We start from the raw sequence: 911385 nt of genomic DNA, 5'->3' as shown, positions 1-911385 counted from the left end.
CAAAGCGCGAGCTGGCGCACATTTCTGCAAAGCGCTTGTTGGCGCCAACTCCGTCAGTTTTGGCGCGCTGCTCGCCGCTTCGCTTGGGAAATTCCTTGACGATGAATAGGTGGATAGTTTTTTCTGTTGGTCATGTTTTTTGAAGTCAAAAAAATAGCGTCAGCATGGTGACGGATGGTCGTTAACGGCCGCTGAGTGTGCCGATATTCTCCGCCTCAACGCTCGAAGCGATGCTGGCACGGCCATGGATAGATCGGGCGTAGACCACCGTTTCACCCTCGGAGCACCGTCCCCATGATCGATCTGTCCACCTGGAACCTGACCATCCCTGTCGGTGTTCCCGCCGCCGTTATTTCCACCCCCGTTCTGGCCGGTGGGTATCAGGATCACTACTTTCAGTCCAAGGAGGGCAAGCTGTTTTTCTGGGCGCCGGTCAACGGCACCACGACCGCCAACTCGACCTACCCGCGCAGTGAGTTGCGCGAGACCTTCGCCAACGGCGCTCTGCGTAACTGGCCCTACAGCGCTGCGGATAACGTGCTGACCGCCACGGCGAGAATCACCCAGGTGCCTTCGAACGGGCTGATCGCCTTTTCCCAGATTCATTCGAAGAACAGCATCTCGCCCCCGGTGATGCTGGGCTATCAATCCTTGTCGCCCACTGGCTATGGCAATGTGGTGATTTCGTTTCGCGGCAATCCGGCCAGCGCCAATGCAACCAAGATCGTGCTGTCGAGCAAGATCAAGCTGAATCAGGATTTCAGTTATGAGGTGTTTCTGGCGAAGAACGGCAGGCTGACGATTGGCCTGGTCGAGCCCGGTGGTGCGGTCAAGACCTGGAGCGGGGTACTCAACTCAGCCTGGGCCAGCCACAACCTGTATTTCAAGGCGGGTGTTTACACGCTCGACAACAACGGTAATGAGACCAGCGCCGGGGCTGCGGTGTTCTCAACGCTAAAAGTCGAGCACCGTTAGCAGGCGTTGAAAAACTACCTGCGTTGGCAATACTGCGTTAAAAACGGCCTCGCGTGCGAGCCCAGTCAAAATGCTCATTTACAACACGTAAAGTCGAGCGCGACTCCGAGCGTTTTTCGGCCGTTTTTGTGGGGCCGCCATCGGTATTGTCTTGCCTGCCTCGCCTACGTTTTTCAATCGCCTGCTGACACCGCCTGGCCTGCACTCGGATCAGGATGAGTGCAGGCTTTTTGGCCACGTCTGGCGTAGGTCAGTTGGTGCAGGTGGGGGCGTCTGCGCTGCCAGTGGTGCCGGTCAGGGGCTGGGATATCTGCAGGTGGCAGTTGCGCCGCACGGTGTTGTCGAGGATCTGGCTCTGCAGGGGCAGCAGGTCGCCGATCAGCAGGTTCTGCAATAGCGGGTTGGCGCGGTACTGGTTGCTGCCCAGCACGGTGTTCTGCATGCCTTCCACGCGGATCATGGCTTTGCCGATGCTTTCCAGAGTGTTGCCGGTGATGACCAGTTGGCCGGCGGTGAGCTGCTCGTTGCGCAGGCTGATGGCGTATTCCGGGGTGGACTGGATGCGGTTGTCGATGATCAGGGCGCCGCTGAGCCCGCCGGCGTCGATGGCGCTGAGTCGGCTGTTGGCGATCAGGTTGTTCTCGATCAGCAGCCCGGCGCCGCCGTTGATCTGCCGCAGCATCAGGCCGTAGCCCCTGGACGCACCGAGGCGGTTGTTCTCGATCAGCAGGGCGCCGCTTTGCTCGCTGACTTCGATGGCGCTCTTGCCGGTGTGCAGTATCAGGTTGTTCTGAATGCGCCCGCTGCTGCTACCGCCGATGCGGATGCCGCTGTTGTGTTTTACGTCGTCGATGCGGTTGTCCGTGATCAGGAAGCGGCTGTTGCCCAGATCGATGCCGTACTGCTGCAGGTGGCTGAACTGGTTGTTGCGGATCAGGGCCTCGCTGTGGCGCAGCTCCAGGGCGCTGGCCATGCTGTCGAAGCGGCTGTTGTCGATCAGGATGCGCGCCGCCGGTCGGGTGGCCGATTGCTGCGCGCTGATGCCGCTACTGATGCCGCGAGAGAAGTTGGCGTTGTAGCCGATCTTGACCAAGTGCGAGTCGGCAACCTTTAGACGGCTGCCGGCCCAGTTCATGATGAAGGGCCGGGTAGGGCGGTCGGTGGCCAGCGCGCGGCCGTCGCTCCAGCTTTCCAGGCGCGAGCCTTTTACCTGCAGCAAGCCCTGGTTGATCAGCGCGGTGCCCGACGGGCCGAAGAGGTAGAGCACCTGATCGTCGACGAGCAGGGCGGCGTCTTCGGCGATCATCAGCGGGTAGCTGAGCAGGTAACCGTCTTCATGCTTGCGCAGAACCTGTGGGTCGTTCAGTTGCGCGTGCAGTTGCGTCAGGCTGACGCTGCCACCGCGGATGACCACGGCGCGCGGGTGTTGCGCCTGGTAGCCGGCGATGGCGCGGAACAGGCCGTTGTGCACGAACGGCTCGAAGGGCCAGCTGCCCGCCTGGGCGGAGTACATCGGCTCCAGGCTGGCGTTGCCGCGCTGCGCCGGTGCCTGCAGGTCGAAGGCCGGTGGCTGGCTGTGCTGCATGATCTGCTGGCTGGTGCGCTGTTGCTGCTGCTGTTGCCATTGCGGGTCCAGCGTGTGCAACGCCGCCGGGCCGCCGAGGGCGCTCAGACTGCAGGCTGCGCAGGCCGTCAGCAGCAGCGCGCGGGAGAGGGTCAGTGCCTGGGACATGGTGGCATCCTGAGTCAGTTGAGCTGGGGGTACAGCGGTTTCAGATCGCCGCCCACCTGGCTGTAATGATTGATGGCTTTGCCGTGTGCCTGATACAGGCGTGCGGCCCATTGGTGCTGCGGATAGCGAGTGAGAAAGGGCAGCACCCAGACCATCTTGTGCGGGCCGACTTCGCTCTGGCGCTCGGTCAGTTCCGCCAGGGTCTTGGGCTCCAGTACGGCGCGCGCGGCAAAGTTGGCCAGGCCGGCGAGTTTCTCGCGCTCCTGCTCGGTGAGCGGGCGACCGTTATGTTCGGCGGCCTCCACCAGCAACATCAGCGGTACCAGGGCGTAGTGGCTGTAGTCGGCAGCCAGGCGGCCGCGGGCGACCTCCAGGGGCAGGTACTGGTAGTCGCCCTTGCCGGGGGTGAGCTGGGTAAAGGCGCGGCGCAGCGCGACATCGGCCCAGGCCAGGGCGCGGTCGTCGTCGAGCAGCATGGCGGTGGCGGCCACGGCCCAGGCGGCCCAGTAGTCGTGGTTGTTGAAGTAGATGCCGCTGTCGTAGCGGCGCGGCTCGTACTCGGCCATCACCTTGGCCGACAGCTGGCCCAGCCAGCGCGTCTGAACGGCGCTCAACTGATAGCGCTGATCGCTCAAGGCCTGCACCTTGAGCAGTGTCGAAGCGATGGCGGCCAGCGCCCATTTGCGTGAGGCGACGCCGGTCTTGCTGGCGTCGTCGCTGAGCAGCGCCGATTTACTGGCCCAGGCATCGAGCCACAGGTTCAGGCAGGCCAGGGCGGTGGTGGCTTCGTTGGCCTTGCTGGTGCGCTGGAACACCTGTGTCGCTTTCACCAAGCCGCCGATGTAGTGCTTGACCTGCTGGCGGATGCGTTCGGTGTCCTTGCTCTGGCGTGCTACCAGTCGCGATTTGCTGGCGTCGCTCTGGTCGTACTTGCTGTCCAGTTGCAGGTGCCCGGTGTAGGCGGCAGGCGGTTTTTTCGGGCAGCTCTCGTTGCGGTAGTCGCCCGTCATCTGCGCCGCTATGTTCGGCGTGTGGTTGCTCCAGATCGGCTGCGTGGCGCTGGCGCTCATGGGGCCGGCGAGCAGCACCAGCATGATCGTCAGGCGGCCGGGCGAAATCCTTACAGGCATAGCTTGGTCTCGATCTGGAAGGGCTGCTCCACGACCTGGGTAGGCTCGAGCAGCACTGACAGCAGGTTGGCGTCGCGGAACTCCGCAGCGCGGCTCAGTTCCAGGTAGTACTGGCCGCCGGTGACGATGGCCTCGCGGCGGAACCACACCTTGTCGCGCGTGCCGTTGTCGTAGTAGGTGATGATGTAGAAGTTCTTGATGTTGGGGTCGCTAATGCGGATGTCGAGCACCGCATCGCGGCCCTTGAGGTCCTTGAGCTGCGCACCGGCGTTGCTGAGCAGTTCGAGACGGTCGTTGAGGCCCATGGCCGGGCGTTCGACGCGAGCTTCGAGCAGGCTGTCGCTGGCCTTGCAGCCGCCGTTGACGGCCGGGATCAGCTGGCGGTAGGTCAGGTCGCCATCGAGGCGGTAGTTGGCCGGCAGCTCCCAGATGATCAGCTTGGGCGCCTTGTCCGGGGCGTAGTTGGGCGACAGCAGGTATTCCAGCAGCGAGCCGTCCTGGCCCGCACCGGGCAGGGCGTAGTTGATCAGGTCGCTGCCCAGGTACTGCTTGAGAAAACCGTCGAAGTTGAACTGCTTGGTCTCGTCTTCACGGGCGGCGGAGTTACTGGTGCCGACCAGGACGATCTCCGGGTCGGGCTGCTCTTCGAACAGCAGGGCGGCGTCGTTGTCTTCCGGCACGGTCTGGTAGCCGGGCACGAACTGATAACCGAAGTGGTTGCCGCAGATCGCCGCCAGGCCGAGGTTGAGGGTACCGTCCTTGGACAGGGTCAGGGTTCGCTCGGTGGTGTAGCCCTTGCGCGGGAGTTGCGCGTAGACCGGGTGCTGGCGAATGGCGTCGGCGGTGACCCGGGCGGTGGCCTCTGCACCTACCGGGGTCCAGTGGTGGTCGCGGCGAAAGAAGAAATCCTTCGGCGGTTGCTCCACCAGGGTCATGATGTCCGGAACGATGGCGCCGCCATCACGCATCTGCTGCATGAACTTGCGCAGGTTGGTGCTGGCCCGCGCGTAGTCGAAGCCATGCATCTGCCCTGGCAGCAGCTGGGCGCGATGCATCAGGCCGCGAGTCGGCTGCACGGCCACCGCCACCTGGGTGCCATGGCTGGCGAACGCGCGCATCAGACGGGCGAACTCCGGCTGCATGGCCGGTGGAATGCCGAAATCGTTGGTCAGGTCGACTTCCGAACGGAATAGCCAGCGATCGCTCCCCGGCACGATCTGCTTGAGTGACTTCATGTTGCCTTCGGCATATTCCTCGGGCGCACTGAGTTGCGGGCAGATCAGGCATTGCAAATCCGTGCATTCATCGGTCTTTTCGCCCTGCGCTGCAGCGGAGGCGTTCTGTACACCCGCTGCGATCAGGCTGCCGATGGCCAGTAGAAAATAGTGCTTCATGCTCGTTGGGATCATCGTCCGCTCACTTGTTTGGCCAGCCGTTCGGGTTTATTCGCTGGGGTCGATGCTGTTGGCCAGGGTTATCGCGCGGTAGCCGTTGGCTGCGGGCAGCAGGGCATAGCTGTAGGAGCGGCCCTTTTTCAGGAACAGCTCGTCGAAGCCGATCAGCTGTTCGCTGTCGGCATAGGCGGCGAAGGCGATCTTCAGCTCATTGACCATGCGGCTGCCGGTCTCGTCGCGCTCGATGGTGTCGACCACCACGTGCTGCCCGTCGACGGTCTTCAACGCTGCCGGCTTGTCGGTGAGGTTGTAGAAGGCGATCTGCGCCTTGCGCGGCTCGTTGACGAACTGGTCGGCGATCAGCAGCAGCTGGCCGTCGCGGTAGATCACCGTGCTGGCGGTGTTGGCCTTCAGCTCATGCTCGATCGCCTGGTTGGCCACGGCGATGCGCTGCTTGCCCGGCGCGACGAAGCGATAGCCACCGAACTGCCCGCCGGTGACGACCTGGGGCTTGTTCTTGCCGCTGAGGGTGACTTCGATGTTGCGTTCGCTGAGGTTGAGGACTCGCACGAAAGCCGAGTTGGCCGGAGCCACCGGGTCGTAGAGGTCGGCGTTGCCGTCCTGGGCTTGGGCGGCGGCGCTGGCGATCGTCAGCAGGATGATCAGGGCGCGGGAAATGAGGGCAGGCATACGACGGTACCTCGGTCAGTGTTGGGCAGTTTCTGGCGTAGCCAGGGGGGAAGGAATCTGACGCTGGGCGAGCAGGGTGCGCAGGGGGAACTCCCAGATCACCGTCTGCAACTCACCGCTTTTCGCGGCTGGGCCTGCGAGAAATTCGTTCATCGACTGGAACGGGCCGCGGGCTTCCAGCGCGACGCTTACCAGGTCGCGCTGCAGGGACTCTTTGAGAAAACCGACGAAGTTCCAGTCATCGATACGGGTGTAGCTGGTGCCGACCAGCGCCAGTGACACGGCCTCTTCGCCGAACAGGCTGTCGGCGAGGTCGTTGCGGCTCTGCTGCAGGGTTTCGTAGAGCTGGATATGCACCGGCTCGAAATAGCTGGGCGCCAGCCTGGGGTCGAACTTGAGGTAGTTGAGCAGATCGCCGGTCACCTCTTTTTCGCTGACGGCCTGGGTCAGGTAAGGGGTCTCGCCCTGCAGTTCAGGAAACTGCGCGGCCAGGGTCTGGGCTGCCAGTTCGGCGCCCCTCGGGCTCCAGTGGGTATCGTTGCGCAGGAACAGCTGCTCGGTGGCGGCCGCACTCTGGTAGGCGCTGCGCAGATCCACGGTATCGATGCCGTGGTCGTGCAGGCGCTGGCTGAAGTGCTGGTACAGGCCGCTGATCTGCTGCGAAGGGGTATAGGTGGAGTGTGCGGCGTAGGTGTCCAGCTTCATCGGAACCGGCAGGACGATCAGCCGCGCGCCCTGTTGCGCCAGTTGCGCGCGCACCTTGTCGATCAGCACGATCTGCCGCTCCAGGTTGCCCTCGAGGTCCCTGGGCTGCAGGTATTCCTGGTTGGTGAACAGCCAGCCGTCACGGCCCAGTACCACGCCGCTGGCGCCCTCACGAAAGATCGCGTGCTGGATGTTGGCCCACAGCTCGACGGACGGGTCGCGCAGGAACAATTGCTTGTCGTAGAACTGCTCGAACTTGCGCACCAGTTTGCCGTCGAGAAACAGCGACAGAGCCTGGGTCTGGGCGCCGGCGAAGGCGAATACCGTCGGCAGCGAGTACAGGAACATGGCGCACAGCATCACGCAGAAGAGAATCCCGTTGATCTTGCTGGCCGAGTTCATCACCGGAAACATGGGGGCATCCTCAGAACTGGAAGTACAGGAAAGGTGAGAAGGAGTTCGCGGCCAGGCGCGTCAGCGTCAGCAGGAAACCGACCCACAGCAACAGGGCGCTGAAGCCACCGACGTGCTGCATGAAGTACTGGTCCTTGTGCGTGCCGGCGTAGTAGCGAATGTTGATGCCGCCGGCAATGACGATCCACAGCAGGGCGATCAGGGTGAAGGTCATGGTCATGGCCGAGGTGCCGAACCAGTAAAGGTCCAGCGAGCCGATGCCATTTAGGCCGATCAGCGCCTGATAGACCTGCAGGGCGTGCGGCAGATTGCCGGTGAAGAACAGCGGCATGCAGGAGGCCAGCACGAACATGCAGCGGGCATTGCGCCAGAAGTTGTAGGGCGTGTTGACCTTGGTGGCGATGCCCAGCTTGCGCTCGACCACCATGGCAATGCCGAAGAACAGCCCCCAGAAGATGAAGGCGAAGCTTGGCCCATGCCAGAGCCCGGACAGCACCATGGTGATGACCAGCCCGACCAGCATGCCGGCCAGGCGCTTGCGTACCAGCGGCATGTACACGTAGTCGCGCAGGAAGTCGGCCAGGGTCATGTGCCAGCGTTGCCAGAACTCGGTGATGCTCTGCGCGATATAGGGCTGGTTGAAATTCTCGGCGAAGCGAAAGCCCATCATCATGCCCAGGCCGATGGCCATGTCGCTGTAGCCGGAGAAGTCGAAGTACAGCTGCAGGGCGGAGATCAGCAGGCCGAACCAGGCGTCGGCCATCTGCAGTTCACCACCGCCGCCAATGAACAGGGTATTCATCGGCGCCAGGGAGTCGGCGATCAGCACCTTCTTGATGAAGCCGAGCATGAAGCGGCAGGCACCCAGGGAAAACAGCTCCAGCGAATGGGTGCGGTTCTTCAGCTGCTTGTCGATCAGGCTGTAGCGCAGGATCGGCCCGGCGATCAGTTGCGGGAAGAGGGCGATATAGGCGGCGAAATCGACGAAGCGATTGGTCGGCTCGGCATTGCGACGATAGATGTCGACGATGTAGCTCAGCGCCTGGAACACATAGAAGGAGATGCCCAGCGGCAGGATGATGTGTTCCAGGGTGAAGGTATTGATGCCCAGCGGTTCCAGCACCGCCACCAGCACATCGGCGCCGAAGTTTGCGTACTTGAAGTAGCCGAGCGTGGCCAGGTTGCCGATCACGCCGACGGTCAACAGGCGAAAGGCGATCTTCTTCTCGCCGGCATCGATCCGCGCCTTGATGCGCAGGCCGAACCAGTAGTTCCAGTACGAAATGGCAACGAACAGCAGCAGGAAGTCCGGACGCCACCAGGCGTAGAACAGGTAGCTGCCGAGCACGATCACGTACGAACGCCAGTGGTCCTTGGCTATGTAGTAACAGAGCAGGAACACCGGCAGGAACAGGAACAGGAAGACGTTGGAGGCGAAGATCATGCTAGCGCTGCTCTCGGTCAGTAAGTCAGGGTTATGCCCAGCGTCAGTTGATAGTCATCACCGATCTCCAGCGCGCTGCCGGCCTTGAAGTAGCTCAGGCTGGCCAGGGTGTTGAGCTGTACGCGCTTGCCGTCGTAGGCCAGCGGGAACATGCGCCAGTAGTGGTTGATGTCGAGCACCTGGCCCAGATGGGACGAGCCGGTATCGCGTACCACGCCTTCATTGGTGGTGCGCAGGGGCAGTTGCGCCGAACGGTTACGCAGATGCAGATCGCTGATGCGCATATCCAACGCAGTGCGGTCGGTGGGCTGGGTTTCCAGCACGATGCCGTAGAAGGCCAGGTTGCTCAGGTTGACGCTGACCAGGTTGCTGACCAGGCGACTGCTGTAGCTCAGCGGGTCGTTGCGCCGGTCGGACTGGATGCGGTTGAGGGTGAAACCGTCGCTGCCGCTGTCGTCCGGGCGATCGGTGAGGCCGCCGCTGATGCCAACGCGTGGTGTCCATGGCAGTGTCTCGAAGCGCTTGCCGACATCCGCCACCACGGCCCAGCCGGTCTTGTCGCCGCTGTCGCGCAGGCCATTGTTCTGCGTGGTTTCCAGCCTGCCGTCGAGTGCCGCGACTTCCAGGTGGTAGTCGCTGACCAGCGATGTCAGGTGGCGGGTGTCGCCGTGCAGGAATACGCCGTAGCGCAGGCCATCGAAGTCCTGGCGATCATCCGGCGAGCTGCCCGAGTAGTCGTCCTCGTGCAGCAGGCGCGCGCCGATCCAGTGATCGGCATGCCAGCGCCAGGCGTACTCGGCCATCAGGTAACGGATCTTCTTGTCGCGCGGGTCGAGTCGGTTGTCGTCGGAGTTGTAGTAGTAGAACTTCTCGGCGATGGCGACGAAGCCTTTGCCGAAGCTGTCGTTGTAGTCCAGGCGCAGAGCTTCGATGCTATCGTCCCACCAGATGCCGAAACGATCGCTGAAGCGCTGGCGGCCGAAGGTCGCGGAGAAGCGCGGGTCGTCGCCCAGCAGGTTGCGGCGTACATAGAACTCGCGGGCTTCGCTGTATGCATGGCGCCGGCTCGATAGGTTCTCGTCGTTGCCCTCGTCGCTTTGCAGGGCATTCGGATCGGTGTCGTAGTTGAGCCACAGACGGCCGAAGGCTTCCCACTTGGCCCAGCGTTGTTCGGGGGAGTACCAGCGGTAGGACGGCTCATAGCGCAGGCTGAAGAAGCTGCGACGGTCTTCGCCCAGGCGCGTTTCGTCCGGCCCGTAGCCGGTACGCAGGAACAGCTTGTGCGTCAGCAGCGAGGTGACCGGCTCCAGCTCGGGCGAGGTGATGCTGGCTTCTTCCGCGTGCAGCAGACCGAGTGGCAGAAAGGCGAGCAGCAAGGCTGCGCGGCCAAGGGAATTGGGAGCGCTCACAGTATGGATTCCTCGATAAGACGGTTGCCTTCGGCGGCGGCTATATCGCGCTGTTCAGGCGTGAGCCGGGTGCTGAGCGAGTGCATCAGGTCGGTGGCGCGCTGGTCGCCCAGCTCGTGGGCGGCATAGGCGAAGGCGTAGGCCTTGCCGTTATCGCGGCAGATGGCGCGGCCGTAGGTATAGAGGCGGGCGATGCGCAGCAGGGCGTTCACCGAACCCTGGCGGGCCTCTGCCATGTACAGTTCCAGGGCGCGATCCTGATCGGGCTCGTCCAACCCGCCCTGGCTGTACAGGTCGCCTTCGAGCAGCTGTGCCTCGGGGTACTGCTCGGCCTGCAGCTCGTTGATCAGGCGTTGGCTCAAGCGCGGATCGAGGGTGCGCCACAGCACCATGTGCAGGCTGGCGCGCAGTGCCTTGATGCGCTGCGGGGTGATCGGGTTTTCACGTTCGGCCATGCTCAGGGTCAGGTTCTCGCCCTGGCGTTGTTCCAGTCGTTGGATCAGGGCCAGCACCGGCTCCGGGCTGTAGCGGTCCGGCGCGGTCATGAGGAAGCTGGCCTTGCTCAGCATGGCTGGGCCGAAATCACGCTCGATGGCGTTGTCCAGCCACTGCAGCACTTCCCGGTCGAGCTGTTCGACCAGGCTGGCATGGGCCTTCGCCTTGACTTCGCGGGCCTGCTTTTCTTCGTCGTTCTGCGCGCGAGTGGTCGGGCGGTTGTTGTTGTAAGTGCTGATCTCGATGTTGCGGATGTTCGCCACCTGCTGGGCGATGCGGTGCACCAGGTCGACCGGCAGGGCGTTCATGCGCGGCGTCAGGCGTTCGGCGAAGGCGCGAAACAGCAGGTTGCGCTGCTCGCCAAGAAACTCGTAGTAGCGCTGCACGGCGCGCGGGTCGCTTTCCACGGCCAGCTGGAACCACTTCTCGGCTTCGCTTCTTTCGCCGTAGCGGGCTGCTGCCACCGCTCGGTACAGCGGCGCGTGGCAGTAGATCAGGCAGGCGCGGTCATAGAGCTCGATCAGGCGGGTGACCTCGTCCTGCGTGAACAGCTCGGGGTAGACCAGAAACACTTCGAGGCGCGTGTCGACGGCGATGAAGTCTCGTCCAGCGGTAAAGCGGCTGAGCGCCTGGCGCATGTATGCGCGATTGGCTTCGCGCCAGCGCGGCTTGTTGTCCACCAGGCGGGCCAGGGGGATCAGCGCGCCGATGTCCCCGCGGCCATCGGCAAAGGTCTGCTTGAACAGGTCGATGGCCTGCGTGGTATTCGCTGGGCTGCGGCCGGCCAACACTTCGCCGAGCAGGCGCGTGGCGCCTAGGTCGCCACGCGCGGCCAGATGGCGCAGGTCTGCTTCGACCTCTGCCTGGCTGTCCTGAAACAGCGCATAACGGACCTGCTCGAGGCTGCGCGCCGCATGCGCCGAGCTGGCGAGAGCCAGCGTCAGGGCGGTTGTGCAAAGAAGGTATCTGACCGGCATGGCGACCTCAGAACGTCCAGCGCAGTGGCAGGCCGAGTTTGAAGTCGACGGCAGTCGGCAATTGATAGGCGCTGCGCGGCAACTCCTGATCCGGCTTGATGGTCAGCTCGACCATCTGCCGTTGGTCGTCGACGCGGCTGGCGACGATCTCGCCGCTGTAGATGGCGTCGCTACCCAGCACACGCATTTCGACCGCCCGCACGCGCTCGATCTTGTCCATGCGCTCGAACGGCACGCTGGCCTTGACGTTCAGCGGCTGATCCTGCGGCAGCAGATGCACCAGTTGCTCCTGCTTGTAGGCGAAGCCATCCATGCGCGGGCGGGGGAAGTACAGGCTGCAGTCGCAGGGGCTGGCGATCACCGTCTCGACGGTCACGCGGCCGAGCAGGGCGGCTGCATCCTGCTCGGAGAGGCTGGCCAGGGCGGCGATGTCGGTCGGGCTGGTCAGGCTGCTGGCCAGTTGCGTGGACACGCTGGCCAGTGGCTGGCCGGTGCTCACGCTGGTCTGCTCGGGGCCGATCAGGTACTTGAGGTTGCCGTTCTCCGGCATGCTCACCACGTAGGCATTGGCGCTGACCACCGCCTGTGCGGCCGGCATCTGGAAGAACAACAGGTAGCTCTTGTAGACGATCAGGCTCAGCGCGGCCAGGCCGGCGCCGAGAAACAGCATCGAGCCCAGCGCCGCCTTCAGGCGTTCCGTGGGCGTGCGCGAGCTGGCCTGCTTGGTCTTGCGCTCCTTGATGTAGTTCTCGCGCTGCATCACGTTGAACAGGCCGTTGATGTCGGCGATGTCGCCGGACATGTAGGCCGAGATGATGTAGCGCAGGATGTCGCGCTTCTGCCGATCCAGCTCGACGAACTCGGCACCCACTTCATGGCCGCGCTGGGAGACGATCTTCAGCTTGGTGTCGATGTTCAGGTCGACCTGGTTCAGCTTCAGCTTGATCGAGCCGTGGAACAGGCTACCGAGCTTCAGTGGCTGCTCGTAGGACAGACCGATGCCGCCCAGGGAGATGTCCAGAATCTCGCATTCCACGCCGTTCAGGCCGTGACCTTGCAGGCTGATGCGGGCGGGGATCTTGGCGCGGACGAACTGGCGCTCATCGATCGCTTCGTGAACAACGTTTACAGGTAAGACAGTGGTGCTACTCATAGCATTCGCGCCTTTACTTAAGGTTGCGTGAGTTCTAGCAGGACCGAAATGACCCCGAAGAAGATGGCAATGGAGGACAACAACATCGTCTTCGACGTCCATCGATTAAGGGCCGCATCGAAACTGACGCTGCCGTTGCTGAGCGTGGTCTTTTGCCGGGTCCAGCTCTGCTGGTCCATGTGGAACATGGTGTAAACCTTCATCACCGAGCCGACGATCTGGTTGTAATACAGAACGAAGGGGTACATCGGATGCACCGGGTGCTTGGCGAAGAAGAACAACAGCGTTACCAGGGTGCGCGACAACAGCACCCAGAACAGGTACAGCAACAGGTACTGGATGCCGAACAGCAGGCCGGCCACTACCGAGGCGCTCAGGCCCATCAGGCAGGTCCACATGGACACGCGCTGGTCGTACAGCACGTACATGGTGAACAGGCCCAGACGGTCGAGGCCCAGCAGTCGGGTGGCGCGGAAGTTCTGCCGCAGCGAGTTGCCATACCAGCGGTACATCAGTTGCCGGGTCGCGCGCAGGAAGCTGTTGTCTGGTGGATGCTCCACCGTCAGGGTGTGGCTGTCGGGCACGTAGAAGGTGTCCCAGCCGGCGCGCATCAGGCTGAACCAGGAGGACTTGTCGTCGCCGGTGAGGAACTGGAAACGCCCCAGCCGCCAGTGATCGAGGAAGTCGGCTTCCACGTCCTTGATGAATTCCGGGTTGGTCATCACGCTGGCGCGGAAGAACGACAGGCGCCCGGTCATGGTCAGCACGCGTTTGCTCAGTGCCATCGAGCACATGTTGATGTGCCGCTGGACGAAGCGCATGGTGTGCCACTCCTGCATCAGCTTGCTGCCTTCCACCTCGCAGAACTCGTTGGTGGTGATGCCGCCGACGCTGGGCAGATAGGCGAACATGCTGACGGCGCGCTCGACGCAGCCGGGCAGCATCATGGTGTCGCCATCGACCACACCGACCACGGCGTTCTCCAGTGGCATCTGCCGGGACAGCGCGCGGAAGGCATGCGCCAGACCGTCGCGTTTGCCGGTGCCGCGGGCGCGCACGATGATCAGCTTGATGTCGTCGCGGTCGCGGACTTCCTGACGCATGATGTCCTTGATGAAGTTCTCGTCGCCTTTCTCCACGATCGAGGCGATGACGGTGCAGGGCACCGGCATCCGCTGCACTTCCTGAAACACCGACTGGTACACCTTGAAGGTGGTATGGGTCGGGATGCGGAAGCTGGTCACCACCATGAACATGTGCTCGGGCAGCGCCGCGGCTCCCATGCGCTCGACGGCCTTGCGCATGCGTGGGAAACGCCAGTGCAGGAAGTACATGCCGCGCAGGTAGTGAGTGGCGGCGTTGCCGTAACGCCACATGCCCAGCGCGCCGATCAGAAAGATGAATTTCTGATGCGACGGGTCGAGGTAGCTCGGGTCGACCATTTCCGAGGCAAGCGCGAGCAGGGCGATCAGGCACGCCCAACCGCACAGCTTGCCGATACCGGATGAGGTGTCGACCCCATTGAATAACCTAGGCATGTGACGTGCTTCCTCCAGTGAAGCCGTGTACGAGCGTCAGCCGCTGTGACGCTGAAAGTCGCTAGTTGACCGTGGTGTCGGTGCGGCCGTAGACATCCTCGAAGCGCTCGATGTCGTCCTCGCCCAGATAGCTGCCGGACTGGACCTCGATGATCTCCAGAGGAATCTTGCCGGGGTTGGCCAGGCGGTGAACGGCGGCGATGGGGATGTAGGTCGACTGGTTCTCCCAGAGCAGGAAGGTCTTGTCGTCACAGGTCACCCGTGCAGTGCCGGAGACCACGATCCAGTGCTCGGCACGGTGGTGGTGCTTTTGCAGCGACAGGCTGGCGCCTGGCTTGACCACGATGCGTTTGACCTGAAAGCGGTTGCCACTGTCGATGGAGTCGTAGCTGCCCCACGGGCGATAGACCTGGCAATGGTTCTGCGCCTCGGCACGCCCGTCGCAGGTGAGGGTGTTGACCAGTTGCTTGACGTCCTGCACACGGTCCTTGTGGGCGACCATCACGGCGTCCTTGGTCTCGACCACCACCACGTCCTTCAGGCCGACCAGAGTCACCAGCTTGCTCTGGCTGTGGGCCAGGCAGTCCTGACTGTCGTGGATCACCACATCGCCCGAGCGGCTGTTGCCCTGGTCGTCCTTGTCCTGAACGTCCCACAGCGCGGACCAGGAGCCGACATCGTTCCAGCCTGCTGCGAGCGGCACCACGCAGGCGCGCTCGGTCTTTTCCATCACCGCGTAGTCGATGGAGTTGTCCGGGCAGCACTCGAAGGAGCTGGGGTCGATGCGGATGAACTGCAGGTCGCTCTTGCTGCGGCTGAGCGCCAGCTGGCAGGTGTCGTAGATGTCCTGATCGTGGCGCTGCAGCTCTTCCAGATAGCGGCTGCAGCGGAACAGGAACATGCCGCTGTTCCAGACGTAGTCGCCTTGTGCCACGAACTCTCTAGCTGTGGCCAGGTCGGGCTTCTCGACGAACTGCTCGACTGACAGAACGCCACCCGGCAGTCCGGATCGCTCGCCGGTCCTGATATAGCCGTAACCGGTTTCAGGCCGCTCGGCAGGGATGCCGAACAGCACCATCTCGCCCTGCTCTGCAGCCTTGCGAGCCACGCCGAGAGCGCTGTGGAATACCGGCAGGTCTTCGATCACATGATCGGCCGGCAGAACCAGAAGCAGCTCGTCACGGCCAGCGGCGAGCAGGTGCATGGCGGCGATGGCCACGGCCGGTGCGGTGTTGCGGCCGAACGGCTCCAGCAGAATGGTCTGCGCCTCGTTGCCGATAGCGGCAAGTTGCTCGCTGACGATGAAGCGATGTTCTTCGTTGCACACCACGATGGGCTTGCTGACGCCCTCGATGGCCAAGCGGCCGAGCGTCTGTTGAAACAGGGTCTCACTGCCGGTGAGGGCCAGGAACTGCTTGGGATACAGCTTGCGTGAGAGCGGCCAGAGTCTGGAGCCACTGCCGCCGGACAAAATCAGAGGAATCATGCTGTCACTCCTGTAAACATCGATTCGGATCGTATGGGCAGTGAGCTGGCGACACGCCATAACCAACCAAGCGGCACCTGACTGGTGCCGCCTCTGTTCTTGTTAGCTGTCTGCTACCAGCAGATGCCTTCCTTGTTGGCCTGGGTGGCATGCGCCATGAACCCCACGAGATCGACGATCTGTTTGTCGTCGCCGACGCTGTTCATGACCTCGGCGAAGCGCTGTTCGCCATTGCCGATGATCAGTACATCGGATTGCGAGACCACCTCATCGAGCTCCTTGCACAGCAGCGAGGAAACGTGAGGGATCTTCGATTCGATGTATTCCTTGTTCGCGCCGAACACGCGGGCGTACTCGACGTTGCTGTCGAAAATACGCAGCTCATAGCCTTTGCCGATCAGCATTTCGGCCAGCTCGACCAGGGGGCTTTCACGCAGGTCGTCGGTGCCGGCCTTGAAGCTCAGGCCCAGCAGGCCGATGCGGCGCTTGTCGTAGTGAGTGACGATGTCGAAGGCTTTCTTCACCTGGGCGGCGTTGCTACGCATCAGCGAGCTGATCAGCGGTGTTTCCACGTCCAGGCTGCCGGCGCGGTAGGAGAGGGCGCGCACATCCTTGGGCAGGCAGGAGCCGCCGAAGGCGAAGCCGGGCTTCATGTAGTACTTGGAGAGATTGAGCTTGTGATCCTGGCAGACCACATCCATCACTTCGCGGCCGTCGACGCCGGCTGCCTTGGCGATGTTGCCGATCTCGTTGGCGAAGGTGACCTTGGCCGCGTGCCAGACGTTGCAGGTGTACTTGATCATCTCCGCCACTTCGATGGACTTGCGGATGATCGGAGCGTCCAGCTCGCTGTACAGCTCCTGCAGCAGGTCGCCGGACTGTTCGTCCAGTTCACCGATAACGGTCATGGCCGGGAAGTCGTAATCCTTGATGGCGGTACTTTCACGGAGGAATTCCGGGTTGGTGGCCACGCCGAAATCGACACCGGCTTTCTTACCGGACGCTGCTTCGATCAGGGGGATCACCACGTTCTTTACCGTGCCCGGCAGGACCGTACTGCGCACGACTACGGTGTGACGTTCCTGCTTGTCGCGCAGGGCGGCACCGATCTGCTTGCATACCGATTCCATGTAGCCGAGGTCGAGGTCGCCATTGCGCTTGCTCGGCGTACCCACGGCAATGAAGGACAGCTCGCTGGCCAGTACTGCGGCGCCCACATCGGTGGTGCCACGCAGCAGGCCGGAGTTGACGCCGGCTTCGAGCAGTTCGGCGAGGCCGGGTTCGACGATGGGGGACTTGCCTTGATTGATCAGGTCGATCTTGGTTTGCGATACGTCGACGCCGATGACCTCATGGCCGCGAGCCGACAAGCAACCGGCGCATACGGCGCCCACATAACCCAATCCAAAGATGCTGATTCGCATAGATCCCTCTCTCATATAATTGAGCTGGCCGATTTGAACTGGCCAACATCCGTGTTCATTAAGTACGCCACTAAGATTGCGTAATGGTTACTGCAATCGAATGGCGTGCTCGAATTGGCGCGGATACTAAGTTGGCTGTTTTGGCATTTCAAGCAAAACGTGAACCAAAAGTTATGAATTGTGTATCGATCACTTCCTTTAATATTTTTTCTAGTTAAAACAGTTACTTATAATTGCTATTTTTTAGGCGCCAAAAAATAGTTACAGCTTTTTAGTGTGTTATTTTTATGGCGCCATAAAAACATTATCTTTTGTGCTTAGTTGTATGGCACTGGAGTAAGACCCTGCTCGTAAGTTGTGCATAAGAGCGCTGTGCTGTTCTCAACGTCACGAGAGAGGGTGCTGATCAGCCGTCATGCGAGCGTGCTGGGGGATTTCTGGCGGGGGCGAGAGCTGCCAGGGAAGTGTCTTCGCTCTGTGAAATATGCCGCGCAATTGAGGCTTGGCACATTGCCACTGCCTGGACTACTCTCCGGTTACCGGGCTAACGAAGTGGCCAACAGGCAGGATGCCGACCCCATACACTTCGTTAGCTCGGTGTTTCTTCCTTGCGCTGGCCAATGCCAAGCGAGTGGAAAAGCAAAGCCCTCCGAGAGAGGGCTTTGTCGTTTCTGCAAGACGCCTTGCGCGTCTGCTGTCTGTTAAAAGCATCCCTGCTGCCTTTCCATTCCCGCCCTAAGCATCGTTGCTGGTTAGCCTAGGCGATATCTGGCGTTTTGCCATGTATTCCTGGGCGGTTCGGCGTCAGCTGGTGCGCTGCACCTGCGCCCTGTCGGGTTTGGCGGCGATCAGATGCTCCGGCAGGTCGAGCAGGTCGGTGTCGTAGGTCTCCAGCGGCGGTGGACGCCGCTCGAAGCGGGCACCGAGTACCAGCAGGCAAGGCGTCAGCAGCAGGGTCAGCACGGTGGCGAAGGCCAGGCCGCCAGCGATGGCGCTCGACAGTTGCGTCCACCACTGCGTCGAGGGGGCGCCGAAGCCGAGGCTCGGGGTCACCAGGTCGACGTTGATGCTGAGCACCATGGGCATCAGCCCGAGGATGGTGGTCACGGCAGTCAGCAGCACCGGTCGCAGGCGCAGGCTGCCGGTTTCCAGCGCCGCTTCACGCGGTTCCAGGCCCTGGCGACGCAACTGGTTGTAGGTGTCGATCAGGATGATGTTGTTGTTCACCACGATGCCGGCCAGGGCGATCAGGCCCATGCCGACCATGACGATGCCGAACGACTGGCCATTGACCAGCAGACCCATCAGCACGCCAGCGGTGGACAGGACGATGGCTGACAGTACCAGCGCTGCCTGGTAGAGGCTGTTGAACTGGGTCACCAGGATGATCGCCATGAGGAAGATGGCGACGACGAAGGCGGTCATCAGGAAGGTGGCCGCCTCGCGTTGGTCGGCATCCTCGCCGGCGAACTTCACCTTGACCTCGGCCGGTACATCGCCGAGCGCTTCGCGCAACGCCTTGAGGCGTTCGTCCAGGCGCGCACCTTCGGCCAGGTCGGCCTGCAGGGTGATGGTGCGGTCACCATCGACGCGGCGCAGGGTGCCGACCTTGGGCGCAGGCTGCAGGTCGACGAAGTTGCTCAGCGGCACCTGGCCGGCCGGTGTGTTGAGGGTCAGGCGGCCGAGTTGGTCGAGCGAGCGCCAGTTACCGGGCAGGCGCACACGGATGTCCACTTCGTCGGTGGCATCCTCGGGGCGGTAGGTCGCCAGTTTCAGGCCGTTGGTGATCATCTGCACCGCGTTGCCGACGCTGAGTACGTCCGCGCCGAAGCGCGCGGCGGCCTCGCGGTCGACCTTGATCCGCCACTCGATGCCGGGCAGGGCGCGGTCGTCCTCGATATCGGCGAAGCCGCCGAGCTTGTGCATTTCCCCGCGGATACGCTCGACCCACTGCTCGCCCAGTGCAGGGTCCAGTGAGCTGATCTGCAGTTTCACCGGTTTGCCGTCGGTGGGGCCCTGTTCCTGCTTGCGGAACTCCAGCACCACGCCGGGAATGCCGGCGGTGCGCTGGCTCATTTCGGCGAGGATGTCCTTGGCCGGGCGGCGCTGGTGCCAGTCGACGAACTGAAATTGCAGGGTGCCGATTACGTCGGCGCCGAGTTGGCCTTGCTGGCCTTCCGGCTGGGCCAGGGAGCGCGCATACAGCGCCTTGACCTCACGCATGCCGATCACCTGCTTTTCCACCTGCTGGAGCAGGGCGTCCTTCTCCTGCACAGATAGATCGCCGCGTGCGCGCAGCCAGATCTGCGCGCTTTCCGGTTCGACGTCGGGGAAGAATTCCACGCCATGGTTGAAGCGCCCGTAACCGACGTAGATCAGGGCGATCAGCGCCAGCATGCCGAGCAGGGTCAGCCCCGGGCGCTTGAGCAGCGTCGCCAGCAGATTGCGGTAGGCGTTGCCGGCGCGGCTGGCGCTGGGGGGCTGTGGGCGCGCCTGGCCGCCAGTGACGGCGCCGAGCACCGGCAGAAATACCAGGGCCATGGCCAGCGAGGCCAACAGGCAGAGAATCACGGTGGCCGGCAGGTACTTCATGAACTGGCCGACCACGCCGGGCCAGAACAGCAGTGGTAGGAACACCACCAGGGTGGTGGCGGTGGAGGCGATTACCGGCCAGGCCATCCGTGTCGCGGCATTGGCCCAGGCCTGGCGAGGCGTCTGGCCTTGCTGCAGGTAGCGGTCGGCGAGTTCAGAGACGACGATGGCGCCGTCGACCAACATGCCAGCCACCAGAATCAGGCTGAACAGTACGACGATATTGAGGGTGAAGCCGAGCATCCAGATCAGCAGGATGCCGCTGAGGAAGGCGCCGGGAATGGTCAGGCCGACCAGCAGCGCCGAACGCATGCCCATGCTCGCCACCACCAGGATCAGTACCAGGACGATGGCGGTAAGCACGTTGTTGAGCAGGTCGCCGAGCATGTTCTGCACTTCCTGCGACTGATCCATGATGTAGCTGACTTCCACACCTGGCGGCAGCAGGGGCTTGGCTTGCTCCATCAGTGCCTTGACCTGATCGATGGTCTCGATGATGTTGGCGCCGCTGCGCTTGGCCACTTCCAGCACGATAGCCGGCTGGCCGTTGATACGGGCGAAGCCGGTCGGGTCCTTGAAGGTGCGGCGGATGGTGGCGACGTCGGCGAAGGTGACCACGCTGTCGCCGACCACCTTGATCGGCATGCGCATCACGTCTTCGAGGTCTTCGATGACCCCAGGCACTTTCATGCTCATGCGGCCGGCGCCGGTGTCCAGGCTACCGGCGGCGACCAGACGGTTGTTGCGGCTGACCAGGTTGAACAGCTCGTTGTAATCGATGCCGTAGCTGTCGAGCACTTGCGGGTCGACGACGATTTCCAGCAGGTCTTCACGGTCGCCGCCAATGGTCACCGAGAGCACCTCGGCGATGCCTTCCACGTTCTCCTTCAGGCGCCGGGCGATATACACCAGCTCGGTTTCGGCGATGGGGCCGGACAGGCCCACCGACAGCACCGGGAACAGCGCCACATTGACTTCGGTGACAGTCGGCTCGTCGGCCTCTTCAGGCAGCTTGCTGCGCGCGGTATCGACCTTCTCGCGCACGTCGGCCAGCGCTACCTTGGCGTCGAAGCCGGCGTCGAATTCCAGGGTCACCGAGGCATGGCCCTCATTGGACACCGAGCGCATTTCCTTGACGCCCTCCAGGCTGCGCAGCTCCTGTTCCAGCGGGCGCACCAGCAAACGCTCACCGTCTTCCGGGCTGATGCCTTCGAGGGTCACCGAGACGTAGATGATGGGAATTGCCACATCCGGGTTGGACTCCTTGGGCATGGCAATGTAGGCCACCAGCCCGCCACAGAGCAGGAACAGCAGGATCAGGATGGTGGTGCGGCTGCGGTCGAGTGCGGCGGCAATCAGTGTATGCATCTCAACTGCCCTCGGCGGCGAGTTGAACCATCACCTGCTGGCCGGGCTGGACGAAGCCCTGGCCAAGGGTGATCAGCGCTACCTTCGGCGGCAGGCCGCTGACCCAGGCGCCTTGGTTGTCGACGCTGATCAGCTCGACCTGAGTGAACTCCACGCGCTGTGCGTCGTTGACCCACTTGACGCCGTGGCGGCCGTTTTCATCCAGGCTGAGCAGGGCAGGGGACAGGCGATGGGCCATGCTCTCACCGGTCTGGATATGCAGGGTGGCGCTGGCCCCGGCCAGGCGCAAGCCGTTCGGGTTGTCTACCTTGACCTCGATACGGAAGCTGCGCGAGCCCGGGTCGGCGGCCGCGGCAATAAAGTGCAGCTCGCCTTGCAGCGTGCGGCCATCGAGCAGTTCAATGTTTACCAGTTGCCCCAGTTCGAGCTGGGTCACCTGCTGTTGGGCGATCTGTGCGCTGACCTTGAGGCGGTCGATGTCCACCAGGGTCAGCAGACTTTGACCGGGCTGGACGAAATCGCCCAGCTCGACCATGCGCTGGTCATAGATGCCGGCGAATGGCGCTTTCACCTTGGTGTTGCGCAGTTGCAGGCGGGCGCTGTCGAGTTCGGCGCGGGCCTTGGCCAGCTCGCTCTCCAGACGCATCAGCTCGTTGGCCGACACCAGGCTGCGTTCGCGCAGGCGCTTGGCGGCGGTGACCTCACTCTGACGCTGGCGCACATCGGCCTCGCTGCGTGCGACCTGCGCCGGGCGGTCATCCGGCGAAATGCTCAGCAGCAGTTGATCGGCGGCGACGCGGTTGCCCTTGTCCTGATCCAGCTTCTGCACGTTGCCGCTGACCTGGGCGCGCAATTCAACCCGGCGCCAGGCTTCGATCTGCCCCTGCACCACATGCTGGCGTTGCATGGGTTGCGCTTCCAGCCATTGAATTTCGACGCGCGCCAGATCGTTGGTGGTGGCGGGTTGGTCGGGCTCGACATCGTCGCGAGCGACGAAACGATCGCCGCTGAACAGCCAGGCCAGCAGCAGGACGGCGATGACGATGGCGATGATCCAGGGACGCTTGCTGAGTCGGGCGAACATGTGGGTTTACTCGCTGAGTGCAGGCGCTGCGTGCAGCGCGGCGGCCTGGCCTTGCAGGCCGGCAATGATGAAATCGGTGACGCGCTGGAAATAGGCGTCCAGCTCGATGGGTTCGGCCCAATGGGCGAAGCCGCCGGAGGCGATGCGGGCCATCACGCCGTTGACGCAAGCCTCCACGCCCCACAGCAGGCGTTGGCAATCAGTGGGGGAGAGTTGCAGTTCGCTGAAGCTGCCTTGCAGCAGTTGGTTGAACAGCGCCATGTACTGACCTTCCAGCTCGAGGAACTGTTCACGGTAGGGCGCGTCCAGGCGTTCCTGGAAGGCGGGGCGGTCGCACAGCAGGCAGAGTTGGGCTTGCAGTGGGTCGGCCAGCAGTTGTTCGAAGGCGCGACGAATCACATGGCGCATGGCTTCGCGAGGCGGCGCCTGGTTTGCGGTCTCACGCAGTTCGCTCAGATGCTGGCGCGAGCAGTCCAGCACCAGACGCGCGTAGAGCGCCTCCTTGCTGGAAAAGTGCTTGTACACCGTGCCCTTGCCAATGCCGGCGTGACGGGCCACCTCGGCGATGGTGACGCGATCCCAGGATTGTTCCTGAAATAGCTGGCGAGCGGATTGCAGCAGGGCGTTTTCCCGTTGCTGGAAGAGTTGATCCTGGTAGCGCATGGGCTTTCCGCGAAGAGTTGTGACCGGTGGTCATGCTATGACTGTTGGTCACAATGCGGCAAGGCGGGAGTTGTAACAAGGCAATTGGCGGGTAGCCGTTCACTGCCTCATTCGCCGCGAGGCGGGGCTCCCACAAGGATGTAGGAGCCCCGCCCCGGGGCGAAGCTTCTAACCCACCAGGCGATGAAACGCGTTGCGCCGATGGCGGGTTACGCCGCAACAGACATTGCGGGGGGGGGGGGGGGGGGGGATTGCGGAAGGTGGCTGGCGGCTAACCCGCCCTACGACATTCGCTCGATCCTTGCCCCGTGAGGCGACGCTCAGCGCGCCACGCTGACGCCTTCGAGGCTGGCGAAGGAGGTGTCCTTGGCGGTGAGCAGGAAGTCGCGCATGAATGGCGCGTCGAGCATGTCGGTGCGAATCGCCGCGTAGAGTGTGGCGAACAGCCCTTTTTCGCCCAGGCGCTTGGCCGTCACATAACCGCGTGAGCTGTATTCGTGCAGCGCCCAGTTGGGCAGGCCGCAGACGCCGCGGCCGCTGGCCACCAGCTGCATCATCATCACCGTCAGCTCGGAGGTGCGTACCTGGGCGGGTTCCACATCCGCAGGCTCAAGGAAGCGGGTAAAGATATCCAGGCGGTCGCGCTCTACCGGGTAGGTGATCAGCGTCTCCGTGGCCAGGTCTTCTGGCCTGATGCAGGCCTTGCTGGCCAGTGGGTGCTGGTTGGCCACCGCCAGCATGGCTTCGTAGGTGAACAGCGGTACATAGGTGATGCCGGGCAGTTCCAGTGGGTCCGAAGTCACCACCAGGTCCAGATCGCCCCGGGCCAGCGCGGGCAGCGGGGCGAAGGAGAAGCCCGAGGCCAGGTCCAGTTCCACCTCCGGCCAGGCGTCGCGGAACTGATCGATGGTCGGCATCAGCCACTGGAAGCAGCTGTGGCATTCGATGGCCATGTGCAAGCGGCCAGCGGTGCCACCGGCCAGGCGCGCCAAATCACGCTCGGCACCGCGCAGCAGGGGCAGGGTGGCGTCGGCCAGTTGCAGCAGACGCAGGCCGGCGCTGGTGAAGCGCACGGGTTTGGTCTTGCGCACGAACAGCTGCATGCCCAGACGCTCTTCCAGCTCCTTGAACTGGTGCGAAAGGGCCGACTGGGTCAGGTGCAGGCGCTCGGCGGCTTCCACCAGGCTGTCGGTCTCGCGCAGGGCGTGCAGGGTTTTCAGGTGGCGTAGCTCGAGCATGGCGGTTCTCTAAAAGGTTTCACTCATCCAGTGGCGTGTCTGGATGAAAATGGTTCATACAGCCTACATGAGCAAATCTTTAGATCAAGACGAAAATCTTGAGTTTGTCTCACTCGGTGTCGATGCCGAGAATGGCGCCATCTCGATTGATTCTGGAGTTTCACGACATGGCCCTGTCCCATTCCCTCGGTTTCCCGCGCATCGGCCGCGACCGCGAACTGAAGAAAGCCCTCGAAGCCCACTGGCAAGGTGAGCTGGACGAAGCCGGCTTGCGCGCCGTCGGCCAGCGTCTGCGCGCCGAGCACTGGCAATTGCAGAAGGATGCCGGCATCGATCTGCTGCCGGTGGGCGATTTCGCCTGGTACGACCAGGTGCTCAGTCATTCGCTGGCCTTTGGCGTCATCCCCGAGCGTTTCCGTCCGGCTACCGGCAAGCCGACGCTGGATACCCTGTTCGCCATGGCGCGTGGAGCCGTTGCAAACAAGAGCAGCGGTACTTGCTGTGGCGGCGCCCACGCCCAGGAGATGACTAAATGGTTCGATACCAACTACCACTACCTGGTGCCGGAGTTCAGCGCGGATCAGCAGTTCGCCCTGAGCTGGGAGCAACTGTTCGAGGAAGTGGCTGAGGCGCATGCTCTCGGGCACAAGGTCAAACCGGTGCTGATCGGACCACTGACTTACTTGTGGCTGGGCAAGGTCAAGGGAGGCGACTTCGACAAGCTGGAGCTGCTCGAAAGTCTGCTGCCGGTCTATGGCGAGATCTTCCAGCGTCTGGCCGCGCAGGGCGTGGAATGGGTGCAGATCGACGAGCCGATTTTGGTGCTGGATTTGCCGCAAGAGTGGAAGAACGCTTTCGAGCGCGCCTACAACCTGATCCAGCGCGAGCCGTGCAAGAAGCTGATCGCCACCTACTTTGGCGGCCTGGAAGACAACCTCGGTCTGGCCGCCAACCTGCCTGTAGATGGCCTGCATATCGACCTGGTACGTGCGCCGGAGCAGTACCCGACCATTCTCGACCGTCTGCCGGCTTATAAAGTGTTGTCGCTGGGCGTGGTCAACGGGCGCAACGTCTGGCGCTGCGATCTGGAGAAAGCCCTTGAGGTGCTGCGCCACGCTCACGAGCGTTTGGGCGACCGGCTGTGGGTCGCGCCGTCCTGCTCGCTGCTGCACAGCCCGGTGGACCTGATGCGCGAAGACCAGCTCGATGCCGAGCTGAAAGGCTGGCTGGCTTTTGCCGTGCAGAAATGTCAGGAGGTCGCATTGCTCGGTAAGGCCCTGGAGGTGCCGGAAGACGCTTCTGTGCATGCCGCCTTGCAAGCGAGCCGCTCAGTACAGGCTGCTCGTGCGGCTTCAGGGCGTATTCACAAACCCGAGGTGCAGGCCCGTCTGGCGGCGATTCGTCCGCGTCATGCCCAGCGCCAGTCGGCGTTCGCCGAGCGCATCGAACAACAGCGTGAGTGCCTGCAACTGCCATTGTTGCCGACCACCACCATCGGCTCCTTCCCGCAGACCTCGGCGATTCGCCTGGCGCGGCAGTCGTTCAAGCAGGGCAAGCTGAGTGCGGCCGAATACACCGAGGTCATGCAGAGTGAAATTCGCCAGGCGGTACAGGTGCAGGAGCGCCTGGGGCTGGACGTGCTGGTGCATGGCGAGGCCGAGCGCAACGATATGGTCGAGTACTTTGCCGAACAACTCGATGGCTATGCCTTCACCCGCTTCGGCTGGGTGCAGAGTTACGGCTCACGTTGCGTCAAACCGGCGGTGATCGTTGGCGACCTGAGCCGACCCAAGGCCATGACGGTGGAATGGATCAAGTACGCCCAGGGTCTGACCGACAAGGTGATGAAGGGCATGCTGACCGGCCCGGTGACCATGCTGATGTGGTCGTTCCCGCGCGAGGACGTGTCACGTGAAGTGCAGGCGCAGCAACTGGCGCTGGCGATTCGTGACGAAGTGGTGGATCTGGAGGCAGCCGGTATCAAGATCATCCAGATCGACGAGGCGGCGTTTCGCGAAGGGTTGCCGTTACGTCAGGCCGCCTGGCAGCACTACCTGGACTGGGCCACCGAGGCCTTCCGCCTCACCGCCAGCGGTGTGCGTGACGAAACCCAGATCCACACTCATATGTGCTACAGCGAGTTCAACGATGTGATCGAGGCCATCGCGGCGATGGATGCCGACGTGATCACCATCGAGACGTCGCGTTCGGACATGGAGTTGCTGGAGGCCTTCGAGCGCTTCGATTATCCCAACGAGATCGGCCCGGGCGTCTACGACATCCACTCGCCACGGGTGCCGGACAGCGCCGAGATGGTCGGGTTGTTGCGCAAGGCGGCGCGGCGTATCCCGCTCGAACGCCTGTGGGTCAACCCCGATTGCGGCCTGAAAACCCGCGCCTGGCCGGAAACCGAGGCGGCGTTGGTGAACATGGTGGCCGCCGCCAGGCAGTTGCGCGCCGAGCTGGCCTGATTCCCCGGGAGTGGTCGCGGCTGAAGCCCCTCCTACGGATAGGTAGGAGGGGCGCTCGCGACGCTCTGGATCGCACTTCTGGTCACCGTCTGGGCAACCGTTCGTCCCCCTTCATCAAACTGTCACGCTTGTGTGGCAGCGCCGTCGAACGATTTTCACCAGAATCGCGTTTCAGTGGGGTTCTGCGTTTCTGGTGTTTTCATGCGTGCATTCATTTTCCTGGCCGCTTTGCTGTGCGGTCTGCAGGCTTTTGCAGCCAATCATTGCGACTTGTCCGAGCCGACTCGCTATGTGGATGTCGGTGAGGTGCGTCTGGCTTATCAAAGCATCGGCAGTGAGCGCGACCCGGCGCTGCTGCTGGTGATGGGGCTGGGCGGACAGTTGATCCACTGGCCTGACGAGGTGGTCGAACGCCTGTGTCAGCAGGGCTTTCGCGTCGTGCGCTTCGACAATCGCGATGTCGGGCTGAGCACCTGGCGGCGGCCTGCGCCGAACATCAACCTGCCGTACGAAGTGCTGCGCTATCGCCTGGGGCTGTCGCTTGGTGCGCCTTATCACCTGCGTGACATGGCCGGTGATGCTATGGGGCTGATGGACCAGCTCGGTGTCGAGCGCTTCCATGTTCTGGGCGCAAGCATGGGTGGCATGATCGCGCAGCATTTGGCAGACCTGGCGCCGCAGCGCGTTCTCAGTCTGACGCTGGTGATGACCAGTTCGGGTGCGCAAGGATTGCCCGCGCCCAGCGATGCGTTGGTGGCGTTGCTGGCAAGGCGTGAGGCCGGTAGTCGCGAGGCTGCACTGCAACAACAGGCGGACTTGCTGGCGGCCCTCGGTAGCCCGACGGTGCATGATGATCGTGCCTTGCTCTTGCATCAGGCTGAACAGGCCTATGACCGCGCTTTCAATCCCGAAGGCGTGCAGCGTCAGCTGCTGGCGATTCTTGCCGAGTCGAGCCGCGTCGAGTTGCTCAATCGCCTGAACGTGCCGACGCTGGTGGTGCACGGCACGGCCGACCCGCTATTGCCGGTAATGCATGGGGTACACGTGGCTGCGCATATCAAGGGCTCCGAACTCAAGTTGATTCCGGGCCTGGCGCATCGCTTTCAGGATGCCTTCAAGGAGCCTTTGCTGGCCGCAGTGCTGCCGCATCTCGCGGCGCATCGGGGGGATTTGGGCTTGGCGCGTCTGTAGGTGGGAGCGCTCAAAGCTCCTGATTGTGCTTGATCGCTTCGCGGCGTTGCAGGTTGTCGATGTGCTCGCTGCTATGACGCATCAGCTTGTCGGCCATGACCATGCGCTCGATATAGCGCACGATGCTCTGTTCGGCGTCGTGACGGGAGAGGTAGGGGCCCTCCAGCGTGCCTTCGCGAGTGGCGAAGAAATACTGGCCGTTGACGGCGCTGACGCGTGAGCTGCGGTAATGCGTGCCCGGTTGGGGGTCGACGGTGCGTTGGCCGAACATGGCGGGGACTCCATCTGCAGGTGCTGGATAACCTGAGTCTACTGTGGCCAATGCGGCCTGCTTGGCAAAACGACAGATGGTAGATTTTGGCGGCTTGTTAGAGGCTTTTAGCGGATTTTATGGATTATTGGCGCCGGTCGGCTGGCGTTTCTGGGTTGCCGATCAGTACAGTTTCGCTCGGCAACTGTGCTGAACTGTTGCTGTGTCGGTGTGGTGGCCTCTCCTAGAATGCTCTGCTGCGGTCGACATGCTCTGTTGGCTGCCTGCCAGAGGTTGCCATGCACATTTCTTCCGGCCGTTGGATGTACGGCCTGCTGCTCGCCCTGATCACGTCCGTGCTCTGGGGCATCCTGCCGATCAAGCTGAAAGAAGTCCTGCAGGTGATGGACCCGGTAACGGTCACCTGGTATCGCCTGGCCGTGTCCGGTTCTCTGCTGTTTGCCTATCTCGCTGCGAGTCGCCGGTTGCCGCGTTTTCGGCCGCTGGGACGCAAGGGCGGTTGGCTGCTGGCGCTGGCTATCGGCGGGCTGACGGCCAACTACGTGCTGTATCTGGTCGGACTCAATCTGCTCAGCCCCGGGACCACGCAACTGGTGATCCAGGTGGCGCCGATCCTGTTGCTGATCAGCAGCCTGTTCGTCTTTCGCGAGCGCTTCAGCCTGGGCCAGGCGATTGGCCTGATGGTGATGCTGCTGGGCTTCGGCCTGTTCTTCAACCAGCGCCTGGGTGAGCTGCTGACCTCGCTGACCACCTATACCACCGGCGTGCTGACCGTGCTGGCGGCTGCCTTTGTCTGGACCTTCTACGGCCTGGCGCAGAAGCAACTGTTGACCCTGTGGAGTTCGGTGCAGGTGATGATGGTCATCTACCTGGCCTGCGCGCTGTTGCTGACGCCCTGGGCGCAGCCGCTGCAAGCGCTGCAACTGAGCCCGCTGCAAGGTTGGCTGCTGCTGGCTTGCTGCCTGAATACCCTGGTCGCCTACGGCGCTTTCGCCGAGGCGCTGGCGCACTGGGAGGCCTCGCGGGTCAGCGCGACTCTGGCGCTGACACCGCTGGTGACTTTCGTCTCTGTGGCCCTGGCCTCGACCTGGTGGCCGGACCACGTGCTACCCGAACAGGTCAACTGGATCGCCTACGCCGGCGCCGTGGTGGTGGTGCTCGGCTCGGCGCTCACCGCGCTCGGCCCATCGTTGCTGGCCGCTTGGCGGGCGCGCAGGGCAGGGCGTTAATCCAGCGGCAGCTCGGTGGTGCGCTTGACCTCGCTCATGGCGATATGTGAGTGCGCCTCGTGCACATGCGGGCGCTGCAGCAGGTGGTCACGCAGGAAGCGCTCGTAGTCGGCGATGTCCTTGGCCACCACCTTGAGCAGGTAGTCCGAGCCGCCGGCCATGCTGTAGCACTCCAGCACTTGCGGGTAGCCGACCACGGCCCGCTCGAACTCATCCAGATTGCCGCGGCCGTGTGCCGACAGCTTGATGTCGACGAACACCGTGATGCCGAAGCCCAGGCGCTTATGGTTGAGCAGGGCGACCTTGCGTTCGATCAATCCCTCTTCCTGCATGCGGTTGATGCGCCGCCAGCAGGGTGACTGCGACAGCTCGACCTTTTCCGCCACCTCGGCGGCAGAGAGGTCGGCATCGTGTTGCAGCAGGCGGAGAATCCGGCGGTCGATGGGGCTGAGTTTGTCCTGCATGATTGTTTCCAAATTATTGTGATTGTTGGAAGGATCATGCGGAGTATCGCCTTCGCTACTGGAAAATAGAAAGAAAAAAGCGGAACCCTCCAGTCATGCTTTAGGCAAATCCGTCGCGGTGATCCTGCGGCAGGACTCAACGGAGCGTGTCTACCGTCGCGCTCTATGTGCTCGCCATAACAATAAAAGGAGCGCGCCATGTCACTGGCCGAAATCCGCCTGGATGACAAATATCGCCTCGCTACTGGTCACCTCTACCTGACCGGCACTCAGGCGCTCACCCGCCTGCCCATGCTGCAGAAGCAGCGTGATGCCGCCTTCGGACTCAATACCGCCTGCTTCATCTCCGGCTATCGCGGCTCGCCCCTGGGCGGTCTGGACAAGAGCCTGTGGGATGCGCGCGAGTACCTGAAGGAAAACCACATCCACTTCCAGCCCGGCGTCAACGAGGAGCTGGGCGCCACAGCGGTGTGGGGCAGCCAGCAGGCCAACCTGTTTCCTGGTGCGCGCTACGACGGCGTCTTCGCCATGTGGTACGGCAAGGGGCCGGGCGTTGATCGCAGTGGTGACGTGTTCAAGCACGGCAACTCGGCCGGTGTTTCCAAGCATGGCGGCGTGCTGGTGTTGGCCGGTGACGACCATGGTTGCAAATCCTCGACCATCGCCCACCAGAGCGAGCATGCCTTCATCGCCGCGTCGATGCCGGTGCTCAACCCGGCCAACGTTCAGGAAGTGCTGGACTACGGCATCATCGGCTGGGAGCTGTCGCGCTACAGCGGCTGCTGGGTAGCGCTGAAGACCATCGCCGAGAACGTCGACTCCTCGGCCGTGGTGGACGTCGATCCACTGCGTATCCAGATAAAGATCCCCGAGGATTTCCAACTGCCGGAAGACGGCGTGCACATCCGCTGGCCCGATCCGCCCCTGGCCCAGGAAAAGCGCCTCAACGTCTACAAGATCTACGCCGCGCGCGCCTTCGCCCTGGCCAACAACCTCAACCAGGTCAAGCTCGATTCGCCCAACCCGCGTCTGGGCATCATCACCACCGGCAAGTCCTACCTCGACGTGCGCCAGGCCCTGGATGACCTCGGCCTGGACGAAGCACTGTGCGCCCAGGTTGGCCTGCGCGTGCTCAAGGTGGGCATGAGCTGGCCGCTGGAGCCGGTGTCGGTGCACCAGTTCGCCGAAGGCCTGGACGAAATTCTGGTGGTGGAAGAAAAACGCAGCATCATCGAAGACCAGCTCACCGGTCAGCTCTACAACTGGCCGGTGGGCAAGCGTCCGCGGGTGGTCGGCGAGTTCGATGAACAGGGTAATTCGCTGCTGCCCAACTTGGGCGAATTGACTCCGGCGATGATCGCCCGGGTGATCGCCAAGCGCCTGGCGCCGATCTACAGCAGCCCGACCATCGAAGAGCGCCTGGCCTTCCTCGATGCCAAGGAAAAGGCCCTGGCCGCGCCCAAGCACAAGACCGTGCGCACCCCGCATTTCTGCTCCGGCTGCCCGCACAACAGCTCGACCAAGGTGCCGGAGGGCAGCCGCGCCCTCGCTGGCATCGGTTGCCATTACATGACCCAGTGGATGGATCGCAGCACCGACACCTTCACCCAGATGGGCGGCGAGGGCGCCACCTGGATCGGCCAGGCGCCGTTCACCGATACGCCGCACGTGTTCCAGAACCTCGGTGACGGCACCTACTTCCACTCCGGCCATCTGGCCCTGCGCGCGGCCGTGGCCGCCGGGGTCAATATCACCTACAAGATTCTCTACAACGATGCGGTGGCGATGACCGGCGGCCAGCCCATCGACGGCGAGCTGCGCATCGACCAGCTCAGTCAGCAGGTGCATGCCGAGGGCGTCAAACGCATCGCCCTGGTCAGCGACGAGCCGGACAAGTATCCAACCCGCGCTACCTTCGCGCCGGGTGTGACCTTCCATCACCGTCGCGAACTGGACGCCGTGCAGCGCGAGCTGCGCGAGGTCAAAGGTGTGTCGGTGATCCTCTACGACCAGACCTGCGCCACCGAGAAACGCCGTCGGCGCAAGCGTGGCAAGCTGGTCGACCCGGCCAAGCGCGCCTTCATCAATCCGGCGGTGTGCGAGGGCTGCGGTGATTGCAGCGTCAAATCCAATTGCCTGTCGGTGCTGCCGCTGGAAACCGAACTGGGGCGCAAGCGCGAGATCGACCAGAGTGCCTGCAACAAGGATTTCAGCTGCCTGGAAGGTTTCTGCCCAAGCTTCGTCACCGTCCACGGTGGCAGCCTGCGCAAGCCTGAGGCCGTTGGCCTGAGCGCGCTGTTCATCGCCTTGCCGGAGCCGAAACAGCCGGCCCTGACTCGCCCCTGGAACATCCTTCTGCCCGGTGTTGGCGGTAGCGGTGTGACCACCGTTGGCGCGCTGCTGGGCATGGCCGCGCATATCGAAGGCAAGGGCTGCACCGTGCTCGACCAGGCCGGCCTGGCGCAGAAGTTCGGCCCGGTGATCACCCATATCCGCATCGCCGCGCAGCAGAGCGACATCTACGCCGTGCGTATTGCCGCCGGGGAGACCGATCTGCTGTTGGGCTGCGACCTGGTGGTGTCCTCCAGCGAGGAGGCGTTGGCCAAGCTCAACGACAAGATCGCCCATGCTGTGATCAACAGCCATGAAGCGGCCACTGCCGAGTTCACCCGCAACCCGGACGCCCAGGTGCCCGGCGCTGCCATGCGCGAGGCGATCAGCGAGGCGGTGGGCGAGGGCAAGACTCGCTTCGTCGACGCCACCCGCCTGGCCACTCGTCTGCTCGGCGATAGCATCGCCACCAACCTGTTCATGCTCGGCTACGCATACCAAAAAGGATTGGTGCCGGTATCGGCCGAGGCGATCAACAAGGCCATCGAACTCAACGGAGTGGCTATCGAACTCAATCAGCAGGCCTTCCTCTGGGGCCGTCGCGCGGCCCATGACCTGGCCGCAGTGGAGAAAGTCGCCGCGCCTAAGGTGGTCGAGGCGCCGCATTGCAGCACGCTGGAGGAAATCGTCGCCGATCGTATGCAACGTCTGACTGCTTACCAGAGCGCGGCCTATGCCGAGCGCTACCGTGAGCTGGTCGAGCGCGTACGCAAGGTCGACACCGATGCGCAGCAGCGCCTGAGCAAGGCCGTGGCCCGCTACTACTTCAAACTCCTGGCCTACAAGGACGAGTATGAAGTAGCGCGGCTGTACAGCGATGCCACCTTCCGCAAGCAACTCGAAGCCCAGTTCGAGGGCGACTACCGGCTGCAGTTCCACCTGGCGCCGAGCTGGCTGAGCAAGCCAGATGCGGTGACTGGTGAGCCGTGCAAGCGCAGCTTCGGCCCCTGGATGCTCAAGGCGTTCGGCGTACTGGCGCGCTTCAAGTTCCTGCGAGGCAGCGTGCTCGATCCGTTCGGCCACAGTGCCGAGCGTCGCCTGGAGCGCGAGCTGATCGAGGAGTACGAAGCCAATGTGGCCTACCTGCTCGCCGAGCTCAACGCCGGTAACTACCGCACGGCGGTGGCGCTGGCCGAGATTCCCGAGCAGATCCGCGGCTACGGTCACGTCAAGGAAGCGGCGCTGGCCAAGGCGCGCGAGCAGGCGACGCAGCTCAAGGCACGCCTGACCGTCAGCGAGATCGCTGCTGTGCAGCTGTTCGAACCAGCGGCCTGACCTTTCCCATCCCCTTTGCCACCCTCTCCCGTGCGGGAGAGGGGCGGCTTTTTACATCCGAGGTAACCCGATGTCCGTCTTCACTCACGTCGACTTCGATCAGCACGAACAGGTGGTCTCACGATTCGACAAGCTCAAGAGAAATTACGAGAGCGTGGTGGCCATGGCCTGAGCCTTCCTATGGTTGCCCATGTAAAACGGCAACAGGCCCTAGGAAGTGAGCGGTGGCGACATGACAAATGCGCGTGTCGCCGCTAAGATGCGGCCCGGCCGTTGCCAATACGGCCGTGTCCCCTTAGTTCAACGGATAGAATAAGCCCCTCCTAAGGGCTAGATGCTGGTTCGATTCCAGCAGGGGACGCCAAATGATTGACTCTATCTGTCTATAGAAGTCTACGAATCCCAGTAAAGCCGGCCACTTGAGCCGGCTTTGTTGTATCCGGCTGTCTACTATTGTCTCTGTACATATCCACGTTTTAGGAAGACGTTTAGGGATACGCCGGTTCGATAAGGGTACGTATTCCTATGGTACGCCCAGTCACCCCTCTGACAGATTCCAAGTGTGAGGCTGCCAAGCCGCGCGAGAAGGAATACAAGCTGTTCGATGGTCAGGGCCTGTACCTGGTGGGCGCCACGGCCACCCGCAAGAGTGCCCACCGGCCCGCCTTGCCACTGGATCGCCTACCCGAGCTGCTGCAGCGTATCAAGGCCGATTCCGGCCGGGCGCTGACCCGGCATGCGGTATCGCTCACCCTGCTGGTGTTTATCCGCTCCAGCGAGCTGCGTTTTGCCCGTTGGAGTGAGATCGACACCGTCCGGGCCATGTGGGAGATACCCGGCCAGCGCGAGGCCATCGAGGGCGTCAAGTTCTCCCACCGCGGCGCCAAGATGGGGACTCCGCACCTGGTACCGCTGAGCCGCCAGACACTGGAGCTGCTGGAGCAGGTACGCCAGCTTACCGGCCGTTTCGATCTGGTGTTCCCCGGCGACCACTACCACCACAAGCCCATGAGCGAGAACACCATCAACAAGGCCCTGCGCCGTATGGGTTATGACACCAAGGTGGATCTGTGCGGCCACGGCTTTTGCACTATGGCCTGTTCCGCCTTGGTGGAGTCGGGGCTATGGTCGAAGGATGCCGTTGAAAGGCAGATGAGCCACCAAGAGCGCGACACGGTGCGTGGCGCCTACATCCACAAGGCAGAGCACCTGCAGGAACGCCGGCTGATGTGCCAGTGGTGGGCCGACTACCTCGATGCCAACCGGCAGCAGCACGTCACCTCATACGATTTCGCCCACCGTTGGTAAGGGGTCGGCAACGTGGTGCCGGTCAACTTCGGCAAGTCGGTTTGAGCATGCAAACCCATACCCCTGAAAAATTCCTTGTTCTTGGTGTGATTGGTGCTCCTAGAATGCTTGGAGCCAGTAACCACGGGGCTTTCAGCGATGGAGCACAAGAGCGAACAGACAGGAACACGGGCGGCAATGAACACCTGTTGTGTTCCGGCGTCCTGCCTCAAAAAGGCCGATTCGGCCTGCTCTTGCCTGTAAAGGAGCTGATCTACCAAGAGGTTTGGGGGATTGTTGCTGGCCTGCAACATCATTCGTCGTGAAGCCAGTCAGGCAGCCGTCGCCTTTGGCCGCTCCCCAAGCGACATCCGCTTCAAGCCGGTGGCCCACTACATCGCCGTGCAATTGATCGTGATGGCAGCGGCCAACCCGATTTCAGCAACAGGACAACGCTTATCAGCGTTGAGGGCAGGAGTCGGTGGGCTGTTTCTGGATCACCGCCCAAGGCCATCAAGAGCAAGGACGGTGAAGATTTCATAGACCCGCTACCCGGTGGATCGCAAGGCTGCTCCGCTTAAGTCAACAGCATTACACGCGAGGTGGGCCTTGCTATCAACGCGATGGGTCTCAGCTGTCCTTACGCTCTTGTGCCATGCAGGCAGCGGCGGTGAACAGCACGTCGGTGGAAGAGTTCAGCGCGGTTTCTGCCGAGTCCTGAACGATGCCGATGATGAAGCCGATGGCGACGATCTGCATGGCCACGTCATTGGGGATGCCGAACAGGCTGCAGGCCAGCGGGATCAGCAGCAGCGAGCCGCCGGCGACACCGGATGCGCCGCAGGCACTGATCGAGGCCAGCACGCTCAGCAGCAGGGCGGTGGGTAGATCGACGGGGATGCCCAGGGTGTGCACTGCAGCCATGGTCAGCACGGTGATGGTGATGGCGGCACCGGCCATGTTGATGGTGGCGCCCAGCGGAATGGAGACCGAGTAGGTTTCTTCGTGCAGGCCCAGGCGCTGGCTCAGTTGCAGGTTGACCGGAATGTTGGCGGCCGAGCTACGGGTGAAGAAAGCGGTGATGCCGCTTTCGCGCAGGCAGGTGAACACCAGCGGGTAGGGGTTGCGACGGATCTTCCAGTACACCAGCGCCGGGTTGACCACCAGGGCCACCAGCAGCATGCAGCCGACCAGCACCACCAGCAGGTGCAGATAACCGAGCAGGGCGTCGAAGCCGGATTCGGCGAGGGTGGCGGCGACCAGGCCGAAGATCCCCAGCGGCGCCAGGCGGATCACCAGCTTGACGATGGCAGTCACACCGTTGGACAGTTCGCCCAGCAGTTGTTTGCTACCGGCGCTGGCATGGCGGAAGGCGAAGCCGAGGCCGATAGCCCAGGCCAGGATACCGATGAAGTTACCATTCAGCAGGGCATTGACCGGGTTGTCGACCACGTTCATCAGCAGCGTCTTGAGCACCTCGCCGATGCCGCCGGGGGGCGTCAGTTCAGCAGCCTGGCTGCTCAGTACCAGCGACGACGGGAAGGCGAAGCTGGCCACCACCGCGACCAGGGCGGCGCTGAAGGTACCGATCAGGTACATCAGCAGGATCGGGCGGATATGCGTCTGTTGGCCTTGCTGGTGGTTGGCGATGGACGACATCACCAGGATGAACACCAGTACCGGGGCGACGGCCTTGAGCGCCGAGACGAACACGTTACCGATGAAGCCGACGGACAGTGCTGCCTGCGGGGCGATTACGGCCAGAGCGATACCTGCCAGCAGGCCGATGATGATCTGTGTCACCAGGCTGGTGCGGTTGAGTAGCTGCAGGGCAGGGTGAAGGGCTTGGGACATCGCGAGTTCTCTGGTTGCTGGGCGCGTTGCAAGTGGCGTCGGGCCTGGTTCGAGAGGTTTTTCGGTAGTGCCATGGAGAGCAGGCCGAAAAAATAGCGCGCGACTCTAGCACAGCCGGATCGGGGTTCGTGCGCTGGGCGGGCATCTGGACGACAGGGCGCAAGCCCATGTCGCATCTCTACAAGGCTTGTCTGCCGGCTCTGCCAGGTAGTTGCCGGGGCGGATCAGCAAACCTGCGGCTGGCAGGGTGTGACCCGTGGTCGCTCGAAGAACAGGAAGAATTGAGGCTACGCTGTACCCTGTGCGGCGCAAGCGAGCGTCTGAATCGTGATGAGTTGGCAATCGAACTGTTCGTTTTCCAGGGCATCGAAAGTTGCATCGCCCGCACGCCCCAAGGGCGCCGTCCTAGCCGCGCAGGCCCGCCGCCATTCCCGGTTTCCGTGCACAAGGAGCTTTACCCGTCAATGCGCTTGATCTGGAAGTCATTCCGCTCGCTCTATTTCGCCACCTTGCTGATGTTGCTCGGCTCTGGCCTGCTCAGTACCTACCTGGCCCTGCGTCTGGCTGACACCGTGGATGGTCTCTGGGTCGGTGCGCTGATGGCGGCCAATTACTTTGGCCTTGTGCTCGGCGGCAAGCTGGGGCATCGACTGATCGGTCGGGTGGGGCATATCCGTGCTTACGTGGCCTGTGCCGGCGTGGTCACGGCGGCTGTGCTGGGCCATGGGCTGATCGAGTGGCTGCCATTCTGGCTGTTTCTGCGCATGCTGGTGGGCCTGGGCATGATGTGTCAGTACATGGTCATCGAGAGCTGGCTCAACGAGCAGGCCGAAGCCACGCAGCGTGGCCTGGTGTTCAGCGGGTACATGGGGGCTTCCTACCTGGGCCTGATTCTTGGGCAACTGGCGCTGGTGGTGCATCCGACGCTGGGTCTGGAATTGCTCATGTTGGTCGCCCTGTGCTTCGCCTTGTGTCTGGTGCCCGTAGCGCTGACCCGGCGTTTACACCCGGCGCCCTTGCATCCGGCACCGCTGGAGCTGCGCTTCTTCCTCAGTCGCGTGCCGCTGTCGCTGACCGCTATCGCCGTGGCTGGCCTGTTGATCGGTTCTTTTTATGGCCTGGCGCCTTTGTACGCCACTCGGATGGGGCTATCGACCGAGCAGGTGGGGCTGTTCATGGGCAGCTGCATCCTGGCGGGTCTCCTGGTGCAGTGGCCGCTGGGCTGGCTTTCCGATCGACATGACCGCGTGCGCCTGATTCGTGGCTGTTCGGTCTTGCTGCTGCTGGCTGCCTTGCCGTTGGCGGCACTGCCGGAGGTATTCCTCGGCTTGCTGTTCGGTGTCGGCTTTCTGGTCAGCCTGATGCAGTTCAGTCTCTATCCACTGGCGGTGGCCTTGGCCAATGACCATGTGGAGCCGGAGCGCCGCGTGTCACTGACGGCCATGCTGCTGGTCACCTTCGGCGTGGGCGCCTGCATCGGCCCGCTGCTGGCCGGTGTGCTGATGCGTTTCTACGGCGCCAACATGCTCTATGTGTTCGTCAGCGTTTGCGCGTTGATTCTGGTCTGGCGCATTCGTCCTGAAGTGGTGACCCATCTGCATCAGGTCGACGATGCGCCGCTGCACCATATGGCCATGCCGGGTAACGTCACCAGCTCGCCGCTGGTCGCTGCGCTCGACCCGAGGGTCGATGAGCAGACGGTACAGGAGCAGATGCAGGAGCCAGCTGCGGCGGGCGAGGAGGAGGTTGAGCCGGACGTGAAGCGGGGGTAGTCCGCCGCCAGACTTTGTAGGGTGGGCTTTAGCCCACGGCGGCCTCCCTTGGTGGGCTGAAGCCCACCCTACGGGCTTTGCGCGAATGGAGGGGGTGGGCTCAGAAGGGGCCGTCGCTCTCGGTGCGACGCGCCTCGCGTTGCAGCTGATAGACGAAGCGCTCGACCTGACGTTGCTCAAGGCCGTTCAAGCGATGAAAACGAGTGCCGACGAACGTCATGTCGACCTTGTCCTCGTATTGCACGTGACGTAACTCCACGGCGCAGGTCATGTTGCCGAAGGGCAGATAGGCGGTGAGTCGCTCGTGTACCTGGCCATTGCTCAATTGCTGGCTGAGGTTGCCGGCGAAACGCAGTTTGCAGCCGGTGGCCGAGATGTCCAGCAGATGACCTGACAGCGGCTCGCGCAGCTTGTCGCCGCTGAGTACGACCTTGATCAGATCGCTCTGCTTCAGCGGTGCACGGAAGGCGCTGCGGCGCTGGTGATAGATCACTTCGGTGGGCAACGGTGCCCAGTAGCAGGGGGCTCCCTCGAGCTCGCCAAGCCGCACGTCGTGATCACAGGTCCAGGCTACTCGCACCCCGTCGCGGAACGCCTCGACGTTGAAGGTTTCGCCTTGCTTGAGAAAACGTTCGCCATCGTTAGGGATGATCTCGTCCAGCGCTAAGCGCGCACGGTCTTTATCGATTTCTACAAGGTAACTTTGAAAACGCTGGCCACGATCCTTGAATTGGATAACCAGGGGATCATGGTTCTGTTGCAATTGACGTAGGGTGGCAATGATCTCGACGGATGTCTTGAGCACCTTGGGCGGTTGAGGACCGCTCTCGTCGTTGAACGCGCTGGACACAGTTCGGAACTCTCCGAGTCATGGACTACAACGGCACTAGCATACTGGCAGAGTGCCTGCATGTCCCTGTGCTTTTTGTTGGGGGATGGCTCAGGCCTGGCTGAGCGGTCTTTGCTGCGCGATTCTAGCGGCACTGCCACGACTGTCATAGAGGCCCGGAGTCTCGCCGCCGCGCAGAATGCCCAGAACGCTGCGAACAGAAGCCTGATTGGCGCGGATCAGGCGGCCGTTACGCAAATTGCCCTCCTGGCAGCGCTGCAGCAGAGTCGATAGCGCTTCGCTGCGCTCCAGCAACTGATCGCCGACTGAGGAGTTGCCCGCCAGTGCGGTCAGGCCGTCGCGGTCAGCGCTCAAGCCTGCATCCTGAAGAAGACGGCTGCGCTCACTGCCGTGCTGTTGCAGCAGGGCAAGCAGAGGTTGTTTTTCACTGAGCAGGCTGTCGAGGCGCGGCAGGTCGCGTTCGGTGAGGGCCTGGAATTCGTTATCGATCAGCTCAAGCAATTGCTCGGCGGTGCCGATATCGTTGGTGAAGAGGTCAAGCAAGGCTGTGTCGTTCATGGCGGGCTCTTGGGGGTCGGGCGTCCAACACCCCCAGCGCAGCCCTGAGACTAGCGCTGGGATTCGAAGTCGAGCAGTTTCTGGGCGACGCGTTTGCTGTCGACCTGATAGCTGCCATCAGCAATGGCCTGTTTCAGCTGGGCCACACGCTCCTTGTTGACGATGGGCTGATCACGCAGCTTCTCGCCGATTGTTTGCAACTGCTGTGCCTCACGGCTCAGTTGTACCGATTCACCGCTCTTGGTGTTGGTCTGTTCATCAGTACCGGTGACAGGCGCTTTGTTCGGCTGTGCCGACTCATTGCGATTGCCAGCCTGAGTCGCGCCGGTACGTCCCGCATTGGCGGGCGTATTGGCATTGTTCAGCCGGTTGAAGTCGATGACCATGATGCAGAACCTCGGACGATATGGTGGACGCTTGCCATGCTTCTCGGCTGCTGCCGGGAAAACTTTAGGATTAATTTCATCGCGTCGTTTAACAGTGTAGGGAATCGCCACGTCTTTGCGCTACAAGAAACATGCCTACATGGGTACTTCCACTTGCCCAGGCCCGACAACGCGGGCTCGAACGACTCGCTGCGAACGCAGGTTACGCACGTTGATCTGTTCGCCTGGAGCACCATCGGTCAGAGCTTCGCCGGGCATACGGACACTCACGCTAGCGCCGCGAGCGCTGATCACCACCTGGTCGCCGCGCCGAATGACCTCGGCTATTTGCAGATGAGTCGAAAGAAGAATCTGGTCACTACCGAGCTGGCGCGTCAATTTTTTGCCGATCGCCTGATTCAGGTCGGTGAGAAAGTTCTGACCCAATTGACCGACATCGCGTTCAACCAGGCTCAAATCCGTAGCTTTGACTACGCTCATGCGCTTGAGCGGGCGAGTCAGTACGACAATGGGGCGATACAAGCGCACTTCAGCGGGCACGAATACTGTCCACGGAGCGCTGCCGTCACAGCGCACGCGCGTAGTGACACGGCCCAGCGGCTGCGCCGGGCTTTCCAGCGTGGTGGTCAGCGGCTGATCGCACAGAGGCAGGCGTAACCGTGGGTCGAGACGGTTGACGCGAATCTCATGGCGGCCCTGAATTTCGCTACGCTGTAGATATTCAGTGGTCGCCTGCTCAAGAAAGGCCTCGGTGGCGCCGATAAGTTGTTCAGTGCTGGTGAAGGTGGCAGCCGCCGTAGCGCTGTAGCCGAGTGTCGGCAAAGCGAGTAAAACGGGCAAAGGGGCAAGGCACTTTGCTAGTAGCTGACGGAATGATGACGTTCTCTGCTTCATAAGCAATGCAAAGCAAGCCCCGTGCCGCCTGCTAGGCTCAACGGGGTAGGCGTTACTGGATAAGAAGGAGTCCGGGCATGGCCGGGTTGATGGATTCGGTTAACCAGCGCACTCAGTTGGTGGGACAGAACCGCTTGGAGTTGTTGCTGTTTCGCCTGGAAGGCCCACAGCTTTACGGTATCAACGTATTCAAGGTGAAAGAGGTGCTGCAATGCCCGAAACTCACCATCATGCCCAAATCAAGTCCGGTGGTGCGGGGGGTGGCCAACATTCGCGGGGGCACCATTCCGATTCTCGATCTTTCCATCGCTACCGGCCGTGCCGCACTGGAAGATCTGAAGACCAGCTTCGTGATCATCACCGAGTACAACACCAAGGTTCAGGGTTTTCTGGTGCGCTCGGTCGAACGTATCGTCAACATGAACTGGGAGGAGATCCATCCGCCACCCAAGGGCACTGGACGCGATCACTACCTGACAGCAGTCACGCGGCTCGACCAGCAGTTGGTCGAGATCATCGATGTTGAGAAGATTCTTGCCGAAGTTGCGCCGACCTCGGAAGTGATATCCGCTGGCGTCATCGATGATGAGGTGCAGAGTCAGGCGGTGACCAAGCATGTGCTGATCGTCGATGACTCCTCGGTGGCGCGCAAACAGGTTTTGCGCTGCCTGCAGACCGTTGGCGTCGAGGTGACGGCGCTGAACGATGGCCGCGAGGCACTCAATTACCTCAAGAAAATGGCCGACGAGGGGCATAATCCCGACAAGGAACTGCTGATGCTGATTTCCGACATCGAGATGCCCGAGATGGACGGATATACGCTGACCACGGAGATTCGTAGCGATCCGCGCATGCAGAAGCTGCATATCCTCCTGCATACTTCGCTTTCCGGTGTGTTCAACCAGGCGATGGTGAAGAAGGTCGGCGCCGACGATTTCCTCGCCAAGTTCAAGCCGGATGATCTGGCGGCGCGGGTGGTCGAGCGCATTCGGGTAGCGGATGGGGGCTGAGGGACAAACCTTGGTGAACGTTATGGTTGGTGAGGCGGCACTAGTGTCTTCAGGTAATTTGGATTTCGAGCAGTTCCGGACTTTCCTGGAAAAGGCCTGCGGTATTCTGCTGGGTAGCAACAAGCAGTATCTGGTCTCCAGTCGTCTGAACAAACTGATGGAGCAGAATGGCATCAAGACCCTGGGCGAACTGGTGCAGCGCATGCAAAGCCAGCCGCGCGGAGGGCTGCGCGAGCAGGTGGTGGATGCCATGACCACCAACGAGACCCTGTGGTTTCGCGACACCTATCCGTTCGAGGTGCTCAAGAGCCGGGTGCTGCCGGAGCTGATCAAGGCCTACCCGGCCCAGCGTCTGCGCATCTGGTCGGCGGCCTGTTCGTCCGGGCAGGAGCCCTATTCGCTGTCGATGACCATCGACGAGTTCGAGCGTACCAACCTCGGCCAGCTCAAGGCGGGTGTGCAGATCGTCGCCACCGATCTGTCTCCGTCGATGCTGAGCAACTGCAAGTCCGGCGAGTACGACAGCCTGGCCATGGGCCGCGGTCTGTCGCAGGAGCGTCTGCAGCGTTATTTCGATTCCAGGGGGCCGGGGCGCTGGCAGGTCAAGGCGCCGATCAAGAGCCGCGTCGAGTTTCGGCCACTGAACCTGCTCGACAGTTATGCGGCGCTGGGCAAGTTCGACATCGTGTTCTGCCGCAACGTGCTGATCTACTTCTCGGCCGAGGTGAAGAAGGACATCCTCACGCGTATCCATGCCACCCTCAAGCCAGGCGGCTATCTGTTCCTTGGCGCCTCCGAAGCGCTCAATGGCCTGCCGGACAAGTACCAGATGGTGCAGTGCAGCCCGGGGATCATCTACAAGGCCAAATAGGCGCAAGGCATGTTTGGTATCAGCAGCGGGAGGCCTTTGGCCTAATGCCAGTCAGTTAAGCCGTTGCACTCGATCTTTGTAGGAGCCGGCTTGCCGGCGATCCGCCATAAAAAGCATCGCCAGCAAGCTGGCTCCTACGAAAAACGCCCCTCTACTGCAAGTAGGAGGGGGTGGTGACGAACTTATCTGATCAGCATTAGCCTTTGGCCTCCCGTTTGCGTTTCTGGACTCTGAAAACCATGGGCCCGATCGGATAGGTTTCGCCGTAGGCACCAGCGGTTTGGCCTGGTGCAGAAGAACCGATGCGCATCGCGCGCCCCAGGGTTCGGCGGGGCGGCAATCTGTCCGGTTGGCTTTGCCGCTTGCTTGCCAATAGGCGGTAAAGCCTTGCCGCTTTGCCGCTATTTCCCTGTTCGTCATGCTTTAAGCTATTGATTTTGTTGACTTAAATAAGTTGGCACAGCCTTTGCTGAATGTCTGCCAGGAAAGACCAGACAGCCCCAGCGGCAAAGGTTGCAGACATGAGCATCAACTTCGGCAGGGCACTCGGCATCCACGAACAGGCACTCGGTTTCCGCGCCCAGCGCGCTGAGGTGCTGGCCAACAACATCGCCAACGCCGATACGCCGAATTACAAGGCTCGTGATCTGGACTTCGCCAGTGTCCTGGCTGAGCAAAGCAATCGCATGCAGCGCGGTGGCGTTTCCCTGAACCGCACCGATAGCCGCCATATTCCTGCCGATGGTGTGATCACTGGTGAGGCTGAGATGCCCTACCGTATTCCGATGCAGCCGTCGCTGGATCAGAACACCGTGGATCTGCAGATCGAGCAGTCCAACTATGCCGAGAATGCCGTGCATTTCCAGGCCAGTTTCACCTTCCTCAATAGCAAGTTCAAAGGTCTCACCGCCGCCCTGCGCGGCGAATAAGGAGCGCGACCATGTCCCTTGCCAGTGTTTTCAGCATCGCCGGAACCGGCATGAGCGCGCAGAGCACTCGCCTCAATACCGTGGCCAGCAATATCGCCAACGCGGAGTCTGTCTCTTCGAGTATCGAGCAGACCTACCGTGCCCGTCATCCGGTGTTCGCCACCGTGTTCCAGCAGTCGCAGAACAGTGGTAGTGGTTCGCTGTTCGCCGAGCAGGACGAGGCGGGGAGTGGGGTGCAGGTGCTCGGCATCGTCGAGGATCAGAGCAATCTCGACATGCGCTACGAGCCCAGTCATCCGGCAGCGAATGCGGATGGGTACGTGTTCTATCCGAACGTCAATGTGGTCGAGGAAATGGCGGACATGATTTCGGCCAGTAGAGCCTTTCAAACCAATGCGGAAATGATGAATACCGCCAAGACCATGCTGCAGAAGGTTCTGACCCTGGGTCAGTAAGGACATAGCCATGAGCACCACAGAGACTGTTTCCAGCAGCGTGCTGTCGACATACTCCGGCACCTCGACCAGCAACACCAACGAATCCAGCTACTCCAGCCTGGGCAAGGATGACTTTCTGATGCTGCTGGTGACCCAGTTGAACAACCAGAACCCGCTGGATCCGCAGGACAACAGCGAGTTCGTGGCTCAGCTTGCGCAGTTCAGCAGCCTGGAAAGTCTGACCAATATCTCCGCTTCGATGGACTCGCTGCTGGGCAGCTATCAATCGTCGCAGGCTTTGCAAGCCTCTTCCCTGGTGGGGCGCAGCGTGATGGTTTCCGCCAGCAGCACCCAGGTGGATGGTGTTTCGGGGCTGACCGGCACGCTGGTGGTTCCAACGGCGGCCGACAACGTCTCGGTGAGGGTTTACGACGAGGCGGGCAGCCTGGTCAAAAGCATACCGCTGGATAATCAAAGCAGCGCTGGCCTGGTGGACTTCACCTGGGACGGCACCGATGAGAGCGGCCAACTGCTGCCCGCGGGCACCTACAAATTCTCGGCCTCCGCGTCGCTGGGTGGCACGTCCACCGCGCTGGAAACCTATCTGCCGGCAACGGTCAACAGCGTGACGCTCGGCATCGGGGGCGGCGACATGACGCTGAACCTGGCGGGTGCCGGAAATGTCGCGCTATCCAAAGTCATCAGCGTCGGCCAGTAATCAACAGGCATCGGGAGATAAGACATGACGTTCAATACGGCGCTCAGTGGGTTGAAGGCGGCCAGCACCCACCTGGATGTAACGGGCAACAACATCGCCAACACCGGGACGACGGGCTTCAAGTATTCGCGTGCGGAGTTCGCGGACCTCTATGCCAGCAGCATGTTCGGCACCGGCAGCAACGCGGTCGGCAGTGGGGTGATTACGGCGGATATCGCCCAGCAGCACACCCAGGGCAACATCAGCTACACCGACAACAGCCTGGATCTGGCCGTCAATGGCAGTGGCTATTTCATCGTCAACGATGGCGGCACCCAGCTCTACACCCGCTCCGGCGCGTTCAAGGTGGACAATCAGGGCAACGTCATCGACAACTCGGGCAACAACCTGATGGGCTACGGGGTGGACGCCGATGGCAACCTGGTCAATGGCGTGCTGACCAATCTGACCGTCGACACCAGCAACCAGGCGCCGAATGCCACCTCGACCGTTACCCAGGGGGTGGCGCTCAACTCGTCCGAGACGGTGCCCACCATCGCCTTCGACCCCACGGTCTCCGGTTCCTTCAACTGGTCGACCTCGGTGAGCCTGTACGACTCCCAGGGCAATGAGCACACCATGACCCAGTACTTCGTCAAGGAGGCGAGCAACGAGTGGAGCATGCACGTGCTGATCGACGGGCGCAATCCCGGTGATCCCGCCAGCACCGATCCGTATCAGGCGTCGCTGTCGTTCGACACCTCCGGCAGGCTGCAGGCATCGGCCTCCAGCGACTTCACGGTCAATGCCGATGGCACCATCACGCTGGCCGACTGGGTGCCGGCGACCATCACCGACGCCACCACCGATCCGGTCACCTGGGGCGACAACGGTGCCGCGGCGAGCACATCGGGGGTGACTCTGGATCTACGCAACATGACCCAGACCAATACCCGCTTCGCGGTCAACAGCCTGTCGCAGGATGGCTATACCACCGGTCAGTTGTCCGGGCTGTCGGTGGACGAGACCGGGCAACTGTTCGCCACCTATACCAATGGCCAGGCCAATTTGATTGGCCAGGTGGCGCTGGCCACCTTCGCCAACATGCAGGGGTTGACGCCGGTGGGCGGAACGGCCTGGAAGCAGTCGCTGGCCTCGGGCGAGCCGGTGATAGGTACGCCGGGCTCCGGTACGCTGGGCTCGATCGTCTCCGGTGCGCTGGAGGATTCGAACGTCGACCTGACCGCGCAACTGGTCGACCTGATCATCGCGCAGCGCAACTACCAGGCGAATGCCAAGACCATCGAAACGGAGAATGCGATCGCCCAGACGATCATCAACATCCGCTGACGGCGGCGGGCGGCATATTCTTGCCGCCGTCAAAAGGGCCTTCCGTGATGGAGGGCTTTTTTGTTTTTTAAAAACAATAACTTACTTAAAATTATTAGCCTGGCACGTGCCTTGCTTTGATCTGTCCGAGAGTCGTTTTCACGGCGGAGGTCGAAGTGGACAAATTGCTTTATGTCGCCATGTCGGGCGCGAGCCAGAACACCTATGCGCAAAAGGCGCATGCCAATAATCTGGCGAACATTTCCACCAGCGGGTTTCGCGCCGATCTGGAACAGGCGCGGGCCATGCCGGTTTTCGGTGACAGCTATCCGGCGCGGGTCTACGCCATGTCCGAGCGGCCCGCTACGGATTTCACGCCCGGCGTACTGCAGGAAACCGGGCGGGATATGGATGTTTCGATAGAGGGTGATGGCTGGATTGCCGTGCAGGCCCCGGATGGCTCCGAGGCTTATGTACGCACCGCCAGCCTGTCGATCGATGCCCTAGGCATGCTGCGCACCGGCAATGGGTTGCCGGTCATGGGCAATGCCGGGCCCATCGCCGTGCCGCCCGAGGAGAAAGTCGAGATCGGTCAGGACGGCACGATCAGCATTCGCGCCCTGGGCGAAGCGCCGAATGTCCTGGCCGAGGTCGACCGCATCAAGCTGGTCAACCCCGATACCGCGCAGATGCGCAAGGGGCGCGACGGCCTCATCCATATGAGAGACGGCCAGTTGCTCGAAGCGGATGCCAACGTACGCCTGCATTCTGGCTTCCTGGAGAGCAGCAACGTGAGCGCCGTCGGAGAGATGACGGCCATTCTCGCCCTGTCCAGACAATTCGAACTGCACGTCAAGATGATGAACACGGCCAAGGAGGGCTCCGAGTCCATGGCCCGTGTCATGCAGATCAGCTAACGAGTAGCGCCCGCGCAGGGCGAGGAGATAGACATGCTTCCAGCGCTTTGGGTCAGCAAGACCGGTTTGTCCGCCCAGGACATGAATCTGTCGGTGATATCCAACAACCTGGCCAACGTTTCGACCACCGGCTTCAAGCGCGACCGGGCCGAGTTCCAGGATCTGCTGTACCAGATCCGCCGTCAGCCAGGCGCTCAATCGACCCAGGACAGCGAGCTGCCGTCCGGCCTGCAACTGGGTACGGGGGTACGGATCGTCGGTACCCAGAAGAACTTCACCACGGGCAGCCTGCAGACCACCGACCAGCCACTGGACATGGCGATCAACGGGCGCGGTTTTTTCCAGATTCTGCTGCCCGATGGCACCATCGGCTATTCGCGCGACGGCACGTATCACCTCGATTCCGACGGCCAGATCGTCACGTCGAACGGCTTCGCCCTGGAGCCGGCCATCGTCGTGCCCGCCGAAACCCAGACCTTCACCGTCGGGGAGGATGGCACGGTGTCCGTGACCACCGCCAACAGCGCCGCGGTGCAGATCATCGGCAACCTGCAGACCGCCGATTTCATCAATCCGGCCGGCCTGCAGGCGATTGGCAACAACCTGTTTCTGGAGACCGCTTCCAGTGGCGCTCCGCAAGTGGGAACGCCGGGCCTCAATGGCCTGGGCACCGTTTTGCAAAATACCCTGGAAAACTCCAACGTCAGTGTCGTCGAGGAAATGGTCAACATGATCACGACACAGCGCGCCTACGAAATGAACTCGAAGGTCATTTCCACGGCCGATTCCATGTTGCAGTTCATCACGCAGACGCTTTGAGTCTGATCGGGATCGCTAGGGCGGGCAGAGTGTTGGATGTGAGGTGTGCGATGAAAGGTCTGATTGTGTTGACGTCGGTTTGTCTGCTGCTGGGGGGGTGCGTGGCGCCTGCGCCCAAGGCGGACGATCCCTATTATGCACCCGTGTTGCCGCGTACGCCGCTGCCGGCCAACGCGACCAGTGGCGCGATCTACCAGGCCGGTTTCGAGAGCAATCTGTATGACGATCGAAAGGCTTTTCGCATCGGCGACATCATCACCATCACCCTGGAGGAGCGCACCCAGGCGAGCAAGGCGGCCCGCTCCGACATCAGCAAGGACAGTTCCGCCAATATCGGGCTGACCTCGTTGTTCGGTGGAGGGGTGTCGGCCACCAACCCGCTGACGCGAAACCGGATGGATCTGGGAACCCAGTTCAACGGTTCGCGGGACAGCGCCGGCGATGCCAGCGCGGCGCAGAGCAACAGCCTCACCGGCTCGGTCACCGTGACCGTGGCCGAAGTGCTGCCCAACGGCGTGCTGGTGGTGCGTGGCGAGAAGTGGCTGACGCTCAATACCGGCAATGAAATGGTGCGGATTGCCGGGCTGATCAGGGCCGACGACATCGCCAGCGACAACACCGTTTCATCCACTCGGGTCGCCGACGCCAGGTTGACCTACTCGGGAACCGGTTCCTTCGCCGACGCCAGCCAGCCAGGTTGGCTGAGCCGATTCTTCCTCAGCCCGCTGTGGCCGTTCTGAGGACATGAACATGAAAACCTGGATGACCTCTGTCGCCGTAGGGCGGGTGCAACCCGCCAGATCGCCTGTGGGAGCGAGCTCTGCTCGCGAAGCTTTTACCGAATTGCGGGTTCGCGAGCAGAGCTCGCTCCTACAACGGACACCTGTGCATTCGCAGTCGGCCTCCTGCCGTCAGCAGTTCGCCTGCGCCTATCGCGGCCAGCGCCGCCGTGGTGCCAACGACTGGCTGCTGCTGGCGATCATGCTCGCCTGCCTGCTGATCAGCCAGCAGGCCCAGGCCGAACGGCTCAAGGATCTGGCGTCCATTCAAGGGGTGCGCAGCAACCAGTTGATCGGCTACGGCCTGGTGGTCGGCCTCAACGGCAGCGGCGACCAGACCACCCAGACCCCGTTCACCGTACAGACCTTCAACAACATGCTGGCGCAGTTCGGCATCAAGGTGCCGACGGGCGGCAACGTGCAACTGAAGAACATCGCCGCGGTGTCGGTGCATGCCGACCTGCCGCCGTTCGCCAAGCCGGGGCAGACCATCGACATCACCATCTCCTCCATCGGCAATGCCAAGAGCCTGCGCGGCGGCAGCCTGCTGATGACGCCGCTCAAGGGCATCGACGGCAACGTCTACGCCATCGCCCAGGGCAACCTGGTGGTCGGCGGCTTCGACGCCGGCGGCGCCGACGGCTCGCGGATCACCGTCAACGTGCCGTCCGCCGGGCGTATCCCCGGTGGCGCCACGGTGGAGCGTCCGGTGCCGAGCGGTTTCGACCAGGGCAACTACCTGACGCTGAACCTCAATCGTCCGGACTTCACCACGGCGAAGAACATCGTCGACCAGATCAACGACCTGCTCGGCCCGGGCGTGGCCCAGGCCATCGACGGCGGCTCGATCCGCGTCAGCGCGCCGCTCGATCCCAACCAGCGCGTCGATTACCTGTCGATTCTGGAAAACATCGAAGTCAATCCCGGCCAGGCCGTGGCCAAGGTCATCATCAACTCGCGCACCGGGACCATCGTTATCGGCCAGAACGTCAAGGTGCAGCCGGCTGCGGTGACCCATGGCAGCCTGACCGTGACCATTACCGAAGACCCTATCGTCAGTCAGCCCAACGCCCTGGCCGGTGGCGATACCGCGGTGGTGCCGCGCTCGCGGGTGAATGCCGATGAGGAGGCCAAGCCCATGTTCAAATTCGGCCCTGGCACCACCCTTGATGAGATTGTTCGCGCGGTTAATCAGGTGGGCGCCGCGCCTTCCGACCTGATGGCCATCCTCGAGGCGCTCAAACAAGCAGGCGCCTTGCAAGCCGACCTGATAGTGATTTGAGGTAGCCATGAATACATTGTCAGCAGGCGCACGCAAAACCAGCGATTCTGCCGCCTATACCGACCTGAATCGCCTAGCCGGCATGAAAACCGGAGAGCAGCGCGACAGCGAAGGCAATATCCGTAAGGTTGCCCAAGAGTTTGAAGCGCTGTTCATCAACCAGATTTTCAAATCCATGCGCTCGTCCAACGAGTCGATCGCCAAGGACAGCCTGTTCGACAGCGATACCACGCGCCATTATCAAGAAATGCACGACCAGCAATTGGCCATCCACCTCTCCCGTGAGGGCGGCGGTATTGGTTTGTCCGATGTGCTGGTGCGGCAGATGAGCGGATTGCGCGGTGAGGCGCCGCGCCGCAGCCCATTCGGCCATAGCGTGGAGCAGCCTGAGAACAGCCTTGCCGCGCCGGCCGCGGCCGAGCACAACCGCCTGGATCGTCACTCCGACAGCGCTACCACTCCGGTGTCCCAGGCCGCATTGCTCAACCAGCGCCGGCTGTCCCTGCCGCCGCGCCTGGAAGATCGCCTGTTGGCGGGCATTGTCCCGACTACCGGGGCGCAACCCCCCAGCGGGAGCGACTGGTTGCCGGCCAAGGCCACGGCCGCCAAGCCCACTGAAGCGCTGGACACCTCGGTCCAGCCGGCACGTCAGCAGCCGCCGCTGGCCAAAGGCACGCCGGCATTCGCCTCCGCGGAGGAGTTTGTCGAGACCATGCTGCCCTTGGCCCGCGAGGCCGCCGAGCGCATTGGTGTCGAGCCGCGTTACCTGGTGGCCCAGGCGGCCCTGGAAACCGGCTGGGGCAAGTCGATCCTGCGCCGTGGCGATGGTGGCAGCAGCCACAACCTGTTTGGCATCAAGACCCACGGGCAGTGGCAAGGGGACTCGGCGCGCGCGATCACCAGCGAATACCGCGGGGGCGAAATGGTCCGTGAGCCGGCCAACTTCCGGGCCTACGACTCGTACAAACAGAGCTTCCATGACCTGGTCGATTTCCTGCAGAGCAACCCACGTTACCAGGAGGCCCTGGCGGCCACTGGCAACTCCGAGCGGTTCGTCAACAAGCTGCAGTCGGCCGGCTACGCCACGGATCCGCAGTACGCCCGCAAGATCAGCCAGATCGCCCGCAAGATCGACGCGACCTACCAGACCATTGCCCGCGCCGACGGCGCCTCCACCCGGACGCTCTGAGGTGACTCATGGCTGATCTTCTCGCAATCGGGGTTTCCGGCCTGCGCGTGAGCCAGACCGCGCTGGCCGTGACCGGCAACAACATCACCAATACCGATACTCCCGGCTATACCCGCCAGCAGGCGATGCAGGTTTCCAATAACTCGCAGCAACTGGGCGCGACCTACCTCGGCAGTGGCGCCTCGATCACCGACGTGCGGCGTATCTACAGCGGCTACCTGACCACCCAGGTGCGCACGGCCACCGCGCTGGACAGCGATGCGCAGACCTACCTGACCCAGATCAGCCAGGTCAACTCGCTGCTGGCCGACAGCACCACCGGCATCACCGCGGTGATGGAGAACTTCTTCGCCGCCCTGCAGACCGCCGCGGCCAGCCCCACCGATACCGCCTCGCGGCAATTGCTGCTGACCCAGGCATCGACCCTGGGCGAGCGCTTCAACTCCATCTACAGCCAGTTGGCGGAACAGAACGGCTACATCAACCAGCAGTTGTCGAGCATGGTTCAGCAGGTCAACAGCCTGGCGGCCAGTGTCGCCCAGTACAACCAGGCCATCGTCAATGCCTCCGCTTCCGGCGCCTCGCCCAACGACCTGCTGGACCAGCGCGACGAGGCGGTGCGAGAGCTTTCCGAGCTGATCGGGGTCACCGTGGTCGAGCAGGATGGCAGCTACAACCTGTTCATCGGCAATGGCCAGCCGCTGGTGGTGGGCGGCAGCGCGGCGCAACTCAGCGCGGTGCCGAGCGCCGACGACCCGTCGCGCCATGCCCTGTACCTGACGCAGAACGGCAATTTCACGATAGACGTCACCTCGTCGATCACGGGAGGACAGATCGGTGGCCTGCTGCGCTACCGCGAAGAAGTGCTCGACACCACCCTCAACGACCTCGGACGCCTGGCGCTGGTGCTCGCCGACCAGGTCAACAGCCAGCTCGGCCAGGGGCTCGACCTCAATGGCCAATTGGGCGCCATGCTGTTCAGCGACATCAATGAGCTGACCCTGCAGCAGCAGAGAAGCCTGGGGCAAGCCGGCAACAGCGATACCTCCGCCAACCTGCGCGTGTACATCGACGACACCAGCGCGCTCAGTACCAGCGACTACGAAGTGACCTTCACCAGCGCTACCGGCTACAGCGTCAGGCGCCTGTCCGACGGCAAGGACATGGGCAGCTACGACCTGACCGATTCGCCGCCGCCGGTGATCGATGGCTTCACCCTGGCACTCGACAGCGGCAGCGTGGCGGCCGGAGACCGGTTCACCATCCTGCCGACCCGCCATGCGGCGGGCGACATCAAAGTGAGCATGACCGACTCCAACCAACTGGCCTTCGCCGCCCCCCTGGCGGCGACCCTGACCACCGGCAACGTCGGCAGCGGCAGCGTCAGCCAGCCGAGCCTGATCACCCTGATCGACATCTACGACGCCGCCGCCGTTGCCGACATGCAGAGCAGCCTGGAAAACGGCATGCCGATCAAACTGGTCTACGACGCGCCCAGCGGCGGCGCCCAGGGCTACACCCTGTACGACGTTGCTGGCAACAGCATCGGCAGCGGCAGCATCGTGCCGGGGCAGAGCAACGTCGTGACGGTCAGCGTTCCCGCCAACCCGCCCAGCGTGCCCAGCGAATACGCCTTCGAGATGACCCTGGCCGGTTCCCCGGCGGCGGGCGACAGCCTGACCATCGCCTTCAACGGCGACGGCACCGGTGACAACCGCAACGCCCTGGCGGTGCTGGAACTGCAGACGGCCAAGACCGTCGCGGTCAATGGCAACAACGGCATGAGCCTGACCACCTCCTACAGTTCGCTGATCGAAACCATTGGCGCCAAGACCAGTCAAGCCCAGCTCGACGCCGCCGCCACGGAAGCCATCCTGGCCCAGGCGACCAGCAGCCAGTCGTCGCTGTCCGGGGTCAACCTGGACGAAGAGGCGGCCAACCTGATCAAGTTCGAGCAGTACTACACGGCGGCGGCGCAAATCATTCAAGTTGCGCGCACCACGTTCGATACCCTGATCAACAGTTTTTGACGCCGCATCCTTGATGCGGCCCGTATGAGGCATGACGCCATGAGCACGCGCATCTCCACCTCGCAGATGTTTCAGACCAGCATCTCCGGCTATCAGAAAGGTTACGCCGAGATCGTCAAGACCCAGCAGCAGATCTCCAGTGGCGTGCGCATCCAGACCCCCGCGGACGATCCGGTCGGCGCCGCGCGCCTGTTGCAACTGGAACAGCAGCAGGCCCAGCTCGAACAGTACAGCGCCAACATGACCACGGCCACCAACTCGCTGACCCAGCAGGAGGCCCTGCTCAATACGGCGAATAACCTGCTGCAGCGCGCCCGCGAGTTAGCGGTCTCCTCCGGTAGCGGTTCGTATTCTGACGAGGACCGCAGCTCGGTTGCCAGTGAGCTGGATCAGATCACCGGGCAGCTTTTGGAGGTGATGAACAGCAAGGATGCCAGCGGCAACTATATTTTCGCCGGCTCCAAAACCGACGTGCAGCCGTTTGTGCTCAACCCCGATGGCTCGGTGACCTACCAGGGCGATCAGACCAGCCAGGAGCTGCAGGTGTCCAGCTCGGGTACGATGGCGATCAACGACAGTGGCTGGAGCGTGTTCGAGAACGTGATCAACGCCAGCCGCACCGAGTCGGACTTGAGCAACGACCCCAATACCGACGGCCAGCGCGTCTACCTGTCCCAAGGGCTGGTCGACAATGGTACCCAGTACGACAAGACCTTCCGCGCGGGCGAGCCCTATACCCTGGAACTGGTCAGCAGCACCCAGTTTCGCATCCTCGATAACCTCGGCAATGATGTGACCAGCGAGGCATCGTCCAACAGCGGGGTGTTCGACCCGACGGCGATTGACGGCACCACAATCAACTTTCGCGGCGCCAGTTTCGAGCTGGATGTGGCCCTGCAGGAGGCCGATGGCCAGGGTGACCTGGACAGCCTGCTGACCGGCTACAGCTTCACCTTCGGCGTGGCGGACACCGAGATCGTCACCACGCGCAGCGCCAGCAACACCTCCACCGCGCAACTGACTTCCGGCAGCGTGGTCGACCCGACCGCCTACACCACCCAGTTTCCCAGCAGCGGCGTGCAGCTTCGCTTTACCAGCGCCAGTGATTACGAGGTCTATGCCCAGCCGGTGCTGACGGGCAGCACGCCGATTGCCAGCGGCTCATTGTCGGGTACCTATCCCGAGACCATCGGCTTCGCCGGCGTGGAGCTGCAGATCAGCGCGGCACCGGCGGCGGGCGATACCTTCGTGGTGCAGGGCAAGTCGGCGGAAACCCAGAGCGTGTTCGAGACCATCGGCAACCTCAGTGCCGCGCTGAAGACCCCGGTATCCGGCGACCCTGCCGCGCAACTGGCGCTGACCGAGGCCGTGGCCTCGGCCATCAGCAACCTGGACAACGGCATGAACCAGGTGCTGGCCACCCAGGCGTCCATCGGTGCGCGGCTGAACGTCATCGACACCCTCAGCACCGAGAACGAAAGCCTGCAGATCGCCAATGCCAGCAGCCAGTCCACGATCCGCGACACCGACATGGCCGAGGCCATCTCCAAACTGGTGCTGCAAATGACCAAGATGGAGGCGGCGCAGGCATCGTTCGTGCGGATTTCGCAGTTGAGCCTGTTCAACAAGCTGTAGCCGAAGATTCGTCGGGCGGGTGCAAGCCGTCGTTGTCTGGTTGGTGGCAATGGGTTTTGATGCGATGCAGAGAGTCTGCTGGGGAATCTCGGAAAATGCTGTGTTATAGCATCAGTCGATCTGCCTTGTAGTTATGTCCTGGCGCCAGTCTTCAAGGTGCCCAATTGTTGTACATGCAGGGAATGGAAATGGCCAAGACGGTAATTACCTACGGTACCTTCGACATGTTCCATGTGGGGCATCTGAGTCTATTACGACGCTTGCGTGATATGGGCGATCAGTTGATCGTTGCGGTATCTACCGACGAGTTCAACGCAGTCAAGGGAAAGAGGACGTTGGTGCCATATTCCCAGCGTGCAGAAATCGTCTCGTCAATTCGTTACGTTGACTGGGTGATTGCAGAGAATGACTGGGAGCAGAAGGTCGATGACGTGAAGAAGTACGCCGTCGACGTGTTCGCCATAGGCGACGACTGGCGTGGCCATTTCGATTTCCTCAAGCCATATTGCGAAGTCGTGTACTTGGAGCGTACCCAGGGTATTTCCTCTACAGACCTCAAGTCTTCGCTCGAGCAAATGATGATGATGTCGGCGGATGAGCTGCTCAAGGTATTCGAGGTGCTTGAGCTCGGTCGTAGTCGTAGCAGTGTCCTCGCCAAGCCGCGCTGAGGCGCTGCTCGGTTTGGAATCATTTCGTTCCGGCAGTCCATGGAGGAGTGCCGCTGTTCCAAGGAAACGCTCATGCTTGCCGATACGCTGACCGTCGATGAATCCCTTGCCTTGATCGATACCTCCGGATTCTTCGATCGGGAGTGGTATCTGACGACCTATGACGATGTGCGACAGTCAGGCGTCGATCCGCTGACGCATTTCTTCTTCCATGGTGCGTTCGAGGGGCGCAATCCTGGCCCGGCGTTCGATACGCTTTGGTACAGAACAACCAATGCGCAGGTGATCGAGGATGGGGAGAACCCACTGTTGCACTACCTGCGCATTGGGCGTGACCAAGGTTGTTTGCCCTTGCAACTGCTGACTGCTCAAGTCGATCCGCAGGTGCTTGAGGTCTTGCGCGGCAGTCCACTGTTCGACGCCGAGTATTACACGGCGAACAATCCGATCGTAGCGCTGTGCAAGCTGGATCCGCTTTATCACTTCTGTGCTTACGGTAGCACCAACCTGCTAGACCCGAGCCGTGAGTTCGATCTGCTCTGGTACCACCAGCGCTATCTGCGGGAAGAGGCGCCCGAGATTAATGCGCTATACCATTACGAGACGGTCGGTCGTGCTGCTGGCCATGCAACTCGTCCGGAGCCTATGCCCACCTCGCTGGTCGGGCGGGGCGAACAATACGATCCGTCCAAGCAGGTCTCTCTGAGGCGGGTATGCCTCTTCGCCGGCTATGACGTTGATGGTCTGGTCGATGACTACGTCGTCGAGTACCTCCGCCAGTTGTCTCGATTCGCCGACATCTATTACCTGGCCGACTGTGAGATGGAACCGGGACAGCTCGACCGTCTGGCACCGTTCGTCAAGGGGGCCTGGGCCATACGCCATGGCGCCTACGATTTCGGTTCCTACTCCAAGCTCGCCAGGGAGTTGGTCGGCTGGGAGGTGCTGGACGGTTATGACGAGTTGCTGCTGGTCAACGACAGTTGCTATTGCATCCGTTCGCTGGATCATGTGTTCGCCAAGATGGACGCTCAGCGCTGCGACTGGTGGGGCATGCAGGCGACCAAGGGGATATGGGAAACGCGGTTGTGCATCGAAAACCGTTTCTCTGATCGAATACCGTTGAGTCATGTGAAGTCGCACATGCTCGACGAATTTTCGACTTCTTATCTATACGATTTTCACGTCGGTTCGTACTTTCTAGTTCTGCGCAGGAATGTGTCATCCGATCCGCGGTTCCGGGAGTTGTTGTCGGCTGTCAGAGTGGAGTCGAACAAGCGTCTGATAGTGGTCAAGTACGAGATCGGCTTCTCGCGCTTCCTGATCCAGTCCGGCTACGAGTTTTCGACATACATCGACTATCTGTACCCGCTGCATCCGATGTACTCAATGACGCATTTTCAATTGATTGCCGACGGTATGCCATTGTTCAAGAGGTTGTTGCTAACCGACAACAACTACTTCATTCCAGGGCTGCGTGGCTGGAAGGGCCTGATTAGGCAGGCTTGTCCACAGGCTGATGTGTCGCTGATCGAGGCGAATCTTCAGCGAGTCGCCAATCAGGAGAGGCTTTTCCGCAGTCTGAACATCCAACTGAATGAGGGCGGTGAACTGGAGTTACCCACGATGCTTGGCTATGAAGAGTTCGTCGCTGAAGATACCGTCTTGCCCAAGCACGAGAACTGGTGGGCATTCCCTGTCTGTGGCTTCGACCACTTGCTGACCGGCAACGACCGAGCCGTGTTCGAGTGGGTCAAGGATGATCCCGGCATCAAGAAACTGGTGTTTTACCGCTCCAGGCGGCCTCGGGTCACTGGTGTCAATGTCGAGTATTACCTGCTTAACAGCCTGGAGGGCCAGCGTGCATTGATGCAGTGCCGGGTCGTTTTCGTTAAGCACACGCCCATGCGGAACGCGATGTTTCCATTGTCGGCAGACAGCCATATTTTCATCAACCTGTGGCATGGGATTCCGCTGAAGCGTATCGGGCACGCTTCTCTCGATCAGCAGGACAACCTGCAAAACCTTCATGTTGAGCACGCCCGCTGTTTTTCAGTGATCGCTTCGTCGAAGCTGGATCAGTTGGCCATGGCCGCCGCGTTCTATCCGCTGGCCTATGAGGATGTCTGGGTTACCGGTCTGCCACGCCATGACTTCATCCTGGCGCCGTTCGAGCGGTTGCCCGAAGATTTCCAGGCCGAAACGCACAAGCTCGAAGCACAGCTCGCCGGGCGCCGTCTGGTGCTTTTCACGCCGACCTTCCGCAATCAGCAGGGCGATGCCTATTACCGTTTCAGCGACGCCGATCTCGTCGGGCTGGCCGAGTTGCTCGCCCGTCACAACGCGGTGCTCGGCGTGCGCGAGCATTTCGCCGATTCAGCGCGAACCTATTCGACGCAACTGGAGAAGATCGGTGCCATCGATCTCGGTGACAGGCGCTTCCCCAATATCGAGGTGCTGTTCCGTAGCGCGACGGCGCTGATCACCGACTACTCCAGCTGTTTCTTCGACTTCCTGCTTACCAACCGGCCGGTACTGAGTCTGGCTTACGACCTGCAGCGTTACGCCAACGATGAGCGCGGGATGTTCTATGACATGGAAACGGTATTCCCGGGGCCGATCTGCACCGAGTTTCCGCTTCTGCTCAACGGATTGGACGATGCCATGGCGGCGCCGGACATGAGCCTCGATCCGCACTACCAGCAGGTGCGTAAGCTGTTCTTCAGCTACTGCGACGGCGACAACAGCGCGCGCCTGGTCGAGCGGGTAAGGGCCGTGAGCTGCATTGTCTCGACCCGCCGTAGCGAGGTGAAGGCCCAGCTTGCTGCGCGGGGTGCTGCGCCTCGCTATGCGCCATCGCCGGCGCTGGTTTCCCGTATGCCATCGCCGGCCAAGACTCGCCTGCTTCGTGAATACCTGGGTCGGCAGGGCGGTGGCCCATTGCTGGGTATTTTCGTGATCGATCGCGAAGGTGACCGCGCCAGGGTGGAGGCCACGCTCGCCTCGCTGGCCGAGGGCAGGAACCTGTACCATCGTGTGCAGATCTCCGTAGTGGGGCGTCAGGCATCCACTGTGGCTGAGCGGGCGCATACGATACGGCATGTGGCCTGCAATGGCCGAAGTTATGCCGATACGCTCAATGCGGAGCTGGCCGACGCCACGATCGATTGGTTCATGTTGGTGGAGGCAGGAGAGACCTTTACGGCGTCCGGCCTGTTCATCGCCATGCTGGAGTTGCAAGGCGCCGACGGTTGCCGCGCATTCTATGGCGATGAGTTTTATCGTGACGCCAATGGTGAGTTGGGCGCAGCCTTCAGGCCGGCTTTCAACCTCGACATGCTGCTCAGCTTCCCGGTGGCCATGGCCCGCCACTGGCTGTTCCAACGGGATGCTGCCATCGAGGTCGGCGGCTTCGATGCCGGCTTCGAGGGGGCTCTGGAGTTCGATCTGATCCTGCGTTTGATCGAGCATGGCGGCCTGTCCGATCTCGGCCATGTCGACGAGCCGCTGCTGGTGACTGCGACGCCGCTAATGAAGGACAATCCGGACGAGCGCAAGGCGCTGCTGCGACATCTGCACAACCGGGGCTATGTTGCCCAACTGCAGTCCAGGTATCCGGGCCGCTACCACATCCGCTATGCTCATGCCGGGCAGCCGCTGGTATCGATCATCATCCCGACCCGCGATCAGTTGCCGATGCTGCAGCGCTGCGTCGAAAGCCTCCTCGAGAAGACCCACTACACCGGTTACGAGATCATCATTGTCGACAACGATAGTCAGGTCGCCGAAGCTCGAGAATGGCTGTCGGGGGTGGCTGCCCTGGGCGATGACAAGATTCGTGTGCTGAGCTATCCGGGCGCTTTCAATTTTTCGGCGATCAACAATGCTGCGGCCGGCATCGCCCGCGGTGATTATCTGCTGTTGCTGAACAACGACACCGCAATCATCCAGGACGACTGGCTGGATGAACTGCTCAACCATGCGCAGCGTCCCGAAGTCGGAGTCGTGGGTGCCAAGCTGCTGTACCCCGATGGCCGCGTGCAGCATGCTGGTGTGGTGCTCGGTCTGCGGGGGCCGGCGGATCATCCATTCATTGGCGAAACGCTCGATGCACCGGGCTACATGCAGCGCTTGCAGATCGACCAGAACTACAGCGCGGTCACGGCCGCCTGCATGATGGTACGCAAGTCACTGTACGAAGAAGTTGGCGGCATGGACGAGAGCGACTTCCGGGTCTCCTACAACGACGTCGACCTCTGCCTGAAGATTCAGCAGGCAGGTTATCTGACCGTCTGGACGCCGCATGCTCTGGTCATGCACGAGGGCAGCGTCAGTCAGAAGAGTGTCGACCCGCTGCGCGAGGAAGAGAAACGCGTGCGTTTCCACGACGAGCAGCAGGCGATGTACCACAAGTGGCTGCCGGTACTGGCGCGTGATCCAGCCTACAATCAGAACCTGGGGCTTACCGGTGCGGGATTCAACTTCGATGCATCGCGCGGCCTCGATTGGCGCCCGGTAGGGCCGGCGTTGTTGCCGCGGGTGCTTGGTCATCCGGCGGATGAGGGGGGCTGCGGTCATTACCGCATCCGTCAACCGTTCCAGGCGTTGCAGGCGGCCGGATTGGTAGAGGGTGCGCTCAGTGACACGATGCTGTCTCCAGTGGAGTTGGAGCGTTTCCGTCCGGATGTGGTGCTTCTGCAGCGCCAGACTACCGAGGCGCAACTGGAGCGGATTGCCGAGATCAAGGCATTCTCCAATGCTTTCAAGGTTTACGAACTCGACGATTATCTGCTTGACCCTCCAGAGGGCAACGGTTACCGGGATACCATGGCGGAGAACCTGGAGGTATCCCTGGCCAGGGCCGTTGGCATGAGCGATCGTTTCGTCGTGTCCACCGAGCCTCTCGCCGAGGCACTATCGAGAATGCATGGCGATATCCGCGTGGTGCCCAATCTTCTGCCGGTACAGTGGTGGAAAAATCTCAAGAGTCATCGTGGTGTTGATCGCAAACCTCGTATTGGGTGGGCTGGTGGCAATAGTCATGCCGGCGATCTCGCGTTGATCGCCGATCTGGTGCGTCAACTGGCCGGTGAGGTGGACTGGGTGTTTTTTGGTATGTGTCCCGATGCATTGAAGCCTTATGTTCGTGAGCTGCATGAGGGCGTACCGATTGAGCGCTATTCCCGCAAGCTGGCCAGTTTGAACCTGGATCTGGCCATCGCGCCGCTCGAGGAGAACCGTTTTAACGAGTGCAAGAGCAACCTGCGTCTACTCGAATATGGCGCCTGTGGTTTTCCGGTTGTATGCAGCGCTGTACGCCCCTATGAGGGCGACCTGCCGGTTACCCGGGTGAGAAACCGCTTCAAGGACTGGATGGATGCGATCCGGATGCACTTGTCCGATCGAGATGCCTCGGCCAGGCAGGGAGACGAACTGCGTTCAGTGGTGCGCCGGGACTGGATGCTGGAGGGGGACAACCTGCAGCGCTGGCGCAGGGCGTGGCTGCCGGATTGATCTGTCGCCGGCGCAAGACCGGCCAATCGGCAAGTCGGGCATCCAGATCAAATTGCCCTGCGTGCGCACCAGGGCTGGCGGCATCGATCATTCAGGTGTGCGCGACCTGGACAGCCCGTGACATCCTACGCAGAAGCGCCGTTATCCTCCGCGACACTTGATGGTTGATGCGACACTAGCTCAGGGCGAGGCTGGCGATACTTTTGGCGAAGTCGTCGAAATCATCGAGACATCGGTTGGTAGGGCAATCGCGCTATGGCGTTGTTGTGCGAAAAAGCCTCGATGAACAGCGCTGGAGGCTGAACGAAGCGACAGATTCGTAGGGCGGGTGCAGCATCCTTTCCTTGAGCGCATCGCGCGATTGCCCTGGGATACGCTCCAGACAGCGTTGCAGCGAGTCCAGCTTGCGTTCGATGATCAGCCGATCCATGCCCGTCTCCGTTCGGCCAGCATGCGCCTGACATAAGGCATGAAGTCTTCGTTATTGAACATATGGCGCGTCGTCAGCTCGGCGTGCCGGGCGGCATCGCCAATCAGGCGAATGCCGTGCCTGAGTATTTGCCCCAGCAGCGGCTCCCCAACCGTAGCCAGGTCGATCAGATCCACGGGACGTCCCGTGGCAACGGCAATTTCTTCGATCAGGTGGATCCTGTATTCGACATCCAGGGGGGAGGAGGCCAGTATTGCGACGTCCACGTCGCTGTCTGGCCCTGCGCTGCCAGTGGCGAGCGATCCGAAGACGTAGGCAAGGTGTATGTCGGGGTGGCGCTTCAGTACGGCTGCGAGTGCCTCGATGCTCATGGTGGTTGCTCTCTGCGCAAACTCAGGCGTTAACGATGGCATACAACGCCGCGTGGAGAAAGCTGAGACCTGATTAGCAACGAGCTTCAGCCGTACTAAGCGCGCGCCGGTAGGGCACAGGCGCAATCCTGTAGCCCGGATGAAATCCGGGGCGGTTTGGCATGCCGCCCGACCTTTCCCGGATTTCATCCGGGCTACCCGCTTGGCTGAGCATCGTTGCTAATCAGGAGCTGAGATGATTCGGCGCTGGGAGCAAGACAGGTCGTCGAGGAACTGCGCACGTCTACGACAACCAAGCCCACGAATGATGGTGCGATTGCTCTGTATGCAACGGCTTGTTTCATCAGCACATCCGTGTAAATGTGGGAACGTGTAATTTCGGAGGTCATCCCGTGAGCCGCCTAACCATCGACATGACAGACCAACAGCACCAAAGCCTGAAAGCGCTGGCTGCCTTGCAGGGCAAGACCATCAAACAATACGCGCTGGAAAGGCTGTTTCCCGGCGATTTTGATGCTAATCAGGCATGGAAAGAGTTGAAAGACCTGCTCGGTACCCGCATCCACGAGGGGCTTGCTGGTAATGTGTCTACCAAGAGCATCAGCGAAATTCTTGATGAAGAACTGACCGAGGGTCAGGCTTGACCGGCTACGTTCTCACTGCGGCGGCAGAATCCGACCTGCGTGATATCGTCCGCTACACGCGCAAGCAATGGGGCGATGCGCAGGCGCGCCGCTACATCGCTACGCTGGAACAGGGTATAGCCAGCCTCGCCGATGGTCGGGGTGCGTTCAAAGACATGAGTGCGCTTTTTCCGGCTCTACGGATGGGGCGCTACGAGCATCACTACATATTCTGTCTGCTGCGTGAGGGAGCGCCTGCCTTGATCGTGGCTATTTTCCATGAGCGCATGAACCTGATGGCACGACTGGCCGACCGGCTCAAAGATTGACCTGGACGACAATGAGCGACGCATCTACCAGGAGCGTTATCTGCAGGAGGATAACAGGGCAATCGCGCTATGCGCTCAAGGAGCCGAGGATGGTAAGGATGCTGCATCGGTAGGGCGGGTGAAACCCGCCAATAGCCCAGGGCAATCGGCTGAAGAAAGCCATTCTCATTTATGCGCTCACAATGTCAGCCTTGTAGGGTGGGCCGGGCGGCGTTCCGCTTCAGCCCACCAACGGGGGCTATAAAGGGGTTTCAGGGATATCCACCTGCATGTTCTGGCCTTTTCAGCTTCACCCGATTGCCCTGGCCAATAGCCTCTGGCGGGTTGCACCCGCCCTACGAATCTAGTGTTACGCCACAGATCAACTGTCGGTCGGACGGCCTTTCGTAGGGTGTGCCGTGCGCACCAGGCAAGCACTGCGGTCTTCGCGGTGCGCACGGCGCACCCTACGAAGGCCATCCGTGGTTCTTTCGTGGGCTATTGTTTTAAAAGGGTTTTTATTCTTGTCAAGGCGTCAGTGGATTGACTCGAAAAAAATCGAAAAAAACGCTAAAGGATTGGCCGCAGGAGACGATAAACCCAGTGAAAGCTCTCTAGGCCATCCCGGGCGGTTGCCAAGGCCGGGAGTCGTACAAGCCCACACCACGAGGTTCTCGTCATGGCTCTTACCGTCAATACCAACGTTGCATCGCTCAACACCCAGAAAAACCTGAACAGGGCGTCCGATGCCCTGTCCACCACCATGCAGCGCCTGTCCAGCGGCCTGAAGATCAACAGCGCCAAGGACGATGCAGCCGGCCTGCAGATTTCCAACCGCCTGACCAGCCAGATCAACGGCCTGAACGTGGCGACCAAGAACGCCAACGACGGCATCTCCATCGCCCAGACCGCCGAAGGCGCCATGCAGGAATCCACCAACATCCTGCAGCGTATGCGCGAGCTGGCCTTGCAATCGGCCAACGGCTCCAACAGCGCCGAAGACCGCGCTTCGCTGCAGGCCGAGTACTCTCAGCTGACCACCGAGCTGACCCGTATCGCCAACACCACCACTTTCGGTGGCCGTAATCTCCTGGATGGCTCGTTTGGTACTACCAGCTTCCAGGTCGGCGCCAATGCCAACGAGACCATCAACGTCACTCTGGGCAATGTCTCTGCAACCAATATCGGTTCCCAGCAGGTTCAGACCACGGCGATCACCCCGAGCGCATCCGGCGTTACCGGCGGCAGCATCACCGTTACTGGCAGTGGCACGACCAAGACCGTTACTGTTGAAGAGGGTGCCTCGGCTGCGGAGATCGCCAAACTGCTGGATGGTGCCGTTACCGGGCTCAGTGCTTCTGCGCGTACCGTGGCCAGCCTGGATGTCGATGCAGACACTGCATCGACATCCCCGGCCAACTTCAGCATCAAGGTGGGCGATTCCGATGCTATCGACCTTATCGGTGTGACCGACAACGCCAGCCTGGCCGAGCAGTTGAGCTCCAACGCTGCGGCGCTGGGCATCAGTGTGAACTTCAACGAAAGCAGTGGCGAGCTGTCCATCACCTCCGAAACCGGCGAGAACATCGTCTTCGGCGCTGTGAGCACAACTGGCGTTACCACCGAATATGGTGGTGTCACGGTGAACGTGCAGGATGGTTCGGGCAAGTATGCGGCGTCGGGTACTGCTATTGATGAGGACTTCATCGCTACCGGTGCAGTGGAATTGAACTCCTCCAAGTCGTACTCGCTGGCGGGTAATGGCGTCGGGGGGCTGTTCGCGGCAACAGGCACCACCACTGCCACGTCGAACCTGACCAGCATCGCCGACACCAGCATCACCACGGCCGAAGGCTCGCAAAGCGCCATCGCGGTGATCGACAAGGCGATCTCGAATATCGACACCCAGCGCGCCGACCTCGGTGCCGTGCAGAACCGCTTCGACAGCACCGTTTCCAACCTGCAGAGCATCGTGGAGAACTCCACTTCCGCCCGCAGCCGGATCCAGGATGCCGACTTCGCCGCGGAAACCGCCGAGCTGACCAAGCAGCAGACCCTGCAACAGGCGTCCACCGCGATCCTGGCGCAGGCCAACCAGTTGCCGTCCGCGGTGCTGAGCCTGCTGCAATAAGCCAATCTCTGAGGCGGTGGAGGGGGGAGTGCGCAAGCCTTCCCCCTTTGCCCATTGCGAGGTGCTCTCATGACCATTACAAGCGTTACGCCAATTGGCAGCCTGACGCCATCGGCGCGCCAGGTAGCCGGGGCGGCCGTCGAGCGGCCACGGCAGTCGGGCGAGAATCCCCAGGCGGCCGAGGCCGTGGCGAACGTACCGCGCGAGCAACAGGAGTCGGCGGTGGCGAGCATGCAGAGCGCCATGCAGTCGATTCGCCGCGACATCAATTTCCAGGTCGACGACAGCACCGGCCGGGTGGTGGTGCAGGTCGTCGATGGCGGTTCCGGCGAAGTGGTTCGGCAGATTCCCTCCGAGGTGGCCTTGAGTCTGGCGGCGCGCCTGGAGGACATGCGCAGCCTGCTGTTTCGCGAAGAGGCGTGATTTTCACAGGCGTGAGCCTGCGGTGAACGGGTTCGCGAATAAATTCGCTGCTACACAGGTTGAGTGACTGGCTCGTTAATTGCTGGGCAGTGGCAGGGCGTCAATAATTCGTTGCGAGGAGGTCGACATGTCAGGCACCACTATTACCGGTCTGGGTACAGGGCTGGATATCGACGGCATGGTGACCGCCATCGCCGATGCGGAAAAGGCGCCCAAGCAGGCGCAGATCGACCGGCTGACGACCAAGACGGAAACCAGCCTCTCGGCCGTGGGTACGCTGACCAGCGCGGTCGAGACGTTCGAAGCCTCGCTGACCGCCCTGGAGAGTTCCTCCAGCAGCTTCGAAGGGCTCGGCGTGCAGTCCTCCGCCGATGGCGTGGCCAGCGCCACTGCTGGCGCGGGCGCGGTTCCCGGCAGTTACGAGGTGGAGGTGATCAGCCTGGCCAGTTCGTCGAAAGTGGCCAGTGCCAGCCTGGAGGGCGGTGCTTCCACGACCTTCGATTCCGGCGGCACGCTGACCATCGACGTCGGCGACAACGCCTCCTATGAGGTTCAGGTCGCGCCGGGGGCTTCGCTGACGGAAATCCGCGATGCGATCAACTCCCAGCTTTCCGCCACTGCGGGCATCAGCGCCAACATCATCACCGATGCCAGTGGCGCGCGCCTGGTACTGTCCTCGGAGGTCACCGGGGAGGGCACCGACCTGTATGTGAAGGGCACGGGGGATCTGGCGGCGCTGAACATCAACGTCGATGAGGACGGCAATCACGACCTTACCCAGCAGTCGGGCACCGGGGCTGGCTCCATCACCCTGGCCAGCAATGCTTCCTACAAGATCGACGGCCTGGAGCTGAGCAGCTCCACCAACACCGTCACGGCGCTGAGCGGCCTGAGCATCAAGCTGACGGCCGAGGGCACCACCACCCTGACCGTGGCGCCCAATACCGAGGGCTTGAAAACCTCCATCGAGGCTTTCGTCAGTGCCTACAACAACCTGATCACCGTCACCAATGCCTTGACCCGGGTAACCACCAGCGAAGACGAGACGAGTACCGATGCCGGCGCGCTGGTGGGCGACGCCCTGGTTCGCTCGCTGCTCGGTTCGATACGCAACGAACTGGTACAGCCCTCGACCGGCAGCGGTGAGCTGAGCGTTCTGGCGCAACTGGGCGTGACCACCAACAAGGACGGTACGCTGTCGATCGACGATGCCAAGCTGAGCAGCGCGCTGGAGACCCACTACGATGAGGTTCAGGCGTTCTTCGTCGGCGACGACGGGTTGATTCCGCGCCTGAAATCGGTCACCGAGCCTTACACGGCACCCGGAGGGCTGCTGGCCGGTCGCACCGAGTCGCTGCAAAAGACCATGACGCAATTGAGCGAGCAGCAGCAGGCGCTGGATCGGCGCATCGATTCGCTGACCACCTCGCTGTACACCAAGTACAACAACATGGATATCCTGGTGGCGCAGTTGAATGCAAGCAGCGCGAGCCTTCTGAGCACGCTCGAGGCGCTGAACAATTCCAACAAAAAATGAGTGTCAGGGAGAGCCGCCGCTGTGCGGCTTCCAGCCTAAAGATTCCCGATTGCCGGCCGATAGCCTGTCAAGTCCACGCAGTGACTTGGTTATCGAGGAGCAGTCGTCATGTATGCAGCGTCCGCGCTCAGGCAGTATCAGCAGGTCAGTACCCAGTCCCAGCTTGCCGAGGCCAGCCCCCATCGCTTGATCCAGATGTTGTTCGAAGGCGCCCTGGATCGCCTGGCGCAGGCCCAGGGCGCGCTTGCCCGTGGCCAGGTCGCCGAGAAGGGGCTGCTGATCGGCAAGGTGATCGGGATCGTCGGTGGCCTGCGCGAGGGGTTGGACAAGGGCCAGGGGGGCGAGTTGGCGCAGCACCTCGATGGGCTCTATGAATACATGATTCGGCAGTTGGCCCAGGCCAACCTGAAAAACGATGAGGCGATCCTGCGTCAGGTGGCGCAATTGCTGCGTGAATTGAAAGAAGGCTGGGATGGCATTGCTTGAGGGCCGTGCCGGACAATCCGGGAGAAAATCATGAGTTCGTCTGTCCAGCGTCTGGAAGAAACCGGCTGCGCACTGCGCGATGCCCTGCTCAGGCAGGACTGGGTGGCCATCGGCAAGTTGGATCTGCAATGCCGCCAGGCGGTCGATGCGGCCATGCACGAGGGGGGCGATGAGGCGCGCCTGCGCGACAGCATGCAGGAGCTGCTGCTGCTCTACCGCGAGCTGGTTACGCTGTGCACGGCCGAGCGCAAACGCCTTGGCGATGAGCTGGTGCAGATCAACCAGGCTCGCCAGGGGGCCAAGGTCTATCAGTTGTTCGGCTGATTGTCATGGCTAGCGCAGGTTTCTGCCCCCTCTCCCGCTTGCGGGAGAGGGCTGGGGAGAGGGGAGAAAAAGCTGCCCTGCTGCATCGGTAGGGCGGGTGCAACCGCAGCGAGTACGGGAACGCCACAGGAAATCACGCCATAAATTTGACTGAGTCCAATTTTTTGACTTTACTAGTGGCAAGTTGCCGGTGTGCGCCGAAGAACTGGCGTGCAATTTCCCTAACTCCTCGGGTCAGACAAGCACAAGATGTGGCGTGAAACCAAAATCCTGTTGATCGATGACAATGCTGCGCGCCGCCACGAACTGGCGATCATTCTGAGCTTTCTCGGGGAGGAGCATCTGGCCTGTACAAGCCAGGACTGGCGCAGTGCCGTGGCTGGGCTTGAGTCCAGTCGCGAGGTGCTGAGTGTCTTGCTGGGCGATGTCGAGGCCAAGGGCGGCGCGCTTGAACTGACCAAGCAGCTTGCCGGGTGGGATGAGTTTCTGCCCTTGCTGACGGTGGGTGATGTCAGTATTGCCGAGTGGCCGGAAGACTTGCGTCGGCGCGTGCTGGCCAGTCTGGAGACGCCGCTCAGTTATAACAAGTTGCTCGACTCGCTGCATCGCGCCCAGGTCTACCGTGAAATGTACGACCAGGCCCGTGATCGTGGTCGGCAGCGTGAGCCCAATCTGTTCCGTAGCCTGGTGGGTACCAGTCGCGCCATTCAGCAGGTGCGACAGATGATGCAGCAGGTGGCCGATACCGAGGCCAGCGTGCTGATCCTCGGCGAGTCCGGCACCGGCAAGGAGGTGGTGGCGCGCAACCTGCATTACCACTCCAAGCGTCGCGAGGCGCCGTTCGTGCCGGTCAACTGTGGGGCCATTCCGGCCGAGTTGCTGGAAAGCGAGCTGTTCGGGCATGAGAAGGGCGCCTTCACCGGCGCCATCACCAGCCGGGCAGGGCGCTTTGAGTTGGCCAATGGCGGCACGCTGTTCCTCGATGAAATCGGTGATATGCCGCTGCCGATGCAGGTCAAGCTGCTGCGTGTGTTGCAGGAGCGCACTTTCGAGCGAGTCGGCAGTAACAAGACGCAGACCGCCGACGTGCGCATCATCGCGGCCACGCACAAGAACCTGGAGAAGATGATCGAGGACGGCAGCTTCCGCGAGGATCTGTACTACCGCCTCAACGTCTTCCCCATCGAGATGGCGCCGCTGCGCGAGCGCATCGAAGACATCCCGCTGCTGATGAACGAGCTGATTTCGCGCATGGAGCACGAGAAGCGCGGCTCCATTCGCTTCAACTCGGCCGCCATCATGTCGCTGTGCCGTCACGACTGGGCGGGCAACGTGCGCGAGCTGGCCAACCTGGTGGAGCGCATGGCGATCATGCATCCCTATGGGGTGATCGGCGTTGGCGAGCTGCCGAAGAAATTCCGCCACGTCGATGACGAGGACGAGCAGTTGGCCGCCAGCCTGCGCGACGAGATGGAGGAGCGCGCCGCGATCCTGGCCGGGCTGCCGGGCCTCGATGCGCCGGCCATGCTGCCGCCGGAAGGCCTGGATCTGAAGGACTACCTGGGCAATCTGGAGCAGGGGCTGATCCAGCAGGCGCTGGATGATGCCGGCGGCGTGGTGGCGCGGGCTGCTGAGCGCCTGCGTATTCGCCGTACCACGCTGGTCGAGAAAATGCGCAAGTACGGCATGAGCCGCCGCGAAGAGGATGGTCAGGACGAGGATTGATTCCTCAGCCTCAGGCTAAGGAAACTCTGGAAAACTCGTCATTCCCGCGCAGGCGGGAATCCAGAACCTGCGAAACTCCTGGGCTCCCGCCTTCGCGGGAGTGACGGTAAGTAACTTTTTCAGAACATCCCTAACGCCGCAAAGAAAGCCGGAGCTTTGACGCAAGCTCCGGCTTCGTTTTTTCAAGTGGTTGAAAAATAAGAATAAAAAAGTAGGCACGGGTATTGCTAAGGCTCTTGTATCCGACCGTCTTCTGACGGAACGTCGTACGAGAGAAGCAGATGGAAGCCAACCTTCGTCCTACCGAGTCAGCCGAGCCAGGCGTTACGGCGCCGCTCGAACAAGCCAGCCGTGCAGGACTGGAGCAGGCCTTTGCCCTGTTCAATCAGATGTCCAATCAGCTCAGCGAGTCCTACAGCCTGCTCGAGGCGAGGGTCAATGAGCTGAAGGGGCAGCTGGCACTGGTCAGTGCTCAGCGTATGCAGGAACTGGCGGAGAAGGAGCGTCTGGCCCATCGCCTGCAAAGCCTGCTGGATCTGCTGCCTGGCGGTGTGATCGTCATCGACGGTCAGGGCGTCGTGCGCGAGGCCAACCCAGTCGCGCGTGCGCTGCTCGGCCAGCCACTGGTGGGTATGCTCTGGCGCCAGGTAATCGTTCGCAACTTCGCGCCGCGCGAAGACGATGGTCACGAAATCTCCATGCGCGACGGCCGCCGTCTATCTATCGCCACGCGTTCCCTGCACGGGGAGCCGGGGCAGCTTGTGCTACTGACCGACCTGACGGAAACCCGTCGCCTGCAGGATCAGCTCTCTCGCCATGAGCGCCTATCGGCGCTGGGGCGCATGGTCGCTTCCCTGGCCCATCAGATCCGTACACCGCTTTCCGCTGCGTTGCTCTATGCAAGCCACCTCAATGAACAGGTACTGCCGGCCGAACAGCAGCAGCGCTTCGCCGGGCGCTTGAAGGAGCGGCTGCACGAGTTGGAAAACCAGGTGCGCGACATGCTGATCTTCGCCCGGGGCGAGCTGCCATTGCCGGATCGTCTGTCGCCGTCGGCCCTGTTCGATGCGCTGCGTGCGGCTGCCGACGCGCATGTGGGCGATATGGCTGTGCGCTGGCAGTGCGATGTGCGTGACGGCGAACTGCTGTGCAATCGCGACACGCTGGTCGGCACCGTCCTCAATCTGATCGACAACGCCATTCAGGCTGCCGGGCGCGATGCGCGTCTGAAGATTCATCTATATCGCCGCGACGGCCTGCTGCGCCTGTGCGTCAGCGATAACGGGCCCGGTATGAATCAGGAAACCCTGGCGCGCCTGGGGGAGCCGTTTTTCACCACCAAGACTACCGGGACCGGCCTCGGCCTGGCGGTGGTCAAGGCTGTGGCGCGCGCCCACCAGGGCCAGTTGCTGCTGCAATCGCGTGCGGGTCGTGGTACCTGCGCCATCGTTTCTCTGCCGCTGCTTGATGCGGCGTCTCACTCGAATCAGGAGTAACCCATGGCTGCCAAAGTCCTGCTGGTTGAAGACGATCGCGCGCTGCGCGAAGCCCTGGCCGATACCCTGTGCCTGGGCGGGCATGATTATCGGGCGGTCGATTGCGCCGAGGCGGCGTTGGTCGCGTTGACCGAAGAGCCGTTCGGGCTGGTGGTCAGTGACGTCAACATGCCGGGTATGGATGGTCATCAACTGCTGGCGCAGATCCGTAGTCGTTATCCGCAACTGCCGGTATTGCTGATGACGGCTTTCGGCGCGGTAGAGAGGGCGGTAGATGCCATCCGTCAGGGCGCCGCTGATTATCTGGTCAAGCCGTTCGAGCCGCGCACGCTGCTGGAGCTGGTGGCCAAGCACGCTCTCGGTAAATTGACGGCGGGGGATTGCGATGGTCCGGTAGCGCTCGAGCCGGCCAGCGTGCAGCTGCTGGAGCTGGCGTCACGCGTGGCGCAGAGTGATTCGACGGTGATGATCACGGGTGAGTCGGGGACCGGTAAGGAGGTGCTGGCGCGTTATATCCATCAGCAGTCGCCGCGCGCCTCCGGGCCTTTCATCGCCATCAACTGTGCGGCGATTCCCGACAACATGCTTGAGGCGACTTTGTTCGGGCATGAGAAGGGCGCGTTCACCGGTGCGGTCACCGCTCAGCCGGGCAAGTTCGAGCTGGCCGACGGTGGCACCATCCTGCTCGACGAGATTTCAGAAATGCCGCTGGGGCTGCAGGCCAAGTTGCTGCGTGTGCTGCAGGAGCGTGAGGTGGAACGGGTCGGGGCGCGCAAGCCAATCAACCTGGATATCCGCGTGCTGGCCACCAGCAACCGTGACCTGGCCAGTGAAGTGGCGGCAGGGCGCTTCCGCGAGGACCTCTATTATCGACTGTCGGTCTTCCCCTTGGCCTGGCGGCCGTTGCGTGAGCGGCCTGCCGACATTCTGCCGCTGGCCGAGCGGCTGCTGGCCAAGCACGTCAAAAAAATGAATCAGGCGCCGGTGCGCTTGTCAGAATCGGCCGCGCAGTGCCTGGTGCAGCATCAGTGGCCGGGCAACGTGCGTGAGCTGGACAACGCCATTCAGCGCGCATTGATCCTGCAGCAGGGCGGGGTGATTCAGGCGCAGGATCTGTGCCTGCACGCACCCATAGGTCAGACGGTGCAGAGCGCCGTGCCGCACCTGGCTGTGGTGCCGAGTATGGCCCCGCCGATGACGCAACCGGTCGAGCCGCCGAGTGCGGTCGATGCCGGCGCGCTGGGCGAGGACCTTCGCCGTCGCGAGTTTCAGGTGATCATCGACACCCTGCGTGCCGAGCGCGGTCGCCGCAAGGAAGCCGCCGAGCGCCTGGGTATCAGCCCGCGCACCCTGCGCTACAAGCTGGCGCAGATGCGCGATGCCGGTATGGATGTCGAGGCTTACCTGTACGCCAGCTAATGTTGCTGTGCTGAAGGGGATGCGACGGAGGGGGACGCTGCCTGGGTTCCCGCCTTCGCGGGAATGACTGTGCAGGCTTGAGAAAAATAACACAGGGAAAGCGCGATAAAGGCGGGATATAAAGGAACGAAGGGGAAAATAGCGGGACGGGGTTTGTAACAGTGTTGCCGTAGGTGAAACGGCGGCGGCCGGGGTTACAGGCCGTCGCCGAGGTCGAGTTTGTGCTGATCGCGGTCGAACTTCCTGTCCTGCGTTCTCTTGAGTAGCTTGTAGATCGCATTCTCTGTCATGTCGTACTCAACGGCCAGCGCGTGGTGGTTGCGGCCGTTGAATTTGCCCAGGATCTCCAGATCCCGCTGAGTGATACGCCAGCGGAAGTCCTTCGGGAACGTGACGCAGCTTCCCGCCCAGGTATTGGACAGATGCTCGACCACCGCAGCGCCGGCCTGCTCGGCGATCTTCGCGTCGACACCGTGCTCAGAAACCACAGCCGCAACGTGGTCGGCGATATCGCTGAGTAGTTCGTGGCGCTTCTCCGCCATCGCTGTGGGCTTGTTGCTCATGCGCTCCCCCTTGCCGCTGCTATGCGGCGTTCGGCTTCCTCTTCATTAATAAGGCCCAGGCGGCGATCGGCTTCGATGCGGCCGAGGGCGTCCTGCAGGATCTGTTGAGTGGTGGCAGCCGCGCGGGCCGGCTTGGCCGGCGCGGTTGCTTGAACCTGTACGGGATCGCTGGCGATGCCGTAGACCACCGCACGCAGGTAGTTGTGGTTCTCCAGCGGCAACGTCAGGCGATCGCGGGCGATCAGCATTTGCTCGATGCCGGCCGTCCAGATCCTGGGCGGCGCCGGCTTGGTGTCGTTGGTGCGGGCGTCCTTTTGCACCGTGCCGGCGTTGACCAGGTCGAGCAGCTCCTCCAGCAGCTTGATGGCGCGGGTCATGCGCAGGCTGCGTTTGGCCGGGCTGAACAGGCGCAGGTAGTTGAGCACCGCCCGGCCCAGCTTCGGATCGAGGCCGGCGAGCATTGCCGCCAGCTTCTTGCCGTCAGCGTCTGCAAAGCCGGCCTCGATCGGAAACTGCTCGCCGCAGCAAGGGCATTGCAGCTGCATCAGTCGCCCTCCTGCGCGTTGACCGCCGCATTCAGGGCATCCACCAGGGCCTTGAGGATTGGACGCTGCCTACGCCAACCCTCGGGCAGCTCTTCCAAACCCTCCAGGCGCTCTGGAGTGTCCACCCCGAGGCGCTTGCAGAGGGCTTCCACCTGGTGGAGCAACTGGCGCTTCTCCTGCTCGACGTGCAGAGCAGCGATCAAGGCATCGAGGTGCTCGGCCTTTTTCAGCCAGGCCACCCGCTGAACCTTGAACATCTGCAACGCCATGGCGTCGGCATAGGCCCACGGCAGCCCCATGTCAGCGAGCTGGGCCTCGATCTTGTCGATACGCGGCCCGAGCTGCTTGGCGTTGTGCGGTTTGCCTGCTGCCTTGCTGCTGGGCTTCGGCTTGAAGCCCAGGCGCTCCAGTTCGACCATCAGCCGCCCGGCCTGGCGCTGGTTGAGGTCTTTCGAGGACTCGACGCCGGCCACGCGGCGCAGCAGCGCGCGATAGCTGTCGTCATCCATGCGCAGCTGCTGCTTGGCGATGTGGATCTTGCTGAGTACGCCTTTCGAGATCGACATCTATTTGCCCTCGTGGCCGATCTGCAGGAAGCCGCTACCAGCAACGCCGCCGAGATGCTCCAGGGCCTTCACTTCGACCTTGGCGGACTCAACGATCACTGTACCGACCAGCGCGATGGCCTTGGCACGCTCGATATCGAGTGGCTCATCCTTGTCCAGGAGGCCTTCGATGGTCTCGAACAGGTGATTGCGCAGATCCTCAATTTTGTTCTTCATCTTGCTCAACCTCTCTGATGGTGCGTTTGAGCTTGGCTACCGTGCGGATTGCGGCTTTCAGCTCCGGCGGGTAGCGATGGATGGTGTTTCGCTGCATGCGCTCTGCCCTGGTGAGCAGCTCTAGGTTGTCCAGGGCGATGTTCTGCTTATTGCCGTCCTTGAAGCAGAGGATCAGCCCCTTGGGTACCGGGCCGTTGTGCTCCTCCCACAACATGACGTGCACCTGTTTCCAATCGCTGCGATGACGGGTATCAGTGACCTTTCGCCATAAGTAGCCATCGCGGATCTGCTCGGTACCTACCGGCACCCAGTTGTGCGGCATGTGCCCCTTGCCGAACTGGGTTTCCTTGGCTCGGCCTCCGGCCTTCCAGCCTTTCATGCCCTTGTTCCAGGTTGTGTGGCCCTTCTGGAACCTGAACGCCGCGCCAGTCTCTGGGGTGAGGTTTCGGCAGTGCTTCTCGATGAACGCCTGGGACTTATGCAGGCCCATCTTGTTGGCCTTCGCGAGCACCTTGGATACCGAGCGCCCGAGTTCGCCGGCGAGTACCTCGGTCAGCTCATCTGCGTAGCGCTCGCGAAGCAGCTGCTCCTCCTCGGCCGACCAGAACTGCTTTGTCTGGCGGCCTTCGAGCTGGTCCATACGCTGATGAACAGCCGCAACCATCACCCTCAGGTCGCGCAGGGCTTTGGCTGCATTGCTGGTGCTGCCCATCACTGCGCGCTCTGCAGATCCTGCAGCCCTTCGAGGATGCGACCTGTGGCTTCCAGGTCGTCGGCCAGTACGGCCACCAGGATCAGCTGACGACCGCTGTCGAGTTCCAGACGGATCATGTCGAAGTGGCTGGAGTCGGTAGCTTCTGCAGTTTGGATAACGTCCAGGAGCGTGGTGGTTTCGGTGTCTTTCCCATGGAGAAGGCTCATTGCAGTACCTCCGGCGCCAGATCGTCGTTGTCCTCGAAGTCTTCCTTGAGGATCAGCAGTGTCTCGTCGGCAGCAGCCTCGATGACCTCGCGGAAGCTCTCGAACTGCTTGCCGGTTACAGGATGGTGTGAGGGAGCCCCCATCGCATGCTTGGTCGCGGTTCTTGCCCAGCTGGGCATGGCCTGGAAGCTGCGATCCAGGCGGTCGATCAGGCGTGCGCGGTCTTCGGTAGAAAGTGCCATCTCACACCCCCGCCAAGCCAAGGTTGACGGGTTCGTAGCGGTCATCGCCTACGCGCTTATAGACGCGGATATAGACGGCCTTGCCGTTGACCTGGATCGCATCCTTGAGGGCGCGCATGGCGGTTTTCCACTCGGGGTCATCGATATCCAGGCGCAGCAGGCCAAGCACGTCGTTGGTGCGAATCTGGCCGTTGCGGCCGGTGAAGGCTCGGTCGACCAGAGCCAGCAGGTGCGTGTGAGCACCGGCGCTCCACTTGTGGATGCAGGTGTAGATCAACTCCTTGGTCGCGAGGATCTCTTCGGTGAAGGTAAGGCGATCAGCCAGGGCCTTCTCGATCTTGAACTCGCCGTCATAGGTGGTGATGGAGACGTTGCCCTTCTTGCCGCCCAACTTGACCTGGTAGCGCTCCAGGGAGATGGCGATCAGGTCGTCGATATCGGCCAGGGCCTTGGCCTTGAACGCGGCAAGCGCTTCGCTGATCGCCACGGCTTGTGTGGCCAGCTCGCGGGCGACGCTGTCGCGCAGCTTGTCGTGCTCGCGCACCTGGTGCTCCGGCACCAGGTGGCCGGCGGCGTTTTTGACGAAGCCGGCGGGGATTTCGATTTGGTCAGCCATGGGTTTCTTCCTCGGCTTGTTGGGTATTGACTTCGATTTCGGCCTGTACCGCCTCGCGGAAGCGGCAGATCTCGTCGTTGAGCTTGTGACCACCGATGGTCGGGTAGGCCGAGGCGTAGCCGGCGCTGCGTTTGAGCAGCTCCAGGGCTTCGCGCAGGCGTGCTTCGAGGTTCATCAATGCACCCTCCCGTCAGCGGGCTTGAGGTTGGCGCGGTAGGCCTGGGTGAACTGCTCGACCTGGCGCATGACCAGCGCGTTATCGCCGGCCATGTGGGCCTCGCACATCACAGCGATCTGAGCGCAGAGCAGATTGCTGGCCTGGGTGAGGTGGTGCAGCGCGAGCGAGAGCTGGTTGTAGCGATCGTCCATGCGCTGCATGGACTCCCGCATCTCGGTCAGTTCCTGCTGCAGTTGTTCGGCCTGGCTCATGACGGCAGCCCCTTTGCCGGCGTCAGCCAGCAGACGTAGCAGCCGCCGAGGCGGACGCTGTTGATGGTGTGGACGCCTTTGGTGCTCCAGCTCGGGCTGCGCCATTCGCTGCGGAACGATGCGGCGAGCTGGTCGGAGTCCTCGGCGTTGATGAAGATCTTGCCGTCGAGCGGCGATGCGGCCTCGATGCGCACGCCCACCGCACGCAGGCGGCGGGTCATGTCGTTGAGGGCGCGGAGCTTGTCGGCCAGGTCAGGGGTCAGCACGGTGCACATCGGTAGCGCGTGCTGGATCGAGATCTCGGCGGCGATCTTGGCGCTGAGCGGGATGACGTTGGGAGCGCGCATGGTCACTCCTCCTCGTCGCTGGTGGGAGCTTTGCGCTCGATGGACAGCGGAAACTTCTCGAACTGCTGCTCGGCAATCGCCAAGGCGAAGCGCCAGCCTTTTAGCATCGCGCCCTGCAGGACGATGGGATTGGCATCAGCCTCGCCGAGGCGGATCTCAGTGCCCTCTACCGCCTGCTGCAACTTGCCGAGGTTGCCAATGCGGTGCTGGTGCCACTCGATCAGCGGCTTAGCCAGGTCGAGCTGCGCTTCCTGGGCCCCTGCGGTATGGGCTTCGTCCTCGAAGGCAGTGACCATCTCCAGCAGCACCAGCTTCTCCAGCTCGGCCTGCTCCAACTGATTGCCCTGGTCGAACGGCCCGCCGACCATGCTCCAGGCCGAGGCGTACACCTGGGCCTGTTCCATGACTTGTTCGATGGTGATGGCCATGGCTCACACCCCCTTCACAACATCAGCCGTGATACGGCTTTCGCCGATCTCGGCGGCGAGGTTGAGGGCGGCGTTGAACAGGTTGCCGATGGCCAGCGGGTAGAGCTGGCTGGCGCCGTCTTTGCCCGAGCTGCCCAGGCGCTCGATGATGGCCTGCACGCCGCTGGCGTCGATCAGCTCGTCGAGCTGCTTGCCAGCGTGCTTGCAGCGGAATGCCAGGTGCGCGTCCAGGTCACCGACGGTGATGGGCTGCAGTTGCGCGATCTCGATGCGCTGGGCCACCTCGCGCACGTCGCCGTTGCGTGGGCTGAGCTTGATCAGCAGCTCGGGCTGGCCGATGAGGATGATCGACAGCAACTTGTCGAAGCCGTGTTCGAGCTGGTCACGCATGCGCTTGAGGTGCTTGAGCGTGGGGATGGGCAGCGAGTGCGCCTCTTCGATGATCAGCACATGGCGGAAGCCGGCGCCGTGGCTGGCCTTGAGGGTGGCATGCATCTGCGCGAAGCGGGCCTCGGGGCTGGATTTGGCTTTCTCCAGCGGTGCCACAGCGGCCATCACAGACTCGGCAATGTGGGTGGCCTTCAGGGATTTGCCCTTGGTGTCGTTGTCCTCCATGCCCAGCACGTAGGGTTCGATAACGATCACCGGTTCATTGCGCAGGCGGTGCGCCAGGTCGCGGCGCAGGGTGCTCTTGCCGGCGCCGGATTCGCCCACCACGGCGAGGAAGCCGTCATGCCGGGCGGTCTGGTACATGCTCTCGCGGATGTAGCGGATATCGGGGCTGAGATACATCTCTTCGGCGGCTTTCAGCTCACCGAATGGATCGTGGTGCAGGTTGAACGCCCGCTTGGTGTCTGGTCGCAGCACTTGTTTAGCCATTAGCATGTCGGGGCACTCCTGGGTTTCGTGATTGTTTTCCGGGGTTGCAGGGGCCTGCGCGTTGGCGCGCGCAGGCTCCATCTCTTCGAATGCGGTGCGCGCCTGGCAGAAAAGCGCACCGTTGTTCATCAGGTAGTCCGTGATCTGCCACTGCAGCGAGTCCTGCTCGATGCTTTTGGGCCACTGACCGTGGTTGATCAGCTGCGCGATGGCAGCCGGGCTCAGCTTCACTGCCCTGGCCAGGTCGGCCTGGCCCTTGCCGATATCGGCGAGTACTTTTTTCAGGCGCAGCATCACTCACCCCCAACAAGGCGCAGGCCTGGGCGTGCGGGCGCGGTCAGGCGCGTGTGGATGGCGTCCAGCTCGGCTTCGGGTACGCCGTTGGGGTAGTCGGCCTTGAGAGTGGCCAGGTGCTCGGCGTTCCAGGCGCTGCCCATGCGGGCGCGCAGCGCCTTGGCGGCTTCGATAACGGTGAGCGGCTTGATCTCGACCGTGGCCACGGTGACGCGGGTTTCCAGCTCGGTGCCGCGCTTGGGCAGGTAGGTCGGCAGGCTGGTGTCGGTCAGGTGCTTGTGCGGGTCGATGGTGTTGCCGAACGGCGTTACCTTGGCCTTGCGTGCCTTGGCGGCTGCCTCTTCGCTGTCGGTACCGGTGGCCAGTTGTTCCAGCAACTTGCGCGTCACCTGGGCAGGCGTTTCCGCATGGCGTTTGTGCTCTTCGCCCAGTACAGCTGCGCCTTCCACGAAGCCGTATTCGTCCCGATCCAGGCGCTCTATCACGTACAGAGTCTGGTGGCCGTTTTCGTCGCGCAGCACGGCCTGGGCACTTTCCCCATCACGCCATGGGTTGCGGGTGATCAGCAGTTTCTCGTTGACCATCACGTCCGGCACGCTGCGCACGTCGTACAGGGCGCCACGGTAGGACACCTGCAGCAAGGTGTTGACCTTGCGCAGCTCTGGCGCGCTGATGGCCATTTCCCTGCACACCTCCGCCGGCGGCGCGATGCGCAGCTGCTCGGGCTTGATCTGCATCCACACGCCATAGCGGGTACGGCGTGTGCGGGTATGAATGGCCGTGGCATTGAAGGCGCGCATCCACTCGCCAGCACGGGCATTGATGTGTTCCAGGGATTCGGCTTTCTCCAGCTTCAGGCCGCTCTCGAACTCGCACTCGACGATGTTGTGAGCCTGCTCCACCTGGCCTTTGGCGCGGGCGTTGCCGACTTCGTTGATGATCAGCTCAATGCCCAAGGCCTGGCACAGGTTGCGGAACATCGCAGAGGTCATGGCCGCACCGGGGTCGGTCATGATCATGAAGGGCACGCCGTGGAACGGGTCATGCTCGCCGCGCTTGACCATGGCGCTGATCAGCACATGGCAGATGTTCTCCGCGCTCTCGGCGCCCAGCACGTACTGAACATAGATGGTGCCGCTGGTATGGTCGGTGATCACGTAGCGCCATAGGCGCTTGCGCTCGATCTTCTTGAGGTTGGCCGGCTTGCCGTCGTAGTACTCGGCGGGGTTGATGGTGCGGGCACCGTCGTCGTCCAGGTAGAACTGTGTCGATAGCGAGGCGTCGATTTGCCAGACGTGGTTCGGGTGCTTGCTCGACAGCGAGATGGCCGGTGCTGGGGCCAGCAACTGCTTGGGGTGCTGGCCGTGCTGGTACAACGCACGGCTGATGGCGCTCTCGCTCATGGGCTTGAGTTCACCGGTTTTCTTGTCCAGCACCTCGGCGCGAATCTTGCCATTGGCGCGCAGGCGCGCCACCACCAGCTTGATGGATGAGAGCTGTTTGTCGTTCTTGCGGATGCTTTCGATCCACAGCGCCGAGATGAGCTGCAGCTCGCGCAGCGGAATGCTGGTGTTGCCAGCATCCTTGCGCTGCTTGCGGGGTTTGTCCTTCACGGTCAGTACCTCCAGTTTGCGGTACAGCGTGGCCAGTGACATGCCCAGCCGTGCCGCCGTTTCCGCATACAGCGCGGTGCGGTTGGCGCCGGCCTGCTGGGCCTGGCCGTAGGCCGCCAGAATCTCCTGGGCATGGATGGGGTTCATGGTCAGGCCTCGGGCAGGTCATCGAGGCCGAGCAGGGTCTGCCAGCCGGGCAGTTGATCCGGGTGCAGCTCGGGCAGGTGGAACTCGCTGCGAATGGCCATCAGCGTCACCTCCAGGTTGCGCACCAGGGCGGCGGTAAAGCTGCGGTGATCCTCGCCGGTCTGCTGGGCCAGTTGCTCCAGGTCGGAGAAGGCCTTGCGCAGGGTGCCCTGCAGGGTGCTCTCCACCTCGTAGGCGGTGGCCACCACCTCCTGGCGCAGCTGCTTGGCCTCCTCGACGGGCTGCACCACGATGACCTTGGGCTTCTTGGCCAGGGCGGCGGACAGCTCGTCGATCTTGGCGTTCTTGTCGGCGTTGACCTGGGCCAGGGCCTTCTTGTCCTCGCGGGTTTCACGCAGGGCTTTGCGCAGTTCCTTGACGGACATGGTGGCGACGTCGTCGAGGCTCAGCTCGCCGGTCTGGCCAGTGAGTTCCAGCTCCTGGATCTCTTCGTCGTCCAGGACGAGCATTTCGAAGAGCTTGGACTGGTTGCCCAGGGCCCTGGTCAGGGCGGAGTCGCTGCCGAGGCTGGCGAAGCGGGTAACCGAGCGCATGAACTTGCGCGCCACGCCATCGTCAATGCCCAAGGCATCTAGACGCTCAATGAATTCGCCATGGCCACATGCCTCTCTGAGCACTCGTATGCCACGCCCGACTTCGAGGCAGGCCTCGACGCTGCGGCGCATATTGGCGGCGATGTCGCGCTGGATCAGGTCCGGGTCGGTGCAGTCGGCGGGCAGTTGGTAGCCAATTTGCGCCGCCACGGCGCGCACCTTGGCTTCATGTTCGGCGCTGAGCGTGGCCACCTGGTGCTGCTGTGTCAGCAAGGCCTGGCCTTGCTGCAGGTCGTCTTCGGCCAGCTCGATGGTGGTGTTGGGTTTGCGTGGCATCAGGCAGCCCTCCGCTCATCACCAGCCAGTTGCTGCAGACGCGCGATAGCCTCGGTGCGGTTGCCGTTGGCCTCGACCAGGGCATTGCGGAACTCGTCGGCGCCACGGCGGCAGCCGTAGTAGTAGGCGTCGAACTCAAGGCTCCCCTGCGGGTAGTTGACGGTGGTGGGTTCGCCCTCGATGCGCAGCTTGAGTGCCGCACAGAGGCCCTCGATATAGATGCTGCTGTGGCGGTCGCCGCCGCGTAGCAGGTGCTGGGCCAGTTTCAGGTAGTTCATAGCGTGCTCCTTGGTTAATGGGCGCTGATGCGCGCCTGGATCTCGGTGATACGTGCTTGGCCGCGCTGCAGCTCTTCAGCGGTGGCCATGGCGTACTTCAGAAACGCGATGCTCGGTGCGAAGCGGCCGGTGTCGAGCCGCGTGGCGAAGCCGGCCTCGATCAGGGTGTCCATGTAGCGGGTGATGTTGGCCGGGCTCTCGCCCAAGCCCTTGGCCAGCTCGGTGTTGCTCAGGCCGGTGAGGGTGTGGCCACGCAGCGCGTTGAGTACGCGCAGCACGCGCAGGGCGCTGTCGCTGGTGCGTTTGGTGCTCATGCGCAGCGCTCCATCGGGACGACGACCAGGGCGCCGGATTGGTTGATGCCGGGTTGGCCACCTACGGCGGTCGCCAATTGCTCGTGCAGGCTCATGGCCTCGTCACGCCAGCCTTCGGCGCACTCCTCCATGCGGGCCAGCTCGGCACGCAGGCGGGCGTTCTCTTCGTCCAGGCGTGTAACCTCCTGGCAAAGCTGCTCCAGGGCTTGTTCGTCCAGGCGACGCAGCAGCGCGCGGATATCGATGGCCTTATTCATCGTCAGCCACTCCAAAGTCGAGTTGAGGGGTTTGCGCCTGGGCGACGTTGCCGTGGTGCCAGGCGAGGGATTCGAGGCCGGCGCGGATGGCGTCCAGCGTTTGCTCGGCGGTTTGCTTGCCGTCGTAGAAGGCCATCAACGCGCCGGTGGTGTTGTGCAGCACGCCCTGCAGCTGCTGCAGGTCGCTGGCGTTGCAGGCCTTGCCGACCGGGATGTCGACCAGGAGCTTGCCGTGGGCGGCGGCCAGGTAACGGGTGATCAGCGGCAGGCCGCAGGCTTTCTCCAGTGGCAGCACCATGGTCAGCGGCAGGCGGCCATTGCCCATCCACTTGTAGAGCGAGCTGGCGTTGTTCTGGCACAGATGGTCTGTGGCCAGCCGCTCGATCCCGCGGTTATGGCGCTGCAATGCATGCTCGGCGCAGCCGCTCATAGCCTCGGCGGGCGAGCGCGGTACCCAGTGTTTCCAATTGCGGCGGGTCATTGGATGGGGCTCCTTGGGGCCGCTTGCGGCGGCTTCCAATCAAAAACTCTGTTTCGCCCTTGGCAATGTCGTTACCCAAGGGCCAGTCTGTTGGTGGCATTCACCAACACGGGAGAACAGTGGCCATGGCTGACGACATCAAGCAGTTACGCGCCCAGGTAGAGGCACAGAGCTGTGTGATCCAACACTTGCTGGTGGCTTGCATGCGGCACGGGATAATCGATTCGCATGTACTGGCCGAGGAGTGCCGAACCCGCAGAGACAGCCCTACGTCCATTGCGGCAGAGCCCGGCGCAGGCCGGTTGCTGCTCATAGAGCTGGAGGCCTGGGCGACACTGATCACTGATCAGCACCTGGCAGATGCAGGGCCTCAAGGCGATTGAGTGCCTCGGCTTCGTCAAGGTTTTTGGCCTCGGCTTCATCCTGCAAACGCTGGTAAACCGATTGCACGGAAAGCCCCATGGCATGCGCCAGACGAGCGCAGCGCCCAGCACGGGAGTAATCAACACCAATAAACGGGTCTAGAGCGGCATCCAGACCCTTCAGCTGACGAAGCCTGACGGCAGCCTCGACGATACTGAGGGGGCGTACATCTCGGCTGGTGAGGCGATCCCCCACCAGCCGCCCTGCGCCGATCAGCATCAGGCGGTCAACCAGCTTGGCGGTACCGGGCGTGGCCAGGGTGCGATCAACGATGACCAAAGCCTGCTCTTGGGCTTCTGCCAGGTGCGCGGCAATGGCTGGGCCGTCGCCAGGTGCACAGGCGATCAGGGCGTTCAGCGCGGCGCGCCAGGCGTCCATCGGGTGGGGGATCAGGTCGATGTGTTCTACGTGCATGGCGGTAACCCTCAAGCGGCTTGGTGGGTTTGGGTTGGGTTGGCTTTCAGGCCCAGGGCCACGGCGGCGTGGTGAGCGTCGCCGCGCAGGCCTTTGAGCCGGCCGCGCAGCAGGTCGACCATGGTCATGCGGTCGATACCCAGCTCACGCGCCCAGGCGGATTTGTTGATGCCGTGCGTCACGAACCAGGCGTTGGCGCTTTCCGGCGTTTGTGGGTACGGCAGCGGGGCCGCGCTGGTGGTGGTTGGGTTGCCTTTCATGCTTGGCCTCGTGTGGTAAATTGCGGTTTTCGAGCAAGGAGCGGCGCTGATGGATCAGTTGGAACCATTGCTGGGCGCGATCAGGGAGCGGCATCAGGAGCAGGCGGCTCACCTGCATGGCCTTGAGTGCCTGGTGGGGTTTCTGCTGGCGCAGTTGAAGGCGAGCCCGGGTTGGTCGGCAGAACGCTTGCTGGATGCCCTGGAGGCAGAACAACGAGCACAGCTGGAGCGTGATCCGGAAGCCCCGCAGCTATGGCCGTTCGAACAGCTAGCGATGCAGTTGAGTTGCCTAGCTGGCCGCCCAGTGTGGCCAAGCGACCTGCCCAAAGCGCTTCAACGGGGCTTCCCCAGGCTTGACTCAGCACCGCCTGGGTTGCGGCTCGCAGGTGCTGATATTCAGCACGACGAATGAGTTGGTAGATGGCGTTTGGAGTAGTGCCGAAGCGCTCGGCCAGTTCGGCCTGGTTGGTGCCATTGAAGGCTTGCAGGATTTGCGCGTCCCGTGCGGCAAGTTGCGCTGCAAAGCCCTGCGGGATATGGCACGCGGTGCGCTCGGCTACGTATGCGTCGAGCTGCTCGGCAAAAGCCTGGCCAACACCGGCTGGGTCAACGGTGACGCGGGTAGTTGGGAACAGCAGGCGCATGGCATCGAGCACGGCCTTGAACGCACCAACGACAAAGGTCAAGGGCAGATCGCTGGAGAATTCGATATGTAGGTTGTAGGTGTTCGGCTTGGGGTTCATGGCGGCTTCCTTCGTGGCTAAGCGAGGTGTTGCGCTGTGGTGTGTGGTTAATAATGGGGAACGAATGTTCCCCTGTCAATGCGCAAAGAGGAATATTCGTGCCTCTTTTTGGAGAGCGCTTGCGCGCAGAAAGGGAACGCCTAGGGCTTGGCCAGCAAGAGATGGCCGAGAAATGCGGTGTGACCATGCGTTCGCAGCGGAACTATGAGAAAGGTGAGCGGCAGCCTGATGCCGCCTATCTGGCTGCATTTACTGCGCTTGGTGGTGACGTTCTCTTTTTACTTACCGGGCATGGTGATCAAAAAATGACTGATCAGTCATATCGGTCGACGGCGACCGATATGACCGAAAACACAAATCCAGTCACGCATTCCGTGGCGGCTGAGCCGCTGGGTGAATACCGGTTGAACCGGCGCGAGAAGGCGCTACTGGAAAACTACCGAGGCTCGGACGAAGAAGGACGACGAGCCATGGAGAGCACAGCGAGTGCTCTGGCGCACAGGGACAGTGCGAAGAAGAAGGGACGCCAAGGCGTCGAATGATGACTAGGCCTGCATGGCCATCAAGGAGGGTTACCAATGGCGCTGATCGAATGCCATGAGTGCAAGCGGGAAATCTCTGACCAGGCCAAGGTTTGCCCTGGTTGCGGTGCCAAGGTGCGGGGTGAGCCAAAGAGCTACGCGTGGCTCTGGACGATCCTGATTCTGTTGGCTGGGTTTGTTTGGTACAGCACGGTTACCACCAAGGAGCAGCGCCAGGATCAAATGGCCTATGAGCTATGTCTGCAGGATATGAAGAAGTTTCCAGGCAACCCAATTGTCGCCGGGACCTGCACCATGCTGCGTGACAAGTACAAAGCCAAATACCACCGAGAGCCATGAGGGCACATGAGCGACTACGGCGAAGGTGACCTGGACCTGCTGTTCACCATGTTCGAAGGGGTGATGCAGGCCCAGGAGTACCTGACTATGAGCCTTTTACATACCGGCGCGCTTGATCGCGCAGGCCTGCAAGCCAGGCTTGAAGCCGCGCTAGCCAGGGACGATTTGCGGGTTGGCACGCAAATCCCCCTTTCGCGGATGCTCGAGGTTGTGAAGGGGCAGCAGCCGACCCCGCCGCCCCGCTGGACGCCTCGGCTGATTCCTGGAAAGAAGCCTGACTGAGCCGCTGCTGGGCTGCGCGCTCGACTTCGGCCCGTCGCGCGGGCGCTTCACGGTTGGCGCGCTCGAAGTACTCAATCATGCGCTGCTCATTTTGCGCGGGCGAATGAATACTCAGGGCTTGGCGAAAGGCACCTGGGTTCGCTTCGATTGATGCGAGCAGTTGCTCTATGTCCAGATCACGCTTAGCAGCCTGTCCCGGCTCGCGCAGTACTGCTTCTGCGCGGGCCTTGAAGTCGGCCAGGCTTTCACCGTTCTCAATGCTGTAGTCGATGATCTGGCGAAGTATCGCCAGGCGGTCGGCGTCGGTCGTCTGCATATCGGTTGCCCTCTGCTGGTTTCGGCTGCCGATCCTGCGCCCTTGCCTGGGCAATGTATTTTTGCCGCGTCCAAATTACTCCGCGCGCGCGCGAGGCGAAGCTGTGATCTCTGCCGTTTAAGACCGGCACTTATTAGCACAGCAACGGCCAGGGATTGGCCAACCTCGGAGCGCAACCCATGGCCACCTGCCAGAACAAGCCCAAGCGCCGCTTCCTGCCGCGCATGACCGTATTCGCTGTTATCTCCATCCTGCTGCTGCTGGCCATCTGGTACGTGCGGCCCGAGCAGCTGCAGGTGGTGCTGTACAAGGCCAGCCTGATCACCATCGGCGCCGTGCTGGGTTACTACATCGACCGAGCGGTGTTCCTGGATGAAGCACGCCCGCATCAGTGCATCGGTGGCATCCATATCGTTGGGGCCTGGCTGCGCCGTGCACTGATCGTGCTTGCGTGTGTGCTCGGCATGACGCTGGGGCTGTAGTCGTGAACCGCCTCAAGCGTTGGCTGGCCGAGGCCGGCAACGATCTCGCCATTATCTGGATGATCGAGCCGCGCCTGTTCCTGTGGCCGCTGATCCTGCTGATGTTCGCAGTGGGCCTGTTCATCGTGCCCAGCGCCGACGCTGCGAGCATCCCGACCGCTGCCGAGCAGCACCGCCGCACCCTGGTGCGCGCTGCGCATGCCGAATGGGGCCTGGGTGCGCCTGTGGCGACCTTTGCCGCCCAGGTTCACCAGGAGAGCGCCTGGCGCGTGAATGCCCGGTCGCCTGTGGGCGCCGAGGGCCTGGCGCAGTTCATGCCGGCTACGGCGGACTGGATGGCCGAGATCTACCCGCGCAGCCTGGGCCCGGCGCAGCCGTACAACCCAGGCTGGGCACTGCGGGCGATGGTGGCGTTCGACCGCTGGCTCTACGAACGAAACCAGGCCGTGAGCGAGTGTGACCGCTGGGCCTTCGTGCTGGCCGGATACAACGGCGGCAATGGCTGGGTGAATCGTGACCGCAGGCTGGCATCGGCAAAGGGCGCCGATCCGCTGGCCTGGTTCGATTCCGTCGAGCGGCACAACGCTGGCCGCTCGGCTGCCAACTTCCGCGAGAACCGCCATTACCCGCGCGCCATCCTGCTGCGCTGGGAGCCCATGTATGCGGCTGCCGGCTGGGGGCCTGGCGTGTGCGCCGACAGGTATAGCCGCCATGAAGATTCCGACGCTGTTTCTGCTCGCCACGTTGACCAGCAGTTCGCCTGCCGCCTGCTCCCGGAACTGGTTGGCTGCCGCCGAGCTGTTCGCATCGCCGCCGCCCCGCGAGCGCCACGCGCCGCGGCTGCCGCGCAAGTTCAGGCGTAAGGGGCGGAGATGATCAACCGAATCGTCATCGGCATCTGCGCTCTCGTCGTGCTGTGTATAGCGCTGGCAGTGAGCTGGCTGCTTGGGTCAAGCACGGCCTATGACCTGGGCTACGCCGAGGGCAAAGCAGCTGCAGCCGAGGCGTGCCAGCAGGCCCAGCTCGATGCCCTGGAGGGTGTGATCGACAGCACCAAGGGGTTGATCGCCGACGCCAATGCCGCCAGCCAGGAGCTGGGCAAGACCATCAGCGCACGCCGGCAGGCGGACGCACAGACCACCAAGGAGATCCGCCATGCGCTCGCTACTACTGCGCCTCAGCGTGCTGGCTGTGTGTTCGACGCTGGCGTCATGCAGCAGCTCGACGACGCGCGTCGTCGAGCCGCCGAGGCCGCTGCCGGCGGAGTACGCACGTCAATGCCCGCCGCCCGTTGAACCGCACGATAACAGCGCCGATGCCGCCGTGGTGGCGCTCAAGGAGCTTTATGACCAGTACGGCGAGTGCGCTGGCCGGCTGGTGGACCTGGTGAATTACCTGCAGGAGAAACGCTAGATGGATATGGACTTCGCCCTGCGGCTTGGCCAGTTCCTTTTCACCCTGATTGTCGGGGTGTTCTCGATTACCGCAGCGCGCCGCGCCAGTTCGCGGGCCGAGGCCGAGGAGTTGGCCGGGCGCCTACGCGACCACGACAACCGCATCCTGGTGCTTGAGCAGCGCATGGATCATCTACCTGATGGCAAGCAGCTGGCCGATCTGGCCGGCGATATGAAGGCGATCAAAGCCGAGCTTGCGGGGGTGGCCCGAGAACTGGCCCCTTTGGCCAGATCGGTCGACCGAATCAATGACTACCTGTTGAACGCGAGGCCGCAATGACTACGCCATTTTCTGACTACCTGCGCCAGGATCAGCGCCTGGTGATGCTGCGCATCCTCTCTGAGCTGCCGCAGTTCCGCTCCAACTCTTCGGTGATCGCCAACCTGCTGGGCCAGTTTGGGCACCACCCGAGCCGCGACCAGGTGAAGGGAGACCTGACCTGGCTCGGCGAACAGGGGCTGGTGTCGATCGACGATATCGGCTCCGTCCTGGTCGTAACCCTGACCGAGCGCGGTGGCGACGTGGCTGCTGGCCGCGCCTTGGTACCGGGCGTCAGCAAGCCGAGGCCCTGACCATGGGCCGCAAGTCGAGCATCGACCGGCTAGAGCCGGCAGTCCGCACCCACATCGAGAAGCGCCTGCGCGAGCGGCGCCTCACCCTGGACGAGCTGATCGAGGATCTGCACGAGCACTTCCCCAGCGCGGACAAGCCCAGCCGTTCGGCGATCGGCCGCTACAAGGTCAGCTTCGACGAGATGGCCAAGCGGCTGCGTGAGCAGCAGGCCATGGCCAGCCTGTTGGTCGAGGAGCTGGGCGAGAACCCCAACGACAAGGCCGGCGCGTTGATGGTGCAGTCGATCCAGACGCTGACCACGCACGCCGCCCTGGGCGCGCAGATCGACGACGAAACCACCATTGACGACGTGCGCAAGCTCGCCCGCGCCGCGAAGGACGTGCTGCAGGCCAGTAAAGCCAGTCGCGAGGAGCGTGCTGCGATTGCCCGTGAAGCCCGTGAGGCGCTGATCGCGGAACAGGAACAGCGCCTGGAAGAGATGCGCGGCAGCGACGGTATGAGCGAAGAGTTCGAAGACCGCATCCGCCGCGTACTGATGGGTAAAGCCTGATGAAGCGGCTGGTGCTGATTTCCGTCCTGCCAGTCCTTGTTGCCGAGGTCATCGCCAAGGAAATACGGCGCGCCTGGTTCAACCTGGCGGTACGACAGCTGGTGTGTGCGAAGTACCGTGTGTGGCTCAGCTACTGGAGGGCCAACTGATGGAGTTCTTGGCTGCTATCGGCCTGCTCTGGATCGGCTGGCTGCTGGGCTGGCGCCATGCCCATATCACCGTGGCCGCTGAGTGCGAGCGCCTTGGCGCCTTCTACGTCGGTAAAACCGTTTACCGCTGCACCGCCATCGAGCCGAAGGAAGAGCCCAGTGAGTGAGCCAGAAGCCAAAGCGCTCAAGGCGCTGACCAAGCCGCGCAAGATCGATCTCGCCGCCGAGCTGGAGCTGCATGGCGTAGTCGTGCCCCAGGACATGGCCGATGCAGTACCGGAAGCCGAGGGCGTATTCCTGCCGTACCAGCAGCGGTGGTTCGACGACACCAGCCAGATCATGATCGCCGAGAAGTCGCGCCGTACCGGCCTGACCTGGGCCGAGGCCGGGCGCAACGTGATCAACGCCGCCAAGCCGCGGCGCCGTGGCGGGTGCAATACCTTCTACGTGGGCAGCAAACAGGAGATGGCGCTGGAGTACATCGCCGCCTGCGCGCTGTTCGCCCGTGCGTTCAACGAGATGGCCCAGGCCGACGTCTACGAGCAGACCTTCTGGGATGATGGGCGCCGCGAGGAGATCCTGGCGTACATGATCCGCTTCCCGAAGAGCGGCTTCAAAATCCAGGCGCTCAGCTCGCGCCCGAGCAACCTGCGCGGCCTGCAGGGCGATGTGGTGATCGACGAGGCGGCGTTCCATGAATCCCTTGAGGAGCTGCTCAAGGCCGCCCTGGCGCTGACCATGTGGGGCAACAAGGTGCGGCTGATCAGCACCCACAACGGCGTCGACAACGCCTTCAACAGCTACATCCAGGACGCCCGCGAAGGCCGCAAGGATTATTCGATCCATCGCATCACCCTGGACGACGCCCTCGCCCAGGGGCTCTACAAGCGCATCTGCTACGTCACCAACCAGGAGTGGTCGCCCGAAGCCGAGAAGCAATGGCGCGACAAGCTCTACAAGAACGCCCCCAACGTCGAGTCAGCCGAGGAAGAGTACGGCTGCGTACCGAAGAAATCAGGCGGCACCTACCTGAGCCGGGTGCTCATCGAACAGGCCATGGTCAATGACCACTCGATCCGTATCTACCGCTATGAGGCGCCCGAAGGCTTCGAGCAGTGGACGCCTGAGATGCGCGAGGCTGAGATCCGCGCATGGTGCGAGGAGAACCTTGCGCCCGAGCTGGCGCGCCTGAACGCGCGCAACCGCCATACCTTCGGTGAAGACTTCGCCCGCCGTGGCGACCTCACTGTATTCACGCCGCTACAGATTGACCCGTTGCTGCGCAAGCGCGTGCCCTTCGAGGCCGAGCTGCGCAACCTCACCTACGAGGCGCAGCGCCAGGTGATGTTCTTCATCTGCGATCGCCTGCCACGCCTGAGTGGCCTGGCGTTCGATGCCACCGGCAACGGCGGGTACCTGGCCGAGCAGGCGGCGCTGCGCTACGGCGCCGGCCTGGTCGACCAGGTGCAACTCAGCCTGGCCTGGTATGCGCTGTGGATGCCCAAACTCAAGGGCGAGCTGGAGGCCTTCAACCTGCAGATCGCCCGCCACCAGACCCGCCTCGACGACCTGCTGTCGATCAAGGTGGAAAAGGGTGTGCCGGTGATCGAGAAAGGCCGCACCAAGGATCTGCAGGCGCAGGACAGCAAGGCCAAGCGCCACGGCGACAGCGCCGTATCGCTGGCCATGGCGGTGCGGGCCAGCTTTATGGAAGGCGGCGCCATCGAGTTCACCGCACTGCCGCGCCACAGCCGTGGCTTCGATAACGTCGACGACAACGACTCCGACCTCACTCTCCCGGAACCTTCAGCATGGTGACCACATCCCGCATCCTGGGCCCAGACGGCCAGCCGATCCGCCTGGCCGAGATCCGCGAGCCGCAGACCGCCCACATCACCAGCCTGCACCACGAAGTGGGCAACCACCCCTCGCGCGGCCTGACGCCGAGCAAGCTGGCGCAGATCCTCGATCAGGCCGAACAAGGCGACGTGATCGCCCAGTACGAGCTGTTCGAGGACATCGAAGAGAAGGACGGCCACGTGTTCGCCGAGATGGACAAGCGGCGCCGTGCCGTCGCCCAGCTCGAATGGCAGATCGTGCCGCCGGACAACCCCACGGCCAAGGAGAAGGAAGCCGCCGCTGCCCTGCAGTCGCTGTTGGCCGGGCTGGATGACTTTGAGCTGATGCTGTTCGACGTGACCGACGCCATCGGCAAAGGCTTTGCCTGCCTGGAGTTCGACGGCTGGCACCGCGTAGACGGTGACTGGCTGCCGCGCGCGATCGATCACCGGCCGCAGACCTGGTTCCAGCTCACCCGTGGCGAGCGCCGCCAGGAGATCCGCCTACGCGGCTCGATGGGTGGTGAGGCGCTGCAGCCGTTTGGCTGGATCACCCACGTGCATAAGTCCAAGAGCGGCTACCTGGAGCGCAGTGCGCTGTTCCGCGTGCTGGTGTGGCCGTACCTGTTCAAGAACTACAGCGTCGGCGACCTGGCTGAGTTCCTGGAGATCTACGGCATCCCCATGCGCGTGGGCAAATACCCAGGCGGCGCCACCGAGAAGGAGAAACTGACCCTGCTGCGTGCCCTGGCCCAGCTCGGCCACAGTGCGGCAGGCATCATCCCGATCGGCATGGAGATGGACTTCCTCAACGCCGCCGAGGGTGACCCGGCTGCGTTCAAGCTGATGATCGACTGGTGCGAGCGCACCCAGAGCAAGGCCATCCTGGGCGGCACGCTCACCAGCGGCACCGGCGATGGCACCAACACCAACGCCTTGGGCAACGTGCACAACGAGGTGCGCCTCGACCTGCGCGACTCCGACGCCAAGCAGCTGGCCGCTACGATCAGCCGTGACCTGGTGTACCCGATCGCCGTGCTCAACGGCCTGGCCGACAACTGGAAGCGCTGCCCGCGCCTGGTGTTCCCCACCCAGGAACCGGAGGATCTGAAGGCCTATGCCGAGTCCCTACCAAAGCTGGTCGGGATGGGCTTCAGGATCGGCCGCCAGTGGGCTCAGGAGAAGGTGGCCATCCCCGAGCCGGTCGAGGGCGAGGATGTGCTGCAGTTGCAGGCCGAGCCATCGGCGCCGACGCCACCCGAACCGCCGGCAGTGCGTGCGGCAGCTACCGCACAGAAGCCGGCCACCACCGCAGCCCAGCGCCTGGACGATGACCTGCAGCCCATCACCGGCCAGTGGATCGTGCGCATTCGCCAGCTCGTCGAGCAGGCCGAGAGCCTGGAGCAGATCCGCGATGGCCTGGCCGAGCTGCTGCCGGACATGACCCTGGAGCAGTACGCCGAGGCCATGGCGCAGGCGCTGGCCGCTGCCGCCCTGCAGGGGCGCCTGGACATCGTCCAGGAGGCCGCCAATGGCCGTTAGCGCCACGTCGCTGCCGTTCCGCGAGCAGAACGAGTTCCTGCGCCGCAAGCTGAACCTGCCCACCAACGGCTGGACGGACGTCTACGGCCGCGAGAACGACTATGCGTTCGTGGTGGCCGGTGCCAACCGCAACGACCTGGTGGCGGACTTCCACCAGGCGGTGCAGCGGGCGATCGAGGGCGGCACAACTCTGGAGGCGTTCCGCCAGGACTTCGACCGCATCGTGGCCAAGTACGGCTGGAGCTACAACGGCGGCCGCAACTGGCGCTCGCGGGTGATCTACGAAACCAACATGCGCAGCAGCTACATGGCTGGCCGCTATGAGCAGCTGCTGGCCGTGCGCGAGGAGCGCCCTTACTGGCAGTACCTGCACAGCGACGCGGTCGAGTACCCGCGAGAGGAGCACGAAGCCTGGAACGGCATGGTGCTGCGCTGGGATGACCCGTGGTGGCAGTACCACTTCCCGATCAACGCCTGGGGCTGCCAATGCAGCGTGCGGGCGCTGAGCGATGACGACCTGGTGCGCATGGGCAAGACCGGGCCGGACACGGCGCCGCCGATCGTCTTCGAGCAGCGCACCATCGGCCAGCGCAGCCCGCAAGGCCCGCGCACCGTCGAGGTGCCTGTGGGCATCGACCCTGGCTTCGAGCACATTCCCGGCCAGTCGCGGCTGGAAAGCCAGGTGCCGGTACCGCGCCCGGGTGAGGAGCTGATCCCGTCTGCCGCGCCTGGCCTGCCCAACCGCCGTGCGCCGGATGCGCTGCCGGTACCGCGTGTGATCGACCCCGAGACCCTGCCGCCTGCAGGCATGAGCGATGCCGAATATGCCCGCCGCGCGCTCGATGCCTTCGGCGCCCAGCTCGATGCCGCCGAGCTGCTCACCGACGTCCTGGGCGAGCGCATCGCTGTTGGCCCGAGCATGTTCCAGCAGCCCAGCGGCGCCCCGGCCGTGCAGAGCCAGGGCGAGCTGCTGCCGCTGCTGGCGGAAACGCTGTTACAGCCAGACGAAATCTGGACGCGCCTGGAGTACTCCGAACCGCTGCGCAAATCCCAGGTGCTGCGCCGCTACCTCGGCCGCTTCAACCTGGGCCAGCAGCTGACGCAGCTGGTGGTCATCGAGCTGGCCGGCAACGCCTGGAACTGGGATATCGAGGCCGACCGCGAGGGCGTGGCCCAGCTGCTGCGCCAGGGCGTGCGCCTGTACCGGCGCGAGGACTGACCATGGCCGGCGCTACGCTTGAGTTCGATGCGGTTGCCGCACTGGCGGTGGTCAATGAGGCTGCCGCCGCGCTGGCCGACCCGGCGCCGATGCTGCGCGATATCGGCGAGTACCTGCTGATCGCCCACGACCAGCGCTTCGCCAGCCAGGCCTCGCCAGACGGCACGCCCTGGCAGGCGCTGTCGCCGGCCTACCTCAAGCGCAAGAAGAAGAACCGCGACAAGATCCTGGTGCTTGATGGCTTCCTGAAGAACACCCTGCGTTACCAGGTGAACAACAACGAGCTGCTGTTTGGCACCAACCGCATCTATGGCGCCATGATGCACTTCGGCGGCAGTATCGATATCGCCGCCCGCAGCCAGCAGGCCTACTTCCGCCAGGACGGCAAGACGGGCGACGTGGGCAACCAGTTCGTCAGCAAGCGCAAATCCAACTTCGCCCAGTGGGTCACCATTGGTGCCTACACCATCCAGATCCCGGCGCGCCCCTGGCTGGGTATCAGCGATGACGACAACTACGCGATCGCCGGCATCGCCACCCGTTATCTGATGCCAAATTCCGCATAACGCCAAAACGCGCCAGGAAGGCCCCTAGAGGCGTTTGGGGGCTGCCGTTGTACGCGTCGGGCTGCCTCTGGCCCTTTCCGGGGCTGTTTGGGCGTTTATAAACACGGCTCTGCATCAGGCCTGGAGTGAGTTTTGGGCCAAAGCCTGGGAAAACCGGGAAAATGCCGAAAAATGGTAAAACTGTTGCCAAGGCGGCAACGCTGGGCTAGGGTAAAAGCACTAAACCTTACGGCAGCCACGGCACTGACCACGCCGCCTGCCGCCAGCCCTCGGGCTGGCGTTTGCATTTTTACGGTCGGGATGAGAGCGCGGATACAACACCCTTCGGGGGAAGAAGCGCCAGGGGTCCGTAAGGCCCTAGTTGAGTCCCGACCACCTGATGGGCTACTAATCCATCAGGCATTGACTGAACCTTACGGAGTCCCACCATGACCGCTCTTACCTTCCGCGACACCCGCCTCGACGTGATCGACCGCAACGGCCAGCGCTGGCTGACTGCTGAGCAGATCGGCTTGGCCCTTGGCTACGCGCCAGACAACGCCCGCAAGGGCGTCATCAAGCTCTTCAATACGCATAGCGACGAGTTCACCGAGGCGGATACATTCGTCGCCGTTTTGGCGACGAATTCCCGAGGCAATCCAAACACCCGTCTTTTCTCCTCCAGCGGCTGCATCCTGCTCGGCTTCTTCGCCAACACCGCCCGCGCCAAGGAGTTCCGCGTGTGGGCCAAGCAGGTACTGGCCGCCCGGCCGGCAACCGCCGCCCCGGCACGCGGCCCGTCCGGTCGGGTGCTGATCACCCGTGCCATGGAACGCCAGGTGCTGGAGCTGTTCGTCGCCGGCTGGCGGCAGCGGGCCATTGCCGCTGAGGTGGGGCTATCCGCTGCCGCCATCAACCTGCTGCTGCATGCCAAGTATCAGTTTTCCCCGGCGGCTGGCGAGCCACAGTGCAGCCCCGAGCTGCTCGCCGCTGTGGCGGTTAAGCACCTGCAGAACGAGCAGGCGCGGCTGATCGAGCAGCAACAGCGGTTGGCCCAGCGCTTCTGCAACTCGGCGCACAACCAGCCGCTGGCCGACCAGCTCGACCGCATTGGCCGGCACCTGCAACAGGCCGCCGCCGTCGTCCTGCTGCCGCTGAGCAGCAAGGATGGTGAGCAATGAGCCTGCATGAGCTGCGCCCCGACCAAGTGGCCGCGATTAACGCTTTTGCCGCACGCCGCCTGGCCGAACGCATGGGCGCCCTGAGCGCCCTGAAACAACTGCTGGCCGTGCCGCTGCCGGTGGATGCCGAAGGTGACGAAACCCCGGCCATGCTCGACCATGTGTCGCGCAGCGACCTGTGCCAACTGGTGGACGTGCTGGCCGGCGACCTGGAACAGCAGGCCTACAAAGTGCAGGAGCTGGCCGACCAAGCCCTGCACAACACCCTGGCCCTGCTGGACTACCCCGCCGACCACGCCCTGCGCGTGCGCTGACCCTCCCTAGCCCGGCCTCACGCCGGGCTTTATTTCCTGCCGTAATGCCCTCGCCAGCCGGCGAGATTTTTGCCCCGTCAAAATTACTTGCCCGGCCTGCCGCGCCAAGCTGCCGGCATGAAGACAAAACGCCTCCCTCTCGCCGTTGCACTTGCCGCCTGCAGTTTCGTACTGGGGGCGCCGGCTGCCGACAACACCATCTGGGTTCAGGTGACCCCGGCTGGCCATTTCCTGCCGGCTGATGGCCGCGAGATCAAGGTGCCGTCCTGGCACATCAACCAGGCGGTGGCCACCAAGGTCATCGAGCGCTTCCACGCCACCAAGAACAAGCGCGTGGTCGATTACGAGCACCAGACTCTGCTCAAGGAAGAGAACGGCCAGCCGGCGCCCGCCGCGGGCTGGTACACCGACCTGCAGTGGCGTGAAGGTGAAGGCCTGTTCGCCCGGGTGCAGCTGACCGCCCGCGCCGCGCAGTACATCGCCGAGGGCGAGTACCAGTATTTCTCCCCCGTGTTCCTTTACCACCCGACCACCGGCGACGTCCTGGACGTGCAGATGGGCGCGCTCACCAATGCCCCGGCAATCGACGGCATGCAGGAACTCAGCCTGCGCGCCGCCGCGTCGTTCGGCTGTTTCGATGACTCCCCAGAGGAAAACCCCGTGAACCAATTGCTGCAGGCGCTGATCGCCGCCCTCGGCCTGGCCGAGAACACCACCGAAGAGCAGGCAGTCGCCGCGCTCTCCGCCCACACCACCAACCTGCGCAAGCTGCTGGGCCTGGATGAAAAGGCCGGTGGCGAAGCCATGCTGGCAGCCTGCACCGGCCTCAAGGCCAAGGCGACCGCCACCCCTGATCCGGCGCAGTTCGTGCCGCTGTCCGTGGCCGAAGGCCTGAAGGCCGATATCGCCGCGCTGACCGCACGCCTGGGTGAGCGTGATGACAAGGATCTCGACAGCCAGATCACCGCCGCCCTGGAGGACGGCCGACTGGCCAAGCCGATGGAAGAGTGGGCACGCGACCTCGGCAAGAGCAACCGCGCCGCCCTGACCGCCTACCTGGACAAGGCTGCGCCGATCGCTGCGCTGGCCTCCAGTCAGACCCAGGGCAAACCACCGGTAACGGACGAGAAAAACGGCCTGACCAAGGAAGAGCTGGCTGTTTGCTCGGCCATGGGCCTGACCGCCGAACAGTTCAAGGCCGCCAAGGCCGAGGAGCAATAAGCCATGACCGCGCTCACCAAAGACCGCAACACCCCCCGCCGCGATGGCGTGCAGTTCAACGACCCCGTCGCTGCCTCTACTCGCATCTTCGCCGGTTCCCTGGCTTGCCTGAACGCGGCGGGTTTTTCGGTGCCAGGTAGTACCTCGACCACCCTGAAGGCGCGTGGCCGTGCCGAGGAACATGTGGACAACCGCGATGGTGCTGACGGTGCGTTGCGCATCGAGATCCGCCGTGGTGTGTTCCGGTTCTCCAACAGCGCCTCGGCCGACGAGATCACCCGCGCCGATATCGGCAACACGGCGTACATCGTCGACGACCAGACGGTCGCCAAGACCTCTGCCACCAACACCCGCTCGGTAGCCGGCATCATCCGCGATGTGGATGAGGCAGGCGTCTGGGTCGAAATCTAAGGAGCAAGACTCAGATGATCATCAACCGCGCAAACCTGCAGCTGCTGTTCACCGGCTACAAGGCCGCCTTCCAGAACGCCTTCGCTGGTATCCAGCCCGACTACGCGCCGTTCGTGCTGGATGTGCCCTCGACCACTGGCAAAGAGACCTATCCATGGCTGGGCCAGACCACTGGCTTCCGCGAGTGGATCGGCGACCGCGTCATCCAGAACCTGGCTCTGCATGACTACACCATCAAGAACAAAACCTTCGAAAACACCGTGGGCGTTCCCCGCGAGAACATCGAAGACGACTCTTACGGTGTGTTCAGCCCGCTTATGGCCCAGCTTGGCCAAGACGCCGCAGAGCATCCCGGCTCCCTGGTGTATGACCTGCTGAGCAACGGCTTCACCTTGCCTTGCTACGACGGTCAGAACTTCTTCGACACCGATCACCCGGTGACGAACAAGGCCGGCGCCGAGGTGAGCAAGAGCAACTTCCAGGGTGGTAGTGGTACCCCTTGGTTCATCCTCGACACCTCGCGCGTGATCCGCCCGATCATCCTGCAGCGTCGCCGCAACTATCAGTTCGTGTCGATGGACCAGGAGCGCGACGAGAACGTCTTCATGCGCAAGGAGTACGTGTACGGTGCAGATGGCCGCCTGAACGCAGGCTTCGGCCTCTGGCAGCTGGCCTATGCCTCTCGCGAGACGCTGGATGCCACCGCCTTCAATGACGTCTTCGCTTCCATGCAGACCATGACCGGCGATCGCGATCGCAAGCTGGGCATTCGTCCGCGCCTCCTGGTAGTGCCGCCGACTCTGCGCGAACAGGCCCTGGAGATTGTCCAGGCCGAGCGTGGCGCCAACGGCTCCACCAACATCAACCGCAACGCCGTCGACGTGCTCGTCACGCCGTGGCTGTGATGGGGGTGATGCATGGCTGGTAAATCAACCGCTACCAAGGCGCCTGCAAAGGCGCCTACCAAGAGCGCAGAAAAGGCAGCCCCAGCGGCCGCCGAAAAGCTGGACAACCAGCTGGCGGCACCTACCAAGAGCGAGGCACCCGGCTCGGACGCCGGTTCGAGCGGGCAGGAAGCCCACCCGGTCGTGATCCTGGGCGGTGATGAGATTGGCGCGTATCTGGACATGCTCGAAGCCGCTGGGGAGAACCTGGGCTACCTGATCCAGCTGTCGCAGCTCGATGAGCCGCTGCTGCGCCAGGTCGGCCAGTTCGTCGAGATCGAGGGCTTTGCCGAGTTGCCGCCTGAGCAACTGGCTATGCAGATCGAGGCCAAGGTGGGTATCGGCGCAGCGGTTACGCCTGCGCCGTCCACTGGCGACCCTGATACCGCCCCGGCCGCGCCTGATACGGCGGCCGCCACCAGCCAACCGGCATCTGCCGCGCCCCAGGCGTCTGTGGGCGATGCCGTTGTGACTCAACCAGGTGCGGAGGCGCAGGCAGCGGCATCGCCTGCAGGTGGCAATGCCACTGATGCTGTTGATGGCCTGGACGACGACGGCGATATCGAGGGGCTTTGGGTGGTGGCGATTCCCGAGCAGGGCTTCCGCCGCTGTGGCTTTCGCTTCACCCGCGAGGGCTTCGGCATCGCCCTGGATGCACTGACGGCTGAGCAGATCGAGCAGCTGGAGAGCGAGCCCAACCTCAAGGTTGAGCGCGGCATCTTCTCCGGCCGTGTCGGCGAGCGGGTGGAGTAACCCATGCAGTACATCAGCCTCGACGACCTGGCCGAACGCCCAGGCGCACGCGAACTGGCCCAGGTGGCCACCAAGGAAGGCGTGCGCGCGGTGGCCACCGACTTGATGGAGGCCACCCTGCGCGGCGCTGACCGCAGCGCCTGGGCGGCTGACCTGGTTGCCGTCGCGGATGATGCCCTGCAGCGCATCCAGGACGCCGTCACCGAGGCTGAAAGCCTGATTGACGGCTACCTGGCCAAGCGCAGCTACCCGCTGCCGCTCAGCCCGGTACCGAAACTGGTCACCGGCTGGGCGCGCGATATCGCCCGGTACCTGCTGCACAAGGACCGTGGCGGCAAAGAGGATTCTGACCCGATCGTGCGCAACTACAAGGATGCGCTGAAGTTCCTGGGCCTGGTCGCCGAGGGCAAGTTCAGCTTGGGCGCCGAGGATCCAATCACCAGCAACCCGAACCAGCTCGACGTGCGTTTCGAGTCCGCGCCAAGCGTGTTCGACCGCACCAGCAGGCGGGCGTACTGATGAACTTCGCGCCCCTGGATACCACGCTCGTCGAGAACCGCCTGCGCGACCAGGTGCAGGACTTCGGCGAGGTCAACGGCGCCGCCGCGTATCACACGCTCAAGGGGCTGCAGGACTTCCGCACCGGCGACTGCTGGGTGGTACTGGCTGCCGAGACCAACCCGGCAGCCGATGGCCCGCAACCCAAGCGCAAGGCAGCAGCCGGTGCCGTGTTCGGCGTAGTGATCTGCGCCAGGAACTACCGCGACCTGCATGCGGACGCGGCCAAGGATGAAGTGATGATTTTTGCCGGTAAGGCCCGAGAGGCCCTTATCGGCTGGGCCCCAGCCGGCTGGAAGGATTGCATCTGGCTCAAGGGCCAGGTGCTCGATAGCGACAGCGACCGTGTGCTCTGGATCGACATTTACACCACCACCCACGTACTAGGGGGCAACCCGTGAGCAAGCAACCCGAAACCGCAGCCAAGCAGGCCGCCAAGCCCGAGCTGCACAAGGTGAAACTGGCCAAGCCGCACAAGCATGCCGGCGAGGATCACCCCAAAGGCGCGACCATCACCGTGACCGCCCCCGAGCGCGACTTCCTGATTCGCGCGGGTGTGGTCGCAACCCCTGAAACTACCGACGCCGCCGCTCCGGCTGCCGAATAACGAGGTGCACAATGTCTGAGTCTTACTACTTCGGCCAAGGCAAGCTGTGGATTGCCGAGATCCTCGCGGGTGGTTTGTTGGGCCCCTGGGTCTGGATTGGTGATGTGTCCGAATTGTCGGGCCAGGGCGCCGAAACCCGCGTTCAACACCGGGAGTCGTTCAGCGGCGTCAATGCCATGGTGCGTGACTTTGGCAAAGAGCTGGGCATGACCTGGAACGCCACCATGCACCAGCTCGATGCCGACAACGTTGGCCGCTTCACCCGCTCGCGCATGAGCGCGCAGATCGCCGGCACCGTGACCGGTGAGGAGCTGCCGAACCCGGTGGCAGATGGTGACCTGATCGCGCTCGATCACATGAACGTGACCGACCTGGTCATCACCGACAGCCTGACGCCGACCCCGGCCGAGCTGGTGCGCGGTACCCACTTCGACTATGACGTGTTCGGCGATGTCGAGATCCTGACCCTGCCGACCTCGCCTGCGCCGACTCAGCCGCTGGTAGCCGCTTACAGCCATGGGGCCACCAAGCAGGCCGCCTTCCTGGCCGGTACCGACAAGAACTACGCGCTGAAGTACAAGGGCATCAACCTGGCCGAGAACGGGGCACCGATCCTGGTCGAGCTGTACAAGACCAGCGCCGGCCTGCTGCAACAGCTCTCGCTCATTACCAGCGGCAACCAGTTGGCCGGCTCGCCGGTCACCTTCACCACGCTGCTGGATTCCAGCAAGCCCGCCTCGGGCGACCTGGGTCAGTTTGGCCGCTTCGTTGAAATGGCTGCCTGACCATGGCCCAGCGCAAGAAGAAGCAAGGCATCATCAGCGCGCCCGAGGCCCCAGCGGCCGAGGGCGCGGATGACCTGCAGAAACTTCACCCCAACCTGGAGGCGAAGCTGAACGGGCGCGTTGTCGTAGTGCGCGAGTATGGCTTCGTCGAGGGCCTGCAGGTTCGCCAGCAGCTCAAGCCGTTCCTGGACGGTTTGTACGAGCTGATCAAGGCCGACTCGGTGCCGCCCCTGGAACAGATCATGGAGCTGGTCGTTGCGCACCTGGATGACGTCCTGCAGGCGGTGGCCACCTCGGCCGACATCGAGGTCGAGGAGCTGCGCACGCTCAAGGACCAGGACGAAGGCGATGCCCTGCTTTACAAGTGGTGGACGGCCAACGGCCCTTTTTTCTATCGGCGCGCCCTAAGCCGGATTCTGGCCGAGCGTTACCGGGCGGCCGAGGCGGAAAAGCAGCGCGCTGGGCAGACGTCTATGCCTGCCTCATCCGCGCCGGCTACGGCGACGTCGAGCGAATAGGCCGCTACACCGAGCGGCAGATCCTGCTGCTGTTCGAGGCTGAAAAGCGCCGGCGGCGCACGGAGCGTGCCGAGATGCTGAAGGACATGAACCTGGCCTTCGCCGGTGGTGAGGCCGCCAACAAGCACTTCAAAGAGCTGTTGCCGTAGGAGGCACCATGAAACAGGCCATTGCCGAGCTGCAACGTACTGCAGAGATTGCCGAACATAACCAGCCTTACAGCGAAGCTGAAGGCGACACCGCCCAGGCCGAGCTGCAGCGCACCACCTCGCAGGAATGCCGCGAGGCGATCGAGCAGTTGAAAGGCGACTCTCCCGACCTGTAAGTAACACCCGAACCCTGGCGGCGGGTAACTAGCCGCCATCGACACAGCAAGGTGCATCTATATCGTTAGATGCGCCTGGCTGTGCATGCTTTTGCCTCGTCAAAATTACATCCTGCCCCGCGCGCGCGAGCATGTCGGCATCCCACCCATCTGGATGCTGACCGATGAACAATCGCGGTGATATCGAGTTTGCTCTGCGCCTCAAGACTGACCTGGAACAAGGCCAGCGCGAGCTGCAGGGGCTTGCTCAGACCGTCGAGGGGGTCGGCGCGGGCGCAGCAACATCAAGCGCTGAACTCAATCACCTGGGCGAGACTGCAGATCAGGCAGCCGCGCGCCTGCGTGGCATCGCCGAGGCGGCGGTACAGCAAAAGGTCGCCGCCGACGCTGCTGCGGCCAGCATGATGGAAAGCGCCAACGCCACGCGCCTGGCGGGCGCAAACTGGCAGGAAAACGCAGCGGCTCAGAACGAGTCGATGCGCGCCTACCACGCCGCCGAGCGCGCCGCCCAGGAGAAGGCCCAGGCCGATCTGCGAGCTGCCGAGGCCGCCGCTCAGGCCGCAGCGGCTACCGAGAAAGAAGCCCAGGAGCTGCAGCAGCTGCTCGGCAAGATCGATCCGGTTATCCGCAAGCTCGACGAGCTGGACAACATGGAGCAGCAACTACGCCGCGCTCGTGCCTCCGGCCAGATCGATCTGGACACCTTCGACGACTTCAACGCCAAGCTGCAGACGCAACGTCAGCTCCTGGGCGGTACCACTGATCAAATGCGCGTTGCCGGCATCACGGCTGGGCAGTACCAGCAGGCCATGCGGCAGCTGCCGATGCAGATCACCGACATCACCACCAGTCTGGCCAGCGGCATGCCGATCTGGCTGGTGGCCGTGCAGCAAGGTGGCCAGATCCGCGACAGCTTCGGCGGGTGGGCCAACGCCGGCCGGGCCCTGGTCAGCACCATCAATCCGCTGACGCTGGCCATCGCCAGTGTCACGGCGGCGATTGGTGCGACGGTGATCGCGGCCGTTCAGGGCGCGGCCGAGACTTACGAGTATGAAAAGGCCATTGCCCTGACGGGAAATTCGGCAGGCGTCTCGGCTGACCAGTTGGCGGCAATGGCCCGCCAGATTGATGCGGTCTCCGGTACCCAGCGCCAAGCTGCAGCAGCGCTGGCTGAAGTAACTGCTGCAGGTAAGTTCACCGCCGACCAGATCCAGCTCATCGCGACTACTGCTGTGGTGATGGAGAACAGCATCGGCCGCGCTGTCAGCACCACGGTCGACGAGTTCAAGAAGCTGGCCGAGGAGCCGGCCGAGGCATCCGCCAAGCTCAACGAGCAGTACAACTACCTGACGTTGGCGGTGTACGAGCAGATCGCTGCGCTGGAAGCCCAGGGCGATCAGGCTGGTGCGGCACAGGTAGCGATGGAGGCCCTGGCCGAAGCCATGCAGAGTCGGGCTGCCGATATCGCTGGCAACCTGGGGCTGGTGGAATCTGCCTGGCAGGCGGTCAAGAATGTGGCCGCAGAAGCCTGGGATGCGATGCTCGACATTGGCCGAGCTGACACCTTGGAAGACAAACTCGCCGAGGTGGCGCGTCAACGGCAGACCGCTATGTTCGGCGTGCGTGGAGACCGAGTCGGCGGTGGCATCGATCCGGCGCTGGAAGCGCGCCTGGCTGCCGAGGAAGAAGGCCTGCGCGAGCAGATTCGCCTGCGTGACGAGCAGGCGAAACAGACGGCAGAGGCGGCAGAGGCCGAGCGCGAGGCCATCGCAACCTCCCAGGAGCGCACCAAGGCTGCCGACGCCTTCGTCAAAGGTGCCGAGGCTCAGCTGCAGAGCCTGCAGAACCTGACCAGCGTTGAGCGCGCCCAGCGGGTGATGCAGGAACAGAACATCGAGGCCACCAGTGAACTGGGCAAGCGCATGCTGGAGGCGGCTGAAGCCACCGATAAGCAGCGCGAGGCCAACCAGGCCGAAGCCGATGCCAAACGTGCAGCCACCGAAGAGCAGCGCAAGGCCACTGCCGCCCTGCGCGAGCAAGAACGCGCCGCCCAGGCCGCGCTGCGTGCAACCGAGCAGAGCGTTCGCCAGCAGCTGAGTTACGTGCAGGGCCTGGAGGATCAGGCCGCCAAGATCGGCCTGACCGCTGCCGAAGTGCGCCAGTACGAGCTGGCCGAGAAAGGCCTGACCGGCGCCATGCGTGCGCGGGCCGATGCTGCGCTGGCTCTGATCGATGCCGCCGAGGCACAGCGCCAGGCCGACGCCAACGCCCGCACCAATGTCGGCCTTGAGGCTGAGTTCCTGCGTGCTGCAGGGCGCGAGACAGATGCCGCGCTGCTGGAGATCCGCACCAAGTTTGCCGGCATGCGTACCGAGTTCGAGAAGGCAGGCAACGAAGCCGGCCTAGCGTGGCTGGACAAGCTGATCCCGGTGGCTGAAGCCAAGGTGCGCGTCGATGACGTGCAGCGCGAGATGGACCGCATCCGGGCCGAGCAGCAGCGCCAGGAGCAGTCGGTCAACGTGCAGCAGGATGCTGGCCTGATCACCGAGCTGCAGGCGCGCGAGCGCATCCTGGAGATCCACCGCGAGACTTACGCCCAACTGGAGCAGATCCGCCCGGTGCTGGCCGAGCTTGCTGCGCAACCTGGTGCAGTCGGCGAGGCGGCCTCCCAGGCTCTGTACGCACTCGACGCTCAAGCCCAGCGCCTGATGGCCACCACCACGCTCCTGCAGGAGACCCTGCGCACCGGCATCGAGGGCGGCCTGACCTCGGCGCTTTCTGGACTGGCCCGCGGCACCATGGATCTGCGCGATGCCGTCACCGCCCTGGGCCAGAGCGTAGCCGATGCCCTGGCGCAGATGGCCGCCAAGAACCTGGCTGAAGGGCTGACCAACAGTGTGATGGGCATGTTCGGCAGTGGTGCTGATGCAGCGCCTGAGACGGCCGCTGCTACGGCAACGGCAACGGCCATCACCACGGCATCGACCGCCGGCGCCACGGCAATGGGTACAGGGATCACGGCTGGTGGCACGACAGCGGCAACTGCTATGGCAGGCGCAATCACAACTGCGGGCACAACGGCAGCCGCAGCGATGGCGCAGGCGATCATTGGTGCATCAGCGGCAAGCTCGACCAGCGATGCGATTTCAGGAGTCGCCTCTGTCGCTGCTGTGGCAGCGTCGACTGGTGGCCATATCACCGGCCCTGGTACCACCACCAGCGACAGCATTCCAGCCTGGCTCTCCAACTACGAGTTCGTCACCCGTGCCGCCGTCGTGCAGCAGCCCGGAGCGCTCGCCTTCCTGCACGACTTCAACGCCCGCGGTATGGCTGCTGTGAATGACTACCGCGTGCGCCACTCGACTGGCGGCCTAGCCGGCGTGCCGGCACCGGCCTTGCCGTCGCCTGGGCTGGCAAACACCCGCCTGGCTGAGCCGGCAAAGGAGTCGGGTACCACGCTCAAGAACAGCCAGAACTTCTATCTGATCGACGATCCGCAGCGGATCGGCGACGTGATGTCCGGCCCGGTCGGCAACGAAGCGATCGCCGTTGCCATCTCCCGTGAGCCCGGCAAGTTCCGCCAAATACTAGGACTGAACAACTGATGCCCCATCAAATCGGCTTCGTCGACAACTCGGGCGGTGTGCTCGCCCACTACAAGATGCTGGAGACCATCCGCGACTTCGCCTCGGCGAACGGCTGGATCGTGCTGCGCTATGACACCGCCCCGGCCAACCGTGAATTGATCCTGAAGGGTGTGGGCTACACCGGCGAGGAGGAGATCTTCGTCGGCTTCCGCACCTACCAGGACGCGTCAGCCGACTACTACAACCTGCTGGCTGGGGTGTTCACCGGATACGTCGCCGGCAACACCTTCGACACGCAACCAGGAGCACGTCTGAGTGGCGTGCCGGCACACAACAACCGTATCGATTACTGGCTGACCCTCAACCCGCAGCGCATCGCGCTGGCGATGAAGGTCGGCACTCCTGTGTACGAGAGCTGCTATGTCGGCAAGTGCCTGCCTTATGGTCGGCCGAGCCAGTACCCGTACCCGGTCGTCTGCAGCGGCATGCTCAACGGTGCCGCGACACTGCGTTTCAGTGACACCTCGGCGAACCACGGCATCGGCTACAAGGGCAACTCAGCGCGTCTGGGGCTGCGCAGCAATGACAACTGGCTCAACGCCTACTGCTATCCCTGGGGCAATGATGACATCGCTGGCGTGACCCAACTCCGTGATACCGGCGGTTATTACCACCTGTTGCCAGTCGAGCTGCATGACAACAGCTCCAATCTGTGGGGCTCGTTGGACGGGGTCTTCTATATCTCTGGCTTCGACAATGCTGTGGAGAACACTCTTACCGTTGATGCTATCGACTATGTCGTAATCCAGGACGCTGGTCGGAACGGTTTCACAGACTATTACGCAATGAGGTTGGACGTCTGATGGCCTACTACACCGGTTCGGCAAATGACATGGCGGCGGTCCGGAGTGCCTTGGTTGACGCCTGTGTGGCTGAGGGCTGGGCATGGAATGAAGTGACTGAGGTGCTCAGCAAGGGGGCAATGTTCCTGCGTTTGCAGGTGGTATCTGGTTATTTGTCGTTGCTGGGGCGTACCTCTGCTGCGAGTGGGGATGCACCAAATGTTGTACGGCTTGGGCAGATAGGTAGCGTTCCTATCGTGTTTCCATTGACATACGAAGTCTTCGCTTTTGAAAGCGAGGTCTATCTGGTCTGTAGGTACAGCATCGACTTCTATCAGTGGTGTGCATTTGGTAATTCCACGATACAAGGGTTGCCTGGATCAGGAATGTGGCTTGGCGCATCTATAGGCTCACTGGCCGCCGATGGGGGAATACGTATTGATCCGGAGTCGTCCAACAACGGTGCAAGCCATACAACTGGCGCCCTGTTTTGGTACACGCAGAATAACGGGCTATCTAACCGCAATTCGTTCGTTCATTCGGACTTAGATGGCCAAGGCTGGGCGTTGAGCCAGACACTCGGTGCTTCCTATGTGGGTCCTGGACCATTAGCGCCCCTGATTAGTGTTCTGCCTAGTCGGTGGAATAGTGAGGCTGTGCTGCTGCCTCTGCGATCTTGGAAGGTCAGGCCGTCCAGTAAGTTAAGTCTGACCTCCGAGCTTGAACACGCACGCTACACACGCATAGACAACTATGTTCCTGGAGAGGTTGTCTCGATCGGGCCAGACCGCTGGAAGGTATTCCCGTGGTATAGGAAGGACACGTCGGCCCGTAATGGCGGGAATAACATTGATCATACCGGGACATTTGGCTGGGCTATCCGCTACGAGGGGCCTTAATTGTGGCCGTTCTCAACGGACAAGCAGTGCTCCCGACTCTAGGCGGCATCGAAAACCCGAATCTGACTCAAGATCATTGGACGTTCGCCTGGGTCAATCAGTTTGATCCGTCGCCTTATGTCAGCGATACGCAGCGTGTTGGTGAGGCAACAATTACACCTCATTGGCCAGTGGAGGTGAACGGCCGTGCGTTGTCGGTCAAACGCTTACATGCCCATGTTGACGACTGGTATCACCGCATCCACATCAGCCCGAAACAGCTCGACCTTGGCAACGTTGTATCGGCGCAGACTCAGGACGTTTTTCTGTGGAATGCCTTCCTGGAGCCTCGCACCCTGGTCGATATCGGCGGCACGGACGAAGGCGTGCTCGTCAGCGGCCAGCCCGACCCGCCGCTGCTGTTCCCAGCGCTGAAGGAACTGACCTGGCAGCTCACCGTCACCCCGGATGGCCAGCCGGTGCTTGATACCGTCGTTACCTGGGAGTTCGACAACGGCCGTGAGGCAGGCCTACGCGTCACCGCCAACCGCATCATCGCCTGGACCTTCGTGCCGGACTGGGGCGACAGCATCCGCGAGAGGCTCACGGCCGCCACCGACATCCTGCAGAGCGAGTCCGGGGTCAGCCAGCGCCGCAAGCTGCGCGGCTCGCCGCGGCGTGAGTTCAATGGCGCAATGTACGCCGAGGGTCGTGAGCGCCAGTTGCTCGACCTCGCGTTGTTCGGGTGGAGCGATCGCATCTGGTCGATACCGATCTGGCCTGATATCCAGCTGCTCAATGCCGGCATTGCCGCCGACGTCGACTTCATCCCCTGCAGCACCCAATGGCTCGACTTCCGCGCCGGTGGCCTGGCGATGCTGCGTGGCGAGGATGCTTTCACCAGCGAGACGGTCGAGATCCTCGAAGTACTCCCCGAAGGCCTGCAGCTAAAACGTAACACCCAGCTGGCCTGGCCGGCCGGCTCGCGCCTGTATCCCGCTCGCTCGGCTCAGCTGCTCGAGGAGCCATCGCTAAACAAGCTGACCGACCGGCTGATCGAGGCCGAGGTGCGCTTCCTTGTTGTCGAGGCCTGTGACTGGCCTGAGTGGTTGCCAGCCTCCTTATATAGAGGCCGGCCGGTTTGGGATCGGCGCCCCGACGACACCGAGAACCTCACCCATGCTGCCCAGCGCCTGCGTTCGACACTGGACAGTGGGTTCGCTCAGCCACTGGTCACTGACACCGCCCGCCGGGCGTTCCAGGTACTCGGCCAACGCCATCTCGACCTCGGCCGGGCGGCTCGGGCGCTGGTGCGCTCGTTCATCTATGGGATGTGCGGCAGGCAGAAGGTGGTTTGGGTGCCGAGCCACATGGATGACCTCACCGTCGTCGCCACGGCCTCTGCGGTGGCCACCACCATCGACATCGTGAACATCGGTTACACCAGGTTCAGCAACGGCAAGCCAGGCCGACGCGATATTCGCATCGAGCTGTGGAGTGGCACGGTGCTGATGCGCCGCATCATCGGCGCCACCGAGCTGGATGGCCAGACCGAGCGCCTGGCGCTGGATGCGGCCCTGGGTATCGAGCTGCGGTCTGACGATATCGCGCGGATCAGCTGGATGAACCTGATGCGGTTCGAGAGCGACGTCCAGGAGATCGAGCACATGACGGATAGCCAGGGTGTTGCCGGCTGGGCAACGGTGTTTCGCGAGGAGCGTGACGATGAGTTTTAACAGCCGCGAGAACTCACTGGCTGATGGTGCGCCGATAAGGCTGTACCAGTTCAGCAGAGGCGTCATGCGCTGGCTCTACACCAGTGGAGACCGAGACGAGGTCGTGGGCACACAGATCTTCCGCACGCTTCGCGGCGGTATCTCGGACGATGGGATTCGCCAGACAGGTGAAGCCAGCGTCGAGCTGCTCAAGATCACCGCGCCGGCCGACCTCGACGTGGCCACTCTCTATCGAGGGGTACCGCCGTCGAACGAGATCGCCCTGACGATATTCGACAGGCATGCGGGAGAGGACGAGCAGGTCGTCAGCTGGGTGGGCAGTATTCAGAGCGTCTCTTGGCCCAAGCGTGACCAGGCACAACTGGTCTGCCAGCCACTCTCTGCGCGCATGACCATGCAAGGCCTGCGGCAAGGCTGGGAGCGACCCTGTCACCACGCTCTCTACAGCGTGGCGTGCGGTGTTAATCGTGATCTATACCGCGTCACCACCGAGATTCAGAGCAAGAACGGCCTGGTAATCAGCAGTGGCGCATTCGCAAGTTACCCGGCCGGCTATTTCACGGCGGGCTGGGTCGAGTGGTCGGTTGGTTCGGGTGAGTTCGATCGCCGTGCTATTGAGAGTCACACCGGCAGCAATCTGGCCCTGCTAGGCGGGACGGCCGGGCTGCAACCTGGGCAGGCGATCCGCGTCTATCCCGGCTGCAATCAAACCATCCAGATGTGCAACGACAAGTTCGACAACGCTCCCAACCACGGCGGCGTCCCGCATCTTGCAGGTCGTTCGCCGTTCGATGGCAATCCGGTTTTCTAGGGGGAAGTCATGGATCCGTATACCTGGGCGTATATCGCCATCATGGCGATCAGTGCCTACGTCTCGTACAAGAATCGCCCCAAGTCTGTTGCTCCGAAGCCGGTGGCCTTCGAGGACTTCAGCTTCCCGCAGTTCGAAGAGGGCACTCCCCAGTGCGTGTTCTTCGGGGACAACTACACGCCGGACTGGATGGTGCTCTCCTACGGCAACTATCGCACCCAACCGATCAAGACGAAGAGCGGCAAGTAATGATCAGTGACGACGAGCTGTTCGTGACCCTGGAGCACATGCATAGCGTGCCGGCATTCAATGGTCGGGCGGGCTTCTGCCACAAGGGGGGCCGCGCATTGGCTGCACGGTATGGTCTCGACTGGGGGCAGATCGTGAACGATGGCGGCATCGTGGCCAGCAAGCTGGTCGCCACGGGTGATGCCATGGCCATGCACCTGGTCGAGTTCGCGCGGCAGGAGGTGTGTGATGGGCAGTAAGAAGGCAGTCAAGGTTGGCTATCGCTACTTTTTCGGCATCCACATGGGTGTCGGCAAGGCGATTGATGAGTTGGTTGAGATCAAGGTCGGTGAGAAGCGTGCTTGGTCTGGCAGCGTTACCAGCAACCAAACCATCAACATCAACGCCCCGGAGCTGTTTGGAGGCGACAACGGCGAGGGAGGCATCCAGGGAACGCTCGACGTGATGATGGGCGCGCCTGATCAGCCGCTCAATGGGCGCTTGGCGGCCATGCTGGGCGGTTTGGTACCGGCTTTCCGTGGCGTTTGCACGTTGTTCTATGACGGCCTGGTGACCAGTATGAACCCCTACCCGAAGGCCTGGACGTTCCGTGTGCGGCGCGCATTGAAGGGCTGGGATGGCGCGGTCTGGTACCCGGAGCGCTGCGTTATCGATATGGCCAGCGGTGCGATCAAGGCGATGAACCCCGCGCACATCATCTATGAGTGCCTGACGAACCGCGACTGGGGTGGTGGCATGGATCGTAGCCGGATCGATGATGCCTCTTTTCGCGCTGCGGCAACGGCGTTGCACGCTGAGGGTTTCGGCCTCTGCCTGCGCTGGGTGCGCCAGGATAGCCTCTCGGCCTTTGTCAGCCATGTGCTCGATCACATCGGCGGCAATCTCTTTGTCAGTCGCAGGACGGGGCTATTTGAGCTGACCCTGGTACGCGATGACTACGATCCTGAGCTGCTCCCGTTGTTCGACGAGGACAGCGGCCTGCTGTCGATCATGGAGGATGACAACGCCGCGACGGCAGGTGCAGCGAATGAGGTCATCATCAAGTGGCGCAGCCCGATCGATAACACGAACAGGCAGAAGCGCGAGCGCAATCTCGCCGCGATCCAGGGTGCCGGCCAGATCCTCTCGACCACCATCGAGTACCCAGGCATTCCCACTGATGAGCTAGCCGGCCGAGTGGCTGTTCGTGATCTGCGGGCCAGGTCGGTCGGGCTGAAGCGCTTCAAGGTGCAGCTCGACCGACGCGGCCGCGATATCAAGCCTGGTGGTGCATTCCGCATCCGCAGCCTGAGCCGGGGCATCGAGATGATGGTGGTCAGGGCTGGCCGTTTCGAGGATGGCACCCTCGGCAGCGGGGCGATCACCGTCACGGCTGTGCAAGACGTGTTCGGGTTGCCGGCCACCAGCATGACGCCTCCACAGCCTCCAGGCTGGGTGCCGCCAAACACAACGCCGGCAGCCGCCACTGTCCGGCGACTGACAGAGGTTACCTGGCGCGACCTGGTGCAAACCGTCGACCCCGCCAACGTCGCTCTCTTTGATCAAACCAGCGCATTCATTGCCGCCCTGGCGCTCAAGCCAACACCGTTGTCGCTGGGCTTCGGTATTGAATCGCGGGTTGGCAGCGCGGCCTTTGCCAGTGCCGAGAGCGGTGACTTCTGCCCGTCTGGTCTTTTGGTGGGTGCGATTGGGCGTGCCGAGACCAGCATTCAGCTGACGTCGGTCGAAAGCATCGACCTGGTCGAGGTGGGTACTGCGGCGTTGATCGATGACGAGATCGTTCGGGTTGTGGCGGTCGACCTCGGCACGTTGGTAGTGACCATTGCCCGTGGCTGCGTGGACACGGTACCGGCCGCCCACACGGCTGGTGCGCGCGTGTGGTTCTTTGATGACTATGCGGGGGCTGACCCTACGGAGTACTCCGCTGGTGTCAGCGTGCAGATGCGGCTGCGCACGATCACCAGCAGCGGCATGCTGGCTCCGGAGCTGGCTCCGATCGACACCCTGTCACTGGTTGGGCGTCAGGCGCTGCCGTACCCACCGGGCCGGCTGCTTATCGGCGGCGCCAGCTATCCGGCTTCGGTCGTTGGTGATGTGGTTGCCAGCTGGGCGCACCGTGATCGCATCGTCCAGGCCGACCAGTTGATCGACACCACGACGGGCGATATCGGCCCTGAACCAGGTACCACTTACAGCTGCAGGTTGCTCAGGGCTGATAACAGCAGCGTGCTGGCAAGCCAGACCGGTATCAGTGGCACGACCGCTACGCTGACCACCACCTATGTGGGCCAGGTCATTCTGGAGGTCTGGTCGGTTCGGGGAGGGTTGAACAGTTGGCAGCGGCACCGAGTCCAGTTCAGCAGGACGAACCCGGTGCCGTGATTTGGCAATTCCGTTGCCGTGCGTGAAAATGTCAGCTCACTGCATTTATCGCGCAAACGGCAACAGTTTTTCGCGCGGCGCTACAAATGACCTCGAATGATCCATCGCCGTCATCCCCGCGAAGGCGCAGCTACCGTCATCCCCGCGAAGGCGGGGATCCAGCCGCGGTGCTAAGGTTGTCCTGGCTTGTAGGAGCGATTTTTTCGTTCGGGCTCAAATCAATCGCTGAATAGGCCTTCATACCTATGGAGGGCCCAATCTGCAAAGGACTGCAGCATGAAACAACCCGCCGTTTACATTATGGCCAGTCAGCGTAATGGCACGCTCTATACCGGAGTTACGGCGGATCTGCTGCAGCGTGTCTGGCAGCATAGAGAGGGAGCCGTTGAGGGCTTTACACTCCGCTATGGAGTGAAGTTGCTGGTGTGGTACGAGCAGCATGAAAGTATGAGTGGCGCGATAGCCAGGGAGAAGGCGATCAAGAAATGGAATCGTGCCTGGAAGCTGCGCCTGATCGAAGAGCGAAATCCGCAATGGCGCGATCTTTGGTCAGAGATTGTTGGTGATTCTTCTCTTGCTGCTGGGTCCCCGCCTTCGCGTGGATGACGGTGGCTACCCCATCTATCTGCGTGTTCCCGATCTGATTCCCATAAGCCGCTTTGTTGGCACTCTTGTTGCTAATACCCCTGCATAGCGCCGCTAGTGTCAAAAAGCGGGCAGTGGAGGAAGTCATGAGCCAAGGTGTCGAATTCAATCGCTTGATGCTGGAGATGCGTTCCATGCAGGCTGAGGCCATGGCGCGTCAGAAGCCTGCTGCGAGCGAGCCGGTGCAGGGAGCGCCGAGCTTCTCGGAAATGCTCGGCCAGGCGGTGAACAAGGTCAACGAGACCCAGCAGGCGTCCAATAAACTGGCGACCGCATTCGAGATGGGGCAGAGCGGGGTCGATCTGACCGATGTGATGATCGCCTCGCAGAAAGCCAGCGTATCCTTCCAGGCCATGACCCAGGTGCGTAACAAGCTGGTTCAGGCGTATCAAGACATCATGCAGATGCCGGTCTGAGGGTTGATTGATGGCTGAAGCAGCAGTAGCAAACGTACCGGCCAAGGCCGAGCCAGGTGAGCCGAAGAAGCCCCTGCTGGGTCTTAGCTTCCTGGAAAACCTCGCGGAGATGTCGGTGCTGCGTCAGCTCGGCCTGTTGGTCGGTCTGGCTGCCAGCGTGGCGATCGGTTTTGCCGTGGTGCTCTGGTCGCAGCAACCGGACTATCGTCCGCTGTACGGTAGCCTCAACGGTATGGATGCTTCTCAGGTGGTCGATACCCTGACCACTTCCGGCATCGATTACACCATCGAACCCAACTCCGGCGCGCTACTGGTCAAGGCTGACGATCTGGCGCGTGCGCGCATGCGCCTCGCTGCTGCTGGCGTGGCGCCCACCGACAACAGCGTCGGCTTCGAAATTCTCGACCGTGAGCAGGGCCTGGGCACCAGCCAGTTCATGGAGGCGACCCGGTATCGCCGCGGTCTCGAGGGCGAGCTGGCACGTACGGTGGCCAGCCTCAACAACGTCAAGGCGGCGCGTGTACACCTGGCCATGCCCAAGGCGTCGGTGTTCGTGCGTGACGAACGCAAGCCGTCTGCATCGGTGCTTGTCGAGCTTTACCCGGGACGTGGGTTGGAGCCCAGTCAGGTCATGGCGATCGTCAATCTGATGGCGACCAGTGTGCCTGAGCTGGACAAGGGTCAAGTCACGGTGGTCGACCAGAAGGGCAATCTGCTTTCCGATCAGCAGGAGCTGTCCGAGCTGAGCATGGCTGGCAAGCAGTTCGACTACACCCGCCGTATGGAAACGCTGTTCACCCAGCGCGTGCACAACATTCTGCAGCCGGTGCTGGGCACTGGTCGCTACAAGGCGGAAGTCTCGGCTGACGTGGATTTCAGCTCGGTTGAGTCCACTTCCGAAATGTTCAATCCGGATCAGCCCGCGCTGCGCAGCGAGCAACAGGTCAACGAACAGCGTCAGAGCAGCCTGCCGCCACAGGGCGTGCCGGGCGCGCTGTCCAATCAGCCACCTGGTCCGGCTGCCGCGCCAGAGCAGGCCGCAGGCGCTGCCGCCCCGGCCGGCCCGGTTGCCGCGGGTCAGCCGCTGGTCGACGCCAATGGCCAGCAGATCATGGACCCGGTAACCGGCCAGCCGATGCTGGCGCCATACCCGGCCGACAAGCGTGAGCAGTCGACCCGCAACTTCGAGCTGGATCGGTCCATCAGCTACACCCGTCAGCAGCAGGGGCGCCTGCGTCGCCTGTCGGTAGCGGTGGTGGTGGATGACCAGGTGCGTGTCGATCCGGCTACTGGCGAGAGCAGCCGAGTGCCGTGGACGACCGATGACCTGGCGCGCTTTACCCGTCTGGTGCAGGATTCGGTGGGCTTCGATGCCAGTCGCGGCGACAGCGTCAGTGTGATCAATACGGCCTTTACCGCTTCGCTGGGTGAAGAGATCCCCGATATTCCGTTCTACACCCAGCCCTGGTTCTGGGACATCGTCAAGCAGGTGCTTGGCGTCCTGTTCATCCTGGTGTTGGTGTTCGGCGTGTTGCGTCCGGTGCTCAACAACATCACCGGCGGTGGCAGGGGCAAGGAACTGGCAGGCTCCGGTGATGTGGAGCTTGGCTCGATGGCAGGTCTGGATGGTGAGCTGTCCGATGACCGTGTCAGCCTTGGCGGCCCGCAGAGCATCATGTTGCCTAGCCCCAGTGAGGGGTATGATGCACAGCTGAACGCCATCAAGAGTCTGGTGGCGGAAGATCCTGGCCGCGTAGCCCAGGTCGTCAAAGAGTGGATCAACGCCGATGAGTGATAATCGTACCGCTACCAAGCTGACCAAGCTGACCAAGGTCGACAAAGCCGCCATTCTCCTGCTTTCGCTGGGTGAGACCGATGCCGCACAGGTACTGCGTCACCTCGGGCCGAAGGAGGTACAGCGGGTTGGCATGGCCATGGCCGGCATGCGCAATATTCACCGCGAGCAGGTCGAGCAGGTGATGGGTGAGTTCGTCGAGATCGTCGGCGACCAGACCAGCCTCGGTGTCGGCTCCGACGGCTATATCCGCAAGATGCTCACTGCGGCGCTGGGCGAGGACAAGGCGGGCAACCTCATTGACCGTATTCTCCTCGGTGGCAGCACCAGTGGTCTGGACAGCCTGAAGTGGATGGAGCCGCGTGCCGTTGCCGATGTGATTCGCTACGAGCACCCGCAGATTCAGGCCATCGTCGTCGCCTACCTCGACCCGGACCAGGCGGCCGAGGTGCTCAGTCACTTCGATCACAAGGTACGCTTGGACATCGTTCTGCGGGTGTCGTCGCTGAACACCGTGCAGCCGGCCGCGCTGAAGGAGCTCAACCAGATTCTCGAGAAACAGTTCTCCGGCAGCGCCAATGCCACGCGCGCCTCCATGGGCGGCGTCAAGCGTGCGGCGGACATCATGAACTTCCTCGACAGCTCGGTGGAAGGCCAGTTGATGGACTCCATTCGCGAACTGGACGAAGACCTGTCGATGCAGATCGAAGACCTGATGTTCGTCTTCGACAACCTGGCCGATGTCGACGACCGTGGCATCCAGGCGCTGATGCGCGAGGTCTCCTCCGAAGTGCTGGTGCTGGCACTCAAAGGGGCCGACGACGCGATCAAGGAGAAGGTGTTCAAGAACATGTCCAAGCGCGCTGCCGAGCTGCTGCGCGACGACCTGGAGGCCAAGGGGCCGGTACGCGTCAGCGATGTGGAAGCGGCGCAGAAGGAAATTCTCACCATTGCCCGCCGTATGGCCGAGGCCGGCGAGATCGTGCTTGGCGGCAAGGGTGGCGAGGAGATGGTTTGACAGGGTCTATTCCCGTTTCGCCACGGCCGCGCCGGAGCCAGTTTTTGCGCGGGGCAAGGCATGAGGAGAGAAGTTTGGTCATTCCAAATGAGCGACGAATAACGCCGCAGCGCGCAAAAACTGGCCCGGCCCTCCGGGTTGCGCGGCAAATGGCGCCATGCTGTGTTGCGGGACTTGGCAAGGGAGCAACCATTCCCTGCGTCCCGCGCCTGCGGAACGCCGCCCGACCATGGCGCCATTTGGCGCAGCAACGCGGCTCGCGTCGAAACGAGAATAGACCCTGATGGCCGCCAAGGAGCCTGATAGCGAGCTGATTCGCGCCAAGGATCTCGGCACGTTCGATCGCTGGGCGCTGCCCAGCTTCGACGCGCCGGGTGACGAACCGGCAGAAGCCGAGGCCGCTGCTGAAGAACATATGCAGCCTCCAGCTGAATCCGAGCAGCAGGACGCCGCACAGGTCGAAGAGGTCGCACTCGAAGATGTCAAACCACTGACGCTCGATGAACTCGAAGCCATTCGCCAGGATGCCTATAACGAAGGCTTCGCCACGGGCGAGAAGGACGGCTTTCACGCCGGCCAGATCAAAGCCAAGCAAGAGGCCGACGCGGCCTTGGCGCTGAAGGTCGGCAGCCTGGAAAAACTCATGACGCAGTTGCTCGAGCCGATTGCCGAGCAGGATCAGCAAATGGAAGTGGCCATGGTACGTCTGGTCAGCCATATGGTGCGCGAGGTGATTCAGCGCGAGCTGAACACCGACTCCAGCCAGATCCGCCAGGTGCTGCGCGAGGCGCTCAAACTGCTGCCAATGGGCGCGCAGAACGTGCGCATTCAGGTCAATCCGCAGGATTTCGAAACGATCAAGGCCTTGCGTGAGCGTCACGAGGAAAGCTGGCGCATCCTCGAGGATGACAGCCTGCTGCCCGGCGGTTGCCGTATCGAGTCCGAGCACAGTCAGATCGACGCCAGTGTCGAAACGCGCATGGCGCAGGCGCTCAAGCAATTGTTCGAGCAGCAGCGCGCGCAAGTCTCTCAGCCGCCGGAAGCGGACATCGACCTGGATCTGGATGCCGTCGATGCGCCTTGAGCGGATCAGTTTCGCCAGACGCCTGGCGGGCTATGTCGAAGCGATCAACCTGCCCAGCCAACCCGTGGTGGAAGGGCGCCTGCTGCGTATGGTCGGCCTGACCCTGGAGGCCGAAGGTTTGCGCGCCGCCATCGGCAGCCGTTGTCTGGTGATCAACAGCGACAGCTATCACCCGGTGCAGGTCGAGGCTGAGGTCATGGGCTTCTCCGGCGGCAAGATCTACCTGATGCCGGTCGGCAGCCTGGCCGGTATCGCGCCAGGTGCGCGTGTGGTGCCGTTGCCGGATACCGGGCGCCTGCCCATGGGCATGTCGATGCTCGGGCGAGTGCTTGATGGCGCCGGGCGTGCGCTCGATGGCAAGGGCGGGATGAAGGCCGAGGACTGGGTACCGATGGATGGCCCTGCTATCAACCCGCTCAACCGCGACCCGATCAGCCAGCCGCTGGATGTTGGTATTCGTTCGATCAACGGTTTGCTTACCGTCGGGCGTGGCCAGCGCTTGGGCCTGTTCGCCGGTACCGGCGTGGGCAAGTCCGTGTTGCTGGGCATGATGACCCGTTTCACAGAGGCGGAAATCATCGTTGTCGGCCTGATCGGCGAACGTGGGCGTGAGGTCAAGGAGTTCATTGACGAGATCCTCGGCGAGGAAGGTCTCAAGCGTTCCGTGGTCGTGGCTTCGCCGGCCGATGAAGCGCCGCTGATGCGCCTGCGCGCGGCGCAATACTGCACGCGCATCGCCGAGTATTTCCGTGACAAGGGCAAGAACGTTCTGCTGTTGATGGATTCGCTGACCCGCTATGCCCAGGCCCAACGCGAAATCGCCCTGGCCATTGGTGAGCCGCCAGCGACCAAGGGCTACCCACCGTCGGTATTCGCCAAGCTGCCCAAACTGGTCGAGCGTGCCGGCAACGCCGAAGCCGGCGGCGGTTCGATCACCGCGTTCTACACCGTATTGAGTGAGGGGGATGACCAGCAGGACCCCATCGCCGATGCTGCACGTGGTGTGCTCGACGGGCACTTCGTCCTGTCCCGGCGCCTGGCCGAGGAAGGGCACTATCCCGCTATCGATATCGAGTCCTCGATCAGCCGGGTCATGCCGCAGGTGGTTCCGCCCGAGCAGCTCAAGCAGGCGCAGCGTTTCAAGCAGTTGTGGTCGCGCTATCAACAGAGTCGCGATCTGATCAGTGTCGGTGCCTATGTCCCGGGCGGCGACGCGGATACCGATCAGGCCATCGCCCGTCAGCCAGTCATGGCTCAGTACCTGCGTCAGGGCCTCGACGAGAACGTGTCAATGGCGCAGAGCCGCGAGCAGCTGGCCGGGGTGTTGGGACAGTGACCTGTTACCGTAGGGCGGGTGTAACCCGCCAGGGCGATCTGGCGGGTTGCACCCGCCCTACGGGGCGCGGATGAGCCTGAGCCGCGCAAAGCGTCTGCAGCCGGTCGTCGAGATGGCAGAAAAGGCCGAGCGCGAGGCCGCGCGCCAGCTCGGGCATTGCCAGGGTCTGGTGGGGCAGGCCGAAGCCAAGCTGGGTGAGCTGGAGCGTTTTCGTGGCGACTACCAGCAGCAGTGGATCAGCGAGGGCAGCAAGGGCGTTTCCGGCCAGTGGCTGATGAACTACCAGCGCTTTCTGGCGCAACTGGAGACGGCGGTCGGCCAACAGCAGCAAAGTCTGGAGTGGCATCGCGCCAATCTTGAAAAGGTGCGCGCTGTTTGGCAGCAACGCTATGCGCGTCTCGAGGGGCTGCGCAAACTGGTCCAGCGCTACATTGACGAAGCCCGATTGGCCGAGGACAAGCGCGAACAGAAACTGCTCGACGAGCTGGCGCAACGCCTGATCGACCGTGGTGAACCCTGAATAGTGGTTGTTTCGTCGCCGACCAGATGCTACACCTTCAAGCGTGAATTGCCCTATCTGGCAAAGTCTCGACAAAGGAGTAGACATGGCCATTACCTCGCAGCCCTCGGCCGACGGGCAAGAGCTGACCATTGTGATTCGAGGACGCTTCGACTTCGCCTCCCACCAGGAATTTCGTGACGCCTACGAGCGCGTCAACCTGACGCCCAAGCGCTATCAGGTCGATCTGCGCGACACCAGCTATCTGGACAGTTCGGCACTGGGCATGCTGCTGCTGTTGCGTGACCATGCTGGCGGCGATTCGGCGCAGATCAGCCTGCTCAACTGCAGCAGTGACGTGCGCAAGATCCTCGCCATCTCCAACTTCGAGCAGTTGTTCAAGATCAGCTGAGCATGCCTGAGCGACTTGCCATTCTGATCGCCGAGGACAACGCGGCCGACCGCATGCTGTTGTCCACCATCGTCAGTCGTCAGGGCCACCGCGTATTGACCGCCAGCAATGGCCTGGAGGCGGTCGCCCTGTTCGAGCAGGAGCGTCCGCACCTGGTGCTGATGGATGCGCTGATGCCGGTTATGGATGGCTTCGAGGCGGCGCGGCGGATCAAGGATCAGGCCGGCGAGGCGCTGGTGCCGATCATCTTCCTCACGTCGTTGACCGAGGGCGAGGCGCTGGTGCGTTGTCTTGAGGCCGGCGGCGACGACTTTCTCGCCAAGCCCTACAACCAGGTGATACTCGAGGCCAAGATCGGGGCGATGGATCGTCTGCGCCGTCTGCACGACACGGTATTGCAACAGCGCGACCTGATCGCCCAGCACAACGAGCATCTGCTGCACGAGCAACGTGCGGCCAAGGCGGTATTCGACAAGGTGGCGCATTCCGGCTGTCTGGATGCGCCGAGCATCCGTTACATGCAGTCGCCCTACGCGCTGTTCAACGGTGATTTGCTGCTGGCGGCGTACAAACCGTCTGGCGGCATGCACGTGATGCTGGGCGATTTCACCGGTCATGGTTTGCCGGCGGCTATTGGCGCGATGCCGCTGGCCGAGGTGTTCTACGGCATGACGGCCAAAGGTCATGCCCTTGCCGAGATCCTTCGCGAGATCAATGCCAAGCTCAAGCGCATCCTACCGGTGGGTGTTTTCTGCTGCGCCACCGTGCTCAATATCAGCAGCAAGCGAGGCTTGCTCGAGGTGTGGAGTGGTGGGTTGCCAGATGGCTACCTGCTACATGGCGATGGTCGCCCGCGTCAGTCATTGGTGTCACGCCATCTGCCCCTGGGAATCCTCGAACCAGCGGCGTTCAGTGATCGCTGTGAGGTCTATCCGCTGGCGCCGGGAGATCGTATTTTTCTGCTCAGTGATGGCGTGCTCGAGGCCAGTGACCAGCAAGGGCAGCTATTCGGCGAGGCGCGCCTGCTCGAGCTTCTGGACGCCAATCGTCAACCGCAGGCATTGTTCGAGGAAATCCAGCTGGCGCTGGCGGCGTTCCGTGGCGAGCAACAGGATGACGTCAGCATGGTTCAGGTCGGCTTGGCCGAAGACGACGAGCATCCTCGCCCATTGGCCTTTGCCGACAGCGGTCAGGGCAGCGTGATGGACTGGTCGGCCAGTTTCGAGTTTCGAGCGCTGAGCCTGCGTCACTTCAACCCACTGCCATTTTTGCTGCAGCTGCTGCTGGACGTGCGGGCGTTGCGGCCGCGTGGTGGCGAGCTGTATACCGTGCTCGCCGAGCTCTATTCCAATGCCCTGGAGCATGGGGTAATGGGGCTGGACTCCTCGCTCAAGCAGGATGCCAGCGGCTTTGCCGAGTATTATCGGGAGCGACGTCTGCGTCTGGCGTCCTTGCAGGATGGCTATGTACGATTTCATTTGCAGATGCTGCCGGAAGAAGGGGGAGGGCGACTGATCGTCCGTGTCGAGGACAGTGGTCCCGGATTCGATCCGGTCACCGTCATGGCGCTTGGTGACGAAGCTCTGTGTGGTCGCGGTCTTGCCCTGGTTCGTCAGCTCAGCGACGGTTTCCAGATTGCCCCGGTTGGCCAGGGAGTCAGCGTGGAGTTTTGCTGGTCCTCTGAGGCATAATGCGACGCTGTTGTTCAGGGAGTGACCCGGTGTCCGATATCCATCTCGACGAAGCCGTCCTGGCGGCCCTGCAGGACGTCATGGAGGACGAATACCCGATTCTGCTCGATACCTTCGTGGCCGATTCCGAGGAGCGTCTGCGTCTGCTGCATGTGGCTGCGACCGAGGGTGATGCGCAGGGCCTGCGCCTGGCTGCGCACAGCTTCAAGGGCAGCTGCAGCAACATGGGAGCGGTGCTTCTAGCCAGCTTGTGCAAGGAACTCGAAGACGCGGGGCGGCGCGCGGCCCTGGAGCCGGCTCCGGCCCTGATCGAGCAGATCGAGCGCGAGTTCGCCATCGTCCGCATCCTGTTCAAGTCCGAGCGTCAGCGCTATCGCGCCTGACGCCTTTTCACGAGTTGGCCCGCCCTTTGCTCTGGTCCTGTCACGACCCATCAGACGGAGAGCGTCCATGTCCGCGTTGCCCGACCTACGCCTGCAGGCTACGCCTGAGGTGAAGAGCAAAGCGAAGCAGCCGGCCAAAGCGCTGGAACCCAGGAATAACGGTGCTTCCAGCTTTGCCGAGGTCTATGCAAGGGAGCGTCAGGCCAAGCCTGGCGAGGGTGCTGGCAGCACTGATAAAACCAGCCCGGAGCAGAGCGCTGATACCGCCAGGGAAGAAACCGAGGCTGCCCCGGCTGCCGCCGAGCAGCCTGTGGTTGCCGCGCCCGGCAACTCCTTGCCGGCCCAGGAAGGGGGGGAAGAAGAGCTCGATCCACTTCTGGCGATGGCGCTGGGTGGTATTCAGGTTCCGCTGGAGGAGGCTCCGTTAGCCGAAGTGGCGTCGGATGTGCCGGCTTTGATCATTAGCGGCGCCGCCCCGGCTGCCGCCGAGCAGGGCGAGCCTGTGCTGGAAAATGATGCGCTCGACCCACTGGCGCTGCTCAAGCAGTCGATGGAGGAGGCAGGCAAGGCCCAGGCACCACAGGATGCAGCGGCCAAAAGTACCCGAGTGGCGACCAGTACGGATTTCGCCGCCGCCATGGCAGCCATGGGCAAGGGCGAGCCGCTTGCTGAGAGCAGCGAGGAGTCGATGCTTGAGCTGCCGCTGGAAAGCCTGACCAAGGAAGCATTGGAAAGCCTCAAGGACAGCGTGCAGCCCAATCGCCCGGATCAGTTCGTCAGCAAGCTCAATGCGCTGACGCAGGCGCTCAACCATCAGGCTGGCGCCGCGCAACGCCTGCCACTGGTACCCGGTCAGCCGGTCGCCATGCAACAGGGCGGCTGGAGCGAGGCGGTGGTGGATCGTGTCATGTGGCTGTCCAGTCAGAACCTCAAGTCGGCTGAGATTCAGCTGGACCCTGCCGATCTTGGGCGTCTCGAAGTGCGGGTGAATCTGTCTCAGGATCAGGCCCAGGTGACGTTTGCCAGCCCCAATGCCGGGGTGCGTGATGCGCTGGAAGGTCAGATGCATCGCCTGCGTGAGCTGTTCGCTCAGCAGGGTATGAACCTGGCTGACGCCAATGTTTCCGATCAGTCGCTCAATCGCGGCTGGCAAGGGCAGGGCGAGGGGGGGCGTGGCAGTGCGGCTGGACGCGATGAGCGACTGGGCAGTGAGGAATTGCTCACGGGTGTTCAGCAGGAGGTGCATGGCGAGCGCCTGGTTGCCGGTCGTGGGCTGGTTGACTATTACGCCTGAGTGGCACGCGCACCGGATGGCGTTACACGGCATGGCCCGACGATGGGCGTTGCTCCGCTAGACTTGCATTCGCCCGGGTCATCGAAAGGTGCCCGGGCGCATGTATTTTGGGTGACAGCAAGGGCGCGGCGCTGTTAAATCCGCAGCCCGGAGTTAGCAGGCCGTTGAAAAACGTAGGCGAGGCAGCCAATGCAAGGCAAAAATAGGCGAAAAAGCGGAGTTTACGAGCTGTAAATGAGCATTTTGAGCCTGTTTTTAACGCAGCAGTGGCAACGCAGATAGTTTTTCAACAGCCTGTTAGACAAGTCAGCTCATCTGCTGGCATAACACTTGCTCTTAACCCTTTGAATGCGGAAAGAACGTAGGTACTGACGGATTATTGGCATGGCTAAGAAAGAAGCGGCACCGGCTGTCGACGGACAACCCGCCGGCAAGAGCAAGCTCAAACTGATCATCCTGATCGTGGTGGGCCTGCTTCTGGCCGTCGGCCTTTCCGTGGGCGGCACCTGGTTCATTCTCAGCAAGGGCGACAAGAGCGAGGCGGCTGAGCCCGCAGAGGCCGCGGCACCGGCGGCTCCAGTGCGCCAGCCGGCCATCTACCAGGATCTGATGCCGGCCTTCGTGGTCAATTTCAATTATCAGAATCGCACCCGCTACCTGCAGGTGAGCATGGCCCTGATGAGTCGCGATGCCGCAGGGATGGAGAAGCTCAAGGTACACATGCCGGTACTGCGTAATCGCCTGGTGATGCTGCTCTCCGGTCAGGACTTCGCCGTGCTGCAAACACCGCTGGGCAAGGAAATGCTGTTGCAGCAGGCGCTGGCCAGCGTGCAGGAGCTGGCGCAGAAAGAAACCGGCAGCACTGTGGTCGAGCAGGTGCTGTTCACCAATTTCGTGTTGCAGTAGCGGGAGCCGAAGATGGCCGTGCAAGACCTGCTTTCCCAGGACGAGATCGATGCGCTGTTGCATGGCGTCGATGACGGCCTGGTGGAAACCGAGGACGCTGCCGAGCCGGGTAGCGTCAAGCAATATGACCTGACCAGTCAGGATCGTATCGTCCGTGGGCGCATGCCGACGCTGGAGATGATCAACGAGCGCTTTGCCCGTTATACCCGCATCAGCATGTTCAACCTGCTGCGCCGCTCGGCCGACGTCGCCGTCGGTGGTGTGCAGGTGATGAAGTTCGGCGAATACGTGCATTCGCTGTACGTGCCTACCAGTCTCAACCTGGTGAAGATGAAGCCGTTGCGCGGCACCGGTCTGTTCATCCTCGATGCCAAGTTGGTATTCAAGCTGGTCGACAATTTCTTTGGCGGTGACGGCCGTCACGCCAAGATCGAGGGGCGCGAGTTCACCCCCACCGAACTGCGCGTGGTGCGCATGGTGCTCGACCAGGCGTTCGTCGACCTGCGTGAGGCCTGGCACGCGGTGATGGATATCAACTTCGAGTACGTCAACTCCGAGGTCAATCCGGCGCTGGCCAATATCGTCAGCCCCAGTGAAGTGGTGGTGGTGTCGACCTTCCATATCGAGCTCGACGGCGGTGGTGGTGACCTGCATATCACCATGCCGTACTCGATGATCGAACCGATCCGCGAGATGCTCGATGCCGGCTTTCAGTCCGATGTCGACGATCAGGACGAGCGCTGGATCAAGGCGCTGCGTGAGGACATCCTCGATGTCAGCGTGCCGCTCGCGGCCACGGTCGCGCGCCGCCAGTTGAAGTTGCGCGACATCCTGCACATGCAGCCGGGCGATGTGATTCCGGTGGAATTGCCGGAGCATGTGGTCATGCGTGCTAATGGCGTACCGACTTTCAAGGTCAAACTAGGCGCACACAAGGGCAATCTGGCCCTGCAGGTGCTGGAACCAATCGAACGCCAGCGCTGAAGTGCTGGTCATGCTTCAGGGCCGCTAGGCCCGATGTGAGCGAATAGCTGAAGCCAGGCGAGGAACGACGATGGCAGACGAAGAGAACACCTCCCCCGAGGAGCAGGCACTGGCCGATGAATGGGCCGCGGCGCTGGCCGAGGCAGGTGATGCAGGTCAGGACGATATCGATGCCATGCTGGCCGGGCAGGGTGCCGCTCAGGCGGCGCAACCTGCAGCGCCGCGTGCGCCGATGGAAGAGTTCGGTAGCGCGCCCCCCACCAGCAACCTGCCGGTCAATCTCGAAGGGCCGAACCTGGATGTGATTCTCGACATTCCGGTGTCCATTTCCATGGAGGTCGGCAATACCGATATCACCATCCGCAACCTGCTGCAGCTCAACCAGGGCTCGGTGATCGAGTTGGATCGCCTGGCTGGTGAGCCGCTCGATGTGCTGGTCAACGGCACCCTGATCGCTCACGGCGAGGTGGTGGTGGTCAACGAGAAGTTCGGCATCCGCCTGACGGACGTGATCAGCCCCAGCGAACGTATCAAGAAGCTGCGCTGATCATGGCCCGACTTTTAGCGTTGTTGCTTGCGCTGCCCGGGTTTGCGCTGGCAGCCGAGCCTGCGGACAAGGCCGCCACGCCCATGGCCGGCAGCGATGTGGCCGGCCAGTTGGGGCAGTTGCTGCTGGGGTTGCTGCTGGTCATCGGCCTGATCTTCGTCCTGGCCTGGCTGCTACGCCGCGTGCAGCAACTGGCGCCACGCAGCGGGCAGGTGATCAAGCTGTTGGCCACGCAACCGCTGGGGCCGCGTGATCGCCTGGTGCTGGTGCAGGTGGGCAACGAGCAGATTCTGCTGGGATTGTCTGCCGGACGTATCGCACCTCTGCATGTGCTCAAGGAGCCCGTGCACCTGTCCGATGCCGAGCCCGCTACGCCGGAGTTCGCCCAGCGCCTGATGGAGCTGCTGGGCAAGGATCAGAAGGACAAATCCTGATGTTGCGTTTGTTGCTGGTAGTGCTGCTGAGCCTGGCTGCTTCACTGGCGTTCGCCGAAGATCCGCCGGGTACCAGTTCGCTGATTCAGCAGGGCAGCAACCCATTGTCGATCCCGGCCATTACCCTGTCGACGGATGCCGAGGGGCAGCAGGAATATTCGGTCAGCCTGCAGATTTTGCTGATCATGACGGCGCTGAGTTTCATCCCGGCGTTCGTCATGCTGATGACCAGCTTCACGCGGATCATCATCGTCTTTTCCATTCTGCGTCAGGCCCTGGGTCTGCAGCAGACCCCCTCGAACCAGATTCTCGTTGGCCTGGCGCTGTTTCTGACGATGTTCATCATGGCGCCGATCTTCGACCGGATTAACACCGATGCCCTGCAGCCCTACCTGAACGAGGAAATCATCGCTCAAGAAGCGCTGAGCCGGGCAGAGGTGCCGATTCGCGACTTCATGCTGGCGCAGACCCGTGAGAGCGACCTGGAACTGTTCGTGCGACTGTCCAAACGCACCGACCTGGCCAGCGTGGAGGACGTGCCGTTGACCATTCTGGTGCCGGCGTTCGTCACCTCCGAGTTGAAGACCGCGTTCCAGATCGGCTTCATGATCTTCATTCCGTTTCTGATCATCGACATGGTGGTCGCCAGTATCCTCATGGCAATGGGCATGATGATGCTCTCGCCACTGATCATCTCCTTGCCGTTCAAGATCATGCTGTTCGTCCTGGTCGATGGTTGGGCGCTGATCATGGGCACACTGGCCGCCAGTTTCGGCACCTTATAGCGAGGCTCATGATGACTCCCGAGGTTGCGGTTGATCTGTTTCGTGAAGCGCTCTGGCTGATCGTGCTGATCGTCGGTCTGGCCGTGGTGCCGAGTCTGGTGGTGGGGTTGATCGTGGCCATGTTCCAGGCGGCCACGCAAATCAACGAACAGACGCTGAGCTTCCTGCCGCGCCTGATCGTGATGCTGGTTACCCTGATCTGGGCCGGCCCCTGGCTGGTCAGTCAGCTGATGGAGTACACCCAGACGCTGATCCAGAACATTCCCTACCTGATCGGCTGAGGGTGCCATGTTGGAGTTGAGCGATGCGCAGATCAGCAGCTGGGTGGGCCAGTTTCTGCTGCCGTTGTTCCGCATCGCCGCGATGTTGATGGTCATGCCGATCATCGGCACCCAACTGGTTCCGACCCGTGTGCGCCTGTATCTGGCGCTGGCCATCACCATCGTGCTGGTGCCGGTATTGCCGCCGATGCCGCAGGTTGATGCGCTGAACTTGCGCAGTCTGTTGCTGATACTTGAACAGGTGCTGATCGGCGCCATGTTCGGCTTCATCCTGCAGTTGTTCTTCCACCTGTTTGCCGTGGCCGGGCAGATTATCGCCATGCAGATGGGCCTGGGCTTCGCCTCCATGGTGGACCCGACCAATGGCGTGTCGGTGCCGGTGCTTGGCCAGTTCATGCTGATGCTGGTGACCCTGCTGTTTCTGGCGATCAACGGTCATCTGGTGGCGTTGGAGATTCTGGCGGAGAGTTTCGTCACCTTGCCTTACGGCCAGGGTTTCATGGTCAACCATTACTGGACACTGGCGGGCAAGCTGAGTTGGGTGATCGGCGCGGGCCTGCTGTTGACCTTGCCGGCAGTGACTGCGTTGCTGGTGATCAACCTGGCATTTGGCGTGATGACGCGCGCAGCGCCACAGCTCAATATCTTTTCCATCGGTTTCCCGTTGACGCTGGCCCTGGGCCTGGTGATCTACTGGATCAGCCTTTCCGATTTCGGCAGCCTGTTCCAGGCGCTGGCCAGCGATGCTTTGCAGCAGCTGGGTGAATTCGCTCTGGTGAGGTAGCCATGGCCGAAAGCGAGAGCGGTGCCGACAAAAGCGAGGAACCCACAGGCAAGCGACTTGAAGAGTCGCGCAAGAAAGGCCAGATCGCCCGTTCCAAGGAGCTCAATACCCTGGCGGTCACCCTCACCGGCACCATGGCCCTGATTATCTTCGGTGCCTACATGGGCAACGTGCTGATGGACATCATGCGCGGCAATTTCAGCCTGCCGCGTGAGGTGTTGATGAGCGAGCGCAGCATGGCGCTTTACCTGCTGGCTTCCGGCAAGGAAGCCCTGCTGGCGATGCAGCCATTCTTGATCGCCTTGCTGATCGCCTCTATCGTCGGCCCCATCGCTTTGGGCGGCTGGCTATTTTCCACGGAAGCACTGCAGCCCAAGGCCAGTCGGATGAATCCGCTGGCGGGGCTCAAACGCATGTTCTCGGTTCAGGCGCTGGTCGAGTTGCTCAAAGCGTTGGCCAAGTTCCTGGTCATCCTCGCCGTGGCGCTGGTGGTACTTTCGGTGGATCAGGACGATTTGCTGGCCATCGCCAATGAGCCCATCGAGCCGGCCATCCTGCACAGTCTGAAGGTGGTCGGCTGGAGCGCTTTTTGGCTGTCCTGTGGCCTGATCCTGATCGCCGCCGTGGATGCGCCATTCCAGCTGTGGAGTCACAAGCAGAAGCTGAAGATGACCAAGCAGGAGGTGCGCGACGAGTACAAGGACACCGAGGGCAAACCCGAGGTCAAGGGACGCATTCGTCAGTTGCAGCGTGAAATGGCTGAACGCCGCATGATGCAGGCCGTACCGCAGGCCGATGTGGTGATTACCAACCCGACGCACTTCGCCGTGGCGCTCAAGTACGACCCGGAGAAGGGAGGGGCGCCGCTGTTGCTGGCCAAGGGCGGCGACTTCCTGGCGCTGAAGATTCGTGAGATCGCCCAGGAGCACAAGGTGATGGTGTTGGAATCACCGGGGCTGGCGCGGGCCGTTTACTACTCTACCGAGCTCGATCAGGAAATCCCCGCCGGTCTCTATCTGGCGGTGGCGCAGGTGCTGGCCTACGTCTATCAGCTGCGTCAGTACCAGGCCGGCAAGGGCAAGCGCCCCGGCCCGTTACCGGATTTGCCCATCCCGCCAGATCTGCGTCGTGATTCGTAACGTGCGTCTTGGGCGCTGCCCTGTCATTTATGGAACGCTTCTTGCCATTACCCCTTCAGGACGCACTTTCGCGTCAAAAGATTGAATGGTTTGGGGTAGGGACGTGGCAGTAGATCGCGCACAGCTAATCGGTGACGTACGCAGCAACCTTGCAGGTTTGCGCCACGGCAACCTGGGTATCCCCCTGCTGCTGCTGGTCATGCTCGGCATGGTCATGCTGCCGATCCCGCCGTTTCTGCTCGACACTCTGTTCACCTTCAGCATCGCGCTGTCCATCGTCGTGCTGCTGGTCAGCATCTATGCGTTGCGACCGCTGGATTTCGCCGTGTTCCCTACCATCCTGCTGGCGGCCACGTTGTTGCGTCTGGCGCTGAACGTGGCTTCGACCCGCGTGGTGCTGCTCAACGGCCACGAGGGCCACGGCGCGGCGGGGCAGGTGATCCAGGCCTTCGGTGAGGTGGTGATCGGCGGTAACTACGTGGTCGGTATCGTGGTGTTCGCCATCCTCATGATCATCAACTTCGTGGTGGTCACCAAGGGTGCCGGACGGATTTCCGAAGTGAGCGCGCGCTTCACCCTCGATGCCATGCCTGGCAAGCAGATGGCTATCGACGCCGACCTCAATGCTGGCCTGATCGATCAGAACGAAGCCAAGAAACGCCGCAGTGAAGTGGCGCAGGAGGCAGATTTCTACGGCTCGATGGACGGTGCCAGCAAGTTCGTCCGCGGCGACGCCATCGCCGGCCTGCTGATTCTGTTCATCAACCTCATCGGCGGTATCGCCATCGGCGTGCTGCAGCACGGCCTGCCGTTCGCCGAGGCGGGCAAGGTCTACACCCTGCTGACCATCGGCGACGGCCTGGTGGCGCAGATTCCCTCCCTGCTGCTGTCCACCGCCGCCGCAGTGATGGTGACCCGTGTTTCCAGCTCCGAGGACATGGGCGCCCAGGTCAACCGGCAGATGTTCGCTTCGCCGCGGGCGTTGGCGGTGGCGGCGGCGATCATGATTGCCATGGGTCTGGTGCCCGGCATGCCGCATTTCTCTTTTATCAGCCTGGGCCTGGTGGCCGCTGGCGCCGCCTACTGGATCGCCAACAAGCAGCGCAAGACCAAGGAAGAGGAGGTCAAGGAGGTACAGCGCCAACAGGAGCTGCTGCCGGCGCAGAAGGCGCAGGAGGTCAAGGAACTGGGCTGGGACGACGTCACCCCGGTGGACATGGTCGGCCTGGAGGTTGGTTACCGGCTGATTCCGCTGGTCGATCGCAACCAGGGTGGCCAGCTGCTGGCGCGAATCAAGGGTGTGCGCAAGAAGCTGTCTCAGGAAATGGGCTTTCTCATGCCCTCGGTGCATATTCGCGACAACCTCGATCTGGCGCCCAACGCCTACCGCTTGACGCTCATGGGCGTCAGCGTGGCCGAGGCCGAGGTGTATCCGGATCGCGAACTGGCGATCAACCCCGGCCAGGTGTTCGGCCCGCTCAATGGCATCGCCGCCAAGGATCCGGCGTTCGGTCTGGAGGCCGTGTGGATCGACCCCACTCAGCGCGATCAGGCGCAGTCGCTGGGCTATACCGTGGTCGATGCCAGTACCGTGGTCGCCACTCACCTCAATCAGATCCTGCACAAGCATGCCCACGAGCTGCTGGGGCACGAGGAAGTGCAGCAGCTGATGCAATTGCTGGCCAAGAGTTCGCCGAAGCTGGCCGAGGAGTTGGTGCCGGGTCTGGTATCGCTGTCGACCCTGCTCAAGGTGCTGCAGGCGCTGCTCCAGGAGCAGGTGCCGGTGCGCGACATCCGCACCATCGCCGAGGCCATCGCCAACGTCGCGCCGAAGAGTCAAGATCCCGCCGCGATGGTCGCCGCGGTGCGCGTGTCGCTGGCCCGTGCCGTCGTGCAAGGCATCGTGGGACTAGAGCCGGAGCTGCCTGTGATAACCCTCGAGCCAAGGTTGGAACAGATCTTGCTCAACAGTCTGCAGAAGGCCGGTCAGGGCGGTGAGGATGGCATCCTCCTCGAACCGGGCATGGCCGAGAAGCTGCAGCGTTCCCTGGTGGAAGCGGCGCAGCGCCAGGAAATGCTCGGCAAGCCGGTGATTCTACTGGTGGCCGGACCGGTCCGGGCGATGTTGTCGCGCTTCGCGCGGCTGGCGGTACCCAGCATGCACGTGTTGGCCTACCAGGAAATTCCGGACAACAAGCAGGTCACCATAGTCGCTACGGTTGGCCAGAACTGAGGTAAAGGGTCATGCAGGTCAAACGCTTCTTCGCCGCCGATATGCGGACCGCCATGAAACTGGTGCGTGATGAATTGGGCGCCGATGCCTCGATCATCGGCAATCGCCGAGTTGCCGGTGGTGTCGAGCTAACCGCTGCGCTGGATTATCAGGCGCCGGCGCCGGTGCGCCCGAACCCGGCGCTGGAAGCCGAGCTGCGCAAGACCCAGGCGCGCATCGCCAGCGCCCAGGCGGAGCTGACCACGCGTGCCGAGCAGGATGCCGGCAAGGACCGTCAATTGTTCGCCAATGAATCGCTGCTGGCACCCGAGCTACCCGCGACCCTGGTCAAGCCGCAGCGCCCGGTCGAGGCCCCTGTACCTGCTACGCCTACGGTCGACCCGCGCGCACTGGAAGCCATGCGCTTCGAGCTGCACGGCTTGCGTGAGCTGATCGAAGTACAACTGGGTTCCATCGCCTGGGGGCAACTGCAGAACCGTCGCCCGCAGCAGGCCAATCTGTGGCGCCGCCTGCAGCGTATGGGGCTGTCTGCCGAGCTATCGCAGGCGCTGCTGAGCAAGGTAGCCGGTGTGGCCGAGCCGCGTCAGGCCTGGCGTATGTTGCTGGCGCATCTGGCTCACGCGATCACTACGCCCAAGGTCGAACCGCTGGAAGAGGGTGGTGTGATCGCGCTGGTCGGTCCGGCCGGCATGGGCAAGACCACCACCCTGGCCAAGCTGGCTGCGCGTTATGTGCTTAAGTACGGCTCGCAACAGGTCGCTCTGGTGAGCATGGACAGCTTCCGTATTGGCGCGCAGGAACAGCTCAAGACCCTGGGGCGCATCCTCGGTGTGTCGGTGACTCAGATCGACCCCGGTCAGTCTCTGCTGCAGGCTCTGGCGCCGCTGGCCAAGAAACGCGTGGTGTTGGTCGATACCGCTGGCCTGCCAGGCAACGATCCGGCGCTGCGTCTGCAGTTGGAGAGTCTGGCCTCGGCACGCATCAAGGCGAAGAATTATCTGGTACTGGCCGCAACAAGTCAGAGCCAAGTGCTCAAGGCGGCCTACCATAGTTACAAGCGTTGTGGCCTTTCAGGCTGCATACTGACGAAACTGGACGAAGCTGCGAGTCTGGGTGAGGTTTTAGGTCTGGCTATAGGCCAGCAACTGCCGGTAGCCTATGTGACGGACGGGCCGCGGATACCGGACGATCTGCACGTGCCGCGTAGCCATCAGCTGGTCAGCCGTGCCGTTGGGCTGCAGGCTGCCGAGGAGCCGAGTGAGGACGCCATGGCGCAGATGTTCGCCGGCCTCTATCACAATCCGGCCAAGCGAGCCGGTTGAAGCAGCGAGAATGTTGCACCCTCTCGCCACGTGGTGCGGGAGTGAACGGCCTCAACAGGTGCTTTCCAACGACCTGTAGGGCCAAGTCGAAGTTAGACAAGGTGTAGAAAGAACATGGGTATGCATCCCGTACAGGTGATTGCGGTGACTGGCGGCAAGGGTGGCGTCGGCAAGACCAATGTGTCGGTCAATCTGTCCATGGCCCTGGCCGATCTTGGCCGTCGGGTCATGCTGATGGACGCCGACCTTGGCTTGGCCAACGTCGACGTTCTGTTGGGCCTGACGCCCAAGCGCACCCTGGCCGATGTCATCGCGGGTGAATGCGATCTGCGTGACGTCCTGCTGCAGGGGCCGGGCGGCGTGCGCATCGTGCCGGCAGCATCCGGTACGCAGAGCATGGTCAGCCTCACGCCGATGCAGCACGCCGGGTTGATCCAGGCGTTCAGTGACATCAGCGAAAATCTTGACGTGCTGGTGATCGACACCGCTGCCGGTATCGGTGATGCGGTGGTCAGCTTCGTGCGTGCGGCGCAGGAGATCCTTGTGGTGGTCTGCGATGAGCCCACCTCGATTACCGATGCCTACGCGCTGATCAAACTGCTCAATCGCGATCACGGCATCAGCCGCTTCCGCGTACTGGCCAATATGGCCCACAGCCCGCAGGAAGGACGAAATCTCTTTGCTAAGCTGACCAAGGTGACGGATCGCTTCCTCGATGTCGCCCTGCAGTATGTCGGTGCCGTGCCCTACGATGAGTGTGTGCGCAAGGCCGTGCAAAAGCAGCGTGCTGTCTATGAAGCCTTCCCTCGATCCAAGTGCGCCCTGGCGTTCAAGGCGATAGCTCAGAAGGTAGATACCTGGCCGTTACCGGCCAATCCCCGTGGTCATCTGGAGTTTTTCGTCGAGCGTCTGGTGCAACAACCGACCGCAGACTCGGCCGTATGACAGCAGCCTCTGGACTTCGTATGTACAACAAGGCTCAGGCGCAGGACTCCCAGCACCAGCTGATCGAGCGCTATGCGCCGCTGGTCAAGCGCATCGCCTACCACCTGCTGGCTCGTCTGCCGGCCAGCGTGCAGGTCGATGATCTTATCCAGGCCGGCATGATCGGCCTGCTCGAAGCCTCACGCAAATACGACTCCAGCAAGGGTGCCAGTTTCGAGACCTTCGCCGGTATCCGTATTCGCGGCTCCATGCTCGACGAGGTGCGCAAGGGTGATTGGGCGCCGCGTTCGGTGCACCGCAACAGCCGTATGGTCAGCGATGCCATTCGTGTCGTTGAGGCAAGAACCGGGCGGGACGCTAAAGATCACGAGGTTGCGGCCGAACTCCAATTGAGTCTGGAGGATTACTACGGCATTCTTGGCGACACTTTGGGCAGCCGCCTGTTCAGTTTCGACGACCTGTTGCAGGACGGTGAGCATGGCGGGTTGCACGAAGACGCCGGACACACTCACCTCGAACCTTCGCGGGACCTCGAAGACGAACGCTTCCAGGCGGCCTTGGCCGATGCCATCGCCGGTTTGCCGGAGCGCGAACGTCTGGTGCTGGCGCTGTATTACGATGAAGAACTGAACTTGAAGGAAATCGGTGAAGTGCTGGGGGTTAGTGAGTCACGCGTGAGCCAGTTGCACAGCCAGTGCGCGGCGCGTTTGCGCTCGCGGCTGAGTGAATGGCGTGCTGGCTGAACGCGGCGTACTCGCAGGCGCAAAACGGTTTCACGATTAAAGGACGTAGTTGCAAGCGCAATACGTTTGGGACTGTACGGAGGTCGACTTGGACAAGAACATGAAAATCCTCATCGTTGACGATTTCTCGACGATGCGACGGATCATCAAGAACCTCTTGCGGGACTTGGGTTTCACCAACACCGCGGAAGCCGATGACGGCACCTCGGCGCTGCCGATGCTGCAAAGCGGTAGCTTCGACTTTCTGGTGACCGACTGGAACATGCCCGGCATGACCGGCATCGACCTGCTGCGCGCCGTACGTGCCGACGAGCGCCTCAAGCACCTGCCGGTGCTGATGGTGACCGCTGAAGCCAAGCGCGATCAGATCATCGAGGCGGCCCAGGCCGGTGTGAATGGCTACGTGGTCAAACCCTTCACCGCTCAGGTGTTGAAGGAAAAGATCGAGAAGATCTTCGAGCGGGTCAACGGCTGATGTCAGCCGCGAGGGTGCTATGGAACATGATGACTCCACGCTGGGTGACCTTGAGTCGACCCTGAAAAACAATGCCCGCGATCTGGTCGATAGCCTTGAGCAAGGTAATTTCGGCGCCGCGGTGCAACTGATCAACGAGCTGAACAAGGTCCGCGATCGCGGGCTGTATCACGAGGTCGGCAAACTGACCCGTGAACTGCACAACGCCATTGTCAATTTTCAGCTCGATCCGCGTATGCCGCATACCCAGGAGCTGTCGCAGATCGCCGACGCTACCGAGCGCCTGAACTACGTCGTGACCATGACCGAGAAGGCCGCCAACCGGACCATGGATCTGGTGGAGCAGAGTGCGCCGCTGGTCAACGACCTGAGCAATGAGGCACAGAGCCTGAGCGTCGAGTGGGGCCGTTTCATGCGTCGTGAAATTGGAGTAGACGGCTTTCGTGAACTGGCCAAGCGTGTCGAGCTGTTCCTCGCCCGCAGTGAACGAGATGGCGCCAAGCTCTCCGACCACCTCAACGGCATTCTGTTGGCTCAGGACTATCAGGACCTTACCGGCCAGGTGATCAAGCGTGTCACCCAACTGGTGATCGAAGTGGAAAGCAACCTGCTCAAGCTGATGCTCATGGCCAGTCAGGTCGACCGTTTTGCCGGTATTCAGCACGACTACGCAGCGCTGCGTACCGAACAGGGAAAATCAAAAGAGCCATCGCAGGGTGAAGGTCCGCAGATTCATGCCGATAAGCGTGATGACGTTGCCTCCAACCAAGACGATGTCGACGACCTGCTGTCCAGCCTAGGGTTCTAAGGAGCACACAATATGAGCTTCGGCGCCGATGAAGAGATCCTCCAGGATTTCCTGGTAGAGGCCGGCGAGATTCTCGAACAGTTGTCCGAACAGTTAGTCGAGCTGGAAAGCCGACCGGACGACATGAACCTGCTCAATGCCATCTTCCGCGGTTTTCATACCGTCAAGGGTGGAGCGGGTTTCCTCCAACTCAACGAGTTGGTGGAGTGCTGCCATATCGCCGAAAACGTCTTCGACATCCTGCGCAAGGGTGAGCGTCGCGTCGAGTCGGAGTTGATGGATGTGGTGCTCGAGGCTCTTGATGCTATCAATGGCATGTTCGGCGAGGTGCGTGAGCGCCGCGAGCCGACGCCCGCGTCGCCTGAACTTCTGGCGGCATTGGCACGCCTGGCCGAACCGGGCGGCGCCGAAGCGGCTCCTGCGCCGGTGCAGCAGGCCGAGCCGGAACCCGTGCCGGTGTCTCAGCCAGCTACGCCGTCCGCTGCCGCGGGCGACATCACCGACAGCGAATTCGAGCAACTGCTCGATGCCCTGGGTGACGCGCCGGCTGCCGCCCCGAGTGCACAGACCAGTGCCAGCGATGAGATCACCGATGACGAGTTCGAGTCGCTGCTCGATCAGTTGCACGGCAAAGGGCAGTTCGCCGGTACGGTCGAAACGCCTGCCGCTGCGGTAGTTGCTTCTGCGCCTGCTGGCGCAGCGGCAGGTGATGAGATCACCGATGACGAGTTCGAAGCGCTGCTCGATCAACTGCATGGCAAAGGCCAGTTCTCGGCCACCGCCGAAGCTGCTGCTCCGGTTGCAGCCGTTGCTGCAGCGCCCGCTCCGGCGGGTGATGAGATCACCGATGACGAGTTCGAGGCGCTGCTCGATCAATTGCACGGCAAGGGCAAATTCGTGCCGCCCGCTGAGCCGGCGCCAGCGCCTGCCGCCGCGGCCAAACCTGCAGCAGTGCCCAAGGCCGCCGCGCCTGCCAAGCCCGCAGCAGCCAAACCTGAGCCTGCTGCTGCTCGTGCTTCTGCCGCGCCCGCGCCGGCTGCTGACAAGGCGCCGGCCGCGAGCGAAGCGGAAACCACCGTACGGGTCGACACCGCGCGCCTCGACGAGATCATGAACATGGTCGGCGAACTGGTGCTGGTGCGTAACCGTCTGGTACGCCTGGGGCTCAACAGCGGCGACGAGGCGATGTCCAAGGCAGTGTCGAACCTCGACGTGGTGACTGCGGATCTGCAGACCTCGGTGATGAAAACCCGCATGCAGCCGATCAAGAAGGTCTTCGGCCGCTTTCCGCGCCTGGTGCGCGATCTGGCGCGCAACCTGAAGAAGGAAATCAACCTCGAGTTGGTGGGCGAGGAAACCGACCTCGACAAGAACCTGGTCGAGGCCTTGGCTGACCCGCTGGTGCACTTGGTGCGCAACGCTGTCGACCACGGCGTTGAAACCCCGGAAGAACGCGAGAAGGCCGGCAAGGCTCGCGCAGGCCGCGTGGTGCTGTCCGCCGAGCAGGAAGGCGACCATATCCTGCTGTCGATCACCGACGACGGCAAAGGCATGGATGCTGACGTGCTACGTGCCAAGGCCGTCGAGAAAGGCCTGCTGGACAAGGACGCGGCCGATCGCCTCAACGAGTTCGAATGCTACAACCTGATCTTCGCTCCGGGCTTCTCGACCAAGACCGAGATTTCCGACGTATCCGGCCGTGGTGTCGGCATGGATGTGGTGAAAACCAAGATCTCCCAGCTCAATGGCACGGTCAACGTGTTCTCGCAGAAGGGCCAGGGTTCGAAGATCGTCATCAAGGTGCCGCTGACCCTGGCGATCATGCCGACGCTGATGGTGATGCTGGAGAATCAGGCCTTCGCCTTCCCGCTGGTCAACGTCAACGAGATCTTCCATCTCGACCTGTCGCGTACCAACGTGGTCGACGGCCAGGAAGTGGTGATCGTGCGCGACAAGGCGCTGCCGCTGTTCTACCTCAAGCGCTGGCTGGTGCCGCAGGCATTCCAGGAGGGGCAGGGTGAAGGCCATGTGGTGATCGTCACCGTTGGCAGCCAACGCATCGGCTTTGTCGTCGATCAACTGGTCGGCCAGGAAGAAGTGGTAATCAAGCCGCTGGGCAAGATGCTGCAAGGCACGCCCGGGATGTCCGGCGCCACGATCACGGGCGACGGACGCATTGCATTGATTCTCGACGTACCGAGCATGCTCAAGCGCTACGCTCGACGGTTCTGATGTTTCGCGGCGTGGACCCGAGGTCCACGCCGTCTAGGAGTGTGTATGGTAGTCAAGGTCTTGGTGGTAGACGACTCCGGTTTCTTCCGTCGGCGCGTGTCGGAAATTCTGTCTGCTGACCCCAGTATTCAGGTCGTGGGCACGGCCACCAATGGGCGGGAAGCCATTGATCAGGCGTTGGCGCTCAAGCCCGACGTGATCACCATGGATTACGAGATGCCGATGATGGATGGCATCACTGCGGTTCGAAACATCATGCAGCGCTGTCCGACGCCGGTGCTGATGTTCTCCTCGCTGACTCATGAAGGCGCCCGCGTCACGCTCGATGCGCTGGATGCGGGGGCTGTGGATTTCCTGCCGAAGAACTTCGAAGACATCTCGCGCAACCCCGAAAAGGTCAAGCAGATGCTGTGCGAGAAGGTGCACAGCATCGCGCGCAGCAACCGCCGTTTCAGTGCGGCCGCGGTGGCTCCGGCGCCGACTGCGGCTAGTCCGAGCGCGGCGCCGACCAGTCGTCCTGCTGTCTCGACGCGACCTGCTGCACCGGCTCCTGTTGCTGCGCGTCCGGCGGCAGCGGCCGGTGGCGCAGCCCCTACGTCATCAGCGCCCAAGCGCAAGGCCTACAAGCTGGTGGCCATCGGCACCTCGACCGGTGGCCCGGTGGCGCTGCAGCGCGTGCTGACCCAGCTTCCGGCCAATTTTCCGGCGCCGCTGGTTCTGATCCAGCATATGCCGGCGGCCTTCACTAAGGCTTTCGCCGAGCGCCTGGACAAGCTCTGCCGCATTCAGGTCAAGGAAGCTGAGGATGGCGATATCCTGCGCCCAGGCCTGGCGCTGCTGGCACCTGGTGGCAAGCAGATGATGGTCGATGCGCGTGGCGCGATAAAAATCCGGTTCTTCGCGGACTCTGGGGGAAGAGCGAGTTGACAGACAGGGAAGTGGGTAAATTGGCAGTCGCCAAACACACCAACACCCACACTCTGCTGTCGCCGTGCATCCTATTGATCTTGCCGCTTTCTGGCCAGGCTACGAAGTCGTCGCCTCTCGCTCCGTTGCTGAAAACACCCTGCTGATTGAGCTGGAACCCCAGGCCGCACGACTGCCCCGGTGCGGACGCTGTCAGCAGCCCAGTCCATTGATTCATGAGCGGCGTCTGCGCCAAGTGCGTGATCGTGATCTGTTGGATCAGCGCGTGTTGCTCCAACTGCCCGTACGTCGCGTTGACTGCCTGCGCTGTGGCCGAGTGACCGAGCGGATCGACTGGCTTGAGCCGTCCTCTCGCCTGACTCAGCGTTTACGGGTCTGGCTCGAGGGCTTGCTGCGGATATTGCCCATCAGCCACGTCAGCCAACTCACTGGATTGCACTGGCACACCCTCAAGACACTCGACAAACGCCGCCTGGAGGCCGAGGTGGGGGATTTCGAGCCAGGCACTGTACGTCGCCTGGTGATGGATGAGTTCGCTCTACACAAAGGCCATCGCTATGCCACGGTGATCATGGACGCCGAGCGAACGCGGGTACTGTGGGTCGGTCACGGCAATAGCCGTGAGGCCATTCGTCCGTTCTTCGAATTGCTCGGTGAGCGCTGCCAGCAAATCGAGGCGGTTGCCATGGACATGAACACCGCCTTCGATCTGGAGGTAAAGCAGCATTGCCCTCAAGCCGAAGTGGTGTACGACCTGTTCCATGTGGTGGCGCGCTACGGGCGTGAGGTGATTGACCGCATCCGCGTCGACCAGGCCAACCTGTTGCGCGATGACAAACCGGCACGCAAGGTGGTCAAGCGCAGCCGCTGGCTGCTACTGCGCAATGCAGAAAACCTCAAGGACAGCCAAGCCGTTCAGCTACAGGAGTTGCTTGCTGCCAACCAGCCATTGGCCACGGTTTATGTGCTCAAGGACGCGCTGAAGGAAGTTTGGTACGCCCCGAGCGTATGGGAGGGCTGGCAACGCTGGCGGGCCTGGCTACGGCAGGCCCGTGACAGCGGTTTGGCACCGCTACAGCGCTTCGCCAAAAACCTTAGACGCTATATTCGCGGCATCCTCGCCAGCGCCAATTTCCCTATGCATACCAGCCTGTTGGAGGGTGTGAACAACCGTATCAAGGTGATCAAGCGCATGGCCTATGGCTTCCGGGACTCAGACTACTTCTTCCTGAAAATCAAGGCCGCCTTCCCCGGGAAAGCGCGATGAACCAAAAATCCTGCCGGGTGACGAACGCCTCAACTACAAACCCTGTGTCGATATCACTTTCGGCTCTGCCGCCAAGTCTTACGGTGACAAGGTGCTGGCCGTGGTACTCACCGGTATGGGCGCCGATGGCCGTGAGGGTGCGCGCCTGCTCAAACAGGGCGGTAGCCAGGTGTGGGCGCAGGACGAGGCCAGTTGCGTGATCTATGGCATGCCCATGGCCGTGGTCAAAGCCAATCTGGCGGATGCGGTCTACGGCCTGGATGACATCGGCCGGCACCTGACCGAGGCCTGCCAGTGACGAACGCTAAGTCGGAAACATGCGCATGGATGTACTGAGCCTGATTGGCGTCATCCTGGCGTTCGTTGCCATTCTGGGCGGCAATTATCTCGAAGGCGGGCACGCTGGTGCCTTGCTCAACGGTCCGGCGGCGCTGATCGTCATCGGCGGCACGCTGGGCGCGGCTTTTCTGCAGGCGCCGGTGCAGGTGTTCAAGCGTGCCATGAGCATCATGCGCTGGATCTTTTTCCCGCCGCGTATCGATCTGGTCGGCGGTATCAATCGTGTGACCGGTTGGAGCATGGTGGCACGCAAGGAAGGCCTGCTCGGCCTGGAGGCAGTGGCCGATGCCGAGCCTGACCCCTATGCGCGCAAAGGTCTGCAGTTGCTGGTCGACGGCGCCGAGCCGGAATCCATTCGCAGCATTCTGGAGGTCGATCTCTATACCCAGGAGGCGCGCGATATCCAGGCCGCCAAGGTGTTCGAGAGCATGGGTGGTTATGCACCAACCATCGGTATTATCGGTGCAGTGATGGGCCTGATTCACGTGATGGGCAACCTGGCTGATCCGAGCATGCTCGGCAGCGGCATTGCCGTGGCGTTCGTTGCCACCATCTACGGCGTCGGCTTCGCCAACCTGCTGCTGCTACCGATGGGCAACAAGCTCAAGTCCATTGCTCTGCGCCAGTCGCGTTACCGCGAGATGCTGCTGGAGGGCATCCTGTCCATCGCCGAGGGTGAGAACCCGCGCTCTATCGAACTGAAGCTGCAAGGCTTCATGGACTGATGGAGGTATGGCATGGCGCGCAGGCGGCATCATGAAGAGCACGAGAATCACGAGCGTTGGCTGGTCTCCTATGCCGACTTCATCACCTTGCTATTCGCCTTTTTTGTGGTGATGTACTCGATTTCCTCGATCAACGAAGGCAAGTACAAGATCCTCTCGGAGTCGCTGACGGGCGTGTTCAATCAGCCTGAACGCTCGATCAAGCCGATTCCGGTCGGTGAGGAACGGCCGCGCACCAGTGAGCCTGATAACACCTCGATGGACGACCCCAGCTCGGATTCGGCCCTGCAAAGCATCGCCTCCAGCGTGCGCGAGGTGTTTGGCGAGCTGATCAAGAGTGATCAGCTGACCATACGCGGCAACGAGATGTGGATCGAGATCGAGCTCAGCTCCAGTCTGTTGTTTCCCAGTGGTGATGCCATTCCAAACAATCAGGCGTTCGACATCATCGAGAAGCTCGCCAAGATTCTGGCGCCTTATCAGAACCCGATAAAGGTGGAAGGTTTCACCGACAACGTGCCAATTCAGACAGCGCAGTATCCGACCAACTGGGAGTTGTCTGCGGCGCGCGCGGCGAGCATCGTGCGTATGCTGGCCATGGATGGTGTCGACCCTTCACGTCTGGCTGCTGTCGGTTACGGCGAGTTCCAGCCGGTAGCGGACAATGCCACAGCCGAGGGCAGGGGGCGTAATCGCCGGGTCGTGCTGGTGATTTCGCGCAACCTCGACACGCGACGTGGCGCTGGCAGTGCCGCGACCCAGCAGTCAGAGGCTGGCACGCAACCTGCACCAGCGCCTACGTCGGGGGTTCCACAGTCGTGAGCCGTCAAATCCCAGTCGCCTGCTGCGTGCGTGCGATAGCCATTCTCGGCCTGAGCGCCTCTTGCCGGGAGGATGAGAGAAAATGAAAGTCTGGGCAGTAGCCAATCAGAAGGGTGGGGTCGGCAAGACCACCACCTCCATCGCCCTGGCAGGCCTGTTGGCCGATGCCGGCAAGCGTGTGGTCGTGGTCGATCTCGATCCGCATGGGTCGATGACCAGTTATTTCGGTCATGACCCCGATGCGCTGGAGCACAGTTGCTTCGATCTGTTCCTGCATCAGGGCAATGTGCCGCAAGGCCTGCCCAAGCAGCTGCTGCACAGCACCAGTCACGAGAATATCTCCCTGTTGCCGTCGAGCACCGCGCTGGCCACGCTCGAGCGCCAGTCACCGGGGCAGAGTGGCCTGGGTCTGGTAATCGCCAAGAGCCTGGCGCAGCTGTGGCAGGATTTCGATCATGCTGTCATCGACAGCCCGCCACTGCTCGGCGTACTGATGGTCAATGCCCTGGCAGCCAGCCAGCAACTGGTGATTCCGGTACAGACCGAGTTCCTCGCGGTGAAGGGCCTGGAGCGCATGATCACCACGCTGGCGATGATCAACCGTTCGCGCAAGCAGGCCTTGCCCTACACCATCGTGCCGACGCTGTTCGACCGTCGTACCCAGGCGTCCATGAGCACGCTGCGGGTGCTGCGCAATACCTATCCCGAGCACCTGTGGCCGGCCTATATTCCGGTCGATACGCGCTTGCGTGATGCCAGTCGGGCAGGGCGGACGCCTTCGCAGTTCGATGCGGGCAGCCGTGGCGTGATCGCCTATCGGGCACTGCTCAAGCATCTTCTGACTCATCACCCGGCGGCGCAGGTGGCTTGAAATGAGCGTCTGTGTTGAACTGCGACACTCAAGTCGGAGCATGCAGCGGCCGATAGGCTGTCAAGATCTTATTCCGGGTTCCAGTCATGAGCCGTAACCTCGCCACCGCCACGCGTTCCCAGTTGGCCCTGCAGTCCTACCTTGACGGGCTGCTACAGGAGGCCGCTGCCGAACTGGAGATGTCCGTCAGCCTCGACGAGTTCGAGGCCGCTGTGCTCGAGGAGCAGGTGCGCGATGCGCGGCTGGTTGAGCCGGTTGTGCCCGCTAGCGTGGTTGAACCGCTGGTACAGATGGACGTCGCACCGGTTGAATTACTCGCGCCGATACAGGCTCCGCTCATCGACGAGGCGCCGCCGGCGCTTGCTCCCGCTGCCGAGCTGGCGCCACAGCCGGCTGCGCTGTTGGTCGATGGTCGCCCTGCCTGGGCCGAGGAGCCGTTCGAATGCCTGCTGTTCGACGTTGCCGGGTTGACCCTGGCCGTGCCATTGATCTGCTTGGGGTCGATTTACCCACTGGAAGGTCAGGAGCTGACACCGCTGTTCGGGCAGCCGGATTGGTTCCTCGGTATCCTGCCGAGCCAGGCCGGTAACCTGAAGGTGCTGGACACTGCGCGCTGGGTGATGCCGGAGCGTTACCGAGATGACTTCCGCGAAGGCCTGCAGTACGTGATTTCGGTGCAGGGCTACGAGTGGGGGCTGGCCGTGCATCAGGTCAGCCGTTCGATTCGCCTGGACCCGAGCGAGGTCAAGTGGCGCAGCCAGCGTACCCAGCGGCCCTGGCTGGCCGGCACGGTGATCGAGCACATGTGCGCGCTGCTCGACGTCGCGGCACTGGCCGAGCTGATCGCCAGCGGCGGGGCGAAACGCCTGAATGGCGGCAAACTGCATTGAGAATTGGTGAGCCAGTGCCAACGGGCTCTTATAGTTGATGACAAGCGGGTCGACCCGCGCATGCCGCACTGAGCGGTTTTTGATGAGGCTAGGGACATGAAGAAAAGTTCTGCACAGGGTGCCGAAGATCCGATTCTGCAGTGGGTGACCTTTCGCCTGGATAACGAGACCTACGGCATTAACGTGATGCAGGTGCAGGAAGTCCTGCGTTACACCGAGATCGCCCCGGTACCGGGTGCTCCGAGCTATGTGCTGGGCATCATCAACCTGCGTGGCAACGTGGTTACCGTAATCGATACCCGCCAGCGTTTCGGCCTGGGTTCGGCGCCGGTCACCGACAACACCCGTATCGTCATCATCGAAGCGGACAAGCAAGTGGTCGGCATCCTGGTCGATAGCGTGGCCGAAGTGGTCTACCTGCGTCAGTCCGAGATCGAGACTGCACCGAACGTCGGTAACGACGAGTCGGCCAAGTTCATCCAGGGCGTGTGCAACAAGAACGGCGAGCTGCTGATCCTGGTCGAACTGGACAAGATGATGTCCGAGGAAGAGTGGTCGGAGCTGGAGAGCATCTGAGCCATGTCCGAGTTCGCCATGCTTGCCGCGGCCCTGGCCTTCGTGGCGCTGCTATGCGTGGCATTGGGCATCGTCTGCAAAGGCCTGTACCGCAACCAGCAGCGCCTGCTGGTTGAGCAGGCCAAGCGTGACGCCGTGCGCGATGCGCGGATCAGGGAGCTGAGCAAGCGTCTCGACGCCTACCTGACCGGCAGCATTCGCATGGGCGAAGAGCTGCATGAGCTGCGCCGAGTAGTGGCGCCGCTGCCGGACAAGGTCAGCCAGATCGAACAGCGTGACCCCAGCAGCCTGTCGTTCACCCAGGCTGCTCGCCTGGTGGGCATGGGCGCCAGCGTCGATGACCTGACCCAGTCCTGTGGCCTGAGCAAGGCCGAGGCCGAGCTGATCAGCCGCCTGCACCAGCCCAAAAAACCGTAGGAGCGGCTTCAGTCGCGAAGCTTTGAACCGCTTGGCAACAGCTAACGCAGACATAGCCAAGCTTTTTCTTGCCCTGCATGTGTTCCGTCGCGAAATCAGCGAGTCGGCCCGCTCAAGCGGGGTAGCGTCGGCGTCACGTCGCGCTCGCTGTCCTGCCCCTGCTCGAAACCTTCCGGTGTCTTGCCCTGCAAGTACCAGGCGAAGGCGATGATCTCGGCAATGCAGCGATACAGCGCTTGCGGAATGGCGTCGCCCAGTTCCAGGCGCGCCAGCAGACGCACCAACTCGGCATTTTCGTAAATCGGTACTTCGTATTCGCGAGCGATGGCGAGGATGGCTTCGGCCAGTTCGTCATCACCCTTGGCGCTGAGTATTGGCGCGGTTTGCCCGTCATAGTTGAGGGCGATGGCCTGACGCGCTTCGGACTGCGGCTTGCGGCTCATGCGGTTTCGTCCACCCAGCGTTGTTCCAGCGAGGTCTTCGGCCCTTGCGGCGGCATGCCCTGGCTGCAGGCCAGTTCGCCGACTTCCAGGCCCGCGGCTTGCAGGCGCTCACGCAGGTTGCCCAGTTCGGCGTTGATCAGCGATGCGGTATCGGCGCGTTCGGCCCATAACTGGCTGGAGAGGCTGCCGCGTAGCAACTGAGCCCGAACTTGCAGTGGGCCAAGGTGGTCGAGATCGAAGGCCAGTTCCACGCGCCAGAGTGTTTCCTTCTGTTCCGCTTTTTCCGCCTTGGCGCTGTCTTCGCGCTGCAGTTTGACCTGCAGCGGAATCACCTCCTGCTGATGGCGCATGGGCAGCTCCAGCTGCCAGGTGGTCAGCAGGTTGCCGTTGGCGTCGACCTGGGTTTGCGCGAGGCTCGACAGTTGGTGCGTCTGCAGCCGTGAGACGGCCGCTGCGGCGAGCTTCAGCAGGGTTTCCAGGTCGGCTTCGCCATCCATGTTCTGCAGCAAGCGTGAGGGCAGGGGAAAGGTCAGCGCCTGTTGGCGTGCCGACCCGGCAGCGCCTGCGCCGAGCAGTTGCCGGGCCAGGTTGGGCAGGTTCTGGCCGAGGGCGTTCTGCAGGCCGGCAAGGGGACCGGAAACCCCTGGCAGTTGCGGCATCAGCTGGGCGATCAGACGCAGTAGGTTGGCCTTCAGGTCCTGCGGCAGTGTACCGGTCTGGCCCTGCAGCAGTTTGGCTTCGAGCAGCACACCGCTGCCTTCGAGTGCCTGGGCCAGGCCCTTGGCGGTACTCAGCTGGGTGCTGTCGGGGAGGGCGCCAAGCAGTTTGTCGATACTGCCGCGCAGGGCTTCATCGCCGCCGCTCAGCTTCTGCAGGCCCTTGAACAGACCCTCCAGCGATGCCTGGCGATTCTGCTGGACGGCCAGTTGCTGGCCCAGTACCAATTGATCGAGGCGGCCACTGAGCGGCAGGAAGGCGAGGCTCTGGCTGCCCTGCACCTGCGCGCTGAGCAGGCTGCCGAGCGGCAGCGCCTGCGGACTGTCGAGCGCCAGCTGGCTGCCGGCGAGCGGGGTATTGAGCAGGTTCACCACCAGGCGATAGATTGTCTGCGCATTCTGTGTCGGCAGCGGGGCGCTGCTGACGACCTTGCCCTGCACCAGCGTGCCGGGTGGTAGTTGTTGCAGGTCAAGGCTGGTCAGCGGCTTGTCACCGCCAGCCTGCAAGGCCAGCGCCAGACGAGTGTCCGACAGTGCTGTGACCACCAGTGCGCTGCCCTGGGCCAGTGGCCTGGGGCTTTCGGCTTGCAGAGTCGCCTGCTTGCCACCGGCGAGGGTCAGTTTGAGCAGCAGTTGGAAGCTTTGCGCCTGCTCACGAATCGCCACGACTTCGGCCTTGGCGCTTTCGCCGGCCGCCAGCATGCCTTCCAGCGGCTGCAACAGACGCACGGCCATGTCTGCCGCGGTCGCAGTGTTGCGAATCACCGGCACGGCAGGGGGAAGCGGGCGTGGGCTGCTGATTTCGCTCATGGGCTCTCACGTATCTGATGGTGTACTGCTTCGCGAGTACAGCCTAAGGCCGATTTGCCTGCGACAGATTAACACCCTGTCGAAAATGCTGACTGCGGGGGCAGTGACGCGACATGTATAATGCCGTCCCGTTGCGCAGCGCACTTCCGGCACGCGTCAGTATAGCGGCCGGAGCACCGTCGACTTTAACCCTGCCAGGTATCGATGACCCGTCCCGTTCCCCTTCTCGAAGCCGTGGCGCTCAGCTGTGAGCGGGACTGGCGCATGCTCTTCGAGCAGTTGCACTTCGCTCTGCAGCCAGGCGACATGCTGCAGATCAGCGGCCCCAACGGCAGCGGCAAGACCAGCCTGTTACGGCTGATCGCTGGCCTGCGTCAGCCGACCTCCGGCGACATCCTTTTGCAGGGCCAGGCCCTGGCCGAGCAGCGCAGTGAACTGGCGCGCAACCTGTTGTGGATTGGCCATGCCGCCGGCATCAAGGGCCTGCTGACTGCCGAAGAGAACCTGGCCTGGCTCTGCGCGCTGCATCGCCCGGCCAGTCGCGAGGCGATCTGGCAGGCGCTGGAAGCGGTCGGCCTGCGCGGTTTCGAAGATGTTCCCTGCCATACCCTGTCGGCCGGCCAACAGCGCCGTGTCGCGCTGGCACGCCTTTATCTGCTCGACACGCCGCCGCTATGGGTGCTCGATGAGCCTTTCACTGCGCTGGACAAGAGTGGCGTGGCGCAACTCGAAGCGCATCTGGCCGGCCATTGCGAGCGTGGTGGCGTCGTGGTGCTGACTACTCACCACAGCCTGCAATGCACACCGGCGACCTATCGCAATCTGGATCTGGGGCAGTACGCCGCATGAGCAACGTTTTCACTCAACTGCTGTCGCGCGAAATGCGTCTGCTTGCTCGTCGTCCGTCCGACCTGGCCAACCCCCTGGTATTCTTCGCCATCGTCATTGCGCTGTTCCCGCTGGCGGTGGGACCAGAGACGCAATTGTTGCAAACCCTTTCTCCGGGTCTGGTCTGGGTCGCAGCCCTTTTGGCCGTGCTGCTCTCGCTGGACGGGCTTTTCCGCAGTGATTTCGAGGATGGCTCTCTGGAACAGTGGGTCCTTTCGTCGCACCCCCTGCCTCTTCTGGTGTTGGCCAAGGTGCTGGCACACTGGCTTTTCAGCGGTCTGGCGCTGGTTTTGCTGGCGCCTGTGCTGGCGCTGATGCTTGGTCTGCCTGGGCGTTGCCTGCCGGTACTGCTGATTTCCCTGCTGCTCGGCACCCCGGTGCTGAGCCTGCTCGGCGCGGTGGGCGCGGCGCTCACCGTTGGTCTTAAGCGCGGCGGCCTGCTGCTGGCGCTGCTGATTCTGCCGCTGTACATCCCGGTGCTGATTCTTGGCAGCGGGGCGCTGCAGGCGGCCTTGCAAGGACTGCCGGCTAGCGGTCACCTGTTGTGGCTGGCCAGCCTCACCGCCCTGGCGGTGACCCTGACACCTTTTGCGATTGCCGCCGGTCTGACCATCAGTGTCGGCGAATAAGAACGAACCGTGATGTGCCCGGATGCGATCCGGGAGCTCTTGATAGCCTCCCCGGATTGCATCCGGGCTACGTGTAGATGATGAGTCGACTGAATGAACTGGACGTGGTTTCACAAGTGGGGTTCGCCCAAGTGGTTCTATGAGATGAGCGGCCGCTGGCTGCCTTGGCTCAGTATCGCTGCTGTGTTGCTGATCGCCGCTGGCCTGATCTGGGGCCTGGCGTTCGCGCCGCCGGACTACCAGCAGGGCAATAGCTTTCGCATCATCTACATTCATGTTCCGGCGGCTTTCCTGGCGCAGTCGATCTACGTGACCCTGGCGATCGCCGGCCTGGTCGGGCTGGTGTGGAAGATGAAGCTGGCCGATGTCGCCCTGCAGCAGGCTGCCCCCATCGGCGCCTGGATGACTGCCATCGCGCTGCTCACCGGTGCCATCTGGGGCAAACCGACCTGGGGCACCTACTGGGTATGGGACGCGCGCCTGACCTCGATGCTGATCCTGCTGTTCCTGTATTTCGGCGTCATCGCCCTGGGCAATGCGATCAGCAACCGCGACAGCGCCGCCAAGGCCTGTGCCGTGCTCGCCATCGTCGGTGTGGTCAACATTCCGATCATCAAGTACTCGGTGGAATGGTGGAACTCACTGCACCAGACCGCCACCTTCAAGATCACCGAAAAACCGGCCATGCCGATGGAGATGTGGCTGCCGCTGCTGCTGGCGGTGCTGGGGTTCTACTGCTTCTTCGGCGCCGTACTGCTCTATCGCATGCGTCTTGAAGTGCTCAAGCGTGAAGCGCGCAGCAGTTGGGTGAAAGCCGAAGTGCAGACATTGGTGGAGGGCAAGGCATGAGTTTCGCGTCGTTCTCCGAGTTTCTCGCCATGGGCACTCATGGTGTATTCGTCTGGAGTGCCTACGGCGTCAGCCTGGCGATCCTGGCGTTGAATGTGGTGCTGCCAATCCTGGCGCGCCGCCGTTACCTGCAAGACGAGGCGCGTCGTTTGCGCCGGGAGAAGTCGAAGTGAATCCGGTTCGCAAGAAACGCCTGTACATCGTTCTGGCCATCCTCTGTGGCGTCAGCATCGCCGTGGCGCTGGCGCTGACCGCGCTGCAGGAGAACATCAACCTGTTCTACACCCCGAGTCAGATCGCCAATGGCGAAGCGCCCGAGGGCACGCGCATTCGTGCCGGTGGTCTGGTCGAAGAGGGCTCGGTGAAGCGCTCCCCCGATACCCTGGAAGTCGACTTCGTCGTCACCGATGGCGCCCATGGCGTGACCATTCGCTACAGCGGCATCCTGCCGGATCTGTTTCGTGAAGGGCAGGGCATCGTCGCTCTGGGGCGTGTCAATGCAGAGGGCGTGTTGGTGGCCGACGAGGTACTGGCCAAGCACGACGAGAACTACATGCCGCCTGAAGTCATGCAGGCGCTGGAAAAGAGCGGAATGATGCAGAAGCACAACGAGGCCAAGGCCGCCAAACAAGGCTATCAGCAGGAGAGCGCACAATGATTCCCGAGCTCGGCCATCTGGCGATGATTCTGGCGCTGTGCCTGTGCCTGGTACAGGCGACGCTACCGCTGATCGGTGCCTGGCGCGGTGACCACCAATGGATGAGCCTGGCGCAGCCGGCTGCCTGGGGTCAGTTCGCCTTTCTGTTGTTTTCCTTCATCTGTCTGACCTATGCATTCATGGTCGACGATTTCTCCGTCGCCTACGTGGCCAACAACTCCAACACGGCACTGCCCTGGTACTACAAGTTCAGTGCGGTGTGGGGCGCACACGAAGGCTCCCTGCTGCTGTGGGCGTTGATTCTGGCGGGCTGGACCTTCGCCGTGGCGATCTTCTCGCGCCACCTGCCGGAAGAGATGCTCGCCCGTGTGCTGGCAGTGATGGGCATGATCAGCATCGGTTTTCTGCTGTTCCTGATCGTCACCTCCAACCCCTTCGAACGTCTGCTGCCGAACTCGCCGGCTGATGGCCGCGACCTCAATCCCTTGTTGCAGGACTTCGGCCTGATCGTGCATCCGCCGATGCTGTACATGGGCTATGTCGGCTTTTCGGTGGCCTTCGCCTTCGCCATCGCCGCGCTGCTTGGCGGCAAGCTGGATGCGGCCTGGGCGCGCTGGTCGCGTCCCTGGACCATCGTCGCCTGGGCCTTCCTCGGCATCGGTATCGCCCTGGGCTCCTGGTGGGCCTACTACGAGCTCGGCTGGGGCGGCTGGTGGTTCTGGGACCCTGTGGAGAACGCCTCCTTCATGCCCTGGCTGGTGGGCACTGCGCTGATCCATTCTCTCGCCGTGACCGAGAAGCGCGGCGTGTTCAAGAGCTGGACGGTGCTGCTGGCCATCGCCGCCTTCTCCCTCAGCCTGCTGGGTACCTTCCTGGTTCGCTCTGGTGTGCTGACCTCCGTGCATGCTTTTGCCACCGACCCGGAGCGCGGCGTGTTCATTCTCGCCTTCCTGCTGGTGGTGGTGGGCGGTTCGCTGGCGTTGTTCGCCGTGCGCGCGCCGGTGGTCAAGAGCCAGGTCGGCTTTGGCTTGTGGTCGCGTGAGGCGCTGCTGTTGGTCAACAACATCGTGCTGGTGGTGTCGGCCGCGATGATTCTGCTCGGCACCCTCTACCCGCTGGTGCTCGATGCGCTGACCGGCGCCAAGCTGTCGGTCGGCCCGCCTTACTTCAACGCGCTGTTCCTGCCGCTGATGGCACTGCTGATGGCGGTGATCAGTGTCGGCGTGCTGGTGCGCTGGAAGGATACCCCGCTGAAATGGTTGGGCAGCATGCTGGCACCGGTGCTGGTGGCCAGCGTGGTGCTGGCGGTAGTCGCCACTTTCCTGCATGGCGATTTCCACTGGGCCGTTCTGGCCGTTTGCCTGCTGGCCTTCTGGGTGATCCTGGCTGGCGTGCGCGACATCCTCGACAAGACCCGGCACAAGGGCCTGCTAAAAGGCCTGCCGAGCCTGGGCCGCAGCTACTGGGGCATGCAGATGGCGCACTTCGGTTTCGCCGTATGCGCCCTGGGTGTGGTGCTCACCAGCCTTGGCAGCTACGAGCGCGATCTGCGTATGGCGCCGGGTGACTCGGTGGAATTGGGCGGCTATCGCTTCCAGTTTGAGGGCGCGGTGCATCATGAAGGCCCCAACTTCATTTCCGACAAGGGCACGGTGCGTGTGTTCGACGGCGAGCGGCAGATCAGCGTGCTGCACCCGGAGAAGCGCCTGTACACCGTGCAGCAGGCGACCATGACCGAGGCGGGCATCGATGCCGGCTTCACTCGCGACCTGTTCGTCGCCCTCGGCGAGCCGCTGGAGCAGGGCGCCTGGGCCGTACGCATTCACATCAAACCGTTCGTCCGCTGGATCTGGCTGGGTGCGCTGCTGATGGGCCTCGGTGGCTTCCTCGCTGCAGCCGACAAGCGCTACCGCATCAAGGTCAGAACCCGCGTGCGCGAAGCCCTGGGCATGCAGGAGGCCAGCGCATGAGACGCCTGCTTCTGCTGTTGCCGCTGCTGGCCTTTCTGGCGATTGCCGTATTCCTCTATCGCGGCCTGTTCCTCGACCCGTCCGAGTTGCCCTCGGCGCTGATCGGCAAGCCGTTTCCGGCTTTCAGCCTGCCGGCGCTGGACGATCCCGAGCGCACCCTCAGCGAGGCTGACATCAAGGGCCGGCCTGCGCTGGTCAACGTCTGGGCCACCTGGTGCCCGGCCTGCCGTCACGAGCATCCGGTGCTGAACAAGCTGGCCGAGGCTGGCGTGGTGATCCATGGGGTCAACTACAAGGATCAGCGCGAACCGGCGCAGAAATGGCTGCGCGACCTGCACAATCCGTATCAGCTCAACATCGAGGACGCCAAGGGCAGCCTGGGGCTGGACCTGGGGGTGTACGGCGCGCCGGAAACCTTCTTCGTCGATGCCAAGGGCATTATCCGTCACAAGTTCGTCGGCACCATCGACGAGCGGATCTGGCGCGAGACGCTGGCGCCGATCTATCGAGAACTGGTCGACGAGGCACAGGCACCATGAAAACTACTGCGCTCGATCATGCTGCGTTGAAAACAGGCTGGAGCGCCAGCCCGGTCAAATGCTCATTTACAACTTGTAAACTCCGCTTCTTCGCCTGCTTTCGCCTTGCCTGCTCTTCGCTCGCGACGTTTTCATGGCGCCTGCCTAAACGTCTGCTGATTTCTGCCGGTCTGGCACTGGGGCTGTTGGCCAGCGCCCATGCCGCCATCGATACCTTCGAGTTCGCCAACGAGGCCGAGCGTCAGCGCTATCGCAATCTGATCGAAGAGCTGCGCTGCCCGAAGTGCCAGAACCAGAACATCGCCGACTCCGATGCGCCGATCGCCATGGACCTGCGCAATGAGATCTTCCGCATGCTCGAAGAGGGCAAGAGCAACGAGGAAATCATTGATTTCCTGGTCTCGCGCTATGGCGACTTCGTGCTCTACAAGCCACCGCTGACCAGTCGCACGCTGCTGCTCTGGTACGGCCCGGCCGGCCTGCTGCTGATAGGTTTCGGTGTGCTCGGGGTGATCGTTCTGCGCCGCCGTGGCCAGAACAAAGACCGCTCTGCTGCTGGCCTCTCCGTCGATGAGCAGGCGCGCCTCGCCGCGTTGCTCGAGCAAAACTCTCAGGACAACAAAGACCGATGATCGATTTCTGGTTGCCCGCCGGGCTGCTGTTGCTGACTGCCCTGGCGTTTCTACTGATTCCGGTACTGCGTATTCGCAAGCTGCAGGCCGAAGAAGACCGTACCGCACTTAACGTCACCCTCTATCAGGAGCGCCTGCAGGAGCTGGAAAACCAACTCCAGGCTGGCGTGCTCGATGAAGCGCAGATGGAGGCCGGTCGTGCCGAGGCGGCGCGCGAGCTGCTGGATGATACCGAAGGCGTGCAGCGCCGCAGCAGCGTGCTCGGCGGCAAGATTCCGCTGGTGTCGGCGCTGCTGGTGCCGGTGCTGGGGGTTGCCCTTTATCTGCACTGGGGCGCTGTCGATGAGGTCGTACAGACTCGCCAACTGGCCGCTGCGCAGCCGCAAAGCATCGAGGAGATGACTGCGCGCCTGGAGCAGACCGTGCAGCAACAGCCGGAGTCTGCCGAGGCCTGGTACTTCCTCGGTCGTACCTATATGGCGCAGGAGCGTGCCGGCGATGCCGCCAAGGCCTTCGAGCGTGCCGTTGAGATCGCCGGGCGTGCCCCGGAACTGCTCGGCCAATGGGCGCAGGCGCTGTATTTCGCCGAAGGCAAACAGTGGAACGAGCAACTGCAGGCGCTTACCGACGAAGCGTTGCAGGCTGATCCGGAAGAGGTCACCAGTCTCGGTCTGCTGGGTATCGCTGCCTACGAAAGCCAGCGCTATGCCGATGCCGTGCGCTACTGGGAGCGTCTGGTCGCCGTGTTGCCGGAGCAGGATCCGTCCCGTGCGGCCATCGCCGGTGGTATCGAACGTGCCCGCCAGCAGATGGCTGAGGGCGAGCAGCCCAGCGCTGCAGCCGAGCCGGACGCCAAGGTTCAGGCGCTGCAGGTCAGCGTATCGCTGGCGCCCGACGTGCAGCAGAACGTGCAGCCGGACGATGCCGTGTTCATCTTTGCCCGTGCCCTCAGTGGCCCGCCAGTGCCGTTGGCGGTCAAGCGCCTGAAGGTTTCCGACCTGCCGGCGCAAGTCAGCCTGTCGGATGTGGATGCGATGATGCCACAGCTGAAAATCTCCCAATTCGACCAGGTACAACTGGTGGCGCGTATATCGCGCGCTGGCAATGCCACTCAGGGTGAATGGATCGGCCAGAGCGGTCCGGTGGCCAACACGGCCACTGACTTACAGACGCTACTGATCGACAGCCGCGACGGGCAGCCATAGTGAAGCGTTTGGTGCTGGCCTGCGTACTCGGGCTTGGCCTGAGCGGCTGCGTATTGCAGCAACCGAGTACACCGGTTGGCCAGTTGCCGCCGGTGCAGCAGCCGTCGCACCCGCGCTACGCGCCGCCGCCTGGGGTGAAGAGCCACTGGAACCCGGGGCTGGGCGTCTATGTAGTCGAAGGTGCGCGTGATCTGTACTACCGCGAGCGCATCTTCTACCGCTGGGACGGCGGCTGGAGCTGGTCGTCGCAAGCAGGCGGGCCGTGGAAGGAAACCGACAGTTCGGGTATCCCGCCGGGGTTGTTTCGCCAGTATCAGAACCGCTGATTGCGCGGGGCGGGTGAAACCCGCAAATCGACCTGGCAGGTTGCACTCACCCTACAACCGCACATGAAAACGGCGCCCGAAGGCGCCGTTCTTGTTAGTGCGATCCAGGCTCAATGCGCCCAGATCATGCCCACCAGCACATAGCAGATCAACGTCACCAGCACCACGCCGAACAGGTTGAGGGCGAAGCCTGCCTTGATCATCGACTGTATCTTCATATGCCCGGTGCCGAACACGATGGCGTTAGGCGGTGTCGCCACCGGCATCATGAAGGCGCAGCTGGCGGCGATGGCGGCAGGAATCGCCAGCAGTTCGGCCGGCATGCCCTGCGATACGGCCAGCGCCCCCAGCAGCGGCAGGAAGGCGGCTGCGGTGGCAGTATTGGAGGTGACCTCGGTAAGGAAGATGATCACCAGCACCACCACGCCGATCATCGCGATCACCGGCAGGGCGCCCAGCGCACCGAGGCTCTGTGCGATCCATTCGGCCAGACCTGTGCTGCGAATCACCCCGGCCAGCGACAGGCCGCCGCCGAACAGCAGCAGCACGCCCCAGGGCAGTTTGCTGGCGCTTTCCCAGTTCATCAGAAACACGCGCTGTTTGACGTCCACCGGAATCATGAACAACGCCAGCGCCGCAGCAATGGCGATGCTGGTGTCATTGACGCCGGGTACCCAGCCGGAGATCAGCGGTTGGAATACCCAGGCCAGCGCGGTGACCACGAACACCAGTGCCACCAGCTTCTCGCCACGGCTCAGCGGGCCGAGCTCGGCCAGCTCGCTGCGAATCAGCTGTGTGCTGTCATGACCGGCAAGGTTGAAACCGCCACGGGTCAGCCACCACCAGATGAACGCCAGCATGAGCACCGCCACCGGCACGCCCAGCAGCATCCACTGGCCGAAGCCGATCTGCACGTCATAGTTGTCGGCGAGGAAGGCAGCCAGCAGGGCGTTGGGCGGGGTGCCGATCAGCGTGGCGATGCCGCCGACGCTGGCGGCGTAGGCGATTGCCAGCAGCAGGGCGGTGGCGAAGCGCTCACGGTCGGCTTCGCTGGTGCTCTGCTCGCTGGTGAGCATGCCGATCACCGAAAGGCCAATGGGCAGCATCATGATGGTGGTGGCGGTGTTGCTCACCCACATGCTGAGAAAGGCCGTGGCCATCATGAACCCGGCGATCTGCCTGCTGGGCCTGCTGCCCATGGCCAGCAGCGTCATCAGCGCGATGCGCTTGTGCAGGTTCCAGCGCTCCATGGCCAGGCCCAGGACGAAACCACCGAGGAACAGGTAGATGGTCGGGTTGGCATAGGGCGCGGTCGCAGCGTTGAGACTGTCGATGCCCAGCGCCGGGATCAACAGGATTGGCAGCAGCGAAGTGGCCGGAATCGGAATGGCTTCGGTCGACCACCAGGTGGCCATCAGCAAGGTCAGGCCGATGGTGGCCCAGGCGGTGCTGGAGAGGCCGGCTGGCGGCTCGGTGACCAGGCAGACGAGCAGTAGCAAGGGGCCCAGAATCAGGCCAATCCAGGCAGCCTTGGCAGGTGCCGTGGATTCATTGGTGGTAACGGCCATGGCGCGCTTCCTTCAGCTAAAAAGTCGGGCTTTATAGCCCACAGGGCGACTTTATGACCACGCGATGGCCGATCGGTTTTGCTTCAGTCTGTTTCAGGTGCGTCCGGTGTCGGCGATGAAGTGCCCGTCTGCCGGCTGAACAATGGCCCACCGCAGCGACTGCAGAACGCCGCACTATGCTCGTGACGGTTCTTCCGACAATGCGGGCAGTCGTGCTCCATCAGCCCGTCCTGGCGCATGGCGTTGGCCAGTTCGGCGGTGAAAATGCCGGTGGGCACGGCGATGATCGAGTAGCCGGTGATCATCACCAGCGTAGCGAGCATCTGGCCTACGGGTGTTTGCGGGGTGATGTCGCCGAAGCCCACGGTGGTCAGCGTCACCACCGCCCAATAGATACCGGTGGGAATGCTGGTGAAGCCGTTGGCAGGCCCTTCGATCACGTACATCAGCGCGCCATAAACGGTGACCAGGGTCGAGACGCTCACCAGAAACACCACGATCTTCTGCTTGCTGCCGCGCAGCGCCACCAGCAGGAAGTTGGCCTGGGTCAGGTACTGGCGCAGCTTGAGCACACGGAAGATGCGGATCATGCGGATTACGCGGACGATCATCAGGTACTGCGCATCGGCGAACATCAACGCCAGGATGGCCGGCAGCACCGCCAGCAGGTCCACCAGGCCGAAGAAACTGAAGGCATAGCGCATCGGTTTGGGCGAGCTGTACAGGCGCAAGCCGTACTCGATGGCGAATAGCGCGGTGAAGAACCACTCCAGCGCGCCGAACACATCGGCGTACTGGTTGTGGAAGTGCTCGATGCTGTCGAGCATCACCACCACCAGGCTGGCGAGGATGGTCACCAGCAGCCAGTTGTCGAAGCGCTGCGCCGCGGGCGTGCTGGTTTCGAAGATGATGATGTAGATGCGTTGACGCCAGCTCTGCCGGTTTTCCATGGCAAGGTCCAAATTAAGCGAAAGGGCACAGCCTAGGCAGTAAGGCGCAGTGAGGGCAAGGTCGTGGTTGCGCTTGCTGCTCTGTTCTCAATCCCCTTCCAGCAAAGACTCCTCCCGCGGATCACCGAGCACGAAGGTTTCACCGGTGGCCGCTGTAATCCGCGCGGTGCCCAGATTGAGTAGCTGCCACTGCCATTCACCGTAACGGGTGCTCAAGGTTCCATGGGCCTGGCAGGGGCCGTGGAGGTGCCAGTCGTGCTCATGGCGGTGGGTGATGAGGAGGGCGTGACGCAGGAAATCGGCGACCATTGCTTCGCCGACCTTGAAGCTCTGGCAGTTGTCTTGCTCCGGGCCGAGTCCATCTGCGATCACCACGATATCGCTGACCGGGCCGATCAGGCTCGGGTTTGACTCTGCGCAGGTCGCAGCGGTTGCCAGTAGCAAGCTGAGGCCGAGAATTCGTCTGTCCATGTTCCGCGCGCTCCCTTTGCGGTCGGTTGCGCGATTCTAGAACGTCGGGGTGCTGTCCTTGACTGCCTTTTGCCAACTTTGTGCACCGGCCCTGATCAGCCAGCAGGCGAGGATGAAGGGCATGGTCAGTGCCGGCAGGCCGAGGGCACTGAAACCGGGCTGCAGCAGCAGGGCGAGCAGGATGCCGAGGGCGGGCACCCAGAGGTTGCGGTGTACCTGGGCCAGTGCGATGGAGGCGAGGGTGGCGTTATAGCCGTAGAGGCCGGCGAGGGCACCATCGCTGGGCCAACCATGGAAAATCGCCAGGGCGAAGCCGCTGCTAGAACCCAGCAGCGCCCATAGCGCCATGCGGCCATCGGCCAGGCGCAAGCCGAGCAGGAGGCACAGGCCGGCCAGTGGCGAGTCGAGGAAGATCACCTGACCGAGGCCACGCAGCACGGCGAGTATCAGCTGCAGGAGGTTCAGCGCCGGCGCGTCGGGCGTGCTGGCTGGGGGTGCAGCTGACAGCTCCAGCTGAGCGAGCAGTGCCAGCAGCAGCCAACCCAGCAGCACGAAGGGAAAGGTGAAGGCGGGCAGCCAGCCATGCTGGCGCATGCGCCGCATCCAGGGTGCCAGCAGCAGGCTGGACAGGGTGGCGCTGGCGACGATCAGCCCGGGCAGCAGCGGCGTCCACGGCAGTTTCAGGCTGAGCAGCAGGCCGAGCAGGACGCCGTTGTAGCCGTACAGACCAATGGCGATGTCCGCTTCCGGGTAGCCACGGCGCTGCGCCACCCACGTCGAGGTCAGGCCGCCGAGCAGGGCACCGGGTAGCAGCTCGGGTGCGCCGATCAGAATGGCGAGCAGTACCAGCAGGCCGCAACCTGGGTGCTGTTGCAGGAAGATCTGGGCGAAGCCGCTGAGCAGGGCGCGCAGGCTTTGCAGGGCAGGGTGTGAGGTTGGTAGTGGAGGCATGATGTATGCGCCAAGAGAGCCCTCTCCCCCCAGCCCCTCTCCCGCAAGCGGGAGAGGGGGGGCGTCCGTGTCGTTTGGAGGAGCCGTGTAAGGTGCGCCGTGCGCACCAAAACCGCTTTGCCATAGCAGGTACGCAAGGCCTAGGCGGCCCCGCGACACCCTACGTTGGCTTTATGCGTAGCCCGGATGAAAGCCGGGAAGCAGCAGTCGAGCATTCCCCGGATTTCATCCGGGCTACGGGGTGAGTCAATGCAGCGTTTCGATCCTCAGGCTGTTGGTGCTGCCGGGCTGGCCGAAGGGTTCGCCGGCGGTGATCACCACGGTTTCGCCGCGCTTGGCCATGTCCTGGGCCTGGGCGATCTCCAGCGCGGTGCTGGTGACTTCCTCGACCCGGCGCAGGCGCTCGTTGACCACCGAGTAGATGCCCCAGGCCACGGTCAGGCGGCGGGCGGTGGTCAGGCTCGGCGTCAGGCTCAAGATCGGCGCCTTGGGCCGCTCGCGCGAGGCGCGCAGGCTGCTGGCACCGGATTCGGTGTAGTTGACCAGGGCCGCCACCGGCAGGATCGAACTGATGCGGCGGATGGCGCAACTGATGGCGTCGCTGGCGGTGGCTTCTGCCTGCGGGCGGCCGACGTCGAGCTGGCTCTGGTAGTCCGGGCCGTTTTCCACCTGGCGGATGATCTTGCTCATCATCTGCACGGTTTCCAGCGGGTAGTCGCCGGAGGCGGTCTCGGCCGACAGCATCACCGCATCGGCGCCTTCGGCCACGGCGTTGGCCACATCGGTGACCTCGGCGCGGGTCGGCGCCGGGGAGAAGCGCATGGATTCGAGCATCTGCGTGGCGACCACTACCGGGCGGCCCAGTTGGCGGCAGGTGCGCACGATGTCCTTCTGAATGCGCGGCACGTTCTCGGCCGGCACTTCCACGCCCAGATCGCCGCGCGCCACCATGATGGCGTCGCACAGCTTGGCGATTTCTTCGAGATGCTGCACCGCCGAGGGCTTCTCGATCTTGGCCATCAGGAAGGCCTTGCCGCCAATCAGCTCACGGGCTTCGACGATGTCCTCGGGGCGCTGTACGAAGGACAGCGCCACCCAGTCCACGCCCAGCTCCAGGCCGAAGGCCAGGTCGCGACGATCCTTTTCGGTCAGCGGCGACAGTTGCAGCACCGCCTCGGGCACGTTGACGCCCTTGCGGTCGGACAGCTCGCCACCGGCGATCACGCAGGTGTCTACCGCATCGGCCTGCTTGCCGGTCACTTTCAGGCGCAGGCGGCCGTCGTCCAGCAGCAGGCTCATGCCCGGCTGCAGGGCTTCGATGATTTCCGGGTGGGGCAGGTTGACCCGGCTGGCGTCGCCGGGCGTGGCGTCCAGGTCCAGGCGCAGGCTCTGGCCGTTGACCAGCTGCACCTTGCCTTCGGCGAAACGGCCGACGCGCAGCTTGGGCCCCTGCAGGTCCATAAGGATGCCGATGGGCTGGTTCAGCTCGCGCTCTACCTCGCGCACCCACTGGTAGCGCTGGGCGTGGTCGGCGTGTTCGCCGTGGCTGAAGTTGAGGCGGAACAGGTTGACCCCGGCCTCGACCAACTGGCGGATATGCGTGGCGTCGCGGATGGCCGGGCCGAGGGTGGCGAGGATCTTTACTTTCTTGTCGGCGTTCATTGGTTGTTCTCGAGAATCAGAATGGCGCGGAAATCGTTGACGTTGGTACGGGTCGGGCCGGTGACGATCAGCTCGTCGAGGGCGGCGAAGTAGCCATAGCCGTTGTTGTTGTCCAGTTCGTCGCGGGCGGACAGGCCCTTGATGCCGGCGCGGGCGTAGCTGTAGGGCGTCATGATGGCGCCGGCGTTGTCTTCGGAGCCGTCGATGCCGTCGGTGTCGCCGGCCAGCGCGTAGACGCCGGGCAGGCCCTTGAGGCTGTCGGTGAGGCTGAGGAGGAATTCGGCGTTGCGCCCGCCACGGCCGTTGCCGCGTACGGTGACGGTGGTTTCGCCGCCGGAAAGAATCACGCACGGCGGCTTGATCGGCTGGCCGTGCAGTTGCACCTGGCGGGCGATGCCGGCATGCACCTTGGCCACGTCGCGCGACTCGCCTTCCAGGTCGCCGAGAATCAGCACCGGCAGTCCGGCTGCCTCGGCCTTGGCGGCGGCGGCGTCGAGCGATTGCTGCGGTGTGGCGATCAGCTGGAAGTGGCTACGGGCGAGTACCGGGTCGCCGGGCTTGACCGTTTCCGAGCGTGGGTCCTGCAGCCAGGCGCGCACGTTGGCCGGGATGTCGATGGCGTAGCGGGCGAGAATCGCCAGGGCTTCGGCCGAGGTGGTGGGGTCGCCCACGGTGGGACCGGAAGCGATCACCGTGGCCTCGTCGCCGGGCACGTCGGAGATGGCGTAGGTGTACACGGTGGCCGGCCAGCAGGCCTTGGCCAGGCGGCCGCCCTTGATCGCCGAGAGGTGCTTGCGCACGCAGTTCATCTCGCCGATGGTGGCGCCGGATTTCAGCAGCGCCTTGTTGATCGCCTGCTTGTCCTTGAGGCTGATGCCGTCTGCCGGCAGCGCCAGCAGCGAGGAGCCGCCGCCGGAGAGGAGGAAGATCACCCGGTCGTCTTCGGACAGGTTCGACACCAGCTCCAGCACGCGGCGGGCGACACGCTCGCCGGCGTCGTCCGGTACCGGGTGGGCGGCTTCCACCACTTCGATCTTCTTGCAGTCGGCGCCGTGCTCGTAGCGGGTCACCACCAGGCCGCTGACCTCGCCTTGCCACTCCTGCTCGATCACCTCGGCCATGGCCGCCGCGGCCTTGCCCGCGCCGATGACGATGACGCGGCCGCTGCGGTCGGCGGGAAGAAAGTCGGCCAGCACCTGGCGCGGATGCGCGGCGGCGATGGCGGTGGCGAACAGGTCGCGCAGCAGGCGTTGCGGATCGAAGGTCATGGCGGTGTTCTCTTGTTCTGGGGGTGACGCTGGATGATCGTTCCCACGTCCGCGTGGTAACGCCTGGCGAGACGCTAAGGCGTCTGCTGTTGTGTGACGCGGAGCGTCACGGGATGTATGCCTACGCAGAGCGTGGGAACGATCAATGTTCTCTCGGTGGATCGATTCCAGTCCGCAGGCGCCGCGTGGCAGCGCCTGGGGAATGGAATCGACCAACCTGGCAATCGGGCCGTGACACCTCCTGCCAGGAAGGTCGAAAGGGTGGGCGAAACGCGGCCTTCGGGATCTGTGGGAGGCGCTTCAGCGGCGACAGTCGCGGCTAAAGCCCCTCCCACGGATTTCCTGAGAGGGCGCTCTGTTACTCGCCGCGGATATTGAAGTTGGCCATATGCTCCAGACCCTTGATCAGGGCAGAGTGGTCCCAGCCGCTGCCGCCGAGGGCCGCGCAGGTGCTGAACACCTGCTGGGCGTTGGCGGTGTTGGGCAGGTTCAGGCCCAGCTCGCGGGCGCCGGACAGCGCCAGGTTGAGGTCCTTCTGGTGCAGGCTGATGCGGAAGCCCGGATCGAAGGTGCCCTTGATCATGCGCTCGCCGTGCACTTCGAGGATCTTCGAGCCGGCGAAGCCGCCCATCAGCGCTTCACGCACCTTGGCCGGGTCGGCGCCGTTCTTGGCGGCGAACAGCAGTGCTTCGGCCACCGCCTGGATGTTCAGCGCGACGATGATCTGGTTGGCCACCTTGGCGGTCTGGCCGTCACCGTTGCCGCCGACGCGGGTGATGTTCTTGCCCATGGCCTGGAACAGCGGCAGGGCGCGTTCGAAGGCGTTCGGGCAGCCGCCGACCATGATCGACAGGGTGGCGGCCTTGGCACCGACTTCGCCGCCGGACACCGGGGCGTCCAGGTAGGCGGCGCCGGTGGCCTTGATCTTCTCGGCGAAGGCCTTGGTGGCGGTGGGGGAGATCGAGCTCATGTCGATCACCACCTTGCCGGCACCGACGCCAGCGGCAACGCCGTCGGCGCGGAACAGCACGTCCTCGACCTGCGGAGTGTCCGGGACCATGACGATGATGAATTCGGCTTCCTGGGCCACTTCCTTCGGGTTGGCCAGGGCGATGCCGTTGTCGCCAACCAGGTCGGCCGGCGCCTTGTCGAAGTGCTCGGAGAAGAACAGGGTGTGGCCGGCCTTCTGCAGGTTCTGCGCCATGGGCTTGCCCATGATGCCGGTGCCGATGAATCCGATTTTAGCCATGAGAGATAACCTCGTTGAATTGTTGAATCAGGTGCACAGCCCTGTAGGAGCGGGTTTACCCGCGAAGCAGGCACCGCGGTGACTGGCACCGGCTTCGCCGGTGTTCGCGGGTGAACCCGCTCCTACAGAGCTCCGCTGTCGCCTGTCAGATCGCGTTATGGGTTTTCAGCCAGCCGAGGCCGGCGGTTGTGGTGGTCAGCGGCTTGTACTCACAGCCGATCCAGCCCTGGTAGCCGATGCGATCCAGGTGCTCGAAGAGGAAGCGGTAGTTGATCTCGCCGGTGCCCGGCTCGTTGCGGCCCGGGTTGTCGGCCAGCTGCACGTGGTTGATGGCGGCCAGGTTGCTTTCAACCGTGCGGGCCAGGTCACCTTCCATGATCTGCATGTGGTAGATGTCGTACTGCAGGTACAGGTTGGTGCTGCCGACCTTGTCGCGGATGTCCAGGGCCTGCTTGGTGGTGCTGAGGTAGAAGCCGGGAATGTCACGGGTGTTGATGGCTTCCATGACCAGGCGAATGCCGGCGCCAGCCAGCTTGTCGGCCGCATAGCGCAGGTTGTCGACGAAGGTCTTCTCGACGGTGGCGCAATCCACGCCCTGCGGGCGGATGCCGGCCAGGCAGTTGATCTGCTTGTTGCCCAGCACCTTGGCGTAGGCAATGGCCTGGTCGACGCCGGCGCGGAATTCCTCGACGCGATCCGGGTGGCAGGCGATGCCGCGCTCGCCCTTGCCCCAGTCGCCTGCCGGCAGGTTGAACAGCACCTGCTCGAGCTTGTTGGCGTCCAGGCGGGCCTTGATCTCTTCCACCGGGAAGTCATAGGGGAAGAGGTATTCCACGCCGCTGAAACCGGCTTCGGCGGCGGCGGCGAAACGGTCCAGAAAGTCCACTTCGGTGAACAGCATGGACAGGTTGGCAGCAAAACGGGGCATGGTGTGCTCCTTGTCGTAGCCCGGATGCAATCCGGGGCGATGTTGCGGTCTTCCCGGATTGCATCCGGGCTACGTCGTGGTGGCCGGGTGCGCGTGGCACACCCGGCGTACTGATCAATCCAGCAGCGAGATGGCGGTCGGGGCGTCGACGCCGCGCTCGGCCAGTTCCTCGAACTCGTTGATGGCGTTGATCTCGGTGCCCATGGAGATGTTGGTGACACGCTCCAGGATGATCTCCACCACCACCGGTACGCGGTGCTCGGCCATCAGGCGCTTGGCTTCGGCGAAGGCGTTCTGCAGCTCGTTCGGGTCGAACACGCGGATCGCCTTGCAGCCCAGGCCCTCGACCACGGCGACGTGATCGACGCCGTAACCGTTGAGCTCCGGCGCGTTGATGTTCTCGAACGCCAGCTGCACGCAGTAATCGATGTCGAAGCCGCGCTGCGCCTGACGGATCAGGCCCAGGTAGGAGTTGTTCACCAGCACGTGGATGTACGGCAGGTTGAACTGCGCGCCGACGGCCAGCTCCTCGATCATGAACTGGAAGTCATAGTCGCCAGACAGTGCCACGACCTGACGCTGCGGGTCGGCCTTGACCACACCCAGGGCTGCCGGAATGGTCCAGCCCAGCGGGCCGGCCTGGCCGCAGTTGATCCAGTGGCGCGGCTTGTACACGTGCAGGAACTGCGCGCCGGCGATCTGCGACAGACCGATGGTGCTGACGTAGCAGGTGTCCTTGCCGAAGGCTTCGTTCATCTCTTCGTAGACGCGCTGCGGCTTGGCCGGCACGTTGTCGAAGTGGGTCTTGCGCTGCAGGGTGCGCTTGCGCTCGCGGCAGGCTTCGACCCAGGCGCTGCGGTCCTTCAGCTTGCCAGCGGCTTTCCACTCGCGGGCAACCTCGAGGAAGGCGTCCAGCGCGTTGCCGGCGTCGGAGGCGATACCCAGGTCCGGGTTGAACACGCGGCCAATCTGGGTCGGTTCGATGTCGACGTGGATGAACTTGCGGCCCTCGGTGTAGACGTCGACCGAGCCGGTGTGGCGGTTGGCCCAACGGTTGCCGATGCCGAACACCAGGTCGGAAGCGAGCAGGGTGGCGTTGCCGTAGCGGTGCGAGGTCTGCAGACCGACCATGCCGACCATCAGCTTGTGATCGTCCGGAATCGCGCCCCAGCCCATCAGGGTCGGCACCACCGGTACACCGGTCAGCTCGGCGAACTCCACCAGCTTGTCTTGCGCGTCGGCATTGAAGATGCCGCCACCGGCGACCAGCAGCGGGCGCTCGGCGTCGTTGAGCATGGCGATGGCCTTCTCGGCCTGGACGCGGCTGGTGGTCGGCTTGGCCACCGGCAGCGGCTCGTAGGCGTCGATATCGAATTCGATCTCGGCCATCTGCACGTCGAACGGCAGGTCGATCAGCACTGGGCCGGGGCGGCCGCTGCGCATTTCATGGAAGGCACGCTGGAAGGCGCGCGGCACCTGGCCGGGTTCCATCACGGTGGTGGCCCACTTGGTTACCGGGCCGACGATGCTGGTGATGTCGACCGCCTGGAAATCTTCCTTGTGCATACGCGCACGCGGCGCCTGGCCGGTGATGCACAGAATCGGGATGGAGTCGGCCGAGGCCGAGTACAGACCGGTGACCATGTCGGTGCCGGCCGGGCCCGAGGTGCCGATGCACACGCCGATATTGCCGGCATTGGTGCGGGTGTAACCCTCGGCCATGTGCGAAGCGCCTTCGACGTGACGGGCCAGGACGTGATCGATGCCACCGAGTTTCTTCAGTGCGGCATACAGGGGGTTGATGGCAGCGCCGGGGACGCCGAACGCGGTATCGACGCCTTCGCGGCGCATAACCAGTACGGCTGCCTCGATTGCTCTCATTCTGGCCATAATCTTGTGCCTCTTTTGTTATCAGATTGTATACAAAACACCTGGCTCGGATTCTATGCAGGCCATGACTTCGCGGTCAACATTTTTTCCGATGCAGCCTGTCGCCTGGGCCAAATTCTTTTGAAACGCCCGTTTGACGGGGTTGGCAGTGCAAGCGAAGAGATGTGTCGCGATTAATGTATACAATAAAAAATAATATTGTATGTAGTGGTTGAATTTTTTGTTTCTGGTGGGATAGTGAGGGCGAGCTTTGGATTGCCTAGGGCTGTCGGCGTGCGCAGTGCCGGTTTCGCTCCGGGTGTTTCGTTCCCTTCGTCACTTCAGGAGTCACCAGCATGAGCAACTTGAACCTGCAAACCGCCAACGCCATCGGTAACCGCGCGCTGGCCGTGGGCCGCGAGATAAAGGCGGCGCCGCTGACCGTCGCCGTACTGGATGCTGGCGGGCATCTGATCAGCCTGCAGCGCGAGGACGGCGCCAGCCTGCTGCGCCCGCAGATCGCCATCGGCAAGGCCTGGGGCGCGCTGGCCCTGGGCAAGGGCTCGCGCCTGATCGCCGCCGACGCGCAGCAGCGCCCGGCCTTTATCGGGGCGGTGAACAACCTGGCTCAAGGCAGCCTGGTACCCGCGCCGGGAGGGGTATTGATTCGCGATGAACGCGGCGAAGTGATCGGCGCCGTCGGCATCACCGGCGACACCTCGGATATCGACGAGCAGTGTGCGGTGAGTGCGCTGGAGTCGCTCGGCCTGAAGGCGGATGCGGGGGTGTAGGGTTCCAGAGCAGTCGTAGGGCTGACCGGATCGCCGGCCGCTCGTAGCGACGCGAACAGTCAGCCATTGCAACGGCGTACTGCTGCGCGAGTACGGCCTACGGGATGTGGTCTGAAGGCCGAAGCTGGACGTGAAATCTCAGGGCAGGCGTAGGGCGGACTCAGCGAGCGCCAGCGAGCAGTCCGCCAAAACCCGGAAATGGCGTACTGCGCTCGAGCGCTCGGCGTATGCACGCCCTACGGTGACGGATGTCGGGAAACCCTACAACGGAACAGTCGCCTAGGCGCTGGTCACCAGTTCGGAGGCCATCGACGGCATCGGGCTGACATCACAGCCTTTGAGCACCAGGCGAATGATGGTCTGCGCGGCGGCTTCGTAGTCGGCGTCGTCCAGGCTGGCCTTGCCGGTGACGGTGGAGATCTGCCAGTCGAAGTCGGCGTAGGTCTGGGTCGCTGCCCAGATGCTGAACAGCAGGTGATGCGGGTCGACTTTCGCCATCAGGCCCTGATCGATCCAGCGCTGGATGCAGGCGATGTTGTGCTTGGCCTGGGCGTTGAGCTGTTCGGTCTGTTCCGGCGACAGGTGCGGCGCACCGTGCATGATCTCGCTGGCAAATACCTTGGAGGCATGCGGCAGTTCACGGGAGATGCGGATCTTCGAGCGGATGTAGGCGGTCAGCACTTCGCTCGGATGGCCCGGCTGGTTGAAGGGGGCAGAGGCGGCCAGCAGTGGCTCGATGATGCTTTCCAGGACCTCGCGGTAGAGGTTTTCCTTGGACTTGAAGTAGTAGTAGACGTTGGGCTTGGGCAGGCCTGCCTTGGCCGCAATGTCGCTGGTCTTGGTGGCGGCGAAGCCCTTGTCGGCGAACTCTTCGCTGGCTGCGCGCAGGATGAGCTCTTTGTTACGCTCGCGAATGCTGGTCATAAGGCCCTGTGGTTTGCTCTGCCGCCGGGCGGCGGTCGGGCATGGTAGCACCGGCTTTGCGCGAGGCTCAAGCCAGCGGCCACGGGCTGCTCAGCGTTTAACTGACTCTCGGGTCAAATTTCTGTATACAAGAATTCGCTTTTCTGTTTCTATCGCGCATAGCGTTATCCATGACAAAAAGTCTCGGCGCGTGACGCTGCAGGAGACCCACCGTGAATACCCATCAGCTCGTCGACCCATTCGGTCGGCGCATCACCTACCTGCGTTTGTCGGCGACCGATCGCTGCGATTTTCGCTGCACCTACTGCATGAGTGAAGACATGCAGTTCGCGCCGCGTGCGCAGATTCTCAGCCTGGAAGAGCTGTATGCCGTGGCCGACGCCTTTATCGGGCTGGGCGTGCGGCGTATTCGTATCACCGGTGGCGAGCCATTGGTACGCAAGAATCTGCTGAGCCTGTTGCAGCGCCTGGGTGAGCGTGACGAGCTGGATGACCTGGCCATTACCACCAATGGCTCGCAACTGGCGGAGATGGCCGCGCCGTTGCGCGCGGCGGGTGTGCGGCGCTTGAACATCAGCCTGGATTCACTGCAGCGCGAGCGCTTCGCCGCCTTCACCCGACGTGACAAGCTCGACCAGGTGCTGGCCGGCATCGACGCCGCGCGTGCCGCAGGCTTCGACAGGATCAAGCTCAACAGTGTGGTGCAGAGCGGGCGCAACGACGATGAGGTGCTGGATCTGGTCGAGTTTGCCGTCGAGCGCGGGCTGGACATCAGCTTCATCGAGGAAATGCCGCTGGGCAGCGTGGTCAGCCACAGCCGCGAGCAGACCTTCTGCTCCAGCGATGAGGTGCGCCAGCGCATCGAGCAGCGCCATGCACTGGTGCGTAGCAGCAAGGTCACTGGCGGGCCATCGCGCTACTGGCAGGTGGTCGGTACGCAGACCCAGGTAGGTTTCATCTCGCCGCACAGCCACAACTTCTGCGGCGACTGCAACCGTGTGCGTGTCACCGCCGAGGGCAAGCTGGTGCTCTGTCTCGGCCACGACAACGCGCTGGATCTCAAGCGCCTGCTGCGCGCGCATCCGGGTGACAGCGAGCGCCTACGCCAGGCACTGATCGAGGCGTTGCGTCTGAAGCCCGAGCGGCACCATTTCGCCACCGACGAGCAGGTGCAGGTGGTGCGCTTCATGAGCATGACCGGCGGTTAGTGTCGCGAGACGAATAATCTGTTGCCTATGGGCCGAGACCGCCACATCAATTACAGCAGGCTGCAGAGTCCTTGTAGGAGCCGCGCCCCGCGGCGCATGGGCCGGTTCAGACGACTGAAAAGCTTCGCCCCGAGGCGGGGCTCCTACTCAGGCCTGACGCCTGACCGACATCTAATGCCTGACGCGACACTAAGCCCTCACTGCAATCTCAAAACAACAATAAGGAGGCTTTCAATGCAGCCCGTACGACTGTGCCTGTTTTCCACCATTATGCTGACGCCCGCTGCCCTGGCGCAGACCTATGTAGTCGGCGTCGAGGACCTGCCATTCGCCCCGCACTACAGCCTCGATGGCGAAGGTCAGTACCGTGGCTTCGCTCGTGAGGTGCTGGACGCTTTCGCTGCCGACAGCGGTATCAGCCTGAGCTACAAGGCGCTACCCGTGGATCAGTTGCTGCCTGCCCTGCAGCGTGGCGAGATCGATCTCAAGTATCCCGACAGCCCGTACTGGGCCGGCGCGCAGAAAGCAGGCATGACCTTGCACTACAGCCAGGCGGTGGTCGATTACGTCGACGGCGTGCTGGTGGCGCCGCAGCGGCAGGGCCAGGCGTTGGAGAACATCCGTCGTCTGGCCATGGTGCAGGGCTGGACGCCGCGTGGATACGAAGATGCCATCGACAGTGGGCAGATCCAGCTGAGCTACAGCGATGATCTACGCCAGATGATTCGCCTGGCGTTGAAGCAGGACACTGATGGCGCCTACTTCAACGTGGTGGTGGCCACCCATTATCTGGACAACATCCGGGCGCGACCGGGTGCTTTGGTCTTTGATCCCAAGTTGCCGCATACCCGCGGCAGCTTTCACCTGTCCAGCGCTCGTCATCCACAGCTGATCGCGCGTTTCGATCGCTTTCTTGCCGAGCGCTCGGCTCAGGTTGCCGCGCTCAAGGCGAGCTATCGCGTCGAGGCCAACCTGGATAGCGACTACATCGGTCTGGAACAGTGGAAGGTGGACTTTCTCGAGCGGCAGAAAGAAAAAGCCGGCGCACAGGCGCCGGCTTCGTCTCGTCCGTGATCGTTCAGATACTGGCGTTGGCGCGTTTCAGCGCCTGCGCCTGGCCGTGCATTAGGCCGTAGTGCAGTAGCGCGCCGAGCAGGGCGCCGAGCAGCCAGGAATAACCCGACAGCTGGCTAAGAACGGGCGCCCACACCGAGGCGACGGAAAACACCGAGGCGATGGCAAAGGCGATCAGCGCCTTGCGGTTCCAGCCGCCGTCGAAGTAGTAAGCCGAGCCGACCTCCGCGCTGAACAGCTGCTGCAGATCGAGCTTGCGCTGGCGCACCAGGTAATAGTCGACGACGATGATGCCGTACAGCGGCGCCAGCACGGCGCCCAGGGTGTCGACGAAGGCGGCGATGCCGACGTTGCTGATGAAAGCCACCCACAGCGCGCCGATGAAGAAGGCGATGCCGGCAGTGATGAAGCCACCGGTACGGGCGCTGATGTGTGCCGGCGCCAGGTTGGCCAGGTCATAGGCTGGCGGGATGAAGTTGGCCACCAGGTTGATGCCCACGGTCGCGGCGAAGAAGGTCAGCGCGGCGATGATGGTCAGGGTCAGGTTGTCTACCCGGGCAACGATATCGGTCGGGTTGGTCAGCGTCTCGCCGAACACCACCACGGTGCCTGCAGTGATCACCAGGGCGATCAGCGAGAAGAATGCCAGGCTCACCGGTAGGCCGAGGAAGTTGCCGATGGTCATCTGCTTCTCGCTTTTGACGAAGCGGGCGAAGTCGCCGTAGTTGATCACCACGGCGGCGAAGTAGGCGACCATGGTGCCGACCACGGCGAAGAACGCGGCCACCGGGCCGGCCTTGTACTCGCCCGTGCCACTGAAGATGTTGCCCAGCTCGCTGAGCAGACTCGGGCCGGCCTGATACCAGATCAGACCCATCAGGGCGATCATCACCACATAGACCAGCGGCCCGGCCCAGTTGAGGAAGCGGGTGATCCAGCTCATGCCGCAGACGAACAGACCGACCTGAAATAGGCAAACGATCACGTAGGACAGCCAGCCGATGGCGGTCAGCCCCATGTATACGGCCGGGTCTTGCGGCTGCAACAGCGAGTTGAGCAGCAGCGCCACGGCGGTGGAGGCGAAGTAGGTCTGCACGCCGTACCAGAAGATGGCGACGATGCCACGCACCAGCGCAGGGAAGTTGGCACCGCGCACGCCCATGCTGGCGCGGGCGAACACCGGGAAGGGGATGCCGTACTTGACGCTGGGCTTGCCGGTCAGCTGCACCAGGCCCATGACGATGCAGCCGGCGAGGACGATACCGGCCAGCACTGCCCAGCCATTGAGCCCGTAGGAGATGAACAGCGTCGCCGCCAGGGTATAGCCGAACAGGCTCTGAATGTCGTTCGACCAGACGTTGAAGATCTCGAACCAGCCCCAGGTGCGCTTCTCGGGAGCCAGTGGCGCGAGATCCTCGTTGTGTAGTGAGGGATCGATGTTCTTGATGCGAAAATCTTCGGTGTTGGACATGGACAGCTCCCAGTTTTGTTCTTGCGCCGCGGCGGCGTATGAGGAGATTTGTCTGCAGGTTCCGTTCCGATTTTGTATTCGCGTCATGACTGAATCGATGTATACAGCCATTTCGACAGTATTTCGGTGGGAACCTGACTGTCTTGTACACAGAAAATACGTTGCTGAATATGGCTTTCGGACAAATTGCACACAAAAAATAGAAATATTGTGATCAAAAACTTGACCTTGCGGTCAGTTGCATGCTTGCAAGTCGTTGATGAAGAAGCCTGATAGGCGGCCCGATTCTGCACCGATGCGGTGCCTGGTCTGATTGCGGAGCGCTGGGTTGGTGCGGCGATTCAAGCCGGTTTGATAAAGGCGGTGCGCACGGCGCACCCTACGGCCCGAGGTAGGTGGCTGTGCGCACCGGTCATCTTTCGGCGCAAAGAAAAAGGGGGAAGGGCGCGAGCGCCCATCCCCCTTTTTACCCGGCCGCTGTCCCTACCCGACGTCGGCCAAGTGCGTTGCGGCAGGGGTCAGAAGTGATACTTGACCAGTGCCTGCACGGCGGTCTGGTCAAAACGATCGTCCGACCCATCCACCGGTTTCACGCCGTACTTGGCGCGCCACATGTTGATCTCGGTGCCCACGTAGAGCTGGCGTTCCTTGCCGAACAGGGCCTTGCCCGCATCCCACTTGACCTGGATCGAGGAGCCGACCGAGGTCTGGGTGCCGGCGTCACGCGACGGCGAGCGCCAGTCGAGGAAGCCGTCGACGACGAAGTCCTGATCGCCGAGGCTGAACGGGTAAGCCGCGCTGACGGTCAGCTGGGTGGCGTAGCCGTTGCTGTCACTGTCGGCGAAGAAGGTGTGGTTATTGATCTTCACCTGATACAGGTTGGTCTTGAAGTAGGTGAAGCCGGGCACTTCCCAGTCCAGGCCGACACCATACAGGTAGTTCTCCGGGCCTGGGCCGCCTTCGCCTTTCTCGTAGGTGAAGGCAGCGAACACGTCCTTGATCGGGCCGGCGGCCAGCTTCTGCCCAGTCAGCCAGCTCAGGCTGATGCGCGGGGAGAACTCCATGTAGTAGAAGGAGTTCTTGTCATGCTGACGGAAGGTGCCGTTGTCGAAGCTGCCGCGCGACTGCACGTTGTCGGCGCGGATGTAGTCGAGGAAGTAGAAAACGTCGCCCCAGGCCCAGCCACTGGCGTGCTCGAAGGTGAAGGTGGTCTGGGTGCGCTGTTCTTCGCCGTTGAAGTTCATGCGCTGGAAGTTCTCGCCGTACAGATACGACAGGCTGTTGTCCTGCCAGTAAAGCAGGTCGCCAGCGAGTGCCTGCTGGCCGGAGAACAGTCCGGCTGACAGGGCGAGGCAGTGGGGCAGATGCTTGAGTTTCATCGGTTTTCCTTGTTGTTGTAGTGCAAGCGTGCGTCTCCCGGCGGCGTGCCGCCGGGAGTTGGGTCTAAGCCAGGGGTCAGCTTGGTCGGGCGGCCGGGTCGAGGTCGCGGCTGAGAGTCTTGAGGCTGTTGTCGTCGATGGCTGCATCGTCCGGGCGGTTCTGCAGCACGGTGTGCAGGTGCGCCTCGGGGTCGTATTCGCTTTCATCCTCTTCTTCCAGTTGCGGATCATCCGGCAGGAAGAGATTGAGCAGAATGGCGCTGAAGGCTCCGATGGTGATCGGAGAGCCGAAGATGTTCTTCAGTACGTCCGGCATGTGCGAGAGCACGTCCGGTACGCCGGCTACACCCAGGCCCAGGCCCAGGGAAATGGCCACGATCAGTACGTTGCGGCGGTGCAGGCCGGCTTCGCTGAGAATCTTGATACCGGCCACCGCGACGGTGCCGAACATGATCAGGGTGGCGCCACCGAGCACCGGCTTGGGCATCAGCTGCAGCACCGCGCCTACCACCGGGAACAGGCCGAGCAGCACCAGGATGCTGGCGATGTAGAAACCCACATGACGGCTGGCCACGCCGGTGAGCTGGATTACCCCGTTGTTCTGGCTGAAGGTGGTCATCGGCAGGCTGTTGAACATCGCAGCGACCGCCGAGTTGCAGCCATCGGCCAGCACCCCGGATTTGATCCGGCGCATGTACAGCGGACCTTTGACCGGCTGTTTGGAGATGATCGAGTTGGCGGTCAGGTCGCCTGCGGTTTCCAGTGGGGTGATCAGGAAGATCACCGCGATCGGCACGAAGGCGATCCAGTCGAAGCCGAAGCCGTACTTGAATGGTTGCGGCACGCTGATCAGCGGTACCTCGGCCATGTTGGCGAAGTCCACCCGGCCGGTGAACCAGGCGACCGCGAAGCCCAGGGTCAGGCCGATGATAACCGCCGACAGGCGCAGCACCTGCGAGGAGGCGCGGTTGAGCAGGACGATGGTGCCCAGCACCAGGCCGCCGAGGGCCAGGTGGTGCAGGGCGCCGAGGTCCGGCGCGCCATAGCCGCCGGCCAGATCGGTCATGCCCACCTTGATCAGCGACAACCCCATCAGGCAGATGATGGTGCCGGTCACCACCGGGGTGATCACCTTGCGCAGCTTGTTGATGAACTGACTGAAGGCAATCTCGACGAAGGCGGCGCAGAAGCAGATGCCGAACAGCGTGGCGAGTATCTCCTCCTCGCTGGCGCCGCGCCCTTTGACGATGAAGCCGGCGCTGAGAATCACGCTGAGAAAACCGAAGCTGGTGCCCTGCAGGCACAACAGGCCGGACCCGATCGGGCCGATGCGTTTGGCCTGGACGAAGGTGCCGAGGCCGGAAACGAACAGCGCCATGCTCACCAGATAAGGCACATGGGCGCCGAGGCCCAGCGCACTACCGACGATCAGGGTAGGGGTGATGATGCCGACGAAGCTGGCCAGCACATGCTGTAGCGCCGCGAAGATGGCAGGGGCGAAAGCTGGCGTGTCGTCCAGCTGATAGATCAGGTCGCTGTTGCCGGAAGGCGCAGCTGGGGCTTGGGTGTTGCGGTCTGTGGTCATGTCATAGCCTGCCAGTTGTTTTTATATGGTCATGGGCTTACACGAGGCTTCACGGCACCTCTGCTCCGATCGATCGAAAAATTGTCCGATCGGTCAGGATGTGCCGACTATACAACTTGTGGACATGGTTAAAAACAATTTATTTATGGATTGTGCACAAAAAACTGAACCGCCGGTCAGCTTGCGCTGCCGGCGGTTCATGGCTGTAAAAAGATGTCGCGCCCACTCATGAGCGCGACATGTGTGGCAATCAGTTGATCTGAGCGCCTTTGGCGATCCAGCTGCCAATCAGGTCGCGCTCGTCCTGGGTCATCTGGGTGATGTTGCCCAGCGGCATGATCTGCGTGGCCACGGTTTGCGCGTGGATCTTCGCTGCCTGCGCCTTCATCTGCTCCGGGGTGTCGAGCATGAAACCGGCCGGTGCGGTGCTGAACATCGGGCTAGTGGGACTCGACGAGTGGCACACGGTGCAACGCTCGTGGATCACGCTTTCGACTTGGGCAAAATCGGTGCTGGCAGCAGGTGGCGCGCTGTCAGCGGCAGTGGTTGAATCCTCGCTGGCATCGGCTTTTGCCTGGGTTTCCTCTGCAGCAGGCTCGCTGGTAGTGGAGGGGGTGCCAGGGCGGCCGGTAGCAGGAACGGGAGCGTACTTGATCGCCGGGGCTTGAGCCGTTTCCGGTGCGCTGACCGATTTCGTCTGCGGGCCGGTGACGTAAGCCAGGCAGATCATGCCCAGGGCTGCGGCCGGCAGGGTCCAGACGTACTTGCTGCTGTCGTGGCGGGTATTGAAGTAGTGACGCACCAGCACGGCCAGGATCGCGATACCGGCCAGGATCAGCCAGTTGTACTGGCTGCCGTAGGTGCTCGGGAAGTGGTTGCTGATCATGATGAACAGCACCGGCAGGGTGAAGTAGTTGTTGTGGCGCGAGCGCAGCAGGCCCTTGGCCGGCAGCAGCGGATCGGGCGTAGTGTTGGTTTCGATGGCCTTAACCAGCGCGCGCTGGGCCGGCATGATGGTGAAGAACACGTTGCCGACCATGATGGTGCCGATGATCGCACCGACATGAATGTACGCCGCGCGGCCGCTGAAGATCTGGCTGAAGCCATAGGCGGCGGCGATGATCAGCACGAACAGCACGGCGCCTAGCAGGGCCGGGCGTTTACCCAGCGGCGAATCGCAGAGGAAGTGGTAGATCACATAGCTGATCGCCATGGAACCGAGGCCGATGGCGATGCCCATTGCCGGGGACAGCTCGACGCCCGGCTTGACCAGGTACAGGCTGGGGTTGAGGTAGTACACCACCAGCAGCAGGGCGACGCCCGACAGCCAGGTGGCGTAGGCCTCCCATTTGAACCAGTGCAGGTTCTCCGGCATTTTCGGCGGAGCCAGCTTGTACTTTTCCAGGTGGTAGATGCCGCCGCCGTGAATCGCCCAGAGGTCGCCCGACAGGCCCTCACGGGGATTGCTACGGTTGAGGTTGTTCTCCAGCCAGACGAAATAGAACGATGCGCCGATCCAGGCGATACCGGTGATCATATGGATCCAGCGGATGCCCAGGTTTAGCCATTCGGTGAAATGTGCTTCCACGATCTGTACCTCTTTCCCGGGATAGGCACGCCAGCCCCGGGCTTCTCTTATTGGTGGGGGTTGAGGAGAAGAAGCTCGTCCTCATTGAAGAAATGCTCATCGCAGTTGTTGCCGGAACCACTGCGATCAACCACCAGGAAGTCATCCCGCTTTTCGATCGTCAGCACCGGGTGGTGCCAGACGCCGCGATGGTAATTGATGCCCTGCCTGCCATTGCTGAGGAAGGCACGGACGGACCCTGATACAGGTACATCGCCAACTGGCGCGACCACGATCAGAAAGGGGTTGCCGAGCAGCGGAATGAAAGCCTGGCTGCCCAGCGGATGGCGTTCCAGCATGCGGATGGTCAGCGGCATCTCCAGTGCTTCGGCGCTGAAGATGCTGATGATGGCCTGGTCCTCCGGCTGTGCGGTCTCCACGGTGGCCAGCTTGTGATAGCGGCGGGTGGAACCGTTGTTGATCATGAAGAAGTCGCTGCCGTCGGTTTCGATCACGTCACCGAAAGGGGCGAAGGCTTCTTTGCTCAGGGGCTCGATGGTCAGGCTACGCATGGCTGTTCTACTTGTTCTGTTCGGGTGGGGGGGCTGCAGCGCTTACAGTTGCTGCAGGCGGAACATGGCGATCTTGTTGATCTCGGCCAGGGCGGTCTGGAACTCCTGCTCCGGCGTGTTGTGAATGCGCTCCTCGAAGGCGGCCAGGATCTGATGGCGGTTGCTGCCCTTGACGGCCTTGATGAAGGGGAAGCCGAACTTGGCCTTGTAGGCGTCGTTGAGTTCGGTGAAGCGGGCGAACTCCTCGGCGGTGCATTCGTGGATGCCGGCGCCGGACTGCTCGGCAGTGCTGGAGGCGGTCAGTTCGCCACGCACTGCAGCCTTGCCGGCCAGGTCCGGGTGCGCGTTGATCAGTGCCAGCTGCGCCTCATGACTGGCGGACAGGAGGATATCGGCCATGCGCTGCTGCAGCCTGTCGATGTCGTCCACGCTATCGTCCAGGCCGAGGTCATAGGCTTTCTCGGCGACCCAGGGCGAGTGCTCATAGATGTCGGCGAAGGCTGCGACGAAAGCGTCGCGGCTCAGCTGGGAAGGGGTCAGGGTCTGGAAACGGCTCATGGGCGGCTCTCTTGTTCGGTCGCGCGGAAGGGGTGGGTGGCATGCCAATGCCTGGCGATGTCGACACGGCGGGCGCACCAGACCTTGTCATGGCTCTTCACGTAGTCGATGAAGCGCGCCAGCGAAGCCAGGCGCGCCGGGCGACCGAGCAGGCGGCAGTGCATGCCGATCGACAGCATCTTCGGTGCGCCGGCTTCACCCTCGGCGTAGAGCACGTCGAAGGCATCCTTGAGGTATTCGAAGAAATCGTCGCCCTTGTTGAAGCCCTGTACCTGGGTGAAGCGCATGTCGTTGGTGTCCAGGGTGTAGGGGATCACCAGGTGCGGCTTCTCTGCCGTGCTGGCAGGGTCCCAGTAGGGCAGGTCGTCGTCGTAGGTGTCGGAGTCGTAGAGGAAACCGCCTTCCTCGCGCACGATGCGTCGGGTGTTCGGGCCCAGGCGGCCGGTATACCAGCCCAGCGGGCGTTCACCAGTCAGCTCGGTGAGGATGCGGATGGCCTCGAGCATGTGCTCGCGCTCGGTGGCCTCGTCCATGTTCTGGTAATCGATCCAGCGATAGCCATGGCTGCAGATCTCGTGCCCGGCGGTGACCATCTCGCGGATCACCTCGGGGTGACGCTGGGCGGCCATGGCCACGGCGAAGATGGTCAGCGGGATGTCGTGCTTCTTGAACAGGTTGAGCAGGCGCCAGACGCCGGTGCGGCTGCCGTACTCGTAGAGCGACTCCATGCACAGGTTGCGCTGACCCTGCAGCGGCTGAGCGGCGACCATCTCGGAGAGGAAGGCCTCGGACTCCTTGTCCCCGTGAAGAATGTTGCGTTCACCGCCTTCTTCGTAGTTGAGCACGAAGGATAGGGCGATGCGGGCATCGCCCGGCCAGTGCGGGTGGGGCGGGTTTGCGCCGTAGCCGATCAAATCGCGTGGGTAATCAGCGTTCACTGCAGTCTTCCTATCTGGAACGTTGCGGTCACTGCGTGCCGGGTAATCGACGGCTACGCGACCGGGATGAGTAATTGTATACAAAGTTAGTCGCCGTTTGTAAATCGACTTTTCATCATTTTCTTTACGGTGTGCCACAGCGAAAAAATTGCCGAGGTGGTCAGCAATGCGTGCTGGTTATGCCGTGGTTGCTGGCTGGCGATGATGTGAGCAGTGATCAGGTTTGGTACATGGATAGCATTTCAATTGGATTTATTGTGTACAATTTATTGGAAAAATGTTTTATATTCGATCTGCGTGCTATCCTGCCACTGCGTCGGAGCATTGCGACGAGCCGATTTCAACAGAGTAGAGGAGGTGTGGTGTTCGTAGGGCGCCAGGCGCCGCGGGCATCCGAGACCCATGGGACGTTTGACTACACATGTACTGGATGCCGCGCACGGCTGCCCAGGGAGTGACATCAAGGTCGAGCTGTACCGCGTCGAAGGCGCGCAGCTGGAACTGATCAACAGCGTTACCACCAACCACGACGGCCGTTGCGATGCGCCGGTGCTGCAGGGTGATGACTACCGCACGGGCGTCTACCAGTTGCATTTCCACGCTGGCGACTACTACCGCGCCCGTGGCGTGAAACTGCCGGATACGGCATTTCTCGATGTCGTGGTCCTGCGCTTCGGCATCGATGCCGGCCAGGAGCACTACCACGTGCCGCTACTGATTTCTCCTTACAGCTACTCCACCTACCGCGGTAGCTGAGTGACTGGCGGGCCAGACGCCTGCCAGACGAATGCTTGTCACCCTCAGACTCGTTTGAGTCCTTACGCCCGCTCACACTGCGGGCTTTTTTTTGGGCTGTGTTTCAGGGCTGTGTTGTTGACCGGCTTTTGTAGAGTGGGTTAGGCGCGAACCTGGATCAGGCAAACACCACCACCCCCAGCGCCGTAACCCACCATGGCGGTCTGCCGCCGCGCCGCAATGTTGGCTTACGCGGCGCCCAGGTTGCGTGGCGATCCCCATAACGACCCCCAGCGCCGCTAACCCGGCCTACGCATTGCCGCGTCTCATGCATCGCGGACGATTCACCCCATCGCCCCTTTGCCTGCCAGTTTCTGTACGCCCCTCGCGCCGCCGGATTTGCCTTGGCAACCGCTGCTGCCTGTATTGAGTACATGCCCATGGTCCGGCGCTTGGGCCGCTGCCTTGCGCCAACAAGAGGTATTGAACGGTCAAACGAAAAGCCCCGGCACAGGGCCGGGGCTTCGATCAGCGCGGGGTGTTTGCCGTCAGAGGAAGGCGAACTTGGCGATGAAGATCACGCACAGCGCATAGAGGCTCAGCGACACCTTGTCGCTCTGGCCGGTCAGCAGTTTCAGCGTGGCGTAGGTGAGGAACCCCAGGGCGATGCCGTTGGCGATGGAGAAGGTCAGCGGCATCATCACCACGGTCACGATAGCCGGGATGGTGTCGGTATGATCCTTCCAATCGATATGCGCCATGCCGCTCATCATCAGCATTGCTACGTAGATCAGCGCGCCCGCGGTGGCGTAGGCCGGAATCATGCCAGCCAGCGGGGCGAAGAACATCGCCGCGAGGAACAGCAGGCCGACGGTGATGGCGGTCAGGCCGGTACGGCCACCCGCGGCGACGCCTGCAGCGCTTTCCACGTAGCTGGTCACCGGCGGGCAGCCGACCATGGCGCCCACAACGCTCGAGGTAGAGTCGGCTTTCAGCGCCTTGGACAGGTTCTGGATCTTGCCATCCTCATCTACCAGGTTGGCGCGGTGGGCGACGCCCATCAGGGTGCCGGCGGTGTCGAACATGTTCACGAAGAGAAACGCCAGGATCACGCTGATCATCGCCACGTTGAACGCGCCGGCGATATCCATGGCCAGGAAGGTCGGGGCCAGGCTCGGCGGCATCGACACCAGGCCACCGTATTCCACCAGGCCGAGTGCCCAGCCGGTGGCAGTCACGCCGAGCATGCTAAAGAGGATGGCGCCAAACACGTTGCGGTGGCTGAGCACGGCGATCATCAGGAAGCATACGGCGGCGAGTAGCGCCGACGGGTTACTGAACGAGCCCATGGTCAATAGGGTGGCCGGGCTGTCGACGACGATCCCGGCGGTCTTCAGACCGATCAGGCCGAGGAACAGGCCGACCCCGGCACCCATGGCGAAGCGCAGGCTCATCGGGATGCTGTTGAGCAGCCATTCGCGGATCTTCGACAGGCTCATGATCATGAACAGCACGCCGGAGATGAACACCGCGCCCAGTGCGATCTGCCAGCTGTAGCCCATTTCACCGACGACGGTGTAGGTGAAGAACGCGTTCAGGCCCATGCCCGGCGCCAGGCCCACTGGCCAGTTGGCGTACAGGCCCATCAGGAAGCAGCCCAGGGCCGCCCCGATGCAGGTGGCGACGAAGGCGGCGCCATGATCGATGCCGGCAGTGGCCATGATGTTGGGATTGACGAAGATGATGTAGGCCATGGTGACGAAGGTCGTCAGGCCGGCCAGCAGCTCGGTCTTGATGGTGGTGCGGTGCTCGGTCAGTTTGAAGAAGCGGTCGAGCAGGCCACCTCTTGCCAGTTGATTCGCGTGTTGTTCTTGTTTGACGCTTTCCACAGCGGGTACTCCTCATCTCTCTTGTTGTGTACCGCCCAGAGCCTTGCGCAAGAACAATGCTCTCTGAGGCAGGCGGTGTTTTCGGTGGTGCTTCTTGGCTAAGTTGTTGACCGAGCGGTCAAGAAGTCACTCGAGCGCGATTATGCTGTTGTATACAAAAAATGCAATTAATGTTTTTAATGTTGCATTAATCGCACCAGTCGAACCTGCGGATGGAAAAGCGCATGGATTTGGCGACAATCCCTTCAGGGCTTTAATTAAAATGCTTATAAAACAGATGGATAGGATTTTTGCTTGGCTGAGGCCGACGCTCGATCGAGCGTCGGCCTTAGCAGCCTGACCGGGTTCTTAGCCGCTAATGAACTGAGAAGACGGCTGTATATAAAGAAAGAATTTGTTGTTCTGCGCTCAGAGGTGGGTGATATGCGGGCGAGGGTCAGCTATGACGTCATACAACGAAGGGTGTGAGGGCTGATTGACTTGTGTACAATTGTCTTAATTTTTTTCTGATGTTTTTTCGCTCGGAGCTTGTCAGCTACCGGGTAGAACACAGTAGAGTCGCAGTGTCGCCGACTCTCATTGACGCGAGCCAGAATGAACGATCAATTGCAGCCTCTCAAGAAGCAGCCGCGCGTGGGCAAAAGCAGCCGCAGCGGGACTCAGGACGATGTCGTATATGCCCATATCTTCGATGCCATTCTCGAGCAGCGTCTGGCGCCCGGCACCAAGCTGAGTGAAGAGGCGCTGGGTGAGATCTTCGGCGTCAGTCGCACCATCATTCGCCGCGCCCTGTCACGCCTGGCCCACGAGGGTGTGGTACTGCTGCGCCCGAACCGCGGTGCGGTAGTCGCCAGCCCGAGCGTCGAAGAAGCTCGGCAGATCTTCTATGCACGCCGCCTGGTAGAGCGCGCCATCACCGAACTGGCCGTCGAGCACGCGACAGCCGAGCAGTTGGCCGAGCTGCGGCAGATGGTCAAGGACGAGCAGGACAGTTTCTCCCGTGGTGATCGTGGTGCAGGTATTCGCCTGTCCGGCGAGTTCCACCTGAAGCTGGCCGAGGCCGCACGCAATGCGCCGCTGGTGAGTTTCCAGCGCAGCCTGGTGTCGCAGACCTCGTTGATCATCGCCCAGTACGAAAGCGGCAGCCGCTCACATTGCTCCTACGACGAACACAACCAGTTGATCGACGCCATCGAAGCGCGTGACGCCGAGCGTGCGGTGCACCTGATGATGCACCACATGGATCACATCGACAGCAAGCTCAACCTGGACGAAGAAAGCGCCTCGGACGATCTGCACGCGGTGTTCTCGCACCTGCTGCAGACCAAGAAGAAGCCGGGTCGTAGCGCTGCCAATCGCTGATTCGTTGTGTGTAACAAGAAAGCCCCGCTGCGCGAGCAGCGGGGCTTTTTCATTGGTGGTGTCGGCGCTCTGCAGCTGTTTCGACGCTTGTGTAGGAGCCGCGCCTCGCGGCGAATTGGGTTGGTAGCAACTTCGCCCCGGGGCGGGGCTCCCACAAGTTGGCGTCCGCCTATCCAATTTTAAGGTATCTCCGCGCTCAGTTTCAGGGTGGGTTAGCCGCTTATCACCGCTACTGGCCACAGCACCTTGCTAGATGCGGCGTAACCCACCATCGGCGCAACGCGTTCCATCGCCTGGTGGATTACGCGGCGCACCGCTCTCATCCGCGCCCTTACGATTAGCGTTCAGCGCCGCTAATCCACCCTACGCGGAGTAGCATCCGGCCTCACTTTAGGTGGCTCCACGCAACCTGCGCTCAGCGCTGGTGCACCGATACACCCGCGGCGAAGGTCTCTTTCACGGCGCGGTCATCGCCGAGCATGGTCAGGGCGAACAGTCGTTCTTCCAGGCTCTTGGCCTGCTGCATGCGGTAACTGATCAGCGGCGTGGCGTTGTAGTCCAGCACCAGGAAGTCGGCGTCCTTGCCGGGCTGGAAGTTGCCCAGCTTGTCGTCCAGGTACAGCGCATTGGCGCCGCCCAGGGTGGCCAGGTACAGCGACTTGAACGGGTCGAGTTTCTTGCCCTGCAGCTGCATCACCTTGTACGCCTCGTTCAGCGATTGCAGTTGGCTGAAGCTGGTGCCGGCGCCGACATCGGTACCCAGGCCGACGCGCACGCCATGGGCTTCCAGCTTGTTCAGGTCGAACAGGCCGCTACCGAGGAACAGGTTGGAGGTCGGGCAGAAGGCCACCGCCGAGCCGGTTTCGGCGAGGCGCTTGCACTCGTCGTCGCACAGGTGCACGCCATGGGCGAACACCGCGCGCGGGCCGATCAGCTTGTGGTGGTCATAGACGTCCAGATAGCCCTTGCGCTCGGGAAACAGTTCCTTGACCCATTCGATTTCCTTGCGGTTCTCGGACAGGTGGGTGTGCATATACAGGTCCGGGTACTCGGCCAGCAGCTTGCCGGCCAGCTCCAGCTGCTGCGGCGTACTGGTCGGGGCGAAGCGCGGGGTGACCGCATAGTGCAGGCGGCCCTTGCCGTGCCAGCGTTCGATCAGAGCCTTGCTCTCGGCATAGCCGGTTTCGGCGGTGTCGGTCAGGTAGTCCGGGGCGTTGCGATCCATCAGCACCTTGCCGGCGATCATGCGCAGGTTGAGCTTGTCGGCCTGCTCGAAGAAGGCGTCCACCGACTGCGGGTGTACGGTGCCGAACACCAGGGCGGTGGTGGTGCCGTTGCGCAGCAGTTCCTTGAGGAAGATCGCCGCCACGTCGCTGGCATGGGCCTTGTCTTCGAACTGCCGCTCGGTGGGGAAGGTGTAGGTGTTGAGCCAGTCCAGCAGTTGCTCGCCGTAGGAGGCGATCATGCCGGTCTGCGGGTAGTGGATGTGGGTGTCGATAAAGCCGGGGGTAATCAGCGCGTCGCGATGGTGCTGGATCTCGACGCCGGCCAGCTTCGGCAACAGCTCGGCGGCGGGGCCAACCTGGGCGACCTTGCCGTTTTCGATCAGCAGGATGCCGTCCTCGAAATATTCGTAGGACTGCTCGACACCGACCTCGGCCGGATCGGCGAGGCTGTGCAGGATGGCGGCGCGGTAGGCTTTGGTATTGGTGGTCATCTGTTACGTCTCGATTGAGCGGGCAGTGCGGTGCGCCGTGCGCACCACGGATAATGCGGTGTTATTGGTGCGCGCGGCGCACTCTACTGGGCGCGGCGCGAATTCGTCGCGCCACGGCCCGGCCCGTAGGGTGCGCTGGGCGCACCTAGAGTCAGGACCGGCGCGAGGCCGGCAACAGCTTGGCGACGCTGGATTCGCCTTTCTTCACGTCCTGGCCGAAGCTGGCGTTATAGGTGGCGATCACCTCGCCGGCGATGGACACGGCAATCTCCACCGGCAGCTTGCCTTTCACCTCGGGCAGGCCCATGGGGCAGCGCATGCGCGCCATCAGGGTGTCCGCGAAGCCGCGTTCGCGCAGGCGATGCTCGAACTTGACGCGCTTGGTCTTCGAGCCGATCAGGCCGTAGTAGGCGAAGTTGCCGCGTTTGAGGATCGCCGCGGTCAGCTCCAGGTCGAGCTGGTGGTTGTGAGTCATGACGATGTAGTAGCTGCCGGGCGGCATGTTCTCCACCTCGTCGACCACTTCGTCACCCACGATCTTCTCCACGCCGGCGGGGATGTGCTCGGGAAATTCGTTCTCCCGCGAGTCGATCCAGCGCACCTTGCACGGCAGGCTGGCGAGCAGCGGCACCAGTGCGCGACCGACATGGCCGGCGCCGAACACGGCGATCTGCGCCTGTGGTTGCCCCATGGGCTCGAACAGCAGCACGGTGGCGCCGCCGCAGCACTGGCCCAGGCTGGCGCCGAGGGAGAAGCGCTCCAGGCGGGTGTCCTGGCTGCAGCTGGCGAGCATCTCGCGCGCCATTTCCATAGCCTTGTACTCCAGATGGCCGCCGCCGATGGTCTCGAAGATGCGATCGGCGGTGACCACCATCTTCGAGCCGGCATTACGCGGCGTCGAGCCGCGTTCTTCGATGATGGTCACCAGAACGCAGGCTTCACCTTTTTGCTGCAGCTCGGCGAGGGCACTGATCCAGCTCATTTGCTCAGCCTCCAGGAAGGCGTGGTCTGTCCCGGGCGCGGCAGGCGCCAGTTGCTCGGCGACGGGTCGAGAATCGGCTCCGGCGCGGGGCGAGCGGGGCGGTTATTCGGTTCGGTGTGTTTTGTCATTGTTGTACACCCATTCATCATTCGTTCGCGGTTTGTGGGAGGCGCTTCAGCGGCGACCGTCGCGGCTAAAGCCCCTCCCATGGGGCCAGAGCCTTCAGTAGGGTGGGCTTCAGCCCACCAATACGCGCCGTCGACCTTGGTGGGCTGAAGCCCACCCTAGGCTCCGACCGTTTCCATTTCGACGGCGCTTGTTCTGGCTTTCTTCAGCTTGCGCATCTGCTCCACACCCCAGAGCACGCGCTCGGGGGTGGCCGGGGCGTCGATCTGCGGTTGCACCTTGTAGTCCGCCAGGCTGGCCACGGCGTCCTTGAGGGCGCACCAGGCGGCGATGCCGAGCATGAAGGGCGGCTCGCCCACGGCCTTGGAGTGGAACACGGTGTCTTCCGGGTTCTTGCGGTTCTCCACCAGCTTCACGCGCAGGTCGATGGGCATGTCGGCGATGGCCGGGATCTTGTAGCTGGCCGGGCCGTTGGTCATCAGCTTGCCCTTGGCGTTCCACACCAGCTCCTCGGTGGTCAGCCAGCCCATGCCCTGGACGAAGGCGCCTTCGACCTGGCCGATGTCGATGGCCGGGTTCAGCGAGTCGCCGACGTCATGCAGGATGTCGCCACGCAGCATGCGGTATTCGCCGGTCAGGGTGTCCACCAGCACTTCCACGCAGGCCACGCCATAGGCGTAGTAATAGAAGGGGCGGCCGGCCGCCTTGTCGCGGTCGTAGTAGATTTTCGGCGTGCGGTAGAAACCGGTCGACGACAGCGAGACCTGGCCGAAGTAGGCCTTCTGGATCATCTCCTCGAAGGACAGGAAGTGATCGCGCACGCGTACCTGGCCGTTGCGGAATTCGACGTCTTCCGGGGTGACCTTGTACTCGCGCACCAGGAAGTCCACCAGGCGCTGCTTGATGGTCTCGGCCGCGTTCTTCGCCGCCATGCCGTTGAGGTCGGCGCCGCTGGAGGCGGCGGTGGGCGAGGTATTGGGCACCTTGTCGGTGTTGGTGGCGGTGATCTGGATGCGCTCGATATCGACCTGGAACACCTCGGCGACGACCTGCGCGACCTTGGTGTTGAGGCCCTGGCCCATCTCGGTGCCGCCGTGGTTGAGATGGATCGACCCGTCGGTGTAGATGTGGATCAGTGCGCCGGCCTGGTTGAGGAAAGTGGCGGTGAAACTGATGCCGAACTTCACCGGGGTCATGGCCAGGCCTTTCTTCAATACCGGGCTCTTGGCATTGAAGGCGCGGATTTCTTCACGGCGCTTGGCGTACTCGCAGCTCTGCTCCAGCTCGGCGGTCATCTCGTGGATGACGTTGTGCTCGACGGTCTGGTGGTAGTGGGTGACGTTGCGCTCGGTCTTACCGTAGTAGTTGAGCTTGCGCACTTCCAGCGGGTCCTTGCCGAGGTGGCGCGCGACGGCATCCATCACTTCCTCGATGGCGACCATGCCCTGCGGGCCGCCGAAGCCGCGGTAAGCGGTGTTCGACGCGGTGTTGGTCTTGCAGCGATGACCGTTGATGGTGGCGTTGCCGAGGAAGTAGGCGTTGTCGGAGTGGAACATGGCGCGGTCGACGATGGAGCCGGACAGGTCCGGCGAGTAGCCGCAGTTGCCGGCCAGGTCCATCTCGATGCCATGCAGCAGGCCGTCGTCATCGAAGCCGACGTCGTACTCGACGTAGAAGGGGTGACGCTTGCCGGTCATGCTCATGTCTTCCATGCGCGGCAGACGCATCTTGGTCGGCCGGCCGGTGAGATGGGCGATCACTGCGCACAGGCACGCCGGGCCGGCGGCCTGGGTTTCCTTGCCGCCGAAACCACCGCCCATGCGGCGCATGTCGATGACGATCTTGTTCATCGGCACGCCGAGCACTTCGGCGACCAGCTTCTGCACCTCGGTGGGGTTCTGCGTCGAGGTGTAGACCAGCATGCCGCCGTCTTCGGTGGGCATGACCGAGGAAATCTGGGTTTCCAGGTAGAAGTGCTCCTGGCCGCCGATATGCAGGGTGCCCTGCAGGCGACGCGGGGCGCTGGCCAGCTTGCTGGCCGAGTCACCGATGCGGTGGGTGTGGCTGGCGAGCACGAAATGCTTCTTGCGGTAGGCCTCGACGACGTCGAGCACCGGCTCCAGATCGTCGTATTCGACGATGGCGGCCATCGCCGCCTTGCGCGCAGTTTCCAGACTGTCAGCGGCCACCGCCAGCACCACCTGGCCAACGTACTCCACCTTGCCGTCGGCCAGCAGCGGGTCGCCGGCGACCACCGGGCCGATATCCAGTTGGCCCGGTACGTCATCCTTGGTGATGGCGATGGCCACGCCTGGAATCTCGTAGCAGGGGCTGGTGTCGATGCGCAGGATGCGCGCATGGGCGCGATCGGACTGGCGCGCGTAGACGTGCAATTGATTGGGGAATTCCAGACGGTCGTCGACATAGACCGCTTCGCCGGACACGTGCTTGTCCGCGCTCTCGTGCTTGACGCTGCGGCCCACGCCGCTGGTCATGCCGGCGCGGAACAGGGCGGCCAGCTCTTCCTGGGATTTGTGTTCGATATGACTGGACATCTTCGCCTCCAAAACTTCGCATGCCGCCGGTCGCGCCGGCGGCGGATCAATTCACTGCGCCATCAGGCGTAAGCGGTAACCCGGGTCTCGACCTCGGGCGACTGCTGCTCCAGGAAGAACTTGCGCAGCAGGTTCTGGGCAGTGAGCAGGCGGTATTCCTTGCTGGCGCGGAAATCCGACAGCGGGGTGAAGTCCTCACCCAGTGCGTTGCAGGCACGTTCGATCACGCCCGGATACCAGGCCGAGCCGACCAGGGCCGCTTCGCAGGCGCTGGCGCGTTTGGGGATGGCGGCCATGCCGCCGAAGGCGATGCGCGCGTCACGCACCACGCCGTCGACGATAGTCAGGTTGAAGGCCGCGCAGACGGCGGAAATGTCGTCGTCCAGGCGCTTGGACACCTTGTAGGCGCGGAACGCCTGGTTCGGTTGGGCACGCGGCACGATGATCTTCTCGATGAATTCGGCTTCCTGGCGCGCGGTCACCTTGTAGTCGAGGAAGTAGTCCTGCAGCGGCAGGATGCGCCGCGTGTTGCCCTGGCGCAGGGCGATCTGCGCGCCGAGGGCGATCAGCAGTGGCGGGGCGTCGCCAATGGGCGAGGCGTTGCCGATATTGCCGCCCAAGGTGCCTTGGTTGCGGATTTGCAGCGAGGCGAAGCGGTGCAGCAGCTCGCCGAAGTCCGGGTACTCGCGCGACAGCGCTTCGTAGCAGTCGGACAGCGCCGCCGCGGCGCCGATCTCGATGTCCTTGTCGGTCACCTCGATGCGCTTCATGTCTTCGATATGGCCGACGTAGATCATCACCGGCAGCTCGCGGTGGAACTGGGTGACTTCCAGGGCCAGGTCGGTACCACCGGCGAGCAGGCGCGCCTCGGGGTTGGCGGCATAGAGGTCGGCCAGGTCGGCCACGGTCAGCGGCACCAGGCAGCGCTTGTCGCCACTGTTGAGCTCGGCAGTTTCACGCGGGGCGATGGCCTGGAGCTGAGCCACGGTGTTGCTTTCGAAGGCATCGAACTGATCCGGCTGCTTCTGGCAGCAGGCCTGCTCGGCGGCGTCGATGATCGGGCGGTAGCCAGTGCAGCGGCACAGGTTGCCGGCCAGCGCTTCCATCGTCGCGCCCTTGTCGTAGCCGCTCGAATTCTTCTGCAGGGCGAACAGCGACATGATGAAACCGGGGGTGCAGAAGCCACACTGCGAGCCATGGCAGTCGACCATCGCCTGCTGCACGCTGTGCAGCTTGCCCTGGTGCTTGAGGTCTTCGACGGTGATCAGTTGCTTGCCGTGCAGGCTGGAGACGAAGGTCAGGCAGGAGTTGAGGGTGCGATAACGAACGCGGTCGCCATCGAGCTCGCCTACCACCACGGTGCAGGCACCGCAGTCGCCGGAGGCGCAGCCTTCCTTGGTTCCGGTTTTGCCGACGTGCTCACGCAGGTAGTTGAGCACGGTGACGTTGGGGTCCAGGGCATGCTCGGTGCGCAGCTCCCGGTTGAGTAAAAACTGGATCAAGGACGACCTCCAGGCACTTTATTGTTATGAATCGTTTGGCTCGCCGGGTATGTGCACGCATTGCAAGGCCCGGACGTGATTGGCCATGGAGGCAATCTAGAGTTTTCTGACTTTTGGGTCAACAAATATTTGACCTCGTGGTCAGCTGCTTGTCATGCGTTTCGGTTATGAGCGCGGCGGGCGGGATTTATGCTCTGAGAGTAGCGGTTTTCGTGCCAGCGAGGGCTCTGCTGCGGGACTTTCGTAGGCGCGCGCGGGGCCGCCTGGGTCGTGCGCACCAGCCGGTCGAAGTCGAAATGGTGGGCGCATGGCGCACCCTAGGTGACAAACGAAACCCCGGGAGCCTGCGCTGCCGGGGTTGATTGGGTGTGCTCGAACAGGGGGCTCAGGTCGGTTGCGACTCACTCAGTTGGTGCTCTTCGCCGGCGTAGTAGGCGCGCACCTTGGGGTCCATCACGGCGCGCCACAGCGGCGGGAACACCGCGAGCACGATCATTCCGGCATAGCCATTAGGCAACTGCGGGCTGTCGTCGAAATGGCGTAGCACCTGATAGCGGCGCTTGGCATAGGCGTGGTGGTCGGAATGGCGCTGCAGATGGAAGAGAAACAGGTTGGTCAGCAGGAAGTTGCTGTTCCAGGAGTGGTGCGCATTGGTGCGCTCGTAGCGGCCGTTGTCCAGTTTGCGCCGGTGCAGGCCGTAGTGTTCGACATAGTTGACGATCTCCAGCAGGGTAAAGGCGATAACCGCCTGGCCGAGGAAGAACAGGGCGCCGAGCGCGCCCAAGGCCAGGGTGAAGCCGAGCAGGAACAGCGCGCTGATGGCGTACCACCAGATCAGCTCGTTGCGCCAATGCAGGGCCGGTAAGCTGCGCCGCTTTAGACGCTCGGCCTCGAGCTTCCAGGCGTTGAGAAAGTTGTGCTTGTAGGCATGCGGCAGAAAGGCGTACAGGCTCTGGCCGAAGCGTGAGGAGGAGGCATCTTCGGGCGTCGATACATGCACATGATGGCCGCGCACATGTTCGACCTTGAAGCCGGCGTAGCACACCGCTGCCAGCAGCAGGCCGCCGGCGTTCTGCTCCAGTTTCGGGTCCTTGTGGATCAGCTCGTGCGACACGGTGATGCCGATGGCGCCCATCACCGTGCCGACCGACAGCACCCAGCCGAGCTGGCCGATCCAGCTCCAGCCCTCGTAACTGGCGAATATCCAGCCGCTCCACACCAGCATCGCCAGCAGCAGCGGCACCGTGGCCAGACTCAGCAGTCGGTAGTAGCCCTGGGCTTCGAGGGCCGGCACTTCGTCGCACTCATCCGGGTTGGCCGGGTCGCGACCGACAATGAAGTCCAGCAAGGGAATGACACCGAACACCACGCTGATCACCAGCCAGGGCCAGGCGTCGGCGTGCGCGCTGCCCTGCGACCAGTAATAGCTGAGGGGGATGCCCAGTACCGGGATCAGCCAGATCCAGTAGCCGACCTTCTTCAGGGCGAGCATCCAGCGCGACGGCAGGCGTTCGAACATCGGATTCTCCAAGTCATTATTGTTCTGGGTTTTACCTCGGATTGTAGGACAATCCATTTTCGTGACCAGACTTCCACGGCCAACCTTTAGAACGGAAAGTGCCCCGCGGGGACGCTTGGCGGGGTAACACCCTGTGTTACACTCACCGCCAGATTTTCTTGCTCCCGCCCAGCCGTGGCGGGGCTCCCAGACTCGACCGCCTGCCCCTGGATCGACGCAAATTAAGGAATGCCATGACGTTCAAGGCCCCGGACAGCCTCGCCGAGCAAATTGCCCATTACCTGGCCGAACGCATCATTCGCGGTGAACTCAAGGAATGTGAGCGCATTCAGGAGCAGAAGGTTACCCAGGCCCTCAACGTCAGCCGTGGCTCGGTGCGCGAAGCGCTGCTGATTCTCGAACGCCGCCACCTGATCGTGATCCTGCCGCGCCGAGGCGCCCAGGTCAGCGAACTGACCCCGCACCACGTCACCAGCCTCTACGCACTGAGCATCGAGCTCTACATCATGCTGGCGCGCGCGGTGATCGAGCGCTGGAAGGTGGAGACCGACCTGGCGCCCTTCATCGATATCCAGCAGCGCCTGCTGGCCAGCCTGGAGCGTGGCGATATCGGCGCCTTCGTTGAGAACAGCTTCGACGTGATGCGTGCGGCCTTTCCCTTCGCCGACAACCCGTACCTGCAGGAAACCCTGGAGAACCTGCTGCCGGCCATCAGCCGCACCTACCACCTGGCGCTGGAGCGGCGCAAAGGCGAGATGGGCCAGTTCATGGGCACCTTCGCCAGCCTGCTGCAGGCGATCATCGTCCGTGACAACGAGCGTGCCCGCGAAGTGCTGCAAGCCTACGGTCAGCACAACTGCCAGCTGGTGCTGGCAACCCTGGCCGAGCGCTAAGCCCAGATGCGCCTGAAGAGCATCAAGCTGGCGGGCTTCAAGTCCTTCGTCGATCCGACGACGGTAAGCTTTCCCAGCAACATGGCGGCGGTGGTCGGGCCCAATGGTTGCGGCAAGTCGAACATCATCGACGCCGTGCGCTGGGTGATGGGTGAAAGCTCGGCGAAGAACCTGCGTGGTGAGTCGATGACCGACGTTATCTTCAACGGCTCCAACACACGCAAGCCGGTGACCCAGGCCTCCATCGAGCTGATCTTCGATAACAGCGACAACTCGCTGGTGGGCGAATACGCGGCCTTCGCCGAGATTTCCATTCGCCGTCGGGTGACCCGCGACGGGCAGAACACCTACTTCCTCAACGGCACCAAGTGCCGGCGCCGCGATATCACCGATATCTTCCTCGGCACCGGCCTGGGGCCGCGCAGTTACTCGATCATCGAGCAGGGCATGATCAGCAAGCTGATCGAGGCCAAGCCCGAGGAGCTGCGCAATTTCATCGAGGAAGCCGCCGGCATCTCCAAGTACAAGGAGCGCCGCCGCGAGACCGAGAACCGCATCCGCCGTACCCAGGAGAACCTGGAGCGCCTTAGCGACCTGCGCGAAGAGCTGGAGCGCCAGCTCGAGCGCCTGCACCGTCAGGCCCAGGCGGCTGAGAAGTACCAGGAATACAAGGCCGAGGAGCGCCAGCTCAAGGCGCAACTGCTGGCCCTGCGCTGGCAGAGCCTGAACCAGCAGGTCGGCAGCCGAGAGCAGGTGATCGGCGATCAGGAAGTGGCCTTCGAGGCCCTGGTGGCCGAGCAGCGCAGCGCCGACGCCAGCATCGAGCGCCTGCGCGATGGCCATCACGAATTGAGCGAGCGCTTCAACCTGGTGCAGGGCCGCTTCTATTCCGTGGGTGGCGATATCGCCCGCGTCGAGCAGAGCATCCAGCATGGCCAGCAGCGCCTGCGCCAGTTACAGGATGACCTGCGCGAGGCAGAAAAGGCGCGTCTGGAAACCGAGTCGCACCTAGGCCACGACCGCACCCTGCTGGCCACCCTCGGTGAAGAATTGGAAATGCTCCTGCCCGAGCAGGAGATGACCGCCGCTGCTGCCGAGGAGTCTGCTGCCAGCCTGGAAGAGGCCGAAGTCGCCATGCACGGCTGGCAGGAGCAGTGGGACGGTTTCAACCAGCGCAGCGCCGAGCCGCGTCGCCAGGCCGAAGTGCAGCAGTCGCGCATCGCCCAGCTGGAACAGAGCCTGGAGCGTCTGGCAGAACGCCAGCGTCGTCTTAACGAAGAATTGCAGCAACTGGTGGCCGACCCCGAAGACGCCGCCATTCTCGAACTGAACGAACAGCTCGCTGCCGGTGAGCTGGAGCAGGAAGCCCTGCACCTGGCCGAAGAGCAACAGGCCGAGCGCCTGCAGCAACTGCGCGAGGAATTGCAGCAGGCCGGTCAGGCCCAGCAGCAGGCGCAGGGCGAGCTGCAACGCCTGAGCGGTCGCCTGGCCTCGCTGGAGGCGCTGCAACAGGCGGCGCTCGATCCGGGGCAGGGTGCTGGCGAGTGGCTGCGTGAGCAGAACCTGCTGCAACGCCCGCGCCTGGCCGAAGGTCTGCGGGTGGAAGCCGGTTGGGAGCTGGCGGTGGAAACCGTGCTCGGTGCCGACCTGCAGGCCGTGCTGCTGGACGATTTCGCCGGCCTGGATTTCGCCGCGCTGGAGCAGGGCGAACTGCGCCTGGCCAGCCCCGCCAAGGGCGGCGCGCGCCGTGCCGGTAGCCTGCTGGACAAGGTCGAATCGAGCCATGACCTGTCGCCCTGGCTGGCCGGCGTGCGCCCGGTCGAATCCCTGGAGCAGGCGCTGGCCGCTCGTGGGCAACTGGCCGATGGCGAGAGCCTGATCAGCCGCGACGGCTACTGGGTCGGCCGGCATTTCCTGCGCGTGCGTCGCGCCGCCGAGGCCGATAGCGGTGTGCTGGCGCGTGGCCAGGAGCTGGAGCGCTTGCAGTTGGAGCGCGAGGAACGTGAGGCGGCCCTGGCGCAACTGGATGAACGCCTGCTGGCGCTGCGCGACGAGCAACGTCTTCAGGAAGAACAGCGTGAGCAGCAACGCCGTCATGGCCAGGAACTGGCGCGCCAGGTAAGTGAGCTGAAGGCAAAGCTGTCCGCCAGCCAGGCCAAAGCCGAGCAGTTGGGCCTGCGCCGTCGCCGTCTGCAGGACGAACTGCAGGAAGCGGCCGAGCAGCGCGAGATCGAGCAGGAGCAACTGGGCGAATCGCGCCTGCAATTGCAGGATGCGCTGGACGCCATGGCGCTGGATAACGAGCAGCGTGAAAGCCTGCTGGCCAGCCGCGACAGTCTGCGCGAGCGTCTCGACCGTGTGCGCCAGGACGCGCGTCAGCACAAGGACCATGCCCATCAACTGGCGGTGCGCGTCGGCTCGCTCAAGGCGCAGCACGACTCCACCCGTCAGGCGCTGGAGCGTCTGGAGATGCAGGCCGAGCGCCTGCATGAGCGGCGCGAGCAACTGTCGCTGAATCTGGAAGAGGGCGAGGCGCCGCTGGAAGAGCTGCGTATCAAGCTCGAAGAACTGCTCGAGCGGCGCATGGCGGTGGACGACGAACTGCGTCAGGCGCGTTTGGCGCTGGAGGACGCCGATCGCGAACTGCGCGATGCCGAGAAGCGCCGCACCCAGGCCGAACAACAGGCGCAACTGCTACGCAGCCAGCTGGAGCAACAGCGCATGGATTGGCAGTCGCTCAACGTGCGGCGCAAGGCGTTGGCTGATCAGCTCGCCGAGGACAACTACGACCTGCACGGGGTGATCACCACGCTGTCGGCCGAAGCCAGCGAGAGCGCCTGGGAGGAAGAACTGGAGCGCATGGCCGCACGCATCGCCCGTCTCGGGCCGATCAACCTCGCGGCCATCGACGAGTATCAGCAGCAGTCCGAGCGCAAGCGCTACCTGGATGCGCAGGACGCGGATCTGGTCGAGGCCTTGGAAACCCTGGAGAACGTCATCCGCAAGATCGACAAGGAAACGCGCAATCGTTTCAAGGATACCTTCGATCAGATCAATGGCGGTTTGCAGGCGCTCTTTCCAAAAGTTTTCGGTGGCGGCAACGCTTATTTGGAACTCACCGGCGAAGATTTACTCGATACCGGTGTGACCATCATGGCGCGGCCCCCGGGCAAGAAGAACAGCACCATTCATTTGCTCTCCGGTGGAGAGAAAGCGTTGACTGCTTTGGCACTGGTGTTTTCCATCTTCCAGCTCAATCCGGCGCCGTTCTGCATGTTGGACGAAGTGGATGCACCGCTGGACGATGCCAACGTCGGGCGCTATGCGCGGCTGGTCAAGGAGATGTCAGCCACGGTGCAGTTCATCTACATCACCCACAACAAGATCGCCATGGAAATGGCCGATCAGTTGATGGGGGTCACCATGCACGAGCCGGGTTGCTCGCGTCTGGTGGCAGTGGATGTCGAGGAGGCGCTGGCGATGGTGGAGGCGTGATGGCAGAGCGCCGCGAGATTAACTGAATACAGGCAAAACCTTATGTGGCTCCCTGTGTAAAGTTGCCTTTCGTCGTGCTAGCTTATTGCCCACTTTTGTTACACGCGGAAAACGTCAGATAGAACATCAAGTTGGCGCCGCGTTTTATAGTCGAGTTGTGATCCGGTTGATTGGATCTTTTTTTCACCAGAATTTTTAAGGGTCAGGTATTTCATGGAATTCGGTCTGCGCGAGTGGCTGATCGTTATTGGCATCATCGTTATCGCTGGCATCCTTTTCGACGGCTGGCGCCGTATGCGCGGTGGCAAGGGCAAGCTCAAATTCAGGCTCGACCGCAGCTTCGCCAACATGCCTGATGACGACAGTGACCCAGATTTGCTCAGTACGCCACGTGTGGTAAATCGCGACCACGAGCCGCAGCTGGACGAAGACGAACTGCCGTCGATGACTGCCAAGGACCTGCCGCGTCGTCCACGCAACGAGCCACAACAGGGCGACCTCAATCTGGCCGTCGATGAGCCGGTGCCGACTCTGCTCAACCCGGTCGATGACGAACCCGTCGAGCCGAAGAAAGCCTCCAAGCCGGCTGCCGATGCCGCACCGGTAGAAGAGGTGCTGGTGATCAACGTGGTCGCCCGCGACGACTTCGGCTTCAAGGGCCCGGCGCTGCTACAGAACATCCTCGAAAGCGGTCTGCGCTTCGGTGAGATGGACATCTTCCATCGTCACGAGAGCATGGCGGGTAACGGCGAGGTGCTGTTCTCCATGGCCAACGCACTCAAGCCCGGCACCTTCGATCTCGACGATATCGAAGGCTTCAGCACCCGCGCGGTGAGCTTCTTCCTCAGCCTGCCTGGCCCGCGTCATCCGAAGCAGGCCTTCGACGTGATGGTCGCTGCTGCACGCAAGCTGGCCCACGAGCTGGGCGGTGAGCTGAAGGACGACCAGCGCAGCGTGATGACTGCGCAGACCATCGAACACTATCGCCAGCGCATCGTCGAATTCGAGCGCCGGCAACTGACCCAGAAACGCTGACCCGTACACGAAGTCGAAAGAGAGCAGCCAAGGCTGCTCTTTTCGTTTGAGAGACCGAGCATGACCGACGCCGCCCAACGTATTTCCGAACTGCGCAACGAGCTGGACGCGCACAACTACCGTTACTACGTGCTGGACGAGCCGAGCGTGCCCGATTCCGAGTACGACCGCCTGTTCCGCGAACTGCAGGCGCTGGAGGCCGAGCATCCGGAGCTGGTCACGCCGGAGTCGCCGACCCAGCGCGTTGGCGGCGAGGCGCTCAGCGCCTTCGGCGAGGTGCGTCACGAAGTGCCGATGCTCAGCCTGGGCAATGCCTTCGATGAGGATGATTTGCGTGCTTTCGACCGCAGCGTGCAGAACGGCCTCGGCGTGCAGGGCGGCGACTTGTTCGGCGGCGGCGCCGAGATCGAGTACAGCTGCGAACCCAAGCTCGATGGTCTGGCCGTCAGCCTGCGCTACGAGAACGGCCAGCTGGTGCGCGGCGCCACGCGCGGCGACGGCAGCACCGGCGAAGACATCACCAGCAATGTGCGCACCATCCGCAACGTGCCGCTCAAGCTGCAGGGCGAGGGCTGGCCGCAGGTGCTGGAGGTGCGTGGTGAGGTATTCATGCCCAAGTTGGGCTTCGAGGAGCTCAACGCACGCCAGGCCGAGAGCGGCGGCAAGACCTTCGCCAACCCGCGTAATGCCGCTGCCGGCAGCCTGCGTCAGCTCGACCCGAAGATCACCGCCAGCCGCCCGCTGGAGTTCTGCTGCTATGGCGTTGGTCAGGTCAGCGGCGAGCTGCCGGGCACCCAGGTGGCCATGCTGCAGCAGCTCAAGGCCTGGGGCGTACCCATCAGTCGCGAACTGAAGCTGGCCAGGGGCGTCGAGGCCTGCCTGGATTACTACAGAGATATCGGCGAGCGGCGCATGAGCCTGGCCTATGACATCGATGGCGTGGTGTTCAAGGTCAACAATATCGAGGACCAGCAACAGCTGGGCTTTCGTGCGCGCACGCCGCACTGGGCCATCGCCCACAAGTTCCCGGCGCAGGAAGAGCTGACCGAGCTGCTCGACGTGGAATTTCAGGTCGGGCGTACCGGTGCGGTGACGCCAGTGGCGCGTCTGAATCCGGTCAAGGTGGCCGGTGTGATGGTGGCCAACGCCACCCTGCATAACATGGATGAGGTGGCGCGCCTGGGCGTGATGATCGGTGACACGGTGATCATCCGCCGTGCTGGCGACGTGATCCCGCAGGTGATGGCCGTGGTGCCCGAACGTCGCCCGGAGAACGCGCGCCCGGTGCACATTCCCGAGCAATGCCCGGTGTGCGGCTCGGCGGTGGAGCGCACGCAACTGGTCAAGCGCAGCAAGGGCAAGGAGTCGATCAGCGAAGGTTCGGTGTATCGCTGCGTCGGTCGCCTCAGCTGCCAGGCGCAGCTCAAGCAGGCGATCATCCACTTCGTCTCGCGTCGCGCCATGGATATCGAAGGCCTCGGCGACAAGACCATCGAGCAACTGGTGGACGAGAAGCTGATCGCTTCGCCGGCTGACCTGTACAAGCTGAATTTCGAGCAGATCATCGGCCTGGAAGGCTTCGCCGATGTCTCCAGCAACAAGCTGCTGAAGGCCATCGAGGACAGTAAGCGGCCGACCCTGGCGCGCTTCATCTATGCGCTCGGTATTCCCGATGTGGGTGAGGAAACCGCCAAGGTGCTGGCGCGCTCCCTGGCCTCGCTGGAGCGTGTGCGCCAGGCACTGCCGCAAGTGCTGACCTATCTGCCGGACATTGGCCTGGAAGTCGCGCATGAGATCCACAGCTTCTTCGAGGATGAACACAATCAGCAGGTGATCAACGCCTTGCTGGGTGAGTGCGGTCTCGAACTGCAGGAAGAGGGAGAGCTGAGCGCCGAGTTCTCGGCTGTCGCCACCCTTGGGGGCATGCTCGACAAACTGAATATTCCCTCTGTTGGCCCAGGCGCGGCGCAGAAGCTGGCGGAGCGTTTCGGCAGCCTGGAAGGCGTGCTTGGCGGCGATTGGCTGGACATGCGTCAGGCCCTGCCGGAGAAACAGGCCAAGGCTGTACGCGAGTTCTTCGACAATGCTGATAATGCCCAGCTCGCGCGCGCTATCGAGCAGCAGCTGCGCGATTTCGGCATGCACTGGGAAAGCGAGAAGAAAGTCGCTGAAGGTCTGCCCCTGGCCGGCCAGACCTGGGTGCTCACCGGCACCCTGGAAGTGATGAGCCGCGACGTGGCCAAGGAAAAGCTGGAGAGCCTGGGCGCCAAGGTGGCCGGTTCTGTCTCGGCCAAGACCCACTGCGTGGTGGCCGGGCCAGGTGCCGGCTCGAAGCTGACCAAGGCCAGCGAGCTGGGGGTGAAGGTGCTGGACGAAGCGCAGTTCCTCGACCAGCTCAAGACCTACGGCATTGAAGCGTAGGGCGCTGTTCGCGAGCAGAGCTCGCTCCTAAAGAGGCAGGCGAAGATACGCCGATCTTGTAGGAGCGGCTTCAGCCGCGAAATGACCGGTGCAGGGTAGCTCCAAGGCTCCCGGATTGCATCCGGGCTACAGGACTGGACGAAGTTTAGGTGTCGAGCTCTGAACCTGTAGGAGCCGGCTTGCCGGCGATCCTTTACGCAGAAGCATCGCCGGCAAGCCGGCTCCTACGAAAGCGCGGTTCAACCGGCGAAACGCTGATCCAGATAGGCGATGATCGCCTTGGACTCGTACAGCCAGGTGCTCTGGCCGTTTTCCTCGATGCGCAGGCACGGCACCTTGATGCGGCCGCCTTGCTGCTCCAGGGCCTGACGATGTTCGGCGTCGTTCTTGGCGTCGCGCAACTGCACCGGCAGGTTCAGGCGGTGCAGAGTGCGCCGCACCTTGACGCAGAACGGGCAGGCGTGGAACTGGTACAGCGCCAGATTGGCCGTGGCGCGTTCGACCTCGGCTTGCGCCTCGGGGCTGCGCTTTAGCTTGCGCGGGCGGCTGATCCAGTCGACGAACACGACGAGCTGACCCAGGCCAATACGAAGGGCTTTGAGCAACATGTTTCTAACTCCTGAAGTGCCGACGGCCGTTCACCGAAGTGAGCGGCCGCCGTCTGGGGCTTGGCTCAACGAACCAGATTGAGGAATTCGCCGCGGGTCGCCGGGTTGCTGCGGAATTCGCCGAGCATCACCGAGGTGACCATGGAGGAGTTCTGCTTTTCCACGCCGCGCATCATCATGCACATGTGCTGCGCTTCGATGACCACCGCCACGCCGAGTGCGCCGGTGACCTGCTCAATGGCTTCGGCGATCTGCCGGCTGAGGTTTTCCTGGATCTGCAGGCGGCGGGCGTACATGTCGACGATGCGCGCTACCTTGGACAGGCCGAGCACCTTGCCGTTGGGGATGTAGGCAACATGAGCCTTGCCGATGAACGGCAGCAGGTGGTGCTCGCACAGCGAGTACAGCTCGATGTTCTTGACCAGCACCATTTCGCTGTTGTCGGAGCTGAACAGCGCGCCATTGGTGACCTCTTCCAGCGTCTGCTGGTAGCCACGGCAGAGGTACTGCATGGCCTTGGCGGCGCGCTTGGGCGTGTCCAGCAGGCCTTCGCGGGAAACGTCCTCGCCAAGCTGGCCAAGGATCGCGGTGTACTGTTGTTCCAGGGACATGGAAAATCCTGTTGGGTATCGAATGGGCGCAGGGTAGGGCGCCGACAGGGGCCTGGCAAGAGTGCCAGGTTCTCTGATTACTCGTCGCGACCATCCATCATGGTGCGCTTGAGGATGATATACACCGCGCCGGTGCCGCCGTGCTTGGCCAGGCAGGAGCTGAACCCCAGCACCTGCGGGTGCTGGCGCAGCCAGGTGTTCACATGGCTCTTGATCATCGGCTTGCGCCCATCCATGCGCACCGCCTTGCCGTGGGTGACGCGTACGCAGCGAATCTCCAACTTGGTGGCTTCGGCGAGAAACTCCCACAGCGTGTCGCGCGCTTTCTCGACGTTCATGCCGTGCAGGTCGAGGCTGCCGTCGAACGGAATCTGGCCCAGCTTGAGCTTGCGCATCTGACCGTCCTGCACGCCGTTGCCGGCCCAGTACAGCGGGTCTTCAGCGCCAACGTCGATGACGAACTGGTCGGACAACCCGTCCACCTTGGTCTCGCCCTGGCTGATGGTCGCAGCCTGGCGCAGGGTGTTGAACTGTTTACGGTCAGTTTTGGGTTTGCCGGTATCGGCGCGGTCGTGCTTGATCGGCTTGACGCCGCGCAGCTCGGCCTGGAACAGGGAAAAGTCGTCGTCTTGCATCGGTGGCTCCGCGGAACAGGCTGGCATTTTACCCAAATGCCAGCCGTGTAAGCGTAGAAAGACGAATTTGTAGGAGCCCGCTTGCGGGCGATCATCAATTCGATTGAAGAAGAGCATCGCCGGCAAGCCGGCTCCTACGGTTTTTGGTGCTGTGTTTTCGGGTGATCAGTCGCGCTTTTTCATCAGTGATGGCGACAGGCTCAGATCGCTGGGGCGACGCAGGCGTCTGCGGCAGCGACGCCAGAAAGCGATCCCGGCCCACAACAGGAACAGGCCGAGCAGCAGCAGGACGCTGGCCTCGCCAGCAGAGTCGTTGAGCGTACCCAGTACTGGCGCGCGGCCTGCCAGCGAGGCGACGCCCGCCATCGCCAGCAGAATGCCGAAGGCGGCGAGCAGGGCGCCCAGGCCGGCCCCGATACGCAGGCGCCAGTTTTTCGGCCGGCGTGGGCGCAAGCGGCGTGCATCGAAATCGTCGGACAGCTTCATTCCGATTTCCTTTGACTTATCGCCGGTATGACCGGCTGGTCGCGTCCGGGTTCCGCAGCGCTGGCGATACTGCTACAGGTTTCACACCAGCGATTTGGCGTGCGGCACCAAGGTGGCGAAATTGTCGCCCAAGGCGATCATCTCGATGCGGTGCACCTCGGCGGCGGCTATCACGCTGCCATCCGGTGCAGGCAGGTCGCGGGTAGCGCAGGCAGCATCGACCAGGGTACAGCGATACCCGTAGTCCTTGGCTGCGCGCACGGTGGTGCTGACGCTGGAATGGGTCATGAAGCCGCAGACGATCAGGTCAAGATGGCCGAGCGCCTGCAGGCGGTCATGCAGTTCGGTGCCAGCGAAGGCGTTGGGCAGGCGTTTCTCCACGACGATCTCGCCCGCCAGCGGGGCTGCTTCCGGCAGGTGACGACCGCGCGGGCCGCTGGGGTCGAGCAGGCCGCCGGGAATGCCGAGGTGTTTGACGTGAACGATGTCGGCACCGGCACTGCGCGCTGCTGCCAGCAGACTGGCGATCTCTGCCAGTGCGGGGTCCAGGCCCGGCAGCGCGAGGACGCCGCTGCGGTACTCTTCCTGGGCATCGATGATCAGCAGGGTCGCATTGTTCAGGCTGGCCGGTGCGTGGCCACGACCGGTGAGCTGGAACATGGTTTGCGGATGGGACATCTCGGGCTCCTGGCTGATGGTGATAATGTGCCATTGTCCGCTTGCCAGGGCGCTCTGTGAACCTCTATCTGCGCCAAGGCTTGCTCGGTGCATTTTGCCGGAGCAGAATCGGAACTGCCCTGAAGGACTCAGGGTCGTACGCAAAAGGAGTTGCCATGTCACTTTTGTCGCAGTTTTCCCCGCATTTCTGGCTTTTGTTCTCGATCGCCGTGGCCATCGCCGTTCTGCGCGAGCTGCGCCGTCCTGATGATGATGCACTGCGCAAGAAGCGCGAGCGCTCATGAACACTCGTTAACCCGTCATTCATGCGCTGGCCACCCGCACTGGGCTAAACTTCCGCACTTTTCACCCGGAGGCCGCCCGTGACTGCTCTCACTACCCGTTTACGTACCCTGCGTGATTACATCCGCTGGGCCGTCAGTCGTTTTCAGGCCGAGCAACTGTTCTTCGGCCACGGCACCGACAATGCCTGGGATGAAGCCCGCCAGCTGGTGCTCGGCGCGCTGCACCTGCCTTGGGAAATCTCCGACGCCTATCTCGATTGCCGCCTGGAAGACGACGAGCACACCCACCTGCAGGCGCTGCTCAAGCGCCGCATCGAAGAGCGCGTACCCACCGCCTACTTGTTGGGCGAGGCCTGGTTCTGCGGTTTGCCCTTCGTCGTCGATGAGCGTGTGCTGGTGCCGCGCTCGCCGATCGCCGAGCTGATCGACCGTCATTTCGCCCCCTGGCTGCCTACCGAGCCGGCACGTATTCTCGATCTGTGCACCGGTTCCGGCTGCATTGGCATCGCCTGCGCCTACGAATTCCCCGAAGCGGAAGTGGTGCTGGGCGATCTGTCGTTCGACGCGCTGGAGGTGGCCAACCTCAACATCGAGCGCCACGGCCTGGAGGAGCGCGTGTACTGCGTGCAGGGCGATGGCTTCGCCGGGTTGCCGGGGCAGCGCTTCGACCTGATCGTCTCCAACCCGCCTTATGTCGACGCCGAGGATTTTGCCGACATGCCTGCCGAATACCAGCACGAGCCGGAAATGGGCCTGGCCTGCGGTCATGATGGACTGGATCTGGTGCGACGCATGCTGGCTGAAGCGGCCGATCACCTGACCGAGCGTGGCGTGCTCATCGTCGAAGTGGGCAACAGCCAAGTGCATGTCGAGGCGTTGTACCCGGAAGTGGAGTTCACCTGGCTGGACTTTCAGCACGGCGGTCACGGCGTGTTCCTGCTGGCGGCCAAGCAGTGCCGCGAGCATCAGGAACTGTTTCGTTCGCGGGTGAATGGCTAAGCGGATGATTTTTCGTGGCTGAAGCCGCTCCTACAGAGAGGTGAACGTAGGAGCGGCTTCAGCCGCGATATCTATCAGCGTGTGGCGATCCAGATCAGCAGCCCCGCCTGAAACAGGCTGAACGCCACCAGGCAGGTGATGGTGAAGCGCAGGCCACTGTCTTCACGCTTGAGGCGCTCGAGCCGATCTTCCAGCTTGCGCAGTTTGACGTCCTGCTCCTGCAGCGTCTGGTCGGCCTGCTGCAGCATCGCAGCGGCGTCCAGCAACTCGATGATCTGCACCTTCTCGGCATGCCAGTCGCCATGCAGCGAGCTGACGCGCGGTGCGCTGTAGAAGGGTTTGAGTTGCAACGGGTCGCTGTACTCGATGGTGAAACCCTGCGCCTTCAGCGCGTGGTCACGGCGGGCGCGGGCGGCGTCGTTGAAATTGTCCTTGGTCGGCAGGGCGGCGCCCTCGACTTGATAGTGCGCGTACTGCTTACGCGCCCAGGCAATGCCCTGGGCCATGAGAAAGCGCCCCAGGCCGCGATTGGCCGGCTCCACGCTGAGGCCCTTGTCCGGGCCGAAGCGAACCTCCTTGCGCTGATGGTCGGCCCAGACCTCCAGCAGGTTTTGTTGGCGATGCAGGCGCTGGCCGGGCACCTGGATGGTCAGGCGCAGCAGGCTCGTGTCTTTGCCATGACGCTCCACCCGGCCGAGCTGGACGAAACGCAGCGGCCGCGGACCGGTTTCCCGATCGACGGGCAGTGGCGCCAGACGCAGCAGGCTGAATTGCTCGGCTGGCAGGTCCGCCCAGGGATGCGGCGCGGCAGGCGTTTCGCTTGTCGCAGCTTCGGCATCTGGCGCTGGTGCCTGCGGGGCTGGGTTTTCGCTCATGGGCGTCCTGTGTACTGTTCGGTGGCCTTCGATGCGTTATCGGCCATTTTCCTCAGCACTGGAGCGAATGAAGGACAGGATTCGCTCGCCCAGCGCACGGGCCAAGGGTAGCTGCGGATCGTCGTAGGACGCCAGCTGTTCGTTCCAGGGCGCCGGGGTGATGCGCATGACATGGTTCATGCCGGCGATCATCGCCAGCTCGGCATCGGGCTTGGCCTGCTTGAGAGCTTCGGCGTTGTCCGGGCTGACCTGGGCGTCGTGGGTGCCTTGCACGATCAAGGCGGGAATCTGCAGCGCGGCGAAGTTTTCCGCCGGGTCCTGGCGCAGCAGGCTGATCAGGTAGGGCTGTACGCTGGGGCGATAGATCGCTTGCAACTCCTTGGGCACCTCGGGCTGCAGCTTGCCGCGGATCAGGTTGGCGAGGATGTGCCGGCTCTCGGCCAGGAGCGGCGGCGGCAGGCGCATGGCCAGTTGCATGTCCAGCACCTGGCCGATGGGGTAGGCGGGGCCGGCAATGGACACCAGGGCATCGGCCTGGCTGCCAGGCGCGGCCAGGCTGGCGATCAGTGCGCCTTCACTGTGACCGATGAGAATCAGTCGATCAAAACGCGGATCGTCCCTGAGCAGCCTGGCCCAGTCTTCGACATCGGCCACATAGCGCTCGACGCTGAGGTCCTTTTCGTCCGGCGTGGCGGCGCGGCTGGCGGCGACGCCGCGCTTGTCGTAACGCAGGCTGGCGATGCCATTACGCGCCAGCACCTGGGCCAGCTTTTTCAGCGCATCGTTATGGCCGCCTTGAGGGTTGTTGCCGTCGCGGTCGGTGGGGCCTGAACCGGCGATCAGCAGCGCCACCGGCACCGGCTTGTCGCTTAGCGGCACCAGCAGGCTGCCGTACAGGGTGCCCTGGTCGGTGTCGAGGGTGATGGGTGATTGCTGGGTGGTGTTGGCCTGAGCCAGGCCGGTGATCAGGGTGAGGGACAAGAGCAGAGCTCGTAGCATGATGAGGGTTGGGTAGTGGCAGACTGGCATTGGACGCGTTCGGCTGGCCAAGGTTCGGGGTGAACTGCAAGTTATCGGCAGGTATACTCGCCCACCTTGTGAATCGGGCCTGCGCAGCGCCGGGCCTGAGCTGAATTTCGCGGAGCGTCTCCCCATGTCCGGCAATACCTACGGCAAGCTGTTCACCGTCACCACCGCTGGCGAAAGCCATGGCCCGGCGCTGGTCGCCATCGTCGACGGTTGCCCGCCTGGTATCGAGATTTCCCTGGAAGACCTGCAGCGCGACCTCGATCGCCGCAAGCCGGGCACCAGCCGCCACACCACGCAGCGCCAGGAAGACGATGAGGTGGAAATCCTCTCCGGCGTGTTCGAGGGCAAGACCACCGGCTGCTCCATCGGCCTGCTGATTCGCAACACCGACCAGAAGTCCAAGGACTACTCGGCGATCAAGGATCTGTTCCGCCCGGCCCACGCCGACTACACCTACCACCACAAGTACGGTATCCGCGACTACCGTGGCGGTGGCCGCAGCTCGGCGCGCGAAACTGCCATGCGCGTGGCGGCCGGCGCCATCGCCAAGAAATTCCTGGCCAGCCAGGGCATCGTCATCCGCGGCTACATGAGCCAGCTCGGCCCTATCGAAATCCCGTTCAAGACCTGGGACAGCGTCGAGCAGAACGCCTTCTTCAGCCCCGACCCGGACAAGGTGCCGGAGCTCGAGGCCTACATGGATCAGCTGCGCCGTGACCAGGATTCGGTCGGCGCGAAGATCACCGTGGTCGCCGAAGGGGTGATGCCGGGCCTCGGCGAACCGATTTTCGACCGCCTCGACGCCGAACTGGCCCATGCACTGATGAGCATCAACGCGGTCAAGGGCGTGGAGATCGGCGCCGGCTTCGCCTGCGTTGCCCAGCGTGGCACCGAGCACCGCGATGAGCTGACCCCGGAAGGTTTCCTCTCCAACAACGCCGGCGGCATCCTCGGCGGTATCTCCAGCGGCCAGCCGATCATCGCCCACTTGGCGCTCAAACCGACCTCCAGCATCACCACGCCGGGTCGCTCCATCGACGTCGATGGCAACCCGGTGGATGTGATCACCAAGGGTCGTCACGACCCCTGCGTGGGCATTCGTGCCACGCCGATCGCCGAGGCGATGATGGCCATCGTGCTGATGGATCACCTGCTGCGTCACCGCGCGCAGAACGCCGACGTGCGCATCACCACACCGGTGCTGCCACAACTGTGACCTGGGCGCGCGCGGCCCTGCCTTACTGGCGGCTGTCCGGCTTCTACTTCTTCTACTTCGCTCTGCTCGGGGGTACGGCGCCGTTCCTGGCGCTGTACTTCGACCATCTGGGCTTTTCCCCGGCGCGGATCGGCGAGTTGATCGCCATTCCCATGCTGATGCGCTGCCTGGCACCGAACTTGTGGGGCTGGCTGGGTGACCACACCGGTCAGCGCCTGTTGATCGTGCGTTTCGGCGCGCTGTGCACCCTGGTCTGCTTCGCCGGCATCTTCTTCAGCCAAAGCTACGCCTGGCTGGCGCTGATCATGGCGACCCACGCCTTCTTCTGGCATGCGGTGCTACCGCAGTTCGAGGTCATCACCCTGGCCCACCTGCGTGAGCAGGCGGCGCGCTACAGCCAGATTCGCCTGTGGGGCAGCATCGGCTTCATCGTCGCCGTAGTCGGCCTCGGCCTGTTGTTCGAGTGGCTGAGCCTGGATGCGTATCCGGCGGCGCTGCTGGTGATCATGGCCGGTATCGTCGTCAGCAGTTTCTGGGTGCCCAATGCACAGCCTGTGCTGCGCCCGAGCACGCTGGAGTCGGAGGGCTTTGTGCGCCAATTGCGCCGCCCCGGCATCCTCGCGTTCTACTTTTGCGTCGGGCTGATGCAGTTGAGCAACGGCCCGTACTACACCTTCCTCACTCTGCACCTGGAGGGTGTTGGCTACAGCCGTGGCGCCATCGGTCTGTTCTGGGCGCTGGGGGTGGTGGCGGAGATCCTGCTGTTTCTGGTCATGGCGCGTCTGCTGCAGCGCTACTCGCTGCGCGCCGTGTTGCTGGCCAGCTTCCTGATCACCGCCGTGCGCTGGCTGCTGCTGGGCAGTCTGCCCCAGTACCTGCCGGTGCTGCTGCTGGCGCAGTGCATGCACGCCGCCACCTTCGGCGCGTTCCATGCCGCCTGCATCCACTTCGTGCAACGCAGTTTTGCGGACCGCCAGCAGGGCCAGGCCCAGGCGCTCTATGTCAGCCTGGCTGGCATCGGCGGTGCGTTGGGCGCGCTATATGCCGGTTACAGCTGGAAGGGCCTGGGCCCGGCCTGGACCTTCGCCATCGCCAGTCTGGTAGCCTTTCTGGCAGCCTTCATCATTGCCACCCGTCTGCCGCCCGAGCGGCCCTGAATCGAGTGAACCCTTCATGAGCAGCCTCGCCGTCCACCTGCACACCTCCCCGGAACTGCCGAACAAGGTTCTCAACCACGCCGACGATATCGCCAGCACCCTGTCCGCGGTGGGCATCGACTATCGCCAGCTGGAATTGCCGGCTGCGTTGCGCCCTGGTTGCGAGCAGGCCGAGTTCGATGCGGCCTATGGTCTGTGGCTGCAGGCATTCATGGGCAAGGAAGGGCATGTGCAGCAGGAGCTGTTCAACCTGCAGCGCAATCATCCGCAGAAACTGGAGCTGCGTGCTCGGTATCTGGACGAGCAAGTGCAGTCTAGCGCCAGTACCTGGTTGTTCCTGGGTGGTTTCGCCCAGCTCAGCGTGCATCTGGATGGCTACGTGTATGTGCTGCAGGGTGAGCGTGGCGACCTGCTGACGCTGCCGGCCGGCACTCGTCATTGGTTCGACCTGGGTGAAGAACCGCACGTGCTGGCGCTGCGCCTGAGCCTTGGCGACGAGACGCCAGAGCGGACGGGCGACGATATCGCCAGCCGTTTTCCGCGCCTGGGTGATTGAGGGAACCCCAGCCAATCAACGACTATCCTATGCAGGCAACCTTTCAGACAGGAGTGTCGTCATGGGTTCCACCTTCAATGGGCTGCTCGGCCTGGTTATCCTGGCCCTGGATATCTGGGCCATCATCAACGTGGTCAAGAGCAACGCGGAAACTGGAATCAAGATTCTATGGATTCTGCTGATCGTGCTGTTGCCGGTGATCGGTCTGATCATCTGGGCGCTGATGGGGCCGCGCGGCAACGTCAGAATATGACTCGCCTGTGGTTGCTGGCCCTGGTGCTGCTGCCGCTGTTCAGTGTGGCGGCAGATAACGCCGATGCCTGGCAGGCATTGCGCGAAGGTCGTGCGCTGATACTCATGCGTCACGCTACCGCGCCGGGTACGGGCGACCCGGCGAACTTTCGCCTGGGACAATGCGAAACCCAGCGCAACCTCAATGCTCAAGGGCGTGCCGAGGCCCGGCGCTGGGGCGAGTTGCTCGCGCGTCAGGGGATCGAACAGCCGCGGCTTCTCAGCAGTCGCTGGTGCCGCGCGCTGGACACGGCCAGCAACATGCAGCGCGGCCCGGTACAACCATTCGCGGCGCTGGATTCGTTCTTCGGCAAGCCCGAGGATGGTGCCGAGCAGACCGCCGAGCTGATTCGCTCGGTCAACCAACTGCCTGCTGGCGCGCCATTGGTGCTGGTTTCCCATCAGGTCAATATCACCGCCCTGACCGGCATCTTTCCCGCTTCGGGCGAAGGGCTGATTCTGGCTTTGCCCCTGCGTCCGCGTGCTGAGCCTCTGGCGCGCATACCCGCGCCCTAGGCTACAAAGCCAGTTGCGCCTGCTCTGGCGGCAACACGCCTTCAAGTTCCAGCAACTGCTGCTTGCGCGGCAGGCCACCGGCATAACCGGTCAGGCTGCCGTCCCGGCCGATCACGCGGTGGCAGGGCACGATGATGGAGATGGGGTTGGCGCCATTGGCGGTTCCCACCGCGCGTACGGCCTGCGGTCTGCCGATGACACTGGCCAGCTCCGAATAGCTGCAGGTGCGACCGTAGGGAATGGCCAACAGCGCCTGCCAGACCGCCTGCTGGAATGCCGTGCCCCTCGGCGCCAGGCGCAATTCGAATTGACGGCGCTTGCCGGCGAAGTATTCATCGAGCTGGCTGCACACGGCATCCAGCTCACGGCCAGCGGGCCGCCAATGGTCTTCGATGCGCCAGGGCCGGCTGTCCAGCTCCATCAACAGCAGTTGCAGGCCGCTGTCGTCGGCTGCGATCAGCAGCGGACCGACGGGGCTGTCGTGGTAGCGGTAATGCATGACTCAGCCTCCCGAATAGTTATGCCAGAGATGCGCCGCCGCATAAGCGCGCCACGGGCGCCAGGCTTCCGCGCGTGCTTTTAGGCGGCGCGCATCGATACCTTCCGTTCCCCATACCGGCGCCTTGAGCAAACCCAGGTCGCTGGCGGGAAAGGCGTCGGCCTCACCGAACGCGCGCAGGGCGATGTACTCCGCTGTCCACGGGCCAATGCCTGGCAGTGCGCATAGCTGCTCGATCAGTGCTGCACTGCCGTCGGCCAGATGCAGTGCCAGGCTGCCATCGGCAATGCGCGCGGCGAAATGCTGCAGGCACTGCACGCGTTTGCCGGGCATACCGATGCCGCTCAGGTCGGCCTCGGCAAGTGCCTGTGCTGAGGGGAACAGATGGCTGATGCCCAGCGTTTCCGGTGTCTCGATCCGTGCGCCGACACGTTGCACCAGGCGCCCGACTATGGTGACCGCCGCCTTGACCGTGACCTGCTGGCCGACGATGGCGCGCACCGCCTGTTCGAACGGATCGAACGCCACCGGCAGGCGCAGGCCGGGATTGCGCTGCAGCAGCGGCGCGAGCAGTTCATCAGTGCTCAGGTGCAGGGCAATCGCCTCGGGCTCGCTGTCGAGATCGAACATGCGCCGCACGCGCTGTTCGAGTTGATCGAGATGTGCGGGCGAGGCCTGGCGGCAGCGCAGTTCCAGCGCGTTCTGCCCTGGCAGCGGGGCAACCCGAAACCAGCCGGGTGTGCCGTCGATGCTGAAGCCGCGGCAGTAGCTGTCCGCGCTCAGTGACTCCAGCCCAGGAATCGCGCGCAGGGCGAAATGGCTGTGGAACTGTTGCCAGTCCCAGGGCGGTTGGTAGGGCAGAAGCAGCGTGATGATATTCATGGCTGGCACCCTAGCTCGCAGTCGGCGAGTTGTCAGCGTGAAGATGACTTTCAAATTTCGGGAGGCCCGCGAAGGCTGCATGGACGTGACTCCGATGGATCGTAAAGCCGGCCAATCGTAGCTCGTAGGGTGTACTCAGGAGCGCAGCGAACAGTCCACCAAAACCATTGGTTACACCATCATGCCCCGTTGATAACGCCCCGGCGTTACGCCTTTCCAGCGCTTGAAGGCGTGGATGAAGTTCGACAGCTCGCCATAGCCCAGGCGCTCGGCAATCTCTTCCAGACTCAGACCGCCGGCGGCCAGCAGCTCTACGGCCAGCGCCTGGCGCACTTCGTCCTGCAGGGCACGGAAGCTCGTGCCTTCTTCGATCAGGCGCCGGCGCAGGGTGCGGCTGCTCAGGTGCAGGCGCTCTGCGACCTGTTCCATATCGGCGATCTGTCCCGGCGACTGCAACAGAAGTTGGCGCACCCGCCCGGCCAGGCCCTGATGCCATTGATGGCGCGCCAGCAACGTCTGGCATTGCTGTTCACAGGCGCTGACCAGTTGCGGGTTGGCTCGTGGCAGTGGGTTGTCCAGCAAATCAGCGGCAAAACCCAGGCGATTGTGCGCCGCGCCGAAGCGTGGCACCTGGCCGAAGGCGGCGATAAAGGGTGAAACGTCAGCCGGTGCAGGCTGGCGCAGCTCCACGGTCAGCAATTGCAGCGTGCTGCCCAGCAGCTCACGCACGACCACCAGGGCACCGAGCATGTCGCGCTGCACGATGAAATCATGCAGCGCCGGGGGCAGGGCGCTGTCGTCGAAATTCAGGCTGGCGATGGCGTCATCCACGCTCAGGCTGATGCGGGTGAAGGCATAGGTCAGGCCGTGATAGCGCAGGCCCAGCTCGGCGGCCTGGCGTACCGTGGCGCTGCTGAGAATGGCGTAACCCCAGGCGCCATAGGTTGTCAGGTGGTAGCGCCGACCGGCCTGCAGGCCAAGGTCTTCGACTGCGGGCAGCGCCTCGATCAGGTTGGCGATCAGCTGCAGCTCACGCTGCGCTTCGATTTCCCCGTTCAGGCTGGCCAACTGCACTGGGCTGAGCCCCGTTTCATGCAGGCACTTGTCCAGGCTCAGACCCAGATCGAGCCCTAGCTGGGTGAGCAACTGAATGCTGGTGATGCTGCGGCGTGCTGGCCAGGGCGCTGACATAGATTGTCCGAAAATCACAATATCCTGGCCGACTATGCCATAACCCGTGCTGGGCGAGGCAAGTAGCATCGGTTCATCGTCATACACGGGTCATCACAATGAACAACAACCCCCGTACGAACGCGCCCTGGCGTGTGTTGATCATCGGCAGTGGCTTTGCCGGTCTGGGCCTGGCCATGCAGTTGCGCAAGGCCGGTGAGGACGACTTCCTGATGCTGGAAAAGGCCGGCGAGGTCGGCGGTACCTGGCGCGACAACAGCTATCCGGGCGCCGCCTGCGATGTGCCTTCGCACCTGTACTCCTTTTCCTTCGAGCCCAAGCACGACTGGTCGCGCAAGTTCGCACCGCAGGCGGAGATCCACGCCTATATCCTGCAGTGCGTGGAGAAACACCGGCTGCGCCCGCACATCCGTCTGAACAGCGAAGTGCTCGGCGCCGAGTTCGAGGCCGCGCGCGGCATTTGGCGTGTCGAGCTGGCGGCAGGCGAAGTGATCGAGACGCAGGCGCTGGTCAGTGCCTGCGGCCAGCTCAATCGGCCGGCCTACCCAAAACTGCCCGGCCTAGAGCATTTTCGCGGCGAGGCTTTTCATTCGGCGCGCTGGCGCCATGATCTGGATCTGACCGGCAAGCGCGTGGCGGTAATCGGCACCGGCGCTTCGGCGATCCAGTTCGTGCCGCAGATCCAGCCGAAGGTAGCCAGCCTGAGCCTGTTCCAGCGTTCGGCTGCCTATGTGCTGGCCAAGCCGGATCGTGCCTATCGACCCTGGGAGATTGCTCTAAAACAGCGTTTGCCCCTGCTGCAACGCGCCGACCGCCTCCTGCAATACCTGCATCACGAGGGCCGGGCGCTGGCCTTTATCCGCTTCCCCTGGCTGATGCGCCTGTTCCGCCACAGCTTCACCCGTCACCTGCAGCGGCAGATGCCCGATGCCGGCAAGCGTGAGCGCTTGCAGCCGAACTACCCCATGGGCTGCAAGCGTATCCTGATCAGCAACGACTACTTTCCGGCGCTGGCGCAGACCAATGTCGAGATCGTCGACTCGGCGATTCGCGAGGTGGGCGAGCAGTCGCTGGTGACGGCCGATGGTCGTGAGCACCCCTGCGATGTGCTGATCTACGGCACCGGTTTCACCGCCACCGATTTCCTCGCGCCGATGCACATTCGCGGCCTCGATGGGCTGGAGCTGAATCAGGCCTGGAAGGAGGGCGCCGAGGCCTACAAGGGCATCAGCGTCAGCGGCTTTCCCAACCTGTTCCTGCTCTACGGGCCGAACACCAACCTCGGCCACAACTCCATTCTCTATATGCTGGAGAGCCAGTACGTCTACGTAATGGGCTGCCTGCAGGCGCTGCGCGAACAGGGGCTACGCTATCTCGACCTGCGCCCGACGGTGCAGCGCAGTTACAACGCCGAGCTGCAGCAGGCGACTCATCGAACGATATGGGAACAGGGCTGCGACAGCTGGTACAAGACCGCGACCGGCAAGAACACCAACAACTGGCCGGGGTTCACCTTTACCTATCGCCTCATGACCCGTACTCCGGAGCTTGCCGACTATGACTGCGTCCGCTGACTTCAAAGCCCCCGCTGCCGAGCAGATGCTGCTGCGCGGCCTGTTGCGCGGCTTTCTGCGCCTGTTCTTCCGCGGCCTGGTACGGCCACCGATGCCGGTGGCCGGGCAGCGGCGGGTGCTGCGTGCACTCACCGCCATCACCCTGACGCCGCGCGGCGTCAGTCGCAGCGCCGATACCCTGGCCGGGCGCCCGTGCGAATGGCATCGGCCGCCTGCCAGCAGCGGCAGTGTGCTGCTCTATCTGCACGGTGGCGCCTTCATGATCGGCGGGCCGGACACGCACCGGGGCATCTGCGCCAGCTTGGCCAAACGCGCTGTACTTGAGGTCTGTGCCCTGGATTACCGCCTGGCGCCGGAATATCCCTATCCCGCTGCACGCGATGACGTGGTGGCGGCTTACCAGGCGCTGCTGGACGCTGGCTATAGACCCGAACAGATCGCCATTGGCGGCGACTCGGCCGGCGGCAACCTGAGCCTGGTCGGCTGCCTGCGCATTATCGAACTCGGTCTGCCGGCGCCCGCCGCCCTGGTGTGCTTCTCGCCGGTCACCGACTTCACCGGCGAGCATATGCACGAGCCGCCTGCCGGCGATCCGCTGCTCCACCCCAGCTGGATTGAACAGGCCGCGCAGCTGTATTGCCCGGACGACCTGCCGCGCAATGATCCGCGCCTGTCGCCGCTGTTCGCTGACCTCAGCCAACTGCCGCCGACGCTGATCCAGGTAGGCGAAGACGAGTTGTTGCTCAATGACAGCCTGCGCCTGGCCGAGCACGCCAAAGCGGCTGGGGTCAACCTGTGCCTGGAGCGCTATCCGGGGTTGTGGCACGTGTTCCAGGCGCATGTCGGCATGTTACGAGCGGCGGATTACGCCATCGCCCGTGTGGCGGCCTTTCTCCGTGAGCGGGGTGTGTGATGAACAACATTCTCATCAGCGGCGCCGCATCGGGCATTGGCGCCGCCACCGCGCGGCTGTTTCACGCACGGGGCTGGCGCGTCGGGTTGCTCGATGTCGATGAAAAAGCGCTGGCAGCCTTGGCCGCCGAGCTGGGCGGCGCCTGGCATGCGCAGCTGGATGTGGTCGATGCTGCGGCGGTAAACGCCGCGCTGGCTGACTTCTGCGTGCAGAGTGGTGGCCAGTTGCGCCTGTTGTTCAACGGCGCAGGCATTCTGCGCACCGGCGCCTTTGCCGATATCGAGCTGGAGCAACACACACGGCTGGTACAGATCAATGTGCTCGGCGTGCTCAATCTCTGCCATGCGGCCTTCGCCTATCTCAAGGTCACGCCGGACGCGCAGGTGATCAATATGGGCTCGGCCTCGGGGCTTTACGGCGTGCCACAGCTCGCCAGTTACTCAGCCAGCAAGTTCGCCGTACGCGGTCTGACCGAGGCGCTGGAGCTGGAGTGGCGCGAACATGGCATCCGCGTGGGTGACCTGATGCCGCCATTCGTCGACACGCCGATGGTGCGCAGTCAGGCGCAGCGTCCGCCGGTGATGCGTCGTCTGGGCGTGCGCCTGGAGGCCGAGCAGATCGCCGAAGCGGCCTGGAAGCAGGCCCACGCCAGCACCGTGCATCGCCCGGTGGGGCTACAGTTCGGGCTGTTGTTCAACCTTGGGCAGATCACGCCGGGCTGGATCAACAGGTTACTGATGGCCTGGCTCAGTCGTTCATGATTTCCGGCAAGGCGTTCAGGCTGGCCAATTGCCGTCGGTCGTCGGCTTTGTCACAAAGGCTTTCTGGGCGACGCCAACCTCGCGTTTAGCGGCTACTCTTGGGGTGACGGTTTTCAGCCCGGCGTTCTGTCGGGCAGTCGTCGATACGCTTGCAGTAGACACATCGAGCACCAGCTCGATTCTCGGGGCGGCGCCACTTGGGTGCTTCTGTAAACGCAGGGCGTTTTCAGAGGTTTCCGGTAGAGGCCGCGACACCGTCTGTAGGACGGTCGCATTGGGAAAGCGGTTAATCCATCCATAGCCTGAGAGGGGGTCGTTTATGAGCACAGCCTTCCACGAAGACTCCAGCACATCGGTGCTGCGTCGGATGAAAGAAGGGGGATTCGACTTCGCCCAGTTTCACCCGATCGAGTTCTACGCCATCTTTCCCGACGAAGAACGGGCCAGAACGGCGGCCAGAAACTTTCGCGGCGAGTCGCTCAACGCTCAGATATCCGCCCGTGAGGACGGCATCTGGCACCTGCAAATCAGCAAAGTGATGTATGCCACCCATGCCGGTATCGGCGAGTTCGAACATGACCTGGAGTCCATCGTCGTCCCGCTGGGCGGCAAGATGGATGGCTGGGGCGTTACCCAGGAGGTGAAAGCGTCAGCCATGCGTTAAAGGTGAATGCAGCGGTATTCGCCAATACAGACCATCGGCCTGCTGTCCGGCCGATGGCTCCAACTTTCAGCCCACCTCGACTTGCCAATCCTTCTCGCGCAGACTGCGCGGCGGAGGTAGCTATGGCCGATGTTCTGATCCTGACTCATATCGATTATTGCCCGCCAGCTCACCTGGCGCAGGTGCTGCAGGCGCGTGGCTGCAGTTTCGACGTGCTGCGCGTCGATCTGGGTGAACTGCACGGTTACGACCTGGGGCGGCCCAAGGCGGTCGCCGTGATGGGCGGGCCGATGAGCGTCAATGACCCGTTGCCCTGGATCGCCGACGAAGTGGCTGCGTTGCAGCGCTTTATCGAGCGCGACATTCCCATCATCGGTCACTGCCTGGGCGGCCAGCTGCTGGCCAAGGCACTGGGTGCCGGCATCCGTCGCATGCCCTACACCGAAGCGGGTTGGCAGCACATGCAACGTCGTACAGAGGCTGTCGATAGCCCCTGGCTGGCGCATTTGCCTGCAGCGTTCAGCATCTTCCAGTGGCACGGCGACACCTTCTCGCTGCCTGACGGCGCCCAGCCTCTGTTGAGTAGCCAGTGGTGCGACAATCAGGCCTTCGCCTGGGGTGGCAAGGTGCTGGCGCTGCAAGGGCATCCGGAAATGACTGAGAGGTTGATCGAGCTCTGGCTCGACAACTGGGCGCATCTGCTCGATGCCAGCCAGCCCAGCCAGCAGAGCATCGCTGAGATGCGTGACGACCTGAGTGGGAAGGTCAGGGCATTGAACCAGGTCGCCGAAGGTTTCTACGCACACTGGCTGAAACTGGCTGGCCTTTGAGCCTGAAGAGGACCGGGTGCCATTGGCACTTGGCCGCAGCTCAAAGCTCGTCAGGGATCAATGCCAGCAGATCGGTCACACCCATATCCACGCCCGCCTGGGTTAGTAGCGTCGTAGCCTGCCCGCGGTGATGCGTCTGGTGGTTGAACAGATGCATCAGCAGGGCGAAGAAGTGCTTTTGCGCGGCTACGCCCTTCATGTTTCGGTAGCTCAGCGGTTGATCCAGCTGCTCTTCGCCCACCTCGGCGGCCAGGGCTTCGATGTAACTGTCCAGCTGTTTACGCAGTGCGGCCAGCTCGCGTATATCCGCACCCATCGGTTGATCCAGGCGCGTCGGAGCTTCCAGCTCTGCGAGCGCCCGCAATGCCCGGAAGTTCGCCGGGTGTGCGCTATAGCGCCCCAGCCAGATACGGTCAGCCACCAGCAGATGATTGAGCGTGCCGAGGATCGAGCCGAAGAACGCACCGCGCTCGGCACTCAGCGCTTCGTCAGGCAGGGTGGAAGCCGCTGTGTAGAGCCGTTCGTTCATCCAGGTGTTGTAGCGTGCCATCAGGCGGATATGGTCGATTCTCTGCATGTTTTCACCTGTTGCGTACGACTTACCGTTGACTTTGGCGGCTGCGCCAATCTTCGCTCAGGAGCCCGAAGAGTGCCGAGTCCGACACCTGTCCGTCGATGATCCAACGCTGACGTAGCAATCCTTCCTGGCTGAAGCCCAGGCGCTCCAGAGCACGACCGGAGGCGCTGTTGGTTGGGTCGATTTCAGCCTCGACACGATTCAGTTCCAGAGCTTCGAAACCATGGCGCAGTAGCTCGCCAGCCGCCTCCTGAACGTAACCCTTGCCCCAGGCAGACGATGCAATGCCAAAACCGATCTCTGCACGACGCGACACCGGCTCATAGTTGAACAGCAGGCATTTGCCGATCAGCTCGGCGCTTTCCCTGTCGACAATAGCCAGGGTCAGGCGTTGGCCATCGTGCATGGCCTGTTGCTCGGCGCGGATGAAATCCTGCGCCACGGCTTCGGAGTTCCAAGGTGGCGTGTTCCAGTACTGCATGACCTGCGGATCGGAAAAGATCGCGAACAGCGCCGCAGCATCCGCTGCTTGCAGAGGGCGCAGGACAAGACGTGGCGTCGTCAGAGTGACGTAAAGATCGGGCATCGGATTTCCTCGCGTGCTCAGGTGTTCAAAAGCGCTCGTCGGCGATGGCCGGTAGCACCAGCTCACGCACGTAACTGGCATCGGACAGACTCAGCAGCGTTCGCACCAGAGCGACGACATCGTGCAGCGGAATCAGCTGACCTTCGCCATTTTGCGCCGCCTGTTCAACCGGTGTTTGCAGGCCATCCTGGGTATTGAGGTAGCCCAGTTGCAGGCAGGTGACGGCCAGACGCTGATCGCGAAAACCTTCGCGCAGGGTCTCGGCAATGCCCTTGAGGGCAAACTTGCTGGCGCCGAAGGTGACTTCCGGGCGGCCGCTCTGTGGCAGGGCCGAGGTGGAGCCGGTGAGGATCAATTGCGGCTTGGCGCCGCCTAGCAGGCGCGGTAGCAGGCGTTTGAGCAGCAGCAAGGTCGCGCCGATATTGACGCTGACCATCTCGAGAATCTGCGCGTCTTCGTCTTGCAGAAAGCTGTAGTCATCCTCGAACGCGCGAGTTTCCCAGATCCCCAGGTTGTAGATGATCGCGTCCAGCTTTTGCGGTGCCTGGGCTTCAATGGCGTCCACAGCTCGCAGCGGATCGCTCATATCCGCCTCGATCCACTGGATACCCGTGGCCAGATCGGCCGGGCGGCTGCGTGAAATCCCGATCAACTCGTGGCCTTGCGCCAAACCTTCTACCAACGCACGGCCGAGACCTCGGCTGGCTCCGATCACCATTATTCGCATCGTGTCGTTCCTTGCATCACCCTTAGGTTACTGGTTGTAGCAGCAGGAATGCCGCTGTCCATGCGCTGTCGCCATCCTGGTAAATATCGGAGGAGAACTGGCGAACGCGGAATTTGCCCGCGGTTTTTTCACTGACGAGGTGCTTCATACGCTCCAACTTGCGCAGCACCTTCTCCTCCGCACTGTATTGGCTGCCATCTACGGCCGAGTAGTAATAGGCGAATGCGCCGAACTGCATGCTGGTGCTGTCACGGCCGATACTGAGCACAGAGGTGATGCGTTCGATGTCATGGAACCAGCCGGATTGTCCACGTGGCTGATTCTTGACCTCGATGACCGCGCGCGGAGTCGAATTAGCCCACCACAGAAGCATGTCGAAGCGTCCGCGTAGCCTGGCCTTGCGCGGTTTAGGGCCGGGAACGGTGGCTCCGGCATCGGTGATCGCGCTCTGTCCATGGGATTCAATAGTGACGAATTTGGCGCCAGGCAAGGCGTCGAGTTCGCGGGCGATGTACGTCGTTAGCACGTATTCGGCTGCGGCCCACAACCATTCGCCCCCCGACATACGTTCGTAGTCCTTTTGGGCCTTTTCGATTCCGCCAATGATCGCTCCCGCGATCACATCCATCGCGATGGTTGCCATCGCTCAGTTAGACCACACAGCAAACTCGTTGCCGCCCGGCTCGACGAAGTGAAAGCGTCTGCCTCCGGGGAAGGAAAAGATCGGTTTGACGATGTCTCCGCCGGCGGCCTTGATCTTGGCCAGGGTGTCTTCCAGCTGTGCGCTGTAGAACACGATCAGCGCGCTGCCGTTATCGCTGCGCGCGGACACCTCGGCGCTGAAGAAACCGCCATCCAGGCCTTCGTCGGCGAAGGCGGCGTAATCGGGGCCGTAGTCCGTGAATCGCCAGCCGAAAGCAGTCTGGAAGAAGGCCTTGGTGGCCGGCAGATCGCGGCTGGGGTATTCGACGTAATTGATCTTCTCGTGAGCAGGCATGCCGGGTTCCTTGGCAGTGAAGGCGATGGGATTTAACTAGATCAATAGCCGTCTGAGTAGACACGTATGTCTACCAGTTGAGAGCTATTTTTCTGTAGGTAGAGCCAGCGCTGGTTGACCCCTATGTTACTTGAATAATGACTTTATATTGTGGGGTTGGTATGAGCTTAGGGCGTGGTGGCTTGTTATCCTTTCTTTTGGAAAACCAAGTTTTCCCAATCGCTCCAGTTCACCTTATTGTTCTCAATAAAACTCTCTTCCCACTCTGTATCGCTGTCTTCTAAATTTAGGGCGATAGTGGTGTTGCTAGTTTTTCTAATGTCAAGGTTGTTTTGGCCATAAAATTGAGCGCTACAGGCATACATGTGACAGCCCATGCAGTCACACGTGCCGCCGGTGCATTCATCGCTAAGCAGTAGCGTTAAGTCGCTATCGAAGTCTCTGAATAAGTGCGTAAAAGTACCATTTTTATTGTCTATGGTGAACAAAATTGAATGAATTTCTGATGGGGCGACCTGATGGTTAAGGTTCTCCATATCGTTGACAGTTGCGCCTTTTAAAAGCTCTCCGGATTTGTCGAAAAAAGGATCAACAAAAACACTAAAGCCCTCCGCGGTAGCCCAGTGCATGAATTTATCAAAATCTTCATCGGCTTCGATGATATTAAGCCTGTACGATTTAAGAGGGAAATCAATGCTAGACCAATTTTCAATGTAAAATTTGAGATCCATTGGTGTTGTGATAAGAAAAACAGAATTATCTACCACTAATGGTTGGTTGCTGTTCTCGTCGAAAAAATAAACCAATGGAGTGTAGAAGTTTTTTATCTTGTCATGAAGTTGCGATATTCCTCTGGTGTATTGAGTGACTTCAAATCGCAAGCACTCAATTAGGTTGATTGGTTGGGTTGAGTTGCTCTGTATGTCATCATGTCTTCCTTGTATGTTTCCATCCGATGAATAGCAAAGGGGGTTGCCTTTTTTCTTTGAGTCTGCAATCCACTTGTTAAGTTGGCTACATACTATTTCGGATCTTTCTGTGTTGTAGCGTTGGACACGACCGCGCTCCTGAACATATCGAATATCTCCGTTGCTCAGAATGGCTTTTATACAAAGGTGACCATTTTTATCAATGGAGGATTTAGAGTTCCACAGAACAGACTTTATTGGCTGGTTGATCGCTGAAAGTCCAGCCCATAAAGCTTGTCCGTGGCCAAGGCTTAAAAACCATCGCTGATAGTCGAAGTCTTTCAACTCAGGATATTTATCCATGCCAGGGTTGTTTGCAATGCCAAGAACTCTGTCCGACGCGCGTAGGCATTTTTGATGAATTATCCCGGCGTCGAAAGGTAAGCCTTCCTCGCTAACTTCAATTAAGATTGAATGGTTAGAAAGTCCTCCCTGGCAATGGATGCATTTCGATATTTCGTTGTTGCTGATAATTTTATTTCTTACTTTTTCTGAATATGTTAGAGCTATCGGACTGGCATCAAAGTCGTATTCACCGTTTATTGGGCCTAACATGATTTTTTTATCCTTAATCCATTTTTGCTCTTCTATAAATCTCTTCGCTCCTGAGTAAGTTGAAAATCGTCCATGCAGTTTATGTCTAGAGCCATCTCCCATTTCTATTTCATGGTCATGAAATTTGAGTCTAAATTCACCGCTATCGTTGAACCTGTATAGCTCTAAGAGGGCGATCTCAAAGTCAGGTAGGAAAGAGTCTATTATGATAACTTCTCTTCCAGAGCATATTTCATAATTTTCTGGGTCAAACTGCATCTGAAAAAGAGCGTTGTCTTCTTGGTTGGTGTTGTTTTCGGAGTCGTTGCTCTTAATGAATTTTTTCATTACAGAGTTGATTCCGTTGATGTCAAGCGATTGGCGCTCCTTAGACCAGTCTAGTGTCTTTGAGATTAAGTATCCCCAGAGTAGGTTGGGATTGGTGCATAGTTTACTAGAGATTGATGCCAGGAAGGCCTTTTCATAGTTTCCGTTATTTTCTATGTCTAAGGCGATGATGTGTATATTTCGTATTAAGTCGTGGGCGGTCTTGATATGGTCGTCTGCGAATCCATTGTTATTTAATGATCTTGTTATGCATTTTAAGAGGATCTTGTATGTTAGTTCTTCTGACTTAGACATGGGGTTGTCTTGAATGAATGCCCCGCTAAGTCGTGCTGAGATCGTTATTTTTCTGAGGTCGGAAAGAATTTTTCTAGACGACTCATTTGATGTGATCAGTACATAGCGCTCGCATTTGTTCTGAGCTGTTTTATATTGCTTGGTGAATTGGTTGATGGTTTTGTAAAACTCAGAACCCACCTTGTCAGAGAGGGAGAGCTTTCTTTTTACTTGTAGGTATGTTTTGGAGCTTTTATGGGTGATGACAATATCGTCTATGGCGTCCTCTGTCTCGAATGCAACTTTGTATATTTTCTCTTCGTGCTCCCGCTCAAGAACGTTGGCGCAATCTAGTTCTAAGCCCATTGACAAGACAAAGAAAGCTGCGACTCGTTGCTGAAAGTCAATGCCACTATTCGTGGCTGCTCCGCCTCCGGTTCCTTTTGTCATTTATTTACTCTGATATTTGGTTTGGTTTTATGGATTTAACAGCTTGACGCTCATTCGGATAACTACAGCAAGGCGTTAAATGCTGCATAGCCTGCGCGTAGTTTTGGAGGGCAAACTTCCTGGTTATTTAAAAGCCTTCTCCAGCTCGCAGCCTGTAGTGAGGCGGTAGGGGTGTTTGGCAGGTTATACACCACGTCGGATAACTGCTGGCAAGTGGCAATTACGCGAAAGCGGGGATGGTTGGGAAGGGCGTAAGGAGATCGCGAGCAAGCTCGCTCCTACAAAAAGCAGGGCGGGGAGGGAAAGGCGCAGCGGTGAGCCGCTGCGCCTTTCGTTTCAGCGGTTGAAGCGTTCGACTAGGGCGTATTGGCCCTGTGCGGTGTTGGTCAGGGCTTCGCTGAGTTTGGCGGTATCGTTGGCTTCGCCGGCGGTCTGGTCTGCCAGTTGGGCGATGGTGGTGATGTTCTGGTTGATCTCGTCGGCGACGGCGCTTTGTTCTTCCGCCGCTGCGGCGATCTGGTTGGCCATATCGGCGATATTGGCCACCGAGTCGCTGATGCCGGCCAGGGCCTGATCGGCCTTGAGTACTCGCTCGACGCCTTCATCGGCCTGCTTGCGGCCGATTTCCATGGTTAGCACGGCCTCTTCGGCGGTGCGCTGCAGTTTGGCGATCAGGGCGTGGATCTGTTCGGTGGACTCGGCGGTGCGTTGCGCCAGCGAGCGCACCTCGTCGGCAACCACGGCGAAGCCACGGCCCATTTCGCCGGCGCGGGCGGCTTCGATGGCGGCGTTGAGGGCGAGCAGGTTGGTCTGGTCGGCGATGCCTTTGATCACGTCGACCACGCCGCCAATCTCGCTGCTGTCCTGGGCCAGGCGGGTAACCGTCTCGCCGGTATCGCCCACCGATTGCGACAGGCGCTGGATGGCTTCGCGGGTTTCAGCGGCGATGGTGCGGCCTTCGCTGGTCAGGCGGTTGGCTTCCTGGGTGGCGATGGCGGTGCGGGCGACGTTGCTGGCCACTTCCAGAGTGGTGGCGGCCATTTCGTTGACGGCGGTGGCGACCTGCTCGGTCTCGCTGCGCTGGCGCTCGAGGCCGGCCGAGCTGTTGTGCGCCAGCTTGTCAGCTTCACGCGCTTGCAGGGTCAGTTGTTCGGCGGTGTCCTGCAGGCGGGTGAGGCAGGTTTTCAGGCGCGCTTCCTGGCTGAGCATGGCCATTTCCAGGCGTGCTTCGGCGCCACGGCTGTCGGTGTACATCTGCGCGATCAGCGGGTCGGAGGTGGTTTGCTCGGCAAGGCGCAGCAGGCGTTTGACGCCGCGCGTCTGCCAGGCGATGCCAGCCAGACCCAGCGGCACGGAGAGCACGGCAGCGAGGATGAAGCCCCAGTTGCTGCCCATCCAGTGGCCGATCATGAAGCCGATCTGGCTGACCAGGATGAAGGGCATCCACGCCTGGACGATGGGCAGCCATTGATTGCTGGCCGGAACGGCCGACTTGCCGGCGTTGATGCGGGCGTACAGCGTTTCGGCGCGGCGCACTTGCTCGGCGGTCGGTTTGACGCGGACGGATTCGTAGCCGACGACCTGGTTGTTTTCGGTCACGGGCGTGACGTAGGCGTTGACCCAGTAGTGGTCGCCGTTCTTGCTGCGGTTCTTGACGATGCCCATCCACGGCCGGCCCTTCTTCAGGGTCGTCCACATATGCTCGAACACGGCCGAGGGAACGTCCGGGTGGCGCACGATGTTGTGTGGCGCGCGCAGCAGTTCTTCACGACTGAAGCCGCTGATGTCGACGAAGGCGTCGTTGCAGTAGGTGATTTGCCCTTTGAGATCGGTGGTGGATATCAGGCGTTGTTGTGCAGGAAAGGTGCGCTCACGCTGAGTGACCGGCTGGTTGTTACGCATGGCAGGTATCCGTCGTTGTAATGCCCTGTCATCGGCCGGCGAGCGGCGAAGTTGAGGGCTGAATCCGTTTTGGCGAGTTTAATCGCTTTTTGAATGACGTCACATTTTTGTCACGGCATGAGCCGTCCCTGGCCCGACGGTGAGGCCCTGCCGCATGGTACGGCAGGGCAGGTGCATCAGCTGGCGATCATCTGGCGCAGCACGTAGTGCAGGATGCCGCCGACCTTGAAGTACTCGACCTCGTTGAGGGTGTCGATGCGGCACAGCACTTCGACTTCCTCATGGGTGCCGTCTTCACGGGTGATGATCAGCGTCAGTGGCATCTGTGGGCGCAGTTCCACGCCTTCCAGACCTTCGATGGCCAGCACTTCCTTGCCGGTCAGTTTCAGGCTGGTGCGGTCGGTACCGGGTTTGAACTGCAGCGGCAGTACGCCCATGCCCACCAGGTTGGAGCGGTGGATGCGCTCGAAGCTTTCGGCGATCACCGCCTTGACCCCCAGCAGGTTGGTGCCCTTGGCCGCCCAGTCGCGGCTGGAGCCGGTGCCGTATTCCTTGCCGGCGATGATCAGCAGCGGCGTGCCTTCGGCCTGATAGCGCATGGCCGCGTCATAGATCGCCAGCTTTTCGCCGCTGGGCACGTGCAGGGTGTTGCCGCCTTCCTCGCCGCCGAGCATTTCGTTGCGGATACGGATATTGGCGAAGGTGCCGCGCATCATCACTTCGTGGTTACCGCGGCGTGAGCCGTAGGAGTTGAAGTCGGCCTGGGCTACGCCGTTATCGCGCAGATAGCGCCCGGCCGGGCTGTCGGCCTTGATGTTGCCGGCCGGGGAGATGTGGTCGGTGGTCACCGAGTCGCCGAGCAGGGCAAGGATGCGCGCCTGGCGGATATCGGTGATACGTGGCGGATCTCCGGCGATGTCCTCGAAGAACGGCGGATGCTGGATGTAGGTGGAGTCGCCCTGCCAGGCGTAGGTGTCGGCCTTGGGCATGTCGATCGCCTGCCATTTCTCGTCGCCGGCGAAGACTTCGGCGTATTCCTTGCGGAACATGGCGGTGTCGACCTGGGCGATGGCCTGGGTGATCTCGGCCTGAGTCGGCCAGATGTCCTTCAGATATACCGGTTGACCATCCTTGCCGGTGCCGAGGGCGTCGCGGGTCAAGTCGAGGCGCACGCTGCCGGCCAGGGCGTAGGCCACCACCAGGGGCGGTGAGGCCAGCCAGTTGGTTTTCACCAGCGGGTGCACACGGCCCTCGAAGTTGCGGTTGCCAGAGAGCACCGAGGCGACGGTGAGGTCGGCCTGGGTGATGGCTTTCTCGATGGGCTCACGCAGCGGGCCGGAGTTGCCGATGCAGGTGGTGCAGCCGTAGCCCACCAGGTCGAAGCCGAGCTTCTCCAGATAGGGCGTCAGGCCTGCGGCATTGAAGTATTCGGTGACCACCTTGGAGCCGGGGGCCAGCGAACTCTTCACCCAGGGCTGGCGCTGCAGGCCTTTTTCCACGGCTTTCTTGGCCAGCAGACCGGCGGCCATCATCACGCTGGGGTTGGAGGTGTTGGTGCAGGAGGTGATGGCGGCGATCACCACGGCGCCGTCTTTCAGGCGATGGGTATGGCCGTCGTCTTCATAGTCGACTTCGCCGCTCTGCTTGTCGCCGCCCACGGCGGTACCGCCGCCGCCTTCGCTGAGCAGGCGGCCCTCTTCCTTGGCGGTGGGCTTGAGCTGCAGGCCGACGAAGTCGTCGAAGGCCTGGCTGACCTTGCCCAGGGAGACGCGGTCCTGCGGGCGCTTGGGCCCGGCCAGGCTGGCTTCGACGCTGCCCAGATCCAGGCTCAGGCTGTCGGTGAACAGCGGCTCGGCGCCTGGCTCGCGCCATAGCCCCTGGGCCTTGCTGTAGGCCTCGACCAGTTGCACGGTGGCGTCCGGGCGGCCGGACAGACGCAAGTAGCCGAGGGTTATCTCGTCCACCGGGAAGAAGCCGCAGGTGGCGCCGTACTCGGGGGCCATGTTGGCGATGGTGGCGCGGTCGGCCAGCGGCAGATCGGCCAGGCCGTCGCCGTAGAACTCGACGAATTTGCCCACCACGCCCTTCTTGCGCAGCATCTGGGTGACGGTGAGCACCAGGTCGGTGGCGGTGATGCCTTCTTTCAGCTTGCCGCTGAGCTTGAAACCGATCACTTCGGGAATCAGCATCGACACCGGCTGGCCGAGCATGGCCGCTTCCGCCTCGATGCCGCCGACGCCCCAGCCGAGCACGCCGAGGCCGTTGATCATGGTGGTGTGCGAGTCGGTACCGACCAGGGTGTCGGGGTAGGCGAGGGTGACGCCGTCTTCCTCCTTGGTCCACACGGTGCGCGCCAGGTACTCCAGGTTGACCTGGTGACAGATGCCGGTGCCTGGCGGCACCACGCTGAAATTGTCGAAAGCGTGCTGGCCCCAGCGCAGAAAGGCGTAGCGCTCGCCGTTGCGCTGCATTTCCAGCTCGACGTTGTCGTGGAAGGCGCTGGACGAGGCGTAGCGATCGACCATCACCGAGTGGTCGATGACCAGGTCCACCGGCGACAGTGGGTTGATCCGCTGCGGGTCGCCACCGGCCTTGGCCATGGCATCGCGCATGGCGGCCAGGTCGACCACCGCCGGAACGCCGGTGAAGTCCTGCATCAGCACGCGCGCCGGGCGGTACTGGATCTCGCGGTCGGAGGCGCGCTGGTCGAGCCAGTCGACCATGGCTTGCAGATCCTGCGGCTGCACGGTTTGGCCGTCTTCGTTACGCAGCAGGTTCTCCAGCAGGACCTTGAGCGATTTGGGCAGGCGGTCGATGTTGCCGAGGCGCTGGGCAGCCTCGGGCAGGCTGAAGTAGTGGTAAGTGGCGTCGCCGACTTTCAGTTCGCGGCGGCAGTTCAGGCTATCGAGGGAGGGCATTGCACATCTCCTTGGGCCCGCACGGTTCGGGCTGTGTCTGATGGCGGCAGACCTTCAAGCTAGTTCGGCTTGGGCAGTCTGGCTAGCGCATATCCTTTATCGGTTGCTATGCGCTGCCTGTTCTGGGTGGCCGGGCCTCATCGAAACGCGATGGCTGGCGGCTCCCTAGTCTGGGGCAGCGCATATGTAGCTGGACAGGTTTAGCGGCTCTGGGTTCCGGTCTCGGGTATCATGCGCGCCTTGAGGAGACCCTTTGATGAATACCCTGTTTCTGCATTGCCGCCCCGGTTTCGAAGGGGAGGTTTGCGCCGAGATCAGCGACCTCGCCGCACGCCTGGATGTACCGGGCTATTCCAAGACCAAGCCCGGTAGTGCTTGCGCCGAGTTCGTCTGCAGCGAGGCGGCCGATGGCGAGCGCATGATGCGTAGTGTGCGCTTCAACAGCCTGATTTTCCCCAGGCAATGGGCACGCGGTGGTTTCGTCATGTTGCCGGAGAGCGATCGCATCAGTGTGCTGCTCGACGCCCTGGCGGACTATCCGGTGTGCGGCAGCCTGTGGCTGGAAGTGGTGGATACCAACGACGGCAAGGAGCTCTCGACCTTCTGCAAGAAGTTCGAGGTGCCGCTGCGCAAGGCGCTGCTCAAGGCCGGCAAGTTGGTGGACGACGCGAAGAAGCCGCGCCTGCTGCTGACCTTCAAGAGCGGCCGTGAGGTATTCGCCGGTATCGCCGAGGCGGACAACCAGGCGATGTGGCCGATGGGCATTCCGCGCTTGAAGTTCCCGCGCGAGGCGCCGAGCCGCTCGACGCTCAAGCTGGAGGAGGCCTGGCACCATTTCATCCCGCGCGAGCAGTGGGATCAGCGCCTGGCGCCGGGGATGACCGCAGTTGACCTGGGGGCAGCACCTGGCGGCTGGACCTGGCAACTGGTCAATCGGGAAATCCGCGTCACCGCCGTGGACAACGGGCCGATGGCCGAAAGCCTGATGTACTCCGGCTTCGTCGTGCATCAGCGCGCCGATGGCTTCACCTTCCGTCCACGGCATCCGGTGCACTGGATGGTCTGCGACATCGTCGAGAAGCCGGCACGCACGGCGGCGATGATCGAAACCTGGCTGGGCGAAGGGCTTTGTCGCGAGGCGGTGGTCAATCTCAAGCTGCCGATGAAGCAGCGTTACGCCGAAGTGCGGCGCCTGCTCGATCGCATCGAATCGGGGCTGGCCGAGCGCGGCCTGAAGGTCAGCATCGGCTGCAAGCAGCTGTATCACGACCGTGAGGAAGTGACCTGCCATCTGCGTCGGCATGGCAAGTGATGATCTGCGCGCAGGTCTCAGGATTGTGCGCGCAGGTGACCTGAAGGTCAGCTTTGCGCGACAATGCGCGCCTGTTTGTGGAGCCCCTTATGTCCGAAGCCCTGACCCTCAATCACGATGACCTGCTCGACGCCAGCGGCCTGAATTGCCCGGAACCGGTGATGATGCTGCACAACAAGGTGCGCGACCTGTCGCCGGGCGGCCTGCTCAAGGTGATCGCTACCGATCCGTCGACCCGTCGTGATATTCCCAAGTTTTGCGTGTTCCTCGGTCACGAACTGCTCGGCCAGGCCGAGGAAGACGGCACCTACCTGTACTGGATTCGCAAGAAGGCCGACTAGACAGTTATCTCGTAGGGCGGGTGCAACCCGCCAAATAGCGGATGTTGTTGGTCGCGATGGCGGGTTACACCCGCCCTACGGTTTGCTAGCTTTCGCTGTGCCATCCCGCCTGTCCCGGCGCCAGGCCGCAGCTGTTTAGCAAAGCCTGCCAGGCCTTGACGTGACGCGCCGTGGCGGCGCGGAAATCCTGCCATAACGAATCCTGTTCGCCTGCCAAACGCTGCAGGTGCTCGCGGGTGGCGGTGGGAATACCGTCGATGCGCTGCAATTGCAGCAGCGCTGCCTGCCACTGCTGGCCGCGTTGGTCGACCTGTGCCAGGTAGGGTTGCAGGCCGCCAGCGTAGAACTTGATGAAGATGTTCTGCAGGATGCGCCCGCGTGGCGTCGCCTGACCCAGCGGGCAGAGTGGGCGATTGCGCTGGCGTTGCTCCAGCAGTTCGCTGCCTGCGTCGAGGCTGTGGCGCAGGCTGGCCAGGCTGGTAATCAACTGGCCGCCTTGCTCGCTGGCGTAGAGGGCGAAGAACTGCGGTTCCAGCTCACTGGCGCTCGGCGGCAGTTGCGCAGGCAGGGCGGCGCCGATGCTCGCCAGCCGCTGCAATGCGTCCAGCGCGGCGCTGTCTTCCAGCATGTCCACCGGCAAGGCTTTATCAGCGAAACGCAGGTAGTTCTCGAACTCCGGACTGCCATTGAGCGCATTCCAGAATACTGCAGGCAGTTGCTGGCGCTTGTCGTCGGCCAGGCGTTGCAGGGTGGCCTTCAGGCTGGAGTCGTCCTGCAGATGCGGCAGGCAGTCGTCGATGGCGCGTAGCAGATCGCCTTCGTAGCCCAGACGCTGGCTGGGCATCAACTGTTTGCCCAGGCTGCTGTTGCGTCGGCTGATCAACTGCTGCAGATGCGGACAGCGCCGCGCGTCGATCACCAGATCGAGCAGGCCGATGCGCAGTTCGGGGATATCCGAAAGCCGCTCGCGCCGGGCTGGCAGGCGGTACTGACTGATGCTGCGCTTATCGAGCGAGCTGACGTTCGGTGCATCGAGCGAGCGCTGCAGGCGTTCGAGGTAATCGCTCTGCAGGGCCAGGCCATCGTTGGCCGGACCGCAGCCGGCGAGCAGAAGGAAGCAGAGGAGCAGGGCAGGTCGAATCATGCGCTCAGTCTAGAGCTGATTTCCTGCCTATCCAATGACTCAGACGGCCCGGCGGATGCGCTTGCGCGCGCTGCGCGCCAGGCGCACGGTGAGCATCGCGGCGGCGCAGGTCAGCCCCACCACCAGCCCCTGCCACAGGCCACTGGGGCCGCTGGGTTCGCCGAACAGGTCGGACAGCCCCAGCGCATAACCCACCGGCAGGCCAATGCCCCAATAGGCGAACAGCGTCAGCAGCATGGTGATGCGCGTGTCCTGGTAGCCGCGCAGCGCGCCGGCGGCTGTCACCTGGATGGCATCGGAGAATTGGAACAGCGCCGAATAGACGATCAGCGTTGCCGCCACGGCGATCACCGTCTTGTCCGGGGTGTAGATCTGCGCGATCTGTTCGCGCAGCAGGAACATCAGGCTGGCCGATACGCAGGCGTAGCCCAGCGCCGCCGCCATGCTTACCCCGGCAGCGAAGCGCGCCTCGCGCGGCTGACCACGGCCCAGTGCCTGGCCGACGCGCACGGTGGCGGCCATGGCCAATGAGTAAGGGATCATGAACACCATGGAGCTGAAGTTGAGCGCGATCTGGTGCCCGGCAACCACCGTGGCGCCGAGACCGCCGATCAGCAGGGCGATCACCGCGAAGATGCTCGATTCGGCAAATACCGCGATACCGATTGGCACACCGATGCTCAGCAGGCGTTTGATCACCGTCCACTGCGGCCATTCGAAGCGGGTGAACAGCGCGCTGGCACGGTAGTAGGGCGCCCACTTCACCCAGAGCAGCATGCCGATCAGCATGAAGCCCATCACCAGCGCGGTCGCCCAGCCGCAGCCGACACCGCCCATGGCCGGCAGGCCGAACTTGCCGTAGATGAAGATGTAGTTGGCAGGAATGTTCAGCAGCAGGCCGATGATGCCCAGCACCATGGCCGGGCGGGTGTGGCCGAGGCCATCGCTGAAGCAGCGCAGCACGTGATACAGCGCCACCGCCGGGAAGCCGCAGGCCACGGCGCGCAGGTAGCCCATGGCCGGAGTGATCAGCGCCGGGTCGACGTTCATGGTGCGCAGGATGAACTCGGCGTTCCACAGCAGCGCCGCAGCACTACCGCCGACGGCCAGCGCCAGCCAGAGTGCCTGACGCACCAGTGGGCCGATATCGGCCTCTTCGCCAGCGCCGAAGCGCTGCGCCACCTTGGGCGTGGTGGCCAGCAGGATGCCGGTCATCAGCAGGAAAACCGGCACCCAGATCGAGTTGCCCAGCGCCACGGCTGCCAGGTCCTGCGGGCTGACGCGCCCGGCCATCAGCGTATCGACGAAGCCCATGGCGGTGTGCGCCAACTGGGCGATGATGATCGGCGTGGCCAGAATGAGCAGGCTGCGCAGTTCCGTGCGCACGCGGCCAAGGCGGGTGTCGGTGGACATTTCGATTCTTCGGGATAGCAGGAAACCGCTTAGTCTACGCCTTGACGTGTCGGTCAGGAAAGGACGATGTGCCCCTCTGTCTGGCGGCCTGTGGGGCGACGCTGAGGTGCCGGCTGACTTAGAATGGCGACCTGCCCGATGGAGCCTGTCATGCACATAGTCGCCGACGAAAACATTCCCCTGCTCGATGAGTTCTTCGCTGCGTTCGGCAGCATCCGCCGCTTGCCAGGGCGCGCCATCACGGCGGCCGATGTGCGTGATGCCGACCTCTTGCTGGTGCGCTCGGTGACCCAGGTGAACCGCGCCTTGCTCGAAGGCAGCCGGGTGCGTTTTGTCGGCACCTGCACCATCGGCACCGACCATCTGGATCTCGAATACTTCGCCGCAGCCGGCATCGCCTGGAGCAGCGCACCGGGCTGCAACGCCCGTGGCGTGGTGGATTACGTGCTGGGCAGCGTGCTGACCCTTGCCGAGCGTGAGGGCGTTGACCCGGCTGCGCGTGTCTATGGCGTGGTCGGGGCGGGGCAGGTCGGTGGGCGTCTGGTCAATCTGCTGCATGGTCTCGGCTGGCAGGTACGGGTGTGCGACCCGCCGCGCCAGGCCGCCGAGGGCGGCGACTTCGTCAGCCTGGAGCAGATCATCGGCGAATGCGATGTGATCAGCCTGCACACGCCGCTGGACGCTTCGACCCGTCACCTGCTCGATGCGGCGCGTCTGGCTGCGCTCAGGCCTGGCACCTGGCTGATCAATGCCAGTCGCGGTGCCGTGGTGGACAACGCCGCGCTGCGCAGCCTGCTGCCACAGCGGCCTGATCTGAAGGCCGTGCTGGACGTCTGGGAAGGCGAACCGCAGGCCGATGTCGAGCTGGCCGCGCTGTGCCAACTGGCCACGCCGCACATTGCTGGCTACAGCCTGGACGGCAAGCTGCGCGGCACGGCGCAGATCTACCAGGCCTGCTGCCGGGCGCTGGGCGTAGCCGAGCAGGTGAGCCTGGCCGATCTGTTGCCGGCGCCCTGGTTGAGTGAGCTGAGCATCGACGGCAGCGCCGATCCTGCCTGGGCGCTGGCCAGCATTTGCCGCGCGGTCTATGACCCGCGCCGCGACGATGCCGACTTTCGCCGCAGCCTGGTTGGCGATGCCGATACCCGTCGCGCCGGCTTCGACCGCCTGCGCAAGCATTACCCCATGCGCCGCGAGATCGATGGCTTGCGCGTGCGTATTCAGGGGGATTCAGCGCCGCTGGCTGCTCTGGTACGAGCCCTGGGCGCCACCGTTTCGTAGGGTAGGTTGGCCGCCTGTCACGCTTGCAGAACAGTTTGCTAAGCCCGGTGCGGCGTAACCCACCATCGGTGCAACGCGACACACCGCCTGGTGGGTTACGTGGGGCGGCCATCCGAGCGCGCTGGGTTCATCTGCGTTTGGACGCCCTGCATTCGGCGCCGCTAACCCACCTTACGAGATAGCGTGTATTCGCATGCCTTATTTTGCATTAATTAAATTGCATGCAATTTAATTGCTCGCTACTTTGTTCGTCACTTCAAGCCCATTCAGGACGATTCCCCCATGAGCAACGCACTTTTCGATATTCCGGTCACCACCATCAAGGGCGAGCAGAAGACCTTGGCCGACTTTGGCGGCAAGGCTGTGCTGGTGGTCAATACCGCCAGCAAATGTGGCTTCACCCCGCAGTACAAAGGCTTGGAAAACGTCTGGCAGCAATACAAGGACAAAGGACTGGTAGTGCTCGGTTTCCCCTGCAATCAGTTCGGCAAGCAGGAGCCGGGTGACGAGGGCGCGATCTCCGAGTTCTGCGAGCTGAACTTCGGCGTCAGCTTCCCACTGTTCAAGAAGGTCGACGTCAATGGCAGCGATGCTCACCCGCTGTTCGTGCAGTTGAAGAAGCGCGCGCCGGGCCTGCTGGGCAGCCAGGGCATCAAGTGGAACTTCACCAAGTTTCTGATTGGCGAGGACGGCAAGGTGGTCAAGCGCTTCGCCCCGACCACCAAGCCCGAAGAACTGAGCAGCGAGATCGAAGCCCTGCTGAAATGAGTGCTTTCGACACCGCCGGGCTGCAGCTGGACAATCAGCTGTGCTTCAAGCTTTACGCCGCCTCGCGCGCGGTGATCCGCGCCTACAAGCCGATGCTCGACGCCCTCGGCCTGACCTACCCGCAGTATCTGGCGATGCTGGTGCTGTGGGAATGGCAGGAGCGGGCGCCCGAGCAGCCGACGCTCAAGGCGCTCGGGCAACGCCTGCAGCTGGATTCCGGCACCCTGACGCCGCTGCTCAAGCGTCTGGAGCAGATGGACCTGGTGCAGCGTCGTCGCGCGCAGACGGATGAACGTGAGGTGCATCTGGCCCTGAGCGAGGCTGGCAGGGCGCTGCAGGCGCAGGTCCTGCCGCTCAAGGCGCAGTTGCTCTGCCAGTTCGGCGATCAGGATCTGCTGGAGATGGAAGGGCTGCGGCGCAGCCTGGATCGGCTACTGGCTCGGCTCAGCGATTGACCTCATCGGGCAGCCAGGTGTCGAGCATGACTGCCAGTTCTTCACGGCGGAAGGGTTTGGCCAGGTAATCGTTCATGCCAGCAGCGCGGCAGCGCTCGCGCTCGTCGGACAGCGCATTGGCGGTCAGGGCGACGATGGGCAACTCCGGCCAGCGGCCATTGCTGCGGATGCGTCGGCTGGCTTCGTAGCCATCCATCACCGGCATGTTGCAGTCCATCAGGATCAGGTCGATGGGCTCCTGCTCCAGCACCTCCAATGCTTCAGCGCCGTGTGCGGCGACCAACACCTGGTAGCCGAGCTTGGCCAGCATGCCTTTGGCGACCATCTGGTTGACCGGGTTGTCTTCGACCAGCAGCACGCGCGCTGTACTTTCTCGCGCAGCTTGCGTCTGGGCGCTGCTGTGCAGGTTGCCGTCGTCGCTGTGGAGGATGTGCCGCAGCACCTGTAGCAGGCCATTGCGCGCCAGCGGGCGGGCGATCTGCAGCAGCGGCATGAGACGCTGCGCCTGCTCGTGCGGCAGGAAGTTGCCATAGGCGGTGACCAGCAGTATCGGCGTGCTGATCGCCGGGCGAATACCCAGCAGGCATTCCGGGCAATCGCTGATCAGCAGGTCGGCATCCACGCCGTGCAGGCTGGTATCGGTATCCAGGCGCTGATAACCCAGGCCCCAGGCTGGCAGCCACTGGCTGAGCATCTGCTGCAGGCCGCTGCTGGCCGGCGTCAGCGCGACGATGCGGCCGTCCAGCACAGGTTGGGAACCGGCTTGCGCATGGGCGGGCAGCGGCAGTTGCGCGCAGAACTCGCTGCCGAAGCCCTCTTTCGACTGCAGCGTCAGCTTGCCATGCATTGCTTCGCACAGGCGCCGCGTCAGCGCCAGGCCTAGCCCGGTGCCGCCGTACTCACGGGTGATGCCGACTTCGGCCTGGGCGAAGGGCTGGAAGATGCGCGCCTGAGCATCTTCGGCGATGCCGATGCCAGTATCGCGCACGCGGATGCTGATGCCGTCCTTACTGCAGGCGACGATCAGGTCGACGCGGCCGAAGCGGGTGAATTTGAGCGCGTTGGACAGCAGGTTGCTGACGATCTGGCGCACCCGTGTCGGGTCGCCCAGCACCTGGGTCGGCAGTGCCGGGTCGATCAGGCAAGTCAGCTCGACTGCGCTGGCGGCGTTCTGTGACAGCAGGCTGGCGGTTTCCTCGGCCAAGGCGCCGAGGTCGAAGGGAATTTCCTCCAGTTCGAGCTGGCCTGCTTCGAATTTGGACAGGTCGAGAATGTCGTTGAGTAGTTCCACCAGCACCTTGCCGGAGTCATGGGCAATGCCCAGCTGCTGGCGCTGCTCGGCGCTGAGTGGGCCGTCCAGAGCCAGCGCGAGCATGCCCAGCAGGCCGTTGAGCGGCGTACGGATCTCGTGGCTCATGTTGGCCAGAAAGGCCGAGCGCGCCTGCGCCATGTTCAGGGCGGTGGTACGCGCTACCTCCAGTTCGCGGTTGGACTGGCTGAGGCGGGCGTTGGTGGCCTTGAGCTCGGCGGTGCGCGCCGAGACGATATTTTCCAGTTCGTTCAGGTACTGGGTCAGGCGGTCTTCGGCGTTGCGTCTTTGCTCGATCTCCTGGGCGATGCTCGACAATTGGCGGTTGGTGACCTCCACCAGGGTACCGATCTCGTCGCGCTCGTGGCCCTTGGGGCAGGGCACGGGGCGGTGCTGCGGGTCTTGCGGGTTGCGTTCGCTGAGTGCACGAATCACCCCGGTCAGGGGCTTGGTCAGCATGAAATAGAACAGCACCAGCAGGATCAGTGACAGCAGCAGGCTGCGCGCGAAGCCGGTGAGCAGAGTCAGCAGCGAACGTCTGAGAAAGTGACTGCCGAAGGCGTAGGTGTCGACTTCCAGGCGTAGAAAGCCCAGGGCTTCGTTGGGTGCATGGCTGACGTGGAGCGGGTCCTGGAACTGCCGCTGGGCCCCGAACAGGCTGTCGCTGAAGACCCGGTAGCGGCTTTCCCGGCGTGGGCGGCTGACGCTGGCCAGCACCAGGCCGTTGTTGTCGATCAGTTCGGCGCGGGTCACCGCGGGCGAGCGCAGCAGGCCGAGGACCAGCTCCTGCGCCAGTTCCGCGTCGATGTTGTAGGCGATACGGGCGGCGGGGTTGTGGCTGATTTCCAGCAGCGCGCGAATCTCGCGGTTGATGGAGGCCTCTTCGCTGGCATAATCGACCGCCACCTGGGTGACGCTCAGCAGCGTACCAAGGATAAACGCCACCAGGACGGTCAGGCCGGCCTGTTTGAACGACAGGCGATTGGTGAGCGAAATGTCCATAAAGGCGTGCGTGGTCTCTGATCCTTGGGCGCCTGCCAAGCATAGCTGATAGCGACCCTGTACCGGCAGAGCCTGCAACGTGCGGCTCTGCGCAAAAGGAGTAGTAGATCGTGGATTCCCGGTTACTGGATTTTCTTGCCCGCGCCGAGCAGGTGCTGGAGCGCATCGAACCCCTGCTGCCTGCACTGCGTCCGGAGGTGGACTGGAGCAAGTGCGTGGCGGCGCGCTGGGTGCGTGATGGTCGCAGTGGCTACCTGCTGCCACTGGATGTCAGCCTCGACCTGTCGCTGAGCGACCTGCTGGGTGTGGACGCCCAGCGCGAGCAACTGGCACGTAACACCCGTCAGTTCGTCAGCGGCATGCCGGCCAACCATGCCTTGCTCTGGGGCGCGCGTGGCACTGGCAAGTCGTCGCTGGTGCGTGCCCTGCTCGCCGAGCACGCCAAGGCCGGCCTGCGCCTGATCGAGATCGAGCGCGATCATCTGGCCGACCTGCCGCGCGTGGTCGAGCTGCTGGCCGGCTTGCCGCAACGCTTCGTGCTGTTCTGCGACGACCTGTCGTTCGAAGCGGGCGAGGGCGACTACCGGGTACTCAAGAGCGTGCTCGACGGCTCGTTGGAGCAGGCGCCGGACAACGTGCTGCTGTACGCCACCTCCAACCGTCGCCATCTGGTGCCCGAGCATCAGAGCGATAATGAGAACTGGAAGCGGGTCGACGGCGAGTTGCACCCTAACGAGGCGGTGGAGGACAAGATCGCGTTGTCCGACCGCTTTGGCCTGTGGCTGTCGTTCTATCCCTTCAGCCAGGATCACTTCCTGCTCGTCGTGCGTCACTGGGTAGAGGTGCAGGCGCGTCAGGTAGGGCTCGACTGGAGCTGGGACGAGGCGCTGGAGAAAGCCGCCATTCGCTGGGCGCTGGGTCGCGGTAACCGCAATGGCCGCTGCGCCTATCAATTCGCCCGCCACTGGGTCGGGCTGCAACTGCTGGAGCAACAGGCATGATCGATCTTTCTCAGACTGGTGGTGATCTCAACGGTTACCCGCTGCTGAGTGCACAATTGCAGGCATTGCTTAGCGGCGAGCGCGACTTCATCGCCAATGCTGCGCAGTTTTCCGCCTTCCTGTTTCACGAGCTGGCCGATCTGAACTGGGCTGGCTTCTATCTGGTGAAGGATGGCGAGTTGGTGCTCGGCCCGTTCCAGGGCAAGGTGGCCTGCGTGCGCATCGCCTTCGGTCGTGGTGTCTGCGGTGCCGCGGCGGCTAGCCTGCAAACGCAGCGAGTCGAGGATGTGCATGCCTTCCCAGGGCACATTGCCTGCGACAGTGCATCGAACAGTGAGCTGGTGGTGCCTCTGGTCAAGGAAGGGCGGCTGATCGGCGTGCTGGATCTGGACAGCCCGTCGGTGGGGCGTTTCACCGAGGTGGATCAGGCCGGTATCGAAGCGCTGGCAGCGATATTCCTGGCCGCCAGCGACTGCTGAATACGCCTTTGGCGATGCGGGGAGACTTGATCCGCTAGGTGCGCTGCGCGCACCGCTGGTTTGAGACGTTGCCGAAGCTGATTTCGCAATCGGTGCGCACGGCGCACCCTACGAAGCGGGCGTGGTCAGCGCTTGGCGCCGATCTTCTCCAGTGTGCGCAGTTCGCGCGGCAGCAGTTGCTGTGTGGATGCGCGGGCCTTGATGCGCTCGTAGTGCGCCAGCAGGTTCGGCCAGCGGCCGGCATCCAGGGTTTCCCCGCCGTGCTCCATGTTGATCAGTTGGCTGGCCAGCGCCAGGTCGGCCATGGACAGTTGTTCGCCAAGGAAGTAGGGCGCGTCACCCAACGTGGCCTCGAAATAGTCGAAGTGATTGGGCAGCTTGTCCTTGAGCGTCTGCTGCACCTTTTCCTCATCGCATGGCTGACCCATGGTGGCTTTCAGCACGCGGTTGCGAAACACGGTGAAGGTACACAGCGGCGCCAGCTCGTAGTCCGCGTATTTTTCCAGCCAGCGTACCTTGGCGCGTTGCTCCGCACCGTCGCCATATAACGGCATGTGCTCAGGGTAGCGCTCTTCCAGGTACTGGCAGATGACGCTGGAGTCCGCCAGCTTCAGGTCACCATCGCGAAAGGCGGGAATCCGGCCTAGCGGATTGAGCTCGCGAAACCAGTCCGGCTGGCCGAAGGGCATGACCACCTCGAGCTCGTAATCCAGGCCCTTTTCGATCAGGCACAGGCAGAGTTTGCGGACGAAGGGAGACAGGGGTGCTCCGTAAACGGTCAGGCTCATTACAACTCCTATCGGCGGTCAACGTGGTTGACTGAGTGAAGGCGGTCGTCTGCTCAGTCGTAGATGTTCTTCTTCTTCCAGTCGTCTTCCAGGTCCTTCAGACCTTCTGTCAACTGGCTGGGTTCATCCGCGTTGGGTACGCTGTTGTTGAGCACCATGGCATTGGCGCGCGCCAATTGCTCTTCGAAACGCTTGAGTTGCGTCTGGTAAGGGGTTGGGTCAGGTTGCTTGCGCAGGTATTGCACGCCGCGTTCGAAGGCCAGGCGGGCCTGGCCGGGTTGATTCTGCTGCATGGCCGTCTGGCCCAGGGTGCTGAAGAACTCGATATGCACCAGTACCAGCATCTGACGAATCTGCTTGAGCCAGTGCTTGCCATCGTTGGCGGGCAGCAGGCCGCCCTGTACCGAACTGGTGATCAGGGCGTGCAGGTTTTCCAGAAGGAAACGTACGTCCTTGGCCTTGGCTTCGTTGGCGATGGGCTGTGGTGGGTTCTTTACCGGGATGGATTCGCCCTGAGCGACCTGAGCCTTGAGGGTGTCGATATCGGTCTTCAGTCTGGCGTTCTGCTTGTCTAGCGGCAGCAGGCGTTCGCTGACTTGCAGCTGCAACTGGCTCAGCAGCAGCTTCAACTGCGGTGTCATCAGCTGCCCAGGCATGCGTTCGGAGATATCCTGGCAGCGACGAATGCGGTCGAGCAGATCAGCGCGCTGGCGCGCTTTTTCCAGCTTGCTGTTCTCGACGGCGTGGTTGATGTAGGCAATCACCATCAGCAGGGCGATGCCGCCGACGATCAGCATGGTTATCACGAGTGCGGACACTGCTTGGGACCTCTCGAGAATCGACTTTTCGACCGAGTGTAGTGGCTTGGCTGCATGGCTCCTAGTGGCATATCGATTTATGGGCTGAAGTCTTTGATTTTAAAAATTTTTTAGAGAGAGGTTGACGACCCTCGAAAGGCTCCATAGAATGCGCGCCACTTCCAGCGCAATGCTAGAAACAGAGCGAAGGAAGCCGGAAAGTTGCTTGATGTTCCGGGGTGTGTCCCCTTCGTCTAGTGGCCTAGGACACCGCCCTTTCACGGCGGTAACAGGGGTTCGAGTCCCCTAGGGGACGCCACTTTCAAGTTGTAATGCGGGAATAGCTCAGTTGGTAGAGCACGACCTTGCCAAGGTCGGGGTCGCGAGTTCGAGTCTCGTTTCCCGCTCCAAAATTTGGAAATGCTGCTTCGGCAGGATTTCAAACGAAGTTCCAAGGTCCCCTTCGTCTAGTGGCCTAGGACACCGCCCTTTCACGGCGGTAACAGGGGTTCGAGTCCCCTAGGGGACGCCATTTTTGTTGTACCAAGTTGTATTGCGGGAATAGCTCAGTTGGTAGAGCACGACCTTGCCAAGGTCGGGGTCGCGAGTTCGAGTCTCGTTTCCCGCTCCAAATAAATGAAAACGCCGCTCAATCGAGCGGCGTTTTCGCTTCTGTCGTTTGTACAGGCACAAAACAACAGGCCCGCCGGTTTACCGTGCGGGCCTTTTGTTTATTGGCAGATCAGTGCTTGGAGCCGTCGGTGGGCAAGGCCAGCAGTTGCTTTTCCTGGTTCCAGTCGAAGGGTTCGTCGTTCTCCTCGGCTTCGAAACGGCGCTCGTCGAGGGCCTGGTACAGGGCGATTTCCTCGTCGGGCATGAAGTGCAGGCAGTCGCCGCCAAAGAACCACAGCAGGTCGCGCGGTACCAGATGGGCGATCTGCGGGTAGCGGTGGAACACCTGGCTGATCAGATCCTGGCCCAGGTACTGGCTGGACACCGGGTCGCGCGGCAGTTCGGCGAGCAGTTCGTCGTAGCGCTCGAGGAACAGGGCATGGCTGTCGTCGAGCACCTGTTCGGCTTCGCCCAGGGCGACGAGGATGCCGCGCAGGTGGTTGAGCAGGGCGAGGTGGTGTTCTAGATGGCTGGCCATGGTGCGGTTTCCTGAAGGGTAAAACGGGCGCAGGAGTATAGAGTTCCTGGCGCCCGCTGTCCCGTTTGGCTGGCCTTCGTGTAGGAGCAGCTTTTGGCGCGGCATCCTGCTTAGCTCTACCTCATGCATCCCTGCAGTCGTAGCCGCGACACAAGAAACTCGCGGCTACAGCCCCTCTCTCGAGCCGTTCGAGTTAACGCACCTTGCCGCGGCTCAGCTTGAGCTCTTCCTTGGCGAAGTCGTCGACGTCGATCACCCGGCGCCGCGCCGCTTCGGCCGCTTGCAGGCGCTGGCCCTGTTCGCCGTCGAGGATGCCGGCAGCGATCGCCGCCTCGATGGCGTCCTGGCCCGGCGCTGGTTGCAGGCTGCCATCCTTGAGCGCCTGGTGCAGACGCTTACGCGCATCCTGGCTGGCTTGCACCAGGTTCAGCGCATGTTGCAGGGCACCGACCGAATCCTGATCGGCCTGCGGCCGGTAGCAGCCTTCCAGTACCGACTCCAGTGCCGGGTCGCCGGCCTGGCGGCCAATGATCGCGGCCACTTCGGCGTCCAGTTCGTCGCTCGGGCCGTGATGGCGGCGACCCAGCGGGAACACCAGCACTTTCAGCAGGCAGCCGAACAGGCGGTTGGGGAAGTTGCTCAGCAGGTCATCGAGCGCCTGCTCGGCGTGGTAAAGGTTTTCCTCCATGGCCCAGCGCAGCAGCGGACGAATCGCTTCCGGGTAGTCCAGGTCGTGGTAGCGCTTGAGCGCGGCCGAACCCAGGTAGAGATGGCTGAGCACGTCGCCCAGGCGTGCAGACAGGCGCTCGCGGCGTTTCAGGTCGCCGCCGAGCAGCATCATGCTGCTGTCGGCGCACAGCGCGAAGGCCGCCGCCAGGCGATTGAGCGCGCGGTAGTAAGGCTGGCTGAGGTCGTCGCCGGGCACCTGGCCCAGGCGGTTCAGGGTCAGCCCCAAGAGGAAACTGCTGGCGGCGTTACCGACGGCGAAGCCGATATGGCTCATCAGCAATGCGTCGAACTCGGCCAGTGCCTGATCCTTGTCCTCGCGGTCGGCCAGGGCCATTTCCTTGAGCACGTAGGGGTGGCAGCGGATGGCGCCCTGGCCGAAGATCATCAGGTTGCGCGAGAGAATGTTGGCGCCCTCGACGGTGATGAAGATCGGCGCGCCCTGCCAGGAGCGGGCCAGGTAGTTGTTCGGGCCCATGATGATGCCCTTGCCGCCGTGCACGTCCATGGCGTGGCCGATGCACTCGCGGCCGCGTTCGGTCAGGTGGTACTTGAGAATCGCCGACAGCACCGAGGGCTTCTCGCCCAGGTCGACGGCGTTGGCGGTAAGGATACGCGCGCTATCCATCAGCCAGGCGTTGCCGCCGATGCGCGCCAGGGCCTCTTGAATGCCCTCGAAGGCGGCCAGCGGCACATTGAACTGCTCACGCAACTGGGCGTACTGGCCGGTGGCGAGGCTGGTGAACTTGGCCGCGCCGGTGCCGACTGCCGGCAGCGAGATGGAGCGGCCGACCGACAGGCAGTTCATCAGCATCATCCAGCCCTTGCCCAGGTACTCCTGGCCGCCGATCAGGTACTCCAGCGGAATGAAGACGTCCTTGCCCGAGTTCGGCCCGTTCATGAAGGCAGCGCCCAGCGGCAAGTGGCGACGGCCGATTTCCACGCCGGGGGTATCGGTGGGGATCAGCGCCAGGCTGATGCCCAGGTCTTCCTTGTCGCCGAGCAGGTGATCCGGGTCGTAGGCCTTGAAGGCCAGGCCGAGCAGGGTGGCCACCGGGCCGAGGGTGATGTAGCGCTTTTCCCAGTTCAGGCGCAGGCCGAGCACTTCCTCGCCGTTGTACTGGCCCTTGCAGATGATCCCGGTGTCCGGCATGGCGCCGGCGTCGGAGCCAGCCAGCGGGCCGGTGAGTGCGAAGCAGGGGATGTCATCGCCGCGCGCCAGGCGCGGCAGGTAGTGCTGGCGCTGCTCATCGGTGCCGTAGTGCAGCAGCAGTTCGGCCGGGCCGAGGGAGTTGGGCACCATCACGGTGGAGGCCAGGTCGCCGCTACGAGTGGCCAGCTTCATTGCCACCTGCGAGTGGGCGTAGGCGGAGAAGCCCTTGCCGCCGTATTCCTTGGGAATGATCAGGGCGAAGAAGCCGTGCTGCTTGATGTGCTCCCAGGCTTTCTCCGGCAGATCCATCTGCTGGCCGACCTGCCAGTCGCTGATCATCGCGCAGAGTTCTTCGGTGGGACCGTCGATGAACGCCTGTTCCTCTTCGCTCAGCTTGGCCTTGGGGTAGGCCAGCAGCTTGTCCCAGTCCGGTTTGCCGCTGAACAGCTCGCCATCCCACCACACCGTGCCGGCTTCGATGGCATCGCGCTCGGTCGTCGACATTGGCGGCAGTACGCGCTGGAACCAGGCGAACAGCGGGCTGGTGAACAGTTGCCGGCGTAGATCGCCGAGCAGGATGAACGCGGCGACGGCGCCGGTGACGATCCACAGTAGCAGTTGCAACCAGCCCGGTACCGGGCTGAACAATGCCATGGCCACCAGATAGGCTGCGGTGATGCCGAGGGCAGGTAGGGCGGCGGTACGGCTATGGGCCAGGTAGGCGACCCCGAGCAGCAGAACCAGCAACCAGATGACGAGCATGTGCATTCCTCCATGATTCGAGCGGGCGACGCCCCGAGCATAGCCATAAATGGCGGCAGGGGCGGTGAGCTTGGCCGGATCGTCGTCAACGTGGCGCAATCGACGGGATTAGACTGAAGCAAACTTCAGGAGTCCCCCGTCATGCAGACCTGTCTACGTCCCGGCCGCTTCATTGACAGTGACCATCCCGCGGTAATCGAGTTCGCCGAACGTTGGCGTGGCGCCTCACGAGAACCGATCAGTCAGGCCGTGGCGCTATATCTCGCGGTACGTGACGAGATTCGTTACAACCCCTATGCCTTCAGTCTCGATGCGCAGACATTGAAGGCCAGCCATGCGCTGGCGAGCGGTGAGTCTTACTGCGTACCCAAGGCCAACCTGCTCGCTGCTTGCGCCCGGCATTGCGGCATTCCCGCGCGCATCGGCCTGGCCGATGTGCGCAATCACCTGTCCACGCCGCGCCTGCTGGAGTTGCTGCGCAGCGAGGTGTTCGCCATGCACGGTTACACCGAATTGCACCTGAACGGGCGCTGGGTCAAGGCCACGCCGGCGTTCAACGAGGCGTTGTGCCGGGTATTCAAGGTGGCGCCGCTGGAGTTCGACGGCGTGCATGACAGCGTCTTCCATCCCTACAACGACAAGGGCGAGCGCTACATGGAGTATCTGCATGACCACGGCCAGTTCGAGGATCTGCCCGAGCAACTGTTCTTCGAGCATCTGCGTGGCTGTTATCCGCACCTGTTCGAGACCGGTGCGCTGCAACTCAGTGGCGATATGCAGCGTGAGGCCAGTGTTATCGACTGAGTCGATAATCAAGATCGGCAGGACGGCCTTTTCTCCGCGCGTCAGGGTCGGTAGGGTGCATGCCAGCAATGAGCGGGCGAAACACACCGTTGCAATCGAGCGTCTTCGCCCTCATCTATAACCACCTCACTCTCGCGCGGGAAACCCCATCTTCATGAGCTCCGCCCTGACCATTCGCCAGTTGACCAAGACCTACGGAAACGGCTTCCAGGCCCTGCACGGCATCGATCTGGACGTCGCCGAAGGGGATTTCTTCGCCTTGCTCGGCCCCAACGGTGCCGGCAAATCCACCACCATCGGTGTGCTCTCCACGCTGGTGAACAAGAGTGGCGGCACGGTCAGCGTGTTCGGCCATGACCTCGACCGCGAGCCTTATGCGCTCAAGCGCTGCCTGGGCGTGGTGCCGCAGGAGTTCAACTTCAACCAATTCGAGAAGGTGTTCGACATCGTCGTCACCCAGGCCGGCTACTACGGTATTCCGCGCTCGATCGCCAAGGAGCGCGCCGAGCAGTACCTGACCGAACTCGGCCTGTGGGACAAGCGCGACGTGGCATCACGCGAGCTGTCCGGTGGCATGAAGCGCCGCCTGATGATCGCCCGCGCCCTGGTGCACCAGCCGCGCCTGCTGATCCTCGACGAGCCGACTGCCGGGGTGGATATCGAGCTGCGCCGTTCGATGTGGAGCTTCCTCACCGAGCTGAACAAGCAGGGCACCACCATCATTCTGACGACCCACTACCTGGAAGAGGCCGAGCAGTTGTGCCGCAACATCGGCATCATCGACCACGGCCGTATCGTCGAGCTGAGCAGCATGAAGGATCTGCTGAAGAAGCTGCACGTCGAGACCTTTCTCTTCGACCTCAAGGATTCCTACAGCTCAGTGCCGACGCTGCAGGGCTATCCGGCGCGCCTGGTCGACCACCACACCCTGGAAGTGCAGGTGGAGAAGAGTCAGGGCCTCAATGCGCTATTCCAGCAACTGGCGCAACAGCAGGTCGAGGTACTCAGCCTGCGTAACAAGAGCAATCGCCTGGAGGAGCTGTTCGTCTCCCTGGTGGAAAAGAACCTGGCCAAGGTGGCGCAATGACTTCTCAGTACCTCAACAGCGAATTCGCCGCCAACCTGGTGGCCCTGCGTACCATCGTTCACCGCGAAATCCGCCGCTTCGTGCGCATCTGGCCGCAGACCCTGCTACCGCCGGCGATCACCATGGTCCTGTACTTCGTGATCTTCGGTAACCTGATCGGCCGGCAGATCGGTGACATGGGTGGCTTCAGCTACATGGAGTACATCGTGCCGGGGCTGATCATGATGTCGGTGATCACCAACAGCTACGGCAACGTGGTGTCGAGCTTCTTCGGCAGCAAGTTCCAGCGCAACGTCGAGGAGCTGCTGGTGTCGCCGGTGTCACCGCATACCATCCTCATCGGTTTCGTCGTCGGTGGCGTGCTGCGCGGGCTGGCGGTGGGCTTCATCGTCACGCTGCTGTCGTTGTTCTTCACCCACCTGCAGGTGCATCACCTGGGCGTGACCGTGCTGGTGGTGCTGCTGACGGCGACCATCTTCTCCCTCGGTGGCTTCGTCAACGCGGTGTATGCGCGCAACTTCGACGACATTTCGATCATCCCGACCTTCGTGCTGACGCCGCTGACCTACCTGGGCGGGGTGTTCTACTCCATCACCCTGTTGCCGCCGTTCTGGCAGACGGTGTCGCTGGGCAACCCCATCCTGCACATGGTCAACGCCTTCCGTTACGGCATTCTCGGGGTGTCCGACATCCGTATCGGCGTGGCGGTCGGCTTCATGCTGCTGGCCACCGCTGCGCTGTATGCCCTGTGCATCCGCCTGCTGGTCAGTGGTCGTGGCATGCGTCAGTGATGTTTGCCGCTCATGTAGGAGCGGATTATCCGCGATTCTCGCGGCGCAACCGCGCCTAAACGTTAATGTGTAGCCCGGATGCAATCCGGGGGGCAGCTATGCTCCCCGGATTTCATCCGGGCTACCGTTGAATGCTCGCGGCTAAAGCCGCTCCTACAGAATGTGGCGGCGACCGAAAAAACATAGCGAAATAACTTGCGCCCCTGTCAGTAACGCAGCAGCCGGTTAGACTCCGCCTCTACCAAGAAAAAGGGGCTGATCATGACCGTGCTGTTGCGTGCTCTTCCATGGCTGTGTCTGGGCTTGTTCACGACGCCTGCGCTGGCTGCCGAAGGGCCAATGGTCGAGATCGTGCCGGTACGGCAGATGGAGGTGCGTGACGAGCTGATCACCTTCGGTTCGCTGCGTTCCGACGAATCGGTGATGATTCGCCCGGAAGTGGAAGGGCGCCTGGCCACCCTGCATTTTCGTGAAGGCCAGGCGGTGACCGCTGGCGATCTGCTGATCAGCCTCGATGATGCGATTGCCCGCGCCGAATTTGCCCAGGCGCGGGCCAATCTTGATCTCGCCGAAAAAAATCACCAGCGCGCGCAGATGCTGTTTCAACGTGGTGCCAGCAACGCCCAGGCGCTGGACGAGGCGCAGAGCCAGCTGCAGGCCGCCCGTGCCAGTCAGGCCCTGGCCCAGGCGCGGCTCGACAAGACCCAGATCAAGGCCCCTCATGACGGCACGCTCGGCCTGCGCCAGGCCAGCGTCGGTGACTACCTCAGTGCCGGGCAGAACATCGTCAACCTGGAAGTGCTCGACCCGCTCAAGGTCGACTTCCGTATTCCGCAGAAGGCCGTGGCCCAGGTGCGCCTCGGCCAGACCGTGGAAATCACCCTAGATACTTACCCCGGCGAACGCTTTCGTGGCGAAATCTTCGCCATCAACCCGCGCCTCGACGAAGCCGGGCGCAGCCAGGCGATCCGCGCGCATATCGGCAACGATGACCGCCGCCTGCGTCCCGGACAGTTCGTCCGAGTTTCGGTGATTCTCGAAGAGCGGCCCAATGCGCTGGTTATCCCGGAAGAGGCGGTGATGCCGCAGGGCGACAAGTTGCTGGTCAATCTGGTGGTCGATGGCAAGGTCGAGCGCCGCGAAGTGACGCTGGGCAAGCGTTTCGACGGGCTGGTCGAGGTGCGTGAAGGCCTGCAGGGCGACGAAACCATCATCAGTGCCGGTTGGCAGCGTGTGCGCGAAGGGCTGGCCGTACGCACCAAGAGCGGGGAGCGCCAGCCGTGACACTCTCCGATGTCTGCATTCGCCGGCCGGTATTCGCCACTGTTCTGTCGCTGATCGTGGTGCTGCTGGGGCTGATGGCCTACGACCGTCTCAATGTGCGTGAATACCCCAATATCGACGTGCCCATCGTCACCGTGCAGGTCACCTACCCAGGGGCCAGCCCGGAGATCATGGAGTCGCAGGTAGCGCAGCCGGTGGAGGACGTACTCTCCGGCATCGAGGGGTTGGACTTCGTCACCTCCATCAGTCGTGCGGAAAACACCCAGATCACCGCGCAATTCCGTCTCGGCCGCAGCGCCGACGAGGCGGCCAACGACGTGCGTGACCGCCTCGGCCGAGTGCGCAACCTGCTGCCGGATGAGGTCGACGAACCCATCGTGCAGAAGGTCGAGGCCGACGCCCAGCCGGTGATCTGGATCGCCTTTCACAGCCAGCAGCACAGCGCCATGGAGATCACCGACCTGCTGGAGCGGGTGATCAAGGACCGCCTGCAGACCATTCCCGGTGTGTCCGAAGTGCAGGTGCGCGGTGCGCGGACCTTCTCCATGCGTATCTGGCTCGATCCAGAGAAGCTCGCCGCGCACAACCTCACCGTGCAGGACGTGGAGGATGCCCTGCGCCGGCAGAACGTGGAGATTCCGGCCGGGCGCATCGAGTCGCGTGAGCGTGAGTTCAGCGTGCTCTCGGAGACCGATCTGCGCACCCCGGAGCAGTTCAACGAGCTGATCCTCGACGACTCGCAAGGCTACCTGCTGCGCCTGTCCGATGTCGGCCGCGCCGAAGTGGGGCCGCGCGACGAGCGCACCGTGGTGCGCTTCAACGGCCTGCCGGCGGTGACTCTGGGCCTGGTCAAGCAGGCCACGGCCAACCCGCTGGATATCTCCGACGGGCTCGAAGCGGCCTGGGACGACGTCCAGGCGCTGCTGCCCGACGGCATGAACATGACCGTGGCCAACGACAACTCGCAGTTCATCCGCGAATCCATCGACAACGTCTTCACCACCATCTGGGAGGCGGTGGCGCTGGTCATCCTGATCATCTTCATCTTCCTGCGCTCGTTGCGCGCGACGCTGATTCCGCTGGTGACCATCCCCGTTTCGTTGATCGGCGCCTTCGCCCTGATGTCGCTGATGGGCTTCACCATCAACACCCTGACCCTGCTGGCCATGGTTCTGGCCATCGGTCTGGTGGTGGACGACGCCATCGTCATGCTGGAGAACATCCATCGCCATATCGAGGCCGGGATGAAGCCCATGCAGGCCGCTTTCAAGGGCAGTCGCGAGATCGCCTTCGCGGTGATCGCCATGACCCTGACCCTGGCGGCGGTGTTCGCCCCCATCGGCTTCATGCAGGGCACCACCGGCAAGCTGTTCACCGAGTTCGCCTGGACCCTGGCCGGCGCCGTGCTGGTCTCCGGTTTCGTGGCGCTGACGCTGACGCCGATGATGTGCGCAGTGATGCTCAAACCGCATCAGCATGGGCAGCGCCATGGTCGCGTGTACAACCTGATCGAAGGCTTCCTCAATGGCCTGACCTACAGCTACAAGCACAGCCTGGACCGTGCCCTGCACGCCTGGCCGCTGGTGCTTGGCGTGCTGCTGGGTGCCTTCGTGATGTGCGCCTGGCTGTTCGGTGGCTTGCGTTCGGAGCTGGCGCCGACCGAAGACACCGGCACCATCGTCGGCGTGTTCAATGGCCCGGACGGCGCCACCATCGACTATACGGCGCGCTACGGCCGTGAGGTCGAGGCCGCTTACGCGAGCATCCCGGAGACCAATCGCTACCTGATGATTGCCGGTTTCCCAACCGTGGCTCAGGGCATCTCCTTCATGAAGCTGGAGGACTGGGGCGACCGCTCGCGTACCCAGTTCGAGATTCGCAACGAGTTGTTGCCAAAGTTGCAGGATATCGCCGGCATGCGCGTTACCCCGGTCAATCGCCCACCGCTGGGACAGAGCGCGCGTAACCAGCCGATCAACTTCGTCGTGCGCTCGTCCATGGAATACGCCGAGCTGCAGGTCTACGTCGATCAACTGATGGAGCGCATGCGTGATTATCCGGGCCTGGAGGGGCTGGACAGCGACCTCAAACTCAACTCGCCGCAGCTCAAGATCACCGTCAATCGCGAGCAGGCAACGGCGGTTGGCACCGATGTATCGGTGATCGGCCGCAGTCTGGAAAGCCTGTTCGGCAGCCGCCAGGTGACCCGCTTCAAGCAGAATGGCGAGCAATACGACGTCATGGTGCAGCTGCAGGATATCGATCGCAGCAATCCGCAGGACCTGGATCGGGTGTACGTGCGTGATCGCGACGGCGGCATGGTGCAGCTGTCCAACCTGATCGAGGTGCGCGAGACGGTGGCGCCGCGCGAGCTCAATCACTTCAACCAGCTACGTGCGGTGACCATCAGTGCCAACGTCGGCACCGGCTACACCCTGGGCGAGGCGCTCAATCATCTGGAAGTCGCCGCCCGTGAGGTATTTCCGCCAGAGACGCAATACGACTACACCGGCACGTCGCGCGACTTCAAGGAATCCAGCTCGGGCATTCTGCTGATCTTCGCCCTGGCCCTGGCGTTCATCTTTCTGGTGCTGGCGGCGCAGTTCGAGAGTTTCAGTGACCCGTTGATCATTCTGTTCAGCGTGCCCCTGTCGATGGCCGGCGCCTTGCTGGCACTGAAGCTGTTCGGCGGCACCTGGAATATCTACTCGCAGATCGGCCTGGTGACCCTGATTGGCCTGATCACCAAGCACGGCATCCTTATCGTCGAGTTCGCCAACCACCTGCTGCGTGAGGGCAAGGCCCTGCGCGAGGCGGTGATCGAGGCCTCGGTGCAGCGCCTGCGGCCGATCCTGATGACCACCGGCGCCATGGTACTCGGCTCGCTGCCGCTGGCCATCGCCAGCGGAGCCGGCGCGGAAAGCCGTCAGCAGATCGGCCTGGTGATCGTCGGCGGGCTGCTGGTCGGCACCTTCTTCACCCTCTACGTGATTCCGACGCTGTACCTGCTGCTGCGCCGCTGGGCGCCACTGCGCAAGATCGAGGAGGAGCCGGTGGCGGTCTGAATCCTGTAGGAGGCGCTTTAGCGGCGAGCTTTTGCAGCCTCTCACAGTTCACTGGGCTACTGATTTTTGTTGTAGGAGCGAGCTCTGCTCGCGAAGCTTCTGGCTGTAAGGCAATTCGCGAGCAGAGCTCGCTCCTACAGGTAGTCTGCGTAGTGCTTCGCGGGTGCGGCGTGGCGCTCAACCCGTTAAACTTGCGCGGTTTTTCGCCACCCTGGATTGCGCGCCATGCAGCACCCCGCCGAACATTCCCCGCTGGGCAAGTCCAGCCAGTACATCGCCGAATACAGCCCAGAGCTGCTATTCCCCATCTCGCGCACCACCAAGTGGGCGGAGCTGGGTCTGGATGGCGCCAGCCTGCCGTATCAGGGCGTGGACTACTGGAACTGCTACGAGCTGTCCTGGCTGCTGCCGTCCGGCAAGCCGGTGGTGGCCATCGGTGAGTTCGCCATCCCCGCAGACTCGCCGAACATCATCGAGTCGAAGTCCTTCAAGCTGTACCTCAATTCCCTGAACCAGTCCGCTTTCGCCGGTTGGGACGAGCTGCAAGCGACGCTGGTGCGTGACCTGTCGGCGGTGGCCGGTAAGCCGGTGGCGGTGCGCCTGCGCTCGCTGGCTGAAGTTTCTGAGGAGGGCGTGGCGATCCTGCCTGGTCAGTGCATCGATGAACTGGACATCAGTGTCAGCCAGTACGACCACCCGCAGCCCGAGCTGCTGCGTTGCGACGCTGGCCGGGTGCTGGAAGAGAGCCTGCACAGCCATCTGCTCAAGTCCAACTGCCCGGTTACCGGCCAGCCGGACTGGGGCAGTCTGGTAGTCGAGTACCGCGGCGCGGCGCTGGATCATGCCAGCCTGCTGGCTTATCTGGTGAGCTTCCGTCAGCACGCGGATTTTCACGAGCAGTGCGTCGAGCGCATCTTCCTCGATCTGCAGCGCCTGCTGCAGCCGCAGTCGCTGACTGTCTATGCGCGCTACGTGCGCCGTGGTGGGCTGGACATCAATCCGTATCGCAGCACCGAGGCGATCACGCCGGAAAATGGCCGCCTGGCGCGCCAGTAAGCCATGAAAAATGCCGCTTAGATAATGCTGCCAATGCGGCCTTTGTAGGAGCCCCGCCCCGGGGCGAAGCTTTTCGCGTCAGCCCCGCCCGGGCTCGCGGCGGGGCGTCGCTCCTACACGTTCGATGCATCGACGCTTGGCTAAGTGGCATTGGCCAAGCGGCGACATTTTGCTTGAAACGCCGGGCCTGAGCCGGGGCAGGGCATTCAGATGCCCATATTGGCCAGGCTCTGCATAATGTTGCGCAGGGTGCCGGCGAGGGTAGGGTGGCTGGCCTCGAAACGTTCCACCGCCAGATTGACGCCATCGATCAGCGTGGCGTCAGGCGCTGAGGCGGCTTCACGCGCCAATTGCACTTCGATTTCCTGGGTCAGCAGGTAAAGCGATGCGCGTTCTTCCTCGCTGAGCGGCGTGTCCTGGGCCAGGTGTTGCTGGAGGGCTTCCAGTTGCTGCTGCAGGTCGCTTGCTGGCATAGAGTTCTCCTTATCGAATCAGCTTAGGCATTGACCCCCAGCGGCGCTGGAAGTTTTCAACCCGTACCTGAAGGTTAATCCAAGCGGGCCGGCTTTGCCTGATCCGAGTCAAAGGCTCAGGGCTTTTCGCCCTTGCTCCGGCGCACGCCGATATCGTCCAGGCTGGCCTCGATTTCTCCCAGATGATCGACCACCGAGTGCACGCCCAGACGATAGAGCTGCAGCGTGGCCTCGGCGCGCAGGTGTTCCTGATCGCTCGCGCCCAGTGCCTGCCAGTCGGCCAGGGCGTAGCCGCACAGTGGCCCGCAGGCCGCCAGGCCGATGGTCCAGCAGCCGGCATTGAGCCCGGCTTGCAGCAGTAGCGGATTACCGCTGACGACAACACAGCCATCCAGGCGCCCGACGTCCAGCTGGCTCAATGCCTGCCAGCAACTGTCCGGCGCCGGCCACGGCCTGGCCTGACGCGCCAGCACCGCTTCGATGGGCGTGGGCAGCGCTTCGGCCAGGCGCAGGCTGGCGTCGGCTGGCAGGTCATCCAGCCAGGCACAGGGCGTGCCGTTGGCATGCAGGGTTTGCAGCAACTGTGCAGCACCCGGGGTCAGTTCGGCATGTTCTCCGGCCACCTCGCTCAGCGCCTGTTGCAGCGCCTGCAGTTGTGCGCTGGTTGCCGACTTGCCTAACCATGCATCCAGCGCCTGTTGCGGCGTACCGGCCAGGTTCGGGGGCGTGCACTCGGGATGCAGCCGCTGCAGCGCGACAGGTAGCGTGCGGGCGCCGAAGTCGACCAGGCAGCCGGACAGTTGAAAGATCAGGGCAGTGCAGGGGGAGGGCATAGGATCATCCGTGGCATTGGCCTAGGCCAATCTAACGCCGACGGATGACCGTAATGTGACCGCTAGGTGACGTTGAACAGGCCGCGTACATGCTCCGGCAGGGCTACCGACTTGCCACTTTCATGGTCGATCCACACCAGTTTGCAGTAACCCTCACCGTAGACCGTGAGCGGGTCTTCGGCGATGGTCAGCCGGTGTGCGATCACCAGGCTGCTGCGCCCCACCGCGCCGGCCCGCAGTTCCACCACCACGGTGGCGGGGTGGATCACCGGTTTCAGGTAGGTGTGCTGGGTCTGCAGTACCACCGGACCGAATGGCACGTTGCTCAAGGCTACGCCGGCCAGCTCGAACCAGGCGACACGAGCCTCTTCCAGGTACTGCATGTAGATGATGTTGTTGACGTGCCCGTAGCTGTCCATGTCGCCCCAGCGTACGGGGATGTGTGCTGTATGCAGCAAGGTTTCGTCGGTCATCGCTTTTCTTCGCTATGCTTCCCAATCAGGGCTCAAGGCTTTATACTACGCGGCATTCGGCCCGCTGGCGGTGGCCACATTATTATCCTCAAGGAGAGATTTAAATGCATGTGATCGGTGCTCGCTGGATCGCGCGCCTGGGTGGCCTGATGGCCCTCGTTGGCCTGAGCCTGCTGCCTGCGATGAGTCAGGCAGCTTCGGAAGAAGATCCTTGGGAAAGTTTCAATCGCCCCATCTTCCGCTTCAACGATACCGTCGACACCTATGCGCTGAAGCCGATCGCCCAGGGTTACCGGGCTGTCACGCCGCAGTTTCTCGAAGATGGCGTGCACAACGTCTTCGGCAATATCGGCGACGTTGGCAACCTGGCCAACAACCTGCTGCAGGGCAAGTTGCACAACGCCGGCGTCGATACCGGTCGCCTGATCTTCAACACCACCTTCGGTGTGCTGGGCTTCTTCGACGTGGCCAAGCACATGGGCCTGCAGAAGAGCAACGAAGATTTCGGTCAGACCCTGGGTGTCTGGGGTTTGGAAAGCGGCCCGTATCTGGTCATCCCGTTTCTTGGCCCAAGCACCGTGCGCGACGCTGCCGGGCGTGTACCGGATAGCTTCCTGACCCCCTATCCGTACATCGACCATGTGCCGACCCGCAACGTCACTCGTGGCGTACAGGTGGTCGACACCCGTGCCAATCTGCTGCAGGCCGAGCGACTGGTCAGCGGCGACAAGTACATCTTCATCCGCAACGCCTACCTGCAGAGCCGTGAGTTCAAGGTGAAAGATGGGCAGGTTGAAGACGACTTCTAAGTCCTGATAGATGCAAAAAAGGCGGCTCTAGATCCGCCTTTTTCGTAAATGCAGATTTCAGCTCATGGATATGATTGCCAAGCCCAGCGATTGACGACCGTCGCCCAGATCGCTGATCCGAACCACTTCGGCCTGGGCGTCGAGGCCGGCGAGCTCGCTGTGCTCTGAAGGGATGTGGACCTTGACCTTGTCGCCCATGCTCAGGGCCGCTTCAGCCTCGATTTGTATGCCGGTACTGGAAAGATCCAGGCACAGTGCAGGGATTTCCCGGCCAGCGTGATGGAGGACGACTGCAGCTTCCAGTCGCATGCGGATGTAGTCGCGTTTCTCGCTGTACGCTCGATCATTCTGACTCATGGACCCTGTCCTCGTCTTCTTATGAGCTCTCCCGCGGCTCTTATAACCCTCGTCGATTTGACCTGTAAAGCCGCCGAACGACGACCGGTTCCGGCTTGAATCGGCCGGCAGATGGGAGTACCGTCTGCCCCTTGAAATCGCCCTGGCGCCATAGATGCGGCGCCGCGCCATGGGCAGTGACCAAAATTGCCCTGGCGCAGTTTGCCTGGATACCCCATGCACAAAACCAGTGCCACTCTGCTGATCATCGACGACGACGATGTCGTACGTGCAAGCCTCGCGGCCTACCTCGAGGACAGCGGCTTCAAGGTGTTGCAGGCCACCAACGGTTTGCAGGGGCTGGAAGTGTTCCAGCAGGAAGGCCCCGACCTGATGATCTGCGACCTGCGCATGCCGCAGGTCGACGGTCTTGAACTGATTCGACGTATCAACGCGCTGGGTGTCGAGGTGCCGGTGATCGTCGTTTCCGGCGCCGGCGTGATGAACGATGCCGTCGAAGCCCTGCGTCTCGGCGCTGCCGACTACCTGATCAAACCTCTCGAAGACCTGGCGGTGCTGGAGCACTCGGTGCGTCGCGCGCTGGACCGTGCGCGTCTGCGCGTCGAGAACCAGCTCTATCGCGAGAAGCTCGAAGCGACCAATCGTGAGCTCCAGGCCAGCCTGCATCTGTTGCAGGAAGACCAGAATGCTGGCCGTCAGGTGCAGATGAACATGCTGCCAGTGACGCCCTGGCAGGCCGATGGCCTGAACTTCGCGCACCAGATCATTCCGTCGCTGTACCTCTCCGGTGACTTCGTCGATTACTTCCGTATCGACGAGCGCCGCATCGCGTTCTATCTGGCCGATGTCTCCGGCCATGGGGCGTCCTCGGCATTCGTCACCGTACTGCTCAAGTTCATGACCACGCGCCTGCTCTACGAGTGGCGGCGTGGCGGTACGCTGCCGCAGTTCAAGCCCTCGGATGTGCTCGGCCACATCAACCGCGGCCTGATCAACTGCAAGCTGGGCAAACACGTGACCATGCTCGGCGGCGTTATCGACGAGGAGAGCGGCATGCTCACCTACAGCATCGGCGGGCATTTGCCATTGCCGGTGCTGTTCGAGAATGGCCAGGCGCGTTACCTGGAGGGGCGCGGCCTGCCGGTCGGCCTTTTCGAAGAAGCCGAATACGGCGATCTGGTGATGCAGTTGCCTGAGTCTTTCAGCCTGACCCTGCTCTCCGACGGCATTCTCGACCTGTTGCCCGGCGACACGCTGAAAGAGAAGGAATTGGCGCTGCCACAACTGGTTAGCCAGGCTGGCGGTACGCTGGGCGGTTTGCGTCAAGTTCTCGGTCTGGCCAATCTGGGCGAGATGCCGGATGATATCGCCTTGCTGGTGTTGAGCAGGAACCTTGCATGAATCCTGGGATAAGCCCCGGTCGCATCCAATTCGCCGAGCAGGATGGAACCTTCGTCCTGAAGTTTGTCGGTGAAGTCCGTCTGACGCTGTGTTCAGCTCTGGATGCCACGATTGAAAAGATTTTCACCGCGTTGAATTTTTCGGCCATCGTCATCGACTTGACTGAAACGCGCAGTATCGACAGCACGACTCTCGGTTTGCTGGCGAAATTGTCCATTCTGTCGCGGCAGAAGGTGGGCCTGTTGCCGACCGTTGTCACCACTCACGACGACATCACCCGTTTGCTGGAGTCCATGGGTTTCGATCAGGTGTTCAACATCGTCGATCGGCCGATTCCCTGCCCGGATTGTCTGGATGATCTGCCTTCGCAGGATCAGTCCGAAGAGGTGGTGAAGGCCAAGGTGCTGGAAGCGCACCGCATTCTGATGGGGCTCAACGACTCCAACCGCGAGGCCTTTCACGATTTGGTCAGCGCGCTCGAGCGGCACTGATCGATTGTTTTCCGTAGGGTGCGCTGCGCGCACCGATATCTGCCGAGAAAGTCGTTGGTGCGCACAACGCGCTCTACTTTCTAACTCGCGATGAAAAGGGGCGTCAGCCAAGCTGACGCCCCCTTTGTCATTCAGGCCTTGGCGGCCAGCAGGGCTTCGAGTTTCTCCTGATCGCGGGCGAACAGGCGGATGCCTTCGGCCAGTTTCTCGGTGGCCATGGCGTCTTCGTTCAGCGCCCAGCGGAAGCCGCCTTCATCGAGGCTCTGGCGAGGTTCGCCGTTAGCACCCAGGGCGAGCTGGCGACTCAGTTGGCCATCGTCCTCAGCCAGTTTCTGCAGCAGGTCGGGGCTGATGGTCAGGCGGTCGCAACCAGCCAACGCTTCGATCTGACCAAGATTGCGGAAGCTTGCCCCCATCACCACGGTGTCGTAGCCGTTGGCCTTGTAGTAGTCGTAGATGCGCGTGACCGATTGCACGCCAGGATCATCGTTGCCTACGAAATCACGGCCCTCGGCCTTCTTGTACCAATCGTAGATGCGCCCCACGAACGGCGAGATGAGGAATATGCCGGCATCGGCGCAGGCCTGTGCCTGGGCGAAGGCGAACAGCAGCGTCAGGTTGGTCTGCACGCCGGCTTTTTCCAACTGCTCGGCGGCGCGGATGCCTTCCCAGGTCGAAGCTATCTTGATCAGTACGCGATCGCGGCCAATACCCGCTTTTTCGTAAAGGCCGATCAGGCGCTCGGCGCGGCGCAGGGTCGCGTCGGTGTCGAACGACAGGCGCGCATCGACTTCGGTGGAAATGCGCCCCGGAATGACCTTGAGGATCTCCTGGCCGACGGCCACCGCGAAGTGATCGCAGGCCAATCCCAGGTCTCCCTTGCCGGCACTCACTGCCTGATTCAACAGATCGGCATAGCGGGGTAGGGCCGCCGCCTTGAGCAGCAGCGAGGGGTTGGTGGTGGCATCCACCGGTTGCAGGCGGGCGATGGCGTCGAGGTCACCGGTGTCAGCGACTACGGTAGTGAACTGCTTGAGTTGTTCCAGCTTGGAGGTCATGACGAGGCCTTGTCGTTGCAGATGGCATGACCTTACCCGAGGCGCTGCAAGCGCTCAACGGTCGGGTCACTGACAAAATTTACCTTTTCGGGCTGCGCTTTTCGCTGGCTCGTTCGTCTTTAGTAATGACGGTACGTGAGAACGTACCGAAGTCGGTGGAGTCCGACTGTAGACGAGCTGCCAAGGAGCCCGAACATGTCGACCCAAACCCTGCTTTCTCGTTCAGTTTCCGCAGGCCTGGATACGCGTCAGTGCCGTGAGTGGCTGCAGGCCGCCGGGCTGCGCCTCAGCATGCCCCGGCTCAAGGTGGTGGAGGCGCTGTGCAGCGCCAATGACGAGCAGGAAATATCCGCGCGCGCACTCCACCAGCAATTGAGTGAGGCCGGCGAACCGCTGTCGCTGGTCAGCGTGCGCCAGGTGCTGCGCAGCAGGAGGAGAATGGCCTGGTGCAGACGACGGGGCGTAGCCGCTATCGTCTGAGCGCGCCGGATCAATGACCGCGTAGCAGTTCGGCTGCCTGATCGAGCAGCGCCAGCGGGTCTTGCACCTTGTGAATGTCCACCGACAGCAACTGGCGGAAGCGCCGCGCACCTGGGAAGCCTTGAGCCAGGCCCAGCACGTGACGGCTGACGTGATGCAGGGTGCCGCCCTCGCGCAGATGCTGTTCGACGTAGGGTTTGAGTGCGAGCAGGGCGTCCATGCGGGTAATGCCCGCGTCCGCGGCGCCGAACAGGCGACTGTCCACCTGCGCCAGCAGATAGGGGTTGTGATAGGCCTCGCGGCCGAGCATCACGCCATCGAAGGTCTGCAGGTGCTGCTCGCATTCCTCAAGGGTCTTGATGCCGCCGTTGAGGATGATCTCCAGGTCGGGGAAGTCCTGCTTGAGTTGGGCAGCCACGTCGTAACGCAGCGGCGGGATCTCGCGGTTTTCCTTCGGCGACAGGCCTTCGAGGATGGCGATACGCGCATGCACAGTGAAGCTGCGGCAACCGGCATCACGCACCTGGCCGACGAAATCGCACAGCTCGGCGTAACTGTCACGGCCATTGATACCGATGCGGTGCTTGACCGTCACCGGGATGTTCACGGCGTCCTGCATGGCCTTGACGCAGTCGGCTACCAGCGCCGGATGGCCCATCAGGCAGGCGCCGATCATATTGTTCTGCACCCGGTCGCTGGGGCAGCCGACGTTCAGGTTCACTTCGTCATAGCCGTGTTCTTCGGCCATCTTCGCGCAAGTCGCCAGGTCCTGTGGGTTGCTGCCGCCCAACTGCAGGGCAATCGGGTGTTCGCACTCGCTGTAACGCAGGAAACGCTCGCGGTCGCCATGGATCAGCGCGCCGGTGGTGACCATCTCGGTGTAGAGCAGGGCATGGCGCGACAACTGACGGAGAAAGAACCGGCAGTGGCGATCCGTCCAGTCCATCATCGGCGCTACAGAAAAACGCCTAGATAAAATCCCTTTAAAATCAGTAACTTGAGAGTGAGAATTTTCCACAAAAACCCCATAAAACTGTATTTAGTGAACACGGAGTGTACACGCGGTGCGTGTTCAGTGTAGATTTAGTGTACGTCTGAGCGAACACGGAGTGAACACGAATGGCCTCTATCACTAAGCTACCCAGCGGGAACTGGCGCGCATTGATCAGAAAGCGGGGAAGCGAGGCACTCAGTGAAACGTTCAAGAAGAAGAAAGACGCAGAGAACTGGGCAAAAGCTCAGGAGCTCAAGATTGATTCAGTCAGGAGAAATGGAAAAGCAGCGCCGCCAGCAGGCTCGACATTCTCTGATTTTATACGCAAGTACACAGAACAAGTCGGAGCAGTAAGTCCATTTCTTAAGAATAAAGCAGCATGTCTGAAGCGGCTGAGCGAAGAGTTTGAGGGCGTGCTGATGTCTGACATGACAGAGCTGCGGCTTGATCAGTTCGTAGACAAGCGATCACGTGACAGAAATGAGGATGGAGAGATTATTTCCGGCGTCACGATTGCTGGAGACCTGTCATACATCGGAGTTGTTCTGAGCTGGGCTAAAGATGTCAAGCACTACGATGTTGATGAGACAGTTGCAAAAAAAGTACGAGCTAAACTAAAAAAGAGGGGCTTTAACACAAGAAGTGAAGAAAGAACACGGGAGATTACAACGGAGGAACTTGAGGAGATTCTTGCAGAGTACGAGAAGAAAGCAGGAAGGCAAATAATCCCGATGCAGGACATTATTCTTTTTGCGCTGCACTCAGCTATGCGGCAAGATGAAATATGCCGGATAAGAATTGAGGATTTCAAAAGGGATGCGAAGACTGTAATGATTCGCGATAGAAAGCACCCAGAAAAAAAGAAGGGAAATAATCAAACCGTTCCGCTTTTTGAGGGGGCTATGGTGCTTGCAGAAAAATATGCGGGAGACAGAAAAGCAGGAAAGATCTTTAACTACAACAGCAAGTCTGTATCTTCATCATTTACGAGGGTCTGCAAAAAATGCGGCATCGAAGACCTGCATTTTCACGACTTGCGGCACTCTGCCATCGGAATTTTGTTTGAGCTCGGCCTGCAAATTCATCAAGTCGCAGTGATTTCAGGTCATAGCGACTGGAAAATGCTTAAGCGCTACACTCATATTGATGCGGAAGATGTGCATGCCGCCCTTGAAAAGCGCGAAGCAAGGCGGCGAAATCGTCAGGCGCTGATGGAATATCTCAACATTTCATCAAATTGAGCGGTAAATTGCTTCCCTTCCGCGCTCCTTTTTGAGTGATTTCATGTAGTCTCTGACGTCAGAAACCTCATAAAAGTACGCGTTTCCGAAGCGGATATGGGCTGGCCCATTGCCCCTTTTGCGCCAGTCCTCTACCGTTTTCGATGTTGCTTTTGTAAGCGATATGACCATTTCTTCAGTCATAAAGCCCATCTCATTAGCAATGCGACGGCGTTCTTGTTCAACTTGATCAATCAAAACTAAATCAATGGCAGTACTCATCTCTGTTATCTCGACTTCGTGCAACGTCTCTCACGGTGCGCTGCAACGCTGTCAATAATATCGAATCGTTAACGGCTGTCTACAACTTTTTTGCATTCGACTATTGACAAGTTGTCAATACGCAGGGTCAAAACCGAGCGCCAGAGTATAGAAATCGCATACGCTGCAAAGCCCGCTTATTAATTGATTATTTGCCAATAAACTTTTTCGCAGGCAAGAAAAAGCCCCGCTGGCGGATGTGAGAGAACCAGTGGGGCTAACAACAAGAGATGATGTGATCGGAAAGGTGATTAACCAACCACACCTTTATAATAGCACAATGCAATCTCTTGTGTGCAACAAAAAACCCTTATTTATATGTATTTTTGAGCGCAAAACATGGCCTGTTTGTTGTCAAAACAAAGGCTAATTATGGTGCATTGTGAAGTGCTTTCAGAGCGGGAAGCCGCATGGGCACTGATGAAAAAGCCCCTACGGTGAGGGGCTGGTGGGCTTGAGGGGTTTAGCGGATTACTCGATGTAGATATTTCCGATTTCGTTCTGGTCTGGGAATCCGTTAGTTCCTGGCCTTCTTTTGATGCGGGCCTTCACGATTTTTCCGCTCAGTTTGATCATATCTTGGATGCTATTAATTTCTTGCTTCGTTGCAATTGAAGCACGCTCGGCCATCTCTTTACTTACTTTGATCGCGCTGTCGCTGTAGCCTGCTCCGAAAAGTGTATGCCAGAAGATCGCCCCGGCATGGTCTCCAGACACGATTTTGCAGCTCAATTTTGCGGATTCTTTCCCGTTTTTTGTCGTGTGTTCAGCCTTAAAGACCTGGATAACTGCATCATGCTGAGGCACTGCGCCCCGGTTTTCGCCACGACAGTTAACGATTTTGAAGTCTGTTTGGGTCTTGCGACGCAGCCAGCTGATGTGAGATTTAACGAATGCACGGCAAGAGCGGAGTGATGCCTGGGCTTGGTTTTCGCCTGCTCTGGGTCTGTTTCTGCTGTATTCATGGTCAGCGAAGTATCCGAAGCCTGGTGTTGTTTGGTCGTGCTCAAGCAGGCGCTTGGCAATCTGCTCTTCTGTGGAGCCACGGAACATTGCGCCAAGCAGGCGGTTGAGTTCGTAAGAGCGGCCCTTGGCCCCAGCTGCGGTGCCTCCTGTTTTGCGGGGCTTTGATGGCTGGGCGTAGTCGAAGTCCTGGCCGTATGTTGACTGGCGCATCTTGAGGTCAAGCACGTCGGCGGGGTGGCCGGGGTTGTAGAAGCTGATGCTGCCATTCAGGCGTTCAGGGTGCACAGTGAAAGTGAAGTAGCAGCGCGACACTTCGTTCTTCCAGCAGCGGTCTAGGACTTTTGAGAAACGACCATCTAGGAAGTCGTCAAAATCCTCTACCAGGGCCGACATTAGAAATGGGTATTCCTCGGGGTAAGCTGGCTGATTGAACGGGATTAGCAGGCGGAAGCGTGGGCAATCAGCTGTGTTTGAGAAACTTGTGCAGACAGCGTGCTCGTAGCCGAGATCAAGGCATACGTCCTCTATTTCTTCGAGGCCGATGATGTCGTCTTCTGGTTTCTGATCGATGTCGAAGACTGCAATGCTGATTGCCTTGACGTTTTCAGCTGTTCTTTCTAGAGCGCGGAAGCTTGATGGGATGAACGTTTTGCCATCTTTGATTTCGCTGACGCGCATGTCTGCCAGCTCGTTTTCGAAGAAGTCTTTGAAACTGGCCGCTTCTTTATTAGCTACGGTATTCGTTCTTGCTGAGTATTGGGTTGCATATTGGATCTTCATCTCTTGTCACCTTTTATTATGGTGTCAGTCTCTCGCTGACATTTCTATTATCACTATGAGATATCATCCATGCAATACACTGATCTATTGACACTTAGTTAATAAATGGTATGTAAGTGGGAATTCAGTGGTGTATATGTGGGAATTCGGTGTGTGCCAAGTGGTGATTAGGTAGTGAAGAATATTTCAAAGTGGATGTCGGCGGGCGGATAATCAAAGTTAGCTAGCTGCGCTGTTTAAGAGTTTTTCAAAGCCAGGAGAAACAGCTAGCCTTGCCGCGTTGTCTAACCGGAATCCTGCAATCTGTCCACGGGCTACACTCGTATTCCGCCTCTATAATAAAAATAATAGAAGAGGGCAGATTTTTGGTTCGCGGGGTAGACTCAATTGCATAGCGCAGCGAGACCCGCCAGATCTTGCGCCGTTGGTTTCCCCTGGTTTTTCGAAACTCGTATGCTTTGAAGCTTGCTTGATAAATCCAGCTATTTTTTTATCTACACCGAATCACCACTTGGCACCCACCGAATTCCCACATATACACCACTGAACTCCCACTTACATACCCTTTATTAGCTAAGTGTCAATAGATAAGGCCATTGAAAGTGCGCAGGATCATTGCAATACTGTATTTGCAGTTGTGAGAGACTGTAACTACAAAGAGATGAATACCATGTTCGCTATCAACACTGAAATCAAAGGCTACACAACAATACAGTCAGATGACGTTTTAGCAAAAGCTAAAGAACTCCGCGCTGATTACTCTTCTGCGAAAAGAATCATCGGCATTAAAGACTGCGTTACCGACGCTATTGATGCCGCATACAAAACAGCGTCAGGAATTGCCGACATCAACGGCACAATCATCGCTGACTCTATCTACAAAATGAGCAAGCTCGACGTAGCAATACTGATCGCTCGTAACGACAGCTCTGAACGCGCAATGCACAAAGCTGCTTATGAGCTAGCACGTGATGCTTTCTTGACTGGCGACATCAGCGGTAAATCAAAAATGCTGGCAAAAGCCTCTGGTCGCTCCGCTGCTGAATGCCAATACCTCATCGAGCGAAAGCTCGAGCGCATGAATTCTGAGCTGTATCGCAGAACACAACGAGTCTCTTCTGTCTATGAAGATGTATACACCGTAGCCCCTGAAAGCCCGGCAGATATCTTCGAGGACATCAAAAACGGTGGGAAATTTCTGCTGAACCTGCCGACCGGGTACGGCAAAACGTCAGAAGTAATCGAACCTCTTGTTCGTGACGCAATTTACTTCAATAGAAAAGTACTGGTAATTAGTCACCGCCGCTCGATCAACGCAAACATCTGTAACGGCATCCCCGGCCTGGTCTCTTACGACGAATGCACTTCGCCAGAAATCATCAGAAATGCTATGGGCATCAAGATCGTTGTTAACTCACTCAGCGCAGCGAAGTTCAAGGATTTCATCGAGAGCGCTGACACAGTGATCATCGACGAAGCTAGCCAGGTAATTTCCCATGTCCTCGGCGGCGAAGTTAAAGCCCGCGAAGCTGTCTGGAACGCCCTGGATTTTGTTGTCAAAAACGCGCCCACCGTCGTTATGGCCGACGCCGATATCAATGCACGCTGCGTTGAAATGATCGGCTGGGATCACACGCTGTATAGCATTAAGCGCGATCACAGCGACATCAGCGTTAAGACAGGGGATCTCGATCATGTGCGTGGCCTTGTAATCGAAGCTGCCGCTGGCGGCGAAAACGTGCTGGTCTCGTGTGACGGCGCCAAGGCTGCCAAGGCCCTTGCTGCCGCGATCAAAAAGCGCACTGGTGTGGAAGCCTTGGTGATCACTTCTGAGAGCGCAAAGTGGGAAGCCCAAGCCGCCTTCATTGCTGACCCAAATTCGACGGCTCACCAGGTCGTCATCTACAGCCCAGTCATTACTTCCGCGCTCTCGATCACTTCCGGTCACTTCAATCGCCACTTCGGCCTCTTCACTGGCCAGGTGGTTCCTTCTGATGCCATTCAGATGCTCCGCCGCGACCGCACAGCCAAGCAGTTCATCGTAGGCATGAAAGCCCCTGAATACAGCAAGCAAGAGCAGCTGGAAGCGTTTGAAGTGCGCTCTGATGCCCCAGCGACTCGTGCCGCTATCGAAGCTGCAAATCTGGATGAAGTCACCAAGGCGGCGATTATTGAAGCCCTTGATATTGACATCAAACCATCCGCGTTCGAGAAGACCCGTCGTGAGCACATGAGTGACGAGGCTTGGCTGCGCGACCACATCCAGAACAGTTTGCCAGCAACGCTGATCGCACAGGGCTTCAAAGTCGAAGTATTGGCGCACAACGACGAGCTGTCGCTACTCGGCTTCGTAGCTGATAGCCAAGGTCGCAAGGCGGTAAACAGAAACGCAGCTAAGAAGCTAATGGCAAGCAAGAAAGCAGGAGCCGACCTGGTTGCACATGTGGCCGACGCTGGATCTGCTAACGAGCAGGAATACTTCGAAGTCCTCCGCTCGCGAGCTGAAGAGGTTATTGGCCGCACCATTGATAAAGCTAGTGCCAGGCTCTGGAAAGAGGGCGAAGGCGAGGGTGCCATTAACCGCTTCCGCAAGCTCATGAAGCCCTCCGCTGACACCCCCGAAGGCAAGGTGTACGGCATGATCAAAGACGCCGTAGAGCGTATGCTGAAAGACGTAAAAATCAAGCTTAACGACGAAGGCAATGTACCCGTAGAGACGCTGGAAAGACTGTGGAAGTCTGAGCAAAGCACGCAGCTCTTCGACAAGCTAAACGCCATGCGCCTGGAAGTGATCCGCCAGGGCCTGAGCATCGGCAAAGCCAGCACCCCGGTAGCGAAGCAAGCCGCGATCACTAAGATCATGAGCCAGCTCGGTTTGAAGACAAAGAAAGTCAATGGTGGCAAATCGGGCTACTACTACGTGATTAAAAGCGACAGTTTTGAGCAAATGATGAAGCATGTGGGGTAAGTGAGTAATGGGGCTGGGATGTCCCGTTATTTGGAGTTAGGAGTTGTGGGGTTTGTTGCCTGTAATAGTGAAAGTTGTTCGAAACTGTAAAAGTTGGAATATACCCCTAAATAACAACTTGGCTAGTTTACTTGTCAATGGATGATTGCCATAATGTGCTCATGGGCTCAGAGAAGAAATCAATAAACACAAGAGAATAAGGTTATGACTAACAAAGCTTCGATGTACATGAGCGTGGGGACTGGCAGTGTAGATACAATGGAAAATTGGATTGCCGAGTCTCCTTATTTTTACACGGAGCACAAAAGCGCAAAAGCGCAGCTGGATAGCTTGGTAGAGGTAGAGCTAGACGAAGATGGTCACTGGGTAGAAGTATAAGTGACGGTGGCAAGTACAGCGCTGTAACGACAGGTAACCGCTTTCCCAAGGATTTTATCCATTTAGTGCCTGGGCATGCGGGGCCTGTTGCACCGGGTGAGTTCTTCGCAGCTTGAATCTCAATGGAAATGGCTTAGTAAGAGTTTTTCAAAGCCAGAAAAATAACGGGCCCAGCTGGCCCGTCTTTCATCACGCCAGGAAGCTCTTATCTAAGAACAGCTCCGCAACTTCCCGGTTTGGATTCTTGGTGTAAGACTCCATTGCCGTGCTAAGAATCTCCTGCTTCAGCATCTCTACAAAACCGATTGGGAACATGATCTTGTAGTTGTTGCAACCAACACCCGTCGAAACCTTCTTAAACCGGGCCAGCTTCATTACGCGGCCTACATTTTTTGAACTCAAACCCAGCTGCTCGCGGGCATTGCCACGGCCTTCAATCTTGACGTCAGCCAAGGCTTCGGAGGTTTTGATAATCAGGGCATTCAGGATGTCTTCACCAAGGGTTTTGCGAGCAGTGTTGAAGATGGAATTGTTAGTGGAGTTAAACATGTTGGTCACCTTTTCTGTTCTTGTTGTAGAGTGCTTCTCAATTCTTATGTATAGATTAACCATCATCCTTGAGGTTGTAAATATAGACAAGTGACTAGTTTTAGTTGTTTTTTGAATTTTTACAGTTTCGAACAACAAGGGACTGATGGGGTGCTTGGCTTTGGTTCTTCTGGCTTTGAGAGGCTCTGTTTGATTTCAATAAAAAGTCCTCGTGAGGGACTTCTATTCTGACGAGGTTCGTCATTAGGCATAGCTAATTTAGCTTGTTGTTATTGTTATGCTCTATAGTCTCGTTGAGTCCCAATTTAAACTACTCCCCAAACCCCGAATATGTCCAAAGCCAGTTTTCCGTCAAACATTGCTCAACAGGCATCCGGCTGCTATTTTTATAAAGTAACAGTTTTGCGCTCAAATCTAAAATGAGGTCAGCTACATGACTCAAGACGCAAAAGAAAAGACCATTAAAGAAAACATGGCGAAGATAAGGACACAGGGCTATCCGCTCATTCGTGACGTAAAAGCAGAGAACGCCGTCGAGATAATGAGGGAGATCCTGGAGCGCAAAAGAAGCATGGACAAAGCCATTAACGTCATCGATTACATGCGCGAATTGCCAGATTCAATGAAAATCGAGGCAGTTTGCTGGCATGCTTTGCGCCAGGATTGGTATGCACTGCGCCATATTCCGCACCATTTGCAGACAAAAGAGATGCAGATCTACGCGCTAAAGCAGAGTCCCGATGCGTTGTTTTGCATTAAAGGAGAACTATGGGACGAACTGATTGAGATAATAAATGAGGGAGAATAGGGCGTTTCTGCGATAGATCCTGAGATCTCTTTCTGGCTTTGAACGCAAGGCTTGCGGCAGTGAGTGGCTACCTGACATCATCTCCGCTTCTGAGAAAAGGAGCGTTGTATGAAGAGGACTCTGGCACTCGTGCTGATCGCTGCTGCTGCACCAGCTGGCGCTACGCAGTATGTCGAACACCAGGGCGTAGGCCTTCAGGAGCGCGTCCTGATGCGCGGCAGTGACTATGTAGAGCTGTGCGCTCAGGCCGTGCAGGCGATCAAAGCAGGCAACTCCCCGCGCATTGACGGATGCATGCTGTACACCGAGGGGCTGCGCACGGGCTATGGAAAGGCGACTACCGAGGTCGTCATGCAAGGAGCCCTCTATCACGTGTCACCAGCTGGTGATGACTGGGAGGGCGCGCTAAATTCCCCGTTCTACGACAAGCTCAAAGCCACAATGACCCGCTGCGACCTGGCCGAGTCTACTCCAGCCATGGCTCAGAAGCTTTCTGCGTACGTGCAGGCTAAAGGAAAGGGCGCAGACGTAATGGCCTCGATCTTCTACAACTTCTTAAAAGACAACTACTCGGGGTGCAAATAATGGCAACTGCGCTCTCCGTACTGTCGAAGATCCTGTGGGTTCTACTGGCCCTTTTCGTCGGCGTATACGTGCTCAACTTCATCTTTGTTGGTGAGGCCCTAGCAACCTGGGATTTCTACACATGGCTAGCACACGGCATCGTAGTTTCGATCTGGGCATTGCTGGCCTTTGCTCTGGGTTTTGGTGCCAAAAAGCTGCGCTCCAGGGCTGCCTAAGCGCCAGGCTTCAGCTCTACAGATCGAACGAACCCTGTGTTGTCGTAGATATCCAGACGGTCGCCACTGATCTCGTAGCTAATGCCTAGTGGATCGTTCTTCATTAGCCGGTCGCCGCGACGAGATAGCGGGAATTCAGCACGATAGCCGCCGCTGGCAATCCAGATCAGCTTGTAGTTGTCACCATGTCGCTCAATAGTCGTCGTGGCACCCCCGGCCTTGTCGAACCATGAGCCCAAAACTCCCTGCTTATCGATGCGCTTCTGTGCTGAAAATGCATAGCTACTTATAATGCTGCACGCCACGGCGGCCAGAATTGCCGTAATCGTGATCAAGATAATCTTGGCGCTGACTAGCATTTCATTCTCCAGTGGCATTGGAATTGGCTATTTCTGCGCTAGATATTGAGATCGTCTTCAAGTTTTGAGCGCAAATAGATGGCGTATTCTTGGCGTTCTGGGTTTTTTACATAGATATCAGCTAATACATCGCGAAACTCAGCGAAAGACTGCTTATCGAGAGTGTTGTGGTACCCGAATTCCTTAATAAAATCGAAGTAAGCACGGATATTAATCTCCCCGTAATCCGCAAAATATTTCTTCTTTTTTTTGGAGTTGTGCCTGTGCTCAATTGTAAATAGCAGGAACTTCGCTTCATCAGAGTTCAGTAGCCTGGTCATCTCAAGTAGCCTCTCTTGCCGCGAATTAGCACGGCATTAATACGCTTTCCGTGCTGAATCGTCTCTGTAATGTCCTGCTTTTGCTCTGTCGTGAGATGCCATCCACGATCATTTAAGTCAGTTTCAAACTGATATTGGCCATTAAAGTCTTCTGGGTTCTTCACCTGCACGACCTGGATTTGCTGCAATTCATGCACGGAATCAACGCCATTTTCATAGCCATCAACTAGGATTTCAGAGTCTTTTGGTAGCAAAAGCAGGGCGTCGATAAGGTCTTGAACGGTCATAAGCCAAGCTCCGCAGCTAGCAAATTTTCTGTGTATTTCTCTCGCAGATCGATGCGCCTGCTGCGTTTGATGACTGCTCGCATATACATTAGCGCATTGCCGAAGCTGATAAATGAGTAATACGGTTCTTCGTCAGGCACTTGAAAGCTGATCTTGATATCGTCGTGCGTCACTTTGACAGTCAGCAAGTGAATTTCTGCGCTGATTAGAGTCTCAAGATAGTCTCCAAGCAGCTCGCACATGTAGTCGATTTTGTAGCGGATTTCATGGCTCTGGCGTTTGCGCTCAAAGCTGAAAAGATCCGTTGGAACTAGACTCATAGCTCAAGATCTCTTTCAAGTTTCATTCGCATAAACACATGCAAATGGGTCTTTTCCGGGTTTCTTTCGTACTCGTCGCACAGCTTTTTTAGCGCATTATTCACGCCAATCTTCTCTTTTATTTCGCCGAATTCGCGTTCAAGGCCAGCAGCAATTTCATAAAAATGGTCTGGAAATTTGTATTGCTGGGCCCGGCCAAGATTGTAGTGAAAGAGAAAGGCGTAGAACTCGTTGTCTTCAAGAAGCCGAAGCAGTTTCATGTTAGCGCAATGCCTCAAACTGACAGATCTCTTTCAAGACGCATGCGATTGAAGATTTGTAGGTGTGTTTTCTCCGGGTTTTGTTCCAGATGCTGACAAAGCTCGTCAATTGCCTGATCAATTCTCATTGGTTTATCGAAACTTTCTGGCCCAAATTCCATCAGCATTGCGTGAATAATTAGCTCAAAAAGCTCTGGAATATGACGGTCTGGCCAGTAACCGCGTGATACGCACATACATAGCTCAACGAATTCCAACTCATTCACAACCGCTGGATGTCTCATAGCCCCAAATCCCCCTCTAGCTGTTCTCGCAGATACTTTGCCAAGTGCTTCTTCTCTGGATTTCGTAGATATTCAGCGGCCATTTCATCTCGAATAACATCTTCTAGCGACAGATCTTCTGACACAAACAGCAAGCTTTGGGCTCTTTTGCTGCCAAACTCCAACTCATATTCGAAGTAGAGCTGGGCGTAGTCAGGCATTCTGGGGTTCCTGGTTCTGGTTTAGAATCAGCTCAAGAGGCAGGTCAATCAGCATGCTTTCGAAGTCTTTGAGCCATGTTCTTGCTGGGTTTTGCCAGTAAATCTCGCAGACTTTCAGCGTGAGAATTGCTTCGAGCTCGGGTGATTTGAGAGCAAATTGCTTGGCTTCATAGTCGTTTCTAGCGCCGTGAAATGGTGCCAGCTGGTTCAGCAGCTCCAGGTTTGACGAGCCCGTCTCTCTGCGTGCTGCGCTCAATACCAGGTGCCTGCGTGCGTAAACAATGGCCTCACGGCGTCTCATGAGCTGCTGAAAATTCTCGCGCATGTCAGATCTCCAGTTCGTCTCGCAGTCGCTGATATAGGTACTTGCGCAGATGCTCTTTGCTTGTATCTTGTAGATAGATATCAGTCAGGCCTTTGATAACATCGGCGTATGACTCGCACGCGTGCAGATCGCCGCCTTCGTTTATGAAGTGCTCGCAAGCAATGATCTCTTTGACAAGCTTTCGCGACGGCAGACCGACGAAAAACAACTTCTTAAAAAGAGGGAAGTTCGACTCAGCATCTAAGTCATAAATGCCATTGTGCTTGCCGTCGCTAAGAACTCGAATATGATGCATGCCAATAGCCTTTCAGTTGTGCGAAGCTGACCGAGGTTTTTAGCTAAATGCCAAGTTCTCTTTCGAGCTTAATGCGCATAACTCCAGCCAGATGCTCTTTGCTCGGATCTTCAAGATACTTTGCGCTCAAAGCCTCAATCATCTCGTCAATCTCCAGCTGCGCTTGAGAGTTAAAGTCATGCTCAACCATCCCAAATTCCAGCAGATAGGCATCTAAAACGACTGCAAAATAGTCAGGAAATTTCCCTTTTTTATGGCCGTATACACGCTGAAAGACGTACATAGTGAAGTCGCATGACTCAATTGTTTTGCTCCAGTTTTCACTCACATAGCTTTTCATGTCACAATCCCAGATCGTTTGTTAGCAAAAAGCGCTTGTCTTCGAGACTGGCTTTTTCGCGAGTGAGTCGTTTTCGAGCTGCTTGCATGCCCAGGATTAAGGCTTTTTCTGTAGATATTTCGAGCGTCCCGCCCGCGTGATGAATGATAAGTGTGTATTCATTTCGGCTTCTTTCGAGAGTGAAGTCCTGAATCTCGTAGTCGTCGTGCTTTTCTTGAAGCACTTCTGATACATAGTCGTCGAAATAGCGGGCCGCTTTGCGCACTCTAGCTTCGGCTTTCTCGCCAGCAAAGTGCAGAAAGAGCAGGGCCTGACGTGTCCATTTCAATGCATTGATCCCCAAAAGCGGCGTTAATGACACTTTTTAATGAGTTATGGATCAGATGGAAAGCTTGTTGGATAGACTTTGGACGTAGTACTGCCGCAGATTCTCTTGAGACCTGTCTTGCATGTATGCTTCAGAAAGCCTGTCAGTGAGCGTTTTTATGAGAAGAATGGAATCGTCATGGCTCATAAAAAACCTGATGTTCTTGCTGTCCAGTCTTTTTAGAGTGCGGAATTTGCCCTGATTTGACTCATCTGCCGGGCAGGTAAAGAAGTGATATAGATCCAGGTCGGCATCTACAAAGTCAGGCTCGCTAGTGATGTGCGCGATGATGCCGGAGAGCACGTTAGCGCCAAGAACGGAGCTTGCGGCCTTCAGAATGGCCTGAACTTCGTCGTATCTGTAATCGATAGTCACTGAGATGGCGTCCGCTTGGGGCTACGGACACCCCATTGTAAGGCATCTCTTGTCCGTGTCTACCCCATTTTGATGTCAAATCCTGTCGCAGGAATGGCGCTTATGATGTCGATCTTGCGATTGAAAGCGGCCTTTATGATGCGGTTTATAAAAAATAACTTGCATTGAAAAGGAGACCCCATATATTCGAAATCCTCAAAACAAAGGAGCATCACAATGTCCCGTCTTGCTGAATTCCGCGCACTCGAAGCTCAGATCGCCGAAGAAATGGCCCGCCTTGAGAGCATGAAAGAAGATAAAAAGCTCCAAGTGGAGATTGATTTTGAGCGCAAATTGATCAGTTTGATGGCCGCGTACGACAAGAATCTGCGCGATATCATCATGATTCTTGACCCTCATGTCGGTCGTTCCAGCGCGAAAAGCGACGAGGGCAAGGGCAATCGCAAAGCTCGTGCAGTCAAGATCTACGAGCACCCCGACACGAAAGAGCGCATCGAGACCAAGGGTGGCAACCACAAGACCCTGAAGGTATGGAAGGAGGAGCACGGCAGCGAGATGGTCGAGAGCTGGCGCATCCAGTAGAGTCGTGGTCTTTTGAGCTTGGCCGGGGTGCACAGCCCTGGCCGGGATAGCTTGCGTTGAGGGGGTGCTTGCGTGAACGATATTCAAAAAGCTATTGCAAAACGTCTTAAAAAGAAGATTGGGGCTTCTGGTTATGTTCTCGATGCCGGTCAAGCGCTCGGGGCAATGTCCGAAATTTGGCTTTACAGCTGCAATGTCGCGGGTAAAAAAATTAAGCAGCGTGCTTCTTTTCAGCTCACTTTCGATGCATGCCGAGCAATCAATGAGCGCAGTGAGCATCTTTACTGCGAACTAGAAGAAGATGAGCAGATGCTTTTGCATTCGCTCTATTCTAAGTACGACAATGACGGTAACTCTGTAAGCGCAGAAGAAAAACAGCTGCTGTCATTTCTGCTGCTCAAGTTCGCGATCTCAAATGAGCTTAATCATGACCATGAAATTGCACCAGGTATGCACTTCATTGTTGTAGATATTCCGAACGATTCGGGTTTTGGGCTATGCGGCTTTGCTGTAGCGGATCATCCATGCATTCTCACGAATGATGAAGTAGTAGAAGCAGTAGAATTTTTTGTAGAACAAGTGAATTTTGTTTGACCAGAACCCGGCATCGCCGGTTTTTTATGCTTTGGTGCGCTTGCCGCCATAGTGGTCGCGTGGAGGGGAAATGATTCAGCTCGATCTCAATACCAATGATGCTGAGGCGCTCCTGCATCACGCCCGGACATTCAGGCCGAACAGCTCTGATCCGCGCGAAGACATGCGCCTACAAGACGCTCTGGATGACTTAGTTGAGGCGATTGAGCGGCATTTCCATGAGACAGCTTTACAGCGCTGCGATTGATTCAAATTGCTCATTCATAAAGCCAGGGCTTCAGGTCATCCAGATTAGCCACAACGATTTGCTGCGCGCTGGCACGAGACTGGATCTTGTGCGGATCGAGCTGATAGCGCTGCAACACATACTGAACAAGCGCGCCGCGACTCTCAACGATTAGCTGACCATTTTGCATGCCGTAGTCCGCTTCGATCACGGCGCGCTGGGCAGGCTTCAGGCGTGGGTCAGGTTCTATGATGATGCTGACTTCAGCTTGCCAGTCACCGTCCATCTCCCGCGCCATTTCTGAGTGATCAAGTACGTCCGGATCACCTCTGAAGCGGCTCAACACAAAATCCCGATAATCACTGTTCTTTTCGCAGTACGCCCTTACGTGCCAGCGCATGCCAGTAAAGATCAGCGTGTGTGGGACGATCAGACGTGTTTCAGGCTCTGGGTTTGCCAGGGACACATACTCGCATTCCAGACGAAGCCCATCCCGGCAGGCCTTGAGTAGCGGTCTCAAAATCTCTGGGCGAATGGAGCGATCCGGCACCTGAAGAACCTCGGTATGTGCATATGCCAGGGCAAGGCCTTCGATATGCGGGGCCCTTTCATAGTTCTGATTGAGCAGGTGCAGGTAGGCGCTTGCACTGTCATCAATGAAGAGCGATTTAAAGCCCTTTGCCGGTACGTAGCCCTTCAGATGCTTGTCATATGTAAGGTTTCTAGGCGCATGCTCAGCGATGTACGTGTTGATGTCCTTTGAGGCCTGCTGCCTGCTGATGCCAAAGCTCTGCATCAGATGATTAGTCGTTAGGCGACCCTCCCACCAGGCGACGGTTTCTATAAGGCGATAGCGAAGGGCCAAATCCCAGCGAACCTGTGCGACTGTCTGCGACCTTTTCATGTCCTCTCCATGTGCTCCATTTGTTTACCTGTTTATGTAAACACTATAGATGTGTAAATACAGATTGCATATTGTTGGTGCGCGGTAAGGATGAGCAGCCAGAGGATTTGAGATGGAGTCGTTCGCACAGCCATGTGTCATTGCGGGCCTATCAGTATCAGTGATCGCGTTTCTCGCAATCATCTTGCTATGGCAGCAACTGCACATCTCAGGTTTACGCTCAACCTGCCAGGGCTTGCTCAAGCAAGTTGAGGATTTGCTACAGCGCCAGAGCGAGCTTCAGGAGCAGCGCCTAGAGATGCTGTCGGCGCTACGTGCGGAGCGTCTACATGTAGAACAGTTGAAGCGTAAGGCTCTGCTGCTGGAGATGGCCATGCAGGATGCATCACTGTGCGGAGGCCGAGAACGATGAGCTTGTCGGCTTGGCGATTGAATACGCTGCGCAGACCACGATACCAGGGCTTAGCCCGCGAAAATTGCTCACTCTTCGACCCGAAACCGGCCAGGCCAGCAATGGGAGGGAGGGTTGGGCGAGGGCTGACGCAAGACGCCGATTTGGCTGTTGGAAGCAGGCGCCAGATGCTGTCGTGGCCAGCGCATTTGTGGCTGGCGCTCAGTCCAGCCTGCACTCAAAATAACCACTTTTATGTGGTTGATGAGTGCGAGTCCTTTATGAGCAGTGTTTACCTGGCCAATTTCACCAAATGCTCATTAATCGTGCCCGAGACCCGGATCATTGCTGGCTTGCTGTTGCAGAGCGTGGAGCCTCGGGAGTGGGAAAGGCAAGTCTATGAGCTGAATGTGCTGCAAAAGCGCACAGCCAAGACGGCTGCTACCTATGCCAATTTGGCGAGAGCTCGCTTGCAAACGATGGATGTCGAGCTCTGGAAGCTGGTGCATGAAGGCAGCATGCCGGTTGCTACTCATGCGGTTTTGGCCGCAACTGTAAAGTTTTCGCCCTTGTTCGGTGATTTTCTGCGGACGGTCGTGCGGCACCAATTCCGCCGTTTTTCGACCCACCTGGAGCTCAGGCATTGGGATGCCTATATCGAAGACTGCCAGCGTGCTCAGCCGGATATGCCTGGCTTGACCGACTCTACGCGGGGTAAGTTAAGGCAAAATGCCATACGGATGTTGGCGGAAGCTGGCTTCATCGAAGATACCCGCAGCCTACGCTTACGCAGCCAGGCCATCGAGCCAGCTGTTCTTAATTATCTTCGTCAACAAAATGAGCAGTACGTGCTCGATTGCCTTCAGGTATGCCCGTGAACGACCTCGACGAACGCCTCAATAAAATCCTGGAGAAGATCACCTCTGATGACTTCCTTGGTGGTCAAGGTCTGGGCAACGAGGTGCCATTCTATGCCTTTGACTATCCACCTCAGGATGAGCTGAGGGTGCGCGAGCACGTCTTATTTCTCGAAGGCGCTATCAGCAAACGCCGCCCTGGGCTGAAGGTCGCGTTCATCAACCTGTTTGAGCTGCTGCTGGACATGCTCAACAAACGAAACCTGTTGGATAAGTCCATCGACCTGCAAGCGCAGAAGGGCGATGAGGCTCTGCAAAAAGCCCTAAAGGCACCACTGGATGCAGGTAAGGTCGCCAAAGAGCTGGTTGATCGCTACCCGCCCAGTGAGTTTGGCCTCCTGGTCATCAATGGTGTCGGAAGTGCCTATCCGCTGATTCGTACCCACAACCTCCTGAACAACCTCCAGCCTTTCATGGGGCAGACTCCGCTGGTGGTGTTTTATCCAGGCCTCTATGACGGCCAATCGCTCAAGCTGTTCGGTCAGCTGGGTGAGAAACCTTACTACCGTGCTTTCCGACTGGTGAGCTGAAAAGGATGTCCACCGTGCAAATCAAGAGTCTGTTTACCCGCTCCATCCACCGCTCCATCAACGGCGTGATCAAGGCTGACCAGGATGATGCTGAGTCCGTCTGGCAGGAGCTGGATGAGTACGTCATCACCCGCGAGTTGGATCAACACCTGCGCAGCTTTTTTGAAAGCTATCTGGCGGCCCTGGACAACCCCCAGGAGGCGTCCGGGCGAGTAGGGGTGTGGATCTCTGGTTTCTTCGGGTCGGGTAAATCGCACTTTCTGAAGATTCTCTCTTACCTGCTGGAGAACAAGCGGGTCAGCAAGAATGGCGAAACGCGTCAGGCCATCGATTTCTTCGAGCGCAAAATTGCCGACCCGATGCTGGCTGCCGACATCAAGCGCGCCATCGCCGCTGACACTGACGTGCTGCTGTTCAATATCGACAGTAAGGCCGACAGCACCGATGGCCGTGATGCCATCCTTCGCGTTTTTCTGAAGGTCTTTAACGAGCGCCTGGGCTTCTGCGGGGATCACCCACACATCGCCCACATGGAGCGTCACCTGGATGATCTGGGCAAGTTTACTGAGTTCAAACAGGCATTCGCTGAAGCGTCGGGCTCCACCTGGGAAGACGAGCGCGACGCCTACCACTTCCAGGTTGATGCACTGGCAACTGCTCTTTCGAAAACCCTGGGGCAGGAGATCAAGGACGCCGATGCTTGGGTAGAGCGGTTTGAAAGTGACTTCAGCCTCAATGTCGAAAGCTTCGCCCGGTGGGTGAAGGAATACCTGGATAAACGCGGCAAGGATCAGCGCATCGTGTTCCTGGTGGACGAAGTCGGCCAGTTCATTGGCCAGGACACCCACCTGATGCTGAGCCTGCAAACCATCACCGAAAACCTCGGCACGATCTGTGGTGGCCGCGCCTGGGTTCTGGTCACCTCGCAGGAAGACATCGATGCCGTTTTGGGTGAAGTGCGCGCCTCCAAGGCCAACGACTTCTCCAAGATTCAGGGTCGCTTCAAAACGCGTCTGTCGCTGTCCAGTGGTAACGTTGACGAAGTTATTCAGCGTCGTTTGCTCGACAAAGAACCTGAGCCCAAAGATGCCCTGCGCAAGATCTACCGCGAAAAGGCCGACATCCTGCGCAACCAGCTCAGCTTCACCAATACCGGGCGCACCTATAAAGCGTTCACCGACGAAGACAACTTCGCCGCCGTTTACCCCTTTGTGCCGTACCAGTTCCAACTCGTGCAGCGCATTTTTGAAAGTATCCGCAAGGCCGGTGCCACCGGCACGCACTTGGCCCGTGGTGAGCGCTCATTGCTGGATGCCTTCCAGTCTGCCGCCAAGGCCGTCAGTGAAAACAACGTCGGTGTCCTGGTACCGCTTTACCGCTTCTATCCCTCCATCGAAGGCTTCCTTGAGGGCGTGGTCAAATCGACCATCGATAACGCCGCCAGCAACCCAAGCCTGCAAGAGTTCGACCCCTTGGTGCTGAAGACCCTGTTCCTCATCCGCTACGTTGATGAGATCAAGGGCAATGTCGATAACCTCATCACCCTGTTTATCGATGAGATCGACGCCGACCGCCAAGGCCTGCGCAAGCAGATCGAAGACAGCCTCCAGCGCCTGGAGAAGGAAACCCTGGTCAGCCGAAACGGTGATGACTTCTTCTTCCTAACCAACGAAGAGCGCGACATCAGCCGTGAGATCAAGGATGTCGACCTCACCAGCGCCGATGAGGCACGTGAGCTGGGTCAGCTGCTGTTTGATGAAGCGCTACGCGGTCAGCGCAAGTTCCGTTTCCCTGACAATGGCAAAGACTTTGGTCTGAACCGCCAGTGCGATCTGCATCCCCTGGGCAACCGTGTTGATGGCGATCTGCTGATCTCGGTTATCAGCCCGTTGGTGGATGACCGAGACACCTGGAGCGAGCAGCGCTGCATTCTTGAATCCAGCCAGGGGGAGGGCAGTGTGCTCCTGCGCCTGGAAGACGAACGCGACTTGGCCCGTGAGCTGCGCCTGTACCTGCAAACCGACAAATACATCACCCGCAAAAACGACGGCACGCTGCCGCATAACACCAAGCGCATCCTTCAGGATCGTGCCGAGGAAAACCGCCAGCGCCGGCAGCGTCTGAGTACCACCGTGGATCGTCTGCTGCGTGAGGCCGAGGTCTATGTGGCAGGCAACAAACTGGAGACCAAGGCTTCCAGCGCACCGATGTTGGCCGAAGAGGCGCTCGACTACCTGGTGCGTAATACCTTCAGCAAGCTGGGCTATATCCAGCACCTGAGCAGCGATCCGCAGAAAGAAATTCAGGCCATGCTGGCCACGCCGCAAACCCCAGGTTTAGGTCTGGAAAGTACTGGTGAAGCTAATCCGCGTGCGCTCAAGGAGGTTAGCCAGCACATTGAACTCCTTGCCTCGCAGTCACGCCGCATCGTTCTGCACGACCTTGCGGAGACCCATTACGGTCGCCGGCCCTATGGTTGGCCAGAATGGGAAACCATATTGCTGATCGTACGGCTGATGCTGAAAGGCGAGGTCAGCCTTATCGGCAATGGTGGCCCGCTGGCTCCGCATCAAGTCTGGAATGAAATCTCCACGCCGGCCCGCTGGCGCACCACTGAAATCCAGAAACGCCAACAAGTCGGCTCTGGAGAGCTGCAAAAGGCCCGTCAGCTGTTTAAAGAGGTGTTCCAGAAGATCGCCCAGGATGGCGAGGACAACCTTTACAGCCTTCTGCAAAGCAGTCTGGATAGTTGGGAGAGCGAGTTCAAACAGTGGCGCGCATTGGCCCAAACTGGGCAGTACCCGGGGTTGGACGACATCGACCAGGGCCTCAAGCTGATTGGCAAACTCAAGGCAGCGCCGGACAGCTTTGATGCCATCCAGTTGTTCCTCAAAGAGCGTAGTGCGCTGCTAGACCTCTCTGACAGCCACGGTGACCTGGATAACTTCTACAGCAGCCAGAAAACCGCCTGGGACAAGCTAGGTGCGGCGCAGCGTGACTTCCAGCCCAACCGGCCCAAGCTGGAGAAGGATGAAAAGGCCGCTCGTGCTCTGGCTCGCATCGACGAAATCCTCAGCGCCAAGGCTCCGTTCAATCTGATTCGTGAGGGTGAGGGGCTGATCCAAACGATCACCCAGATTAACGACGGCTTCCTCAAGGAGGCCCACGAGCGCGCGGATGCCTGGTTGGACAAGCAATTGGCCAAGGTCAATGCGGAACTGGATGACCTGCAAGCCAGCACGGATCAGCGCAACAAGAGCCTGCTCGCCCTGCAAAACCTCCGGCAGAAAATTACTAAACAGCGCAGCCTGGCCCACATCAGCCAAATGCAGGATGAAGCCCGCGACCTGGCCGATGCGGCCATCGATCATCTGCACCTGTTAGCTGAACAAGCTGCCGCCAAAGCTAAGGCAGCAGCCAGTGCACCGGCACCAAAGCCCGTGGTCTCGGGCAGTGGTAACCCGGGCGTGCCAGTAGCCGAGCCTCCTGTGGTTAATACGCCTGCGGCTGTTGTCGCGCCGGTCGTACCGGTCAAAAAGCGCAAGGTAGTGGATGCTCAACTGCTCGCAGGCTCTGGTTACATCGAGACCCAAGCTGATATCGACAACTTCCTGGCCAAGCTGCGTAAAGAGCTTGAGCAGGCAATCGCTGACAATCAACGCGTTGAAATTCGCTAAGGAACAGCCATGTACAAGCCAGGCGGTACGATCAAGCAGCTTTTGGACAAGGTTGCATCTCAGGAATACATCTTGCCTGCGATCCAGCGTGAGTTCGTTTGGTGGCCAGAGCAGATCTGCCGCTTGTTCGACAGCCTGTTGCAGGGCTATCCCTTTGGCACCTTCCTGTTCTGGCGTATCGCACCGGAGAAGCGCCAGGAGTACCAGTTCTACGACTTTGTCCGTGATTACCATGAGCGCGACAACTATCACTGCGCGCTATTGAATACCCTCCCCGAGCGAGATCTCGTTGCGGTGCTCGACGGCCAGCAGCGCATGACGGCTCTGAACATTGGTCTGCGCGGCTCCTATGCCTGGAAGCTGCCAGGCAAATGGTGGTCAAGCAATGATGCCTTTCCGATCCGTCATCTCTACCTGGATCTGCTGGGTGAGCCGGATGCGGAAACAGGCTCAGAGTACCGCTTTGAGTTTCTTACTGAGACCACGACGGAGTTAACAGGAGATGGCCAGCTGTGGCTTCGCGTCAGTCGTATCCTGATCGAGAGTGAGGATGATTTGCTCGATAGCCTGGACGATCTTGATCTCAGCCTCGACCAGCGCAAGCAAGCGAAGAGGGTGCTGCGCCATCTCTACCGCACGGTTCACCTTAAAGAAATCATCAGCTACTACGAAGAGACCGAACAGGATCTTGAGCGTGTGCTGAATATCTTCATTCGCATGAACAGTGGTGGTACGCCGCTTTCGTACTCGGATCTCCTGCTCTCCATTGCTGTGGCGCAGTGGTCGAAGCTCGATGCCCGACAGGAGATTCATCAGCTCGTTGACCAGATGAACAAAGAGGGCGACCAGTTCAACTTCAGTAAAGACCTGGTGCTCAAGGCCGGCTTGATGCTGTCGGACATCGGCAGCGTTGGGTTCAAGGTGGAAAACTTCAACAAGGCCAACATGACGCTGCTGGAAGAGAACTGGTCGCGCATACGTGAGGCCTTGCTGCTATCCGTTCGCTTGCTGGCCAGCTTCGGCTTCAACAGCCAGAACCTGCGCGCCGACAGCGCCCTGTTGCCCATCGCGTACTATCTGTTCGTGAGCCAGCCTGGTGAAGGCTACTTGTCTCGCACTGAGTACGCGCAAGACCGCGAGAATGTGCGCAAGTGGTTGATCCGCAGTCTGCTCAAGGCTTCGGGAATTTGGGGAAGTGGGTTGGACACCCTGCTAACTGCCCTGCGTGATCAGATTCGTACCCATGCCCAGACCGGCTTCCCGGTAGCTCAAATCGAAAGCGTTATGTCCTCGCGCGGTAAAACGCTGTCTTTCACGGAGGAGGAGCTGGATGAGTTGGTCGAACTGCCCTATGGCGACAAGCGTACCTTTGCTTTGCTCTCGCTAATCTTCCCTGGCTTCGACCTGTCCAAGCACTTTCATGTAGACCATATCTACCCGCAGGCCCGTTTTACCAAGCCTCAGCTGCGTAAAACGGGTATCCCAGAGGATCAGGTGGCGGAAGTGGCCGATAAGGCCAACCGTCTGGCCAATCTCCAGTTGCTTGAAGGCAGCATCAACAATCAAAAGCGCCAGAAGATGCCGCATGACTGGTACGCCCAGTTCAAGCCTGATGCTCTCGCACGTCAGCAGTACCTGGCTGGCCTGGAGATCACCGACCTTCCGGAGTCGCTGGCTGACTTCCCAGTGTTCTACGAGCAGCGTCGCAAGGCGCTCAGGGCCCGAATCGTTTCAGCCCTTCAGTAGTCACAGTTACCGAGGAGAAATGCCGTGGGCATGGACGAGCCGATTAAGGCAGTCGAGTGGCAGCGAGTGCTGAACGAGGTGAAAGCAACCTACACCTCCCACCTGGTGCTCTACAGCTACCAGAAGTACCCGGCGCACGAGTATGAGGGCTTCAAGAAGACCTTCTCTGCGTTAGCAGAGAAGGTGGATCTATCTGCGGCGCTGCTGTGGAAATGGGGGCACTGGGGCAAGGACAACTTCCCCTCAAAGCAGAGGCTCTTGATCAGCGAGATCGAGAGCCTTTGGCCGTCTTTCCGACGCTGGGCGTTGTCTGCTGGTGCTCAGTTCACCCCTGAGGCCACTTTTCAGTGGTGGGATAAGCGCTTGGGTCGGCTGCGCTATATCACCATCGCCTACCTGACCCACCTGATCCATCCGCTACAGGTGCCGATCATCGATCAGCACAACTTCCGCGCGATGAATCATTTACGGCAAACCCCGTCTGCTAAGAAAAAGCCATCCAACTGGTGCGATATCGTCCAGCTCAAGCTCTTCCTCAAGGAGGCGAGTGAACGGTATCAACGCCCTGATAGTGAATTCGATAAATACCTCATGATGTATGGCCGTGCGCTGAAGTCGCGCAAGGTCAGGTCGCCCCGTAAGGAACAGGCATGAACCGCTCCGCACTCAAAAAATACGCCCCTCAGGCCCGTCTCGATTTTATCGAGGCCGTCACCCTACGTGCTCGTCGTCTCGGGCTTGATCCGACATTGCCGGTCAGTGTCGAACAAACGGGCGACGTTTTGCTGATTGGGGGGCAGCCTTTTCCGGCCAGCGTTGCCAAGCAGCGCGCCGAGCTGGCTCGCCGCATTCAGCAGCAAGGCTTTGCTACTGTGGTTGAAGCCTTGGCCTATACCTGGTTTAACCGCTTTGTGGCTATTCGCTTTATGGAGCTAAAGGGCTACCTGAGTCACGGCTACCGGGTGCTCAGCCATTCGGAGGGACAGCAGCCTGAGATCCTTGAACAGGCTCATCACCTCGATCTGCCAGGCTTGGATAGGGAAGAAGTTATCCGCCTGAAAACCGCAGGTAATCAGGATGAAGCGCTCTACCGCGAGCTTCTGCTTGCCCAGTGTCACGAGCTGCACCGCAATATGCCTTTCCTATTCGAGGCGTTGGACGATGCGACCGAGCTGCTGCTCCCGGACAACCTCCTGCGTACCGACTCGCTCATTGCTCACCTGGTTAGCGATATCGAAGAGGCCGACTGGCAAGAGGTCGAGGTCATCGGCTGGCTCTACCAGTTCTATATCAGCGACAAAAAGGACGAAGTGATCGGTAAGGTGGTCAAGAGCGAGGACATTCCCGCTGCCACCCAGCTGTTTACCCCCAACTGGATCGTTCAGTACTTGGTGCAGAACAGCCTGGGGCGCCTCTGGCTGATGGCCAACCCTGGCTCCAGCCTCAAAGAAAAAATGCCGTACTACATCGAGCCCGCCGAGCAAACGCCGGAAGTACAAGCCCAGCTCGATGCCTTGATCATGGTACGGATGGATGAGGATGGCGGCACGCTCAATCCGGAATCGCTGACCGTGCTCGATCCTGCGTGCGGCTCTGGGCATATCCTGGTAGAGGCCTACAACCTGCTCCGTGCCATCTATGAGGAGCGGGGCTATCGCCTGCGCGAGATCCCTCGGCTGATCCTGCAAAAGAACCTTTATGGTCTGGATATCGACGACCGTGCGGCTCAGCTGGCTGGTTTCGCCTTGTTGATGAAGGCGCGCGAGGATGATCGCCGGCTATTCGATGAGGAAGGAAACCCGCCACATCTCAATGTGATGGCCATTCAGCAAAGCGCTGGTTTGCCGGATGAGGAAATGGCTCGGGTCATTCTCAATGCCGCTATCCAGATCGAGGGTGGTGATGCATTCCACTCGGGGCAGCTATTTGGTGGTGGGCAGTTGGAAACTCAGCATAGTTCGGGTCTGACTGTGCTCGACCTGCGGCAGTTGATTAAGTTGTTTGAGCATGGAAAAACCTTTGGTTCGCTGCTGGATGTTCCAGAGGTTCTCAGGATAAAACTAGGCAGAATTATTCATCTGCTTGATATCGTTCGGTGCAAGGGAGACGACTTATCACGCAGCTATGCCAATCAGGTAATTGAACAGTTTGCTTGGCCCGCTAGTATCTTGGCGTTGAGCTACGATGCAGTTATTGCGAATCCTCCCTACATGGGGGGGAAGGGTATGAATAATGAACTGAAAGAATTTGCTAAAAGAGAATTTCCCCAGAGCAAGTCTGATTTGTTTTCGGTTTTCATTGAGCGGGCATTTCTTTGGTGCAAGGTTTCTGGCCTAAATAGCATGGTTACTATGCAGACATGGATGTTTTTATCTGCATATGAAAGAATGCGCTGTTCGATAATTGATAAGCACAGTTTGTTAAGCTTGATGCACCTTCCATATGAAGGGCGTGGGCCTACAGCTATGGGCATAAATTTTGGTGTTTCAGTCCAGATATTTATGAATTCCAAGGTCTCTAGCGTTAATGGGGATTTTGATTGTTTTAGGTATTTTGAGCTCGGGGAGGATGGTGTGCCTCCGAGGTTTCCAAGTGAAAATGAGAGGAATGTTCATGCCCGTAGTGATGATTTTTTGAAGTTGCCGGGTTCTCCAGTTGCTTATTGGCTAAGCGGGAGTGTTAAAGGTATTTTTGAAAGCGGCGTGAAATTGGGTGATATCTCTAAGCCTTCCAATGGTGTGCAAACGGGTAATAATTCTAAATATGTAAGGTATTGGCACGAGGTTGACTTTGGTAAGTTGGGTGGGAAATGGTTTCCGTATAATAAGGGTGGAAAGTTCAGGAAGTGGTACGGAAATATAATTGATGTCGTTGATTGGGAGTGTGATGGCGAAAAAATTAAAAGTGAGTCAAATTCTTGTATTAGAGGTGAGGAAAATTATTTTAGTGTAGGCTTGACATGGTCTGATGTCACTTCTGGAGCATTGTCGTGTAGGTTGTTGCCTGCTGGGTGCGTATTCGATGCTGCTGGGCCGTCTGCATTCTTTAAGTCTGAGGATGAACTGTACGCCTCGATAGCATTGATGAATACAAATTTCGCATTGGATTTTTCGAAGATTCTTAATCCAACCATTCACTTTCAGGCTGGCGACTATAAAAAAATGCCTGCATATCCCTCTGCATGTATGTTAGAGGCATCTACTATTGCGCAATCGGCTATCAATCTAGCCAAAAAGGACTGGGCGCTATATGAGGAGGGTATGGATTTTTGCTCGTTATCTATATTGCATTGCGGATCGGTGGGGCTGATAAGTGACTCTTGGCTAAAGTTTTCAGATGAGGTCGATAGAGATTTCTATTCGCTTAAGGCTCTAGAGGAACAAAATAACATTGTATTTTGCAAGGCTAGTGGTATCGAGGATTTGGGCTATATTGATGTGCCGGATGCTAGAGTTACGCTATATCGCCCTGATCGTGAAAGGGACGTTTACCGGCTAATTTCTTATGTGGTCGGATGTATGATGGGCCGCTATAGTCTTGACGAGCAGGGCGTTATCTATGCGCATTGCGGTGGGCATGGCTTCAATCCTTCACGCTATCGTAAATTCCCCGCAGATGCTGATGGAATAATCCCAATAACTGACGAGCCCTGGTTCGAAGATGATGCTGCCGAACGAGTACGCGAATTCGTCAAGGTGGTCTGGGGTGCTGAGACACTTGTAGAGAATATGGAGTGGCTGGCCGATAGCCTAGGCCGTAAAGCTGGCGAGACCTCCGACGATGCGATCCGCCGCTATCTGTCCACGAGTTTCTTCAGTGACCACCTGCAAACCTACAAGAAGCGTCCGATTTACTGGCTGTTCTCCAGCGGTAAGCAAAAGGCCTTTGAGTGCCTGGTTTACTTGCACCGCTATAACGAGGGCACGCTCTCGCGTATGCGCATGGAATACGTCGTGCCGCTGCAAAGCCGCATGCAGGCTCGTATCGACAAGCTCACCGACGACATCGACAGCGCTACCAGCAGTGCCCAACAAAAAGCCCTGCAAAAGCGCAAAGACAAACTCACCAAACAACTCGAAGAACTCCGCCGCTTTGACGAAAACCTACGCCCCTACGCCGACCAACGCATCACCCTCGACCTGGATGACGGCGTTAAGGTCAATTACGGAAAATTCGGTAATCTGTTGGCCGAGGTTAAGACGATTACTGGTGGCAAAGAAGAATAACCAACCAATACTACGCAGTTTTGCATTGGAAGTACGACATGGAACTAATCGATTTTTTCAAAGACAAGAAATTTGCCGGCTGTGAACGAATTTATATTCGCCCGCATATCCCCGCCAAACAGTTAAGTAATGCTGTAGGCGCTTACAGTGTGCGCGTTGAGCCGAAGGAGGTGGTCGTTTTGATCGACGACACAGCCTTCGGCAGTGGCAAAGACGGGATCTTGATTTGTGAGAATCGATTGGTCATACGCGAAGTGTTCTCCAGTGCACGTGCCTATGATTACGATGCAATCGACTCCATCAGCTGCGAGGGGCGGCGGCTCTTTATTAATGAGCGCGAAGCTTACAAGCTGGTTCAGCCTGACAAGCATGATTTGGCTGATTTTTTTGAACTGATGAACCAATGGATTTCACGTCGTGGTGCGTCGGCCGCGCAGATCCGCGAACCTCGTGCAGCTGCACCTACAAGCGGCAAAGCCAATGCGGGTATGGGCGAGTTCCTCTATGACGTGGGCCGCAAGGTTGTTTCCGACAAGGTCTACGTCCGTCCCCATATTCCAGCGAAAAAGCTACAGTCCGCCATTAATGCATACGGTAATGGGCTATCCCCGGAGGATGTGATAATCCTGGTCGACGATACAGCCTTTGGTAGCGCCAAAGACGGTATCTTGATTACGGATAAGAGCATTTATATAAAAATCTTCACCGAATCCCTGCGCGCCTATGAATGGGAAGTAGTGGAGTCAATTGATATTGAAAAACGGACGATTTATATCAATGGTGCTGCTTCAGGAAAGCTTGTGCAGGCTACAGAAAAAGACATTGGCCAGCTATTTGACAAGATTGAAGAGTTTTTAGCTGGTCAGAGCCACTCAGGTGAAAAAAAATCACTAGGCCAAGCGTCTACAGCCCAGCGCGAGGCGTCTCTGGAACTAAGTTTCGACCTGGAAGAGGTGTTGCCGCAGGCTAATCGGCCTGAAAGCGTGCTTGAGACGGGGCAGGTAGCAGTCGCTACTAATACTGTCATCAATGCTGTTGAAGCGGAAGGGGGTAGTCAATCAAATAATAAATTGGCCAGTTATGTCTCCACGCTAATTGCTGATAATAAATCAAAGATAATCCCGTTGCTAAAACAAAAGGCAGGCAACACTTCGTTAGCTGCGTTGCAGGATGATGCCAGTATTCAGCGTTTGTCAGAATATTTATATGAGCGTTTGCCTTCAGTTGTGAAGCTCGCAGTGAGCGTGGATGCATTCAATCAATTTATGATGAATAACCGCGAAAAACTGCTCGCGAAGCTGTTGATTGAGGAGCAATCCACCCAAGAAATTTCTGTTGTCTCAGTGCAGGATATTGGTTCCTCCACTGTACAGAGTGAAACACAGGCAATAGTCTCAGTGGTAGAGGCTGAAGTCATCGCCAACCACCCAGGTGAAGGATTTGTTGCGTCAGCCAAAACTTCTGAACACGTGCCCCCCAAAGATTCGAAGGCCAAAGACAAACTACTGGGTTATGTCGCGACTGCGATTGAGCAAAATAAGTCAAAAATTATTCCCTTGCTCAAGGAAAAAACCGGTGAAGCGTCTTTGGCAGCATTGCGTGATGACGCCAATGTCGAAAAGCTTGCTGGCTTTCTTTATGCATTTTTGCCGGCAGTAGTCAGGCTTACCTTGAGGGAAGAAATTTTTGTTCAGTTTATGCTGGATAACCGAAACAAGCTTTTAGATAAGCTTGTTCAGAGCGATTTGCTGCCTGCTCCTTCTGCAAGTCAGCAGTTCTTAGGGCAATCGCTAGAAAAGTCAGATGATTACGAAAGCCAACTCATGGACTTGCTGAGCGATGATCAGCCTTCTGGTGATTCTGGTGGTTCTGGTGATTCTGTAGTCGCCATTCTTGAACGCGTGGTTCAGAGCTTGAGGCGTGAGGCCGTAGATGACCCCGAATCTAAATTTCTGTTCGATCTGGCGGTTAGTCACCTTTCTGTGTTGATTTTGAAGGCGAAAAATATTCAATCTTTTTCACGGGAGAAAGTAGAAAGTCAAGTTGGGTTTATGCTCGCGTTCATGTATGGATTCTCCTTCCATAAAATTCCGGAATCGATTCGTAGGCAGGATAATATTTTTGAGGCTTACATGACGCCTCTGCTTATGACTCTGGATAAGTACAAGGAGTTTTGTGGTTACGACCTGCTTGAACAGGACGGTGAGTCGTTTACCATTTTTGCGTATGGCATGGCAAAAATGCTCAGCAAGGATCAGCTGAATCAGATGGTGAGAAAGATTATTGATGAGCATAAGCACAAATCTGTTCCGGGGGATTTTGCGCTTGACGATATTATGTCTCTGCTGAGGGACGCTAATGCCGCTGCTGAGCGTTGGGTCGTTGAGTTGACCAAGGAAGCTATTGCGGATGAGCGAGAAGTACAACGCAAATGGGGTGATCTACTGCGTTGATAGGCAGGTCGATACATTGGGCTCTAACTGATTTTTGATTTTTGATTTTGTGGTTTGGGGGTGGTTATGGTCGGTGCTGTTATTGTTGCATTGTTTTTGTATTTCAGGAGCCGGCTTTGGAATAGCAAGTTGGTTCGTGGTGATTATGGTGTAGCCGCTACATATTGGTTATTTGCGTTTTTGGGGTCGTTTCTGGTTGTAGGTTTGGCCTATTTGTACATTGCATACAAGGTCGGCTCCATGGAGTCCGCAGGTTCAGATAATGGACTGCTAGGGCTTATGTCTATTATGGGGGCGTTGTCTGCGCCAGCCACCGCAGCCGTAGTTGTCCTGCTTTATCAGGTCATCGCAATTGTTTCTGTTTGGCGAGCAACTGCTCAAAAGCACGTTTCATTTTGGGGGCGATGGTTAACTAGATATGCAATCTGTTTCAATGTCTTTGTTGCCGTATTGGTGGTTTCGTTTTGCCTGGTTGGTCTGGGTCTTGGGTTGATTCTATATTTTGCTGTCCGTCATTTCGTCTTGAAGAGGAAAACGCCAGCGACTGAGTTGCAAGATGAAATAGCGAAGCTGGCATCTGCTACACCTGTTGAGAAAGCAGATGGTGGAAGTGTTGAGATCGTGCTTGGTGATCTTTCTTCTGGTGAGCCAATGTTGGAGCAATACGTTCAGTGTTTGAACTCCACCGGGAGTTTGGCTGAGCGTATTCATGTAGTTCCAAATATTTCTCCAGAAAGACTGAGGGCTGCTATTCGTGCTCGTCATTTTGCAGCGGCCCTGGGTAAGCAAAAAGCATTGCTTCTTATTGATGACTCACGAGGTTTTACAGGAAAAGAAGGCTTGCTGGTAACTGATCAGAATTTTGACTTCAAGCCTGTCTCAGGTAAAGCCTCTTCCTATGGATACAGATTGGGTTTTGATGGGTTTGAAATTAAAGGCGCTTCGATTTTCAGGATGGGGGAGGAGTGTATTTCCTTTCGTAATGTAGACGCTGAATCTGTGGAAAAAGTCTTCATGCTATTGAATTCGTATTTTTCTGATCACCGGTCTTGGTGCGAGAGAATGGCTAACGAAGGTGACAGGGACGCGCAGTTCAATATGTCCATGTATGCGAAAGATAAAACTGAAGCTCTTGAGTGGCTACGTATGGCTGCCGAGCGAGGCCATGCTATTGCGCAGGGCAACTTAGGCGCTGAGCTGGCAGGAAGCAACCTTGAGGATTCTTATTATTGGCTGTCTCGGGCCGCTGAGCAGGGTAATGAGGTTTCTATTCAGAGGCTGTCTTCGACGCGATATGACATTTTCCGTTGAGCCTGCTTTGTCGTCTTGACCGCGCTCTTTGACTCCAGAATCCCTTTACTTTGGGCGGAGCGCGGCCCGATGCCTAGTGTATACTGTCAGAAGTGGTGAGCATGGCTTGATCTATAAAAGCTATAAAAATCAATAGGTTTCCTGCTATTTTTTCTGAGGTGAGGAGGGTGTATGCAAGTTGAAGAGCGGTTGAAACGTGCCATCGCCTTGCGCAAGGACGATGTGTTCTTGCGATCCGAGTTTGCCCGGTTTGGTAGCCCGGCTCAGCTCTCTCGCGCCATTAGGCAGCTCATTGCTGAAGGCGTGCTGGTGAAGCTGGGCCTTGGTGTGTTCGCCAAGGCTAAGCCCAGTGCGCTGACCGGCAAGCCTATCCCTGTTCAACCTCTGGAAGTGCTGGCACCTCTGGTCTTGCAAAAGCTCGGCGTCAAGGTCGGGGCATCTCGTGCAGTGCGTGAGTACAACTCAGGCGCATCTCAGCAATTGGCCGCTGGCATTGTGCTGGACACGGGGCGTCGCCGAATCACTCGCAAGCTGGGCTTCGGTAAGCAGACGGTGGCCTATGAAAGCCATCACGCCTGATCAGGCTGAACTGATCGAGGCGGTACTGGCTGAGCTTGATGTCGGCCTTTTGACTGCCAGCATCCTGGAGAAGGATGTTCACGTTACCGATGCCCTGCGTGTGGTTTTGGATATACAGCATCCAGCTACCCGCTTGGTTTTCTGTGGCGGCACGAGTCTATCTAAGGCTTATGGGTTGATCGAGCGTATGTCCGAGGATGTCGACCTCAAGGTCGTGCTTGATGAGCCGAAAATTGGCGGGGCTTCAGCCATCAAGAATCACCTGAGTCAGTTGAAGGCTGAGGTGACTCAACGTCTCGAGTCTTTAGGCTTTGTCGAGGATAAAGATGCTCGTATTGCCCGTAACCAGAATCGCTATTTTGCTACCCGCTGGCTGTATGCATCCCGTTATGCGCATGACACCAGCTTGAGGCCCTATTTAAGCCTTGAGCTGACGGTTCGTGCCCCGCAGTTTGTTACCACCATTCAGCCCTTGGGTTACCTCGTAGACCGCCTGGCATCTCGCCCACAACTCCAAGGGCGGATTGAGTGTGTGGCGATTGAGGAGACGCTGGCAGAGAAGGTGATTTCTTTTTTGCGTCGTTATGCCCAACATCGTGCAGGCGCGATGCACCAGTCGTGGGATAAAACGCTGGTTAGGCACGTTTACGATGTGTTCTGCATCTGCCGTATTGATTCGCAGGTCACGGTAAAGGCCGCCGAAGGTTTCCGGGCATTGGTGCAATTCGACACTGAGGAGTTTGGCCAGCAATTTCCGCCGTTCGCCGTTGCGGCAAAGGACACGCTACACGCAGCGCTAGTGCAAGCTGAGCAAGATCCAGCGATACGCCAGGAATATGAAAAGCACCTGATTCCGCTGGTGTTCGGCTCGGTGCGTCCGAGTTTCGATGAGGCCTATGGTGTTTTTCGCCAGCAGGCTGAATACCTGATTGGTAGGCTTTGACGTGCCGACATGTCGGCGTTGTTTATTTCTTCTACAGAGAGGGGCACTTTAGGTGCCTTTTTTCAGTTTGAACCATACCGCTGGGGTCGGTGATTGATGTCTGAGCTATCCGCACAACTCGCCAGGATCATCGATGGTCTGCAACAGCAGTTCGCATCCAGCCGTGTGGTGTGGTGGGAGGATCCGCAGGGCGAATTCAGTGAGACCCTGGATACCCTGTCACTGGAAAATGTGCAAATTGTGCGTCGGTCAGTTATGCCGGCGCTCGCGATCAAGCAGCAGATCGAGCTGCTGAACCCTGTCGGTCATTTTCTGATTTACGAAGACAATGCTCGCCCTGAGCCAGAGCAGGATTGGCTGCTGGATATTCGTTTGTATGCAGCGCCATTCGCCGCAGACCGGACGTCCATGCTCTTGCAGGAACTGGGGCTGCGTCAGCAGACTTTGCGTGAGCACCTGAAACTGCGTAGCGCGTTCTTTGCCAGTAAAGATCGAGTTACCAAGCTCCAGCGACTGCTCAATCCAGAGGACGATGAGGCGTCGCTGGATCTGAAGATCCTCGCGGTACTGGCCAAGGTTGAGCAGGCTGAATTGTTTGCGGTGCTCACGGCCATTTTCGCCACCTTGGCCGAGGCTGAGGAGCTGGAAAACAACCCCCTGTGGGAGTCGATCTGTAAATTCGACATGCAGCCGGTGTTCTGGCAGTTGATGTTGCAGGCTTTCGGTTATCAGCATGGTGAGCCTTCCCTGCGTCATTTCTTGGTGCGTCTGTTTGCTACTGACATCGGGCATGCCTTGCATACCCATGCTCCGGCCAACCTCAAGGCCCTTCAGCTCAACCCCGCACGCGCTGCCAATGTCGCGGTATTCCTGTCGCAGTGGCGCGACAGCACCTTGCGGCAGCGTGCTTATGATCGCTTGTCGAAACGAGTGGCGGCAGATTTGCGCCCGACTGAACTGTTGGCTCAGGTGCCAATGGAAGCGCTGATGGCCGTCAGTACCTTTGTTGATGTTGAGCGTCAGATTGCCGAGCGTTTGCGCGATGCCGTGCTCTCTAACACCAGCCAAGCGGTTGGCCTGACATTGCGGGATATGGCCAGCCGGCGCATGGATGGTTACTGGGCCAATCCTCGCTGGCCGGATAACGAGGATGCCAACCGGTCGGTGTGGTACGCCTATTACCGTTCGCTGATTGCAGCATCCGAGCTGTTCGAACTGAAGTTGCATTATGCCGGTGGCTTTTCTTTTGCGTCCGCTGAAGCCTGCTATAGCGCCTATACCAGCGAGCTTTATCGTTTCGATCAGCTCTATCGGATGTATCACGAAGCCGCTGATGCTGTGTACGCGCGCAGCCCGGATGCCTTGTCCCCGTTGACCTCACGGGTTGAGCAGGACTACCTGAACGGCTTCCTGCAACCACTGGCGCAGAAGTGGGGCAGTTTTGTCGATGGTGGCCTGCTGCAACAGTGGCAATTGCCTGAGATACCCAATCAGCAAAACTTCTATGCGGAGCAGGTGGAACGCTATCTGAAAGGTGGCGAGGATCGCCGGGTGTTCGTGGTGATCAGTGATGCGCTGCGCTATGAGGTAGCTCAGGAGCTGAGTGAGTCGCTCAATGGTAAGTATCGGTTCGCCGCAGAGCTAAGTAGCCAACTTGGCGTGCTGCCGTCCTACACGAAGCTCGGTATGGCCAGCCTGCTGCCGCACAAGGCACTGAGCTACACCGATGTGGGCCTGGTACAGGTGGATGGACTGAGCAGTGATGGTCTGGAGGCGCGCAACAAGATTCTAGCCAGCGTGAATGGTCTGGCCATGCGTGCCGAAGACTTCCTGACTATGAACAAGACTGATGGGCGAGAGCTGATCAAGCCTTACCGTGTTATCTACATTTATCACAACAGGATCGATGCGGTTGGTGACACCTCAAGCACCGAAATCAGCACCTTCGCTGCTTGTCGTGATGCCATTGAGGAGCTGGAGTCCATCGTCAGTCGCATCATCAATAACCTGAACGGTCATCGGGTGTTGGTCACAGCGGATCATGGCTTCCTGTTCCAAGACTCAGCGCTTGAAGCTCTAGACAAGAGCAAGCTGGTCACCAAGCCCTCTGGGGCTGTGGTCTCGAAGAAGCGCTATCTGATTGGTCGCAACCTGGGCAGTAGCGAGCAGGTGCATGCTGGCTATATTAGGGACACCGCAGGCATCAGCGACGACATGATGTTCTGGTCACCACGTGGGGTGAACCGGTTCCATTTTGTCGGTGGCGCACGCTTTATTCATGGTGGTGCTGCGTTGCAGGAAGTGGCTGTACCAGTGCTCAAGGTGCAACAGGTACGCGGTCAGAAGGCCAAAGACACGACAGTGCGTAAGGCGCAGGTCACGGTGTTGGGTAACAACTTCACCATCACCACCAACCGTTATGTGTTCAATCTGTTGCAGACGGAGGCGGTCTCCGAGCGGGTGCTGCCGGCAGTGCTGCGCGTAGGGCTATACGATGATGCTGGTGAGGCCGTATCCGCCGTGGAGCTGGTTTCCTTGGACAGCGACTCTCAGAATCTCGACCAGCGCCAACGCAAAGTCATTCTGACGCTATTGAACCGACCGTTCTCCTCAAGCGAACGCTACTTCTTAAAGCTGCTTGACGCCGAAACCGACGTTGAGCAGTTCCGAATTGATGTCCGTATCAACCTGGCGATTAGCAATGACTTTGACTTCTGATAGCGGCAATCTTGACCTGGATCTCGACGCTTTGCTGAACCGGTTCTTCACCGGCAAGGTAGTACGCAAGGATCTGACCAAGCGTTTGAAGGAAGGCATCAACGTTCCGGTGTACGTGCTTGAGTATCTGCTCGGCATGTACTGCGCCTCGGATAACGAGGAGGTCATTGCCGATGGCTTGGAAACCGTAAAGCGCATCCTTGCTGAAAACTACGTTCGCCCCGACGAGGCCGAAAAGGTTAAGTCGAAGATCCGCGAGCGCGGCAGTTTCAAAATCATCGACAAGGTTTCTGTAAGCCTGAACGAGCGCAGGGATATCTACCAGGCGCTATTTATGAACCTGGGCGTCAAAGATGCCGAAATCCCCAGCCGCTTCATCAAGGAGTTTGAGAAGCTCCTTGCGGGTGGGATCTGGTGCATCGTTACCTTGAATTACTTCTTCGAGGAAGGGGCCAAAGGTTCGCCTTTCACGGTGCATGATCTCAAGCCCATCCAGATGCCGAACATGGATATGGACGCGTTGCTTGAGGCGCGCAAGGCGTTCAGTGAAAGCGAGTGGATTGATGTGCTGCTGCGCTCAACGGGCATGGAGCCAGCTCATTTCAATGACCGCACGAAATGGCATCTGCTGACGCGGATGATTGCCTTCGTCGAAAACAACTTCAACTGCTGCGAGCTTGGCCCCCGAGGGACAGGTAAGAGCCACATTTACAAGGAGGTCAGCCCGAACAGCATCTTGGTTTCCGGCGGGCAGACCACCGTTGCCAACCTCTTTTACAACATGTCGCGCAGGCAAGTCGGGTTGGTCGGGATGTGGGATGTGGTGGCCTTCGACGAGGTGGCGGGCATCTCGTTCAAGGACAAGGACGGCGTCCAGATCATGAAGGACTACATGGCCTCGGGCTCCTTCGCCCGTGGGCGTGACTCCATCTCAGCGTCTGCGAGCATGATGTTTGTCGGCAACATCAACCAACCGGTGGACACCTTGGTCAAGACCAGTCACCTACTGGCACCGTTTCCAAGCGCGATGATCGACTCTGCGTTTTTCGACCGTTTCCATGCCTACATCCCTGGCTGGGAGGTACCGAAGATGCGCCCTGAGTTTTTCACTAATCGCTACGGGCTGATCACCGATTACCTGGCCGAGTTCATGCGCGAGATGCGCAAACGAAACTTTGCCGATGCCATCGACCGTTTCTTCAAACTGGGCAACAACCTAAATCAGCGTGACACCATTGCTGTACGCAGGACTGTATCGGGGCTTCTGAAGCTTCTGCATCCTAGCGCTGACTACGACCGCGAAGCTGTGCGCCGCTGCCTTGAGTACGCTTTGGAGACCCGTCGCCGTGTGAAGGAGCAGCTGAAGAAAATCGGTGGGATGGAGTTCTTCGATGTGCACTTCTCATACATCGACGTCGACACCCTGGAGGAGACTTTCATCAGCGTGCCGGAGCAGGGTGGTGGCGGCCTGATCCCAGAGGGGCAGGGCAAGCCAGGAACAATGCACCTGGTGTCTACCGGTGCCAGTGGGCACTTAGGACTTTACCGCTTGGAAACCCAGATCACTGGCGGTAGCGGCAAGCTGAATATGTCTGGCCTCGGAAGCAGTTCATCAGCGAAAGAGGCCCTGAAGGTCGCATTCGACTACTTCAAGGCCAACATCAATCGGGTGAGCGCAGCGTCAAAGGTGGGCGACCATGACTACCACCTGCATACCGTTGAGCTTCACAACACGGGCGCTCCCAAAGCCCTGACCCTCGCTGGCTTCGTTGCTTACTGCTCAGCATTGATGCAGCGGCCACTGCAAGCGCAGATGGTGGTACTTGGCGACATGAGCCTTGGGGGAAATGTGGTGCCAGTAGAAAACCTGGCCGAATGCATGCAAGTGGCTTTCGATGCGGGAGCGAAACGTATCCTCCTGCCTATGGCCAGTGTGACGGACATTCCAACCGTGCCCGGTGAACTGTTCGCCAAGTTCCAAACCAGCTTCTATAGCGATCCTGTGGATGCAGCGTTCAAGGCGCTTGGTGTGAGCTGAGTGTCTTTTATTCAGAGGGGGCGCTCGTTCATCGCATTTGCAAGCCATATTTTCGCGTGCCGCTCTCGTAGCGGGGCCCTACAAGAAACCAATTGGCTGGCTAATCCGAGATTTCCCTCAGTTCCTATGCGTAGAGCGATCTGCAAATCATTGAGCGTAACCGGATGGCGAACACGCCTTCCTAATCCCAGTATTAGGGGCGATGGTGTCCGCGTATTTTTAAGCGGACGCGATAACCCTTATCGCCGGGATTTCCATGCGCCAACGAAGCTCTTACCCCAAACCGTTCAAGGCCCGGGTTGTTCAGGAGCCGGTTTCGCTACGCAAGGCGTGATCGCCGGACGCATACCATTGAGCTAGCGCCATGCCACCATATGCTGCCGAGGCATGACCGTGGCCATATTCGATAGGCTCACCCGCCTGGCCTGACTTTCCGCAGGACAAAAAAACCGCCCACGGAGGCGGTTTTTCACCTCTAACCCTCAGTCGAAGGTTTCTCCTCCTGCATACTCGGCGTACATGTCCACCGTAGCCTTCGCTATCTCTGCCGCGTCCGTGAGGGATAGTCTCAGCTGGTCATTGTAGGCCTTGAGTTCGGCCCAAAGCTCACTCTCGGGTAGTGGCGGGAGGTTTCTGACGTGCTCAATCTCTCTACCCTGCTCATCGCACTTTATAAGGGAATGTGGATTCCGCGCATCATCACTTTCAACCAAGCAATAGCCTTTGCGATTGGCGGGCTCTACCCCAGTAATCGTCTCAACAATGCTGTTGTACATAGGTTTGTGCGAGGCACCGTTGAAGTAAATCGGTGAATCACTTAGGGCGTAGAAAGTGACTAGCCAGATGGTCAGTTTGAAAGAAAATTTTCCTGTCTGATCTGCGAAGGTCACCACGATAGGTGTGTGGTTCTGGTGGCAGTAACTGATGTCGTTGGGATCTAGCAGCTCTCTGTGCTCGGTGTACTCATCGACAGTGCTGATCACGCGAGTGGTTAGGAATCGAGGCTTCGGCTCCCCCACAGGGTCAGGCCTAGTGTAGCTGGTAACCCCAAACCCGTCAGGGTTCAATGATTGGGCGACAAGGTAATCACGAACCACCAATGGCAAATTCCATGGCGCAGCACGCCCATGCGCGAGAAAGGTCATTGGCGACTGCCCAGAAATCTCCAGCAAGGCGATTGCTACCGCAGTTTCCTCTGGGATTGTGCCTGGAAGGTCAGCACTTGCAGCATTCCAATGAGGGTAGCCCAGCAAATGACTGAGTTTTTCTTGATGTGCAGCTAGCTTGCTGCTTTGTCCAAGGGCTTTGGTCGTTGAATTCAGGATTTTGGCTAGTTCAAGGACTTGTTTGCGAGATATGGCCATACGAGGTTTCCTCAGATCTGGTGCACATCTGCTCCCCCGTTCCAGACATACAAATGATCGAAGGATTGACCCATTGTATGGTTTGACGCGATCCGCTGACGCGGAGAAAGGAAGGCATTCACCGTGGCGCATCTTGCGCAGGGGAAGGGCAGGGGCTTCCGAAACCTGCTTTTAGGTTATGTCCTACTCGACGTAGATGCAACTGGCGCTTACCGAGGCCGGTATCGTCTTCTATAGGACGTGTACATCGGTTTTGACGGATCAGGGCTATTCAGATTGCCCATGTCGGGGTAGTCGTTCGCACCTCAGCTTGCGGCTGTGCAGTCGCCTGGCCGCTGATAACACCGCTGAAGAGCCCGTAGAGGTGCCATCTCTTAAGCGATCAATAAAGCCTATGACCGCCCGGAGAAACGGGCCATGGGCTGACATGGTATCTACCCGCATTTGTAGCGTGTTATTCGTCTCTGTTGCGATCCCACTGGGCGACCAGATCATCGGTACGATCTGGGATCCGTGGTGTCTTGCTGAGCACAAGGCAACGGGTAGTGCCAACGTATTCCTCGATCACATAGAGCGTGTCGCCGACATCGATGCCGAGCTCTTGAAGTGCTTCATCGGGAATGCGGATAGCACCATCGCCGTCCCAATCCTCGATAGTCACTTGCTTGGTGCCCATTTCATTTCTCCAACTGCATGATCGTTTCGATGTGGTCGACCTTGAGCCAGCAGAGCCAGGCCAATAACCGAGGTCATACATTGTGACAGACAGGACAGGCCGACTCCCTGATGCGACAGGCAAAAAGCGGCAAAAAGCAGAAGTTCACATCAGCACCTTATGCATCGGTGTATCTGGCAGCGACCTCATAATGGGGTCGTCGAACGCAGAGCAATGCACCACCACACTCACAAAGCTCTGATATCTCTGCCCGATACAGTTTGGGCGTAGAAATATGAACAATAGCTCTTAATTGCGTTTTGATTTAACCCGGATAAACCAATATTTGGGAGCTACTCAGGCTCGCTTTGCCCGGCGATGGCCGGCTCCACATTCGCATTTAATGCAGAATCCTCCGGCTGATTTGTAGCAATGCATTGTTCGATGTATAGCAGCTCCTGAGTGGCCTCTGCCGCAAGATCTTTCAGCTCCTGTAGTAATCGGGCATGTTGCTGTTGTACTTCAGTAGGGGCACCGCCGAGCCCCGCTATTTTCCGGTTTCCACGCTCTATGCGCTGATTTATGTCGATGAGAAGCTTCTCACCAGAAGCTTTCTTTGCATGAGGGAAAAGCTGGCACTGGAGAAGCCGGAGCGCGTCATAGATCTTGATGACTTCTCTGCTGGTTTTTGAATGGACGAAGTTAAGACTGCCCTCTTCAAACGCATGATGCTCCTGATTTTGTCCGCGCCAATTCACCAAATCGCTTTTAATCAAGCTGAAGTGAGTAAGGTCGTAGGAGAGGCGCTGTTCGACAAGTCTGAACGTTTCTTCGAGGCTGAGCTGTAGGTACATGTTCTGCTTGAGCTGTGCTTTTCCAAATTTGGCCGTTACAGATAAACCGCTTTCTACGCAGTACTCCACCACCATCGATTCAAACCAAATACGGCAGTACACCAGAGCTTGCCTTATATCGAACACCGCCAGCGCCCGGTAGACCTTTTCCTGAAACCCCCCGGGGTGATCTACCAGAACTATGCCCTTATTCGTGTAACTCATCACATTACTTGTGTGTTGATCTGCCAGCCGGTGCCGTTCAGCGATGATGCAGAAGCGCTCCCAAAAAAGACGGTCGTGTGTCGTCACGATCATCTGGGTGCGGCACAAGTAAGGGTCTGAAAAAATAAGGTCGATGATGTTCGACCTGTGGTCGCTATCGATAGCGTTGACCACATCGTCGAAAACTATCAGCGGAAATTTGTTTTTCTCGGCAACAGCCAAAAGAAGCGAGAGGCCCAGGGCTCGCAAATGGCCTTCACTCAGTACCGAGAAAGCATCAATCGACGTCCCGTCGCTATTGGAGATTTTTATCCGGTAGCGGTCGCTGATCTTTTCAAAGCAAAGTGCATCAATACGCTCGTGCTCGTCATCGTGGTTATTGATCGCTTTGTAGTACTCGGCAGCTTTCGACTCGATGCCTGAGAGACGGGCTTTCTCAAGGGATAGCTTGTAGCTAATCAGATCGTGATAGAGGTTTCCGTATTCGACCTGAAGTGCATGGATGAATGAGTTGAAATGCACATTGTCCGCATTACTGGTAGCAAGCTCAGCGCGTTGACAGGCAAGATCTGCCATTTGAGCACCTGTCGGCTCCAACTCTCTTTGCGCTGCTTTTTTTTCATCGAAGAGTACTCGAAGTGACTCCTCGGTTAGCTTGATGGCGTTAACCTCGGAATCAAGTTCGGCTACAGCGACATCAGCTCGGGATACTTCAGCGAGCTTACGGTCGCACGCACTGACATACCGTCGTAGCTGTTCGTCATTGCCTACCATCAGCTCATTGAAAGCCTCCAACACTAGCACCGCAGCATCCGTCCTCGTGATGGCGTTTTGAAAGGCTGTAGTCGCTGCTCGTAGCCCTTCGAGAGAGACCATGCATGGTACGCCCTGCCTGGTATTTGAATCCACGCCGAGTACGCCGGCAGTAATCCTGTTGGCCAGTTGGATGACTCGACCCTGATTCTGTCGATTAGCAGCCTGCAACTTGGTTAGATTATTGAGGGCCTGGAGCTCTCGTCGAGCCTTTTCGAATGGGTTCTCGGTAACGCTGCGCAACGGCGTTGTGCATGCGGGGCAAGCATCTACGCCCTCAGTACCATCGCGCTCTATCGCCTGTATGGCCTCAAATACCGCCCTGTAGTTCAGTGCTGAGGCATCTTTAAGGAGTGCCGATTCGATTTTGGCTTTGCGCTCCAGTAAGCGCGTTGAGATGGATGCCACCCGAGCCAACCGCCTCAAGGTGAACGGGACGGGACTCTCTAAGTTCTTGAGCCTTTCCGCTGCTTTTACTTTCAGTTCCCTGAGCACTTCCAAGCGCACAAATCTGGCCTTAACTGCGTGGTGGTGCCCGGATGCCAAGCCAAGCATCTGACAAACTCTTGAATTGAGGTCATTGATTGCCTCGAAGAGCGCTCTACGCTTCTCGATAAGTACGTCCCGTCGCTGCACCAATGTAGCCATAGCCACCGCATTGTCGGATCGCAGGTAGCTAGTCAAATTGAAGCTTTCCGGTCTGACGAAGCGCGAGATGACTTCCTGGAGCTCTTCGAGTCCGAACAGGGTGGCAAGGACATCGCTTTCTGCACTACCGGTATCCTTGGAGCCCAGCAATGAGAATTCCTGTAATCGGTTGCGGTCAACGAAGCAGCTTGACCAAGTTATGCTTTGTACGACTTTCGCCTTGTTCGCCCCCCTCAGAGTTAAGCTCTCCTTGGCCGAGCCTCGTCTGATGTATTCCCGAATCTTTGTCTTGCGACGTTCTGCCTCTTTGATATGTCCCGTTGTACCGTACTCCAGCGCCTCGCACAGGGACGTCTTCCCGCCGCCATTCGGGGCGTAGAAGATATTTTTGCTCTTACTAAATCGCAGCAGCGTCCCTTTGTCGTCGCCCCCGAGGTCACCAAATCCTCGGAAGTTTTTGGCCTGCAAACTGGCTAAGGGTGTAAGACCCGAAGGTGCAACCCAGTCTAATTCAGGCTTTGCATCAAGGACGGTCTTTATCCGGCGAGCGAGTCTTTGATAATCGGTGGAAAGCAAGCGCTCGGACGCTGCATTCAGATGCGTTTTGATATGCTCAGAATATCGGCCCTTGGAGCCATTGACTTGGTAGATGCACCAAAGCAAAGCCAGGTAAGCGTCTGGCTTATCATTAAGATTTTCCCTAGCGAAGCTCAACAGGTACTGACTCATCCATGCTCTCCCTGACAGCAATATCGAGCCCCTTTAGCCTGACACCATAATGCCATCTCGTCATAGGGCGTGGTGACTGGATGTTGTATCCACTTCCGCCGAAATCCGCCGCCTCCGCATTTGGCCGATTCTGTTGAAAACGCAGCCATAGCGGTTTGCCGGCTGGGCAGGCTGGTGGAGCGGCTGCCGGCACCGTGTCGATCACTTCCAGCGGGATATGGCGGTCGCCTTCTTCCAATGGAACCAAGGCCCTTTCGTCCAAAATCGGCATATCGACCTTGGGCAATTTTCAATCATCAGGGGGGGCAGTTTTCTGTTAGCGGTAACACCCAAGTAGCCCAATGAAGCAGCTGACCTCCACCGACCACGAGTACGCCGGCAAGCGCAATCAGACCCGCAAGGAGCTATTTCTGATCGAGATGGGGAGGGTGCTGGGCATCGATCAATCTTGGGTCGAAGCTCTGGAGGTAGACCGGGAAGAGCTCTATCATGCCATGACTGTAGTGCTCGCCACCTTTCACGATCAGTGGTGTTCCTGCGCTGCCGCTAGCCACTGACTTGTCTGCGGAAACCCGTCGCCGAAATAGTGCTCGATCACCGGCTCGCCCAAAAAACTGTTCGTGTCAGCGCCGACCATAGACCTTCACGTTTTCGGTGCGCCGATCTCGGCAACAAGGAGCCCGTGAGCCTCCTTCTTTTTGAACTCAAACAAAATATTTTCCAAATCTTCCCGCATTTCACGGCGTAGATCCAGGATTTCTTCTTCGCTGAGCTGGCAATTGTTATTCATGGACTTTCGAGTCCGACCGTGATTATTCGAATTTCGGGACTTTACCCATGATTGCACAGTTGCTGTAAGTGATAAGCTGCATAACGATTGCGTTAGTTACTTCTTCATCTTCGCATTCAATTGCCATCATCTCCTGCATTGCCAGTCTTTCTTTATCACCCAGCTCTTGCGGAAAAAGAATGAATGCCAGGCAGTTAAAGACGGTATCAAGCAGATCATGTTGATACCCAGACTGTTTCTCAGAAAGGAGCATGTAATTAGAGGTAAGGTCATCTGGTACATCTACGCCAGCTCCTCGGCAAATCTTTACGCTTGCCAAAAAAACATACTCATCGCGTTCTTTTTTTGTCATATCTGCAGGCGATATAAGTTCCATTTATTTTCTCCAGTGTTTGAGCGCAAACATGCATTTTGCTCAAATTTCGCTCTGGGTCAAGATGTGTGGTGGCCGTGTAGCATAAATAATAAAAGAAGTGCTGTTTTTTTGATGATTTAAAGAGTTGATTTTTTGTTATTGCCTAGGCAGGGGCCTTTTATGGCTCGTATCCGTGGTCTGGAATTTTTAGTGGCTTACCAATTTCATAGTCGATGAAATAGTCACCTGGCTCCGCAATTACTACCGAAAATTGAATTCCGAAAAGTGCTAGCAAGAGAGATAAAATCAATGTAATTACAGCAGTTAGGTCTTCGTCTTTTGATTTGAAAGTGATAGGGTACTTTCTTGTTTTTGTGACGAAGAAGAAGTAGTGTCTCCTGCTGTAGGTTGTAACGACTTCATATTCGCCTTCATCTCTTTTTTGAATTTCTGCCTCAAGATCTGAAATGGTTTCGGGGTCATAGTGAATATTCTCTTGTGTAATTAACTTTTGCCACGTCAAACGTGATCTTTTGAGCTGTCTGCCGCTGATCATTCTTCCATCATTCTCAAATGTGATGCCTTTAGGCTGACCGGTTTCGTCCAGGGTTAAGTGGATGAAAACCTTTTGGCGGCGCAACAGGCTAGCGAAGGTGAACATGTCGCCATTGGTCTCGTTGGTCTTTTCAATGCAGCTGGCGATCTTCGCGATCATCTTGTGCTTGAATGGCAAGTCATTTTCCGCAATGGCTGACTTCATCTCGGCATGAGTGATGGCGGTACCCCAGGTCTCCTTTGGCTTAGGGCATTTATCAAGGGCGTACAGATCTTCGATGTCTGACACGGCGTCAACGCTGATTGATCGCTCGTTGCTATCACTGACCATGCGAAACCCTTCTTCGAACTTGATGCGGTTGCCAACAATATGAAGGTGCTGATGGTTAGTATCTTCGTGCAGCACTGCTACGTATTTATTGGCATAGGTAAATCCAAGGCATTGCATGTACTGATGGGCAATATTATTCCACTCTATATCACTCAAATGCTCTCCGGGACGCAGCGAAAGAACCGCATGAAAGACAGGTTTGATCTTTTTTTCTGAGTCGATAGAAAGCTTACGTAGTTTCTCGATCTCGTCGAATTCAGCTACTAGGGCGTCGATCTTTATCTTGTTGCCAGAAAGCAAAGCAGGAAGCGGATCGGCAGAGAAGTAGTTGCCGCCGATGGTTTTTATTTTGCTAATGGCATGGTCATGCTTAGAGTAGCCGAAAATATACTGAATTCTTTTCTTAAATGATCCAGAGCTTTTAGGGAATATTTTTCCGATCATTTAATTCCCCATCACGTTTTTCGAGATTTTTGAAATTAGCTCACTGGCAAGTGGGCGAGTTGTACCTCTGTTAATTTCTGCGCTTAGCTGTGTAAGAGCGGACATGATCTCGAAGGTATCTGGGGGAATTGAGATCTTTTCTTTCGGATCTTCGTTGATAACATAATCACGAAAAAATGCAGAGAGAGTCTTGTATCCCGCTCTATCGGCTTTGGCTTTTGCTAGATATTTCTCTTCTTGAGTAAGTCTAATGGTTAGAGAGGTTTTTTTATTTTCAATGGTCATAATGCACCTGTTTTTATTATTATTAGCGCAACCCCCGAAGGGGAGTGAGCAGGCCAGTTAACTAAGAAGCCCTTCTTAGTTGTCGTGCAAAGACACAACTGGCTAAGAGCGTCTTATGTGCTTATTATTGCATTGCAGCTTTTGGTTTGTCAGGATTTTTTATTAACTATAACCAAAGATAGTTATATGGAAAGGGAGGGGTGTCGCAAGTATAACCAAGTTTCTTGTGCGACATAGAGGCAGTGTCGCAATATAACTAACTTTGCCATGCGACATAGCGGGAGTGTCGCAATATAACCAACTTCTGCGTGCGACAAAGAGGTAGTGTCGCGGAATATAACTAACTTTCATCTGCGACATAGTAAGAGTGTCGCATATATAAGCAATCGACATGCCATGTATATCGCAAAGTTACAATGCGATACAAATAGAGTGTCGTAAAGAGTGAGTGCGACATGAAAGCCCAGGTATCAGTTTGCGCTCAAAAACACCAATTAAAAACCATTGACTTAATGCCTTATTTTGGTTGGGTTATTTGGAGTTTTCAGCGGCGAAATCGCTGATCAATACTGGGTTTTTGGGTTTCAGTTGATCAAAAAATGATCGAAAAAACGCTGCCACAAATGGCACTGTTTGAGCCTGAAATGGCATCAGCTGCGCCTGAAATGGCATCAGCGGTGACGCAATTGGCAGTGGAAGTGGCGGTAGTGACGGTCGGTAGTGCTGTGTATTGGAGTGACAGCTTGTTCAGTGCGTCCAATCCTTTTTGCTCTCTGTCAGTCCAGTCAGCAGCCAGGTGGTTGATCGGTGTAGCAGCGGTGTATCGCTGAGTGAACACAAAGTGAACACGCAATGCCATGAAGCCCGCATGAATAGTGCTTCTTCAAGCCAATCCATCATGGGCGCGACGGAGAAGCGGCGGGACAGGGCGAGGCGGTTGGAATCCTGGGACATGGGACGCTGTGACGGGCTGAAAAAGGCTGCGTATTCTAACAGCATGCCCGCGCGGGACGGGCTTTTGTTGCCGGCCATAGGAGGGCTTTGCACCAGCGTATCGGTTTGTCTCGGCCCAAAGCAGCATTGCCGGACCGGGGGGCAAGGGGGCAAGCTGGCGACAAGCTGCCCAGAGAACCGACGATGTCCAATCAAGCTCCCGTTACCCGGCGCCTGGCCAATGGCGCCGAGCTGCGCGTGCAGCAGCAGCCCTGGGCGCAGCAGGTGGGGTTGTGCCTGCGGGTGGCGGCGGGCAGTCATGACGAGCCACCGGCCTATCCGGGCCTGGCGCACTTTCTCGAACATCTGTTGTTTCTCGGCAGCCGCGATTACCCGGGAGAGCAGGGGGTGATGGCCTTCGTCCAGCGCCATGGCGGGCTGGTCAATGCCTCGACTCAGGCGCGGCACACCGATTTCGTCTGCGAGGTGCCGGCCGAGCTGCTGCAGCCGGCGCTGATGCGTTTGCTGGATATGCTCGGCCAGCCGTTGCTGGAGCTCGACGCGCAGGTGCGCGAGCGCGAGGTGCTGCACGCCGAGTACCAGGCGCGCAGCCAGGATGCCGACAGTCGCATCAATCATGCCCTGGGCCAGGCGCTCGCTGCCGGGCATCGCTGCGGCGCGTTTCTGGCCGGCGATCGCAGCACGCTGGTTGTGGAGTCTGCGGAGTTTCAGCAGGCGCTGCGTGATCACCATCAGCGCCACTACCAGGCTCGGCATATGAACCTGACTCTGGTTGGGCCACAACCGGCCGAGCAGTTGCTGGATATCGCCGAGGCGCTACTTGGAGCGTTGCCGGCAGGCGAGGGCGACGCTTGTTTCGTGCCACCGGCTGACCTGCTGCCGCTGCGAGCGCCGTGCCTGCACCTGCAGCACAGTCGCTCGGGTGTGCACCTGGGCCTTGCCGTGCAGCTCGACACCCCCCACCTGAATGCATCGTTGGATCTGTTGCTGGATGCCTTGCAGGACCCTGCGCCCGGCGGCTTGCTCGACGGCTTGCGTGAATTGCAGCTGTGCCGGCAGTTGCAGGCGCGGGTGCTGTATCAGCACCGGGGGCAATGCCTGTTGCGTCTGGACTTTCCTGGCGCCACCGCGGAGCAGGGCGCCGCGTTGCGCGCTGCCGTGCAGAGTTGGGCCGCGCAGTTGCAGGGCGATGCAGATTGGTCATTGCGGCTGTTGCACCAACAGCAGGCAGCAGCGCTCAGGTTGCTTGGGCTAAGCCCGTTGGCGGCGGCCAGGGAACTGCAATCGCCTGCTCAGGACGACAGCCACACCTTGCGCGGCCTGAATGCCTTGCTGGCTTGCCTGGCTCGCGGTGATGGGCTGATCGAACTGCAGTGCGACGAACAGGTGCGACCCCTGTGGCCGGCAATCGGCTTGGATTTGCCATTGCAGGCCTTGCCGATGCCATCGCCAACTCCAATGTCGAACCACCCGTGGCGGCTGCCTGGCAATGATCCGTTACTGGCCGGCGCTGCCGTGGCATCGGCCGTTTTGCCGTTGGCCGCGCTGCGACATCATCCGGGGCGGACTAAGGGTGGGCCGGCTGCGCTTTACTGGCGTGGCCCCTGTTCAGGTGTGGGCGACGCGGCTGCCATCGAAACTGGATTGCTGGCGCGCAGCGCCGATCTGCGCTGGCGTGGTGAGCGGCTTGGCATCTCCTGTCAGCTGAGCGTACAAGCCGCTGGCTGGAGCCTTTCATTGCGCGGGCCGGCGCCGCTGTTGCCGGCCTTCAGTGCCTTGCTGGTGCCGTTGCTGTTGGCCGCGCTCGATGACCCAGCCGAGCCCGCTCCCCAGGGCATGTTGTTGCGGGCGCTGCTGCAGCGTTTGCCGCAACTGTGCGAGATGCCCAAGACCTCGCGGCTGGAAGGGCTGAGTGTCGGGCTCGGAGCGAGCGAACAGGCACAACTGGCCGAGCTGTGCTCGGCTGTCGAGGCGCTTGCGGATATGTCGCCAACGGCCCGCATCGCGACCGGGATCGACTGGCAGCAGGTCGTGCAGCCAGGTACGGATGCTGCGTTGCTGCTGTTCTGCCCCTTGCCTGCCGGCGATGCCTGCACTGAGGCTGCCTGGCGTGTGCTTGGGCAGGTGTTGCAGGGGCGTTTCTACCAGCGCCTGCGTGGTGAGTTGCAACTGGGTTACGCGCTGTTCGCCGGTTTTCGCCAGCTCGAGGGTTGCCGGGGGTTGCTGTTTGCCCTGCAGTCACCCGTCTGCAAGGCGGCCGACATCTTCGAGCATATCCGCGCCTTTCTGGGCGAGCAGCGTCAGTTGCTCGCAGCACTGGACGATGAGGCCGTGTCGCGGTATCGCGATGCCTTGCTGCCGGCGCTGAGCCCGGCCGAGGCCAACCTGGCGCGTGCCGAGCAGCTTTGGCAACTGCATCTGGCGGGCTTGCCCGAGGCGCATCTGCAGCGGGTGCAGCTGGCGCTGACAGCCCTGACCAAAAACGATCTGCTCCTGGTACATGAGCAGCTGCTAAGCGCCAGCGACTGGCGCGTACTGGCCAGCGGAGCACCGTCGCCGGCCTAGGCTGCGTTCTCTTCAGCGCTCTTTGCGCGACTGCGCGCGAATTTCCAACGCCCTTTTTCTGCAGGAGACCCGGTCCGGTGCGAGGCTCTGGCTTTGCCGCGTTCTTTCGATTCGCCGCGGGGCGCGGCTCCTACAGGATGAGGCAGCATCTGGTGGCTGTGTAGGAGCCCCGACCCGGGGCGAAGCCTTGTGCAGCCGCGCCGCCGCCGTTCGTTGCGGTGCGCGACGCCTGCCGCTTCGTTACTGGCGCATTTCTACGCCCTAGGGCTGGCCCGGTACTAATACCTTTCTCCCGCTACCGGTAGCAGGTCGGTCGCGAGTCGGCGGAAGCGCGACGGTAGCGCCCGGCCAAAGCAGCAGCGAATCGCGGCCAAGGCAGCGTATGGCCCGCCGGACCCGCTTTCGATAATCGCCTCCGACACGACTGCCCTGGCGGTCGCCACTCAAGCGGAGAGCGTTATGCACAACAACAAGATCGCCATCACTCGACTTCTGCCCCTGACCCTGGCTACCGCCGTCGCTCTGGCGACCGCGCAGCAGGCCGCCGCCGAGATCGTCCTGTATGACAAGGACGACACCACATTCTCCACCGACGGCTACATCAACGCCTTCTACGTCAACAGCGACGTCGATCGCGACGGCGAGCAGTTCGACCGTCGCCAGTCGCGGGTGAAGATGGGCTTTCTGCCCAACTGGATCGGTTTCAACTTCGGCAAGCAGATCGATGGTCTCAAGCTGACCGGCCGCTCGTCCTTCTGGGTCACCATCAACGACAGCGAAACCAACGGCACCGATACCGCCATCGACGTTCGCCAGTTCTACGGCACCGTTTCCAGCCCGGAGTGGGGCGAGGTGCTGGTGGGCAAGGACTTCGGCCTGTTCTCGCGCTCCAACATCTTCCTCGATGAGCTGCTGGCCGGTTACGGCAACGTGTCCGACACCCTTGGCCTGGTGGACGGCAACGGCGTGTCCTTCGGCAACATCGGCACCGGCTACCCGTATCCGTTCCCGACCTCGCAGATCACCTACCGCAACAACAACCTGGCTGAAGGCCTGCGTGTCGCGGTCGGCATCATGGACCCGGTCGACACCAACGACGACAGCCCGACCGGCAAGGCCTACCAGGAAAACCCGCGCTTCGAATCGGAGGTCAGCTACCAGTTCGATGTGGGCGGTTCGACCATCTACACCTGGGTCAACGGTGCCTACCAGACCTCCGAAAACACCGACGACACCGTCGACAAGGTCACCTCCAAGGGCCTCGGCTATGGCGTGCAGGCCAAGTTCGGCGGCCTGTCGCTGACTGGTTCGGGCTTCCAGGCCAAGGGCATCAACCCGTTCTTCACCAACAACCTGGGCGAGCCGACCCTGCGTGACATCGACAGCGACGGCTACCTGCTGCAGGGCTCCTACACCTGGGGCAAGAACCGCGTGGCGCTGTCCTATGGCAAGACCGAGGACGACGGCAACGGCCTGGGCGTGGCGGCGGACTACGAGACCCGCGGTATCGCCTACTTCCGCACCATCAACGACAACCTCAAGCTGGTCGCCGAGTACAACCAGTACCAGATCGATGCTGCCGAAGGCAGCGGTCTGAACGAGGACACCGACACCTTCGCCGTCGGTGCGGTACTCAGCTGGTAAGCCACACGGCTTGCGGACGACGGGAGGCCCAAGGGCCTCCCGTTCTTTTAGGGATCGAAAGAGAAAAAACTGATGATCGGACTCTGGAGCGAATCGGCTCAAACCTATCTGCTGGTGCTGGCGATCAGTACCACGCTGCTCTTCGCGCTACCGATCTTCCTCGTACCGCTGACCTGGGCGCGCCTGATGCGTTGGCGCATTCCGCAGGATGTGGACCTGGCGGTGTACTTCGGGCGCTGTCTGGGTGCCTTCATCCTGATCGTCGAGGCGCTGATGCTGCGCGCCGCGCTGACCGGTGAAGCGCTGCACACGACCTTCGAGGTGCTGGCCGCGGTGGCCCTGCTGATGGTGCTGGTGCATGTGCATGGCGCGATCAAGCGCATCCAGCCGTGGACGGAAACGCTGGAGATCGGCTTCTACGCCGGGATGTTCGTGCTGACCCTGATGTTCTGGCCGGCTCCGTAAGAACGCTGGTGCGCACGGCGCACCAGTTTGTAGGGCGGGTGCAACCCGCCGTTGCCCCACTGGCGGGTTACACCCGCCCTACCTATTGAATTGCAGCGGGTTGTCGACCCATGCATGGCGTGACCAGGGTTGCGGCGGGCCTCGCGTACTGCTTCGCGAGTACGCCCTACGGATCGACTACCCAGTACTCAAGTAGCATGGGGCGGGCAGCGCCGGCCTCGTAGAATTTCCCCATGATCAGCAGGTGCATTGGGGCGTGATATGGCCTTGGAACAGTCGGAGGGCGTGCTCAGCGCCGTCTCCAGCACGAAGGATGTGGAATTGGCCGCCCAGGAACTGGCACGTCAGCTGATCCATCCCTATCTCGGTTTCGTGCTGTTCTTCTGCTCGGCTGAATACGACCTCGACGGCCTCGGCCAGGCGCTGGAGGCCCACTTCGGCGGCGTCAGCCTGGTCGGCTGTACCAGCGCCGGCGAGATCACCCCGCAGGGCTATGGCCGTGGCTGCGTGGTAGCGCTGGGCTTCGACCTGCGCTGCTTCTCCATCGCCAGCGTGCTGATCGACGAGATGGAACGCTTCAATCTGCTCGATGCGCAGCAACTGGTCGATGGCCTGGTCAAGAACTGTCGCAGCAACGAGCTGGCCTCGATCAAGGGCCATAGCTTCGCCCTGACCCTGCTCGATGGCCTTTCCAGCCGCGAGGAATTGGTGCTCGGCGCACTCAGCGCGGCGCTGGGCAGCATCCCGCACTTCGGCGGTTCGGCTGGCGACGACAACCACCTGACCCATACCCACGTCTATCACGGCGGGCGCTTCCACAGCGGCGCGGCGGTGGTGGTGCTGTTCAATACCTGGCTGGAGTTCGAGGTGTTCAGCACCCATCACATCCAGCCCAGTGCGGAAAAGCTGGTGGTGACCCGTGCCGACAGCGCCACGCGCCGGGTGTACGAGCTCAATGCCGCGCCGGCCGCGCAGGAATATGCCGACCTGATCGGCCTGCCGATCGAGGCTCTGGATCTGCGCGCGTTCGCCGCCTATCCGCTGGCGGTGCGGATCAGCGATCACTACTACGTGCGCTCGATCCAGCAGGTGCACGACGACCTCAGCCTGACCTTCTACTGCGCGGTGGAGAACGGCATCGTCCTCACCGCCATGCACCCCGGCCCCTTGCTGCCGAACCTGCAGCAGTTGTTCGCCGGGTTGGTGCAGCGACTCGGTCCGCTGCTGCTGACCATCGGCTGCGACTGCTTCCTGCGCCGCCTGGAGATCGAGAACGATGGCGGCGTCGAGTCGGTCGCCACACTGCTGCGCCAGCAGCGGGTGATCGGCTTCAACACCTACGGAGAGCAGTTCAATGGCATGCACATCAACCAGACCTTCACCGGTGTCGCCATTGGCCGACCTGTTGGGCGTGGCGAGCGCTGAGCTGCAGGCACGTTGTGCGGCGCTGGAGCAGGAGAACGCCAAGCTCAAGCGCATCAACGCCGCGCTGATCGAACGGGTTGAGTCGATCCATTCCCGTGGCGATGACGCCTACGCGGCCTTCCAGCATTCGGTGGTGCTCTCCGAGCAAGTGCGCGAGCGCACCGATGCGCTGAACCAGGCGATGGCTGAGCTGAAATCCAGCAACCAGTTGCTCAGCGATGCGCGCTTGCGTGCCGAGACTGCGCACCAGCATTTGATCGACGCCATCGAGAGCATCTCCGATGCCTTCGTGCTGTTCGATGATCGTCAGCGCATCGTGCTGTTCAACAGCCGTTTCAAGGCGCTGTGGGCGCGTAGCCGCGCGCGCATCGGCACCGGCACGCGGCTGGAGGAAATTCGCCGGCTGAGCCGCAGCACCGGTTTGGTGGTAGAAGCGCAGCTGGGCAAGGAAGGCGAGCCGAGCCTGTTCCGCCTGCAGGACGGGCGCTGGGTGCAGGTCAGTGAGCGGCCGACCCGCGAAGGTGGGCTGGTGATCCTCTACACCGACATCACCGAGGTGAAGCAGAGCGAGGCGCTGCGCCGCGAGCAGGCCCTGGCGCAGAAGTCGCGCCTGCTGCAGCGCGCGGTCGACAACCTGTCGCAGGGCATGGCCATGGTCAATGCCGAGGGCGCGCTGGAATTGTGGAACCACCGCTTCCTCGAGCTCTGCGGGCTGGCGCCGATCAACGCCCATCGGCCGTTCGCCGAAGTGATGGCGGAAAGCGAACTTGAGCCGCTGACCCCGGACAGCCGCGATGCCGCCGGCAATCCGCTGCGCCAGGTGGAGGTGCGTCTGTTCGACGGGCGCATGCTGGAAGTGCGCACCCATCCGCTGCCCACTGGTGGCTTTGTCAACACCTTCACCGACATCACCGAGCGCCATCGCCAGGCCCAGGCGCTGAGCGACAGCGAGCGCTGGATTCGCCTGATCACCGACCACGTGCCGGCGCTGATCGCCTACCTGTCGGCCGACCTGGTCTACGAATTCACCAACAAGGTCTACGAGGAGTGGTACTGCTGGCCACGCGGCGCCATGCTCGGCCAGAGCCTGCGCGAAGTGCACAGCGAGGAGCATTGCCAGCGCCTGGAGCCCTACGTCGAACTGGCGCTGTCCGGCGAGAGCGTGACCTTCGAATTCGCCGAAACCAACCACAACGGCCAGGAGCGCTACATGCTGCGTTCCTACGTGCCCAACCGTCAGGCCAGTGGCGAGGTGGTCGGCATCTTCGTGCTGATCCGCGACATCACCGAGCGTCGCCGCACCGCCGAAGCACTACACCAGGCTTATCAACACCTGGAACAGCGCGTGCGCGAGCGCACCGCCGAGCTGACCACGGTGAACGACCAGCTGCGCCGCGAGATCGACGAGCGCACGCAGATGGAAGCGCGCCTGCGTGATGCCAAGGGCGAGGCCGAGCAGGCCAACCTGTCCAAGACCAAGTTCCTCGCCGCGGTCAGCCATGACCTGCTTCAGCCGCTCAATGCTGCGCGGCTGTTCACCAGTGCCTTGTTGGAGAAACGCGACCTGTCAGGCTGTGCGCCGCTGGTGCGCAACGTCAGCAACTCGCTGGAAGACGTGGAGAGTCTGCTCGGCACGCTGGTGGACATTTCCAAGCTCGATGCCGGGGTGATCAAGCCTGATATCGCACCATTCGCCGTCAGCGAGCTGCTGGAGAACCTGGCCGCCGAGTATCACCAGATCGCCCGCAGCGAAGGCCTGCGCCTGGATTACCTGCCCAGCTCGGCCCTGGTACGCAGCGACGTACAACTGCTGGCGCGGATCCTGCGCAACTTCCTCAGCAACGCCATTCGCTACACCGCCAGCGGGCGCATCCTGCTGGGCTGCCGACGGCGCGGAAACAGCCTGTCCATCGAAGTCTGGGACACCGGCATCGGCATCGCCCAGGACAAGTTGGTGGAGATATTCCAGGAGTTCAAACGCGGCGATAACGTGCAGCGCAAGCAGGATCGCGGCCTGGGCCTGGGCCTGGCGATCGTCGAGAAGATTGCGGGCATGCTCGGCCACCGCATCCGCGTGGCATCGCAGCAGGGCAGGGGCTCGATGTTCGCCGTGGAAGTGCCACTGACCCGCCGCGCGCCGCGTGTGCGTACGGTGCAGGACAGCCCGAATCAATTGCTCGAACGCCTCAGCGGTGCGCGGGTATGGGTGCTGGATAACGACGCGGCGATCTGCGCCGGCATGCGCACCCTGCTCGAAGGCTGGGGCTGCCGCGTGGTTACTGCGCTGAGTGAAGAAGACCTGGCGCGCCAGGTGGACAACTACCACGCCGAAGCCGACCTGCTGATCGCCGACTACCACCTCGACGACGAGCGCAATGGCGTCGACGCCGTGGCGCAGATCAACGCCCGGCGCAGCACGCCGCTACCTGCGCTGATGATCACCGCCAACTACAGCAACGAGCTCAAGCAGCAGATGCGCGAGCTGGGCCACAGCCTGCTGCACAAACCGGTGCGGCCGATGAAGCTGAAGGCGGCGATGAGTCACCTGATGGAGCGTGGGGCGGGGACTTGATCGCGGGTCATATCCGTAGGGCGCTGCCTGTTCAGCGGGCAGGTTTACAGGTCGTGAGTCGCAATCGGACGGTATTTGTAGGAGCCGGCTTGCCGGCGATCAGGCCACGGATACATGGATCGCCCGCAAGCGGGCTCCTACAAAAAGCAGCACCCGCAAGGGGGCTATATTTGTGAGTCGTGAGTAGCTGTTGCTGGCGTCTGCTCAGCGAGCCCGTAGCCCGGATGCAATCCGGGAAAGATCACGCCGTTCTGCCCCGGATTGCATCCGGGCTACGATACGGGCACCTCGTCAATCATCCGCGATCAGGCGCTTGCCCAGGCTGACGGATGCATCGACCTTGTAGCCAAGCCGCTCATAGAAGGCCAATGCCGCCGCGTTGGTATCGCGCACCTGCAGGCTGAGCTTGGGGCAGCCCAGGGCCAGCAACTGTTCTTCGATATACGCCATCAACTGACGGGCCAGGCCTTGCTGGCGTTGCTCCGGACACACCGCCAGATAGTTGACCCAGCCGCGATGGCCCTCGTAGCCGGCCATGGCCGAGGCCACCAGCTTGCCGTCGATCTCGCCTACCAGAAACAGCTCGGGCTGCACCTGCAGCTTGCGCTGGATGTCCTTGTGCGGATCGTTCCAGGGGCGGGTCAGGTCGCAGCGTTGCCAGAGGTCGACGACGGCGGCTTCGTCGGAGAGCTGGAAGGGGCGGATGTGCATGGTGGACTCCAATCGGTGAGGCCGCCGTTTTAGCACGGGTTGATGACGGGAGTCAGGACAGCCTCGTGTGTCACTCCCGCGAAGGCGGGAGCCCAGGTGCTATGCGCGGGATCGACGCTCACTCTTGCCGAGCTAGCGCCGCAGATAGGACGCGAAATCGATATCGCCAGCCGAGAGAATGGCCTGCACACGGTTGTGCACGTTGAGCTTGCGCAGGATGGCCGAGACGTGCGCTTTGACCGTGGTTTCGGCGATATCCAGGCTGTAGGCGATCTGCTTGTTCGACTCGCCCTTGGTCATGCGTTCGAGCACCAGCAACTGCTTGCGCGTCAGCGCCTGCAGCAGCTCCGGCGAGATGCTGTGGTGGTCGGGGTGGTGGCGATGGCCGCCGCTCTTCTGCGAGCGGATGATGTCCGGCGGCAGGTAGACGTTGCCGTCGAGGATCTGCGCGATGGCCTCGGTCATCTGCGCGCGTGGCGAGGACTTGGTGATGAAACCCACTGCGCCGTAGGTGATGGCCTGCAGCACGATCTGCTTGTCCTGCTCGGCGGAGACGATCACCACCGGGATGGTCGGCGCCTCGTTACGCAGGTTCATCAGCCCGCCCAGGCCGTGCATGCCGGGCATGTTCAGGTCGAGCAGGATCAGATCCAGGTCGTCGTGGCTTTGGGTCAGCTCCAGGGCGCTGTCCAGGTCGGCGGTTTCCATGATCTCGCTGCCGGGAAAACCGTCGGCGATGACGTTATGGATGGCTTCACGAAACAGCGGATGGTCGTCGGCAATCAGAATCTTGTACATGGCCTTTCACCTCGTTGTTGTGATTATGGGGTGGCAGTGGGCGTGAAGAAAGCGGCAGGCAGTTCGGCTGGTTGCGCGGGCACCAGGGGCAGGCCGGCCTGCTCCCAGGCGTCGATGCCGTCACGGTACCAGTAGAGCTGGCGATAGCCCATGGCATGGGCGCGGCGCGCGGCATTCCAGCTCAGCCAGCAGTCGGAGCGGCAGTAGAACACGAAGGGTTGGCGCACGTCGCCACGGCTCTGCTGGTGTAGGTAGTGGGTGAAGTAGCGCTGCCATTGCGGGGCCAGGTTGCCGTCGCCGACGTTGGCCAGCCACAGGCTGTCGGGCAGGTTCGAGTGGGGCGCGTCCTCGACGAAGCGGTCCTGCACGAAGGGGCGTCGATAAACGTCGATCAGGCGGGTGTCCGGGCGCTCTGCCAGGAGCTTTTGCAGGGCGGGAGTATCGACGATCTGTACGCCTTCCAGGCTGGATGGGGTCGGGCTGCGGTACTGGCTGCTGCGATAACCATCGGCGTCGAACAGATCTTCGGCTTGCGCAAGGCAGGCCAGTAACACCGAGGCGAGCATCAGGCCTGCTTGCGCGGGCAGACGGTACTTCATGGCAAGGTCTCTACTTATTTTTGTAGCGGTATTACAGGCCATGGTCGCAGGCTTGGGAATTCTACGTTGGAGAGGAAAACCAGTACCAAAGTAGTAGAGGGGCTGCTGAGACGTTCGTAGGGCGGGTGCAACCCGCCGTCGCGCTATTGGCGGGTTGCACCCGCCCTACGGATTTGGGCTGCATTCGGCAGCGGACGCAGAGCCATTCCCACGTGGAGCGAGAGCAACGATCAAGTGCATTGCTGGTTTCAGCCCGCTTTGCGCAGCGCCGCATGTTGCGGATTGAAGCTGGCTACGGCGAGCAGCGTCAGCAGCACGGTGAGGCCGGCGCAGATCAACAGCGCCTCGACATGCAGGTGCAGGTACAGCGCGTTGCGCACCAGCTCCACGGCATGGGTAAAGGGATTGGCCGCGCACAGCCAGTACAGCCACTCGCTGGACTCGCGCATCTTCCACAGCGGGTAGAGCGCCGAGGAGAGGAAGAACAGCGGGAAGATGACGAAGTTCATCACCCCGGCGAAGTTCTCCAGCTGGCGGATGCCGTTGGACAGCAGCAGGCCCAGGGCGCTGAGCAGCAGCGCCACCAGCAGCAGCGCCGGCAGGGCGGCGAGCAGGCCCCAGGCCGGCGGTTGCACGCCATACACCCAGGCGATGGCGAGGAAGGCATAGACCTGCAGCAGCGAGATCAGTGCCGTGGCCAGCAGCTTGGCGGCGAGCAGGAAGGCGCGCGGCAGCGGGCTGGTGAGCAGCACGCGCATGCTGCCCATCTCGCGATCGTAGACCATCGACAGCGAACCCTGCATGCCATTGAACAGCAGGATCATGCAGGCCAGGCCCGGCACGATGTAGGTGTCGTAGGTGATGTAGGTGTCGTACGGCTCGATGATGGCGATGCCCAGCGCGGCGCGGAAACCGGCGGCGAACACCAGCAGCCACAGCAGCGGGCGCACCAGGGCGCTGAGAAAGCGCGAACGCTGCAGGACGAAGCGCAGCCATTCGCGCAGGACGATGCCGCGCAGGCATTCCCAGTAGGCGGTCATGGTTGCGGCTCCTCGGCGGGGTGTTCGCGGCTGAAGCCGCTCCTACGGGCCTGGGTATCCAGGTTCGGCCGGATCGCTTCGCGCACATGGCCACGGCCCAGCGCCTCGTCGCCGGTCAGGCGGGCGAAACTGGTGGCCAGGTCGCCGAACTCGGCGGCCTTGCCGCTGGCCACGCGCTCGCCGCGATGCAGAATCAACAGGTCGTCGCTGGACTCGATCTCGTCCAGCAGGTGGGTCGTCCACAGCACGCACAGGCCCTGTTCGCGGCATAGGTTGCGCACATGCCGGCCCAACGCCAGGCGGCTGGCTGGATCGAGTCCGGCGCTGGCTTCGTCGAGCAGCAGCAGGCGCGGCTGATGCAGCAGGGCGCGGGAAATTTCCACGCGGCGACGGTGGCCGCCGTTGAGCGTGCGCACCTTGTCGTGACGACGTTCGGCGAGATCCTGGCGTAACAGCTCCTCGTCGATACGCGCCTGCGCCTCGCGGCGCGGCATGCCGTGCAGCGCGGCGTGGTAGGCGAGGTTCTGCTGCACCGAGAGGTCGAGATCCAGCGTGCTCTGCTGGAACACCACACCCAACTGGCGCAGCGCCTGGCGCGGCTCATCGCGCAGGCTGTGGCCGAAGATCTGGATATCGCCCTGCTGCAGCTCAAAGAGGCGGGTAAGCAGGGCGATCAGCGTGGACTTGCCGGCGCCGTTGGGGCCGAGCAGGGCACCGAAGCGCCCCGGCGCCAGCTCGAAGGCCAGGTCGTTGAGGGCCTGGCGGGCGCCATAGGTGAAGCCGACGCCGCTCACCTGCAGGGCGTTCATGGCGTCACCACCACGCCCCAGGGATAGCGGCCGACCTGGATCGACTTGCTCACCTTGAGCGAGTCGACGTCGATCACCGACACATCGCCGCTGACGCCGTTGGTGGTCAGCAGGCGTCGCTGATCCGGGGTAAAGGCCATATGCCAGACGCGCCGGCCCACCAGCAGGTAGTCGAGCACCTCGTAGCTCTGCGCATCGACCACCGCCACATGGTTGGCCGGGCCGAGGGCGACGAAGGCGTACTTGCCATCGTCCGTGAGCTTGACCCCCACCGGCTGCACCTTGTCCGGGTGCACGCCCTTGATGGCGAAGTTGAGCACCTTGAGCACCTGGCGCGAGTCGACGTCCAGCACCGTCACCGTGCCGCCGATTTCGGCCGAGGCCCACAGGCGCTTGCCGTCCTGGTCGAACTCGACGTGACGCGGGCGCTGGTCGACCAGGGTGTTGTCCACCAGTTGATTGGTGGTGGTGTCGATCCAGTGCAGCATGTTGGTGGTCTCGCTGGTGTTGACCGCCCATTTGCCGTCCGGGCTGACGGCCATGCCTTCGGGCTCCACGCCGACTTCGATCTGCGCCAGCACTTCGTCGCTCTGCGCGTCGACCACGGTGACCAGGGCGTCGTCCTCATTGGAGATGTACAGCCAGCGGTCGTTGGGGTGCAGGGCGAACTGCTCGGGGTCGGCGCCGGAGGGTAGTTCCTTGATGATCTTGCGCGTGGCCAGATCCATCACCTGCACCCGGTCCGAGTCGCTGGCGCAGATGTACAAAAGCTTGTTGTCGGAGGACAGCAGCAACCCGCGTGGGCGCATGCCGACGTCGAGGGTGGCGGTGACTTCGAGGCTGTCGAGGTCGATGACGCTGATGCTGTCGTCCTTCTCGTTGGACACGTAGGCGGTGGCGGCAAGGGCCGAGTGACAGGCCAGGCCGAAGGCGACGGCGCAGGCGAGACGGGTCAGGCGCATGGGGTTGATCCTCTTGTTGTAGTGGTTGGTAGCCGTTGCTTTTGTGGGAGGGGCTTTCGACTCGGGCATCCTGCTTCGTTCTACCTCCTGCATCCCTGCAGTCGCAGCCGCGACAGTCGCCGCTGAAGCGCCTCCCACAGGTGTTCTGCTTTTCTGTAGGAGCCCGCTTGCGGGCGATACCTTGCGATGATCGCCGGCAAGCCGGCTCCTACAGAGGTGTTCCCGCCAGATCACAGCTCACCTCAGGCCTGTCGTAGCCGAGGCTGTCCATTTCGTTGCTCGGATGGAGAAAACCGTCCTGCGGCGAGGTGCTGACCAGCGCGCGCGGGTGCACCAGCGGAATCGGTTGGCGCAGCTCGCCGTTCCACGGGCGGAAACTCAGCTTGCGGCCCTTGAAGCCGTCCAGCGGTAGTTGTTCGTTCAGCAGCAGGTAGCGAATGCCCTGCGGCTCGGCGGCGCGCTGCTTGGTGATGGCCGTGGCCAAGCTGCGCACGGCCATCCAGGCGGCGAAGTCGCGGTCGTTCATCCAGCGGCCGGCCAGTTCCTCGAAGCGCTTCTGCAACTGCGCGGCGCCAAAGGTTTCCACTGTCTTGTGCCAGGCAGTCGGGGTCAGGCCCTGGGTTCCGGCCACCGGGCGCGGGTACCAGGTGTTGTAGGGCAGGTATTCGCCGAAGTCGCCGCGCTCGTCGGCCACCAGCACCACGTCGTACTCGCTGGCCTGGGTGAACAGCGGCATTTCCGCCTGGGCGCTGCGGCGCTGGTCGTTGTCGAAGCTCCAGGGCTTCTCGGCGACGATTTTGTGACCGAAGCGCTTGGCGGCGCGCTTGAGCGCATCGGCATAGGCGAGGTCGTCCTCGGTATTGCCGCTCACCAGCAGCCAGCGCGTCCATTTGCGCGCGGCGAGAAACTGCGCCAGGGCATCGGCCAGCATGGCGCGGCTGGGCAGGGTGTGCAGCACGTTGCCCAGGCACTGCTCGCGGCGCAGGCCGTCATCGCTGCTGCCGGCATTGAACAGCAGGCTGTCCGGCAGGCGCTGGCTGAGCTGGCGCAGGGTATCGGCTGGGGCGTTGACCACGAACAGGCGAATGCCTTGCGCATGCAGGTTATCGGCCGTGGCCAGTAGAGTCGCCGCATCCTCGCTTTCGACTGCCTCGAGGCTGTAGCTCTGCTTGAGAAAGCGCCCGGTGCTGTTGCTGTCGGCGATCGCCAGCTCGGCGCCACGACGGCCGGCATCGGTTGGTTCGGGGATGACGTTGGACAGCAGCGGGCCGTGCGGCGGCAGGTGGCCCAGGTAGCCGATGCGTATCTGCAAGTCGTTCGCTGCGGCATTGGTCGCCAGGCCGAGTGTGGCAACGAGGCAGAACAACAGGCGGCAACTGATCTGGTGCATGGGGCGACTCCTGCAGAGGTTGTCGCCAGCATAGGAAGCGTCGCCAGGTCGGGAAATATGCCCAAGGTCGCGCCGGCTTAGTACAAAGGTCGTAGCTCTTCAGGGCCGTTCTTCAAGGCCTTCACTCGCCTTGTTGGCGGATATCCAGGCGCAGGCCATGGATGCTGGCCTTGCCGTCGCGGACGCGTAACTGGGCGTCTTCGCGAATTTCCAGTTGCTGTATCCGGTCACCGCGTTTCAGCTTCTCCCGGATCAGCGAGAAGGCCAGGATAGTGCCGCCTGCGTTTATCAGTTCGGGCTCATTGCGCTGGTAGCTGTACTCGTCGGCCTGGGCAAAGGTCTGCTGCCAGAGCGTGCGCAGCTGCGCCTTGCTCAGATGCTGCCAGTTACGCTCGTGCGGCAGTCGCACCAGGATCTGTGCGTCATCGTCGATCAGCATCACCAGTGCCTCGGCATCCTGGCGTTGGGCTGCCTGGTCGACCGTCGCGAGGGCCGCCAGTGCGGCGCGGCGTTCGTGCTCGGTCAGGGTGATGGTGGTGCGGCTGCCTTCGCGGCTGGCGAGAAACTGCTGGGCCTGCGGATGTTCTCCCTGCCTGGCCGCGGCCCGTATCCAGCTCAGCCCGGCACTGTGCTGGCCTTGCTTGTACAGGCGTTCACCCAGCGTCCACTGCGCTTCGGCGTTGTCCTGCTCGGCAGCACGTCGATACCACTGCGCCGCCTGGTCCGGGTCGGCCTCGGTGCCCAACCCCAGGTCATGGGCGCGGGCCACCTCGTACATGCCGATGGCGTCACCCGCATCGGCGGCGCGCTGGTACCAGGCCAACGCCTGCTCGAGGTCGGCTGCGGTGCCCAGGCCGGCGGCGTACATGTTACCGAGGTTGAGCATGCCCTGGCGGTTACCGGCTTCGGCAAGCTGGCGATAGCGCTCGAAGGCCTCATCGAAGTCGCCCATCTTGTATACCGCATAGGCGTCCAGCACCTGGATCATCTCGCGGGCGATACGCGTCTGTTCGTCGTCGCCGGCACTCAGCGGCGTGCTCAGCAGTGTGCCCAGCAGCAGGCAGGCGAGATGACGCATGGCTGTACTCCAAGAGGGTGAAAGCGGTGAGTCAGGCTAACAAGCCGGGTACGTGCGGTATTTAGTTCGATGGTGGCGGATGGATGCGCCGATGGTGGCGGGTAGGGCAGGGGCGATGGGCATTGGGCCCGGATCTGGCGGGAAATCTGCCCAAAGTACCAGTTGGGCAGTACCAAGGTAGTAACCCGGTGCGGGCCTTTACTTCCTAGCATGGCAGGCGACGTCCAATAACAAGAACAGGTGAACGCCATGCGTATTTTCAAGGCCCTGCTACTGCCGCTGTTGCTGATCATCAGCCTGCTCGGTGTCGATCAACTGCATGCCGCTGGTGACATGACCCGCCGCCCGGTGGCATTGCCCGACCTGGTGCTGGGTAACGACGACAGCGACTACTTCATGTCGCAGACCGAGTACCAGCTGCAGACCGGCCAGGCCTACCAGCTCAAGATCATCGCCAGCGGGCAGAAGGAATACGCCTTCCAGGCGCCGGAGTTCGCGACCTCCATCTACCTGCGCAAGGTCGAGGCCGGCGGCGTGGAGATCAAGGCGGTCACCCTGACCGAACTGGAGTTCGAGGAGGCCGGTGAGGCGGAGATCTTCTTCCTGCCGGTCAAGCCGGGCAAATACCGCTTCTACGCCAAGGGCCTGGAAGGCAAGGGCATGCTCGGCCATTTTGTTGTCAAGTAGCGTGGTCAAGTAGATGACCGCCCTCGGCCGCATCAACCTCGGCGTCAGCCTGCTGTTCGTGCTGGTGACCCTGGCCGGGCTGGCGCTGCTGTTGCGCCAGGCCGGCCACGACGTGCGCCGCGAGTTGCTGGCGGCCGAGGCGGTGGTCGAGTACCTGGGCGAAGTGGCGCGCAGCAACCCCGGCAGCCTGCGTCCGGAGCTGACCGAGAACCTGCGGCATATCCGCGTGAGCTGGCTGCGCCCGGGCGAAGAGCCCAAGCAGCAAACCGAAAGTGCCATCGAGCACTGGATCGCTGAGCGCCTGCTGGGCTCGGCATTGCTGGTGGCCGATGCCTGGCCGTTGGATGATGGCCGCGAGTTGCGCATCGCCCTCGATCCCTACGACGAGATCGAGGAAATCCAGGACTCGCTGCTGCAACTGCTGCTGCTCAGCGCCTTCGCCCTGATCCTCAGCCTGCTGACCATCCGCTTTGCCGTGCGCCGCGCCCGCCGTGTGCTGGACGAGCTGCTCGCCGGCCTGCGCGAAGTCGGTGCCGGTCACTTCGATACGCGCCTGCATGACCACGGCCTGGCCGAGGCCAAGCACCTGGCGGCGCACTTCAACGAGATGGCCATCACCCTGCAACAGGTGCAGGCGGACAACGCCGAGCTGACCCAGGCGCTGCTGGAGCTGCAGGAGCGCGAGCGCACGCGCCTCGGTCAGACCCTGCATGACGACCTCGGCCAATACCTCAGCGGCATTCGTGCCCAGGCCTGCCTGCTCAAGGTAATAGCCGATCGGCCGCAGCAGGTGCAGGACACCGCGCGCCTGCTCGACGACAACTGCGAGCGCCTGCAACAGGGCTTCCGCAGCCTGATCCGCGATCTGTATCCGGTAGTGCTGGAGCGCCTGGAACTCGGCCCGGCGCTGCAGCAACTGGCCGCCGACTGGCAGCAGGCGCAAGGCATTCGCTGCCGCCTGCAACTGGGCGAGCAATTGCCAGAGCTGCCGCTGGCGAGCAAGGCCCATCTCTATCGCCTGGTGCAGGAGGCGCTGACCAATGTCGCCCGCCATGCCGATGCCAGTGAAGTGCGCATTCGCCTGCAACGCCGTGGCCAGGGCTTGCGCCTGTTGGTGCGCGACAACGGCCAGGGCACTGCACTGCCGCTGCGTCCTGGCATCGGCCTGCGCTCGATGCGCGAACGCAGCCGCAGTCTCGGCGGCGAACTGCGCCTGCACAGCCGTCCGCAAGCGGGCTGGGCGCTGTGCCTGAACATTCCCTTGGAGGCGACGCGATGAAGGTTTTACTGGTGGACGATCACGCCGTGGTGCGTCAGGGCTACGCCAGCCTGCTGCGCGCCCTTTTGCCCGAGGTGCAATTGCGTGAGGCCTGTGATGGCGAACAGGCCCTGCAGCGGGTGCAGGAAGAGATTCCCAATCTGGTGATCATGGATATCGGCCTGCCCGGCATCAGCGGCCTGGAAACCACCCGGCGCCTGCGCCAGCGCCTGCCGCAACTGCGCGTACTGTTCTTCAGCATGCACGACGAGCTGCCCCTGGTACGCCAGGCACTGGACGCCGGCGCCATCGGCTACCTGACCAAGAACTCCTCACCTGAAGTGCTGGTGGAAGCGGTCAAACGCACCGCCGCCGGCCACGCCTATATCGAGCAGCCACTGGCCACCCAACTGGCCTGCAACCCCGCCAGCGCAGGCGGCCTCGACCCCCGCCTGCGCGAACTGACCCAGCGCGAGTTCGAAATCTTCGTCATGCTCGCCCGCGGCCTGCCACCCCGGCAGATCGCCGAGAAGCTGTGTATCAGTAGCAAGACCCTGTCCAACTACCAGACCCTGGTGAAGAACAAACTGCAGATCAGCTCGCAGGCGGAGCTGGTGCATTTGGCGATTGATAGTGGGGTGGTAAGGGTGGGGTTGGAGAGTGCTTGAGAGGCTAAGGCGGGCTGCAATAGTCTGCTTGCTGAGGTGCTTCCTACTAAAGCCGTAACTTCTGCGGAACGGTCTAAATTGGGCATCGCCTGTAGGGTCGCCGCAAGCTGTTGATTAGGTGTAGATTGCTGGCACTGAGCCATGGCGGGCTGTGCGGTTTTGGGCCGAATTGTCGTGGAATGGATTGAATGAGTTCTGTTTAATTACTGTTAGGCTTGCAAGTAATAAAATTGCAATAAATAGAGCGCCAGACATCGTGGGGAATATGATGCAATCTCAAATTGATGGTGAGTTTAGCGGCTGGGAGGGTGATACCTTGATCAAGCTTGTCAATGGTCAAGTTTGGCAGCAGACAGAGTATTGGTATCATTACCACTACGCTTATATGCCAAAAGTAACCATCACTAATCAGGGTGGCTACAAGATGCAAGTGGCTGGCACTCCTCGTGCGGTAGGAGTCGAACGCTTGAAGTAGCGCCTAACAATTGGTCGACTAGTTGCTGTGTTTGTTACTGGGCGCTCCTTAACTAAAAATTAGGTGCTTAAAGCTATGCCGAGACGTACCAATGCATTTCAGCGCTTAGTTACACTTCTTACAGCCACGCTTGCTGAGCGTGCGGAAGTGACAGAGTCTGCAATGCTCATGGATCGCGTTAGCGGTGAGCCTCGCGAAGTGGACATCTTGGTTGTAGCTATTGCCGGGGGGTTCAATGTGCAGCTTGGCGTTGAGGTTATCTCTTGGGCGCGCCCGGCCGATACTCCATGGGTCGAAAAGATGCGTGCGAAGCATGAGAACCTCCCGACTGACAAGCTAATCCTCGTATCAGAAAATGGCTTTTATGAGCCTGCACGACGAAAGGCCGAATTCTATGGCATAGAGGTCCTTACCCTAGAAGAGGCCACTGAAGCGGACTGGCCGCTTATCGCTACTCTGGAGGCATCCGGAGTTTTTGAAGTGATGACTATCGACTTTACTGTCTCCGGTGTCTTGCAATTGGGCAACGGAGATCGTGTGTTGGTGCCGATTTCAAGGTTGGCCACTTTTCCTAGCGTAAATGGGTCAGCCACAATCGGCCAGTTTGTCCATTCGATCTTGGATATACAAGAAGTGCGAGACGTTCTGCGAAAGAACACCTCACTTGGTAAGCAAGATGATTTCTGGCTTAGCTATTCACATCCGAACGGGCTCTGGCGTTTTGAAGAAAACGAAGAGTCTGGCCAGTTTTCCGAGTTGCGGGTGGGTTTGAAGGTGCTGAACTCAGCTACTCCTGTGCGCTTCGCATCAGGAAAGTTTCGATCAGTACCTTTCATCTCTGGCGCTTCAAGCGTCAATAGTCCCATGCAATTCGTTCTAGCAAGAAACGTAGATGGCAGTGCGTCTGGATATCTCATCGACGAGTCTGGTGTACGAGCACTTTCATCAACTATGTCGGATGCAAATCTAGTAAGTAGCCCGGACATTGACCCCGCCAATGGTGGATGAAAAAAGCGTCATCCACCCTACGCAAAGGGATGGGTAGGGTGGACAACGCGAAGCTTGTCCACCATCTTTGCGGCCCAGATATTGAGGATGGAAACGCTTGGCCGCTTCCATCCTCAACGCTTCATTCGGCGCCTTGATCATTCCCACGCTCTGCTTGGGAATACAGCCCTCGACGCTCCGCGTCCGCTTGTAGATCGTGGCGCGTATGCAGCCGCTGGCGACGCAGAGCGTCACGGGCTATCTCCCACGCGGAGCGTGGGAGCCATATGCCGCTTTCCTCAGTCTCACTCGCTATCTTCCCGCACTACCCGCCAAACCGTATTGGCCAGATCATCCGCCACGATCAGCGCGCCGCGCGGATCGACCGTTACGCCCACCGGGCGGCCGCGGGTTTTGCCGTCTTCAGTGCGAAAGCCGGTGACGAAGTCGATGGGATCGCCTGAAGGGCGGCCATTTTCGAAGGGCACGAAGATTACCTTGTAGCCCACCGGGTTCTTGCGGTTCCAGCTGCCGTGCTCGCCGACGAATACGCCGTCGGCATATTGTTCGCCCATCACCTCGCTGGAGAAGTCCAGGCCCAGCGCGGCGACGTGGGCGCCGAGGGCGTAGTCCGGGGCGATGGCGCTGGCGACCCTGTCCGGATCCTGCGGTTTCACCCGTGGGTCGACGTGTTGGCCGAAGTAGCTGTAGGGCCAACCGTAGAAGCCGCCTTCCTGCACCGAGGTGAGGTAGTCGGGCACTAGATCCTCGCCCAGTTCGTCACGTTCGTTGACCACCGCCCACAAGGTGCCGGTGCCCGGCTGGATGGCCAGCGCGGTGGGGTTGCGCAGGCCGGTGGCGTAGGGTTTGTAGGCGCCGGTTTCGGCGTCGACCTGCCAGACCAGAGCGCGGTCGACTTCAGCCTCCATACCTCGCTCGGTGATGTTGCTGTTGGAGCCGATGCCAACGTACAGGTAGCGGCCGTCTTCGCTGATGGTCAGTGCCTTGGTCCAGTGATGGTTGATTGCCGATGGCAGGTCGGCGACCTTGCTCGGCGGGCCGCTGGCTTCGGTCTGGCCTTCTTCGTAGTCGAAGCGCACCAGTTCGTCCTGGTTGGCCACGTACAGGTTGCCTTCGTGCAGGGCCAGGCCGTAGGGCGCGTTGAGGTCTTCGGCGAAGACCGTCTGCAGCTCGTAGCTGCCGTCGCCATCGGCGTCGCGCAGCAGGGTCAGGCGGTTGCCGCTTTCCACCGTAGTGTTGCCGCGTGCCTTGATCACGCCGGCGATCACGTCCTTGGGCTTGAGCTTGGCCGCGTTGCCGCCACGGCCTTCGGCGACGAGGATATCGCCGTTGGGCAGCACCAGGGTTTGCCGGGGGATCTTCAGGTCGGTGGCAATGGCAGTGACGCTGAAGCCTTCGGGCACGGTCGGTCGTTGATCACCCCAGGGCGTCGGTTCGGCAATGGTCATGCTCGGCAGGATGCCGCGTTCGGGGGAGGGCAGGTCCGGCTGGGCTCCGTAGAACTGTTGGTTGCTGCCGGGCTCTTCGCCGCAGGCGGTCAACAGCAGGGCGAGGGGCAGGGCGGTCAGTGCGATGGCAGTTTTCATCGGGCATCTCCTATGCGTGGCTGGGCCATGCCGATCCAGGTGGCGGCAATGGCCAGCAAGGTGACGATCACCGACAGGGCCAGGCCCATGGGCATCACGGCCCAGGCGTCCTTGGCGTGCTCCAGCGCATTGATGAAGCCCAGCACCCAGGTAACCAGGAGCAGCAGGAAGTAGGTGAGCGGGCGCGGATTGCGTCGACGGAATAGCCCGACCAGAGCGAACAGCATCGCCAGGCCGGCGAATACCAGAGCGCCGGCGATCAGCCAGGAGGCGAAGTTGCTCCACTGGATCTGGTAGCTGCGGTAGTAGGCGATGTCGGCGATCAGGGCGCCGAGAAACAGCGGCACCTGGCCGCACAGCAGGGTGGCGTGCAAGGGGCTGAGGATGTTGGGGTAGGCGTGTGGAGTTGCGGTGCTGGTGGTCACGGCAGATCCCTCTTGGGCAATGACTGATGACGGCCTGGATGCTGCCGCCTCGATCTGGCTGTTCCTAAGAAGGGATTGCCCTGTGTGGGCATGGTTCAGGTTGTTTTTGCACCGAGTCAGATGGGCGAGGCCCTCGATGAGAGCTGTATAGCCTGGCGCTCGGATGATGTAGGAGCGGCGCCCCGCCGCGAACCCGTACGACGGGCACTCGAAGCGCTTCGCCCCGGGGCGGGGCTCCTACGGGAAGCGGTCTGGAGGCTTAGTTGATCGGCACTGGCGTGTAGTCCGGATGAAATCCGGGGACCGCAGACATATTGCTCCCGGATTCATCGGGCTACGAAGCTAACCTTGGGAGGCGCCAGTCGCGGCTAAAGCCCCTCCCACAAGAGCAGCCTGTAGCCTAATGTTGCAGCCGGCCTGTAGGAGCGGCTCTAGCCGCGATGTTAAGGCGTGCATCGCGGCTGAAGCGCAGTGCCGCCCAGCCGCTCTTACGGGGTGTGGGTGTTTGCGAGCGGGCTCAATCCCACCCTTTGGGGCATTGCACGCAGCCGGGCATGTTGGCGTCCTGGAAGTTGCCGAAGCGGGTGCGCGCGCCGGTGAGGTTGGCGTTTTCCAGGTTGGAGCCGCTGAGTTTCACTTCCTGCAGGTTGGCATCTTCCAGATGCGCACCCTTTAGGTCGGCCTTGCTCAACCAGGTCATTTCCAGGTTGGCCGCCTGCAGCTGGACGTTGTGCAGCTTGGCGCCGGAGAGGCGGGCGAATTCCAGGTTGGCGGCGCGCATGTCGGCGCCTTCGAATTGCGCAGCCTGGGCGAAAAGGGCCCAGCCACTGATGGCCACCAGGCTGGCGCCAGACAGGTCGGCCAGGCGCAGGTTGCTCTGTTGCAGGCTGGCACGGGTCAGGTTGGCGCCGCGCAGCTTGGCTTTCTCCAGGTTGGCCAGGTCGAGGTTGACGTGGCGCAGGTCGGCGCCGGAAAGATCGGCACCGGACAGGTCCATGCGGCGCATGTCGAGGTTGCGCAGGTCGGCGCCGCGCAGGTTGGCGTTGGGGCATTTGCTGTCGGGTTCGATGCGGCAGCCGTTGATCTGCGGCACGCCGTCGTTCTGGGTTTCGGCGCCGATGGCGTGGCTGCCGATTACCAGTAGCAGGACCGGGATAAGCAGGGGCAGGTAGTTCATGGCGAGTCCTCGAATGGGATGATGGGTGAGGCAGTCGCGGCTAAAGCCCCTCCCACAGGTAGCGTGCATGGCGCACTCAGGTGCGCCATGCGTTGGGCCTTTAGCGTTGGGCGCTGGCCTTGTCCCAGCTCGGCAGCTTGAACACCCAGAAGGAGCCGCCTTGAGCGACCGGTTTGGTCAGGTCGGCCATGTCGCCGCCCCACAGCGGCACGGCGCCCCCGTAACCGGCGGTCACGCCGATGTACTGCTCACCGTCCTGCTCCCAGGTGACGGGCGGGGAGATGATCCCGGTGCCGACCTGGAACTTCCACAGCTCCTTGCCGTTCTTGGCGTCGAAGGCCTTGAAGTAGCCGTCGCCGGTGCCGGTGAACACCAGGTTGCCCTTGGTGGCGAGCACGCCGGCCCACAGCGGCAGGCGCTCCTTGTGTTCCCAGGCGACCTTGCCGGTGGTCGGGTTCATCGCGCGCAGAATGCCGACGTGGTCGTCGAACAGACGCTTGATGCGAAAGCCCATGCCCAGGTAGGCGGAGCCCTTCTTGTAATGCGCCTCTTCGGCCCAGTAGTCCTCTTTCCAGTGGTTGGCCGGGACGTAGAACAGGCCGGTGTCCTGGCTGTAGGCCATCGGGTTCCAGTTCTTGCCGCCGAGGAACGGCGGGGAGACTTCGACCACTTCACCCTTGCTTTCACCGGGCTTGGGCTTCGGCGGGCGCTGGCCTTCGTTCTCGACCGGGCGACCGGTTTCCAGATCGATATGGCTGGCCCAGGTGATCTTGTCGACGAAGGGGAAGGCGTTCTTCAGCTTGCCGTTGGCGCGGTCGACCACGTAGAAGAAGCCGTTGCGGTCGGCGTGGGCGGTGGCCTTGGTGACCTTGCCGTCCTTGTCCTTGTAGTCGAACAGCACCAGCTCGTTGTTGCCGGAGAAGTCCCAGGCATCGTTCGGGGTGTGCTGGTAGAACCACTTCACTTCGCCGGTGGTGGGATCGACGCCGACCTGACCGGAGGTGTACAGGCTGTCGTAATCCTTGGGATTGCCGCCGTCGCTGGTGCGTGCCCAGCCGTTCCACGGGGCCGGGTTGCCGGCGCCGATGATGATGGTGTTGGTCTCGGCATCGAAACTGGCGCTCTGCCACGGCGCACCGCCGCCCTGGCTCCAGGCTTCCTTCTTGCCGGTCGGGTGGTTGGGATCATCCGGCCAGCTCGGCGCTTTGACGTCGCCCGTCGGGGTGCTGTCCTTACCGTTCAGGCGGCCCATATGGCCCTCGACGAAGGGGCGCATCCACACTTCTTCACCGGTATCCGGATCGCGGGCGAACAGCTTGCCGACCACGCCGAACTCGTCACCGGAACTGCCGTGGATCACCAACACCTTGCCTGTCTTGCCGTCTTTGACGATGGTCGGCGCGCCGGTCATGGTGTAGCCGGCGGAGTGATCGCCGAACTTCTTGTTCCAGACCACCTTGCCGGTGTCCTTGTTCAGCGCTACGACGCGGGCGTCGAGGGTGCCGAAGTAGATCTTGTCGCCATAGATGGCGGCGCCGCGGTTGACCACGTCGCAGCACGGGCGGATGTCGTCGGGAAGGCGGTGACTGTAGGTCCACAGGCGCTTGCCGGTTTTCGCATCGAGAGCGAAGACGCGCGAGTAGGAGCCGGTCACGTAGACCACGCCGTCGTGGATGATGGCCTGGGACTCCTGGCCGCGCTGCTTCTCGTCACCGAAGGAGTAGCTCCAGGCCGGGGTCAGCTTGAACACGTTTTCGGCGTTCACCTGAGCCAGCGGGCTCCAGCGCTGGGCGTTGGTGCCCATGCCGTACTGCAGCACATTGGTGGTGGTGGTGTGGTCGTTGGCGATGTCTTCCCAGGTGACCGGCTTGGCGAATGCGCCCTGGCTCAGCGCCAGGCCGCCGGCCAACATCAGGGCAAGCGCCAGAGGGCGCGGGGTGCTGGGTAGGTTTCTTGTTGTCATCGTTGTGCTTCCCATTGGAGGTGGTAGGTCGCTGCAGTGACACCGCGAAAACTGGGTTCCGGGGATGTCCAGCAGAGGCAAGCCGATGGTGGTGCCCGGCCACCTTCGCGCCTACGGAAAAACTCCCGCCTTTGCCGGGAGGATTTCCCGGTCGGCCCATGACTTGGCCTTGCTGCCAAGGCATCGCCAACACCCCCTCACAAGCCCTACTACCAAGGGACTAGAACGCGACCACCAAAGCAGCATTCGGCGCGTTGCACGGCCTTTCTAAGATGGTCGCCACGAGCTCTTTATGGGCTGTATTGCGTGCATTAGATGAGGTCCTAGCCATGAACAAGAAGATCCAATCCGCCCTGGCGCTGCTGTTGCTCGCCGCATCGACCAACCTCTGGGCGCACGGTGATGTGGTACCGCAGGCGGTGAACACCGATGGCCTGGAACCGCTCGGTGAGCAATGGCTGGACGAGAACCCCTATCGCGACAACCCGCGCGCCATCGAGATCGGCTCTTCTGCCTACAACCAGAACTGCGCCGCCTGCCACGGCCTGGAAGCCAAGTCCGGCGGTATCGCCCCGGACCTGCGCCTGCTCGAGCTGGGTGCCATGGGTGACGAGTGGTACAAGGAACGGGTGATCAACGGTGCGGTGCGCGATGGCCGTGTGTACATGCCGAAGATGGCCGACTTCCTCAGCCAGGAAGCGCTGTGGGCGGTGCGTACCTATCTGGAGAGCGTGCACGTCGAGGAGTAAGCGCTTGATGATAAATCTGCTGCGCTCGGCATCTCGCGTTTCGGCGGTGCTCGCAATGCTCATGTATTTCAATACATTCCGCTTGCTGCGCGCAGGCCCAGCGCGACCTGACATCGCTCACGACGATTTCTTCATAAGCGCTCGCGTCATGCGCCGGCTGATCCTCCTGTGTGGCCTGCTGCTAGGCCTGGGCATTGCCCAGGCGCAGGTGCGCGACTTCGACCGCATCACCGAGTCGGGCATCCTGCGCGTGGCGCTGTACCAGAACTTCCCGCCCTACAGCTACGAGCAGGACGGTCAGCCGCGTGGCGTCGACTACGAGCTGGCCAAGGCGCTGGCCGAAGGGCTTGGGCTGAAGCTGGAAGTGATGTGGGCGCCGCCAGGCGAAAAGCTTGACGACGACCTGCGTGACTACATCTGGCGTGGTCGGGTGACCGCGCAGGGCCAGCTGGCCGATGTGATGTTGCGTGTGCCATACGACCGTGACTACGCGCAGATGCGCAATGAGCTGGGCGAGCTGGTCAACGAACGCGTGGTGATGTTCGGCCCCTATCAGCGCGAGCGCTGGCAGCTGGCGTTCGACCGTCGGCGGCTGGCCGAGGTGGCGAGCATCGTTGCGTTGCGCCAGCATCCGGTGGGCGTGGAAGTCGAGAGTGTGCCCTCGTTCTACCTGAGTTCGGTGCAGGGCGGCATGCTCAGCCAGGAAACCCGCCATTACCCAACGCCGAAGCTGGCCTTTGCGGCCATGCAGGGTGGTGAAGTGGATGCGGTGATGGCGCTGCGTGGCGAGGTGGACTGGCTGCTGCACGAGGCCGATGACCCGCAACTGGCGCTGGCCGAGAACGCCTACCCGGACATGGGCCGGCAGATCTGGGAAATCGGCATGGCGGTGCACGAAACCAATCGGCAATTGGCCTATGCCCTGGAAGAACAGCTGGAAACCCTGATTCTCGACGGCTCGCTCGAGCGCCTGTATGCGCGCTACGGGCTGCGCTACGAGAAGCCAGAACAATACCAATAAGAGTCGAGCCGGAGGTGGGCGATGGATTGGCGTAGCCTGATGTTGCTGGCCCTGTTTGCCTGGGCCTGGGAAGCGCGGGCCGCCGCGCCCGATCCGGTCACCTCGGTGATGTGGGACTACTACCACCAGCGTCTGCTCAACGGTGAGGCCTTCGTATTCGACGACAAGATTCGCCTCGAGGTGCCGCCATTCGCCGAGGATGCGCGCCAGGTGCCGATCCAGATCGACGCCAGCGCCTACCGTGGCAAGGTCAAGCGCATTCTGGCTTGGGCCGAGCTCAACCCGATCCCGCGTATTCTCGACTTCGCCCCCGGCGACCACCTGGAACCGAGTCTGGCTATTCGTATCCGTGTCGAGCAGGCCACGCCGATTCGCGCGGCGGTGCTGACCGACGATGGCGTCTGGCATATCGGCTCGGCCCGCGTCGAAGCGGCGGGTGGCGGCTGTACCGCGCCTAGCGTAGTGCGTGCCGAGGCAGGCTGGGAGGAGCGCCTGGGCCAAGTGTTGGGCAAGCGCTTCGTACGCGGTGAGGACAGCCGGCTGCGCCTGCAGGTGTCGCACCCGATGGACAACGGCCTGGTCGGCGGCATCCCCGAGTTCTACATCGAAGAAGCCGAGCTGCGCGATGCCGATGGCCAGGTGCTGGGGCGCATCGAGCTGTTTCCGGCGGTCAGCGAGAACCCGACGCTGAGCTTCGACCTGCGCGGCAATCGGCACGCCGAGCTGTGGCTGCGCGACAACAACGGCAACGAATTCCAGGCCGCGTTCTGACGACGGTTCTATTCGCCGCGGGGCGCGGCTCCCACAAGAACCAACAATGCTCGCCCAGTCTGTAGGAGCCCCGCCTCGGGGCGAAGCTCGCGGCTCAGGCCGATTTCGAGGAGAAAAGCATGCGCTGGATACTGTTTCTGCTGGCTCTCGGTACCGGGTTTGCCCAGGCGCTCGACTACCACCTGCAACCCCGGCAGATTGCTGACGGCGTCTGGTTGCTGGAAGGCAGCACCGATAATTTCGCCGCGGACAACGGCGGCAATATCGTCAACGTGGGCTTCATCGAAACCGCTGACGGCGTGGTGGTGATCGATACCGGCCCGTCGCGCCGCTACGGCGAGGCGCTGCGCCAGAGTATCGAGAAAACCACCGGCAAACCGGTGGTGCGCGTGTTGCTGACTCACCATCACCCCGATCATGTGCTCGGCAACCAGGCTTTCGCCGGGGTGCCTATCGCGGCGCTACCCGAGACCACAGGGTTGTTGGCCGAGCAGGGCGATGCCATGGCGGAGAACATGTACCGCCTGGTCGGCGACTGGATGCGAGGTACCGAAGTGGTGTTGCCCACCGAGGACGTGCAGGAAGGCACGCTGGAGATAGGCGGCAGACGCCTGCAACTGCTGGCGCTGCGTGGCCACACCGGTGCCGATCTGGCGATTCTCGACGAGCGCACGGGCGTCTTGTTTGCCGGCGATATCCTGTTCTACCAGCGCGCGCTGACCACACCGAACAGCCCGGGGCTGGACGTGTGGCTGGCTGATCTGGATCGGCTCGAAGCAATGCCCTGGAAGCAGATCGTGCCCGGCCATGGCCCGGTGACCACCGATGCGGCGCCGTTCGTGCAGATGCGTGATTACCTGGGCTGGCTCGATGGCATGCTGCGTCAGGGGGCGGAGCAGGGCGCGGAGATGAACGAATTGATCCGCGCGCCCATCCCTGAGCGCTTCGCCCAGGTCAACCTGTCGCGCTACGAGCTGATCCGCAGCGTCAGCCACCTCTACCCGCGCTACGAGCTCAATGCCATGGGGCGGGTTGATCGTCAGGATTAGAAACCTGGGGTGTCATCGGTGCGCGCGGCGCACCCTACGCGAACGTCGCCACGGCTTGGTAGGGTGCGCTGCGCGCACCAGCATGTGCTGGAAATACCCTGTGGGAAGGGCTTTAGCCGCGACTTGCGTATAAAAGAGTCGCCGCTGAAGCGCCTCCCACTCTCAGCGATCAGAGCTCTTCGTCATCACGAATCAGCACGTAATGACGGCCGTGCTCGGTCTCTTCGTGGTCGTAGACGTAATACATCACCACGTCGCCCTGGCTGGACTGCACGGCCACGTAGTCACCGCTGTCGGGCATGAAGAATTCCCGGGTGGCTGGCTTGGCCAGGCATTCGATATGGGCGCTGACGAAGTGCGTGGGATCTTCCTCGCCGTAGTAGTCCTCGCGCTGGTGCGCGTCCCACTCCTGTGGCGGCTCGAAGGCGCCGGTGATCAGCACCTTGGCGTCGCCCAGGTCCTGCTCTTCGGCATCCGGGTCCTGCTCGTCGGGGCGATAGACCGTGCAGTCCAGTGCATCGAGATGGTTGAGAATTTCCTGGCGAGGGTGGGGCACGGGCGTCTCCGATCAGAATGTGCGGGCGGCCAAGTGTCGGGCAAAGCCGGGGCCGCCGCAATCGTCATGATCATGGCCTGTGGAGCAGGTATTGCTACCAAGGAACGAGGAAAATCGGCTGGGGGTGCAATTGTTGGGTGACCCGGGTGAGCCAAGAATTTGCGGCAGACCGGGAAAATTTCCCGGCAATAACAATGAACCCGCAGAGGTAGCCGCAATGAAACACGCCGGTCTTCGCCAGCCTTTCCTCCTCACCGCACTCTGTGCCGCCATGCTGTTGCCGTCCGCCGCCGCGCTGGCGGTCACCGACGCCGAGATTCTCAAGGACGCCACCACCACCGACGAGATCGTCACCAATGGCCTCGGTCTGCAGGGCCAGCGCTACAGCCCGCTGAACATCCTCAACGATCAGAACGTCAAGGAACTGCGCCCGGTCTGGACCATGTCCTTCGGTGGCGAGAAGCAGCGTGGTCAGCAGGCGCAGCCGCTGATTAAGGACGGGGTGATGTACGTCACCGCTTCCTACTCGCGGGTGTTCGCCGTCGATGCGCGCACCGGGCGTGAGCTGTGGCAGTACGAAGCGCGCCTGCCAGACGATATCCGCCCCTGCTGCGACGTGATCAACCGGGGTGTCGCCCTGTACGACGACCTGGTGATCTTCGGCACCCTGGATGCCAAGCTGGTGGCGCTGAACAAGGACACCGGCAAAGTGGTATGGCGCAAGAACGTCGCCGATCACAAGGCGGGTTACTCCATCACCGCGGCGCCGCTGGTGGTCAACGGCAAGCTGATCACTGGCGTCTCCGGTGGTGAGTTCGGCGTGGTCGGCAAGATCGAAGCCTACGATCCGAAGAACGGTGAGCTGCTCTGGAGTCGCCCGACCGTCGAAGGTCACATGGGCTACGTCTACAAGGACGGCAAGGCCGTCGAGAACGGTATCAGCGGTGGCGAGGCCGGCAAGACCTGGCCGGGCGACCTGTGGAAGACCGGCGGCGCCGCGCCCTGGCTGGGCGGCTACTACGATGCCGACACCAACCTGCTGTTCTTCGGTACCGGCAACCCGGCACCGTGGAACTCGCACCTGCGTCCTGGCGACAACCTCTATTCCTCGTCGCGCCTGGCACTGAACCCGGACGACGGCAGCATCAAATGGCACTTCCAGACCACGCCGCACGACGGCTGGGACTTCGACGGCGTCAACGAGCTGATCTCCTTCGACTATCAGGAAGGCGGCAAGACCGTGAAGGCTGCGGCCACTGCCGACCGTAACGGCTTCTTCTATGTGCTCGATCGCACCAACGGCAAGTTCATCCGTGGCTTCCCCTTCGTCGACAAGATCACCTGGGCCAAAGGCCTGGACAAGAACGGCCGGCCGATCTACGACGACAGCAACCGTCCGGGCTCGCCTAGCGCGAAGGAGAAGGGCACGAGCGTGTTCTCCGCTCCGGCCTTCCTCGGCGCGAAGAACTGGATGCCCATGGCCTACAGCCAGGACACCGGCCTGTTCTACGTGCCGTCCAACGAGTGGGGCATGGACATCTGGAACGAGGATATCGCCTACAAGAAGGGCGCCGCCTACCTGGGTGCCGGCTTCACCATCAAGCCGCTCAACGAGGAATACATCGGCGTGCTGCGCGCCATCGACCCGAAAACCGGCAAGGAAGTCTGGCGCCACAAGAACTACGCGCCGCTGTGGGGCGGCGTGCTGACCACCAAGGGCAACCTGGTGTTCACCGGCAACCCGGAAGGCTACCTGCAGGCGTTCAATGCCAAGACCGGTGAGAAAGTCTGGGAATTCCAGACCGGCTCGGGCGTGATCGGCTCGCCCGTGACCTGGGAAATGGACGGCGAGCAGTACGTTTCGGTGCTGTCCGGCTGGGGTGGTGCGGTACCGCTGTGGGGTGGCGAGGTGGCCAAGCGCGTCAAGCACCTGAACCAGGGCGGCATGCTCTGGACCTTCAAGCTGCCGAAGGAGCTGGTGGCCAAGCGCTGATCGCTTGAGGTGTCAGACGATGGCCGGACTCTGTCCGGCCATCGTCGTTTCTGGCGCCTGCCTGCCAGCGCTGAGCTGCTGCGACATACCACGGGCGAAATTTTCTGGTCGGGAACGCAAGACCAGGCCAACGGGTCTAGCCTTTAGCTTCCACAGCCTCGTGCCTCGCTGCCAAAAGCCCGTGCCAGACAGCTCTACTACCAAATGACTAGGTGATCTATGCCATGGGCGCATACCGAGGTTTTCGGGGGCTTCCTAAGATCGAACCATGACTCGCTTCCCCGATTGGCAGCGGGCTCCGACAACAAGAGAGGTCAGCATCATGATTTACGCGAAACCGGGTACCGCAGGCGCCGTCGTCACCCTCAAACCACGCTACGGCAACTACATCGGCGGTGAGTTCGTCGCTCCGCTCAGCGGCCAGTACTTCAGCAACACCAGCCCAGTCGATGGCTCGGTGATCGGCGAATTCCCCCGTTCCAACGCTGCCGACATCGACAAGGCGCTGGACGCCGCGCATGCCGCCGCCGACGCCTGGGGCAAGACTTCGGTGCAGGAGCGCTCGCACATCCTGCTGAAGATCGCCGACCGCATCGAAGCCAACCTCGAGCTGCTGGCCGTGGCCGAAACCTGGGACAACGGTAAGGCCGTGCGTGAAACCCTCAATGCCGACGTGCCGCTGGCCGCTGACCATTTCCGCTATTTCGCTGGCTGCATCCGCGCCCAGGAAGGCAGCACCGCCGAGATCAACGAAGGCACCGTGGCCTATCACTTCCACGAACCGCTGGGCGTGGTTGGGCAGATCATCCCGTGGAACTTCCCGTTGCTGATGGCCGCCTGGAAACTTGCGCCGGCCCTGGCTGCCGGCAACGCCGTGGTGCTCAAGCCGGCCGAGCAGACGCCGCTGTCGATCACCCTTTTCGCCGAGCTGATCGGCGATCTGCTGCCACCGGGTGTACTCAACATCGTTCAGGGCTTCGGCCGCGAAGCCGGTGAGTCGCTGGCCACCAGCAAGCGCATCGCCAAGATCGCCTTTACCGGTTCGACTCCAGTGGGTTCGCACATCATGAAGTGCGCCGCCGAGAACATCATCCCGAGCACCGTCGAGCTGGGCGGCAAATCGCCGAACATCTTCTTCGCCGACATCATGAACGCCGAGCCGGCCTTTATCGAGAAGGCTGCCGAAGGCCTGGTGCTGGGCTTCTTCAACCAGGGTGAGGTGTGCACGTGTCCGTCGCGCGCCCTGGTGCAGGAGTCGATCTACGACGCCTTCATGGTCGAAGTACTGAAGAAGGTCAAACAGATCAAGCGTGGCAACCCGCTGGACACCGAGACCATGGTCGGCGCCCAGGCTTCGCAGCAGCAGTACGACAAGATCCTCAGCTACCTCGAAATCGCTCAGCAGGAAGGCGCCCAGGTGCTCACCGGCGGTGCGGCCGAGCAACTGCAAGGAGACCTTGCCAGCGGCTATTACATCCAGCCGACCCTGCTCAAGGGCACCAACAAGATGCGCGTGTTCCAGGAAGAAATCTTCGGTCCGGTGATCGGTGTGACCACCTTCAAGGACGAAGCCGAAGCCCTGGCGATTGCCAACGACACCGAGTTCGGCCTCGGCGCCGGCGTGTGGAGCCGCGACATGAACGTCGCCTACCGCATGGGCCGCGCAATCAAGGCCGGCCGCGTATGGACCAACTGCTACCACCTGTACCCGGCGCATGCCGCCTTCGGTGGTTACAAGAAGTCCGGCGTCGGCCGTGAAACCCACAAGATGATGCTCGACCACTACCAGCAGACCAAGAACCTGCTGGTGAGCTATGACATTAATCCGCTCGGCTTCTTCTGATAGCCAGCACACGATCTGCTGCGCGTCGGCCCTACTGCGTTAGAAGCAGGCTCGGAATGCTCATGTACAAAAGTACACTCCGCTTCCTCACCTGCTTCTGCCTTGTAGGTCTCTAGCTCGCAAGATCGTGAGCCGGCTATGTACCAAAGGTGGCGCGCTCGCTCCGGTGCGCCGCCTCTTGCCAGGCGAACAACCCTACCCGGGTGGATCTGCAGGCAGCCATGGGCCTGAACGGCAGCAGATCCTTATCGCGACGCGGCTTCGGCCGCGTTTTTTATTGGCGCATGTTTCAGGCCAGGCGATGACTGGAACCTTCCAGGCGTGAGGCATGCCTACTGATAGCGTCACCTACCAATGCCAGTGCCGATTCATCCCAAAGTACCATTTGGCCTCTTGCCTGGCGGGGGCTTAATGGGGTTGCCGGAATGCCCCGGCTTCATAACAAGAGGACCGCATCATGTGGACTAAACCCGCCTACACCGATCTGCGCATTGGCTTCGAAGTGACCATGTATTTCGCCAACCGTTGATCGCTCCTGGCCCCGGCTCGTCCGGGGCATCCCCGCTGGTGACTTCCATGCATATCCAGATTCTCGGTTCCGCCGCTGGCGGCGGCTTTCCCCAGTGGAACTGCAACTGCCGCAACTGCCGCGGCGTGCGTGCCGGTACCCTGCGGGCGCAGCCGCGCACGCAATCGTCCATCGCCATTTCCGATGACGGTGAGCAGTGGATCCTGTGCAATGCCTCGCCGGACATCCGTGCGCAGATCGAGGCCTTTCCGGCGCTGCAACCAGCGCGCAAGCTGCGTGACACCGCCATCGCCGGCATCGTCCTGCTCGATAGCCAGATCGACCATTGCACCGGTCTGCTTACCCTGCGCGAAGGCTGCCCGCATCAGGTCTGGTGTACCGAGATGGTGCATCAGGACCTGACCACCGGTTTTCCGCTATTCAACATGCTCAGCCACTGGAATGGCGGCCTGCAGCACCAGTTGATCGAGCTGGATGCAAAACCCTTCAGCATTCCCGCCTGTCCGGCGCTGAGCATCACCGCCATTGCCCTGCGCAGCAGCGCGCCGCCGTATTCGCCGCATCGCGGCAATCCGTACCCGGGGGACAACATCGGCCTGTTCATCGAGGACCGTCGCAGCGGCCGCAGCCTGTTCTACGCACCAGGCCTGGGCCAGGTAGACGAGCACCTGCTGGGCTGGATGCGCCGCGCGGACTGCCTGCTGGTCGATGGCACGCTGTGGCGTGACGACGAGATGCGCGTGTGTGAGGTGGGCGACAAGCTCGGCAGTGAGATGGGCCACCTGTGCCAAAGCGGCCCTGGCGGCATGATCGAGGTGCTCGACGGCCTGCCGTCCGCGCGCAAGATCCTTATCCATATCAACAACACCAACCCGATTCTCGACCTGGATTCGCCCGAGCGCACCGAACTGGACGCCCACGGCATCGAGGTCGCGTTCGATGGCATGAGCATCGTTTTGTAGGGTGTTCGGGGCCGTTCAGGTCGCGCGGACCTTAAAGAATGCTGGTGCGCACGGCGCACCCTACGCAACGCGTATCGGAGATACTGATGAGCCAACCTGCCATGACCCCTGCCGAGTTCGAGCAGGCGCTGCGCGCCAAGGGCGCGCTGTATCACATCCATCACCCGTTCCATCGCGCCATGTACGAAGGGCGCGCCACCCGCGAGCAGATCCAGGGCTGGGTGGCCAATCGCTTCTACTACCAGGTCAATATCCCGCTGAAGGATGCGGCGATCCTCGCCAACTGCCCGGATCGCGAAACCCGGCGCGAGTGGATTCAGCGCATCCTCGATCATGACGGTGCGCCCGGAGAAGAGGGCGGTATCGAGGCCTGGCTGCGCCTGGCCGAGTCCGTCGGTCTCTACCGTGATCAGGTGCTGTCGCAGGAGCTGGTGCTGCCCGGCGTGCGCTTCGCCGTCGATGCCTACGTCAACTTCGCTCGTCGCGCCAACTGGCAGGAAGCGGCCAGCAGTTCGCTGACCGAGCTGTTCGCCCCACAGATCCACCAGTCGCGCCTGGATGCCTGGCCGCAGCACTACCCATGGATCGACGCCACCGGCTACGACTACTTCCGCAAGCGTCTGAAAGAGGCGCGCCGCGATGTCGAACACGGCCTGCGCATCACCCTCGAACACTACCGCACGCGCGAAGCGCAGGAGCGCATGCTGCAGATCCTGCAATTCAAGCTCGACGTGCTGTGGAGCATGCTCGACGCCATGAGCATGGCCTACGAGCTGCAGCGTCCGCCGTATCACACCGTGACCAACGAGCGCGTCTGGCACCGGGGAATCGAGCTATGAACCTCGATGTGTTGGTGCGCACGGCGCACCCTACGGCCGAGTCCTTTGTAGGGTGCGCCGCGCGCACCAGTGAGGAGTCTGAACAATGACAGCTGTCATCCTGCCCCCCAGCGTACCCGCTATCCGCCGCGGCTTCCGCCTGCAATTCGAGCCGGCCCAGGGTTGCCACGTGCTGCTCTATCCGGAAGGCATGATTAAGCTCAACGACAGTGCGGGCGAGATTCTCCAGCAGGTCGACGGTAAGCGCTCGGTGGCCGAGATCATCGGCAACCTGCACCAGCGCTTCCCCGATGTGCCCGGTATCGACGAGGACATTCTTGCCTTCATGGAGGTGGCCCATGCCCAGTTCTGGATCGAGCTTCGCTAAGGCAGGTCATGAACCAGGGCCACCGCTGTGGCTGCTGGCCGAGCTGACCTACCGCTGCCCGCTGCAGTGCCCGTACTGCTCCAACCCGCTGGACTTCTCCCAGCAGGGCCCAGAGTTGTCGACCGCCGAATGGGTCGAGGTATTCCGCCAGGCCCGTGGACTGGGGGCGGCGCAGCTGGGCTTCTCCGGTGGCGAGCCGCTGGTGCGTCAGGATCTGGCCGAGCTGATCGCAGCGGCGCGCGGCCTGGGCTACTACACCAACCTGATCACCTCCGGCATCGGCCTGACCGAAGCACGTATCGCCGAGTTCGCCGATGCCGGCCTCGATCATATCCAGATCAGCTTCCAGGCTGCCGATGAGGAAGTGAACAACCTGCTGGCGGGCTCGAAGAAGGCCTTCGCGCAGAAACTGGCGATGGCCCGCGCGGTCAAGGCCCATGGCTACCCTATGGTGCTCAACTTCGTCACCCACCGGCACAACATCGACAATATCGAGCGCATCATCGAACTGTGCCTGGAGCTGGAGGCGGATTTCGTCGAGCTCGCCACCTGCCAGTTCTACGGTTGGGCCGAGCTGAACCGAGCCGGGCTGCTTCCGACCCGCGCGCAACTGGAGCGCGCCGAACGCATCACCAATCAGTGGCGCGACAAGCTGGCGGCCGAGAACCACCCGTGCAAGCTGATCTTCGTCACCCCGGACTACTACGAGGAGCGCCCCAAGGCCTGTATGAACGGTTGGGGCAACCTGTTCCTCGACATCACCCCTGACGGCACGGCGCTGCCTTGCCACAGCGCGCGGCAGTTGCCGGTGCAGTTTCCCAACGTGCGCGAGCACAGTCTCGAACATATCTGGCGGCATTCCTTCGGTTTCAACCGCTTCCGCGGTGACGACTGGATGCCCGAGCCGTGTCGTTCGTGCGACGAGAAGGACAAGGATTTCGGCGGCTGTCGCTGCCAGGCCTTCATGCTCACCGGCGATGCCAGTAACGCCGACCCGGTATGCAGCAAGTCGGCGCACCATGGCGTTATTCTCGCTGCACGTCAGCAGGCCGATGAAGCACCGCTTGGGCTGGGTGAACTGCAGTATCGCAACGAGAAGGCCTCACGAATCATATGCAAAGCGTAGGGTGCGCCGTGCGCACCGATCCTGACGCGATCTGGAGCGCCGAGCAGGCTGCAGCCGCCAGTGCCGACTTCGCCGAACTGCACGCTGCCCACGGTGGCGTGTTGTGGGTGGCATTCGACCCACAGTTGGCGCGTTGCGGGCTGTTCTTCTGCCGCAACGGTGTGGTGTGTGAGTTGACCCCGCCAGGGTTCTCCGTGCGCAGCCGCGTCTACGAGTACGGCGGTGGCGCTTGCTGTGCCACGGAGCATGGCGTGGCGTTCGTCAATGAGCGTGATCAGCAGGTCTATCGTATCGATATCGGCTTGGACGGCGGTGCGTACGGCGCACCCTACCTGATCACCAGTCACTCCCACTGCCGTTATGGCGACCTGTCCTTCGTGCCCGCCTGGCAGGCGTTGCTGGCTGTGGAGGAAAGTCATGAAGGCGGCGCGGCGGTGCATCGCCTGGTGCGCATCGGTCTGAACGGCAAGCGTGAGGTACTGGTCGAGGGTGCCGATTTCTATGCGGCGCCGGTGGCTGACCCCACTGGCCAGCGTCTTGCCTGGATCGAATGGGATCGACCACATCAGCCCTGGATCGCCACGCGCCTGTGCCAGCGTGAGTCCGGCGAGCGCACTCGGGTGCTGGCCGGGCAGGGCAGCGATCAGGCCCTGCAGCAGCCGCGGTTCGATGCCCGGGGCCGGTTGTGGGTGTTGAGCGACAAGGCAGGGTGGTGGCAACCCTGTTGCGTCGATGGCGACACAACGTTGCACGCCGAGCCCTATGATCACGCGCCAGCGCCCTGGCAACTGGGCGGTCGAACCTATCTGCCGCTGGAAAACGGCGAGCTTTTACTGACGCGTTTCGAGCAAGGCAAAGGCGTTCTGGTAGGGTGCGCTGCGCGCACCAGCGATCTCGGCGACAACACAATTGTTGCGCACAGCCTGGGCGGCCCCGCGACACCCTATCCAAAGGCGGAGCGGTTGTTGGCCGAAGGGTTTACGCGTTTCCGTAGCCTGGCTGCCGACAACGAACATTTCTACTGCATCGCTGCCGCTCCTGATCGTCTGCCAGCGGTGCTTGCCATTCGCCGCAGCGATGGCGCATTGCAGATGCTGGCTGGCGGCGAGCAGCCGCTGGCGGAAGCACAGCTATCACGACCCCAGCCATTCAGCTGTGGGGTCGGTGAGGGCGAACGCAGCCATGGTTTTTTCTACTCGCCTGCATCAACCGGGGAGCGCCCGCCGCTTTTGATCTTCCTGCACGGCGGGCCGACTTCAGCCAGCTACCCGGTGTTCGATCCGCGTATCGCCTTTTGGACGCTGCGCGGCTTCGCCGTGCTCGACCTCAATTACCGGGGCAGCAGTGGTTACGGTCGTGCTTATCGGTTGCGTCTGGCTGACCAGTGGGGCGAGCTGGAAGTCGAGGACATCCGCGCCGCCATCGACGCACTGGCCGGTGATGGCCGTATCGATGCGCAACGTGTGTTCGTGCGCGGTGGTAGTGCTGGCGGCTTCAGCGCGCTGCGTGCTCTGGCCGAGCTGCCGCAGTTACGTGGCGGCGCCAGCCTCTATGGTGTCAGCGACCCGCTGGCGCTGCGCCGGCTGACCCACAAGTTCGAGGCGGATTATCTCGACTGGCTGATCGGCGACCCCGAGCAGGATGCCGAGCGCTACCGGGATCGCACACCCTTGTTGCAGGCCGAACGGATCAAGGCACCAGTGATTTTCTTCCAGGGCGCACTGGATGCGGTGGTGGTGCCGAGCCAGACCGAAAGCATGATCGAGGCACTGCGTCAGCGCGGTTTCCCGGTGGAATACCACCTGTTCGCCGAGGAACGCCACGGTTTCCGTCAAGCCACCAACCTGGCCGAGGCTCTGCGCGCTGAGCATGCCTTTTATCAGCGGCTGAGCTGATCGCAGGTCGCATTGCATTAACCCGGCAATGCAGTAGGCTGATCGCCATTCCATAACAATAAATTTCAGGCCGTTGTATGAGCCACGAATTGAATCAGCTGCGAAAGTTCGTTTCCCCCGAGATCATCTTTGGCGCCGGCTCCCGGCATAACGTCGGCAATTACGCCAAGACCTTCGGTGCACGCAAGGTGCTGGTCGTCTCCGATCCCGGTGTAGTCGCCGCGGGCTGGGCTGGCGATGTCGAGGCGAGCCTGCAGGTCCAGGGCATCGCCTACTGCCTGTACACCAAGGTGTCGCCCAACCCGCGCGTGGAAGAGGTGATGGAGGGCGCCGAGCTGTATCGCAGCGAGGGTTGCAACGTCATCGTCGCGGTCGGTGGCGGCAGCCCGATGGACTGCGCCAAGGGCATCGGCATCGTCGTCGCCCACGGTCGCAGCATTCTCGAATTCGAAGGCGTGGACACCATTCGCGTGCCCAGCCCTCCGCTGATCCTGATCCCGACCACCGCCGGCACGTCGGCCGACGTGTCGCAGTTCGTGATCATTTCCAACCAGCAGGAGCGGATGAAGTTCTCCATCGTCAGCAAGGCAGTGGTGCCGGACGTGTCGCTGATCGATCCGGAAACCACCCTGAGCATGGATCCGTTCTTGTCGGCCTGCACCGGCATCGACGCCATGGTGCACGCCATCGAAGCGTTCGTTTCCACTGGCCACGGCCCGCTGACCGATCCGCATGCGCTGGAAGCCATGCGCCTGATCAACGGCAACCTGGTGCAGATGATCGCCAACCCGGGCGACATCGCCCTGCGCGAGAAGATCATGCTTGGCAGCATGCAGGCTGGTCTGGCGTTCTCCAACGCGATCCTTGGCGCGGTGCACGCCATGAGTCACAGCCTCGGTGGCTACCTCGACTTGCCGCACGGTCTGTGCAATGCAGTGCTGGTCGAGCACGTGGTGGCGTTCAACTACAGTGCGGCGCCGGAGCGTTTCAAGGTCATCGCCGAAACCCTCGGCATCGACTGCCGTGGGCTCAACCATGCGCAGATTCGCCAGCGTCTGGTCGAGCACCTGATTGCCTTCAAGCACGCCATGGGCTTTCGCGAGACGCTCAGCCTGCACGGCGTCAGTACCTCTGACATTCCGTTCTTGTCCAGCCATGCGATGGACGACCCGTGCATCCTCACCAACCCGCGTGAATCGACCCAGCGTGACGTCGAGGTGGTGTATGGCGAGGCGCTCTGACGAAGCGCTTGCCGGGCTGCTGGGGCTCGGCAGCCAGTCGGCGCGCAAGAGTCATTACCCCGAGCTGCTGGCGCGCCTGGAAGAGCTGGAAGTCGAGCGCAATCGCTATAAATGGCTGTTCGAACACGCCGTGCACGGGATCATCCAGGCCAGCCTGCAGGACGGTGTACTGGCGGCCAATCCGGCGATGGCGCGCATGCTCGGTTATGACGACCCGCAGCAGGTGCTATGGTCGCCGGGCGATCTGGCTCGGCACCTGTTCGTCGGCGGCTTCGACGAGCTGGAGGTGATTCGCCAGGGGCTTAGCCAGGGCCAGGCTCTGCTCGGCTACGAGACGCGCCTGCGCAGGCGCGATGGCAGCACCATCGACGTGCTGATGAACCTGCTGCTCAAGCCTGAAGGCGAGGGCATCTTCGAAGGCTTCGTCGCCGATATCACCGAGCGCAAGCAGGCGCAGCAGCGCCTGCAACAACTCAATGACGAACTGGAGCGCCGCGTCGCTGCGCGCACCTTCGAGTTGCTCGAATCCAACCGCAATCTGCAGCGGCAGATCGAGGAGCGCGAGCGCATCGAGCTGGCCCTGCGCGAAGCGCGCGACGCGGCCGAAGCGGCCAACCGCAGCAAGGACAAGTACCTGGCCGCGGCCAGTCATGACTTGCTGCAGCCACTTAACGCGGCGCGCTTGTTGATCTCCACGCTACGTGAGCGTGAATTACCGAGTGCCGAGCAGAACCTGGTGGAGCGTAGCCACCTGGCCCTGGAAGGCGCCGAAGATCTGCTGGCGGATCTGCTGGATATTTCCAAGCTGGATCAGGCGGCGATCAAGCCGGATCTCGATGTCTATCGCCTTGAAGAGTTGCTCGCTCCGCTGGCGTCCGAGTTCGAAGGTGTGGCCTCGGCCAGCGGTTTGCGCCTACGCGCGCGAATTGCCAATTGCGCGGTGCATACCGATTTCCGCTTGCTGACGCGCATCCTGCGCAACTTCCTCAGCAATGCCTGCCGCTACACCGAGCGTGGCGGCGTGCTGCTTGGTGCACGTCGGCGTGGCGCTTTCGTCGAATTACAGGTGTGGGATAGCGGCCGCGGCATCGCGGCCGATCAACTGGACAAGATCTTTCTCGAGTTCAGCCAGCTTGAGGTCGGGCGTGCGGCCGAGCGCAAGGGTGTCGGCCTGGGGCTGGCCATTGTCGAGCGCATCGCGCGCATGCTGGGCTACCCGGTGCAGGTGTACTCGCAGCCAGGGCGTGGTTCGGTCTTCAGTATACGCGTGCCGCTGGCGCAGGAGGCTCCGCGGCGCCAGGCACAATCCGCGACGCAACCGGTTCTCGGCAATCCCCTGCCGGGGAGGCGCCTGTTGGTGATCGATAACGAAGTCGACATCCTGCACAGCATGCAGGCGCTGCTCGGGCAGTGGGGCTGCGAGGTGGTCACGGCGGTCGATTTGAGCGAGGCCCTGCAGCGTCTGCAGGGCAGGGCGCCAGAGGTGATTCTGGCGGATTTTCACCTCGATCACGGGGTGCTCGGTTGTCAGGTGATTCAGCAGCTACGTGATGAGTTTTCCAGTCCGATTCCGGCGCTGATCATCAGCGCCGATCGCAGCGATGACTGTCGTCGCGAATTGCAGGCGCTGGGTGCGCCTTTGCTGAACAAACCGGTCAAGCCGGGCAAGCTGCGTGCGGTGCTCAGTCAGCTTTTGATGGAAACGTGAACGCGCGCAGACTGGTGGAGTGAACCTGAGCGATTTGGATGCTGTCTATTGGCTACCTCGTCCCTCAGGAGATAACCACAATGACAATTTCCATGAACCCCGTTATGCGCCGTCTGGCGGCTATTACCGCGCTGTTTCACCTGCTGCTGGTGGTCCAGATTCCTGCCGCGAATGCGGCGATGGTCGGCACTCACGAGGTGATCGCCGAGCAGCAGCACAAGGTGGATCAGGAACAGTTGATGGCCATGCTCGATGACGAGCAGGTGAAGGAGAAACTGGTATCGATGGGCGTCGACCGTGATCAGGTCGAATCACGTATCGCGAGCCTGACCCCGGCCGAACTGGCGCAGTTCAACCAGCAGTTGGATCAGGCACCAGCCGGTGCGGGTGTGGTCGGCATCATCGTGTTGTTTCTGGTGATCTTCATCATCACTGATATGCTGTGCGCCACCAACATCTTCAATTTCGTCAAATGCATAAATCGCTGATTCGCCTCTGCTGTATCGCATCGATCGTTCTACTCACAGCCTGCGCTCGCTCCCCGGTGTTATCACCGGTGGGCGAGCGTTTGCCTGAGCGGGTGGAGCTCACCGACGTTCCCTTCTTCCCCCAGGACGCCTATCAGTGCGGCCCGGCCGCCTTGGCCACCATGCTCAACCAGCGTGGCGTGCTGACCACGCCTGGTGCGCTCAAGGACAAGGTCTACATCCCCAGCCGTGAAGGCAGCCTGCAGGTGGAGATGGTCGCCGCCGCACGCAATCACGAAATGCTGGTGTATCCGCTGCAGCCACGCCTGGAGGCGGTGCTCGCCGAGGTGGCCGCCGGCAACCCGGTGCTGGTGCTGCAGAACCTGGCATTCGACTGGTATCCGCAATGGCACTTCGCGGTGGTGGTGGGTTACGACCGCCGCGAGCGCACGCTGATTTTGCGCTCGGCCACCACGCGCAGGCTCGAAGACAGCTTCAACAGCTTCGACAGAACCTGGGCGCGCGGTGGGCGCTGGGCGGTAGTGACCCTGCCTCCGGAGCGCTTGCCGGCACAGGCCGACATGCATGTCTGGATGAAGGCTGCCAACGACCTTGAGCAAACCGGCAATGCTCAGCCGGCTCGGCGCGCCTATCGCCGCGCCGCCGAGGCCTGGCCGGAGCAGTCATTGCCGTGGTTCGCCCTGAGTAACAGCCGCTACGCCGATGGCGACCGCAAGGGCGCCGAGCAGGCGTTGCGTGAGAGCCTCAAGCGCGAGCCGGGTTTTGCTGCGGGTTGGTTCAACCTGTCGCAAGTACTGGGTGAGCAGGGCTGTGCTGCTGAGGCGCAGCAGGCCCAGGCCTGCGCACAGCGTCTGGCGCCGGAGGATGGGCGCTTCGCCGCACCGCCGAAAGCCAGTGGTTCTGGTGGGCAGTGTCAGGCCTTACCGGCCTGTCCGTGATGCAAAAGAAAACGGCGCCCGAGGGCGCCGTTTTCGTTTATGGCGGGATTACACGCCAAGTTTGTCGCGCAGCGTGTAATACCAGGCGCCAATGGCGCTGAACGGTACCTGGAACAGGCGACCGCCCGGGAAGGGGTAGTGCGGCAACCCGGCGAACGCATCGAAACGCTCGGCCTGACCACGTAACGCTTCCGCCAGCACCTTGCCCGCCAGGTGCGTGTAGGTGACGCCATGGCCGCTGCAGCCTTGCGAGTAGTAGATGTTGTCGCCGATACGACCGACCTGCGGCAGGCGCGACAGCGTCAGCAGGAAGTTGCCGGTCCAGGCGAAATCGATCTTCACGTCCTTCAACTGCGGGAAGGTCTTGAGCATTTTCGGCCGGATAATCGCTTCGATGTTCGCCGGATCGCGTGCGCCATACACCACACCACCGCCGTAGATCAGGCGCTTGTCACCGGTTAGGCGGTAGTAGTCGAGCAGGTAGTTGCAGTCTTCCACGCAGTAGTCCTGCGGCAGCAGGCTGGCGGCGACTTCATCGGACAGCGGTTCGGTGGTGATCACCTGGGTGCCGCACGGCATCGATTTGGACGCCAGCTCCGGCACCAGGTTGCCCAGGTAAGCGTTACCTGCGACGACCACGAACTTGGCTTTGATACGGCCTTGCGGGGTGTGTACCACCGGGTTGGCGCCACGCTCGATGCGAGTCGCTGGAGACTGTTCGTAGATCACTCCACCGAGCGACTCGACAGCGGCAGCTTCGCCGAGCGCCAGGTTCAACGGATGGATATGGCCGCCGCTCATGTCCAGCATGCCGCCGATATAGTTGTCGGTGGCGACCACTTCGCGGATACGCTTGGCGTCCATCAACTCCAGCTGGGTATGGCCGTAGCGCTCCCACAGTTTCTTCTGCGATTCCAGATGGCCCATCTGCTTGCTGGTCAGCGCGGCGAACACGCCGCCATCCTTCAGGTCGCACTGGATGTCGTACTTGGCGATGCGCTCACGAATGATGCGGCCGCCCTCGAAGGCCATCTGTCCGAGCAGTTGTGCTTGCTTGGGGCCGACCGTGCGTTCGATCACGTCGATATCGCGGCTGTAGCTGTTGACAATCTGTCCGCCGTTACGACCCGATGCGCCGAAGCCGACCTTGGCCGCTTCAACAATGCTCACCTTGAAACCGTTTTCCAGCAGAAACAGTGCAGTGGACAGGCCGGTGTAACCCGCACCGATGATGCACACATCGGTTTCCACTTCGCCTTGGAGGGTAGGGCGTTGCGGGACGGGGTTGGCTGAAGCGGCGTAATAGGATTGTGGATATGCCGTGTGCGCCATCTTGAACCTCTGTTCTTTATTTTTTACGAATGATCCGATGCTACCTGAGTTGAAAATGGCCGGCTAGTGTCCGTGCAAAATATTCAACGATCCGGTTTCGATAAAAAATTGGCCTATTTCAGTGAGTTAGCGAAAAAACCTGTTGACGGCCAAAAAGATCTGCGTAGAATGCGCACCCATCGAAGGCACATAGCTCAGTTGGTTAGAGCACCACCTTGACATGGTGGGGGTCGTTGGTTCGAGTCCAATTGTGCCTACCAAATCGATAAAAAGGGGTCGCTAAGCGACCCCTTTTTTTATTGCTCGGATTTTTCGAGCAGGTTTTACGTGTTTGTTTCAAACGGCAGCTTGTCAGGGCTCAGGCTTTCTGAAAGCATCCGCACTCTTTTACTTCCAGTGACTCTGGTTCGGTCTGGTTGGCCTTCGGGCTCCTGCCATCGTTAGGTGGGTACACCGCTGAATCGCTTCCTGGCTCATCCCAACCCACGTGACCTTTCGTAGGGGTCACCACTAGGAGAGGAGGCGCCATGCCCATCATTACTCTTCCCGACGGCAGTCAACGTTCGTTCGATCATCCGGTATCCGTGCTGGAGGTCGCTCAATCCATTGGTGCGGGCCTGGCCAAGGCCACCCTGGCTGGCAAGGTAAACGGCAAGCAGGTCGATGCCTGTGACGTGATCGATACCGATGCCACCTTGCAGATCATCACGCCGAAGGACGAAGAAGGGCTGGAAATCATCCGCCACTCCTGCGCTCACCTGGTTGGGCATGCAGTCAAGCAGCTGTATCCGAACGCCAAGATGGTGATCGGCCCAGTTATCGATGAAGGCTTCTATTACGACATCGCCATCGACCGCCCCTTCACGCCGGAAGACATGGCGGCCATCGAAAAGCGCATGGCCGAGTTGATCGAGAAGGACTACGACGTCATCAAGAAGATGACGCCGCGTGCCGAGGTCATCGAGCTGTTCAAGTCCCGTGGCGAGGAATACAAGCTGCGTCTGATCGACGACATGCCGGACGAAACGGCCATGGGGCTGTATTTCCATGAAGAATACGTCGACATGTGCCGCGGCCCGCACGTGCCGAATACGCGCTTCCTCAAGGCGTTCAAGCTCACTCGTATTTCCGGCGCCTACTGGCGAGGCGACTCGAAGAACGAGCAGCTGCAGCGTGTTTACGGCACTGCCTGGGCTGACAAGAAGCAGCTGGCTGCCTATATCCAGCGCATCGAAGAAGCTGAAAAGCGCGATCACCGTCGCATCGGTAAGCAGCTCGATCTGTTCCACCTGCAGGAAGAAGCGCCGGGCATGGTGTTCTGGCACCCCAATGGCTGGACTGTCTACCAGGTGCTGGAGCAGTACATGCGCCAGGTACAGCGTGAGAACGGCTACGTGGAAGTGCGCACGCCGCAGGTGGTCGATCGCATCCTCTGGGAGCGTTCCGGGCACTGGTCCAACTACGCCGAGAACATGTTCACCACGGCTTCGGAAAACCGCGACTATGCGGTCAAGCCGATGAACTGCCCGTGCCACGTGCAGATCTTCAATCAGGGCCTGAAGTCTTACCGCGACCTGCCGCTGCGTCTCGCCGAATTTGGTGCTTGTCATCGCAACGAACCGTCCGGCGCGCTGCACGGCATCATGCGTGTGCGTGGCTTCGTGCAGGACGATGCGCATATCTTCTGCACCGAGGATCAGGTCAAGAAGGAAGCGGCCGATTTCATCAAGCTGACCCTGCAGGTCTATGCGGACTTCGGCTTCAGCGATATCGCCATGAAGCTTTCGACCCGTCCTGCCAAGCGCGTGGGCTCCGACGAGCTGTGGGATCGCGCCGAAGGCGCGCTGGCCGAAGCGCTGAACGAATCCGGCCTGGCCTGGGAATATCAGCCGGGTGAGGGCGCCTTCTACGGTCCGAAGATCGAATTCACCCTGCGTGACTGCCTGGGGCGTAACTGGCAGTGCGGTACGCTGCAGTACGATCCGAACCTGCCTGAGCGCCTGGATGCCAGCTACATCGCCGAAGACAACAGCCGCAAACGCCCGGTCATGTTGCACCGTGCGATCCTCGGTTCGTTCGAGCGTTTCATCGGTATGTTGATCGAGCATTACGCCGGTTCCTTCCCGGCTTGGCTCGCTCCGACCCAGGCGGTGATCATGAATATCACCGACAAGCAGGCCGATTTTGCCCGTGAAGTCGAGAAAACTCTCAATCAAAGCGGTTTTCGTGCCAAGGTTGACTTGAGAAACGAAAAGATCGGCTTTAAAATCCGCGAGCATACCTTGCTCAAGGTTCCCTATCTCTTGGTTATTGGAGATCGGGAAGTCGAGACTCGATCCGTTGCTGTCCGTACCCGTGAAGGCGTCGATCTGGGCTCTCTGCCCATCGAGCAGTTCGCCTCGCAGTTGCAGCAAGCGGTTTCCCGGCGTGGTCGCCAAGATTTGGAGTAATAACTATTAAGCGTGAAATGAGACAGGACAAGCGGGCCGCCCCTAAGGCGCCGATCAACGAAAACATCACCGCTCGTGAAGTGCGCCTGATTGGTGCGGACGGCGAGCAGGTTGGTATTGTTTCGATCGATGAGGCATTGCGCGTGGCTGAAGAAGCCAAGCTGGATCTGGTAGAGATCTCTGCTGACGCACTGCCGCCAGTTTGCCGCATCATGGACTACGGCAAGCACCTGTTCGAGAAGAAGAAGCAGGCTGCTATCGCCAAGAAGAACCAGCACCAGCAGCAGATTAAAGAAATCAAGTTTCGTCCAGGGACGGAAGATGGGGATTACCAGGTAAAACTACGCAACCTGGTACGTTTCCTTGAAGATGGGGACAAGGCCAAGGTATCTCTGAGATTCCGCGGCCGTGAGATGGCTCACCAGGAACTGGGTATGGAGCTGTTGAAGCGGGTCGAAGCTGACCTCGCTGAAATCGGCACTGTAGAACAGCATCCTAAGCTGGAAGGACGCCAGCTGATGATGGTCATCGCACCCAAGAAGCGTAAATAATCTACCGGGCACTGGCAGGCCTGATGGTTATCAGTTGTTAATGAATGCGGAGTACAAAACATGCCAAAAATGAAAACCAAGAGCGGTGCTGCGAAGCGCTTCCTGAAGACTGCTACAGGCTTCAAGCACAAGCACGCTTTCAAGAGCCACATCCTGACCAAGATGTCCACGAAACGTAAGCGCCAGCTGCGTGGCAGCTCGCTGATCGGTCCGTCGGACAAAGCTAAAGTCGAGCGCATGCTGCGCGTTCGTTAATCGGTCAAGATACTTAGAGGTAATTACTCATGGCTCGTGTTAAGCGTGGCGTTATCGCTCGTGCTCGTCACAAAAAGATTCTGAAACTGGCTAAAGGCTACTACGGCGCTCGTTCGCGTGTGTTCCGTGTTGCCAAGCAGGCTGTCATCAAGGCTGGTCAATATGCCTACCGTGACCGTCGTCAGAAAAAACGTCAGTTCCGCGCACTGTGGATCGCTCGTATCAACGCTGGTGCTCGCGTCAACGGTCTGTCCTACAGCCGTCTGATCGCTGGCCTGAAGAAAGCGTCGATCGAAATCGACCGTAAGGTTCTGGCTGATCTGGCAGTGAACGAAAAAGCGGCGTTTGCTGCGATTGTCGAGAAGGCCAAGGCCGTTCTGGCTTAAGTCCCCCGACAATCACCGGGCTCGCCCGGTGGCAACGTCAAAGATAGGGGAAGAGCCTTAACAGCTCTTCCCCTATTTCGTATCTGGAGTCTGTAAATGGAAAATCTGGATGCATTGGTCTCGCAAGCGCTTGAGGCCGTGCAACGAAGTGAAGATGTCAATGCCCTGGAACAGCTCCGGGTTCAGTACCTTGGCAAGAAAGGCGAACTGACCGCCCTGATGCAGACTCTGGGCAAGCTGTCGGCCGAAGAGCGCCCGCAGGCTGGCGCCCTGATCAACACCGCCAAGAATCAAGTGCAAGACGCCCTGAATGCCCGCAAATCCGTGCTTGAGCAGGCCTTGCTCGCCGAGAAGCTGGCCTCCGAGCGTATCGACGTCACCCTGCCAGGCCGTGGCCAGGCTTCCGGTGGTCTGCACCCGGTCACGCGCACGCTCGAGCGTGTCGAGCAGTTCTTCACCCATATCGGCTACAACGTGGCCGAGGGCCCGGAAGTCGAAGACGACTACCACAACTTCGAGGCGCTCAACATCCCTGGCCACCACCCGGCGCGGGCGATGCACGACACCTTCTATTTCAATGCGAACATGCTGCTGCGTACCCACACCTCGCCGGTTCAGGTACGCACCATGGAATCGCAGCAGCCGCCGATCCGCATCGTCTGTCCCGGCCGTGTCTATCGCTGCGACTCCGATATCACTCACTCGCCGATGTTCCATCAGGTCGAAGGCCTGTTGGTCGACGAAGACATCAGCTTCGCCGACCTCAAGGGCACCATCGAGGAATTCCTTCGTGTGTTCTTCGAAAAGCCCCTGGGCGTGCGTTTCCGTCCGTCTTTCTTCCCCTTCACCGAGCCGTCGGCCGAAGTCGACATGCAGTGCGTGATGTGTTCCGGCAAGGGCTGCCGCGTGTGCAAGCAGACCGGCTGGCTGGAAGTGATGGGCTGCGGCATGGTGCATCCGAACGTGCTGCGCATGAGCGGTATCGACCCGGAGAAATACTCCGGCTTCGCCTTCGGCATGGGTGTCGAGCGCCTGGCCATGCTGCGTTACGGCGTCAATGACTTGCGCCTGTTCTTCGATAACGACCTGCGGTTCCTGGCGCAATTTCGCTAGCCGCCGCCCCTCGTGATCGAATTCGTTTAAGGAGAACAGACAACATGAAATTCAGTGAACAATGGCTGCGCAGTTGGGTGAATCCCGATGTATCCCGCGAGGATTTGGTCGCACGCCTGTCCATGGTCGGCCTCGAAGTCGACGCGGTACAGCCGGTGGCCGGCGCCTTCAGTGGCATCGTGGTCGGTGAGATCCTCAGTGCCGAACAGCACCCGGACGCTGACAAGCTGCGCGTATGCCAGGTGAGCAATGGTGCCGAGACCTTCCAGGTCGTTTGCGGTGCGCCCAATGCCCGCGCTGGCATCAAGATTCCGTTCGCCATGATCGGCGCCGAGCTGCCGGGCGACTTCAAGATCAAGAAGGCCAAGCTGCGTGGCGTGGAGTCACAGGGTATGCTGTGCTCGGCGTCCGAGCTGCAGATCAGCGAAGACAACAGCGGCCTGATGGAGCTGGCGGCCGATGCGCCGGTGGGTAGCGACATTCGCGCTTACCTGCAGCTGGATGACGCCAGCATCGAGATCGGCCTGACCCCCAACCGTGGTGACTGCCTGTCGCTCGCCGGCCTGGCTCGGGAAGTCGGTGCGATGTACAGCGCCGCTGTTTCACCGGTCGCTATCGACGTCGTTGCTCCTGCACATGACGAAGTACGCCCAGTCGAGGTGCTTGCGCCCAAGGCGTGCCCGCGTTACCTCGGTCGCGTTATACGTAACGTTGACCTGTCTCGCCCGACCCCGCTGTGGATGGTCGAGCGCCTGCGTCGTTCCGATATTCGCAGCATCGATGCAGCGGTGGACATCACCAACTACGTGATGCTCGAGCTCGGCCAGCCGATGCACGCCTTCGACCTCGCCGAAATCAATGGCGGCATTCGCGTGCGGATGGCTGAAGAGGGCGAGAAGCTGGTGTTGCTCGACGGCCAGGAAGTCAGCCTGCGTGCCGATACTCTGGTCATCGCTGATCATGGCCGCGCGCTGGCCATCGCCGGCGTGATGGGCGGTGAGCACAGCGGTGTGAGCGACAATACCCGCGATCTGTTCCTGGAAAGCGCCTTCTTCGACAACATCGCCGTTGCCGGCAAGGCCCGCTCCTATGGCCTGCACACCGACGCGTCGCACCGCTTCGAGCGTGGTGTGGATTCGCAACTGGCGCGCCAGGCAATGGAGCGCGCGACTGCGCTGCTGCTGGAGATCGTTGGCGGCGAAGCCGGCCCGGTCATCGAAGTCAGCAGCGAGGCCGATCTGCCGAGCGTGGCGCCGATCACCCTGCGCGCCGAGCGCATCAACCAGATGTTGGGTATGGAGATGGACAGCGCCGAAGTCGAGCGTCTGCTCACCGCGCTGGGGCTGGGTGTCAGCGCTCAGGGCTCCGGCCAGTGGCTGGTCAGTGTGCCAAGTCACCGTTTCGATATCAGCCTGGAAGTGGATCTGATCGAAGAGCTGGGGCGCCTGTACGGCTACAACCGTCTGCCGGTGCGCTACCCGCAGGCCCGTCTGGCGCCACAGGCCAAGTCCGAGGCGCGTGCTGAGCTGCCTGCTCTGCGTCGCCTGTTGGTCGCCCGTGGCTACCAGGAAGCTATCACCTATAGCTTTATCGATCCCAAGCTGTTCGAGCTGTTCACTCCGGGTGTAGAGCCGCTGCAACTGGCCAACCCTATTTCTGCCGATATGGCCGCTATGCGTTCCTCGCTGTGGCCAGGGCTGGTCAAGGCGCTGCAGCACAACCTCAATCGTCAGCAGTCGCGCGTGCGTCTGTTCGAGAGCGGCCTGCGTTTTGTCGGTCAGCTGGAAGGTCTGCAGCAGGAAGCCATGCTCGCCGGCGTGATCACCGGCAGCCGCCTGCCTGAGGGCTGGGCCAACAGCCGTGATAACGTCGACTTCTATGATCTGAAAGCCGATGTCGAGGCGCTGCTGGGTTATGCCGGTGCGGCCGATGCCTTTAGCTTCGTGCCTGGCGAGCATCCTGCTCTGCATCCAGGCCAGACCGCTCGCATCGAACGGGAAGGGCGCCTGGTTGGCTTCATCGGTGCTCTGCATCCTGAACTCACCAAGACCCTGGGCTTGGATCAGCCGGTATTCCTCTTCGAGCTGGTGCTGGCCGAAGTGGCTGCTGGTCGCATGCCTGTATTCAGCGAATTGTCGCGCTTCCCTGAAGTGCGTCGTGACCTCGCGCTGCTGGTCGACCGCGAGCAGCCGGCCGAGGCTGTGCTGGGCGCAATCCGTGAAACGGCGGGAGAATGGCTGACGGACCTCAAGCTATTTGACGTCTATCACGGTAAAGGCATTGATCCGCTTAGAAAAAGCCTTGCCGTCGGCTTGACCTGGCAACATCCATCGCGCACTCTTAATGACGATGAGGTGAGTACTACTACGCAAAATATCCTCACCTGCCTCGAACAAAGGTTCAACGCCACGTTAAGGAAGTAGCGTATGGGGGCTCTGACGAAAGCTGAAATGGCGGAACGTCTGTATGAAGAGCTCGGCCTGAACAAACGGGAAGCCAAGGAACTGGTGGAGCTGTTTTTTGAAGAGATCCGCCAGGCTCTTGAGCTGAACGAACAGGTCAAGCTGTCCGGGTTCGGCAACTTCGACTTGCGCGACAAGCGCCAGCGACCCGGCCGTAACCCGAAAACAGGGGAAGAGATTCCAATCACGGCTCGCCGTGTGGTCACTTTTCGTCCAGGGCAAAAATTGAAAGCCAGGGTCGAGGCCTATGCTGGAACCAAGTCATAACGACGAACTACCGGCAATTCCCGGCAAACGCTACTTCACCATCGGTGAGGTCAGTGAACTCTGCGCGGTCAAGCCCCACGTTCTACGTTACTGGGAACAGGAATTCCCACAGCTGAATCCGGTAAAGCGGCGGGGTAACCGTCGCTATTACCAGCGTCAGGATGTGCTGATGATTCGGCAGATTCGTGCGCTCCTGTACGATCAGGGCTTCACCATCGGTGGCGCACGTCAGCGCCTTTCTGGTGACGAAGCCAAGGACGACACCACTCAGTATCGTCAGCTGATCAAACAGATGATCGCCGAGCTCGAGGATGTTTTGCATGTACTGAAGAAGTAAGGACAAGAAAAAGTTGCCTTATTTCAAAAGCTTAATGTATAGTTCCTCCCGCTTTCGGTCACCCGGAAGCATCGTCGGGGCGTAGCGCAGCCCGGTAGCGCACTTGCATGGGGTGCAAGGGGTCGAGTGTTCGAATCACTCCGTCCCGACCAAAAACCCTAAAAAATCCAGTCACTTAGCGGTGACTGGATTTTTTTATGCCTGATGATTTTCTGTCTTGTGCCCTCAGTGATGTATTCTGGTTGCCAATTGAGATTCGCTTACTCGACGGGCCGTAGAAGGAGCTTGTGCCGTGTTTACTGCTTATCATGCAAAGTACTACGCCCAAGAACTCGTACGGCATCATGCTTCTAACGGTGTTGGCCGCCTATCTCAATCCCTATTTGATGCCAGCGTCGATCTGAACCCGCACCAGATCGACGCAGCGCTGTTCGCCCTTCGGAACCCGTTGCAGGAAGGCGTACTGCTGGCTGACGAGGAAGTCCTGAAAAACACAAAAGCGCGCATCGCCCAGTTGAGGTGCGATGCCCACAAGGCCGTCACCTTGCAGGAGCAAGACAGTATCCAGCGCGAACTGTCTGAACTGGAACGCAAGCACCGTAAACAGCGCCAAGAAATTTTTGATGTGGAAGACGAAATCATTGCCAAGCGGGACGAGCTGGTTGAGATCCTGCAACATCGGATGCAGGAAAAAACCGAAACCCGAACACTTTTCACTCTGCGCTGGCAGTTGGTGTAACCGAAATAAACCTGAAGATCACAGGATGTTGCATATGCAATACAGCAATACCGAGCTGGGTTACAGCCCTGATGCACTGGCCGAGCGCCAGGCTGAGTTGCTGGCCCTGCTGCGCCAGAGCGCGCCGGAAGTCATCAGTGACAATCAAATAGATATTGAAAAGCTCAAAGAGCTGATCGGGCAGGACCGAATTGCCCCGGCTGAACACTACGAGCTTTCATGGGCAGGTAAGGCTGCCGCGCGGCGCGAAATCCAGAAGACCACCAGCCACACTTTGCTGCCCGCTGCCAGCAACCCGCCTCAAGCGCCGCACATGCTGATCGAAGGCGAAAACCTCGAAGTGCTGCGCGCATTGCAAAAGTCCTATCACGGTAAGGTCAAGATGATCTACATCGACCCGCCGTACAACACCGGCAACGACAGCTTTGTGTATCCCGACGATTATTCCGAGACGCTTGACGAATATCAGAAGCGCACGGGGGAAAAGAACGAAGCGGGTTATCTGAATAAGCAAAGCCTGTGGAAAAAAAATAGCAAGGAAAGTGGTCAATATCACAGTGCTTGGTTGTCGATGATGTATCCGCGCTTGTATTTGGCGCGGAATTTGTTGCGCGACGACGGTGTGATTTTTATTAGTATTGACGATCACGAATCTTCGAATTTGAAGCTGATTTGCGATGAGGTTTTCGGTGGGGAAAATTTCATCGACACAATAGCTGTCGAATTGTCAACCACATCTGGACCGAAGACGGTTAATGCACAGCAAGGCACTATCGTAAAAAACGTCGAATTCGTTCATATCTACTGTAAGTCCTCTAGGTTCGATAGTGCTCCGCATACGCCTCTTCTGGATGGTATCAGCTCTTATGATACACACTATTCTGTTTGGCTAAATGACGATGGTACTCTTGGAAGTCTCGCTGATCAGCTACTAATTGATGAGGCTGTCGGTAATGATATCCGTCGTTATGGGCTTTCTGAGCGAGGAAGATTTAGTCTAAAAAGTATAGACAAGTTGCTCTCTGTATCAGAAGTGGCCAGAAACTTTATTGCAGCAAATCTACAGAAAATCGCGAGTATTGACAGGCCGCCAGTATCCGCCTCTGGGAAAATTATCCGGCCTGGATGCTGGGAAGCATTTGAGACAGACCACAGAACATATTTTTTAACAACGCTTGAAAATGGCACGCTCAGAGCGTTGATCCCTCTAGCTTTAAACTATCGTACTTCGGATGATTATCGGCCAAGGTTCGGCCGAACCGTTATTCGCGGTGATCTTTGGAAAGGCTTTCATCAAGATATGGGAAATGTTGCGAAGGAGGGAGGTGTCGCATTTCCTAATGGAAAAAAACCCGTTCGTCTTGTAAAGCAGTTGATTAAATGGGCTAGTACTACTCCAGACGGGATCATTCTAGATTTCTTTGCAGGCAGTGCGACAACAGCGCAAGCTGTCATGGAGCTCAATTTGAATGACGATGGCACTCGGCAATTCATTTGCGTTCAGATGCCAGAAGTAATAGATAGCGGTTCTGAGCTTCATAAAGCTGGTTATAGAACTATTACTGAAATTACGCGTGCTCGTATTGATAATGTAATTTCTGAACTCAAGGCCCAGCACCCTGCCAAAACCACTGATCTGGCCTGCGCCCATTTCACTTTGGCGCCTTCAAATTTTAAGGTCTGGCGCGGTGATGTAGCTGACGCGGCAGCGGCTCAGTCTGTTCCAGAGCGCGGAGAAGAGTGGACATTCACCCAAAACGGCAGATGTCCAGACGGCGATGCTCGCCGAACTTTTGCTGAAGCATGGTTTGGGTGCGCTCGGCGTGCATGCGATCAGCAAGCCGGCGCAGCTTGCCGGGGTAACGGTGCATCGTGTACTTCTGCACGACGATAAACAGCTCTGGCTGTGCTTTGAGCCTTATTCCTCGGCCTTGAAGGATGAAATATCCAAGGCACGGCCGGCTCAGGTGGTGTTGCTGAATTCCTGCTTTGTAGGAGACAAGGCCGACGAGTTGCTCTCAAACCTGCAGCTGGAATTGGTAGGGCTGGATATTGGCCTGACTGTGATCTGAGGGGCCGCGCTATGACACAAATAATGAAGTTGCAGTTCTCGCATCAGGCCTACCAGACCCGTGCGGTTGAGGCGGTGGTGCAAGTGTTCGACGGTCAGCCTTTGGCCAAGTCAGATTTCTCGCTGGCCGGGCAAGCCGCCAGCGTGGAATATGCTAACGACGGTAGCATTGGCAACGCGCTCAAGCTTTCGGAGGAAGCCTTGCTGGCTAATGTGCAGAAGGTGCAGCAAGCCAATGGCGTGGAGGTGTCGAGCGAGCTGGTAAGGTCCCTCTCCGACAACGGCAAAGAAGAATTTTGCCCACTGAACTTTACGCTGGAGATGGAAACCGGCACCGGCAAGACCTACACGTTTATCAAGACCATGTACGAGCTGAACAAGGTGTATGGGTTCAGGAAGTTTGTGGTGGTGGTGCCAAGCGTGGCGATTCGCGAAGGCACGATGAAAAACCTGCAGATCACTCGCGAGCACTTTGCGCTGGATTACGCCAATGTGCCCTGCGTGCCGATGCTGTTCGACAGCAACCAGCTCAGCGACCTGCGCCACTTCGCGCAGAGCGATGCTCTCAGCGTGCTGGTGATCAATATTGACAGCTTCACCAAAGACAGCAACAAGATCAACCAGAAGGGCGAGCGGGCGTTTGCGCCAATTGAATACATCAAGGCGGTGAATCCCATTGTGATCGTGGATGAGCCGCAGAACTTTGAAACTGACATTCGCCGCCGTGCCCTGGTGGAACTGAACCCGCTATGTACGTTGCGTTACTCCGCTACCCACAAGAAACATTACAACTTGCTGTATTCATTGAACCCGGTGCAGGCATACGATCTGGGCTTGGTCAAGCAGATCGAGGTGGACGGCGTGCTGGCCGACGAAAGCCACAATCAGGCCTTCATTGAGCTGGTGAGTATCGATGCGAAAGCCAACGGCATCAGCGTCAAGGTGAGTGTCGACGTTAACGAGAAGACTGGGGTGAAGCGTAAGAAACTCACCCTGAAGCTGGGCGACGACCTGTTCAAGAAATCCAAAGGCCGCGATGTATATCGCGATGGCTACATCCTCAACGAAATCCGTGCAGAGGATGAAGAGATCGAGTTTTCGGGCGGGCGAGTGCTGAGCCTACACGCGCAGCAAGGAGGGCTGGAAGACGACGTGATGCGCTTTCAGATCGAGCGCACGGTCGCCGCGCACTTTGCCAAGCTGAAGAATCTGCAAGACATCGGCGTCAAGGTGCTTAGCCTGTTCTTTATCGACAAGGTGGCCAACTATCGGGCTTTTGATGCAGACGGTAATCCCGTGCCAGGCAAGTTCGCGGTGTGGTTTGAAGACGCTTTCATCAAGTACGCCAGCAAGTCTCAGTACAAGGGCTTGATTCCCCATGCCCCCGGCGACGTACACAACGGTTACTTCTCTGGCGATAGAAAGGGAAAAGGCGCGACCGCCAAGACTATTTGGGTGGATACCAAGGGCAATGTGGCGAAGGACGACGACACCTACGCCCTGATCATGAAAGAAAAAGAACGTTTGCTGAGTGTGGATGAGCCGTTGCAGTTCATCTTCAGTCATTCAGCTCTGCGCGAAGGTTGGGACAACCCGAATGTGTTCCAGATTTGCACGCTGAACGAAAGCCACAGTGTCCTGAGAAAACGTCAGGAAATCGGCCGGGGGCTGCGCTTGTGTGTGAACCAGAAAGGCGAAAGGGTACAGGACAAGCGCGTTAATGTCCTGACCGTGATTCCGAACGAAAGCTACGAAGCCTTTGCCAAAGCACTGCAGACCGAAATCGAGGAAGAAACCGGTGTGAGCTTTGACAAACGTGTGAAGAACGCACGCGCCAAGGCACGGGTGAAACGCAAAAAACTCAGCACGGAAGAAGAGGCGCTATTCAAGGCGATCTGGCAAAAAATCAGCTATCAGACGCGCTACACGGTCAATCTCGATACCCCAGAGTTGATCAAGCAGTGCATAGAGGCGCTGGCGGATTTGAATCAGTACCCCAAGGTTCAGCCGGCAAAAATCCGTGCGTTGAAAGCGAAGATCGTCATGCGCGAGGATGGTGTGCATGGCGTCGAGACGGGTGTGGGTAGTTCCGATGCGCAAACGGAGCATATTGTTGTGCCGGATGTGTATGCCTACATCCAGAACCGCGTGCATTTATCCCGCTCATCCATCTTTGCGATTTTGGATGGGTCGGGCAGGCTTGGCGAGTTGTTGATCAATCCACAGGCGTTTCTCGATACCGCTATTGCGGCGATCAAGAATTGCCTGCAAGCACTACTGGTGAAAGGAATCGAATACCACCAGATCAATGGGCGGCGCTATGAAATGTCGCTGTTCGACGATGAGCTGGAAACCTATCTGAGCAGTGTGTACCCGCCTGCAACTGACGAGCTGACGACGCCGATCCGCAAGACACTGCTTGAGGCCCAGCCGGTTGATGAAGACAAGAACCCCTTGGGCGACGCCTTTACTTGCGTGCTGAGTGAAAGCGATCCGGAAAGCCAGTTCGCACACGATTGCAGTATCGACGATCGAGTGAAGTTTTTCTTCAAGCTACCCGGTGAGTTTAGGATCGCAACCCCGCTGGGAAGCTATAATCCGGACTGGGCGGTGGTATTTGAAAACGACGCCCGTGTTTATTTCGTCGCTGAAACCAAGTCGAGTACTGTTACGGGCGAGCGAAGAAGCAAGGAGAACTTGAAGATCGAATGTGGCCGCGAGCACTTCAAGTTGATGTCGGATGTCGTTTTTAAGGACGTTAAGACGCTGGAGCAGCTTGTTGTCTAACGAGTGACGCGGTGGGAAAACATACTTGGGTAAGATGTTTGGTCTGTCCCGGAACTCGTGGACAGGTAGTTAAGAGCTACTGCTCGCATTTCGCCGCTCAAATTCCATCGGACTGAGATAGCCCAACGTCGAGTGGCGCCGACGGTTATTGTAAAAGCGGATGTAGTCGAACAGGTCGGTTTTTGCCTCCTGGTAACTGGCGTAGCGCGTCAGGTACACCCGCTCGGCCTTCAGCGAACGGAAAAAGCTCTCCATCGCGGCGTTGTCCCAGCAGTTCCCCGGACGTGAATGGCTGGGCACGATGCGATGGCGCCGAAGCAAGGCCTGGTAGTCGTACGCGCAGTATTGGCTGCCACGATCCGAGTGCAGCAGCACCTCTTCTTTCGGCTGTCGGCGTGCCACGGCCATCTCCAGCGCGGCGTGTACCAAGGCCTGCTGCATGCGGTGGTGCATCTCCCAACCGACAACGGCGCGTGAATAGAGATCGAGCACGACGGCCAGATACAGCCAGCCTTGGGCCGTCCGCACGTAGGTCATGTCCGAGACCCAGTGCCGATTGGCGCGATCCGAGGCGAACTGGCGATCCAGGTGGTTCGGGGCAATCGGCAGAGCATGACGACTGCTGGAAACCAGCCGCCAGCGCTTGCGCGAGCGAACGCGCAGACCTGCTTCGCGCATCAGTCTAGCAACCCGGTGTCGACCACACGCATGCCCCATGGCCGCCAACTCGACCTTGATGCGGCGATGGCCATAGATCCCATTCACCTCATGGTGGATGGTGCGGATCTCCTTGCTCAGACGCCGATTCGCCATCTCTCTCGCCGAAGGTGGCCGCTGCTGCCAGGCATAGAAACCGCTGCGGGATACCCTCAGCAGCCGGCACATCGGCGCTACGGGATAGCGACCGGCCAACGCCTCGATGGCGCGGAACTTCACTTCGTGGGCTGCGAGAAGATGGCGAGCGCCTTTTTTAAAACATCGCGCTCCATGGTGACCTGAGCCAGTTGCTGGCGTAGCCGACGCAGCTCCGCACTCTCACCGCGCTGCTTGCCATTGCCCGGAAAGGCATCGTCACCTTGCTATTCGTACTGGCGTTTCCATTTGCCCAGCAGGCTTTCAGCGATGCCGAGCGTCTCAGCGACATGACGAAGCGGTGTACCGGCAAGCACCTGGTCTACCGCCTCGCGTTTGAAGGATTCGGGAAAACGTCGTCTAGTCTGGGTCATGAACACTCCTTGCGGTGGGCATTATCCACCTTAAGTCAGTGTCCACTCAGCCCGGGACAGACCAGATGAACCGGCTGAACGCGCTGCACACGCCTGAAAGGGCGCAGCAAAAATGGGGGCTCAGCCCCCCTTGGTTCATAGCAACCCAAACTCGGCGAAAGATGCGGTGCGTTCGCCTGCCACGATGATGTGATCCAGCGAGCGGACATTCACCAGCACCAAGGCTTCTTTCAAGCGCTGTGTGAGCACCGTGTCAGCCTGGCTTGGTTCTGGATTTCCGCTTGGATGGTTGTGCGCGAAGATCACTGCCGCGGCATTCAGGCGTAGCGTTTCCTTGGGGCGCTTTGTGTCAATGAGTTGGCTAGGGCAATCGAGCCAAGCAGCAAGGGTCTGTGTTGGTCACAGACCTCCAAGCCTGCTCGGCGACCAGGGCTGATGCGTTAGCTTTCATACTCTCGGTGTGTTATTCGCCACCATCGTTCTCCACTCCCTGACACTTGATCTTTCTTGCATGCGGGCGTGCCAGGCTCGTAGGGCTGCACATTCATCGGGTACGGCAAGCTTGACCAATGACGCGAAGATCATCCCCCCGAGCACTGCAATATCTGCCATGGAGAAGGTGTCACCGGCAACGAATGGCTGTCGCTCAAGCACTCTATTGAAGTAGTGCATGCCCTTGATGGCTTTATCGCGCATGCGATTTCCCCACTCAGGGTTTTGGTACAGCTCCACGTCTGCCCCCAACCCTGGCGTTGCATGATGAAAGTAAACGCTGACCGCATCGAGAAATTCGATTTCAGCGCGCTTTGTCATCATGTGAATGAGGCCTTTCTCTTTTGCCGTCTGCCCAGTAAGCGTGGGGCTGTCGTCGAGTACGTCCAGGTATTGGGTGATCGCTGTGCATTCGGCAATGAGTGTGCCGTCATCGAGTTCCAGCACAGGCAATGTTCCTGAGTAATTGATCGCGAGGAACTCCGGTTTCTTATGCTCCCCCGTCCAGAGGTTGACGGAGATGAACTCGACACGGTCAAGCAGTCCTTTTTCCGCCAAGGCGATTCGCACGCGAGCGGGATACGGGCCATCGAACCAGTCGTAGATTTTCATTGCAGGGAGAACGGATATGTCGGAGTTGCGAGATGTAATGGTCATGGTTTGCCTACCTGTCAGTTGGTAGGTAAAGGTTGTGCGAGAAAAAGCACCCTGTCAACCCCTACCTTCCAGTTGGCAGGTAGAGAGCGCAGCAGTAAACTGCCAAGGTCTATCGAAGGTGCGAGGAGTTGATCGTGACCGGCAATGCTCGAGAAGCCATCCTGGCTGCTGCGACAACGGCGGCTCAGTTGCATGGATACAGCGGTATCAATTTCCGCAGCATCGGTGAAACCGTAGGTGTGAAGAACGCCAGTATCTACTACCACTTTGCGAGCAAGGCCGACCTTGGTGCCGCGGTCGCAGAACGCTATTGGCGAGACACCGCCGAAGCCTTGCGATTCATACGCGATTCGAATCCCGACCCGCTCGGCTGTTTGCGTGCTTACCCTTCGCTCTTTCGGAGATCGTTGGAGAACGGCAATAGACTTTGCCTCGCCAGCTTCATGGCTGCGGAATACGAAGACCTGCCGGAAGAAGTCGAGCGAGAGGTCAAGGCGTTTGCAGACATCAACGTGGAGTGGCTGACGCAGGTATTAGTTGAGGCAGGGCTGGAAGATGTCGAGCGCCGCGCAGGCGCCATTTACGCTGCGGTTGCCGGTGCTCAACTGATTGCACGAACCCGCGTCGACCTGAAACTGTTCGACGAGCTGATCGACAGCTATCGAGAGTCAGGCCTCATTCCTACTCACGCTTCCACGAGCAATGAGCGCTACTGAAAGAATTGCGGTTGCAGCAGCAAGCTCAGGTATATCTGTTGGTGAACGATCCAATCGGCGTGTTCAGCCAGTCTCGTTAGCCGTTTTGTACAGCTCGTCTCGCATCAACTGCGGTGGCTTGCCATAGGCACGCAGAAACGCCTGGCGCATGCGTTCTCGATCGCCAAAACCGGTCTCGCGAGCAATCACCTCTACGGGGTGACGGCTCGTCTCCATCATCACGCGTGCGGCCTCTACTCGCAGTCTTTCGACTGCTTTTGCTGGAGTTTTTCCGGTTTCCTCGCGAAACACCCGGCTGAACTGGCGAGGGCTCAGTCGCGCGACATCTGCCAGAGCTTCGACCGACAGATCGCTGCGCAGGTTTTCGCGCGCATAGGCCATTGCCAGTTGCACGCGGTCGGATTTCGGGTCTATCTCCAGCAGCGCCGAAAGCTGTGATTGCTCGGCGCCTCTGCGCTGGGCGATGACCAGTTTGCGGGCTACGCGGCGGGCCAGGTCAGGGCCCAGGTCGTTCTCGACCATGGCCAGGGCAAGATCCACTCCGGCACTCATGCCTGCACCCGTCCAGATCTGCCCGTCGACCACGAACAGTCGATCATCATCGATTCTGACGGTGGGGTGACGTTTCTTGAACTCGGGTACGTGCAACCAATGAGTCGTGACCCGTTTGCCCTCCAATAGGCCGGCTTCGGCGAGTACGAATACACCTGTGCACAGTGATGCAATACGCCGCGATTGCGAGCTGGCGCTGGACAGGCAAGTCAGCAGTTCGGGACTGGGTTCACCCAACTCCAGGTAGCCGCTGACGATGATGGTGTCATAGCCAGCCAGGCCGAGAGCCTCGGTATTGACCGAGAAGCCCTGAGACGACAGCACGGGTCCACCTGTCTCCGATACCAGGGTGAATCCGTAGACCGGCTCGCCATGCAGAAGGTTGGCGCACTCGAATACGGAACCGACCGACAGGCTCAGCGCTTGGAATTGCGGGTAAACCACCAACGCCACGGTATGCATCGATCACGTCCTTTCTGCGGGCATTTACCGATTGTCGGAGGGCCAGGTGGTTTGCGCAATCGGCTTACCGTACATGTCCTAAATCCTTGCGGATATGACATTGCTGCTGTCGGTGGCGATTCCTAACATGGCCCTAACGAACTAGACGACTGGTCTACTGAGACGGATAGCCATGACAACCACTGACAGCAACCAGACCCGGCAGCGTATTTTCGACGCCGCTCAATCGATCATCGCCCGCAAAGGTTTCTCTGCCGTTGGGCTGAACGAGGTGCTGAATGCCGCGGGTGTGCCGAAGGGGTCCTTCTACCACTACTTCGCTTCGAAGGACGCGTTCGGCACGGCGCTGCTGGAGCACTACTTCGAGACCTATTTCGCTGACATGGATCGTATTTTTCAGGACTCGGCAACCAGCGCCCACGACGCGCTGATGCGTTACTGGCAACTGTGGATCTCCAACCAGACCAGTCAGGTCGAGTGCGGTAAATGCCTGGCCGTCAAGTTGGGCGCTGAAGTCGCCGATCTTTCCGAACCGATGCGATTGGCACTTCAGCGCGGTACCGCGCAGATTATCGAGCGGCTGGAGGCTGCGATCAGCAGAGGTATGGAGGAGGGCACGGTAACCATCGTTGCTACGCCCGCTCAGTTGGCATTGAGGCTCTATGCCCTGTGGTTGGGGGCCAGTGTGATGACCAAGATCACCCGTACGACCGATTCGTTCGAAGAAGCACTGCAGCAGACGCAACATCTTCTCGGTAACCAGTGAACCCATGACCGGCAAGGGTCGGTCGAAACCAATGCAATGCCCACTATGAGGTAATGATCATGAAAGTTCTGATGGTTCTGACATCCCATGACAAGCTGGGTAACACCGGCAAGAAAACCGGCTTCTGGCTGGAAGAGTTCGCCGCCCCTTACTACGTCTTCAAGGACGCCGGCGCCGACATCGTGCTGGCATCGCCGGCAGGTGGTCAGCCACCTCTGGATCCCAAGAGTGACCTGCCGGACTTCCAGACCGAGGCGACCCACCGTTTCGCTGCCGATCCGGCCGCGCAGCAAGCCCTGGCCAGCACGGTGAAACTCAGTGAGGTGAAGGCTGAGGATTTCGACACGGTGTTCTACCCAGGCGGCCATGGCCCTCTGTGGGATCTGGCGGAGTCGAACACATCCATCGCTCTGATCGAAAGCTTCGAGCGCGCCGGTAAGCCAATCGGTTTCGTCTGCCATGCTCCGGGCGTGCTGCGCCACGTCAAGGCTGCGAATGGCGAGCCGCTGGTCAAGGGTCGCCGGGTGACGGGTTTCACCAACAGCGAAGAAGCCGCTGTCGATCTGACTGACGTGGTGCCTTTCCTCATCGAGGACGAGTTCCAGGCGCTGGGCGCACACTATGAGAAAGCCGGCGACTGGCAGCCGTTCACTGTCGTCGACGGGCGCTTGGTCACTGGTCAGAACCCCGCCAGTTCCGAGTCCGCTGCCAACGCCTTGCTCAAACTGCTGGCTTGATTCGGCCAATCTGCAGGGCTCAGACGAACCCGTGCAAGTAATGAGAGGGCGCACTGTGCGCCCGCTCTGAGCGCCTTCACGCCGCTACCGCATAACAACAGCGCAGCAGCAGTCGCCTTTTGGGTGACGGGATTTCTGCTGCCTGAAGAAAGTTGTCTTGATCAGTGAGATCAATAGATTTTCATTTGGATTCAAGGAGATAGGCTAATGTCTACTGTCATGAAAGATTCCCGCTCTACTAGCATTTTCGATGGCCCGTACTACCTGTCCATCGCCGGTGAGCTGGTCAGCACCGATGCGCATTTCGATGTGTTCAATCCGGCGACTGGCGAGGTATTCGCCAAGGCTCCGTCGGGTTCGCCTGAACAACTGGAGGCGGCGATCGCTGCTGCCAAGGGCGCGTTCAAGACCTGGTCGGTCTTGAGTTACGAGCAGCGCCAGAGCTATCTGGATGCCTATGCCGATGCGCTTTTGGAGCACCGCGATGAACTGGCTCGCTTGCTGACTTTGGAACAAGGCAAGCCGCTGAAAACCATGGCCGAGCCGGAAGTTGACCAAGCGATCTCGTGGATTCGCCAGATCGCTGCGCGGCGTATTCCGGTGGAGATCGTCGAGGAGAACGACAACCACATCGTGGAGCTGCATCACACACCGCTGGGTGTGGTCGGTGCGATCACGCCGTGGAATTTCCCGGTGCTGCTGGCGCTGTGGAAAGTGGCGCCTGCGCTGATCACCGGCAACACCATGGTCATCAAACCGTCGCCATTCACACCCCTCACCACCTTGCGCTTTGGGCAGATTGCTCAGTCCGTGCTGCCTGCTGGTGTGCTTTCAGTGGTTTCAGGTGGCAATGAACTGGGCCCGCAAATGACCGCTCACCCGGACATCGCCAAGATCAGCTTCACCGGCTCCACCGAGACCGGCAAGCATGTCATCCGTTCGGCTGCAGGCACCGTCAAGCGGCTGACCATGGAGATGGGCGGTAACGACGCGGCAATCGTCATGCCTGATGCCGACTGGCAAGCGATCATCCCGCAACTGTACTGGGGCGCCGTCGGTAACTCGGGGCAGTGGTGTGTGGGTATCAAGCGCCTTTACGTGCATAGCAGTTATCGCAATGAGTTCGTGGCAGCGTTCGTTGAGTATGCGCGGCAGCAGGTCATGGGTGACGGTCTCGACCCGAACGTGACCGTCGGCCCCGTGCAGAACAAGATGCAGTACGACAAGGTTCGTAGCTTCTTGGATGACATCAAGGCCAATGGTTACAAAGTGGTATTGGGCGGTGAGGTAGACGAGAGCCGTCCTGGCTATTTCATCCCGGTAACTGTGCTCGACAACCCGCCAGAGAGCTCGATGATCGTGCAGCAGGAGCAGTTCGGACCGATCGTGCCGATCATCGCTTACGACGACGTCGACGATGTCGTAGCCCGCGCGAACGACAGTCCATTCGGCCTGGGTGGCTCGGTCTGGGGGCGTGATACCCAGGCAGCGGTGGCTGTGGCCAATCGCCTGGAAACCGGGATGGTCTGGGTCAACGAGATCCACACGCAAGGCGTCGACATTCCTTTCGGTGGCCACAAGCAATCGGGTATCGGCACTGAGCACGGCCATGAGGGCCGCCTGCTGTTCACCAACCCGAAAACCGTGTTGATCAAGAAGTAACGCCTGAGCGGCCTCTCCAGCAGAGCGGCCGCACTCCCACTCATCAAGCCCATTGGGCGCCAGGTGCGTCCATTCGAGCCCGTGCGCCTGTCGATTCGTGCCGGCGCCTGCACAGAGGATAGAAATCATGAAACACGCCGCTCTGTTTACCCCCATCGATATGGGGCGTATCACTCTCAAGAACCGCATCGTGCTGCCGCCGTTGACTCGTCAGCGCAGCGCCCAGCCAGGTGATATCGCGACTGATCTGATGGCCACTTATTACCGCCAGCGTGCTGGTGCCGGTTTCATGGTCAGTGAGGGCACCCAGATCGAACCGCGTGGCCAAGGCTACGCCTGGACGCCCGGGATCTACAGCCAGGCTCAGGTCGATGGCTGGCGCAAGGTGACCGAAGCGGTGCATGCCGAAGGTGGAGTGATCTTTGCCCAGCTCTGGCACGTCGGTCGCGTTTCCCATAACGCGCTTCAGCCTGACGGGCAGGCGCCCGTGGCGCCATCCGCCATTCAGGCGCAGAAGGTCAAGGCGTTCATTCAGACCGGCCCTGGTGTCGGCGAGCTGGTTCAGCCGTCGCTTCCACGCGCGCTGGAGCTGGCTGAAATCCGCGATCTGGTCGGGCAGTACGCCCAGGCGGCGCGCAATGCCATCGACGCCGGTTTCGATGGCGTGGAGATTCACGCAGCCAACGGTTATCTGGTCAACCAGTTCATCTCCGCACATTCCAACCAGCGCGATGATGCTTACGGTGGCTCGCTGGAAAACCGTCTGCGCTTTTTGCGCGAGATCGTAGACGCCGTGGCCGCTGCCGTAGGCGCGGATCGCCTTGGTGTGCGCTTCACCCCGTTGTTCACCGGCACCGATCAGGACCGGGTGTACATCGGTCTGGTCGAAGAGGACCCGCACACCACCTATATCGAAGCCATCAAGGTGCTGAAGGCAGCAGGTGTGGCCTATGTGTCGATCGCCGAGGCGGACTGGGACAACGCGCCGGATCTGCCCGAGAGCTTCCGCCGCGACGTACGCGCGAACTTCAGCGGGAAGATTCTCTACGCCGGTCGTTACACCGCCGAGCGTGGTGAGCGGCTGATCGAGGCCGGGCTGGCCGACCTGATCGCATTCGGTCGTCCCTTCATCGCCAACCCCGATCTACCCGAACGCATCGCCAATGGCTGGCCGCTCAACCCGCTGGATCCTGCCACTGTCTACGGTGGCACGGAGAAGGGCCTGACGGATTACCCAACCTACTCGGACTGACGTTCACATCTGGCGGCGTGACCTCGACGCGAATTGACGAGGACACGCCTGCGTAACTGCTCACTGCGTAGGAAGTCTTCGTCATGTCTGTCAAATCCGTACCGATCAAACGCGATGTTACGCCTGGTCTGGCGTATCCGGCCTTGGCTGGCAGCGGCGTCCGTGCTCCGTCAGTCGCAGCGGTGGTCGTGTGTATCCTGCTCGTCGCGCTCACGCTGCGCCCGGGCATCGTTTCCATGGGGCCATTGCTGACCTCCATCATCGATGAGCTGGGATTGACTCATACCCAGGCCTCGCTGCTGACCGCGATTCCTACCTTGCTGATGGGATTGCTGGCATTGCCCGCACCCTGGCTGGCGCATCGATTTGGGCGTGACCGGATCATCCTGCTGGCGCTGATCGTGCTGGGCGCCGCGATCATCTTGCGTGCGCTGGCTGGCTCCATTGGGCAGTTGTTTGCCAGTACTGCGGCAGTCGGGGCGGGTATCGCGGTCGCCGGAACCCTGTTTTCCAGTTACGTGAAGGCGCGCTCGCCGAATCGTATTGCGTTGTTCATGGGTATTTATGCAACGGCCATCGGCCTGGGCAGCACAGTCGCTGCGGTGGCGACCGGGCCGATCGAACAGTTGATTGGTGATTGGCGTTGGGCGGGCGGTTTCTGGGTACTGCCGGCACTGCTGGCGATCATCGCCTGGGTGGGCATCGAGCATCGGAGCCTGAGAGCGCCGGTATCCACCTCTTCGACCCAGATGCCCAGGATGCCGCTGCGCAATCCCACGGCCTGGCTGATCGCACTGTTCTTCGCCTGCAACAACCTGGTGTTCTACGCCCTGATTGCCTGGTTGGCACCGATGTATATCGAGCGTGGCGAGAGCGCCAGTTCGGCTGGCTTGATCCTGGCCAGTTATACCCTGGGGTTCATGCTGGCCAACCCAGTGTTTGGCTTGCTCAGCCGCAGCGATGATCGACGTCTGTTGCTTGCCGCGAGCTCCAGTATCGCCTTGCTGGGCAGCCTGGCGATGGCCGTTGCGCCTGATGCCATGCCGCTGGTGACTGCCGCGATTGCGGCTTTTGGCACCGGAGGTGCCTTCACCCTGGGCATGACCTTGCCGCTGGACAATGCTTCGACTCCTGAGGAGGCTGGCGCCTGGACTGCTTTTGTGATGTTGCAGAGTTATCTGGTCGGCGCTGCCGGTCCGTTGCTCATGGGATATCTGCGCGATAGCGCGGGCCACTTCCAGTCGGCCTTGTGGCTGCTGGTGGCAGTAGGGGTGCTGATGTTGATGGTGACCCCGTTCTTGCAGCCTTACCGTAATCGCAGGCTGAAAGAGTGTTGCTGTGGTTGATGTTTTGATTGCAGATTTGACCTGCAACTCGATCAAGGCGCAGGGCGATGAGGTCGTTGCCGCTATCTGGCAAGCAGGCGCAAGCGCCTTTGTCTTTCATGCCGACCTTGTCGATGCGCCGGCGATCCTTGCCTTGTTCGAAGCCATCGATGCGCAAATCATTGAGCGAACAGGTAGCAATCGCTGGATATTCGGGTCAATCGCTGGAGCTGCCGGCTGAGGCGACCTTGCGGATACTACGTAAGGCGGCTGAGACAGGCTATTCGCGGTGCGCGCTCGGGGGCTGTTCTTCGTGATGCAGTCGGCGTTGAGCCGTCTTTCCGAGGGGGCAGCGCCAGTAGCTGCTGGGCCGCCATCAAAAGATCAGCACCTGTGAGCCTTGGCTTGAGGTTATTGAACTGGGTGGGTGCGTCATTCCAGGCCGACATCTCTCTCAGAGAAATCAGCGTCTACCAGGGTAGAGCCTCCCCTCGTTTCTCTACCAGAAAGTCGATCAATGCACGCATCTTGGCGGGCATTTGTTCCCGTGAGGATACGTACAGGCAGAAGGCAGCATGGTGATAGGTCCAATCGTGCAGGACGCGCACCAGGCGACCCTCTGCCAGTGGTCGCTGGATGGCAATGTCGACGATCTGCATCAGCCCAAGTCCCTGAAGGGCAGCCCGAGTCATGCAGCCATCGTCGTTGACGGTCAGGCTTCCGGTTACCGCTTGGGTGAAGTGGCGTCCGTTCTTGCCGGGTTCGGTGAAGTCCCAGTCATGCAATGCACCACTACCCGCGAACCGATAGTTGATGCAGTTGTGCGCGGCCAGATCCGCGGGTGTCTTCGGGGTGCCATACCGTTCGAGATAGGCCGGGGATGCCACAACCGCCATAGACAGAGGCGGGCTGATCGGTACGGCGACCACATGCTCAGCCAGCGCCTGCCCCAGTCGTATGCCTGCGTCACAACCGTCGGCGATGATATTCGACAGACCATCTGCCATGACCAGCTCGAGTGCCACCTTCGGAAAGCGCGCGTAAAACTCTGTCAGATGCGGTTCGATCAGAGCCTTGGCGGCCAGGCGTGATGTGTTGATCCGGATCAGGCCGGAGGGTACCCCTAGTGCGTCGCCAAGATTACGAATGGCAGATTCGATCTCGCCAAGACTGGGCCGCAGGGTGTCGAACAATTGCTGTCCCGCTTCGGTCAGGGACATGTGTCGTGTGGTGCGGTTTATCAACCTCACCCCTAGCTCCTGCTCCAAAGCCTTGAGGTTTTGCGATAGCGCCGCCCGTGAAACCCCCATTGCCTCTGCTGCACGCGAAAAGCTGCGGTGCTGGGCTATGTGGGCAAACCACGCAAGCGAGGGGAGCAGTGATGGAGTCATGCACGTATTGTAAATAAATACTTAACACTGATGTGGGTTTTTGGCTCTTTTTCAAGATCAATCGTCGGCGTAACGTCATTTCCATCGAGCAAGCAACTGCGTACACCAACGTGCGCCGACGTGTACCGCTCACGTCTCCATCTCTCTTCTCACTGGAAGGAACATGCCATGGCAAACATGCCTCTGCGCATCGGCATCATCGGCGCTGATATTCGGGCCAGTTGGGCCGGCGCCTCCCACATTCCCGCCATCCAGGCGCAACCAGGACTGAAACTTGCGGCTGTCGCTACCCGCAAGGAAGAAAGTGCCAAGGCGGCCGCCGATGCCTTCGGTGCCGAACGCTGCTACGCGAACCCGTACGATCTCATCTGCGACGACAGCATCGATATTGTCACCGTTGCGGTGAAAGTGCCGGCGCATAGGGACCTGGTTCTGGCAGCTCTGAAGGCTGGCAAAGCCGTGTATTGCGAAGCCCCGCTGGGCGCGACGCTGGTGGAGACTGAAGAAATGGCCGCTGCCACGGGGTTGCTGCATACCGCAATCGGACTGCAGGGGCGGTTGAACCCTTCTGTAAGGCGCGCCATCGAGATTATCGCGTCGGGCAAGCTCGGAACATTGCTCTCGGCGAACGTGAAAGCCACCACATTCGGCTACGGCCCGACCACGTTTAGCAACTACGACTATTTCAACAAGGCCGCATCCGGGGCGAGCTTTCTGACAATCACGGTCGCGCATGTGCTCGACGTGGTCGAGGCTGTACTAGGCCCCATCACTGAGGTCGATGCGCGGACAAAACTCATCTGGCCGACCGTCAGTGTGGTCGATACCGGCGAAACATCTCACCGTGAAATTGCCGATCACCTGGACCTGATCGCCGAAACGAGCCAGGGCGCTTCTGTGTCCGTGCAGGTCCTCGCAGGCATTGAAAACGACCCGCAGTTCGTGATGGAGGTCCGCGGAGCGAAAGGCACGCTCATGCTGCGCGGCCATCACCTGGCAGGCGTCCAGGTTGGGGACCTGACTCTTTCGGCAAGTGTGCCGTTTGCATTGCCCGACCGCCCCGTCGCAACGGGGAACAGCCCGACGGCCGAGTTTTGGGCCGGCGCAGCAATCAATGTGGGCGAGGTTTACGCAAGTCTTGCACGCGACCTCAGGACGGGCACGTACCACACCCCAGGTTTCGCCCACGCATTGCACAGCAGTCAACTGATCGCAGCGGTCGAGCGTGCCGCCGTGACAGGGCAAAGACAGCTGGTCCCGAACGCCCTGTGCTTGGAGCGTGCGGCAGCAGTTCGATAACGACCCTATCTTGCGCCCCTATTCGGCAACAGACGATCAACCGACGAAACGACCACAAGCGAGGAGACTTTCATGAGCGAGATCCCCCTGACCAGTATCAGTAGACGCAGCATGTTGATGACGGCAGCAGCAGGCGTTGCCGCCGCCACGCTCCCCAGCTTAGCTGCGGCTGCGAAACAAACCGATACTGCCGGAGAGCAGAATGGCGCTGCACGAGCAGCGGAGTTGCAGGGCAAGCGCGCCTTGGTGACGGGGGCCTCGCGCGGGATCGGTGCAGGTATTGCTCTCGCGCTGGCTGACAGAGGCGCCGATGTCGCGATCACCTTTTTGAACTCGCCGGAACGTGCCGCCGAAGTGGTTCGCATGATCGAAGCCAAAGGTCGGCGTGCCGTCGCCATTCGAGCCGACAGTGCGGACCCTGCTGCGGTACGGCGGTCGATCGAAGAGACGATCGGCGGTCTTGGTGGGCTGGATGTTCTTGTCAACAACGTGGGCATCTCCAGAGACGGCACATTTGCGGAGATGAGCCTCGAAGACATAGATGCGCTGCTACACGTAAACACGCGAGCCGCCGTGCTCGCTTCCCAGGCAGCCCTGCCTCATCTGAAGCGGGGCGCGCGCATCATCACTATTGGCTCCTGCGTTGCCGAACGCGTGCCTTTTCCCGGGTTGACCGTGTACTCGATGACGAAGTCCGCAATGCTGGCATTGACGCGAGGGCTTGCCCGCGATCTTGGCCCACAGGGGATCACTGTCAACCTGGTACAACCTGGGCCGATCGACACCGACCAGAATCCAGCGAATGGCCCCTGGGCGGACATCAATCGACAGTTCACCGCACTGGGACGCTATGGCACGCCAGCTGATATCGCCGCCGCCGTCACCTTCCTGGCGAGTCCGGCCGCCAGCTTCATGACCGGGTCTGTAATCACAGTGGATGCGGGCTTCAATGCGTAAAGAAATGAGGGGCGGCAGGAGTCGAATCACCGCCGCCCCCGTTTCGGCTGGTATTGATAATGAAATCGGCGAGTAAGTCACGTGAGCGAGGACTTGAGGGTTTTGAGCTGGGTGGAAACTCATTTTGGCGTGCGGTACCAAGTGCTGGAGCGATGAGCACCAGAGCATCAAGGGTGTGTCCATTGGACTCGAACATGCTCAAGCGGACGGTGCCGTCATAAGCTCGCTCCAGCCATCCATCCGCATGTTCATGAGGATTAGAAAAGCTGGAGCTGTCCACTACGATTTGACAGTGAGGAAATAGCGTCTAGGTTCAAGAACGAGCCTAACGTGCTCGTCTTACTCACTTACAAGGAACGTTAAAATGATGAAAATCTACCTTTCCTCCGTGCTATTCGCCGTTCTCACCTCCCTCTCCCTCGCTGCTTCGGCAGTAGAAACCTCGAAGACCGAACCAGCCAAGCCGGCCTCTGTGCAGGTTGCCCAGGCGGTCACCGTTAATCTGAATACCGCTGATGCCGAGACTCTCCAGCGCGAGTTGGCGGGTATCGGAGCAACCAAGGCGCAGGCAATCGTGGCTTATCGTGAGGCTCACGGTAACTTCGCTTCGGTTGACGAGTTGCTTGAGGTCAAAGGTATCGGTGAGGCGACTCTGGATAAGAATCGCGACAAACTCATGGTTGATTGACGCCTGCAGCTGTCTTTACCACCAAGGCCGGTCGTTGACCGGCCTTTTCGTTTTGGGTCGGTCTCAAATGCTTCAGGTCGTTTGTGACATAGCCGTTGATGACGCACCTTGTCGCCAAATGCTGGCAAACTTGTGCTTCGATTTTCGACAGGAGTCAGTCGATGCCCGCCAGCCCGGAGCTGTCCCCCGGCCTTATCGTTATTCACGGCAACCACCTCGAAGAGTTGCGTGCGCTGGCCGTGCAGTGGATGCGCCGCTACCCGCTGCGACCACTGGAGAACGAGGTGCTGCTGGTGCAGAGCAACGGCATCGCCCAGTGGCTCAAGCTGGCGTTGGCCGAGCGTGACGGCTGTGGCATCGCTGCGGCGCTGGACGTTGACCTGCCGGCACGATTTCTCTGGCAGGCGTACCGCAATGTGCTGGGCAAGGATGCGATTCCGCAGCAGTCGCCGCTGGACAAGGCACCGCTGACCTGGCGTCTGATGCGGCTGTTGCCGGGCCTGCTGGCCGAGGAGGCGTTCGCTCCGCTGCGCCGCTTCCTTGCTGATGATCAGGACCTGCGCAAGCGCCACCAACTGGCCGAGCGCCTGGCCGATCTGTTCGATCAATACCAGGTCTATCGCGCCGACTGGCTGGCGGATTGGGCGGCAGGACATGATCGTCTGCGTACCTCGCGCGGTGGTGAACGGGTGCTGGAGGGCGATTCCCGTTGGCAACCCGCACTGTGGCGTGCCTTGCTGGCGGACGTTGGCGAACAGCACCTGGCTGAAAGTCGCGCCGGCGTGCATCCGCGTTTCGTCGCGCGCATGGGCGAGCTGGATGCAGCGCCCCCTGGGCTGCCTCGGCGCATCACCGTTTTCGGTATTTCCTCATTGCCGGCCCAGGTGCTGGAAGCGCTGGCGGCCATGGCGCGTTTCAGTCAGGTCATGCTCTACGTGCACAACCCTTGTCAGCACCACTGGGGCGATATCGTCGAAGACAAGGATCTGCTGCGCCACGAATACCGCCGTCAGCAGCGCAAAGGCAAACCAGGCGCCCAGATCGGTCTGTTCGAGCAGGAAGACATGCACCAGCACGGGCAGCCGTTGCTCGCAGCCTGGGGCAAGCAGGGGCGTGACTACATCAATCTGCTGGATCAGTACGACGAACCGCAGCGCTATCGCGAGCAGTTCGACCGCATCGACCTGTTCAGCCCGGCCAGCGAGGACAGCCTGCTCGGCCAGTTGCAGAACGATATCCTCGACCTGCGTCCGCTGGCGGAAACGCGCAGCACCTGGCCGCCGGTCGACCCCGCGCGTGATCATTCGCTGCGCTTTCATATCGCCCACAGCGCTCAGCGCGAGGTGGAGGTGTTGCACGATCAACTGCTGGCCAGTTTCAGCGAGGATGCCACGCTGCGGCCGCGCGATGTGATCGTCATGGTGCCGGACGTCAATGCCTACGCACCGCATATTCAGGCCGTATTCGGCCAGTTCGCCAGCGACGACCCGCGGTTCATTCCCTTTACCCTGGCCGACCAGGGGCTGCGCGGTAAGGAGCCAATGATCATCGCGCTGGAGCATTTGCTGCGTCTGCCGGACAGCCGCTTCAGCGTCAGCGAGATTCTCGATCTGCTGGATGTCGCCGCGTTGCGTCAACGCTTCGCCATTGCCGAGGATCAGCTGCCCACGTTGCGTCGCTGGCTGGAGGGTGCCGGTGTGCGCTGGGGGTTGGACGCGACTCAGCGGCAGTCGCTGGGCCTGGGTGAGAACCTGGAGCAGAACACCTGGCGCTTCGGCTTGCGGCGCATGCTGCTGGGCTACGCAGTGGGCTCGGCCGACGCCTTTGCCGGTATCGAACCTTACGACGAGATCGGCGGGCTCGATGCTGCGTTGATCGGCCCGGTAACGCGCCTGCTGGAAACCCTCGACCGCCACCTGCAACAAATGCGTGAGCCGGCCACACCGGTGCAGTGGGGCGAACGCTTGCGCAGCGTGCTCGACGATTTCTTCCTGCCACAAAACGACCGCGAAGACGTGCTCACGACTCAGTTGCTCGATGCGCTGGATGCCTGGCTGGAGCTGTGCGAGGCTGCGACGCTGGACGAAGCGCTGACCCTGCCGGTGGTGCGTGAAGCCTGGCTGGGCGGGCTCGATCAGGGGCGCTTGAGCCAGCGTTTTCTCGCCGGCGCGGTGAATTTCTGCACGCTGATGCCGATGCGCGCGATTCCGTTCCGCCAGGTCTGCCTGCTGGGCATGAACGATGGCGACTACCCGCGCAGCCAGATACCGCTGGATTTCGACCTGATGGCTGGTGATTACCGCCCCGGTGACCGCTCGCGCCGCGAAGATGATCGCTACCTGCTGCTTGAAGCACTGCTGGCAGCGCGTGATCGTCTCTACATCAGTTGGGTAGGGCGCAGCATTCGTGATAACAGCGAGCGTCCGCCGTCCGTGTTGGTCGGCCAGTTGCGCGACCATCTTGGCAGTACCTGGACGCTGGCCGATGGCGGCGACGTTCTGCATGGCCTGACCACCGAGCATCCCTTGCAGCCTTTCAGCCGCCGTTACTTCGATGGCGAGGCGCAACTGTTCAGTTATGCCCACGAGTGGGCCGCCCTCCATGGCCAGGCCTTGGCGGGTGAGAGTGCTGCGCCGTTATTGGCCTGGGAAGAGGGGCAACAGCTCACGCCCGAACTGTTGCAGTCGTTTCTGCGTGACCCGGTGAAGTGTTTTTTCACTCGCCGCCTCAAGGTGTTTCTCGATGAACAAGAGCAGGCGCAGCTCGACAGTGAGCCGTTCGCCCTCGACGGCCTGCAGCGTTACCAGTTGCAGGAAACATTGCTCAAGGCGGCGGTAGCAGGCGACGGGCATCGCGACGATGCGCTGAGGGCGGCAGCTGATCGCCTGCAGCGCAGTGGTGTTCTGCCGTTGGCTGGTTTCGGCGAGCAGTATCGCAACGCTTTGTTGGAGCCGCTGCCGGCGCAGTTGCGGTGTTATCAGGGGCTCTGCCTGTGCTGGCCGACCCCGGTCGAGTCGCCACAGCGTCTGCGCTTCAGTGCAGCCGGTGTTGAACTCGATGGCTGGCTCGCCGGGCTGAGGCAGAAGGCCGATGGCGGCCTGGCGCGCTTGGAGCTGCTGCCGGGCGCATTGCTCAAGGACAAGAGCTGGAAATGGCATCGCCTTCTGCGCCCCTATGCGCTGCATGTCATCGCGTCGGCCTGTGGTGTACCGCTGACCACCTTGCTGGTCGGTGAGGATCGCAGCCTGGCGTTCGAGCCCCTACCTGCTGAGCACGCAGCCCGCGTACTGAACACTTGGCTGCAAGCCTGGAGTGCCGGTATGCAAGCACCCCTGCCGGTCGCCCTGAAAACCTCGTTGGCCTGGTTGCAGGACAATAACGAGGACAAGGCCCGTAGTGTCTACGAGGGCGGCTACAACCTCACAGGTGAAGTTCAGGGCAGCGCCAGTCTGGCCAGGCAGTTCCCGAATTACGCCGCGCTTACCGCCGATGGTCAGTTTCCGGTATGGAGCGAGCAGCTCTACCAGCCTCTGCTCGACAGTCATCCCCAGGCGCTCGAGGAGGACGCAGCATGAGCCAGCAGCGCCCATTGGCCCTGACGTTTCCCCTGCACGGCAGCCGCTTGATCGAGGCCAGTGCTGGTACGGGCAAGACCTTCACCATTTCCGCGCTCTACCTGCGGCTGATTCTCGGGCATGGCGGCGACGCCGCGTTCCGCGAGGCGTTGCTACCGCCGCAGATTCTGGTGGTGACCTTCACCGATGCGGCCACGCGTGAACTGCGCGACCGGATTCGCGCATGCCTGGTCGAGGCGGCGACTGTGTTTCGTGGCGACGCGCAAGGTGATGATTTGCTGCGTGAGTTGCGCTCGGATTTCGCCCAGACGCAGTGGGACGAGTGCGCCCGCCGCCTGGAGCTGGCAGCGCAGTGGATGGACGAGGCCGCCGTGTCCACCATTCACGGCTGGTGCCAGCGTATGCTGCGTGAGCACGCCTTCGACAGCGGTAGCCTGTTCAGCCAGACCCTGGAGACCGACCACAGCGAACTGTTGGCCGAGGTGGTGCGCGACTATTGGAGGCAGAACTGCTATCCGTTGCAGGGTGCGGCGTTGCAATGGGTGGCAAGTGTCTGGGGTACACCTGCCGAGCTGGGGGCGAAGCTACGACCTTTACTCAGTGAAGAGAGCGAGGCTTCGGTGCAGGCTTTGGGTGAGTTGCTTGATCTCGTTCTGGAGGAGCGTGATCGGCAACTGCGCGTGCTGAAACAGCCTTGGCCGATCTGGGCTGAAGAGCTGGAACTCTTGCTCGATGGGGCGCGCGACGCTAAAGCTTTCAACGGCAGTAAGCTCAAGCAGCCGGACTACAAACGTTGGTTCGTCAAACTCAAAGAGTGGGCGTTTGGTGATGCAGCGAGCCTGGATCTCGGCAAGGGCTTCGAGCGTCTGACCCATGACGGCTTGGCCGAAGCCTGGAAAGGCGAGCCGCCAGATCATCCGGCATTGGCTGCCATGACTTTACTTAAGTCTCAGATTGATGCGCTGCCTGACCCCGCTGACGCGGCTTTGCGTCATGCGGCGGCTTGGGTTCGCCAGCGCTTCGACTGGGAGAAACGCCAGCGCGCGGAGATGGGCTTCGACGACATGCTGGTGCGCCTGGACGCTGCCCTGCAAGGCAGCAATGGCTCGCGCCTGACCGAGGTGATCCGCCGCCAGTTCCCGGTGGCGATGATCGATGAATTCCAGGACACCGACCCGCTGCAGTACCGCATCTTCGATACGCTCTACGAGGTCGAAGCCAATCGCGACGACTGCGGCCTGTTCATGATCGGTGACCCCAAGCAGGCCATCTATTCTTTCCGTGGCGCCGACATTCACACCTACCTGCGCGCGCGTCGTGCAACCGTCGGCCGCCACTACAACCTGGAAAAGAACTTCCGCTCCAGCCAGTCCATGGTCGATGCCGTCAATGGCGTTTTCCTAAGGGCTGAGCAGCGCGAGGGCGGTGAGGGTGCGTTTCTGCTGCGCGATGATCTGCCTTTTATCGAGGTGGGCGCGCAAGGTCGACGCGAAGTCTGGAGTGTCGACGACCAGGCGCAGCCAGCCCTGACGGTGTGGCAATTGGAAAGCGACGAGCCAACTGCCAAAGGCGCCTATCTGGACGCCATGGCGGCGGGTGCAGCCAGTGAGATCGTGCGTCTGCTGGATCTGGGCCAGCGCGGGCAGGCCGGCTTTAGCAAGGAGGGTGCGCTCAGTGCTCTGCGGCCCAGCGACATCGCGGTGCTGGTGCGCGACTTCAATGAGGCACAGGCCATTCGCGGCGAACTGTCGGCTCGTGGCGTGCGTAGCGTCTACCTCTCCGACAAGGACTCGGTGTTCGCCGCCCAGGAAGCACGCGACCTGCTGCTGTGGCTGCGTGCCTGCGCCGAGCCTGATCAGGATCGCCCGCTACGCGCGGCGCTGGCCAGCGCGACGCTGGGGCTGGAGTTGTCGGAGCTGGAGCAGCTCAACCTCGACGAGCGCACCTGGGAGCGCCGCGTCATGCAGTTCCGCGACTACCGCCAGCGCTGGCAGCGCCAGGGCGTGCTGCCGATGCTGCGTCAGTTGCTGCAGGACTTCGAGCTGCCACAGCGGCTGATGGCCCGTGATGATGGCGAGCGGGTGTTGACCAATCTGTTGCATCTGGCTGAACTGCTGCAGCAGGCCGCCGCCGAACTCGATGGCGAGCTGGCGCTGATTCGGCACTTGAGCGAGCTGCTGGCTGGCGAGGGGCAGGCTGCCGATGAGCAGGTGTTGCGCCTGGAGAGTGACGAAGCGCTGGTGCGCGTGGTGACCATCCACAAATCCAAGGGCCTGGAATACCCCCTGGTGTTCCTGCCATTCATCTGCGCCTTCCGCCCGGTGGATGACAAGAAGCCGCTGCAGATCCATGACGGCGAACGCCGCCGACTGGTGCTCAAGGCCGATGAAGACAGCCTGGAGCGCGCCGAGCGTGAGCGTCTGGGTGAAGACTTACGCCTGCTCTATGTGGCGTTGACCCGTGCCCGTCATGCCTGCTGGTTGGGCGTAGCAGACCTGAAGATCGGTAACGGCAAAAAGTCGCGTCTGCATGAGTCGGCCTTGGGCTACCTGCTAGGTGGTGGCGTATCGCTGGGCGCCAGTGGTGAACTCGCCAACTGGCTCGCACCCTTTGCCGCCGGACTGGAAAGCACCGTGGCGCCGGTGCCACCCGCCAGCGAGCAGCGCTATCGCATGATCGAAGATGAGCGGTTCGAGCCACAGTGGCGCACGCCAGCACGACGCGCCGCCGAACATTGGTGGATCGCCTCCTATAGCGCGCTGCGCCTAGACGAGGAGGTGCCTAGTCAGGTCTGCCGGCATGAGGATGCAGCCCCTGACAGTCCGGCGATGCAGAACGCCATCGACGACGAGGATCCCATGCTGGCTCTGGCGCCGCTGCCGGCATCGGCTCAGGGGCTGCATCGCTTCCCGCGAGGGCCGAACCCCGGCACCTTCCTCCATGGTCTGCTGGAAATGGCGGCGCAGGAGGGTTTTGCAGCCATGGCAGAGGATCCGCCGAGGCTACGCGAGGCGTTGGCCAGACGCTGTCAGCGTCGCGGCCTGGAAAGCTGGATCGAACCCTTGCAGGACTGGCTGCTGGCGCTGCTGACCCAACCGCTCCCGCTGGCGGGCGCGGATAGTCTGGTGTTGGCGCAACTGGCCCAATATCAGCCTGAACTGGAGTTCTGGTTCGAAGCGCGTGGGGTGGACGTCAGGCTGCTGGATCAGTGGGTGCAACAGTGCGAGTTGCCGGGTATCGCTAGGCAGCCGCTGCGGGCCGACACCCTCAATGGCATGTTCAAAGGCTTCATCGATCTGGTATTCGAACATCAGGGGCGTTTTTACGTGGCGGATTACAAATCCAACTGGCTCGGCAGCGACGACAGCGCCTATACCCGTGACGCGATGGAAACGGCCATCGCCAGCCACCGTTATGACCTGCAATACGTGCTCTACGTGCTCGCATTGCATCGGCAATTACGCCTGCGCCTGCCGGATTACGACTATGACCAGCATGTGGGGGGCGCGCTCTATCTGTTCCTGCGTGCGCCGCAGCAAGGCGCCTACCTGGCGCGACCGCCGCGCGAGCTGATCGAGCGTCTAGATGCGCTGTTCATGGGCGAAGCAGAGGAGGGCGCAGCATGAGTGCGATGCTGGCGCCGGCGCTGCGTGATCGCGCCGAACTCTTTGCCCTGCTTTCTATATGGAGCGAGCGTGGCTGGCTGCGCGAGCTGGATCGGGCGCTGGCGCAGTTGTTCGCCGAGCTGGACGCGGACGCTTCGCCCTTGCTCCTGCTCGGCGCCGCACTGGCCAGTCATCAGTTGGGGCAGGGGCATGTCTGCCTGGATCTGGCGGCTACGCTGGCTAACCCGGACTTCACCCTGTCCCTGCCGCCGGAAGGCGAGGACGCAGAAGAGGCGATGATCCTGCCGTCGCAGGTACTGGCTGGGCTTAGCCTGGAGTCCTGGCTGGCAGCCTGTGCGGGCAGTTCGCTGCTGGAGTCCGAGGGGGCGCCGTTGGTGCTCAGCGGCGCCTGTCTATATATGAGGCGCTACTGGAGCTACGAGCGCCAGGTGGCTGGCGATATCGCCCGGCGTCTGCAGGCGAGCGCCGCGGCGCCGAGCGATCTGGCTGTGCGCCTGGCTTCACTCTTTCCTGATGCGCTGGTGGTGGACGGCCAGCGCCTCACCGACTGGCAGAAACTGGCTTGTGCTATGGCGGCGCAAGGGCGCTTTACCCTGATTACCGGTGGGCCGGGAACCGGTAAGACAACCACAGTGGTGCGCCTTCTGGCGCTGTTGCAGGAGGCGGCCATGGCCACTGGCGAGCCCCTGCGCCTGAGTCTGGCGGCGCCCACCGGCAAAGCGGCCGCGCGGCTGACCGAATCCATCGGCGCGCAGGTGCAGTCCCTGGCGCTGGACGAGCGAGTGCGTGAGCAGATTCCAACCCTGGTGATGACGCTGCATCGTCTGTTGGGCAGTCGTCCTGGCAGCCGTCATTTCCGTCACGATGCCGCCAACCCCTTGCCACTGGATGTGCTGGTGGTCGACGAAGCCTCGATGATTGACCTGGAAATGATGGCCAGCCTGCTGGGCGCGTTGCCAGCGCATGCGCGTCTGATTCTGCTGGGCGACAAGGACCAACTGGCGTCGGTGGAGGCCGGTGCGGTATTGGGGGACCTGTGCCGAGAGGCGGAGAGCGGTGGCTACAGCGAGGCGACGCGTGCCTGGCTGGAAAGCCAGACGGGCGAACGGCTGGAAGATCCGGCGTTGGTGCCCGGTGACAAGGCTCTGGCGCAGCATATCGTCATGCTGCGTCACTCGCGTCGTTTCGGCAGTGGTTCGGGTATCGGGCGTCTGGCGCGTGCGGTGAACCTGGGCGATGCGCAGTCGACCCGCGCGACTCTGGCAACCGGTGCACATGATTTGTACGTGTTGCGTTTGTCAGGTGAGCAGGATCGTGCGCTGGAGCGACTATTAATAGAGGGGCAGGGCGGCGGCGAGCTTCGTCCGCAGGGGTATGCGCATTATCTGCAGGTGATGCTGGCGGAGCGTCCTGCTCCAGATGCCGACTCCCAGGCCTGGGATAGTTGGGCCGGTCGCGTCCTGGCAGCGTTCGATCAGTTTCAGTTGCTCTGTGCGGTTCGTAAAGGTACATGGGGCGTGGAAGCGCTCAACGAACGTATTACCGAAGCGCTGGTAAAGCGGGGCCTGCTTGAGCAGTCGCATGGCTGGTATGAAGGTCGACCTGTGCTGGTAACGCGCAACGACTACAGCCTGGGGCTGATGAACGGCGATATCGGCATCGCGCTGCGTCTGCCGGAGCCGCCGGAGTCCCTAGGCGCACCTGTGCGCGAGGTATTGCGAGTGGTATTCCCGCGCAATGACGGCAGCGGCGCCTTGCGACATATCCTGCCCAGCCGTCTGAGTGCGGTGGAGACCGTGTTCGCCATGACCGTGCACAAGTCGCAGGGCTCGGAGTTCGCCCATTGCGCGCTGATCCTGCCTGACAGCCTCAATCCGGTGTTGACCAAGGAGCTGGTCTACACTGGCATCACACGGGCTCGTCACTGGTTCAGCCTGGTCGAAAGCCGAGCGGGCATCTTCGAGCAGGCTGTGCAGCGGCGCGTGGCGAGACGCAGTGGCCTGCGCGAGGCGCTGGAAAAGCAATAAAACTGCAATTAAAGCTTGACGCGCATTCTACTGGCGGTAGAATGCGCGCCACTTCAGCGATGAAGCGCTTCAAAAACTTCTTGTTAATCAATAAGTTAAGTTGAATGAAGGGCTTGCAAAACTGGATCTGGCGTGTAGAATGCGCGCCGGTCGACAGGGTGGTGGTAAGGCTCTGTTGGTGGTTCGGTCGAATGGATCGAAAGCGGTAGAAAAGAGGTGTTGACAGCGGTTTTGAACGCTGTAGAATGCGCCTCCCGCTGGAGAGAGGAGGTTCGGATCGAAAGCGCAAGTGGTTGAGTAGAAAGAAGTTTCTCCGGAAACAAAATCGAAAAACAGCTTGACAGATAGAGGGGCTGCTGTAGAATGCGCGCCTCGGTTGAGACGAAAGGCTTAACCAACTGTTCTTTAACAACTGAATCAAGCAATTCGTGTGGGTGCTTGTGAGGTAAGACTGATAGTCAACTGATTATCAGCATCACAAAGCAACACTCGTTAATTCGAGAGTTACCTTTCATTAATTTGAAAGTTTTGCGATTGCTGAGCCAAGTTTAGGGTTTTCTCAAAACCCAAGCAGTATTGAGCTGAAGAGTTTGATCATGGCTCAGATTGAACGCTGGCGGCAGGCCTAACACATGCAAGTCGAGCGGATGAGAGGAGCTTGCTCCCTGATTTAGCGGCGGACGGGTGAGTAATGCCTAGGAATCTGCCTGGTAGTGGGGGATAACGTTCCGAAAGGAACGCTAATACCGCGTACGTCCTACGGGAGAAAGCAGGGGACCTTCGGGCCTTGCGCTATCAGATGAGCCTAGGTCGGATTAGCTAGTTGGTGAGGTAATGGCTCACCAAGGCGACGATCCGTAACTGGTCTGAGAGGATGATCAGTCACACTGGAACTGAGACACGGTCCAGACTCCTACGGGAGGCAGCAGTGGGGAATATTGGACAATGGGCGAAAGCCTGATCCAGCCATGCCGCGTGTGTGAAGAAGGTCTTCGGATTGTAAAGCACTTTAAGTTGGGAGGAAGGGCTGCTGGTTAATACCCTGCAGTTTTGACGTTACCAACAGAATAAGCACCGGCTAACTTCGTGCCAGCAGCCGCGGTAATACGAAGGGTGCAAGCGTTAATCGGAATTACTGGGCGTAAAGCGCGCGTAGGTGGTTCGTTAAGTTGGATGTGAAAGCCCCGGGCTCAACCTGGGAACTGCATCCAAAACTGGCGAGCTAGAGTACGGTAGAGGGTGGTGGAATTTCCTGTGTAGCGGTGAAATGCGTAGATATAGGAAGGAACACCAGTGGCGAAGGCGACCACCTGGACTGATACTGACACTGAGGTGCGAAAGCGTGGGGAGCAAACAGGATTAGATACCCTGGTAGTCCACGCCGTAAACGATGTCAACTAGCCGTTGGAATCCTTGAGATTTTAGTGGCGCAGCTAACGCATTAAGTTGACCGCCTGGGGAGTACGGCCGCAAGGTTAAAACTCAAATGAATTGACGGGGGCCCGCACAAGCGGTGGAGCATGTGGTTTAATTCGAAGCAACGCGAAGAACCTTACCTGGCCTTGACATGCTGAGAACTTTCCAGAGATGGATTGGTGCCTTCGGGAACTCAGACACAGGTGCTGCATGGCTGTCGTCAGCTCGTGTCGTGAGATGTTGGGTTAAGTCCCGTAACGAGCGCAACCCTTGTCCTTAGTTACCAGCACCTCGGGTGGGCACTCTAAGGAGACTGCCGGTGACAAACCGGAGGAAGGTGGGGATGACGTCAAGTCATCATGGCCCTTACGGCCAGGGCTACACACGTGCTACAATGGTCGGTACAAAGGGTTGCCAAGCCGCGAGGTGGAGCTAATCCCATAAAACCGATCGTAGTCCGGATCGCAGTCTGCAACTCGACTGCGTGAAGTCGGAATCGCTAGTAATCGTGAATCAGAATGTCACGGTGAATACGTTCCCGGGCCTTGTACACACCGCCCGTCACACCATGGGAGTGGGTTGCTCCAGAAGTAGCTAGTCTAACCTTCGGGGGGACGGTTACCACGGAGTGATTCATGACTGGGGTGAAGTCGTAACAAGGTAGCCGTAGGGGAACCTGCGGCTGGATCACCTCCTTAATCGAAGACATCAGCTTCTTCATAAGTTCCCACACGAATTGCTTGATTCATAGTCGAAGACGATGCTGTAACGCGACCCTGTTATAGGTCTGTAGCTCAGTTGGTTAGAGCGCACCCCTGATAAGGGTGAGGTCGGCAGTTCAAATCTGCCCAGACCTACCAATTGCTTGGTGCAGAAGATTACGGGGCCATAGCTCAGCTGGGAGAGCGCCTGCTTTGCACGCAGGAGGTCAGCGGTTCGATCCCGCTTGGCTCCACCACTCTCTACGCGTTGCGGTGAAGGAAAGAGTTCAGAAATGAGCGCTTCAGGGTAGACCTGGTGAGTGCTGATTTCTGGTCTTTTGACCGGTAAGAAAATCGTTCTTTAAAAATTTGGATATGTGATAGAAGTGACTAACAGCGTGTTTCACTGCACGTTGTTAATCAAGGCAAAATTTGTAGTTCTCAAGACGCAAATTTTCGGCGAATGTCGTCTTCACGATTGAGACAGTAACCAGATTGCTTGGGGTTATATGGTCAAGTGAAGAAGCGCATACGGTGGATGCCTTGGCAGTCAGAGGCGATGAAAGACGTGGTAGCCTGCGAAAAGCTTTGGGGAGTCGGCAAACAGACTGTGATCCAGAGATCTCTGAATGGGGGAACCCACCTAGGATAACCTAGGTATCTTGTACTGAATCCATAGGTGCAAGAGGCGAACCAGGGGAACTGAAACATCTAAGTACCCTGAGGAAAAGAAATCAACCGAGATTCCCTAAGTAGTGGCGAGCGAACGGGGACTAGCCCTTAAGTTGGTTTGAGTGTAGTGGAAGGCTCTGGAAAGTGCCGCCGTAGTGGGTGATAGCCCCGTACACGAAACGCTCTTATCAATGAAATCGAGTAGGACGGGGCACGAGAAACCTTGTCTGAACATGGGGGGACCATCCTCCAAGGCTAAATACTACTGACTGACCGATAGTGAACCAGTACCGTGAGGGAAAGGCGAAAAGAACCCCGGAGAGGGGAGTGAAATAGAACCTGAAACCGTATGCGTACAAGCAGTGGGAGCCCACGTTGTTGGGTGACTGCGTACCTTTTGTATAATGGGTCAGCGACTTATATTCAGTGGCGAGCTTAACCGAATAGGGGAGGCGTAGCGAAAGCGAGTCTTAATAGGGCGCTTTAGTCGCTGGGTATAGACCCGAAACCGGGCGATCTATCCATGGGCAGGTTGAAGGTTAGGTAACACTGACTGGAGGACCGAACCGACTACCGTTGAAAAGTTAGCGGATGACCTGTGGATCGGAGTGAAAGGCTAATCAAGCTCGGAGATAGCTGGTTCTCCTCGAAAGCTATTTAGGTAGCGCCTCGTGTATCACTGCTGGGGGTAGAGCACTGTTTCGGCTAGGGGGTCATCCCGACTTACCAAACCGATGCAAACTCCGAATACCAGCAAGTGTCAGCACGGGAGACACACGGCGGGTGCTAACGTCCGTCGTGAAAAGGGAAACAACCCAGACCGTCAGCTAAGGTCCCAAAGTTATGGTTAAGTGGGAAACGATGTGGGAAGGCTTAGACAGCTAGGAGGTTGGCTTAGAAGCAGCCATCCTTTAAAGAAAGCGTAATAGCTCACTAGTCGAGTCGGCCTGCGCGGAAGATGTAACGGGGCTCAAACCATACACCGAAGCTACGGGTTCATCCTTTGGATGAGCGGTAGAGGAGCGTTCTGTAAGCCTGTGAAGGTGAGTTGAGAAGCTTGCTGGAGGTATCAGAAGTGCGAATGCTGACATGAGTAACGACAATGCGAGTGAAAAACTCGCACGCCGAAAGACCAAGGTTTCCTGCGCAACGTTAATCGACGCAGGGTTAGTCGGCCCCTAAGGCGAGGCAGAAATGCGTAGTCGATGGGAAACGGGTTAATATTCCCGTACTTCTAGTTACTGCGATGGAGGGACGGAGAAGGCTAGGCCAGCACGGCGTTGGTTGTCCGTGTTTAAGGTGGTAGGCTGGTTTCTTAGGTAAATCCGGGAGATCAAGGCCGAGAGCTGATGACGAGCGTTCTTTTAGAATGCGAAGTGGTTGATGCCATGCTTCCAGGAAAAGCTTCTAAGCTTCAGGTAACTAGGAACCGTACCCCAAACCGACACAGGTGGTTAGGTAGAGAATACCAAGGCGCTTGAGAGAACTCGGGTGAAGGAACTAGGCAAAATGGCACCGTAACTTCGGGAGAAGGTGCGCCGGTGAGGGTGAAGTATTTACTACGTAAGCCCATGCCGGTCGAAGATACCAGGCCGCTGCGACTGTTTATTAAAAACACAGCACTCTGCAAACACGAAAGTGGACGTATAGGGTGTGACGCCTGCCCGGTGCCGGAAGGTTAATTGATGGGGTTAGCGCAAGCGAAGCTCTTGATCGAAGCCCCGGTAAACGGCGGCCGTAACTATAACGGTCCTAAGGTAGCGAAATTCCTTGTCGGGTAAGTTCCGACCTGCACGAATGGCGTAACGATGGCGGCGCTGTCTCCACCCGAGACTCAGTGAAATTGAAATCGCTGTGAAGATGCAGTGTATCCGCGGCTAGACGGAAAGACCCCGTGAACCTTTACTATAGCTTTGCACTGGACTTTGAGCTTGCTTGTGTAGGATAGGTGGGAGGCTTTGAAGTGGGGACGCCAGTTCTCATGGAGCCAACCTTGAAATACCACCCTGGCAACCTTGAGGTTCTAACTCTGGTCCGTTATCCGGATCGAGGACAGTGTATGGTGGGTAGTTTGACTGGGGCGGTCTCCTCCCAAAGAGTAACGGAGGAGTACGAAGGTGCGCTCAGACCGGTCGGAAATCGGTCGTAGAGTATAAAGGCAAAAGCGCGCTTGACTGCGAGACAGACACGTCGAGCAGGTACGAAAGTAGGTCTTAGTGATCCGGTGGTTCTGTATGGAAGGGCCATCGCTCAACGGATAAAAGGTACTCCGGGGATAACAGGCTGATACCGCCCAAGAGTTCATATCGACGGCGGTGTTTGGCACCTCGATGTCGGCTCATCACATCCTGGGGCTGAAGCCGGTCCCAAGGGTATGGCTGTTCGCCATTTAAAGTGGTACGCGAGCTGGGTTTAGAACGTCGTGAGACAGTTCGGTCCCTATCTGCCGTGGACGTTTGAGATTTGAGAGGGGCTGACCTTAGTACGAGAGGACCGGGTTGGACGAACCTCTGGTGTTCCGGTTGTCACGCCAGTGGCATTGCCGGGTAGCTATGTTCGGAAAAGATAACCGCTGAAAGCATCTAAGCGGGAAACTTGCCTCAAGATGAGATCTCACTGGAGCCTTGAGCTCCCTGAAGGGCCGTCGAAGACTACGACGTTGATAGGTGGGGTGTGTAAGCGCTGTGAGGCGTTGAGCTAACCCATACTAATTGCCCGTGAGGCTTGACCATATAACACCCAAACAATCTGCGAAGGCATAAGCCGGAGACAGAGGGTGTCGATGGTGAAGTCGACAGAAAGCCGAAAATTTGCAAGAACTACAAATCATCTATCACGTATCCAAGGGATAGCGCCTAACCGCGAGATCCCAACCGAATTGCTTGACGACCATAGAGCGTTGGAACCACCTGATCCCATCCCGAACTCAGTAGTGAAACGACGCATCGCCGATGGTAGTGTGGTGCTTCACCATGTGAGAGTAGGTCATCGTCAAGCTCCTATACGAAACCCCAGATCGCGCAAGCGGTCTGGGGTTTCTTCTTTGCAGCGCGGAAAACTTCGCGGCAGAAGTCGTTCCTGCAAGCGCGTAGGGGGCGCTGCGCGCACCGACAAGGACGCGGTTACAAAGGTGCGCATGGCGCACCCTGCGGTTGATCCGCTGACGCTTCGCGAGCAGAGCTCGCTCCTACAACTTCGCAGTGCACTGTGCGCACCGCCAATGGTGCGGTCACACCGGTGCGTGTGGGATTGCGGTGCTTTGTCGGCATCAATAAAAAGGCCACCTTGAAGGTGGCCTTTGCTGTTTCTGGGCGCTGATCAATCGCCGCGATATTCGCAGCCGCTGGTGCAGGTCTCGTGGATGCGTACGCGCGACAGCTCCGGCAGCAGTGGCTTGACCTGTTGCCAGATCCACTTGGCCAGCACTTCGCTGGTTGGGTTTTCCAAACCGGGGATGTCGTTCAGGTAGTTGTGGTCGAGCTGCTCGTAGATCGGTTTGAAGATCGCCTTGATCTCGGAGAAGTCACGAATCCAACCGGTATAGGGATCGACTTCACCTTCGATATAAATGGCGACTCGGAAGGAGTGGCCGTGCAGGCGGCCGCATTTGTGGCCTTCCGGTACGTGTGGCAGGCGATGGGCCGCCTCGAAGATGAACTCTTTGAACAATTCCACTGAACAGCGCTCGCGTAAATGATTCCGCCTGATTGGCGTTGAGCGACACAGTTTATCAGGTCTGACCCGATTGCCGCCTAATCACGTCCGCTCAAAAGGTTGACCGGATCAATCAGAGGGGTTGCAGGCGTTCGGCCAGGCGGCCGCTTTCGACCAGTTCGAGAAATTCGTCGCCGAGCCGCGCGCTCTCGGCCATGGCCTGTCGCCAATAGCGTTCACGTCCTTCATCATTGCCCAGGTAACGCTTGAAGTCGGTACGATCCGGAAGTTTGCCGTGTGGCAGGCGCGCCAGGTAGGCGCGTGATGGTGCCAGCAGCAGTACGTCCTGCAAGCGCGTGCGGTCGCCACGGCGCCATGGCATGCTCTTGTCGAACCAGCCCGGTATCACCCGGTCGGTAAAGTGCGGATAGAGCACGATATCTTCGCCGTTGTAGGGCAGGTCGAGGTGATAGTCGAGCAGGCCGCCATCGCGATAGGCACCCGGTTCCAGGCCCGGGATCTCACGAATCGCCTCCATCACCATGGGGATCGAGCCCGAAGCCAGCAGGGCGTGGCGCAGGTTCTCCGAGGTCAGCGCATGGAAGTGCGAACGGAAGTCGCTCAACTGAGCCAGGGGCGGCACCTGCCGTGCATCATGGAGGATCACCCGGTCGAAATGGCGGCTAAGGCGCTGGCGAGCGAGGAAGTTGTTGCCGATGACCGATGACAGGCCGAGGCTGAGTTTGCCGCGATGATCGTGTTGCAGCAGGCCGTGGCTCTTCACTACGACAATGTGCAGACGGTAGTGCGGGTTGGCGATGATGGCGGCATCCTGATCGGCGAGCAGCTCGTTGAGCATCTGCCGGCAACTGCCCGACACCTGAGCCATGCTCACGCCCTTGGCGAAGCGTTGAGAGGTGTACAGCTCACCGAGTCGTCGAATCCCCGCTGCCGGATCGGGCAGGCAGGCACTGGCGAAGCGCCAAGAGCCAATGGAAGCGCCGATCAGCGCGCGTTCACGCGGCGCGCGAAGCAACCAGTCACCAAACAGCGCCAGATCCAGGCCTTGAATGCCGATGCCCTTGGGCCCGCCTGCCGCGCCAGGCAGGATGCCCACATCCGCCGGGCTCAGGCCATTCTGGCGAATGCGCGCCAAGGCCCTGGGGCCGGCCTTGAGTGTCAGGGCAGGGGGTTTGATATGGATCGCGCTCATCGGTGCCTCCTTTCGCAGCAGGCGATTATAGAGGGCTGAGTGAGCAGGCCAAGCTACTTCATGCGGTGAATGACGTGAGTGAATTCAGCTTGAATTAAGTGCCTGGGCCTAGAGTGGCAGTCACTGATTCACTGCTGGAGAACCCCATGAAACGATTGATCAGCCTCGCAACACTTGCCACCCTCGTCAGCGCCGCTACCATTGCCCAGGCGCGTGATCTCGGCCCGGACGAGGCCCTGCGTCTGCGTGATGCCGGGACCATCAAATCCTTCGAACAGCTCAATGAAGCGGCACTGGCCCAGCATCCAGGTGCGCGCATCGAAGAAACCGAGCTGGAAGACGAATACGGTCGCTATATCTATCAGATCGAGCTGCGCGATACCCAGGGCGTGCAGTGGGACCTGGAGCTGGATGCCAGCACCGGGGAAATTCTCAAGAACCACCAGGACGATTGATGAAGTTTCGACGTACCACCGCGCTGTTGCTGGTTCTGGCATGCGGTCTCGCCAGTGTGCCGGGGATTGCGCGCGATCTCGACCAGGATGAGGCGCTGCGCCTGCGGCGTGAGGGTGTCATCATGCCCTTCGAGCAACTGATGCAGCACATCGGCAATGCCTACCCCGGTTCCACTTTGCTCGAAGCGGAGCTGGAGGAAGAGGATGGCGTGCTGGTCTATGAAGTCGAGATTCTGACCACATCCGGCGTGGTGCGTGAGCTCGAACTGGATGCCCGCAACGGCAATATTCTGAAGGATGAGGAAGACGACTGATGCGCCTGTTGCTGGTGGAAGACCATGTACCCCTGGCCGATGAGCTGACCGCCAGCCTGACTCGCCAGGGCTATGCCGTGGACTGGTTGGCCGATGGTCGTGATGCGGCCTATCAGGGCGCCAGCGAGCCTTATGACCTGATCATTCTCGACCTTGGCCTGCCAGGCAAGCCGGGGCTCGAGGTGCTGCAGGAGTGGCGTGCCGGCGGACTGGCTACACCGGTGCTGGTGCTGACTGCGCGAGGTTCGTGGGCCGAGCGCATCGAAGGGTTGAAGGCCGGCGCCGACGACTACCTGACCAAACCCTTCCATCCCGAGGAGCTGGCCCTGCGCATCCAGGCGCTATTGCGTCGTGCCCATGGCCTGGCCAACCAGCCGCAACTGGAGGCCGCCGGCCTGCAACTGGACGAGAGCCGCCAGTGCGTGACCTCGGGCGGCGAGGCCATCGATCTGACGGCCGCCGAGTTTCGTCTGCTGCGCTACTTCATGCTGCATCCCGGGCAGATTCTCTCCAAGAGCCATCTCGCCGACCATCTCTATGACGGCGAGACCGAGCGTGATTCCAACGTCATCGAAGTGCACGTCAACCGCCTGCGCGGCAAGCTCGGGCGCAACGTGATCGAGACCCGCCGCGGGCAAGGTTACCGCTTTACCGGAGAGCAGGGTTGAGGTCCATTCAGCGTCGGCTCGGTATTGGCCTGGCCGCGACGCTGCTACTGGTCGGACTGGTTCTGGCGCAGGCCAGCCTCTGGGTATTCGACCGTGGCCTGCGCGCTTATCTGGAAGAGGATTTGCGTGACGAGGCGCAAGGCCTGTTGGCTGCTCTGGTCCGTGGTCCGGCTGGTTTGCAACTGGATGAGCGGCGTCTCGATCCCTCGTTCCAGCGGCAATTCTCGGGGCATTACTTTCGCATCGATTTTTCCGATCGCAGCTGGCGTTCGCGCTCGCTGTGGGATCGTGAACTGCTCAAGCCCAATGGCATTGGCATGCAGGCCGAGCTGGGCGACGGCCCGCAAGGCCAGTTGCTGCTTATCTACCGCGCCGACTACCGCCGCTATGGCGAGAATCTGTCGATCAGCGTGGCGCAGGATTACCAGCCGATACTGCAGAGTTTTCGCCGCATGCAGTGGGTGGGTTTGGGCCTGGGAGGCGCTGCGCTGCTGCTGATCCTTGTTGCCCAGCGCTACACCGTTCGCCGTGCTCTGCGCCCACTGGAACAGGTGCGTCAGCAGATCGCGCAACTGCAGCAGGGTCGACGTACCGATCTGGATGCCGAGGTGCCCGAGGAGCTGGAGCCTCTGGTCGCACAGATCAACCACCTGTTGGCGCATACCGAGGACACCCTCAAGCGCTCGCGCAATGCATTGGGCAATCTTGGCCATGCGCTGAAAACGCCGCTGGCCGTGTTGATCAGTCTGGCAGGTCGCGAGGAGTTGGCGGCTCATCCGGCCCTGCGCGCGAGCCTGCGTGAACAGTTGGAGCAGATCGAGCAGCGTCTCAGCCGCGAGCTGGGGCGTGCGCGTCTGGCTGGCGAGGTGTTGCCGGGGGCGCGCTTCGATTGCGCGCAGGAGCTGCCGGGGCTGTTCGCCACCTTGTCGATGATTCATGACCGCGGCCTGAGTCTGGACTGGCAAGCGCCGCCAGGCCTGGTGCTGCCGCGTGATCGTGAAGACTTGCTGGAGCTGCTCGGCAATCTCTTGGACAACGCCTGCAAATGGGCCGATCAGCGCGTGCAGTTGACGGTGGAGGAGAGTGCCGATGGCTATCGCCTGTCTGTCGATGACGATGGCCCCGGCATCGATGCCGAGCGCCGCGAGGCCGTGCTGGGCCGCGGCACTCGTCTGGACGAACAGGTGGCGGGGCACGGCCTGGGCCTCGGTATCGTGCGCGACATCATCGAGGCCTGGCATGGCCGTATCGAGCTGCAGGACAGCCCGCTGGGCGGGCTGCGAGTGGTGGTCAGTCTGCCACGGCGTTGAGCCTCAGGCTCACGCCGGTCACACCATCGTCTGGTAGGCTACGCGGCGCAGCATGTTCGCTGGCGTCTGCAAACGCTGCGTTCAGCGCCGCTAATCCACCCTACGGATCCCTTACATACCGTTGGCGAAGGCCGAGTTGTCGAAGCTGATGGCGGCGCGTACCGGCTGCAGGGCGTGGGCGTAACGCACCAGTACATCGAGCGCGTAATCGATGCGGGCGCGGATGCGCTCATCGGCTTCGTCCACCGCCTGCGGACCGTTCAATACCTTCTCGACCTGACGCACGATCAGGTGCTCCGGCAGGTAGCACAGGCGGCAGTTCTTGTAGCTGGAGGCGCGCAGCTCGCTGATGGGGTAGGCGCCACCAATTCCCGAGGAAACGCCAACCAGCAGGCCTGGCTTGTGCGCCAGTTCGGCCTTGCTGGCGTAGATGAAGAAATTCTTGATCGCCGGGCAGGCCATGCCGTTCCACTCCGGCGCGATGATCACCACCGCATCGGCGGCGGCCAGTTGCTGCTGATACATGGACCAGGGGCCGGCATCTTCAGCAGGCCAAAGTGGCAGCGGCGCCAGGCCCAGATCGATGATGCTGCTGGTGTCCTGAGTGGTTTGCCCCATCTCGATCAGGCGCTGACGCAGCACGCGAGCGACCTTTCCCGATTGGCTGTTGTTGCGGCTGGAGCCGGCGACCAAGGCGATATTGAGCATGCTGCTTCCCCCCGAAAAAAGAACGCAGGCTAGGCGATTGCCTGCCTGCGCCGCAAGGGAAGCGCCGCCAGATCGAGGATGATTTGGCGTCATGTCCACCTGTGCGCGGCCCGGATTTGAGGTGCGCGCGGTGCACCCTATCTGAGGTTACACGCGGAACTGATCCATCAGGCTCTGCTGGTGATTGGCCAGGCGATTGAGGTTCTGGCTCACCTGCGCCGACTCGTCGGCCTGTGCGGTGATGGCCTCGGTGACGTCGCGAATCGAGGCAACGTTGCGGTTGATCTCCTCGGCCACCGAACTCTGCTCCTCCGCCGCGCTGGCGATCTGCAGGTTCATGTCGGTAATGGTGCTGACCGCCTGGCTGATATGCTGCAGCGCGGCCACGGCCTGCTGCACCTGCTCGACGCTGCCCTGGGCCTGGCGATGGCTGCTGTGCATGGTGCTGACCACCTCGCGCGTGCCGTTCTGCAGGCCTTCGATCACCTGGCGGATTTCCTCCACCGAATCCTGGGTGCGCTTGGCCAGGTTGCGCACTTCGTCGGCGACCACGGCAAAGCCGCGACCGGCTTCGCCCGCTCGCGCGGCCTCGATGGCGGCGTTGAGGGCGAGCAGGTTGGTCTGCTCGGCAATCGAGCGAATCACCTCCAGCACCGAGCCGATCTGCTCGCTGCTGTTGGCCAGGCCTTCGACTTCCTGCATGGCCACGTTCATTTCATTGGCCAGCAGGTCGATGGTGCTGGTGGTGTGGTCGATCACCTGCAGGCCTTCGCGGCTGGCCTGGTCGGCATTGCGCGCGGCTTCTGCGGCCTGCGCGGCGTTGTGGGCGACATCCTGGGCGGTGGCGCTCATTTCCTGGAAGGCGGTCGCCACCTGGTCAACCTCGCGGTACTGCTGCTGCATGCCGGCGCTGGTCTGGCTGGCGATGGCTGCGGACTGATCGGCCGTGCTGCGGGCGTCGATCACGCTGTTCTTCACGTCGGCGATGATGGGCTGCAGCTTGTCGAGGAAGCGGTTGAACCAGCCAGCCAACTCGCCCAGCTCATCCTGCCGGGCGTATTGCAGGCGGCGGGTCAGGTCGCCTTCGCCGCTGGCGATATCCTTGAGCATGGCGGCCACGCCGAGAATCGGCCGCGTTACGCCGCGTGCCGTCAGCCACATCAGCAGCAGGCCGGCGATCACCGCGACAAGCCCCATCAGCAGCGCGACCAGGCTGTCGCTGGCACGGTTGGCATCGAGCTGTGCGCCCAGCGTGATGGCACGCTCGAGCAGTACGTTCTGAGGTACTTCGAGCAGCACTGACCAGGGCTTTGACTCGGGGATGGGTTTGAACGGGCTGATCTCGCGGAGCATGTCACCGTGATGCAGCTCGGCATCGCTGCCGCTCTGGATCAGGCCGCGCAGTTCGCTGGCGTTTTCGGGAAAGGCGCGTTCGACCGGCTGGCTCAGCAGGCTGCCGTCGCGGCTGTGGCCCGCCAGCAGGGCGCTGGGGCTGAAGATGCTGATATGGCCCTGGCCGTCATACAGCTCGCGATTGGCCTCCTGGCTGATCTGTTGCAGGTTGGCCAGGCTGATATCGACGCCCATCACGCCGATGATCTTGCCGTCTAGTTCCAGCGGGAAGGCGATGCTGGTCATCAGCGTCTTCTGCCCGCCGACCTCGTCGTAATAAGGCTCCAGTACGCAGGGCTGACGGGTCTCGCGCGGGCAGGTGTACCAGGCGTTGTAGGCCACGCCGTTGTCACCCGGCGTGGTGTCGCCGAGCAATTCTTCGGTCATGGCCTCGGCTTCCAGCTTGCCGATCGTGGGTTGTGCCCAGTACAGCGCGAAGCGCCCTGCGTCATTGCTGCCCAGGTCGGGCTGGTCGGCGAACAGCTCGTCCTTGCCGTCCAGAGCGTTGGGTTCGAACACCAGGTACAGGCCGAGCAGGGTGGGGTTGGCTTCCAGGCTGCTGCGCACCTGGCGGGTCAGGTCCTCACGCAGGTCGAAGGCATCGAGAAAGCGCTTCTCAGCCTGCTCGCGCAGAAACAGGATCTGCCGGGAAAACCCCTTGCCGTACTGGTAGGCGTCCATGAAGTAACGCTGGATGCGAATCGCCTGTAATTCACTGCGCGCCTTCAGGCGCAGTGTCGCGCTCTCTTCCAGCATGGCAGAGCTTGCGTCGCGCACCAGGCTGGCGCTGCGGCTGGACTGATACTGCGAGGCACCCACCAGCAAGGTGACGATGGCGAGCAGGCACAGGCCGGCGAGCAGGGTGATCTTCCATTGGATCGAAAGACGGCTGAACAGCATGGTGCGTTCCTTTCTACATGGACTAACAGGGTTATCGGTGTGCGGCCCGTATTCTTGATCGATACGTGTGTGGTCGGAATTATGCACGTTTCGATTTAAATAATGAACGAGCATGCGTTTTGACAGGTGTGGCTCGCTTACGGCAGAGTACGCGGCTTTTTGCGCCGTGCAGGTGGAGTGCTTTATGAACGCTGTAATCGCTGCGGTCGGCATCATGCTGGTCCTCAGTCTCTGTCGCGTACACGTGGTCGTGGCGCTGATCATTGGTGCGCTGGCCGGTGGGCTGCTGGGTGGGCTGGGCGTCGAGGGCACGCTGAAGGCGTTCAACCAGGGGCTCGGTGGTGGGGCGACCGTTGCCCTGTCTTACGCGCTACTGGGCGCTTTCGCCGTTGCCATTGCCAAGGCGGGCCTGGCCCACGCCCTGGCGGACAAGGCTCTGGCGCTGGTCGGCAAGCAGCAGGAAGGCGCCGGTGGTGCGCTGAAGTGGCTGCTGATCGGGCTGCTGCTGGCGGTGGCGATCTCCTCGCAGAACCTGCTGCCGATTCACATCGCCTTCATTCCGTTGCTGGTACCGCCGCTGCTCTATGTATTGAGCAAGTTGCAACTGGACCGTCGCTTGATCGCCTGCGTGCTGACCTTCGGTCTGATCACGCCGTACATGTTCCTGCCGGTGGGTTTTGGCGGCATCTTCCTCAACGACATCCTGCTGGCCAATGTCGCCAAGTCTGGTGTCGACGTCACGGGCATCAGCATCACCCAGGCCATGGCCATTCCGGCACTGGGCATGCTCTTCGGTCTGCTCGTGGCGGTGCTGTTCAGCTATCGCGGCAAGCGCGTATATGACCTGGAAAAGGTCGCGCAGGCCGAGCGCGTGGACGTGCAGTACAACCCGTTGAGCCTGCTGGTGGCAGGGCTGGCCATCGCCGCGGCGTTCGTCGTGCAGCTGTGGCTGGACTCGATGATCATCGGTGCGCTGGTCGGTTTCGTGATTTTCTCGGTGTCCGGCGTGGTGCGCTGGAAAGAAGCGGACGGCCTGTTTACCGAGGGCATGAAGATGATGGCCATGATCGGCTTCATCATGATCGCCGCTGCAGGTTTCGCCGAGGTGATGAAGACCACCGGTGAGGTCAAGACGCTGGTCGATAGCTCTGCAGCCCTGATTGGCCACAACAAGGCCGTTGGCGCGCTGCTGATGCTGCTGGTCGGGCTGCTGGTGACCATGGGCATTGGCTCTTCCTTCTCGACCATCCCGATCATCGCCGCGATCTTCGTGCCGCTGGGCGTGCAACTGGGTTTCAGCCCGCTGGCCATCGTCTGCATCGTCGGCACGGCCGGTGCCTTGGGTGACGCGGGTTCACCTGCCTCGGACTCGACGCTCGGGCCAACCTCGGGGTTGAACGCCGACGGTCAGCACAACCACATCTGGGACAGCGTGGTACCCACCTTCCTGCACTACAACCTGCCGCTGCTGGCGTTCGGTTGGGCCGCCGCTATGCTGCTGTAAAGGCGTGAACAGACGCCGGGTTAAGTTCTCGGCGCCTTGGGTCGCTTAATTCTTCCACGGGGTTGCCGATATATCGGTAGCCCCGTTTTTGGTTTCGCACACAAGGACAATAAGAATGCGCCTGACATTGAAAGCCAAGGTAATCCTGCTTGCGCTGGTTCCCGTCATCCTCTTCGCGCTGGTGCTCAGCGGAACGGCGGCGAGGGTGTTGCAGAATCTGGCTGCTGACGAAGTGGCCGAGACCCGTGAGCGTCTGCTGCAGGAGAAACGCAGCGAGCTCGAGCACTACATCCAGATCGCACTGGGCTCGGTGAAGGGGCTCTACGATGGCGCCGCGCAAGGCGACATGGCCAGTCGCGAACAGGCCATCGCCATCCTCTCGAAGATCAAGTACGGCGCCGACGGCTACTTCTTCGGCCACGACTCCAACGTAGTGCGCCTGTTCCGTGGCGACAGCCCGGTGGATGTCGGCAAGAGCCTGGCCGACCGGCGCGACCCGAACGGTGTGTACATCAACCGCGAGTTGGTCAACGTGGCGAAGAACAACAGCTACTTCGTCAACTACTCCTCGCCGCTGCCGGGTAACGAATCGGTAATGGTGCCCAAGCTCGCCTACAGCTACTACCTGCCCAAATGGGACATGGCCCTTGGCACCGCGCTCAACCTCGACGGTATCGAGGCGCAGATCGCCGAAGTACAGGCCGAGATCGACCGCCGCATCGGCACCATCATCACCAGCATCATGGTAGTGGCGGCGGTCCTTCTGCTGGTGTTTGGCGTGATAGGTGTCTGGCTGAGCAACGCCTTCCTGCGTCCGCTGCAGCAAATCAAGGCCAACCTCGACGATATCGCCGCGGGGGAGGGCGATCTGACCCGCCGCCTGCCCGTCACCAGTGAAGACGAGTTGGGCCAGTTGGCCGGGTCCTTCAACCGGTTTGTCGAGAAGGTGCATGGCCTGGTGCGGCAGATCGTCGAAATGACCGGGCAGCTTACCGAGCTGGTGGGCCAGGTTTCGGAACAGGCGCAGCGCTCCGAGCAGGCCATGGGGCAGCAGCGCCATGAAACCGATCAGGTGGCCACGGCGATCAACGAAATGTCCGCCGCCGCGCACGAAGTCGCCAAGAGTGCGCAGAACGCCGCCGAAGCCGCGCAGCAGACCGACCGCGAAGGGCAGGCAGCCAAAAGCGTGGTCGATGGCAGCATCCAGCGTATTCACTCACTGGTCGAGGACATCCGCAGCAGCGGCGTATCGCTCGACAACCTGCAGCAGGAGGTGCTGTCCATCGTCAGCGTGCTCGACGTGATCCGCTCCATCGCCGAGCAGACCAACCTGCTGGCGCTCAACGCCGCCATCGAAGCCGCGCGTGCCGGTGAGGCCGGGCGCGGTTTTGCCGTGGTCGCCGATGAGGTGCGTGCGCTGGCCAGCCGCACCCAGCAGAGCACCCAGGAAATCCAGGGCATGATCGACCGCCTGCAGCAGGGCACGCAGCAGTCAGTGACCTCGATGCGCCGTTCCAGCGATGCCGGTGAGCTGACCAGCGAGCAGGCCAACAAGGCCGGCGAGTCGCTCGATGCCATTGCCCAACTGATCGCCACCATCAATGCGATGAACGCGCAGATCGCCAGCGCCGCTGAAGAGCAGACGGCAGTGGCCGAGGAGATCAATCGCAGCGTGCATCAGATCGCCGTTGCCGTGGACAGCGTTGCCGACGAAACCGAGCGTGGCGCGCAGACAGCGCGCAGCCTGGCAGGCCTGGGCGATCGCCTCGGGGCACTGGTGCGTCAGTTCCGCATCTGAGTCAGAGCGGGAAGCTCCAGCGACTGAATGCGTCGCTGAGCAACTCGATCCAGGCGCGGACCGCCGGCGACATGCCGCGCCTGTGGGTGTAGGCCAACTGGACATAGCCCTCAGGCACCGTCCAGTGCGGCAGCAATGACACCAGGCTGCCATCGGCCAACTCCTCGTGGCAGTAGGTGGTGGGCAGCAGGGTAATGCCTACCCCGGCCAGTGCCGCCGACTTGCGCATGGGAAAGTCGTCGACGGCCAGGCGCGCTTCCAAGGCGATTTCGCGAGCCTCCTGCGTCGTGTTGTGATGAAAGCGCAGATGAATGCGCCGGTTGGCTCCGATGACGCCCAGCGCGGGCAACTGCTGCAGATCTTCGGGCTGCTCCAGGCACAGCCCGGCTATCAGATCCGGGCGCGCTACCACCAGCGCGCGCGCCGGTAGCAGGCGGCGAGTGATCAGGCCCGGTTCTTCGTCATCGGCGTTGCGCACGCGCAGGGCGACGTCCACGGCCTCGTTGAGCAGATCGATACGGCGGCTGGTCTGCACGACCTCCAGCTGCACCCTGGGGTAGCGCGTCAGAAAATCATTGATCACGTCGGGCAACAGGGCCACGCCCGGTGGGGTGGAGAAGCGCACCCGACCACGCGGCTCGCTGGTCAGGTTGGTCACGGTTTCCTCGGCCTGTTCGGCCTCCAGCAGCATCGCCTGGCAATGGCGCAGGTAGCGTTCGCCGATATCGGTCAGCGCCAGTTTGCGTGTCGAGCGCTGTAGCAAACGCGCACCCAGGCGTTGCTCCAGCTCGGCGATGCGCCGCGACAGACGCGATTTGGGAATGCCCAGGGCACGCCCGGCAGCAGCGAAACCACCGGCTTCCACTACCTTGGCGAAGTAGAACAGGTCATTAAGGTCATGCATGTCATCGTCCTATCAATGGGACGAACTATCGCATTTTTGCCGTCTTATCGGCTATTGGTTACATCGGTAGCCTCTGTGCAATTGCGTCACCACGTCGCATAGCACTCTGGAGAGCACCTATGAAACTACTGCACCTCGATTCCAGCATCCTCGGCGATGCTTCCGCTTCCCGTCAGCTCAGCCGTTCTGTAGTCGAGGCCTGGAGCGCTGTTACTGCAGATGTTCAGGTGACCTACCGCGACCTGGCCAGCGATGCGCTGAGCCACTTTTCCGCTGCCACCCTGGTAGCCGCCGGCACCCCGGCCGAGCTGCGTGACGCCGCGCAGAAACACGAGGCCGAGCTGGCCGAACGCACCCTGGAAGAGTTTCTCGCTGCCGATGCCATCGTCATCGGTGCGCCGATGTACAACTTCGCCATTCCCAGCCAACTGAAAGCCTGGATCGACCGCATTGCCGTCGCCGGCAAGAGCTTCAAGTACACCGAGAACGGCCCGGTAGGGCTGGCTGGCGGCAAGACCGTGGTGATCGCCTCCAGCGCCGGTGGTATTCATGCCGGCCAGCCGTCTGGCCAGGCGCATGAGGACTATCTGGTGCGCATGCTGAATTTCGTCGGCATCGACGACATCGAGATCGTTCGCGCCGAAGGCCTGGCCTATGGCGAAGAGCCGCGCGCCGAAGCCATGAAGGGTGCTGCGCAGCGTATCTCCGAGCTGTTCGCCACTGCCTGAGCAGGGCGCTGAAACAACAAAGCCCGCGAAAGCGGTAATGCTGTTCACTTAAGGTTGCACACGTTTGGCTCCCCTCTCCCATTTATGGGAGAGGGGTTGGGGGAGAGGGCTGAAAACACCGCAAAACTGCCAGTTTTCCCCTCTCCCTAACCCTCTCCCCAAAGGGGCGAGGGGACTAATCGCGTCCAACCATCGCTTATGTGAACAGCATTACGCGAAAGCGGGCTTTGTTGTTTCTGTAGCCTGTGGTCAGACGATGATGCCCTGGCTGCGCAGGTAGTCGTCGTAGGTGCCGGAAAAGTCGGTCACGCCGTTGTCCGACAGCTCGATGATGCGCGTGGCCAGGGAGCCCACGAACTCGCGGTCATGGCTGACGAAGATCAGCGTGCCCGGGTAGTTCTCCAGCGCCAGGTTGAGCGCTTCGATCGACTCCATGTCCAGGTGGTTGGTCGGTTCGTCCATCACCAGCACGTTGGGTTTCTGCAGGATCAGCTTGCCGAACAACATGCGGCCTTGCTCACCACCGGAGATCACCTTCACCGATTTGAGGATCTCGTCGTTGGAGAACAGCATGCGCCCGAGGGTGCCGCGGATCACCTGTTCACCGGTGGTCCACTGGCCCATCCAGTCAAACAGGGTCACGTCATCTTCGAAATCGTGGGCGTGATCCTGAGCGTAGTAGCCAACCTCGGCGCTCTCGGTCCATTTCACCGAACCGGCATCGGGCTGCATTTCGCCGACCAGGGTGCGCAGCAGGGTGGTCTTGCCGATACCGTTGGGGCCGATGATCGCCACGCGCTCGCCGGCTTCGACGGTGAAGCTGAAGTTCTTGAACAGCACCTTGTCGTCGAAGGCCTTGGACACCTTCTCGATGGTCACGGCCTGGCGGTGCAGTTTCTTGTTCTGCTCGAAGCGAATGAACGGGCTGACACGGCTCGACGGCTTGACCTCGGCCAGCTGGATCTTGTCGATCTGCTTGGCGCGGCTGGTCGCCTGTTTGGCCTTGGAGGCGTTGGCCGAGAAGCGGCTGACGAAGCTTTGCAGCTCGGAAATCTGCGCTTTCTTCTTGGCGTTGTCGGCCAGCAACTGCTCGCGCGATTGGGTCGCGGCAGTCATGTACTCGTCGTAGTTGCCCGGGAACAGGCGCAGCTCGCCGTAATCCAGGTCAGCCATGTGGGTGCAGACCGAGTTGAGGAAGTGACGGTCGTGGGAAATGATGATCATGGTGCTGTTGCGCGCCGTGAGGATCGTTTCCAGCCAGCGGATGGTGTTGATGTCCAGGTGGTTGGTCGGCTCGTCGAGCAGCAGCACGTCCGGGTCGGAGAACAGCGCCTGGGCCAGCAGCACGCGCAGCTTCCAGCCGGGGGCGACTTCGCTCATTGGGCCGAAATGCTGCTCGAGCGGAATGCCCAGGCCCAGCAGCAGTTCGCCCGCGCGCGATTCGGCGGTGTAGCCGTCCATCTCGGCGAATTCACCTTCGAGCTCGCCGACCTTCATGCCGTCTTCTTCGCTCATTTCCGGCAGCGAGTAGATGCGGTCGCGCTCGGCCTTGACCTTCCACAGCTCCTCGTGGCCCATGATCACGGTGTCGATCACGTTGAATTCTTCGTAGGCGAACTGATCCTGGCGCAGCTTGCCCAGGCGCACGTTCGGCTCGAGCATCACCTGGCCGCCGGAAGGCTCGAGGTCGCCGCCAAGAATTTTCATGAAGGTCGACTTGCCGCAGCCGTTGGCGCCGATCAGGCCGTAGCGGTTGCCGTTGTTGAACTTGACGGAAACGTTCTCGAACAGCGGCTTGGCGCCGAACTGCATGGTGATGTTAGCGGTGGAAATCAAAGGACTTACCTATCAATAACTTGAGGTGCGCTGTTTAAAGGGTGATACCGCTTTCGAGCCTTTCAGCCCGGCCCGAACCGAGGAAGACGAACCTGCGCATATAAGTGAACGCTACGCCCCTGCCGGCAGACGAGCCGATAGGCTGGTGAGGCATGGGGGGAGTGTCGGGCATCGTGGCGCCGGTTGCCGTCGGTGGACGGGGCGGCGTCGAAGCGCGCAATGGTATCACTTGGCACTTCGAACCACAGCCCGTCATGGGCCGCTCGATATAAAAGGTGGCAAGGCGGCGGTCATTTTAGTGCCTACCGCTAGCTGAAAAGAGCGAGGTGGGACGACCTGACTCGCCAGGCTGGTGCTTCGCAAGCTGAAAAATTTGTAATAAGAATGATTCGCTATTAATGTTCGCAGCGGTCGCCATGCTCCTCCATGGTGTTTTCAGTCTGCTGGTATGCGCCGCTTTATGTCCCCGTCCGAAACCGATTCGATCATTCCTCTTGAGGTGTTGTACGGCACGCATCAGGGCTGGCTGCATGGCTGGCTGCGGCGTTCGGTCGGCTGTTCGCAGCAGGCGGCGGATCTGGTTCAGGACACCTTTCTGCGTCTGCTGGTGCGTGACCAACCTGTCGACAATCGAGCGCCTCGTGCCTTGCTGGCGCGTATCGCACGTGGCCTGTTGATCGATCACTGGCGGCGCGATGCGCTGGAGCGCGCGTATCTCGAAGCCCTGGCGCTGTTGCCCGAGGCGAGCCATCCGTCGCCGGAGGTTCGCTACGAGGCCTTGCAGTCCCTGGAGCGCATCGCGCAGCTGCTCGAAGGGTTGAAGCCCGCCGTGCGCGAGGCATTTCTGCTGTATCAGCTCGGTGGCCTCAACCATGCGCAGGTGGCGCGGCAACTGGGGGTTTCCAGTCGTACCGTTGAGCGGCATGTAGCCCACGCCTTGCTGCATTGCTATCGCCTGTGCTTCGAGGTCGCGCCGTAATGGCCGTCGTGCAGCCTTGCGAGTCCATCGTCCGTGCGGCCATCGAATGGCAGATGCGCCTGCGCGCCGAGCCTGCCAGCGCCGAGCTGCAACGCCAGTTGCACGACTGGCTGGCGCAGGACGAACAGCACGACCAGGCCTGGCAACGCCTGCAGCAGATGGCCGGGCTGTTTCGGCTGAATCCGCTGGGCGATGCGGCGCAGGCCATCCCCTTGTTGCAGCGGGCCGAGGCTGATTTGAGCCGGCGACGCATGCTCAAGCTGCTTGGCCTGACGGCTGGTAGCGCCACGCTGCTGGCGGCGGCCTCGGTACCGGTGTGGCGCGCTGACTTCGCCACGGCCACCGGCGAAACACGGCGTTTCGAACTGCCGGGTGATGTTGAGGTGCTGCTCAACACGGGTAGCGCGATCGATATTCACGGCCAGAAGCTCTCGTTGCGTAGCGGCGAGGCGCTGGTCGAGGGCGAGCAATGGCAACTGCGCTGCGCCTTTGCCGAATGCGTGGGGCACCGCGCGCGCATGTCGGTGCGCGAGTACGACAACCGCAGCGAGATACGAGTCGAGCAGGGTGAGGTGCAGGTTCGCGTCGCCGCGGGGCAGCATCAGTTGCAGGCGGGCGAGGGGCTGGCGGTATCGGCGAGGGGTGTGATCCCGCTGGGGCGAAGCGCGCTCGATCCCTTCGCCTGGACACGTGGGCTGCTGGTAGTCAACGACATTCGCCTGGCGGATTTTCTCGCCGAGGCCGGGCGCTACCGGCATGGCTGGCTGGGTTGTGATCCGGCGATAGCCGACTTACGCCTGTCCGGCGTTTTTCGCCTCGCTGAACCCGAGCTGATGCTGCGCAACATCACTCATCTGCTGCCGGTAACGTTGGTGGAGCGAACCCGCTGGTGGGTGCGCGTTGTGCCCATCGCTTAAAAATTTTTGTCGGACTTTTGCTGCTCATCCGGTTAGGGGTGATCACTCCCTGAATGGATACCCTCATGCGCTCTACCTGCTCTCTGCCGTCGCGCCTGCAACCGCGCAAGCTGTCCACTGCCATCTGTATCGCCCTAGCGCTGTGCGGCGTTGCCACCAGCCCCGCGTTGCTGGCGGCCGAGCCGACGCCACGTGCGGCCGCCGCTGATGTACCGGGCGGGGCGCTGGACCAAACGCTGAGCCTCTATGCCGAGCGGGCTGGCATTACCTTGTCGTACTCGCCGGAGACAGTCCGCGGGCGGGTCAGCCCCGGCTCGGCAGGCGCACAGTCGGTCGAGGAAGGCTTGTCGCAGATTCTGGGCGGCACCGGGCTGGTGGCCGAGAAGACCGCGTCCGGCTATGTGGTACGGCCGCTGCGAGCCGACGACAGCTACCAGCTGCAGCCTGTGACCGTCGAGGCCGCGCCGACGCAAAGCGCCTTTGCGCCGCTTCCGGGGTATTTCGCCAGCAATGCCAGCACCGCGACCAAGACCGATCTGCCGATTCTGCAGACCGCGCAGAGCATCAGCGTGGTCACCGCCGCGCAGATCGCCGATCGCAAGGTCGACCGCGTCGAAGACGCCGTGGCCTACAGCGCTGGCGTGCGTACCGGCGGCTCGGGGCTCGATCCGCGCTTCGATCAGATCAACATACGCGGCTTCGACACCACCATGTCCGCTGACTTCCTCGACGGTCTGCGCCAGCCCTACAACGGCTGGTTGTCGATCTACGGCACGGAGGCCTACGCCCTGGAGCGCATCGAGGTGCTAAAGGGCCCGGCTTCGGTGTTGTACGGGCAGATCAGCCCCGGCGGCATGGTCAACCGGGTGAGCAAGCGGCCCAGCCTGCAGGCGAAGAATCAGGTGGAAATCCAGGCCGGCAATCATGATCACCGGCAAGGGCAGTTCGATGTCGGCGGCAAGCTGGACGAGACGGGCGACGTGCTGTTTCGCACCGTCGGCGTCTATCGTGACGCCCACTACGACATCGAACAGCTGAACAATGACGTGCGCATGCTGGCGCCGTCGCTGAGCTGGCAGATCGATCCGGCCACCAGCCTGACCCTGCTGGCGCAATATCAGGAGCGCGAGACCGCCGCCTCGCCAATGCTCTATCACGACGGTAACCGCCTCACCGATTTCTGGCAGGGCGATGAGTACTTCGACAAGCTCGGCCAGCGTCAGTGGACCTTCGGCTACGAGTTCGAGCACGCCTTCAACGACACTTTCAGCCTGCAACAGAATCTGCGTTACGGCCAGCTGGATACCACCAACCAGTATCTGCAGCCCTACGGTACGATCACCAACGGGGTCATGGAGCGTTATGCCGTCGGTGTATACGAGGATATGGAGTCGGTGAGCAGCGACACTCGCCTGGTCAGCCGTTTCGCCACTGGCGAGCTGCAGCACACCCTGCTGACTGGCTGGGATTACGCCTGGTTCGACAGTTCGGTGCTTTACGCCACCGGGCCGGCGCCGTCGATCGACATCAACGCACCGGATTATCACCAGCCGGTCAGTCGTCCCGGCAATTTGCTGGCTGACCAGGACAGCCTGACCCAGCGTAGCGGCATCTATCTGCAGGACCAGATCGAACTCGACCGCTGGCGTCTGTCGGCCGGCGTGCGCCGCGACTGGGTGCATGTACGAACCAGCAACAACCTGAGCGATAGCAATAGCAAGCGCAGTGACTCTGCTACCACCTATCAACTGGGGGCGTTGTACCTGTTCGACAATGGGTTGGCGCCCTATGCCAGTTATGCCGAGTCCTTCCTGCCGCAGAGCGGCAGCAACGCTGGCCGCCCGCTCAAACCGACCGAAGGCAAGCAGTACGAGATAGGCCTCAAGTACCAGCCGCCTGGCACCAGTGCACTGTTCACCGCGTCGCTCTATCACCTGACGCAGGAGAACGTGTCGACCCGCGACCCACTCAATTCGCTCAACACCGTACAGACCGGCGAACAGGTATCACGTGGTCTGGAGCTGGAGGCCGTGGCCGACCTCAGCGAGCGCCTGCATCTGACCGCCAGCTACAGCTACAACGACCCCGAGGTGACCAAGAGCAACGATGGCAACCAGGGCAAGGACCCGAAAGACACGCCGCGCCACATGGCGGCGCTGTGGCTCGATTACAAGCTACCGTTCGGTCTCGGTTTCGGTGCTGGCGCGCGTTACACCAGCAGCGTCTACGGCAACAACATGAACACGGTGAAAAGCGAGGACTACACCTTGTTCGACGCCGGGGTGCACTACGACTTCGCTGGCGACCTGGACGGTGTGCGTCTAGCCGTCAATGCCCGCAACCTGACCGACAAGCAATACGTCAACTGTCAGGACGGCTATTGCTATCGTGGCGAGGCGCGTAGCGTGATCACCAGCCTGAGCTACAGCTGGTGAGTGCGCTGAGCTGGCTGCGCGGCGCCGTGACGGCGCTGCTGCTGGGTGGTTTTGCCTCTGCCCAGGCCGACCAGGTGAGTCTGGACGGTAGTGAACAATGGCTGATGAAGAGTGCCGAGGGCCGTGACTACCGCATCATGGTCAGCCTGCCGGAGGGCGACGTGCCTTACACCGGCGGCTACCCGGTGGTCTATCTGCTCGACGGCAATGCCTACTTTCCGGCATTCCATGCCGCCAAGCGGGCACAAAAGCAATGGCGCAAGGCGATTATCGTCGCCATCGGCTACCCCAGCAGCACGCCGCTGGATTTCGAGCGTCGAGCGTTCGACCTGTCGCCGCCGCAACTGCCCGAGCGCAATGATCCACCGCAGGGTGGCCAGGACCTGTTTCTCGATTTCATCGAGCAGCGCCTAATGCCGCGGGTCAACCAGAGCTTCAAGGTCGATCAGGACCAGGTCAGCCTCGTCGGCCATTCCTTTGGTGGCATGTTCGGCATCTACGCGTTGTTTACCCGGCCGCAGCTTTTCCAGCATGTGGTCGCTATCAGTCCCAGCCTGTGGTGGCGTGACCGCTACCTGCTGGAGCATGAGCGGGCATTCACCAAACGAGCGCATGCAGGAGAACTGGATCTGACCCACCGCAGCCTGAGCATGTGGGTGGGCGACCGTGAAATGCCGCAGGAAATTCAGGATGTGCGCTTACTGCAGCTGCGTCTGGAATCCCTCTCGCACTACGGTCTGCGCAGTGATTTCCAGCTAGAGGCGGGCGAGGACCATATGTCGATACCGTTTCGTGTCACTACCCGGGTGCTGGAAGAGCTGATGAGCACGCGGCGCTACTGAGTAGAGTCGTATCCGGTGCTGAGCAGGGTGTGCAGGGGGCCTGATCGGGCTGATTCAGCACCCATGCATAGACTAGGCGACGGCTGGCGCCTGTGCGAGCAGTAGGCAAGCTGCCGCACAGCGCCATGCAAAGTAGCTACAGTCTGAGCTCGCTGCACCTGGCGTATTCGTCAGGCTTTGCAACGGGGTCAATTGTTGAACAGGGGCAGATAGCCGAGTTCGACGAGCTTCGTGTCCAGCGTACCGACAATTCGGAAGTGCTCTCTATTGCGTTCATCCATAACCTGGGCGCAGCTCACCAAAACTGTGCCGCGGCCCGGTATGTCAATCAGTTCATCCGCATCCGGAAAGTCGCTGGCCTTTAGCGAGTGCGGGCAAAAACCGATCCAGCCGATGGTTTGCCGTTCGTTGAAGGTCTGGCCATCTAGGTAGTACCTGCCGGGGGCGATCACCCCCCAATCGATTTCGGGCCAGATGGATACCGCTTGTCGCAGCATTTCCACCAACACCGGACGTGGGTTCTCGATTGCTGAAACCAGAGCACCGGCATCTTCGAAATCCATGCTGGATATGGACTCCATGTCGTGTGCGTCGTAACTGAAAGCCAGACCCCCTTGCAGCGGATCTTCTTGTCCATTCCACACGGATAGCGACAGCCATGACGGATACTCGGCGTCGAAACTTGCGGCTGCAGCCGTGGACAATGCTTGAGGAGCGCTCAGGACGTCATTGCTCAATGCGTCCTGAACTGAGGCGCCTTGTAGATACCATTTACCAAGAAGTGGATGTAATTGGCCCAAGGTGCTCAGGTAGTAGCGTATGCGTTCCAACTGCTCCTCATGGGAGACCGTGGCGATCGCGTGTTTGTTGAAGCGCATCTTGAATACAAAGGACCGGAAAGAACTTGCCATGCTGGCTCCTTAGGCAATCAGATCGGGATTATCCCGGTAGTACTCGTCGAACTCACGTTGTTCACGCTCACGGTGTTCTTGGTATTCGTCGTGCTCAGGGGTGTTCGGCATTGGATTCCAGAAGGCGGTCAGATTGGTCAGACCCAAGCGGCGATATTGACTGGAGCAGTGCTCGTAGACGATGCGCTGGAGAAAGTGCCATTCGACTCTGACGGGTGGTGTAGGCCTCGCCTTGGCCGAGTGGCGACGCGCCGGGTCTACAAGGACTGATTTGACCGGTGCCCAGGGCTTTGGAACACCCAGCAACGGTACAAACATGAAAGCGTAGTTGGCCTTGGCCTCCAGTAGGGTACAACGCGGTTCTTCGAATCCATCCCACCACGTTTCGTTCCATCGCCATTCGTAAGGCGGAGGAAATCCGGTTACCCAGGCCTGGTATCGCGAAGACAGATCCGACATGGAGTGGCCTTTGCCGTTGTTGGCCACAGCCATGGTGCCCTCTGTGGGAGGACAATCAATGCATTCGTCGTCTCGTTCTGCATCGCAGGTGCGTGTGCGCTCGTCCGCCTTGTCAGCAGTACGCGTTTGCGGCAGTACCTGAGGCTGTGGAATGGGGCGTGGAACGGGCCGAGCTCCCGACTGGGGAAGTGTCTCTGGCACAGGGCGAGGGGATGGCCGAGCTGTAGGCATTGGAAGGCGGGGAGCCGGTGGGCGGGCCAGAGGCATACCCGGCCCGAACCGAGGTGTCGCGCGAAGACCCATGGTTGCGCCGGGACTACCCAGCGCGGTTCCTGCAGCGGTGATCAAACCACCCATATCCGACTCCTTGTCAGTTCCATGTGGCGTTCTTAAGCTTCCAGACGAACCTCATCACGCTCTGATAGTCCTTGAAACGTTGCTCAGGCGAGTCATCGACCGGACGTGACATCCAAGACACGAACGCATCATCTCTGTGAAAGTCTGGGAACATGAGCCCGTAGCGCATGAAGTCCTCTGTCGACTGAGGATCGGTTAGTCCGAACTCCTCGGCGTTCCGTCGATATCTGGCCAGGTAGCTCGTGCCTCCCGTGAGGCCGTGCTGAGCAAACCAATTCGGATCCTGTGCCCGCACCTCCAGGAGCAACTTCTCGATGACTTCGTCGCGGCGTACTGCGTCAAGCTTTGCTATCTGCTCGCTCGACAGTTCAAGCATGCTGCCCCCCTTGAGTATCTTCATCCAGAGGGAGGTAGCGGGACTCCAGCGGCTGCCATACCAGCCAATGCTCGATAGGTCGCATCATTTGTTGGCGCTGCTCCTTGTTCAGGACGCTATCAAGTGCCCGCCGAACAACGGGATTGTAATAACGGAAGAGTGACTTTCTACCGTCGGTTAGCCGAGTGAACAGAAGCGAGCCAAGATGCTGGGACAGAACCTCGAAGCTCTTGGTGCTCAGTAGCCATGACACCAGGGGTTCTTTGCGGTCTCGGTCTACGAGCCAGTTCTGCAAATCGCTGCGCTCTTCCAGCTGAACAAGAGCTGGTCCACCTTGCTTGATCGCATCTAACTCCGTGCCGTCCAACAGCCACTGCCATCTATCAGAGGCTTGATCTAACCGTTTACCCAAAGTCAAGTAGCGAGCCCCGTCTACAAGCGCGAAAAGCTTAAGCCCTGGCTTGTCCGAGAGGCGTATCCGCAGTTCGTCTTCGATACTGCGAAAGCCGTTGGTCATACTCATCCCCGGACTCCGATTGATTCCAGCGGTACGAATGTTTGGTTGCGACTGGCAGCGAGAAGTAAGCAGGGCAAGCAAATCTTTGGAGCCATGGGCACAGCAAGCGGAGTCGTAAAGGCGGCAGCCGCATGTGTATTGCCGATGATTACTGTTCCCGACCCACCGACTACCACATTCCCGTGACTCCCTGTGCTGCCTAGAGTTGCAACGGGCAATCCGTCGATAAACACATTGGCAACAAGGTTGTCCACCAGCGCTGAGCCGCAAGCAGTGGGGTCGCCTTGGCGGGCCGCTGGCAAACCATCGAATAGGACGTCTGGGGAGCCAGAAACGATGGGGTTGGTGCCATGGCCTGGCAGTGGGCAGGCAGTCGGATCGGTAACTCGTGCTGCTGGTTTTCCACTCATTCTGCAGATCCTTGCATGAGCGCGAAGTCGCTTCGAAGACGATGGCCAGAGGAGCTGGCGGGTTCTATCAAGAAGCCCGAATACGACTCGCTCCAGCCAGATTTCGCACGCGACCTTAGCAGGATGAAAGTGCGCAAAATATTGCGCGAATGGCCCCGGGGCAGCGAGATATGCGGGCTTGCTGAGAATGTAAGGAAATATTACTTTGCGTGAGCCGTCGTGTGACTGGCGCCTGTGCGATCACCCCGCAAGCTGCCGCACAGCGCCACGCCGGTTGCCTACAGCCTGAACTCCGTGCGTTTGGCTCCGTGCTCGCCACCCAGGGGCGAACACAAACGCTGGTGGATGCGACTGAGAAAGCCCAGCTCGAAGGCGTGGCGCTGCGCACCCGGCGGGTACAGCTGGCGCTCCAGCAACAGGTTGGCCCATAGCCAGCCGCTGTTGGCATCGTCCAGCCAGGCCTGAGCGGTTTGTACGCCGTGACCGAAGCTGGCCTGGCAATCTGCATTCCAGCCAAATTCGGCAGGCGGCTGCCCGTCATGACCGGGCAGGTGGGTGAGGTAGCGTTGCAGTTCAATCATGCTCGGCCCTCCCGGCTGCCTGGGCGATGGCTCGGCGATAGAGCACCACCAACTCGCTCAGCAAAGCATTGGTGGTGCTCGCCAACTCCGGCTCCGGCACCCGCCGCAACAGCTTGGCCAGCAACGCCGCCCGATACTCAGCCGCAGCCTGGTGCGGACACTCGTCGGCCACATGGCTATGCAAGGGGTTGCGTGGTGTGGGGAAGGGGATAACGACGGATTCAGACCTGGCCATGCGGCACCTCCAGAACGGAAGTCGACACGACAGCCAGCAGCCCAGGGCGGAGCCCTTGGGTAAAAGGGGGATAGTGCATTTTCCTTATGCTCCTTCGTGGATTTAAGGAGCCGCGTTCCATTCGCTACCACACGATATGGAGGCGGACCGTGCAAGGGTGGTAGACCGACCCACGAAGGACGCCGGCCAGGCCGAAGCCTGCCTCACACGGCCCGCCATAAATGCGCGAGAAAACAGCAGGCACAAAAAAAGCGCCTGCTCTCGACTATGGCGCTACCGCGCCTTCGTGTGAATCGGGCTACCACACCCGGTCACGGGATTGACCGTGACAGGGCGGACTGTAGCCTGGGGGCGGGAGGAGGCAAGGGTTGTTAGCGGCCAAAAGCGGTCACGGCATTTCCTCATAAAATAGAGGCGTTTTGGGCGGGTTAGGTACGAACGGCATGGTTATATCGAGTGCCCGATCTCGCGTTCGCATTTGTATTCAAATGTTAGAAATTCGGCTCACAGTGCTAGAAACCACAATCTACGGGCCTGCGTAAGCAGTTTCTGCATTGATCATCAAAGTGGCCTGGGGCCTGGGAAGGAATATAATGGCGGCCCTTTGTCACTTCGGATCCATTGTGGACACATCAAGCCCCAGCGGTTGTAGACGCTCTTCTGAAACGAAAAATGATGAGGTGATGCGGTGATCGAGCCGACCCTCACTCTCCTGTTCGGTACCCTCGTTATCCTGGCGATCATTGCGGCAAACGGCTATTTCGTCGCCCAGGAATTCGCCTACATGGCCGTCGACCGTACGCGGCTTGCCGTACTGGCTGCCGACGGTGATGCCTCCGCCAAGCGCGCGCTTGAAGTGACGAAGCGAACCAGCTTCATGCTGTCGGGTGCCCAGTTGGGTATCACCGTGACAGGCCTGATGGTCGGTTTCGTGGCCGAACCATTGGTTGGTCAGTCGCTCGGTGTTCTGCTGGGCGGGGTCGGCATTCCGTCCGAAGTTGGCGTAACCGTCGGTACGCTGCTTGCCCTGGTGGTTGCCACGATTATCCAGATGATTTTTGGCGAGCTCTATCCGAAGAACCTGGCAATCGCCAATGCCGACCCTCTGGCCAGAGGTCTTGCCCGCTCGACTCTGATTTACCTGACGGTATTCGGTTGGTTGATCGGCTTTTTCGACAAGTCCGCCAACCTGTTCCTGCGCCTGCTGCGTATCGAGCCTGTCCATGATCTGGATGTAAGCGTCTCGGCTGATGACCTGCCGCGCATCATCTCTGACTCGCGTGACAGCGGAGACCTTCCTGTAGAGCTCTCGCTGATGCTGGATCGTATTCTTGACTTCCCCCAGCAGGACGTCGAACACGCCATGATTCCGCGGTCACAGGTTGACTGGCTCACGCCTGAGACGACGTTGGTCAAACTGCGCGAACTCATGGCCAGAGGTCATACCCGCTACCCCGTCATCCACGAGGACACCCCTGTCGGCGTCGTTCACCTCACGGATGTCCTGTTGCGACTATTAGCAGGGGATACTGAAGACACTGTTGAGTCGGTGATGAGACCGGCCACGGTTATGCCTACCCTCATGGCGCTACCGGATGCCCTTGCTGAATTGATTCAGACCAACAACCAGCTGGCCTGCGTCATCGATGAATACGGCAGCTTCGTGGGTGTGCTGACCCTTGAGGATCTTGCCGAGGAAATCGTCGGCGAAATTACCGATGAGCATGATGAAGATAACGCCGATCCGCTCATGCCTGGCGGTGACGGCATCTGGATCATGGATGGCGATGTGCACCTGGACGAAGTCGAGCGTGCGCTCGGCTATGACCTACCTCATGAAGAGGTTGAAACTATCGCAGGCCTGTTGATCGCGGAGCTGGGGGCTTTGCCCGCCGAAGGCGACACCGTGACGATAACCTTGCCTGAGGATCCCTCGGAGCTTGTTTCCGATCTGCCCGTGGAGCGTCAGCTAGTGATCGAGGTGCTGCGGGTTGAGCGCTATGTACCGACGCGGGTGCGTGTCACGCTTGTCGAGACGATTAAGCAGGAGGAAGCGCAATGAATGATCCTCTGATCGTCACGTTGGTGACCATTGCCCTCATCGTGCTCAGCGCAATCTTCGTCATCATCGAGTTCGCGTTGCTCGGTGCGCGCCGTCACCGTCTCGAAGAGCTGGCGCCTACCAGCAGCTCTGCACGCGCCGCGTTGCGCGGCATGAACGACCTGACCCTGATGCTGGCTGGTGCTCAGCTGGGCATCACGTTCTGTACCTTCGCACTGGGCGCCGTGACCAAGCCTGCTGTCGACAACTGGCTCGGCCCGCTGCTGATCGTCTGGGGCGTGCCCGAGTGGGCGGCGGGTGGTGCGTCCTTCGCGCTCGCGCTCTTCGTGGTGACCTTCCTGCACCTGGTCGTTGGCGAGATGGCACCGAAATCCTGGGCGATTGCACACCCGGAACGTTCGGCACTTGCGGTGGGGCTCATATCACGCGCTTACATCTGGCCGTTGCGCCCCCTGATGAGGTGGGTCAACCGGATTGCGAACCGTCTGGTCAAGGCGTCCGGTGTAGAGCCTGTCGAGAGCGCTGCGGTGGGCGGGCAGGACATCGCCACCATTCGTAGACTCGTCGAGCACTCAGCTGAGGTCGGAACGCTTCAGCCTGGCCTTCAGCAGCAGATTTCCAGCCTTATTGATCTCGGCACCTTGCCGATCGAAGAGCTGGTAACGAGTAGCGCTGTCCCGGTGCATGTCACGTTTGATGCGTCCGTAGCGGATGTACGTGCCATCGCTGCTCAGTCAGGCCATCTGCGTATCCTGATACTTGGCGCCAGCGACAAGCTGCCTCTGGTCGTTCATCTGCGTGACACTCTGCTTGAGCCTGATACGCGTCCGGCGCGGGAAATCGCCCGCCAGGTTTTCGTTCTGGACGCGAAAACGCCGGTCTATGAGTCCCTGGCGCTCATGCGTAAGTCGAGCGTTCAGCTTGCGGTGGTCATGCAAGACGGGCAGTTGAAAGGGGTGGTAACGCTCGCGGACATACTGGAGCGTATATTGCCTCTTGCGACCGCCTCCTAGCCGGCTTTCCTGTCAGCCAGGTGTTCATGTGATCAGGCGTGTACTGACAGAGCTTGCCGTTGCTGAGGCCTGATGCATCAACACCTTCTGGCTTGTTGTTCTTCCAGCACAGGAGGGTTAGCTACCTCTGGCTAACCCTCCTGCAGCCTGTTCAGATGCATGAGATGGATCTGCGATTTCGATGATAGAAACCTTGGTGGTACAGGCAGCAACGGGCTTCGGTCTTGGCCAGCTACCGTTCATGCCTGGAACCTTCGGGTCGTTGCTTGGTTTGCCTCTGGCCTGGTGGTTATTGGGTCACCCTCCGAGGCGCCAGGCTCTCATCGCGGTGATACTGCTGGCATTGGCTGTGCCGCTCTGCCATTGGGCATCGCTGTGGTTGGGGGGCGGGGATATTCCACAGATCGTTGCAGACGAGTACCTGGTATTTCCGGTCTCAATGATCGGGCTCGCTTCAATCCGCCGCCCCTGGATGTTCCTGATAGCGTTCGCACTATTTCGCTTGTTCGATGCCCTCAAATTACCGCCGCTGAATCTTCTTGAAGCTGTCGGCGGTGGGGTGGGTATCGTGCTCGACGATCTAATGGCGGCTTTTTACACCTGGATCGTGATCGCGGTTGCTATTCGTTTACGGCAGTGGTTCTGTAAAAAACAGGCCATATGAGCTCAAAGAGAGCCTATCGCATCCGCCCGTATCGTTAACAATATGACCTCCTCTGGCCTTAAACGGCCCAAGAAAAATTCGCTTGCTCCCACTCTCACCTCAACCGGTTCCCCCACCAACTTCTGGACGTATTCACCGACGCTACGACTGACTAAAGCGAGCGGTCGAGCAGAAACTTGCTGAGAAACTGCCGCGTGCGTTCGTGTTGGGGCGCGGTGAACAGGGTCTTGGCCGGGCCCTGTTCGACGATGTGCCCTTGGTCGATGAAGATCGCCCGATCCGCCACGTCGCGGGCGAAGGCCATTTCGTGGGTGACGATGACCATGGTGCGCTTTTCTTCAGCCAGATCGCGGATGGTGGTCAGCACTTCGCCCACCAGCTCGGGGTCGAGGGCCGAGGTGGGTTCGTCGAAGAGGATCACCTGCGGGCGCATGGCCAGGGCACGGGCGATGGCCACGCGCTGTTGCTGGCCGCCGGATAGACGTTTGGGGTAGGCGTCTTCCTTGCCGCTCAGGCCCACCTTGGCGAGCAAGGCGCGGGCATGGGCGAGGGCCGCTTCGCGCGGCTCCTTCTTCACCTGCACCGGGCCTTCGATGACGTTTTCCAGTGCCGTGCGGTGGGGGAACAGGTTGAAGTTCTGGAATACGAAGCCGGCCTGCTGGCGCAGTTGGCGAATCAGCTTCTGCTGGCCCTTGAGCGGTTTATCCGCATCGATATGGATATCGCCCACGGTGATCTGCCCGGCGCTGGGTTGCTCCAGCAGGTTGAGGCAGCGCAGCAAGGTGGTTTTGCCCGAGCCGCTGGGGCCGATGATGGCGACCACCTCGCCAGCGGCCACATCCAGGTCGATGCCCTTGAGTACTTCGTTGCTGCCGAAGGCTTTTCGCAGATTGCGCACGGAAATCATCAGTTGTCCTGCTCGTGCCGGTTGACCCTGGCTTCCAGGCGCGCCTGGAAGTGCGCGAGGATGCTGGCCAGCGCCCAGTAGATCAGCGCGGCTGCCAGGTACATGGTGAAAATCTCGAAGGTGCGCGCGGTGATCAACTGCGCCTGACGGAACAGTTCCGGCACCTGGATGGTGGCGGCCAGGGCGGTGTCCTTGACCAGCGAAATGAAGCTGTTGCCCAACGGCGGCAGGGCGGTGCGCGCGGCCTGCGGCAAGATCGCCCGATACAGCGTCTGCGTCTTGCTCATGCCGATGCTGGCGGCGGCTTCCCATTGACCACGGTCGATCGAGGCGATGGCCGCACGGAGAATCTCCGAGGTGTAGGCGGCCATGTTCAGCGAGAAGCCGATCAGCGCGGCCGGCAACGGATCGAGCTGAATGCCCAGTTGCGGCAGGCCGTAGTAGATCAGGAACAGCTGCACCAGCAGCGGCGTGCCACGAAAGAAGGAGACGTAAAGGCGGGTGAGCCAGCGCAGTGGCGCTGGCCCGTACAGGCGTCCGACGGCGAGGGCGAAGCCCAGCAGCAAACCGAAGAACATGCCGCCCAGGCTGAGTACGACCGTGTAGTAGGCGCCCTTGAGCAGAAAGGGCGCCGACTCCAGAGCCAGCTGCAGGGCGGACTCGATCATCGGGTGACGTCAGCCTTGAACCATTTCTCGGACAGTTGTTTGAGGGTGCCGTCGGCACTCAGCTTGGCCAGCGCCTGGTCGATGGCGGCGAGCAGGGCAGGGTCACCCTTGCGCAGCGCGATGCCTGCCTCCTGACGGGAGAAGGCGTCACCAGCGACGGCGAGGCGGCCACCGGTTTTCTCGACCATTTCGAAGGCTGCCAGGCGATCTACCAGAATCGCATCAATGCGACCGACGTTGAGATCCTGGAACTTGGTCGGATCGTCATCGTAGGTGCGGATGTCGGCTTGCGGCACGTTGTCTTTCAGCCACTGTTCGTAGTTGGTGCCAAGGCCTACGCCGACCTTCTTGCCGGCCAGATCCTGGGCGCTCTTGATGCTGTCGGCGTCGGCCTTGCGGGTCAGCGCCTGGATGCCGGAGACGGTGTAGGGGGTAGAGAAATCGTATTTCTTCTTGCGCTCGTCGGAGATGGTCACCTGGTTGATCACCACGTCCAGGCGCTTGGACTCCAGCGCGGCGAGGATGCCGTCCCACTTGGTCGGCTGGAACTCGGCCCTGACCCCCAGCTCCTTGGCCAGCGCCTCGGCCAGCTCCACTTCGAAGCCGGTCAGCTTGCCGTTCTCGTCCTGGTAGTTGAAGGGCGGGTAGGTACCTTCCAGGCCGACCTTGATGGCGCCACGGGCCTTGATGTCATCGAGCAGGTCGGCGGCGAAACTCGGCGCGCTGAGGCTGGCGCCCAACACGAGGGCCAGGCTGCCGAAGAGGAAGTGGCGACGCAGGGTGGAGAATTTCATGGTGACCTCGTGCAAGTGGGAAGGTGGCGTCACTCTAGGTGAAAATTCTTATGCCTTTAAATAATTAAAAATTATCTATGTATTCATTTTTGTTTGTAGGCGAAAAGAGCGGGCGAGCCGCCCGTGTGCAGGAACAGCAACGGCCCGTTGCCAGGGAAGGAGCCTCGCTTGAGCCCGTCGAGCAAACCAGCGAAGGCTTTGCCAGTGTAGACCGGGTCGAGCAGGATCGCTTCCAGGCGCGCCAGCAGGCTGATGGCCTCGAGGCCGGCGGCGTTGGCTTCACCGTAACGCGGGGCGAAATAGGCATCCCATAACTCCAGGTTCAATCCGCGCGGCACTTCAACCTCCAACAGTTCAGCAGTGCGCTGGAGTAGACCCTCGACCTTGGGCTTTTGTGCCGCCTCGCTACGCGAAACGGTGACGCCGATCACGCGTGTGCCGGGGCGCGCACTTTCCAGCGCGAGGGCCAGCCCCGCATGGGTGCCGGCGCTGCCGGAGGCCAGCACCACGGCGGCGAAGTCCTGGCCGCTGGCGGCGATCTGCTCGGCCAGCTCCAGCCCGCCACGCACGTAGCCGAGTGCGCCCAGGGCATTGGAGCCGCCGATGGGCACCAGGTATGGCCGACGCCCGGCTGCACTGAGGCGTCGGCAGGCGGCCTCCAGCAGCTGATCGGCGTTGTCCAGATTGGCGACGTTTTCCACCTCGGCGCCGAACAGGTCCAGCAGCAGTCGATTGCCATTGCCCAGGTAGTCGTCGCTCTGGCTGTCTATGGGGTTTTCCAGCAGGGCCAGGCAGCCCAGGCCGAGTTGCGCGGCGACCGCTGCGGTTTGCCGTACATGGTTGGACTGGATGGCGCCGGCTGTGACCAGTACATCGGCCCCTTTGGCCTGCGCATCGGCGGCGAGATATTCGAGCTTGCGTGCCTTGTTGCCGCCGAGCGCCAACGGGGGTGAGGTCGTCGCGTTTGATCCAGATATCGCGGCCCAGGTGCAGGGACAGGCGTGGCAGATGGTGCAGGGCGGTGGCCTGAGGGATCAGTTGCAGGCGGGGGAAGCGGGCGAGGGCGGCGGTGAGCATGGGAGCCTCCAGGGAGCGAAGGCTTTTCACTCTAGGCGGGAGGAGGCTGGGCTCACAAGCAGAAGGGGAAGATTATTTTTGGCATAAGAAAATAATTAATAATTATTTTATGGAATAAAAATTTCTTCGTACTGTCGCGCTCAGCCCGGCACATCCGCCGGGCGCCTGCCAAACGCGCCGGACTGCTGATCCAGCCGGTGCCACAGACCGAGAACAAGGACATCATGAAGAAGACCCTGCTGTTGACCGCCCTGGCCGCTGCCCTGACTGCCTCCCTGGCCCATGCTGGCGAAAAGCTGAGCGTTGCCGCCACCCCGGTGCCGCACGCCGAAATTCTCGAACTGATCAAGCCCGAGCTGGCCAAGCAAGGCGTGGATCTGGATATCAAGGTCTTCACCGACTACGTTCAGCCCAACCTGCAGGTGAGCCAGAAGAACCTGGATGCCAACTACTTCCAGACCAAGCCCTACCTGGACACCTTCAATGCGCAGCGCGGTACCGAACTGGTGATCGTGCAGGGTGTACACGTCGAACCCTTCGGCGCTTATTCGACCAAGTACAAGTCCCTCGATGAACTGCCGAACGGCGCCACCATTGCCATACCCAACGAAGTCAGCACCAGCGGCCGTGCGCTGCTGCTGTTGCAGAAGGCTGGCCTGCTGACCCTCAAGGATCCCAACAGCGCCCAGGCACTGCCGCGTGACATCGCCGATAACCCGCGCAACTTCAAGTTCCGCGAACTGGAGGCAGCCACCGTACCGCGCGTGCTGAATCAGGTCGACCTGGCGCTGATCAACACCAACTACGCGCTGGAGGCCAAGCTCAATCCCAAGCGCGACGCGCTCGTGATCGAAGGTAGCGATTCGCCTTACGTCAACTACCTGGTGGCCCGCCCGGACAACCAGGACAGCGAGGCGCTGAAGAAATTGTCCGCCGCGCTGACCAGCCCGCAGGTGAAGGCGTTCATCGAGAAGCGTTATGAAGGTGCGGTACTGCCGGCCTTCTGATCGAAACTGTAAGGCGGCTCTTTTTGTGGCTCGCCATCCCTGGCAGCCACCCTGCGGGCCGTCGCGGCGCGACGTCAAAAACTTCTCCCGGAAGTTTTTTGTGTCCTAGCTGCCCACCGTTGAACACGGTAGTAAACCTGTGCAAACGGGTTTGCGTTTACGCCGAGCCGGCTCAGCCGACTCGGCGTTCTTTTTTTCGCACGATGGGGCAGCGCAGCCAGGCTGCCCCTGCCGGCGTGCATGAATGGCAAATTGCCTTCCCGGCGCTATGTGCCTACGATTCGCTGGTTTGAAATGCCATGCCGATGGCCTCTGAAACGCAGAGAGAGGCTAGGGCGCACATGATTTGCGTCAAAGCCTCAGTGCTAGGCTCCTGTTGCCACCTCTCAACTTGCGCGAACCCATGGTCACTACCGTCATCCTTGGCATGCTCTGCGTGTACCTGCTGTGCTTTTCCGTGATGTTCCTGCTGATCAGCACCCGGCTGAACGGCAAGAAAATGGGCGTGGAAGTCTTCGCGCTGGGCAACCTGCTGCTTGGCCTCGCCTACATCCTGCAGTTGTTCGGCGGCCCACCGGATGAGGTACTGGTGAGTGTGGTCAACCACACGCTGACGCTCAGTGCCCCTGTCGTCTATGTGCTGGGTGCCATGCACTTTTTCGAGCGTCCGACCCCGGTGCTGCGTCCGTTGCTCACACTGGCGGCCGGTTACACGGTGTTGCAGCTGCTGGTGCAATGGCTGCTGGGAACCGAAGCCCGCCACGCCATGCTGGCCGCGGCCTGCGCTTCACTATTTCTGGCCATGACGGTGGCGGTGCTCTACGGCCGGCGAACCTTCGCCAGGGACCTGCGTGTCGAGATGCTCGTGTTCGCCGTGCTGATCGGCGGCATCTGCATCCTCAATGCCATGAAGTTCGCGGTGATTCTCGATGGCGGCCTGGCTGCCATCGACATGAGCAGCGGCTTCCAGAAGATCTTCTATATCTACATGTCTTTCCTGGCGACCGTGCTACCGCCCTGCGCCGTTTGGCTGGTGCTGCGCCGCCTTACCGATGAACTGCGCAACCTGGCAGCGCATGACCCACTGACCCAGTTGCTGAACCGGCGCGGACTGATGGATGCCCTGGACGCGTACTTTCGCTCGCGCACAGCCGGCCCGGTGTATCTGCTGATCGTGGATATCGATCACTTCAAGCGTATCAACGACACCCATGGCCACAAGGCCGGTGACCGTGTTCTGAGCCACGTCGCCGCTGTGCTCAAGGCTACGGCACGCCAGGGCGACCTGGTCTGCCGCTTGGGCGGCGAGGAATTCGTGGTCATCGCCCTGGACACCGACAGCGCCGGCGCTCAGCAACTCGCCGAGCGCATGCGAGCGGCGATCGAGCACAACGAAGTGGCCGGCACAGGCGTGAAGCAACCGATTCGCTGTACGGCGACCCTTGGTGCTTCGGGGGCTTTTACAGCTGCGCAGGACTTCGACGCGTTTCTGCAGCAGGCGGATGCCGCCCTGTACCGGGGGAAGACACAGGGGCGGAATCGGGTGGAGTGGGCAGGGGGAGTAGAGCGGTCAGTGCAGATGTACGGGCTATAACGGCTGGCCAAAAACGGTCACGGCATTTCCTCATAAAGTAGAGGCGTTTTGGGCGGGTTAGGTACGAACGGCATGGTTATATCGAGTGCCCGATCTCGCGTTCGCATTTGTATTCAAATGTTAGAAATTCGTTTCACAGTGCTAGAAACCACTATCTACGGGCCTTTGTAAGCATTTTCTGCACTGATTATCAAAGTGGCGTGGAGCCTGGGAAGGAATATAATGGCGGCCCTTTGTCACTTCGGATCCATTGTGGACACATCAAGCCCCAGCGGTTGTAGACGCTCTTCTGAAACGAAAAATGATGAGGTGATGCGGTGATCGAGCCGACCCTCACTCTCCTGTTCGGTACCCTCGTTATCCTGGCGATCATTGCGGCAAACGGCTATTTCGTCGCCCAGGAATTCGCCTACATGGCCGTCGACCGTACGCGACTCGCAGTACTGGCCGCCGACGGTGATGCCTCCGCCAAGCGCGCGCTTGAAGTGACCAAACGAACCAGCTTTATGCTGTCGGGTGCCCAGCTGGGCATCACTGTGACAGGTCTGCTGGTCGGTGTCGTGGCAGAGCCGTTAGTTGGACAGTCGCTCGGTGTCTTGCTGGGCGGGGTCGGCATTCCGTCCGAGGTCGGCGTAACCGTCGGTACGCTGCTTGCCCTGGTGGTCGCCACGATTATCCAGATGATTTTTGGCGAGCTCTATCCGAAGAACCTGGCAATCGCCAATGCCGATCCTCTGGCCAGAGGTCTTGCGCGCTCGACCCTGATTTACCTGACGGTATTCGGTTGGTTGATCGGCTTCTTCGACAAGTCGGCCAACATTTTCCTGCGCATGCTGCGCATCGAACCCGTCCACGATCTGGACGTAAGTGTCTCGGCCGACGATCTACCGCACATCATCTCTGACTCGCGTGACAGCGGAGACCTTCCTGTAGAGCTCTCGCTGATGCTGGATCGCATTCTTGACTTCCCCCAGCAGGACGTCGAACACGCCATGATTCCGCGGTCGCAGGTTGACTGGCTCACGCCTGAGACGACGTTGGTCAAACTGCGCGAACTCATGGCCAGTGGTCATACCCGTTACCCCGTCATCCACGAGGACACCCCTGTCGGCGTCGTTCACCTCACGGATGTCCTGTTGCGACTATTAGCAGGGGATACTGAAGACACTGTTGAGTCGGTGATGAGACCAGCCACGGTTATGCCTACCCTCATGGCGCTACCGGATGCCCTTGCTGAATTGATTCAGACCAACAACCAGCTGGCCTGCGTCATCGATGAATACGGCAGCTTCGTGGGTGTGCTGACCCTTGAGGATCTTGCCGAGGAAATCGTCGGCGAGATTACCGATGAGCATGATGAAGAGAGCGCCGATCCGCTCATGCCTGGCGGTGACGGCATCTGGATCATGGATGGCGACGTGCACCTGGACGAGGTCGAGCGTGCGCTCGGCTATGACCTGCCTTGCGAGGACGTCGAAACCATCGCGGGCCTGTTGATCGCGGAGCTGGGTGCTTTGCCCGCCGAAGGCGACATCGTGACGATAGCCTTGCCTGAGGATCCTTCAGAGCTGGTTTCCGATCTGCCCGTGGCGCGTCAGCTAGTGATCGAGGTACTGCGGGTTGAGCGGTACGTGCCGACGCAGGTGCGTGTCACGCTCGTCGAGACGTTGCAACAGGAGGAAGCGCAATGAATGATCCCCTGATCATCACATTGGTGACCATTGTCCTCATCGTGCTCAGCGCAGTCTTCGTCATCATCGAGTTCGCACTGCTCGGTGCCCGTCGTCACCGCCTCGAGGAACTGGCTCCGACCAGCAGCTCTGCACGCGCCGCGTTGCGCGGCATGAACGACCTCACCCTGATGCTGGCTGGTGCTCAGCTGGGCATCACGTTCTGTACCTTCGCACTGGGCGCCGTGACCAAGCCTGCTGTCGACACCTGGCTGGGCCCGCTGCTGATCGCCTGGGGTGTGCCCGAGTGGGCGGCGGGTGGTGCGTCCTTCGCGCTCGCGCTCTTCGTGGTGACCTTCCTGCACCTGGTCGTTGGCGAGATGGCACCGAAATCCTGGGCGATTGCGCACCCGGAACGTTCGGCACTTGCCGTGGGGCTGATATCGCGCGCGTACATCTGGCCATTGCGCCCCCTGATGAGGTGGGTCAATCGGATTGCGAACCGCCTGGTCAAGGCGTCCGGTGTCGAGCCTGTCGAAAGCGCTGCGGTGGGTGGGCAGGACATCGCCACCATTCGCAAGCTCGTCGAGCACTCTGCTGAGGTTGGAACGCTCCAGCCTGCTCTTCAGCAGCAGATCTCCAGTCTTATTGATCTTGGCACCTTGCCGATCGAGGAGCTGGTAACGAGTAACGCTGTCCCTGTGCATGTCACGTTTGATGCGTCCGTAGAGGATGTACGCGCCATCGCTGCTCAGTCAGGCCATCTGCGGATCCTGATACTCGGCGCCAGCGACAAGCTGCCTTTGGTCGTTCATCTGCGTGACACTCTGCTTGAACCGAATACGCGACCTGCGCGGGAAATCGCCCGCCAGGTATTCGTTCTGGACGCGAAAACGCCGGTCTACGAATCCCTGGCGCTCATGCGTAAGTCGAGCGTTCAGCTTGCGGTGGTCATGCAAGACGGGCAGTTGAAAGGGGTGGTAACGCTCGCCGACATACTGGCGCGCATACTGCCTCTGGCGACCGCTTCCTAGCCGACTCTCCCGTCAGCCCCGGACCAAGTTACTCCGGGGCTGACGGGATCGGGCTCGCGTTGACAGGCTGCCCCTGGCTAACCGACCTGTAGCCTGTTCCAGATGCATGAGATGGATCTGCGATTCTGATGATAGAAACCCTGGTCGTGCAGGCAGCGACGGGCTTTGGCCTCGGCCAGTTGCCGTTCATGCCCGGAACCTTCGGCTCGTTGCTTGGCTTGCCTCTGGCTTGGTGGCTGCTGGGTCATCCACCGAGGCGGCAGGCTCTCATCGCGGTGATCCTGCTGGTTGTAGCTGTACCGCTCTGCCACTGGGCTTCGCTGTGGCTGGGGGGCGGGGATATTCCACAGATCGTTGCAGACGAGTACCTGGTGTTTCCGGTCTCGGTGATGGGGCTCGCTTCAATGCGCCGTCCCTGGGTGCTCCTGACAGCGTTCGTGCTATTTCGCTTGTTCGATGCCCTCAAGCTGCCGCCGCTGAATTTTCTCGAGGCAGTCGGTGGTGGGCTGGGTATCGTCCTGGACGACCTTATGGCGGCCGTTTACAGCTGGATTGTGATCGCGGTTGCTATTCGTTTATGGCGTTGGTTCTGTAAAAAACAGGCCATATGAGCTCAAAGAGAGCCTATCGAATCCGCCCATATCGTTAACACCATGACCTCTTCTCGCCGATAGCCGACCCTCTTAACGACAACTATCTGCTAGTCGAGGCCGGCTATTTGCGATTGATTCATCGGTCTAGGCCGGTCCTGTTTGCCTAAAGCAAGTGACTGTCTGGCTGACGAAGCGCCCGATAGTGGCGGCGAGCGTGACACCTGATGGCGCGACTCGCTGACAGGTCATATGAATATTCTTATTCGGTATTTAAAGTAATTTTCTTATACCTATAAAGTCACATCCCATGCGTACCTGCCGACCAATCGGCGCGCCGCACTGAACACATGGCCGAACCCTCGGCCGGTCAAAGTGACGCGCCGATTGGCGCCTATGCATGGAGTTATCTATGTCGGCAGTAGCCCATACCATCACCGCGGCGTCGGCACAGTCGTTCGAAGTTCGTCCCTTCGATGCGCCCGTGGGCGCCGAGATCATCGGCCTGGATTTGACCAGGCCGCTCAGTGATGACGACTTCGCCCGTGTCCATCGCGCCCATCTCGATCACGCCCTGCTGGTATTCCGTGACCAGCGCATCACCCCCGAACAGCAGATCGCCTTCAGCCGCCGTTTCAGCCCGCTGCAGATCCACGTGCTCAAGCAGTTTCTGCTGGCCGATCACCCGGAGATTTTCATCATCTCCAACATCGTCGAGAACGGTCAGCCCATCGGCCTGGGCGATGCCGGTAAGTTTTGGCATTCGGATCTCTCCTACAAGGAATTCCCCAGCCTGGGTTCCATGCTGCTGGCTCAGGAGCTACCGGAGGAGGGCGGCGATACGCTGTTCGCCAGCCAGCAACTGGCCTATGAGACCCTGCCGGCGGAGCTGCGCCAGGCCATCGAAGGCAAACGTGCCGCGCATTCCTACACCGCGCGCTATGCCGATGAAGTGTTCGCCGGAATTCGTCGCCCGACGCTGACCGAGGCGCAACTGGCCGAGGTCAAGTCGGTCGTTCACCCGGTAGTGCGCACCCACCCGGAAACCGGGCGCAAGGGCCTGTTCGTCAACGAGAACTTCACCACGCACATCCTCGATATTCCCGAGGACGAGAGCCGGCAGATCCTCGCCGAGCTCTATGCCCACAGCGCCAGACCCGAGTTCATCTACCGCCACCAGTGGCAACCCCACGACATGGTGTTCTGGGACAACCGCGCGCTGATTCACCTGGCCACCGGTTGCCCGAGCCACCTGCGCCGGCGCATGCACCGCACGACCATCCAGGGCGACGTGCCGTTCTGATTGACCGCAACACCCTAATTCCCTTTTCGCTTTCATCCGAATGGAGTCACACCATGTCTCTAGGCAAACGCTTTCCCTTCATTCCGCGTTTTGGCCGGCTGGCCAGCGGTATCGGGCTTTCCCTGAGCCTGCTGGTCGGCTCGCTGGCGGCGCCTCAGGCGGCGCAGGCCGAGGGGCAGATTCGCATTGCCGAGCAGTTCGGCATCGTCTACCTGTTGCTCAATGTGGTCCGTGACCAGCAGTTGATCGAGAAGCACGGCAAGGCCGACGGCCTGGACATCAAGGTCGACTGGCAGCAGCTCTCCGGTGGCGCGGCGATCAACGACGCGCTGCTGTCCGGCGCCATCGACATCGACATCGCCGGTGCCGGCATCGGCCCGCTGCTCACCGTCTGGGATCGCACTCACGGCAAGCAGAACGTCAAGGGCGTGGCCTCGCTGGGTAACTTCCCGTACTACCTGCTGAGCAACAACCCCAAGGTCAAGACCATCGCCGATTTCACCGAGAAGGATCGCATCGCCGTGCCGGCGGTGGGCGTCTCGGTGCAGTCGCGCTTCCTCCAGTACGCCGCCGCCAAGCAGTGGGGCGACAAGGAATTCGACCGCCTGGACAAGTACACCGTGGCCCTGCCGCACCCGGATGCCACCGCCTCGCTGCTGTCCGGCGGTACCGAGCTGACCGGGCATTTCTCCAACCCGCCGTTCCAGAACCAGGCGCTGGAGAACCCCAATGTGCACGTGGTGCTCGACACCTACAAGCTGCTCGGCCCGAACTCGCCGACCGTGCTCTATGCCACCGAGAAATTCCGCAACGACAACCCCAAGACCTACAAGGCCTTCGTCGCCGCGCTGGCCGAGGCTGCCGAATTCGCCCAGAACGACAAGGGCGCGGCAGCCGACACCTACATCCGCGTGACCGGCGCCAAGATCAGCCGCGAGGAGCTGCTGAAGATCATCGACAACGAGCAGTTCCAGTTCAGCGTCACGCCGACCAACACCTACCCGCTGGCCGAATTCCTCCAGCGCGTCGGCGCAATCAAGAACAAGCCGGCCTCCTGGCAGGACTACTTCTTCGAAGACCCCGCCATCGGTCAAGGAAGCTGACCCCCATGAATGCCCCCTTGCAAGGCCACACGGCCAGCACGCAACGCACAGGCGCCTTCGACACCCTGCTTGAGGTGGAGAAGGTCAGCCTTGAATACCGCACCCCACAGCGCGTAGTGCGCGCCACCCACGAAGTCAGCTTCGAAGTGGATCGCTCGGACCGTTTCGTGCTGCTTGGCCCTTCGGGGTGCGGCAAGTCCACGTTGCTCAAGGCCGTGGCCGGTTTCATCAAACCGGTCGGCGGCCGCATCCGCCTGGATGGCGCCGAGGTGCGCGAGCCCGGCCCGGATCGCATCGTGGTGTTCCAGGAGTTCGACCAGTTGCCGCCGTGGAAGACGGTGAAGCAGAACGTCATGTTCCCGCTGCTGGCATCGCGCACCCTGGGGCGCCGCGAGGCCGAAGAACGGGCGCTGCACTATCTGGAGAAAGTCGGCCTGGCCGCCTTCGCCGATGCCTACCCGCACACCCTGTCCGGCGGCATGAAGGCGCGCGTGGCGATTGCCCGGGCGCTGGCCATGCAGCCGAAGATCCTGCTGATGGACGAGCCGTTCGCCGCGCTCGACGCACTGACCCGTCGCAAGATGCAGGAGGAGCTGCTGCAGCTGTGGGAAGAAGTGCGCTTCACCTTGCTGTTCGTCACCCACTCGATCGAGGAGGCGCTGATCGTCGGCAACCGCATCCTGCTGCTGTCGCCGCACCCGGGGCGCGTACGGGCGGAGGTGGGCAGTCACCAGTTCGACCTGCACAGCCTGGGTGGCGCGGCGTTCCAGCAGACAGCGCAGCGCATTCATCGCCTGTTGTTCGAGGAAGACAGCGAGGAGGGCGCCCGCGCCGCTGCCGAGCTGGGCTTCCACGACATCCGCATCGCCTACTGAGGAGAGCGCAACCATGAGTCTTTCCCCCGCACGGCGTGAGGAATACGAAATACCGCTGCAACCCTTGCCGGACCTCAAGCTGGAGCGCGAGCTGCCTCTGGCACAGCGGCTCTGGCAGCAGGGCTGGCTGCGCAAGACCCTGATCCTGCTGGCCCTGGCGCTGATCTGGGAGCTGGCAGCGCGTTACCAGGGCAACGACCTCCTGCTGCCCAGCTTCCTGCAGACGGCCAAAGCCTTCTTCGAGGGCATCGGCACTGGCGAGTTGCTGGAGAAGGTGGTGATCTCGCTGTCGGTGCTGGTCAAGGGCTACCTGCTCGGTATTGGCCTGGCCTTCCTGCTGACCACCCTGGCGGTGTCGACCCAGCTGGGGCGCGATCTGTTGTCGACCCTGACTTCGATGTTCAACCCGCTGCCGGCCATCGCGCTGCTGCCGCTGTCGCTATTGTGGTTCGGTCTGGGCGAGAACAGCCTGATCTTCGTGCTGGTGCATTCGGTGCTGTGGGCGCTGGCGCTCAATACCTACGCCGGGTTTCTCGGCGTGTCGGAGACTCAGCGCATGGCCGGGCGCAACTACGGCCTAAGGGGCCTGCGCTTCGTGCTGTTCATCCTGATCCCGGCGGCGCTGCCGTCGATCCTGGCGGGCCTGAAGATCGGCTGGGCCTTCGCCTGGCGCACCCTGATCGCCGCCGAACTGGTGTTCGGCGCCTCCAGCGGCAAGGGCGGCCTGGGCTGGTACATCTTCCAGAACCGCAACGAGCTGTACACCGACAAGGTCTTCGCTGGCCTGGCGGCGGTGATCCTGATCGGCCTGCTGGTGGAGAACCTGGTGTTCGCCACGGTGGAGCGGGTGACCGTGAAACGTTGGGGGATGCAGCGTTGATACGTAGGGGGCCACGTCACCGATCCACCTGTGCGGTCCGAATCGTAGGGTGGGCCGGGCGGCGATCCGTTTTAGCCCACCAACTGGACGCACCGCCGGTGGGCTGAAGCCCACCCTACATACGGGGTCGGATCACCGCCTGGCCCACCTACACACGAATAATTCACTGATCACATAACGAGAAACGACCATGACCAACACCTTCACATTCGGCCGTCTGGCCGCCGCACTGGGCTTGCTCGGCGCATTGGCAACTCCGCTGGCCGCGCAGGCCGAAGGCAAGATCAGCATCGCCCAGCAGTTCGGCATCGGTTACCTGGTGCTGCACGTGGTCAAGGATCAGCAACTGATCGAGAAGCATGCCAAGGCCCAGGGGCTGGACAAGGTGGAGGTCGAGTGGCGCACCATCTCCGGGGCCACCGCCATGAACGAGGCGCTGCTGGCTGGCGCCATCGACGTGGTCTCGGCGGGAGTGCCGCCGATGCTGACCGTCTGGGATCGCACCCATGGTCGGCAGAACGTCAAGGCGGTCGCCTCGCTTGGCTCGCTGCCCAACTACCTGTTGAGCAACCGTGAAGAGGTGAAGACGCTGGACGATCTGTCCGAGAAGGATCGCATCGCCGTGCCGGCCGCCGGCGTCGGCTTCCAGTCGCGCACCCTGCAGATCGAGACCGCCAAACTGTATGGCAAGGACGATTTCCAGCGTTTCGACAATATTTCCGTCAGCCTGCCGCATCCGGACGCCACGGCCGCGCTGATCAAGGGCGGCTCGGAAATCACCGCGCATTTTTCCAGCCCGCCATTCCAGTACCAGGCGCTGGAGAACCCCAAGGTGCACAAACTGATCAGCAGCTACGACATTCTCGGCGGCCAGGCTACGTTCAACGTGCTCTATGCCACCGAGAAATTCCATGACGAGAATCCCAAGACCTACAAGGCCTTCTATGACGCGCTGGTGGAAGCCGAGCAGATCATCAAGGCCGACAAGGCCGCCGCGGCAGAGACTTACATCCGTGTGGAGAACTCCAAGCTGCCGCTGGACTTCGTGAAGAAGATCATCGAGGACCCGGAAAACGACTTCACCATCTCGCCGCAGCGCACCTTCATCTATGCCGAGCAGCTGCATGAGCTGGGGGTGCTGAAGAACAAGGCGGCGTCCTGGAAGGACTACTTCTTCGAAGAGGCCTACGCCCATCCGGGTAGCTGATCACCGCCGCTGTTCGTACAAGGCTCCCATCTGGGAGCCTTGTTGTTTGTCGACGGCCTACAGGCGTGGGCGCAGCTTGAGTTCGGGCGTGGGTTTGGGCGCCCCCTTGGCCGGGTGGCTTTCCGGGTGCTGTTCGATCATCTGGGCGATCTCCCGCAGTTTGCCAAGCATGGCCTGGGCCAGGCCGGCCTGGGTGCGGTACAGGCCAGTGTCCGGGTCCTGTTCCAGGTCACTAAGACCTTTGAAGGGATAGCTGTAGCGTTTGGCATCGGCGGTGAAGAAGCGCTGGTAGTCCTGTTCGGTGCCGTGCAGTTCGCGGCAGGCTCTTTCCAGGCTCTGCAGCTGTTCGGCGACGCTGGCCAGTTGCAGGCGCAGACGAATGATCTGGTGGTTCTCCCAGTTCATTGGCGAGGCCTGGGCGCCCGGCTGCCAATGCTGCGGGTCGCCGAAACGCAGGACGAACTGCTGGCCGGCTTCGCGTCCGTAGCGGGTCAGCCGTTCGATGCGCTCGGTGGGCATGGTCAGGTTGAGGCCGCCTTCTTCGCGGGTCAGCTGGATCAGGCCGATACGGTCGCGAAAGCCGGGCATCAGCGACAGGGTTTCGTGGTTCCAGTCCTTGGCGACGTTGCTGAGCAGGGCGAGGAAACCGCGCAGGGCTGGCAAACCCTTCTGCGGGAAACGGCGCCAGTAGGCTAGCCGTGCATCGCCATTGTTACGTGGGAAGCGCACGCGTTGTTCGTCGGCACCATCGGTCGGTCCCAGATCGAGGCCGAAGGTGGGGCGCCTGGGCAGCGCGGCATCGAAGAAGTGGATGGGAAAGTTCGAGCTGATGCCGCCATCGGTGAACCAGCAGCGCTCCAGCTTCTTCCCGTTCTTGCGGTAGTCCACGGCGTGCAGTGGTACGGCGCTGAGCAGCAGGGGAAAGCTCAGACTCATGCGTACGGCCACGATTACCGGCAGGTCATCGGGCAGTGGCAGGCGCAGATACCCGTCGCCGCGATCATCGCCGGGGCGCTGGTGAGCGCTCATCCAGGCCACCACGCGGTGGGGGAATAGCCGCGCGAACTCCTCCTGGCGGAAGTGGAACTGGTTGTTCTCGCGTACCTGCTCGTCGTCACGAAAGGGCAGGCGGAAAGGCCGCGCCATGCTCAGGCAGGTGGTCATCACCTGCAGGTCGATGCCATGGCGACGCAGGTCGCCGAAGGTCAATGGCCGTTCGCACTCGATGGCATCCGCCCGACTGGCGCAGTATTCGCGCTGACCGCTGAGCTGATCGAAGTACTGGGTCAGCCAGGTGGTAAGGGCTTCATCCGGGGCATCGTCATCGGCCTCTGGCATGCCGCTGCACAGGCCGAAACCGCTCGCTGGTAATTCACGCGATGCCACCAAGGCCAGGCGCACGATCACGGCGAGCACGCCACCCAGCGCTGCGAACAGCAAGACCCAGAGCCAAACCAGCACGCTGGCGCTGCTGGCAGCACTCCACCACAGCGGCCCGCCTGCCAGCAGGGCGCCGACCAGGGCGGCGAGCTTGTGGCGCATGAGCATGACCTTCAGTGGTGCGAACAACCGCGTCCAGGGACTTTTTCCCTTGACCTCGAGGATGGCGATGAAGGTATCGAACAGGGCGCGCACTGCCGGGGCAGGCTTGAACAACGCCAGCAGTTTGGTGCCATGGCCATTCGCTGCGGGCACGCAGAGGTGCTGAGGCAGTCGTTCGATTGTCGCGAAGCCGGCTGGGTCGCTGCTCAACTCACCCTGCTGATAGCGCTGGCGGCCCAGTTCGGCAGCGGCCGCTGCAGCCGCGGCGATGGCACCAGCGCTGGTGCCGCCGATGCTGCGCAGGCGAAACGCCTTGGCGATTTCGGTGATGGCCAGCGGGTAGACGATGCCGCTGGTTATGCCACCTTTCATGATCAGGTCGCATTCCCGGGCAAAGGCCGCCTGGCGCGAATCGCTCATCTACTGCTCCTTGTCGTCATGCCGAACGCTGGCGCGGGCATGATAACGCGGCTTTGACGGCTATATGCCAGTATTGCGAGCGATTGCCAATAATGAACGGTTGCATAGGCGTTGATCGCTAAGTTGTACGCATTTGCTCATTTCCACGGCAAATTGCCATCCTTGGCGTCACTGGCGTTATGTCAGTGCCCTTTACTGCAGGCATCAGAGAGAGCCTTGAATTTCAGGGTCTGGATGTTTCCAGCTGAGTCTATGTATTTCATCAGGTGATCCACAGGCTTGCAGGTATGGGTTTTGGGCTTTGATATGGACAGAACCTTGGCTACATCAAGTTTCAATCCATACTTGTAAGTGGTGGCCGGGCTTTCAGCGAGTGCATTGCCGCATAGAAGCAAGGCAAGGCTGGTAATTAAAATGTTTGCCAGGTTTTTTGCATGTTTGCTGATCATCTTTAAATTCCGAAAAAGCTAAATGGATGTCGAATGCCTCCAGGAGAGTTGAGCGTGGTTGCCAACTCACTCTCGGAGCAAAACGACGGAATTGTGTTCAGGTAAGTTGATCTGACAGTCTTGTATTTCAAATACTGTCAGATCAAATGGTGGCCATGAGTAGCGGCGAAGTCAGGGCTGCAGGCTTAAGCTTTTGGCACTGCAATATCGAAGGCCTGATCGTTTCCATTGGTAAAGGCGGCCCCCTGAATGTGGTAGACAGTCGGCTCTTGCGAGAAGTATTCCTCCAGGCCCTGCATGAAGGTCTGATGGTCGTCACTCGCTTCGAAACCCGGCGCATGGTCCTCAAGTGAAGCCCAACGCACGATCAGGTTGAACGTCTCGGGGCTTTCGATTCCCTGCGCGAACATATGGCCGTGGTAGCCCTTGGCGCGTTGGAGCAAGTGAACCACTTCGGCAAATGCTTGTTTGAACTGTTCGATCTGTGCACTGTGAACAGGCAGTACGGCGATTTCATAAATCATTGCGGTATTCCTCTAGAGTCATTTTGGTAGTTGAACCTATGTACTTACGGGGCGAGCGAGGGCTCGACGGCAATCGCGACTTTGCCGCGAAGACCGTTGTTGGGCGTCTCCAGCAGCGCATGGGCGCTTGAGATATCAGCGAGCGAATAGACCGCGCCAATATGGGGGCGCAACTGGCCGCGCTCGACCAATGCCTTCAGTTCATCGAGCTTGCCGCGGTTCTGGCGGGTGAAGACGAAGTGGTAACTGGCGTTCTTGCCCCAGGCCTGAATCAGGTTCTGCGGCTTGGCGATGTCCACGATCGAAACCACACGGCCGAGCTGGGCGAGTGCGTCGGGGCTACGGGTCAAGGTGTCGCCGCCGATGGTGTCGAAGATCACATCGACGCCGTGGCCATCGGTTTCCCGCAGGACGGCGTCAACGTAATCCTCTTGTTCGTAGTCGATGACCACATCGGCACCCAGACCCCGGGCAAACTCGAAGTTCGCTTCGCGCACGGTGGTGAACACCCGAGCGCCGATGGCTTTTGCCACCTGGATCGCGACATGGCCGACGCCACCCGCACCGCCGTGGATCAGAATGCTTTCCCCGACCCTCAGCGATACGCGCCCGATCAGTGCTTCCCAGACCGTCCCGCCTACCAGCGTCAGGCTTGCCGCCTCGAGATGGCTCAGCGATGCCGGCTTCTTGCCGATGATGCTTTCGGACGCAACGTGGTACTCGGCATAGCTGCCGTCGCCTTCGAAAATCTGCGTGGTGTACCAGACCTCATCGCCTGGCACGAAGCTCGTCACACCTGGGCCGACCGCTTCGACGACGCCGGAGACGTCATGCCCGGTAATGGCGGGGAGAGGCACGTAGTCGACGTAGTCACCACGACGTACCTGGTAATCCAGTGGGTTGATGGAGGTTGCGTGAACCCGCACCAACACTTGTCCTGCCTGCGGTACGGGTTTGGCCACTTCGCTCAGTTCGAACGCGTTAGGGCCGCCAAAGGATTTGAGTACTTGCGCTTTCATTGTGTGGTTCCTTGTTTCTGGAAAAAGGGATATAGAGAATTTTCGATATACTGATGCAAAAAATTACGCGCCTGTGCCTAAGGTCTCTCCATTGTCAGTCCTTGTTTCGGCTAAAAGAGATATCGGGAATAATCGATATACAAAGTTAAAAAATTACAGCTCCTTGCCTATCAGCTCGGCCAGAGCACGGATATTGGCTTCATTGCGCTTGTAGTAGGTCCACTGTCCGATCCGACGGACTTCGACCAGACCGACTCGTTGCAGCGTCGCGAGGTAGTCGGACACCGTCGACTGCGACAGACCGACACCTTCCTGAATACTGCTGACGCACACGCCCACGGTATGAACGTCCCCTTCATCCTGGGGAGGAAAGTTCTTCACCGGATCCTTCAACCCCTTGAGGATTCCAAGGCGGGTGGGATTCGAGAGGGCTTTGAATACATTGATCAGGTCCATGGGCGGCGATAATATCGACATTTACCGATATGTCAATGCGTGAATCAACCGTCTGTCGGGCGCCCGGTTCGAGGGCATTGTCCGGAGTGTCAGCAAGTCTTGGTAGCACACCTCAAATCTCTGGCTTGCGTGAGGCGTTCAAGCTGTTGCGACATAACTCAGCCGCTAGGCACCGTCTCTAACAGTTCGGCGCTTGAACAGGTAGTGGTATGCCCGGGCCGCTTGGCGAATAATCTGCGCCTCGTCGTACCCAGCCAGCAGAGATCGTCATGAGCGCCACGCTACCGCCCCTCGTTCTGTCCATTCAGTCGCATGTCGCCTGGGGCCATGTCGGCAATGCTGCTGCGGTTTTTCCGTTGCAGCGGTTGGGCTTCGAGGTGCTGCCGCTTCACACCGTACAGTTCTCCAACCACACCGGTTACGGCCAGTTTCGCGGCCAGGTGTTCGCTGCCGAGCATGTACGCGAGGTGCTGTTGGGGCTGCGTGAGCGTGGGGTGCTGCCGCGCCTGGCGGCGGTGCTGTCCGGTTACCTGGGCGATGCCGATACGGGGCGGGTGATTCTTGAGGCGGTGGGCGAGATTCGTCAGCACAACCCGTCAGTGCGTTACCTGTGCGACCCGGTGATGGGCGACGTCGGGCGCGGCGTGTTCGTCAACCCGGCGATTCCCGATTTTCTCCGTGATCAGGCGATTCCCTTCGCCAATATCATCACGCCCAACCAGTTCGAGTTCGAACTGCTCACGGGCTCTAAACCGGCCAATTTGCAGGAGGCGGTGAAAGTCGCCCGGCAGTTGCGTGGTCGAGGCCCTGACGTGGTGATCGTCACCAGCCTGGCGACGCCGGATATCCCTGAAAGCGAATTGGGCACGCTGGCGGTGAACGGCGAGGGCGCCTGGCTGGTGAGCACCCCGCGCCTGGCGCTGCATCCATTGCCCAATGGCATGGGCGATGTGTTCTCGGCCACGTTGTTGGGCCGGTTGCTGGCCGGGCAGGCGTTGCCGCAGGCTCTGGAGCTGGCCACGGCAACGCTATACGCCTTGGTCGAGCAGACTGCGGACGGCGCGCGCGACCTGCCGTTGGTCGCCGCGCAGGAGCAGATCGTGATGCCGGGCAAGCGCTTCGTGGCCCGCCAGCTTTCCATGGGTTAAGGCTGAAGCCTACTGACCCCCGCAATCACCGGCGTGCCGCTCATTGGATCGCGCAGCAGCGTGCAGCGTACGCCGTACAGGCGTTCGACCAGCGCCGAGGTGACGATCTCGTTGGGGCGGCCGCTGGCGACGATCCGGCCCTGGTGCATGGCGATCAGGTGGTCGGCGTAGCGGCAGGCGCTGGAGAGATCGTGCACCACCATGACGATGGTCTTGCCGGCGGCGGCCAGTTGGCGGATCAGTTCGAAGACTTCGATCTGATGGCCCAGATCCAGTGCCGAGGTGGGTTCGTCGAGTAGCAGCAGAGGCGTGGCCTGGGCGATGGCCATGGCGATCCAGGCGCGCTGGCGCTGGCCGCCGGACATCGACTCCAGTGGTCGGTCAGCCAATTCGATCAGATCGGCCGCCGCCAGAGCGGCGTCGACGATGGCCTGGTCTTCCTCGCTCCACTGGCGCAGCAGGCTCTGGTGCGGTTGGCGGCCGAAGCGGATCAGTTCGCTGACCGTCAGGCCATCGGGAGCTGAGGCGTCCTGGGGCAGCAGGGCGAGCCGGCGCGCCACTTCACGCGACGGCAGGCTGCCAATGGCCTTGCCGTCGAGCAGTACGCTGCCGGAGATGGGCTTGTGCAGGCGAGCGAGACCGGCCAGCAGGGTGGATTTGCCGCAGCCGTTGGGGCCGACGATGGCGCTGACCTGGCCACTGGGCATCAGCAGGTTGAGGTCTTCGATGATGCGGGTCTGGGCGTAGCCCAGGCTCAGGTTGCGGGCTTCGAGGCGCACGTCGGACTGGCGCGCGTCGCCGAGCAGTGAGGAAAGCAGGGTCATGTCGAACTCCGTGGGGCCTGACGCAGCAGAATCCACAGCAGGTAGGGGCCGCCGACCACGGCGGCGATGATGCCGACCGGGATTTCGATGGGCGCCAGCAGGGTACGGCCGAGCCAGTCGGCGAGGATCATCATCAGCGCGCCGGACAGCGCCGCGTTGAGCACCGGCACGCCGTGTCGGTTGCCCAGGTGGCGGGCCATTTCCGGTGCCGCCAGGGCGATCAGACCGACCGGGCCGACCACGGCAACGGCCAGCGCCGTGAGCCAGACGCACAGCGCCAGGGTGAGCAGGCGCATGCGTTGCAGGCGCACACCGAGGCCGATGGCGACGTTGTCGGAAAAGCGCATCAGGCTCAGGGCATTGACCAGCAGCTTGGCCAGCGGCAGGCCCACGGCCAGGCCGATGCCGAGCAGCAGCACCGAGTCGGCCGGGCGCGCATTGAGGCTGCCGACCGTCCAGGGGTAGGCGGCGTTGGCGGCGTCCATGTCGCTGCGTGCCAGCATCAGGTTGGTCAGCGCCCCGAACAACGCGCCGATGGCAATGCCAACGACGATGAAGCGATAGCCGCGCGCGCCTCCGCCGGCAGCCAGGGCGAACGTCAGCACCGCTGCGGTGGCGGCGCCACTCAGCGCCAGGGCCGACGGCGCCAGGCTGGTGGGTACGGCGACGATGGAGGCGACGGCGAAGGCGGTGGCGCCGTTGTCGATACCGATCACCCCAGGCGTAGCCAGGCGGTTGCGCGCCAGGGTCTGCAGCAGGCAGCCGGCAGCACCGAGGGCGGCGCCGCTGAGCAGGCCGGCGATCAGCCGCGGCAGGCGCAGCTCCTGAATCAGGAACACCTGCAACGCCTCGCCCTGGCCGAAGGCGGCCTGCAGGGCTTTGCTGGGCGTCAGGGTGTCGTCGCCTGCCGCCAGTATCCAGGTGGCGACAGCGACCAGCAGCAGACTGAGGAACAATGCGACGATCATGCTGCGCCGGTGCAGCAGCAGGCTGTAACCACCCAGGCGCAGCAGATAATGGCCGGCCGGGGCGAGCAGGGGGCGTGAGGAAGAAATGTTCATGTCACAGGGTCGGCAGGCGGTGGTTGCGCACCACGGCAATCAGGATCGGCGCGCCGACGAAGGCAGTCACCACGCCCACCGGCAGTTCGTAGGGGCGCACCAGCAGGCGCGAGATGACGTCGGCCAGCAGCAGGACGCAGGGGCCGAGCAGCATGCTCAGGCCCAGGGTGCGGCGGATATCGGAGCCCACCAGGCGGCGAGCGATATAGGGCACGATCAGGCCGATAAAGGCGATTGGGCCGGCGGCAGCCGTGGCAGTGCCGACCAGTATCGCCACGGCCAGCAGGGTGCCCAGGCGCGTCAATTGCGGATGGTGACCAAGGCCGCTGGCGACGCGCTCGCCCAGCGCCAGGGCGGCCAGCGGACGCACCACCAGCAGCGCCATCAACAGTCCGCCGAGCAGCCCCGGCAGGCTCCAGTCGAGCGTGTCCAGTGGGCGGCCCGCCAGGGCACCGATGACCCAGAAGCGCATTTCATCGGCGGTGCGCTGATCCCATAACAACAGCAGGCTACTGAGCGCGCCGAGTATGCCGGAGAAAGCTGCGCCGGCCAGCACCAGGCGCACGGGGTCGTCACCGACGCCACGCATACGCGTGACCAGCAGCACCAGCACGCAACCCACCAGCGCACCCAGCATGGCGACGCCCAGATGCATGCTGGCAGCCGAGGCGCCCAGGTTGATCGCCAGCACCACGGCGAACGAGGCTCCAGCGCTGACCCCGAGCAGCCCAGGTTCGGCCAGCGGATTGCGCGTCACCGCTTGCAGCAGCACACCGGCCGCGCCCAGGGCGAGGCCGACCAACAGGGCCAGTTCGGTACGTACCCAACGCAGTTCGAAGACGATGAAACGGGCATCGTCATCGCTGCCACCGAGCAGGGCTTGCAGGCTGGGCAGGATGCCGATGTCACCCGCGCCCAACAGCAGGCTGGCGACGCACAAAAGCAACAGGCACAGAGCCGCATAGCTCAGCGCCTGAGGGACGGAAAGGCGTGCTGCGAGCATCAGTCGAGCAGGGCCTTCTCCACGTCATCGAGTACCCGCTGAGCCGCCAGGTAGCCGGAGCTGCTGCTCCAGATCTGGCCGTCGACGGTCACCACATGACCGTCGGCGACGGCTGACAGACGGGTGAAGGCAGGCTGCTTGCGCGCGTCTTCCAGGGCCTTGCGACCATCCGGATTGAGCGTGGCGAGGAAGATCCAGTCGGCGTTGATGCGTGACAGGTTCTCCAGGCTCAGCACGTCGCTGTGCGGCTTCTGCGCCTGGGCTGCGGCCAGTTCGTTGGCACGCAGGCCGAGGTCTTTCAGCAGTTGGCCAACGAACAGGTGGCTGGACATGATCACCGGCCCCTGCGGGTTCCAGCGCACTACGCTGACTGCCTGGCCCTGCGGCAGACGCTGGCGCAGTTCGGCGCTGCGTTTCTCGATCTCGGCAAGGCGTTGCTGGCCTTCTTCCTGTTTGCCGAGGGCCTGGGCATAGGTCATGTAGGTCTCGCGCCAGTCCTGGAAGGAATTGCCGGCGGGTACCACGGTGGGCGCCATCAGGCTCAGTTTGGCGTACAGGTCGCGTGACAGATCGCTGGAGGCCAGTACCAGGTCCGGTCGCAGGCGCAGGATGGCTTCCAGGTTGGGTTCACGCACGCTGCCCACCAGGGTGATCTTGCCTGCCGTGGTCTTGAGATAGTCCGGCACGTCGTCGCCGCCGCGACTGGCCAGGGTACCGACCGGTTGCACGCCGAGCGACAGCGCCGCATCCAGGGCGCTGTCGCCCAGTGCCACCACGCGCTGCACAGTGCCGCTGATTGTCACTGGACCGTAGGCGCTGTCCAGCGTGCGTTCGCTGGCATGCAGGGGCAGGGCGAGCAGCAGCGACGTGGTAATCGTCGCCGCTGTGCGTTGCAGTTGAGAGCAGATAGACATGCTGGACTCCGGGGCGAAACGAGCAGCGGCAAGCGCTGCTTCAGGCAGGATCGAAAGCAAGCTATCTTTTACTAGGCGAGCTAATGAAAATCCATCGCATTTACGAAGTGTTTACAGGATGCAGGCGCTGAATGAGCCGGCGGTGCCCGAGCCTTGTTATGAGGCTCGGGCCTGCTGCCGTGCTCAGTGCTTCAGCTTGGTGAGCCAGGCGCCTAGCATGATGGTGCCCGCTTGCTCGAGGGCGCTGGCATGACGCTTGGCGTCGTGACGCAGGGTGACGGGATCGATGCCCGAGCTGGCCAGTTCGCTGGCATGGCCCAGCAGCCAATGCTCGAAGCGGTCGCCGCGCACTTCCGGGTGAAATTGCAGACCCAGCACGTTCTGCCCGCGAGCGAAGGCCTGCTGGCGGCATAGCGGGGTCGAGGCGAGCAGGGTGCAGCCTTCCGGCAGGTCGAAGGTGTCGCCATGCCAATGCAGCACGGCGATATCGCGCAGGGCGGCAAGTGGCTGATAGTCGGAGGCTGCCAGCTCCAGGGGCGACCAGCCGATTTCCTTGGCTGGCCCTGGATAGACGCTGGAGCCCAGTGCTGCTGCCATCAGCTGCGCACCGAGGCAGATGCCCAGCGTCGGCTTATCGGCTGCCAGGCGTACGCGCAGCAGTTCCAGTTCAGCGCAGAGGAGCGGGTAGCGGTCGTGGTCATAGACGCCGATAGGGCCGCCAAGCACCACCAGCAGGTCGGCTGCGAGCGGGTCGAGTTGGCTGAGGTCACGTTCCGCAGCGTCGATGTACTCGATCTGGTAGCTGGCAGCGCGCAGCGGTGCCTCGAAGCTACCGAGATCCTCGAAACCGACGTGGTGGATGGCTTGCAGGGTGCGTTGGGTCATGCGCAATGTCCGTCAATAAAGCAGGGGGGAGCGCCCCCTGGCCTGGAGAATATGTTCGAAGTCCTTTAGCGCGGCGGCAGCGGTGGCGAGGGGTTCAGCGCCGCCGCCGATGGCGATCGTCTCGCCCATGGCGTCGCTGCTGATGCGGATCGCCTTGTTTTTCCCGTTCACCTGAGCGAAGGGATCGGACAGCGGATAGGTCTTGATCCCGACGCTGGCGCGGATCGCGCCGTCCCTGTAGCTGAGGTTGCCGACCAGACGGGGAACCAGGCCCTGTGCTCGCCAGGCTTCGATACGTTGCGCGGTGATCGAATGGATGCCATCGACCTCGACGTCAGCCATGGTCAGCTCGGCGCCAAGGCCGAAGTTGGCCAGTAGCAGGAGCTTGCAGCCGGTGTCCCAACCTTCGGTGTCGTTGCGTGTATCCGCTTCGGCGAAGCCGCCGGCCTGCGCCTCACGCAGTGCAGCGTCGAAACCGAGCCCCTGGGTGCGCATGGCATCGAGCAGGTAGTTGGTGGTGGCATTGAGAATGCCCTCGATGCTGAGCACCTTGCAGCCGGCCAGGCTGTACTCGAGCAGGTCGAGCGTGGGCAGGGCGGCGGCCGCTGCGCCACTGAGTTTCAGCTGCGCTCCGGAGGCGCGCGCCAGTTCGCGCAGGCGCGGCCCGCTGTGCACCAGCGCGCCCTTGGAGATGACGACGCAGTCGCGCCCGGCGGACAGCGCCGCACAGAGGTAGTCCAGGCCTGGCCCGCCGCTGCGAAAATCGCTGGGGCCGGCCTCGATCAGCACCTCGGCACCGCTCGCTGCGACGAAATCCGGGCCGGACAGCCCAGGCTGCAGGTCGTCCAGCTGGTTGGCCTGCAGGCCATTGGCATCAGTCAGGCCGGCGCGTGAGCCACATACGGCAACCAGTCGCACGTCCACGCCATAAACCTGGCGATAGTGGTCGCGACGTTGCAACAGCAGGTTGGCGGTGGCGCGGCCAACACCGCCGAAACCGGCGATTGCAACCTTGAGCGTTTGCATGGGGCGTTCCTTTCGCTGTCAGCGGGCGAACAGGTTGTTGATGTCGGCGAAGGCCTTCATTTCGACGGCGTTGCCGCTCGGGTCCTTGAAGAACATCGTCGCCTGTTCGCCCGGCTCGCCCTTGAAGCGGATATAGGGCTTGATGATGAACTCGACACCGGCGGCGCTGAGTTTATCGGCAGCGACCTGCCAGTCGTGCATCGGCAGGACGACGCCGAAGTGGCGCACCGGCACGCCGTGGCCATCGACCGCGTTGGCCGGTACCGCGCCTGCTTCGTCAGGTGCCAGGTGGGCGACGATCTGGTGGCCGTAGAAATTGAAGTCGATCCACTCTGACGAGCTGCGACCTTCGCTGCAACCGAGCAGGTTGCCGTAGAAATTGCGGGCGGCGGCCAGGTCGTCAACCGGAAAGGCCAGGTGGAACGGGCATAGTGCGGCCATCGGGGTTCCCTCGTTGGTGAGTGGAATCATCCTATTCGGCGACAAGCCTCTTAAAAAACTATATGTTCTGATCATGAGCAAAACAAAATATTATCAATCGCCATGATCATCGAACTGCGAACCCTTATCGCGGTAGCGCGCTATGGCACCTTCAGCGCCGCTGGTGAGCGTATCGGCCTGACCCAGGCGGCCGTCAGTGGGCATATGCGCCGCCTGGAAGAAAGCCTGGGGTTCGCCCTGTTCGATCGCACCGGTCGCTCGGCCACGCTGAATGCTGCAGGGCTGCGTACGTTGGCGCGTGCCGAGGCGCTGGTCGCCGGTTTCGATGCCTTGGGCGAGCCGACTCAAGACGAGGAATGGGCCAAACCGCTGGAGATCGGCGCGATCGCCTCGGTGCACGCGACCATCCTCACGCGCGCGCTGGTGCCGTTCCGCCAGCGCTTTGCCAACTGCCGGGTGAATCTGTCGCCTGGCGTTTCCCTGCAGTTGATGGATCGAGTCGAAGCGGGGGAGCTCGACCTGGCGATCCTCATTCGTCCGGCGTTCGAGCCGCCGCGGGAGCTGGAGTGGACGCCGCTGGCATGCGAGAACTACGTGCTGCTTGCCGCCAGCAACGTGGCTGGCGATGACTGGCTGTCGGTGATTCGCGAGCAGCCCTTTATCCGCTATAGCCGCTCCTCCTTCGGTGGTCGCCAGGTGGAGCGCTTTTTACGCGACCACTCTTTAACGTTGCAGGAGTGGATCGAGGTCGACGATATCCAGGCGATGCTGTCGATGGTCGAGAGCGGCCTTGGCGTGGCCGTGGTGCCGTTGACGGAAACCATCCTGCCGCTGCCGGTGAGCGTTCGCGCCATCAGGCTCGGCCCGACGCCGATCCATCGCGAGATCGGTGCGTTGTATCCCAAGGTCAGCCGCTCTGCGGCCGTGGCGGGTTTTATCGAGTGTTTGCAGAGCGCTGGCTTGGCTCGCTAGCGAGTCGATGCCTGCATTTTCATCTGTGCTTTGAAACTCCTAGCGGCTTTGCCTGCTTTTTTCATGCACAGGCATGTTGCAGACTGGCGTCCATTTCGCGTCATCTACCGATCAGGAGAGTGTTCATGAGCCCCGTTTCTTTCGCGCGTCAGCGTTACACCACCAAGGCTTACGATGCCAGCCGCCAGGTGGATCAGGCGATCATCGACGAGCTGCTGGAGTTGCTGCGCCTGTCGCCGTCTTCGGTCAATTCGCAGCCCTGGCATTTCGTCGTGGCGAGCACTGCCGAAGGCAAGGCGCGCCTGGCCAAGGGCGCTCAGAGTGGCTTCGCCTACAACCAGCCGAAGATCCTCAATGCCTCGCACGTGATCCTGATCTGCGCCCGTCGTGACCTCGATGATGCGTACCTGGCCGATGTGCTGCAGCAGGAGGCCGATGATGGCCGCTTCCGCGATGACGCGGCGCGCACCACCCAGCACAACACCCGCAGCAGCTACGTCGAACTGCACCGCGGCCTCGGCGATATCCCGCATTGGGCGGAGAAACAGGCTTATCTGGCGCTGGGCACCTTGCTCCTGGGCGCTGCGGCCAAGGGCGTGGATGCCACGCCGATGGAGGGCATCGACCGCGAGGCGCTGGATGAAGAGCTGGGGCTGGCCGCTCAGGGGCTGAGCAGCATGGTCGCGGTGGCGCTGGGGTATCACAGCGACGGCGATTTCAATGCGGCGCTGCCGAAGTCGCGTCTGCCAGCTGAGCGCGTCTTCACTCACCTCTGAGCCTTTCAGTCGCGCCCTCGTCTGCAGGGGCGCAACCGCTGCTTATTGCGGCAGTTTGGCGATCACCTTGATCTCGAAGTCGAAGCCGGACAGCCAGGTCACGCCGATAGCGGTCACTGTCGGATACGGGGCTTCGCCCCAATAGTCGGCTACCACCTCCCAGATGGTCTCGAACTGCGCGTGCGGGTCGACCATGAACACGGTGGTGTCGACCACGTCTTCGAAGCTGCAACCGGCCTCGGCAAGGATCGCATTGAGGTTGGCGAAGGCCAGGCGTACCTGCTCCTTCAGGTCGGGCTCGGGCGAGCCGTCCTTGCGACTGCCGACCTGGCCGGAAACGAACAGAAAACCGTTGGAACGAATCGCCGGTGAATAGCGATGAAGTTCATACAGGTCATGGCGGTCGGCCGGGAAAACCACATCACGTTTGCTGGTCATTGTTGCCTCCATCTGGGCCACTACGGCCCGCTGTTAACGATGGAATCACTTTAAAAACACGGCAGGGCTGGATAAACGAGCAACTCTGGTCATGACTGTTTGTAGAATCCAAACAATCAAGAGCCGAGAGAGACGTGAAATGGATCGTTTCGATGCGATGCAGGCCTTCGCCCGCGTGGTGGAAACCGGCAGTTTCACCAAGGCAGCCGCCACCCTGCACATGAGCAAGACCAGCGTGACCCAGCTCGTTCAGCAACTCGAAGCACGGCTGCGCGTGCGCCTGCTCAACCGCACCACGCGCAAGGTCAACGTCACCGCTGACGGAGCCGCCTACTACGAACGTGTGGTGCGTCTGCTGGCGGATGTCGATGACGCCGAGACCAGCCTGTCCAGCGCATCGATGGCGCCGCGCGGCCGTCTGCGCGTGGACGTGCCCAGCCCCTTCGCGCGCATGCTGCTGATCCCGGCCTTGCCGGGGTTCTATGCGCGCTATCCGGAAATTCAGCTGACCCTGGGCGTGAGCGACCGTCTCATCGACATCATCGGCGAGAACGTCGACTGCGTGGTGCGCGGCGGTGAGATCACCGATCAGTCGCTGATCGCGCGGCATCTCGGCGATCTGCAACTCGGCATCTACGCCACGCGGGGTTATCTACAACGCGCCGGCACGCCGATGCATCCGCGCGAGCTGGAGGCGGCTGGTCATCACACGGTGGGTTTTCTCTGGTCGCGCACCGGCAAGGCCTTGCCCTATGCGATGCAGCGGGGTGAAGAACGCATCGAGGCCCATGGCCGCCCGCTGCTGACGGTCGACGATGGCAACGCCTATCTGGCTGCGGGCCTGGCGGGCCTGGGTATGCTCTGGCTGCCGCACTACATGGCCAAACCACACCTGGCCAGCGGGGAGCTGGTGCGTTTATTCGAGGACTGGCAGATGAAACCGATGCCGATGTACCTGGCCTTCCCGCCGAACCGCCATGTCAGTGCCAAGCTGCGGGTATTCATCGACTGGGTGGTAGCGCTGATGGCCGAGCATGCGCCAGTGTTGTCGCGGCATTGAGTTATAGCCCAGCGACTGGATCCACCCCTGGAACCGGCGCGGTTGGCATCGGACCAGGTGTCGCGGGTCTCAGCTGAAGCCTGGTTGAGATGCCGTTGATCCTGCGTTTCGAGAATTGAGTTGATTGACGAGAATGATCGTTCTACCTTGTCGAGAACGATCATTCTCTGCGGTTGAACCCCATGCTAGAAGACGCCTCGACCCAACAGCGTTTGCTGCAAACCACTGAAAGCCTGATCTATGCCGGTGGTATCAACGCCACCGGGATGGACGCCATCGTCAAGGCATCAGGGGTGGCGCGCAAAAGCATCTATCGCCTCTATTCGACCAAGGAAGCGCTGATCGCTGCCGCGTTGCGCGCGCGTGATGAGCGCTGGATGCAATGGTTCATCGCCGGCACTTCTGCTGGATCGCCGAGCGAGCGGCTACTGGCCGTGTTCCCACTGCTGCGCAGCTGGTTCTCCGCACCTGATTTCCATGGCTGTGCCTTCATCAATGCGGCAGGGGAGGTCGGTGATCCCGACAGCGAGATCCGCGCCGTCGCGTTGCTGCACAAGCAGCGCTTGCTGGCCTATCTGAACGAGCTGACCACGGCCTGCGGCTTTGCCGATCCCGAGGAGATGGCCAGGCAGTTTCTCCTGCTGATCGATGGCGCAACGGCCGTCGCCATGGTCACCGGCCAGGCCGACGCGGCCGACAGTGCTGGTCGCACCGCGCAACTGCTCCTGCAAACCCTGTCGCCCAGTGATGGGCTAAATCCCCCGCAAGCCTGAGGTGCCGTCATGTCGTCAACTACTGAAGTTCGTCCTCCGTTGCCGCCGTTCACTCGCGAGAGCGCCATCGAGAAGGTCCGCCTGGCCGAGGATGGCTGGAACAGTCGTGATGCCGCCAAGGTAGCCCTGGCCTACAGCCTCGATACGCGCTGGCGCAACCGTGCCGAGTTCGCCAATGGTCGCGATCAGGCGCGTGCCTTCCTCGAGCGCAAGTGGGCCAAGGAGCTGGAGTACCGTCTGATCAAGGAGCTCTGGGCGTTCACCGACAACCGCATTGCCGTGCGCTATGCCTACGAATGGCGCGACGACTCGGGCAACTGGTTTCGCTCCTACGGCAACGAGAACTGGGAGTTCGGCGCCGACGGCCTGATGATCAATCGCTATGCCTGCATCAACGACCTGCCCATTCAGGAGTCCGAGCGCAAGTTTCGCTGGCCCCAGGGGCGTCGTCCTGACGATCATCCGGGGCTATCCGAGTTGGGCCTCTGATCCGGGCTATGTGGCACGGAGGTTGCCGCTTTAATGCGTCGATCACACCGTGCTCCGAGACCCCTGAATGAATCGCAACGACCTGCGCCGCGTCGACCTGAATCTGCTGGTGATCTTCGAAACCCTGATGTTCGAGAAGAACCTGACCCGTGCCGCCGAGAAACTCTTTCTTGGCCAGCCGGCAGTCAGTGCGGCGCTGGCCCGGCTGCGTGATCTGTTCGACGATCCGTTGCTGGTGCGCAACGGCCGTGGTTTCGAACCGACGGCGCGAGCGCTGGCGATTCTCAAGGAGCTGCAACCTGCGATGGACACCATCTCGGGCGCGGTCAGTCGTGCTCGCGAGTTCAATCCAGCGACCAACCGCGACACCTTCCGCATCGGTCTGTCCGATGATGCCGAGTTCGGCCTGTTCCCGGCCTTGCTCAAGCAGATTCGCGAAGAGGCGCCGGAGGTGGTGATCGTGGTGCGCCGGGTTCACTTCCTGTTGATGTCAGCGATGTTGGCCTCGGGGGAAATTTCCGTAGGCGTCAGCTACACCACCGAGCTGCCGGCCAACGCCAAGCGGCGCAAGCTGCGCGAGATGAAGGTCAAGGTGCTACGCGGCGATGACCGCCCTGGCGCACTGACGCTGGACGAGTACTGTTCGCGTCCGCATGCGCTGGTGTCGTTCTCGGGGGATCTGTGCGGCAACATCGACAACGACCTGGCGCGTCTGGATCGCTCGCGCCGTGTGGTGCTGGCGGTGCCGCAGTTCAGTGGCTTGCGCTCGATCATCGCCGGTACGGAAATGCTCGCCACGGTACCGGATTTTGCCGCGGCGGCGCTGATCGAAGGGACCCGCCTGCGTGCCGATGACCCGCCATTCGAGCTGGTCAATTCGGATCTGTCCATGGTCTGGAGCGGGGTGACCGACAACGATCCCGCCGAGCGCTGGCTGAGGAGCAAGATCATCGAGTTCATGGGCGAGCCAGGCGCCTGAGCAGGGCTCAATCGCGATAGAACACCTGGATCAGGTGATAGCCGAACTGGGTCTTCACCGGGCCGTGCACTTCACGCAGCGCCTTCTTGAAGATCACCTGATCCACTGCACGCACCATCTGCCCGGGCCGCACTTCACCGAGGTCGCCACCTTTCTTGCCGGAGGGGCAGGTGGAGTGCTTGCGCGCCAGCATGTCGAAAGCCTCGCCGGCGGCAATGCGCTTCTTCAGCGCGGCGGCTTCCGCTTCGGTCTTGACCAGGATGTGGCGGGCCATTGCCTTTGCCATTGATGGGTTCCTCAAATCTGTCAGGGCGCTATTGTGCCAGCATTCATTGCGCCAGCAGAATGGCGTCAATTTTATGGGTTGTGTGTTGTCCGCAGCGCGGATCAATCATGGCCTATGGTATTTCAATCGCGCTCACGGAAACGCCGCCATGGATCTCCAAGCAATGCTGAAAATCCTGTCCACCCAGGATGGTTCCGATCTCTATCTGTCTACCGGCGCGCCGCCCTGCGCGAAGTTCAATGGCGTGCTCAAGGCGCTGAGCCAGGAGCCGATGAAGGCGGGCGATGTGGCTGCCATTGCCGATTCGATCATGGACAGTGCCCAGCGTGAGGAATTCGAGCGCGAACTGGAGATGAATCTGGCGATATCGCTGGCCGGTGTGGGGCGTTTTCGCATCAACATCTTCAAACAGCGTAACGAGGTGTCCATCGTCGCGCGCAACATCAAGCTGGATATTCCGCGCTTCGAAGACCTCAAACTGCCCGAAGTGCTGCTCGGCACGGTGATGGAAAAGCGCGGCCTGGTGCTGTTCGTCGGCGGTACCGGTTCGGGCAAGTCGACCTCCCTGGCGGCGCTGATCGACTACCGCAACCGCAACAGCGGTGGCCATATCATCACCATCGAAGATCCGGTTGAATACGTGCACCGGCACAAGAAGTCGATCATCAACCAGCGCGAGGTGGGCGTGGACACTCGCAGCTTCCATGCCGCGCTGAAGAACACCCTGCGCCAGGCGCCGGACGTGATCCTGATCGGCGAGATCCGCGACCGCGAGACCATGGAGCATGCCCTGGCCTTCGCCGATACCGGGCACCTGGCGATTTCCACGCTGCATGCCAACAACGCCAACCAGGCCCTGGATCGCATCATCAACTTCTTCCCCGAGGATCGCCGCCCGCAACTGCTCAACGACCTGGGCAACAACCTCAAGGCGTTCGTTTCGCAGCGTCTGGTCAAAACCGTCGATGGCAAGCGCCGCGCCGCGGTGGAGGTGATGCTGGGTACGCCGACGGTGCGCGACCTGATCAAGCGCAACGAGTTTTCCGAGCTCAAGGAAATCATGGAGAAATCCAAGAACCTTGGCATGCAGACCTTCGATCAGGCGCTGATCGACCTGGTGCACGAAGGTGCGATCGACGAAGAAGAAGCGGTGAAGAACGCCGACTCGGCGAACAACGTGCGCCTGAAGCTCAAGCTCCATCGCGACAATCCGGCCAATGCCAGGCCTGCACCCGCCGCCGCTGCGCCGGTGGTAACGCCGGCTCCCGCAGCGAAAGCCGCTGCTGCAGGCGACTGGGGGCTGGAGCTGAAACTGGAGGACATCGAGCAGGAGCAACCGCCGGAAGACCCGGGGCGGCAGGGGATTTAGGGTCTGTACGAAAAGTCGCCGAGCGAAGGTCAGGCAATACCGATGGCGGCCCCGCAAAAACAGGCGAAGAACGGACTGGGCTCGCATTCGAGTTTACGAGCTGTAAATGAGCATTTGACCGGGCTGGCGTTCCAGCCTGTTTTTAACGCAGCATCACCGAGCGCAGGCATTTTTCGTACAGAGCCTAGGGGTCGGGCTGCAGCGGCAAATAGGCCTGACGCAGCCGCTGGCTGACGCCTTCCTCTTCCAGTTCGCTGATGGCGGCGCGCAGTTGTTCGACCAGTTGCGCATCGCAGTCCTTCGAGCAGCCCAGATACAGGCCGGTACTGGCCAGGGTCGGGCTCCTGCGCAGATTCTGCTCGCGATAGGCCGAGCTTTCCCAGATGTACAGCGCCTCCGGCACCCCCGGTGAACCAGGCGTCGATACGTCCAAGGCCGAGCAGATGGGCCGGGTTTTCGCCCAGCTTGAGTTGCACGATCTGCTCGTCGCTGAAACCCTGGCGCTGCAGGATGCCCACCTGCGCCGTGCCCATGCCGACACCTATGCGGCGATAACGCTGACGGGCCTGCATGAAACTGGTGACCGGCTCGTCGAGGCTGAAGAAGGCGCGCTCCAGCTCCATGATCGAGGCAATCCAGGTATATAGCTCCTCGCGCTCTGGCGTTCGCGACAGGGGAATGATCAGCATGTTCCTGCCCCTGGACACGTTGACCTGGGCGCGTGGCCAGGGCTCGGCGACGATGTCGGTGAGTTTGCCGATCCTAGCCAGCGCAGCCAGTACCACGTCACCTGCCATGCCATGGCCGCCCTCGTAATGATGCAGAGTCAGCGGCGGCGCCTCCGGCATGTAGAGCTTGATAGGCTCATCGGCTGATGCAGCTCCGGCCACCAGCAAGGCAAGCAGCAGGCAGAAAAACGTGTTCACGACGAACATCCTGTTGTCATTGTCGCTCCAGTATAGGAGGCGTTTGCAGCCCGATGCAGCGACCGAGCCTGAGCCGGCTACTCGTGCCGAATGCTGCGATTCCTGCCCTGGGCTTTGGCTGTGTAAAGGGCTTTGTCGGCTGCCGCCAGCAGACGCTCCAGGTAGCGGTCGCAGGGTTTCAGGCTGGCGATGCCGATGCTTACCGTGACCGATTCGTTGGCGATCTCAAGCGCCTTGACCTGATCATGCACGCGCTCGGCGATATCGCTGGCTTCAGCGAGATCGGCGTTGGGTAGCCATATCGCGAACTCCTCGCCGCCGTAGCGCACCACGCTGTCGCCACTGCGCACGCTGGCCAGAAGACGTTGCGCCATATCCACCAGAACTCGATCTCCCTCGGCGTGGCCGAAGCGATCGTTGATCTGTTTGAAGTGGTCGATATCAATCAACAAAAGGCTGCCGCAAGCCAGGTCGCTGACGCTGCCGAGCCACTGCTCGACATGCACTGACAGCGCTCTGCGATTACTCAGCGCAGTCAGTGGGTCGGTATGGCTCAGTTGTGCAAGCTGCTCGGCTTCACTCTGAATTTCCACCGCGTAGTTGGCCAACTGGGCGTAGGCGCTCTGCAGCGCCAGGTTGGCCTTGGCCAGTTGTGCTGCGCTTTCCTGCGCCTGTTCGCGAGCCTTGAGCAGCTCTGCCTCGAAACGTTGGCGATCCTTGGCGACGAAGAACAGCCAGATAACCTCCGGCGTGGCATCGACTTCGCTGATGCGTGCGTTGGCCATGACGGGTATTGCCTGGCCGTTTTCTGATTGCAGTTGCAGGTAAAGCTCACTGAACTCGCCGTTGCGCAGCAACAGGGGCCAGGCGTGGGTATGCAGGAAGATGCGACTGGCCGGCGGAAAGAACTGATCCATGCCTTCGGCCGCGCCCGCACCTGCCAGGCGCTTGAAATCGCAATTGGAGTGCTTGATTCGGCCGTTGCAGTCAGTGACCAGTACCGGGCCGGGTAGGCGATCAAGATAGAACACGTGTGCGTGCTCCCTGCAGGTAGCGATGCATGGTGGCGCTCACCAGTTCAGGATGGCTCATGTGCGCGCAATGGCCGCTGACGTCCAGCGTTTCCAAGGTGCTGCCCGTGAGTGCGCTATGCAGATAGTCGGCAACTGATGTGGGAACCAGTGCATCACGCTGGTGGTGCAGGATCAGGCTGGGCGACGGACACGACTGTAGCGCCGGGCGGATATCGGAAAAGAAGGTAGCTTGAGCGAAGGCATGGGCCATGATGGGGTCGGTCGAGCAGAAGCTGTCGGAGAGCTGCCGGGTGACTGCGGGAGTCTCGTCGGCCGATACCAGTGGTGCGAACTGCTGGGCCCAGCCCAGATAGTTATGGGCCATCAGCTCCAGCAGTCCTTCCAGGTCACTGCGTTCGAACCCACCGCGATAGTCGGGCGGATCGTTGAGAAAACAGGGGGAGGGGCCGAGAAGAATCAGCCGGGAGAACAGCTCGGGCCGCCTGATGGCAGCAAGAATGCCGACGCTGCAACTGATCGAGTGGCCAACGAAGGTCAGATCACCCGAGAGTTCGAGCGCGTCGCATACCTCCAGAAGGTCTTCTACGTAGCCCTCCAACTGGGCATAGCGGGCAGGGTGGAAGGCGCTGGCATCGGAGCGGCCGCTGCCGACATAGTCAAACAGCACCTGGTGCCAGTGCTGGCTGAAGGCTGGCGTGACCTTGCTCCACATCTCCTGATTGCAACCGAAGCCGTGGCCGTAGATGAGCGTTGGGGCATCGGCCGTTTCCGCTTTCAAGCGTTGAACGTTGTTGCGCTGGATGATGTTCATGCCGCCACCTTGCCATGTGCCGAGTTGGCCTTGGCCAGGGCTCAGCTGCTGTGAAGACGAAAAAATGGCGTCAGTATAGTGATTTTTCTGACTGGTGGCTTTTGGCTACAACTCGTTTCGCAGCTCTGCCAGGCTGCGATACAGCTCCAGCGCTTGTGGGTTTGCCAAGGCATCGGTGTTCTTCACCGGGCGGCCGTGGACGACGTTGCGTACTGCGAGCTCGACGATCTTGCCGCTGAGGGTGCGCGGGATATCGGCGACCTGGATGATTTTCGCCGGCACGTGTCGCGGCGTGGTGTTGGCGCGGATCATTCGGCGAATCTCTTCGCGCAGGGTGTCGTCCAGCGTCACGCCATCACGCAGACGTACGAACAGCACCACGCGCACATCGCCCTGCCAATCCTGGCCAATGACGATGGACTCCAGCACCTGCGGCACCTTTTCCACTTGGCGATAGATCTCTGCGGTGCCGATGCGTACGCCACCCGGGTTGAGCACGGCGTCGGAGCGGCCGTGGATGACCAGGCCGCCATGAGCGGTTTCCTCGGCATAATCGCCGTGGGCCCAGACGCCGGGGAACGTGGCGAAATAGGCAGCGCGGAATTTCTCGCCGTCTGCATCGTTCCAAAAGCCCACTGGCATTGAAGGAAAGTGTCTGGCGCAGACCAGTTCACCTTTTTCCCCTGTCAGCGCCTGGCCATTGTCGTTCCACACCTGCACGTCCATGCCCAGGCCCTTGCACTGCAGTTCACCGCGCCAGACTGGCAGGGTCGGGTTGCCCAGGGCGAAACAGGAGACGATGTCGGTGCCGCCGGAAATCGACGACAGGCACAGGTCACGTTTCACGTCGCGGTAGATGTACTCGAAGCTCTCGTGAGCCAGTGGCGAACCGGTGGAAAGAATGACCTTGAGGCTGCTCAGCTTGTGGCTTTCACGAGGTCTGACGCCGGCTTTCTCCAGTGCGGCGATGAACTTGGCGCTGGTGCCGAAGATGGAGATGTCCTCGGCGTCGATCAGATCGATCAGGCGGGCCGGTTCGGGATGGAAGGGCGAGCCGTCGTAAAGCACCAGGGTGGCGCCCAGGGCCAGGCCGGAAATCAGCCAGTTCCACATCATCCAGCCGCAGGTGGTGTAGTAGAACAGAGTGTCGTCGGGCCCAAGGTCGGTATGCAGGCCCAGCTCCTTGACGTGTTGCAGCAGGGTGCCGCCGACGCCGTGGACGATGCACTTGGGCACGCCGGTGGTGCCGCTGGAGTAGAGGATGTACAGCGGCTGGTCGAAGGGCACAGGGGTGAACTGCGGCGCGCCGCCGGGTTGGTAGAAATCCTGCCAGAGGGTCGTTAGAGCAACTGACTTGTAATCAGTAGGGCTGGCCTCGTCGCGCGAGTAGGGCACGATAACCAGCCGTTCCAGGCTGGGCAGTTGCGGGAGGATTTCGTTGAGCTTGTCGGTGAGGTCCAACTGCTTGCCGGCGTAGCGGTAGCCAGCAGCGGCGATCAGCACCTTGGGCTCGATCTGACCGAAGCGGTCGATCACCCCCTGGGTGCCGAAATCCGGCGAGCAACTCGACCAGGTGGCGCCGAGGCTGGCGGTGGCGAGCACGCCCACCACGGTCTGCCAGGTGTTGGGCATGAATGCAGCCACCCGATCACCGATGCCCACGCCCGCGTTGTGCAGGGCGCGTTGCAGCCCGGCGACATGGGCAGCCAGTTGCGCATGGCTGAGTTGCTCGCGGCTACCATCCTCGCCGATGGCCACCAGCGCCGGGTGACCGTCACGGCGACGTAGCAAGTGTTCGGCAAAGTTCAGGGTGGCACCGGGAAACCACTGTGCATCGGGCATTGCCGGGCCTTCGCGTAGTACTCGTTCGGCGGGCGCGTGGAAGTGGATCTGGAAGAAATCGACGATGGCCTGCCAGAAGGCTTCGCGTTGCTCGACGCTCCAGGCATGCAGGGCAGGGTAGTCGGCCAGGTGCAGGGCATGGCGGTCGTTTATGAAACGGCGGAAGGCATCCAGGCGGGTATGAGCGATACGCTCGGCGGAAGGCGTCCACAGAGGTTGCTGCATGGTCAGTCCTCGTCGTTCTTGTCCCTGGGCTTCAGCTTAGTGCGTTCGGGGCATTTGACCTTTAACTCAGACGACCTTTGCTGCTATCGCACCGACTTTCTCATCGGTTCCGAAACTCTGGATAAAACGACGGGGCGATACGCTGCAGCCCCTTGTAGGAGCGGCTTTAGCCGCGAAAATCGCGGATGAATCCGCTCCTACAGTGCAGAAGGCGATGACATCTATCGGCTCAGGCGAGCACGCGCCACCCGCGAGCCATTGGCCTTGCCCAGTACCTCGCAGATGCGTTGGCCCGCGGCGATCAGCTTATCCATGTCCATGCCGGTTTCGATACACAGGCCCTGCAGCAGGTAGAGCACGTCTTCGGTGGCGACGTTGCCGGTGGCGCCCTTGGCGTAGGGACAGCCGCCCAGGCCGGCCACCGAGCTGTCGAACACATTGATGCCTTCGAGCAGGCTGGCGTAGATGTTGGCCAGGGCCTGGCCATAGGTGTCGTGGAAATGCCCGGCGAGCCTGTCGCGCGGGATGTCGCGGCCGACCACCTCGAGCATCGAGCGCGTCTTGCCAGCGGTGCCGGTGCCGATGGTATCGCCCAGCGACACCTCGTAGCAGCCCATGGCGTACAGCTCACGGGCGACGCTGGCGACCTGCTCGGGCGCGATTTTGCCATCGTAGGGGCAGCCCAGTACGCAGGACACGTAGCCGCGCACACGCACGTTCGCCGCCTTGGCCGCCTCCATCAGCGGTACGAAGCGCTGCAGGCTGTCGGCGATGGAGCAGTTGATGTTCTTCTGCGAGAAGGCCTCGCTGGCGGCGGCGAACACCGCCACTTCCTCGACCTTTGCCTCCAGCGCGGCTTCGAGGCCTTTCAGATTGGGCGTCAGGGCGGCGTAGGTGACGCCTGGCTGGCGCTGAATGCCGGCGAACACCTCGGCAGAGCCCGCCATCTGCGGCACCCATTTGGGCGAGACGAAGCTACCTACCTCGATATAGCTCAGACCGGCTGCTGTTAGATCGTCCACCAGGCGCACCTTGTCGGCGACGCTGATCGGTTGCTTCTCGTTCTGCAGGCCGTCGCGCGGGCCGACTTCGACCAGGCGTACGGATGTGGGCAGGTTCATCGGATGTCCTCGTTTTCATCGTAGGGTGCGCCGTGCGCACCTTCTGCAAAACGGTGGGCTGAAGCCCACCCTACGCGACTGAAGCGGATCGCCGCCCGGCCCACCCTACGAAGATCTGCTGGTAGGGTGGGCTTCAGCCCACCTTATCCAAGGCGAATGCGGTAGATCGGTGAAGCGTGATCCACCCTACGGCTCTAGTTCCACCAGCACCGCACCTTCGCTGACCATTTCCCCTTCACGGCAATACAGCGCCTTGACCGTCCCGGCTTCGGGCGCGCGGATGCTGTGTTCCATTTTCATCGCCTCCAGTACCACCAGGGCTGCGCCGGCCTCGACCGCCTGGCCGGGTTCGACCAGTACACGGACGATGCTGCCGTTCATGGGCGCGCTCAAGCCACCGTGCTGGGCATGGCTGGCTTCTGCGGCGGCAATGGGGTCGAAGCGTGTGATCGCGTGCAGTTCACCGCGCCATTGCAGGTAGAGGTTTTCGCCACGGCGAATGGCTCGTAGACGCTGGCGCGTGCCGTCGATCTCCGCCAGCAGCTCTTCGCCCTGCAAGCACGCCCGGTTGCTCGCGCGTACCTTGCGGCTCTCGCCCTGACTGCTCAGGTGCAGCTCGATTTCCGTCACGCCACCGGCGCGCCAGCCACTGCGGGTCGCCCAGGGCGAATGCGGGTCGTCGTCGCGCTCTATCGGCGCCTCGCTCTGTACCCAGGCATCGGCTGCCAGTTGCCAGAAGGCCTCCGGCAACTCGCCCGGTGCAGGCAGCAACTGCTGCTGATGGCGCGGGATAAAGCCCGTATCCAGCTCGCACGCGGCGAAGGCCGGATGGGCGAGGATGCGCCGCAGGAACGCCAGGTTGGTCTTCACGCCGCCGACCAGGGTATTGCCGAGCATGGCCAACAGGCGCAGGCGCGCCTGCTCGCGGTTCTCGCCCCAGGCGATCAGCTTGCCCAGCATCGGGTCGTAGAAGGGCGAGACGCTGTCGCCCTCGGCCACGCCGCTGTCGACGCGCCGGCCGTCGCCATTACCCGCCTCGCGGTACAGCGCCAGGGTGCCGGTGGCGGGGAGAAAATCGTGATCCGGGTCTTCGGCGTACAGGCGCACCTCGATCGCATGGCCATTGAGCGGCACCTGCTGTTGGGTTAGCGGCAGCGGCTCGCCACGGGCGACGCGAATCTGCCAGGCCACCAGGTCGAGGCCGGTGATGGCTTCGGTGACAGGGTGCTCGACCTGCAGGCGGGTGTTCATCTCCATGAAGAAGAAGTCGCCACGCTCGTCGAGTAGGAACTCCACGGTGCCGGCGCCGACGTAGCCGATGGCCTGCGCCGCCTTGACCGCAGCTTCGCCCATGGCGCGGCGCAGCTCGGGGCTCAGGCCCGGCGCCGGCGCCTCCTCGACCACTTTCTGGTGGCGACGCTGGATGGAGCAGTCGCGCTCGTTGAGGTACAGGCAATTGCCGTGCTGGTCGGCGAAGACCTGAATCTCCACGTGACGCGGCTTGAGCACGTATTTTTCCACCAGCATGCGCGAGTCGCCGAAGGCCGACTGCGCTTCGCGCTGCGCGGATTCCAGCGTCTCGGCGAGCTGCGCCTCCGACTCGGCCACCTTCATGCCCTTGCCCCCGCCGCCGGCAGCGGCCTTGAGCAGTACCGGGTAGCCGATACGTGCGGCGGCCTCGCGGAAGGTACCAAGATCCTGCTTCTCACCGTGGTAGCCCGGCACCAGCGGTACGCCGGCAGCTTCCATCAGCGATTTGGCCGCCGACTTGCTGCCCATGGCTTCGATAGCCGAGGCGGGCGGGCCGAGGAAGATCAATCCGGCCTGTTCGATGGCGCGGGCGAAGCCGGCGTTCTCCGAGAGAAAACCGTAGCCCGGGTGGATGGCCTGCGCGCCGCTGGCCTTGGCGGCGGCGATGATCTTGTCGATCAGCAGGTAGCTTTCGCCAGGCTTGGCGCCGCCGAGATTCACCGCGACGTCGGCTTCACGCACATGCCGTGCATTGGCATCGATGGCGCTGTGCACTGCGACGGTACGGATGCCCATGGCCTTGGCCGTACGCATCACACGGCAGGCGATTTCGCCACGATTGGCGACCAGCAGGGTGTCGATCATGGTCATTGCTCCTGCCAGCTAGGTTGGCGTTTTTCCAGGAACGCACGCAGGCCTTCCTGGCCCTCGGCGCTGACGCGCAGGCGGGCGATGGCGTTCTCGGTGTAGCGGCGCAGGGCTGGGGTCAGCTCGCCGCTGCCGATTTCGCGCAGCAGATCCTTGCTGGCGCGCATGGCTTGCGGGCTGTTTTGCAGCAGATTGACGACCCAGGCTTCGACCTGAGAGTCCAGCTCGCCAATCGGAAAGCACTCGGCGAGCAGGCCCAGTTCGCGGGCACGCTTGCCGTCGAAGCGCTCGGCGGTCAGCGCGTAGCGCTTGGCGGCGCGCTCGCCAATGGCCTGCACGACGAAGGGGCTGATCACCGCCGGGGCCAGGCCGATGCGTACCTCGGACAGCGAGAACAGGGCATCCTCGCTACCGATGGCCATGTCGCAGCAACTGGCCAGGCCTACCGCGCCACCGAAAGCCGCGCCTTGCACCACGGCCAGGGTCGGGATCTTAAGACCGTGCAGGTTGTACATCAGCTCGGCCAGTTCGCGGGCATCGTTAAGGTTGGCGTTGTAATCCAGAGTCGCCGCGTGCTGCATCCAGGCCAGGTCGGCGCCAGCGGAAAAGTGCTTGCCACGGCCACGCAGGACGAGGAAACGCAGGCTCTTGTCTTCACCGACGGCATCGAGGGCGAGGATCAGCTCGCGGATCATCTCGGCGTTGAAGGCGTTGTTCTTCTCCGCGCGGTTCAACCACAGGGTGGCGAAGCCGCGCGGGTCTTTCTCAAGCTGTACGGTGGTGAAGTTGGTCATCTGAACTCCGGCGTAGGGCGGGTGCAACCCGCCGGAAAATGGCGGGTTGCACCCGCCCTACGGTTAATTGGGAGTGTCGGGTCACATGCGGAACACGCCGAAACGAGTCGGTTCGATCGGTGCGTTGAGGCTGGCGGACAGGGCCAGGGCCAGCACCTCGCGGGTCTGCGCCGGATCGATCACGCCGTCGTCCCATAGCCGCGCGCTGGAGTAGTAGGCGTGCGCCTGCTGCTCGTACTGCTCGACGATGGGTTGCTTGAGGCGCTGTTCGTCCTCGTCGGAGTACGGCTGGCCGGCACGCTGCGCCTGCTCGCGCTTGACCTGCACCAGTACGCCGGCGGCCTGCTGCGCACCCATCACGCCAATTCGTGCGTTGGGCCACATCCACAAAAAACGTGGGTCGTAGGCACGGCCGCACATGCCGTAGTTACCGGCACCGAAGCTGCCGCCGATGATCACGGTGAACTTCGGCACCTGGGCGCAGGCCACGGCGGTGACCAGCTTGGCGCCGTGTTTCGCAATTCCGCCGGCTTCATATTTCTGCCCGACCATAAAGCCAGTGATGTTCTGCAGGAACAGCAGCGGAATGCCGCGCTGGCAGGCCAGTTCGACGAAGTGCGCGCCTTTCTGCGCCGATTCCGCAAACAAGATGCCGTTATTCGCCAGGATCGCCACCGGGTAGCCATTGATGCGGGCGAAGCCGCACACCAGGGTGGTGCCGAACAGCGCCTTGAATTCATCCAGTTGCGAGTCGTCGACGATACGCGCGATCACCTCGCGCACGTCGAACGGCTGCTTGGAATCAAACGGGATCACCCCGTACAGCTCCTCGGCCGGGTAGCGCGGGGCGATGGGCGCGCGGACGTCGAGCTGGCCGAGCTTGCGCCAGTTCAAATTGCTGATGCTGCGCCGGGCCAGAGCCAGGGCGTGCTCGTCATTATCGGCATAGTGGTCGGCCACGCCGCTGGTCTTGCAGTGCACATCGGCGCCGCCGAGTTCCTCGGCGCTCACCACTTCGCCGGTGGCGGCCTTTACCAGCGGCGGGCCAGCGAGGAAGATGGTCGCTTGTTCGCGCACCATAATGGTCTCGTCACTCATGGCTGGCACATAGGCGCCGCCGGCGGTGCAGGAACCCATCACCACGGCGATCTGCGGAATGCCCATGGCGCTCATATTGGCCTGGTTGAAGAAAATCCGGCCGAAATGCTCGCGATCCGGGAACACATCGTCCTGACGCGGCAGGTTGGCGCCGCCGGAGTCCACCAGGTAGATGCACGGCAGGCGGTTCTCGCGGGCGATGGCCTGGGCGCGTAGGTGTTTCTTCACCGTCAGCGGGTAGTAGGAGCCGCCTTTTACCGTGGCGTCGTTGGCCACGATCATGCACTCGACACCTTCGACACGACCGATGCCTGCGATCACCCCGGCGGCGGGCACGTCTTCGCCGTAGACCTCATGGGCGGCGAGCTGGCCGATCTCGAGAAAGGGCGAGCCGGGATCGAGCAGGCGATTGATGCGTTCGCGCGGCAGCAGCTTGCCGCGCGAGGTGTGGCGCTGCTGCGCCTTGGCGCCGCCGCCTTCGTGGATGCGGGCGAGCAGGGCGCGCAGCTCGTCCACCAGAGCGAGCATGGCCGCCTGGTTGGCGGCGAACTCCGGTGAGCGGGTGTTGATCTGGGTATGCAGGATGGCCATCTGGCGCGCTCCGTTTCTGGCTACCGTCTGTAGGGTGCGCCGTGCGCACCAAGTCGTTGTGGGTGGTGCGCACAGCGCACCCTACGGGTCAGTGGCCGTTGTTATTTCGTTTGGTTGAACAGCTCGCGGCCGATCAGCATGCGGCGGATCTCGCTGGTGCCGGCGCCGATCTCGTAGAGCTTGGCGTCACGCAGCAGGCGCCCGGCCGGGTACTCGTTGGTGTAGCCGTTGCCGCCGAGCAGTTGAATGGTGTCCAGGGCCATCTTGGTGGCCATCTCGGCGGTGTAGAGGATCACGGCGGCGGCGTCCTTGCGCGATTCCTCGCCGCGGTCGCAGGCCTTGGCCACGTTGTACAGGTAGGACTTGGAGGCATTCATGCCGGCGTACATGTCGGCGAGCTTGCCTTGCACCAGTTGAAATTCGCCGATCGACTGCTTGAACTGCTGGCGCTCATGCACGTAGGGCAGCACCACGTCCATGCAGGCGCTCATGATCCCGGTGGGGCCGCCGGAGAGCACGGTGCGTTCGTAGTCCAGGCCGCTCATCAGCACGCGCACGCCGCCGCCTTCGCTGCCTAGGATGTTCTCTTCCGGCACCTCGCAGTCCTCGAACACCAGCTCGCAGGTGTTGGAGCCGCGCATGCCCAGCTTGTCCAGCTTCTGGTGGCGGGAGAAGCCCTTGAAGTCGCGCTCGACGATAAAGGCGGTCATGCCGCGCGAGCCGGCGTTGATGTCGGTCTTGGCGTAGATCACGTAGGTGTTGGCGTCCGGGCCGTTGGTGATCCACATCTTGTTGCCGTTGAGCACGTAACGGTCGCCGCGCTTCTCGGCGCGCAGCTTCATCGACACCACATCGGAGCCGGCGTTGGGCTCGCTCATGGCCAGGGCGCCGACGTGCTCGCCGGAGCACAGTTTGGGTAGGTACTTGAGCTTCTGCTCGTGAGTGCCGTTCTTGCGGATCTGGTTGACGCACAGGTTCGAGTGCGCGCCGTAGGACAGGCCGACCGAGGCGCTGGCGCGGCTGATCTCTTCCATGGCCACCACGTGGGCCAGGTAACCCATGTTGGTGCCGCCGTATTCCTCTTCCACGGTCATGCCCAGCAGGCCCATGTCGCCGAACTTGCGCCACATGTCCATGGGGAACTCGTTGTCGCGGTCGATCTGCGCCGCGCGCGGGGCCAGCTCGGCCTGGGCGAAGTGGTGGACCGCATCGCGCAGCATGTCGATGGTTTCGCCGAGGCCGAAGTTGAGGGTGGGGTAGCTCATGGGACACCTTTTGTTGTTTTGAGGTGCGCCGTGCGCACCGGGTCGGTTGGGGGCGCGACGCACCCTACATGTCGGTTTCGGCCAGGGCTGCCAGGCAGCGCTCCTCGGCGGTATCGAGCTCCAGCTGCATCTGCCGGATGTCCAGCAACTGCTGCTCGAGCTGGGCGCGGCGTGCGGCGATCTTTTCCATGAAGGTTTCCAGCTGCTTGCGGTTGCCGCTGCTGGGGTCATAGAGGTCGATCAGCTCCTTGCACTCGGCCAGGGAAAAGCCGATGCGCTTGCCGCGCAGGATCAGCTTCAGGGTGACCAGATCGCGGGGGCTGAAGATGCGCTCCTGGCCGCGGCGCTCGGGGGCGAGCATGCCTTGCTCCTCGTAGAAGCGGATGGCGCGCGGCGTCACGTCCAGTTCGCGGGCCAGGTCGGAGATGGAGTAGGTGGTGGGCATCGGGGTGTTCTCGTTTACCTTTACGTTAACGTAAAGCTGGAAAAGCACCCCTGTCAAGTGCGGACGATGCCGTCAGAAGGCGTGAACGGCCATGCCGAGCGCGCCAGCCAGCGCGCCCAGGACCATCTCCTGCTGCAGGCGCAGGCGGCTGGCGGGCTCGTCGCAGGCAGCCTGGGTCCAGGCCGGCAGTTGGTTGAGCAGCGAGACGATGGCCCGTACCGCACCGCGACGGACAGCGTCGGGCGTCTGGCCGCACAGCTGCGCCACTGCCTGCAGCCAGTGCTGTTCGTAGCGCTCGCGCAGCTCGAGGATCTGCTCCAGCGGCTCGGGCGGCAGGCAGCACAGCTCGTATTCGGCCAGGCGAAAGTGCAGGGGCATGCTCTGGTGCAACTGCAGGTGGCGTTCGAGCAGCGCGCGCAGCCGACTCCTGGCGTCGGGCTGGCTCTTGAGCAGTTGTTCGGCGCCCAGCGTCAGGGCGCTGTAGAACTCCTCAATGAACTCGAACAGCAGCGCCTCCTTGCTCTCGATATGGTTGTACAGCGAGCCGGCGGCAATACCCATGTGGGCGGCCAGGTCGCGCATGCCGACGCGACTGAAACCACGCTCGGCGAACAGCTCCAGCGCCGCACGCTGGGCATCCTGATAGCGTATTCCGGCCTTGCTGCGCGGCGCCGGGCGTGCCACCGGGCTAGACACGGAACTGCTCCGGGGCGCTGTCCTCGGCCTGGGTGACCTTCTGGTTGATATCTTCGCTCACGTGGGCTTGCTCCAGGGTAGTGCTGGCGATGGATGTAGCGAGGTCGCCGAGATTGCGCAGCGCCTCGCCGGTTGCAGGGCGAGCACGGACAACTCCGCAGCAGGCTCGGCAGAAGGGCGGGTGCGTGGCGCCCGCCGTTGCGTCAGAGCGGGTAGTGCGCCAGCTCGCGGGCGATCAGCAGCCGCTGGATCTCGCTGGAACCCTCGTAGATCTGGGTGATGCGTGCGTCGCGGTAGTACTTCTCCACCGGGAAGTCCTCCAGGTAGCCGTAGCCGCCGTGGATCTGGATGGCCTTGGAACACACCCATTCGGCCATTTCCGAGGCGAACAGCTTGGCCTGCGAGGCCTCCGACAGGCAGCTCAGGCCGGCGCTCTTCAGCTGCGCGGCATGCAGGATCAGCAGGCGCGCGGCGTTGAGCCGGGTGTGCATGTCGGCCAGCAGGTTGGCCACGCTCTGGTGCTCGGCGATCGGCTTGCCGAACTGCACGCGCTCGCGCGAGTAGCCCAGCGCCGCCTCGAAGGCCGCGCGGGCGATCCCCAGGGCCTGGGCGGCAATGCCGATGCGCCCGCCCTCGAGGTTGGCCAGGGCGATGGCCAGGCCCTTGCCGCGCTCGCCGAGCAGGTTGTCTTGCGGAATGCGGCAGTCCTGCAGGGTCACCGCGCAGGTGTCCGAGGCCTTGATGCCCATCTTGTGCTCGCTGCGCTCGACCACGAAGCCGGGCGTGTCGGTCGGCACCAGAAAGGCCGACAGGCCCTTTTTGCCCAGCGCAGGATCGGTCACCGCGAAGACGATGGCCAGCTGCGCACGCTTGCCGTTGCTGACGAACTGCTTGGCGCCGTTGAGCACCCAGTGACCGTCCTGCAGCAACGCCTGGGTACGCAGGTTGTTGGCTTCGGAGCCGGCCTGCGGTTCGGTCAGGCAGAAGCAGCCGATGGCCTGGCCGCTGGCCAGCGCCGGCAGCCAGGCGTCCTGCTGGGCCGCGCTGCCGTACTTGAGCAGCGGCCCGCAGCCCACCGAGTTGTGGATGCTCATCAGCGCGCCGAGGGCGCCGTCGCCGGCGGAGATTTCCTCCACGGCCAGGGCATAGGCCACATAGTCGGTGTAGCTGCCGCCCCAGGCGTCCGGCACCACCATGCCGAGCAGACCCAGCGCGCCCATCTGCGCCACCACGGCGTCGTCGATCCAGCCGGCCTGCTCCCAGGCCTGGGCGTGCGGCGCCACCTCGCTGCGGGCGAAGTCGCGCGCCATGTCGCGGATCATGCGTTGTTCTTCGGTCAGTTGCAGATCGTTCATCATGTTCTCCTGCGCTCAGGCGGTGCGAAGGGGCTTGCCGGAGGCCGGGCGGAAGCCGTTGAAGAAGGCCTGCACCCGCGCCGGCGCCAGTTCATCCAGGGTGGGCGGGTTCCAGCGCGGTTGCTTGTCCTTGTCGATGATCAGGGCGCGCACGCCCTCCATCAGGTCGCCCTTGGCGAACCACTGATAGTCCAGGTGCAGCTCCAGGGCGAAGCAGTCGGCCAGGCTCAGGTAGCGACCGCGGCGCAGCAGCTCCAGGGTCACCGCCATCGCCAGCGGTGAGCGGCTGTCGAGTACGCGCAGGGTTTCCTCGGCCCAGTCGCGCAGCTCCGGGCGATTCTCGCGGTGCAGCGCGTCGCGAATCGCCAGCAGGTCGGGTTGGGCGAAATGCTGGTCGATCGCCGGGCGCAGGGCCTTCAGCTCGGAGCCGGGGATGCGCACGGTGGCCAGCTCGGCGAGCAGTGCGCGCAGATCCTCGCGGGGCGAGGCGCTCCACTGCAGCTGGTCGAGACGGGTGTCCAGTTCGGTAAGCCGCTCGCTGGCCAGGCAGTAGTCGGCCAGGCCGGCGTAGAGCGCGTCGGCGGCGCGCACCTGCACGCCGGTGACACCCAGGTACACGCCCAGCTCGCCCGGCAGGCGTGGCAGGAAGTAGCTGCCGCCGACATCGGGGAAGAAACCGATGCCGACCTCGGGCATGCCCATCCGCGTGCGCTCGGTGATCACCCGCAATGAGGCGGCCTGGGCCAGGCCCATGCCGCCGCCGAGCACGTAGCCGTCCATCAGCGCCAGTACCGGCTTGGCGTAGCCGTGCAGGTATTCGTCGAGGGCGTATTCCTCTTCGAGGAATAGCACGTTCTGGTTGTCGCCGGCGCGCTGGCTCTCGTACAGCATGCGGATGTCGCCGCCAGCGCAGAAGGCCTTGCCGCCGGCGGCACGCAGGACCACGGCGACTATCGCCGGGTCCTGCTCCCAGGCCCACAGGTGGCGGCAGAGCAGGCGCACCATGGGCAGGTCGAGGGCGTTGAGGCCCTCGGGGCGGTTCAGCGTCAGATGGCCGATGCCGTTGCGCACCTCGGCCAGTACCGCTTGCTCCTGGCTCATGTTCAGGCTTCCCGACGGAACAGGTTGATGATCGCGGAGAAGTCCAGGCCGCCATGGCCCTGCAGGCTGAAGGTTTGGTACAGCTGCTGGGCGGTGGCGCCGAGCGGCACCGGCTGGCGCGCGTGGCGTGCGGCATCGGTGGCCAGGCCGAGGTCCTTGAGCATCAGGTCGCTGCCGAAGCCACCGCTGTAGCCGCGTGCGGCGGGCACGTTGTCCAGCACGCCGGGGAAGGGGTTGTACACCTCAGAGCTCCAGCAACGACCGCTGGAGGTGTTGATGATGCCGGCCAGCACCTTGGCGTCCATGCCCAGGGCCACGCCCAGTGCCATGGCTTCGGCGACGCCGACCATGGAGATGCCCAGCAGCATGTTGTTGGCGATCTTGGCCACCTGGCCGTTGCCGGCGCTGCCGCAGTGCACCACGTTCTTGCCCATGGCCGAGAGGATCGGCAAGGCCTGGTCGAACACGCTGACCGAGCCGCCGACCATGAAGGTCAGGGTACCGGCGGCGGCGCCGCCGGTGCCGCCGGAAACCGGTGCATCGAGCATGGGATTGCCCTGGGCGGTGGCCAGGGTCGCCACCTCGCGGGCGCTCAGCGGGTCGATGGTGGAGCTGTCGATCAGCAACACGCCCTGGCCGACATGGGCCAGCAGGCCGTCCTTGCCCAGGTAGACCTGTTTCACGTGGGCGGCGGTCGGCAGCATGGTGACGATCACCTCGACCCCCGCCTTGGCCACCGCGGTGGGCGAGGCGGCGGCGCTGGCGCCGGCCTCCACCAGCGCGGCGACCGCCTGGGTGAAGGGGTCGAAGACGGTCAGGCTGTGGCCGGCCTTGAGCAGGTTGCGGGCCATGGGGGCGCCCATGTTGCCGAGGCCGAGAAATCCGATATGCATGGTGGATACTCCGTAGATGAGGGTGGCGGCAGCGATTCAGTGATGGCGGAAGTTCGGCGCACGCTTGGCGACGAAGGCCTGCATGCCTTCCTTCTGGTCGTGACTGGCGAACAGCGAGTGGAACAGGCGGCGCTCGAAACGCACGCCTTCGGCCAGGCCGATCTCCTCGGCGCGGTTGACGCATTCCTTGATCATCATCGCCGCCGGCAGCGATTTGCCGGCGATGCCGCGGGCCGCTTCCAGGGTGCGTTCCAGCAGCTCGGCGGCCGGCAGCACGCGGGCCACCAGGCCGGCGCGCTCGGCCTCTTCGGCATGCAGCTGGCGGCCGGTCAGGCACAGCTCCATGGCCTTGGCCTTGCCCAGCGCGCGGGTCAGACGCTGGGTGCCGCCGATGCCGGGGATCACCCCCAGGCTCAGCTCCGGCAGGCCGAAGCGGGCGTTGTCGGCGGCGTAGATGAAGTCGCACATCAGCGCCAGTTCGCAGCCGCCGCCCAGGGCGTAGCCGGCCACCGCGGCGATGATCGGCTTGCGCCGCGCGGCGATGCGGTCGGCGGCGGCGAAGAAATCGTCCAGGTAGATCTGCGGGAAGCCCTTGTCGGCCATTTCCTTGATGTCGGCGCCGGCGGCGAAGGCCTTGGCCGAGCCGGTGACGACCAGGCAGCCGACCTCCGGGTCGGCCTCCAGGCGGTCGAGGGCCTGGTTCAGTTCTGCGATCAGCTGGCTGTTCAGCGCGTTGAGCGCCTGCGGCCGGTTGAGGGTGATCAGGCCGACGCGCTCGCGCACCTCGACCAGCAGGGTTTCGTAGTTCATCGGCGTGTTCCTGGCGGGGCCGGCGCGCGGGCGCCGGCCCGGGTGGTCATTTCAGGGTGATGGTGGTGTTCACCGCACCGCCGTCGGCATCCTCGTCGAACCAGCGCTGGGTGACGGTCTTGGTCTGGGTGTAGAAGGTCACCACCTGCTTGCCGTAGGGGCCCAGGTCGCCGAGCTTGGAGGCGCGCGAGCCGGAGAAGGAGAACAGCGGCACCGGCACCGGGATCGGCACGTTGATGCCCACCTGGCCGACGTCGATCTCTTCCTGGAAGTGCCGCGCGGCGGCGCCGGAGCGGGTAAACAGGGCGGTGCCGTTGCCGTTCGGGTTGGCGTTGATGATGTCGATCGCCTCCTGCAGGCTGGCGGCCTGCATCACGCACAGCACCGGGCCGAAGATTTCCTCGCGGTACACGGTCATCTGCGCGGTGACTCCGGAGAAGATGGTCGGGCCGACGAAGTTGCCGTCCTGATAGCCCGGCACGTGCGGGTTGCGACCGTCCAGTTCCAGCTTGGCGCCTTCCTCGACGCCCTTGGCGATCAGGCCGGTGATGCGCTCCAGGGCGGCGCAGGAAATCACCGGGCCGATATCGGTGCCCGGCTCGGTGCCGGCATTCACCTTGAGGGTCTTGGTGCGTTCGATCAGCTCGGGCAGCCAGGCCTGCGCCTCGCCGACCAGGATCACCACCGGCAGGGCCATGCAGCGCTGGCCGGCGGCGCCGAAGGAGGCGCCGAGCAGGTTGTTGAGGGTCTGCTGCTTGTTGGCGTCGGGCAGCACGATGGCGTGGTTCTTCGCCCCCATCATGCACTGTGCGCGCTTGCCGTTCTGGCTGGCGCGGTTGTAGACGTGGGTGCCGACCTGGGTCGAACCGACGAAGGACACCGCCTTGATGTCCGGGTGGTCGCACAGCAGGTTCACCGCATCGACACCGCCATGGATGACGTTGAGCACGCCCTTGGGCACGCCGGCCTCCAGGGCCAGTTCGACCAGGCGCATGGTCACCAGCGGGTCCTGCTCGGACGGCTTGAGCACGAAGGTGTTGCCGCAGGCGATGGCCATGGGGAACATCCACAGCGGGATCATCGCCGGGAAGTTGAACGGGGTGATGCCGGCGCATACGCCCAGGGGTTGCAGCAGGGTGTAGGTATCGACGCCGCCGGCGACGTTGTTGGCCAGCTCGCCCATCTGCAGGGTGCCGATGCTGGCGGCATGCTCGACCACTTCCAGGCCGCGGAACACGTCGCCTTCGGCATCGGGCAGGGTCTTGCCCTGTTCGGCGGTGAGCAGGGCGGCCAGCTCCTTGATGTTGTCGCGGATCAGTTGCTGGTATTTGAGGAAGATCCGCGCGCGGGCGCCGATCGGGGTCTTGCGCCAGGTCTTGAAGGCTTCCTTGGCGGCGGCCACGGCGGCGTCCATCTCGGCGGCGGTGGCAAAGGGCACGCGGGCCAGCACCTGCTGGGTGGCCGGGTTGACCACGTCGCGCCACTGGGTGGTCTTGGATTCGACGAATTCGCCGTTGATGAGCAGCTTGACGCTGGGAACGCTGGAAGAGGTCATTTTCGGTCCTGCCTGCTTTCTTGAGGTCGAGTGGGTCCCCTCGGCCGATGCGGCCGAGCGGTCGGGGTGGTTTGCGGAGGGCCGGCGTGCCGGCCCGGTTTCAGCCCTTGAGCTGCGGGAAGTCTTCTTCGAAGTATTCCTGCGCGCCGCGTTCGCCCTGGCGGCGCTGCACTTCCATCTGCCGCAGTTCGACCCGGCGGATCTTCCCGGAGATGGTCTTGGGCAGCTCGGTGACGAACTCGATGCGGCGCACCCGCTTGTAGGGCGCCAGGTGCTCGCGGGCGAAGGCCAGGATGTTTTCCGCCAGCGCGGCGCTGCCGGGCTCGTCGTGGGCGAGGATGAGGAAGGCCTTGGGCACGGCCAGGCGTACCGGGTCCGGGCTCGGCACGACCGCCACCTCCATCACTGCCGGGTGCTCGATCAGTGCGCTCTCCAGCTCGAAGGGGCTGATGCGGTAGTCGGAGGCCTTGAACACGTCGTCGGCGCGGCCAACGAAGGTGACGTAGCCGTCGGCGTCGACCGACGCGGTGTCGCCGGTGCGGTAGTAACCGCCGCGCATCACCTCGGCAGTCTTCTCCGGGCTGTCCTCGTAGCACAGCATCAGGCCCAGCGGATGGGGCTCCAGCGGCAGGGCCACCTCGCCGTCGCTGGCCGGCTGGCCGTCGGGGTCGAGCATGCACACCCGGTAGCCGGGCAGCGGACGGCCCATCGACCCGGGTTTGAGCGGCTGGCCGGGGGTATTGCCGACCAGGGCGGTGGTTTCCGACTGGCCGAAACCGTCGCGCAACCACAGGCCCCAGGCATGCTGGATCTGCTCGATGATCTCCGGGTTGAGCGGCTCGCCGGCGCCCACCAGTTCGCGCAGGCGCAGGCGGCCTTTCAGGCTGGCCAGGTCTTCCTGGATCAGCATGCGCCATACCGTGGGCGGCGCGCACAGGCTGGTGACGCCGTATTTTTCCAGCACGCCGAGCAGGGCCGGAGCGCTGAAGCGGGCGACGTTGTGGATGAAGATGCAGGCGCCGGCGTTCCACGGCGCGAAGAAACAGCTCCAGGCGTGCTTGGCCCAGCCCGGCGAGGAGATGTTCAGGTGCAGGTCGCCCGGCTGCAGGCCGATCCAGTACATGGTCGAGAGGTGGCCGACCGGGTAGCTCTGGTGGCTGTGCAGGACCATCTTCGGTTTGCTGGTGGTGCCGGAGGTGAAGTACAGCAGCATGGGGTCGGTGGCCAGGGTGGTGCCCTCGGCAGTGAACGCGCTGGCGTGCTCCGCGTAGGCCTGGTGCGGGGTCCAGCCCGCCACTGGTGCACCGACGCAGATGCGCGTGCAGTCTGCGGCCAGGTCGGCGAACTTGCCGGTGTGCTCGCTGCCCACCACCAGGTGGCGTACCTGGCCGCGATCGATACGGTCGCGCAGGTCCTCGGCGGTGAGCAGGGCGGTGGCCGGGATCACCACGGCGCCGAGCTTGAAGGCGGCGAGCATGGTTTCCCACAGGGCGATATGGTTGCCCAGCATCAGCAGCATGCGTTCGCCACGGCGCACGCCGAGGGCGCGCAGGTGGTTGGCCACGCGGTTGGAGCGCTCGGCCAGTTCGGCGAAGCTGTAGCGCTGCTCGCTGCCGTCTTCCTCGACTATCCACAGCGCCGGCGCCTGGTTGCCCTCGGCCATGGCGTCGAAGTAGTCCAGTGCCCAGTTGAACTGGTGCAACTGCGGCCAGCGGAAGTCGCGCACCGCGGTGGCGTAGTCGGTGCGGTGGGCCAGGAGGAAGTCGCGTGCGGCGACGAAGGGTTGGCTGTTGCGGTTCATGGCGGTTCTCCTGCGATCGGCGCGGTACGGGCGGTCAGGCGGCGCGGTGGCCGGCATGGACGAGGCACATGCGGGCGGTCGATGGCGGGAGGAGGGTGGCAGCGGAGGATGGTTTCATGGCGAGTGCCCTTGTTTATTTTTGTTGGGACTGGCCCGGTTTTATCACCAGGCTGGTGAGTCCAGTATAGGTAGGCATTGTTAGGATAAGAACACGTATGGATTCAGGTGCGATATGCAAAAATGTTGCATGTCGCGCAGCGATGTCCCCCATGGCTTCTCGACGGTCCGGCCTGGCGGTGGGGATGAAGGGAAGGACCTGATACGCAGGCATAAAAAAGCGCGACGCAAGGAACTTGGTCGCGCTTGGGGCCTAACGCCCCAGGGAGGCGCCAGGGGTTGGCGCCACGTGGGTCGCGTCAGTGACTGCTGGCGGCGGCTGCGCCGAAGCCGGTCTGGGCCCGCACGAACTGATCGGCGTAGGCGGCGCGCTCGGCCTGGGCACGCTTGCTGCGGTCCAGCTTGGAGACCAGCACTATGGTGACGAAGGCCAGCGGCATGGAGAACAGCGCGGGCTGGTCGTAGGGGAACAGCGCCTCGGCATGGCCCAGCACGCCGACCCACACCGAGGGCGAGCCGATCACCAGGGCCAGGGCGCTGATCAGGCCGGCCAGGCCGCCATAGACCGCACCACGGGTGGTCAGGCCGTCCCAGTACATGGCCATGATCAGCACCGGGAAGTTGGCCGAGGCGGCCACGCCGAAGGTCAGGCCGACCAGGAAGGCGATGTTCATCTGCTCGAAGAGAATGCCCAGGCCGATGGCGACCATACCGATGGCCACCGTGGCGATGCGTGAGACGCGCATCTCGTCCTTCTCGTTGGCGCGGCCTTTCTTCAGCACCGAGGCGTAGAGGTCATGGGAGATGGCCGAGGCGCCGGCCAGGGCCAGGCCGGCGACCACCGCGAGAATGGTGGCGAAGGCCACGGCGGAGAGGAAACCGAGGAACAGGTCGCCGCCCACCGCCTTGGCCAGGTGCATGGCCACCATGTTGCCGCCGCCGATCAGGGCGCCACCGAGCTTGCCGTCGACGAAGTACTGCGGGTCGCCGCCGACGATGACGATGGCGCTGTAGCCCAGGGCGCAGACCACGAGGAAGAAGAAGCCGATGAACAGCGTGGCGAACAGCACCGAGCGTCGCGCCTCGCGGGCGTTGGGCACGGTGAAGAAACGCATCAGGATGTGCGGCAGGCCGGCGATGCCGAAGACCAGGCCGAGCGACAGCGACACCGCATTGATCGGGTCGGCCAGCAGGGAGCCGGGGCCCATGATCTGCGCGCCGCTGGCATGCAGGGCCACGGCCTGCTCGGCCAGCGTCTCGAAACTGAAGTCGAAACGCGCCAGTGCCAGCACTGCCAGGGTGGTGCCGCCGCCGAGCAGCAGCACCGCCTTGGTGATCTGCACCCAGGTGGTGGCGAGCATGCCGCCGAAAATCACGTAGACCAGCATCAGCGCACCGACCACCACCACCGCGGTGCTGTAGTCGAGGCCGAACAGCAGCTTGATCAACTGGCCGGCGCCGACCATCTGCACCACCAGGTAGCAGCACACCACGGTCAGCGAGCCGAGCGCGGCGAAGCTGCGCACGCGGGTCTGGTCCAGCCGGTAGGAGACGATGTCGGCGAAGGTGTAGCGGCCCAGGTTGCGCAGGCGCTCGGCCATGAGGAAGGTGACGATGGGCCAGCCGACAAAGAAGCCGATGATGTAGACGAAGCCGTCGTAACCCCGGGCGAACACCAGGCTGGACAGGCCCAGCAGGGTGGCCGCCGACATGTAGTCGCCGGCGATCGCCAGACCGTTCTGAAAGCCGCTGATACCGCCGCCGGCGCTGTAGAAGTCGGCGGCCGAACGGGTGCGCCGCGCCGCCCACCAGGTGATCGCCAGGGTGGCGATGACGAAGACGAAGAACATGCCGATGGCATGCAGGTTGAGCGGCTGTTGTTCGGCCGTCAGTGGCGCGGCCTCGGCCAGTGGTGCGCAGAGCGCGAGCAGGAGGGCTGGACGTTTCATACCTGGGACTCCTCGAGGATCTGCGCGCTGAGCGTGTCGAAGTGCAGGTTGGCGCTGCGTACGTACCAGAGGGTGAGCAGCCAGCACAGCAGGATCAGCGCGGCTCCCAGGGGCAGGCCCAGGCTCAGGTTACTGCCGGCGTACAACGGCAGGTGCAGCCAGCCGGGAGCGAAGGCCACCAGCATGATGAAGCTGTAGTACAGGGCCAGCACCAGGCCGCTCAGGGCCCAGGCGAGGCGGGCGCGGCGGCGAGCGAGGTTCTGGAACTTGGGATTGCTGCGTATCAGTGCGCAGGTCAGCGCATGCTTGGCGTGACTACTCATGCTGGTGCTCCGTGGTTGTTGTTGTCGGATCGGTGCGGTTGCCGTCGCGCATGGCACGCGAACGGCGCGGTGAGGAGATCAGTGCCTGGGCGGGCGAGGGCGGTGCGGTTGTCGTCGACGGCGCAGTGAGCGCATGACGGCGCGGCGGCAGTGCGATCCGCAGCGGCCATAAGCGCCGGTGGTCGACCATGCGTTCATGCGATAAGCCCTGAATTGTTGTTGGAGGGGCCGGCCCGATCTGGTCAGGCGTTGTGTCAGGGAGTATATGTAGGCGTATTTACTCTATGTATTGACAAATAAGCCTGACTCATATGCAAAAAAACATGGTACTGGGGCGGATCAACTGGGACGACCTGCGCTTCTTCCTCGAAGTGGCGCGCACTCGCACCGCCAGTGCGGCGTCGCGCAGGCTGGGGGTGGACTACACCACGGTGTCGCGGCGCATCCGCAGCCTGGAGCAGAGCCTGGGCGCGCTATTGTTCGAGAAGTCGCGCAGCGCCGGCTTCGTTCTGACCAGCGAGGGGCAGCGCCTGCTGGGACACGTGGAGAGTCTGGAGGGCACGCTGCAGGTCGCCTGCGAACAGGTCTCCGGCAGCACCGGCGGGCTCGCCGGGCATCTGCGCATCGGTTGCACCGAGGCTTTCGGCTCCTGCTTCGTCACGGCGCAGATGAGCCATTTTCTCGACCACTACCCGAACATCTCGGTGGACATCCTGCCGGTACCGCACTTCATCAGCCTGTCGCGGCGCGAGGCGGACATCGCCATCACCCTGGAACGCCCGGAGCGCGGCCCCTATGTCTGCTCGCGGCTGTGCGACTACCGCCTGCGCCTGTACGCCACGCCCGGCTACCTGGCCAACCACGCGCCGATCCGCAGCCGCGACGACCTGGCCGGGCATGCCTTCGTCACCTACGTCGAGGACCTGGCGTTCAGCTTCAAGTTGCTGTACCTCAACGACCTGCTACCCGGTGCGCACAGCCGCCTGCGCAGCACCAGCGTGGTGGCCCAGTACCATGCGGCCCTGGAGGGCCGCGCGCTGGCGATACTGCCGTGTTTTCTCGCCGGCCCCGATCCGCGCCTGCAGGCGGTACTGCCGGACGAAGTCGAGGTGATGCGGCAGTTCTGGATGTACTACAGCGAGGATCTGCGCAAGCTCAAGCGGGTCACCCTGGTGGCCGAGTACCTGCGTGCCTGCGCCGAACTCAACCGCGGCCTGCTGCTGGGCGAGTCGACGGAGATGGCGTACCTGCCGAGCCTTTAGGCCGGCGGGCAACCTGCTCGGCGCCCCAGATGCTGTCGGGATCGGTGCGCACGGCGCACCCTACGCCTTGCATATGATTCGCGAGGCCTTCTTGTTGCGGTACTGCAGCTCGCCCAGCCCCAGCGGCGCCTCGTCGGCCTGGCGGCGCGCCGCGAGAATCACCTCATGGTGCGCCGACTTGCTGCACACCGGGTCGGCGTTGCTGGCATCGCCGGTGAGCATAAAGGCCTGGCAGCGGCAGCCGCCGAAATCCTTGTGCTTCTCGTCGCACGAACGGCACGGCTCCGGCATCCAGTCGTCGCCACGAAAGCGGTTGAAGCCGAAGGAATGCCGCCAGATATGTTCGACGCTGTGCTCGCGCACATTGGGGAACTGCACTGGCAGCTGCCGCGCGCTGTGGCAAGGCAGCGCGGTACCGTCTGGAGTGATGTCGAGAAACAGGTTGCCCCAGCCGTTCATGCAGGCCTTGGGGCGCTCCTCGTAGTAGTCGGGAGTGACGAAGATCAGCTTGCAGGGGTGGTTCTCCGCCGCCAGCTTGTCGCGCCACTGGTTGGTGATGCGCTCGGCGCGCTCCAGCTGCGCACGGGTTGGCAGCAGGCCGGCGCGATTGAGTTCGGCCCAGCCGTAGAACTGGCAGGTGGCGAGCTCGACGAAGTCCGCCTCCAGCTCCAGGCACAGCTCAATGATGCGCTCGATATTGTCGATGTTGTGCCGATGGGTGACGAAGTTCAGCACCATCGGGTAGCCATGGGCCTTGACCGCGCGGGCCATGGCCAGCTTCTGCGCGAAAGCCTTCTGCGAGCCGGCCAGGAGGTTGTTCACCTCCTCGTCGGCGGCCTGAAAGCTGATCTGGATATGGTCCAGCCCGGCCTCGGCGAATTCGGCGATACGCGCTTCGGTCAGGCCGATGCCGGAGGTGATCAGGTTGGTGTAGTAGCCCAGGCCGCGCGCGGCCGCAATCAGCTCGGTCAGGTCCTGACGCACCAGCGGCTCGCCGCCGGAAAAGCCCAGCTGCGCCGCGCCCAGCTCACGGGCCTGGCGGAACACCTCGATCCACTCGGCGGTGCTGAGCTCGGCGCCCTGCTGGGAGAAATCTAGCGGATTGGAGCAATACGGGCACTGCAGCGGGCAGCGGTAGGTCAGCTCGGCCAGCAGCCAGAGCGGCGGGCCGACCTCGACGGAGCGTTGCAAGGCTCTCTGCGTGGCCGAGGCACCGTTAGGAACGGGGTGGATCGCCGGCTCGGTCGCATGCTCTTGTACGTGTTGCACGCCGTGCTTCTTCGCCTGCTCCTGCGGGGCCGTCATCGGTACAGCCTCGGCGGCTTCGCCGACGCCTTGCAACGGTCCGCGGTCAGCGCAGTTCGATCCAGAACTGGGCATGAGCCACCTCGATGAACTGCTGCACATCGTCGCCCAGCTCCGCGACGTCGGGATAGCGCGCCTCCAGCTCGGCGACGATGTCCGCGACGCTGCGCTGGCCGTCGATCAACTGGAGAATCTCGCCGGCGCTGTCGTTGAGTTTGATCATGCCCTCGGGATAGAGCAACACGTGGCAGCCCTGGGCCGGCTCGAACTGCAGGCGGAAGCCGCGGCGGATGGCGGGGACGTTGGGCAGGATGGTCGAGGTCATGGTTGCGGCTCCGTCGTGGTGCGCGCGGCGCACCCTACGTGGAATGCGGCCGTAGGGTGCGCCATGCGCACCGCTGTCTTGATCATAAAGCGATCCCCCGATGCCAGACGCGCTCGGCCGTCACCGTGTGATACGGAGGGCGCTCCAGCTCGTAGGCCATACTCATGGCGTCGAGCATGCTCCACAGTACGTCGAGCTTGAACTGCAGGATATTCAGCATGCGCTCCTGTGCCTCACGGGTGCGGTAGTGTTCGAGGGTGATGCGCAGGCCATGCTCGACGTCGCGCCGCGCCTGGCTCAGGCGATTGCGGAAGTAGTCGTAACCGGCCGCATCGATCCACGGGTAGTGCTGCGGCCAGGCGTCCAGGCGCGACTGGTGGATGGTCGGGGCGAACAGCTCGGTCAGCGAGCTGCTGGCCGCCTCCTGCCAACTGGCGCGGCGGGCGAAGTTGACGTAGGCGTCCACGGCGAAGCGCACGCCGGGCAGCACCAGCTCCTGCGACAGCACCTGCTCGCGGTCGAGGCCGACCGCCTCGGCCAGGCGCAGCCAGGCTTCGATACCGCCTTCCTCGCCTGGCGCCCCATCATGGTCGAGGATGCGCTGAATCCACTCACGCCGGGTCTCGCGATCCGGGCAGTTGGCCATGATCGCCGCATCCTTGAGAGGAATATTGACCTGATAGTAGAAGCGGTTGGCCACCCAGCCCTGTATCTGCTCGCGGGTGGCGCGGCCTTCGTACATGGCGCGATGAAACGGATGATGGATGTGGTACAGCGCGCCCTTGGCGCGCAGCGCCTGCTCGAATTCGGCAGGGGTCATGGCAGCTTGGCTCATCAGGATCTCCGATACGCGTTGCCGTAGGGTGCGCCGTGCGCACCAGCATTCTTTGAAGTGCGCACAGCCTGGGCGGCCCCGCACACCCTACAAATGGATGCTCATGCCATCGAACGCGACCTCGATGCCGCGCGCGTCCAGCTCGGCGCGCTCGGGCGAATCCAGGTCGAGAATCGGGTTGGTGTTGTTGATATGGATCAGGATCTTGCGCGCCGCCGGCAGCCCCTCCAGCACCTCGAGCATGCCGCCTGGGCCGCTCTGCGGCAGATGGCCCATCTCGCTGCCGAGCTTGTCGCCCACCTCGCACCGGCGCATCTCGTCGTCGCGCCACAGCGTGCCGTCCACCAGCAGGCAATCGGCGCGGCGCATCCAGCCCAGCAGCGGCTCGTCCACCTGACCCAGGCCGGGGGCGTAGAACAAGGTTCCCCCCGTGCGCAGGTCCTCGATAAACAGGCCGATGTTGTCGCCCGGATGCGGATTGCCGCGGTGCGGCGAATACGGCGGCGCGCTGCTGCGCAGGGCGATGGCGGTGAGGCGCAGCCCAGGACAGGCGGGGATGGTGAACGGCTTGGCATCCAGCTCGATCAGCTGGTGCTGCAGGCCGCCGTTCCAGTGGCTGAGCATGTTGAACAGCGGAAAGCCGCTGGTCAGGTCCTGATGGACCATCTCGGTACACCAGACCTGGTGCGGGCAGCCTTCGCGCAGGGTCAGCAGGCCGGTGCAGTGATCGATCTGGCTGTCGAGCAGGACGATGCCGGCGATCGCCGTGTCGCGCAGCTGGCGCGCCGGTTGTAGCGCCGGGAAGGCCTCGAGCTGGGCGCGGATGTCCGGCGAGGCATTGCACAGGACCCACTCGCCGCCGTCATCGGAAAGGGCGATGGACGACTGGGTACGCGGCTGCGCCCGCAGGGTGCCGGCGCGCACGCCGCGGCAGTTGCGGCAGTTGCAGTTCCACTGGGGAAAACCGCCGCCGGCGGCGGAACCGAGAATCCGAATATGCATCTGGGCCTCGCGCGGCAAAAATCAGGCCCCGGCAGGCCGGGGCGGGAAACGCGGCGCGCCAGGCGCGCCGCGGCAGGCTCAACGGTTGGCGAAGTACAGGGTCACTTCGAAGCCGATGCGCAGGTCGGTGTAGCTAGGTTTGGTCCACATGCTGCTGTTCCTCCGGTGCTTGGGGTGGTGTCCACGGGCGGGCCGAGCCCGCCCATGGGGGTCAGGGTCTGGCGGCTTGCTGCGCCTTGAGATGGTCCTCGTACTCGCGGCTCATCACATAGGCCTTGATCTGTTCCACCTCGGCCGCGCTCAGCGAGTTCTTGAAGGATGGCATGCCCAGCGGACGGAGGATGCCGTCCCGGACGATCTGCTGGAAGTTGTCGCGGCGCCATTGATCCGTATGGCGCAGGTCGGGGATCAGGCCGCCGCTGACGGCGCCGACGCCGTGACACATCGAGCAGTAGTTGCCGTACAGCAGCTTGCCGGCGTCCAGGTCCGCGGCACTCGCTTGGACCGCTTGCGGCGTGCGCTGCACGGCGGCCGTGGTCGCCTGCGGCAGCGGCGGCAGGCTGCTCTGGCCGCCGAGCTTGAACACCAGCAGGCGGCTGAGGTTGCGCACCCCGGGCGCCAGCGCCGCGTCGCCGCCGATCAGCGGCGCCACGCCGCCCCAGCCGGCCATGACCGCCACGTACTGTTCGCCGTCCAGGCTGAAGCTGATGGGGGCGGCGACTATGCCGGTCTGCGCGGCGAAGCTCCACAGGCGCTGTCCCTTGTCCGCCGAGTAGGCGTGCAGCTGGCCGTCGGCGGTGCCCTGGAACACCAGGTTGCCGGCGGTGCTCAGGGTGCCGCCGTTCCAGTAGAAGCTATGCGGCACGCGCCAGGCCTCGCGCTGGCGTACCGGGTCCCAGGCCAGCAGGGCGCCGCTCACCGCATCGCGGGGTATCTCGTGGGTGTCGCTGAAGCCGGTACCGGTGTTGAAGCCGTCGATCTTTTTGAACGTGGCCCCCTCGTTGCGATAGACGCCGGGGATTTCCTGGTAGGGGATGTACATCAGCCCGGTCTGCGGGTTGAACGACATGGAGTGCCAGTTGTGCGCGCCGAACGGGCTCGGCCACATCACCACCTGCTCCTTCTCGTAGCGCGAGCCGGGCACCTCCACCGGGCGGCCGGTGGCCAGATCGACCTTCTCGGCCCAGGTCACCTTGCCGAACTTTTCCGCCGAGAGCAGTTCGCCGGTGGCGCGATCGAGCACATAGAAGAAGCCGTTCTTCGGCGCCTGCATCAGCACCTTGCGCGGCTTGCCGTCCAGCTCCAGGGTGGCCAGGGTGATCTGCTGGGTGGCGGTGAAGTCCCAGGTTTCGCCCGGTGTGGTCTGGTAGTGCCAGAGCAGCTTGCCGCTGTCCGGGCGCAGCGCCAGGATCGACGATAGGTACAGGTTGTCGCCGCCGCCCGGACTGCGGATCTCGCGGTTCCACGGCGAACCGTTGCCGGTGCCGATGTACAGCAGGTCCAGCTCCGGGTCGTAGGCCATGCTGTCCCACACGGTGCCGCCGCCGCCGAGCTTCCAGTACTGGTCGCCCTTCCAGGTCTTGGCCGCTTCGGCCAGCTCAGGGTGCTCGTAGGGCTGGGCCGGATCGCCCGGCACCGTGTAGAAACGCCAGGCCATCTTGCCGGTCTCGGCATCGTAGGCGGAGAAGAAGCCGCGCACGCCGTACTCGGCGCCGCCGTTGCCGATGATCACCTTGCCCTTCACCACCCGCGGCGCGCCGGTGATGCTGTAGGGCTTGGCCGGGTCGGTGGTCTGCTCGCTCCACAGCTCGCGGCCGGTCTTGGCGTCCAGGGCGATCAGGCGGCCGTCCAGGGCGCCGACGTAGACCTTGCCGTTCCACAGGGCGACGCCGCGGTTGACCGCGTCGCAGCAGGCGTAGCGAGAGCGGCCGCGATCCACCTGGGGATCGAACTGCCACAGGCGCTTGCCGCTGCGCAGGTCCACGGCCATCACCCGGCTCCAGGACAGCGAGGCGTAGAGCACGCCGTCGGACACCAGTGGGGTGGCCTCCAGGCCACGGTTGTTTTCCAGATCCAGGTACCAGGCCAGGCCCAGCTTGCCGACGTTGCCGGCGTCGATCTGCTTGAGCGGGCTGAAGCGCTGCTCGGCGTAGGTGCGGCCATGGCTGAGCCATTCGCTGCCGTCTTGCTCGCTGGCACGGATGGCGGTCTCATCGACCTTGGCGGCCTGGGCGCCTGTGGCGACCAGCAGTGCGGTGAGCAGGCAGACGAAACGGCGTGATTGGATGAGGTTAGGCATCACGCGAAACTCCTGTTGTTGTTGGAATGGGAAGGCAGGCGGCGGTGCTTAGAAAACGTGTAGCAGGCGCAGGTTGACCCGTCCCTGCTCCTTGAAGCCGTTGTCCACCGAGAGGTCGCGGCCGAAATTGACCAGCAGCTGGTCGCGCGGGGTGAAGAACCAGCTGGCGCCGACGTTGAACTTGCTGGTGTTGGGTTTATCGTCCATGTCCAGGCCATCCACCTCGGTCTCGCCGCCCCACAGGCGCGAGACGCCGGCGCGCAGGTCGAAGCGCTCGTTGACGTGGTAGCGCAGGAACGCCTGGGCCTGGAACAGCGGCTTCTGCTTGAGAGTCTGGCTGGCGGGGCCGAAGTCGTCGTTCTTGCCGAAGAAGGTCACGTCGCCCACCAGGTCGAGGCTGAACTTGTCGCCCAGGCCCTCGATGTAGCCGGCCTGCAGCGCACCTTTCCAGCGGTTCTCGCCGAGGTTGATGGCGCGGTCGTTGTCGTAGCTGCCGGTGGGCAGCCAGAGGTAGGGGGTGATGCCGAAGTAGCGGCGCTGTTCCGGCTGGTTCACCAGCCATACGGTGGCGGCCAGGATCAGGTCGCCGGTGCCGCTGTCGCTGCCCAGGGCCGACAGGTCGTCCTTGGCGCGCACGTTGCCGAAGGGCAGGAGGAACTGCGGGTCGACGATGTAGCCGCCCAGTTCCATGAAGTGCACGCCGCGCAGGATACCGATATCCGAATCCAGGCCGGCATCCAGTGGCAGCTTGTCGCCGTTGGCGTAGAGGCGGTTGCGTTCGGCGTGCTGGTAGTAGAGCAGGCCCAGGTTGGTGCCGGCGGGCAGGGCGGTGTAATCGCCGGCGTCTACGTCGAGCGCCGAGGCACTGGCGCAAAAGCCGCTCAGCAGGCCGAACAGCGAAGCATGCAGCCACTGCCGGGCCGGTTTGGGCCGAGCCGCATCTATGCTCATTTTCATGACATCACCTTTATTGTTTTGGTTTAAGATCTTGGCGCTGCCGGTTTTTTCTCCGGAGGCTGTGAAGTCATTGAGCAGAGTCTGTGCCAGCTTTTTTGGCTGGAAGAAAATCAAGCTGAATCAATGATTTGTATAACAACAAGAGTCCTCGAACAGGGCGCGGGCGCCGTCTCGCCGTGAGGCTGTCTCGAACTGAGACAGTGGCCCTGGGGCGGGCTGGCCCAGTTCGAGACACCCGGCCGTGAGACGCATGCCATGCACAGATCCAGCGACCCTTCCGCAACGCCCACCTCGGGCAAGCATCTGGTCGATTCCCAGGTAGTCGCCCGCTCCTGGCAGCGCTCGCAGCACTACGGCCTGTGCCAGCGCGACAAGCTGCTGTTCGAGGCGCCATTGGTGGCCAGTGGCAAGCAGATCGCCGAGCGCGACCGTCTGCTGCTGGACTGCGCGATGCCCGAGATGCAGCAGTTGCACGCGGCGCTGGCGCCGCAGGATTGGGTATTGGCCTGCATCGATCTGGAAGGCGTGGTGCTCAGCAGTCTGAGCGGGCGCGGCGCCGGCACCCGTGAGCTGAGCCAGGTGTTTCGCATCGGCGCGCAGCTTTCCGAGCAGAACGTCGGCACCACGGCACCGGGCTGCGCCCTGGCCGAGCGCGAGTCGGTGTTCTTCGTCGGCGAGGAGCACTATCTGGAGGAGGCCCGCCAGTTCTCCTGCCTGGCCACGCCGATCTTCGGTCTGGACGGCGGCATAGTCGGGGTGCTGGACGCCAGCAGCCGGCAGGGCGCGCCTTCGGTCTACACCCTGGAGTCGCTGGTGTTCGCTGCCCGCGCCATCGAGAACCGCTTGTTCGCCCAGCTTGGCGAGGTGCTGCTGGTGCATCTGCACCATCGCCTGGACATCCTCGGCACGCCGCTGGAGGGGCTGCTGGCCTTCGACCCGGCGGGCAAGCTGCGCTGCGCCAACCGCATCGCCGGCCAGTTGCTGCGTATGGGCGAGGTGCGCGCGGGCCTGGACTTCGCCGAACTATTCGACATGCCCTTCGCCCACGCCGCCTGTTTTCGCCGCCATGACCTCAGTGCGCCGCTGCGCCTGCGCAGCCACCACGGCGGCGAACTGCACGCCTGCATCACTCAGGGCCCGCCTCAGCGAACGGCGCCGATGCTGGCCGAGGCACCGCGCCCGCGGCGCAGCGCCGAGCCACTGCCGACACCGCACAGCGGTGCCTGCCTGCAGGACCCGGCGCTGCAGGATGCCCTGGCGCGGGCGCGCAAGGCCTTCGCCCGCGACATCCCGGTGCTGATCAATGGCGAGACGGGCACTGGCAAGGAGGTCTTCGCCCGCTTGCTGCACGAGAGCAGTGCGCGGGCCGGCGAAGCCTTCGTGGCCATCAACTGCTCGTCGATTCCGGCCAGCCTGATCGAGTCGGAGCTGTTCGGCCATGTCGAAGGCGCCTTCACCGGCAGCCGCAAGGGCGGCGCCATCGGCAAGATCGAGCAGGCGCACAAGGGCACGCTGTTTCTCGACGAGATCGGCGACATGCCGCTGGAGCTGCAGGGCCGTCTCTTGCGCGTGCTGCAGGAGCGCAGCCTGAGCCGCCTGGGCAGCAACCAGCTGATCAAGGTGGACTGCGCGCTGATCTGCGCCACCCACCGCGACCTGCAGCAGCTCAGCGCCGAGCAGGGCTTTCGCGAGGATCTCTACTACCGCATCAACGGCCTGCGCGTGAGCCTGCCGGCACTGCGCGAGCGGCGCGACCTGGCGGCGCTGATCCAGCACCTGCTGCGCGCCGAGACCACCGCACAGCAGCCTCTCCAGCTGAGCCCGGCGGCGCTGCAGGCGCTGCTGGACTATCACTGGCCGGGCAATATCCGCCAGCTCTACCAGTGCCTGCGCCTGGCTGCGGCGCTGGCCGAGGACGACGGCGAGATCGGTGTGCAGCACCTGCCGGACGAGGTGCGCGCCGGCCGCGGCGAACAGGCCGCGACGGTGGCGGGGGAAGGGCTGACGTTGGCGGCGGGGAGTACGCTGCAGCTTGCCGAGGCGCGGGCCATTCGCGCCGCGGTGGAGGCCGCCGGCGGTAACCTCTCGGCCGCCGCGCGCAGCCTGGGTATCGCCCGCGCGACGCTGTATCGCAAGCTCAAGGGGATGGAGCAGGGGTAGCAGGCCGCTCGCCTGCGTGATGTCTGGCACGTCACCGGCGCGCCCGGAATAAAAAAGGGCGGAGGGCCGCTCGGGACAGCCCCCCACCCGTAAAACTCACAGCTTGATCATCACCGTCTTCAGTTCGGTGTAGTGCTCGATGGCGGCGGCGCCCATCTCGCGGCCGATGCCGGAGAGTTTGTGGCCGCCGAACGGCAGGGCCGGGTCGAGGGCGCTGTGGCAGTTGACCCACACCGAGCCGGAGCGGATGCGCGGAATCATCCGGTGCACCGCGCCGAGGTCGTTGGACCAGATGCTGGCGCCCAGGCCATAGGGGTTGTCGTTGGCCAGGCGCACCACCTCGTCGATATCGTCGAAGGGCATGGCCACCAGCACCGGGCCGAAGATTTCCTCCTGGACCAGGCGGTGGCGCTGGTCGACGTCCACCAGCACCGTCGGCTGAACGAAGTAGCCGGGGCCGAAGCCTTCGCCGCCGCAGGCGACGGTGGAGCCAAGCTCGCGGCCCAGGTTGATGTAGCCGGTGACCCGATCCTGCTGCTTGGCGGAGATCAGCGGGCCCATCTGCACGCTGGGGTCGAGGCCGTTGCCCAGCTTCATGCCGTTGGCGATGGCGGCGATGTCGGCCACCACGTTGTCGAAGTGCTTGCGCTGCACGTACAGGCGCGAGCCGGCGCAGCACACCTGGCCCTGGTTGAAGAAGATGGCGCTGGCGGCCCCGGCGGCGGCCTGCTGCAGGTCGGCATCAGCCAGCACGATGGTCGGCGATTTGCCGCCCAGCTCCAGGGTCACGCGGGTCATGTTGTCCATGGCCGCCTTGCCGATCTGCTTGCCCACCTCGGTGGAGCCGGTGAAGGTCAGCTTGTCCACTCCGGGGTGGCTGGACAGCGCGGCGCCGGCGTTCAGGCCGGTGCCGGTGACCACGTTGAACACCCCGGCCGGGTACCCAGCCTCCAGAACAAGCTCGGCCAGTTTCAGCGCGCTCAGCGGGGTTTCGTCGGCCGGTTTGAGCACCAGGGTGCAGCCGCTGGCCAGCGCCGGACCGAGCTTCCAGCAGGCCAGCAGCAGCGGAAAATTCCAGGCCACGATGGCGCCCACTACGCCCACCGCCTCGCGGCGGATATAGGCGTGGAAATCCTCGTTCGGCATCAATGGCAGAGATGGCTCAACCGTGCTGCCTTCGATCTTGGTGGCCCAGCCGGCCATGTAGCGCAGGAAGTCGATGCACAGTTGTACGTCCATAGCGCGGGCGACCTGGGCGCTCTTGCCATTGTTCAGGCATTCCAGCTCGGCCAGCACGTCGGCGTCACGCTCGATCAGGTCGGCCAGGCGCCACAGCAGGTTCTGCCGTTCGCGCGGGCGGGTGCGGCTCCAGGCGGAGTCGTAGAAGGCAGTGCGGGCGGCCTGCACGGCGCGGTCCACGTCCGCGGCGCTGGCCGAGGGGACGCTGGCCAGCGGCTCGCCGGTGGCCGGGTTGCGCACCTGCAGGCTATTGCCGTTGGCGGCATCCAGCCACTGGGCGCCGATCAGCATGCGTTGCGGTCGGGCAAGGAAATCGAGGGTTTTGCGGTGTAGCGGTAGGGTTTCCATGGACGAAGCCTCTTGTTGTGGTTTTGTGTCGGGGCTTGAGCAACGCCTGTGCCAGTGCCGGCAAGGCCGTGCCAGATTGCGTCTGCGGGCTTCCGCTGGCGGTCGCGGGGCTGGCCAGGCTGTATCGAAGACATACAGCTGTCGCAAAACGAGACAGCTGCACCGCTCCGATTGAAACCGCGCAGCGGTAGCAGGCGCTGGGAACAGACGGCTTGCGTCTCCTTGGCATGCTTCCTGTTGGGAGTGCCGGCGATCTCCGCGCTCGCGGATTCCCCATAACAAGCACAACAAATGGGTACCGACATGACTCAGCTCAGCTACACCCGCGGCCCGCAGGACAACCCCCTGCTGGCCATGACCATAGGCGAAGCCTTCGACGCTACGGTGCGCCTGCACGCACGCAGAGAGGCGCTAGTAGTGCGCCATCAGAGTCTTCGTTACAGCTGGGGCGAACTAGCCGAGGTAGTCGAGGGCTGCGCCCGCGGCCTGCTCGCCCTCGGCCTGCTGCCGGGCGATCGGGTCGGCATCTGGGCACCGAACTGCGCCGAGTGGTGCATCGCTCAGTTCGCCATGGCGAAGGTCGGCGCGATCCTGGTCAACATCAATCCGGCCTACCGTCTTAGCGAGCTGGAGTACGTACTGAAGCAGTCCGGCTGCCGCTGGCTGATTTGTGCCGAGCAGTTCAAGAGTTCCGACTACCACGCCATGCTCGCCGAGCTGATCCCGGAGTTGGCCGATAGCCCGCCCGGTGGGCTGCATGCCACGCGGCTTGCCGACCTGCGCGGAGTGATCAGCCTGGGGCGCACGCCGACCGCCGGGATGCTCGGCTGGGCCAAGCTGCTTGGCCTGGCCGGGCAGATCTCGCGCGACGTGCTGCGTCGTCGTCAGGCCCAGTTGCAGTTCGACGACCCGATCAACATCCAGTACACCTCGGGCACTACCGGCTTTCCCAAGGGTGCGACGCTGAGCCACTACAACATCCTCAACAACGGCTACATGGTCGGCGAGAGTCTGGGGCTGAGCGAACAGGACCGCATGGTGATCCCGGTGCCGCTGTACCACTGTTTCGGCATGGTGATGGGCAATCTCGGTTGCATGACCCACGGCAGCACCATGATCTATCCCGGCCCGGCCTTCGAGCCGCTGAGCACCCTGCAGGCGGTGGCCGAGGAGCGCGCCACGGTGCTGTATGGCGTGCCCACCATGTTCATCGCCGAGCTGGATCACCCGCGCCGCGCCGAATTCGATCTGTCCAGCCTACGCACAGGAATCATGGCCGGGGCGACCTGCCCGATCGAGGTGATGAAGCGGGTGATCGGCGAGATGCACATGGCCGAGGTGCAGATCGCCTACGGCATGACCGAGACCAGCCCGGTGTCGACCCAGACCGCGGCGGACGACGACCTGCAGCGCCGCGTGGCCAGCGTCGGACGTACTCAGCCGCACCTGGAGAGCAAGGTGGTCGATGAGCACGGGCGCATCGTCGCGCGCGGGCAGATCGGCGAGCTGTGCACCCGCGGCTACAGCGTGATGCTCGGTTACTGGAACAACCCCGAGGCCACCGCCGAGGCGATCGACGGCGCGCGCTGGATGCACACCGGCGACCTGGCGGTGATGGACGAGGCGGGCTACCTGAGCATCGTAGGGCGCAACAAGGACATGATCATCCGCGGAGGCGAGAACGTGTACCCGCGCGAGATCGAGGAGTTCCTGTTCGGCCACCCGGCGGTGGCCGACGTGCAGGTGATCGGCATTCCCGACAGCAAGTACGGCGAGGAAGTGGCCGCCTGGGTCAAGCTGCACCCGGATCAGGTCCTCACCGCCGAGGCGCTCGCCGAGTACTGCAAGGGGCGCATCGCCCACTTCAAGGTGCCGCGCCATTTCCGCTTCGTCGAGGAATTCCCCATGACCGTAACCGGCAAGGTGCAGAAGTTTCGCATGCGCGAACTGATGCAGGCCGAGCTGGCACCGCCGCTGCGCCTGGTCGGCCGCTGAGCGGCTGGCCTCGCGTCGGCGGCGCAGGCAAACTGGCCCGCGTTGCAGGACGGGGCTGACGCGGGGCGGCATGGCAGTGGAGAAGGGCACCATCTCGGTACAACTGGTCGGCGAGGCGTTGCTCGAGGCGCGCCGCCGCGGGCTCGACGTGGCGGCGCTGCTGGAGCGCGTCGGCCTGCCTGCACAGGCGCTGGAGCGCCCCTACGGGCGTGTGCCTTCGGCGCTCTACGGGCAGCTCTGGCGCGCCCTGGCGGCGAGCATGGACGACGAGTTCTTCGGCATGAACGCCCGGCGCATGAAGGCCGGCAGCTTCGCCTTCATGGCTGCCATCGCCCTGCGCGAGCCCACCCTGGGCGCGGCGCTGGAACGGGTGCTGGCCTTCTGCGGACTGGTCTTCGACGGCCTCAGCCCGCGTCTGGTGCAGCAGGGCAGCCTGGCCGAAATCGCCCTGGACGAGCCGGACGGCCAGCACAGTCGGGCCTTCGCCTACTTCACCCTGTGGCTGATGGTGCATGGCCTGCTGTGCTGGCTGGCCGGCCGGCGCCTGCCGATCCTCGGCATCGACCTGCGCTGTCCCGCGCCGGGCTATCTCGAGGACTACCGGGTGATGTTCTGCGACAACCTGCGCTTCGAGCGCCCCTCCAGCCGCCTGCTGTTCAACGCCGACTGCCTGGCGCAGCCGGTGCGCCGCAGCGAGCGCGAACTGAAGCGCTTTCTGGCCGGCGCACCAGCCAATATCCTGGTGCGCTACCGCGACCCGCAAAGCCTGGGGGCGCGTATCCGTGCCTATCTGCGCTCGCTGAGCGCCGCACGCTGGCCCGACTTCGAGGCGCTCAGCAGCCATTTCTACATGGCGCCCTCGACCCTGCGCCGCAAGTTGGCCCAGGAGGGCCAGTCGTACCAGGGGCTCAAGGATCAGGTGCGGCGCGAACTGGCTATCACCCGCTTGGATGCCGGCGAGGGCGATTTCGTCGAGCTGGCCGGCGTGCTCGGTTTCGCCGACATCAGCGCCTTCTACAAGGCGTTCAAGAAGTGGACCGGCTCTACGCCGGGGCAGTACCGCGCGCTGATACACCCGACGCCCGATTGTCCAAAGCGCTCAGAGCGATAGACGACTTTCGCCATTGTCGACGGCGGCGCTCGGCGCGAGCATGGTTCTGACTCGTTGCTGGAGCGTGCTATGCGTATCGAAGATTCCGTATTTCTGATCACCGGTGGCGGCTCCGGCCTGGGCCTGGCCGCTGCCCGTCAGCTGCTCGGCCAGGGCGGCAAGGTGCTGCTGCTGGACATCAATGCCGAAGCGGGGCAGCGCGCTGCCGCAGAGCTGGGCGAGGGCGCCCGCTTCGTGCAGGCCGACATCATCCGCGAGGAGGATGGCCGTGTGGCCGTGGCGCAGGCACTGGAAGCCTTTGGCGCCGTGCACGGGCTGGTCAACTGCGCCGGTATCGCACCGGCCGAGAAGGTCCTGGGGCGCAGTGGCGTGCATGGCCTGGACAGCTTCCGCCGCACCGTCGAGGTCAACCTGGTCGGTAGTTTCAACCTGCTACGCCTGGCCGCCGAGGCCATGGCGCAGAACCCGCCGAATGCCGAGGGCGAGCGCGGGGTGATCGTCAATACCGCTTCGGTGGCGGCTTTCGACGGGCAGATCGGTCAGGCCGCCTATGCCGCCTCCAAGGGCGGGGTGGCCGCCATGACCCTGCCGGCGGCGCGCGAGCTGGCGCGCTCGGGCATCCGCGTGATGTGCATCGCCCCGGGCATCTTCGAGACGCCGATGATGGCCGGCATGCCGCAGGAGGTGCGCGACTCGCTGGCCGCCGGCGTGCCGTTCCCGCCGCGCCTGGGCCGCCCCGAGGAATACGCCGCGCTGGTGCGCCACATCGTCGAGAACCCCATGCTCAACGGCGAGGTGATCCGCCTCGATGGCGCGCTGCGTATGGCGGCGAAGTAACCGACACATGACCCGGATTGCATCCGCCCGGGGTGAGCTGATCGACCTGGCCGCAATCCATGGCACACCAACGACTTTCAGGAGACAACCATGTCTGCAACCGATCCGGTCGTGATCGTCAGCGCCGCCCGAACTCCCATGGGCGGTTTTCTCGGTGACCTGGCCGGCCTGTCCGCCGCCGAACTGGGCGCCGCCGCCATTCGCGCCACCCTGCAGCGCGCCGGACTCGCGGCCGAGGCGGTGGATGCCGTGCTGATGGGCTGCGTGCTGCAGGCCGGTCAGGGCCAGGCCCCGGCGCGCCAGGCGGCGCTCGGCGCGGGCCTGAGCCAGGCGGCGCAATGCACCACGCTGAACAAGATGTGCGGCTCGGGCATGCAGGCGCTGATGCTCGGCCACGACCAACTGCTGGCTGGCAGCGCCGAGGTGCTGGTGGCCGGCGGCATGGAAAGCATGTCCAACGCGCCGTACCTGCTACAGCGCGCCCGCGCGGGCTATCGCATGGGCCACGGCCAGGTGCTCGACCATATGTTCCTCGACGGCCTGGAAGACGCCTACGAGCGCGGACGGCTGATGGGCACCTTCGCCGAGGACTGCGCGCAGAGCTACGGCTTTACCCGCCAGGAGCAGGACGCCTACGCCCTGGAGTCGCTGCGCCGGGCGCAGCAGGCGATGGAGGCCGGCCATTTTGCCGACGAGATCGTCGCGCTCGAGGCTCCTGCCGGGCGCGAGCGGCGCCTGATCGCCGCCGACGAGCAGCCGCCCAAGGCCAGGCCGGAGAAGATTCCCACGCTCAAGCCGGCGTTCCGCGACGGCGGCACGGTGACCGCGGCCAACTCCAGCTCGATTTCCGACGGCGCTGCGGCCCTGCTGCTGATGCGCCAGTCCGAGGCCGAGCGGCGAGGCCTGAGTCCGCTGGCGCGCATCGTCGCCCATGCCGGCCATGCCCAGGCGCCGAACCTGTTCACCACCGCGCCGGTCACCGCGATCCAGCGCGTGCTGGCACGCAGCGGCTGGAGCCTGAACGAAGTGGACCTGTACGAGATCAACGAGGCCTTCGCGGTGGTGCCCATGGTGGCCATGCGCGACCTGGAGATCCCCCACGCCAAGCTCAACGTGCACGGCGGCGCCTGCGCCCTCGGCCACCCCATCGGCGCCTCCGGTGCGCGCGTGCTGGTGACCCTGCTCAATGCCCTGAGCCAGTACGGACTCAAGCGTGGCGTGGCCTCCGTGTGCATCGGCGGCGGCGAGGCCACCGCGGTGGCCATCGAAAGGTTGTGAAGCAAAAACCATTGATGCGCACGACCCGGGCGGCGCCGCACACCCTACGAATCGCCTTCGGTACGTAGGGTGCGCCGTGCGCACCGCTGACTACGGAAAATACTCTCGGTGCGCATGGCCTAGACGGCCCCGCGACATCCGAGCGGTCCTGTCATTGATCAACCCGCATTATCGGAGCCAGCCATGCTGCCCAACGAAGAACAACTACTGATCCGCGACATGGCCCGCCAGTTCGCCCAGGAACGGCTTAAGCCCTTCGCCGCCGACTGGGACCGCGAGCATCGCTTCCCTGCCGAGGCCATCGCCGAGATGGGCCAGTTGGGCTTTATGGGCATGCTGGTGCCGCAGCAGTGGGGCGGTGCCGAAACGGGTCATCTGGCCTACGCCATGGCCCTGGAGGAGATCGCCGCGGGCGACGGCGCCTGTTCTACCATCATGAGCGTGCACAACTCGGTGGGCTGCATGCCGATCCTCAAATACGGCAGCGAGGCGCAGAAACAGCGTTTTCTCCGTCCGCTGGCCGAGGGCAGCATGCTCGGTGCCTTCGCCCTGACCGAGCCGCAGGCCGGCTCCGACGCCAGCGATCTACGCACCCGCGCCCGGCGCGATGGCGATCACTACGTGCTGAGTGGCGCCAAGCAGTTCATCACCTCCGGCAGCCATGCCGGCATGGTCATCGTGTTCGCCGTCACCGATCCGCAAGCCGGCAAGAAGGGCATCAGCGCCTTTATCGTACCCACCGACACGCCAGGGTTCTCGGTGGTGCGGGTCGAGGACAAGCTCGGTCAGCACGCCTCCGACACCTGCCAGCTCCAACTCGACGACGTGCGCATTCCGGCCGACCTGCGCCTGGGTGAGGAGGGCGAAGGCTATCGCATTGCCCTGGCCAACCTGGAAGGTGGGCGCATCGGCATCGCTGCGCAATCAGTGGGCATGGCCCGCGCCGCGTTCGAGGCGGCGCGTGATTACGCCCACGAGCGGGTGACCTTCGGCAAGCCGATCATCGAACACCAGGCGGTGGCGTTTCGCCTGGCCGACATGGCCACGCAGATCGCCGTGGCGCGGCAGATGGTGCACCACGCGGCGAGCCTGCGTGAGGCAGGCCAGCCATGCCTGACCGAGGCGTCGATGGCCAAGCTGTTCGCCTCGGAGATGGCCGAGCGGGTGTGTTCGGCGGCGATCCAGACGCTAGGCGGTTATGGCTACCTGAAAGATTTCCCGGTCGAGCGCATCTACCGCGACGTGCGCGTCTGCCAGATCTACGAAGGCACCAGCGATGTGCAGCGGATGGTGATCGCGCGCAGTCTGTAAGCGTAAGGTACGCATCCTGCGCACCGATGCCTTGCAAAACAGCCTAGGGTTCGAGGCTCTCGAGCAATTGCAACGCCAGGCGCACGCGCTCGGCATTGGGATAGTTACGGTTGGCGAGTATCACCAGACCGGTATCGCGCGCCGGTAGCAGCAGAATGTAGGCGCCGAAACCGTTGGTCGAGCCGGTCTTGTTCAGCAGCAGGTCACCTTCGGCTGGCTTGGGCACGCTGAAGCGCTCCACCGGCTGGGGTTGCAGCGCCATTTCTGCAGAGTTGCCGGCCTGCAGCTTCGTCAGGCTGATGGGGTAGGCATAGCGCTCCCAGCCCAGAGCCTGGGCCATGTCAGCAACCTGGTAGTAACCGCGATGGGTGGAACTGACGGCCTGACGCAGCGGTGCGGGCAGCTTGTCCGGGTGCAGGTTGGCGTCGATGAAGCGCAGCATGTCGGCGGCAGTGGATTTCAAGCCGTAGGCCTCGGCATCCAGCACGCCGGGACTCACGCGCACGGCCTTGTCATCGCGGTAGCCCCAGGCATACCGCGTCATCTGCTCGGTAGGTATCTGCACGTAGCTTTCCTGCATGCCCAGTTGCGGCAACAGGTCCTTCTCCATCAACTGCTGAAACGGCTTGGCCATACTGGCCGCTGCCAGGTGGCCGAACAGGCCGATGCTGGGGTTGGAATACAGCCGCTGCATACCCGGCGCATAAACCGCCTGCCAGTTGCGGTAGTAGTCGAGCATTTGCCGTTCGCTGCTGACCGCGTCCGGAAATTGCAGTGGCAGGCCGCCGGCGGTGTAGGTGGCCAGATCCAGCAGGCTGATGTGATCGAAGGCAGTGCCGCGCAGCTCTGGCAGATATTGGCTGGCGTTGTCGCTGAGGTTCAGCGTGCCGCGCGCTTCGGCGTAGGCGCCGAGGGTGGCGGTGAAGAGTTTGCTGATCGAGCCCAGTTCGAACAGGGTGTGGCGATCCACCGCCTGGCCGCTTTCACGTGAGGCGACGCCGTATTCGAAGAAATGCTGCTGGCCCTTGTGGCTGATGGCGATGGCCATGCCGGGGATGGCATAGGTCTGCATCATCGGTTTCACGGCAGCATCGACGGCCTGGTTCAGCTCGGCGAAGGCCGATTGGCTACCCAGGCAAAGGCCGAGCGTGACGAGCAGGGGGCGAAGGGATGGGCGCATGATCGTTCCTTGTCAGTTCATCGGGGGCAGGCGGCGGGGCACCGAGGTCTTCTTGACGATGGCAGTGTTGGTTTCGGCGTAGCCGTTGATGCGGTCGAGCACCTCGTCCAGTTGCTCCATGGAGCGCACGTGCAGGCGAGCCACGAAGCAGTCCTCGCCGGTGACCTTGTCGCATTCGGTGAACTCGGGCGTGGCCTGAATCAGTCGCTCCACTTCATGCAGCTTGCCGGGCAGCGGCCGCACGCGAACGATGGCCTGCAACTGATAGCCGAAATGGCGCGGATCGATCTCCACCGTATAGCCCTTGAGCACGCCGCGTTCCTCCAGGCGGCGCAGCCGCTCGGCCACGCTGGGGGAGGACAGGCCACTGATCTGCGCCAGGGCTTTGAGTGAACGCCGCGAGTCTTCCATCAGGGCGGCGATCAGGGTCTGGTCGATTTCATCGGTCATTGCAGGCCTCGTTAGGTAAAAGCCGGAATATGCCGTTGTAAAAAAGGCGAGGACTGGATTCTGCCTCAGATTCTCCATGGAGAGGGAAGTTGCACCTTCGGATAATTATCGTCATCTCTCGAAGAGGCTCCCCTCATGGATAACAACCTCAAACGCGGTTCGCTGGAAATGGTCGCCGCCATGCTGATTTCCGGCACCATCGGTTGGTTCGTCCTGGTATCCGGCCAGGCCGTGGTGGATGTGGTGTTCTGGCGCTGCCTGATCGGCGGCGGCATGTTGCTGTTGGTCTGCGCCGTGCTCGGCCTGCTGCGTGCCGAGCTTCTGGGGCGGCGCGTATTGCTGCTGGCGGTGCTCAGCGGCGTGGCCATCGTCGGTAACTGGTTGCTGTTGTTCGCCTCTTACGCGCAGGCCTCCATCGCCGTCAGCACCGTGGTCTACAACGTCCAGCCTTTCATGTTGGTGGGCCTGGCGGCGCTGTTTCTCGGCGAGCGCATCACCTGGCTCAAGCTCGGTTGGCTGGCGCTGGCTTTCATCGGCATGCTGGCCATCGTCAGTGCCCACGGGCGGGGCGCGGTGGCCGGTGGCAACTACCTGCTGGGCATCGCCCTGGCGCTGGGGGCGGCGCTGCTCTATGCGGTCGCGGCATTGATCGTCAAACGCCTCAGCGCTACGCCGCCGCATCTGATCGCGCTGATCCAGTTGCTGACCGGTGTGCTGATGCTGGCGCCCCTGGCTGGGCATCAGCTGCCGCAGGGCGAGGTGGCCTGGGCCAGCCTTGCGACCCTGGGTGTGGTGCATACCGGGCTGATGTACATGCTGCTCTACGGCGCCATCCAAAAACTGCCGACGGCGCTGACCGGCGCGCTGTCGTTCATTTATCCGGTGGCGGCGATCCTCGTCGACTGGCTGGCCTTCGATCACTGGCTCAGCCCGCTGCAGTGGCTCGGTGTGGCGGCCATTCTGCTGGCAGCCGCGGGCATGCAGCAGGGCTGGCGGCTGGGCATAAAGACCCGGCGTGCCGTCAGGGTCTGACGCCCTGTTCGCGTAGGCGCTTGTACAGCGTGTTGCGGCTCAGACCGAGGTGGCGGGCAAGGTAGGAAATGTTGCCGCCGCAGGCCTGGTACTGGCTGGCCAGATCGTCGGGCTCGGGGTGTGCTTGCAGGGTCGTGTCCGTCGGCAGGTCGAGAAAGAAGTCGTCCGGCAGGTGTTCGGCGCGTATGGGCTGGTCGTCCGCCATGGCCAGCGCCACGCGCAGCACGCTGCTGAGTTGGCGCAGGTTGCCTGGCCAGGGGTGGTGCTGAAACAGCTCCAGTACCTCGCGGCTGATACCCGCGCGCTGGTGGGGTTCACGGTGCTGCTCCCACAGTTTATGGAACAGCGCCTGCTTGTCGCTGCGTTCGCGCAGTGGCGGCAGCTCGAGGTTCAGGCCGCTGATGCGGTAGTACAGGTCGGCGCGGAACTGGCCGCTGTCGACATCCTGGCGCAGCGGGCGGTTGGTGGCAGAGACCAGGCGCACGTCGACCGGATGCAGCTCGCTGCTGCCCAGCGGCTGCACGCAACGTTCCTGCAGCACGCGCAGCAGGCGCGCCTGCACGCGCAGCGGCATGTCGCCGATCTCGTCGAGAAACAGCGTGCCCTTGTGCGCCTTGCGGATGAGCCCGATGTGGCCCTTCTGGCTGGCGCCGGTAAAGGCGCCTTTCTCGTAGCCGAACAGCTCCGACTCCACCAGCTCGGCCGGAATGGCCGCGCAGTTGACCGCGATGAACGGCTGACTGGCGCGCGAACTGGCCTGGTGCAGGGCCTTGACGAAAACCTCCTTGCCGGCACCGGTTTCGCCCTGAATCAGGATCGGAATGTCCTTCTCCAGCAGGCGTTCGGCCTGGCGCACGACCTTGTCCATCCGCGCATCACCAGCGCTCAGAGTATGCAGGCGTGGCTCTTGCGGCGTTCTCTGGGTAGCTTGCGGGCGGAAGTCGCGAGGCTGGATCGGAGCGGGTCGGGCAGGGCGACGTACCCGAGCATGGAAGCGAAAATGGCCACTGGTGCGCAGGCTGAAGGGCTGGCCGTCCGGTTGGTTGAGCAGCTGTTGCAGCGGCACGTCGAACAGCTGCTCGATGGCGCCGTAGGTCAGGGGTTGGCCCAGCAGGTTGTCGGCGCGGCGGTTGGCGGACACCACGTGGCCTTGTTCGTCGAACACCACCAGGCCGGCCCAGGGGCTGTCGAGGTTATCGAGGCTGGTGTTGAAGCTGAGCAGGTGATACTGGTCGGCGAACAGCTTGAGGATCAGGCGGTTCTCCACCGACTGGCTCATCATCTTGACCATGCCGAGGGTGTGCGCCGGCGGCAGGTAGCTGTCGCTGGACACGTCGAGCACGGCGATCATGCGCCGTTGCTCGTCGAAGATCGGCGAGGCCGAGCCGGTCATGAAACGGTTGGCCTTGAGAAAGTGCTCGTCGTGCTGGATATGCACGGCCTGGCCGCAACTGAGCGCGGTGCCGATGGCGTTGGTGCCGGTGTAGCGCTCCAGCCAACTGGCGCCGGCAATGAAACCGGCGGCCTGGCGCGGCTCGATGAAGCGCTGGTCGCCCCAGGATTGCAACAGCCGGCCCTGCTCGTCGGCGAGCATGATCAGGCAGTTGGAGTTGGCGAGGATGGTGCCGTAGTAGGGCAGAACTTCCTGGTGGGTGGTCTGCACCAGGGCCTGGCGGCTTTCCAGCAGGGCCGAAAGTTCGCCGGCAGGCGGTGGGTCGAAGCGCGGCGAGCTCTGATGGGTCAGGCCATAGTCACGACAGCGCGACCAGGACTCCTGGATGAGGGTGTCGTGCGCCGGGGCGCGGGCAGCTTCTGTCATACATGATCTCTTCTTGTTGGTTCGCGATCTGCGCCGCGATCAATTCAGTTTCGTTCAAGCCTGTTCAAAGTCAACGAACGAATTGTTCAGTTGTTCACATTCGACTGTTCAAAAGTGTTCAGCGGAATACCAGCGTGCTAATGAGCTTGAATGGCTTTTTTGATTTCTATCAAAGAGATACGTCTGATTTTTGGGCACTGGCACGCTTGTCGCTATCGATGTTCGCAACCGAATGGCACGACAAGAAAAAGGACAGGCCATGTCGCTCAAGCTCGAACACGTCACCCGTATCGTCGATGGCCAGGTGCATATCGACGATGCCTGCCTGAGTTTCGAACCCGGCTCATTCAACGTCCTGCTCGGCCGCACCCTGGCCGGCAAGACCAGCCTGATGCGGCTGATGGCCGGTCTGGATCGGCCCAGCAGCGGCCGTGTGCTGATGAACGGTGCCGATGTCACGGGTATGCCGGTGCGCCAGCGCAACGTGTCGATGGTCTATCAGCAGTTCATCAACTACCCGACCCTGACGGTGTTCGAGAACATCGCCTCGCCGCTGCGTCAGGCCGGTGTGGCCAAGGAGCAGATCGTCGAGAAGGTCGAGGCCACCGCGCGCATGCTGCGCATAGAGAAACTGCTGTCGCGCTACCCGCTGGAGTTGTCCGGCGGCCAGCAGCAGCGCACGGCCATGGCGCGGGCGCTGGTCAAGGACGCCTCGCTGATTCTTTTCGACGAGCCTCTGGTCAACCTCGATTACAAGCTGCGTGAGGAGCTGCGCCAGGAAATGCGCGAGCTGTTCCAGGCGCGCCACACCATCGCCATCTACGCCACCACCGAGCCCAACGAGGCGCTGGCCCTGGGTGGCACCACCACCATCCTGCATGAGGGGCGGGTGGTGCAGAGCGGCAAGACCGCCGAGGTCTACCACCGTCCGCAGCAGATGCTGGCCGCCGAGCTGTTTTCGGAACCGGCGATCAATCTGCTGCCTGGACGCATCAGTGGCACTGAGGTGAGCTTCGCCGATTGCGTGCATTTTCCGCTCAACCCCGATCTGCGCGGCATCGCCGAGGGTGAATATCGCTTCGGCGTGCGCCCCAGCCATATCGGCCTGGTGCCGTCCAATGACGATGATCTGGAGTTGGCGGTAACCGTCGAGCTGGCCGAGATCAGCGGCTCGGAAACCTTCCTGCATGTGCGCAACGAGCAGTTCGTGCTGGTGCTGCATCTGCCGGGCGTGCACGAGTACGCGGTGGATACACCGATCCTGATCTACATCCCCACCCACAAGCTGTTCGTGTTCGCCGCCGATGGGCAGTTGGTGCAGGCGCCCAGTCGCCGCCAGGGGAGGGCTGCCTGATGGCCGAGATTCGCTTGCACAACCTCGCGCACAGCTACAGCGGCGTGCCGAAGGCGCCGGAAGACTACGCGATTCGCGAGATGAACCATGTCTGGCAGCAGGGCGGCGCCTATGCGCTGCTGGGGCCGTCAGGCTGCGGCAAGTCCACGTTGCTCAACATCATCTCCGGCCTGCTCAGCCCGTCGCAGGGTGAAGTGCAGTTCGACGGCAAGGCGGTCAACACGCTGTCGCCGCAGGAGCGCAACATTGCCCAGGTTTTCCAGTTTCCGGTGGTCTACGACACCATGACGGTGTTCGACAACCTGGCCTTCCCACTGCGCAATCAGGGCATGGACAAAGCGCGGGTGATGAGCAAGGTGCACGAGATCGCCGAGGTGCTGGAGCTGCATCCGCTGCTGCACAAGAAGGCGCGCAACCTCACCGCCGACGAGAAACAGAAGGTCTCCATGGGCCGTGGTCTGGTGCGTGACGACGTCTCGGCGATCCTCTTCGACGAGCCACTGACGGTGATCGACCCGCACCTGAAATGGAAGCTGCGGCGCAAGCTCAAGCAGATCCACGAGCAGTTCAACATCACCATGGTCTACGTCACCCACGATCAGCTGGAGGCCTCCACCTTCGCCGACAAGATCGCGGTGATGTATGGCGGACAGATCGTCCAGTTCGGCACGCCGCGCGAGCTGTTCGAGCGCCCGGGGCACACCTTCGTCGGCTATTTCATAGGCAGCCCGGGCATGAACCTGATCGAGGTGCAGCGCTGCGAGGGCGGCGTGCGTTTTGCCGGGACGATGTTGCCGCTCTCCGCCGCGCTCAACCAGCGCCTCGCCGAGCTGGACGGCAAGCGCCTGCAGGTGGGCATCCGTCCCGAGTTCGTGCATCTCTGGGATGGCGCCTATGAAGACGCGCTGTGTGGTCGGGTGCTGCATGTCGAGGATCTCGGCACCTACAAGATTCTCACCTTCGATCTCGACGGCCAGGTGCTCAAGGTGCGCCTGCAGGAGGATCAGCCCGTGCCGCGCGAGCAGGTCTACCTGAGCTTCCCGGCGCAGTGGCTGATGCTCTATGCCGACGACTACCTGGTGGAGGTGGCGCCATGAGGGTGCAGAACAACAAGGCCTGGTGGCTGGTGCTGCCGGTATTCCTGCTGGTGGCGTTCAGCGCCATCGTGCCGATGATGACGGTGGTCAACTATTCGGTGCAGGACATCTTCGATCCGTCCACGCGCTACTTCGTCGGCGTCGACTGGTATCGCCAGGTGTTGCAGGACCCGCGCCTGCACGACTCGCTGCTGCGCCAGTTCATCTTTTCCGCCTGCGTGCTGCTGATCCAGATCCCGCTGGGCATCGCCATCGCCTTGTGCATGCCGACACGCGGGCGCTGGGCGTCGCTGTGTCTGATCCTGATGGCCATTCCGCTGCTGATCCCGTGGAACGTGGTGGGCACCATCTGGCAGATCTTCGGCCGCGCCGATATCGGCCTGATGGGCTGGGCGCTGAACAAGCTGGGCATCAGCTACAACTATGCCTCCAACACCATGGACGCCTGGGTGACGGTGCTGATCATGGACGTCTGGCACTGGACCTCGCTGGTGGCGCTGCTGTGCTACTCCGGCCTGCGCGCCATTCCTGACGTCTATTACCAGGCGGCGCGCATTGACCGCGCGTCGAACTGGGCGGTGTTCCGCCATATCCAGCTGCCCAAGCTGAAAAGCGTGCTGCTGATCGCGGTGATGCTGCGCTTCATGGACAGTTTCATGATCTACACCGAGCCCTTCGTGCTCACCGGCGGCGGGCCTGGCAACGCCACCACCTTCCTCAGCCAGACCCTGACGCAAATGGCCATCGGCCAGTTCGATCTGGGCCCGGCAGCGGCGTTCTCGCTGGTGTACTTCCTGATCATCCTGCTGGTGTCCTGGTTGTTCTACACCGCCATGACCCACGACGACAAAACCCGCTGAGGCCGACCATGACGCTACGCAAACGCCTGGTACTGCTGATCTATTTCCTGTTTCTGCTGGTGCCGATCTACTGGCTGCTGAACATGTCGTTCAAGAGCAATACCGAGATCCTCGGTGGCCTCAGCCTGTGGCCGCAGAGTTTCACCCTGGACAACTACCGGGTGATCTTCACCGACCGCAGCTGGTACGAGGGCTACCTCAACTCGCTGTACTACGTCAGCCTCAACACCCTGATCTCGCTCAGCGTGGCGCTGCCGGCGGCCTATGCCTTCTCGCGCTATCGCTTCCTCGGCGACAAACACCTGTTCTTCTGGCTGCTGACCAACCGCATGGCGCCGCCAGCGGTGTTCCTGCTGCCGTTCTTCCAGCTGTACTCGTCCATCGGCCTGTTCGACACCCATATCGCCGTGGCACTGGCGCACTGTCTGTTCAACGTGCCGCTGGCGGTGTGGATTCTCGAAGGCTTCATGTCCAGCGTGCCGAAGGAAATCGATGAGACGGCCTATATCGACGGCTACAGTTTCCCCAAGTTCTTCGTGAAGATCTTCATTCCGCTGATCCGCTCCGGCATTGGCGTCACCGCCTTCTTCTGCTTCATGTTCTCCTGGGTCGAGTTGCTGCTGGCGCGCACCCTGACCTCGGTGGACGCCAAGCCCATCGCGGCGGTGATGACCCGTACCGTGTCCGCCTCGGGCATCGACTGGGGCGTGCTGGCTGCTGCCGGGGTACTGACCATCCTTCCGGGGATGCTGGTGATCTGGTTCGTTCGCAACCACGTGGCCAAGGGCTTCGCCCTCGGTCGCGTGTAAGGGAGGTTCGTCATGAGCTGGATGGCCTGGACTCTACCAACCGCGCTGTTCTTCGCCGGCATCGCCGTACTGCTGGCCGGCATGACGCTGGTCGAGCTGCGCTGGCCGTGCGTCGAGCGCAAGGGTTTTCTGCCGATCACCACCACCCGGGGTGATCGGTTGTTCATCGGTCTGCTCGGCAGCGCCTACCTGCACCTGCTGGTGATAGGCGTGACCGACTGGAGCGTGTGGATAGCGTCGCTGCTATCGCTGTTGTGGTTGTGCGCAGTCATGCGCTGGGGCTGAGCCGGGCTGCCGCCGGTATGCCTCTCCCCAAATCCTGAGATGGAGGTCTCTATGTTCGACAATAACAACAAGACCCGACATAGCATGGCGTTGGCCGCCTTGCTGGCGTTGTCCGGTTTGAGCGGTGCGGCCTGGGCGGATGCCTATGAAGAGGCCGCGAAGAAATGGATCGCCGATGAATTCAACCCATCGACTCTGACGCCCGAGCAGCAGCTCGAAGAGCTGAAATGGTTCATCAAGGCCGCCGAGCCGTTTCGTGGCATGAATATCAGTGTGGTGTCGGAAACCATCACCACCCACGAGTACGAGTCCAAGGTGCTGGCCAAGGCCTTCAGCGAGATCACCGGGATCAAGCTCAAGCACGACCTGCTGCAGGAAGGCGACGTGGTCGAGAAGCTGCAGACGCAGATGCAGTCGGACAAGAACATCTACGACGGTTGGGTCAACGACTCCGACCTGATCGGCACCCACGCGCGCTACGGCAAGGCCGTGGCGATCAGCGACATGATCAAGGGTGAGGGCAAGGACTTCACTTCACCGACCCTGGATCTCGAAGACTTTATCGGCACTTCCTTTACCACCGGGCCGGACGGCAAGCTGTATCAATTGCCCGATCAGCAATTCGCCAACCTCTACTGGTTCCGCGCCGACTGGTTCGAGCGCCCGGAGCTCAAGGCCAAGTTCAAGGAGATTTACGGCTACGAGCTGGGCGTGCCGGTCAACTGGTCGGCCTACGAGGACATCGCCGAGTTCTTCTCGGTGCACGTCAAGGAAATCGACGGTCAGCGCGTCTACGGCCACATGGACTACGGCAAGAAGGACCCGTCGCTGGGCTGGCGTTTCACCGATGCCTGGTTCTCCATGGCCGGCGGCGGCGATAAGGGCCTACCCAACGGTTTGCCGGTGGACGAGTGGGGCATTCGTGTTGACGGCTGCCGGCCGGTGGGTTCCAGTGTCGCCCGCGGTGGTGACACCAACGGGCCGGCGGCGGTGTTCGCCACGCAGAAATACGTCGACTGGATGCGCCAGTACGCGCCGCCGGAAGCGCAGGGCATGACCTTCTCCGAATCCGGCCCGGTGCCTGCGCAGGGCGCCATCGCCCAGCAGATCTTCTGGTACACCGCCTTTACCGCCGACATGACCAAACCGGGCCTGCCGGTGGTCAACGAAGACGGTACGCCGAAGTGGCGCATGGCGCCTTCGCCGAAAGGACCGTACTGGGAGGAGGGCATGAAGCTCGGCTATCAGGACGCCGGTTCCTGGACCTTCCTCAAGTCCACCCCGGAGAAGCAGCGTCTGGCCGCCTGGCTCTACGCCCAGTTCGTCACTTCCAAGACCGTGTCGCTGAAGAAGACCCTGGTCGGCCTGACGCCGATTCGCGAGTCGGACATCAACTCCCAGGCCATGACCGACGCCGCGCCCAAGCTCGGCGGGCTGGTGGAGTTCTACCGCAGCCCGGCGCGCGTGCAGTGGACGCCGACCGGTACCAACGTACCGGACTACCCGCGTCTGGCTCAGCTGTGGTGGCAGTTCATTGCCGAGGCCGCCAGCGGCGACAAGACCCCGCAACAGGCACTGGATGGCCTGGCGGCTGCGCAGGACACCATGCTCGGTCGCCTGGAACGCTCCGGCGTGCTGGGTGAATGCGGGCCGAAGCTGAACGAGCCGCGTGATCCGCAGTACTGGTTCGATCAGCCGGGCGCACCGAAGCCCAAGCTGGCCAACGAGAAACCCAAAGGCGAGACCATTGCCTACGACGAGTTGCTCAAGTCCTGGGAACAGTCGCGCAACTGAATCTCAGGGGCGCAGTGGCTGAAGCCCTTCGGCGAGGGGGCTTCCTTCCTTGTGGGAGCGGCTTCAGCCGCGATAAAAAACGGCACCCTAGGGTGCCGTTTTTCATTCAGCCGTACCGCTTATTTATGCAGATGCTCCGCCGCGTGCAGGGTGTTTTCCAGCAGGCCGGCGCGGGTCATCGGGCCAACGCCGCCTGGAACCGGGGTGATCCAGCCGGCGCGGGGCAGGGCGGCATCAAAGGTCACGTCGCCGACCAGCTTGCCGTCTTCCTGGCGGTTGATGCCGACGTCGATGACGATGGCGCCTGGCTTGATCCACTCGCCCTTGACCAGCCCAGGCTTGCCGGCAGCGACCACGACGATATCGGCCTGGCCGACGTGAGCAGCCAGATCCTTGGTGAAGCGGTGGGTGACGGTCACGGTGCAACCGGCCAGCAGCAACTCCATGGCCATTGGTCGGCCGACGATATTGGACGCGCCAACTACCACTGCATGCATGCCGTAGAGATCGGCGCCGGTGCTTTCCAGCAGGGTCATGATGCCCTTGGGGGTACAAGGGCGCAGCAGCGGCATGCGCTGGGCCAGGCGGCCGATGTTGTAGGGGTGAAAGCCGTCCACATCTTTATCCGGGCGAATGCGTTCGAGCAGCAGGGACGAGTCGAGATTCTCCGGCAGCGGCAGCTGTACCAGGATGCCGTCGATGGCCGGGTCTTCATTGAGCTCGTCGATCAGGGCGAGCAGATCGGCCTGGCTGGTCTCTGCCGGCAGATCATAGGCGCGGGAAACAAAGCCGACTTCTTCGCAATCCTTGCGTTTATGTGACACATAGACCTGGGAGGCAGGATCGGTGCCGACCAGGATCACGGCCAGGCCTGGCGCACGAAGGCCTTGCTGGCGGCGTTCGGCGACACGTTGGGCAATCTGCTGGCGGAGGCTGGCGGCGATCGCCTTGCCGTCGATCAGTTGTGCGGTCATTGCGCTGGTTAACCATGTAAGAAGGATGAAAAAAGGACGCGCATTCTCGCATGGGCGCTCACTTGGGCAAAGGCGCCTACCGTCGTTTTCGCGTAACTCCTTTAAATCGCTGAATTTTTTTGAAAATTTCTGTTGACGAGGTTGGGAGCCGTCTATAACATTCGCCCCGCTTCTCAGGAACAGCCACTCGCTGGGTGAGGCGGCAAGAGCCAAGCCCTGGTGGTGAGGTTGGAGCCAAAAGCTTGTAAGTCTGCGCTAGCAGATGGATAAGTGCCCGTAGCTCAGCTGGATAGAGCATCCGCCTTCTAAGCGGATGGTCGCAGGTTCGAGTCCTGCCGGGTGCGCCATTTGGCGGTCAGGCAAGTTGAGTAAGCAAATGCAATATGGTGGGCGTAGCTCAGTTGGTAGAGCACAGGATTGTGGCTCCTGGTGTCGTGGGTTCGATTCCCATCGTCCACCCCATATTCCAAAGCGCCAGGCCAAAAGCCTGGCGTTTTTGTTTTAAGCTGCAAAGCCACGCGGACGTGGTGGAATTGGTAGACACACCAGATTTAGGTTCTGGCGCCGCAAGGTGTGAGAGTTCGAGTCTCTCCGTCCGCACCATCTTTATATAGCCCCTCCCGACTGCCGCCTGCTTCTAGGGTGACTTCTGCACATTGACCCTCTAGAATGCTTGGCCTTGATTCGGGGCCGGTTCGAGCCGGCTTATGTCTGTGCAACGAGGAATATCCATGCAAGTTTCTGTTGAAAGCACTTCTGCTCTTGAGCGCCGCATGACTGTCGGCGTACCCGTCGAGCGCATCGAGACCGAAGTCAACAAGCGTCTGCAACAGACTGCCCGTCGTGCCAAGGTTCCTGGCTTCCGTCCTGGCAAGGTGCCGATGAGCGTGATTCGTCAGCGCTATGAAGATGCCGCTCGTCAGGAAGCGCTGGGCGACCTGATCCAGGCTACCTTCTATGAGGCCGTGGTCGAGCAGAAGCTGAACCCGGCCGGCGCTCCGGCTGTAGAGCCGAAGTCCTTCGAGAAGGGCAAGGATCTGGAATACGTCGCTACTTTCGAAGTATTCCCTGAGTTCCAGGTAACCGGCCTCGACACTATCGCCATCGAGCGCCTGCAGGCTGAAGTCGCCGACAGCGACGTCGACAACATGCTCGACATCCTGCGCAAGCAGAACACTCGTTTCGAAGCTGTTGAGCGCGCTGCCGAGAATGGCGACCAGCTGAACATCGATTTCGTCGGTAAGATCGACGGCGAAGCATTCGCTGGCGGTAGCGCCAAGGGCACCCAGCTGGTGCTGGGCTCCGGCCGCATGATCCCGGGCTTCGAAGACGCCCTGGTCGGTGTCAAGGCTGGTGAAGAGCGCGTGATCAACCCGACCTTCCCCGAGGACTATCAGAACCTCGATCTGGCCGGCAAAACCGCCGAGTTCACCGTTACCGTAAACAGCGTTTCCGCTCCGCAACTGCCTGAGCTGAACGACGAGTTCTTCGCCCTGTTCGGTATCAAGGACGGCGGTCTGGAGGGTTTCCGTGTCGAAGTTCGCAAGAACATGGAGCGTGAACTGCGTCAGGCCATCAAGTCCAAGATTAAGAACCAGGTAATGGACGGTCTGCTGGCTGCCAACCCGGTCGAGGTGCCGAAGGCGCTGATCGGTAACGAAGTGAATCGTCTGCGCGTGCAGGCCGTTCAGCAATTCGGTGGCAACATCAAGCCTGACCAACTGCCGGCCGAGCTGTTCGAAGAGCAAGCCAAGCGCCGTGTGGTGCTGGGCCTGATCGTCGCTGAAGTGGTCAAGCAGTTCGAACTCAAGCCTGACGAAGCCCGCGTGCGCGAGCTGATCGAAGAGATGGCCTCGGCTTACCAGGAGCCTGAGCAGGTCGTTGCCTGGTACTACAAGAACGACCAGCAAATGAACGAAGTGCGTTCGGTTGTACTGGAAGAGCAAGTTGTAGATACTGTTCTGCAGAAGGCCAACGTGACCGATAAAGCGGTTTCCTACGAAGACGCAGTCAAGCCGGCGGAAGCTCCTAAAGCCGACTGATCTGGTAACCTCGTTCGAGTACACCACCTTAAGCCAGCCTCCGTGCTGGCTTATGTGTATTTGAGACATGACTATTAGGGAGTGAGCGCAAGACATGTCCCGCAATCCTTTTATGCAAAACATGCCTGAAATCCAGGCCGCTGGCGGCCTGGTGCCGATGGTCATCGAGCAATCCGCTCGTGGCGAGCGTGCCTATGACATCTATTCGCGTCTGCTCAAGGAGCGCGTGATCTTTCTGGTTGGCCCGGTCGAGGACTACATGGCCAACCTGATCTGCGCCCAGTTGCTGTTTCTGGAAGCAGAGAATCCGGACAAGGACATCCATCTGTACATCAACTCGCCGGGTGGCTCGGTGACTGCCGGCATGGCGATCTACGACACCATGCAGTTCATCAAGGCGGATGTGTCCACCACCTGCATTGGTCAGGCCTGCAGCATGGGTGCTTTCCTGCTGGCTGGCGGCGCCAAGGGCAAGCGTTTCTGCCTGCCGAACTCGCGCGTGATGATTCACCAGCCGCTGGGCGGCTTCCAGGGGCAGGCCTCGGACATCGAGATCCACGCCAAGGAAATCCTCTTTATCCGTGAGCGCTTGAACGAGCTGCTGGCTCAGCACACCGGTCAGAGCCTGGAAACCATCGAGCGTGATACCAACCGCGATAACTTCATGAGCGCTTCGCGCGCCGTGGAATATGGTCTCGTCGATGCCGTGCACGAAAAGCGTCAGATGCCGGTCTAGATAAGGCACTGGTCGCGGGCATCCTTCACTGACGCGAGCTGCGCCCTTGAAAATGCCCGCATTTGCCTTCATCTTGTGTTTCAAGCCTACCGTATTGGATTGATCGAATGACTGATACCCGTAACGGTGAGGACAACGGCAAACTGCTTTATTGCTCCTTCTGCGGCAAAAGCCAGCATGAAGTGCGCAAGTTGATCGCCGGTCCTTCCGTCTTCATCTGCGACGAATGCGTCGACCTGTGCAATGACATCATCCGCGAGGAGGTGCAGGAAGCACAGGCCGAGAGCAGCGCGCACAAACTCCCGGCACCCAAGGAAATCAGCGGCATCCTCGATCAGTACGTGATCGGTCAGGAGCGCGCCAAGAAAGTGCTGTCGGTAGCGGTATACAACCACTACAAGCGTCTCAATCAGCGCGACAAGAAAGACGATGTCGAGCTGGGCAAGAGCAACATTCTGCTGATCGGTCCGACTGGTTCGGGCAAGACGCTGCTGGCCGAAACGCTGGCACGCCTGCTCAATGTGCCGTTCACCATCGCTGACGCCACCACCTTGACCGAAGCCGGTTATGTCGGTGAGGACGTCGAGAACATCATTCAGAAGCTGCTGCAGAAGTGCGATTACGATGTCGAGAAGGCCCAGATGGGTATCGTCTACATCGACGAAATCGACAAGATCTCGCGCAAGTCCGATAACCCGTCGATCACTCGTGACGTGTCGGGCGAGGGCGTGCAGCAGGCGCTGCTCAAGCTGATCGAGGGCACCGTGGCCTCGGTTCCGCCGCAGGGCGGGCGCAAGCATCCGCAGCAGGAGTTCCTGCAGGTTGATACGCGTAATATCCTGTTCATCTGTGGCGGTGCGTTCGCCGGCTTGGAGAAAGTCATTCAGGCTCGCTCCACCCGAGGTGGTATCGGTTTCGGTGCAGAAGTGCGCAGCAAGCAGGAAGGCAAGAAGATCGGCGAGTCTCTGCGCGAGGTCGAGCCGGACGATCTGGTCAAATTCGGCCTGATTCCCGAGTTCGTCGGTCGTCTGCCGGTGATCGCGACACTGGAGGAGCTGGACGAGGCTGCTCTGGTGCAGATTCTCACCGAGCCGAAGAACGCGCTGACCAAGCAGTACGCCAAGCTGTTCGAGATGGAAGGTGTGGATCTGGAGTTCCGTTCCGATGCGCTGAAATCCGTGGCGCAGAAGGCACTGGAACGCAAGACCGGTGCGCGTGGCCTGCGTTCGATTCTCGAGGGCATTCTGCTCGACACCATGTACGAGATCCCGTCCCAGCAGGACGTGAGCAAGGTGGTGATCGACGAGAGCGTCATCGAGGGTTCGTCCAAGCCGCTGCTGATCTACGAGAACAGCGAACCGCCGGCGAAGGCCGCGCCAGACGCCTGACGGCTGTTACACGATGCAAAGAAGGGGCCCCTCGGGCCCCTTCGCTTTTGTGGACATTGCGCTTGTTTTTTACGGGAGCTACCCCCATCTTAAAAGCCAAGGGTAATCCCGCCTGTTTACGGCCTTATGGCCGCCGCTGAGCCGAAATCATGAAGACAACCATCGAATTGCCTCTCCTGCCATTGCGCGATGTAGTGGTCTATCCGCACATGGTCATCCCGCTTTTCGTCGGGCGTGAGAAATCCATCGAGGCCCTCGAGGCGGCGATGACGGGTGACAAGCAGATCCTGCTGGTAGCCCAGAAGAACCCGGCCGTCGATGATCCGGATGATCAGGATCTTTATCGCGTTGGCACCGTTGCCACCGTCCTGCAGTTGCTCAAACTGCCCGACGGCACCGTCAAGGTGCTGGTCGAGGGTGAGCAGCGCGGCTCGATCGAGCGTTTCATCGATCTCGATGATCATTGCCGTGCCGAGGTGCAACTGATCGAGGAGGGCGAAACTGCCGAGCGCGAATCGGAAGTCTTCACCCGCAGTCTGCTCAGTCAGTTCGAGCAGTACGTGCAGTTGGGCAAAAAGGTCCCGGCCGAAGTCCTGTCTTCGCTCAACAGCATCGATGAGCCCAGCCGCCTGGTCGACACCATGGCCGCGCACATGGCGCTGAAGATCGAGCAAAAGCAGGAAATCCTCGAAATCACCGCGCTGTCCGCTCGCGTCGAGCACGTACTGGCCCTGCTGGATGCCGAGATCGACCTGCTACAGGTCGAGAAACGTATTCGCGGCCGCGTGAAGAAGCAGATGGAGCGCAGTCAGCGCGAGTACTACCTGAATGAGCAGATGAAGGCCATTCAGAAAGAGCTTGGCGATATCGATGAAGGTCATAGCGAACTCGACGAACTACGCAAGCGCATCGATAACGCGGGGCTGACCAAGGAAGCCTTGACAAAAGCCAATGCCGAGCTGAACAAGCTCAAGCAGATGTCGCCGATGTCCGCTGAAGCCACTGTGGTGCGCTCCTACATCGATTGGCTGGTGAACGTGCCGTGGAAGGCCGAAAGCAAGGTGCGACTGGATCTGGCGCGTGCCGAGAATATTCTCGATGCCGATCACTACGGCCTTGAGGAGGTCAAGGAGCGCATTCTTGAATATCTCGCCGTGCAGAAGCGGGTGAAGAAGCTCAAGGGGCCGGTGTTGTGTCTGGTTGGCCCGCCCGGCGTAGGCAAGACCTCGCTGGCCGAGTCCATCGCCACCGCGACCAACCGCAAGTTCGTACGCATGGCCTTGGGCGGCGTACGTGACGAGGCCGAGATTCGGGGGCACCGCCGCACCTACATCGGCTCGATGCCGGGTCGCCTGATTCAGAAGATGACCAAGGTCGGCGTGCGCAACCCGTTGTTCCTGCTCGACGAGATCGACAAGATGGGCCAGGACATGCGCGGCGATCCTGCCTCTGCATTGCTCGAAGTCCTCGACCCTGAGCAGAACCATAATTTCAACGATCACTATCTGGAGGTCGACTATGACCTGTCGGATGTGATGTTCCTTTGCACCGCCAACTCGATGAACATCCCCGGCCCGCTGTTGGATCGGATGGAGGTCATTCGTCTGCCGGGTTACACCGAGGACGAGAAGGTCAACATCGCCATCAAGTACCTGGCGCCCAAGCAGATACAGGCCAATGGCCTGAAGAAGGGCGAGCTGGAGTTCGACGAGTCGGCGATTCGCGACATCATTCGTTACTACACGCGTGAAGCTGGTGTGCGCAGTCTGGAGCGACAAATCGCCAAGGTCTGCCGCAAAGTGGTCAAGGAGCATGTACGCGAGAAGCGCTTCCAGGTCACGGTCAGCACCGATTCCCTGGAGCACTTCCTGGGTGTGCGCAAGCATCGCTATGGCCTTGCCGAACAGCAGGATCAGATCGGTCAGGTGACCGGGTTGGCCTGGACTCAGGTCGGCGGTGAGCTGCTCACCATCGAGACGGCCGTGGTGCCTGGCAAGGGCAATCTGATCAAGACCGGTTCGCTGGGTGATGTCATGGCAGAGTCGATGACGGCAGCCATGACGGTGGTTCGAAGCCGTGCAAAAAGCCTGGGGATCCCGGCTGATTTCAACGAGAAGCGCGACGTTCACATCCATATGCCCGAAGGTGCCACGCCCAAGGATGGCCCGAGCGCGGGCATTGGTTTGTGCACGGCACTGGTATCGGCCCTGACGCAGATTCCGGTACGGGCGGACGTGGCCATGACCGGGGAAATCACCCTGCGTGGTCAGGTGCTGGCAATCGGTGGGCTCAAGGAAAAACTTCTGGCGGCTCATCGGGGTGGGATCAAGACCGTGATCATTCCCGAAGAAAATGTGCGTGATCTGAAGGAAATTCCGGAAAATATTAAGCAAGACCTGCAGATTAAACCGGTTAAATGGATTGACGAGGTCCTGCAAATTGCGCTGCAATACGCCCCGGAGCCCTTGCCCGATGCGGCTCCGGAGATGGTTGCAACGGATGACAAGCGCGAGTCTGATTCCAAGGAGCGAATCAGCACGCATTAGCCGGGGGGCTTCCTTGACACAATTTTTGAGCCCTTGTTATAAAGCGGCTTTTATTGTGTCGGCAGGCCATCCAGCACCCGCTTTGCTTACACTAAAAATCAAGAAACAAACTCAACAGAAATAAGGGGACTTAGAGTGAACAAGTCGGAACTGATCGATGCCATCGCTGCATCTGCTGATATCCCGAAAGCTGTTGCTGGCCGCGCGCTGGATGCAGTGATTGAATCCGTCACTGGCGCTCTGAAGGCTGGTGACTCCGTTGTGCTGGTAGGCTTCGGTACCTTCGCTGTCAAAGAGCGTGCTGCTCGCACTGGTCGCAACCCGCAGACCGGCAAGCCGATCAGCATCGCTGCTGCCAAGATCCCAGGCTTCAAAGCTGGCAAGGCTCTGAAAGACGCCGTCAACTAAGCGTCTTCTGGGTTTGCCTCGCCGTCAGGCTCTGTCTGGCGGCTGTTAGGGGGCAGCGCAGGTAGTCCTAGACTCTTCTGCTCTGACCGCTTAACGCGTTACGAGAAGGCGCATCCAAGGATGCGCCTTTCTTCTATCTGGACATTACCCACACTGCGCGGCTGGTGACTCTGTACAGTCGTTCTGGGGGAAGCATGCTGCAAAACATCAGGGACAATTCACGCGGTTGGATTGCCAAAATCATCATCGGCCTCATTGTGATGCTGATGGCGTTTACCGGTTTCGAAGCCATCGTCACGGGGACCAGCAATCGCAACAATGCGGCTGACGTGAACGGTGACACCATTACCCTCAACGAGCTCAACCAGGCCGTTGAAATGCAGCGTCGTCAGCTGCTGCAGCAACTGGGTCGCGATTTTGATGCCTCGCTGCTCGACGACAACCTGCTGCGTGAGGCTTCGCTCAAGGGCTTGATCGAGCGCAAGCTGCTGCTTCAGGCAGCCGGTGACGCTCATTTCGCCTTCTCGCAGGGATCGCTGGACCAGGTGATTCTGCAAACTCCCGAATTTCAGGTAGATGGCCGCTTCGATGCCGCGCGCTTCGATCAGGTCATTCGCCAGATGGGCTACACCCGCCTGCAGTTCCGCCAGATGCTGGAAGAGGAAATGCTGATTGGGCAGCTGCGTGCCGGTCTCGGCGCCAGCAGCTTCGTCACCGAGCAGGAGGCGCGTGCCTTCGCCAATCTCGAGCGCCAGACCCGTGACTTCGCGAGTCTCACCATCAAGGCCGATAGCGCTGCGATCGAGTTGAGCGACAGCGACGTCAACGCCTATTACGACGAGCACGCTGGCGAGTTCATGAGCCCTGAGCAGGTCGTGCTGGAGTACGTCGAGCTGCACAAGGACAGCTTCTTCGATCAGGTCGAAGTCAGCGATGAAGATCTGCAGCCGCTGTACGAGAGCGAGATCGCCAACCTGGCTGAGCAGCGTCAGGCTGCGCACATACTTATCGAGGGCGATGACCAGGCTGCGCGTACCAAGATCGAAGAGATCAAGGCGCGTGTGGATGCTGGCGAAGATTTCGCTGCCCTGGCCAAGGAGTTCTCGCAGGACCCAGGTTCGGCTGCCGATGGCGGTGATCTGGGTTACGCTGGCCCTGGCGTTTACGATCCGGCCTTCGAGGAGGCGCTCTATGCGCTGCAGCAGGGCCAGGTTTCCGACCCCGTGCAGAGCGAGTTCGGCTGGCACCTGATCAAGCTGCTGGGTGTTCAGGCTCCAGAAGTGCCAAGCTTCGACAGTCTGAAGGACAAGCTGGCGCGTGACTTCAAAGCGCAACAGGTCGAGCAGCGCTTCGTCGAGGCGACCAAGCAGCTGGAAGACGCCGCGTTCGAAGCATCGGATCTGGCTCAGCCTGCCCAGGAGCTGGGTCTTGAGGTCAAGACCAGCGAAGCCTTCGGTCGTGAGGGTGGTGCAACTGGCATCACTGCCAACCGCCAGGTGCTGCAGGCTGCATTCAGTCCTGAAGTTCTGGAAGATGGCACCAACAGCTCGACCATCGAGCTGGACCCGAGCACCGTGGTCGTCGTGCGCGTCAAGGAACACAAAAAGCCCGAGCAGTTGCCCCTGGAGCAGGTTGCTGAAAGCATTCGTGCCCATCTGCAGCAGGAGCGTGCCAGTGCCGCGGCCAAGGCCGAAGGTGAGAAGCAACTGGCTGCTGCCCAGGCCGGTGAGCAGTCTGCTGCTGATTGGCAGGTTCAGGAGGCGGCCACTCGTAGCCAGGACGGCATCGAGCCCAAAGTGCTGCAGGCGCTGTTCCGTATGCCCAAGCCAGCGAAGGCGGGCGAGCCCACCTTCGCCGGCGTGACGCTGAACAATGGCGATTACGTCGTGCTGCGCCTCGATGGTGTGAATGTGCCGGAAGAGGCGCTGGCTGACGAAGAGCTCGCTATGTACCGCAACTTCCTGGCGTCGCGTGCCGGCCAGCAGGACTTCGCCGCGCTGCGCAAGCAGCTGGAAGCCAAGGCTGATATCGAGCGTTTCTGATCGCTGTCCGTCACGAGAAAGCCCCGCCAAGTGCGGGGCTTTGTTGTTTCTGGGTTACAACAACCATTCGATGGGCAGCCACGAGAGCAGATGAATGCCCAGGCGTTTGAGCAGGCCTGTACCGGGCTCGCTATCGAATCGCCGTTGCCCGCCATCCACGCGCTGCAGCCAGTAGATTCGGTCGTGTTCGTCCAGTCGCAGCTCGTAGGCATTGGCCGGGATATCGCTTTCGAATGCCTGGCCGATGGCTGCCGCCAGTTTCGGGCTTTCGATAAGAAAACCCATTTCCGTATTGAGGCTGGCAGAGCGTGGATCGAAGTTGAATGAGCCGATGAATACTCGCTGGCCATCGAGGGCGAAGGTCTTGGCGTGCAGGCTCGAGCCGGAGCTGCCGAATGGGCCGGCTTTTTCCCGGTGGCCTTCGTCGTCCGCACCCAGGCGCATTTCATAGAGTTTGACGCCGCCTTCGAGCAGGGCACGCCGGCGCTTGGCGTAGCCGGCGTGTACGGGCGTCACGTCCGTTGCCTCCAACGCATTGGTCAGGATGCGCACTTCAACGCCGCGTTGTACCAGGCCGGTAAAGATATCGACGCCGGTTTGCGTGGGGACGAAGTAGGGCGATACAAGGTCGACGCGTGCCTGTGGAATATCGAGCATTTCGCCCAGGTGGCTGATCAGCAGCTCGCCGTCACTGGCATTGCCAAGGCCCTTGGCGGGATCATCGCTGACCAGTGTGGTCTCGCTCCATTCAAAGCCAAGCTTCTTGTCCAGCAGGCGCTGAATGAACTCGCTTTCCTGCAGGGTTTTCACGTAACCGCTGGCTGCAGGCGAGCTGGAAAGGTCTGCCGCGATATCGTGCAGGGGTTGTGGAGCGCTCCGGCTGCGAGACACGATCAGCTCCAGTGGGTAGCTGGAGTCGCTGGCCCAGTAGCGGTCGAAGTCGGCGGAGGTATCGGCCACGACCGGGCCGATTGCCAGTACATCGAGGTCGGCGAAGAGCACCCCCTCACTGGCGTCGAAGTATTCGTCGCCGATATTGCGTCCACCGATGATGGTGGCCTGGTTGTCCACGGTGAAGGACTTGTTGTGCATGCGCCGGTTCGCGCGTGGAAAGTGGGTCAGATAACCCAGCGCCTTGGCCTGGCGCAGGGAGAAGGGATTGAACAGGCGCACTTCGATGTTGGGGTGGCGATCGAGCGTGCTCAGGGTCTGATCGAGGTCGGCGATGCCATTGTCATCCAGCAGCAGGCGAACGCGAACGCCTCGTTCGGCGGCTCTGAGCAGCGCATCGAGCAGCAGGGTGCCGGTAATGTCGTTGCGCCAGATGTAGTACTGCACATCGAGACTGCGCTCGGCCGCTTCGACCAGGAGCATGCGCGCGGCAAAGGCATCGCGGGCAGCCGCCAGCGTAAGAATGCCGGACAGGCCGGGGTGGGCGTCGCGTTCGCTGCCCAGTGCTTGCCCCAGCGTGGTATCGGCCGTTTCGGCCTGGGTGAAGGCCTGGCTCTCGGTACGGCCATCCAGCGGTGGCAAGGCGCAGCCGACCACAAGGCTGCATAGTACGCAGATCAGGCAGGTGCGCCATTTGTTTGTCGGGATCATTGACCCATCTCGGTTCCAGGCTTCCAGCTAGGACAACACCAGCGTTGAAGCGTGCCGAGTAGTGGTGGCGTTTCGGTTCGGGTAGCTGAATGCTGACAAAAGCCAGAAACGACAACGCCGCACTTGCTGAGCAATATGCGGCATTGTGGGTTCAGGCACGGCTTGGCCGTGCATGAGGTGCGGCAGAGCCGGGCATCGCTCTACGATGTCCGGCGACCTTCTCAGTCTTCCATGGCGCCCATGGCGGTGGTGTTGAAGCCGCCGTCGACGTACATGATCTCGCCGCTGATGCCCGAAGCCAGGTCGGAGCAGAGGAAGGCGCCGGCATTGCCGACTTCCTCGATGGTGACGTTACGGCGCAGCGGAGTCTGCTTCTCGTTGGCAGCCAGCATCTTGCGGAAGCTGGCGATGCCGCTGGCGGCCAGGGTGCGGATCGGGCCGGCAGAGATGGCGTTGACGCGGGTACCTTCCGGGCCGAGGCTGCCGGCCAGGTAGCGTACGCCGGCTTCCAGGCTGGCCTTGGCCATGCCCATGACGTTGTAGTTGGGCATGGTGCGTTCGGCGCCCAGGTAGGAGAGGGTGAGCAGGCTGCCGTTGCGGCCTTTCATCATCTCGCGACCGGCCTTGGCCAGGGCGACGAAGCTGTAGGCGCTGATGTCGTGGGCGATCTTGAAGCCTTCACGGGTGGTGACGTCGGTGAAGTCGCCATTGAGCTGGTCGCCCGGAGCGAAGCCGACCGAGTGGACGATGCAGTCCAGGCCATCCCACTTCTTGCTCAGTGCTTCGAACACAGCGGCGATTTCCTCGTCGCTGGCCACATCGCAAGGGAAGCACAGGTCGGCGCTGGAGCCCCAGCCGGCAGCGAAGTCTTCGACGCGGCCTTTGAGCTTCTCGTTCTGGTAGGTGAAGGCCAGCTCGGCACCTTCGCGGTGCATGGCGGCGGCGATACCCGAGGCGATGGACAGTTTGCTGGCAACGCCAACGATGAGTACGCGCTTACCGGTTAGAAAACCCATTGTGCTATTCCTCTTCCTGTTTCAAGGATCAGTGAGCCGTTGCCGGGGCCAGAAAAGCGGCTTCCAGCAACTGCTGCGTATAAGGGTGTTGCGGTGCACTGAAGATCGACTCGGCAGACCCCTGTTCGACCACCTGGCCCTGCTTGACCACCATCAACTGGTGGCTCAGCGCTCTGACTACCGCCAGGTCATGGCTGATAAACAGATAGGTCAGGTTGTACTTGGCCTGCAAGCCGCGCAACAACTCCACCACCTGACGCTGTACCGTACGGTCGAGCGCCGAAGTGGGCTCGTCCAGCAGGATCAGCGCCGGTTTCAACACCAGTGCCCGGGCAATGGCAATCCGCTGCCGTTGCCCGCCAGAAAACTCGTGGGGGTAGCGATGCCGCGTCTGCGGGTCCAGCCCTACCTCCAAAAGCGCGTCGATGATGGCTTGTTCCTGCTCCGCCTCGTTGCCCATGCCGTGAATGCGCAGACCTTCACCGACGATCTGGCTCACCGACATGCGTGGGCTCAGGCTCCCAAAGGGGTCCTGAAACACCACCTGCATCTGCCGGCGCAGCGGACGTACTTCCTGCTGGCTGAGGCCCTGCAACTGCTGGCCCTGGAAGCGAATATCACCGCGACTGGCGAGCAGCCGCAGAATGGCCATGCCCAGCGTGGACTTGCCGGAACCACTTTCACCGACGATGCCCAGGGTCTGGCCCTGGGGCAGGCTGAAGTTGATGCCGTCCACCGCTTTGACATGATCCACCGTCCGGCGCAGCAGGCCCTTTTTGATCGGGAACCACACACGCAGGTCGTCCACTTCAAGCAACGGCTGGCCCACGGGGTTGGCCGCAGGGTCGCCGCTGGGCTCGGCGCCTAGCAGTTCCTGAGTGTAGGGATGCTGCGGAGCCTGGAACAATTCTTCACACGACGCCTGTTCGACGATGCAACCGCGCTGCATGACACATACGCGGTGGGCAATTCTGCGAACCAGGTTGAGGTCGTGGCTGATCAGCAGCAGCGACATGCCCAGGCGCGCCTGCAGATCCTTGAGCAACTCGAGGATCTTCAACTGTACGGTGACATCCAGGGCGGTAGTCGGCTCGTCGGCGATCAGCAGTTGAGGTTCATTGGCCAGGGCCATGGCGATCATCACGCGCTGCCGTTGGCCGCCAGAGAGTTCGTGCGGGTAGGCCTTCAGGCGCTTCTTCGGTTCCGGGATGCCGACCAGTTCCAGCAGTTCCAGGGTGCGCGCGCTGGCGGCCTTGCCGCGCAGGCCCTTGTGCAGGGCAAGCACCTCGTTGATCTGCTTTTCGATGCAGTGCAGCGGGTTGAGCGAGGTCATCGGCTCCTGAAAGACCATGGCGATGCGGTTGCCGCGAATGCCGCGCAGGCGGCCTTCGCTGAGCTTGAGCAGGTCTTCGCCGGCGTACTCGATGCTGCCGTGCGGATGGCGCGCGAGCGGGTAGGGCAGCAGGCGAAGGATCGAGTGCGCGGTGACCGACTTGCCCGAGCCACTTTCACCGACCAGGGCCAGGGTCTCGCCTTTATGAATGTCGAAGCTGACGTTCTCGACCACACGCTGGCACTGCTCGCCCGTGACGAACTCGACGGCCAGGTCGCGTACTTGCAGCAGGGTTTCGTTCTGGCTCATGTCATTTCCTCGGGTCGAAGGCATCGCGGGCGGCTTCACCGATGAATACCAGCAGGCTCAGCATGATCGCCAATACGGCGAAGGCACTGATGCCCAGCCAGGGTGCCTGCAGGTTGCTCTTGCCCTGAGCGACCAGTTCACCCAGCGATGGCGCGCCAGGGGGCAGGCCGAAGCCGAGGAAGTCCAGAGCCGTCAGGGTGCCGATCGCGCCAGTGAGGATGAAGGGCATGAAGGTCATGGTCGAAACCATGGCGTTGGGCAGGATATGGCGGAACATGATGGCGCCATTCTCCATGCCCAGCGCCCGCGCAGCGCGCACGTACTCGAGATTGCGCCCGCGCAGGAACTCAGCGCGCACCACATCGACCAGGCTCATCCAGGAGAACAGCAGCATGATCCCCAGCAGCCACCAGAAATTCGGCTGCACGAAGCTGGCGAGAATGATCAGCAGATAGAGCACCGGCAGGCCTGACCAGATTTCCAGAAAGCGCTGACCGATCAGGTCGACCCAGCCGCCATAGAAGCCCTGCAGCGCGCCGGCGATCACGCCGATCACCGAACTGGCCAGGGTCAGGATCAGGGCGAACAGCACCGAGATGCGAAAGCCGTAGATCACTCGTGCCAGTACGTCACGGCCCTGATCGTCAGTGCCCAGCCAGTTCTGCGCCGAGGGCGGTGCAGGTGCCGGTACTTCCAGGTCGTAGTTGATGCTCGAATAGCTGAACGGGATGGGCGGCCAGATCATCCAGCCGTCCTTTTCCGCGATCAGGTCCTGAATGTAGGGGCTCTTGTAGTTGGCCTGCAGCGGGAATTCGCCGCCGAACACGGTTTCCGGGTAGCGCTTGAGCACCGGAAAATACCACTGCCCGTCGTAGCGCACGGCCAGCGGCTTGTCGTTTGCGATCAGTTCAGCACCGAGGCTCAGGCCAAACAGGATAAGAAACAGCCACAGCGACCACCAGCCACGCTTGTGCGCCTTGAAACGGTCGAAGCGGCGTCGATTGAGAGGGGAAAGTTTCATGCTCAACCCTCCCGGCTTTCGAAGTCGATACGCGGATCGACCAGGGTGTAGGTGATGTCACCGATCAGTTTCACGATCAGCCCCAGCAAGGTGAAGATGAACAGGGTGCCGAACACCACCGGATAGTCGCGGTTGATCGCCGCTTCGAAGCTCATCAGGCCCAGGCCGTCGAGGGAGAAGATCACCTCGATCAGCAGGGAGCCTGTGAAGAAGATGCCGATGAAGGCGGCGGGGAAGCCGGCGATGATCAGCAGCATGGCGTTGCGGAATACGTGGCCGTAGAGCACGCGATTGTTGGTCAGGCCCTTGGCGCGGGCGGTCACCACGTACTGTTTGTTGATCTCGTCGAGAAAGCTGTTCTTGGTCAGCAGGGTCAGGGTGGCGAAGTTACCGATGACCAGCGCCGTAACCGGCAGCACCAGGTGCCAGAGGTAGTCGAGAATCTTGCCGCCGAGGCTCAGTTGCTCGAAGTTGTTCGAGGTCAGACCGCGCAACGGGAACCAGTCCCAGTAGCTGCCGCCGGCAAACAGCACGATCAGCAGGATGGCAAAGAGGAAAGCCGGAATGGCGTACCCGACGATGATCGCCGAACTGGTCCAGACGTCGAAGGCGCTGCCGTGGCGGGTGGCCTTGGCGATCCCCAGTGGGATGGAGACCAGATACATGATCAGGGTGCTCCATAGCCCGAGCGAGATCGACACCGGCATCTTCTCGATGATCAGGTCGATGACCTGGGCGTCGCGGAAGAAGCTGGAGCCGAAATCCAGCTGGGCGTAGTTCTTCAGCATGATCCAGAAACGCTCGGGCGCCGGCTTGTCGAAGCCGTACATCTTTTCGATCTCGGCGATCAGCTGCGGATCGAGGCCCTGGGCGCCGCGATAGTTGGAGCCGGCCACCGACACTTCGGCGCCGCCTCCGCCGATGCGTCCGGTGGCGCCGCCAGCGGCCGCATCGAAACCCTCCAGCTTGGCGATCATCTGTTCGACCGGGCCGCCGGGCGCGGCCTGGATGATGATGAAGTTGATGACCAGAATGCCGAACAGGGTCGGGATAATCAGCAGCAGACGGCGAAAGATATAGGCCAGCATGTTATTGCTCCGCCTGTTCTGCGGCTGGCTGCGGGGCCTCGCTCGGCTGCTCCAGATCCGGGCGCACCCACCAGGTGTGCAGGCCGATGTCGTAGAGCGGCGTCACCTTCGGATGCTCGAAGCGGTTCCAGTAGGCGACGCGCCAGGTCTTGATGTGCCAGTTGGGGATCACGTAATAACCCCACAGCAGCACGCGATCGAGGGCGCGGGTGTGGGCGATCAGATTCTGCCGGGAGTCGGCGTTGATCAATCCCTCGACGATCTGGTCGATGGCCGGGTCCTTGAGGCCGATGAAGTTGCGGCTACCGGGATTGTCGGCGCTGGAGGAGTGCCAGTATTCGCGTTGCTCGTTGCCCGGCGAGTTGGACTGGCCGAAGCCGCTGACGATCATGTCGAAGTCACGTGAGCGCAGGCGGTTGACGTACTGTGAAACGTCGACGCGGCGAATCACCAGATCCATGCCGAGATCGGCCAGGTTGCGCTTGAATGGCAGCAGCACGCGCTCGAACTCGGTTTGCGCGAGGAGGAACTCGAAGCTGACCGGCTGACCATTGGCGTCGAGCATGCGATCACCTTCGATACGCCAGCCGGCTTGCTGCAGCAACTGGTAGGCGCGGCGCTGTTGCTCGCGAATGATGCCGCTGCCGTCGGTGACCGGTACACGGAATTCCTCGCTGAACACTTCGGCCGGAATCTTGCCGCGCAGCGGTTCTAGAATCGCCAGTTCGTCTTCGCCGGGCAGCCCCTGCGAGCCCAGTTCGGAATTGTCGAAATAGCTGCGGGTGCGGGAATAGGCGCCGTTGAACAGGCGTTTGTTGGCCCATTCGAAGTCGTACAGCAGGCCCAGCGCCTCACGTACGCGGCGATCCTGGAACTGCGGACGGCGGGTGTTGAAGATGAAACCCTGCATGCCGGTGGGATTGCGGTTCTGGATTTCTTCCTTGATCAGCTGGCCGTTGGCGACCGCCGGGGTGTTGTAGGCCGTGGCCCAGTTCTTCGCGCTGGTTTCCAGCCAGTAGTCGAACTGGCCGGCCTTCAGCGCCTCCAGGGCCACGGTGTTGTCGCGGTAATAGTCGATCTGGATGCTGTCGAAGTTGTAGAAGCCGCGGCTCACGGGCAGATCCTTGGCCCACCAGTCGTCGACACGCTCGTAGCGGATGCTGCGGCCGGCCTGGACGCGGCCGACCTTGTACGGGCCGCTGCCCAGCGGTACCTCGAGATTGCTCTTGGCAAAGTCGCGTTCGGCCCACCAGTGCTTGGGTAGCACCGGCAACTGGCCGACGATCAGCGGCAGCTCGCGGTTGCCGGCGTGCTTGAACACGAAGCGCACGCTGTGCGGCGATTCCACTTCCACCTGCTCGACGTCGGCGTAGTAGCCGCGGTACATCGGCGCGCCTTTTTCCATCAGCGTATCGAAGGTGAACTTGACGTCCTCGGCGGTGATCGGCGTGCCGTCGTGGAAGCGCGCTTCCTTGCGCAGCAGAAAGCGCACCCAGGCGTTGTCAGGTGCCTTCTCGATCTTTTCCGCCACCAATCCGTAGGCGGTGAAGGGTTCGTCCATGCTTTGCACGGCAAGGGTGTCGTAGATCAGGTTGATCTCGTCGGCGGCCACGCCTTTGCTGATGAAGGGGTTGAGGCTGTCGAAGCCACCGAAACCCGCTTCGCGAAAGGTGCCGCCCTTGGGCGCGTCGGGATTGGTGTATTCGAAGTGCGTGAAGTCGGCGGGGTATTTGGGCGGCTCGTCGTAGAGGGTGACGGCGTGTTTGGGGGCGGCGAAGGCAAGGCCGGCCAGGCCGAGCAGAATGAGGCTGCTACCGTGAAGCAGGAAACTGCGCAGCGGGTGGGTCATCGAGTGTTCTCCGTGGGCTTCAGCCACCAGGTGCGCAGGCCCAGTGTGTAGGGCGGCGTGGTGACGAAGGCGAACCGATTGCGGTACGCCAGGCGGTGATAATTGATGTACCAGTTGGGAATGCTGTAGTGCTGCCAGAGCAGGACTCGGTCCAGGGCCCGCGTGGCGGCTACCTGTTCGTCTCGAGTCTGCGCCGAGAGCAGCTTGTCGATCATCTCGTCGACCACCGGATCGTTGACGCCTGCATAGTTCTTGCCGCCCTTGATGTTCACCTGGCTGGAATGGAAGTACAGCGATTGTTCCAGCCCCGGGCTGAGGGTTTGCGGCAGGGTCAGCAGGATCATGTCGTAGTCGAACTGGTCAAGGCGCTGCTTGTACTGGGCGCGATCGACAGTGCGCAGGTTGGCGCGTATGCCGATACTGGCGAGGTTGGCAGTATAGGGCTGGAGAATGCGTTCGAGGCTGGGGTTGACCAGCATGATCTCGAACTCGAGGCGTTGACCGCGAGCATTACGCAGCTCCTGGCCGGAGGGTTTCCAGCCGGCATCGGCCAATAGACCGAGGGCGCGGCGCAAGGTTTCCCGAGGGATGCCGCGACCGTCAGTTACCGGTTGTGTCGGTGGCTCGGTGAGCAGGCGTGCGGGTAGCTTGTCGCGATGCGGCGAGAGCAACAGCCACTCCGCGCCTTCGGGCTTGCCAGTGGCCGAGAATTCGCTGTTGGGGTAGTAGCTGGCGGCGCGCACGTAGGCGTTGTTGAACAGCGTGCGATTGGTCCACTCGAAATCGAACATCAGCCCCAGCGCCTCACGCACCCGGCGGTCGCTGAACAGATCGCGGCGCGTGTTCATGAACAGCGCCTGGGTCTGGGTCGGAATCTGGTGCGGTATCTCGGCGCGAATCACATCGCCGCGGGTCACGGCCGGAAAGCGATAGCCGTTGCTCCAGTTCTTTGCCTGGTTCTCGATGTAGAAGTCGAATTCGCCGGCCTTGAAGGCTTCGAAGGCGACATGGTTGTCGCGGTAGAACTCCACCTCGACGCGGTCGAAGTTGTATTTGCCGCGATTGACCGGCAGATCCTTGCCCCACCAGTCCTTCACCCGCTCGAACACCAGGCGCCGGCCAGGTACCACCTGAACGATGCGGTAGGGACCGCTGCCCAGCGGCGCCTCGAAGGTGGTGCTCTTGAAGTCGCGATCTTTCCAATAGTGCTGCGGCAGGACCGGCAGTTCACTCAGGCGCAGGATCAGCAGCGGATTGCCGGCACGCTTGAAGACGAAGCGGATGCGGTGCCGGCCCAGAATGTCGACGCGTTTCACTTCCTGCAGGTTGGTGCGGTACTGCGGATGACCGTCGTTACGTAGCAGGCGATAGGAAAAGGCTACGTCGTAGGCGGTGATGGGCTTGCCATCGTGAAAACGCGCTTCCGGACGCAGATTGAACACCACCCAGCTGCGGTCCTCGCTGTACTCGACGCTTCTGGCGATCAGGCCATAGCTGGAGGCAGGCTCATCCCCCGAGGGGTCGTAAGCGCCAGTGCCGACCATCAAGGGTTCGTTCAGCTCATTGGCGCCGTACTGCAGGAAATGCGCGGTCGAGATCGGGCTGCTGCCCTTGAACGTGTAGGGGTTGAGCGTATCGAAAGTGCCGGACGCCATGATGCGCAACGTGCCGCCTTTGGGCGCATCGGGGTTGACCCAGTCAAAATGACTGAAGCTGGCAGGATACTTGAGTGTCCCGAACTGGGCGTAGCCGTGGCTCTCGCTGATAGTCGCAGAGGCGGGAAAGCTCAAGGCCAGGCTGAGGAACAGCAGTAGGAGGGGACGCATCGGGCGTGAGATCCGATCCATGGCGGCGTTTGGGCTTCTGGGTCGGTACAGTAACAGCTTGTATGGACAGGAAAAAGAGTGCAGCGGTGGGCGCTCGCTTGCGACGCTATGGCATACACTTCAGGGACACGCCATGAGGGTACGAATTTGTCGGAACGAAGCCATAGTTTGCAGTCATGGATCGATCGCCTGAACCAAGCCGAACTGCCCGCGCTGGCTGCAGTGGTGCAGGATCTGCAACGCCTTGCGCAGCAGGATTCTGCTTCAGTACAGCAGTTGGCCGATGTGTTGCTGCGTGATGCGGCGCTGACCAGCAAGGTGCTGCGGGTCGGCAACAGCGTCTACTACAACCCGTCCCAGGAAACCATAAAGACCATTTCGCGGGCCATCGTACTGATCGGCTTCGACAATGTACGCCTGATCAGTCTTTCGGTGAGCCTGATAGACGGGCTGCTTACCCGTGCGCCGCGTGAGCAGTTGCAGATGTTACTCGCGCGTTCTTTCCATGCCGCGGTGCAGGCGCGCAACCTGGCTGGCTATGTCATTTCCGGGCACAGCGAAGAAGTGTTCATCGCTGCGCTGCTCCATCATCTGGGCGAGCTGGCGTTCTGGGGCTGTGGTGGGGCGCAGGCTGACGAACTGGCCGATGCCCTTGAGCGCCCCGGTGTCGATGTCGATGAGGCAGTGCGTGAGGTGCTCGGTGCCAGCTTTCGTCAACTTACCCAGGCGTTGCTGAAAAGCTGGAACCTCGGCGAAACCACCATCCTCGCCCAGGCGGGCGCCAGCCAGCATGATCCGGCCGCCTACGCCGTACAGTTGGGCGTGCGCATCAGCGAGGCGGCGCTGGATGGCTGGGATTGTGCAGAAATGGAGGGCGTGCTGGGCAAGGTCGCAGCGTTTATCGAGCTGACTCCGGAGGAAACCCTGCAGCAGGTGCTGGCCAGTGCGGATGAGGCGGTCAAGGTCGCCTCGACCTTCGGTGCCAGCAAGTTGTGCCGGCTGATTCCCAATACCGATCCCGAGCAGATTCGCCAGCAGCAGGAGGAGCGTCGTGCGTGTTTGCTGCAGCCGGATCTGTTGGTGATGCAGCAGGCATTGCAGGATCTCGGCCTGATGGTCAATGCCAGGGCCGATGTCGGGCTGGTGCTCGACACCTTGCTCAAAGGCCTGCATCGGGGCGCTGGCCTGGAGCGGGTGATGCTCACGGTGCTGGCCGATGGGCAAAGCCGCTTCCGCGCCAAACGGGTGATCGGTGAAAAGTCTCAGCAATGGCTGGAGGACTTCGTGCTGCCTGCCGAGCAGGTGGAGCAGCCGCATATCTTCAGTTATGCGCTGCGCCATCGCGAGGCGATCTGGATGGGCGTGCCCGCCAGCTACAACCTGGCCGAGCTGGTGACCCAGCCGATTCGGCGCAGTCTTGGCGCCGGCATGTTCTTCATTGCACCGATCATCGCGGGTACGCGGGAAATCGGCGTGCTGTATGCCGACAGCAGGCTGTCCGGGCGGGCGCTGCGACACGAGCAATTCGTGGCGTTTCAGCGTTTCACGCAACTGGCGAGGCGTTGCCTGGAGGCGATCAGCAAGCGCTGATCACGGCAGATAGAGGGTCAGCTTTTCCCCTGGTTGCAGCTTGCTGCTGCGTGGATTCCAGGCCTGCAGGCGCTTGAGGTCTATATTGAAGCGCTTGGCGATCACATACAGTGAGTCGCCATGCTTTACGCGGTAGTAGGTGGCCTTGTCTCGTGAGGTGGCGGTGCTGCGAGTGGTGCTGGCGACGCGCGCGCCGCTGTCGGCGGCTGCCAGTGTGAGCACCTGGCCGACTTTCAACGCATTGCCCTGCAGCTTGTTCCAGCGCTTCAGGTCGTGCACCGCGACCTGGTTGGCGCGAGCGATCTGCCACAGGTTGTCGCCGTTCTTCACCTGATAGGTCCGCGTGCTCGCGCTCTGCGCGACGCTGCGCTGCTGATACAGCGGTTCGCTCGGTTGCGCGCCGGGCTGGGCGGGAATGGTCAGCACCTGGCCGAGGCTCAGGTTGTTGCTGCTCAGGCGGTTTACGTCCTTGAGCATGTTGACTGACAGGTGATGACGGTTGGCGATGGCGTGCAGACTATCGCCGGAGCGCACGGTGTAGCTCTGCCAGTCGACCATTTCCTGCGGTTTCATCAGGGCCAGGTTGGCGCTGAGCATTTCTGCCTTATCGGTCGGCACCAGCAGATGTTGCGGGCCGTCGAGGGTAATACCGCGCTTGTAGGCGGGGTTGAGCTGCAGCAGCTCCTGTTCATCCAGGTCGGCCAGTTTGGCGACGCGCGACAGATCCATGTGCTGCTTGATTGCGATCTGTTCGAAGTAGGGTTCGTTGGCGATTGGCGAAAGGCTCACGCTGTAGGCTTCCGGCGTCAGGATCACCTGTGACAGCGCCAGTAGCTTGGGCACGTAGTCCTCGGTTTCCTTGGGCAGCGACAGGTTCCAGTAGTCGCTGGGCAGGCCGAGCTTCTCGTTGCGCTCGATGGCGCGGCTGATGCGGCCTTCGCCAGCGTTGTAGGCGGCCAGGGCGAGCAGCCAGTCGCCGTTGAACATTTCATGCAGGCGGCTGAGATAGTTGAGCGCTGCCTCGGTCGATGCAGTGACGTCGCGGCGGCCGTCGTACCAGTTGGTCTGGCGCAGGTTGTAATGGCGGCCGGTCGAAGGAATGAACTGCCAGAGGCCGACCGCATGTGCCGAGGAGTAGGCCAGTGGATCGTAAGCACTTTCGATCACCGGCAGCAGCGCCAGCTCCATCGGCATGTCGCGCTCGGCAAGGCGCTCGACGATGTAGTGGATATAAGGCGCGCTGCGTTCGCTGACGGTATTGACGTGTTTTGGATTGCTGGCGTACCACAGGCGCACACGTTCGATGCGCGGGTTGATGCCGATTTCATCCTGCAGCTTGAAGCCGTCGCGTACGCGTTCCCAGATATCGGCGTATTCGCGCGGCTTGACCTGGTCGTTGAGCCACTCCGGCTCGCGCTCCAGGCCCACGGCTCGAGAGGTATCAGCCGAACGGTCCGGAGTATCGCTGGGCAGGCTCTGACAGCCGGCCAGGATCATGCTGCACATCACCGCGAGCGCTCGTGAGCTTCGCGCCAACGCCTTTATATTCAATGGCTTGCGTGATGATAAAGGCATTGGGTGAGGTGTATGTCCCGGCGAAAAGATCGGGCGATTCTAGGAATCGGGCCGGGGGTGGTCAAGTTTTCACCAGTCTCAATCTGGTCTTTTGCGGGCTTGTCGACCTTTTTCTCAGCGACTAAAACCTGTCTTTCCAGGCACGCAGGCTAGCGAATACGGCGCTTGGCTCGCTCGACTGCCGGTCGTCGCGTCCGTTGGTCGCAGCGACGACCGCAGGCTCGCCAACACGCAGGAAAGGATTGGTGGCCAGTTCCAGTTCGATGTTCGACGGCAGGCTGATGCGGCCCTCATCGCGCCAGCGGGCGACTTCGGCCAGGCGCGCACTGACGTCCGGGTTGTGCGGCTCGACGGCATGGGCGAAGCGCAGGTTGCTCAGGGTGTATTCGTGGGTGCAGTAGACCCGTGTTGCACCGGGGAGCGCTGCCAGGCGGCTCAGCGACTGGTGCATCTGTTGCGGCGTACCTTCGAAGAGGCGGCCACAGCCACCCGCGAACAGGGTGTCGCCACAGAACAGCAGGTTCTGTTCGGCGTGGTAGTAGGCGATATGACCGAGGGTATGCCCAGGTACGGCCATGACCTCGAAGCGCAGGCCGAGCAGCTCGATTGCATCGTTATCCTTGAGGTCGACGTCACGGGCTGGAATCTTTTCCGCCGCCGGGCCGGCGACACGGGCGCCGGTAGCCGTCTTCAGTTGCTCGACACCGCCAACGTGATCGAAGTGATGGTGAGTGATCAGGATATCGCTGAGTGTCCAGTCAGGATGGGCCTCGAGCCAGGCCATGACCGGCGCCGCATCACCGGGGTCGACCACGGCGCAGCGCTTGCTGCGGGCCTCCTGCAGCAGCCAGATATAATTGTCATTGAAGGCGGGTAGCGCGTCGATCTGGATCATTGCGGGTCGCTAAGCTGGTGATAAAGGTGCATCTTAGACAGGACATGCAGAACCTGTCATGCGGAGGCAGCGATGACTGATCAGGCATTCGCCCAGGCCGACCCTGAGTGGCTCAAACTCATCGGTGAGGCGCGCGACTGGCTTGCCGGGCCGCTCGGCCAGCTGTTGCTGGAGGAAGAGCGGCGCTTGCTGGAAGAAGAGCTGGCGCGCTTTTTCGGTGGTTATCTGGTGAGCTACGGCCCTGGCGCCGAAGGCCCACCCAAGGCGGGGCAGATCCAGCACAACGTGCGCCTTGGTGCGCCGATGCCTGGCGTGCAGATCGTCTGTGAGGAGCAATCCTGGCCCTTGGGTGAGCACGCCGCCGATGTGGTGCTGCTGCAGCATGGCCTGGATTTCAGCCTGTCGCCTCACGGTCTGCTGCGTGAGGCGGCTCGCAGCGTCAGGCCTGGCGGGCATCTGTTGATTCTGGGTATTCACCCCTGGAGCGCCTGGGGCGTGCGGCGCCTGTTTGCCCAGGACGGTTTGGCCAAGGCGCGTTGTATCGCCCCGAGCCGTGTCGGCGACTGGCTGAGTTTGCTGGGCTTTGCGTTGGAGAAACGCCGGTTCGGGTGCTATCGTCCGCCGCTCGCTTCGCTGGCCTGGCAAATGCGCCTGCGGCGGATGGAAAGCTGGGGCGATGCCTGGCAGTTGCCGGGCGCCGGTTTCTACCTGTTGGTGGCGCGCAAGCTGGTGGTTGGCTTGCGCCCGTTGCGGCAGTCGCGTCGCGAGCCGATGGGCAAGTTGCTGCCAATGCCGGTGGCCAAGGTCAGTCGGCGCGATCTCGACAACTGATTGCGGCAATTGGCTGCCGGTCAGGCTCCGGCCAAACAATTCTGTACAGAGTCTATGAATGTCTGAAACCCATGATGTGGTGATTTACACCGACGGCGCCTGCAAGGGCAATCCTGGCCCCGGAGGTTGGGGCGCGTTGCTGGTGTACAAAGGTGTGGAGAAGGAGCTTTGGGGCGGAGACCCCAATACCACCAATAACCGCATGGAGCTGATGGCGGCGATTGCCGGCCTGATCGCGCTGACCCGGCCGTGCTCGGTCAAGCTGGTGACCGACTCGCAGTACGTGATGAAAGGTATCCAGGAATGGCTGCCGAACTGGAAGAAACGCGGCTGGAAGACCGCTTCGAAAGAGCCGGTGAAAAACGCCGACCTCTGGCAGAAGCTGGATGAGGAAGTGAATCGCCATCAGGTGAGCTGGCAGTGGGTGCGTGGGCATACTGGTCACCCCGGCAACGAGCGTGCCGACCAGTTGGCCAATCGCGGCGTCGATGATGTGCGTGCGGCGCGCTGAGCGGTGATACAGCACCTGAGTTAAGATGCTGCGCTGAATGTGCGGCAACCCGAATTAGATGAGAGAGGCAAGGCGTGACAACCGAGAACACCGTCAAACGCTACGTAGTGCTGGATACCGAAACCACGGGTATGCCGGTCACTGACGGGCACCGCATCATCGAGATCGGTTGTGTCGAATTGCTGGGCCGCCGCCTGACCGGGCGTCATTTCCACGTTTACCTCAACCCCGATCGTGAAATCGACGAAGGCGCCATCGCGGTTCACGGCATCACCAACGAGTACGTCGCCGACAAGCCGCGTTTCAAGGAGGTTGCCGATGAATTCTACGAGTTCATCAAAGGCGCCCAACTGATCATCCACAATGCGGCGTTCGACGTTGGTTTCATCAACAACGAATTCGCCCTGCTGGGGCAGAGCGAGCGTGCCGACGTCAGCGATTACTGCTCGGTACTCGATACCCTGATGATGGCTCGCGAGCGCCATCCGGGGCAGCGCAACAGCCTGGATGCGTTGTGCAAACGTTACGGGGTCGACAACTCCAACCGCGAACTGCACGGCGCCTTGCTCGACTCGGAGATTCTCGCCGACGTCTACCTGGCAATGACTGGTGGGCAGACCAATCTGTCTCTGGCCGGTGAGGACGCCGATGGCGATGGCAGCGGGCGCCAGCAGGCCACGCCGATCCGCCGTCTGGACGCCTCTCGTCCGCGCACTCGCGTCATTCGTGCCAGCGAAGAGGAGCTTGCAGCGCATCTGGCGCGCCTGGCCGTGATCGAGAAATCCGCCGGTGGCCCGTCGCTATGGGCGCAACTGGAAAAAGCGCCGGAATAACCGAACAGCGCAATTGCGACCTTTTCTTATAGCGTGATGCACAGGGGGTTCCGCCGATCAGGGGGAGCCTCTAACCTGAGGCGATGGGCAGGCCAAGCCTGCCAGCCTTCAGGACGTCACAATGTATAAAGATCTCAAATTCCCCGTCCTAATCGTGCACCGCGACATCAAGGCCGACACCGTGGCCGGTGATCGCGTGCGCGCCATCGCTCAGGAGCTTACCCAGGACGGTTTCAGCATTCTGCCCACGGCGAGCGCCGCCGAGGGGCGTATCGTCGCGTCCACTCACCACGGTCTGGCCTGCATCCTGGTGGCGGCCGAGGGGGCGGGGGAGAACAGCCGCCTGTTGCAGGACATGGTCGAGCTGATCCGCGTGGCGCGAGTGCGGGCGCCGCAATTGCCGATCTTCGCCCTGGGCGAGCAGGTCACTATCGAGAACGCGCCGGCCGAGGCCATGGCCGATCTCAACCACCTGCGTGGCATCCTCTATCTCTACGAAGACACTGTGTCCTTTCTCGCCAGGCAGGTGGCGCGCGCGGCGCACAACTATCTTGACGGGCTGCTACCGCCGTTCTTCAAGGCGCTGGTGCAGCACACCGCGCAATCCAACTATTCCTGGCACACGCCGGGTCATGGCGGCGGCGTGGCCTATCGCAAGAGCCCGGTGGGCCAGGCCTTCCACCAGTTCTTTGGCGAAAACACCCTGCGTTCCGACCTGTCCGTGTCGGTGCCGGAGCTGGGCTCGCTGCTCGATCACACCGGACCATTGGCCGAGGCCGAGGCGCGCGCGGCGCGCAACTTCGGCGCCGACCACACCTTCTTCGTGATCAATGGCACCTCGACGGCGAACAAGATCGTCTGGCATTCGATGGTCGGTCGCGATGACCTGGTGCTGGTGGATCGCAACTGCCACAAGTCGATCCTGCACTCGATCATCATGACCGGCGCGATTCCGCTTTACCTCTGCCCGGAACGTAACGAGCTGGGGATCATCGGGCCGATTCCGCTCTCTGAGTTCAGCAAGGAATCGATCCAGGCCAAGATCGACGCCAGCCCGCTGGCGCGTGGTCGTGCGCCCAAGGTCAAGCTGGCGGTGGTGACCAACTCCACCTATGACGGGCTCTGTTACAACGCCGAGATGGTCAAGCAGGCGCTGGGGGATTCGGTCGAAGTACTGCACTTCGACGAGGCCTGGTACGCCTACGCCGCCTTTCACGAGTTCTATGCTGGCCGCTATGGCATGGGCACCCAGTACGACGAGCGCTCGCCGCTGGTGTTCACCACCCATTCAACGCACAAGCTGCTGGCGGCCTTCAGCCAGGCCTCGATGATTCACGTGCAGGACGGCGGGCAGCGGCAGCTGGATCGCGACCGTTTCAACGAAGCCTTCATGATGCACATCTCCACGTCGCCGCAATACGGCATCATTGCCTCGCTGGATGTAGCCTCGGCGATGATGGAAGGACCTGCCGGCCGTTCGCTGATCCAGGAAACCTTCGACGAGGCGCTGAGCTTCCGCCGTGCCCTGGCCAATGTGCGGCGCAACCTGAGCGCCGAGGACTGGTGGTTCAGTATCTGGCAGCCGGGTGAGGCCGATGGCGCCGACAGCCTGAAGACCTCCGACTGGGTGTTGCAACCGGACGCCGACTGGCATGGCTTCGGCGAAGTGGCCGATGACTATGTGCTGCTCGATCCGATCAAGGTCACGTTGGTGATGCCCGGCCTCAATGCAGCCGGCAAGCTGGAGCAGCAGGGGATTCCTGCAGCGGTGGTCAGCAAGTTTCTCTGGGAGCGCGGCCTGGTGGTGGAGAAAACCGGCCTGTACTCCTTCCTGGTGCTGTTCTCCATGGGCATCACCAAGGGCAAGTGGAGCACGCTGCTGACCGAGCTGCTGGAGTTCAAGCGCAGCTACGACGCCAATCTGCCGCTGATCGACGTGCTGCCTTCCATCGCCCACGCTGGCGCGGGCTGCTACCAGGGCATGGGCCTGCGTGACTTGTGCGATGCGCTGCATGGCTGCTACCGCGAAAACGCCACGGCCAAGGCGCTGAAAAGCATGTACACGGCGCTGCCCGAGCTGGCGATCAAACCTGCCGATGCCTACGACCGCCTGGTGCGCGGCGAGGTCGAGGCGGTGCCCATCGATCAGTTGCAGGGACGTATCGCCGCTGTGATGCTGGTGCCTTACCCGCCTGGCATTCCGCTGATCATGCCAGGCGAGCGCTTCACTGCCGCCACGCGTTCGATTCTCGACTACCTGGCCTTCGCGCGGACCTTCGATCAGGCCTTCCCGGGTTTCGATATCGACGTGCACGGCTTGCAAACCGAAGCGGGTGAGTACTGCGTGGATTGCCTGGTGGAGTAAACCTGTTGTGGGTCTGTCGGGGAGTAAGATCCTCGGCAGATCAATCTCTTATCTCTGACATTCAAAGCGGTTGTTAACGTCCGGGGCGTGCCCTGCGTCACAGTGGCAAGCATCGACTTTTATGGCGTGCTTGTTATAGTTGCTCGGTTATTAATCACAAAATTGTTACTGTGCTGCCGAGCCGCGGCTGAGGATGCCTGCCATGTCCGACTACAAAGCCTTCCGCGTCGAGCTGGCGGACAAGATCGCCCATGTGCAGATCAACCGTCCGGACAAGATCAACGCCATGAATGCCGACTTCTGGCGCGAGATCATCGAGATCTTTCAGTGGGTCGATGACAACGATGCGGTGCGTGTCGTGGTGCTCTCCGGTGCCGGCAAACACTTTTCTTCGGGCATCGACCTGATGCTGCTGGCCTCGGTCGGGGCCCAGCTGGGCAAGGATGTTGGTCGTAATGCCTCGGCGCTGCGGCGCAAGATTCTCGAGCTGCAAGCCTCTTTCAACGCCGTCGACAACTGCCGCAAGCCGGTGCTGGCTGCCATTCAGGGTTACTGCATTGGCGGCGCCATCGATCTGATCAGCGCCTGCGACATGCGCTATTGCAGCGTCGATGCGCAGTTCTCCATCAAGGAAATCGACATGGGCATGGCCGCTGACGTCGGCACCCTGCAGCGCCTGCCGCGCATCATCGGCGACGGCATGATGCGTGAGCTGGCCTTCACCGGGCGCACCATCGACGGTAACGAGGCTGCGCGCATCGGCCTGGTCAATCGCACCTACGAAGATCAGGAAGCGCTGCTGGCCGGGGTGATGGAAATTGCCGCACAAATCGCTGCCAAGTCGCCGATTGCCGTGCGTGGAACCAAGGAAATGATTCGCTACATGCGCGATCACCGGGTCGATGATGGCCTTGAATATATCGCTACCTGGAATGCCGCCATGCTGCAGTCGGAAGACCTGCGCCTGGCCATGGCGGCGCACATGACCAAGCAGAAGCCGGAGTTCGCCGACTGATGCCGTATTCGCTGATGTTCGCTGCGAGGCCTAGAGCATGGTAAGTGGAGCCACATCCCTGAATCTGGTGCGCGACGAGCTGTTCGTCACCATGGAAGAGGCCGAGCAGAGCCTGGAGCATTTCATCGCCGAGCGGCATAACGGCAGCCTGTTGCAGCAGGCGGTGGAAAGCCTTCATCAGGTGCGCGGCACGCTCAACCTGATCGAGCTGGCCGGTGCCGAGTTGCTGGCCCAGGAAGTGCTGGATCAGGCGACCGATATTCCAGCCGGAGCAGGTGAGGAGCGCGACGCGCAGCTCTCGGCACTGAGCAATGCCCTGCATGTGCTGCGCCGTTATCTGGAAAACGTCGACGCTCATCGCCAGGAAATGCCTGAACTGCTGCTGCCGGCGATCAACGATTTGCGTCAGGCTGGCGCGCAGCAGCCGCTGCCGGAAAGTTTCTTCTTCAGCGTGCGCCTCGATCATGCGCGGCCACATACAGCTACCCAGCCACTCGATGGCGCGGCCAAACTGAGCGAAGGCAAGCGCCTGCGTCACATGTATCAGGTAGGGCTGCTGGGCTTCATTCGTGAGCAGAATCCGCAGGCCAGCCTCAAACTGATGGTGCGTGCGATGGCGCGCCTGGACAGCCTGTTCGCCAATGAGCCGCGTGGGCGCATGTGCTGGATTGGCGCTGCCGCCATCGAAGCGCAGTGCGATGGTCAACTGCTGCCACGCAAATCGCGCAAGCAGCTGTTCTCGCGGGTCGATCGCGAACTCAAGCTGATGCTCGGCAACCCGCAGTACGAAGCACCGCGCAGTTTGCTGAAAGAGCTGCTGTATCTGGTCGCGCTGGCTGACAGCCACGGCCCGCACGCCAGCGCCATGCGCGGAGTGTTCGGCCTCACGCCGTTGCCGTTCACCGACCACCTGCTGGAAGAGGAATACCGGCGCCTGGCAGGGCCGGGCCAGGCGGTGATGCGTTCGTTGTCCACGGCGATTCGCGAAGAGCTGGCCAGCGTCAAGGACATGCTCGACCTGCTCGAGCGCGGCACCTTGCAAGGCGAAACCTTGGGCACCCTGCATGCATTGCTGGGCAAGTTGGCCAAGACCTTAGGCATGGTCGGTCTGAACTCTGCCGGCAACTCGCTCGGCGCGCAGTTGCCGCTGGTCGCTGCCTGGAGCGAAGACACGCCGCCACAGGCTGAGCAGTTGCACAAGCTGGCCGATGCCGTGCTCTATGTCGAAGGCATGGTGGCCAGCCTGGAACGTGGCGAAGGTCGCGATATCAGGCCGGCTGCCGTCGAGCCGGGCAATGAGGCCGACTCTTTCGCCACTCATCAGCTCAACGAAGCCCGTATCGTCGTGGTCGACGAGGCCCAGGCCGGTCTGGCTCTGGCCAAGCGCGCGATCACCGCGTATCTGGAGTCGGCTGGCGACAAGATGCACCTGTCCAACGTACCGTTCAGCCTGCAGGCCGTGCGTGGCGGCTTGTGGTTTCTCGAGCAGCGCCGTGCCGCGATACTGGTCGGTGCCTGTGCCGACTATATCCAGGCGCGCATGCTCGAGTCGGCGCAAATGCCGTCGGAGCAGATGCTGGAAACCCTGGCTGATGCTTTGAGCAGCCTCGAGTACTACCTGGAAGCGGGCGCGGTGATGCGTCCTGAAACCCGTCCCAGCGTGCTCGACCTGGCTGAAGAAAGCGTCAAGGCACTGGGCATGCCGGTGGCAGCCTGATGGTCTGGCGCAATACCTTTCTCGATCCTGCCCAGCCTGGCGGCTGGGCGCTGCTCTATAACCAGCAGCACTTTCTCGCCGACAGCAATGGCGTGCTGTTCCCGCGTGATTGGATCAAGCGCCAGGACCTGCCTATTCTCGGCGAGCAGGGTATCGGTCATTTCGGTGACGATGCCGTTTACCTGCTGCAACTCAAGCCCTCGGCGACGCTGGAGGGCTGCAGCTGGCAGAGCCTGCGTCAGTTCATGCTGCAGGGCGACGCGGAAACCTTTCGCATGCTGGCCTACGCCGCGCAGATCGGCACCTGGTACGCCGAGCATCGTTATTGCGGTAGTTGCGGTGCGCCGACGCGCCAGCTTCCTGGCGAGCGGGCGATGCGGTGCGACAGCTGCGAATCGCAGCACTATCCGCGCATTTCGCCGAGCATGATCGTACTGGTCACACGGGGCGACGAGATACTCCTGGCACGTTCACCGCGGTTCGTCACCGGCGTATACAGCACCCTGGCCGGGTTCGTCGAGCCGGGCGAGTCAGTGGAGCATTGCGTGGCGCGCGAGGTGCGTGAGGAAGTCGGCGTCGAGGTGAAAAACCTGCAGTACATCGGTAGCCAGGGCTGGCCGTTTCCGCATTCGCTGATGCTTGGCTTCCACGCCGAGTACGCCAGTGGCGAGATCATCATGCAAGAAGACGAGATCGAGGATGCGCGCTGGTTTCGTGTCGATGACTTGCCGCCGTTGCCAGCGTCGCGTTCCATCGCCCGCCATCTGATCGATCTTTACGTTGCGCGTCGTCTTGGCTTGCCTGAGCCCAGTCTGCCGTAGGGCGGGTGTAACCCGCCAAATCGATGCTGTGGCGGGTTGCACCCGCCCTACGCGACCCAGTGCTGCCAGACCAGGCGTGTGGTCAGCGCCAATACCACCGTAATGAACACCGGGCGAATGAACTTCGAACCGCCTTTGATCGCGGTGCGCGCACCGAGAAAGGCGCCGACCATCAAAGCGGCGCCCATGCTCAGGCCGAGTACCCAGGCTACCTGACCGAAGGCGATGAACACCGCCAGCGCCGCCGCGTTGCTGACGAAGTTCATGGTGCGCGCCACGCCGCTGGCACGCACCAGATCGAGTGGATACATCAGCAGGCTGCTGACCGTCCAGAATGCCCCGGTGCCGGGGCCCGCCACCCCATCGTAGAGTCCCAGGCCAAGCCCTTGAGGCCATTGCCGACCGCGCGCTATCGGTAGGTCGTGTTCGGCTGGTGCCTCCGGCATACGTCCGAACAGCAGGTAAACACCGCAGGCGAAGACGATCACCGGCAGCATCTGGTTGAGCCAGGCGGCCGGCATCCAGTGTGCGATGACGGCGCCGAGCAGGGCGCCGATCAGGGTTGCCAGCAACGCGTTGCGCCATTGCTTCGGGTCGAACAGCTTGCGGCGATAAAACGTGAGAGCCGCGGTGCCCGAGCCGAAGGTGGCGCACAGCTTGTTGGTGCCCAGCACCAGGTGCGGCGGTAGACCTGCGGTAAGCAGAGCAGGGATGGTCAGCAGGCCGCCACCACCGGCAATGGCGTCGATGAAGCCGGCGATGAAGGCGACCAGGGCGAGTATGGCTAGCGTGCTGGGATCGATGGCGAGCTCGAGAGCGAATGGCATATAAAGTGTCGACTTGTGGGCGAGTGCGCAGCCCGCTGGCTGTTCGTCGTGGGGAGAGCTGCGCATAATGCCGGGATTTCGTCAGAGAAGGAACGCAATCGATGCAATACGACGGGTTGGCCTGGGCCGTGGCGCTGTTGGCCGTATTGGCGCTGCTGGTGGCATTGCGCATTCTGCTCAATACGGGCTGGTTCCTCGGCTGGTTGCGTGGCACCTGTGGTCTGGCATTTCTCGCGTTGGCCGGCTTGGTCGGTCTGGTGGCTTACGATCTGTATGCCTACGAGCCGCTGCAGCCGGGCAAGCCGCTGGTGACGCTGAGCTTCAAGGCTGATGGTCCGCAGCGTTATCAGGTGACGCTGCTCGAAGGGGGGCGCGAGCGCACTGTCACGCTCGAGGGCGACATGTGGCAACTCGACGGCCGACTGATTCGCTGGAAAGGCCTGGCCGAGTTGATTGGTCTTGAGCCGGGTTACCGTCTGGAACGCCTGTCCGGGCGTTTTCTGGCCATCGAGCAGCAGGCGTTGGCGCAACACGGTCGCGTGCAGTTGGCCGAGAGCCCTTATGGCGTGGACCTGTGGCGCTGGTTGCGTCTGAGTCAACGTGACCTGCTGCTGTTTGACCCGCAGGCGCTGCGCGTCACCTACCTGCCCAGAGTGTGTAAAAACGCCCCCGGTAAACCCTTGCTATAATTTCCAAGAGTCTCATCGCAAGGGATGCCCATGAAACGGTTTATCCAGGGTGAACACCGAGGTCAAAGCACCTTACTTCCCGAAAGCCTCGACGACTACGTCAGCGATACCAATCCGGTTCGGGTGGTTGACGTTTTCGTCGATGAACTCGACTTGGCCAAGCTAGGTTTTGATGGCGTCATTCCAGCCGAAACCGGCAGACCTGCTTACCATCCCGCTGTCCTGCTAAAGATCTATATCTACGGCTACCTGAACCGCATCCAATCGAGTCGCCGTCTTGAGCGAGAAGCTCAGCGCAACGTTGAACTGATGTGGCTGACCGGGCGCTTGACGCCCGATTTCAAGACCATCGCCAACTTCCGAAAAGACAACAGCAAGGCCATTCGCGGCGTCTGCCGCCAGTTCGTTTTGCTCTGCCAGCAGTTGGGGTTGTTTGACGAAAACCTGGTTGCCATCGACGGCAGCAAATTCAAGGCAGTGAACAACCGTGACCGCAATTTCACCAGCGCCAAACTGAAGCGGCGCATGGAAGAAATCGAGGCGAGCATCAGCCGTTATTTGGCTGCGCTCGATGCGGCTGATCGACAGATTCCTAGCGCCTCCGCGCCAGACATTGCCAGCCTGGAAGATAAAATCGCCAAGCTCAAATCGCAGATGAAAGAGCTTGAGGGGATCGAAACTCAGCTCAACGATTCCCCTGACAAACAGGTTTCGCTGACCGACCCGGATGCCCGTTCGATGATGACGCGCGGCAGCGGTATCGTTGGCTACAACGTGCAGACGGCTGTCGATACGCAGCACCATTTAATAGTTGCTCATGAGGTCACCAACAGCGGTTCAGACCGTGACCAACTCAGTTCAATGGCGAAGCAGGCTCGTGAAGCTGTCGGCGCAGAAACGCTGTCCGTGGTGGCTGACCGAGGCTACTTCAAGGGTGAAGAAATCCTTGCCTGTCACGACGCAAACATCACGGCCTACGTGCCTAAGCCAATGACTTCAAGCGCCAAGGCTGATGGCCGATTCAACAAAGATGCCTTCGTGTATGACTCGACGAAAAACGAATACACCTGCCCGGCGGGAGAGGCACTGATCTGGCGATTCTCCAGCGTTGAGAAAGGCATGAATATGCACTGCTACTGGAGTTCAAAGTGCCAGAGTTGCACGCTGAAAACCCAGTGCACGCCAAGCACAAATCGTCGAGTAAGGCGCTGGGAACATGAAGCTGTGCTGGAGGAAATGCAACGCCGGCTGAACCAAGCACCGGAGATGATGCGGGTTCGAAAGCGGACTGTTGAGCATCCATTCGGGACGCTCAAACAATGGATGGGGGCAACGCACTTCCTGACTCGAAAACTGAACGGGGTGAGCGCAGAAATGAGCTTGAATGTGCTCGCCTATAACTTGAAGCGGGTGATGAAAATCATCGGCACCGAAGGCTTGTTGAAGGCGATGGCGGCGTAAAAGCCCGGCTTTTACTGCCCCAAAGAGGTGCCAAAGCGCTTCATACGCGCTCTGAAGCGTTACCGGCGCTGATCCTGGTAAATAATCGGGAAGTCGCCACGCCCAGGAGCAATGGGCTGAAGCACGCACGATAAGAAAGAGTTTTTACACACTCTGTGCCAATTGCCGCCGATGCGGTGTACAGCGTCAGCCTGACGCCGACCGGCCTGCTGGCTGAGCCGATGAACCCTGCGGCCGAAGCCGCGCTGAAGGATTGGTAGCGGCCGGGCGGGTGGATGTAGGGTGGGCTTTAGCCCACATTGCAGAGTCATTGGTGGGCTGAAGCCCACCCTACAAAAATTGATGAACCTCTCCCGCTTGATGGGGAGGGTGCGTGAAGGGCGGGAGAGGGGAGCGAAGTTGGCGTTCGCGTTGGTGACGTAGGGTGGGCTTCAGCCCACCGCGATCTTCATTGGTGGGCTGAAGCGGAGCGCCGCCCGGCCCACCCTACAATTGCGCTGCGCTAGGCCTATCCTGTTTACGACAAAGGCACCCTGAGGTGCCTTTGTCGTTTATGCCGTCTGGCCTCAGGAGAGGAAGCCGCCGTCCACGTTCAGTGCCACGCCGGTGGTGTAGCTGGATGCTTCACTGGCCAGGTACAGCACCGCGCCGGCCATCTCGCTCGGGTCGGCCACGCGCTTGAGCGGGATGCGCTGCAGGGCATGCTTGAGGATGGCGTCGTTCTTGGTCAGTGCCGAGGCGAACTTGGTGTCGGTCAGGCCCGGCAGCAGCGCGTTGCAGCGAATGCCGAACTGCGCGCACTCCTTGGCGAACACCTTGGTCATGCTGATCACCGCGGCCTTGGTCACCGAGTAGATGCCCTGGAATTCGCCGGGGGATACGCCGTTGATCGAGGCGACGTTGATGATCGAGCCACCACCGCCTGCCTTCATCAATTTGCCGCCTTCGATGGACATGAAATAGTAGCCGCGGATATTGACGTCTACCGTCTTCTGGAAAGCGCCCAGATCGGTATCCAGCACGTTGCAGAACTGCGGGTTGGTCGCGGCGTTGTTGACCAGGATGTCGAGGCGACCGAACTGTTCCTTGATCTGCGCGAAGACATTGGTGATCTGTTCCATTTCACCGATGTGGCAGGCGATGGCGGTGGCCTTGCCGCCTTCCGCGACGATGGCGTCGGCCACGGCCTGGCAGCCTTCGATCTTGCGGCTGGAGACGATCACGTGCGCGCCTTGCTGAGCCAGCAGCTTGGCAATGGCCTCGCCGATGCCGCGGCTGGCGCCGGAAACGAAGGCGATCTTGCCGTCGAGGTCGAACAGTTGGGTCTTGGACATTGTGATTACCCCGGGGTTAGAGAGTGGATTTGCCGATGACCTGCAGGCACATCTGCTCCAGCAGCTTGTTCATCTGAATGAACTGGGCGAAGCGCTTGTCCTGGGTCTGGCCGTGGTAGAAGCGGTAGTAGATCTGCTGCACGATGCCGGCCAGACGGAACAGGCCGTAGGTGTAGTAGAAGTCGAAACTCTTGATCTCGATGCCGGCTTTTTCAGCGTAGTAGTCGACGAATTGCTGGCGGGTAAGCATGCCCGGCGCGTTGCTCGGCTGGCGACGCATCAGTTGTACGGGGGCCGGGTCGCCGGCCTCGATCCAGTAGGCCAGGGTGTTACCCAGGTCCATCAGCGGGTCACCGATGGTGGTCATCTCCCAGTCGAGCACACCGATGATCTGCATCGGGTTGCTGGGGTCGAGGATCACGTTGTCGAAGCGGTAGTCGTTATGCACGATGCCCGGCTTGTGGTGATCGGCCGGCATCTTGTCATTCAACCAGGCCTTGACCGGCTCCCAGGTCGGTGCGTCCGGAGTCAGGGCTTTCTCGTAGCGCTCGCTCCAGCCCTTGATCTGACGCCCGACATAACCCTCGGGCTTGCCCAGATCACCCAGGCCGCAGGCGTTGTAATCGACGTTATGCAGCTCGACCAGCTTGTCGATGAAGCTCTTGCACAGCGTGCTGGTCTGCTCGGCGCTGAAGTTCAGCTCGGCCGGCATCTCCGAACGCAGGATGATGCCCTTGACCCGCTCCATCACATAGAACTCGGCGCCGATCACCGACTCGTCGGTGCAGTGCACGTAAGCCTTGGGGCAGTAAGGGAAGCCAGCGTTGAGCTGGTTGAGAATGCGGTACTCACGGCCCATGTCGTGGGCCGACTTGGCCTTGTGGCCGAACGGCGGGCGGCGCAGGACGAATTCCTGCTGCGGGTATTCGATCAGGTAGGTCAGGTTCGAAGCGCCGCCGGGGAACTGGCTGATCTTGGCTGTGCCGCTCAGGCCCGGAATATTGGCTTTCAGATAAGCGTCGATGACGTCGGCATCGAGTTCTTCGCCAGTGCGGATGCGGGTGGATTGGTCGGTGAGCGCCATGCTTATCCCTTCTGCTTATGATGGGTGCCCTAGATAATTGGTTAATCTAATGCTGTGCTCAGGCTGTCACAAGCAATACGCGCCGTTATAGGCGGGCGTGTTGCACCTCGATCAAACTGCCTGATCAGTCATTTCGGTTTGTCACCTTGGCCGCAAATCACGGGCAAAAAAAAACCGGAGTGCCAGGACTCCGGTTTTCGTGTTTTGCGCTCAGCTCGCCGATCAGACCGGGAACAGTTCGCCCAGCTTCATCGCCAGCATCATGTCGCCTTCGGCGCGCAGCTTGCCGGCCATGAAAGCCTGCATGCCGTCGGTTTCGCCGCTGACGATGCCCTTGAGGGTTTCGCTGTCCATGATCAGGGTCACGTTGGCGTTCGGGTTGTCGCCTTGCTCGAGGGCGCAGGTGCCGTCTTTTACGATCAGCGCGTAGTTCTCGCCATCTTCGATGTTGAATTGGAATACCAGATCCAGGCCTGCAGCGGCGCTGGCGTTGAACTTGGACTGCATGGTTTGGGCGATGTCAGCAACACTCATGGTCTTATCCTTTTTCGGTTTTTTCGCGCAGCCTCACGGCCGCAGTGGGCTGGAGCTCATCGGTAGGTGATGAGCTCCGGCGCCTTCAGCAGCTGTAAATGCACATGGCTGTTGAAGGAAGCCAGACTTACCTCGCTGCCGCGGAATTTCAGCTGGCTGAGCGAGGTATTGACGATTTGCCAATTCAGTTCGAAGGCCTTTGCCGCCGGGACGCCGGTAATCAGGCGGAGCAGGGCGGTGATGGTGCCGCCGGAGGTAAACACGGCGATATTCTGTTTGCTGGTGGCCTGTTCGAGGATGCGCCGCAGACCGCCTTCGACCTGTTCGACATAGGCCTGCCAGCTTTGCAGGCCGGGGTTGTCATGCTCCCCGGAAATCCAGCGGCCGATCAGCTTGGCGAACAGACGCTGGAACTCGGCGCGGTTCTGCGCACCGTTACGCAGGATATGCAGGGCTTCGGGTTCTTCCGGCAGCAGATCCGGCAGCAGCGTGCGAATCACCGCATCGGCGTCGAATTCGTTGAAGGCTTCGTCGATATCCAGCGCCGGCGCCCTGCTCATGTGCTGCAGGGCGGCGTAGGCAGTGTGCTGCTGGCGGCGCAGGCTGCCACTGACGCAACGATCGAGACTGATGCCGAGTTGCTCCAAGTGCTTGCCCAGCACTTCGGCCTGGCGCACGCCGACGGGAGACAGGACATCGTAGTCGTCTGCACCGAATGAGGCCTGGCCATGTCGAATCAGATAGATGCTGCCCACGTCCGTATTGGTCCCGGCACGTTGAATGTTTCGCGAGGGTATGAGGAAGCTCGGGGGCTGTCAACGAAAAAACATACGCTTGTTTGAATTGCTTGTATGTCCATTGTGCAGTGCTGCCGCGCTTGGCCGGCGAGGCGCTGCGCCGGTATGCTTGGGCCTTTGTGCGCTCAGGCGCCGCTGCATTGTCCAAGGGGGATCCGTGGAGTTTCTTAGCGAGTACGCCAGCTTTCTGGCGAAAACCCTGACCCTGGTGGTCGCCATCGTCGTGGTGCTGGTGGCGATCGCCGCCACGCGCAGCAGAGGGCGGCGCGGCAGTGGTCAGTTGCAGGTGCAGAAGCTCAATGATTTCTACAAGGATCTGCGCGAGCGCCTGGAGCACAGCGTGCTGTCCAAGGATCAGCTCAAGGCCACGCGCAAGGCGCAGGCCAAGGCGGCCAAACAGGAAAAGAAAGCGCCGCCCAGCAAACCGCGGGTGTTCGTGCTGGATTTCGATGGCGATATCAAGGCCTCAGCCACCGACAACCTGCGCCATGAGGTGACGGCGCTGCTGTCCATGGCCAAGGCCGAGGACGAAGTGGTGCTGCGCCTGGAAAGTGGTGGCGGCATGGTGCATAGCTACGGCCTGGCTTCGTCGCAACTGGTGCGTATCCGCGATGCGGGCATCCCGCTGACGGTGTGCGTGGACAAGGTAGCGGCCAGCGGCGGTTACATGATGGCCTGCATCGGCCAGAAGATTCTCAGTGCACCTTTTGCCATCCTCGGCTCCATCGGCGTGGTGGCGCAGTTGCCTAACGTGCATCGTCTGCTGAAGAAGCACGAAATCGATTTCGAGGTGCTGACGGCCGGCGAATACAAGCGCACGCTGACCGTATTCGGTGAGAATACCGAAAAGGGCCGGGAGAAATTCCAGGAAGACCTGGAGACCACCCACGAACTGTTCAAGGGCTTCGTTGCCCGTTACCGCCCTCAGCTGGACATCGATGCCATCGCCACCGGTGAGGTCTGGCTGGGCATGGCGGCGCAAGAGCGCCTGCTGGTTGACGAACTGAAGACCAGCGACCAGTACCTGGCCGAGCGCGCCGCCGAGGCTGAGCTGTTCCATCTGCATTTCGCTCATAAAAAGAGTTTGCAGGAGCGTGTCGGGCTGGCGGCCAGCATGGCGGCAGATCGCTTCGTCCTGACCTGGTTGAGCAGGCTCAATCAGCAACGTTTCTGGTAAGAGCACGCCACCGAACAACGACAAGAGGAGAAGGTGATGACTGAATTCAAGGCTTTGCTGGTCAGCGAGGGTGCCGATGGCAGTTTTCGGCGCCAGGTAGTAGCCCGGCAGATCGAGGATCTGCCGGCAGGCGATCTGCTGATCCGCGTGCGCTATTCCTCGCTCAACTACAAGGATGCGCTGTCGGCCAGCGGCAATCGCGGGGTCACCAAGCAGTATCCGCATACGCCGGGCATCGACGCCGCTGGCGTGGTGGAGGCGTCCGCCGTGGCCGAGTTCGCCGTGGGCGACGAGGTGATCGTCACTGGCTACGACCTGGGCATGAACACTGCCGGTGGTTTCGGCCAGTACATCCGCGTACCGGCCGCCTGGGCGATCAAGCGCCCACAAGGCTTGCCGCTGCGCGAGGCGATGATTCTCGGCACCGCCGGCCTGACGGCCGCGCTATGCGTGGACAAGCTGGAGCAGGCCGGTGTTACGCCGGAGTCCGGCACCATGCTGGTCACCGGTGCCACGGGCGGCGTTGGCAGCATCGCCGTGGTGCTGCTCAAACAGCTCGGTTATCGCGTAGCCGCCGCGACCGGCAAGGCCGAACAGGGCGATTTCCTGCGTGGTCTCGGTGCTGACGAGATCGTCAGCCGCGAAGAGCTGCAGCAAGGTAGTGAGCGGCCGATGCTCAAGGAACGCTGGGCGGGAGCGGTAGACACAGTGGGTGGCGACATCCTGTTCAATGTGGTCAAGTCGCTGCGCCACAGCGGCAGCGTGGCCTGTTGCGGGCTGACTGCTGGCGTCGGCTTCCAGGGCAGCGTACTGCCGTTCATCCTGCGCGGGGTCAACCTGCTTGGCGTGGATTCGGTGGAGCTGCCTCTGGTGGTCAAGGCGTCGATGTGGGACAAGCTGTCGTTGCAGTGGAAGCTCGATCTCTCGGCGCTGTGCCAGGAAGTCGGTCTGGAAGAGCTGCCGGCGGCCATCGAACGGATACTGGCTGGCGGCATGGTCGGTCGCGTACTGGTGCGACTCGATTGAGTGGATCAGAGGCCCGTCGATGACGGGCCTCTGCATTTCAGGCCTGGCTGACGTACATGGTGATTTCGGCGCGGAACACCGGCTTGTCACCGACGTAGGCCATCACCGGCACCTTGATGTCGCCGGTCTGATCCCAATCCACCGCGCTGCCATCGGCCACCGTGCGGATGTCGCCGTCGGCCTTGGCCAGGTATTCCACCGTCATCCCTTTGGGAATCCAGCGGCAACCGTCAGGAATGGAGGCGTCGGTCATGCTGCCGGCGGCAAGCTCGGCAGCATTGCACAGGGCTATGGCGTGCACCGTACCGATATGATTCAGCACTTCACGGCGTTTGGCGAAGCGGACCTCGGCATAGCCGGGGCGCAGCTCGACCATCTGCGGGGCGATGCTGGCGAAGTAGGGGGCGACCTGGCCGATCATCGCGCTGAATTGGGCAGCGCCGGCCTGCTGGAACATCTGCAACATCTGACTCATGACTCTCTCCTGCGTGTTTGCGATTGAAGATGAGCGCGCGCCGGAGCAGTATACGAGTATTGGAAAGTTATTCTAGAAAAATATTCTAGTCATAAGGAGCGGCATGGCCCGTCCATCACGCAAAGACGAGATCCTGCAGGCTGCGCTGGCCTGCTTCACCGAGCACGGTGTCGATGTCACCACCATCGAGATGATCCGTGACCGTTCTGGTGCGAGCATCGGCAGTCTGTATCACCACTTCGGCAACAAGGAGCGGATCATCGCCGCGCTCTATCTGGCCGGCACCGCACAATACGCCGACCTGCTGCAGCGCGGATTTGCCAGCGCGGCCAGCGCCGAGGCCTGCGTCAAGTTGCTGGTGACCAGCTACATCGACTGGGTGGTGGCCAATCCTGATTGGGCGCGTTTCATCCTGCACAGTCGTAGTCGGGTCGAAGCGGGGGAAATGGGCGATGCACTGCGCGAAGCCAATCGTCAGCATTTTGCGCAGATTCTCACGGCGCTCGCCGAGTACCGTCGGCAGGGACTGTTCAAGGCGCTACCGGATGACTGTTTCGCCTCGGTGGTAATCGGCCCGACGCATGATCTGGCGCGCAACTGGCTGGCTGGCCGCACCCAGAGCGAGCTGGGCGAGTGCCGCGAGCTACTGGCGCAGATCGCCTGGGATAGTGTGAAAAACAGCAGCTAGCCGAAGCGATAGATATCCATCCCCAGGGCGCCGTAGGTGAAACCGCTGTGCTCAATCGTGAAGGTACCGCCAGCACCTCGGGCGAAGAACAGCGGTAGCAGGTGTTCTTCGGTGGGGTGATTGCGTACGGCATCCGGCGCCAGCAGGCGGTAATGGTGCAAGGCCTCTTCGTCGTTCGCTTCGAGCTTTTCCACCACCCAGTCGCGAAACGCCTTGGCCCAGGGCGTGATGACGTCCGGGCCGGCACGCCAGTTCAGCTCGCCCAGGTTATGGGTGATGCTGCCGGAGCCAATCAGCAGGATGCCTTGTGCACGCAGGTTGGCCAGCGCACGGCCCACGCGGGTCTGTAACTCGGGGCCGAGGCGGCTGGGTAGCGATAGCTGCAGAACGGGGATGTCGGCTTGCGGATACATCAGCGACAGCGGCACCCAAGCACCATGGTCGAAGGGGCGTTGCGCATCGAGCTGTGCGGACAGACCTGCGTCGTTCAGTTGCTGGGCGATCTGCTCGGCCAGCTTCGGTGCGCCGGGGGCCGGATACTGCACGGCATACAGCTCGGCTGGAAAGCCGCCGAAGTCGTGCCAGGTCTGCGGGTGCTCGCCCGCCGTCAGCAGCAGGCGCTGGCTTTCCCAGTGCGCCGACACCACCACTATGGCGTTGGGTCTGGGTATATCGGCGGCCAGTTTGGCCAGCGCCGGGCCGCTGGCACCGGGCTCCAGGGCCAACATGGGGGAACCGTGGGAAATGAATAGACTGGGCAGCATGACGACCTCCAGGAATGTGCTCACATTCTCTCCGAGGTCTTCATCGATTAATAATGATGTTTTTCCGCGGTATCAATCGACTGGTTAGATGTTTAGCGCAGGTTGTCGCCAAAAGCGGTCTCGATATTGATGCCCAGGCTGAGCACGCCGAGAAACTGCCCATCCCGTGGGTCGTGGATAGGCGCAGAAACCTTGCTCTGAAAGCTCTGGGTCGAACCATCGTACTCGATATCGCCGATATGGATCTGGCCAGGCGCCAGGCGCATGGCTTGTCGAAAGTCATCTTCGTCAGCTTGCCAATAATCGCTGGTGACCTCGCTGATGGCGACTAATTGGCCGGAGTGGTCGCTGAGGAAGATCTCATTGAACAGGAGGTGATGTTGACGCGCTATGTTGGCCAGCAGGCGTGACGGCGGCGTCTGCAGCAGGCGACGGATCAGTGGCTTTTCCTCAAGCAGGAGTTCACGCAGCCATTGCCTGTTCAGTTCGTTAATGCGCTCCATGCTCGTATTGCGCGCGGCTACCTGGCGAAGGGCGTTCAACAGTTCGTCATGGTAGGCCCAGCGCTTCAGATGCTGGGCGGTCAACTGGCGCAGATAATGGGCTTCGGCGTCAGTCAGCGCGCTACCTTTGGGGGCGCAGTGTTCGACCTGACGGTTGAAGGCGCTGAGGAAATCAGGGTGGTGCTGCAGGAAATCGTGAGAGAAATAGACGCCCAGTGGTGAGTAGCGTACGAAGCGTCGCTGCAGAGCCTGTTGGGGTGGCTGCTCAGAGAGGGCGCTACGCATGGCATTGTCATCGGCCAGGAAAAGATCGATGCGCCCACGTTGCAGCAATTCGATCAATTGCTCCAGGCGCGGTACCTTCTGCGCTACGGCGATGCCGCGAGCCTCCAGCCAGGTCATGCTGTTGCTTCCCAGCACGCTGCCGATGCGCAGCTCGCGGTCCCAAATCGGCTTGTTGAGGATCAGCGAATCCTGGGCATACCAGTACCATTTCTCCATCAGAAGCGGGGCGGACAGCTGCGCGTAGCCATCGACCTGGCTGTCTGGTGCCGAGCTGAAGAAACCATCGGCGATGCGTCTACTGACATTCTGCCGGGCTCGACTCAGCGATGTGAGCTGGATCTGATAAGGCCGCTGCAATCGATTGAAGATGCATTCGAGTACAGTTACCGAACTACCGCTGAGTTCGCCGTCTACCACCAGTTGGTAAGGATCCTCGAGGCTGGTGTCGAGGCGCACGGTTGAGTTGTCTTGGTCATTGGCCTGCGCCAAGGTCGAGACAGCCAGTAACAGGCAGGGCAGCAGATGGCGTGCTGGCATCGAGTCATTTGGCGTATGGGTTGTTATTTCCAGTTTAGGTGAGGGGAGTGGATATGCACGCGACATTCTGGCAGGAGCGCTGGGCGCGCGATCAGATCGGTTTTCATCAGGAAAAGGTCAACGGCTACCTGCGTCGTCACTGGTCCGCGCTCGGGCTGGCGAAAGGTGCGGCGGTGCTGGTGCCGCTGTGTGGCAAGAGTCTCGACCTGGTCTGGTTGGCGGAGCAGGGGCATGCCGTGACCGGTGTGGAGCTGGCCGAGCGCGCGGTGCAGGATTTCTTCGCTGAGCGTGATGTACAGCCACAGGTGTCGCAGCACGGGGCGTTCACGGTCTACCAGGCGGGCACGCTGCGGATTTTGTGCGGCGACTTTTTCGCCTTGAGTCGTGACGACGTTGCCGGGTGCCGGGCTTTCTATGACCGCGCTGCGCTGATCGCCCTGCCGCCGGAAATGCGCGAGCGCTACGCCGCCCACCTGCAGGCGATATTGCCGGATAACTGCCAGGGCCTGCTGGTGACCCTGGTGTACGACCAGCAGCGGATGGATGGCCCGCCATTCTCGGTCGAAGACGCTGAGGTGATGCAGCATTTCGCGGCCAGTTGGGCGCTGCGCATGGTCGAGGAAAAGGACGTGCTGGCCGGTAATCCGCGTTTCAGCGATAGCGGTCTCGCTGCAGTGGATGAGCGAGTCTTCCATCTGACGCGCCGCTAGCGGCAGCCCCAATGAAAAGGCGACCCGAAGGTCGCCTTTTTTGTCCGTGACGGATGGATCAGCCGCGGCGGCGCAGCGCCTCGATACGATCTTCCAGCGGCGGGTGGCTCATCAGCAGACCGGCCAGGCCGTTCTTCAGGCCGCCGTTGATGCCGAAGGCAGTCAGGCTGTCGGGCATCTGCACCGGCACGCCCTGTTCGGCGCGCAGACGCTGCAGCGCGGCGATCATCGCGCCGGTACCGGCCAGGCGAGCACCGGCTTCGTCGGCCTTGTACTCGCGCTTGCGCGAGAACCACATGACGATGATGCTGGCCAGGATGCCCAGTACCAGCTCGGCGAAGATGGTCGCGACGAAGTAGCCGATGCCATGGCCGTCTTCGTTCTTCAGGATCACCTTGTCGACGAAGTTGCCGAAGATGCGCGCGAAGAACATCACGAAGGTGTTCACCACACCCTGGATCAGTGCCAGGGTGACCATGTCGCCATTGGCGACGTGGCCGATCTCGTGAGCCAGTACCGCGCGCACTTCATCAGGGGAGAAACGCTCGAGCAGACCCTGGCTGACCGCGACCAGTGCGTCGTTCTTGTTCCAGCCGGTGGCGAAGGCATTGGACTCGTAGGCCGGGAAGATGCCGACTTCAGGCATCTTGATCCCGGCTTCGCGCGACAGCTCCTCGACGGTCTGCAGCAGCCACTGTTCGTGACGGGTGCGCGGCTGGGTGATGATCTGCGTGCCGGTGCTCATCTTCGCCATCCACTTGGAGATGAACAGCGACACCAGCGAGCCGGCGAAACCGAACACGGCGCAGAAAATCAGCAGGCTGCCATGGTTCTGGCCGGTGAAGCGGTCGACCCCCAGCAGTTTGAGGGTGATGCTGGCGATAACCAGAACCGCCAGGTTGGTGGCCAGGAACAACATAATGCGCATCATGGTGTGAACGGACTCCTCACGGGAAAGACGTACGAGTAATGCCGGCTATATAAGGGCGCCCCCCCTGGGCTTTCAACCAGCGACTATTTCAAACTATGTCTCTTGACCTTATAGCGTACTCTCGAACAGCAGACGAGTGAGGCGGGCGGTGCGCTCGCCGTGCTGCTGGGCCAGGGCCTCGCGCAGCTGAAATGCCAATGTGGCATGTACGCGGCGCACGCTTGGCGGCAGCACTTCACCCTCGCACAAAGCGTGGGGAATGGCGCGTGACAGGCGCAGAAAACCTTTCTCGCTCAGCACCGCCTGATCCAGCGCGTCGTAAGCGATGGTCGACTCGAAACGCAGATAGCCTTCCTCGGCCAGCCACAGCAGCGCGCCGAGGCAGGCCTGGTGACGCTTGCTGGGCAGGCCGAATTCGTCCGGCTCCTCGCGCCCGATCAGGTCTTCCACGTACAGCGCCATCTTGCGCGGGAAGGCCTGATAGAGCATGAGCAGGCCGCTGGCGGCGTCCTTGTAGAAATCGTCGATCTGCAGGTCCATGTCGGCTTACTGGCTGTAACCTTTGAGGAAGTTGCCGATACGACCGATGGCCTGCTCCAGGTCGTCGACGCGGGGCAGGGTGACCACACGGAAGTGATCCGGCCACGGCCAGTTGAAGGCGGTGCCCTGGACGATCAGCAGTTTTTCCGACAGCAGCAGGTCGAGAACGAACTTCTCGTCGTTGTGGATCGGGCAGACATTGGGGTCGATCCTGGGGAAGGCATACAGCGCGCCCATGGGTTTCACGCAGCTGACCCCGGGAATGTCGTTGAGCAGCTCCCAGGCGCGGTTGCGCTGCTCCAGCAGGCGGCCGTTGGGCAGTACCAGGTCGTTGATGCTCTGGTAGCCACCGAGGGCGGTCTGGATCGCGTGCTGGCTCGGCACGTTGGCGCACAGGCGCATGTTGGCCAGGATGTCCAGGCCTTCGATATAGCTCTGTGCCCGGTGCTTGGGCCCGGAGATGGCCACCCAGCCGGAGCGGAAGCCCGCTACACGGTAGCTCTTGGACAGGCCGTTGAAGGTCAGGCAGAGCACGTCCGGTGCCAGCGAGGCGGTGCTGATGTGCACGGCCTCGTCGTAGAGGATCTTGTCGTAGATCTCGTCGGAGAAGATGACCAGGTTGTGCTGGCGCGCCAGTTCGACGATGTCCTGCAGCACTTCCTTCGAATACACCGCGCCGGTGGGGTTGTTCGGGTTGATCAGCACCAGCGCCTTGGTATTGGGCGTGATCTTGGCGCGCATGTCGGCGATGTCCGGGAACCAGCCGGCCTGCTCGTCGCACAGGTAGTGCACCGGCTTGCCACCGGACAGCGCCACGGCGGCGGTCCACAGCGGATAGTCGGGCGCCGGGATGAGCACCTCGTCACCGTTGTTGAGCAGTGCCTGCATGGCCATCACGATCAGCTCGGAGACACCGTTGCCGAGGTAGATGTCCTCGATGGTGACGCCTTCGACCTGCTTCTGCTGGTAGTACTGCATCACCGCCTTGCGCGCGCTGAACAGCCCCTTGGAGTCGCTGTAGCCCTGGGCGGTGGGCAGGTTGCGGATGACGTCCTGAAGAATTTCTTCCGGTGCCTCGAAACCGAACGGCGCCGGATTGCCGATGTTCAGCTTGAGGATGCGATGGCCTTCCTCTTCCAGACGCTTGGCGTGCTTGAGCACTGGCCCGCGAATGTCGTAGCAGACGTTGGCGAGCTTGTTCGATTTGCTGACCTGCATGTAAGGATTCCCGAGCTATGGAGAACCCACTGAAGTACGCTGCAAAATTCTCCCGGCGGGGAATCTTGGCAGCCCGTAACGTGGGTGACAGACTGGGGTCGAATCATACGTGGCGACCTGAGCGCGGCAAAGGTATCAGTCCTGCTTTTTTCTGGCCTGCCACGCGGCGCACAGAGGCGCTGCAGTCGCAGTAACCTCACCCCGAAGCTGCCAGATGCTGGTGCTGCCCGTACTGCCGCGCATTGCCCAATTACCGAGGAGGAACCCCGTTCGTGGATAAAGTCGACAAACCCCTGGATAGCTGGCGCGAAGAGCTGACTGACGAGCAATTTCATGTCTGTCGTCTGGGCGGCACGGAGCGGCCGTTCACCGGCGCATATCACGACAGCAAGACCCCTGGCATCTACCACTGCGCCTGCTGTGGTGAGGCGCTGTTCGATTCGGATGCCAAATATGACTCTGGCAGCGGTTGGCCGAGCTACTTTCAGCCGATCAACGACGAGGTGATCGCCAGCCTCGACGACTACAGCCACGGTATGCATCGAATCGAAGTCAAATGCGCCAAGTGCGACGCGCACCTGGGGCACGTGTTCCCCGATGGACCCCGTCCGACCGGGTTGCGCTACTGCATCAACTCACTGTCGCTGAAGCTGGTGCCACGCGATTGAGACAGGCACGCCAGGCACATTGCGTGCCTGGCGCCGTAGGTTCAAGCCTGCTGGCTGGGGCGCTGGCGGCCTTCTTCCAGGGCGTCGCAGGCCTGTTTGATCATCTCTTCGGTAATGGGCACTTCGCGGCCCTGACCATCAATGATAAAACCGCCCACCGGCTCCTGTTGATGTTCGGTGGTGGGGTACTGGGCAGCGTTGTCTTGCAAGCTCATGGCCTGTCTCCTCATCAGTAATGCGCGCCAGTCTAGGACATCCAGATGAAGGCGCGGTGACAGCTGGGAACCTGCTCAAAGTCTGCTGCGCGTCGGCCATGCTGCGTTGAAATCGGGCTCAGAAAGCTCATTTACTACTCGTAAACTCGAATGCGAGCCCAGTCCGTGCTTCGCCCGATTTCGCCTTGCCTGGCTCTAGCTCGCGATACTTTAAGCAGATTCCAAGACGGCGGAACTCCGTCACAAAATACATTGCGAAAGTCGTATAGCAGGCTGCGTGCCAGCCTGTGTGGAGCGAGGAATTCATGTCGCGTTTTCATATCGGTTTGATCATCAATCCACTGGCCGGGCTGGGTGGTCCTGCAGCCTTCAAGGGCAGCGACGGCATGGCCGAGCAGGCGCTGGCTCTGGGTGTCGAGCCAAAGGCGGCGCAACGTACACGCACCGCGCTTGAGCAGTTGTTGACTCTGCACGAGCGCATCGAGTTCGTCAGTTATCCGGGCGCCATGGGTGGCGATCTTTTGGCGCAGATGGGCTTTGAGCATCGCCTGCTGGGGCAGGTCGGTGCACAGCCGACCACTGCCGAAGACACCCGCCAGGCAGTGCAGCAGCTACAGGACGCCGGTGTAGCGCTGATTCTCTTCGCTGGCGGTGATGGTACTGCACGTGATGTCTGTGCCGCCGTCAGGGACGGCCAGCCGGTGCTGGGTATTCCGGCCGGCGTGAAGATCCAGTCCGGCGTCTACGCCATCAGTCCGCGAGCGGCAGGCGAGCTGACTGCGCGCCTGGTGGAGGGCGGCCTGGTACGACTGGCCAGCGGCGAGGTGCGTGACATCGACGAGAGCGCCCTGCGCGAAGGCCGCGTCACCGCGCGCTGGTACGGCGAGCTGTGCGTGCCGCAGGAGGGCGGCTACGTGCAGGCGGTGAAGCAGGGTGGCGTGGAGTCCGAAGAGCTGGTGTTGGCTGATCTGGCCGCCTGGCTCGAGAGCGAGTGGGAGCCGGGTGCGCGCTACGTGTTCGGTCCCGGCTCGACCTTGCACGGTCTGGCGCAGAATCTTGGTCTGGAAACCACCTTGCTCGGCGTCGATGTGATCGAGGATGGCCGGGTCATCGCCCGCGACGTCAATGAAACCGAGCTGTTCGCCCTGGTCGAAGGGCACCCGACTTATCTGCTGGTGACCGCGATTGGCGGTCAGGGCCATATCATCGGCCGCGGCAACCAGCAGATCAGCCCGCGCGTGCTGCGCGCCGTGGGGCTGGAGCGCCTGCGCGTGGTGGCGACCAAGCGCAAGCTGGCGACGCTGGAAGGTCGGCCGCTGCTGGTCGACAGTGGCGACGTGAGCCTGGACGACGCGTTTCCCGATGCCGTGCGGGTCTGGGCTGGTTATAAGGAAGAACTGCTGTACCCCCTGAGTCGATAGGAGATCGCTATGCGCATGCTGATTGCACTGCTGCTCGGGTCGCTGGCGTTTGCCGTGCAGGCCATCGAGGCGGACAGGCTGGTGCTCGATGCGCGCCAGCAGGTGGGCGTAACCCTGAGCTATGACCCGGCTTATCGCCGCTTGAGCTATCCGGGCGGCGATGTGCCCATGACCACCGGGGTTTGCACCGACGTGGTGATCCGCGCACTGCGTCAGCAGGGGCTGGATCTGCAGGAAGCGGTGCATCGCGACATGCGCGGCAATTTCTCCGTCTATCCGAAGAATTGGGGGCTGAGTCGCCCGGACAGCAATATCGATCACCGCCGCGTGCCCAACCTGATGACCTGGTTCACGCGTCAGGGCTGGTCGCTGCCGGTCAAGCAGGATGCCGCGGCATACCGGCCCGGCGATATCGTCACCTGGGATCTGGGTCGTGGCCTCACTCATATCGGTATCGTCAGCGACCGTCAGGCGCCAACGGCTACGCCGCTGGTGCTGCACAACATCGGTCGCGGCACGCAGGAGGAGGACATTCTGTTCGCCTACCGCATTACCGGCCATTACCGCCCGCATGCGCAGCAGGCGAGCGCTGCGCAATGACCAGGCAATCGCTGCCGCCCGGTCTTGCCGCTGGCGAGCGCGTGGTGCTGTTCGACGGCGTCTGCAAGCTGTGCAACGGCTGGGCGAAGTTTCTCATCCGTCATGATCGGCAGCGGCAGTTTCGTCTGGCCTCGGTGCAATCGGTTCAGGGCCAGGCATTGCTGGCCTGGTATGGGCTGCCGACCGACCGTTTCGACACCATGGCGCTGATCGATGAGGCGGGGCTGCATGTACGCTCGAACGCGCTGCTGCGTATCCTTGCTCGCCTGCCACAGCCCTGGCGTGCACTTGCCTGGCTGCGTCTTATCCCGCGCCCGCTGCGCGATTGGTGCTATGACCGCATCGCGCTGAATCGTTACCGCCTGTTCGGACGGTACGAGGTCTGCCTGTTGCTCAGCGCCGACCATGCCGAGCGCTTTTTGCATGACTGAACGACGCCTGGCGCAGATCGCCTGGCTCGCTCGATTGGCTCTGGCACTGGTGTTCATCTGGCATGGCCTGGCGCCGAAGATTCTCTGGCTCAGCCCTGACGAGGTGGCGATGATCGCGGCCCATGGTCTGCCAGATCATCCGCTGTTCGCGCCGCAGCTGATCGCGGCTGTCGGCGGTATTGCCGAGATCCTTCTGGGCATCCTGCTGCTGACGGTGCGGCGCCAGCGTTGGCCCTTGCTGGTCGCTGGCGCGGTGTTGCTGGTGTTGCTGCTTGATGTTGCGCTGCTGAGCCCCCATCTGTTGATCCAGGCGTTCAATCCGCTTTCGACCAACCTGGCTGCGCTGGCCTTGTGCGCAGTGGCCTGGCTGGCTGAAGCGCCCTCGGCTGCTGACTCCTGAGACCCGTCATGACATCGATGCTTTCTTCTCGCCAGCGTGGCGCCATACGGCTGGCCTGGCGCTTTATCGCGCCTTACCGCGGCCGAGTGCTGGGCGCGCTGCTGGCCCTGATGTTCACGGCGGCGATCACCCTGTCCATGGGCCAGGGCATCAAGCTGCTGGTGGATCAGGGGCTGGCCACGCAGTCGCCGGCCGCGCTGCGCCAATCCCTGCTGCTGTTCTTCGTGCTGGTATTGGCGCTGGCCTTCGGCACCTACACGCGCTTCTACCTGGTGTCATGGATCGGCGAGCGGGTGGTCGCGGATATCCGCCGGCGGGTGTTCGATCACCTGATCGAGTTGCATCCTGGCTTCTACGAGAGCAATCGCAGCTCGGAAATCCAGTCGCGGCTGACCGCCGATACCACCTTGTTGCAGTCGGTGATTGGCTCGTCGCTGTCGATGGCACTGCGCAACCTGATCATGTTGATCGGTGGCAGCGTGCTGCTGGTGGTCACCAACCCCAAGCTCAGCGGTATCGTTCTGTTGGCTCTACCCTTGGTGGTGGCGCCTATCCTGCTGTTCGGCCGCCGTGTGCGTGCGCTGTCGCGGCAGAGCCAGGACCGCGTGGCCGATGTCGGCAGTTATGTCGGCGAGGTGCTGGGGCAGATCAAGACGGTGCAGGCCTACAACCACCAGGATGAGGACAAGCGCCGCTTTGGCGAATCCGCCGAGGCGGCTTTCGATGTGGCGCGCAAGCGCATCGCCCAGCGTTCCTGGCTGATCACCGTAGTGATTGTGCTGGTGCTCGGCGCCGTCGGGGTGATGCTCTGGGTCGGCGGTATGGACGTGATCGCCGGGCGTATCTCCGGTGGTGAGCTGGCGGCTTTCGTGTTCTACAGCCTGATCGTTGGCTCGTCCTTCGGCACACTGAGCGAAGTGATCGGTGAATTGCAGCGTGCCGCAGGCGCCGCCGAGCGCATCGGCGAGCTGTTACGTGCCAGCAACGCCATCGTGGCGCCAGAACAGCCGCAGCATCTGCCGCAGCCGGTACAGGGGCGTATCGAGCTGCAGGATGTGCGTTTCGCCTATCCGTCGCGTTCGGACAGCTACGCCATTGATGGCGTCGATCTGCAGGTGGCGGCAGGCGAGACGCTGGCACTGGTAGGACCGTCCGGGGCTGGCAAATCGACGCTGTTCGATCTGCTGCTGCGCTTCTTCGACCCGCAGGGCGGGCACATCCTCATCGATGGCGTGCCTATCGATCAGCTCGATCCGCGCGAGTTGCGTGCCAGTTTCGCCCTGGTGTCGCAGAATCCCGCGCTGTTCTTCGGCTCGGTGGAGGACAACATTCGCTATGGTCGCCTGGATGCCAGCCAGGCCGAGGTGGAGGCGGCCGCGCGGGCGGCGCATGCGCATGAGTTCATTCAGCGCCTGCCACAGGGTTACCAGACTCATCTTGGGGAGGCCGGGCTCGGGCTTTCCGGTGGCCAGCGTCAGCGCCTGGCGATTGCCCGTGCCTTGCTCGCCGATGCGCCGATCCTGCTGCTCGATGAGGCCACCAGCGCGCTGGATGCCGAGAGCGAGCACCTGATCCAGCAGGCGCTGCCGTCACTGATGGCCGGGCGCACCACCTTGGTGATCGCTCATCGCCTGGCCACGGTGAAGCAGGCGGATCGCATTGCGGTGATCGAGCATGGCCGTTTGGCTGCGATCGGCAGCCATGCCGAGCTGATCGAGAGTAGTCCGCTCTATGCGCGTTTGGCCGAGTTGCAGTTCGGCACCTAGCTCTTGGGTTTGATGGTGGCGGCTGCCCCGGCCGAGGCGACGATGATCGCACCGACGGCCAGCCACTGGCCCCAGAGCAGCTTCTCGCCGAGAAAGGCCAGGCCGCACATTGCCGCGACTGCCGGCTCCAGGCTCATCAGCACGCTGAAGGTGCGTGCGGGCAGGCGCGTCAGGGCGACCATCTCCAGGCTGTAGGGCAGGGCCGAGGACAGTACCGCGACACCGAGGGCGATGGGTAGCAGGTCCACGCTCAGCAGGTCGGTACCGGCATGCCAGATGCCAATGGGTAAGACCAGCAAGGCGGCGACCCAGGTGCCCAGGGCGACGGTGTGGCGGCCATGCTGGGCGCCGGCTTTCTGCCCGAAGATGATGTACAGCGACCAGCACACCCCCGCACCGAGGGCCAGGGCTGCGCCGAGTGGGTCGATGGCGCTTTGCGTGGCGCCAGTTGGCAGCAGCATCCACAGGCCGACGATGGCCAGAATCACCCAGACGAAGTCCAGCAGGCGGCGCGAGGAAAACAGCGCCAGAGCCAGCGGCCCGGTGAACTCCAGCGCCACGGCAATGCCCAGCGGGATGCTCTGCAGGGACATGTAGAACATCAGATTCATGCCGCCCAGCGCCAGGCCGTAGGCGAGCAGGGCATGGCACTTGCGCAAATCCAGTTTGGCCCGCCAGGGCTGCATCACCAGCGACAGAATGATCGCGCCGAGCACCAGGCGCAGGGCTGTGGTGCCTTCGGCGCCGACCAGCGGGAACAGGTTCTTGGCCAGCGACGCGCCGCTCTGGATCGAGACCATGGCCACCAGCAACAAGGCAATGGGGACGAGAAGTGCACTGCGTGACATGGCTATGTCCTGGTGGTGATCATCAAAGAAAAAACCGGCCGCTGGGGCCGGTTCTTCGTGGCGCCTGGTGGCTGCCAGGCCGTTGAAAAAACGTAGGCGAGGCAGGCAAGACAAGGCAAAAGCGACCGAAAAAGCGGAGTTTACAAGCTGTAAATGAGCATTTTGAGGTCGCTTTTAACGCGGTATTGCCAACGTAGGTAGTTTTTCAACGGCCTGTTAGCGGTATTCGCAGAGGTAGGCAGTGTCTACGGCCACCTTGAGCTGGAACTTGCTGTTGGCCTCGACGGTGAACTTGCTGCCGGCTTCGAAGGTGTTCCAGCTGTCGCTGCCCGGCAGTTTGACGTTCAGGGCGCCGGCGACGACATGCATGACTTCCAGTTGGCTGGTGCCGAATTCGTATTCGCCTGGGGCCATTACGCCGATGGTGGCAGGGCCTTCAGCCATGGTGAAACCGATGGATTTGACGGTGCCGTCGAAGTATTCGTTGACCTTGAACATCTGCGATTCCTCGAAAGGGGTTGGAAAAGTTGCAGGGAGCCATTTTAAACGTCGCGTAGCGACGGCCCGAAGGCAGGCCTTAAAAGGGCCGCCAGTATGCCCAAGCGCCTTTTCTTCGTCATCAGTCTTTGAGAGGCAGTACCAGCGGCAACAGGCGCGCGGTGTTGCGTGCATCTTCGAGGGCGCGGTGCTGTTGTCCCTGAAACTGCATGCCGGCCAATTGCAGCGCGCTGTGCAGGCCTATCGGGCGCTGTAGCTGGCGAGCCTTGGCGAAAGCCTGCTTGAGATTGAGGTGTGGCACATCAGCCAGCAGGCTATGCAAGCGGTGCTGGCGCCACTCTTGTTCCAATTGGCGTCGATCATAATCCCCCCAACTGCTCCAGCCGACCAGGCGCGATGCATGCTGCATCAGCCAGCGTTCGAACTGAGCCCAGACTTGAGGTAGTGGCGCTGCATTGTCGACGTCGGTCTGGCTGATGTGGGTGAGTTCGCGGCAGAAGTCGGTCAGGCACGGGCGGCGCTGTGGTTTGACGATGCGCTGAAAGTGATCCCGCTCATGGCCGTCCACACCCACCAGGCTGGCGCCGATCTCGATGATTTCCATTTCCTCCATCGCCCAGCCGCCCTCATCAGTGGTGGCCTCCAGGTCGATGACTAGCCAATGCCCCATGGGCGCTCCTTAGAACCTGTCTGCGATCTGTTGCGCTTCGGTCTCGCTGCATGGAAAAGGTTCCTGGCATCAGGGCCAAGGCTCCAAGCTCAAGCACCCGTTCTGAATCGAACCGCAGGCAGTATGGAAGGCCTTTTCGACCAGGGCAAACGTCGTTGACGCGAGCGTCGCGCAGCGACGGTTTCTGATGTTCTTCTCCTGTGGGAGAAGGTGGCGCGTAGCGTCGGATGAGGGGCGGGCGTGCTGCAAAAGCTTTGATGATTCGCGCCATGCCCGTTAGGCTCTGGCGCCTATATCTGCAGGAGGTTGCTATGGCAAAGGTCGCGTTTCTCGGTTTGGGCGTCATGGGGTATCCGATGGCCGGGCATCTGGCTCGCAAAGGGCATCAGGTGACGGTCTATAACCGCTCGCCGGGCAAAGCCGAGCAATGGATGGGTGAATATGCCGGCAGCTCTGCGCCGATCCCGCGTGAGGCGGTGGCGGGCGCCGAACTGGTGATGTGTTGCGTCGGTAATGATGACGACCTGCGCAGCGTGATTCTGGGCGAGCAGGGTGCATTCGCCGGTATGGCGCCGGGCGCCATTCTGGTCGATCACACCACCGCCTCGGCCAATGTGGCGCGTGAGCTGGCAGCTGTTGCGGCCGAGCGTGGCCTGGGTTTTCTCGATGCGCCGGTATCCGGTGGTCAGGCCGGTGCGGTCAATGGCGTGCTGACCGTGATGGTCGGTGGCGAGGCCGAAACCTATGCGGTTGCCGAGCCGGTCATCCAGAGCTACGCGCGGATGATGCGTCTGATGGGGCCGGCCGGCAGCGGCCAGTTGAGCAAGATGGTCAATCAGATCTGCATCGCCGGTCTGGTTCAGGGTTTGGCAGAGGCGCTCAACTTCGCTCAGTGCGCGGGGCTGGATGGCCATGCGGTGGTCGATGTGATCAGCAAGGGCGCGGCGCAGTCCTGGCAGATGGAAAACCGCTACAAGACCATGCTGGCGGGCGAGTTCGATTTCGGTTTCGCGGTCGACTGGATGCGCAAGGATCTGTCGATTCTGCTCGACGAGTCGCGTCGCAACGGTGCCCAACTGCCTGTGACGGCGCTGGTAGATCAGTTCTACGCCGACGTTCAGGCCATGGGCGGCGGGCGCTGGGATACCTCCAGCCTGCTGGCTCGCCTGCAGCGTAACCGCTGATCGCCAAAGGCCTCGACGGCAAGCGCGGAGGTCATTAGGATCGCCGCCGTTCGCTTCCTGTCGAGGTCGTTTCATGGAGTGTCGTGCCGGTTGCGGTGCCTGCTGCATCGCGCCTTCCATCAGTTCACCGATTCCGGGCATGCCTGACGGCAAGCCCGCTGGCGTGCGCTGTATCCATCTCAATGCCGAGTTTCTCTGCGCCATCTTCGGTCGCCCGGAGAGGCCCGCAGTGTGCAGTGGGTTCAAGGCGGAAGAGCAGCTGTGCGCGGATGATCGCGAAAGCGCCATTCGTATGTTGGGTTGGCTGGAGCAGGCGACTGCCTGACGATGTGAACCGCTCACGGCCCGTGCGGGTCGAAACGCAAACAGTCCCACCGGGAGTTGCTCGAAGATGATGCGTTATTCCGTTCTGGCCATGCTGCTGTGCGCGACCGCTGTCCAGGCTGCCGAGAGGCAGTGGCAGCTGGAGCGCGAAGAAGACGGTGTGAGCGTTTACCTGGCTGACGTGCCCGGATCCAAGTACAAGGCCTATCGCGGTGTGGTGACGATCAACGCTGACCTGGCCGCGGTACAGGCGGCGCAGGAGGATGTCGCGGGGTCCTGCTCCTGGATCTTCAGCTGCCAGCAGCAGCGACTGCTCGAGACCGAGGGTAATGTGAGCGAGCTGTACACCCGTTTCGAGATGCCCTGGCCGGTGAAGGCGCGTGATTCGGTGATCCAGGTGACCACGCGCACCGATGCCGACGGCGCTGTCACGCGCCTGCTCAAGGCGGTGCCGCAGCGATTGCCGGAGGAGAAGGATTTCGTGCGGGTGCAGCGTGTCGACGGCGAGTGGCATCTCAAACCGCTGGATCAGGGCAGGGTGGAGGTGACCTACGAGGTGCACACCGAACCGGGTGGAAGCGTGCCCTCCTGGCTGGCCAACAGCTTCGTCGTCGATGCACCGCTGCAGACACTGCAGGGCTTGCGGGCGAAAGTGGAAGGGCGCTGAGCGAGATACTCGCCAGGCAATAAAAAAGGCTGCCAGATTGGCAGCCTTTTTCGTCTCGCGGTGCTATCAGTCGCGGTTGGTCGGCAGATCGCGCTGCTCGTAACCGGTGTACAGCTGGCGCGGGCGGCCAATCTTGTACGGACCCGAGAGCATTTCCTTCCAGTGCGAGATCCAGCCCACGGTACGTGCCAGGGCGAAGATAACGGTGAACATCGAGGTCGGAATGCCGATGGCCTTGAGGATGATGCCCGAGTAGAAGTCGACGTTCGGGTACAGGTTGCGCTCTTTGAAGTAGGGATCGGTCAGGGCGATCTCTTCCAGGCGCATGGCCAGTTCCAGCTGCGGGTCATTGGTGATGCCCAGCTCGCCGAGGACCTCGTCGCAGGTCTGCTTCATCACGGTGGCGCGCGGGTCGCGGTTCTTGTACACGCGGTGACCGAAGCCCATCAGCTTGAACGGGTCGTTCTTGTCCTTGGCCTTGGCGATGAACTTGTCGATGTTCGAAACGTCACCGATCTCGTCGAGCATGGCCAGTACGGCTTCGTTGGCGCCACCGTGTGCCGGGCCCCACAGCGCGGCGATACCGGCTGCGATACAGGCGAACGGGTTGGCACCCGAGGAGCCAGCCAGGCGTACGGTGGAGGTGGAGGCGTTCTGCTCATGGTCGGCATGGAGGATGAAGATCTTGTCCATCGCCTTGGCCAGCACCGGGCTGATCGGTTTGATCTCGCACGGGGTGTTGAACATCATGTGCAGGAAGTTTTCCGCGTAATTCAGATCATTGCGCGGGTACATCATGGGCTGACCCATGGAGTACTTGTAGGTCATGGCGGCGATGGTCGGCATCTTGGCCACCAGGCGCATGGCCGAGACTTCGCGGTGCTGCGGGTTATTGATGTCCAGCGAGTCGTGATAGAAGGCGGACAGGGCACCAACCACGCCGCACATGATGGCCATCGGGTGGGCATCGCGGCGGAAACCGTTGAAGAAGGTCTTCAGCTGCTCATGAACCATGGTGTGGTTCTTGATGGTGCTGACGAACTTGGCCTTTTCTTCCTTGCTCGGCAGTTCGCCATTGAGCAGCAGGTAGCAGGTTTCCAGGTAGTCAGACTGCTCGGCGAGCTGCTCGATGGGGTAGCCGCGGTGCAGCAGGATGCCTTGATCGCCGTCGATATAGGTGATCTTCGACTCGCAAGAGGCGGTCGACATGAAACCAGGATCAAAGGTGAACCGACCCGTGGCGGTCAGGCTCCGCACATCGATTACATCGGGACCAACAGTGCCGGTCAGAACGGGCAGTTCGACGGGGGCATTGCCCTCGATGATCAACTGCGCTTTTTTGTCAGCCATATGTGGCCTCCTAGTTATGCTTGAAATCATCAGACAGCCCCCCACGCAGGGCCCGCACCACTATAGTGGGATAAATCCGAAAGTCAATTTGCGAGAACCCAGGCAGTAGAAGGGTTTGAACGGTATTTTCAGCGAAAAAAGGGCGCTATTTACGCCATTTGTTTAAAGGCTGCAATGCGCTTTTTGGGGGAGGGCATTGCATTGTCATTAGTCTGCTAACTGTCTATACTCTGCGGCCGACCGCCACAGGCTTTAGGGCCGTGTCATGGCGGTTGTCACTCATTGGGTGATGGGTACCTTGCCAGTGCACTTCCCAACAACTTTGCCCTGATCGTTAGGGGCTCTCAGTGTGATAAAAAAGCCGTGAATAGCCAACGACCTGTAAACCTAGACCTTCGGACTATCAAGCTTCCGATCACCGCTTACACGTCCATTCTTCACCGTATCTCCGGTGTCATCCTCTTTGTCGGTATCGCCATTCTGCTGTATGGCCTCGACAAGTCGTTGACCTCCGAGGAGGGCTTCGCCCAGGTGAAAGAATGCCTGACCAGTCCGCTGGCCAAGTTCGTGATCTGGGGTCTGTTGTCCGCTCTGCTGTACCACCTGGTGGCCGGTGTACGCCACTTGATCATGGACATGGGCATCGGTGAGACGCTGGAAGGCGGCAAGCTGGGCTCGCAAATCGTCATCGCCGTCTCGGCGGTCGTGATCGTGCTGCTGGGGGTGTGGATATGGTAACTAATGTCACGAATTTCTCGCGTTCGGGCCTCTATGACTGGATGGCTCAGCGCGTTTCTGCGGTCGTTCTCGCGGCTTACACGCTGTTTCTGCTGGGCTATGTGATCTGTAATCCGGGTATGGGCTACGCCGAATGGCATGGTCTGTTCTCGCATGCCGCAATGCGCATCTTCAGCCTGCTGGCCCTTGTTGCACTGAGCGTGCACGCCTGGGTTGGCATGTGGACCATCTCCACCGACTACCTGACGCCGATGGCGCTGGGCAAGTGGGCGACCGGTGTGCGTTTCCTGTTCCAGGCCGTGTGTGGCATCGCGATGTTCGCGATGTTCGTCTGGGGCGTGCAGATTCTGTGGGGTTTCTGATTCATGGCTAGCATCCGTACTCTTTCCTATGACGCCATCATTGTGGGTGGCGGCGGCGCCGGCATGCGTGCTGCGCTGCAACTGGCCCAGGGCGGTCACAAGACTGCCGTGGTCACCAAGGTGTTCCCGACTCGTTCGCACACCGTTTCCGCTCAGGGTGGCATCACCTGCGCCATCGCTTCGGCCGATCCGAACGATGATTGGCGCTGGCACATGTACGATACCGTCAAGGGTTCCGACTACATCGGTGACCAGGACGCTATCGAATACATGTGCTCCGTCGGCCCGGAAGCTGTGTTCGAGCTCGAGCACATGGGGCTGCCGTTCTCCCGTACCGAGCAGGGCCGCATCTATCAGCGTCCGTTCGGTGGTCAGTCCAAGGGGCCGGACAATCCGACCCAGGCTGCTCGTACCTGTGCTGCTGCCGACCGTACCGGTCACGCACTGCTGCACACCCTGTATCAGGCCAACCTGAAAGCCGGCACCTCGTTCCTCAACGAGTGGTACGCGGTTGACCTGGTGAAGAATCAGGACGGCGCCATCGTCGGCGTCATCGCCATCTGCATCGAGACTGGCGAAACCGTCTACATCCGCTCCAAGGCCGTGGTTCTGGCCACCGGCGGTGCTGGTCGTATCTACGCCTCCACCACCAACGCCCTGATCAACACCGGTGACGGCGTGGGCATGGCCCTGCGTGCCGGCGTGCCGGTGCAGGACATCGAAATGTGGCAGTTCCACCCGACCGGTATCGCCGGCGCTGGCGTACTGGTCACCGAAGGTTGCCGTGGCGAGGGTGGTTACCTGATCAACGCCCATGGCGAGCGTTTCATGGAGCGTTATGCGCCGAACGCCAAAGACCTGGCTGGTCGCGACGTGGTTGCCCGTTCCATGGTCAAGGAAGTCATCGCCGGCAACGGCTGTGGCCCGGACAAGGACCACGTACTGCTCAAGCTCGACCACCTCGGCGAAGAAGTGCTGCACAGCCGTCTGCCGGGTATCTGCGAACTGTCCAAGACCTTCGCTCACGTCGACCCGGTCGTCGCTCCGGTTCCGGTGATCCCGACCTGCCACTACATGATGGGCGGCGTGCCGACCAACATTCACGGCCAGGCCATCACTCAGGATGCCAACGGCAACGACAAGATCATCGAAGGTCTGTTCGCCGTAGGTGAAGTGGCGTGCGTATCGGTACACGGTGCCAACCGTCTGGGCGGCAACTCGCTGCTCGATCTGGTGGTATTCGGCCGCGCCGCTGGCCTGCACCTGGAAAAAGCGCTGAAAGAAGGCGTGGAAGTCCGTGGTGCCAGCGAAACCGACATCGAACAGTCGCTGTCGCGTCTGGCTGGTGTCAACGAGCGCAGCACCGGTGAAGACGTCGCCCCGCTGCGTAAAGAGCTGCAACAGTGCATGCAGAACTACTTCGGTGTATTCCGTACTGGCGAATACATGCAGAAGGGCATCCAACAACTGGCCGACCTGCGTGAGCGCATCGCGAAAGTCAAAATCGCGGACAAGAGCCAGGCATTCAACACTGCGCGTATCGAAGCGCTGGAACTGCAAAACCTGCTCGAAGTGGCTGAAGCGACTGCGGTTGCCGCCGAGGCTCGTAAAGAGTCCCGTGGTGCCCATGCTCGTGAAGACTTCGAGGAGCGCGATGACCAGAATTGGCTGTGCCACTCCCTGTACTTCCCAGGCGAGAAGCGCGTTGCCAAGCGTGATGTCAACTTCGCGCCGAAGACCGTTCCGGCATTTGAACCCAAGGTTCGGACTTATTAAGGGTGACTGATATGTTGCAAGTCAGTGTTTATCGCTACAACCCGGAGAAGGACGCTGCTCCGTTCATGCAGGACTTCCAGGTCGACACCGGCGGCAAGGACATCATGGTCCTCGACGTGCTGGCGCTGATCAAGGAACAGGATGAAGGTTTCTCCTACCGTCGTTCCTGCCGTGAAGGCGTGTGTGGTTCAGACGGCATGAACATCAACGGCAAGAACGGCCTGGCCTGTATCACACCGATCTCCGCTGCCGGCCTCAAGGGTGGCAAACTGGTGATTCGTCCGTTGCCGGGCCTGCCGGTCATTCGTGACCTGGTCGTCGACATGAGCATCTTCTACAAGCAGTACGAGAAGGTGCAGCCATTCCTGCAGAACGATACGCCGGCTCCGGCCATCGAACGTCTGCAGACTCCGGAAGAGCGCGAAAAGCTCGACGGTCTGTACGAGTGCATTCTGTGCGCATGCTGCTCGACCAGCTGCCCGTCGTTCTGGTGGAACCCGGACAAGTTTCTCGGTCCCGCTGCACTGCTGCAGGCCTATCGCTTCCTGGCCGACAGCCGTGACACCAAGACCGCCGAGCGTCTGGCCTCGCTGGACGATCCGTTCAGTGTGTTCCGTTGCCGCAGCATCATGAACTGCGTGAACGTCTGCCCCAAGGGTCTGAACCCGACCAAGGCGATCGGTCACGTGCGTAACATGCTGCTGCAGAGCGGTACCTGATTCGCAAGTTGCTATACCTGTAACACCTGCGAGTCCGGCTCAGGTCGGCCTCGCAGTAAAGCCAGAGCCGCAGCCCACAAAGCCGCGGCTCATACTCGAAAAATATGACGACCAGCAGGGGCATCCGGGCTGGTACCCGGACTATCTGCGGGAACCCAAGTGGCTTTATCCGAGTCGCAGCATCATGACTTTGATCAGGACCATGCGGTATTCGCGCCGGTGGTGTCCCCTTACCGAGGGTGACCAAGCATGCAAGAAAGCGTGATGCAGCGCATGTGGGACAGTGCCCACCTATCCGGTGGCAACGCTGCCTACGTGGAAGAGCTCTACGAGCTTTACCTGCACGATCCCAACGCTGTGCCAGAAGAGTGGCGCACTTACTTCCAGAAGTTGCCGACCGACGGCAGCGCTGCAACGGACGTATCGCATTCGACCATTCGCGATCATTTCGTCCTGCTCGCCAAGAATTCGCGTCGTGCCCAGCCGGTTTCCGCCGGGGCCGTCAGCAGCGAGCACGAAAAGAAGCAGGTGGAAGTGCTGCGCTTGATCCAGGCCTACCGCATGCGTGGCCATCAGGCCGCCCAGCTCGACCCTCTGGGTCTGTGGGTGCGCACTGCGCCGTCTGACCTGTCGATCAATCACTACGGCCTGACCGACGCGGATCTGGACACCACATTCCGCACTGGCGAGCTGTATATCGGCAAGGAAGAGGCAACGCTACGCGAAATCCGCGATGCGCTGCAGCAGACATATTGTCGCACCATCGGTGCCGAGTTCACCCACATCGTCGATTCCGGCCAGCGCAACTGGTTCGCCCAGCGCCTGGAAAGCGTGCGCGGTCGTCCGCAGTTTTCTGCCGAGGTGCAGGCGCATGTGCTCGAGCGCGTCACCGCTGCCGAAGGCCTGGAAAAGTACCTGGGTACCAAATACCCGGGCACCAAGCGTTTCGGCCTGGAGGGTGGCGAGAGCCTGATCCCGCTGCTGGACGAAATCATCCAGCGCTCCGGCTCCTACGGCACCAAGGAAGTGGTCATCGGCATGGCCCACCGCGGCCGCCTGAACGTTCTGGTCAACACCTTCGGCAAGAACCCGCGCGACCTGTTCGACGAGTTCGAAGGCAAGAAGACCGAAGGTCTGTCGTCCGGTGACGTGAAGTACCACCAGGGCTTTTCCTCCAACGTCATGACTGCCGGTGGCGAAGTGCACCTGGCGCTGGCGTTCAACCCCTCGCACCTGGAAATCGTTTCGCCGGTGGTCGAGGGCTCGGTGCGTGCTCGTCAGGATCGTCGCAGTGACGCCACTGGCGACAAGGTACTGCCGATTTCCATCCACGGTGATGCGGCATTCGCCGGTCAGGGTGTGGTCATGGAAACCTTCCAGATGTCGCAGACCCGCGGCTACAAGACTGGCGGCACCATCCACATCGTGATCAACAACCAGGTCGGCTTCACCATCAGCAACCCGCTAGATGCGCGCTCCACCGAGTACGCGACCGACGTGGCGAAGATGATCCAGGCGCCGATCTTCCATGTGAACGGCGACGATCCGGAAGCCGTGCTGTTCGTGACTCAGCTGGCTGTTGATTACCGCATGCAGTACAAGCGCGACGTGGTCATCGACCTGGTCTGCTACCGCCGTCGTGGTCACAACGAGGCCGACGAGCCGAATGGCACTCAGCCGCTGATGTACCAGCAGATCGCCAAGCAGCGCACTACTCGTGAGCTTTATGCCGATGCACTGGTCGCTGCCGGCGTGCTGAGCAGCGACGACGTGCAGGCCAAGATCGACGAGTACCGCACCGCGCTGGACAACGGTCAGCACGTGGTCAAGAGCCTGGTCAAGGAGCCGAACAAGGAGCTGTTCGTCGACTGGCGTCCATACCTGGGCCATGCCTGGACCGCGCGTCACGACACCCGTTTCGATCTGAAGACCCTGCAGGATCTGTCTGCCAAGCTGCTGGAAATCCCCGAGGGCTTCCTGGTTCAGCGTCAGGTGGCGAAGATCCTCGAAGACCGTCAGAAGATGGGCGCGGGCGGCTTGCCGATCAACTGGGGCTTCGCCGAGACCATGGCTTACGCCACTCTGCTGGTCGAAGGTCATCCGATCCGCATGACCGGTCAGGACATCGGCCGTGGCACCTTCTCGCACCGTCACGCGGTGCTGCACAACCAGAAGGATGCCTCGACCTACGTTCCGCTGAAGAACCTGTACGACGGTCAGCCGAAGTTCGAACTGTACGACTCCTACCTCTCCGAGGAAGCGGTACTGGCGTTCGAATACGGTTATGCCACCACCACGCCGAACGCGCTGGTGATCTGGGAAGCCCAGTTCGGCGATTTCGCCAACGGTGCCCAGGTGGTATTCGACCAGTTCATTTCCAGCGGCGAGACCAAGTGGGGTCGCCTCTGCGGTCTGACCGTTCTGCTGCCGCACGGCTATGAAGGGCAGGGGCCTGAGCACAGCTCGGCGCGTCTGGAGCGTTATCTGCAACTCTGTGCCGAGCACAACATGCAGGTCTGCGTACCGACCACCCCGGCGCAGGTCTATCACATGCTGCGTCGCCAGGTGATCCGTCCGCTGCGCAAGCCGCTGGTGGTGCTGACGCCCAAGTCGCTGCTGCGTCACAAATTGGCCATCTCGACCCTGGAAGATCTGGCCGAAGGCTCCTTCCAGACCGTAATCGGCGAGATCGATTCGCTGGACCCGAAAAAGGTCGAGCGTCTGGTGCTGTGCAGCGGCAAGGTCTACTACGACCTGCTGGAAAAACGTCGTGCCGAGGGTCGCGAAGACATCGCCATCATTCGTATCGAGCAGCTCTATCCGTTCCCGGAAGACGATCTGGCCGAGGCGCTGGCGCCGTACAAGAACCTCAAGCACATCGTCTGGTGTCAAGAAGAGCCGATGAACCAAGGCGCCTGGTACTGCAGCCAGCACCATATGCGTCGCGTCGCTACCGCGCACAAGAAGTCGCTGCTTCTGGAGTACGCCGGTCGTGATGCGTCGGCAGCGCCAGCCTGCGGTTATGCGTCGATGCACGCCGAGCAGCAGGAAAAACTGCTGCAGGACGCCTTTACTGTTTAACGTCTTCATCCGCCAGGTGGCAGGTGCCACCTGGCGGTAAAACCGAATTTAAGGAAACGCATACAATGGCTATCGAGATCAAAGCCCCAACCTTCCCGGAATCGGTTGCCGACGGCACCGTGGCCACCTGGCACAAGAAGCCGGGCGAAGCGGTCAAGCGCGATGAGCTGATCGTCGACATCGAAACCGACAAGGTCGTGATCGAAGTACTGGCCGAGGCCGATGGTGTTCTGGCTGAAATCATCAAGAACGAAGGCGACACCGTTCTCTCCAACGAGCTGCTGGGCAAGCTGACCGAAGGTGGTGCTGCCGCCGCCGCTCCGGCTGCCGCACCAGCTGCTGCCGCCGCTCCGGCTCAGGCTGCTGCTGCTCCGGCCGCCGCTGGCGACGACGCGATCCTCTCGCCGGCCGCGCGCAAGCTAGCTGAAGAGAACGGCATCGACCCCAACAGCATCGCCGGCACCGGCAAAGGTGGCCGTGTGACCAAGGAAGACGTGGTCGCTGCCGTCGAAGCCAAGAAGAACGCTCCGGCTGCCGCTGCCAAGCCGGCCGCTGCTCCGGCCGCTGCCGCTGCTGTCGTCGTCACTGGCGATCGCACCGAGAAGCGTGTGCCGATGACTCGCCTGCGCGCCAAGATCGCCGAGCGTCTGGTTGAAGCCCAGTCCTCCATGGCCATGCTGACCACCTTCAACGAAGTGGACATGACTGAAGTCATGGCCCTGCGTTCTAGGTATAAGGACCTGTTCGAGAAGTCCCACAATGGCGTGCGCCTGGGCTTTATGTCGTTCTTCGTCAAGGCCGCCACCGAAGCCCTGAAGCGCTTCCCGGCAGTCAACGCCTCGATCGACGGCAACGACATCGTTTACCACGGCTACGCCGACATCGGCGTTGCCGTGTCCAGCGACCGCGGTCTGGTCGTTCCGGTACTGCGTAATGCCGAGCAGATGAGCCTGGCTGAAATCGAGAGCGGCATCGCTACCTTCGGCAAGAAGGCCAAAGACGGCAAGCTGTCGATCGAAGAAATGACCGGCGGCACCTTCACCATCACCAATGGTGGTACCTTCGGTTCGATGATGTCGACGCCGATCGTCAACCCGCCGCAGGCCGCCATCCTGGGTATGCACAACATCATCCAGCGTCCGATGGCGATCAATGGTCAGGTGGTGATTCGTCCGATGATGTACCTGGCGCTGTCTTACGACCACCGCCTGATCGATGGTAAGGAAGCCGTGACCTTCCTGGTGACCATCAAGAACTTGCTTGAAGACCCGGCTCGCCTGCTGCTGGAAATCTAAAAGCCAGTCTCCTCCACGACGGCCCTGTTCTCAGGGCCGTCCGGTTTATTCGAGAAGGAATACGTTATGACCCAGAAATTCGACGTGGTAGTCATCGGTGCCGGCCCTGGTGGCTATGTAGCCGCCATCAAAGCAGCGCAGCTCGGCCTGAAGACTGCCTGCATCGAGAAGTACCAGGGCAGCGACGGCAAGGTCGCTCTCGGCGGCACCTGCCTGAACGTCGGCTGCATTCCGTCCAAGGCGCTGCTGGACAGCTCCTGGAAGTACCACGAAGCGAAAGACGGCTTCGCCGTTCATGGTATCGAAGCCAAGGGCGTGACCATCGACGTCCCGGCCATGGTGGCGCGCAAGAACACCATCATCAAGAACCTCACCGGCGGTGTTGCCGGCCTGTTCAAGGCCAACGGTGTAACCCTGCTCGAAGGCCACGGCAAGCTGCTGGCCGGCAAGCAAGTGGAAGTCACTGGCACCGACGGCAAGACCCAGGTGGTCGAAGCCGCTCACGTGATCATCGCCTCTGGCTCCAAGCCGGTCGAGATCCCGCCGGCCCCGGTCGATCAGGATGTGATCGTTGACTCCACCGGCGCCCTGGAATTCCAGAGCGTACCGAAGAAGCTGGGCGTTATCGGCGCTGGTGTGATCGGTCTGGAGCTGGGCTCGGTATGGGCTCGCCTGGGTGCTGAAGTCACCGTTCTGGAAGCCATGGACAAGTTCCTCGCTGCTGCCGACGAGCAGATCGCCAAGGAAGCCCAGAAGACCCTGACCAAGCAGGGCCTGGACATCCGCCTGGGCGCTCGCGTGACCGCTTCGGAAGTCAAGAAGAAGCAGGTTGTGGTCAGCTTCACTGACGCCAATGGCGAGCAGAAGATGACCTTCGACAAGCTGATCGTGGCCGTAGGCCGTCGTCCGGTGACCACTGATCTGCTGGCTGCTGACAGTGGCGTGGACCTGGACGAGCGCGGCTTCATCTTCGTCAACGACCAGTGCGAAACCAGCGTTCCGGGCGTTTACGCCATCGGTGACGTGGTGCGCGGTGCCATGCTCGCGCACAAGGCCTCGGAAGAGGGCGTGATGGTTGCCGAGCGTATCGCCGGCCACAAGGCGCAGATGAACTACGACCTGATCCCGTCCGTGATCTACACCCACCCGGAAATTGCATGGGTCGGCAAGACCGAGCAGCAGCTGAAGGCCGAAGGCGTTGCCGTCAACGTCGGCACCTTCCCGTTCGCTGCCAGCGGTCGTGCCATGGCGGCCAACGACACCGGCGGCTTCGTCAAGGTCATCGCTGACGCCAACACCGACCGTGTACTGGGCGTTCACGTGATCGGCCCAAGCGCTGCCGAGCTGGTACAGCAAGGCGCGATCGGCATGGAATTCGGCACCAGTGCCGAAGACCTGGGCATGATGGTCTTCTCCCACCCGACCCTGTCCGAGGCGCTGCACGAAGCGGCCCTGGCGGTCAACGGTGGCGCGATCCATATCGCCAATCGCAAGAAGCGTTGAGTGTGCAAGTGGCCGGTAGCGTCCGGCCACTGCAGCAGTTGTTGTAAGCCGCCGTGGTAGGCGGGGCGTCGTGTAATCGCCTCATCGCCACGGTGGTGTTTGCAAGCAGAACCACGTCGGGTGGCCCGCGTCGAGTTCGACTCGCGGCGGAAGGCCCGGCGGACTGCTTCGGCAGTCACAGGTGGCGCGGTATCACAAGTACAGCGCCGAATGCGCAATACCTAAACGAAGACGGTAGACAAGCATGAATCTTCACGAGTATCAGGGTAAGCAGCTGTTCGCTGAATACGGCCTGCCTGTATCCAAGGGCTTCGCGGTAGACACCCCGGAAGAAGCCGCAGAAGCCTGCGAAAAAATCGGCGGCAGCGAGTGGGTCGTCAAGGCTCAGGTCCACGCTGGTGGCCGCGGTAAAGCCGGTGGCGTAAAGCTGGTCAAGAGCAAAGAAGACGCCAAGGCCTTCGCCGCTAACTGGCTGGGCAAGCGTCTGGTGACTTACCAGACTGACGCCAATGGTCAGCCGGTCAGCAAAATCCTGGTCGAATCCTGCACCGACATCGCCAAGGAGCTGTACCTGGGCGCTGTAGTGGACCGCTCCAGCCGTCGCATCGTGTTCATGGCTTCCACCGAAGGTGGCGTGGACATCGAGAAAGTGGCCCACGAAACCCCTGAGAAGATCCTCAAGGCTACCATTGATCCGCTGGTCGGCGCGCAGCCGTACCAGGGTCGCGAGCTGGCTTTCCAGCTGGGTCTGGAAGGCAAGCAGGTCGCTCAGTTCGCCAAGATCTTCGTAGGTCTGGCCAAGCTGTTCAAGGATCACGATCTGGCTCTGCTGGAAGTCAACCCGCTGGTCATCAAGGCCGACGGCGACCTGCACTGCCTGGACGCGAAGATCAACATCGACGCTAACGCCATGTACCGTCAGCCGAAGCTGAAGACCTTCCACGACCCGTCGCAAGATGATCCTCGTGAAGCCCACGCTGCCAGCTTCGAGCTGAACTACGTGGCCCTGGAAGGCAACATCGGCTGCATGGTCAACGGTGCCGGTCTGGCCATGGGTACCATGGACATCGTCAACCTGCACGGCGGCAAGCCAGCCAACTTCCTCGACGTAGGTGGCGGCGCAACCAAAGAGCGCGTGACCGAGGCCTTCAAGATCATCCTGTCCGACAGCAACGTCGCTGCCGTTCTGGTGAACATCTTCGGCGGCATCGTTCGTTGCGACATGATTGCCGAAGGCATCATCGGCGCCGTGAAAGAAGTCGGCGTGAAAATTCCGGTGGTCGTCCGCCTGGAAGGTAACAACGCTGAGCTGGGCGCCAAGGTCCTGGCTGAAAGCGGCCTGAACATCATCGCGGCAACCAGCCTGACCGACGCTGCTCAGCAAGTCGTCAAAGCTGCGGAGGGCAAGTAATGAGCGTCCTGATCAATAAAGACACCAAAGTCATCTGCCAGGGCTTCACCGGCTCGCAGGGTACTTTCCACTCCGAACAAGCCATCGCCTACGGCACCAAGATGGTTGGCGGCGTGACTCCGGGAAAAGGTGGTACTACCCACCTGGGCCTGCCAGTGTTCAACACTGTGAAAGAAGCTGTCGAAGCCACTGGCGCTGACGCTTCGGTCATCTACGTTCCGGCTCCGTTCTGCAAAGACTCGATCCTGGAAGCTGCATTCGGTGGCATCAAGCTGATCGTCTGCATCACCGAAGGCATTCCTACCCTCGACATGCTGGATGCCAAGGTCAAGTGCGACGAGCTGGGCGTGACCCTGATCGGCCCGAACTGCCCAGGCGTGATCACTCCGGGCGAGTGCAAGATCGGCATCATGCCGGGTCACATCCACCTGCCAGGCAAGGTCGGTATCGTGTCGCGTTCCGGCACCCTGACCTACGAAGCTGTCAAGCAGACCACCGACGCCGGCTTCGGCCAGTCGACCTGCGTCGGCATCGGCGGTGACCCGATCCCGGGCTCCAACTTCATCGATATCCTGAAGCTGTTCCAGGAAGACCCGCAGACCGAAGCGATCGTCATGATCGGTGAGATCGGCGGTTCCGCTGAAGAAGAAGCTGCGGCCTACATCAAGGCCAACGTGACCAAGCCTGTCGTTTCCTACATCGCCGGTGTTACCGCACCTGCGGGCAAGCGCATGGGCCATGCTGGCGCCATCATTTCCGGCGGCAAGGGCACTGCAGACGAGAAATTCGCTGCACTGCAGGACGCTGGCGTGAAAACCGTGCGTTCCCTGGCTGACATCGGCAAGGCCCTGGCCGAGCTGACCGGTTGGGAAGTCAAGAAGGCCTAAGCCTTCGCTGACTGCTCGCGAAAAGGCCACCTTCGGGTGGCCTTTTTCGTTTTTGAACGCGTGCGTATCCGGCGCCTTACCTCATAAGTGGGGCAGAGGATCTCAGGGCCGAGTATCGGATGCGCGCATGTTTCGCCAGACTCAATCGAACTGGTATTGCACGCCCGCGCCGACATACCAGGCGCGCTCCGGGCCGGGTTCGTAATAGCGGCCTGCTGGGCCCGGGCTGCCATTGTCATTGGCCACGATCACCGAGCCGATGTACTCGCGATCCAACAGGTTGTCGATGCGTAGCACCTGGTTGAAAGTCATTGCACCGACCTTCTGCTCGAAGCGTGCCTGCCAGTTGAACAGTGCATAGCTGGGCGCTGCCTTGGCAGTATTGCTGTCCTCGACGTACAGCTTGCTGCGGTATAGGCCTTCGACTGCGGTGCTGAACCAGCCCACCGGCTGCCAGGCGAGTTCACCATACAGGGTGTTGGCGGGAATGCCTGGCATGTGCTTGCCGGATTCTACGAGTTGATTACGACTGGTGAAATCCTTGCTGTAAGTGGCGTCGATGTGGGTGTAGGCGAGGTTGGCGCGCAGGGTTTCGCTCAGATGGCTTTCCAGGGAAAGCTCAAGGCCACGGCGGCGGGTTTGGGCCGCGTTCTGGAAGCTGTTGCGGCCACCACTGGCCGATGCTACGACCAGCTCGTCGTCGGTATCGATCTGGAACAGCGCCACTTGCAGATTGGTGGCCTCAGCCACACGGGCTTTGAGACCAATCTCGAATTGTTCGCTGGTCGCGGGCTTCAGGTCGAAGCCAAAGGTATTGTCAGGGCCTGAGTAAGACAATTCATTGAGCGTCGGCGTCTCCAACCCCTTGCCCCAACTGGCGTAAATGTTCAGGTTTTGGCGCAGGGTATAGCTGACGCCCAGAGTCGGTGTCAGTTCGCGATAAGTAACCGAGCCGCTGTCGTCGAGGTTGTTGCCCACGATAAAGCGATCATCTACATCGAATTTGATGTGGCTATAACGCAGGCCAGCCTGCAAATCGAGTTTGCCCAGTTGCCAGGCCGTCTGCAGATAGGGCGACAGACTGGTGACCTCGTTACGCTCGTCACGGCGCAGGTTGCCTCTCACACCGAGAGCGCTGCCAACGAAGTTCTCGTAGCCCTTGCGATCATCGCGCGAGTAGTCGTAGTCCAGGCCGGTTGTTACTGTCAGCAGGCTGTTGCCCAGGTTGAATGATTGAATCAAGCGGTTGCCAATGCCGTGAAAGCGCCGCTCGAAATCAATCACGCCACCTGAGTGGGTAAGGCTAGTTGGGTTACTGGGAGGAACCTGCGCCGTTACGGGAATCGACTGGTACTGAATCACCCGCCGTGTTCCGCTGTACAGCGTGCTCTGCCAGGTGCTTGCGACAAAGCTGCGCTCGTAGTTAAGGCCGAGTTGGCGGTGGTCCACCGTCTTTCGAGTGTTGAACAGCAGTGCATTGGGTGCGGCTGAGCGACGGTCGGTTTTGACTTCGCTCCAGGTCAACCCTTGCGGGTCCTGGGTGTCGTTCTGATCCAGTTCACTGAAGCTCAGGCTGAGCTTGCTGAGGTCATCCGGGTACAGGGTCAGCTTGGCAAAGGTCTTGTCGAGGATGGCGCCGCTGTGGTCGCGGTAACCGTCTGTCTCGAAATGCGAGCGGTTGATGATGAAACCGGCTCTGTCGTTGCCGCCTTCGGCCGAGACGCGGGTACGGCTGGTGCCGTAAGCGGCCTGGGAGGTGTCGAGCGCGACCTTGGGGGCACCTTCGCCATCGCGCGAGAACAGCTGGATGACACCGCCGGAGTTGCTGCCGTAGACGCTGGCGAATGGCCCGCGCAGGACCTCGATGCGCTCCAGGGTGTCGAGGTCGAAGGTCGCCGCCTGGCCCTGCCCGTCCGGATTGGACAGCGGCACACCATCAGCCAGCAGCTTGATGCCACGAATACCGAAGGCCGAGCGGGCGCCAAAGCCGCGTGAGGATATTTGCAGGTCCTGCGCATAATTTTGCCGATTCTGCACCACCAGTCCCGGAACGCTGCCGAGTGCTTCGGAGAGGTTGACGCCGGGTTTGCCCAGTGTGGCTTGTTCGGCATCGATGCGGTTGACCGAGAAGGGCAGTTGCCAGCCGCTGGCCTGATAACGGCTGCCGGTGACCACCAGTGGGTCGGCCTGGTAGGTGGCGTTTTCGGCCTGTGCAGTCAATGGCAGGAACAATGCGGGCAGCCAGAAGCTGGGGCTCAGCCGGTACATAAGCGAAATGTCTCCCTTGGGGCAGGTAGGCGATATTGAACGTGTCAGTCATCGGCGGACCAGCGCTGGGTGATAGCCATTAGCGGAAATGCTCTACGAAATGTTGCCGAAAGAGGCTTGTCGGATGATTTGGATAGCGCTAACATCCGGATCAAACAATGAGCGGCGCCACCTCGATGGTGCCCATGGAGTTCCCATGCAACAGCAGTCTTGCGCATTGCCTGCCCGTACCACCCTGGTGGTCATGGGGGTCAGTGGCTCCGGCAAGAGCGAGATCAGCCAGGCGGTCGCCACCGCACTCGGTTGGCGCCATATCGAAGCCGATCATTTCCATCCTCCCGAAAACGTAGAGCGCATGCGCGCTGGCATCCCGCTGAGCGACGAAGACCGTCGCCACTGGCTGGATGCACTGTGCGAGCAGATGCTGGCCGCGCAGGCCGCAGGTGAATGCTTCGTGCTGGCCTGCTCGGCGCTCAAGCGCGCTTACCGCGAGCGCCTGCGTCAGGCGGTTCCGGGGTTGCAGTTCGTGCATCTGGATATCGATCACGCCACCGCGGTGCAACGTGTCGGTGCTCGGCCTGGACATTTCATGCCGACTTCGCTGGTCGACAGCCAGTTCGCCACCCTCGAAAGCCCGGCAGGTGAGCCATACGTACGAGTCGTCGATGCGCAGCAGTCGCGGCAAGTGTTGGTGGCCGATATCCAGGCCTGGGTTCGTCGCGAAGCCGCGGAGGCCGTGTCGAGCCAGGCCCAGGATATGCTCGATAGCGAAATTGATAGCGCTAACCAAACAGCCCAGCTAGGCGCCGAACCGATCTATGAGGGTCGCATGGCGCGTATGTTCGATCGCCTGACCGATGGCCTGATGGCGGTGCTGATGGCCTTCATGGTGGTGGCGGTGTTCACCAACGTGGTGCTGCGCTACGCCTTCGGCACCGGCTGGCCGGGCGCCGAGGAGCTTTCACGGCTGGCGTTCGTCTGGCTGGTCTTCGTCGGTGTGGCCTCTGGTATGCGCCGTGGCGAGCTGATGACCTTCCGCATGATTCGCGACCGCTTCCCGCTGCTGGCGCAGCGACTGGTGGATTCGCTGAGCTGGATTCTCGTGGCAGGAGCGAGCCTGCTCTCGGCCTTGGGCGCCTGGAATCAGGTGCAGTTCGGCTGGGGCAACGTCAGTACCGTGGTCGGTTATCCGGTGGTGCTGGCGATGCTGCCGGTGCTGGCGAGCATGCTGGTGCTGGCGATTCTGGCGGTGGTGCAGTTGGTCAATCTCTGGCGGCGTACGCCGCAGGCGACGCTGACCCAGGCGCACGTCGAATGATGCTGGCCCAATTCCAACAAGACGGGCACTGCCCAGCGAGGACCTGTCGATGACTGTCGCGGTATTTCTTTCTTCCCTGCTGGGGTTCATGGCATTCGGCATGCCCATCGCCTTCGCCCTGATCCTCACTGCGGCCGTACTGATGTGGTACCTGGATTTCTGGGACGTGCAGTTGCTGGCGCAGAACCTGCTCGCCGGCGCTGACAGCTTCCCGCTGCTGGCGGTGCCGTTCTTCATCCTGGCCGGCGAGCTGATGAACGCCGGCGGCATTTCCCGGCGCATCATCGCCATGGCGCAGGCCTACTTTGGCCACCTGCGCGGTGGCCTCGGCTACGTTGCCATTGCGGCCGCCGTGCTGCTGGCCAGCATGTCCGGTTCGGCACTGGCCGATACTGCTGCGCTCGCCACCTTGCTGTTGCCGATGATGCGTCAGCGCGGTTATCCGGTGCATTCCTCGGCGGGCCTGGTAGCCGCTGGCGGCATCATCGCGCCGATCATTCCGCCGTCGATGCCGTTCGTGATCTATGGCGTGGTCACCAACACCTCCATCAGCCAGCTGTTCATGGCCGGTCTGGTGCCGGGATTGATCATGGGCGCCGGCCTGATCGTCGCCTGGACGCTGATCGCTCGCGGTTTCACCGAGCCTACGCCGCCCAAGGCCACTGCTGCCGAGCGTCGCCGCGTGCTGATCGACGGCGCCGCTGCCCTGATGCTGCCGGTGATCATCGTTGGCGGTCTGCGCTTCGGTATCTTCACGCCCACCGAGGCCGCCGTGGTAGCCGCCATGTACGCGCTGGCCGTGTCCACCTTGCTCTACCGCGAGCTGAGCTGGAGCGACCTGATGGAGACCCTGACCCGTGCCAGTCGCACCACGGCGTCGGTGATGTTCCTGTGCGCCGCGGCCACGGTCTCGGCCTACATGATTACCCTGGCGCAGTTGCCTGACGAAATCGGCGCCATGCTCGGGCCGCTGGCCGAGCACCCCAAACTGCTGGTACTGGCGATCATGCTGCTGATGATCGCAGTGGGCATGGTGCTGGACCTGACGCCGACCATCCTGATTCTGGCGCCAGTGCTGGCGCCCATCGCGATCAAGGCTGGGGTCGATCCGGTGTACTTCGGCGTGATGTTCGTGCTGATCGGCTCCATCGGCCTGATCACGCCGCCTGTGGGCACCGTGCTCAACGTCGTCGGCGGTATCGGCAAGTTGCGCATGGAGGTGCTGGTGCGCGGCGTCATGCCGTTCTTCCTGATTTACCTGATCATCGTCGCGCTGCTGGTGGCGTTCCCCTCCATCGTCACCGTGCCGCTGGCCTGGTTGCGCTGAGTTGACCCAGCGGCGTTGGCGCGCCGACATCATTCACAACAATAAGAGGTAGACCCGATGAAACGTCCACTGCTCGCCATCCTCACCGCTGCCATGCTGTGCAGCCCGCTCGCCAGTTTCACCGCCCATGCCGATGACGTGCGCTCACGCATGATCCGCTTCGGTTACGGTCTCAACGAGAACAGCAATCAGGGCCGCGCGGCCAAGCTGTTCGCCGAGGAGGTGGCCAAGGCCTCCGACGGCAAGCTCAAGGTGCGCACCTTCGGCTCCGCCAGCCTGGGCTCGGATGATCAGATGCAGAGTGCGCTGATCGGTGGCGCGCAGGAAATGATGGTCGGTTCCACCGCGACCCTGGTGGGCATCACCAAGGAAATGGCGGTGTGGGACACGCCTTTCCTGTTCAGCAGTGCCGAGCAGGCCGATGCCGTGCTCGACGGCCCGGTGGGCCGCCAGGTCATGGACAAGCTGGAGGAGAAGGGCCTGGTCGGCTTGGTGTACTGGGAGAACGGCTTCCGCAACCTGACCAACAACACGCGGCCGATCAGCAAGCTGGAGGACTTCTCCGGCGTCAAACTGCGCGTGATGCCCAATCCGGTATTCCTCGAGACCTTCAAGCTGATGGGCGCCAATGCCGTGCCGCTGCCGTTCTCCGAGCTGTTCACCGCGCTGGAGACCAAGGCCGTCGACGGCCAGGAAAACCCCTTCAACACCATTCTTTCCTCGAAGTTCTACGAGGTGCAGAAGTACCTGACGGTGACCAACCACGTGTACAGCCCGTGGATCGTCACCGTGTCCAAGCGCTGGTGGGATGGCCTGTCGCAGACCGAGCAGAGCATCCTGCTGGAAGCGGCCAAGAAGGCGCGTGACTTCGAGCGTAAGGACACCCGCGAGGAAGCAGCCCGTGCCCTGGCCGAGCTGAAAGACAAGGGTATGCAGATCAACGAAGTGGAAGCGGCCGAAGTGCAGCGCATGCGTGAGCAGGCCACACCGGCGATCCAGAAGGTCGTCGACACAGTCGGTCAGCAACTGTTCGATCAGGTGCAGACTGAGGCCGAAAAGGCCGCTCTATAAGGGCTTGCCCAGGACCGGCCCGACCAGTGCGCCGCTGATTCTGGGCAGGTTCGCAGTTTCGCGGGGCACGCAGGTGGTATCGCTCCTTGCATGGTGGCGTTACCCCGGGCGGCGTGTCCCGCGCTTTATTCCCCGGCGGGGCTGGTAGAATCGGCCGCTGAAATCATTGGAGGCGCTATGAGCCAACGCCGTCGCCGGTCCGCAGAACGTGTCACCTTGTCCGACGTGGCCAAGGCCGCGGGCTGCTCGTTGATGTCCGCCTCGCGCGCGCTGTCGCAGCCGGGGCGGGTGTCCGATGCGTTGCGCGAGCAGGTGATGCGCGCGGCCCAGGCGCTGGGTTACGTGCCCAATCCGGCAGCGCGGGCATTGGCCAGTTCACGCTCGAACCTGGTGGCTGTGGTGATCCCGTCGCTGTCGAACTCGGTGTTCGTCGATACCGTGGAGGCCATCCAGCGGGTGCTGATGCCGGCCGGCTTCGAAATGATGATCGGCGTCAGTCATTACCGGGTCGAGGAGGATGAGCGTCTGTTGCGTTCCTATCTGGCGCACCAGCCAGCTGGCCTGCTGCTTACGGGTTTCGAGCGCAGCGACGCGGCGCGCGAAATCCTCGGCGCCAGCAGTTGCCCATTGGTGACGTTGATGGAGCTGAGCGAGGAGCCGGAGGATTACTGCGTCGGCTTCTCTCAGGTCGAAGCTGGCGCTGCGATGACCCGTGCCCTGGTGCAGCGTGGTTACCGCCATATCGCCTTCGCCGCAGCGCAGCTTGACCCACGCACCTTGCAGCGTGCAGAAGGCTACCGACAGGTGATGCGCTACCTCAATCGACATGATCCGGCGCTGGAATTGCTGACACCGCAGTTGTCATCCATCGGCTTGGGCGCCGAGTTGCTCGATCGCCTGCTGGCGCAGCAGCCGCAGATCGATGCGGTGTTCTTCAACAACGACGACCTGGCCATGGGCGCGCTGTTCCGCGCGCGTCAGTTGGGTCTGGACGTGCCGGGACGCCTGGCCATCGCCGGTTTCAACGATTTGCCAGCCGCAGCCTGGATGCATCCGGCCTTGAGTACCGTGCGTACCACCCGTGGTCGTGTCGGTGAGCTGGCGGCGAACATGCTGCTGGCGCTGATGCGTGGCGAAACGCCGGAGCAGCACTGCATCGACGTCGGCTTCGAGCTGGTGATGCGCGACAGCGCCTGAGACCTACTGCTTCTTGTTGGCCGCCGCCAATTGCTCGGCGGCTTCCAGGCGCAGGCGTTCACGCTCATCGAAACGTTCTGCAGCCAGCGCCTCGATCGCCGCGCGCTTGTCGCCACTGCTGAGTCCCTCATTGACCTGAATCTTCGCCTTGGCAGTGATGTAGTCATCCAGACGCCGCTGCCAACTCTGTCGTTGGCTATCCAGCGCCTCCAGGCGCGTGGTGGCTTCGGCGCCTACCAACTGCTGACGCATCTGGCGGATCTGCGCCGCGCTGGCGCCTTCGGCCTGCAGGCGTGCGGTGTGCTGCCGCAGTTCCTGCTGCAGTTGCGGCAGTACGGCGTCCTGCAGCTCTTCAGGCAGGGATGCGCGCAGGCGGTCGACGGCAACGCCTTTTTCCTCTGCGCTCATTGTGCTGTCGTGCTGTATGGCCAGGCGCTCCAGGGTGAAGCGGTTGTAGCCTTCCTCACGGGCGAAGAAGGCCTGGTAGGTTTCGCTGTCGAACAGTCTTGCGCGCAGGGCCTGCACGGCGGTCTCGCGCTGGCGCATGGCATCCAGGCTGGCCAATTGCGGCAGGTCGCGCTCCAGCAGCACCAGCTCACGCTTGTAGCTCAGGTATTGCTCCAGCAGTGCTTGCGCGCGGGCCCGTGCAGGTTCCTGCAATTGGCTGTCGATGTAGTTGCGCAGACGTAACACGCTGGCATCCAGGCTTTCTTCGCCGATGCTGGCGAGGAAGTAATCGAAGATCCGGCGGATGTCTTCGCTGATGATCAGATTGCCGGCAGCGTCCACGCGAAAGCTGCCGTCGACTTCGGTGCCGACGAAGGAGCTGGGCAGGGCCAGCGTCGTGGCCTTCTTCTGTGTGTCTTGGCTGGTCGGTGTTAAGGCCTCTGCAGCCGGCGCCGGCGCCGGCCCGGGCTGCGTAGGCGTGGCAGTGGCGGCGGGAGGCGTGAATTGGGTCGGTTGGTGTCCGGGTTGCAGGTAAAGCATCAACGCCAGGCCGGCAACGATCAGTAAAGGCAGGGCGAACAGGGTTTTCTTCACGGCAGGTTCCAGTAAGGCATTCGAACCATTGCTCAGTGCTGGTACCTCGTAGGGTGCGCCGAGCGCACCGAAATGCCGACTTTCCCAGCATCCGGTGCGCGCGGCGCAGCCTACGAAGCGCAGCGGTTCAGAGCCCGGCGTTCTTCAGGCGGTTGGCGTGCTGGCGATAGACAGTCACCGGGTCGGTCTCGAACAGGCTGGTCAGGCCCAGGGTCTGGTTGACCTCGTCGAGATGGTTCATTCGGTAGTTGTCACGAATCACCTGGCCCATGCGCGAGCTGCAGCGACCGACCAGACCGTCATTGGCTTCGTTGCCGAAGGTCAATGAGGAGGCGCCCATCAGCAGGTCGCTCGGGTCGAGCAGGTTGGTCAGCGGGCTGGTGCCGCTCCAGGAGTAGTAGCGCACGCCGTTGACGCTGTAGGCACCTTCGCCGCAGGCGCTGGTGGGTATGCCTTGTGGGAACTTGGCATTGAAGCGTGCTGCGCCCTCACTGTTGAGCGACTCCAGCGAGCCCAGCGCATTCTGCGGGGTGGTGCTGGAACTGCCGGAGAGGAAGTTGATCAGCGTTCCCAGGCCGTTGACGATGCCAACCAGCAGCGGGGTGGCGACCGGACCGGCCGGGCCGTCGCTGATGCCCTTGAGGAAATCGGCGGTGGCCGAACCCTTGTGCGGTGCACCGACGCTGGTGACCGATGCCACCAGATCCGGGCGCACGGCGGCGACGTAGCGGGTGGTTGGGCCGCCATGGCTGTGGCCGATCAGGTTGACCTTGCCTTTGCCGCTGATGGCGACGATGTCCTCGACCTGCTGCAGCAATTGCTCGCCACGTGCTTCGGAGGTGTCCAGCTGGCTGACTTCGGTGACATAGACACTGGCACCGTCGCGGCGCAGTGCCGCCGGGATGCCATACCAGTAATCGACGCCGAGGAGGCTGTCGAAGCCGAGCATGCCGTGGCCGAGGACGATCGGGTACTTGGTCTGGGTGTAGCCGGATGAACCGAACCAGAAAGCCTGGGTCTGGCCGCTGGCGAGCAGGCCGGTACCGAGGCAGAGGGCGAGCAGGGTTTTATTGTTCTTCATGGGCGCTCTCGATGGGGTTTGTTGAGGCAGTCAGCTGCTTCCAGCAACACAGATCACGCCCATCCCGTGGCGCGTACGGCGCAAGAACGATGGCAGGAAACATGCCATCGTCCTGCAGTTTCCGGCGACCCCTCTATACAGGCACTTTCCAGGATTTTCGGGCGACTTGGCCTCGATATCGCTGCGTACTTTCTGTTACGTGCCGAAACGTCAGGTCGCGCCGAGGGCCGCAATCGATCTGGCCAGGCGGGGCGTCCAGGGCCAGGAACGGGTCTTTTGAGCGGATGGAAATGCGCGGATTGACCGCCGCCCAATCGAAGGTTGGGGGCGACGTGGGGTGCGCCTTGACAGTTTGCCTTGGGCTTCTCTAGGATGCGCCCTGCGCCGATTTAAACAGCTACTTGCGGGGCGCCACAGGGGGTTGTCATCAACGCCTGAAATTCCGCTAAAGCGCTGGTTCGGTGTCGCCTCTCACCGCTGCCCAGCGGGATTCTCGAGGCGGAGACTCGACCATGATCTGTCCCCAACCCCTTATTCGTCTGGCGCCCATCACCTCGGGCCTGCTGCTGCGCAATCCGCGCGTGCTGCTGGGCGGCAGCCACCAGCCCACTTTGCTGCGTTATCTCGAAGGCTGGCCCAAGCGCTGGGCCGGGTCGCGTGCCTTTCGCATCCAGTTCGTGCAGAACGGCGAGTCGCTGAGCCGTTTCGCGCGCGACAGTTTCGACCTGGCCGTGATCCAGGCACCCAGCGCCGAGGACCTGGCACAAACCGTCGGTGAGTTGGTGCGGGTGGCGCGTCAGGGGCTGATTACCCGGCGCTAGTTGGGCTGTGGGGAAGTCGGCCATCTGCGTAGGAGCGAGCTTTGCTCGCGAAGCTTTTTAAGCGCCAGTATTCGCGAGCAGAGTTCCTACAGCACCTAGGGATATTCGATCTCGACGATATAGCAGGTCTTCTCACCACTGGGGCTGTGCACCCGCACTTCGGCGTCCAGCTCCTTGCCGACCAGGGCGCGGGCCAGAGGCGAGTCGATACTGATCAGGCCCTGTTTCAGGTCCAGCTCGTCGGGGCCGACGATGCGGTAGCGCGACTGTTCGCCGTCTTCGTCTTCGATGGTGACCCAGGCGCCGAAGTACACCTTGTTCGGATCGGACGGCTTGTCGCTGACGACCTTGAGCTTCTCCAGGCGCTTGGTGAGAAAGCGCACGCGGCTGTCGATCTCACGCAGCATCTTCTTGCCGTAGGTGTATTCGGCATTCTCCGAGCGATCACCCTGGGCCGCTGCTTCGCTGACCGATTGCGTCACCTGTGGCCTGCGTACATGCCACAGCTCGTGAAGCTCGGCGCGCAGGCGCGCTTCGCCTTCGGGGGTGATCAGTGGTGTGCCGGCAGGGCGAGGGGGGCGATAGCGGCTCATGGTGTCTCGGGTAGGAAGAGGGGCGCCAAGTCTAGCAAACCCCTCTCAGAGTTCTCAGCCTTCGCGTAGCACGCTCAACGGGCTGGCATTCAGTGCGCGGCGAGTGCCGAGCACGCCGGCCAGACCGATCAGCAGCGCGCCGATCAGCGGCAGCAGAAGCAGCCAGGGGTGCGGTTGCCAGCTCATGTCGAATGCATAGCGATAGAGCAGAAAGCTCACCAGCTCGCAGCCCAACGCGGCCAGCAGGCCAGCAGCCGCGCCGAGCAGGCCGAACTCGGCGCGGCGAGCGCTGATCAGCAGCTTGCGTTCGGCGCCCAAGGCGCGCAGCAGCGCACCCTGGCGAATGCGTTCGTCCAGTGTCGCCTGCAGCCCGGCGAGCAGCACGGTGATGCCGGCGGCGAGCACGAACAGCAGTACATACTCGATGGCCAGGGTGACCTGGGCGAGGATGCTGCGCAGTTGCGCCAGCAGGGCGTCGACCTGCAGCAGCGTCACGCTGGGGAAGGCGCGGCTGAGGGCTACCAGCTCCGCGTCCTGGCCGGGCGGCAGGTAGAAGCTGGTCAGGTAGGTGGCAGGCAGGTCCTGCAGGGTCTGCGGCTCGAAGATCATGTAGAAGTTGGGCTGGAAACTGTCCCAATCCACCTGGCGCAGGCTGGTGACCTGCGCGTCGCGTTCGATACCGCCGACATTGAAACGCAACTGGTCGCCGAGCTTCAGTTGCAGGCTTTCGGCCAGCTCGGATTCGACGGAAACGCCAGGCAGCTCGCTGGCGTGCGCAGCGCCCCACCAATTGCCAGCGGTGATCAGGTTGTCGGATGGCAGATCCTCGGCCCAGGTCAGGCTCAGGTCGCGCTGGATAGCGCGCTCGCCGCGACTTTCCTTGGTTACCAGTTGGCGAACCGGCTCACCGTTGATCATGATCAGTCGGCCCGGCACCACGGGATACAGCGGGGCTGGATGCGGCGATAGCTCGGCCAGGCGTGCGGCGAACGCATCGCGCTCGGCAGGCAGCACATTGAGGGCGAAATGATTGGGTGCGTCCTCCGGCAACTGGTCCTGCCAGGTATCGAGCAGCTCGCCGCGCAGCAGGGCGATCAGCGCCATGGCCAGCAGGATCAGGCCGAACGCCAGCGATTGTCCGGCTGCAGCCAGCGGATGGCGCAGCAACTGACCCAGGCCCAGGCGCCAGGGCAGGGCGGCGCGCTGCAGCAGGCGGCGCAGGCTCTGCAAGCCGAGCAACAACAGACCGCCGAGCAGCAATGCAGCGAGTAGTCCGCCACCCAGCAGTGCCAGCGTCAGGCGCAGATCCAGGCTCAGGCGCCACATGATCAAACCCAGTGCGATCAGCGCTGCGCCGTAGACCAGCCAGGAGCTGGCCGGTACCGGCAGCATATCGCGGCGTAGCACTCGCAGCGGTGGCACGCGGCCGAGTGCGGCCAGCGGCGGCAGGGCGAAACCGGCCAGCGCCACCAGACCGGTGGCCATGCCGGCCAATGCGGGCCACAGGTCGGCCGGCGGCAGATCATCCGGGATCAGCCCGCGCAGCAAATAGAAGAGCACGTGTTGGCCGGCCCAGCCCAGCAGCGCGCCGATCAGGCAGGCGATCAGCCCGAGCAACGCCAGTTGCAGGCCGAACAGGGCCAACGCTTCACGCCGTGACAGCCCGAGGCAGCGCAGCAGCGCGCTGGCATCGAAGCGCCTCGCCGCGAAGCGAGCCGCCGAGAGTGCTACCGCGACACCAGCGAGCAACACGGCTGCCAGGCTGGCCAGGTTCAGATAACGTTCGGCGCGGCCGAGGGCGCCGCCGACCTGGCGATTGCTATCGCGAGCGTCGTCCAGGCGCTGATTGGGTTCCAGGCCTGCTTCGACTGCCTGACGGTAGGCCGCCAGGGCATTGGCATCGCCGCGCCAGAGTTCGCGGAAGCGCACGCGGCTACCGGGTTGTACCACTTCAGTCGCAGCAAGGTCGTCCAGGTGCATCAGCACGCGCGGCGTCAGGCTGTAAAAGTCGCCAGCAGTGTCGGGGTCATAGGTGAGCACACGGCTCAAGCGCAGGGTTTTGGCGCCTATTTCCAGTTCATCGCCAATCTTCAGATTCAGCGCGACCATCAGGCGCGCTTCGGCCCAGACTTCTCCGGGGCGCGGGCCGGAACCCGCTTCCTCTGGTGCGTAGGGTTCAGCAGCGCTCCTCAGTTCGCCGCGCAGCGGATAAAGGCTATTGGCTGCCTTGACGCTGGCCAGCTGAATGCCTTCCTGGGCCGCCACCACGCTGGAAAACTCCACCGCTTGTGCGTGATCGAGACCCAGCTTGAGCCCCGCGTCTATCTGTTGCTGGCTGGCCGGCGAGCTGCCACTCAGGCGTAGATCAGCAGCGAGAAACTCGCTGGCACGCAGCAGCATGGCGTCATTCAGGCGTGCGCTGAAATAACCGATGGCGCTGCTGGCGGCCACAGCGACCAGCAAGGCGAAGAACAGCACCCGCAACTCGCCGGCGCGGGCATCGCGCAGCAGTTGGCGGGCAGCGAGCGAAAACAGGCGAGTGACGGGTACGCGTTTCATCAGGGCTCCACGCGATCGATCAGGTGTCCGGCTTCCAGGCGAATCAGGCGCTGGCAGCGGTGCGCCAGGCGCTCGTCGTGGGTGACCAGCACCAGGGTGGTACCGCGTTCCTGGTTAAGCTGAAACAGCAGGTCGCTGATGCGTTCTCCGGTGTGGCTGTCGAGGTTACCGGTGGGCTCATCGGCGAATAGCACGTCCGGTTCTGCAGCGAAGGCGCGGGCAATGGCCACGCGCTGTTGCTCGCCACCGGATAGCTGGCGCGGGTAGTGCGTCAGACGTTGACCCAGTCCGACGCGTTCGAGCAGAGTCCGGGCGCGCTGGCGGGCATCGGCGTGGCCTTCCAGCTCCAGCGGCAGCATCACGTTCTCCAGCGCGTTGAGGCTGTCGAGCAACTGGAACGACTGGAAGACGAAACCCACATGCTCGGCGCGCAGGCGCGCGCGCTGGTCTTCATCGAGTTCGCTAAGGTTTTTGCCGGCCAGCAGTACCGCGCCGCCGCTGGGCAGGTCCAGACCGGCGAGCAATCCGAGCAGGGTGGATTTGCCAGAGCCTGAGGCGCCGACGATGGCCAGGCTGTCGCCTTTGCTCAGTTCGAGATCGAGATCATGGAGGATGGTCAGCTCGCCTTCCGCGCTGCTGACCACTTTGCTAAGGTTCCGCGCAGCGAGAATGCTCGAAGTCATGGAGATTCCAAATGCGTGCATGGTGGTTGAGTGGTGCCTTGACCCTGATGCTCTGGGCTCAGGGGGCGGTTGCAGGCACCCTGCTTGTGGTCGGCGATAGTATCAGCGCCGCTTTTGGCCTGGATAGCCGCCAGGGCTGGGTCGCCTTGCTGGAAAAGCGGCTGAATGAAGAGGGTTTCGAGCACTCGGTGGTCAATGCCTCGATCAGCGGCGACACCAGCGCAGGCGGCGCTGCGCGGCTCTCTGCGCTGCTTGCAGAGCACAAGCCGGAGCTGGTCATCATCGAGTTGGGAGGCAACGATGGTCTGCGTGGCCAGCCCCCAGCGCAATTGCAACAGAATCTTGCGTCGATGATCGATAAATCGCAGTCTGCCGGTGCCGATGTGCTGCTTCTCGGTATGCGTTTGCCACCCAACTATGGCGCGCGCTACACCACGTCTTTCGCCCAGGTTTTCGCTGATTTGGCAGAGCAGAAGAAGGTGCCGCTGGTGCCGTTCTTTCTCGAGGGTGTCGGTGGTGTGCCGGGGATGATGCAGGCCGATGGCATTCACCCGACCGAGTCCGCGCAGGCGGTGTTGCTGGAGAATGTCTGGCCGACGCTCAAACCGCTGCTGTAAGTGCCTGTTTTCGGCGGAAACACAGTAGGCACAGGCTTTTCCGCCTCAAGCCTTTCGGCTAATGTGGCCGACCTGTCACGGAGCCCCAGATGCCGCGTCCCGCCTGGTCCCTTTATGCCTACCAACTGATCGAGCCGGATGAGCAGCTGGATCTGTTCGCCTGTCGTGAGGTGCGTGTGCATCTGGTGGCTCGCCAGTTGCGCCTGGGTGGGCATGCTGATCGCACGCTTTGCGGTGGCTTGTTGCCGGCGCAACCGCGTTGGCGGGCGCTGGAAAAGGTCTGGCTGCGTGACCGCCGTCTGTGTCCCGCTTGCCTGTCGGCATTCGAGGCGCAGCGCCAGGGTCTGTGCTCGAATTGGGCGGATGGCTGAGGTCTGCCCGGCTTGCGAACGGCGGTGTACAATCGCCGCAATATCATTCAACTCTTCAAGGGACTCCCGGATGTTGTCGCGCTTCTCTGCGGTCAACCGCTGTCTGACTCTGGTCGCACTGTGCTCCAGTGCTGCGGTACAGGCACTCGAACTTCCACTGCCGCCGCCAGGCGAGGATGTGGTGGGCCAGGTACAGGTGATCAAGGCCAAGTACGAAGACACCTTCGCCGATCTGGGAACGGCAAACGATCTCGGCTATCTGGAAATGGTCGCGGCCAACCCGGGTGTCGACCCCTGGTTGCCGGGCGAGGGTACCGAGATCATCCTGCCGACTCGTTACGTGCTGCCTCCCGGTCCGCGCGAAGGCATCGTGATCAATCTGGCCGAGTACCGGATGTACTACTTCCCGAAAGGCCAGAACGTGGTGCACACCTTCCCGCTGGGCATCGGCCGTGAGGGCTGGGGTTCGCCGCTGGGCACAGGCCGCGTGACCGTGAAAACGCCGAACCCGGCCTGGTATCCGCCGAAGTCGATTCGCGAAGAGCATGCGGCCGAGGGCGACATTCTGCCCACCGTGGTGCCGCCTGGCCCGGACAATCCGCTGGGGCCCTACAAGATGACGCTGTCGTTTCCTGGCTACCTGATCCATGGCTCGAACAAGAAGTTCGGCATCGGCATGCGCGTCAGCCATGGCTGCTTCCGCATGCTCAACCACAACGTGCTGGAGCTGGCGGGCATGGTGCCGGTCGGCACGCCGGTACGCATCATCAACGAGCCCTACAAGTTTGGTGTAAGCAGCGGCAAGATCTATCTGGAAGCGCATGCGCCACTGGATGACGAGGGTGACCCATCTGTTGTCGACAAGCACACTGCGGTGATCAATGCGTTGCTCAAGCGTGATGAACTCAGCGGCCTGCGCCTTGACTGGGAGATGGTCCGCGAGGTGGTTGCTGCCGAGGACGGTATGCCGGTACCTATCGCGGCGCAGACCGATAACGTGGTGGCGAGCAACGACAACCCGTTCTGATTCGGCAAAGTTGCAAAAAGCCCGCCTGCATTCGTGTACGCGGGTTTTTTATTGCCCGGCAATCGAGCTGTTCGGAAAGGGCCAGGTCATGAGCAGGTAATAAAAAAGCCGCACCAGTTGCCTGGGGCGGCTTTCGAAAAAACGAGTCGCAATTACTTGCGGCTGGCTTTTTCCAGCATGCGCAGAGCGCGCTCGTTAGCTTCGTCAGCAGTCTGCTGAGCTTTCTGAGCAGCGGCCAGAGCTTCATCGGCCTTGCGGTAGGCTTCGTCAGCACGGGCTTGAGCGCGAGCAGCTGCGTCTTCGGTAGCAGTCAGACGAGCTTCGGTTTCTTTGGACATGCTGCTGCAACCGGTAGCCAGAACTGCGGCCAGAGCCAGAGCAGAGAATTTCAGAACGTTGTTCATCGTGTTCCCCTTGAGGTGGAGTTTTCCATAAAGAGCAATTCCCCAACTGCGGGAAATTAGCCGGCGTACATACTACCTATTACTTTTAGTAAGTAAACGGAGCCAGGGCAAGAGTTGCAGTTTTTTTTCTTTGGGCGGGACGCTGAAGGCTAGAACCTGCTTGGGCTGGCTAAAAAATAGACAGTTACGCATTCGATACAGTGCAGCGGTTGTACGAGCTGTTATAACTGTCCCGGTTTTCAAACTAAAACAATAAAAGAGGGAGATGCAGATGCTTGGGAATTTGGGGCTTTTGCTGGGCTTGTCGCTACTAATCTTCATGGCGTTGCGCGGGGTGAACATATTCATCGCCGCATTGCTGTGTTCGATTCTGGTGGCTCTCACCAATGGCGTCGCCGTATCAGGTGCGCTGCTCGAGCACTTTCCATTCGGCCCCTTGGGCGCATTCACCTTTGCTGGCAAGTTCTTCGTGTTGTTTCTCTGTGGTGCGATCTTCGGCAAGGTCATGGCGGCCAGCCAGGCAGCCAGCAGTATTGCGCAGGCCATTACCCGCGGCCTGGGCACGCAGCGCACGCTCTGGGTGGCGATGCTGGTGTGTGCGGTTCTCACCTATGGTGGAGTGGTGGTTTTCGTGGTGATCTTCACCATGTATCCGCTGGGCATCACCCTGATGCGCGAGGCTAATCTGCCCAAGCGATTGTTCTGCGCCGCCACTGCACTGGGGGCGGGAACCTTCACCATGACGGCCTTGCCAGGCTCACCGTCGATTCATAACGTGATCGCAGCCAGTGCGCTGGGTACGGACCTGTTCGCCGGTGCTTGGATTGGTCTGTTCGCCTCGCTGGTGATGATCGGTCTGGGTATGGCCTATCTGCAGCGCGAATGGCGCCTGGCGCGCGAAAGCGGCGAGGGATTCGAGCCGAACGCGCAGGACGAGCGTATGCAGCAGCTGGCCGGTGTGCCGGGTAGCGGTCCACATTGGGGTATGGCGTTGGTGCCGATCATCGTGGTGTTGGGGATCATTCTCCTGCCGCGTCTGCTCGCTCTGTCTGGTGCAGCTGTGCCAGGCGAGGGGGCACTGGGTGGACTGTTGGCCTTCAGTCAGGCGCAGCCGATTCTCTGGCCCAGTCTGGCCCTGGTGATCGCTACCGGGGTGGCTGTGCTGATGTTTCCGGCGTTGCGCCGCAATACTGTCGGCTTGCTGGGGCAGGGGGCTGACGATGCGATCATGCCGCTGCTCAATACCGCTGCGGTGATCGGCTTTGGCGGGGTGGTCACTCAGACCGCAGGTTTCGCCCAATTCGCCCAATGGATACTGGGGGTGGATCTGCCGCCGCTGTTGTCGGTGTTCGCCTCGGTCAGCGTGGTCTCGGGGATAGTCGGTTCCTCGTCTGGTGGCCTGCAGATTTTCATGCAGACCCTGGCGCCACGTTATCTCGAGATGGGTGTGGAGCCCGAGGTGCTGCACCGTATCGCCAACATCACCGCTGGCGGGCTCGATTCGCTGCCGCATTGCGGGGCGGTGATCGCGATGCTGATGATCATGGGGCTGACTCACAAGCAGGCATACAAGGATATCTTCGTCATCACGGTAGTTATCCCGGTGATTGCGGCTCTGCTCTGCATTGCCGTCTTGAGCTTCTGATTGCTCGTGGCTGGGCGGTTCGGCGGCTGATAAGCTTGGCCAATGGCATGGTCGGAAGTGGCAGCGGAATTTGCGCTTTTGCCAAAGCACCGGTATGAAGTAAAAATAGATGCGCCGCTAACGGTTTGCGGCTAGAGGAGTGAAGATGAGCGACGGGTTGTCCATCCACCATGACCAGGCGAGTCACCAGTTCGTGACCACCGTCGACGGTGATCGTGCCTATCTGGCCTATATGGATCTGGGCAAGCAGACGCTGGATATCTATCGCACCTTCGTACCCAACGGCCTGCGTGGCCGTGGCATCGCCGCCGCGCTGACCGAGCATGCCCTGCAATATGCCGAAGGCAAGGGCTACACGGTGATTCCGTCGTGCTCCTATGTCGAGCGCTACATGGAGCGACGTTCGCGTCACCAGTAGGAGTCGGTTCGGGGTGGTGGGCTGAAGCCCACCCTACGTTGAATGCGGATACAAAAACGCCGGGCAATGCCCGGCGTTTTCATTGTGCTGCGCCCTTAGCCGCGAGGGCGCTTGGGCAGTACGTCCTTGAGCTTGGCGTGCATGCCGCGCAGGCTCTTCTCGGTGGTATCCCAGTCGATGCAGGCATCGGTGATGGATACGCCGTACTTGAGGTCGCACAGATCCTTCGGAATCGACTGGCTGCCCCAGCCCAGGTGGCTCTCGACCATCAGGCCAACGATGGAGTTGTTGCCTTCGAGAATCTGGTTGGCCACGTTCTCCAGCACCAGCGGCTGCAGAGCCGGGTCCTTGTTGGAGTTGGCGTGGCTGCAGTCGACCATGATGTTCGGGCGAATGCCGGCTTTTGTCAGTTCCTGCTCACAAATGGCAACGCTGACCGAGTCGTAGTTCGGCTTGCCGTTGCCACCGCGCAGTACCACGTGGCCATAGGCATTGCCCTTGGTGGTGACGATGGATACGCCACCTTCCTGGTTGATGCCGAGGAAGCGGTGCGGGCTGGAAACCGATTGCAGGGCGTTGATGGCCACGGTCAGACCGCCGTCGGTACCGTTCTTGAAGCCAACGGCCGAGGACAGGCCCGAGGCCATTTCGCGGTGGGTCTGGGATTCGGTGGTGCGCGCGCCGATGGCCGACCAGCTGATCAGGTCCTGCAGGTACTGCGGGGAAATCGGGTCGAGCGCCTCGGTGGCGGTGGGCAGGCCCATTTCCGCCAGGTCGCGCAGCAGCTTGCGGCCGATGTGCAGACCGTCCTGGATCTTGAACGAGTCGTCCAGGTACGGATCGTTGATCAGACCTTTCCAACCGACCGTGGTGCGTGGCTTCTCGAAGTACACGCGCATGACCAGGAACAGGCTATCGGACAGCTCGGCAGCCAGTACCTTGAGGCGCTCGGCATACTCGTGAGCGGCCTTGATATCGTGGATGGAGCAAGGGCCGACGACCACGAACAGGCGATGATCCTTGCCGTCGAGGATGTCGCGTACCACCTGACGGCCATGGGCCACGGTCTTCAGTGCGGCATCGGTCAGGGGGATTTCGCGTTTGAGCTGATCGGGGGTGATCAGGGTTTCGTTGGAAGCGACGTTGAGGTCGTCGATCGGTAAATCAGCCATCGTGCTATTCATCGGGTCAGGTCGTCAGGTCACGGGTGCCGGCCGCCAGCGATCCCCTGTGGCGGTGCACAGCTAGTTGGCGCAGGGGGAGCCGAACCTTAGCGCGTACGGGGCTGCGCGACAATGGGCGTTAAGTTCAATAAGCCTCATAGAGTGGCAGTATGAGGTGGCTTATTACCCTCGTTGTTGGGTGGTTGCAGCGTATTCAGGCGAGATAGGGAAACTCTGCGGCATGCTTGGCAATCCAGTCCTGAGCGCACTGCTCGATGGCCATGGGGTGGCCTGATGCCTGCTCCAACTGTTGTCGGTAATGCTGAATCTGGCAAACCTGCTCGACCATGCGCGCGCGGAACAGGGTGTCTTCATCGAGAAAAGCGATGCCTACCAGATAATCGGTGTCCTGGCGCCGACACCAGGCCACTACGCCGGGGTAGCGTGCCTGTTCGCCCAGTAGTGGGATGCGCAGTTCGACCGAGGTGCCGCGGCGAAAGCCGCGTGTCGAGTTGCATGCCACCCCACCCAGGCTGATATTGTTCAGCCGCTGCCGAGGAATGCAGGCTTGTTTGCGCAGCACCAGTTCAACCGGCATGTCGCTTGGATGACGCAGAAACTTACGCATGAACACCGACCTTGAGTGCAGGCAAACTGACATCAATGAATTCAGTATAGCGACGCAATTGGAATTGACCGATCTGGATGCCGACCGCCGGCTACTCGATCTTCCCGGTACCTCGCTACTGGTGTTCACAAGCACGGGCTGTGCCAGCTGCCGCTGGGCACGTCAGGCCTTGCCTGGCATGCCGCTGCCCATAGAGCGCCTGTGCTGGGTCGATGCCGGGCATAACGCCGGATTGGTGACGCGATATGAGGTATTCCATCTACCGGCGCTGTTTCTGGTCAAGGACGGTCATTTCTTTGGCGCATTGCACACGCGTCTTACCCATTCCGATCTGGTTAACGCCATGGGCGAGGCCCTGCTTCGCCCGGCTGAGGAGCTTCCCTGATGTCTCAATACCCTGCGCCGCGTATCGGCATCATCGGCACCGGTGCCATTGGCGGTTTCTACGGAATGCTGCTGGCTCGCGCGGGTCATGACGTGCACTTTTTGCTGCGTAGCGAGTACGGCGCGGTGGTCGAGCGAGGCCTGCAGTTGAGCAGCGCGGTACATGGTGCACTGAACCTGGCGCCGGTACAGGCCTACCAGCATGTCGACGAGATGCCACCGTGCGACTGGTTGCTGGTCGGTGCCAAGGCTACGGCCAATGCCGAGCTGGCGCCGCTGATTGCCAAGGCCGCAGCACCAGGCGCCAAGGCAGTGCTGCTGCAAAATGGCCTGGCAGTGGAAGATGAGCTGCGCCCACTGTTGAGCGATGACCTGCATCTGTTGGGCGGGCTCTGCTACATCTGCGCTCATCGCAGTGCGCCGGGCGTGATCGAGCATCAGGCGCTGGGGGCGATCAACCTGGCCTATCACTCCGGACCGTTGACCGACGATGAGGCGCGCCTGGCGCTGGTCGAGGAGGGGGCGAGCCTGCTGCGCAGCACCGGCCTGGATTCGGCGGCGATGCGTGATCTGGCGCAGACGCGCTGGCAGAAGCTGGTATGGAATATCCCTTATAACGGCCTGTCGGTGCTGCTCGATGCCGATACGCGGCGCCTGATGGGTGATGCCGACAGCCGCGCACTGATCGCTGACATGATGCAGGAAGTGGTGCAGGCTGCTCAGGCACTGGGCTACGCCATGCCGGACAGCTATGCGGACAAATTGCTGGCCGCCACGCAGCGCATGCCCGATTACCTGCCGAGCATGTACCACGACTTTGCCCAGGGGCGACCGGCCGAGCTGCACGCCATCTATGAAGCGCCTCTGGCGGCTGCCGATGCCGCGGGTTTCGATATGCCCAAGGTACGCGCCCTGTATCAGGCGCTACGTTTCATTCAGACTCGCCGGGAGGCCTAAGCATGGGTAAGGGGCTGGGGGACAAACTGGTGCTGGCGATTTCCTCGCGGGCGCTGTTCGATCTGAGTGAAAGTCACCAGATCTACGAAAGCGAAGGGGTGGAAGCCTATCGCCGCTATCAGATCGAGCATGAAGACGAAGTGCTGATGCCGGGCGACGCCTTTCCGCTGGTGGAGAAGCTGCTTGGGCTGAACACACGGCTCAGCGAACAGCGCGTGGAGGTCATCCTGGTGTCGCGTAACAGCGCCGATACCGGGCTGCGCGCGTTCAACTCGATCCAGCACTACGGGCTCGGCATATCCCGCGCCGCCTTCGTCGGCGGCCGTAGCCCCGATCCTTATCTGGCGGCCTTTGGCTGTCATCTGTTTCTGTCTACCCACGCCGATGACGTGCGCAACGCACTGAAAGCCGGTTTCGGCGCGGCCACGCTGCTTTCCGGTGGCGCGCGGCGGGCGAACAGCAACGAGCTGCGAATCGCCTTCGATGGCGATGCCGTGCTGTTTTCCGACGACTCCGAGCGCGTCTACCAGAGTGGCGGCCTCAACGCGTTTCAGGATCATGAGCGCGAAGCTGCTCGGCAGGCCCTGCCAGGCGGGCCTTTCAAGCCGTTTCTCGCCGCGTTGCATGCGCTACAGCAGGAATTTCCCGAAGCCGAATGCCCGATTCGTACGGCGTTGGTTACCGCGCGCTCGGCCCCGGCACATGAGCGTGTGATTCGCACCCTGCGCGAATGGAACATCCGTCTGGATGAATCCTTCTTCCTTGGCGGGCTGGACAAGTCGGCGGTGCTGGAGGCCTTCGCTGCCGATGTGTTCTTCGATGACCAGACCGGACACTGTGAAAAAGCTCGCCAGGTGGTAGCGACCGGTCATGTCCCCCATGGCGTCAGCAACGAGTTAGTGCCCTGAGCCTGGGCCTGTGCAGGCGCCCAAGCGCCTGCATATAGCCATTCGTCCTAAATAACGCTGCCGATCTTGCTTTGTCTGATGCGCTGCTAAGCTCAATCAAGGGCCTGTGCCAGCAGTCGAGGAGGCCGCGTGATCCGCTCGATACTCTATGCCACCGATCTGGGGCTTTACGCCTCCTACGTGCTGCAGCACGCCCTTGCTATGAGCCGCAGCTTCAAGGCCGATCTGTATGTGGTGCACGCGGTTGAGCCCATGGGGCTATTCGCCGAATCCGTGCTGCAGACCTACCTGGACGAGGACACCCTCGGGGAGTTGCGTCGTAATGGGCTGAATACCGTCATGGCCAGTATCGAGCAGCGTGTGCTGGAGGGCTTTCGCGACGAACTGGGTGATGGTCAGCAGGATCTCCAGTTGATTCGTGCGGTGCGGGTACTTCAGGGGGATCCGCCTGCGGTGATTCTTGAGGAAGCGCAGAAACTTGGGGTGGATCTGCTGGTCGTAGGCAGTCATAGCCATGGCGCAGACCTTGCCGTGCCGCTGGGACGCACGGCTGCGCGCATCGTGCAGTTGTCGGAGGCGCCGGTGTACCTGGTGCCCATGCTGCAGCATCGAGGTCATGGAGATTTGTAAAAGGGGCACCTAATAAAACGTTCTAGGCTGTTCGGTTAAACCAATAATATGGTTATATACGGCGTTGGCAGTTGTTGGCCTGCCTTACTGCTCTGAGGGAAACATATGAAGCTTCAGCAATTGCGCTACATCTGGGAAGTTGCGCACCACGACCTCAACGTATCGGCTACCGCTCAGAGCCTGTACACCTCGCAACCAGGGATCAGCAAGCAGATTCGCTTGCTCGAGGATGAGCTGGGCGTGGAAGTCTTCGCCCGCAGCGGCAAGCACCTGACCCGCGTGACCCCAGCCGGAGAGCGCATCATCACCACTGCCGGTGAGATTCTGCGCAAGGTCGAAAGCATCAAGCAGATCGCCCAGGAGTTCTCCAACGAGAAGAAGGGCACCCTGTCCATCGCCACCACCCACACCCAGGCCCGTTATGCCCTGCCGCCGGTGATCAGCGCGTTCATCAAGCAGTACCCGGACGTCGCTCTGCACATGCATCAGGGCACGCCGACGCAGATCGCCGAAATGGCGGCCGACGGCAGCGTGGATTTCGCCATCGCCACCGAAGGCCTGGAGATGTTCAACGACCTGATCATGATGCCTTGCTACCGCTGGAACCGCTGCGTGGTGGTGCCGCAGGGGCATCCGCTGACCAAGCTGCCGAAGTTGACCCTCGAAGCGCTGGCCGAGCACCCCATCGTCACTTACGTATTCGGCTTCACCGGTCGTTCGAAACTGGACGAGGCCTTCAGTCATCGTGGCCTGACGCCCAAGGTGGTGTTCACCGCAGCCGATGCCGACGTGATCAAGACCTATGTGCGTCTGAACCTGGGTGTGGGCATCGTGGCCAAGATGGCGGTCGACGCCAAGCTCGATCCGGATCTGGTGGTGCTCGACGCCGATGACCTGTTCGAGCCCAGCGTGACCAAGATCGGTTTTCGTCGTGGCACCTTCCTGCGTGGCTTCATGTGCGATTTCATCGAGCGTTTCGCCCCTCACCTGACCCGCGAGATGCTTGCCAAGGCGGTGCAGTGCCACAACAAATCCGAGCTCGAAGAGCTGTTCGCGGGCGTCGAGTTACCGATGCACTGAAGCAAAACTGGAACGAAAAATGGCGCCCAAGGGGCGCCATGTTTCGTTCTAGCAAGCTTCAATCAATGACTGAGGTGCAGGCCGCACTCGCGATTGTCTTCACCCTTGGTCGGGTCGAAGTAATCGAACTCGTTCGGCAGGTCGTGGGCGACCAGGTACTGATACAGATCCTTGGAGGACCAGTGCAGCAGCGGGGCGACCTTGATCAGGCCGTCCGGGTTGATGCTGATCGGGTCCATCTGCGCGCGCACGGCGGTGTCGGTGGCACGCAGGGCGGTGAACCAGACGCTGGGTGCGGTCTCGCGCAGGGCGCGGGCGAAGGGCTCGAGCTTCACTTCCTCGGTGAACGCGGCGTGGCGCGGATCATCCAGGCCAGGAACCGGGCCGTCGATGGCCTCGCGGTGCGCGCGTGAGCGCTTGGGCAGGTAGGTGATCAGGTTGAGGCCCAGCTTGCGGGTCACCTCGTCGGCGAAGCGATAGGTGGCTTCGGTGTTGTAGCCGCTGTCCATCCAGACCACCGGGATATCCGGTTTGACCTGGCTGACCATGTGCAGGATCACCGCTTCGAAAGGGCGGAAGTTGGTGGTGCAAATGGCGGGTTTGCCCAGCCCTATGGCCCACTGCACCAGCTTTTCAGGCTGGTTACCGAATTCGGCGTTGAGCGCGTCCAGGTCGAGTTCCATGGTGAGGATTCCAGATCGTGTGCGTGAGGACGCGATGGTAGCAAAGGCTGGTTATGCGGCTAAATAACTAAGGCGCTTTACGTCCTTCGTTCCGGTTATAAGAAGGCTACGTTGCGCCAGCCAAGCCCAGCGGCTAGAGTGCCGGCTCCTTTTTGGCTCAACCGAGGAGTGGCCTGTGGAAATCGCGTGTCTCGACCTGGAAGGCGTACTGGTCCCGGAAATCTGGATCGCCTTTGCGGAAAAAACCGGCATCGAGTCGCTCAAGGCGACCACCCGCGACATCCCCGATTACGACGTGCTGATGCAGCAACGCCTGCGCATTCTCGATGAGCACGGCCTGAAGTTGAAGGACATTCAGGACGTGATCGCTACTCTGAAGCCGCTCGATGGCGCAGTGGAGTTCGTCGACTGGCTGCGTGAACGTTTTCAGGTGGTGATTCTCTCCGACACCTTCTACGAGTTCTCCCAGCCGCTGATGCGTCAGCTCGGTTTCCCGACTCTGCTATGCCACCGCCTGATCGCCGACGAGAACGATCGTGTGGTCAGCTACCAGCTGCGCCAGAAGGATCCCAAGCGTCAGTCGGTCATCGCCTTCAAAAGCCTGTACTACCGCGTTATCGCTGCTGGCGACTCGTACAACGACACCACCATGCTCAGCGAAGCCCATGCCGGCGTCCTGTTCCATGCGCCGGAAAACGTGATCCGCGAGTTCCCACAATTCCCGGCGGTGCATACCTACGAGGATCTGAAGCAGGAATTCCTCAAGGCATCGAACCGCAAGCTGAGCCTGTAGCTGACGTAGGGCGGGTGCAACCCGCCATCGCGATCTGGCGGGTTGCACCCGCCCTACGTTTCTAAAGCCGCTCCAGCGTTTCCAGCAGCACTTTCACCTTGGTGATGGACTCCTGATATTCGGCCTGCCAGTTGGAGTCGGCGACTATACCGCCGCCACCCCAGCAACTGACCTTGCCGTCCTTGACCAGCAGGCTGCGAATGGCGATGGAGCTGTCCATCTCGCCGCGTACATCGAGATACAGCAAGGAGCCGCAATAGAGCCCGCGCCGTGTCGGCTCCAGCTCATCGATGATCTGCATGGCGCGGATCTTCGGTGCGCCGGTGATGGAGCCACCAGGGAAACTGCAGGCGATCAGGTCCAGTGCATCCTTGCCGGGCGCCAGCTCGGCGGTGACGCAACTGACCAGATGATGCACGTTGGGATAGCTCTCCAGGGCGAACAGCTCCGGTACTTTCACCGAACCGATGCGACAGCTGCGGCCCAGATCGTTGCGTAGCAGATCGACGATCATCAGGTTCTCGGCGCGATCCTTGCTGCTCGCCAACAGCTCCTGCGCCTGCGCTTGATCATCGTCGGTGTCATCGCCGCGGCGCCGAGTGCCCTTGATCGGACGGGTTTCCACCTGACCCTTGCTGACCTTGAGAAAGCGTTCGGGCGACAGGCTGAGAATGGCGTCGCCATCGCCCAGGCTCTGAAAACCCGAGAAAGGCGTGGGGCAGGCCTGGCGCAGTGCCAGGTAAGCCGCCCAGGGATCACCCGTGCAGGGCGCCTGGAAGCGCTGGGCGAAATTCACCTGATAGCAATCGCCAGCGAGGATGTAGCCCTGGATGCGCTCGATCGCCTGGCGATAGCGGTGCTGGTCGATAGCGGCCTGGAACGGCTGGGTCAGTCGGAAGGGCACGAGTTCCTCGCCATGCGCTGCATCGAACAGCGTCCGCAGGCGCTGGCGCTCTGCCTCCGGCAGCGCCGGGTGAAACAGCAGGGCGCTGGTGCCCAGTTGGTGATCGCTGATCAGCGCCCAGGCGTAGAGACCGAAACGGGCATCCTCGAGATCGAGATCATCGACGCTCTGTTCGGGCAGCACTTCCAGGCGGCGGCCGAAGTCATAAGACAGGTAGCCGATCAAACCACCGACGAATGGCAACTCCTGCTGTGCTGGAGCCTCGGCGGGGCCGAGGCTCTGCAATGCGCCTCGCAGGCGTTGCAGAAAGTCGTTGGCCGATTCGTCGGGCGTGGGCGCCAGTTCTGCCAATGGCCAGGCGCTCATAAGGTCATAGCGTCCACGCGTGGCACTCGGTCGTCCGGCATCCAGCAGTACGGCGCCGGGGGCCTGGCGAATGCGCTGGAAGTAGTCGCTGGGGTCGGTGCGGTAAGGAAGAGGGTGCAGAGAGCAGCTGGGCATGCGTGGCAGTCGAATGGGGTGAAGGAGCGATTGTAGTCCGCCGCTTATATTCATCCTAGGGTTTCGGCCAGGTTTGCTGCGGTACGCTCGGCTGATTAGTATGGGGTCGTGCCAGGATGTTGAACTACCGTACCAAAACAATAATGAATGAAGGAATCCAGGCCATGGATGTAGTGATCGGCCCAGCCACTGGAAGCCTGCTGCGTTCAAAACTGTCGCCGCCCCAGGCATCCGCGGACTATCTGGCAAGGCCCCAGGTGGAAGCCGCGCTTTCGGCCCACCCCCACGCCCGCCTCGTGCTGTTTTGCGCGCCTGCTGGTTTTGGCAAGACCACCGCGTTGGCGATGCTGGTCGAGCAGCGTCGTCAGGCCGGCAGCGCTGTTGCGTGGCTATCGCTGGGCTCTGCTGATGATGAGCCGGTACGTTTCTTCCAGCAACTGATCGAAGCATTGGGGCGTGCACTGCCCGGCCTGGGTGATTACGCCCTGGGCTACCTGCGCAATACCATGCGGGTGCCGGTCGAGGCTGTGATGGAAAGTCTGCTGGTGGATCTGTCGCAGCGTTCGGAGCCGCTGCTGCTGGTGCTCGACGATCTGCATCTGATCCAGGATGGCGAGCTGCTCGCTGCACTCAATCGCCTGGTCAAGATGGCGCCCCCGAATTTCACCCTGGCCATCGGCAGCCGTTCGCAGCCGGCCCTGAGTCTTGCCACGTTACGCGCCAAGGGATTGTTGCTGGAACTGGGCAGTGATGAGCTCAGGCTCAACCCTGAAGAGACGCGCGGTTATCTGGAGCGCAGCGGCCTGCAGCTCGATCCAGAGACGTTCGGCGCGCTTTACCGCCATACCGAGGGCTGGGTGGTGGGGGTGCATCTGGCCAGCTTGTGGCTGCGCAACCACCCGCAACCGACTGAACGTCTGGCCGAATTGGGTGCAGACAAGAACGTGGTTGGCGATTACTTGCTGCGCTCGGTGTTCGAGCAGTTACCTGGCGAGCGCCAGGAACAGCTGTTGGCGCTAGGAGTGGCGCAGCAGCTTAGTGGCGAGCTGGTCAATGCCCTGACCGCGCGTCAGGATGGCCAGCAACTGCTGGAAGAGCTGGAGGCCATGCAGCTGTTTCTCCTGCCCATGGATCGCGAACGCCAGTGGTATCGCTTCCATAATCTGTTCGCCGAGTTTCTCCGCAGCCGTCTCAAGGATCGCGACCCGGAGCGCTTCAAGCAGCTGCATTTCAATGCCAGCCTGTGGTTCACCAACCACCATATGCAGAACCTGGCTATCGAGCACGCCTGCCTGGCCGAAGACGCCGAGATGCTCGCCGCGTTGCTCGACGGCTGCGGTCTGGAGCTGATCAACCGCGGCCAGCTCAACCTCATCTACAAATGGCGACAGCATGTGCCGGGCGAAATCGCCGCGCGCTTTCCGGTGCTGGTGCTTGCCGATGTCTGGACCCGTGCGGCCGAGCTGGGCCTGAACGAGGCCAACGGCATGCTCGATGAGCTGCTGGAGCGCTGGGCCGATTCGCGCACCAGTGGGCCGTTGAGTGACAAGGTGCTGGCGACTCTGGCGATCAAGGCGGTGATCGCCTTGCAAAAGGATGACCTGGATACCTGCGTCGATCTGGCGCGGCGCATCGAGGCGCAGCTGGGGCAACACACCGCGTTTCTCGAAGTGGCGATCCTCACCGTTGGCGCCCTGGCCAACGTCATGCTTGGCCAGGCCGAGCAGGCGCGCAAGTTGCTGGCGCTGGCGCAACAGCGCAACCATTTCCTCGAAGGCCGTTATCTGGACATGCAGTTGGCCAACGTGGAAGTGCTCCTGTGCCTGGAACAAGGGCGGGTAAAGCAGGCGCAACTGCTGTTCGAGCAGCTGCGTGCGCGGATGATGCCCTGGTTCGGTAAAAAGTCCCGCGCCCTGGTTCTACCCACCATCAGCGAGTCGCTGATCGCCTATCACCAGGGTCGTCTGGACGGTCTGCAGGATCGGCTGCGCTGGGCCTTGGCCACGGTCGATGTGATCAATCCAATCGACCTGTATGCCCAGGCGATGCTGTGCCTGGCGCGGGTTCAGCGCCAGCAGGGCGCTCCCAAAGAAGCGCTCGCGACCCTGGTGCTGATGCAGAACCTGGCGGCGCGCAACCACTCCTGGCGCTTCTACGTACAAGCGGTGGGTGAGGAGATTGCGCTGATTCTGCAGGAGCCCTTGGCCGACCGCAGCAAGCGCGCAGAGCAGCGCCTGAAGTCGGTGGACTGGAGCAAGCTGGCGGGGCATTACACGCAGTTCAGTTTCAATCCGGTGCCATGGGTACTCGGTCTGACCCGCGTTCGCCTGCAGCAGGCGCGTGGCAATTACAGCGAAGCGCTACATGAGATCACCCAGTTGCGCAGCCAGTTGCAGGATGGCCGGCACGGGCTGCATCAGCTGCGCCTGGATCTGCTCGCTGCGCTGAGCTACCAGCGCCTGGGCTACCGGGAGCGGGCGCAGAGCCTGCTGGTGCAATGCCTGATCGGCGCCGAGCGGGAAGAGGCGCGCAGCCTGTTCATCGAGGAAGGCGAGGCCATACGCCAGTTGCTGCAGCAGTTGGAGTCCGTCGAGCGCCAGCCGGCGCTGCAGGCGTTCATCCGCAGTCTGTTGAGCGCCTGGCCCGGCCAGGAATCGCATCACACCCTGGACGTGCTAGAGGAGGGGCTGACCGAGCGCGAACGTGAGGTGGTCTGTCTGGCCGCCAAGGGCATGTCCAATGATGAGATCGGCCAGCAGTTGGCGCTGGCCCTGGGTACCGTCAAATGGCACCTGCACAACATCTACGAAAAGCTCAAGGTGCGTAATCGTACTCAAGCCATCCGCCGTGCCCGCGAGCTGAGCCTACTCGAATCATGAATAGCCAGAATCCGTCCTGCCAATCCGCTGTGCCGCTGTTGCGTACCAAGCTGTATCCCGCCCATGCCGAGGGTGCACCGCTGCTGGAGCGCGCGGCCTTGCTCGAGCGTTTGCTGGACGCCAGCGAGCAGCGCCTGATCGTGCTCAGCGCACCCGCCGGCTTTGGCAAGAGCACTGTCCTTAGCCAACTGCGTAGCCGTTTGCAGGGGCAGGGGACGCGGGTCGCCTGGCTGTCGTGCGATGAAAGTGATAGCGAACCGGCGAGGTTTCTGCAGTATCTGGTGGCGGCGGTTGTCGCCGCCTGTCCCGGCTTCGGCAGTAGCGCCGCGGCGCTGCTGCAGGGCGAGATCAGTTGGCCGCTGGAGGCGGTGATAGATGCGCTGCTCGATGACCTCAAAGGCCTGCCGCAAACGCTCTATCTGATGCTCGATGACTTTCACCGTATACGCCATCCATCCCTCGACCAGGGGGCGCGTTATCTGATCGAGCGCTTGCCCAAGCAGGTGCGCCTGGTGGTCAGCACCCGATATCAACCGCGTTTTCTCGATGAGTCGCCATCGCTCGGTGCCTGGGCGTTCTGGCTCAAGGCCGAGGACTTGCGGCTGACGCGCGCGGAAACGGCGGCGTACCTGCGCAACATCAAAGGTCTTGCGCTTGAGGAAAGCGAACTCAACCAGCTGTATACGCGCACTGAAGGCTGGATCACCGCGTTGCACCTGGCGGCGCTGGCCTTGCCGCGCCAGCATAATCGCGCGGCCTTTCTCGCTGGCCTGTCAGGGACCGAACGCAACATCGCCGATTATCTGGCCGAAGATGTGGTGGCCAGCCTGCCGGAAGCCGTGCAGCTGTTTCTCGACCAGACTTCGGTCCTCGACGAATTCAACGCTGAGTTGTGCAACGCGCTGACTGGACGCCAGGACGGTCGCGACATGCTGCGCCGGCTGCAGGCCGAGCAACTGTTCGTGATCGCGCTAGACGAGCAGGGCCAATGGTTCCGTTATCACCACCTGTTTGCTGACTTTCTTCAGGGGCGCCTGGCCAGGCGCGGCGATCCGGTTCATCTGTTGCACGCCGCTGCGCGCTGGTGCGAAAACCATGATCTGGCCGACAAGTCGATCAAGTACGCCCTGCGCGCTCGCGATTATGCTTTCGCCGCCGAGCTGTTGGAACGTCAGGGCGCGCGTCTGATCGCCGGTAATCGGGTCTACGGCATCCTCGCCATTCTCAAGGACATCCCACCGCTGGTGATCACCGAGCAGCCGGTGTTCCAGATCTTCTATGCCTGGCAGCTGGCCTTTGAACAGAAGTTTGCCGAGTCCGAGGCGTTGATCGAGGAGGTCAGCGCACGCCTGACGCAAGGGCGCGGCACGGGCATCCACTTCGGCCTGATCGAGCTGCTGGCTGCCGCTCAGGTGCTCAAGGCACTGGTGTTGCTCTATCAGGACAAACTCGACGCCTGCCTCAAGGTCGCCAGTCACTGGCTGGCGCTGGTACCAAAGAATCAGCCGGTATTTCGCGCCAGCCTGGCCTGCGTGCAGGCCGCGGCGTTCGCTCTGCTCGGTGAGTTCGGTGAGGCGGCCAAGGCGATTGCCGTGGCGCGGGAGAACCTGCGTCAGTGCGAGAGTGAGTACCTGCACGTGATGGCCAGCCTGATCGAGGCGCTGATCTGCAAGGAGTACGGCGAACTGGAGTGTGGCCGCTCCCTGGCCGAGGCGGCGCGGGCAAGGGTCGAGCAGGTGTTTGGGCGGCGCAGCCGGGTTGGCGGTCCGCTCGGGCTTGCCTATGCCGATCTGCTTTACGAACAGGATCGCCACGCTGCGATTCTCGCCGAGCTGCCGCTGGCCACCACCTGGCGTGATGTTGCCACGCCGGTGGAGTTGATCAGCCGCGGCAAGCTGGTCATGGCGCGTGCGCGCTTCTTTGGCGGTGCCGGTGAGCAGGGGCTGGAAGAACTCGACGAGTGGTTGAGCGGTTTGCAGGGGCCGGGCTACGAGCGGGTATTCGCCATCGCCATGGGTTGCAAGGTGCAGTTCCTGCTGTGGCTACGCAGGCCCAACGAGGCGCAGCGTATTTATCTTCAGTTGGAGCGGCATCTCGCTGTATTGCCCATCGAGCGCTATGGCGATGCGCATACGGCGTTGGCGCTGAGCCAGGCGCGCCTGGCGCTGAGCGAGCAACGGGTGGAAAGAGCCCAGGCCAGCCTGGAGGCGTGCCTGGCCAAGCAGGGAGCGGACCACCAGCGTGATCGGCGTCTGCACCTGAGCCTGCTGCTGTCAGTGGCTTACTGGAACAAAGGTAACGGCGAAAAAGCCTTCGCGCTGTTGCAGGCGACACTCGAAGAGGCCTGGCAATGCGGCTATCGCCGCTTGTTTCAGGACGATGCACTGTGGCTGCTGCCACTCTGGAATGCCTGGAGCCGCGCCGAGCCCAAGCGCGCCGCTGTCTGGCAGGGCGTTGCCGAAATGCTTCGTGAGCAGTGCCGCAGGTTGGCTATCGATCCAGAAAGTCTCGAGGAAAATCAGGGTGTCAGCCATCGCGAGCGGGAGATATTGCGGCTCGTGGCAGCGGGGCTGTCGAATCGCGATATCGCCGAGGCGGTGCACTTGTCCGAGGCCACCATCAAATGGCACCTGCATAACCTGTTTTCCAGGTTGGGCGTACGCAGCCGCACGCAAGCCGTACTCAAGGGCAAGAGCCTGGGGCTACTGAGCGAGGCATGAGACGGTGGGGTGAGGGGGGGGCGAGCCGGCGAGGGTGCATCGAGCGAGTCGTAAGGTGCGGCGGCACCTTACGACGTTCGCTGGTCAGATTTCCTTGCTGGCGATGTGACCAAACAGCTCCTGGGAGAAACGCACGCGCTCTTCTGCGTCTTCCTGAATGCCCTTGGCTTTCAGTTCTTCCAGGCGGGCTTCCACGGCATGGGCGCGGTGGGTCAGGCCACAGTCATTGGCGATCTGGATATTCAGACCCGGGCGGGCGTTGAGCTCGAGAATCAGCGGGCCCTTGTCCTGATCCAGCACCATGTCCACGCCGATGTAACCCAGGCCGCACAACTCGTAGCAGCCGGCAGCGAGCTTCATGAAACCGTCCCAGTTTGGCAGTTGCACGCCGTCCACCGCGTTGGTGGTGTCCGGGTGCTTGCTGATCTTGTTGTTCAGCCAGGTGCCACGCAGGGTGACGCCAGTGGCCAGATCCACACCCACGCCGATGGCGCCCTGGTGCAGGTTGGCCTTGCCGTTGGACTGGCGGGTTGGCAGACGCAGCATGGCCATCACCGGGTAGCCCATCAGCACGATGATGCGAATGTCCGGCACGCCTTCGTAGCTGATGCTCTTGAAGATGGTGTCCGGGGTGACGCGGTACTCGATCAGCGCACGGTCGCGGTGACCGCCGAGCGAGTACAGGCCGGAGAGGATGCTGGAAATCTGCTGCTCCAGCTCCTCGTGGCTGACGATCTTGCCGGACACCGTCTTGAAGCGGTCCTCGAAGCGGTCGGCGATGACCATGATGCCGTCACCGCCCGCGCCCTGCGCCGGCTTGATGACGAAATCGGTGCGCCCGGCGATGATCTCGTCGAGCTTGTCGATTCCCTTCTCGGTGTCGATGATGCCGTACAGTTCCGGCACATCGATGCCGGCCTCGATGGCCCGCTCCTTGGTGATGATCTTGTCGTCGACGATCGGGTACAGGTGCCGTTTGTTGTACTTCAGCACGTAGTCCGCGTTGCGTCGGTTGATGCCCATGATGCCCTTGGCTTCAAGGGCCTTCCACGTCTTGATCAGGCCGAACATGGTCTTAGTCCTTGAGGAAGGCTTTGAAACGGAACAGTTCGGTCAGGCGGTAACCGCGGTAACGCCCCATCGCCAGCATGAAGCCCACCAGGATCAGCAGAATCGCCGGGAAGGTGAACACGAAGTACACCAGCTCCGGCACGCTCATCAGCAGGTGCGCGATGGTGGCGGCGAACAGGGTGCCGATGGCGACCTTGAAGGCATGGCTGCCGCCACGTTCTTCCCAGGTGATCGACAGGCGCTCGATGGTCATGGTCAGAATCACCATCGGGAACAGTGCAACCGACAGGCCGCGCTCCAGGCCCAGCTTGTGGCTGAACAGGCTGATGGCGGCGATCAGTACCACGACGAAGGTCAGTACCACCGACAGGCGCGGCAGCATCTGCAGCTTCAGATGTTCCAGATAGGAGCGTAATGACAGGCCGAGCGCGGTGATCACGGTGAACAGGAAGATACCGAAGCCCAGTTGGGTTTCGCGGAAGGCGAGGGCGATCAGCACCGGGGTAAAGGTACCCAGGGTCTGCAGGCCGCCGAGGTTGCGCAGGATCAGGATGACCAGCACACCGATCGGGATCATCACCATGATCATGAACGTCTGCTGGGTCTGCAGCGGCAGGCCGTACAGCGAGTATTCAAGGAAGCTGGCGTCGGTGTTCTCATCGGTCAGTTTGGCCAGGCGGATGGCGTTCATCTCGCTGTTGTTCAGACTGAAGCTGACTTGCGCCTGACGGCCGCCTTCGAGGCTGACCAGATCACCGTCGCCGATCCACCAGACCAGGCGGTCCTCCGGCAGGCCCTGCTCACCGGATTCGGGGTTGAAGTACAGCCATTTCTGGCCATTGAAGCTACGCAGCCAAAGCTCCGGCGACTGAGCGACCTCGGCCTGCAGGCGAATGGTGTGTACGCGCTCCATCGGCACGTGGGCGATGGACAGCAGCAGGTCGACGACCTTGGCCTTGTTGGCGGTGGAGGCATCGCCGCCGAGCAGCAGTTTCACGTTGTCATCGTTGACGTTGTTGGCGCGCTTGATGGTTTCGCTGATGAAGGTCTCGACATCCGCCGAGTGCTGGCGAATCGGTGCCAGCAGGGCTTCGGCCGCGATCTTCTCGGGGCCTTCGACCGGGATGCTGTCGCGGAAGATCGGGCCTTTTGCAGGCGCCTGCTCGCCGCTGTAACGCTTGGTCAGAACCAGTCGGTAATAGAGGGTCTGCTTGCCATTGGCACGACGTGCCGACCAGGTGACGCGGCGGTTGCCGTCGACACGGTTGACGCTGACGCCGTAATTGTTGGAGATGAAACTCTCGTTGAGGCTCACGTAATCCTGGTTCAGCGGCGGCACGAACATCTGCAGCTTCACCGGCTCACGCGGCGTCGCCTGGAATTCGACCTTGGCATCGATGTTCCACAGATCGTCGGTCTCGTCCTCGGTCACCGGAATGCCGAGAATGAAGATTTGGTATGCCGTAATCAGAACGCCCAGGGCCACCAAGAGGGTGATCAGGACTTTCAGATGCAGGTTCAGAGAGCGCATGGGAATTACTCGCCAGGGGTTGCGTCATTGGTGCAGTCGGGTTTGCCGGCTGCATATTTAAGGCTTGGATCGACCATGGCTTCGAAGTGCTTGAGCGCTTCGGAGCCGATCAGAAGCGGGTATTGGAATGCGCTTCGGTCGGTCAAGTTCACTTCGATCGTGCGCAGGGTCTGGCCCATGCACAATTCAAGGTCGATTACCGGGCGTGCCGTATAGGTCTTGCCTTCATCGGGGTCGAAATCGCCAGCACGGCGTTTGATCTTGCTGATTCGCGCCAGCGGACGCTCGATGGTGCGCTCATGGGCATCGTCGATGGCCAGCACGAAACGCACCCAGGTTTCTCCGTCACGCTTGAAGCGTTTGATATCGCGGGCACTCAAGGACGCGGTTTTGGCGCCAGTGTCGAGTTTGGCGGCTACCTGCAGGTCCAGTTCCTGTAAGTGAATATATTCATTCAGACCATAGATCGACTTGCCCATGGCCAGAGCAGGGCAGGACAAGGTCAGCAGGCAGATCAGCAAAGAGAAGGGTTTCAGTCTCATGTGTCCTTGAGAAGGTATTGCCAGGGGCGGGATGGAGGGCAGCAACTGGCAGGCATCCTGCCATACAACTTTCTGCCGTGAAGCCTAGCAGGCATGGCAAAAGGCGATGGCCGGGCATGAACGGGCGGATTCTAACATGGGGATTTTCCGTGCTGACAGACGCTTATGTAGCTTTCTGCAAGTAAGGTGGCGGTTTGCCTGATCGGGCGAGCTGGATATATTGTCGACAATACTTTGGTCTGCTTTGACCTTTTCGGCTTTTTGACGTAGTTTTATCGCCATTGAAAGTTATTGGTGTCGACAATCATGCTGCTTGAATCAGATGCGCCAGCAACGCCGCAGGTGGATTCGGAAACACTTTCCGAGCACGTCTTCCGTCTGATCCAGGCCGCCATCGTCAAAGGCGAGATCGCCCCGGGTAGCAAGATTTCCGAGCCCGAGCTGGCGCGCACCTATGGCATCAGTCGTGGTCCGCTACGCGAGGCCATTCACCGTCTGGAGGGGCAAAAGCTGCTGGTGCGCGTGCCACATGTGGGGGCGCGGGTGGTGTCGCTCAGTCATGCCGAGTTGGTCGAGCTGTACGAGATTCGCGAGTCGCTCGAAGGCATGGCTTGTCGCCTGGCGGCCGAGCGCATGACTCAGCAGGAGATCGACGAGCTGCGCCGGGTGCTGGAGCTGCATGAGCAGGATGCTGCGTTCAAGGCCGGTGTCGGCTATTACCAGCAGGAAGGCGACTTCGACTTCCACTACCGCATCATCCAGGGCAGCGGCAATCGCACCCTGGCCAAGCTGCTGTGCGACGAGCTGTACCAGTTGGTGCGCATGTACCGCCTGCAGTTCTCCACCACCCCCAATCGGCCGCATCAGGCCTTCGCCGAGCACCACCGCATTCTCGACGCCATCGAAGCTCGCGACGGTGAACTGGCCGAACTGCTGATGCGCCGCCACATCGGCGCCTCCAAGCGCAATATCGAGCGCCACTACGTTTCCCAACGTGGACAGGAAGCGCTCATCCCTTCATCCAAGACACGAGGTGATTCATGACCCAGCTTTCCGCCGGCCAACGCTTCCGCCAGGCCCTCGCCGAAGAGCAACCGCTGCAGGTAATCGGTGCGATCAACGCCAACCATGCATTGCTGGCCAAGCGTGCAGGCTTTCGCGCGATCTACCTGTCCGGTGGTGGCGTGGCGGCCGGTTCTCTCGGCTTGCCGGATCTGGGCATCAACACCCTGGATGACGTGCTTACAGACGTGCGCCGTATCACCGATGTCTGCGACCTGCCGCTTCTGGTGGACATCGACACCGGCTTCGGCCCTTCGGCCTTCAATATCGAGCGCACCATCAAGAACCTGATCAAGGCCGGCGCCGCTGCTGCGCACATCGAGGATCAGGTTGGCGCCAAGCGCTGCGGCCACCGTCCGGGCAAGGAGATCGTCTCCTGCGAGGAGATGGTAGATCGCGTCAAGGCCGCCGCCGATGCCAAGACCGACCCGGACTTCTTCCTCATCGCCCGCACCGACGCCATCCAGGCCGAGGGTGTGGATGCCGCCATCGAGCGTTGCCAGGCCTATGTCGAGGCCGGTGCCGATGGCATCTTCGCCGAGGCGGCCTACGACCTGCCCACTTACAAGCGTTTCGTCGAGGCGCTGAAGGTGCCGGTGCTGGCCAATATCACCGAATTCGGCGCCACGCCGCTGTTCACCCGCGACGAGCTGGCTTCGGTCGGTGTGGCCATCCAGCTCTATCCGCTGTCGGCCTTCCGCGCGGCGAACAAGGCGGCCGAAAGTGTCTACACCTCGATCCGCCAGAACGGCCACCAGAAGGACGTGATCGAGCTGATGCAGACCCGTGCCGAACTCTACGACCGCATTGGCTACCACGCCTTCGAGCAGAAGCTCGATGCGCTGTTCGCCGCCGGCAAGAAGTAAAGCGGCGGACGGGTTTGCTTTATGTAGGAGCGAATTTATTCGCGATTCGCGGATGAATCCGCTCCTACGGTTCGCTACCGCTGACAGTAAGCAGAATAAGAAGATTTGAGGAGATGACCATGAGCACCACCGAAACCACGCCAGGCTTCAAGCCGAAGAAATCCGTCGCCCTGAGCGGTACCGCCGCCGGCAACACCGCCCTGTGCACCGTTGGCCGCACCGGCAATGACCTGCATTACCGTGGCTATGACGTGCTCGATTTCGCCAACCGCTGCGAGTTCGAGGAGATCGCTCACCTGCTGGTGCACGGCAAGCTGCCCAACGTCGCCGAGCTGGCCGGCTACAAGGCCAAGCTCAAGGCCCTGCGCGGCCTGCCGGCTGGCGTCAAGGCCGCGCTGGAAACCCTGCCGCCTTCGGCTCACCCGATGGACGTGATGCGCACCGCTGTGTCCGTGCTCGGCTGTCTGGCGCCGGAGAAGGACGATCACAACCACCCTGGTGCCCGCGATATCGCCGACAAGCTGATGGCGTCGCTCGGCTCGGCGCTGCTGTACTGGTACCACTACAGCCACAACGGCAAGCGCATCGAGGTAGAAACCGACGACGACTCCATCGGCGGCCATTTCCTGCACCTGCTGCATGGCGAGAAGCCGCGCGAGTCCTGGGTGCGCGCCATGCACACCTCGCTGAACCTGTATGCCGAGCACGAGTTCAACGCCTCGACCTTCACCTCGCGGGTGATCGCCGGTACCGGTTCCGACCTGTTCTCCTGCATCGCCGGCGCCATTGGCGCGCTGCGCGGCCCGAAGCACGGCGGTGCCAACGAAGTGGCCTTCGAGGTGCAGAAGCGCTACGACAGCCCGGACGAAGCCGAAGCCGATATCCGTGAACGAGTAGGGCGCAAGGAAGTGGTGATCGGCTTCGGTCACCCGGTCTATACCGTCAGCGACCCGCGCAACAAGGTAATCAAGGAAGTGGCCCGCGAGCTGTCGGTGGAGCAGGGCAATACCAAGATGTATGACATCGCCGAGCGCCTGGAAAGCGTGATGTGGGAAATCAAGAAGATGTTCCCCAACCTCGACTGGTTCAGCGCCGTGAGCTACCACATGATGGGCGTGCCCACCGCCATGTTCACCCCGCTGTTCGTCATTGCCCGTACCGCCGGCTGGTCCGCCCACGTCATCGAGCAACGCATCGACGGCAAGATCATCCGCCCGAGCGCCAACTACACAGGCCCCGAAGACCTGAAGTTCGTGCCGCTCAAGGACCGTAAATAACCATGAATGACACCGTGAATAGCCAATACTGCAAGCGCCTGCCCGGTACCGCGCTGGATTACTTCGATGCCCGCGAGGCGGTCGAGGCGATCCAGGCCGGCGCCTGGGCGAGGCTCCCCTACACCTCGCGCGTACTCGCTGAGCAACTGGTACGCCGTTGCGATCCGCAGGATCTGACTGCGTCGCTTGAACAGTTGGTCTACCGCAAGCGAGACCTGGACTTTCCCTGGTACCCGGCGCGCGTGGTCTGCCACGACATTCTTGGCCAGACCGCGCTGGTCGACCTGGCCGGCCTGCGCGATGCCATCGCTGAGCAGGGTGGTGACCCGTCCAAGGTCAACCCGGTGGTGCCGACCCAGCTGATCGTCGACCACTCCCTGGCCGTCGAGGCACCGGGCTTCGACCCGGACGCCTTCGAGAAGAACCGCGCCATCGAGGATCGTCGCAACGAGGATCGCTTCCACTTCATCGACTGGACCAAGACCGCATTCAAGAACGTCGACGTGATCCCGGCCGGCAACGGCATCATGCACCAGATCAACCTGGAGAAGATGAGCCCGGTGATCCAGGCGCGCGGTGGCATCGCCTTCCCCGACACCTGCGTCGGCACCGACTCGCACACCCCGCACGTGGATGCCCTGGGCGTGATCGCCATCGGCGTCGGCGGCCTGGAAGCCGAGACGGTGATGCTCGGCCACCCGTCGATGATGCGCCTGCCCGACATCGTCGGCGTCGAGCTGACCGGCAAGCGCCAGCCCGGCATCACCGCCACCGATATCGTCCTGGCCATCACCGAGTTCCTGCGCCAGGAGCGCGTGGTCGGTGCCTGGGTCGAGTTCTTCGGCGAGGGCGCCGACAGCCTGACCATCGGCGACCGCGCCACCATCTCCAACATGTGCCCGGAATACGGCGCCACCGCCTCGATGTTCTATATCGACGGCCAGACCATCGATTACCTCAAGCTCACCGGCCGCGAGCCGGAGCAGGTGGCACTGGTGGAGAACTACGCCAAGACCCTCGGCCTGTGGAGCGACGCGCTGAAGACCGCCGAGTACGAGCGCGTGCTGCGCTTCGATCTGGGCAGTGTCGTGCGCAATATGGCCGGCCCGAGCAACCCGCATCGCCGCCTGCCCACTTCGGCGCTGGCCGAGCGCGGCATCGCTGATGAGGCCAAGCTGCAAGCCGGCAAGGGCGAGGAGGCCCAGGGGCTGATGCCCGATGGCGCGGTGATCATCGCCGCCATCACCAGTTGCACCAACACCTCCAACCCGCGCAACGTCATCGCTGCCGGCCTGGTGGCGAAGAAAGCCAACGCCCTTGGCCTGCTGCGCAAACCCTGGGTGAAGACGTCGTTCGCGCCGGGTTCAAAGGTCGCCAAGCTGTATCTTGAAGAGGCTGGTTTGCTGCCGGAACTGGAGAAGCTCGGCTTCGGTATCGTCGCCTACGCCTGCACCACCTGTAACGGCATGTCTGGCGCGCTCGACCCGGTGATCCAGAAGGAAATCATCGACCGCGACCTGTACGCCACCGCTGTGCTCTCGGGTAACCGCAACTTCGACGGCCGTATCCACCCCTACGCCAAGCAGGCCTTCCTCGCTTCGCCGCCGCTGGTGGTGGCCTATGCGATCGCCGGTACCGTGCGCTTCGATATCGAGCAGGACGTGCTAGGCCATGATCAGAATGGCAAGCCGGTCACCCTCAAGGACCTATGGCCGAGCGACGAGGAGATCGACGCCATTGTCGCGGCGAGCGTGAAGCCCGAGCAGTTCAAGCAGATCTATATCCCGATGTTCGACCTCGGGAAGGTGAAGGAAGCCGACAGCCCGCTGTACGACTGGCGCCCGACGAGCACCTATATCCGCCGCCCGCCGTACTGGGAAGGCGCGCTGGCCGGCGAGCGCACGCTCAAGGGCATGCGTCCGCTGGCGATCCTGCCGGACAACATCACCACCGATCACCTGTCGCCGTCCAACGCCATCCTGGCGGACTCGGCCGCCGGTGAGTACCTGGCGAAGATGGGCCTGCCGGAGGAGGACTTCAACTCCTACGCGACTCACAGGGGCGACCACCTGACCGCCCAGCGCGCCACCTTCGCCAACCCACAGCTTGTCAACGAGATGGCCGTGGTCGACGGGCAGGTGAAGAAGGGCTCGCTGGCCCGCGTCGAGCCGGAAGGCAAGGTGATGCGCATGTGGGAGGCCATCGAAACCTACATGAACCGCAAGCAGAACCTGATCATCGTCGCCGGTGCCGACTACGGCCAGGGTTCGTCCCGCGACTGGGCGGCCAAAGGCGTGCGTCTGGCGGGTGTCGAGGTGATCGTCGCGGAAGGCTTCGAGCGTATTCACCGCACCAACCTGGTGGGCATGGGCGTGCTGCCGGTGGAGTTCAAGCCGGGCATCACACGCTTGACCCTGGCCCTGGACGGTACCGAGACCTATGACGTGGAAGGTGACATTTCGCCGCGCTGCGACCTGACCCTGGTGGTCAATCGCCGCAATGGCGAGGTGCTGCGCGTACCGGTGACCTGCCGTCTTGACACTGCTGCCGATGTCAGCGTGTACCAGGCTGGCGGCGTGCTGCAGCGCTTCGCCAAGGACTTCCTCGAAGGCACGGTGGCTTGACCTGACGCGACATGCCGGCCCGTCAATGGGCCGGCACAACTCCTATAGGTGCGCGTAGCCCGGATGCAATCCGGGGAGAACTGCGTCGTCATTCCCGGATTGCATCCGGGCTACTTTTTTCAGGGCTGCGTGTATGTCCCATTTACCGCAAGTGAAAATCCCCGCCACCTACATGCGTGGCGGCACCAGCAAGGGCGTGTTCTTTCGCCTGCAGGATCTGCCTGAGCGTTGCCAGGTGCCGGGCGAGGCGCGCGACAGGCTGTTCATGCGCGTGATCGGCAGCCCCGATCCGTACTCGGCGCAGATCGACGGCATGGGCGGCGCCACGTCGAGCACCTCCAAATGCGTGATTCTGTCGAAAAGCAGCCAGCCTGATCACGATGTCGACTACCTCTACGGCCAGGTCTCCATCGACAAGGCCTTTGTCGACTGGAGCGGCAACTGCGGCAACCTGTCCACCGCGGCCGGTGCCTTCGCCATCCATGCCGGCCTGGTCGACCCCGTGAGGATTCCCGAGAACGGCACCTGCGTGGTGCGCATCTGGCAGGCCAATATCCAGAAAACCATCATCGCCCATGTGCCGGTCAGCAATGGCCAAGTGCAGGAAACCGGCGATTTCGAGCTGGACGGCGTTACCTTCCCGGCGGCGGAGATCGTGCTGGAGTTCCTCGACCCGTCCGACGACGGCGAGGAGGGCAGTTCGATGTTTCCTACCGGCAATCTGGTCGATGACCTCGAAGTGCCCGCTGATGTTGTAGAAGGGGGCACCTTGAAGGCGACCATGATCACGGCTGGTATCCCGACGATCTTCGTCAATGCCGAGGACATCGGCTACCAGGGCACCGAGCTGCGCGAGGCCATCAACGGCGATCCGGCGCAACTGGCGCGCTTCGAGCAGATCCGCATTGCCGGTGCGCTGCGCATGGGGCTGATCAAAACGGCCGAGGAGGCTGCGACACGTCAGCACACCCCGAAGATCGCTTTCGTCAGTCCGCCCAAGGACTACCGCACCTCCAGCGGCAAGGAGGTCAAGGCCGGCGAGGTCGATCTGTTGGTGCGGGCGCTGTCCATGGGCAAGCTGCACCACGCGATGATGGGCACCTGCGCGGTGGCCATCGGCACGGCGGCGGCGATTCCGGGCACCCTGGTCAACCTGGCGGCCGGTGGCGGCGAGCGCGAGGCGGTGCGTTTCGGCCATCCCTCCGGCACCCTGCGTGTCGGCGCGCAGGCCAAGCGGGTCGATGGTCAGTGGACGGTGACCAAGGCGGTGATGAGCCGCAGTGCGCGCATCCTGATGGAAGGTTGGGTGCGCGTGCCCGCTGAAAGCTTCTAGGCCCTGATCGGCATAGGGGGCAGTTCTGATGAACTGCGCCCCTGCCACACCACCCGGCATGCGGGTCCGCACCGGGCGGTTCGAGGGATTGAGGTTATGAGAGTCGGGCTAATCCCAGGCGGTCGAACCAGGCCAGGTTCAACACCCTATTGAGTAGCTTGCCGCTGTTGCACCACCAGCGCCGGCTGTTGGCCGCCACCCGTTGTGCCACTGTACGACTTGCCCCCAGTGCGCGTAGCTCCCGGAACATGGTCTTGCCTTGCTTCCACTGCTTGAGCTGGATCGCGCGCAACCGATGACGCAGCCACTCGTCCAGCATCTGCCAGACTCGCGACGTTTGCGCCAACCGGTAGTAGCCCTTCCAGCCCTCCAGGTAGGAACTCAGGCGTTCAACGACCTGCTGCAGACTGCGACCGCACGAGCGGCGGCTCAGCTGCCGAACTCGTTGCTTGAACGTTTCCAGCGCCTTCTTCGCCACCGTGCGCTTGATCACCCCTTTCGGGGCTACCCAGAAGCTGTACCCCAGGAACTTGCGCCCCGCAAAGACACTGCTCACGCGGCTCTTGGCCTCGTTGATCCTCAAGCGAAGCCTGGCGTACAAACGGCGTAGCAGCGCCATCACCCTTTCCCCCGCTCGGCGGCTGTGCACGTACACGTTGCAGTCGTCGGCGTAGCGAACGAAACAGTGACCGCGGCGCTCCAGCTCCTTGTCCACTTCATCGAGCAGCACGTTGGCCAGCAGCGGCGACAACGAGCCACCTTGCGGTGTGCCTTCATGCCGCTGCATGACCAGACCGCCATCAAGGATGCCGCTGTTCAGGTACGCTCGTATCAGACGAAGAACGCCTTGATCCGGGACGCGCTTGCGCAAGCGTTCAATCAGGATGTCGTGGTTGACACGGTCGAAGAACTTCTCCAGATCCACGTCCACCACGATCCGGCGCCCAGATTGCACATACGCCTGAGCGGCAAGCACCGCATCATGCGCACGGCGTCCAGGCCGAAAACCGTAGCTATGCTCGCTGAAGCCAGGATCGAGCAACGGTTGCAGCACCTGCAGCAAGGCCTGCTGGATCAGGCGGTCGGTCACCGTTGGTATACCCAGCTCGCGCTGGCTTCCGTCCGGCTTGGCAATCATCACCCGCCGTACCGGACTGGGCCGGTACAACCCTGACAAGAGCTGCGCTCGAATCCCCGCCCACTCCGTCAGCAGCCGTTCGGCCGTCTGCTCTATGCTCAGTCCGTCGACACCCGCTGCTCCCTTGTTGGCTTTGACCCGCTTCCACGCTCGTTGCAGGTTTCCTCTCGCAAGGGCCCGATACAGCAGCCCTTGCCCTGTGCAGTCGGTTTCACCCCGCGGGCGCAGTGCCTCGTCGCTGACGGAGCGAATCACGGCTTCACCGCTCATCGCCTGCGCCCGCCCCACCTTCTGGTGAGCATCTGACTTCAGGTCATGTCGCATCAGGATGGCCTATCGCACTCTCTCTCGTTCGGCCCTTCGTCAAAAAAAACTACTACGGCCTCTGCTGACTTCTCGCTCCGGCTCGACGCCGTTACCCTTTCAGGATCGAGGCGAGATCTCCCCAGGTAAGAACGCACTCCTTCTCTGCACAACCGCCGGATCTACGCCACTTCGCCTTGATCACCAGAGCTTTGCGGTTCATTGCCCGCTCGCCCTGCTCCATAGCGCCTTCTATCCGGTTCTTGTTCATCGGCTCGCAGATTACGCTCCACGCTTCCTCCCCACGCTCGGTCACCCTCACGCAGTTGCGCTTCACTTCGTTCGCTGTGATCAACTTACGGCGGGACTTGCACCCGCAGGAGTGCGCCCATGCTGGGCGCACAATGAGAAAAGGCTCGAAGTTTCGAGCCTTTTGCCTTTGTAAACATGTGCTTGCAACGATTATTTAAGGCGTCTTTCAACACCTTTTTCCACCAGAATCTTGGCCGAAATTTCCTCGACCGAGAAATGCGTGGAGTTGATGAAGGCGATGTTTTCGCGGCGGAACAGGCTCTCGACCTCGCGCACCTCGAACTCGCATTGCGCATAACTGGCATAGCGGCTGTTGGGCTTGCGCTCGTGGCGGATGGCGGTGAGACGATCCGGGTCGATGGTCAGGCCGAACAGCTTTTCGCGGTACTTCTTCAGCGAATCGGGAAGCTGCAGGCGCTCCATGTCGTCTTCGGTAAGTGGATAGTTGGCGGCACGGATGCCGTACTGCATGGCCATGTACAGACAGGTAGGTGTCTTGCCGCAGCGCGACACGCCGACCAGGATCAGATCGGCCTTGTCGTAATAGTGGGTGCGCGCGCCATCATCGTTGTCGAGGGCGAAGTTCACCGCCTCGATGCGCTCCATATAGTTGGAGTGCTGGCCGATGGAGTGTGACTTGCCGACCGAGTAGGAGGAGTGCGAGCTCAACTCCTGTTCCAGCGGCGAGAGAAAGGTCGAGAAGATGTCGATCATGAAGCCATTGGCGGTATCGAGAATGGCTCGAATATCGCGATTGACGATGGTGTCGAAGATGATCGGACGTACGCCGTCCCTTTCAGCGGCGGCATCGATTTGTTGTACCATGGCGCGCGCTTTATCGACGCTGTCGATATAAGGGCGCGTGAGTTTGGTGAACTGAATGTTCTCGAACTGCGCGAGCAGACTCTGACCCAGGGTTTCGGCGGTGATGCCGGTGCCGTCGGAGATGAAGAAAGCGGTTCGTTTCATTTGCGCCAAAGGCCTTAAGCTGAGTTCGATTCTTGGCTATGATAGGCCGCGTTTTTCGCCGGGGCCTACGGGTTCTGGCATTGTTACTTATTCAAGGGCAAGGCCACAATCTTGCGGCAGAGCGCCGCCGGATCATCCAGCCCCCCAGGAATTTGTGCAAAGGCTTGCGAGCTGGAGCCTGCTTTTAATGCAGCAGGGCGAAGCGCAATTGGCTTTACGCAAATTCTGAGCTTTTCCAACATCGTTAGTGGAGAGATCACCTTGGTAGAGTACGTAGTTTCCCTCGATAAGCTCGGCAATCACGATGTTGAGCATGTGGGGGGCAAGAACGCATCCCTCGGCGAGATGATCAGCAACCTGGCCGGCGCCGGCGTTTCGGTTCCCGGCGGTTTCGCCACTACGGCTCAGGCCTATCGCGATTTTCTCGAGCAGAGCGGCCTGAATGCGCAGATCCACGCAGCGCTCGACGCCCTGGATGTCGATGACGTCAATGCCCTGGCCAAGACCGGCGCGCAGATTCGCCAATGGGTGATGGACGCCGAGTTCCCCGCCGAGCTGGACAAGCAGATTCGTGAAGCCTTCGCCACCATGAGCGCTGGCAACGACAACATGGCCGTGGCCGTGCGTTCTTCTGCTACCGCCGAAGACCTGCCGGATGCTTCCTTTGCCGGCCAGCAGGAAACCTTCCTCAACATCCGTGGCGTGGACAACGTGATCCGCGCTGCCAAGGAAGTCTTCGCTTCGCTGTTCAACGACCGCGCCATCGCCTACCGCGTGCACCAGGGCTTCGATCACAAGCTGGTCGCCCTGTCTGCCGGTGTGCAGCGCATGGTGCGTTCGGAAACCGGCACCGCCGGCGTTATGTTCACCCTGGACACCGAGTCCGGCTTCCGTGACGTGGTGTTCATTACCGGCGCCTATGGTCTCGGCGAGACCGTGGTGCAGGGCGCGGTCAACCCCGACGAGTTCTACGTGCATAAGCCGACTCTGGAAGCCGGCCGCCCGGCCATTCTGCGTCGTAACCTGGGCAGCAAGGCGATCAAGATGGTCTACGGCGACGAAGCCAAGGCCGGTCGTTCGGTCAAGACAGTCGAGGTCGACCGTGCCGATCGCGCGCGCTTCTGCATCACCGACGCCGAGGTCAGCGAGCTGGCCAAGCAGGCGCTGATCATTGAGAAACACTACGGCCGCCCGATGGACATCGAGTGGGCCAAGGACGGTGACGACGGCAAGCTGTACATCGTGCAGGCGCGTCCGGAAACCGTGAAAAGCCGCGCCAGCGCCACCGTGATGGAGCGCTACCTGCTGAAAGAGAAGGGCACCGTTCTGGTGGAAGGTCGCGCCATCGGTCAGCGCATCGGCGCCGGCAAGGTGCGGGTGATCCACGATGTGTCCGAAATGGACAAGGTGCAGCCGGGCGATGTGCTGGTCTCCGACATGACCGACCCGGATTGGGAACCGGTGATGAAGCGCGCCAGCGCCATCGTCACCAACCGTGGCGGCCGTACCTGTCACGCGGCGATCATCGCCCGTGAGCTGGGTATTCCGGCCGTGGTTGGTTGCGGCAATGCTACCAGCGTGCTGAAGGATGGCCAGGGTGTCACCGTCTCCTGCGCCGAGGGCGATACCGGCTTCATCTTCGAGGGTGAGCTGGGCTTCGACATCCGCAAGAACTCGGTCGATGCCATGCCGGATCTGCCGTTCAAGATCATGATGAACGTCGGCAACCCGGATCGCGCCTTCGACTTCGCCCAACTGCCGAACGAAGGTGTGGGCCTGGCCCGCCTGGAATTCATCATCAACCGCATGATCGGCGTGCACCCCAAGGCGCTGCTGAACTTCGCCAGCCTGCCGCCGGAAATCAAGGACAGTGTCGAGAAGCGCATCGCCGGTTATGGCGATCCGGTGGACTTCTACGTCGAGAAGCTGGTCGAGGGCATCAGCACCCTGGCCGCTGCTTTCTGGCCGAAGAAGGTCATCGTGCGCCTGTCGGACTTCAAGTCCAACGAGTACGCCAACCTGATCGGCGGCAAGCTGTACGAGCCGGAAGAAGAAAACCCGATGCTGGGCTTCCGCGGTGCTTCGCGCTACATCAGCGAATCCTTCCGAGACTGCTTCGAGCTTGAGTGCCGTGCGCTGAAGAAGGTGCGGGGCGAGATGGGCCTGACCAACGTCGAGATCATGGTGCCGTTCGTGCGTACCCTGGGCGAGGCGTCGCAAGTGGTCGAGCTGCTGGCCAGCAATGGCCTGGCGCGCGGTCAGGATGGCCTGAAGGTCATCATGATGTGCGAACTGCCGTCCAACGCGCTGCTGGCTGAAGAGTTCCTCGAGTTCTTCGATGGCTTCTCCATCGGTTCCAACGACCTGACCCAGCTGACCCTGGGCCTGGATCGTGACTCCGGCATCGTCGCCCACCTGTTCGATGAGCGTAACCCTGCGGTGAAGAAGCTGCTGGCCAATGCCATCGCTGCCTGCAACAAGGCCGGCAAGTACATCGGCATCTGCGGTCAGGGCCCTTCGGATCACCCGGATCTGGCCAAGTGGCTGATGGAGCAGGGCATCGAGAGCGTTTCGCTGAACCCCGATTCGGTCCTCGACACCTGGTTCTTCCTGGCCGAGGCGCAGCCTGCCTGAGAGCAGTAGCTGACGCGGAAAGAGGGCGGGTTGATCCCGCCTTTTTTCTGGGTAGTCACCCCGAAGCCGTCGCCAGCGATTTGAACGTCGCTCCGACGGTTTTTTATGGGTTTCGTTCTTCTTTGTGGCACAGCGCCATTGCGGTTTTCCGATCCATGCAAAGCAGTAGTGAGCTTTTCCCCGTCGCGCTGATCAGTGCCGAGCTACGCGGCGATCTCAGTGAAGACGTCTATCGTCTGAAGCCCAACAACAGTCCGGATTCCAGTGTAGAGCTGGCGTTGACGCGAGTAGGCTTGGCGGGTGTCGAAGGTGCGCGCGGCGTGCCTGTGGTGCTGCTGCATGGCAGTTTTTCCAACCGACGTTTCTGGTACTCGCCCAAGGGCATCGGCCTTGGCGCCTATCTGGCGCGTGCGGGGTTTGACGTGTGGATCGCCGAAATGCGCGGCCACGGCCTTTCACCGCGCAATGAAGGCTATCGCGACAACAGCGTGGCGCAGTACGTGCACTACGACGTGCCGGCCATCGCCGATTTCCTATTCGAGCAGACCGGGCAGGCCGCACACTGGATTGGCCACTCGCTGGGCGGAGTGATCCTGGCGGCTGCGTTGGGTGGTGGTTATCTCGATCAGTCGCGTGCCAGCTCGGTTGCGTTGTTCGGCACTCAGGTCAGCCGCAGCTACTGGCCGCTGAAGATACCTCCGATAGAGTGGGGCGCGCGTCTACTGCTGCGCGCCTTTCCTTATCTGTCCGGCCGTCGCCTGAAGCGCGGCCCTGAAGATGAACCTATCGGGCTAGCGCTGGAAGCACTACGCTGGCTCAGGCTGTTCGGGCGATTCGGTGATGGGCGGAAGGACTGGTGGGCAGGCCTCGCTGAGGTGAGCGTACCGCTTATGGCCGTGGCAGCTGCTGCCGATTTCGATGATCCTGCTTGGGCCTGTCGCAAGCTTCTGGAGCAATGCAGTAGCGCGCCGAGGCACTTTCTACTGTTGGGTAAGGAGAAAGGCTTCAGCAGCGATTTCGGGCACATTGAAATGTTGGTCAGCAAAGAGGCGCAGCGCGAAGTTTGGCCGCTGACCGAATACTGGCTGCAATACCTGCGACTGCCTGTAGAGTTCACCGAGCAGGCCGCCGTTGCGGGTGTCTGAGCTATCGTAACGTTTCTTCGGCGAGTGCTTGGCGGTAAGATGTGACGCATCGTTTGGTAGTGGTCATTTCCTGATCTTCCACTTGCCTGTCGTTCATTCATTGTCGAAAGGAGTTCTGCCATGCACTACATCACCCCTGATCTGTGCGATGCCTATCCGGAGTTGGTTCAGGTCGTCGAGCCGATGTTCGCCAACTACGGTGGCCGTGATTCCTTTGGTGGCCAAATCGTCACCATCAAGTGCCATGAAGACAACTCGCTGGTGAAGGAGCAGGTCGATCTGCCAGGCCAGGGGAAAGTACTGGTCGTCGATGGCGGCGGCTCGCTGCGTCGGGCGCTGCTGGGTGACATGCTGGCCGAAAAAGCGGCCAAAAATGGCTGGGAGGGCATCCTGGTCTACGGCTGTATCCGTGATGTTGATGTCATCGCGCAGACCAATCTGGGTGTGCAGGCGCTGGCCAGTCACCCGATGAAAACCGACAAGCGCGGCATCGGTGATCTGAACGTGCCGGTTACCTTCGGCGGCGTGACCTTCAAGCCGGGCGACTACCTGTACGCCGACAACAACGGTGTGATCGTCTCTCCGCAAGCCCTGAAAATGCCGGAATAACCCGATGGTGGATCAGGACTCGGCACTGCTGCATGCCTTCGTGCTCGATGGCCGTGGTGGTGCGCGCAGCATCAGCCGCGAGCAACTGGATGGCCTGCAACTGAGCGAGCAGGAAAGCCTGTGGCTGCACTGGGATCGTAGTCAGGCCCCGGCGCAGCACTGGTTGCGCGAGCACAGTGGCCTGGATGAGTTCAGCTGTGATCTGCTACTGGAAGAGAACACCCGGCCACGCTTGTTGCCGTTGCCGCGTGATGAACTACTGCTGTTTCTGCGGGGTATCAATCGCAACCCGGGCGCCGAGCCGGAAGACATGGTCTCGGTGCGCATCTTTGCCGATGCTCGTCGGGTAATTTCCCTGCGCCTACGGCCGCTGCTGGCGACCGATGCGCTGATTGCCGATCTGCTGGCGGGCAAGGGGCCACGCACGTCCTCCGAGCTGCTGCTGGAGCTGGCGCGGCACCTGACCAACCGCGTCGATGACCTGATCGCCGAGTTGAGTGATCAGCTCGATGTCGAAGAGGATCGTCTGGACGCTGACGAGCGCTATCGTCCCGATCACAGCCTGATGTTGCAGCTGCGCCGCCGCGCCGCCGGGCTACGGCGTTTCCTGGCGCCGCAGCGTGATCTGTATGCGCAGATGATGCGCAGTCGCCAGCCCTGGTTCGTCGAGGATGACGATGATTACTGGAACGAACTGCATAACCGGCTGACGCGCTATCTCGAAGAACTCGAATTGTTGCGCGAGCGCGTCAGCCTGGTACTCGAAGCTGAGAATCAGCGCCTTGCAGAGCGGATGAACCGCATCATGTACCGTTTTACCGTAATCGCCGGCATGTTCCTGCCGCTGACCTTCCTTACGGGCCTGCTGGGCATCAATGTTGGCGGCATTCCTGGCGCCGAAAGCCCGCTCGGTTTCTTTATCGCCTGTGGCCTGATGATCCTTTTGGCGCTGGGCCAACTGCTACTTTTCCGCCGCTGGCGCTGGTTGTGATGTGTGACTCATCCGCCGGCTACTGCGTCTAGCCGTGACATCCCGTGAGGTGCGCATGCACGATCCATTCGAAGAATCTTTACGCGATTTGCTCAAGGCCGCGCCGTCCAGCCATGACGAAGATGCCTGTCTGCACCGGGTTCTCAAGACCGCCAACCGCCAGGTCGGAGCGGGTGACCTGTTCAGCCTGGTCGGTCACTGGGCGCAGGCGCTGATGATCGCCCTGAACAACGGTTCGGCGCATGTCGCGCCGGTTTCGCGCCGTACCCAATCCTCTGCTTCTGCTGACAAGGCTGACTGAAATGGAACTCGATCCCTGGACCCAAAGCCTGATCTCCGCGATGACCGCACTGTGGAGTAAGGTTGCTGGCTTCATCCCCAATCTGTTCGTGGCGCTGGTGCTGGTATTGCTTGGCTTCGTCGTGGCCAAGTTGCTCGACACGCTGCTGTCCAAGCTGCTCGGTAAGGTCGGACTGGACCGTCTGATGACCGGTACCGGCCTGACCAAGCTGCTGGCGCGCGTCGGCATTCATGCGTCGGTATCGACCCTGATCGGCAAGATCGTTTACTGGTTCGTGCTGCTGATCTTCCTGGTATCTGCCGCTGAATCGCTCGGCCTGCAACGTGTCTCCGCGACCCTCGACGTGCTGGCGCTGTATCTGCCCAAGGTGTTCGGCGCGGCGCTGGTACTGCTGGCAGGCGTGCTCCTGGCGCAACTGGTCAGCAGCCTGGTGCGTGGCGCCGCCGAAGGCGTCGGCCTGGAGTATGCCAACGGCTTGGGACGTGTGGCACAAGGCCTGGTGATCATCATCAGCATCTCGGTTGCCATCGGTCAGCTGGAAATCAAGACCGACCTGCTCAACAACGTCATCGCCATCGTGCTGATTTCCGTCGGCCTGGCGGTGGCATTGGCGCTGGGGCTGGGCAGCCGGGATATCGCCAGCCAGATTCTGGCCGGCATCTATGTGCGTGAGTTGTATCAGGTCGGGCAACATGTGCAGGTGGGTGAGGTCGAAGGGCAGATCGAAGAGATCGGCACAGTGAAAACCACCCTGTTGACCGATACCGGTGAGCTGGTATCGGTGGCCAATCGCGTCATGCTCGAGCAACGCGTGAACAGTCGCTGACGCCAATCTGTTATTTTATGCAGCTGCCCGGCAGGTGTGACCTGCCGGGCATTTTTCGTCCTGACTGTCGGCCCGACTCGTTTTGAACAAAGCTCAAGCCCTGCCAACGCGCTACGACCCCCGCGAGCTCACCGATGAGGAGCTGGTGGCGCGCGCCCATGACGAGCTGTTTCATATCACCCGTGCGTATGAAGAGCTGATGCGGCGTTACCAGCGAACATTATTTAACGTTTGCGCACGTTACTTGGGGAACGACAGGGACGCTGATGATGTCTGTCAGGAGGTGATGCTCAAGGTTCTCTATGGCCTGAAGAGCTTTGAGGGTAAGTCCAAGTTCAAGACTTGGCTCTATAGCATCACCTACAACGAATGCATTACTCAGTATCGAAAAGAGCGGCGCAAGCGTCGATTGATTGACGCCTTGAGTTTGGATCCGCTCGAAGAAGCTTCCGACGAGAAGACACCCAAAGTCGAGGAGCGAGGCGGTTTGGATCGCTGGTTGGTGCACGTCAACCCGATAGACCGTGAAATTCTGGTGCTACGTTTTGTCGCAGAGCTCGAGTTTCAAGAGATTGCCGACATCATGCACATGGGCTTGAGCGCAACGAAAATGCGCTACAAGCGCGCTTTGGATCGGTTGCGGGACAAATTTTCGGAAACTTCCGAAACTTAGTTCAGCTTGCCGACCACTAAGGGAGGGCGAAACCTGCTATAATCGCAGCCAAGTTGCCGACTGAAGTTAACGGCGACTTATTAACCACCAAGATGGGGATTTAACGGATGAAAGTAAAAAACACCTTGGGCGTAGTCATTGGCTCTCTCGTTGCCGCAACCTCCTTCGGCGCGCTGGCGCAAGGTCAAGGCGCTGTCGAGGTGGAGGGCTTCGTCAATCGCTACTTCACTGACTCTCAGCGTGGCTATGCCCACGATGAAGGCAACCTGTTCGGTGGCAGCATCGGCTACTACCTGACCGACGACGTCGAGCTGGCGCTGTCCTACGGCGAGTACCACGACATTCGTGGCGAGCGTAACCTCGGCAACAAGGACATCAAAGGCAGCCTGACCGACCTGAAGGCCATCTACCACTTCGGTCAGCCGGGTGTAGGTCTGCGTCCTTACGTCTCCGCAGGTTTCGGTCATCAGAGCATCAGCAACACTACTAGCGGCGGCCGTAACCACTCGACTCTGGCCATTGCAGGCGCTGGTGCCAAGTACTACTTCACCGAGATGTTCTACGCCCGTGCCGGCGTCGACGCTCTGTACAACATCGACCAGGGCGACACCGAGTGGCAAGCTGGCGTGGGTGTTGGTCTGAACTTCGGTGGCGGCAGCAAGCCGGCTCCGGCTCCGGCTCCGGTCGTAGCTGCTGCACCCGAGCCGATGCCAGAGCCTGCTCCGGAGCCGGCTCTGGAAACCGTTCGCGTTGAACTGGACGTCAAGTTCGACTTCGACAAAGACCGCGTCAAAGAAGAAAGCTACGGTGACATCAAGAACCTGGCTGACTTCATGAACCAGTATCCGCAGACCACCACCACCGTTGAAGGTCACACTGACTCCGTCGGTTCTGACGCCTACAACCAGGGTCTGTCCGAGCGTCGTGCCAACGCTGTACGTAACGTGCTGGTCAACCAGTACGGTGTAGACGGCAGCCGCGTGAACGCTGTTGGTTACGGCAAAACTCGCCCGGTAGCCGACAACGCCACCGACGCCGGCCGCGCCATCAACCGTCGCGTTGAAGCTGAAGTAGAAGCCCAGATCCAGCAGTAATGCTTCTGGTGCTGTAAGGAGAAACCCGGCCTCGGCCGGGTTTCTTTTTTCTGGGATAAAAGCCCGCAATGGGCAATGCCAGCCACACCGCGTCGATTTACCCAGGTGTTGGAGCTGCGCCTCGCAGCGAATCGCAGGCAATGACTGCGTAGCGCTCAGGCATGCAGACGCTGGGGCATGCTGAGCGAGCTGCTGGCGCGGACGACTTCGCCGATCACCAGAATAGCCGGGCTCTTCAGGGCGAATGCTGCTGCGTCAAGCTGCATGGCCGCGAGGCTGCTGCGGCATTCGCGTTGCTCGGGTAACGAGGCGTTCTCGATCATCGCTACCGGCATTTCGCCGCGCATACCGCCGGCGAGCAACCCGATCTGGATGTCCGCCAGCTTGGCGACGCCCATATAGACCACCAATGTGGTGCCGCTCTGGGCCAGAGCCGCCCAGTTCAGGCTGCTGTCGTCCTGGGTGTGCGCGGTGACCAGCGTCACGCCACGCGCCACACCGCGCAGGGTCAGGGGTATGCCGCAGTGTGTGGCACCGGCCAGACCGGCGGTGATGCCGTTGACCATCTCCACCTCGATGCCATGCTCGTTGAGCCAGTCGGCTTCCTCGCTGCCACGACCGAAGATGCATGGGTCGCCGCCTTTCAGGCGCACCACGCATTTGCCCTGGCGCGCGTAGCGCAGCATCAGGCGATGGATAAACGCTTGCGGAGTCGAGCGACAGCCGCCGCGCTTGCCAACCGAGACGATACGCGCGCCGGGGCAGTGCTCGAGCACGGCCGGGTTGACCAGATCGTCGATCATCACCACATCGGCCTGATTCAGCGCCTTGACCGCCTTGAGCGTCAGCAGCTCGGGATCACCAGGGCCAGCACCTACCAGCCAGACTTTTGCGCTCATGTTCACCACCTCTCTCGTGTCACGTGCCGGCGTTTGCCGCTGGTTCCCACGCTCCGGCGTGGAAAGGATTCAGGGGACGCTCTGCGTCCCATGAGACGCGGAGCGTCTCGGCCTGCATACCCACGCAGAGCGTGGGTACGATCAATTCATGCGTTCACTGCAGTGGGCTGTTGGGCCAGCAGGCGTTTGATTTCGGGTACGCAGGAGCCACAACTGGTGCCGCACTTGAGTTCCTGCTTGAGGCCATCCAGATCCAGGCCGCGGGCAATGCCGGCGTGCACAGCGCCTTCGCTGACGTTCAGGCAGTTGCACAGGGTCTTGCCGCGCGTGTTGACGGCTGCGTTGCCCGGCGGCGCGGAGACCGGGGCGAGCAGCCAGCGGCGCAGGTCGGCGTCGGCCTGGCCGTCCAGCCACAGGCTTCTGAGCCATTCGCTGGCGGCGGTTTCGCCGGCCAGGCGGATGCTGACGATGCGGCCGTCCTCGATGCGCACGCGCTTGCCCACCGCGCGGCGCGGGTCGTCGTAGGCCAGCACTGGACCCTGGTTCAGGCGCAGCAGGCGATCGATCTGCGCCAGGAGCTCAGGCTGCGGCGCCACGGCACTGGCGGCGCGGATCAGCAGGGCGGGGCGTTCGCGGCCGGTGGGGGTGAGGCTGGCGTAGGCGAACTCCTCGAACAGCGGGCGTAGCGCTTCGAAACGGCTCTGTACCTCGCCTTCGACCAGGGCGAACAGCTGCCAGGGCAGCTCGACCTTGTCCACCTCGACGCCGGCATGCTTGAGCTCCGGCTGCTTTGACAACGGGTCGAATGCCGGCTGGGTCAGCACGTTGGTGCCCAGGCCCTTGAGGAAGCGGTCGCCCCAGTGCATCGGCAGCCAGGCCTGACCGGGGCGCACCGACTCGTCCGGCTGTACCGGCAGGATCAGGCTGCCGCGGCGGCTGCGCAACCTGACCAGGTCGCCGTCCTGCAGGCGGCGGCGACGCAGCTCATCCGGGTGCAGGCCGAGTACCGCGGCCTCGACATGGCCGAACAGGCGCGCGGCGGTGCCGGTGCGGCTCATGCCGTGCCACTGGTCGCGCAGGCGGCCGGTGTTGAGAGTCAGGGAGAACCGCGCATCGCGCTTTTCCTTCGGCGCGCGGTACGGGTCGGCATGAAATTGCGCTCGCCCGCTGGCGGTAGGGAAGCGGCCGTCGGCATACAGCCGCGCGGTGCCCTGGCGCGCGCCAGGCGCAAATGGCCATTGTTGGGGGCCTTGGTTATCCAGCAGCGCGTAGCTCAGCCCCGAGAGGTCAAGGTCGCGCTGGGCGGTCAGGTGCTTGTATTCCTCGAACAGCGCTTCGCTGTCGGCGAAATCGAACAGGCTGGGCAGGCCGGGCCGCAGCAGCGTTTCCAGGCGACGGGCAAAGTCGCAGGTGATCGACCAATCGGGCCGCGCCTCTGCGGGCGCTGACACGGCGCGGCGTACATGGCTGACGCGGCGTTCGGAGTTGGTCACCGTGCCTTCCTTCTCGCCCCAGCTGGCGGCGGGCAGCAGCAGGTCGGCGTAGCGGCAGGTCTCGGTGGTGAAGAAGGCTTCCTGCACCACGACGAAGGGACAGGCGGCCAGGGCCTCGTGCACCTTGTTCTGGTTCGGCAGCGACTGCGCCGGGTTGGTGCAGGCGATCCACAGCGCCTTGATACGGCCGTCGTGCACCGCATCGAACAGCTCGATGGCGGACAGCCCGGGCGTCTCCGGCAGGGCGTCGACGCCCCAGTAGGCGGCGACTTCGGCGCGGTGCTCGGCATTGCCCGCCTCGCGGTGGCCAGGCAGCAGGTTGCTCAGGCTGCCGGTTTCGCGGCCGCCCATGGCATTGGGCTGGCCGGTCAGCGAGAAGGGGCCGGCGCCGGGCTTGCCGATTTGCCCGGTGGCCAGGTGCAGGTTGATCAGCGCGCTGTTCTTCGCGCTGCCGGACGAGGACTGGTTGAGCCCCATGCACCACAGCGAAAGGAAGGAGGGCGCGCGGCCGATCAGTTCGGCGCAACGCTGCAGCGCGTCGAGGCTGATGCCGCAGATATCGGCGGTGGCCGCCGGGCTGTAGTCGCGCACCAGGTTCTTCAGCGCCTCGAAGCCTTCGGTGTGGGCGTCGATATAGCGGCGGTCGATCCAGCCTTCCCACAGCAGGATATGCAGGATGCCGTGAAACAGCGCCACGTCGGTGCCGGGCAGGATCGCCAGGTGCAGGTCGGCCAGCTCGCAGGTGTCGGTGCGCCGCGGATCGATGACGATGATCTGCATCTCGGGGCGGCGAGCCTTGGCTTCTTCCAGGCGGCGGAACAGCACCGGGTGGGCGTAGGCCATGTTGGAGCCGGCGATCAGCAGGCAGTCGCTCTGCTCGATGTCCTCATAGCTGCAGGGCGGGGCGTCGGCGCCGAGGCTGCGCTTGTAGCCGACCACCGCGCTGGACATGCACAGGCGCGAGTTGGAATCGATGTTGTGGGTGCCGACCAGGGCGCGCGCGAGCTTGTTGAAGGCGTAGTAATCCTCGGTCAGCAACTGGCCGGAGATATAAAAGGCCACGCTGTCCGGGCCGTGTTCGCGGATGGTCTCGGCGAACACCGCCGCGGCGTGATCCAGGGCGCTGCCCCAGTCCGTGCGTGAACGTGCCAGGCCCTTGCCCAAGCGCAACTCGGGGTAGAGGGCACGGGCGTCGAGGTCGCCGGTCAGGTGCAGGGTCGAGCCTTTGCTGCACAGCTTGCCGAAGTTGGCCGGGTGGCTGGGATCGCCGGCGACGCCGAGGATCTTCTCGCCGTCGTGCTCGATCAGCACGCCGCAGCCCACGCCGCAGTAGCAGCAGGTGGAGGCGGTGATTTGGCTTTGGGTAGTCATGGTGCTCGACTCCGTGGTTTGCGGCTTGCTGTAGGCGCCAGGGGGCGCTGAGTTCTTGCTGGCGATCCAGGCCGCGAAAAGCATCGCCAGCAAGCTGGCTCCTACAGTTCTATGAGCACTTTTCGGCCTGGTTCAGGGCCAGTAGCACACGGCCGCTTTCCACCTTGGCGTGGTGCCGGTGAGCGCAGCCCACATCCGGCGCCACGGCCTCGCCGGACTCCAGCTCGATCTGCCAGTTGTGCAGCGGGCAGGCCACGCGCTTGCCGTAGATCAAGCCCTGGGACAGCGGCCCGCCCTTGTGCGGGCAGCGGTCGTCGAGGGCGAATACTTCATCGTTACTGGTGCGGAAGATGGCGATATCGCCTTTCGGCCCGGCGACGATGCGCGAGCCGAGCACGTTGATCTCTTCCAGAGCGCAGATATCCAGCCAGTTCATACGGTGGCCTCCTCGATTTGCACGACCTTGATGGTGTCGAACTCTTTCTTCAGTTGCGGCGTCTCGATGCGTTCCTTCCACGGGTCCTGCTCGAACGACAGGGCGTAGTGCAGGCGTGCGGCCAGGGCCTTGCGGTTGGCCTCGTCCTCCAGCACCGCCTTCTTGATGTGTTCCATGCCGACGCGCTGCAGGTAGTGCACGGTGCGCTCGAGGTAGAAGGCCTCCTCGCGGTACAGTTGGAGGAAGGCGGCGTTGTACTCGCGCACTTCCTCGGCTGTTTTCACCTTGACGAAGAACTCGGCCACCTCGGTCTTGATCCCACCGTTGCCGCCGATATACATCTCGAAACCGGAGTCCACACCAATGATGCCGACGTCCTTGATGCCGGCCTCGGAGCAGTTGCGCGGGCAGCCGGAGACCGCCAGCTTGACCTTGTGCGGCGACCACATGTTGAACAGGTCGTGCTCCAGATCGATGCCCAGCTGGGTGGAGTTCTGCGTGCCGAAGCGGCAGAACTCGCTGCCGACGCAGGTCTTCACCGTGCGGATGGACTTGCCGTAGGCGTGGCCGGAAGGCATGTCCAGATCCTTCCACACGGCCGGCAGGTCGTCCTTCTTGATGCCAAGCAGGTCGATGCGCTGGCCGCCGGTGACCTTGACCATGGGTACGTTGTACTTGTCGGCCACATCGGCGATGCGGCGAAGCTCGGACGGGTTGGTCACGCCGCCCCACATGCGCGGTACCACCGAGTAGGTGCCGTCCTTCTGGATATTGGCGTGGGCGCGCTCGTTGATCAGGCGCGACTGCGGGTCGTCCTTGGCCTCGCCCGGCCAGGTGGAGATCAGGTAGTAGTTCAGTGCCGGGCGGCAGGTGGCGCAGCCGTTGGGCGTACTCCAGTTGAGAAAGGCCATGGTCTGCGCCATGGAGGTCAGGTGCTGTTCACGGATGGCCTTACGGATCTGCCCGTGGTTGAAGTCGGAGCAGCCGCAGATGGCCTTCTCGCTTTTGGGCTTGACGTCCGCCGCGCCGCCGACGGTGCTGATCAGGATCTGCTCGACTAAACCGACACAGGAGCCGCAGGAGCTGCCGGCCTTGGTCTGTTTCTTCACGTCATCCACTGAAAACAGACCGTTTTCCTGGATGGCCTTGACGATGGTGCCCTTGCACACGCCGTTGCAGCCGCAAATTTCCATGCTGTCGGGCATGTTGGCGGTCTTGTCGGCGCCCTGGTGGCCGACGTCGCCGATGGCGCCTTCGCCGAACATCAGGTGGTCGCGGATCTCGCTGACGTTGTGGTTCTCGCGGATCTGGCGGAAATACCAACCGCCGTCGGCGGTGTCGCCGTACAGGCAGGCGCCGACCAGCACGTCGTCCTTGATCACCAGCTTCTTGTACACGCCGCCGATGGGGTCGGAGAGGGTGATAGTCTCGGTACCTTCGCCGCCCATGAATTCGCCGGCGGAGAACAGATCGATACCGGTGACCTTGAGCTTGGTCGAGGTCACCGAGCCCTGGTAGCGGGAGAAACCGAGCTGGGCCAGGTGATTGGCGCAGACCTTGGCCTGCTCGAACAGCGGTGCCACCAGACCGTAGGCGATGCCGCGGTGGCTGGCGCATTCGCCGATGGCGTAGATGCGCGGGTCATAGGTCTGCATGGTGTCGTTGACCAGGATGCCGCGGTTGCAGGCGATGCCGGCGCTCTCGGCCAGTTCGGTGTTGGGACGGATACCGGCGGCCATCACCACCAGGTCGGCGGGAATCACCTCGCCGTCCTTGAATTTCACCGCGCAGACACGGCCTTCGCCGTTGTCCAGCAGTTCCGCGGTGTGCTTGGGCAGGAGGAACTTCAGGCCGCGGTCTTCCAGGGACTTCTGCAGCAACTCGCCAGCGGTGCGATCCAGCTGGCGCTCCAGCAGCCAGTCGCCGAGGTGCACCACGGTGACGTCCATGCCGCGCAGCTTGAGGCCGTTGGCCGCCTCCAGGCCGAGCAGGCCGCCGCCGATGACCACCGCGTGCTTGTGGGTCTTGGCGGTGTCCATCATGGTCTGGGTGTCGGCGATGTCGCGGTAGCCGATCACACCCTGCAGATCCTTGCCCGGAATCGGCAGGATGAAGGGGTTGGAGCCGGTGGCGATCAGCAGACGGTCGTACTCGGCCTCGCTGCCGTCGTCGGCGATCACCAGGCGCTTCTTGCGGTCGATCTTGACCACCTTGCGCCCGAGCAGCAGTTTGATGCCGTTATCGGCGTACCAGTTGAGATCGTTGAGCACGATCTCCTCGAAGGTTTGCTCGCCGGCCAGCACCGGGGAGAGCAGGATGCGGTTGTAGTTGGGGTGCGGTTCGGCGCCGAACACGGTGATGTCGTAGAGATCGGGGGCGAGCTTGAGCAGCTCTTCGAGGGTGCGCACACCCGCCATGCCGTTGCCGATCATCACCAGCTTGAGTTTTTGCATGCCGGCCATCTCCTGAAGAAAAATCACGGTCGAAAAAATTGTCGGGAGCAATTTTTAACGTCGCTCCGCGACGGCTCGAAGAGTGGCCGCCAGGGATGGCAGGCCATAAAAAACAAAAAAGGCGTCCCGCTAGTCACCTAGCGAGGACGCCTTTGTCCAGGTCCCGTTCTATCGGGAAGTGCAGCCTTCGTCGTTGAAGGTCGCGCTTTATGTGGTTTGTGGTAGTTGTGAATGCAGCCCTTGTGCCAACTCGATCAGGTCACGGTTTTTCAGGCTTTTCAGTCACTTGGCTGGCGCTGTAGGTTGGGTTTATGCACCGTTGAGAGGCGTTTTGCGCTGCTTTGGTGCGGGGTGGGCTATTTGAGCAGCAGGAACGCCAGCAGCAGGTTGAGCAGCAGCGACACCAACGCCACGCTGCGCCACACCAGTAGCGGCTCGCGCTCCAGCAGCGGTCGTGGGCGGTTGTTCAGGGATTGGCGCTCGCCACTTTCCAGGGCCAGCAGCCACTCCTCGGCGGTCTCGAAGCGCTGCGCTGGGGCGGCGGCTACCGCGCGGCTCAACACCTCATCGAGCCAGGCAGGCAAGTCCGGGCGGTAGCGGCTGGCCGGCACCGGCTGACCGAAGCGCGGGTGCTGGAAGGCTTCGACTTCGCCATGGGGATAGTGTCCGGTAAGCAGGTGATAGAGCGTCACGCCCGCGGCGTAGAGGTCCTGCTGCGCACTGGGCAGGCTGCCGGCGAAGGCTTCGGGGGCAATATAGCTGGGCGTGCCGGGCAGGCTGTGGGCCTCGTCGCGGGTCAGGCCCGGGCAGTAGGCCAGGCCGAAGTCGAGCACGCGCAGTTCGCCGTCGTCGCCGAGCAGCAGGTTCTCGGGCTTGATGTCGCGGTGGATGATATTGCGCCTGTGCAACAGGCCGAGGGCCTTGATCAGGCGCGGCGCCAGGTCCTGCCAGTCGGCCAGGCTCAGCGGGCCGTGCTGGCGTAGGCGCGCGGCCAGGGTCTGGCCGGCATATTCGCGCTGCACGTAATACAGATGCTGGCGCTGCGGCAGAGCATGCAGCTCGGGAAAGTGGCGACCGGCGACGCGGCGCAGGAACCATTCCTCCTGCAGCAGCGCCGGGCCGGCCTGCTCCTCGCCGGCGCGGCTGGGCGGCATGGTCTTGAGCAGCCAGGGCAGGTTGTCAGCATCGCGCACCCGGTAGATCAGCGACTGGCGCGATTCGCCGAGCAGGCCTTCGACCTGCCAGCCCTCGAACTCCTGGCCTTCACGCAGGCGCGGCGGCAGAGGCCAATGTTCGAGCTGGGCCAGGGTGTCGGCCAGCGCGGCTTCTGGGAGCTGCTCGATGTGCACCAGCAAGGCGCTGGCGTTGTCCTGGCTACCGGCGTGGTGCGCCTCGTCGACCAGTGCCTGGCAGATCGCTTCGGCGTCATCGTCTCGTTGCAGCAACTCGCCGATGCGTTTGTCGTTGAGGCAGGCCCAGACGCCGTCGCTGACCAGCAGGAAACGGTCACCGGCCTGCAGCTCGCCGTCGCGGTAGTCCACCACCAGGTGTTGATCCAGGCCCATGGCGCGCTTGAGCACGTGCTGCATGCCCGGCTGTTCCCAAACGTGGTCCTCGGTCAGGCGCAGCAGCTGGCCGTCGCGCCACAGGTAGGCGCGGCTGTCGCCGATGTGCGCCAGGGTGTAGCGACGCCCGCGCAGCACCAGGGCGGTAAGGGTGGTCAGCAGCGGCTGGCCGCCGCCATTGGCCTGCAGCCAGCGGTTATGGGCAATGAGCAGGCGGTCCAGGCTGTGCTGCACCGGCCAGGTTTCCGGGGTGGAGTAGTAATCCAGTGCCAGCGCCTGCAGGGTCGCGCGTGCGGCCAGGCCGCCGTCGGCGCACTGGCTGACACCATCAGCCAGACCGAGCAGGTAGCCCTTGCTGGCGGCCAGGGCTGGCGCCGGGGTAACCACACGCAGGGCGTCCTGGTTCTCGCTGCGCGGGCCGGTGGCGCTGGTTTCGCCGATGCTCAGTTGCAGGGCCATGATGCGGTTTCCGTAGATCTTTGGACCGTAGGGTGCGCCGTGCGCACCAGGTTCGACGCAAATCGCTGGTGCGCGCGGCGCACCCTACGGAGTGTGGCCGGTCGTCGAGAACTCGCTTACACCCGCGCGGCGGTGACTGCAGCGCTGCCCCAGGTGGTGCGCCAGCGCTGCTTGACCCCGTGCAGACCGATCCAGGCCAGCACGCCGAGGCTGGCGAACAGCCACAGGCCCAGCTGGTAGTCGCCGGTGTGCTGCTTGATGGTGCCGAGGCCGGCAGCGAGGAAGAAACCACCGATGCCGCCGGCCATGCCGATCAACCCGGTCATCACGCCGATTTCCCTGCGAAAGCGCTGCGGCACCAGCTGGAACACCGCGCCGTTGCCGGCACCGAGGCCGAGCATGGCGGCGACGAAAAAGGCCAGGGCGGCGGTCGCGCTGGGCAGGTTGAAACCCACCACGGTGATGCACAGCGAAGCGATGCTGTACATCATCAGCAGCGTGCGAATGCCGCCGATGCGGTCGGCCAGAGCGCCGCCCAGCGGGCGCAGCAGGCTGCCGGCGCAGACGCAGGCGGCGGTGTAGTAACCGGCGGTCACCGGGTTCAGCCCGTACTGGTCGCTGAAGTAGCCGGGCAGGGCGCTGGCCAGGCCGATGAAGCCGCCGAAGGTGACGCTGTAGAAGAACATGAACCACCAGCTGTCGCGATCGCCGAGGGCCTTGAGGTAGTCGCCGAAGGCCTTGGGCTTGGGCCGCTCCGGCGCATTCTTGGCCACCAGGGCGAAGATCACCAGGGTCGCCAGCAGCGGGATCAGCGCCCAGCCGAACACGTTCTGCCAGCCGGACAGCGCGGCCAGGCCGGGGGCGAACAGCGCTGCCAGCACGGTGCCGGAGTTACCGGCGCCGGCGATGCCCATGGCCTTGCCCTGGTGCTGCGGCGGGTACCACTGCGAGGCCAGCGGCAGGGCCACGGCGAACGCCGCGCCGGCGAAGCCGAGGAACAGGCCGAGCAGCAGCGCCTGCTCGTAGCTGCCGATGCCGATCTGCCAGGCGCAGAACAGCGCGACTATCACCACCACCTGGCCGAGCAGGCCGGCGGTCTTCGGCGACAGACGGTCGGCGAGAAAGCCCATCAGCAGACGCAGCACGGCGCCGGCGAGAATCGGCGTGGCCACCATCAGGCCGCGTTGCTGGGCGTTGAGGTCGAGGTCGGTAGCGATCTGCACCGCCAGTGGGCCGAGCAGGTACCAGACCATGAAGCTCAGGTCGAAATAGAGGAAGGCGGCAAACAGTGTGGGGGCGTGGCCGGCTTTCCAGAAACTTGTATTCATCTATCACCTCATCAGCGAGAAGGAGCCCGGCCAGGCGCGGCGAACCGTGGTCGTGGACACGGCGGCCGTGCCTGCCGGGAAGGCCGTGCACTTGTGGTGCAGAGCCCTGCGGCCGAAGCCACAGCAGGTTTGCGCGATTGCGGTGCAGGCTCGGATCGCGATGCCTGCGCCGGCCCCGGTCACTGGGGCGAACACGAAAAAAAACGCCGCTTCACCACAGGCCATGAAGGCGAGGTGAGGCGACGTCTTTGTCGTGAGGGAGGTGGCCGCCGTTGGCTACCTGGTGCGAGGAAACAAGCAAGAGCCGAGCCAGCCGAGCAGAGGCCCTGGGATCAGGCGCTACGCACCTTCAGTACCCGCAGTACTGCCGTAAAACGAGGCGTTTGCGCCGTCTATGCCCCCGAATGGGGCGATCGCTGCGTACTGAGAGGGGCTTGAGACTGGACGCTGGAAAGTTGGGTAACGCTGGTTGCGTGAGTGGGTAGCGGCGCGGTCAGCAGTGCGAGTGCCAGCAGATTGCTCAGCAGCCCCGCCTGACGGGCACGGCGGTAGGTGTCGGTCATCCTCGATCCCCCTTTTTCTGTTCTGACCTAGCAGGCTGTTGAAAAACTACCTGCGTTGTCATTGCTGCGTTAAAAACAGGCTCAAAATGCTCATTTACAACTCGTAAACTCCGCTTTTTCGCCTGTTTTTGCCTTGCACTGGCTGCCTCGCCTACGTTTTTCAACGGCCTTCTAGGCGTAGCAGACGATTGGCGATGTGTCACGGTGCTTGCAGCAATAACTGTGCAAGTTCCTGCCAGGGCCTGCTTCGTCAGCGTGCGCCTGGCGCATGAGGAACCCCGCTCAGTCGAGCCGATTGACCTTGGGGAACTTGGCACGGAAGGCGTCCGGCATCGGCGCCACCTTCGACTGGCGGTAATCGAAGAACACGAAGCCGGACTTGGCCATGGCCACCAGTGTGCCGTCGGCCGGGCGGGTGATGCGGAAGGTGATATCGCCGCCATAGCGGTTGAAGTCCATCACCCCGACCTCGAACAGCAACTGGTCGCGAGCATGGGCTTCGGCTCGGTAGGTGGTGGCCAGATCAGTGACGATGATACCGGTGCCGTCCTCATCGGTCTCGCGAATGCCGAACTCGTAGAGAAAGCGCGCCCTGGCTTCGGAGATCATCGAAATCATCGAGTCGTTGCCCAGATGGTTGGCGCCATTGATGTCGGTGACCCGCACGGTGAGCTGGGTGCTGTAGCAGTACTGGTCTTCGGGAAATTCCAGGGTCAGGCGGGCCATGGTCGAGCCTTCGTCGAGAAAAGCGGCGATTGTATGTCGCCGCGTGCCTTAGCGGTGCGTGCTGTTGAGGTGATAGAAGGTGACCCGGCCGCCTTCTTTGTCCGGGCCGTAGTTGTCCTGAATGTAGGCGCCGGCCTTGAAGTAAAGGTACTGCGTGTTCCAGCGGCTGCTGAGCTGGCGATAGACGGCACCCTCGTCGCCGTCGCTGCTGGCTACGCTGACACCGAGGCGGCCGCTGGGCGTGACGCGCAGGTCGTAACCGAAGCGTTCGCCGAGTTGCACGTTGTCGGCCAGCAGTATGTTCTGCACTTCGCTATCACCGGGACGGGGGCGCAGTAACAGTTCCACTCGCCCGACGCCGCGGCGATAGTGGTACTGCACCTTGACCAGCGGATCGTTCTGGCTGCCCGGCACATCGGTGCTGTGAATCTGACCTATCACCACCTTGTTGCGGCTGGGCACCTGATCCACCTGCAGCACGGCGCTGAGGTAGCTGTCGCTGCTGGCGTGCTGCCAGTTGCTCAGGCTGCCATCGCGCTGGGTTTCGCGCAGTTCGCTGCGGGGGTAGCGGGCGTCTTCGGTGGTCGAGCCGGTGACGGGGACCCAGAACGTCACGCTGCCATCGCCGTTGCGGCGAAAATAGCGGCTCTGGTAGCCGTTGTTCAGACGTTCGGTGGTGATGGTGGTGGGGGTGGGCTCAGTGGGAATCGACAGGTTCCAGGTGGTGAGGTCTAGCACGGTGTTCTCTGCTCGTCGGTTTAAGGCACAGCTTCGTCCGTGAAAGATCCCAGAGGTTCCCCGCCCCAGCGCCCGCGCCAGAGCGGTTGTCGCAAACTCAGGCGGCCGGACGCTGCTGACGCTGGTAGAGGAACTCCAGCACGGCGGTACGATAGGCGTGGTACTGCGGGTCGTTGGCCAGCGCCAGGCGGTCGCGCGGGCGCGGCAGGTCGACGGCGAGGATTTCGCCGACGGTGGCGGCCGGGCCGTTGGTCATCATCACGATGCGATCGGACAGCAGCACGGCTTCGTCGACGTCGTGGGTGACCATCACCACGGTGCTCTGGGTCTGCCCGACGATGCGCAGCAGTTCGTCCTGCAGGTGCGCACGGGTCAGAGCATCGAGGGCACCGAACGGTTCGTCCATCAGCAGCACCTTGGGTTCCATGGCCAGGGCACGGGCGATGCCGACGCGCTGCTTCATGCCGCCGGAGATCTCGTTGGGGTGCTTGTGCATGGCATGGCTGAGGCCGACCATGTTCAGCGCCTGCTCGGTGCGGGCCTTGAGTTGGGCCTTGCTTTCGCGCGCGCCGAAGACCTTTTCCACGGCCAGGTGGACGTTGCCGAAGCAGGTCATCCAGGGCAGCAGGCTGTGGTTCTGGAACACCACGGCGCGTTCGGGGCCGGGGCCGTCGATCTCGCGGCCATTGCAGATCAGCCCGCCTTCGTTGGCGTCGAGCAGGCCGGCGATCAGGTTGAGCACGGTGGATTTGCCGCAGCCGGAGTGGCCGATCAGTGCGACGAACTCGCCGCGGGCGATGCTCAGGTTGACGTCGGCCAGTGCCTGGAAGCGGCCTTTCTTGGTGTCGAAGTGCTTGCTGACAGCGGTCAGCTCCACGAATTTGTCCATCGGAGTTCTCCCGTTCTGGCGCTGTGCCCCGGATTTAATCAGAGGCACTTTCATTTAAAACAAAGACTTGGCGTCTACTATTGAACTGATTTGTAAGTTTGCGTAGCCCGGATGCAATCTGGGGAAACGGAGATCGCGTTCCCGAACTGCATCCGGGCTACGGGGTTGGCGAAACGCACCTCTTCAGCTCGCGTAGTCAAAGCGTTTGGCGATCAACAGCAGTATCTGCTCCAGCGCCAGGCCCACCAGGCCGACGATGATGATGGCGATGAGAATGTGCTCGACATTGAGGTTGTTCCACTCATCCCACACCCAGAAGCCCAGACCAATGCCGCCGGTGAGCATTTCCGCGGCGACGATCACCAGCCAGGCCACGCCGATGGCCAGGCGGATGCCGGTCATCAGGTGCGGCAGCACGGCGGGAAACAGGATGCGCGTCAGCACCTTGAACTCCGACAGCTTGAGCACGCGGGCCACGTTCAGGTAGTCCTGCGGCACGCTGGCCACGCCGGCGGCGGTGTTGAGGATGATCGGCCAGATCGAGCTGATGAAAATGACCCAGATCGACGCCGGGCCGGCCGCCTCGAACACCAGCAGGCCAATCGGCAGCCAGGCTAGCGGCGAGACCGGACGCAGCAAGCTGATAATCGGCGCCAGCATGCCGGCGAGAAAGGCGAAACGGCCGATGGCGAACCCCAGGGGAATGCCCACCAGCGCCGCCAGGCCGAAGCCGACCCCGACGCGGCCGAGCGAGTTGAGGATGTTCCAGCCGATGCCCATGTCGTTGGGGCCGTTGTCGTAGAAGGGATCAGCGAACAGCACCAGCGCGGCTTGCCAGGTGCTCAAGGGGCCGGGCAGGCCCTCGCTGTACTGCGCCAGCAGCGACCAGAAGCCGATGAAGGCGATGATGCCCAGCAGTGGGGCGATGCCGGCCTTGAGCAGGCTGCCCAATGCGGCGACGCTGGGCAGCAAGGCCTGCGCAGAGAGGCGCGGCTTGGCGATTGGCGGCAGTGGTGTTTTCAGGGGCGCATTCATGCTCACCTCCGGTCAGGCTTTGATGGCGAAGGAGTCGGCGTAGGCGGCTGGATTGCTGCCGTCCCAGACCACGCCGTCGATCAATGTGCTGCTGCGCAGCGGGCTGCTCGGCACCGCCAGCTTGAGGGCCCCGGCAGCCTCGGCGTAGAGCGCGGTCTGGTTGACCTGTGCGGCCACGGCCGCGTAATCCGGTGCATCCTTGAGCAGGCCCCAGCGCTTGAATTGGGTGAGGAACCACATGCCGTCGGAGTGATAGGGGAAGTTGACGCTGCCGTCCTTGCAGAAGGCCATGGCATGTTCGTCCTTCCAACTGTTGCCGAGGCCGTCCTCGTACTGGGCGAGAAAGCGCGGCTCGATCACCTGCACCGGCGCGTTGACGTAGGCCTTGCCGGAAATCAGCTTGGCGGTGCTCTTGCGGTTCTCCTCGCTGGCCTCGATGAAGCGGCTGGCATCGAGAATCGCCATGATTAGCGCGCGGGCGGCATTGGGATACTGCTCGATAAAGGCGCGGGTGGTGCCAAGCACCTTCTCCGGGTGATCCGGCCAGATCTGCTGGGTGGTGGTGGCGGTGAAGCCGATCTTGTCGAAGATAGCCCGCGCGCCCCAGGGCTCGCCGACGCAGAAGCCGTCCATGTTGCCGACGCGCATGTTCGCCACCATCTGCGGCGGCGGCACGACGATGGTCTTCACATCGCTCATCGGGTTGATGCCGACACTGGCCAGCCAGTAATACAGCCACATGGCGTGGGTGCCGGTGGGAAAGGTCTGGGCGAAGGTCAGCGGATTGCCGCCTTTTTTCACGTGTTCGGCCAGTTGCGCACCGTTGGTCACACCGGCCTCACGCAGTTGCTTGGACAGGGTGATGGCCTGGCCATTCTGGTTCAGCCCCATCAGCACTGCCATGTCCCGTTGCGGCCCCGCCAGGCCGAGCTGAGCGCCGTACATCATGCCGTAGAGCACATGGGCAGCATCCAGTTCGCCAGTATTGAGCTTGTCGCGCACGCCGGCCCAGGAGGCTTCCTTGCTCGGATTGATGGTCAGGCCGTATTTCTCGCCGAAACCCTGGGTGGCGGCGACCACCACCGAAGCGCAATCGGTCAGGGGAATGAAGCCGACGGTTAGCGCGGCTTTTTCCGGCGCGTCGGAGCCGGCCGCCCAGGCTGCACTGCGCAGCGAAGCCGGCGCCGACAGGCCAAGTGCGGCGATGCCGCTCACGGCGCCGGCCAGGGCGATTGATTGCTTGAGGAAGTTACGGCGGCTGGTGGCCAGGGACTTGTTCGAATCACGATCGGTCATGGGTCTAATCCTTGTCAGGCGCATAAACAAAAAACGGCGTACGCCAGGCCACCTCAATGAGAGGAAGGTGACCTGACGGACGCCGTTGTCCGTGATCCTCGGCCCGCCGCCGTTGGCGTGCTACGCAGGATGATTGACAAGGACTTAGCAAGGGGCTTGCCAGCTTTCGTGCACAGCGGCCGAGCAGCGGCATGTGGTACCTGACCGGTAGGGGCTGGGTGCCGGCTTTCCAGAGGCTAGCTGTTTAGGATCAATAAGTTGCAGCTGTGTTTTGAGGGGGGGTTGAAGTGTGTGGAGCGAGCGCAGGCTTGGCTCACCCCGCATGCTTCTGAGCCAATGCCGTGCATGAGCGGGCGTCGCTGAGCCTTTTTGGTTCGTATCGTAGGCTCAGGAAGCCGGTTGAACGCGCGCCTCCTCGACGAAGTCGCGCAGCCAGCGCAGCACTTCGACGGCTTCCCAGCGAGTCGGATCGAACAGCGCATAGGCCAAACCCTGGTAGCCGACCACATCCAGTTGCCGATGGTAGCCGGCGCGCTGCAGCAGCGCCTCGATCTCGGCGAAGCAGGTATTGAAGTGCTGACGATTGAAAGGGGTGCGGCTCTCGGTGACGATGCCCTCGAGCTGCAGTTCCTCGACCATCTCGCGTACCCGCTCCAGCGGCATGCGGTTCACTCGGTGTTTTAGCTGCAGTACGTCCAGCATGATGGCGCTCCTGTGCAATCGATCATTTACCTGCGATATAGCCTAATCGAAAAATACTGTACAAATAAACAGTATTGAGTGATATTGGCCTCACTTAGGCGACAACAACCCGTCCACCACCTGAAGGTGGGCGCCTTGCGAGGGGGTATTGGCAATGCAACAGATGCTGATGACGATTGTGCTATTGGCCCTGCTGAGCGGCTGCGCGCAACCGCAGATTGATCGACCACAGGCCAACGGTGCCTACCTGGTGATCGAGGGCGAGCAGGCCTGGGCCGTGCTGGTCTCCGATGGCCAGCGTGTCGAGGAGACGGGCATAGTGCTCGACGTGATTCGACTGCCCAGCCATCACTCCAACATTGCCGCCAGTTACGTGATCGAAACGCCCAACTGCGGCAAGCTGCAGTGGCTGACCGAGCGCCATGGTGCTGCAGAGGGTGAAACCACGCTGTTGCCGGCCGCCTTCAACGAGCAACTGAGCAAGCCCGGCTGCGTGCTCGCGCAAGGCCTGAGCCGAGCCTGGACGGCCCTGGATTATTCCGGCTGACCCGTTGGGTGCGCCGCGCGCACCGACATTCGCCGGCGGGGTAATTGGCGAGACGCGCAAAGAAAAAGCGCCGCGACCTCAACGGAAGCGGCGCTTTTCATTTATGGGTTACCGAGAGTTGCGTTTAAAGCAGGTGTTGCTTGTCCATCTCGATGGCGGCATCGAGGGTTTCCAGCAGCGCCTTGCGCACCTTCAGCTTGGTGTTCTTGTGTGCGGTCATGTTGATCTTCTTCATCTGCTGCGCCACCGCCTGAGTGGTGGCCAGCAATTGCTCGGCCGGTACCACCTTGTCCAGGAAGCCGGCATCTACAGCGCCAGCCGGGTCGAACATCTCGCCATTGATCACCGAACGGTGGAATGCAGACTTGCGCAGACGATCACGAGCCAGCTCGATACCGACGTGGTGCATGGTCATGCCGATCTGCACTTCATTCAGGCCGATATTGAACGGACCTTCCACGCCGATACGGTAATCGGCCGACAGCAGGATGAACGCACCCTTGGCCACGGCATGACCCGGGCAGGCGACGATGATCGGGTAGGGGTGGGCGAGCATGCGTCGCGCCAGCGTGGAGCCAGCAGCCACCAGGTTGATTGCATTCTGCGGGCCCGAGGTCATCACCTTCAGGTCATAGCCGCCGGAAAGAATTCCCGGCTGGCCAGTGATGACGACGATGGCGCGATCCTGCTCGGCGCGGTCGAGGGCGGCATTGAACGCAGCGATCACGTCAGGCGAGATGGCATTGACCTTGCCATTGCTCAGGGTGAGGGTGGCGATGCCATCTTCGAGTTGATAGCTGATCAGGTCGCTCATGGCGGTTTTCCTTGTTAGAGCCTTGGGGGCGAATGTGGGCAGAAGGTACTCAGCCGCAGCGCTCTGGTAAAGCGCCGCGGCTGACTGGCTGGTCAGTGTTTTTGCCTATCGCGGCTATGCCGGATGGCAATTGGTCGAACGCAAAGCCAGGCCTTTATGGTGAGCAGCGAACCGAAGGAGCTGCCCCATGAACACCCTCTACTCCATCCTTTATATGCTTGCCGTGATCGGCCTGTTGCTGGCATCGGTCGTGCTCAGCGAAACCTTCTACCTGCGCAGCCCATCCGGCGTGCTGCTGCTATTCGGCTTGGGCCTGTTCATGTCCCTGGGTTTTCTGCTGTTCGGCCACATTCGCTTCGACGAGCAGCCCTGTGAGAAGCACGAGGAAAACCCGCTGCGCTCTTAAGCGCATGAATCCTTTAAAAAAAATTTGCCATCGAGAAAACATTCGACTACATTAGCGCGCCTCGACGGGGTAAACGCCAAAACGTCGAGATCCGGTGAAGTGTCCGAGTGGTTGAAGGAGCACGCCTGGAAAGTGTGTATACGGGAAACCGTATCAAGAGTTCGAATCTCTTCTTCACCGCCACTTTCGCAATACCTAAAGCCCTGAAAGCTGACAAGCTTTCGGGGCTTTTTGATTTCTGGCTTGTCGCTCTTCTCTCGGCTCAAGACGCTAATCAGCCAACTGCTCGCTTCAATTCGATGGAGCAGGTGACTGCCTGGAGTGCCGTACACGTTCGCGCAGGCTAGCGAAATATCGCTGGTTAGCAGGCTTTGCTGGCTTGGATTCGGCACCAGCCAGCAACTCATTGCGTAGTTGCTGGCGTTTGTCGTTTGGCATGGACGCTCCCTTGAAGAGATTAACCTAAAAGGTTATTTTGTACGGCATGGAAAAGCGCAAACCCCATTTCAAGCTTGAGCTGGTGAAGCAGGCCGTAGCCGATCAGCGTTATCGCTTCACCCGCTTAGCCCTGGAAGGGGGCGCCGAGCTGGGTATGGAGATGGCCGACATGCTGGCCGTCATCAGTGCCCTGAGCAGCCGCGACTTTTTCAAGAGCATGACAACCTATGCGGATCATACTAGCTGGCAGGACGTTTACCGACCCGACACCGAATTCGGGCAGGTCTATCTGAAGTTCACGCTGGTGGCCGATCTGCTGATCGTTTCCTTCAAGGAGAAGTGACCATGAAATGTCCAGTATGCGGCGGGGCGGAACTGGTTCACGACACCCGCGATATGCCCTTCACCTACAAGGGGCAGACCACCCAAATTACTGCAGTAACGGCTGACTGGTGCGATGCGTGCGGCGAGTCCCTGACTGGGCCGGCTGAGAGTGAGCGCGTTATGCGTGCCATGAACGAGTTTCGCCAGCAGGTGAACGCCCAGGACGGCAATCAGGAGCTTATTCGCAGCGTGCGTAAGCAGTTGCGGTTGAGCCAACGTGAAGCGGCCGAGCTGTTCGGCGGTGGGCCGAATGCGTTTTCTCGTTACGAGCGAGGCAGCACAGAAGCACCGCAACCGCTGGTGCAGTTGTTCAAAATCTTGGGGCGACACCCGGAGTTGATCAACGAGCTGCGTGCTGGTTGAGTGTCGAAATCATAGAGCCGAATAGCGACGAAACGAGCCGTTGAGGGGAGCGGAAAGCCCCTATTGAGCAGGTTTGGCATGGACTGACACGCTACCGGCACGGGTTCGAATCTGTTCTTCACCACCACTTTCGCAAAGCCCCTGCAGGTAAACCTACAGGGGCTTTTGTTTTTCTGGTCCCCACAGTTTTCACGCTATGCGTACCCATGATGCGTACATACACGCCTGTCATCATTCCTTCGTCGTTCCGTCATATCGCTGCCACCGCGATTGGTTGCAATCGCAGCATAGGCCAGGAGGATGCTGCGATGCAGATATGCGTGATTGGAGCGGGATACGTAGGTTTGGTGACGGCCACCTGTTTTGCCGAGATGGGCAATCAGGTGGTCTGCGTCGAGCGAGATCCGCAGCGCGTGGCGATGCTTTCGCGAGGTGAGGTGCCGATCTACGAGCCGGGCCTGGAGGCGATGCTCAAGGCGCAGCTGGCCGGTGGGCAGCTCAGTTTCACTTCTCAGCTGAAGGCCGGCATCCGCCGCGCCGAGGTGATTTTCATTGCGGTGGGCACGCCCAGCGGTGAGGACGGTTCGGCCGATCTGAGTCATGTGCTGGCGGTTGCCGACGAGCTGGGTGAACGGCTCGATCATGCGTGTCTGGTGGTGGACAAATCCACGGTGCCGGTGGGCACCGCCGAGCGTGTGGCACAGCGCATCAACGCCGGTCTGGCGCGTCGGGAACAACGGGCGCGGGTGATCGTGGCGAGCAATCCGGAGTTTCTCAAGGAAGGCTCTGCAGTCGAGGATTTCATGCGCCCTGATCGGGTGATCGTCGGCTGCGACGATGAGCGTGGGCGCGATTTGTTACGCCGGCTGTATGCGCCATTTCTGCGCAATCACGACCGCCTGTTGTGCATGGGTGTGCGCGCCGCGGAGTTCAGCAAGTATGCGGCCAATGCCTTTCTGGCGACCAAGATTTCCTTTATCAACGAGATGGCAGGTATCTGCGCGCGGTTGGGCGTGGATATCGAGCAGGTGCGCCGCGGTATCGGTAGCGACCGGCGTATCGGTACGCACTTCATCTATGCCGGTTGCGGTTATGGCGGCTCGTGCTTTCCCAAGGATGTGAAGGCGCTGATCCGTACGGCCGAGCACGAGGGCATCGAGCCTGGCATCCTGCGCGCGGTCGAAGCGCGCAATGCGCTGCAGAAGACGCTGCTGTTCCAGGCCCTGCGCGAGCATTTCAATGGCCACTTGCACGGGCGGGTCGTCGCGCTCTGGGGGCTGGCATTCAAACCCGGTACTGACGATCTGCGTGAAGCGCCCAGCCTGGTGCTACTCGAGGCTCTGCTGACCGCGGGTGCCAAGGTGCAGGCTTGCGACCCTGCTGCCACGGCAGCTGTTGCTGCACGCTATCCGGCGGCCATCGAGGCGGGGCAGCTGGTACTGAGCGAATCCCCCTATGCCGTCACCCAGGGTGCGGATGCGTTGGTGCTGGTGACGGAGTGGAAGCAGTTCCGTCAGCCGGACTTCCCGCGTATTCGCGGTGCGATGCGCATGCCGGTGCTGTTCGACGGGCGCAACATCTATGACGCCGATCAGCTGGCGGAGCTGGGTTTTCTCTATCGAGGCATCGGTCGACCTGCAAGCGGCAGTTGTAAGGCTAGCGCGGCTTGATAGACTGGGTGCGCATTCCAACCGTCCCCACTAGGGAGTCCCATGATCAAGAAATGCCTGTTCCCCGCTGCCGGTTACGGCACGCGCTTCCTGCCTGCTACCAAGGCAATGCCCAAGGAAATGTTGCCGGTGGTGAACAAGCCACTGATTCAATACGGGGTTGAAGAGGCACTCGAGGCTGGCCTCAACCAGATCTCCATCGTCACGGGGCGCGGCAAGCGCGCGCTGGAAGACCACTTTGACGTGAGCTACGAGCTCGAACACCAGATCAAGGGCACCGACAAGGAGAAGTACCTGGTTGGCATCCGTCGTCTGATCGACGAGTGCAGTTTCTCCTACACCCGTCAGGTCGAAATGAAAGGCCTGGGCCACGCCATCCTCTGCGGCCAGCCGCTGATCGGTGACGAGCCGTTCGCCGTGGTACTGGCCGACGACCTGTGCCTGAACCTGGAAGGCGATAGCGTGCTGGCGCAGATGGTCAAGCTGTACAACCAGTTCCGCTGCTCCATCGTGGCGATTCAGGAAGTGCCGAAGGACGAGACCTCCAAGTACGGCGTGATCGCCGGCGAGATGATCCGCGAGGACATCTACCGCGTCAGCAACATGGTGGAGAAGCCCAAGCCCGAGGACGCGCCGTCGAACCTGGCGATCATCGGTCGCTACATCCTCACCCCGGACATCTTCGATCTGATTCGCAGCACGCCGCCGGGCAAGGGTGGCGAAATCCAGATCACCGATGCGCTGATGCGCCAGGCCCAGCAGGGCTGCGTGATGGCGTACAAGTTCAAGGGCCAGCGTTTCGACTGCGGTAGCGCCGAGGGTTACATCGACGCGACCAATTTCTGCTTCGAGAACCTGTACAAGACCGGCAAGGCGTTCTGATACGTTTGCCTATCAGAGCAGCCTTTCGTAGGAGCCCCGCCCCGGGGCGAAGCTTTGCGATGCCTCGCCGTCCGGTTCGCGGCGGGGCGCCGCTCCTACTGAATCGGTGCATTGATGCTCCAACTGACGCCACCCTCGGGTGGCGTTTTGCATTTCAGGGAATGGGCATTTTCTCCGAGCCGGGTCCGAGCGGCTGGCCGAAGCTGAACTCCACGTAGTTGCCGGCCGGGTCGCGCAGGCCGCAGTAGTAGCCAACCGGATAGGGTTCGTCGCGTGGTGGCCAGATCAGGCAGCCCGCTTGTTCGGCCATGGCGGCGATGTGATCGACGTCCTCGCGGCTGTCCAGGGCGAAGCCGAAGTGGCTGTAGTCATTGGCGGCCAGGTTCCTGTCCTGCCCGCCGGGCATGATCACGAAGATGAACTGGTGCTCCTTGCCCGGCTCGGCCATCCAGACGATGCGTGTACCCTTGCCGGGACGCTCGTGGATCACCTGCATGCCGCAGAAACGTTGATAGAAGGCGATGCAGGCGTCGAGATCGGGGACGTGCAGGGCAAGATGAGTCAGGGTAGGGCGCATGGAATCCACCTCCGGCTTTCAGCTTAGCGCGGGCCTTTACGGTATGCTCCTCGTCTGCCAAGGAGATACCCCATGAGTTACGACTTCGACCTGTTCGTTATCGGCGCCGGTTCCGGCGGCGTACGTGCGGCGCGCTTCGCCGCTGGTTATGGTGCACGCGTTGCGGTGGCCGAGAGCCGCTACCTGGGCGGTACCTGCGTCAACGTCGGCTGCGTACCGAAAAAGCTGCTGGTATACGGCGCGCATTTTGCCGATGACTTCGAGCAGGCCTCGGGTTTCGGCTGGTCGCTGGGCGAAGCGAATTTCGACTGGGCGACGCTGATCGCCAACAAGAACCGCGAGATCGAACGCCTCAATGGCATTTACCGCAATCTGTTGACCAACAGTGGCGTCAGTCTGTTCGAAGCTCATGCGCGTATCGTCGACGCCCATACCGTCGAAGTGAACGGCCAGCGTCACAGCGCCGAACGCATTCTGATCGCCACCGGCGGCTGGCCGCAGATTCCCGATATCCCAGGCCGCGAGCACGCCATCAGCTCCAACGAAGCCTTCTTCCTCAAGCAGCTGCCCAAGCGCGTACTGGTGGTGGGCGGCGGCTATATCGCCGTGGAGTTCGCCTCGATCTTCCACGGCCTGGGCGCGCAGACCTCGTTGCTGTACCGCGGCGATCTGTTCCTGCGCGGCTTCGATGGCGCCGTGCGCGAGCACCTGCGCGAAGAGCTGAGCAAGAAGGGCCTGGACCTGCAGTTCAACGCCGATATTGCCAGCATCGAGCGCAAGGCCGATGGCAGCCTCGCTGCGACGCTCAAGGATGGTCGCGTACTGGAGGCCGATTGCGTGTTCTACGCCACCGGCCGCCGGCCGATGCTGGACAACCTCGGCCTGGAAAACGTCGAGGTGAGGCTGGACAAGCGCGGTTACGTCGAGGTGGACGATCTGTTCCAGACTTCCACGCCGTCGATTCTCGCCCTTGGCGACGTGATCGGCCGCGTGCAGCTGACCCCGGTTGCGCTGGCCGAAGGCATGGCCGTGGCGCGGCGGCTGTTCAAACCCGAGGAATACCGGCCGCTGGATTACAGCATGATCCCTACCGCCGTGTTCAGCCTGCCGAATATCGGCACCGTTGGCCTGAGTGAGGAGCAGGCCATCGAAGCCGGGCACAAGGTGAAGATCTTCGAGAGCCGCTTCCGGCCGATGAAGCTGACGCTGACCGAGAACCCGGAGCGCACGCTGATGAAGCTGGTGGTCGATGCCGACAGCGACCGCGTGCTCGGCTGTCATATGGTCGGCCCGGAGGCGGGCGAGATCGTTCAGGGCCTGGCGATTGCCCTGAAGGCAGGTGCGACCAAGCAGATCTTCGACGAGACCATCGGCGTGCACCCGAGCGCCGCCGAGGAGTTCGTCACCCTGCGTACGCCGGTCAGCCGCTGAGGGCAGCATGGAAACGCTTTTCTATGTCGCCGACCTGTTCGGCGTTGCGGTGTTCGCCATCACCGGTGCACTGATGGCGGGGCGCAAGTCCATGGACCTGTTCGGCGTGCTGGTGATGGCCATCGTCACCGCGCTGGGCGGCGGCACGCTGCGCGACCTGATTCTGGACAACCACCCGGTCAGCTGGATTCGCGACGACACCTACATTCTGGTCGCATCACTGGCGGCACTGGGCACCGTGGCCTGGGTGCGCATGACCCGGCCGATTCACGAGAAAGGCCTGCTGATCGCCGATGCCTTCGGCCTGGCGGTGTTCACCGTGTATGGCACCGAGTTGGCGCTGCAGCACGGCACGCCGATCAGCACCGCGGTGATCATGGGCGTGATGACTGGCGTGGTTGGCGGGGTGATTCGCGATGTGCTGTGCAACGAGATTCCGCTGATCTTCCAGAAGGAAATCTACGCCACGGCCTGCATCGCCGGCGCGCTTACTTTCATCGGCCTGCGTGCACTGGGCACCCCGCACTGGCTCGATAGCGCAGCGGCGATGGTCGTGGTGCTGGTCGCTCGTCTGGCGGCGATTCACTGGCACCTCGGGTTGCCGCGTTTTCACCTTCTGGACAGGCATTGAGCATGATCGAGAGACTGGACCATCTGGTACTGACGGTGGCGGATATCGACGCCACCGTCGATTTCTATGAGCGCGTGCTGGGCATGCGTCACGAGCGCTTCGGCGCCGGGCGCAGCGCTCTGGTATTCGGCCAGCAGAAATTCAATCTGCATCAGGCCGGGCGTGAGTTCGAGCCCAAGGCGATCAAACCGACACCGGGCGCCATCGATTTGTGCCTGATCACCCTGTGGCCTCTGCAGCGAGTCATGGCCCATCTGGCCGAGCAGGGCGTGATGGTGGAAGAGGGGCCGGTGGCTCGCACCGGTGCCGTTGGCCCCATCGAGTCGGTGTATTTTCGCGACCCGGACGGCAATCTGATCGAAGTGAGCCGTTATCTCGCGTAGGGACGGTTTCTTGCCTGCAGCGGCAGCTCGGCATCGGCGCGCTTATGCCGCGGTGCCGAGCTTCGCAAAAGCGCGCAGCAGCGAAACGGCGCCCGCTGAAATATCTTGAACCGTAAAGGTTCTAAACGGGTCAGGTTCTATTACCGAGTCACTCAATTGGTATAGAACCCATGATCAAGAAATGCCTGTTCCCCGCTGCCGGTTACGGTACCCGTTTTCTTCCTGCTACCAAGGCGATGCCCAAGGAAATGCTGCCGGTGGTCGACACCCCGTTGATCCAGTACGGCGTCGAAGAAGCACTCCAGGCCGGGCTCAATGAAATTGCCATTGTCACCGGTCGCGGCAAGCGCTCGCTGGAGGATCATTTCGACATCAGCTACGAGCTGGAGAACGAAATTTCCAACACCGGCAAGGAGAAATCCCTCAGTGGTGTGCGTCATCTGATCGATCAGTGCACCTTCTCCTACACCCGCCAGGTGGAGATGAAGGGGCTTGGCCACGCCATTCTCACCGGCCGTTCCCTGATCGGTGACGAGGCCTTTGCCGTGGTGCTGGCCGATGACCTGTGCCTGAACCTCGACGGTGACGGCGTGCTGACCCAGATGGTCAAGCTCTACGAACAGTTCCGCTGCTCCATCGTCGCCATCCAGGAAGTGCCGATGGAGGAGGTTTCGCGCTACGGCGTGATTGCCGGTGAAGCGCTGCGCGACGATATCTTCCGCATCGACAGCATGGTGGAGAAGCCCAACCCGGAGGACGCGCCATCGAACCTGGCGATCATCGGCCGCTACATTCTCACGCCCGACATCTTCTCGTTGATCGAGCAGACCGAGCCGGGCAAGAGCGGCGAAATCCAGATCACCGATGCGCTGATGAAGCAGGCCCAGCAGGGCTGCGTGCTGGCCTACAAGTTCAAAGGCCGCCGCTTCGACTGTGGCTCGGCCGAAGGCTATGTGCAGGCCACCAACTTCTGCTTCGAGAATCGCCACAAGACCCATCCGGTGACTGCGAGCCCGCGCCTGCAGGCCGTCTGAGCGCTAGCGAAAGGAGGAGTGAAGGATGAACGACAAGACCCTGCCGCCTCAGCACCAGCAGCGGCAACCCGGCGTCGAACACGCCATGCACCCTGAGCCGGTCTACCTCGACGATGATTACCGCGCTGCCGGCAAACTGACCGGCAAGGTGGCGATCATCACCGGTGGCGACAGCGGTATCGGCCGCGCCGTGGCCGTGCACTACGCCCTGGAAGGGGCCAAGGTCGCCTTGGTTTACCTGAACGAGGATGAAGACGCGCAGAAGACCCTCGACGAGGTGAAGCGCCACGGCGGCGAAGCCATCGCCCTGGCGGGTGACGTTGGCGACGGCAGCTTCTGTCAGTGCGTGGTCGACGCCGTGATCGCCAAGTGGGGACGCCTCGACATCCTCATCAACAATGCTGGCGAACAGCATCCCGAGCACAACCTCGAGTCACTCGATGAGGCGCAGTGGGAGCAGACCTTCCGCACCAATATTTTCGCCATGTTCCATCTGACCAAGGTCGCGCTGGAGCATCTGCAGCCGGGGGCGAGCATCATCAACACCAGCTCGGTGACGGCCTACAAGGGCAACCCCATGTTGCTCGATTATTCCTCGACCAAGGGCGCGATCACCTCATTCACCCGCTCGCTGTCGATCAACCTGGCGCCGCGTGGGATTCGCGTCAATGGCGTCGCACCTGGGCCGATCTGGACGCCACTGATCCCGTCCACCTTCAGCGCCGAAAAAGTCTCCGAGTTCGGTGCCGATACACCGCTGGGGCGCCCGGGCCAGCCCTCCGAAGTCGCACCGGCATTCGTCTATCTGGCCAGTAGCGATGCGTCTTACGTCACCGGGCAGATGCTTCATGTCAACGGCGGCAGTGTGGTCAACGGCTGATGAAAAAAAGCCTGAACGACTCGCGGCAGGGCCTGCCTCATTTTATGTAGAGGCAATAACGCCTCGCGAGTAACTATCAGGAGGTACCAGCAATGGCGACCAGCAAAAATCCGGGTAACTTCGCAAACGATCGTCAAAAAGCTTCGGAAGCCGGCCGCAAAGGTGGCCACAACAGCGGGGGCAACTTCGCCAACGACCGTCAGAGAGCAGCTGAAGCCGGGCGTAAAGGTGGTCAGAAAAGCCAAAGCGGTCGCGAGTCGTGATCGTCATGCCAGGGCCCGCTTTTAGCGGGTCCTGGCATTTTTACCGATGTGATTGGTAGACCTGAGGAGAGCAAAACGATGAATGCCATCGAACTGCTGAAAAAGGATCACGAAACCGTAAAGGAGCTGCTGAGCAAGCTCGAGGACACCACCGAGCGCGCGGTGCAGACGCGCAAGAAACTGCTGCTCAAGATCGAGCAGGAATTGAAGATTCACACCGAGCTTGAAGAGCAGATTTTCTATCCGGCCTTCAGGCGCGCCGGCAGCAAGGACGACGCCGTACTCGCCATCGAGGCCAAGGAAGAGCATCGCGCCGTAGAAGCGCTGGTATTGCCCGACATCAAGGAAACCTCGCCATCCACCCTCGAGTTCGCAGGCAGAGTCAAGGTGCTCAAGGAGCTGCTGGAGCACCACATCGAGGAAGAGGAACGCGACATGTTCCCCCAGGCCAGCAAGCTGCTGAGCAAACGTCAGTTGCAGGAACTGGGGCAGTCGATGGAAGTGCTGCGCAAGTCGCTCAAGAGCAACGCCCAAGCCAAGGCGGCCTGAGCATCACCGGGCCGATGCTTGCGCAAGGCGGGCATCGGTCTAGCAGGCCGTTGAAGAACGTAGGCGAGGCAGGCAAGACAAGGCAAAAATGGCCGAAAAAGCGCAGTTTACGCGTTGTAAATGAGCATTTTGACTGGGCTCGCACGCGAGGCCATTTTTAACGCAGTATTGCCAACGCACGACTGCATGGATGCAGGAGGTAGAGCGACGCAGGAAGCCAAAGCCGAGGCAGTTTTTCAACGGCCTGCTAGCGCTGGCGCAGATTGGGCTGATAGCTCAGGCGCAACGCCACGCAGGCGATCCGCTCGGCCTGATCGTACTGCGGTTTTTCCAGCTCCTCACCGAATACATCCGGATCGATTTCCTGGTAGTCCCAGTCCCAACCCGTATCGCCCAGCGACAGGCGAATGGCATTGAGCAAAGGATCTTCACCGTCAACGATCGCCACCCCGGTATAGAGCAACAGCGTGCCGCCAGGCGCGAGTCTTTGCATTGCCGTATCGAAGATCGCCAAGGACAGTCCGGCGCCATGCTTGCCGCCGCCGTGGCGATAGGTACGCTGTTGCGGATCGAGCATATAGGGCGGGTTGGCGATGATCATGTCGAACTGCCCGTCCACATCCCGTAGCAGGTCGCTGCTCTGTACGCGCAGGTTATAGATGCCCGCCAGGCGCGCATTCACTGCGGTCAGGGCCAGTGCTCTGGGGTTGATATCCAGCGCCATGACTTCTGCCCCCGGGCGTAGCTGCGCTGCCGTGATAGCGCCAGGGCCAGCGCCGCAGCCGATATCGGCGATGCGCCGCAGCGGCTGGTTGGTGTGCGCCAGGTAATCGCGCAGCAGGCGGGTGAAACGGTAGGTATCGGGGCCGAAGAACACTGCGTCGCTTTCCTCCGTGGGAAAACGCGAGTGCACGTAGAGCCCGTCGCCCAGGGTCGACCAGCGCACCTGGCTGATCCAGCCTTGCGCGTGAGGCTGCAGCACCTCGGCCTCACGCATGCTCTCGAGGATTTCCTCGTCCAGCGTGCCTTCAGCGAAGGGTCGGCTCCAACCGAAGACGTCGCGCAAGTCCCTGGCCAGGGCATTGCCCGGACGCTGGTTGACGCGCTGATGGGTGAGTGGTGTGGGGGTGACGAAGCGATAACCGCGTGCACGTAAAAGCGTGCCCAGGCGCAGCAGGGCGAGACTCTGGGGGGCGTTGAAGGTGGGTTCGAGCATGAGTGGATTCCAGGGGCAGGGCGGCTACTGGATCAGCGCCGCGAAAGTACGGGTGGCTGCCAGGCCGGCGCTGGACCAATGCTGCGCTGGCGCCTGCAGGCCGATCAGGCGAGATTCGCGGCGATAGGCGTCCATGCCTTGCAGCTCCTGGATCAACTCGCGGCGCTCGCGGTCCAGCTCGCCATGCTGCGCGCTGCCCGCCAGCGCGAGTGCGGCCTGAGGCTTGCGCCGCGGACGGAAGGGTTTCGCCGGCGCCTCCGGCTGCCAGCTACCGGCAATCCAGTCATGCAGCAGCTGGCGCTCATAGGGGCTGAACACACCGAACATGGCGGCTCCTGGCCCCTGGATCAGGCGCCAGAAGCGGCTGCAGGCCGGGTCCGTGTCGCGCCGTATCCAACCGCTGTTCTGCAGTGCTTGGAGAAAGTTCGCCACGCTGCCGGAGCTGCCCAGCCATTGATTGACCGTGCGTCCTTCGATACGGCAGTAGTCGGAATGCACCTGGCTGGCGACCGCGCGCTTTTGCTCGAACATCTGCAGCAACTGCTGCTGCAGATCGAAGCTGTCGATCACGGCCGTCGAGCCCACACCCAGCTCATTGAGCATGTAGCCGCGCAGCACGCGCTGGTAGAACGCCTGGGCGTCGCCGACACGCGGCAGATTGGTCAGCACACTCTGAACGGCCTTGGCGGCGTGACCGCTGGAGCCGTTATCGATGGTCACGTGCAGTTGGAAGTAGTAGGGGTCGATGTCCAGCTCGTTCAGCTCGAAGGCACTGATCAGCAGGTGCAGCGGCAATTGTTCATAGCCGAGGTTGTAGCCGATCACTTCGGGCAGGAACTCGTCGGCCAGCAGGCCCAGCGCCAGCTGGATGGCGCCCTGGCGATACAACTCATCATCCAGTTCGAGGGCATCCTCACAGCCTTGGCTGGCCAGCAGGCGCTGGTAGAGCAACACGTGATTCTGCGCCGCGACTCCGTCGCCAAGCTCTTCCAGGTAGGTGCGCACCAGCGGATACACGCGATAGTCGCGCCAGTGGGGCAGAACACCGTACAGCCAGGCGCCGTCGACCAGCTTCGTCGGTGCCACGGCGCGCACAAAGTGCAGGGCATCGGCCTTGCGCGGGAAATAACGCCGGCCTTCACCTGCGCGTCGTCCCGCGAGATAGTCGGCGTAGTCCGCTGTCACACGCTGGTGCTGATGTTGCGACCAGGCCACCAGTTCATAGGGGCTTTGCGGCAGTTCGCAGGGTAGCTCCGCCACCTCCTGCAAGCACTCCAGCAGAAACTCACGTGCCTGCGGGTGGCCCGGTTCGGGCTCAGCCAGCAGTTGCTGATAAAGACTCTGAAAAGGCCCTGAAAGGGGCGCGAACGAAATGCGCTGGGCGCCGGGGCTGTCGATGAAACTGGCAATCGACATGGGGCAGATCTCCTGAATAAGTCCATCTATAAGAAGGCGATGTGTTGCATAGGAGCGGCCGATCCGAACAAAGATTCCCACTGAATTTTCGCCGCCCAACGGGTGAGCAAAGAGGTTGAACTCACGCCTGCCGGATGCCCTCAACTACAGGAACCACGGGAGCAGGTGAGTCATGGCAGCGAGCACGTTCGGCATCGAGGAAGAGTACTTTCTGACTGACCTGGCCAGCCGCTGCGTGGCGCAGCGTGGGGTCGAGGCCTTTGCCATATCCAGTCGTCGCGCGCTGGGCCAGCGGGTGACGCGAGAGATGTTCGCCGCACAGTTCGAAGTGGTCACGCCGGTGTTGAACAGTCTCGACGAGGCGCGCGACTGTCTTGGCCAGGCGCGTACGACCATGGCCGACCTGGCCAGCGAGTTGGGCTGCGGCATCCTCGCTGCCGGCACCCATCCGCTGGGGCAGTGGCGTAGCGTGCAGGCGACCAACATGGCGCGCTACCGGGCGATTTTCGATGACTACCGGATCGTTGCCAGCCGCAGCGTGCTGGCCGGCCTGCATGTGCATGTCGGTGTGCCCGAGGGCGTCGATCGCATTCGCCTGATGAACCGGCTGACGCCCTGGCTGCCGTTATTGCTGGGTCTGAGCGCGTCCTCGCCGTTCTGGGATGGGCGGCCCTGCGGTTTGATGAGCTACCGCCAGGCGGTCTGCGATGAGTGGCCGCGCATGGGCATCCCCGATCACTTTCGCGATGACGCCGAGTACCAGCGCTACCTGAAGGTAATGACCGATACCGACTGCATCGGCTCGGCCGTCAATCTGTGGTGGAACATCCGCCCGTCACTGCGCTTCCCTACCCTGGAGCTGCGCATCGCCGATGCCTGCCCGCGTCTGGACGATGCCCTGTGCATCGCCGGGCTGTTTCGCGCCATGCTCGGCCATGCCCTGGACGCGCCTCACCATGATTGGTTCGATGATCCGCTGACCCGCATCCTTACCCTGGAAAACCGCTGGCGCGCCAAGCGCCGCGGCCTGCGTGGGCTGTTCATCGAACCACGTAGTCAGAGCACCTTGCCATTCGCCGCCTGGCTGGACGAAGTGCTGGCCTGCATCGGCGAGCAGATTGCACCTGACGAACGCTGGATCATGACCCACGCACGCAAGCTGGCGCGGATCGGCGGCAGCGCCGAGATGCAGCTCGCCACCTACCGCCGTGCCCGCAGTGGCGGCGCCGATCATCGCGCAGCCCTGTTCGATGTGGTCGACAGGCTGATGCAGCAGACCGCCCTGCAGGACATTCGGCAAATAGCCTGAACCTTTGCCGTGCACCTGCCTTTCTAAACCTCACGTGAGCCGCAATTGGCTGCGTCATCCAACGCTAAGGAGAAACGCCATGTCACTGACCCATAACGTTCATCGTCTGGAACGTGCCGTATCACTCGCCACCGGCGCCACCGCCATCGTCGCCGGGCTTTGCCAGGGCGGCACCTCAGGTGTGCTCAAGGCCCTTGGTGGCGCCGCGCTGCTGCAGCGCGGGATCAGCGGACACTGCGTGGTCAAGGGAATGATCAGCGACCCCAAGAGCGAACTCGAATGCTTGCGAGAATGCGTGGCCGATCTGCGCGCGGCATTACCGAAACTGCAAAAGGAGATGGAACGGGTGAAAGGGCGCCAGGAAAACCGGCTGGATCATGCGGTGGAGGAAACCTTTCCTGCCAGCGACCCGATTTCGCCTTGAACCGAGCGTACGGGCGATGGCGCATCTGCGCCGTCGCCATGCGCGGCCTATATCGTTCGAAGGAGGCATCCCATGAAAGATACAAATCCAGGACCCACCGCGGAACGAATCGATGAACAGACGCTGGACTTCAGCGATGAGGAAGACAGCCTCGGCACCGGCGATCCCACCTTGCAGCCGACCGCGCGTCCATCGTCCAACCCAGAGGATGAAATCGGCCTGACCGGCGCCGCGACGCTCGGCGAAAGTGAGCACGAGGACAACGTCAGCCTCGACGATCTCAGCCCGGATACGCTGATCGATGACAGCGGTGCGCGCTCGCCGCTGGAACGCGGTGGCGATGGCGCCCTCGATGAAGAGTTCAGTGTGGTCGACGAAAATGAGGTCGGTGGTGGCTTCGGCCTCGACGAGGCGGAGCTGGCGCGCTCGGCACCCCTCGACGGCAAGCCTTGGACCGATGAAGTGGTACCCACCGACGAGGAGCGCAAGCCATGAATGCACGAACCTGCGCCTGCCCGCATTGCGATTGCGCGGTCGAGTCCCGGGAGTGGGTCCACGAAGTCGCGGGAGATGATCTGCTCTACTGCTGCGAAGCCTGCATGCAGCGTCATCCCAAGGGCATGGTCCCGTGCCACAGCCCAGGCTGCGATTGCGGCGAGCGCATGGAGCGTGAGCGCGAACAGGCTACCTAGGCGCTAATGCTGTTCACTGGAGGCACGCGTTTGCTCCCCTCTCCCATCCATGGGAGAGGGGCTGGGGGAGAGGGCCGAGGGCACTGATCGCGTGAACAGCAGCCCCTCTCAGGCACTGGCCTTGCGCAGCGCCTGCAGCAGTTCCTCCTTGCGCATGCGCGAGCGCCCGGCGATATCCCGCTTGCGCGCCAGCTCCATCAGCTCGGTCTTGTTCATCGCTTCCAGGCGCTGACCGGGGCGGGGTGTGCTTTCACGGGTAGCGGCTGCACGCCGTGCCGAGGACTTGCGTGCAGCCTCCTTGTTGGCCGCGCTGGTCTTCTGCCCGGAACCGCCAAACTTGTCGCCACCGCCGGACTGCTTGTTGACCGTGGCCCAGGCACGCGCTTCGGCCTCGTCCTCAGGTACACCGCGGGCCTTGTAGCTATCTTCGATGTGCTCGGCCTTGCGCTTCTGCTTGGCGGTGTATTTGTCTTTGCTGCCACGGGGCATGAGCGTTCTCCCGGTTGGTTTGGGTCTTCAAGAGAAGTGAATGCCCGTTGGGGCATAGGTTCCCTGTTCCGGATAACCGGCGGTGACGATGACCCGAACCTCTGCGTGCCGGATTCGCTCAGATGCAAAGCATCCGTGGAGATTGAACGACGATGGACGTACTCGAACGAATTCTCACGACCCTGGCGCAGGAGTTTTCCGACCTTGGCCAGGTGGAGCACATCACCCGCGCCACGTTGCGCCTGATTCTGGCCATGTTCCTCGGCGGCCTGCTCGGCTACGAGCGCGAAGTCATGGGCAAGGCCGCCGGCATGCGCACGCATATGCTGGTGTGCCTCGGCGCGGCGATCTTCGTCATGGCGCTGGAGCAGGACGGCGCCGAAGCCGACGCCATGAGCCGGGTGATCCAGGGCATCGCCGCCGGTGTCGGTTTTCTCGGCGCCGGCACCATCCTCAAAGGCCAGAACATATCCGACGTCAAAGGCCTGACCACTGCAGCCGGTCTCTGGGCCTCGGCCGCCATCGGCGTGGCGGTCGGGCTCGGGCGCGAGGCCACCGCCGTACTGTCCACGGTGATCGTGCTGGTGGTGCTGCACCTCATGCCGCTGCTGGTCGATCCGGGCGCCAGGACCAAGCCGGACGACCAGGCCGATGAGAAGCCGAGCGACAGGCAATAGCCCGTTAGCCCGGTGAACGGGCAAAAACTGCCTGAACTTTTACCTCTGCCTCCACCTCGGAATTTCTGACAGGTGCAGCGCTTCGCGCGCTGTCGCAAACCTGCCCGCCAATCCCTTCGAACACGTCTGCCAGGCGTAGAGGAGCCAGGAACGATGCCGTCCCCGCAATATGCCGACCAGACCGTCACCCATGCCATCGCCCAGCCTCGGCTCGCCATCGAAGCGCTACAGCCGATCATTGAAGGTGGCCGCTTCGCCAGCAAATGCCTGTGTGGTCGGGAGTTTCCGGTCACGGCGGTGATCTTCAGCGATGGCCACGAGCAACTGGCCGCCGACCTGCTGTGGCGTGCCAGTGGCGAGGCCACCTGGCAGCGCGCGCCGATGCAGGCGCTGGGCAATGATCGCTGGAGCGCCACACTGTGCATCGATCAGCAGGGCCGCGGCGAATTCGCCATCGAGGCCTGGCTGGACGTTTACGCCAGCTTCCGCCAGGAACTGGTGAAGAAGCTCGGCGCCAGCGTGCCGGTGGAACTCGAACTGCAGGAGGGCGCGCAGCTGGTTCGGTGCATCGCCGCGCAGGCCCCGGAAGAATTGCGCGGCGAGCTGGCGGCGCTGATCGAACGCATGGAGGCCTCACAATCGCAGGCCGAGCGCGAAGCGGTGCTGATCGATCCCTCCGTCAATGAACTGATGCGCCGCGCCGAATATCGTCCGCACTTGCTGCGCACGCCGAACTACCCGCTGGATGTCGAGCGCAGCCTGGCCGAATTCGCCAGCTGGTATGAGCTGTTTCCCCGCTCGCTGGGCGACGAGCAGCGCCACGGCAACTTCGCCGACGTGCACGCACGCATCCCCGAGATCGCCCGAATGGGCTTCGACGTGCTGTATTTCCCGCCGATTCATCCCATCGGCCGGGCGCACCGCAAGGGGCCGAACAACAGCCTCAAGGCCGGCCCGGACGACCCTGGCAGCCCCTATGCCATCGGCAGCGAGGAGGGCGGCCACGACGCCGTGCACCCGCAGCTCGGCAGCCTCGAGGACTTTCGCCAACTGGTGCGTGTGGCGCGTGAGCACGGCCTGGAAGTGGCGCTGGATTTTGCCGTGCAGTGCTCGCCCGATCACCCCTGGCTCAAGCAGCACCCCGGCTGGTTCAGTTGGCGCCCGGACGGCAGCATTCGCCATGCCGAGAACCCGCCGAAGAAGTACGAGGACATCGTCAACGTCGAGTTCTACGCCGAAGCGGCAATGCCGGATCTGTGGCTGGCGTTGCGCGATGTGGTGCTGGGCTGGGTGGAGCAAGGCGTGACACTGTTTCGCGTCGATAACCCACACACCAAGCCGATGCCGTTCTGGGAATGGCTGATCGCCGATGTACGTGAAAGCCACCCCGAGGTGATCTTCCTCTCCGAGGCCTTCACCCGCCCGGCCATGATGGCGCGCCTGGGCAAGCTCGGCTTCAGCCAGAGCTACACCTACTTCACCTGGCGCAACACCAAGGCCGAGCTGCAGGCCTACTTCGAGGAGCTTAACCAGCCGCCCTGGCGCGATTGCTACCGGCCGAACTTCTTCGTCAACACCCCGGATATCAACCCCTATTTCCTGCAGCGCAGCGGCAGGCCCGGCTTTCTCATTCGCGCCGCGCTGGCGACCATGGGTTCCGGGCTGTGGGGCATGTATTCGGGCTTCGAGCTGTGCGAGGCCGAGCCGGTGCCAGGCAAGGAGGAGTACTTCGATTCGGAGAAGTACCAGCTGCGCCCGCGCGACTACCAGGCGCCGGGCAACATCAACGCCGAGATCGCCCGGCTCAACCAGATCCGCCGCGAGAACCCGGCGCTGCAGACCCATCTGGGCTTTCAGGCCTACACCGCGTGGAACGACAACATCCTCTACTTCGGCAAGCGCACGGCCGATCTGAGCAACTTCATCCTGGTCGCCGTCAGCCTCGATCCGCATCACGCCCAGGAAGCGCACTTCGAGCTGCCGCTGTGGGAGCTGGGCCTGCCTGACGATGCCGACCTGCAGGGTGAAGACCTGATGAATGGCCACCGCTGGACCTGGCACGGCAAGGTGCAGTGGATGCGCATCGAACCCTGGCACCTGCCTTTCGGCATCTGGCGAATCCAGACCGCCCGCTGAACAACGGAGTAACACCATGGCCAAGCGCAGCGTCGGCAAGACATTTCTCAACGACCCGCAGTGGTACAAGGACGCGGTGATCTACCAGGTCCATGTGAAGTCGTTCTTCGATGCCAACAATGACGGCATCGGCGACTTCCAGGGCCTGATCGACAAGCTCGACTACATCGCCGAACTGGGGGTGAACACCCTCTGGCTGCTGCCGTTCTATCCCTCGCCACGGCGTGACGACGGCTATGACATCGCCAAATACAACGACGTGCACCCTGACTACGGCTCGTTGAGCGACGCCCGGCGCTTCATCGCCGAGGCGCACCGGCGCGGCCTGCGCGTGATCACCGAACTGGTGATCAACCACACCTCCGATCAGCACCCCTGGTTCCAGCGCGCGCGCCGGGCGAAGAAGGGCTCCAAGGCGCGCGACTATTACGTCTGGTCCGACAGCGACGAGAAATACGCCGGCACACGGATCATCTTCATCGACAGCGAGAAGTCCAACTGGACCTGGGACGCGGTAGCCGGCCAGTACTTCTGGCACCGCTTCTACTCGCACCAGCCGGACCTCAACTTCGATAACCCCAAGGTGCTCGAAGCGGTGCTCGGGGTGATGCGCTTCTGGCTCGACATGGGCGTCGATGGTCTGCGCCTGGACGCCATCCCGTACCTGATCGAGCGTGACGGCACCAGCAGCGAGAACCTGCCGGCGACCCACGCGGTGCTCAAGCGCATCCGCGCCGAACTGGATGCGCGCTATCCGGATCGCCTGCTGCTGGCCGAGGCCAACCAGTGGCCGGAGGATACCCGGCCCTATTTTGGTGGTGAAGAGCATGGCGAAGGCGACGAATGCCACATGGCGTTCCACTTCCCGCTGATGCCACGCATGTACATGGCCATCGCCCAGGAAGACCGCTTTCCGATCACCGACATCCTGCGCCAGACGCCGGAGATTCCGCCCAATTGCCAATGGGCGATCTTCCTGCGCAACCACGATGAGCTGACCCTGGAAATGGTCACCGACGACGAGCGCGACTACTTGTGGAACTACTACGCCGCCGACAGTCGTGCGCGTATCAACCTGGGCATTCGCCGGCGTCTGGCGCCACTGGTGGGGCGCGACCGGCGACGCATCGAGCTGCTCAACAGCCTGCTGCTGTCGATGCCCGGCACGCCGACGCTGTACTACGGCGACGAGATCGGCATGGGCGACAACATCTACCTCGGCGACCGCGACGGTGTACGCACGCCGATGCAGTGGTCGGTGGACCGCAACGGCGGCTTCTCCCGCGCCGATCCGGCCAGTCTGGTACTGCCGCCGATCATGGACCCGCTGTACGGCTACCAGACGATCAACGTCGAGGCGCAGGCGCGCGACCCGCATTCGCTGCTCAACTGGACGCGGCGCATGCTCGCCATCCGCAACCAGCACAAGGCTTTCGGCCGTGGCTCGCTGACGATGCTGACGCCGAGCAACCGGCGCATCCTGGCCTACCTACGCATGCATCACGGCGAGGATGGCAGCGAGCAGCAGATCCTCTGCGTGGCCAACCTGTCCAGTGCGGCCCAGGCCGTCGAGCTGGAACTGGCCGACTATCGCGACCGGGTGCCAGTGGAGATGATCGGCGGCGCCTCGTTCCCCCCCATCGGTCAGCTCACCTACCTGCTGACGTTGCCGCCGTACGGTTTCTACTGGTTCTACCTGGCCGACGCCTCGCAAATGCCCAGCTGGCACCTGAAACCGGTGGAGCGCATGCCGGAGTTGCAGACCCTGGTGCTGGGTCGCGCCCTGAGCGAAGTGATGGATGGGCGCGCGCGGCAGACGCTGGAGCGCGAGTCGCTGCCGCTGTATCTGCCCAAGCGCCGCTGGTTCGCGGGTGAACAGCGCCCGGCCGTTAGCGTGTTGTACGCGATGCCGCTTGGCGACGATGCCAATGCGCCGCTGCTGGCCGAGGTGCAGGTGACGGGGGCAACAGGCGTCGAGCATTACCGCTTGCCGCTGGCCGCCGTACCGGAACGCGCCGAGGGCAACGATCTGCCGCAGCAACTGGCGCTGGCCCGGCTGCGCCGGGGTCGCCACGTCGAGCTGCTGACCGACGCCTTCAGCCTGCCGCAGTTCAGCCAGCAGGTCCTGCGCCTGCTGCGTGAACAGGCGGTGCTGCGCAGCGCTGGCGGCGAACTGCAGTTCCGCACCGAGACGGCGCTGCTGGCACTCGACAGTGTCGACGAGAACGACTTCAAGCTGCTTTCGGCCGAGCAGTCCAACAGCTCGGTGCTGATTGGCGAGCAGCTGTTGCTCAAGCTGTTGCGCCGCGGCTTCCCCGGTATCCACCCGGAGGTGGAAATGGGGCGTTTCCTGACCGATCACGGCTACGCCAATGTCGCGCCGTTTCTTGGCGAGGTGGTGCGGGTCGACGAGCACGGTCAGCCTCATACCCTGATGGTGATGCAGCGTTATCTGGACAATCAGGGCGACGCCTGGCAATGGACGCTCAACACCCTCGACCGTGCCATCCGCGATGAACTGGTCGGCGGCACCGCCGCTCCCGATGTCGACGCACTGGGCGAACTGCAGCAGTTCGCCGGCGTGCTCGGCACACGCGTCGGCGAGATGCATGCGGTACTGGCGCGGCCGGTGGAGAGTCCCGACTTCGGTTATCAGCTCAGCGGCGAGCGCGACAGCGCCCGCTGGGGCAAATCCATCACAGCGCAGTTGCAGGAAGCCTTGCAGGCCCTGGTCCGTCAGCGTGACGCCCTGAGCCCGGCGACTGCGAAACAGGCCGACTGGCTGCTGGCCCGGGAAAAATCCTTGCTGGAAGCGGTCACCCGCCCGGCAACACAGGCCGCAGGTGGCCTGCGCATACGCGTGCATGGCGACCTGCATCTGGGCCAGGTCCTGGTGGTGCAGGGCGATGCCTACATCATCGACTTCGAGGGCGAGCCCAACCGCTCACTGGAAGAGCGCCGCCAGCGCCACAGCCCGTTCAAGGACGTCGCCGGCATGCTGCGTTCCTTCGACTACGCGGCCGCCGTGGCGCAGCGCAACGCCGGCGGCGTGGAAGGCGCGGCGGACGCCCAGCAGGTAGTTCGCGACGTGGTGTCGCGCTACCGCGAGCAATCGTGCAGTGCCTTTCTCGATGCCTATCGTCTGGCCACCAACGGCTTGCCCCACGAATGGCACGAACGCGACGGCGAAGGCGCGGCCCTCGACCTGTTCTGCCTGGAAAAAGCTGTCTATGAAATCGTCTACGAAAGCGGCCACCGCCCCGACTGGATCGATGTCCCGTTGCAGGGGCTGGTGGATCTCGCTAAGCAATTGCCAGGAGTGCGACCTTGAATCAGAACAGAGTGCAGCGCTTGCAGTGCGCCGAAGACGGCGATCCGTTCAGCTTCCTTGGCCCACACCCGCAGGGTGCCGAGAGCCTGGTGCGGGTCTGGCTGCCCGGTGCCGACGCGGTGGACCTGCTGGCCAGCGACGGCTCGCCGCTAGGGCGCATGCACTGCAGCGACCCGCAGGGCCTGTTCGAATTGCAACTGCCCCAGGCGCAGCGCTACCGCCTGCGCATCCACTGGCCAGGCAACGTACAGGAAACCGAAGATCCCTATGCCTTCGGCCCGCTGCTGGGTGACACCGACCTCTACCTGTTCGCCGAAGGCAACCACCGCCAGCTGTGGCGCTGCCTGGGCTCGGCACCGGTAGAACATGAAGGCGTGCCTGGCGTACGTTTCGCCGTGTGGGCGCCCAATGCGCGGCGGGTTTCGGTGGTCGGCGACTTCAACAGCTGGGACGGCCGCCGCCACCCCATGCGTCTGCGCTACCCGGCGGGCGTGTGGGAGCTGTTCATCCCGCGGCTGCAGCCCGGCGAATGCTACAAATACGAAATTCTCGGCCCGCACGGCGTGTTGCCGCTGCGCGCCGACCCCATGGCGCAAGCCACCGAGGTGCCGCCGGCCACCGCTTCAAAGGTGCCACAGGGCGAAGCCTTCGCCTGGCAGGACCAGCAGTGGATGAGCGAGCGCGAGCAGCGCCATGCTTCGCAGGCACCGCTGGCGATCTACGAGCTGCACGCCGGCTCCTGGCAATGGCAGGACGATCACGCACCGGACTGGGACGAGTTGGCCGACCGGCTGATTCCCTACGTACAGGACCTGGGGTTCACCCATATCGAGCTGATGCCGATCATGGAGCACCCGTTCGGCGGCTCCTGGGGCTACCAGCCGCTGTCGATGTTCGCGCCGACTGCACGCCTGGGCAGCCCGCAGCGCTTCGCTGCCTTCGTCGATCGCTGCCACCGCGCCGGCATCGGCGTGATTCTCGACTGGGTGCCGGGGCATTTCCCCAACGACGCTCACGGTCTGACGGAGTTCGACGGCACCGCGCTGTACGAGTACGCGCACCCGTTCGAGGGATTTCACCCGGACTGGAACACCTGCATCTACAACCTCGGCCGCACCGAGGTACACGGTTTCATGCTGGCCGGCGCGCTGTACTGGCTGCGCGAATACCACGTCGACGGCCTGCGCGTGGATGCAGTGGCGTCGATGCTCTACCGCGATTATTCACGCGAAGCAGGGCAGTGGATTCCCAACCGCCACGGTGGCCGCGAGAACCTGGAGGCCATCGAATTTCTCCAGCATCTCAACGAGGTGGTGCGCAGCGAAGTGCCCGGCGCGCTGATGATCGCCGAGGAATCTACCGCCTGGCCTGGCGTCAGTCGGCCGGTGCAGCAGGGCGGCCTGGGCTTCAGCCACAAGTGGAACATGGGCTGGATGAACGACAGCCTGAGCTACATCCAGCAGGACCCGATGTACCGCCTGCACCATCACCACCAGATCACCTTTGGCCTGCATTACGCCTTCTCCGAGCGTTTCATCCTGCCGATCTCCCATGACGAAGTGGTGCACGGCAAACGCTCGCTGCTCGGGCGCATGCCCGGTGATCGCTGGCAGCAATTCGCCAACCTGCGCCTGTTCCTCGCCTTGATGTGGAGTCACCCGGGCAAGAAGCTGCTGTTCATGGGCTGCGAGTTCGGCCAGTGGCGCGAATGGGACCACGACCAGCAACTGGACTGGTACCTGCTGCAGTACCCCGAGCATGCCGCAGCCCAGGCGCTGGTACGCGAGCTGAATCGCCTGTACCGCGAAGAGCCGGCGTTGCACCGTCTCGACGACCAGGACAGCGGTTTTCAGTGGCTGGTAGGCGATGACGCGCGCAACAGTGTATTCGCCTGGCTGCGCAAGGGCGGCGAGGGCAGTGCGCCGTTGCTGGTGGTGCACAATTTCACCCCGCAGGTGCTCGACGGCTACCGCACCGGCGTGCCGCACGCGGGCCGCTGGCAGGTGCTGCTCAATACCGATGACCGTTGCTGGAGCGGCTCAGGCGCCGGCAGCGAGGGTGAGCTACACAGCGAGCAGATGACCGCTCACGGCCAATCCGATTCGCTGAATTTGCAGTTGCCTCCTCTGGGTGCGCTGATTCTGCGACCGGCGCAATAAGCGTCGCCGCTGAAGCGCCTCCCACAAAGGGCGAGGTGTGCCTTGGCGTGATGATTCTGCTTCCGGCCAACAAGGCGCCGGACTCGTGGTGGGAGGGGCTTTAACGGCAATCGCGGCTAAAGCCCCTCCCACAAAGGGTGGGGTCAGTGCGCAGAGGTCACGCCGCGCAGCACGGTGTCGTTGGCCATCCTGCTGTGGCCGGAGGCGATATTGCCCAGCGAAACCACACCCACCAGGCGCTTCTCGCGGTTGAGCACGGGCAGCCGGCGTACCTGGATATCGGCCATGTTGGCGGCCACATGCTCGACGTCCTCGTCGTCGAAGCAATAACGCACGTTGCTGCTCATCACCTGACGTACCGGCGTGTTGCCGTCCAGGCCCGCAGCAACGGCACGTACGGCAATGTCGCGGTCGGTGATCATGCCGATCAGGCGGTCACCTTCGTTGATCAGCAGCGCACCGCTGTCGATATCGGCCATCAGCGTGGCGGCCTCACGAATGCTGCGCTCTGGCTCCAGGGTACGGACGTTGCGGGTCATAAGCTTGCTGATTTTCATCGTCGATCTCCTGTTGCAGGTTAGGTGGGCAGATGCCCAGGGCGAACCGCAGCATCGAGGTGCAGCGATTCAGGAATAACGCACCAGGTGGTGCGGGTAGTCGCCTATCCGTGCGCCAACCACCATCTCGCTGACCCAATCGATCAGGATGCGCGTATAGGCTTGCTGGTGGCGGTCCTCGCTGAGCCCGTGGTCGGCACCGGCCATGGTGCGATGGCTCAGTGAATGGGCCCTGTCGAAGGCATTGCGGTAGCTCATCAGCGTGGTGTGCGGGACGAAGTCGTCATGCTCGGACTCCACCAGCAGCACGTCGCCGCGAAACTCGGAGCAGGCGCCGAGCGCCAGATTGTCCTGCGCGCGCAGCGGCGTGCGGCGGTACTCGGCCAGCCGAGCAACGTCGAGTTGGCGCTTGGGCAACTGCCATTGTTCGTCCCAGTACAGCGCCGGCACGCGCAGGGCCAGCCAGCGCACCGGGCGCCGCACGCTGAGCAGGGTGGCCAGGTAGCCGCCGTAGCTGGTGCCGATCACCGCGATGCATTCGGGGTCGACCGCCTCGTGCGCGGCCAGCAGGTCGTAGGCGGCGAGGATGTCGGCCAGGTTGTCTTCGCGCGATACGCGCTCCTGCGCCTCGACGTTGCGTTCGTGCCCGCGCAGGTCGAAGGTCAGGCACACGCAGCCCAGCCCGGCGATACCACGGGCGCGGGCCAGGTCGCGTTGCTGGCTGCCGCCCCAACCGTGCACGAAAAGCACGCCGGGGACCTTGTTGGATGGGGTCAGCAGGGTGCCGGCGATATGCTGGTCACCCACCAGAATGTCCAGGCTCTGGCTGCTCGCACTCATAGCGGCCCGACCTTGACGTATTTGGCCAGCGGGCCGTCCTCACTGTGCTGACCTTGATACAGGCAAATGGAGCCTGGCGGCGGCGGTACGTCCTGATAGAACTCATGGGTCGAAGCCTGCAGCGTTTGCAGCTGCGGGTCCTTGATGAACGCTTCCAGGGCGAAGATTTCCGCCGCGCTGGCTCCGCCGACGCGCCAGGATTGCTCGAGTACGCCACTGCGCGACTGGCCCCGCGCGTTCAGCCCTTGTGCCACGTCGTAATTGCGCCGTGATGCCTGGATGGAGGGATAGACCTCCAGCGCCGCCAGTTCGAAGATGCGCGCCTGCTGCACGGCCAGGCGCACGGCGCGCGGCAGATCGAGGGTCATCAAGGCCAGGTAGTCGCCGCGCACCAGCGTCAGGCGCGAGCCGCCGTAGACCTGATTGCCGTGACCGCCGTCAGTCAGTTGCTGGGTACCGTGGTAACTGAGGGTGACGCCTGCCACGCGAATCTGGCCGACGCTGTAGGTATCGGGCTGCTGCAGGTCCTCCTCCAGCACCAGGCCCTGCTGCCGCACACATTGTTCATCGAGCGCCGCCAGCGCGCTTTCCAGCTCAGGATGGGAGCGCACCACCTGCTGGCCTCGGCCGCCGGTGCCAGCAACCGGCTTCAGGCGAATCGGCCCGTCGCGCAACAGGCGTTTACCGGCTTCGGTAGCATCCTCCAGAGCAAAGACGCTGAAGCCCCGCAAGGTGACGCTTTCGACCTGCCGGGAGAAACGCTCGGACCAACCCACAGGCAAGTGGCGCGGTGCGTCGAGGGCAGGGTGACTGATGGCCTTGGTGGCCAGAAAGGCATGCTCGACCTGGCCGCCAAAGAAATCGTCCGGCCCGTCGATGCCCAGCGAGCTGACATCGCCGACCAGAGTGTCCTCCGGCAGAAAATAGTGACGTCCGCGAATCTGCGTGCCCGGCTGACAAGGGCCGAGGAAGGGGCAACCGAGCAGCTCGGCGAGTTTCTCGCCGAGCTGGCGTTGGACCATCCGCTCATGGGCCATGTGCTGAGCGGTGCCAGGTAGCAGAAGCAGGCCTTGGTAAACGCCCATCATCGATCCCGCCAGGTGCCGCCGGCACTTTCACAGTCGATGCGTACCTGCTTGAGGTCGCCCGCCTGATAATAGTGAGTGACCACCTTGGCCTCGTTGGGCACGGACGGGCGCGGCTCGCCCCGGTCATCATCGCCGGAGCGGTAGTTGGCCAGGGTTTCCTGGGTCAGTGCGGCTTCGCATGTGCCCAGCTTGGCCTCGGCGCAACTGGCTACCTTGCGTTGATCGGTGTTGAGCATGTCATCGGATTCGTTATGGCACGACCAGTCGATGGCACCCTCGTCCATGCCGGTGAATTCGTAGCAGAACTCCTGTGCGACCTCGGCAATGGCATCGCTGGAAGTCCGGGCGCTGACGTAGCAGGCTTCAGCCAGTGCGTCGCCGGCTGCCAGCGCGCCGACCAGAAGGCCGGGAATGATGGCTCGCATGATTTTCTCCTCGACAATGGCGTTCTCAAGTTGTGAGGGGAGCCGCCAAGTCGAAGTTCAGGCTTTTTGATCAGAGGGGGCAAAGGGCAGAAAAACCCTGAACTCATCGCCGTTGCGAAGGCCCCAAAGAAAAAGCCGAACCCATCGTTTCGGCTGCAATCGACGCGCGCGTGAGGGGATCGATATGAGCGAATCGCACAGCGAGGCCGAGAGTGCCGTAGCCCAGTTCAAGGCGGCCATCCTGGCCAAACTGCGCTACGCCGTGGGCAAGGACCCGAGTACCGCCTTCGATCACGATTGGTTCGAGGCGCTGGCGCTGGCCACGCGCGACCATATGATCGACCGCTGGGAAGAGTCATCCGCCCAGGTCGAGCGTCAGGGCGCCAAACGTGTCTATTACCTGTCCCTGGAATTTCTGATCGGCCGTTTGCTGGTGGATAACCTGAGCAACCTTGGCTTGCTCGATGTGGCGCGCCAGGCCATGGCCGAACTCGGTGTCGAGCTCGAACGCATCCGTGAGGTCGAACCCGATGCAGCGCTTGGCAATGGTGGACTAGGGCGTCTGGCCGCCTGTTTCATGGAGAGCATGGCAACCCTGCGCCTGGCCGCCCATGGTTACGGCATCCGCTATGAGCATGGCCTGTTCCGCCAGGCGATCGTCGACGGCTGGCAGGCCGAACAGACCGAAACCTGGCTGGATTTCGGCAACCCCTGGGAGTTCGAGCGGCCTGAGGTGGCGTATCGCATAGGCTTCGGCGGTGGTGTGGAAACCCTGGACGACGGCACAGGCGGCACGCGCCAGCACTGGCATCCGCAGGAGAGGGTACGTGCCATCGCCTATGACACACCGGTGGTGGGCTGGCGCGGCGCCTCGGTCAATACGCTGCGGCTGTGGCGTGCGCGCGCCGAGGAAAACCTGCAGCTGGACCGCTTCAATGCCGGCGATCACTTCGGCGCAGTGGCTGGCGAGGTGCGTGCCGAAAGCATCTCGCGCGTGCTCTATCCCGCCGACGATACCGAGGCCGGCCAGGAGCTGCGTCTGCGCCAGGAGTATTTTCTGGTCTCCGCGTCGCTACAGGATCTGCTCGAGCGTCATCTGCGTCTGCATGACGGTCTGCAGTGCCTGCCGCAGCAGGTGGCGATCCAGCTCAACGACACTCACCCGGCCATCGCTGTGGTCGAGCTGATGCGCCTGTTGGTGGACGAGCATCGCCTGCCCTGGGCGCAAGCCTGGCAACTGACGGTCGCTACCACCTCCTACACCAACCACACGCTGCTGCCGGAAGCGCTGGAGTCCTGGCCGGTAGCGCTGATGGAGCGTCTGCTGCCGCGGCACCTGCAAATCATCTACCTGATCAACGCCGAGCATATCGATGCGCTGCGTGCCAAGGACATCCACGACTTTCGCCTGCTGCGCGCGGTGTCGCTGATCGAGGAAGACCACGGCCGCCGCGTGCGCATGGGCAACCTGGCTTTTCTCGGCGCGCACAGCATCAACGGCGTTTCCGCGCTGCATACGCGACTGATGCGCGACACGGTATTTCGCGATCTGCACCGGCTCTATCCCGACCGGGTGAACAACAAGACCAATGGCGTGACCTTCCGCCGCTGGCTGTTTCAGGTCAATCCGGGGCTGACGCATCTGCTGGTCGACGCTCTCGGTGAGCAGGTTCTGCATCGCCCCGAGGATCATCTGCAGACGCTGGAACCTTTCGCCGAACGCCAGGATTTCCGCGACGAATATGCGCTCTGCCGCCAGCGCAACAAGGAACTGCTGGCCGAGCGAGTCAGGCACGTGCTGGGGATCAGCCTCGACACCACGGCCATCTTCGATGTGCACGTCAAACGCATCCATGAATACAAGCGTCAGTTGCTCAACCTGTTGCATACCGTGGCGCTGTATCAGGCCATCCGCAACGACCCGACCACCGACTGGGTACCGCGGGTGAAAATCTTCGCCGGCAAGGCGGCGGCCAGTTATCGCCAGGCCAAGCTGATCATCAAACTGGCCAACGACATCAGCCGCACCATCAATGGTGACCCGACCGTACGCGGGCTGCTCAAGGTCGTATTCATCCCCAATTACAACGTCAGCCTGGCCGAAACCATCATTCCTGCCGCCGACCTTTCCGAGCAGATCTCCACAGCTGGGCTGGAAGCTTCCGGCACCAGCAATATGAAGTTCGCCCTCAATGGCGCGTTGACCATCGGCACGCTGGACGGGGCCAACGTGGAGATGTGCGAGCGGGTCGGCGAAGACCACATGTTCATTTTCGGCATGACTGCCCAGCAGGTTGCCGCCCGGCGGCGCCTGGGCCTGGAGATGAGCGATGTGGTGGCGGATTCGGAACGTCTGGAGGCCGCGCTCGGCGCCATTCGCGGTGGGGTGTTCTCGCCGGACGATCCAGCGCGCTACGTGGGCCTGGTGGATTCGCTGCTGTACGAGGACCATTTCATGGTCTGCGCCGATTTCGATGCCTATTGGAAGGCGCAGCGCCAGGTCGATCAACGCTGGCAGCGGCCTGAGCAGTGGTGGCGTTCGGCGGTGCTGAATACCGCGCGCATGGGCTGGTTCTCATCCGATCGCACCATCGCCGAATACGCCCGGGATATCTGGCAGGTGCCGCTGCCGCCGCGCGAAGGGGACTAGTATCCCGGCCTGTTCAACCTCTTGCAGCGAAACACTGCTAGAGGTTGAACAGACTCTCAGCGCTGTACGCGGTGTGCCGGCGTACTGCCGCCTTTCTTCGGATGCAGGATGCGCGTGACCTGCACGTCGGTGAACTCGTTGGGCCACTCGAAGGTGTGCAGGGCGCTGAGATAGAAGCGCGCCTGGTGGGGCGTGAGCTGTTCGCGGTCGGACTCGACTTCGACGCTGTGCGGCTGGTTGTGCAGGATGTAGCTGATCAGATGCAGTGGCTTGGCCATGATATGCCTCCGGTTTTGCTGAATGATGTGAGATAGACCTGTGTAACGCGCTCGTGAGTTCCCGCCATCCGCCGGGTGGTTGCCGTGCACCGGCCCCGATGGCTTGTGCAGCCGGTGCGCACGGCGCACCCCGCGTCAGTACGTTGTTTGGCCTGGTTAGCCGGGCTGGGTCTCGACACCTTGTTCGCCACGCTTGCGCAGCGTTTTCGCACGTTTTTCCAGCACCAGGTAGGTAGCGCTGGCCAGCAGCAGCGGCAGCAGGTAATAGAGCACGCGATAGGCGAGCAGGGCGGCGATCAGGCTGGCCTGGCTGTATTGATGCTGCAGCAGGGCGAGAAACACCGCCTCGAGCACCCCCAGCCCGGCGGGGATATGCGCCACCACCGCCGCCATGCAGCTGATCAGCAGCACCCCGAGCACCGAGGTGTAGGCGGCGCCTTCCGGCAATAGCCAGTAGATCAGAGCAGCCATCAGCGACCAGTTGCTCGCGCCCAGGACTATCTGCATCACCGCCATGCGCAACGAAGGCAGGGTGATCGAACGCTCGCGCAGGTGCCATACGCGCTGACGGGAAAAGGCGCAGATACCGACATAGGCGCTGACCACACCCAACAGGGCAAAGCCCAGCAGCTGCAGCCCGGTCATGCCCAGCCCCCAGTTGTCGGGCAGCTGTACCAGGCGCAGGGAGAAGATCACCCCAGCCAGCGCCATGTAGCCGGTCCAGTTGGTCAGCAGGCTGAGGCTGAGGATGCGCGTTACCGTCGAGGCGCTAAGGCCCAGGCGCATGTACAGGCGGTAGCGCATGGCCACACCGCCGATCCAGGTGGTGAAGTTCAGGTTGAAGGCGTAGCAGACCATCGCCACCGGCAGGACCTGGCGTGCCGGCAGGTGATGGCGACTGTAATGGCGGCCCAGCAGGTCGTAACAGCCAAATACCAGATAGCTGGCGCAGGCGATCAGCGCGCCCACCAGCAGGGTCTGCATGCTGTAATCACTGAGCGCCTGGCGTACTTCGCCCCAGTCCAGATTGCGCGCCAGCATGTACAGCAGAGCTGGTACGGCCAGGAGAAAGAACAGGGTGAGTGCGCGTTTGCCCCAGCGCATCCAGGGGTTGTTGGGAGCGACATTCATCCAGTCTTTTCCTCTTCGTAACCGCGGGCCTTGTCGATTGGCTCCAGCGGCTTCAGGTTCTTGCGGTGCGCCGGCAGCCAGCCGGCGATGGCCGGGAAGCGGCGCAGAAAGTGAAAGCACAGGAACACCAGCGGTGCGCGCCACCAGTAGCCGCGTATCACCCGCTCCAGTTCGATGCGCTTGCAGTGTTCGGCAGAAAGCGCGAGCAGGTGCTCATGCAGGTAGTGGTTGAAGGCCCGGTCACGGATCACCAGATTGGCCTCCAGATTCAATGCCAGGCTCAGTGGGTCGAGATTGCTCGAACCGACCGTGGACCATTCGTCATCCACCAGCGCCACCTTGCCGTGCAGCGGGCGCTGGCAGTATTCGTAGACCACCACACCGTGGCGCAGCAGGTAGTTGTAGAGCAGGCGGGAAAAGGCCTGGACCCAGCGCATGTCCGGCTGGCCCTGCAGGATCAGGGTCACCTGTACGCCGCGTTGCGCCGCGTTGCGCAAGGCGCGCAGCACACGGTAGCCGGGGAAGAAATAGGCGTTGGCGATCACCAGGTGCTTGCGCGCCGATTCGAAGGCGCGCAGGTGTTCGTCTTCGATATCGGTGGTGTGGCGCTCGTTGTCGCGCTCCAGCAGCATCACCCGCGCATCGCCCACCGGCTCTCTGGAGGGCTGCGCCGGGCTCGGCTCGCTGAACGCCGGGCGTAGCAGGCGCAGCATGGCCACGTGCAGGTCGCTGACGATCGGGCCGCTCACCTCGACGGCATAGTCCTGCTTGGCCATCTCGCCGAAGTCGCCGAGGTGATCGGCCGAATAGTTGATGCCGCCGACAAAGGCGCACTGGCCGTCGATCACCACCAGCTTGCGATGAAGGCGGCGGAACAGGTTGGTACGCATGCCAAAGCGCCGTGGGCTGGGATCGAAGACATGGATCTTTACCCCCTCGCGGGTCAGCGCTGCGACGTACTCATGCTGCAGGTCGGCGGTGCCGTAGCCGTCCACGGCGATGACCACGCGCACGCCACGCCGCGCGGCCTCGATCAGCACCTGTTGCAGTTCGAGGCCGACCTTGTCCTCACGAATGATGAAGGTTTCCAGCAGCACTTCGATGCGCGCCGCGCGAATGCATTCGAACACCCGCGGGTAATAGTCTTCGCCATTGATCAGCAGGCGCAGCTGGTTGCCGTCCCGCCATATGCCGCTCACAGGTGAATCTCCGCAGCCAGTGGCGCGTGGTCGGAGAGGTGCGACCAGGGCCGGGTGGACAACACCTGCGGCTCGTGTGCCGTGGCATTGCGGGTGTAGATGCGATCCAGGCGCAGCAGCGGCATGCGCGCCGGAAAACTGCGCGCAGGCTTGCCGTGACGATGCTCGAACGCCTCGCGCAGGCCGTGCGGCGCCAACAGATCGTCTGCGCGCAGACGCCAGTCGTTGAAATCGCCGGCGACGATTACCGGCGCACCGGGTTCGAAGGTCGCCAGCAAATCCAGCAACAAGCCCATCTGCTGACGACGATGCGCCTCACGCAAACCCAGGTGCACGCACACTGCATGCACGGCGTCCTGCCCGGGTACATCGAGGCGACAATGCAGCAGGCCGCGCTGCTCGGTGCCGCTGACCGTCACGTCGAGGTTGTGATACTCGAGGATGGGAAAGCGCGAGAGCAGGGCGTTGCCGTGATCACCGGCGGGGTACACGGCGTTGCGCCCGTAGGCGAACTGCGGCCACATGCTGTCGGCGAGAAATTCGTACTGCGGCACGCTGGGCCAGTCATGGAAGCGCTTGGCGTGCAGGGCGTGATTGCCGAGTACCTCCTGCAGGAATACCAGATCGGACCCGGTGGCCTGCACGGCGCTGCGCAGTTCCGGCAGGATGAAACGACGGTTGAGAGCGGTGAAGCCCTTGTGCGTGTTGATCGTCAGCACGCGCAGGCGCTTGACCGGCGTCACGCGGTCGATGATCACCTCCGGTTTGGCGATGGTGTTGTTCATGCTCGGCCACGCTCGCTCACAGGCTGCCGGGCTTCTTCGAGCGCGACTCGCCGAGCGGGTCGGCCTCGGCGATGGCCCGGTCGAGAATGGCGCCGCCGTGCACCTGCTCCTCGCTGCCGTGGCTGGCGTCGTTCTTCGCCGGCTGCAATTGCACCTTGATCCAGCCGCTGTCACGCCGGTCGAAGGCCTTGAAGGCTTCGATGGCGTCGCTCATGGGCTTGACCTGGGTGAGTATCTTCGCCGGGTCGATGCGCCCGGCCTGGACCATCTCGATCAGTTGCGGGATGTAGCGACGATGGTTGCAGTTGCCCATGTTGACGCTGAGGTTCTTGTTCATCGCCTGGCCGATGGGAAACTCGCGCGCCTGGTGCGGATAAACGCCGATGATGCCCAGCGTGCCTGCCTTGGCCAGGGCGTCGACGGCCCACTGCAAGGCCTGCTCGGGGGCGTCGCCCGGTTGCCACTCTTGGCCTTCGGGCTGGCGTGGCGAGTGGCCATGAGCAGGGCACTGCGCATCGACGCCCACGGCATCGATGGCGCGGTCCACGCCGATGCCGTTGGTCAGTCGGCGCAGGGTGTCGACCGGGTCTTCACGGTCGAAGTTGATGACCTCGGCGCCTTGACGGCGTGCCATGTCCAGACGGTCGTCGAGGTGGTCGATGGCGAATACACGCGCGGCACCAAGCAGCTTGGCGCTGGCGATGGCGAACTGGCCGACCGGCCCGGCGCCGAAAACGGCGACGGTATCACCGCTGCCGACTTCGGCCAGCTTCGCGCCGAAATAACCGGTGGGGAAGATATCGGAGAGCAGGATGGCCTGATCGTCGCTGATCTCGCTGGGCAGTTTCACCAGGCCGATATTGGCGAAGGGGATACGCGCCATCTCCGCCTGCAGGCCATGGAAGGCCCCGGTGATTTCCGGCCCGCCGTAAAAGGAGGTGCCGGCCTGCTTGCCGTTGGGGTTGGCCTCGTCGCACTGGGCGTAGTAACCGGCGCGGCAATAGCTGCAGTTGCCACAGGCGATGGTGGAGGGCACCACGACGCGATCACCGATGTTGAGGTTGCGCACATCGCTGCCCAGCGCCTCGACGATACCTACCGCCTCATGACCGAGGATGGTGCCTTTGCGCATGCCACCCACGGTGCCGCGCACGAAATGCAGGTCGGTGCCGCAGATGGCCGAGGCGGTAATGCGGATGACCGCATCGGTACTGGCCTGCACCTCGGGTTCCGCTACGTCGTCCAGGCGGATGTCGCCAATGTCATGGAAAACCACTGCTTTCATGAATCTCTCCCGAGGCCGGCCAGCTGGCCGGCGTAGGTGATTGTTTGCTGGGGACTGACGCGAAGCACCACGCGCGCCGAAAGCCGGCGTTACGCTCGAGCGGCGTCATGGGTTGTCCCAGCATCTGTATTTTTCGAGTTGGCAGACGGAAGCAGGGTTCAGGCTTTTTTTCGCGGCGGCCTTTAGCGCAGTAACTCCAACAACTGCAGCGAGCGCCCGTGCAGCTCCACGGCGTCCTGCTGCACGGGCCTTGGCACTGTCTGCGCGGTATGCGTATCGACCAGGCACAGCCACTGGCGCCCGCCGCGCACTTCGGGCAGCTGGAACTCGCACGGCTGGTGATCGGCATTGAGCAGCAGGAGCAGGGTGGCATCGGCACCGCTGCGTTTGACACCCGAAGGTTGCGCGCGGCCGTCCATGAGCATGCCCATGCAGCGCGCTTCCTCGTCGTGCCAGTGCTCCTCGGTCATCTCGCTGCCGTCCGGGGCCAGCCAGGTGACGTCCTTGACGTCCAGCTCCTCGTTGTAATGCCCGACCAGAAAGCGCTGGCGGCGCAGGATCGGGTAGCTCCGGCGCAGGGCGATCAGGTGTTGAGAGAAGGCGAGCAGCTCGCGGCCTTCGTCGTCGAGCGTCCAGTCCACCCAGCTCAGCTCGTTGTCCTGGCAGTAGGCGTTGTTGTTGCCGTGCTGGGTGCGGCCGAACTCGTCGCCGGCCACCAGCATCGGTGTGCCCTGAGCGAACAGCAGGGTGGCCAGCATATTGCGCATCTGCTGCACGCGCAGGCGGCGGATCGACGGGTCGTCGGTGGCACCCTCGCAGCCGTGGTTCCAGGAGAGGTTGCGGTCGGTGCCGTCCTGGTTGTTCTCGTCGTTGGCCTCGTTGTGCTTGTGGTCGTAGGACACCACATCGCGCAGGGTGAAGCCGTCATGCGCGGTGATGAAGTTGACCGAGGCGAAGGGCCGGCGCCCACGCTGGTTGTACAGATCGCCTGATGCGGTCAAGCGTCTTGCCAGTTCGCCGAGCTCGCCGCGATCGCCCTTCCAGTAGGCGCGCACGTTGTCGCGAAACTTGTCGTTCCATTCGGCCCAGCCCGGCGGAAAGCCACCGACCTGATAGCCGCCGGGGCCGCAGTCCCAGGGCTCGGCGATCAGCTTGACCTTGCTCAGCACCGGGTCCTGACGGCAGGCGACGAGAAAGCTGTGGCGCTCGTTGAAGCCATCGGCATAGCGCCCGAGAATGGTCGCCAGGTCGAAGCGAAAACCATCCACGCGCATCTCGGTTGCCCAGTAGCGCAACGAGTCGGTGACCATCTGCAGTACGCAGGGGTGGCTCAGATCCAGCGTATTGCCGGTACCGGAGTCGTTGATGTAGTAGCGGCGTTCGTCCGGCAGCAGACGGTAGTAGCTGGCGTTGTCGATGCCGCGCATGGACAGCGTCGGGCCGCGCTCGTTGCCCTCGGCGGTGTGGTTGTAGACCACATCGAGAATCAGCTCCAGACCGGCTTTGTGCAGGTGCGCAACCATTTCCTTGAATTCGCTGATGCGACCGCTGGCGAGGTACGCCGGGTGCGGGGCGAAGAAGCCGATGCTGTTGTAACCCCAGTAGTTGTTCATACCCTTTTCCAGCAGATGCTGGTCGTTGACGAAGGCATGCACCGGCAGCAACTCGACGCTGGAGACGCCCAGCTCGCGGATATGCCGCAACAGTTCGGGGTTGGTCAGCCCGGCACAGGTGCCGCGCTGGCGCTCGGGCACCGCAGGATGACGCATGCTGATGCCGCGCAGATGCGTTTCGTAGATCACCGTGCGATCCCAGGGCGTGCGCAGGCTGGGCTGTTCGCCCCAGGTGAAGGCGGGGTCGATGACCTTGCACTTGGGCACGAACGGCGCGCTGTCACGCTCATCGAAGCTCAGGTCGCCGGCCGGGTCGCCGATGGTGTAGCCGAACAGCGCCTCCGACCACTGCAGCTTGCCCACCAACTGCTTGGCGTAGGGATCGATCAACAGCTTGTTGGGGTTGAAGCGGTGCCCGGCTTCGGGCTCATAGGGACCATACACGCGGTAGCCGTAGACCTGGCCAGGACGCGCGTCAGGCAGATAGCCGTGCCAGATCTCGTCGGTGTATTCCGGCAGTTCGATGCGTTCGATTTCGGTTTCGCCACGCTCGTCGAACAGGCACAGTTCGACCCGCGTGGCGTGCGCCGAGAACAGGGCGAAGTTGACCCCGAGCCCATCCCAACTGGCGCCCAGCGGAAACGGCGTGCCTTCGGTAACGCGTGAGCGCTGTTGTTTGCGCATGATGGTGACCTCAGGCTTTCGGCGTCTTGGGCGTGCGCGGGGCACGGGGTTTCTTCAGCAATGCCGGCTGCTCGGCTTCGCTCAGCGGCACTGTCTTGGGTTTGCTGATGCGTCTCGGCTTGGCTGTGGTTTGGGCTTGCGCCTCGGCTTCGGCCAGCTTGCTGGCCATCTTCCAGTGGCGCTCGTGCTGGCCATGGGGGCGGCCTTCGGACTCCCAGATCTGAAAGGCAAACTCGCGTATGCGCTGCTCATCGATATTCATGGCGTGACTCCTGTGATCAAGGGGTAAGGCGAAGCAGGTTGACCGGCAACTCGGCCAGCGCGTCGGCAAGTGGCACGCCCTCGTGCGTTGGGACCTGGCAGTGGGTGAGCAGGCCGCTGACATGTCCGTCGTTCAGTCCGACCGGCAGCACCACGGTGGTATCGCCCCAGCGCTGTGCGGGTACATGGGGCCGGTCGTGTTCTGCGAGCAGGCCGGCGGTCAGGCGCGGCACGATCACCAGCAGGTGCTCGTCACCGTGACTACGCAGGAAGGCGAGCACCTGGGCGGCGTGTCTGCCCGTGACCGCCAGGGGCTGGTAACTGCCCTGGCTGAACAGCGAGGAATGCGCCGCACGAATCGCCAGGACCTGCTGGATCAGCCATTGTTTGATGCGCCCGTTCTGCCAGCTGGCCAGCATCGCCGCTGGCACGTCCCCGGCCTGTAATGCGGCCTGTCGCGCGGCGAAGTCCACCGGGCGACGGTTATCCGGGTCGACCAGGCTGAAATCCCAGAACTCGCAGCCCTGGTACAGATCGGGTACGCCGGGGGTGGTCATGCGCAACAGGCATTGCACCAGGCCATTCAGGGCACCAGCAGGGGCTATCGCCGCAACGCTATCAGCCAGCTCGGTGCGCAAGGCCAATCCGGCTGGCTCGCACAACAGGCGCCGCAGGAAATCGGCACAGGCAGCTTCGTGTTCGTCGTTCGGCGCACTCCAGGCGCTGTTGAGCTTGGCCTCGCGCAGTGCCTTGCGCTGCCAATCGAGCAGGCGCTGCAGGTAGGCGTCCAGGCCAACGTCATCGTCCGCTTGCAGCCCCAGCGGCCAACTGCCGATCAGTGCCTGGTAGAGAATCGCCTCTTCGCCGCCATCCGGCGCCTGCTGCTGATGACTGCTACGCAGCGGTTGCACAAGGCGCTGCCAGTGTTTGACGCGTTCGGCGTACCAGGCGGCGCGTTCGCTCAGCACTGCCAGACGCGCGCGGCAGTCTTCGCCACGCTTGTGGTCATGAGTGGCGGTGGCCAGCAGATTGAGCGGGTGGTGGTTCGCACGCTCGGCGCAGGCCTGATGGAAACGTTCGACGCTGGCGCTGAAGTGCTCGGCATCGAAGCCCACGTCATAGCGCGACAGCAGCACGCCGGCGCGATACAGCGCGGTGTCTTCCACGGCCTTGGCGGCCACTGGCGAAGTCAGCTGCTGGAAGCGCGTCAGCGCCTGGGCTCGCAGGCGCCGCGCACGACCGGGCGGCAGTGCACGCAGGAATGCGCCGCCGAGCCAGTCGTCGAGATGCGGCAGCAGGGGCCAGTCAGCCTCGGCCAGGGTCTGCCGCGCGCCGTCAAGCGCCTGCTGGAAGAAGCGCCGATCCTGCTGCGAGCGACCACAGGCCTGGGCATAGGTGCGGTACACCGGAAAGTGCACGATCAGCTCGCGCAGCGTCCGGCGGATCGCGCCAAGGGTCAGGTCGCGCGTGGCGATGTCATGGCGGGCGACGTGCAGCAGGCGCTGGGAAACTTCCTCCAGATCACCGGCCAGCGAGCCTTCCAGCACTAGGCGGCGCGCCTGCTGAATCTCGTCCTCGAAGGCCGTCGGCCGGCCGCTGAGCGCTTGCCACAGTTCGCTGAGCGGCAGCTCACCGTGTGGATCCTGTTGCAGCAGCGACACCTGGTTCATGAACTCGTAGCCGGTACTGCCGTCCACCGGCCACTCCTGCGGCAGCTGTTCGCCAGCGCCGAGGATCTTCTCCACGAAGATGGGGAAGGGCGCGTCGCCACGCAGTTGCCGGAGGCGTCGTCGCAGGCGGCTGCAATAGGCGCGCGGGTTGGCCAGACCGTCGATATGGTCGATGCGCAGGCCATCGATCAGGCCGCGCTCGATCAGCTCGAAGACCTTGGCGTGGGTCTGCTCGAACACCTGGCTGTGCTCGACGCGCAGCGCCCCCAGTTCGTTGATATCGAAAAAGCGCCGCCAGTTGATGTCATCCGCTGCGGTACGCCAACTGGCCACGCGGTAATGCTGGCGTTCGAGCAGCGCATGCAGGCGCTGTTGCGCCGCTTCGTCACTGCCTTGAAAGCTGGCCAGCAGGGGACGCACCTTGTGCGCCTGCGCGGCCAGTTCGGCGCACAGCTGCTCAGCTTGTGTACGGCTGTCGCCAGCGCTGCCCAGGCGGGCGAAGCGCTGACCCAGTTCGCGCAGCGCGGCATCGTCACTGCTGCGCAGGATGCTGGCGTAGCTGGATGGCGTCAGCGGCAGGCGGTGTTCGAAGTGCTGGGCGTGAAAGCGCCCGCGCTCGCCATCGAACACCAGTTCCAGGGTGCCGTCACGCAGCGCTTCGCCGTAGTCGCTGCGCAGGAAGGGCACCAGCAGCTGGCCGCTGAGCAAGGGATCGTGAGATTGCCACTGGATATCGAAGAAGTCTGCATAAGGGCTGTCTTGCCCCCATTCCAGTACGTCCAACCACCAGGGATTGCCGTCGCCGCCTACGGCCATGTGGTTGGGTACGATATCCAGAATCAGCCCCATGTCATGGGCGCGCAGGATGTTCACCAGTCGCACCAGGGCTTCTTCGCCGCCCAGCTCGGGGTTGATCCGGGTCGGATCGATCACGTCGTAGCCATGTTGCGAGCCGGGGCGGGCGGTGAGAATCGGCGAGGCGTAAAGGTGGCTGATACCCAGCTGCGCCAGGTAGGGCACCTGGGCTGCCGCGTCGCGCAGGGTGAAGTCCTTGTGCAGCTGCAGACGCAGCGTGGCGCGCAACTCAGTCATGGCCAGCCTCCCGGCGTGCGCCGTCGAGGGTAGTCAGACGCTCGCTGGTGGCGGGTTGCTCCAGCAGTTCGCTGACCGCCAGCGGGTAGCGCCGTCGCCAGTTCGGATGGATATCGCCCGGACCGGGCAGGTTGGGCTGCTGCTCCAGGCCGCAGGCGTCCTCCAGTGGCAGCAGCGCCAGTGGCGCGGGCGTGCGGCCGACGTGTTCGATGCAGGCTTGCAGGCAGGCATCGTCATCACCGCCGCTCACCATGCCTTGGCGTTCCAGCAGTTGGCGCAGCGCCACGCGCTCACCTGCACGCTCGGCGTGATCGCCCTCCAGCAGCTCGGCGTCACGCTGGCCGGCGCGTACCCGCCATTCCAGATCGCGGCCGGCGAGCCAGCCCTTGATCGTCGGCAGGTCATGGGTGGTGGTGGTCGCCAGGGCATTGCCGGGCCAGCGCTCGGCCGGCACGAAACCGAGGTCATCCTGCTCGAACAGCAACACGCGGGTACCGAGGATATTGCGTGCGGCGAGCTTGTCGCGCAGGCCCTCGGGCACAGTGCCGAGGTCTTCGCCGATCACCAGGGCACGATGGCGATGCGACTCCAGAGCCAACAGGCGCAGCAGGTCGTCCAGCGGGTAGCGCAGGTAGGCGCCGTGTTGTGACTCCGCGCCCTGTGGGATCACCCACAGGCGCTGCAGGCCCATCACATGGTCGATGCGAATGCCGCCGGCATGCGCCAGGTTGGCCTGGAGCATCTCGATGTAGGCGCGAAAGCCGTGCTGACGCAGGCCCTGCGGCGAGAAGGCGGCGACCCCCCAGTTCTGCCCCTGACGATTGAGCACATCCGGCGGCGCACCGACGGTGACCCGTGGCAGCAGTTCGTCCTGACGCGACCAGGCCTGGCTGCCGGCACAGTCGGCGCCCACCGCCAGATCGGCGATCAGGCCGATGCCCATGCCGGCGCCGCTGGCAGTGGCCTGCGCCGTTTCCAGACCATGGGCGATCAGCCATTGGCAGAAGGCGTGAAAGCGCAGTTCATCGACATGTTCGATGGCGAAACGGGTTACGGCGCCCTGATTCGGGCTGCGCAGGACCTCCGGCCAGGTGCGCCAGTCGCCGCTGGCCCCTTCGCGCAGGCGCTGTGCATGGATGGCCTCGAAGCAGCAATGCTGTTGCAGCGCATCACCCCCAGCGGTGCGAAAGGTGTCGAAACGCTCCTGCAGCTGGCCGGAGTCATTGCAGAAATCCGCGTACAACTGGCGCATCAGGCGCTGCCGACTGGCGGCCACGGCCGGCCAGTCGATCAGCTCCAGCGACTCCAGCCGGGTCATCTCGCTGTGCAGCCCGGCGGCCTGAATGGCGCGCTTGACGCGGCCCTCGCCGAGCAAGGTGACGGGAGCGGCGTACAGGGTATTGAAAAACAGCCGGCTGGACGGCGAGTAGGGGCCGTAGCTGCGCAGATCAGCGCTGAACTGGGCGTGCACCGGGCTCAGGCCGATGGCATCGGCGCCGTGATTGGCGGCATGCCGGGCCAGATCCGCCACCGCCAGGGTATCGCCCAGGCCGCCGTCGCCGGTGCGGCGCAAGCCGTAGAGCTGGGCAGTCAGCCCCCAGATGCGCGGCTTGCCACATAGCTGCTGCACCGACATGCAGGTGGCGGGGGCCACGGCGAGCGCATGCTGGGTATCGCGAATCTCCAGCTGGTAATAGCCAGGCTGCTGTTGCGCCGGCAAATGGCCGTCGTGGTCAAGCCGGCCCTCGCTGATGTTGCCCTGCTCGTCGGTGAGCCGATAAAGGCTCTCCGCCGGGTAGAGGGTCAGGGCCAGTGGCTGGTGCTGGTCCTGAAGCAGCAGGGCGGAATCTTCCGGCACATGCTGACGGTGCACCAGCGAGGTCAGGCTTTCGCGTATCTGTTCCGGGCTTTGCGCGGGATAACCGAGCGCCTCCAACAGGTTGCGTTGCGCTTCTGCCGTTACGCGCTGCGGCTGGCCGTAGGCATCGATCCAGTCGATGCTTAGATCCGCGGCCTGCGCCAGTTCGGCCAATAGTTGATCACTCATCGGGCTGGCTCCAGGGTGACCAGGGCACTGCGCGGCGGCAATTGCGCCTGACGCAGGTCGGCGTCGTCGATGCGCAGGGTGTACAGGCGTTCGCCGTGCATGGCCTCTGCAGGCAGGGAAACGGCGCTGGTACCCAGGTTGATGGCGATACTCAGCGCCGGACCATTGCCCAGTCGCCAGCGCGCCAGCACCGCGCCGTCACCCAAAACCTGCGCACCCAGACTGCGTGCCTGCTCCAGCCCTGGCAGCAGGCGGCTATGGCGCACCTGCAACAAGCCGCGATAGAAGGCCAGCCACTCGCGTTGTTCGGGCTCCAGGGCCGGCGCCAGATCCGGTTGCGAGCGCTGGAAGCTGGCCTCGGCATTAGGGTCGGCGATGGCCTCGCGGCTGTGCGGCGAGTTGAATTGGGAAAAATCGGCGAACTCGTTGCGCCGGCCCTCGCGCACGGCATTGGCCAGCTCGTCGTGGTAATCGGTGAAGAACAGAAACGGCCGCTTGCTACCCCATTCCTCACCCATGAACAGCAGCGGCACCATCGGGCACAGCAGCACAAGTACGGTGGCGGCCTTCAGCGCGTCGACGTCGGCGAGCAGCGTCAGGCGCTCGCCAAAGGCGCGGTTGCCCACCTGGTCATGGTTCTGCAGGAACAGCACGAAGGCATGCGGCGGCAGATCGGCGCTGGGCTCGCCGCGCGGCTGGCCATGGCGATTGGCCTGCCCCTGGTAAACGAAGCCCTGCTCCAGGCAGGTGGCCAGCTTGCGCGTCGGCGCCTGGGCGTAATCGGCGTAGTAACTTTCGTTCTCGAAGGTGAGCAGCGCATGCAGGGTGTTGTGGCCGTCGTCGTTCCACTGCGCATCGAAGCCATCACGTAGCAGGTGCGCGGCGTTGTGCTCGTTCTCCAGCACCAGGTGCACCTGGCGTTGTTGCGGCAGCGCCGAGCGCACCCGCGCCGCCAGCTCCTTGAGAAAGTCGTCATCGTCGATGGCGTGCACGGCGTCGAGGCGCAAACCATCGACGCGATAGTCCAGCAGCCACATCAGCGCGTTTTCGCAGAAGAAGTCGCGCACCTGTGGGCGGCTGAAATCGATGGCTGCGCCCCATGGCGTGATGCGCTCTTCGTGGAAGAACTGCCGCGCGTACACGCCCAGATAATTGCCATCCGGGCCGAAGTGGTTGTAGACCACATCGACGAACACCATCAGGCCATAGGCATGGGCGCTGTCGATCAGTTGCTTGAGTTCATCGGGCGTACCGTAGGCGTTGGCTGGGGCAAACGGCAGCACGCCGTCATAGCCCCAGTTGCGCGTCCCGGAAAAGGCATTGAGCGGCATCAGCTGCAAGGCGGTGACGCCCAGATCGGCCAGGTGCGGCAGGTGCTCGATGACCTGCTGGAAACCGCCGAACAGGCCGACGTGCAGCTCGTATAGCACCGTCTCGTGCCAGGGCCGGCCGTTCCAGTCGCGGTGATGCCAGATATAGGCCGAGTGATCGATGACCTGGCTGAAGCCATGTACGTCCTCGACCTGGTGGCGCGAGGCCGGGTCCGGCACTGGCCACTGGCCGTCGATACGGTAGCGATAGGCGGTGTCGGCCGGGCACTCGATCAGCGCCACAAACCAACCATCGTCCTGCGCCTGCATGGGCTGCAGCCCGCCATCTTGCAGTTCCAGCTCCACCTGCTGGCAACTGGGCGCCCACAGGGCGAAGCGCACGCGGCCGTCGGCCATTGGCCGGGCACCATGGCTGAACATCAGTGCGACGCCCGTTGAACACTGGTCTGGCTCAGCAGACGTTGAAAAAGGCGGTCATATGGCTGCACCGACTGGCGCCAGTAGAGCGGGGCGCTCATGGCCTGGCAGCGCATGGCTTCCAGCAGCTCGGGATGGTCGAAGACCTGCAGCGCGCGGTCGATGGACTGGCGATAGGCATCGGCCTGAGGCGCGTCGAAGAGAAAGCCGCTGACGCCATCCTCGATGGTGTCGGCCAGGCCGCCGGTGCAGCGGGCGATGGGCAGCGAGGCGTAGCGCTGAGCGTACATCTGGCTGAGGCCGCAGGGCTCGAAACGCGAAGGCATGAGCAGAAAATCGCTGCCAGCGTACAGACGCCGCGCATCGCTTTCGTCAAAACCGATATGTACGCCGATCCGCCCCGGATGACGTCGACCCAGCTCCGCCATGGCGACCTCCAGGGCCGGCTCACCTTGGCCTATCACGCCGATGCGGCCACCGCGCGCGACGATGTGTTCGGCCACTTCCAGGGTCAGATCTATGCCTTTCTGATGCACCAGACGCGATACAACGGCGAACAGCGGCCCGTCGTCATCGAGCCCCAGCCATTGCTGGACGTACTCGGCGTTGGCTCGTTTGCCCGCCCAGTCGCCAGCGCTGAAACCCTCCAGCAAGTGCGGGTCGCTCTCGGGGTGCCAGCTTTCGTCGATGCCGTTGGCGATGCCGCTGAGCTGGTCGTTCTGCACCTTGGCCCGCAACAGGCCATCGAGGCCACAGCCCTGTTCCGCCGAGGTGATTTCGCGGGCATAGCGGCGGCTCACGGTGGTGACATGCTGCGAGTAAGCAATGCCAGCCTTGAGGAATGACAGCTGCCCATAGAATTCCAGGCCCTCGACGCCGCAGGCCGTACTGGGTATTGCCAGTTCACTGGCGCAACGCATGTCACACAGGCCCTGATAAGCGAGGTTGTGAATGGTCAGCAAGGCGGGTGTATTGGCCTGGCGCCAGGCCATGTAGGCCGGCGCCATCGCTGCAGGCCAGTCATTGGCATGGACCAGCTCCGGGCGCCACTGGATGCCGGCATCGCCCGTGGCGATCTCTGCGGCGGCCAGGCCGAGACGGGCGAAACGGATGTGGTTGTCAGCCCAGTCGCGGCCATGCTCATCGACGTAAGGCGAGCCATCACGTTCGTACAGCGCATGGTTGAGCAGTACATAGACGATAAGCCCATCGGCCAGGTCCATACGGCCGATCTGGCAAGGAGGCAATGCCGCCAGGCCAGGCAACTGTCCGACGATACGGATCGGTCGGCCGCTTTCCACCACTTGCCGGTAACCGGGGATCAGCAAGCGAATATCGTGTTGCGGCGACAGCGCACGGGGCAGAGCGGCGGAAACATCGCCGAGCCCGCCGCACTTGATCAGATCAGCGAACTCCGAGGTGACGAACAGTACGCGCTTGCGCTGCGGATGCTCGCTGTGCATCTGCAAGGGAGGCTTGGCTGCGGCGCAAAGAGTGGGTGTGGCTTGGATGTGTGCGGAGGCTGCAGCGCTTGCCATGTCTCTCTCCATGGGGTTGGACCTGAGGACGACTCGCCTTGTGGGCGAGGGCCGTGGAGGAGTGCGATGAACGGTTGCGCGATCTCCCCCTTACCCTTGAGCTGACGGGGCGATGCGAACAAAGGTTCGACCTTTTTTTGCAGAGCGAGCGCCCTGTAAACAGGTTGAACTTTGCCCATCCCGGCCGCTTCACAGAGCAACCAGGCAGCTAACAGGAGCAGGCAGATGCAAAGCGTCGAACAGGTGGTGAAATTTCTCGGCAAGTACAGGCTGCGTTTGGCCACTGCTGAATCCTGCACAGCGGGGCTTATCAGCTCACTGGTGGCCGGCGTGCCTGGCTGCGGCCAGGTACTTGATTGCGCGTTCGTCACCTATTCGCCGCAGGCCAAGCAGCGTTGCCTGGGCGTCAGTGCCGACACCATCGAGCGTTTCGGTCTCACCAGCGAAGAGGTTGCGCAGGAGATGGCGCTGGGCGCATTGCTACGCAGCGATGCCGATATCGTCCTGGCCAATACCGGCCTGGCGCAGGCAGAGGGAGAAATGGACGGCGTGCAATGCATCGCCTGTGCTATTCGCCTCGAACAGCACCAGGGCATCGTCAGTGAAACGGTGAAGTTCAGCGGAGGTCGCAACCAGGTGCGTGAGCAAACGGCGCGCTATGCCCTGTTGCAGTTGCCTTATTACTACGAACGTCTGCGTCAAGGCTGATTGGCCTGGCGAAGCGGGGCTGCATCAGCAGCCCGGCAGGCAAGTGATCACTCTTCCGGTAACTGGCCGTTCAACTGCTCAGCGCGCTGCAAGTGCTGCTCCAGCTTGGGCAGCGTCTCACGAGCAAACGTAGCGAGCTCCTGGTCATCGACATTTACCGCGCGGCGGAACAGCTCGATGGTTTCGCGGTGAGCGACCACCTGATTGTTCATGTAGGCCTTGTCGAAGCTGTCCTCGCTGCGCAGTTTGAGCACCAGGGCCTTGGCCTGGTTGATCAGTTCGGCATCGTCGGAGACTTCCAGGTCCTTGCTCTTGGCCAGTTCGGCCAACTGCTGATTCGCCCGACGGTGGTCATCGATCATCATCTGCGCAAAGCCCTTGACCGCCTCGTTCTGCGATTTTTCCAGGGCCAGTTTGGCCGTTTCGATCTCGGCGATGCCTTTCGCCGATGCCTCTTCGACGAATTCCTCGCTGCTGATCGATTCCGTCTTGTTGGCAGCCTGCAGGCTGGTGACGGCGCAGATGGCGAAGGCGGCAGCGGCCAGTAAGGCCAGTGGTTTCAACGGGTGCATATTCGATCCTCCTGGGATGTGCGTTCACAGGGGTAGAAGGTGCAGGTCGCGACGAAGTTCAGGACAAATTCGCCGCGCTAGGCCAAGCGCAACGGCCCGCCAGCACTGGCTTCGCGGAAAAATTCAAGTCGAACGGAACTGCTGCACTGCGCCTCAAAAAGTACCCGGAGCGACTTTCCCGTCGCTTGCGTGGCCACCATGCATGACATGGCCACTGAATAACCAGGAGTAGCCAATGAGCAAGCAACCGAACAGCGCCGATAACAGCCAGATGGCTGGCAGCGACACGCTCGACCGCAGCAACAGCAACACCAAGCTCGAACAACTCGAACGTTTCCGCGAGGACGCGACAGGGCAGGCGCTGACCACCAACACCGGGACGCGCATCGCCGACAATCAGAACAGCCTGCGCGGCGGTGAACGCGGGCCGACGCTGATGGAAGATTTCATCATGCGCGAGAAGATCACCCACTTCGACCACGAGCGCATTCCCGAGCGTGTGGTGCATGCACGCGGTGCTGGGGCACATGGCTATTTCGAGGTAACCGATCCTATCAGCGACCTGAGTTGCGCCGCGTTCCTCGGCGAAGCCGGCAAGCGCACCCCGGTGTTCGTGCGATTTTCCACCGTGCAGGGGCCACGTGGCTCGGCCGATACGGTGCGCGACGTGCGCGGCTTTGCGGTGAAGTTCTACACCGAGGAGGGCAACTTCGACCTGGTCGGCAACAACATGCCGGTGTTCTTCATCCAGGATGCGATCAAGTTCCCCGACTTCGTCCATGCGGTCAAACCCGAGCCGCACAACGAGATTCCCACCGGCGCGTCTGCCCACGACACCTTCTGGGACTTCGTCTCACTTACGCCGGAATCGGCGCATATGGTGCTGTGGACCATGTCCGACCGCGCCATTCCCATCGCCTATCGCTCTATGCAGGGCTTTGGCGTGCACAGCTTTCGCCTGGTCAATGGCGAGGGCCAGAGCAAGCTGGTGAAGTTTCACTGGCGCCCCAAAGCCGGCGTCTGCTCGCTGGTGTGGGATGAAGCGCAGAAACTCGCGGGCAAGGATCCGGACTTCCACCGCCGCGGCCTGTGGGAAGACATTGAGCGCGGGCTCTACCCGGAATGGGAGCTGGGCCTGCAAGTGATGGACGAGGAGGACGCGCTGAGCTTTGGCTTCGACCTGCTCGACCCGACCAAACTGGTGCCGGAAGAACTGGTGCCGGTACGCGTTGTGGGGCGCATGGTGCTCAATCGCAACCCGGACAACTTTTTTGCCGAGACGGAGCAGGCGGCCTTCCACATCGGGCATGTGGTGCCGGGTATCGACTTCAGCAACGACCCGCTGCTGCAGGGTCGTCTGTTCTCCTACACCGACACCCAACTGCTGCGTCTGGGTGGCCCCAACTTCAACGAGATTCCGATCAATCGGCCACTCTGTCCGTTCCACAACAACCAGCGTGACGCGCCGCATCGTCAGCAGATCAACCGTGGCCAGGCAGCCTATGAGCCCAACTCAATCGACGGCAACTGGCCGCGCGAGACGCCGCCAGCGCCGAGCGGTGGCGGCTACAGTTCCTATCCCGAACCGGTCAGCGGCACCAAGATACGGGTGCGCTCGCCCAGTTTCGCCGATCACTTCTCCCAGGCCACGCTGTTCTGGCGCAGCATGAGCGAAACCGAGCAGCAGCACATCGTCGATGCCTACAGCTTCGAGCTGTCGAAGGTCCGGCGCCTGTACATTCGCGAGCGCCAGGTGAGGGAAATTCTCGCCCACATCGATCCGCTGCTGGCGTTGCGCGTCGCGCAGAACCTGGGTATCGATCTGGACAGCACCTCGACCTCTTCTATGGAGGGCAAGCTCCGGGATTCCCCGGCGCTGAGCCAGATGAATCTGCTGCCCGGCGATATTCGCGGACGGCGCGTTGCGGTCCTGCTGACACCCGGTTGCAAGGCCGACGAGGTCGGCAGTTTGAAAAAGATGCTGGAGGGTGCCGGCGCCGTGGCCAAGCTGCTGGCGCCTTCGGCAGCCGCGCTTAAGGACTCGGACGGCCAACCGATGCAACCCGACGGCAGCTTCGCCTCGGAGCCGTCGATTACGGTGGATGCCGTGTTCGTGCCGGGTGGTGAGTACGTGCTCAAGACCCTGCAGGACGATGGCGTTGCCAAGCATTACCTGCTGGAGGCCTACAAGCACCTCAAACCCGTGGCGCTCAGCGGTGATGCCGCTCAGCTTGCGGCGATGCTGGGGCTGGAGGAGGACGATGGCATGCTCTGCGGCGATAGCTTCGATCCGCTGTACATGCGTTTCGAGACTGCGCTGAAGCAACATCGTATCTGGGCGCGGGAGATGCGCGCCAAGAGCATTCCTGCCTGAACCGACGCCCGGCCTAGCACGGTTTTTCGTCGCTGGGCCGGGGGCTTTTCTTGCGCTGCGTCCTGGTCGATGGGCGCAGCGGCATTGGCGCATCGAGCTGCGAGCCGGGGTCTTCGTTACCGGGGTCGTCCAGTAGCGCCTCGCTGGAACGCGCCACTGGCGTTCTCGTGGTTTTGTCCGATTTCATGCTGACTCCAGTAACGGCTCTTCTGCACACACCTGGCATGTTCGCGCGCACTCCTGACAATGCTCGCTGACGTGCTGCACGCATTCCTCGGCGCAGGCCAGGCAGGCGATCCTGCACAGCTGGCTGGCCACCGCGACGTAGGGGCTGTTGCGCAGCATCAGCGTTGCCGTCAGGCGGCACAGGTCGGAGCAATCGCGGCATAGCTCGACGCAGCGATAATGCCCGGCATTACCCTCGCTCAGGCAGGCCGAAGCACAGTGCTCGCAGGCGTTGGCACAACTGCTGTAAGCGGTAATGTGATCGAGATAGTTATACGCTTCTGACATGTTGATGCCTCGTTGTATAAGTACTGTATAAAATAATAATGAGCGCCAACAAATGGTGGTTTTACTTTGCCGGCACTCGCACGCCGAGTAACTTCTTATAGGCATTAAAAAAGATCATATTGATCACTTGCTGTGCTCAGGAGAAGTTGGCCCATCACCATGGCCACGCGGGCCGGCAATACCCCAGATAACCAGCCCGATAATCGGGAATATCCAGATAAGCAAGGCCCAAAGGGTTTTCGTCCCGACATGCTTGTCGCTACGAAATACACTGATAACCGCCCACAGGTGTAGCAGAACGATGAAGGCGGCAATTGTAATGGAAAAGTAAATGACTGAATCCGGCATGACATGCCTCCTTTCAATAAGGTACATGCATGTCGACAGCCACCCCGATCATTCGCTCAGATAATCGGGATGCGGGAAACAGTGAAGGCAGGATAAAGGCCGGAAATACCAGCCGAGGGCCTCAAGGGCGGCTAGAAGGAGTGATTGGACTTGATCACTTCGATCATCATGTTGTCAGGTCTGTCCGAGTCGCTGTCGTGCAGCGAGTCACGGTGTATGTCCGTGCAGGTCAGAATAGAGCGGCTGAATTCGAACCCTGGGTCAGGCCGCGCAGCAGCGGCAGTGTCTTTGCTGCAGTCTTCGCAGTGCGGGTTGTTCAGATCTTCGCTGTGAACCTGATAGCAGTTCGAGTCGATCTCCTGCAAAGAACGCTGCATCGTCTGGGCTTTCGGTTGAGGCTGGGACAGCATCACCGCCAACGCAGACGGTTGAAAAGGCTGCCAGACCAGCAGCACCACCAGGCATGTAGAGCCGGCCATGTAGGGCCACTCGTACATCAACTGGTGCCGATAGGGCATATGCCGTCTGATTCTTCCCAACAGATCTTCCGGCTTGTTTCGAGCCCCCCTTGAATCGTTGCGTCTGGGCACTTGCGTATCTCCTCATTTCTTTTCGAGCTTTCTCATGGCCCATAAGCGAGAGGAGCGCGTGCGAAAAAGCGGCTCGCGCGAGTAGGTGGGTAATTGGGTGGTGCTACAGTGTTTGACCGCCTCATTGACTGACTCGGCATCTTCGTTCAGAGCCATATCGAAATGAATAAGACGAATGAATTCTTGCGTGGAGCAACTTCCATCGAGGACGCGCACCAACTGTCGCTCGTTATGAGCAACGGTAAGCACAATGCTGCCGTCCGGTCTTGGCGTCATATCAACTTCGTAGTTGGCTAGCGCCGATCTGATATTTTCCAGGTCATGTTTCATGAGTCTCTCCTTGTGAACACTCATCAACCATAACCATGTATTCAATGCATACCAACGATTGGGACGATTGGTAAAAAGAAAATTCAAAGTGACATCATCTACCGGAGTTATACAAAGTGACCTGGGCAAAGTTGATTGCAGGAAGATGTTCGCGACTCGCTTTCCGCACTCAAGACTTTATTGTTTGAGCACAGCACCTTGCGGCCGGGAATAAGCCAACTGCTTCGCAACGACAGAAAAAATACTCTGAACTAAATCTGCATCATGGTTTCCGCGGAGCGCTGACCATCAGCGGAAAACCTGAATATAAGTTGTACAAGAGGTTGGCGCGCCTGAAATCTGCGCTACAGGGAGTTCTCCGCACCTTCTCGTGCCTGCCGACGCCAGATCTGTGTCAACCACCGCCAGCTGATCCAGCCGGCAGCAGAGAGGTAGACCAGGCTGCCTGGCACCCACATCAACAAGCCAGCCAGTTGCTGGTCGGCCAGGTCGCGGGACTCGCCATAGAAGGTCGTGTTGCCGAAGGTGAGCAGGGCGCCGAGCAGGCCGGTGTGCATCAGCGTCAGGAGAATGGCCATCAGTGCGTGTGGCACCTGCCGTGGATTGGCGCGCAGGCAGGACCACCAGAACAGCCAGGCGCTGAACAGGAAGCAGGCATGTTCGATGGCGTGCCACCAGGTGTTGTCCAGCGCCAGCATGTACAGGCTGGGGGTGTGCCAGACCCAGATCATCGCGCCGTGCAGCATGGCCAGTGCCACCGGATAACGACCGCTGCGCAGAATGGCGTTGGACACCGGCGCCATCCAGCCACCGAGCACTGCTCGCCATTGCGGCAACGGCCGAGCCAGCGCCCAGAGTGGTGCGATGACGATCATGAACAGCATGTGCTGGACCATGTGCAGGCTGGTGCTGGTCTCCGCCCAGTCATCGATGGGGCCGAATACGGCGAGCACGGTGAGGACCATGGCCAGATGCATCCACAACGCTTCGCGCCCGTGCGGGCGCACTTTGCGGCAACCCAGGATGTACAGCAGCCAGGCCGCACCGAGCAGCAGAGCGCTAAGCAGCAGCGGTACGCGCTCGTTCAGATGCAGATGGCCATCGAGCAGGCCATGGGCGGCGGCCGTGCCAGGCAGAAGGAGGAGGGCGAGGACGATCATAGGCATGGCGGCAGGCTCAGCGTTGGCAGCGCGACGAAAACGGTGGCGATGGCGCCGATCAGGTTCACGCCCGCAGCGAGGCGAGCCACGAAGCGCGCAGGCGGGCCTTCACGCTCGTCCCTGGCGGCGCGCTGAAACCGCCAGGCCAAACCCAGCAGGGCCGCCATGGTGAACAGACTCAGCAGAGCGAGCAGACCGTTCAGCCAGGTCCATTGCCCCTGTATGGGATCAGGAGGCGACAGTGCGCAACCAACCGACAATCCGCCGTACAGCACGACGAACCAGATACTCCAGAGCACCAGCCCGAGAGGGATGTGGATCGGGTTGTAGGGGGAGCGTAACGGCTGCATCACACACCTCCGAAGGTTGGCGGGAACAGCACCACGCTGCAGTAGGTAATCCACATCACGGCCAGGCTGTATTGCCAGAATTGCTCGACCACCAAGGGCTCGTAGGGCGTGCGCTTGCATACATAGCCATGATGCACACGCAGGGCCTGCAACGCGCTGAGAATGGTCGCCAGCGCCCCGTGCGCGAGGCTGTAGACGAGCATCACCACGATCACCGCATCATGCGCAGTGGCGCGCGGCGCCAGCTCTCCAGCCAGCAGGGCCCAGAGCAGCAGCCCGGTGTGCAACGCGCCCAGCAGCGCCGCCCCGACAAAGCAGGTGATCAACGCAGCGGGTTCACCCTGGCCCTGACGCAGACGGCGCAATACCGGTCGCTGCCACAACACGGCAATGCTCAGCAATACGGCGCTGGCCAGCAGCAAGCGCTGATCGATGACCGCATCGTCCGGCACCAGCCAGTTCGGCGAGACCGTCCACAGATAGAACCAGCCGAACAGCAGCGCCAGGTACAAGGCGCCGTTGGCCAGCAGGGTCACGCCCATGCCCCACAGCCCCGGGCCATCACAGGTGCGTGAGTGCAGCGGCGGCTCGCCAGGTTGCACTCGCGCATCCGGCGCCGCCAGCGGGTGCGCGCCGTTCTCCCAGCTCCAGCGCAGCAGCACCAGCACGGCGACGATGCTGGCCACTAGGGCGACCCAGTAGAACTTGCTCAGCAGCCCCAGGCAGGTGAAAGCGATGAACAGCGAGGCGATGAAAGGCCACCAGCTATTGCCCGGCAGATGGATGATCTCGCGTACTTTGCCGGTCAGCGGCTCGATACCCCAGGTTTCTCGCCGGCCATGGTCGATCACGGTCAGGGCGAACTCTCCACGGTCGATGCGCTCCTCCAGGTCGGGCAGCTCCCACATCGGGTGACGGGTACGCACCGGTGGCAGGCTGACGAAGTTGTAGGGGCTGGGCGGCAGATGCGTACTCCACTCCAGGGTGTCCGCGTTCCAGGGATTCTTCGTGGCCTTCTGGCCGAAACGAAAGTGCAGGACGATATCCAGCAGCACCGTGGCGATGCCAATGGCCATGATGAAGCTGCCGATAGACGAAATCAGGTTGGGCAGGTCCCAGCCCAGGCCGGATTGGTAGGTGTAGATGCGCCGCGGCATGCCCATCAGGCCGGTCCAGTGCATGATCAGGAAGGTCAGGTTGAAGCCGATGAACACCAGCCAGAAGCCCAACTTGCCAAGGCGTACCGATGGCATGCGTCCGGAAAAGTGCGGCAGCCAGTAGTAGATGCCGGCCAGCAGCGGGAAGAACATGCCGCCCACCAGCACGTAGTGCATGTGCGCCACCACGAAGTGGGTGTCGTGCACCTGCCAGTCGAAGGGCACCAGTGCCAACATCACGCCGGTCAGTCCGCCGCAGACGAAGATCACCAGAAACCCCACCAACCACAGCATCGGCACGTGATACAGCGGCCTCCCGACCCACAGTGTGGCGATCCAGGCGAACACCTGGATGCCGGTCGGGATCGCCACCAGCATGCTCGCCGCGGAGAAGAACGCCTGCGCCAGTTGCGGGATGCCCACGGTGAACATGTGGTGCACCCACAGGCCGAAGCTGATGAAGCCGGTGGTGAGGATCGCCAGCACCACCCAGCGGTAGCCCACCAGCGGCCGTTGGCAGAACACCGGCAGCAGGGTCGAGACGATGCCGGCCGCCGGCAGGAAGATGATGTACACCTCGGGATGGCCGAACAGCCAGAACAGGTGCTGCCATAGAATCGGGTCACCGCCACGCGCCACTTCGAAGAACGGCAGGCCAACCGCGCGCTCCAGCTCCAGCAGGATGCTGCCGAGGATCAGCGGCGGGAAACCGACCACGATCATCATGGCCATCACCAGGATGTACCAGGCATAGATCGGCATCTTGTTCAGCGACATGCCTTCGGCGCGGGTGCGCAGGATCGACACCACCAGCTCGACACCGGCCGACACCGCCGAGATTTCCACGAAGGTGATGCCGATCAGCCAGAAATCCGAGTTCGGCCCGGGCGTATGCACTGCGCTGGACAGCGGCGTGTACATGAACCAGCCGGCCTTAGGCGCGATGCCCAGCAGCAGACTGGCACAGAGAATCAGCCCGCCGAACAGGTAGCACCAGTAACCCAGTGCCGACAGCCGCGGGAACACCAGGTCACGCGCGCCAAGCATCTTCGGAATCAGGTAGACCGCCAGGCCTTCCATCATCGGCACGGCGAACAGGAACATCATCACCGTGCCATGCATGGTGAAGACCTGGTTGTAGACGTCCGGCTCGAGAAAGTCGTAGCCCGGTATGGCCAACTGCGTGCGCACCAGCATCGCCAGCAAACCACCGAACAGGAAGAACCCGAGCCCGGTGAGCATGAAACGAATACCGACGGTGGTGTGATTGACGATGGTCAGCGACTTCCAGCCGCGCGGGTTGCCCCATACGTCATTGAACTGATCGTGCAGTTGTTCCTGGGCGGCAACCTGTTCGTTGCTTGGCGTAGTCACGGGCGCAGAGTCTCCAGCCAGTCGGCGATGGTGCTGAGGTGGTCGGGGTCGAGATCGTCATGCAGTGGCATGGCGTTGCCGGGTTTGAGCCGCTGGTGCTCGTGCAGCCAGCGCAACAGTGCGCCTGGTTCATTGCTCAGCACACCGGCGCCGAGCATCGATCGCGCACCGACATCGCTGAGATCCGGCGCGCGATTGCCTTCGCTCACGCCCGCCACGCGATGACACTGACCGCAACGCGCGGCGAACACCTCACCAGCCGGGCCGGGCAGGGCGCTGACCTGTTGTTCGCGGCGCGCCTGCAGCCAGTTGGCGAAGTCTTCTTCGTCGTGAGCCTGCACATCGAGAATCATGTGCGTGTGCTGTGTGCCGCAGAACTCCGAGCACTGGCCACGAAAGGTGCCGGCCTGATCAGCCTGCAGGCGGATACGATTGTCCCGGCCGGGGATCATGTCGATCTTGCCACCCAGGCGCGGCACCCAGAAGGAATGAATGACATCGGCGCTGGTGACGTCGAGGTCCACCGGCCTGCCGACCGGCAGGTGCAGCTGATTGGCGGTAACCACGCCGCTGTCCGGGTAGCGCACCTCCCACCACCATTGATGGCCGACCACCTCGATACGCATGGGCTGCTCGCCCGCCAGCGGCAAGGGCAGCATGCGATGGCCGATGGGTATGCCGAACAGCAACAGGAGCAGCACGCTCAAGGTCGGCAACAACAGCCCGCCACCGACCAGCCAGCGCAGCGTCAGCTGGCGTGCCCGTGCGGCGTCCATCTGTGGGCTGTTGCGGCGCATGGCGTGCACCCACAGGGCCATCACCACGATCAGCACCAGGGTGGCGAAGGCGCACATTGCCCACCACAGCATTGCCACCTCGCGCGCCATCGGTCCGGCCGGATCGAGCGCAGATTGCGGCCCCTCGCAGGCAACGAGAAACGGAACTGCCAGCGTCAGCGTGGTCAACTTGAAACAGGGCGTCAGCCAATGACGCGCCCGTTTCACCTCATCATTCACCTGTACAGGGAGGCCGGGATGGCCGAAATAAAGGAAGTTATCGTCAGTCGCGCCGCCATCGCCGGGCATCCGCTGCACCCGATGATGATCCACTTTCCGGTAGCCGCGCTGCTGGGCCTGGTGGCGACCGATATCGCCTATCTGCTGCTGGCCGATCCGTTCTGGGCACGTGCCAGTCTCTGGCTGGCGGGCGTCGGCGCCTTCGGTGGCTGGGTGGCGAGCATGGCGGGGCTGGTCGATCTGCTTACGGTTGGCAGCATCCGGCGCAAGATCACCGCCTGGTGCCACGCCATCATCGCGGTGATGATGCTGTCGTTGGCATCGCTGAACTGGCTGCTGCGCTACGCGGGGCCGGAGCAGGGCATGGAGCGCTGGGGCCTGTACCTGTCGCTGCTGACCGCAGCGCTGATTGGCCTGGCTGCTTATCTGGGCGGGCGCCTGGTGTACGAGCACGGCGTGGGTGTCGATACACGCTGAACCAATCGGCTCCGGCTTGCCAGCTACTGGACGGTAGAGAGAGCGGGGCAGGCCGGGCATATTCTCGAATACTCCATGATCAGAAGGGTTTGGCCAGCACCAGCCAGAGCGTGGCGCCGATCAGGGCGCTCAGCAGCAAAGCGATCAACAGGCAGTCGCGGCGCAGCGCAGGTTCGGCGGCACGTTCGATACGCAGGATCAGCACGCCGCACAGGGCGTGACAGAGCACCATCCCCGCGACCGTGGTGAGCTTGACGATCAACCATGGGTCGAAAATCGACTCACGTAAAAACAGCGCGGTGCCCGAACCAATGGCCAGCAGAGCGGCTGGCGTGGCGATCATGTTGAAGACGGTGCGGGTGAGGTGGGCATGGTCGCGATAGAACATCTCGTCGCTGGCGCGCGTGCCGGCAGCGATCATCGCGGGCAGGTACAGCAGCACGCCACACCAGCAGATCAGCGCCATGAAATGCAGCAGTTTGAGCAGTGGCATCGATGCTCTCCCATGCGTCCGTTCGTTGCGAGCACGTGGCCCTGGTGGGGCAGGCCACGACGTTGTGACTGCCTGATGGTGTCTGAGTTCGGCCACTCTCCAGAGCGGGCCAGGATCGTCTCCAGTCAGAAAAGAAGGAACCGCCGCAAGGAGAAGGAGGAGACGGTGCGGCGGCCCTGGGGAAGCAAGATGCTCGTTCGATTTGGCGCAATTGCGCCTGCCAGGTCACGAAACGGCCCCTGACAAAGCTCCCCTGAAATAAACAGAGTTCCACTGGCTGGTTTGCGTTCAAGCTTTTTGCCGGGCTTGTGATGATCCGCACGGCCATCGAGGCGCAGAAAATTGAAACCCTCCCGTGCGTTTTCACTCACTGCAAAAGAAGGCCGCGCAAAGGCATTTCATTGCAGAGGAGACCGTCATGAGAACCCACGTCGTGCATTTCACCGCACCGATCAACTCCTACACCTGCGGTCAGTTGATCGACAAATGCAGCCAGGCCATCCATCAGGGCGCCGATGAGCTGGTGCTGAAGATCGCCACCATGGGTGGGGAGTGCAGCTACGGCTTCTCCCTCTACAACTTCCTCATCTCGCTCCCGGTGCCCGTGAAGACGCACAACCTCGGCACCGTCGAATCCATGGGCAACATCATCTTTCTTGCCGGCGAAACACGCACGGCCTGCCCGCATAGCAAGTTCCTGTTTCATCCCTTTCACTGGACGGTCAACGGCGCCGTGGACCACGCGCGCATGTCCGAATACGCCATGAGCCTGGACTACGATCTGCAGCTTTACGCCAGCATCGTCGCCGAGTGCACCGCTGGCGCCGAAGCGCCCCTCAACGTACTCGAATGCCTGATGTCCGCACCGCGCATTCTCAACGTCTCCGAGGCACTGGCAACCGGTGTGATTCACCGTGAAGACTGCCTCGGCATGCCGGCCGAGGCAGTCAACTGGTGCGTGCATACCTGAAGCCGGCTCAGCTTGCTGCTTGGAATATTCCCTGAACGATCAGCGCAGCCTGCACGTCGGAATCCATGTAGGCCCCAAGACGGGACATACCACCCAGCAATGGCCGTTTAGCCGGCCCGGAGACAACACATGGATCTCACCGACGATCGTAAAGACCTGGTACGCACCCTCAACAAACTGATCGAAACCTGCAAGGACGGCGAGGCAGGCTTCAAGGTCTGCGCCGAAGACGTCAAGCGACCCGACATGAAGCAGCTCTTCTCGCAACGCTCGCGGCAATGCGCCGAAGCGGCGGAAGAACTGCAACGGACCGTCCTGGAATTGGGCGGCGAGCCAGAGGACAGCACCAGCGTGGGGGCAGACCTGCACCGCCGCTGGGTCGACCTGAAATCACTGGTCACCGGCAAGGACGAAGAGGCCATTCTCAACGAAGCCGAGCGCGGCGAAGACGTGGCCAAGGAGCGCTACAGTGAAGCGCTGACCAAGAATCTGCCCCCAGAAATCCGCAGCATGGTGGAGCGTCAGTATCAGGGCGTGCTGCGCAATCACGATGAAGTCAGAGCGATGCGTGACGTGGCTCGTGCCAAGAGCTGATCCGTCTACCGGGTGCCGCAACACTGCGCGCACCCGGTGTCAGTTCTGTGCATCCGAGTGCGCAGGGGAGGCGTAGCGCATGCCGACGTTGGACAAGACCATTGCCCAGCTCAACCACCTTCTGATGACTTGCCACGACGCCAGCTTGAGCTATCGACGTCTTGCAGGCAGCGCGAGTACATCCGAGCAGCAGCGGTTATTTCGCGAGCGCGAACAGCAGTGCTCGGCGCTGATGGCCTGCCTGCACAATCAGATCGTTACCTATGGCGGCCGACCGACACAGCATCCAAGTCTGTTCGGCATGCTTCGCCATGCCTGGAACAGCGTGACCACCTCGCTGTTACCTGAGCGCGGCCGCGCCCGTTTGCGCGCGGCGCTGCGCACCGAAAAACAAATTCGCCACGGTTTCGAGCAAGTGCTCGCGGAGCAGCTGTCACCGCAGTTTCGGCAGCAGTTGCAGGAGCACAGCAGCCGCAGTGTTGAATTCGAAAGAATCATACGCACGCAGTTGTAGCGACAACTGCAGGAGAGGGTGGCTCAACCCGTGGAGGACTGCTTTGGCGGTTCGGCATTACTCGCGTTATGGCTTAAAGTAGCCGGTTGCCGAAAGAACCGTCATGGCCATAGCCATGAAGGGCTTTCATTCTTTACATATAAGTGTGTGGTGAAGATGAACAAGCCTTTCATTTCGCTGTGCCCTGAAATTACTCGGGCACACGCGCTGACGCTGATGGAGTGGTTGCAGGATGAGCGCGTCACCTGCTACCTGAGCGATTCGCGTAATGTTTCCCGCTCCATAGAGCAAGCCATCGAACGAACTCAATTGCCGATCCTGACCCATCTGTTCAACCGGGGCGGCCGATTCTTCATGGCCTACGACCGGCAGGACGCCCCGGTGGGCTTTGTCCGTTTGATCAAGACCGGCCGGGAGTGCGAGATAGTCCTGGCCATCGGAGACAGCAACAAATGGGGGCAAAACCTTGGCGCCCGTACGATCCGCGAAGGCATGAAACTGGCTTTCCTCGACATCCGGGCAGAGAAGCTCATCGCCAAGATCCATCCGGACAACGTGCGCTCGCTGAAAGCATTTCAACGCAGCGGTTTTCTGCTTGAGAGCGAAACGCCGACATTGAAGTCATTTGCCATGACGGCGGGGCGCTATTTCCAGTTACTGCGCGCAGGTGCCGTTGGCGACTCCACGGGGATCTATATCACTGAAATCGACAAGGCCAGGCTCGAATGTCTGATCGCGCTCGAGCAAGGCCCGGCCATTGTTGAACTCGAACATGAGCTTGAGCGGGCCATCGTAGTCAAGCCGCAACAGGTGGCGTGCAATGTCGTCACGATGAACTCCAGGGCGTTGTTGCAGCTGGATGACGAAGAGATCGAAGTGGCCTTGGTTTACCCTGAAGACGCGGACAGCAGCGCCGGCAAGCATTCCGTGTGTTCCGACATCGGCGCAGCCATCCTGGGTTATCAGGAGGGAGACGCCATCGACTGGCGAGTGTCTGATCGGACCCGCCGGATCGAGATCAGGAAAGTGCTATATCAGCCGGAGGCCGCAGGCGATTACCACCTGTAATTGCGCCTTCAGCTAAGGATTCGCTCATCAGGCATGAGTATCTCCCAAAGAGCGGGGGATCGCTTTACGTGCCTGATGCGAACCAGCTGTCATAGCGGTTCAGCGCATACTCAAGCCAATACGTAATTTAACATAATATACATTATGCGAAACCAAGGCTTATCCAATGTAGGGCTCTTTACTCTCGTTTTGGCCAGACTGAATCTGTGGGTGACTTTGAAAGACTGGAAATCTGTCTTTTAAAGTGGAGACTCTTGAAAATCAAGGCCATAAGGATCAGGTAGCCCGCCGCTCGCGCTGAGGTGACGCAGATTGCTTTTCAATATTTGGAACTGGCTGATGCCTCTTTCCGAGGTCCAAGGTTCCTCACCATGTCTGTAAAGCATCCACGCTCTGGAGCTACGGCGCGACGTATATGGCTGCTGCGCCACCCGCAGCATACCGATAGAAGCGATAGCTGATTCCGTCTGCGGGCTAGCCCAACGAGTACATCTCTACGCTCAGTCAGCCCAAGGCCGGCCAAGAGGAACGGCGGACGCTCCCGGTATTAACCCAGGCACGTTTCATTTCTCCGCTTTTAAAGATCGGATCAAAATCCTAACCGCTTGTTTTTGCCTATGTTTTCAGTAAGCATCATGAGGTTTACAGATTTTAAGAGACTCAACTCGATTGACCAGGCTGAGCAAGGTTGTACCGATGAGCTCCAAGCCGTCGAAGGCTATCGCGCCGTTCGGGGATTTCTGAAGTCCTACGCCGGCAACGAAGCCACGTTCAACTCTTATCGAACCCACATTGAGCGGCTGCTGCTCTGGTCCCTGCTGGTGGCTGGCAAGCCCCTTGTCGAACTGCGTCGCCGGGACGCCGAGGCCTTCATGGAGTTCTGCCTCAACCCTCCCGCCGACTGGATAGGTCCGGTCGTAAAGTCCCGCTTCCTGCGTGTGGGCGGTCGTAAGAAGCTCGACACGGACACCTACACCGTCAATTTGCAATGGCGACCTTTCAGTCACACCGTGGCCAAGCGCGAACGCAAGATTGCCGAAGAGGCCGTTGCCGCCCTTCCCTCCCGTCCCTACCGCATGTCCCAAGGCTCGGTGGCTCAGGTATTCGCAGTCTGCGGCAGCTTCTTCCAGCACGCCATTGATGAGGGCCTCACCGAGGTGAACCCCTTCCGAGCGGTAAAACAGAAATCCATCTACAAGCAACGCAATACCTTGGATGTGGCGTCCCGTTCCCTGACACCGTTGCAGTGGAGCTACGTGATTGAGACTGCCGAGCAAATGGCCGTGGCCGACCCGACATACGAACGCACGCTTTTCATCGTTGCGACCCTGTTCTCTATGTACTTACGCGTCTCCGATTTGGTCGGGCGTGACAACTGGACGCCCACTATGGGCGACATCCGCCGCGATAGCATGGGCAACTGGTGGTTTCATGTGGTGGGCAAAGGCAACAAGGCCGCCAAGATCAGCATCCGCGATGACTATATCCAGAACTACCTCGTACGCTATCGCCAGCATCTGCAGCTCTCTCCCCTCCCTTCCGCCCACGAGAAAACACCGCTGATCAGCACCCTAAAGGGACGCGGCGGGCTTTCTGATCGCCATATCCGCCTGATGCTGCAAGAGCTATTTGACCGCGCGATGGTGCGTATGGCCGAGGAAGGCTGGAGCAACGACGAAATAGACCAACTGCGCTCGGCCTCACTACACTGGTTACGTCACACCTCCGCAACCTTTGATGCACCGTATCGTGACATGAAGGACCTCCAGGCTGACCTTCGTCACAATAGTCTCAGCACCACCCAAAATACGTACTACAACACTCTGGACGAACAGCGGGCACATTCGGTGAAAAGCCTTCCGGTAAGGCGTTAGTGACAGTAGCTCTTAACTACCTGTCCACCAGTTCCGGGACAGACCAACCTTCAATGTGCGCCGGCGAGTTGCGGCGTCCTTAATCTTCTTCAACCCAGCGTAATAAAGCATGCATCCCTCCCGATCGCCGGCGTGGTCGCCCGGCCGTATCCGCAACTGGTGGCCCTCAGTGGTCCACCACGTATCGCGAACTTTTCGTATCCGTCCGGCCAACACACCTTCCTGGCCCCGACGCCAAAGGCGATGGTGTCCACCTGATTTAAGTGGACACCATTTCTAGCCTTTTAAGCGGGTCTTTCATGCAGCCACAACGCCGTTCCTACTCCAAATCCTTCAAGGCCCAGATTATTCAAGAGTGCGCCCAGCCCGGGGCCTCGATTGCCAGCGTTGCGCTGAGCCACAGCCTCAACGCAAACCTCGTCCATAAATGGATCCGAGTGCACACGCAGAAAGCCATGGCGCTGCAACCTGCTTTCATTCCTCTGTCCTTGCAGGCTATTGGGACAAAGTCGGATTCCGCGTCATCGACTAGCCATCTGTCGATGGCAGCTTGCTGCAGACTGGTTTGTAGCACCTGTTGACAGCCTGCGGCCCCAGATTGATTAATAGCGGCAGATGAAAGCGCTTTACCGACTTGCCTTAACGTTAGAGAAGAGATTGAAGGCATACTCGGGCTTTCTTGCGGCCTCTCCGCATGCTCTAACCACTCCAATTTGAATGGATGGTTTTCGCATGCCTGTTCGTCAGACGTATCTATGCCTGTTAATCCTCGGAACCGCGTTCTGGGGGATTTCGTTTGCCTTCACCAAAGTGGGTGTTGCGGACGAGTCACCCTTCGTATTCCTGGGGTACAAGTTCGCACTCGCTACGCTAGTGCTTTGCGTGATCTTTTTCAGACGGCTGAAACTGATCAACAAAGAAGCGCTCCTGGCCGGCGTGGCCATAGGTCTACCCTTGTGTTTGGGTAACATTTTCCAGACTGTCGGGCTTCAGCACACCAGCATCACCAACACCGCCTTCATCACTGGCCTGGATGTATTGCTCATCCCGGTCTTCAAGTGGGCTCTCTTTCGGAAGCGCGTCGAGCCTCGAATCTGGCTCTGCTGCGCCGTCGCGCTGACAGGGCTCTATCTGATCGTTACGAGGGCCGGGCTTACTCTGAATCCAGGTGACATCTGGATCATGTGCTGTGCAGTCTTTTTTGCCGCATATGTGCTCACGGTTGGCTTCTTCTCGCATAAGTACGACTCGATGCTTACGGTCATCACTGCGCTGGCTACCTGCGCTACTGGATGCCTTTTTGCTGCACTTTTCGACGCTAGGGCCGAATGGGCCCCAATGGATTCCTCCTTCTGGGAAGGAGTTCTGTTCTGCGCGTTGCTCGCCACAGCCTTCATGTACGCGGTTCAGAGTGCTGCGCAGAAGTATCTCGAAGAAGAAAAAGTAGCCCTGACCTACCTGTTCGAGCCCATCTTCGCAGCATTCGCGGGAGCGATGCTCCTTGGCGAAACCTTGGATGGAAGAACCCTGGCCGGTGCAGCTCTCATCTTTTCAGCTCTGCTGATCGCTGAGATTGATGTACCCAAGTTCTTATCCCGCCTGCTGCGCGCCCTGTTTGCCCCGTGGGCTAGGCGCCAATGAGTATTTGGATGGAATTCTGTGGAGGCTTTGGTCGGTAGCTGCCGGAGGCAGCATTTGGCCGGTTAGCGACGGCCTGACTTCGACCGTCGCTATACATGGTCAAACCTCGGTCTGCTCTGCCATTTCCAAGGCGTCGTCGACCTCAATCCCAAGATATCGAACGGTGCTCTCCAGCTTCGTATGGCCAAGCAGAAGTTGAACGGCCCGCAAGTTCTTTGTCCTGCGATAGATCAGTGATGCCTTTGTACGTCTCATTGTGTGAGTGCCATACATGGCCGGATCAAGGCCAATGGCTTGCATCCAGCCTTTGACGATACGAGCGTATTGACGAGTGGATAGATGGTCTGAGGTGTGCAGCCTGCTCGGGAAAAGGCAGTCCTGGCTACGGAGCTGGGCTTGGTGTATCCAGGCCGCGAGAGCAGACCGTGTTTGCTCAGTAATTTCGAACTGCACTGGTCGCTTCGTTTTCTGCTGCATAACCATTGCTCGTGATGACACATGCTCGCCATGAGCAACGTCGCATACACGGAGCTTGGTTAAGTCGCAGGCTCGAAGCTTGCTGTCGATGGCCAGATCGAACAAAGCCAGATCCCGGGTTCGTTCTGCAAGCTGAAGCCTTACTCGGATGGCCCAGATATCTCTCAGCCGGAGCGGGGTTTTCTGTCCGACCAACTTTCCTTTGTTCCAGGGCCGGCGGGTGCAGGTAGCAGAGATGTTCATGGCAAGTCCTCCACATGTGGGAGGACAAGTGAGTATTCGCATTGGTTCCGACACTAATTCACATTCCTAACCAACACTGATTCGCACGCAAAACCGACACAACGCGGTTTTTCAAAATCGACAGCCTTTCGCACACGTTGACACCTATTCGCATCCTCCGACAGCCATTCGCACGCCCCGACACCGATTCGCATCCCTCCGGCGGCCATTCGCACGCCACCGACACCTATTCGCATCCCTCCGACAGTCATTCGCACCACACCGACAGTTCGCTTTGCCGGTACCTGGAGGTAAGCAGTCTACTAACGCTGCAGAACCCATTTCGCAGTTCCAAATAGAGCAATCGCAGAGTAATGTATAGATCGAACATATTTAGTGAGATCTCTACATTGATTAATTGGCTATGTCTCGTGATGGCACTGCCTACGGCAAATGCCGCCGAGCGAATGCGGGCTTGGCGGACGCTGAAGAGTGCAGGAGCTGCCGTTCTTCGCGACGGCGTGTACCTATTGCCGGATGGCTCGGCTAGTCGTGAGGTACTGGAGTCCGTCGAGCGTGACGTGCTGGATAGTGGTGGCTCGGCGTCGCTCCTGCCGGTCACTGATCCCCAGGGTGAGCGCTTCATACCTCTCTTTGACCGTGGCGACGACTACACCAGGTTGCGCTCGGAGGTTGAGCCCCAACTGGCCCAGCTGACGCCCGAGAACGCACTGGCGACTGCTCGCCAGGCCCGTAAGTTGCGCAAGTCGTTCGCACAGATCCAGTTGATCGACTTCTTTCCAGGCGAACCTCTGCGGCAGGCAGACGCGCTGCTGCGCGACCTCGAGGTGGCCATCAACCGCGCGCTGTCCAAGGACGAGCCCACCAGCCACGAGCAAACCATCGAGCAGCTCGACCCGCGGGACTACCAAGGGCGAACCTGGGCGACTCGCCAGCGCCCCTGGGTTGACCGTCTGGCCAGCGCCTGGCTGATCCGCCGCTTCATCGATCCAGGTGCCAGCATCCTCTGGCTTCCCTCTCCTGATGCATGCCCAGCGGAAGCACTTGGGTTCGATTTCGATGGCGCCCGGTTCAGCCATGTCGGCACCAAGGTCACCTTCGAAACCCTGCAGGCCAGCTTCGGGCTGGAGGCGCCAGGGCTTCAGCGCGTAGGGGCTCTGGTTCACTACCTGGACGTGGGGGGCGCGCAACCCACAGAAGCGACGGGTGTAGAGCGGGTACTGGCTGGATTGCGAGCCAGCATCGAAAACGACGATCAGTTATTGGCTGCGGCCTGCGCCATCTTCGATGGACTGCTGGCGGCATTCGGCAAGGAAGGACAAAGTGATGAATGAGACGGCCATGCACGCAACAGAGCAAGACAAGGTAGAGAACATAGGTCTACTTGAAGCATTCTTATTCTGGCTGAAACTAGGTTTCATCAGCTTTGGGGGCCCGGCCGGGCAGATCTCGATCATGCACCAGGAGCTGGTGGAGCGGCGGCGCTGGATCTCGGAGCGCCGTTTCCTGCATGCGTTGAACTACTGCATGCTCCTGCCAGGCCCGGAGGCTCAGCAACTGGCCACCTATATCGGCTGGCTCATGCATCGCACTTGGGGTGGGGTGATCGCCGGCGTACTGTTTGTGCTGCCCTCACTGTTCATCCTGATCGCCCTGTCCTGGGTCTACATCGCTTTCGGCGAAGTGCCGGTGGTGGCGGGATTGTTTTACGGTATCAAACCCGCCGTCACCGCCATCGTTGTTCAGGCTGCCCACCGTATCGGTTCACGCGCGCTGAAAAACAACTGGTTGTGGGCGATCGCTGCTGCCTCCTTCGTGGCGATCTTCGCCCTCAATATCCCGTTCCCGCTGATCGTTCTAGGGGCGGCCATGATTGGCTACCTGGGCGGACGCTATGCCCCGGACAAGTTCAGCGTCGGTGGTGGGCATGGGGCATCCAAACAGTCCTATGGGCCGGCATTGATCGACGACAACACGCCACCGCCGGCGCATGCGCGCTTCCGCTGGTCGCGCTTGGCTCTGTTGGTCGTTGTAGGAGCTGTGCTGTGGGCCTTGCCGATGGGGCTACTGACCGCCCTGTATGGTTGGGAGGGCACCCTGACTCAAATGGGCTGGTTCTTCACCAAGGCTGCTCTACTCACCTTCGGCGGCGCCTATGCGGTATTGCCGTATGTCTATCAGGGCGCGGTAGGCCATTACGGCTGGCTGACCCCCACCCAGATGATCGATGGCCTGGCGCTGGGCGAGACCACCCCGGGGCCGCTGATCATGGTGGTGGCCTTCGTGGGCTTCGTTGGTGCCTATGTGCATCAGGTCTTCGGGCCAGAACAGGCATTCCTTGCCGGCGCTGTAGCAGCCAGCCTCGTCACCTGGTTTACCTTCCTGCCCTCGTTCTTGTTCATCCTCGCCGGCGGGCCGCTGGTGGAGTCCACCCACAACGAACTGAAGTTCACCGCGCCGCTGACCGGCATTACTGCTGCGGTGGTTGGCGTCATCCTCAACCTGGCGCTGTTCTTCGGCTATCACGTGCTGTGGCCTGAGGGTTTTGCTGGCAGCTTCGATTGGCCCTCGGCGTTGATCGCTGTCGGTGCCGCAGTCGCACTTTTCCGCTTCAAGCGTGGAGTCATCCAGGTGTTGGTGGGATGTGCTCTTGTGGGTTTGGCTATCCACCTGTTGCGTTAGGGAGAGGTTATGGAGCGCATATCGATTCGCGAGCTCGCTGAGTGGCAGGCTTCAGGTCGCTGCTTTGAGTTACTCGATGTACGCCGAGCTATCGCACGCAACGCTGACGGAGCACAGATCGCTGAGGCGAAATGGTATGACCCCGAACAGCTTTTCTCTTGGAAGGATCAAGTGCCACGGGATCGCCCCGTGATTCTTTACTGCGCCCATGGGCATGAGATCAGCCAGGGGTGTGCCGCTACTCTCTGGGCAATGGGACTGGATGCGCGGTATCTCGTCGACGGCTTTGCAGGTTGGCGTGAAGCCAAGCAGCCGGTGTGCGATTTGGTCTAGCCATCTGGTTCTGGCCGCCTCACGAGAGGCGGCCAGCACTGCCTAAATCAATGGCAGTGGTACTCGCCCGTGGAGTGGTTGGTATGGCAGCCCTTCGAGTCGGTGCCTCCGCTATGGGCAACTGCGACAGCAGAGGACAGGGCAATCACGGTGGAGATCAGGGCGGCAGAAAGCTTCTTCATGTTTAAACTCCGTTTCGATTGGCTCTTATATGTGATCTAGGTCACGCTCCGGATTATGGCAAAAGGCCTGCATTGAGCAAGGGGATTTTGATCGACCGGTCAGAGAGCCGCACGAAACAACGCCAGCACCGCTAGATGGCCGGGGTAGAAGTAGTAACCCCAGCGCCCCACTGGCCATATGTGTTGGGTGATTTTCTGGCGCAATAGCCACAGGCCAACCAGCGGAGCCGCAAAGGTCGTGGCCATGGCCCACCAGGTGCCAAAGGGACCAGCTCCGATCCAACCGTCACGGCTATTGGCCAACACGCTGAAGACTGCGGGTATGAGCCAGGTGACCCCGGGGCGCTGCACTGCCAACACCATGGTGGCCGGCAGCAGGACTCCAAACGCGCCGTACATCAGCCGATCATGAAGCACTGTCGCAACGGTCAGCGTGAATAGCCCCAGCATCAAGCCTGCACGATCGCTGTGATGGACACTCCAAGCAACTATGAGCCCCAACATCAGTGTCGGCATGACATTCAGCGTATTGCTCATCTCGGACAACGCCCGATACGGCAGCTCGGATATGAGGCTGAAAGCCAGTAGCCAGCGCAGATAGCGAAAGTTGTTATCGCTGTACAGATCTCCTGGGCGTGAACGTGACACGTTGGCGGCAATACCCACGCAGAACAGTGGGAAGGCGAAGCGTCCAACCACGAACAGCCAGGCTGTCTCTTCAGGCCAGAGATAGCGCAGGTGGTCTATGACCATCGTCAGCATGGCGAGCCATTTGACGAGATCCAGGCTGGTCGAGCGCATTACCCCATGATCCCGAGGGTCACCACGGTGAGCACCAAGTATCGAGCAGCCTTGGCCAGCAGCACGATCAAAAAGAAGCTCCAAAAGGGTTCGCGCATGACGCCGGCAATCAGGGTCAGCGGGTCGCCAATGATCGGCACCCAGCTCAGCAGCAGTGACCAACGACCGTAGCGGTGGTAGGCCCGCTGCGCGCGGGCCAGCTTGTCGTCACTGACCGGGAACCAGCGTCTGTGCCGATAGCGCTCAATGTAGAGACCGAGCAGCCAGTTGAGCGCGGAACCCAGAACGTTTCCTGCCGTAGCCACCACCAACAGCATGACCACCGAGTAGTTGCCACTTATCAGCAGGCCGGTGAGCACTGCCTCGGACTGTGCGGGGATCAAAGTCGCGGCACTGAAGGCCGCGAGGAGTAGGCCCAGGTAGCCTGATAGCTCCCACATTTAGGCGGTCAGACCGATCCAGCCATGAACACCGACGTAGATACCGACCCCAATAATGAGCATGCTCGAGAGGTAGGGCGCGCGACGCGCGACCGCTCCCAGCCATGGCCACCGGTTGGAGGCCTGGCGAGCGCCCACCGCAGCAGCTACGCCGACGGATACCAGCGTCAACGCCAGGCCGACACTAAAGCACAGCACCAGAACAGCCCCGAGTGCGACTTCCTTCACCTGCAGGCATAGCAACAGCACCGTAATCGCGGCAGGACAGGGGATCAGTCCTCCGGTAAGGCCGAACAGGATGATCTGGCCTGTAGTGACGTTGCGGTTATTGAAGCGGTTGCGGATGTCGTTGGCGTGGGCTCGCTCATGGGCATCCTGGTATCCCTCCAGCGACAGCTCCAGGCCCTGCAGATCGGAATGGTTGTGGCCGTGGTCGTGCTCATGGAAATCGAGGTCATAGTCGTGCGAATGGCCCGCGTGGCCAAGGCTCAGACGCGCGGTGAACTGATGAGGCTCTGGAATTTCCGCGACCGATTCCAGGTATTCGCCGCGATGCACAAAGCGGAACAGCTGAGCTGTCCCATCAGGACGCGTCGTCGACAGATTCACGTCTTCTGCTGGCCAAGAGTGACCAGTCAGAGTGCGCAGACGCCAGCGCGGGGGAACCCCTTCCTCGAAGATCGAGAGTTCGATTCGCCCGTGTCCGGTATCGATTCGGCGAAGCTCGTCATGGTGGTGATCATGCGCATGATCACCTTCTTCGAAACGCCACATCTGTTCGCCACGCCAGGTTCGCCACAGCATCCAGAGCGCGATGGTGATGATGATCGCGGCGGACGCGAGCTGGAAATAGGGTTCAGTCGTTTCAGCATTCAGGTTCTGGCCCAGATACATGCCGCCCATGGCCACCAGCCAGACCACCGCGGTGTGCGAAATGGTTGCCGCCAGCCCCAGCAATACCGCCTGCTTCACGGTGCCGCGGATGGCTACGATGAAGGCCGCCATCATGGTCTTCGAGTGGCCTGGCTCCAGGCCATGCAATGCCCCTAGGAGGATGGCGCTGGGGAAGTACAGCCAGGCGTGAGACGCACCCTGCTGCAGCAATTCGGCAAAGCTCGACATGGTGATACCTACAGGTACTTCGTGATCTGCTTGAAGTCTTCAAGGGAGGTGCGCTCGCCAGTAGCGAGGGCGTCCATCGTGTGCTCCAGGCAGTGATCGATGTGATCTTGAATCAGAGTGCGCTTGGCCTGGCATACGGCCTTCTCCACGGCATGCAGCTGCTGCGCGATATCCACGCACTCACGGCCATCCTCGATCATGGTGATGATGCTGCGCAGATGGCCCTCGGCGCGTTTCAGGCGCTTCATGACATCGCTGTGGCTTTGGTGTCGGTGGCCATGGCTGTGTTCGTGATCGCTCATGCCTTGAGTCCTATGCCTCGATGATTTACGCTCGCATCCTATCCCCCTGGGGGGGATACGGTCAAACGACCCTGTTGGTCCTTTGCAAGCTGCAAGACATAGGAAAATGGCTCGCCGTAGTGCCTCGAAGAAACCCGTTATCGCATTGATACTGGCCTTGCTATTGGCCTGGGTAGGGCATTCGCTGGCCGCCATCAAAGCACCGCTGATACCGGGGGATTACTCTGGCGCTGTGTCCCATGGTCATTCCCATGACGTGGACGCGCCGGCATTCCCGAGCCACAAACATGCAGCTGACCATAGCCATGAGATCCCCTATCTCGGGTCGGCGTTGACACTACTGTCACGCCCCGAGCGGGAAACCCCTCCCAGCTCGTTGCGGGCAATTGTCCCTGAAGTGCCGATCTACCTGATCGAACGGCCACCACGCTCTAGGTTCGTGCTCTGAAACCGGCCGCCTCGCGGCCCCAGACCACTACAGCCTAGGAAATCGTTATGAATTCGCTTCCCCTAAGCAGGGCAACGGCGCTGATCGCACGCCTGCGTCGATCACTCTTTCTGCCCTTGCTTACCCTCGCTCTACTGATGGCAGTCATGCCTGAGGCGCTGGCCCACGGAGTTCCCGAAGGAGACAAGGGCTTCATCCAGGAAAGTACCGGCGTGATGTTGGTGCCCTTCATCTACATGGGTGCCAAACACATGATCACCGGCTACGACCATCTGCTGTTCCTGTTCGGCGTGATCTTCTTTCTCTACCGTCTGAAGGACGTAGGGCTGTACGTCACGCTGTTCGCAGTTGGCCATTCGATCACTCTGCTCTTTGGAGTGCTTAGCAACATCAGCATCAGCTCGTATGTGATCGACGCGATCATCGGCTTTTCGGTCGTGTACAAGGCCCTGGATAACCTCGGCGCCTTCCAGCGCTGGTTTGGGTACCAGCCCGATACCCGCGCAGCAACGCTGATCTTCGGCCTGCTTCATGGTTTCGGTCTGGCCACCAAGATCCAGGAGTTCGAGATTTCTCCTGATGGCCTGATCGCCAACCTGATTGCCTTCAACGTAGGTGTCGAGATCGGCCAGCTACTGGCCCTTGGCGGCATTCTCATTCTGATGGGCTACTGGCGACGTACTGCCAGCTTCTGGCGCCATGCCTACACCGCCAACGTTGCCATGATGAGCGCCGGTTTCTTGCTCATGGGCTACCAGATCACCGGCCTGATCGTCTCTCAGTAAGGAATTCTTTTTATGTTCAATACCAAGCTTCCGACCCTCAACGAACTCCCCTCGACAGCACAGCTACTGCGCTCCACGATCATCGCGGCAATCATTGCCTGCGTGCTTCTGGTTACCGTGGTGATGCCTTCGGAGTATGCGATCGATCCCACTGGCGTGGGCCGAGCACTGGGTCTCACACAGATGGGTGAGGTGAAGATCCAGCTGGCTGAAGAGGCCCGCGCCGATGAGGCCGCAGCTCAGACGCCAACTCCGCTGCCAGCTGAAAATATCGCCGCAGCACCTGCAGCCCCTGCCACTACCCCGGCCACTCCTGCCGAGGTCATTCCCGCTCCGGAGCAACCGGCTGCGCCTGAGCAGGCTGCCCTGCAGCATGAAATGAGCATCACCTTGAGCCCGAACCAGGGCGCCGAAGTGAAGCTGGAAATGAAGCAAGGTGCCAAGGTGAACTATAGCTGGACTGCCAATGGCGGCGTCGTTAACTACGACACCCACGGCGATCCTTACAACGCGCCGCGCGACTTCTACCACGGCTATGGGAAAGGACGTTCAACCCCGCAAGACTCGGGTGTTTTGGAGGCCGCATTCGATGGCAAGCACGGTTGGTTCTGGCGTAATCGCACTAGCAAACCGGTGACCGTCACCCTGCGCACTCAGGGCGACTACATCAGCATCAAACGCGTGATCTGACGCCTCGTCAGGCAGCCCTACCCGGGGCTGCCACTCACTGTCCGCTGCTGGCCTATTCCGTTGAAAAACTCACTCGGCGACTTTCTTCGCCGGAAGTGCATGGCTGAGGCTGAAATCTGAATCGTTGCGATGGTCGAGCTGCTCTAGATTTCGCGTAGAAGCGCTCGATCTGTACGTTTTTCAGGCCACGAGCAAGCAGCTCTGTCGCACACCGAGTTTTTCAACAGAATCGGCCGAAGCAGACATCACGTGAATAAGTTAAACGTCAAGCCGTCACCTTGGGCTGGCTCACCAGCCCCAATGCCAATGCCTTTGCTCCACCCAAGTCCAGCTGCATCGTAGCGTACGACTGCATGAGTAACGGCGGCGGAAGCACCCAATCCCATTTCTCTTGAACCATATTCTGTACATGCGCCAGAACACTGGATTCATCAATACCATCCCACTCGGCAATCTCGCGCAGCTTGCTTTCAAGCGACGTCCGATCCCCCTCAACCTCAATGACCAACCCACTGTTCTCACTGGCTAGTCCGGTGTACGTCAGCAAGATAGCCAAGGCATCGTTCGTCCAATCGCCTTGCCAGGTGAAAAGGTAAGTCTTGCCTCCGCTTTCGGTCATGCTCGAATGTGCCAGCCCAAGGTCCGTGAAGGCGCTACGCGCCTGAGCCAATAGTTCCTGTGCCGTAGCATCGAGATAGGGGTAGACGTCCGTCTCCAACAAGACGGCCTTCATCTCTTGCCGAACCCGATCATGTACACGGGCTCCTAGCCCATCGAAGGATGGCGGAGCACCACCTGGATCGGATCTCACGACGATGACCTTGGCATCAGTGTCCACATTCGTGACCCGCCAGCGCCGTCCTGCAAAGATGATGCGCTGATCAACGGTTAGTGGCCTGGAGACGGGCAATGCTCCAAGTGGTTTGCCATCGCATACCAGGCGGAACTCTTCATTGCTGACAAATGCACTGTAGAAGTCGTAGTGGTTGATCATGCGTTCCCCCACCACGCCGGGCAGCAGGAGCCCTGATGTTTCCTGGGTTATCAAATCGCGCTCACCGAGGGCACGAAGCAAACTGAGGAAGCTGCCCTGCTCCACCCCTGCGAACGGACCACTTCGTATCAAGGTGCTCCAAAGCTCCGCAGCTGTTGCGCCCCCTCGTTGAGCTATCACTGAGAGACACTGCTGCACTAAGGTCGATAAATGAAGGCCCTGAACGCGCGGGGGCTCGAACCAGCCCTGCATCAACAACCTGATCATGGCAATGCTTTGCACCAAGCCCTGGCGGAGTCGATCCGACAATAGCGAGCCATCGTCTAGCTGACGCTCCTTGCAGTAACTTCGGAGAATGGCTGCTTCTCCCGGGCGACGTCCGGATCGACCCAAGCGCTGACGCAAACTGGCTACCGATGGCGGCGCCCCGATCTGCACCACCGTCTTGATGCTGCCGATATCTACCCCAAGCTCCAACGTCGTAGTGCAAACTGCAGTGGCAGGCCGGTCACCGGCTTTCAGCGCTTTCTCGGTTTCCTCTCGAATGTCCTTCGCCAAGCTGCCGTGATGCGGCCAGAACTCGTTCGGTACACCATCCTGCTCGCAACGGCGCCGCAGATTGTCAGCGAACCACTCCACCTGAGTTCGACTGTTGGGGAAGACCAGGTTGTTGCTACCCCGCAGTACCTGAAAGAGGTGTTCTGCGATGGCATGGTCCGGAGAAAAAACCTCATCATCTTCAGACTGCATCGGGAGCGCCTGCTTGGACTCCACATACCCTCTGATCTGAACCTTAAGTATCTGGCCACTCCCCTTGGACTCGATCACCGACACATGCTGGGGGGCATTCGGGCGCAAGAAGGCCGCAGCCAGCGTCATGTCGCCCAGCGTGGCAGAGAGACCGACCCTGGGCAGGGGGCGATCAAGGATTGTTTCCACTCGATGCATGAGTGACTGTAGCTGCTTGCCTCGCTCACTACCGATAAAGGCATGGAGCTCATCCACCACCAGGTACCGTAGGTTGGCAAACAATCCCGCTAGACTGGTCCCCCTGTTGACGAAAAGAGCTTCGAGCGACTCCGGCGTGATCAGCAGAATGCCTTCCGGGGACTTGAGGAAGCGATGTTTGCGGCTCGCTGAGATATCCCCATGCCAAGCAATGACTGGAAGTTCAAGCTCATCGCAAAGTCTCGCCAAACGATCCCACTGGTCATTGATGAGAGCCTTTAGTGGGCTTATGTAAAGCACCGACCCAGGCCTTTCCGTGTCCTGCAGGAGATTGGTAAGGATGGGTAGAAACGCGGCTTCGGTTTTCCCTGCAGCTGTAGCCGCCGCGATGATGACATCCTGATCCGCGCCCAAAAGCGCAGGGATAGCGCGCTCCTGGGCATCGCGTAGGGAGGTCCAGCCTTCAGACCATATCCAGCGCTGGATTCGCGGCTCAAGGAGTGCGAACCCAGCCGACTCAGAGCTGGAAGGTGGCAAGCTCATCGTCCGCATCTACCTGGGTATCAGTCTCACCACCTCGATCCGGTGCAATCTCTACGGCCCCCAGCAGGGTTCGCCAATCAGCGCCCGGATTCTGCTCCAGCACCGCTAGCAGGTTGATGAATGCGGTGATGGTCGTCCGCGGGGTCCGGAAGTAGGCCTCGCCCATCCGCTGATTACAGTGGGCCATAAACAGCGGCAATGCTTCGTCGGGTAGCAAATAGCGCTCGCTCACGCCTGCCGCGTATACATGACGCAGTTTCTGCAGCAGCACGTAGAAATCCTCAGGCGTCAGGCTGGTGAGGCGTACGACAGGACCGGAAAGATCTACCAGCCCGGACTTGGCGAAGTTGTTTTCCGCCAAACGCGACTGCAGAGCCGGATAGCTGTAGAGGCCGCGGCGAGCATCCATGAGAAACTCGGGGGTACCACCCAACACAAAACCAAGCCCCTCAGCGGAACCCTGCAGGGAGTCATTGAGGATACGCAAAATCTGCTCGTAGTTAGCGTTGCGAGCTTGGGTGTTGGAGAGCTTGTACAGGTTCACCAGCTCATCGAGACATACCATCAATCCGCTAAAGCCGGCCAACCGAACGAATCGCGCGAGCAACTTGAGCTGATCGTAGACCGACGCATCGTCGACGATGGTTCGCACACCCAGTGCGGTGCGGGCATCTGTCCTGGTAGTGAACTCGCCACGCAACCAGCGGATAGCATCCGCCTTGAGCTGCTCGTTGCCCTCTTCGAAGCCTTTGCAATAAGCCGCGATTACATCAGCAAAGTCATAGCCGTTGACCATCTCTGTCAGTTGCTCGAGATGCTCACGAATCACAGCCTCACTGTCTTTGCCGGACGCTTTGGCTTCCGTCTTGGCCTGTGCAATGAACTTCTCGACTATTCCTTGCAGAGCACCGCCATCAGGTTTAGTCCGGGTGGACATATTCTTGGCCAATTCGGCATACAGCGAGCGAGCCTGGCCGCCAGTAGCATGGAGACGACGATCCGGGTTCAGATCCGCATGCATGGTGACGAGCTTGCGCTCCATCGCAATAGAGCGAACCAGGTTGAGGAAGAACGTCTTGCCTGCGCCATATTCACCGATCACTACGCGGAACGCGGAACCACTTTCCGCGAGGCGCTCCACATCACGGATGAGCGCCTCCAGCTCACTGACACGCCCCACCTGAATCAAGTGCTGGCCGGCACGGGGAACGACGCCAGCGCGCAGGGACTGGATGACCGCATCGCGGTCCTTGGCTCTGATGCTGCTCATAGCGGTAGTTTGTCCATGATTTCAGGGTTGATTTCGAAGGGGTCTTCCCCCTCGGTGACTGGCATATCGAAATGCTCGAAGGCCATGTCGTTGATCTGCTCCAATGCTCCATTGAGCATGAGCTCCATATCGCTTGCAACCGCCTCCAACTCGTCGCGAGCCCACTCGGTACGAGATACGAGTACACGCAGGAAGGCTGAGTGATCGGCGTCCAATCCACAGACGGAGGAAGTATCCTCGACGGTCTCTTCGACAACGACCTCATCCGAATCAACAGACTTGTCATCAGCGAAAACCTGAGCCAGCAGCGCGGATACCTGCTCCGTTTCACGCTGCAACTGAGCGATGCGCTCTTGGTCCAGAACAAATCCACCAACGGGCTTGGACGGAGTTGCTCCGGGTATGGAAGGCGTTGTCTGCGATGAGCCAACGGGGCTACCACTGGCGGCCACATGAAGGTCGCTGTATAGCGATTGCGGATCCAGCTGCAGGGTCTTGTAGACGCGCTCCAGCAACTTCACCTCTGCGGGGCTAACCTCGCCGTCGACCTGCGCCAAGTGAGCGAGAAAAGCCGCCACAACCCTCTTCGCCGGCTCGGCCAGGGGCTCCAGTTTCTTCTTCAGGCTTTGCAGGGTTGGTGGCTGGTTAAGCTGCAGACGCAGGTGCGCCTTCAGGCGTTTCCGATGAGCACCGCTCAGGTGACTCCAAGAGTCGATATGCTGGGATAGCAGCATAATTTCCTGCGGCGACGTGTCACCATCGGCCGCCGCCACAGCACAGGCAAGTTCCAACGTAACAGAGGCTGCACTATACGCCGGCGAAGACCGCAGATCACCATCTTCAGCCTGGGTCGCAAAGAGCGCCACATTATCCTCTGCCTTGGGTGTTCGACTGCCTGCCAGAACATCCGGCTCGATACCGATGTGCAATGATTCCAGCGCGCGGGCGAGCGTCAGAACCTTGTCTCGCGACAGGCTACCTGCACTCTGCAGTCGCCCTGCCAGCTCACCGAAGCTCATGACCACCATACCGTCGCCGATGCGTTGTTTCAGCTCATCGAGCGCTGTTCGAGCAGTTGGCGGCCACAGGTTTACAGGCAGCTGTAACAGTCCTTCTAGTGCATCAGGAGTGCTGGAGTTGCGACCGAGATAACGACTGTAGGGCTCCAACTGCACCGTGCATTCGTCAACCAACTGCTGCAGCTTCTTCCGAGCTGCGCTGGTCGCAGTGACATCAGGAATACCGGATAAGCCATCCAGCTCTTGAGGGGGTAGTCCCGCAGAAGCGGTGTTGTATTGGAGTCGCAGACGAGTCTTGTTCTGAGGGAGCACCATACCTGGGCCATAACGTTCCTCGTAGCACATGCAGAACAACTGGGCGAACACTTCTTTACAACGGGTTACAGGTGTCCGCTTCCCAATGTTGTGATCAGACAGCACCCAGGCCAACGCCCAGTCAGCCGGCATTGGTTGCTTGTCAGCAGCCAACTGGCCCAGGCCAATACGTAGCTCTATGGGCATTTCATAGCCGTAAGACAACGGTGCCGGCGGCGCCTTTTGATAGCGTCGATCAAGCACTTGGCCTTGACGGAGGAAGTCTACGAAGCGACTGGCGTAGGTATTAAACGAATGATTCTCGTCGTAGATCGAGAGCAGTCTTTCGACCTCAGCAATGATGCTAGGTATCTCGGCGGCGGCAGCCTGATTCGTCTTCGCGTCGACGAATACCCTGCGTTCCAGTCCATAGAAGAACAGGAACACGTAGCCAATGTTGGCATGCGGAGCCTTCCGACCACTGTATAGCCATTGGAGGTATGCGCGCCGAGCCTCAGGGGTGATGTTGTCGTAACTGGGCCAGTAGGAAGTGAGACGCTCAGCAATATCAACGATGCCCCGTGCGACCTTCAGCTTCGGGTTGATCAGTGAGGGTTCCGAAGATCCATAGCGGCTGTTTCGATCTTCACCGACATAGATCAAGCCGCCAGAGATCTTCTCGCCAGCAACCTCAATGGGTTCGCCAGCGGAAAGCCAGCGCACCTTGGCACCAGCCAGGTCCGCCGGCGCACTCGGAATTTTGTGGGAAGACCGCTGAGCGGCCTCCAGTGTCACGGTAAAGAAACCAGAACTGTCCTGCTTTGCCGAAAGCTGCTGGGGTGAGGCCGGGACTTGAATTGATACAGACGTCTCACCTACGGGCGAAACCTCGTCCAAGGAGAACGTCAGACCAATGCTCGCGGGGGCATCAGAAGAGCTCGAATGATCGACCTTTCGACGGAGCGGCTGCTTAGTCGGTGGCGAGGATACGGCTGGAGGTTTGCTGAAGGCCTTGATGATCAGCCACCCACCCATACCAATAATCGCTACTCCCACCAAGACAACCCACACCCCCTTGGGAATGGAAGCAAGCAGCCCGATCATTATGGCGCCCAGAACCATCACTCCAGATACACCGGACTTGCTGCTGCGCCTACGCTTCCTTGCCATCGCTTAGACTCCCCCTAAAGCTATACTGGCCGTTTGGCAGTATCAGTAATTCAAATGCATTAGCCAATACCTAGGCGATAGATGCTTGTCACCAATCCGCCTCCGGCCCAAAGCAGCTGTTGAGATCCCGCGAACTTTTAGCCCAAGGCAGCCAGATTTACGTCAAGCCGAGTAGAGTTCATGGCAGTTTTTAGCTTGCTCGCGTTGAGCTCGATCAGGAACTTCAGTTCATCGAGCAGTGGTTCCCGCAGAAATTTGAGATAGCCATGACCAGTGAATATATTGTATCCGTCCGGCCAACACACCTTCCTGGCCCCGACGCCAAAGGCGATGCAATGTGAACATATTGACCCAGCCGGCGGCATGGATCGAATCCTGATGGGGGTGGTTACGCTGCCTGGCAGTTTCGCAAGGGATGTCATGGATAACAATTATCCCGTAAAACAGTACCAACCCAACAAAAATCAATAAACCCAGTGCAAAGTAATCGAGCATAGTTCCTTCCGTTAGTGGAGAACTAAACACTATTGGCAGTGTAGTGCAGAGGGCTATGGCCTGCCCCATAGCCCTGCCGCGCTTGCCCGAGGGCTCTACCCCCTCAATGTCACCATGGACACTGCCATCATCCTGCGGCCAGCCTGGCGCTTGATCTCGAGCAAGATGGTGACGAATTCGCGACGCAGGCGGTGACTGCGCATCTCCGGCATATTCAATATGCACAGCGGTCGCAGCACGGGCGCCAATACCGGAGGGCAACTTAGACTTCGTTGGGGCTTTTGAAGGCAATGCCTGAAATGCATCGAGATGCGCTGATAGGCTGAGTTCTAGATGCACCAACAAAGCTTCCACACCAACGGATGGGGTCTGGGATTCAACCAGCCCCACCCGCTTCTGGTTTACCGGACTCTTGCTAGCTTCGCGCCGAAGGAGTGTTGCGAGTCCGGCGAGCTTGGGACATCCGCTTAAACGGAGCTGCCAGTTGAGCCCTATATGCCGTTGGGGAGTCACGCTCTTGTAGCCCTACCTGGGCATCGCCGAGCTTGTCTGTTCCAGCGTAGAAGGTCCTAAACAGGTGATCCCACAGGAGCAAGAACTCGCCGAAGTTAACCTGAGCATCTTCAAACTCACGCTTGTGGTGCCAGCGGTGTGTCTCAGCAACGCTAATCACATTACGCATCCAGCCTAGCGAGTAGTCCAGATTGGAATGCTGAAATGCAAGATGTACTGTCAGGATGCCAAACCAGGTTGCGACGAGAGATGAAGGTGTTCCCATCGCGAAGAGCACCAAGAGTCCAGGGCCCGCCATGATCGCCGCGTGTAGTGGATGTCGACGCTCGCCATTCATCCAGTAAAGTCGCTCTGCACTGTGATGGGGTTCATGCAGGTGCCATAGCCACGGCACGTAGTGGCTGAGTCGGTGCATGCCGTAGAGACTGAGATCCAAAACCATGGCTACGATGAGTAGCTGGCACCACAGCGGCAAATCCGTTGGGAAGGTACGCGCAGCGTCAGGCACCCAATCGCCCAGCCGAGCCAGAACCGCAGCGGTGAACTGGATGACGGACAGATTCACGATCAGGTGGAGCAGATCGGTCAGTGTATCGTGGTGGTCGGCAAGCCAGCTCTGACGGAACGGTTGTAGACGCTCCAGCATGGCGACCAGAATAATTCCGACTACGGCAATCAGGGCTGTGCTGGGCCAATATGGCAAGCCCTCGGATAGCTGCCAGATCATCCAGCCAGCCGTACCGCCAAATATGACGGGATAGCTGAACCAGCGGATCATGAACCTTAAGCAATTGTTCATCATGCGGGCCCCTCTTCTTGATGACCCTACGTTAAACTGCCCCCAGGGTTCTGGCTTGAACAAAAAAGCTGATCTCAGCTGCTGAGACTGACCTGGCTCAGAGCTGAAGAAGGATCGAGGCCAAAGAGGCTGCGAAAGGTGCGAGAAAAGTGCGCGGAATCCGAGAATCCTGCTGCATGGGCGGCCCCTGTTAGACTTTGGCCAGCAGTAATGAGTTGTAACGCAGCGACTAGGCGAAGCCACTTACGGTAGCTGCGCAATGGCAAGCCAGTCTGTTCAACAAACCAATGAGAAAAGCGAGTCGTCGACAGGTGCATCAGATCTGCCAGTTCTTGTCTGCCATTGGTGGGCTCGTTCAAGGCTTCCAGGACAAGTTGCAGCCGTGGATCGATGATTGGTAGATTGGTGAGATTAAGAAATTGGCGAACCGCTCCCCGCATTTTCTGTGCGGTGATACAGGGAGTTGCCAATAGTGTCTGCAGAGACAAAATGCTTTGCACATCGATAGGCAAGATGCTCGTAGAGGCAGTGAATGCCCGTGCCTCCTCAGGAAGTGCATCAAGGTAAATCGAAATAACCTCGACTGCTTCGATTCGATGAGTGACGCCCGCTTGAATGCAAATGGCTCGGGCCGTGACGTGGCTACCAGGTGTAGTCACCGTCAAGTCGTGGTTGATGCCAATGGTGATCTGGTGAGCCATGTGGCGGTGCCAATCATGATTGCCTACCTGCCCTAAAAACACCCCGAAACCTGGAGATACCCAAGCTTTGCCGTGCCAGCTGGCGCTCTGTGATGCAATCACCTGATAGTTCCTCTGCTTTCCGCACCCTACTCCGAATGACACTCTATTTGATCCAAATCAACGAAGTGCCGTTATCGTCAAAAGGAACGCTCATGCCTCGGGGCAATCTGCTATCGTCGCCCTATCGCCCCGCCTGGTGAATTGCTGTGCGTCGGATTGGATTGATCCTGCTAATGATTGCTAGCCTCGTGCTGCCGACCTTCGGCGGTTTGGCTTTCAGCATGCCGGCACAACCTTGCCCGATGCAGAGCGCCGATCATCAGGGCCATGCAATGGCCGATGCTCCGTGCTGCGAGCAAATGGACAAGTCTGATGGGGTGGCCAAGAAGTCCCCTTGCAAACCCGGCCAGGAATGCAAGACCGGAGGACTTCTCCAGACCACCGTGATCAAGAGCATATCCCCTCTCCCCTCACGCCCCGAGATATTACTGACCCAGTCGGTGATTAAGCGAGAGCCCGCAGGACTCTGGCGCCCTCCTCGTTTCGTCTAATGCAGTGATCATCCCGCGCCTTACAGTCAGGCGCATCGTCGCGGTCACGTTTCGTAGTCGCGACTTCGATCAATCGCATTGGAGGCGAAAGCATGTCCGCTTTCCTTTTTCCACGCCGTGGCTTTCTCGGTGTGTTGGCTGCCGCATTCTGGGCAGCTCCCTGGCTTGCCGCGCAGGCGCAGCCCCTAACTTTCGAACGAGCCCAAGCTCTGGCCGAGCAGAGTGCCCCTGAGAACCTCGCGCGCCAGGCGCAGGTGGCATCGGCACAGCAGGCTGTCGAGCCCGCAGACGCCCTGCCCGATCCCAAGCTGATTCTAGGCATCGACAACCTGCCGATCGAAGGCCCTGACCGTTACACGCTTAATCGTGACTCCATGACCATGCGCCGCATTGGGTTCATGCAGGAAGTCCCCAACAGTGACAAGCGTCAGGCTCGGCGCCAGTTGGCCGAGGCTTCAGTAGGCCGAGCCGAGGCCGAGCAGCGTGCCATGCAGTTGGAGATCAAGCGCCAGACGGCAGTGAGCTGGCTGGATGTGTACTACGCCGAACGCAGTGTTGGCCTCTTCGATCAACTGGACCGTCAGATCGAGATGCTCCGCTCGACCGTGCAATCGCTGATTGCCGGCGGTAGTGCTCAGCCTGGCGAGCTGTTGCAGGCCGACCAGGAAGCTTTGGCGTTACAAGATCGGCGAGATGAACTGAATCGCGATGTGGCAGTAGCTCGTGCCAAGCTGCGCCGCTGGATAGGCAACGAGGCTGACCAGCCTTTGCAAGGAGGTGTTCCCAGTCTGAACCTGGTGGCACCGCACCTGCAGCAACGCATTGCCTCACACCCTGAGTTGCGCGCTGCCTCCGCCCGAGTCGGCGAGGCTAGCGCCGAGCTGAACGAGGCCATCGCCGAGAAGACCCCCGACTGGGGTGTTGAGTTTGCCTACAACAATCGCGACAACCAGTTCGGCGATATGGTGATGGTGCAATTTACCTTCGACCTGCCGTTGTTCGTAGGCACACGTCAGGGGCCCAAGATCAACGCCAGACAACAAAGCGTGTCGCAGATGGAAGCCGAGCAGGAAGCATTACTGCGCGCCCATCAGGCTGAGCTGGAAGGCGGTATTGCCGAGCTTGAGCAACTGCGCAGGACCTTGTCACGCACCGAAAAAACCTTGATCCCGCTTGCAAGCAAACGTGCCGATCTCGAACTGGCCGCCTACCAAGCCGGTAACAGCCAGCTCACATCCGTTATTACTGCCCAGCGCGACCTGATTGATGCGCAACTGCGGCAGATTGAACAGCAGCGCAAGTTGAGCCAGCTCTCCGCAAGCCTGTACTACGCCTATGTGGAGGGCCTGAAATGAAGATATCGACATTTGGTTTTGCGGTCGCCGTGCTGACCGTGGGCATTGGCGCGGCGGGCGGTGGCTACTGGCTGGCCCAGCGGCAAGCCAAACACGAGCTACTGCCTAGCTCCGCACCGACGGACGAGCGCAAGGTGCTCTATTGGTACGACCCGATGCAGCCTGAGCAGCGCTTCGATAAACCGGGCAAGTCACCTTTCATGGATATGGAGCTTGTCCCTAAATACGCAGGATCCGAGCAAGATCCGTCTGTCCTGAGCGTCCCCGCTCAAGCCGTGCAGAACCTCGGAATGCGAACCTCGACGGTGATCCGCGGTGTACTGCCCTCGGATATCGAGGTGGTCGGCTCCCTGGCCTATAACCAGCGAGAGGTAGCGAACCTCCAGGCCCGCGCTGGCGGATTCGTCGAGCGGGTTTACGGGCGTGCCCCTGGCGATGTACTGCCAGCTGGAACACCCCTGGTCGACCTGCTGATTCCCGAGTGGTCCGCCGCGCAGTTGGAGTTCCTCGCGGTACTGCGTACCGGTGACGCCCGCTTGATCACTGCGGCCCAAGAGCGCCTCCGCCTGCTCGGCATGCCACAAGCGTTGATAGAGCAGGTTCGCCGCAGCGGCAAACCGCGGGCAGTGCAAACCCTCACCACACCTATCAGCGGCGAGCTCCAAGCCTTGCAGGTACGCGCCGGGATGACCGTTGAAGCCGGGCAGGATCTGGCGTTGATCAACGGGCTGTCCAGTGTCTGGCTCGATGCGGCGATACCCGAGGCCATGGCCGGAAGTATCCAGGTCGGGGACGAGATCCGCGCCAACCTGACGGCCTTTCCTGATCGACCGCTGCTGGGCCGCGTCATAGCCTTGCTGCCGAGTGCCGATCCGCAAACGCGCACGCTCACGGTACGCAGCGAGCTACCCAACCCTGCCGGTAAGTTGCGCCCCGGCATGTTCGCCGCCGTACGCCTGAACAGTGCCGTCGAACAATCCACGCTTCTTGTGCCGAGTGAAGCCGTGATTCGCACCGGCAAGCGTGCATTGGTGATGCTGGCCGAAGGCGACGGACGCTACCGCCCCCAGGAAATCACCTTGGGCCGCGAGGCCGATGGGCGTCTGGAGGTGTTTTCCGGTCTTGAGGAAGGTCAGGCGGTCGTTACCTCCGGCCAGTTCCTCATCGATTCGGAAGCCAGCCTGCAGGGCATCCTGGCCGGCAATGCAGAACAGGACAGCACGGAGGGGCTGCATGTGTCTCACGGCGTTATTCGCGCACTGGACGGGAAACAAGTCACCCTGGAGCATGGCTCCTTCGAGAGCCTGAATATGCCAGGTATGACCATGGCTTTTCCTCTGGTCAGCTCCGAAGTAGCTGTGGGACTTAAGCCAGGAGATCACGTACGCATCGCCGCACGTCAGACAAACTCCGGCCTGCTGATCGAGCAGCTCCGCAAGGAAGGAGACCAGCCATGATCGCGCGCCTGATCCATTGGTCGATCGGCAACCGCTTCCTGGTACTGCTGGCCACCCTGTTCATCACCGCCCTGGGCCTCTGGTCGCTGCGCAACACGCCGTTGGATGCACTGCCGGACCTATCTGACACCCAGGTCATCATCAGAACCAGCTTTCCCGGACAGGCACCGCAGATCGTCGAGAACCAGGTGACCTACCCACTGGCCACAACGATGCTCTCGGTACCGGGGGCGAAGACGGTGCGCGGCTACTCGTTCTTCGGCGACTCCTTCGTCTACGTGCTGTTCGAGGACGACACCGACCTCTACTGGGCGCGCTCGCGGGTGCTGGAGTACCTCAACCAGGCGCAGGAACGCCTGCCCGAGGGTGTTACCACCACCCTTGGGCCGGATGCCACCGGCGTGGGCTGGATCTACCAGTACGCCTTGGTCGACCGCAGCGGCCAGCATGATCTTGCCCAGCTGCGGGCACTGCAGGACTGGTTCCTCAAGTACGAACTCAAGAGCCTGCCCAACGTAGCCGAAGTGGCCACCCTCGGCGGCATGGTCAAGCAATACCAAGTGCTGCTCGATCCGCAGAAGCTGGTGGCTTATGGGGTAACTCAGCAGGAGGTCGAAGCGGCGCTGAAGAGCGCCAATCAGGAAACCGGCGGCGCCATCCTGGAGCTGGCAGAGCGCGAGTACATGGTGCGGGCTTCAGGCTATCTAGAGAGCCTGGCGGATTTCCGCAATGTGCCGCTGCGGGCTTCGGCCAGCGGAGTTCCGGTGCTGCTGGGTCAGGTGGCCACCATTCAGCTGGGGCCAGAGATGCGTCGTGGCATTGCCGAGCTGGATGGCCAGGGTGAAGTGGTAGGCGGCGTGGTCATCCTGCGCTCCGGAAAGAATGCCCGCGATGCCATCGCCGCGGTGAAGACCAAGCTGGACAGCCTGAAGGGCAGCTTGCCGGCCGGCGTCGAGGTGGTCACCACCTATGACCGTTCGCAATTGATCGACCGCGCCATCGATAACCTCAGCTACAAGCTGCTGGAAGAGTTCGCGGTGGTTGCCCTGGTTTGCCTGATCTTCCTCTGGCACCTGCGCTCGTCGCTGGTCGCGATCATCACCCTGCCCCTGGGCATCCTGATGGCCTTCATCGTCATGCGCTACCAGGGCGTCAATGCCAACATCATGTCGCTGGGCGGGATCGCAATCGCCATCGGCGCCATGGTCGATGCCGCCGTGGTGATGATCGAGAACGCGCACAAGCACATCGAGGCCTGGAAGGCTCGGCACCCCAATGAGCCGCTCCAAGGCGAGGCGCACTGGCGAGTGATCGGCGAAGCCGCAGCCGAAGTCGGACCGGCGCTGTTCTTCAGCCTGCTGATCATCACCCTATCGTTCCTCCCGGTATTTACCCTGGAGGCCCAGGAGGGTCGCCTGTTTGGCCCGCTGGCATTCACCAAGACCTATGCCATGGCCGCCGCCGCCGGCCTCTCGGTCACCCTGGTACCGGTGCTGATGGGCTACTGGATTCGTGGGCATATCCCCAGCGAACAGCAAAACCCCTTGAACCGCTGGCTGATCGGCGCATACCGGCCGGTGCTGGAGTGGGTGCTGGCCTGGCCCAAGGTGACCTTGGCGCTGGCCGTGCTGGTCTTTGTGTCCAGTCTGTGGCCCCTCAGCAGACTCGGAGGAGAGTTCCTGCCGCCCATGGACGAAGGCGATCTGTTGTACATGCCATCAGCCCTGCCCGGCTTGCCGGCCAGCAAGGCCACCCAGCTGCTGCAGCAAACCAACCGGATGATCCTCACGGTGCCCGAAGTGGCACGGGTATTCGGCAAGGCCGGGCGAGCAGAGACCGCCACCGATCCAGCACCGCTGGAAATGTTCGAGACCACGGTGCAGTTCAAACCACGCGATCAATGGCGCGCGGGGATGACACCCGAAAAGCTGATCGAGGAACTGGATCGCGCGGTAAAAGTTCCGGGGCTGTCCAATATCTGGGTGCCGCCCATCCGCAACCGCATCGACATGCTGGCGACGGGGATCAAGAGCCCCATTGGGGTGAAAGTGTCCGGAACCTCCTTGGTCGACATCGAGCGCATAACGCGCGATATCGAGGCCGTGGCCAAAGAGGTGCCTGGGGTGAGTTCGGCCTTGGCAGAACGCCTTACTGGCGGCCGTTACGTGGACATCCAGATCGATCGACTGGCCGCGGCGCGCTATGGCCTGAGCATCGCCGATGTGCAGGCGGTGGTATCGGGCGCCATCGGCGGCAGCAATATTGGTGAGACGGTTGAAGGACTGGCCCGCTTCCCGATCAACCTGCGCTATCCCAAGGAGTGGCGAGACAGTCCGCAGGCACTACGGCGTATGCCGATCCTCACGCAAGCCGGCCAGCAGATCACCTTGGGCACCGTCGCCCAGGTTAGTCTGACCGAAGGGCCACCAATGCTGCGCAGCGAGAACGGGCGTCTGTCCGGTTGGGTGTATGTCGATGTACGTGGGCGCGACCTGGCATCGACCGTGCGCGAGTTGCAGCAACGCGTAGCTGAGCAGGTACAACTCGATGCTGGCATGACCGTCTCCTACTCCGGTCAGTTCGAGTTCCTGGAGCGCGCCAATGCACGGCTGGCCTGGGTGGTACCGGCGACCTTGTTGATCATCTTCGTGCTGCTTTACCTGACCTTCAGCCGCTTCGGTGAGGCCCTACTGATCATGGCCACCCTGCCCTTCGCCCTATCGGGCGGCATCTGGCTGCTCTACTGGTTCGGCTTCAACCTGTCGGTTGCCACTGGGGTCGGCTTTATCGCCTTGGCCGGCGTCTCGGCGGAATTTGGGGTGATCATGCTGCTGTACCTGAAGAATGCCTGGCATGCACGTATGGATGCCGGGCGCAGTGGTGACCCGGCACTACTGGAGGCAATTCGTGAAGGCGCAGTGCTGCGCGTGCGGCCTAAGGTGATGACGGTGGCCGTGATCATCGCCGGCCTGCTGCCGATCCTCTGGGGCGGTGGTGCCGGTTCCGAGGTGATGAAGCGCATCGCCGCGCCCATGGTCGGCGGCATGATTACCGCGCCACTGATGTCCATGCTGGTTTTGCCGGCCGCCTACTGGCTGATGCGAAGGCAGCGTACACAGAAGGTTCGCGCACCGCAGGAGCTATAGCTTTACAACCCCGGGCAAGCCACGCGCCAAGCTGACTCGCCCGGGTAACGCGGCAGGAAGCATTACGGCGATGTAACTTTGACTTCATTTTTATGACAGGTCGAGCGGATATATTTTAATCACCACCTTGAAGGAGTGATTAAACATGAAAAGCCTCAAAGTTATTGCAGCACTTGCCGTTATGGTTGTTTCCTCTACCGCTCTGGCAGAAGGCGGTGCTGATCGTGTTTATGGTCGGATGATTCAGGCCAATGAGCAGGCCATGCAAGAGTATGCTGCCGCTAACGGAAAGAATCCGCCTGAAGTCATTCATTACCGCTACGGCATGAGGCTCGATATCGCTAAGGTCGTGGCCACTACCTCAACGGACTCTAGCTGCAATGTGATGCCGGCCCAGATGACCTACGAGGACTCCAACGGCGATCTGAATATTCTTGAATACCGTGCAGCCGGAACAGGTTGCCGGAACCAAAACTAATAAATGACATCGCGCTGACTGAAAAGTAATTTTCAAGTCACCCTGACGTTATTTGGCATGTGGAAATATGGCCAAGGCGCGCCTGGTTATGCCCGGTGCGCTTGGCACATATATGCGACCACACAATGACAACTGCCAATAGCATCAGGAGCATTTATGAATAACAGGACCCTGTTAGGACTTTCTCTGCTCGCTCTGAGCATCAGTACCGGGCAAGCTGCAATGGCCGCCGGCGAGAAAGGCGAGGGATTTATCGAAGGCAGCAGCCTGACCATCCTCAATCGAAACCTCTACTTCAACCGCGATTTCCGTAAAGGCCAGTCCAGCAGCTCGGGTAATGGCTATTCGGAAGAGTGGGCGCATGGCGTGATAGGCCGATTCGAGTCTGGTTTCACGGAGGGCACCATAGGTTTTGGTGTCGATGCCTTTGCCATGCTGGGGCTCAAGCTTGACACCGGCGACGGCCGTTCTGGTGCCGGGGGCTCAGTCGATGTAATGCCTTACAACAGCCTTGGGCAGGCTGAGGACAACTACTCCAAATTGGGGGGCGCGGTGAAAACTCGGTTCATGGATACCGAGATCAAGGTAGGCGACGTCTTTCCTGTCAGCCCTGTCGTCCAATACGGTGATGCGCGGCTTTTACCGGAGAGTTTCCGAGGTATCACCGTGCTCAACAGCAGCGTGGAAGGACTGTCGCTTCAAGGCGGTCGCCTCCACTCGATGAGCCAACCCAATACCAGCAGCATGCGCGACGGCTTCGCTACCTTCTACGCGGGCGAAGTGGACTCGCCATGGATCGCCTATTTCGGTGGTGATTACACGCTTAATGACAACGTCGGCTTTAGTCTCTACACCAGCCGCCTCAAGGATGCCTGGAATCAATATTACGCGGGCACCACGCTGAGCTACCCGCTTGCGGACGATGTCGCCTTGATCGGCGGGCTGAACTACTACAAGGCGGTCGATGAAGGGAGGCAGCTCCTCGGGAGCTTCGATAACAACATCTGGAGCGGCAAGGTCGGCATCCAATTCGGCGCTCATACAGTGCTGGTGGGTCTCCAGCGCAACAATGGCGATGATGACTTCGACTACTTGCGCCAATCGGACTCCATCTACCTCGACAACTCCATCCAGTACAGCGACTTCAACTCGCCGAAGGAGAAGTCATGGCAAGTGCGCTATGACCTGGATATGGAGCCTTTCGGTGTGCCTGGATTGAGCTTCATGACTCGATATGCCCAGGGCTGGGATGCCGACTACAGCAACGCCAACGAAGTCTATATGCGCCGTGATGACAACGGCGATCCGTTGACCAACCAGAAGCGCTGGGAGCGGGACATCGAGGCCAAGTACGTTGTGCAGTCTGGGTCGTTGAAGGACATGTCCTTTCGCATTCGACAAGCCACGACTCGCGCCACCGACTTCGAGTCGGATTTGGATGAGTTCCGCCTGATTGTCGAGTACCCGCTGGAAGTTCTCTAACCCTGGCAAGCGAGCGGGTTGATTGCCCCGCTCGCTCCTTGGTCCTGCTGTCCCCTCGTAGTGCTCCTTTGGTTTGGAGACAGCCCTTGGCGCCCTAGGGCGCCTTTTTTACTTAGGTTAAAGGACGTATGAAAATGAGTCGGCCACTACACACAAGCGGCCGTGCTGGCAGGCAGTACTACTGGGCGGGATATTCTGCAACGACCTGATCAGAACCCGTCTTGGTCAAGCCAATGACCTGGTAGGCATGCTGTACGCCATCGACTTCCATGCCGGGGGAGCCCGCCGGCATCCCGGGAACAGCGATGCCCAGCAGATCATCGCGCTTGGTGAGTTCGATGACCTGAGCCGCCGGCACATGACCTTCGACGAACTTGCCGTCAATCACCGCGGTGTGGCAAGACGCTAACCGTGGCGCGACGCCCAGTCTTTGCTTCACTGCTGTCATGTTGCTTTCAACATGGTCGACGACTTTGAAGCCATTCGCTTCGAGGTGTGAAATCCACTTCTTGCAACATCCGCAATTGGCATCACGATGGACATCAATCGTCAGGGCATCAGCTGCTTGAACCGCAGACGTGACGGAGAGAGCGGCCAGTAAGGCCAGATATTTAGCTTTCATGTACGTGCTCTTTGCCATCGGCGTGGGTGTGGGTCTTGGGCGAGGCGTTCGGAGCCTGCTCGGCGTGATGATCACCTCCGTTGGACGACGCCTCATCTCCAGCATGGTGGTCATCGCCACTCATATCCGAATGGTGACCTGCCTTAGGTGCGGAGCCACCCTCGCTATCCGTAGCCGCGGCATCGTGATGACCAGGCTCTCCAGCATCACCTGATCCATGATGGTCATCGCCACCGCCACTATTGTCATGATGGCCAGGCTTGTTGTCGCCGTGCTGTCCTTCATGGTTATGCATCTGCGTTTCCCCACCACCGTGCTGATGGCCGCCACTGGATGCGACGAGTGTTTGGTATTGCTTGGCATCCATCGTCGGCAGTTGGTTGAGGAAGGCAACCATGCCCCAGATGTACTCGTCTCCCATGCTCTTGCCCCACGCAGGCATACCCGTTGCCTTGATGCCATGCTTGATCACCCAGAACGCTGCTGACGGATTGCCATCGACACCGATCTTGGCGAGGTTGGGGGGCGCAGGATAAAGCGATTGGCTTAGCTCGGTCTCCGCCACACCTGGCGCCAAATGACAGCCGATACACATGGAGTTGTAGTTGCCCGCACCGGCGCGAATAAGAGCTTGATCATCCAGGTTGGGAACCTCGATGTCCCGCGAACGGACTTCGATAGAGCGGTCACGGGCCATCGTGAGAAACGCATGCACTGCAGGAAAATGGGGATCGTCGGCCCCCACGTTGACCACGCCAAAGTAGGCGCCGGCCAGGACAGCTGTGCTACCGACCACGCCGGCCGCCACCAAAGTTTTAATTGTTCTTTTCATGTCAGGTTCTCAAAACCACATCCGGATACCGGCGACAAAACGCGCCTCGTCTACATCACCGCCCTCGTCGCGCACCATGTCTGCCGTGTTGCCATAGGAGCGGCTCCAGGAAACCCCGATATAGGGGGCAAACTGCCTGACAATCTCGTAACGCAGACGCAAGCCGAGCTCGGTATTTGCCAACCCAGACCCCACACCTCGCTCAGGATCGTTCTTGCCGTAGAAGTTCATTTCGGCAGTTGGCTGGAGAATCAGCCGGTTGGTCAGCAGAATGTCGTACTCGCCCTCCAGTCGGGCAGCAGTTTGGCCATTCTCGCCGACGAAGGCCGTGGCTTCGGCCTCAAAGGCGTAAAGCGCCATGCCCTGGATACCGAAGGCGGCCCAAGTCTGCGGCGACTCCGGTTTGAAGTCCTGGCGAACGCCCGCGACGACATCCCACCAAGGGCCGATCGAGCGGCCGTACAGCAGCTGTAATTCAGCATCCTCGGTCACGCCGTTGGTACGCTCGCCTTCGGAGCGGAACCAGACCCGGTTGATATCACCGCCTACCCAGCCCGACGCATCCCAGGCCAGGGTGCTGCCCTCATCTGCGTCCTGGTATTCGAGCTGATCGAGCAGGAAAAAACTGTTGATGGCGCTGTCGTGAACCTTGTGGCCAGGTAATGGCGGGAAAGCCGCTTGGCGATCAGCATCCGTCAGAACGGGAATCGGCGTACGGCTGGTGGTTCTCGGGGCTTCAGCGGAGCCATGGTTCATCTTTGAATGATCCATGCCCTCCATCTGTCCTTGCATGGCGCCATGCCCCATCTTGCTGTGATCCATAGCCTGGGCCTTCTCTTGGCTCTGGCCGTGGCCCATCTGGCTGTGGTCCATCGACATGGAGCCGTGCCCCATTGCCGAATGATCCATTTCTTCCGCAGCCTGGGTAACGCCGCCGCTGAGTGCACTCAGCGACACGGCCAGCGCTATGAGGGACGGGCGTGAAAACCTAGTGGTCATGGTTCGAACCTGCTTCGGCTTCGGTGCCGCCATGCTTATCCATCATCTTCTCGTGCCCCATATCGTCATGGTTCATACCCTCATGATCCATGGCGCCATGATCCATCTGATGGCCAGCGGCCTTGCCTTTCGATTGATCTGCAGGCTTGTCACTGGCGTCGGGCGCAGCCGACTCGGCAGCATGTTGTTCGTGCTCGCTGTGCCCCTCACCTGCCAATGACGTCGGCGCGTGCAGAACAGCCAAAAGACTGAACATCGCTGCGCTGCCAGCCAGGGCATTACGCTTCATAAAAGTACTCATCAGAAATCTCCTTTACTCATCCACACGGACTTCACGGAACATGCCCGTTTCCATGTGGAGCAACAGGTGGCAGTGATAGGCCCAACGCCCCAACGCATCGGCGGTCACCCGATAGCTGCGCTTGGAACCTGGCGGCATGTCGATGGTGTGTTTACGCACCAGGAAATTGCCGTTCGCATCCTCCAGGTCGCTCCACATGCCATGAAGATGGATCGGATGAGTCATCATGGTGTCGTTGACCAGCGTGATGCGAACACGCTCGCCGTACTTGAGGCGCAGAGGCTCGGCGTCAGAGAACTTGATGCCATCGAAGGACCAGGAGAATTTCTCCATGTGCCCGGTAAGGTGCAGCTCGATGGTGCGACTTGGTTCGCGACCATCCGGGTCGAGGAAGGTGCTGCGCAGGTCAGAGTACGTGAGGACGCGTCGGCCGTTGTCTCGCAAACCAATACCTGGGTCGTCCAACTTATGCGTTGGTGTCATGGTTTGCATATCGACCAGCGGGTTGTTGGTCTCTGAGGCTGGGTGTGCCTGCATGGCACCTGCCATACCTGCCATACCTGCCATGCCTGCCATGCCCGAATGATCCATTCCAGCCATCTGGCTGTGATCCATGCCGGCCATGCCACCCTGCATGCTCCCATGATCCATGCCCGCCATACTGCCGTGGTCCATTCCGGCCATGTTCCCGTGATCCATACCGCCCATGCTGCCGTGATCCATACCCATGTCGCCCATGGCAATCAGTGGGCGCGGGTCAGGGCTTGGTACCGGTGCACTCAACCCTTCCTGTACCGCAAGGGTGCCGCGCGCATAGCCAGTGCGGTCCATGGATTGGGCAAACACGGTATAGGCCTGTTCGCTGTCTGGTTCGATGATCACGTCGTAGGTCTCGGCCACGGCGATACGGAACTCGTCGACGCTGACCGGTTTGACGTGCAGACCATCGGCCGCAACCACAGTCATCTTCAGGCCTGGGATGCGCACATCGAAATAGGTCATCGCCGAGGCGTTGATGAAGCGCAGGCGGATCTTTTCGCCTGGTTTGAATATGCCGGTCCAGTTGCCATCAGGTGCCTGGCCGTTCATCAGGTAGGTGTAGGTGTAGCCACTGACGTCGGCGAGATCCGTCGGGCTCATCTTCATTTCGGCCCACATCTTACGGTCGGCTACGGCGGCGGACCAACCCATCTCGCTTACGTCATCGATGAAGTCACCAACGGTGCGTTTGTGCTGGTTGTAGTAGTCCGACTGTTTCTTGAGCTTGGCCAGTACCCGCGTTGGATTTTCATCCGTCCAGTCGCTCAGCAACACGACGTAATCACGGTCGTAACTGAAGGGCTCGGGCTCCTTGGCATCGATGACCAGCGCACCGTATACGCCGACCTGCTCCTGGAGCCCAGAATGGCTGTGATACCAGTAGGTGCCGTTCTGGTTGACCTTGAACTTGTACTCATACATGCCATCAGGGGCGATGCCATGGAAGCTCAGGCCCGGAACGCCATCCATGTTCGCCGGCAGGATGATGCCGTGCCAATGGATGGAGGTGTCCTCCTTGAGGCGGTTGCGCACGCGCAATGTGACGGTATCGCCTTCGCGCCAACGAAGAATCGGCCCAGGGAGCGAGCCGTTGATGGTCATGGCCGTGCGCGCTGCGCCGGTGATGTTCACCGGGGTTTCACCGATGAATAGGTCGAATTCGTTACCAGTCAGTACGTTGGGCTGGCCGGGGCTGTTCACCGCCCAGACCGGCGTGCGCCACATGCCCATGCCGCCGAGAATACCGGCGGCGGCGAGGCCTTTGACGAAAGTACGTCTTGTGGTTTTGCTTTGCATGCCGTTATGTCCAATCCGTCAGATGAGCCGGTGATATGCATCCGGTCTCGGGTTCATTGACTGCTCCAGTGTCGGGAGATTTGATCTTCAAGCCTTGCGTGCTGCGCAAGTTCCCCCTGACACCAAGCAGTATGAAACTGCCATATCTCAACCATCCGGGTGATTACATTTCTGTAAGGTTGAGGGGGCTCAGCAGCTGGCGTGTTCCGCCTGTTTGGCTTGGCTGCCGGCGACAGGAGCTTCATCGTTCTGCTGCTTGGCCAACTGATAGGCTTCCAGCGAGACCTGGCGGGCTTGTTCCATGCGTGCAAACGTGCGATCAGCACCGCCTTCGGCCATCGCCAGGCTGGAAACACTCAGGGCAGCAACTACAAACAGGGTTTTGATCGATTTCATTTCGTTAATCCTCAGAAGTTTAGAAGCCCCTGAAACTAGTGGGGACGAGCGTTAAGCTCGCTGCTACGTTAACCACGACGCCCTGTCAGCAACCTGATCCGAACATTACAGTTCTGTCAGTTTGCTATTTCTTTCTTGTAGGCCCTCCTGAAGGCTCGGTACTGTCTTCCTGCCCGCGCAGCCTTGCGGGTTCCATGGGCCTGATCGGTAGCAATGCCTGAGCTAACTCGTTCATTCGCACCGACGGATCGCGACCATCAAACAATCAAGAGAGATAGCCACTATGTCGAACAAATCCAACGTAGCTACCGGTGCCGCCTTGGCTCTGGTGGCCGCCAGCCTGTTCTCCACCCTGCCCGTCCAGGCTGCTCAGGACACCAAAGCAGCAGAAGTGAAGTGCTTCGGGATCAATGGTTGCAAAGGGCAGAACGACTGCATGACCGCGAAAAACGACTGCAAAGGCCAAGGCGAATGCAAAGGCCAAGGGTTCAAGTTGATGACCCAGACCAAATGTGACGAAGCCGGTGGCAAAACCAGCGAATAAGGCGGTTCAGGGGAGTGCATGCCACTCCCCTGCTGGAGTCTCGAATGAGTAAGCGCAAAACTCTGGGTTTCGGTCTTGGCCTTCGTAACGAGTATTACCGGCAGATCCTGGAGGAACGGCCTGCGGTCGACTGGTTCGAGATCATTTCCGAGAATTACCTGGTGGAGGGCGGCAAGGCTCTCTACTTCCTTGATGCGATCGGCGAGCACTACCCCCTGGTGATGCACGGAGTATCTCTTTCGATTGGCGGCTCACATGCCTTGGACATAGACTACCTACGACAGCTCAAGCAGCTGGCGGATCGGGTGCAGCCTCAGTGGGTGTCTGATCACCTGTGCTGGAGTCGAGGCAACGCCCATCAACTTCACGATCTGCTACCGCTGCCGTTTACCCAGGAGAGCCTGCTGCATGTCGCGGCCCGGGTGCGCTTGGTGCAGGATGTTTTGGAACGTCCCATCGTGCTGGAGAACGTTTCCTCCTACGTGCAGTGGACAACATCCAGCATGAGCGAGTCTCAGTTCCTCTCGGAGCTCAGTTACCTGACCGGGTGCGAGCTGCTTCTCGACGTGAACAACGTCTACGTCAGTTCGCGCAACCAGGGTTTCGACCCTTGGCAGTTCATCATGGAATTGCCGCACGAGCGGATTCGGCAAATTCACCTGGCCGGGCACAGCGATTACGGGCAGTACCTCATCGACACCCATGACCAGCCCATCGCTGATCCGGTTTGGTCTCTCTACAGCAAGACTTTGAGCTACTTGGGCCCGACATCGACCTTGATCGAGCGGGATGACCAGTTTCCGCCGCTGGAAGAGCTGTTGTCCGAATTAGCACATGCCCGTGCTATCGCCAAATCTGTGATATCGGGGGCCACCCCTTGAGCCTGATCGCCCTACAGACTGCATTTGAAACTTACCTGACAGGTGACAGTGCCCTGCCCTCCAACGAGCTTTTGGAGCAGATCCGAGGTAGCACAGCGCTGAGTGCTCTCGAAGGCCTGCAGATCTACCACAACGCTTACCGTTCGCGCCTGCTTGCGGTCTTGCGAGAAGACTTCCCTGCCCTGCTTCACTGGATCGGCAACGAATCATTCGAGCAGCTCGCACTGGCCTACTTGGCCGCCTGGCCACCACGACATTTCAGCATTCGCTGGCTGGGCGAGAAGCTGCCCGAGTTCATTAGCAGCTACGTCGAAGAACCCCAACTATCGCCGATGCGCGAACTCGCGGAACTGGAATGGGCCTTTACACTGGCCTTCGACGCTCAGGATGTCGAAGCGCTTTCGCTGGAGACCATGAGTGATTTTTCGGCTGAAGACTGGATTTCACTCAGGGTTTCCCTGACTGCATCTGCCCGGTGGTTGCAACTGCAGTACAACACGCTGGAGTTGTGGAAAGCCGCCAAGTCCGGCAGCTTGCTGCCTGATATTACCCGCCTGCCAACGAACCTAGCCTGTCTTGTTTGGCGTCATGAACTCGTCTGCCAGTACCGGAGCCTGGAGCCAGCGGAGGCTTCGGCATTGCAGTTTCTCATCGAGGGCGGATCGTTCGCTGAACTCTGCGAGTCGTTGAGCGCCACGCATGGCGAGCAAGCTCCCTTGCAAGCCGCGACCTGGTTGAAGTTGTGGGTCAACGACGGTTTGCTAAAGCGCGGCCAGCTATTACACGAATGACCCGGAACCTTTAGGCTAGCGCTCTCTCTTTGGCCACTCCGAGCGCTTCTATGACTCACCGCATCATGCATTTCAAACAGCAAGCCTTGCTTGACCCGGAGACCTATCAGGCAATGCTGGCCGACGGCGTTGGTCACTGGGAGCGGCTTGCAGGAGAAGTCGTCGGCATAGAAGACGAAAAAAGCCACGAGTTCGCTGCATTGAAAAGCCTGTTCAAGCGCAAGCGGTACTCCTATGACACGCTGGAAATGCGCGAGCCAGGCGATCACTCAAACTGGCTTCGCGGCCGAGATGGTTCAGAAGGTATGACCAACGAGGTCACCAGTATCCCAGGGCTAAAAGAGCTCTCAGAACTGGAGATTTAGTGGGATAGCAGGTCAGCGCTCAAGCGCTGACCTGGGCCGAATAGCCAAGCTCCTGGATGAGTTCGCGGATCGATTCGGCACTTTCTGTGCTCTCAACGGTGACCTTGCCGGCCGCTCGATCCACTTCTACTCGTGCATCCTGATCCAGAGCTTGAATGGCCTTCGTGATTTTGCTCACGCAACTGCCACAGCCCATCCCCGCAACACTCAGACTAAACATGTCTTTCACCTCATTTCGTCCGCGGCTCAAGTTACCGCACGGACAGCATCGACCTTGACACGATGGCAAGGTCAAGCCCGTAAGCGCTACAAAAGGATCAGCCGTTTACCACGGGCGTAAGGATGGGGGTTGGTGAACACACCACGACATGCCTTGCGCCCCTCGTCAGTGCGACGTATAGATTCTGGGGGGTCATAAGCTCAGGATGCAGGACAACCGAGACATCCGCCTCCAGCCCCTTGAGAAGTAATGTGCTGCCTACAGAGCGTCTTGCGATCGGTCGGGCAAGGTGTCTATTGCGCTCTCGCGCTTGAATGGCTGCACTCAGAAAGTCGGCAGCACCTCCCACCACCGCTTGCATTGCAGACCGGCAGCAGTACAGAACCTCCGGTCGGTATACACGTGCCCCGTGCTGCTCAGCGAGCGTATCGATCACACGGAGCGCTTGCCCCAATGTTGGCGCTGCTACGAAATCGATCGCCGCAGCCTCGGCCGCGGTCGGAGGCGTTCGGGCCCTTCCTGCACGCAGCGACTCCACGCGCGTTCGCAGGTTTGCTGCACCTACCCCCGTCATTACGCTGGAAGCAAACTCCACAAGTTGTGCCAGAGCATTGGCACCCTGCAAGTCAAAGTTCCTGGCGAAGTTGACGAGATCTCTCAGGTCGACGGCTTCTACGGCCATGGCACCGGGTGTCTGGCTCGTGAGCTGATGGCGACCTTGCACGTTGATGGAGTCCCCGATGATGAGGACGCTACCCTGAGCGTTGGGAGCTTCGGTTCTCGCGGCCACCAGTCGCTGCTGAACTTCGGTTCCGGCGTTTAGCTGCACCCAACGCACTTCTGCTGGAGCCGTGCGCAGATCCACCGGCTGACCAGCTTGAAGTTGTTGCCTTATGGCGAGCAGCCACTGCCCGAGGTTCTCAGCTCCAGCCAGCCGCCAGCGCCACGGTATCCTCAACTCTCCCGCTGCGGGAAACAGGGGTTGCACCTCATTCGCCCAATGCACCAGTCGATTGCCACGGAAGCTGAATATGGCTTGCATCGGGTCACCGAGCACGCAGGTCGGAAGCACCTGGGCCAAACCAGACACGATGGCGTGCTGGACGACGTTGCAGTCTTGGTACTCGTCGACAAGCAACCGTGCATAGGTGGCGCGAAGGGGCTGAGCGAGGTGACCGGCCTGCAACAACTGCATGGCGGCCTCCCGAATTGCCGGGTAGTCAGTATTGGGTTGATGCAGCTGTAGGATCTGCGGGTTATGGCCGCTTCGCGCTGGGAACTTAGCGATCAGGCGCATCGAGAATCCGTCAATGGTGGAGACTCGATATGCGGAGTTAGGAACACCGGCTCGTCTCAGGCGCGCCCGTAAGGCCGCAACGCCGGCGTTCGTATGTGTCAAGACGAGGATGGGTTTGCTCTGCGTATGCGCGATGAGCGTCTCGGCAATCAATTGCGTTTTTCCACAACCTGCGGGGGCCGTTATGGAGCCACGCTCGATAGCGAAAAGATCAATCTCAGGGGGCACTTGTAAACGTCCAGAGCTGATTCGTGACTGCCATGAAGCCCGGTTCGGCGTTCTGTAAAGACGGACCGACGATGTCCCTTGCAACCTCCTGATAGGTTGTCAGCGACTTGAACCAGCCGCTGTTGCGGATACGGGATGCGGTTCCCAGCAGCTCTCGTCTCTCAGGTGAGTACCCATCCACGAGTCGCTTGGCTCGGATATCGTTCAGCGTCACGCGGCCTTGGGACTTCGTCTGAATGTGTGCGTTCATCAGCTCTGCACCCACTATTGTTTCGGCTTTCGCCAGAAGTGCATCGAGTGCTTGCTCACTGAGATGGCGGAAGATCTCGTCCTCCAACGTGAGGCCTGGTCGCCATGTAAGAATTTGCCCGCCGGCGGCCAAGAATGCTTCAGCGAGCCCCGCGGTCGAAGGCTTGTCGGCATCTACAAAAACCATCACGCGGTAACCCAAGTTCAGAAGTGCTGTTCCCCGGATAAGACTGTTATCGGGGCTTCCCCCGCCGGCGTCCACATACGCGCCGCCATGGGCCAGGAATGAGGTAGCGCCAAGACTGACCCACCATTGGTCAAGGCCACGCGCGAAGCCAACCTCGCTGGCACCCTCGCAAACGATGATGGATTTGGCGAGGAATGCTTCGGGGTCCTTCCGAAGGGTACTTTGTACCTCGTTGGCTTCCCCAGCTGGCATAACACTGTGGCGCTGAGGTGCTGACCGAACAACGAATAACTGGCTGCCGGACAGCTCGCGCAGCGCGACCGGCGAGTGCGTCGTCATGAACACTTGCAACGGAGCGGCAGCGTCCTTTGCACCCAGCGAGTCCAGGAATCGCATGAGCCGATGAGGTTCAAGCCCGTATTCCACCTCATCAACCAGGGCAATTGGCGCGGCGCTGGCCGCAGCCCTTTGAAGCCCTGCCACTAGCAAGCGTGACGAGCCCGTGCCAAGGGAGCGCAGCGGAATACCTGTTTCACTGTGCAGCGCGATCGCCCCCTCGCCAATCGACACAGAATGTGCGTCAAGGAGCGCCTGAGGCATAGCCCCGACCGAAACGCCAAGATGCTGTGCTGTGCGTTGCACGACCTCAAGCGTCTGGGTCAGATGTTCGGCTGCTTGATTGCCAAAGTTCGCTCTTGCTTGCCTAGCGGCGCGCGCCAGTTCAGCACCAAGCTCGGCGCGCTCATCGGTAGTCGATTGAGCACTGAGCCACGACTCCACGACAAGTTCGAACTCGCAAAGCTGCCGATACGGGCGGGTGCTAGTGCCGCTCGTTCCTTCCAGGGAAGAGTGCGTTCGAGTTGCTGCTGCTCCGCACGCTCAGAAAAAAGTGTCCAGGTAGGTTCCAAATCGGCACCAACTTGCAGGAGCAAGGTGATGACGGTCTCCAGCCCCGCTCGCGGTTCGTCTTCGACTTCTCCCGTTCCTGGATTGAATCCACGCAAGAACTAGCCGTAAACATCGATATCCATCAGCGATACCGGCAAATCGCCAAGCGTCACACTGATGGTGATGGGTGTTTCGACGTTCAGAGCGAAGAAGTCCATGTCGCCGAACGTGCCGCCCCGGCGGGCACCGACGCAAAGGTCAATCGCATCTAGAATGCTGGACTTTCCACTATCGCCAGGACCTATGAGGCAGTTAATTCCTGGGGCCGGCACCCAGTCGAGCGCCTGGATAGATCGGAAGTTGCTGATAATCAGTCTGCGAATGCGGGCCACGGAGAGTCCTCATGGGTTAACGACGACCAGTCTCCTACCCGCAGCGGCAACAGTCCATCGAACGTCACCTCGTCACTATGTGTTGCGACAGATAGGTCGGACCGGAAACTACCGTACGGCATTTTCCGGTCAGATGCGCTTCTGAATAATCACCTGGTCGGTGGTATGGAAGCCTATCCGATGTCCGTTGATTTCAACCTCAGAGCATTGAAGACCACCGACGCCGAGCTGACACTCATCGCCAGCGCAGCAATCAAGGGCGACAGAAGATGCCCCGTCAGCGGGTACAGCAGCCCCGCTGCTAGCGGGATTCCCATCGCGTTGTAGAGGAACGCAAAGGCGAGGTTCTGCCTCATGTTTTTCACGGTTGCCACTGACAGGGTGCGCGCTCGCAGGATGCCCATCAGATCTCCCTTGACCAGCGTCACTTGGGCGCTGTTCATCGCCACATCGGTACCGGTGCCCATGGCGATACCTACGTCAGACCTGGCCAGGGCGGGCGCATCGTTGATGCCGTCACCCGCCATGGCGACACGACGGCCATAGCCCTGCAAATCGGCGACCAGTTTCTCCTTATCCTGCGGTTTGACCTCACCATGCACTTCCTCGATTCCGAGCTGCTTCGCCACGGCTCTTGCTGTGGTGAGGCCATCACCAGTGGCCATGATGACCTTTACGTCTTCGCTTTGAAGCTTGGAGACAGCCTGTTGAGAAGTAGGCTTGATCGGATCGGAAACGGCCAGGAGTCCCGCCAGGCGACCATCAACGGCCAAATAGATGATGCTGATGCCTTCCAGACGCAGTTGCTCGGCGCGATTGCGCAGCGGGGTAATATCGACGCCCGCCTCGTCCATCAGTGCGGTGTTGCCGAGCTGCAGCTGATGGTCATCGACCTGGCCGCGCACACCAATACCCGAGCCAGATTCGAAAGTGTCCGGTTTGACCAGTGCAATGCCCTGACCGCGCGCATGATCGACGATGGCATGAGCCAGCGGGTGCTCACTACCCTGGTCGAGACTAGCAGCCAGGCGCAGCACTTCATTGGAGTCGTAACCGCCTGTCCCTTCCGCACTATGAAATACGGGACGCCCCTCAGTCAGGGTTCCAGTCTTGTCGACGATGAGCGTGTCGATCTTGCATAGATTTTCGATGGCGCTGGCATCGCGGAACAACACACCGCTGCTAGCGGCCTTGCCAGTCGCAACCATGACGGACATCGGGGTTGCCAGACCCAGAGCGCAGGGACACGCAATGATTAGCACCGCCACCGCATTGATCAGGCCAAATACCCAGCCTGATTCCGGCCCTAATAGCCCCCAGCCGAAGAAGGTCAGAATCGCGATCAGGATCACCCCGACCACGAAATACCCTGCCACCGCATCAGCCATACGCTGCATGGGGGCCTTGGAACGTTGGGCTCTGGCCACCATCTGAACGATCTGCGACAGCATGGTCTCGGCACCGACCTTCTGCGCCTCCATCACCAGGCTGCCGTGGGTGTTCAGGGTGGCACCGATGAGGGTATCCCCTGCCCGCTTGGTGACGGGCACCGGCTCGCCGGTGAGCATCGACTCGTCGACAGCGCTCTCGCCCTCCAGCACGGTGCCATCCACCGGGACTTTTTCGCCCGGCCGGACACGCAAGTGGTCACCCTGATGGACGTGGGTCAGCGGAATATCTTCTTCCTGGCCGTCAGGCCTGATGCGCCGGGCAGTCTTGGGGGCCAATCCCAGCAGTGACTTAATGGCGGCAGAGGTCTGCGAGCGGGCTTTGAGTTCGAGCATCTGGCCCAACAGCGTGAGCGAGATGATCACCGCGGCGGCCTCGAAGTAGACGCCGATGCGTCCATCCTGAACGAAGGCCGCCGGGAACCACTGCGGAACCAAGGTAGCGGCCACGCTGTAGAGGTAGGCAGCGGCCGTTCCCAAACCGATCAGGGTCCACATGTTGGGGCTGCGGTGGCGGATGGAGTCAATGCCGCGGGTGAAGAATACCCAGCCACCCCATAGCGTCACGGGCGTCGCCAGAGCCAGCTCGACCCAGTTCTGGGTCGTGCCATGAAACAGTTGCAAGGAATGGCCGGCCATCGCCAATACGGTCACGATGACGGTCAACGGTAGGGTCCACCAGAACCGCATCGAGAAGTCCTTCAGCTCTGGATTTTCCTCCTCTTCCAGCTCCGGGATGACAGGTTCCAGCGTCATCCCGCAGATCGGGCAGTTTCCGGGAGCCGGTTGACGGATTTCTGGATGCATCGGGCAGGTGTATTCAGCACCTACAGGTGTCGATGTGGGTGCTGGAGTCGCGTGCTGGTGATGCTCCCCATGAGACTGATGGCTCATGTACTGATGAGGATCTGCTTGGAATTTCTCTAGGCACTTCGCACTGCAGAAATGATAGGCCTTCCCTTCAAAGCTCTCGCGATAAGGGCCATCAGGTTTGACCTCCATGCCACACACCGGGTCGCGCTGGCTCTCGGAGTGGGCGTGCGAGTTATGTGAATGATCCTGGTCATGATGGCAGGAGGTCTTTTGCATGCGATCTATGTCCTTTCTTCGTCCTTGGAAACAGCGGTGCTGCTGGAGTGGGAGTGCCCGCCGTGATTGTGGCCAAACAGATGCATCAGCGGGCATAGCAGCAGGATGAGGTACGGCAGGGCCTGCGAAAGATGACCGTAATGCTCACGCGCTACATAGAAGATGCCGATTACGGCCAGCATGATCAGAGCAATGCCAATCTTGCTCTTCCAAAAAGGTGGTTCCGTAGTGCCAGTGTGGTGCGTGTGATCCATGACAATAGCCTCGGTTCAATGACCATAGAATCAGCATAGGTTACTCTGGCCAGGCAGAGTTGACGCGTATCAATGGAGTTCAGCGTACGGTCACCTTACCGACCATTCCCGACTGATAATGTCCTGGAATATTGCAGGCGAACTCCAGATCAGTAGCGTCGGAGAAGGTCCAGATCAGCTCTTCGCGTGCACCTGGCTCGACCAGAACGCTGTTGGGATCGTCGTGCTCCATGCCGACCATCTTCATGCCGCCCATGGCGTGGTCCATTTTGCTCATGTCATGCGCTGCAGTCGGGGACAGCGTGCCGTTCTGAAACATCGCAGCCATCTCTTTCTGGTGCGCGGCATGGGATGCCGCTTTGCCAAGATTGAATTCGTGTAGCAGTGCACCGTCATTTTTCAGGACGAAGCGAACTGTCTCGCCTGCTTTGATCTCCATTGCTTTGGGTTCGAAGAAGATGTCCCCCATCCGGACTTCGATGGTGCGATCTACTGCCTGACCGTCTCCCGGTTGCCCAATACTGTCTTTCTTGTGGCCCGGGCTGGCCAGCGCATTGGCAGCACTGAGCAGCAAGCCAAGGGTGGTGATTATGAAAGCGGGTCTGAGTTTCATGGTGTGCCTCTGAGGTGTTGAGGAGGGATGAGTCCCGATGCTAATGAGGTGCAGCTGGCGGTACGCTGACGTGAAAACTACATCGCAGTAAGGTTCGTCAGATCGGTGCTACCCAGCTCGCGGCCAACGGGTAGCACCGATGCCGGACTAACGCAGAGCAAACTCACCGACCATCCCCGCCTGGTAATGCCCAGGCAATGTACAGGCGAAGCTCAAACTGCCCGCCTTAGGGAAGGTCCACACGAACTCTTTGGTTGTGCCGGGCTCGACGAGAACCGCGTTCGGGTCGTCATGCTTGGCTTTGATGACTTCCGGATAGCCTGGAGGGTTGGAGTCTCCCGTGCCATAACGCTCATGCCAGACAATGCGCTCGGCCATGCCGGTCGGGGTCAGTGTGCCGTCCTTGAACAAGGACGCCATCTTGCGCTGGTGCTCCAGCTGGGACGCTGCCTGCCCGATGTTGAACTCGTGCATCAACGCGCCCTCGTTCTTCAGAACGAAGCGCACGGTTTCACCTGGCTTCACATCGATCGTTTTCTGGCTGTAGTTGATGTCGTCCATCTTTACCAAGATGGTACGAGTCGCTGGCGTCGCCTGGGCCTGCTGCCCAATGCCATTGCTACTGCCGCCGACCTCGGCAAATGCCGGAAAGGTGGTGCTGATGAACAGAGTGCTGATCAGCAGTTTAAGGGGTAAGCGTTTCATGGTGAGACCTCGAGATGGGTGCTGGAAATCTCATGCTATTCCCCGCTTGCTGCCAGGCCGCTGACCCCAAAACTACAATTGCGTCAGCTGGGAAAAAGCACGGCGCCATAAAGGCGCCGCTAGGCCAAAGGAGCAATCACGGAAGGCCTGGAAGATGGGAAAATCCTTATCGATGGCACTCTTTGTCGGCCATCATTAGCTTGTGCTCGCGGATCATTTGAGCCAGCACGTCGTCTACCAGCTTGTCATGCTTTTCCATCCAGGCCAGATGCTCTTCGGCAGACATGTTTGGCGCGGGATGTTCGTTGTGCAGCTGGCTCATGATGTCTTCGAGCATGTTCATATGCTCCTTCATGTGCACATGCCGCTCGCCGACCGGGGCCTTCTCCGCCTGGATCAGCACGGCTTCTGCTTTGTCGCGCATCTGCTGGATGCGCTCGAATACACGGTCGCTGCCCCCTTCGGCCCAAGCCATGGAAGACAGCAGTAGCGAACCAACCAGAAGCAAAGGTTTCAGCGATTTCATGGGCAGTCTCCATCAGTGCAAACTATGGCCGGCACCTCTGCTTTTGGTCTGTCGAGGGCCGAGAGCACAACCTAGTACTCATGCTTGCACCCTAGACAAGCCACCCTGTCAATGAGCTGAAGTCAGAATTACATTTTCGTAAGCTTCTGGTTGGGGCCGCGGTTTGCCTGCAAACTCAGGCCACCCGACTTTTGGAGTCTGCACACATGAAACTACTGGTAGCTGAAGACGAACCCAAAACCGGTACGTACCTCCAGCAAGGTCTCACCGAGGCTGGGTTCAATGTCGACCGGGTTATGACCGGTACAGATGCCCTTCAGCATGCACTTAGCGAAGCCTATGACCTGCTAATTCTGGATGTAATGATGCCTGGGCTGGACGGTTGGGAAGTGCTGCGCATGTTGCGCGCAGCAGGAAAAGACGTCCCCGTACTGTTCTTGACGGCACGCGATGGTGTGGAAGACCGCGTTAAAGGGTTGGAGCTGGGTGCGGACGACTACCTGATCAAGCCATTTGCTTTCTCAGAGCTTCTGGCCAGGGTCAGAACGCTGTTGCGCAGAGGTAATGGTTCGCCGACGCAGACCACCATGAAAATTGCCGATCTGGAAGTCGATCTGATGAAGCGACGTGCTGTCCGGGGCGGGAAAAGAATTGACCTGACGGCGAAGGAATTTTCACTACTGGAGTTACTGCTGCGCCGACGCGGTGAAGTGCTCCCGAAGTCGCTGATTGCCTCTCAGGTTTGGGACATGAACTTCGACAGCGACACCAATGTCATTGAGGTCGCGGTACGCCGGCTACGCGCAAAAATCGATGACGATTTCGATCTCAAGCTGATTCATACCGCCCGCGGCATGGGATACATGATGGATGCGCCGGAGTGAATATGAAGCACCTTTCGCTGACAGCACGCATGAGCCTGATGTTCATGTCCGCGGTAATTGCAGTCCTGACGGTAGCAGGGCTGAGTTTCAATATGCTCAGCCAGCACCACTTCAAGATGCTGGATCGGCAGGCCCTGGTGGAGAAACTCGAATCCGCCAAACATATCCTCAACAATGCTCGCGGTGAAGCGAGCCTTTCGGAAGAATTACCGCAGTTGCGAGCCTTGCTGGGAGCCCATCAGGATCTGGCGGCCACTATCCTGGCCAGTGACGGTTCCGTACTGTTCTCCGACCCCAGAGCAGTCGAAGTACCAGAGCGTTTCAGACGTGAAAATGAGCAGAGCATGTGGGAGTGGCAGAACGGCCAACACATGTACCGCGGCATGACGGCGCAAATCTCGGTAGCCGATCAGGCTGAGCCGCTCACAGCTTTGCTGATTCTTGACGTCACCAATCACACACACTTTTTCGACACGCTGCAACGATGGTTCTGGATTGGATTGGTCATCAGTGCCCTGTTCAGTGCCGCGCTCGGCTGGGTGGTTGCTCGCAGCGGCCTTAGGCCTCTGCGGCAAGTCACTCATGTGGCCTCCGGGATGTCCGCTCGCTCGTTACAGGAACGAATCCCTCTCGAACCAGTGCCGCGGGAACTTCAGCAACTGGTTCTATCCTTCAATGCGATGTTGGCTCGGCTAGAGGATGCCTTCGTTAGGCTCTCCAATTTTTCGGCCGACATTGCCCACGAGCTACGCACGCCCGTTAGCAACCTGATGACCCACACCGAGGTCGTGCTGAGCAAGAAACGCGATATCAATGCCTATGAAGAGAATCTCTACTCCAACCTGGAGGACTTGAAGCGCATGTCTCGGATGATTGATGACATGCTTTTCTTGGCCAAGGCTGATAATGGCCTGATCATCCCCGAGCAGGCCAGGATCGAACTGGCCGACGTAGTCTTCAAGCTGTTTGACTACTACCACCTTCTGGCCGAAGAACATGGCATTGAACTATCGCTCACAGGCACAGGCCAAGTGCTGGGAGATCGGCTGATGCTTGATCGTGCACTCTCCAACTTGCTGTCCAATGCACTGCGCTACACGCCGGCGGGACATACAATTTCGGTTTTGATCCGCGAGACAGCGGGCTCCACAACCTTCAGCATTGAGAACCCAGGGGACACAATCAGCTCAGAGCATCTAGAGAAGCTCTTCGACCGCTTTTACCGGGTTGACCCCGCTCGGCGGGAGGGAAGCCCGAGCAATGCCGGGCTCGGTCTTGCCATCACCCGCTCCATCATTGAGGCTCACAAAGGCCGCATCTGGTGTACTTCAGCGGCGGGTCTCACGGGCTTTCATATCGAATTCCCCCATCACCACTGTTGTCGGTCTGGCGGTAAGTCGGCTACTGCCAACCGCTAGCCCAACTTGGCTGGTGTTCCCAGTGCGCGGCTAGGTGCGGATCGGGGCCGCCGAAGGCGGTCTTATGGCAGTCCCTCGGGCCAGTTTGAGATATGTTGTAGCGCACTCAGCTGCCCAGGGAACACTCCTGTGCTCTCGACATAGCGCAATGCGGATTGACCATCGCTCCAGCCAACGTACTGCATCAGTGCTTTGAGATCCCAGCCGCTGCGGGTAGCCCAGGTGGCAAAACCGCGGCGCAGCGAGTGGCTACTGTACAGCTCCGCAGGCAGCCCTGCCGCCTGCAGGACGGCGCGCATGAGTGGGACAACGCTATTTGGGTGCAAACCCTGCTCACCTAAGTGCCCCCAGCGATCAACTCCACGGAAGACCGGCCCGCGCGCAATGCCCGCCAGGCTGATCCAGTCGACGTAGGCCTGTACCGGGCACAGCCTGGCCAGCGCCGGCGCGCTAAAGGTCTGGCCTTGGTTGTCCCGGTCACCTTTGCTCCAGGGTAGGAACAGTTGCATGCCCTCCCCAGGCCTTACCTGGATGTGCTCGACTCGTAGGCGGCACAACTCATCACTGCGGAACGCCCGCCAGAAGCCGATCAGGATCAACGCGCGGTCACGCCAACAGCGCAGCATCCGCGGCCAGTCGTCCTCGGCACGGGCCTGATCGCCAGTCCGCTCCAACCACAACACGCACTGCTCGAGCTGGCGCAGCTGCAAGGGTTCGGCCTGCTTCTCCTGACGCGGATGCAGCGTACGGATGCCTTTGAGGACCTGACGGACCAGTGGGGTCTTGGTTGGATCCGGAAAACCCTGGCTGACATGCCACTGCGCCAGGGCTGCCAGGCGCAGCTTGAGCGTGTTGCTGGACAGCGTGGCGGCGTGGTCGACCAGGTAGCGCACGATGGCATCGCTGGTCGCCGGCAAGAAGCCGCCCCAAGTCACCTCGAAGTGCTCAAGCGCCTGCTGGTAGCTGCGCCGCGTGTTGGCGCGGGTGCCGGCCTGCAGGTACCGCTCAATCTCCTGGCTCATCTGAGCGCATCCCCTTGGTGTACCGGTGAGCGACTGCCAAACGACGAAAATGGCGCTTCACCTTGGATAATTCGTCATTATCCAATTTTAGGTAAGCGTCCATCTAGTGTAAAAACCTTATCAAATATAGTATGTAAATACAGCATATGTATTACAGTACGAAATCGTAGGAGAGCAACATGGCACGCGGCGGTATCAACAAGGCGGTGGTGCAGAAGGCACGCACTACCCTCCTCGCCCGCGGCGAGTACCCGAGCATCGATGCGGTACGGGTTGAGCTGGGCAATACCGGTTCAAAGACCACCATTCACCGTTACCTGAAAGAGCTGGAGGCCGCCGACAGTGGTCGTGGAGCAGTACCGCTTGCTCTGAGCGAGCAACTGACTAACTTGGTGAACCAACTGGCCGACCAATTGCAAGAAGAAGCGCAAGCCGTTGTTGCCGGGGAGCGAGAGTTGTTGGAGCGCGAGCGGATCGACTACCAGCAGCGGATTCGGCAGGCCGAGAGCCGCATCCAACAACTGGAAGGCCAGACAGCGCTCGACGCCGAACGATTTCAGGCCACTGACCATGAGTTGCAACAGTTACGCGAGCTACGGCAGCAAGCCGAGGTCGAGAATGCCCGCCTGCAGCAGGCCAATCGCGACCTGGAGGATCGGCTCAAGGATCGCGATGCACAGATCCACTCGCTGGAGGAAAAACACCGACATGCGCGTAACACACTGGAGCACTACCGGCAGGCCAGCAAGGAGCAGCGTGAGCAGGAACAGCGCCGACACGAGTCGCAGGCGCAACAGTTGCAGCTGGAAATTCGCCAGCTGCAGCAGACGTTGATCATCAAGCAGGACGAGCTGACCCAACTGAATCGCGACAACGCACGCCTTCTCACCGAAGCAAGGCAGTTGCACAGGGACCAGCAGGCCAAGCAACGTCTGCTGGATCAGAAAGCTCAGGCTCTGGAAGCTCTGCAGAGCCAGTTCAGCGCGTCAGAAGCCGTCAAGCTGGTCCTGCAGCAACGCAATCAGAATCTACAGAGCGAACTAGACAGCTTGAGCCAGGCCAAGGTCAGGCAAGGCACCTCTCGGCAGTCGCACAGAGCCCAGCGCGCAACCGCGGCAGTAGATAAAGCGACTCCGCCAGCAAAAAAGCAAACCTGACTGAAACGACTAAGCCGGCAAACCATTGCTTGAGCACGTGGATCACTCGCCCCGTCGCGCGGAGGCCAGTTGCGACTTTTAATCCAGGATCGTTCAGGTTGGTTTAAGTTCGGACAACTTCGGTAGCAGGTAAGCAGGGTCACAGGCAAGCTGGCATGCAATTCGATACAGCTTCTCTACGGTGATGCTTACTTCACCCCGCTCGATCCGCCCCATGTAGCTGCGGTCGATGCTGCAGGCCAGCGCCAGGGCATCCTGAGAAATTCGGCAGGCCTTTCTCTGCGCTCGGATGCGTTCGCCCAACGCTTTCGCCAACTTATCCATGACCGTCTCAATTCCACTGAGACGGCAATATCATGCGTTTACGGACGCAGAGGCCACGGACTATAATCCGTATTTTTCGCGCTATCTTCTCAGGTGCCGCAATGAAATCAGCCTCGTTCATCTTCGACAGGCGGCTGTATGAGCTGCTTCAGGAGGAAGGCCGCACACGGTTCACAATTCGTGAACTGCGCGATGCCTATGCCAAGCACCTGGATGGCATGACCTATCGCATCGGTGATTTACGCCGCTATGTGTATGAACAGATGCGCCGGATGTTACGCATAGGTTGGTTAGTGCATGACGAACAGCGCCGCGTACGGGGGCAGGTCTACCACCTGCTGCCTACCCCAGCACATCTTCAACTTGAGCTGATCGACAACGGTTTTGAAAACAGTCTTATGTCTGCAAGGGCGGCTGAGCAGGACACAGCGGTACGCGACGTGAAAGCTCTGCCGCTTCAATCTTCAGCCAATATGGATCAGCAGCTGGAGGCACTCCATAAGGAGATCCGTCTGGATTTTCTTTCTTCAATGGGTGAGGCAGAGCGATTCAAGTTGCTTCTGGACGAGATGCCACATTTGCGGGACAAGGTTGAAGGCGAGTACCTGGAGGCCAGGGATCGTAGTTCTCGTCTTTTGGGGCATCTGCGCGCCATCGAGAAGACCCTCAAAACGCTCGCCGCACCACGATGAGTAGATCGCTACGGAGCTGGCAGAACAGCTGCATCACCATGGCGCTGGAGCACTTCACCGTCACGCCGCACTTCTTCTGCCAGGCAACCCCGGGAGCCGGAAAGACGCGCATGGCGGCAGAACTGGTCAGCCAACTGCTTGAGCAGGACAGAATCGATTTGGTGCTGTGCTTTGCGCCGTCCTGCCAGGTCGTGGAGGGTTTTCGTTCGACCTTTGCGGAAGTCCTAGGCAGACGCCTAGATGGCCAGATAGGTGCCGTGGGCGCTGCCTATACCTATCAGGCCATGGAATACCGTGATGAGGGATTCTGGCAGCTGCTTGATGACTACCGGGTGTTCGTGGTCTTCGATGAAATCCACCATTGCGCCGGCCACGATCCGCTGCTCAGCAATGCCTGGGGGCAGCAGATACTACATCGGATACAGGATCGGGCTGCCTTCACGTTGGCCCTGTCTGGCACGCCCTGGCGTTCGGACGACAAGGCCATCGCATTGGCTCGCTACTCTTCGCCCGAGGGGCATCTGATCTGTGATTACCGTTATGGCTTGAAAGATGCCATTGCCGACGACGTGTGCCGATCACCTCGCATTGTGTTGCTCGACAATCAGAAGGTGAAACTTACGGAAGAGCTTGGCGCGAATAGCTCCGTGAGGCTGTTTCCCAGCATCGCCAAGCTTTTAGGGGAGTCACCTGTCACCTATGAGGAACTTCTGCGTCATGACGAGGTGATCAATCCAATCCTCGATCTTGGCTGCAGCAAGCTGAACGAGCTACGCCAGATCAAACCTGATGCCGCTGGTTTGGTGGTGGCCACAGACATCGAACACGCCCAGCAAGTTGCACTGGCTCTAGAAGCAATGGGTGAAGAATCCCGCATCGTGACCAACAAAACCCAAGATGCGCAGCAGGTGATCAATGCATTCCGGAGCAGCGCCTGCCGCTGGATTGTGGCCGTCGGAATGATCAGCGAAGGCACCGACATTCCCCGCCTGCAAGTGTGCTGCTATCTCAGCCGTATCCGCACCGAACTGCATTACCGGCAAGTGCTGGGGCGAGTGCTGCGGCGCACAGGTGAGTCCGACGACCAGGCATGGCTATTCATGTTGGCGGAGCCAACGCTTCAGGGTTTTGCGGAGCGAATATCGGATGACTTGCCTGATGACCTGGCAGTTTTGAACGATGTGCAGATGCCTGGTTTTACTCCAGGCTCCAGGCCTGAGCCGATGGGCACTTTGGGTCATGTTGAAGGTTTCGACGGTGCGGGGTTAGGTGGTGCAGAACCGGGTATTGGATCGCAGCCTACGAACATCATTTCGCTGGGTGGCTTTGCAATTGAGCCTGCTTACCAGGTCAGCTTTTCCCAGCATTATCGGCAGCAGCTACTGGCTTGTTTTTAATGCTCAGCCAGTCGAGGCTGATCCAATGATGTTGGTGTTCATGAATCCATAACCGGCCGGCGTCGTGTGGAACGTAATCGTGAGGTGTGCATGGAGATTAAATCGCAGGCATTGGTCGATGTCGTTGAGGATGTGATCTGCGACGTGTGCCGCTCTGGCACGCGTATTCCCGGCTATGCTCCCCAATATGGCAAGCTTGAAGCCCAATGGGGATATGGCTCCCAGCATGATGGGGAGCACTACCGGGTGCATCTCTGTGAGCCCTGCTTTTTCAGGGTGCTGAGTGGGTTGCGTCGGGAGCGCATGGTCAATGGTATGTTCGATGATGATCAGCCATTTGCTTCCGAATATTTTGGTCTGGTCAGCAAAGACAACTACTGGGGGAAAAACTGATTGTAGGGTTGAAAATCCATCAGCCGCACCACGTCGAATCGCGGACAAATTAGGGGTAAGCGCGCGGCTTGCCCGTTCTGGTCTCGTAGATTGGAATAACTGAATAAGGAGGTAGCCGCTTTGACCCTTCCGCATGAAAGAACCCGGAGTGTCGTCAAGACCGAAGCTTTTCTCCGCGACCTCTCTCGTAACAGCGAACTACCTGATGACATTCGCAGCCATGCGAAAAGCCTGCTCAGACACTACCCGTCCGCCGATCAAGTTTTCTCGCTGGGGCGCCTCGAAGAGTGCCTGATAAACGACGCTCAAGATGATGAATATCGGCGAAGAGTAATTGCGTTCCATCAGCCGCTTTTCAGTTCGTCGTTAGACTTCTCGCTATAGGCGTGAACGCCACGATGCTCAGCACTGATCAAGCCCAGTCGGTATCTGCCCGGATTGCGCAACGAGTCAAGCGCCTACCTAAAGGGCAGCCGTTCAGCATCAGGCGTTTCACAGGGCTTGGAACGAAAAACGCCGTATCCAAAGCAATAGCTCGACTGGTCAACCGAGGCGAGCTCGAACGGGTGTATCGCGGAATTTATATGCGCCCGAAACCCGGACGTTACGTTGCCAGGGCTCGTCCCAATCCCTGGAAATTGCTTAGCCTGATTACCAGGCAGAAGCGCTTGTCTCTGCAGATCCATGGTGCCAATGCCGTCAGGAGGTTTGGGCTCAGTACCCAGATGCCGCTCATTCCAATCTATTACACCAACGGAGCCAGCCGTTCAGTATTCATAGGTAAAGCTGAAGTCCGACTGATACATGCGGCCCCGATGGTGATGCAGCATGCCGGGACTGAGGCGGGGATGGCTATCAGTGCACTGTTTTATCTCGGTAAAGAAGGCGCTACTCCAGAATGCACTGCTGCGATTAAGAAAGCGCTTAGGCCTGACGACTTAATCAAATTGATGACCAGTAAAATACCGAAGTGGATGCGAATTGCGTTGGATTGCTAGCCCGCCATCCTCATATGTAGTCCGCCAATGGCGAGAAATTTATTTCCTTCAGAGCTACTTACATTTCAGGGGTCAAACCCGCAACAAAGCCATCAAAACGCGCCTGGCTTGAGTATGGAAGCCGACCAATCCTAGACAGAAGATAATCATAATCGCCAATAGAACTATAATTTGCACATCTAAAACCTAGCTCTAGGTTACTGAGACCGAAATAAGGAAACAAATCATCCACCATGCAATCAAGACGCCCAACCTCTTCATCAGAGAGAATCCCAAGCACCTTACCAGCTAAAATCACCCCACAAACCCTTTGATTTACATCAACTTCATTAACGCCATTCTCAAGTAGCCAAGAATAATCTTTTCGATAACGCCCTAGTCTCAGCTTAAAAGCAAACGTAAACGACCAAGACAGTCCGCCTGAATTATGGAGGCTGGGAGCCTGTGTCAACAACTCAAAAACAAGATCAAAGTATGCAGTTGAAGCAACATCAGCACCTGCACTATCCACCCTCGCTTCTTCGCTAGAGCCATACCATTCAAATACTTGGATTGCAAGGTCATAAAGAGCTTTCTGCAAACTCTCGCTCTCCCACAAATTATAGTTTCTAGTACCTTGATATTGGTGGTAGGGGTATCGCGAAAACTCAGAGAATGCTCGCCAGCCTCTACCAATAGGATCACAGTTAAACCTAATACTCGACAACTTTTTCTCATGGAGCGGACAGAATACGCAAACGGCACTGCACCAGCTCCGCCGCCAATATGGAAGAATATTATTTTTAATATCATCCATTACACAATCCCGACAGTAAAATCGACGACTTTGCCATGACAAAAGCTTGCCAGGCTTCTTATCAAAGAATCGAAAATAGTCATCCTGAGCGAGATTCAGCCTCGATGTAACATCTTGGACATAACTAGAGCTAATATCAAAATCCGGATCCTCATAAACTAATTCACCACACCTATCAGACTCAGCCTTTACGCTGACTCCTTCCAATGAGAACCTCACCCAAGGAAACTTTATCATGCACCTATATATCCAGGATGAAAAGCACTCGTCCACGCTGGCGGGGCATAAATCAAGGAGGCGCATTAGTAACTCCATGGCGTCGAAATAGCTTTTACCAAAGAGCCTATGGTGATGCGTTCCTCTCCCGACTTTACTGCGTAGCATGCAGCAGATTTAATTGAGTTCATAATAGAGTCCATTCGCCCACCGGTATTCTCTAAAAGAAACCCAATAACCTCAGCACCATCAAGGTTTGACGGCCTTCTTAATGGTAGATTTTGCTCAACCCCCGCCAGAAACGATCTAAAAGACTCGCTTTCTCTCCAGTCATCAATCTGGACGCTATAAAATCGCCTAGAGAACTGTTCATCCATACTCAAAGCGTTCTTGGCGAGATTAATGCCGAAACCTATTATTGATAATCCATAAGTATTATTGGATAGCGACTTCAGAATGGACAAATTTTTAAGTTGTTCTGGCCTCGCCACCAGCATTGACTCGTGCAGCTCATCTATAATCAGAGCCTTTATTTTTCTCAACTTTATCACTTCGGCCAGTTCCGCCGGAAGCGTGGCTTTCCTAGGGTGTCCGAACTTAATCAGCCCATGAGGGAGGCCTAGTGCCGAAACAAGCAACTCACCAAACTTTAGATTAAATGGGTTCGCAACCATGTCTAGAAAGACAATTTGGTTAGAGAGTGCTTCAGAATTCCTTATCTGCTGAATGATTGAGCTTTTACCGGCGCCAGGAGCACCGGTTACAATCATACACGGCGCCTGCATTCTTCTAGGAACGGCCAGTAGATTTTCAACCATCTTTAAAATGCTGTTTGATTGAGGGTGGTCAATGTAAAAACTATCTCGCTGTATAGCGGCCAACCGCATGTCGTCAGATGAACATGCCAGTTCCCTAGCGCTCTCCGTTAAGTGCTCATAAGAACTCATCAAGACCTCCTAGAATAGGGCGTCGCCTTTTTCGAGTAGTCAGGTTTTTTGATTTCTTCATCTGACCTATCTGGAGCAGTCGCTGATATAGTCTCGTCAGCGATCCACGTGCTGGTCTCATGCTCGAATTTGGCAGCAATTATTTTTCTCGCTCGCTTTGTCTTCGTTACTGCCCCATTCACTATCTGCTCATTTTTTTGTATCAAATCTATCAAAGCATGATCTTCCAATGCTCCATCTGGTGTGACGCCTTCTTTTCGCCTAAACTTCAATAGCGCCCTGTGTTCCTCATATGCAAAGTCACTAGTCGTTACATCCGAAAAGTACAGCGGAATATATCCTCCATCCAACCTTGCCCATATTGTCGCCATTGAGTGCGGATCGTACTTAATGACCACTCTCTCTTTACCTATATGGGGAGTTAATCCAGGGCTCCAGTACCATTTACCATTTAGAGTCACGCCCTGGGGGTGGATTTTTCGACTCATCTCCGGCATGAAGTCAAGACGAAACGTCCATGGATCGGAAATTATCGGAGGATGAGTAACGTTGTTTTCGGAATCAACAAAATGCGACTTCCACTCCGCCGCAGGAGAGCGGCCCAGCCCTTTATGCTTACGCCCATGATAAATAGCGACCTGCCCTGCAAACCATTGGCAAAATTCCTTGAAGGTCAGTGCAGAATTTTTCTCACTATCATAACCTCTGCGGCTAACAGGATTGGAGTGAGTAGTACCGGGCAAGAAGTGCACATAATCGGTCATCAGTGTGCCGATCAAACGCTCAACATGACCTCCATAATGCTTCGCCCCAATTGGCCGCCATTTCAAGCCAATCTTGTGTAGCACACATGCACGCTGAAATTTAACGGTCTTGAACTCACTTGCGTTATCCATGTGCAAGAGTTTTGGAACCCCATAATATGGATGTAGACCTGCGCTCACTCCCAGTCTTTTAAGGAATTGATTTTTAGGAAGTGCGGCATGCGCTACAGCACAGGCAACAGAGAGGCTAGATGGCGGGTATAGACTTAGATAATAACCAAGAATAACCCTGGTCTTGAGGTCAATGAGGACAGTTAACCAGGGCCTACCTATTGGTCGGCGTGTAATTTGATCGACCAATATCAGATCTACTCTGGTATGATCCATCTGCACCCATTCAAGCGGCAGATGAATTTCCTTTCTACCTGGTCTTGCTGCATATTTTTGACTCGTCGCCTCATGCCCATGCTTTCTCAGATGACGCTCTTTCTCTGGTATATCTTTGAGCCGTGCAGATATTGCCGATCGAGAAGGTGGCTTTAAACCAAGCCTAATGGATAATTCTTCCGCCTTGCGAAAAACCGCAGCTATGGTTGCCGACTTTCCTATGTACGCTTCTTTGATTGCCTGTTTTATTACGTCATCGACATCTTTAATGAGTCTTCTAGAGCCTTTCTTGTTCCCTCTCTTCATCCTTAGCAGAGACGCTGGACCAATTTCTTCATCATAAAACTTAATGTTTCTATAAAAGGTACCATTTGAGACGCCGGCTTGCTCTAGCGCCTGAGTCAAGTTGAGTTCTTTTGCCAAGTATCTCTTTATTAAGTCGAACTGTGACTGAGCGGCCTGCAACTCCTCCAGGGGCACTACCGACTCGCTTGACAGCGACTCAACTTGAAGCAGATTAATATTATCCTCATCCCTTGAGGGTAAATGCTCAATTTCGTCAATATCGACAACTAACTTTTCACTGCTTTTTTTTAGGACAACCTCAATCGTCAAGTTAGGAAGGCATTTATTAACTGTTGCTACATGCCCCCTCGCGACGACAACCAAGCCCTCCCGCAGCAAAATTTGCCCCATGTTCCCTCCCTGCATCCTTCGATAGATCACAGTTCGTTATCAGCGTAGCTGGTCTTTGAAAAATGTAAAAAATACCTTTTAGTTTGTTTTTTTACAGGATATAAAAAACACGTTAGGTTTTTTTATAATAAATTCAATGAGATAACATAATTACGATATTTAAGAGTCACCTACAGTTGGCTCCCAGACACTTGAAACGCCGGGTTTCATCGTTCCCATGATCCATATACTCCCATGGGCCTTGAGACCTTTCGCTTGGTCATTCTCTCAACCGCATCTGCAGCTTCGCTTTGCGCTCGACAGTCCTAGATGCGTGCTGCGATAAATTTCCGAGATGCCATATGGGTTCGCTTCGCTTCGAGTCAGTGTCTGCACAACACAACACAACACAACACGACGGATCGTATGGGTTGGTTGTACGTAGATCGCGATTGCCTGGATCGACGCGATGCTCCGGACGGATTTATTCGGCTGACTCGGCTGCGTCTCGGTAACCAGGTTGAGCACCTTATCGCGATTCTCTTGACCCATGCGTTGGCTCAAACAATACTGTATTCATATACAGTATTTGGTTGTTACCTCCATGTCATCCGTGGTCGCGCTTGACCGGTTGATCGACGCTCGCCGCGTATGGCGAGGCCAGGTCGTTTCATCGCCATCGGGCGCCAATTTCTCAACTGGACATCAGTTTCTCGACGCCGTACTGCCAGGTGGCGGCTGGCCTAGGGCTGCACTCAGTGAAATTCTCACGACTGCGCCTGGCATTGGCGAGCTGAGTTTGCTGTGGCCGACCCTTGCCAGTCTGACGGTTTCAGGCGAGCGGGTGGTGCTGATCTCCCCTCCTCATCTGCCCTACCCTCAGGCCTGGATTCATGCCGGCGTCGATTTACGCCAACTGAGCATCATCCAGGCAGATGGCCGCGATGCCCTGTGGGCTGCCGAACAATGCTTGCGTTCGGGGAGTTGTGGCGCGGTGTTGAGCTGGTTGCGTCAGGCCGATGATCGCTCGCTGAGACGTCTGCAAGTGGCAGCGGCTACCGGACAAACCCTAGCTTTCGCCTATCGGCCGCAGGCAGAAGCGGCCAATCCTTCACCGGCAGCACTACGACTGGTGCTCGACAGCCAGCCAGCGCAGCTACGGGTGATCAAGTGTCGCGGTGGTCTACCACCTGCGCAGCCGCTCGCGTTTGCCTGGCATTGAACCTGCCATGCTCTGGGCTTGCATCTTGTTGCCGCAACTGGCCATGGACGGCGTGCAGCGCCACCGCGCCAATCCTGATGAGCCGTTGGTGCTGCTTACCGGCTCGCCACAACGGCGCGTTCTACAGGCGGTCAACCCGGCAGCCCGAGCCCTGGGGCTGAAGCCCGGCCAGTCACTGACTGCAGCGCAGGCGCTGACACGTGGGTTTGCCACGGCAGAATACGATCTTGCGGCCATCGAGCGCTGGCAGCAGTTTCTGGCCGCCTGGGCCTATGGCTTCAGTGCCCAGGTCAGCCTGCACTATCCGCGCTGCCTGTTGCTGGAGGTGCAGTCCAGTCTGGGACTGTTCGGCCCCTGGCCGCGTTTCGAAGCACGCCTGCGCGCCGAGCTTTCGGCATTGGCCTTCCAGCACCGCATTGCCGTCGCGCCGAATCCGGCAGCGGCCCGAGTGCTGGTCAATGTCGGTGATGGGTTGATGGCAAGTGATGAGCGGATGCTCAAGCAGATGCTCGATCCCTTGCCAGTGGATCGGCTCGGGCTATCCGCCACGCTAACCACGGCCTTCAATCGCATGGGGCTCAGGCAGTTGCGGCAGCTGTTGGCTCTGCCGCGTGACAGCCTGGCCAAGCGTTTCCCTGCCGAAGTGCTACGTCATCTCGATACCCTGTCTGGCCAGCGTCCGTTAGCGCTGGATTTCTTCATGCCTGCGGATGTTTTCGATACCCGTATCGAGCTGAATTTCGAAGTGGAATCGCATCAGGCACTGCTGTTCCCGTTGCGCCGGCTGACAGCCGATCTGGCGGCTTACCTGGCCTGTCGTGATAGTGGCGTGCAGCGTTTCACCCTGCATCTGGAACACCGCGCGGGTGCCGATACGCAGATACAGGTGGGTCTGCTCAGCGCCGAGCGTGATCCCGGCATGCTGTTCGAGCTGACACGTGGCCGTCTGGAACATCAGCAGCTACCAGCGCCGGTGCTGGCCGTGCGGCTGGAGGCACGTGAATTGCCGGTCTTTGCGCCTCAGCACCAGCAACTGTTCGACGAGCGACCACAGCAGAACCAGCCCTGGGAGCAATTACGCGAGCGGCTAAGGGCGCGCCTCGGTGATGACGCCCTGCATGGCCTCGGCGCCAGAGCCGATCACCGTCCCGAGCGTGCCTGGATCAACGACTCGACCAGCCCCTTGCTGCCTCCTTGTGGCCCGCGGCCAGGCTGGCTGTTGAGCGAACCCCAACCGTTACGCGAAGCCTCACTGCGCATCATCTCCGGCCCGGAGCGCATCGAGTCCGGCTGGTGGGATGGCGAGGATGTGCGCCGCGACTATTACGTGGTGCAAACCCGTGCAGGGCAGCGCGGCTGGGCGTATCGGCCAGTCGGCAGTAATGGGCCGTTGCTGCTGCACGGCTGGTTCGCATGAGCGATTATGCCGAACTGCATTGCCTGTCGAACTTCAGCTTCCAGCGCGGTGCGTCCAGTGCGCAGGAGTTGTTCGAGCGTGCGGCAAGGCTGAACTATCGCGCCTTGGCGATCACCGATGAGTGCACCCTGGCTGGCATCGTGCGCGCCTGGGAAGCCTCGAAGAAAACCGGGGTAAAGCTGATCGTGGGCAGCGAAGTAAGGATCGAGCAAGGCCCGAAGCTGGTGCTACTGGTCGAGAACCTGACGGGCTATCAGGTGCTATGCGGCCTGATCACCCGGGCGCGGCGCAGGGCGGTAAAAGGCACCTACCGATTGCTGCACGAGGATTTCGTGGCGCCGCTCGATGGCCTGCTGGCCATCTGGCTCAGTGAGGGTGAAGTCAGCGCCCTGCCCTGGCTTCGCTCGGTGTTCCCCGAGCGGCTGTGGCTGGGCGTCGAGCTGCATCGCGGTGCGGACGATAGCGCGCGTCTGCAGCGCCTGCTCGAGCTGGCAGGCGATCACGACCTGCCGGCTGTGGCCTGTGGCGACGTGCACATGCATGCCCGTGGCCGCCGCGCCCTGCAGGATTGCATGACTGCCATCCGTCATCATCTGCCCGTGGCCGAGGCCGGCGCCTATCTGTTTGCCAATGGCGAACGGCATCTGCGCCGAGTTGAGGAGCTGGCCGAGCTGTATCCGCCCGAGCTGCTCGCACAGAGCCTGCGCATCGCCGAGCGCTGCCACTTCGATCTCGAGCAACTGGAGTATCACTACCCGCACGAGCTGGTGCCAGAAGGTCATGACGCCACGTCCTGGCTGCGCTTTCTGGTGGAGCGCGGCGCTGCTGAGCGTTGGCCCGAGGGAGTGCCGGACAGGGCCCGCGCGCAGCTCGAACACGAGTTGGCGCTGATCGCCGAACTGGAATACGAAAGCTACTTTCTGACCGTGCACGACATCGTCCGCTTTGCCCGCGAGCAGCAGATCCTCTGCCAGGGCCGGGGGTCGGCGGCCAACTCGAGCGTCTGTTTCGCCCTGGGTATCACCGAGCTGGACCCCACCCACAGCCGGCTGTTGTTCGAGCGCTTTCTCTCCCGCGAGCGCAACGAGCCGCCGGATATCGACGTCGATTTCGAGCATGAACGCCGTGAAGAAGTCATCCAGTACGTGTTTCGTCGCTACGGCCGAACGCGTGCGGCGCTCACGGCCGTGGTCAACACCTATCACGGCGCCGGGGCGATACGCGACGTCGCCAAGGCCCTCGGCTTGCCGCCTGATCAGGTCAATGCGCTGGCTGACTGCTGTGGCCGCTGGAGCAGCGGCCCGCCAGCGCCCGAGCGCCTATTGGAGGCGGGGTTCGATCCGCAGAATCCACTGCTCAGGCGCGTGCTGATACTGACCGGCGAGTTGATTGGCTTCCCTCGCCATCTATCGCAGCATCCGGGCGGTTTCGTCATTTCCGAGCACGCCCTCGATACGCTGGTGCCGGTGGAGAACGCGACGATGGCCGAGCGTACTGTCATCCAGTGGGACAAGGACGATCTGGACAGGGTCGGCCTGCTCAAGGTCGACGTGCTGGCTTTGGGTATGCTCAGCGCCCTGCGCCGTTGCTTCAGTCTCATCGAGCGCTACCGGGGCACGCAGTGGACGCTGGCCACCCTGCCCAAGGAAGACCCGGCCACCTACGCCATGATCTGCCGTGCAGACACCATTGGCGCGTTCCAGATCGAGTCCCGTGCGCAGATGGCGATGCTGCCACGATTGCGCCCGAAGGCGTTCTACGACCTGGTGATCCAGGTGGCCATCGTCCGTCCGGGGCCGATTCAGGGCGACATGGTGCACCCCTACCTGCGTCGGCGAAACGGCGAAGAACCGATCGACTATCCCTCGGATGAACTCAAGCCGGTCTTCGAGCGCACGCTCGGCGTACCGCTGTTTCAGGAGCAGGTCATGGAGCTGGCCATCGTCGCTGCCGAGTACACACCCGGCGAGGCGGATGAACTACGCCGCAGCATGGCCGCCTGGAAGCGTCATGGCGGGCTCGAACCGCATCGTCAGCGACTCACCTCGCGCATGCTGGAAAAGGGTTACACGCAGGCATTCACCGAGCGGATCTTCCGCCAGATCGAGGGCTTCGGTAGTTACGGTTTTCCCGAGTCGCATGCGGCCAGCTTCGCCCTGCTCGCCTATGCCAGTTGCTGGCTGAAGTGCCACGAGCCTGCTGCCTATGCCTGCGCGCTGGTCAACAGTTGGCCGATGGGCTTCTACAGCCCGGATCAGGTGCTGCAGGATGCACGGCGGCATGATGTCGAGGTGCGTCCCGTGGACGTGCACTACAGCGACTGGGATTGCAGCCTGGAGCCCGATGAACATGGCGAGCCGACCATTCGCCTGGGTCTGAGGATGATTCGTGGCATGCGCGAAGACGACGCGCGCCGTATCGAACAGGCACGCCAGTGCGGCGCATTCCGTGATGTCGAAGACCTCAGCATACGTGCACGCCTGGATGCATCGGCGCGCGAGCGATTGGCCGATGCAGGCGCTCTCTCCGGCCTGGTTGGCCACCGCTATCAGGCGCGCTGGGCGGTGGCTGGTGTCGAGGAACAGTTGCCGCTGTTCGCCGGCGTATCTGCGCCGAGCGAAGAAATCCTGAGTCTGCCTGCACCATCGCAAGGAGAAGACCTACTGACCGACTATGCCACGCTTGGCACCACGCTCGGTCCGCACCCTCTGGCCCTGCTGCGCCAGGCGCTGCGAGCGATACGCTGCAAGAGCTCGCGGGAGCTACAGGCAGTTGAGCACGGCCGGCCTGTCAGCATTGCCGGTCTGGTGATAGGCCGGCAAAGGCCGCAAACCGCCAGCGGCGTGATTTTCCTCACCCTCGAAGATGAGTTCGGTCTGGTCAATGTGGTCGTCTGGCACGACCTGGCTGAGCGGCAGCGACGAGTTCTGGTGCAGTCGCAGATGCTGCGCATCGATGGCCATCTTGAGACCGTCGACGGTGTGCGCCACGTGATCGCCGGGCGCCTGACGGACATGACGACGATGCTGACGGGCCTGGATATACGCAGTCGGGATTTTCACTGACCCGTCACTTCAACCGCTGCGCACGTAAGATCAGGAAAGATGAACATAAAAAAAGGCCGCACTGGATCACCAGGCGGCCACAAGTCGTCTTAACCAAAGGAGATGAAGTGGAGCCAGAGCGACGGCCTCCGGGAGTGTTGCAAAAACCGCCGCCTATGGAATCTTCATCGGGGAGAAGCCTATCGCCGATCCTCCCGAACACCGCATCGAAGTCGTTGATAGTGATCATCGATCAGCTTGAATAGTGCATCTGCTGGCAGGGTGATAACTCTAAGCGCGCCCTCTGGGCCGGGCCTTACCTCGATGTGAGGCGCGTTGAAAACAGCACACCAACACCGGGAGCACTCATGCACAAGAAGCACTGTCTCGCGCTGGCTTGCAGCCTCGCGCTGGGCGGGCAGTTGGCTCATGCCAGCAGCCAGTCCGAAGCCAACGGTTTCGTTGAAGACGCCAGCCTCAATCTGTTGCTGCGCAACGCCTACTTCAACCGTGACTACAAGGACAACACCAACGACGCCAAGACCTGGGGGCAGGGTTTCATCGCCACCTTCGAGTCCGGATTCACCCAGGGTACCGTCGGCTTCGGCGTCGATGCTTTCGGCCTGCTCGGGGTCAAGCTCGACAGCGGTCGCGGCCGCAACTATCGCGCGTTCTTCGACACCGACAGCGAAGGTCGCCCGGTGGACGACCTGTCCCAGGCTGGCGGTGCGGTGAAACTGCGCGTATCCAATACCGTGATCAAGTACGGCAACCAGTTCCCTTCCCTGCCGGTTCTGGCCCATGACGACAGCCGTCTGCTGCCGCAGTCCTTCACTGGCACGCTGGTCACCAGCAACGAGATCGAAGGCCTGGAGCTGAACGCAGGTCGCTTCACCGCGGACAGCCCGATGGGCGACTCGGCACGCGACCCCAATCGCCTCAAGAGCATTGATGTGCTCGGCGGCAGTTACGCCGTCAGCGACGATTTGAGCCTGGCGGTGTATCACGCCGATCTTGAGGACATGTACAAACGCTACTACGCCAACGTCAATTACAACCTGGCGCTGGCAGCGGATCAGGCGCTCAATTTCGACTTCAACATCTACCGCACCAAGTACGACACTGGCTCGGTGGCCGCAGTGGATCTCGGCGGTGACGGTCAGGGTGATCGCAACACCATCTGGAGCCTGGCGGCCAAGTACAGCATCGGCGCCCATGCCTTCATCGTCGCACACCAGCGCAACAGCGGCGATGCCGGCTTTGCTTATGACTACGGTGATGGCGGCGCCAGCATCTACCTGGCCAACTCCTACTATTCGGACTTCAACCTGAAGGACGAGCGTTCATGGCAGGCCAGCTACGAGCTGGATTTTGCCGAGTACGGTGTGCCGGGGCTGCGTTACAAGTTCGCCTACGTACGCGGTGACAACATCGATACCGGCAACGACAACAACGGCACCGAGCGCGAGATCTTCAACCAGATCGGCTACACCATCCAGAGTGGCGCTGCCAAGGATCTGCACCTGCGCCTGCGCAATTCCATCTACCGTTCCAGCACCGACGTAGGGCCGGATCTCAACGAGATCCGTGCCTTTGTCGAATACCCGCTGAGCATCCTCTGATGGTCGCTGCCCCGGCCTTGGCCGGGGCAGTTCTCAGCCGCGCAGGATGTGCGCAACGGCCCTGGCGGCATCCTCGATGGCGCGTTCTTCATAAGGCGCAAAGCCCATTACCAACCCAGGTGGCCTTGCCTCGACGCAGTAGCTCGCCAGTGGCAACGCGTCGATACCGGCAGCCTGCAAACGCGCGAAAGCTTCCTGCTCGTTCTCCACCTGCAAATGGCAGGCGATATCCATACCTGCACGAATTTCCGGCACCTCGATCAGCCCTTGCCAGTGCTTGTGCGCGGCTTCGGCGAAGGCATCGGCACGCGCTGCGTAGATCTTGCGCATGCGCCGCACGTGACGGTCGAAATGCCCCTCCTCGCTCCGCAAGCGGAACTGCGCGTACGCCCGCGCTTCTATGAAAGCGACCTGAGCACCACCGTTGCATCGCTCGGCCCGTTGTTCGATGCGGTCGGCGTGCAATACGTGCAAGGCAGCGCCACCCGCATCGACGCCGCAGGCAGGCGAGTGATCTACCGTGACGCGAGCGGCGCGCAGGCCGAACTGAATTTCGACCGGTTGATTCTGGCCTCCGGTAGCCAGGTCGCCCGGCCTCCACTGGCCGGTATCGACAGCTTCGCCTTCGATGTCGACAGCCTGGAGGCGGCGCAGAAACTTGAGGCCCATCTGCAGAACCTGCGTGACAAACCGACCAGCCAGGCCCGTAACACCGTGGTGGTGGTTGGCGGTGGCTTCAGCGGTATCGAGACGGCCACGGAAATGCCGGCGCGGCTGCGCGCCATTCTGGGTAATGAAGCCGATGTGCGGGTGATCGTCGTCGACATGGGCAAACAGGTTGGCAGCGTCATGGGCGAGCAGATCGCCTCGGTGATCGCCGCAGCCAGCGACACACTGGGCGTGACCTGGAAGCTCGGTAGCCCGGTGTCGATGGTCGATGAGCATGGCGTCCAGCTCGACAACGGCGAACGTATCGAAGCCAGCACCGTAGTCTGGACCGTCGGGGTTAAGGCCTCAGCGCTGACGCAGCAGATCGATGGCGAGCGCGACGCCTTTGGCCGCCTGCACGTCGACCGCAACCTGAAAGTACTCGGCCAGGACGCCATCTACGCCACCGGCGATACCGCCTATGCCGCGGTGGATGAACTTGGCAACCACGCACTGATGACCTGCCAGCACGCCATCGCTCTCGGCCGCTCCTCCGGCAATAACGCTGCAGCCGATCTGCTGGGTGTCGAGCCGATTCCCTACAGCCAACCCAAGTACGTCACCTGCCTGGACCTGGGCGCCTGGGGCGCTGTGTTCACCGAAGGCTGGGAGCGTAAGGTGGTGCTGACCGGCAAGGAAGGCAAAGAGCTGAAAATGCAGATCAACACCCAGTGGATCTACCCGCCGGAGGCCAAGCGCGAGATCGCTCTGGCAGCCGCCGACCCGCTGATTCCAGTCGTCGCCTGATCGATGAGGCATGCCCAGGGCGGTGGCTGCCATGGGCATGCCATGCTCAATCGCGGTAAATCTGCACCTGCAGCTTCGCCGGCGGGTCCTCCCCTTCAGCCCGTAACCATTCGCCTGGCGGTTGCCCGACCTGCTGGGCAAAGGTGCGTGAGAACGACGCTTGCGATGCGTAGCCCACAGCATCGGCGATCACCTTGATCGGCTTCCCCTCACGCAGCAGATCCTGCGCCACCTTCATGCGCCAGGCAGTCACATAGGCCATGGGCGTCATGCTCATGACCTCGGAGAACAGTGCTGCGAACTTGGTACGCGACATCTTCGCCAACGCGGCCAGACGCTCGACGCTCCAGGCCAGCTGGGGTTCCTGGTGAATGCAGATCAGCGCAGGCCCCAGTTGACTGTCCTGCAGCGCATAAAGCAGGCCGCTGGTTATGCGCCCTTCGTTCACCGCGCGGCGTACCAGCAGGACGAACACGTATTCGAACAGCAGGTTCAACGCCTTGCTCCGGCCGGGAGCCTGTGTACGGAATTCGTTGACCAGTGAGCCGATCACCGGCCCGAGCTGCTCAAGGGCGCTCAGCGGAAACACCAGGGTTTCCAAAAGGCCCAGCGGAAACGGCTGCTGCCCCGAACGCCCGAACTGGAACGAGGAGCAGATCAGATCGACGCCACCGGGCTGGTGCGCACGCAGCTTGTAGCAGCAGGTGCTGGGACAGAACAGAACGCTGGGTTCACTGATCGCGATGCGAGGCCTGTCGGCGTGCACCATATCCAGTGCACCTCGCTCGATCACATGGATGAATGCCATGCCAGGGGGCTTATCCAACACCAGGGTACCGTCTACCGGGCCGGCGAATAACAGTCGCCCTTGCAGGCTCGTGCGCTCGAAGAACTCGGAAAGAACATCCATATTGGCAATGACCTGATAAAGATTCTCTAGGGTGGTGAAAGCTCAACCGGTTAGAGCCCATGGGTTGAACCGTCGTCGATTGATAGACAGTTCAACCCATGAAAATTCCAACGGTTATTCACCAGGACGGAGAATCATCCGTGATTTACATCACGATTTTTACAGGCCCAACTCTGAAATACCCACCCAACAAGGTGCAAGCCGATCAGATCAGCCCATAAGAATGACCATTGTCTTCTGACTGGGCCGGCATCTTGGCTCGCTCCTCCATGCGCTGGGCAATTTCTTCTTCGACTGCCTTCTGCTGCTCAGGTGGCAGCGCCTCGATCTCCTCTTCGGTCATGCCTATTTCCTTGAGGATACTGTCACGCATCTTTTCGGCCGGAGTCATCGCCATGTAGGCCTTGAAAGCCTCCAGCGCGGTGTTACCGCCCTCGTCGCTCAGTGGTGAACTGACGGATGTCTCGACCTTGCCGTCTGAAGCGTTCTGCAGAGCGACGCGCAGACGCGCGAACCCCTCTTCGGTCGCCTGCCTAGCGCGGAACTCGCGTTCGGACTCGGCGTTCGCCGTGCGTGTGGTCTTCTCGACATTGCGCGCCAACTGGGCCAGCTCGCCCTGCTCTTCACTCTGCTTGTTGCGAAATCCCGTCAGGGATATCCCACCGTAACTGCCAATACCTCCAATCGTGCTCATGCCGTGCTCCTTGACTGAGTTGCAATTGCCAGGCGCACTGATTCAAAGCGCATGCCAGCTCATGAGGAGCGCTTAACCAATTGAAAGTATTGACTTTTATTGTCGACTAGAAAGGAAGCTAGACAACCCCTTGCCGTCAAGCGGCAAGGGGTTGCAGGGGGAGCTCAGTGCTGCCCGCTCATTTGCCGAAAGGCATCGAGCAGTGCCTGGCTGAGATCGACCGAGGAGAACTTGGTCAGTACCGCATTGGCACCGACCGAACGCGCCTTCTCGGTATTCATGGTGCTGTCCAGCGAGGTGTGCAGCAGCACGTAGGTGTCGGCAATATCGGGGCTGCGACGAATTTCCTGAACCAGGCTGTAGCCATCCAGCTCCGGCATCTCGATGTCCGAGACCAGCAGCTCGAATGGCATGCCAGCCTGATGGTATTCGTGCAGTTGCTGCAGGGCAGCCTGGGCACTGCGCACTGCCGTGCAATCGAGCCCCAGCTGGCGCAGTACGTTGAGAGTCTGTTGCAGCGCGACTTGCGAGTCGTCGACCAGCAACACGCGGCGACCTTGCAGCAAGCGGGCATCTTGGCCATCGAGCAGTTGCCCGACGGGGGCTTCCTCCAGCGCAGGCGCAATGTCGTGCAGTACCTTCTCGATATCGAGAACCTGCACGATGGCGCCATCGATCTGCGTCACACCGGTAATGAAGGCACGCGCGCCGGAGCCGGCGGGTGGCGGACGCACATCGCGGGTGGAGCACTGCACGATACGCTCGACACTTTTCACGTGCAGCCCCTGACGCGAGCGGCTCAACTCGGTGACGATCAGGCAACCATCGTCTTCGTCAGCCGCACCGCGTTCGCCGATGGCACGCGCCAGGTCGATCACCGTCATCGCGGCGCCACGCAAGGTGGCGATGCCGCGCACGTTGGGGTGACGATTGGGCAGCTTGGTCAAGGCTGGGCACGGAATGATCTCGTTGACCTTGAGCAGGTTGATCCCCAGCAGGCGGCCGCTATGCAAACGAAACAACAACAGCGATAGCGCGTCGCCGGTAACCAGACTCATGTACCTATCCTTAGAACGAACGTAGACCTAGGTTATAGCGACCGAATGGCCACGGACTTTAATCCGTGGCCAGTTTCAGGGCCACCCGCCCGCGGTTCGGGCAGGTTTCTATGTAGCGATGCGCTTCGACGAAATCTTCGAAGTCGAACACCTTGTCGATCACCGGCGTCAGCAGGCGGTCCGCAGTCATCTGATTGATGTGCTTAAGCGCGCGTTGCACGGCATCATTGTTCGGCTCGATTCCCAGCTCCGGGCACCCAGTGAAATCCAGCACGCAGTGACGGAAGAACTGCAGGTGCTTCTTGAATGCGGCGCAAGCAGGGAAAGCAGTATCGTTGCCGCCATTGATGCCGTACAGGATCAGCTTGCCGCGCGGCGCGGCGATATCACCCAGTAGCTTCATCTGCGGGCCGGCACACTGGTCGAGAATCACCTCGACACCCTTGCCTTCGGTGTAGCGCTCGACTTCCAGGACCAGGTCCTGTTCCTCGGTGGCGATCACCTTGTCGGCACCCAGGCCACGCAGGAATTCGCGATCCGCCGAAGAACTGGTGGAAACGATGACCTTGGCACCCAGCGCCTTGGCCAGTTGCACGGTCTGTGGTGCCATGCAGTGGCTGGCCTCGGTGATCAGCACATGCTGGCCGGGCTTCAGATGCGCGAGATCGTTCAGTGCCAGGTAGCCGAACAGCAGGCTGGTGTAATGAACGCTGGCCTCGACCGGGCTGAGCACGTCGGGATAACGGGTCAGAGCATGGCTGGGCATCAGCACCAGATCGCCCCAGGTCGGATAACGATTCGGCGTGCCCGCCGGGAAGCCGGCAACGGCGGTGCCGACTTCGAAGTCGCTTACACCATCACCCAGCACAGCCACTGTACCGGCCAGTTCAAAACCGGTGCCGGCCGGAAGCTTGGCCTGTTCGGACGCCAGGTTCTGACGCCACAGCACGTCCTTCCAGCCCAGGCCGACTGCCTGCACACGCACCAGGACTTCGCCAGGGCCAGGCACAGGTGTCGGAACCTCTTCATACTGGAGCACATCGGCATCGCCGAACTTATGAAAACGGATCATGCGGGACATCGCTTACCTCGAGCTTGATCGCGGATTAACACTTCAATGACTGTGGACTCTATCCGCTGTGCGGCGGCGACACTATCAGACTCTATCGATAGTCTTCATGCCTGTCAGTGATTCAGCGACTTTCAATCCGCTGCACACTGCCCGTACTATTGCCCGGGCAAAGGCTCTCATTTGCAGCGCCGTGCTGACAAGGCCCGTATCCCTCGAATGGTAATTGGATGAACCGCAACGACCTGCGTCGCCTCGATCTCAACCTGCTAATCGTCTTCGAGACGCTGATGCACGAGCGCAGTGTGACCCGGGCTGCAGAGAAGCTGTTTCTTGGCCAGCCGGCCATCAGTGCCGCCCTCTCCCGCCTGCGTACCTTGTTCGATGACCCATTGTTCGTGCGTACCGGCCGCAGCATGGAGCCTACGCCTCGCGCGCAGGAAATCTTTACCCTGCTCTCGCCGGCGCTGGATTCAATCTCCACGGCCGTCAGCCGTGCAGCCGACTTCGACCCGGCCACCAGCAAGGCGGTGTTTCGCATCGGCCTGTCCGATGATGTCGAGTTCGCCCTGCTCCCTGCCCTGCTCCGCCGCCTGCGCGCCGAGGCACCTGGTGTGGTGCTGGTGATCCGCCGCACCAATTACCTGATGATGCCGGCGCTGCTGGCGTCCGGGGAAATCTCGGTAGGTGTGGCCTACACCGAGGAGCTGCCGGCCAATGCCAAGCGCAAGGTGCTGCGCCGCAGCAAGGCCAAGCTGCTGCGCGCCGATACCGCACCCGGCGCGCTGAGCCTGGATGATTACTGCGCCCGCCCGCATGCACTGGTGTCGTTCGCGGGTGACCTCACCGGCTTCATCGATGACGAGCTGGCCAAGCTTGGCCGCGAACGTCATGTGGTGCTGGCCGTACCGCAGTTCAACGGCCTGGCCACCCTGCTGGCGGAAACCGATATCGTCGCCAGCGTGCCGGACTACACCGCCGCTGCGCTGACCGCGGCCGGAGGGCTACGTGCCGAGGACTTGCCGCTGCAGACACAGTCCTTCGAGCTGCACATGGCCTGGCGTGGCGCCCAGGATAACGACCCGGCCGAGCGCTGGTTGCGCTCGCGCATTCAAATGTTCTGTGGCGACCCCGATAGTCTCTAGGCACGAACTGCCCTTGGCTGCTGCGTTTCAGTGAGCCTCAGGGATTTCTTCGCCAACCCAGGCGCTCGTCAGTGTTCGTGTGCCCCCGGATACCGGCCGTTGCCTGTCCTTGTGCCGAATGACAGGGCACCCGGCAGTGTCGCCATGAACGGTCAATCATCATTAACGCTGATAATGAGTTTCGTGGCATTCGATTCGTCGCCTGCCAGGCTCGGTCGCAGACTCCGCCCATTCCGAAATCCGACTGGCGGAGCCTCCCATGGAACAGCAACACAAGAACATCTGGATAGTCCCCCTGGCCCTCGCCGGCATCCTTGCACTCGGCGGCTGCGAACAGGCCGCACAGACCCAGGCACACATGCCTGCAGCCAAGGTCAGCGTCGCCGAAGTGATCGAGCAACCCATCACCGAGTGGGACGAGTTCACCGGTCGCCTCGAAGCGCCGCAGTCGGTTGAAATTCGTCCGCGCGTTTCCGGCTATATCGACCGCGTCGCCTTCAGTGAGGGCAGCCTGGTGAAGAAAGGCGACCTGCTGTTCCAGATCGACCCGCGTCCGTTCCAGACCGAGGTCAAGCGCCTCGAAGCCCAGCTGCAACAGGCTCGTGCCAACCAGGCTCGCGCCGTCAACGAGGCCCGTCGTGGCGAGCGCCTGCGCCAGAGCAACGCCATTTCCGCCGAACTGGCCGACGCCCGCGCCAGTGCCGCTACCGAAGCTCAGGCTCAGGTCGCGGCAATCGCCGCCGAGCTGGAAAATGCCCGTCTGAACCTCGGTTTTACCCGTATCACCGCGCCCATCAATGGCCGCGTCAGCCGTGCCGAGATCACCGAAGGCAACCTGGTGGGTGCCGGTGAAAGCCTGCTGACCTCGGTGGTCTCCACCGACAAGGTCTACGCCTACTTCGACGCTGACGAACGCGCCTTCCTCAAGTACGTCGAGCTGGCCCGTGAGTCCGGTGCCGATGCCCGTGGCGCCAGCCCGGTCTACCTCGGCCTGTCCGATGAGGCCGGCCACCCGCACCTGGGTCAGCTGGACTTTCTCGACAACCAGGTCAACCCGCGCACCGGCACCATTCGTGGTCGCGCTGTATTCGACAACCAGGATGGTCGCTTTACCCCGGGCCTGTACGCGCGCCTGAAACTGGTGGGCAGCAAGCCCTACGCCGCCACCCTGATCAAGGACGAAGCGGTCGGCACCGACCTGGGCAAGAAGTACGTGCTGGTGCTGGGTGAGGACAATACCGTGGCCTATCGCTCCATCGAGCTGGGGCCGAAGCTCGAAGGCCTGCGCATCGTCCGCAGCGGCCTGAGCAAGGGCGAGAAGATCGTGGTCAACGGTCTGCAGCGCGCCATGCCCGGCGCCACCGTCGACCCGCAACCCGTGACCATGGCCGATGACAGCACCCTCGAGCAACTGGCGCGCCTGCGTCAGGCCGTCGATGCAAGCCAGGCCCCGCGTATCGCCGCCGACCACATCGACGCACGCGCGCCGCGCGGCTGATCACGCCAGCGCGACTTGAGGAAACCCCATGAATTTCTCGCAATTCTTTATCCAGCGGCCGATTTTCGCCGCCGTGCTGTCGCTGCTGATCCTGATCGGCGGCGCCATCTCGCTGTTTCAACTGCCGATCAGTGAATACCCGGAAGTGGTGCCGCCCACCGTCGTGGTGCGTGCCGATTTTCCCGGCGCCAACCCCAAGGTGATCGGTGAAACCGTCGCCTCGCCGCTGGAGCAGGCCATCGTCGGCGTCGAGGGCATGCTCTACATGTCGTCGCAGTCGACCATCGATGGCCGCCTGACGCTGACCGTGACCTTCGCCCTCGGTACCGACCTGGACAACGCCCAGGTGCAGGTGCAGAACCGCGTCACCCGCACCATGCCGACCCTGCCCACCGAAGTGCAGCGTCTCGGCGTGACCGTGGACAAGGCCTCCCCGGACCTGACCATGGTGGTGCACCTGACCTCGCCGGATCAGCGCTACGACATGCTCTACCTGTCCAACTACGCCGCGCTCAACGTCAAGGACGAACTGGCGCGCCTGGACGGCGTGGGCGACGTGCAGCTGTTCGGTATGGGCAACTACTCGCTGCGCGTCTGGCTCGACCCGAACAAGGTAGCCTCGCGCGGGCTCACCGCCACCGACGTGGTCACCGCCATTCGTGAGCAGAACCGCCAGGTCGCCGCCGGTGCCCTCGGCGCGCCGCCTTCCGATGCCGGCAACAGCTTCCAGCTGTCGATCAACGCTCAGGGCCGCCTGGTCTCCGAGGAAGAGTTTGAGAACATCATCATCCGCGTCGGCGACAACGGTGAGATTACCCGTCTGCGCGACATCGCCCGCGTCGAGCTGGGCTCCAACCAGTACGCCCTGCGCTCGCTGCTGAACAACCAGCCGGCCGTGGCCATCCCGGTGTTCCAGCGCCCGGGCTCCAATGCCATCGAGATTTCCGACTCGGTGCGCGAGCGCATGGCCGAGTTGAAACAGAGCTTCCCGCAGGGCATGGACTACGAGATCGTCTATGACCCGACCATCTTCGTCCGCGGCTCCATCGAGGCTGTGGTGCACACCCTGCTCGAAGCCATCGTGCTGGTGGTGTTGGTGGTGATCCTGTTCCTGCAGACCTGGCGCGCCTCGATCATCCCGCTGGTGGCCGTACCTGTCTCGCTGATCGGCACCTTCGCGGTCATGCACCTGCTCGGTTTCTCGCTCAACGCTCTGTCGCTGTTCGGCCTGGTGCTGGCCATCGGTATCGTGGTGGACGACGCCATCGTCGTGGTGGAGAACGTCGAACGCAACATCGCCCTGGGCAAGTCGCCGCTCGACGCCACGCGTCAGGCCATGAAGGAAGTGACCGGCCCCATCGTCGCCACCGCCCTGGTGCTGTGCGCCGTGTTCATCCCGACCGCGTTCATCTCCGGTCTCACCGGGCAGTTCTACCAGCAGTTCGCGCTGACCATTGCCATCTCCACGGTGATCTCGGCTCTCAACTCGCTGACCCTGTCGCCTGCGCTGTCGGCCATCCTGCTCAAGGATCACCACGCGCCGAAAGATGCCTTCTCGCGCGTGCTCGACAAACTGTTCGGCGGCTGGTTGTTCGGCCCGTTCAACCGCATGTTCGAGCGTGCCAGTAATGGGTATGTCGGCACCGTCCGCCGTGTACTGCGTGGCAGCAGCATCGCCATGCTGATCTACGGTGGCCTGCTGGTGCTCGGCTACCTGGGCTTCGCCAGCACCCCGACCGGTTTCGTGCCGCAACAGGACAAGCAGTACCTGGTGGCCTTCGCCCAACTACCGGATGCCGCGACGCTGGATCGCACCGAAGCAGTGATCAAGCGCATGAGCGAAATCGCCGGCAAGCACCCGGGCGTGGAGAACACCGTGGCCTTCCCCGGCCTGTCGATCAACGGTTTCACCAACAGCCCGAACAGCGGCATCGTTTTCGTCACGCTCAAGGACTTCAGCCTGCGCAAGGACGAAAACATGTCTGCCGGCGCCATCGCCGCCGAGCTCAACGGCCAGTTCAGTGAAATTCAGGAAGCCTACCTCGCCATCTTCCCGCCGCCGCCGGTACAGGGCCTGGGCACCATTGGTGGCTTCCGCCTGCAGATTCAGGATCGTGGCAACCTGGGTTATGACGAGCTGTACGTGCAGACTCAGAACATCCTCAACAAGGCCCGCCAGTTGCCGGAACTGAACCCGATGTCGGTGTTCACCAGCTACCAGGTCAACGTGCCGCAGGTCGATGCCGCCATCGACCGGGAAAAGGCCAAGACCCACGGCGTGGCCATCAGCGACATCTTCGACACTCTGCAGGTGTACCTGGGCTCGCTGTATGCCAACGACTTCAACCGCTTCGGCCGTACCTACCAGGTCAACGTCCAGGCCGACCAGCAGTTCCGCCTGGAGCCGGAACAGATTGGCCAGCTCAAGGTGCGTAACAACCGTGGGGAAATGGTGCCGCTGTCGACCTTCGTCAAGGTCGATGACAGCGCAGGTCCGGATCGGGTGATGCACTACAACGGCTTCCTCACCGCCGAGATCAACGGTGCCGCCGCCCCGGGTTACAGCTCCGGCCAGGCCGAGGCCGCCATCGCCAAGCTGCTGGACGAGGAACTGCCAATCGGCATGACCTTCGAGTGGACCGACCTGACCTACCAGCAGATTCTCGCCGGCAATACCGCGATCTTCATCTTCCCGCTCTGCGTGCTGCTGGCCTTCCTGGTGCTGGCGGCTCAGTACGAAAGCTGGAGCCTGCCGCTGGCGGTGATCCTGATCGTACCGACCGTACTGCTCGCCGCCATCACCGGGGTGATCATGGCCGGCCTCGATAACAATATCTTCACCCAGATCGGCCTGATCGTACTGGTGGGCCTGGCCTGCAAGAACGCCATCCTGCTGGTGGAGTTCGCCAAGGACAAACAGGAAGAAGGCATGGACCGCGTCGCAGCCGTGCTGGAGGCCTGCCGCCTGCGCCTGCGCCCGATCCTGATGACCTCCATCGCCTTCATCATGGGCGTGGTGCCGCTGGTGCTGTCCAGCGGTGCCGGTGCCGAGATGCGCCATGCCATGGGTGTGGCGGTGTTCTCCGGGATGATCGGCGTGACCTTCTTCGGCCTGCTGCTGACTCCGGTGTTCTATGTCCTGATCCGCGGCTTCGTCGAGAAACGCGAAGCCCGCAAAGCTGCCCGTCTGCAGGAGTCGCATGCATGAAAGCCTTTGCCCCCGTCCTCCTGACCCTGGCGCTGTCGGCGTGCGCCGTCGGCCCGGACTATCGAGCGCCCGTGACCGATCCTGCGCGCATTGCCGCGCTGGAGGCGGCAGACTATGACCGCAGCCGGTTCGAAGCCACCTGGTGGCAGCAGTTCGACGACCCGACGCTGAACCAGCTGGTGCAGCGCTCGCTTGCCGACAACCGCGAGCTGCGCGTGGTGTTCAATCGCCTGCGCGCGGCGCGGGCCATTCGCGATGACGTGGCCAACGACCGCCTGCCCACCGTCACCAGCCGCGCCAGCGGCGAGTTCGGCAAGGCTCAGCAGCCCCCGACAACGGACGAGCGCGTTCGTCAGGAGCGCTACGACCTGGGCCTGAATATGGCCTGGGAGCTCGACCTGTTCGGCCGCATCCAGCGCCAGTTGGAAGGCAGCGAAGCGCGCATCGAAGTGGCCGAGGCCGACTACTATCAGTTGCAGGTCAGCCTGATTGCCGAACTGGTCGATGCCTACGGCACCCTGCGCGGCGCGCAACTGCGTGAAAGCATCGCCCGCGAGAACCTGAAGAACCAGCAGGACTCGCGCGCCATCACCGAGCAGTTGCGCGATGCCGGTGTCGGCACCGAGTTGGACGTCCTGCGCGCCGATGCGCGCCTGGCCGCCACCGAAGCCAGCCTGCCGCAACTGCAGGCGCAGCAGGTGCGGGCGCAGAACCGCATCGCCACCCTGCTCGGCCAGCGCCCGGAACAGCTGCAGATCGACCTGTCGCCCAAACCACTGCCGGTGATCGCCAAGGCATTGCCCATCGGCAACCCGAGCGAACTGCTGCGCCGTCGCCCGGACATCCAGGCGGCCGAGCGGCAGCTGGCGGCGGCCACGGCCGAAGTCGGCGTGGCGACTGCCGACCTGTTCCCGCGGGTCAGCCTCTCCGGCTTTCTCGGCTTTACCGCCGGGCGCGGCTCGCAGCTGGGTTCATCAGCAGCCCGTGCCTGGGGCGTAGCGCCGAGCATCAGCTGGGCGGCCTTCGATCTCGGCAGCGTACGAGCGCGCCTGCGCGGCGCCGAAGCCGAGGCTGATGGCGCGCTGTCGCAGTACGAACAGCAGGTATTGCTGGCACTGGAGGAGTCTGAAAACGCCTTCAGCGACTACGCCAAGCGCCAGCAGCGCCTGGTTTCCCTGGTGCGCCAGGCCGAAGCCAGTCGTGCTGCAGCCGATCAGGCCGCGATCCGCTATCGCGAAGGCACGGTGGATTTCCTCGTGCTGCTGGACGCCGAACGTGAGCGCCTGGCCGCCGAAGATGCCCAGGCCTCGGCTGAGGTCGAGCTCTACAGCGGTATCGTCGCGATCTACAAGGCGCTCGGCGGCGGCTGGCAGCCTCAGGCCTGAACCCACTCTCCCCGGTCGGCGCCATGCCGACCCTCCTCAGCCCCAGGGTTCGATGCTCTGGGGCTTTTTTATTTCTCTCAGCCGCACTCCACCCGATTACGGCCTTGTGCCTTGGCCCGATACAGCGCCGCATCGGCCCGCTGCACGAGCGTTTGTGCCGGGCTGTTGCCATCGTTTCGCATCGAGGCAATGCCGACACTGATACTGACGTGGCCCAAAGGCGAGCGCTCATGTGGCAACGCCAGGGCCTCGACGGCCCGGACCAGTTTCTCGGCCATGCTGTGCGCCCCATCGGGCCCGGTCGACGGCGCGAGAAAGACGAACTCCTCGCCGCCATAGCGCGCCACCAGATCGGTAGAACGGCTGATGGTGGCGGCCAGGGTTTGCGCGATCTGCTGCAGACAGCTGTCGCCAGCCGGGTGGCCGTAGTGGTCGTTGTAGGTCTTGAACCAGTCGACATCCAGCACGGCCAGGGCCAACGGCTCGCCGACGCGCTGGGCGCGCTTCCATTCCTTGTCTAGCACCTCGTCGAAGTGGCGACGATTGGCGATGCCGGTCAAGGCATCGGTCAGGCTCAGGGTCTCCAGACGGCTGTTGAGCACCTGCAGCTCTTCGGTGCGCGCGGCGACGCGTTGCTCCAGTTCGCGCTCGGACCGTTGCAGGGTATCCACCAATTGCTCCCGGGTTTGCAACAACCTGGCCTGGGCCTGCAGTTTTTCCTGACGCATGACGTTGATGCGGTCGGCCAGGGCGAAGGCCAGCAACAGCATCTCCAGCGACGAGCCGAGCTGCAGGCCGTCGACCGTGAAGGCGTTGGTCGGCAACAGGCCCATGGCGCGCAGGCTGGTGCTGGCACCGCCGAGGATCAGCAGGCCGAAGGCAGCGAGGAAGAAGTAGGCGCTGCGCTGACGCTTGAGGGCGCAGGCCACGCCCACGCCGAGCATGACGAAGGCAGTGAGCAGGTTGACCACGATGGCCACGCGCGACACCTGGGGCAGCGCGAAGGCATAGATCAGCGGCGAAAGCAGATACAGAGCAATCAACGCGCGCAAGCCAGGATCGACCCGTGGCAGCAGGCGCGCGGTCTGTAGCATGCCGCGCATGAACAGCAGCATGGCGCTCAAGGTCAGCGAGACCGCCGAGTAGTAGACCACGTTGCTGTTGAGCGTCTGGCCGAGCAGCTTCCAGTCCGGGGCCATGCCGTTCTTGATCGTCAGGGCGCTGGCGGTGATCAGCACGAAGGTCACATAGAGCAGATAGAGGCGATCTCGCAGGGCGATGAACAGCATCAGGTTGAACAGCAGCATCGCGACGGCGATGCCCATGTAGCCGGCGCGGGCCATATCGTCTTCGCGCTCGTAGCCGCGCAGCGCGTCGGCCGTCCAGAGTTGTAGCGGTACGTGCAGGCCGATGCTCGACTCGACGCGCAGGTACACCACCTGTTGCGCGTGCGCCGGCAGGTGCAGCGGGAAAACGAAGTTGCGGTTGGCGTAGGCCTTGCCCGTCTGCGGGCGATCCGCGCCGGTGAACCAGGTGCGGTAGCCACCCTGCCCGTCCGGCACGTACGCATCGACCAGGGATATACGCGGGTTGTCGACCACCAGCAGGCGCGTCAACGGCTGGTCGCCGGAGTTGCCAACGTCAAGCCGAAACCAGTAGGCCGAACGGGTGAAGCCCAGGGCGAAGGAAGCGCTGGGGGACTCCTGATAACGGAAACGTGCGGCCATCTCTGCTGATCGCACGTCCGAAAGCTGCAGCGCCCGCGAGGCATCCTCCAGGATTCCGGCATGGGTGGTTAGCGACAGCGGCTGCTCGCTCGGCTGGGCGACATCGAGAGGGACGGCACCGGCCCATGTCGACCAGCACAGCAACAGGCTCAGCAACAGCCAGGGAGAGAAGCGCAGGCGGCGACGGGCATTCATGGCGGGTATCGACGGGGCTCGGACGAGCGATGACCACGGGGAGGCAGAGTCTACAAGACAACCGGGCGGCGCCAAAACGGGCCCTGAGGCTTGCCGGCGCTGCTGCGGGCGATCTGCCTGAACGCGCGCAGGCAGCGACACAATGGATCGCCTGCCGGCGAAAACGGAGCGCGCCTACGCAGGCTCTTCAGCCTTCTATAGACTGACCTGCGTACCACCAGGGAAAGACCAATGACACCGGATCAGATCGCCGCCTTCTGCCTCGCCCTGCCCGGCGCCCGCGAAGACCTCAAATGGGGCAGCAACCGGGTGTTCTCGGTGGCTGGCAACAAGATGTTCGCCATTCTTGATTTTCTTGGCGAGGATCTGGCCTTCAAGGTCGATAACGACCTGTTTCTCGGTCATGTAGACCGTCCGGGCATCCGCCCTGCCCCGTATCTGGCTCGTGCTTACTGGATCAGTATGAGCGCCCACCGGCCGCCGCTGGGCGACGATGAGCTGCGCCAGTTGCTGACGCGCTCGCATCAACTGGTGGTGCGCCGCCTGCCCAAGCGCCTGCAACCCGGCCTGCTACTGGACGAATAAGGGTATGTGGCGGGCGATGTAGGTACCGTCGAGCAGCAGCAGATCGATCCAGAACAGTTGATGAACTGCGACGATCAGCCAGAAAACAGCCTGATAGGAAGCCTTACGCGTCTTGTGCCGGAATGTCTGCTGAGCGATCAGCGCACCTGGCCAACCACCAGCCAGTTCGACCAGATGCAGGGTGTTTTCCGCCGTGCGCCGGTCACCGCTCTGAGCGCTGCGTTTATCCAGCCAGTACTGCAGGAAACTCAGCAGACTGGCCAGCAGATAAAGCGGCAATACCCACCAGAGCCCCTTGCCGAACAGCGTCACGCAGCCGAGCAATGGCAGGATGCACAGCAAAGCGAGCACCAAGGCCTTGCTGGAGAAGTTCTGGATGGAGCCTTGAGTCGCTGACCGGTGCGTGGATTTGGCAGCAGCCTTGCGCACTACCGGTGCCGCCGTGCTGGGTGTTTTCGGTTTGCGCCGGATCGACTGGCGATCAAGGCTGAGCTCGCCAGCCAGGCGCAAGTGCTCGGCCCTTGGCCGCCCTCTTTCGTCACGCCCTTCGATGAACAGCACCTCGTCACCCGGCAGCGGGCGGCGATCACCGCGCATCGCCGAGATATGCGCGAAGACTTCAGCACCGCCGCTCAGCGGCTGGATGAAACCAAAACCCTTGGCGTCATCCCAGCTTTTAAGGCGCCCCTTGCGTTCGGTACCGATCACGGTTGCGCCGTGCTCCAGTCGATCAGGTGCAGCTGCCAGGTGGCGAGAATCACCAGGCCGAAGGCAATGCGGTACCAGGCGAACACCGCATAACTGTGGCTGGTGATGAACTTGAGCAGTGCGCGCACGGTAATCATCGCCACGATGAAGGTGCTGACGAAACCGATGGCGAAGATCGGCAAGTCGCTCATCTGCAGGATGTCGCGGTACTTGACCAAAGAATAGACCGTAGCCGCGACCATGGTCGGCATGGCCAGAAAGAAGGAGAACTCGGTCGCGGCCTTGCGCGACAAACCAAACACCAGGCCGCCGATGATGGTGGCGCCCGAACGCGACGTACCCGGAATCAGTGCCAGACATTGCGCAAGACCAACCTTCAATGCCAGCTTCCAGGTCATGTCGTCGACCGTTTCGGCCTTGATCGCGTGTTCGCGCTTCTCCGCCCAGAGCATGATGATGCCGCCAATGATCAATGCCATGGCCACTGTGATCGGATTGAACAGCCAATGCTCGATCAGATCGGCGAAGGCCAGGCCAAAAATCACCGCAGGAATGAATGCCAGCAGCAGGTTGAAGGTGAAACGCTGCGCGTTCGGGTCGCTGGGCAAACCGACGACGACGCCGAGCACCTTGGCTCGAAACTCCCAGATGACCGCCAGGATGGCGCCGAGCTGGATGATGATCTTGAACGCCGTCGCCTTTTCGCCATTGAAGCCCAGCAAGTCACCGACCACGATCAGGTGCCCGGTGCTGGAAATCGGCAAGAACTCGGTCAAGCCTTCCACTATGCCCAGAATCAGAGCCTGAAAGGCCACCCAGAAATCCATCAAATCCCCCAAAGCGCGGCAATTAACCACGCGTAAAACTTAGAACGTGGAGCGTGGCTCCGGCCCTGGGACACAAAACCGTCATGGAGGTTCCTTGCAACGGTCTAGCCCGGTGCTCATTCAGGTTCTGCGCCGGGCTGCCGAAATGCTATCAGACAACTAGAGTGAATAATGCCTCGATGTGACAGTATTGCTCTGCGCCCTTCGAGGCAGCCCTGAAGCCGACAATTACAACAATCAGGAATTCGTCCATGAACAGCTTACGTAGTCTTCCTATCAGCCGCCGTCTATGGCTGATCCTGGCGCTGGCCATTCTGACGCTGATCTTGCAGGGCGCCTACATGCTGCGCCAGATCCACATCGATCTTTACGCCGGCAAATCGGAAAAGACCGAGCATGTGGTGCAGAGTGCGGCCGGCATTCTCAAGCACTTCCATAGCCTGGAAAGCGCCGGCAGCCTGAGCCGCGAAGAGGCGCAGAAGCAGGCCATGGAAGTGGTGCGCGGTTTACGCTACGACGGCCAGGAGTACTTCTGGATCAACGACCAGACCCCGGTCATGCTCATGCATCCGATGAATGCCAAGCTCGAGGGCCAGAACCTTTCAGGTTTCAAGGATCCGGACGGCAAGGCGCTGTTCAACGAGATGGTCGCCATCACCCGCAGCCAGGGAGCCGGCCAGGTCGACTACCGCTGGCCGAAACCTGGCGCCACTGACCCGGTACCGAAAATCTCCTACGTCGAGCTGTTCCAGCCCTGGGGCTGGATCATCGGCTCCGGCGTCTATGTCGATGACGTACAGGTGGAGTTCCGAGCCCAGGCGGTGAAAGCCATGAGCATCGGTCTGCTGATCGCCCTGCTCCTGACTGGACTGGTGGTGCTGATCACTCGCAGCATCGTGCAGCCGCTGCAGGCCGCAGTGGACGCCATGGCCAGCATTTCCAGCGGCGAAGGTGACCTGACTCGCAACCTCGACACCCACGGGCGTGACGAATTGACTGCCCTGGCGACCTATTTCAACGCCTTCACCGCAAAGCTGCGCCATGTGATCCGGCAGATGCTCGATTCGGCAGGCTCGCTCGATCAGGCTGCCCGCTCGCTTGGCGACATTTCCAGCGAAGCGCAGCGCCATAGCCAGCAACAGGCGCAGCAGATGGAGCTGGTGGCGACCGCCGTCAACGAGGTGACCTACGGCGTACAGGACGTAGCGAAGAACGCCGAACACGCCTCCAGCGAGATGCATACCGCCGAAGACCAGGCCAGCCAGGGCCAGCAGAACATCGAGGCGAGCCTGCGCCAGATCGATCAGTTGTCGGGCACCATCGACAAGGCCGTCGAGGTGATTCAATCACTGGCCAGCGAGAGCACGCAGATCGGCAGCGTGCTGGAGGTGATCCGTTCCATCGCCGAGCAAACCAACCTGCTCGCCCTCAACGCCGCCATCGAGGCTGCCCGCGCCGGTGAGCAGGGCCGCGGTTTCGCCGTGGTCGCGGACGAAGTGAGGCTTCTGGCGCAACGTACCCAGCAGTCCACCGCTGAAATTCAAGGTATGATCGAGCGCCTGCAAGGCAACTCCGAGGCTGCCGTCAAGGTGATCAACGAAAGCAGCCGCGCTTCCCAACTGACCGTGGAACAGGCTAGCCAGGCCGGTGAGAGCCTCGCCCAGATCGCCCAATCGCTACGCAACCTGACCGGGCTCAACGCCTCGATCGCCAGCGCCACCCTGCAGCAATCCCACGTGGTGGAAGACATCAATCAGAACGTCACGCAGACTGCTGCACTGGCCCACAACACCGCCGAGGCTGCCGAACAGTCGAGCGCGGCCAGCCAGCACCTGAAACAGCTGGCCGACCAGCTCAATCGTCTGCTTGGGCAATTCCGCGTATGAGTCGAGCATGAGCAGCATGCAACATCAGGAGGTCGATTTCAGTCGGCCGCAGAACCAGGACCTGATCTGGGACCTGGACAGCATGGCCCGCCGCGAGCTGGCCGAGCGTTTCATCAAGCTGTTCGAGAATCGCCTGTGCGTCTATTCCGAATCGGTGGGGCAGCTGTACACCAACTACAGCCTGCACTTCCCCACCGATCTCGGTCGTAAGATGGTGGTGCTGCCCAACCCCTATGCCTTCCACGACACCCTGCACGGCATCGACAGCCAGGCCATCCGCAAGACGGGTCTGTGCGTGTTGCCGGGCAAGGTTCTGGGCAAACCTGGGCTCCTACTCAGCACCCAGATCAAGGACGATGGGCCTGCGCCCAAGACCATGCCCTTCAAACCGGCACTGGCGCAGATCATCAGCAACCAGAAGAAAATCGGTGATCTGTTCCTGCCGGTGCTGATGAAGGGCGACCTGCGCGAATTCGACCAGCAGATGCCCTATATCCACCTGCATCGCCTGCAACTCGCGCGCCTAGAGCGGCTGTCGAGCTTCGAGCGCGACGACATCCAGCAAACCATCACCCGCAAGCTGCTGATGCTCTATCGACAAGCCGACAGCCTGGTGTGCTGAACCGCCGGCATCAGTACAATCTGCACCCTTTTCTGATTTGAGGACGCCGGATGTCCTGGCTCGAACTCGTTGCTGCCGGGCTCGGCATCGTCGCGGTGTGGCTGACGGTCAGACAGAACCCCTGGTGCTGGCCCATCGGCCTGGTGATGGTGTTGCTCTACGCCTGGCTGTTCTATGACTGGCGCCTGTATTCCAACCTGCTTCTGCAACTGTTGTTCGCCGCGCTGCAGCTCTACGGCTGGTGGCAGTGGACCCGTGGCGGCGAACGCCATGATGGGCGCAAGGTCAGCCGCCTGGGCATGCTCGCAGCCCTGACTGGACTGTTGACCGGCGCGCTGGGTGCCGGGCTGCTCGGCTATCTCATGGCGACCTACACCGACGCTAGCTCACCCTGGCTGGATTCGGCCCTGACTGCCTTCAGCCTGGTCGCGCAGCTGTGGATGGCGCAGAAACGCCTGCAATGCTGGGCACTTTGGGTGGTAGTAGACCTCTGCTATGTGGTCTTCTTCCTGTATAGCGAGCTGTATCTTACTGCTGGTCTCTACGCTGCTTTCACCGCATTGGCCGTCAGCGGCTGGCTGAGCTGGCGTCGCGACCCGGCGTTGCAGTACGCGCCATGAAGGTACTGGTGCTGACCGGGCCGGAGTCCAGCGGCAAAAGCTGTCTGGCGGCGCACATACAGGCACGCTTCGGTGGCGTGGTGGTGGGCGAGTACGTGCGCCATTTCATCGCTGAGCAGCAGCGCGATACCTGTTACGCCGACATCGCAGAGATCGCGCGCGGCCAGCTGGCCTGGGAGGACGCGGCGCGGGCAGCCAGACCGCCGCTGCTGATCCTCGACACCCACCTGCTGAGCAACATACTCTGGAGCCGGTGCCTGTTTGGCGACTGTCCGCAGTGGTTGGAGGCCGAATTGCTGGCGCGTCACTACGACCAGCATCTGTTGCTCGACCCCGCTGGCGTGCCCTGGGTCGAAGATGGCCAGCGTTGCCAGCCACAGTTGGCAGAGCGCCAGGCTTTTCATCAGGCTTGCCGGGGCTGGCTGCAGGGTAACGGGCAGCGTTTCTGCGAACTTTCTGGTGGCTGGGACGAGCGACGCCAGGCTGCGCTGGCGCAAGTCGCGACGCTGCTCGGCTTAGCGAATCAACACGCTGGCCCAGGCCACTAACAGGCTCAGGCAGACCACCAGGGTCAACGGCGTACGCAGGGCCGGATACCATTGCGGCGCCAGCCCTACGCGTACTGCGTGCATGTCTGCCAGGTACAGGCCGATAAAGGCAAAAAGGAAAATCGGCAGGGACAAGCCAATCGGCAGTCCACCAGCCAATGCGGCCCAACCGAGCAAGGGCGGAATCACCGACAGCCCCAGTTGCAGCTTGGCCTTTTCATCGGTTTCCTCCGCACGCATCGCCAAACCCCAGTGAATGGCGCCCATAAAGGCCAGAATCACTGCAGCAAAATCCAGCAGCGCGTCCAATACGAAAGGTCGCCAGCCCAGGGGAATCACCCAGATTCCCAATGCACCACCAACGAATGGCACCAGCCCGGCATAACCCAGCAACACGGCCAGTTTCGGTGGCTTCGCGGCGTCGAACGGGTGCATGAAAATCTCCTTGTCGATAGGTTCGACGGGCACCTTAGCAGTGTTTCTCGAGCGTTACAGCATGCGTCTCAGCGCAGACGATGCTTGTGCAGCAAGCGATAGAAGGTTGGCCGCGAAATCCCGAGCGTGCGCGCGGCCTGGCTCATGTTGTTGGCGTAGCGGCCCAGGACGTCGTTCAGCGCCAGCCGTTCGGCCCGCAGTATGTAGTCCTCCAGCGTTACCGGAGCGTCGATGCTGGCCTGTGCCGGGCGCAAGCCAAGGTCGGCTGCAAGAATCTGTCGTCCTTGAGCCAGCACCAGTGCGCGTATCACGCGATTGCGCAGCTCACGCACATTGCCTGGCCAGGGATGGCTGATCATGGCGGTGATCGCCTCTTCACTGAAACGCCGATGATGCCGCCCGATCATCGCCCCGTGCTGTTTGGCGAAATGCTCGGCCAGCAGCGACAGGTCGCCTGGATGTTCGCGCAGATTCGGCGTTTGTAGCTGTTGCGCCGCCAATAGATGAAACAGATCCCGCCTGAAACGTCCCTGCTGCAGTGCCTGCACCAACTCGCCTCGGTCCAGGGTCAATAGATATGCTTGAGGATGGCGCTGCAGGTAGTCCAGCAACCTTTGCTGGTCAGCCGCAGAAAGCAGGGAAGCGTTTTCGAGCAGTACACTGGTAACGCTCGATGCGGCGAGAGCGGCCTCGTCGAGAGGCTCGGCGCAGTCGATAGCGCGCATGGCCTGGGCAGCAAAGGATGAGCGCTGATGGAGCAAGCGGGCCAGAAGGTGCTTGCCGCTACCACGTTCCCCGCTGACAAGTAGCGGCCCTTCGATACGGCTCAGGCGATCGAGCTGCCGACGCAGACTGCGCGCTGCACCGCAATTGCCCAAGTACTGCGGCAGTTGTCGTCCGCTTTTCAATCTGCGCAAGCGAGTGGCTGCCTGCGCCTGTTGCAAGGTTTCCAGTAAGCGGGACATTTCCCCCGGCAATGTCAGCGCGGCGAAACACCATTCGCCGATCAGCTCTTCGCTGCCGATCTGCCTCAATCGCTCGGCATCCGCCAGCACGATGCAACCCAGTCCCGTCAGTTGCAGCTGTTTGAGCAATGCATGACTCGGTCGCTGATCAAGGTGAAGCAGGAGTGCATCACCGGCATGGTCGTTGAGCGTTTCTGGCGTGCAGCGCTGCAAGGTCCAGCCAGCCGCCTGCAAAGGCTGAAACAGCGTCTCGCATGCATCGAAAGGTTCGAGCACCAGTAATTGCCGGGATGCGACGGAAACAGCCTCCAACATATCCCATCCTTGGCGCCATTATTTTGTAATTCCAATAAAAACAACAATTTGGCGCTCGCAAACGTAAAGTTAGCAAGAACTTTGACGCTCCATGGATCATTTCTCTATATCCGTTGTTCCTGCTGGTTATTGCAGAGTTTTCATGATCACGGCGATGGCACCTTGCCAATAGCCTGCAGTATTGGCATAACAGGCCGATTAATAAGAACGCTACAAGGATGTCTCTGATGCGTCTGCTTCGCCGTACTCTGAAACTCGTGATTTTGCTGGCACTGATCGGCCTGGCCGTGGCGCTGTATTACGTGGCCAACCCCAATCTCCCGACCTATCAGCAGCCCAGCGAGTTGCACTACCTGCAGCAATGGAGCGAAGAGCAGCGCCAGACCTATTACTACACGCCGCAGGGCACCACGGTTAAAGGCCTGCGCTATGACTGGTTCAGCGCGCTGGAAATGCCGTTCGGTACCGAGAAATTCGCCCGCCTCGATTATCTGGCCCGCTTCGGCTTTCTCACCGATCCCAAGCAGCAGCCAAGCGCTCTGAATCCCGGCAATCTGCCGGTCGGTTTTACCCGTCACCAGGACAGCGAAAGCGGCGAGCACTTTCTCGATATCAGCTGCGCCGCCTGCCATACCGGCGAGCTGCGCTACAAAGGCCAGGCTGTGCGTATCGACGGTGGTGCCGCCCTGCACTCTCTAGCCTCTACCGTGCCGACCCTACGCGGCGGCGGTTTTGGCCAGGCGCTGGGTATGAGCATGGCCTTCACCTATTACAACCCGCTGAAATTCCGTCGTTTTGCCCAGGAAGTCCTGGGTGATCAATACCCGCAAGGCCGTGACCAGCTACGCGAGGATTTCAAGCAAGTGCTCGACCGGCTGCTGGCAACTGCCTTCAACGACTGGCACCGCGGCCTGTATCCGACCGAAGAAGGCTTTGGCCGTACCGATGCATTCGGTCGTATCGCCAATACCGTGTTCGGCGATGTGCTGGATGACGCCAACTACCGCGTCGCCAATGCCCCGGTCAGCTACCCGCAACTCTGGGACATCTGGAAATTCGACTGGGTGCAATGGAATGGCTCGGCCATGCAACCGATGGCGCGCAACGTTGGCGAAGCCCTGGGCGTAGGCGCCAGCCTGCATCTGCTCGACGAACACGGCAAAGGCGTTGCCGAGGCTGATCGCTACGCCTCCAGCGTGCGCCTGCATGACCTCTACACCCTTGAGGAAACCTTGAAACGGCTGCAGCCACCCAAGTGGCCAGAGGCTGTATTCGGCAAGGTGGATCTGCCGCTGGCCAGCCGTGGCAAGGCGCTCTACACCGAGAATTGCGCCTATTGTCATGCCCCCGATCCCAAGCCGCGCGACCAGCGCCTGGCACCGTCGCGCGATCCTGAGTGGAAGATGCGCGTCGTACCGATCAGCATCGTCGGCACCGACCCAACTACCGCCGACAACATCGCTGACCATCGTTTCGACATCAGTCGCCTGGGCTGGACCAAGGCCGAGTTGTCGAAGCTGGACGTGCGTCTGTACGGCGCCAGCCTCGATGAGGTCGATTTCAAGAGCATTTCCAGCGCCAAGGGCCTGGCCTATATCACTGCTTATGTGGAGAACCGCGCCTATCAGGACGCCGGTATCGGGCCACGCCAGCGCAAGGAAATGGACGGCTACGGCCTGCCCATCGGCGTTCAGGAGAAGCGCGGCTACAAGGCCCGCCCACTCGATGGTATCTGGGCCACCCCGCCCTTCCTGCACAACGGATCGGTGCCCAATCTGTTCGAGCTGCTCTCTCCTGTATACGAGCGGCAGGCCCAGTTCTGGGTCGGTAATTTCGAATTCGACCCGGTACGCGTGGGCTATCGCAGCGACAAGTTCCCGGGTGGTTTCCTGCTCGATACCCGCGTTACCGGCAATGGCAATGGTGGCCATGAGTTCCGCGATGGCTGCCGTCAGGAGGGCGTCATCGGGCGCGCCTTGTCGCCGGACGAACGCCTGGCGCTGATCGAATACCTCAAGGTGCTCGGCAACGCTGACCTGGAGACTCAGCTCAGCGACGTGCCGGTACAAACCTGGACACCCGGGCCGAGCTGCGAAGGCTGATTTCAACCGATATCTAGAACAAGGATTGCAACGATGTTGAAACGCTTCTGGCTCTGGCTCGGTCGCCTGCTCGGCAAACTGCTGTTCACCGTCGTTCTGGTCGGCCTGGTTGGCTGGGGTTTGGGCGAAGCCTATTACGCCTGGAAATTCTCCGGCCCGGTCTCCACGCAAGAACAGATCGCGCCGGATGAAAAAGCGCTGACCAGGCTGATCATCGAAGATGCGGTACGCATCGTCGAGCAACACCGTGATAACACCCGCGTACTGCGCGATGCGCATGCCAAGGCCCACGGCTGCGTCAAAGCCGAGGTGCAGGTGCTGGATACACTGGACGAGTCACTGCGCCAAGGCGTGTTCAGCGAACCTGGGCATACCTGGCAGGCCTGGATGCGCCTGTCCAACGGCAACGCTTACCCGCAGTTTGATCGTGCCCGCGATGCACGTGGCATGGCCATCAAGCTGCTCGACGTGCCTGGCAAGAAACTCATGAAGAGCCCGGTGCATGCTGGCGAACAGGATTTCGTGATGTTCAACCATCCAGCCTTCTTCGTTCGCGACGTGGCCGAGTACCGCACCAATTTCGCCGCTCAGGCAGATGGCAAGAAGGTCCAGGCTTTCTTCCCAAGCTGGGACCCGCGCACCTGGGAGGCACGCCACCTGATTATCGCCCTGAAGACCCTGGCTCCGGCGCCAGAGAGCCCCGTGGCCACTACCTACAACTCCATCGCGCCGTTCAAGCTCGGCGAATTGAACATCAAGTACCGCGTGGTGCCCGCCCCACAGAATTGCCCACCCTACGAGCTGCCGGAACAAAACACCGACCTGCCCAACTTCCTGCGTAATGCGCTCTACCAGCAGTTGTCACTGGACCGTGCGCCGGCGTGTTTTGAACTTCAGGTGCAAAAGCAGAACGCGCAGTACTACATGCCCATCGAAGATCCGACTGTCGAATGGAGTGAAAAGATATCGCCCTTCGAGAGCGTTGCGCGTATTACCGTACAGCCGCAGGACTTCGATAGCCGCGAACAAAACCTGTTCTGCGACAATTTGTCCTTCAACCCCTGGCACGCACTTCCTGAACACCGGCCTATCGGGGGCATAAACCGTTTGCGCAAATCGGTATATGAGGCGGTAAGCGCCTATCGCCATCAGCGCAACGCCCCAGCCCTCGCTAACGCTGCGCCGCAGCCAGTTACGCAAGAAACAGAGGTGGAACTTTCGCAGTAGAAAGTTGTAGCCGGCGAGACGCCTGAAGTTTTTATCAAGGCACACTACGCCGGTAATAAAACTTTTTTCAGCCATGTGTGACTTATGGGTCTACTGAGTTCATCAACAACATTGAAAGGCCAACATCAATAACCTGTTGGCCGCCATTGATTGTTGGGAACAACTCGGAGAAACCGACCCCATGAACACACCGCTGCGTTTCAACGAAGCCCTGCTGATTGCCGATCGCGCCTTCCGCCCGTTCCAGTGCGTGGCCTGGGCTCCGCAGGACGGCACCGGCGTCGTCAGCATCAGCGTCATCGACCGCACCAACACCCGCCTGCTCGGCCGCACCCAGCTGTCCAGCGCCACCTACAGCGACCCGCAACAGCTGGAAGACGCACTGCAGCGCTCCCGTGATGAGCTGCGCAGCCAGGGTTTTGACCTGGCGCCTTGGAGCATGCCGGAATAAACCCCGTCGGGGCGCCTTGCGCGCCCCCAGATTTGCCCGTTGCGCTTGGCCGCCAGCGACTGCAGACTGCTGCGATCACCCACTGTGCCGAGCCTCGCGCCATGCTTGAACTGCGCCCCAACTGCGAGAACTGCGACTGCGATCTGCCTGCGTCCAGTGTTGACGCCTTGATCTGCTCCTTCGAGTGCACCTTCTGCCGCTCCTGCGCCGAATCCATCCTGGCGCTACGCTGCCCGAACTGCGGCGGCGAACTGGTGAAGCGGCCGATTCGCCCGGCCGAAAAGCTCGAACGCTTCCCCGCCTCCAGCAAACGTGTACTCAAGGCCTGAAATGAAAAAGGGGCGACTCCAGTCGCCCCTTTTTCATGTGCAAGACGCCTATCAGTAGTAGGCGTTCTCGCGATTGCTGTGGTCGGTCACGTCACGCACCCCCTTGAGCTCTGGAATGCGCTCGAGCAGGGTTTTCTCGATGCCTTCCTTGAGGGTGTAATCGGCTTGGCCACAGCCCTGGCAACCACCGCCGAACTGCAGCACGGCAATGCCCTCTTCGACCACGTCGATCAGCGTCACCTGGCCGCCATGGCTGGCCAGGCCGGGATTGATCTCGGTCTGCAGGTAGTAGTTGATACGTTCGTTGAGCGGACTGTCTTCGTTGACCATCGGCACCTTGGCGTTCGGCGCCTTGATGGTCAACTGGCCGCCCATGCGATCGGTGGCGTAGTCGACGACTGCGTCTTCCAGGAAAGGCTCACTGACGCCATCGATCCAGGCGGTGAAACTGGCCAGGCCAACGGCGGTGTCTTCAGGCTTCTGCTCACCCGGCTTGCAGTAGGCAATGCAGGTTTCCGCGTAAGGCGTACCTGGCTGGGTGATGAAAACTCGGATGCCGATACCCGGAGTGTCCTGCTTGCTCAGCAGCTCGGCCAGGTAATCTTCGGCAGCTTGGGTAATGATGATGGCGCTCATGGCAACTCCTCGCGAACATGGACGCAGTGTACGCCAGAGCGCCGCCCGGTTAAAGCCCAACTAAATTAGTAGGAATTGATCGCAACCATAGCCGCCATGCGACAAGCAATCTGGAGCGCACTTCACGTGCGCTCCGGTGCATTTAGAGGTTCTGGTAGCGGTTCATATCCAGCACGCCTGTCTCCAGCGGCTGGGTTTCGCGAATATGCTCGGCGAGATCGTGAAAATAGCGCCAGAACTCGGGATGACTGCGCCGTACACCCCAGCGCTCGACGATTTGCTCGAAGGATTTTGCGTCGCTGACAGCTTCCATCTGCTTGACGAAGGCATCCACCGCCCCCGCTTTGACCGTGAACAGGAAATTCGGATAGCTGCTCAGCACTTCCGGGTAGATGGTCAGGGTGTCCAGGCGCGGTTGATAGCGCAGCTCCTCTCCCAGCATGAACGCCACGTTGCTGTGCGCACGGTTGCGCAGCAGGCTGTAGATCTCGCGCGAGCCATCGCTCAGCTCTACCCGCAACATCGTCGCTTCTGGCAGTTGATCAATCACCCGCAAGCCGCCCGCCGGACGACTGGCCAGGCGCGCCAACGTCTGCTCGACATCTTGCAGCTCCCTGGGCAAACCGTCGCGATAACACTGCGCGCCTGTGCAGCGGTTGATCGGGTCAGGACGCGCGTTGAGCTTGGCGTAGCGCTGCAGCAGCTGTTCGGCGAACTGCTTCTTCGGATCCTCACCGGTCAGGCCAATGGCGCTCGGTGAACGATGATCGACTGAGGTGTAGTCCAGCAGCATCTTTAACTTGCCGCTGTTCTGATACCAGTCATCCAGGTAGGCCTCACGTGAGCGCGCTGGCAGCAGGCGCAGAAAGTTCACTTCGGCGCCATTGCGGATCAGATCGAAATACAATCGCGTCTGCGCCTGGTGCGAAACGTTGCCGAACACGTCGAAGTTGACCACCAGTTGGTAGTAGGTGCGCTCCAGCAGCGGGTAATCCATCCACCAGAGGGTCTGCGGAATCTCGCCGAGCAGGCCTTTGCGCACCGAGGCACTGTCGTGCTGGCGGAAGATCGACAGCAGCGCGTTGTCATTGCCGCTCCAGATATGTGCCCAGTCCGCAGGAGGTGCGTCGGCGTAAGCGTCCTTGCGCAGGTTCTCGTAATCGTTGCGCTTGTCGCGATAGTTGCGCCACAAGCCCAGCAGATCGCCGATATCGTCGAACTGGCCGGGCATGGCCAACAGCGGCGTGGCCTCGCGCTGGTAATTGGCATCGGTGATGTAGAGATCGTGCTCCGGCGCCTGGAACACGGCCCAGAAGTTGTCGCGAATCACGTCAGTGGCGATCTGCCCGCGGCACACCGGACCACGGATGAAGGTACGCACGAAGTACTCGGCGTTATCCAGCATGAACTGATAGCGCGCACGCGCCGGAATCGCGGCGAAGGTTTCGAAGGGGTTGGCGCGGCGTTGTGCGCCGTAACCCGGCACAGCGTCCAGCGCCCAGTCTTCGCCGAAGAACAGCTCCTTGACCCGTGCCAGCTTGGCGTCACCCAGTGGGTAGGTGATATGCGTCTTGTGCACGATCACGCCCTGGATCGGCCATAGCCGGTAGTAGAACTCGGTGCCCGGATCGTCGTTCGGGCGGCGCGTGGCGATAGGATCGATGGGTTTGCCGCTAGGGGTACGCGAACGGACCATCTGGAAGAAGTGCCCGGGCTCCCCGCCCTCGAAGTGCAGATGCGCGAGGAACAAATGCTCGTACAGCCAGCGCGCAACCAGATCCTGCCGCGCACCGGGCGCATTCAAGAATTTTTCCCACTGCTCCACCTGGCGCAACTCGACTGCACTCGGCGTGAGCGTCTGTTCGGCGACCGGCGCACCCTGGGCCAGCCACTGTTCAAGGGTGGCGTACTCGTCATCGTTCAGCCCCGTCACGGCGAACGGCATGCCGCCATGGGGATTCTTCTGCGCATAGGCGGCGAACTCCTCCGGCAACGGACAGCTGTTGCTGCGAGTGATGGCGATGTCGAGATTGTCAGGGAGCTTGGCATTGGGCTCCAGTGGCTGACTGCGACCCAGCTCCAGCATGCGCTTGATCAGCGCAGCCTGGCCGTTCTCGCCATCGAGCACCGAATGAAAGTCGCGCTGGCGCCAGGCCGCCTCGCCCTGTGCATCCAGATAAAGCCGAGTGGTCGCTTGCGCCTTGCTGCGCGTACCGTCGTACACCAGTTGCTTGCTGGCGCCACGCGCAATGCCTTCGCCACTGCCCAGATTGAGCTGGCACGGCGCGTCATAACAGGTATGGCAGGCTACGCATTTGTGGGTGAGGATCGGTTGGACGTCATCGATATAGGAAATCGCTTCCGCACGGGCCAGGCCGGCTGCGAAAGAAAGAAGAAACAGAGCAGCGGGCTTGAGCATGGCCACGTCCTTGAGTGCGATGCTGGCAATTCTAACGAGACGGCGCCTCCAGCAACATGAATGAAATTCATGAAAAGCCCGCTGGTGCTCCAGAACCCTGCAGCTTTGCTATCATCGCCCACCTTTGTTTCCGCTTTGCTCAGGTAGTTCTCATGTCCGATCGCAGCGCCCGCCTCCAAGCCCTCCAGCAAGCCCTGAAGGAGCGCATCCTGATCCTCGATGGCGGCATGGGCACCATGATCCAGAGCTACAAGCTGGAAGAGGCCGACTACCGCGGCGAGCGCTTCGCCGACTGGCCGAGCGACGTCAAAGGCAACAACGACCTGCTGCTGCTCAGCCAGCCGCAGATCATCGCAGCCATCGAGAAGGCTTATCTGGATGCCGGCGCCGACATTCTGGAAACCAATACCTTCAATGCCACCCAGGTATCCCAGGCCGACTACGGCATGGAGGGCCTGGCCTATGAGCTGAACGTCGCCGGTGCCCGTGTAGCTCGTGAAGTGGCCGACGCCAAGACCCTGGAAACCCCGGATCGCCCGCGCTTCGTCGCCGGCGTGCTTGGCCCGACCAGCCGTACCTGCTCGATTTCCCCTGACGTTAACGATCCCGGCTACCGCAACGTTACCTTCGATGAACTGGTAGACAACTACACCGAGGCCACTCGCGGCCTGATCGCAGGCGGCGCCGACCTGATCCTGATCGAGACCATCTTCGACACCCTCAACGCCAAGGCGGCGATCTTCGCCGTGCAGCAAGTGTTCGATGAAGACGGCGTCGAGTTGCCGATCATGATTTCCGGCACCATCACCGACGCCTCCGGCCGTACACTGTCCGGCCAAACCACCGAGGCGTTCTGGAACTCGGTACGGCACGCCAACCCTATCTCCGTCGGTCTGAACTGCGCCCTTGGCGCCAAAGACCTGCGCCCTTACCTGGAAGAACTGTCGAACAAGGCAGACACCCACGTCTCTGCGCACCCCAACGCCGGCCTGCCCAACGCCTTCGGCGAGTACGACGAATCGCCTGCCGAGATGGCTGCGGTGGTCGAAGAGTTCGCCGCCAGCGGCTTTCTCAACATCATTGGCGGTTGCTGCGGCACCACGCCAGGGCATATCCAGGCCATTGCCGAGGCGGTCGCCAAGTACCAACCTCGCACCATTCCAGAGATTCCCAAGGCCTGCCGCCTGTCGGGCCTCGAGCCCTTCACCATCGACCGCAACTCGCTGTTCGTCAACGTCGGCGAGCGTACCAACATCACCGGCTCCGCCAAGTTCGCCCGCCTGATCCGCGAGGAGAACTACACCGAGGCACTGGAAGTCGCCCTGCAGCAGGTGGAAGCCGGCGCTCAGGTGATCGACATCAACATGGACGAAGGCATGCTCGACTCCAAGGCCGCCATGGTTAGGTTCCTCAACCTGATCGCCGGTGAGCCGGACATCTCGCGCGTGCCGATCATGATCGACTCCTCCAAGTGGGAAGTGATCGAAGCGGGCCTGAAGTGCATCCAGGGCAAGGGCATCGTCAACTCGATCTCGATGAAGGAAGGCGTCGAGCAGTTCAAGCACCACGCCAAGCTGTGCAAGCGCTACGGCGCCGCCGTGGTGGTGATGGCCTTCGACGAGGTCGGCCAGGCCGATACCGCCGCGCGCAAGAAGGAAATCTGCCAGCGCAGCTACGACATTCTGGTCAACGAAGTGGGCTTCCCGCCGGAAGACATCATCTTCGACCCGAACATCTTCGCCGTGGCCACCGGCATCGAAGAGCACAACAACTACGCCGTGGACTTCATCGAGGCCTGCGCCTTCATTCGCGACAACCTGCCCTATGCGCTGAGCTCGGGTGGCGTCTCCAACGTGTCGTTCTCGTTTCGCGGCAACAACCCGGTGCGTGAAGCGATCCACTCGGTATTTCTCTACTACGCGATCCAGAACGGCCTGACCATGGGCATCGTCAACGCCGGCCAACTGGAAATCTACGACGAGATTCCCAAGGAGCTGCGCGACAAGGTCGAGGATGTGGTGCTCAACCGCACATCCGGCGGCACCGACGCCCTGCTCGCCATCGCCGACAAGTACAAGGGCGACGGCGCCGTCAAGGAAGTCGAGAACGAGGAGTGGCGCTCGCTGCCGGTGGACAAGCGCCTGGAACACGCGCTGGTCAAAGGCATCACTGCCTTTATCGTCGAAGACACCGAGGAGTGCCGCCAGCAATGCGCGCGCCCCATCGAGGTCATCGAAGGCCCGCTGATGAGCGGCATGAACGTGGTCGGCGACCTGTTCGGCTCGGGCAAGATGTTCCTGCCCCAGGTGGTCAAGTCTGCCCGCGTTATGAAGCAGGCCGTTGCCCACCTGATTCCCTTCATCGAAGCGGAGAAAGGCGACAAGCCGGAAGCCAAGGGCAAGATCCTCATGGCCACGGTCAAGGGTGACGTACACGATATCGGCAAGAACATCGTCGGCGTGGTGCTGGGCTGTAACGGCTACGACATCGTCGACCTCGGCGTGATGGTGCCGGCGGAGAAAATCCTGCAGACCGCCATCGCCGAGAAGTGCGACATCATTGGCCTGTCCGGCCTGATCACTCCCTCGCTGGACGAGATGGTGCATGTCGCCAAGGAAATGCAGCGCCAGGGCTTCACCTTGCCATTGATGATCGGTGGCGCCACCACCTCCAAGGCCCACACCGCGGTGAAGATCGACCCGCAGTACAGCAACGACGCGGTGGTCTACGTCACCGACGCTTCGCGCGCCGTCGGCGTGGCCACCCAGCTGTTGTCCAAGGAGCTGAAGGCCGATTTCGTGCGCAAGACCCGCGAGGAATACGTGGTGGTGCGTGAACGCACCTCGGCCCGAGCCTCGCGCACCGAGCGCCTGGGCTATGCCGATGCCATCGCCAACAAGCCGGCCTTCGACTGGAACGGCTACGTCGCGCCCAAGCCGAGCTTCACCGGTACCCAGGTGCTTGACGACATCGACCTGGCGACCCTGGCCGAGTACATCGACTGGACACCGTTCTTCATCTCCTGGGACCTGGCTGGCAAGTACCCTCGCATCCTCACCGACGAAGTGGTTGGCGAAGCTGCCACCGCGTTGTTTGACGACGCCCAGGCGATGCTGAAGAAGCTGATCGACGAGAAACTGATCAAGGCCCGCGCGGTGTTCGGCTTCTGGCCGGCCAACCAGGTCGCCCATGACGACATCGAAGTCTATGGTAACGACGGCAAGCCCCTGGCCACCCTGCACCACCTGCGCCAGCAGACCATCAAGCCCGACGGCAAGCCGAACCTGTCGCTGGCCGACTTCGTCGCGCCGAAGGAAAGCGGTGTGACCGACTACGTCGGCGGCTTCATCACCACCGCTGGCATCGGTGCCGAGGAAGTGGCCAAGGCCTATGAGGCCAAGGGCGACGACTACAACTCGATCATGGTCAAGGCCCTGGCCGACCGCCTGGCCGAGGCCTGCGCCGAATGGCTGCACGAGCGTGTGCGCAAGGACTACTGGGGTTATGCCAGGGATGAACAGCTGGACAACGAAGCACTGATCCGCGAGCAGTACAAGGGCATCCGCCCTGCCCCCGGCTACCCGGCCTGCCCGGATCACACCGAGAAGGCCACGCTGTTCAAGCTGCTCGACCCCGAGGCTGACTACCACAAGGCCGGCAAGAGCGGCGTGTTTCTCACCGAGCACTACGCCATGTTCCCTGCGGCAGCAGTGTCCGGCTGGTACTTCGCCCACCCCGAGGCGCAGTACTTCGCCGTGGGCAAGGTGGACAAGGATCAGATCGAGCAGTACAGCAAGCGCAAGGGCCAGGACATCGCTGTCAGCGAACGCTGGCTGATGCCGAACCTGGGCTACGACGACTGATGCAAAAGAGCCCGCAATCGCGGGCTCTTTTCATTCATGCAGCGACGAATGAGGCGCGACTCGCGCCGATCATCGAAAAACTCGAACTCTCATGCACGGACGCGGCTCCAAAACATGTCGAGCCATTTCGGCTCAATCGACGGAGCGATGACATGTACAAGCACAGCCTTGCATTACTGGCCGTAGCGGCTGCGGTGAGCGGTTGCTCGACCTTCGAGAACCCGGCCGATTACCTGACCTTCCGCAATGAGCCATTGGTCAAGCAGGTCGACCACGGCATGACTCAGGAACAGGTACGCACCCTCGGTGGGCCACCCTCTTCGGACGTGCGCAACAGTGTCACAGGCGGCACCTGCAACAACTACGTGCTGAATGTCGACGGCCTGGAGCAGCCCTATTACGTGGACTTCGACGTCAACGGCCGGGTCGACAGCAAGGGCTTCATGACCTGCGAGCAGCACCAGGGCAACCAGCGCAAACGGCTCTGAATGCGATCAGCCCCGCTGCACGCAGCGGGGCCATTCATTGGCTAGAAGATCAGTGAGAGCAATCCCACCACCACGATCAGGCCGATGATGAAAATGATACCGACGGTACCGCCCAGAAACTTCAGCATGCTGACTCTCCTTTTTCGAGGTTCACGAGTTGTGACCTCGACCTGGCTGTCAGCGTTTAGCTTTTTTCTTCACCTGCAGCGGCGAGCATCAGGCGCCCGGGCGACGGACGATCTTGATGCTGTACTCCATCTGCGGCTTGCGCGTCACGCTCACCGCACGACGGCTGACGGTATCCAGCGTGATGTTCCAGAAACCACTGGAGGGCACGCGAATCTTCGCTGGGAACTTGATGAAGGCGCCGCCGTGATAACTGTGCCGACCACGGTTCCTGAACGCGCGAAAGTTGGCATCGTTCATCAGGCGGATGTTGCAGGGCTGCGAACACTGGATGACCACCAGATCGCCCTCTTCCAGATGCTCGCGTTGATGGATGAATTTCATCGTTTTCGGACTCGGTGGTGAAACGGGGGCGCAATAGTGCCGCAAGCGGCCCGACACCGCCAGCGCAGCTGACGACTCGCTTGCAGCCAAGGCTCGGGCTACCTAGGATGCGCGCCCAACACTGTCATTTGCTGCTGCCATGAAAGTCGTGCTCGACCGCATCCCCACGCTGATCGCCCTGCTGCGCCGTTACCCAGGCCTGGTCGCCCTGTTCGGCTTCTGCTCGGGCGTGGCCAGTTTTCTCCTGGTCGACCGCCAGGCGTACCTGGCCAAGGTACTCGGCGTAGTATTGCTGGTCAGTTGGGTCTGGTTGATTCTGGAGAACCTGCTGCGTGAACGCATTGCCCGGCGCTTCGGCTTCGAATTGCCGTTGCCGCTGCTGCGCTACGGCACACAGATGATCCACCAGGAAAGTCTGTTCTTCGTCTTGCCGTTCTTCTTCATCACCACCACCTGGAACAGCGGGCAGTTACTGTTCAGCGGCCTGCTGGCGATCGCCGCCCTGGCCTCGATCACCGACCCGATTTACTACCGCTGGCTGGCGCCCAGGCGCTGGTTGCTGTTGATCTTTCACAGCCTGGCGCTGTTCGCGGTGATGCTGACCGCGTTGCCGATCATCTTTCACCTCAGTACCCCGCAGAGCTACCGGATCGCTCTGGCGGTTGCCACGGTACTGGCTTTACCAAGCCTGCCCGGCTTGATCGGTTTCGCTGGTTGGCGGCGCATTGTGTTGCTGGCTGCCCTGCCTCTGGCGATGGCCAGCGCCGGCTGGATGGCGCGAGTCTGGGTGCCGCCGGCAACGCTGTGGCTGACCGAGGTAGCGATCAGCGATCACTTCGATGGCGCGCAGCGCACGCCAGGCGAAAGCCTGCGGCAGATCAGCCCTGAGCAATTGCTCAATGACGGGCTCTACGCCTACACCTCGATCAATGCTCCACGCGGCCTCAACGAGCGCATCTACCACGTCTGGCAGCACAACGGTCAGGAAGTCGACCGCATTGCCCTGGACATCAACGGCGGGCGCAAGGAGGGCTATCGCGCCTGGACGCACAAACTCAACTTCCCCGCCTCGCCCGAAGGCCGCTGGCAGGTGCGGGTCGTCACCGAAGCCGGGCAGATGATCGGCGCGCTACGCTTCGACGTGGTCGCCCCCACGGCCAAGTGATAGCATGCGCGCCCCATGCAGCTCACCGAACTCAACCAACGCCTCGCCGACCTTGGCGCCAAACCCCAGCATATCGGGCGCATTACCCGTGCCTGGCTGCAGGGCAAGCCGTTGGATACCGGCACCAAGCATCAGAAGACCGAGAACTTCCTGCCACTGACGGTACGTGAAGGGCTGCCTGCTATCGCCAGCGAACTGGACGCACTGGCCCGGCTGCGCTCCGAACACCCTGGCGCCGACGGCTCGGCTCGCCTGCTGGTGGAGCTGGCCGACAAACAGATGGTGGAAAGCGTACTGTTGCCACGTGATGGCCTGTGCATCTCCAGCCAGGTGGGCTGCGCGGTAGCCTGTGTGTTCTGCATGACCGGCAAGAGCGGTCTGCTGCGCCAGCTCAGCAGCGCCGAGATGGTCGCCCAGGTCGCCCTGGGTCGGCGCTTTCGCCCGGTGAAGAAAGTGGTGTTCATGGGCATGGGCGAGCCGGCGCACAATCTCGACAACGTTCTTGAGGCCATCGATCTGCTCGGCACCGAGGGCGGTATCGGTCAGCGCAACCTGGTGTTCTCCACCGTTGGTGACCCGCGGGTGTTCGAGCGCCTGCCCAAGCAACGCGTGCGCCCTGCCCTGGCGCTGTCGCTGCATACCACTGACGCCGAACTGCGCCAACGCCTGCTGCCCAAGGCGCCGCGCATCGATCCTGAAGAGCTGGTGGAACTGGGCGAAGCCTACGCGCGCACCATCGACTACCCGATCCAGTACCAGTGGACCCTGCTCAAGGGCATCAACGACAGCCAGGAAGAGATGGACAACATCCTGCGCCTGTTCAAGGGCAAGTTCGCCGTGCTCAACCTGATCCCCTACAACAGCCTGGAAGCCGACGACTACCAGCGCCCCGACGGCGAGCGCATCGTCGAGATGGTGCGTTATCTGCACAGCCGTGGCGTGCTGACCAAGGTGCGCAATTCGGCCGGCCAGGATGTCGACGGCGGTTGCGGTCAACTGCGCGCCCGCGCGGTGGATGTGGTCAATACCAGTCGCTTGCACAGAAAGCGCGGCTGAGGCTCAAGAACGGCACCTGAGAGCCGATACAAAAACGTACAGAGAGACCACACGTCCCGCCGGCGAAAAGCCAGCACTGTATTTGCCTTGCAGACAACTGCCTTGCATGGATGCAGCCCCGTCGTCTTGGTGCCCAGGAGCCCATTCATGAAAATCGCCCACAAGGTCGGTATCGCGGCCGCTACCGTGCTGTTCCTTACCACCAGCCTGCTGTCGCTATCCCAGGTCAGCCAGGTCCGCGACACACTGCGCAGTCAGGTCGAATCGAGCATTGCCGAATCGAGCAATGCATTGGCCAGACAGATCGAGAATTGGCTAAACGCCAAACTGCGTCTGATTGACCTGATGTCGCAAACCATCGACAGCAGCTACAGCCCTGAAGAAAACCAGCGTGTATTCGATGCGCCACTGCTCAAGAACGAGTTCATTCTGGTCTTCGGTGCGCTGGAAGCGGACGGCAAGCCAATCAAGAACAGTGACGACTGGAAACCCAGCGCCGACTGGGACGGCCGTAAACGCCCCTGGTATGCGACCGGCAAGGCTGGCAACCAGGCAGTGCTGACCGAACCCTACGTCGACTCCACCACCAATGAAATCCTCATCTCTGCTGTCGCCCGGATCAGCGACGCGGGTCAGTTTCTCGGCGTGTTCGGTGGCGATATCCGCCTGCAATCGGTCGCCGATGCGATCAACACCCTGGACTTCAATGGCGCCGGCTATGCCTTCCTGCTCAGCCGCTCGGGCAATATCATTTCCCACCCCAATGCCGAGTACAACGGCAAGTCCTACAGCGAACTGTTCGACGGCCAGAGCCCGACGCTGAGCAAGGAACTGCGCGAAGTCGAGGCCGGCGGCAAGAACCTGCTGGTCTCCTTCACCCCGCTACCCAACCTGCGCGGCATGGACTGGTACATCGGCGTGGTGCTGGACGAGAGCGTGGTGATGGCCGAAGCCAACCGCCTGACCTGGCTGGCCGTGGTCGGCACCGTGGTCGGTGTGGCAATCAGCTTGGTGGTGCTGGGCCTGCTGATGAACAGCCTGCTCAAACCACTGAGCCTGCTCAGCACCTCGTTGCGTGAGATCAACAGCGGCGAAGGTGACCTGACTCGCCGCCTGGCGATCACCAGCAACGACGAGATCGGCGAGCTGTCGCAGGAATTCAACCGCTTCCTGCAGACCCTGCAGACGTTGATTGGCGACGTCATGGGCAGCTCGCGCCAGGTCCGCGAAAGTACGGCTCTGACCTCAAACGAGTCGGAACAGGCCGCGCGCCGCCTGCAGGAACAGCTGCAAGAGCTGGATCAGCTTGCCACCGCTATGCAGGAAATGGCCTCGACTGCCGAGGAAGTGGCGCGCAACGCCCAGGCCGCAGCCCAGGCCGCCGTCGCCGCCAACGAAGAAACCGAAAACGGCGTGCGCGTGGTGTCGCAATCCAGCGCGGCGATCCGCCATCTGGCCGACGAGATGGATGGCACCAGCCACGCGATCAACGAGCTGGCCAAGCTCAGCCACAACATCGAGTCGATTCTGCAGGTCATCACCAGCATCGCCGAGCAGACCAACCTGCTGGCACTGAACGCCGCCATCGAAGCCGCGCGCGCCGGTGAATCCGGCCGTGGCTTTGCCGTGGTCGCCGATGAGGTGCGCTCGCTGGCCTCGCGCACGCAGCAGGCCACCCAGGAAATCCGCCAGATGATCGATCAACTGCAAGGCGGTGTGCGTCAGGCCGAAAGCCGCATGCAACAGAGCCGCGACACGGCCAGCAAGACGGCCGAAGACGCCGGCGCGGCCAACGACATGCTCGGCCGTATCCGCGAGGCGATCACCCGCATCAACGACATGAACCTGCAGATCGCCACCGCGGCCGAGGAGCAAAGCGCCACCACCGAGGAGATCAACCGCAACACCACCAACATTCGCGACATCAGCCATGAACTGGCTGGCGGCGCCGAACAGCAGGTGCGCCAGTGCGGCTCGATGGTGGAACAGGTTGGCCAGCAGGATCGCCTGCTGGGGCGTTTCAAGGTCTGAACCATGAGCGATTGAATGACGCACAACAAAAGCCCCGGCATGCCGGGGCTTTTTTCATCGAGTAGACGCTCAGACGCCGCTCTTGACCTTGCTCCAGATACGCGTGCGCACACGGTCGATCTTCAGCGGCATGGCCTCCAGGGTGTACAGCTTGTCCATCACCGCCTCTGGCGGATACACGGTCGGATCGGCCTTCAGCGCCGGGTCGACCAGCGCGTCGGCCTTGGTGTTACCATTGGCGTACTTCACATGATTGCTGATGGCCGCCATTACCTCGGGCTGCAGCAGGTAGTTCATGAAGGCGTACGCGCCCTCTTCGTTGCCGGCATCGACCGGCATGGCCACCATGTCGAACCAGATCGGCGCGCCTTCCTTGGGAATCTCGTACTGGATCTTCACCCCGTTACCCGCCTCAGCGGCACGGGCGCCAGCCTGCATGATGTCGCCGGAAAAGCCCACCGCCATGCAGATCTCGCCATTGGCCAGATCACCGACGTATTTGGAAGAGTGGAAATAACGCACGTTCTTGCGCATCTCCATCAATAACGCTTCGGCGCGCTTGTAGTCCTCAGGGTTCTTGCTGTGGTGTGGCAGGCCCAGGTGATGCAGGGCAATCGGCAGCATTTCCGGGCCGTTGTCGAGGATCGCCACGCCGCACTGGTTGAGCTTGGCCAGCTTGACCGGGTCGAACAGCACGTCCCAGCTGTCCATCTTCACCTCCTCGCCCAGCACGGCGCGCACCTTGTCTACGTTGTAGCCGATACCGGTGCTGCCCCACAGATAGGGGAAGCCGTGCTCGTTGCCCGGATCGTTCACCTCCAGCGTCTTCATCAGTACCGGGCTGAGGTTGTTCCAGTTCGGCAGCTTGCTGCGGTCGAGCTTCTTCAGCGCGCCACCCTGAATCTGCCGGGCCATGAAGTGGTTGGAAGGGAACACCACGTCGTAGCCGGAGCGACCGGCCATCAGCTTGGCGTCCAGCGTCTCGTTGCTGTCGTAGACGTCGTAATGGGTACCCAGACCGCTGCTCTTTTCGAACTGCTTGAGGGTGTCCGGGGCGATGTAATCGGTCCAGTTGTAGATGCGCACGCTATCAGCGGCATGAGCGGTGCCGGCCAGGATCAGGCACGGCAGGAGTTTCTTCAGCATGGGATACCTCGTGAGTTGTTGTTCTAGGCAGTACTGAAAAGGGGCTGACTCAGAAGATCAGCACATAGGTCTTGCGCACCGTTTCTTGTATGTCCCAGATGCCAAGGGTATTGGCCGGCATCATCAGGGCGTCGCCGGCGCGAATCTCGATGGGCTCACCGCCGTCAGGCGTGAAGGTGCAGCGCCCAGCCACGAAGTGACAGAACTCCTGCTGCACAATCTGTCGGCGCCAGCGCCCCGGCGTGCATTCCCAGATGCCGGTCTCGACGCCGTCACTGCGCTCGACGCTGGTGGTCGAAGTAACCGCCACCGGCTCGCTCAGGGGCACGGCAACCGGATTGGACTCGTCCAGGCCGACGTTGGGAGTGTTACGAAAATGGGTGATATTCATTGGTACTCCGGATAAAGGAACGGCTGGCATTCACTCAGCCCATCAGGCTTTCCATGCGCGCCGCCACCGCCTGCGCCAGACGCCGGCGCCAGGCCGGGCTGCGCGGGTTGGCGAGGACTTCGTCCTCATGCACGAAACTGCGGATGATGGCGTTGTAGCCAAGCCAGCGGCAGGGTTCGGGCTCCCAGCGCCTCAGGCTGGAAATCGGGCTATCACTCAGCACCCAGGGCTGGCGCAGCAGTTCGCTGTCCCGACCGAGAATGAGATCGGCCAGGGTGCGCCCGCCCAGGTTGGTGGCTCCGACGCCCTCGCCGCCGTAACCGCCAGACAGCGCGATGCGGTTGCGGGTGTCGCGCAGCATGTGCGGCTGGAAGCGCCGCGCCATGCCCAGGTTGCCACCCCAGGAATGGGTGAAACGCACGTTGCGCAGCTGCGGGAAGATTTCCCCCATCAGGTAACGGCGTAAACCCAGCTCGTCGTCGGTTAAGTTGAAGTCGGTGCGCAGGCGCCCGCCAAAGCGGTAGCCACCACGCGCCCCGAAGATCAGACGGTCATCGAGGCTGCGCTGGCCGTAGGTGACCTGACGGCTGAATTCGCTGAACGCCTGCCCGCGCTCCAGACCGATACCGGCCCAGACATCCGCCGGCAATGGCTCGGTGGCAACGATCAGGCTCTGCACCGGCAACTGGTGATTACCCAACGGCGGCAAGCTGGCGGCGTACCCCTCGATGGCCGGCACCACCCAGTCAGCCGTGACCAGGCCGTGAGCGGTACGCACCAGGCCGGGTTGCCAGTCGATCACCGGGCTGCGCTCGTAGAGTTCGACACCCAGGTCCTCGACGCAGCACGCCAGGCCCCGCACCAGCTTGGCCGGTTGGATCGTCGCGCAATGCGGGCTGTACAGCGCGCCGTAGGCATTGGCCACGCGCAACTGGGTGGCCAGTTCGCTCGGCGGCAGCCAGCGGTAGTCGTCTTCACTCAGGCCCAGCGCACGCAATTCCTTGAGATAATCACGCAGGCGCACTTCCTGCTCCGGGTAGCGCGCCGCGCAATACAGCACGCCGCCCTTGCGCAGATCGCAATCGATGCCTTCACGGGCGACCACCGAGACCACTTCATCGGGAATGCCGTGCAGCAGGTCGAAGCCCGCCTTGCGCTCCGACGCTGGCACACCGGCCAGCAGACGATCCTCGCCGAGCAGGTTACCCATCAACCAGCCACCATTGCGCCCGGACGCACCGAAGCCGGCGGTCTCGGCCTCGACGATCACCACACGCAGCTGCGGCGCCTGGCGCTTGAGGTAATAGGCCGTCCACAGGCCGGTATAACCAGCGCCGATGATAGCCACGTCGGCGTGCAGCTGGGCTTGCAGGCTGGGCCGCGCCTGCAGCGGATCATCGAGCTGATCCATCCACAGACTGATGTTGCGCCAGGAATTCATCCACGCCTCCGTCATCAATCGATGACACAAGGCTAGTTGGGGCGATCAGTCGCTGTCTTGCGTGCGTGCCCGCGAGGAAATCTGCTTGAGGTAGGCCGTGGGCGAAAGCCCGGTGTGGCGCTTGAAGCAGCTGTAGAAGGCCGACAACGAGTTGAAGCCGGCGGCAAAGGCCAGCTCGTCGATACGCTTGAGGTCGCTGCCCGCCTGCAAGCCATCGAGCAAGTACTGCAGGCGGGCGCGGTTGACGTAGCGGTAGAAGCTCTCGCCCAGCACCTGATTGAGCAGATGGGAGATCTGGTTGCGGCTGTAACCCGTCGCTGCCGCCACCTGCTGCAGATCCAGCTCGGGGTCGAGAAAGGGCTGGCTGCGCTGAAAGTAGTCCTGCAGGTCCTGCGCCAGCTGACCGAGCTGGCGGGTCGACAGCCCCAGGCGGCTGATCGCCGGGCGCGAACTGGCCGCTTCGCCAGTGCCACGCGCCTCATGCACCAGGGTGGCGTATTCGTTGATCCGCCAGATCAGCCCGTCGCGCACGGTGATGGCTTCACCGGTGCGGAACGACACAAGCCCTTCCCCGCCCTGCAAGCTGGTGCAGTACTGGATGAAGGCGGTATGCCCGTCGATGCGGATGCGGTCGACGTGCTCCAGCAGTTCGCCCGGGCGGCGCGGCAGGTTGTTCTCGACGTACTCGCGCAGCTCAGCCAGGCGCATGCAGCGCTGCTGGTAGAAGTCGTTGTACTCGATCTCCGGGTGATACAGCGCCATTACAGCATCGAGGTCGCGGTGCTTCCAGCTCAGGTGGTAGCGCAGGATGGTTTCGCGGGTGCGCTCGGTTTGCGCGGCATCGTCAGGAAAGAGATCGTCAGACATGGTCAAGGTCGGTGGTCAGCGCTCGCGCAGATTGCCTGATTCGCCGCGGCCAGCCTAGTCCCTCGTGCTGGCGTGGCGGTTGCGGACTATGCTTGCAGGACCGACGGAGAGGCTGACCATGAGCGATCAGGACAAAGACCCCCAGCAGGCCCCGCTGACCCTGCGCGAAATGCTGCAGAGCGTGCTGGCCGCCGCCCTTGGCGTGCAGAGCGGGAAGAACCGTAGCCGCGACTTCAGTCGCGGCAAGCCCAGCCATTTCATTCTGCTCGGGGTGCTGTTCACCACCCTGTTCGTGATCGTATTGCTGGTGACGGTTAAGCTGATCCTGCACCTGGCGACTGGCTGATCAGTCCAGCAGGGATGCTATCGAGCAGTCGTAGCGCTGCTGTTGGGGCTGAGTCAACGCGCTGAACTGGCCAAAGTCCATGTCGATGTCCGCCTGGCCAAGGCGTGCCAGCAGTTTCTGCGATTGCGCCCTGTCGAGCAGGTGCAGCAGGGATGCCACCTGGTCCTGGCCGCCGCGCTCGATGAAATCCATGTCACGGGCATGGTCACTGAGCATCACCAGGGCACAAGCCCCCAGAATGAAGTGGCCGCTCGCCAGAACATCGATTCGTCCATCGATATGTGCCTGCAGCACCCGAGCCGAATTGTTCAGGGCTGCATAGCGCAGGTCTCTGCCCTGCTCATCAGCCGCACGCATCACGCCGAATGCCATTGCATCGTTCGCGGACCACACCAGGCTCACCCCTGGATAGCGCGGCAGCAGGCTCATCGCCTGCTCATAGGCGCGCTGCTCCTGCCACTCGCCATGCACCGCCTGCACCAGACGCACATGCGGCGCCTCGTTCAGCGCACGTTGCAAACCGGCCAGGCGCAGGATCGATGATGGCGTTTGCTTGACCCCGGAAAATGCCAGCAGCTCGGCCGGTTGCCCCTTGGCAAGCGCGATCAGTTCGCGCCCCATGAGGTAACCTGCCTCTTCATCATTGGGCACCAGGCTACCCAGCCAGTTGCGGTGACGCTCGCGGCTGCCACCGATCAGCGCCTGCTGCTCGTCGGTGAGCGTGCTGTGCAGGGCGAAAAGACCAACCTGGCTAGCTTCGAACAGGCGCAGCAGCACAGGTCCCTGGAACTGCTCGTTGGTGAAGATCAGGTAATCCGGGTGTTCACCGTCGAGAACCTGGCGGGCATTGCTCAGCATGCGCGCTGGATCACGCTCACCGTAAAGTACCTTCAGGTCGATGCCGAGGTCGCCTGCGGCGTCCTGCATATAGCGGGTGTAATCGGCCCAGAACGGCTCGTCGGAATAGCCGGGATTGAGGAAGATCACAGACGGCGCACGGGTTTGTGCTGACGCCAATGCGCAGCACAGTAATAGCCACAGGCCCAACACCCACCGGATCACGGCACCGCTCCCCAATTAACCGGGGCGCAGTATAGGGCGCAAATGACAAAAGGCCGACCGCTAATGCGTATCGGCCTTCGCCCTCACTGTCCGCTGACCCAGAAGACCGCCGTACCTACCGCGATCAGGATCAGGCAAAAGATCGCCCAGGCATCGATGACGCTGTCGGAATTGTCCACTTCAGTGTGCTCGGTCATGGTTCCCCCTCTTCTTGTGCTTTTGGGTGATGCACACTGCATTTAAGACCAGCCTTGGCCATCGCTCAAACCATATGGTTATGCTCTAGGGCAGTCTTATTCCTTAAACCAAGGTTTATATATTCAAACATCACTTTTACGCATAAACCTGAGCTGGTATCGTGCCCCGGCTCCTCGGGGAGTGCGCGGCCGTGCGCGCTGATTGGCAGTAAGTAGCCTGAAAACAGGACCCTTCATGTACGTATATGACCAGTACGATCAAAAGATCGTCGAGGATCGCGTCAAGCAGTTCCGCGATCAAACCCGCCGCTACCTCGCCGGAGAGCTGAGCGGCGAGGAATTCCGTCCGCTGCGCCTGCAGAACGGTCTGTATATCCAGCGCTACGCACCCATGCTGCGCGTGGCCGTGCCTTATGGCCTGCTGTCGTCCACCCAGGTGCGCATGCTGGCCAAGATCGCCCGCGACTACGACAAGGGCTATGCCCATATCAGCACCCGCCAGAACGTACAGTTCAACTGGCCGGACCTGGAAGACGTGCCGGAGATTCTCGCCGAGCTGGCCACCGTGCAGATGCACGCCATCCAGACCAGCGGTAACTGCATCCGCAACACCACCACCGACCAGTTCGCCGGCGTGGCCAAGGACGAGATCGTCGATCCGCGTCCCTGGTGCGAGATCATCCGTCAGTGGTCGACCTTCCATCCCGAATTCAGCCACTTGCCGCGCAAGTTCAAGATCGCCGTCAACGGCGCCGTGAGCGACCGCGCCGCCATCGAAGTGCATGACATCGGCCTGGAAGCAGTGAAGAACGAGGCCGGCGAGCTGGGCTTCCGCGTTTCCGTCGGCGGCGGCCTGGGTCGTACCCCGATCGTCGGCAGCTTCATCAACGAATTCCTGCCCTGGCAGCACCTGATCAGTTATCTCGACGCCATCCTGCGCGTGTACAACCGCTATGGCCGTCGCGATAACAAGTACAAGGCGCGTATCAAGATTCTGGTCAAGGCGCTGACCCCCGAGGTGTTCGCCGAGCGCGTGAACGCCGAGTGGGCGCACCTCAAGGACGGCCCGACCACCCTCACCGAAGCCGAAGTCGCCCGCGTTGCCGCACACTTCGTTGATCCGGCCTATCTGACCCTGCAGGACGAAGATGCCCTGCTCGCCCAGCAGAACGCCGAACATCCAGGCTTCGCCCGCTGGCGCGAGCGCAACACCTTCGCCCACAAGAAGCCTGGCTACGTTGCCGTGACCCTGTCGCTCAAGCCTACCGGCGTGGCGCCAGGCGACGTCACCGACAAACAGCTCGATGCCATCGCCGACCTGGCCGACCGTTACTCCTTCAGCGAAGTGCGCAACAGCCACAACCAGAACATCATCCTCGCCGACGTCGAGCAGCGTCAGTTGCTGGCTCTGTGGGGTGAACTGCGCGAACAAGGTTTCGCCACGCCGAACGTAGGCCTGCTGACCGACATCATCTGCTGCCCGGGCGGCGACTTCTGCTCGCTGGCCAACGCCAAGTCGATCCCGATCGCCGAAGCCATTCAGCGTCGTTTCGACGATCTCGACTACCTGTTCGACATCGGCAATATCGACCTGAACATCTCCGGCTGCATGAACGCCTGCGGTCACCACCACGTCGGCCATATCGGCATTCTCGGCGTCGACAAGAAAGGCCAGGAGTTCTATCAGGTCTCGCTCGGCGGCAGCGCCGGCCGTGACGCCAGCCTGGCGCAGATCCTTGGCCCATCCTTCGCCGAAGCGGACATGGCCGATGTGATCGACAAGATCATCAAGGTCTACGTCGAGCAACGCACCGAAGAAGAAAGCTTCCTCGATACCTACCGCCGCGTCGGTATCGATCCGTTCAAGGAGCGCGTCTATGCAGCGAATCATTAAGAACGGTCAGGTGGTCGACGAGACCTGGCACCTGCTGGCCAAGGACGTGACCCTGGACGTCATCCCCAACTGCGACGACATCATCGTCCCACTGGCCCTGTGGCGCGAGCATGCGCACGCCCTCAAGGCCCGCGACGGCGGTCTTGGCGTATGGCTGGAAGCCGGCGACGAGATCGAGGAAATCGTCGATGACCTGGCGCATTTTCAGGTCATCGCCCTGGAGTTCCCTGCCTTCACCGATGGCCGCCACTCCTCTACCGCCTACCTGCTGCGTACCCGCTACGGCTACAAGGGCGAAGTTCGCGCCATTGGCGACGTGCTGCGCGACCAGCTGTTTGCCCTCAAGCGTGTCGGTTTCGATGCCTTCGCCGTGCGCGCGGACAAGGATCCGTACGATGCGCTGAAAGCCTTCGAGGACTACAGCGAGGTTTACCAGGCTTCGGCCGATCAGCCGCAACCGCTGTTCCGTCGCCGCGCCTGATCACGGCAGCTGAAACGCCTCAAACGCCCCGACTGGTTCGGGGCGTTTTGCTTTGTGTACTCCGCTCGCAGAATTCAGGTCGAACCGTAGTGCGTTGCTGAAGTCGGACTCTATAAGCCCATCGCATAGGGAGAGACCGCCATGAAGCACGACTGGGACCTGATCGAACGCCTGCTGCACGAGGCACAAAACTCCGCCGGCAAACCCTTCGCCCCGCGTCGCTACGCCGAAGACCTGGCCGAAGAACATGAGAATGCCGGCGACCCCGTGGACAATCTCGATCATCTGCGCGCCGAGGCTGCACGCTACGAAGCGCGACTGCTGCAAAACGGCTTTATCGAACCACGCCCGGAAGACGAAGGTGGCAACGGCGAAAATTTCATTCTCACCGCGCGCGGCGCGCAGCTGCTGAGCATGCTCGACAGCAGCATCCCCGGCAGTGAGCGACCACGCGAAGTGCTCGACGAAGCGGGTGAAGCGGCGTTGACGCCGGAGGTGTTCGATCGCCTGGCGCCCAAGGCCAATCTCAGCGAAACCGGCTGACAGGCTGCTGAAAAACTACCTGCGTTGCCATTGCTGCGTTAAAAACAGGCTCAAAATGCTCATTTACAACTCGTAAACTGCGCTTTTTCGCCTGTTTTTGCCTTGCACTGACTGCCTCGCCTACGTTTTCAACGGCCTGTTCATCTGCCCTTAACAAACAAAAACGCCGCAACCCGATAAGGGTTGCGGCGTTTCGTTGATCCTGCCATGAGCCATCAGGCCCGCGGGATCAATCCTCGCGGTAGCGACGCAGCTTCAGAGCCTTGCCGGCCACGCGGGTATCTTTCAGCTTACCCAGCAGGCGGTCCAGACCGTCTTCCGGCAGCTCGACCAGGCTGAAGGTTTCGCGGATCTGGATACGACCGATCGCTTCGCGAGCCAGACCACCCTCATTGAGGATGGCACCGAGCAGGTTCTTCGCGGCGATACCGTCACGAGTACCCAGTGCAGTGCGGCAACGCACGCGACCTTCCGTCAGCGGCACCGGCGCGCGGCGCTCGCGGAATTCACCACGATCACCGCCACGCTCAGAACGCTCGCCGTCACGTTCACGACGCTCACGCGGAGCGCCGCCAGCGCCCGGCACCAGTGGCTGCTCGCGCTCGACAGTGGCCAGATCCAGGGCCTGGCCGTTGGTAGCCTTTTTCAGCAGCGCAGCGGCCAGAGCACGTGGGCTGCAGCCGATATCGGCGGTCAGACGGTCAAGCAGATCGCCGTGGCTGGCTTCGGCATCGGCCACCAGCGGCGCCAGGCTGTTGGTCAGTTTCTTGATGCGAGCATCGAGCACTTGCTGGGCGTTCGGCAGTTTGACTTCACCGACCTTCTGCCCGGTGACACGCTCGATCACCTGCAGCATGCGACGCTCACGCGGCGTCACCAGCAGCAGCGCACGGCCATCACGACCGGCACGGCCGGTACGACCGATACGGTGCACGTAGGACTCCGGGTCGTACGGCATGTCGACGTTGAATACGTGGGTGATGCGCGGCACGTCGATGCCACGGGCAGCCACGTCGGTCGCCACGACGATGTCCAGACGGCCATCCTTGAGCGATTCGATGACGCGCTCACGCTGGTTCTGGGCGATGTCGCCGTTCAGCGCAGCGGCCTTGTAGCCTTTGGCTTCCAGAGCGCTGGCCAGGTCCAGGGTGGCTTGTTTGGTACGCACGAAGGCGATCAGCGCGTCGAAATCCTCGACTTCCAGAAGACGCAGCACGGCGTTGGTCTTCTGGTCGGCGTGGATCATCAGATGCGCCTGCTCGATGCGCGAGACGGTCTGGGTCTTGGCAGCGATCTTGATGTGTTGCGGCTCACGCAGGTGCTTTTCGGCAATGGCACGAATCGAGTGCGGCAACGTGGCGGAGAACAGCACGCTCTGGCGGCTTTCCGGCATGGCTTCGAAGATCACTTCGAGATCATCCATGAAGCCCAGCTTGAGCATTTCGTCCGCTTCGTCGAGCACCAGGTACTGGATGGTCGACAGCACTTTCTCGTCGCGACGCAGGTGGTCGACCAGACGGCCCGGTGTGGCAACGATAACCTGGGCGCCCTGGCGGATGGCCTTGAGCTGCGGGCCCATGGGCGCGCCGCCGTAGACGGCGACCACATTGAGGCCAGGCATCTGCTTGGAATAGGTTTCAAACGCGGTGGCGACCTGCAGGGCCAGCTCGCGGGTCGGCGCCAGAATCAGCGCCTGTGGTTCACGCTTGGCCGGGTCGATTTTTGACAGGATCGGCAACGCGAAGGCTGCGGTCTTGCCAGTGCCGGTTTGGGCCTGGCCGATCATGTCCTGGCCGGCGAGGATCACCGGAATGGCCTGCGACTGGATGGGAGACGGCTCTTCGTAACCAACGGCGGTCAGAGCGGCGAGAATATTGGGGTGAAGTCCGAGCGCGGCGAAGCCGCCGATTTCCTGGGTCATGGGTCTGCCTCAAGTGCATCCGCAAAGACCCATGTTCCAAAGCTGCGCATGCCGTGTAAGACCTTTTGGGTCACCCTGGCAGCCTGGTCGGCGGGGATTTGCGAAAACGTGATGAAAGTGAATCGTCAAGGATAGTCCGCTGGGGACTGGCTGCCGGGTGTTAATTTCCCGGGCGAGTTGCACTACCTGAACGTGGCCAGAAAATTGGCCGGCGCGAACTATACCGGAAAATCCTGTCTCGGGTGCTGGTTTTTATCGATTGGCATGCATCCAACCGCTCAACGGCGCATCAAGTGGCCGGGCGCAGCGCTTCGATCAGCGGCTGTAGCGAATAACCCAGACGCGGCGCCAGCTCGCCCGCACGCATCTGCAGGCGTCCCATGTTCAAGCGTTGCTCGAGGTCAGCCGGGATCAGCAGTACCACGTTGCCCTCCTTCACCGGGCACTCCCAATAGTGTCGGTGATAGAGGCCACGCAGCAGTGCCGCGCCAAGCGGCTTGCCGTCGTTGCCTGCCCATTGGTTGATGATCAGCCAACCACCTGGATTGAGCTTCTCGCGGCAGCGCTCGAGAAAGCGCCAGGCCAGATGCCCGACACCCGGCCCCTGGTCGGTGTACAGATCGAGAAAGATCAGGTCAGCGGTTTCCGCGCTGTCGAGCAGTTCGGTGGCGTCGCCGATGCGAATGGTCAGTCGTGGGTCATCGTCCAGACCGAGAAACTCCATGGCCAGGCGCGGTACGTCCGGGCGCAGCTCGATGGCCTCGACGTCCTCCAATGGCAGGAACTTCAGACAGGCCTGGGTCAGGTTGCCGGCGCCCAGACCAAGGAACAGTGCGGTTTCCGGCGCATCGTGGCACAGCGCGCCCAGCAACATGGCGCGGGTGTAGTCGTATTCCAGCCAGCTGGGATCGCCCTGGAACACGCAACTCTGCTCGATGGCATCACCAAACTCGAGAAAGCGGTAGGCGCCGATCTGCACCACACGGATCACCCCGAAGGCGTCGTGCACCTCGGCCAGCAGAACTTCGTCCTGCTGCTGCAACTCGTCGTCCGGCGGCAACCCTGGCATCGATACCTCTCCCACAGTGACATCCCGTACCACAACAACCGGGCTAAAGGCGCCGATTGTCATTGAAGCAGCCGCCCCCGGTCACGCAATAATTCCAACACTTGCGCTGCTACTCATAACAATAACGAGGTTCGCCATGTACGCCATCATAGGTGCCGGCCCCATGGGCCTGTGCACGGCTCGGCAATTGAAGAAGCACGGTATCGATTTCATCGGTTTCGAGCTGCACAGTGACGTTGGCGGCCTGTGGGATATCGATAACCCGCACAGCAGCATGTATCACTCGGCGCATCTGATTTCCTCCAAGGGCACCACCGAGTTCCGCGAGTTCCCCATGCGTGCCGAGGTGGCGCCCTACCCGCACCACAGCGAGATGCGCCGCTACTTTCGCGACTACGCCAGGCAGTTTCGCCTCTATGAGCATTACCAGTTCGATACCCGCGTGCTGCAGGTGCAACGCGAGCAAGATGGCTGGAAACTGATCAGCGAGCGCAACGGCGAGCAACGCGAATGGCGTTTCGACGGTGTGCTGATCGCCAACGGCACCCTGCATACGCCCAACCTGCCGCGCCTGCCTGGCGACTTTTCCGGCGAGTTGTTGCATTCGAATGCCTACAAGAGCGCGGATATCTTCGCCGGCAAACGGGTGCTGGTGGTCGGCTGCGGCAACTCGGCCTGCGATATCGCCGTCGATGCCGTGCATCGCGCCGCCTCGGTCGACCTCTCGGTACGCCGTGGCTATCACTTCCTGCCCAAGTTCATCCTCGGCAAACCCACCGATACCTTCGGCGGTGCGATCAAGCTACCGCGCCGTCTCAAACAGCTGGTCGACGGTCTGCTGGTGCGCGCCCTGGTCGGCAAACCCTCGCAGTATGGTCTGCCCGACCCGGACTACCGCCTGTACGAGTCGCATCCGGTGATGAACTCGCTGGTGCTGCACCATATCGGCCACGGCGACATCCACCCTCGCGGCGATATCACGGCAGTGAGGGGGCAAAGCGTGACCTTTGCCAATGGCGAACAGGCCGAGTACGACCTGATCCTCATGGCCACCGGCTACAAGATCGACTACCCCTTCATCGCTCGCGACGAGTTGAACTGGCCGCAAGGTGCCGGTGCACCGCAGCTGTATCTCAACGTATTCCACCCCGAGCACGACGACCTGTTCATGCTCGGTATGGTCGAGGCCTCCGGCCTGGGCTGGCAGGGTCGTGACGAGCAGGCGGAGCTGGTCGCGCTGTATATCCGCCAGTCGCGGGCTGGCAGCCCCGCTGCTCAGGCCCTGCGCCAGACTATTCGTGCTCAAGCCAGCCAGCGCCTGGATGGCGGCTATCGCTACCTGCAACTGGAGCGCATGGCCTATTACGTGCACAAGGACAGCTATCGTAGACGCATAGCCGAACACAGCGCCGCCCTGCGCCGTGAGCTGGCCAACGATGGCGCACTCGCTGCGCAGGGGGCATGAGCATGGAACAGGTGAATATCGCCTTTGACCCCAGCAGCCTGGTGCTGATCAACCTGATCGTTGCGTTGATGATGTTCGGCGTTTCCCTGGACCTGCGCGCCGAAGACTTCCGCCGCATCGCCCGCGCGCCCAAAGCCCCGGTGATTGGCATGCTGGCGCAGTTCGTGTTGCTGCCGGCGCTGACCTGCCTGGCTTGCTGGGCCCTGGCCATCGAGCCGCAACTGGCGCTGGGCATGACCCTGATCGCTGCCTGCCCAGGCGGCAGCTTCTCCAACATCATGACCTGGATGGCTCGCGGCAACGTCGCGCTGTCGGTGAGCATGACCGCCGTTTCCAGCGTCGTCGCAAGCGTGCTGACACCGCTCAACTTCGCCCTGTACGCCTGGCTCAATCCACATACGCGACCCTTGCTGACGCAGATCGAACTGGACCCGCTGAGTTTGCTGCTGCTCGTGCTGCTGGTGCTCGGCCTGCCTCTGCTGGCTGGCATGTGGATCGGCCGGCGCTTCCCGCAACTGACACTGAAAGTGGAAAAGCCCCTGCGTCTGTTCGCCTTGCTGGTAATGCTCGGTTTCGTGGCGCTGGCGTTCAGCCGCAACCTCGAGCAGTTCACCCGACATTTCCATCTGTTCTTCTGGCTGGTAGTGGCTCACAACGCCCTGGCACTGAGCATTGGCTACCTCAGCGCACGCCTGAGCGGGCTGCCGGTGGCCGACCGCCGCGCCCTGACGCTGGAAGTGGGCATCCAGAATTCAGCGCTGGGCCTGGTGATCATCTTCACCTTCTTCCCGCAGGCCAGCGGCATGTTGCTGATCGCGGCCTTCTGGGGCTGCTGGCATCTGGTATCCGGCCTCAGCCTGGCCTGGCTGTGGTCACGCAGGCCGCCTGCAGCCGACGCGTTGCTGACGCCCTTGCCCAGCGCAGGAGAGCGGTGATGCGCGTGGTCCTGATTACCGGCGCCGCCAGCGGCCTCGGCTGGCAACTGGCGCGCGCTTGTCACGCACGTGGCGATGCCCTGCTGCTCACCGATATAGACGCCAGCGGCCTCTCGGCTCGCGCCGATGAATTGGGCAGCGAGCGCGTAATGGCCCTTGCTGGCGACATCACCGAACCCGAGCTGCATGAACGTCTGCTCGATGGCTGCCGGCAGCGCTTCGGCCGGCTGGACGTGCTGATCAACAACGCCGGCATCACCCACCGCTCGCCCACGCTGCGCACCGATCCAGCGGTGTTTCGCAAGGTCATGGCGGTGGACTATCACGCGCCGCTGGAACTGACCCTGGCCGCCCTGCCGCTGCTGCGTGAAAGCCGCGGCCAGGTGGTCGCCATCGGCTCCATGGCCGGCTGGATGCCGGTGCTCGGCCGTGCCGGTTACTGCGCCGCGAAAAGCGCCCTGGGCCAGGCCTTCGAGGTGCTGCGCGCCGAGATCGCCCGCGACGGCATCGGCCTGCTGATGGTCTATCCGAGCTTTCTCGATACGCCCATCGACCGCAATGCCCTGGGCGGCGACGGCAAACCGGCCGGCCATGCCCGCTCGACCATCGGCAAGATTCGCAGCGCCGACTGGATGGCAAGCCTGATTCTCGATGCACTGCAGCAGCGCCGCGAGCGCCTGTTCCCGGATCGTGGCAGCTGGCTGGCGAGCCTGCTCTGGCGCCTGGCACCGGCGCTGTACCACCGCAAGATGAGCCAGCGCTTCGCCGGGGAGATCAGTTGATGGCCCTGGCGCCCTATGCCCTCGGCGGCTTCATTTTGCTGGCCTACGCCCTGGAAGCCGTTACTGGCTTTGGCAGCGTGGTCATCGCGCTGTCGCTCGGCGCATTGCTGCTGCCCATCGATCAACTGCTACCGATCCTGGTGCCGCTGAACATCTGCATGACCGGCTATCTGGTGCATCGCCACTGGCAGCAGATCGACCGCCGCCTGCTGCTTGGCACCCTGCTGCCCGGCATGCTTATTGGTACTTTACTCGGCTATTGGCTGCTGCCTTATCTGGACACCCAGGCGTTGAAGGTCGGCTTCGGTGCGCTGATCGTCTGGTTCGCCGGCCGCGAACTGTGGCGCCTGCGCCGGGCGAGCGCACTGCCGCAACGCCCGGCCTGGCTGACTCGCTGCATTACCCTGGCCGCAGGCCTCAGCCATGGCCTGTTCGCGTCGGGTGGCCCGCTGCTGGTCTACGGCCTGGCCGGTACCCAGCTGGACAAGGCGCGACTGCGCGCCACCCTGGTCACTGTCTGGTTCACCCTCAACAGCCTGCTCACCCTCGCCTTTCTGCTCGACGGCCGCCTGCTGCCGGCGCTGCCTCAGGTACTCACCTACGCCCCGCTTCTGCTGCTCGGGGTGTGGCTGGGCGAACGCCTGCACCGGCGCTTCGACGAGCGTCATTTCCGCCTCGCCATCTACATCCTGCTGTTGGTCACCGGCATCCTGCTGCTGGCGCCCTGGAGACTGCCATGAGCTACGACATCATCATCAACAACGGCCTTTACTTCGACGGCACCGGCGTGCCGGGGGCGATCCGCCATATCGGCATCCGTGACGGCAAGGTCGAGGTACTCAGCCTCAGCCCACTGGAGGGGGCCGGTTGCCCCGAGGTGATCGACGCCAAAGGCCAGTGGCTTACCCCCGGCTTCCTGGAGATCCACTCGCATTACGATGCCGAGGTGATCGCCGCACCAGCACTGAAGGAGTCGGTGCGCCACGGCGTCACCAGCGTGACCATCGGCTCCTGTTCCATCAGCATGGTGCTGGCCGACGCCGAAGACTGCTCCGACCTGTTCACCCGCGTCGAAGCGGTGCCGCGCGAGTACGTGCTACCGATCCTCCAGGAAAAGAAAACCTGGCGCGACGCCGCCGGCTATCGCGCCTTCTACGACCAGTTGCCGCTGGGCCCGAACGTCAATTCCTTCCTCGGCCATTCGGAGCTGCGCGTGGCGGTGATGGGCCTGGAGCGCGCCACCAGTCGGGTGAAGCCCAGCGAAGCCGAACTGGCGCGCATGGAACAGTTGCTCGAAGAGGCGCTGAACGCCGGGTGTATTGGCCTGTCGGTAATGACCACACGATTGGACAAGATGGACGGCGACCGCGCCTGGTCCAGCCCGTTGCCGTCGACCTTCGCTAGTTGGAAGGAGTTCTCCCGCCTGTTCGCCGTACTGCGGCGGCGCGGCGCGGTGCTGCAGGGCGCGCCGAACGCAGTGACCAAGGTCAACGTGTTCGCCTTCCTCTGGCAGGCCCATGGCTGGTTCAGGAAACCGCTGAAATGCACCATGCTGACGGCGCTGGATCTCAAGTCACAGCCGCTGCTGCATCGCTTCACTCGTCTTTCCGGCTGGCTGGCTAACAGGGTGCTGCGCGGCCACTTCCGCTGGCAGACCTTGCCGGCGCCCTTCACCCTGCGCCTGGAAGGACTCAACGTGAATGCCTTCGAGGAATTTGGTGCTGGCGAGATCCTGCGCAACATCAAGGACCCGGATGAACTCTACGCCAAGGTCAGGGAGCCGGCGTTCCGCGCCCTGTTCAAGAAACAGGTCAAAGCCGTGCTGACCAAGGGCCTGTGGCACCGCGACTTCTCCGATTGCTGGGTGACCGAATGCCCGGACCCCAGCCTGGTCGGCAAGAACTTCAAGCAACTGGGCCAGGCGCGTGGCCTGGATGCAGTAGACGCTTACTTCGAACTGGCCTGCCAGTACCGCGAGGCGCTGAAGTGGACGACCTGCTACGGCAACCAGCGCGAGGCGATCATGCGCAAGCTGCTGGCCAGCCCCTGGACGCACCCTGGCTTTGCCGACTCCGGCGCGCATCTGCGCTCCATCGCCCAGTACAACTTCCCGCTGCGTTTTCTCAAGTACGTGCGGGACGCCGAACTGGCCGGCGAGCCGTTCATGGAGCTGGGCAAGGCGGTGCGCCGCTGCAGTGGCGAGCTGGCCGACTTCATCGGCGTCGATGCCGGCTACCTGCGCGTCGGCGATCGTGCCGACCTGGTGCTGATCGACCCCGCCGGCCTCGATGACACCCTGGATGAACTGCACGAAGCGCCGATGGAGGTGCTGGGCCTGATGCGGGTGGTCAAACGCAACGATGCAGCGGTCGCGCTGACGATGATCAACGGTCGCATCGCCTATCGCCGCGGCCTGGAATACCCGAATGATCTGGGCAAGGCACAGCGCTACGGGCGCTTCCTGCCGGCGCGCGATGTATCGCCGCGCATGCGGCCTGCACGCGCATTCGAGCCCGCCCCGGCGTCATGAGCCAATACACGTACGAGCTGCGGGGCTTATCGGTTACCATGCGTCTCCGCCTGATCAACCGCTAGAGACGCAGCATGTCGAACGCCTGGAGCCCCGAAAGCTGGAGGGCCAAGCCCATCCAGCAGCAGCCTGAATACCCTGATGCCGCGCACCTGACTCGCGTCGAACAAACCCTGGCCGGCTACCCGCCGCTGGTGTTCGCCGGTGAGGCGCGCGAGCTGCGTCGCCAGTTCGCCGAGGTCACCCAGGGCCGCGCCTTCCTGCTGCAGGGCGGCGACTGCGCCGAGAGTTTCGCCGAGTTTTCCGCCGCGAAGATCCGCGACACCTTCAAGGTGCTGCTGCAGATGGCCATCGTCATGACCTTCGCCGCCGGCTGCCCGGTGGTCAAGGTCGGGCGCATGGCCGGCCAGTTCGCCAAGCCGCGCTCGTCCGGCAGCGAAACCATCGATGGCGTCACCCTGCCCGCTTACCGCGGCGACATCGTCAACGGCATCGGTTTCGACGTCGCCAGTCGCGTACCGGACCCGGAGCGCCTGCTGCAGGCCTATCACCAGGCCACCGCCAGCCTCAACCTGCTGCGCGCCTTCGCTCAGGGCGGCTTCGCCGACGTGCATCAGGTGCATCAGTGGAACCTCGATTTCATCGCCAACTCGGCGCTATCCGAGAAGTACCACCAGTTGGCCAATCGCATCGACGAAACCCTGGCCTTCATGCGCGCCGTCGGCATGGACAGCGCACCGCAGCTGCGCGAAGTCAGCTTCTTCACCGCCCACGAAGCGCTGTTGCTGAACTACGAAGAAGCCTTCGTCCGTCGCGACAGCCTCACCGGCCGCTGGTATGACTGCTCCGCGCACATGCTGTGGATCGGCGACCGCACCCGCCAACTGGACGGTGCGCACGTCGAATTCATGCGCGGCATCGAGAACCCCATCGGCGTCAAGGTCGGTCCGAGCATGGACCCGGACGAGCTGATCCGCCTGATCGACACCCTCAACCCGGACAACGATCCCGGTCGCCTTAACCTGATCGTGCGCATGGGCGCGGACAAGGTCGAGGCGCACTTCCCGCGTCTGCTGCGCAAGGTCAAGGAGGAAGGCCGCCAGGTGCTGTGGAGTTCCGACCCCATGCACGGCAACACCATCAAGGCCAGCAGCGGCTACAAGACCCGCGATTTCGCGCAGATTCTCAGTGAAGTCCGGCAGTTCTTCGCCGTGCACCAGGCCGAGGGGACCTACGCCGGTGGCATCCATATCGAGATGACCGGGCAGAACGTCACCGAGTGCATCGGCGGCTCACGCCCGATCACCGAAGACGGTCTGTCCGACCGCTACCACACCCACTGCGACCCCCGCATGAATGCCGACCAGTCTCTGGAACTGGCGTTCATGATCGCCGAAACGCTGAAGCAGGTACGCCGCTGAACCTCCGCGCCCTGGCCACTGGCCAGGGCGCGAACCGGCTCGCACATCTTCTGTGCGGTGTCCGGCATAATGCTGTCCCATCGCGAGCACCGGACAGGTGCCCAAGCTACACCCAGCCGGAAAGGACTCGCGGCCAACACCCCCAACAAGGACGATGAACCATGCAACTGCGCACCACCCTCTCCGCTTTCGCCCTGTCCAGCGCCGCTCTGCTGATCGGCTGCCAGAACATGTCCCCCGACGCCATGCTGCAATCGGGCCTGATGGCCGTGCAGGCCGCGACCCTCAGCGACGCCGAAGTACGCAGCATGTCCGACCAGGCCTGCGCCGAAATGGATGCCGAAGCCAATATCGCCGGCCCGAACAGCCCGTACAGCAAACGTCTGGACAAGATCGCCAACAACCTCGGCCATCAGATCAACGGCACGCCGATCACCTACAAGGTGTATCAGGCCGACGACGTCAACGCCTGGGCCATGGCCAACGGTTGCGTGCGCGTCTACAGCGGCCTGATGGACCTGATGACCGACAACGAAGTGGAAGGCGTGCTCGGCCACGAGATCGGCCACGTCGCCCTCGGCCACAGCAAGAAGGCCATGCAAACCGCCTACGCCACCACCGCCGCGCGCAATGCTGCCGCCGCTTCAGGCAATGCCTCCGTCGCCGCCCTGTCCGCCTCGCAGCTCGGCGCCCTGGGTGAGCAACTGGTCAACGCGCAGTTTTCGCAAAGCCAGGAAAACGCCGCAGACAACTTCTCCTTCGACCTGCTGACCCAGCGCAACATCCCCCGTGAAGGCCTGGTCACCGCGTTCGAGAAGCTGGCCAAGCTGGGCGGCGGCGAAAGCAGCATGTTCTCCTCGCACCCGGGTTCCAGCGACCGCGCCGCCAACATGCGTACCCGCCTGGCTGCCAAGTAAAGGCGATGTGTAGGGGCTGCATTGCAGCCCCTGTTTCATTTGGAGATCGCCATGTCGATACCGCGCAACTGCCTAGCACTCTTGCTCATCCTTTCACCCGCGGTTCAGGCCGATTATGACCAGCAGTACCAGGCCTGCCTGGACGCCAGCGCAATGATCAACAACGCCAGTGTCGCCGGCTGCGCCGAAGGCGTATCGGAAACGGTGAAGAAGGAGATGAACCGCATCTACCAGCAGCTGTTCCTCAAGCTGCAGGAGAGTGCCCCGGAAGATGCCGAGCAACTGGAAACGACGCAGAAGGCCTGGCTGGTCTACCGCAATGGCCAGTGCGAGCTGCAGGGCAAGCATGTCGGCTCGCCGATGTATCACTATTGCCCGATGCAGATGAACATCCAGCGCGTCGAGGAACTGAAGTTGCTGCTGGAGAACGGCGGTTAACCGAGCAGCCCGCGCAGGCTCACGCTCGGCGCCAACCACACCTCATCCAGGCCCAGCCAGTGCGCCAGCGCGCGCAGTGAATCGCCCAGCGCCAGGCGCGCCTCCTCGCTCAACACTGCTTCCTCCAGATGCACGGCATGCACCGCCAGGCGCCCGGCTGCGCGCTCGCTGCGCAGATCCACCCGCGCCAGCAGGCGTTCATGGTGCAGAAACGGCAGCACGTAATAGCCATACACGCGCTTGGCCTGCGGAGTGTAGATCTCCAGCCGATAGCGGAAGCCGAACAGCCGCTCGGTGCGCTCGCGTTCCCAGATCAGTGAATCGAACGGCGACAGCAACGCACTATGGCGAATACGCCGGGGAATGCGCGGCTCGCCCCGGCAATAGGCCGCCTGCCGCCAGCCCTGCACCGTGACGGGCAACAGCTCGCCCGCCTCCACCAGTTCAGCGATACGGCGCTTGCTGTCACTGACGTCCAGCCGGTAGTAGTCGCGCAAATCGCGCTCGGTCGCCACGCCAAGGGCATCGGCAGAACGCAGCAACAGGCGGCGCTGCGCCTCGTCCTCATCGAGGTCCGGGTGATTCAGCACATCCGCGGGAATGACCCGCTCCGGCAGGTCGTACAGCCTTTCGAAGCCGCGGCGCCCAGCCACAGTGACCAGACCTGCAGCGAACAGCCATTCCAGCGCCATTTTTTCCGCGCTCCAGTCCCACCAGGGGCCGGCCTTCTCGGTACGTGAGGAAAGGCTGCCGGCGCCCAGTGCACCGAGCTCGCGCACGGACTGCAGTACGTTGTCTATTGCGTCGCGCCGTTCTACACCGAACTTCGCCAGCTGGCTGTAGATGCCCTGCCCATCCGCCGCTCGGCGCATGCGCCAGCGCAGCAGCGGAAAGAGCTCGAGCGGCAACAGCGAGGCTTCGTGCCCCCAGTATTCGAACAGCCGCCTGCGCCGCGCCCGGCCCCAGGCCAGTTCATCGAGGTGCTCGGCCTGGTAATGACCAAGACGGGAAAAAGCCGGCAGGTAGTGCGAGCGCACCAGGGCATTGACCGAGTCGATCTGCACCACGCCAAGGCGCTCGATCTGCGCCTGCAGCTGCTTGTGGGCGATGGCGCCGCGTGGGGTACGCCCGAACCCCTGAGCAGCCAGAGCCAGGCGGCGGGCTTCGGCGAGAGAAAGTGAGAGCGTCATGGCGACCAGCCTATCAGGCAGTTTGGCTGCCGACGAGTTCAGGCCGGCGCGGCGAACGCGTGGCGAAAGGTGAAGGCCTGCACCGTCGCGCCATACTCGCGCAGATGAGCCAGGCGCTCAGCGGCCTCGACCACGCTCGGCCGATGCCCGGCGGGCACCCACCACAGCACCTGGTGCGCCTGCTCGACACGCTCGAACCATTCGCGACGGCGCTTGAGCATCTCGGTATGTGCCGATTTGTAGACGTAATCGCCGAGCGACTGCACGTCCTGCCAAAGCGACATATTCACCAACACCTCGTCACCGAACGGACGGATTGCCGTGGCATCGCCCGCCTCGTCCTGCAAACGCCAGACATAGCCGGGCGAGCCTTCCGCCAGTGCATTGATACGCTCCAGATTGGCGACGAAGTCAGCCATCTCCGCTGACTCCAGCGGCGTCTTCATCCAGGCAATGTTCAGTTGGGCCAAGTGATAAGCGGACAATTTCCAGCCTCCATGCGTCAGGGTTGCTGAGGCAGGCCACGCCAGCCGGACAGACGTCGACGCAACCAGGCCTCGCTGCTGACCAGAGTGATACCCGATAGCACCAACGCCGCGCCGATGATGAAGTTCAGGGTCAGGGGCTCGTCCAACACCAGCACGCCGAAGGTGACGCCAAACAGAGGTGTCATGAATGAGAACACCGCCATGTTCGAGGCCAGGTAGCGGCGCAGCAGCCAGAACCAGGCCAGGTAGGAGAAGAACGACACCACCACGCCCTGCAACAGGATGCTGGCGATAGCTACAGGCGTCCAACGCAGCTGGGAAAGGTCCACCACCGTCAGCGCATAGGCCAGCAGCAGCACGAAGGCCACTGCCAACTGATAGAACAGGGTCAACCCGGCCGGTGCTTCGGACAGGCGCGAGCCACGCACGACGACCGTGGTCGCCCCCCAGGCCATACCGGCGCACAGCCCCAGCGCATCGCCGAGCAGCATGTCGCGATCGATCTCGGCCCAGTTACCGCCCACACCGAAAGCCATCACCACGCCGCCGAAACACAGCGCGATGCCCAGCCACTGCAGGCGACGCAGACGCTCGCTGGGCAGCAGCAGGTGCAGACCCAGCGCCGAGAAGATCGGCGCCGTGTACAGAAACACCGCCATGTGCGAGGCCGTGGTGTAGCGCAGGCCCAGCGCGATAAAGAAGAACTCCAGCGCGAACAAGACACCGGCCAGGATCCCGGCCAGCCAGGTCGTACTGAGCCACTCGCGCCAGCCGCGCTGCCACAGCAACAGCAGGCCGACCAGCACCGCGGCAACACCCGAGCGCAACGCTACCTGCAGCATGGGCGCGATATCGCCCGCCGCCAGCTTGATTGCCACCTGCTGGCTACCCCAGATGGCGCATAACAACAGCATCAGTTGGAACAGGAAAAAATCGGCGCCCTTGCGTACCGCGGTCATTCAACAACTCCTGTCATGTACCACTCTCTTTCTCAGCGGGTAATCCCAGAACGGCCGTTCGGCCTCCTGCAACACATCGGCGCGGGACAGTCCCAGGTCCTTCAATGCAGCATCATTCAGTTGCGCCAGCTGTGCCCGCTTGTGAGCCAGTTGACGCCAGCGCCGCAGCATACGCCATACGCCGACCAGTGACGGCAACCGTTCGAAGTGGATGGCCTGAGCCAACGCATAACCTTTCTGACCTTTCATCTTTTCGCCCTCCCTGTGGGGTTGGCGTCAGTGTCGGGCCCAGCTTTAGATCAATCCAGCGAATGTTTCTTATGGCATCCATCTCGAGGATTGATGAATGGCCTTCCACCCCAGTATTGATGCCGAATTGCTGCGCAACTTCGTTGCCATCGCCGACACCGGCGGTTTCACCCGCGCCGCAGAAACGGTCAATCGCACCCAGTCAGCCGTGAGCATGCAGATAAAGCGGCTGGAGGAAGACGTGGTGCAACGCCCGTTGTTCGAGCGCGACGGCCGTCAGGTGCGGCTGACGCCCGAGGGCCAGGTGCTGCTGGGTTATGCGCGGCGCATCCTCAAGCTGCATGGCGAGGTACTCAACACCCTGCGCGAGCCGCATATGGTCGGTGCCGTGCGTATCGGTACGCCGGACGACTACGTGATGCGCTTTCTGCCGGAGATTCTCTCGCGCTTCGCCCAGGCCTATCCGCTGGTGCAGGTGGAGGTGCATTGCGAGCCCTCCGGCCAGCTGTTGCTGCGCCAGGATCTCGACCTGACCATCGTCACCCGCCAGCCCGGCAAGGAGATCGGCCAGCTGCTGCGCCAGGAGCGCTTCGCCTGGGCCGTGGCCCAGGGCTTCTGCCCGCATGAACAGAACCCCATGCCACTGGCCATGTTCAACGCCGACTGTTTCTGCCGCGAATGGGCCTGCAACGCGCTGGATGCGATGAGCCGTCCCTACCGCATCGCCTACACCAGCCCCAGCCTGTCGGCGATCTTCGCCGTGGTGCGCGCGGGCCTCGCGGTCACTGCGCAGCTGCAAAGCCTGATCACCCCAGACTTGCGCATCCTCGGCGAAGCCGAAGGCCTGCCGCTGCTGCCGCTGACCAGCATCGTGCTGCTGCGCAATGAGAGCAGCCAGTCACCCGTCACCGAATGCCTGGCCGAGCATATCGTCGAAGGTTTTCGCCTATAGGCGGCCACCCGACTCCAGCGCGAGCAGCAGCGCACAGAGCAGCAGGAAGCCACAGAACAGGCTGCGCAGCAGACGCTCCGGCAACGAATGCGCCAGGCGCACCCCCCAACTGATGCTAAGCAGGCCGCCAACCGCCAGCGGCACACCCATCCACCAGTTGACGTGATCGTGCAGTGCGTAGGTAAACAGTGTGACGCCGGTACTGGGCAATGCCAGCGACAGCGAGAGCCCCTGCGCCACCACCTGCGTGGTGCCGAACACACTGGTCAGTACCGGCGTCGCCACCACCGCGCCGCCCACACCAAACAGCCCGCCCATCGCACCGGACACCCCGCCCAGCACGCCGAACCAGCCCCAGTGATGACGCAACTCACCACTGGTCGGCGTCTGAGCCATCAGCATGCGCAGCAGGTTGTAGGCCGCCAGGGCCAGCAGAAAACCGACGAAGGCCCAGCGCATGGTGCGCGAATCCACCTCCACTGCATACAGCGAGGCCAACCAGGCGCAGAAGAAACTGGTGACACCGAGCAGCAGGGCATGTCGCAGGTTGATACGATTGCGTTGATGATAACGCCAGATCGCCAGCATCACGTTCGGCACCACCATCACCAGCGCAGTTCCCTGAGCAAGCTGCTGATCCAGGCCGAAAACGATGCCCAGCACCGGAATGGCGATCAGGCCGCCGCCGATGCCGAACAAACCACCCAGCGTCCCCAGGCCCAGCCCCAGTAACAGATTCAGCAACAGGTCGAACAGATTCATGACACCTCCAGACAGTGGGCGCATGTTAATCAGCCGCGGCTAGCGCGGAAACGCATAGCAACGCACAATGGCTTTGCTTATCTCGCATAAGAAGGCTGCCATGAACCCCGATGCACTGACCGACCAACTGGAACTCTTTCTCGACGTGCTGGAGACCGGCAGCTTCTCCGCAGCGGCAAGGCGCCATCCGCTCACGCCTTCGGCAGTGGCACGGCGCATCGACGCCCTGGAGCGTGCCATGGGCAGCAGCCTGTTCAGTCGCACCACTCATGCGGTACGCGTCACCCCGGCGGGCCTGGCGTTCGCCGAGCGCGCCCGGCGCATCCTCGCCGAGCTGCACCTGGCCCGCGCCGAGGCCGTATCGCTGAGCAGTGCACCGGAAGGCCTGATTCGCATCGACGCCCCCTCACCCTTTGGGCGCCGCCACTTGGCTCCGGCGATTGCCGAGTTCCTGCGCGCAAACCCCGGCCTGGACGTGCAACTACGCCTGATCGACAGCTTTATCGACCTGCAGGGCGAACACCTGGGTGAGGTGGATATCGTCGTGCGTATCGGCCCCCTGCCCGACAGCCGCCTGGTGGCCACGCCGCTGGCGTCGATGACGCGCATCGTCTGCGCCAGCCCGGAGTATCTACGTCGACGCGGCATTCCTCGCAGCCCACTGGAGCTGGAACAGCACGACGGCCTGGACTGGGACAGCCTGGCGCCACCTTACGCCTGGCGTTTCGAAGTCGACGGCAAGCTGCAGCTGTGCAAGCCCAAGCGCCTGCGCCAGACCAGCAACAACGCAGAAACCCTGCTGTTCAGCGCCCTCGCCGGCCTTGGCGTGGCCCACCTGCCCACCTGGATGAGCAGCGAGCATTTGCAACGTGGCGAGCTGATCCCGCTGTTCTGCGAACAGGGCCTGCCACCCGTCGAGCCGGTGAGCATCTACGCCCTGCGCCTGGAGCGCGAAGCCAGCCCGCGGACACGCCTGCTGCTGAGCTTCCTGAAGCAGCGCTTCGGCTTTCCGCCGCCCTGGGACCAGGCACTGCAAACCAGCCTGGCCATCCCACAGCAGTAAGATCACGACCGCAGGGGGCGCCGCGCGCACCACGAAAACCGCCGCGTGACGGCCACAAAAAACCCGGCACCTGGGCCGGGTTTCTCGTACAGCTTAGGCTCAGGCCGGAGCCTGGGTGCGGCCCTTGTAGGAACCGTCACGGGTATCGATCTCGATCCAGTCGTCGATGTCGACGAACTCGGCAACCTTGATCTCGGTACCGTTGCGCAGCTTGGCAGGCTTCATGACCTTGCCGGAAGTGTCGCCACGAGCAGCGTTCTCGGTGTAGACAACCTGACGCACGATGGTGGTCGGCAGGTCGACGGAGATCACCTTGCCTTCGAAGAACACGGCTTCGCAGACGTCGCTCATGCCTTCTTCGATGAACGGCAGAACGCTTTCCAGATCTTCGGAACGCAGCTCGTAGGAGTTGTATTCCGGATCCATGAACACGTAGTCCTCACCGCTGATGTAGGACAGGTTCACTTCCTTGCGCTCGAGAATCACCGGCTCCATCTTGTCGTCGGCTTTGTAGACGGTCTCGGTCTTGGAACCGTTGAGCAGGTTCTTCAGCTTCATCTTGACGATGGCGCTGTTACGACCGGACTTGGTGAACTCGGCCTTCTGGATCAGCCACGGCTGGCCATCGATCAGGGCCACGCTGTTGACTCTCATTTCTTGTGCAGTTTTCATGCGAATATCCGAAATATGCGGGAGGTACAGAAATCTAGGCCGCGTATGATAGCCAATTTAGGTAAAACTGTTCCAGCGTCGTGGCAAGATCCGACCGAGCGGCCTGATCGTCACACCAGTGCTCGGCGTGTCGCTGCAGTACCGGCCATACCTCGAGAAGCGCAGGCCAGGCCGTTTCCATCCCTTCCCCCGCATTCCAGGCTCGCCAGAATTCAGCCTGAACGGCAGCGGCTTCAGGCATCAGATCGGCGTTATAAATCGCCAGAAACGCCTCAAGTTTGTCCCAGTGCGCCCGCTCCTCCTGCGGGTAGATGTGCCAGAGCAGCGGCCGCCCCGCCCATTGCGCTCGCACGAAGGAGTCCTCGCCACGCACCGCGTTGAGGTCGCAGCACCACAACAGGCGGTCGTAGTCATCCTGCGCCACGAAAGGCAGCACATGGATCAGCAGATTGCCGCGCCGCCGCTGATCACCTGGCACCAACTGCGCCTCGCCCAGCCAGGCCTGCAGATTCGCCAAAACCTTGCCCTGCGGCACCAGCAATTGAGTCGACTGCGAATCGGCTGCCAGCGCATCAAGCCAGCCCGCCAGCCCCGCATTTTCATAAGCGAACAACGAAATCAGTCGCGCCCCGGCTTCCCTTATCACGCCAAGCGACTGCAGGAACGCCTGCTGCGCCTGCGCGTCTGCCTGAAAGGCGCGTCGCCGCGCCAGCAGATCGGCCTCGCGCAGCAAACCGCCCGCGCCCTCCACGAATCCAGGAAAGAAGAAGAACTTCTGCAAGCCTCCGGGCTGCGGTGATGGCAGGCCATGGCAGCCTGCTACCCAGTCTTCGGCACTGAGGTATTCCAGATTCAGCCACAAGCGGCGCGTGCCGCTGGCCGCCATCGCCTCGATATAAGCAGACGGCAACTGACAGGCGAAGGCCTCGATCACCACCTGCGCAGGCTCAACCGCAGGGAACGGCTCACGCCACAGGCGCACCTCGACACCGCTCCAGCGTTGGCATTCAGCATCGACACTGGCCTCGGGGCACAAGCGTACGAAGGCGCCCAACTCGTCGATCCACAGGCGCACAACATGCCCCTGCTCGGCCGCCAGCTGTCGGGCCAACCGCCAGGTCACGCCGATATCACCGTAGTTATCCACCACGCTGCAGAAGATGTCCCACCTGGCCACGCTGCGCCCCTTCAAAAAATGATCGCCATTCTAACCGGCGAGCAAGAAAAAGCCCGCCAGAGGCGGGCCAAGGGGAGCGCTGGAGCGAGCGCGGGGTAAAACAGTGAATCAGGCCAGCAGCGAATCGCCCTCACGACGAATAGCGCTGCTCAGTAGCCAGACCGCCTGGCAAGCCAGCGCAGTCTCACGGGAAGCGAAAGGACCGGCTTTGGGCTGGCCATCCACCATCACCAGCCAGCACGCCATATGACCGTCGGACCTGAGCTCAGCCGGCACGGCGCTGCCAACCAGGGAAACCACATCGATACGGGACATCATGACCTCCAAGCCAATTCAATCTCTGTTGGGCTCAACATTAGGCCGATGCCTCGCCAGACAGAAATCAGTGCTCTCGATAGTGACCATGGATATTGCCAATGGCGGAAGCACAGGCGGCACAAACTGCGCCATGCGCGGTATGGGCATTAAAGTGCCTTTAATACCCAGCCTCAGAGCAATTTAAGGCATTTTATTGCCTTTATTTGCAAAGGCTACTAGTCTAAACGGCATTAAAGTGCCGGAGTCGATATGCACTCTCTCACCCTGCAACTGTACAGTGGCCACGCTTGGCATGACGCCATGCATCTCAATTTCGAGCAGCCCGAGGCGGGTCTGGCGGGGGCATGTTCTTTTGGCTATGAGCAGGCATATCTGCTTGAAACGCTGGAGCACATTGGCAGCCGCCTTGAGCACGCAGTTAGCGTCACAGTGCCGTTGGACTGGGAATCCTATCGAGCAAGCGAAGCGCCTGCCTTCCTGCACGACATACTGCCCGCTGGAGCAGCAAGGCGCTTCCTTCTCCAGCGCCTGGGTGACCAAAAGCCCGAGAATCTTGGACTGGATTTATTTTTGCTAAGTCGGTGCGCACCAGCGCCGGTGGGAAACCTGCGTATCAAGGAGGCAGCGGCAGCGCTTCAGGAAAGTCCGCTGTTAGGCTTCTCTCGCGAGGATGTAATCAACCGCGATGCCCGTTTTCTCGAATACGCCTACGAGCAGGGTGCGGCCATCGGTGGTGCCACAGGCGCAGGTGGCGAAGCGCCCAAACTGTTACTGACTGAAGACCGAGAAGGCGCCCTGCACCCGGATGCGGCCTTGCCGGATGAGTCAGCAACCCGCCACTGGTTTGTAAAGTTCGCGCGAAACCAGGCCAGGCAGACCGACCAGGACATCCTGCGTAGCGAGTTCTGCTACTACAGGGCCATTCAGCGGCTTGGTCTGGATACCGTACCCGCAGAAGGCCTGGCGCTAGAGGAAGGCCGCAAGCCTAGCCTGTGGATGCATCGCTTTGATCGCCATCTCAGCGCCGCAGGCGTAGAGCGCAGCGCAATGGAATCCCTGTACTCACTAGCAGGAGTAACCGTGCCGGGCAGCTACCTGCTGCATACCGACGTCCTGCATCACTTGGTCCGGCTGTGGCAGAAGACGGGGCAAGGCGCGCAAGTTGGCGACATGATCTTTGAGTATCTACAGCGAGACTTACTCAACCAGATCCTTGGCAACTCGGACAATCACGGCCGCAATACCTCAATTTTGCGCAACAGCACGGGGCTGAAACTCGCCCCTATCTACGACCTTGCGCCCATGGTGATGGATGATGAAGGCGTCACTCGCACCACAAAATGGCCTCAATCCATAGAAATTGCCGGCGAGGTCAACTGGCGCCAAGCCTGCGCCGCACTAGCGCAATGGACCGACGCAGATGTTCTTTATGAAAGACTCAGAGGCGCAGCACAAGACTTCCTGGCCCTTCCCGACCTACTGAGCGATCAAGGGTTGCCAAACTCCACGATGAATCATCCGCGTATTGCGCTGCGCACCCTTCATCAAAGACTCAACCGATGGGAGCTTGTCTGAATGGATATCATCGAGCGCAACCGTATTCTGACTGAAATGCAGACCCAACTGGCATCGGGCGAGTTGACCATCGGCCAGGCCGTGCGCAAATTACGCAAGGAAATCACCGGATTGCAGCAGGCCCGTTTCGCACAGATGTGCAAACTTTCACTGCGCGCCCTTCGTCAATTGGAACATGACGAGTCGAATCCAACCGTGCAGACCCTCAATAGCGTGTTCAATCCATTTGGGATGCAAGTTGGCATTGTGCCGAAGAGCCGAATTCAATAGAGGTAGCCTGAGCCTTGAGGGTAGCGACAGCCCAGACGGTTCGATGGACGGTTTTTTAATGGTGCTAGGACTGGACTCGAATCCGTATGCCGTTTTAGCGGCGGTGGAGTTTAAGTCTCAGAGGAATTCTCATAAAAACAGCGACTTAAAAGCGGCTTTTCCGTAAACAGCACAGCTAAGATTTTCTGCAGCCTGCGAATTTCAAGGGGGATCTATCGAACTGCGGAACCTTTGGTCTGCGCCGGATTGACTGCTTTCGGTTCTACTCAGAGCTGAGCCAATAGAGGATTGGAGTAAGCGAACGGAAATCACATCTTCCCATAGGAATGGGGTCCGGGATCTCTGAACCTCGGCTGCTAGCCATTACTTAGAGACGCCTGTGCTAACGGGGTAAATTCCTCCACCAGCGCATCGGCGAACATACCGAGCCTGACACCGCTTTACTTAAGCACCCCAAGCAGCTTCCATAGCCGCCTGGATTCGGCATCGGCGCTGATCAACTCGTCCAGCAACTCGCCAAGCGGCTGGTTGCCCCACTCCACGGCCCGACGAATGACATAAGGCACCGGGCTATGTGGCTCGGTTCTGGCGAGGTAGTCGGCGATCTGCGCAAGATGGCGATAGGCCTGCTCACGACTGCTGGGCATACCAGCCATAGGCAGCGAAGGTGTAGAGGGCTCGGCAGTCGGCCCGTCCACTACGGCAACGATCTCTGGCTCGGTTGAAGGGATGTGTTCTGACATCGGAACGAACTCCTCGATCTGAGCACGTAGGCTGGTCAGTGTTTGACGCAGGGCACCGAAGCTGGGGGCCAACTCAGCCAGCCAGCCGTCGCTCCAGTTTTCCAACCGTTCGAGAGCCGCGAGAGCGGCCTGCAGCTCAACATCAGCAGTGATGAAATGACTCGTTGGTGTATGCCTGAGCCTTTCATGTAGCTTGCGATATTCCAGTCGGGCCGTTTCTGCCGCGATCTTGTCCTGCTTGCTGTCACTCATTTGCACCTGACGTTGCTGCAACTGCAGCCAGTCGTGCAGGGTCACGTGCGCGAACTCTTGCGCATCGATGCCAAAGAGCGGCGTCTGGATCAGCAAAGTGGCGCTGTATTGACGAACCATCCACTCCAGGGGAAAGACACGCCAGCTACGGTCACCTTCCTCTGGCTGCGGATGCAGAGTATCCGGATAGCGTTCGCATAACCCTGTCAGCAACTCCAGTGCAGCACTCACCCCGGCGAGCCCGCGGCGATGTATCCAGGCTTCGCCCAGCCAAACGGCAATCATCAGATCCTTGCTGCGACCTCGCAGTAGATCACCTGCCAACGCCTCCAATGCGGCCCAGTCCCCGCGCTTGAGGTCGCTTTGCCAGACACCGGTTGGCAGACTCGCATCATCCTCACGCCGTAGTTCTCGCAGGCGATCCCAAGCGCCCTCGTAACGCAGACTGGGGCCGCAAACGGTGTCACCGGGAATGGGTTCCAGATACTGTTCGATAGACTCGGATGTCATGGTTCCACCACCTCACTTCGCAAAGCCTGGAGCTGGAAGCTGGAGAATGGCGAACTGGGTGCGGCGACAGGTAGAGGCTGGATTGACAGGGGTAGCTTGCTGCCCTGACCAAGCAGTGACAGGCGAATGAACATTTGAGCCTGCGGGCTGGCATCCAGCGCTCCCCGAACAGGAACCTGCAAGGTGAGAGGAAAGTCCGTGTAGTCCATGTTCGGCAGACGTTGGGGTACCACGTGCGAGCGCATCATACGCAGCAAAGCCCAAGGGCCACGATACTCCCAACCCGCTTCAAGGCCATTCACGGCCATGCTGGGCTGCAACGGATCTATCACCGGTCGTTGGCTGCTGTCGCGCGCCCAGCGCAACACAAGCTGCAGCGGATCACCAACGTTCCAGTGCAGGCGTTGGCCAGACTCGCCTGGATGACTGATCTGGTGCCCCGCTCCATTCAGAGTCCAGGCAATTACCTGATCGGCGCCCCGCTCGTCCTCGCGATCCGTTCGCCAACGCACTTCAAGCTCCACGCCAATTGTCCCGGATTTGTCGCGTATGAACATTGGGCCAAGCCAACTTCTGGCCTGCTTCATCCGAGAGAGGAAATCTTCAGCCGCCAGGCGGTTGCCTGGCGATGCTAATACCAGTCCCTTCTCAGCGACCTCCAGATGAGTATCGATCAACTCCAGCAGGTGTTTGACGCGAGCAGGGTCAGCATCGCCATTTTCCAGGCTATATGAGAACGGAAAACGTCCTGCCAAATACTGGTTGAAATAATCCGCCAGTGCGCTCCACGCCTGTTCTGCGCCCTTTATCTGCAGCTGACTGCAGCGCTTGTGCACTTGATCAGTAATACCACGGGTATATCGGGCCAGATCGCCATCGCCCTGTGGCAGACTGGCTGTTGACAGCACCTGCAGGCAGTTGTCGACGTCCACTTCCACCAGGTCCCTGGTCACCAGTTGCTCGAACAACGCAGGAGCGCTGGTGGGGTTCTGCGCTTTGTACTTCTGCATTTCATCCATTATCGAGCCAAGCCTCGACACCTTGTCTTGTAGGGACAGGGGCAAATCTGTCTGTGTCCTCAGCCACGTAAGTTCGGGTCTGACCCTGTCGATGCTGGTACTGATCTCCGCGAACTGTCGAGATAATGATGCTTTCAGATCCTGCACATCGGTGGCCCGGAACAACTTGAGTCCCAGATCGGGCTTACCATCCCAATCGGACACCGGGTAGCGTTCGGTGAACAGTGGCAAGCTGTCGATGTCAGCGAGTACGGCATCTACATCCGCCATGGCACGCAAGGTCAACTGGGATTGAAGAGTATTGGCCAAATCGGCACGTCCAAGAGCCGCCAAAGCTTGGATGACCTCCATGGCCTTTTCGACAGAGACATTGAACCGGCTCTCCGAAGATCCGTAGATATAGCGTCCACCTGATGAGGTCAGCTCTGACCACATAGCGATAGCGGCGGCTTGTTCAGCAGCCTTAAGCATGCCGGGACGATACGCCGGCGAGATCTGCGCCAACTCCTGAGCCACAAAGCTCTGGTAGCTTTGCTGGTAAACCAGTGCCTGAGCCATTTGCTGCTCGGTCAAATTGATCACCCCACGAGTATCAACGGCGCTATCCGTGCGGCGCATTGCGCTTACCGCAAAATCTCGCTTGAGCAGATCATTGATACTCCTCGACAGTTTGCTGATGTGCTCCTGCAAAACCAGCGTTCCGCCAGCCTGCCGCTGCAGGAGGTTGTCGCGACTAGCGGCACCCTCGATCCATTGACTGTGGAAACCTTTGCGCAGTTGCTCAGCCTCGAGCGTAACGGAGGCTTCAACGCTTGGTCCCAGAAGTCGGCTCTGCTTCACATCGTTCATCAGGTCGCGGTAACCCGGCACCAACTCCTCACCACTACTATGGCTCCATGCGGAATTAGTAAGAATGATCAGATCCTCGAGATGCCCGATAAGGCTGTTGATTTCCTCAAGCTTGTTCAGCGAGGTATCCCTGCCATATTCCAGATCGTTCAGGTTCCTTTTGAGATAACCGGCAGGCGTAACGAAGTTCCCTGCCAGGAAGTACTGCGCCAGCCAAAACTTCATCAACGTTTGAAACTGTCCAGAGAGTTGCCTGCGATTGGGCTCCAGATCCACGGGGCGCAGTCCAGGTGCAGCAAGGTTCCGCAAGGTCTGGTCGTAAAAGGATCTCCGGGCCAAGCTAGAGGGGTCGAGACTAAGTCCCAGTGCATCGTTGCTGAGTTGAGTCAGTGACTCGATAAAGCCCTCCTGGCCGCTTAGGGTATCGTTGAGCAGACGATTGTGCCGCTCCAGGCTTACAACGCCCTCAGCCAAGGTGCGAGCCTTCACATAGTTCGGCCACTGATCCGGCTGGGCGCTTTCGACATCCGGGCGACGTTGCTCGTTGCGGATATCCAGCAACGTCTTGAGCTGGTACTCCTGCAGTTGCTGCAGTGGCACCAGCGCCTCGCGGCGAGCCATACCACGCAATAGCAGGTCCATCTGGGTATCCAGCGAAGAGCCCCAGGAGGTGGGGTAGACCAACGATGAAAAATGCCAGCGGGGGGCTCGCTGCAGCAGCATCCAGAACCCCTGAACATTGAGCCGGGCTTGCTCCTGACGACGCTCGGGGGCTCGCAGGCTCACGTGCCCGGCATGCACCTCCTCCAATAGGCGACTCAACTCACGCGCATCCTGCTGTCTTGCCTGCCATACCCACAGCATGCCCACCAGCCAGCAGAGAGCCAGCACCGCGGCAACGCCGCCCACTGTTTTCTGCCAACGCTGACGTAGGCGCAGCACGCGCGGAAGAGCCTGTGCCAACCCCTGTTCGGCTAGCAGCCGCTGCCGCCACAGCAGCTGAGTGAATGCCCCTTGCATCGCAGGCTGCTCACCAGGATAGAGCTGCTCGGCATTCGATTCTTCACGTGCCTGTGAGGCCCCCAGATAGAGGCCGCGCAATCTTGGAGCCTCGCCTTGGGCATTGCCCTGAAAAACGGGCTCCAGCAAGTTACGCAGGTTGCCCTTGAGAGCCAGCAACAGATCAGGCAGGCGATATAAATCCTCAGCCAACTCGCCTTTCAAAGTACCGACCTCAATGATGGCTGCCTGCAAGCTTTGAACTACAGATTCCAGCGCATCATCGAGCCAATAACTCTGCCAGCCGGCATCCAGCCCATAGGATGATGACCACCCCAACAGACGCTCACGGCCTTCTTCAGGAAGTGCGGCTACCAGCTCCTGAAACCCCGGCATTTCCTCGAAGCCCGTAATCAGGACATACACCGGAAGCCCCAGACCAAGACGCTGAAGCAACTCACCGAAGCGACGGCGCAGAATAACCACGTCGGCGGCACTCTGGGCTCCGTCCTGCAACTGGCCAAGTGGGATGTTCCAGATCACGCCATCCAAAGGACGCTGGCCACGCAGCCTAAGCAGCATACTGAGCAGACGACGCCAGACGAAGGTAGAGGCAGTACTGCCATCGCCGGGCAGGAATACGCCTTGAGGCACCACCAGTACGGCGCCATCCTGGTCGGCCCACCACCGACCGAGCCAGGCCGGACGTCCAACAGGCGTGAGCTGCCAATCGCTACAGAGCTGGCTACCCTCCCGCGGATCGCCGAGCAGCATCAGCCAAGGAACCTGATAGCGCGACTCGATCCCCTGTTCCTGTTCCATCCTGCGTACCGCGGCATAGAAGCTACGAATCGCCATACCGGATTGAGTACGCAACCACCAGAACAAAGCAGCCAGGGCTACAAGCAGCAGGAGAATACCTACCACGCTGAGAACGATCGCGAGAGCGCTCATTCAACCGGGCTCCCACCGTCGTCCATGGTGATCAGATGCATCAAGGGGGTCAGCTCCGACTGAATGTCACTCCACATCCAGTGTCCGACCGTGCTCAGAACCACCAGCAACCCGCAGATAGCCAGTCCCAGGCGCATACCATCTGGCAGCACTCGCCTCATGGGTAGACGTAAAGGCGCAGCACGGCTCGGCCGTGCCAGGCTGCTCATCGCGCCATTCACCGCTGGCTCACGTTGCCAGGCGAAGGTGAAAAGTGCATGCCGCCAGCGCGCATGCAGCGCCCGACCGCGGTCGCTACGCAAGCCGCCATAGAAGCCAAGAATCAAACACTGGAGGTAGACGTTAGCCAGATCACGAGAGGCCGGAGCACGCTCCTTGAGGAGTTTGTGAATGGCGCGTGGCAGTCGCTCACCTGCATTGCGCGAACCATACAAGCGCGTTTCAAGCGGACGTGGCTGCCATGCCGATCTGCCTGGCCAGTCATCGAACAAGAGCCGTTCATCAACCAGGGCGACGAATGCATAGACCATCGCCTTGACCTGGCTCGAGGAGGATGCGCCGACACTGGCAAATGCGCTGCGCCAGAGACGGCGAACCACGAGGATCGTGGCCTCTGCCATGCGTTCGATCTGTTCGTTGCCAGGGTTGCTCAGTCCTGCCACACCATCCCAAACCTCTCGCCATTCGATCCAGGCTTCGCGAAAAGCCTGGCTCAGAGGTGCCTCTCCAAACTCTGGGGGGTAAAGAGAAACGCTCCTTTGCGACATCTATGCATCCTTGGCTTGGGAAGGCTGATTTCAGTGGCTATCGGTCGTAAATAGAAGAACCTGCCAGGGACTTGAACTCACCCTCTGAGAGGTAACCGCCAGGCAAAGTGGTTGCTCCGGATCGAACCAGTCACCGGAAGCCTGAATCAGAAAAAGGTGAGTTTCCTCACCCACACCGTACGCGGCTCGTTCGTGGCGGTTCATGGGCTGGTGAGGCAGACCGCTCATGCGCTGCTGTACGAGCGTCGGTACGTGTTGTCGCGAGGCGATCACTGCCTGTCCCAGCCATGCCCGCGCAGCTTCCTGCCCAGAGCCCGTCGGCATGCGCAGCCCCACAACAAGGCGCTGACGACCTGTCTGGGTATCTGGCAAATCAATCGAAAACCCTTGCTCGGAATGCTCGAATACCAAGCAACGGTAACCGACGCGGATGCTGTCCAGGTTCCGGTGTAGCCACTCGATTACTTCGTCGAAGCCTCGCTTGAGTTCGAGAAAATCAAGAGGTGCGAATGCTGGCACGCCGTTCAATGGATCCAATGCACTCCATGCTCCTGCCAATCCGGCCAGTAAGCCATGCAGATTCGCTGGAGTAGCCGCTCGACTGTTCAAAGCGACTTCAACTTCCGGGAGACGGGCCCACAGCGCCGTCAATTGCCGTCTGAGTTCCTGCGTATCATCACGATTTCCCGCTTGCTCGGCTTGACGCAACCGTCCGGCGAGGAACAGGCATTTTTCTCGCCCCCTTGCGCATAGCGCAGAGACCATCTGACCCAGGTCAGACTCGGGCAGGATCAATCCCATAGGTGGCACGTAGGGTTGCCTGACGAATCCACCACCCTCGTTGGAGATCCGCAACAGAGGTAGACAAATAGAATCAGCCCTGTCGCTATCAGTCACCAAGCGTAGATTGGGGCGCCAGACGAGAATCGGCTCTGGATGCTCGCCGCTGGCAAGATCAGGTACCGCCTCTGCGAGATGTGATTGCAATCGTCCGTTGAGGGGCAGTACCTGGCCGCTGCGGCCAAGAGGGTTGACTGCCAGGTAGACGGTCACGCTGGCATTGACTGAAGCTGCCACAGCAGGTCCCACATCGAACTCAAGAACCCTGCCGCCACCCGGTTGCACACTGACGGGCAAGCCATCTGGCAGGATCGCCTCAAGGGATTGGATACGTACCAGGCCGGTACTCAGTGCGGCAGGGTCGACCTCCAATTCGGCCACCCCCCAGAACCAAGGATTGCCGGCTCTGGCGCAGAGCGCAGCGATAACCTCAGCGCGTATCCCCTGCAGTTGGAAATGCTGAGGCAACAGTTGCATGCCCTCGTGCCAGCAGACTGCATCCGGCAACACCTTCATACCACTCCCCTTCGACATCCGCTGTTTGGCATGCACGCAGCGTGCGCAACTGGCTAGCGATCCCGATCCGTCAGCAGACGCATTTCCCTGCTATCGAAGCGAAGCCACACACGGCCTGATTCGCTCAGGCGCAAACGGTGCGCACCAGGAGTGTTATAGCCGGCGAATACCAAAAGTCCAGCCGCCTGGTCACCAGAGAAAGGGAAGTCGCGAACGTCGCGAAATTGGCCAGGCACCAGCTCCAGACTCCACACCGAAAACAGTTGCCGATAGTCACGACGGTACTGATCTCGCTCGGTGAACCACTGTCTGGAAGGAATCTCGGACAGCAGTTTGAGCAGGTCTGGATCGTGCACCGCAACGAAGTCCACAGCGATGGGCGTGTCGTCATTGGCGCGCTCCGCTACATCGAGCGTCAGGCTATCCAGTCCGATTCTCTCGCCTCGAAAACCACATCCGGCCAGCATGAGAATTAGAAGCAGCAGAGCAGGAAAGCAGGAAATCGGACGTCCCTGTGTCATGAAGACTTCACCTTGAATTTCACATTTGCAAATTTATAGACCTGATCTAGCGTCTATGAAAGTTCGTCCTCATGACGGATGTGGATGGATCGTCAAGGACGGGCTCGGTGTTCGGCTACCCCGTTGCAGTAGCGGTCCAGCAAGGGAGTGCGAGCATAGGATCCTTCCGCTGCATTGCGCTCCAGGTACTGCCCCGGAGCCCAACCAACATGGCTGAGAGCACGCAACACAAGCTGGATCGGATCCGTCCGCCACGGGTCCAGATCACCTACGACGTCGAAATCGGTAACGCGATCGAAAAAAAGGAACTGCCTCTCGTGGTCGGTATCCTCGCTGACCTCTCCGGCAAACCCGAAACACCGTTGCCCAAGCTGATCGACCGCCGCTTCACCGAGATCGACCGCGACAACTTCAACGAAGTACTCGCCTCCATCGAACCGCGCAGCACTTTGCAGGTGGAAAACACCATCAGCGGCGACGGCAGCAAGCTCAACGTTGAGCTGCGCTTCCGCCACTTCGACGACTTCGACCCAGTCAACATCGTCAATCAAATCACGCCACTGCGCCGCTTGTATGAGGCACGCCAGCGCTTGCGTGACTTGCTTACCAAGCTCGACGGCAACGATGACCTCGACAAACTGTTGCAGGACGTAGTGAGCAATACCGAAGGCCTGCAGGAGATCAAGTCCTCACGCCCAGAGAGCGAATCTCCAGCCCAAGCCGCAGGCACCGCCGACGTCGAAGCACCAGTCGATACCCCTGCTTCCGACGACGGTGAAGCACCGACCGAACCCCAGGCCTGAGCGCCCCTTGAACACCCGGAGATGACGTAATGGCCACCAAAGCCGGTGCTTCCAGCGAGAGCACGACCCAGACCCTGACTCTACTCGACCGAATCATTGCCGAGGGCCGAATGGCCCACGACGAAAGCCAGCAGGACTACGCCCGCGACATGCTCGCGGAATTCGCCACTCAGGTGCTTGACGAAGGCATGGCCATCGACAAGGACACCGTGGCCATGATCAACGACCGCATCAGCCAAATCGACAAGCTGATCAGCGACCAACTCAACGAGGTTCTGCACCATCCTGACATGCAGAAGCTGGAGGCCTCCTGGCGAGGCTTGCACATGCTGGTGGACCAAACAGAGACCAGCAGCCGCCTGAAGTTGCGCCTGCTCAACGTCACTCAGAAGGAATTGCAGAACGATCTGGAGAAGGCCGTCGAATTCGACCAGAGCTCGCTGTTCAAGAAGATCTATGAAGAGGAATACGGCACCTTCGGTGGACACCCATTCAGTCTGCTAGTGGGCGACTATGCATTCGGCCGCCATCCACAAGACGTCGCCCTGCTAGAAAAGCTCTCCAACGTCGCAGCCGCTGCCCACGCGCCATTCATCGCCGCCGCCAACCCTAAATTGTTCGACATGAACAGCTTCACCGAGCTGGCCGTGCCTCGCGACCTCAGCAAGATCTTCGAGAGCCTGGAGCTGATCAAGTGGCGCAGCTTCCGCGAGAGCGAGGATTCGCGCTACGTCTCACTCGTGCTGCCGAACTTCCTCCTGCGCCTGCCCTATGGTCCGGACACCAATCCGGTGGAGGGCATGGACTACGTCGAGGACGTCAACGGCACCGACCACTCCAAGTACCTCTGGGGTAATGCCGCCTGGCTGCTGGCACAGCGCATCACCAGCGCCTTCGCCAAGTATGGCTGGTGCGCGGCTATCCGTGGCGCCGAAGGCGGTGGAGCGGTGGAGGGCCTGCCGGCACACACCTTCCGCACCCTGTCTGGCGACCTGTCGCTGAAGTGCCCGACCGAAGTGGCGATCACCGATCGCCGCGAGAAGGAACTCAACGACCTCGGTTTCATCTCTCTGTGCCACAAGAAAAACACCGACATGGCAGTGTTCTTCGGCGGTCAGACCACCAACAAGGCCAGGCTCTACAACACCAACGAAGCCAACGCCAACGCCCGCATCTCGGCCATGTTGCCCTATGTGCTGGCAGCATCGCGCTTCGCCCACTACCTGAAGGTGATCATGCGCGACAAGGTGGGCAGCTTCATGACTCGCGACAACGTGCAGACCTACCTCAACAACTGGATCGCGGACTACGTGTTGATCAACGACAACGCGCCCCAGGAGATCAAGGCCCAGTACCCCCTACGCGAAGCACGCGTGGACGTCTCGGAAGTCGCCGGCAAGCCAGGCGTCTACCGCGCCACGGTGTTCCTGCGCCCGCATTTCCAGCTGGAGGAGCTGACCGCGTCGATCCGTCTGGTGGCCAGCCTACCGCCGCCTGTAGCGGCCTGACCCGACGCCCCCGCCGGCCGTTTCGGCGGGGGCTCGCCCACATCACGATCCACTCTGTTTCCAGACCCAGGAGTTATCCGCGATGGATGCCATCATTCTCGACCTCGGCGACGACATCAAAGGCGACAGCCTGCTCGAGGGCTACACCGACAAGATCGAGTTGATGTCCTACAGCCACAATGTGGCAATGCAGGTCACCAACGATGTCAGCAACTCGGAGCGCACCTCCGGCAAGCCGCACATCGGCGAGTTCACCGTCACCAAGTTCGTCGATACCGCCACTCCCTCGCTCAACGAATACTGCTGTGCCGGCAAACCCATCACCACAGCCAAGATCACCATCGGCCGCAACGCCGCCGAAGGCGATGGCAAGTTGTTGCCGTTCATCATCTACACCCTCGATAACGTGGTGCTCTCCAACGTCAGCGTCAGTGGTGGTGCCGGCGGTAAGCCGGTGGAAACCCTGTCGCTGAACTTTACCAAGATTAAATGGGAGCTCACCGCGCAGAAGGACGATGGCACCAAGGAAGGCACCGCCGCCTCCACCTGGGACCTGGCAGCCAACAAGCTCGTCAAGTCCAGCTAAGTTAAGGACACCACCGCTCAATGCCGCACAGCGGACTGCTACCCCCCTTGTTCGAGCGCCTCTCCACCCAGTTGGACGAGGCACCGGACTTCGACCGCAACGCCCTGGCCGAGTCCGTCCGCCTGGAGTTGGCGCGCCTGCTCAACACTCGTCGCCCCCGACGAGCGCCCGGCCGGCCGCTCACGCTGCTCGACTATGGCATCGCCGATTGGACTGCCCTGCAAGCCCTGCGGATCGATGACCGCCGTCTTCTGCTGCGAGAACTACGCGCTGCCATTCAGTACTTTGAACCACGCCTGCAGTTGAGCGAGATCGATGTCGAGGCGCTGCCCGACCAACCCCAGCGCCTCGGCATCCGCCTGGCCGGGCGCCTACGCGGTGGTCGCCGCTCCTGGCCTGTGTTGTTCCTCCTCGCCCCCGGCGACGACGGTCTAGAGGTACGCCATGAGCGACTCGATTGATGCCGATCTGCTGGACTACTACCAACGCGAACTCACGTGGCTACGCCACGCCGGTGCCGGTTTTGCCCAGCGCTACCCTAAAGTGGCGCGACGTCTGGAGCTGGCCCCGGACGAATGCCCGGACCCCCACGTCGAACGGCTGCTGGAGGGCTTCGCGCTTCTTAGCGCACGGCTCCACCGGCGTCTCGACGATGACTACGCCGAATTTAGCGACGCCCTGCTGGAGCTACTCTACCCACTGGCCCTGAGACCCCTTCCCTCCTGCAGCATCGTACAGTTCGAGCCAGACCCGACTCAGGGCAACCTCGCCGAGGGTTATACCCTGCCTCGTGACACAGCACTTTTCGTCACCACCCGAGAGGGTGCCAGCGTGCACCTGCGAACCAGCGCCGAGGCGGTGCTCTGGCCGCTGCGCATCCGCGAGGCAATCCTGCTGGATGGCGACGCCGCCGTGGCCTTCTCCGGCCACCCACGCGCGCGCTCGGCACTGCGCCTGACTCTGGAATGCCTGGGCGAATTCGACTGGGCGGAGCTAGCGGTGCGCCGCCTGCGGATTCACCTCGCCGCTTCACCGATGACGAACGCCACCCTCTATGACCTACTCGCTGCCCACGGCCTCGGGGTGTGGAGCGGCGCACCAGAAGCCCCGCTGCAAGCAGTGCCTGGCGATGTAGTCCCGGTGGGCTTCGGCGACCACCAGGCGCTGCTGCCTGACGAAGACGGCCAACACCCCGGCCTGCGCCTGCTGGCAGAGTACTTCGCCTTCCCCGACAAGTTCGCCTTCTTCGATCTGCCGCTGCTGCCACCGATCGATGGCGGACGTAACTGCCAGGTGCTGATCGCCTTCGACCGCGCCCCGCTGGGCAGGCCGCACCTGCAGGCCAGCGAACTGCGCCTGGGCTGCGCGCCGGCAATCAACCTGTTCCCGCGCACTTCTGAGCCCTTGCGTCCGGACGGCACCCGCAGCGAGTATCGACTGGTGGCCGACGCCCACCGCGAGAACAGCGTGGAGATTCACAGCATCCGCGCCCTGCGCGCCGCCACCCCGCAGGGCGTGCGCCGTGTACCGGCCTACTACGGCCACAGCCACACCGGCGAAGGTCTGTACTGGCATGCCCGTCGCGTCCAGGGCCTGAATCTGGCGCGGCCCGGTAGCGACCTGCTGCTCAGCCTGGTGGACACCGCTTTCGACCCGTTGCACGAGGCCCCCGAATACAGCCTCACCGCCGAGCTCCTTTGTACCAACCGGCACCTTGCCGAGAATCTAGCCGCCGGCACCCGCCTGGGCTTCGAGCGCCCCGGCCCAGTGGCGCTGGCCAGCCTGCTGACCCCGCCGACACCTCAAAGCCTGCCGCGTCTGTCCGGCCCCTCACGCTGGCGACTGGTGTCCCAGCTGAGTCTCAATCACCTGTCCCTTGTGGAAGGCCCGAACGCGCTTGAGGCGCTGCGCGAACTGCTACACCTGCACAACCTGCGGGACGAGGCCGGGCCAAGACGACAGGTGGAAGGCCTGATAGAACTGACCTGCGAGCGCGTGGTGGCGCGGGTTGGCGAAGATGCCTGGCGCGGCTGGCGCAACGGCCTGGAGGTGCGTGTCCGCCTCGACCCGCAGCATTTCGCTGGCACCAGCGCTGTGCTGTTCTCCGCCGTACTGGCGCAGTTCTTCTCCCTCTACGCCACGCCCAACCGCTTCGTGCGTACGGTGCTGGTAGACGCCGACAAGGAGATCCGGACATGGCAGCCCCAAGCCGGCAAGCCCCTAAGCCTCTGAGCCGGCGCCTGCGCGAAAAGCCCCAGGCCTTCGAGTTTCTCCAGGCCCTGTTGCTGCTGGAGCGCGAACGCCCCGAGGCCACGCCGCTGGGTCAGGGCAGCAGCCCGGACGACGAAGCCCTGCGCCTGCGCGGGCCACTCACGCCGACCTTCGCCGCCAGCCAGGTGGAACGCCTGGAGGAACAGCAGGGGCAGCCGCCGGTGCTGAGCACCGCCGTATTCGGCCTCGGTGGCCCAGACGGCCCCCTGCCCTATGCCTACCAGGAATGGCTGCAGCAGCGAGCCCGCCACAAGGACCACGCCCCGGCGGAATTCCTCGACCTGTTCCAGAATCGCCTGCTCGCTCAACTCTACCGGGTGCTGAGTCGTCATCGCCTGGCCCTCGGCTTCCAGCCACCCGAGCGGGCCCCCGTCCATCAGCCACTCCTGGCTCTGGCCGGTCTGCTGCCGCACAGCCTGCAACAACGCATGGACCTGCCGGACGCAGCCCTGACCGCCCGCGCGGCGCTGTTCAACGGCCCGCGTCGCTCCCTGGCCGGCTTTGCCGTGCTGGTGCGCCACCAGTTCGGTGTGGCAGTGGACTACGAGGCCTATCAGGGCACCTGGCGGGATATCCCGCCAGCCAGCCGCAGTCGTCTACAACGCGGCGGGCGCAACCTCGGTCTGGGCCGCGACGCTATCGCCGGCACCCGGGTTTGGGATGAGCATGCTGGCGTCCGTCTCACCCTCGGCCCGCTAAGCACCGCGCAGGCCAACACCTACCTACCCGGCGGCGCACAGCACCAGCGCCTTGCCGACCTCGCCGGGCTCTACCTCGGCCCCGACATGGACTGCCACCTGCGCCTGTTGGTGAGGCCCAGCGCGCCGCTGCGCCTGGATCGCCGCCAACCGCCGCGTCTACGCTGGAGCGGCGGGCTGCACCTGGCCGCCGGCAGCTCCCTGCAACGCATCGACATCCGCCTGCGGTTCAAGGAGATGCCCTGATGGAACTCGCCGCGCTGATCGGTCGCCTCAACGCCGACAGCCGCCGTGCGCTGGAACGCGCCGCGCAGCGCTGCCTGCAACGCACTCACCATTACGTGGAGATCGAGCACCTGCTGCTCGAGTTGCTCGACATAGAAGGCGGCGATTTCGCCTGGTTGCTGCCGCGCTTCGGCCTGGAGCGCGACAGCCTGGCCACCGAAATTAACCGCGCCCTGGAACTGTTCAAGGCCGGCAGTACCCGCACCCCAGCCCTCTCCGCCCAGACCATCGGCCTGCTCGAAGACGCCGTGGTGCAAGCCAGCGTGCAGGGCCAGGCCAGCATCCGCTCCGGCCTGCTGCTGCTCGCCCTGCTCGACCGCGACGAGCGCCGTAGCCTGCTGCTCAACAGCGCCTCTTCGCTGCTGCGCATCCCCCGCGAAGCCCTGCGCGCCAACCTCCTGGAATGGACGCAAGCCTCCCGCGAATACAGCGGCGGCCCCGGCCCGGCCGGGAAGGCCCGCCTAGCCCAGGAAGCCTCGCAGGACAGCGTGCTCGACCAGTACACCCAGGACCTCACCGCCGACGCCCGCGCCGGGCGCATCGACCCCATAGTCGGGCGCGACGGGGAGATCCGTCAGAGCATCGACATACTTCTGCGCCGCCGACAGAACAACCCGATCCTGGTGGGCGCTCCCGGTGTCGGCAAGACCGCCGTGGTCGAAGGTCTGGCTCTGCGTATCGCCGCCGGCGACGTGCCGCCGCCTTTGCAGAACGTCATCCTCCGTGTACTCGACCTCGGCTTGTTGCAGGCCGGTGCTGGGGTCAAGGGCGAGTTCGAGCAACGCCTCAAGGGCGTGATCGATGCGGTGCGCGGCAGCGAGCAGCCAATCATCCTGTTCATCGACGAAGCACACACCCTGATCGGCGCTGGCGGCAGCGAAGGTGGCAGCGACGCCGCCAACCTGCTCAAGCCCGCCCTGGCTCGTGGCGAACTACGCACCCTGGCCGCCACCACCTGGCTGGAATACAAGAAATACTTCGAAAAGGATCCCGCCCTGGCCCGTCGCTTCCAACTGGTGCAAGTGGAAGAACCTGACGAAGCCACCGCCGTGGAAATGCTGCGTGGCGTTGCTGCCAAGCTGGAGCAGCACCATGGCGTGCAGGTGCTCGACAGCGCTATCCAGGACGCTGTCAAGCTCTCCCATCGCTACATCTCCGGCCGCCAGTTGCCAGACAAGGCCATCAGCGTGCTCGACACCGCCTGCGCCCGCGTCTCCCTAGGCCAACACGACGTGCCGCCACCGCTGGAAAGCCTGCGCCACCGCGAAGTGGCGGTGAGCGAAGAACTGCAACGCCTGCGCCGCGAACAGACCACCGGCCTCGACCACCGCGAACGCATCACCGCCCTGGAGCAGGAATCCACCAGCAACCGCAGCGCCATTCGCGAGCTGGAAACCCGCTGGGGCGAAGAACGCGAAGCCGTGCGCGAATTGCTGGAGGCCCGCCGCGAACTGCTGGCCTTGAGCGAAAGCGCCGATGCCAGCCAGCCCGACGAAACCCTGGATGAACGCAGCGACTACCTGGCTGCCGAACTGGCGCGGCTCGAGGCCGGCCTCGACGCCATCCGCCAGGACGATCCGCTGGTACCCGAACAAGTGGATTCACGTACCGTGGCGGCGGTGATCGCCGGCTGGACCGGCATCCCCATTGGCAAGATGCTCGCCGACGAAGCCTATGCCGTGCGTACCCTCGGTCAGCGCCTGGGGCAGCGGGTCATGGGCCAAAACAGCGCCCTGGCCACCATCGCCCAGCGCATCCAGGCCTATCGCGCCGGTCTTACCGACCCGGCCAAGCCGGTGGGCGTTTTCCTGCTGGTGGGCCCCACTGGTGTCGGCAAGACCGAAACCGCCTACGCCCTGGCCGACGCCCTCTACGGTGGCGAACGCAACCTCATCAGCATCAACCTCTCCGAGTACCAGGAGGCCCACACCGTCAGCCAGCTCAAGGGCGCCCCGCCCGGCTACGTCGGCTACGGCAGCGGCGGCGTGCTCACCGAAGCCGTACGCCGCCGCCCCTACTCGGTGGTGCTGCTGGACGAAATCGAAAAAGCCCACCCCGACGTGCTGGAAGCCTTCTACAACGTCTTCGACAAGGGCGTGATGGAAGACGGCACCGGCCTGGTGGTGGACTTCAAGAACACCGTGATGCTCGCCACCAGCAACGTCGGCGCCGAACTGGTACTGGACACCCCCACCGACCAGCTTGGCAGCGACGCCTTCAACGAACGCCTGCGCAAGGTGCTTCTACAGGCCTTCCGCCCCGCCTTCCTGGCCCGCATGACCGTCGTGCCCTACCGCCCACTGGATGAGACCACGCTGGAAGGCATCGTCCTGGCCAAGCTGGAAAAACTGCGCGAACGCTACAAGGCCGCCACCGGCAAGCAGTTCGACTTCGACCCGGCCATCGTCAAGGCAGTGCTCGCCAAGTGCAGTTCGGCCGGAGCAAGGGATATCGAGAATGTACTGATGGCGCAGGTGACGGGGAAGTTGGCGGAGTGGGTGTTGGAGTGAGTACGCGGTAACACAAGGAGGAAAGCGAAGTAAGCGTCGCGTCAGAGCCAGGCCGGGAAGGCCGCAGGAACGCCACAAAGGAGCGAAAAAGAAGCCATTCGATTTTCGACTCGGCGATTGACGAACGCCGCTCGCCGGAACGGCTAACGGGGAAGAATAGGAGCCAACTATGAATTGGAGCGACCTCTGCGGAATAAACACTACCCAAGGGAAAGGAATCAATATGGCGACCCTGGTGGGGCCCGGCGTCAATCATGACCGTCGTGGCAAGACTGGAATGCCCAATGGCACAGTGCTGACCAAAATGATGAACGCTGCGGAAGGGCTACGCCTGAAGCCTGCCACTCGAACCCGACGTGGCGGGATTGCAGATGGCATCTCCTTTCATATTGCCCTCTACGTGCCCGGTGGCAGCCCGCTGAGCATCACCGACGTATTCGTCGATCACAAGACCGGAGCAGCCGTGTGCTACGAGAACACCCTGTTCACCGACGCCATGGTCGCCCAGATCAGTGGAGCAGTCAGCGATATCGTCATACGCCAGAGCGTAGCCCCTTGCACCCGGTGCCGAGCCGGATACAGCCAACTCGCACGGAACGCCGGGCGCACGATCGTCATCTCCAGTGACGACGGCTACGACGGCGCCCCCCGACGACACAGTCTTCCTGTTTTCCCCCACCGGACTGGTGTTCTACCGAAACTGAGCGGTTACGGGAAAGCGGGACCGAGATTCGAGTATGGATTGATGGTGCAGGTTACGGAGCGGTCGGCGGAGTGAGTGCTGCTCATGATCACCGACCGTTGTGCAGGCTGAACCCACCACGCGAGCTCCATCAATAAAGACACGTCATTCAGGGAAGGAGAAAAGCGTCAATGAGCCTGAGAAACAAGCTGCAAGCACTTGAAGACTCTATCGGCAGAATGCTGCTCATCTGCGATGTCCTGGAAGGGAAAGGCGCCTTGTCGGTCAACGAAAAGTTCGTCCTCGACTACATGAATGGCCAGGCGAATAACCTCGTCGCCACATCGTTGGGGCAGATCGAGCAGGTCGAGCAATATTATCGATATGCCGTTGGCAAGAATCAGAACCCGGTCCAACCCAAGGGCGTGGCAGATATCGTTCTAACCGACAAGGCGATCCAGCAGAAAGTCACCGTGGCCGATAACCCGGCGGAAGTGAAAAAAGCCCTGCACAAGGCGATGAAACAGCTCGCCGGAGACTTCGGCGAGCGTGCAGGAGATCGTCGAAGGGCGATACAGCTCTACATCTATTCGGAAGAGAATCCATGGCCATTTGACCACCTGCACATCCCAACGCTGGCAAACATCAGAGCCGCGGTCGAGTCAGCTGTATCGAATGCCGCAGCGACCGCCATCAACAAGGCCACCACGAATTCGACCTTGCTGCCCTATCTGCAAGGAAACCGGCCCGCGAGCTTCCTGACAGTCGTAACCCAAAGCCAGACCAGCAGCCGTTTGTACGGGAGCCAGGGAAACGGATTTGCCGAAATCAATACCATCGAAGTGAAGGTGCGTTGGCTGAACGGAAAACTGGTAACCGACAATCACCTTGTCAAAGCCTTGTACGGTTTCAAGGTCCGGGCGCACCTCAATACCCCAACCAGCATCCAGTCCAGTTCCACCAAGGTCTACTGGGAAAACGATGAATATTGAAACCCTTGGCGTTGGAAGCAGTCGATGCTGTCGAAGATCGGGCGGCTCATCGTTACATGAACAGAATTGGCAATGACACGCGCCATCGATATCACCACCAGCCTCTCCCTCACGGCGCCGGCATTGGCGGAACTCTATCCGCAAAGTTTTTCCGGGCAGGAGATGCTGAACGACCTCGCTCAACTCAACCTAATGGGCTTCAGCACCAGCGCGCTTTCGCTATCGGGCGCCGTGGCCACACATCTCACCGCCACCTTGCACAACGACGCCAGCCAGCGCCCCCTCGATGCCCTGGTCGCGGAGATTCGCCAGCTCCCCGCCGACGCCACGGCCGACCGCTACCAGGTGGTGCTGCGCCCCTGGCTCTGGTGGCTGACGCTGGCCAGCAACAACCGGGTGTTCCAGAATCTCGCCACCAGCGACATCGTTATCACCATTTTCAAGGCCCATGGTTTTACCGACTTCAAGCTGTCGCTCTCCGGCAGCTACGAGCCGCGCGAGTATTGCGTGCAGTATGGCGAGACGGACTTCGCCTTCGTTTCGCGCTTGCTGGAGGAGGAAGGCATCTTCTGGTTCTTCACCCACGAAGACGGCAAGCACACGCTGGTGCTGGGCGACAGCAGTGATGCCTTCGTGCCGATCCCCAACGGGCCGAAGGTGCCCTACCTGGGCCAGGGCATCGGCGTGCGTGAGCTGCATGGCATCCGCTCGGCGCAGTACAGCGTGCAGGCAGTGAGCGGGGTGTACAGCGCCACGGACTACGCCTTCACCACCCCCACTACCTCGCTCTACAGCCAGGCCGAGGCGGTGGCCGGGCCGTTGTCGATGTATGACCACCCGGGCGGCTATATCGCCAAGGCGCGGGGCGATGCCTTGACCAAGCAGCGCGTGGACGGGCTGCGCAGCCAGGAGAAGCGCCTGATCGGCGAGAGCGACTGCCGCTGGCTGGTGCCCGGCCACTGGTTCACCCTCACCGGGCATGACGACGCCAGCCTCAACATCGACTGGGTGGTGGCCTCGGTCACCCATGACGCCAGCCACGAGCACTACCGCAACCGTTTCGAGGCCATCCCCAAGGCCACCGCCTACCGCCCACCCCGGCTCACGCCCAAACCGCGCATGCACACCCAGACCGCGCAAGTGGTGGGCAAATCCGGCGAGGAGATCTGGACCGACCAGTACGGCCGCATCAAGATCCAGTTCCCCTGGGATCGCGACGGCAAGAACGACGAAACCTCATCCTGCTGGGTGCGCGTGGTGCTGCCCTGGAGCGGCAAGGGCTTCGGCATGCAGTTCATCCCACGCATCGGCCAGGAGGTGATCGTCACCTTCATCGACGGCGACCCGGATCGCCCGCTGGTCACCGGCTGCGTCTATAACGGCGACAACACCCTGCCCTACGCCCTACCGGACAACCAGACCCAATCCGGCATCAAGACCAATTCCTCCAAGGGCGGTGGTGGCTTCAACGAGCTGCGCTTCGAGGACAAGAAGGACGCCGAGGAAGTCTTCCTCCAGGCGCAGAAGGACATGAAGGTCAACGTGCTCAACGACAGCACCGCAACCATCGGCCACGATGAAACCCTCACGGTGCAGAACGCCCGCACCCGCACGGTGAAGGAAGGCGACGAAACCATCACCCTGGAGAAAGGCAAGCGCACCGTGACCATCCAGACCGGCAGCGACACCCTCGATGTAAAGGACAGCCGCACCGTCAGCGTCGGTGCCGACCAGACCCACAGCACTGGCGGCAACTACAGCCACACCGTCAGCGGCAACTACGAGCTGACCGTGGACGGTAACCTCACCATCAAGGTGACCGGCACCCTCACCCTGCAGAGCAGCGGCGACTTCACCGCCAAGAGCGACCAGAACCTCACCACCCAGGCCGGCATGGCCCTCACCGACAAGGCCGGCACCTCGCTCACCAATCAGGCCGGCACTTCCCTGGACAACAAGGCCGGCACCACCCTGACCAACGACGCCGGTGTCAGCCTCACCAACAAGGCCGCGGCAGAACAGACCGTGGACGGTGGCGGAATGCTGACCATCAAGGGTGGCCTGGTGAAGGTCAACTGAGGCGCCCATGACCAACGGCAATCTCGACCTCACCCGTGGCGACAGCCGCCTCCAGGGCAAGCTGCAGGGCGGCGCCCTCGATGGCCCGGTGCGCATCCAGGAAGCCGGTCGCCCCCAGGCCCAGCTTGGCTACGCCAACGGCGTGTTGCACGGTCCCAGCGTCCTCTACCACCCCAACGGCCAGGTTTCGGCGCAACTGCCCTACGTCGATGGACGCCTGCAGGGCGTGGCCCAGTACTTCGCCGCCGAAGGCTGGCTGCAGCGCAAGGTCGCCTATCGCCAAGGCTTGATGCACGGCGAAGCCAGCAGCTACTACCCGGATGGCAGCCTGGCCGAGCTGGAGGTATATCGCGATGGGGTACGTGACGGCCTCTACCAACGCTTCCATAGCAAAGGCCAGGTGGCCCATCGCAGCCGCTACCTCAACGGCAAAACGCTGGACGAAGGCCAGAGCTTCGCGGAAGACGGCCGCCCGCTGGACGCCGAAGGTAAACCCATCTCTAGGCTGCGCTGGTGGTGGCGGCGCTGGCAGGAGTCGGGCGAGGCCTGATCAGGGAATCAGCATTTGCACCTGGCCGGGCATGGCGATCTTGATCACACCAGCCCAATTGCACATCAGGGTGCTGTTGGAATCGAGCGACGGCATGTTGCCAAGCAACATGGTCGGTGGTCCGCCCGGGATCCAAGGTGTCGCGGTTGCCGGTATACAAGGCATGGGCGTCAACACACCCAAGGCTGCTGCAGTCGCAGCAGCGACCATGGGGTTGGCAAGACTCTGGCACATGCCGAAGGGCAGAATATTCACCAATGGTATGTGATCCATGATGTTCGCTGCAGGCATACCCGCCGTGAGCGTGCGGTTCTGCGGCAACACGCTCAACATGCTAGGGGCGACACCAAAACTGCACTGCAGTGTGGCGCCACTGCATACTTGTGGACAGCCCATTGAAGACCCTACTCGTTGCTGCAGGTTGATTTATCAGGTTAGCCGAGGATCATTGTATGCAACTGATTTAAGTAAAAAATAAATCGCCCCGATAAGTCCAACCGGAACGACAAACAGCTACGCCAGAGCATCCACCAAGCCTTTCGCGAGTTCAGCATTGCACGTAATAGCCAGTCTCGCTTTTGGTTCTTTTTATTGAACGGCAGAGGTACATAGTCATTAACCCATCATCCCTGGCAATCGTGTCGTAGCTATCCAGCACCATGCCGCTTCATGTCGACAGGACGAAGTTGGGTAGTACGAACTGACCGAGCTCTTCGATAACCTCGCCCGCGGGGCGCTGGCCGTATTTCAAATTGACGATCACATGATTAACCCCGATCTCCTGCAAGCTTTCCAGCAACGAGATCAGGTGATATCGCCCCAGTTGATAGCCCAGGTGGATCGGTCGTGGTGGTGTCTGCGGGTTATCGGTCAGGTCGATGTATAGCGACTGGGTGAAGGGTTTGAACAGCTCACCACATTCGGCACGAACCGCAGTGCGCCAGTTATCGACAATCAGCTGCTGCGTCTTCGGGGTGCGCGGATAACTGATCCAGCCATGACTGTAGCGGGCAATCCACTCCAGTGTCTGGCGGCTATGGCCGGTGACAAAGAAAGGAATTTCCGCCGTGGTCGGCTTGGGAATCAGATCCGCGCCCTCAAGCGTCCCGCCGGACCAGGTCAAAGGCATGAAACTGCTGCGCTGAGCCTCGCGAAATACCTCGAGGTATTCGCGGAACAGGCTGTCGCGTCGCTCCGGGTCGACACCGAATGCGGGAAACTCCACCGGCCGGTCACCGGAAGCCACACCGAGTAACAGGCGGCCACCGCTGAGCTGATCGACACTGGTAGCGGCCTTGGCGGTGTGCAGGGGATTGCGGATTGGCAGGATGATCGAGGCGGTACCCAGCGCAATCGAGTGTGTGTGTGCCGCCATAAAACCCAGGTAGACCCAGGGGTCGAAGACCTGACCCGAATCACCGAAGCTGGGGTCGCGTAACGGCACGTCGCGAAACCAGAGGGCAGAGAAACCCAGCTTGTCGGCACGTTTAGCCAGGCTCACCTGGTCGAGCATGCTCGGCGTATCACCGGCAAAGGCTTCGAGGGGAAAGAAAAGACCCAGGGTCAAGCGGCCTTGGCGGTAAGTGCGCTGAAAGCCAGGTTGTCGCTGATAGGGAATGGAATTTGGAGTGAACATACGCCCTCCTACCTATTTCAAAAGATGTTGAGGAGCTGAAAGACATCCCTGCGAGCGGATATCAAATCAGCGTTATCAAGGCCACCCGGAACGCCGCGCAGGGCGTTTGTGATAGTCCGGGGGCGATGCGTTGCGAAATCGCCAGTTACCCCCGCTGCAAGGCAGCGATACAGAGCGGGGCGGTCGACGGCGACAGCTCTATACGATCCCGAATGAATGCTCACTGGGTGTCCCGCGCTTCTTGGTTCGGCGGTTCGATATGCTCGATGTTTCCCAGTACCAATGCTCGCCCGGCAAACAGACCTCCCGCTGTTTCCAAAGCAAAACGCTCGGCATCGCGCATGCGCACTTCCTCGGTTACCGCGTCGGCTTCGTGCTCAGACGCACCCAGCGTCAGCACGGCCTGACGGCCGAGCAGCAGGGCCGACTCAAAGGTTTCCCGCACTATGTAGTCCGCGTCGTGCTTGACCAGCTCCAGCGCGTGTTCGCGGTCAAAGGCACGCACCAGCAATTTCACTTGCGGGCAGTAATGCCGCGTACTTTCGACTATGCGTGTCGCGGCTTTCTTGTCGTTCACACAAACGATGATGGCGCGGGCGTGATGGGCACCGGCAGCCTGCAATATTTCATGGCGGGCACCATCACCGTAATAGGCCTTGAAACCATAGGGCTCCACGGCGCGGATCACTTCCGGATCTATCTCGATAATGGAAAGTTTCGCTCCCTGAGCGAGGGGTGCCTGGCAGGCAATCTGGCCCACGCGGCCAAAACCGATGATGAGTACATTGCCTTGCAGATTATGTGCGGGCTCCACACCGTCCATGGAAACGCTCTGCGAGCGGGCCAAACGTCTGTACAGCAGTAAGGCCACCGGCGTAATGGCCATGGAGAGCACCACGATAGCCGTCATATTGGCGTTGACTTCGGGACTGATGACCCTGAGCTTGAGCGCCTCGGCAAACAGCACAAAAGCAAATTCGCCCCCCTGCGCCATAAGCACGGCACGATCCAGCGCATCGCCATGGGGGCTCTTCGCGAGGCGCGCGACCGCATAAATGCACAGCGCCTTGACCAGCATCAGCGCCAGCAGACCAGAGGTGATGAGCATCCAGTTCGTGGCCACCACTTGCAGATCCAAGGCCATGCCGACGCCAAGAAAAAACAACCCCAGCAGCAGGCCGCGAAACGGCTCTATGTCGGCCTCCAACTGGTGGCGGAAGGTGGATTCCGACAGCAGCACGCCGGCAACGAACGCCCCCATCGCCATTGAAAGCCCGCCGATTTCCATCAGCAGCGCTGCCCCCAGCACCACCAGTAGCGCGGCGGCGGTCATCACCTCGCGCGCCCGGGCTTGGGCCAATACCCGAAACAGCGGATTGAGCAGCCACAATCCGATGGCCGCCAGTGCGCCCAGGGACAGGGCGGCGATACCGATACGCTGCCAAAGGGGTGAAGTGGGTTCATGCACCAATTCAGTGGGGGCCAGAAATGCCACCACCGCCAGTAACGGCACGATCAACAGGTCTTCAAACAGCAAAATGGACACGATGCGCTGCCCCCTCGGCTCGGTTATGTCACCGCGTTCCGAGAGGACTTGCATAACCAAGGCTGTGGATGTGAGTACAAAACCGGCCCCGCACACAAACGACACCTGCCAGGGGAAACCAAAGGCCATACCGACGAAGGTGAGCAGAAAAGCACAGACCACCACCTGCAGGCTGCCCAGCCCAAATATCTGCCCACGCAGCTCCCATAGATGCGAGGGCTTCAGCTCCAGTCCAATCACAAAAAGAAACATCACCACACCCAGCTCGCCAACCTGAATGATGGTGTGGGGGTCATGGATCAGTTGCAGTCCGAAGGGACCAATCATCATCCCCGCTGTCAGGTAACCCAGCACCGAGCCGAACCCGATACGTTTGAGCAGCGGCACTGCCACCACGGCCGCAGCGAGCAACGTGATGACACCCAATAATTGTCCTGCGTAGCCTTCAGCGGCCATAGCCTTGACCCTCAGCCCATATCAGGAGCGGTTACAAAAACGTTCTTACACCCTCGATTTCGGGTGCTTCATCCGACTGGATGGCACGCGTGACATACGACTTCAGCCTCAGCGCTGTAGCCGCCACCGGTTCGAATGACAAGACGAATAGGCTGGCTCGCAGGGGGCCCCACAGCCCCCTTTCGCCAAGTAAAAAGCCGACGGCGAGTGCGGCGAAACTGATCGACGTCCAAACCGGTAGCGCTGTTTTCAGGCAGTTACGCAAGCGATGCCGTGACCAGGCTCGACGTTTGTGGCGCGGACCACTCACTGTGAGGCGTGGCGTCCTAGACAATTCGGTCATCGCGCTCACGCAACAGCCAATAGGTCAGCCCCAGGGCCAGAGTGGCGCCGGCCAATGCGGCGACTTTGGCCGGGCCGACATCGGGATCGAGAATCACGAACTTGCGGGACAGGGCAATCAACCCGATCAGGATGACCGTCTTGACCTGAATGATGCTGTCACGGCGCAGGGCCACGCGCACGATGGAGTGCTTGAATTCCATCGCGATCAGAAGCGTCATGATCATGCCGAACACACTCTGGAAGATCTTGTGGTCGAGCGGATTGAATGCATCGATGATCAGCAGGCTGAAGACAATTTGAATCAGCTGCACCAGAGACACCACAATAATCACCACCATCACCGCTGAAAGGATGATGGCGACGGCCTGCTCGAAGCGTTCGTAAAACGTCATCACCGCCCAGTCACGGCGGAGTCGTTCGAGTGTCGTCCCGGTCTGATTGCTGTTGTTCATGCACCACTCCTTCAGAAACAGGCCACTCCTAGGAGAAATCGCGGTCGCTGCGCCTCTTGTGCCAGTCCAGACCTTCGTCCATGTCGAAACAAGTGGTCATTTCGCGGGCGATGTCGGCAGACCAACAGGTCGTCACGACAGGATGTCGTGCAGCCTGGGCTACTCCACCACGCGCGCGCAGTAACGTCGTACTTGGATGGGCGAGGCTTAAGCCGAAAGATGCCCGGCGCCTCAAAGCGAACATAGGGGCTGCCCGTCTCCCATTTTCAGGATTAGGGCAGCCCCGTGCTTCATGCCTTGCCACTTTCGGACTTCTTCTTGCGCGTCCCCTTGCTCGACTCCCTGGGCGGGCCCGGCGGTTGCGCAGATTCAGGGGGGGGCTTCGGCGCTGGTCGGAGCGGGTTGCTTGCGGTCGAACGCGACCCGTTCCGCCTTGTCGTCCCAACGTGCATGGGCGTGATCGCCCTTGCCGATGCCACCGCCGAGCATCTCGCGCGCCAGTGCCGTTTCCAGCTCGCTGCGAATCAGTCGCTTGAGCTCGCGAGCGCCGAATTCGGGCTTGTAACCTTCTTCCGCGAAGTGATCGACCAGCGTCCCATCGAACGTCAGCGTCACACCCTGGCTTGCGGCACTGCGGGCCACGCGATCGAGTTGCAGGCCGACGATGTGGCGGATCTCCTCCCTGCCCAACGCATGGAAGACGATGAGCTCGTCGATGCGGTTGAGGAACTCGGGGCGGAAGTGCCCGCGCAGCACGTCCATCACCTCTGCCTTGGTCTTCTCGTACTCCTCGCCGGCAGCTCCGCGCGCCTTCAGCCGGCGCTGAATGATGTCGGATCCCAGGTTGGAGGTGGCAATGATGATGGTGTTGGTGAAGTCCACCACGCGCCCCTTGCCGTCGGTGAGTCGCCCGTCGTCGAACACCTGCAACAGGATGTTGTAGACGTCGGGGTGGGCCTTCTCGATCTCGTCGAGCAGCAGCACGCTGTAGGGCTTGCGACGGACCTTCTCAGTGAGCTGGCCGCCTTCGTCATAGCCGACGTAGCCCGGGGGAGCGCCCACCAGCCGTGCCACGGTATGGCGCTCGCCGTACTCCGACATGTCGATGCGCAACAGGGCGCCCTCGTCGCCGTAGACGGATTCGGCCAGCGCCTTGGCGAGCTCGGTCTTGCCGACGCCGGTGGGGCCCAGGAACAGGAACGTGGCCACGGGCTTGCTGCCTTCGCGTAGCCCCGCGCGCGACAGCCGTACCGCATCCGCCACCGCGCGTACCGCCTCGTCCTGCCCCACCAGACGCTCGTGCAGCCGCTGCTCCAGGTGCAGCAGCTTCTCGCGCTCCTCCACCGTCAGCTCATTGACCGGGATGCCGGTCAGGCGCGAGACGATCTGCGCCACGTGTTCCGCCTTGACTTCGGCGCTGCCCGAGCCGCGCTCGCGTTCCCAGTCCTCGACCTGCGTCTTGAGTTCGGTTTCCTTGGTTTCGATGCGCTTGCCGACCTCCGACGCATTATCGTATTGCTTGCGGGAAGCCAGGTAGTCCTGCTCCCGGCGCAACTGGTGCAGTTCGGCCTCCAACTCCTGCACCGCAACGGGGCGGGCCGTCGCCGACAGCTTCACGCGGGCAGCAGCCTGATCGAGCAGATCGATGGCCTTGTCCGGCAGGAAGCGCGCGGTGACGTAGCGATCGGACAGCTCGGCGGCCGCGATGATCGCGTCCTCGGTGATGCTGACCTTGTGGTGCGCTTCGAAGGTATCGCGCAGGCCGCACAGGATCATGATGGTCTGCGCCACCGTTGGCTCGGGCACCATGACCGGCTGGAAGCGCCGCTCCAGCGCGGCGTCCTTCTCGATGTACTTCTGGTACTCGTTGAGCGTCGTCGCGCCGATCAGGTTCAGCTCACCGCGCGCCATCATCGGCTTGAAGACATTGGCCACGTCCAACCCGCCCTCGCCACCACCCTGGCCGGCGCCCACAATGGTGTGCACCTCGTCGATGAAGAGGATCATCTCGCCCTGGTGCTCGGAGATCTCCTTCAGCACCTTCTGCACGCGTTCCTCGAACTCGCCACGGTACTTCGCGCCGGCCACCATGGAGTTGATGTTCAGCTCTACCAGGCGCTTGTCGCGCAGCGTCTCGGGCACCTCGCCGGCCACCATGCGCTGTGCCAACCCCTCGACGATGGCGGTCTTGCCCACGCCAGGCTCGCCGATCAATACGGGGTTGTTCTTCTTGCGCCGCGCCAGCACCTCGATGGTGGTTTCGATTTCCTGCGCACGGCCGATGACCGGATCCAGCTTGCCCGCATGGGCCATCTTGGTGAGATCGCGCGAATACTTGTCGAGCTCCGGCGTATTGGTCGGCGTCTCGGCGCGGCCATCCTCCGCACCTTTGCCGACCACCTTGTTTACCTGCTGGCGCAGGGCCTGCGGCGTGAGGCCATAGCGGCGCAGCAAGTTGGCGGCCAGCCCTTCGCCCTCTTCGGCCAGGCCGATCAGGAAGTGCTCGGGCCCGACGTAGGAGTGTCCTAATTCATTGGAGGCGACGAAGGCGCGACTGAGCGCATCCTTCACCCGTGGCGACACGCCGATCTCGCCTTCAAACGGCGTGTCGCCACGCTTGGCTTCGGCTTCGATCTGACGTTTGAGGTCATCGCCCTTGATCTTGAACTGGCTCAGGATGGTCTTGATCACATCGCTGTCGGCCAGCGCCAGCAGCAGGTGTTCCGTATCGACTTCGGAGCGACCGAAGTCCGCGGCATGCTTGGCGGCTTCCTGCAGCAGGGCCTCGGAGTGTTCGCTGATGCGGCTGGCCAGCCCGCTGCCGCGACGGCGCGGCGTGCCAGATGCCGTGGAGGCTGGTTCGCCAAACGACGCATCGACCACTTCATCGGCATCGGCTGCAGCCGGTGCCGACTCTTCTCCGATGCGGAAGAAATCGCTGCCCAGAAAATCTTCAAACAGGCCGCTGCGCGAGCCGAAAAGGGCTTCCAGCGGGGAAATGGCGCGTTTTTGCTGGCGCACCAGTTGGCGGTAGTGATCGTCACACAACAGCATGGTGGTGAGGCGACCATTGAGATTGGCTTCCACCCGCGCGGTGGCGGGTTGGCCGCAGAGTTGACATTGCTTCCTGGCCATGCGGACGCTCCTTAGTCATTGAGATGACGAGGTGCGGCATGCCGCGGCACCTCGTCCCCTGGTGGGACTTCGTGGCGACCGCAATGGAATATCCGACTCAGCTTCAATCGGAATCGAGCCGCCGTGCTTCGGTGCACTTGCTTCGCGCTTCGAATCCTGGTTGGCATCGTCGGGCAGGTTCAGTGCACACTGGAAACTGCCGTAGGAGAGTTCGACACGAGAAAAGCCGCTTCGCTCTTCTCTTGCTCCTGGCGCTTTCACCTCGCACCATCGGCACGTCGTTGTCGGGCGTGATCTGGAAGTCCTTTTCCTCGACACCGGGACCGTCGAGGGAAATCCTGTGCTGCTTATCGGTTTCCTGAATATCCAACGCCAGCTTCAGCATGCCTAGCCAATCGAACGGCAAGCGCGGCATGACAAGCGTCGGAAAACCAAATCCAGCCAAGCCCAAGGGGTTTGCTGCTGTTACTTGACAAAGTCTGCGCCTCGCAGGCTAGAAGTCAAGGAAAGTATCTGGCTTAAAAGGCGGATGCGAGAATGGGGTTTGCGAGGCTAGCTTGAGCACCACGGTGCAAGCAGCGACCGGGGCCGGCTTGACGGGGGATCATCCGTGGCAGGAACGTTTCATGACATGACGCTGGCAGTAACGTCGATCGACTGCTTGCTGATCAGATCGACTGCGGATGAGTGCGAGGATTACGGACCAAGCCATGCCGCCGAAAAAACGTAAGCGCTTGATTTAAGTGGTGCCCGAAGCCGGACTCGAACCGGCACGCCCTTGCGAGCGAGAGATTTTAAGTCTCTGAATAATGCTCGTAAAAACAGTAACTTAACGTCGGTTTTGTCCCGCAAACGGAATAACTTAGATTCGCTGCAGCCTGCGGATTTCAAGGGGGCTCTATCGAATTGCGGAACGTTTGGTCTGCGCCGTATTGACTGTTTTCGGTCTCTACTCAGAGTTGAGCCGATAGAGGGTTGGAGTATGCGAACGGAAATCACATCTTTCCGATAGGTATGTAATCCGGGCTCTCTGAACCTGGGCTGCTAGCCATTACTTAGATACCCCCGTGCTAACGGGGTAAAGTCCTCCACCAGCGCTTCGACGAACATATCGAGCCTGATACTGCCTTACTTAAGCACCCCAAGCAGCTTCCATATCCATCAACGCATGTACTCATCCCAAGGCTGCGGTGATCACGCCAAGACCTGTACCGCTGGTGATTACTTCGGCCACAGAAAGACCCTGACGCTCAACGAAGCGAGGTGCCAGGGCTGACCTGAGCTTTGGCAAATGCCAATGAAGTGGCCTGTAAGACAGACCAGTAAGGAAGGTTCTGAGCTAACGGAGTGCATGGGGTCAGCGTACTGCCTGTTAGCACTTCGTTAGCCCAGCGACCGGAGAATATTTCGGTAGCAGCCATCTGCCAACCCGGCAGGATGGGCCATTGGTCACATAGCGCGAATTGGCTCCTGCCGTTCGCCAACAACGCCTCTGGGCGTTTTTCGCTGGGCCGATAGAGCCTGCGCGCTTCGCTTGCTGGTGGCGCCTGTGAGATCGCTGGAGTGGCGGTCTTGCTGTTTCCTCTCACCCTATCACGTCGTTCTCACCGTCAAGGGCTGCACGCGCTTCGCGCGCTTGCGGCGGGGCCGGCTTATCGCCCCCTAACTGCTGCGCTGCGACGTGCTGGGCCGGTTCCGGGCAATTCCGTCCAAGCAACTGGAGCACGATCATGTCGCAGCTTTCTCTCGCCTTTGACGCTTCCCTGATAATTCGCGACGAGCAAGGTCGTTATTTGCCTGCTACAGCGGAGTAGATCCTGGACGCTGCTCGCAAGGTGATCGACCAGAAGGTTCAGCGAGGTGCAGCCTTCACGTCTTCGGAGTTGGTCAAGGACTACCTGATCGCGAAGCTGGGTGGCTTTGAGCACGAGGTTTTCGCAGCGCTGTTTCTGGATGCCAGAGCCACCCGCGAGTGCAGATCGATGACCACCGCCAGATACAACCAACCTTCCTCCGTGGGCAGGTAGGTGATGTCGCCCACCCATTTCTGATTCGGTGCCGATGCCGTGAATTCCTGCTTGAGCAGGTTATCTGACACCGTCAGAGAATGGCGGGAGCGGGTGGTAGCCTTGAACTTCCTGGCGCCTCTGGCACGCAGCTCAGTCCAGCCAATCCCCCCTACTTGAGCTGTGCCACGCAGGGCTGGAGACGCTCACTTTCCCGCTTGACGAGCTTGTAGCATTCGCAGCACAACTGCTCCAGCTGATGCCGATCGAGTACGGTAACGGTCTCGGCGTCGTAATCGATTATCCCCTGGCGCCTGAGCTTATCGGCGGCGCCTACCATGTTCGTGCGACTCGTACCGGGCCTGTCTCCGAGCAACTCCTGCGGCACCGTCGCACCGTTACCCGGCAGATGATCAAGCCAGAGCAAGAGCAGGCGACAGAGCTGCTGATCGATAGAATGATGTCGGGTACAAACGGCGGCCTGCGCCATCTGCGCGATCAAGGTTTGCGTATAACGCAGCACGAGCCCGAGCAAATCTCCGTGACGGGCGAACTCATCCCTGAGCAGCGCGCCCTCGAGGCGAAAGGCATGGCCGCTGCGCTGAACCACGGCACGGCTCGGGAGATTCTCCCCGCCAATCGACAAGGCGATACCCACCATCCCGTCATCTCCAACGACCGAAATCTCCGTCGCGGCGCCGTGCTCTGTCTGGTAGAGCAAGGAGATGACGGCATCGACCGGGAAATAGACGTGACTCATCACATCATGTCGCTCATAGAGAACCTGGCCCGATGCCAGATGCACCCGCTCAAGGTTTGAAAAGAGCCGTGTACAGACATCCGGCGATAGCGCACTGAGCAGATGGTTTCGCAGAGGCAGTGGTAGTTCTTGCATGTTCGATCTCCCGCAGTACAAGCGCAGCCCAGCCCAGCCCAGCATACGCCGAGAATACGGGCCGTCAGTACGCTGGAACACAAACGCCGCTAGAGGCGGGCTCCATGACTGAGTAAGACTTGGAATAACACCTGGAGAGCCCGGTAGCTATGTGCGGCAGCGGACAGACGCCCCGCCTGTTTCAAGGCCTGATGACTGTTCACGCATCTGGATCCGCGCAACGGCATGCTGGCAACCCTGGAGTGATTCCTCTGCGCTGGCCTGTCCGAACGCTGACGCCGCACGCCAGGAAGCATATGGATACTCAGTGGTCTAGCCTCATCCGGCGATTATGGCGCTCTATGCCTCGTACATTCGAATACGAGGCCGTCCTCCGCTCTGAACTGTTCAGTGCCGAGCAAATGGCGAACCATGGTGTAGAGCTCGCGCATCAGCATCGACTCAGCCAGCACACCACCTCGGACGGCTTGCTGGAGCGACTGACCGAGAACGCCAGGGTACTGGCGAGCAGTTGCCAGGCCATGACGGTCGCGACGCTTTCCAGCCAACGAGCTACACCCGCCGCCGAGTGGTTGCTGGACAATTTCTATCTGATCGAAGAGCAGATACGAACCGCCCAGAAGCACCTCCCCAGAGGCTATTGCCGTGAGCTACCCGGGCTGTCTCATGGGCCATCGTCCACCCTGCCCCGCGTTTATGACATCGCCCTGGAAACCATCTCCCACGGCGATGGACGGGTCGACAGTGAAAGTCTCGGGCGCTTCATCACCGCCTATCAATCCATCACTGCGCTGAGCCTGGGCGAACTCTGGGCCGTGCCCATCATGTTGCGCCTTGCGCTGATCGAGAATCTGCGCCGCGTGGCCGCACGGGTGATGGCCAGCTGGAACGATCGCAACCTGGCGAATCAGTGGGCAGACCGCTTGAGTGAAACCGCAGAGCGCGATGCCAAGAGCATCGTGCTGGCCGTAGCGGACATGGCGCGCTCACCATTGCCCATGTCCAGCTCGTTCGTCGCCGAACTGGCGCGCCGGCTGCAGGGGCAGAACACCGCGCTCATGCTGCCGCTGACCTGGATCGAGCAGACACTGGCGGAGTCCGACCTGAACATAGAGCGTCTAGTGCAGCTGGACGCGCAATCACAAGCGGCCGAACAGGTCTCCATCAGCAACAGTATCAACAGCCTGCGCATGCTCTCGGCCACCGATTGGCGCAAGTTCGTCGAGCGCATGAGTGGCGTGGAGCAGGTGCTGCGCGAGGACCCTGCGGGTATCTACGCACGCATGGACTTCGCCACGCGCGATCACTATCGGCATGCGGTGGAACGGTTGTCCCGGGCCTGTCAGCACGACGAGACAGGAGTCGCGCGCGCGGCGCTCGACCTGGCCGCAGGCGCACCGCCTGATATCCCGCGCATGGCCCATATCGGCTTCTACCTGATCGATAAGGGTGTACCGGCACTGGAGCGACAGCTCGGTGTGCAGTTGTCACTCATCGAGCACGGGCAACGGCTGCTGAGTCGTGCGCCACTGTATTTTTTCCTGATTCCAGCCCTGCTGCTCACCGTCCTGCTGGCCTGGCCTATGCTGGCCCTGGCGCATGCCGACAATTGGTCGCTGGTGTACCTGGTCATGCTCAGCCTACCACTCCTGCTGATGACCAGCCGCCTGGCCATCGGCCTGGTGAACTGGCTGGTGACCCTGACGATGCCGGCGAACATGTTGCCGCGCCTCGATTACAGCGAGGGCATTCCCGCGGATGCCTGCACCCTCGTGGTCGTGCCGACACTGATTGGCAGCGCGCTGGATGTCGACGAGTTGGTGGAGGGCATGGAAGTGCGCTACCTTGCCAACCGCGACAGCAATCTGCATTTTGCCCTGCTCACCGACTTCCTCGACGCGCAGCAGGAAACCCAGGATGAGGATGCGCCGCTGCTGGAGCGGGCCAGCCAGGCAATCGAAGCGTTGAATGACAAGTACCCGGCCATGGAAGGCAGCCGGTTCAACCTGTTGCATCGACCCAGACGCTGGAACCCGACCGAGCGCCGCTGGATGGGGCATGAACGCAAACGCGGCAAGCTGAGCGAGCTCAATGCAGTGTTGCGCGGCCACGGAAGAGAACGCTTCGACACGATCGTCGGCGATCTGGCGAGGCTGCAGCAGACTGTCTACGTGATCACCCTGGACACCGACACGCAGCTACCGCGTGATGTCGCACGCCAGCTCGTCGGTACCCTCGCTCACCCTCTGAACGCGGCGCAGTTCGACGCCAGCAAGCGACGCATCACCAGCGGTTACGCGATCCTGCAGCCACGGGTCGGCATCAGTCTGTCGAGTATCGCGCGCTCGACCTACGCCCACCTGTTCGGTAGCGATGCAGGGATCGACCCTTACACACGCGCCGTTTCCGATGTCTATCAGGATCTGTTCAGCAATGGCTCGTTCATCGGCAAGGGCATCTATGCCGTGGATGCCTTCGAGCGCGCGCTGGAGGATTGCCTGCCGGCAAACCGCATTCTGAGTCATGACCTCATCGAGGGGTGCTATGCGCGCTCCGGCCTGACCAGCGACATCCAGGTCTATGAGGAATACCCCGCCTGCTACAGCGCCGATGCCAAACGGCACCACCGCTGGATTCGCGGTGACTGGCAGTTGCTGCCTTGGTTGCTCTCATGCCCTCCCTCGGCTGGCTGCCAGCAGGCTACCCGCCTGGATGCTCTGGGCCGCTGGAAGATCTTCGACAACCTTCGCCGCAGCCTTGAGCCGGCGGCTTTTCTGTGCGGTCTCTTGTGGGCCTGGTTCGCCAGCTCGCAGCCGCTGCTTTGGGTACTGGCGATCATTGCCCTGGTGGTTACGCAACCCTTGCTTGGCCTACTGCACGAATTGCTGCACAAGCCACCCGAGGTACCGCTGCGTCTGCATCTGACTACAACCCTGCGCAGCAGCGGATCAAGCTTTCATCGAGCCCTCTTGCCGCTGGTATGGCTGCCTTTCGAGACGCTCAACAGCCTGGATGCGATTGGTCGAACGCTATGGAGAATGCTGGTCAGCCATCGCAACCTGCTGCAGTGGAACCCTTCTCGGCAAGTCGAGCGCGGCAGTCGTAACGATCTATCCGGGCTGTATCGCCTCATGTGGGTGTGCCCGGCACTCGCCGCCGGACTGTTCATCCTGCTGGTCATGCATCCTCTGGCTCTGGCGGTCGCCGCGCCTTTCCTGCTCGCCTGGTCGGTCGCCCCCGCACTCGCCTGGTGGCTGAGCAAGCCTTCGGCCTCGCTGGCGTTCGAACCCACTGCACACGAGCGACGCTTCCTGCGACGTCAGGCGCGGCGGAACTGGGCATTCTTCGAGGACCTGGTAGGGCCTGCGGACAACTGGCTGCCGCCGGACAACATCCAGGAACAGCCGGTGGCCGTCACCGCGCATCGCACCTCCCCCACCAACATGGGGATGGCCCTCCTGTCCCACCTGGCCGCCCATGATTTCGCCTATATCAGCGGCGGGCACTTGCTCTCTCGGCTGGAGCACATGCTGACCAGCATGGCCCTGCTGCAGCGTCATCGCCGGCATTTCTATAACTGGTACGACACGCTCACCCTGAAACCGCTACCGCCGCATTACATCTCGACGGTGGACAGCGGCAACCTGGCCGGCCTGCTCATGACGCTGCGTCAGGGACTGCTGGAACTGCCTGATGCTGCGCCAAATGACACGCGCACACTGCAGGGCCTCAGAGATTGCCTTGATGTCCTGCAAGAAGCCGTGCTGGATGCCGGTCTGGATGGACAGCTTCTGGACGGGCTGTTCAAGGTATTGGCAGCGCCAGCGCTCCCCCCCGAGCCCCCGAGCAACCTGCTGCCTACCCTGCAGCGCTTGCTCGAGCAGGCAGAAAAACTGATCGTCCCCCTGGCCCAGCAAGAAGAACCCAGCTACTGGCTACAGGTGCTGAGCGCGCAATGCCGAGACCTGGGCGCTGAAATGTCGAGCCTGCTCCTGCCTGGCGAACGGTCGCGACGCGTCACCTGGCAGCAACTGGCAACGCTCGATGCCAACGACCGGCCGGCAGACGAGCAGGTGCCAATGCGCAAAGCCAAAGCCTGCGCAATGGAGCGAATCGCGCTGGTAGAACGCCTGGCCAAATTGGCAGGCGACCTGGCAGACATGGATTTCACCTTTCTCTACGACCCGCAGCGAGACCTGCTGGCCATCGGTTACAACGCTGATGAACAACGTCTCGATGGCGCCTACTACGACCTGCTGGCCTCGGAGGCGCGGCTGACCAACTTCGTCGTGATTGCCCAGGGTCAGTTGCCACAGGAGGGCTGGTTCGCCCTCGGCCGACTGTTGACCAGTAGCGGTGGCGTCCCGGTGCTGCTGTCGTGGACCGGCTCGATGTTCGAGTACCTCATGCCGCTGCTGGTGATGCCCAGTTACCCGAGAACCTTGCTGGACCAGACCTGCAAGGCCGCAGTGGCGCGCCAGATCGATTATGCCAGCAAACTCGGCCTGCCCTGGGGCGTATCCGAGTCGGGCTACAACGCCCTGGACACGCAGTTGAACTACCAGTACCGAGCGTTTGGCGTTCCAGGTCTTGGCCTGAAACGGGGACTCGGCGACGACATCGTCATCGCCCCCTATGCATCGGCTCTGGCTCTGTTGGTGGCACCTGCCGAGGCGTGCCGAAACATGCAGGCGCTGGCTGGCATGGGCATGGCGGGTCGCTACGGCCTGTATGAGGCGCTGGATTTCACCAGCGCGCGCTTGCCCCTGGGGCGAAGCTCAGCGGTGATCCAGTCGTTCATGGCCCATCACCAGGGCATGAGCTTCCTGGCACTTGCTGCCGTGCTGCTCGAGCGCCCCATGCACCGGCGCTTCGAGGCCGATCCGCAGTTCCAGGCCACGGCCTTGCTGCTCCAGGAGCGCATGCCCAAGAGTGCGACTCAATACCTGCATGCGCCCCAGGTGGCGCAGGAAGAAGCGGCGACTCGCGTCGATGAAAGCAAGTTGCGCGTCTATACCCACCCTGATCGCGCCCACCCTGCCGTCCAGTTGCTCTCCAACGGCCATTATCACGTGATGATAAGCCATGCCGGCGGCGGCTACAGCCGATGCAACGAGCTCGCCGTCACCCGTTGGCAGGAGGACGTTACCTGTGATGCCGCCGGGACGTTCTGCTACCTGCGCGACACCGCCAGTGGTGCATTCTGGTCGAGCGCATTCCAACCGACGCTGCAACGTACGGACAGCTTCGAGGCGATATTCACCGACGCCAGGGCCGAATTTCGCGTGCGCCAACAGGATATCGACACCCATACGGAGATCGTCGTTTCCCCCGAGGACAATGCCGAACTGCGGCGCCTGCATATCAACAATCGTGGCCTTGCGCGTCGCTCCATCGAACTGACCAGCTACGCCGAAGTGGTGCTGGCGCCGCCGCGCAGCGACTCGGCCCATCCGGCCTTCAGCAAACTGTTCATAGAGACCGAGTTACACGCGGATCTACAGGCGATTCTGTGTACCCGCCGGCCGCGCTCGAAAACCGAACACGCCCCCTGGCTATGCCATCTGCTGGCCGCCCATGGCGTTGACATCGAAGCGATTTCCTACGAGACCGACCGCGCCCGATTCATCGGTCGCGGACGCAACCTGGCGCAGCCGGCGGCCATGGACGTCGAGGAGCTCTCGGGGACGGTCGGCGCCGTGCTCGACCCCATCGTGGCGATACGCTGCCGCTTCGTCCTGGAGGCTGGCCAGGGCGCCATCATCGACCTGGTAAGCGGTGTCAGCGACAGCCGCAGCGGGTGCCTGCACCTGATCAACAAATACCGCGACCGCCACCTCGCTGATCGCGTTTTCGATCTGGCCTGGACCCATAGCCAAGTGCTGCTGCGGCAACTGAACATCAGTCACGCCGATGCACGCCTGTTCGAGCAGATGGCCGCGTCGATTCTCTACAGTGCGCCGGCGCTGCGCGCCCCCCCTCAGATCCTGGCGGCCAACCAGCGCAACCAGACAGGGCTCTGGGGCCAGGCCATCTCGGGCGACCTGCCGATCGTGCTGCTGCAAATTTCCAGCGCGGGCAACATCGAACTGGTGCGCCAGCTGGTACAGGCCCATGCCTACTGGCGCCAGAAAGGGCTGGTGGTGGACCTTGTGATCTGGAACGAAGACCAGGCCAGCTACCGGCAGAACCTGCAAGACCTGATCCTGGGCCTGGCGACCTCCGGCAGCGAGGCGCATCTGCTGGATAGACCCGGCGGCATTTTCGTCCGCCCGGTGCAGCAGCTGTCCAGCGAGGACCGGATTCTGATGCAGGCCGTGGCACACCTCGTGCTCAACGACAGGCATGGCCGTCTGTCCGAACAGATCCGCCATCGCAAGGCAGGCCCGGCATTGCCGGCGTTCGACGCGCGCTTGCTGCGCAAGCCCGCGCGCAGCTCAACACTTCCGGAACCAGACCCACGCCTGCTGCTGAGCAACCCCTATGGGGGATTCAGCGCCGATGGCAACGAGTACGTCATTCATCTGATGCCCGGCCAGCCCACTCCGGCACCCTGGGTCAACGTGATCGCCAACCCCCAGTTCGGCACGGTGATATCGGAAAGCGGCAGCGCCTACACCTGGCATGAGAATGCTCACGAATTCCGCCTCACGCCTTGGTGCAACGACCCCGTCACCGACACCAGCGAAGAGGCCATCTACCTGCGCGACGAGGACAGTGGTCACTACTGGTCACCGACTGCCCTGCCCTGTCCGGGAAACGCTCGGTACCTTACCCGTCACGGGTTCGGCTACAGTCTGTTCGAGCACGATGAGGACGGCATCCGAACCGAGCTGCGCGTCTATGTGGCGCTGGAGGCGCCAATAAAGTTCTCGCAGTTGCTGGTGCGCAACACCTCGAATCGGCCCCGGCGACTCTCGATCACCGGCTATGTAGCCTGGGTTTTGGGCGAGTTGCGCAGTCAATCGAGCATGCACATCGTCACCGATGCGGACCCGGACACTGGCGCCCTGTTCGCGCGCAACGCCTACTCGATCGAATTCCCTGGCCGGGTGGCTTTCTTCGATGTCGACATGCCGCTCATGAGCAGCACGGCCGACCGCAGCGAATTTATCGGACGCAATGGCAACCTCAAGGCACCGGCAGCCATGGCCCAGGAGCAGCTGTCAGGGCGCAGGGGCACGGGGCTCGATCCCTGCGCTGCGCTGAGGGTCGGGATCGAACTGGTGCCAGGGGCAAGCCACGAGGTGACCTTCCGTCTTGGCGCCGAGCAGAGCGCAAAGAGCGCCTCTCGCCTGGTTCAGCGCATGCGCGGCAACGCCACGGCAGCGGTCGAACTGGAAATCGTACGCACCCACTGGCGTTCGACGCTGGCAGCGGTGCAGATTGAAACGCCCGAGCCGGCGCTCGATGTACTGGTCAACGGCTGGCTGATGTACCAGGTCATCGCCAGCCGCTTCTGGGCACGCAGCGGCTACTACCAGTCTGGCGGAGCCATCGGCTTTCGCGATCAATTGCAGGACGGCATGGCCATGCTGCACACCGAGCCGGCAGCGGTGCGTCGGCATCTGCTGCTATGCGCAGCCCACCAGTTCATAGAGGGCGACGTGCAACACTGGTGGCACCCGCCGATGAACCGTGGCGTGCGCACCGGCTGCTCCGATGACTATCTCTGGCTAGCCCTGGCAACCAGCCGCTACGTGCAGGTCACCGGTGACCACAGCGTGCTCTCGGAAAGCGTTGGTTACCTGGAAGGCCGCGCACTCGACAGCGGTGAGGAATCCTATTACGACCTGCCTGGCCAGTCGGCTCTGCGAGAGACGCTTTACCAGCACTGCGTGCGCGCCATCGAGCACAGCCTGCGACGCGGCGGTCATGGCCTGCCACTGATGGGGCATGGCGACTGGAATGACGGGATGAACCGTGTCGGTGAACAGGGCCAGGGAGAAAGCGTATGGCTCGGCTTCTTCGGCCATGAGGTGTTGAGCCGATTCGCGACGACCGCCGAACGCAATGGCGACCCGGACTTTGCACGCCGCTGTCTGCAGCAGGCCAAGGCCCTTGGTGAAAGCCTGGAAAGCCACGCCTGGGATGGTGCCTGGTATCGCCGTGCCTACTTCGACGACGGCACGCCGCTGGGCTCGGCCAGCAACGACGAGTGCCGTATCGATTCCATCACCCAGAGCTGGTGCGTACTTTCGGGCGCGGCCCCCGAGAAGCGCCAGCGCATGGCCATGGCGTCGCTCGACCGTCACCTGTTTCGTCGCGACATAGGCCTGATCAAGCTTCTCACGCCGCCTTTCGATAACGGCACCATGGACCCTGGCTACATCAAGGGTTATCTACCCGGCATCCGCGAGAACGGCGGCCAATACACCCACGCAGCGGTCTGGGCAAGCATGGCCTTCGCCGCGCTCGGCGACAGCACACGAGCCTGGGAACTCCTCCACGCCATCAACCCGATCGCCCATGGAGACAGTGCCGCTGCGATTGCGACCTACAAGATCGAGCCCTACGTGCTGGCTGCCGATGTCTACGGCATGCCGCCGCATGAGGGGCGTGGCGGCTGGAGTTGGTACACCGGCTCCGCCGGGTGGATGTACCGCTTGATCGTCGAGTCCTTGCTCGGTGTGCAGCGCAGCGGCGCCTGCCTGCATATTCGTCCGCTATTGCCGGCACACTGGCCCGGTTTCACCTTGCACTACCGTTATGGCGCCACGCCTTACCGAATCACGGTGCGGCGCACAAAGCAGGATGAGCAGACGATCGACCTCGATGGCATCCGCCTCGAAGGCGACGGACTGCCATTGCGCGATGATGATCGGGAACACCACGTGGACATCAAGCTGCCGCTGAATCTCATCAGCAGCCCTGATCCCGTCATGCCGCCTACTCAGCCTTTGGACATCACGGAGTAACTCAAATGAGCAGACTACTTAGCGACATCATCAAAGGAAAATGGCGGCAACTGGCCGGCCCAGCCATGATCAACTGGGATGAGCTGACCCTTGATGAGCTGATCAAATCCGAAGGGGATAAAGACAAATTGACCCATCTGGTAGAGGTACGCTACGGCATGACCCACGAAGAAGCAGAAAAACAGGTGCTGAGCTTCTTCGAGCGCAATCGCACCACGTAATGATCGACTACATCTTCGAATACCAACCTCTAGAAAGTTAGAGCAGATAGTTCAACCTGCAATATTCGAGTAACAAAAGACAGCCCTGCCTTAAGCGATAGAGTGTCAAGCGACCTAGCCCTAGAGTGGCTTGACCACACCGGCAAATCAACGCAATGCAATCCAGCACTCAGTTATTTCTAGTCGCGGGTTTCTCCACATGGCAAAAAGTTTGGACCTTGGCTTGCAAGGCATCTGCCATCTCCTGCGCCTCGCTCATAGTTGTGCCAGCTACGAGGTGTATGATCACCGTGTGATGAGGACTACCTGGCTGCTCATCAAGTGGTTCACAAACGATAATAAGTGGAACATTCTTTGGCTCAGGAGGCGACGGCGCAAGCTCTCTGACAATATATCGATAGATATCTGAGTACGAAGTTTTCATTACGACCTCCCAATAGGCCGGTATTAGGCCTAGCTAATTGCCCCGTCCCCCTCACCATTGCAACTCATGCTCGCGAAGCAAGGACTACTTTTTTAAAAAAAACAGACGACCAACGAAAATATCACCTTTTCATATGATCGCTGACACTCAAGCTAGCGAAGACTCCTTCTGCGAAAGATCGCATGGCGTTAGTTCGCTAGCTATCCATCAAGTCATCTTGCAAGTCTCGTGTCGATTGTTCGCGCTTCTCGCGCTTGAGAAGTCGACGTTCACGCTGCTCAACCTCTTGCTGGTAACTGCTGGAATCAGAACCCCCGGGCAAATGCTGGTCAGCAGGTTTACTCGGTTGGTCAGATTTCTTGGGCTTGTGCATATCGTTCACCAATCGGAATTATCCGACGCGAAGCAGACGCGCCATCCATATGGATACTGCCACTCCGTACCCACTCGATCCGTACGCTGGCACGCATACGATTCGGTCTTCACCCGATAGACTCAATGCACCGAAACGAGGGATGGCCCCGCATTCATCGGTGATGCCATGGCTGGCTGCAGAATGGATGAAAGATCAGGACGCAATGGCACAAGTAACACCGCTGGTTTGACTGTTTGCGGGCTAGCCCAAGGACTTGATGCGACATGACAGTCGGTAAGCAAATTATCGACCGGAGGCCCTTAAGAAGATGATCGATTCCCTGATGTTGAGCGTGGCACGTATCACCACCATTGCAGGCACGCAGGTGCTGACCAATGCCAGCGGGTTCTTCTTCGCTCGCGATGAGCGCCTGTTCCTGGTCACCAGCCGCCACGTATTGATCGATGAGCCCACGGGTCATCACCCGGACAGCCTGGAGATAGAAGTCCACACCGATTCGACCAATATGGCCAGCTCCACAGGCTTTTCCATCCCTCTTTACCGCAACGGCGGCAGCCTATGGCGCCAAGGCCTGGATAGTGCCGGCGAAATCGATGTGGCCGCGATCGAAATCGAACGCCCGGCACTACCCACTGCCATCGCCTACCACGCCTTCAGACCGGAACATTTAGTGCAGCCTCAGGAACATATCGAGATCGGCGCCCAGTTGCTGGTGGTTGGTTTCCCGCTCGGCTTCCATGACAGCCTTCACCACATGCCAGTGGTACGCCACGCAATTCTCGCGTCCTCTTTCGGCCTTCGCTTTCAGGGTCTCGGCTATTTTCTCACCGACGCTCGCACTCACCGCGGTACCAGTGGCTCACCGGTGGTGATGCGGACCAGCAATCCCGCCACAGGGCAGCAATCCCTGCCGTGGCGCCTGCTGGGTATTCACTCGTCCCGGGTCGACCTGGGCAGCCGTGACCTGTTACTGGACGAGGCGTTAGGCCTTAACTGCACCTGGTACGCCGATATTCTGATGACGCTGACCGAGCACTGACTTGCAACCTAAGCGCGACAACGCACCGACTGGCCCGTACCAGCCTGTCACAGTCCTCTTCCCGGCACCTCGCACCTTTGCAGTTGCCGGTTTTAGCAGAGGTCACCATGCACAAGCCCACCTATCAACAACCGGCCAAGCATTCGGGTAAAGCCGAAGGCCAAACCCAGAAACCGTCAACCGCCAGCACCGCCCAGCCGTTCTACAAGGCGGATCGCGATCCTGTCATCAGCAAGGACAGCTTCGAGGGGCCCGCCAAGTCGCCTCAACAACCCAAGGAAGCGGCCAACCAAGGCAAGCCGCAGGCCACTCAGGACAAGCGCAACGCGCAGAACCGGGAGCCGAAAAAGTCATGAGCCTGCCAAGTACGGATGCCCTCAAAGGCAAATGGCAGCAACAGGTCGGCGCCGCGAAGATCGCTTGGGGCAAGCTGACCGAGGACGAGTTGCTGAAAACCGAAGGCCAGGAGCAGAAACTGGCTGGTCTGATCAAAGAGCGTTACGCCCTCACGCGTGACGAGGCAGACAAACAGGTCAAGAGCTTCCTGCAGAAATGCAAAAGCTGATCTGACCGCGCACTCCATCGCTCCGCCCTCTGCGGAGCGTTTGGCTTCCTGGCGTTCAGCGCCAAGCTCCCCTCTCCTGCCCGCCGCAACAGCTTGCAGCGCTATCGCCAGCTTACGTGCGCAGCCGTACAGATCGGCAGCCCTGTCTACGCCATGCTGATGTCATGTAGAGCACGGACCCACCACTGCGCGCCTGCTAAACCCACCCCATCATCAATACCGCAAGGAGCCTGCCATGAGCCTGGGCACCATTCTGCTGATCGTGCTGATCCTGCTACTGGTCGGCGCTATTCCCACCTGGCCTCACAGCCGCAGTTGGGGCTACATGCCCAGCGGCGCCCTGGGCCTGATCGTCGTCATCCTCCTCATTCTGGTGCTACTTGGCCGGATATGAACCTGGGCCTGCCCACGGTGCGCCAACGCACCGACTGCCAGCCCATGGGCTGCCAAGCTGCATCATCCGGTATCGGCCATAGCCGATACCGGTGCAACGCCCTCCCACCGACCATCGGCCAGGCGCCAGCTGCACGCGCATCGCCGCCGGCTTTCTCGCAAAGGACTCTTATCATGCATACGCAACCGCGCACCCTTCTGCTGGCTTCATCGCTCGCTCTGGCCATCGCCACAGCGAGCGGTGGTGCGCTAGCGGAAAACATGTCCCAGGACATCACCGAGGCACGCCAGGAAAGCCAGATCTCGACCGCCTACTCCATCAGCCCCTATCTGCGCGCCAGCGACCTCAAGGTTTCGGTGGACAATGGCAAGGCGACGCTGACCGGCCGAGTGACCGAAGAAGCCAACAAGGAACTGGCCAATGAGATCGCGCTCGGCGTCAGCGGCATCGATTCGGTGACCAACAACATCGTCGTCGATGCTAAGTTCACCCCGAGCAAATCCAGCGGCGAACGCAGCTTCGGCGATACCATCGACGATGCCAGCACCACGGCGGCGATCAAGTCCAAGTTGCTATGGAGCCGACATGCCGAGGGCATGGATACCAAGGTAGTCACCCGCGACGGCAAGGTCACTCTCAGCGGCACTGTGGGCAGCAGTGAAGCCCTCGAGCATGCGGCCAGCCTGGCAATGAGCACCAACGGCGTGACTGCCGTCGACAATCAGCTGAAGGTCAAGGCTGACAAACCGGGTATGGTCGACAGCAGCAAGCAGGCCGCCAGCGAAGCCGGCGACGACATCGCCGACAGCTGGATCACCACCAAGGTGAAATCCACTCTGCTCTATTCGCGTAATGTCGGCGGTACGGGGATCGATGTCAGCACCGAGAACGGTGTCGTCACCCTCAGCGGCAAGGTTGACGATGGCGCCGAACGCGCCTTGGCGGTGAAACTTACGGAAAACGTGCGCGGGGTGAGAAGCGTGCAATCGAAGGCGCTGACCTTCTGAGACGAGGACGATATGCCAGGTCAGCCCCAGCGGGCTGACCGGCCATATCTACTGCAAATTACGCCGCGCTGGCTGCCATGCCTCAGGCAGACCGAAGGACGCTGATGCCGGACATGACCCGCAACTTAGTTTAACCAGCCGTCACGCCCGCTCTGGACCATATCCACATCCTTGCAAGTACCACTGGAAGCCGTCAGCACTTCACGGACCATACTGGTTTGCTCGGCACTGCGGGTATTGGCCAACAACACGCTACCGCCGGCGGCTATCTCCTCTGGAGTCAGGCTCGGACGCCACGGGACAACCGCAGCGAGGCCGATCAGGGCACCTAGCAAGGCCCCAAGAAAAGCACCCCAGCCCATCAGCATGATCGGCGCAAGCGATGGGCTGGCAGTCAGCAAGCCCATGTCCGAGATGACCAGAGCCGCTTGGGCCAGTGCGCCCAATACCCCGCCGACCACAGCGCCGATGGCGCCATAGGTCAGCATCGCATTGCGCGCCGAACGGCTTTTGAGCCGAGCCGCCAGGCCCAGCGGCGTGTGTTCACTAACATCCAGTATCTGCAACTGCTCACGTGATAAGCCGCGCTTGAGCAGCTTGGACAGGACGCGATCAGCCGCTGCACGCTGGGCAAAACTGGCGGATACATTATGACGATAGGTGTCCATCGCTCTACTCCCGATTGGCTCCACGCACAAAGCGCGTACGACTTCAGGCTATTGCCACGGTGGCGTGGCGTCTGTGCGTTCGCGTACCTCCACAGCTCAGTGCCGCCGCCCCTGGGTGTGCTAACGCACGGTCGCCACGCCGCGCATGGCGCAACCTGAGCGGAAGCTGTGCCCAGCCTGTCCGGATTCCCCCATCTGCCGATAAAATTGCGAGGCCGACCATGACCAGACCACACCTGCTGCTGCTTCCGGGATTACTCTGCGATGCGCGCCTCTGGCAATATCAGGCCGCAGCTCTCGCCGCCACCGCGCACGTTTCGGTCGCCGACGTCAGCGATGAAGACTCCATTGCCGCCATGGCCAGCGCGGTGCTTGCCCAGGCACCGGCCGATGAGTTCGCCCTGGCCGGTTTTTCCCTGGGCGGCTATGTCGCCCTGGAAATTTTCCGCCAGGCACCTCAGCGCGTGCTGGCCCTGGCCTTGCTGGATACCAGTGCCAGGCCCGACACGGACGAAAATAGCGAAGCCCGAATGCAGTCGATACGCCTAGCGGCAATGGACTTTCCTGCCGTTATCGAAGGGCTGCTACCAAAACTGGTGCACCCGGCGCATCTGGATGATCCGGGCTTGCTGGAAGTGATTCGTGCCATGGCCAACAGTCAAGGTGCGCAAGTCTGCATCAACCAGCAGCGGGCCATGATCGGCCGTGTCGATAGCCGTCCGGACCTCTATCGGATCGCCTGTCCAACCCTGGTGCTGTGCGGCAGCGACGATGCCATCACACCACCGGAAGTCCACCGGGAAATGGCCGACGCCATCACCGGCGCGCAGTTGGCCATTATCGAGACCTGTGGCCACCTGGCTCCGCTGGAGCAGCCGGATGCCGTCTCAAAGGAACTAAAAAACTGGCTGGCGCGGCTGTAGCCGCAAACGGTGCCAGAGATCAGGCGTCCAGCGGGCTCAAATCAGACGCTGCCAGACCTCCGTATCGGCCAGATCGTCGAGTGTGGCGTGGCGCGCATGGCCGTACAGCGGATTGAGCTCATAGCTCCAGGCCGACTCGAGACTGGCGGCATAGCGCATGCCACTGGGTTTGTGCAGGTAGAGCGCGAGCGACTGGCACTGCGCATTGATATGCCTGACGAGGGGTGATTCGATCATTCCGTGCATGGCGAAACCTGCTGCGGCGCTGGCCGTTCTGTTTCTGGTCAACTTCATGCTGTGCCAGTGCAACGCAGTTGTATGTACGCCAGCGTACTTCCCAGACACATTACCTCAGGCGCTTTGGCCGAGCACTTGCCGGCCTCTGCCGTGGCGCACCAGAAGCGAGCAGACGTACGAAGCGACCGAGAATCAGCAGTAGACTGAAACTGCGCAAGGCACGCGGCCCCAGCAACATGGCCAGCGCAGAAACCAGCTGCACGCGCTGGGCGGGCATAGCCCTGAGCAGGCGCAGGGTCAGGCTGCGGGGATAGCTGCCCTTCGAGTCGGCGCCCAACAGCTGCTGCAGACGCTGACGCTGCGCCGCTAGCTGCAAGCGCAACGCCTGGCGTTGTTGCTCGGGGGATACCTTCATATCGTCCGCCGCAGCGCGACGAACCCAGCCGCCAGTTCCTCACGTGTCGCCGCGAAGGACTGGGCGCCACGGCCAACGAGCACCTTCAGGCGCCAGCAGGCCAGTAACAGTCCCAGACCATGCAAGCCTACCACCGCCAGAACGCCAGACCACTGGTACGGCGTTGCCCAGCTCAGCGCCAGCAACAGCGCACTGAGTACCAGCAACAGGCTTAACAGGCAGGCAAAAGCCAGTCCGGCGAACAGCACAAGCCGCAGTAGGCGACGCTTCTCCTCAGCCCACTCCAGACTAGCCAACTGCCCGTGCAGCTCGACCTGTTCGAGCAATTGCGGACCGGCGACACGCCACAGGCGCAGAAGGCGCAGCAAGCCCCGCAGTGCGCCTGGCGCTGCGGGGCTGACGGGGGAGGACTTGGGCATATACATTGCCGTTCGATCCATGCTTATCGGCTACGAGCCAGCACACAGCCGAGCAGAAAGGCCGCCGCCGCGCCGACCCCGATGGCTTTCCAAGGCTGCGCATGCACGTAATCATTGGCCATCACTGCCTGATGATTGGCCTGTTTGGCCAAGCTAAGCCCAAGCGTCTCGATTCCCTGACGAGTGCTGGCCAGGCGGGCAACCAGCCGATCCTTGGCATGTGCCAGATCGTCGGCACCGAGCGAGGTGGTTTCCTTGATAAGGTCTTCGAGGTCGGCCAACAGATTGTGAAATTCCTTGCTCAGGCCGGTGCGTGTGGTGCCCTCGGGGAGAACCAAGGCGGGTTGCGCCGCGCCACCAAAACCATTGCTGCCCGACTCTGGGCGATTGTCTGAACTATGCATGATTGACTCCAAATGAACTGAGGCTGAGTGAAAGAGCAGCTTGCGCCACCGTCGCAAGTGCGTCTGTGCGCCAGCGAACGCCATCTCCGGGGCCGCCGCAGCTTCCCTCTATGCGCGGCAACGTACCGACGCCGATTCGTACACCAGGCAATCTGCTGCATCAGGGTCAGGCACTCCCGCCGGCCCCGCTCCACAGCAGAGGTGCACGATGCATAACCCCACGCAACCCGACCCTACCTATCAACCACCACAGGTGACCGAGCGCCGCCGCCCGGCGGAGCCGGGCTCGTTCTCAGAGCCCGGTTTTCAACCCAAGCGCCGGGACGACACGGACAAGAGCATGCCCCCGCAGCAGTCGCCGGGGTCATTAGCCGGGGAACCTGGCGGGTGCCATACGCTGGACGCCAAACACCGCTGAGCCGCCGTCGATTTATCACTGTGCAGGCGGATGCCCAGGCTCCGCCGGCCCGAGGACAGCTAGATGAACAAGACCAAGAAAACCACCCGCGTCGGAGCGCTACTGGGCCTTGCCGGAACCGCCCTGCTGCTCGCGGCCTGCGCATCGCAACCTGTGCCGCCTATCCAGAAACTGCAGGCCGCGCAATTTGCCATCCAGAGTGCCGAACAGGCCCGTGCCAGCGAACATGCCGCCTTCGAGCTAGGCATGGCCCGGGAGAAACTGGCAGTCGCAGAAGTGGCGGTGCAGAACGAGGACATGCCGCTGGCCACGCGCATGGCCGAACAATCGCGGGCTGAAGCCGAACTGGCCATGGCCCGCTCGCAAATGACCAAGGCGCTCATCGTCAATCAGGAAATGCGTGACAGCACCGAGAGCCTGAAGCAGGAAATGCAACGCAACACGGGAGTGAGACCATGAACGTGCACTACACGCAAGTCTATCTATTGGTTGCCGCCTTCTCCCTCGTTGGCTGTGCAGCCACGCCAGTGACACCGACGGGTGCAGCCGATGCCCGCCACCGGTTGACTCAGTTGCAAAACGACCCGCAGTTGGCCAGCCGTGTACCGGTCTCACTGAAGGCTGCAGAGACCGCCGTACTGGCTGCCGAACAGCCGCGAACCGATGAATTCCTGGGCCAACACCTGGTGGTGATGGCTGATCGCAAGGTGGAGATTGCCCGTGCTCGCGCCCTGGAGCGTTTCTATGAGGACCAACGTAGGCAACTGGGCGAACAACGCGAAAGTGCCCGCCTCGACTCACGCACCCGCGAAGCCGATCAAGCGCAGCGACGCAACGTCGATCTGCAACGACAGATCGACGGCCTCAACGCCGAGGAAACCGAACGCGGCCTGTTGGTAACCCTGGGGGACCTGTTGTTCGCCAGCGGCCGAGCGGAGCTCAATGGCGACGCCAACCATAACCTGGCCACACTCACCGACTTTCTCAATCGTCACCCGGAACGTACGGTGACAATTGAAGGCCACACCGACAACGTCGGCAGCGAGAGTGCCAACTTCGGTCTGTCGCAGCGTCGTGCCGACAGCGTGAAGTCCCACCTGCAAAGCCAGGGCATCGCCGCCAGCCGCCTGCTCGCCTCAGGCATGGGCGAAGGCTCGCCGGTGGCCGGCAACGACTCGGCCGCGGGACGGCAACTGAACCGTCGGGTCGAGATCATCATCAGCAACAATCTCACCTCGTCGCGCTGAAGCGGCCGGCAAAGAGGCTCCAGGCAACCGGCAAGGGGAAACGCCATGGCCTATCGAATTCTCCTGGTCTCGACGGATGCCGCAGCCGGCTGCGGGCTCCAGGCCATACTGAACCAGGCCGGCGACGGCTGTTTCGTCGTCGAATGCCTGGATCGACTGGACGATGCGGTCATGCGCGCGCAGGCCGGCGGTCTGGATATCGCTCTGTTCGAGCAGAGTCTGTATCCCGGTACCGCCCTGACCAACTTCGAGCTGCTGTCACGCATCGCCGCGGCCATACCGCTGATGCTCTATCGAGCTCTCGGCGATGGCCGAGATTCTCGGACCACGCAGGCGTTCTGCGCCCTGATTCCAGCAGACCGGCTTGCCCATGAGCACGCACACGCCCAGATCATTCTCGATTCGATCGGCGCTGCGGTGATCACGACCGACCTGCTAGGCCGTGTCGATTACCTCAACCGCGCGGCCCAGCGTATCAGCGGCTGGACACTGGAACGAGCGCGCGGCCACTCCATCGCCGAAGTGATGCCGCCGCCCGATGGCGACGCCAGCCGCTGCGCTGCCACGGCGCCGCAGATCCTGCGAGAGAATCGTCCAACGCCCCCTGACCAAGGCACGCGTACACCGCGGGCGTTCGAGGACTCCTCGGCACCGATCCACAATGGCGATGGGCAAATCAGCGGGGCGGTGGTCGTCTTTCATGACGTCAGTGCAGCGCAGGCGAAGGCCGACAAGATGACGCACCTGGCCCAGCACGACATCCTTACCCACCTGCCCAATCGTCTGTTGCTCGACGACCGCATTGCCCAGGCGATGCACCTGGCAAAACGGCATGCCAGTTCACTGGCACTGATGTTTCTCGACCTCGATAACTTCAAGCAAATCAACGATTCACTCGGCCACACTGTCGGCGACCAGTTGCTGCAATCCGTCGCCCGACGCCTGCTGGCCTGCGTGCGCAGCTCGGACACCGTCAGCCGGACCGGCGGCGATGAATTCATCGTGTTGCTGAGCGAAATCCAGGGCGAACGGGACGCCGCCGTCAGCGCGCGGAAAATTCTCGACGCCCTGGCGGCGCAGCACTGCATCGAGCAGCTCGGGGTACAGATCACCTGCAGCATCGGTATCAGTCTGTTCCCGGCCGACGGCAGCAGTGCCGGGGCGTTGCTGCGCCATGCCGACAATGCCATGTATCAGGCCAAGCAGGCCGGTCGCAACCGCTATCGGTTCTTCCACGACCGCGTCGAGGTGCACGCGGATGGCAACCGGTAAGCCGCGCAGACAGTACCTGACTCAGGCCAAGCGGCGCAGCGGCAGGCTGAACTGCCGGCTGTAGTCGTCGAGCATCTCGGCGTAGCACTCGCAGGCCGCGGCCTCCAGCCGCGGCCGATCAAGAATGCTGATTTCGCCACGGCTGTAGTGGATCAGCCCACGTAACTGCAGCGCGCCAGCGGCAATGGTCACCCCGCTGCGGCGCACCCCGAGCATGTTGGCCAGGTATTGATGAGTCAGGTGGAAATGGTCGGCATGGGCACGGTCGTGTGTCATCAACAGCCAGCGTGCCAGGCGCGGCTCCAATGCATGGAACTGACCGCAGGCGGCGTTCTGCGACAGTTGCACCAGCAACACGTAGAGATAGCGCTTGAGTCGACGCTGCAGCCGCGGGCTGGCCAGCAGCTCTTCGTGCAGCGCTTCGATGGTGATGCGCAAGGCGCTGCCTGCACCCTGCACCACCGCCCGGCTGGGCGCCGTCTCTACCCCCAGTACAAGGGTGACACCGAGCATGCCTTCGTAGCCGATCAAACCCAATTCCAGCGGATGATGGCCACTCAGGATATTCACCTGCGAGATAAAGGCGGTGAGCGGAAAGTACAGGTAGTGCATCGGCTCGTTGGCCTCGCACAGGAGGCTGCCGAATTGCAGCTGCACCAGCTCGCAGTGCTGCAGCACGGCATTACGCTCTTTGACCGGCAGGCCGGCGAGGAGCAGATTCTGGATGACCCCTGACATGGGCGAGTCCCTGCGGCACATACGAATCGGAGGGGTGCGGAGCAGGTGCCTGACCATCCCGCGTCGCCAGTCTGGGGCAAGCCGGTGGTGGCGCTCTGTTCGCTACGGCACGCAACGCCTCAGTTGACCTGACGCTGCGGCACGTATGGCAGCAGACGGTCAGTCTCCTTCTTCACCACCGCGTAGCACTCGCAACTGAGCTGTTCCAGCTTGTGCCGGTCGAGCACGGTGATATGCCCGCGGCTGTACTCGATCACGCCCTGGCGCTGCAATTTTCCAGCCGCCTCGGTCACGCCTTCGCGGCGCACGCCAAGCATGTTGGCGATCAACTCCTGGGTCATGGTCAGTTGGTTGCTCGGCAACCGGTCTAGCGACAACAGCAGCCAGCGACACAGCTGTTGGTCGATGGAGTGATGACGGTTGCACACCGCGGTCTGCGCCATCTGGGTGATCAACGCCTGGGTATAACGCAGCATCAGCACAAGCAGCTCGCCATGGCGATCGAACTCGGCCTTGAGTAACGGCCCCTTGAGCCGGAAGGCATGCCCGCCGCTCTGTACTACCGCCCGGCTCGGCGTGCTCTCACCGCCCATGAACAGGGCGATGCCGACCAGCCCCTCGTTGCCGACCACGGAAATTTCCGCAGAAGCGCCACTCTCCATCACATAGATCAGCGAGATGATCGAATCGGTGGGGAAGTAGACATGGCGCATGGTATCGCCAGATTCATAGAGCACCTTGCCAAGCGGCAAGGGTACAAGCTCTAGATGCGCGAACAGACGCTGGCGCACCTCGGCTGACAGGGCCGCCAGCAGATGGTTCTGCTGCGGCTGATGCGATTCGTGCATGATCGGGCTCTCTGGGTGCAAAACACAGCGCAAGGGCTAGCATACGCCCAATGGCCGGGCACTCCGTACGCTAGCGCACAGAGTCCGATACACGGCTGTTCAGGAAGGGCCAATAGCCATAGCTGGAGTACGCCCCTGCCGTTCTACCCCATCAACCGCGATATCGGCTGGCCCACCTCCCACTGCCCGAGGCGCACAAGCAATGCGCTCCTCCTTCTTACCCGACTGAGAGATGCCCCTAAAGAATCTCTTTTTACTGATTCAACGCTGCACTAAGCTCCGCGATGCAGAATTACTGCAATTCGTTGGTGAAACGCCCAACCGCTCCAACCACTTGCTTAGCACCGTCCTGGATTTCCACAATCACCGTGCCGGCCTGGTTGGCCAGTGCCAGGCCATGATCGGCTTGCTCACGGCTACTGAACATCTCTCGCACAGCTCGCTCGGCAAGCGCCTGATTCTCCTGCACTACGGTGACGATTTCTTCGGTGGCTTCGCTGGTTCGACCAGCCAGCTTACGCACCTCATCGGCTACCACGGCGAAACCGCGTCCATGCTCACCCGCACGGGCGGCTTCAATGGCAGCATTGAGTGCCAGCAAGTTGGTCTGGGAAGCAATGCTACCAATGGTCTGAACGATTGAGCTGATCAACAACGATTGTTCACCAAGCGCCTCAATACTCTCGGTGGCCGATTGCATTTGTACAGCAATGCTCTGCATGGTCTGAACAGTTTGCTGCACGACTTCAGCCCCGCGCGCGGCACTCACATCCGTTTGTTGAGAAACGCCATAGGCAACGCCTGCCGCCTCCCGCACCTGGGTTTCCCGAGCCACTTGTTCAGTCACGACGCTAGCGAATTTCACCACCTTGGATAACTTTCCTTCGGCGTCATGAACGGGGTTATACGTCGCCTCCAGCCAAACCTCTTGACCTCTGCTGTCGATCCGTTTGAAGCGATTAGCCACGTATTCACCACGGTTGAGCGTCTTCCAAAAGGCTGCATATTGAGGAGCGTTCGCCTCTTCAGGCAGACAAAAAATGCTGTGATGTTTCCCGGTAATCTGGCCGAGCGAATAGCCCATGGCAGCAAGAAACTGCTGATTGGCGGTGATGACCGTACCGTCCAGATTAAAATGGATGACCGCAGTGGAGCGGATCAACGCGTCAATTAAAGCCTCGTTTTCTTTTGCTTTTTCGAGGGCCTGACTGATCTCGCTGCCGTACCCCTGGACGTGGGACAGCTTTCCGTCCTCGCCTTTGATTGGGAACCAATTCAGCTTTATCCAGGCGAGGCTCCCGTCGGCTCGCAGATAGCGGTAGTCATCACTCACCGGCTCAAACTTCGAGATAGCCATATTGAATGAATGAAAACAGGGCAGACTTTTCACGTAGGGGGGAACAATCGCTGACAGCGGACGCCCCCGAAGATCATTGGTGTATCCAAGAGCCTTAGCAAAATTCGCGTTGAATTCGCAGATGTTGAATTGCGCATCGAGTCTGATGGAGAGCATGCTTCGTTCCATCTGCTCAGCCTGTTGACGCAGCAGATACAGTTCCGCACTCTGGTCTTCTAGTGTTTTCTTAAGGGCACGGTTGAACATTAACGTCTCCACAGAATTAGGTAGATAGCGATTCGCAACGGAATCTTTGTCATTCCCAGGCAAGACCTACCGGCCCGCTGCGAATTATTCAGTACAGACTTGTAATTGCATCTGAGCAGGAGAAGTGCTTGGCCTAGACGCACTGCCCCGGCTTGAGCCGATCATGGTTTCACCGACATTTCTGTTGTGCCTTGCGAAAGTCAGTCACGCCCACGCTGGTCTACCGGCGGCCATTTAGCGCCCTCGTTGTACTGCCAACCCCGCTCTGCCCGATAGTCAATGCCTTCCGCTTGCCGTAGCACATCTTGTACAGCCCCTAGGTGCCGTAGCAGCTTCAGCACGGTGATGACCACCACGCTGCTACCGCCGACCAGCAGCGCCTGTCCTCAGGTGCCCTACCAGGCTGCCAGCCATAGGAAACATCAGCCAGAGAGCACCTGGCATGATGCGACCTTTTTCAATCAGGGACTGCCAGGCACTCGTTCATAAGATCTCGAGGCAGGCGCTGAAGAAAATGCAGGCAGGCATGGATAGCGCCAAAACCTGTACAAATTATATATTTTGTAAAGGTTTTGTCCAGCAATAGAGTGACCTGTCGTCGGGTTGTAGGTTACGAAGCATGCGCTGCGGTAGCGACGATAAGCACCGATGGCACGATTCTGCGGGGCTGGAGGCTGGGGACGCTTGTTGCAGAAGCAACCGAGAACCATATTGTTGCCCGCATTCACTCTGCGACCCGCTATCAGAGCCTCGAGAATGGGCTGGATGAAACTGGTGCTGGAGGTGCAGGGAGCACTCACTGTAAAGGCCGAAGCAAGCCAGGCGCCCATCGCGATCCCATATCGCCACTGCGGGGCTGGAGGGAATGTGTTCACTGCCGGCTGACCCCAGCAAGTGTTGCAATGAACTCAACGCACTCGGCAACTCACCATGACTGCCAACTCTCTGAGCGAAGTGGAACGTCACTCATTGCGGGGCGTATAGGCCCATCAGGTCAGCCAGATGCTGCTGGTTACCGACATTGCATGGACAGACTGGATCCCAGAAGTGCACGGCACGGGTCGCGCCAGGCAGCAAGACGGGCCGGCCAAGCCGACCCGAATCGCTTGCGCATGCGGCCAGGTGCGAAACATCGGTTTCATGGTGATACCCAGACCAGCCGGACATCCCCCATTTCAACCATGCCACCAGGTGATGCGATCAAACCAAGACCGACTCAATTGCCTCGGTATGTCGAAAAACCGTAGGGGCTGAGCAGCAGCGGGATATGGTAGTGCGGCACGGTACCGTCGACCTCGAAGATCACAGGCACCTCGGGGAAGAAGCTTTTCGTATCGTGCTTCGCGAACCACTCGCCGGTCTTGAACGTCACGCGGTAGGTGCCCTTCTCAAGTGCCTTGCCTTGCGGATACAGGGCAGTGATACGCCCCTGCTCGTTGGTGACACCGTCATTGAGCGCCTGCCAGTTCTGGCCATCCTTCTTCTCCAACGTGACAGTCACGGCTGGCGACGGCAGCCCGTCCTGCAGGTTCAGCACATGAACACTGAGTGGATTGGCATCTGCCAACGCCAGGGAAGAAAGGCCGCTCAGAATTGCACCAGCCAGAAGGGTTTTGAGAGCTTTCATGCTGTATCTCCGATTTATTGATGGATGGAAAGAATCTGTTCGATGGCCTTGAGTGCGCAGGCCTCATCATTGGCAGCACCGCCCGCCCCAGCGACGCCAATGGCACCGATGACCTGATCACCGACTTTCAGTGGTACGCCGCCGCCCAACAGCAGAAGCTCATCGAGCGTGTTGAGGTTCTCGGCGTCGGGGGTGCTGCGGGCTCGCTCGGCCAACAAGCGGGTTGGCGTTTTCGTCGACAAGGCGGTAAAAGCCTTGCGCTGCGCGGCCAAGGTGTTGTGTGGGCCGACGTTGTCGTCGCGCTGCAGAGCGACCAGGTTGCCGCCACGATCGACGACCGCTGCGACCGCGCTGCGGCCATCGGCGTGGCAGGCCGACAGGGTTGCATCCAGCAACTGATTGGCCAGCGGCAACGTCACGTCCTGACGCATCGCGACTTGCTCGGAGGCCCATGAACTCGACGCGATGATAGTCAGCGTCAGTGCGGACAGAGTGATGTGAAGCTTGGGCATGCCGTTCTCCTGGTTAGGCTCTGCTGAGCGGATGCCGGCAATCTTGCCCACCGGCGACCAGCAGATGGATTGCGCCAGGATTACGAATTTGTAATGGGAGTCAGCAGCGGTTGCGCCTAGGCTATGCACAGGTTCGGGAGATAGAAATGCGCATTCTGGTGGTGGAAGACGAAGCCAAAACGGCTGACTACTTGAGAAAGGGTTTGAGTGAATCAGGCTTCATGGTCGAGGTCGCGTTGAATGGCCTGGATGGCCAGCATCTCGTGCAGGAGTACGAATTCGACCTGATCATTCTCGACGTCATGCTGCCAGGACTCGATGGTTGGCAGTTGCTGCAGATCATTCGACGCAAGCATGACACCCCGGTGCTGTTTCTGACCGCTCGTGACGCAATAGAGGACCGGGTCAAAGGACTGGAGCTGGGCGCCGACGATTATCTGATAAAGCCCTTTTCCTATGCCGAGCTGCTCGCCAGGGTTCGTACGCTGCTGAGAAGAGGGCCGCCCCGCGAGATAGAACACTTCCAGGTGGCGGACCTTGCGCTCGATCTGCTCAAGCGCAAGGTCAGCCGCGCAGGTGATCGTCTCAACCTGACGAACAAGGAATTCGCACTGCTCCACCTTTTGCTCAGCAGACAGGGTGAAGTCCTGTCGAGGGCTCTGATCGCCTCGCACGTGTGGCAAATGAATTTCGACAGCGATACCAATGTGGTGGACGTGGCCATTCGACGACTGCGCGCAAAGGTGGATGATCCCTACCCACTGAAACTGATTCACACCGTAAGGGGCATGGGCTACATGCTGGATCTTCAGGCATGAAACTGTGGCCCAGAACGCTCAGTCTGCGCCTGGCACTGATGTTCGCGCTTTCGAGCTGCGTGCTGCTCGGTGCCGTGGCGGCATACCTGTATCACTCGCTTGAGCGGGAAATCCTCTGGCGAGATGATCAGGCCCTACTGGGTCGCCTGCAACGCATGCAGGCTCTCTTGGATGACGCCGAGAGTATCGAAGCCTTGCGCAGTCGCCCCCAGCTTTACGAAAACATGCTGGGCAACAGGGACAGCTTCCTGTGGATAGTCGATACAGCCGATCACATGCTGATCGAGGTAAACCCGGCGTCGCTGCCGTTACCCAAATTACCGGATGCCTCTTCACCCAAGCTGGGCAATGATCCGCACAACAGCTCCCTGCGCCTGGCCTGGCTGGACGTATCGCGTACCGGAGGACATCTGAAGCTGATAGCAGGGAAACGTGCAGATGAGCGCGAGCAAATGCTCAGCGCCTACCGAAACACAATCTGGATGGCGCTTGCAGCGGGTGTTTTCCTTGCGTTCGCCCTCGGCTGGCTGATCGGTCAAAGAGGGTTGCGCCCTGTGAGAGCGTTGGCCACTCAGGCAGCGGGTATCGACGTTCGCAACCTTCATCTGCGCCTCGACGACTTCGCCGATACGGCCGAACTCGAAGTGCTGAGCCAGGCGCTGAATCAGATGCTGGCCAGGTTGGAACACGGCTTCGCCCAGCTATCGCGCTTCTCTGAAGACCTGGCACACGAGATGCGTACGCCCCTGAGCAACCTGATGGGGCAGACCCAACAACTGCTCGGTCGCAGCCGCTCGGACGAGGAGTATCAGAACGTACTGGCCTCCAACCTGGAAGAATATGAGCGACTGGCCAGAATGATCGACAGCATGCTGTTTCTTGCCAGGTGCGAGCAGCCCAAGGCCACACTAAAGCGCGAACCGGTAGACCTGCATTCTCTTGTGGAGCAACTGTGTGAGTATTTCGAGGGCATGGCAGAGGACCGCGGCATCTGGCTGGTTAACCAAAGCCATGAACAGTTGGAAGCAGAACCGGAGCTCCTGCGTCGGGCACTTGCCAATCTCATCGTCAATGCGCTTCGCTACGGCGCAGCGAATAGCCCCGTCACCATCAGTACAAAAACGACGGAAAACACCCTGGAAGTATCGGTTCACAACCTTGGCGACCTCATAGATCCCAGGCATATGCCCCATATTTTCGAAAGGTTCTATCGCTGCGACGCTTCACGCAATCAACCCGACGACTCCGGTGGCCTTGGCCTGGCGATCGTGCGCTCAATCATGCATGCGCATGCAGGTGAGGTCAGCGTGAAGAGTGGCACCACAGGAACGACGTTCAGGCTCATCTTTGGTACAGCTAACGCGCAGGATGGAGCCTCCCCACCCGAATAATAGAGCCTCCCGTGGCTTAACGATCTACAGCTCGCAGCAGGAGACTGGAAAGAAAAAACCAGACAGGCCAAGACAAGGCTGTGCTTCCGCTGCGATAGTCAATCAATATCCCGCAGGAAGACTGCCAATACCGCGATATGCGCGAGAAAGCGAAACCCAGCAGGGATATTTCAAAGTTTCTGAACCTGCTCGGGCGCATAACGTTCGTCATGACCAAGCAATATCTCAGGAAGGAGAAAATCACCCCAACTTGATGATTTTCAATACTGTGGAAACGGCTTGAGCCTACCATTAAACGGAGGCGACGCAATTATTGGTGCCCGAAGCCGGACTCGAACCGGCACGCCCTTGCGAGCGAGAGATTTTAAGTCTCCTGCGTCTACCGATTTCGCCATTCGGGCGGTAGCGCTGTGCGAAGGACCGGACTATATACAGCCCTTCGCTTACCCGCAAGGCACGCAACGCTTGCCCGGGATAATGAAAAAAGCCTCGTAGATCAGTGATCTACGAGGCTTTTCGAATTGGAGGCTGAGGTCGGAATCGAACCGGCGTTCACGGATTTGCAATCCGGTGCATAACCACTCTGCAACTCAGCCATGAAGCAAACGAGCCGCCTTGGCGACTCGTGTAAAACTGGAGCGGGAAACGAGACTCGAACTCGCGACCCCGACCTTGGCAAGGTCGTGCTCTACCAACTGAGCTATTCCCGCTTGTCTTGTCGACGGGCGCCATTCTATAGAATCGAATCGCGCCGTCAACCCTTTGATTCAAAAATACTTATTTCTTTTCCGAGGTGGTGCTGAGGTGCGGCCAGGCGGCCAACAGGTACTGCAGCATCGACCACAATGTGAGCACGGCTGCGACCACCAGCAAGATATATCCGAGCACGACCCAGAAGGTGAACACCGGTGGATTACCCAGCAGGATGACCAGCGCCAGCATCTGCGCTGCGGTTTTCCACTTGCCAAGGTTGGACACCGCGACATGCGCCCGAGCACCGAGCTCGGCCATCCATTCACGCAACGCTGAGACGACTATCTCGCGCCCGATGATGGTCGCGGCAGCCAGGGTCAGCCAGAGATTGGAGTGTTCGGCCGCCAGCAGCACCAACGCCACAGCCACCATCAACTTGTCTGCGACCGGGTCGAGGAAGGCGCCGAAAGGCGTGCCCTGCTCCCAGCGGCGGGCCAGGTAGCCATCGAGCCAATCGGTCACGGCGGCAATCGCGAAGACGCCGCTGGCAGCCCAATAGCTCCAGGAGAACGGTAAATAGAACAACAGGATAAAGACCGGGATCAGCGCGACCCGGAGAACGGTAAGCAAGTTGGGGATATTCATCGGCACAACTAGGCTGCGAGGTGAGCGGGCATTCTACTCGCTGTGCAGAGTGTCATAAATCAACTCGGCGAGCTTTTTACTGATTCCGGGCGCTTTGGCAATTTCTTCGGCGCTGGCACGGGACAATTCCTGCAGGCCACCAAAGTGATTGAGTAGCTCGCGCCTCCGCTTCGGGCCAATCCCAGCTACTTCTTCCAGGGTCGAGGTGCGCCGCGTCTTGCCGCGGCGAGCACGATGCCCGGTAATCGCAAAACGGTGCGATTCATCACGGATCTGCTGGATCAGATGCAGCGCTGGGGAATTGCCGGGCAAGGTGAACTCATGCTCGGCGTCGTTCAGGTAGAGTACTTCGAGGCCAGGTTTGCGCGTCGTGCCCTTGGCCACACCAAGCAGAATCAGATCCGGCACGGCCAGCTCCTGCAGTACCTCGCGCGCCATGGCCAACTGCCCCTTGCCACCGTCCACCAGCAGCACATCGGGCAACTTGCCTTCGCCATCCTTGATCTTGCTGAAGCGCCGGGTCAACGCCTGGTGCATCGCGGCGTAGTCGTCGCCGGCGGTCACGCCCTCGATATTGAAGCGCCGGTAATCGGATTTCAGCGGGCCTTCGGGACCGAATACCACGCAGGAGGCGACCGTCGCCTCACCACTGGAATGGCTGATATCGAAGCATTCCATGCGCTGCGGCGGCTCGTCCATTTCCAGCACGGTAGCCAGCGCCTCGAAACGCTCGGCCAGATGCTGCCGGTTGGCCAGGCGCGCGGCCAGCGCCTGTTCGGCGTTGGTCACAGCGAGCTGTTGCCAACGGGCTCGCGTGCCACGCACGCGCAAGCTGATGCTGAGACTACGGCCGCGTAACGACTCGATGGCCTCGATCAGCGTGGCGAAATCTTCATGCTGCACGTTGACGATCAGCTCGCTGGGCAGGTCGCGCTCGGCATTACCCAGGTAGTACTGAGCGAGGAAGGCCATCAGCACGTCGCCACCCTCCTCTTCGATCGCCACCTGCGGGAAGAAATTCTTGCTACCCAGCACGCGCCCGCCACGCACACTGATCAGGTGCACGCAGGCGCCACCGGGGGTGAGCATCACCGCGACCACGTCGACGTCGCCGGTGCCACCTTCCATGCTTTGCTGGTCCTGCACGCGGCGCAGCATGGAGATCTGATCACGCAGCTCAGCGGCGCGCTCGAACTCCAGGGCCATCGAGGCCTTTTCCATGCTGGCCGAGAGCTCCTCGCTCAGTGCATTGCTGCGGCCATCGAGAAACATCACCGAGTGGCGCACGTCCTCGGCGTACTCCTCCGGACTGACCAGGCCGACGCAGGGACCTTTGCAGCGTTTGATCTGGTATTGCAGGCAAGGTCGCGTGCGGTTCTTGTAGTAACTGTCCTCGCACTGGCGAACCAGAAAGGTCTTCTGCAGCAGGCTCAGGCTCTCGCGAATCGCCAATGCACTGGGATAAGGGCCGAAATAGCGCCCCTTGGCCTTCTTCGCCCCCCGGTGAATGCCGAGCCGTGGAAAGTCACCGTCGGAGAGAAACACGTAAGGGTAGGATTTGTCGTCGCGCAGCAGGATGTTGTATGGCGGCCGCCATTCCTTGATCAAGGTCTGCTCGAGCAGCAGTGCCTCGGTCTCGTTGGCGGTGATGGTGGTTTCGATCTGCGCGATACGTGCGACCAGCGCGGCCGTCTTGGGCGCCTGACCGGTCTTGCGAAAGTAACTGGAGAGCCGCTTCTTGAGGTTCTTCGCCTTGCCGACGTAGAGCAGACGAGCCTCGCTATCGAACATGCGATAGACGCCGGGGCGACCACTGCAAGTCGCCAGGAAGGCACTCGGATCGAATGGGGCAGACATTTTCAGCTGACGGCGTCGACCATGCCGTGGCGCACCGCGAGCAGAGCCAGCTCGACATCGCTGGTGATGGAGAGCTTCTCGAAGATGCGGTAGCGGTAGGTATTGACCGTCTTCGGCGACAGGCACAGCTTGTCCGAGATGTTCTGCACCTTGTGGCAGTTGGCGATCATCAGCGCGATCTGGATTTCGCGCTCGGACAACAGGTCGAATGGCGAACCACTGTTCTGCGGCTGGAAGGATTTCAGCGCCAGTTGCTGGGCGATTTGCGGGTCGATATAGCGCTGGCCGGCGAATACGAGGCGAATGGCCTGCACCATCTCATCCAACGCTGCACCCTTGGTCAGATAACCAGCGGCGCCCGCCTGCAGCAGGCGCGTCGGGAAGGGATCTTCCTCGCACACGGTAACGGCGACAACCTTGATGTCGGGATGGCTACGCATCAGCTTACGGGTGGCTTCCAGGCCGCCGATACCAGGCATTTTGACGTCCATCAGGACGACGTCGGGCTTGAGTTCGCGAACCTTGAGCAGGGCTTCTTCGCCAGTGCAGGCTTCGCCCACGACTTGCAGACCGTCGATATCGGCCAGCATACGGGTGATGCCCGTGCGGACCAGATCGTGATCGTCGACAACCAGGACCCTAATCAATCGCCACCTCGTTGCACCTTGTCAGCCACCGTGCAACGACGGTGAGATTGAACTTGCCGGTCACCTTAACAAAAAGCCAGGGCCTGACCTAGCTTGGCGCACGGGAGTCAAAAAGCAAGCGCCAGATTAGGATCAGCAATTGCGTCGTGGCAATTTTGGAGAATTGGCGGAAGCGGTGAGATTCGAACTCACGGATAGTTGCCCATCGACGGTTTTCAAGACCGTTGCCTTAAACCACTCGGCCACGCTTCCAGATTCTTGAGTGCGGAGGCTAACGCTCAACCCTCCGCAGCAGTGCGGGCGGCAATCTTACCGGAACGCAACACACTGTCAAACTCTAAGTCTTGGCAGGCAATCCCGCTCTGTTATGATCCGATACATTCGAATTTGAAAGCCTCTTACAACAGGAGCGTCGCCATGCAAGAGCGAGATTATGCACTCAACCATTCTCAGGTTGAGCAACAGGAAGTCAGCAGCGTTCTGCGCAATACCTATGGCCTACTGGCCATCACCCTGGCCTTCAGCGGCCTGGTGGCGTTCATCTCGCAGCGCGCCAACGTTCCTTATCCGAACATCTTCGTCGTACTGATCGGTTTCTACGGCCTGTTCTTCCTCACCGCCAAGCTGCGCAACTCTCCGTGGGGCCTGCTTTCTACCCTCGCACTGACCGGCTTCATGGGTTACACCCTGGGCCCGATCCTCAACCGCTACCTGGGCATGGCCAACGGCGCTGAAGTCATCAGCTCCGCCTTTACCATGACTGCGCTGGTGTTCTTCGGCCTGTCTGCCTACGTGCTGACCACCCGCAAGGACATGAGCTTCCTCAGCGGCTTCATCACTGCCGGCTTCTTCGTTCTGCTGGGCGCCGTGGTTGCCAGCTTCTTCTTCCAGATCAGCGGCCTGCAACTGGCGATCAGTGCCGGCTTCGTGCTGTTCTCCTCGGCCTGCATCCTGTTCCAGACCAGCGCCATCATCCATGGTGGTGAACGCAACTACATCATGGCCACCATCAGCCTGTACGTATCGATCTACAACCTGTTCGTCAGCCTGCTGCAGATCTTCGGCATCATGGGCGGCGACGACTGACAGCTTTCGTCCCCCTTCAAGCCCGCTTCGGCGGGCTTTTTCTTGCGCGGCCGTCAGCTGCCTTTGTTTGCCGGGCACCCTGGCCTTATCATTGGCGCAGTTTTGCCTCGCCGGAAACACCATGAAGTTTGCCATTGCCCTGTTCGCCGCTCCTCATCTGCCTGCCTCGCGACGCGCACTGCGTTTTGCCCAGGCGGCGCTGGCGGACGGCCACGAGATCGTTCGCCTGTTCTTCTATCAGGACGGCGTGCACAGCGCCGCCAGCAACGTGGTCAGCCCGCAGGACGAGCTGGATCTGCCCGGCGAGTGGCGCGAGTTCGTCACTGCCAACGGGCTGGACGCGGTGGTGTGTATCGCTGCTGCGCTGCGTCGCGGTGTACTCAACGCCGAAGAGGCGCAGCGCTACGCGCGCCCAGCGGCCAATCTGCAGGCCCCGTGGGAGCTTTCCGGCCTCGGCCAATTGCATGAAGCGGCGCAACAGGCCGACCGACTGATCTGCTTCGGAGGCCACTGAATGAGCAAGTCTCTGCTGATCATCAGCCGCCAGGCGCCCTGGAGCGGCCCTGGAGCCCGCGAGGCGCTGGATATCGCCCTGGCCGGCGGCGCCTTCGACCTGCCCATCGGCATGCTGTTTCTCGACGATGGCGTGTTCCAGCTAAGCAAAGCGCAGCAGCCTGGTGCGCTACAGCAAAAAGACCTTGGCGCGAACCTACAGGCGCTGCCCATGTTCGGCGTAGAAGATCTGTACGCCAGCCAACGCAGCCTGGACGAGCGCGGCCTGAGCGATGCCGAACTGAATCTGGCGGTAGAGCGACTGGACGACAGCGCACTGACCGCCCTCCTTGATCGTTATGACCAGGTGATCACCCTCTAATGGCCACCCTGCACATACTTTCCCATTCGCCGTTCGCCGATAGCCGCCTGGCCAGCTGCCTGCGTCTGTTGGGTACCGCTGATGGTCTGTTGCTCAGCGGCGATGCGGTCTACGCGCTGCAGCCAGGCACAACCAACCTGCAGGCGCTGCAACTGATGCCCGCCAGCGTTGCGCTCTATGCACTGGGCGAAGACCTAAGCGCCCGCGGCCTGCAGGCGCCCGAGCGCGCACAGGTCGTGGACTATCCAGGGTTCGTCGAGCTCTGTACCCGCTACGCCAAGGTCAACAGCTGGCTATGAGCACGCTCAACGTCGCCGGACGCGAAATCGCCCTGGACAAGGACGGCTACCTGGTCGACCTGCAGGATTGGTCACACCCCGTAGCCGAGGCGCTGGCCGCAGCGGAAGAGTTGCAGCTGAGTGACGAACACTGGGAAATTCTCGAACTGCTGCGCGCCTTCTACGCCGAGTTTCAGCTATCGCCGGCCAACCGTCCGCTGATCAAGTACGCAGCCCTGAAACTGGGCACGGACAAAGGCAACAGCCTGCACCTCAATCGCCTGTTCAAGGGCACGCCCGCCAAACTCGCCGCCAAGCTCGCCGGCCTGCCGAAACCGACCAATTGCCTATGAACCTGATCACGCCCGCCGAACACCCCTTCGCCCAGTTCGTGCGCATTCTCGGCAAGGGCAAGCGCGGCGCCCGCGGCCTGACCCGCGAGGAGGCCCGCGAAGCCATGGGCCTGCTGCTCGACGGCAAGGTCGAGGACACCCAGCTCGGCGCCTTCCTGATGCTGCTGCGACACAAGGAAGAGAGCGCCGAGGAGCTCGCCGGCTTCACCGAGGCCATCCGCCCACGACTCGCCGCCCCCGACATTCAGGTCGACCTGGACTGGCCTAGCTATGCCGGTAAAAAACGCCACCTGCCCTGGTATCTGCTGGCGGCCAAGGCGCTGGCCGCCAGCGGCGTGCGCATCTTCATGCACGGTGGCGGCGCCCACACCGCCGGGCGCCTGTATAGCGAGCAATTGCTGACAGCGCTGGATATCCCCTGTTGCCGCGACTGGCAGAGCGTGGCAAAGGCGCTCGATCAACATGGCCTGGCCTACAGCTACCTGGGCGACTGGATGCCGGCGCTACAGCGTATGATTGATCTGCGCAACACGCTGGGCCTGCGCTCGCCGATTCACTCCCTGGCGCGCGTTATCAACCCGTTGGGGGCCAACTGCGGGCTGCAAAGTATCTTCCATCCCGGCTACCAGGCCGTGCACCGCGAAGCCAGTCGCCTGCTCGGCGATCCTGCCATCGTGATCAAGGGCGAAGGCGGCGAGATCGAGGTCAACCCGGACGGTGCGTGCCATCTCTACGGCACTCTCGATGGCGAGAACTGGGACGAAGAATGGCCTGCGCTGTCAGCGCAGCGCCATGTCAAACCCGAACGACTCGACCCAGCCGTGCTGGGCGCATTCTGGCGCGGCGAGCACGATGACCCTTACGGTCGTCTGGCAGTGATCGCCACCATGGCCGTCGCATTGCGTGGCCTGGGCTTGGCCCGTGAAGCAGCGTTCCAGCAGGCACAGCAGCGTTGGGATGCGCGCCTTCAATCTAACCAGCCGATCATTTAAGCCAGCTTTTTCCACCTTTCAATCGAGTTCATAACGTTAGACTCCAGACTCACTCAAAACGGAGGCAAGCGTCATGGGCTTGTTGATCGATGGACGCTGGCACGACCAGTGGTACAACACCGGCAACAGCGGCCGCTTCCAGCGCGAAAGCGCACAACGCCGCAACTGGGTAACCGCCGACGGCAGCGCCGGGCCAAGTGGTGACGGCGGCTTCAAGGCTGAAGCCGGACGTTATCACCTGTACGTCTCGCTGGCCTGCCCCTGGGCTCACCGCACCCTGATCCTGCGCAAACTCAAAGGCCTCGAATCGCTGATCGATGTATCCGTGGTGAGCTGGCTGATGCGCGAACAGGGCTGGACCTTCGACCGCAAATTCGGCTCCAGCGGCGACCACCTCGACAACCTGAGCTACATGCATCAGCGCTACACGGCCGATGATCGCCACTACAGCGGCCGTGTCACCGTGCCCGTGCTGTGGGACAAGCAGACCGGCGGCATTGTCAGCAACGAGTCGGCGGAAATCATCCGCATGTTCAACAGCGCATTCGATGACCTGACCGGCAACGACCTGGACTTCTACCCCGAGCCGCTACGCGAGCGCATCGACCAGCTCAACGAGCGCATCTACCCGGCGGTGAACAACGGCGTCTACCGCGCCGGCTTCGCCACCACCCAGGAAGCCTACGAAGAAGCCTTCGACGAGCTGTTCGCCATGCTTGATGAGCTGGAAGCACTCCTGGGCAGGAATCGCTATCTGGCCGGTGAATACCTGACCGAGGCCGACATCCGCCTGTTCACCACGCTGATTCGCTTCGATGCCGTCTATCACGGCCACTTCAAATGTAACCTGCGACGCATCGAGGTCTACCCGAACCTGTCCAACTGGCTACGCGAGCTATATCAGTGGCCAGGCATCGCCGAGACGGTGGACTTCACCCACATCAAATCGCACTACTACGCCAGCCACGCCACCATCAACCCGACTGGCGTGGTTCCCAAAGGGCCGCAGCAGGATTTCACCCGCGCACATGATCGCCAGCGCCTGCCGGGTAAAGGTGTGTTTCAGCACTAGAGTGACGGCGGATGATGGCTGAAGCCCCGATAACGAGGCTTCAGCCACAACGCGTCAGATGCGGTTCTGGGCGCCTTCGAACCAGGCCAGCTTGTCACGCAGGGTGACCACTTCTCCGACTATCACCAGCGTGGGCGCGTGCACTTCGTGCTCGGCCACCAGTTGCGGCAAAGTCTCCAGGGTACCGGTGAATACCCGCTGACTCTGCGTGGTACCTTGCTGCACCAGCGCTGCAGGCGTGGCGCCTGAACGGCCGTGAGCAATCAGCTGCTCGCAGATGCCCGGCAGGCCGACCAAGCCCATGTAGAACACCAGGGTTTGCCCTGGAGCCACCAGGTCTTTCCATGGCAGGTTGCTGCTGCCGTCCTTGAGATGCCCGGTGACGAAACGCACCGACTGCGCATGATCGCGGTGGGTCAGCGGAATGCCGGCATAGGCCGCGCAACCGGACGCAGCGGTGATACCCGGCACGACCTGGAAGGGAATATCTTCCGCCGCCAGTTGCTCGATCTCCTCACCACCACGACCGAAGATGAACGGATCACCGCCTTTCAGGCGCAGCACACGCTTGCCCTGACGGGCCAGATCGATCAGCAACTGGTTGATCTGCTCCTGCGGCACCGCATGATCGGCGCGGCGCTTGCCGACGTAGATGCGCTCGGCATCGCGCCGGCACAGCTCGATGATGGCGGGAGCCACCAGGCGGTCGTAGAGCACCACATCGGCTTGCTGCATCAGGCGCAGGGCGCGAAAGGTCAGCAGATCGGGATCGCCCGGCCCAGCACCGACCAGATAGACCTCGCCCAGCGCACGTGGCGCTGCACCGGCCAGACGCTCCTCCAGCAGGCGCTCACCCTCCTCCGGCTTGCCGGCAAACACGCTCTCGGCGATCTGACCCTGGAAGACATCCTCCCAGAACACCCGGCGTTGCTGCACGTCGGGAAACAGCTGCTTGACCCGCTCACGAAAGCGCTTGCCCAGGTTGGCCAACTGGCCGTAGGTGGCCGGAATCCAGGTTTCGATCTTGGCGCGGATCAGCCGCGCCAATACCGGCGCATCGCCGCCACTGCTGACCGCGACGATTAGCGGCGAACGGTCGACGATGGCTGGGAAGATCACGCTGCACAGAGCCGGCGCATCCACCACGTTGACGGGAATGCCCAACGCCTGGGCCTCGGCGGAAATCTGCGCATTGAGCGGCACGTCATCGGTCGCTGCAATGACCAGGGCAACGCCCTGCAAGTCGCTGCTCGCGTAGCCACGCAGGAAGATGCCGCCAGGACCGGCCAGCTCCTGCAACTCGCTACGAATCTCCGGAGCGACCACATGCAAAACAGCACCAGCGTCGCTTAGCAGGCGCGCTTTGCGCAGCGCGACCTCACCACCGCCAATCACCAGTACCAGGCGATCCTGCAGCTTGTGGAACAGCGGAAGGAATTGCATAAATCAGCCTCGAATGAGGTGGGAAGGCGAACGACGGGCTCTTAGGGTGCGCCATGCGCACCGGACCAGGCTGAAAGACCTTGGTGCGCACAGCGCACCCTACGCCCATCGCCAAGCGCGCCGCCTGTAAACGGGGCAGCCGCACCACCCCGCTTTAGTACCGGCTCAGCCGATCACTTCAATGCCGCCCATATAGGGTTTCAGAACCTCGGGCACACGAATGCTGCCGTCGGCCTGCTGGTAATTCTCCAGTACCGCCACCAGGGTACGGCCGACCGCCAGGCCGGAGCCGTTGAGCGTGTGCAGCAGCTCCGGCTTGCCGGTTTCCGGGTTGCGGTAGCGCGCCTGCATGCGGCGCGCCTGGAAGTCGCCGCAGTTGGAGCAGGAAGAAATCTCACGGTACTTGTCCTGGCTCGGCACCCAGACTTCCAGGTCGTAAGTCTTCACTGCGGAGAAGCCCATGTCACCAGTGCACAGAGCCAGCTTGCGATACGGCAGCTCCAGCAGTTGCAGCACGCGTTCAGCGTTTGCGGTCATGCCTTCCAGCGCCTCGAAGGACTTGGATGGCTCGACGATCTGCACCATCTCGACCTTGTCGAACTGGTGCTGACGGATCATCCCACGGGTATCACGACCGGAAGCGCCCGCCTCACTGCGGAAGCACGGGGTATGGGCGACGAACTTCAGCGGCAGCTGCTTGGCATCGAGAATTTCACCGGCGACGATATTGGTCAGCGAGACTTCGGCAGTCGGGATCAGGTACAGATCGGCCTGGTCTTCACGACGGATCTTGAACAGGTCTTCCTCGAACTTCGGCAGCTGGCCGGTGCCCTGCAGCGCCGGAGCCTGCACCAGATACGGGGTGTAGGCCTCTTCGTAGCCGTGCTCGCCGGTGTGCAGGTTGATCATGAACTGCGCCAGGGCGCGATGCAGGCGCGCAATGGGGCCGCGCAGCAGGGCGAAACGCGCGCCGGACAGCTTGGCAGCGGTCTCGAAGTCCAGCCAGCCGTGCTGCTCGCCGAGGGCGACGTGATCCTTGATCTCGAAATCGAAGCTGCGCGGGGTGCCCCAACGCGCCACCTCGACGTTGCCGTCTTCATCGGCGCCAACCGGCACAGACTCGTGCGGCAGGTTGGGAATGTTCAGCAGCAGGTTGTCCAGCTCGTTCTGGATCGCATCCAGCTCACGCTTGCCGGCTTCCAGCTCGCTGCCCATCTGATCGACTTCCGCCAGCAGCGGCGCGATGTCTTCGCCACGCGCCTTGGCCTGGCCGATGGACTTGGAACGGCTGTTGCGCTCGGCCTGCAGTTGCTCGGTGCGCACCTGCACCGACTTGCGCTGACTCTCCAGGGCCTCGAAGCGGGCGACGTCAAGGGCGAAGCCACGGGTGGCGAGGCGCTCGGCGATTTCGGTGAGTTGCGTGCGGACAAGTTTGGAATCGAGCATGTTCGGGTCTCAATACATCGACGAAAAAAGGTTGCGGCCACCAGCGTGACGCGGGTTGCCGAGTGTAAAGCTTTAGCGGGTCAGGATGCCAATCGGGCCAGGCTCAGACCAGCCCAGGCAGCCAGCAGACCACCAAGGATACTGAATGCCAGGTAACCGAGCGCTTCGAGGGCGCGACCTCCATCCATCAGCTTCATGATTTCCAGGCTGAAGGATGAAAAAGTAGTGAAGCCACCCAGCACACCGGTAATCAGTCCGGTACGCAGCTCCAGCGGCAGGTCGGTACGGGTAAGGAACAGACCTGACAGCAGACCAATCAGCAGGCAACCGATGACGTTTACTGCAAAGGTGCCCAGGTAGAAATGCCGGGGCCAGTTGCCGGCTACCCAGCTGGCAACCAGAAAGCGCATAACCGAACCAGCAGCGCCCCCTACAGCGACGGCAAGCGCCACACGAATCATCACTTTCTCCTCTGCCTTGGACTGTTGCCATCCAGGTTGCGCAGGTGCTGCAGCTTGTCGCGGATCTTCTGCTCCAGGCCACGTGGTACCGGGTCGTAATACTGGCGCGGCTGCAGATTTTCGGGGAAGTAATCCTCGCCCGCCGCGTAGGCATCCGGCTCATCATGGGCATAACGGTATTCATCGCCATAACCGAGCTGCTTCATCAGCTTGGTCGGCGCGTTGCGCAGGTGCAGCGGCACCTCCTGCGAGCCCTGCTCGGCAGCGTCACGCATAGCCGCCTTAAATGCGGTATACACCGCGTTGCTCTTCGGTGCACAGGCCAGATAGACGATGGCCTGGGCCACGGCAAGCTCGCCTTCAGGGCTGCCCAGGCGCTCCTGCACGTCCCAAGCGTTGAGGCACAAGGTCAGTGCGCGCGGATCGGCGTTGCCGATATCCTCGCTGGCCATGCGCACCACACGGCGGGCGATGTACAGCGGGTCGCAACCGCCATCGAGCATACGCGCGTACCAGTACAGCGCACCGTCCGGGCTGGAACCGCGCACCGACTTGTGCAGCGCGGAAATCTGGTCGTAGAAGGCTTCGCCGCCCTTGTCGAAACGGCGCCGGCTATCGCCCAGCAGGTTCTGCAGCAACTCCACCCCGATTTCGCTACCATCCTCGGCCAGGTCTGCAGCGTTCTCGAGAAAATTGAGCAAACGACGGCCGTCGCCATCGGCGGCAGCCAGAAGAATCTGAAAGGCCTCGTCCGGCAGGCTGAGATGGCGATCACCCAGGCCTTTCGGGTCGGTAAGTGCGCGATTGACCAGCTTGCGCATAGCGGCCTCGTCGAGGCTCTTGAGCACATAGACGCGAGCACGCGACAGCAGCGCATTGTTCAGTTCGAACGAGGGGTTCTCGGTGGTGGCACCGATGAAGATCAGCGTGCCGTCTTCCACGTAGGGCAGGAACGCGTCCTGCTGGCTCTTGTTGAAGCGGTGCACTTCGTCGACGAAGAGAATGGTGCGACGGCCGTACTGAGCCGCGTGCTGCTGGGCCACTTCGACGGCCTGGCGAATCTCCTTGACCCCGGAGAGCACGGCGGAGATGGTTTCGAAATGCGCGTCGGTGACCTTGGCCAGCAGGCGCGCCAGGGTGGTCTTGCCTACGCCAGGCGGCCCCCAGAAGATCATCGAGTGCAAAGCGCCCTGCTCCAGCGCCTCGCGCAGCGGCTTGCCCGGCGCCAGCACATGCTCCTGGCCGACGTATTCGTCCAGACTGGTAGCACGCAAACGCGCAGCCAGGGGCTGCGCGACGGGTTGGCGACCGAACAGATCCACGCCTTACTCCTGGATGACGTCCGCGCCTTCCGGAATGTCGAAGGTGAACAGATGGTCTTCGACCGGCTCGTTCATCTTTACATTGAGGAACAGGATGTTGGTGCGCTGACCGATGCTGTCGATCAGTTGCATGTCGTTGAGCACGCGATTGCGGAACGACAGGCGCAGGCTGTCGAACAGGCTGTCTTTGGCCTTGGGCTTGAGAATGAAGTCGACCACGCTGCCGCCTTCCTTGTAGTCGATCTCGAAGTTCTCGCGGATCTGCGAGACATCGCCGGAGAGCAACAACGCGGGAGTGTGGGTCAGGCGCTGATCGAGTGTCTGAATGGTGACCTGCTCCAGATCCGGGTCGTACAGCCAGACCTTCTCGCCATTGGAGACCAGCAGTTGCTCCATGGGTTGATCGGTGTGCCAACGGAACATGCCCGGACGCTTGAGCGCCAGTTGCCCTGCAGTTTCCTGCAGCTGAGTGCCGCTGGCGTCGAGGGTCAACTGAGAGAAGCGCGCGCTGATGGTTTGCGCCTGGCTGAGCAATTCGCTCAAGCGCTTGGTGGCCGCCTCTTCATCAGCCTGGGCGGTCAGCAGGGTAAAGCTCAAAGCAGCCAGCATCAGCAGGCGAATAACACGCATATAAACCCCTTGAGTCCGTATAAGAATGGCGAGGCGACTCCGTACCCCGCATTGCTCGGCAGCACCTGGGCTGCCGTGAATCCTGTAGACCGCGAATTCAGCGGTTCATCCGCGAGACGCAACACTCAGTCACGAGATGAACCGGGCGCGAGTACCTCGCGTGAACCGTTGGTATTCATCGAGCTGACCACGCCGGCCATTTCCATCGCCTCGATCATCCGTGCGGCGCGGTTGTAGCCGATCTTCAGCTTGCGCTGCACGGCGGAAATGGAGGCACGGCGGCTTTCCAGCACGAAGTTGACGGCCTCGTCGTACAGCGGGTCTTCCTCGCTGCCCTCACCGCCTTCACCACCACCACCTTCGAAGCTGCCGCCACCCTCTTCGGCCCCGGCGAGAATGTCTTCGTTGTAATCCGGCGCACCACGCAGCTTCCAGGCTTCGACTACACGGTGCACTTCATCGTCCGAGACGAAGGCGCCGTGAACACGAATCGGCAAGCTGGTGCCCGGCGGCATGTAGAGCATGTCACCGTGGCCGAGCAACTGCTCGGCACCGCCCTGGTCGATGATGGTGCGCGAGTCGATCTTGCTCGATACCTGGAACGCCATGCGGGTCGGGATGTTGGCCTTGATCAGGCCAGTGATCACGTCCACCGACGGGCGCTGGGTGGCGAGGATCAGGTGAATACCTGCCGCACGCGCCTTCTGCGCGATACGCGCGATCAGCTCTTCGACCTTCTTGCCGACGATCATCATCATGTCAGCGAATTCATCGACCACCACGACGATGGTCGGCAGTGGTTTGAGCAGCGGCGCTTCGTCTTCCATGCTTTCGCGACGGAACAGCGGATCGGACAACGGCTCGCCAGCCTCGATGGCATCCTTGACCTTGCGGTTGAAGCCCGCCAGGTTGCGCACGCCCATCTTCGACATCAGCTTGTAGCGGCGTTCCATCTCGGCAACGCTCCAGCGCAGGGCGTTGGCCGCTTCCTTCATGTCGGTGACGACCGGGCAAAGCAGGTGCGGAATGCCTTCGTAGATCGACAACTCGAGCATTTTCGGGTCGATCATGATCAGCTTGGCGTCTTCCGGGCTCGACTTGAACAGAATCGACAGAATCATCGCATTCACGCCCACCGACTTACCGGAACCGGTGGTACCGGCCACCAGCAGGTGCGGCATCTTGGCCAGATCGGTAATCACCGGCTTGCCGCCGATGTCATGGCCCAGGGCCAGGGTCACCGGCGACTTGGCGTCATCATATTCGGGCGTCGACAGCACTTCGGAGAAACGCACGATCTGACGATTCTCGTTGGGGATCTCGATACCGACGGTGGTCTTTCCGGGAATGACTTCCACGACCCGCACGCTGGTCACGGCCAGCGAACGCGCCAGGTCCTTGGCCAGGTTGGCAATACGGCTTACCTTGACCCCTGCGGCCGGCTGGATTTCGTAGCGGGTGATCACCGGGCCAGGATGGATCGAATCCACCGCGACCTCGACACCGAATTCCTTGAGTTTGATTTCCAGCAGATGGCCAACGCCCTTGAGCGATTCCGGCGAGTACTCGACCTTCTTGGCTTCCGCCGGGTCGAGCAGGGAAATCGGCGGCAAGGTGCCTTCCACCGCGCTGTCGACGAACAGCGGCGCCTGCTTTTCCTTCTGCACGCGCTTGCTCGGTTCTGGCGCCTTGGCCACGGGCGGCGGCGCAATTACCGGTGCGGGGCGCTTCTCGCGCTCGCTCATGTGCTTGCTCAGCGACTCTTCGCGTTCGAGCAGACGCTCCTTAACCTTAGCTTGCTCACGGCGATCCGAAACCACTGGCGCAGCCACTTCGGTGACCCGCTCATCCAGCTCGCGCAGCTGAATCTTCATCTGCTTGCGCTCGCTACGGGCATTCCACCAGCCGGTGATGGCGCCGTGAATCAGCTCGATCAGGTCGAGGGTGATCTTGCCGGTCAGGTCCATCACACGGAACCAGGACAGATCGGTGAAGACGGTCAAACCAAACAGAAACAGTGCCAGGAATACCAGGGTACTGCCCTGCACGTTCAGCGCATGCACGGCCAAATCACCCAGGCTGGCACCGAGCATGCCACCACCGGAGCCCTGCATGCCGGCGGCCGCTGCAAAATGAATATCGCCCAGCGCAGCACCGGAAAGAATCAGGAAGACCAGGCCGATGCTATGCCAGGAAAACAGCCAGCCGTTCCAGTGCCAGGGTTGATTGCGGGTGCGAAACACCTGCCAGGTCTTGGCGGCCAGCAGGAGCGGGAAGATGTAGGCGAAGTAACCCAGCGCGCCGAACAGTGCGCTGGAGAGCCAGGCGCCGATGCTGCCACCGGCATTCATGATGCGTTCGACCTGCACGCTGTTGTCCCACGCCGGGTCGGCAACGTTATAGGTCAACAGTGCCATCAGCAGGTACAGGCACATAGCGCCCAGGGCGATCAACGCGCCTTCCTTCAGTCGGTACTGAAGCTTCTGACGCCAGTCGGTAATCTGGGTGGTGGAATTCTTCAAAACAGCCATTTCCTGCGCCCTTGGCGCGTCCATCTGATGGTTAACCGCGAAGCGGCCTATTGTAGGGCCAGCCTGACGCCCAGGCCAATTGCCAAGCTCCCGCACCCACCCCGCTTCGGTGTAGCATAGCCGCCAGCAGCTTCCATGCGGCTCAATTGGAGCACGCATTCTCTTTTGTGACAAAGGCTTATGGGGTTTTTTTATGAGCGAAGTCAAGCATTCCCGCCTGATCATCCTGGGTTCCGGCCCTGCCGGTTATAGCGCCGCCGTTTATGCCGCGCGCGCCAACCTCAAGCCCGTGGTCATCACCGGCATCCAGCCTGGCGGTCAGCTCACCACCACCACCGAAGTGGACAACTGGCCGGGTGACGTCGAAGGTCTCACCGGCCCGGCGCTGATGGAGCGCATGCAGAAACACGCCGAGCGCTTCGACACCGAGATCATCTACGACCACATTCATACCGCCGAGTTGCAGAGCCGCCCCTTCGTGCTCAAGGGCGACAGCGGCACTTACAGCTGCGATGCACTGATCATCGCCACTGGCGCCAGCGCCCAGTACCTTGGCCTGCCATCGGAAGAGGCATTCTCCGGCAAGGGCGTCTCCGCCTGCGCCACCTGCGACGGCTTCTTCTATCGCAACCAGGTGGTGGCTGTGATAGGCGGCGGCAACACCGCAGTGGAAGAGGCACTGTACCTGTCGAACATCGCCAAGGAAGTGCACCTGGTGCACCGCCGCGACAAACTGCGCTCGGAGAAGATCCTGCAGGACAAGCTGTTCGACAAGGTCGAGAACGGCAACATGCGCCTGCACTGGAATCACACCCTGGACGAAGTGCTGGGCGACCAGAGCGGCGTGACCGGCATGCGCCTGAGAAGCACCCTCGACGGTAGCACCAAGGAGCTGGCCCTGGCTGGCGTGTTCATCGCCATCGGCCACAAGCCCAACACCGAGCTGTTCGTCGGCCAGTTGGACATGCATGACGGCTACCTGAAGATCAAAGGCGGCAGCGAAGGCAATGCCACCGCTACCAGCATCGAAGGTGTGTTCGCCGCCGGCGACGTGGCCGATCACATCTACCGTCAGGCCATTACCTCCGCTGGCGCCGGCTGCATGGCCGCGCTGGATGTCGAGAAGTTTCTCGACGGCAACTGATGGACAAGGGCGAGCACCTCCGCTCGCCCTCCCCTCCTCCGCTGGACAAGCGCACATGCTCACCTGGCTGCAACGCGACTCACTGCAGTTCCCGCCATTGGCTAAAGCCATGCGCGAGCCTAATGGCCTGCTGGCCGCTGGCGGCGATCTGAGCGCCGACCGCCTGATCAGCGCCTATCGACATGGCTGCTTTCCCTGGTTTCAGGATGGCCAGCCAATTCTCTGGTGGTCGCCCGATCCGCGCACCGTTCTGTTCCCTGATGAGCTGCATGTTTCCCGCAGCCTGGCCAAACTGCTGCGCCAGCAGCATTATCGCGTCACCTTCGACCAGAACTTCGCCGCCGTCATACAGGCCTGCGCCGAGCCACGCGCCTACGCCGATGGGACCTGGATTACCCGCGGCATGCAGGAGGCTTACCTGCAGCTGCATCAGCGCGGCACCGCCCACTCCGTGGAGGTCTGGAATGGGCACGAACTGGTCGGCGGGCTTTACGGCCTGGCCATGGGCCAGCTGTTTTTTGGCGAATCGATGTTCAGTCGCGCCGACAATGCCTCCAAAGTCGGTTTCGCCACGCTGGTCGGCAAGCTGCGCGACTGGGGCTTCGTCCTCATCGATTGCCAGATGCCCACGCAGCACCTGCACAGCTTCGGCGCCAGAGCCATATCGCGCGCCAGCTTCGCCGAATACCTGCAGCGCCATCTCGATCTGCCCAACGGAGCAGATTGGCTCGCCTAGTCGAGCGCCTCAGCCTGGCATACACTCTTTAGCAGGCTTTCCCGAGACATCGCCATGACCGAGCTGGCCCGCCTGAAGTTCTACGCCACTCAACCACATCCATGCAGCTATCTGCCGGAGGAGCAGGCCACCACCCTGTTTCTCGATCCCAGTCAGCCCATGGATGTGTTGGTCTACGCAGAACTTTCAGAAATGGGCTTTCGCCGCAGCGGCGACCACCTCTACCGCCCACATTGCCAGCAATGCACCGCCTGCATCCCTGCCCGCATTCCGGCTGCGCGCTTCACGCCGAACCGCCAGCAACGGCGCATCCTCAAGCGCAATGAAGACATCGTCGTTCGTTGCGTGCGCCCGGCGTTCACTGAAGAGTATTACGCGCTCTATGTGCGTTACATCGAGCAACGTCACGCCGACGGCGACATGTATCCACCGAGTCGCGACCAGTTCTCGACCTTTCTGACTCGCGACCTGCCATTCTCACGCTTCTACGAGTTTCGCCTACAGGGCAGATTGGTCGCCATCGCGGTCACCGACGTTCTACCAAACGGCCTGTCAGCGGTTTATACCTTCTATGACCCCACCGAAGAACGCCGCAGCCTGGGGCGATTCGCCATCCTCTGGCAAATCGGCGAGGCCGAGCGCCTGGGGCTGGAGGCCGTCTATCTCGGCTACTGGATCAAAAACTGTCGAAAAATGAACTACAAAACCCAGTACCGCCCGATCGAACTCTTCGTCAATCAGCGCTGGACACTGCTTACCTAGCTCCTCTGCCAGCCACCCGGCAAGCTCGACAATCCAAGCCACTTGGCGCAGCACCCTGTTTTCGGGCACAATGCACGCCGCTTTTGCCTGGCGCCAGTTGCACCGGGCCATTTCCTGGATACCGAGGGCTTTACTGCATGTCGAAAGAAGACAGCTTCGAAATGGAAGGCACTGTCGTCGACACCCTGCCCAACACCATGTTCCGCGTGGAGTTGGAAAACGGGCACGTCGTTACCGCGCACATCTCCGGCAAGATGCGCAAGAACTACATCCGCATTCTCACTGGTGACAAGGTGCGCGTTGAGCTGACACCTTATGAC

839 protein-coding genes, 17 tRNA genes, 3 rRNA genes and 21 pseudogenes (1 of these 880 cut by a window edge) are annotated in these 911385 nt (G+C 61.5%); 485 read left to right on the top strand and 395 right to left on the bottom strand.

Annotated features, from left to right (window positions below; genetic code table 11):
• Positions 1–294 precede the first annotated feature (294 nt).
• Positions 295–975: a polysaccharide lyase family 7 protein gene (locus BLT86_RS09675; RefSeq protein ID WP_092376395.1), complete on the top strand. Its 681-nt coding sequence runs from the start codon at positions 295–297 to the stop codon at positions 973–975.
• A gap of 250 nt (positions 976–1225) precedes the next feature.
• Here BLT86_RS09675 and BLT86_RS09670 read toward each other — a convergent pair whose 3' ends face one another.
• The 16 genes from BLT86_RS09670 to metR all read right to left on the bottom strand — a co-directional run bounded on the left by BLT86_RS09670 (position 1226) and on the right by metR (position 23911).
• On the bottom strand, positions 1226–2707 hold the full coding sequence (locus BLT86_RS09670; protein ID WP_092376391.1) for a right-handed parallel beta-helix repeat-containing protein: 1482 nt from the start codon (positions 2705–2707) through the stop codon (positions 1226–1228).
• 14 nt (positions 2708–2721) lie between these two features.
• Positions 2722–3837: a polysaccharide lyase gene (locus BLT86_RS09665; protein WP_026088782.1), complete on the bottom strand. Its 1116-nt coding sequence runs from the start codon at positions 3835–3837 to the stop codon at positions 2722–2724.
• A complete protein-coding gene (locus BLT86_RS09660; RefSeq protein WP_092376388.1) occupies positions 3828–5231 on the bottom strand; it encodes an alginate O-acetyltransferase AlgX-related protein in 1404 nt (467 codons plus the stop codon). Before BLT86_RS09660 ends, BLT86_RS09665 begins: the two co-directional genes overlap by 10 nt.
• Before the next feature lie 48 nt (positions 5232–5279).
• A complete protein-coding gene (locus BLT86_RS09655) occupies positions 5280–5921 on the bottom strand; it encodes an alginate O-acetyltransferase AlgF (protein WP_092376385.1) in 642 nt (213 codons plus the stop codon).
• A gap of 15 nt (positions 5922–5936) precedes the next feature.
• Positions 5937–7040: an alginate O-acetyltransferase gene (locus BLT86_RS09650; protein ID WP_092376382.1), complete on the bottom strand. Its 1104-nt coding sequence runs from the start codon at positions 7038–7040 to the stop codon at positions 5937–5939.
• 10 nt (positions 7041–7050) lie between these two features.
• A complete protein-coding gene (locus BLT86_RS09645) occupies positions 7051–8484 on the bottom strand; it encodes an MBOAT family O-acyltransferase (RefSeq protein ID WP_021489685.1) in 1434 nt (477 codons plus the stop codon).
• Between the two features lie 17 nt (positions 8485–8501).
• Positions 8502–9893 (bottom strand): alginate export family protein, encoded by a 1392-nt coding sequence (locus BLT86_RS09640; RefSeq protein WP_092376379.1) that lies wholly within the window; start codon positions 9891–9893, stop codon positions 8502–8504.
• Complete coding sequence (locus BLT86_RS09635) at positions 9890–11365, bottom strand: SEL1-like repeat protein (RefSeq protein WP_092376376.1); 1476 nt, start codon at positions 11363–11365, stop codon at positions 9890–9892. Before BLT86_RS09635 ends, BLT86_RS09640 begins: the two co-directional genes overlap by 4 nt.
• A 7-nt stretch (positions 11366–11372) precedes the next feature.
• Positions 11373–12518, bottom strand: a complete 1146-nt coding sequence (locus BLT86_RS09630; protein WP_059391419.1) for a PilZ domain-containing protein — start codon at positions 12516–12518, stop codon at positions 11373–11375.
• A 17-nt stretch (positions 12519–12535) separates the two neighbouring features.
• Positions 12536–14056, bottom strand: coding sequence for a glycosyltransferase (locus BLT86_RS09625; protein ID WP_092376373.1), 1521 nt, complete (start codon positions 14054–14056; stop codon positions 12536–12538).
• 61 nt (positions 14057–14117) lie between these two features.
• The gene (locus tag BLT86_RS09620) at positions 14118–15542 is read right to left on the bottom strand and encodes a mannose-1-phosphate guanylyltransferase/mannose-6-phosphate isomerase (RefSeq protein WP_092376371.1); all 1425 of its coding nucleotides are present in this window, start codon (positions 15540–15542) and stop codon (positions 14118–14120) included.
• Positions 15543–15655: 113 nt separating this feature from the next.
• Positions 15656–16966 (bottom strand): GDP-mannose 6-dehydrogenase, encoded by a 1311-nt coding sequence (algD, locus tag BLT86_RS09615; protein ID WP_017679101.1) that lies wholly within the window; start codon positions 16964–16966, stop codon positions 15656–15658.
• An 804-nt stretch (positions 16967–17770) separates the two neighbouring features.
• Positions 17771–20926, bottom strand: coding sequence for an efflux RND transporter permease subunit (locus BLT86_RS09610; protein ID WP_092376369.1), 3156 nt, complete (start codon positions 20924–20926; stop codon positions 17771–17773).
• Position 20927: 1 nt separating this feature from the next.
• A complete protein-coding gene (locus tag BLT86_RS09605) occupies positions 20928–22010 on the bottom strand; it encodes an efflux RND transporter periplasmic adaptor subunit (RefSeq protein ID WP_092376366.1) in 1083 nt (360 codons plus the stop codon).
• A gap of 6 nt (positions 22011–22016) precedes the next feature.
• A complete protein-coding gene (locus BLT86_RS09600; RefSeq protein ID WP_017679104.1) occupies positions 22017–22673 on the bottom strand; it encodes a TetR/AcrR family transcriptional regulator in 657 nt (218 codons plus the stop codon).
• A 320-nt stretch (positions 22674–22993) separates the two neighbouring features.
• Entirely contained in the window at positions 22994–23911 is a 918-nt protein-coding gene (metR, locus tag BLT86_RS09595) for a transcriptional regulator MetR (RefSeq protein ID WP_092376363.1), read from the bottom strand.
• A gap of 167 nt (positions 23912–24078) precedes the next feature.
• Here metR and metE point away from each other — a divergent pair, with 167 nt between their 5' ends.
• Positions 24079–26382: a 5-methyltetrahydropteroyltriglutamate--homocysteine S-methyltransferase gene (gene metE / locus BLT86_RS09590; protein ID WP_092376360.1), complete on the top strand. Its 2304-nt coding sequence runs from the start codon at positions 24079–24081 to the stop codon at positions 26380–26382.
• Positions 26383–26583: 201 nt separating this feature from the next.
• On the top strand, positions 26584–27573 hold the full coding sequence (locus BLT86_RS09585) for an alpha/beta fold hydrolase (protein ID WP_084341522.1): 990 nt from the start codon (positions 26584–26586) through the stop codon (positions 27571–27573).
• Positions 27574–27583: 10 nt separating this feature from the next.
• Here BLT86_RS09585 and BLT86_RS09580 read toward each other — a convergent pair whose 3' ends face one another.
• Complete coding sequence (locus tag BLT86_RS09580) at positions 27584–27844, bottom strand: DUF6316 family protein (protein WP_003460676.1); 261 nt, start codon at positions 27842–27844, stop codon at positions 27584–27586.
• Between the two features lie 278 nt (positions 27845–28122).
• On the opposite strand from BLT86_RS09580, the gene BLT86_RS09575 reads away from it, so the two are divergent.
• Positions 28123–29073 carry a DMT family transporter gene (locus BLT86_RS09575; RefSeq protein ID WP_092376356.1) on the top strand — a complete coding sequence of 317 codons (951 nt, stop codon included), beginning with the start codon at positions 28123–28125 and terminating at the stop codon, positions 29071–29073.
• Here the strand turns inward: BLT86_RS09575 and BLT86_RS09570 are convergent.
• Positions 29070–29537: an Lrp/AsnC family transcriptional regulator gene (locus tag BLT86_RS09570; RefSeq protein WP_092376353.1), complete on the bottom strand. Its 468-nt coding sequence runs from the start codon at positions 29535–29537 to the stop codon at positions 29070–29072. The two genes, BLT86_RS09575 and BLT86_RS09570, sit on opposite strands and share 4 nt — an antisense overlap.
• Positions 29538–29735: 198 nt before the next feature.
• Between BLT86_RS09570 and BLT86_RS09565 the strand changes: the two genes are divergently transcribed.
• The 4 genes and pseudogenes from BLT86_RS09565 to BLT86_RS09550 all read left to right on the top strand — a co-directional run.
• Entirely contained in the window at positions 29736–33203 is a 3468-nt protein-coding gene (locus tag BLT86_RS09565; RefSeq protein ID WP_092376350.1) for an indolepyruvate ferredoxin oxidoreductase family protein, read from the top strand.
• 289 nt (positions 33204–33492) lie between these two features.
• Positions 33493–33567 (top strand) — tRNA-Arg (locus tag BLT86_RS09560).
• Between the two features lie 257 nt (positions 33568–33824).
• Positions 33825–34511 (top strand): annotated as a pseudogene (locus tag BLT86_RS09555) (tyrosine-type recombinase/integrase); the annotation flags it as partial.
• A 245-nt stretch (positions 34512–34756) separates the two neighbouring features.
• Positions 34757–35033 (top strand): annotated as a pseudogene (locus tag BLT86_RS09550) (IS4 family transposase); the annotation flags it as partial.
• Between the two features lie 87 nt (positions 35034–35120).
• Here the strand turns inward: BLT86_RS09550 and sstT are convergent.
• Positions 35121–36344, bottom strand: coding sequence for a serine/threonine transporter SstT (sstT, locus tag BLT86_RS09545; protein ID WP_003460683.1), 1224 nt, complete (start codon positions 36342–36344; stop codon positions 35121–35123).
• 464 nt (positions 36345–36808) lie between these two features.
• Between sstT and BLT86_RS09540 the strand changes: the two genes are divergently transcribed.
• Positions 36809–38116 carry an MFS transporter gene (locus BLT86_RS09540; protein WP_092376344.1) on the top strand — a complete coding sequence of 436 codons (1308 nt, stop codon included), beginning with the start codon at positions 36809–36811 and terminating at the stop codon, positions 38114–38116.
• A 100-nt stretch (positions 38117–38216) separates the two neighbouring features.
• Here the strand turns inward: BLT86_RS09540 and BLT86_RS09535 are convergent, their stop codons facing one another.
• The 4 genes from BLT86_RS09535 to flgA all read right to left on the bottom strand — a co-directional run bounded on the left by BLT86_RS09535 (position 38217) and on the right by flgA (position 40804).
• The gene (locus tag BLT86_RS09535; RefSeq protein WP_059391439.1) at positions 38217–38966 is read right to left on the bottom strand and encodes a flagellar brake protein; all 750 of its coding nucleotides are present in this window, start codon (positions 38964–38966) and stop codon (positions 38217–38219) included.
• A 90-nt stretch (positions 38967–39056) separates the two neighbouring features.
• Complete coding sequence (locus BLT86_RS09530; RefSeq protein ID WP_092376341.1) at positions 39057–39524, bottom strand: flagella synthesis protein FlgN; 468 nt, start codon at positions 39522–39524, stop codon at positions 39057–39059.
• Between the two features lie 50 nt (positions 39525–39574).
• Complete coding sequence (flgM, locus tag BLT86_RS09525) at positions 39575–39910, bottom strand: flagellar biosynthesis anti-sigma factor FlgM (RefSeq protein ID WP_003460690.1); 336 nt, start codon at positions 39908–39910, stop codon at positions 39575–39577.
• Positions 39911–40045: 135 nt separating this feature from the next.
• A complete protein-coding gene (gene flgA, locus BLT86_RS09520) occupies positions 40046–40804 on the bottom strand; it encodes a flagellar basal body P-ring formation chaperone FlgA (RefSeq protein ID WP_074856809.1) in 759 nt (252 codons plus the stop codon).
• Between the two features lie 77 nt (positions 40805–40881).
• Between flgA and BLT86_RS09515 the strand changes: the two genes are divergently transcribed.
• From BLT86_RS09515 to BLT86_RS09445, 15 genes are all read left to right on the top strand, one after another.
• Positions 40882–41814, top strand: coding sequence for a chemotaxis protein CheV (locus BLT86_RS09515; protein ID WP_092376339.1), 933 nt, complete (start codon positions 40882–40884; stop codon positions 41812–41814).
• 43 nt (positions 41815–41857) lie between these two features.
• Entirely contained in the window at positions 41858–42685 is an 828-nt protein-coding gene (gene cheR / locus BLT86_RS09510) for a protein-glutamate O-methyltransferase CheR (protein ID WP_092380390.1), read from the top strand.
• A gap of 521 nt (positions 42686–43206) precedes the next feature.
• Positions 43207–43614, top strand: a complete 408-nt coding sequence (gene flgB / locus BLT86_RS09505; RefSeq protein WP_092376336.1) for a flagellar basal body rod protein FlgB — start codon at positions 43207–43209, stop codon at positions 43612–43614.
• Between the two features lie 11 nt (positions 43615–43625).
• Entirely contained in the window at positions 43626–44069 is a 444-nt protein-coding gene (flgC, locus tag BLT86_RS09500) for a flagellar basal body rod protein FlgC (protein WP_003460696.1), read from the top strand.
• Positions 44070–44079: 10 nt separating this feature from the next.
• Complete coding sequence (locus BLT86_RS09495) at positions 44080–44769, top strand: flagellar hook assembly protein FlgD (protein ID WP_092376333.1); 690 nt, start codon at positions 44080–44082, stop codon at positions 44767–44769.
• Between the two features lie 24 nt (positions 44770–44793).
• Positions 44794–46098, top strand: a complete 1305-nt coding sequence (gene flgE / locus BLT86_RS09490) for a flagellar hook protein FlgE (protein ID WP_092376330.1) — start codon at positions 44794–44796, stop codon at positions 46096–46098.
• A gap of 155 nt (positions 46099–46253) precedes the next feature.
• Positions 46254–46994: a flagellar basal body rod protein FlgF gene (locus BLT86_RS09485; RefSeq protein WP_003460700.1), complete on the top strand. Its 741-nt coding sequence runs from the start codon at positions 46254–46256 to the stop codon at positions 46992–46994.
• A gap of 33 nt (positions 46995–47027) precedes the next feature.
• Positions 47028–47813, top strand: a complete 786-nt coding sequence (flgG, locus tag BLT86_RS09480; RefSeq protein ID WP_003460701.1) for a flagellar basal-body rod protein FlgG — start codon at positions 47028–47030, stop codon at positions 47811–47813.
• Positions 47814–47863: 50 nt separating this feature from the next.
• Positions 47864–48553, top strand: coding sequence for a flagellar basal body L-ring protein FlgH (gene flgH, locus BLT86_RS09475; protein ID WP_003460705.1), 690 nt, complete (start codon positions 47864–47866; stop codon positions 48551–48553).
• 241 nt (positions 48554–48794) lie between these two features.
• Positions 48795–49874 (top strand): flagellar basal body P-ring protein FlgI, encoded by a 1080-nt coding sequence (locus BLT86_RS09470; RefSeq protein WP_039964736.1) that lies wholly within the window; start codon positions 48795–48797, stop codon positions 49872–49874.
• A 7-nt stretch (positions 49875–49881) separates the two neighbouring features.
• Positions 49882–51063 (top strand): flagellar assembly peptidoglycan hydrolase FlgJ, encoded by a 1182-nt coding sequence (flgJ, locus tag BLT86_RS09465; RefSeq protein ID WP_092376327.1) that lies wholly within the window; start codon positions 49882–49884, stop codon positions 51061–51063.
• An 8-nt stretch (positions 51064–51071) separates the two neighbouring features.
• Positions 51072–53093 (top strand): flagellar hook-associated protein FlgK, encoded by a 2022-nt coding sequence (flgK, locus tag BLT86_RS09460; RefSeq protein ID WP_092376324.1) that lies wholly within the window; start codon positions 51072–51074, stop codon positions 53091–53093.
• 39 nt (positions 53094–53132) lie between these two features.
• Positions 53133–54728 carry a flagellar hook-associated protein 3 gene (locus BLT86_RS09455; protein WP_092376321.1) on the top strand — a complete coding sequence of 532 codons (1596 nt, stop codon included), beginning with the start codon at positions 53133–53135 and terminating at the stop codon, positions 54726–54728.
• Positions 54729–54916: 188 nt separating this feature from the next.
• On the top strand, positions 54917–55396 hold the full coding sequence (locus tag BLT86_RS09450) for an adenylyltransferase/cytidyltransferase family protein (protein ID WP_092380388.1): 480 nt from the start codon (positions 54917–54919) through the stop codon (positions 55394–55396).
• A 72-nt stretch (positions 55397–55468) separates the two neighbouring features.
• Positions 55469–60910: a CDP-glycerol glycerophosphotransferase family protein gene (locus BLT86_RS09445; protein ID WP_167377318.1), complete on the top strand. Its 5442-nt coding sequence runs from the start codon at positions 55469–55471 to the stop codon at positions 60908–60910.
• Positions 60911–61163: 253 nt separating this feature from the next.
• Here BLT86_RS09445 and BLT86_RS25755 read toward each other — a convergent pair whose 3' ends face one another.
• Positions 61164–61340 (bottom strand): hypothetical protein, encoded by a 177-nt coding sequence (locus tag BLT86_RS25755; protein ID WP_157719669.1) that lies wholly within the window; start codon positions 61338–61340, stop codon positions 61164–61166.
• Positions 61328–61711, bottom strand: a complete 384-nt coding sequence (gene mntA / locus BLT86_RS09440) for a type VII toxin-antitoxin system MntA family adenylyltransferase antitoxin (protein WP_092376315.1) — start codon at positions 61709–61711, stop codon at positions 61328–61330. The genes BLT86_RS25755 and mntA overlap by 13 nt, the downstream gene beginning before the upstream one ends.
• Positions 61712–62103: 392 nt before the next feature.
• On the opposite strand from mntA, the gene BLT86_RS09435 reads away from it, so the two are divergent.
• The 10 genes from BLT86_RS09435 to fleR all read left to right on the top strand — a co-directional run bounded on the left by BLT86_RS09435 (position 62104) and on the right by fleR (position 72183).
• Entirely contained in the window at positions 62104–62355 is a 252-nt protein-coding gene (locus tag BLT86_RS09435; protein ID WP_092376314.1) for an antitoxin, read from the top strand.
• Entirely contained in the window at positions 62352–62663 is a 312-nt protein-coding gene (locus tag BLT86_RS09430; protein WP_092376311.1) for a type II toxin-antitoxin system RelE/ParE family toxin, read from the top strand. Before BLT86_RS09435 ends, BLT86_RS09430 begins: the two co-directional genes overlap by 4 nt.
• A 658-nt stretch (positions 62664–63321) precedes the next feature.
• Positions 63322–64773 (top strand): flagellin, encoded by a 1452-nt coding sequence (locus BLT86_RS09425; protein ID WP_092376308.1) that lies wholly within the window; start codon positions 63322–63324, stop codon positions 64771–64773.
• Between the two features lie 69 nt (positions 64774–64842).
• On the top strand, positions 64843–65196 hold the full coding sequence (locus BLT86_RS09420; RefSeq protein ID WP_053527661.1) for a flagellar protein FlaG: 354 nt from the start codon (positions 64843–64845) through the stop codon (positions 65194–65196).
• Positions 65197–65323: 127 nt separating this feature from the next.
• On the top strand, positions 65324–66733 hold the full coding sequence (fliD, locus tag BLT86_RS09415) for a flagellar filament capping protein FliD (protein WP_092376305.1): 1410 nt from the start codon (positions 65324–65326) through the stop codon (positions 66731–66733).
• Between the two features lie 108 nt (positions 66734–66841).
• Positions 66842–67219, top strand: a complete 378-nt coding sequence (gene fliS, locus BLT86_RS09410; protein WP_003460718.1) for a flagellar export chaperone FliS — start codon at positions 66842–66844, stop codon at positions 67217–67219.
• Positions 67220–67249: 30 nt separating this feature from the next.
• Complete coding sequence (gene fliT, locus BLT86_RS09405) at positions 67250–67543, top strand: flagellar protein FliT (protein ID WP_003460719.1); 294 nt, start codon at positions 67250–67252, stop codon at positions 67541–67543.
• A 249-nt stretch (positions 67544–67792) separates the two neighbouring features.
• A complete protein-coding gene (locus tag BLT86_RS09400; protein ID WP_092376302.1) occupies positions 67793–69268 on the top strand; it encodes a sigma-54 dependent transcriptional regulator in 1476 nt (491 codons plus the stop codon).
• A gap of 281 nt (positions 69269–69549) precedes the next feature.
• Entirely contained in the window at positions 69550–70764 is a 1215-nt protein-coding gene (locus BLT86_RS09395; RefSeq protein ID WP_092376299.1) for a sensor histidine kinase, read from the top strand.
• 3 nt (positions 70765–70767) lie between these two features.
• The gene (gene fleR / locus BLT86_RS09390; protein ID WP_092376296.1) at positions 70768–72183 is read left to right on the top strand and encodes a sigma-54-dependent response regulator transcription factor FleR; all 1416 of its coding nucleotides are present in this window, start codon (positions 70768–70770) and stop codon (positions 72181–72183) included.
• 194 nt (positions 72184–72377) lie between these two features.
• On the opposite strand, the gene BLT86_RS09385 is transcribed toward fleR, so the two are convergent.
• From BLT86_RS09385 to BLT86_RS09280, 22 genes are all read right to left on the bottom strand, one after another.
• On the bottom strand, positions 72378–72746 hold the full coding sequence (locus BLT86_RS09385; RefSeq protein WP_230875511.1) for a Mor transcription activator family protein: 369 nt from the start codon (positions 72744–72746) through the stop codon (positions 72378–72380).
• The gene (locus tag BLT86_RS09380; protein WP_092376293.1) at positions 72743–73291 is read right to left on the bottom strand and encodes a hypothetical protein; all 549 of its coding nucleotides are present in this window, start codon (positions 73289–73291) and stop codon (positions 72743–72745) included. The genes BLT86_RS09385 and BLT86_RS09380 overlap by 4 nt, the downstream gene beginning before the upstream one ends.
• On the bottom strand, positions 73291–73857 hold the full coding sequence (locus BLT86_RS09375) for a gp16 family protein (RefSeq protein WP_092376290.1): 567 nt from the start codon (positions 73855–73857) through the stop codon (positions 73291–73293). Before BLT86_RS09375 ends, BLT86_RS09380 begins: the two co-directional genes overlap by 1 nt.
• Entirely contained in the window at positions 73858–74073 is a 216-nt protein-coding gene (locus tag BLT86_RS09370; RefSeq protein WP_092376286.1) for a hypothetical protein, read from the bottom strand.
• Complete coding sequence (locus BLT86_RS09365) at positions 74057–74785, bottom strand: HNH endonuclease signature motif containing protein (RefSeq protein WP_231976565.1); 729 nt, start codon at positions 74783–74785, stop codon at positions 74057–74059. The genes BLT86_RS09370 and BLT86_RS09365 overlap by 17 nt, the downstream gene beginning before the upstream one ends.
• Entirely contained in the window at positions 74785–74994 is a 210-nt protein-coding gene (locus BLT86_RS09360; RefSeq protein ID WP_092376283.1) for a hypothetical protein, read from the bottom strand. The genes BLT86_RS09365 and BLT86_RS09360 overlap by 1 nt, the downstream gene beginning before the upstream one ends.
• Positions 74991–75236: a hypothetical protein gene (locus BLT86_RS09355; RefSeq protein WP_092376280.1), complete on the bottom strand. Its 246-nt coding sequence runs from the start codon at positions 75234–75236 to the stop codon at positions 74991–74993. The genes BLT86_RS09360 and BLT86_RS09355 overlap by 4 nt, the downstream gene beginning before the upstream one ends.
• A gap of 1 nt (position 75237) precedes the next feature.
• On the bottom strand, positions 75238–75852 hold the full coding sequence (locus tag BLT86_RS09350) for a DUF3164 family protein (protein ID WP_092376278.1): 615 nt from the start codon (positions 75850–75852) through the stop codon (positions 75238–75240).
• Positions 75845–76027 (bottom strand): hypothetical protein, encoded by a 183-nt coding sequence (locus tag BLT86_RS09345; RefSeq protein ID WP_092376275.1) that lies wholly within the window; start codon positions 76025–76027, stop codon positions 75845–75847. Before BLT86_RS09345 ends, BLT86_RS09350 begins: the two co-directional genes overlap by 8 nt.
• Complete coding sequence (locus tag BLT86_RS09340; protein WP_078458503.1) at positions 76027–76281, bottom strand: hypothetical protein; 255 nt, start codon at positions 76279–76281, stop codon at positions 76027–76029. Before BLT86_RS09340 ends, BLT86_RS09345 begins: the two co-directional genes overlap by 1 nt.
• Positions 76278–76628, bottom strand: coding sequence for a hypothetical protein (locus BLT86_RS09335; RefSeq protein WP_092376272.1), 351 nt, complete (start codon positions 76626–76628; stop codon positions 76278–76280). Before BLT86_RS09335 ends, BLT86_RS09340 begins: the two co-directional genes overlap by 4 nt.
• Before the next feature lie 2 nt (positions 76629–76630).
• A complete protein-coding gene (locus tag BLT86_RS09330; protein WP_092373998.1) occupies positions 76631–77056 on the bottom strand; it encodes a hypothetical protein in 426 nt (141 codons plus the stop codon).
• Positions 77057–77059: 3 nt separating this feature from the next.
• Positions 77060–78229, bottom strand: a complete 1170-nt coding sequence (locus BLT86_RS09325) for an ExeA family protein (protein ID WP_092374001.1) — start codon at positions 78227–78229, stop codon at positions 77060–77062.
• Entirely contained in the window at positions 78229–79989 is a 1761-nt protein-coding gene (locus tag BLT86_RS09320; RefSeq protein ID WP_092374004.1) for an integrase catalytic domain-containing protein, read from the bottom strand. Before BLT86_RS09320 ends, BLT86_RS09325 begins: the two co-directional genes overlap by 1 nt.
• Positions 79990–79991: 2 nt before the next feature.
• On the bottom strand, positions 79992–80918 hold the full coding sequence (locus tag BLT86_RS09315) for a hypothetical protein (protein WP_092374007.1): 927 nt from the start codon (positions 80916–80918) through the stop codon (positions 79992–79994).
• Positions 80918–81196: a hypothetical protein gene (locus BLT86_RS09310; RefSeq protein ID WP_092374010.1), complete on the bottom strand. Its 279-nt coding sequence runs from the start codon at positions 81194–81196 to the stop codon at positions 80918–80920. The genes BLT86_RS09315 and BLT86_RS09310 overlap by 1 nt, the downstream gene beginning before the upstream one ends.
• A 14-nt stretch (positions 81197–81210) precedes the next feature.
• Positions 81211–81510, bottom strand: coding sequence for a helix-turn-helix domain-containing protein (locus BLT86_RS09305; protein WP_020306249.1), 300 nt, complete (start codon positions 81508–81510; stop codon positions 81211–81213).
• A complete protein-coding gene (locus tag BLT86_RS09300) occupies positions 81507–81767 on the bottom strand; it encodes a hypothetical protein (protein WP_092374013.1) in 261 nt (86 codons plus the stop codon). The genes BLT86_RS09305 and BLT86_RS09300 overlap by 4 nt, the downstream gene beginning before the upstream one ends.
• On the bottom strand, positions 81760–82248 hold the full coding sequence (locus BLT86_RS09295; RefSeq protein ID WP_078458511.1) for a hypothetical protein: 489 nt from the start codon (positions 82246–82248) through the stop codon (positions 81760–81762). Before BLT86_RS09295 ends, BLT86_RS09300 begins: the two co-directional genes overlap by 8 nt.
• A gap of 339 nt (positions 82249–82587) precedes the next feature.
• Positions 82588–83085 carry a hypothetical protein gene (locus BLT86_RS09290; protein WP_092374016.1) on the bottom strand — a complete coding sequence of 166 codons (498 nt, stop codon included), beginning with the start codon at positions 83083–83085 and terminating at the stop codon, positions 82588–82590.
• 11 nt (positions 83086–83096) lie between these two features.
• Positions 83097–83345, bottom strand: a complete 249-nt coding sequence (locus BLT86_RS09285) for a helix-turn-helix domain-containing protein (RefSeq protein WP_078458513.1) — start codon at positions 83343–83345, stop codon at positions 83097–83099.
• An 80-nt stretch (positions 83346–83425) separates the two neighbouring features.
• The gene (locus BLT86_RS09280) at positions 83426–84088 is read right to left on the bottom strand and encodes a Mor transcription activator family protein (protein WP_092374018.1); all 663 of its coding nucleotides are present in this window, start codon (positions 84086–84088) and stop codon (positions 83426–83428) included.
• Positions 84089–84186: 98 nt separating this feature from the next.
• Here BLT86_RS09280 and BLT86_RS09275 point away from each other — a divergent pair, with 98 nt between their 5' ends.
• Together BLT86_RS09275 and BLT86_RS09270 are read left to right on the top strand one after the other, a co-directional pair.
• Entirely contained in the window at positions 84187–84630 is a 444-nt protein-coding gene (locus tag BLT86_RS09275; RefSeq protein ID WP_231976566.1) for a helix-turn-helix domain-containing protein, read from the top strand.
• Positions 84631–84666: 36 nt separating this feature from the next.
• Complete coding sequence (locus tag BLT86_RS09270; RefSeq protein ID WP_092374024.1) at positions 84667–84969, top strand: zinc ribbon domain-containing protein; 303 nt, start codon at positions 84667–84669, stop codon at positions 84967–84969.
• 85 nt (positions 84970–85054) lie between these two features.
• Here BLT86_RS09270 and BLT86_RS25750 read toward each other — a convergent pair whose 3' ends face one another.
• Positions 85055–85567, bottom strand: a complete 513-nt coding sequence (locus BLT86_RS25750; RefSeq protein WP_157719645.1) for a hypothetical protein — start codon at positions 85565–85567, stop codon at positions 85055–85057.
• Between the two features lie 179 nt (positions 85568–85746).
• Here BLT86_RS25750 and BLT86_RS09260 point away from each other — a divergent pair, with 179 nt between their 5' ends.
• From BLT86_RS09260 to BLT86_RS08940, 68 genes and pseudogenes are all read left to right on the top strand, one after another.
• Positions 85747–86049, top strand: a complete 303-nt coding sequence (locus tag BLT86_RS09260; protein ID WP_231976567.1) for a putative holin — start codon at positions 85747–85749, stop codon at positions 86047–86049.
• A 101-nt stretch (positions 86050–86150) separates the two neighbouring features.
• A pseudogene (locus tag BLT86_RS09255) lies at positions 86151–86753 on the top strand (transglycosylase SLT domain-containing protein); the annotation flags it as partial.
• A 168-nt stretch (positions 86754–86921) separates the two neighbouring features.
• The gene (locus BLT86_RS09250; RefSeq protein ID WP_092376269.1) at positions 86922–87344 is read left to right on the top strand and encodes a hypothetical protein; all 423 of its coding nucleotides are present in this window, start codon (positions 86922–86924) and stop codon (positions 87342–87344) included.
• Positions 87232–87462, top strand: coding sequence for an Rz1-like lysis system protein LysC (lysC, locus tag BLT86_RS26555; protein WP_456239052.1), 231 nt, complete (start codon positions 87232–87234; stop codon positions 87460–87462). Before BLT86_RS09250 ends, lysC begins: the two co-directional genes overlap by 113 nt.
• Complete coding sequence (locus BLT86_RS09245) at positions 87463–87783, top strand: DUF2730 family protein (RefSeq protein WP_092376266.1); 321 nt, start codon at positions 87463–87465, stop codon at positions 87781–87783. It begins immediately after the preceding gene.
• Positions 87780–88076: a VpaChn25_0724 family phage protein gene (locus tag BLT86_RS09240; protein ID WP_092376264.1), complete on the top strand. Its 297-nt coding sequence runs from the start codon at positions 87780–87782 to the stop codon at positions 88074–88076. The genes BLT86_RS09245 and BLT86_RS09240 overlap by 4 nt, the downstream gene beginning before the upstream one ends.
• A 2-nt stretch (positions 88077–88078) precedes the next feature.
• Positions 88079–88627 carry a phage protein Gp27 family protein gene (locus BLT86_RS09235; RefSeq protein WP_092376261.1) on the top strand — a complete coding sequence of 183 codons (549 nt, stop codon included), beginning with the start codon at positions 88079–88081 and terminating at the stop codon, positions 88625–88627.
• A complete protein-coding gene (locus tag BLT86_RS25745) occupies positions 88627–88776 on the top strand; it encodes a hypothetical protein (protein WP_157719668.1) in 150 nt (49 codons plus the stop codon). Before BLT86_RS09235 ends, BLT86_RS25745 begins: the two co-directional genes overlap by 1 nt.
• Complete coding sequence (locus BLT86_RS25920) at positions 88776–88943, top strand: hypothetical protein (protein WP_167377317.1); 168 nt, start codon at positions 88776–88778, stop codon at positions 88941–88943. The genes BLT86_RS25745 and BLT86_RS25920 overlap by 1 nt, the downstream gene beginning before the upstream one ends.
• A complete protein-coding gene (locus BLT86_RS09230; RefSeq protein ID WP_092376258.1) occupies positions 88936–90594 on the top strand; it encodes a hypothetical protein in 1659 nt (552 codons plus the stop codon). The genes BLT86_RS25920 and BLT86_RS09230 overlap by 8 nt, the downstream gene beginning before the upstream one ends.
• Positions 90588–92156 (top strand): DUF935 domain-containing protein, encoded by a 1569-nt coding sequence (locus BLT86_RS09225; protein WP_092376255.1) that lies wholly within the window; start codon positions 90588–90590, stop codon positions 92154–92156. Before BLT86_RS09230 ends, BLT86_RS09225 begins: the two co-directional genes overlap by 7 nt.
• On the top strand, positions 92146–93375 hold the full coding sequence (locus BLT86_RS09220; protein WP_092376252.1) for a PBECR2 nuclease fold domain-containing protein: 1230 nt from the start codon (positions 92146–92148) through the stop codon (positions 93373–93375). Before BLT86_RS09225 ends, BLT86_RS09220 begins: the two co-directional genes overlap by 11 nt.
• A gap of 2 nt (positions 93376–93377) precedes the next feature.
• Positions 93378–93941 (top strand): phage virion morphogenesis protein, encoded by a 564-nt coding sequence (locus tag BLT86_RS09215; RefSeq protein WP_092376249.1) that lies wholly within the window; start codon positions 93378–93380, stop codon positions 93939–93941.
• A gap of 428 nt (positions 93942–94369) precedes the next feature.
• Entirely contained in the window at positions 94370–95101 is a 732-nt protein-coding gene (locus BLT86_RS09210; protein ID WP_092376246.1) for a BRO-N domain-containing protein, read from the top strand.
• Complete coding sequence (locus BLT86_RS09205; protein WP_092376243.1) at positions 95098–95415, top strand: hypothetical protein; 318 nt, start codon at positions 95098–95100, stop codon at positions 95413–95415. The genes BLT86_RS09210 and BLT86_RS09205 overlap by 4 nt, the downstream gene beginning before the upstream one ends.
• A gap of 117 nt (positions 95416–95532) precedes the next feature.
• On the top strand, positions 95533–96636 hold the full coding sequence (locus BLT86_RS09200) for a phage protease (RefSeq protein WP_092376240.1): 1104 nt from the start codon (positions 95533–95535) through the stop codon (positions 96634–96636).
• Positions 96637–96639: 3 nt separating this feature from the next.
• Positions 96640–97047 carry a hypothetical protein gene (locus BLT86_RS09195; protein WP_092376237.1) on the top strand — a complete coding sequence of 136 codons (408 nt, stop codon included), beginning with the start codon at positions 96640–96642 and terminating at the stop codon, positions 97045–97047.
• A gap of 14 nt (positions 97048–97061) precedes the next feature.
• Positions 97062–97952 carry a Mu-like prophage major head subunit gpT family protein gene (locus tag BLT86_RS09190; protein ID WP_092376234.1) on the top strand — a complete coding sequence of 297 codons (891 nt, stop codon included), beginning with the start codon at positions 97062–97064 and terminating at the stop codon, positions 97950–97952.
• Positions 97953–97964: 12 nt separating this feature from the next.
• Positions 97965–98744 carry an HI1506-related protein gene (locus BLT86_RS25990; protein WP_197676097.1) on the top strand — a complete coding sequence of 260 codons (780 nt, stop codon included), beginning with the start codon at positions 97965–97967 and terminating at the stop codon, positions 98742–98744.
• 3 nt (positions 98745–98747) lie between these two features.
• Entirely contained in the window at positions 98748–99263 is a 516-nt protein-coding gene (locus BLT86_RS09180; protein ID WP_092376231.1) for a gp436 family protein, read from the top strand.
• A complete protein-coding gene (locus tag BLT86_RS09175) occupies positions 99263–99703 on the top strand; it encodes a phage tail terminator protein (RefSeq protein WP_092376228.1) in 441 nt (146 codons plus the stop codon). Before BLT86_RS09180 ends, BLT86_RS09175 begins: the two co-directional genes overlap by 1 nt.
• Positions 99700–99909: a DUF7210 family protein gene (locus tag BLT86_RS09170; protein ID WP_092376226.1), complete on the top strand. Its 210-nt coding sequence runs from the start codon at positions 99700–99702 to the stop codon at positions 99907–99909. The genes BLT86_RS09175 and BLT86_RS09170 overlap by 4 nt, the downstream gene beginning before the upstream one ends.
• A gap of 11 nt (positions 99910–99920) precedes the next feature.
• On the top strand, positions 99921–100694 hold the full coding sequence (locus BLT86_RS09165) for a phage tail tube protein (RefSeq protein ID WP_078458526.1): 774 nt from the start codon (positions 99921–99923) through the stop codon (positions 100692–100694).
• Positions 100695–100696: 2 nt separating this feature from the next.
• Positions 100697–101212 (top strand): DUF6631 family protein, encoded by a 516-nt coding sequence (locus BLT86_RS25740; protein WP_157719667.1) that lies wholly within the window; start codon positions 100697–100699, stop codon positions 101210–101212.
• A gap of 157 nt (positions 101213–101369) precedes the next feature.
• Positions 101370–101537 carry a hypothetical protein gene (locus BLT86_RS25910; RefSeq protein WP_020306283.1) on the top strand — a complete coding sequence of 56 codons (168 nt, stop codon included), beginning with the start codon at positions 101370–101372 and terminating at the stop codon, positions 101535–101537.
• A 164-nt stretch (positions 101538–101701) separates the two neighbouring features.
• Positions 101702–105142 (top strand): phage tail length tape measure family protein, encoded by a 3441-nt coding sequence (locus tag BLT86_RS09150; protein ID WP_092376220.1) that lies wholly within the window; start codon positions 101702–101704, stop codon positions 105140–105142.
• The gene (locus tag BLT86_RS09145; protein WP_092374086.1) at positions 105142–105987 is read left to right on the top strand and encodes a hypothetical protein; all 846 of its coding nucleotides are present in this window, start codon (positions 105142–105144) and stop codon (positions 105985–105987) included. The genes BLT86_RS09150 and BLT86_RS09145 overlap by 1 nt, the downstream gene beginning before the upstream one ends.
• A complete protein-coding gene (locus BLT86_RS25735; protein WP_157719646.1) occupies positions 105987–106865 on the top strand; it encodes a hypothetical protein in 879 nt (292 codons plus the stop codon). The genes BLT86_RS09145 and BLT86_RS25735 overlap by 1 nt, the downstream gene beginning before the upstream one ends.
• A 26-nt stretch (positions 106866–106891) precedes the next feature.
• Positions 106892–108580, top strand: coding sequence for a hypothetical protein (locus BLT86_RS09140; RefSeq protein ID WP_231976569.1), 1689 nt, complete (start codon positions 106892–106894; stop codon positions 108578–108580).
• On the top strand, positions 108570–109391 hold the full coding sequence (locus BLT86_RS09135; protein WP_092374092.1) for a phage BR0599 family protein: 822 nt from the start codon (positions 108570–108572) through the stop codon (positions 109389–109391). The genes BLT86_RS09140 and BLT86_RS09135 overlap by 11 nt, the downstream gene beginning before the upstream one ends.
• 9 nt (positions 109392–109400) lie before the next feature.
• Positions 109401–109640: a hypothetical protein gene (locus tag BLT86_RS09130; protein WP_092374094.1), complete on the top strand. Its 240-nt coding sequence runs from the start codon at positions 109401–109403 to the stop codon at positions 109638–109640.
• Positions 109640–109879 carry a hypothetical protein gene (locus tag BLT86_RS09125; protein WP_231976570.1) on the top strand — a complete coding sequence of 80 codons (240 nt, stop codon included), beginning with the start codon at positions 109640–109642 and terminating at the stop codon, positions 109877–109879. The genes BLT86_RS09130 and BLT86_RS09125 overlap by 1 nt, the downstream gene beginning before the upstream one ends.
• On the top strand, positions 109869–112022 hold the full coding sequence (locus BLT86_RS09120) for a phage tail protein (RefSeq protein WP_092374097.1): 2154 nt from the start codon (positions 109869–109871) through the stop codon (positions 112020–112022). Before BLT86_RS09125 ends, BLT86_RS09120 begins: the two co-directional genes overlap by 11 nt.
• Before the next feature lie 276 nt (positions 112023–112298).
• On the top strand, positions 112299–112628 hold the full coding sequence (locus BLT86_RS09115) for a GIY-YIG nuclease family protein (protein WP_092376217.1): 330 nt from the start codon (positions 112299–112301) through the stop codon (positions 112626–112628).
• Positions 112629–112753: 125 nt separating this feature from the next.
• Positions 112754–113083 carry a flagellar hook-basal body complex protein FliE gene (gene fliE / locus BLT86_RS09110; protein WP_013714978.1) on the top strand — a complete coding sequence of 110 codons (330 nt, stop codon included), beginning with the start codon at positions 112754–112756 and terminating at the stop codon, positions 113081–113083.
• 10 nt (positions 113084–113093) lie between these two features.
• Entirely contained in the window at positions 113094–114878 is a 1785-nt protein-coding gene (gene fliF, locus BLT86_RS09105) for a flagellar basal-body MS-ring/collar protein FliF (protein WP_092376214.1), read from the top strand.
• On the top strand, positions 114871–115896 hold the full coding sequence (fliG, locus tag BLT86_RS09100) for a flagellar motor switch protein FliG (RefSeq protein ID WP_092376211.1): 1026 nt from the start codon (positions 114871–114873) through the stop codon (positions 115894–115896). The genes fliF and fliG overlap by 8 nt, the downstream gene beginning before the upstream one ends.
• A 283-nt stretch (positions 115897–116179) precedes the next feature.
• Positions 116180–116980, top strand: coding sequence for a flagellar assembly protein FliH (gene fliH, locus BLT86_RS09095; protein ID WP_074857656.1), 801 nt, complete (start codon positions 116180–116182; stop codon positions 116978–116980).
• Positions 116970–118316, top strand: a complete 1347-nt coding sequence (fliI, locus tag BLT86_RS09090; protein ID WP_092376208.1) for a flagellar protein export ATPase FliI — start codon at positions 116970–116972, stop codon at positions 118314–118316. The genes fliH and fliI overlap by 11 nt, the downstream gene beginning before the upstream one ends.
• Before the next feature lie 70 nt (positions 118317–118386).
• The gene (fliJ, locus tag BLT86_RS09085) at positions 118387–118836 is read left to right on the top strand and encodes a flagellar export protein FliJ (protein ID WP_003460736.1); all 450 of its coding nucleotides are present in this window, start codon (positions 118387–118389) and stop codon (positions 118834–118836) included.
• Positions 118837–118921: 85 nt separating this feature from the next.
• Positions 118922–119227, top strand: a complete 306-nt coding sequence (locus BLT86_RS09080) for an STAS domain-containing protein (RefSeq protein WP_003460737.1) — start codon at positions 118922–118924, stop codon at positions 119225–119227.
• A 2-nt stretch (positions 119228–119229) separates the two neighbouring features.
• Positions 119230–120918, top strand: a complete 1689-nt coding sequence (locus BLT86_RS09075; RefSeq protein ID WP_092376205.1) for an ATP-binding SpoIIE family protein phosphatase — start codon at positions 119230–119232, stop codon at positions 120916–120918.
• Positions 120919–120947: 29 nt separating this feature from the next.
• Positions 120948–121301 carry an Hpt domain-containing protein gene (locus BLT86_RS09070; protein ID WP_092376202.1) on the top strand — a complete coding sequence of 118 codons (354 nt, stop codon included), beginning with the start codon at positions 120948–120950 and terminating at the stop codon, positions 121299–121301.
• A 67-nt stretch (positions 121302–121368) separates the two neighbouring features.
• Entirely contained in the window at positions 121369–122595 is a 1227-nt protein-coding gene (locus BLT86_RS09065) for a flagellar hook-length control protein FliK (RefSeq protein ID WP_092376200.1), read from the top strand.
• 384 nt (positions 122596–122979) lie between these two features.
• Complete coding sequence (fliL, locus tag BLT86_RS09060) at positions 122980–123501, top strand: flagellar basal body-associated protein FliL (RefSeq protein WP_092376197.1); 522 nt, start codon at positions 122980–122982, stop codon at positions 123499–123501.
• 12 nt (positions 123502–123513) lie between these two features.
• On the top strand, positions 123514–124485 hold the full coding sequence (fliM, locus tag BLT86_RS09055; RefSeq protein ID WP_003460756.1) for a flagellar motor switch protein FliM: 972 nt from the start codon (positions 123514–123516) through the stop codon (positions 124483–124485).
• 70 nt (positions 124486–124555) lie between these two features.
• On the top strand, positions 124556–125032 hold the full coding sequence (fliN, locus tag BLT86_RS09050) for a flagellar motor switch protein FliN (protein ID WP_084341003.1): 477 nt from the start codon (positions 124556–124558) through the stop codon (positions 125030–125032).
• A 2-nt stretch (positions 125033–125034) separates the two neighbouring features.
• Positions 125035–125466 (top strand): flagellar biosynthetic protein FliO, encoded by a 432-nt coding sequence (gene fliO, locus BLT86_RS09045; protein WP_003460761.1) that lies wholly within the window; start codon positions 125035–125037, stop codon positions 125464–125466.
• On the top strand, positions 125466–126251 hold the full coding sequence (gene fliP / locus BLT86_RS09040) for a flagellar type III secretion system pore protein FliP (protein WP_092376194.1): 786 nt from the start codon (positions 125466–125468) through the stop codon (positions 126249–126251). The genes fliO and fliP overlap by 1 nt, the downstream gene beginning before the upstream one ends.
• Before the next feature lie 11 nt (positions 126252–126262).
• Positions 126263–126532, top strand: a complete 270-nt coding sequence (gene fliQ / locus BLT86_RS09035; RefSeq protein WP_003460763.1) for a flagellar biosynthesis protein FliQ — start codon at positions 126263–126265, stop codon at positions 126530–126532.
• A gap of 7 nt (positions 126533–126539) precedes the next feature.
• Positions 126540–127316, top strand: coding sequence for a flagellar biosynthetic protein FliR (fliR, locus tag BLT86_RS09030; protein WP_003460764.1), 777 nt, complete (start codon positions 126540–126542; stop codon positions 127314–127316).
• A 2-nt stretch (positions 127317–127318) separates the two neighbouring features.
• On the top strand, positions 127319–128455 hold the full coding sequence (flhB, locus tag BLT86_RS09025; RefSeq protein WP_003460765.1) for a flagellar biosynthesis protein FlhB: 1137 nt from the start codon (positions 127319–127321) through the stop codon (positions 128453–128455).
• Between the two features lie 85 nt (positions 128456–128540).
• Positions 128541–130688, top strand: a complete 2148-nt coding sequence (flhA, locus tag BLT86_RS09020) for a flagellar biosynthesis protein FlhA (RefSeq protein WP_092376191.1) — start codon at positions 128541–128543, stop codon at positions 130686–130688.
• 11 nt (positions 130689–130699) lie between these two features.
• Positions 130700–132010 carry a flagellar biosynthesis protein FlhF gene (flhF, locus tag BLT86_RS09015; RefSeq protein ID WP_017679176.1) on the top strand — a complete coding sequence of 437 codons (1311 nt, stop codon included), beginning with the start codon at positions 130700–130702 and terminating at the stop codon, positions 132008–132010.
• A gap of 114 nt (positions 132011–132124) precedes the next feature.
• Entirely contained in the window at positions 132125–132955 is an 831-nt protein-coding gene (gene fleN, locus BLT86_RS09010; protein ID WP_162843938.1) for a flagellar synthesis regulator FleN, read from the top strand.
• A complete protein-coding gene (gene fliA, locus BLT86_RS09005) occupies positions 132952–133698 on the top strand; it encodes an RNA polymerase sigma factor FliA (protein WP_026088789.1) in 747 nt (248 codons plus the stop codon). Before fleN ends, fliA begins: the two co-directional genes overlap by 4 nt.
• Positions 133699–133798: 100 nt before the next feature.
• Positions 133799–134173 (top strand): chemotaxis response regulator CheY, encoded by a 375-nt coding sequence (locus BLT86_RS09000; RefSeq protein ID WP_169968482.1) that lies wholly within the window; start codon positions 133799–133801, stop codon positions 134171–134173.
• Between the two features lie 19 nt (positions 134174–134192).
• Positions 134193–134981, top strand: a complete 789-nt coding sequence (locus BLT86_RS08995) for a protein phosphatase CheZ (protein ID WP_092376188.1) — start codon at positions 134193–134195, stop codon at positions 134979–134981.
• 12 nt (positions 134982–134993) lie between these two features.
• Positions 134994–137213, top strand: a complete 2220-nt coding sequence (locus BLT86_RS08990) for a chemotaxis protein CheA (RefSeq protein WP_055986390.1) — start codon at positions 134994–134996, stop codon at positions 137211–137213.
• A gap of 45 nt (positions 137214–137258) precedes the next feature.
• Positions 137259–138104 (top strand): annotated as a pseudogene (locus tag BLT86_RS08985) (protein-glutamate methylesterase/protein-glutamine glutaminase); the annotation flags it as partial.
• A 100-nt stretch (positions 138105–138204) separates the two neighbouring features.
• Complete coding sequence (locus BLT86_RS08975) at positions 138205–139407, top strand: ISL3 family transposase (protein WP_026088446.1); 1203 nt, start codon at positions 138205–138207, stop codon at positions 139405–139407.
• Positions 139400–139705 (top strand): annotated as a pseudogene (locus BLT86_RS08970) (chemotaxis protein CheB); the annotation flags it as partial. The gene BLT86_RS08975 and the pseudogene BLT86_RS08970, both read left to right, overlap by 8 nt.
• 25 nt (positions 139706–139730) lie before the next feature.
• A complete protein-coding gene (locus BLT86_RS08965) occupies positions 139731–140471 on the top strand; it encodes a flagellar motor protein (RefSeq protein WP_075748382.1) in 741 nt (246 codons plus the stop codon).
• Positions 140472–140483: 12 nt separating this feature from the next.
• Positions 140484–141293, top strand: coding sequence for a flagellar motor protein MotD (gene motD, locus BLT86_RS08960; protein WP_003460778.1), 810 nt, complete (start codon positions 140484–140486; stop codon positions 141291–141293).
• Positions 141294–141375: 82 nt separating this feature from the next.
• Positions 141376–142164: a ParA family protein gene (locus tag BLT86_RS08955; protein WP_084340998.1), complete on the top strand. Its 789-nt coding sequence runs from the start codon at positions 141376–141378 to the stop codon at positions 142162–142164.
• An 86-nt stretch (positions 142165–142250) separates the two neighbouring features.
• Complete coding sequence (locus BLT86_RS08950; protein ID WP_092376185.1) at positions 142251–143054, top strand: CheW domain-containing protein; 804 nt, start codon at positions 142251–142253, stop codon at positions 143052–143054.
• Positions 143055–143150: 96 nt separating this feature from the next.
• Entirely contained in the window at positions 143151–143630 is a 480-nt protein-coding gene (locus BLT86_RS08945) for a chemotaxis protein CheW (protein WP_003243242.1), read from the top strand.
• Between the two features lie 3 nt (positions 143631–143633).
• A complete protein-coding gene (locus tag BLT86_RS08940; protein ID WP_055986378.1) occupies positions 143634–144047 on the top strand; it encodes a DUF2802 domain-containing protein in 414 nt (137 codons plus the stop codon).
• Positions 144048–144142: 95 nt separating this feature from the next.
• Here the strand turns inward: BLT86_RS08940 and BLT86_RS08935 are convergent, their stop codons facing one another.
• Positions 144143–144490: an EscU/YscU/HrcU family type III secretion system export apparatus switch protein gene (locus tag BLT86_RS08935; protein WP_092376180.1), complete on the bottom strand. Its 348-nt coding sequence runs from the start codon at positions 144488–144490 to the stop codon at positions 144143–144145.
• The gene (fliK, locus tag BLT86_RS08930) at positions 144487–146016 is read right to left on the bottom strand and encodes a flagellar hook-length control protein FliK (protein WP_092376177.1); all 1530 of its coding nucleotides are present in this window, start codon (positions 146014–146016) and stop codon (positions 144487–144489) included. Before fliK ends, BLT86_RS08935 begins: the two co-directional genes overlap by 4 nt.
• 204 nt (positions 146017–146220) lie before the next feature.
• Between fliK and ccmA the strand changes: the two genes are divergently transcribed.
• The 10 genes from ccmA (at position 146221) to BLT86_RS08880 (ending at position 153712) form a co-directional block, all read left to right on the top strand.
• Positions 146221–146865, top strand: coding sequence for a cytochrome c biogenesis heme-transporting ATPase CcmA (gene ccmA, locus BLT86_RS08925; RefSeq protein WP_092376174.1), 645 nt, complete (start codon positions 146221–146223; stop codon positions 146863–146865).
• Positions 146862–147533, top strand: a complete 672-nt coding sequence (gene ccmB / locus BLT86_RS08920; protein ID WP_003460796.1) for a heme exporter protein CcmB — start codon at positions 146862–146864, stop codon at positions 147531–147533. The genes ccmA and ccmB overlap by 4 nt, the downstream gene beginning before the upstream one ends.
• 93 nt (positions 147534–147626) lie before the next feature.
• Positions 147627–148382, top strand: a complete 756-nt coding sequence (locus BLT86_RS08915) for a heme ABC transporter permease (protein ID WP_021489620.1) — start codon at positions 147627–147629, stop codon at positions 148380–148382.
• Complete coding sequence (gene ccmD, locus BLT86_RS08910; RefSeq protein ID WP_003460798.1) at positions 148379–148555, top strand: heme exporter protein CcmD; 177 nt, start codon at positions 148379–148381, stop codon at positions 148553–148555. The genes BLT86_RS08915 and ccmD overlap by 4 nt, the downstream gene beginning before the upstream one ends.
• Positions 148552–149040, top strand: a complete 489-nt coding sequence (ccmE, locus tag BLT86_RS08905) for a cytochrome c maturation protein CcmE (RefSeq protein WP_003460799.1) — start codon at positions 148552–148554, stop codon at positions 149038–149040. Before ccmD ends, ccmE begins: the two co-directional genes overlap by 4 nt.
• Positions 149037–151010, top strand: a complete 1974-nt coding sequence (locus BLT86_RS08900; RefSeq protein ID WP_092376171.1) for a heme lyase CcmF/NrfE family subunit — start codon at positions 149037–149039, stop codon at positions 151008–151010. Before ccmE ends, BLT86_RS08900 begins: the two co-directional genes overlap by 4 nt.
• The gene (locus BLT86_RS08895) at positions 151007–151549 is read left to right on the top strand and encodes a DsbE family thiol:disulfide interchange protein (RefSeq protein ID WP_092376168.1); all 543 of its coding nucleotides are present in this window, start codon (positions 151007–151009) and stop codon (positions 151547–151549) included. The genes BLT86_RS08900 and BLT86_RS08895 overlap by 4 nt, the downstream gene beginning before the upstream one ends.
• Before the next feature lie 140 nt (positions 151550–151689).
• Positions 151690–152181 (top strand): cytochrome c-type biogenesis protein, encoded by a 492-nt coding sequence (locus BLT86_RS08890; protein WP_092380375.1) that lies wholly within the window; start codon positions 151690–151692, stop codon positions 152179–152181.
• Positions 152178–153386 carry a c-type cytochrome biogenesis protein CcmI gene (ccmI, locus tag BLT86_RS08885; RefSeq protein ID WP_092376165.1) on the top strand — a complete coding sequence of 403 codons (1209 nt, stop codon included), beginning with the start codon at positions 152178–152180 and terminating at the stop codon, positions 153384–153386. Before BLT86_RS08890 ends, ccmI begins: the two co-directional genes overlap by 4 nt.
• Positions 153386–153712 carry a hypothetical protein gene (locus BLT86_RS08880; RefSeq protein ID WP_092376161.1) on the top strand — a complete coding sequence of 109 codons (327 nt, stop codon included), beginning with the start codon at positions 153386–153388 and terminating at the stop codon, positions 153710–153712. Before ccmI ends, BLT86_RS08880 begins: the two co-directional genes overlap by 1 nt.
• A 110-nt stretch (positions 153713–153822) precedes the next feature.
• On the opposite strand, the gene BLT86_RS08875 is transcribed toward BLT86_RS08880, so the two are convergent.
• The 9 genes from BLT86_RS08875 to gcl all read right to left on the bottom strand — a co-directional run bounded on the left by BLT86_RS08875 (position 153823) and on the right by gcl (position 164649).
• A complete protein-coding gene (locus tag BLT86_RS08875; protein WP_017679192.1) occupies positions 153823–155280 on the bottom strand; it encodes an SLC13 family permease in 1458 nt (485 codons plus the stop codon).
• A gap of 83 nt (positions 155281–155363) precedes the next feature.
• A complete protein-coding gene (locus BLT86_RS08870; protein ID WP_017679193.1) occupies positions 155364–156230 on the bottom strand; it encodes an ion transporter in 867 nt (288 codons plus the stop codon).
• Between the two features lie 87 nt (positions 156231–156317).
• On the bottom strand, positions 156318–156701 hold the full coding sequence (locus tag BLT86_RS08865; protein ID WP_017679194.1) for a hypothetical protein: 384 nt from the start codon (positions 156699–156701) through the stop codon (positions 156318–156320).
• A 36-nt stretch (positions 156702–156737) separates the two neighbouring features.
• A complete protein-coding gene (locus BLT86_RS08860; protein WP_017679195.1) occupies positions 156738–157652 on the bottom strand; it encodes an urea transporter in 915 nt (304 codons plus the stop codon).
• Positions 157653–157898: 246 nt separating this feature from the next.
• Positions 157899–159314, bottom strand: coding sequence for a pyruvate kinase (pyk, locus tag BLT86_RS08855; RefSeq protein ID WP_092376158.1), 1416 nt, complete (start codon positions 159312–159314; stop codon positions 157899–157901).
• Positions 159311–160582, bottom strand: coding sequence for a glycerate kinase type-2 family protein (locus tag BLT86_RS08850; RefSeq protein WP_092376155.1), 1272 nt, complete (start codon positions 160580–160582; stop codon positions 159311–159313). The genes pyk and BLT86_RS08850 overlap by 4 nt, the downstream gene beginning before the upstream one ends.
• Positions 160583–160940: 358 nt before the next feature.
• Positions 160941–161831 carry a 2-hydroxy-3-oxopropionate reductase gene (locus BLT86_RS08845; protein ID WP_003243292.1) on the bottom strand — a complete coding sequence of 297 codons (891 nt, stop codon included), beginning with the start codon at positions 161829–161831 and terminating at the stop codon, positions 160941–160943.
• A 145-nt stretch (positions 161832–161976) separates the two neighbouring features.
• Positions 161977–162759: a hydroxypyruvate isomerase gene (gene hyi, locus BLT86_RS08840; protein ID WP_092376151.1), complete on the bottom strand. Its 783-nt coding sequence runs from the start codon at positions 162757–162759 to the stop codon at positions 161977–161979.
• A 114-nt stretch (positions 162760–162873) separates the two neighbouring features.
• Positions 162874–164649: a glyoxylate carboligase gene (gene gcl, locus BLT86_RS08835; protein ID WP_092376148.1), complete on the bottom strand. Its 1776-nt coding sequence runs from the start codon at positions 164647–164649 to the stop codon at positions 162874–162876.
• A gap of 335 nt (positions 164650–164984) precedes the next feature.
• Here gcl and BLT86_RS08830 point away from each other — a divergent pair, with 335 nt between their 5' ends.
• Positions 164985–165419, top strand: coding sequence for a GlcG/HbpS family heme-binding protein (locus BLT86_RS08830; protein WP_021489605.1), 435 nt, complete (start codon positions 164985–164987; stop codon positions 165417–165419).
• A gap of 279 nt (positions 165420–165698) precedes the next feature.
• Here BLT86_RS08830 and BLT86_RS08825 read toward each other — a convergent pair whose 3' ends face one another.
• Positions 165699–166343: a TetR/AcrR family transcriptional regulator gene (locus BLT86_RS08825; RefSeq protein WP_055986324.1), complete on the bottom strand. Its 645-nt coding sequence runs from the start codon at positions 166341–166343 to the stop codon at positions 165699–165701.
• Between the two features lie 212 nt (positions 166344–166555).
• Between BLT86_RS08825 and moaA the strand changes: the two genes are divergently transcribed.
• Both moaA and BLT86_RS08815 read left to right on the top strand, forming a co-directional pair.
• Positions 166556–167551, top strand: coding sequence for a GTP 3',8-cyclase MoaA (gene moaA, locus BLT86_RS08820; protein ID WP_055986321.1), 996 nt, complete (start codon positions 166556–166558; stop codon positions 167549–167551).
• A 234-nt stretch (positions 167552–167785) separates the two neighbouring features.
• Positions 167786–168625: a substrate-binding periplasmic protein gene (locus tag BLT86_RS08815; protein ID WP_092376145.1), complete on the top strand. Its 840-nt coding sequence runs from the start codon at positions 167786–167788 to the stop codon at positions 168623–168625.
• Between the two features lie 4 nt (positions 168626–168629).
• Here BLT86_RS08815 and BLT86_RS08810 read toward each other — a convergent pair whose 3' ends face one another.
• The 7 genes from BLT86_RS08810 to puuE all read right to left on the bottom strand — a co-directional run bounded on the left by BLT86_RS08810 (position 168630) and on the right by puuE (position 176695).
• Complete coding sequence (locus BLT86_RS08810; RefSeq protein ID WP_021490628.1) at positions 168630–170096, bottom strand: NCS1 family nucleobase:cation symporter-1; 1467 nt, start codon at positions 170094–170096, stop codon at positions 168630–168632.
• A 518-nt stretch (positions 170097–170614) separates the two neighbouring features.
• The gene (locus BLT86_RS08805) at positions 170615–171475 is read right to left on the bottom strand and encodes an outer membrane protein OmpK (protein WP_055986315.1); all 861 of its coding nucleotides are present in this window, start codon (positions 171473–171475) and stop codon (positions 170615–170617) included.
• A gap of 76 nt (positions 171476–171551) precedes the next feature.
• Positions 171552–173060 (bottom strand): nucleobase:cation symporter-2 family protein, encoded by a 1509-nt coding sequence (locus BLT86_RS08800; RefSeq protein WP_169886841.1) that lies wholly within the window; start codon positions 173058–173060, stop codon positions 171552–171554.
• Between the two features lie 250 nt (positions 173061–173310).
• A complete protein-coding gene (locus BLT86_RS08795; protein ID WP_092376142.1) occupies positions 173311–174648 on the bottom strand; it encodes a urate hydroxylase PuuD in 1338 nt (445 codons plus the stop codon).
• A 47-nt stretch (positions 174649–174695) separates the two neighbouring features.
• Positions 174696–175199: an ureidoglycolate lyase gene (locus tag BLT86_RS08790; protein ID WP_045735331.1), complete on the bottom strand. Its 504-nt coding sequence runs from the start codon at positions 175197–175199 to the stop codon at positions 174696–174698.
• A gap of 42 nt (positions 175200–175241) precedes the next feature.
• Positions 175242–175757: a 2-oxo-4-hydroxy-4-carboxy-5-ureidoimidazoline decarboxylase gene (gene uraD, locus BLT86_RS08785; protein WP_092376139.1), complete on the bottom strand. Its 516-nt coding sequence runs from the start codon at positions 175755–175757 to the stop codon at positions 175242–175244.
• Positions 175754–176695, bottom strand: coding sequence for an allantoinase PuuE (gene puuE, locus BLT86_RS08780; protein ID WP_055986301.1), 942 nt, complete (start codon positions 176693–176695; stop codon positions 175754–175756). The genes uraD and puuE overlap by 4 nt, the downstream gene beginning before the upstream one ends.
• Positions 176696–177097: 402 nt before the next feature.
• Between puuE and uraH (BLT86_RS08775) the strand changes: the two genes are divergently transcribed.
• Positions 177098–177451 carry a hydroxyisourate hydrolase gene (gene uraH, locus BLT86_RS08775; RefSeq protein ID WP_003460854.1) on the top strand — a complete coding sequence of 118 codons (354 nt, stop codon included), beginning with the start codon at positions 177098–177100 and terminating at the stop codon, positions 177449–177451.
• Positions 177452–177978: 527 nt separating this feature from the next.
• On the opposite strand, the gene BLT86_RS08770 is transcribed toward uraH (BLT86_RS08775), so the two are convergent.
• A complete protein-coding gene (locus tag BLT86_RS08770; RefSeq protein WP_092376136.1) occupies positions 177979–179319 on the bottom strand; it encodes an NCS2 family permease in 1341 nt (446 codons plus the stop codon).
• 594 nt (positions 179320–179913) lie between these two features.
• Between BLT86_RS08770 and BLT86_RS08765 the strand changes: the two genes are divergently transcribed.
• A complete protein-coding gene (locus tag BLT86_RS08765) occupies positions 179914–180681 on the top strand; it encodes a GntR family transcriptional regulator (RefSeq protein WP_024307768.1) in 768 nt (255 codons plus the stop codon).
• Between the two features lie 415 nt (positions 180682–181096).
• On the opposite strand, the gene guaD is transcribed toward BLT86_RS08765, so the two are convergent.
• The 5 genes from guaD to BLT86_RS08740 form a co-directional block, all read right to left on the bottom strand.
• Positions 181097–182398, bottom strand: coding sequence for a guanine deaminase (gene guaD / locus BLT86_RS08760; RefSeq protein ID WP_092376134.1), 1302 nt, complete (start codon positions 182396–182398; stop codon positions 181097–181099).
• Positions 182399–182549: 151 nt separating this feature from the next.
• Positions 182550–183380, bottom strand: coding sequence for a xanthine dehydrogenase accessory protein XdhC (gene xdhC / locus BLT86_RS08755; RefSeq protein ID WP_092376131.1), 831 nt, complete (start codon positions 183378–183380; stop codon positions 182550–182552).
• A gap of 284 nt (positions 183381–183664) precedes the next feature.
• Positions 183665–186061 (bottom strand): xanthine dehydrogenase molybdopterin binding subunit, encoded by a 2397-nt coding sequence (gene xdhB / locus BLT86_RS08750; protein ID WP_092376128.1) that lies wholly within the window; start codon positions 186059–186061, stop codon positions 183665–183667.
• A 62-nt stretch (positions 186062–186123) separates the two neighbouring features.
• Complete coding sequence (xdhA, locus tag BLT86_RS08745; RefSeq protein WP_092376125.1) at positions 186124–187563, bottom strand: xanthine dehydrogenase small subunit; 1440 nt, start codon at positions 187561–187563, stop codon at positions 186124–186126.
• 385 nt (positions 187564–187948) lie between these two features.
• Positions 187949–189082, bottom strand: a complete 1134-nt coding sequence (locus BLT86_RS08740; protein WP_092376122.1) for an alkane 1-monooxygenase — start codon at positions 189080–189082, stop codon at positions 187949–187951.
• A 233-nt stretch (positions 189083–189315) separates the two neighbouring features.
• Here BLT86_RS08740 and BLT86_RS08735 point away from each other — a divergent pair, with 233 nt between their 5' ends.
• The 4 genes from BLT86_RS08735 to ligA all read left to right on the top strand — a co-directional run bounded on the left by BLT86_RS08735 (position 189316) and on the right by ligA (position 196926).
• Positions 189316–189975 carry a GntR family transcriptional regulator gene (locus tag BLT86_RS08735; protein ID WP_092376119.1) on the top strand — a complete coding sequence of 220 codons (660 nt, stop codon included), beginning with the start codon at positions 189316–189318 and terminating at the stop codon, positions 189973–189975.
• A 6-nt stretch (positions 189976–189981) separates the two neighbouring features.
• Complete coding sequence (gene smc / locus BLT86_RS08730; protein WP_092376116.1) at positions 189982–193470, top strand: chromosome segregation protein SMC; 3489 nt, start codon at positions 189982–189984, stop codon at positions 193468–193470.
• Positions 193471–193683: 213 nt separating this feature from the next.
• The gene (zipA, locus tag BLT86_RS08725) at positions 193684–194505 is read left to right on the top strand and encodes a cell division protein ZipA (RefSeq protein WP_092376113.1); all 822 of its coding nucleotides are present in this window, start codon (positions 193684–193686) and stop codon (positions 194503–194505) included.
• 60 nt (positions 194506–194565) lie between these two features.
• Complete coding sequence (gene ligA / locus BLT86_RS08720) at positions 194566–196926, top strand: NAD-dependent DNA ligase LigA (protein WP_092376110.1); 2361 nt, start codon at positions 194566–194568, stop codon at positions 196924–196926.
• 239 nt (positions 196927–197165) lie between these two features.
• Here the strand turns inward: ligA and BLT86_RS08715 are convergent, their stop codons facing one another.
• The 5 genes from BLT86_RS08715 to BLT86_RS08695 form a co-directional block, all read right to left on the bottom strand.
• Positions 197166–197534: a glutathione S-transferase N-terminal domain-containing protein gene (locus BLT86_RS08715; protein WP_092376107.1), complete on the bottom strand. Its 369-nt coding sequence runs from the start codon at positions 197532–197534 to the stop codon at positions 197166–197168.
• A gap of 65 nt (positions 197535–197599) precedes the next feature.
• Positions 197600–198145, bottom strand: a complete 546-nt coding sequence (folE, locus tag BLT86_RS08710) for a GTP cyclohydrolase I FolE (RefSeq protein WP_003460872.1) — start codon at positions 198143–198145, stop codon at positions 197600–197602.
• Between the two features lie 77 nt (positions 198146–198222).
• Positions 198223–198780 (bottom strand): Smr/MutS family protein, encoded by a 558-nt coding sequence (locus tag BLT86_RS08705; RefSeq protein WP_017679225.1) that lies wholly within the window; start codon positions 198778–198780, stop codon positions 198223–198225.
• 165 nt (positions 198781–198945) lie between these two features.
• Positions 198946–199266: a hypothetical protein gene (locus tag BLT86_RS08700; protein ID WP_092376104.1), complete on the bottom strand. Its 321-nt coding sequence runs from the start codon at positions 199264–199266 to the stop codon at positions 198946–198948.
• An 81-nt stretch (positions 199267–199347) separates the two neighbouring features.
• Positions 199348–199944 (bottom strand): cysteine hydrolase family protein, encoded by a 597-nt coding sequence (locus BLT86_RS08695; RefSeq protein ID WP_017679227.1) that lies wholly within the window; start codon positions 199942–199944, stop codon positions 199348–199350.
• Between the two features lie 155 nt (positions 199945–200099).
• On the opposite strand from BLT86_RS08695, the gene BLT86_RS26210 reads away from it, so the two are divergent.
• Both BLT86_RS26210 and prmB read left to right on the top strand, forming a co-directional pair.
• Positions 200100–200228, top strand: coding sequence for a hypothetical protein (locus BLT86_RS26210; protein ID WP_017679228.1), 129 nt, complete (start codon positions 200100–200102; stop codon positions 200226–200228).
• A 78-nt stretch (positions 200229–200306) separates the two neighbouring features.
• On the top strand, positions 200307–201227 hold the full coding sequence (prmB, locus tag BLT86_RS08690) for a 50S ribosomal protein L3 N(5)-glutamine methyltransferase (RefSeq protein ID WP_092376103.1): 921 nt from the start codon (positions 200307–200309) through the stop codon (positions 201225–201227).
• A 74-nt stretch (positions 201228–201301) separates the two neighbouring features.
• On the opposite strand, the gene BLT86_RS08685 is transcribed toward prmB, so the two are convergent.
• Complete coding sequence (locus BLT86_RS08685; RefSeq protein WP_045735346.1) at positions 201302–202102, bottom strand: hypothetical protein; 801 nt, start codon at positions 202100–202102, stop codon at positions 201302–201304.
• 36 nt (positions 202103–202138) lie between these two features.
• Entirely contained in the window at positions 202139–203131 is a 993-nt protein-coding gene (locus tag BLT86_RS08680; RefSeq protein ID WP_092376100.1) for an alpha/beta hydrolase, read from the bottom strand.
• Between the two features lie 124 nt (positions 203132–203255).
• On the opposite strand from BLT86_RS08680, the gene aroC reads away from it, so the two are divergent.
• The 5 genes from aroC (at position 203256) to BLT86_RS08655 (ending at position 206867) form a co-directional block, all read left to right on the top strand.
• Positions 203256–204347, top strand: a complete 1092-nt coding sequence (gene aroC, locus BLT86_RS08675; protein ID WP_092376097.1) for a chorismate synthase — start codon at positions 203256–203258, stop codon at positions 204345–204347.
• Positions 204344–205504, top strand: a complete 1161-nt coding sequence (locus BLT86_RS08670) for an MFS transporter (protein ID WP_092376094.1) — start codon at positions 204344–204346, stop codon at positions 205502–205504. Before aroC ends, BLT86_RS08670 begins: the two co-directional genes overlap by 4 nt.
• Before the next feature lie 16 nt (positions 205505–205520).
• On the top strand, positions 205521–206060 hold the full coding sequence (locus tag BLT86_RS08665) for an acireductone dioxygenase (RefSeq protein ID WP_059391496.1): 540 nt from the start codon (positions 205521–205523) through the stop codon (positions 206058–206060).
• 61 nt (positions 206061–206121) lie between these two features.
• A complete protein-coding gene (locus tag BLT86_RS08660; protein WP_003460883.1) occupies positions 206122–206313 on the top strand; it encodes a PLDc N-terminal domain-containing protein in 192 nt (63 codons plus the stop codon).
• A complete protein-coding gene (locus BLT86_RS08655) occupies positions 206310–206867 on the top strand; it encodes a histidine phosphatase family protein (protein ID WP_017679235.1) in 558 nt (185 codons plus the stop codon). Before BLT86_RS08660 ends, BLT86_RS08655 begins: the two co-directional genes overlap by 4 nt.
• Position 206868: 1 nt before the next feature.
• Here the strand turns inward: BLT86_RS08655 and BLT86_RS08650 are convergent, their stop codons facing one another.
• From BLT86_RS08650 to BLT86_RS08640, 3 genes are all read right to left on the bottom strand, one after another.
• Positions 206869–207366: a methylated-DNA--[protein]-cysteine S-methyltransferase gene (locus BLT86_RS08650; protein ID WP_017679236.1), complete on the bottom strand. Its 498-nt coding sequence runs from the start codon at positions 207364–207366 to the stop codon at positions 206869–206871.
• A 3-nt stretch (positions 207367–207369) separates the two neighbouring features.
• Positions 207370–208248, bottom strand: a complete 879-nt coding sequence (locus BLT86_RS08645; protein ID WP_017679237.1) for a DNA-3-methyladenine glycosylase family protein — start codon at positions 208246–208248, stop codon at positions 207370–207372.
• 171 nt (positions 208249–208419) lie between these two features.
• Positions 208420–209439, bottom strand: coding sequence for an AraC family transcriptional regulator (locus BLT86_RS08640; RefSeq protein ID WP_231976589.1), 1020 nt, complete (start codon positions 209437–209439; stop codon positions 208420–208422).
• Between the two features lie 98 nt (positions 209440–209537).
• Here BLT86_RS08640 and BLT86_RS08635 point away from each other — a divergent pair, with 98 nt between their 5' ends.
• The 5 genes from BLT86_RS08635 (at position 209538) to BLT86_RS08615 (ending at position 214181) form a co-directional block, all read left to right on the top strand.
• Complete coding sequence (locus BLT86_RS08635) at positions 209538–211013, top strand: flavin-containing monooxygenase (protein ID WP_197676096.1); 1476 nt, start codon at positions 209538–209540, stop codon at positions 211011–211013.
• Positions 210997–211926: an alpha/beta hydrolase gene (locus tag BLT86_RS08630; RefSeq protein ID WP_092376087.1), complete on the top strand. Its 930-nt coding sequence runs from the start codon at positions 210997–210999 to the stop codon at positions 211924–211926. The genes BLT86_RS08635 and BLT86_RS08630 overlap by 17 nt, the downstream gene beginning before the upstream one ends.
• Positions 211926–212687 carry an SDR family oxidoreductase gene (locus BLT86_RS08625; RefSeq protein ID WP_092376084.1) on the top strand — a complete coding sequence of 254 codons (762 nt, stop codon included), beginning with the start codon at positions 211926–211928 and terminating at the stop codon, positions 212685–212687. The genes BLT86_RS08630 and BLT86_RS08625 overlap by 1 nt, the downstream gene beginning before the upstream one ends.
• A gap of 319 nt (positions 212688–213006) precedes the next feature.
• The gene (locus tag BLT86_RS08620; protein ID WP_017679242.1) at positions 213007–213351 is read left to right on the top strand and encodes a ribonuclease E inhibitor RraB; all 345 of its coding nucleotides are present in this window, start codon (positions 213007–213009) and stop codon (positions 213349–213351) included.
• A gap of 122 nt (positions 213352–213473) precedes the next feature.
• Positions 213474–214181, top strand: coding sequence for a type 1 glutamine amidotransferase (locus tag BLT86_RS08615; RefSeq protein ID WP_092376080.1), 708 nt, complete (start codon positions 213474–213476; stop codon positions 214179–214181).
• 40 nt (positions 214182–214221) lie between these two features.
• Here BLT86_RS08615 and BLT86_RS08610 read toward each other — a convergent pair whose 3' ends face one another.
• From BLT86_RS08610 to acnA, 8 genes are all read right to left on the bottom strand, one after another.
• Positions 214222–214758 carry a DinB family protein gene (locus BLT86_RS08610; protein ID WP_092376077.1) on the bottom strand — a complete coding sequence of 179 codons (537 nt, stop codon included), beginning with the start codon at positions 214756–214758 and terminating at the stop codon, positions 214222–214224.
• A gap of 22 nt (positions 214759–214780) precedes the next feature.
• Positions 214781–215344: a GNAT family N-acetyltransferase gene (locus BLT86_RS08605; protein ID WP_092376074.1), complete on the bottom strand. Its 564-nt coding sequence runs from the start codon at positions 215342–215344 to the stop codon at positions 214781–214783.
• Between the two features lie 25 nt (positions 215345–215369).
• Positions 215370–216071: an SDR family oxidoreductase gene (locus BLT86_RS08600; RefSeq protein ID WP_092376071.1), complete on the bottom strand. Its 702-nt coding sequence runs from the start codon at positions 216069–216071 to the stop codon at positions 215370–215372.
• A 22-nt stretch (positions 216072–216093) separates the two neighbouring features.
• On the bottom strand, positions 216094–216714 hold the full coding sequence (locus tag BLT86_RS08595; RefSeq protein ID WP_092376069.1) for a hypothetical protein: 621 nt from the start codon (positions 216712–216714) through the stop codon (positions 216094–216096).
• Between the two features lie 3 nt (positions 216715–216717).
• Positions 216718–217068 (bottom strand): VOC family protein, encoded by a 351-nt coding sequence (locus tag BLT86_RS08590; protein WP_092376066.1) that lies wholly within the window; start codon positions 217066–217068, stop codon positions 216718–216720.
• A 185-nt stretch (positions 217069–217253) separates the two neighbouring features.
• A complete protein-coding gene (locus BLT86_RS08585; protein WP_157719666.1) occupies positions 217254–219641 on the bottom strand; it encodes a hypothetical protein in 2388 nt (795 codons plus the stop codon).
• Between the two features lie 336 nt (positions 219642–219977).
• Positions 219978–221543 carry a methyl-accepting chemotaxis protein gene (locus BLT86_RS08580; protein WP_092376061.1) on the bottom strand — a complete coding sequence of 522 codons (1566 nt, stop codon included), beginning with the start codon at positions 221541–221543 and terminating at the stop codon, positions 219978–219980.
• 176 nt (positions 221544–221719) lie between these two features.
• Entirely contained in the window at positions 221720–224461 is a 2742-nt protein-coding gene (acnA, locus tag BLT86_RS08575; RefSeq protein WP_092376058.1) for an aconitate hydratase AcnA, read from the bottom strand.
• Between the two features lie 256 nt (positions 224462–224717).
• Between acnA and rlmM the strand changes: the two genes are divergently transcribed.
• Both rlmM and tusA read left to right on the top strand, forming a co-directional pair.
• Entirely contained in the window at positions 224718–225773 is a 1056-nt protein-coding gene (gene rlmM / locus BLT86_RS08570) for a 23S rRNA (cytidine(2498)-2'-O)-methyltransferase RlmM (RefSeq protein ID WP_092376055.1), read from the top strand.
• Between the two features lie 89 nt (positions 225774–225862).
• Entirely contained in the window at positions 225863–226114 is a 252-nt protein-coding gene (gene tusA / locus BLT86_RS08565) for a sulfurtransferase TusA (protein ID WP_003460892.1), read from the top strand.
• 85 nt (positions 226115–226199) lie between these two features.
• On the opposite strand, the gene BLT86_RS08560 is transcribed toward tusA, so the two are convergent.
• On the bottom strand, positions 226200–227258 hold the full coding sequence (locus BLT86_RS08560) for a DUF3080 domain-containing protein (protein WP_092376052.1): 1059 nt from the start codon (positions 227256–227258) through the stop codon (positions 226200–226202).
• Positions 227259–227297: 39 nt separating this feature from the next.
• Complete coding sequence (locus BLT86_RS08555; RefSeq protein ID WP_092376048.1) at positions 227298–228671, bottom strand: MATE family efflux transporter; 1374 nt, start codon at positions 228669–228671, stop codon at positions 227298–227300.
• A gap of 150 nt (positions 228672–228821) precedes the next feature.
• Here BLT86_RS08555 and pdxB point away from each other — a divergent pair, with 150 nt between their 5' ends.
• The 3 genes from pdxB (at position 228822) to BLT86_RS08540 (ending at position 231175) form a co-directional block, all read left to right on the top strand.
• Positions 228822–229952, top strand: coding sequence for a 4-phosphoerythronate dehydrogenase PdxB (pdxB, locus tag BLT86_RS08550; protein ID WP_092376045.1), 1131 nt, complete (start codon positions 228822–228824; stop codon positions 229950–229952).
• Positions 229953–230234: 282 nt separating this feature from the next.
• Positions 230235–230720, top strand: coding sequence for a glutathione peroxidase (locus tag BLT86_RS08545; protein ID WP_021490593.1), 486 nt, complete (start codon positions 230235–230237; stop codon positions 230718–230720).
• Positions 230717–231175 (top strand): MarR family winged helix-turn-helix transcriptional regulator, encoded by a 459-nt coding sequence (locus tag BLT86_RS08540; protein ID WP_074915982.1) that lies wholly within the window; start codon positions 230717–230719, stop codon positions 231173–231175. The genes BLT86_RS08545 and BLT86_RS08540 overlap by 4 nt, the downstream gene beginning before the upstream one ends.
• Here the strand turns inward: BLT86_RS08540 and BLT86_RS08535 are convergent.
• A complete protein-coding gene (locus tag BLT86_RS08535) occupies positions 231165–233486 on the bottom strand; it encodes a response regulator (protein WP_092376042.1) in 2322 nt (773 codons plus the stop codon). The two genes, BLT86_RS08540 and BLT86_RS08535, sit on opposite strands and share 11 nt — an antisense overlap.
• A 110-nt stretch (positions 233487–233596) precedes the next feature.
• On the opposite strand from BLT86_RS08535, the gene BLT86_RS08530 reads away from it, so the two are divergent.
• Positions 233597–234487 (top strand): ATP-binding protein, encoded by an 891-nt coding sequence (locus tag BLT86_RS08530; RefSeq protein WP_021490590.1) that lies wholly within the window; start codon positions 233597–233599, stop codon positions 234485–234487.
• Positions 234484–234966 (top strand): GAF domain-containing protein, encoded by a 483-nt coding sequence (locus BLT86_RS08525; RefSeq protein WP_092376039.1) that lies wholly within the window; start codon positions 234484–234486, stop codon positions 234964–234966. Before BLT86_RS08530 ends, BLT86_RS08525 begins: the two co-directional genes overlap by 4 nt.
• A gap of 125 nt (positions 234967–235091) precedes the next feature.
• On the opposite strand, the gene BLT86_RS08520 is transcribed toward BLT86_RS08525, so the two are convergent.
• Together BLT86_RS08520 and BLT86_RS08515 are read right to left on the bottom strand one after the other, a co-directional pair.
• The gene (locus BLT86_RS08520) at positions 235092–235754 is read right to left on the bottom strand and encodes a glutathione S-transferase family protein (RefSeq protein ID WP_059391515.1); all 663 of its coding nucleotides are present in this window, start codon (positions 235752–235754) and stop codon (positions 235092–235094) included.
• A 53-nt stretch (positions 235755–235807) separates the two neighbouring features.
• On the bottom strand, positions 235808–236551 hold the full coding sequence (locus tag BLT86_RS08515) for a hypothetical protein (RefSeq protein WP_021490587.1): 744 nt from the start codon (positions 236549–236551) through the stop codon (positions 235808–235810).
• 243 nt (positions 236552–236794) lie between these two features.
• Here BLT86_RS08515 and BLT86_RS08510 point away from each other — a divergent pair.
• From BLT86_RS08510 to BLT86_RS08495, 4 genes are all read left to right on the top strand, one after another.
• Positions 236795–236870, top strand: a tRNA-Glu gene (locus tag BLT86_RS08510).
• A gap of 15 nt (positions 236871–236885) precedes the next feature.
• Positions 236886–236961, top strand: a tRNA-Gly gene (locus BLT86_RS08505).
• A 46-nt stretch (positions 236962–237007) separates the two neighbouring features.
• Positions 237008–237083 (top strand) — tRNA-Glu (locus tag BLT86_RS08500).
• A gap of 23 nt (positions 237084–237106) precedes the next feature.
• Positions 237107–237182, top strand: a tRNA-Gly gene (locus BLT86_RS08495).
• Positions 237183–237293: 111 nt separating this feature from the next.
• On the opposite strand, the gene BLT86_RS08490 is transcribed toward BLT86_RS08495, so the two are convergent.
• Positions 237294–237701 carry a PA2817 family protein gene (locus BLT86_RS08490; RefSeq protein ID WP_090337542.1) on the bottom strand — a complete coding sequence of 136 codons (408 nt, stop codon included), beginning with the start codon at positions 237699–237701 and terminating at the stop codon, positions 237294–237296.
• A gap of 193 nt (positions 237702–237894) precedes the next feature.
• Positions 237895–240342 carry an acyl-CoA dehydrogenase gene (locus BLT86_RS08485; RefSeq protein ID WP_092376035.1) on the bottom strand — a complete coding sequence of 816 codons (2448 nt, stop codon included), beginning with the start codon at positions 240340–240342 and terminating at the stop codon, positions 237895–237897.
• Between the two features lie 141 nt (positions 240343–240483).
• Between BLT86_RS08485 and BLT86_RS08480 the strand changes: the two genes are divergently transcribed.
• The 6 genes from BLT86_RS08480 to queF all read left to right on the top strand — a co-directional run bounded on the left by BLT86_RS08480 (position 240484) and on the right by queF (position 248429).
• The gene (locus BLT86_RS08480; protein WP_092376031.1) at positions 240484–241146 is read left to right on the top strand and encodes a transglutaminase-like domain-containing protein; all 663 of its coding nucleotides are present in this window, start codon (positions 240484–240486) and stop codon (positions 241144–241146) included.
• A gap of 154 nt (positions 241147–241300) precedes the next feature.
• Positions 241301–242233 (top strand): ABC transporter ATP-binding protein, encoded by a 933-nt coding sequence (locus BLT86_RS08475; protein WP_092376029.1) that lies wholly within the window; start codon positions 241301–241303, stop codon positions 242231–242233.
• Entirely contained in the window at positions 242230–243024 is a 795-nt protein-coding gene (locus BLT86_RS08470; RefSeq protein WP_017679266.1) for an ABC transporter permease, read from the top strand. Before BLT86_RS08475 ends, BLT86_RS08470 begins: the two co-directional genes overlap by 4 nt.
• Positions 243025–243285: 261 nt before the next feature.
• On the top strand, positions 243286–244308 hold the full coding sequence (locus BLT86_RS08465; protein WP_092376025.1) for an efflux RND transporter periplasmic adaptor subunit: 1023 nt from the start codon (positions 243286–243288) through the stop codon (positions 244306–244308).
• Positions 244305–247373 (top strand): efflux RND transporter permease subunit, encoded by a 3069-nt coding sequence (locus BLT86_RS08460; RefSeq protein WP_092376022.1) that lies wholly within the window; start codon positions 244305–244307, stop codon positions 247371–247373. Before BLT86_RS08465 ends, BLT86_RS08460 begins: the two co-directional genes overlap by 4 nt.
• Before the next feature lie 225 nt (positions 247374–247598).
• On the top strand, positions 247599–248429 hold the full coding sequence (queF, locus tag BLT86_RS08455) for an NADPH-dependent 7-cyano-7-deazaguanine reductase QueF (RefSeq protein ID WP_092376019.1): 831 nt from the start codon (positions 247599–247601) through the stop codon (positions 248427–248429).
• Positions 248430–248635: 206 nt separating this feature from the next.
• On the opposite strand, the gene BLT86_RS08450 is transcribed toward queF, so the two are convergent.
• From BLT86_RS08450 to BLT86_RS08440, 3 genes are all read right to left on the bottom strand, one after another.
• Complete coding sequence (locus BLT86_RS08450) at positions 248636–248902, bottom strand: DUF4404 family protein (protein WP_003460925.1); 267 nt, start codon at positions 248900–248902, stop codon at positions 248636–248638.
• A gap of 116 nt (positions 248903–249018) precedes the next feature.
• Complete coding sequence (locus BLT86_RS08445) at positions 249019–249735, bottom strand: phosphatase (protein ID WP_092376016.1); 717 nt, start codon at positions 249733–249735, stop codon at positions 249019–249021.
• Between the two features lie 62 nt (positions 249736–249797).
• Positions 249798–250208, bottom strand: a complete 411-nt coding sequence (locus tag BLT86_RS08440) for an acyl-CoA thioesterase (protein ID WP_092376012.1) — start codon at positions 250206–250208, stop codon at positions 249798–249800.
• 104 nt (positions 250209–250312) lie between these two features.
• On the opposite strand from BLT86_RS08440, the gene BLT86_RS08435 reads away from it, so the two are divergent.
• The gene (locus tag BLT86_RS08435; protein ID WP_003461355.1) at positions 250313–251017 is read left to right on the top strand and encodes an MlaA family lipoprotein; all 705 of its coding nucleotides are present in this window, start codon (positions 250313–250315) and stop codon (positions 251015–251017) included.
• Positions 251018–251074: 57 nt separating this feature from the next.
• On the opposite strand, the gene BLT86_RS08430 is transcribed toward BLT86_RS08435, so the two are convergent.
• A complete protein-coding gene (locus tag BLT86_RS08430; RefSeq protein WP_003461356.1) occupies positions 251075–251374 on the bottom strand; it encodes a PilZ domain-containing protein in 300 nt (99 codons plus the stop codon).
• A gap of 216 nt (positions 251375–251590) precedes the next feature.
• Between BLT86_RS08430 and rssB the strand changes: the two genes are divergently transcribed.
• Both rssB and rssC read left to right on the top strand, forming a co-directional pair.
• Positions 251591–252775 (top strand): two-component system response regulator RssB, encoded by a 1185-nt coding sequence (gene rssB / locus BLT86_RS08425; RefSeq protein ID WP_092376009.1) that lies wholly within the window; start codon positions 251591–251593, stop codon positions 252773–252775.
• Positions 252776–252783: 8 nt separating this feature from the next.
• Entirely contained in the window at positions 252784–253266 is a 483-nt protein-coding gene (gene rssC / locus BLT86_RS08420; RefSeq protein WP_026088796.1) for an anti-sigma factor antagonist RssC, read from the top strand.
• Between the two features lie 131 nt (positions 253267–253397).
• On the opposite strand, the gene tal is transcribed toward rssC, so the two are convergent.
• A complete protein-coding gene (gene tal, locus BLT86_RS08415; RefSeq protein WP_003461359.1) occupies positions 253398–254324 on the bottom strand; it encodes a transaldolase in 927 nt (308 codons plus the stop codon).
• A gap of 195 nt (positions 254325–254519) precedes the next feature.
• Between tal and BLT86_RS08410 the strand changes: the two genes are divergently transcribed.
• The gene (locus tag BLT86_RS08410) at positions 254520–254804 is read left to right on the top strand and encodes a hypothetical protein (RefSeq protein ID WP_003461360.1); all 285 of its coding nucleotides are present in this window, start codon (positions 254520–254522) and stop codon (positions 254802–254804) included.
• Positions 254805–254814: 10 nt separating this feature from the next.
• Here the strand turns inward: BLT86_RS08410 and dusA are convergent, their stop codons facing one another.
• Positions 254815–255783, bottom strand: coding sequence for a tRNA dihydrouridine(20/20a) synthase DusA (gene dusA, locus BLT86_RS08405; RefSeq protein ID WP_269458110.1), 969 nt, complete (start codon positions 255781–255783; stop codon positions 254815–254817).
• A gap of 140 nt (positions 255784–255923) precedes the next feature.
• Between dusA and BLT86_RS08400 the strand changes: the two genes are divergently transcribed.
• The gene (locus BLT86_RS08400; RefSeq protein ID WP_023131614.1) at positions 255924–257039 is read left to right on the top strand and encodes a site-specific integrase; all 1116 of its coding nucleotides are present in this window, start codon (positions 255924–255926) and stop codon (positions 257037–257039) included.
• Here BLT86_RS08400 and BLT86_RS25730 read toward each other — a convergent pair.
• Both BLT86_RS25730 and BLT86_RS08395 read right to left on the bottom strand, forming a co-directional pair.
• A complete protein-coding gene (locus BLT86_RS25730; protein WP_128622380.1) occupies positions 257031–257300 on the bottom strand; it encodes a hypothetical protein in 270 nt (89 codons plus the stop codon). The two genes, BLT86_RS08400 and BLT86_RS25730, sit on opposite strands and share 9 nt — an antisense overlap.
• A 510-nt stretch (positions 257301–257810) precedes the next feature.
• The gene (locus BLT86_RS08395; RefSeq protein WP_092376003.1) at positions 257811–259085 is read right to left on the bottom strand and encodes a hypothetical protein; all 1275 of its coding nucleotides are present in this window, start codon (positions 259083–259085) and stop codon (positions 257811–257813) included.
• A 670-nt stretch (positions 259086–259755) separates the two neighbouring features.
• Between BLT86_RS08395 and BLT86_RS08390 the strand changes: the two genes are divergently transcribed.
• Complete coding sequence (locus BLT86_RS08390) at positions 259756–262053, top strand: plasmid replication protein, CyRepA1 family (RefSeq protein ID WP_021219125.1); 2298 nt, start codon at positions 259756–259758, stop codon at positions 262051–262053.
• 567 nt (positions 262054–262620) lie between these two features.
• Here the strand turns inward: BLT86_RS08390 and BLT86_RS08385 are convergent.
• Positions 262621–262980, bottom strand: coding sequence for a hypothetical protein (locus BLT86_RS08385; protein WP_021219123.1), 360 nt, complete (start codon positions 262978–262980; stop codon positions 262621–262623).
• 433 nt (positions 262981–263413) lie between these two features.
• Between BLT86_RS08385 and BLT86_RS08380 the strand changes: the two genes are divergently transcribed.
• From BLT86_RS08380 to BLT86_RS08370, 3 genes are all read left to right on the top strand, one after another.
• The gene (locus tag BLT86_RS08380; protein WP_092376000.1) at positions 263414–263788 is read left to right on the top strand and encodes a hypothetical protein; all 375 of its coding nucleotides are present in this window, start codon (positions 263414–263416) and stop codon (positions 263786–263788) included.
• A gap of 108 nt (positions 263789–263896) precedes the next feature.
• Positions 263897–264373, top strand: a complete 477-nt coding sequence (locus BLT86_RS08375) for a hypothetical protein (RefSeq protein ID WP_031670396.1) — start codon at positions 263897–263899, stop codon at positions 264371–264373.
• Positions 264373–264588, top strand: coding sequence for a hypothetical protein (locus tag BLT86_RS08370; RefSeq protein ID WP_021219119.1), 216 nt, complete (start codon positions 264373–264375; stop codon positions 264586–264588). The genes BLT86_RS08375 and BLT86_RS08370 overlap by 1 nt, the downstream gene beginning before the upstream one ends.
• On the opposite strand, the gene BLT86_RS08365 is transcribed toward BLT86_RS08370, so the two are convergent.
• Genes BLT86_RS08365 through BLT86_RS08315 form a run of 12 tightly spaced genes read right to left on the bottom strand, consistent with a single transcriptional unit; the run spans position 264585 to position 268320 of the window.
• Positions 264585–264947, bottom strand: coding sequence for a hypothetical protein (locus BLT86_RS08365; protein ID WP_092375997.1), 363 nt, complete (start codon positions 264945–264947; stop codon positions 264585–264587). The two genes, BLT86_RS08370 and BLT86_RS08365, sit on opposite strands and share 4 nt — an antisense overlap.
• Before the next feature lie 38 nt (positions 264948–264985).
• Positions 264986–265267, bottom strand: coding sequence for a hypothetical protein (locus BLT86_RS08360; protein ID WP_021219112.1), 282 nt, complete (start codon positions 265265–265267; stop codon positions 264986–264988).
• Positions 265264–265554: a hypothetical protein gene (locus BLT86_RS08355; protein ID WP_021219111.1), complete on the bottom strand. Its 291-nt coding sequence runs from the start codon at positions 265552–265554 to the stop codon at positions 265264–265266. The genes BLT86_RS08360 and BLT86_RS08355 overlap by 4 nt, the downstream gene beginning before the upstream one ends.
• A complete protein-coding gene (locus BLT86_RS08350; protein WP_021219110.1) occupies positions 265551–265874 on the bottom strand; it encodes a hypothetical protein in 324 nt (107 codons plus the stop codon). The genes BLT86_RS08355 and BLT86_RS08350 overlap by 4 nt, the downstream gene beginning before the upstream one ends.
• Positions 265871–266134, bottom strand: a complete 264-nt coding sequence (locus BLT86_RS08345) for a hypothetical protein (RefSeq protein ID WP_021219109.1) — start codon at positions 266132–266134, stop codon at positions 265871–265873. The genes BLT86_RS08350 and BLT86_RS08345 overlap by 4 nt, the downstream gene beginning before the upstream one ends.
• Positions 266135–266148: 14 nt before the next feature.
• On the bottom strand, positions 266149–266418 hold the full coding sequence (locus BLT86_RS25725; protein ID WP_128622378.1) for a hypothetical protein: 270 nt from the start codon (positions 266416–266418) through the stop codon (positions 266149–266151).
• Entirely contained in the window at positions 266415–266618 is a 204-nt protein-coding gene (locus tag BLT86_RS08340; protein ID WP_021219108.1) for a hypothetical protein, read from the bottom strand. The genes BLT86_RS25725 and BLT86_RS08340 overlap by 4 nt, the downstream gene beginning before the upstream one ends.
• Positions 266611–266943 carry a hypothetical protein gene (locus BLT86_RS08335; RefSeq protein WP_021219107.1) on the bottom strand — a complete coding sequence of 111 codons (333 nt, stop codon included), beginning with the start codon at positions 266941–266943 and terminating at the stop codon, positions 266611–266613. Before BLT86_RS08335 ends, BLT86_RS08340 begins: the two co-directional genes overlap by 8 nt.
• 1 nt (position 266944) lies before the next feature.
• Positions 266945–267238: a hypothetical protein gene (locus BLT86_RS08330; RefSeq protein ID WP_021219106.1), complete on the bottom strand. Its 294-nt coding sequence runs from the start codon at positions 267236–267238 to the stop codon at positions 266945–266947.
• Positions 267239–267281: 43 nt separating this feature from the next.
• A complete protein-coding gene (locus tag BLT86_RS08325) occupies positions 267282–267578 on the bottom strand; it encodes a hypothetical protein (protein ID WP_023131616.1) in 297 nt (98 codons plus the stop codon).
• A 1-nt stretch (position 267579) separates the two neighbouring features.
• A complete protein-coding gene (locus tag BLT86_RS08320; protein WP_092375994.1) occupies positions 267580–267906 on the bottom strand; it encodes a hypothetical protein in 327 nt (108 codons plus the stop codon).
• 51 nt (positions 267907–267957) lie between these two features.
• Positions 267958–268320 carry a hypothetical protein gene (locus BLT86_RS08315; protein WP_021219104.1) on the bottom strand — a complete coding sequence of 121 codons (363 nt, stop codon included), beginning with the start codon at positions 268318–268320 and terminating at the stop codon, positions 267958–267960.
• A gap of 216 nt (positions 268321–268536) precedes the next feature.
• On the opposite strand from BLT86_RS08315, the gene BLT86_RS08310 reads away from it, so the two are divergent.
• From BLT86_RS08310 to BLT86_RS25905, 3 genes are all read left to right on the top strand, one after another.
• On the top strand, positions 268537–268902 hold the full coding sequence (locus BLT86_RS08310; RefSeq protein ID WP_021219102.1) for a histone-like nucleoid-structuring protein, MvaT/MvaU family: 366 nt from the start codon (positions 268537–268539) through the stop codon (positions 268900–268902).
• A gap of 72 nt (positions 268903–268974) precedes the next feature.
• Entirely contained in the window at positions 268975–269496 is a 522-nt protein-coding gene (locus BLT86_RS25720) for a hypothetical protein (protein WP_157719665.1), read from the top strand.
• A gap of 70 nt (positions 269497–269566) precedes the next feature.
• Complete coding sequence (locus BLT86_RS25905; protein WP_021219101.1) at positions 269567–269743, top strand: hypothetical protein; 177 nt, start codon at positions 269567–269569, stop codon at positions 269741–269743.
• 10 nt (positions 269744–269753) lie between these two features.
• Here BLT86_RS25905 and BLT86_RS08305 read toward each other — a convergent pair whose 3' ends face one another.
• Positions 269754–270626: a helix-turn-helix transcriptional regulator gene (locus BLT86_RS08305; protein WP_021219100.1), complete on the bottom strand. Its 873-nt coding sequence runs from the start codon at positions 270624–270626 to the stop codon at positions 269754–269756.
• Positions 270627–270738: 112 nt separating this feature from the next.
• Here BLT86_RS08305 and BLT86_RS08300 point away from each other — a divergent pair, with 112 nt between their 5' ends.
• From BLT86_RS08300 to brxL, 13 genes are all read left to right on the top strand, one after another.
• Positions 270739–271038 carry a hypothetical protein gene (locus BLT86_RS08300; protein WP_021219099.1) on the top strand — a complete coding sequence of 100 codons (300 nt, stop codon included), beginning with the start codon at positions 270739–270741 and terminating at the stop codon, positions 271036–271038.
• Between the two features lie 167 nt (positions 271039–271205).
• On the top strand, positions 271206–271895 hold the full coding sequence (locus BLT86_RS08295; RefSeq protein WP_021219098.1) for a DUF1819 family protein: 690 nt from the start codon (positions 271206–271208) through the stop codon (positions 271893–271895).
• Positions 271886–272464, top strand: a complete 579-nt coding sequence (locus BLT86_RS08290; protein WP_021219097.1) for a DUF1788 domain-containing protein — start codon at positions 271886–271888, stop codon at positions 272462–272464. Before BLT86_RS08295 ends, BLT86_RS08290 begins: the two co-directional genes overlap by 10 nt.
• Before the next feature lie 14 nt (positions 272465–272478).
• Entirely contained in the window at positions 272479–276141 is a 3663-nt protein-coding gene (gene brxC / locus BLT86_RS08285; RefSeq protein WP_021219096.1) for a BREX system P-loop protein BrxC, read from the top strand.
• Between the two features lie 9 nt (positions 276142–276150).
• Positions 276151–277887 (top strand): DUF262 domain-containing protein, encoded by a 1737-nt coding sequence (locus tag BLT86_RS08280; protein WP_021219095.1) that lies wholly within the window; start codon positions 276151–276153, stop codon positions 277885–277887.
• Positions 277888–277911: 24 nt separating this feature from the next.
• Positions 277912–278541, top strand: coding sequence for a hypothetical protein (locus BLT86_RS08275; protein ID WP_021219094.1), 630 nt, complete (start codon positions 277912–277914; stop codon positions 278539–278541).
• Positions 278538–282113, top strand: coding sequence for a BREX-1 system adenine-specific DNA-methyltransferase PglX (pglX, locus tag BLT86_RS08270; RefSeq protein ID WP_021219093.1), 3576 nt, complete (start codon positions 278538–278540; stop codon positions 282111–282113). The genes BLT86_RS08275 and pglX overlap by 4 nt, the downstream gene beginning before the upstream one ends.
• Before the next feature lie 38 nt (positions 282114–282151).
• Entirely contained in the window at positions 282152–284566 is a 2415-nt protein-coding gene (locus tag BLT86_RS08265) for a hypothetical protein (RefSeq protein ID WP_021219092.1), read from the top strand.
• 66 nt (positions 284567–284632) lie between these two features.
• Positions 284633–285877, top strand: a complete 1245-nt coding sequence (locus BLT86_RS25715; protein WP_128622375.1) for a tetratricopeptide repeat protein — start codon at positions 284633–284635, stop codon at positions 285875–285877.
• Between the two features lie 171 nt (positions 285878–286048).
• Complete coding sequence (locus BLT86_RS08255) at positions 286049–286456, top strand: hypothetical protein (protein ID WP_021219091.1); 408 nt, start codon at positions 286049–286051, stop codon at positions 286454–286456.
• A complete protein-coding gene (locus BLT86_RS08250) occupies positions 286437–287399 on the top strand; it encodes a nucleotidyl transferase AbiEii/AbiGii toxin family protein (protein ID WP_092375988.1) in 963 nt (320 codons plus the stop codon). The genes BLT86_RS08255 and BLT86_RS08250 overlap by 20 nt, the downstream gene beginning before the upstream one ends.
• Before the next feature lie 96 nt (positions 287400–287495).
• Positions 287496–290117 (top strand): BREX-1 system phosphatase PglZ type A, encoded by a 2622-nt coding sequence (gene pglZ, locus BLT86_RS08245; RefSeq protein ID WP_021219089.1) that lies wholly within the window; start codon positions 287496–287498, stop codon positions 290115–290117.
• Positions 290101–292155: a protease Lon-related BREX system protein BrxL gene (brxL, locus tag BLT86_RS08240; protein ID WP_021219088.1), complete on the top strand. Its 2055-nt coding sequence runs from the start codon at positions 290101–290103 to the stop codon at positions 292153–292155. The genes pglZ and brxL overlap by 17 nt, the downstream gene beginning before the upstream one ends.
• 482 nt (positions 292156–292637) lie before the next feature.
• On the opposite strand, the gene BLT86_RS08235 is transcribed toward brxL, so the two are convergent.
• The 4 genes from BLT86_RS08235 to BLT86_RS25710 form a co-directional block, all read right to left on the bottom strand.
• A complete protein-coding gene (locus BLT86_RS08235; protein WP_157719664.1) occupies positions 292638–293519 on the bottom strand; it encodes a hypothetical protein in 882 nt (293 codons plus the stop codon).
• Positions 293520–293973: 454 nt separating this feature from the next.
• Positions 293974–294195 carry an AbrB/MazE/SpoVT family DNA-binding domain-containing protein gene (locus tag BLT86_RS08230; RefSeq protein ID WP_021219085.1) on the bottom strand — a complete coding sequence of 74 codons (222 nt, stop codon included), beginning with the start codon at positions 294193–294195 and terminating at the stop codon, positions 293974–293976.
• Between the two features lie 332 nt (positions 294196–294527).
• Positions 294528–297422, bottom strand: coding sequence for an ATP-binding protein (locus BLT86_RS08225; RefSeq protein WP_021219084.1), 2895 nt, complete (start codon positions 297420–297422; stop codon positions 294528–294530).
• Positions 297394–297708: a hypothetical protein gene (locus tag BLT86_RS25710; protein WP_128622374.1), complete on the bottom strand. Its 315-nt coding sequence runs from the start codon at positions 297706–297708 to the stop codon at positions 297394–297396. The genes BLT86_RS08225 and BLT86_RS25710 overlap by 29 nt, the downstream gene beginning before the upstream one ends.
• Positions 297709–297763: 55 nt before the next feature.
• Here BLT86_RS25710 and BLT86_RS08220 point away from each other — a divergent pair, with 55 nt between their 5' ends.
• The gene (locus tag BLT86_RS08220; RefSeq protein ID WP_021219083.1) at positions 297764–297979 is read left to right on the top strand and encodes a hypothetical protein; all 216 of its coding nucleotides are present in this window, start codon (positions 297764–297766) and stop codon (positions 297977–297979) included.
• An 86-nt stretch (positions 297980–298065) separates the two neighbouring features.
• Here BLT86_RS08220 and BLT86_RS25705 read toward each other — a convergent pair whose 3' ends face one another.
• The 5 genes from BLT86_RS25705 to BLT86_RS25695 form a co-directional block, all read right to left on the bottom strand.
• Complete coding sequence (locus tag BLT86_RS25705) at positions 298066–298212, bottom strand: hypothetical protein (RefSeq protein ID WP_021219082.1); 147 nt, start codon at positions 298210–298212, stop codon at positions 298066–298068.
• Between the two features lie 22 nt (positions 298213–298234).
• Positions 298235–298588, bottom strand: coding sequence for a hypothetical protein (locus tag BLT86_RS08215; RefSeq protein WP_092375979.1), 354 nt, complete (start codon positions 298586–298588; stop codon positions 298235–298237).
• A gap of 157 nt (positions 298589–298745) precedes the next feature.
• Positions 298746–299897 (bottom strand): relaxase/mobilization nuclease domain-containing protein, encoded by a 1152-nt coding sequence (locus tag BLT86_RS08210; RefSeq protein ID WP_023131623.1) that lies wholly within the window; start codon positions 299895–299897, stop codon positions 298746–298748.
• Positions 299898–300182, bottom strand: a complete 285-nt coding sequence (locus BLT86_RS25700; protein ID WP_157719663.1) for a plasmid mobilization protein — start codon at positions 300180–300182, stop codon at positions 299898–299900.
• A 592-nt stretch (positions 300183–300774) separates the two neighbouring features.
• The gene (locus BLT86_RS25695) at positions 300775–301041 is read right to left on the bottom strand and encodes a hypothetical protein (RefSeq protein ID WP_157719662.1); all 267 of its coding nucleotides are present in this window, start codon (positions 301039–301041) and stop codon (positions 300775–300777) included.
• A 278-nt stretch (positions 301042–301319) separates the two neighbouring features.
• On the opposite strand from BLT86_RS25695, the gene pqqF reads away from it, so the two are divergent.
• The 5 genes from pqqF to nahK all read left to right on the top strand — a co-directional run bounded on the left by pqqF (position 301320) and on the right by nahK (position 309807).
• The gene (gene pqqF, locus BLT86_RS08205) at positions 301320–303701 is read left to right on the top strand and encodes a pyrroloquinoline quinone biosynthesis protein PqqF (RefSeq protein ID WP_092375976.1); all 2382 of its coding nucleotides are present in this window, start codon (positions 301320–301322) and stop codon (positions 303699–303701) included.
• A 459-nt stretch (positions 303702–304160) separates the two neighbouring features.
• The gene (locus BLT86_RS08200) at positions 304161–305345 is read left to right on the top strand and encodes a porin (protein WP_092375972.1); all 1185 of its coding nucleotides are present in this window, start codon (positions 304161–304163) and stop codon (positions 305343–305345) included.
• 72 nt (positions 305346–305417) lie between these two features.
• Entirely contained in the window at positions 305418–305810 is a 393-nt protein-coding gene (locus BLT86_RS08195; protein WP_092375969.1) for a hypothetical protein, read from the top strand.
• Between the two features lie 261 nt (positions 305811–306071).
• Positions 306072–307235: a nitric oxide-sensing protein NosP gene (gene nosP, locus BLT86_RS08190; protein WP_092375966.1), complete on the top strand. Its 1164-nt coding sequence runs from the start codon at positions 306072–306074 to the stop codon at positions 307233–307235.
• On the top strand, positions 307165–309807 hold the full coding sequence (nahK, locus tag BLT86_RS08185) for a hybrid sensor histidine kinase/response regulator NahK/ErcS' (protein WP_167377316.1): 2643 nt from the start codon (positions 307165–307167) through the stop codon (positions 309805–309807). The genes nosP and nahK overlap by 71 nt, the downstream gene beginning before the upstream one ends.
• Positions 309808–310098: 291 nt before the next feature.
• On the opposite strand, the gene BLT86_RS08180 is transcribed toward nahK, so the two are convergent.
• The 8 genes from BLT86_RS08180 to BLT86_RS08145 form a co-directional block, all read right to left on the bottom strand.
• The gene (locus tag BLT86_RS08180) at positions 310099–310518 is read right to left on the bottom strand and encodes a GNAT family acetyltransferase (RefSeq protein ID WP_092375959.1); all 420 of its coding nucleotides are present in this window, start codon (positions 310516–310518) and stop codon (positions 310099–310101) included.
• Between the two features lie 132 nt (positions 310519–310650).
• Positions 310651–311316 (bottom strand): response regulator transcription factor, encoded by a 666-nt coding sequence (locus BLT86_RS08175; RefSeq protein WP_075748211.1) that lies wholly within the window; start codon positions 311314–311316, stop codon positions 310651–310653.
• A gap of 23 nt (positions 311317–311339) precedes the next feature.
• Positions 311340–311915 carry a PQQ-dependent catabolism-associated CXXCW motif protein gene (locus tag BLT86_RS08170; protein WP_092375955.1) on the bottom strand — a complete coding sequence of 192 codons (576 nt, stop codon included), beginning with the start codon at positions 311913–311915 and terminating at the stop codon, positions 311340–311342.
• Between the two features lie 248 nt (positions 311916–312163).
• A complete protein-coding gene (locus tag BLT86_RS08165; RefSeq protein WP_092375952.1) occupies positions 312164–312955 on the bottom strand; it encodes an ABC transporter permease in 792 nt (263 codons plus the stop codon).
• Positions 312952–313764, bottom strand: coding sequence for an ABC transporter ATP-binding protein (locus BLT86_RS08160; RefSeq protein ID WP_092375949.1), 813 nt, complete (start codon positions 313762–313764; stop codon positions 312952–312954). The genes BLT86_RS08165 and BLT86_RS08160 overlap by 4 nt, the downstream gene beginning before the upstream one ends.
• Positions 313761–314726, bottom strand: a complete 966-nt coding sequence (locus BLT86_RS08155; protein ID WP_092375946.1) for a YVTN family beta-propeller repeat protein — start codon at positions 314724–314726, stop codon at positions 313761–313763. The genes BLT86_RS08160 and BLT86_RS08155 overlap by 4 nt, the downstream gene beginning before the upstream one ends.
• A gap of 208 nt (positions 314727–314934) precedes the next feature.
• A complete protein-coding gene (locus BLT86_RS08150) occupies positions 314935–316116 on the bottom strand; it encodes an ABC transporter substrate-binding protein (RefSeq protein WP_092375943.1) in 1182 nt (393 codons plus the stop codon).
• Positions 316117–316237: 121 nt separating this feature from the next.
• Positions 316238–317194: a tetratricopeptide repeat protein gene (locus BLT86_RS08145; protein WP_092375940.1), complete on the bottom strand. Its 957-nt coding sequence runs from the start codon at positions 317192–317194 to the stop codon at positions 316238–316240.
• A 249-nt stretch (positions 317195–317443) separates the two neighbouring features.
• On the opposite strand from BLT86_RS08145, the gene BLT86_RS08140 reads away from it, so the two are divergent.
• From BLT86_RS08140 to BLT86_RS08120, 5 genes are all read left to right on the top strand, one after another.
• Positions 317444–317881, top strand: a complete 438-nt coding sequence (locus tag BLT86_RS08140) for a cupredoxin domain-containing protein (RefSeq protein WP_092375936.1) — start codon at positions 317444–317446, stop codon at positions 317879–317881.
• Positions 317882–317894: 13 nt separating this feature from the next.
• On the top strand, positions 317895–319160 hold the full coding sequence (locus tag BLT86_RS08135; RefSeq protein WP_092375933.1) for a HAMP domain-containing sensor histidine kinase: 1266 nt from the start codon (positions 317895–317897) through the stop codon (positions 319158–319160).
• Positions 319157–319807, top strand: a complete 651-nt coding sequence (locus BLT86_RS08130) for a response regulator transcription factor (RefSeq protein WP_092375930.1) — start codon at positions 319157–319159, stop codon at positions 319805–319807. Before BLT86_RS08135 ends, BLT86_RS08130 begins: the two co-directional genes overlap by 4 nt.
• Before the next feature lie 184 nt (positions 319808–319991).
• Positions 319992–320282 carry a hypothetical protein gene (locus BLT86_RS08125; RefSeq protein ID WP_157719661.1) on the top strand — a complete coding sequence of 97 codons (291 nt, stop codon included), beginning with the start codon at positions 319992–319994 and terminating at the stop codon, positions 320280–320282.
• A 75-nt stretch (positions 320283–320357) separates the two neighbouring features.
• Positions 320358–321290 carry a hypothetical protein gene (locus tag BLT86_RS08120; protein ID WP_157719660.1) on the top strand — a complete coding sequence of 311 codons (933 nt, stop codon included), beginning with the start codon at positions 320358–320360 and terminating at the stop codon, positions 321288–321290.
• A 284-nt stretch (positions 321291–321574) separates the two neighbouring features.
• Here BLT86_RS08120 and BLT86_RS08115 read toward each other — a convergent pair whose 3' ends face one another.
• The 4 genes from BLT86_RS08115 to exaA form a co-directional block, all read right to left on the bottom strand.
• The gene (locus BLT86_RS08115; RefSeq protein ID WP_092375920.1) at positions 321575–322876 is read right to left on the bottom strand and encodes a PQQ-dependent sugar dehydrogenase; all 1302 of its coding nucleotides are present in this window, start codon (positions 322874–322876) and stop codon (positions 321575–321577) included.
• The gene (locus BLT86_RS08110; protein WP_092375918.1) at positions 322873–323301 is read right to left on the bottom strand and encodes a DUF2231 domain-containing protein; all 429 of its coding nucleotides are present in this window, start codon (positions 323299–323301) and stop codon (positions 322873–322875) included. Before BLT86_RS08110 ends, BLT86_RS08115 begins: the two co-directional genes overlap by 4 nt.
• Positions 323302–323818: 517 nt before the next feature.
• The gene (locus BLT86_RS08105) at positions 323819–324478 is read right to left on the bottom strand and encodes a pentapeptide repeat-containing protein (protein ID WP_079783512.1); all 660 of its coding nucleotides are present in this window, start codon (positions 324476–324478) and stop codon (positions 323819–323821) included.
• A 100-nt stretch (positions 324479–324578) separates the two neighbouring features.
• Positions 324579–326441 (bottom strand): quinoprotein ethanol dehydrogenase, encoded by a 1863-nt coding sequence (exaA, locus tag BLT86_RS08100; RefSeq protein ID WP_079783513.1) that lies wholly within the window; start codon positions 326439–326441, stop codon positions 324579–324581.
• Between the two features lie 329 nt (positions 326442–326770).
• On the opposite strand from exaA, the gene pedF reads away from it, so the two are divergent.
• The 4 genes from pedF to BLT86_RS08080 all read left to right on the top strand — a co-directional run bounded on the left by pedF (position 326771) and on the right by BLT86_RS08080 (position 330031).
• A complete protein-coding gene (gene pedF, locus BLT86_RS08095) occupies positions 326771–327190 on the top strand; it encodes a cytochrome c-550 PedF (RefSeq protein WP_092375915.1) in 420 nt (139 codons plus the stop codon).
• A 148-nt stretch (positions 327191–327338) separates the two neighbouring features.
• A complete protein-coding gene (locus BLT86_RS08090) occupies positions 327339–328211 on the top strand; it encodes a substrate-binding periplasmic protein (RefSeq protein WP_092380370.1) in 873 nt (290 codons plus the stop codon).
• A gap of 21 nt (positions 328212–328232) precedes the next feature.
• Positions 328233–328982 (top strand): quinoprotein dehydrogenase-associated SoxYZ-like carrier, encoded by a 750-nt coding sequence (locus BLT86_RS08085; RefSeq protein WP_045735411.1) that lies wholly within the window; start codon positions 328233–328235, stop codon positions 328980–328982.
• A 119-nt stretch (positions 328983–329101) separates the two neighbouring features.
• Positions 329102–330031, top strand: a complete 930-nt coding sequence (locus BLT86_RS08080) for a quinoprotein relay system zinc metallohydrolase 1 (protein WP_092375913.1) — start codon at positions 329102–329104, stop codon at positions 330029–330031.
• 169 nt (positions 330032–330200) lie between these two features.
• On the opposite strand, the gene BLT86_RS08075 is transcribed toward BLT86_RS08080, so the two are convergent.
• A complete protein-coding gene (locus BLT86_RS08075; RefSeq protein ID WP_092375910.1) occupies positions 330201–330587 on the bottom strand; it encodes a hypothetical protein in 387 nt (128 codons plus the stop codon).
• Between the two features lie 217 nt (positions 330588–330804).
• Here BLT86_RS08075 and BLT86_RS08070 point away from each other — a divergent pair, with 217 nt between their 5' ends.
• From BLT86_RS08070 to BLT86_RS08015, 12 genes are all read left to right on the top strand, one after another.
• Positions 330805–332580, top strand: a complete 1776-nt coding sequence (locus BLT86_RS08070; RefSeq protein WP_021490539.1) for a methanol/ethanol family PQQ-dependent dehydrogenase — start codon at positions 330805–330807, stop codon at positions 332578–332580.
• 322 nt (positions 332581–332902) lie between these two features.
• Complete coding sequence (exaC, locus tag BLT86_RS08065; protein ID WP_017676586.1) at positions 332903–334423, top strand: acetaldehyde dehydrogenase ExaC; 1521 nt, start codon at positions 332903–332905, stop codon at positions 334421–334423.
• A gap of 457 nt (positions 334424–334880) precedes the next feature.
• A complete protein-coding gene (pqqA, locus tag BLT86_RS08060) occupies positions 334881–334952 on the top strand; it encodes a pyrroloquinoline quinone precursor peptide PqqA (RefSeq protein ID WP_003243383.1) in 72 nt (23 codons plus the stop codon).
• A 47-nt stretch (positions 334953–334999) separates the two neighbouring features.
• The gene (gene pqqB, locus BLT86_RS08055; protein ID WP_017676587.1) at positions 335000–335914 is read left to right on the top strand and encodes a pyrroloquinoline quinone biosynthesis protein PqqB; all 915 of its coding nucleotides are present in this window, start codon (positions 335000–335002) and stop codon (positions 335912–335914) included.
• Between the two features lie 86 nt (positions 335915–336000).
• Positions 336001–336753 (top strand): pyrroloquinoline-quinone synthase PqqC, encoded by a 753-nt coding sequence (gene pqqC, locus BLT86_RS08050; RefSeq protein WP_092375907.1) that lies wholly within the window; start codon positions 336001–336003, stop codon positions 336751–336753.
• A gap of 85 nt (positions 336754–336838) precedes the next feature.
• Complete coding sequence (gene pqqD / locus BLT86_RS08045; protein WP_075748160.1) at positions 336839–337120, top strand: pyrroloquinoline quinone biosynthesis peptide chaperone PqqD; 282 nt, start codon at positions 336839–336841, stop codon at positions 337118–337120.
• Positions 337092–338246 carry a pyrroloquinoline quinone biosynthesis protein PqqE gene (gene pqqE / locus BLT86_RS08040; RefSeq protein WP_092375905.1) on the top strand — a complete coding sequence of 385 codons (1155 nt, stop codon included), beginning with the start codon at positions 337092–337094 and terminating at the stop codon, positions 338244–338246. The genes pqqD (BLT86_RS08045) and pqqE (BLT86_RS08040) overlap by 29 nt, the downstream gene beginning before the upstream one ends.
• Entirely contained in the window at positions 338234–340141 is a 1908-nt protein-coding gene (locus BLT86_RS08035) for a S9 family peptidase (RefSeq protein WP_092375902.1), read from the top strand. The genes pqqE (BLT86_RS08040) and BLT86_RS08035 overlap by 13 nt, the downstream gene beginning before the upstream one ends.
• A gap of 77 nt (positions 340142–340218) precedes the next feature.
• Entirely contained in the window at positions 340219–341382 is a 1164-nt protein-coding gene (gene ercA / locus BLT86_RS08030) for an alcohol dehydrogenase-like regulatory protein ErcA (RefSeq protein WP_017676592.1), read from the top strand.
• Positions 341366–343090: a hybrid sensor histidine kinase/response regulator gene (locus BLT86_RS08025; protein ID WP_017676593.1), complete on the top strand. Its 1725-nt coding sequence runs from the start codon at positions 341366–341368 to the stop codon at positions 343088–343090. Before ercA ends, BLT86_RS08025 begins: the two co-directional genes overlap by 17 nt.
• An 80-nt stretch (positions 343091–343170) precedes the next feature.
• Entirely contained in the window at positions 343171–343578 is a 408-nt protein-coding gene (locus tag BLT86_RS08020; protein WP_021490532.1) for a PA2779 family protein, read from the top strand.
• On the top strand, positions 343563–344516 hold the full coding sequence (locus BLT86_RS08015) for a PA2778 family cysteine peptidase (RefSeq protein WP_186351536.1): 954 nt from the start codon (positions 343563–343565) through the stop codon (positions 344514–344516). Before BLT86_RS08020 ends, BLT86_RS08015 begins: the two co-directional genes overlap by 16 nt.
• Before the next feature lie 48 nt (positions 344517–344564).
• On the opposite strand, the gene BLT86_RS08010 is transcribed toward BLT86_RS08015, so the two are convergent.
• On the bottom strand, positions 344565–345848 hold the full coding sequence (locus BLT86_RS08010) for an NAD(P)/FAD-dependent oxidoreductase (RefSeq protein ID WP_017676596.1): 1284 nt from the start codon (positions 345846–345848) through the stop codon (positions 344565–344567).
• A 183-nt stretch (positions 345849–346031) separates the two neighbouring features.
• Here BLT86_RS08010 and BLT86_RS08005 point away from each other — a divergent pair.
• The 14 genes from BLT86_RS08005 (at position 346032) to BLT86_RS07945 (ending at position 359266) form a co-directional block, all read left to right on the top strand.
• Positions 346032–346108: transfer RNA gene (locus BLT86_RS08005), tRNA-Val, on the top strand.
• A gap of 267 nt (positions 346109–346375) precedes the next feature.
• A complete protein-coding gene (thrS, locus tag BLT86_RS08000; protein ID WP_017676597.1) occupies positions 346376–348298 on the top strand; it encodes a threonine--tRNA ligase in 1923 nt (640 codons plus the stop codon).
• Positions 348298–348849, top strand: a complete 552-nt coding sequence (gene infC, locus BLT86_RS07995) for a translation initiation factor IF-3 (RefSeq protein WP_169886860.1) — start codon at positions 348298–348300, stop codon at positions 348847–348849. The genes thrS and infC overlap by 1 nt, the downstream gene beginning before the upstream one ends.
• Before the next feature lie 60 nt (positions 348850–348909).
• The gene (rpmI, locus tag BLT86_RS07990) at positions 348910–349104 is read left to right on the top strand and encodes a 50S ribosomal protein L35 (RefSeq protein WP_003461222.1); all 195 of its coding nucleotides are present in this window, start codon (positions 348910–348912) and stop codon (positions 349102–349104) included.
• 29 nt (positions 349105–349133) lie between these two features.
• Positions 349134–349490 carry a 50S ribosomal protein L20 gene (gene rplT, locus BLT86_RS07985; RefSeq protein ID WP_003461224.1) on the top strand — a complete coding sequence of 119 codons (357 nt, stop codon included), beginning with the start codon at positions 349134–349136 and terminating at the stop codon, positions 349488–349490.
• Between the two features lie 96 nt (positions 349491–349586).
• Positions 349587–350603 carry a phenylalanine--tRNA ligase subunit alpha gene (gene pheS, locus BLT86_RS07980; protein ID WP_017676600.1) on the top strand — a complete coding sequence of 339 codons (1017 nt, stop codon included), beginning with the start codon at positions 349587–349589 and terminating at the stop codon, positions 350601–350603.
• A gap of 44 nt (positions 350604–350647) precedes the next feature.
• Complete coding sequence (pheT, locus tag BLT86_RS07975; RefSeq protein ID WP_017676601.1) at positions 350648–353026, top strand: phenylalanine--tRNA ligase subunit beta; 2379 nt, start codon at positions 350648–350650, stop codon at positions 353024–353026.
• Positions 353027–353029: 3 nt separating this feature from the next.
• Entirely contained in the window at positions 353030–353332 is a 303-nt protein-coding gene (gene ihfA, locus BLT86_RS07970) for an integration host factor subunit alpha (protein ID WP_003243414.1), read from the top strand.
• On the top strand, positions 353313–353669 hold the full coding sequence (locus BLT86_RS07965) for a MerR family transcriptional regulator (protein ID WP_013716019.1): 357 nt from the start codon (positions 353313–353315) through the stop codon (positions 353667–353669). The genes ihfA and BLT86_RS07965 overlap by 20 nt, the downstream gene beginning before the upstream one ends.
• Before the next feature lie 75 nt (positions 353670–353744).
• Positions 353745–353821 (top strand) — tRNA-Pro (locus BLT86_RS07960).
• Positions 353822–353961: 140 nt separating this feature from the next.
• Positions 353962–354408 carry a hypothetical protein gene (locus BLT86_RS25690; protein ID WP_157719659.1) on the top strand — a complete coding sequence of 149 codons (447 nt, stop codon included), beginning with the start codon at positions 353962–353964 and terminating at the stop codon, positions 354406–354408.
• Positions 354409–354442: 34 nt separating this feature from the next.
• Complete coding sequence (locus tag BLT86_RS07950) at positions 354443–356302, top strand: site-specific DNA-methyltransferase (RefSeq protein WP_157719658.1); 1860 nt, start codon at positions 354443–354445, stop codon at positions 356300–356302.
• Positions 356232–356480, top strand: a complete 249-nt coding sequence (locus BLT86_RS25685; protein ID WP_167377315.1) for a hypothetical protein — start codon at positions 356232–356234, stop codon at positions 356478–356480. The genes BLT86_RS07950 and BLT86_RS25685 overlap by 71 nt, the downstream gene beginning before the upstream one ends.
• Positions 356481–356503: 23 nt before the next feature.
• Complete coding sequence (locus BLT86_RS07945; protein WP_092375899.1) at positions 356504–359266, top strand: restriction endonuclease; 2763 nt, start codon at positions 356504–356506, stop codon at positions 359264–359266.
• A 69-nt stretch (positions 359267–359335) separates the two neighbouring features.
• On the opposite strand, the pseudogene BLT86_RS07940 reads toward BLT86_RS07945, so the two are convergent.
• The 4 genes and pseudogenes from BLT86_RS07940 to BLT86_RS07925 form a co-directional block, all read right to left on the bottom strand.
• Positions 359336–360229 (bottom strand): annotated as a pseudogene (locus tag BLT86_RS07940) (IS3 family transposase); the annotation flags it as partial.
• Between the two features lie 116 nt (positions 360230–360345).
• Positions 360346–360492: a transposase gene (locus BLT86_RS07935; RefSeq protein WP_092375894.1), complete on the bottom strand. Its 147-nt coding sequence runs from the start codon at positions 360490–360492 to the stop codon at positions 360346–360348.
• A gap of 135 nt (positions 360493–360627) precedes the next feature.
• Positions 360628–360828: pseudogene (locus BLT86_RS07930) on the bottom strand (JAB domain-containing protein); the annotation flags it as partial.
• 111 nt (positions 360829–360939) lie between these two features.
• Positions 360940–361641: a glutathione S-transferase gene (locus BLT86_RS07925; protein ID WP_017676609.1), complete on the bottom strand. Its 702-nt coding sequence runs from the start codon at positions 361639–361641 to the stop codon at positions 360940–360942.
• 134 nt (positions 361642–361775) lie between these two features.
• Here BLT86_RS07925 and BLT86_RS07920 point away from each other — a divergent pair, with 134 nt between their 5' ends.
• Positions 361776–362357, top strand: a complete 582-nt coding sequence (locus tag BLT86_RS07920; protein WP_017679323.1) for a TetR/AcrR family transcriptional regulator — start codon at positions 361776–361778, stop codon at positions 362355–362357.
• 63 nt (positions 362358–362420) lie between these two features.
• Here BLT86_RS07920 and BLT86_RS07915 read toward each other — a convergent pair whose 3' ends face one another.
• Positions 362421–363371 carry a GlxA family transcriptional regulator gene (locus tag BLT86_RS07915; protein WP_017676611.1) on the bottom strand — a complete coding sequence of 317 codons (951 nt, stop codon included), beginning with the start codon at positions 363369–363371 and terminating at the stop codon, positions 362421–362423.
• 172 nt (positions 363372–363543) lie between these two features.
• On the opposite strand from BLT86_RS07915, the gene BLT86_RS07910 reads away from it, so the two are divergent.
• The 6 genes from BLT86_RS07910 to BLT86_RS07885 all read left to right on the top strand — a co-directional run bounded on the left by BLT86_RS07910 (position 363544) and on the right by BLT86_RS07885 (position 369354).
• The gene (locus tag BLT86_RS07910; RefSeq protein ID WP_055985848.1) at positions 363544–364137 is read left to right on the top strand and encodes a TetR/AcrR family transcriptional regulator; all 594 of its coding nucleotides are present in this window, start codon (positions 363544–363546) and stop codon (positions 364135–364137) included.
• Between the two features lie 59 nt (positions 364138–364196).
• Positions 364197–364874, top strand: a complete 678-nt coding sequence (locus BLT86_RS07905; protein ID WP_026088539.1) for a type 1 glutamine amidotransferase domain-containing protein — start codon at positions 364197–364199, stop codon at positions 364872–364874.
• Between the two features lie 207 nt (positions 364875–365081).
• Complete coding sequence (locus BLT86_RS07900) at positions 365082–366536, top strand: aldehyde dehydrogenase family protein (protein WP_026088540.1); 1455 nt, start codon at positions 365082–365084, stop codon at positions 366534–366536.
• A 127-nt stretch (positions 366537–366663) separates the two neighbouring features.
• Positions 366664–367788, top strand: coding sequence for an alkene reductase (locus tag BLT86_RS07895; RefSeq protein WP_017676616.1), 1125 nt, complete (start codon positions 366664–366666; stop codon positions 367786–367788).
• A gap of 83 nt (positions 367789–367871) precedes the next feature.
• Positions 367872–369134 carry an MFS transporter gene (locus BLT86_RS07890; protein WP_017676617.1) on the top strand — a complete coding sequence of 421 codons (1263 nt, stop codon included), beginning with the start codon at positions 367872–367874 and terminating at the stop codon, positions 369132–369134.
• On the top strand, positions 369127–369354 hold the full coding sequence (locus tag BLT86_RS07885; protein WP_017676618.1) for a hypothetical protein: 228 nt from the start codon (positions 369127–369129) through the stop codon (positions 369352–369354). Before BLT86_RS07890 ends, BLT86_RS07885 begins: the two co-directional genes overlap by 8 nt.
• A 229-nt stretch (positions 369355–369583) precedes the next feature.
• Here the strand turns inward: BLT86_RS07885 and BLT86_RS07880 are convergent, their stop codons facing one another.
• On the bottom strand, positions 369584–370423 hold the full coding sequence (locus tag BLT86_RS07880) for a LysR family transcriptional regulator (protein ID WP_017676619.1): 840 nt from the start codon (positions 370421–370423) through the stop codon (positions 369584–369586).
• A 249-nt stretch (positions 370424–370672) separates the two neighbouring features.
• Here BLT86_RS07880 and BLT86_RS07875 point away from each other — a divergent pair, with 249 nt between their 5' ends.
• The 11 genes from BLT86_RS07875 (at position 370673) to rrf (ending at position 388462) form a co-directional block, all read left to right on the top strand.
• The gene (locus BLT86_RS07875; RefSeq protein WP_017676620.1) at positions 370673–371803 is read left to right on the top strand and encodes a Gfo/Idh/MocA family protein; all 1131 of its coding nucleotides are present in this window, start codon (positions 370673–370675) and stop codon (positions 371801–371803) included.
• A 72-nt stretch (positions 371804–371875) separates the two neighbouring features.
• Positions 371876–372760: an SDR family NAD(P)-dependent oxidoreductase gene (locus tag BLT86_RS07870; RefSeq protein ID WP_017676621.1), complete on the top strand. Its 885-nt coding sequence runs from the start codon at positions 371876–371878 to the stop codon at positions 372758–372760.
• 364 nt (positions 372761–373124) lie between these two features.
• Positions 373125–373448, top strand: coding sequence for a ComEA family DNA-binding protein (locus BLT86_RS07865; RefSeq protein ID WP_017676622.1), 324 nt, complete (start codon positions 373125–373127; stop codon positions 373446–373448).
• A 161-nt stretch (positions 373449–373609) separates the two neighbouring features.
• The gene (gene recC / locus BLT86_RS07860) at positions 373610–377023 is read left to right on the top strand and encodes an exodeoxyribonuclease V subunit gamma (RefSeq protein WP_092375891.1); all 3414 of its coding nucleotides are present in this window, start codon (positions 373610–373612) and stop codon (positions 377021–377023) included.
• Entirely contained in the window at positions 377020–380649 is a 3630-nt protein-coding gene (gene recB, locus BLT86_RS07855) for an exodeoxyribonuclease V subunit beta (RefSeq protein WP_092375888.1), read from the top strand. Before recC ends, recB begins: the two co-directional genes overlap by 4 nt.
• Positions 380646–382676, top strand: coding sequence for an exodeoxyribonuclease V subunit alpha (gene recD / locus BLT86_RS07850; protein WP_092375884.1), 2031 nt, complete (start codon positions 380646–380648; stop codon positions 382674–382676). The genes recB and recD overlap by 4 nt, the downstream gene beginning before the upstream one ends.
• A gap of 578 nt (positions 382677–383254) precedes the next feature.
• Positions 383255–384790 (top strand): 16S ribosomal RNA (locus BLT86_RS07840).
• Between the two features lie 85 nt (positions 384791–384875).
• Positions 384876–384952, top strand: a tRNA-Ile gene (locus tag BLT86_RS07835).
• A 22-nt stretch (positions 384953–384974) separates the two neighbouring features.
• Positions 384975–385050 (top strand) — tRNA-Ala (locus BLT86_RS07830).
• Between the two features lie 254 nt (positions 385051–385304).
• Positions 385305–388197: ribosomal RNA gene (locus BLT86_RS07825) — 23S ribosomal RNA — on the top strand.
• Positions 388198–388346: 149 nt separating this feature from the next.
• Positions 388347–388462 (top strand): 5S ribosomal RNA (gene rrf / locus BLT86_RS07820).
• The 16S, 23S and 5S rRNA genes sit together here with 2 tRNA genes alongside, the layout of an rRNA operon.
• A gap of 321 nt (positions 388463–388783) precedes the next feature.
• Here the strand turns inward: rrf and queD are convergent.
• Both queD and BLT86_RS07810 read right to left on the bottom strand, forming a co-directional pair.
• Positions 388784–389140, bottom strand: coding sequence for a 6-carboxytetrahydropterin synthase QueD (gene queD / locus BLT86_RS07815; protein ID WP_003461315.1), 357 nt, complete (start codon positions 389138–389140; stop codon positions 388784–388786).
• A 112-nt stretch (positions 389141–389252) separates the two neighbouring features.
• Positions 389253–390332, bottom strand: a complete 1080-nt coding sequence (locus BLT86_RS07810; RefSeq protein WP_092375881.1) for a patatin-like phospholipase family protein — start codon at positions 390330–390332, stop codon at positions 389253–389255.
• Positions 390333–390478: 146 nt separating this feature from the next.
• On the opposite strand from BLT86_RS07810, the gene BLT86_RS07805 reads away from it, so the two are divergent.
• The 4 genes from BLT86_RS07805 to BLT86_RS07790 are packed head-to-tail and all read left to right on the top strand — an operon-like array spanning position 390479 to position 393079.
• On the top strand, positions 390479–390787 hold the full coding sequence (locus BLT86_RS07805; RefSeq protein WP_021488844.1) for a PepSY domain-containing protein: 309 nt from the start codon (positions 390479–390481) through the stop codon (positions 390785–390787).
• Positions 390787–391101, top strand: a complete 315-nt coding sequence (locus tag BLT86_RS07800; RefSeq protein WP_072426372.1) for a PepSY domain-containing protein — start codon at positions 390787–390789, stop codon at positions 391099–391101. The genes BLT86_RS07805 and BLT86_RS07800 overlap by 1 nt, the downstream gene beginning before the upstream one ends.
• Positions 391101–391769 (top strand): response regulator transcription factor, encoded by a 669-nt coding sequence (locus BLT86_RS07795; protein ID WP_024310251.1) that lies wholly within the window; start codon positions 391101–391103, stop codon positions 391767–391769. Before BLT86_RS07800 ends, BLT86_RS07795 begins: the two co-directional genes overlap by 1 nt.
• Positions 391766–393079, top strand: coding sequence for an ATP-binding protein (locus BLT86_RS07790; protein WP_072426371.1), 1314 nt, complete (start codon positions 391766–391768; stop codon positions 393077–393079). The genes BLT86_RS07795 and BLT86_RS07790 overlap by 4 nt, the downstream gene beginning before the upstream one ends.
• Before the next feature lie 111 nt (positions 393080–393190).
• Here BLT86_RS07790 and BLT86_RS07785 read toward each other — a convergent pair whose 3' ends face one another.
• The 3 genes and pseudogenes from BLT86_RS07785 to BLT86_RS26420 form a co-directional block, all read right to left on the bottom strand.
• Positions 393191–393787, bottom strand: coding sequence for an NADPH-dependent FMN reductase (locus BLT86_RS07785; RefSeq protein ID WP_092375878.1), 597 nt, complete (start codon positions 393785–393787; stop codon positions 393191–393193).
• A 147-nt stretch (positions 393788–393934) separates the two neighbouring features.
• A pseudogene (locus BLT86_RS26425) lies at positions 393935–394447 on the bottom strand (methyl-accepting chemotaxis protein); the annotation flags it as partial.
• A 345-nt stretch (positions 394448–394792) separates the two neighbouring features.
• A pseudogene (locus BLT86_RS26420) lies at positions 394793–395860 on the bottom strand (PDC sensor domain-containing protein); the annotation flags it as partial.
• Positions 395861–396263: 403 nt separating this feature from the next.
• On the opposite strand from BLT86_RS26420, the gene BLT86_RS07775 reads away from it, so the two are divergent.
• Together BLT86_RS07775 and BLT86_RS07770 are read left to right on the top strand one after the other, a co-directional pair.
• Positions 396264–397583 carry a Na+/H+ antiporter family protein gene (locus BLT86_RS07775; RefSeq protein WP_055985928.1) on the top strand — a complete coding sequence of 440 codons (1320 nt, stop codon included), beginning with the start codon at positions 396264–396266 and terminating at the stop codon, positions 397581–397583.
• 115 nt (positions 397584–397698) lie between these two features.
• Positions 397699–399381 (top strand): methyl-accepting chemotaxis protein, encoded by a 1683-nt coding sequence (locus tag BLT86_RS07770; protein WP_092375872.1) that lies wholly within the window; start codon positions 397699–397701, stop codon positions 399379–399381.
• Position 399382: 1 nt separating this feature from the next.
• Here BLT86_RS07770 and BLT86_RS07765 read toward each other — a convergent pair whose 3' ends face one another.
• Positions 399383–400285 carry a LysR substrate-binding domain-containing protein gene (locus BLT86_RS07765; RefSeq protein WP_092375870.1) on the bottom strand — a complete coding sequence of 301 codons (903 nt, stop codon included), beginning with the start codon at positions 400283–400285 and terminating at the stop codon, positions 399383–399385.
• A 119-nt stretch (positions 400286–400404) separates the two neighbouring features.
• On the opposite strand from BLT86_RS07765, the gene BLT86_RS07760 reads away from it, so the two are divergent.
• The gene (locus BLT86_RS07760) at positions 400405–401013 is read left to right on the top strand and encodes an FMN-dependent NADH-azoreductase (RefSeq protein WP_021488851.1); all 609 of its coding nucleotides are present in this window, start codon (positions 400405–400407) and stop codon (positions 401011–401013) included.
• A gap of 249 nt (positions 401014–401262) precedes the next feature.
• Here BLT86_RS07760 and BLT86_RS07755 read toward each other — a convergent pair whose 3' ends face one another.
• On the bottom strand, positions 401263–402849 hold the full coding sequence (locus BLT86_RS07755; protein WP_003460829.1) for an ABC-F family ATPase: 1587 nt from the start codon (positions 402847–402849) through the stop codon (positions 401263–401265).
• A gap of 460 nt (positions 402850–403309) precedes the next feature.
• On the opposite strand from BLT86_RS07755, the gene BLT86_RS07750 reads away from it, so the two are divergent.
• The 4 genes from BLT86_RS07750 to BLT86_RS07735 all read left to right on the top strand — a co-directional run bounded on the left by BLT86_RS07750 (position 403310) and on the right by BLT86_RS07735 (position 408022).
• Complete coding sequence (locus BLT86_RS07750; RefSeq protein WP_075748122.1) at positions 403310–403828, top strand: sigma-70 family RNA polymerase sigma factor; 519 nt, start codon at positions 403310–403312, stop codon at positions 403826–403828.
• Entirely contained in the window at positions 403828–404745 is a 918-nt protein-coding gene (locus BLT86_RS07745; RefSeq protein ID WP_092375867.1) for a DUF4880 domain-containing protein, read from the top strand. The genes BLT86_RS07750 and BLT86_RS07745 overlap by 1 nt, the downstream gene beginning before the upstream one ends.
• A gap of 65 nt (positions 404746–404810) precedes the next feature.
• Positions 404811–407180: a TonB-dependent siderophore receptor gene (locus tag BLT86_RS07740; RefSeq protein WP_092375865.1), complete on the top strand. Its 2370-nt coding sequence runs from the start codon at positions 404811–404813 to the stop codon at positions 407178–407180.
• Positions 407177–408022, top strand: coding sequence for an alpha/beta hydrolase (locus BLT86_RS07735; RefSeq protein ID WP_231976588.1), 846 nt, complete (start codon positions 407177–407179; stop codon positions 408020–408022). The genes BLT86_RS07740 and BLT86_RS07735 overlap by 4 nt, the downstream gene beginning before the upstream one ends.
• A gap of 188 nt (positions 408023–408210) precedes the next feature.
• Here the strand turns inward: BLT86_RS07735 and BLT86_RS07730 are convergent, their stop codons facing one another.
• The 7 genes from BLT86_RS07730 to BLT86_RS07700 form a co-directional block, all read right to left on the bottom strand.
• Positions 408211–408933 carry an Imm52 family immunity protein gene (locus tag BLT86_RS07730; RefSeq protein ID WP_075748115.1) on the bottom strand — a complete coding sequence of 241 codons (723 nt, stop codon included), beginning with the start codon at positions 408931–408933 and terminating at the stop codon, positions 408211–408213.
• A gap of 9 nt (positions 408934–408942) precedes the next feature.
• Positions 408943–409425 carry a restriction endonuclease fold toxin 5 domain-containing protein gene (locus BLT86_RS26205; RefSeq protein ID WP_269458109.1) on the bottom strand — a complete coding sequence of 161 codons (483 nt, stop codon included), beginning with the start codon at positions 409423–409425 and terminating at the stop codon, positions 408943–408945.
• Between the two features lie 337 nt (positions 409426–409762).
• Positions 409763–410125, bottom strand: coding sequence for a hypothetical protein (locus BLT86_RS07720; RefSeq protein WP_231976587.1), 363 nt, complete (start codon positions 410123–410125; stop codon positions 409763–409765).
• Positions 410118–410648, bottom strand: coding sequence for a DUF4123 domain-containing protein (locus BLT86_RS07715; RefSeq protein ID WP_017676639.1), 531 nt, complete (start codon positions 410646–410648; stop codon positions 410118–410120). Before BLT86_RS07715 ends, BLT86_RS07720 begins: the two co-directional genes overlap by 8 nt.
• Positions 410645–411052, bottom strand: coding sequence for a PAAR domain-containing protein (locus tag BLT86_RS07710; RefSeq protein ID WP_080666309.1), 408 nt, complete (start codon positions 411050–411052; stop codon positions 410645–410647). Before BLT86_RS07710 ends, BLT86_RS07715 begins: the two co-directional genes overlap by 4 nt.
• Before the next feature lie 278 nt (positions 411053–411330).
• Positions 411331–411633 carry a LasR-specific antiactivator QslA gene (locus BLT86_RS07705; RefSeq protein ID WP_017676640.1) on the bottom strand — a complete coding sequence of 101 codons (303 nt, stop codon included), beginning with the start codon at positions 411631–411633 and terminating at the stop codon, positions 411331–411333.
• The gene (locus BLT86_RS07700) at positions 411626–411868 is read right to left on the bottom strand and encodes a hypothetical protein (protein ID WP_017676641.1); all 243 of its coding nucleotides are present in this window, start codon (positions 411866–411868) and stop codon (positions 411626–411628) included. Before BLT86_RS07700 ends, BLT86_RS07705 begins: the two co-directional genes overlap by 8 nt.
• Positions 411869–412556: 688 nt before the next feature.
• Between BLT86_RS07700 and BLT86_RS07695 the strand changes: the two genes are divergently transcribed.
• The 3 genes from BLT86_RS07695 to BLT86_RS07685 all read left to right on the top strand — a co-directional run bounded on the left by BLT86_RS07695 (position 412557) and on the right by BLT86_RS07685 (position 415607).
• A complete protein-coding gene (locus BLT86_RS07695) occupies positions 412557–413930 on the top strand; it encodes a hemolysin family protein (protein ID WP_092375858.1) in 1374 nt (457 codons plus the stop codon).
• Positions 413927–414943 (top strand): CNNM domain-containing protein, encoded by a 1017-nt coding sequence (locus tag BLT86_RS07690; protein ID WP_017676643.1) that lies wholly within the window; start codon positions 413927–413929, stop codon positions 414941–414943. Before BLT86_RS07695 ends, BLT86_RS07690 begins: the two co-directional genes overlap by 4 nt.
• A 181-nt stretch (positions 414944–415124) precedes the next feature.
• Positions 415125–415607 carry a phosphatidylglycerophosphatase A family protein gene (locus BLT86_RS07685; RefSeq protein WP_017676644.1) on the top strand — a complete coding sequence of 161 codons (483 nt, stop codon included), beginning with the start codon at positions 415125–415127 and terminating at the stop codon, positions 415605–415607.
• A 151-nt stretch (positions 415608–415758) separates the two neighbouring features.
• On the opposite strand, the gene tcyN is transcribed toward BLT86_RS07685, so the two are convergent.
• From tcyN to BLT86_RS07665, 4 genes and pseudogenes are all read right to left on the bottom strand, one after another.
• The gene (gene tcyN / locus BLT86_RS07680) at positions 415759–416514 is read right to left on the bottom strand and encodes an L-cystine ABC transporter ATP-binding protein TcyN (protein ID WP_017676645.1); all 756 of its coding nucleotides are present in this window, start codon (positions 416512–416514) and stop codon (positions 415759–415761) included.
• Positions 416514–417182, bottom strand: a complete 669-nt coding sequence (tcyL, locus tag BLT86_RS07675; RefSeq protein ID WP_045735909.1) for a cystine ABC transporter permease — start codon at positions 417180–417182, stop codon at positions 416514–416516. The genes tcyN and tcyL overlap by 1 nt, the downstream gene beginning before the upstream one ends.
• Positions 417179–417976 (bottom strand): cystine ABC transporter substrate-binding protein, encoded by a 798-nt coding sequence (tcyJ, locus tag BLT86_RS07670; protein ID WP_092375855.1) that lies wholly within the window; start codon positions 417974–417976, stop codon positions 417179–417181. The genes tcyL and tcyJ overlap by 4 nt, the downstream gene beginning before the upstream one ends.
• An 83-nt stretch (positions 417977–418059) precedes the next feature.
• A pseudogene (locus tag BLT86_RS07665) lies at positions 418060–419053 on the bottom strand (D-cysteine desulfhydrase).
• A gap of 224 nt (positions 419054–419277) precedes the next feature.
• On the opposite strand from BLT86_RS07665, the gene BLT86_RS07660 reads away from it, so the two are divergent.
• The 10 genes from BLT86_RS07660 to BLT86_RS07615 all read left to right on the top strand — a co-directional run bounded on the left by BLT86_RS07660 (position 419278) and on the right by BLT86_RS07615 (position 430316).
• The gene (locus tag BLT86_RS07660; protein WP_075751155.1) at positions 419278–420060 is read left to right on the top strand and encodes a MetQ/NlpA family ABC transporter substrate-binding protein; all 783 of its coding nucleotides are present in this window, start codon (positions 419278–419280) and stop codon (positions 420058–420060) included.
• Positions 420061–420463: 403 nt separating this feature from the next.
• Positions 420464–421654 carry a GGDEF domain-containing protein gene (locus tag BLT86_RS07655; protein WP_075748092.1) on the top strand — a complete coding sequence of 397 codons (1191 nt, stop codon included), beginning with the start codon at positions 420464–420466 and terminating at the stop codon, positions 421652–421654.
• Positions 421655–421971: 317 nt separating this feature from the next.
• The gene (locus BLT86_RS07650) at positions 421972–423345 is read left to right on the top strand and encodes a hemolysin family protein (RefSeq protein WP_092375852.1); all 1374 of its coding nucleotides are present in this window, start codon (positions 421972–421974) and stop codon (positions 423343–423345) included.
• The gene (locus BLT86_RS07645; protein WP_092375849.1) at positions 423342–424358 is read left to right on the top strand and encodes a CNNM domain-containing protein; all 1017 of its coding nucleotides are present in this window, start codon (positions 423342–423344) and stop codon (positions 424356–424358) included. Before BLT86_RS07650 ends, BLT86_RS07645 begins: the two co-directional genes overlap by 4 nt.
• Before the next feature lie 128 nt (positions 424359–424486).
• Positions 424487–424969 (top strand): phosphatidylglycerophosphatase A family protein, encoded by a 483-nt coding sequence (locus BLT86_RS07640; RefSeq protein WP_092375846.1) that lies wholly within the window; start codon positions 424487–424489, stop codon positions 424967–424969.
• A gap of 391 nt (positions 424970–425360) precedes the next feature.
• Complete coding sequence (locus tag BLT86_RS07635; protein ID WP_092375843.1) at positions 425361–426251, top strand: TauD/TfdA dioxygenase family protein; 891 nt, start codon at positions 425361–425363, stop codon at positions 426249–426251.
• A gap of 53 nt (positions 426252–426304) precedes the next feature.
• Positions 426305–427354 carry an ABC transporter substrate-binding protein gene (locus BLT86_RS07630; RefSeq protein ID WP_092375840.1) on the top strand — a complete coding sequence of 350 codons (1050 nt, stop codon included), beginning with the start codon at positions 426305–426307 and terminating at the stop codon, positions 427352–427354.
• 5 nt (positions 427355–427359) lie between these two features.
• Entirely contained in the window at positions 427360–428229 is an 870-nt protein-coding gene (locus BLT86_RS07625) for an ABC transporter ATP-binding protein (RefSeq protein ID WP_092375837.1), read from the top strand.
• 13 nt (positions 428230–428242) lie between these two features.
• Positions 428243–429109, top strand: a complete 867-nt coding sequence (locus BLT86_RS07620; RefSeq protein WP_090336876.1) for an ABC transporter permease — start codon at positions 428243–428245, stop codon at positions 429107–429109.
• Positions 429110–429299: 190 nt separating this feature from the next.
• Positions 429300–430316: an ABC transporter substrate-binding protein gene (locus BLT86_RS07615; RefSeq protein ID WP_045735924.1), complete on the top strand. Its 1017-nt coding sequence runs from the start codon at positions 429300–429302 to the stop codon at positions 430314–430316.
• Positions 430317–430373: 57 nt separating this feature from the next.
• Here the strand turns inward: BLT86_RS07615 and BLT86_RS07610 are convergent, their stop codons facing one another.
• The 5 genes from BLT86_RS07610 to BLT86_RS07590 form a co-directional block, all read right to left on the bottom strand.
• Positions 430374–432278 (bottom strand): patatin-like phospholipase family protein, encoded by a 1905-nt coding sequence (locus tag BLT86_RS07610; protein ID WP_092375834.1) that lies wholly within the window; start codon positions 432276–432278, stop codon positions 430374–430376.
• A gap of 182 nt (positions 432279–432460) precedes the next feature.
• The gene (locus BLT86_RS07605; RefSeq protein ID WP_075748070.1) at positions 432461–432727 is read right to left on the bottom strand and encodes a DUF2790 domain-containing protein; all 267 of its coding nucleotides are present in this window, start codon (positions 432725–432727) and stop codon (positions 432461–432463) included.
• A 185-nt stretch (positions 432728–432912) separates the two neighbouring features.
• Positions 432913–433251, bottom strand: coding sequence for an antibiotic biosynthesis monooxygenase family protein (locus tag BLT86_RS07600; RefSeq protein WP_075748068.1), 339 nt, complete (start codon positions 433249–433251; stop codon positions 432913–432915).
• Positions 433252–433295: 44 nt separating this feature from the next.
• Positions 433296–434270 (bottom strand): zinc-dependent alcohol dehydrogenase family protein, encoded by a 975-nt coding sequence (locus tag BLT86_RS07595; protein ID WP_075748066.1) that lies wholly within the window; start codon positions 434268–434270, stop codon positions 433296–433298.
• 153 nt (positions 434271–434423) lie between these two features.
• Positions 434424–434726 carry an ArsR/SmtB family transcription factor gene (locus BLT86_RS07590; RefSeq protein WP_075748064.1) on the bottom strand — a complete coding sequence of 101 codons (303 nt, stop codon included), beginning with the start codon at positions 434724–434726 and terminating at the stop codon, positions 434424–434426.
• Positions 434727–434995: 269 nt separating this feature from the next.
• On the opposite strand from BLT86_RS07590, the gene pdxY reads away from it, so the two are divergent.
• Positions 434996–435874, top strand: coding sequence for a pyridoxal kinase PdxY (gene pdxY / locus BLT86_RS07585; protein ID WP_075748062.1), 879 nt, complete (start codon positions 434996–434998; stop codon positions 435872–435874).
• Here the strand turns inward: pdxY and BLT86_RS07580 are convergent.
• The 7 genes from BLT86_RS07580 to BLT86_RS07550 all read right to left on the bottom strand — a co-directional run bounded on the left by BLT86_RS07580 (position 435871) and on the right by BLT86_RS07550 (position 442028).
• Positions 435871–436698 carry an ABC transporter ATP-binding protein gene (locus tag BLT86_RS07580; RefSeq protein ID WP_092375831.1) on the bottom strand — a complete coding sequence of 276 codons (828 nt, stop codon included), beginning with the start codon at positions 436696–436698 and terminating at the stop codon, positions 435871–435873. The two genes, pdxY and BLT86_RS07580, sit on opposite strands and share 4 nt — an antisense overlap.
• Positions 436695–437759 carry a FecCD family ABC transporter permease gene (locus BLT86_RS07575; protein WP_092375829.1) on the bottom strand — a complete coding sequence of 355 codons (1065 nt, stop codon included), beginning with the start codon at positions 437757–437759 and terminating at the stop codon, positions 436695–436697. The genes BLT86_RS07580 and BLT86_RS07575 overlap by 4 nt, the downstream gene beginning before the upstream one ends.
• Position 437760: 1 nt before the next feature.
• Positions 437761–438762 carry a FecCD family ABC transporter permease gene (locus BLT86_RS07570; protein ID WP_092375826.1) on the bottom strand — a complete coding sequence of 334 codons (1002 nt, stop codon included), beginning with the start codon at positions 438760–438762 and terminating at the stop codon, positions 437761–437763.
• Positions 438762–439676 carry an ABC transporter substrate-binding protein gene (locus BLT86_RS07565; protein WP_075748054.1) on the bottom strand — a complete coding sequence of 305 codons (915 nt, stop codon included), beginning with the start codon at positions 439674–439676 and terminating at the stop codon, positions 438762–438764. Before BLT86_RS07565 ends, BLT86_RS07570 begins: the two co-directional genes overlap by 1 nt.
• Positions 439677–439859: 183 nt before the next feature.
• Entirely contained in the window at positions 439860–440561 is a 702-nt protein-coding gene (locus BLT86_RS07560; RefSeq protein ID WP_092375823.1) for a glutamine amidotransferase, read from the bottom strand.
• Positions 440562–440573: 12 nt separating this feature from the next.
• Positions 440574–441587, bottom strand: a complete 1014-nt coding sequence (locus BLT86_RS07555) for a homoserine dehydrogenase (protein WP_092375819.1) — start codon at positions 441585–441587, stop codon at positions 440574–440576.
• A gap of 18 nt (positions 441588–441605) precedes the next feature.
• Positions 441606–442028 (bottom strand): VOC family protein, encoded by a 423-nt coding sequence (locus BLT86_RS07550; protein ID WP_092375817.1) that lies wholly within the window; start codon positions 442026–442028, stop codon positions 441606–441608.
• 102 nt (positions 442029–442130) lie between these two features.
• Here BLT86_RS07550 and BLT86_RS07545 point away from each other — a divergent pair, with 102 nt between their 5' ends.
• Positions 442131–443000, top strand: coding sequence for a LysR family transcriptional regulator (locus BLT86_RS07545; protein ID WP_092375814.1), 870 nt, complete (start codon positions 442131–442133; stop codon positions 442998–443000).
• Positions 443001–443125: 125 nt separating this feature from the next.
• On the top strand, positions 443126–443776 hold the full coding sequence (nfsB, locus tag BLT86_RS07540) for an oxygen-insensitive NAD(P)H nitroreductase (protein ID WP_079783636.1): 651 nt from the start codon (positions 443126–443128) through the stop codon (positions 443774–443776).
• A gap of 42 nt (positions 443777–443818) precedes the next feature.
• Here nfsB and BLT86_RS07535 read toward each other — a convergent pair whose 3' ends face one another.
• The gene (locus tag BLT86_RS07535) at positions 443819–444214 is read right to left on the bottom strand and encodes a RidA family protein (protein WP_092375811.1); all 396 of its coding nucleotides are present in this window, start codon (positions 444212–444214) and stop codon (positions 443819–443821) included.
• A 139-nt stretch (positions 444215–444353) separates the two neighbouring features.
• Between BLT86_RS07535 and BLT86_RS07530 the strand changes: the two genes are divergently transcribed.
• The 4 genes from BLT86_RS07530 to BLT86_RS07515 all read left to right on the top strand — a co-directional run bounded on the left by BLT86_RS07530 (position 444354) and on the right by BLT86_RS07515 (position 447515).
• The gene (locus tag BLT86_RS07530; RefSeq protein WP_092375809.1) at positions 444354–445274 is read left to right on the top strand and encodes a LysR family transcriptional regulator; all 921 of its coding nucleotides are present in this window, start codon (positions 444354–444356) and stop codon (positions 445272–445274) included.
• A 182-nt stretch (positions 445275–445456) separates the two neighbouring features.
• A complete protein-coding gene (locus BLT86_RS07525; RefSeq protein WP_092375806.1) occupies positions 445457–446047 on the top strand; it encodes a TetR/AcrR family transcriptional regulator in 591 nt (196 codons plus the stop codon).
• A 9-nt stretch (positions 446048–446056) separates the two neighbouring features.
• Entirely contained in the window at positions 446057–446536 is a 480-nt protein-coding gene (locus BLT86_RS07520; protein ID WP_092375803.1) for a nuclear transport factor 2 family protein, read from the top strand.
• A 67-nt stretch (positions 446537–446603) separates the two neighbouring features.
• On the top strand, positions 446604–447515 hold the full coding sequence (locus BLT86_RS07515) for a LysR family transcriptional regulator (RefSeq protein ID WP_092375800.1): 912 nt from the start codon (positions 446604–446606) through the stop codon (positions 447513–447515).
• Positions 447516–447522: 7 nt separating this feature from the next.
• On the opposite strand, the gene BLT86_RS07510 is transcribed toward BLT86_RS07515, so the two are convergent.
• The gene (locus BLT86_RS07510) at positions 447523–447801 is read right to left on the bottom strand and encodes a peptidylprolyl isomerase (protein WP_092375795.1); all 279 of its coding nucleotides are present in this window, start codon (positions 447799–447801) and stop codon (positions 447523–447525) included.
• Between the two features lie 148 nt (positions 447802–447949).
• On the opposite strand from BLT86_RS07510, the gene BLT86_RS07505 reads away from it, so the two are divergent.
• A complete protein-coding gene (locus BLT86_RS07505; RefSeq protein WP_031306579.1) occupies positions 447950–449170 on the top strand; it encodes a PilT/PilU family type 4a pilus ATPase in 1221 nt (406 codons plus the stop codon).
• A gap of 184 nt (positions 449171–449354) precedes the next feature.
• On the opposite strand, the pseudogene BLT86_RS07500 reads toward BLT86_RS07505, so the two are convergent.
• The 19 genes and pseudogenes from BLT86_RS07500 to BLT86_RS07410 form a co-directional block, all read right to left on the bottom strand.
• Positions 449355–450105: pseudogene (locus tag BLT86_RS07500) on the bottom strand (substrate-binding periplasmic protein).
• A gap of 68 nt (positions 450106–450173) precedes the next feature.
• Positions 450174–451127 (bottom strand): sensor domain-containing diguanylate cyclase, encoded by a 954-nt coding sequence (locus BLT86_RS07495; RefSeq protein WP_092375790.1) that lies wholly within the window; start codon positions 451125–451127, stop codon positions 450174–450176.
• Positions 451114–451941, bottom strand: a complete 828-nt coding sequence (locus BLT86_RS07490; protein ID WP_092375787.1) for an alpha/beta fold hydrolase — start codon at positions 451939–451941, stop codon at positions 451114–451116. Before BLT86_RS07490 ends, BLT86_RS07495 begins: the two co-directional genes overlap by 14 nt.
• 105 nt (positions 451942–452046) lie before the next feature.
• Positions 452047–454008: an acetoacetate--CoA ligase gene (locus BLT86_RS07485; RefSeq protein WP_092375784.1), complete on the bottom strand. Its 1962-nt coding sequence runs from the start codon at positions 454006–454008 to the stop codon at positions 452047–452049.
• Positions 454009–454229: 221 nt separating this feature from the next.
• The gene (locus BLT86_RS07480) at positions 454230–455129 is read right to left on the bottom strand and encodes a hydroxymethylglutaryl-CoA lyase (RefSeq protein ID WP_092375782.1); all 900 of its coding nucleotides are present in this window, start codon (positions 455127–455129) and stop codon (positions 454230–454232) included.
• A gap of 186 nt (positions 455130–455315) precedes the next feature.
• Positions 455316–457244, bottom strand: a complete 1929-nt coding sequence (locus BLT86_RS07475) for an acetyl/propionyl/methylcrotonyl-CoA carboxylase subunit alpha (RefSeq protein ID WP_269458108.1) — start codon at positions 457242–457244, stop codon at positions 455316–455318.
• Positions 457245–457246: 2 nt separating this feature from the next.
• Complete coding sequence (locus tag BLT86_RS07470) at positions 457247–458041, bottom strand: gamma-carboxygeranoyl-CoA hydratase (protein WP_092375776.1); 795 nt, start codon at positions 458039–458041, stop codon at positions 457247–457249.
• Between the two features lie 81 nt (positions 458042–458122).
• Entirely contained in the window at positions 458123–459730 is a 1608-nt protein-coding gene (locus tag BLT86_RS07465) for a carboxyl transferase domain-containing protein (RefSeq protein WP_092375774.1), read from the bottom strand.
• A 101-nt stretch (positions 459731–459831) separates the two neighbouring features.
• Entirely contained in the window at positions 459832–460995 is a 1164-nt protein-coding gene (locus BLT86_RS07460; RefSeq protein WP_092375768.1) for an isovaleryl-CoA dehydrogenase, read from the bottom strand.
• 64 nt (positions 460996–461059) lie between these two features.
• A complete protein-coding gene (locus BLT86_RS07455; protein WP_003239740.1) occupies positions 461060–461440 on the bottom strand; it encodes a MerR family transcriptional regulator in 381 nt (126 codons plus the stop codon).
• Between the two features lie 72 nt (positions 461441–461512).
• Positions 461513–462136, bottom strand: a complete 624-nt coding sequence (locus BLT86_RS07450; protein WP_231976586.1) for a TetR/AcrR family transcriptional regulator — start codon at positions 462134–462136, stop codon at positions 461513–461515.
• A gap of 203 nt (positions 462137–462339) precedes the next feature.
• On the bottom strand, positions 462340–463491 hold the full coding sequence (locus BLT86_RS07445; RefSeq protein ID WP_092375765.1) for an acyl-CoA dehydrogenase family protein: 1152 nt from the start codon (positions 463489–463491) through the stop codon (positions 462340–462342).
• A 15-nt stretch (positions 463492–463506) separates the two neighbouring features.
• On the bottom strand, positions 463507–464592 hold the full coding sequence (locus tag BLT86_RS07440; protein ID WP_092375762.1) for an enoyl-CoA hydratase/isomerase family protein: 1086 nt from the start codon (positions 464590–464592) through the stop codon (positions 463507–463509).
• A gap of 2 nt (positions 464593–464594) precedes the next feature.
• Complete coding sequence (gene mmsB, locus BLT86_RS07435; protein ID WP_003239747.1) at positions 464595–465485, bottom strand: 3-hydroxyisobutyrate dehydrogenase; 891 nt, start codon at positions 465483–465485, stop codon at positions 464595–464597.
• 36 nt (positions 465486–465521) lie between these two features.
• On the bottom strand, positions 465522–466295 hold the full coding sequence (locus BLT86_RS07430; RefSeq protein ID WP_092375759.1) for an enoyl-CoA hydratase: 774 nt from the start codon (positions 466293–466295) through the stop codon (positions 465522–465524).
• A 46-nt stretch (positions 466296–466341) separates the two neighbouring features.
• Positions 466342–467850, bottom strand: a complete 1509-nt coding sequence (locus BLT86_RS07425; RefSeq protein ID WP_003239750.1) for a CoA-acylating methylmalonate-semialdehyde dehydrogenase — start codon at positions 467848–467850, stop codon at positions 466342–466344.
• Positions 467851–467950: 100 nt separating this feature from the next.
• A complete protein-coding gene (locus tag BLT86_RS07420) occupies positions 467951–469651 on the bottom strand; it encodes an AMP-binding protein (protein WP_003239754.1) in 1701 nt (566 codons plus the stop codon).
• Positions 469652–470067: 416 nt separating this feature from the next.
• On the bottom strand, positions 470068–471717 hold the full coding sequence (locus BLT86_RS07415; protein ID WP_092375755.1) for a cation acetate symporter: 1650 nt from the start codon (positions 471715–471717) through the stop codon (positions 470068–470070).
• Positions 471714–472040, bottom strand: a complete 327-nt coding sequence (locus tag BLT86_RS07410; RefSeq protein WP_092375753.1) for a DUF485 domain-containing protein — start codon at positions 472038–472040, stop codon at positions 471714–471716. The genes BLT86_RS07415 and BLT86_RS07410 overlap by 4 nt, the downstream gene beginning before the upstream one ends.
• A gap of 311 nt (positions 472041–472351) precedes the next feature.
• Between BLT86_RS07410 and BLT86_RS07405 the strand changes: the two genes are divergently transcribed.
• The gene (locus tag BLT86_RS07405; protein WP_092375746.1) at positions 472352–473302 is read left to right on the top strand and encodes a LysR family transcriptional regulator; all 951 of its coding nucleotides are present in this window, start codon (positions 472352–472354) and stop codon (positions 473300–473302) included.
• Positions 473303–473362: 60 nt separating this feature from the next.
• Here BLT86_RS07405 and pqqE (BLT86_RS07400) read toward each other — a convergent pair whose 3' ends face one another.
• The 7 genes from pqqE (BLT86_RS07400) to BLT86_RS07370 all read right to left on the bottom strand — a co-directional run bounded on the left by pqqE (BLT86_RS07400) (position 473363) and on the right by BLT86_RS07370 (position 480025).
• Complete coding sequence (pqqE, locus tag BLT86_RS07400; RefSeq protein ID WP_231976604.1) at positions 473363–474607, bottom strand: pyrroloquinoline quinone biosynthesis protein PqqE; 1245 nt, start codon at positions 474605–474607, stop codon at positions 473363–473365.
• Between the two features lie 46 nt (positions 474608–474653).
• A complete protein-coding gene (gene pqqD, locus BLT86_RS07395; RefSeq protein WP_092375744.1) occupies positions 474654–474932 on the bottom strand; it encodes a pyrroloquinoline quinone biosynthesis peptide chaperone PqqD in 279 nt (92 codons plus the stop codon).
• Positions 474933–475014: 82 nt separating this feature from the next.
• Positions 475015–475767 (bottom strand): pyrroloquinoline-quinone synthase PqqC, encoded by a 753-nt coding sequence (gene pqqC, locus BLT86_RS07390; RefSeq protein WP_092375741.1) that lies wholly within the window; start codon positions 475765–475767, stop codon positions 475015–475017.
• A gap of 87 nt (positions 475768–475854) precedes the next feature.
• On the bottom strand, positions 475855–476769 hold the full coding sequence (gene pqqB, locus BLT86_RS07385; RefSeq protein WP_092375739.1) for a pyrroloquinoline quinone biosynthesis protein PqqB: 915 nt from the start codon (positions 476767–476769) through the stop codon (positions 475855–475857).
• A gap of 78 nt (positions 476770–476847) precedes the next feature.
• The gene (pqqA, locus tag BLT86_RS07380) at positions 476848–476919 is read right to left on the bottom strand and encodes a pyrroloquinoline quinone precursor peptide PqqA (protein ID WP_003239771.1); all 72 of its coding nucleotides are present in this window, start codon (positions 476917–476919) and stop codon (positions 476848–476850) included.
• Positions 476920–476980: 61 nt separating this feature from the next.
• A complete protein-coding gene (locus tag BLT86_RS07375; RefSeq protein WP_092375736.1) occupies positions 476981–479068 on the bottom strand; it encodes a PQQ-dependent dehydrogenase, methanol/ethanol family in 2088 nt (695 codons plus the stop codon).
• Between the two features lie 48 nt (positions 479069–479116).
• Positions 479117–480025 (bottom strand): transporter, encoded by a 909-nt coding sequence (locus tag BLT86_RS07370; protein ID WP_092380354.1) that lies wholly within the window; start codon positions 480023–480025, stop codon positions 479117–479119.
• Positions 480026–480280: 255 nt separating this feature from the next.
• On the opposite strand from BLT86_RS07370, the gene BLT86_RS07365 reads away from it, so the two are divergent.
• Positions 480281–482185: a sigma-54-dependent Fis family transcriptional regulator gene (locus tag BLT86_RS07365; RefSeq protein ID WP_092375733.1), complete on the top strand. Its 1905-nt coding sequence runs from the start codon at positions 480281–480283 to the stop codon at positions 482183–482185.
• Between the two features lie 96 nt (positions 482186–482281).
• Here BLT86_RS07365 and BLT86_RS07360 read toward each other — a convergent pair whose 3' ends face one another.
• Positions 482282–483772 carry an aldehyde dehydrogenase family protein gene (locus BLT86_RS07360; protein ID WP_092375729.1) on the bottom strand — a complete coding sequence of 497 codons (1491 nt, stop codon included), beginning with the start codon at positions 483770–483772 and terminating at the stop codon, positions 482282–482284.
• Positions 483773–484075: 303 nt separating this feature from the next.
• Between BLT86_RS07360 and BLT86_RS07355 the strand changes: the two genes are divergently transcribed.
• The 5 genes from BLT86_RS07355 (at position 484076) to BLT86_RS07335 (ending at position 490304) form a co-directional block, all read left to right on the top strand.
• Positions 484076–485767 (top strand): AMP-binding protein, encoded by a 1692-nt coding sequence (locus BLT86_RS07355; RefSeq protein ID WP_092380351.1) that lies wholly within the window; start codon positions 484076–484078, stop codon positions 485765–485767.
• Positions 485768–485837: 70 nt separating this feature from the next.
• Complete coding sequence (locus BLT86_RS07350) at positions 485838–486878, top strand: AraC family transcriptional regulator (RefSeq protein WP_092375726.1); 1041 nt, start codon at positions 485838–485840, stop codon at positions 486876–486878.
• A 69-nt stretch (positions 486879–486947) separates the two neighbouring features.
• Positions 486948–487715: a 3-hydroxyacyl-CoA dehydrogenase gene (locus BLT86_RS07345; protein ID WP_092375723.1), complete on the top strand. Its 768-nt coding sequence runs from the start codon at positions 486948–486950 to the stop codon at positions 487713–487715.
• A gap of 90 nt (positions 487716–487805) precedes the next feature.
• Positions 487806–488993: an acetyl-CoA C-acyltransferase gene (locus tag BLT86_RS07340; RefSeq protein WP_092375720.1), complete on the top strand. Its 1188-nt coding sequence runs from the start codon at positions 487806–487808 to the stop codon at positions 488991–488993.
• Between the two features lie 183 nt (positions 488994–489176).
• Positions 489177–490304 (top strand): acyl-CoA dehydrogenase family protein, encoded by a 1128-nt coding sequence (locus BLT86_RS07335; protein WP_092375717.1) that lies wholly within the window; start codon positions 489177–489179, stop codon positions 490302–490304.
• Between the two features lie 43 nt (positions 490305–490347).
• On the opposite strand, the gene ampC is transcribed toward BLT86_RS07335, so the two are convergent.
• On the bottom strand, positions 490348–491484 hold the full coding sequence (gene ampC, locus BLT86_RS07330; protein ID WP_092375715.1) for a class C beta-lactamase: 1137 nt from the start codon (positions 491482–491484) through the stop codon (positions 490348–490350).
• 12 nt (positions 491485–491496) lie between these two features.
• Complete coding sequence (locus BLT86_RS07325) at positions 491497–491934, bottom strand: Lrp/AsnC family transcriptional regulator (RefSeq protein ID WP_017676709.1); 438 nt, start codon at positions 491932–491934, stop codon at positions 491497–491499.
• 135 nt (positions 491935–492069) lie between these two features.
• On the opposite strand from BLT86_RS07325, the gene BLT86_RS07320 reads away from it, so the two are divergent.
• Positions 492070–492966, top strand: a complete 897-nt coding sequence (locus BLT86_RS07320) for a DMT family transporter (protein ID WP_075748008.1) — start codon at positions 492070–492072, stop codon at positions 492964–492966.
• On the opposite strand, the gene BLT86_RS07315 is transcribed toward BLT86_RS07320, so the two are convergent.
• Positions 492956–494785 (bottom strand): sigma-54-dependent Fis family transcriptional regulator, encoded by a 1830-nt coding sequence (locus BLT86_RS07315; protein ID WP_092375710.1) that lies wholly within the window; start codon positions 494783–494785, stop codon positions 492956–492958. The two genes, BLT86_RS07320 and BLT86_RS07315, sit on opposite strands and share 11 nt — an antisense overlap.
• 259 nt (positions 494786–495044) lie before the next feature.
• On the opposite strand from BLT86_RS07315, the gene BLT86_RS07310 reads away from it, so the two are divergent.
• From BLT86_RS07310 to BLT86_RS07285, 6 genes are read left to right on the top strand one after another with little or no spacing between them, the layout of a single operon-like run.
• Positions 495045–496139 (top strand): ABC transporter ATP-binding protein, encoded by a 1095-nt coding sequence (locus BLT86_RS07310; protein ID WP_092375708.1) that lies wholly within the window; start codon positions 495045–495047, stop codon positions 496137–496139.
• On the top strand, positions 496139–497236 hold the full coding sequence (locus tag BLT86_RS07305) for an ABC transporter ATP-binding protein (RefSeq protein WP_092375704.1): 1098 nt from the start codon (positions 496139–496141) through the stop codon (positions 497234–497236). Before BLT86_RS07310 ends, BLT86_RS07305 begins: the two co-directional genes overlap by 1 nt.
• The gene (locus BLT86_RS07300; RefSeq protein WP_017676714.1) at positions 497233–498096 is read left to right on the top strand and encodes a carbohydrate ABC transporter permease; all 864 of its coding nucleotides are present in this window, start codon (positions 497233–497235) and stop codon (positions 498094–498096) included. Before BLT86_RS07305 ends, BLT86_RS07300 begins: the two co-directional genes overlap by 4 nt.
• Before the next feature lie 8 nt (positions 498097–498104).
• Positions 498105–498905 (top strand): carbohydrate ABC transporter permease, encoded by an 801-nt coding sequence (locus BLT86_RS07295; RefSeq protein ID WP_017676715.1) that lies wholly within the window; start codon positions 498105–498107, stop codon positions 498903–498905.
• A gap of 12 nt (positions 498906–498917) precedes the next feature.
• Complete coding sequence (locus tag BLT86_RS07290) at positions 498918–499190, top strand: DUF2160 domain-containing protein (RefSeq protein ID WP_003459912.1); 273 nt, start codon at positions 498918–498920, stop codon at positions 499188–499190.
• A gap of 51 nt (positions 499191–499241) precedes the next feature.
• A complete protein-coding gene (locus BLT86_RS07285; RefSeq protein WP_092375702.1) occupies positions 499242–500984 on the top strand; it encodes an ABC transporter substrate-binding protein in 1743 nt (580 codons plus the stop codon).
• Between the two features lie 119 nt (positions 500985–501103).
• On the opposite strand, the gene folD is transcribed toward BLT86_RS07285, so the two are convergent.
• Positions 501104–501958: a bifunctional methylenetetrahydrofolate dehydrogenase/methenyltetrahydrofolate cyclohydrolase FolD gene (gene folD / locus BLT86_RS07280; RefSeq protein ID WP_021488920.1), complete on the bottom strand. Its 855-nt coding sequence runs from the start codon at positions 501956–501958 to the stop codon at positions 501104–501106.
• A 270-nt stretch (positions 501959–502228) separates the two neighbouring features.
• On the opposite strand from folD, the gene BLT86_RS07275 reads away from it, so the two are divergent.
• From BLT86_RS07275 to BLT86_RS07235, 9 genes are all read left to right on the top strand, one after another.
• Positions 502229–502305, top strand: a tRNA-Arg gene (locus tag BLT86_RS07275).
• A 39-nt stretch (positions 502306–502344) separates the two neighbouring features.
• A tRNA-His gene (locus BLT86_RS07270) sits at positions 502345–502420 on the top strand.
• 56 nt (positions 502421–502476) lie between these two features.
• A tRNA-Leu gene (locus BLT86_RS07265) sits at positions 502477–502561 on the top strand.
• A gap of 128 nt (positions 502562–502689) precedes the next feature.
• Positions 502690–504000 carry a trigger factor gene (gene tig, locus BLT86_RS07260; protein WP_021488932.1) on the top strand — a complete coding sequence of 437 codons (1311 nt, stop codon included), beginning with the start codon at positions 502690–502692 and terminating at the stop codon, positions 503998–504000.
• Between the two features lie 94 nt (positions 504001–504094).
• Complete coding sequence (clpP, locus tag BLT86_RS07255) at positions 504095–504736, top strand: ATP-dependent Clp endopeptidase proteolytic subunit ClpP (RefSeq protein ID WP_004424103.1); 642 nt, start codon at positions 504095–504097, stop codon at positions 504734–504736.
• 107 nt (positions 504737–504843) lie between these two features.
• Positions 504844–506124, top strand: coding sequence for an ATP-dependent Clp protease ATP-binding subunit ClpX (gene clpX, locus BLT86_RS07250; protein WP_017676722.1), 1281 nt, complete (start codon positions 504844–504846; stop codon positions 506122–506124).
• 149 nt (positions 506125–506273) lie between these two features.
• Positions 506274–508670, top strand: a complete 2397-nt coding sequence (lon, locus tag BLT86_RS07245; protein ID WP_021488933.1) for an endopeptidase La — start codon at positions 506274–506276, stop codon at positions 508668–508670.
• A 135-nt stretch (positions 508671–508805) separates the two neighbouring features.
• Positions 508806–509078, top strand: coding sequence for a nucleoid-associated protein HU-beta (gene hupB / locus BLT86_RS07240; protein WP_003239952.1), 273 nt, complete (start codon positions 508806–508808; stop codon positions 509076–509078).
• 194 nt (positions 509079–509272) lie between these two features.
• A complete protein-coding gene (locus BLT86_RS07235) occupies positions 509273–511120 on the top strand; it encodes a SurA N-terminal domain-containing protein (protein WP_021488934.1) in 1848 nt (615 codons plus the stop codon).
• Positions 511121–511174: 54 nt separating this feature from the next.
• Here the strand turns inward: BLT86_RS07235 and BLT86_RS07230 are convergent, their stop codons facing one another.
• The 7 genes from BLT86_RS07230 to BLT86_RS07200 all read right to left on the bottom strand — a co-directional run bounded on the left by BLT86_RS07230 (position 511175) and on the right by BLT86_RS07200 (position 521164).
• On the bottom strand, positions 511175–512722 hold the full coding sequence (locus tag BLT86_RS07230; protein WP_021488935.1) for a phospholipase D family protein: 1548 nt from the start codon (positions 512720–512722) through the stop codon (positions 511175–511177).
• A gap of 221 nt (positions 512723–512943) precedes the next feature.
• A complete protein-coding gene (fabI, locus tag BLT86_RS07225) occupies positions 512944–513738 on the bottom strand; it encodes an enoyl-ACP reductase FabI (protein WP_003461408.1) in 795 nt (264 codons plus the stop codon).
• Positions 513739–513766: 28 nt separating this feature from the next.
• Positions 513767–515380, bottom strand: a complete 1614-nt coding sequence (locus tag BLT86_RS07220; RefSeq protein WP_092375698.1) for an ABC transporter ATP-binding protein — start codon at positions 515378–515380, stop codon at positions 513767–513769.
• 1 nt (position 515381) lies between these two features.
• Positions 515382–516401 (bottom strand): ABC transporter permease, encoded by a 1020-nt coding sequence (locus BLT86_RS07215; protein ID WP_092375695.1) that lies wholly within the window; start codon positions 516399–516401, stop codon positions 515382–515384.
• 2 nt (positions 516402–516403) lie between these two features.
• The gene (locus BLT86_RS07210) at positions 516404–517489 is read right to left on the bottom strand and encodes a microcin C ABC transporter permease YejB (protein WP_092375692.1); all 1086 of its coding nucleotides are present in this window, start codon (positions 517487–517489) and stop codon (positions 516404–516406) included.
• A 1-nt stretch (position 517490) separates the two neighbouring features.
• Complete coding sequence (locus BLT86_RS07205) at positions 517491–519338, bottom strand: extracellular solute-binding protein (RefSeq protein ID WP_092375688.1); 1848 nt, start codon at positions 519336–519338, stop codon at positions 517491–517493.
• Positions 519335–521164, bottom strand: a complete 1830-nt coding sequence (locus BLT86_RS07200; RefSeq protein WP_092375685.1) for an extracellular solute-binding protein — start codon at positions 521162–521164, stop codon at positions 519335–519337. Before BLT86_RS07200 ends, BLT86_RS07205 begins: the two co-directional genes overlap by 4 nt.
• Positions 521165–521332: 168 nt before the next feature.
• Here BLT86_RS07200 and BLT86_RS07195 point away from each other — a divergent pair, with 168 nt between their 5' ends.
• Positions 521333–522754: an HDOD domain-containing protein gene (locus tag BLT86_RS07195; RefSeq protein ID WP_092375682.1), complete on the top strand. Its 1422-nt coding sequence runs from the start codon at positions 521333–521335 to the stop codon at positions 522752–522754.
• Here BLT86_RS07195 and BLT86_RS07190 read toward each other — a convergent pair whose 3' ends face one another.
• Together BLT86_RS07190 and gloB are read right to left on the bottom strand one after the other, a co-directional pair.
• Positions 522755–524329: a LysM peptidoglycan-binding domain-containing protein gene (locus BLT86_RS07190; protein WP_092375677.1), complete on the bottom strand. Its 1575-nt coding sequence runs from the start codon at positions 524327–524329 to the stop codon at positions 522755–522757.
• Positions 524330–524450: 121 nt separating this feature from the next.
• Complete coding sequence (gene gloB, locus BLT86_RS07185; RefSeq protein ID WP_075747974.1) at positions 524451–525224, bottom strand: hydroxyacylglutathione hydrolase; 774 nt, start codon at positions 525222–525224, stop codon at positions 524451–524453.
• Between the two features lie 72 nt (positions 525225–525296).
• Between gloB and BLT86_RS07180 the strand changes: the two genes are divergently transcribed.
• The 7 genes from BLT86_RS07180 (at position 525297) to nudC (ending at position 533317) form a co-directional block, all read left to right on the top strand.
• The gene (locus tag BLT86_RS07180; RefSeq protein WP_092375674.1) at positions 525297–526055 is read left to right on the top strand and encodes a class I SAM-dependent methyltransferase; all 759 of its coding nucleotides are present in this window, start codon (positions 525297–525299) and stop codon (positions 526053–526055) included.
• A 58-nt stretch (positions 526056–526113) separates the two neighbouring features.
• Positions 526114–526566, top strand: coding sequence for a ribonuclease HI (gene rnhA / locus BLT86_RS07175; protein WP_021488942.1), 453 nt, complete (start codon positions 526114–526116; stop codon positions 526564–526566).
• Between the two features lie 74 nt (positions 526567–526640).
• Positions 526641–527399 carry a DNA polymerase III subunit epsilon gene (dnaQ, locus tag BLT86_RS07170; RefSeq protein ID WP_021488943.1) on the top strand — a complete coding sequence of 253 codons (759 nt, stop codon included), beginning with the start codon at positions 526641–526643 and terminating at the stop codon, positions 527397–527399.
• Positions 527400–527520: 121 nt separating this feature from the next.
• Positions 527521–529764 (top strand): Orn/Lys/Arg family decarboxylase, encoded by a 2244-nt coding sequence (locus BLT86_RS07165; RefSeq protein ID WP_092375671.1) that lies wholly within the window; start codon positions 527521–527523, stop codon positions 529762–529764.
• A gap of 202 nt (positions 529765–529966) precedes the next feature.
• Positions 529967–530779: a crotonase/enoyl-CoA hydratase family protein gene (locus BLT86_RS07160; protein ID WP_017676738.1), complete on the top strand. Its 813-nt coding sequence runs from the start codon at positions 529967–529969 to the stop codon at positions 530777–530779.
• 37 nt (positions 530780–530816) lie between these two features.
• On the top strand, positions 530817–532496 hold the full coding sequence (locus tag BLT86_RS07155) for a hypothetical protein (RefSeq protein ID WP_059392447.1): 1680 nt from the start codon (positions 530817–530819) through the stop codon (positions 532494–532496).
• Positions 532496–533317 carry an NAD(+) diphosphatase gene (nudC, locus tag BLT86_RS07150; protein ID WP_021488946.1) on the top strand — a complete coding sequence of 274 codons (822 nt, stop codon included), beginning with the start codon at positions 532496–532498 and terminating at the stop codon, positions 533315–533317. The genes BLT86_RS07155 and nudC overlap by 1 nt, the downstream gene beginning before the upstream one ends.
• A gap of 47 nt (positions 533318–533364) precedes the next feature.
• On the opposite strand, the gene BLT86_RS07145 is transcribed toward nudC, so the two are convergent.
• Positions 533365–534144: a TSUP family transporter gene (locus BLT86_RS07145; RefSeq protein WP_092375666.1), complete on the bottom strand. Its 780-nt coding sequence runs from the start codon at positions 534142–534144 to the stop codon at positions 533365–533367.
• A 101-nt stretch (positions 534145–534245) separates the two neighbouring features.
• On the opposite strand from BLT86_RS07145, the gene BLT86_RS07140 reads away from it, so the two are divergent.
• Entirely contained in the window at positions 534246–534833 is a 588-nt protein-coding gene (locus BLT86_RS07140) for a hypothetical protein (protein ID WP_092375663.1), read from the top strand.
• 30 nt (positions 534834–534863) lie between these two features.
• Complete coding sequence (locus BLT86_RS07135) at positions 534864–536294, top strand: IS1182 family transposase (RefSeq protein WP_023108662.1); 1431 nt, start codon at positions 534864–534866, stop codon at positions 536292–536294.
• 566 nt (positions 536295–536860) lie between these two features.
• On the opposite strand, the gene BLT86_RS07130 is transcribed toward BLT86_RS07135, so the two are convergent.
• From BLT86_RS07130 to BLT86_RS07115, 4 genes are all read right to left on the bottom strand, one after another.
• Entirely contained in the window at positions 536861–537628 is a 768-nt protein-coding gene (locus tag BLT86_RS07130; RefSeq protein ID WP_055985699.1) for an SDR family oxidoreductase, read from the bottom strand.
• Between the two features lie 16 nt (positions 537629–537644).
• Positions 537645–538712 (bottom strand): phosphotransferase family protein, encoded by a 1068-nt coding sequence (locus tag BLT86_RS07125; RefSeq protein WP_017676744.1) that lies wholly within the window; start codon positions 538710–538712, stop codon positions 537645–537647.
• Positions 538713–538934: 222 nt separating this feature from the next.
• The gene (locus BLT86_RS07120) at positions 538935–539246 is read right to left on the bottom strand and encodes an SCP2 sterol-binding domain-containing protein (protein ID WP_003459932.1); all 312 of its coding nucleotides are present in this window, start codon (positions 539244–539246) and stop codon (positions 538935–538937) included.
• Positions 539247–539302: 56 nt separating this feature from the next.
• A complete protein-coding gene (locus tag BLT86_RS07115) occupies positions 539303–540001 on the bottom strand; it encodes a histidine phosphatase family protein (RefSeq protein ID WP_092375660.1) in 699 nt (232 codons plus the stop codon).
• A gap of 199 nt (positions 540002–540200) precedes the next feature.
• Between BLT86_RS07115 and sohB the strand changes: the two genes are divergently transcribed.
• Both sohB and BLT86_RS07105 read left to right on the top strand, forming a co-directional pair.
• Positions 540201–541220: a protease SohB gene (gene sohB, locus BLT86_RS07110; RefSeq protein WP_092375657.1), complete on the top strand. Its 1020-nt coding sequence runs from the start codon at positions 540201–540203 to the stop codon at positions 541218–541220.
• Positions 541221–541256: 36 nt separating this feature from the next.
• A complete protein-coding gene (locus tag BLT86_RS07105; RefSeq protein ID WP_075747956.1) occupies positions 541257–542246 on the top strand; it encodes a YhdH/YhfP family quinone oxidoreductase in 990 nt (329 codons plus the stop codon).
• Between the two features lie 37 nt (positions 542247–542283).
• Here the strand turns inward: BLT86_RS07105 and BLT86_RS07100 are convergent, their stop codons facing one another.
• Positions 542284–542721 (bottom strand): hotdog fold domain-containing protein, encoded by a 438-nt coding sequence (locus BLT86_RS07100; protein WP_092375654.1) that lies wholly within the window; start codon positions 542719–542721, stop codon positions 542284–542286.
• A 103-nt stretch (positions 542722–542824) separates the two neighbouring features.
• Here BLT86_RS07100 and BLT86_RS07095 point away from each other — a divergent pair, with 103 nt between their 5' ends.
• The gene (locus tag BLT86_RS07095) at positions 542825–543409 is read left to right on the top strand and encodes a TetR/AcrR family transcriptional regulator (protein WP_092375651.1); all 585 of its coding nucleotides are present in this window, start codon (positions 542825–542827) and stop codon (positions 543407–543409) included.
• On the opposite strand, the gene BLT86_RS07090 is transcribed toward BLT86_RS07095, so the two are convergent.
• Complete coding sequence (locus tag BLT86_RS07090; protein ID WP_092375648.1) at positions 543406–544173, bottom strand: DODA-type extradiol aromatic ring-opening family dioxygenase; 768 nt, start codon at positions 544171–544173, stop codon at positions 543406–543408. The genes BLT86_RS07095 and BLT86_RS07090 overlap by 4 nt on opposite strands.
• Positions 544174–544265: 92 nt before the next feature.
• Complete coding sequence (locus BLT86_RS07085) at positions 544266–545498, bottom strand: transporter substrate-binding domain-containing protein (RefSeq protein WP_092375645.1); 1233 nt, start codon at positions 545496–545498, stop codon at positions 544266–544268.
• Positions 545499–545551: 53 nt separating this feature from the next.
• Between BLT86_RS07085 and BLT86_RS07080 the strand changes: the two genes are divergently transcribed.
• Positions 545552–546208, top strand: a complete 657-nt coding sequence (locus tag BLT86_RS07080; RefSeq protein WP_092375643.1) for a thiopurine S-methyltransferase — start codon at positions 545552–545554, stop codon at positions 546206–546208.
• 58 nt (positions 546209–546266) lie between these two features.
• On the opposite strand, the gene htpX is transcribed toward BLT86_RS07080, so the two are convergent.
• The 3 genes from htpX to BLT86_RS07065 form a co-directional block, all read right to left on the bottom strand.
• Positions 546267–547139 carry a protease HtpX gene (htpX, locus tag BLT86_RS07075; protein ID WP_092375640.1) on the bottom strand — a complete coding sequence of 291 codons (873 nt, stop codon included), beginning with the start codon at positions 547137–547139 and terminating at the stop codon, positions 546267–546269.
• Between the two features lie 108 nt (positions 547140–547247).
• Positions 547248–547679 carry a hypothetical protein gene (locus tag BLT86_RS07070; protein ID WP_092375634.1) on the bottom strand — a complete coding sequence of 144 codons (432 nt, stop codon included), beginning with the start codon at positions 547677–547679 and terminating at the stop codon, positions 547248–547250.
• Positions 547680–547685: 6 nt separating this feature from the next.
• The gene (locus BLT86_RS07065) at positions 547686–548897 is read right to left on the bottom strand and encodes a pyridoxal phosphate-dependent aminotransferase (RefSeq protein ID WP_092375632.1); all 1212 of its coding nucleotides are present in this window, start codon (positions 548895–548897) and stop codon (positions 547686–547688) included.
• 272 nt (positions 548898–549169) lie between these two features.
• On the opposite strand from BLT86_RS07065, the gene msrB reads away from it, so the two are divergent.
• Entirely contained in the window at positions 549170–549565 is a 396-nt protein-coding gene (msrB, locus tag BLT86_RS07060) for a peptide-methionine (R)-S-oxide reductase MsrB (protein ID WP_017676757.1), read from the top strand.
• A gap of 41 nt (positions 549566–549606) precedes the next feature.
• Here msrB and BLT86_RS25900 read toward each other — a convergent pair whose 3' ends face one another.
• Entirely contained in the window at positions 549607–549780 is a 174-nt protein-coding gene (locus BLT86_RS25900) for a PA1571 family protein (RefSeq protein WP_167377313.1), read from the bottom strand.
• Positions 549781–550085: 305 nt separating this feature from the next.
• Here BLT86_RS25900 and BLT86_RS07055 point away from each other — a divergent pair, with 305 nt between their 5' ends.
• The 5 genes from BLT86_RS07055 to BLT86_RS07035 are packed head-to-tail and all read left to right on the top strand — an operon-like array spanning position 550086 to position 554398.
• A complete protein-coding gene (locus tag BLT86_RS07055; RefSeq protein ID WP_092375630.1) occupies positions 550086–551201 on the top strand; it encodes an ATP-NAD kinase family protein in 1116 nt (371 codons plus the stop codon).
• A gap of 9 nt (positions 551202–551210) precedes the next feature.
• Entirely contained in the window at positions 551211–551801 is a 591-nt protein-coding gene (locus BLT86_RS07050) for a DUF1287 domain-containing protein (protein ID WP_092375628.1), read from the top strand.
• Positions 551798–552232, top strand: a complete 435-nt coding sequence (locus tag BLT86_RS07045) for a thiol-disulfide oxidoreductase DCC family protein (protein ID WP_092375624.1) — start codon at positions 551798–551800, stop codon at positions 552230–552232. The genes BLT86_RS07050 and BLT86_RS07045 overlap by 4 nt, the downstream gene beginning before the upstream one ends.
• Positions 552225–552632 carry a DoxX-like family protein gene (locus BLT86_RS07040; RefSeq protein WP_092375621.1) on the top strand — a complete coding sequence of 136 codons (408 nt, stop codon included), beginning with the start codon at positions 552225–552227 and terminating at the stop codon, positions 552630–552632. The genes BLT86_RS07045 and BLT86_RS07040 overlap by 8 nt, the downstream gene beginning before the upstream one ends.
• 8 nt (positions 552633–552640) lie before the next feature.
• A complete protein-coding gene (locus BLT86_RS07035; protein WP_092375618.1) occupies positions 552641–554398 on the top strand; it encodes an ABC transporter transmembrane domain-containing protein in 1758 nt (585 codons plus the stop codon).
• On the opposite strand, the gene rhtA is transcribed toward BLT86_RS07035, so the two are convergent.
• The 3 genes from rhtA to BLT86_RS07020 form a co-directional block, all read right to left on the bottom strand.
• Complete coding sequence (rhtA, locus tag BLT86_RS07030; protein ID WP_075747932.1) at positions 554395–555246, bottom strand: threonine/homoserine exporter RhtA; 852 nt, start codon at positions 555244–555246, stop codon at positions 554395–554397. The genes BLT86_RS07035 and rhtA overlap by 4 nt on opposite strands.
• A 216-nt stretch (positions 555247–555462) precedes the next feature.
• Positions 555463–555744 carry a pyrimidine/purine nucleoside phosphorylase gene (gene ppnP / locus BLT86_RS07025; RefSeq protein ID WP_092375615.1) on the bottom strand — a complete coding sequence of 94 codons (282 nt, stop codon included), beginning with the start codon at positions 555742–555744 and terminating at the stop codon, positions 555463–555465.
• A gap of 121 nt (positions 555745–555865) precedes the next feature.
• Positions 555866–556414, bottom strand: coding sequence for an exonuclease domain-containing protein (locus tag BLT86_RS07020; protein WP_021488964.1), 549 nt, complete (start codon positions 556412–556414; stop codon positions 555866–555868).
• Positions 556415–556725: 311 nt separating this feature from the next.
• Here BLT86_RS07020 and BLT86_RS07015 point away from each other — a divergent pair, with 311 nt between their 5' ends.
• The 3 genes from BLT86_RS07015 to BLT86_RS07005 all read left to right on the top strand — a co-directional run bounded on the left by BLT86_RS07015 (position 556726) and on the right by BLT86_RS07005 (position 558589).
• Positions 556726–557598, top strand: a complete 873-nt coding sequence (locus BLT86_RS07015) for an NAD(P)-dependent oxidoreductase (RefSeq protein ID WP_092375612.1) — start codon at positions 556726–556728, stop codon at positions 557596–557598.
• 73 nt (positions 557599–557671) lie between these two features.
• Complete coding sequence (locus BLT86_RS07010; protein ID WP_021488966.1) at positions 557672–557923, top strand: YkgJ family cysteine cluster protein; 252 nt, start codon at positions 557672–557674, stop codon at positions 557921–557923.
• A gap of 66 nt (positions 557924–557989) precedes the next feature.
• Positions 557990–558589 (top strand): START domain-containing protein, encoded by a 600-nt coding sequence (locus BLT86_RS07005; RefSeq protein ID WP_092375609.1) that lies wholly within the window; start codon positions 557990–557992, stop codon positions 558587–558589.
• A gap of 66 nt (positions 558590–558655) precedes the next feature.
• Here the strand turns inward: BLT86_RS07005 and gltA are convergent, their stop codons facing one another.
• Positions 558656–559939, bottom strand: a complete 1284-nt coding sequence (gene gltA, locus BLT86_RS07000) for a citrate synthase (protein WP_059392428.1) — start codon at positions 559937–559939, stop codon at positions 558656–558658.
• 363 nt (positions 559940–560302) lie between these two features.
• Between gltA and sdhC the strand changes: the two genes are divergently transcribed.
• The 9 genes from sdhC to sucD all read left to right on the top strand — a co-directional run bounded on the left by sdhC (position 560303) and on the right by sucD (position 571711).
• A complete protein-coding gene (gene sdhC / locus BLT86_RS06995; RefSeq protein ID WP_092375603.1) occupies positions 560303–560677 on the top strand; it encodes a succinate dehydrogenase, cytochrome b556 subunit in 375 nt (124 codons plus the stop codon).
• Complete coding sequence (gene sdhD / locus BLT86_RS06990; protein ID WP_092375599.1) at positions 560671–561039, top strand: succinate dehydrogenase, hydrophobic membrane anchor protein; 369 nt, start codon at positions 560671–560673, stop codon at positions 561037–561039. The genes sdhC and sdhD overlap by 7 nt, the downstream gene beginning before the upstream one ends.
• 3 nt (positions 561040–561042) lie before the next feature.
• Entirely contained in the window at positions 561043–562815 is a 1773-nt protein-coding gene (sdhA, locus tag BLT86_RS06985) for a succinate dehydrogenase flavoprotein subunit (RefSeq protein ID WP_003459985.1), read from the top strand.
• Positions 562816–562826: 11 nt separating this feature from the next.
• Positions 562827–563534, top strand: coding sequence for a succinate dehydrogenase iron-sulfur subunit (locus tag BLT86_RS06980; protein WP_092375596.1), 708 nt, complete (start codon positions 562827–562829; stop codon positions 563532–563534).
• 249 nt (positions 563535–563783) lie between these two features.
• Positions 563784–566615, top strand: a complete 2832-nt coding sequence (locus tag BLT86_RS06975; RefSeq protein WP_092375594.1) for a 2-oxoglutarate dehydrogenase E1 component — start codon at positions 563784–563786, stop codon at positions 566613–566615.
• 65 nt (positions 566616–566680) lie between these two features.
• Positions 566681–567910 carry a 2-oxoglutarate dehydrogenase complex dihydrolipoyllysine-residue succinyltransferase gene (odhB, locus tag BLT86_RS06970; RefSeq protein ID WP_092375591.1) on the top strand — a complete coding sequence of 410 codons (1230 nt, stop codon included), beginning with the start codon at positions 566681–566683 and terminating at the stop codon, positions 567908–567910.
• Between the two features lie 66 nt (positions 567911–567976).
• The gene (gene lpdA, locus BLT86_RS06965) at positions 567977–569413 is read left to right on the top strand and encodes a dihydrolipoyl dehydrogenase (RefSeq protein ID WP_017676774.1); all 1437 of its coding nucleotides are present in this window, start codon (positions 567977–567979) and stop codon (positions 569411–569413) included.
• A 244-nt stretch (positions 569414–569657) separates the two neighbouring features.
• Positions 569658–570824: an ADP-forming succinate--CoA ligase subunit beta gene (gene sucC / locus BLT86_RS06960; RefSeq protein WP_017676775.1), complete on the top strand. Its 1167-nt coding sequence runs from the start codon at positions 569658–569660 to the stop codon at positions 570822–570824.
• Complete coding sequence (gene sucD, locus BLT86_RS06955) at positions 570824–571711, top strand: succinate--CoA ligase subunit alpha (protein ID WP_003459991.1); 888 nt, start codon at positions 570824–570826, stop codon at positions 571709–571711. The genes sucC and sucD overlap by 1 nt, the downstream gene beginning before the upstream one ends.
• Before the next feature lie 141 nt (positions 571712–571852).
• Here the strand turns inward: sucD and BLT86_RS06950 are convergent, their stop codons facing one another.
• On the bottom strand, positions 571853–573979 hold the full coding sequence (locus tag BLT86_RS06950) for a TonB-dependent receptor family protein (RefSeq protein ID WP_092375588.1): 2127 nt from the start codon (positions 573977–573979) through the stop codon (positions 571853–571855).
• A 196-nt stretch (positions 573980–574175) separates the two neighbouring features.
• Here BLT86_RS06950 and BLT86_RS06945 point away from each other — a divergent pair, with 196 nt between their 5' ends.
• The 4 genes from BLT86_RS06945 to gntR all read left to right on the top strand — a co-directional run bounded on the left by BLT86_RS06945 (position 574176) and on the right by gntR (position 578892).
• A complete protein-coding gene (locus BLT86_RS06945; RefSeq protein WP_092375585.1) occupies positions 574176–575297 on the top strand; it encodes a gluconokinase, GntK/IdnK-type in 1122 nt (373 codons plus the stop codon).
• A gap of 49 nt (positions 575298–575346) precedes the next feature.
• A complete protein-coding gene (locus BLT86_RS06940; protein WP_059392424.1) occupies positions 575347–576624 on the top strand; it encodes a TRAP transporter large permease in 1278 nt (425 codons plus the stop codon).
• Positions 576625–576681: 57 nt separating this feature from the next.
• Entirely contained in the window at positions 576682–577695 is a 1014-nt protein-coding gene (locus BLT86_RS06935) for a TRAP transporter substrate-binding protein (RefSeq protein ID WP_075747914.1), read from the top strand.
• A 177-nt stretch (positions 577696–577872) separates the two neighbouring features.
• A complete protein-coding gene (gene gntR, locus BLT86_RS06930) occupies positions 577873–578892 on the top strand; it encodes an HTH-type transcriptional regulator GntR (protein WP_017676780.1) in 1020 nt (339 codons plus the stop codon).
• Positions 578893–578895: 3 nt separating this feature from the next.
• Here the strand turns inward: gntR and BLT86_RS06925 are convergent, their stop codons facing one another.
• Entirely contained in the window at positions 578896–579933 is a 1038-nt protein-coding gene (locus BLT86_RS06925; protein WP_092375582.1) for a lipase secretion chaperone, read from the bottom strand.
• Between the two features lie 127 nt (positions 579934–580060).
• On the bottom strand, positions 580061–581014 hold the full coding sequence (locus BLT86_RS06920; RefSeq protein WP_092375579.1) for a triacylglycerol lipase: 954 nt from the start codon (positions 581012–581014) through the stop codon (positions 580061–580063).
• A gap of 512 nt (positions 581015–581526) precedes the next feature.
• On the opposite strand from BLT86_RS06920, the gene BLT86_RS06915 reads away from it, so the two are divergent.
• Positions 581527–581835, top strand: coding sequence for a hypothetical protein (locus tag BLT86_RS06915; protein ID WP_017676783.1), 309 nt, complete (start codon positions 581527–581529; stop codon positions 581833–581835).
• 95 nt (positions 581836–581930) lie between these two features.
• Here BLT86_RS06915 and greB read toward each other — a convergent pair whose 3' ends face one another.
• Genes greB through BLT86_RS06900 form a run of 3 tightly spaced genes read right to left on the bottom strand, consistent with a single transcriptional unit; the run spans position 581931 to position 585670 of the window.
• Complete coding sequence (greB, locus tag BLT86_RS06910; RefSeq protein ID WP_003460007.1) at positions 581931–582428, bottom strand: transcription elongation factor GreB; 498 nt, start codon at positions 582426–582428, stop codon at positions 581931–581933.
• Between the two features lie 54 nt (positions 582429–582482).
• Positions 582483–584987 (bottom strand): ABC transporter permease, encoded by a 2505-nt coding sequence (locus BLT86_RS06905; RefSeq protein ID WP_092375577.1) that lies wholly within the window; start codon positions 584985–584987, stop codon positions 582483–582485.
• Complete coding sequence (locus BLT86_RS06900; RefSeq protein ID WP_017676786.1) at positions 584987–585670, bottom strand: ABC transporter ATP-binding protein; 684 nt, start codon at positions 585668–585670, stop codon at positions 584987–584989. Before BLT86_RS06900 ends, BLT86_RS06905 begins: the two co-directional genes overlap by 1 nt.
• 11 nt (positions 585671–585681) lie before the next feature.
• Between BLT86_RS06900 and BLT86_RS06895 the strand changes: the two genes are divergently transcribed.
• From BLT86_RS06895 to BLT86_RS06885, 3 genes are all read left to right on the top strand, one after another.
• Positions 585682–586287 carry an arylesterase gene (locus tag BLT86_RS06895; RefSeq protein ID WP_017676787.1) on the top strand — a complete coding sequence of 202 codons (606 nt, stop codon included), beginning with the start codon at positions 585682–585684 and terminating at the stop codon, positions 586285–586287.
• A gap of 89 nt (positions 586288–586376) precedes the next feature.
• The gene (locus BLT86_RS06890) at positions 586377–586658 is read left to right on the top strand and encodes a hypothetical protein (RefSeq protein ID WP_092375574.1); all 282 of its coding nucleotides are present in this window, start codon (positions 586377–586379) and stop codon (positions 586656–586658) included.
• Positions 586659–586728: 70 nt separating this feature from the next.
• Complete coding sequence (locus BLT86_RS06885; protein WP_017676789.1) at positions 586729–587685, top strand: L,D-transpeptidase family protein; 957 nt, start codon at positions 586729–586731, stop codon at positions 587683–587685.
• A gap of 152 nt (positions 587686–587837) precedes the next feature.
• Here the strand turns inward: BLT86_RS06885 and oprI are convergent, their stop codons facing one another.
• Entirely contained in the window at positions 587838–588089 is a 252-nt protein-coding gene (gene oprI, locus BLT86_RS06880; protein ID WP_003239826.1) for an outer membrane lipoprotei OprI, read from the bottom strand.
• A gap of 271 nt (positions 588090–588360) precedes the next feature.
• On the opposite strand from oprI, the gene BLT86_RS06875 reads away from it, so the two are divergent.
• Both BLT86_RS06875 and BLT86_RS06870 read left to right on the top strand, forming a co-directional pair.
• Positions 588361–589734: a GntP family permease gene (locus tag BLT86_RS06875; protein ID WP_092380346.1), complete on the top strand. Its 1374-nt coding sequence runs from the start codon at positions 588361–588363 to the stop codon at positions 589732–589734.
• Positions 589735–589879: 145 nt separating this feature from the next.
• Positions 589880–590152 carry a GNAT family N-acetyltransferase gene (locus BLT86_RS06870; RefSeq protein WP_017676791.1) on the top strand — a complete coding sequence of 91 codons (273 nt, stop codon included), beginning with the start codon at positions 589880–589882 and terminating at the stop codon, positions 590150–590152.
• 95 nt (positions 590153–590247) lie between these two features.
• Here BLT86_RS06870 and BLT86_RS06865 read toward each other — a convergent pair whose 3' ends face one another.
• Entirely contained in the window at positions 590248–591324 is a 1077-nt protein-coding gene (locus BLT86_RS06865; RefSeq protein ID WP_075747906.1) for a 3-deoxy-7-phosphoheptulonate synthase, read from the bottom strand.
• 205 nt (positions 591325–591529) lie between these two features.
• Entirely contained in the window at positions 591530–591943 is a 414-nt protein-coding gene (locus BLT86_RS06860) for a PilZ domain-containing protein (protein ID WP_017676793.1), read from the bottom strand.
• Here BLT86_RS06860 and BLT86_RS06855 point away from each other — a divergent pair.
• From BLT86_RS06855 to cysB, 5 genes are all read left to right on the top strand, one after another.
• Positions 591942–592328, top strand: a complete 387-nt coding sequence (locus tag BLT86_RS06855) for a YbbN family protein (RefSeq protein ID WP_017676794.1) — start codon at positions 591942–591944, stop codon at positions 592326–592328. The two genes, BLT86_RS06860 and BLT86_RS06855, sit on opposite strands and share 2 nt — an antisense overlap.
• Positions 592328–593284 carry a putative 2-dehydropantoate 2-reductase gene (locus BLT86_RS06850; RefSeq protein WP_092375571.1) on the top strand — a complete coding sequence of 319 codons (957 nt, stop codon included), beginning with the start codon at positions 592328–592330 and terminating at the stop codon, positions 593282–593284. The genes BLT86_RS06855 and BLT86_RS06850 overlap by 1 nt, the downstream gene beginning before the upstream one ends.
• A gap of 2 nt (positions 593285–593286) precedes the next feature.
• The gene (locus BLT86_RS06845; RefSeq protein ID WP_017676796.1) at positions 593287–594192 is read left to right on the top strand and encodes a 5'-nucleotidase; all 906 of its coding nucleotides are present in this window, start codon (positions 593287–593289) and stop codon (positions 594190–594192) included.
• A gap of 129 nt (positions 594193–594321) precedes the next feature.
• Positions 594322–594822, top strand: coding sequence for a universal stress protein (locus tag BLT86_RS06840; RefSeq protein ID WP_017676797.1), 501 nt, complete (start codon positions 594322–594324; stop codon positions 594820–594822).
• 105 nt (positions 594823–594927) lie between these two features.
• Complete coding sequence (gene cysB, locus BLT86_RS06835) at positions 594928–595902, top strand: HTH-type transcriptional regulator CysB (RefSeq protein ID WP_075747900.1); 975 nt, start codon at positions 594928–594930, stop codon at positions 595900–595902.
• Positions 595903–595964: 62 nt separating this feature from the next.
• Here the strand turns inward: cysB and BLT86_RS06830 are convergent, their stop codons facing one another.
• Complete coding sequence (locus BLT86_RS06830; protein ID WP_045736021.1) at positions 595965–596585, bottom strand: phosphoadenosine phosphosulfate reductase domain-containing protein; 621 nt, start codon at positions 596583–596585, stop codon at positions 595965–595967.
• Positions 596586–596760: 175 nt separating this feature from the next.
• Between BLT86_RS06830 and thrH the strand changes: the two genes are divergently transcribed.
• Entirely contained in the window at positions 596761–597378 is a 618-nt protein-coding gene (gene thrH, locus BLT86_RS06825) for a bifunctional phosphoserine phosphatase/homoserine phosphotransferase ThrH (RefSeq protein ID WP_092375569.1), read from the top strand.
• A gap of 61 nt (positions 597379–597439) precedes the next feature.
• Here thrH and pabB read toward each other — a convergent pair whose 3' ends face one another.
• Positions 597440–598783, bottom strand: coding sequence for an aminodeoxychorismate synthase component I (gene pabB, locus BLT86_RS06820; protein ID WP_092375566.1), 1344 nt, complete (start codon positions 598781–598783; stop codon positions 597440–597442).
• Positions 598784–598947: 164 nt separating this feature from the next.
• Between pabB and BLT86_RS06815 the strand changes: the two genes are divergently transcribed.
• Positions 598948–601662, top strand: a complete 2715-nt coding sequence (locus BLT86_RS06815) for a LuxR C-terminal-related transcriptional regulator (protein ID WP_231976585.1) — start codon at positions 598948–598950, stop codon at positions 601660–601662.
• Positions 601659–604382, top strand: a complete 2724-nt coding sequence (locus tag BLT86_RS06810) for a helix-turn-helix transcriptional regulator (protein ID WP_092375563.1) — start codon at positions 601659–601661, stop codon at positions 604380–604382. The genes BLT86_RS06815 and BLT86_RS06810 overlap by 4 nt, the downstream gene beginning before the upstream one ends.
• Positions 604383–604466: 84 nt before the next feature.
• On the opposite strand, the gene BLT86_RS06805 is transcribed toward BLT86_RS06810, so the two are convergent.
• From BLT86_RS06805 to rloA, 3 genes are read right to left on the bottom strand one after another with little or no spacing between them, the layout of a single operon-like run.
• Positions 604467–605453, bottom strand: a complete 987-nt coding sequence (locus BLT86_RS06805) for an alpha-L-glutamate ligase-like protein (protein WP_017676803.1) — start codon at positions 605451–605453, stop codon at positions 604467–604469.
• Between the two features lie 4 nt (positions 605454–605457).
• Positions 605458–606984: an osmotic stress tolerance membrane protein RloB gene (gene rloB, locus BLT86_RS06800; protein ID WP_021488993.1), complete on the bottom strand. Its 1527-nt coding sequence runs from the start codon at positions 606982–606984 to the stop codon at positions 605458–605460.
• A 5-nt stretch (positions 606985–606989) separates the two neighbouring features.
• A complete protein-coding gene (rloA, locus tag BLT86_RS06795) occupies positions 606990–607526 on the bottom strand; it encodes a retropepsin-like aspartic peptidase RloA (RefSeq protein WP_092375560.1) in 537 nt (178 codons plus the stop codon).
• Between the two features lie 306 nt (positions 607527–607832).
• Here rloA and BLT86_RS06790 point away from each other — a divergent pair, with 306 nt between their 5' ends.
• From BLT86_RS06790 to prpF, 5 genes are all read left to right on the top strand, one after another.
• Positions 607833–608570 (top strand): GntR family transcriptional regulator, encoded by a 738-nt coding sequence (locus tag BLT86_RS06790; RefSeq protein WP_075747890.1) that lies wholly within the window; start codon positions 607833–607835, stop codon positions 608568–608570.
• Positions 608567–609454, top strand: coding sequence for a methylisocitrate lyase (gene prpB / locus BLT86_RS06785; protein ID WP_075747888.1), 888 nt, complete (start codon positions 608567–608569; stop codon positions 609452–609454). The genes BLT86_RS06790 and prpB overlap by 4 nt, the downstream gene beginning before the upstream one ends.
• 119 nt (positions 609455–609573) lie before the next feature.
• Positions 609574–610731, top strand: coding sequence for a bifunctional 2-methylcitrate synthase/citrate synthase (gene prpC / locus BLT86_RS06780; protein WP_075747886.1), 1158 nt, complete (start codon positions 609574–609576; stop codon positions 610729–610731).
• Positions 610732–610745: 14 nt separating this feature from the next.
• Positions 610746–613355, top strand: a complete 2610-nt coding sequence (gene acnD / locus BLT86_RS06775; RefSeq protein ID WP_167377343.1) for a Fe/S-dependent 2-methylisocitrate dehydratase AcnD — start codon at positions 610746–610748, stop codon at positions 613353–613355.
• Between the two features lie 133 nt (positions 613356–613488).
• Positions 613489–614688, top strand: coding sequence for a 2-methylaconitate cis-trans isomerase PrpF (prpF, locus tag BLT86_RS06770; protein WP_092375554.1), 1200 nt, complete (start codon positions 613489–613491; stop codon positions 614686–614688).
• 94 nt (positions 614689–614782) lie between these two features.
• Here the strand turns inward: prpF and ltrA are convergent, their stop codons facing one another.
• The 3 genes from ltrA to BLT86_RS26415 all read right to left on the bottom strand — a co-directional run bounded on the left by ltrA (position 614783) and on the right by BLT86_RS26415 (position 617725).
• A complete protein-coding gene (gene ltrA / locus BLT86_RS06765) occupies positions 614783–616096 on the bottom strand; it encodes a group II intron reverse transcriptase/maturase (protein WP_092380340.1) in 1314 nt (437 codons plus the stop codon).
• A gap of 495 nt (positions 616097–616591) precedes the next feature.
• Complete coding sequence (gene ppsR / locus BLT86_RS06755; RefSeq protein WP_013715740.1) at positions 616592–617410, bottom strand: posphoenolpyruvate synthetase regulatory kinase/phosphorylase PpsR; 819 nt, start codon at positions 617408–617410, stop codon at positions 616592–616594.
• 132 nt (positions 617411–617542) lie between these two features.
• Positions 617543–617725 (bottom strand): hypothetical protein, encoded by a 183-nt coding sequence (locus BLT86_RS26415; protein WP_408003024.1) that lies wholly within the window; start codon positions 617723–617725, stop codon positions 617543–617545.
• Between BLT86_RS26415 and ppsA the strand changes: the two genes are divergently transcribed.
• From ppsA to BLT86_RS06715, 8 genes are all read left to right on the top strand, one after another.
• Positions 617672–620044, top strand: a complete 2373-nt coding sequence (ppsA, locus tag BLT86_RS06750; protein WP_092375551.1) for a phosphoenolpyruvate synthase — start codon at positions 617672–617674, stop codon at positions 620042–620044. The two genes, BLT86_RS26415 and ppsA, sit on opposite strands and share 54 nt — an antisense overlap.
• A gap of 155 nt (positions 620045–620199) precedes the next feature.
• The gene (locus tag BLT86_RS06745; RefSeq protein WP_092375548.1) at positions 620200–621189 is read left to right on the top strand and encodes an alpha/beta fold hydrolase; all 990 of its coding nucleotides are present in this window, start codon (positions 620200–620202) and stop codon (positions 621187–621189) included.
• 120 nt (positions 621190–621309) lie between these two features.
• Positions 621310–621798, top strand: coding sequence for a ribonuclease E activity regulator RraA (gene rraA, locus BLT86_RS06740; RefSeq protein WP_092375545.1), 489 nt, complete (start codon positions 621310–621312; stop codon positions 621796–621798).
• A gap of 4 nt (positions 621799–621802) precedes the next feature.
• The gene (locus BLT86_RS06735) at positions 621803–622789 is read left to right on the top strand and encodes a CorA family divalent cation transporter (RefSeq protein WP_092375542.1); all 987 of its coding nucleotides are present in this window, start codon (positions 621803–621805) and stop codon (positions 622787–622789) included.
• A 55-nt stretch (positions 622790–622844) separates the two neighbouring features.
• A complete protein-coding gene (locus BLT86_RS06730) occupies positions 622845–623090 on the top strand; it encodes a hypothetical protein (RefSeq protein ID WP_003460062.1) in 246 nt (81 codons plus the stop codon).
• A 1-nt stretch (position 623091) separates the two neighbouring features.
• The gene (locus tag BLT86_RS06725; protein WP_074858247.1) at positions 623092–623916 is read left to right on the top strand and encodes a mechanosensitive ion channel family protein; all 825 of its coding nucleotides are present in this window, start codon (positions 623092–623094) and stop codon (positions 623914–623916) included.
• Positions 623917–623998: 82 nt separating this feature from the next.
• Positions 623999–624589 (top strand): RNA polymerase sigma factor SigX, encoded by a 591-nt coding sequence (sigX, locus tag BLT86_RS06720; RefSeq protein WP_092375539.1) that lies wholly within the window; start codon positions 623999–624001, stop codon positions 624587–624589.
• 107 nt (positions 624590–624696) lie between these two features.
• Entirely contained in the window at positions 624697–625683 is a 987-nt protein-coding gene (locus BLT86_RS06715) for an OmpA family protein (protein WP_092375536.1), read from the top strand.
• Positions 625684–625838: 155 nt separating this feature from the next.
• Here the strand turns inward: BLT86_RS06715 and cobA are convergent, their stop codons facing one another.
• The 12 genes from cobA to BLT86_RS06650 form a co-directional block, all read right to left on the bottom strand.
• Entirely contained in the window at positions 625839–626582 is a 744-nt protein-coding gene (gene cobA, locus BLT86_RS06710) for a uroporphyrinogen-III C-methyltransferase (RefSeq protein WP_092380338.1), read from the bottom strand.
• Between the two features lie 146 nt (positions 626583–626728).
• Positions 626729–629446: a nitrate reductase gene (locus BLT86_RS06705; RefSeq protein ID WP_092380336.1), complete on the bottom strand. Its 2718-nt coding sequence runs from the start codon at positions 629444–629446 to the stop codon at positions 626729–626731.
• A gap of 109 nt (positions 629447–629555) precedes the next feature.
• Positions 629556–629882, bottom strand: coding sequence for a nitrite reductase small subunit NirD (nirD, locus tag BLT86_RS06700; protein ID WP_092375531.1), 327 nt, complete (start codon positions 629880–629882; stop codon positions 629556–629558).
• Positions 629879–632335, bottom strand: a complete 2457-nt coding sequence (gene nirB, locus BLT86_RS06695; RefSeq protein ID WP_092375528.1) for a nitrite reductase large subunit NirB — start codon at positions 632333–632335, stop codon at positions 629879–629881. Before nirB ends, nirD begins: the two co-directional genes overlap by 4 nt.
• A gap of 356 nt (positions 632336–632691) precedes the next feature.
• The gene (locus tag BLT86_RS06690; RefSeq protein ID WP_092375525.1) at positions 632692–634359 is read right to left on the bottom strand and encodes a bifunctional protein-serine/threonine kinase/phosphatase; all 1668 of its coding nucleotides are present in this window, start codon (positions 634357–634359) and stop codon (positions 632692–632694) included.
• Between the two features lie 116 nt (positions 634360–634475).
• Complete coding sequence (locus BLT86_RS06685) at positions 634476–635687, bottom strand: nitrate/nitrite transporter (RefSeq protein ID WP_092375522.1); 1212 nt, start codon at positions 635685–635687, stop codon at positions 634476–634478.
• An 845-nt stretch (positions 635688–636532) separates the two neighbouring features.
• Entirely contained in the window at positions 636533–636976 is a 444-nt protein-coding gene (locus tag BLT86_RS06675; RefSeq protein ID WP_092375517.1) for a thioesterase family protein, read from the bottom strand.
• Between the two features lie 48 nt (positions 636977–637024).
• Positions 637025–637714 (bottom strand): polysaccharide lyase family 7 protein, encoded by a 690-nt coding sequence (locus tag BLT86_RS06670; protein ID WP_092375514.1) that lies wholly within the window; start codon positions 637712–637714, stop codon positions 637025–637027.
• 97 nt (positions 637715–637811) lie between these two features.
• Positions 637812–638603, bottom strand: coding sequence for an ABC transporter ATP-binding protein (locus BLT86_RS06665; RefSeq protein ID WP_092375511.1), 792 nt, complete (start codon positions 638601–638603; stop codon positions 637812–637814).
• Between the two features lie 183 nt (positions 638604–638786).
• Positions 638787–639638, bottom strand: coding sequence for a nitrate ABC transporter permease (gene ntrB / locus BLT86_RS06660; RefSeq protein ID WP_092375509.1), 852 nt, complete (start codon positions 639636–639638; stop codon positions 638787–638789).
• A 12-nt stretch (positions 639639–639650) separates the two neighbouring features.
• On the bottom strand, positions 639651–640934 hold the full coding sequence (locus tag BLT86_RS06655; RefSeq protein ID WP_017676829.1) for a CmpA/NrtA family ABC transporter substrate-binding protein: 1284 nt from the start codon (positions 640932–640934) through the stop codon (positions 639651–639653).
• 387 nt (positions 640935–641321) lie between these two features.
• The gene (locus tag BLT86_RS06650) at positions 641322–641636 is read right to left on the bottom strand and encodes a hypothetical protein (RefSeq protein WP_017676830.1); all 315 of its coding nucleotides are present in this window, start codon (positions 641634–641636) and stop codon (positions 641322–641324) included.
• A 154-nt stretch (positions 641637–641790) separates the two neighbouring features.
• On the opposite strand from BLT86_RS06650, the gene BLT86_RS06645 reads away from it, so the two are divergent.
• Positions 641791–642183, top strand: a complete 393-nt coding sequence (locus BLT86_RS06645; protein WP_003460092.1) for a hypothetical protein — start codon at positions 641791–641793, stop codon at positions 642181–642183.
• Positions 642184–642307: 124 nt separating this feature from the next.
• On the opposite strand, the gene BLT86_RS06640 is transcribed toward BLT86_RS06645, so the two are convergent.
• Positions 642308–642997, bottom strand: coding sequence for a crotonase/enoyl-CoA hydratase family protein (locus tag BLT86_RS06640; RefSeq protein WP_017676831.1), 690 nt, complete (start codon positions 642995–642997; stop codon positions 642308–642310).
• A gap of 187 nt (positions 642998–643184) precedes the next feature.
• On the opposite strand from BLT86_RS06640, the gene BLT86_RS06635 reads away from it, so the two are divergent.
• The 6 genes from BLT86_RS06635 (at position 643185) to galU (BLT86_RS06610) (ending at position 647140) form a co-directional block, all read left to right on the top strand.
• On the top strand, positions 643185–643403 hold the full coding sequence (locus tag BLT86_RS06635) for a hypothetical protein (protein WP_017676832.1): 219 nt from the start codon (positions 643185–643187) through the stop codon (positions 643401–643403).
• A gap of 93 nt (positions 643404–643496) precedes the next feature.
• Positions 643497–643586 (top strand) — tRNA-Ser (locus BLT86_RS06630).
• A gap of 301 nt (positions 643587–643887) precedes the next feature.
• On the top strand, positions 643888–644184 hold the full coding sequence (locus tag BLT86_RS06625) for a type II toxin-antitoxin system MqsR family toxin (protein WP_092375505.1): 297 nt from the start codon (positions 643888–643890) through the stop codon (positions 644182–644184).
• 2 nt (positions 644185–644186) lie between these two features.
• Positions 644187–644588, top strand: a complete 402-nt coding sequence (locus BLT86_RS06620) for a type II TA system antitoxin MqsA family protein (RefSeq protein ID WP_031306592.1) — start codon at positions 644187–644189, stop codon at positions 644586–644588.
• A gap of 308 nt (positions 644589–644896) precedes the next feature.
• A complete protein-coding gene (locus BLT86_RS06615) occupies positions 644897–646258 on the top strand; it encodes a UDP-glucose dehydrogenase family protein (RefSeq protein ID WP_092375502.1) in 1362 nt (453 codons plus the stop codon).
• Positions 646259–646300: 42 nt separating this feature from the next.
• Entirely contained in the window at positions 646301–647140 is an 840-nt protein-coding gene (gene galU / locus BLT86_RS06610; RefSeq protein WP_024308196.1) for a UTP--glucose-1-phosphate uridylyltransferase GalU, read from the top strand.
• 154 nt (positions 647141–647294) lie between these two features.
• On the opposite strand, the gene BLT86_RS06605 is transcribed toward galU (BLT86_RS06610), so the two are convergent.
• Positions 647295–647717, bottom strand: coding sequence for a VOC family protein (locus tag BLT86_RS06605; RefSeq protein WP_092375499.1), 423 nt, complete (start codon positions 647715–647717; stop codon positions 647295–647297).
• Positions 647718–647789: 72 nt separating this feature from the next.
• Here BLT86_RS06605 and gorA point away from each other — a divergent pair, with 72 nt between their 5' ends.
• The 7 genes from gorA (at position 647790) to BLT86_RS06570 (ending at position 652888) form a co-directional block, all read left to right on the top strand.
• Positions 647790–649148, top strand: a complete 1359-nt coding sequence (gene gorA, locus BLT86_RS06600; protein ID WP_092375496.1) for a glutathione-disulfide reductase — start codon at positions 647790–647792, stop codon at positions 649146–649148.
• Between the two features lie 7 nt (positions 649149–649155).
• The gene (locus tag BLT86_RS06595; protein ID WP_092375493.1) at positions 649156–649779 is read left to right on the top strand and encodes a trimeric intracellular cation channel family protein; all 624 of its coding nucleotides are present in this window, start codon (positions 649156–649158) and stop codon (positions 649777–649779) included.
• 2 nt (positions 649780–649781) lie between these two features.
• Positions 649782–650162, top strand: coding sequence for a VOC family protein (locus BLT86_RS06590; protein WP_092375491.1), 381 nt, complete (start codon positions 649782–649784; stop codon positions 650160–650162).
• A gap of 170 nt (positions 650163–650332) precedes the next feature.
• A complete protein-coding gene (galU, locus tag BLT86_RS06585; RefSeq protein ID WP_074678325.1) occupies positions 650333–651196 on the top strand; it encodes a UTP--glucose-1-phosphate uridylyltransferase GalU in 864 nt (287 codons plus the stop codon).
• A gap of 25 nt (positions 651197–651221) precedes the next feature.
• Entirely contained in the window at positions 651222–652076 is an 855-nt protein-coding gene (locus BLT86_RS06580) for an SDR family oxidoreductase (RefSeq protein ID WP_074678327.1), read from the top strand.
• Positions 652077–652168: 92 nt separating this feature from the next.
• Positions 652169–652339, top strand: a complete 171-nt coding sequence (locus BLT86_RS06575) for a con-10 family general stress protein (protein WP_074678329.1) — start codon at positions 652169–652171, stop codon at positions 652337–652339.
• Between the two features lie 78 nt (positions 652340–652417).
• Positions 652418–652888 carry a hemerythrin domain-containing protein gene (locus tag BLT86_RS06570; protein WP_072423928.1) on the top strand — a complete coding sequence of 157 codons (471 nt, stop codon included), beginning with the start codon at positions 652418–652420 and terminating at the stop codon, positions 652886–652888.
• Between the two features lie 247 nt (positions 652889–653135).
• Here the strand turns inward: BLT86_RS06570 and BLT86_RS06565 are convergent, their stop codons facing one another.
• Both BLT86_RS06565 and BLT86_RS06560 read right to left on the bottom strand, forming a co-directional pair.
• Positions 653136–654104: a class I SAM-dependent methyltransferase gene (locus BLT86_RS06565; protein WP_092375489.1), complete on the bottom strand. Its 969-nt coding sequence runs from the start codon at positions 654102–654104 to the stop codon at positions 653136–653138.
• Positions 654105–654128: 24 nt separating this feature from the next.
• Positions 654129–655520: an iron-containing redox enzyme family protein gene (locus tag BLT86_RS06560; RefSeq protein ID WP_075747839.1), complete on the bottom strand. Its 1392-nt coding sequence runs from the start codon at positions 655518–655520 to the stop codon at positions 654129–654131.
• A 172-nt stretch (positions 655521–655692) separates the two neighbouring features.
• On the opposite strand from BLT86_RS06560, the gene BLT86_RS06555 reads away from it, so the two are divergent.
• The 4 genes from BLT86_RS06555 (at position 655693) to BLT86_RS06540 (ending at position 657945) form a co-directional block, all read left to right on the top strand.
• Positions 655693–656829, top strand: a complete 1137-nt coding sequence (locus BLT86_RS06555; RefSeq protein ID WP_092375486.1) for a carboxylate-amine ligase — start codon at positions 655693–655695, stop codon at positions 656827–656829.
• Between the two features lie 79 nt (positions 656830–656908).
• Positions 656909–657253 (top strand): YgaP family membrane protein, encoded by a 345-nt coding sequence (locus BLT86_RS06550; protein WP_092375483.1) that lies wholly within the window; start codon positions 656909–656911, stop codon positions 657251–657253.
• 72 nt (positions 657254–657325) lie between these two features.
• Entirely contained in the window at positions 657326–657748 is a 423-nt protein-coding gene (locus BLT86_RS06545; protein ID WP_092375480.1) for a hypothetical protein, read from the top strand.
• On the top strand, positions 657745–657945 hold the full coding sequence (locus BLT86_RS06540) for a hypothetical protein (RefSeq protein ID WP_092375478.1): 201 nt from the start codon (positions 657745–657747) through the stop codon (positions 657943–657945). Before BLT86_RS06545 ends, BLT86_RS06540 begins: the two co-directional genes overlap by 4 nt.
• A gap of 108 nt (positions 657946–658053) precedes the next feature.
• On the opposite strand, the gene BLT86_RS06535 is transcribed toward BLT86_RS06540, so the two are convergent.
• Positions 658054–658434, bottom strand: coding sequence for a Rho termination factor N-terminal domain-containing protein (locus BLT86_RS06535; protein ID WP_092375475.1), 381 nt, complete (start codon positions 658432–658434; stop codon positions 658054–658056).
• Positions 658435–658586: 152 nt separating this feature from the next.
• On the opposite strand from BLT86_RS06535, the gene BLT86_RS06530 reads away from it, so the two are divergent.
• The 4 genes from BLT86_RS06530 to glgB all read left to right on the top strand — a co-directional run bounded on the left by BLT86_RS06530 (position 658587) and on the right by glgB (position 666737).
• Entirely contained in the window at positions 658587–659111 is a 525-nt protein-coding gene (locus tag BLT86_RS06530) for an MgtC/SapB family protein (protein ID WP_092375472.1), read from the top strand.
• Between the two features lie 153 nt (positions 659112–659264).
• Positions 659265–661247, top strand: a complete 1983-nt coding sequence (locus BLT86_RS06525; RefSeq protein ID WP_092375468.1) for an alpha-1,4-glucan--maltose-1-phosphate maltosyltransferase — start codon at positions 659265–659267, stop codon at positions 661245–661247.
• Positions 661248–661263: 16 nt separating this feature from the next.
• Positions 661264–664578, top strand: a complete 3315-nt coding sequence (gene treS / locus BLT86_RS06520) for a maltose alpha-D-glucosyltransferase (RefSeq protein ID WP_092375465.1) — start codon at positions 661264–661266, stop codon at positions 664576–664578.
• Positions 664575–666737 (top strand): 1,4-alpha-glucan branching protein GlgB, encoded by a 2163-nt coding sequence (gene glgB, locus BLT86_RS06515; RefSeq protein WP_092375462.1) that lies wholly within the window; start codon positions 664575–664577, stop codon positions 666735–666737. Before treS ends, glgB begins: the two co-directional genes overlap by 4 nt.
• Before the next feature lie 143 nt (positions 666738–666880).
• Here glgB and BLT86_RS06510 read toward each other — a convergent pair whose 3' ends face one another.
• From BLT86_RS06510 to BLT86_RS06495, 4 genes are all read right to left on the bottom strand, one after another.
• On the bottom strand, positions 666881–667294 hold the full coding sequence (locus tag BLT86_RS06510; RefSeq protein WP_017676868.1) for a CBS domain-containing protein: 414 nt from the start codon (positions 667292–667294) through the stop codon (positions 666881–666883).
• 69 nt (positions 667295–667363) lie between these two features.
• Entirely contained in the window at positions 667364–668134 is a 771-nt protein-coding gene (locus BLT86_RS06505; RefSeq protein ID WP_092375459.1) for an alpha/beta hydrolase family protein, read from the bottom strand.
• A complete protein-coding gene (locus BLT86_RS06500) occupies positions 668131–669219 on the bottom strand; it encodes a DUF3182 family protein (protein ID WP_092380335.1) in 1089 nt (362 codons plus the stop codon). The genes BLT86_RS06505 and BLT86_RS06500 overlap by 4 nt, the downstream gene beginning before the upstream one ends.
• Positions 669219–669647, bottom strand: coding sequence for a hypothetical protein (locus BLT86_RS06495; protein ID WP_092375457.1), 429 nt, complete (start codon positions 669645–669647; stop codon positions 669219–669221). The genes BLT86_RS06500 and BLT86_RS06495 overlap by 1 nt, the downstream gene beginning before the upstream one ends.
• A 184-nt stretch (positions 669648–669831) precedes the next feature.
• Between BLT86_RS06495 and BLT86_RS06490 the strand changes: the two genes are divergently transcribed.
• The gene (locus BLT86_RS06490; protein ID WP_092375454.1) at positions 669832–672297 is read left to right on the top strand and encodes a glycogen/starch/alpha-glucan phosphorylase; all 2466 of its coding nucleotides are present in this window, start codon (positions 669832–669834) and stop codon (positions 672295–672297) included.
• Between the two features lie 56 nt (positions 672298–672353).
• Here BLT86_RS06490 and BLT86_RS06485 read toward each other — a convergent pair whose 3' ends face one another.
• The 11 genes from BLT86_RS06485 to glgA form a co-directional block, all read right to left on the bottom strand.
• Positions 672354–672575 (bottom strand): hypothetical protein, encoded by a 222-nt coding sequence (locus BLT86_RS06485; protein ID WP_017676873.1) that lies wholly within the window; start codon positions 672573–672575, stop codon positions 672354–672356.
• A gap of 156 nt (positions 672576–672731) precedes the next feature.
• Positions 672732–673706, bottom strand: a complete 975-nt coding sequence (locus BLT86_RS06480) for a lysylphosphatidylglycerol synthase domain-containing protein (RefSeq protein WP_021489037.1) — start codon at positions 673704–673706, stop codon at positions 672732–672734.
• Positions 673703–674905, bottom strand: a complete 1203-nt coding sequence (gene clsB / locus BLT86_RS06475; protein WP_021489038.1) for a cardiolipin synthase ClsB — start codon at positions 674903–674905, stop codon at positions 673703–673705. The genes BLT86_RS06480 and clsB overlap by 4 nt, the downstream gene beginning before the upstream one ends.
• Positions 674902–675690: an endonuclease/exonuclease/phosphatase family protein gene (locus tag BLT86_RS06470; RefSeq protein ID WP_017676876.1), complete on the bottom strand. Its 789-nt coding sequence runs from the start codon at positions 675688–675690 to the stop codon at positions 674902–674904. The genes clsB and BLT86_RS06470 overlap by 4 nt, the downstream gene beginning before the upstream one ends.
• A 16-nt stretch (positions 675691–675706) precedes the next feature.
• Complete coding sequence (locus tag BLT86_RS06465) at positions 675707–676975, bottom strand: zinc-dependent alcohol dehydrogenase (RefSeq protein ID WP_092375451.1); 1269 nt, start codon at positions 676973–676975, stop codon at positions 675707–675709.
• A 182-nt stretch (positions 676976–677157) separates the two neighbouring features.
• Positions 677158–679272: a glycogen debranching protein GlgX gene (gene glgX, locus BLT86_RS06460; protein WP_017676878.1), complete on the bottom strand. Its 2115-nt coding sequence runs from the start codon at positions 679270–679272 to the stop codon at positions 677158–677160.
• Between the two features lie 10 nt (positions 679273–679282).
• Positions 679283–679534, bottom strand: a complete 252-nt coding sequence (locus BLT86_RS06455; protein ID WP_017676879.1) for a DUF2934 domain-containing protein — start codon at positions 679532–679534, stop codon at positions 679283–679285.
• Between the two features lie 16 nt (positions 679535–679550).
• Positions 679551–682295 carry a malto-oligosyltrehalose synthase gene (locus BLT86_RS06450; RefSeq protein ID WP_092375448.1) on the bottom strand — a complete coding sequence of 915 codons (2745 nt, stop codon included), beginning with the start codon at positions 682293–682295 and terminating at the stop codon, positions 679551–679553.
• A complete protein-coding gene (malQ, locus tag BLT86_RS06445) occupies positions 682288–684342 on the bottom strand; it encodes a 4-alpha-glucanotransferase (RefSeq protein WP_092375445.1) in 2055 nt (684 codons plus the stop codon). The genes BLT86_RS06450 and malQ overlap by 8 nt, the downstream gene beginning before the upstream one ends.
• Positions 684339–686069, bottom strand: coding sequence for a malto-oligosyltrehalose trehalohydrolase (treZ, locus tag BLT86_RS06440; RefSeq protein WP_092375442.1), 1731 nt, complete (start codon positions 686067–686069; stop codon positions 684339–684341). Before treZ ends, malQ begins: the two co-directional genes overlap by 4 nt.
• A 23-nt stretch (positions 686070–686092) precedes the next feature.
• The gene (gene glgA, locus BLT86_RS06435; protein WP_092375438.1) at positions 686093–687628 is read right to left on the bottom strand and encodes a glycogen synthase GlgA; all 1536 of its coding nucleotides are present in this window, start codon (positions 687626–687628) and stop codon (positions 686093–686095) included.
• Between the two features lie 225 nt (positions 687629–687853).
• Here glgA and BLT86_RS06430 point away from each other — a divergent pair, with 225 nt between their 5' ends.
• On the top strand, positions 687854–688336 hold the full coding sequence (locus tag BLT86_RS06430; RefSeq protein ID WP_092375435.1) for a CinA family protein: 483 nt from the start codon (positions 687854–687856) through the stop codon (positions 688334–688336).
• Positions 688337–688383: 47 nt separating this feature from the next.
• On the opposite strand, the gene BLT86_RS06425 is transcribed toward BLT86_RS06430, so the two are convergent.
• Positions 688384–688908: a DUF4142 domain-containing protein gene (locus BLT86_RS06425; protein ID WP_092375432.1), complete on the bottom strand. Its 525-nt coding sequence runs from the start codon at positions 688906–688908 to the stop codon at positions 688384–688386.
• Between the two features lie 235 nt (positions 688909–689143).
• On the opposite strand from BLT86_RS06425, the gene katE reads away from it, so the two are divergent.
• Positions 689144–691282, top strand: coding sequence for a catalase HPII (gene katE, locus BLT86_RS06420; RefSeq protein WP_017676886.1), 2139 nt, complete (start codon positions 689144–689146; stop codon positions 691280–691282).
• Positions 691283–691295: 13 nt separating this feature from the next.
• On the opposite strand, the gene BLT86_RS25675 is transcribed toward katE, so the two are convergent.
• The 9 genes from BLT86_RS25675 to coxB form a co-directional block, all read right to left on the bottom strand.
• Positions 691296–691469, bottom strand: a complete 174-nt coding sequence (locus BLT86_RS25675) for a hypothetical protein (RefSeq protein ID WP_156696916.1) — start codon at positions 691467–691469, stop codon at positions 691296–691298.
• A complete protein-coding gene (locus BLT86_RS06415) occupies positions 691466–691795 on the bottom strand; it encodes a four-helix bundle copper-binding protein (RefSeq protein WP_017676887.1) in 330 nt (109 codons plus the stop codon). Before BLT86_RS06415 ends, BLT86_RS25675 begins: the two co-directional genes overlap by 4 nt.
• A 123-nt stretch (positions 691796–691918) precedes the next feature.
• A complete protein-coding gene (locus tag BLT86_RS06410; protein ID WP_017676888.1) occupies positions 691919–692143 on the bottom strand; it encodes a PLD nuclease N-terminal domain-containing protein in 225 nt (74 codons plus the stop codon).
• A 131-nt stretch (positions 692144–692274) separates the two neighbouring features.
• Complete coding sequence (locus tag BLT86_RS06405) at positions 692275–692682, bottom strand: hypothetical protein (protein WP_231976584.1); 408 nt, start codon at positions 692680–692682, stop codon at positions 692275–692277.
• 63 nt (positions 692683–692745) lie between these two features.
• Complete coding sequence (locus BLT86_RS06400) at positions 692746–693063, bottom strand: hypothetical protein (RefSeq protein ID WP_017676890.1); 318 nt, start codon at positions 693061–693063, stop codon at positions 692746–692748.
• Between the two features lie 344 nt (positions 693064–693407).
• The gene (locus BLT86_RS06395) at positions 693408–694229 is read right to left on the bottom strand and encodes a cytochrome c oxidase assembly protein (protein WP_026088563.1); all 822 of its coding nucleotides are present in this window, start codon (positions 694227–694229) and stop codon (positions 693408–693410) included.
• The gene (locus BLT86_RS06390; protein WP_092375429.1) at positions 694220–694573 is read right to left on the bottom strand and encodes a hypothetical protein; all 354 of its coding nucleotides are present in this window, start codon (positions 694571–694573) and stop codon (positions 694220–694222) included. The genes BLT86_RS06395 and BLT86_RS06390 overlap by 10 nt, the downstream gene beginning before the upstream one ends.
• Positions 694573–697104, bottom strand: a complete 2532-nt coding sequence (gene ctaD, locus BLT86_RS06385) for a cytochrome c oxidase subunit I (protein ID WP_092375425.1) — start codon at positions 697102–697104, stop codon at positions 694573–694575. The genes BLT86_RS06390 and ctaD overlap by 1 nt, the downstream gene beginning before the upstream one ends.
• The gene (coxB, locus tag BLT86_RS06380) at positions 697101–697991 is read right to left on the bottom strand and encodes a cytochrome c oxidase subunit II (protein WP_017676894.1); all 891 of its coding nucleotides are present in this window, start codon (positions 697989–697991) and stop codon (positions 697101–697103) included. The genes ctaD and coxB overlap by 4 nt, the downstream gene beginning before the upstream one ends.
• A 147-nt stretch (positions 697992–698138) precedes the next feature.
• Here coxB and BLT86_RS06375 point away from each other — a divergent pair, with 147 nt between their 5' ends.
• Positions 698139–698597: a DUF2231 domain-containing protein gene (locus tag BLT86_RS06375; protein WP_013715587.1), complete on the top strand. Its 459-nt coding sequence runs from the start codon at positions 698139–698141 to the stop codon at positions 698595–698597.
• 79 nt (positions 698598–698676) lie between these two features.
• On the opposite strand, the gene BLT86_RS06370 is transcribed toward BLT86_RS06375, so the two are convergent.
• On the bottom strand, positions 698677–699090 hold the full coding sequence (locus tag BLT86_RS06370) for a CopD family protein (RefSeq protein WP_017676895.1): 414 nt from the start codon (positions 699088–699090) through the stop codon (positions 698677–698679).
• A 418-nt stretch (positions 699091–699508) separates the two neighbouring features.
• Here BLT86_RS06370 and BLT86_RS06365 point away from each other — a divergent pair, with 418 nt between their 5' ends.
• The 7 genes from BLT86_RS06365 to BLT86_RS06335 all read left to right on the top strand — a co-directional run bounded on the left by BLT86_RS06365 (position 699509) and on the right by BLT86_RS06335 (position 705751).
• Positions 699509–700060: an ATP-dependent Clp protease proteolytic subunit gene (locus tag BLT86_RS06365; RefSeq protein WP_017676896.1), complete on the top strand. Its 552-nt coding sequence runs from the start codon at positions 699509–699511 to the stop codon at positions 700058–700060.
• 129 nt (positions 700061–700189) lie between these two features.
• Positions 700190–700654 (top strand): ferritin-like domain-containing protein, encoded by a 465-nt coding sequence (locus tag BLT86_RS06360; RefSeq protein ID WP_017676897.1) that lies wholly within the window; start codon positions 700190–700192, stop codon positions 700652–700654.
• Positions 700655–700733: 79 nt separating this feature from the next.
• Positions 700734–701168: a PA2169 family four-helix-bundle protein gene (locus BLT86_RS06355; protein WP_017676898.1), complete on the top strand. Its 435-nt coding sequence runs from the start codon at positions 700734–700736 to the stop codon at positions 701166–701168.
• Between the two features lie 156 nt (positions 701169–701324).
• Positions 701325–702236: a bifunctional GNAT family N-acetyltransferase/nucleoside diphosphate kinase regulator gene (locus tag BLT86_RS06350; protein ID WP_026088564.1), complete on the top strand. Its 912-nt coding sequence runs from the start codon at positions 701325–701327 to the stop codon at positions 702234–702236.
• 635 nt (positions 702237–702871) lie between these two features.
• The gene (locus BLT86_RS06345; RefSeq protein WP_231976583.1) at positions 702872–704110 is read left to right on the top strand and encodes a tyrosine-type recombinase/integrase; all 1239 of its coding nucleotides are present in this window, start codon (positions 702872–702874) and stop codon (positions 704108–704110) included.
• 299 nt (positions 704111–704409) lie between these two features.
• Entirely contained in the window at positions 704410–704691 is a 282-nt protein-coding gene (gene tnpA, locus BLT86_RS06340; RefSeq protein WP_231976582.1) for an IS66-like element accessory protein TnpA, read from the top strand.
• Between the two features lie 151 nt (positions 704692–704842).
• Positions 704843–705751 carry a DMT family transporter gene (locus tag BLT86_RS06335; protein WP_092375422.1) on the top strand — a complete coding sequence of 303 codons (909 nt, stop codon included), beginning with the start codon at positions 704843–704845 and terminating at the stop codon, positions 705749–705751.
• A 99-nt stretch (positions 705752–705850) separates the two neighbouring features.
• On the opposite strand, the gene BLT86_RS06330 is transcribed toward BLT86_RS06335, so the two are convergent.
• Positions 705851–706471: a tyrosine-type recombinase/integrase gene (locus tag BLT86_RS06330; RefSeq protein WP_092375419.1), complete on the bottom strand. Its 621-nt coding sequence runs from the start codon at positions 706469–706471 to the stop codon at positions 705851–705853.
• A gap of 389 nt (positions 706472–706860) precedes the next feature.
• Here BLT86_RS06330 and BLT86_RS06325 point away from each other — a divergent pair, with 389 nt between their 5' ends.
• Genes BLT86_RS06325 through BLT86_RS06315 form a run of 3 tightly spaced genes read left to right on the top strand, consistent with a single transcriptional unit; the run spans position 706861 to position 709486 of the window.
• Positions 706861–707805, top strand: a complete 945-nt coding sequence (locus BLT86_RS06325; RefSeq protein ID WP_243810188.1) for a chromate resistance protein ChrB domain-containing protein — start codon at positions 706861–706863, stop codon at positions 707803–707805.
• The gene (gene chrA / locus BLT86_RS06320; RefSeq protein WP_031653253.1) at positions 707798–709153 is read left to right on the top strand and encodes a chromate efflux transporter; all 1356 of its coding nucleotides are present in this window, start codon (positions 707798–707800) and stop codon (positions 709151–709153) included. Before BLT86_RS06325 ends, chrA begins: the two co-directional genes overlap by 8 nt.
• Before the next feature lie 9 nt (positions 709154–709162).
• Positions 709163–709486: a rhodanese-like domain-containing protein gene (locus BLT86_RS06315; protein ID WP_015275857.1), complete on the top strand. Its 324-nt coding sequence runs from the start codon at positions 709163–709165 to the stop codon at positions 709484–709486.
• A 47-nt stretch (positions 709487–709533) separates the two neighbouring features.
• On the opposite strand, the gene BLT86_RS25670 is transcribed toward BLT86_RS06315, so the two are convergent.
• The 5 genes from BLT86_RS25670 to BLT86_RS06295 all read right to left on the bottom strand — a co-directional run bounded on the left by BLT86_RS25670 (position 709534) and on the right by BLT86_RS06295 (position 712333).
• Positions 709534–709668 carry a YHYH domain-containing protein gene (locus tag BLT86_RS25670; protein WP_100549556.1) on the bottom strand — a complete coding sequence of 45 codons (135 nt, stop codon included), beginning with the start codon at positions 709666–709668 and terminating at the stop codon, positions 709534–709536.
• Between the two features lie 99 nt (positions 709669–709767).
• The gene (locus tag BLT86_RS06310) at positions 709768–710469 is read right to left on the bottom strand and encodes a TraX family protein (RefSeq protein ID WP_092375416.1); all 702 of its coding nucleotides are present in this window, start codon (positions 710467–710469) and stop codon (positions 709768–709770) included.
• A complete protein-coding gene (locus BLT86_RS06305) occupies positions 710469–710909 on the bottom strand; it encodes a YqaA family protein (protein WP_033985552.1) in 441 nt (146 codons plus the stop codon). The genes BLT86_RS06310 and BLT86_RS06305 overlap by 1 nt, the downstream gene beginning before the upstream one ends.
• The gene (locus BLT86_RS06300) at positions 710910–712031 is read right to left on the bottom strand and encodes a nickel/cobalt efflux protein RcnA (protein ID WP_092375413.1); all 1122 of its coding nucleotides are present in this window, start codon (positions 712029–712031) and stop codon (positions 710910–710912) included.
• 8 nt (positions 712032–712039) lie between these two features.
• Positions 712040–712333 carry a metal-sensing transcriptional repressor gene (locus tag BLT86_RS06295; protein WP_003246772.1) on the bottom strand — a complete coding sequence of 98 codons (294 nt, stop codon included), beginning with the start codon at positions 712331–712333 and terminating at the stop codon, positions 712040–712042.
• Between the two features lie 495 nt (positions 712334–712828).
• Between BLT86_RS06295 and BLT86_RS06285 the strand changes: the two genes are divergently transcribed.
• Together BLT86_RS06285 and BLT86_RS06280 are read left to right on the top strand one after the other, a co-directional pair.
• Positions 712829–713566, top strand: a complete 738-nt coding sequence (locus tag BLT86_RS06285) for a HupE/UreJ family protein (protein ID WP_033985547.1) — start codon at positions 712829–712831, stop codon at positions 713564–713566.
• A 12-nt stretch (positions 713567–713578) separates the two neighbouring features.
• The gene (locus BLT86_RS06280; protein ID WP_092375410.1) at positions 713579–714256 is read left to right on the top strand and encodes a transmembrane anchor protein; all 678 of its coding nucleotides are present in this window, start codon (positions 713579–713581) and stop codon (positions 714254–714256) included.
• A gap of 265 nt (positions 714257–714521) precedes the next feature.
• Here the strand turns inward: BLT86_RS06280 and BLT86_RS06275 are convergent, their stop codons facing one another.
• From BLT86_RS06275 to BLT86_RS06250, 6 genes and pseudogenes are all read right to left on the bottom strand, one after another.
• Entirely contained in the window at positions 714522–716741 is a 2220-nt protein-coding gene (locus BLT86_RS06275) for a DEAD/DEAH box helicase (RefSeq protein ID WP_092380330.1), read from the bottom strand.
• The gene (locus BLT86_RS06270) at positions 716716–718011 is read right to left on the bottom strand and encodes an ATP-binding protein (RefSeq protein WP_092375408.1); all 1296 of its coding nucleotides are present in this window, start codon (positions 718009–718011) and stop codon (positions 716716–716718) included. Before BLT86_RS06270 ends, BLT86_RS06275 begins: the two co-directional genes overlap by 26 nt.
• Complete coding sequence (locus BLT86_RS06265) at positions 718008–720494, bottom strand: tellurite resistance TerB family protein (protein WP_092375405.1); 2487 nt, start codon at positions 720492–720494, stop codon at positions 718008–718010. Before BLT86_RS06265 ends, BLT86_RS06270 begins: the two co-directional genes overlap by 4 nt.
• Before the next feature lie 321 nt (positions 720495–720815).
• Positions 720816–720989 (bottom strand): annotated as a pseudogene (locus tag BLT86_RS06260) (DUF3302 domain-containing protein); the annotation flags it as partial.
• Between the two features lie 415 nt (positions 720990–721404).
• Complete coding sequence (locus BLT86_RS06255; protein ID WP_231976581.1) at positions 721405–722304, bottom strand: sterol desaturase family protein; 900 nt, start codon at positions 722302–722304, stop codon at positions 721405–721407.
• A 71-nt stretch (positions 722305–722375) separates the two neighbouring features.
• Positions 722376–723104 (bottom strand): AraC family transcriptional regulator, encoded by a 729-nt coding sequence (locus tag BLT86_RS06250; RefSeq protein WP_092375399.1) that lies wholly within the window; start codon positions 723102–723104, stop codon positions 722376–722378.
• A 583-nt stretch (positions 723105–723687) separates the two neighbouring features.
• On the opposite strand from BLT86_RS06250, the gene BLT86_RS06240 reads away from it, so the two are divergent.
• The 5 genes from BLT86_RS06240 (at position 723688) to BLT86_RS06220 (ending at position 731513) form a co-directional block, all read left to right on the top strand.
• Positions 723688–724950 carry a TolC family protein gene (locus tag BLT86_RS06240; protein ID WP_003139513.1) on the top strand — a complete coding sequence of 421 codons (1263 nt, stop codon included), beginning with the start codon at positions 723688–723690 and terminating at the stop codon, positions 724948–724950.
• On the top strand, positions 724947–726407 hold the full coding sequence (locus tag BLT86_RS06235) for an efflux RND transporter periplasmic adaptor subunit (protein WP_092375393.1): 1461 nt from the start codon (positions 724947–724949) through the stop codon (positions 726405–726407). Before BLT86_RS06240 ends, BLT86_RS06235 begins: the two co-directional genes overlap by 4 nt.
• Positions 726404–729553, top strand: a complete 3150-nt coding sequence (locus BLT86_RS06230) for an efflux RND transporter permease subunit (RefSeq protein ID WP_092375391.1) — start codon at positions 726404–726406, stop codon at positions 729551–729553. Before BLT86_RS06235 ends, BLT86_RS06230 begins: the two co-directional genes overlap by 4 nt.
• A 145-nt stretch (positions 729554–729698) precedes the next feature.
• Entirely contained in the window at positions 729699–730031 is a 333-nt protein-coding gene (locus BLT86_RS06225) for a DUF2790 domain-containing protein (RefSeq protein WP_092375388.1), read from the top strand.
• Between the two features lie 156 nt (positions 730032–730187).
• Positions 730188–731513, top strand: a complete 1326-nt coding sequence (locus BLT86_RS06220) for an OprD family porin (protein ID WP_092375385.1) — start codon at positions 730188–730190, stop codon at positions 731511–731513.
• Positions 731514–731691: 178 nt separating this feature from the next.
• Here the strand turns inward: BLT86_RS06220 and BLT86_RS06215 are convergent, their stop codons facing one another.
• From BLT86_RS06215 to BLT86_RS06190, 6 genes are all read right to left on the bottom strand, one after another.
• On the bottom strand, positions 731692–732135 hold the full coding sequence (locus BLT86_RS06215) for a DUF411 domain-containing protein (RefSeq protein ID WP_003246746.1): 444 nt from the start codon (positions 732133–732135) through the stop codon (positions 731692–731694).
• Entirely contained in the window at positions 732125–732967 is an 843-nt protein-coding gene (locus tag BLT86_RS06210) for a c-type cytochrome (protein WP_003139525.1), read from the bottom strand. Before BLT86_RS06210 ends, BLT86_RS06215 begins: the two co-directional genes overlap by 11 nt.
• Before the next feature lie 9 nt (positions 732968–732976).
• Positions 732977–733966: a copper resistance protein B gene (locus tag BLT86_RS06205; RefSeq protein ID WP_092375382.1), complete on the bottom strand. Its 990-nt coding sequence runs from the start codon at positions 733964–733966 to the stop codon at positions 732977–732979.
• Entirely contained in the window at positions 733956–734267 is a 312-nt protein-coding gene (locus BLT86_RS06200) for a hypothetical protein (protein ID WP_092375378.1), read from the bottom strand. The genes BLT86_RS06205 and BLT86_RS06200 overlap by 11 nt, the downstream gene beginning before the upstream one ends.
• Before the next feature lie 12 nt (positions 734268–734279).
• On the bottom strand, positions 734280–736103 hold the full coding sequence (locus BLT86_RS06195; protein ID WP_092375375.1) for a copper resistance system multicopper oxidase: 1824 nt from the start codon (positions 736101–736103) through the stop codon (positions 734280–734282).
• Positions 736104–736292: 189 nt separating this feature from the next.
• A complete protein-coding gene (locus tag BLT86_RS06190) occupies positions 736293–736499 on the bottom strand; it encodes a co-regulatory protein PtrA N-terminal domain-containing protein (protein WP_004374659.1) in 207 nt (68 codons plus the stop codon).
• A gap of 283 nt (positions 736500–736782) precedes the next feature.
• On the opposite strand from BLT86_RS06190, the gene bufA2 reads away from it, so the two are divergent.
• Genes bufA2 through BLT86_RS06170 form a run of 4 tightly spaced genes read left to right on the top strand, consistent with a single transcriptional unit; the run spans position 736783 to position 739080 of the window.
• Positions 736783–737043 (top strand): BufA2 family periplasmic bufferin-type metallophore, encoded by a 261-nt coding sequence (bufA2, locus tag BLT86_RS06185; RefSeq protein WP_092375372.1) that lies wholly within the window; start codon positions 736783–736785, stop codon positions 737041–737043.
• Positions 737044–737087: 44 nt separating this feature from the next.
• Positions 737088–737924 carry an MNIO family bufferin maturase gene (gene bufB, locus BLT86_RS06180; RefSeq protein WP_004374664.1) on the top strand — a complete coding sequence of 279 codons (837 nt, stop codon included), beginning with the start codon at positions 737088–737090 and terminating at the stop codon, positions 737922–737924.
• Positions 737921–738715, top strand: a complete 795-nt coding sequence (locus BLT86_RS06175) for an HvfC/BufC N-terminal domain-containing protein (RefSeq protein ID WP_003460128.1) — start codon at positions 737921–737923, stop codon at positions 738713–738715. The genes bufB and BLT86_RS06175 overlap by 4 nt, the downstream gene beginning before the upstream one ends.
• Positions 738716–738765: 50 nt before the next feature.
• Positions 738766–739080: a hypothetical protein gene (locus tag BLT86_RS06170; RefSeq protein WP_017675723.1), complete on the top strand. Its 315-nt coding sequence runs from the start codon at positions 738766–738768 to the stop codon at positions 739078–739080.
• Between the two features lie 19 nt (positions 739081–739099).
• Here BLT86_RS06170 and BLT86_RS06165 read toward each other — a convergent pair whose 3' ends face one another.
• The 8 genes and pseudogenes from BLT86_RS06165 to BLT86_RS06130 form a co-directional block, all read right to left on the bottom strand.
• On the bottom strand, positions 739100–739300 hold the full coding sequence (locus BLT86_RS06165) for a heavy-metal-associated domain-containing protein (RefSeq protein WP_003246756.1): 201 nt from the start codon (positions 739298–739300) through the stop codon (positions 739100–739102).
• Positions 739301–739397: 97 nt separating this feature from the next.
• Positions 739398–740825, bottom strand: coding sequence for a UvrD-helicase domain-containing protein (locus tag BLT86_RS06160; RefSeq protein ID WP_033725463.1), 1428 nt, complete (start codon positions 740823–740825; stop codon positions 739398–739400).
• Positions 740815–742541 (bottom strand): annotated as a pseudogene (locus BLT86_RS06155) (ATP-dependent nuclease). Before BLT86_RS06155 ends, BLT86_RS06160 begins: the two are co-directional and overlap by 11 nt.
• Before the next feature lie 173 nt (positions 742542–742714).
• A complete protein-coding gene (locus BLT86_RS06150) occupies positions 742715–745078 on the bottom strand; it encodes a heavy metal translocating P-type ATPase (RefSeq protein ID WP_158541479.1) in 2364 nt (787 codons plus the stop codon).
• A 5-nt stretch (positions 745079–745083) separates the two neighbouring features.
• Positions 745084–745332 (bottom strand): DUF2933 domain-containing protein, encoded by a 249-nt coding sequence (locus tag BLT86_RS06145; protein ID WP_092375367.1) that lies wholly within the window; start codon positions 745330–745332, stop codon positions 745084–745086.
• Positions 745333–745411: 79 nt separating this feature from the next.
• Positions 745412–745945, bottom strand: coding sequence for a cupredoxin domain-containing protein (locus tag BLT86_RS06140; protein ID WP_092375364.1), 534 nt, complete (start codon positions 745943–745945; stop codon positions 745412–745414).
• Between the two features lie 147 nt (positions 745946–746092).
• The gene (locus tag BLT86_RS06135) at positions 746093–746650 is read right to left on the bottom strand and encodes a cupredoxin domain-containing protein (protein ID WP_043242880.1); all 558 of its coding nucleotides are present in this window, start codon (positions 746648–746650) and stop codon (positions 746093–746095) included.
• Positions 746651–746816: 166 nt separating this feature from the next.
• Positions 746817–747176, bottom strand: coding sequence for a co-regulatory protein PtrA N-terminal domain-containing protein (locus tag BLT86_RS06130; protein ID WP_003246763.1), 360 nt, complete (start codon positions 747174–747176; stop codon positions 746817–746819).
• 206 nt (positions 747177–747382) lie between these two features.
• On the opposite strand from BLT86_RS06130, the gene BLT86_RS06125 reads away from it, so the two are divergent.
• Both BLT86_RS06125 and BLT86_RS06120 read left to right on the top strand, forming a co-directional pair.
• Complete coding sequence (locus tag BLT86_RS06125) at positions 747383–748060, top strand: heavy metal response regulator transcription factor (protein WP_039588641.1); 678 nt, start codon at positions 747383–747385, stop codon at positions 748058–748060.
• A gap of 2 nt (positions 748061–748062) precedes the next feature.
• Entirely contained in the window at positions 748063–749478 is a 1416-nt protein-coding gene (locus tag BLT86_RS06120) for a heavy metal sensor histidine kinase (protein ID WP_185965442.1), read from the top strand.
• A gap of 62 nt (positions 749479–749540) precedes the next feature.
• Here BLT86_RS06120 and BLT86_RS06115 read toward each other — a convergent pair whose 3' ends face one another.
• Entirely contained in the window at positions 749541–750500 is a 960-nt protein-coding gene (locus tag BLT86_RS06115; protein ID WP_074937805.1) for a site-specific integrase, read from the bottom strand.
• A 179-nt stretch (positions 750501–750679) separates the two neighbouring features.
• Here BLT86_RS06115 and BLT86_RS06110 point away from each other — a divergent pair, with 179 nt between their 5' ends.
• Positions 750680–751657 carry a DNA-binding protein gene (locus BLT86_RS06110; RefSeq protein WP_092375361.1) on the top strand — a complete coding sequence of 326 codons (978 nt, stop codon included), beginning with the start codon at positions 750680–750682 and terminating at the stop codon, positions 751655–751657.
• A 93-nt stretch (positions 751658–751750) separates the two neighbouring features.
• Here the strand turns inward: BLT86_RS06110 and BLT86_RS06105 are convergent, their stop codons facing one another.
• Positions 751751–751981 carry a helix-turn-helix domain-containing protein gene (locus BLT86_RS06105; RefSeq protein ID WP_092375359.1) on the bottom strand — a complete coding sequence of 77 codons (231 nt, stop codon included), beginning with the start codon at positions 751979–751981 and terminating at the stop codon, positions 751751–751753.
• Between the two features lie 101 nt (positions 751982–752082).
• Here BLT86_RS06105 and BLT86_RS06100 point away from each other — a divergent pair, with 101 nt between their 5' ends.
• The 5 genes from BLT86_RS06100 to BLT86_RS06080 all read left to right on the top strand — a co-directional run bounded on the left by BLT86_RS06100 (position 752083) and on the right by BLT86_RS06080 (position 755461).
• Positions 752083–752673, top strand: a complete 591-nt coding sequence (locus BLT86_RS06100) for a hypothetical protein (protein ID WP_092375355.1) — start codon at positions 752083–752085, stop codon at positions 752671–752673.
• Positions 752670–754070, top strand: coding sequence for a DEAD/DEAH box helicase (locus BLT86_RS06095; protein WP_092375352.1), 1401 nt, complete (start codon positions 752670–752672; stop codon positions 754068–754070). The genes BLT86_RS06100 and BLT86_RS06095 overlap by 4 nt, the downstream gene beginning before the upstream one ends.
• A 90-nt stretch (positions 754071–754160) precedes the next feature.
• The gene (locus BLT86_RS06090) at positions 754161–754463 is read left to right on the top strand and encodes a hypothetical protein (protein ID WP_092375348.1); all 303 of its coding nucleotides are present in this window, start codon (positions 754161–754163) and stop codon (positions 754461–754463) included.
• Positions 754464–754583: 120 nt separating this feature from the next.
• Positions 754584–754847 carry a BPSL0761 family protein gene (locus tag BLT86_RS26290; RefSeq protein WP_092375345.1) on the top strand — a complete coding sequence of 88 codons (264 nt, stop codon included), beginning with the start codon at positions 754584–754586 and terminating at the stop codon, positions 754845–754847.
• Between the two features lie 14 nt (positions 754848–754861).
• A complete protein-coding gene (locus BLT86_RS06080; protein WP_092375342.1) occupies positions 754862–755461 on the top strand; it encodes a DUF6088 family protein in 600 nt (199 codons plus the stop codon).
• Between the two features lie 58 nt (positions 755462–755519).
• Here the strand turns inward: BLT86_RS06080 and BLT86_RS25665 are convergent, their stop codons facing one another.
• From BLT86_RS25665 to BLT86_RS06070, 3 genes are all read right to left on the bottom strand, one after another.
• Entirely contained in the window at positions 755520–756257 is a 738-nt protein-coding gene (locus BLT86_RS25665) for a hypothetical protein (protein WP_128578547.1), read from the bottom strand.
• Positions 756258–756559: 302 nt separating this feature from the next.
• On the bottom strand, positions 756560–757420 hold the full coding sequence (locus tag BLT86_RS06075) for a TniB family NTP-binding protein (RefSeq protein ID WP_092375339.1): 861 nt from the start codon (positions 757418–757420) through the stop codon (positions 756560–756562).
• Positions 757420–759267 carry a Mu transposase C-terminal domain-containing protein gene (locus BLT86_RS06070; RefSeq protein WP_167377312.1) on the bottom strand — a complete coding sequence of 616 codons (1848 nt, stop codon included), beginning with the start codon at positions 759265–759267 and terminating at the stop codon, positions 757420–757422. The genes BLT86_RS06075 and BLT86_RS06070 overlap by 1 nt, the downstream gene beginning before the upstream one ends.
• A 583-nt stretch (positions 759268–759850) precedes the next feature.
• On the opposite strand from BLT86_RS06070, the gene imuA reads away from it, so the two are divergent.
• From imuA to BLT86_RS06050, 4 genes are all read left to right on the top strand, one after another.
• Positions 759851–760468, top strand: a complete 618-nt coding sequence (gene imuA / locus BLT86_RS06065) for a translesion DNA synthesis-associated protein ImuA (protein WP_026088565.1) — start codon at positions 759851–759853, stop codon at positions 760466–760468.
• 7 nt (positions 760469–760475) lie between these two features.
• Positions 760476–761885 carry a Y-family DNA polymerase gene (locus tag BLT86_RS06060; protein ID WP_092375331.1) on the top strand — a complete coding sequence of 470 codons (1410 nt, stop codon included), beginning with the start codon at positions 760476–760478 and terminating at the stop codon, positions 761883–761885.
• Positions 761882–764950: an error-prone DNA polymerase gene (locus BLT86_RS06055; RefSeq protein WP_092375328.1), complete on the top strand. Its 3069-nt coding sequence runs from the start codon at positions 761882–761884 to the stop codon at positions 764948–764950. Before BLT86_RS06060 ends, BLT86_RS06055 begins: the two co-directional genes overlap by 4 nt.
• Positions 764951–765297: 347 nt before the next feature.
• Positions 765298–766551 carry an OprD family porin gene (locus BLT86_RS06050; RefSeq protein WP_036999529.1) on the top strand — a complete coding sequence of 418 codons (1254 nt, stop codon included), beginning with the start codon at positions 765298–765300 and terminating at the stop codon, positions 766549–766551.
• Between the two features lie 33 nt (positions 766552–766584).
• Here the strand turns inward: BLT86_RS06050 and BLT86_RS06045 are convergent, their stop codons facing one another.
• Positions 766585–766881, bottom strand: coding sequence for an aminotransferase-like domain-containing protein (locus tag BLT86_RS06045; protein ID WP_167371353.1), 297 nt, complete (start codon positions 766879–766881; stop codon positions 766585–766587).
• Between BLT86_RS06045 and BLT86_RS06040 the strand changes: the two genes are divergently transcribed.
• A complete protein-coding gene (locus BLT86_RS06040; protein WP_092375321.1) occupies positions 766768–768006 on the top strand; it encodes an NAD(P)/FAD-dependent oxidoreductase in 1239 nt (412 codons plus the stop codon). The two genes, BLT86_RS06045 and BLT86_RS06040, sit on opposite strands and share 114 nt — an antisense overlap.
• A 46-nt stretch (positions 768007–768052) precedes the next feature.
• Here the strand turns inward: BLT86_RS06040 and BLT86_RS06035 are convergent, their stop codons facing one another.
• The 4 genes from BLT86_RS06035 to BLT86_RS06020 form a co-directional block, all read right to left on the bottom strand.
• Positions 768053–768916, bottom strand: coding sequence for a helix-turn-helix transcriptional regulator (locus BLT86_RS06035; RefSeq protein ID WP_092375318.1), 864 nt, complete (start codon positions 768914–768916; stop codon positions 768053–768055).
• Positions 768917–769121: 205 nt separating this feature from the next.
• Complete coding sequence (locus tag BLT86_RS06030) at positions 769122–769610, bottom strand: hypothetical protein (RefSeq protein WP_075747676.1); 489 nt, start codon at positions 769608–769610, stop codon at positions 769122–769124.
• Positions 769611–769774: 164 nt separating this feature from the next.
• The gene (locus BLT86_RS06025) at positions 769775–770668 is read right to left on the bottom strand and encodes a chemotaxis protein CheV (RefSeq protein WP_045733347.1); all 894 of its coding nucleotides are present in this window, start codon (positions 770666–770668) and stop codon (positions 769775–769777) included.
• Positions 770669–770726: 58 nt separating this feature from the next.
• Complete coding sequence (locus tag BLT86_RS06020) at positions 770727–771749, bottom strand: zinc-dependent alcohol dehydrogenase family protein (RefSeq protein WP_075747674.1); 1023 nt, start codon at positions 771747–771749, stop codon at positions 770727–770729.
• 218 nt (positions 771750–771967) lie between these two features.
• Here BLT86_RS06020 and BLT86_RS06015 point away from each other — a divergent pair, with 218 nt between their 5' ends.
• From BLT86_RS06015 to BLT86_RS06000, 4 genes are all read left to right on the top strand, one after another.
• Positions 771968–772882, top strand: a complete 915-nt coding sequence (locus tag BLT86_RS06015; RefSeq protein WP_092375315.1) for a LysR family transcriptional regulator — start codon at positions 771968–771970, stop codon at positions 772880–772882.
• A 259-nt stretch (positions 772883–773141) separates the two neighbouring features.
• Entirely contained in the window at positions 773142–774380 is a 1239-nt protein-coding gene (gene mexE / locus BLT86_RS06010) for a multidrug efflux RND transporter periplasmic adaptor subunit MexE (protein WP_092375312.1), read from the top strand.
• Positions 774381–774408: 28 nt separating this feature from the next.
• Positions 774409–777588 carry an efflux RND transporter permease subunit gene (locus BLT86_RS06005; protein WP_092375309.1) on the top strand — a complete coding sequence of 1060 codons (3180 nt, stop codon included), beginning with the start codon at positions 774409–774411 and terminating at the stop codon, positions 777586–777588.
• Positions 777585–778973, top strand: coding sequence for an efflux transporter outer membrane subunit (locus tag BLT86_RS06000; RefSeq protein WP_092375306.1), 1389 nt, complete (start codon positions 777585–777587; stop codon positions 778971–778973). Before BLT86_RS06005 ends, BLT86_RS06000 begins: the two co-directional genes overlap by 4 nt.
• 77 nt (positions 778974–779050) lie before the next feature.
• Here BLT86_RS06000 and BLT86_RS05995 read toward each other — a convergent pair whose 3' ends face one another.
• Positions 779051–780895 carry a sensor domain-containing diguanylate cyclase gene (locus BLT86_RS05995; protein WP_017676914.1) on the bottom strand — a complete coding sequence of 615 codons (1845 nt, stop codon included), beginning with the start codon at positions 780893–780895 and terminating at the stop codon, positions 779051–779053.
• Between the two features lie 231 nt (positions 780896–781126).
• Between BLT86_RS05995 and BLT86_RS05990 the strand changes: the two genes are divergently transcribed.
• On the top strand, positions 781127–781480 hold the full coding sequence (locus BLT86_RS05990; protein ID WP_017676915.1) for an MmcQ/YjbR family DNA-binding protein: 354 nt from the start codon (positions 781127–781129) through the stop codon (positions 781478–781480).
• On the opposite strand, the gene BLT86_RS05985 is transcribed toward BLT86_RS05990, so the two are convergent.
• Together BLT86_RS05985 and BLT86_RS05980 are read right to left on the bottom strand one after the other, a co-directional pair.
• Positions 781466–782188, bottom strand: a complete 723-nt coding sequence (locus tag BLT86_RS05985) for a DUF1294 domain-containing protein (RefSeq protein ID WP_092375303.1) — start codon at positions 782186–782188, stop codon at positions 781466–781468. The two genes, BLT86_RS05990 and BLT86_RS05985, sit on opposite strands and share 15 nt — an antisense overlap.
• Complete coding sequence (locus BLT86_RS05980) at positions 782185–783015, bottom strand: undecaprenyl-diphosphate phosphatase (RefSeq protein WP_017676917.1); 831 nt, start codon at positions 783013–783015, stop codon at positions 782185–782187. Before BLT86_RS05980 ends, BLT86_RS05985 begins: the two co-directional genes overlap by 4 nt.
• A gap of 251 nt (positions 783016–783266) precedes the next feature.
• On the opposite strand from BLT86_RS05980, the gene BLT86_RS05975 reads away from it, so the two are divergent.
• Genes BLT86_RS05975 through BLT86_RS05960 form a run of 4 tightly spaced genes read left to right on the top strand, consistent with a single transcriptional unit; the run spans position 783267 to position 786691 of the window.
• Positions 783267–784901, top strand: a complete 1635-nt coding sequence (locus tag BLT86_RS05975) for a methyl-accepting chemotaxis protein (RefSeq protein WP_017676919.1) — start codon at positions 783267–783269, stop codon at positions 784899–784901.
• A gap of 7 nt (positions 784902–784908) precedes the next feature.
• Positions 784909–785523 (top strand): hypothetical protein, encoded by a 615-nt coding sequence (locus tag BLT86_RS05970; protein WP_017676920.1) that lies wholly within the window; start codon positions 784909–784911, stop codon positions 785521–785523.
• Between the two features lie 50 nt (positions 785524–785573).
• A complete protein-coding gene (pnuC, locus tag BLT86_RS05965; protein ID WP_092375300.1) occupies positions 785574–786143 on the top strand; it encodes a nicotinamide riboside transporter PnuC in 570 nt (189 codons plus the stop codon).
• Positions 786140–786691 carry an AAA family ATPase gene (locus BLT86_RS05960; RefSeq protein ID WP_092375297.1) on the top strand — a complete coding sequence of 184 codons (552 nt, stop codon included), beginning with the start codon at positions 786140–786142 and terminating at the stop codon, positions 786689–786691. Before pnuC ends, BLT86_RS05960 begins: the two co-directional genes overlap by 4 nt.
• Here BLT86_RS05960 and BLT86_RS05955 read toward each other — a convergent pair.
• Entirely contained in the window at positions 786659–787126 is a 468-nt protein-coding gene (locus tag BLT86_RS05955; protein ID WP_084341441.1) for a DUF3429 domain-containing protein, read from the bottom strand. The genes BLT86_RS05960 and BLT86_RS05955 overlap by 33 nt on opposite strands.
• A 68-nt stretch (positions 787127–787194) precedes the next feature.
• Positions 787195–788406 (bottom strand): sigma-54-dependent transcriptional regulator, encoded by a 1212-nt coding sequence (locus tag BLT86_RS05950; protein ID WP_197676095.1) that lies wholly within the window; start codon positions 788404–788406, stop codon positions 787195–787197.
• A 227-nt stretch (positions 788407–788633) separates the two neighbouring features.
• Here BLT86_RS05950 and BLT86_RS05945 point away from each other — a divergent pair, with 227 nt between their 5' ends.
• The 4 genes from BLT86_RS05945 (at position 788634) to BLT86_RS05930 (ending at position 792515) form a co-directional block, all read left to right on the top strand.
• Positions 788634–790508, top strand: coding sequence for a di-heme-cytochrome C peroxidase (locus tag BLT86_RS05945; RefSeq protein ID WP_092375295.1), 1875 nt, complete (start codon positions 788634–788636; stop codon positions 790506–790508).
• A 33-nt stretch (positions 790509–790541) separates the two neighbouring features.
• Positions 790542–791735, top strand: a complete 1194-nt coding sequence (locus BLT86_RS05940; RefSeq protein WP_092375292.1) for a catalase family protein — start codon at positions 790542–790544, stop codon at positions 791733–791735.
• Positions 791736–791916: 181 nt separating this feature from the next.
• A complete protein-coding gene (locus tag BLT86_RS05935) occupies positions 791917–792186 on the top strand; it encodes a hypothetical protein (RefSeq protein WP_003460201.1) in 270 nt (89 codons plus the stop codon).
• Positions 792187–792287: 101 nt separating this feature from the next.
• On the top strand, positions 792288–792515 hold the full coding sequence (locus tag BLT86_RS05930) for a DUF1272 domain-containing protein (protein WP_003460203.1): 228 nt from the start codon (positions 792288–792290) through the stop codon (positions 792513–792515).
• A 51-nt stretch (positions 792516–792566) separates the two neighbouring features.
• Here the strand turns inward: BLT86_RS05930 and nfuA are convergent, their stop codons facing one another.
• Positions 792567–793151 (bottom strand): Fe-S biogenesis protein NfuA, encoded by a 585-nt coding sequence (gene nfuA / locus BLT86_RS05925; RefSeq protein WP_003460205.1) that lies wholly within the window; start codon positions 793149–793151, stop codon positions 792567–792569.
• Between the two features lie 142 nt (positions 793152–793293).
• Positions 793294–795570, bottom strand: coding sequence for a fatty acid cis/trans isomerase (locus BLT86_RS05920; protein ID WP_092375289.1), 2277 nt, complete (start codon positions 795568–795570; stop codon positions 793294–793296).
• Between the two features lie 152 nt (positions 795571–795722).
• Here BLT86_RS05920 and metH point away from each other — a divergent pair, with 152 nt between their 5' ends.
• Together metH and osmE are read left to right on the top strand one after the other, a co-directional pair.
• Positions 795723–799433, top strand: a complete 3711-nt coding sequence (gene metH, locus BLT86_RS05915; RefSeq protein ID WP_092375286.1) for a methionine synthase — start codon at positions 795723–795725, stop codon at positions 799431–799433.
• Positions 799434–799585: 152 nt separating this feature from the next.
• Positions 799586–799921, top strand: coding sequence for an osmotically-inducible lipoprotein OsmE (gene osmE / locus BLT86_RS05910; protein ID WP_092375283.1), 336 nt, complete (start codon positions 799586–799588; stop codon positions 799919–799921).
• A gap of 41 nt (positions 799922–799962) precedes the next feature.
• On the opposite strand, the gene BLT86_RS26550 is transcribed toward osmE, so the two are convergent.
• Entirely contained in the window at positions 799963–800049 is an 87-nt protein-coding gene (locus BLT86_RS26550; protein ID WP_442873392.1) for a small membrane protein YohP, read from the bottom strand.
• A gap of 88 nt (positions 800050–800137) precedes the next feature.
• A complete protein-coding gene (locus BLT86_RS05905) occupies positions 800138–800431 on the bottom strand; it encodes a DUF1883 domain-containing protein (protein WP_003460213.1) in 294 nt (97 codons plus the stop codon).
• Positions 800432–800570: 139 nt separating this feature from the next.
• Between BLT86_RS05905 and BLT86_RS05900 the strand changes: the two genes are divergently transcribed.
• From BLT86_RS05900 to BLT86_RS26405, 4 genes and pseudogenes are all read left to right on the top strand, one after another.
• The gene (locus tag BLT86_RS05900) at positions 800571–801596 is read left to right on the top strand and encodes a DUF5924 family protein (protein WP_092375280.1); all 1026 of its coding nucleotides are present in this window, start codon (positions 800571–800573) and stop codon (positions 801594–801596) included.
• 15 nt (positions 801597–801611) lie between these two features.
• Positions 801612–802652 (top strand): RNA methyltransferase, encoded by a 1041-nt coding sequence (locus BLT86_RS05895; RefSeq protein ID WP_017676930.1) that lies wholly within the window; start codon positions 801612–801614, stop codon positions 802650–802652.
• 147 nt (positions 802653–802799) lie between these two features.
• A pseudogene (locus tag BLT86_RS26410) lies at positions 802800–803825 on the top strand (HAMP domain-containing protein); the annotation flags it as partial.
• A gap of 30 nt (positions 803826–803855) precedes the next feature.
• Positions 803856–804683 (top strand): methyl-accepting chemotaxis protein, encoded by an 828-nt coding sequence (locus tag BLT86_RS26405; protein WP_370605062.1) that lies wholly within the window; start codon positions 803856–803858, stop codon positions 804681–804683.
• 69 nt (positions 804684–804752) lie between these two features.
• Here the strand turns inward: BLT86_RS26405 and BLT86_RS05885 are convergent, their stop codons facing one another.
• The 4 genes from BLT86_RS05885 to BLT86_RS05870 are packed head-to-tail and all read right to left on the bottom strand — an operon-like array spanning position 804753 to position 808528.
• Positions 804753–805829 (bottom strand): polyamine ABC transporter substrate-binding protein, encoded by a 1077-nt coding sequence (locus tag BLT86_RS05885; RefSeq protein ID WP_092375273.1) that lies wholly within the window; start codon positions 805827–805829, stop codon positions 804753–804755.
• A 49-nt stretch (positions 805830–805878) separates the two neighbouring features.
• Positions 805879–806220 carry a cupin domain-containing protein gene (locus tag BLT86_RS05880; RefSeq protein ID WP_017676933.1) on the bottom strand — a complete coding sequence of 114 codons (342 nt, stop codon included), beginning with the start codon at positions 806218–806220 and terminating at the stop codon, positions 805879–805881.
• 34 nt (positions 806221–806254) lie between these two features.
• Complete coding sequence (locus tag BLT86_RS05875; protein ID WP_092375270.1) at positions 806255–807661, bottom strand: NAD(P)/FAD-dependent oxidoreductase; 1407 nt, start codon at positions 807659–807661, stop codon at positions 806255–806257.
• 45 nt (positions 807662–807706) lie between these two features.
• Positions 807707–808528 carry a helix-turn-helix domain-containing protein gene (locus BLT86_RS05870; protein ID WP_017676935.1) on the bottom strand — a complete coding sequence of 274 codons (822 nt, stop codon included), beginning with the start codon at positions 808526–808528 and terminating at the stop codon, positions 807707–807709.
• A gap of 118 nt (positions 808529–808646) precedes the next feature.
• Here BLT86_RS05870 and BLT86_RS05865 point away from each other — a divergent pair, with 118 nt between their 5' ends.
• Entirely contained in the window at positions 808647–808874 is a 228-nt protein-coding gene (locus tag BLT86_RS05865) for a DUF2970 domain-containing protein (RefSeq protein ID WP_017676936.1), read from the top strand.
• On the opposite strand, the gene BLT86_RS05860 is transcribed toward BLT86_RS05865, so the two are convergent.
• Positions 808875–809903: an ABC transporter substrate-binding protein gene (locus tag BLT86_RS05860; RefSeq protein WP_026088566.1), complete on the bottom strand. Its 1029-nt coding sequence runs from the start codon at positions 809901–809903 to the stop codon at positions 808875–808877.
• A 465-nt stretch (positions 809904–810368) separates the two neighbouring features.
• Here BLT86_RS05860 and BLT86_RS05855 point away from each other — a divergent pair, with 465 nt between their 5' ends.
• From BLT86_RS05855 to BLT86_RS05845, 3 genes are all read left to right on the top strand, one after another.
• Positions 810369–812027 (top strand): nitrite/sulfite reductase, encoded by a 1659-nt coding sequence (locus BLT86_RS05855; protein ID WP_092375266.1) that lies wholly within the window; start codon positions 810369–810371, stop codon positions 812025–812027.
• Positions 812011–812508 (top strand): DUF934 domain-containing protein, encoded by a 498-nt coding sequence (locus BLT86_RS05850; protein WP_017676940.1) that lies wholly within the window; start codon positions 812011–812013, stop codon positions 812506–812508. The genes BLT86_RS05855 and BLT86_RS05850 overlap by 17 nt, the downstream gene beginning before the upstream one ends.
• Before the next feature lie 141 nt (positions 812509–812649).
• Positions 812650–813051, top strand: coding sequence for a hypothetical protein (locus BLT86_RS05845; protein ID WP_017676941.1), 402 nt, complete (start codon positions 812650–812652; stop codon positions 813049–813051).
• A gap of 229 nt (positions 813052–813280) precedes the next feature.
• Here the strand turns inward: BLT86_RS05845 and BLT86_RS05840 are convergent, their stop codons facing one another.
• Together BLT86_RS05840 and BLT86_RS05835 are read right to left on the bottom strand one after the other, a co-directional pair.
• Positions 813281–814972 (bottom strand): DEAD/DEAH box helicase, encoded by a 1692-nt coding sequence (locus BLT86_RS05840; protein ID WP_017676942.1) that lies wholly within the window; start codon positions 814970–814972, stop codon positions 813281–813283.
• 289 nt (positions 814973–815261) lie between these two features.
• On the bottom strand, positions 815262–816041 hold the full coding sequence (locus tag BLT86_RS05835; protein ID WP_017676943.1) for a spermidine synthase: 780 nt from the start codon (positions 816039–816041) through the stop codon (positions 815262–815264).
• A 136-nt stretch (positions 816042–816177) separates the two neighbouring features.
• Between BLT86_RS05835 and BLT86_RS05830 the strand changes: the two genes are divergently transcribed.
• From BLT86_RS05830 to BLT86_RS05795, 8 genes are all read left to right on the top strand, one after another.
• Positions 816178–817506, top strand: coding sequence for a flavin-containing monooxygenase (locus tag BLT86_RS05830; protein ID WP_017676944.1), 1329 nt, complete (start codon positions 816178–816180; stop codon positions 817504–817506).
• Positions 817503–818441, top strand: coding sequence for a bile acid:sodium symporter family protein (locus BLT86_RS05825; protein WP_017676945.1), 939 nt, complete (start codon positions 817503–817505; stop codon positions 818439–818441). Before BLT86_RS05830 ends, BLT86_RS05825 begins: the two co-directional genes overlap by 4 nt.
• Positions 818441–819223 carry an SDR family NAD(P)-dependent oxidoreductase gene (locus tag BLT86_RS05820; protein ID WP_092375262.1) on the top strand — a complete coding sequence of 261 codons (783 nt, stop codon included), beginning with the start codon at positions 818441–818443 and terminating at the stop codon, positions 819221–819223. The genes BLT86_RS05825 and BLT86_RS05820 overlap by 1 nt, the downstream gene beginning before the upstream one ends.
• Complete coding sequence (locus BLT86_RS05815) at positions 819223–819963, top strand: sulfite exporter TauE/SafE family protein (protein ID WP_092375259.1); 741 nt, start codon at positions 819223–819225, stop codon at positions 819961–819963. The genes BLT86_RS05820 and BLT86_RS05815 overlap by 1 nt, the downstream gene beginning before the upstream one ends.
• A complete protein-coding gene (locus BLT86_RS05810; protein ID WP_092375256.1) occupies positions 819960–821753 on the top strand; it encodes an N-acyl-D-amino-acid deacylase family protein in 1794 nt (597 codons plus the stop codon). The genes BLT86_RS05815 and BLT86_RS05810 overlap by 4 nt, the downstream gene beginning before the upstream one ends.
• Before the next feature lie 74 nt (positions 821754–821827).
• The gene (locus BLT86_RS05805) at positions 821828–823174 is read left to right on the top strand and encodes a class II 3-deoxy-7-phosphoheptulonate synthase (protein ID WP_059392099.1); all 1347 of its coding nucleotides are present in this window, start codon (positions 821828–821830) and stop codon (positions 823172–823174) included.
• Positions 823175–823335: 161 nt separating this feature from the next.
• Entirely contained in the window at positions 823336–824091 is a 756-nt protein-coding gene (loiP, locus tag BLT86_RS05800; protein ID WP_092375253.1) for a metalloprotease LoiP, read from the top strand.
• 51 nt (positions 824092–824142) lie between these two features.
• A complete protein-coding gene (locus BLT86_RS05795; protein ID WP_092375249.1) occupies positions 824143–824529 on the top strand; it encodes a lysozyme inhibitor LprI family protein in 387 nt (128 codons plus the stop codon).
• Here BLT86_RS05795 and BLT86_RS05790 read toward each other — a convergent pair.
• The 4 genes from BLT86_RS05790 to BLT86_RS05775 are packed head-to-tail and all read right to left on the bottom strand — an operon-like array spanning position 824526 to position 827415.
• Entirely contained in the window at positions 824526–825719 is a 1194-nt protein-coding gene (locus BLT86_RS05790; protein ID WP_092375246.1) for a winged helix-turn-helix domain-containing protein, read from the bottom strand. The two genes, BLT86_RS05795 and BLT86_RS05790, sit on opposite strands and share 4 nt — an antisense overlap.
• A gap of 38 nt (positions 825720–825757) precedes the next feature.
• Complete coding sequence (locus tag BLT86_RS05785; protein WP_092375243.1) at positions 825758–826204, bottom strand: DUF3291 domain-containing protein; 447 nt, start codon at positions 826202–826204, stop codon at positions 825758–825760.
• 17 nt (positions 826205–826221) lie between these two features.
• On the bottom strand, positions 826222–827166 hold the full coding sequence (locus tag BLT86_RS05780) for a DMT family transporter (protein ID WP_092375241.1): 945 nt from the start codon (positions 827164–827166) through the stop codon (positions 826222–826224).
• Positions 827167–827415: a DUF1127 domain-containing protein gene (locus BLT86_RS05775; protein ID WP_084341809.1), complete on the bottom strand. Its 249-nt coding sequence runs from the start codon at positions 827413–827415 to the stop codon at positions 827167–827169. It abuts the gene before it with no gap.
• A gap of 97 nt (positions 827416–827512) precedes the next feature.
• On the opposite strand from BLT86_RS05775, the gene BLT86_RS05770 reads away from it, so the two are divergent.
• The gene (locus tag BLT86_RS05770; RefSeq protein WP_092375238.1) at positions 827513–828367 is read left to right on the top strand and encodes a LysR family transcriptional regulator; all 855 of its coding nucleotides are present in this window, start codon (positions 827513–827515) and stop codon (positions 828365–828367) included.
• On the opposite strand, the gene BLT86_RS05765 is transcribed toward BLT86_RS05770, so the two are convergent.
• Positions 828362–829129: a sulfite exporter TauE/SafE family protein gene (locus BLT86_RS05765; RefSeq protein ID WP_075747588.1), complete on the bottom strand. Its 768-nt coding sequence runs from the start codon at positions 829127–829129 to the stop codon at positions 828362–828364. The two genes, BLT86_RS05770 and BLT86_RS05765, sit on opposite strands and share 6 nt — an antisense overlap.
• A 100-nt stretch (positions 829130–829229) precedes the next feature.
• On the opposite strand from BLT86_RS05765, the gene BLT86_RS05760 reads away from it, so the two are divergent.
• Complete coding sequence (locus BLT86_RS05760) at positions 829230–830192, top strand: LysR family transcriptional regulator (RefSeq protein WP_039964599.1); 963 nt, start codon at positions 829230–829232, stop codon at positions 830190–830192.
• A gap of 99 nt (positions 830193–830291) precedes the next feature.
• Here BLT86_RS05760 and efp read toward each other — a convergent pair whose 3' ends face one another.
• The 3 genes from efp to BLT86_RS05745 all read right to left on the bottom strand — a co-directional run bounded on the left by efp (position 830292) and on the right by BLT86_RS05745 (position 832356).
• Positions 830292–830864, bottom strand: coding sequence for an elongation factor P (gene efp, locus BLT86_RS05755; protein ID WP_003460252.1), 573 nt, complete (start codon positions 830862–830864; stop codon positions 830292–830294).
• Positions 830865–830898: 34 nt separating this feature from the next.
• A complete protein-coding gene (gene earP, locus BLT86_RS05750; RefSeq protein ID WP_092380321.1) occupies positions 830899–832041 on the bottom strand; it encodes an elongation factor P maturation arginine rhamnosyltransferase EarP in 1143 nt (380 codons plus the stop codon).
• A gap of 108 nt (positions 832042–832149) precedes the next feature.
• Positions 832150–832356, bottom strand: a complete 207-nt coding sequence (locus BLT86_RS05745) for a hypothetical protein (RefSeq protein WP_003460255.1) — start codon at positions 832354–832356, stop codon at positions 832150–832152.
• Positions 832357–832608: 252 nt separating this feature from the next.
• Between BLT86_RS05745 and BLT86_RS05740 the strand changes: the two genes are divergently transcribed.
• Both BLT86_RS05740 and BLT86_RS05735 read left to right on the top strand, forming a co-directional pair.
• Positions 832609–833934 carry a type II toxin-antitoxin system HipA family toxin gene (locus tag BLT86_RS05740; protein WP_092375235.1) on the top strand — a complete coding sequence of 442 codons (1326 nt, stop codon included), beginning with the start codon at positions 832609–832611 and terminating at the stop codon, positions 833932–833934.
• On the top strand, positions 833935–834204 hold the full coding sequence (locus BLT86_RS05735) for a helix-turn-helix domain-containing protein (RefSeq protein ID WP_092375232.1): 270 nt from the start codon (positions 833935–833937) through the stop codon (positions 834202–834204).
• Between the two features lie 440 nt (positions 834205–834644).
• On the opposite strand, the gene tssA is transcribed toward BLT86_RS05735, so the two are convergent.
• Genes tssA through BLT86_RS05710 form a run of 5 tightly spaced genes read right to left on the bottom strand, consistent with a single transcriptional unit; the run spans position 834645 to position 842174 of the window.
• Entirely contained in the window at positions 834645–835709 is a 1065-nt protein-coding gene (gene tssA, locus BLT86_RS05730; protein ID WP_092375229.1) for a type VI secretion system protein TssA, read from the bottom strand.
• Entirely contained in the window at positions 835706–839530 is a 3825-nt protein-coding gene (locus tag BLT86_RS05725) for a type VI secretion system protein (RefSeq protein WP_092375226.1), read from the bottom strand. Before BLT86_RS05725 ends, tssA begins: the two co-directional genes overlap by 4 nt.
• Positions 839527–840297, bottom strand: coding sequence for a DotU family type IV/VI secretion system protein (locus BLT86_RS05720; protein WP_026088567.1), 771 nt, complete (start codon positions 840295–840297; stop codon positions 839527–839529). The genes BLT86_RS05725 and BLT86_RS05720 overlap by 4 nt, the downstream gene beginning before the upstream one ends.
• Before the next feature lie 30 nt (positions 840298–840327).
• Positions 840328–841653, bottom strand: a complete 1326-nt coding sequence (gene tssK / locus BLT86_RS05715; protein ID WP_017676967.1) for a type VI secretion system baseplate subunit TssK — start codon at positions 841651–841653, stop codon at positions 840328–840330.
• Between the two features lie 53 nt (positions 841654–841706).
• Positions 841707–842174: a hypothetical protein gene (locus BLT86_RS05710; protein WP_017676968.1), complete on the bottom strand. Its 468-nt coding sequence runs from the start codon at positions 842172–842174 to the stop codon at positions 841707–841709.
• Between the two features lie 209 nt (positions 842175–842383).
• On the opposite strand from BLT86_RS05710, the gene tssB reads away from it, so the two are divergent.
• The 11 genes from tssB (at position 842384) to BLT86_RS05655 (ending at position 855138) form a co-directional block, all read left to right on the top strand.
• Positions 842384–842977, top strand: coding sequence for a type VI secretion system contractile sheath small subunit (tssB, locus tag BLT86_RS05705; RefSeq protein ID WP_017676969.1), 594 nt, complete (start codon positions 842384–842386; stop codon positions 842975–842977).
• A gap of 29 nt (positions 842978–843006) precedes the next feature.
• Positions 843007–844485: a type VI secretion system contractile sheath large subunit gene (gene tssC, locus BLT86_RS05700; RefSeq protein ID WP_017676970.1), complete on the top strand. Its 1479-nt coding sequence runs from the start codon at positions 843007–843009 to the stop codon at positions 844483–844485.
• An 82-nt stretch (positions 844486–844567) separates the two neighbouring features.
• Entirely contained in the window at positions 844568–845071 is a 504-nt protein-coding gene (locus BLT86_RS05695; protein WP_017676971.1) for an Hcp family type VI secretion system effector, read from the top strand.
• 20 nt (positions 845072–845091) lie between these two features.
• The gene (gene tssE / locus BLT86_RS05690) at positions 845092–845532 is read left to right on the top strand and encodes a type VI secretion system baseplate subunit TssE (RefSeq protein WP_017676972.1); all 441 of its coding nucleotides are present in this window, start codon (positions 845092–845094) and stop codon (positions 845530–845532) included.
• Positions 845516–847303, top strand: a complete 1788-nt coding sequence (gene tssF, locus BLT86_RS05685) for a type VI secretion system baseplate subunit TssF (protein ID WP_017676973.1) — start codon at positions 845516–845518, stop codon at positions 847301–847303. Before tssE ends, tssF begins: the two co-directional genes overlap by 17 nt.
• On the top strand, positions 847267–848286 hold the full coding sequence (gene tssG / locus BLT86_RS05680) for a type VI secretion system baseplate subunit TssG (RefSeq protein WP_092375223.1): 1020 nt from the start codon (positions 847267–847269) through the stop codon (positions 848284–848286). The genes tssF and tssG overlap by 37 nt, the downstream gene beginning before the upstream one ends.
• Positions 848286–850835 carry a type VI secretion system ATPase TssH gene (gene tssH / locus BLT86_RS05675; protein WP_017676975.1) on the top strand — a complete coding sequence of 850 codons (2550 nt, stop codon included), beginning with the start codon at positions 848286–848288 and terminating at the stop codon, positions 850833–850835. Before tssG ends, tssH begins: the two co-directional genes overlap by 1 nt.
• Positions 850836–851058: 223 nt before the next feature.
• Positions 851059–851613, top strand: coding sequence for a hypothetical protein (locus BLT86_RS05670; protein WP_021489140.1), 555 nt, complete (start codon positions 851059–851061; stop codon positions 851611–851613).
• A 95-nt stretch (positions 851614–851708) separates the two neighbouring features.
• Complete coding sequence (locus BLT86_RS05665; RefSeq protein ID WP_017676977.1) at positions 851709–852509, top strand: hypothetical protein; 801 nt, start codon at positions 851709–851711, stop codon at positions 852507–852509.
• 72 nt (positions 852510–852581) lie between these two features.
• The gene (gene tssI, locus BLT86_RS05660) at positions 852582–854588 is read left to right on the top strand and encodes a type VI secretion system Vgr family protein (RefSeq protein WP_017676978.1); all 2007 of its coding nucleotides are present in this window, start codon (positions 852582–852584) and stop codon (positions 854586–854588) included.
• A gap of 7 nt (positions 854589–854595) precedes the next feature.
• The gene (locus tag BLT86_RS05655) at positions 854596–855138 is read left to right on the top strand and encodes a toxin-antitoxin system YwqK family antitoxin (protein WP_017676979.1); all 543 of its coding nucleotides are present in this window, start codon (positions 854596–854598) and stop codon (positions 855136–855138) included.
• Here the strand turns inward: BLT86_RS05655 and BLT86_RS05650 are convergent, their stop codons facing one another.
• The 6 genes and pseudogenes from BLT86_RS05650 to BLT86_RS05625 all read right to left on the bottom strand — a co-directional run.
• Positions 855139–855534, bottom strand: a complete 396-nt coding sequence (locus BLT86_RS05650) for a DUF4280 domain-containing protein (RefSeq protein ID WP_031306605.1) — start codon at positions 855532–855534, stop codon at positions 855139–855141. It lies immediately after the preceding gene.
• 271 nt (positions 855535–855805) lie between these two features.
• Positions 855806–856774 (bottom strand): LLM class oxidoreductase, encoded by a 969-nt coding sequence (locus tag BLT86_RS05645; RefSeq protein WP_017676981.1) that lies wholly within the window; start codon positions 856772–856774, stop codon positions 855806–855808.
• A gap of 220 nt (positions 856775–856994) precedes the next feature.
• Complete coding sequence (locus BLT86_RS05640) at positions 856995–858776, bottom strand: monovalent cation:proton antiporter-2 (CPA2) family protein (RefSeq protein WP_026088569.1); 1782 nt, start codon at positions 858774–858776, stop codon at positions 856995–856997.
• 326 nt (positions 858777–859102) lie between these two features.
• Complete coding sequence (locus BLT86_RS05635) at positions 859103–859573, bottom strand: phosphate-starvation-inducible PsiE family protein (protein ID WP_017676983.1); 471 nt, start codon at positions 859571–859573, stop codon at positions 859103–859105.
• Positions 859574–859863: 290 nt separating this feature from the next.
• Positions 859864–862708, bottom strand: a pseudogene (gene clpK, locus BLT86_RS05630) (heat shock survival AAA family ATPase ClpK).
• Positions 862709–862813: 105 nt separating this feature from the next.
• Positions 862814–863147, bottom strand: a pseudogene (locus BLT86_RS05625) (Hsp20/alpha crystallin family protein); the annotation flags it as partial.
• A 1291-nt stretch (positions 863148–864438) separates the two neighbouring features.
• Between BLT86_RS05625 and BLT86_RS26065 the strand changes: the two are divergent.
• Positions 864439–864669, top strand: a pseudogene (locus BLT86_RS26065) (DNA repair protein RadC); the annotation flags it as partial.
• Between the two features lie 5 nt (positions 864670–864674).
• On the opposite strand, the pseudogene BLT86_RS05615 reads toward BLT86_RS26065, so the two are convergent.
• Together BLT86_RS05615 and BLT86_RS05610 are read right to left on the bottom strand one after the other, a co-directional pair.
• Positions 864675–864866 (bottom strand): annotated as a pseudogene (locus BLT86_RS05615) (DDE-type integrase/transposase/recombinase); the annotation flags it as partial.
• Positions 864867–864886: 20 nt separating this feature from the next.
• A complete protein-coding gene (locus BLT86_RS05610; RefSeq protein ID WP_026088571.1) occupies positions 864887–865609 on the bottom strand; it encodes a Crp/Fnr family transcriptional regulator in 723 nt (240 codons plus the stop codon).
• Between the two features lie 296 nt (positions 865610–865905).
• Between BLT86_RS05610 and BLT86_RS05605 the strand changes: the two genes are divergently transcribed.
• The 7 genes from BLT86_RS05605 (at position 865906) to BLT86_RS05575 (ending at position 878553) form a co-directional block, all read left to right on the top strand.
• The gene (locus tag BLT86_RS05605) at positions 865906–874527 is read left to right on the top strand and encodes a GH36-type glycosyl hydrolase domain-containing protein (RefSeq protein ID WP_051037293.1); all 8622 of its coding nucleotides are present in this window, start codon (positions 865906–865908) and stop codon (positions 874525–874527) included.
• A 5-nt stretch (positions 874528–874532) separates the two neighbouring features.
• Positions 874533–874748: a CsbD family protein gene (locus tag BLT86_RS05600; RefSeq protein WP_026088572.1), complete on the top strand. Its 216-nt coding sequence runs from the start codon at positions 874533–874535 to the stop codon at positions 874746–874748.
• A gap of 1107 nt (positions 874749–875855) precedes the next feature.
• A complete protein-coding gene (locus BLT86_RS05595) occupies positions 875856–876587 on the top strand; it encodes a S1 family peptidase (protein WP_017676988.1) in 732 nt (243 codons plus the stop codon).
• Positions 876588–876694: 107 nt separating this feature from the next.
• Positions 876695–876943, top strand: coding sequence for a hypothetical protein (locus BLT86_RS05590; RefSeq protein ID WP_017676989.1), 249 nt, complete (start codon positions 876695–876697; stop codon positions 876941–876943).
• Positions 876940–877152 (top strand): CsbD family protein, encoded by a 213-nt coding sequence (locus BLT86_RS05585; protein ID WP_013715900.1) that lies wholly within the window; start codon positions 876940–876942, stop codon positions 877150–877152. Before BLT86_RS05590 ends, BLT86_RS05585 begins: the two co-directional genes overlap by 4 nt.
• A gap of 235 nt (positions 877153–877387) precedes the next feature.
• Positions 877388–877546, top strand: a complete 159-nt coding sequence (locus BLT86_RS05580; RefSeq protein ID WP_017676990.1) for a DUF3309 family protein — start codon at positions 877388–877390, stop codon at positions 877544–877546.
• A gap of 173 nt (positions 877547–877719) precedes the next feature.
• Entirely contained in the window at positions 877720–878553 is an 834-nt protein-coding gene (locus BLT86_RS05575) for a BON domain-containing protein (RefSeq protein ID WP_017676991.1), read from the top strand.
• Between the two features lie 125 nt (positions 878554–878678).
• Here the strand turns inward: BLT86_RS05575 and BLT86_RS05570 are convergent, their stop codons facing one another.
• Positions 878679–879221, bottom strand: coding sequence for a hypothetical protein (locus BLT86_RS05570; protein WP_017676992.1), 543 nt, complete (start codon positions 879219–879221; stop codon positions 878679–878681).
• 221 nt (positions 879222–879442) lie between these two features.
• On the opposite strand from BLT86_RS05570, the gene BLT86_RS05565 reads away from it, so the two are divergent.
• Positions 879443–880144, top strand: coding sequence for an alpha/beta fold hydrolase (locus tag BLT86_RS05565; RefSeq protein WP_017676993.1), 702 nt, complete (start codon positions 879443–879445; stop codon positions 880142–880144).
• Positions 880145–880180: 36 nt separating this feature from the next.
• Here the strand turns inward: BLT86_RS05565 and BLT86_RS05560 are convergent, their stop codons facing one another.
• From BLT86_RS05560 to BLT86_RS05545, 4 genes are all read right to left on the bottom strand, one after another.
• Positions 880181–880390 (bottom strand): hypothetical protein, encoded by a 210-nt coding sequence (locus BLT86_RS05560; RefSeq protein WP_017676994.1) that lies wholly within the window; start codon positions 880388–880390, stop codon positions 880181–880183.
• 100 nt (positions 880391–880490) lie between these two features.
• On the bottom strand, positions 880491–880796 hold the full coding sequence (locus BLT86_RS05555; RefSeq protein WP_017676995.1) for a hypothetical protein: 306 nt from the start codon (positions 880794–880796) through the stop codon (positions 880491–880493).
• Positions 880793–881215, bottom strand: coding sequence for a phage holin family protein (locus BLT86_RS05550; protein ID WP_231976580.1), 423 nt, complete (start codon positions 881213–881215; stop codon positions 880793–880795). Before BLT86_RS05550 ends, BLT86_RS05555 begins: the two co-directional genes overlap by 4 nt.
• A 23-nt stretch (positions 881216–881238) precedes the next feature.
• Positions 881239–881619, bottom strand: a complete 381-nt coding sequence (locus tag BLT86_RS05545) for a DUF883 family protein (protein ID WP_013715907.1) — start codon at positions 881617–881619, stop codon at positions 881239–881241.
• Between the two features lie 481 nt (positions 881620–882100).
• Here BLT86_RS05545 and BLT86_RS05540 point away from each other — a divergent pair, with 481 nt between their 5' ends.
• From BLT86_RS05540 to BLT86_RS05530, 3 genes are read left to right on the top strand one after another with little or no spacing between them, the layout of a single operon-like run.
• On the top strand, positions 882101–882496 hold the full coding sequence (locus tag BLT86_RS05540; RefSeq protein WP_017676997.1) for a DUF4398 domain-containing protein: 396 nt from the start codon (positions 882101–882103) through the stop codon (positions 882494–882496).
• Complete coding sequence (locus tag BLT86_RS05535) at positions 882493–883284, top strand: OmpA family protein (RefSeq protein WP_017676998.1); 792 nt, start codon at positions 882493–882495, stop codon at positions 883282–883284. The genes BLT86_RS05540 and BLT86_RS05535 overlap by 4 nt, the downstream gene beginning before the upstream one ends.
• 45 nt (positions 883285–883329) lie before the next feature.
• The gene (locus BLT86_RS05530) at positions 883330–884556 is read left to right on the top strand and encodes a diguanylate cyclase domain-containing protein (protein ID WP_092375220.1); all 1227 of its coding nucleotides are present in this window, start codon (positions 883330–883332) and stop codon (positions 884554–884556) included.
• Positions 884557–884577: 21 nt separating this feature from the next.
• Here the strand turns inward: BLT86_RS05530 and BLT86_RS05525 are convergent, their stop codons facing one another.
• The 7 genes and pseudogenes from BLT86_RS05525 to BLT86_RS05505 form a co-directional block, all read right to left on the bottom strand.
• Positions 884578–885294 carry a Crp/Fnr family transcriptional regulator gene (locus tag BLT86_RS05525; RefSeq protein ID WP_017677000.1) on the bottom strand — a complete coding sequence of 239 codons (717 nt, stop codon included), beginning with the start codon at positions 885292–885294 and terminating at the stop codon, positions 884578–884580.
• A 119-nt stretch (positions 885295–885413) separates the two neighbouring features.
• Positions 885414–886142 (bottom strand): Crp/Fnr family transcriptional regulator, encoded by a 729-nt coding sequence (locus tag BLT86_RS05520; RefSeq protein WP_017677001.1) that lies wholly within the window; start codon positions 886140–886142, stop codon positions 885414–885416.
• A 292-nt stretch (positions 886143–886434) separates the two neighbouring features.
• Positions 886435–886869: pseudogene (locus tag BLT86_RS26400) on the bottom strand (methyl-accepting chemotaxis protein); the annotation flags it as partial.
• Positions 886870–886977: 108 nt separating this feature from the next.
• Positions 886978–887745 (bottom strand): annotated as a pseudogene (locus tag BLT86_RS26395) (PAS domain-containing protein); the annotation flags it as partial.
• 689 nt (positions 887746–888434) lie between these two features.
• Positions 888435–888936: pseudogene (locus BLT86_RS26060) on the bottom strand (DUF6436 domain-containing protein); the annotation flags it as partial.
• Positions 888937–888961: 25 nt separating this feature from the next.
• Positions 888962–889372, bottom strand: a complete 411-nt coding sequence (gene uraH / locus BLT86_RS05510) for a hydroxyisourate hydrolase (protein WP_017677003.1) — start codon at positions 889370–889372, stop codon at positions 888962–888964.
• A 14-nt stretch (positions 889373–889386) separates the two neighbouring features.
• Positions 889387–889884, bottom strand: a complete 498-nt coding sequence (locus BLT86_RS05505; protein ID WP_017677004.1) for a GlcG/HbpS family heme-binding protein — start codon at positions 889882–889884, stop codon at positions 889387–889389.
• Between the two features lie 146 nt (positions 889885–890030).
• Here BLT86_RS05505 and BLT86_RS05500 point away from each other — a divergent pair, with 146 nt between their 5' ends.
• Both BLT86_RS05500 and BLT86_RS05495 read left to right on the top strand, forming a co-directional pair.
• Positions 890031–890702, top strand: coding sequence for a heavy metal response regulator transcription factor (locus tag BLT86_RS05500; protein WP_017677005.1), 672 nt, complete (start codon positions 890031–890033; stop codon positions 890700–890702).
• Positions 890699–892093, top strand: coding sequence for a heavy metal sensor histidine kinase (locus BLT86_RS05495; RefSeq protein ID WP_092375216.1), 1395 nt, complete (start codon positions 890699–890701; stop codon positions 892091–892093). Before BLT86_RS05500 ends, BLT86_RS05495 begins: the two co-directional genes overlap by 4 nt.
• A gap of 314 nt (positions 892094–892407) precedes the next feature.
• Here the strand turns inward: BLT86_RS05495 and BLT86_RS05490 are convergent.
• The 7 genes from BLT86_RS05490 to BLT86_RS05460 all read right to left on the bottom strand — a co-directional run bounded on the left by BLT86_RS05490 (position 892408) and on the right by BLT86_RS05460 (position 896187).
• Positions 892408–892494, bottom strand: a tRNA-Leu gene (locus tag BLT86_RS05490).
• Positions 892495–892615: 121 nt separating this feature from the next.
• A tRNA-Cys gene (locus BLT86_RS05485) sits at positions 892616–892689 on the bottom strand.
• Positions 892690–892727: 38 nt separating this feature from the next.
• Positions 892728–892803, bottom strand: a tRNA-Gly gene (locus tag BLT86_RS05480).
• A gap of 67 nt (positions 892804–892870) precedes the next feature.
• Positions 892871–893431 (bottom strand): CDP-diacylglycerol--glycerol-3-phosphate 3-phosphatidyltransferase, encoded by a 561-nt coding sequence (pgsA, locus tag BLT86_RS05475; protein WP_017677046.1) that lies wholly within the window; start codon positions 893429–893431, stop codon positions 892871–892873.
• Between the two features lie 33 nt (positions 893432–893464).
• Positions 893465–895288 (bottom strand): excinuclease ABC subunit UvrC, encoded by a 1824-nt coding sequence (uvrC, locus tag BLT86_RS05470; RefSeq protein WP_026088577.1) that lies wholly within the window; start codon positions 895286–895288, stop codon positions 893465–893467.
• Between the two features lie 2 nt (positions 895289–895290).
• Positions 895291–895935, bottom strand: coding sequence for a response regulator transcription factor GacA (gacA, locus tag BLT86_RS05465; protein ID WP_017677048.1), 645 nt, complete (start codon positions 895933–895935; stop codon positions 895291–895293).
• Between the two features lie 164 nt (positions 895936–896099).
• Positions 896100–896187, bottom strand: a tRNA-Ser gene (locus BLT86_RS05460).
• Positions 896188–896352: 165 nt separating this feature from the next.
• On the opposite strand from BLT86_RS05460, the gene BLT86_RS05455 reads away from it, so the two are divergent.
• The 7 genes from BLT86_RS05455 (at position 896353) to BLT86_RS05425 (ending at position 900590) form a co-directional block, all read left to right on the top strand.
• Entirely contained in the window at positions 896353–897021 is a 669-nt protein-coding gene (locus tag BLT86_RS05455; protein WP_017677049.1) for a Bax inhibitor-1/YccA family protein, read from the top strand.
• Between the two features lie 121 nt (positions 897022–897142).
• Positions 897143–897535 carry a sulfurtransferase complex subunit TusD gene (tusD, locus tag BLT86_RS05450; RefSeq protein WP_017677050.1) on the top strand — a complete coding sequence of 131 codons (393 nt, stop codon included), beginning with the start codon at positions 897143–897145 and terminating at the stop codon, positions 897533–897535.
• Positions 897536–897895: a sulfurtransferase complex subunit TusC gene (gene tusC / locus BLT86_RS05445; protein ID WP_017677051.1), complete on the top strand. Its 360-nt coding sequence runs from the start codon at positions 897536–897538 to the stop codon at positions 897893–897895.
• On the top strand, positions 897895–898194 hold the full coding sequence (gene tusB / locus BLT86_RS05440; RefSeq protein WP_017677052.1) for a sulfurtransferase complex subunit TusB: 300 nt from the start codon (positions 897895–897897) through the stop codon (positions 898192–898194). The genes tusC and tusB overlap by 1 nt, the downstream gene beginning before the upstream one ends.
• A complete protein-coding gene (locus BLT86_RS05435) occupies positions 898191–898526 on the top strand; it encodes a TusE/DsrC/DsvC family sulfur relay protein (protein WP_017677053.1) in 336 nt (111 codons plus the stop codon). Before tusB ends, BLT86_RS05435 begins: the two co-directional genes overlap by 4 nt.
• Positions 898523–899518, top strand: a complete 996-nt coding sequence (locus BLT86_RS05430; RefSeq protein ID WP_017677054.1) for a glycosyl transferase family protein — start codon at positions 898523–898525, stop codon at positions 899516–899518. The genes BLT86_RS05435 and BLT86_RS05430 overlap by 4 nt, the downstream gene beginning before the upstream one ends.
• 73 nt (positions 899519–899591) lie before the next feature.
• Entirely contained in the window at positions 899592–900590 is a 999-nt protein-coding gene (locus tag BLT86_RS05425) for a glutathione S-transferase family protein (RefSeq protein ID WP_017677055.1), read from the top strand.
• A gap of 54 nt (positions 900591–900644) precedes the next feature.
• On the opposite strand, the gene cysG is transcribed toward BLT86_RS05425, so the two are convergent.
• From cysG to ftsK, 6 genes are all read right to left on the bottom strand, one after another.
• Positions 900645–902033, bottom strand: a complete 1389-nt coding sequence (gene cysG, locus BLT86_RS05420; RefSeq protein WP_017677056.1) for a siroheme synthase CysG — start codon at positions 902031–902033, stop codon at positions 900645–900647.
• 165 nt (positions 902034–902198) lie between these two features.
• Entirely contained in the window at positions 902199–903479 is a 1281-nt protein-coding gene (gene serS / locus BLT86_RS05415) for a serine--tRNA ligase (RefSeq protein WP_017677057.1), read from the bottom strand.
• Between the two features lie 80 nt (positions 903480–903559).
• Positions 903560–903940 (bottom strand): fluoride efflux transporter CrcB, encoded by a 381-nt coding sequence (gene crcB / locus BLT86_RS05410; RefSeq protein ID WP_017677058.1) that lies wholly within the window; start codon positions 903938–903940, stop codon positions 903560–903562.
• On the bottom strand, positions 903940–905262 hold the full coding sequence (locus BLT86_RS05405) for a replication-associated recombination protein A (RefSeq protein ID WP_017677059.1): 1323 nt from the start codon (positions 905260–905262) through the stop codon (positions 903940–903942). The genes crcB and BLT86_RS05405 overlap by 1 nt, the downstream gene beginning before the upstream one ends.
• A gap of 3 nt (positions 905263–905265) precedes the next feature.
• The gene (lolA, locus tag BLT86_RS05400) at positions 905266–905892 is read right to left on the bottom strand and encodes an outer membrane lipoprotein chaperone LolA (protein ID WP_017677060.1); all 627 of its coding nucleotides are present in this window, start codon (positions 905890–905892) and stop codon (positions 905266–905268) included.
• Positions 905893–906017: 125 nt separating this feature from the next.
• On the bottom strand, positions 906018–908423 hold the full coding sequence (gene ftsK / locus BLT86_RS05395) for a DNA translocase FtsK (protein WP_370731136.1): 2406 nt from the start codon (positions 908421–908423) through the stop codon (positions 906018–906020).
• Between the two features lie 193 nt (positions 908424–908616).
• On the opposite strand from ftsK, the gene trxB reads away from it, so the two are divergent.
• The 4 genes from trxB to infA form a co-directional block, all read left to right on the top strand.
• Positions 908617–909567, top strand: a complete 951-nt coding sequence (gene trxB, locus BLT86_RS05390; protein ID WP_017677062.1) for a thioredoxin-disulfide reductase — start codon at positions 908617–908619, stop codon at positions 909565–909567.
• A gap of 55 nt (positions 909568–909622) precedes the next feature.
• Complete coding sequence (aat, locus tag BLT86_RS05385; protein WP_092375213.1) at positions 909623–910303, top strand: leucyl/phenylalanyl-tRNA--protein transferase; 681 nt, start codon at positions 909623–909625, stop codon at positions 910301–910303.
• 54 nt (positions 910304–910357) lie between these two features.
• Positions 910358–911065 carry an arginyltransferase gene (locus BLT86_RS05380; protein WP_092375211.1) on the top strand — a complete coding sequence of 236 codons (708 nt, stop codon included), beginning with the start codon at positions 910358–910360 and terminating at the stop codon, positions 911063–911065.
• Positions 911066–911202: 137 nt separating this feature from the next.
• Positions 911203–911385 carry the 5' portion of a translation initiation factor IF-1 gene (gene infA, locus BLT86_RS05375; RefSeq protein WP_002553999.1) on the top strand. 36 nt of this gene lie beyond the right edge of the window, so only the first 183 of its 219 coding nucleotides appear in the window; the start codon lies at positions 911203–911205; the stop codon falls past the right edge of the window.

The sequence above is a fragment of the Pseudomonas sihuiensis genome (assembly GCF_900106015.1).
In the GTDB taxonomy this organism is placed as follows: Bacteria; Pseudomonadota; Gammaproteobacteria; order Pseudomonadales; family Pseudomonadaceae; genus Aquipseudomonas; species Aquipseudomonas sihuiensis.
Note: the sequence above shows the minus strand (reverse complement) of the source record. Positions and strands in the feature narration are given on the sequence as shown.

Coding starts and splice junctions, on each gene's coding strand:
- BLT86_RS07410 (WP_092375753.1), bottom strand. CDS start 472,040: ATGAGTAGTCACGCCAAGCATGCGCTGACCTGCGCACTGATACGCAGC.
- BLT86_RS07130 (WP_055985699.1), bottom strand. CDS start 537,628: ATGTCCAAGACCCAACTGTTCGACCTCGACGGCAAGATCGCCTTCGTT.
- BLT86_RS08915 (WP_021489620.1), top strand. CDS start 147,627: ATGAACTGGACGTGGTTTCACAAGTGGGGTTCGCCCAAGTGGTTCTAT.
- BLT86_RS08940 (WP_055986378.1), top strand. CDS start 143,634: ATGTCCGAGTTCGCCATGCTTGCCGCGGCCCTGGCCTTCGTGGCGCTG.
- malQ (WP_092375445.1), bottom strand. CDS start 684,342: ATGAGTGATCAACTATTGGCCGAACTGGCGCAGGCCGCGGATCTAAGC.
- BLT86_RS09630 (WP_059391419.1), bottom strand. CDS start 12,518: ATGAGTAGCACCACTGTCTTACCTGTAAACGTTGTTCACGAAGCGATC.
- BLT86_RS09515 (WP_092376339.1), top strand. CDS start 40,882: ATGGCCGGGTTGATGGATTCGGTTAACCAGCGCACTCAGTTGGTGGGA.
- BLT86_RS09470 (WP_039964736.1), top strand. CDS start 48,795: ATGCTCGCCTGCCTGCTGATCAGCCAGCAGGCCCAGGCCGAACGGCTC.
- BLT86_RS09235 (WP_092376261.1), top strand. CDS start 88,079: ATGGGCCGCAAGTCGAGCATCGACCGGCTAGAGCCGGCAGTCCGCACC.
- flgH (WP_003460705.1), top strand. CDS start 47,864: ATGAAAGGTCTGATTGTGTTGACGTCGGTTTGTCTGCTGCTGGGGGGG.
- tssC (WP_017676970.1), top strand. CDS start 843,007: ATGGCCACCAAAGCCGGTGCTTCCAGCGAGAGCACGACCCAGACCCTG.
- BLT86_RS07065 (WP_092375632.1), bottom strand. CDS start 548,897: ATGCAGGTCAGCAAATCGAACAAGCTCGCCAACGTCTGCTACGACATT.
- BLT86_RS08085 (WP_045735411.1), top strand. CDS start 328,233: ATGGATTGGCGTAGCCTGATGTTGCTGGCCCTGTTTGCCTGGGCCTGG.
- galU (WP_074678325.1), top strand. CDS start 650,333: ATGATCAAGAAATGCCTGTTCCCCGCTGCCGGTTACGGTACCCGTTTT.
- BLT86_RS05980 (WP_017676917.1), bottom strand. CDS start 783,015: ATGGATTTCTGGGTGGCCTTTCAGGCTCTGATTCTGGGCATAGTGGAA.
- pgsA (WP_017677046.1), bottom strand. CDS start 893,431: ATGAATATCCCCAACTTGCTTACCGTTCTCCGGGTCGCGCTGATCCCG.
- BLT86_RS06050 (WP_036999529.1), top strand. CDS start 765,298: ATGCACAAGAAGCACTGTCTCGCGCTGGCTTGCAGCCTCGCGCTGGGC.
- tnpA (WP_231976582.1), top strand. CDS start 704,410: ATGCAGCCACAACGCCGTTCCTACTCCAAATCCTTCAAGGCCCAGATT.
- BLT86_RS07765 (WP_092375870.1), bottom strand. CDS start 400,285: ATGCATGACCTTAATGACCTGTTCTACTTCGCCAAGGTAGTGGAAGCC.
- BLT86_RS05970 (WP_017676920.1), top strand. CDS start 784,909: ATGAGCAGCATGCAACATCAGGAGGTCGATTTCAGTCGGCCGCAGAAC.
- BLT86_RS08490 (WP_090337542.1), bottom strand. CDS start 237,701: ATGGCCAGCCATCTAGAACACCACCTCGCCCTGCTCAACCACCTGCGC.
- BLT86_RS06595 (WP_092375493.1), top strand. CDS start 649,156: ATGGAAACGCTTTTCTATGTCGCCGACCTGTTCGGCGTTGCGGTGTTC.
- BLT86_RS08585 (WP_157719666.1), bottom strand. CDS start 219,641: ATGACAAAAGGAACCGGAGGCGGAGCAGCCACGAATAGTGGCATTGAC.
- BLT86_RS08305 (WP_021219100.1), bottom strand. CDS start 270,626: ATGAAAAGGTCGCAGACAGTCGCACAGGTTCGCTGGGATTTGGCCCTT.
- BLT86_RS08635 (WP_197676096.1), top strand. CDS start 209,538: ATGAACAACAACCCCCGTACGAACGCGCCCTGGCGTGTGTTGATCATC.
- BLT86_RS07315 (WP_092375710.1), bottom strand. CDS start 494,785: ATGACAGAAGCTGCCCGCGCCCCGGCGCACGACACCCTCATCCAGGAG.
- BLT86_RS08660 (WP_003460883.1), top strand. CDS start 206,122: ATGGGTTCCACCTTCAATGGGCTGCTCGGCCTGGTTATCCTGGCCCTG.
- serS (WP_017677057.1), bottom strand. CDS start 903,479: ATGCTCGATTCCAAACTTGTCCGCACGCAACTCACCGAAATCGCCGAG.
- BLT86_RS06300 (WP_092375413.1), bottom strand. CDS start 712,031: ATGTCGAGCTTTGCCGAATTGCTGCAGCAGGGTGCGTCTCACGCCTGG.
- BLT86_RS08175 (WP_075748211.1), bottom strand. CDS start 311,316: ATGTACAAGATTCTGATTGCCGACGACCATCCGCTGTTTCGTGAAGCC.
- BLT86_RS08640 (WP_231976589.1), bottom strand. CDS start 209,439: ATGTCAGCGCCCTGGCCAGCACGCCGCAGCATCACCAGCATTCAGTTG.
- BLT86_RS05495 (WP_092375216.1), top strand. CDS start 890,699: ATGAAACTGTGGCCCAGAACGCTCAGTCTGCGCCTGGCACTGATGTTC.
- BLT86_RS09205 (WP_092376243.1), top strand. CDS start 95,098: ATGAGCCTGCATGAGCTGCGCCCCGACCAAGTGGCCGCGATTAACGCT.
- BLT86_RS08400 (WP_023131614.1), top strand. CDS start 255,924: ATGGCCTCTATCACTAAGCTACCCAGCGGGAACTGGCGCGCATTGATC.
- pdxB (WP_092376045.1), top strand. CDS start 228,822: ATGCACATAGTCGCCGACGAAAACATTCCCCTGCTCGATGAGTTCTTC.
- BLT86_RS08485 (WP_092376035.1), bottom strand. CDS start 240,342: ATGCTCGTCATCTGGTTGCTGGTTCTGCTGCTCGGGGTCGCCTACCTG.
- BLT86_RS06105 (WP_092375359.1), bottom strand. CDS start 751,981: ATGGATAAGTTGGCGAAAGCGTTGGGCGAACGCATCCGAGCGCAGAGA.
- prpC (WP_075747886.1), top strand. CDS start 609,574: ATGAGCACCACCGAAACCACGCCAGGCTTCAAGCCGAAGAAATCCGTC.
- tssH (WP_017676975.1), top strand. CDS start 848,286: ATGGAACTCGCCGCGCTGATCGGTCGCCTCAACGCCGACAGCCGCCGT.
- BLT86_RS07655 (WP_075748092.1), top strand. CDS start 420,464: ATGGTCACTACCGTCATCCTTGGCATGCTCTGCGTGTACCTGCTGTGC.
- BLT86_RS09610 (WP_092376369.1), bottom strand. CDS start 20,926: ATGCATACACTGATTGCCGCCGCACTCGACCGCAGCCGCACCACCATC.
- rloB (WP_021488993.1), bottom strand. CDS start 606,984: ATGCGCTCTCTGAACCTGCATCTGAAAGTCCTGATCACCCTCTTGGTG.
- rssB (WP_092376009.1), top strand. CDS start 251,591: ATGCACAAAACCAGTGCCACTCTGCTGATCATCGACGACGACGATGTC.
- flhA (WP_092376191.1), top strand. CDS start 128,541: ATGGTTTGGGGTAGGGACGTGGCAGTAGATCGCGCACAGCTAATCGGT.
- flgG (WP_003460701.1), top strand. CDS start 47,028: ATGCTTCCAGCGCTTTGGGTCAGCAAGACCGGTTTGTCCGCCCAGGAC.
- BLT86_RS07290 (WP_003459912.1), top strand. CDS start 498,918: ATGAGCTGGATGGCCTGGACTCTACCAACCGCGCTGTTCTTCGCCGGC.
- tssF (WP_017676973.1), top strand. CDS start 845,516: ATGAGCGACTCGATTGATGCCGATCTGCTGGACTACTACCAACGCGAA.
- BLT86_RS08375 (WP_031670396.1), top strand. CDS start 263,897: ATGAAGAGGACTCTGGCACTCGTGCTGATCGCTGCTGCTGCACCAGCT.
- BLT86_RS07870 (WP_017676621.1), top strand. CDS start 371,876: ATGAGCGAGATCCCCCTGACCAGTATCAGTAGACGCAGCATGTTGATG.
- BLT86_RS08195 (WP_092375969.1), top strand. CDS start 305,418: ATGATCGGACTCTGGAGCGAATCGGCTCAAACCTATCTGCTGGTGCTG.
- nahK (WP_167377316.1), top strand. CDS start 307,165: ATGGCATGCACATCAACCAGACCTTCACCGGTGTCGCCATTGGCCGAC.
- BLT86_RS06870 (WP_017676791.1), top strand. CDS start 589,880: ATGAGCGACGGGTTGTCCATCCACCATGACCAGGCGAGTCACCAGTTC.
- BLT86_RS06235 (WP_092375393.1), top strand. CDS start 724,947: ATGAAGATATCGACATTTGGTTTTGCGGTCGCCGTGCTGACCGTGGGC.
- BLT86_RS09135 (WP_092374092.1), top strand. CDS start 108,570: ATGAGTTTTAACAGCCGCGAGAACTCACTGGCTGATGGTGCGCCGATA.
- BLT86_RS09260 (WP_231976567.1), top strand. CDS start 85,747: ATGGCCACCTGCCAGAACAAGCCCAAGCGCCGCTTCCTGCCGCGCATG.
- BLT86_RS08395 (WP_092376003.1), bottom strand. CDS start 259,085: ATGAAGATCCAATATGCAACCCAATACTCAGCAAGAACGAATACCGTA.
- BLT86_RS08605 (WP_092376074.1), bottom strand. CDS start 215,344: ATGCCCGATCTTTACGTCACTCTGACGACGCCACGTCTTGTCCTGCGC.
- imuA (WP_026088565.1), top strand. CDS start 759,851: ATGTCATCCGTGGTCGCGCTTGACCGGTTGATCGACGCTCGCCGCGTA.
- BLT86_RS07785 (WP_092375878.1), bottom strand. CDS start 393,787: ATGCTCAATATCGCCTTGGTCGCCGGCTCCAGCCGCAACAACAGCCAA.
- BLT86_RS08215 (WP_092375979.1), bottom strand. CDS start 298,588: ATGGAACTTATATCGCCTGCAGATATGACAAAAAAAGAACGCGATGAG.
- BLT86_RS06665 (WP_092375511.1), bottom strand. CDS start 638,603: ATGGACAAATTCGTGGAGCTGACCGCTGTCAGCAAGCACTTCGACACC.
- BLT86_RS08160 (WP_092375949.1), bottom strand. CDS start 313,764: ATGAACGCCCTGCAGGTGAGCGGCGTCGGCTTCACCTATGGCGCCCGC.
- BLT86_RS08810 (WP_021490628.1), bottom strand. CDS start 170,096: ATGTCCAACACCGAAGATTTTCGCATCAAGAACATCGATCCCTCACTA.
- BLT86_RS09620 (WP_092376371.1), bottom strand. CDS start 15,542: ATGATTCCTCTGATTTTGTCCGGCGGCAGTGGCTCCAGACTCTGGCCG.
- BLT86_RS08895 (WP_092376168.1), top strand. CDS start 151,007: ATGAGACGCCTGCTTCTGCTGTTGCCGCTGCTGGCCTTTCTGGCGATT.
- BLT86_RS08875 (WP_017679192.1), bottom strand. CDS start 155,280: ATGGCCGTTACCACCAATGAATCCACGGCACCTGCCAAGGCTGCCTGG.
- BLT86_RS05600 (WP_026088572.1), top strand. CDS start 874,533: ATGAGCAGACTACTTAGCGACATCATCAAAGGAAAATGGCGGCAACTG.
- BLT86_RS05545 (WP_013715907.1), bottom strand. CDS start 881,619: ATGCATAGTTCAGACAATCGCCCAGAGTCGGGCAGCAATGGTTTTGGT.
- pqqB (WP_017676587.1), top strand. CDS start 335,000: ATGCATATCCAGATTCTCGGTTCCGCCGCTGGCGGCGGCTTTCCCCAG.
- BLT86_RS09395 (WP_092376299.1), top strand. CDS start 69,550: ATGGAAGCCAACCTTCGTCCTACCGAGTCAGCCGAGCCAGGCGTTACG.
- BLT86_RS07965 (WP_013716019.1), top strand. CDS start 353,313: ATGCTGGAACCAAGTCATAACGACGAACTACCGGCAATTCCCGGCAAA.
- BLT86_RS07795 (WP_024310251.1), top strand. CDS start 391,101: ATGCGCCTGTTGCTGGTGGAAGACCATGTACCCCTGGCCGATGAGCTG.
- pyk (WP_092376158.1), bottom strand. CDS start 159,314: ATGAACGCCGACAAGAAAGTAAAGATCCTCGCCACCCTCGGCCCGGCC.
- BLT86_RS07890 (WP_017676617.1), top strand. CDS start 367,872: ATGTCTGTCAAATCCGTACCGATCAAACGCGATGTTACGCCTGGTCTG.
- BLT86_RS06525 (WP_092375468.1), top strand. CDS start 659,265: ATGCCGTCCCCGCAATATGCCGACCAGACCGTCACCCATGCCATCGCC.
- BLT86_RS06920 (WP_092375579.1), bottom strand. CDS start 581,014: ATGAAGAACAATAAAACCCTGCTCGCCCTCTGCCTCGGTACCGGCCTG.
- pnuC (WP_092375300.1), top strand. CDS start 785,574: ATGTCCTGGCTCGAACTCGTTGCTGCCGGGCTCGGCATCGTCGCGGTG.
- flgA (WP_074856809.1), bottom strand. CDS start 40,804: ATGAAGCAGAGAACGTCATCATTCCGTCAGCTACTAGCAAAGTGCCTT.
- crcB (WP_017677058.1), bottom strand. CDS start 903,940: ATGATTCGTGTGGCGCTTGCCGTCGCTGTAGGGGGCGCTGCTGGTTCG.
- BLT86_RS07465 (WP_092375774.1), bottom strand. CDS start 459,730: ATGGCCATCCTGCATACCCAGATCAACACCCGCTCACCGGAGTTCGCC.
- nudC (WP_021488946.1), top strand. CDS start 532,496: ATGGTCTGGCGCAATACCTTTCTCGATCCTGCCCAGCCTGGCGGCTGG.
- tusB (WP_017677052.1), top strand. CDS start 897,895: ATGGCCACCCTGCACATACTTTCCCATTCGCCGTTCGCCGATAGCCGC.
- BLT86_RS09175 (WP_092376228.1), top strand. CDS start 99,263: ATGAACTTCGCGCCCCTGGATACCACGCTCGTCGAGAACCGCCTGCGC.
- BLT86_RS06100 (WP_092375355.1), top strand. CDS start 752,083: ATGAAATCAGCCTCGTTCATCTTCGACAGGCGGCTGTATGAGCTGCTT.
- BLT86_RS09665 (WP_026088782.1), bottom strand. CDS start 3,837: ATGCCTGTAAGGATTTCGCCCGGCCGCCTGACGATCATGCTGGTGCTG.
- BLT86_RS08355 (WP_021219111.1), bottom strand. CDS start 265,554: ATGACCGTTCAAGACCTTATCGACGCCCTGCTTTTGCTACCAAAAGAC.
- BLT86_RS25990 (WP_197676097.1), top strand. CDS start 97,965: ATGGCTGGTAAATCAACCGCTACCAAGGCGCCTGCAAAGGCGCCTACC.
- BLT86_RS06605 (WP_092375499.1), bottom strand. CDS start 647,717: ATGCGCCCTACCCTGACTCATCTTGCCCTGCACGTCCCCGATCTCGAC.
- BLT86_RS08615 (WP_092376080.1), top strand. CDS start 213,474: ATGGCCGATGTTCTGATCCTGACTCATATCGATTATTGCCCGCCAGCT.
- BLT86_RS07605 (WP_075748070.1), bottom strand. CDS start 432,727: ATGATCAGCAAACATGCAAAAAACCTGGCAAACATTTTAATTACCAGC.
- BLT86_RS09380 (WP_092376293.1), bottom strand. CDS start 73,291: ATGCAGCTGCAATGCCCTTGCTGCGGCGAGCAGTTTCCGATCGAGGCC.
- BLT86_RS06075 (WP_092375339.1), bottom strand. CDS start 757,420: ATGAGTTCTTATGAGCACTTAACGGAGAGCGCTAGGGAACTGGCATGT.
- BLT86_RS07555 (WP_092375819.1), bottom strand. CDS start 441,587: ATGCAAACGCTCAAGGTTGCAATCGCCGGTTTCGGCGGTGTTGGCCGC.
- BLT86_RS09285 (WP_078458513.1), bottom strand. CDS start 83,345: ATGAAAGGCAACCCAACCACCACCAGCGCGGCCCCGCTGCCGTACCCA.
- BLT86_RS05610 (WP_026088571.1), bottom strand. CDS start 865,609: ATGCAAGAACTACCACTGCCTCTGCGAAACCATCTGCTCAGTGCGCTA.
- BLT86_RS07915 (WP_017676611.1), bottom strand. CDS start 363,371: ATGCATACCGTGGCGTTGGTGGTTTACCCGCAATTCCAAGCGCTGAGC.
- xdhB (WP_092376128.1), bottom strand. CDS start 186,061: ATGTCCAGTCATATCGAACACAAATCCCAGGAAGAGCTGGCCGCCCTG.
- BLT86_RS08705 (WP_017679225.1), bottom strand. CDS start 198,780: ATGCAAGACGACGACTTTTCCCTGTTCCAGGCCGAGCTGCGCGGCGTC.
- BLT86_RS08280 (WP_021219095.1), top strand. CDS start 276,151: ATGTACAAGCCAGGCGGTACGATCAAGCAGCTTTTGGACAAGGTTGCA.
- tssB (WP_017676969.1), top strand. CDS start 842,384: ATGGCTGAGAGCACGCAACACAAGCTGGATCGGATCCGTCCGCCACGG.
- ppsR (WP_013715740.1), bottom strand. CDS start 617,410: ATGAAACGAACCGCTTTCTTCATCTCCGACGGCACCGGCATCACCGCC.
- BLT86_RS07600 (WP_075748068.1), bottom strand. CDS start 433,251: ATGATTTATGAAATCGCCGTACTGCCTGTTCACAGTGCACAGATCGAA.
- queF (WP_092376019.1), top strand. CDS start 247,599: ATGCAGCACCCCGCCGAACATTCCCCGCTGGGCAAGTCCAGCCAGTAC.
- BLT86_RS07205 (WP_092375688.1), bottom strand. CDS start 519,338: ATGACCCACCCGCTGCGCAGTTTCCTGCTTCACGGTAGCAGCCTCATT.
- BLT86_RS06615 (WP_092375502.1), top strand. CDS start 644,897: ATGCAGATATGCGTGATTGGAGCGGGATACGTAGGTTTGGTGACGGCC.
- BLT86_RS05875 (WP_092375270.1), bottom strand. CDS start 807,661: ATGAATTCCTGGCGCAACATCAGTCTGTGGATGGATCAGCTCGATGAT.
- BLT86_RS09400 (WP_092376302.1), top strand. CDS start 67,793: ATGTGGCGTGAAACCAAAATCCTGTTGATCGATGACAATGCTGCGCGC.
- flgJ (WP_092376327.1), top strand. CDS start 49,882: ATGAATACATTGTCAGCAGGCGCACGCAAAACCAGCGATTCTGCCGCC.
- BLT86_RS26550 (WP_442873392.1), bottom strand. CDS start 800,049: ATGCTGAAGTTTCTGGGCGGTACCGTCGGTATCATTTTCATCATCGGC.
- flhF (WP_017679176.1), top strand. CDS start 130,700: ATGCAGGTCAAACGCTTCTTCGCCGCCGATATGCGGACCGCCATGAAA.
- BLT86_RS06890 (WP_092375574.1), top strand. CDS start 586,377: ATGCCGCGTCCCGCCTGGTCCCTTTATGCCTACCAACTGATCGAGCCG.
- BLT86_RS07220 (WP_092375698.1), bottom strand. CDS start 515,380: ATGAGCCAGAACGAAACCCTGCTGCAAGTACGCGACCTGGCCGTCGAG.
- BLT86_RS05850 (WP_017676940.1), top strand. CDS start 812,011: ATGCAGCGAATCATTAAGAACGGTCAGGTGGTCGACGAGACCTGGCAC.
- tig (WP_021488932.1), top strand. CDS start 502,690: ATGCAAGTTTCTGTTGAAAGCACTTCTGCTCTTGAGCGCCGCATGACT.
- BLT86_RS08580 (WP_092376061.1), bottom strand. CDS start 221,543: ATGCGTAACAACCAGCCGGTCACTCAGCGTGAGCGCACCTTTCCTGCA.
- nirB (WP_092375528.1), bottom strand. CDS start 632,335: ATGCAAAAACTCAAGCTGGTGATGATCGGCAACGGCATGGCGGGTGTG.
- BLT86_RS05605 (WP_051037293.1), top strand. CDS start 865,906: ATGGATACTCAGTGGTCTAGCCTCATCCGGCGATTATGGCGCTCTATG.
- BLT86_RS06790 (WP_075747890.1), top strand. CDS start 607,833: ATGCTGCTTGAATCAGATGCGCCAGCAACGCCGCAGGTGGATTCGGAA.
- BLT86_RS06370 (WP_017676895.1), bottom strand. CDS start 699,090: ATGCCACTGCTCAAACTGCTGCATTTCATGGCGCTGATCTGCTGGTGT.
- nosP (WP_092375966.1), top strand. CDS start 306,072: ATGGCCTTGGAACAGTCGGAGGGCGTGCTCAGCGCCGTCTCCAGCACG.
- BLT86_RS07370 (WP_092380354.1), bottom strand. CDS start 480,025: ATGAAAATGAGCATAGATGCGGCTCGGCCCAAACCGGCCCGGCAGTGG.
- BLT86_RS06165 (WP_003246756.1), bottom strand. CDS start 739,300: ATGTTTAGTCTGAGTGTTGCGGGGATGGGCTGTGGCAGTTGCGTGAGC.
- BLT86_RS06225 (WP_092375388.1), top strand. CDS start 729,699: ATGAAAAGCCTCAAAGTTATTGCAGCACTTGCCGTTATGGTTGTTTCC.
- BLT86_RS05885 (WP_092375273.1), bottom strand. CDS start 805,829: ATGCTGAAGAAACTCCTGCCGTGCCTGATCCTGGCCGGCACCGCTCAT.
- BLT86_RS09345 (WP_092376275.1), bottom strand. CDS start 76,027: ATGAACCTCGAAGCACGCCTGCGCGAAGCCCTGGAGCTGCTCAAACGC.
- BLT86_RS06425 (WP_092375432.1), bottom strand. CDS start 688,908: ATGCACCCGTTGAAACCACTGGCCTTACTGGCCGCTGCCGCCTTCGCC.
- aat (WP_092375213.1), top strand. CDS start 909,623: ATGCTCACCTGGCTGCAACGCGACTCACTGCAGTTCCCGCCATTGGCT.
- tusC (WP_017677051.1), top strand. CDS start 897,536: ATGAGCAAGTCTCTGCTGATCATCAGCCGCCAGGCGCCCTGGAGCGGC.
- BLT86_RS06455 (WP_017676879.1), bottom strand. CDS start 679,534: ATGAATATCGATGAGCAGCGCATACGCGAGTTTGCCTTTCAGATCTGG.
- BLT86_RS07375 (WP_092375736.1), bottom strand. CDS start 479,068: ATGCCTAACCTCATCCAATCACGCCGTTTCGTCTGCCTGCTCACCGCA.
- BLT86_RS05655 (WP_017676979.1), top strand. CDS start 854,596: ATGACCAACGGCAATCTCGACCTCACCCGTGGCGACAGCCGCCTCCAG.
- BLT86_RS08450 (WP_003460925.1), bottom strand. CDS start 248,902: ATGCCAGCAAGCGACCTGCAGCAGCAACTGGAAGCCCTCCAGCAACAC.
- BLT86_RS07900 (WP_026088540.1), top strand. CDS start 365,082: ATGTCTACTGTCATGAAAGATTCCCGCTCTACTAGCATTTTCGATGGC.
- BLT86_RS07415 (WP_092375755.1), bottom strand. CDS start 471,717: ATGAAACGTCCAGCCCTCCTGCTCGCGCTCTGCGCACCACTGGCCGAG.
- BLT86_RS06275 (WP_092380330.1), bottom strand. CDS start 716,741: ATGAGCTTGCCACCTTCCAGCTCTGAGTCGGCTGGGTTCGCACTCCTT.
- katE (WP_017676886.1), top strand. CDS start 689,144: ATGAGCAAGCAACCGAACAGCGCCGATAACAGCCAGATGGCTGGCAGC.
- ppnP (WP_092375615.1), bottom strand. CDS start 555,744: ATGTTCAAGGTCAACGAATACTTCGACGGCACCGTCAAATCCATCGGT.
- BLT86_RS09270 (WP_092374024.1), top strand. CDS start 84,667: ATGGCGCTGATCGAATGCCATGAGTGCAAGCGGGAAATCTCTGACCAG.
- BLT86_RS06350 (WP_026088564.1), top strand. CDS start 701,325: ATGAACAAGCCTTTCATTTCGCTGTGCCCTGAAATTACTCGGGCACAC.
- BLT86_RS06285 (WP_033985547.1), top strand. CDS start 712,829: ATGAATTCGCTTCCCCTAAGCAGGGCAACGGCGCTGATCGCACGCCTG.
- rplT (WP_003461224.1), top strand. CDS start 349,134: ATGGCTCGTGTTAAGCGTGGCGTTATCGCTCGTGCTCGTCACAAAAAG.
- sdhD (WP_092375599.1), top strand. CDS start 560,671: ATGGTAACTAATGTCACGAATTTCTCGCGTTCGGGCCTCTATGACTGG.
- BLT86_RS06375 (WP_013715587.1), top strand. CDS start 698,139: ATGGCCGAAATAAAGGAAGTTATCGTCAGTCGCGCCGCCATCGCCGGG.
- ihfA (WP_003243414.1), top strand. CDS start 353,030: ATGGGGGCTCTGACGAAAGCTGAAATGGCGGAACGTCTGTATGAAGAG.
- BLT86_RS08365 (WP_092375997.1), bottom strand. CDS start 264,947: ATGCTAGTCAGCGCCAAGATTATCTTGATCACGATTACGGCAATTCTG.
- BLT86_RS08440 (WP_092376012.1), bottom strand. CDS start 250,208: ATGACCGACGAAACCTTGCTGCATACAGCACACATCCCCGTACGCTGG.
- BLT86_RS09495 (WP_092376333.1), top strand. CDS start 44,080: ATGAGCACCACAGAGACTGTTTCCAGCAGCGTGCTGTCGACATACTCC.
- BLT86_RS06140 (WP_092375364.1), bottom strand. CDS start 745,945: ATGAAACTCAGACCCGCTTTCATAATCACCACCCTTGGCTTGCTGCTC.
- BLT86_RS08805 (WP_055986315.1), bottom strand. CDS start 171,475: ATGAAACTCAAGCATCTGCCCCACTGCCTCGCCCTGTCAGCCGGACTG.
- gcl (WP_092376148.1), bottom strand. CDS start 164,649: ATGGCCAGAATGAGAGCAATCGAGGCAGCCGTACTGGTTATGCGCCGC.
- BLT86_RS06115 (WP_074937805.1), bottom strand. CDS start 750,500: ATGAGCCAGGAGATTGAGCGGTACCTGCAGGCCGGCACCCGCGCCAAC.
- BLT86_RS06345 (WP_231976583.1), top strand. CDS start 702,872: ATGAGGTTTACAGATTTTAAGAGACTCAACTCGATTGACCAGGCTGAG.
- BLT86_RS07010 (WP_021488966.1), top strand. CDS start 557,672: ATGGAGTGTCGTGCCGGTTGCGGTGCCTGCTGCATCGCGCCTTCCATC.
- BLT86_RS09125 (WP_231976570.1), top strand. CDS start 109,640: ATGATCAGTGACGACGAGCTGTTCGTGACCCTGGAGCACATGCATAGC.
- BLT86_RS08070 (WP_021490539.1), top strand. CDS start 330,805: ATGAAACACGCCGGTCTTCGCCAGCCTTTCCTCCTCACCGCACTCTGT.
- BLT86_RS06070 (WP_167377312.1), bottom strand. CDS start 759,267: ATGGGGCAAATTTTGCTGCGGGAGGGCTTGGTTGTCGTCGCGAGGGGG.
- BLT86_RS06705 (WP_092380336.1), bottom strand. CDS start 629,446: ATGACTACCCAAAGCCAAATCACCGCCTCCACCTGCTGCTACTGCGGC.
- BLT86_RS07365 (WP_092375733.1), top strand. CDS start 480,281: ATGCACAGATCCAGCGACCCTTCCGCAACGCCCACCTCGGGCAAGCAT.
- BLT86_RS05995 (WP_017676914.1), bottom strand. CDS start 780,895: ATGAATGCCCGTCGCCGCCTGCGCTTCTCTCCCTGGCTGTTGCTGAGC.
- lolA (WP_017677060.1), bottom strand. CDS start 905,892: ATGCGTGTTATTCGCCTGCTGATGCTGGCTGCTTTGAGCTTTACCCTG.
- BLT86_RS07610 (WP_092375834.1), bottom strand. CDS start 432,278: ATGAGCGATTCGCGCCAGGCGGCCTTTGCCCGGGAATGCGACCTGATC.
- BLT86_RS09365 (WP_231976565.1), bottom strand. CDS start 74,785: ATGGGCAGCACCAGCAATGCAGCCAAAGCCCTGCGCGACCTGAGGGTG.
- BLT86_RS06200 (WP_092375378.1), bottom strand. CDS start 734,267: ATGAGTACTTTTATGAAGCGTAATGCCCTGGCTGGCAGCGCAGCGATG.
- metR (WP_092376363.1), bottom strand. CDS start 23,911: ATGCTCGAGCTACGCCACCTGAAAACCCTGCACGCCCTGCGCGAGACC.
- BLT86_RS05780 (WP_092375241.1), bottom strand. CDS start 827,166: ATGACCGCGGTACGCAAGGGCGCCGATTTTTTCCTGTTCCAACTGATG.
- BLT86_RS09065 (WP_092376200.1), top strand. CDS start 121,369: ATGTCCGCGTTGCCCGACCTACGCCTGCAGGCTACGCCTGAGGTGAAG.
- BLT86_RS08390 (WP_021219125.1), top strand. CDS start 259,756: ATGTTCGCTATCAACACTGAAATCAAAGGCTACACAACAATACAGTCA.
- BLT86_RS08475 (WP_092376029.1), top strand. CDS start 241,301: ATGAGCTCCGCCCTGACCATTCGCCAGTTGACCAAGACCTACGGAAAC.
- BLT86_RS09240 (WP_092376264.1), top strand. CDS start 87,780: ATGACTACGCCATTTTCTGACTACCTGCGCCAGGATCAGCGCCTGGTG.
- BLT86_RS08130 (WP_092375930.1), top strand. CDS start 319,157: ATGAAGGTTTTACTGGTGGACGATCACGCCGTGGTGCGTCAGGGCTAC.
- BLT86_RS08310 (WP_021219102.1), top strand. CDS start 268,537: ATGTCCCGTCTTGCTGAATTCCGCGCACTCGAAGCTCAGATCGCCGAA.
- BLT86_RS07945 (WP_092375899.1), top strand. CDS start 356,504: ATGAAGTTGCAGTTCTCGCATCAGGCCTACCAGACCCGTGCGGTTGAG.
- BLT86_RS07535 (WP_092375811.1), bottom strand. CDS start 444,214: ATGACCAGCAAACGTGATGTGGTTTTCCCGGCCGACCGCCATGACCTG.
- fliM (WP_003460756.1), top strand. CDS start 123,514: ATGGCCGTGCAAGACCTGCTTTCCCAGGACGAGATCGATGCGCTGTTG.
- BLT86_RS09290 (WP_092374016.1), bottom strand. CDS start 83,085: ATGCACGTAGAACACATCGACCTGATCCCCCACCCGATGGACGCCTGG.
- BLT86_RS07485 (WP_092375784.1), bottom strand. CDS start 454,008: ATGCAGCAACCTCTGTGGACGCCTTCCGCCGAGCGTATCGCTCATACC.
- BLT86_RS07190 (WP_092375677.1), bottom strand. CDS start 524,329: ATGCCTTTATCATCACGCAAGCCATTGAATATAAAGGCGTTGGCGCGA.
- BLT86_RS06295 (WP_003246772.1), bottom strand. CDS start 712,333: ATGAGCGATCACGAACACAGCCATGGCCACCGACACCAAAGCCACAGC.
- BLT86_RS07335 (WP_092375717.1), top strand. CDS start 489,177: ATGCTGCCCAACGAAGAACAACTACTGATCCGCGACATGGCCCGCCAG.
- metH (WP_092375286.1), top strand. CDS start 795,723: ATGTCCGATCGCAGCGCCCGCCTCCAAGCCCTCCAGCAAGCCCTGAAG.
- pqqD (WP_075748160.1), top strand. CDS start 336,839: ATGACAGCTGTCATCCTGCCCCCCAGCGTACCCGCTATCCGCCGCGGC.
- BLT86_RS06215 (WP_003246746.1), bottom strand. CDS start 732,135: ATGAAAGCTAAATATCTGGCCTTACTGGCCGCTCTCTCCGTCACGTCT.
- BLT86_RS06915 (WP_017676783.1), top strand. CDS start 581,527: ATGATCTGTCCCCAACCCCTTATTCGTCTGGCGCCCATCACCTCGGGC.
- BLT86_RS09180 (WP_092376231.1), top strand. CDS start 98,748: ATGCAGTACATCAGCCTCGACGACCTGGCCGAACGCCCAGGCGCACGC.
- BLT86_RS25745 (WP_157719668.1), top strand. CDS start 88,627: ATGAAGCGGCTGGTGCTGATTTCCGTCCTGCCAGTCCTTGTTGCCGAG.
- BLT86_RS06725 (WP_074858247.1), top strand. CDS start 623,092: ATGGAACTCGATCCCTGGACCCAAAGCCTGATCTCCGCGATGACCGCA.
- BLT86_RS25730 (WP_128622380.1), bottom strand. CDS start 257,300: ATGAGTACTGCCATTGATTTAGTTTTGATTGATCAAGTTGAACAAGAA.
- BLT86_RS07305 (WP_092375704.1), top strand. CDS start 496,139: ATGGCCGAGATTCGCTTGCACAACCTCGCGCACAGCTACAGCGGCGTG.
- BLT86_RS05795 (WP_092375249.1), top strand. CDS start 824,143: ATGTCGATACCGCGCAACTGCCTAGCACTCTTGCTCATCCTTTCACCC.
- pedF (WP_092375915.1), top strand. CDS start 326,771: ATGAACAAGAAGATCCAATCCGCCCTGGCGCTGCTGTTGCTCGCCGCA.
- flgC (WP_003460696.1), top strand. CDS start 43,626: ATGTCCCTTGCCAGTGTTTTCAGCATCGCCGGAACCGGCATGAGCGCG.
- flhB (WP_003460765.1), top strand. CDS start 127,319: ATGGCCGAAAGCGAGAGCGGTGCCGACAAAAGCGAGGAACCCACAGGC.
- BLT86_RS08370 (WP_021219119.1), top strand. CDS start 264,373: ATGGCAACTGCGCTCTCCGTACTGTCGAAGATCCTGTGGGTTCTACTG.
- loiP (WP_092375253.1), top strand. CDS start 823,336: ATGCAACTGCGCACCACCCTCTCCGCTTTCGCCCTGTCCAGCGCCGCT.
- BLT86_RS07875 (WP_017676620.1), top strand. CDS start 370,673: ATGGCAAACATGCCTCTGCGCATCGGCATCATCGGCGCTGATATTCGG.
- BLT86_RS05865 (WP_017676936.1), top strand. CDS start 808,647: ATGAGCGATCAGGACAAAGACCCCCAGCAGGCCCCGCTGACCCTGCGC.
- fliF (WP_092376214.1), top strand. CDS start 113,094: ATGGCTGAAGCAGCAGTAGCAAACGTACCGGCCAAGGCCGAGCCAGGT.
- BLT86_RS07470 (WP_092375776.1), bottom strand. CDS start 458,041: ATGACCAACTTCACCACCGTACAGCTTGAGAAAGACCCGCGCGGCTTC.
- BLT86_RS06735 (WP_092375542.1), top strand. CDS start 621,803: ATGGTGGATCAGGACTCGGCACTGCTGCATGCCTTCGTGCTCGATGGC.
- tcyN (WP_017676645.1), bottom strand. CDS start 416,514: ATGATTTCCGTGCGCAATCTGCGAAAAGCCTTCGGCAGCAACGAAGTA.
- efp (WP_003460252.1), bottom strand. CDS start 830,864: ATGAAAACTGCACAAGAAATGAGAGTCAACAGCGTGGCCCTGATCGAT.
- BLT86_RS08345 (WP_021219109.1), bottom strand. CDS start 266,134: ATGAAACTGCTTCGGCTTCTTGAAGACAACGAGTTCTACGCCTTTCTC.
- BLT86_RS07345 (WP_092375723.1), top strand. CDS start 486,948: ATGCGTATCGAAGATTCCGTATTTCTGATCACCGGTGGCGGCTCCGGC.
- pdxY (WP_075748062.1), top strand. CDS start 434,996: ATGAGCGCCACGCTACCGCCCCTCGTTCTGTCCATTCAGTCGCATGTC.
- BLT86_RS06815 (WP_231976585.1), top strand. CDS start 598,948: ATGGATGTAGTGATCGGCCCAGCCACTGGAAGCCTGCTGCGTTCAAAA.
- thrS (WP_017676597.1), top strand. CDS start 346,376: ATGCCCATCATTACTCTTCCCGACGGCAGTCAACGTTCGTTCGATCAT.
- BLT86_RS08330 (WP_021219106.1), bottom strand. CDS start 267,238: ATGCATCATATTCGAGTTCTTAGCGACGGCAAGCACAATGGCATTTAT.
- BLT86_RS08200 (WP_092375972.1), top strand. CDS start 304,161: ATGCACAACAACAAGATCGCCATCACTCGACTTCTGCCCCTGACCCTG.
- BLT86_RS08625 (WP_092376084.1), top strand. CDS start 211,926: ATGAACAACATTCTCATCAGCGGCGCCGCATCGGGCATTGGCGCCGCC.
- BLT86_RS08035 (WP_092375902.1), top strand. CDS start 338,234: ATGCAAAGCGTAGGGTGCGCCGTGCGCACCGATCCTGACGCGATCTGG.
- BLT86_RS07700 (WP_017676641.1), bottom strand. CDS start 411,868: ATGGCCAGGTCTGAATCCGTCGTTATCCCCTTCCCCACACCACGCAAC.
- BLT86_RS05805 (WP_059392099.1), top strand. CDS start 821,828: ATGTCGAACGCCTGGAGCCCCGAAAGCTGGAGGGCCAAGCCCATCCAG.
- BLT86_RS06000 (WP_092375306.1), top strand. CDS start 777,585: ATGAAAGCCTTTGCCCCCGTCCTCCTGACCCTGGCGCTGTCGGCGTGC.
- BLT86_RS07730 (WP_075748115.1), bottom strand. CDS start 408,933: ATGGCAAGTTCTTTCCGGTCCTTTGTATTCAAGATGCGCTTCAACAAA.
- BLT86_RS06635 (WP_017676832.1), top strand. CDS start 643,185: ATGAACACCCTCTACTCCATCCTTTATATGCTTGCCGTGATCGGCCTG.
- BLT86_RS07045 (WP_092375624.1), top strand. CDS start 551,798: ATGACCAGGCAATCGCTGCCGCCCGGTCTTGCCGCTGGCGAGCGCGTG.
- BLT86_RS07705 (WP_017676640.1), bottom strand. CDS start 411,633: ATGATTGAACTGCAACGCTACCTCACCCACCTGCCCGGTCATGACGGG.
- BLT86_RS05895 (WP_017676930.1), top strand. CDS start 801,612: ATGCAGCTCACCGAACTCAACCAACGCCTCGCCGACCTTGGCGCCAAA.
- BLT86_RS07590 (WP_075748064.1), bottom strand. CDS start 434,726: ATGGACCTGATCAATGTATTCAAAGCCCTCTCGAATCCCACCCGCCTT.
- BLT86_RS07645 (WP_092375849.1), top strand. CDS start 423,342: ATGAATGATCCCCTGATCATCACATTGGTGACCATTGTCCTCATCGTG.
- BLT86_RS06950 (WP_092375588.1), bottom strand. CDS start 573,979: ATGTACCGGCTGAGCCCCAGCTTCTGGCTGCCCGCATTGTTCCTGCCA.
- BLT86_RS09450 (WP_092380388.1), top strand. CDS start 54,917: ATGGCCAAGACGGTAATTACCTACGGTACCTTCGACATGTTCCATGTG.
- BLT86_RS08620 (WP_017679242.1), top strand. CDS start 213,007: ATGAGCACAGCCTTCCACGAAGACTCCAGCACATCGGTGCTGCGTCGG.
- BLT86_RS05935 (WP_003460201.1), top strand. CDS start 791,917: ATGAACACACCGCTGCGTTTCAACGAAGCCCTGCTGATTGCCGATCGC.
- BLT86_RS07020 (WP_021488964.1), bottom strand. CDS start 556,414: ATGGGGCATTGGCTAGTCATCGACCTGGAGGCCACCACTGATGAGGGC.
- aroC (WP_092376097.1), top strand. CDS start 203,256: ATGTCCGGCAATACCTACGGCAAGCTGTTCACCGTCACCACCGCTGGC.
- BLT86_RS09335 (WP_092376272.1), bottom strand. CDS start 76,628: ATGCGCGCTCCCAACGTCATCCCGCTCAGCGCCAAGATCGCCGCCGAG.
- BLT86_RS07360 (WP_092375729.1), bottom strand. CDS start 483,772: ATGGAAACCCTACCGCTACACCGCAAAACCCTCGATTTCCTTGCCCGA.
- BLT86_RS06220 (WP_092375385.1), top strand. CDS start 730,188: ATGAATAACAGGACCCTGTTAGGACTTTCTCTGCTCGCTCTGAGCATC.
- BLT86_RS05560 (WP_017676994.1), bottom strand. CDS start 880,390: ATGCACGGAATGATCGAATCACCCCTCGTCAGGCATATCAATGCGCAG.
- BLT86_RS07425 (WP_003239750.1), bottom strand. CDS start 467,850: ATGACCTCTTCCAGCGTTCCCAGCGTCAAGCTGCTCATCAACGGCGAA.
- BLT86_RS05790 (WP_092375246.1), bottom strand. CDS start 825,719: ATGACGCTCTCACTTTCTCTCGCCGAAGCCCGCCGCCTGGCTCTGGCT.
- BLT86_RS08120 (WP_157719660.1), top strand. CDS start 320,358: ATGCCGAGACGTACCAATGCATTTCAGCGCTTAGTTACACTTCTTACA.
- BLT86_RS07530 (WP_092375809.1), top strand. CDS start 444,354: ATGGATCGTTTCGATGCGATGCAGGCCTTCGCCCGCGTGGTGGAAACC.
- BLT86_RS08250 (WP_092375988.1), top strand. CDS start 286,437: ATGAAAGCCATCACGCCTGATCAGGCTGAACTGATCGAGGCGGTACTG.
- BLT86_RS09330 (WP_092373998.1), bottom strand. CDS start 77,056: ATGGCCATCACCATCGAACAAGTCATGGAACAGGCCCAGGTGTACGCC.
- BLT86_RS05555 (WP_017676995.1), bottom strand. CDS start 880,796: ATGAAGGTATCCCCCGAGCAACAACGCCAGGCGTTGCGCTTGCAGCTA.
- BLT86_RS26405 (WP_370605062.1), top strand. CDS start 803,856: ATGGGCAGCTCGCGCCAGGTCCGCGAAAGTACGGCTCTGACCTCAAAC.
- BLT86_RS09080 (WP_003460737.1), top strand. CDS start 118,922: ATGGCCATTACCTCGCAGCCCTCGGCCGACGGGCAAGAGCTGACCATT.
- galU (WP_024308196.1), top strand. CDS start 646,301: ATGATCAAGAAATGCCTGTTCCCCGCTGCCGGTTACGGCACGCGCTTC.
- cysB (WP_075747900.1), top strand. CDS start 594,928: ATGAAGCTTCAGCAATTGCGCTACATCTGGGAAGTTGCGCACCACGAC.
- BLT86_RS08845 (WP_003243292.1), bottom strand. CDS start 161,831: ATGGCTAAAATCGGATTCATCGGCACCGGCATCATGGGCAAGCCCATG.
- BLT86_RS05820 (WP_092375262.1), top strand. CDS start 818,441: ATGCGCGTGGTCCTGATTACCGGCGCCGCCAGCGGCCTCGGCTGGCAA.
- BLT86_RS07295 (WP_017676715.1), top strand. CDS start 498,105: ATGACGCTACGCAAACGCCTGGTACTGCTGATCTATTTCCTGTTTCTG.
- BLT86_RS05975 (WP_017676919.1), top strand. CDS start 783,267: ATGAACAGCTTACGTAGTCTTCCTATCAGCCGCCGTCTATGGCTGATC.
- BLT86_RS06335 (WP_092375422.1), top strand. CDS start 704,843: ATGCCTGTTCGTCAGACGTATCTATGCCTGTTAATCCTCGGAACCGCG.
- BLT86_RS06620 (WP_031306592.1), top strand. CDS start 644,187: ATGAAATGTCCAGTATGCGGCGGGGCGGAACTGGTTCACGACACCCGC.
- BLT86_RS25675 (WP_156696916.1), bottom strand. CDS start 691,469: ATGAAATCGGACAAAACCACGAGAACGCCAGTGGCGCGTTCCAGCGAG.
- fleR (WP_092376296.1), top strand. CDS start 70,768: ATGGCTGCCAAAGTCCTGCTGGTTGAAGACGATCGCGCGCTGCGCGAA.
- BLT86_RS05640 (WP_026088569.1), bottom strand. CDS start 858,776: ATGGCCGCTGAAGGCTACGCAGGACAATTATTGGGTGTCATCACGTTG.
- nfuA (WP_003460205.1), bottom strand. CDS start 793,151: ATGAGCGCCATCATCATTACCCAAGCTGCCGAAGATTACCTGGCCGAG.
- BLT86_RS05770 (WP_092375238.1), top strand. CDS start 827,513: ATGGCCTTCCACCCCAGTATTGATGCCGAATTGCTGCGCAACTTCGTT.
- BLT86_RS06190 (WP_004374659.1), bottom strand. CDS start 736,499: ATGAAATCGATCAAAACCCTGTTTGTAGTTGCTGCCCTGAGTGTTTCC.
- BLT86_RS07595 (WP_075748066.1), bottom strand. CDS start 434,270: ATGAAAGCGCAAGTACTCAAATCCTTTGGCGGCCCTAACGCGTTCGAA.
- pheT (WP_017676601.1), top strand. CDS start 350,648: ATGAAATTCAGTGAACAATGGCTGCGCAGTTGGGTGAATCCCGATGTA.
- BLT86_RS07070 (WP_092375634.1), bottom strand. CDS start 547,679: ATGGACCTGCAGATCGACGATTTCTACAAGGACGCCGCCAGCGGCCTG.
- BLT86_RS06945 (WP_092375585.1), top strand. CDS start 574,176: ATGCAACAGCAGTCTTGCGCATTGCCTGCCCGTACCACCCTGGTGGTC.
- BLT86_RS07040 (WP_092375621.1), top strand. CDS start 552,225: ATGACTGAACGACGCCTGGCGCAGATCGCCTGGCTCGCTCGATTGGCT.
- BLT86_RS09645 (WP_021489685.1), bottom strand. CDS start 8,484: ATGATCTTCGCCTCCAACGTCTTCCTGTTCCTGTTCCTGCCGGTGTTC.
- uvrC (WP_026088577.1), bottom strand. CDS start 895,288: ATGTCTGCCCCATTCGATCCGAGTGCCTTCCTGGCGACTTGCAGTGGT.
- algD (WP_017679101.1), bottom strand. CDS start 16,966: ATGCGAATCAGCATCTTTGGATTGGGTTATGTGGGCGCCGTATGCGCC.
- BLT86_RS08090 (WP_092380370.1), top strand. CDS start 327,339: ATGCGCCGGCTGATCCTCCTGTGTGGCCTGCTGCTAGGCCTGGGCATT.
- folE (WP_003460872.1), bottom strand. CDS start 198,145: ATGTCCCTGGAACAACAGTACACCGCGATCCTTGGCCAGCTTGGCGAG.
- BLT86_RS08830 (WP_021489605.1), top strand. CDS start 164,985: ATGAGCAACTTGAACCTGCAAACCGCCAACGCCATCGGTAACCGCGCG.
- recD (WP_092375884.1), top strand. CDS start 380,646: ATGAGTGCGATGCTGGCGCCGGCGCTGCGTGATCGCGCCGAACTCTTT.
- BLT86_RS06450 (WP_092375448.1), bottom strand. CDS start 682,295: ATGACTGAGTTGCGCGCCACGCTGCGTCTGCAGCTGCACAAGGACTTC.
- BLT86_RS08300 (WP_021219099.1), top strand. CDS start 270,739: ATGGAGTCGTTCGCACAGCCATGTGTCATTGCGGGCCTATCAGTATCA.
- BLT86_RS06270 (WP_092375408.1), bottom strand. CDS start 718,011: ATGAGCAGCATCAGAGCCAAGGACCGCGATGCGGTCATCCAGTCCCTG.
- fliD (WP_092376305.1), top strand. CDS start 65,324: ATGTCAGGCACCACTATTACCGGTCTGGGTACAGGGCTGGATATCGAC.
- BLT86_RS25735 (WP_157719646.1), top strand. CDS start 105,987: ATGGCCTACTACACCGGTTCGGCAAATGACATGGCGGCGGTCCGGAGT.
- BLT86_RS05550 (WP_231976580.1), bottom strand. CDS start 881,215: ATGCCCAAGTCCTCCCCCGTCAGCCCCGCAGCGCCAGGCGCACTGCGG.
- BLT86_RS07350 (WP_092375726.1), top strand. CDS start 485,838: ATGGCAGTGGAGAAGGGCACCATCTCGGTACAACTGGTCGGCGAGGCG.
- BLT86_RS09200 (WP_092376240.1), top strand. CDS start 95,533: ATGAAGACAAAACGCCTCCCTCTCGCCGTTGCACTTGCCGCCTGCAGT.
- BLT86_RS06205 (WP_092375382.1), bottom strand. CDS start 733,966: ATGACCACTAGGTTTTCACGCCCGTCCCTCATAGCGCTGGCCGTGTCG.
- BLT86_RS07180 (WP_092375674.1), top strand. CDS start 525,297: ATGACTGATCAGGCATTCGCCCAGGCCGACCCTGAGTGGCTCAAACTC.
- BLT86_RS07440 (WP_092375762.1), bottom strand. CDS start 464,592: ATGAGCCAGGAGCAAGCGGTACTGGCCGAGGTGCGCAACGGCATCGGC.
- BLT86_RS25725 (WP_128622378.1), bottom strand. CDS start 266,418: ATGAGACATCCAGCGGTTGTGAATGAGTTGGAATTCGTTGAGCTATGT.
- BLT86_RS05810 (WP_092375256.1), top strand. CDS start 819,960: ATGAGCTACGACATCATCATCAACAACGGCCTTTACTTCGACGGCACC.
- BLT86_RS08515 (WP_021490587.1), bottom strand. CDS start 236,551: ATGCTGATCGTCGGCGGCATCGCCCTGCTGATGGTGATTGCCTACATC.
- BLT86_RS09350 (WP_092376278.1), bottom strand. CDS start 75,852: ATGGCTGACCAAATCGAAATCCCCGCCGGCTTCGTCAAAAACGCCGCC.
- BLT86_RS09655 (WP_092376385.1), bottom strand. CDS start 5,921: ATGCCTGCCCTCATTTCCCGCGCCCTGATCATCCTGCTGACGATCGCC.
- BLT86_RS05835 (WP_017676943.1), bottom strand. CDS start 816,041: ATGCCAGGGTTGCCGCCGGACGACGAGTTGCAGCAGCAGGACGAAGTT.
- BLT86_RS09540 (WP_092376344.1), top strand. CDS start 36,809: ATGCGCTTGATCTGGAAGTCATTCCGCTCGCTCTATTTCGCCACCTTG.
- BLT86_RS25905 (WP_021219101.1), top strand. CDS start 269,567: ATGATTCAGCTCGATCTCAATACCAATGATGCTGAGGCGCTCCTGCAT.
- BLT86_RS08180 (WP_092375959.1), bottom strand. CDS start 310,518: ATGCACATCCGCCCCTTCCAGCTCTCCGACGAAGCCGCCGTCGTCGAC.
- BLT86_RS08225 (WP_021219084.1), bottom strand. CDS start 297,422: ATGAGTCAGTACCTGTTGAGCTTCGCTAGGGAAAATCTTAATGATAAG.
- BLT86_RS08115 (WP_092375920.1), bottom strand. CDS start 322,876: ATGAAAACTGCCATCGCACTGACCGCCCTGCCCCTCGCCCTGCTGTTG.
- BLT86_RS08520 (WP_059391515.1), bottom strand. CDS start 235,754: ATGAGCCTGACCGTTTACGGAGCACCCCTGTCTCCCTTCGTCCGCAAA.
- BLT86_RS06855 (WP_017676794.1), top strand. CDS start 591,942: ATGAACACCGACCTTGAGTGCAGGCAAACTGACATCAATGAATTCAGT.
- BLT86_RS06060 (WP_092375331.1), top strand. CDS start 760,476: ATGCTCTGGGCTTGCATCTTGTTGCCGCAACTGGCCATGGACGGCGTG.
- BLT86_RS07560 (WP_092375823.1), bottom strand. CDS start 440,561: ATGACCCAACGCACCCTGCAAGCCATCCACCACGTCGGTTTCGAGGAT.
- BLT86_RS09650 (WP_092376382.1), bottom strand. CDS start 7,040: ATGTTTCCGGTGATGAACTCGGCCAGCAAGATCAACGGGATTCTCTTC.
- BLT86_RS07580 (WP_092375831.1), bottom strand. CDS start 436,698: ATGACCCTGCTTTCCTCACTGCTCGGCGACGCGCGCCAGTCCGACGTG.
- rloA (WP_092375560.1), bottom strand. CDS start 607,526: ATGAGACTGAAACCCTTCTCTTTGCTGATCTGCCTGCTGACCTTGTCC.
- BLT86_RS08825 (WP_055986324.1), bottom strand. CDS start 166,343: ATGACCAGCATTCGCGAGCGTAACAAAGAGCTCATCCTGCGCGCAGCC.
- fabI (WP_003461408.1), bottom strand. CDS start 513,738: ATGGGTTTTCTAACCGGTAAGCGCGTACTCATCGTTGGCGTTGCCAGC.
- glgX (WP_017676878.1), bottom strand. CDS start 679,272: ATGCGCAAACAACAGCGCTCACGCGTTACCGAAGGCACGCCGTTTCCG.
- BLT86_RS06730 (WP_003460062.1), top strand. CDS start 622,845: ATGCACGATCCATTCGAAGAATCTTTACGCGATTTGCTCAAGGCCGCG.
- BLT86_RS09250 (WP_092376269.1), top strand. CDS start 86,922: ATGATCAACCGAATCGTCATCGGCATCTGCGCTCTCGTCGTGCTGTGT.
- BLT86_RS05905 (WP_003460213.1), bottom strand. CDS start 800,431: ATGAAATTCATCCATCAACGCGAGCATCTGGAAGAGGGCGATCTGGTG.
- BLT86_RS06830 (WP_045736021.1), bottom strand. CDS start 596,585: ATGGAACTCGACCTGGACGCGCTCAACGCCGAATTCGGTAACCAGCCT.
- BLT86_RS08680 (WP_092376100.1), bottom strand. CDS start 203,131: ATGCCAGTCTGCCACTACCCAACCCTCATCATGCTACGAGCTCTGCTC.
- BLT86_RS09370 (WP_092376286.1), bottom strand. CDS start 74,073: ATGAAGAACAAAATTGAGGATCTGCGCAATCACCTGTTCGAGACCATC.
- BLT86_RS07525 (WP_092375806.1), top strand. CDS start 445,457: ATGCTAGAAGACGCCTCGACCCAACAGCGTTTGCTGCAAACCACTGAA.
- BLT86_RS07615 (WP_045735924.1), top strand. CDS start 429,300: ATGACCAACACCTTCACATTCGGCCGTCTGGCCGCCGCACTGGGCTTG.
- BLT86_RS07935 (WP_092375894.1), bottom strand. CDS start 360,492: ATGACCCAGACTAGACGACGTTTTCCCGAATCCTTCAAACGCGAGGCG.
- BLT86_RS08335 (WP_021219107.1), bottom strand. CDS start 266,943: ATGCGCGAGAATTTTCAGCAGCTCATGAGACGCCGTGAGGCCATTGTT.
- BLT86_RS07405 (WP_092375746.1), top strand. CDS start 472,352: ATGCAAAAAAACATGGTACTGGGGCGGATCAACTGGGACGACCTGCGC.
- chrA (WP_031653253.1), top strand. CDS start 707,798: ATGAATGAGACGGCCATGCACGCAACAGAGCAAGACAAGGTAGAGAAC.
- htpX (WP_092375640.1), bottom strand. CDS start 547,139: ATGATGCGCATTATGTTGTTCCTGGCCACCAACCTGGCGGTTCTGGTT.
- fliK (WP_092376177.1), bottom strand. CDS start 146,016: ATGAGCGAAATCAGCAGCCCACGCCCGCTTCCCCCTGCCGTGCCGGTG.
- BLT86_RS09575 (WP_092376356.1), top strand. CDS start 28,123: ATGCACATTTCTTCCGGCCGTTGGATGTACGGCCTGCTGCTCGCCCTG.
- flgM (WP_003460690.1), bottom strand. CDS start 39,910: ATGGTCATCGACTTCAACCGGCTGAACAATGCCAATACGCCCGCCAAT.
- BLT86_RS06005 (WP_092375309.1), top strand. CDS start 774,409: ATGAATTTCTCGCAATTCTTTATCCAGCGGCCGATTTTCGCCGCCGTG.
- BLT86_RS07340 (WP_092375720.1), top strand. CDS start 487,806: ATGTCTGCAACCGATCCGGTCGTGATCGTCAGCGCCGCCCGAACTCCC.
- BLT86_RS05900 (WP_092375280.1), top strand. CDS start 800,571: ATGAAAGTCGTGCTCGACCGCATCCCCACGCTGATCGCCCTGCTGCGC.
- BLT86_RS08445 (WP_092376016.1), bottom strand. CDS start 249,735: ATGCCCTCCCCCTGCACTGCCCTGATCTTTCAACTGTCCGGCTGCCTG.
- BLT86_RS25695 (WP_157719662.1), bottom strand. CDS start 301,041: ATGGCATTGCGTGTTCACTTTGTGTTCACTCAGCGATACACCGCTGCT.
- odhB (WP_092375591.1), top strand. CDS start 566,681: ATGGCTATCGAGATCAAAGCCCCAACCTTCCCGGAATCGGTTGCCGAC.
- BLT86_RS09225 (WP_092376255.1), top strand. CDS start 90,588: ATGGTGACCACATCCCGCATCCTGGGCCCAGACGGCCAGCCGATCCGC.
- BLT86_RS08140 (WP_092375936.1), top strand. CDS start 317,444: ATGCGTATTTTCAAGGCCCTGCTACTGCCGCTGTTGCTGATCATCAGC.
- tssA (WP_092375229.1), bottom strand. CDS start 835,709: ATGACATCCGAGTCTATCGAACAGTATCTGGAACCCATTCCCGGTGAC.
- BLT86_RS25750 (WP_157719645.1), bottom strand. CDS start 85,567: ATGCAGACGACCGACGCCGACCGCCTGGCGATACTTCGCCAGATCATC.
- BLT86_RS07760 (WP_021488851.1), top strand. CDS start 400,405: ATGAAACTACTGCACCTCGATTCCAGCATCCTCGGCGATGCTTCCGCT.
- BLT86_RS08325 (WP_023131616.1), bottom strand. CDS start 267,578: ATGAAAAGCTATGTGAGTGAAAACTGGAGCAAAACAATTGAGTCATGC.
- BLT86_RS05710 (WP_017676968.1), bottom strand. CDS start 842,174: ATGACACAGGGACGTCCGATTTCCTGCTTTCCTGCTCTGCTGCTTCTA.
- BLT86_RS09635 (WP_092376376.1), bottom strand. CDS start 11,365: ATGCCGGTCAGATACCTTCTTTGCACAACCGCCCTGACGCTGGCTCTC.
- fliL (WP_092376197.1), top strand. CDS start 122,980: ATGGCTAAGAAAGAAGCGGCACCGGCTGTCGACGGACAACCCGCCGGC.
- BLT86_RS08255 (WP_021219091.1), top strand. CDS start 286,049: ATGCAAGTTGAAGAGCGGTTGAAACGTGCCATCGCCTTGCGCAAGGAC.
- BLT86_RS06305 (WP_033985552.1), bottom strand. CDS start 710,909: ATGTGGGAGCTATCAGGCTACCTGGGCCTACTCCTCGCGGCCTTCAGT.
- BLT86_RS06025 (WP_045733347.1), bottom strand. CDS start 770,668: ATGAGTCTGGTTACCGGCGACGCGCTATCGCTGTTGTTGTTTCGTTTG.
- BLT86_RS06030 (WP_075747676.1), bottom strand. CDS start 769,610: ATGAGCACGATTGGAGGTATTGGCAGTTACGGTGGGATATCCCTGACG.
- BLT86_RS06575 (WP_074678329.1), top strand. CDS start 652,169: ATGGCGACCAGCAAAAATCCGGGTAACTTCGCAAACGATCGTCAAAAA.
- BLT86_RS07420 (WP_003239754.1), bottom strand. CDS start 469,651: ATGAACCGCAACAGCCAACCCTTCGTCGCCGCACGCGACTTCCTCCTG.
- BLT86_RS05565 (WP_017676993.1), top strand. CDS start 879,443: ATGACCAGACCACACCTGCTGCTGCTTCCGGGATTACTCTGCGATGCG.
- fliR (WP_003460764.1), top strand. CDS start 126,540: ATGTTGGAGTTGAGCGATGCGCAGATCAGCAGCTGGGTGGGCCAGTTT.
- BLT86_RS06900 (WP_017676786.1), bottom strand. CDS start 585,670: ATGACTTCGAGCATTCTCGCTGCGCGGAACCTTAGCAAAGTGGTCAGC.
- fliT (WP_003460719.1), top strand. CDS start 67,250: ATGAGTTCGTCTGTCCAGCGTCTGGAAGAAACCGGCTGCGCACTGCGC.
- BLT86_RS08290 (WP_021219097.1), top strand. CDS start 271,886: ATGCCCGTGAACGACCTCGACGAACGCCTCAATAAAATCCTGGAGAAG.
- BLT86_RS06055 (WP_092375328.1), top strand. CDS start 761,882: ATGAGCGATTATGCCGAACTGCATTGCCTGTCGAACTTCAGCTTCCAG.
- ccmD (WP_003460798.1), top strand. CDS start 148,379: ATGAGTTTCGCGTCGTTCTCCGAGTTTCTCGCCATGGGCACTCATGGT.
- fliN (WP_084341003.1), top strand. CDS start 124,556: ATGGCAGACGAAGAGAACACCTCCCCCGAGGAGCAGGCACTGGCCGAT.
- tssE (WP_017676972.1), top strand. CDS start 845,092: ATGCCGCACAGCGGACTGCTACCCCCCTTGTTCGAGCGCCTCTCCACC.
- fliH (WP_074857656.1), top strand. CDS start 116,180: ATGGCCGCCAAGGAGCCTGATAGCGAGCTGATTCGCGCCAAGGATCTC.
- BLT86_RS05525 (WP_017677000.1), bottom strand. CDS start 885,294: ATGTCAGGGGTCATCCAGAATCTGCTCCTCGCCGGCCTGCCGGTCAAA.
- BLT86_RS06110 (WP_092375361.1), top strand. CDS start 750,680: ATGGCACGCGGCGGTATCAACAAGGCGGTGGTGCAGAAGGCACGCACT.
- trxB (WP_017677062.1), top strand. CDS start 908,617: ATGAGCGAAGTCAAGCATTCCCGCCTGATCATCCTGGGTTCCGGCCCT.
- folD (WP_021488920.1), bottom strand. CDS start 501,958: ATGACCGCACAACTGATCGACGGCAAGGCGATCGCCGCCAGCCTCCGC.
- BLT86_RS08655 (WP_017679235.1), top strand. CDS start 206,310: ATGACTCGCCTGTGGTTGCTGGCCCTGGTGCTGCTGCCGCTGTTCAGT.
- BLT86_RS05695 (WP_017676971.1), top strand. CDS start 844,568: ATGGATGCCATCATTCTCGACCTCGGCGACGACATCAAAGGCGACAGC.
- BLT86_RS06625 (WP_092375505.1), top strand. CDS start 643,888: ATGGAAAAGCGCAAACCCCATTTCAAGCTTGAGCTGGTGAAGCAGGCC.
- BLT86_RS07770 (WP_092375872.1), top strand. CDS start 397,699: ATGCGCCTGACATTGAAAGCCAAGGTAATCCTGCTTGCGCTGGTTCCC.
- BLT86_RS08230 (WP_021219085.1), bottom strand. CDS start 294,195: ATGGGCACCAAGCAAGTGACTATCGAGGATTGGGACGGCGATGGTGCT.
- BLT86_RS06495 (WP_092375457.1), bottom strand. CDS start 669,647: ATGCGAGCCATCATTCCCGGCCTTCTGGTCGGCGCGCTGGCAGCCGGC.
- fliI (WP_092376208.1), top strand. CDS start 116,970: ATGCGCCTTGAGCGGATCAGTTTCGCCAGACGCCTGGCGGGCTATGTC.
- BLT86_RS06550 (WP_092375483.1), top strand. CDS start 656,909: ATGTCACTGACCCATAACGTTCATCGTCTGGAACGTGCCGTATCACTC.
- BLT86_RS08740 (WP_092376122.1), bottom strand. CDS start 189,082: ATGTTCGAACGCCTGCCGTCGCGCTGGATGCTCGCCCTGAAGAAGGTC.
- BLT86_RS06015 (WP_092375315.1), top strand. CDS start 771,968: ATGAACCGCAACGACCTGCGTCGCCTCGATCTCAACCTGCTAATCGTC.
- treZ (WP_092375442.1), bottom strand. CDS start 686,069: ATGGCCGACGGCCGCGTGCGCTTCGCCCTGTGGGCGCCCAGTTGCCAG.
- BLT86_RS06810 (WP_092375563.1), top strand. CDS start 601,659: ATGAATAGCCAGAATCCGTCCTGCCAATCCGCTGTGCCGCTGTTGCGT.
- BLT86_RS09565 (WP_092376350.1), top strand. CDS start 29,736: ATGTCACTGGCCGAAATCCGCCTGGATGACAAATATCGCCTCGCTACT.
- fliJ (WP_003460736.1), top strand. CDS start 118,387: ATGAGCCTGAGCCGCGCAAAGCGTCTGCAGCCGGTCGTCGAGATGGCA.
- BLT86_RS08165 (WP_092375952.1), bottom strand. CDS start 312,955: ATGACCGCCTACTGGGAATGCCTGCGCGGCATCGTCCTGCGCGAATGG.
- BLT86_RS06145 (WP_092375367.1), bottom strand. CDS start 745,332: ATGGATCACACGCACCACACTGGCACTACGGAACCACCTTTTTGGAAG.
- BLT86_RS07300 (WP_017676714.1), top strand. CDS start 497,233: ATGAGGGTGCAGAACAACAAGGCCTGGTGGCTGGTGCTGCCGGTATTC.
- BLT86_RS06975 (WP_092375594.1), top strand. CDS start 563,784: ATGCAAGAAAGCGTGATGCAGCGCATGTGGGACAGTGCCCACCTATCC.
- BLT86_RS06935 (WP_075747914.1), top strand. CDS start 576,682: ATGAAACGTCCACTGCTCGCCATCCTCACCGCTGCCATGCTGTGCAGC.
- BLT86_RS06565 (WP_092375489.1), bottom strand. CDS start 654,104: ATGCTCGAACCCACCTTCAACGCCCCCCAGAGTCTCGCCCTGCTGCGC.
- BLT86_RS07085 (WP_092375645.1), bottom strand. CDS start 545,498: ATGCCAGCACGCCATCTGCTGCCCTGCCTGTTACTGGCTGTCTCGACC.
- pqqB (WP_092375739.1), bottom strand. CDS start 476,769: ATGCATATTCGGATTCTCGGTTCCGCCGCCGGCGGCGGTTTTCCCCAG.
- BLT86_RS08480 (WP_092376031.1), top strand. CDS start 240,484: ATGCAGACCTGTCTACGTCCCGGCCGCTTCATTGACAGTGACCATCCC.
- BLT86_RS08695 (WP_017679227.1), bottom strand. CDS start 199,944: ATGTCCCATCCGCAAACCATGTTCCAGCTCACCGGTCGTGGCCACGCA.
- BLT86_RS06135 (WP_043242880.1), bottom strand. CDS start 746,650: ATGAAACGCTTACCCCTTAAACTGCTGATCAGCACTCTGTTCATCAGC.
- uraD (WP_092376139.1), bottom strand. CDS start 175,757: ATGAGCCGTTTCCAGACCCTGACCCCTTCCCAGCTGAGCCGCGACGCT.
- BLT86_RS06645 (WP_003460092.1), top strand. CDS start 641,791: ATGCAACAGATGCTGATGACGATTGTGCTATTGGCCCTGCTGAGCGGC.
- BLT86_RS06415 (WP_017676887.1), bottom strand. CDS start 691,795: ATGTCAGAAGCGTATAACTATCTCGATCACATTACCGCTTACAGCAGT.
- BLT86_RS05535 (WP_017676998.1), top strand. CDS start 882,493: ATGAACGTGCACTACACGCAAGTCTATCTATTGGTTGCCGCCTTCTCC.
- BLT86_RS09420 (WP_053527661.1), top strand. CDS start 64,843: ATGACCATTACAAGCGTTACGCCAATTGGCAGCCTGACGCCATCGGCG.
- BLT86_RS05815 (WP_092375259.1), top strand. CDS start 819,223: ATGGCCCTGGCGCCCTATGCCCTCGGCGGCTTCATTTTGCTGGCCTAC.
- BLT86_RS07895 (WP_017676616.1), top strand. CDS start 366,664: ATGAAACACGCCGCTCTGTTTACCCCCATCGATATGGGGCGTATCACT.
- pqqD (WP_092375744.1), bottom strand. CDS start 474,932: ATGACCTCGACCATCCTGCCCAACGTCCCCGCCATCCGCCGCGGCTTC.
- BLT86_RS05380 (WP_092375211.1), top strand. CDS start 910,358: ATGACCGAGCTGGCCCGCCTGAAGTTCTACGCCACTCAACCACATCCA.
- ntrB (WP_092375509.1), bottom strand. CDS start 639,638: ATGAATGCGCCCCTGAAAACACCACTGCCGCCAATCGCCAAGCCGCGC.
- BLT86_RS07455 (WP_003239740.1), bottom strand. CDS start 461,440: ATGCCCACCACCTACTCCATCTCCGACCTGGCCCGCGAACTGGACGTG.
- BLT86_RS09605 (WP_092376366.1), bottom strand. CDS start 22,010: ATGTTCGCCCGACTCAGCAAGCGTCCCTGGATCATCGCCATCGTCATC.
- motD (WP_003460778.1), top strand. CDS start 140,484: ATGGCGCGCAGGCGGCATCATGAAGAGCACGAGAATCACGAGCGTTGG.
- BLT86_RS06865 (WP_075747906.1), bottom strand. CDS start 591,324: ATGGCTGATTTACCGATCGACGACCTCAACGTCGCTTCCAACGAAACC.
- BLT86_RS08850 (WP_092376155.1), bottom strand. CDS start 160,582: ATGACCTTCGATCCGCAACGCCTGCTGCGCGACCTGTTCGCCACCGCC.
- BLT86_RS07710 (WP_080666309.1), bottom strand. CDS start 411,052: ATGAGTGGAAAACCAGCAGCACGAGTTACCGATCCGACTGCCTGCCCA.
- BLT86_RS26210 (WP_017679228.1), top strand. CDS start 200,100: ATGTCACTTTTGTCGCAGTTTTCCCCGCATTTCTGGCTTTTGTTCTCG.
- BLT86_RS08900 (WP_092376171.1), top strand. CDS start 149,037: ATGATTCCCGAGCTCGGCCATCTGGCGATGATTCTGGCGCTGTGCCTG.
- BLT86_RS07750 (WP_075748122.1), top strand. CDS start 403,310: ATGTCCCCGTCCGAAACCGATTCGATCATTCCTCTTGAGGTGTTGTAC.
- BLT86_RS08295 (WP_021219098.1), top strand. CDS start 271,206: ATGCTGTCGTGGCCAGCGCATTTGTGGCTGGCGCTCAGTCCAGCCTGC.
- BLT86_RS05580 (WP_017676990.1), top strand. CDS start 877,388: ATGAGCCTGGGCACCATTCTGCTGATCGTGCTGATCCTGCTACTGGTC.
- BLT86_RS06895 (WP_017676787.1), top strand. CDS start 585,682: ATGCGTGCATGGTGGTTGAGTGGTGCCTTGACCCTGATGCTCTGGGCT.
- BLT86_RS25700 (WP_157719663.1), bottom strand. CDS start 300,182: ATGACCATTGAAAATAAAAAAACCTCTCTAACCATTAGACTTACTCAA.
- pglX (WP_021219093.1), top strand. CDS start 278,538: ATGAACCGCTCCGCACTCAAAAAATACGCCCCTCAGGCCCGTCTCGAT.
- BLT86_RS07510 (WP_092375795.1), bottom strand. CDS start 447,801: ATGGCAAAGGCAATGGCCCGCCACATCCTGGTCAAGACCGAAGCGGAA.
- BLT86_RS08535 (WP_092376042.1), bottom strand. CDS start 233,486: ATGGACATTTCGCTCACCAATCGCCTGTCGTTCAAACAGGCCGGCCTG.
- coxB (WP_017676894.1), bottom strand. CDS start 697,991: ATGGCGCGCGAGGTGGCAATGCTGTGGTGGGCAATGTGCGCCTTCGCC.
- BLT86_RS05590 (WP_017676989.1), top strand. CDS start 876,695: ATGCACAAGCCCACCTATCAACAACCGGCCAAGCATTCGGGTAAAGCC.
- BLT86_RS07080 (WP_092375643.1), top strand. CDS start 545,552: ATGCACGCGACATTCTGGCAGGAGCGCTGGGCGCGCGATCAGATCGGT.
- BLT86_RS07925 (WP_017676609.1), bottom strand. CDS start 361,641: ATGACCATTACATCTCGCAACTCCGACATATCCGTTCTCCCTGCAATG.
- BLT86_RS07950 (WP_157719658.1), top strand. CDS start 354,443: ATGCAATACAGCAATACCGAGCTGGGTTACAGCCCTGATGCACTGGCC.
- BLT86_RS08945 (WP_003243242.1), top strand. CDS start 143,151: ATGAAGAAAAGTTCTGCACAGGGTGCCGAAGATCCGATTCTGCAGTGG.
- ligA (WP_092376110.1), top strand. CDS start 194,566: ATGACCGACGCCGCCCAACGTATTTCCGAACTGCGCAACGAGCTGGAC.
- BLT86_RS07685 (WP_017676644.1), top strand. CDS start 415,125: ATGATAGAAACCTTGGTGGTACAGGCAGCAACGGGCTTCGGTCTTGGC.
- BLT86_RS08235 (WP_157719664.1), bottom strand. CDS start 293,519: ATGGCCATATCTCGCAAACAAGTCCTTGAACTAGCCAAAATCCTGAAT.
- BLT86_RS06590 (WP_092375491.1), top strand. CDS start 649,782: ATGATCGAGAGACTGGACCATCTGGTACTGACGGTGGCGGATATCGAC.
- BLT86_RS09455 (WP_092376321.1), top strand. CDS start 53,133: ATGAGCACGCGCATCTCCACCTCGCAGATGTTTCAGACCAGCATCTCC.
- gloB (WP_075747974.1), bottom strand. CDS start 525,224: ATGATCCAGATCGACGCGCTACCCGCCTTCAATGACAATTATATCTGG.
- BLT86_RS08715 (WP_092376107.1), bottom strand. CDS start 197,534: ATGTTGCTCAAAGCCCTTCGTATTGGCCTGGGTCAGCTCGTCGTGTTC.
- rpmI (WP_003461222.1), top strand. CDS start 348,910: ATGCCAAAAATGAAAACCAAGAGCGGTGCTGCGAAGCGCTTCCTGAAG.
- BLT86_RS06240 (WP_003139513.1), top strand. CDS start 723,688: ATGTCCGCTTTCCTTTTTCCACGCCGTGGCTTTCTCGGTGTGTTGGCT.
- greB (WP_003460007.1), bottom strand. CDS start 582,428: ATGAGCCGCTATCGCCCCCCTCGCCCTGCCGGCACACCACTGATCACC.
- BLT86_RS07165 (WP_092375671.1), top strand. CDS start 527,521: ATGTATAAAGATCTCAAATTCCCCGTCCTAATCGTGCACCGCGACATC.
- BLT86_RS05960 (WP_092375297.1), top strand. CDS start 786,140: ATGAAGGTACTGGTGCTGACCGGGCCGGAGTCCAGCGGCAAAAGCTGT.
- BLT86_RS05720 (WP_026088567.1), bottom strand. CDS start 840,297: ATGTCGCAAAGGAGCGTTTCTCTTTACCCCCCAGAGTTTGGAGAGGCA.
- BLT86_RS07690 (WP_017676643.1), top strand. CDS start 413,927: ATGAATGATCCTCTGATCGTCACGTTGGTGACCATTGCCCTCATCGTG.
- lpdA (WP_017676774.1), top strand. CDS start 567,977: ATGACCCAGAAATTCGACGTGGTAGTCATCGGTGCCGGCCCTGGTGGC.
- mexE (WP_092375312.1), top strand. CDS start 773,142: ATGGAACAGCAACACAAGAACATCTGGATAGTCCCCCTGGCCCTCGCC.
- BLT86_RS06365 (WP_017676896.1), top strand. CDS start 699,509: ATGAGAACCCACGTCGTGCATTTCACCGCACCGATCAACTCCTACACC.
- BLT86_RS06940 (WP_059392424.1), top strand. CDS start 575,347: ATGACTGTCGCGGTATTTCTTTCTTCCCTGCTGGGGTTCATGGCATTC.
- osmE (WP_092375283.1), top strand. CDS start 799,586: ATGTACAAGCACAGCCTTGCATTACTGGCCGTAGCGGCTGCGGTGAGC.
- BLT86_RS09245 (WP_092376266.1), top strand. CDS start 87,463: ATGGATATGGACTTCGCCCTGCGGCTTGGCCAGTTCCTTTTCACCCTG.
- BLT86_RS09310 (WP_092374010.1), bottom strand. CDS start 81,196: ATGAACTACCTGAAACTGGCCCAGCACCTGCTACGCGGCGGCGACCGC.
- BLT86_RS06860 (WP_017676793.1), bottom strand. CDS start 591,943: ATGCGTAAGTTTCTGCGTCATCCAAGCGACATGCCGGTTGAACTGGTG.
- BLT86_RS07125 (WP_017676744.1), bottom strand. CDS start 538,712: ATGGCGCTCACCGACCAATCCACCCGCATCCGCACTGGCGAAGAACTC.
- BLT86_RS06330 (WP_092375419.1), bottom strand. CDS start 706,471: ATGAACATCTCTGCTACCTGCACCCGCCGGCCCTGGAACAAAGGAAAG.
- BLT86_RS05430 (WP_017677054.1), top strand. CDS start 898,523: ATGAACCTGATCACGCCCGCCGAACACCCCTTCGCCCAGTTCGTGCGC.
- flgB (WP_092376336.1), top strand. CDS start 43,207: ATGAGCATCAACTTCGGCAGGGCACTCGGCATCCACGAACAGGCACTC.
- BLT86_RS06315 (WP_015275857.1), top strand. CDS start 709,163: ATGGAGCGCATATCGATTCGCGAGCTCGCTGAGTGGCAGGCTTCAGGT.
- BLT86_RS06020 (WP_075747674.1), bottom strand. CDS start 771,749: ATGTCCCGCATGATCCGTTTTCATAAGTTCGGCGATGCCGATGTGCTC.
- BLT86_RS06555 (WP_092375486.1), top strand. CDS start 655,693: ATGGCAGCGAGCACGTTCGGCATCGAGGAAGAGTACTTTCTGACTGAC.
- BLT86_RS07620 (WP_090336876.1), top strand. CDS start 428,243: ATGAGTCTTTCCCCCGCACGGCGTGAGGAATACGAAATACCGCTGCAA.
- BLT86_RS05520 (WP_017677001.1), bottom strand. CDS start 886,142: ATGCACGAATCGCATCAGCCGCAGCAGAACCATCTGCTGGCGGCCCTG.
- recC (WP_092375891.1), top strand. CDS start 373,610: ATGCCCGCCAGCCCGGAGCTGTCCCCCGGCCTTATCGTTATTCACGGC.
- BLT86_RS08105 (WP_079783512.1), bottom strand. CDS start 324,478: ATGAACTACCTGCCCCTGCTTATCCCGGTCCTGCTACTGGTAATCGGC.
- BLT86_RS06510 (WP_017676868.1), bottom strand. CDS start 667,294: ATGAAAATCAGCAAGCTTATGACCCGCAACGTCCGTACCCTGGAGCCA.
- smc (WP_092376116.1), top strand. CDS start 189,982: ATGCGCCTGAAGAGCATCAAGCTGGCGGGCTTCAAGTCCTTCGTCGAT.
- uraH (WP_017677003.1), bottom strand. CDS start 889,372: ATGAAAGCTCTCAAAACCCTTCTGGCTGGTGCAATTCTGAGCGGCCTT.
- ftsK (WP_370731136.1), bottom strand. CDS start 908,423: ATGGCTGTTTTGAAGAATTCCACCACCCAGATTACCGACTGGCGTCAG.
- BLT86_RS05845 (WP_017676941.1), top strand. CDS start 812,650: ATGAAGCACGACTGGGACCTGATCGAACGCCTGCTGCACGAGGCACAA.
- pqqC (WP_092375907.1), top strand. CDS start 336,001: ATGAGCCAACCTGCCATGACCCCTGCCGAGTTCGAGCAGGCGCTGCGC.
- BLT86_RS06845 (WP_017676796.1), top strand. CDS start 593,287: ATGGGTAAGGGGCTGGGGGACAAACTGGTGCTGGCGATTTCCTCGCGG.
- BLT86_RS08155 (WP_092375946.1), bottom strand. CDS start 314,726: ATGCGCCTGACCCGTCTCGCCTGCGCCGTCGCCTTCGGCCTGGCCTGT.
- tssG (WP_092375223.1), top strand. CDS start 847,267: ATGGCAGCCCCAAGCCGGCAAGCCCCTAAGCCTCTGAGCCGGCGCCTG.
- BLT86_RS07430 (WP_092375759.1), bottom strand. CDS start 466,295: ATGAACTACGAAACCCTGCTGGTCGAGGTGCGCGAGCGCGTCGGCCTG.
- BLT86_RS06485 (WP_017676873.1), bottom strand. CDS start 672,575: ATGGCCAAGCCACTGCATCTGATCAGCTACATCCTGCACAACCAGCCG.
- BLT86_RS09670 (WP_092376391.1), bottom strand. CDS start 2,707: ATGTCCCAGGCACTGACCCTCTCCCGCGCGCTGCTGCTGACGGCCTGC.
- tusD (WP_017677050.1), top strand. CDS start 897,143: ATGAAGTTTGCCATTGCCCTGTTCGCCGCTCCTCATCTGCCTGCCTCG.
- BLT86_RS06280 (WP_092375410.1), top strand. CDS start 713,579: ATGTTCAATACCAAGCTTCCGACCCTCAACGAACTCCCCTCGACAGCA.
- BLT86_RS07660 (WP_075751155.1), top strand. CDS start 419,278: ATGAAGAAGACCCTGCTGTTGACCGCCCTGGCCGCTGCCCTGACTGCC.
- tcyJ (WP_092375855.1), bottom strand. CDS start 417,976: ATGAAATTCTCCACCCTGCGTCGCCACTTCCTCTTCGGCAGCCTGGCC.
- BLT86_RS07035 (WP_092375618.1), top strand. CDS start 552,641: ATGACATCGATGCTTTCTTCTCGCCAGCGTGGCGCCATACGGCTGGCC.
- BLT86_RS08790 (WP_045735331.1), bottom strand. CDS start 175,199: ATGCGTAGCCTGACCATCGAGCCCCTGAGCAAAGAAGCCTTCGCCCCT.
- BLT86_RS09355 (WP_092376280.1), bottom strand. CDS start 75,236: ATGGCACTTTCTACCGAAGACCGCGCACGCCTGATCGACCGCCTGGAT.
- BLT86_RS07145 (WP_092375666.1), bottom strand. CDS start 534,144: ATGCCATTCGCTCTCGAGCTCGCCATCGATCCCAGCACGCTAGCCATA.
- BLT86_RS08135 (WP_092375933.1), top strand. CDS start 317,895: ATGACCGCCCTCGGCCGCATCAACCTCGGCGTCAGCCTGCTGTTCGTG.
- BLT86_RS05500 (WP_017677005.1), top strand. CDS start 890,031: ATGCGCATTCTGGTGGTGGAAGACGAAGCCAAAACGGCTGACTACTTG.
- lon (WP_021488933.1), top strand. CDS start 506,274: ATGAAGACAACCATCGAATTGCCTCTCCTGCCATTGCGCGATGTAGTG.
- BLT86_RS08525 (WP_092376039.1), top strand. CDS start 234,484: ATGATCGATCTTTCTCAGACTGGTGGTGATCTCAACGGTTACCCGCTG.
- BLT86_RS06095 (WP_092375352.1), top strand. CDS start 752,670: ATGAGTAGATCGCTACGGAGCTGGCAGAACAGCTGCATCACCATGGCG.
- fleN (WP_162843938.1), top strand. CDS start 132,125: ATGGGTATGCATCCCGTACAGGTGATTGCGGTGACTGGCGGCAAGGGT.
- BLT86_RS05930 (WP_003460203.1), top strand. CDS start 792,288: ATGCTTGAACTGCGCCCCAACTGCGAGAACTGCGACTGCGATCTGCCT.
- BLT86_RS05945 (WP_092375295.1), top strand. CDS start 788,634: ATGCGTCTGCTTCGCCGTACTCTGAAACTCGTGATTTTGCTGGCACTG.
- ercA (WP_017676592.1), top strand. CDS start 340,219: ATGAGCCACGAATTGAATCAGCTGCGAAAGTTCGTTTCCCCCGAGATC.
- exaC (WP_017676586.1), top strand. CDS start 332,903: ATGATTTACGCGAAACCGGGTACCGCAGGCGCCGTCGTCACCCTCAAA.
- ltrA (WP_092380340.1), bottom strand. CDS start 616,096: ATGAGCGGTGAAGCCGTGATTCGCTCCGTCAGCGACGAGGCACTGCGC.
- BLT86_RS07445 (WP_092375765.1), bottom strand. CDS start 463,491: ATGAACGATCTGCAACTGACCGAAGAACAACGCATGATCCGCGACATG.
- BLT86_RS08665 (WP_059391496.1), top strand. CDS start 205,521: ATGAGCAGCCTCGCCGTCCACCTGCACACCTCCCCGGAACTGCCGAAC.
- BLT86_RS08935 (WP_092376180.1), bottom strand. CDS start 144,490: ATGAGCCGCAAGCCGCAGTCCGAAGCGCGTCAGGCCATCGCCCTCAAC.
- fliO (WP_003460761.1), top strand. CDS start 125,035: ATGGCCCGACTTTTAGCGTTGTTGCTTGCGCTGCCCGGGTTTGCGCTG.
- BLT86_RS05670 (WP_021489140.1), top strand. CDS start 851,059: ATGGCGACCCTGGTGGGGCCCGGCGTCAATCATGACCGTCGTGGCAAG.
- BLT86_RS06545 (WP_092375480.1), top strand. CDS start 657,326: ATGAAAGATACAAATCCAGGACCCACCGCGGAACGAATCGATGAACAG.
- bufA2 (WP_092375372.1), top strand. CDS start 736,783: ATGTCGAACAAATCCAACGTAGCTACCGGTGCCGCCTTGGCTCTGGTG.
- BLT86_RS06255 (WP_231976581.1), bottom strand. CDS start 722,304: ATGATGAACAATTGCTTAAGGTTCATGATCCGCTGGTTCAGCTATCCC.
- BLT86_RS06490 (WP_092375454.1), top strand. CDS start 669,832: ATGAGCGAATCGCACAGCGAGGCCGAGAGTGCCGTAGCCCAGTTCAAG.
- clpX (WP_017676722.1), top strand. CDS start 504,844: ATGACTGATACCCGTAACGGTGAGGACAACGGCAAACTGCTTTATTGC.
- tssI (WP_017676978.1), top strand. CDS start 852,582: ATGACACGCGCCATCGATATCACCACCAGCCTCTCCCTCACGGCGCCG.
- BLT86_RS07230 (WP_021488935.1), bottom strand. CDS start 512,722: ATGATCCCGACAAACAAATGGCGCACCTGCCTGATCTGCGTACTATGC.
- pqqE (WP_092375905.1), top strand. CDS start 337,092: ATGCCCAGTTCTGGATCGAGCTTCGCTAAGGCAGGTCATGAACCAGGG.
- BLT86_RS05735 (WP_092375232.1), top strand. CDS start 833,935: ATGGATATCATCGAGCGCAACCGTATTCTGACTGAAATGCAGACCCAA.
- hyi (WP_092376151.1), bottom strand. CDS start 162,759: ATGCCCCGTTTTGCTGCCAACCTGTCCATGCTGTTCACCGAAGTGGAC.
- BLT86_RS07285 (WP_092375702.1), top strand. CDS start 499,242: ATGTTCGACAATAACAACAAGACCCGACATAGCATGGCGTTGGCCGCC.
- BLT86_RS07005 (WP_092375609.1), top strand. CDS start 557,990: ATGATGCGTTATTCCGTTCTGGCCATGCTGCTGTGCGCGACCGCTGTC.
- BLT86_RS06080 (WP_092375342.1), top strand. CDS start 754,862: ATGCTCAGCACTGATCAAGCCCAGTCGGTATCTGCCCGGATTGCGCAA.
- BLT86_RS08815 (WP_092376145.1), top strand. CDS start 167,786: ATGCAGCCCGTACGACTGTGCCTGTTTTCCACCATTATGCTGACGCCC.
- tcyL (WP_045735909.1), bottom strand. CDS start 417,182: ATGATCGAGTCCGCCCTGCAGCTGGCTCTGGAGTCGGCGCCCTTTCTG.
- BLT86_RS06560 (WP_075747839.1), bottom strand. CDS start 655,520: ATGTCGATTGCCAGTTTCATCGACAGCCCCGGCGCCCAGCGCATTTCG.
- BLT86_RS05455 (WP_017677049.1), top strand. CDS start 896,353: ATGCAAGAGCGAGATTATGCACTCAACCATTCTCAGGTTGAGCAACAG.
- BLT86_RS09675 (WP_092376395.1), top strand. CDS start 295: ATGATCGATCTGTCCACCTGGAACCTGACCATCCCTGTCGGTGTTCCC.
- BLT86_RS07215 (WP_092375695.1), bottom strand. CDS start 516,401: ATGAAACTTTCCCCTCTCAATCGACGCCGCTTCGACCGTTTCAAGGCG.
- BLT86_RS06355 (WP_017676898.1), top strand. CDS start 700,734: ATGCCGACGTTGGACAAGACCATTGCCCAGCTCAACCACCTTCTGATG.
- BLT86_RS05920 (WP_092375289.1), bottom strand. CDS start 795,570: ATGCTCAAGCCCGCTGCTCTGTTTCTTCTTTCTTTCGCAGCCGGCCTG.
- BLT86_RS08360 (WP_021219112.1), bottom strand. CDS start 265,267: ATGACCAGGCTACTGAACTCTGATGAAGCGAAGTTCCTGCTATTTACA.
- BLT86_RS06040 (WP_092375321.1), top strand. CDS start 766,768: ATGGCAGGCGATATCCATACCTGCACGAATTTCCGGCACCTCGATCAG.
- BLT86_RS09115 (WP_092376217.1), top strand. CDS start 112,299: ATGAAACAACCCGCCGTTTACATTATGGCCAGTCAGCGTAATGGCACG.
- BLT86_RS07800 (WP_072426372.1), top strand. CDS start 390,787: ATGAAGTTTCGACGTACCACCGCGCTGTTGCTGGTTCTGGCATGCGGT.
- BLT86_RS08210 (WP_023131623.1), bottom strand. CDS start 299,897: ATGATCGGAAAAATATTCCCTAAAAGCTCTGGATCATTTAAGAAAAGA.
- BLT86_RS09195 (WP_092376237.1), top strand. CDS start 96,640: ATGACCGCGCTCACCAAAGACCGCAACACCCCCCGCCGCGATGGCGTG.
- tusA (WP_003460892.1), top strand. CDS start 225,863: ATGTCCGAAGCCCTGACCCTCAATCACGATGACCTGCTCGACGCCAGC.
- cobA (WP_092380338.1), bottom strand. CDS start 626,582: ATGAGCGCAAAAGTCTGGCTGGTAGGTGCTGGCCCTGGTGATCCCGAG.
- BLT86_RS25670 (WP_100549556.1), bottom strand. CDS start 709,668: ATGAAGAAGCTTTCTGCCGCCCTGATCTCCACCGTGATTGCCCTGTCC.
- BLT86_RS08350 (WP_021219110.1), bottom strand. CDS start 265,874: ATGAGTCTAGTTCCAACGGATCTTTTCAGCTTTGAGCGCAAACGCCAG.
- BLT86_RS08380 (WP_092376000.1), top strand. CDS start 263,414: ATGACTCAAGACGCAAAAGAAAAGACCATTAAAGAAAACATGGCGAAG.
- BLT86_RS06980 (WP_092375596.1), top strand. CDS start 562,827: ATGTTGCAAGTCAGTGTTTATCGCTACAACCCGGAGAAGGACGCTGCT.
- prpB (WP_075747888.1), top strand. CDS start 608,567: ATGACCCAGCTTTCCGCCGGCCAACGCTTCCGCCAGGCCCTCGCCGAA.
- BLT86_RS08645 (WP_017679237.1), bottom strand. CDS start 208,248: ATGAATATCATCACGCTGCTTCTGCCCTACCAACCGCCCTGGGACTGG.
- BLT86_RS08995 (WP_092376188.1), top strand. CDS start 134,193: ATGGAACATGATGACTCCACGCTGGGTGACCTTGAGTCGACCCTGAAA.
- BLT86_RS06395 (WP_026088563.1), bottom strand. CDS start 694,229: ATGCCTATGATCGTCCTCGCCCTCCTCCTTCTGCCTGGCACGGCCGCC.
- BLT86_RS05825 (WP_017676945.1), top strand. CDS start 817,503: ATGAGCATGGAACAGGTGAATATCGCCTTTGACCCCAGCAGCCTGGTG.
- pqqC (WP_092375741.1), bottom strand. CDS start 475,767: ATGAGCCAAGCTGCCATGACCCCTGCCGAATTCGAGCAGGCGCTGCGC.
- BLT86_RS09295 (WP_078458511.1), bottom strand. CDS start 82,248: ATGACCCGCCGCAATTGGAAACACTGGGTACCGCGCTCGCCCGCCGAG.
- BLT86_RS05585 (WP_013715900.1), top strand. CDS start 876,940: ATGAGCCTGCCAAGTACGGATGCCCTCAAAGGCAAATGGCAGCAACAG.
- BLT86_RS05760 (WP_039964599.1), top strand. CDS start 829,230: ATGAACCCCGATGCACTGACCGACCAACTGGAACTCTTTCTCGACGTG.
- BLT86_RS06230 (WP_092375391.1), top strand. CDS start 726,404: ATGATCGCGCGCCTGATCCATTGGTCGATCGGCAACCGCTTCCTGGTA.
- BLT86_RS09660 (WP_092376388.1), bottom strand. CDS start 5,231: ATGAAGCACTATTTTCTACTGGCCATCGGCAGCCTGATCGCAGCGGGT.
- BLT86_RS07520 (WP_092375803.1), top strand. CDS start 446,057: ATGTCGTCAACTACTGAAGTTCGTCCTCCGTTGCCGCCGTTCACTCGC.
- BLT86_RS06130 (WP_003246763.1), bottom strand. CDS start 747,176: ATGAAATCGCTGAAACCTTTGCTTCTGGTTGGTTCGCTACTGCTGTCT.
- BLT86_RS06745 (WP_092375548.1), top strand. CDS start 620,200: ATGCAAAGCAGTAGTGAGCTTTTCCCCGTCGCGCTGATCAGTGCCGAG.
- BLT86_RS05595 (WP_017676988.1), top strand. CDS start 875,856: ATGATCGATTCCCTGATGTTGAGCGTGGCACGTATCACCACCATTGCA.
- fliE (WP_013714978.1), top strand. CDS start 112,754: ATGAGCCAAGGTGTCGAATTCAATCGCTTGATGCTGGAGATGCGTTCC.
- BLT86_RS06150 (WP_158541479.1), bottom strand. CDS start 745,078: ATGCAAAAGACCTCCTGCCATCATGACCAGGATCATTCACATAACTCG.
- BLT86_RS08020 (WP_021490532.1), top strand. CDS start 343,171: ATGACAATTTCCATGAACCCCGTTATGCGCCGTCTGGCGGCTATTACC.
- BLT86_RS05840 (WP_017676942.1), bottom strand. CDS start 814,972: ATGACCCAGGAAATCGGCGGCTTCGCCGCGCTCGGACTTCACCCCAAT.
- BLT86_RS08150 (WP_092375943.1), bottom strand. CDS start 316,116: ATGCACCAGATCAGTTGCCGCCTGTTGTTCTGCCTCGTTGCCACACTC.
- BLT86_RS07140 (WP_092375663.1), top strand. CDS start 534,246: ATGCAATACGACGGGTTGGCCTGGGCCGTGGCGCTGTTGGCCGTATTG.
- sstT (WP_003460683.1), bottom strand. CDS start 36,344: ATGTCCCAAGCCCTTCACCCTGCCCTGCAGCTACTCAACCGCACCAGC.
- BLT86_RS08765 (WP_024307768.1), top strand. CDS start 179,914: ATGAACGATCAATTGCAGCCTCTCAAGAAGCAGCCGCGCGTGGGCAAA.
- gltA (WP_059392428.1), bottom strand. CDS start 559,939: ATGGCTGACAAAAAAGCGCAGTTGATCATCGAGGGCAATGCCCCCGTC.
- BLT86_RS06465 (WP_092375451.1), bottom strand. CDS start 676,975: ATGAAAGCAGTGGTTTTCCATGACATTGGCGACATCCGCCTGGACGAC.
- BLT86_RS08465 (WP_092376025.1), top strand. CDS start 243,286: ATGACCGTGCTGTTGCGTGCTCTTCCATGGCTGTGTCTGGGCTTGTTC.
- pqqF (WP_092375976.1), top strand. CDS start 301,320: ATGTCCAATCAAGCTCCCGTTACCCGGCGCCTGGCCAATGGCGCCGAG.
- BLT86_RS06580 (WP_074678327.1), top strand. CDS start 651,222: ATGAACGACAAGACCCTGCCGCCTCAGCACCAGCAGCGGCAACCCGGC.
- BLT86_RS09530 (WP_092376341.1), bottom strand. CDS start 39,524: ATGAACGACACAGCCTTGCTTGACCTCTTCACCAACGATATCGGCACC.
- recB (WP_092375888.1), top strand. CDS start 377,020: ATGAGCCAGCAGCGCCCATTGGCCCTGACGTTTCCCCTGCACGGCAGC.
- BLT86_RS06715 (WP_092375536.1), top strand. CDS start 624,697: ATGAAAGTAAAAAACACCTTGGGCGTAGTCATTGGCTCTCTCGTTGCC.
- BLT86_RS05955 (WP_084341441.1), bottom strand. CDS start 787,126: ATGCACCCGTTCGACGCCGCGAAGCCACCGAAACTGGCCGTGTTGCTG.
- sucC (WP_017676775.1), top strand. CDS start 569,658: ATGAATCTTCACGAGTATCAGGGTAAGCAGCTGTTCGCTGAATACGGC.
- uraH (WP_003460854.1), top strand. CDS start 177,098: ATGGGACGTTTGACTACACATGTACTGGATGCCGCGCACGGCTGCCCA.
- BLT86_RS07570 (WP_092375826.1), bottom strand. CDS start 438,762: ATGCTCGCAGCACGCCTTTCCGTCCCTCAGGCGCTGAGCTATGCGGCT.
- nirD (WP_092375531.1), bottom strand. CDS start 629,882: ATGAACTGGCTGGATATCTGCGCTCTGGAAGAGATCAACGTGCTCGGC.
- BLT86_RS09385 (WP_230875511.1), bottom strand. CDS start 72,746: ATGAGCAACAAGCCCACAGCGATGGCGGAGAAGCGCCACGAACTACTC.
- tssK (WP_017676967.1), bottom strand. CDS start 841,653: ATGAAGGTGTTGCCGGATGCAGTCTGCTGGCACGAGGGCATGCAACTG.
- BLT86_RS08080 (WP_092375913.1), top strand. CDS start 329,102: ATGCGCTGGATACTGTTTCTGCTGGCTCTCGGTACCGGGTTTGCCCAG.
- brxL (WP_021219088.1), top strand. CDS start 290,101: ATGACTTTGACTTCTGATAGCGGCAATCTTGACCTGGATCTCGACGCT.
- BLT86_RS09220 (WP_092376252.1), top strand. CDS start 92,146: ATGGCCGTTAGCGCCACGTCGCTGCCGTTCCGCGAGCAGAACGAGTTC.
- BLT86_RS05570 (WP_017676992.1), bottom strand. CDS start 879,221: ATGGACACCTATCGTCATAATGTATCCGCCAGTTTTGCCCAGCGTGCA.
- BLT86_RS07715 (WP_017676639.1), bottom strand. CDS start 410,648: ATGAGTATGACCAACGGCTTTCGCAGTATCGAAGACGAACTGCGGATA.
- BLT86_RS07135 (WP_023108662.1), top strand. CDS start 534,864: ATGAAACGGTTTATCCAGGGTGAACACCGAGGTCAAAGCACCTTACTT.
- BLT86_RS06310 (WP_092375416.1), bottom strand. CDS start 710,469: ATGCGCTCGACCAGCCTGGATCTCGTCAAATGGCTCGCCATGCTGACG.
- BLT86_RS08650 (WP_017679236.1), bottom strand. CDS start 207,366: ATGCATTACCGCTACCACGACAGCCCCGTCGGTCCGCTGCTGATCGCA.
- BLT86_RS05745 (WP_003460255.1), bottom strand. CDS start 832,356: ATGTCCCGTATCGATGTGGTTTCCCTGGTTGGCAGCGCCGTGCCGGCT.
- clpP (WP_004424103.1), top strand. CDS start 504,095: ATGTCCCGCAATCCTTTTATGCAAAACATGCCTGAAATCCAGGCCGCT.
- BLT86_RS07805 (WP_021488844.1), top strand. CDS start 390,479: ATGAAACGATTGATCAGCCTCGCAACACTTGCCACCCTCGTCAGCGCC.
- BLT86_RS09340 (WP_078458503.1), bottom strand. CDS start 76,281: ATGAGCCAGGCCGAACAACTGCAGCAGGAACTGACCGAGATGCGGGAG.
- prpF (WP_092375554.1), top strand. CDS start 613,489: ATGTCCCATTTACCGCAAGTGAAAATCCCCGCCACCTACATGCGTGGC.
- flgK (WP_092376324.1), top strand. CDS start 51,072: ATGGCTGATCTTCTCGCAATCGGGGTTTCCGGCCTGCGCGTGAGCCAG.
- BLT86_RS08630 (WP_092376087.1), top strand. CDS start 210,997: ATGACTGCGTCCGCTGACTTCAAAGCCCCCGCTGCCGAGCAGATGCTG.
- BLT86_RS09150 (WP_092376220.1), top strand. CDS start 101,702: ATGAACAATCGCGGTGATATCGAGTTTGCTCTGCGCCTCAAGACTGAC.
- BLT86_RS05855 (WP_092375266.1), top strand. CDS start 810,369: ATGTACGTATATGACCAGTACGATCAAAAGATCGTCGAGGATCGCGTC.
- BLT86_RS07740 (WP_092375865.1), top strand. CDS start 404,811: ATGCGCTCTACCTGCTCTCTGCCGTCGCGCCTGCAACCGCGCAAGCTG.
- rlmM (WP_092376055.1), top strand. CDS start 224,718: ATGAATACCCTGTTTCTGCATTGCCGCCCCGGTTTCGAAGGGGAGGTT.
- BLT86_RS25715 (WP_128622375.1), top strand. CDS start 284,633: ATGGTCGGTGCTGTTATTGTTGCATTGTTTTTGTATTTCAGGAGCCGG.
- BLT86_RS08385 (WP_021219123.1), bottom strand. CDS start 262,980: ATGTTTAACTCCACTAACAATTCCATCTTCAACACTGCTCGCAAAACC.
- BLT86_RS09325 (WP_092374001.1), bottom strand. CDS start 78,229: ATGCTGCGCCTGAAAAAAGTACTCGCCGATATCGGCAAGGGCCAGGCC.
- zipA (WP_092376113.1), top strand. CDS start 193,684: ATGGAATTCGGTCTGCGCGAGTGGCTGATCGTTATTGGCATCATCGTT.
- BLT86_RS06400 (WP_017676890.1), bottom strand. CDS start 693,063: ATGAAACATGACCTGGAAAATATCAGATCGGCGCTAGCCAACTACGAA.
- BLT86_RS06120 (WP_185965442.1), top strand. CDS start 748,063: ATGAAGCACCTTTCGCTGACAGCACGCATGAGCCTGATGTTCATGTCC.
- BLT86_RS09210 (WP_092376246.1), top strand. CDS start 94,370: ATGACCGCTCTTACCTTCCGCGACACCCGCCTCGACGTGATCGACCGC.
- BLT86_RS07320 (WP_075748008.1), top strand. CDS start 492,070: ATGGATAACAACCTCAAACGCGGTTCGCTGGAAATGGTCGCCGCCATG.
- BLT86_RS06210 (WP_003139525.1), bottom strand. CDS start 732,967: ATGAAAAGAACAATTAAAACTTTGGTGGCGGCCGGCGTGGTCGGTAGC.
- BLT86_RS05650 (WP_031306605.1), bottom strand. CDS start 855,534: ATGGGCTGTCCACAAGTATGCAGTGGCGCCACACTGCAGTGCAGTTTT.
- pqqE (WP_231976604.1), bottom strand. CDS start 474,607: ATGACGGCCCCGCAGGAGCAGGCGAAGAAGCACGGCGTGCAACACGTA.
- BLT86_RS07100 (WP_092375654.1), bottom strand. CDS start 542,721: ATGAGTCAGATGTTGCAGATGTTCCAGCAGGCCGGCGCTGCCCAATTC.
- BLT86_RS07810 (WP_092375881.1), bottom strand. CDS start 390,332: ATGAGCGCGATCCATATCAAACCCCCTGCCCTGACACTCAAGGCCGGC.
- BLT86_RS06905 (WP_092375577.1), bottom strand. CDS start 584,987: ATGAAACGCGTACCCGTCACTCGCCTGTTTTCGCTCGCTGCCCGCCAA.
- BLT86_RS07575 (WP_092375829.1), bottom strand. CDS start 437,759: ATGAACATTTCTTCCTCACGCCCCCTGCTCGCCCCGGCCGGCCATTAT.
- BLT86_RS07515 (WP_092375800.1), top strand. CDS start 446,604: ATGAATCGCAACGACCTGCGCCGCGTCGACCTGAATCTGCTGGTGATC.
- BLT86_RS05765 (WP_075747588.1), bottom strand. CDS start 829,129: ATGAATCTGTTCGACCTGTTGCTGAATCTGTTACTGGGGCTGGGCCTG.
- BLT86_RS09145 (WP_092374086.1), top strand. CDS start 105,142: ATGCCCCATCAAATCGGCTTCGTCGACAACTCGGGCGGTGTGCTCGCC.
- BLT86_RS08590 (WP_092376066.1), bottom strand. CDS start 217,068: ATGCCTGCTCACGAGAAGATCAATTACGTCGAATACCCCAGCCGCGAT.
- BLT86_RS07565 (WP_075748054.1), bottom strand. CDS start 439,676: ATGTCTATCTGCTCTCAACTGCAACGCACAGCGGCGACGATTACCACG.
- BLT86_RS08545 (WP_021490593.1), top strand. CDS start 230,235: ATGAGCAACGCACTTTTCGATATTCCGGTCACCACCATCAAGGGCGAG.
- rhtA (WP_075747932.1), bottom strand. CDS start 555,246: ATGTCACGCAGTGCACTTCTCGTCCCCATTGCCTTGTTGCTGGTGGCC.
- BLT86_RS07910 (WP_055985848.1), top strand. CDS start 363,544: ATGACAACCACTGACAGCAACCAGACCCGGCAGCGTATTTTCGACGCC.
- BLT86_RS08220 (WP_021219083.1), top strand. CDS start 297,764: ATGAAGCAGCTGACCTCCACCGACCACGAGTACGCCGGCAAGCGCAAT.
- BLT86_RS05775 (WP_084341809.1), bottom strand. CDS start 827,415: ATGAAAGGTCAGAAAGGTTATGCGTTGGCTCAGGCCATCCACTTCGAA.
- BLT86_RS05505 (WP_017677004.1), bottom strand. CDS start 889,884: ATGCCCAAGCTTCACATCACTCTGTCCGCACTGACGCTGACTATCATC.
- BLT86_RS08955 (WP_084340998.1), top strand. CDS start 141,376: ATGAAAGTCTGGGCAGTAGCCAATCAGAAGGGTGGGGTCGGCAAGACC.
- BLT86_RS08430 (WP_003461356.1), bottom strand. CDS start 251,374: ATGAGTCAGAATGATCGAGCGTACAGCGAGAAACGCGACTACATCCGC.
- BLT86_RS09625 (WP_092376373.1), bottom strand. CDS start 14,056: ATGCCTAGGTTATTCAATGGGGTCGACACCTCATCCGGTATCGGCAAG.
- BLT86_RS06535 (WP_092375475.1), bottom strand. CDS start 658,434: ATGCCCCGTGGCAGCAAAGACAAATACACCGCCAAGCAGAAGCGCAAG.
- BLT86_RS08025 (WP_017676593.1), top strand. CDS start 341,366: ATGGCGAGGCGCTCTGACGAAGCGCTTGCCGGGCTGCTGGGGCTCGGC.
- BLT86_RS06360 (WP_017676897.1), top strand. CDS start 700,190: ATGGATCTCACCGACGATCGTAAAGACCTGGTACGCACCCTCAACAAA.
- BLT86_RS06265 (WP_092375405.1), bottom strand. CDS start 720,494: ATGGCAAGGAAGCGTAGGCGCAGCAGCAAGTCCGGTGTATCTGGAGTG.
- BLT86_RS09570 (WP_092376353.1), bottom strand. CDS start 29,537: ATGCAGGACAAACTCAGCCCCATCGACCGCCGGATTCTCCGCCTGCTG.
- BLT86_RS05725 (WP_092375226.1), bottom strand. CDS start 839,530: ATGAGCGCTCTCGCGATCGTTCTCAGCGTGGTAGGTATTCTCCTGCTG.
- fliP (WP_092376194.1), top strand. CDS start 125,466: ATGTTGCGTTTGTTGCTGGTAGTGCTGCTGAGCCTGGCTGCTTCACTG.
- BLT86_RS07200 (WP_092375685.1), bottom strand. CDS start 521,164: ATGCGTCCCCTCCTACTGCTGTTCCTCAGCCTGGCCTTGAGCTTTCCC.
- BLT86_RS06125 (WP_039588641.1), top strand. CDS start 747,383: ATGAAACTACTGGTAGCTGAAGACGAACCCAAAACCGGTACGTACCTC.
- BLT86_RS09000 (WP_169968482.1), top strand. CDS start 133,799: ATGAAAATCCTCATCGTTGACGATTTCTCGACGATGCGACGGATCATC.
- ccmB (WP_003460796.1), top strand. CDS start 146,862: ATGAGCAACGTTTTCACTCAACTGCTGTCGCGCGAAATGCGTCTGCTT.
- BLT86_RS07490 (WP_092375787.1), bottom strand. CDS start 451,941: ATGAACATCATCCAGCGCAACAACGTTCAACGCTTGAAAGCGGAAACG.
- BLT86_RS06195 (WP_092375375.1), bottom strand. CDS start 736,103: ATGCAAAGCAAAACCACAAGACGTACTTTCGTCAAAGGCCTCGCCGCC.
- BLT86_RS25910 (WP_020306283.1), top strand. CDS start 101,370: ATGAAACAGGCCATTGCCGAGCTGCAACGTACTGCAGAGATTGCCGAA.
- BLT86_RS06480 (WP_021489037.1), bottom strand. CDS start 673,706: ATGAATGTCGCTCCCAACAACCCCTGGATGCGCTGGGGCAAACGCGCA.
- BLT86_RS09165 (WP_078458526.1), top strand. CDS start 99,921: ATGTCTGAGTCTTACTACTTCGGCCAAGGCAAGCTGTGGATTGCCGAG.
- BLT86_RS07480 (WP_092375782.1), bottom strand. CDS start 455,129: ATGAACCTGCCCACATCCGTACGCCTGGTCGAAGTCGGCCCGCGCGAC.
- BLT86_RS06540 (WP_092375478.1), top strand. CDS start 657,745: ATGAATGCACGAACCTGCGCCTGCCCGCATTGCGATTGCGCGGTCGAG.
- BLT86_RS08340 (WP_021219108.1), bottom strand. CDS start 266,618: ATGCCTGACTACGCCCAGCTCTACTTCGAATATGAGTTGGAGTTTGGC.
- BLT86_RS06470 (WP_017676876.1), bottom strand. CDS start 675,690: ATGAACAACACCATCGCCAAACCGGAGGTGATCATCGACCGCGTGACG.
- BLT86_RS07545 (WP_092375814.1), top strand. CDS start 442,131: ATGATCATCGAACTGCGAACCCTTATCGCGGTAGCGCGCTATGGCACC.
- BLT86_RS09580 (WP_003460676.1), bottom strand. CDS start 27,844: ATGTTCGGCCAACGCACCGTCGACCCCCAACCGGGCACGCATTACCGC.
- tal (WP_003461359.1), bottom strand. CDS start 254,324: ATGACCTCCAAGCTGGAACAACTCAAGCAGTTCACTACCGTAGTCGCT.
- BLT86_RS05740 (WP_092375235.1), top strand. CDS start 832,609: ATGCACTCTCTCACCCTGCAACTGTACAGTGGCCACGCTTGGCATGAC.
- BLT86_RS05435 (WP_017677053.1), top strand. CDS start 898,191: ATGAGCACGCTCAACGTCGCCGGACGCGAAATCGCCCTGGACAAGGAC.
- BLT86_RS07095 (WP_092375651.1), top strand. CDS start 542,825: ATGGCCCGTCCATCACGCAAAGACGAGATCCTGCAGGCTGCGCTGGCC.
- BLT86_RS25920 (WP_167377317.1), top strand. CDS start 88,776: ATGGAGTTCTTGGCTGCTATCGGCCTGCTCTGGATCGGCTGGCTGCTG.
- BLT86_RS08700 (WP_092376104.1), bottom strand. CDS start 199,266: ATGAAGCTGTCCGACGATTTCGATGCACGCCGCTTGCGCCCACGCCGG.
- BLT86_RS09360 (WP_092376283.1), bottom strand. CDS start 74,994: ATGAGCCTTCTCCATGGGAAAGACACCGAAACCACCACGCTCCTGGAC.
- BLT86_RS06045 (WP_167371353.1), bottom strand. CDS start 766,881: ATGCGCAAGATCTACGCAGCGCGTGCCGATGCCTTCGCCGAAGCCGCG.
- BLT86_RS09600 (WP_017679104.1), bottom strand. CDS start 22,673: ATGCGCTACCAGGATCAACTCTTCCAGCAACGGGAAAACGCCCTGCTG.
- BLT86_RS05575 (WP_017676991.1), top strand. CDS start 877,720: ATGCATACGCAACCGCGCACCCTTCTGCTGGCTTCATCGCTCGCTCTG.
- BLT86_RS08015 (WP_186351536.1), top strand. CDS start 343,563: ATGCATAAATCGCTGATTCGCCTCTGCTGTATCGCATCGATCGTTCTA.
- BLT86_RS08145 (WP_092375940.1), bottom strand. CDS start 317,194: ATGCGTCATCTCGCCTGCCTGCTGCTGGGCACACTGCTGAGCACGCCG.
- BLT86_RS06640 (WP_017676831.1), bottom strand. CDS start 642,997: ATGAGCGACCTGATCAGCTATCAACTCGAAGATGGCATCGCCACCCTC.
- flgE (WP_092376330.1), top strand. CDS start 44,794: ATGACGTTCAATACGGCGCTCAGTGGGTTGAAGGCGGCCAGCACCCAC.
- pglZ (WP_021219089.1), top strand. CDS start 287,496: ATGTCTGAGCTATCCGCACAACTCGCCAGGATCATCGATGGTCTGCAA.
- BLT86_RS06430 (WP_092375435.1), top strand. CDS start 687,854: ATGCAAAGCGTCGAACAGGTGGTGAAATTTCTCGGCAAGTACAGGCTG.
- BLT86_RS06690 (WP_092375525.1), bottom strand. CDS start 634,359: ATGGCCCTGCAACTGAGCATCGGCGAAACCAGCGCCACCGGCCCGCGC.
- BLT86_RS06685 (WP_092375522.1), bottom strand. CDS start 635,687: ATGAATACAAGTTTCTGGAAAGCCGGCCACGCCCCCACACTGTTTGCC.
- BLT86_RS07105 (WP_075747956.1), top strand. CDS start 541,257: ATGACTGAATTCAAGGCTTTGCTGGTCAGCGAGGGTGCCGATGGCAGT.
- BLT86_RS05425 (WP_017677055.1), top strand. CDS start 899,592: ATGGGCTTGTTGATCGATGGACGCTGGCACGACCAGTGGTACAACACC.
- BLT86_RS07640 (WP_092375846.1), top strand. CDS start 424,487: ATGATAGAAACCCTGGTCGTGCAGGCAGCGACGGGCTTTGGCCTCGGC.
- BLT86_RS06090 (WP_092375348.1), top strand. CDS start 754,161: ATGGAGATTAAATCGCAGGCATTGGTCGATGTCGTTGAGGATGTGATC.
- BLT86_RS07630 (WP_092375840.1), top strand. CDS start 426,305: ATGTCTCTAGGCAAACGCTTTCCCTTCATTCCGCGTTTTGGCCGGCTG.
- BLT86_RS08865 (WP_017679194.1), bottom strand. CDS start 156,701: ATGGACAGACGAATTCTCGGCCTCAGCTTGCTACTGGCAACCGCTGCG.
- BLT86_RS06570 (WP_072423928.1), top strand. CDS start 652,418: ATGAATGCCATCGAACTGCTGAAAAAGGATCACGAAACCGTAAAGGAG.
- BLT86_RS05870 (WP_017676935.1), bottom strand. CDS start 808,528: ATGTCTGACGATCTCTTTCCTGACGATGCCGCGCAAACCGAGCGCACC.
- BLT86_RS07155 (WP_059392447.1), top strand. CDS start 530,817: ATGGTAAGTGGAGCCACATCCCTGAATCTGGTGCGCGACGAGCTGTTC.
- BLT86_RS06170 (WP_017675723.1), top strand. CDS start 738,766: ATGACTCACCGCATCATGCATTTCAAACAGCAAGCCTTGCTTGACCCG.
- BLT86_RS09130 (WP_092374094.1), top strand. CDS start 109,401: ATGGATCCGTATACCTGGGCGTATATCGCCATCATGGCGATCAGTGCC.
- BLT86_RS08735 (WP_092376119.1), top strand. CDS start 189,316: ATGACGTTCAAGGCCCCGGACAGCCTCGCCGAGCAAATTGCCCATTAC.
- BLT86_RS08860 (WP_017679195.1), bottom strand. CDS start 157,652: ATGCCTCCACTACCAACCTCACACCCTGCCCTGCAAAGCCTGCGCGCC.
- ccmA (WP_092376174.1), top strand. CDS start 146,221: ATGACCCGTCCCGTTCCCCTTCTCGAAGCCGTGGCGCTCAGCTGTGAG.
- acnA (WP_092376058.1), bottom strand. CDS start 224,461: ATGCCCTCCCTCGATAGCCTGAACTGCCGCCGCGAACTGAAAGTCGGC.
- metE (WP_092376360.1), top strand. CDS start 24,079: ATGGCCCTGTCCCATTCCCTCGGTTTCCCGCGCATCGGCCGCGACCGC.
- BLT86_RS06885 (WP_017676789.1), top strand. CDS start 586,729: ATGTTGTCGCGCTTCTCTGCGGTCAACCGCTGTCTGACTCTGGTCGCA.
- mntA (WP_092376315.1), bottom strand. CDS start 61,711: ATGAGCATCGAGGCACTCGCAGCCGTACTGAAGCGCCACCCCGACATA.
- fliS (WP_003460718.1), top strand. CDS start 66,842: ATGTATGCAGCGTCCGCGCTCAGGCAGTATCAGCAGGTCAGTACCCAG.
- BLT86_RS25740 (WP_157719667.1), top strand. CDS start 100,697: ATGGCCCAGCGCAAGAAGAAGCAAGGCATCATCAGCGCGCCCGAGGCC.
- BLT86_RS09075 (WP_092376205.1), top strand. CDS start 119,230: ATGCCTGAGCGACTTGCCATTCTGATCGCCGAGGACAACGCGGCCGAC.
- BLT86_RS07090 (WP_092375648.1), bottom strand. CDS start 544,173: ATGCTGCCCAGTCTATTCATTTCCCACGGTTCCCCCATGTTGGCCCTG.
- nfsB (WP_079783636.1), top strand. CDS start 443,126: ATGAGCCCCGTTTCTTTCGCGCGTCAGCGTTACACCACCAAGGCTTAC.
- BLT86_RS08540 (WP_074915982.1), top strand. CDS start 230,717: ATGAGTGCTTTCGACACCGCCGGGCTGCAGCTGGACAATCAGCTGTGC.
- BLT86_RS06650 (WP_017676830.1), bottom strand. CDS start 641,636: ATGCTGGACGTACTGCAGCTAAAACACCGAGTGAACCGCATGCCGCTG.
- BLT86_RS08010 (WP_017676596.1), bottom strand. CDS start 345,848: ATGGCGCACACGGCATATCCACAATCCTATTACGCCGCTTCAGCCAAC.
- BLT86_RS07475 (WP_269458108.1), bottom strand. CDS start 457,244: ATGATCGACACCCTGCTGGTCGCCAATCGTGGCGAAATCGCCTGCCGT.
- pabB (WP_092375566.1), bottom strand. CDS start 598,783: ATGCCCAGCTGCTCTCTGCACCCTCTTCCTTACCGCACCGACCCCAGC.
- BLT86_RS06500 (WP_092380335.1), bottom strand. CDS start 669,219: ATGGGCGTTTACCAAGGCCTGCTTCTGCTACCTGGCACCGCTCAGCAC.
- BLT86_RS07120 (WP_003459932.1), bottom strand. CDS start 539,246: ATGAGTGTTGCTGACATCGCCCAAACCATGCAGTCCAAGTTCAACGCC.
- BLT86_RS09375 (WP_092376290.1), bottom strand. CDS start 73,857: ATGTCGATCTCGAAAGGCGTACTCAGCAAGATCCACATCGCCAAGCAG.
- BLT86_RS09445 (WP_167377318.1), top strand. CDS start 55,469: ATGCTTGCCGATACGCTGACCGTCGATGAATCCCTTGCCTTGATCGAT.
- glgA (WP_092375438.1), bottom strand. CDS start 687,628: ATGGCAAGCGCTGCAGCCTCCGCACACATCCAAGCCACACCCACTCTT.
- BLT86_RS09425 (WP_092376308.1), top strand. CDS start 63,322: ATGGCTCTTACCGTCAATACCAACGTTGCATCGCTCAACACCCAGAAA.
- ccmI (WP_092376165.1), top strand. CDS start 152,178: ATGATCGATTTCTGGTTGCCCGCCGGGCTGCTGTTGCTGACTGCCCTG.
- BLT86_RS07880 (WP_017676619.1), bottom strand. CDS start 370,423: ATGGGGGTTTCACGGGCGGCGCTATCGCAAAACCTCAAGGCTTTGGAG.
- BLT86_RS05665 (WP_017676977.1), top strand. CDS start 851,709: ATGAGCCTGAGAAACAAGCTGCAAGCACTTGAAGACTCTATCGGCAGA.
- rraA (WP_092375545.1), top strand. CDS start 621,310: ATGCACTACATCACCCCTGATCTGTGCGATGCCTATCCGGAGTTGGTT.
- BLT86_RS05940 (WP_092375292.1), top strand. CDS start 790,542: ATGTTGAAACGCTTCTGGCTCTGGCTCGGTCGCCTGCTCGGCAAACTG.
- BLT86_RS08610 (WP_092376077.1), bottom strand. CDS start 214,758: ATGCAGAGAATCGACCATATCCGCCTGATGGCACGCTACAACACCTGG.
- BLT86_RS05530 (WP_092375220.1), top strand. CDS start 883,330: ATGGCCTATCGAATTCTCCTGGTCTCGACGGATGCCGCAGCCGGCTGC.
- BLT86_RS05950 (WP_197676095.1), bottom strand. CDS start 788,406: ATGTTGGAGGCTGTTTCCGTCGCATCCCGGCAATTACTGGTGCTCGAA.
- BLT86_RS08870 (WP_017679193.1), bottom strand. CDS start 156,230: ATGGAAAACCGGCAGAGCTGGCGTCAACGCATCTACATCATCATCTTC.
- BLT86_RS09315 (WP_092374007.1), bottom strand. CDS start 80,918: ATGCCACGCAAACCCAACACCACCATCGAGCTGGCCGAAGACGACCTG.
- fliA (WP_026088789.1), top strand. CDS start 132,952: ATGACAGCAGCCTCTGGACTTCGTATGTACAACAAGGCTCAGGCGCAG.
- BLT86_RS05990 (WP_017676915.1), top strand. CDS start 781,127: ATGACACCGGATCAGATCGCCGCCTTCTGCCTCGCCCTGCCCGGCGCC.
- BLT86_RS07210 (WP_092375692.1), bottom strand. CDS start 517,489: ATGCTGGCCTATATCTTTCGCCGTCTGCTGCTGATTATCCCGACCCTG.
- BLT86_RS08410 (WP_003461360.1), top strand. CDS start 254,520: ATGTCGACCCAAACCCTGCTTTCTCGTTCAGTTTCCGCAGGCCTGGAT.
- BLT86_RS07720 (WP_231976587.1), bottom strand. CDS start 410,125: ATGCTTGAACTGTCGAGCGAGCAGATAGCAAAGCTTGACGCAGTACGC.
- exaA (WP_079783513.1), bottom strand. CDS start 326,441: ATGACAACAAGAAACCTACCCAGCACCCCGCGCCCTCTGGCGCTTGCC.
- pheS (WP_017676600.1), top strand. CDS start 349,587: ATGGAAAATCTGGATGCATTGGTCTCGCAAGCGCTTGAGGCCGTGCAA.
- BLT86_RS09320 (WP_092374004.1), bottom strand. CDS start 79,989: ATGAACCCCATCCATGCCCAGGAGATTCTGGCGGCCTACGGCCAGGCC.
- treS (WP_092375465.1), top strand. CDS start 661,264: ATGGCCAAGCGCAGCGTCGGCAAGACATTTCTCAACGACCCGCAGTGG.
- BLT86_RS07775 (WP_055985928.1), top strand. CDS start 396,264: ATGAACGCTGTAATCGCTGCGGTCGGCATCATGCTGGTCCTCAGTCTC.
- BLT86_RS08560 (WP_092376052.1), bottom strand. CDS start 227,258: ATGATTCGACCTGCCCTGCTCCTCTGCTTCCTTCTGCTCGCCGGCTGC.
- BLT86_RS06505 (WP_092375459.1), bottom strand. CDS start 668,134: ATGAGTGCGAGCAGCCAGAGCCTGGACATTCTGGTGGGTGACCAGCAT.
- BLT86_RS07625 (WP_092375837.1), top strand. CDS start 427,360: ATGAATGCCCCCTTGCAAGGCCACACGGCCAGCACGCAACGCACAGGC.
- BLT86_RS06675 (WP_092375517.1), bottom strand. CDS start 636,976: ATGGCCCGCCTGACCCTGGAATTTCCCGAAGACCAGTACTGCTACAGC.
- BLT86_RS25755 (WP_157719669.1), bottom strand. CDS start 61,340: ATGGATCGGCTGATCATCGAACGCAAGCTGGACTCGCTGCAACGCTGT.
- sucD (WP_003459991.1), top strand. CDS start 570,824: ATGAGCGTCCTGATCAATAAAGACACCAAAGTCATCTGCCAGGGCTTC.
- BLT86_RS07905 (WP_026088539.1), top strand. CDS start 364,197: ATGAAAGTTCTGATGGTTCTGACATCCCATGACAAGCTGGGTAACACC.
- gntR (WP_017676780.1), top strand. CDS start 577,873: ATGAGCCAACGCCGTCGCCGGTCCGCAGAACGTGTCACCTTGTCCGAC.
- BLT86_RS09305 (WP_020306249.1), bottom strand. CDS start 81,510: ATGAGCACCAAACGCACCAGCGACAGCGCCCTGCGCGTGCTGCGCGTA.
- BLT86_RS07050 (WP_092375628.1), top strand. CDS start 551,211: ATGCGCATGCTGATTGCACTGCTGCTCGGGTCGCTGGCGTTTGCCGTG.
- BLT86_RS09190 (WP_092376234.1), top strand. CDS start 97,062: ATGATCATCAACCGCGCAAACCTGCAGCTGCTGTTCACCGGCTACAAG.
- gorA (WP_092375496.1), top strand. CDS start 647,790: ATGAGTTACGACTTCGACCTGTTCGTTATCGGCGCCGGTTCCGGCGGC.
- BLT86_RS09120 (WP_092374097.1), top strand. CDS start 109,869: ATGGGCAGTAAGAAGGCAGTCAAGGTTGGCTATCGCTACTTTTTCGGC.
- BLT86_RS08555 (WP_092376048.1), bottom strand. CDS start 228,671: ATGTCCACCGACACCCGCCTTGGCCGCGTGCGCACGGAACTGCGCAGC.
- rnhA (WP_021488942.1), top strand. CDS start 526,114: ATGTCTGAAACCCATGATGTGGTGATTTACACCGACGGCGCCTGCAAG.
- BLT86_RS07310 (WP_092375708.1), top strand. CDS start 495,045: ATGTCGCTCAAGCTCGAACACGTCACCCGTATCGTCGATGGCCAGGTG.
- BLT86_RS09280 (WP_092374018.1), bottom strand. CDS start 84,088: ATGAACCCCAAGCCGAACACCTACAACCTACATATCGAATTCTCCAGC.
- BLT86_RS08170 (WP_092375955.1), bottom strand. CDS start 311,915: ATGAAGTACCGTCTGCCCGCGCAAGCAGGCCTGATGCTCGCCTCGGTG.
- BLT86_RS05645 (WP_017676981.1), bottom strand. CDS start 856,774: ATGTTCACTCCAAATTCCATTCCCTATCAGCGACAACCTGGCTTTCAG.
- mmsB (WP_003239747.1), bottom strand. CDS start 465,485: ATGCATATCGGATTTCTCGGCCTCGGCAACATGGGCGCCCCCATGGCC.
- BLT86_RS06655 (WP_017676829.1), bottom strand. CDS start 640,934: ATGACCGATCGTGATTCGAACAAGTCCCTGGCCACCAGCCGCCGTAAC.
- guaD (WP_092376134.1), bottom strand. CDS start 182,398: ATGACCACCAATACCAAAGCCTACCGCGCCGCCATCCTGCACAGCCTC.
- BLT86_RS07355 (WP_092380351.1), top strand. CDS start 484,076: ATGACTCAGCTCAGCTACACCCGCGGCCCGCAGGACAACCCCCTGCTG.
- BLT86_RS07460 (WP_092375768.1), bottom strand. CDS start 460,995: ATGAGCTACCCCACCCTCAACTTCGGCCTCGGCGAAACCATCGACATG.
- BLT86_RS05540 (WP_017676997.1), top strand. CDS start 882,101: ATGAACAAGACCAAGAAAACCACCCGCGTCGGAGCGCTACTGGGCCTT.
- BLT86_RS05635 (WP_017676983.1), bottom strand. CDS start 859,573: ATGAACAACAGCAATCAGACCGGGACGACACTCGAACGACTCCGCCGT.
- BLT86_RS06035 (WP_092375318.1), bottom strand. CDS start 768,916: ATGGATGTTCTTTCCGAGTTCTTCGAGCGCACGAGCCTGCAAGGGCGA.
- oprI (WP_003239826.1), bottom strand. CDS start 588,089: ATGAACAACGTTCTGAAATTCTCTGCTCTGGCTCTGGCCGCAGTTCTG.
- xdhC (WP_092376131.1), bottom strand. CDS start 183,380: ATGAGCTGGATCAGTGCCCTCGCCGAGCTGCAGCAAAAAGGTGAAGCC.
- BLT86_RS05830 (WP_017676944.1), top strand. CDS start 816,178: ATGTACGCCATCATAGGTGCCGGCCCCATGGGCCTGTGCACGGCTCGG.
- BLT86_RS07325 (WP_017676709.1), bottom strand. CDS start 491,934: ATGACCGATGAAATCGACCAGACCCTGATCGCCGCCCTGATGGAAGAC.
- BLT86_RS06805 (WP_017676803.1), bottom strand. CDS start 605,453: ATGTTCGGCCTGATCAAGACGTGGAAGGCCCTTGAAGCCAAGGGCATC.
- fliQ (WP_003460763.1), top strand. CDS start 126,263: ATGACTCCCGAGGTTGCGGTTGATCTGTTTCGTGAAGCGCTCTGGCTG.
- BLT86_RS26415 (WP_408003024.1), bottom strand. CDS start 617,725: ATGCTCAACATCGTGATTGCCGAGCTTATCGAGGGAAACTACGTACTC.
- BLT86_RS05880 (WP_017676933.1), bottom strand. CDS start 806,220: ATGAATATCACCCATTTTCGTAACACTCCCAACGTCGGCCTGGACGAG.
- BLT86_RS25900 (WP_167377313.1), bottom strand. CDS start 549,780: ATGAGCTTGCAAGACAACGCTGCCCAGTACCCCACCACCGAACATCAA.
- BLT86_RS09585 (WP_084341522.1), top strand. CDS start 26,584: ATGCGTGCATTCATTTTCCTGGCCGCTTTGCTGTGCGGTCTGCAGGCT.
- BLT86_RS08595 (WP_092376069.1), bottom strand. CDS start 216,714: ATGGCAACCATCGCGATGGATGTGATCGCGGGAGCGATCATTGGCGGA.
- BLT86_RS07635 (WP_092375843.1), top strand. CDS start 425,361: ATGTCGGCAGTAGCCCATACCATCACCGCGGCGTCGGCACAGTCGTTC.
- BLT86_RS07865 (WP_017676622.1), top strand. CDS start 373,125: ATGATGAAAATCTACCTTTCCTCCGTGCTATTCGCCGTTCTCACCTCC.
- fliG (WP_092376211.1), top strand. CDS start 114,871: ATGAGTGATAATCGTACCGCTACCAAGCTGACCAAGCTGACCAAGGTC.
- BLT86_RS07505 (WP_031306579.1), top strand. CDS start 447,950: ATGGATCTCCAAGCAATGCTGAAAATCCTGTCCACCCAGGATGGTTCC.
- BLT86_RS07550 (WP_092375817.1), bottom strand. CDS start 442,028: ATGGCCGCACTATGCCCGTTCCACCTGGCCTTTCCGGTTGACGACCTG.
- bufB (WP_004374664.1), top strand. CDS start 737,088: ATGAGTAAGCGCAAAACTCTGGGTTTCGGTCTTGGCCTTCGTAACGAG.
- BLT86_RS07745 (WP_092375867.1), top strand. CDS start 403,828: ATGGCCGTCGTGCAGCCTTGCGAGTCCATCGTCCGTGCGGCCATCGAA.
- BLT86_RS07235 (WP_021488934.1), top strand. CDS start 509,273: ATGCTGCAAAACATCAGGGACAATTCACGCGGTTGGATTGCCAAAATC.
- BLT86_RS08990 (WP_055986390.1), top strand. CDS start 134,994: ATGAGCTTCGGCGCCGATGAAGAGATCCTCCAGGATTTCCTGGTAGAG.
- BLT86_RS06410 (WP_017676888.1), bottom strand. CDS start 692,143: ATGCCGGATTCAGTCATTTACTTTTCCATTACAATTGCCGCCTTCATC.
- BLT86_RS08600 (WP_092376071.1), bottom strand. CDS start 216,071: ATGCGAATAATGGTGATCGGAGCCAGCCGAGGTCTCGGCCGTGCGTTG.
- BLT86_RS08950 (WP_092376185.1), top strand. CDS start 142,251: ATGAGCCGTAACCTCGCCACCGCCACGCGTTCCCAGTTGGCCCTGCAG.
- BLT86_RS09215 (WP_092376249.1), top strand. CDS start 93,378: ATGGCCGGCGCTACGCTTGAGTTCGATGCGGTTGCCGCACTGGCGGTG.
- BLT86_RS07015 (WP_092375612.1), top strand. CDS start 556,726: ATGGCAAAGGTCGCGTTTCTCGGTTTGGGCGTCATGGGGTATCCGATG.
- BLT86_RS08965 (WP_075748382.1), top strand. CDS start 139,731: ATGGATGTACTGAGCCTGATTGGCGTCATCCTGGCGTTCGTTGCCATT.
- sdhA (WP_003459985.1), top strand. CDS start 561,043: ATGGCTAGCATCCGTACTCTTTCCTATGACGCCATCATTGTGGGTGGC.
- BLT86_RS08435 (WP_003461355.1), top strand. CDS start 250,313: ATGCATGTGATCGGTGCTCGCTGGATCGCGCGCCTGGGTGGCCTGATG.
- BLT86_RS08685 (WP_045735346.1), bottom strand. CDS start 202,102: ATGAGCGAAAACCCAGCCCCGCAGGCACCAGCGCCAGATGCCGAAGCT.
- BLT86_RS07055 (WP_092375630.1), top strand. CDS start 550,086: ATGTCGCGTTTTCATATCGGTTTGATCATCAATCCACTGGCCGGGCTG.
- BLT86_RS08800 (WP_169886841.1), bottom strand. CDS start 173,060: ATGACCACAGACCGCAACACCCAAGCCCCAGCTGCGCCTTCCGGCAAC.
- BLT86_RS07160 (WP_017676738.1), top strand. CDS start 529,967: ATGTCCGACTACAAAGCCTTCCGCGTCGAGCTGGCGGACAAGATCGCC.
- BLT86_RS06850 (WP_092375571.1), top strand. CDS start 592,328: ATGTCTCAATACCCTGCGCCGCGTATCGGCATCATCGGCACCGGTGCC.
- BLT86_RS08265 (WP_021219092.1), top strand. CDS start 282,152: ATGGAACTAATCGATTTTTTCAAAGACAAGAAATTTGCCGGCTGTGAA.
- BLT86_RS25705 (WP_021219082.1), bottom strand. CDS start 298,212: ATGAATAACAATTGCCAGCTCAGCGAAGAAGAAATCCTGGATCTACGC.
- BLT86_RS09300 (WP_092374013.1), bottom strand. CDS start 81,767: ATGAATAAGGCCATCGATATCCGCGCGCTGCTGCGTCGCCTGGACGAA.
- ampC (WP_092375715.1), bottom strand. CDS start 491,484: ATGCGCCCATCCCTTCGCCCCCTGCTCGTCACGCTCGGCCTTTGCCTG.
- BLT86_RS08470 (WP_017679266.1), top strand. CDS start 242,230: ATGACTTCTCAGTACCTCAACAGCGAATTCGCCGCCAACCTGGTGGCC.
- BLT86_RS26205 (WP_269458109.1), bottom strand. CDS start 409,425: ATGGCTGTGGCCAACAACGGCAAAGGCCACTCCATGTCGGATCTGTCT.
- cysG (WP_017677056.1), bottom strand. CDS start 902,033: ATGCAATTCCTTCCGCTGTTCCACAAGCTGCAGGATCGCCTGGTACTG.
- BLT86_RS06390 (WP_092375429.1), bottom strand. CDS start 694,573: ATGCAGCCGTTACGCTCCCCCTACAACCCGATCCACATCCCTCTCGGG.
- BLT86_RS06530 (WP_092375472.1), top strand. CDS start 658,587: ATGGACGTACTCGAACGAATTCTCACGACCCTGGCGCAGGAGTTTTCC.
- BLT86_RS25665 (WP_128578547.1), bottom strand. CDS start 756,257: ATGGATGATATTAAAAATAATATTCTTCCATATTGGCGGCGGAGCTGG.
- BLT86_RS06875 (WP_092380346.1), top strand. CDS start 588,361: ATGCTTGGGAATTTGGGGCTTTTGCTGGGCTTGTCGCTACTAATCTTC.